Origin of the sequence: Rhizobium sp. Leaf384, assembly GCF_001424065.1 — a bacterium.
Lineage (GTDB): Bacteria > Pseudomonadota > Alphaproteobacteria > Rhizobiales > Rhizobiaceae > Ferranicluibacter.
Genome location: NZ_LMQE01000005.1, coordinates 403,087 through 1,138,358 on the forward strand (window position 1 = coordinate 403,087; position 735,272 = coordinate 1,138,358).

Below are 735,272 nucleotides of genomic sequence, written 5' to 3' on the forward strand. Positions count from 1 at the left end.
GATCCGTCGGCTCCAGCCGAACGCCGCGCCTCAGAAAATAGGTTTCGCCGGCCATGCGCTCCAGCGCACGGATCTGCCGGCCGACCGTCGGTTGCGTCGTCCCGAGTTGTCTTGCGGCGCCCGTCAGGGTTCCGGCCTGCATGACGGCGACGAAGGCACGCACGAGCCGCCAGTCGGCTTCCAATGGAGATAAGGGCACCGTTTCCATGCATCCATGCATAGCCATCATGCATCGGTCGTCAATATGCATGGTCTGCGATCTGTGAGACGGTGGGGAAGATATGTGGAAACGGAGCCGTGATGACCCATCGCACACCTCTTGGCGCGCCCGGACCAGGGCTCGTATCGCCAAAAGTGACGTGTACCGGGACAGGAGAGGCAGCGGCCTTGCCGGCCACCGGAACTGGGGCCGGGACCGAACCACCCGTGTGCGCCGTCCGCCGGCGGAACTCTGGCGAAGCGCGATCGCCCCGTCGGGTCCTGTCTCCAACCCTTGGGACCGTGTCATGACACCGGATGATCTCTTCGCTTGCGCCGGACAGATCGCGCTCGTCGGCTGGAGTCTTCTCATCCTGGGGCCGCGCCGTTTTGCCTGGCTGAACCTTCTCCCCGCGCTCGTCCTGCCTGCCATCCTGTCGGCGCTCTATGCCGTCCTCGTCCTGACGCGCTTTGCCGCAGGGCAGGGCGGCTTTGGCAGCCTCGCCGATGTGCGTCTGCTCTTTTCGGACGACTGGCTTCTGCTCGCAGGCTGGATCCACTATCTGGCGTTCGACCTGATGATCGGCGCCCGCATCGCCGCCCGTCTCGATCGCGTCGGCGTCGGACGGCTCCTGCAGGCCTTTCTCCTGCCCTTCATCTTCCTGTTCGGCCCTCTCGGGGCCCTCATTGCCGGGCTTGCCGAGGGGATGCACAGAACATTCGGGGCCGCGTCCGCGCGCATCCCGTCGCTCAAGCCGCTGGCCGGAGAACCCACATGACCGCCGACCGCCTGGTGCGTCTTCCCGGGCGTGATGGCCGTCGCGCGCCGTCGCACGCACAGATGCCGGCGCTCACCTGCGTCGCGCTGGCTCTGCTGGTGCTCTCCCTTCTCTGGGGCATGGTCGAGAGCCGCGCGCTTCCCGGCGGAGACCCGGTCTGGCTGAAGCCGGCAAAATTCGCCCTGTCCTTCGCCCTCACGTTCGGAACACTGGCATTGGTCCAGGCGCGTCTTTCGGCGGGCTGGGCGCAGAGCCTGACCCTTCGTGTGACCGAAGGCGTCATGACGGCCGCCTTCAGTCTCGAGATGATCTATCTCACCTACCAGGCCGCTTGCGGGGAGGCGTCGCACTTCAACTTCAGCGATGCCTTTCACATCCAGATGTACCAGTTCATGGGTGTCGGCGCAGTGTTGCTGATGCTCGGCATCGGCGTCTTCGGCATTGTCGTGCTTCGCGATCGCGATGTCCGTCTCTCGCCCTCGCTGCGGCTCGCGATCGGCGTCGGGTTCCTTCTCACGCTGGTCCTGACGCTTCTGACCGCAGGCGTGCTCGGCGCCAATGGCGGCCATCTGGTCGGCACGCCGCCACCCGATGCGACAAACTGGCCGCTGCTCGGCTGGTCGGGCACGGTCGGCGATTTGCGGCCCGCGCATTTCCTGGCCCTGCACGCCATGCAGGCTTTGCCGCTCTATGTGCTGTGGCGCGAACGGACGGCCGGCCCTCTCTCCCGAAGGCATATCGCCCTCGCCGCACTCGGCTGGACGGCCCTGACCCTCCTTGTCTTCGTCCAGGCGCTCTCGGGCAGGCCTATCTTTCCGCTTTGAGATCGAGGTGGACGCCGGAGGTGGAGGCGCCCCCTCGCTGGGGTTTCCGGGATCGCCGCGCATGACCGATCCAGAGGCTCCAGGGCCGGCTTCGCGCGTCGGTTGACGCAGGTTGTCAAAGCGCCCGCGCCCGACGACGCGGCCCCGGCGCGTCTTTTGTCCGCCTCCGGACCGTGACAATGCTTAAAGGCGCGCAGCTGCCGCCGGCCGGCGAGGCAGGAAGGAGCGACATTCCAACTTTGCAGAAACAGGACATTTCAATCAGGCCGCCACACGATCATGGCCAAGATCTATCTGCAGTCGAGATCTGTATCGTCTCTTGATAAGGCTTCATTATTTCCTGGCAATGGCGGCGCCAGTCGAAACGCCGTTCGGCTTCATGGCTCCTTAATAAAAATCATGAGCGTCGACGTGCTTAGTGTGATGCCAGCCTGGGTCTCAACCAGGACAGAAACGGAAATTATTTCCGTCAAAGAGCGATCGATACGCGTCATACGACGTAGCAGGCTCAAGATAGCTGTCAAAGACCTTTTGCAAGGAGATCAGTCGCGACACCACTGCGTGTCTGCGTAGCGCTGGCTAATCGCCTCTGTGCCGCGTAGCCCAGCGCCTGGCGTTCGGTATCCTACGTGACCAACCGCCATTCTCTCTCCGTTTTTGGGTTGGAGACGCTGCAAGATCTGCCCGATGTCGAGAAGCTAGAGGGTCGAATGAAGATGAGAAGGGCAAAAGACTGAGGTGGTACTGCCACTCGATGGCGTTGCGGCCGAAATGGGAAGACGCTTGAGCTTGCTGGGTTCAATGACCCAGTGAGATAGCCGTGTTTGTCGAGTCATTAGATGCCGCTCGTTCCAGCAAGAGCGATGGCCTGATGTTTCAAATTCACGCTGCCACGTACGCATGACGCGGCGTAAATGGCCCGTAACTTCGGCTATCGTGTCCGGGCCGGACGGCGCTCGGTATGCGAGGTGCTTGTTGCCGCCCGTACGGCTGCCTTCGCTATCGGATCTCGAAGGGAAAATACTTGGCGTTGATAAAATCATAGGTCCCATCCGCCTGGATGGTGTCCAACGCCGCGTTCATCGTCTGGAGAAGCTGGCGATCGTCAGGACGCAGCGCGATACCGGCGCCATCGCCGAAAAACTCAGGGTTCTTGATGTCCGCACCCTTGAACACGCAACAGCTGCCAGCCTTGGTGTTTGTGAGCCAGTCATAAACCGCCAGCTTGTCCTCGAGGATAAGCTCGACGGCACCCTCAGCCAACCCCTTGTAGAGATCAGGAGAGGCAGGGAAAACCGTCACAGATGCGGTTGAGTAGAATTGCTTGACATAAGCCTCCTGCGACGTGCCGGCGGTAACGCCGAGACGCACGCCCTGGAGATCTTCGGGGTTGAAGCCTTGAAGCGCATTGTTCCTGCGCGAGATGAAGACGGTCGGGCTGTCATAGTAACGTTTGGTGAAGGTGACCTTCTGGCGGCGTTCCTCGCTCATAGACATGGATGAAATGATAGCATCATAGCGCCCGGCAAGGAGGCTGGGGATCATGCCGGTCCATTCCTGGATCACGAACTCGCAGGTCAACTTTCCCGCATCGCAAAGCGCCTTCGCGATATCGACGTCGAAGCCTTGAAGCTGTTGATTGGAATCGAGGTAGTTGAAGGGTGGGAATGCGCCTTCGACAGCAATCTTGACTGTCTTCTGGTCTGCCGCACCGGCATCAAAGGGATTAAGCAGGGCAAGGACTGCGAACGCAATGAAGCCGAAACGCGACAGTTGCGATGGACAGGGAATGCTGTGTTTTTGCATGGTGTGATCGCTTCTGCCTCTGATCTCGGCGCGGCCACCTGCTGCGCTAACGTTACATTGGATCACATAAATCCTAACGACTGCTGTACTGACGTTCTCAATTCTAGCAGGAGGCTTAACAAGGTTTGGGTAAGTAATAAGCTTCACCATCCGCTTCCAGGGTGGAAATATCTGTGATATCTAATACGTCTCTTCATTCGTTTGTCGGACCCTCATCTCGAAGTTCCTCGGGACGTATTTTAGTTCTCCTCGGAATAAGTGCTTTCGCTGTCTTGGGACTGGTCTTCCTGGCGGCCATGTGGGCCGGAACGGAAAGCGATGCTGCAGCGCTTGATCGGCAGCGGAGGCTTGTCGACGGTCGCCTCAAGGATCAGGTCGAAAGGGTGCTTCAGGATATCCGCTTGATGGGCGCCGGATATCGTTCTTTTCTGAAGACCGCGTCTCATCAGGGGGCAGCCCCGCCTGGATCGGACACGGCCGCCTCCCAGGTCGCAGCGACTGCGACCTTCGGTGACATCGCGACGCGGATCTTCGGCTACGATGCGACCTTCTTCCTGACGGGCTCCGGCACACTCATGGCAGAGACGGGCAGCAAGGCGGCCAAGCGGTACAAATGGATACGGCCTCTCCTGCAGCCCGTCATCAGCGGGGTGCAGAAGGGAAAGGACCAAGCAGGGGCTGGTTCATCGCCCGCGAGCCGGGTCGAGCTCTTGCGGCTGGAGGGGCGACCCGCGGTAGTGGGGGTCACCTCGATCGCGTTCGACGGTCCAGCAACGTTGGAGGCGCAGCAACGAGACGCACCGCTGTTTCTGGTCGCCTTCCGCTTTCTTGACGGTGCAGCCCTCGACGCGTTGAGCAAGGAACAGGGCCTGATCGGCGCGCGCTACGCACGTGCCGCAGATCAAGAGGACACGGAAGTCGCGTTTCAGATCGAGGCGACATCCAGTCGAGAGCCCATCGGCTTTATCATCTGGAAACCGGATCTGCCGGGGTCGCGGGTGATCGGCCGGCTTGTCCCGGTGCTCTCTCTGGCCGCGCTCTTGATCGCCGCGCTCTTCTTTCACCTGATGATCCGGTTGAGACGGAGCCTGAACGAACTGGGGGCGAGCGAACAGCACGCACGCCACCTGTCGCTGCACGATGTGCTGACGGGCCTGCCCAATCGGGCCTTGTTTGCCATGCATTTTGACGAATGCCTGGCGGAGCTCCGGTCCGGCGGCGGCGCTGCTTGCGTAGCACTCATCGACCTCGACCGGTTCAAGGACGTGAACGACGAGCACGGTCACCCGGTGGGCGATGAGCTGCTACGGGTGGTTGTCGCGACAGTCCTGGACCTGCTGGCGCCTTCCAAGGGCGTCTTGGCGCGCTTTGGCGGCGACGAGTTCGCTTTGCTCCTGAGGCACCGAACCGGACAACAGCAAGACGGGATCGACCTGTGTGGAGACATTGTCTCCGCCCTCGGTCAGCCGATCTTTCTTCCCCACAGCAACACGACGGTCCAAATCGGCTGCTCCATCGGGATCGCGTCCTTTGCCTCGGCGGCCATTGGGACCGAAGAGATCCTGCGACGGGCCGACCTCGCCCTCTACGATGCGAAAGCCAATGGCCGTGGACGCTTCGTCTCCTACCGGCCCGATATGGACGCAAAGGGCGAGGCGCGGGATGGGCTGAGAAGCGATCTGCAGGCCCTACTCTCCTCCGTCGGCTCGACGGACGATGACGGAAAGACCGCCCGGACCGACCTCGGCTCCCTTCAGGTCTACTTTCAAGGCATTCATCGTGGTCATGGAACCGGAGAGCTTTCCGGCGCAGAAGCCCTGGTTCGGTGGCAGCATCCCAAACACGGATTTCTGACGCCGGAGAGATTTCTGCCCATTGCCGAGGAAAGCGGCCTGATGCAAGACTTGGGCAGATGGGTCCTGCGGGAGGCAGCCCGGCTCGCATCCGCCTGGCCTGCGGATCTGCCCGTTTCGGTGAACGTCTCGCCATCGCAGTTTCTTCACGAGGCATTCCACCAGGAGCTGCTGGCAATCCTCGCCGAGACCGGACTGCCGGCCTTCCGGCTCGAGCTCGAAATCACCGAAGCGGCGCTCTTCAACTTCGGTCAAAAGGCGCAGTCGAGCGTGTCGCGACTGCGCTCCGAAGGCGTGCGCATTGCTCTGGATGATTTCGGAACCGGATTCTCGTCCCTCAGCCATCTGATCCACGTCCAGATCGATCGCATCAAGATCGACCGGTCCTTCGTCGAGCTCATCGGCACGCGAGCAGAAGGCGCGGCAATCGTGTCCTCGATCGTGAGGCTCAGTCAGTCGATCGGGACGATGACGACGGCGGAGGGGATCGAAACCGAGGGTCAGAAGGACTTTCTCGTCGCTCTCGGCTGCAACGACCTGCAGGGGTTTCTGTTCTCAAGGCCCGTTCCCGCCGCAGCCTTTGCTGCCTCCCTCGCATCGACCGCCGCATCGCCCGTGCACCGCTCGCTTTGAAGGCGTGGCCTCGGCCTCTCTCATGTCAGTGATTGTGCCTGGGCATCGTCTTGGCAATCTGGCGGAAATCGGCGGCTCCTTCGATCACGGCGCCATCGGACAGTTGGGTCACCGTTTGCCGGTAGATCCGCTGCCATGGTGTGGCGTCGGCCGGCACCGTGGGGATCCCGTCGGCCTTGCGGCGCTCGATCTCCTCGTCCGAAACCAGCATGTCGCAGCGTCCCGCGTTAAAATCTATCCGGATACGGTCGCCGTTGCGGAGCCAGGCAAGCCCTCCGCCCGCCGCACTTTCCGGAGACGCATTTAGGATTGACGGACTGTCGGCCGTGCCCGATTGACGACCGTCGCCGATCGTCGGCAGGCTGGTGATGCCGCGCTTCAGCAGATGATCCGGCGGCTGCATGTTGACCACCTCGGCCGATCCGGGCCATCCAAGCGGACCTGCCCCGCGGATCACGAGAATGGTGTTTTCGTCGATGCCGAGATGCGGATCGTTGATCCGTGCATGGTAGTCTTCGGACCCGTCGAAAACGACTGCCTTTCCCTCAAACACGCCTTCGTGCCCGGGCTCCATGAGATAGCGCTCGCGAAAGCCTTGCGAGATCACGCTAGTCTTCATGATGGCAAAATCGAACAGGTTTCCTTTCAGCACAAGAAAACCCGCCTTCTCCTTCATGGGTCGGTCATAAGCAAAAATGACGTCCCGATCGGAGGACTGTCGTCCCGAGAGATTATCCAACATGCTCTTGCCCGTCACGGTTCGACAGGTGCCGTCGAGCTTGCCTGCCTGCAGCAATTCCCACATGACCGCCGGTGTGCCGCCTGCGCGGTGATACCGCTCTCCGAGATACGCACCGGCGGGCTGGATATTGGCAAGCAGCGGAATGTCGAACCCGTGGACCTGCCAGTCCTCGGGCGCAAGATCGACCCCTGCGTGCTTTGCCATGGCCGCAAGGTGCGGCTGGGCATTCGTGGAGCCGCCGATGGCAGAGTTGACGCGAATGGCATTGAGAAAGGCAGCGCGGGTCAGGATATCGGACGGTCTGATGTCTTCGACCACGAGCTCCACGGCCCGCTTGCCCGTTCGGTAGGCCATCTGCCCCCGTTCCCGATAGGGGGCCGGAATCGCGCCGCATCCGGTCAGGGACATCCCAAGGGCCTCGGCCAGCGCATTCATCGTCGAGGCTGTTCCCATGGTGTTGCAGTGCCCGACTGATGGTGCGGAATCGAGCGCCGCCTGCAGGAATTCTTCGCGATCGATCTCGCCTGCTGCAAGCTTGCGGCGCATCCGCCAGATCACCGTTCCCGACCCGACGAGGTCGCCTTCATGCCAGCCGTCCAGCATCGGCCCGCCCGAGAGCACGATTGCGGGAATGTCGACGGTCGATGCCGCCATCAGGGCCGACGGCGTGGTCTTGTCACAGCCGGTCGTCAGGACCACGCCATCGAGAGGATAGCCGTAGAGGATTTCCACGAGGCCGAGATAGGCAAGGTTTCGGTCGAGCGAGGCTGTCGGGCGTTTGCAGTTTTCGAAGATCGGGTGCGTGGGAAACTCGATGGGAATACCACCGGCATCCCGGATGCCGTCCCGCACGCGCGTGACGAGGTCGAGATGGACGCGGTTGCAGGGTGTCAGGTCGCTTCCGCTCTGGGCGATGCCTATGATCGGCTTGCCCGCCCGCAATTCCTCCGGCGTGATGCCGTAGTTCATGAAGCGCTCCAGATAGAGCGCGGTCATGTCGATATGATCTGGATTGTCGAACCAGTCCTGCGAACGGAGACGGCGGCTGGTCTGGGGAACGGTGCTCATGGGCAGGACCTGACGGTGTAGATTTCAAAATCGCAGCGAAATAGGAACGTGTCGTTTCACGGATAGAGTATAGGCGGCCGGGCAAAACTTACGATATCAGCCGTGCGGCGCGGCCGCTGCGCCGTGTCGCATTGTTGTAGTAGCTCGACGCCTGCTGGACAGATCGATGCCGCGATTGCTCCATCGCCTCCTGCAACGGGACGCCACGGGTTGCGGCTTCGGTAAGATAGCCCGACCGCAGCCCATGGGCGGAGAATGCCTCGGGATTAAGGCCTGCCTGCGCCGCTCGAGACTTGAAGATCTGGTAGATCGCACCAGGCTCCATTGCCCGCTTCGATACATTGCCCCAACGATCAATCTTCCGAAAAATACTTCCGCTCTCGATTCTGGCCGCTGCAAGCCAGGCATTCAGTGCGTCCACCGGACGACCCGTGAGGTAGACGACGTCTTCATGCTCTGCACCCGATGTCTTGGTGCGGCCGAGATGGATGGCAAGAGAGGGGAGGGGAGGGCCGCCTTCGACGGCGATGGGCAGCTCGATTGTAAGCTGTTCCGTGCGCGGACCGGCGATCTCGCTACGCCGGCGTGCGCCCGATGCGAAGGCGACCATCAGGATAGCCCGGTCACGGACATCACGAAGATTGCCCGTGCTGCAGGTCGCCAGCATTTTGGCAAGCACATCTCCTGTGACAGCCTTGGCGCTCTTGCGTTTTCGCGATCGCGGAGTGGCGCGCACCGCAAGCCGGATCGCCGATTTAAGGGCAGGTGATGAGAAGACGCCTGTCAGGCCCCGCCATTTCGTCAGCGTCGACCAACTCGCAAGCCGCCGGCGCACCGTATCGGGCGCATGTGGTCCTGATGATCGAAGAAAACCTTGTTCCCGCAGGCTCTGCTCGACATCGGCCGGCATGCCGTGACGAGGATCGATATCGCGCTGGTTGGGCTGCCACAGATGGTGGGCAACGAATTTGAGAGCCAAGGCCTCCGGCGCTGGCCAGGGGAGGGAAGCGCCAGTAGCGGCGAGCGACCACGCCTGCAGATAGGCAAGGTCGGACGTGAGTGCGCGCAGGGTGTTTTCACCCATGCCTTCGTTGACCAGATGGCGCAGCGTCTCGACACCTGATCGGTCAGAAGTTCGGCCAGTTCGTTGCGTCGATCTATGGGCAGCCCCGACGCAATGGGGTCGAGCTGTTCGGTGCGATGCGAGACGTTATGGCTGGCAGCCGGTGCGTGAGAGGATTTTTGGATCATCTCATCTGTCCAATCTCAAGCACAGGTTTGCAAACGTTACGGAAAGCCCGTATATTCCGGAATAAAGGAGTTCTGCCATGACCTCGACAGTGACAGCAGCAGCCGTTTCCAAGAATTTTGGCGCCTATCAAGATGCTGCGGTCCGCGAGCCGGTGATTATTACCAAGAACGGCCGGCCGCGTACGGTTCTTATTGCTTATGAGGATTATATGCGTCTGGCGAAACGCGATCGTCGCGTCGATTTGACGACGGCGCTTGGCGATGGTGAACTTCCTGCTATCGAAGCGTCGCAGATGGAGCCGGGTCTCGATCATCTCAATGCCGAACTGCTGATCGACAAAAATGCTGCCGACTGAGCCGAAGGTCGGCTGGGTTTTTCGCTATTCCTATTTGTGGCATTGGCAGCATCTCGAAGGCAGGGAGGAGGGCGAAAAGGACCGACCGGTGCTGGTGTTGGCGATTGTTGCGACCTTGGACGACGGTACGCCCGCGGTCCGTGTTCTGCCAATCACCCATTCGCCGCCCTCTGATCCAAGCGATGCCATCGAAATCCCGCCTCCGACAAAACGGCGTCTCGGATTGGATGACGAGCGATCCTGGATCGTCCTGACGGAAAGCAACCGGTTTGTCTGGCCCGGACCGGATGTACGACCTGTCGATAGCGAGACTGGCTACCTTGGTCCTTTGCCGCCGGCGTTGTTTGACGAGATTAAGCATCGCTTCGTCGAATTGGCGCGCAGCCAGCGACATCGCCCCCTGGCCCGCAGCGAATAGCAGCAGCGCTGCGGTCGTGGACCTTGGCCGGCCGGGTATAGGATCTGCATTATCGAGCAAAATGGGTGTTGTATGACCGTTGTTGTCGCCGGGCTTTACAGATCTGCGGGCTGCAATCAGTCACCTCCGGTAAGGGTCGCTTTCAGGCGGCAGATTTCATAAGAGCTGATGGCCAGGAACGCCGTTTTGCTTGTGCAAGCCCATTCCACACATTGGAGGTATGCCTGGAAGCGCGTATCTCATGGACCGCGGTTGCTCTATCGTCAGCGCCAGAGTTGAAGCGCGGCTCCAACAGCCGGACGCGCGCTCCACCGTCATGCAAACTGCAGTGTGGAAAGACAAATGTGGGATTGGGTCCCTGTCGTCTTCGTTATATTCAAGATGCTTGCGCTTGGCGTGGCCATGTTCTTGGCCATCAAATGGCATCATGACCAGGCGGAGAAGGGAAAGACCCGGGCCACACTTCGCACAGGCCTCGTCATGGCCGCGGTCTTCGTGCTCGCGCTCCTCATTGTGGGTTACCTCGCCTACGCCTTGAGCAGTCGGCTCGGTCTGGACCTGAGCCTTTGACACGGGCGTCCCTTCGACCACCTTCGCACAGGCTGTTCAGGAGCGTTCGATCAGTTCGATCAGAAGATCAGCCGTCGCGCTCTCGGGTGTACCGAGGTCGCGGACGCTGCTCATGTGATCTGCCGCGTTGATCGTCTGCCGTGTGACTGCCAATCCTTGCCGCTCCATGGATAGGGCGAGCGCGCTCGCCTGCTGGTGGAACGGCTGCGTTTCCTTGGCACCAACGGCGACAATGACCCGGCAATCGACATCATACAGGTGAGAGAGGGGCGAAAAGGCCGCAACCTCGCCATCAGTAATGCCGATTTCCGACGCCAGAAAAGACGTCTGCAGCGGCTTGAGATCGTAGATGCCGCCGAGAAGCAGTGCGGCGCGAACCATCGATGACGATGCCTGCTGGTGAAACAGGAACGTCGCGAGATGAGCGCCTGCTGAATGCCCGCTCACCGTCAGCCGAGCGGGGTTACCGCCGTAGGTGGAAATGCTTTTCACCACCCATTGCGTCGCGCGCCGCATCTGATCCACGAGCACATGCATTCTCACCTTCGGCATCAGCGAGTAGTCGACGATGACGGCGATGGCTCCAGCGCGGGTTATCGTTCTGGCGACATACGCGTAGTCCCGCCTGGAAAACATCCGCCAATAGCCGCCATGGATGAACATATGCACGGGCAGGTTTTCCCGAGGACCCTCGGGGAAGAAGATGTCCAGCGTCTCGTCACTGCCGGATCCGTAAGCGATGCCCGCCGCCATGGGCAAGGCCTCCCGCGTCAGGGCGCTTGCCGCAACGATCCCCTCCACGATGACGTCGAAATCCGCCACTTGGGCACGGATACGGAACGGGTCGGTCTCCAACAGTGATCTCCTTCGTTCAGAAGCTCGTTGCGATGTATTTGGCTTCCATGAACTCCGCAACACCATGATGCTGGCCGCCTTCGCGACCGAGGCCGCTCTGCTTCACGCCTCCAAAGGGGGCAGCCGGATCGGAGACCAGTCCGCGGTTGAGGGCAATCATTCCGGCTTCAAACTGGGTGGAGACGCGCAGGCCGCGGGAGAGGTCGCTCGTGTAGACATAGGCCGCAAGCCCGTATTCCGTGTCGTTGGCGCGGCTGACGGCTTCTTCCTCTGTGTCGAAGCGATAGAGAGGCGCGACCGGACCGAAGATCTCTTCGTGCGCCATCTCGGATGTGGCGGGAACATCGACTAGAACCGTCGGCGGGTAGAAGAAGCCGGCCCCTTCCGGTGCTTCGCCACCGCACAGAACGCGCGCACCTTTTGCCCTGGAGTCTGCAACGAGGCGCGCGATCTTGTCGACAGCCTTGCGGGTGATCATTGGCCCGCACTCGGTCACGCTGTCGACGCCCGCGCCAACCTTCAACGCGGCCATCCGTCTTGCCAGGCCCTCCGCAAAGGCATCGTAGATTCCAGACTGGACATAGAACCGGTTGGCAGCGGTGCACGCTTCCCCGGCATTGCGCATCTTGGCGATCATCGCGCCATCCAGCGAAGCTTCGAGATCCGCATCGTCGAACACCACAAACGGCGCGTTGCCACCCAGTTCCATCGAGCACGAGATGACGGTTCTGGCGGCTTGGGCCAGCAGGAGACGGCCAACCCCGGTCGACCCCGTAAACGAAAGCTTCCTGACGCGCGGGTCTGCCAGAATCTCCGCGGTGATCGGGCCAGGCGTCGTTGTGGTCAGAACGTTGACGACACCTGGCGGAACTCCAGCCTCTTCATAGAGGGCGGCAAGGGCAAAGGCTGTCAGCGGCGTTTCGCTGGCGGGCTTGAGGATCACCGTGCATCCCGCAGCCAATGCAGGGGCAATCTTACGCGTCGCCATGGCTGCCGGAAAATTCCAGGGTGTGATCAGCAGGCAGATTCCGATGGGTTGATAATCGACGATGATGCGATTGGTGCCTGCAGGTGCGATCCCGAATTCGCCCGTGATTCGCACGGCTTCTTCCGCATTCCACCGGAAAAACTCTGCGGCATAGGCGACTTCGCCGCGGGCATCGCGCAAGGCCTTGCCGTTTTCCATCGAAATGAGAGTCGCGAGCATCTCCGAGCGCTCGATCATCAACTCGAAGCACCGGCGCAGGATCTCGGAGCGCCGGCGGGGAGGGGTCGCCCGCCAGGAGGGTGCGGCGGCCGCGGCAGCTTCGATGCACAGACGCGCGTCCTCGATCGTCGCGTCGGGGACGGAGGCAAGCCTGTTCCCCGTCGAGGGATCGACGACCTCGATGACCTCTCCGCTGCGGGATGGCTGCCAGGCGCCGTCGATGTACAGGCCGCGGGACGCGGCGGCGAAGTCGGGCAGGTGGTTGTCAGCGTGCGGCGTTTTCTGCGAGATATCCATGACATTCCTCGATTCAAAGAGCGGAACCGGCGAGGTCGCCGGCATAGGCCGCTCTGACAAGACGCTTCATGGCGTCGAGATCGAATGGCCGCGGGTTGTTCTTGATCAGTCGGTCGATGCCGAACGCCTGCTCGGCCGTCCAGTCGACCTTGTCGGCAGGAAGCCCCAGATCGGCGAGCGTCCGGGTGATGCCGATCGCTGCAAAGAGCCTCCTGATTTCCTCGATCGCACCGGTCGCCATTTTCTCGGTATCGTCGTGGTCGCCGGCAAGGCCAAGCGCGATCCCGATCTCTGCCATCTCGGCGGCCGATGCGGCCTTGTTGTAGGTCATGACGTAGGGCATCATCGTTGCCACGCCGAGGCCGTGAGCCGTGTGCGTCAGGGCTCCGGCGGGATATTGAATGGCATGCGCCGCTGCAGTGCCGGCCGTGCCGAAGGCGCATCCAGCCGCAAGCGCTCCCATCATCACATCGGCTCTTGCGTCCTCGTCCGCACCGTCCTTGCAGGCCTTCTCGAGACTGCGTCCCAACAGTTTGATCGCCAGCAGCGCAAAGTGATCCGTGAGCGCGCTTTTACCGATGAACACGTGCTTCTGCGTCAACATGTGGTCGTTGGTCCGCCGCGCCGCGGTGAAGGCCTCGATCGCATGCGTGAGGGCGTCAGCTCCGGCGACCGCTGTCAGTCCCGGCGGGCACGTCATCGTCAGTTCCGGATCGCAGATCGCGCAGGTCGCGATGAGGTAGGGGCTGGAAATTCCCACTTTGAGCGTCCGCTCGGAATCGGAGATGACCGCGACCGGCGTGACCTCGGAGCCGGTGCCAGCCGTTGTGGGAACGGCGATCACCGGGATTGTCGGCCCGGGAACCATGAACTCACCGTAATAGTCTTGCAGGCGGCCGCCATGGCTGAGCAAGAGCGCCGCGCATTTCGCCATATCCAGGCAACTGCCTCCGCCGATCCCGATGACTAGGTCAGGTCCGAAGTCCCTTGCGTGATCCACGCACACGGCCACGGTTTCCTGGGGGACGTCGGGCTGGACGTTGTCGAACACGACAACATCGACCGATGCCGCTTTGAGCGCAGCGACGATGTCGGCGAAGACGTCGGTCGCCGCGAACCTTTCGTCGGTGCAGATCAAGGCCCGTTTGCCCAGTCTTGCAGCGACCGCCGGCAGCGCATGACGCTGGCCTTTGCCAAACAGGATTTCTTGCGGAAGTCGTAGAGCGGCAAAGAGGTTCATCGTGCCTGTCCTATGGAAAGCGAGCTTTGGGGAAGCGAAAAGCTGTTCAGGTCCCGCCAGAGCTGTGGCGATGTCTGAAATCCGCGGAGGAGGGCGTCAGCACGCCGGGCGGCCGCGCCATCTCCGGGAACGGCGACAGGGGTGCCCGTGTCCGATGGGGTCGATGCGCGCACAAGGTCAAGGTAAGCTGAAAGGCGAGCCATGAGGTCGGGATTTGACCCGATGTCGATAGCGATGAACACGTCGCCCTTGTTGCACACGGAATCCGCGTCGAGCGTGCCGTGGATATCAGGCGCCATGACCGAGCCTGCCAAGGCCGCGACCAGAAGCTCCAGTCCCATGCCGAGCGCATAGCCCTTCGCCTCGCCAAAGGGCGCGATCGCACCCTTGGTGGCGCGTGCGGCATGTGTCGTCGGCTGACCGGTCTCATCCCGCGCCCAGCCGAGGGGGATCGACAGTCCGTTGGCGGCATGGTGGTGGATCTTGCCCATCGAGACGACGCCCGTTGCCAGGTCTACGACCATCGGACGCCCTGCCGTGGGAACGGCAATGGCCAGCGGGTTGGTGCCGAGCATGGCGCGCGTGCCGCCATAGGGGTGAACGAGCGCCTCGCTCGTGGACAGCGCTATCCCAACCTGGCCGCGTTCGGCGAGCCAGGCGACATAGTGCGACAGCATTCCCAGATGATTGCCGTTGCGGATACCTGCTATGGCGATGCCGGCCGTGGCCGCCCGCGCGCTCAAGAGCGTCAAGGCTGCGCCGGCCACGACCGGGCCGAGTCCCCTGAGGCCATCCACCCGGAGATAGGACGACGACGACCAGCTTGCCGCCCCCTCACTATTGGGGTCGATCAAGCCTCTCTCAATCCTCTGGAGGATGCGCGGCAACCGCTGGAGCCCGTGCGATGGGTGTCCCGTTAGTTCGGCCTCGACCAGAACGTCCGCCTGCAAGGCGGCGTGAACCACTCTGCAACCCCTCTGCTCCAGAAGCGTCGTCGCCAAGTGCAACGCGTCCTCTCGTAAAACCCTCATGAAAACTCCAATATCAAATCCTATAGGATATGGGATTGCATATAGGGCACCATCGTGTTAGCTGTCGTTCATGTCAAGAGGCAACGAGATGCAGAACAGAAATTCGGCGACCCCTATGAGACCATCAGAGAACAGCGGCTTCATTCAGCGGAGCAACAGTTTGGCGGAAAGCGTTTACGACGCGATCTTCGCTCAGCTAATGGCGCTGAACATCCCCCCTGGGGGCCGCATATCCGTTGACAGCATGGTGCGGGAACTCAATGTGTCCCAGACACCTATCCGAGAGGCGCTCGGTCGTCTCGAGGGTGAAGGTCTGGTCGTCAAAACCCATTTGATCGGGTACAGCGCTGCGCCGCAGATTACGCGGCGCAGGTTTGATGAACTGTATGAGCTTCGCCTGCTGCTAGAGCCGATTAGCGCCGCAAAAGCGGCTGCAGGAATGGACGAGGCCAAGCTCGCTTTTCTTCAGGAGGCAGGTGGTGTCATGGGGCGCCGGGATGGTTCGGACGAGCGTATCCGCTATTCGACGTTTGCCCGCCAGGATGCGGTCTTTCATGACAGGATCCTCGACGTTGCAGGAAACGAACTGATCCGCGAGACGCTCAATCATCAGCACACGCATTTCCATATCTTTCGCCTGATGTTCCATTCTCGGGTGACCGAGGAAGCCTTGGACGAGCATGAAGCCTTGTTAGCAGCGTTTTCCGCTGGGGACGCGCAGGCGGCTGAGAAAGCCATGCGGACCCATCTGGAGCATTCGCGTGACCGCTTGATTCCCGCGTTCGAATAAGGTGGGTCCCATGTCGGCTGCTGTTGTTCTTCAGAGTGAGAAAGACGATGTGCGCCATGGCGAGCGTCCCAAGATGGGACCCGTTCTCCATGCTGAAGGACTCTCCAAGGACTACGGTCCCGTGACGGTCCTGTCCAATGTCACGCTCGATGTGTTTCCCGGCGAGATCCACGCCATCATAGGCGAGAACGGTGCCGGCAAATCGACATTCATGCGGCTTCTCTCAGGCTATGCCGAGCCCACCTCCGGAACGATCGAGATTGCAGGCCGGAATGTCCGCTTCTCCAAGCCCGAACATGCCCAGAATTCCGGAATCGTTCTCGTTCATCAGGAAATCCTGCTTGCCGACGGTTTGACCGTCGCAGAAAATCTCTTTCTCGGACGCGAATTGATGCGCAACGGGATGGTTGATGACCGGACGATGCGTCGTCTCGCTGTTGAAAAGCTCTCCGAGCTGGGCTGCCACGTCAAGCCGAACAGGCTGGTCCGGGACATCTCACTTGCTGATCGCCAGCTCGTTCAGATCGCCCGCGCACTTCTCGACGACTACAAGCTTGTCATCTTCGACGAACCGACGGCGGTTCTGACAGGAGGCGAAGTCGAGCGGCTGCTTGCGCTCATCCTGCAGCTCAAAAGACACGGCGCGGCGGTCCTTTACATCAGCCACAGACTCGACGAGGTGCAGCGGCTCGCCGACAAGGTTAGCGTACTGCGTGATGGCAAGCTTGTCGGCACCTATGCGGGCAGCAATCTCAGCCAGATGGACATGGCGCGCCTCATGGTCGGTCGTGACCTTGCGGCCCTCTACCCGCAGAAGCGAAACGGTGCGGCTGGAGCGCCCTCTCTCGAGGTGCAGGGCCTGGTCGTGCCGGGCTACGCCAGGGATATCAGCTTCACGGCACGAAAAGGAGAAATCCTCGGTTTTGCGGGGATGATCGGGGCGGGGCGTACGGAAGTGTTCGAAGGCATTATGGGCCTGAGAGCCGCCCATGGAACGGTCACGCTCGACGGCCAGACGATCGACATCCGCTCGCCACGCGCCGCAATGGACGCGGGCATCGGCTACCTGACGGAAGATCGCAAAGGAAAGGGCCTGCTGCTCCAGGAGCGACTGGCGCCCAATCTGACGCTGTCGGCACTTACGCGGTTCCACCCCAGCCTCGTGATGCGCCGCGCTCGGGAGCAAGCTGCGCTTGTCGATGCGGTCGACACCTATGACATTCGGCTGAAGACGCTCGGCGTCAGGGCAGGTCAGCTCTCGGGCGGCAACCAGCAGAAACTCCTGCTGGCCAAGGTCCTTTTGACCAACCCGTCTGTCGTCGTCATCGACGAGCCGACCCGTGGCATCGATATCGCCAACAAAGCCCAGATATACGCCTTCGTCCATCGCCTCGTCGGCGAGGGCAGGACGTGCATCGTCGTCTCTTCGGAGATGCAGGAGCTGATCGGTCTTTGTGATCGCATTCTTGTGATGCGAGAGGGACGCATCACGGGAGAGGTGTCGGGAGACCGGATGACTGAGCACGACATCGCACTGCTGGCGACAAGCAACGTCACGACAGCGGCAGAGTAGGGAGGAGGAACCACATGAGTACGCTCGTAGGAACAACGCCGCTCAGGCACGAACGGGATTGGAACATCGGGTGGGCAGACGTCGGGCCATTCCTGGCTCTTCTGGTGCTGCTTGTGATCGGGTTCATCATCAATCCGGACTTTCTGTCGGCGACCAATCTTGGTAACGTGATCACCCGAAGCGCTTTCATCGCGATCATAGCCGTCGGCGCGACGTTCGTGATCTCGTCTGGCGGGCTGGACCTGTCCGTGGGATCGATGGCAGCGTTCATCACGGGCATCACGATCCTCTTCATGAACAGCATGGCGCCCGAGTGGGGCCTTGCGGCAATTCCCGCGGGAATGGTCATGGCGCTTGTCATCGGGACAGCCTGCGGTCTGATGAACGGCCTCATCGTCACGGTCGGGAAGATCGAACCTTTCATTGCGACGCTCGGCACGATGGGGATCTTCCGGGCGCTCATCACCTTCATGTCCGACGGGGGCACGATTCCGATCGATCGCAGTCTGCGCGAGGCCTATCGCCCCGTCTATTTCGGCACTGTCGGCGGCATCTCGGTCCCCATCCTGATCTCGATCGCCGTCGCCGCCGTGGCATCCTTTTTCCTCTACAAGATGAAGTATGGCCGAAAGTGCGCTGCCGTCGGCGCAAACGAAGACGTGGCGCGCTATTCGGGCATATCGATCATCAAGACCCGCACAATCGCCTATGCGATCCAGGGCGCGTGCGTCGCCATCGCGGCCATTTGCTATGTGCCCCGTCTTGGCGCCGCAACGCCGACGACGGGCGTTCTCTGGGAGCTTCAGGTCATCACGGCCGTCGTCATCGGCGGCACGGCGCTGCGCGGTGGCAAGGGGCATGTCTGGGGCACGGTCGCAGGCGCCGTCATTCTCGAACTCATCGCCAACCTTATGGTCCTGTCGGACTTCGTCTCGGAATATCTGGTGGCCGGGGTTCAGGGGGTCATCATCATCATCGCGATGCTCATTCAAAAGTTCGCGAAGTAATTCGTGTCCGGACCGCGCGAGTGCTTGTTTGCAGGTCCAATTCTGGGAGGAATTCATGTTGAAAACGAAACTGTTCGCGGCTGTGGCGGTTGGCGCATTGATGTTCGCCAGCCACGCATTCTCCGCCGATAAGAAAGTGGTTGCCGTCTCGATCCCGGCCGCCGACCACGGCTGGACGGCCGGCGTCGTCTACCACGCCCAAGCCGCCGCAAAGGAAATCAACGCCGCTTTTCCGGACGTTGAGGTCGTGGTCAAGACGTCGCCCTCCGCAACCGCGCAGGTCAGCGCCTTGGAGGATCTGTCCGCCGGTCGAAAGCTCGATGCCTTGGTCATCCTTCCGTACTCGTCAGAAGAGCTGACGACGCCGGTCAAGGCTGTAAAGGACGCCGGTACCTTCATCACCGTCGTTGATCGCGGCCTGAGCGACGCGTTCATCCAGGACCTCTACCTTGCAGGCGACAACATCGCGGTTGGCCGCAACACTGCGAAGTACATGATCGAGAAACTCGGCGGGAAGGGGAATCTGGTCGTTCTGCGCGGCATTCCGACTGTTATCGACGACGAACGCATTCAAGGATTCAACGATGCGATCAAAGGAACCGAACTGAAGGTCTTGGACATTCAGTACGCGAACTGGAACAGCGACGAAGCGTTCAAGCTGATGCAGGACTACCTTGCGAAGTATCCGCAGATCGATGCGGTCTGGGCCAATGATGACGACATGCTGCTTGGCGTGCTTGAAGCCGTCAAGGAGTCGGGACGCACGGACATCAAGCTTGCCCTCGGCGGCAACGGCATGAAGGACATCGTCAAGAAGGTGATCGACGGCGATGCAATGACCCCGGCCGAGACGCCCTATCCACCAGCGATGATCAAGACGGCGATCTATATGACGGTCGCCAACCTGATCGGCCAAGCGCCCGTGCGCGGGACGGTCAAGCTTGACGCGCCGCTGATCACCCAGACGAACGCTCAGGAATACTATTTCCCCGAGTCTCCGTTCTAATCCACACCGAGAAACCGGGGCGGCAGGTGCCGCCCCACTGCATGTAGCAAGAGGAGCAGATCATGGCAGGCAAGAAAATACTGATGCTGACAGGCGAGTTCACCGAGGAATACGAAATCTTCGTCTATCAGCAGGCAATGGAAGCGGTTGGGCATACGGTGGATGTCATCTGCCCGGACAAGAAGGCGGGCGATCTTATCAAGACATCACTGCACGACTTCGAGGGCGATCAGACCTACACCGAAAAGCTCGGCCATTTCTTTACGATCAACAAGACGTTCTCCGAGGCCGAAAAGCAGCTTGACCAGTACCATGCTGTTTATGCTGCTGGCGGTCGCGGTCCTGAATATATTCGTACCGATAAGCGCGTTCAGGCTATCGTTCGGCATTTCCATGAAACGAAGAAGCCTATCTTCACCATCTGCCATGGCGTGCAAATCCTGATTGCCGTCGATGATGTGGTGCGTGGCAAGAAGGTAGCTGCCCTCGGCGCATGCGAACCTGAGGTTACGCTGGCCGGCGGGACGTATATCGACCTCTCGCCAACCGAAGCCTACGTCGATGGCACCATGGTGTCGGCGAAGGGATGGACAGCGCTCGCCGCCTTTATCAGGGAGTGCCTCAAGGTCTTGGGCACGGAAATTCGCCACAGCGAAGATGTCGCCAAAGCCGCATGATGGCCCGGCGGCGCTACGCCAGTTCACGTTGACTGGGCGAAACAGGGTTCTGGCTGCCCAAATCGGGCAGCCAGAACGCCTTTCCAAGCGGCAGCTGCAAGGTGCGTAAGCGGGTGATGATGATTATCGAATGTCAGGATGATCAGCCAGCCTTCAAATAGCGTCTTCCTCTTCAATTTAGATCGGACAGAAGGACATGAATCTGATCACTGTTCATGGGAGGATCAAATCCGCTGGCTGAGGCAATGGCTGCAAATCGTGCTGCATCCGCATCAAAAAGGCTAACAAAACTCTCGGTCCAGTTCGGAAACGATCGCTGGTCCATCGGGGCTATTCCACTGCCTATCTTGTATCGCCTTCGGCTGCCTCCCCTCATTTGTGAGTCGATGCCAACTCTCTGAAGGTCCGGCGCGGCGGTCGTAGTGTCTGAGCGGCCGTCATTACCTCGAGTGGAACGTCATCGATAGGCCTTCATAGCTGATGCAAGGTCAGGAGATCAGCCGTGCTGCTCGCCCGCTTCTCCGTGTCGCATTGTTGTAGTAGCTCGACGCCTGCTGGACAGATCGATGCCGTGATTGCTCCATGGCCTCCTGCAGCGGGACACCACGATTGGCAGCCTCCGTGAGATAGCCGGAGCGCAGTCCATGGGCGGAAAACTCCCCCGGCTCCAGGCCGGCCAGCACCGCCCTGTGCTTAACGACGCCGTTGATCGCACCCGGCTCCAGGGCCCGCTGCGAAAGATTACCCCAGCGATCGATCTTGCGAAAAATGCTTCCCGTCTCGATCCGGCTCGCTACAAGCCAGGCATTGAGCGCCTCGACCGGCCGGCCGGTGAGATAGACGACCTCGTCGTGATCGGCGCCCGAGGTCTTCGTTCGGCCAAGATGAATGGCAAGCGAGGGCAGGGGAGGGCCGCTCTCGACGGGAACGGGGGGCTCGGCGATGAGTTGCTCGATCCGCAACCCGGCGACCTCGCTGCGCCTACGACCGCCAGAGGCAAAGGCGACCATGAGGATCGCCCGGTCCCGCAGATCGGTCAGGCTGCCGCTGGCACAGGTGGCGAGCATCTTGGCAAGAATATCGCCCGTGACCGCTTTGGCGCTCTTTGGTTTGCGCGGTCTTGGCGTTGCGCGAACGGCCAGCCGGATGGCGGATTTCAGGGCAGGAGAAGAAAAGACGCCAGGGAAGCCGCGCCATTTCGTCAGCGTCGACCAGGTGGCCAGACGCCGGCGCACCGTATCGGGGGCGTGGGGGCCAACGGTCTTCAGGAACCCCTGTTCGCGCAGGCTCTGCTCGACATTGGCCGGCATGCCGTGATGTGGATCGATCTCGCGTTGCCGCGGTTGCCAGAGGTGATGGGCGACGAACTTCAAAGCCAGGGCTTCCGGTGCTGGCCAGGGGAGGGACGCGCCCGTCGCGGCCAGCGACCAGGCCTGGAGATAGGCGAGATCGGAGGTGAGCGCGCGCAGCGTGTTTTCGCCCATGCCTTCGTTGACGAGATGGCGCAGCGTCTCGATGTCCTGATCGGTCAGCAGTTCGGCGAGCTCGTCGCGCCGCTCAAGCGGAAGCACGGCGGCGATCGTGTCCAGTTGTTGGGCTCGCCGGCCGACCACGTCTACGCCTGTCATCTTATCGACGACGCTGGATGAAGTTTCAGATCCGTCTGGCTGAAATCGCGCCCCTTGAAGAGCAGGGGCGCCTTGGCAACAGCAGCGACAGCATAGGAGAAACAATCACCCATATTCAGGCTGGCCGGGTGGCGTCCCTTGCCGTATCGGTCAAGCGCGTCTTCCGCTTGGCGATAATGTCTCTCATTGAAGGCAAGCGGCATGATGTTGGGTGTGTCAACGAACCGTGAGACGATATCGGCGGCATTGGAAAACCCTTTGGCTGTCAGAACCGTTCGCGTCTCGAACAGTGTCGGCCAACCGATAACAATCTCATCCTGCTGCAGGACCGATTTGAAGGCGTCAGCTTCCAGCTCCTCAAGGACGATCGCGACAATGACCGAGGTATCGATGGCAATCATATTGGCAAGCCGTTTTCGTCATAAAGATCATCATGCGCAGAGGTGGTGCCAGCCGGAACATTGCGACGGCCTTCGGCGGCAAGCTCCCAAACGGCATCCAGCGGGTGCTTTTTATCCTGCTGCCTCAATTCGACATCGTAGCGTTCAAGCGCCAGTTCAACGAGCCTGTTGATCGGCTGTCCGGTGCGCCGCGCCAGCGCATGCGCCAGAGCTCTTGCCTTGGCGCTACGGATGGAAAGCTGTGGTTCGGACATGGTGTTCCCCGTCGAATTGAGGCCGCAAAATAGCGTTTTCCGCCTGAGATAGCAAGAAATCCAGAGAAGATGGCTAACCCCCGATAAGGGGTACTTATCGATGGTGAGCAGACCAAGCCGAAAGCATACCATGTAGCGAACCGCAATATTCTGATAGAGTTCCTTTAAGAAATCCTTTACCATAACTTCAATGGCTTACGAAATCGCTAAATCCAGCATGACAACCCTGATGCGACCGGCATTCGACGCCGGTACCGCACTCACCCGCCTTGACGAGCGCATCGCCTGTTCACCCGTCGGCCAGGGTTGGATCGAACGCCAAAATTTCGTCGACGCCTGCGCCTCGCTATGGATCGACGGCGAACTCGTCCATCTCGAAGATCTCGTTCTCCACGATGCCACCCGCGACATCCGCTCACCGACCCACGAGCTCACCATCGCCCGCGACGTGCTTCGTACGCGCCGGCGCATCGCGGCGCAGTTGCCCGGCTGGGCGCTGTCTGTTGATGGACTTCGGGCACTGAGAAAAGCCTCGGCAATCCTATCCGTTGATGCCGACAAGGCCCCGGCCGCCGGTGTTATGCCGCCGGCGGCCGCGAACGAATCGATGGGGGAGGGGGAAGGCGCCGACGCCGCCGAAAACCCGCCCGGCGTGGATTATGCCGCCATCGATGCGGTGCTTGCCCGCTCGGAGGCGGCGATCACGCATGCTAGGATGCCCAGCGTGACCAGCCCGGCGGAAAAAGATCCGATGATCTACGATCTCGACTGGGACGAGGATGCCAGGCTCGACGAATGGCGGGGCGTGCTGCGGCAGGTTCAGGCGTGGCCGGCGGTCCTGCAGGCGGTCGTTGCCCTCGATGCCTGGAACACGCTTGCGGTCCTTCAGCACGCGCCGTGGCTCGGCCGGCTGTTGACGGCCTCGATCCTGCGGCAGGCCGGCCTCACCACCGGTGATCATCTCGCTGCCGTCAATCTCGCCCTCAAAACCATTCCCGTTGATCGGCGTCGGCATCGGGACCTAGAGTCCCGGTTACTCGCGATTGCCCACGGCTTGATCGCGGCCGCCGAGATTGGATTGAAAGAGCATGACCGGCTGACGCTCGCGAAGACAATGATGGACCGAAAGCTGGACGGGCGCCGGGCGTCGTCAAGACTGCCGGAGCTGGTCGAGCTTGTCATGGCGAAACCATTGGTATCGGCCGGGATGGTGGCGAAGGCGCTCGATGTGACGCCGCAGGCCGCGCGGCGGATTGTTTTGGAGCTGGGCCTCAGGGAGATGACCGGGAGGGGGAGGTTTCGGGCGTGGGGCATATTATGAAGGTAACGTCGCGCTGCCCTCTCGCCTTAATATGTGGGGAGACCGACGATGTCGGACTTAAGCTTGCCAACAGCCCGTACCAACAGGCGACACCAATAACTTGACTGCGGCGTTAAGGTTCGTCGAGTTGCACCTTGGCCGAAAACACCAAGTCGGTGCGCGTTCCGAGAGCTATCCCCACACAACTTATAATAACCCCGCCTTCAAACGACCCCATCGCTCAAGATCTCAATCCTGACCTGAAGGCGGATGGCATCGAAGATACGATCGGACCACGGGACACGGCTCACGTTGGCATGCGCCTGAGCGGCGCTTCGTTACCTCCGCTTCAAGCACCGATTTGAGTAACCAACCTTCCGGGCGCCTGTTACGGCAAATCTTATGATATAGAAGCTATTCAGCAGTGGAAGAAAAAGCGTGGATGTCAGCATCGGACCAGACAGGCTCATCGCCATCCGCGACAGCCCGCTGACGCGCACGCTCCGCCATCCATAGTCGATACTTTTCGTCAGGATGATCCTTCGCGAGCTCTTTCAACGCCCAATAGGTTCCCTCACCGGAGCTCTCCGCGAGCATCTTGAACAGCATGTTCCGGGCATCCTGAGCGTGATCGCGAAGATCCGGCGAATATACACCCGTGTTGGCGCGATCGATATCGTCTTCGGCACGTATGAAGCGATGCATCAGGACATACAGGCTTTTGAGATGCGCGGCCGTCGTTCGGAATTCCTCTGTGGTTTCTTCGCCATGATGACGACTGCCGACCAACGACACGACGAAGTGCTGGGCAAACAGAGTAGCACTGTCGAATGCCATGCCGTCCAGCTCGGCTTGCAAGGCCGGTATAGCCTGTTCGGGATCACGCCCGACCCAGACCGCATACCAGCGTGGCCGCTGGGGACCGTTCGGTTCTGCCGTGATGCGGCTTCGAGCCAAGGCTTCAAGCCGATCATCATCGGCACTTTGCATGATCGTCAGGATGGAATTGAGGTTTTCGTCGCAAACCGCCTTGCCGTCTTCAAGCCAGGCGAGCAGGGTCGGCGCGATATCGGCATAGAGCCACGGCGCATGATGGACGATATCACTGAGAATATAATTGATCGCCGGCCCCGATGAAGTGGCCTCGAGCTCCCAGGTCAGTTCCCGGATAACGGCTCGAAGACCGATATCGCGGTGTCTACGATAAAGGGGTTCAAACCAGCGCGGAAATCCGTTCAATTCCCGGGTCAGGTAGCGAAAGGCCTTTTCGGCCTCCTGCGGGGTTAGCTTATCGTAGAAGTCAGGAGTTTCCTCAGCCTCGATCGCCAACCCTACCAGCGCGAACACCAGAGCATAAGGGATCGACGATCTGTCAGCCCCTTCCGAGGGAAGTGGCACCTGGTAATGGCGCCAATGTCCGGCAGCCGCATCTCTGAATGACTCGGCGACGTCCGTCCCGAACTCGGCCTCTAAGAATCGCCAGTTCGATCGGGCGTCGTATCGCGTCCAGCCTTCACCATTCACGCTGAGAAGAAGGTGAAGATGATCGTTGGTCATCTGGCCAGGTGCGACGCTCTTGGGGTGACGCACGCGATCAGGGTCTGCTTGCAACTCGCTCACCCATGCGGCACGATCGCGGCTTGTCTTTCTCTGCTCGCGTGCGCGCTTGCGCTCCCAGTTGCGATGTTCGACCTGCCAGCCCGCCTCCTCCTGTTGCGGCGGATTGAGATTTGACTGAAGCGAGGCTTCCAGCTCTGCTTGATCCTTCACTGCTAGCCTGAGTTCACTAAGCCAGTCGTCAGGCTTGCCCCGCTCCAGATAGAGTGAAACCGAGCGGGACAGGGCGACAAGCCGGTCGTCCAGGAGCTCCCGCGTTGTGATCCAGGAGATCACCCGCCCGAAGTCGCTGCCGTTGAACTTCCAGAACCTATTGTAGACTGTCAGTTGCCAGTCATCCGTGAGACGTTCGCCATTTGCACTTCTGCGCGCGCGACGTTCCTCGACCATCCGCCAGTAGAGCGCATCGTTGAGTTCGGGCCAGCGCGGCACGAGATCGTTGAGCCTGTTCCTGTCCTCAATATCGACATCGTGACCCCAAAATTTGACCGACTGCGCCTTGATCAGGATCGAAATCGCTGCCGGTTCCAGCGCACAAAGGGCGCGCGCGGCAACGAGACGCCCGACCGCGTGCAAGGCGGCCGAAATGAGCCAGACATTCTTTTCGGATACGCAGCATTCATGGCATTCGATATGCGGTTCGGCGCTCAGCAGGACGTCAAGCCCTTCGATCAAATGAAGCAGAGGCTGTTCCGACGCCGTGTCGATCATCAGGGGAAGGCGTTCGATGAATTTGGTCAGGGAGGCTTCGATGCCGGTTGCTTCAAAGCGGCCGTAAGGCTCCACCCGCGCGATCGCGGTCAGCAGAAAATCGATAGTCTCCCGCGTTGCCGGGAGGTTGTCGATCACTTCGACCAGCAGTCGCCGATCCAGCAGACCATCCGCCGCGAGAACTGCAACCTTCAGGGCCTGCCTGTCATTATCCTCGCCCGCGGTCATGACGGCGCGCGCCGCCGCGATCCGGGCACTGAGACCTCTGTTCAGGTCGATGGCTATCGGGGCAAGAACTGGCAAGCATTGTCTGATTGCTCCCTGCCAGACGAACCTGCCGAGGAAGAACACGGCATCATCGTTGCCTGCATAGTGTTGCAGCAGGGCCTGGGTCTCATCAGCAAGGTCGGCGGCAGCGATCCGCGTGATGGCCGCATTGTCCATCCACGGTGCGATTTCGTCCTCGGCGGCGATACGGCGGACGATATCGGCCAGCATCGCCCGCCGGATCGAAGTCGGCAGGCGCGACGGGTCGCCGCCCTCGGTTGCGACCTCCGGGGCGATGGCAAGGGCGTGGTCTCTGATCTGCTCGTCGAGGAGGATCAACCAGGCTAGCGTCGGACGAAGCCGCGGTACGATGATCTCCTGATCATAACTGGTCCGGAAAAACAGCGGCTCTATCTTCTGGCGTCCACCGGGCCGCTCGATATTCGACGCCGCCCACTCCGCGGTCAGGAGTTCTCGGATCTCGCGGTGCCTGAACCGCACGCTCCCGTAGACAATGTCGTCGAACACGCCGGTTTTTAGGAGCGCATCGATTTCGTCATCGGACCAATCCGGTAGGACCTGCTTTGGATCAACGCGGTCAGGCGTTGATGGGCCATTGGCGAGCCTAATCACGTTCTTGGCGGTAAGCGTGGCCGCAGCCGCCAATGCACGCACGCCCTGCCGCGCCCGGTTTCGGTCGAGGCGAACTGCTTGGCCGGCCACTGACAAGGGAGCAAGTTGGAGATCCGTCAGGCGCTGAAGAACTTCGAGGCGGCTCCCGAGGGCCTGGTCCGCCTGCCATTTGCGCAGCAGCGCCCGCAGGTCGAACGGCCTTTCTGCAAGCGGCATCAATCGCGCCCGTTCGACTGCGTTCATGAAGGCCTCGACATCGCCGACCCCGTGGTAGCTGGCAAACAGTTTGATCTGATCCCGATCGAGGGATGCAAGGCGAAAGATTTTCCATGCGCCTTTATTCTCAGGTTCGCCCTGCGCTTCGGGTGGAACCTCGTCATCGCTGTCGTACGGCGCGAACGGAAGCGCTTGTTCGATCAGCGTTCGGTCGGATAGAGCCTGCCAGGCGTCTTCTCGGCTGGTGATGACGATGTGAGCGCGTGCCCGCGCCGCGTGGATCCGTGTGCTAAAGACCCGGATCGCATCTTCGAACGCCCGTGGGGTATCGAGTTGCGCTTCGTCGACCGAGTCGAGGAAGAACCATGCTTCATCGGTAGAGGCCAACCAGCCGTCGAAGGCCTCGGCCGACCCCACCTCGAAGGCATTCTCGAAACTTTCGGTCAGTTTCTCAATGCGAATGAAAAATGCACGTTGTCCTTTCGACGTCAGTTTGCGGGCCCTATCCAGGGCCTCGAAGGTTTTTCCGGCGCCTGGATCGGCCAGGATGAGGGTCCGATAGAGGGCATCGATGGCAGGCCAGCGAACTGGCGCTCCGCCCGCATCAGAGCTCAAAAACTCCCAGTCCCCGCGTTGCGGAGCAGCGGGTGTGAAGCGTCGGATCAGGGTGACGACTTCGTCTTTCATGCGCTTGACCCTGCGTTTGCCGGATAGAGGTTCGGAAACCACCGCTCGGCGACGTCGGCGGGAAAATTGAGCCGCAAGGGGGCGCGATGCGACGCCGACGACAGCATACCGCGCTCGACCAGCGCGGATGTGATGTTACGCGCAGCACGCTCTTCATAGCCCGTGATCGCCGGTATCTTCGACCGCTCGACTTCACCGGCCAGGATGGCCTCACGCAGGACCTGGAAGCTGCCGCGCGGAAGACGCTTTGATCGCACCTCCTCTTCCAGATGAATTTCGATGCGCATCAGGAGCTTATCCGTTTCGAGCAAACTGCTCATGAAGCGCACCTGATCGATTGCCCGATCGATGAAGAAGTCGCAGAACGCCACAAGGCCACGGTTGGTCAGGTTTCCCCTTCCGTCGCGATCGCCGGCTCGCGGACCGTCGGCCCCCATCAAGAGAGCCTTGTAGAGCTTTTCCTCGCGCGCAAGACCGCGTGCCACGGACCACAGACTGGTTCCGATGCCGAGATGTTTCATGAGGGCGTGAGACATCAGGCGAGCGACGCGTCCGTTTCCGTCGAGAAACGGATGAATCCATAAAAATCGATGATGGACGGCGCCGATCGCCTGAATCTGTCTCATTTTCGATAACGGTGGCGAACGGTAGGCATGATCGAAACGGGTCAGGAAGCGGGGCAAGTCGGCATGCTCCGGCGGTAGATGGCGACCGACCTGGACGTCCCGCCTTCGCCATTCGCCTGGTACGACGGGCACGCGTTCTCCGGTCGCCGGATTGGTCACCCACAACATCTCCGCTGGAAGGCGCGAACAGAACTCCTCATGAAGCCATGAGGCGTAAGCCGCGGACGCCGGCCATACGTCGGGATCGTTGCCGGTATCGATCAATCTTTGAACGTAGATATGCGCTACGGCTTCCTGCTGTAGTTCCCGCCGCTTCGGTTCATCGGAAAAGTCGTTGGCAAGCGCACGATCGATATCGCGTGGATGCGTATCGTGACCTTCGATGAGATTGGAATAATAGCAGTTCATCGACCGCACGAGATCGCCGATTGATTCACGCATGATAGGGTGAACGCGACCAGCGAGCTGATTTGCCTCGGCAACAAGGGTCAACACTTTGTCTTCGAGAGCACCCTTGTCGTCATCGGGCACCATCGGTTCCATGAAAGCTACATCCATGCCGGATATTATGCCGGTTTGCTTGCCGGCTGTAAACGAATATAAATGAGATATTTGGTGCAATATAAAGCTTTGCAATTTGCCGGTTGAGCAGCCGGTTGGAAACTGCTTTAATCCGCATCGGCCTCTACATGCCGACTTGATATGCGTTTAAGGAAAGATCGACCTCCATGTCCAAGCGGGCAGAATCCGAGCTGAAGCTGGAACTAGTCAATGTCGGCCATGGCGATGCCCTGGTGATACAGTGGATACCAAAAAACGGCGAGCCATCCACGATCCTCATCGACGGCGGACCGTCGGCTGGCGCAGCATCGGTCAAGGCGACATTGGCCAAACTCGGCGTTTCGGAACTCGATCTAGCCGTTCTCTCCCATTGCGATGCCGACCATGTCGACGGCCTTCTGGGCTACGTTAAGGATAAGGACGCCCTTCCGATCCGCCGATACTGGGGACCATGCATTCCCGCTTTTCGCCGTCACCAATGGCTATTCGCGCCTCGTGTATTCGGCGGGATAGCCAAAGCCCAAGAGCTACAGGACTTGTTGCCGCGCACATGCGCCGTCTCCTGGCCGGTCGAGGGAGCGACATGGACCAGTTCCGACAATGGCCTTTCAATCAAGGTCATCTCACCCGCTGCACGGCTCATCGAGCGGCTTCTTGTCGCCGACGATTCGACGAGCCTTTTTTTAGAGCAACCAATGCCGATCGGATGGCTGCTGGCGGACATCCAAGAAGACGACGATGACGACGATCTGCTATCGGGCCTGCGCCTTGCGATCGCGACGGGAGAGATCACCGCCGACGTGATACCACCCCGTCCTCCGATCCCCGGCCCGCCCTCACAAGAGGACATGAAACGCGAAGCCGTCGCGAAAGGCGTCGATCCGGAATTCTTCGGCAACTCGGTCTTGAACGATACATCGATCGTCCTTCTGGTCGAAGCGCGTATCGGCTTGGTGACGCGAAGGATTTTTCTGACGGGGGACCTCGAAAACTTTACCTATTTGATGGCCCGGTATCCTATGGGGCTCGGCTGCGACATCGTGAAGGTCCCGCATCATGGCTCGCGTAGCTATGTCGACCGCGACATCGCCTATGACGCGGTGTGGCAGTGGATGCGGCCTCGCGCCGCTCTTGTCAGTGCGAATGGAAAACACAACCTGCCCAGGAGCGAATTTCGCGACGCGGCTCTAAGATACGGAACGACGCTTTTTTGCACATCGCGCCGTCAGCGAGAGATCGTCAGCGGTCAGATGAACGAGACGTGCTGTCATAGACAATTTGGATGCCGCAGCGAAGCAAACGTCGCGCTCTCGGTGACGGCGAGCGGTATCGAGGCCGATCAAACCGCATGCGCTCGCGGCAATCTCACAGGCGTGATGCCGGTCATTGAAGTTCGCCAACATGTGGTCGACCCCAGTCCGATCCTGTCGACCATGGCAGAGACCGAGATCCGCAAACATACAGACTGGGCCGTCACATGGCTACGAGGGATCCTGACGGAGCGTCAAGAGAGACCCAGCGATGCGGAGCTCCCTCCCGTCTCTTTGGACATCCTGAAGCAGGCTGCCGTCGGCGCGGGACGTGTCGGTGCCTCGGTCGAGATCGAGACGATCCTTGAACGCGCTGCTCGCTCGGGCCGGATCTGGATGCCCCCGCGGCGACATCGCGGCGACGAGCGATCGGTATGGGTCATGCCGCAGGCCAAAGAGATCGCTAATTTCAAAGCCTGGATCGACGATTTCGCGGTCATCCAGCTCGCGATTCAGGACAGGCATGTCGCTTCCGCACCGGAAGAACTGCTCTACTCTGCCGATACCGGCTGGATCGCAACCCGATTTTCAGAACGCTTTTCCTACCCAAAGGAGATGTTCAAGCCAGCGATCTGGCCGATCATAGCCGCCCACCTGTTGAAGACCAGAACGCTGGCCGTCCGGTCCATGCCCACTTATCCTTCCACCGAAGCTTCGACTATCATGGTTTTATTCAGAGAGACGAGCCTAGAGGCTGCACACGAAGCACTCGTCGCAAGGCTTGAAGCGTTGCCGGACTTCAAGGAAATCCGAGACTATATCGACACTTTGGAGCGAAAATTTCGCATCGGCTGGCCTGCTCCAGCGTTCCCGCTGGTGCTTTCACAGATCATCGCGCCTCTATGGCTCAAGCGTGAACTTCTTCCAAGCGGTATTGTTGACCGATCGGATTTTCCAACTTTTCCGCTGGTTGGGACCTACCCGGGTGTTGAGCAGGTCAGGAATTGGATCCACAGCTCTTTTTATGGGCGTCCCGAGCCATTTGAAGATCACCTCGTCAGGTCGTTCGTGGCGAGCTTCATATTATCGGGATATGAGGTGATCAGAATACCAAAGCCCGACAGATGACGGCCGACCGGCCAAAGGAGGATGGCAGATTTTTTTAAACTCCAGCCTCTCCTTACGGATCGGAAAATCAGCTACACTCCTGCGTTCACCCAGTGAACCGCCAAGCCGGCCACTGCGCGAAACGGAGGAAGCCATGGTTCAGAAAAACGAGCAGGCTCTTTGTGAGGCACTGATACGCCACCTCGAAACCCAAATTCGAGCAGTTCGTTCGGATGTTACCCATCCCGAAACCGATGGCTCGGGTCCTCCGGTTGAGACACGTTTTCGCCTTGGCAGCGAAAAATATGCGATCGAACACACGCTACTGGAGCCGTTCGAGCAGTCGATACAGATGGCGGCAGAGTTTCAGGCCTTTGCCGGCGAGATCGCCGACACGCTGAATGGAACGCTGCCGAAGCCGGGGGTCTACGATCTGCACTTTCCGCTTCATCCGACCGAGGGGAGGCACCGGAGGATCCATAATGTCCTTCGCGCAGAGATCATCGCCTGGGTGCGCCGTGCCGCAGCCGAACTGCATGCCGAATGCCCCGAACGTCCGAGCCGCGACCGGCGTCCCCACGGGCATGAAGGATCTCGCACAGAATCGATACGCGGCCTCGAACTCACCTTGAAACGCAGGACACACTGGACCTACCGGGACCGTCATGATGGCGCGCTGTTGCTCGCAAGATTAATAGATGCCGACATAGAGCCAAGCCGCCGTGCTCGGGTTCAAAGGGCGTTGGACGACAAACTCCAAAAGTTATCAGCATGCCGCGAAGACGGCGATGAGACGATCCTAATTTTAGAATTTTCCGACACCGCACTCACGAACCATGTAGTCGTTGCAGAAGCTCTACAGCCGCTCCTGGCTGGGCGAACCGACGTGCCAGATCATATCTATATCGCCGATACGACCGTCGAAACAACTTGGGATCTCTACCATGTGCTCGATGGCGAGGTCTTCTCTTTCGAAGTCGACGCCATCGAAATCGACGCAAGAGCGCTGAATGACCGACGACCGTGGATCGCGAATCCACAGCCGGCAGGTGACGCCCCCTGCCAAGCTTAGTCCAGTCCGAATCGTCTCAGCTTCGACCTGAGCTAGGCATTCTCTTCCCTGATCTTTTCGAGAAGGAGGGTCTTTAGCTTGCGGTTTTCGATATCGAGGCTTTCGAGTTCATCCCCTTGAATGAGATCTGGCATGAGTCTGCCGCCTTCGTCGACAGGGATCGCGTCGGGTTTGGCCTTGCGGCGGGTTAGACCCGGCCGCCGCTTCGATTTCGGTCGAACCACCGGCTCGATGCCTGTGGTCTCAACAACTCCCACAGCTGCGAGATGGGCAGCAGTCGCCAGCGGATGTGCGACGGGTGTTTCCAGCATTTCAGCAACAGCCGGTTCAGCACGAGTTCGACCACAACAATATCGTCTACCGGTTCACTAGCAACCCTCGGCTTGCTGCCTTCGGTTGTTCGCAGGCGGCCGAAGTCTCTCGCTCAAGCGGCTCACTTCGTAGATCGGAGTCAGCGTCGACGGCTCCGCGTGTCCAAATCGAAAAAATTCGCTATCGAGTAAAGCGACATCGCGGACATGTTCGCTCGCCTGTCCGATAGAGAAGAAATCAAGAAGATTGATGCAAGTGTTCGATCGCAAGTTGTGTCCGAACCCAGAACCGGGCCCGTAGATGATCTCTGATACAATCCATGTCGCCTATTCCGATATTCTAAACCTCGGCGATCACGTGGACGCACGCGATCTCACAGCGTCACTAGCGCAGGCGGCCGAGAAGGCCACGGCAATCGATATTTTGGGAGGATATTATTCCGTCGACCGGACATTTGAGATCTTAAAGCGTGTCCCCAGGTCTCACCGATCGGCATGCAAAATCCGCCTGGCGGTCGGCATCGATGCAAATTCCAAAATCACCCAGCATTGGACCGACATGCGATCGCTCGACGAGCGGCTCCGCAACGCAGGGTTCAAGGACGTCACACTCGCGATCGTCAGCGGAAGGCGGCACTTTCACAGCAAGCTTTTCCATTTCTTACGGACGACACATCACGTCTGGTTCGTGGGTTCAGCAAACCCTGGCAGCGACCGGCATGAGTTGATGGTGAGTTTCACCGGCAGGCATGATGCACTGAGAGAGTATATCGATGCAGTGTTCGCGGTGGCTCAGCCGGTAACAAAACAACCGCCGTCTCGCCTATACCCGTCGACCCTTCGCGAGTTCTTTCTGACGGGCTCCCTTGTTCATCGAACATCGCAACGATCACTTTTCACATTCGATGCATTTCGGCTGGAAACAGGAGATAGAGAAAAGATGATGAGGTGGCTGACTGCGGACGTCGTCCCGCATGCGCGACCGAAAACCCAAGGGTTTGCGTTCGGACTTCGCAGTGCAGTCGAGACATCGGACTTCGCCGAGGATGAGCAGGATGATATCGCCAAAGTCCAGTTGCGCGTGCACTCTATTGACACCGCGCTAGGCCTCTGGGCGCCTCGATATTACGTCAACCAGATACGGTCACAACTTCAATCCAGTCACGAGGCTCGAAAGGCAGATCTTCAACGCTTCTCCGACAAATTGCTCACTGATGCCGGCGTCAGAGCGCGTGCGGCATTTTCCGAGTATGTGACCTCTATGGAACGCTTGCTGAAAAGCATAGGCATCACGCCGCGCCCCGTCGAAAAACGCGAGGCTGCCTTTGAGCGATTTATCACATCACGTCAGCGCATGTTGTCGACGGATGAAGGAATAGCGCGGCTGGCCCAACGTCTTGAGGTGATCGATATGCCGGATATCTGGTATGATCCCAACGCCGTCAAAACCTTCGAGATAAGCTTCTTTTCCGATCTGGCCGATCGACTTGGTAACAAACAACGGATCGTTCGCTCTCTCACCAACGGCCTTGGCTTGGCCGAGCATCCCTATTTCGAGCCCAACGAGCTTCGGCAACGACTTGATCGCCGCCTGAGCCGACAATCTTGGCGGGACAATGAATGGGACGTCGACTAGATACTCTTTGAAAACCCTCCCGAACCGAGCGCCGACCCAAGTGCTTGGTCCTACCAGATGTTCGTGCTACGTTCCCACGATAACCGGAAATACATATGGCATTACCGAAAAAGAAGACCGCACATGAAATTCTGAAGACCTTTAAGGTCAGCGCTGGCATTTTTGCCATTGGTGTGCGTGAGCGGGGTGTCACGCTGTATAACCAACAGGTGCGCGCTCATAACCTTATCTGGGCTCTGGTCGAACAGGATAACAATGGTATTCGCAAGCTTGGGCGCGTTGCTATTATCGGCGGAGGAGCCGCCGGTTTGACGGCGACGGCGGCATTGCTGGCCTGCACTTCCGACACATCGGTCACACTTTTTGAAAAGGAATGGGACTTGTGCCCCGTTCAGCAGGGATGCGACGGCCGTTGGCTTCATCCCAGCCTCTATGCCTGGCCAGGCTGGGGTAGCAGGGCTCCGAGCGCTTCTCTACCGATTTTAGATTGGAGCGAAGGGCGAGCGTCTGATGTGGCTCGGACACTGCTGGACGGCTTTTCGCGGCATTGCCAAGTGTCTGCTCGCGACCGTTTCCAAGCATTGGTCGGGGTGCATCACCTGCAGGTTCAGGCCGCCCGCAGAGAAATTCGCTTTATCGGAACGAATGTCGTTATGAATGGACCGTATTTTACGCAAGGCGAGAGCGAAGGGCGGACAGACACTTTCGACACCATCATTTTTGCCGCGGGTTTCGGGTGGGAAAGGACAAACCAGTTCAACACGAACTCGTATTGGCGCAATGAACAGCTTGGCCAACCTAACCTGACTGTCGACCGCAGCCGATACCTCGTCTCTGGATCTGGGGACGGCGCTCTTGTCGATGTTTGCCGCCTGACCATCGAACGTTTCCGGCAGGATACGATCCTCTATGAGCTTTTCGGAACCTGCCTGGAGGAGACCGAGGAACAGTTGCGCATTGATCTGTCCTCTCGCGCTAAAGAAAGTCTGCTGCCCTATTTCGAAAAGATCGAAGAAACGCTTCTGAGGGAGCCGAAAAACTCTCTCCGCCATCGCTTGCGAAAAGACACGGCGGTCACGCTGCATATAGCCGGCAAAGATCCGGACAAGCCGAACGATCTCGAAGATGTTTTCGGTCCGACAAGCTCGGTGTTGAACCGCGTGCTGATCTACCTCCTATACCGTTGTGGCGCGATATCGATTAGTCGTCGCCCCCTGGACGAAGCGATTTCGAGCGCGCAAATCAGCGCAGATCATGTACTATGCCGTCATGGCTGCGATACAGAACGTCATCTGAAACTCATATTCAACGATTATAGCCATGTTGAAAAATCGTTTTCGAAGATGGGTTCGAGTCAGGCGCAGCATCCGGAACGATACTGGAGACCGGGATATTTCCCTGTTTGCTGAAGGAGAGAACATGAACGTGCACAATCATCCGGAGCCTGTACCGCCGGCCTCCCAAATGGCGGTTCTCCCGTTTCTTTCCGCAATCGAGGGCCTGCTTTCCGCGGATCCGGTCGACAGGCTACGCCTCACAATCCATCGCATTATGAATCGTGAAGGACAGGAGTTTCTGCAGCAGGTTTGCCCCTACCTCCCGTTGACGGACGCCTCGAAGGCGACTGGTGGCCGGACTTTTCCGGTCAACGAGGGAATTATGGGTGCAGCCTATGAAAGCCAGAAAATCTACCGAACTGGCTACCATGTGAGCGATGACGCTCTTCAGCAAGCTCTCGAAGGGCAGCAAACGAAAGCCAAGTCCTGGCTCGCCATGCCTTTTCTCGGTCCCGATGATCAGGTGGTTCTGATACTTTTCGCTGAATGCAATACGCTCAACTATTTCGCCGATGACGATAGGATTGGGCAGATCGTCGCGATGGCGAAAGGGTTCTGTAGGCTTCACGACTATCTGCAGGATTCGCCATTCGCGAATTTGCGCAACTTCCCGCTCCACAAAGGCAAGCCAAACCGAGACGGTGGCGGCGCTTTCGGCGTGCAAGAGCCGATCGATCGTGAGCTTCCGAAATTTAACAGCCTCACCTCGTTCAACTACGAGGCCGCGGCAGCCTAACATCATATCCGACTGCGGGATGGATTTGCGGTCTCGCTCACGCCGCCTCCAGTTGTGTGAGCACCGCATCGGCACCAATTTCGCCGGCGATCACGCATTGCGTGGTTGGGAGGGGTTTCGGCGCGAACGGGCGACATGCTTCGATGATATCGACAAACCCTTTGTCGGCGGTCATGACGCAATCCGTATCTATGAGATAGGTCATCAGTTGGTTGTCACCGCCTGAACCAGACGTTACCTTTCGAAACCTCTGAGAAAATGAGTGACCCCATCGCAGCCACTGCCGTGCCAGTGCTTGCGTGTCGACGTCATGTAACCAGAACGCGACCCACTCCGGTCTTCGCAAAAGGCCACCATCAATATCGATAAAAGGAGCAATCCAATCACGATACGGATGACCGGGGCGCCCGAGTGCGTAGGTCACCCCAACCAGGGACTCCAGCCGCCAAGCTTCAACTGGCTCGCCGTTCCAGCCCCGTAACTTCTCTTTAGGAGCCATACGGATTTCATCCAGACCGAGGTTTCCATTCCATCCCGTTGCCAGCATTTCTTTGCGCATTTCCCGGATCTGCTGCTCCGCCTGATCCATGAGCGCGCCCTCGGATTCTGCAATATATCCAGCTTCATGATCAGGAGAGTTTGCGCACCGCACCCAGAAGCCGCCCATTTTCCGCGACCAGTCCTTTCGGCTTCTTTCGAAAAACGCAAGGTCGGGCGTCTGTCGCAACCACTCTGGACGCAGTCTTTTGATCTCGTGCAGGATCTCCATCGATTCACTAAAGGCTTCGGGCATCAATCGGTGGAAAGCCCGGTTCGCCATAAGCTCGACAAGCCGGCGACGGAGAGGCGCGTCCCGCACTCGGAGCGCCTCGTACATGATTGCCGGCGCGATCTGGATCGCTACGTTCCCATGTCGGGCGACGCGAAGAAGTCGACCCTGGAACCCTGCATCTGAAATGTAACGCCATAGATTGGAATCGAGGAGAATTCGCCGCTGCTTGCCCATATATAGCTCACTGCCGATCGTTTCAAAACCTAATCTTCCAGGAACCCTTAGTCAGAGTCAAAAATCAGGCGCAAGTGATCGCGCTCCGCCGCCACTTAAATGAACATCCAGCCTGGCGGTGTTTCGGCGTGGAGTAATCCGTGTAAATTTACCGCTGAACTCGTGGCTAGTAGGACGCCACAAAAAGGAGACTTTGAAACTGTGGGTTAGATTTACCAGCGGGTAGCCTTGAGTTGCATTTGGCTAGATTTGTAGATCAACTACTTAGTGCAGACGATTCGCAGCCAAGGGGCTGCGGATCGCTTTCTAACCAGGCTAGCTATGAAGGATAAGCGAGCGCTGATCTGAAGCTTTAGGGGCACGATCTTGTCCGATGGGTGGGGCGAACGACTTAATATCCATTTTGAAGAGCTGCGCACCAAGCGGGCGCTGTCGGGCGCGCCGGTCTTTGCTCTCGAACATGGGCTGAACGCAAATGAGTTCGGATCGCTCGCAGCGTATCTCCATGGTCAAGTCCGTAACCGGGCGCACTTCCTTCCCGATTGGCTCGGGTGGGTCGTTTACGGGGCGGAACTTGGATATCGATTCAACGGACAGGATTACTGGTCGACGTTTGAAGCCTCGACACCGTTTTGGGCGCAATTCCGGTATGGTCGACATTGGCTTCGTGAAGTCTATAAACGGTTCCATCGCCGCTTTCAGGGTTTCCAGCCCAGAGGCGCCTGGGCAAGCCAGTTTTCAATCATCGCCTGGCCAACCACCCATGCAATCTTGCCCACCGATCTACAGACGCAGCTCGCGGAAACGCTTTACAGGCTGCGCTACGGCATTGCGCAGCGCTTGAATGAGGAGCCCGCATCGATTGGTCGTTATATTTCCGGACGCGGAGCGGGGAGCTCCCGCTTTCGCATTTTTCTCCAGCAGGAAGAAATGGTCGGGAGAATTGCGCTTGCGCTGCTTGGAGGGGAGGGGGCTGGAGAAGGAGACATAATCTTACCGGTGACGTTGAGGCGTATCGTCGACGACCTCGAAAGAGGGCAGAGTGCGCGGGCTTGGCTCAGAGATGCTCGAAACGAGGCTGAGCGCGCCCGGATAAAAGGCATCGGCCGATATGGCGGTTTCCCTTCCGCGAACAAGGAGTCGGCAACGCTTACTCCCAGCCTGACAGGCATTGTGCTTACTCCGACGCTGGAACTGCAAAGAGCCGATGCAACCGAATGGACTTTGATCGCACAACTGCCCTCTTTTCGGCAATTCGGCGAAACGTCTCCGGAGTTTGCGAATTTCCTTCGATCGACACGATGCGCGGTGGAGGGCGCAGAAGGTTATCGTCCAGGGGGTTGGTTGCTGACGGAAGGGCAGCATCGCGTACTGACATCATGGCCAAATCCGTCGGTGCCCTTGATCAAGTTCGAAAAGCCGCATCCCGTCATCGACAAACTACTTTCAACGGACTGCCGCATCGGTGGCCCTGTTTGGGTCTTCGAGATTGGCAGCGACGGTCGGGCTAGGCAGACGGCGCCATCGCGTTTGCGGCCCGGCAAACGCTACATAATCGTGTCGCGAGACCAATTAGGAGATCTGCCTTTCAGTTCACCGGCAATCGTTCGGTGCGCTCATTGTCATGCCGCGCTGATGGAAATCCCCTCTCATGTTTCTGACGAGGCTTTCAAGTCGTTGAGGCATATCGGGCTACGTGTTTCACGAACGATCTCGGTTTGGCCTGCTGGACTAGCCGCTCGTCGGTGGGATGGACAAGGGCGAGCCGACTGGCTCGTTGGGGAGGTTCCTTCATTCGGTATCAGTCCCGATCACGACGTTCTGGCGTTAGATGTGTCAATCGATGGCGTTTCTGCCAAGGATCGGCCCTCGCTTGCCGCAGGAGCGGTTCTGTTTCTGTCCCTCCCTGGTTTGGCACAGGGCTCACACCAGCTTTGTGTCAAGGCGACAGTCGCCGGCAACGAAGGAAAGACCGCGTCATCTACCGTTGTGATCGATATCAGGATTGAGCCACCTGTCGCCTGGTCGCCGGGATCCACCGATTTCAAGGGGATGATCCCCGTTTATAGCCCAGCCGAACCGAGCCTCGACGATTTCCTGGAGGGGCGTTTTGGTTTAAGTGTCATGGGTCCATCTGCGTATAGCGTCAACATTTCCATCGAATTGCTCGATGCCGGCAATAGCCTCCTTGGAACTGAGCATATTGCTCTTTGCCAACTTCCGTGCTCCGAAGAAGCTTGGCGTAAGGCTTCAAGTCAGTTTCGAAAAAACTGGGCATCGCCGTGGGCGTTCTTGTCCGCGGCGGGTGGAAACATTGTAATCACCAGCGATGAGCTGGGCTCATACCGTATTGCGCTGCGCCGGGATGTCAGGCCAGTTCGGTTCATTTGGCATACGAACGACAAGGCGACACGGGTCCGGCTTCTTGACGAAAATCGAAGCGGCGAGCCGATCGTTGCTGAATTCTATCCGTTCGGCGCACCTTGCAGTCCGATAACCATCGATCCGCAGGAATTGCACGATGAGTTTGAACCGCCTGCGCCCGGGGGCCTATTCTCCTTGCAACACGGGAGGGTTAGCAAGAACCTCGTTGTGAGCATGCCGCAGGTCGCAAGCCTCGCGGAACTGCTCCCGAGACCGTCCGAAATCGGATTTCCTTCCGGTCCGGGCGCATTGCGCGATACACAAGCGAACTTGATGCGATGGCGTACTGCCACACTTGCAGGTCCGCTTGTCGATCATCGCACTGCCGCGATTACACAACTGCTGGAGCAGCATTTGTTCCGGCTCCTATGTGGCGATAGCTGGTGGCAGGCAGAGAGGATCTATGAAGCCTCCGCGAAAAGCGCGCAGGATCTTAGGACACTAGCGAATAAGACTGAGACTAGTGCGTCGTTCTCTGTCTTGCTTTGTCGAGACATCCGCGAAATCAAATCGCTCAGCTACGCAGATCGGATCGCTCGTTTCGCCGAGCTTGCCGACCGTTACGGGATCAGCGAGAAAGCCCACAGCGTGGCCGCGATGGCGATTGCTGCAGCGGTGGAATCCGGCGAAGAGATCCCCGCCGCACACCTTGCTGCGCTGAGATCTCTCGGCAAACGCGGAAGGCCAATTATGCGCGCTGCACGCTTCCTCTCCATTGCGCAGGTGAAGGACCTGGAGAGACTGGACAAGGTCGCCTCATGATTTCGTTTGTATCATCGGCTGACATTTTGACGTTGTCTCACCGGTTCTTGAGTGTAGCCGACGATGGCACGATCAGCACCGAATATCTTGCCGCTGCGGTGAGGCGGCTTGCCGGTGCCACCTGCCCATGCTCGCCTAAGACCCTGATGAAGGTGATGGTCGATTCTCACCGAGGTCTCTTTAGTGAAATGGACGTGTTTGCAGATCGGGTGGAGTCGGTAATCGATGACCTGGTCTCGGTTGGTGACCTGCTTGAGCTCAGTGACGTTTCCACTGTCGACGAACGGATCATGGGCACATGGCTGTTTGCGGCGCCGCCTGGTTTCGTCATTCATCACGGCGGGGTCGCGCACATAATCGGTATATCCTCCGATGAGCAAACCCCATTGCCGGCCGCCATACGGGAGCGCGTCATTGTGGAAGGCGTGACGAGACGTATCGCGCCAAACCCGCCAGAGGATCTCGGCTCGCTCTTAAGCGCACTTGGCCTGCGCGAGATACCAAGCGCGGTTTGGTTGAGCCATCCGCGGCGGTGCTCAGCCCGTGACCTCATCGTCCGTGCAGATGGACGCTTGTCCTCCTCGACTCGAATGGGCGAGGAGAATGGCGTCCGAGTGTTCGACCACCGGATGAACAGTCGAAGCTATCGGCGTTGCTGGGAGCCACTTGCGAGTCAGCATGGCAAGTTCATAATCAGACGGCCGCAGGCCTACGGTGCTGACCGGTGGGGTTACGCCGAAATTGCCGATGGTGGAGTTGCAAATGTGTTCGAGTTTCCAGACCCTGGAGATCGCGCGCGCGGTTGCGACATCGCCTGGCGAATGATGGCAGCCTTAAAGACACTCCAGGGGGAGCCGATCCGCTATCGATCTATGGAAAGCGGCGACATGAGTGCATTCGACTTTTTCTTCCCGGTCCCTGATTGGGCCAGACGCACGCTCAGGTTCTCTGGCCGGGAGGTCGTTTCCCGAGACTGCCTTTTGTCATTTGATGTACCCGTTGGCAGCGCCAACGCAATTCATCGTTTTCTCAACGACATGCTTTTTTTTGAGCAGCAGTCTGACTGATTGGTGGAACATGTCCAAGACCATACAAGAAACCATCGACTCTCTCCATCAGTCGCTCAAGGACTACATCGAGGCGACTTATCACATCAGCAACGTTCAACTGATCGCGCAGCGGCGCAACCTGCTCGATAAGGTCGGCGTAACCCACCAGGTCCCCTATCTTGAATCGACGCCGCGATATCAGACGGGAAAGCGTTTCGAGGACATTGAGGATCTGCCGAAGGCAGCCTTGGCAGTCTATACCGCGCTTTCGTCGAAGAAGGGCATCCTGCCGATCCTCCTCCACAATCCGGCTTATACGCATCAGGCGGATGCAATAAGACATGCACTTGTCGAGAAGAAAAACCTCCTGATCATGACGGGAACGGGGTCGGGCAAAACCGAATCCTTCTTGATGCCGATTTTGGGAAAACTTGCCCAAGAAGCATCTGAACGACCCGAAAGCTTCAAAAATCGCCGTGCGATGCGAGCGCTCCTGCTTTACCCGATGAACGCCCTTGTGAACGACCAACTTGGGCGTATGCGCGCAATCTTCGGTGATTCCAGGTTAACTGATCTCTTCAGGTCCATGGCGGGCCGCCCGGCAACATTCGCGCGTTACACGAGCCGAACACCTTATGCTGGAATGCGCAGCCGGAAAAAGGATCCGGGAAAGCTCGGTTCGTTCGAGCAGTTCTTCGTCGAAATCGAGCGGCAAGCTGCAGATCCGGATGCGGAAAACTACGAGCAGGCTCGCATTTTGAAGGGCCAGTTGAAACAGCGGGGAAAATGGCCGGCAAAGCCCGATCTCGCTGCTTGGTTTGGCGAGAAAGGCGATGACTGGATCGATCGCAAGACCCGGGAATTTCTACGGGCTGTCACACTTGCCGACGATGCGGAATTGATCACACGGCATGAGGTCCAAGAGAATTGCCCCGACCTGCTGGTCACCAACTATTCGATGCTCGAATACATGCTCATGCGACCGATTGAGCGTTCGATCTTCGATGATACCAAGGCTTGGCTTGCGGAAAATCCCGATGAGAAGCTGACTGTCGTGCTGGACGAAGCGCATCTTTACCGGGGTGCTGCAGGTGCTGAAGTTGGTCTCTTGCTTCGCAGACTTCGTGACCGTCTCGGTATTAGTCCTGAACGTTTTCAGGTCATCGCAGCGACTGCGAGTTTCAGCGACGAGACTAGAGCGGACGAGTTTGGTGCTGCACTCGCGGGCGTCCCCAAGGAATTGTTCGCTGTTGTGACGGGCCAGCACAAGAAGAAGCCGAACGAACAGGTGGCCACTCCCGCAGAGTGCGAGGTCTTGGCATCTCTGGATCTGGTAAGCTTCTACGATGCTGATCCAGCCAAGCGGGCTGCCGCGATTAAACCGTTCCTCACCTCTCGCGGCATTGAGCCGACCGGCGTTGTGGAAAAAGACTTGTTCGATGCGCTCGATGAATTTCCGCCGATCGCGCTGCTGATCAACAATACGATGAAGGCCGCCCAACCGCTGGCAGCACTGGGACCGCGTCTTTTTCCCGGTCAGCATGATGCAGACAGGGCTTTGACATCGCTTCTGGCGCTTGGCAGCGTCGCACGCGAGACCCCTGACGCCGCTGGGCTGCTCCCATGCCGCGTTCATAATTTCTATCGCGGTTTGCCGGGTCTTTGGGTGTGTATGGATGCCGCTTGCCCAGAGGTCGACGAAGCAGATCGGTCGGGAATTTGCGGCAAGATGTATGGCCAACCTAACGAGCAATGTGGCTGCGGGGCTCGGGTGCTGCAGTTTTATACCTGCCGCAATTGCGGTGCGGCTCATGCCAGAGCTCATACAGACGATGTCGATAATCCAAAATCTCTGTGGTCGGAGCCCGGCCAGAACCTCAAAATGCAAGGCGGTGAAGCGCGAGAATTGCTTGATCTGGATTTGCTCCTCGAGGAGCCCCGGCATCACGGTATGGCAGAGGTTGCAGATTACGATCTATTGACCGGGCAACTCAATCCGGACATCCTCGGCTCGAAGACGCGCTCTGTCTATATTCGAAAAGACCGAACTACTCCAGCAACCGATGACGATGGACATGTGGACACGCGATTTGAAGTTCGCGGTCAATTCACGCCATGTGCCGTATGCGGGGAGGGGGCAAGCTTTGGAAGAACTTCTGTCCAAGACCACCAAACAAAGGGTGACCAACCGTTCCAGGCGCTGGTCTCCAGGCAGATCCAGGTCCAGCCTCCTGGTGTGATGGAGCCGACCGGGTTTGCACCGCTACGCGGACGAAAGGTCCTGGTATTCTCAGACTCTCGTCAGGTCGCTGCCCGATTGGCGCCCAACCTTCAGATGTATTCAACGCGTGACGCGCTGCGGTCGTTGATTGTCTGGGGATTTGGCCGCCTTCATGAAGCAGCAGTGCTTCGCCAGAACCTTAGTTTGGAAGACCTTTACCTTGCCGTGATGCTTGCGTCGCGGGCGCTCGGCGTTCGCCTCCGGCCAGAGATGGGAAATGGCGAGACCTTCGCAGAAAATGAAGTCGATGACGCAATTGCCGACGGCGCATTCGGTGACGACATGCGCCTGGCGCAATTGAGGATGGATTTCGCGTATCAGGCGCCGCCGCTCTCGCTCTTGGACGATATTGTCAAGACGGTCCGGGACAAGCATCTCGGTCTCGAAGCTCTAGCTCTGGCGTCCGTTCGCGAAACTGTCCAGAAGCAGAAAGATATTCTTGCCTTGCCGGTGATCCCTGGTTTTGCGGAGACCGGCGAGGAGAAGATCGCGCTCGCCCGTGCCTGGCTTCGGTGCTGGCAGCGCGAAGGCTTCTGGCTCAGCAAAATGCCGATGAGTTGGTATAACCGACGAAGCAGAGGGACCAGCATTCGCAGTCGGAAATCGCCTTTCGAGGCGATGAAACGGCTTATCAATGACAAAAATGCAGCCAAAATCTGGACAAAGGATTGGGAGCCGAGACTTCGGCAAGCATTCACGGAAGATATTGATAACGGATTTCGGCGACTTCTGGGTCGGACAATTGCCCTCGAACTTGAGGGCGACTGGGTGCGCTGCGAGGCCTGCCGTTCGGTACATCGGCCGGTCCCCCGCATTCCGCGCTGCCTTGACTGCGGCTCTTCAGAAATCAAAGCCCTTGATCCGGAAACCGATCCGGTTTTTGTTGCCCGCAAAGGTTACTACCGGGCGCCAGTCGCGACGGTTTTGCGGGACCCGACCGACCCCCCCATGGCGATCATCGCTGCGGAACACACCGCTCAATTGAATGCACCACAAAGCGAGGACGTGTTTTCCAAGGCTGAAGAAAACGAACTGCTCTTTCAAGATGTCGAACTAACTTGGATAGATCGGCCGAAGAAAGTCACGGCAATCGATGTATTGTCAAGCACGACGACGATGGAGGTCGGGATCGATATCGGGGCCCTTTCGGGGGTCGCGCTGCGCAATATGCCTCCGGGACGTGCAAATTACCAACAGCGTGCAGGCCGTGCAGGCCGTCGAGGGAATGCGGTCGCCACGGTGGTTGCTTTCGGCAGCGCCGATAGTCATGACGAGCATTATTTTACAGAACCGAGTGCGATGATCGCCGGTCCCGTGGTCGATCCGAAGCTGACCTTGAACAATACGGATATTGTCAAACGTCACATTCGGGCATTCATCATTCAGTCCTATCTCCAGGATCGCATCCCGACGGTCGACCCAACAGCAAACCCCGACCTGTTTTCGGTGCTCGGCTCGGTGCAAGCTTTCCAATCGGGGGCGGGAACATTGAACCGTCTCGACTTTGGAAATTGGCTTGCAGGCAACATCGTAGCTTTACGCTTAAGGGCAGAGAGCTGGATCCCGGCCGAACTCGATACTTCAAGTCGCGAGCGCTTGCTCTCCCAGATGGACGTCGATTGTTTGTCCGCGATCGACGATGCCGTTTCATATTCTCCCGAGGCGGGGCAAGAAACAACGGTCGGCGATGACGAGGTCGACGAGGTACCAGAGGTCGCGTCTGAGGAGGGAGAGGAAACCTCGCCCCAGATGAGACCAGACGGAAAATTACTTGACCGACTGCTCTACAAGGGCGTTTTGCCTCGCTACGCCTTCCCGACCGACGTTGCGACTTTCAACGTTTTTGATCGTGAGCGGTCGAAGTCCTATCGGCCAATCATGAAGTTTGCCCCGTCTCAAGGCCTCCCTGTCGCATTGTCGCAATATGCACCGGGCAAGCAGGTGTGGATCTCGGGCAAGTGCTACACGTCTGGAGCTGTCTACTCACCCATGGCGCAAGATCGCTTCGACGCTTGGAGCAATAGACGCCTCTATCTCGAGTGCTCGGAATGCAGCTTTGCCGAAACCAGGCCACTCGATAGCGGCCTAAAGCCTGGAGTGAAGCTCGATTGTGAGGCCTGCGGCTGCGACGAGACATTCGGCCCCGCACACTTTTGGCTGCGCCCGCCCGGCTTTGCGCATCCCTACGATTCCGATGAAGTTACGTCTCCCGACGACATGCCCGAAACAGCTTATGCGACCAGGGCGAAACTGACGATGGCATTCGCCGGCCACGATGAACGCTGGCAAAAGGTCAATGACCGTGTCCGGGTCATGCCGGACAGGACACACCTTCTTGTCTCGAATACGGGTCCCAAGAGCCAAGGCTACGATTATTGCACGCTTTGCGGCCGCATCGAAAGCCACCTGGAGGCCACGGGGCTCCTCCGAGCACCGCATCTTAAGCCATTTCCAGATGAGAAAGACCAAACATGCGCGGGCGCGGGAACCTCTACCGGACTTGTGCTCGGTACGGATTTCATCACCGACATCGCTCTCTTTTCATTGAGGGTCGTTGCTCCACTCAAGCTAAAGCCGGCCCGGTTCGAGACCGATGTCGCCCTTCGGACGGTGAGTGAAGCACTCGCGAAAGCGGCTTGCAACATGCTGGAGATCGAGACCGGTGAACTCATGGCGGAATATCGACCGGCCCTCACACCAGGGGGGCGCAGCGGGTTGGAGGCGGAAATTTTCCTCTACGACACGCTGCCCGGAGGGGCGGGTTTTGCGGCCCAGATCGCCGGCCGGAGCGTTGAATTGTTCGAACGCGCCTTGTCTTTGATGCGCGGATGCCCTGAGGGTTGCGACGCGTCCTGTTACCGCTGCCTGCGTAGCTTTAAGAACAAGTTCGAACATAGATATCTCGATCGTCATGTGGGGATCGAGCTCTTGGAATACTTGGTTCAAGGGGTTTGCAAGCCTTTCGATACCACCCGTGTGCGAAACTCAACGAAAGTCCTTGCAGACGATCTGGCGCGCCACTGCCCCGAATATGATGTCGACTTGTTCGAAATCATTGAGGTTCCCGGACATGGCCAAGTCGAAATCCCAGTTCTTGTTTCCGACAAGAATGGAAGGCGATGGGCGGTTGCACTCTCTGGTCCCTTAACGGAGCGACGCGCCGCCGACCCATTGATCGCACAAATGCAGGTCGATCCCGACGCGATGGCAGTTGAGGTCGTCAATGAATTGCTTGTGCGCGGTAATATCGCAGACGCGACACGCCGGCTTAGGGCGCAGCTTGAGGGTGCCCAGTGATCGAGATTGTTGGGGTCCAGGAAGGGCAGGAATACGAGGCCGCGCTTCATGTAAGGCGTTTGTTGCTGGATGTCTGGCCGGACCTGGGCCAGAGCCGTCGGGACATTGTAAAAATCTTTGTCGGCTTCAAGATGTATGGCCAAAGCGTCCAGGATCTGGATCTCGTCGTCGTCGGTCTATTCGACGAGCCGCGCGAGTTTGCGGTTGAGTACAAGTTCTATCCTCGCGAGGGGGAACCGTTCGCACCGCGACAGGCATGGGTGAAGAATTTCGCATTGGTGATCGAGGTCAAGTCGCACGATGCCGGGGGTGTTAAGTTCGATGATAAGGTCGCATTTGTGCGCTATAGCCGCAGCGGGTCGTCGAGATGGGAGTGCGTCACGGAAAAGAACCGCACCCAGATGTTCGAGTTCAAGAAATATCTCGGGCGCCATGGGTTGGACCGCGTTCACGTTCAAGATTTGATCTTGTTTACGGGTCTGCGTGAAGTTGATTTGCCTGAGCGTCCGCATAATTGCATTGCGATCGATGCGAGTTTTGAGCGGTATCTGAATGTTTTAGGTCAGATTTCACGTCCGCATCGAAGCGGCAATCGTGTCACGCTTTCGTTTGGCGCGGATGAGGTCTTCGAAGGCATCCTGGCCGGGAAGTTTGGCTTGTTTGAAGCGGTCGAACCGACACCGCTTGACCGAAAACGAATGGATATCGTTGCAAAGAAGGCTGTACCGGACGAGTGGCTGAACGATCTCGGCAAACGACAGACGATCCTGAGGGGCAGGGGAGGGGTCGGAAAAACCGTCAACCTGCTTCAAATGGCGTATCGATCCTACGATCAGCGACAAGAAAGATCGCTGCTGCTGACGTTCAATAAAGCGCTTGTTGCAGATCTTCGGCGCACCATGGCGCTTCTCGGGGTTCCTCGCAGCGTCGAAAATGGCGGCATTGCAATCGAAACGGCCCATGGGTTCTTTGGTCGTGTGATGCTCGCACTTGGCGTCATCTCCGACTACGACGGATTTCTGGACGACTTTGAAAGTCACAAGGCAAATCTAATCGAGTTTCTCGAGACCGGGACTATCAGCGCGGATGACATTCTCGGACTTGGCCGCAACGCTCCGGCCGATTTCGACTGGGATTTGATCTTCGTCGATGAGGGGCAGGATTGGCCTCAAGACGAAATTGATATCCTACGTCGAATATTTGGAAGTGAGCGGATCAATGTATCGGACGGTGTCGATCAATTTGTTCGCGACTCGACAGCCGACTGGCTCCGAGGCACCCCGAAGGGTAGCGTACAGTCGCGACGCCTCAAGCGCAGTATGCGCATGAAATCGAATATCGCCACCTTCGCCAGCGATGTGGCGAGTGCCCTGGGAATTGCCGACTGGGACGTGGAGCCAAATAGCGATGCCGCAGGCGGCCGGGTCATTGTGTTGGAGGGAGATTTTCACGATCAGCCGCAAATCCTGCACGACCTGGCGTCAGAAGCTCTATTGCTAGGCAATCACCCCGTGGACATGTTGGTATGCGTACCGCCCTCGATGGTACGCACAGCAAGCGAGGATGCGCTGTGTAGTGTTGCCGACTCCTATGTAAAGTCGGGCGGCAGGGTGTGGGACGGAACGTCACGGGATGTCCGCGAATACTTTGCCAGCCACCGTGACGAACTTCGCTTCGTTCAATACGACTCGTGCCGGGGCCTGGAGGCATGGACATCGATCAATTTCGGGCTCGACCAGCTTTGGGACTACAAGGTCAATCAAATCCAACTCTCGCAAAAGTGGAATGACGACCTTTTGAGCTCCAAGCAGGAACTCGCGGCGGCACATGCGGCCCGTTGGATCATGATCCCTCTGACGAGAGCCATGGACACCTTAGTCGTCAATATCGGGAGCCGGGAAAGCTTTTTGAAATCGGCATTAAGGCATGTTTATGCAAAGCGGGGCGACTTCGTTCAATGGATGGCTCGGAGCTAGATCATCGATCGAGTAGGTCAAAGGAGTCAACGGGACGCAGGCTTGCATGAACGCTTTGTGGTCCAAGCTCTCGCAACTTGTCGAGGGTTTCCGGTCTTCGGCTTCTCTGATCCAGCCAGCGGCGACGCCAGGCATCAGCGATGGCAGCAGCAGGTTCGCTTTCTACGTGTAAAGTCGACAGTCCCAGAAGGGCTTCTCTGGCGCCTGCACCAAGCTCACAAGCGTAAAAGAGACGCGGTGTCGCATGATGGAGGATCGTGTCGCTATCCAGGCCGAGCGCGTTCAGGCCCTCTCTCATCTGTCGCAACCTCGGGCTGGTGCCTTCGCCGAAACGGTTATTGATCCGACGCGAAAAGTGCCTGGACTGTGCGACAGAGCGGAGTGCATTTGCCGTATCGGCTCCAAGATGAAGGGTGCCATATCCGCCAGTCAGGCTGCTTCCGATCGGCTTCCAGGCGATATCGGCCTTCAAATGCGGACTGTGTTTTGTTTGGACTGAAAGCCTGTTGTACTGGCTTGAGCCGATCCCATAAAGGCTAGTCGTCGTGAGAATTCGAAGGTCGGCCGGTTTCGAGATTGGCCTCCCGGCCATCTGAGACGCGATGACGCTGACCTGGTTGCTGTATCGGCGCTCGTAGGCGCTACGCACTTCCTCCGACGCAAGCAGCAATGCGACAAGCTTGCCACCGAGAAGTTCATTGTAGGGTGCGACGGCACCACAAACGCTGACATCAGCGATCCGGCTTGATAACCCTGCCTTTCGGCATTCGGTGAGGACGATGTCGATTGCGCGCTGACCGCTTCTGCCGGCAAGCAATTGCTCAAGAGCGGCGGCGGGCTCTTGGTCAAGACGCGCGGCCCGGAACATCTGCCTTGCGAACAATAGCTGGGCCAAGACTTCTGCTCTCTTGCGGACAAAAAGCAAGTCCTCTGAGAGCGCCAGCCAGTCCGCGTCCAGGACAGTGCTACTTTTCACGCCCCCACGAAAGGGCGTAACCGGCTGATCCTGGTCTTGTTGCGCGTCGAAGTGTGCGCGGAGTTCAATCTCTCGTGCATAGGCCGCGCCTGCCGCTTTTTGCTCCAGGCGCAGTACCGCCGCCTCTGTCGGCTCGGCTATTTCCTCTTCTCGTACGAGATCGTCCCAGCGAATGGAGGAAATTGACTGCTCCAGTTGAGCCTGAAGTGATCGAGCAAGTTGAACTGGATCGAAGTTGCCTTTATCGAGACGCAGCTTTGCTTCGTCTCGAAGCCACCCTATCCATCGATCGCGAACATTGACGCGCATGACGGGACTGGCGAGCATCGCGATTCCCATCACCGGGTGCCTAGGGCGAGCCGCATTGCGGATCAAAATAAGCAACTGGCGACCCGGTATCGGTCGATATTCATGAGCCCAGGTGTGTCGGAAATATCGCCAGATATCGATCAGCTTGATGCCTGTGTGCTGGCAGCGCGCGCCTGGTTCACAAATCTCGATCACAGGATCGATGATCGTGGCGAGCACTTCCTGGCGCGAACTGACCTCACTCTCCTGCAGGTCCGCGAGCGCCTTTGAGAGCTCCATCCCGTTATCAATCAGGTCCAGAACCGAACTTTTAGCGCCGCGAGATCTAGAAAGTCGACTTTCCATACGTCGTATGAACTCCACGACGGATGGCTCCTTGAGCTGGCGCTGACGTGCGGTCTGAAGTGCAAGACGCACTCGCGCCTTGACGTCATCGACCGTTTGCGTGGTCGACCGAGCGATACCGGGAGGTTCAAAAAGGATATCACTGTCTTGGATGGTAACCCGCCAACCCTGTTCGACGAGATCCGCAACAAGGAGGCAAATCGTTCTCAGTTTCTGGCTTGAACCATCATCGATATATTGCCGCGCGAGATCGCGAAGTGCCTCAGCGAACGTTGGAGGTTCTCTGTCGCTGACCAGCAAGAGGGAATGAAGCTGCTTCTTCTCATCCGGTGCTAGAAAAGGTGAGAACGAGCGAACTGGACCCGGATCGCGAGATTTTTGAGCCAGTTCATCGGGTTTTACACTCGTCATTTCAGATCAGGCCACTACGCTTGCTACATATTAGTCAGGCCAAGCGCTTTTCGACCACCTCGCCAGCAAATCACCATACTCATAGTCTGTTCGCGCGCCAGTAGAAGACGAGTGCCCTGCAAGCATATCGACAAGTTTCTTCAAAGCTTGCCCACAGGCGGCTGCGCCGGCTGAACCATCAAACAACGGATGCGACGAGTTTGCTCGCAATCCGCCGTCGGGATTTCTGACCAGTAGTGAAGGAGATCTTTCGGCAACACTCGATACCGACGAGTTTCGCCTGCCGGCCCCGGTCGGAGCCTGCATCATTGGGGATCTGGACGTCGGTTCTCGCTGTAGTTCTGCCGGAATGATCCTGGGACGATTAAGCTTAGCTTCCTTTACCTTGCTGCGAAGCTGCTCGATTGCCTTGTGCATCCCAGCTTGACGAAGGGCGTGCCATATCTGATCGGACACGGAAACCTGTTGTTTCGAAGTCGTCACACCGAAGAGCTCGTCAAGCACGGCGGAAAATTCGATCTCCACGCGAATATAACGGTCATTGTTGATAAAGACGGTCCAGGGTAGCCTAGTATGGACATCGATCAGCCGTCCATTACGACTGAAAACCAGACCATGGTAGTCCTTCAGAAACGAAAATCGTTCGTTGGCGTTCAGGCCGACTGCATCTCTTTGCTTGTCGAGTGCGCCAAAGGTGGGCGGTAGCCACGCGTACCGCAATTCGACGATGCCTTCCCGGTTGGTTCGGGGATTTCGGATCGTGATCGCTACCGGCTCCAGAGCAATCGCGCGATCATCATCAAGCGCAAAATGATCAGCGGAGGGCGTCAGGAACAGAGGGTCGACCGCTCTGACGCGTGTGTCATCGACGTAGAGCGCCGTCAACTCAAGGATCTTATGATAAGTAACACTCAGGTGCCGCAGGAGATTGGAGCGCATGCCAAGCGCTGTGGTCCACTCAACCCGATCAAGTTTCTCAAGTAGTATGACGGTTCCCGACTGCCATCCCAAGGGGTAGTTACGGTTGACATGCTCTTCAATGAAGTCTGGAAGCTGCGCAGGAGACGCTTCTGGAAGCAATATGTGCCCCGTTTGCGTTCGATAGGCTCCTTTTTCCAGTTCATCGAGGTCTAGGCATGTTTGGAGGATTGGCCCATTTTCCAGTTTCGAGATCACCGTGAAGCGTCTGCCTATACTCACGGCGGCGCAGGGTAGGCCGTAACCATATCGGCCAAGACCCTCACGGTCGTCTTCACGGTGTGTTCCTCCCCACATCATAGCCAGACGCATCATCGCGGCCGGTATTCCATGTCCGTCGTCGATGACGGCGATACGATCTGGTTTTTTAGCTGAGCCGCCTTTCGCGTAGCCAAAGACCAGATCGACGCGTTGAGCATAAGCTTGGATCGAGTTGTCAATGAGTTCGGCAAATGCATGGAGATTGCTGCGGTAGCCGATATGTCTTATTCCGCGTATGAAAGCCTCATCGATTGTCAGTCCATGTCGGGTCGAAGCTCCCCGTTCCGCTGCGTAGAGACTTTGCTTCAGGACAACATCATCGCGCATATCTACCATATTTTGCTTCCCGTGATGGCCGCACGCTGGATCGCGTTTGATGGGTTTACAATGACGCGAAGGTGGCCCCCTGTCAGCTGATTATTTTAGCCCGCATACTACAAGAAGCGACAAGGCACTCATCTGTCGGATGGTGACGGTGATATGGAATGACGCGGTCGTGTTGGTCGATTTCGGCATCCGAGGATAAGACCTTAGGGCTCTATCAAACTGCGCTGCGATCTTGTTTCACTAATGAACTTAACAGTTGGCACGTCGCCGATGCTGTCTATGTTGTTTTTATTATCTCGCGAAGTTTTTTTGCCGAACGGATTGGCACCTTCGGCCACAGCCGCGAAATCCCGAGACGATTTTGCCGAAAACTTGACATATGAGGGCTAAGGTAGTTTCGTGTGCCCTATCAATATGTGATTTGAAAAGAAGAAAAGAAATCAGTTACTTAGTGCAGTCTGAGCATGGGTCGACGGTTCGATCCCTTTCAAGGCGGAGACGACCGGCAGGGCCCATACAGATGCGGGGCTTGATTTGCATCTGTATGGGCGATGTGGATCAGCCATTCATCCGAGCGGTTATGCGGCTTCCCAAACCTGATTAAGGATCTTTGCCGCAAGCGCCGCCTTGTCCTGCGGCAAGAATCGGCCGTAGTGCTGCTGAACGACATCTGGTGTGTCCTGGATGGCATAACTCGCCTGCTCATACGATCCGGTCTGCTTGAGGATATGCGTTGCCAGAATATCCCGAAGATTATGCGGTCCGTGCGGCAGCAGGCCCTTGATGGCTCCGCGCCCGGTATACGGGTTGTAGATGCCATAGCGTTGGATGACGGTGCGCCAGGCTTCATAGAATTTGGTGGAATCGTATGCCGCGTCCAGGCTGGTTGTCTTCACCGTCTTGACGAACAGAGTGCCGGGATCGTTTGCCGAACCAAGCAGCACACCTCGGTGGCGATCGATATAGGCCTCGAGGTATTTGTAGAGGTCGAGCAAATCCGGCAGGATCAGGCGAAACGGCTTTTGTCCGAAGAATGATGAGGCTGAGTTCTTGAAGGCGATTGATGGGATGAGGACCTCCCATCCGTTTTCCCGATCGCTCCAGCGCAATTCACCGCATTTCATGTCTTCCAGCCGTCGCTCCGAAGTCGGGAAATGCCCGCGTGGGCACAAGCGAAGCTGGCGAAGGTTCTTTTGCCGAAGTCCCAGATGCAGGCCGAGGCGCAGCAAAAGGAAAGAGCGGACCGCTTCAGCTGCTGCCCGAGGATATCGGTTTTCATCCGGGATACGCTTCAAGATCTCATCTGTGATCTTGCGGTATTCCAACAGCGGGCTGTCTGCTTCAAGGACCACCATGATCGGCTCGAACGGATCGCGGTGCACGCGTATGACACGCTGTATTTCCTTCGAGCGATTGGCAGCATGCCGGTGGAATGCGTCGCAGGCGCCGTGCCAGTCGCGCGCTGCGAATTCTATCTCTTCTGGCGCGATCAGCCCTTCGATTGGCTGAACCTTCTTGAGGAGCTCCGGATGCTGGCGGATCCAGCCCACCTCCGCCCGCGTGAGAGCTTGCGCCACCATCAGCATGTCTTCTTCCCATTTGGTGTAGAAGCCGCGGCGCTGCTCCCGCCATTGGAGGTACCAGTCCCAGACACCCGGGAAGATCAACAGGCCAAAGGTTAGTTGGCTGAGCGGCACACCGCGCCCTTTGACGACGCTGGCGGGTGAGGCAGCGAGTGCACCGAACATGAGGCCGAGATGCTCGACCTTCTGGGATGCGGTTTCCTCTCCCCAAACTCCATTTCGTTGGAAGCCGATTGCGGTCAGCGTCGATGTCTTGAAACGGATCAGATCGGCCATCTCCATAGCCAAAGGCGGCGGCGCATCGACGACGCCGGACAGGAGATCAGGATCTTCAAAGGCCTCGGGATTGTAGCTCGTGCTGTCCGGGTTCATTTGTGGTCGTGGAGACAGGGTGCCTCCGCCATAGGTGATCCCCGGAAAACGGATTGCATAACGCTGTTTGGTGGCAGCCGCCTGGTAGCGACGATAGTCGGTTGAGCCCGAGATAATGACCCGGCGCACCCATTCGATGATTTCCTCCCGCTTGGAGAACGGCAAGCTGCTGAAATCGTCGGGGAGGTGCCATGCGAGGCGGCGCCGTTCCGCCGCACTGATGTTGCCCATATCATGGCCGTATAGGGAGCGGGATTGGTGCGGCAGCTTCGCTTTGAAATAGCCCTGTCCCAGTCGGTAGCGTCGCTCGATACGGGACAGGATCTCGAAGCTCGTCAGAGATCGTGGCACGCGCTCGCCCTGAACCCATGATAGCAGCGTTTTGTCATCGAACGTCTCGCCCAGGCGAACGATGGTGCGGTAGAGTTGCCAGTAGCTCTCGCCGAACCGGCGCATGTGATAAACGAGCGCATCGCTAAAGCTCGCCGGATCATCGCTCGCCTCAAACAATGGCTCAGGGAATGGGCTGATTGGTTTCGGTTGTGGTCCCCTCGGCACTGACGAAGAGGTAGCCGTGGTCTTGTCGGAGAGGATCTGTCGCGGCCTGGAACTCGTGGCTGTGTCAGACTTATGCGGAGCGGTATAGTTCGATTTCGCACGTGGTTTTGTGGACCGGATGTCTTCGGCGACAGGTGGCTCTCCGAGCCAGCGGATAATCGCGTCCAAACCTGGACGGAGCGCCTTCTTCAAATCGGCTGTCAATTGGTTTTCGATCCCGCATGCCTCGCCGATGGCCGTCCAATCCATACGGCCACCAACCATCGGTGGCGGCCGGCGGTGGATGACAAGACCAACGAGATAGGGCCGAATGCTTTCCAGAACTCGCTGTGAGGCGATTGGCGCGATGCGCACCTCGCAGAAATCCGAGATTTTTCGTTGAAAGTGATGAACTGAAAGATCGCGTGCTGCCATGCTCTTATTCCATATCTCCCGATACCGTTGTCGAGAGCGGGCGGGAATATGAGCGGACATTTAACAAACGGTTTTGCCGCAGCTGCGAGCATTAGCCCCAAGTGTTCGAGATCAATTCATGGCCAGGACAACTGGGCGAAGGCAGCCCGCCAGGCTATGGCGTCTGTCATTCATTTGCATTATAGTCGCAGCCAAAGTGGAGATGGATATGGCTGCAAATGCACTGGTACAAACTCGTATTGATGCCGAGGTTCGGGATCGTGCATCCATAGTACTTGGAAACATGGGACTGACCGTATCGGACGCGGTCCGTATCTTGCTCACCCGGACGGCCAACGAGGGTGCGCTCCCGCTGGAGCTTCTTTCAGGCAGCGAGGCCCATGACGCTTGGTTTCGCACCAAGGTACTTGAAGCGCTGAACGATGCTCGACCGGACGTGTCGGATGAGGAAGTCGAGATTCATTTCGCTGAACGCCGAGCCGCAGCGCGTCTCAACGCGGGTGAGCGCAAATCGTGATTCTTGCCTGGTCTGCGTTCGCGTTATCGGATCGCGATGCCATTTTTACGTACATAGAATCCGAAAATCCGTCAGCGGCCATTTTGGTTGACGAACGGATCGTTGCTGCCGTCCGCCTGCTGGTAGATTTCCCCGTAAGCGGTCGTGTTGGCAGAATTGCCGGCACCCGCGAACTGGTTATTAGCGGCACGCCCTACGTCGCGGCGTATGCAATTACCGAGACCACGGTCCGTATTCTTCGCGTCCTCCATGGTGCGCAGGAATGGCCAGACACTTTGCCCGCTAGCTAAACCTTGTCCTTGGTGATGAGAAACACCGGGTCGTTGGTTCGAACTGGTTCATGGCGCTGGACATGGAATTGGCAGTTAAGCATGCCTAAACGACATAGTGCGACTATCTTTGCTGACAGAGGCCTATCGCGGCGACAGGTAATGGGACCCCGTGTTCCGCCAATCAAGGGGTAGCGGATGCCACCCGGCGCATTAGACTGCTCCAGTCCGCAATGAAGCGGCTGGGTTGCGCACGATCCGGATCGGCCTGCCAATGCCCGACTCCATCACCGATGTCGGCCCGTCGATGCTGGGAGGCAGTGGCGCATGCTCGGAGAAGAAGAAAGCGGGTTCCCACACCACGGTCTGTCTGCGTGGAGCCAGAAGATAGTCGATTAGCGCGCCGGCCAGGCTAATGCTCGGCGGGCTGCATCCAGCAGGCTGGCGGCGCGGCTAGTTATGCACGTCTTCAAGCATCTATAGTCATTGGTGATGTTGCATGTCTTGACGGCGATGAGTGGGCACCGATGAATACGAACAGCGCTTACCAGCCTGACTCGGCGCTAGAACATTTTCGCCGTGCCATTCAGTCCGCGAGGGTGTTTCGGTGGTCGTGGCACGTCGATACAGACATCTTCTTGATGGACCCACACGGCTAAAGGCTTTGGGACATTGGCGCCGACGGCGTCCTTAAGTTCGAGCGACTTTCCGAGAAGATCTATCCCGCCGACAGAGACGGCGTCAAAGCCCCCTTTACGGCAACGAGAAGGATCGTCGGGCACTACGACCTATAGAAGAGCGTGCCGGCGGAGGCGAGGATCTGGTGGGCAACAGATATTTTCATGCTGATGCGTTCTGGTGCCCTTCTGTTGCGCTTAGGGTTCTGGCCCGATCCGCGCGCACCTGCCTTGAAAGCAGGCACGTCTTTCTTTGTAAGTAGCACCCTACGTCAGAGCGGCACCCCTTCGGCCGGAACGCTTCAGGTGCGGCCCTTCCACGGCACGAGTGCGGTTTCCACCAGCCTGATGATCGCGGCGGACGAGAAGGCGCAGGCGGCAATGATGAAGATGCCGACGAAGACGACATCGGTGGCGAGAAACTGCGCGGCGGACATGATCATGAAGCCGATACCGCGCGTCGAGGCGATCAGCTCGGCGGCCACCAGCGTGCCCCAGCCGATGCCGAGCGCGATGCGGATGCCGGTCAGGATTTCCGGCAGCGCGGAGGGAAAGACGATGTCGGTGAAGAGCTGGAAGCGGCTCGCCCCCAGCGTTCGCGCCGCATTGATGCGTTCGATCGCCAGCGCCCGCACGCCGGCCTGCGCCGACAGGCAGATGGGCGCGAACATGGCGAGCGTCAGCAACGTGATCTTCGACGTCTCGCCGATGCCGAGCCAGATGATCATCAGCGGCAGATAGGACAAAGGCGGCAGGGGCCAGTAGAACTCGATCGGCGTGTCGAGCACGCCCTTGGCGACGTGGTTGACGCCCATCAGCAGGCCGACGGGAATGGCAAGGCTGATGGCGATGGCGGCCGCCGTGAGGATGCGGAAAAGGCTGGCGAACAGGTGCTCGCCGAGCGACGCGCCCGCATAGCCATCCCGATAGATGTTGGCGAACTGCGTGACGACTTCAGCCGGCGCCGGCAGGAAGAGGGGGGAAACGAGGCCGAACCGCGACGTCGCCCACCAGGTAAGCAGAATGGCCACGGCGGTGACGAGACTGATGACGGCCGTCGGGCGACCGGCGATGCCGAAGCTGGTTATCTCCACCGTCCGGACGGGACGAGCGACGGAGGGCGGCCGGGCAGGGGTGCCGGTCTGCGCGTGGACCTGGTCGGCGCGAAGGACGATGGATTGGGTGATCTCGGTCATGCGGCGTCTCTCTTCACAGTGTCCGTGGCGTGCAGCAAGGCGCGGATCTCCTCGCGCAATTCGGCGAATTCCGGCGCGGTCTTGACCGCGCGGGCGTCTCCGCTTTCGGCGAACTGGCGCATGAACGGCGGATCGAACCGCCCGAAGATGCGGCCGGGGCGAGGAGACATGACCAGCACCTGCGTGCCGAGGAACAGAGCCTCTTCGATGGAATGGGTGATGAAGAAGATGCGCTTGCCGGTGCGCTTCCAGACCGACACCAGCAATTCCTGCATCTGCTCGCGCGTCAGGCTGTCGAGCGCGCCGAAAGGCTCGTCCATCAGGAGGATATCCGGCTCGGGGGCGAGCGCCCGGGCGATGCCGACGCGCTGGCGCATGCCGCCCGACAGCTCGTAAGGATAGGCGGCCGAAAAATCGACGAGACCGACGAGCTGCAGCAACGCCTCGACCCTGTCCCGCCGCTCTCCCCGCGACACGCCGGCGAACTTCAGGCCGAGGCCGACATTGTCGGCAATCGTTTTCCAGGGCAAGAGCGTGTCCTTCTGGAAAACCACGCCGCGGTCTGCTCCCGGGCCCGAGATCGGTCGGCCGTCGAGCGCGATCGTGCCCTCCGATAGAGGCAGGAAGCCAGCAATCGCATTCAGAATGGTGGACTTGCCGCAACCGGACGCGCCGAGCGCCACGACGAAACCACTGTCGGGGATGTCGAAGGACACGCGGTCCAGCGCCTGGACGGTTCGGCCGTCGCGGGCGGCGAAATAGACACTGGCCTGGTCAACTGTGAGCATAGGGTTCATCTCATGCAGAGGATGCCAGCGCAGATGCGCCGGCGTCCGAGGTTGGAAGGTTGCTGTCAGTTGCTGGGGCTGGTCAGTGCGTCCGGTGTGACGAACGCGGCGTAGCTCGGGAGAACCTGCGAGACCTTGCCCTGGTCCTTCAAAAACTGCGCCGTATCCTTGAGGATCTTCGCCGCACCTGATGCTTCGCCGCCGCCGAGCCAGGCGGCCGATGCCTGCGCGTCCGGCGTCAGAAGGTTGAGGTTCTTCAGCGCTGCTGCATGTTGCTCCGGTGTGCCGCCGAGGATCTTTGCGAGCGCCTTGGTGTTGTCACTCCCCGGTGCCCAAGCTGCCTTGTCAGCTGCGAAGGAAGCATAATACGCGTTGATTACGCCGGCGTAGTCGCGCAGGAATTTCGGGTTGTCAGAGGCAAATTCGGAAGTCGCGACCCAGGCCGAGAAGGTCGGCGCGCCGCGTTCGGCCACGTCCTTGGAGGTGATCAATACCTTACCGTTCTTCTTCAGCTCGGTCAGTGCTGGATCCCAGACGAAGCCGCCATCAATATCGCCGCGTGTGTAGCTGGCGACGATCTCTGGCTGCGGAATGGCGAAGACCTGCACGTCCTTCTCGCTTAGACCCAACGACTTGATGAGAGCGAGCAGTTGGTAGTGGTCCGTCGAGACCGGCGCGGCAGCGAGCTTCTTGCCCCTGAGATCATCGAGGCTTCCGATACCCGAGCCGTTGCGTACGACAAGTGCCTCGTCAATGCCGGAAATGGAGGAGAGGTAAAAGGCTTTGACGTCGAGGCCACGCGAGGTGGCGGCGGCAAACGGGCTGGAGCCGACATAGCCGACCTGGACATCGCCGGAAGCAATGGCGGCGAAGATCTCAGCGCCGGAGTTGAACTTGCGGAAATCGATGTCGTAGCCGGTCGCCTTAGCAAACTCACCATTGGCGATGGCGACCGAGGACGGCAACGCGTCCGTCTGATAACCGACGACGACCTTCTTGTCCGCCGCCTGCGCAATCGATGCGATGGAAACGCTTGCGAGACCGACTGCGACCGCCGTGAGGAATGATGTGATTTTCATGCTTGCCCCCTTCACGCGAAAGCCGTCTTCCGCGCTTCTCTGATACCCCCAGAGGATGACGGCGCCGGGCGGGTAGCGACAGCAATAATCTACCAATTACATAGACATTGTTGGTAGCCGTTTCTCCTTAGAAGCGTGCGCTGTTACGTTAGGAACTGCCCGTATCCGCCTTGGTGATAGAGCAGTGGTTCAGCGTCCTTCTCCGTAACAGCCAGGACGCGGCCGATGATGATGGCATGGGTGTGGTGCTCGATGACGTGCTCGATTTCGCAGTCGATGGCGGACAGGGTGTCGCGGAGCACGGGAGCGCCGCTAGCGAGCGTGGTCCAGTCGGTACCCTCGTAGCGAGCGGGGCCCTTGAGGCCGCCCTTGCCGGCGAACCGATCGGCAATGTCCTGCTGGTCGCTCGAAAGGATGTTGACGCAGAAGTGGCCGTGGCGCTCGATCACCGGCCAGCTCGAGGAGGAGCGGTTGATGTTGACGATCATCGTCGGCGGATCGACGCTGAGCGCGGTGGCTGACGTGACCGTGGCGCCTGTTCTGTCGTCGGTACCGGCGGTAACAACCGAGACCGTGGCGGCGACTTGACGCATAGCGCGCTTCAGCTGTTCGGAACCGTCGAACTGGACGACGGACAAAGGCGGCTGGTCGATGGCACTGACTTCGGTTGCGATGGAAAGGGTCTTGGAAAGGCTCATTGCAATGTCTTTCGAGAAAAGGCGCCGCTGGTCGCACTGCCGGTGTGGGGCGTCGGCGATCTTGGCCCGAATGGAGTTAGGTACCTGTCGAAAGGCGCCTTATCGTCGAGTAACTGTAGACAAAGGCGGGAACGCCGGGATCGGCTATCGCCCCGCGAACGATTTTCAGATCGGTACGCGCTTAACGGGCCACGATCTCTCTGCATGCGATTGCGTGCGGAGTGTTTCGGCGGCGTGAGCAGCTACGGTGCGCGCGTGTTCGCTGACCTGCGGCAGGCCCATCAACTCGCCGAAACGTCCGCGGGTGAGTGGGCCTGAGATCAGAAGGCTGTTGTCCGGCAGGCCCTGGTGGTTGATCGCCTGAGATTGCGCATCGCAATCGATGCCGAGACCGGTCGGATCGAGGTGGAGATGCCCGGCGGCGTGCAGATCTCGCAGCCAAGCCTGACTGTCGAGGATGCCGCCATGGGCGGGGCCGGTGGTGACGACCACGGCATCGAACAGGGGCTCGACAGGGTTGGCGGAGCCTTTTTGTGTCACGGAGACGCGGATACGATCGTCCTCGATTGCGGCCTTGCGCACCGAACCGGCGACGATCTCAAGACGACCGGCTTCGATTGCCGCATTCAGCACCTCTTCGACCTGCGGGGCGATGCGAAAGCGGTGAACGTCCCAGAAGACCCGGAGGTGGCGGACGATGCGGCGGCGCTCGGCGACGGGCAGGTTCGGCCAGAGATCGGCCGCCTGGGTGCGCACCTGATCGATCACGGCGTGCCATGTGAGGCCCTCTGCCGACGCCGCGCGGATGGCGTCGCGGATGCGTTTGACCAGGGTGCGTGCGGACAAGGGCGGCGGGGAAAGGAGGTCGCCAAAGGGCTCCTGCGGTAACGGCGAATGGCCGCGGGAGCGAAGTCCCCGGCGCGAGACCGAGAGGATGCGGCCGCGATGGCCGGAGGCGGCAAGCGAGGCGATCACATCGGCGGATGTGAGGCCGTTTCCGACGACGAGAACATCATCATCCAGCCGGATGGCGGCGAGCGCCTGGGGTTGCGTCGGGTCGTGTATGAACCGCGGGTGCTGGCCGAGCGCGTCGACAAGAGCGCGGGGCGGGGCCGGTGGCGGGTGGGTGGTGGCAATGACAACCAGCGCGGCGCTCCGGCATCCGCCGGCGCTGTCCTCTATCTCCCAACCGCCCGGAGCCCTGCGAACAGCCGTGACGGCGGCGCGGATATGGCGCACGGCGCCACTTTCCAGATACGGTTTCAGGCTGTCGGCGACATAGGTGCCGAACACGCCGCGCCGCGGAAAGAAGGACCCATCCGGTCGCTCTGCCGCAACGTCATCGGCGGCGGCGTCCGTGCGCGCCAGCCAAGCGGAGAAATGCTCGGGCGCATCAGGGCGAAGGCTCATGCGGGCCGCAGGCACATTGATGCGGTGCGCCGGATCGGCGGTATCATAGGCAAGACCGCGGCCGATCTCCGCACGCGGTTCGAAGACGACGACGTCGGTTTGAAAGGCGATGTCGGGATGTCCCGCAAGGTTATAGGCGACCGCAGCCCCGGAAAAGCCGCCGCCGATGATGGCGATTGTTTTGCGCTCGACGACCTTAGAGCCGGCAAGGGGCGCTCCCGCATCAACCCTGCCTGCGTCAACGGTATCAGCTTTTACCGCACCTGCCTGAACCGCCGTGGACAGGCGCACGTTGTTGATCGTCATGAAGGGATCCCGTTCCATGGCATTCGAGAGCGCACAGTCTCGCTTTAAGGGACGCGCAGCGCAAATAAATAAATTCTACGGATTTAGTGGATTATGGAAAGCCATTCCTTCTTTGCGACGAGCGTAATTTCTACCTTCCACCCTTCCCGGCGTAGGGCTGACTTGAAGAGGACGGGTGACGGTATGGCGATGATCGCGCGAAAACTTCTGGCCTTCGGCCTTGCAACAGGCGTGGCGCTTGCCGCGGCCATCACCGGCGCACGTGCGGCCGATGTGACGGAGATCCGCATCGACTGGGCGACCTACAACCCGGTCAGCCTTCTCCTCAAAAAGGAAGGGCTGCTCGAAAAGGCGTTCGAGAAGCACGGGATCAGCATCCGCTGGGTGCAGTCGGCCGGCTCCAACAAGGCGCTGGAATATCTGAACGCCGGGTCGATCGATTTCGGATCGACGGCCGGTGCGGCGGCGCTGATCGCCCGCGTCAACGGCAATCCCGTCAAATCCATCTATGTCTATTCGCGACCGGAATGGACCGCGCTGGTGACGGGCAAGGATTCACCGATCAAGACCGTTGCCGATCTCAAGGGCAAGACGGTCGCCGTCACGCGGGGCACCGATCCGCATGTGTTTCTCGTGCGGGCGCTCGCCGATGCCGGACTGACCTCGAAAGACGTGACGTTTGTGCTCCTGCAGCATGCCGATGGGCGGCTCGCGCTCAGCCGCGGCGATGTCGATGCCTGGGCGGGTCTCGATCCGTTGATGGCCGCAGCCGAAGTGGAGGAGGGCGCAAAGCTCTTCTATCGCAAGCCGGAGAACAACAGCTGGGGCGTGCTGAACACCACCGAAACGTTTGCCGCCGAGCATCCGGATATCGTGAAACGGGTTCTTGCAACCTATGAACAGGCGCGCAAGCAGGCGCTGGCCGATCCGGCCGCGCTGAAGGCGGCGTTGATCGAAGCGGCGAAACTGCCCGACGCCGTCATCGATCGTCAGTTGGAGCGCACGGATCTATCGACCTCCCGCATCGGCGACGTCCAGGCGGAGACCATCACCAAGGCAGGGCTGGCGCTTCAGGAAGCAGGCGTTCTTGCCCCCGATGCCGACATCGTCAAGACGGTGGCCGATCTGATCGATCCGAGCTTCAGTCAGGATTTGATCCAGTAATGACGATGAACGCGCTCAAGGCCGGAAATGCGCTTAAGGCAGGGTCCGTGTCGGATGTCGCATCGGGCGCCATCGACGGGCCGTCACGGGCAGCAGCCGGATCGGATGCGCCGGCTCGGCCGGATCGGCCTGCCGGTCTTTCGAGTGGTCGGTGGGGCGGCGTGCTGATCCGCTTCGCTACGGCTGTCGCTCTGCCGGTCGGTGCCTTTCTCCTCTGGGAGATCGCCGTCGACAGCGGTTTTGCAAGCGGAAGGCTCGTGCCGCCGCCGTCGCGCATTCTCACCACGCTGGTTGATCTCTGGACGGCCGGGCAGCTTGTCGATCACATCGTCTCAACCTGTCTGCGCGTGCTGCTCGGCTTTCTCGCAGGCGCTGCCGCCGGTGCGCTGGCCGGCAGCCTGACCGGCTATTTCCGCGTCGCGCATGCGGTCGTCGATCCGACGCTTCAGGCGTTGCGGGCCATTCCCTCGATCGCCTGGGTGCCGCTGTTCATTCTCTGGTTCGGCATCTTCGAGACCTCCAAGGTGGTGCTGATCGCGACGGGCGTCTTCTTCCCGGTCTATCTCGGCGTGTCCACGGCCCTGCTGTCGGTCGATCGCAAGATCGTCGAGGTCGGCCGGATCTTTCGCCTGAGCGGTTTCGATCTCGTGCGACGTATCCTCTTTCCGGCTGTGCTGCCGGCCTTCATCGTGTCGCTGCGGGCGGGCCTCGGGCTCGGATGGATGTTCGTCGTTGCCGCGGAGTTTATGGGTGCCTCCGAAGGTCTCGGCTATCTGCTCGTGGACGGCCAGCAACTGGGCAAGCCCGACCAGATCATGGCGGCGATCCTGATCTTCGCGGTGATCGGCAAGCTGTCGGACGCCATTCTGGTGCAGGCCACCGCGCCGCTCGTCGCCTGGCAGGACAATTTCAGCCGGGGAGGGTTGTGATGCTGGCGCTGAAAGGACTCGGCAAGACCTATGCCGGTGGCGTGCAGGCACTGGCCGGCTTCACGCTAGATGCACCACCCGGCGAGATCGTGGCTATCATCGGTGGCTCGGGCTCCGGCAAGAGCACGCTTCTGCGGCTGATCAGCGGGCTGGATGCGCCGACCAGCGGCACAGTCAGCATCCATGGAGAGGCGGTTCACGAGCCGCATCCGCTGATCAACCTCATCTTCCAGGAGCCGCGTCTCCTACCCTGGCTCAGTGTCCGGGACAATGTCGGCTTCGGGCTCGCGCATATGCCGCGCGCGGAGCAGGCCGCGCGGATCGAGGAGGCGCTCTGTCGCGTCAAACTCGAGGCCTATGGCGACCGGCTGCCGAAGGCACTGTCGGGCGGGCAGGCCCAGCGCGTCGCCATCGCCCGAGCGCTGGTGACCCGGCCGGAGGTGCTGTTGCTCGACGAGCCGTTCTCCGCACTCGACGCCCTGACGCGGGAGACGCTGCAGCAGCATCTCCTCGATATCTGGGCGCAAACCCGGGCAACGATGATCCTCGTGACCCACGACATCGATGAAGCCGTGGCGCTTGCCCATCGCGTCATCGTCTTAAAGCCGTGGCCCGGCCGAATCCTCGACAACATCAAAATCGCCTATCCGCACCGGCGGAGCGGTGTTGCCTTCGACCAGGCGCGCGCCAGGGTGCGCAGCGCGCTTCACCAATCCCTTTCCGTCCCGGCACCTGCGGATATCCGCACGGTCTGGGCTCAGCATCCATCCGTTCTGGAGACATCGCCATGACTTCCGCGCCCGAAAAGATCAACGTCCTATGGTTCCTGCCGACCCATGGCGACAGCCGCTATCTCGGCACCACCATCGGCGGCCGTAATGTCGATCTGGCCTATCTCCAGCAGGTCGCGCAGGCAGCGGATTCGCTCGGCTATTACGGCGTGCTCATCCCCACGGGAAAGAGCTGCGAGGACAGCTGGGTGGTCGCGTCCGCGCTGGCCCCACTGACGGAGAAGCTGAAATACCTGATCGCCGTGCGTCCCGGCCTGCTGTCGCCGACGCTGGCCGCGCGCATGACGGCGACGCTCGACCGGATTTCGGAAGGCCGCGTGCTGATCAATGTCGTCACAGGCGGCGATCCGATCGAGAACAAGGGCGACGGCATCCACTTCGCGCATGCCGAGCGCTACGAGGTGACCGAGGAATTCCTCCACATCTACAAGGCCCTGCTGCAAGGCGAAACGGTCAATCACAAGGGCAAGCATTTCGACATCGAGGACGGACGCGTCCTGTTCCCGTCCTACCAGACGCCGCATCCGCCACTCTATTTCGGCGGCTCCTCCGGCATCGGCCAGGAAGTCGCGGCCCGCACCATCGACAAGTACCTGACCTGGGGCGAGCCGCCGGAGGACGTCGCCAAGAAGATCGCCGAGGTTCGGGCGCTCGCCGATCGTGAGGGCCGCGAGGTGACCTTCGGCATCCGCCTGCACGTCATCGTGCGCGAGACGGCTGAAGCGGCCTGGCTGGCGGCGGACGAGCTCATTCAATATCTCGACGACGATACGATCGCCGCGGCGCAAAAAGTGTTCGAGCGCATGGACTCGGTCGGCCAGAGCCGCATGAGCCGCCTGCATGGCGGACGGCGCGACAAGCTGGAGGTCAGCCCCAATCTTTGGGCCGGCGTGGGGCTGGTGCGCGGCGGCGCCGGCACGGCCCTAGTCGGCGATCCGGACCAGGTAAAGGCACGGATGGAGGAATATCGCGAGATCGGCATCGATACGTTCATCATGTCGGGCTATCCGCATCTTGAAGAAGCCTATCGTTTCGGTGAACTGGTTCTGCCGAACCTGCCGCTGGCCCATCCCGTCAAGGCCCGCGAGGCGTCCATCAATACGGGGCCTTTCGGAGAGACGATCGCCGGCGACCATCGTCCCACGCTGAAAGTCAGCCAGTCCTGATGGCCCTACTGCGCCCTCCGCCTGGGTTGGACTGGTACTGGGGTTTCACGGTCTCGGCCGACAGCATCATCGGGTCGCCAACTTGCCTTGGCGACGACGGCTTGGTCTGTCCCTGCGATGCCGCATGAGCAGCATGGAGTATGGTTTGAAGTATGATGTTGCGGTCGTCGGGTCCGGATTTTGGCCATTGCTGTCAGCGTGAAATTGTTGCGATCGCTTCCGCCCACGGCGACGATCGCCGTCGTGGGCGATGACCCTGCCTTCGGGCGCGAACCGATGTGCTCGTCCAGTTGCGCCAGGATGTCGCGACGGTCGTGCAGCGAAACGCAGATGGGCTCGTACGGCTCCGCTCGGGTGAGCCGACGACGATGCGGTCGTCTTCGACGCGGTGTTTCTGGCGACAGGTTACAGTCTGCGCCCGGCGGCCACTGTGCCGCCCACAGGAAAGCCGGAGCACGTGGCTGTCCTCGGCGGTAGCGTGCATGCGGATCACGCCCTCTATCCGCTCTCCAGCGGCTCGGCCTCATACGTCACCCTGGTGTCGGCCTCCGGCTTCCCGCCGCAACCCCACGCACCGCAGGGCGTCGGAGCGGTGTCTACGACCACGATCGACCGTCCCTTTCCGAGGACGCTGGGCGGCGCCTTCCGCCATCTGCGCGAGGCGGCTCGGCACGCCGGCGAGGCCAGCACGACATCATGAACGATGTCCGCACCCACGCCTACGGGCTCTGGCGGGGCCTCAGCGTCAGGGAGCGCCGCCCGTTCAAGCGCCATGTGAAGCCGATCGACGACAGCCACCGCAGTCGCCTGCCGCTTAAGCAATATAGGCCCTGCGGCGCGTCATAGCGGTCGACGCGATCACGGTACGCAAGGCCCGCGCCGAGCAGATCGTTCCCCAGGGTGTCTGCTCTCCACGCCCGCCGGCATCGAGGTTTTGACGGTAAAGGCGTTGATCGATTGTCGTCTGCGACCGGCCGCGGTCGATTTTCCGCTGATGCGCGGTCCCATGCGCGATGGTCTGCTGGCTCGCGACGAACTCGATCTCAGCATCGCCGTCGATACGGCGGGCCGGACGACGGACGTAGCGGACATGGCGCGGGGCTCTTCGCCACGGGCCCGCTTGGCCTCGGCAGCCTGCCCGACATCGATCTAGCGCCCCAAATCGTGCAGCAGGCTTTTGCCGCAGCCGGAACGATCGAAACCTGGCTGGTCGCTCGCCGGGATCCTCAGCGCATGCGCGGATTAGCAATTGTTGTTCTTGCGTAACTCGTGAGCAGTTTCATAGCTCACCAATGCCGATACGGTCGCTAGTCCGAATCCGTTCAAGGCGTTGGAGCCAAGAGTATGTGCTCCGCGGAAATAATTTTCAGTCGCGACGCGTGCCGTGTTTCACATCCCATCAGGGCGTAGGTAGCCCCATATCGCTGCGCTCCGAGCTAACAAATGAGAATAGGGTGAGACATCAACAATGATTGGATCGATGGCGGTTATAATGTCATTCTGTAAAGGTTCGATCATTCGAGATGTCTTATGAAACGTCCCACCATCGCCGATGTCGCAAAGGCCGCCGGATTGAGCATCGCGACGGTCGACCGCGTTTTGAACGGTCGTCTCCCTGTCCGGGAAGAGACCTCTCGGAAGGTCTATAAAGCGGCCGAGACGTTGGGCTTTCACGGTGCCAAGATTATCCGTCAGCGCATGATGGCCGATCTGCCGTCCTATCGGTTCGGCATCATCCTGCGGAAGGAGCGGCAACCGTTCTATCAAGCATTTGCGGCACAGCTGAACGTGGCGGCAGCAGCCGTGAAGGATCGTCATATCAGCTTGACGATCAGCTATGCTGTTTCGGGCGAGCCAAGCGAGCTGTCGGAGTTGATGCACGGCATGGCTGGCAAGGTCTCGGCTCTCGCTGTGACTGGGCCGGATCACTACGACGTGACGGCTGCTGTCTCGACGCTCAAGGCCAAGGGCATCCCGACATTCGCGCTGTTGACCGATCTGGCGCAGGGAGTGCGCGAGGCCTATCTCGGGACCAACAATATGAAGGTCGGCCGCAGTGCGGCTTGGATGATCTCCAAGCTCTCGTCCTCGCCGGGAAAAGTCGTCCTGTTTCTCGGCGGCCACCGATTTCATGGACACTCGCTTCGCGAAATGGGTTTTCGCGCCTACATGCGCGAGTTCGCGCCGCAATTTCAGGTTCTCGATGCCCATATCAATCTGGAAACCCGGCGGCTGACCTATGAGCTCCTCATGGAAACGTTGTCGCACCATCCCGATCTCGTCGGCGTCTATTGCATGGGCGGCGGCATGGAGGGCGCCATCGAAGCGCTGAAGGAGAGCCAGCGCTCCGAGGAGATCGCCTGCCTCGTCAACGAACTGACGCCGGAGTCGCGGCAGGCTCTGCTCGAACGCCGGATCTCGGGCGTTTTTCAGACGCCTCTGGTCGAACTCTGTTCCGACCTGATTGCAACGATGGTACATACGATCGAGCACGGCATGGCCGAAAGCCCCGGGCAGCGGTTCTTTCCAGCGCTTCTCTGGGTTCCTGAGAGTCTGTGACGGAATGATAGAAAAACGTCAGCCGTGCGCGAGCGTTTCTATCAGGAATGACAGTTGAACCCTCTCATGACGTGTTGACCCGCCGGGCCGACTGCGGAATTGTCCCCCTGCGGTGACGAGGTAGGAGCTCACCGCTTACGCAACAAGATCCTTGTTTCCCGCCACTGGTCTGCCAGCGGCACCGGACACGCGTGTCCTATAAACAGCCGCGTAACGGCGGCAAAACGAATAAAGTGGAGGAGAACCTGATGAAGAAATATTTCCTGGCGACAGCGCTCGCAACAATGCTCGCAACGACGGCCTCGGCTCAGACCATCGGCGTCTCGATGGCGCTTTTCGACGACAACTTCCTGACAGTTCTCCGTAACGGCATGACGGACTATTCAAAGGGGCTGAAGGACGTTACGCTGCAGATCGAAGATGCGCAGAACGATGTCGGCAAGCAGCTGAGCCAGGTGCAGAACTTCGTGGCATCCGGCGTCGATGCGATCATCGTCAACCCTGTCGATACCGATGCGACTGTCGCACTGTCCCAGGCTGCGGCTGCTGCCGGCATTCCGCTCGTCTACGTCAACCGCCAGCCTGTGAACGTCGACACTCTCCCAGAGAAGCAGGCATTCGTCGCCTCCGACGAGAAGGAGTCCGGCACGCTCCAGACCAAGGAAGTCTGCCGCAGGCTGAAGGCTGCTGGTAAGACCGAGGCAAAAGCCGTCGTCATGATGGGCGAACTCTCGAACCAAGCGGCGCGCATGCGCACGCAAGACATCAAGGACGTTCTCGCGACGCCCGATTGCAGCTTCATCAAGATCGTTGAAGAACAGACCGCCAACTGGTCGCGCACGCAAGGCGCCGACCTGATGACGAACTGGTTGTCGGCCGGCGTCCAGTTCGATGCCGTGATCGCCAACAATGACGAGATGGCCATCGGTGCCCTTCAGTCCCTGAAGTCCTCAGGCCGCGCGATGGACGATGTCATTGTCGCCGGGATTGATGCGACCCAGGACGCCTTAGCCTCCATGGCCGCAGGCGACCTCGATGTGTCGGTCTTCCAAAACGCTGCCGGGCAGGGTCGCGGTGCGGTGGATGCCGCGATGAAGCTGGCAAGCGGCGAGACGGTCGAGAAGAAGGGCTACGTCCCCTTCGAGCTCGTCACGCCGTCGAACCTCAAGGATTATCAGGCCAAGAACTGATCCTCTCGGCGACGAAAGGGGCAGGCGGCATCGCCTTCCCCGACCCCATCCTGGAGGGTTTCTACATGGTCAGTCCCCGCACTGCCGAAGCGATCAAGCGCGTCATCGAAGACACGGAACGCCATGGTCTTCTCGCCATCACGGGCATCCGCAAAGAGTTTCCGGGCGTCGTCGCGCTCGATGATGTCCAGTTGCGCGTTCGACGCGGCACGGTTCACGCCCTTATGGGGGAAAACGGCGCCGGCAAATCGACGTTGATGAAGATCATCGCCGGGATCTATCAGCCCGATGCCGGCGAAATCCGTTTGCGCGGCGAGGTCGTCACGTTGAAATCGCCGCTCGATGCGCTCGAACAGGGCATCGCGATGATCCATCAAGAGCTGGCCCTGATGAACTGGATGACGGTCGCCGAAAACATCTGGATCCGGCGTGAGCCGAAAAACCGCTTCGGTCTGATCGATCATGGCCGTATGGCCGAGATGACCGCCGAACTCTTTGCCCGCCTCCGCATCAAGCTCGATCCGCGCGCCCAGGTGTCAGAGCTCACCGTCGCCCAGAAGCAGATGGTCGAGATCGCTCGTGCCGTGAGTTATGACAGCTCCATCCTCATCATGGACGAACCGACATCGGCTCTGACGGATCGCGAGGTCGAAGGCCTTTTCTCGATCATCCGTGACTTACGCGAGCGCGGGATCGGTATTGTCTACATTACCCACAAGATGAACGAGCTTTTCGAGATCGCCGACGAGTTCACGGTGTTTCGCGACGGCAAGTATGTCGGCTCTCATTTGTCGAAGGACGTCAACCGCGACGACATCATCCGCATGATGGTCGGGCGCGATATCACCGACATGTTCCCGAAGATCGAGTGCCCGATCGGCGAGGTCATCCTCGAGGTTCGCAATCTGACGATTCCCGGGGTGTTCCACGACATCTCGTTCTCGCTCCGGCGCGGCGAAATCCTGGGACTGGCAGGGCTCGTGGGGTCGAAGCGTTCGAATGTCGCCGAAGCGATCTTCGGGGTGACGCCGGCCACATCCGGCGAGATCCTTGTCGACGGAACGCCCGTGACGATCGGCAGCCCGAGCGCTGCCATGGCGCAGGGCTTTGCCTTCCTGACCGAAGATCGCAAGGAGACGGGCTGCTTCCTGAGCCTCAACTGCCTGGAGAATATTCAGTCGGCGCTGATCACACGTTCGCACGTCAAGGGCGGTTTCGTCGATCAATCCGCCGTCACCAAGCTTGCCGAGGACATGGCGCGCCAGTTGAGGGTGAAGACACCGAACCTTTACGAGACTGTCGAGAACCTCTCGGGCGGTAACCAGCAGAAGCTGCTGATCGCCCGCTGGCTCCTGACCAAGCCGCGCATCCTCATCCTCGACGAACCGACGCGCGGCATCGATGTCGGGGCAAAGTCGGAAATCCATCGGCTCATTACCGGTCTCGCGGCGGAGGGGGTCGCGGTGCTGATGATTTCGTCGGAACTGCCGGAGGTGCTGGGTATGAGCGATCGCATCGTCGTCATGCATGAAGGTCGCGTGTCCGGCGTGCTCGACCGCGCCGAAGCCACTCAAGTCAAGATCATGGACCTCGCTGCGCGCTAGTCGTGCATCGTGGGAGGAGACAGCGAACATGAACACCATCACGCAACCGGTTCCCAAGCTGCAGCAGACGCGGCGGCGCGTTCCGCCCGAGCTGACGATCCTTCTCGTGCTTGTCGGGATTTCGCTGACGTTCGAGATTCTCGGCTGGATGCTGCAGGGGCAGAGCTTCCTCGGCAATACGCAAAGACTTTCGATCATGATCCTGCAGGTGTCGGTGATCGGCATCATCGCGATCGGTGTCACGCAGGTCATCATCTCCGACGGCATCGACCTCAGTTCCGGCTCGATCGTCGGGGCAACGGCGATGATCTCCATGAGCCTGGCCCAGGTCGGCACCTTCGAGCGGGCGCTCTATCCAGGGCTGACGGATCTTCCGGTCATCGTGCCCGTGATTGCCGGGCTCCTGGTCGGCGTCATCTGCGGCGCGATCAACGGGCTCCTCATCGCTTACTCGCGTATTCCGCCGTTCATCGCGACGCTCGGTATGATGGTCACCGCACGGGGCTTTGCGAAGTGGTACACCAAAGGTCAGCCGATCAGCTTTCCCACGGACAGCTTTGCGGCGATCGGCAAGGGGCTCGCACCGGTCCTGATCTTTCTCATCGTCGCCGCCATCATGCATGTGGTCCTGCGCTACACCCGTTACGGCAAGTTCACCTATGCCATCGGCGCAAACAAGCAGGCAGCGCGCGTCTCGGGCATCGACGTCGAGCGTCACACGGTCAAGGTCTATGCGGTCGCGGGACTTCTCTCGGCGCTGGCCGGCATCGTGGTCGCTTCCCGCGGCCTCACCGCCCAGGCTGGCATGGGGACGAGCTATGAGCTCGATGCCATCGCCATGGCCGTCATCGGCGGCGTTTCCCTGTCCGGCGGTCGCGGCTCCATCCTCGGCACCATGATCGGCATGGTCATCTTCGGGGTCATCATCTCGGGGTTCACGTTCCTCCGGCTCGATGCCTATTACCAAGAAATGCTCAAGGGCATCATCATCGTCGCTGCCGTCGTGGCCGACGTCTATCGCCAGCGAAAGCGCGTGAAGAAGGCCTGAAACCAGGAGACGTCTTCGGAAGCAGACATGCCTCCCGTCCTCCAACATCGCCACCCATCGACCATCAATTAGCGAGACTTCCCATGAGACAGCTCCTGATCACGACCGCACTTTGCCTTTTTCTAACGCCTGGCCTTCTGGCAGCGCCGGCATTCGCCGAGACGAAGGTTGCGGTGTCCATGACGTCCTTCGACAATCCGTTTCTGACGATCCTGCTGAACGGCATCCGCGCCGGCGCAGCGAAGGACACGACGATTGAGCTTCTGACCGAAGACGCTCAGCTCGATCCGTCCAAGCAGCTCAGCCAGGTGGAGAACTTCATCGCCAACGGCGTCGACGCGATCATCGTCAATGCGGTTGACGGAGATGCGACAGCTGCGATCACGCAGGCGGCGCGTACCGCCAAGATTCCGCTCGTCTACGTCAACCATCCACCCGCCGAGCTTGAGAGCGGCCTTCCGGATGGCACCGCCTTCGTTGGCTCCAACGAGCTTGATTCCGGGACCATGGAAGCAGACGCAGCCTGCAAGTTGATGGGCGGCAAGGGTCGGGCCGTCATCCTGATGGGCCCTCTCGAGAACCATGCCGCCTTGACCCGGACAAAGGATGTCGAAGCCGTGTTCGCGCGGCCCGACTGCAAGATCGAGATCGTCGAGAAGCAGACCGCCAACTGGAACCGGACCCAGGCGCAGGATCTCACCGCGTCCTGGCTGACCGCAGGCACGCAGTTCGATGCTGTCATCGCCAACAACGACGAGATGGCCATCGGTGCCGCGCAGGCCCTGAAGTCGGCCGGCATCGACATGAAGAGCGTCGTGATTGCAGGGATCGACGCCACACCGGACGGCCTGGCGGCCCTGGCATCCGGCGATCTCGACCTGACGGTCTTTCAGAATGCCACCAAGCAGGGGGAAATCGCTGTCGAGACTGCCGTCGCGATGGCCTCGGGCAAGTCGACCGAGAAGGCCCTGTGGGTGCCCTTCGAACTCGTCACGCCTGAGAACATGGCGACCTACAAGTGAAACGACAGCGGCCCGGAGAAGCACCCCATGAAACACACCCTCGACCCCCACATGTTCCGGCACCTGTCGCTGGAGGACACCTGCCGGAAGGTCGCCGATCTCGGCTACGATTACGTCGAACTGTCCCCGCGGCCGGATTTTCTCTCCTGGTGGACGAGGCCAAAGGTCTATCCGGAGCGCGTCGCCAGCTTCAAGAAGGCGCTGAAGGATCACGGTGTCGGCCTTGCGACGCTCCAGCCGATGTATCGCTGGGCAAGTCCTTACCAGGACGAGTGGGACAACGCGATCGGCAACTGGAAGCGCGTCATCGAGATCGCGGTCGATATGGATGGTCCGATGCTCGTCTCGGAGTTCGGACGCGGCGGATCGCCGGACCGCAGCCTGAATGACCGCTCGGGCCTGCATCGTCCCGAAACCTGCGAGGCCCAGTTCTTCCGCGCCATGGATATCCTCGTGCCCCTCCTCGAGAAAGAGGGCCTCGTCCTGTCGCTCGAAGCGCATCCGGAGGACTGGATCGAGCAGATCGCGCCGGCCGTCGACATCATCAAGACGATCAACTCGCCGTCCGTCAAAGCATCGTTCATCGCGCCGCACACCTTCTTCTACGGTCCGGACATGGTCGCCAATCTTCGCGCGACGGAGGGGCATCTGGTGCATGTCCGGCTGGCCGACACCTACGACCACAACAAGTCGTCGGAGCTCCGCTACATCGTCAACCCTCCGGGTTCCAAGGTGCGCGTCCATCAGCACACCAACATCGGGCAGGGCGAGATCGATTTCGACACGTTCTTCGCGACACTCGCAGACATGAAATTCGACGGCGTCCTTTCGAACTGCGTGTTCGCCTGGGAAGACCGCGTCGATGAGAGCGCGCGCTTCATGCTCAACGAAACCCGGCGCTACGTCGCCAAATACTGGAACGAGGCCTGAAATGACTGTTAAAATTGGCGTTATCGGCACGGGCGCCATCGGGCGCGATCATGCGCGCCGCATCAACCATGTCCTCGGCGGCGCAAGGATCGTCGCTCTGAGCGACGTCAACCGGGCTTCGGCGGAAGCGGTCAAGGCCGACATCGCTCCGGATGCGGCCATTTTCGACACGGGCGAGGCGCTGATCGCCTCGCCGGACGTCGATGCCGTCCTCGTCACCTCCTGGGGCGCGACGCACGAACAATATGTTCTCGCAGCCATCGCTGCCGGCAAGCCGTGCTTCTGCGAGAAGCCGCTGGCGACCACGGCGGATGGCGGCAAGCGCATCGTCGATGCGGAAGTCGCTCATGGGAAACGCTTGGTGCAGGTCGGTTTCATGCGTCGCTACGATGCGGGCTACGTCGCCCTGAAGAAGGTCGTCGACAGCCAGATCGGTGCACCGATCATGGTTCATGCCGCCCACCGGAACCCCGTCGTTCCCGAGCAATACGTCACCCCGATGGCGATCCACGACACGATGATCCACGAGATCGACGTGCTGCGCTGGCTGCTCGACGACGACTATGTCTCCGCTCGTGTCCTCTTTCCGCGGGCCTCCGCCCGCAGCCATGCCAAGCTCCGCGATCCCCAGATCGTCATTCTGGAAACTGCCAAGGGCACGATCATCGACGTCGAGATCTTCGTGAACTGCCACTACGGCTACGACATCCAGTGCCAGGTCGTCGGCGAGGACGGGATCGCCAGTTTGCCCGACCCCATGGCCATTCCCATGCGTCTCGGTGCGCGCCAGCAGAGCGAAATCCTGACCGACTGGAAGGACCGTTTCATTGCCAGCTACGACGTCGAGCTCCAGGACTTCATCCACGCAGCGGCGAAGGGCACCGCCTCCGGCCCGAGTTCCTGGGACGGCTATGTCGCCGCGATCACATCGGATGCCTGCGTCAGCGCGCAGGATGCCGAAGGTGCCGCGATCGCCATCAATCTTCCCGCCCGTCCGGCGCTGTATAACTGAGGTCTCCCATGCGTTTTGCCATCAACCACATCACGGCTCCAAAACTTTCGCTCGACGATTTCTTCTCAACCGCCCGTCGGCTTGGCCTGAAGGAAGTCGAAATCCGCAACGACACCCCCGATGTCGTCCACACGTTGGACCCCGCAGACGTCAAGGCGGCGGCGGAAAAAGCCGGCGTCGAGATCCTTTCGATCAACGCGCTCTACCCCTTCAACGTCTGGTCGGGTGATCTGCCGGCAAAGGCCATGGCTCTGGCGGATTACGCTGCGGCGAGCGGCGCCAAGGCGCTTGTCATGTGCCCGCTGAACGACGGGACAAAGGTCTCGTTCGATGATCTCGTGGCGTCCCTCTCCGCCATGAAGCCGATCCTTGAAGAGCGCGGCCTGACGGGACTGGTCGAGCCTCTGGGGTTCCCGATCTCCTCCCTGAGAACGAAAGCGGAAGCGTTGCGCGCCATCGACGCGGCGGGTGGCGGCAATGTCTACCGACTGGTTCATGACACCTTCCATCATCACCTTGCCGGCGAAACCGAGCTCTTTGCGAGCCGCACGGGTCTCGTCCACATTTCGGGCGTGGTCGATCCGGCGGTGACGGTGGACGACATGCTCGACGCGCACCGCGTGCTGGTGGATGGCGCAGACCGCCTGGAGAACGTGGCCCAGATCAAGGCGTTGATTGCTGCCGGTTTCGATGGGGTCTTCAGCTTTGAGCCCTTCGCCGAAGAGGTCCACGCGCTTGACGATCCGGAAACGGCTGTCCGCGACAGCATCGCCTACGTGTCGGCACGGCTCTGATGCCTGGAATTTCCATGTCTGCGTTTCCGCGCAGGCATGGTCCAGTCCTGCAACCACGGCGCATGCCGGAGGATGAAATGAACAAATCACTGGATGTCATCACGATCGGTCGATCATCCGTCGATCTTTACGGCGCCCAGATCGGGGGACGCCTGGAGGACATGGGGTCGTTCCGCAAATATATCGGCGGCTCGCCGACCAATATGGCTGCAGGAACCGCCCGGCTCGGCCTCCGGTCCGCCCTGATCACCCGCGTCGGCAACGAGCATATGGGGCGCTTCGTTCGCGAGGAACTTGCGCGTGAAGGCGTCGATGTCACGGGTGTGACGACCGATCCGGAGCGGCTGACGGCGCTCGTGCTTCTCGGTATCCGCGACGAGGAGACATTCCCGCTGATCTTCTATCGCGAGAACTGCGCCGACATGGCCCTCTGCGAAGATGATATCGACGAAGCCCTGATCGCCCGCGCGCGCTCCGTCGTTGCCACCGGCACGCATCTGAGCCACCCCGATACGGAAAAGGCCGTTCTGAAAGCGTTGGAACTGGCCCGCAAGCACAGGGCCCGGACCGCGCTCGATATCGATTACCGCCCCAATCTCTGGGGCCTTGCCGGCCATGGCGACGGCGAAAGCCGCTTCGTGGAAAGTGCTGCCGTCACATCCAAGCTGCAATCGACGCTGCACCTCTTCGACCTCATCGTCGGAACGGAAGAAGAGTTCCACATTGCGGGCGGCTCCACGGAGACCCTCGCTGCATTGCGTGCGGTGCGCGCCGTCTCGCGCGCGACGCTCGTCTGCAAGCGCGGTGCGGCAGGGGCCGTCGCCTTCACGGGCGACATCCCCGACCATCTCGATGACGGAGAGACCGGACCCGGCTGCCCCATCGAGGTCTTCAACGTGTTGGGTGCTGGCGACGGGTTCATGTCCGGGCTCATCAAAGGTTGGCTTGAGGATGCCGCATGGCCGCGTGCCCTTCAATATGCCAATGCCTGCGGCGCCTTCGCCGTCAGCCGCCACGGCTGCACGCCAGCCTATCCCTCGCTGGAAGAACTCGCATTCTTCCTGGATCGCGGCGTCAAGACCAGGGCTCTGCGTCAGGATCTTGAGCTTGAGCAGATCCACTGGGCGACGAACCGGCACCAGGACTGGTCGACGATGCGCGTCTTCGCCTTCGATCACCGGATGCAGCTGGAAGCCATGCCGGGGGCAACGCCCGACAAGATCGGCCACTTCAAGACGCTTTGCCTTCAGGCGGCGCTCGGCGTGCAGGACAATCAGCCGGGATACGGCATTCTCTGCGACAGCCGCTTGGGCAAGCGCGCTCTGCAGGCCGCATCCGGCACCGGCCTCTGGATCGGTCGCCCGGTGGAGTGGCCGGGATCGCGTCCGCTGACCCTCGAGCCGGAACTCGGCCCTGATTTCGGGGGCCTCGACGAGTGGCCGCTCGACAATGTCGTGAAGGTGCTGTGCTTCTGCCATCCAGATGATGCGACCGACCTCAGGGATGCGCAGGAGGAGACGGTCAGGCGACTTTTTGCGGCCGCACGGCGCAACCGGCTGGAGTTTCTGCTGGAGATCATTCCGTCGAAAGTCAGCCCTGTGAATGATGACACCAACGCCACGCTGATCCGCCGCTTCTACGAGATCGGCGTCCATCCCGACTGGTGGAAGCTGGAGCCGATGGCGAGCCGCGTTGCCTGGGAGAATGCCTGCACCGCCATCACCGACAACGATCCGAATACACGCGGCATCGTCGTGCTCGGGCTTGATGCGCCGGAGGACGAATTGGCGGCCAGCTTCAAGGTTGCCGCCAGCTTCCCGCTGGTGAAGGGCTTTGCCGTGGGACGAACGATCTTTGGCCAGGCGGCCCGAGACTGGCTTGTAGGCGCGACCACAGATGCGGATGCCGTTGCCGATATGCAGGCCCGCTATCGCCGCCTTTGCGTCCTCTGGGACACGGCGCGGGCGGTGGCGCAGGACAATGATGCGGCGGTTTCGTCGCAGGGAGGACTTTGACATGATCGACACCGTTCGACTGACCGCGGCGCAAGCCATGTTCCGCTGGCTTTCCGTGCAGATGACCGAAGAGGGAGACCGCTTCATCGAAGGCGTCTGGGCGATCTTCGGCCATGGCAACGTCGCCGGTATCGGCGAGGCCTTGCATGGGATCGGTGCGAAGCTGCCGACATGGCGCGGACAGAACGAGCAGACGATGGCGCATGCGGCGATCGCCTATGCCAAGACGAAGCGCCGCCGGAAAGCCATGGCGGTAACCTCGTCCATCGGCCCCGGCTCGACCAATCTCGTGACGGCCGCAGCGCTCGCCCATGTGAACCGCCTGCCGGTCCTCTTCATTCCCGGCGACGTCTTTGCCAATCGCCGGCCGGATCCGGTTCTCCAGCAGATCGAGGATTTCGACGACGGAACGATGAGCGTCACCGACTGCTTCCGTCCGGTCAGCCGCTATTTCGACCGGATCACCCGGCCCGAGCATCTTCTGACCGCACTGCCGCGGGCCCTCCAGGTCATGACGGACCCGGCCACCTGCGGTCCCGTCACGCTCGCCTTCTGCCAGGACGTTCAGGCGGAGGCCTACGACTATCCGCTGTCCTTCTTCGACACGAAGACATGGCGCATCCGGCGGCCGGAGCCGGACATGCGGGAGGTCGAGGATGTGGTGGCGGCGCTGAAGGCGGCCGAGAACCCCGTGCTCGTTGCCGGCGGCGGCGTGCTCTATTCGGGTGCCGACGCTGACCTCTTGGCATTTGCCCGAAAGCACAACATCCCCGTCGTCGAGACGCAGGCCGGCAAGGGCGCGATCGACTGGGAGGAGAAGCTCAACTTCGGTTCGCCGGGGGTGACGGGCACGGATTGCGGCAACGCGATCGCGGCGAAGGCCGACCTGATCCTGGGCGTCGGAACGCGCTTCCAGGATTTCACGACGGGAAGCTGGACCATCTTCGGCAAGGCAAACCGCAAGCTCGTCTCCATCAACCTCACCGGCTACGACGCGGCCAAGCATGGTGCAATCCCGCTGGTCTCCGACGCGAAAGTGGCGCTGGAGCGGATATCGAAGGGGCTCGGCGAGCACCGCTTTGCCGATCCGGATTTCGCAGGGCGTGACGCCTGGTTCAAGGCGACGGATCAGGTGACGGCTGCACCGGAGGCTGCGAGCGCCAATGTCCTGCCGTCCGATGCCCAGGTCATCGGGGCGGTGCAGCGGGTTGCCGGGCCGCAGACGGTTGCCATGTGCGCAGCCGGCACCATGCCGGGCGCCCTGCAGATCCTCTGGCGGGCGGCCGCAGGCGGCTATCACATGGAATACGGCTTCTCCTGCATGGGCTACGAGGTCGCAGGCGCCTTTGGTATCAAGCTGGCGGCGCCGGACAAGGAGGTCGTCTGCTTCGTCGGCGACGGCTCCTACATGATGGCGAATTCCGAACTGGCAACCGCCGTCATGATGCGGGTGCCCTTCACCATCGTTCTCACCGACAACCGTGGTTACGGCTGCATCAACCGGCTCCAGCAGGAGTGCGGCGGTGCCGAGTTCAACAATATGTACAAGGACAGCAACATCGAGGTGCAGCCCGAGATCGACTTCGTGGCGCATGCCGGCTCGATGGGCGCACATGCGGTCAAGGTCGATGGCATCGCTGCCCTCGAAAGCGAGATCGTTCTGGCGCGCGATCGCCAGATCCCAACCGTGATCGTCATCGATACCGAGGCGGAAACCGGTCCGGGCATCGGCGGCGCCTGGTGGGATGTCGCCGTTCCCGCGGTCGGCGATACCGAGAAGCTCGCGCGCGCCCGCGCGCACTACGAGGCCAACACTGCGCGCCAGCGCATCAACTGAGATTTCGACAGGCCGGAAGGAACGACCATGATACTCTACGGAACCAACCCCATTGCCTGGTCGAACGACGACGATCAGACGATCGGCGCGCATCTGACGCTTGAGGACTGCCTGTCGGACTGCCGCAAGATCGGCTTCGACGGCATCGAGAAGGGCCACAAGATGCCGAACGAGGGCGGCGCCCTGAAGGAAGCGCTCGGCGCGTTCGGCCTGCGCTTCGTCGGCGGATGGCACTCCACCAACCTCCTCGTCAACGACCTGGAGACCGAGATGGCCGCGTTGCAGACCTTCATCGACATGACCAGGGCCGCCGGCGGCGACCACATCAATGCCTGCGAATGCTCCAACACCGTCCACGGCAGCGAGGGCACGCCGGTTAACGACCGACCCATCATGACCGATGCCGAGTGGACACGGTTTTCGCAAGGGTACGAGGCGCTATCCCGGCATGCCGCCGATCAGGGCGTCAAGATGGGCTACCACCATCACATGGGCACGATCATCGAGAGCGCTGCCGATATCGATCGCTTCATGAGCATGGCCGGGGCCCACACGCGCCTTCTCCTCGACACGGGCCACTGCACGTTCGGCGGTACCGACCCGCAGGACGTCGCCCGGAAATACATGGACCGCGTCACGCACATTCATGCCAAGAACATCCGGCCCGAGATCATGACCCGCGTCCGCTCCGAAAACCTGTCGTTTCTCGATGGCGTGCGGCTCGGGGTCTTCACCGTGCCGGGTGATCCGGAAGGCTGCGTCGCCTTCGAGCCCGTCCTGAAGATCGCCGCAGAGCACGGCTATGCGGGCTGGCTCGTCATCGAGGCGGAGCAGGACAGTGCCGTTCGGGAGCCGTTCCTCTACCAGAACATGGGCCTGAAAGCTCTGAAGGCGATGTCTCGTGACGTTGGTCTCGACACATCCTCCGCGACGTCAGCAGAATAAGGAGGGCAAGAGCGATGAGCATGCTTCGGCGCCGGCCCTTTGGCAGTCACGGTAAGGTCCACGAGATCACGCCGCAATCGGCCGGCTGGCGTTATGTCGGCTTCAGCCTCTACCGCCTGCGCGCGGGCGATACGATCGGCGAGGCGACCGGTTCCATGGAAGCTATTCTGGTGATGGTGGAGGGCAAGGCAAAGTTTCAGGCGGCGGGCACGGATTGGGGCGAACTCGGCGATCGCATGAACGTCTTCGAGCGCACGCCGCCGCACTGCCTCTATGTGCCGAACAATGAGACATGGCAGGCGGAGGCGACCACGGAGTGCACCATCGCCGTCTGCCTGGCTCCGGGAAAGGGCGGCCACAAGGCCCACCGCATCGGGCCGGACCGGATCACGCTCACCCCGCGCGGGGTCGGCGCGAACCAGCGCTTCATCAACAATATCGCGATGGAAGCCGACGACGACTGCGACAGCCTGCTCGTGACCGAAGTCTTCACGCCCGCCGGCAACTGGTCCTCTTATCCGAGCCATCGGCACGACGAGGACGATTTTCCGCGGATCACCTATCTGGAAGAGACCTATTACCACAGGCTCGATCCTGACACGGGGTTTGGCGTCCAGCGGGTCTACACGGAAGACGGCACGCTCGACGAGACGATGGCGGTGACGTCGCACGATGTCGTCCTCGTGCCACGCGGCCACCACCCCTGCGGCGCGCCCTATGGCTTCGACATGTACTATCTCAACGTCATGGCCGGCCCGCGGCGAAATTGGCGGTTCATCCCCGATCCCGCTGTCCAGTGGATCATCGACCGCGATACGAAGGCCTAACCGCTGCCAGCCGAAAGGACGTTTCATGCCGCTGATCAAGCTGCACATCCGCAAGGGCCGGTCGGAGGCCGACATCAAGCGTCTCCTCGACACGGTGCACGCGGTCATGCTGGACGCGTTTCATGTGCCGGAACGGGATCGCTACCAGATCGTGTTCGAACATGAAGACACCCATTTCCGCGCACTGGACACGGGCCTCGGCTTTACACGAACCGATCGTTTCGTCCTGATCGAAGTCGTCTCGCGGCCGAGGCCGAGACCCGAAAAGCTCGCATTCTATCAGGGCCTTGGTGATCAGCTGGCCGAGAAATGCGGCGTTCCGTCGTCCGATCTCATGGTGTCTTTCGTCGAGAACGGTGACGAGGACTGGTCGTTCGGCGCAGGTGTCGCTCAATTCGTGACGGGTAATCTATGACCGGTCGCCTGGACCCCGTCCCGCAAAGTCGTCGGGCGTCCGACTCCGCGCGTTCGCTTCCAGAACCCCGATTGACTGACAAGGACGACCGTCCGCGGGATCTCGATACGCTCAAAGCCCTGATGCTGGCGCGGCACGCAGACTTTCCCAAGCGGATCGCGACGCTTGCCCATTATGCCGTCGACCATCCCGACGACATTGCGTTCGGCACCGTCGCATCGATTGCAGAAGCTGCGCGTGTTTCGCCGTCGACGCTCGTCCGTTTTGGGCAGTTACTCGGATATAGCGGGTTCAGCGATCTTCAGTCGGTGTTCCAGCAGGCGGGACGCGCGAGAATCGTCTCCAAGGCCGCATCTCATGCTGCATTTGAGACTGGCCCCGCCCGCGACGACCGGAACGCCATTCAGGAGACGGTCGAGGCCTGCCGCATGTCGCTCGACGCGATGGGCGAGACGATCCGCCTTGCCGACATCAGGGCTGCGTCGGGCATGCTGTCGACGGCGGATAGCGTTTTCATTCTCGCGGACAAAGACGCTTTGCCGTTCGCAAGCTTCTTCCACCGGCGTCTTGTCGCAATGAACATCCGGGCGATCCTGCTGACCGACATGGTCTCCGCAACCGACATCCTCGTCCTTGCAAGGCGCGGCGATGCGGCCGTCATCCTGGAGACGGCCCCGTCCAGCAGCGCGCTCGCCGCTCATGTCGTGACCATCAGAGATCGGCAGATACCGATCGTCTGCATGACCGACACGCCACTGTCGCCCACGGCAGCACTCGCCACCATTCGTTTCGATCTCGCCGGTGCCGGCAGAGACGCCTTGTCACGCGTGACGGCGGGCATCGTACTCGGCGACGCCCTGGCGAACGGCATTCATGCGTCGTTGCAGACCACCGGCGGGTGACGGAAGCCTACTCCACCAGCCCTGCCTGCGTGAAGTCGATACCGAGCGCGTGCCGTATGCCGTCGAGCAGCCGCATGGTGGAAAGCGATGCTTCAACCGGTCGGCAGGCGGTCTCCCGCTTCCCTTCCGAGATCGCCCAGGCGATCTCGGCGGCTTCGTGGAACAGCCCCTCGAAATGCGCGCCCCTCGGCTCCTCGTAGCGAAGGCGGCGGGTGCCGTCGAGCGACCAGACGTCAAAACTGCCCGGCAGGTGAAACTCCGTCTCGAACCGGATCGTGCCGCGGCTGCCCATGATCGCCGCGTTCGTCGGGCTGAAACCGTAGGGCGAGGTCGCCATGGTGCCAAGCGCACCGTGCGCGTTGGAAACGACCACGGCGAGCTGACCGTTGACACCTGCCGGGTCCGGCGTGGCGAGACCGACGATGCGCTCCGGCGTGCCGAGAAGCTTTGCCAGGAGCGAAACAGGATATGTCCCGAGATCGAGCAGCGGCCCGCCGGCAAGCGTCGCATCGAAGATCCGATGCTCGCGTGGCAGATACTCGCCATATTCCGTATAGACGGACAGGATGTCGCCGATGACGCCCGCATCGAGGACTTGGCGGATCACGTCGAATTTCGGGAGGAAGTAGGTCCAGAGCGCCTCGGCGAAGAACACGCCCTTGGCCTGCGCGGCGGCCACCATCTCCGCTGCCTGGGCATGATTGAGCGCCACCGGCTTCTCGACGAGCACGTGTTTTCCGGCCGCGATCGCCAAGAGTGCGTGCTCATGGTGCAGGTTGTGAGGGGTCGCGACATAGATGATGTCGATATCGTCGGCAGCCACGAGCGCTTCGTAGCTGCCATAGGCGCGCGGCACCTGCCAGGCCGCCGCGAACCTTTCGGCGGCCTCGGGCGACCGCGAGCCGACCGCCGCGATCGTCTGGCGCGTCTGCGCCTGAACCGACTCGACGAACTTTGCGGCGATCCATCCTAAGCCGAGAATGCCCCAGCGCATTGGCGGGGCCTCCATCGGCGGTCGCGTCCGGGGCAAGGGCAGTGTTTCGGGGAAAGACATGGCGCTTCTCCTTCTCGTAACGTTCGCCTCAGCCGGCAATTGTCTGCCAGGTCTCGGTCTCGAGCGAGCGTTCCATCGCATCGATGATGCGTTCATTGGCGAGCCCGAAGTCGAAATTCGGGAAGCAGTCCGCACCGCTGCAGATACCGAAGATGAGATCGCGCACCTCGATAACCTTGACGTCGAAATAGCCAAGCCCGCCGCCGGCGAAGTCGAAACCAAAGAAGGCGCCGAACTGCGGGACCTGGCTTCCGGCAAGGATGGTCTTGAAACCGCGGTCCGGCTTCGGATCGGTGAAACGGGAAATCTTCAGCTCGTTGAAGCGCTCGCCATCCATGATGATCGTGCCCTCGGTGCCGGACACCTCCCAGTAGATGCCGAACACCTTGCCGGCGGCGACCCGCGAGGCCTCGATCGTGCCGCCGGCGCCATTCCTGAAGCGGATCAGCGTCTGGATCTGATCCTCATTCTCCACGGCCGCGCGTCGCGCATCCCTATTCGACGTTGCGCCGTAGCCGGACCCCCCCTGCGGCACAGGCCGTGTCGGAAAGAAGGTCTGCGACTGCGCGATGACCTGCTCGATATCGCCGACCAGATATTGCGCCACCGAGATCACGTGGCTTCCCAGATCCCCAAGCGCTCCGGAGCCTGCCTCCTTGCGGGTGCATCGCCAGGAAAACGGCAGGTCCGGATCGTTGAAGAAGCCCTGATCGAACCATCCGCGAAACCGCATCGGCGTGCCGATATCGCCGCGGTCGATCATGATCTTGGCGAGCATGGCGGCAGGCGTCTTGACGTTGTTGAAGGCGACCATGGTCTTCACGCCCTGCCTGCGGGCCGCCTCCGCCATTTCCTCGGCCTCCGCCAGCGTCACCGAGAGCGGTTTTTCGCAATAGACATGCTTGCCCGCGGCAATGGCGGCGAGCGCCATCTCGTGGTGCATCGCGTTGGGCGAGGTGATGTCGACCACATCGATTTCGGGATCGGTCACGAGGGTCCGCCAGTCGCCGGTGCTCCGCTCGAAGCCGAAGCGGTTGGCTGCATCCGCCGCAAGCTCGCCTGTGACGTCCGCGAGCATGCTTAGATGCGGGATCGCCGGCAAATCCCGGTAGAGCATCGCCGCGCGACGATAGGCGTCGGCATGGGCCTGCCCCATGAAGCCGGAGCCGATCAGGCCAATATTCAGCGTCTTCTTAGGCATCGTCGTTGTCCTCAATGCGGCCATCAGGCCGAAAACTGCGCAAGGATATGGTGAAAGCCCGCAGTGACGGCCGGCAGGGGCGGCACGATCGCCGGATCCTGCTCCGCCTCGATCACAAGCCATCCGCGATAGCCGCTCTCCCGGACGAAGCGCTCCAGTGGCGCGAAATCGAGGCTGCCATTGCCCGGCACGGTGAACATGCCGCTCCGCACGCCTTCGTTGAAGCTCAGGTCACGGTCGCGAACCGCAGCAAGCACCGGTGCGCGGACATCCTTCAGGTGGATATGAACGATGCGGTCGCCGAAGCGCTCGATCAGTCGAGGGTAGGCAAAGTCTGCCGCCGCCGCATGGCCCGTGTCGAGAAGAAGCCCGACCGACGGCGCTGCTGCGTCGAAGATCATGGATATCTCGTCGAACGTCTCGGCGACCATCATCAGATGATGATGATAGGCAAGCGTCAGGCCGTACGCACCGCCGAGTTTTTGGGCAAAATCGGTCAACCTCGCCGCATAGGCCGCAACGTCAACGCCTTGGAGATGCCGCCTCTTCGACATTGGCGCATCGAGAGGTGCGCCCGGCGTCATCATGGCCGTCTCGCCATAGACCATGACGGTCGATCCCATGGCGCGCAGCAGATCGGCATGGGCGGCGGCGGCGACAAGCTCGTCTTCGACGCTGCCTTCGGCAAGCCGGCCGGAATGCCAGCCCGAGGCAAGCGCAAGCCCACGAGGGTCGAGCAGGGGTGCCAGTGCCTCCGTCGTGCGTGGCAGCTTACGGCCAAGTTCGACCCCCTCATAGCCGGCACGAGCCGCATCATCGAGGCAGGTCTCGACCGGAATGTCGGCGCCAAGATCCTCCAGTACATCATTGGTCCATGACAAGGGACTCACGGCGAGGCGGACGCCAGATGGAAGTGCCGAAAGGTTTTGAGATCTCATCTTGGTCTCCGTTTGAAGGACAGGGTCATGGGCGCCCCCATCAGGGCCGCCACTTGGAGCCGATGTGGACGGGCAGTCCTGTGGCGACGGATTTCACGGCGGCTTCCGCGATCCGTTGTGCCTCCAGCCCGTCGCGGATAGTCGCCAGCGGTTTCGTGCCGGTGCGGATGAGGTCGATGAAGGCGGACATCTCGGCACGATAAGCCGTCGAGAAACGCTCGATGAAATAGTTCATCGGCGGGGAGGCTCGGAAGCCATCGGCATCGGCGATGAGGACCCCGCGCTGCGGGCGATTCTCGACATAGAGCACTTCATGGGCGCACAGCGCTTCAAGACGCTGATCATAACCGAAAGGTGCACGGCGGCAGTTGATCATCTGGACCAAGCGCCCGGATGCAGATGTCAGCGTGATCATGGCCGTATCGATATCGCCGGCTGCGCCGATCTCAGGGTCGATGAGGCAATTGCCGACGGCGTAGACGGTGATGATCTCCTCATCTAGTAGGTAGCGCGCCATGTCAAAGTCATGGATTGCCTGATCGCGGAACATGCCGCCTGATCGCTCTATATAGGCGCGGGGCGGCGGCGCGGGATCGCGCGTGTGCATGACGATATGTTCAAGCGGTCCAGCAGTTCCGCCCGCAATGCGACCCCGCACGAAGCGGAAATCGGGATCGTAACGGCGCTGGAAGGCAAGCAGGAAGGGCACGCCCGAACGCTCCACCGCATCGGTGACCGTCTCGACCGTCGCGAAATCGAGGCTCACAGGCTTTTCGCAAAAGATGGCTTTGCCGGCACGCGCGGCCTCGATCAGCAGAGCGGCATGCGTGTCCGTCGAACTCGCTATGATGACGCCATCAACCGACGGATCGGCAAAGACCTGCCCAGCCTCGACGATGTCCGCGCCGACGCTTGCCGCAAGCTCCGACCGGGCCTCACTCTCGATGGGATCGACGAGATAGCGTACTCGCACGGAGGGCAGGCTTGCAGCGTTCGTCGCGTGCACATGCCCGATGCGCCCTGCACCGAAGACGGCGAGATGTAGCATGAAGATCCTCCCGATCCACGTGAGCCGTTTTCAACCTAGTTCGTTGTCGACAGTCTAGCGCAGTGCTAATGAGGGGATACGTCGATCTTGATGAGATCTCCTCAAGCGGAGTGTGCCGTGGGAAAGCCGACATCGCGAGATCTTGCCATCGCAGCCGGGGTATCGCTGGCAACAGTCGATCGTGTCCTCAACGGGCGTGGTGGCGTGAGCCTGGACAAGGAGCGGAGTGTTCTCGAACAGGCGAGAAGGATGAAGATCAACCGCGTGATCGACCCACGCGCTGCCCGGACGCTACGTGTCGCCGTTCTCCTTCAGTCGCGCGCAAATCCGTTCCATGCGGCCGTGCAGGATGGTTTTGAGGGAGCCACGCGACTCTACCCCCAGTATAACCTGCAGTTTCAGGTTCATCACATCGACCCGGTTCGACCCGCCGCCACCGTGGCGCTCATTCAGGCCCTCGCCGGACACTGCGATGCTCTGATCATTGTCAGTTCACAAAATGAGGATGTCGCGAGCGCCCTTCGAGCTTGGGGCGGGCAGGGGAAACCTGTCATGACGCTGGCCACCGACATACGCAACGCGGACCGCATCGCCTATATCGGGCCCGACAACCGGAAAGCAGGGCGGGTCGCGGGAGATTTGATGGCGCGCCTGATGGGCAGAGAAGGCGGCGAAATCGTTATCATCTCCGGCATGCTGAGCATGATTGGTCACGAGGAGCGCGAAATGGGCTTTCGCGCCGTGTTGCGCGAACGCTATCCGCACTGCCGGGTAACGGACGTTCTGGAGAGCCTGGAACGCGCGGAGACGGCGGGCGATCTCGTTTTCGACGCTCTGCGCAGAAATCCTGAGATCCGTGGCATCTACAATGCCTCCGCCGGCGCCCAGACGGTCGTAACGGCGCTTAAGACGCTCGGTCGCGCTGAAGAGGTCGTTTTCATTACCCATGAACTGACAGAAGACCGCCGCCAGCTCATTCGCCAAGGACTTATCGACGTCATTATCGACCAACGACCCGAACTAGAAGTACAGACCGCCGTCCAGGCATTAGCGGCCTATTTCGGCAGGAACGACAATCCCTTGGCATCCCTCGTGACTCCGATCGATATCTACATGATTGAGAACGCATGAAGCGCGAAGAAGCCAGTAAACTGATTATTGTATCCCATACCTGATAGCATTTAGTGGGTCGCTGGTTCATATCTCATCAAGGCGATAGGGTCGTCCGTTGCGTTAAACCGCAGATCCCTCCATTTTCCGTTGAGAGTTCATCGTCGTCAATGCCGTTCATTTTAGTAATCTTTCGATTACATTCTGTCGGCGATCGCGCAGATAGAGGGCCATTGAACGCGAAAACACTATCAGGACAATGGAGCGTAAGGCAGCGTGACGCCGCTTATTTTTGAGTGGTATTTGCGAGGCGAGCAGCCCATGACGCGCTTGAAGGCAGTGCTGAAGGCGCTGTCTGAGTCATATCCAGCCGCCATTCCGGCCGAGGCGACGTTCGTATGCGGCTGCCGCAGAGCCTCGGCGGCCAGCATCATGCGCCAGCGCGTGAGATACTCCATCGGGCTGGCGCCAACGCGTGCCTTGAAGCGAAGTGCGAAGACCGTGCGCGACATCCCCGCGATCTTGGCCATTACCGCCACGCTCCATCGGCGAGCCGGCTCTGCATGCAGGGCTGCAATGACCGAAGCGACGGGAGGATCAGCCAGCGCCGACAACCATCCCACACGCGCGCCGTCCCGCGCCGTCAGATGCTGGCGCAGTGCCTGGATCAGGATCAGGTGTGAAAGGTGCTCGACAAGAAGGTCGCTGCCGGCTCTGGGCGTGCGCAACTCGGCCATCATCCGGTCCAGCGCCCAGCGCATCGCCGTCTGATCATTTTCGTCGTCGATATGGACGACGGGCGGAAGCAGGCCCAGGAGCAGAGCGGAATCAGGACCGTCGAAGTCAAAATGCGCGGCACAGATGAAGCAATCTCCGCCCTCTCCATAGGTGACCACAGCGCCATTGCTTCGGCCTGCGAAGAAAACGTCAGCCGCCACGGGCGCAAGATCGGGATCGCTGCCGATGCGAAACGGACGACCGCTCGGCAGCAGAACGCAATGGCCGGCTTTGAGGCGGAGCGGGCAGGACCCGTCCTCCACCGTCAACCAGCAGGCACCTTCCAACACCGCATAACAATAGAGGCCCGTATGCGGCGGGAACGAAATGGAGAGATCGCCGGAGGCATCCGTGGCGCCGGTCTTCAGCCGCCGCGGTTTCAGCATGGTCAAAATGTCGGAAAGCGGATCCATTTTGGAACGATCGCAAAGATTTTTAGGTGTGGCAAGCATAGATGGTCCGGAATGACGGGGCTAGTGTGCGAGCACGGAATCATCAAAGGAAATCGCATGCCAGGTTCACCACATCTTCGGCCGACCCGACATTGCGCATCGGCAACGCCATGACGGCGGTGCCTATCGATCGGTCCCGTGGGGTCCGGCTCGGCTGGGCGGCCTCGGCAACGATCTCCACCGCGTTGGCTGTCGTCTCCTATCGCTATCTGGCCGGACAGGGACCCGTGCCTGCGAATGTCGCGGCCAATCGACACTTCGATCCCTCGATCGCCGTGCACGCGGGGGGCGCAGCGACAGCCCTGCTTCCTGGACCCTGGCAGTTCCTGCCGGGTCTGAGGGCTCGCTGGCCGTCGGTCCACCGGTGGATCGGTCGCCTGTATGCGGCAGGCTGCGCGAGCGGCGGGCTTGCAGCGCTCGTGCTGGCGACGGGTCTGACCACCGGGCCCGTGGCCGGTGCGGGTTTCGCGACCCTCGGCCTTGCCTGGCTTGCGACCACAGGTCTGGCGATACGCGAAGCCCTTGCCCGGCGCATCGCATCGCATCGACGCCGGATGATCCGGTCCTTCGCGCTCACGCTTTCCGCCTTGACGCTGCGCCTCTACCTGCCGCTCTCGGGCGTCCTCTCCATCGACTTTCAGACGGCCTATCCCGCCATCGCCTGGGTCTGCTGGCTACCAAACCTCATGCTCGCCGAGGTCTATCTCAGGCGTCGGGCGACAGGGGTTGATGCCGCTCGGCCCGTGACAATCTCTCAGGAGTGATCGAATGCGTATTTTCATGACCGGAGCAACCGGTTTCGTCGGGCCGGCGCTGATCGCGCATCTGTCGGCAAAGGGCCACGAGATCACCGGGCTTGCCCGGTCAGAGGCGGCAGAGCAAAAAGTGCGGTCTCTCGGCGCACGTCCGCTTGTCGGCAGCATCCTCGATCTCGACACGCTTCGCAGAGGCGCTGCCGAGGCCGACGCGGTCGTCCATCTCGCCTACAGCTTTTCGCCGGCCGACCTGCCGCGCCGGCGCCTGTTCGGCGCTCTGCTTGGTGGATGGCCCGGCAACATCGTCGCGAGAATGATGCAGGCGATCACCGCCACGAACGACGCAGCCATCGATGCCTTGGCCGGCGCGTTGGCGAGGTCCGGACGCCCGATGGTGACAGCGTTCGCCACAATGGGCGTGGCCGGCCCCCCCGGCGTGCGCGCCGGACGCGTTGCGGTCGAAACCGACGCGCCCGATCCCCGCTCGCCCGGTCACGTTCGCGCAATCAGCGAGGTGCTGGTGGAGCACTGGGCGCAGCGGGGCGTTCGCGCGTCGATCGTGCGGCTCGCTCCATCGGTGCACGGCCGGGGCGATGGCGGCCTGGTTCCGCAGCTTGCAACAGCCGCTCGAAAGCATGGTGAGGTTCTCTATGTCGCAGACGGCTCCAATCGATGGAGTGGCGTGCATATCGGCGATGCCATCACGCTGCTGGCGTTGGCGCTGGAAAAGGGCCGGGCTGGGGGTGTCTATCACGGCGCCGCAGAGGAGGGGATCGCGTACAAGCAGATTGCCGAGATCATGGCCGAAGGTCTCGGACTTCCCGCCCGTTCCGCAACCTCGCGTCACGCCAAGCGCCAGTTCGGCTTCCTGGCGCCCTTCGTGGCTGCCGACAATCCCGTCGATAGCCGGCGAACGCGGCAGGAGCTCGGATGGCAACCGGTTGGGCCGGCATTGACGGATGATCTCAGAGGACCGGATTATTTCGGCTTGGGCTAAGCTGAGCGCGCGAGGGAAGGAGCCGGACGAAAACCGCCCGGCTCGTCGGTGTCATCGGGAGGATCAGAAGCTCACGATGATCTTGCCCCGCGCTCTGCCAGATGCCTGGCGTTCGAATGCCTCTGCGAAGGATGTGACAGGCAAGACGCTGTCGATCAAGGTCGAATGTCCTTTGTCGCGGTAGGTTTTGACCAGATACGACAGCCGTTTGGCGTTTGATGTGTGAAACACGAACGCAGCTTCGACCTTGTGGGCTGCTGCCAGCGCCTGATCCGGGGGCGACACGGTCGAAACCAGCTTTCCGCCGCTGCGCAGCACCTCGAAGGAACCCTGTTGTGTCTCCCCGCCGATCGTGTCCAGCACCACGTCGACATCGGAAACCCTCTGGGTGACATCGTCGGATCGATAGTCGATGACGTGATGGGCCCCCAGCTTACGCGCGATCTCAAGGCCGTCTCCCGAAGCGGTGGCAATGACGCGGGCGCCGAGCCCTCTGGCCAACTGGATGGCGAAGCTGCCGACGCCCCCACTGCCGGCATGCACAAGCACGGTCTGGCCGGCTTTCAGATCCGCCATCTCGACAAGCGCCTGCCAAGCGGTTCCTGCAGCGGTCGGCAATCCGGCTGCGCTGCTGAAGTCTAGGTCGTCCGGAACAAGGACCAGTTGATCTTCCGGAACGATCGCGTAGTCCGCAAACGCGCCGCCCACGGTTGGATCGAGCCGCGCGATGACCCGATCGCCTGCTCTGAAGCGAGACGTGAGCGAACCTGTCTTCCCGATTGTGCCGGCGAGATCCGTGCCCAAGGCCGACGGGAAGGTGAGCGGGAAGTAGGCGTGGACCTGACCGCGCTGCAGCTTGACGTCGAGCGGGTTCAAGGCTGCGGCTGCGATGCGGACGAGCACCTCGCCATCGCCCGGTACCGGGATAGAGACCTCCGTCAGAACCGGTGTTTGCCCATAGGAGGAGAGAATGATCTGTCGCATTGTGTGATCCTCAATTCTCAACTGGCCAGGCGCCCATTTGGGTGAACCAACCCATCCAGTCTTCCATGTGCCAAGTGTGGGTGATCCGGCCGTTGTCGAAAGCGTGGAACTCGTGGATCGGAAGCGAGAATGTGCGGCCGGTCGGGGCGACCCCGAACCAGTCTGAAACGTGACGGCCCGTGATCACGGCGCGGACCGCAGCCTTCTCAGGCCCGCCGATGACATCGAGGATCTCGATCTTGATGTCGGCAAAAGCCTTTAAGAAGGCCACGATCATGGGCTTGAAGCCTTCCCGTCCTTCGGCTTGGCCGGGAGCCAGCGGGATGTCGCGCCAGTCGGGCACGACGCTGTCGTCGAGAAGGTCAGGGTTCCCCTCGAACGCCTTGTAGAAGGTGCGAAGGGTTTGGAGATCGGCGGCCCCGATACCGCTGATGGAGAGGTGTTTGTCGCTCATGGCAATTCCCTTGGTTGGCGATAAGGGAACGTACGTCGTTCCTGTTCATACTTGAAATTGATAAAGGATATGGCCTAACATCCATCTCATGGATTTACATGGCATCGACCTGAACCTTCTCGTCGCCTTCGACGCTCTCATGGCGGAGCGGAGCGTCACGCGCGCCGGCGTGCGGATCGGGCGCACGCAACCGGCCATGAGCGCGGCCCTGTCCCGCCTGCGTGCCCTCCTGCAGGACGAGCTGTTCATCCGCGGCCCGGAGGGATTGCAACCGACGCCGCGCGCGGTCGATCTTGCCGAACCGCTGGGACATGCGCTTTCGGAGATCCAGAGAACGTTGGAGTTCACGCGGATCTTCGACCCGTCGACGTCGACGGTGACCTTATCGATCGGCCTGTCCGAGCACGCGGCATTCGTCGTCCTGCCAAGCCTGCTCGCGGTCCTGCGCGCGCAGGCTCCGGGAATTGTCTTGCGGATCCGCAAATTTGACCACCGCGACGAGGTCATCAGGCTTTTGGATTCCGGGGAGGCCGACCTGACCATCGGCGTTCCGCACACGCCGGCCGGTCGCATCCTCAGCAGACGCCTGTTCGAGGAACGTTTCGTCTGCGTCGTTCGCAAAGGTCATCCGCAAGGCGAGGCAGAGTTGACGCTCGAGACGTTTCTTCAGATGTCGCATCTGCTGGTTTCGCCCGAAAACGAGCGGTTTGGATTGGTCGATGCCGCGCTTGGGAAGCTCGGACTACGCCGCCGCCTTGCGCTCACCCTGCCGCAAATGTACGCGGCGCCGCCGCTCGTCGCGTCGTCCGACCTGATCGCAACGCTGATGAGAGGCGTGGTCGATGCCTCCGGATATCGCGAACAGCTCCACGTGCTGAAACCGCCCCTGGACCTTGGCACGGCGACGTTCGACATGGCGTGGCACCGGCGCAACGACGTTCACCCCGCGCAGCGCTGGCTGCGTCAGGTGATCGGGTCGCTCTTTGCAAAGGCCTCGACGTGAATAGGCCACTGCCGAACCGGAGGAACGGCTTTCGCGTGTGCGCTCGACAGCTGGTATCACTCCGCGCCGCGGAGCTGCCGGGCCGCGCGCGACCAGTCCTCGACGTGATAGGTCCGGGACACCCTGCCATCTTGGACGTCGTGGATGTCAATGGTCATGATCCGAAACGCGTGATCGGACTCTGCGACGCCCAGAAAGGCACCGGTTGGGGTTCCTTGAGCTTCGCTGCGAACAACGATCCTGTTCCCATCGTCACGACATCCCGGATCTCGAACCTGACCTCCGGAACTTTGGCGATCCGGGCGCTCCATCTCGAAATCGTCGCTTCGCGGTCAACGTAAACATCGCTACTGTGCCACTGCAGACCTGTGCTGCACCTTGTGCCATGTGGCCTGAGACCGCGACGACCACTCGATCAGGCCAACATCTGCGAGGATCAGCACGAGGGCCAAGTAGCTCGTTGATGGCACGTCTTCTCCGATGAGCGCTGCGCCAATCAACAAGGCGACCACAGACGGAGCATAGATGACGCTTGATGCGGCAAGTACGCCGAGGTTTTCGACGATGTGGTAACAGGCGACATATGCAAGGCCAGTACCGCACAACCCGAGGCCAAGGATCAGCCCACCGGCGGCGCGGTGGTCGGCGAAGACCTCGGTCATCCCCTGCGTGGGGGCGATGAGAGCTCTCAACCACCAAGCTTTCATTTACGGCCAGCGCAAAGCGAGATCCACGCTACCCATGATCTCCGTTACGAGCTTTTTAAGGCGTTTTATGAGCAGGCGCGCATCATGCCAAGCTGCTTAGTGGCTCCATGGCATCGAGATCAGCGATAAGCCCCGGCCCGATTGGATTCCATCCAAGAATTTCTCGGGTCTTCGCACTCGATGCTGGGAAATCCAATTGTGCAAACATGGCCATCCAGCCGAAATGCTCGCCCGCCCTGTCCGGCTCAATGGAAACCACGGGCAGGCTCAAACCGCGCCCAAGTGCCTCTGCGATTTCTCGAGCTTTTACGCCCTCCTCGCCAACGGCATTGTAGCGCGCGCCGGGTTCTGCTCGTTCGATGGCCAGCCTGTAAAGAAGCGCCACATCGCCCAGATGTCCGGCAGGAAAGCGGTTGCTTCCGTCGCCCACATAGGCAGAAACACCATTTGCGCGTGCGATCTCGATCATTGGAGATATCAATCCCTGCCTGACCGTGTTGTGCACCTGCGGGAGCCGCATGACCGAGACGTTCACGCCGATGTCCAGCAAGGCATTTCCAGCCAACTCAGAAGCTATCCGGGGAATCGGGTGTTCAAAATTCGTGATATCCTCAAGCGCAGGCTGGCCCAACACTGCGCTTCCAAGTCCTGTCGCCGAGGTGATGAGCAGCGGTCGGCTCGATCCCTTCAGGACATCACCCATGGCGCGGATGACACGTCCGTCCTTTTCGCAGTTCTCTGCGTAACGGGAAAAATCATGATCGAATGCCGTATGAATGATGGCCTCCGCACGCTCGGCACCGCGGCGGATGCTGTCGAGATCTTCCAACGTCCCGTGATGAACGTCGGCACCAACCGCTTCCAGAAAGCGCGCGCCCGTATCCGAGCGGGTCATCCCAGTGACCTGATGACCCGACTTGAGAAGTTCCGAAACAACAGCCGATCCGATAAAGCCGGTGGCACCGGTGACGAGAATGCGCATGGGTATCTCCTTGTTGATCGGCCTCTTTTATCCCGCTAGAACCATGCTGTTAAAGTAGTGACCTTTTCCTAGTATAATAGCTGACTGGATACCGATGACGGAAAGCAATCTACTGGGCTCGTTTCTGCGGGACCGTCGCTCCCGGCTCGACCCCGCAACATTTGGTCTGTCAGGTCGTCGGCGAACCCCTGGACTGCGACGCGAGGAGGTGGCGCAACGCTCAAACATCAGCGCGACCTGGTACACATGGCTCGAGCAAGGGCGCGGAGGCGCTCCATCCGCCGACGTTCTAAACCGCATCGCAAAAGGTTTGATGCTGACCGAGCCGGAGCGGGAACATATGTTCATGCTCGCACTCGGCCGACCACCGGAAGTTCGATTTCGTTCTGTCGAAGGCATCAGCCCCCGCCTCCAGCGGCTTCTGGACACCCTGGAGGCGAGCCCTGCATTGGTGCGCACCGCCGCCTGGGACATTGTGGCGTGGAACCGTGCGGCGACGATCGTCCTTACGGACTATGACCGCCTCGGCCCTCTAGACCGGAACATCTTACGACTGCTGTTCGGCAACCAGGATATCCGAACGCGTCAACACGACTGGGAAGCGATGGCGCGTTTCGTTGTGGGGGCATTTCGCGCCGATGCCGCGCGCGCCGGAGCGACGTCGGAGATTGCCGAGTTGGTCAAAGACCTCTGTGCGAACAGCTCGGAGTTCAAAGCGCTCTGGCAAGAGAACGATGTGATTTCGCACGGTGAAGGTACCAAGAGACTAAAGCATCCGATCCTTGGCGACGTCGAACTGGAGTACTCAGGTTTCGCCGTAGATGGCAGGCCCGACCTCAATCTGGTCATCTACAATCCGGTGGATGCCGACGTTGCGATGAAAATTCGCCGTCTGGTCCAGTCAGAATGCAAACCTGCATCATCAGGTGCCCTCATAACGGAATGTTAAACGCGGTTCTCAATTTTCGATCGATATTCAAGGTGGTGACCCAACGGTCGCTTGGCGCCCTTATTCCTGTCATTCACGTGCCTCCGATGGATACCTAAACGAGACGTTCTGCTCGTTCTCAGCATGTATCGAGTTTGGGAAAATAAGGCCTCACCAGTCTTACACAGACGAGTGAGCTGACGCTGACATTCATCGACCAGCCGAAGACACGGCGTAAAAACAGGTCAATGATGACCGCGACATACAGCCAGCTTCTGCTGTCTAGGAAAGTGAACTGTCTCACGCTAACTCGCTAGACGCCTGGGCATCGGGTACCTCGAACGAAGTTTGAAGCGGTATCGCCTCAAACTGCATACCGATATCTGCGAAAGTCGAGGCTCCAGACCGACCGGGACGCGTCGGCGCTTGCCGAGGTCACGCCTCCCTAAAAGCCGCGCCGGTCGCGGGCGCAAGCCGCCGAGAAGACCGCCTGTCTGAACGTGCGTCAGCGCTTGAAGGACATTTCGGACAAGTCGTGGGAAGACTCCGATACGCCTCGGAGCCGGCAGTGTCGCTCTTTGTTCCTGTAGGCTGCCGCCCTGGAGACCAACCAAGTGAGCAGTTCCGTTAGGTCACCTCAATTTCGCACACGGCAGATGCCAGACCCCTAAAAAACATGATCAGCGCCGATAATTCGATCTCTGTTTAACTGTTGTTCAATCGAAATGGAAAAGGATGCGTCGGCCCGCATGACGCTGGTTGCCGCTGCCAATTACACATGACGTTGTCGAACGGGCTGGCGAACGGGGTTTCCATGTCTTTCATCGATCGCCTTCTTCAGAGCCGCCGTATCGTGACGAAGGTCCTGCTTTTCGTGGTTCCTCTGGTACTGCTAATCGCCGGTGTCGGCCTTGCGGGCTTCTTTACCTCGACGATGCTCAATGGACACATGACGGTGACGCGCGCGACCATCGAGAACATCGGGGATTTCGACAGTCTTCAGAGCGCAATGCAGGAGATGACACTACGGCCGAACGAAGCGACGTTGTCAGCACTGAATCAAGCGATCGACCGTCAGAAGAAAGGCGTCGAGGTCCTGGACGGTTTGCTTTCCTCCGAAGATCGCCGGCGCATCGATGCCGTCCTGCAACTCGCGCCCGCTATCCGGAGCCGCACGGAAGCGCTCTGGGCGATCAAGAGCCAGCGTGACGCGAATGGCAGCGATATCGCCGCGCGTCTGACTGCAATCAAAGCGACTGCCGGGGAGGTAAACCAGAAGCTCGGGAACCTGCGCAAGAAATTTGACGGGCAGGAGAAATTCGCCAAGAGCGCGTTGTTCGACGCGTTCGCCTACGCCTCCATTACTGAGCGGTTGACGAGCCTGCGCAGCGCGGTTGCCAATGCCGCGTCCGACGACGCGACCAGCAAGGCAGCGACCTCTCAGGCAGGCGCTTTGCTTGCCGAGTTCGACGTCGTAAAGCCTCTGGTTGCCCCTAAGGTCATGGCCGGGCTCGAGCCCGTACGCGCGGCTGCAGAGCGCTTGCTTACGGCGGCCGGTGCAAAGGGGGCTGCAGATGCTGCGACCTTGGCACAGGATTTAAAGCGGGAGGCCGGCGACCTTGACCCGCTGTCGGTGGATTTGCAGACGAAAATGCTGAAATCGTCAGCCGCGGCGGCGGACCGGTTCGTCAAGCTGGAACCCGACGTCAAGATGCTGCAGCAGCTCCTGACCGAAGTCGGGTCATCGTTAGCGCTGGTGGATGCCTTGCAACTTCATATCGAGCGGCTCAGCGCGCAATTGACAGAAGCGGCGCGCGACGTTGTGCTCGCCGATATCGCGGCCCTGCGGGCTTCCAGCCAGAAGGTTGCGGAGCTTGGTAGCAAGAACGAGACCATGAGTGCATTTTCCCGGAAGCTCGAGCCTGAGCTTGCCGCGGTGAAGAGTGCGGCCTCCGCTATGCTTGTCATCGAGACGAACTGGAACACCGCGCGTACCGCCGCATCAGATACGCTGTCCGCAGGCATGGAAAATCTTCACGGCTTCATCTCGCAGGCTCAGGAAACCGGGAAGGAGGATAGCGAGCGATCCGCCCACCTTTCGGTGGTGGCGATGGTCCTCGGCACCATCCTTGCCATCGTAGGCGGCGTGATGCTGGTGGAGACCCTGCGCGCACCGCTGAAACGTGTCACCAACGTGATGAAGAGGCTTGCTGAAGGCGACCTCGATGTAGGCATCGAAGGTCGTGACCGCGGCGACGAAATCGGCGACATGGTCCGCTCGGTCAGCGTCTTTCGTGATAACGCCCGCGAGAATATCCGGCTGGAACAGGAAGCCGCCGCGGTTCGCGCGCGTTCCGATGCCGAGACCGCACGCGCCATGCAGGAGAGAGCGCGCATCGCCGCCGAACAGGAGCAGGCCCTGACGGCTCTGTCGGACGTTCTCGACCGGCTCGCCAACGGCGATCTCCAGCAAGCGCTGCGCGAAGATCTGCCGGACGATTTCATCGACATGGCCAAGGCCTACAACACGGCGACACAGGCCCTTCGGTCTACGCTTCTGGATGTGCGAACGACGACGAGCGAGATCAGCGACAGCGCCGGAAATCTCTCAGCCTCCGCAGACGACCTTGCCCGTCGTACGGAGCAGCAGGCGGCCGCCCTGGAACACAGCTCCCGCGCGCTGCGCCATCTCGACACGCTCGTCGGCTCAACTGCCGACAGTGCCCGCAAGACCGCTGTTGCTGTCAACGAGACCGAGCAGTTCGCCGTCCGTTCCGGCGAGGTCGTGGCCCGTGCAGTGGGAGCGATGGGCGAGATCAGCGCGTCTTCCAGTCGGATCGCCACTATCATCGGCGTCATCGACGAAATCGCCTTCCAGACAAATCTCCTAGCGCTCAATGCGGGCGTCGAGGCGGCGCGGGCCGGGGAGGCGGGCCGCGGCTTTGCCGTAGTCGCCCAGGAAGTACGCGAGCTCGCCCAACGATGCGCCGGTGCCGCGCGCGAGATCAAGGGCCTGATTTCGGCTAGCGCCGTACAAGTGGAAAGCGGCGTGCATCTCGTCGAGGAAACGGGGCAGGCGCTCTCCCGCATCATCGCGCATGTCACAGACGTCCGCAAACTGGTCGCCACTATCTCGTCGGCGACCGGCGAACAATCGACCGGCATCAGCGATGTCTCAGAGGCTGTTCAGTCCGTCGAACGCATTACCCAGCAGAACGCGGCGATGGTTGAAGAAAACAACGCTGAGATCCACGGGCTTCGCCAGCGCGTGGAAATTCTCGCCGACAAGGTTGATCGCTTCCGCGTCGATCACTCCCCTTCGTTGCAGGGCGTTCGGATCAGGCGGGCGTCGTAACGCGCCCACTTGCTTGCGGACCCCGCCGTGGACTATGTGCCGTTTTCAAGCGACCTCTACGGGTGTGCTTGTAGCGCGCTCGGCTCAAGTCTAGGAAGACGTTCCTCTTCCATGACACAGCCAACGGCGCCAGCCACATAGCAGTCCGAGTGGAGAAGACTATAGGTGCGCGCCGAAGCTACGGCGGAGGAGCGGAACTCGACACGCCAGAAAAGGATCTTCGCATGCTCTCGCGGGATGGCGTACTGATTTCCGTACGTGTCTTAGAGCGTTTCATGTTTTGATGGAAGCATATCCAGCGTTTGTAAAATAGTCTGCACTTTCGTGCGGCTGGATTGTCTCGACCAAGCCGCCTTCGCCTACGCCCGATCCTCATGACGGCGTTCGCTTTCATCCTTGGTCTCGCATTCAGACTCATCAGTCGTGCGGTTTGCGCACTCGTTTAGAGCCTTCGTGCAAGCTCCGTCCTCTGAAGAGTAGTTTTAGCTATAGCCGTAGCTGCCTTCCTCCGAGACAGCGATGCAGCCCCAAGCGAAAGCCGTTGTATTGGAGGCAGCAAGTGCTCCGGCGAGCGCCAACGCGGCGAGCGCCGCCCGTATAATAGTCGTTATGTTATTCCCCCAGTTCGGCAATATTGCCGTATTCCACGTAACACCAGGATCGGGTTCTCAAACGCTTCTTCTCGCCTTGGCAGAGCTTAAATTAGCGACCGAGAATGCGGTCCGCCCCTCACTGAAGCGCACTCTCCTTCTCAGTTAGGAAAGGGGTCGGTTGTAGCGGAGGCCGGAACAATGGTCGTCGTGAGAGCCTGCTCTTCAGGCTGATACCCGATCCAGAATAGCCACACGGCTGCGACTAGCGAGAAGGCTGCGATTATGGCGGCTCGTTTCATCTCGTCCTCCTGATGTTAATGCACGCTGAACGCGCGTTCAACTGGGTTTATTCGCCGGACTGAAGTCCTACCGGGTTGCCTCCGACGTAAAAGGAAAAGCGGCAGGACAAGAAGTAGGGTGCTAGGTCGGACGACCGAGATGGTGGTTGCTGACCTTCTTTATTTCACGTTCGGCTACTAAGGGGCCGTAATTGATGATGCACCGCGGGTGAGGCAACCACGATGGCCCATTCGTCCGTTATTGTTGGCGAGGCGGTTTTGGCCCTCTGCAGGCGCACCATAGGCGCTTTCGCAGCTGATGAATGTTAGGTGGTGGAATACCAAAGGGGTGGTCACAGTTTAGTATTGTTGGACCAGAAGGCGAACTTTTTGCTAAGGAAGATCGACCAGCCGAAATTTCGCGAAATTATTTCGTAAACGCTGGTGTGTCTGCTTGACAAGCGCTTTTTTTGGCCCAACAAATGAGCCCGTTGGAGGAACCTGAGGTGAAAGAGATCGTTGGCGTAGCACCAGCTTTGAATGCTCAGTCGAACGCGCTGGGGAAGCTCTCGGCTGTTGATCGGCTCGTCGAGCAAATACGCGATATGATCACGGAGCAACGCTTGGGAATAGGGGACGCCTTGCCCACGGAGCGGGATCTGAGCGAGAAATTTCAAGCCGGTCGCAACACGGTGCGGGAGGCTCTACAGGTCCTTCGGGCATATGGCATGGTCGAGACCCGACCCAAGATCGGCGCCGTCATCAGTGGTGGCCACGGTGAAGCCCTGCGTCGGCTCTTTGCTTTCCACAATGGCATTTCCCCGGACTCTTTCAGGGACCTCCAGGGTTTTCGGCGAACTCTGGAAACCGGCGTCGGCGAGCACATAATTCTTACGGCCTCGAACGCCGATTTCGATCGCCTAGATGCGATCAACGCGCGGATCTTGGATGCGACAAGTATCGAAGACAGTGCGCGCTGCGATTACGATTTCCACGCAGCGATCGTTGAGCTCGCGGGCAATCGCACGACAGCGGCAGCTTATAACATGTTGCGTTCGGTCATCGAGGAAGTGATGCGCCTTGGGAAAGCGGATCGTCCGGTACACGCGGTGACGTATCAGGCGCATGCTGAGATCATTCACGCTTTGCGGCAGCGGGACCGTATTGCTTACGTCTATCTCATGAGTGTGCACCTGGAGTTCGGCCTGAGGTTCGTGGCGGACGCGGCTCCTAACAAGCCGTTGAAGCTGTTTCGGGGCGATCGGTAAGACACTGCAAAGGCGCAAGCCGGGAGGCATTGCCGGAGCACCTTGCCCATGGGTCCGGCTTAATGACAGGGCATTGGAGGAGAGAGACATGATCAAAACAAGACGTCACCTTTTGGTACTGGCAGCACTGCTTGCAACAGCGAGTTTTACACAGCGAGATGCACTGGCGGACGGCAAAGCCATCGCCGGCATCGTCTTCCAGCAGGATCAGTATTTCCGCGGCGTTCAGATCGGAATGGAGAAGGCGGCTGAAGCTGCCGGTGACGAACTCCTCGCAGGCAACAGCGACAGCAAGCTCGAGAAGGAAGCGCAGCTGATTGACACCTATATCGCCCGCGGAGTCAACGCGATTGTAATGGCACCGCTGTCGGCCGACGCGTCGATACCGGCGCTAAAGAAGGCGCGCGACGCCGGCATCACGGTTGTTACCTATGGCACCTCGGTTAACGGTGATGTTCCGCAGGCCACGGTTACGAGTTCGGACCGAGATATCGGCATCGGCACCGGCAAGGCGGCCACGGACTTTCTAAAGCCTTTGGCCAATGGCGAGAAAGTCAAAGTGGGCATGCTTGCCTTCAAGGCGCTTCTACCCGAGCAGTCCAATGCCCGTGTCGAAGGCTTCCTGAGTGTGGTCAAGGATCAGATTGATATCGTCGCCCAGCAGGACGCTTGGCTGGCGGAAAAGGCATTGGCGGTTGCAAGCGACATGCTGACGGCCAACCCGGATATCCGCGTCATCTATGCGGCAAACGAAGGCGGCACGATCGGCGCGGTTCAGGCCGTAAAGAAGGCCGGACTGGAAGGCAAGGTGTTTGTGTTCGGCACTGACGGTTCCGAACAGCTCGCAAACATGTTGCTGAACGCCGACAACGTCCTGCAAGCAACAACGGCACAGCAGCCGTTGGAGGTTGGGCGCCAAGCGGTCGAGGCAGCGCAAAACCTTCTGGCCGGCAAAGCCATCGAAACCAAGGTGAATGTCCCGGTTCTACCACTGACCCGTGCGGATACGGCCGGTGTTGCCGCCTTCAAGGAAGGTCTGAAAGCACTGAAGTAGACAGCGGCCAGGGCGGGCGTCAGCCCGCCCATCTTTCATTTACATGAGGAACCTGGTATGGCCGATCTGCACGGCGTCCAATTGGAGCGGGCAGTACAGGGCGCGCTGGATTTTCTGGGCGTAACGAAGCGTTACGGCCCGACAGTTGCGCTCTCTGATTTCACCCACAGCTTTACGCCCGGTCGGGTCCACGCTCTCATGGGCAAGAATGGCTCCGGCAAATCGACACTCGTGAAGCTTCTGGCCGGGGTCACAGGACCAAGCTCCGGAACGATCCGCGTCAACGGTGCAGATCGTCACTTCACCTCACCGCACGACGCTTATGCCGCGGGCATCGTCACCGTGCATCAGGAGCTTTCCCTGGTGCCCGAACTGTCAGTCGGCGAGAACATCTTTCTCGGCCGACTCCCCCATCGCCGTCGTGCCGGCTGCAGCTTTGTCGACTGGACGGGACTTCATGTTCGCGCCGGCGAGCTGTTGGCCGACATGGGCCTAGAGATGGATTCGCGGCAGCCTGTTTCGGCACTAAGCGTCGGCCAGCAGCAGGTGGTCGAGATCGTTAAGGCGATGTCCTTCAGTCCATCGATCCTTCTGCTCGACGAGCCGACATCTGCGCTGGCGACGCGGGAGGTCAAGCAGCTCTTCGCATTGATTTCCCGACTGCGCGCCCGCGGCGTCACGATGATCTATATCACCCATCGCATGAGCGAACTCTTCGAGATTGCTGATACCTGCACGGTGATTAGGGACGGTCACTACATCGGTTCGGTCGAAATGAGGGAGACGACGCCCGCCGCCATTGTCGACATGATGTTTGGCGAGGCTGCACGCGCGACCCGACCACCGCGTCGCGCGTTGGACCGAACCACGGCGCCCGTGCTGGAGGTGCGCGATCTTAGCCGTAACGGCCATTTCCAGAACGTTTCATTCGAACTTTATCCAGGCGAGATCCTCGGTATCGCTGGCTTGCTGGGTGCGGGTAGAACGGAATTGATGCGCGCAATCTTCGGCGCAGATGCGATCGATAGCGGGTCTGTGAAACTCAATGGCCAGCTGATGACCGGCAAGAGCCCGCGCGGGCATCGTCAACTTAACGGTATGTGGAATTCGATGTGCGAATGACGGGCGATGACAGACCGTGATCCGCTATATCGCCGACACCGCTTTCCCGCTGACGTCATTGCTCACGCCGTGTGGCTCTATTACCGGTTCCCTCTGAGCCTGCGAATGGTCGAGGACTTGCTAGCTGCCCGCGGGATCATTGTCTCGCATCAGACCGTCCGGCTGTGGGCGGAGAAATTCGGCCGCACCTTTGCCCGCGAGATCCGTCGTCGATCATCCGGTCAACTTGGGGACAAGTGGCATCTCGATGAAGCCGTTGTTTCAATCCGCGGCAAGAAGCATTGGCTGTGGCGCGCAGTTGACCAGGACGGTTTTGTGTTGGACGTTCTCGTACAAAACCGCCGAGATGCCAAGGCTGCCAAGCGCCTGATGCGCAAGCTCTTGAAGGGCCAGGGACGATCGCCGCGGGCGATGATCACAGACAGGCTGCGATCCTACGGCGCAGCAAAGCGAGAGATCATGCCGGGTGTCGAGCATCGGTCCCACAAGGGGTTGAATAATCGGGCGGAGAATTCTCACCAGCCGGTCCGGCGGCGAGAGCGGATCATGAAGCGCTTCAAGTCACCGCGCCATGTACAACGTTTCGTCTCCATCCATGACCCGATTGCCAATCTGTTCCACATCCCGCGCCACGACATCACCTCCAGCCATCATCGCGAACTGCGCTCAGAGGCGATGAGCCTGTGGGCGAAAATTGCCCGAGCATGAGAGATATCTGGAGATCGCGTCTTTCTCGGGCCCTTCCTCCATTAAGTTTACAATGCCCCTTCAACGAATCATTAAATCAACGACACAACCGGGAAACTGATTGTCAACGATCACAAGGAGCACTATTCGAGGATCTTCCTTGCAATACTTGTATAACACGTAAAAAAAAGGGGAGCGGATTTTACTATGTTTTGTTTGAAATCGCACCCCGCGAGAAAAAAACTGAAAGATGCCTCCATGCGAAGGCCCCTTAATGACAAGGGACCAGTCGCAGATTATAGCCGCACAGTCCAAGAGGGATTGACGCTAGTCCAAGATTATCCGGCGACGCTCAACAGGAAATTCTAACTTTGCGGTGCTGGTTCCAGCTTGAATGCAACGCTACCTCGAAAGCTACACGCATTGCCTTTCCAGAGCCAATAGATGTCTGCTGAACATCTCCCTTGGCGTTTGAAATCCCAGGCACTTGCGCGGCGTGTCATTCAGCCGGTCACACAAGGAACGGATCTCCTGATTGCTGACATCCAGCACGATCGTTTCCGGCGGCAGGTATCGTCGAACACGCNTGCGCGGCGTGTCATTCAGCCGGTCACACAAGGAACGGATCTCCTGATTGCTGACATCCAGCACGATCGTTTCCGGCGGCAGGTATCGTCGAACACGCTTGTTTGTGTTCTCGACCGTGCCCTTCTGCCATGGCGCCTGGGGGTCGYAGAACCAGGCGGTCGTTCCCATGCCGTGCTCGAGCTCGCGCCATGATACGAACTCCAAYCCTCGATCGAATGTCAGGCTTTGCCTGGCTTGGAGGGGCAGGGGTGCCAGATGCCGGATCAACTGGCTCATGATCGGTYTCGAGCGCCGGTCATTGTTGCGAAACAGCAAGGTGTAACGGCTCTTACGCTCCACGACGGTGGCGATGTTTGCGGCGCCATGCTCCTTTCTGAAGATCATCAAATCCGCTTCCCAGTGACCGAATTCWCTTCGGGAATTGATGATGTCAGGCCTGTTGCGAATGGAGCATTCCATTGGAAAGACGAGGCTTCTGGGTTTGCGTGCATATCGCGGTCGCCGCCTGCGGCGTCGCTCAGGCAGATGCCGGCCCAGCTGCTGATCCTGACCCTCCCGGGAATAGACATACTGGTAAATTGTCTCATGGCTCAGCCGAGCCGTTGCGCCACCGGCAAGCCGCAGCCGACCGGAAATTTGCTCCGGCGACCAGCCGTCCTTGAGGCGGTCGANCCCGGGAATAGACATACTGGTAAATTGTCTCATGGCTCAGCCGAGCCGTTGCGCCACCGGCAAGCCGCAGCCGACCGGAAATTTGCTCCGGCGACCAGCCGTCCTTGAGGCGGTCGAYAACGGCGGCACACAGGCTGGGGTCACGCAGGAGCTTGCGGTATTTGCGCCGCCGGTCAGACGCCATTCCATGCGCCGTGACATGCCAATACCCCTCGGCAATCGGGACCTCGCGATCATGCCAGAAATTCCGCCGCAGCTCCCGGCAGATCGTCGACCGGTCGCGACGAAGTGTGCGGGCGATCTCCGCCTGGCTGATCTTCTTCTCATGCATCCGCGAAATGATGCGGCGTTCATCCAAACTCAAGTGCACAAAAGAGCGGGCCATTCCATCCTCCTGAAACCATGGCCATTATTGTCCTCGTTGCATTTGAAAATGGAATCTGCCCNCGTTCATCCAAACTCAAGTGCACAAAAGAGCGGGCCATTCCATCCTCCTGAAACCATGGCCATTATTGTCCTCGTTGCATTTGAAAATGGAATCTGCCCCGGCGAAACGCATTGATCAGATAAGATAGATTATGGAACAGAACGATATCGATGGCACTGGAATGGACGGCCTCAGGTTCTGCACAGGTGCTGTCGCCATGGGCATTCCTATGTTGACGCAGCGTCCAAAGCACGGCTAATCGACGGAGGTGTTTCCACGAGCGACGAGATGGGCCCTTGACCGACAGCAATCAGCGTATTCTCCCCGACGCCCATATTCCCGAGCTTCTCGGCCGATACAATGGCAAGGTCCGCGAGAACTACGATCTGGCGGACGGACGACGGATCATCATCGCGACCGACCGGCTGAGTGCGTTCGACGTCGTGCTGACGGCGATCCCGTTCAAGGGCCAGGTTCTCACGCAGACGGCGCGCTACTGGTTCGAACAGACCGCGGATATCTGCCCCAACCACGTGCTCGAATATCCCGATCCCAATGTCGTCGTCGGGACACGGCTCGATATCCTGCCGGTCGAGATCGTCGTGCGCGGTTATCTCGCCGGCACGACCAGCACGTCGATCCTGACGAAATATCGAAACGGCGAGCGGGTCATGTACGGGACCGAGCTTCCCGATGGCATGAAGGACAACGAGAAGCTTCCGACCGCGATCATCACGCCCACGAGCAAGGCGTTCGACGGCGGCCATGACGAACCGCTCTCGGCGGATGAGATCCTGGCGCAGAAGCTTCTGACGCCGGACCAGTGGGAAACGGTCTCGACCTATGCGCTGGCGCTTTTTGAGCGTGGACAGGCGTTGGCCGCCCGACGCGGGCTGATCCTGGTCGATACGAAATACGAGTTCGGCACCGACGCGTCGGGGCAGATCGTGCTGGCCGACGAAATCCACACGCCGGACAGCAGCCGCTACTGGATCGCCGAGAGCTACCCTGAAAGCTTTGCGACAGGCGGCCGTCCAAAGAGCTTCGACAAGGATTTCGTACGAGCCTGGGTTACCGAGCGCTGCGATCCTTACAAGGATCCGATTCCGGCCATTCCGGACGCGCTCGTGACACAGACCTCGCGCGTCTACATCGAAGCCTACGAGACGATTACCGGCCAGGCATTCGCGCCGGATCTGCGCGGCGAGAGCGTCCTCGCCCGCATCCGGGAGAACCTCAGGCCTTACTTCGCCGGGTAACGGGTCTCGATCTCCGTCACGATCTGCAAGCCATCATATGCCGGCTCCACATGAGCCGGTGTTTCCGCCATGACGGTATCGTAGTCGAGCGGAACATGCATGTGCGTGAGAACGGCACGTTCCGGCGCGAGGGTTTCGATCCAGGCGAGCGCTTGTCCGAGCGACAGATGGCTCGGATGATATTCATATTGCAGCGTATCGAGGATCAGGGTCTGCAGGTTTGCGAGCTTGCCGACCGTCTCTCGCGGGAAATCGGAGACATCCGTGCAGTAGGCGACGTCGCCGATGCGGAAACCCAGGGAGTGGATGGAGCCGTGCATCTGCAGCAGCGGCTCGAAGGTTATCGTGCCGCCTTCGCCCTCGACCCGGAAAGGTTCGAGCGATGGCGTGATCGGGCAGGCGCGAATGATCGGCGGATAGTTGCTGCCGGGCGGCGATTCCAGGCAGTAGCGAAATCCCTCGCGGATCCGCGCCAGGGTGAAGGCATCGGCCCAGATCGGCGTCTGACGGCGATTATGGATCACGAAGCCCCGCAAATCGTCGATGCCGTGCAGATGGTCGGCATGCGAATGGGTGTAGACCACGGCGTCGAGACCCCTCACCCCGGCGGAGATCAGCTGCTCGCGCAGATCGGGCCCTGTGTCGATCAGCACCGTCGTGCGTCCGCCATTCTCCGACACCTGCTCGACCAGCAAGGCAGCGCGCAATCTGCGATTTTTCGGATTGCGCGGATCGCATGCCCCCCAATCGCCGGTGATGCGCGGAACCCCGGGCGACGACCCGCAGCCGAGAATGGTGAAGATCCGTCTTGCCGCCATCGACGCCACCGGTTCAGGATCGTGGCATCTTGGAGAAGACGCGATGGGCGTTTTCGGTGGTCACCGCCGCGATCTCTTCAAGGGAAAGGCCGAGGGTTTCCCCGAGAACCTGAGCCGTATGCGCAACATAGGCCGGCTCGTTGCGCTTGCCGCGGAAGGGTTTGGGCGCAAGATAGGGCGCGTCCGTTTCGACGAGCAGCCGATCGTGCGGCACTGCGCGGGCGATCGTTCGCAGATCCTCGGATTTCGGAAAGGTCAGAATGCCGGAGAAGGAGATATAGCCGCCGAGGTCCACGCCGATGCGCGCGAGATCCGCTCCGGACGAAAAGCAGTGGAGAATGAAGGGGAAGGCCCCCTTCCCCGTCTCTGTCGTCAGGATGTCGGCCATGTCGTCGTCTGCCGATCGACTGTGGATCACGAGCGGAAGGCCCGTTTCCCGCGCGGCGGCGATGTGACGAAGCAGGCCCGTCTTCTGGTCGTCCGGTTTCTGCGTGTCGTAGAAATAATCAAGGCCGGCCTCGCCGATGGCGATCACCTTCGGATGGGCCGAGAGCCGGACAAGATCCTCCGTCGTGACGTCGAGCTCTTCGTCCGCGTTGTTCGGATGCGTTCCAACGGAGCAGAACACCTGGTCGTACCGTTCGGCGACCGCGAGGATCGTCTCGAAGCGTTTGACGCGCGTACAGATGGTCACCAGCTTGTGCACGCCGATGTCCGCCGCCCGGGCGACGATGTCGTCCCGCTCGGCCTCGAAATCCGGGAAGTCGAGGTGGCAATGCGTGTCGATCAACAAGGGAGACGCCACGATCAAACCTCGGGTGCGACGTAGCGCGGAAAGACCGGCTTCGGAGCTTCGAGCGGCGTCCCCGACGCGAGGCGTCCGGCGGCTCCCAGAAACGCAAAGCTGCGACGGTCGTCCGGAACAGCGACGAGGTCGAGAAGCTTGGCCGCAGAACCCGGCGTGAAGGGCTGCAGCAGGATCGCCACCTGGCGGACGACGTCCGCGGTTACGTAGAGCACCGTTCCCATGCGTGCCGGATCCGTCTTTTTCAGTGCCCAAGGCTCCTGCCCGGCGAAATAGCGATCGGCTTCCGACACCACGGCGATGATCGAGGCCAGCACCTTGTGAATGGCGAGCGCATCCATGTCGACACGGGTCGACGCGTGCAGCGCGTCAGCTGCAGCCAGCATCGCCGTGTCTGCATCGCTCAAGGGTCCGCAGGTCGGAATGGCGCCATCGCAATTCTTGACGATCATCGACAGCGAGCGGCTCGCCAGATTGCCGATCCCGTTGGCAAGGTCGGAATTGATCCGGGTGGCGATGGCTTCCTCGCTGTAGCTTCCGTCCTGCCCGAACGAGACTTCGCGCATGAAGAAATACCGGATCTGGTCGAGACCGAAATGATCGATCAGATTCACGGGATCGACCACGTTGCCGAGCGATTTCGACATCTTCTCGCCCTTGTTGAGCAGGAAGCCGTGGGCGAAGACCTTTTTCGGCAGTGGCAGGCCTGCCGACATCAGGAAGGCGGGCCAGTAGACGGCGTGGAAGCGAATGATGTCCTTGCCGATCATGTGGATGCTTGCAGGCCAGTATTTGGCGCGGGGCCCCGCCGGGTCCGTCAGGGCACCCGTGGCCGTAATGTAGTTCGTCAGGGCATCAACCCAGACATACATGACATGCGCCGGGTCGCCCGGCACGGGGATGCCCCAGTCGAAGGTGGTGCGTGACATGGAGAGGTCCTTCAGACCGGACTTCACGAACGAGATCACCTCGTTGCGGCGCTCGGCCGGACCGATGAAATCCGGGTTGTCCTCGTAATGCTGCAGCAGCCGGTCCTGATAGGCGGAGAGCCGGAAGAAATAGCTCGCCTCTTCGACCCATTCCACCGGCGTTCCCTGTGGGCCATAGCGCACGCCGTCGGCGCGCACCTCGGTTTCGCTCTCCTGATAATAGGCTTCGTCGCGCACGGAGTACCAACCGGAATAGGCATCCTTATACAGGTCGCCGGCGTCCGCCATCCTGTTCCAGATGACCTTCACCGCCTCGTGGTGGCGAGCCTCGGTCGTGCGGATATAGTCGTCGTTGGAGCCTTCGAGACGCTTCACCATCGCCTGGAACTCGGCGGCGTTGCGATCGGCAAGTTCCTGCGGTGTCAGGCCTTCCCGACGCGCCGTCTGCTGCATCTTCTGCCCGTGCTCGTCCGTTCCTGTCAGAAAGAAGACATCGCGGCCATCGAGTCGCTCGAACCGCGCAACGACGTCGGTCGCGATCAGCTCGTAGGCATGTCCGATATGCGGCCGGCCGTTCGGATAGGCGATGGCGGTGGTGATGTAGAAGGGGGACGTGTCGGTCATGGGCGGGACTTCTGCAGGTCGAGGTATCGGGCGCGGGGCGTGGATCGTCCTTAAACCAATCCCGGAGCCGAGGGAATGCAAGAGGCGGAAAAACGGGTCCCTCTCCGCAAGGGATCTGTGGTTCTCGGGACCGGACGGCCTAGGCCGCCGTTCCTGCCGCCCTCAGATCATCGAGAATGGACAGGACTGTCTGCTTCCGATCGAGATTGTAGGCCTGAGCCACCGTCAGGCGCTCGGACAGATCCGAGGACAACCGCGCAAAGCGTTCGGCGCTGGCAAGGTCCCCGGCGAGCCCGGCCGCCCTCGCCTGCGTGGTGACATGCCGCGCCACCAATGTCGCAAAGAAGTCGAAGATCGTGTCGCTGTCCTTGGCGGCGAGCACATCGCCCAACTTGTGCATCTCGCGCCGGGCCGGTGCATCGTCGGGATGCGCGAGCATGTGGTCGAACGCGTCGATGATGTCGAGCCCGCCGTAGTGAACGAGCTTCAGGGCCTCGGAGACGCTGCCTTTGGCCGCGGCGAGCACCCTTGAGCCGAGCTCTCCTTCAAGCCGGATATCGAGATGCGACAGCGCCTTGATCATGTGCGAATCGGTCAGCGGCTTCAAGGTCAGCGGCAGACAGCGCGACCGGATCGTCGGCAGGAGGCGACCCGGCGCGTGGCTGAGGACAAGGAACATCGAGCGTTTCGGGGGCTCCTCGAGAATCTTCAGAATCGCATTCGCCGCGTTCCGATTGAGGTCGTCGGCCGGATCGATGATGACGATGCGCCAGTTTCCGGTGCCCGATGTCTGGGAGAAGAAACGCCCTGCCCGCCGCACCTCGTCCACGGTGATCGCGCTTTTCACCTTGCCGGTCTTTTCGTCCACGGGACGCGTAAGATGCAGGACATTGTGGGACGATCCCGCCGCAATCTGCCGGCTGACCACGGATCCGCGATCGGGATCGGCGATCACGGTCGGCGCATCGGCAGGCTCCGGATGGCTGAGGACATGGTTGGCGAAGCGAAAGGCAAGTGTTGCCTTGCCGATCCCTTCCGGCCCCTCGATGAGGATGGCGTGATGGGCTTTGCCCGACCGGTAGCCGGCCGCCAGGAAAGCCTGAGCCTCTTCATGCCCAAAGAGCACGGTGTTGTCGGACGGCGCAATGGCGCCCTCCAGAGCATCGGATCGGCCCTCGCTCATGCTCTTTCCTTTCGCGCCTGCCGCTCGGAGATCAGGGCCTGAACGGCCGCCAGCACGTCGCCGGCGATGACGTCGATCGGGCGCGATGCATCGACGATGCGGCACCGCTCGGGGTTGCGTGCCGCGATGTCGCGGAAGGCTTCCCGGCGTTTCTCGTGCGTTTCCAGTTCCTCTTTCTCGAAGCGGTCCGGCACGGCTTTCAGGCTCTCTGCAGACTGGTTCGCCCGTTCCCGCGCGCGCGCAAGGCCTTGGGCGGCAGGCATGTCGAGGATGATGGTCATGTCCGGACGCAGGCCATTGATCGCGACGCGCTCCAGCCCGTCGATCAACGGTTCCGGCAGATTTCCCGTGATACCCTGATACACGCGTGACGAGTCCATGAAGCGATCGCAGAGAACGATCCGCCCGGCATCCAGCGCCGGCCGGATCACGGTTTCCACATGGTCGCTGCGTGCAGCGGCAAAAAGCAGCGCCTCCATGCGAACCCCGTAGGATTCGGCAGCCCCGGACAGGATGACGTGCCGCACCGCTTCTGCCCCCGCAGACCCTCCGGGTTCACGGGTGATGAAAACGTCATGCCCTTGCGTTTTGAGGGCATCGGCCAGCCGGCGGATCTGGGTGGATTTGCCCACCCCCTCACCGCCTTCGAATGTCACGAACACTGCGTCTGCCGCCAAGATACATCGCCCTCTGTCGTCCGGAAGACGCCGGTTTCGCCCTGCGTCCTGCCGACGCGGTCATCCGGTCCGACGTCCCGCTCAGCTCCGTTGCAGTAGACCATTGCGCAGCGTCTGAAAACCGGCAGCGCGGAAAACGCGCGACGTGACGGCGCGCTTCAGACGCCGTATTCGCTGATCAGAGCCAGAAGAACAGAAGCTCCTGGAGCGCGTCGGCCGCGCGGCTCGTCAGCGTGCCCGCCTCGACGGAGGTCGCGGCCTTCAGGGGTACCTCGCGCAGGAGGTGGTCGCCGTTCCAGATTCGCAGCGTGGCGGCGACATCGCCGGCGCGCACGGGAACCGCCAGGGGCCAGCGATACACAACGCGTGCCGACAGCTTGGGTGGCGTCTTCACCGGGAGGAGGATATCGACCGGTCCGGTGGTGACCAGTCCCACCGTGGCAAGGTTGCCGCCATACACGCTTGCTTCGGCAACCTGCTCACCTTGTGCAAAGAGGCGTTTCTCGGAAAACTGCGTCATTGCCCAGTCGAAAACGCGCTTCGCCTCGGCGACCCGTTCCTTGTCCGTCGCAAGCCCGTTCAACGCCAGGTCGACCCGCCGGCCACCCTGTTCCATCGAAGCGACAATGCCGTAGCCATACCCCTCGGCAAAGCCGGTGACATAACCGTCCACGCCGATCTCGGCCGACAACAACGGATTGCGGTTTCTCTGGCGGATCTTGTTCCATTCGAACTCCGGCTGCCGGAAGAGCGCGACGTCGTCCGGATAGGCGGAACGCAGATGTCGTGCGAGGGTCACGAGATCCCGCATCGTGGTGAGATTGCCTGCCGCCGGGAGACCCGTCGGATTGGCGAAGGTCGACGCCTTCAATCCGATGTCGCGCGCCCGCGCCGTCATGCGCTCGGCGAACTGGTCTTCGCTGCCCGTCATGCCTTCGGCCAGAATGATGCAGGCATCATTGGCGTATTGCACGATGACGCCCTGCAGAAGATCGGCGACGGATACGCTCGACTTCAAGGCCGCAAACATCGTGGAGGTGCCGGAGGGGGCCCCGCCCGTCCGCCAGGCATGTTCGCTGACCGGAAAAAGCGTTTGACGCGACAGGCTCCCATCCTTGAGCGCAGACAGCACGAGCTCCACGGTCATCAATTTGGCCATGGATGCGGGCGGCACGGGTTCGTCGGCGGCCTTCGTCAGAAGGATCGTGTCGGTCAGGGCGTCGATCACCAGGGCTTGGCGGGCCTTGGTTTCAAACTCCTGCGCCTGCGACGGGGTGCCGAGCAACGCATGGACCATCGCGATTGCGAGCACACCGCCCCGCTTCAGCCGTTGCACGGAGCACCCTCCACGCCGGCGCAGACCATGCGCCGCCTAGCGGGCGTTGCGTTTGGCATGGGCCACGATCGCGGATGACGTAAGAGCGTGCGGATCGACCATGATCGCGTCGAAGGCCGCTTCCGATGGGCTCACACGTGCCTCGACATAGGCGGCCGCATAGAGGACGCCGTTGCCCGGACGGCCGACATTGCCGGGACGCTCTGCCGGGATCGGGCCGATGTCCGGCAACGTCACGAAAGCCTCGAGCGCCTCCATGGCACCCGGTGCCCGGAGAACGTGCTCCGGCTCGGCGAGCGCCGTCATTGACGAGTCCCGATCGAGCGAAGAAACGGCAGACGGTGCCGGGCGTGTGCGCCCTGTTTGCTGCGATGATGCCTGCTGCGATGATGCCTGAGACGGAACGGGAGCAGAGCCGAGTCCAGCCGACCCGAACGTGCGCACCTGCCGCGCGAGCGGCTCGTTCGAGGCGACCATGACGCCGGACGCGATCTGTCCCTCGGGCGCGATGCCGGGAACGCGGCTTCCCTTCGGCGCGTAGGATGCCATGAGATACGGCATGTCGTTGCCCTCGAGCGGCGCGCGACCGACATATTGGACGCGAACCTGCGCGCTGCCCTTGCGCTTGATGTCGAGCAGATCGGCCGTCTTCGAGGAAACGTCAATGATCCGTCCGAACTCGTAAGGACCGCGATCGTTGACACGGACGATCACGGAAGAGCCGTTCTCGACATTTGTCACGCGGGCATAGCTGGGCAGCGGGAACGTCGGGTGAGCGGCGGACAGGTGCGCCGTGTCGTAGACTTCGCCGTTCGCGGTCAGGCGTCCGTGGAAGGCAGATCCATACCAGGAGGAGATGCCGACCTTGTTGTAGCTGAAATCCTCTTTCGGCGTGTACCAGGTATCCTTGACCTTATAGGGCTTGCCGACCTGGTAGCGCCCACCGCCTTTCGGGATGTTCTTGCCGTCGGCGACGCGGGGGCTCGCCTTGACGCCATAGACCGACTCCGGAAAATACTCTTTGCTGCGCTTTTTCGGGGCATTGACCTGCCCTGTGGTCCCACAGGATGTCAGCACCAGACAAATGGCCGGAACGGCCACAAAGCCTGCGCTTTTCGCGAGAAGACGAGCATAATGTCTGAAAGTCATGTGTCCCATTGCCGCTGTCTGACGAACCGATACCCCTACCCCCGTAGGTGGACCGATCGTACCAAAAAGATACAGTCGTCAAAAATGACAGCAACATGGCGTAAATGCGAACGCCACAGCAGTGATGCGGACGGAATTGATGTTTATGGTTAATACTTGGTTAATTGGCGCAAGGGACGATATCAGCAGAAGTATTCAATGATCGTATAGGTAACGCCGACGATGCGACCGCCGGGATCGCGCACGAAGGAGGGAATATACTGTTCTTCCGGCGGCACACAGACCTCGGCCCGCTGTTCATAGGCCTCGCCGTTCACAGGCGTCGCGAACGAGAGGCCCGCCAACGCGATTTCATCATAATCCTTTGCCCCCGGCGTGCCGAGTGCAGCAACGGCCGGCTGCGACAAAGCAACACCAAGAACGAGAGCCGAGATCGTCAAGACGTTCCGCATTGCTCATCTCCATCGTTACGATTGATCTACTCGCTGGAACCCGCCCAACTGATTTTTGTTCCATGGACCGCCACGAGCGCTCGCGCCGCGCGGTCCGCGCGCATGACATTGCCGAGACCCAGCGCGAAGCCGAGTTGACGATCCCGCCGTGAGCCGCTAATCCGGTGAAACCCTCGCATGCGCGCATCCGGAAGAGTGTCCGAGTGGTTTAAGGAACCGGTCTTGAAAACCGGCGTGCGGGAGACCGTACCGTGGGTTCGAATCCCACCTCTTCCGCCACAAGCCTATGCTATTCTTTATGAAAATTGGTTGACGGCTTTTGCCGTCTTGGCTGGACTCACTGCAACATTGTGAACATATCCTGCAAGAATGCTGCAACTGCAGAGGTGTTACAAAATATTCGATTCACTGTTGTAGGTAAGAATCGGCGTTGGACCTATGCATTGAACGCTACAAGCATGAAAAAGCCGGAGGTTTTGGGCTGGAACCCTACCGCAGCTTCTTTGAGATTGTTCAATTATAGCGAACTCATGCCATCAAATTATAATGGCCAGCGGAAACGATCCCTCGGATCTGGCAACGGCTTTATTCGGGTTCGAGACGCGCTATGCTGAGGCCAGCCGAAAGGCGTCGGAAGCGCAACCATTATCCCCGACCGAGTGACGCCGGCGTTAGGGTGGTTCGCGGAGGGGTCGCGGTCATCTTCATCAAGCGTGGCGGGCAACCCTGAGGGCGTCATGTTCACAGATCACCCGCGCGACGCATCCTCTTGGCAGACCTAGGCCTCCGAAATCTCCGAACCTCTTCGGGCGACCCAACGCTACGCGACAGGTGCGGCTTAGGACGGAGACCGTCGTCCTAATTTTTTCGGGGCCATTCCTGCATCGGTTTCGAAAGGCTTGACCGACAGACGGACGCAGTGGCGCCCCTTCCGCGATCCCGTGGCTGCTGGTCCCAAGAAAAGTTGGAAAAGCAGGCCCCTCCTCTTGCGCTTCGTCTGGGATGATTCTAAACGCTGGCGACGGCTCGTTCATCGACCCGAAGAGGCCTCGTGGCGGAGTGGTGACGCAGAGGACTGCAAATCCTTGCACCCCGGTTCAATTCCGGGCGAGGCCTCCATTCTCATTTCACCCCTACCCTATCAGATTGAAAACGCTCCGATATTTTCCGGGTGTGGCACTTTGGACCTCTAACGTTCTGCCACACGAAAAACCGGTGTGGCAATCCGTTCCTGTTCCACCCCCTCGTTGACTCCCCTGACCGTGAGAACATACTGAGAACAAATCTCAGAACTCCGGGCAATCGAGTCTCATCATGAGCGACGAAAACAGATCCCCATCCGGCGGCGCCATGGCGATGTATGTGCACTATTGCATCGCGCCGGGCTGTAAGGAATGGGGGTCTCGAGGTTTCGATCGGGGCCGTGGCGTGACCGACTGGTACTGCTTCGAGCATCGCGCTCATGGCGAGTCCAGCGAGCACAAGATCAGCTCCAAGGCCTGATCGATGGTGAAGCTTGTCACTATCCACGATCACGTCCATTTCGAGATCCGCATGGCCTACACGCTCTCACCTCAATATCAGAGGAGAGGATTCGGTGGATCAAAGCCCGGCAAAGGTCGTCAGCCCTCGGTTATCCCCCAGCTCGCGAAGACCATGGCGGCACGCCTCGACTATGCCATGACGTTCGACCCTCCCGCGGTTTCCGACCTTGAGCGGTGCATCTGCTCCACCATGGGCGCATACGCGCCAGAAGCCGCCTATGAGACGGTTATTCGCGACGGGGTCAAACGGGAAGAGGCTCAGAGGGCTCTGACGGCGCAGATCACGGATGACTTGGTCGCGGCATTCGCATTCGAGAAGAAGGCTTTCACCGGCCTTCAGCCGATCACGGGAGCCAGCTACCCGCCGGGGCCAGACTGGCGCGAGAAAAAGCGCAACGGGGAACTCTAAGCCGCAAGGAACGACTCGAGCCCCTGACGGTTGTCCACCCGAAAAGGAGACCCGTCATGGACGAGATATTCAGCCCGAAGTTTGAAAAGTCCCATCCGGATTATGCTCTGGAATGCGAAGAGGCCTTGGACCTGCATGTCCAGGAGCTGATCGAGGATGCCGTGCAGGCTGGATGGGATCCGCGGACCATTTTCAAGTCGCTGGCGAAAGTAGCCGCTGCCAAGGCCATCGCTTACGAGGAAGATCCGGACCCGGAAGACGATCCCGCCCTTAGCGACAGCACCACGCCGGAGTTCGGCACGTTCTCGGTGGAGTGAGCCATGAGCGATGTCCGGTACTTCCTCAGCCTGCACGAGACCGGCGGTCTGGTTGCTGACAATGAGGGCAAATCATTCGGCAGCCAAGCCGACGCCCATGACTACGCCATCCAGTCCATGCGCGACATGATCAGCGAGTCGCTGCGGACGGGCGAAGCGGTAGCCATTCGCTCGATCGAGATAGCCGATGAGTATGGGGTCGTCGTGGATGAGGTTTCGCAGGCGGATGCGATCGACGGGATCGTCGACCGGTGATGCCGCTCCCACCCCGCAGAACATAACGCGCGGGGTGGCTCAGGTCGCGCCGCCTGTGCAGGATAGCACGCCACAACGAGGGCGTGAATCCCACCAGATGACGAAGGGGTGGAGCTATAGAGAGTCAGTCATGCAGCCGTGGCGATAGAAACAACCGAAAACGCTTTGCCAATGTTGCGAGCCCGGATGGTCACGCAACTCTACTTCTCACCGCTGCTAATTGAGATCGCGCGTCAGCGCCTCTGGCTACAGGCACCCCCACCTTTGGGATAAGGAGGCAGAGGCTAATGGTTTTTAGTTCTTGTTGAACATTAACTAATGTGCATCAAAGTCTAGTTGCCAGTATGCGTCGATTGTGGATAAGTCCGTCGGTCACTGAAGGGAAAAATAAATGCGAGTTGCACTTGTAACAGGTGGTACGCGTGGAATTGGAGCAGCAACAAGCATCGCTCTGAAAAACGCAGGCTATAACGTCGCCGCGAACTTTTACGGCGATGAGAAGCGAGCCTTTGATTTTCGCGAAAGCGCCGGCATACCGGTGTTCAGATGGGATGTTTCGAACTATCAATCGTGTGTCGAAGGTATTGCACGCGTGGAAGCCGAGCTGGGACCAATAGAAGTGCTGGTCAACAATGCCGGAATTACCCGCGACGCAATGTTCCACAAAGTCACGCCGCAGCAGTGGAGCGACGTAATCAACACGAACCTGAACGGGTTGTTCAACATGACACATCCTGTCTGGAACGGAATGCGCGACAGAGGCTTTGGCCGCGTCGTCAATATCTCCTCAATCAATGGCCAGAAAGGCCAGGCTGGGCAGGTGAACTACTCCGCTGCCAAGGCGGGAGATCTTGGTTTCACGAAGGCACTGGCGCTTGAGGGAGCAAACAAGAATATAACCGTCAACGCGATCTGCCCCGGCTACATTGCGACCGAAATGGTTATGGCCATTCCCGAAAATGTGCTGCATGAAAGGATCCTACCGCTAATTCCCGTCGGACGTCTTGGCTCTCCTGCAGAAATTGCGCGGGCCGTAGTGTTTCTTGCCTCAGATGAGGCTGGCTTCATTACAGGCGCTACGTTCAGCATTAATGGTGGACAGTATCTTGCTTAGTGGTCCATTGTGCCAGATCACGGTCATTATCCACGAGATTACCCTGTAGTTGGCGCACACGCAGAGAATAGACATTTTCCTTAAGTTGCGGGTCGTCACCAGGCTCGCCACTGAGGTTTCTGTCTTTATCCTATAATGCAGCTCTCTTAAGCGCTGATAGCCACTACCTTTGACACCAATATTTGTGTCATCTCGTTGCCGCACCCACGAACTGAACGTCTCTTCTTTCTATTGCCGTTGAAAGTCCTTTTCTAGCCCGCGTCTAGTATATGGATGGAAGAACGCGATGCCGAGCAGCTTAGTTGTGCGCTCAATTGCGCATGATGATGGGGCGAACGTCTACTACCCATTCGCTGGTGATCAGACGGATGTGAACGAGCGTGACGACGTTCGCCGTTCCAACAAAACAAAACGCAACACACCCAAGGCGGCTGCTCTGACCCTAATTATACATCAACTGTCGCAATAAATTTTAATTAGTAATCGCCTGTATCAAACTCCTTCAGCCGACCCCAATGCACCGTCTCAATATTCTCTTTAAGAACCTTTGCTGGGCATCCACCAACTATACAGTTTGCGGGAACATCTTTGACCACTACTGCACCCGCTGCCACGATACAGTGATCGCCGATTGTAACTCCGGGCATGATAATCGATCTAGCTCCTATTTGGCAGAATCGACCTATGCGAGTGTGAACATGCATGCGGCGAATGTAATCATGAGTTAATATTACAGCACCGAACGAAACTGCGGTGCCTTCACCGATATGGATGCCTTCAGGAAAACTTTTATCTAACTTTGCTTCTAAAGAAATCAAAGTTACAGGATGTATATCCATTTTCCAAAAATTCACATAGTAGCGCCACTGAAGCTTGATAACTCTTCGCCTTACCCAATTCCGCACTTTTACAATAAAAGGTACCTTCATATAACCAGACCTAAAATTTGGGATATCATCACGTCTTAAAGCGAACGATAATCACAATTGTTTCCGCAAGGCAATTCTTTATTTCCCTACAGACTGAGTCGATTTTCCTCAATTGCCGGCTGGTCATGCGCGGAAGACGACGGTCAGAACCGTAAAGAAACCAATCTCTTCGTACGCTTGTTGTAAACTCTCGCGGACGGTGCCCTCGTGACCCAAGACTATCTCAGCATCCGTCGTCAGACTCTTCTGTCTATCGACAAAAAAATGCGGAAGTTTTCTCCCATTACAGATATAGACGTCGCACTCGCTGCCCTGTGCGAGATTGCAGGAAACCGACTCAACGCAACTGACTTTGTTACCCCCCGCACCATTGAAATCACCAATTCAGAAGATGCGGTTGTCCGTTCGGTGACGACGGCCGAAGCTTTGTTTCTACTTACGCCACCAGGACTTTCTTAGACCCGCGCTTAATCAGTTGATAATGGGTCGGCGGTCAGGCTGCGAGCAGTTCGCCGTCTGGAGTGCGGTTCCCGACACAGACGAGGTCAGCCGCTCGCTTCGTCGGATAGAGCCAGCCCATACTTTTTCCCCAGCCACTGACGACGTTGTCGCGGATGGCGATGCGCTCGCAGCGTGTGTCCTTGTTCGAGGTCGGATCTACACCCGCTTGAATAGGAAATGTGCCACCGACCAGCGTATTGCGCTCGATCGTTACATCACGGACGACAGCGCTCGCCGTGGCTGAGACGCGGATGCAATTGTTGGGGCCTCCTGGCGCACCCGGCAGAGCACGCCAATCGAACCTGTTGTTGCGGATCGCCACCGGCCCGGTCGTCTTCGAGACGGTGATCGCGTCCGAGTGGGAGCCTGGGCGCCCCCACGGGTCGGAGAACTCGTTGTCCTCGATGATGCCGCGTGAGATCAGGATACAATCGGACCCTGCACCCTTGAACTTACACTTTCGGACGGTCAGGGTTCCGTCCCTGCCGCTGATGAAGGCCATCTGCTTGCTCGCCACATGCTTCGTATCGAAGTCGCAGCCGATGACAGTCAGCCCCGATCCTGACTGCTGATCAACGGTGAAGTTGCCCGCAGCGCCGAGCAGGCAGCGGGTAATGACCACGTCGTCAGCAACAACGGAGACGTAGAAGTCCGTCAGGTCGTAGCCGTCAAGAACGTAACCCGGCTGCTGGATGATGATACGGTTATCGGCGCGACGGACGAGCCCTTTGAGAGGCAGATCAAGTGCGTTTTTCATGAACACTTTAGCCCTTCAATGAGATTTTCGATCTCGCGGAGTTTGCTTTGGCCAAACTCGGCTCCGATTGATGTCTCCCACCAACCGTCCTCGTGGTGCCCTTCTTGACGATCGATCCCTTTGAGGATCTCTCTAACCTGCGCTAGAAAGTCTCGCTTGCTCTGTTCGTTCATGAACACACCAGCAGATGACACGCCGTTCTCATTCCATCCGCACTCGCCTAGTTCATCGGTTATGTAGCAAGATACGCTATCCCCACGCACGATGATCGTTTCTCTCCTGCCCGTCATGATCATACCCATCCCTGCGCGACTTTCCACGGAACGACAGCTTCAAGTGCTATGCGGTTGTGGGCTCGCAAGCCCGGGTGAAGGCCGTCTCGGCTGTTCCACATCGGGTTGACCGGCGTGTTAGCGGTAAAGGCTTGCGTCGCACCGGAGGCCAGGGTGATCTGCTTTGTGCCGGTGTTCACGGCGGTCACGATGCTGTCGAAGGACGCAGCGCCCGCCGCCACGTAGTTGACGCCTACCATGTCACCTTGCTGAATGTTCGTGACGTCGGTGAGCGTAAAGACCGTCGCGCCCGAGGCGACATCAGCTGCAAGCGTGTAAGCCCCGGCGATGATCGACAGCTTGTCGCGGTTGACCCCCGTATCGTAGGCGTAGATGCGCCATGGCGCGAACGAGCTGGCAATCCATCCGTCAACACGGGCCTGCGCGGTAGGATCGCCCAGAAGCGCTCCTTTGCCGACCTTCTCATTGAAGACAAAGCGCTGCCCCATCCCTGCCGCAACCCCGCCGTTGTAGGTGTCCACAGCGGCCACGTTCTGGTTTGCCAGCGACTGGAAACCGTCCGTCGAGGTCGGACGGCTGAGAAGCTCCGAATGGTGGATCGGAATGCCGGGGAACTCGGCCTTCAGGAGCTGCCAGAAGGCGACCACGGTTGCGTACAGGTCCGCCGCGTTGATTGAGTTGTTGCCGTGGTTCGACCCGATCTGCGTGAAGGGAGGGACGCCACCATTGGCCGTTGTGACCTTCTTGACCGCGTCCAGCTTGCGAGCCCAGTTCGCCCGCGTGGACCAATCGCCGGGGCGCGAGCCTTCCAACGCGAGGGTGCCATAAGCAAGACGCTTCGACCCGGTGTTGTCGTCAAGACCACTTTGCCAGTAGCCGACATTCCCACGAGGAGACAGAAGGCCGAACGACGCACCGTTAGCGTTAGCCCCGGCCTGGATGCTGTCGCCGGCAAGCAAGAAGACAGGACGACCGTCACCACCCTTGGCGACCATGAACGCGGGGATGTACTGACGCGCCACGGCGTTGGACTGCGTGATAGCGGACCCGTCCGTGAGCTTCGCGGCAAGGCTCGTCGAAGATCCGCCTGCGACCTCGCCCATAAGGTTCGCGCGCGACACGCCGATCATGGTTGCGCCGGTCGCGCCGTTGAAGGCCACTCGACCCTCAATCAGGGAGTTCGCAGGGATGGTGAGGCCGGGGATGGGATCGAGCAGGTATCCGCAGGACTCCGTCGAGGGGTCGATCGTAAAGGACGCGTTCGGCACGGCGTACCAGACGCCGCCCACCTTGATCGATACGCCTTCAAGGTTGAATGAGTTCGGGGCGATGATCTCAGAAGGGTTGGCGCCGGTCGTCAGCTGGTAGAACGTCGGCATGAAAAAGCGCGGCTCGGTCACGTCGTAGGCGGGCGACCCGAAGAAGAAGCTCGCGATCTGATAGTTGCCCGCCGCCGGGAACGTGCCCGTGACAGTCGGAAACCGCAGCCGGGTGGCGGCGAACCTGTAAGGCGAAGCGCCAGCCGCATTGACGGTGATCGCCACGCTCAGGGTCCGGCCTGCGCTCGTCGTCAAAGTAGCCGCAATGCTTCCAGCAGACGAAGCTGACAGGCCGGTAACCAGCTGTGTGCCGCCGCCGGCGATGGCCAATCGACCATCATTTGGAGTGACTGCTGTTACCGTCTCGCCCGCAGAGAGTCCGGTGATTGCAGCAATCAGCGTGCCGGCACTTGCGCCAGCTGTGAAACTAGCGGTGGTTGGGCCGAGTGGTGTGACAGGCACCCCACCACCCTGCCCTACGGTGCTGCCGGTGACATAAGCAGGCATGCTCCCGCTCGCATTCGTGGCGACAACGGCAAGATCTATCCGGAGGCCGAGATCCGCTGCGCTGATCGGGTAAGTCGAGGCTGTCACGCCGGTGTCGAAGCCGTCGCGATACCAGCGGTAGCTGATTGAGGGCGTTGGGAAGCCGGTCACGGTACCCGATGAGGCAGTCAAGGTCGAGCCGACAGCGAACACCCCCGAAATGGAAGGCGGCACGGTAAACGCGGGAGACGTGGCAGGTCTGCACGGCGGGACCAATGGCCAGCCGTTGAGTATTGCTCTTGAGACCATATCAGGGCTTCCTTGCGTACACTTGGACGTAGACACCAGCTGGCGCTACCCCGAAGAGGGAGATGACCAACCCGAGAAGCGCTGTAGCCAACGTTGGTAGCGTGATCGACTTCGGGATCTGGACGACGGCGATCTGAACCTGTGTCTTCGATATCGACCCCTGCACCACGGATGCGACGTTCGTGAACGTCGCTACGGCCGGCGTTTCTGCCGTCGCTTGAATGGAGGGATTTACGTCGAACGCCGTTGGGTAGACCCAAGTAGCGAGGCCGGCCGAGCCGACGACCTGAATGCGCTCACTCTGCCCGCGCATCGGCGACGGAGTGCTGATCTCAGTCTCGATTGCGTTGACCGTCTGCACATCGGCCTTGTTCGTCTCGAGCGACTTCACCCGACTCATAAGGCTGTCCATGAATGCTTGGCTGACAGCGAGGCCATATCCAACGGCCGACATATCAGAGCCCTCCGAGTGCGCTGTTCATGTTGACGGGGGCCGCACCGCTCGTCCTCACGCGCATGATCGAGCCCTGCGCAATGCCGATGCCGATAGAGGCATCTGCCGTGGCCACTACTGGGCTCGTATCTGCCTTCAGCACCGGCGCCCAGCTCACGCCATCAAGCTTGAGAAATTCGAGGTTGGCGGTCACTCCGGTCCACGTCGTTGCCTCGACGCGCCAGATGTAATCGCCGCCATCCACCGGCCCAACCTGTGGCCCACTGCCGATCGCGGAGTACCCGGCCAGCAACGTGTATTGCTTCTTGGTCGTCGGTGAGATTGCGGCGCCTGTCGAAGGGTCAATCGAGACGGCCTTCATCAGATTGGCGCGCCCGGTGAAGCCCGCGACGGTGGTCTCAGTTGTCTCTACTGCCATTGCGGGCTCCTATTTCGAGAGAATGAAGGGGAGAAGGATGCTGACGCCGGACGCCATGCCGGCGGCGAAAAGCCCGACGTAGAGAAGGACTCGGCTACGCGGGGGAACGGCCCCTACCCCTGCGTCCGGCGCAATGAGCACGAGAATACAGGCCCAAGCGAGCATCCAAGGGATGAAGGCCGTCATGGCCGAATTGACGAGATGGTCGGGTCGATCGGTGATGCGCAGCCAAATTACCCAGACGCGCTGAATCAGGATCATCAACACGATGGAGAAAACGCCGACGATCAGGAAATCGTGCCCTTGTCTTCCGTCGCGCAACGAAATGAGCGCATCCCTCGTCCATCGGAAAATGATCGCAACCGTTGTCCCGAGGACGAGCGCGGATGAAATTTCGACCATAGCAGAATGGGGAATGACGGAGTTGAGGAGCAGGAACGTCGAGACAGCCGCAACGCAGCTCCACGCCGCCCAGCTTGTCGTAAGCCGCTTCATTTGTCGTTCTCCCGCATGCTCTGCAATGCTTGTTTCGCTGTTTCGTGTACGCTCAGCCTGCGCCGCTCAAATGTGACGACAGCTTGTGCCAACTCGGCCTGGCGTTCGCGCTTCTCGTTTTCGATGACCGGCGCAGGGCTACGGGTTCTCCCTTCCGGTCGGCGCCACCAAGCGAAACTCATTCGGACCTCCTGTTGAGCTGCGCCAGGGCAAGCGGCAGGACGACATCCATGGTGTCTGTGAATTTCTGAGTAAGCGGGATGACGAGTTTCAACGTGTTGACGTTCTCGGCTACCGAGGCTGCGAGCGCCGCGTCGAAGTCCTTCCGATCCAGAGCTCTCGCTCGTCTTTCCCAGAAGTACAGCCCGAGGAAGAGCAGGCTCGTGACGGCGAAGACGCCACCATTCGTCAGCATCCACGACACAATCTCCTTGGATGCGTCTTCGACCATTCAGCTGCGCTCCTGCTACTTGGGCTGCACGATAATGTCGGGCTGGGTTCCTGGTGTCTGGATCACGACGGGCGCCGATTTCGGCAGCTGCTTGTCGATTTCCTTCGCCGCCTCGAGCGCTTTCTGCGACGGACGCTTGAACAGGGCATAGGCGACAGTGCCTAGCGCAATCAGCGCACCAACGATGGCGTCGAGATTCTGGCTGATGACTGCGTTCTGGTCGCCGTCGATCCAGCCGCGTGTTGCAAGGAGCGTCGCGAGCGAGACGAGCGCATAGCGAATGACCATGGGGAGATAGTTGCTAATGTTCATGGTCAGGCTTCCTTGGCTTCACGGAGGGCGATGGTGATGACGGCATAGGCCTCGGCAGCCTTGACCAGCGCATTTGCGGTTGTGACGCCCTGCGGGTCATCGCAGACGACCTCCAGCGCGCGCCACGCGACGGCTTCCTTGGCGATAGTCTTGGCCTTGAGGTTGCCGGTCGCGGCAACGACGACGAACGCGGAATGCGCGGTCGCAGCGGCCGAGCAGACCTTCGGCAGGTTCTTCTCGATCGCAGCGTCGATCTGGACAGTCTGGCAAGCGGGCAGCACAAGGCATGCCGCTGCGATCAACAGCAGGGTTTTCAGCATGGTCGTTCCTTCAGGGGTCAGGAGAGGTAGGGGGTGCAGTGTTTGGCGAAGTCGCGCCAAGGGTGGAGTTCGAAATGGGGCCTGTCCCAGGCGTCGGACGTCGTCTTGTTGCCGTCCATGTTCCAGTCGCCGCCCCAGCGAAGTGGCACCTTCATTTCCTTCGCGATCCGCATGACGACGGCGGCCAGATCGTCGAATGCCTTCACGGCGTTCCAATCATACGGCGCCGGGAAGAGGTCGACAGCGATCGCCGGTGACCAGTTGTGCGCGGACTGCCCGAAGCGTGCTTTGCTCCGGCCTTCCTTGAACGCCTTCTCCTGCGCTGCGCTGCCCCGGCTGGAGTCTAGAACGCGGAACTCAACTTCCTCGCGGGCTCGCACCAGCACCGCTTGGATCTTAGGGTGGGCTTTCGACAGATTGGCCTGTGACGCCTTGTCGAAAGCGGAGACAGGCGTTTGCATGACTGGCGCGGGCTTGGCTGCGGGGAACAGCTTCGCCAGCGTCATCGGCCCGACGTCTCCGTCGCGTTCGAGTCCGTTTGCCGACTGGAACTGCCGGATCGCATAGTCCGTCTGAGGACCCTTCAGGCCGTCCAACTCGCCTTTGTAATAGCCACGGCGTTGCAGCTCGGATTGAACATCCAAGGTGGTCTTCATAGAGATGTCCTCTGGTTGTGCGTAAGCTTGGCTACAGTCCGACAGCTTAAGACACCCCTTGAAAACAGGAGGCTGATTTGGCTTCAGACGATATAAAGCAGCTGGCGTGGGCGATCGTCGCCGAGCATATGACCCGCGGCGAGAAAGACCCTGCAAAGATGGTCGAAGACGGCATCCGGCGGGAACGCCATCGGTGGACAGGGGATCACAATGAGTCCACGCTGCACGAGAGCGATGGGGGATTGCTAATCAATCATCCCAGCCTTCAACGTCGCCAGCGCCACTAGCTGACCAGTCTAAAATGACGTGGGCCAACTTCACCAGCCACAGATCCTGCCGTGGCGCTCGTCTTCCAAGCAATCGCTGAGATCAGAGAGCGGCTGCCGCGGCCCACATGGCGTCAATCTGCACGTCGGTCAGGCCGAGCGCGCCGCCGACGGAGGCAATGAGCGGGTGTAGCCGCTCGAACGAACTCGCGTCTTCCCACTCGATCTTTGCCATTTCCTTCTCCACGCCGGCCGGCATTGCCTCGATGACGGCGCCGACCTGGGCGGACGTGATGCCGTTCGTCAGAAGGCCGAGACGCAACTGGCGACGGGTGAGTGAATGGAGGCTCGCGCGGATCTCCTGCAGCGTCGGTGGCACGAAAGGCAACACCTCATGTTCATTTGTTTTCAGCCAATCTCGTGCCGCTGGACCAAGACCGGCTGTATCATCTGGGCGGCTAACGAAATCCCCGCGCTCTTCGCCGCCAAACCCATCAAGAATGGAAACATCTAAGATGAACACATCAGGCTCGGATGTCGCCGTTACCTTGTGGACATCTAGAATGGAGAGGGTCTTATTTTCCATTAAGCAGTCCTCTGGAATAACGCTGTGTCATTGCTCAACGCACCACGGTTTCTCCACGTGCCACTTAAAACCGTGCCGTTAGCTCCAAGCTGGAAGGCAAAGTTTACACCGGAGTTGTAGATTGAGGCTGAGCCATTCCGAGCTGGAGGCGTCTGCCCATTCACGTTGACCAGAATGAAAGCCCCAAGAGGATAGTTCGTTTCAGTTGAGGTTGTGCCGGTATAGATCAGGTCGAGCCTGTCGAGCGTAGCAAGCTGGCCAAGGCCTAGATTCGTTCTGGCACTAGACGCTGAGGACGCACCCGTCCCACCACTTGATATAGGCAAATCGTCGTCAATGGTGAGATTGCCTACGCGAAGCCCGGCCGTAGCATCGTCGGCGTAAAACGTAAAACTGTTGTTGGTCTCGTCAAATACGAGCCTGTCATCCTCATTTCCCCAGCACAAGATGCCGGCGTTGCCGATATCAAGCGTCTGATCAATCATTCGAAGGCCAGCGCCCAGAGTCAGCAGCCTGTTGACCGTTGTCGGGGATCGCAGGAAGATAATCCAGGTGTTGGCATCGCCGCCGATGTTCACTTGGCCGCCGTCGACGTTCAGATTCAGCTCATCGACCACGCCGTTGATACGAGACATGATTTCGTTGTTGTCGATGATGAGGTTGCTGCCACTATCAGGGCCAACTTGAAAGGCGTGCGCGGTAGATGCGACGGTTGCGTCGTTTGTTGCCAGCAACCGGACCCGATTTGCGGTCAGCGTGTCGATGCCGTCATAGGAACCTGAGATGCGCCCATTAGGGACGGTTCCAGTACTGAGATTGGATGCGTTATTCCCACCCAACGCTGCCAATGCCGCGGCAGCCGTTGAAGCGCCTGTTCCTCCGTTGGCAATCGACAGATCCGCACCAGACCAATTCGCATCATTGACGGTAAGGCCAGTCAGCAGCGACGCGGGAATAGAAACGCTTCCCATGATGCCGGTTGTGCCGACACGGAACATTTCCACATCATTGAAGGAATAAATCAGGTTCCCAGCCGTCGTAAGGCCTATACGTCCCCCGGTCGTCCCGTCGAGGCTGTTCGTCATGTAGACGGAGCCACTATCGGCTGTGGACGCAAGCCAATGCTTGATCCTTGCGGGGTCTACCAACCCAGTAGTTAGGTTGGCCGCATTGTTCGCGCCGAGCGTTGCTCGAGCAGTGGCGGCGTCCGCATCATCAAGGATCGAACGCGCGAATGCCGTCAGCGCGGTTACGGCATAGGCGTCCATCGCCGTAGTATAGATCATACGATCAGCGGCAGTGGTCAACGCGGCGATAGACTGCAGGCCATCGTCGTAGGCTTGTACCCCGAGCGCTGTCCTCGCCGCGGTAGCGTTTGTGGCCCCAGTTCCGCCGGCAGTAATCGGGCGAGCGGCATTTGCGTCTGCCGACAAATCGTCAACCAAAGCATTGAACTTGCTTGACTGGATCGTCGTGCCTGGCGAGCCCTTCGACCCTGCCGGCGGTGTATAGATTCCACCTGATCTAGGCATTCAACGTCCCTTTTCCCCATAGAAAAAGGCGGCTTCCGAAAGGAGCCGCCTTGATCGAATACTGACAATTTGTCTCTGAATTAGAGGAGGAAGAACCCAGATTTCAGTGTGATCGCATCGTCAAGATGGATCGCGAAATCGGCCTTCTTGTCCCCGTTTGTGTCGGCGTAGATGTAGGTGTCAGACGCCTTTTTCTCGTAACGCACTTCGCCTGCTTTACCCGTGAAGTCCTTCGTCCCCAAGAAGGAGAAGCTTTGATTCCCGCTTGCCTTAGTGCTCGCGTCGATGGATCGCAGATCGATATGGTCGGCAGACGTGAAGTCGAAAATCGTGTCTCTACCCGCCGACGCAACCGTCGACTCTTTCACGCTGCGAAAAATGAAGGTGTCAGCTCCTGACTCACCGTAGAGGTAGTCCCCGCCAAGACCACCTTCGAGCTTGTCGTTGCCGCCTCCGCCGACCAGCAGGTCGTTGCCAGCGTTGCCCTTCATGGTGTCATTGCCACCATAGCCGAACATGACGTCCCGTGCGTTACCGCCTTTGAAGGTGTCCGCGCCTGCTAGTTCGTCCTTGATAAGGCGCAGGTCATCCTTTGTGTCGTAGGTAAGGGACGCGTCGACGATGGACTTTACGGAGATCGATGCTCCGTCGATGGTGAACACCCGCTGTCCGTTGTAGAGGCCCGCATAGCTCGTCGCGGTCCCGCCCGTCGGAACGCCGTCATCGTCATAGCTGAACTTCGTGCCGCGAAATTCATCGATGAAGCCGTTTGAATAATATGCTCTGAACAGCTTCGATGTTGTAGCAGTTTCATCTGCATACCAGATCGAACTGAAATCCAATTCCCTCATGTCGAGGCCAAAGTTGGCCCCCACCGTAACCGTAACACCCATTCTGAAATCCCCCAGACAATAGAGGGCTGCAGACTATGAGGAGTCGTTACAGAGTCAACGCAGAGTTGGATTGCTGCGCTTAATTTTCTTGCGTATGGTTGCCATGCAAATTGCTCAAGGCATGCCGAGCACCGCTGGATGGCAGAAAGTCGATGGACTATGAGGACTGCAACTCTACTCGCGCTGCTGACCTTGGCAGGATGTCAGGGCACGCCCATCGGTGATGCAATGATCGGCAAAGAGAGACTCGCCGCTATGGACGATCAGTATTGCCGATCCATCGGCGCGGCCCCTGGCTCTCCTACCTATGCCCAATGCCGCATGTTCAAGACCAGTGAGCGTAGCCAAAGCCATCAAGCAGCGTTCCGGCGTGCCGGCGCAGGGCTATCGGCCACTGGCGCGCAGATGCAGAACAACGCTATTGCCAACCGTCCCGTGAATTGCACGACGACGCCGCGCAGTACCTTTGTCGGCGGACAGTCTTCCAGCTACAGCATGAGTTGCTATTGATGCAGATCGATCATGATAAGAACGAACCGCCCGTTGATCGTTCGCCTGCGCCATGGCGATGGGTATTGCCGCTCATCGCTTTAGCTTGGTGCGGTTATTTGTACTCATTCGAAGTCCACTGGGCGTCGATAGCCCTCGGCGTTATGACAGGTGCAGGCATCGTTGCATGGGCGATCGACATCACCGGCAACAAGACGCCAGCATCATGGCGCCGCAATCCGCCCGGCTCCGGCGGCTCCCGTCCCGAGTAGCGTAGATATGATGCGCGCTCTGAGTTCATCAGAGCTCGTTACTCGGTTCTGCCCGCCCTGGAGGACCGCGCGGGCCGCCGCCGGGTCGCTTTCCATCAAGGCGCGGGCCAGCTGTTCGACAACGCGCGGTGGCGTTCCGGAGGCTTCGTTCAAGACCCCCTTAGCCCCGGCAAGCAGCGCCGAAATAGGCTTTCCGTTCATCAGCGCGCTCATCACGCCTGGGTCGAACCGGTTCAATTCTGCAGCATCGGCAAGGTTGTCAGCAGTCTTCGATCCGCCCAAGGCCGCATTAGAGGTCTCAAACATGCGCTGCTCGCGCGCAATGCGGTTTCCCATTTGGTCTCCTCGGCCGGGCGCTGCGAATGCCGGAAACTCTTCACCCGTTTTCGGGGTGATCAGGCCACGCGCCTTGTTGGTGGTCGGCGACATCGATGTGGATTCGATCTTTGTGATGTATGGATCCACGTAGCCTGCACGGAATGCAGCTTGCTCTTCAGGTGACATTCCTTGGAATGCGGGAACGCTGTCAGCCGAGCGGACTCGCGGGGATGCAGCATTCGTTCCAGCCTCTACGGCGTCAATTGACCTGCTCTGCTGACGGAAGGCGTTGCGCGCGGCGGCATAATTGGGTGATGCCTGTTCCAGCGCGTTGTCCAGCGCGTTACGAACTGGGATAAGCTGTCGCTGCGCGGCTGGCCGAGCACCTTCGATCATCGCATCCAACTCCTGCTTCGCCCGAAGGGAGGCGTTGAAGTCGGTGAGAACGGAATTCCCGTCGGTGAGATAGGATCGCGCCCGACGAACCGCGGCTTCGATCGAATCGTCTGCGATATTGTTGCCGGGGTTCATCAGTCGGGTTGCGCCTGGGCTGAGGAAGTCGTCTGCCGCGGCGATTGCATTGGTCGGGTCCACGACGCCCGCGCTGTTACGAGCCGCGCCGTAGTTGGCATTGGCGGCCGTTGCGCGTTCGGTAGTCAGCCGAGCAGCTCTCTGGGCTGCCGTGTCTGGAGCGTTGAAGCCCTCTGCAAGGAAGCTGGCAAGACGCTCGCCTTGACCGATCTGCCGGGACTGTAAGCCTTCAATCACTGCCTGCCGTTCATTGTGTGGCGTGCGGGCCGCCGTCGAGAGCATCCGCTGCCCGGCGTTGCCCATGGCGTCGGCAACGTTGAACATGCCCTGCCCGTCAGCCCGAGCGGCATCAAGCGCATTCGCCACCTCATCGACTGTCATGCCCGAACGACGAAGTGTGTCGCCCAACGCCCGCTCAGCATAGCGATCGGGAAATACTCTGGCAGCTATCGGTGCAGCAGCCATGCCAGCTACTTTCTGAACCCCAGCGATAGCCCCTGGCGCAACGCCACCAAGCGCTCCCCCTGTAAGCATTCCAACGGTCCCAGCCTGGATACGTCCGTCTAGTCCTTCGCCACTTCCGACGCCCTGAAGCCCACCGAGTATCGCGCCGTCGGCGAGAGAAGCACCCGATACTCTCGCCAGGTTAGCGCCTTTCTGGATCGCATTTGCTCCCAGCGAAAGACCGCCTCGAGCGAGCCCTGCGCCGCCGGCAAGGCCACCTGCGATCTGCCCGGTGAGAAACGAGCCCGGGTTCGTTTCCTTTGCGCGCGCCTCTTGGTCTCTCATCTTGCCGAGGAGCTCGCTGTAGGACCGCGGCTCCTCACCTGTGATTTTCGAGGCGAGGTACTCTGATGCAGCCCCGAGCCCTGCCCCGAGCTCATCGCCGAAACCGAAGGACATAGTGTCGCCGGCGCCGAGTGCTGCAGCCCCCGCCATGCCACCTGCGAACTGCGGCTCATTGGAGACCGGGATTCCACCGAAGCGAGGCTTGCGAGGAGCGCCTTCCTGCTCTGCCGCCTGCTCGACGGGGACTCCGTTAAACCTTGGCATGACTCGACTCCCGTGGAGATAGATTCAATGATCGCGCAAACCGAGGGCGCACAATGAAAAACGACGATCTGACAGAGCTGCATGCACAGTTGCACGGCCTGCGGCTGGTTTTGGCAATGGTCATTCAGTCTTTGCCGCCGGGGCATGACCTTGAGGACCGCCTTGATGAGATTGAAGAGCATCTCCGTCGTCAGAACGCTCTATCGGGGACCATCGAGATTGTTCGGTTTTTCCGAAATCTGACGTAGAGATCATCCCTCGCTTTCGCTGCAAGTCGATGATGGCGTCGGCAGCTCGTCGGTCAGCAACTCTCATCATGGTTTCCTATACTGTTTGCCGTCGTCCGGATCGATGTAGAGAGATCCTGGCGGCAAAGCGTTGAACTCTTCATCGGTAGTGGGACGGGCGACGGCGGAGTTGTCCTGCCGGGATGGTGGCATGCCAGTAGCTTCGTCTGCCGTACGCGGCGGGTTGGTCTGTACGTTTGGCTGGTCACTGGGCTTCGGCTTGTAGAACGTGTTCCCACGGATCTCGTCAGCGCGGTCCTGATTGAACTGCTGACGCCGTTGAGCGAGCGCGATTGCCTTGTCGATGATGATCTTCCGCTCGGCCGGTGTCTTGTCCACACTGGCCTGCATGTCCATCAGGATTTGGCGCTCCCCTTCCGTAGGAGCTGCACCGAAGATTGACTTGAGTGAGCCGAGCGCCTGGTTCAGCACGGTATTGTTGAGCTCCGTTGTTGCCTGCCCCTTGGCGTCGTCGAAGAACCCAGTCGGGTCGTTCCGGGCTGCCCACGATTGCCAGTCGGCCATGGCACCAGATCCAGCTCGATCATTCAGTGACTGGCCGTTCTCGCCAGGCGTGATGATGCTCTGCAACTGCTCGGTTGCCGACTTCGAAGCCTGCACTTGGTCGAGCGCGTCCAATACCGCTTTCTTGTCGATCGCGGTCAGGTTCTGCTGGCTCTCCTTCGGCATGTCGCCGCCCAACACATAGCCCATGTATCGAGGGTCATCGGCTTTTAGACCAAGTGCTTCCGCCGCCTGCTTCCGGGCTTCAATCTGACCGCCGACGTTGATGGTCTGCCCGTTGCCGCCGATCGCCTCCGGGCCATTCGCGGTCATTGCATAGGGTCGGTTGTCCGTGATGCCCCATGCCTGCCGCTCCTCGGCCGTGATCGGGCGTGTCGGCGTCTGGAGAGCATTTGCGCGCGCCTTTGCTTCAGCGATCTGTGCCTGCCGCAACGGGTCATTCTGCTCCTGCTGATTGGCGTAGTCCTGACGCGACCGCCACTGCTGTTCCGCCTGTGCCTGCTGGGCTGCCTGCATCTGCTGTTGGAGCATCATGCGGACAGATTGCTTCTGGCCTTCATCGGCAAACGGGCTGGACAGGAACTGCAAAACCTGCGGGTCAATCTGAAACGGCTGTGCCTGCATGGGCTGCGGCTGGGAGGGGTTAGGCGCTGCTGGCTGTGAAGAAGCCACAGGAGCGACCTGAGCGGCCTCAGCGACCTGCACAGGGGCGGCCTCTCCAAGCGCACCAGAGGCGCGCGGTGAAGGCGCAGCATATGCGCTTGCTTGGGATGCAAGGTCAGCCTGCAGAGCAGCGCGTCCGTCGCCATTTTGAGGCGGAGGGACAACGTCTCCAAACCGAGAGCTGTCGAATGCCGGCGAGGCGGGCTGCCTGCCGGGAAACTGAGCGCGGTATTCTGGGGTGGAGCGATATTCAGCGACCTCGTCAGAAAGACTGCCGCCATCGAGCGGCGCCTGTGCCTCGATCGCCTGTGCGGCAGTCTGGGGCGACTGCATGCCCGCGGATGGATCCAGGCTGGCAACCTGAGTCGGCTGCTGACTGCCTTGGAACTGCGGAAGGTAAGCGCTTGCCGTCTGCATACGCCGTGCCGCCTCACCGCCTGGCCGATTGTAGCCTTTGAAAGCCCACGCACGATTCATCAGGCTCTGCGCCTCTTCGACGCTTTGCGCCTTGTTAAGTGAGGCAATGAGGTTCGGATCTTCGCTGAGGAAGAACTTCGCCTGGCCTTCCGGAGATAGATCACCCGTCGCCGCAAGAGCTTGGTATCGCGGGCCACGCCAAGACATGATACCGCCGGCCGTTCCCGGCTTCCCGCTCTCGCTCGGATCACTCCAAGTGCGTGCTGCATTCTCTGGCGACCATCCGCTCTCCGCTTTTCCTGTGGCCGCGACTGCTGCCAGACCAAAGGGATTGGTGAGGCCACCGGCTTTCACCGTTTCGATGAACGGTGTGAAGGTGGAGCCGTTAGACGACACATCGTAAGCTGGGCTGCTAGATGCGATCTCGCTCGCGGCGCCGGATGCGGGAATGCTTGCGTTCACTTCACCACCAGACGGCACTGGCTGGCCCGTGATCTTGCTGAGGATGTCGTTGAACTGCGCGGACGCCTCATCTCGACCCTTCTTGAGGCCCTTGTCTGCTTGGTAGCGCCCGATGCCAGCTGCAGCACCCTGCAGCAGCGCACCGATGCCCTCTCCTACGTTCTTCGGCTGCTGGCCCATGATCCGCTTGGCAAGCGCGTCAGCCGCCGCACGGCGGTTCTGGAGGTCTTCATAGTTCAGACCGGTGTTGCCGCCGAAGATGTAGCCGACCATCAGAGCATACCCTTATTTCCGAAGTTGAAGAGATTGCCGAAATTCATCCGGCCCATCGCTGGCGTCGACGGGTTGGCAGGACTCGCGCCGGGCACCGCTGGTGCGGCTGGAAACTGGTTCTCAGGCTTGTCCATGTAGTTGGCCAAGCCCATTCCAATTCCTGTTGCGAGTTGGGTCGCGCCCTGGGCGACGTTTTGGGCCGGCTGCCCCATGATCTGCTGTTGCACATGCTGCAGCATGGCTTGCTGACGCTGCTCGGACGTCATCTGCTGGCCGGGCTGGCTCTGGTTCTGGAGGAGAAATGACTGCATCATCGAGCCCCCATCTGGAACAGCGCACCGTAGTTCACCCGCTTAAGCCCGTCTTTCCCGGTTCGGACTGCGTCAGGCCGAATGCCCTCGACCTCCTGGGCCATGACCCCGATGCGCTTGGGCGCGTTCTTGCTTTCGCCCTTGTAGCGGTACTCGTAGAGTCCGCCGACCTTCTTGACGTCCTTCTTTGCGGTCTCGTCGGAAAGCGCGAACAAACTCCCCACGCCACCGAGGATCGACCCGAACATGCCTTGTTGCTGCTGCGATGCTGCAAGCTTGTTCTGGTAGTCCTGATTGATAAGGCCGGCATAATCGACCGTTGGGATGCTCTGACCTTGAGTAGCCACAAAGTTTGGATTTGAAACTTGAGCTCCCGACGCCAAGCCTAGGACTTCATTGATGTTCTGGTTCCGCTGCGCATAGTTTTCGTTCAGGTAATTCGAGCGCGCTGCGTTCTGCGCGTTGATGATGGCTTGCTGGGAGTTGAAGCCCTGATCTTTCAGCGCATTGTTTGCAGCGGTGGCACTGTTCTGGTTGGCGTACATCTGCTGCGCAGACGAGTTATTCAGGTTCGCGTTGCTCAATGCCTGCTGATAGGACTGCTGCTGAGCCGTATTGTTGGCCTGCTGCTGGGCGGCGTTCTGGGAGAACTGTTGAGCCTGGGCTGCGTTGCCCATCTGCATGTTGTTGGCGTTCTGCCCGTACTGCTGTGCCTGGGCCGAGTTCGCAAATTGGCCGGAGCCGAGCAACTGATTGTAGTTCTGCTGCTGTGCCGAGTTCTGAAATGCTGCCTGGTTGGCGGCAAGGCCCGCAAGTCGGGACTGCTCCTGTCCAGCGTTGAGCACTGCGCCGATGCGAGCATCATTCTCCTGTCTGGTTGCAGCATCGATCGCCCGGTTATAAGCGTCTGACCCAGGCTGGAGGCCCTGCCCGGCCAACTTCGTTTCAAGTGCCTCCCGGCTTTGCGAGAGCTGCGGGTTGAGCCGCTGCATCAAGGCGTCTTCGTATTTGCTCGTGTCGAAGTTCACGTCATAGGACTTGGTGATATCTCCGGCGTTCCCGAGCGCAGTTTGAATATTCCCGGAGCTGGCAACGCCTTTCTGGATGTTCCCGGCGTTGGCGATAGAGTTCTGGATCGACCCGGTGTTGCCGATTGACGACTGCAGCTGTGGCCCAGAATTGAACTGTTGGTAGGACGGCGCCGTCAGCTTTGAGACATCACCCGCGGCCGGCGCGCCGTTCATCGTAAAAGGGTTCGCCAAGAGAGTGTTAAGCCGGCCAGACTGGGTGTTGGCGAGCGTCGCCAAGTTCTTGCTTGCCGCATCCTCCTGCGCCTTGATGGCCTGTTGTGCAGGTGACAGACTTGTCGTGGCCGTCCACGTCGGAAGGTCGTAGACGTCACCGCTCTGCGGATCGGTCCACTTGTTGGTGCCGGTCTGCGAATAGGTCAACGACCCATCTGGCGTGACCTGATTGACGTTCCCCAAATACCCGTTTGCGATTGCCGTTCCGATATTGGTCGAGGTCTGAGCGGCAGCCGTGTCCTTCGGATCTGGCGCCTTCGGTGTGCTTCCGTAGAGACCCATGTCTATTCCTTTACCCAGTCTTCAACGGTTTCGGTCGATGCGGAATGGCAAGCCGAGAACATCTCGTCCGCAACCTGTTTTGCGTGCTCATAGCCGCCGATGATGGACGCAACGGCGACTGTCAGGGTCCCGATATCTTCCCGTATGACGAAGCCGAACTGCTGTTTCAGCGAGTCTCCTGAGACTCGGAATTCATCGCTCTGCTGCCATCGCACTATGATGGTGTTCAGCAGCGGCGCCAGAGTGATCCCGTGCGCCTGGTAGAAGGCATTGAACGGCAGGACGGTCCAAGCGCGAGACAGCAGCCAGCAGACGTTCCTCTGACGCTGTTCGGTCTCGTCGACTATGTCGTCTGCAAGTCGGACCATCTCCGACATTTGGTGCAGGAAATCAGCTGCAGCTTGATGGCCTTGCGTCCAACGCAGCAGCATCTGGCGCCGCTCCGCCAAGTCCTCGGGCAGCATCAGCCGTTGCTCTCGCCAGTAGTGATCTGAAGCGTTCCGAGATCGAGCTCAACGTCGAGCTTAACCGCGCCGCCCGACACGACTGCGCATCCTAATGCAATGATGTCACCACGGGCCCTTACGTTCTGACGGTACTTGAAATATCCGCGAGAGACGCCGTCACCATCCCATTTTGCCGCGTCCCAGAAACCGACGTCCCAAACCGAAGCGCCGATCGAGTTCAGAGAAACTGTCGAGTAGGAGGGAACAGCGATATCCATGTCGGCACGCGCGAAAAGACGCACCTTAGGCGGCTCTGACGCCCGAAACCGCATCGTTGCAACACCCGCAACCTTCTCTTGCCCATAGCCCTGCACTGCAGCGAAGTGGGAAAGGAAGGACGCTTGGAAAGTCATGCCGTCGTCTGTGCCTGTGTAGTCCCCATGCCAGGCTAGACCGTTTGTCGAACCGAAGAAAAGGTTCTTCTGAAAGCAGGCGAAGCAGTTTGCCGCCCAGTTGGTGACCAACGACCATTTGCTTGTCAGGGCGTTCAGCACCAACGTCGTGTCAGGCGCGACGGGGTTATTGGGGAAACACACGAAGACAAGGTTTTGCTCTGGCCACAGTGTCAGCGTCCAACCAGACCCCGTCACTGCAGCAACAGCGCGCCATATGTCTTCGATCGGGCGGGAGACCGAGACAAGTGAGAGTTGACCACGGTCGCGCTGGAACGACTGCGACAACTGGACCAGACCATCGACCGTTGCGATCAGCACGTCGCCGCCTGAGCGGATAAACGCGTTCTTCCCAAGAGGCCGGCCGATTTGATAAACGCCCACCAGTCCGAAATCGTCGGCGCTCGTAGGGTTCGACCCGCTGTAGACCGCGACTTCTCCTTCTGTGGAGAGGAACACGCAGTATTCGTTGGGACCGTCGCCGCTTTCGATTGACCATGAGAAGCCCGATAGCAGCGATCCGCCGTTCCTCATCACCCCACCCAGCGGGAAAAGCGATGCCACGCCGCCGACCGAATCCAGACCAAGGAAATAGGCGTCTAGCGAACCATTCTTGATAAGGAACTGCCGCTTCTTGAAAACCCACCCGAAATTGAGGCTTGCCATCGTGGTCGTATCGCCCGACGGGAAGGTAATCGCAGGGGCGGTTCCCCATGTAGCTCCATCGTAGAGCTTGCGGGTGTCCATACCATTGAAGCAGACGAGATAGCTCTTGTCCGCATTGGCTTGCTGGAAGGTGCAGAAATCACCGCCGGTCAGCCCTGTGACAACCGCCGCTGTCGTCGTTGGCGGGACGGCCGGTGCGGACATATCGTAGATTGCCGTGGCCGTAGACATGAACATGCGCTCGACTGAGCCGTAGACGTACCGGAAGGCAGAAACGAACGCCCCTCCGTCCGCAGCAAGTCCCCACTTCTCTGAGCCGCCGCGGATGCGGGCGCCGGTCAACGTCGGCAGCCAGTTCTCAAGCACCATGGCCGCGCCGCTCGTCTGCGACGCTATGTCAGCGTTCGTCATCAACCCGAGCGTCGGGGACGGGAAAGGCAGGGGCGCTGATCTCTGCTGGCTTGCTCCGGCACCTGCACCGCGGTTGTTTTGCCGGACTCTTCCAGGCTGCACCGACATCCTCATGCGCCGCGATCCGCATTTATCTCGCTGACGAGATCTGCTTCGAACTCGGCAAGCTGATCGTCGTAGGCAAGCCCCTTCTGTCGGCGCCAGCGCCAGACGACGTTCTTCATCAGCAGGCGCTCCGGGAACACGGCTGTGTCGTCATCTGCCGAATATCGATCTTTGAAGGCAGCACCATTTTGGACCCAGCTTTTCGATAGGTAGTCCATGATGGCGCTGACAGCCGCCGACGCAGGGGCAACACGGATTTTTCCGGAGCTGATGAAGTAGTAGGGCTGTGCCGGCGTCATTTGGGACACTACTGCCCACTGGCCGCTGTTCGTTACCGGCCGGATAAACTGGCCCGTAGACGTCCGAATGCCGCCTCCTGGCGTGAGGCGCTGGAAATCGGAAGGAAGGCTTACGTTAGAGGCCAGGATGGTCCCGGTTCGTAGCAAAGCTTGCCAATCGGCGCGTCGCGAGATCTCGTCGCCGGCCTGCTGGGCAAGATCGAGCATCGTCAGGGCGTCAGGATCTGGATTCCCGTAGATGGCGTCGAAGCGGTCGATCGTGACCTCGTCGCAGACCTCGTCGATGACGGATATTAAGCTCATGGCGTTAGCCCGCCGATCACGACCTGGGCATTGCCCCAGCGCGCACGTTCATCTTGGAGATTGAGGCCCCGAAGCGCGAGTTCCTTGAGCGATCGGCCAGCCTGCATCGTTTCGACGTCCCTCTTCCAGATCCCGATCTCTTCGACGAGCCCGTAGAGGTAGGCATCTGGTGCTTTCTCCAGCAGCCAATTCGTCGGGTTCGCCGGCGTGAGCGCGGGGATTTTAGCGTAGTAGTCGAGGCGAACCGTACCGCTTGAGGTGGGGCGCACCCGCATGACGTTGCCGACGATGGAATATCCGGCCGGGATGCCGCCGTAGGAGCCGTATCGCCGATCGAGCTCTGCCAGAGACCAGGCATTCAATCCGCGACCGTCAGGGGCCGACACGAGGCGCGCTTCGAGAAAGTCAGCGGGGAGATCCGCATCACCTGATACCAAGGTGACGTTCCCCGAGCTCTCCATTTCGCCAACGCGGAGAACGCGATTGAACTTTGCCTCCGCGAGGGCAACCAGACGCGGGAAGATGTTCGCGATGTCGTTGGTACCGGCATACTCGCCGGCGTCGATGAGCAGGGACGCATAGTCGCTGATTGCCGACATCACTCTTCCCCTGCGATCATTCGATACTGGACACGCGCAAGCCCGCCGATGATGCCGTTCTGGTCGGCGCTCTTGGTGAAGCCGGTCATGACACAACCATCAACCGTGCTTGCCGAGTAGGCGATGCCTTGAAGCTCACCGCTCTCCGCCATCTCAAGAAGTTCGCGGAGTCGTGTGACCACGTCATTCTGAACCTCAGATTTCCAGCTTTCGGGCTGTGTGATCAGGCGAAACGGCTCGGTCATCAGATCTGCCCTTCAAAGCTCCGCCAGGCGCGGTTGTCACCGTCGTTAAGCCAACGCTTCACGAACTTGTCGTCGCCCTCTGTGTGGGCTCTGACGAGGTTCTGCTCATGCGCATGATTCAGCGGAATTGATGCGATCTTCACCCAATCGCCCATGCGGTTTCCCGATGTAGCGTTCCGGGTAAACTCGTTCTCGCGCACGAGATTGTCGACGGGCGTATCGATGCGGAAAACCCGCTCGTTGCCATCGTCTTTGCACCAGACGGATCGCCCCGTCTGGTGGTCGTAGCTGAATAGCGACCAGTCGCCATCGCGGATGATCACCGATCGTCCTCCGGGAAGGGCAGATGCGCCTTGCCGTTCTGGATCAGTTCTTTCGCCTTCGTCGCGGAGACGGTGACGCCTGAGCCGGCCGTCTTCCGATCGCCATCCGCTTCCCAGTAGTCGGCGTCGAGCACAACGGCGATCTGCTTCTCGCCCTTCACGGTCTCCGGCGCTGCGAACAGTGCGCGCGGGGTTTCGCCGGGTGTCTGGCCGATAACCTGGGGAGGCGCGTCAGCATTTGCCGGCTGCTTCGGAGTGGTTTCGGCCGTGATGTCGCCCGTCGGCGCGACAATGCCAGAGGTGCCGTCCGTTCCTGTCGGCGCGAGATTGGCATCGGCTGCATTTGCAAGCTCTGCGAGCTCTTTCTTCGTCAGTTTGTCCGTGGTCATGATCTTCTCCTTGAGGAAATGGAAAAGGCGCCCCGAAGAGCGCCTTTCATGTTCCGGCCGTGAAGGGCCTTACGAGACTGCGGCCGAGAACGGCGTGGCTTCGGTGCCCGTGCCGCTGCAGATGACCTGCACGGCCCAGACGCCCGGCTGGACCGCCTTGATCTTGATCCGGTCACCCTTGATACCGCCCTTGGTCGAGCCGTTCATGGTGATCGTGTCGGAGTCCGGTGCGGTCTCGAAAGCCACCACCGTGTCACCTGCGTCCTGTGCCGTGATGCAGACGCCAGAGATGGTGTCCACAGCATCGGCAACCTGGATGATCAGGTTGTTCGACGTGATGGAGGTGCCGACGAAGATATCGAACTCAGTACCGTGGCCCATGTTCTTCGGCAGGGTCATGGTGATGCCGGCCGCACGGGAGGCGACGACAACAACGCCGCCACCGTGAGTGCTGCCGTTGAGAGCCAGAACGGCCGAATCCGCGACGAACGGAAGATAAGCGTATGCAGACATGGTCGTTCCTCCTTACTGCGATGCCGACAGGCCGAAGAGGTCAGCGGCTACGCCGAGGCCTCGCTCGTTGCCGACCTTGAGCGTGCCTTCACCGATGATGACGCCCTTGTCGGCGTCGCCGGTCTTGGCGACTTCCTTGTCCTCCTGGATCTTTCGAAGCCAGAGGAACTCGAGGAAGTTCGGATCAATGAAGAAGGCGTTGCGCGCGATGCTGGCTGCCGTCGACATGACGCGGTTCGGGTGAACCATGACCGTGCCGAAGGGGCCTTCGTACATGTCGGCCGAGGCAACGATCGTGCGGCGCTCACCGCCATTGCCGGATACGGCGTAGCGGAACGGAGCGACGTTGGCGTCCGACATGAAGGTGACGAACACCGACTTGATGTAGGACGAGCCCATGACGTGCTTGAACGAAGCGCCGCTCGTGTAGCCCTGCTGCATCACGTTATCCAGAATGGTCTTCGTGAATGCGCGCTGGGCGCCGTTGGTCGCGGGGACGGTTACGTTCCCGTTGTAGCCGCCGTTGGCACCACCGGCGCCGCGGGAGGCGTTCGTCTTGATCCACGAGGGGATGCCGCCGAGACGGCGGATGTTGCCGCCCTGCGAGCCCTGGTTGCTGACGATCGCGTACTCGACGTCCTTGCGGATCTCGACGCCCTTCTTCAGCTTCTGGTACTTCCGCTTCTGGACCTTGCCGGCTTCATCAACGACCTCCTGAGTGGCCGAGATGATCCAATCCTTGCGCAGGATCTGGGTGTAGTCGCCGAGCTTCTCCGGCGGGGTAACGGCGCCGAAGGTGTACTCCTCACCTTCCTCGCGGGCATTGTCGCCGGGTGCGGCAAGCTCGTCCGTTTCCCATGTTGGGTTGACGGAGACGCACTTGCCCTTCTCGATCATGGAGTAGATCGGGGTATCTTCCGGGGTGATGCGGGAGACCACATCCGAAAGCTCTTCACGATTGCCGACCGCACCCGATGTGCGGACGGTGTTGGAAATGACAGCCATGTGCTGATCCTCGATAACAGGGGGTTATTCGAAGTCGATGTTAAGGGCGTCCTTAATCGACCCGGTTTTGCCCAACCGCTGCATCGCGTCCTGATTCTTCCTGACCTGTGCGACATTCGCCCCTTGAGCCTTAGGCTTCGGGGTGACTGGCGCCGGCGCGTTGTTCACCTTCGTCATCGCCTTCTTCTTCGCCTGCTCGGCAGCGAGGCCGAGGCGGGCGTAGTGAATGACGCGGAGATATCGGTGATCATCGAAGTTCTGCATCTCCTCGGTGGAGAAGCCCAACTCGTTGCCGGTGGAGAACGCGCCGTCGAAGAACTTCTCGCGGCCTTCGGGTGTCGCTGTTTCGGGAAAATACTCCCGCAACTTGGCGTCTTCCTGGGCGAGCTTGCTGGTCTTCTGGTCTTGCGTCAGCTGCTGCACAACCTGCTTCGGCTCGTTTGCCTGAGCCAGGATCTGGTTGACCCGGAGAGCGGCGGCTTCATAGACCGCACGTTCTTGGACATACCGACCTGGATCCTGCATCGCGAGCGAAGGATTCGGCTCTTGCGGCATCTGACTGATCAGGAATTGCGCGATTGTGGTGGCCGTGTTGGTCACCCGGTTGGATAGCTCCTCCAGCGATCGGGTTTTGTTGCCGATCTCGGAGGTCTTCACGCGATAATCTCGCTCCCGCATGTAGCCGAGCTTCAGTTCCTTGATAGGAACCTGCTCGCCGCCTTTGAGCGTGACGAGAATGCTCTCGTCGTCAGCCGTTTTGCCCTTGGCCGGTTCGGCTTCAGGCTCTTCGGCTTCCTGCTCGTCGTCGGTTTCTGCGGTCGCATCGGCTTCTTGGTCCGCATCCTGTGCGGCCTCATCCGTCTCGCCCTGAGATCCCTGGTCTGCTTCGTCTTCCTCGTTGGCCTCATTGGGCTCGTTGAAGTCGAGGTTCGCAGGATCATCCATGTCGGTCGATAGATCGTTTGCACGAGCACTATCACTCCCCTGCACTGCGCCGGGGTTGGTGGTTGCACGGTCTGCCATGTGGTTGCCTCTTGGGCTGGGGGTCCACGCTCCGGCTGATGCGGGAACGCCTAAGAGCCGGGTTGGCCTAACGGCTCCCGGCTACGAAGTTCTGGATCTGTCGGGCTTGTTAGGCCGGTGCGCCGGTGTTGGGCGCGTTGGCTTCGTCGATCGTCGCTTTGATCTTCAGCCGGAATTTGCGAATGGCTCGCACTTCAGCAGCCATGGCGGCACGCTCTTCATGTGCGACAGGAGCGGCGTTGACGCATTTGTCGACGGCTGCCTTTTCCATCTCATCGAGCAGTAGCGACACGAGCGGATTGTCAGCGAGTGCGCGGGCGCAGGCAATCTTCTCTTCAGCTCTCATGCGCCCTTCCCTGCCAAGTACAAAGCGCCGAAACGCTCGTCGTCGAGCTCTGGATTCGACCAGTCGCGCAACCCGTTCGCCAACACGCCCGCAGCCCCAACGCTATTGAATTGGATAATATCCCGCAGTCTCGGGTTATCGTTTACGCATTGCCGAATACGAGACGCCGTCTCCGGAGCTACGGTCTTGATGTAGTTTGGATCCGCCATATAAGCGCGAATAGCTTCGGTCATTAGCTCGCGCGGCACCTCGGCGCCACGGTAACCGTTCTGCTCCGGCCCAAACCTCTTGCCGTAACCCTGCGGGTTGTTGGTGTCGTTGTAGATGTCGCGAAGCTGAGAGTTGACACCAGTATGCGGGATCTCTCCTGCGGACTGGTCAATGATATGGCCTATCTCGTGCTGCGCTACGCGGCTGCGCTGAGGTTCTTCGAGCGAGTGGGAGAGAGCGACATGATCAGGCTCGCCGTCGCTTCGGAATGCTGCCCGACCCATGTCTCGTCCAAGCTCCGGAGATCCTGGAGCAGAATAGCGTATTGCCTCGCCAGTTCGCGCCTTTGCGATTTCTTCCAGTGCTTCACGCGGTAGCGCCACGTCAGGTCCGGACACTTCCCGTCTTCCCACCACATATCGGGCAGATAGTGGCCGTCCATCAATGTCTGATACAAGCTTGCCTGCGTCATCAGATACGGCTCCCGCGGGATAATCGACCTCGAAAGCACGAGGCGTTTTCATAGGAGGATCATAAAGCCTTGGGCTCCTGCTGGCAACGTTTTCAGAGGTTTTTGGCAGTCGACTTCTGAATGCCATCCCTCCAACCATCAGGCTCGCGGCGTCCATAGCTCGGCTTATGTCGTCGGGGGCAGCTTTTCCAGCGAGCACATCGCCGGGGAAGGTTAAGCCGGACCACACACCTTTGACGGCTGCTGCCGGTATGCTGTCATTGAGAATATAAGCGACGATCTTATCGCGGAGAGCGTCCGTCACCCTGGCATCCCTCCAACACTGACAGCACGCATCGGCTCACCTGTTAGAGCCTGCACCGCCGATTGCCTCGACTTGAGCTGCAGTTCCTGCTCAATCTGGAACCGCTTCAGCGCCATCTCCTGGTTGATCCGCTCTTGCCCGAGCTGGAGGTCATTGGCCAACTTCTGCTGCGCCAGCTGGAAATCCTGCTGCTGCTTCTGGGCTTTGGCCGCTGCCTCTGCCTGTGCCTGCTCAGTTGACGGGTCCGGCTTGCTCGCCGCCTGCTGCTGGCGGGCCTGCATCGCGGCAATCTGCTCAGGCGATGGCTTTGCGAAGAACATGTCGGCAGAAGGGAGCCCGGCAGCCTCGACCAACTTGCTGATGGCGTTCGAGACGTTGTCCGGCTTCACGAACGGGTTGTCGGCATCGCCATAAGCGTTGAGGAGCTTCTCCTGCAGGCCGAGGATCATGTTCATCGCCATCATGTCTCGCTCGCGTGTGCCGGCGCCTAGCCCGACGTTCACGGTCGCGTCCATATCGGCGTTCCACTGCCGCGGATCGAACGTCACCCACTTCCCACGAAGCCTGACGGTGCGCGGCTTGTCCTGATGCTTGATGATCAGCTTCAGGAGTCCGCGGAACACGCGCTTCAGTCCTCGCGCAGCGGTGCGGACCATCAACTCGGTCTGGCCGATGCCCGACTGCTCAATCATCGCCGATGCCGTCGCTGTGACGTTCTGCAGTGCGTCCGGCGGCAGGCCACCCGAGGCATCCGAGATCCCCGTCACGTTCCTCATGCGCTTGTCGAAATAGTCAAGCATCTGGAACGACTGGCCGGCGACGAATGGCACTTGCGTGAACCCGAGAGCGGATCTGACGTCAGTGCCGGCCGTGACCCGGATGGGTTTGCCGAACGATGGGTTTAGAACCGCGTCCGGATTGACGATGGCCTCTTCCTGCGCGATCGGCTGCGGCTTGTTCTGCCAGTAGAGGTTATCCAATGTTTCCCGGAGCAGAACGGTCTTGACCTTCTGGTCGTCCATCGTGTCGTCGGTGATCGATACGCCTTCACGCTGATGCGGCTTGCGCTCGATGACGACGTCGGCGAACGGGATCTCGTCCCATTCCTTGTTCTCCAGCAGGTTCTCCGCCTTGATCGAACCCGCATAGATCAGCCGGCGAAGCTCGGCGATACCGTCGTCGTCCTCGTCGATGCGAACGTAGAGCTCGTAGTACTCCAGCTCCTCGAGCGCCTTTGGCATATCGTCGCCGAAGGAGTAAATGTCGCGCCGGGTCTCCTCTTCGCTCTCCTTGTCGTCACTCTCGCTGACACACGGGATGGCTTCGATCTTCGTCCGGTCAAAACCCATCGCAATAAGGTCGGAGCGACGCTGGCGCAGGTTGATGCCGACCATCGGGCTCTCGTCGAGATCCAGCGTATCCGGATGCACGAGGAACTGCTCCGGCGGGACGGCTTCGACAACCCACCTGCCCTTTTCCGACCGTCGCTTGATACGAAGGTCATAGACCTGCACGAGCATGGTCGAGCCCTCGGGCTGTTGAACAGCGTCGAGTGCCTGGCTGGCTTCCAGAACCTCGACCGAGTCGTCCGCGACGAGCTGCGTGACTGCGTCCTCGTCCAGTCCTGTATGATCGGAGACCGAGACAGTGATCTTCTTGTCGTAGTACCAGCGGATGATCCCGTTCCGGAGCTTCATCGCGTCTGTCAGGGCATCCTCGATCGCCTCATAGCCCTTGCTCTCGGGCAAGACCACGTAGTTCACGTATTCGGTCGCCTGCTCGGCCTGCTCTTCCTCACCTTCTGCTACCGGCTCATATTCGACGACCTTGTCGTTTCCGAGCAGCGTCCGAACGAGCGAGGGCTTGGCCTTCTTGATGTTGGCGCGCACATCCCGGGAGACGACCTTCGACCGCCCTTCCTGCGAGGGGACATCCGACATCTCGCCGTCGAAGTATTCGCTCGACTTGTCGCGGTCGGTCCCGAGCTCATTGCGGTAGGATTCGCAATCCCGCACCAGCGCCGAGACGATCGACGTGAGGCTGTCCGGCTTGGTGTCGGGCATTAAGCCACCTTCTGTGTCTTGAAGTCCCAGTCAGAAACAGCCTTCTTCACTTTGGCATGCCTCTTCATCATGAGCGCGTAGCGAGACGCAGAAATCAGGTCGTCTCGCTCTTTGACGACCTTGCCGTCTTTGCGGTGATAGAGACGAAACTCGTCGAACCACTCGCCGCATGTGGAAAACACCTTCCAGCGTCCGGTCTGCATCCGCTGGAGCATATCCAGGATGCCTGCTTCAACACCGTTCGTGCCATCATCGAATGTGGCACGTTCAGGAAGCATCGCAAGTCCCTGCACTTTATACTGTTTCGCAAGCTGCTCGCCGCTGCCTTTATCGTGCTGCAGCCCATCGTGTGGCCAAGACCAGGGAAGCCAAGCGCCCCAAGGTTTAAGCGCGGCTGCATGGATAATCGGCGTCGCCTCGCGCTCACGGTAGACCTTGGTGACGTAGAATACGTCAGCATCTCGGTCCCATGCGCAGCCTGCGGCGCCGAATGGGTGATCCCACCCGAAGTCCAAGCCGCCGATTTGTACCCAGTGTTTGGGTATCTCGAACGGCGCGACGGAGATACTCTCCTCCGTGACCGGGAAAATCCGCCCAGACCCGAGTGTCGGAATGCCCTTCGACCGTGCTTCCCGCTCATGCGCCGGGTAGCTGGCGATGATCTTGGCGCGGTCTTCTGGCGTGTAATGCTCCGCATCATCAATCGTCATCGTAGTGACGTGACGGGAGAGCGCACCCACATCGCCGGGCGATGGCATGATGAAACGGGCGACGACCGTCGAGACACCGAGCAATGGGGTGAAGGTCGTCTGCGCGAACTGGCCTCGCTGTCCGTTATTCGTTCGCGTCAGGCCCTCACTGTAGATGTCCTCTGGCGGTTCCTCGTCGTACCAGACGCCGTCTACCGTAGGTCCCTGCCATTTCTCACGGCCCTTTTCGTACGCCTTGAAAGCGATGATGCTCTGAGACGCCTGGACGTCACCGCCGCCGCCCCAGCGGATTACGACGCTGTCCAGCAAGTTGGGGACACCCATGGCTCGCGTGCGATCAACGATGCAATCGGCAGGGATGAACCCCGTTCCCCACTGCTCCTCAAGGGCTGGGGGGCCAATCAAGATACGCTGCGGATTATCTCGGGTGCTTTCGCCAGTAACCGAGCCGGCCCAGAGCAAAGGAGCGCTGTCGAACGTCGCGCCGGTCCACCAGTCGGGGTAGCGGCCTGTAAGGTGGATAGCCCACTCTGCGCCACCGGCAATCGTCTTGCCTAACTGGTTACCGGCCATGAACAGACGCTCGGACTTGTCTCGGCCTGCTGCATGGAATTCGCGCTGTTTCGCGTAAGGGCTATACCTACGGAGCTTATTCGTCCGGAACCTACGGTCCTTCTCCTCCAGCAGGCGCGCTAATTCCTGCTTTTCCGAGGAGCTGAGCGATTCGAGCATCTATCTGCCCTTCCGGGGTGGTTTGCAGCGAACCGGAAACATCTAGCTTCTGTCGGTTCGTGTAAGCGTCCCCTACTTCCTTCGCTGCCTGCTCAAGAAGCGACGCAGCTAAGACCATGTTGCCGCGGTCCTCCGCCTTCTCTGCCATGCGCTGGATAGCGCGCAGTCTGACAGCACGGTGGCTGATGGCGATTTTGCTTGTGTCCTCAAGAAACGCCTTACGAGTCTCCTCGAAAAGCATCCGCCATTTATCGGAGAGGTTCGCTCCTGCTTTCTTCGCCGGGTCATAGTTTTCGATCGACTGGCGCGTGACCACTTCGCCGAAATCTCGCCTGACAGCGTCAGCGACGACAGACGGCGTATCGAAGCACGCCAATGCCTGCACGATATATACTTTGATGGGCTCGCTGAGCTTTGCCTTGGCCATAGTGTTTGTCAGGCCCCTGTCAGGCTACGCGTAGCTGGCACGTCCCGCATGCATGTTCGATGCGAGCGCGGGCGACTTCCGGCGGGCGGTTGGCCGCATCGACCATCTCGCGCACACCCGCTGCATCTGCACCATAGCGACGGACGATACCGACGAACTGCTCGACATCATGCCCACGGATCACGAACACCGGCTCGCCAGTGCTCTTGCTGAACTTCGGGGAGCCGAACTCATCGACATCCTGGGCGGCGTGGTAGAGCTCATGCTCGACCAGCGCCATGAACTCCGCGTCTCCGCACTGCTGGCAGTAATCGGCATCGAGCGTGATGATGAAATGCGGGATGATGCCGAACCAGTCGGTGATCTGCTGGACAGCGCGAGCGCGCGACCATTTGCCCATCGCACCCTGCGGTGATCCCGTCTCGCATTGGCCGATCACGCGCCGACCCTTGCTGTTGTTCTCTGCCACAGTCCAGAGGTAGCCGATGTGGGCTTCTCGGAGGTGGTCGTGGTCAGGGTTGGCGACCGGCGATGCCCGGTCGAAGAACGTTGCCTCGACCCATGCGGCCACTTCAGGCGCAGGGAGGAATGCAGGGCCGCTTATCCCTGCCATGTCCGCTGGCGGAAACGGCCTGGTCATGCGAAGTTCTCGTGCCGGGCGTTCTTTAGGACGGGCATCGGCTAACCTTGGGGGACATATGTTCGTAATCCGGCACACGATCGAAGATCGCCAAGGCGAACTCTTGCACGCAGAGGATCTTGATAGGGTTTTTGATGACGAGAACGGCATCATGACGTTCTTGGAAGATCTAACGAACGAGTTCGACCACAACGGCTACGATGGAGAGAACGACCGTTGGTGGGCATGGAATGACGTTGCGGCCGCGCAGCTCCACCTTTGGTGGAAGGTCGCCCTTGCGACATAAAGCTCTGGCAAAGAAACCGGACGCGAAGACCTGCATCAAAAATGGTAACAACCTATAGCAGCGCAACAGACGCCGCTTGAAACCATGGTGCGGTTGTGCCTCAGTGATGGTCATCATTGGAGACCGACATGAAGCCTATCCTCGCCATCGCAATTCTGAGCGGAATCACCATAGTCGCTGGCTGCGCACCTTCTCAGCAACAATATGAAGCCGCTACCGAATTGCTTCGCGGCAGCAAGAAAGCAGAGCAGTACGCGATGCAAGAGTGCCTTACAAAAGGCTGGAATAAGACAAACGTCCATGCAGCATCGATGATGCTCGATGTTTCTGAGAGGGCCGCACCACGTCTAGCATGCACCAGAATAGTCGGTGCGATGAAGTCAGGCCGTATGCAATATGCTGACGCTGCAAGCTTTAGACGCGGCCGCCCCACACCTGAAATGATCAAGATCTTGCAGGGCCGGTAATCGTATGCTGGGCGCGAATGCCCGACCCCATCTTCGGCTGCCGGTTTCCTAGATTTGGGAACTTGCCTCCTGAACCACGGAATCCATCTTACCAGCTTCGCTCAGAGCGTTTCCCCTGTGGCGGCAGACTTGGGAGGGTCAGATGGCAACGTACCGGGCTATTCAACAAGAGGTGAAGGCGACATACGGGTTTGTGCCTAAGACCTCGTGGATAGCGGATGTTCTCTCAGAACGCAGAGTCGAGACCCCGTCGCTCTCGACACGCCCCATCGCCAACGTACGTGTAGGGCGCTGCCCACCTGACAAGAAGCCAAGCATTGAAGCCGCGATCGATAAGCTAGGGTGAGGCCGGGCAATGGTGCCCGGCTCCATTTCAGGTATGCGGATGCCACCGCTATGACGGCACCTTCTTGCAATATTCAAAACGCAATAAAACCGCGCAAGCGAAGTAAAGGTTAGAGATGAAAGACGAAGGCCGAATGTCTCGCCTCGAACCCGCAATTGACCGATTTCAGGAGGCGCATTTTTGGATTCACTCTTTGGAGAAGTACTACCACAATGCAGAAGCATTTCGTTGGCATCTAAACGTATTTTTGAAAGCCATCAAAGAGGTAATGCCGATCGCGCGTCACGGCCTCCAACAAGAGCAAGGATTCAAGGAATGGTTTAAAACGCATGAATCTGCACGGTCAGCAAATAAGCTCCTCAGAAAGCTTGCAAAAAGCAGAGACTTTATTGTCCATCAGGGCATGCTCGGGATGGAGAGCTACGGGTCAGTTGGTATAACTGAAGGGCGAGGTATCAAGTTAGGCTTCAATGTACGTATAGACCCCCTAGAAGACAGCGACTTTGCAATGCGGAACCTCATTTATGGGCTCGCGGTACACGGAGACGTATTCGGTTTTTTGGCAGAAGACGAAGACTCGATGCCTTGCGTAGAGCGACACTGGCGCCTGCCCGGCATTGAAGGCGACATTGTTGATGCATGTGCAAAGGCTTGGCTTCAGATCGGCTCGATTCTCTCTGAGCTAATCGAGTGGTGCGGCCTCGAACGGCCTGACTTCAATCTGAGCTGCCGCCATTCTAGCCAAAATTTGCATTTCAAGATCTACGATAGAAGACAGTTGCGCCGGATGCTGCACGATTTCCGAGCCGAGCCTGATTTTGAGAGAGCTGCGGACAGCGAAGATGCATCTGACCTATCGGAAGACAATTGAAAGCCGACTCCACTCCTGCTCATCCCACCGGCGCTGCCAAGCGCCATCGGGCCTGAATTGATAGAAGCCTGACTTCTGCACATGAGGGCCAGGAACGAAGAGCGTGAGGCAATCGCCCTCGGGCAATTCTACAATGCGATGGATCTTGCCGGCTGCGTTGTGGACGCGATCGCCGGACTTCCGGTGGTGAACGGTCATCGAGCCGTCTAGCTCGTAGACCTCTTCGACATACCCGCCGGAGATGATCAGGCTGTCCGCGTCGAAGGGGTGATCGTGCGGGTCGCCATGATCCGGAGCCGTAAAGCGGTGCAGCACGGCATATGACGGCAGCTCGTCGAGGTGATATTTGACGAAGTGGCCGCCCATGCGCTCTTCGCGAACTGTGATCATGCAGCCCTCACTTCAAACAGAACTCTGTCCGTAATTTCCGTCACGTCGGCGCGAGGGCGGGAAGGACAACACCATGATCTTCCCTTCGTTCGGCCGATCTCACGCCATCCAGCAGCTGCGAGGCTGGTGCCAGCTTCATCGGCGCGGATGTAAGTTCCGATCGCCAAATAGCCTAGGGCGAAGGACGCCCTTGCGGCCGCTCCATAAAGAAATGAGCAAGCATTCCTGGTGCCGTTAGAGCACATGCGGGTGACTTCCAGCGTGGTACCATCGTCACGATGGCGCGATACAGGCCTGCCGACAATTACGACGCCAACGACCTCGTCCCCGATCATTGCTGCAATGCTGAACTTATGCCCCACAACCGGCCTGTGATGGCGGTGGTGCTGTTGGATGAACCCGTTTGCGGCGGCGAGTGAGATCGGCGCCTTATCAAGCTTCATCGCTTTCTCCCAAAACGAAAACCCCGCCGCCGGGGTGACCAGAGACGGGGCTAGACACCAGCCGCTGAGACTGGGTCGCTGAGTGCGTCCGTATATGGATTAGGCATTCCGCCGGTCCAGAAAGGAGGTGCAGAATGGATACTCTATTGGCAGTCCTTGAGATCGTCCTCACGACGTTGACGATTATCAATATCCTCTACCAATTACGCTGTAACAGGCGGCGGTCTCGATAACCCTGCAAAAAGCCGCCCGATCACAAATCGGACGGCTTGAATAATATGAACTCAGTTCGTATTTCGTGTTGACGAATGCGAACTCAGTTCGTATAAAGGACTACCGAAGCAGTTCCGCTTCGGTAGGACTAGGAGCACACCATGAGCATCAAGCTCAGCATCCAAGTCCGGTTCGGCAAATGGAGAGTAACGATCTCCCTTAGCCGGTAACTGGGGGCCGGAGGGGTAGCAGCCCCTCCGGTTCCCAAGATATTAGGTCTCAGGAGCTAAATCAATGGAAACCGAAGTCGCTGTCGATCCCTCTAATCTCATTTCCCCCCGCGAACTGTACGCACTGCGTAAGAGCGCGGACATGACCCAGACCATGATGGCCGACGCACTAGGCCTTACCCTGCGCGGCTACCAGAAGCTCGAAAGCGGCGAGAGCCCCATGAAGCCTATCCATGGCAAGGCCGCTATGTTCGTTCTCATCGAGCGCATGGCTGAGGGCCACGTTTCGGAAGACACCGGCGTTCGAGACCTCGTAACCCGTGCCTACGGTATGTTGAACAGCGCGTTCGGCTGATCTGATGTCGTCGGGCAGGCCAGGCCCATCACACAATCAACGTGCGCCCGATCGCCTAAGTTGAGGTTTGACCTCGAATTGGATGCCGCCATTCTGTTACGAGGCTGGCGGCCGCCCTATGCTGGGATCGCCAACAAATGATGACAGCCATTGGCTGCCTCTCATGCCCCACTAAACCGCTTACGGTTCCGCGAGCTCCGTTGAGGCTGCGCCTCAAATTCCACGCATGGTTTCGGAAAAATGCCGGGTGGTGAAACCCCGACGTAGGCCCGGCGATACCGCTCAGAACAGCCCATCAAATCACCTGATGGGCGGCAGTCTACACGGCCTCCGAAAACGATGCAATATCAAGCTCCACAGGAACGAGACCGTTCAACGTCTCAATCATAGCTTTGATGCTGTTCCGACCGGTAGCGTCCACAACATATCCGGTCATGCCGCGGAGAAAGCTGCCCTCGCCTACCACGATGCGGCGGTGCTTCGGGTAGATCTCGCGGGCCTCTTTGCGGGTGAGCTTGCCGTTCTTTTGCTGCTCGCGCTGTAGGCGGAACGCGCGCTGGCGTTCCATAGTCTCGGTGGCCTCCTCTTCCGCTAGGCGGATCCGCTCCACCTGAATGGCCGGTATGGGCAGCGGGCAGCCAGCCACGCCGAGGATGGCCGACACGCCATCGCAGTCGGAGAGGCGCCAGAAGTCGCGCGGCGACCGGACGAAGCAATAGCCGACCATCATGGGGAAGCGTTTCACCAGGTATTCCTCGGTGCGGTGGTGGCGCACCTCGCGGACGGTCGACGGCATGTAGACGTCAAAGCCTGCGTCGCGCAGGTTCCGCTCGATGATGAACTCGCCCTTGCGCGCTTCCGCCTCTCCTACCCGTGGAGCGGCCTTGCGCTGCGTGCCTGGGCGGGCCTTGACCGCATACCAGTTGTCTCTTGCCATTGTGGTGTTCCTCAGTTGCCGCTGATGGTGGGTAGGTGATGAGTGCGCTTGGCCGGAGGGCGTTAGATCCTTCCGCCTCGGATCAGGTCCTCAATCTTCCGGATGGCGTGCAGGACCGTCGTGTGGTCCCGACCACCGAAGAACCGGCCGATCGCGGGGTAAGAGAGATCCGGGCGCTCTGACTTGATCCGGTGCATCGCCAGTTGCCTGGGGGCGAGGATCCGGCGAAGACGAGAGGACCCTTTGACCTCCCGCAAGGTGACGCCGGGGAAGGCTTCCAGCACCTCAGTCGTGATCTGCAGCATCGATCGCCGGCAGGCCGAGTTCTCTTCGAACGCCTCTTCCGCCTGTTTCTGCCATTCGCGATAATGGATCATGTGCTGGTTGAAATGAGTGGCGACGACGCGCCAGCGCGGCGGGATAGATCCATCCTTTGGCCTCATCGCCATCGCCGCGCTTGCGCGTGCCGACGACTCGGCTGGCGGCGCCGCGCCCGGTGCAATGAGGCGAGCAACTGCAGGCTTGGAGCCGAATAGGCGAGCCCGCACTTGCGCGGCGTGGATCTTCGCCCCGATTTCCACATTCTGATTAGGCTGCATGGATCGGCTCCCGCTGCTCGACGCTTGCGAGCTGGCTCGCGATCTTGCGCCGGTAGGCCTCCTGCTCGCGCGAGACGCCTTGCTCACTATCCTTGAGCGCCTCGATCTTCGACCAGTATTCGGCCGCATCCTCACCGAATGGGATGGTTTCGGGAGCGCCGCGAACTGCAGCCTTTCTCGCCTCATATGACGCCTTGAAATCGCCGGCCACGGCGCGGACGCGGGCCATGACCTCGGCCGAGCGGTCGATCGCCGGCGGCTTCTGCGTCATCGTGTTTACCGCATCGCGCTTGCGGGCCAGATCCTCACGCGCCACGCGGGCCTCGAGCTTCGCCAGCGCTGCGAGGACGGGCGGCTTCGGGATAATGCCGAGCAGGACGTCAGGGTTGCCGGCGTAGTCGCCCTTGAGGAGCTTCTGGGTCGCGACGAACAGCCCGCAGATCGGGACGCCGTCGAGGGCATAGCCGTAGACCAAGCTCTGGTCTGCTGGCTTGATCCCAGCGGGCATCGTCATGCCGGTCTTGATCATGCGATCGAGGCACCGGTCGATGTCTGAAGGCTGGACAGGCGACAGACGCTCAGTGAGCGCGGAAATCTCGCGGTTCAAGGTCGAAAGCTGGACCGTCGCTGGCAAATTCGTCATGTGGTTTCATCCTGTTCAATCTGGCTTCGATGGCTTCTCGGCTCTCCCGCTGATGGCGGGCGTGTTCGGTTTCACGCGGCGGCGCTTGCGAGTTGATGCGGGGTTTCGGAGCGGAGCGCATCCAGTTGCGCCAGGTAGCCAGCCAGTCGGCCTTGGAGGCGTCCCGTCCGCTTTTGCCAATCCAGTGATCCCTGAACCGATCGGCTTCGAGCCGGATGCTGGCTTCGGAATGGCCCTGATCGATTGCCCACTGCCCCCAACCTGCCGGGAGCTGCCAATCGTCCGGCAGTCGCGTCCCGCGTTTGTCGGCGGAGCGAAGCGACGCGGGGGTGGGGTTAATTTCTTTAGGGGGTGTGGGGGACCTTTCTTTATCAGGGGCGGGGGTGTCACGCTCTGTCACTGTGACGTCAGGTGACGTCACGTGACGGTGGCGCTGTTGACGCTCGCGATCGGCAGCACGGCGGCGCTCGATCGCGTCGACCTGCTGATCTTCGAACGCCCTCACGGTCGCGAGAATGACTTCACCTGGAACGCCAGCAGCAATGAGTGGGGCAAGGATCGCGGACAGCTTCATGGTGCGGTCTCCACGACGATGCCATGGCAAGCCCGCATGAGCTTCCGCTTCAGCTTAAAAACGGTCGTCTCGACACCCTTCACGTCGATGACGCGACGGCGCTTTGCCTGATGGTCCCAGAACACGAAGTCAGCCTTGTAGGTGGCAATGAGGTGGCCGCCGACGCACAGCTCGTAGGGGCGCTGCATCTCGACGTCAGACACCTCCCCTGCCCGCGCACGGATCTTCAGTTCGGCGTAATAGGCAGCCTCAGCCTTGCTGTCGAAACAGATGCCGTCGATGAGCGTGCGCTGCGCATTGTACTTGCTGCGCTTCGGCTTCTCAGAGGGCTGGGCGCGGAACTCGGCCGCGGACATGCGCTCTCTCATCGCGACACCCCACGCTTTTGCATGCGGATCTGCCGCAGCATCTCTCGGCTCTGGTGGTAGCGCGAAAGGGTCATGACGCTCGGCTCGCGCCGATCGGCGCCGGCCACGCGCGAGGCGATCAAATTGTAGGCGACGGGCTCGTCGACACCCATCGCTTCCGCGACGTCCATGCTGTGCCGGCCATAACGCTCAAAGGCTTCGAGGAAGGTCAGCAAAGCACCCTCCCCGATTCTTCGATCGCAACCGGAACGAGTCCCGACATGGGTCGTTGAGTCGCCAGTTTTGCGTCACGGAGTACTGCGTTATGGAATCCACTCGTTGGACGAAGCCTGTCACCTTTGAGGAAAACAGCCGAGGCCGTTACAGGACGATCGGCAGCACCGAAGAGGCCGCGCGCGTCCTGATGGAGCGTTGGCCGGTTCAGACCGGCAAGGCCTATCGCAAAGCCTGCGAGGTCATGCTGGCGGTACTGGAGGGACGACGCGAACAAGGGGTTGCGCGGCTCGCGTTTCTGGCGGCGGCCGACGAGGCGAACGTCTACATTCGGAATAGCTGAGGTCATGCCTGCCCCCGATCCCGGGTGACGGCGATCTCGAGCTTCGACATGACCTCGGCCAATGCATCAAGCTTCCGGCGCTGAACGGCATCCTCGCGGGCTGCCAGCGTGCCGCGGAGATCGGAGCGGATCTTGCCCATCTCGGTTAGAAGTTCTTGGTTGGTCATGCTGCCAAGCACTCCCCGTCATCCGCTTGGCAAAGGATACCATCCGTCTCCAGCGCCCAGTCGCCTTGCCGCTCCATGAACTCGCGCAACTCCTTCTTCGCGAAGCGCTTGGAGAACTGAGCATTATCTTTCGGGCGGCCCTTGGTGGTCTCAAGGGCGCCTACGCGCGCCTCGGCCGCCTCCCACCAGCGGTGGCGATCGGGAAAATCTCGCGCCAAAACGGCTTGCGACCGTTCCGACTTGAGGAAGCAGCCGTCACAGTTTCCGAGCCAACAGTTGCCGCGGATGTTCGGCAGCATCAGGTCGAACGACTGTGCCTTCCAGAAATCACCTACGATGTGTTTGCTTACGCCCGCTGCGGCGAGCGGGTGCCAGTTTACCCACCGCTCCTTGGGAGCCGGTTTGCCCAACCGGTGCGGCTCATCCGCCCTGATCCCGATGCAGGCTGTCCAGCGCTGCCAACCAATGGACTGGAGGTACTTCTTCGCGGTGCGGATCTTGAGCTCTTGCGTGCAAAACCGAGACTGCTGGTTTGGAAGGTACTGCTTCTTGTCGATCAAGGCGTCGAAGGGCTCGCCATTGCGGCTTGCACCTTGGTAGCCGACCTCGGCGAAACCAGGCGCCGTTGCAAGGTACTCGGTCCAAGTGATCATAACGCCCCAGCGGCGGCCGACCTCAGCGACGAATTCGAGCGTCTGCTCCATCTCGCGGCCGGTATTTTGGAACATGACCTTTACCCGGTCTTCTGGAATACCGCCGTTAGCTTCGAGGATCTCGTGGAGCATGTATGCAGAGGTGCGACCACCGCTGAAGCTGATCTGAACGTTTCCTGCAGGAAGCAGATATGGGTTCGTCATGTCGCACCTCGTTGATAAAATCCCGCATTTGCGCGGTAGTTGCCGGCGGCCGGGAGGGGGGCCAGCCGGGGGGAGAACATCAGAGGTCCGGAGGTCGCGGCAGGCTCGACGCCTCGGCTTCAGCGCGCAGCTCCGGAGCCATCCAGAGCGCGAATGAATGCGCTGAGCGCAGCAACGAGCGTGCGATTGCTATCCGTTTCCGATCGAGCCAGGAGAGCGTCGGCTCTCCCGATGAGCTTGGCGACGTCGTTTGCTTCTTCTCGTCCATAGGTGATCCCCGCCCTTGCTTCGATTTCTCGCAGTTCTTCTGCGCTGATTGAGACACGCGGGTCGGCGTACCAGACGTCCCGCGTCCGAGATGCGGACCAGCCAAGTTTGCGCGCGGCCTGGTCGATGCGGATCTTCACGCTGCCCTGTCCGGCAGGTGCGATGCGATCCCGCAAAGCTGACTGGCAAAATTCAACGGTACTCATTTTCGGATTTTTCCTACGATTTCTGCGCATTTTTCCGACGTTCCCTGTGCGAGCTTCTCCTTGTTCAGAGGAGCCGCGAATGCGCACGAAGGCAGAAAACAGAGACGCGACGATCTTGCCGGATGGTCCGTCTCTGGCCTCCCCTCGAAAGGGAGACCCTGTTTCGCTGGGCGATCTGGTAGCCCTGATCGTTAGCGACGCAGCCGTTAAGCGGCCCGCTTCCAATCGTGAAATTCCATGGACAGCTCGACTTCGAGCAGATCGAAATCGATGACGGGCTCGGGCTCGATCGGCGCTGCATCCACTTGCGGGAAGCGCGCCAGGAACTTGCCGACCTTAATGACGGCGATGAAGCCGACAGCGACGGCGCCGAAGCCCAAGGCCACATACAATGCGATCATCACAGTTCTCCTCCGCCAGTCTGCTGGCCTGTCCTCGTGGGCTGGTTGACTGCCTGAGCGTCGAGAGGGGCGAAGCGGTCCGACGCCGCATCGGGGCGCTTGCCCCTCTCGACTTCAATCCTGGCCGCGGCGTCGATGACGTTCTCGTGGCGGGCCATGTAGCCGCTCTCGCCGATCATGGCTGAATCACTCCATACCGAGAGCGGCCATGTAGGCCTGAAGAAGGGTCTCTTCTTCGATGCGCTCGGCCGCGTCCTTCTTGCGGAGGCGGATGATGGTGCGAATGGCGGTCGTATCGTAGCCGCGGCCTTTGGCCTCCCCGAGCACGTCTTTGACGTCATCAGCGATTGCGGCCTTCTCCTCTTCAAGGCGCTCGATGCGCTCAATGAACTGGCGCAGCTCGGCCGCTGCTACGTTTTCCACGGTGTCAGTCATGCTGCGTTCTCCGTCCGGAAGAATGAGTTTGGCTGCACTGCCCCGCCCGTGACGCGGCAGATGTCTTCGATGACGCTCTTGCTGAGATTCTCCCCGCGCATGTACCGGTGCACTTGCGCCCGGCTCTTGCCCAGAGTTGCAGCAAAAGCTTTTACAGTGGTGTGCTCGTGGATGTAATCTTCAAGGGTCATGTCGCACAATATGACGCATTTACTGCAACACGTCAAGCGAAGTGTAACATATTATGGCATAGAAGATGCAGCTGGATTGGCGGATAAATCGCCATGGCAAAGAATTGGCTCGCACCCTTCATCAAAGCATCAAAAATTGCGTCACAGGAGGCACTCGCAGAAGCGATCGGCGTCTCACGCGCCACGATCAATCGGCTTGCGAATGACCATAGTCAGCTGAAGCGGGACCGCGCCGAGGAGCTCGCTCCTCTGCTGGACGCGTCGGTTGACGACCTCATGCTCAACCGGCCGCCAAAGCCTGCGCCGATCGTGTCGTCTTTCGATCCAGACGAGGTCGAGAACGACGATGATGGCACGGTCAGCTACAGCCGCGAGCATTGGGTGCCGGCAATCGATGGCGCTATTCCGGAGATCGACACGAAGCTTGGCGCCGGCATGGGCACAGTTGGCCAAACGATCAATCTGCCGGTCGGCGGTGACAGCGTCAGCGGCCATACGGTCATTGCCGAATGGATGATCCCGCTATCGTACCTGCGCAACGAGGCGAAAGCATCGCCGGCGCATACGCTGATCATGGAGGTGGTCGGGGATTCGATGCAGCCGACCTACATGCCGGGCGACCGGGTGTTGGTGGACCTGTCGCAGGACAAGATGTCGACCGATACGGTCTATGCCATCAGCGACGGCCATACGGAGCCACAGATCAAGCGCCTACAGCGCATTCCTTTCAGCGACCCGGCCGAGGTCCGGATCATCTCGGATAACCAAGCTCTCGAGACTTTCACGGTCGAGCTGTCACGTCTGCAGATCATCGGCCGGATCGTCGGCCATCTTGCTCGCAAGTGATCAGGAGGCTTTGCGCTTGTCCTTAGAGACTTCAAAGCGACGGCACACAGAGACGATATCGTCGAGGAACCACTTCTCGGGCTTTTCATACATGGCTGCATCCTTGCCGCTGACTTTGCCCATCACCGGAAGAACTTGGAACTCTTCGCTTGCGAGCGGGGGGATCTGCGCGACCTCAAATTCACAGCCAGGGAATTCGTCACGGAGGTGCTTTTTGAACCGCCCGTCGATCTCGTCTGTGCCGGCCGGCGGCATCACAAGGAACTTTGTGACTTCCTTTAGGGCCATGGCGAATGCTCCTCGTTCTCTTTTTGTTCACCATAAGAAAGCAGGAGTCTGCAGAAGAGTCGAATGGTTTCTGTCAGCCCGTGATCACGGAGTGAGTGCGATATGATTGAGCGCTCAGCGAACAGGTATGCCCTGCGTCGCGATCCGGACGGCACTTGGGCCATTGAGGACATCTTCACCGGTCAAACGGCCGAGATAGGCGATGAGCCGCAAGAAGGGTTAGCCTTGGAGATCGCCGATTACCTCGTCGACGTTTTGAACCTCGAATACATCAACCGGCGCAGGGGAACGACGCATTGAGTGACCATGAATTTGGAAACGTCTCTACCGACCTGAAATTGTCGCTGATTGAGGCTTACCTCAAAGCTTTCACCATTGCACTCCGTTCGCAGTTCCAAGACCTTTGGTACATCGACGCGTTCGCTGGCACCGGGGAGAGAGTCATCAAGCAGAGCGCCGTTCCTGCGGATCTGCTACCTGGCATGGAAGAAAGAATTGAGAGGCGTCGCGGCTCTGCACAGATAGCTCTAGACGTAACCCCAGCATTCACACGCGTTATCTTCATGGAGAAGAAAAAGCGCTACTGCGCTGCGCTAGAGAAACTTAAAGCGCAGTACCCAGAGCGCCGTATCGATATTGTTCGAGGAGACGCCAACGTCGCTATACGCGCTGAAATAAACGCGCTGAAATGGGCTGGGAAACGTGCGGTTATGTTTCTAGACCCGTACGGAATGGACGTGGATTGGGCCACTCTCGAGTTAATAAGAGAAACCGAAGCTATCGATGTTTGGTACCTGGTATCGCTCGCCGGACTTTTCCGGCAAGCCACTCGAGACCCGAAAAAAATCGACGAGAAGAAGCGGACTGCAATCACTCGTATGCTCGGCACGGACGACTGGATGAACGCTTGGTATGATGCCCCGAAGGTGAACGATCTCCTCGGTGAGCACGATCAAGCTTATCAGCGGATTGCTGATGTGGCTGCCATCGAGGCGTTTGTCGATAAAAGGCTCAAATCTCTGTTCCCGAAAGTCTTGCCACCGAAACGCCTGAAAAATGGCAACGGTGTTCCTATGTTCTCGCTGTTCCTTGCAATTTCCAATCCGGCACCGAAGGCAATTGGACTAGCAACCAGAATTGCGAGTAACATCCTCAAAGCCTAGAAACTAACGGCATCTCATCGTACGTCTTGCCATTTAACTCTCTGCCCGTCACCTTCTTGTTTCGCCCGCCCCACTGCTTGAAAAAAAAGGCGGTGCTATATCGCCGGCAAGCACGCTCAATCTCGTGGACCCACTCCGGCTCCATATGGCGCGCGTCCGGGCCCGACTCTCCGCCTACGATTGCCCAATGGATGCCTGTTAGATCAGCGCCTGCGACAGACCCAATCAGTGGCTCAAACGAGACAAACCTGACTGCAGCCGGAACAGAACGCAGCTCATCAAGCCTGTGAATCACGCGGCCATCTTCGACGCTGGTGCCAAGCCACACGTTCGGCAACGCCTTAAACTGGCTGCCGGACAATACCTCGGACATCCGGTCGGGCCTCTTAGTCAATATCTGGTACGTATGCTGAGGCGTGGCCTCCATTGTCTTCCATACCTCCGCGATGAAGTCCGGCGGCACAGCGGAATGGAATAGATCTGACATGGAATTGACGAAGACCAACCGAGGCTTTGACCACTTCGCAGGTGTGTCTAGCGCTTTCCAATCCAACGTAATTTTACCGGTCCATTTCGCGCGTCCGCCACTTTTGCGCGTTAGTCCAAGATACTTCTCAGACCCCATAGCTTCTAGCCGAGCGGCCATTCGCATGGCGTAGCAGTTGGTGCAGCCGGCGGTCAGGATTGTGCAGCCAGCCACCGGGTTCCACGTAGCGTCCGTCCATTCAATTGATGTCTCGGCCAATGAGCATTCTCCTAAGATCAGCGCGATCTCCAGTGAGCATTCTTGGATTGCGGTAGAGTCTTAAACCCTGAAAACATGTGAAGCGAGATCCCTAAACCAAAGAGGTTAGGAATAGATTTCTACAGACGGACGTCAACTTGTCCTCCAAGACCAAAGCTGGAACCGAGACGGCGCGCACCACGCTCACATTCCAAAATGCATCGAAAAATGCGTCATTAAATGTTACACCATGATTGACACTGTCGCATAAACTGTTACATTTGCTTCATCGAACAGCCGATGGAGACCAGCATGGACATCGCAGCAGCAGTCAAGATGATCACCGACCGGGCCGACGCCATGGAGCGCCGCAAAGCCCTGAACTTCCTTGAACGGAACATCAAGCACCACGAGCAGCTCTGCCTGCAGATCTCTCGCCGCCGCGTCTATCCGGTCGGCTGGACGTATGCTGCCCACACTGACCTGATCGCCATGCTGATCTCGGCCCAGACCGAGCGGCGCAACGCGAAGGTGGCGGCATGAACGTCATCGCCCGCTTCCTTCCGCTTCCGGTGTCACAAGCTTCTTCACGCTCCGCAAAGGACATCGCTCTGGCAGAGGCCCTCAACTGGGTCCGCCATTGGCAGCGCGATCAGGAATGCGGCCTTGCGCCGACGCCGGGCAGCCTCGCGCACATTGAGCGCACGTTGGCTAACGCGGTCAGGGGTGACGCATGACCCGCCCCGACCAGACCATCAGGCCCTTCATCAACCTGTCGCCTGATCCCGAGCCCGACCTGTGGTCGAGCTTCGATCTCGCCATTCTCATCGTCACCATTGCCGCGGTCATTGCCGTGCTTGCAGTCCTCTAGGAGATCATCATGTCGCAGACCGAAACGAACATTTGGCACTGGTGGCAGGAGGCGCTTGCAGGGCGCGTTGGCCCCATGAGCGAAGGCCAGCCAGAGCAGGGCTACTATCGCACCCGTTTCAAGGATGGCCAGTGGGAGCCCGTCGCGATCTGGAAAGATGAGGACGGCGCCTGGCTGGCAATGCGCGGCGAGCGCATCGTCGACGCGGGCGACGCCTGGAACTTCTGCCGGACGCACCCCGTGAGCTACGAGGCTTATCAGAAGGCGATCGACGGCGCAGGCTGGGACGACGAGCCGCCCGCTCCCGCCATCGGCCACAACCTGCCGTCCGATCCCTTCGAAGCCCTCCGGCTGGAATACGAGGCTGAGAAGGAACAGGCCGAAGCCTTCATGAAGGCGCCAATCAAAACGCAGGCCGATGCCGACCGCGCAGCGATTCTGTCCAAGCGGGTCGCGACGATCGCGAAGAAGGCGACCGACCTGCACAAGGTCGAGAAGCAGCCGCACCTCGACGCGGGCCGTGTCGTCGATACGAAGTGGCGCGACCTGAAGGAAGAGCCGGATCTGCTGAGCAAGCGCCTCAAGCGGCACATGGATGACTTCCTGCGCGAGCAGCAGCGCGTCGAGGCCGAGCGCCAGCGCGCCGCCCAGGCTGAGGCCGACCGCAAGCGCCGTGACGCCGAGGACGCCGCACGCCGCGCCGCCGAGGCGGCCGGGCCGTCGGCCGAAGAGCAGGCAGCAGCGCAGGCCAATGCCGAGCGGCTTGCCCGGGAAGCAGCGGAAGCCGAGCGCGCCACCCAAACTCGCAACGCCGCCGCCGGCCGCACCGGTGCCCGTGTCTCACTCCGAACCTTCGTATCGGCGGAGATCACCGATTACGACGCGCTCGTCATGGCCCTGAAGGACCGCCCCGAGATCCGGGACGTCGTGAACAGCCTCGCCAACCGTGCGGCAAAGGCCGGCGTCGAACTGGCGGGAATGAAGATCAAGGAAGAGCAGAGGGCCGCCTGATGAACGAGATAGTCAACACGGAACGTCTGCTGCCGCCAGGCATGGGAACTATAGCTGCGGGCAGTTCCGTTCGCGCAATTGTACCCGCCAACATCGAGGACGCCTTTCGGATCGCGAAGATGGTCACGATTGCCGGAATGGCACCTGCGGGTTTCGACACGGCCGAGAAATGCATGGTCGCGATCATGCATGGGATGGAGGTTGGAATGACGCCGATGGCTGCGCTTCAGTCCATCGCGGTGGTCAATAATCGTCCGACAATCTGGGGAGATGGGGCGATCGGGTTGGTGCGAGGGTCCGGCAAGTGTGAGTGGATCAAAGAGCGCATTGAGGGCGACGGCGATGCACGGGTTGCAATATGCGAAGCCAAACGTCGCGGCGAACCCGAGCCGGTAGTCGGTCGGTTCTCCGTGAAAGACGCCATGACGGCGGGCCTGTGGACAAAGAGCGGCCCGTGGAAGCTGTACCCCGAACGCATGCTGAAGATGCGGGCGCGCGCCTTCACCCTTCGTGATGCATTCGCAGACGTGCTGCGCGGCCTTGGCATCGCGGAGGAAGTGCAGGACTTTCAGCCGATGCAAGACATCACACCTCGGGCCGCCGCCCGGCCGCCGGCGCCGCCGAAGCCTCCTGCACCGCCAGCAGGAAAGACGATCGACGCAGAGGAGCCGCCGGTCGAACCGGGCTTTGATCTTGGGGAGTTCATGGAAACGCTCGAGCTGGCGCTGGCCGGCGCGAAGAGTGAGGCCGACGTCGAGGAGGCCTGGAACGATGCCGACGCGCCGGCCGTGCTCGAGACTGAAGGCCATGCCGACATGATCAATGCGGCCTACTCTATGCGGGACCGGCGCTTGTCGCAGATCTCTCCGCAGAACGCGGGCTAATCATGGGTAGAGCGCTCGTCGTCATCAACAGCGGCATGGACCGCGAGCAGGCCCACCACTGGATCCGCAAGGCCCCCTGGGGCACCCGGATCGAGTTCAAAGGCCCGCAGCGCTCCATGCCCCAGAATGACCGCATGTGGGCCATGCTGACCGACGTGGCGCTCCACATGAAGGCACTCGGCCGGGATCACACCACAGACCAGTGGAAGGTCATCTTCCTTCACGCGATCGGCAAGGAAGTCAGCTTCGTGCCGTCGCTCGACCAGCGGTCATTTATCCCGTGGGGGCAGTCCTCGTCGGACCTGTCGAAGCAGGAGATGACCGATCTCATCGAATTCATCCACGCCTGGGGAGCCGAGAACGGCGTGATCTTTCACGAACCCCAGAAGACAGCGAGGGCATCATGACCGTCAAGCATGTGAAGGGCTACACCCGAGGCATACCGGATCCGTTCCAGCCGATCATCGACGAGAGGATCGCGCAGAAGAGCAAGCGGCTTCAGGCGGGCGAAGATCAGGCCAAGGCGGTCGGGCTTCTGAACAGGATCCGGGACGCCTTCGCCTATGTGCCTTGGTACAAGCGTGGGAGGTCGTGATGGCATTCCGCATCAACTCTGACGCCGCTGCATTCAGCCCTATTCCGAAGGCAAAGCCGACGAAGAGAAAGGGCTACCTCGCCTTCGTCCACCGCCTGCCCTGCGTCATCACGGGCCGGTACGAGGTCCAAGCGGCTCACCTATCCATGGCCGCTTCGCAATACGGCCACTACGGCCGGGCAAAGCAGCGCAAGGCGAGCGACCGTTGGGTGCTTCCGCTCTGCGCAGAACAGCACGATCGCCAGCACCGCATCGGAGAAGCGCAGTTCTGGGCATGTGCCGGCATTGACCCGCATGTTCTCGCTCTCACCCTGCACGGGCTATGGACAGAGCTTGGAGACGCGGCAGAGCCCTTTGCAATTGCTGTCATTAATCAGCGCCTGGCATCGGCCGGCGCTCTGAAGTCGAGGGACGAAGCATGACCCCCACAGATATCCGAGATACGGCGATACCGGAGCCGGTGGCGTTCCGGTTCAAGCATGAGCATCTCCCCGGTGAATGGAAGTATGCCTCGCATAGCCCGAACATCCGCCCATGGCACAACACGGAACCCCTCTACCCCGCCTCCACCATCGAAGCCCTCACCGCCCAGCTCGCGCTCAAGGACGCCGAGCGCGAAAGCGCCATCATGGCCGCGACAGAAGCCGAGCGCGAGCGATGTGCGAAGATTGCAGACGCTGCCAAAGAAGGCAGACAGCGCCAAGAAGACGACGCAATGGAAAACGGTGCGAAGCGTGCAGCCCGTGATTTTCAAACTATGCGCTTCCAAGCGGTCGAAATAGCCGCCGCCATCCGCGCTGGCACGAAGGGAGCTTCCCATGACTGACCCGAAGTACGAGCCGGTGGCGTGGAACGAACTGGTCGAAGAAATCAGGGAGCGTGGCAATGAGATCGTTCGGCTCGCCTCCACCGTCGAAGCCCTCACCGCCCAGGTTGACGCCCTCAAGGAGGAGAACGAGAGGCTGAAGGCTATCCGATGGGTGAGGCTTTTAGCTTGGACAGATAACGGGGTCAGTGTTGAAGCGATAACGGCTTTTGGGTTTTCCTACCGTGTATTTTGCGTCGATTGGGAAGGTCCGACCTACTGGATGGTCAACGTGATCGATGGCAAGTTCGTGAGCGAGGCTGAAGCCAAGGCTGCCGCACAAACCGACTACGAAACCCGCATCATGTCTGCCCTCACCCAACCCCAACTCCCCGAGAGTGGAGAGAGCGTGGAGGGCTCTGCGGATGTCTAAGCTCACCGAAGCTATCTTCTCGATGCAATGCTCATTCATAGCGAAAAATGCTTCAGCTTGGGCCGGCGACATTCTCACGTTTCCGGAGCACTACAATCGGGAAGCTGACCCAAAGACTGTTGCTCGGTTCACTGACGAGATCGCGCGCGGCTTGATCGTCTGGACCAATGGGCAGGCCGCGCCCCCGCGCCCGAACGGAACGTGCTGGAGAGTGTCCTAGCCTATCTGGAGGGCTGCGACCCGAAAGCCACGTCAGGGGTAGAGCGTAATTCAGAACTTCGGGACGCCGTTCGAAATTTATTGGAGACTATCAAATGAGCGTCACCTTCGGAGACCGACTAATCGACAGCGGGTACTACGACATCACGCCAGAACAAGAGCGTGAAATCGAGGCCCGCGAGGAATGCGAGCGGCGCGGGATCGACCCCGATGAGGTCTGCGCAGATGGCGGGGTGCTGGCGTGGATGGTAGTGGACCAGGAGATGCAAGCGCGCATCCCACTCCGCGCCGCCATCCAAATGATTGATGTAGCAGAGGCGAATATCCGTGCCGATCATCGGGCGGGGAAGACGTCGAAAGAGCAGTTCCAAAAGGAACTGCTGATCATGGCAAGGGCGCGGCAGCAAGCCACCCCGTCACCCACCAAGGAACGCCCATGACCAACCGCGAAGACGAGAGAAAGATGGAACTGCGCGTGAAGCCGCTGGAATGGCGCGGCAACGAGGCAAGCTCGGCCACGGGTCACTACCGCGTCCAGCGCCTGGGCGATAAGTGGGAGCCTCTGCACAACGGATGCTACATGCTTCCGCGAGTGCATGGTGTAGTGAAGGCGTTTGCTACGCTGGACGCAGCGCAAGCCTACGCCCAAGCCGACTATGAACAACGTGTCCTTTCCGCCCTCTCCACCCCCTCTCAAGGGGAGAGGGCAGCGCAGGACACAGCGGCGCAGGCGGACGTATTTCCGGACATCTTCACCCTGCAGGATTATCAGCCGGGTCAATGGTGGCTGGAGGAGTTGAGGAAACATGCAGGATCCCGAGAGTCTACCTGCGAGACGCAACGAGCCGCGCTTGTGGCTGTGAACTTTGCCGAAGCCGTATTCAAGGATCGCAAGGACACAGCGCCCCAGGTAGGGGAAGTGGTATATCCCATGCGCGTCGAGAATGGCGTCATCGTTGATAGATATGGCGTTCCCGTCTCTCCCCACATTGAAGGCGAGAACGATGGGGGTGCAGCATGAAGCTGACATGGAACCAGAAGACTGCTCTAGGCATACTCGCTCACGCATCTGCAAGCGGTCTGCCAATGGGACAGATCAGGGAGTCCGGCTGGGGGCTCATGCCCTATCTCTGCGGGTCCGCTGGTCGAGCTGCAACGCTTTCTCTGTGCGAAAAAGGCTTGGCTGAGTGCTGCTTTGAGGGAAAGCCTAAGCGTTATCGGGCCACGGACGCCGGTCGCGCCACCCTCCAAGAGAAGGAGGCGGGAGAGTGACGGCAGCAACCAACCCAGAACGAACCGATGCCGCTGTGCACGAACAACGGGGAAAGTGAGGATAACGTGGGAAACACCATTGACCTAAGCCGCAACATCCCTCGCCTCGGCCTGAACCGCATGGAGGTTGCCAGCTCACTTGGCGTAAGCGCCAGCACGGTTGACCTCATGGTCGAAGAGGGATTTCTTCCCCGACCGAGGAAGTGGCATACCCGCAAGGTCTGGCTGGTTGCTGACCTGATCGCGGCCATAGGCTCATGGCCTGAAGACGGGAACGCGAAGGGAGAGGATGCCGACGACGCCAGCGCCTGGGAGATGTCGGCTTGATCAGCATGGTGAATGTGGACCTGCCCTATATCGAGAAGAACAAGAGCCGGCACGGCACGGTCCGCTACTATCTGCGCATCGATGGGAAACGGGTCTGCCGGCTGCCGGATGACATGGCGAGTGAAGAGTTTGCCCGAGCCTACTGGAAAGCCCGCGGCGAACACAAACCGGCCACTCCGGCGGCGATCGAAGACAATGCTGCGCCCAAGCTCTCCGCCATGGTCCGGCCGAACACGTTCCGCTGGCTCTGCCTGGAATATATGAAGAGCAATGCTTTCCAGGCGCTCGACAAGACCACGCGCGACCGCCGGCGCACTATCATGGAAGGCATGTGGGTCGAACCCCTCGACGACGCGACCAAGCTCATCGCCGATATCCCGCTTTCGGTTATGGGCATCAAGCACATCGAGGCGCTCCGGGACCGGAAGCGTGATGCGCCATTCGCTGCCGACGAGCGCCTAAAGGTTCTCCGGCAGATCTTCGACACCAAGCGCGAGGGCAAGCTGATCACCGCGAATATCGCGCGATCGGTGGAGCCGTTCCGCGTTCACAGCGACGGACATCACACGATCACCTCTGCGGAGATCGCGCAGTTCATCGATCACCACGGGCCCAAGTCGAAAGCCGTCCTCGCGATGTCGCTGATGATGTTCGCCGGCTTTCGCGTTTCGGATCTTGCGCTCATCGGCCCGCAGCACCGCCGCGGCGACACCCTAAAGCTCCGGCTCTTCAAGAACCGAAACAGGACGCCGGTGGATATCGAGATTGCGATCCACCCGATCCTGGAAGCCGTTCTCGCAATGCATCCGGTCACGGGCATGACCTATCTGCAGACGGAGTTCGGGAAGGCATTCAGTGTGAAGGGTCTGGGGAACAGGGTCGCTGACTGGTTCAGGCAGGCCGGGTTACCGCATTGCACGGCGCACTCTGTTCGAAAAGGCTTGGCCACGGACCAAGCGCATAACTCGGCAACCGACACGCAACTCGAGGCTATGTTCGGCTGGCGAGACGGGAAGACCTCGAAGATCTACACCCGTAACGCTGACCGCGCGAGATTGGCGCGGCAGGCAGTTTCTGCTATCAGCTGGGATGGGGTCGGCACGAAGCTCATTGCCGCCGACTAGGTGTGGCAGGGTGTGGCAGCCGCCATTGAAATCGCTTCGAGTCTTGAAGAGCCAGAATTGGCAATCCGCCGCCGTAACCCGCTGGAATCTATAGTTTGGCCTATTCCGGGCGAGGCCTCCATTCTCACCCGCTTCTCCCCTATCTGTCTGATAAAGCGCTCTTTTTCCACAGGCGCGCCAATCTTGGGTTCAGTGGTGCCCCTGGCGAGCTTAGGTCGGCTGATGGCGCTATACCGGCGAACGTCGTGTTGCGCAGTGGCGTAGCCCTAAGGTCGCACCTTAATCAACCTAGCCATTTGAAGCTTCATGATGACGGAGACGGTTTACCCCGGCGAGACGTCGTCCCGTGCGAAGACTGCGTATGGTGGTGCTGGGGAGTGGACGGACGTTTCGACTTCTGTCAGAAGGACCTCGGACGCGACTGCCGCTGGTTCTAGAGCGGGGTCGGGCGACAGATTGACGTCACGTCGCTGCCACGAGGTTACGGCGGCCGTCCAAATTTTCCAATGGGAATGACAGAGCCGTCGCCTCAGGCAGATGGCGACCGCCGTGACGAGGGTGCGCCTCTCTCCCCTCTTCCGCCCAGTGCATCTTTCCTGAACGATCGCCTTGAAATCACGGGGGATCACTCTGCGTAGGTTACATGCCGTTAAATCGGTGGCAGCCGTCAGATTCCCGTTGAACCCGCCTAAGCCATCGCTATTCTTGGTTTAGCGTCCACGAACGGACGCGACAAAGATTCCTTGGGGGGATAAACACAATGATGACACTGGCACGGCTGACAGGCGCGCTTGTTTTGGGCACGATTTTGGTGTCCGGAACGGCACAAGCGGAAGATCTCGTCTTCTCGCTCAAAAACGGCACGCAATCCGTCCTCACGCGGTTCTACACGTCGCCCGTCGGCGTCAGCGAATGGGAAGGTGACGTATTCGGCGAGCAGGTTCTCAATCCGGGCGAGACCATCGAACTGACGATCGCAGATGGTCGCGACGTCTGCGATTATGATATGCGGTTCGAGTTCGAAGAGGGATCGAACCTCGCAACGACGGAAGATAAACAGAACCTCTGCGAGATGGGATCCTACACGATCCACGAGTGATCGAGGTCCGGTCGCGCCACGCCATGCGTGCACGGCCTTTCCGGCGCTCCGGAGCAGCCTGGCGTCTCTTTTAGAGGGAGCTGGCTGCTCCGACGGTGGTCATCGGGACACTGTTGCCAAGATCGTTGTTGGCATATTTGATCACGAGGATACTGAGGACGGATGCAAGCATCCCGACGAAAATCATTCTCATAGACATGATCCTTTGCGCAAAAGCGCGGAAAAAGTGGGGCCGCGAGGTCGGCCTTCTCAGTCGAAATCACCGATCCGACCGTGCTGTTCCAGAACGACGGATGACTCGCACTCTCCGATCGCCACGCGTCCGCGCCTGGAGAGGGCAATCGTCCCGGCGTGCGTTTCCGCCAGCCGACCCGCCAACTGCCGTGCAGCGTCGGCACTTTCGGCCATGATCGGTTCGCGTGACTGAGAGACCTCGCCCTCGTTCACATCGAAGACCAGGACTTCAAAACTTTCCGTTGTTCCCGGCATCTCGGTCTCCGCAGCATTCGGCCGGTTAACGCGGCCGCCTGCAACCGGTTCCACAGTCCCGTCACACGACTCAATCGATAGGAGAACGGCACTGTCGCTCGGCGACAGGCTTTGGCCACCACGTACCGAAACGCAACTGCTAGCCTGATCCCGTGGAACGTTCATACGACCAAGGACGCGAGACGAAACCGCACGCACAACATCACGCGCGCGCTTTCGCGACACGACGACCGGGAGCGAACCCATCGCACCAGCGGCCATCTTGCTCGGTCAGCGATACCGGTCGCCGATTTCTGTCCGACGTGGTGCGGTCAGGTGTGCGTGGATTTTACTGATAGCGGCGAATCAAGCCGACAAGCTTTCCTTGAACCTTGACACGGTCCGGTCCGAAAATGCGGGTCTCATAGGCGGGATTTGCTGCTTCCAGGGCCACGGACGCTCCTTTGCGTCGGAAGCGCTTCAAGGTCGCCTCTTCGTCATCGACCAGCGCAACGACGATCTCACCGGGGCTCGCGCTGTTGGCGTTCCGAATGATCACGGTGTCGCCGTCGAGAATACCGGCATCCACCATGGAGTCCCCGCGGACCTCCAGGGCGTAATGCTCGCCGCTGCCCAGCATGAAGGCGGGTACGGCGATGTCATGCGTGTTGTTCTGAATGGCGGAAATCGGAACCCCCGCCGCGATGCGGCCCATGACAGGAACCGATACGCTGTTGTCGTTTCCGACCGCCAACGGCGGCGTCAGCGGTGTCTCCGCAGCGGGAGCCGGACGGCTTCCCTGGATGACGCTGGGCGTAAAGCCGCGCTTCGGCGGAGTGGACGCGAGATAGGCGTCCGGCAATTTGATCACCTCCAGCGCGCGCGCCCTGTTCGGCAGACGCCGGATGAAACCCCGCTCCTCGAGCGCCGTGATGAGACGATGGATGCCGGACTTGGATGCCAGTTCAAGGGCATCCTTCATCTCGTCGAACGACGGCGGGACACCCGATTCCTTCATGCGCTCATGAATGAAAATCAGCAATTCTTGTTGCTTGCGGGTCAGCATGATCAATCGACTCCAGAGTCACGAAACAAAGCAAGAACAGTGTTATATGTTCCTCATGTGTTCTGCAAGTCCCATTCCGCCTAACCCAACTGTCGTCCGCCCTCTTCTCGCTATTTCCAGCAGCTTTTCTTGGTTTGGAGGCGCTTCAGGTACGATACGATCTTTCGATCGCGCACAGGGAAAGCATCATACAGAAACGCCGCTGCGAAGACATTCGCAACGGCGGGAACTGTTTGATCGTGATGATCGGAAACGGAATCAGAACGGAATATCGTCGTCCAGATCCCGGGAGAAACCACCGCTCGATCCGCCGGCACCCCCGCCGGACCGGCCGCCGGAAGACGACGCCGGACGGTCGTAGTCGTCGCCATAGTTCGGGCCGCTGCTGCCGCCGTAATCGGCGCCACCGCGGCTTCCGCCGCCTCCACCGCCGCCGCCGCCGTCACGTCCGTCCAGCATGGTCAGCGTCGAATTGAAGCCCTGAAGCACGATTTCGGTGGAGTAACGGTCGTTGCCGTCCTTGTCCTGCCACTTGCGTGTCTGCAACGCACCTTCGAGGTAAAGCTTCGCGCCCTTCTTCACATACTGTTCGACGACTTTGCAGAGCCCCTCATTGAAGACGACAACCGTGTGCCATTCGGTCTTCTCGCGCCGCTCGCCGGAATTCCTGTCCCGCCAGCTTTCGGAGGTGGCGATGCGCAGGTTGGCAATCGGCTTGCCGTCCTGCGTCCGCCGGATTTCCGGGTCCGCACCGACATTTCCGATGAGGATCACCTTGTTTACGCTACCAGCCATCTCTTTGTCCTGTCTCCTGAACGCGGCTCGACCATCCGCAGTGTGCCGGAAGCCTACGCTTTTCGACGTGGCTTTTCGCCCCCGGCCGGCGGCAATCCACAGTTTGCAAATTTGTTCTTTATTTGTTCTAGGTGTTCGCTATGATCCTGTCAATCGAGCGACGTGCCAGACGGGTCGTGCGGGTTCGCAAGACGGACCGCGCGTTCCCTTCCGGCCGCCATCCGTCCGGCGGATTGCTCCGGCGTGGAATTTCGGTTTCGCGCGACGCCGGCTCGACATATGAAGTATCGATCTTAAGTAATGGCTTCGTCCCCACACAGAGCATCCTACCATGAGCGAATTCAAGACCATTTCGATCCGCGGTGCGCGGGAGCACAATCTCAAGGGGGTCGATCTCGACCTCCCGCGCAACAAACTGATCGTGATGACGGGCCTTTCGGGGTCGGGGAAATCGTCGCTCGCGTTCGATACGATCTATGCGGAGGGGCAGCGCCGCTATGTCGAGAGCCTCTCGGCCTACGCGCGCCAGTTTCTCGAAATGATGCAGAAGCCGGATGTGGATCTGATCGAGGGCCTCTCGCCCGCGATCTCGATCGAGCAGAAGACAACGTCCAAGAATCCGCGGTCCACCGTGGGGACGGTGACGGAAATCTACGACTACATGCGGCTGCTCTTCGCGCGCGTCGGCGTTCCCTATTCACCGGCGACCGGCCTGCCGATCGAAAGCCAGACGGTCAGCCAGATGGTCGACCGGATCCTGGCAATGGAGGAAGGTGCCCGCCTCTACATCCTCGCGCCGATGATCCGGGGCCGGAAGGGGGAGTACAAGAAAGAGCTCGCCGAGCTGATGAAGAAGGGCTTCCAGCGTGTGAAGGTCGACGGCCAGTTCTACGAAATTGCGGACGTGCCGGCGCTGGACAAGAAGTACAAGCACGATATCGACGTGGTCGTCGATCGTCTGGTCGTTCGCGGCGACATTGCCGCACGGCTCGCCGACAGTCTCGAGACGTCGCTGCGGCTGGCGGATGGATTGGCCATCGCCGAGTTCGCCGACAAGCCCCTGCCCGAGAAGGAGACGTCGGCCGGCGGCTCGGCCAACAAGTCCCTGAACGAGACGCACGAACGGGTGCTCTTTTCCGAGAAGTTTGCCTGCCCTGTTTCGGGTTTCACGATCTCGGAGATCGAGCCGCGCCTGTTCTCCTTCAACAATCCGTTCGGCGCCTGCCCCACCTGCGACGGCCTGGGCAGCCAGCAGAAGATCGACGAAGCCCTGATCGTGCCGGAGCATGACCGCACGCTGAAAAACGGCGCCATCGCGCCGTGGGCGAAATCGTCCTCTCCTTATTACAATCAGACGCTGGAGGCCCTCGGCAAGACGTTCGGCTTCAAGCTGAGCAATACCTGGGCCGACCTTTCGGACGCTGCCAAGACGGCGATCCTGCGGGGAACGGACGAGAAGATCGTGTTCCAATATGCCGACGGCGCGCGGTCCTACAACACCACGAAGACCTTCGAAGGCATCGTGCCGAATCTTGAACGGCGCTGGAAGGAAACCGAATCGGCTTGGGCGCGCGAGGAGATCGAACGCTACATGTCGGCGGCCCCCTGCCCGGCCTGCAAGGGTTTCCGTCTGAAGCCCGAGGCCCTGGCCGTCAAGATCGACCGGTTGCATATCGGCGAGGTGACCAACATGTCGATCCGCGTCGCGCGCGACTGGTTCGAGGATCTTCCCGCGCGGCTGACCGAGAAGCAGAACGAGATTGCCGTCCGGATTCTCAAGGAGATCCGCGATCGTCTGCGCTTCCTGAACGATGTCGGGCTGGATTACCTCAGCCTATCGCGGAATTCGGGCACCCTTTCGGGCGGCGAGAGCCAGCGTATCCGGCTCGCCTCGCAGATCGGATCGGGCCTGACAGGCGTTCTCTATGTCCTGGATGAGCCATCGATCGGACTCCACCAGCGCGACAATGCCCGGCTGCTCGATACGTTGCGGCATCTGCGCGACATCGGCAACACCGTCATCGTCGTCGAGCACGACGAGGATGCCATCCTGACCGCCGACTATGTGGTCGATATCGGTCCGGCCGCCGGCATCCATGGCGGTCAGGTCGTCGCGTCCGGCACGCCGCAGGAGATCATCGATCATCCCACGTCTCTGACGGGGAAGTATCTGTCGGGCGATCTCTCGGTTTCCGTGCCTGCCGAGCGGCGGAAGCCGAAGAAAAAGAAGGAACTGACCGTCGTCGGCGCGCGGGGCAACAATCTGAAGAACGTCACCGCGTCGATTCCGCTGGGCGTCTTCACCGCGGTAACGGGTGTTTCCGGGGGCGGCAAATCCACCTTCCTCATCGAGACGCTCTACAAGTCGGCTGCGCGACGCGTGATGGGCGCGCGTGAAATCCCGGCCGACCATGATCGCATCGACGGGTTCGAACATATCGACAAGGTCATTGATATCGACCAGTCGCCGATCGGCCGGACACCGCGCTCGAACCCGGCGACCTACACCGGCGCCTTCACGCCCATACGCGACTGGTTTTCGGGACTGCCGGAGGCAAAAGCCCGCGGCTATCAGCCCGGACGTTTCTCGTTCAACGTGAAGGGCGGTCGCTGCGAGGCCTGTCAGGGCGACGGCGTCATCAAGATCGAGATGCACTTCCTCCCGGACGTCTACGTCACCTGCGATGTCTGCCATGGTAAGCGCTACAACCGCGAAACGCTCGACGTCACCTTCAAGGGCAAGTCGATCGCGGACGTTCTGGATATGACGGTCGAGGAGGGCGTGGAATTCTTCGCGGCCGTGCCGGCCGTGCGCGACAAGCTGGTCACGCTCAACGAGGTCGGCCTCGGCTACATCAAGGTGGGCCAGCAGGCCAATACGCTGTCGGGCGGCGAAGCGCAGCGCGTCAAGCTGGCCAAGGAGCTGTCCAAGCGCTCGACGGGGCGCACGCTGTACATTCTGGACGAGCCGACGACGGGGCTGCACTTCCACGACGTCGCCAAGCTGCTCGAGCTGCTGCACGAGCTCGTCAACCAGGGCAATTCGGTCGTCGTGATCGAGCATAATCTGGAGGTCATCAAGACAGCCGACTGGATCCTCGATTTCGGGCCGGAGGGCGGCGATGGCGGCGGGCAGGTCGTGGCCGAGGGAACGCCGGAGCAGATCGTGCGGGAGAAGCGGTCGCACACCGGCCACTTCCTCAAGGAACTGCTGGAGCGCCGTCCGGTGCGTAAGGCCGTCGCGGCGGAATAGGCTGTCGAGCAGGTCGTCCAAGGCTTTTGACGTTGGCGAGGGGTATCGGAATGCGTGGCAAAGGCGGCAGGATCCGTGTCGGCATCGGTGGCTGGACGTTCGATCCGTGGGAAGGGACGTTCTATCCCGAGGGGCTCGCGAAGAAGCGGCAATTGGAGTTCGCCGGCAAGGCGCTGCAGGTGATCGAGGTCAACGGAACCTATTACAGTTCGCAAAAGCCCGAAACCTTCGCAAAGTGGGCGTCAGAGGTGCCGGACGATTTCGTCTTCACGCTGAAGGCAAGCCGCTACGCAACCAACAAGAAGGTGCTGGCAGATGCGGGCGAGTCCGTCGCCCGTTTCCTCGGCCAGGGATTGACCGAACTCGGCCCCAAGCTCGGGCCCATCCTCTGGCAGTTCATGCCGACGAAGAGGTTCGATGCGGCGGATTTCGCGGCGTTTCTGGCTCTGCTGCCCGAGACGCAGGATGGCCTTGTCCTGCGGCACGCGATCGAGGTTCGTCACCCGTCGTTCCAGGTCGAGGCTTTCGTGGATCTGGCGCGACGGCACAACGTCGCCATCGTCTGTGCCGATCATGCGGATTATCCCATGATTGCCGATGTGACGTCAGATTTTGTCTATACCCGCCTGCAGACCGGCAGCGACGATGTCGAGACCTGTTACGACGAGCCGCGTCTGTCCGAATGGCAAGCGCGCCTTGAGGCCTGGGGATCCGGTGGCGTTGCGGACGGGCTGCCACTGCTCTCGGACGTTCCGCCCAAGCATCCACGAGACGTCTTTGCCTTCTTCATCCACGAGGGCAAGGTCAACGCCCCCGGGGGGGCCATGGAGATGCAGAAGCGCGTGGGCTAATGCATCCCCCGAAAGTGTGCAGCGGTTTCGGGAACGACATGCATCACAACAAGACCTTAAGGCGCGTCGCGTGAATTCTTTTTCATGCAACGCGCGGCAGACGGCCGGCCGCTGACGGCGTCATTGTGTCCGGCGACGTTGCAGCCACACTGGGTCTCTACGATCGCTGTGACGTGTGCGGCAGCGGGCGGATCGCGCGGAGCAGGTCTTCGGCCGTCATCCCCTCGCCTGCCGTATGTCCGGCAGCGCCATGACGCCAGACGGCGCTGGCCGCCGCCTCGAAGGCGGGCATGCCTTGCGCGAGATGCGCCCCGACGAGGCCCGCGAGGACATCGCCCGAGCCGGCCGTTGCAAGCCAGGGCGGGGCATTCGCGTTGATCGCGATCCGACCGTCCGGGGCGGCGATGACGGTATCGGACCCCTTGAGCACGATCACGGCATTGCTGCGCCGTGCGGCGCGCGTCGCGCGGTCGATCTTGGACGCCTGATCGTCTGCCGCGAGATCGGGAAACAGGCGTGCGAATTCACCGTCATGCGGCGTGAGAACCAGGCGGACCGGCCCGTGGAACGCGGTAAACAGAGCCTGCGGATCGTCGCGAAACGCGGTGATGCCGTCTGCGTCGAGCACCAGCGCGCGCTTGGCGAGGGCGGTGACGATGCTGCGGGCCCGGTCGGCCTGTCCATATCCCGGGCCAAGAACAAACGCGTTGAGGCGCTCATCCGCCAGTAGGTCTTCCAGCATTGCGTCGCCATCGACAGGTTTCAGCATGACCGCCGTTAGATGTGCGGCCAGTGTGGGGATCGCCTCGGAGGACGCGACCATCGTGACCAGTCCGGCGCCTCCGGCAAGGCCCGCCGTCGCACTCATGCGGGCAGCGCCGCTGCTGGAGGCCGGGCCGGAGAAGACGACGAGATGTCCGCGGCGATATTTGTGGGCTGACGGGTCGAGCGCCTGCACGGCGTCCTCCCAGAGCGCCGGTACATTCTCGGCGATGTCTTTCCGGTACGCCTCCAGGATCCGCCCGGGGATGCCGATATCGATCACCTCCAGATCGCCGCAGGCAGAGCGCCCCGGCAAAAGGAGATGACCCGGCTTGCGGGTCATGAACGTAACCGTCCGCGCTGCCTGGAAGCAGGCCCCGAGAACCTGCCCGGAGCGGCCGTCGATCCCGGATGGCAGGTCGATCGCCACCACCGGCAGACGCGCCGCCGTGACGGCTGCCATGAGATCCGCGACATCTTGCGAAACGGGCCGCGAAAGACCGGCACCAAAGAGCCCGTCGACGATGACGTCGCCCGTCTCCGGGACATAGTCGGCCAGAGCGAAGCAGGCCGCGGAGAGCCGAGCGAACGCGGAAGCTGCGTCTCCCGTCAGACGGGCGGGATCATCGAGCAGAAACACCGTTACGTTCGCGCCGCTCTTCAGCAGCGCGTCGGCTGCGATCAGGGCGTCGCCGCCATTCTTGCCGGGACCACAGAGACAGGCGAACCGAACGGCTCCGGGATAGTGCCGTAACGCGGAAGCCGCGACGGCATGGCCTGCGGCCCGCATCAAGCCGAAGGAGTCGATGCCCGATACGGCGGCCTCCGCGTCAATCTTCGCCATGTCCGCCGGCGTGATGATCCATGATGCGATGTCCGTTTTGATACCCATCTTGCCACCTGCGCCGAAATACGTGATTCTGCCCTTACAGTGTAGAGGGCGACACGGGAAATCAAGGTCGTCACGGGAATGCGAGTTGACCAATTCCTGAGCATCTGCATATATTTGCCGCCTAAATATCATGCTAAAGTTGGTGAACTTCCGTCCGTAATGCATCAAATTGCCGTAAATGGCCTGCACGTCACAAGAAATAGGCATTGCCCTGCGAGATTGGTCGGCAATGTCGGGGCCATGCTTCTTCCCGGACGTACAGGCGGCAAATGCGTCGAGATATTGAAGACATGGCATGCTAAATGCATAAGGTGGGGCGAGCGGGGATTCCCCTGTTCCAACGGGAGAAGCGGAGAGACATTTTCTCATGAAAAAGGTCGAGGCGATCATCAAGCCATTCAAGCTGGATGAAGTGAAGGAGGCCCTTCAGGAAGTTGGCCTCCAGGGCATCACGGTGACGGAAGCCAAGGGTTTCGGACGACAGAAGGGCCACACCGAACTGTATCGGGGCGCCGAATATGTCGTGGATTTCCTGCCCAAGGTGAAGGTCGAAGTGGTTCTCGCGGACGAGAATGCAGACGCCGTCATCGAGGCGATCCGCAAGGCCGCCCAGACGGGGCGGATCGGCGACGGCAAGATCTTTGTGTCGAACGTGGAAGAGGTCATCCGAATCCGCACGGGCGAGACCGGCGTCGACGCTATCTGATTTCATGCCGCCGCATTTGCGCGGCGGTCTATAACCGGCAGGGAAGGACATCTCCGATATGACGACTGCGAGCGACATCCTCAAGCAGATCAAGGAAAACGACGTCAAGTTCGTTGATCTTCGCTTCACCGACCCCAAGGGCAAGCTTCAGCACGTGACCATGGATGTGTCCTGCGTCGATGAAGACATGTTCGTCGACGGCGTCATGTTCGACGGCTCGTCGATCGGCGGCTGGAAGGCCATCAACGAGTCCGACATGGTTCTGATGCCGGATGCGACGACGGTGCACATGGACCCGTTCTTCGCCCAGTCGACCATGGTCGTGGTCTGCGACATTCTCGATCCGATTTCGGGCGAGGCCTACAATCGCGATCCGCGCGGAACCGCGAAGAAGGCGGAAGCCTATCTGAAGTCGTCCGGTATCGGCGACACCGTGTTCGTCGGACCCGAGCCGGAGTTCTTCATCTTTGACGACGTGCGCTACAAGGCCGATCCCTACAACACCGGCTTCAAGCTCGATTCCTCCGAGCTGCCGTCGAACGACGACACGGCCTACGACACCGGCAACCTGGGTCACCGCCCGCGCGTCAAGGGCGGCTACTTCCCGGTACCGCCGATCGACAGCTGCCAGGACATGCGCTCGGAAATGCTCACCGTTCTCTCGGAGATGGGCGTGACCGTCGAGAAGCAGCACCACGAGGTGGCCGCGGCCCAGCACGAACTCGGCGTCAAGTTCGATACGCTGGTTCGCAGCGCCGACCAGATCCAGATCTACAAATATGTCGTGCACCAGGTGGCGAACGCCTATGGCAAGACGGCCACCTTCATGCCGAAACCCATCTTCGGCGACAATGGCTCGGGCATGCATGTGCACCAGTCGATCTGGAAGGACGGCAAGCCGACCTTCGCGGGTGACGAATATGCCGGCCTTTCGGAAAACTGCCTGTTCTACATCGGCGGCATTATCCGTCATGCCAAGGCCATCAACGCCTTTACCAATCCGACGACCAACTCCTACAAGCGTCTGGTCCCCGGATACGAGGCTCCGGTCCTGCTGGCCTATTCCGCGCGCAACCGCTCCGCATCGTGCCGCATCCCGTTCGGCTCCGGTGCCAAGTCCAAGCGCGTCGAAGTCCGCTTCCCCGATCCGCTGGCGAACCCCTATCTGGCCTTTGCATCTATGCTGATGGCTGGTCTCGACGGCATTCGCAACAAGATCCACCCCGGCAAGGCCATGGACAAGGATCTCTACGACCTGCCCGCCAAGGAATTGAAGAAGATTCCGACCGTGTGCGGCTCGCTGCGCGAAGCGCTCGAGAATCTCGATCGCGATCGCAAGTTCCTCACCGCCGGCGGTGTGTTCGACGACGATCAGATCGACGCTTATATCGAGCTGAAGATGGCCGAGGTCATGCGCTACGACATGACGCCACATCCGGTCGAATTCGACATGTATTATTCGGCCTGAGAACGGTCCGAACGAACAGAAAGGCCGGCGCCACACGCGCCGGCCTTTTTCGTTGGGCGGGTACGGGCAGGCGCTGGCAGCTGCCCCACGCAGGCCTCGCTCGCCGTCGCCGCGTCACGCATTCGTGTTGCCGCTTCGTCCCTTGATCTTGCAGCGTTTCCTCCCACATATTGAAGGAAAGGATACGATCATGATGAAACAGAGAGATGCAAAGTTCCAGATCGGACAAGTGGTGCGCCACCGGCTCTTCCCGTTCCGTGGCGTGATCTTCGACGTGGATGCCGAGTATGCCAACACGGAAGAGTGGTGGAACGCCATCCCCGCCGAGGTCCGGCCGGATCGCGACCAGCCCTTCTACCACCTGCTGGCAGAAAACGACGAGAGCGAGTATGTCGCCTATGTCTCGGAGCAGAACCTGATGTCGGACGAGACGGGAACGCCGGTTCGCCATTCGCAGGTCGAAACGTTCTTCGACCCGGAGACCATCGGACAGTACAAGCCAAAGGCTGTCGTCACGCATTGACGTGATCTGCGGACGCTCCTGTCAGCGTGGCTGTAAAACGACCACGCTGAGGACATGCAAAAAGCCCGGATCGTCAGATCCGGGCTTTTCTTTTGGGGGTCTTGCGACCGATCAGTTCTGCTTGGCAGCCTTCTGGGCTTCTTCAAGCTTCTTGCGGGCGTCTTCTGCCTTCTTCTGCATCTCTTCCTGCAGCAGACGCTGGCGTTCCTGCAGCTTCGACTGCTCGATCGGCTCGCCATCGAACACGCCGGTGAAGCCTTCGAGCGACATCTTGATCGGGTTCGGCGCACGCTGGAAGTTGATCGACGTGAACACGACCTCGCTGCCCTTCTTCAGGCTTGCGATGACGGCGTCGGTCAGGGGCGCTTCGGCCACGCACTTGTCCGGCATGCAGATCGCGTAGTCCAGCTTGATCGGCTTGCCGCCGTCGATCTGGACCTGAACGCCAGGGGGAAGGAGACGCGCGGAGGGCACCGAGACCTGAAGGATCTTGCGGTTGACCTTGCCCTGCACGCTGATGAGGCCTGCCGCTGTCACGAGCTGGCCGTTATTGGCGGACAGCAGGTTCTGGACGATGCAGACATCGTTGTCTTCCTGCTTGGTGCAGACTTTGAACCAGCCCTGCGGCGCGCGCTGGCCGGCCTGCTGCGCGAAGGAAGCCGACGGCATTGCGGCGGCCGCGACGGCGCCGACGAAAGCCGAAAGTGCGACTTTCCTGGAAAGGGTGGGCTTGAAGGTCATAACGATATCCGTCTCCTGAATTCATCGTTTCTGCGGCTCGGATCTAGCGCTCTCGAGACGAGACGCGCAACATCACGTTCACGACAGGATCGGTTGCGATCGTTCTGCGCCGGACCCGAAACGGTCTTGAGAACCACCGAAGCGAATCCGCTCATCCCGATGTCGCTGGCACGTCCACAAACTGATTGCTCGACTGGGCGAGTGCTCGGCCGCCCGCTCCTCTGTTGGTCAATTGAGGCAATTGCATGACCCGCCCAGGGGCGGTTTCATCTCCTAGCGCGTCACGCGCGCCTAATCCAGCCTTGCCCGTCGAAAAACGCGATCCGGCATCGATGATTTTGGCGCGCGCGGCCCATAGAACTGCCATTCTGCGGGGGCAAGCTTCAAAAACAGGCCCGGCGTGATAGGTTGCCGGGAATCGTTTCTGGATCTGCTCGAGATTTGCGGGCCTGTCCGCATCGGAGAACCGCGTGCGCGCCTTGTTTCTGGGTCTTGCCCTATCCACCTCGCTGATGGCTGCCGGCTTTGCCATGGCCGAACCCGTACACGGCATCGCCATGCACGGGACGCCTGCCCTGCCCGCCGGCTTCAAGAACTTTCCCTATGTCAATCCGCAGGTGAAAAAGGGCGGCCACATCTCCTACGGGGTGGTCGGGTCGTTCGACAATCTGAACCCGTTCATCCTGAAAAGCATGCGCACGACGGCGCGCGGCATGCTCGATCCGGAATATGGCAATCTCGTCTACGACTCCCTGATGATGCGCTCGCGCGACGAGGCGTTTTCCCTCTATGGTCTGCTGGCGGAAACTGTGGAGTGGGACGAGGATCGCACGTTCATCCAGTTCAATCTCAATCCGAAGGCGCACTGGTCCGACGGCCAGCCGGTGACACCGGAGGACGTGATCTTCACCTTCGAGATCTTCCGCGACAAGGGTCGCGTGCCGTTTGCATCGCGGCTCGACAAGGTCGCCAAGATGGAGAAGGTCGGCGAACGCAGCGTGCGCTTCACCTTTAACGAGAAGAGCGACCGCGAATTCCCCCTGCTCATCGCAATGACGCCGATCCTGCCCAGGCATGCAACCGCTGTCGAAAGCTTCGACCAGACGACGCTCAAGTTCCCGATCGGCTCCGGACCCTACAAGGTGGCCTCCGTCACGCCGGGCGAGAGGATTGTCTACGAACGCGATCCCAACTACTGGGCGAAGGATCTGCCGTCGAAGATCGGCCAGGACAATTACGACCGCATCTCGGTCGAGTATTTTCTCCAGGACAATTCCTTGTTCGAGGCCTTCAAGAAAGGCGAGATCGACGTCTATCCCGAAGGCAGCCCCAATCGCTGGGCGCGCAGCTACGACTTTCCGGCCGTGCGGTCCGGCGAGGTCATCAAGGATACCTTCTCGCCGAAGACCCCCTCGGGCATGCTCGGCTTCGTCTTCAACACGCGCCGGGCCATGTTCGAGAACCCGAAGCTGCGGCAGGGCTTGGCGCTCGTGTTCGACTTCGAATGGGTCAACAAGAACCTCTATGACAGCGCCTACACGCGCACGCAGAGCTATTGGCAGAACTCCGGCCTCTCCTATCTTGGGCAGCCGGCCGACGATCGCGAACTCAGCCTGCTCGGCGATATTCGCAACCGGATCCTGCCCGGCGTGCTGGATGGAACCTACCGCCTGCCGGTGACCGACGCCTCCGGGCGCGACCGCAACGTCCTGCGCGAAGCGGTCACCCTTCTGCGGGAAGCCGGGTATACGATTCGCGACGGACAGATGAAGAATGCCACCGGGCAACAGCTCGCTTTTGAAATCATGACCCAGAACGAGGGCCAGGAGAAGATGGCGCTGGCCTATCAGCGCTTCCTTGCCGCCCTCGGCATTCGCGCAGGCGTGCGAACGGTCGATGATTCGCAGTATCAGCAGCGCAGTCAGTCCTTCGACTACGACATCATCATCAAGTCTTTCCCGTCCTCGCTCTCGCCGGGCATCGAACAGGTCGGTCGCTGGTCCTCGCAGTCCCGGGATCGCGAAGGCAGCGACAATTTCGCCGGTGTTGCCGACAAGGATGTCGATACCCTGGTGAACAACATTCTGCAGGCCCGTTCGCAGGAAGACTTTACCGCTGCCGTGCGTGCCCATGACCGGATGCTTGTCTCGAATTTCTACGCGGTGCCTCTCTACCATGTGGCATCGCAGTGGGTTGGCCGTCACAAGCGGATCGGGCGGCCGAACACCGTGCCACTCTATGGCTACAGCCTCCCGACATGGTGGGATGTGGATGCACAGACCACGCCCGCCAATGACGCGTCTTCGCCGGCCCCGCAGCAGCCTGCCGCGCCAGCGCCGACGCCCGACGCACCCCTTCAGCAAGGGAAGGAATGATCATGGAGCATGTCACCGTCGACGTCGTCTCGGATGTCGTCTGCCCCTGGTGCTATCTCGGGAAGGCCCGGCTGGACAAGGCGATCGCGGAGCTGGCGAGCGAGATCCTGGTCACCGTCAACTGGCGTCCCTATCAGCTCAATCCCGATCTGCCGCCGGAGGGCGTCGATCACAAGGCGCATCTCGCGGCCAAGCTCGGTGGACACGAAGCCGTGGCTCGGGCGCATCAGACGCTCACGGCGCTCGGCCATGCCGACGGCGTGGTTTTCGACTTTGACGCCGTGACCGTCTCGCCGAACACGCTGGATGCCCACAGGCTCATCCGCTGGGCGCAGGCCGAGGGCGCCGATGTGCAGGCGAATGTCGTGTCCGGCCTGTTCAGGGCGAATTTCGCGGAGGGCCGCAACGTCGGCGATCGCGAAACGCTGATCGACATCGCCGAAGCCGGCGGGCTCGATCGCGCCGTCGTCACCGCCCTCTTCGCATCCGATGCGGACAGCGCAGACGTGAAGACGGAAATCGACATGGCTCGCGACATGGGCGTCACCGGCGTGCCCTGCTTCATCATCGAGAGCAAATACGCCGTGATGGGGGCTCAGTCGGTCGAGGTGCTCACCAGCGCTCTGCGCGATATCGCCGAGATGAAGAACCAGGCTAATATCAATTGACACCCTGACGGAAGAGGCAGCCTGCGGTCACCAACGACCGCAGGCTGCCGTTTCTCTAACTCCTGCTCGCTCTTGCGGCCTGCTAGCTCTTGCGGCCCTCTTAGCCCTTGGCGATACCGGCAAGCTGCGTCATCAGCATCGCGGCCCCTGCCAGCCGTTTCTCAGGCGTCGGATAATCGCGCTGGAAGAAGATGCTCTGGTCCTGTCGAACCTTGGCGAGCGTCCCCTGCTTGGCGATATAGCCGACAAGACCGGCCGGGTTCGGGAAATCGCGGTTGCGAAAGTGCACCACGACGCCCTTCGGACCGGCATCGAGCTTCTCGACATTTGCCGTTCGGCACAGCGATTTGACATAGACGATCTTGAGAAGGTGCTGCACCTCGATCGGCAGCGGTCCGAACCGGTCGATGAGTTCGGCACCGAACGCGTCGATATCGGCGAGCTCCGTGATCTCTCCGAGCCTCCGGTAGAGCATGAGCCGGAGATGCAGGTCCGGGACGTACTCGTCCGGGATCATGACGGGCGTTCCGACGGAGATCTGCGGCGACCAACCGCTGTCGGTCACCTCGTCGTCTCCCTTCAGTTCCGCCACGGCCTCTTCCAGCATCTGCTGGTAAAGCTCGAAGCCGACCTCCTTGATGTGACCGGACTGCTCGTCGCCGAGCAGGTTGCCGGCACCGCGGATATCGAGATCGTGGCTTGCAAGCTGGAAGCCGGCGCCAAGCGTGTCGAGAGACTGCAGGACCTTCAGGCGCCGTTCGGCGGGACCCGTCAGGGTCTTGTTGACCGGCAGCGTAAACAGCGCGAAGGCGCGGACCTTCGACCGCCCGACGCGACCCCGCAGCTGGTACAGCTGCGCCAGACCGAACATGTCGGCCCGATGCACGATCAGCGTGTTGGCGCGAGGAACGTCGAGGCCGGACTCGACGATCGTTGTCGATAGAAGCACGTCATACCGCCCCTCGTAGAAGGCGTTCATGATGTCCTCGAGTTCCGTCGCCGGCATCTGTCCATGGGCGACGGCCACCTTCAGTTCCGGAACGTCGGACCGCAGGAAGGCCTGCACATCCTCGAGGTCGGCCAGCCGCGGGCAGACGTAGAAGCTCTGGCCACCGCGATAGTGCTCGCGCATCAGCGTCTCGCGGATCACCAGGGCGTCGAACGGCGAGATGAAGGTGCGCACCGCCATGCGATCGACGGGCGGGGTGGTGATGAGCGAGAGCTCCCGCACGCCGGTCAAGGCAAGCTGCAGCGTCCGCGGGATCGGCGTTGCCGAGAGCGTCAGCACGTGGACGTCGGACTTCAGCTCCTTCAGCCGTTCCTTGTGCTTCACGCCGAAATGCTGCTCTTCGTCGATGATGAGAAGGCCGAGATTGGCGAAATTGATGGCGCTGCCGAGAAGAGCGTGCGTTCCCACGACGATATCGGTCTTGCCTTCGGAGACCTCCTTCTTGGTCAAGGCCAGCTCCTTGGAGCCGACGAGCCGCGAGGCCTGGGCCAGCCGGATCGGCAGGCCGCGGAAGCGCTCGGTAAACGACTTGAAGTGCTGGCGGGCCAGAAGCGTGGTGGGCACGACGACGGCCACCTGCACGCCGTTCATCGCGGCGATGAAGGCCGCACGCAACGCGACTTCGGTCTTTCCGAAGCCCACATCGCCGCACACCAGCCGGTCCATCGGACGGCCGGCACCCAGGTCGTCGCGGACGGCCTCGATCGAGGTCATCTGGTCCTCGGTCTCGTCGTAGGGGAAGCGCGCCGCGAACTCGTCGTAGATGCCCTCCGGTGTGGTCAGCACCGGCGCGCGCCGGGTCAGCCGCTCGGCGGCGATCCGGATCAGTCCGCCGGCCATGTCCAGCAGACGCTTCTTCAGTTTCGCCTTGCGCGCCTGCCAGGCAACGCCGCCCAGCTTGTCGAGGATGGCATCGCTGCCTTCCGAGCCATAGCGCGAGAGAAGGTCGATGTTCTCGACCGGAAGATAGAGCTTGGCGTCGTCCGCATAGACGAGCTCCAGGCAGGCATGCGGGGCGCCGGCGGCCTCGATGGTCCGCAAACCGACGAACCGACCGATGCCGTGTTCGGCGTGGACGACGATCGAGCCTTCATCAAGCCCGGCCACTTCGGCGATGAAGTCCGCACCGCGCTTGCGACGCTTGGAGCGGCGCACCATGCGGTCGCCAAGAATATCCTGCTCGCCGATGACGACGAGATCGCCGCTTTCGAAACCGCTTTCGAGGCTGAGCACGGCCGCAGCCGCCTCCCCGGACTTCAGCTTGCCGACCTCTCCGAACGACGCCACGGGTTTGATGTTGCCGAGCCCATGCTCGGCAAGCACCTGCAGCAGACGGTCGAGCGAGCCTTCGGACCAGCCGGTCACCAGGATCTTGGCGCCCTTGGCACGCTTGTCGGCAATGTATTTCACTGCCTGGTCGAACACGTTGACGCGTTCGCCTTCCGGCGCGCTTTCATTGGCGTTCTTCGCCCACCGCACGCCGAGTCGCGCATCGATGGTCACGACCTTGCGGCCCTCGCCGTCCGGCTCCGAGAAGGGCGACAGGCGAATGGCGTTGGCGCTCGCCAGAGCCGCTGAAAACTGATCGGCCGTGAGATAGAGCTGCTCTGGCGGAACCGGCTTGTAGGGTGTTCCCTGGGATGTCGCGCCTTTGCCCGGCGTGCCCGTTTCGCGCCGCGCATCATAATAGTCGTGCACGAGCTTTGAGCGCTCGGCCGCCGCCTCACGCACGACATGATCCGTGACGATCCGGAAGCCCGGGAGATAGTCGAACACGCTGTCGAGGTTGTCGTAAAACAGCGGCAGCCAGTGCTCCATGCCGGCATAGCGCCGGCCTTCCGAGACCGCTTGATACAAGGCATCGTCGCGTGTCGCCGCGCCGAAAAGTGCGAGGTAGCGCGTCCGGAAATGGCTGATCGTCTCCGGCGTCAGCGAAACCTCGCTCATGGGGTTGAGGTCGAGCGATCGCGCCTGTCCGGTCGTCCGCTGGCTGGCAGGATCGAAGGAGCGAATCGTCTCCAGCGTGTCGCCGAAGAAATCCAGCCGCACCGGTTCCGCGCTGCCGGGAACGAACACATCGAGGATGCCGCCGCGCACGGCGTATTCGCCGACCTCGCGAACGGTCGCCACGCGCTCGAAGCCGTTCCGCGACAGGAGCGCGGCGACATCGTCCATGCGGATGTTCGCGCCGGGCCGTGCGGAGAAGGCGAGCCCCTCGATCACATCCTTCGGCGCCATCTTCTGCAGCGCCGCATTCACCGTCACCAGCACGATGGCGGGATGCGGCTTGCGGGCATGCGCGATCAGCGCGCTCAGCGCCGACAAGCGCCGGGCCGACACGTCTGCGCTCGGCGACACACGGTCGTAGGGCAGACAGTCCCAGCCCGGCAGGGTCAGGATGGGGATGTCGGGTGCAGCAAAGCTGAGCATCTGTTCGACGTCGGCCAGACGCTGCCCGTCGGACAGGATATAGGCGACCGGCCCCTCCGCGCGCGCGATCTCGGCGAGCAGCAGGGGTTCGACACCGGCCGGCACCGGACCGATGGTGATCTCGCGCTGAACGCCGGCAATCTTCTTCTTGTCGAATCCGGCGATCATTCGGTCGGTCCTGCGGCCGCCGGTGCCGCCTGCGGTTCGAAGTCCGGTCGGTAGGCGGCGATGCGGGCGAAAAGCGGCGTGCGGAAATGATCGGGCAGGTCGCGCTCGCCCAGAATCCACTTCACAAGGTCGTTGTCCTCTTCGGACATGATGCGCTCCAGCTCGTCGAGATCGGCATCCGGCAGGTCGGAAAGCTCGTTGTCCGCAAATTGCCCGAAGACCAGATCCATCTCGCGAAGGCCGCGATGCCACGCGCGGAAGAGGATCTTTCGGCGGCGAAGATCGAGATCGGCACTGGTTCGGGTGATGCCTGTCATGGACTGTCCCTTCTGCGGCGTCTGTGCGGTCTCGTGACCGTCGGTCGGGATGGACATATTGCGCCTTGCTGCCGCCGTCCCGCCGCTCCTATAAACGCTGGACAACGACTTGTCAGCCTTGCCAAAGTCCGTTTCGTCAAGTGAAGTTCCCCGGATGCGCCCTGCCCTTCTCGATCCGCTTTTTGCCTCGCTCGATACGCTTCCCGGCGTTGGCCCCAAAGTCGGCGAATTTCTTGCCCGGCTTCTCAACCGGGAGAGCATCGAGGAATGCCGGGTGGTGGATCTGCTCTTTCACGCCCCGCACTCGATCGTGGATCGCCGTCATCAGCCGGGTGTTGTCAACGCGCTGGCCGGCGCCATCGTCACCATTAAGGGCCGGGTCGATCGCCACGTGCCTCCTCCGCCCGGACGTTCGTCCATGCCCTACCGCGTCTTCCTGCAGGACGACACGGGGGAGCTGGCGCTGACCTTCTTCAAGGTCAAGGGCAACTGGCTGGAGAAGCAGCTGCCGATCGATGATGTGGTCATCGTCTCGGGCAAGGTCGACTGGTTCAACGGCCGGGCGTCCATGGTGCATCCCGACCTGATGGTGCGCGAGGCGGACGCGGAGACGATGGCGCTTGTCGAGCCGGTCTACGGGCTGACGGCCGGGCTCTCGCCGAAAACCCTGCGGCGCACCGTCGAGGCGGCCCTGACCCGTCTTCCGCAGTTTCCCGAATGGCTGGACACATCCCTTCTCGACAAACAGGAATTTCTCACGGCGCGCGAAGCCTTCATCGCTTTGCACGAACCACGCGATGCGGCCGACATCGATCCTCGCGCACCGGCAAGACGCCGTCTCGCCTATGACGAGTTTCTGGCCGGACAACTGTCGCTCTCCCTCGTTCGACAGCGCCTGCGTGCCCTCCCGGGGACGCCCGTCGCGGCGACGGGTGCCCTCAGCGGCCCCGTCATCTCCGCTCTGCCCTTTTCCTTGACCGGAAGCCAGACGGCGGCCGTCTCCGACATCCTGGCCGACATGGCGCGCGAAGAACGCATGCTGAGGCTCCTGCAGGGCGATGTCGGCTCCGGCAAGACCGCGGTGGCGCTGATGGCGATGCTCGCGGCCGTGGAAGCCGGTGGACAGGCAGCCCTGATGGCGCCGACCGAAATCCTCGCGCGCCAGCATTTCACCACCCTCAGCCGCCTTGCAGGTCCCGCGGGCGTTCGGATCGACGTTCTCACGGGACGCACCAAGAGCCGCGAGCGCGACGCCGTTCTGGAACGGCTGGCGTCCGGCGAAACGGACATCGTGATCGGCACCCATGCCCTCTTCCAGGACACCGTCGCGTTTCACCGCCTGCTTCTCGCGGTCGTCGACGAACAACATCGCTTCGGCGTCCACCAGCGTCTGCGACTGACGGCAAAGGGCGTGTCCCCGCATATGCTGGTGATGACCGCGACGCCGATCCCGCGCACGCTGGTGCTTGCCGCCTTTGGCGATATGGACGTCTCCAAGCTCACCGAAAAGCCCGCGGGCCGAAAGCCGATCCAGACGGTGACGCTGCCGACGGAGCGGCTGGACGACATCGTCGAGCGCCTGCGTGCGGCGATCGCGGACGGCAAGAAGATCTACTGGATCTGCCCGCTGGTCGAGGAGTCCGAACTGTCGGATCTCATGTCCGCGGATGAGCGTTTCCGGATTCTCGTCGCCCGCCTCGGTCCGGTCGCCGGACTGATCCATGGTCGCATGGCCGGCCCGGAAAAGGACGCGGCCATGCTCGCCTTCAAGAACGGCGAGACACGGCTGCTTGTCGCCACCACGGTGGTTGAAGTCGGCGTCGATGTGCCGGACGCGACCATCATGGTCATCGAGCATGCCGAGCGTTTCGGGCTTGCGCAGCTTCACCAGCTGCGCGGGCGCGTCGGGCGCGGCAGCGAGGCATCGAGCTGCATCCTGCTCTACAAGGGACCGCTCAGCCTGACGGCGCATTCCCGCCTGTCGATCCTGCGCGATACGGAGGACGGCTTCGTGATTGCCGAAGAGGATCTGAAGCTGCGCGGCGAAGGCGAGCTGCTCGGCACCCGGCAATCGGGAACACCCGGCTTTCGTATCGCCAGCCTCGAGGCGCATGCCGATCTCCTGGAGATTGCCCGAAAGGATGCCGCCTACGTGATCGAGCGCGATCCGGACCTCACGACGCCGCGCGGCGAAGCGCTCCGCACGCTCTTGTACCTTCACCGCCGCGACGAGGCGATCCGCTTTCTCCGGGCGGGCTGACGCTCAGGGCTCGATGACGACGGGGACGGGCTCGGCGACCTTGCGGCCCTTGCGCGCCGGCGCGGCCACCGGCCCACCTTCCGGTGGCGTGACCAGACCGACCGAGATCACGAGCTTGGCGGCATCCTCGGCGCTCATGTCGAGGGGTACGATCTTTTCCCGCTGCACGAAGACGAGAAAACCGGCCGTCGGCACGGGGGTCGGCGGCATGAAGCAGGCCACCATATCGCGCCCCATCGCATCGAATTTCGAGGCGATTTCGCCCTTTGCATCGGTGGAGATGAAGACCAGCGACCAGAGACCCGCGCTCGGATACTCGATCAGCGCCGCCTTGTTGAACGGCGTGCCCTGCTCCTTAAGAACGGTTTCGAAGATTTGCTTCAGGCTCTTGTAGAGCCCGCGCACGAGCGGCGTGCGGTTGAGCACCTGCTCGCCGACATTGACGATCGAACGTCCGATCAGGTTCTTGCCGAGAAAACCGATGATGGTGATGATGATCAGCGCGATGAGCAGGCCGAAGCCTGGCACCGCGAAGTTCAGGTAGCTGTCCGGATTGTAACGGGCCGGAATATAGGGCTTCACCCAGCTGTCGGCCCAGCGCACAAAGCTCCAGGTCAGCCACAGGGTAATGGCGATGGGCGCGCAGATGACAAGCCCGGCCAGGAAGTTGTTCCGCAGCCGGGTCGCAAGGGAGATACGCGTCTGAGCTTCCGTCATGCTGATTCCATCGGCGCCGAGATGCCGCCACGCCACGATGATATGGCGTTGCGGCCAAGCGGACAATGGCAAAAGCCGCAGTGCAGCACGGCGTGCTGCGACCGCGTCTTGGCCGGACTATTCGACCGTCACGGACTTCGCCAGGTTCCGCGGCTGATCGACGTCGGTGCCCATGAAGACCGCCGTGTGATAGGCCAGCAGCTGAATCGGCAGCGAGAAGATCATCGGCGATATCAGATCGTCGACGTTCGGCAGCACGATTGTGCTCATCGTCTCCAGCTTCGAGGCGTTGGCACCCCGCTCGTCGGTGATGAAGATGATCCTCCCGCCGCGCGCGGCGACCTCCTGCATGTTCGAGATGGTCTTCTCGAAGAAGCGGTCATGCGGTGCGATCACGATCACCGGCATGTTCTCGTCGATCAGGGCAATGGGCCCGTGCTTCAATTCGCCGGCAGCGTAGCCCTCGGCGTGGATGTAGGAAATTTCCTTGAGCTTGAGCGCGCCCTCCATGGCGAGGGGAAAGCTCGTGCCACGGCCGAGGTACAAGACGTCCCGGCACTTGGAGAGATCGCGCGCGAGGCTTTCCATCTTCGGCTGAATCGTGTTCAGCACCTGCGCCATGATCCGCGGCATTTCGACGAGGTGCCGGACGAGAACGCGCTCCTCCTCGGCGGAAATCGTTCCCCGAGCCCGACCTGCACCGACGGCGAGCGCTGCGAGGACCGCAAGCTGGCAGGTAAAGGCCTTCGTGGAGGCGACGCCGATCTCCGGGCCAGCCAGGATCGGAAAGACGGCATCGGACGAGCGTGCAATGGTCGATTCGCGCGCGTTGACAACCGCCCCGATCGTGAGGCCCAGATCCCTGCAGTAGCGGAGCGAAGCGAGCGTGTCGGCCGTCTCGCCGGATTGCGAGATGAACAGCGCCGCCGCGTCGGACGAGAGGGGGATGTCCCGATAGCGGAATTCGGAAGCGACGTCGATTTCGACGGGAAGCCGGGCATAGCGCTCGAACCAGTATTTGCCGATAAGCCCGGCCAGATAGGCCGTACCGCAGGCTGCGATGGCAAGGCTCGGGATGCGCTCGAAATCGATCGCCGACGCCGCCACGCTCACGCGGTTCTCGGTGAAATCGACATAGTGCCCGAGCGCATGGGAAATGACCTCCGGCTGCTCGTAGATCTCCTTCTCCATGAAGTGCCGGTGATTGCCCTTGTCGACCATGTAGGCAGCGGCGATCGACACCTGGCGGGGCCGCGTCACCTGCCGGCCGTCATGATCGAGGATCTCGACGCCGTCCGCGGTCAGCACCGCCCAGTCGCCATCGTTGAGATACGTGATTTCGTTTGTGAACGGCGCCAAGGCAATGGCATCCGAGCCGAGAAACATCTCGTCCCGCCCGTAACCGACAGCCAGCGGCGGGCCGGACCGGGCCGCAAGAATCTTGTTCGGCGTATCGGCGAACAGGACGGCAAGCGCGTAGGCGCCGGTGACGGACCGCAACATGGCCTGCATGGCCTGCCGTGCATCGAGCCCGTCCCGGCGCAGCTTGGCGAGCAACTGCGCAACGACTTCGGTGTCCGTCTGGGTCGAGAACGTCGCGCCTGCGGCGACCAGCCCGTCCTTGATCTCGGAGAAATTCTCGATGATGCCGTTGTGCACGACGGCCACACCGTCGGTAAAATGCGGATGGGCGTTGTTTTCCGTTGGCGCGCCGTGTGTCGCCCAGCGCGTGTGGGCGATGCCGATCGCGCCGGGAAGCGGATCGCCGGCAAGCTTCGTCTCCAGGTTGAACAGCTTGCCTTCGGCCCTGCGCCGATCGAGCTGCCCTTGGTGGATCGTGGCGACGCCCGCGGAATCATAGCCGCGGTATTCGAGCCGCTTGAGCGCATCGACCAGCCTCTCCGATACGGGACGCGCTCCGACGATGCCGACGATGCCGCACATAACTTTCTCCGATCCTGTTAGCCCCAGACCTTATGGACTAAGCTGACTACTGTTTTTTTCAAAGCGAGCAACCGGCCCACCGTCACTTTCGGTGTCAGCCGGTAATGCGGCACCGCGCGGGAGGTGCGCTCAGGCCTTGGGCTTTCTTGCCGCCTTTTCCGCGAGATACCGCTCGCGCAGCACCTTTGCGTGGCCCGGCTTGTTGGCCTGGCGCGCCCGACCGAATGCGGCAGCATCGTCAGGCACATCGTCGGTGATGACGCTGCCGGATGCGATCAGGGCGCCGTCGCCGATGGTGACGGGCGCCACCAGAGAGGCGTTGGAGCCGATGAACGCCTTTGCGCCGATGCGGGTAACGTGCTTGTTCACGCCGTCATAATTGCAGGTGACGGTTCCGGCGCCGATATTGGCTTCCGGGCCGATGACGGCATCGCCGATATAGGTCAGGTGGCTCACCTTGGCCCCCGCGCCGATCTCCGACTTCTTGATCTCGCAGAAATTCCCGACCTTGGCGTTCGGGCCGAGATGCGCGCCCGGACGAAGGCGGGCGAACGGCCCGACGTTGGCCCCGGCCGCGACATGTGCCCCTTCAAGATGCGAGAAGGCGTGGATGACGGCATCGCGCTCCACGGTGACGCCCGGGCCGAAGACGACATTGGGCTCGACGAGCACGTCTTGTTCGAGTTCGGTATCGTAGGACAGAAAGACGGTTTCCGGCGCAATCATCGACACGCCCGCGATCATCAGCGCGTGGCGCCGACGCGCCTGCCACGCCGCCTCGATCGCAGCCAGTTCCGCGCGATTGTTGCACCCCATGAGTTCGGTTTCAGGCGCTTCGATCGCGATCGTCTTGCCCCCGGCTGCCCGGGCTACTTCCACCACGTCCGTCAGGTAGTATTCGCCCTTGGCATTGTCGTTGCCGATGGCATCGAGAAACGCGAGGGCCCGCCGACCGTTGATCGCCATGAGACCGCCATTGCAATAGGTGATGGCGCGCTCGGCTTCGGACGCGTCCTTTTCCTCGCGGATCGCCAGCAGCGCGTCGTTCTCGATGATGAGGCGACCATAGCCGGTTGGCCGCTCCGTGCGAAACCCGATGACGACGACATCGTCGCCGGCCGCCAGGCGCGCGCGTGCCGCCTTGAGCGGGCCGGCCGTGATCAGCGGTGTGTCGCCGAAAACGACAATGACGTCGTCATAGCCCTTCGCGATCGCCTCGCGCGCCGCGAGCACCGCATGCCCCGTTCCCAGACGCTGTGTCTGCAGATGGGTGCTGACAGGCAGATCCGCCCGGCGCGCCGCAGCGGCGACCGCATCGGCATCGCGACCCACGACCAGAGCAGCCGCCTCAATGTCGGCACCGGCAAGCGCCTCCATCACATGTGCGATCATCGGGCGCCCCGCAACGGGATGAAGCACCTTGGACACGGACGACTTCATCCGGGTGCTCTCGCCGGCGGCAAGAACGACGGCAAGACAGGAGCGGGCTTGGGTGTCGGGGATCTGGCTCATCAATGTCTCCTGTCTCGTCCGGCCGGACGCCGGACAGATCGTCTGCCTCATAGTACAAAAGGTCGGGATTCGCGAAGCCGATTTGCAAGCCGTGCGAGACGCGGGTCTGGCACGCGGCCGGGGCGGACTTTGGCACGGCGGTCCGTTAACGCGATGAAAAGATCGCGATGCGATAAGCAGGATAGTTCGACAACTCAGCCGCGTTGAGGCGATCCATGGCATCCGTCGCGAATGAAATGCTCGCAGCGCCGGACGGCCTCCGCGTTCGCCTGAAGCGGCTGGCGCCTCTCCTCACCCTCGTCGCAGTTCTGCTGCTGCTGCCACTCGCCCTTGTGACCACCATCCCCCAGCTGATGGGCGCGATGATGTGGGATCTCTACATCTATCTCGACGTGACCAACCGGATATCCGGCGGGCAGATACCCTCCGTCGATTTCTTCGCGCCGGTCGGCGCCCTCGGTTATTATCTCTTCGCCGGCCTGAACCGTGTCTTTCCGCAGGGACACCCCCTGCTCGTCTCCGCCTGGTCGCTTCTCGTCGTCACCGCGCCCCTGATGGCCGTGGTGCTTCTGGACGTTCAACGCCGCTCGACCGCGCTCGCCTTTGCCCTGCTGGTCCCATTCCTTCTCTACGCCCTCTTGCCCTTCAACATCGGCAACTTCTACCCCTACCCCGGCGCCGAGGGCTTCGGCATCTACAACCGACAGGTCTGCCAGCTTCTCTACGTTTTGTCGGCAGCTCTGGTCTTCGTGACGAACGGCCGAAAACTCTGTGGCCTCGTGGCGGTCGCCATGCTCGCCCTGTTTTTCACGAAGATCACCGGCATCATCGCCGGTGCGCTCATGTGCACGATGGCGCTCCTTGCGGGGCGGCTCCGCCTGACGTCTGCCCTGATGGCCGCCGGCATCTTCGCCGCCGTGCTCATCCTTCTCGAAGGCGCAACCGGCATCGTGTCTGCCTATCTGGACGACATCCTCGCGCTCTTGCGTCTCAACGACGAAACGCTGCTGCCGCGCCTGCTGCGCGCCGCGTCGATGAACATCGGCATCTCGCTTGCAACCGCCGGCCTCTGCCTTGCGCTTCTCCTCGGCAATCTCCCCCTCGTCCGCGAAAGGCTGCAGGCTGTCGCGCGCCGCCCTTCGACCGGGACGATTGCTGCCCTGCTCGATCTTCCCTTCGTGTGGATTTCCGCCTTCCTCCTCGCCGGCCTGTTCTTCGAAAGCCAGAACACCGGCAGCCAGCCGCTGATCTTCCTTTTCCCGCTCGTCTTGTCGGTCGTTCTCGATCAGCACCGTGACCATGGAAACACGGTGCGCTCGGGCGTTGTTGCCGTGCTCGCGCTCGCCGTGGTCATCCCGCCAGCGCTTTTCATCGTGCAGAAAGCGAGCCGCGCCGTGGTCGGCATGCTGGGGACCGTGCCTCTCGAGCATCGGAACCTTCGCACACTCGGCGCCTTCGCCATCCGGCCGGAGTTCGCGGCGCGCGCCCGATTGATGGAGGCGATGTTCGTCGAGAACCGGAAGGCCTTCGATACGCTGGCGGACGCCGGCGAGCCGTTCTCCGTCCTCCTGTTCAGCGACTTCGACTTCCAGTGGGCCTGGCTCGAAAACGCCGATCGCGCGATCTCCGCCGTTCTGGCCCTGGAGGCCCGCGACGACGTTCGATTCGAGACGGTCATGTCGATCGATTTCGTCAACCCGTTCCCGTGGCTGATGGACCGACAGGCGCCGCGCGCCATCGCCGTGGGCGCCGACCCAACACGCGCCGTCCCGCCGCCGGGCGCTGCGGAAGAGGCGGCGATCCGCGCCGTGGATCTTGCCCTGATGCCGACATGTCCGGCCACGCCAACGCAGACGCGGCTGCTCGAGCTCTACAGTCCGGCCCTAAGTCCGACGCACACGCAAATCGCCCTCACGCCCTGCTATGACGCCTTCATCCGCAACGAACTTGTTCGACCCGTCCGGCGCGCCGCGGAGTGACGGTCAGGATCGTTCCGCGCCCTTTGCGATTTCTCCTTAAATTGATTCCGATTTCGAAATTTATGCAGTAAGGAACGACACGGTTTGCCACGGGGCGAACGCGTGTTTTTTCGGTTGAGGTGCGCAGTCTAATGTTGGAAATGCTGAGGAGAGGCGCCCAGACCTGGGTCGTCAAAGGCCTGTTGATCATTCTCGTCGCCTCGTTCGCCGTGTGGGGCGTTTCGTCCACGATCGCACCGAGCGCCGCCACCTCGGTGGTGACGGTCGGCGACGTCAAGGTCTCTCCTGCCGACTTCCGGCTCGCCTATGAGCGGCAGCTGGCCCAGCTCTCGCGCCAGTTCGGCACGCGCCTGTCGCGCGATCAGGCCCGCGCGTTCGGCGTCGAAGCCCAGGTCTACTCGCAGCTCGTTGCGGGCGCGACGCTCGACCAGCTGTCGAGCGACATGAACCTCGGCCTGTCGCAGGATCGTCTGGCGACGCTGATCAGCCAGGATCCTGCCTTCCGCGCCGTCAACGGCCAGTTCGATCGCACCATCTTTTCCAGCGTGCTCCGCAATGCCGGGCTTCGCGAGGTCGACTACATCACGAACCGCAGCCAGGTCGCCGTGCGGTCGCAGGTGGTCGAGGCTCTTTCGGATGGCTTCAAGGCCCCGTCCGTTCTCACAGATGCGCTCAAGACCTACCAGAACGAGACCCGCTCGATCGATTACCTCCTGCTCTCCAACGCCAATGTCGACCCGATCAAGGCCCCGGCCGACGACGTGCTGGCGCCTTGGTTCGAAGAGCACAAGGCCGAGTACCGCGCACCCGAAATGCGGAAGATCTCCTACGTCAAGCTGGAACCGTCTGACATCGCCAATCCGGCCGCCGTCACCGACGAGGAACTGCGCGCCGACTACGAGAAGCGCAAGGCAAGCTTCAGCACGCCGGAAACGCGCACCGTCGAGCAGCTGACCTTCGCCAGCCGCGCGGATGCGGATGCCGCGGCGGCAAAGCTCGGTGCCGGCACGACCTTCGATACGCTGGTGTCCGAACAGGGCAAGACATCCGGCGACGTCCTCCTCGGCGATTTCACGCGCGAGCGGATGCCGGATGCAAAGCTGGGCGATGCCGCCTTTGCCGTGGCCACGGATGGCGGCACGACGCCGGTTGTCGATGGCGCCTTCGGTCCGGTTATCCTGCGCGTCACAAATCTCCGCCCGGCCGTCACCCGGTCGTTCGACGAGGTCAAGGAAGAGCTCCGCCAGGAGGTGGCGCTGGCCAATGCGAGCAACGAGATCACCGCCATTCACGACAAGTTCGAGGATGCCCGCGTTTCCGGCGCGACGCTTCAGGATGCCGCCACGGAAAGCAATCTGAAAGCTGTCTCCATTCCCGCCGTCGACGCGCGCGGCAACGACGCACAAGGCGAGAAGATCGCCGATCTGCCGCAGCCGCAGGAATTGCTGGCCGAGATCTTCAAGACGGATCCCGGCGCCGATGCCCTGCCGATCAACCTCGGCCGGGATGGGTATGTCTGGTTCGAAGTCGACGATGTGATGCCGGCACGGGACCGGACGCTGGACGAATCGCGCGAGAAGGTCGTGGCCGACTGGACAGCCGAGCAGCAGCGTGCCGAACTGGCAAAGCGCGCAGCCGAACTGAAGGCGCGTGTCGAGAAGGGGGAAACCCTGCAGACCATCGCGACGGAACTCGGCATCGCCGTGGAGACCAAGACGGGCCTGCGGCGCACCGCACAGGATGCCGCCCTGTCGCCGGCTGCCGTCACCGCAGCCTTTGGTGGCCCCAACGGCCTTGTGGCAAACGCCGCCGGCACGGATGGCGAAGGCCAGATCCTGCTCAAGGTCACGAGCGTCGAGAACAGCACAGGCGATGCGCTGGACCAGGACAACCGTCAGGTGGATGCCATCGCCCAGGCAAGTGGTGACGATATCCTCGACCAGATGGTCACCGAGCTGCAGACCCGCTACGGCGTTTCGATCAACCAGCAGCTGGCGGAAGCGTCGCTGGCGCAGCGGTAGGCGGGCACGGATGGCGGACCTCAAACCCTTCATCGCCAAGGTGGCGCTCGGTCAGGCGCTCGACCGGGACGACGCGCGCGCCGCCTTCGAGATCATCATGTCCGGCGCCGCGACGCCCTCGCAGATCGGCGGCTTCCTGATGGCGCTCCGTGTGCGCGGAGAGACGGTCGATGAGATCGTCGGTGCGGTCGGCGCCATGCGCGCCCGGATGCTGACCGTGGACGCACCGGCGGATGCGATCGACATCGTTGGCACCGGCGGAGACGGCGCCGGGACCTACAACATCTCGACCCTTGCCGCTCTGATCGTGGCGGGTGCCGGCGTTCCTGTCGCCAAGCACGGCAACCGCGCGCTGAGCTCCAAATCCGGAACGGCCGATGCGCTGTCCTGTCTCGGCGTCAAGCTGGATATCGCGCCCGACGTGATCGCTCGTTGCATCCGCGATGCCGGCGTGGGCTTCATGTTCGCGCAACAGCACCATTCGGCCATGCGCCATGTCGGCCCCACCCGGGTCGAACTCGGCACCCGCACGATCTTCAACCTGCTCGGCCCGCTTTCCAATCCCGCCAGCGTCGGACGGCAGCTTGTCGGCGTCTTCTCGCCGCATTGGGTGGTGCCCGTGGCCGAGGTGCTGCGCGATCTCGGATCCGTCAGTGTCTGGGTCGTCCATGGCGAAGGTCTGGACGAGATCACCACGACCGGCACGACCCGTGTTGCGGCAATCGAGAACGGTGCGATTCGTACCTTCGACCTCACCCCCGCCGATTTTGGTCTCCCGACCGTCGATCTTGCCGCTCTGAAGGGCGGCGACGGCGCGCACAATGCAAAGGCGCTGTCCGGCGTCCTTGCGGGCGATGTCACGCCCTATCGCGACATCTCGCTTGCCAATGCCGCTGCCGCGCTGGTCATCTCCGGTCGTGCCGGATCGTTGACCGAGGGGATGGCAATGGCGCGGGAAGCGCTCGAGACTGGCGCGGCACGGGCAGCGCTCGAGGCGCTCGTGCGCGTCTCCAATACAATGGAGGCCTGACATGAGCGACATTCTGCACCGCATCGAAGTCTACAAGCGTGAGGAAATCGCCGCCGCAAAGGCACGCGTCCCGCTCGACGACCTCAAAGCCCTGATCTCCGGCCAGGAAGCCCCGCGTGGCTTCCTGAAAGCGCTCGAGGCGAAGCGGGCCGCTGGCCGGTTCGGTCTGATCGCCGAGATCAAGAAGGCCAGCCCCAGCAAGGGCCTGATCCGGCCCGATTTCGATCCGCCCGCGCTCGCAAAGGCCTATGAGGACGGCGGGGCGACCTGTCTGTCGGTTCTGACGGACGGACCGAGCTTTCAGGGCGCACCCGACTTTCTCACCGCCGCGCGCGCCGCCTGCGCCCTGCCGGCACTTCGCAAGGATTTCATGTTCGAGACCTATCAGGTGCATGAGGCCCGCGCCTGGGGTGCCGACTGCATCCTCCTCATCATGGCGTCGCTCACCGATGACGACGCGCAACGTCTGGAGGACTGCGCGTTCGACCTCGGCATGGATGTGCTCGTCGAAGTGCATGACGAACCGGAGATGGAGCGCGCCCTGCGGCTGTCGTCGCCCCTTCTCGGCATCAACAACCGCAACCTGAAGACCTTTGCCGTGGACCTTGCCGTGTCCGAGCGGCTTGCGCCCATGGTACCGGACGACCGGCATCTCGTCGGCGAGAGCGGCATCTTCACCCCCCTCGATTGCGCGCGGCTGAAGGCGGTGGGAATCGGCACGTTCCTCGTGGGCGAGAGCCTGATGCGGCAGGACGACGTGGCCGCGGCCACACGGCGCCTGCTGTCCGATGCGACACGGCAGGCAGCCGAGTGATGTCCGGAACGCCGCTCACCCATCTCGGCGAAACCGGCGAGGCCAGCATGGTCGATGTCGGCGACAAGAGCGAGACCGTCCGCATCGCCGTGGCCGAAGGCTATGTCCGCATGCAGCCGGAGACGCTGCGCATCATCCTGGCCGGCGACGCCAAGAAAGGCGACGTCATCGGAACGGCGCGGCTCGCCGGCATCATGGCGGCCAAGCAGACGGCAAACCTCATTCCGCTTTGCCATCCGCTGATGCTCAGCAAGGTCTCCGTCGACATCCGACCCGACGAAACCCTGCCCGGCCTGCGCGTCGAAACGCTGGCCAAGCTCAACGGCCGTACCGGCGTGGAGATGGAAGCGCTGACGGCGGCAAGCATCGCCTGCCTGACGATCTACGACATGGCGAAAGCCGTCGATCGCGAGATGGAGATCGGCGGTATCCAGCTTCTGAAGAAATCCGGCGGACGTTCCGGTGATTATATCCGTGGTCGCGACGAGACGGGCGCCGCATGAGCCTGCTTCCCGTCGAGACGGCGCTTCACCGCCTGCTGTCGGCCGCGAGCCCGGTGACCGAAACCGAGTGGGTCGCCATTGCAGACGCACAAGGGCGCGTGCTGGCGCAGGACGTCGCGTCCCGGATCACGCACCCCCCCTTCGATTCGTCCGCGATGGACGGATACGCGCTGCGCAGCGCCGACATCGCGGAGCTGGACACCCACCTGACCGTCATCGGGGAGTCCGCCGCCGGCAGCCGCTTTTCGGGGACCGTCCTTGAAGGACAGGCCGTGCGCATCTTTACCGGCGCACCTGTCCCCCAGGGCGCCGACACGGTTCTGATCCAGGAAGATGCGGAAAGGCTGGAGGGCAGCCGTATCCGGACCCGCTTCGTGCCGGCAAAGGGTCGCCATATCCGCCCGAAGGGGCAGGATTTCCGCGAGGGCGACGTCGTGCTGCAGGCCGGCGAGCGCCTCGATTCCGGCCGCCTCACCGTTGCGGCGGGCATGAACCATGACAGGCTGCCCGTCTACCGGCGCGTGCGGGTTGCCATCCTTGCGACCGGAGATGAACTGCTGCCGCCGGGAAGCACGCCTGGTCCCGACCAGATCATCGCGTCGAACACGCTCGGCATTGCTGCCATCGCGCGGGAGAACGGCGCGGAGGTGATCGATCTCGGCATCGCACCGGACCGACGCTCGAGCATCGAGGAAAAGCTTGCAGTGGCACGGACGACAGGTGCGGACGTTCTCGTGACGCTGGGTGGCGCCTCCGTCGGCGATCACGACCTCGTGCAGTCGACACTGGTCGGCGCCGGCATGGAGCTCGACTTCTGGCGGATCGCGATGCGGCCCGGCAAGCCGCTGATGGTCGGCCGCCTTGGCGAGATGCAGGTGCTCGGCCTGCCCGGCAATCCGGTCTCCAGCCTCGTCTGCGGCTTCCTGTTTCTGGAGCCGCTGGTTCTTGCCCTCGGCCACCTGCCCGAGCGAAACCGTCTCGCCACCGCGATCACCACGAAGGCGCTTTCAGCCAATGACAAGCGCCAGGATTATATCCGCGCGAAACTCGACCGTCTGCCGGACGGGCGCATGTCGGCCACCCCCTTCGAGCGACAGGATTCCTCGATGATGCAGATCTTTGCGCGCGCCGATGCGCTGATCGTCCGGCCGCCGGAGGCACACGAGACCGAGGCGGGGTCTGCCTGCACCGTGTTCATGCTCCGCGACGTCCCCCTTCTCTAAAGCGCGTTGCGTGAAAAAGGATTCACGCAACGCGCTTTAAGGTCATGTTCTGATGCATGTCGTTTCCCGAAACCGCTGCACACGTTCGGGCGACATGCATGAGCGATCGTGGTTCGAAGCCCTACCGGATCTTTTCAAATCGCATGCCCGCCCTATGTCCGGCGTCGGTAAGTATCGGTAACGAAGGGGATATCAGCATGAACCGAAACGGACTTTACGCTCTTCTGGGCGCCTTGGTCGTCCTTGTCATCGTCATGGGCGTCTACATCTACGACCGGGAAAAGGAACCTGAGGGCGTCGAACTCAAGATCGGCGAAAGCGGCATCTCGGTTCAGGAAAAGTGAATTCCCTCCAGCGTGGCGCAAGACTTACGCGTTAACACTGTATTTACTGTTCCAGCAGATGCTCAGTGTCAGGTGATCTGACTACGGATGAACTAGCAGGTTACAAGAACTCTGAGAACGAAAGGTCGGGCACGCCCCGACCTTTTTGTTGTTTGGCACTCGCGTTTGGCGGACGGGGCGACCCTCCCGGCCCCGACCTCGGCCCCGGCCCTCACCGTTCGGGCGGGGCGACGTCCAGTTTCGACACGAGGATCTTGTCGATCCGCCGACTGTCCATGTCGACCACTTCAAACCGGTAGCCGAACGCTTCTGCGACATCGCCCTCCTCCGGAGATTTTCGCAGTTCCTGAACAAGAAACCCGGCGATCGTCTCATAGCTTCCATCCGAATCGATTTCATCAATGCCGATGGTGAGATGGATCTCGTCGATCGGCGTCCGGCCGTCCACAAGGTAGGATCCGTCATCGCGCTGGCGGATCAACGCATGTTCGATGTCGTCGTAATTCGAGGGCAGCACGCCGACGATCGCCTCGAGAATGTCGGCGATGGTGATGATGCCTTCAATGCTGCCGTACTCGTCGACGATCATGGCCATGTTGATGCGGGAAGACTTGAAGGCCTCCAGGGCCTTCAGGCAGGACGCCGTTTCCGGCAGCGCGTGGAGTTCCTTGACGAACACCCTGATGTCGAAAGCGCCGCGTCCGCCGACGTTCAGGACCTCCTTCACGAGCACGGCGCCGAGGATCTCGCCCGTCGCTGTGTCCATGACCGGATAGCGGGAGTGCGACGTCTGCTCGATCTTCGCGCGCACCGCTTCCAGCGTGTCGTTGGCATCGATGAAGCTCACCTCGGTCCGGTGGGTCATGATCGATTTGACGTTGCGATCTCCAAGCCGGATGATCCGGCGGAGCATCTCATGCTCGGATTTCTCGATCGCGCCGCTTTCGACGCCCTCGGCCATGATCGCCTGGACCTCTTCTTCCGTCACCGCGTCCTTGTTGCTGCTGACGCCGAAGACGCGCATGAAGACCTTTGCCGAGCCTTCGAACAGATAGACAACGGGTGAGACCACCTTGGAGAGGACCGACATCGGCCGCGCCACGAACATGGCGATGCCCTCGGAATTGCGCAGCGCCAGCTGTTTGGGAATGAGCTCGCCGATGACGACCGAGAGATAGGTGATGAGCGTGACGACCACGGCCACCGAGACGGTGCTGCCGTAGGGATTGATCCAGCTGATGTCGTTGAGGACCGGTGCGAGCTTGTCGGCAATCGTTGCACCACCGTAGGCACCGGCGAGCGTTCCCACGAGCGTGATGCCGACCTGGACGGTGGATAGGAACTTGCCCGGGTCTTCCGCCAGATTGAGCGCCATCTCCGCCCGAACGTTTCCCTGCCGGGCCATTTGCCGCAGGAGCGGACGGCTGACCGACACGAGCGCCATTTCCGACATGGCAAAGAAGGCGTTGATCAGGAGAAGGACGAAAATAACCAGCAGTTCGGACATGGATCCTCGAAAACCGATGCTCCACGCCCTGCAGGTTTGAGGGCGCGCGATTTCATCGTTTTCATGAAATAGGCGGAACCGCGCAATGCAGCAAGGCGAGATCGGCCAAGTTTCACCATTCTTGCAGGGACAGGCCGTGGATTGTCAGCCGGCGACCGTCTGCGGCACGTCGTCCATGGCCACGCGAACCCGTGCGCGACCCACCCGGATCACCACTTCCATGGCCGCTCTCGCCCCGGCTTCGTCTCTTCGGCTGATCTGCTCGACGATGCGGATGTGGTTGCGCGAAACATCTTCGATCCCCTCGCGATCTGCGGCCGGCGAACTCAGCTTGAAGATGCCGACGAGCGCCGCCTCGATCAGGCTGCCCACGCTGCGCATGAAAGGATTGGCCGAGGCCTCGGCCACGGCGAGGTGAAAGCGAAGGTCGGCAACGGCCAGCGATTCGGGCGTATGCGCCGGATCGCCCATGGCGACCGCGAGTCGCATCATGTGGCTGATCTCGGCTTCCGTCGCGTGGATCGCGGCCAGCGCCGCCGCATGCGGCTCGAAGGCCATGCGCACCTCGCTGATATGCGTCAGAAAATCCTCGTCGATCCCGTTGTGGAAATGCCAGGTCAGGATATCGCTGTCGAAGAGATTCCACTGGTTGCGCGCCGTGACCCGTGTGCCGATGCGCGCCCGCGGAACGATCAAGCCCTTGGCAGCCAGCGTCTTCATGGCCTCGCGAAGAACCGTTCGGGACACCTTGAAGCGCATCGCCAGATCCTGGTCGCCAGGCAGAATGGTGCCGACCGGAAATTCACCCGAGATGATCGCGCGGCCGAGCACGTCCACCACCTGCGAATGGCTCGTGCGCGTATCGACGCCGGTTATCAGTGTCTCCAGCGGACCCTTTTTCATGCTTCCCCCTCGTCGGACTCGATACGCGTTCCATCGCCACGTTCCTCCCGGACGACGGAAAAATCATATCATATGACAATATCGGTGTCTTGGAGACAGGTAGAATTTTCGTTTCATTCTCAGGCAGAATGGAATTCAAAAGCAATGTCGGAAAAATGCCGTGCTTGTCAACACGGCGCTTAAAAACGCAGGGCCGTGTGACACGGCCCTGCGCTGATATGGTCGAATGGTGTCCTCGGCGGACGTGCCCTGCCCTTATTGCGGCAGTTTGTCGTCCACGCCTTCGACATAGAAGTTCAGGCCGAGCAGCGTTCCGTCGTCGGCGGTCTCGCCTTCCTTGAGCCAGACGCTTCCGTCCTGCTTCTTCAGCGGGCCTGAGAACGGCTTGAGCTCGCCCGATTCGATCTTCTTCTGCGTTGCCTCTGCCATCGCCTTCACATCGTCCGGCATGTTGGTGTAGGGCGCCATCGTCAGGATGCCGTCCTTCAGCCCGTCCCAGCTGGTCACGCTCGTCCACTTGCCATCGAGGAAGGCCTGCGTGCGCTTGATGTAATACGCACCCCAGGTGTCCTTGATCGCGGTCAGCTGCGTCTTCGGCCCGGCGGCAATCATGTCGGATGCCTGGCCGAACGCCTTGATGCCACGCTCGGCGGCAACCTGCATCGGAGCGGTCGTATCGGTGTGCTGGGTCAGCACATCGACGCCCTGGTCGATCAGCGCCTTGGCGGCATCGGCCTCTTTGCCCGGGTCGAACCAGGTGTTTGCCCAGACGACCTTGATCTTGAAGTCCGGGTTCACCGAACGCGCACCGATCACGAAGGCGTCGATGCCCATGACCACTTCGGGGATGGGGAAGGAGGCGATGTAGCCGGCAACGCCCTTCTCGGAGATCTTGGCTGCAATCTGGCCTTGGATGTAGCGGCCTTCGTAGAAGCGGCTGTTATAGGTCGAGACATTCGGCGCCGTCTTGTAGCCGGTCGCATGCTCGTACATCACCTTCGGGAACTTGGCAGCAACCTTGGCGGTCGCATCCATGAAGCCGAACGAGGTGGTGAAGATCAGCCCGCAGCCGGAGCGGGACAGGCGCTCGATTGCGCGTTCCGCGTCCGGACCTTCCGGCACGTTTTCGAGGAACTGCGTCTCGATCTTGTCGCCGAGCGCCTTTTCCAGTTCCTGACGGCCGAGCTCGTGGGCCTGCGTCCAGCCGCCGTCCGACTTCGAACCGACATAGACGAAGCAGATCTTGGCCTTGTCCTGGGCGCTTGCCGACGCGGCAAAGCCGATGGCCGCCGTCGTGGCGACGAGAGCGAGGATAAGTTTCTTCATTTTGGACCTCTCATGTTGTCGAACAGATATCTGCGGCCGATCGGGTCAGCGATCGGGCACGAAGGGCTTGCCGAGCGACGCCGGCGTATTGATCATCGTCATCCGGCGGTTCTGCGAGATGAGCACGAGGACGACGATCGTTGCAAGGTAGGGAAGAGCCGACAGCAGCTGCGACGGCACGTTGATGCCGTTGCTCTGCGCGTAGAGCTGGCTGATGGAGACGGCACCGAAGAGATAGCCGCCGGCCACGATCCGCCACGGTCTCCAGGACGCGAAAACCACGAGCGCAAGCGCGATCCAGCCGCGCCCGGCGGACATGTTCTCAACCCACTGCGGCGTGTAGACGAGCGACAACTGCGCGCCGGCGAGCCCGGCACAGCCCCCGCCGAACATGACGGCAAGATAGCGCGTCCGGATGACATTGATGCCGAGCGCGTGCGCCGAACCGTGATTGTCGCCGACCGAGCGCAGCTTCAGCCCGGCACGGCTGCGAAACAGGAACCAGTGGATGCCGGCAATGAGCGCGATCGAGAGGTAGAAGATCAAGTCTTGGCGAAACAGCACCCGGCCGAGAAACGGAATGTCGCTGAGAATGGGAAACACGATCTGCGGCAGCTTGATGCCCGACTGGCCTGCATAGGGCTCCCCGATCTGTCCCGAAAGGCCGAGGCCGAGAATGGTGAGCGCCAGACCGGTCGCGACCTGGTTGGCCACGAGCGTCAGGGTCAGGAACCCGAAGAGCAGCGAGAACAGCGTGCCGGACAGCACGCCCGCGAGGATCCCGACATAGGGCGAGCCGGTCGCCTGGGTCGCGGCAAAGGCGCAGACGGCGCCCATGATCATCATGCCTTCGACGCCGAGGTTCAGCACGCCCGACCGCTCGGTCACGAGTTCGCCCGCAGCCGCAATCACGAGCGGCGTCGCCGCCGTGATCACCGTGAGGAGGATCGCCTCGATGATACCCATGTCAGAGCGCTCCTTCGGCCGGAGTTTCGCGGCGCATCTGCCGCCACAGGATCCGGATGCGGTACTGGATCAGCGTGTCGCAGGAAAGCACGAAGAAGAGCAGCAGGCCCTGGAACACCCGCACCACCTTGTCGGACAGGCTGAGCGAGATTTGCGCCGCCTCGCCGCCGAGATAGGTCAGGCCGAGAACAAGGCCCGCGACGATGATCGCGATAGGGTTCAGGCGTCCGAGAAAGGCGACGATGATGGCGGTAAAGCCGTAGCCGGGAGAAATGACCGGCTGCAGCTTGCCGATGGCGCCGGAAACCTCGGAGATCCCGGCAAGTCCGGCCAGGGCGCCGGAGAGCAGCATCGAGAACCAGATCATCCGCCTCGAGGAGAAGCCGGCAAACCGCCCTGCGCGTTCCGATTGCCCGAGAACCGTAATCTCGAAACCCTTCAGCGTGAAGCGCATCATGAACCAGATGGCGAGCGCTGCGATGATGGCGAAGGCAAAGCCGTAATTGGCGCGGCCCGAGGCAATCATCTCCGGCAGGATCGCTTCCGGCGAAAACTCGCGCGTCACGGGAAAATTGAACCCGCCGGGGTCGCGCCACGGACCGCGCACCAGCCAGTCGAGGAACAACTGCGCGACGTAGACCAGCATCAGGCTCGTGAGGATCTCGTTCGTGTTCATCCGGGCCTTGAGAAAGGCCGGGATCGCGGCATAGAGCGCGCCGCCGATCATGCCCATGACCAGCATCAGCGGCAGGACGAGAGACGAATGCCATTCGTGAAAGACGACGGGAACGATCGAGCCTGCGACCGCCCCCATGATGAACTGGCCTTCCGCACCGATATTCCAGTTGTTGGACCGGTAACAGACGGAAAGCCCGACGGCGATGAGGATCAGAGGAGCCGCCTTGATGGCAAGTTCGTGCAGCGACCAGACCTCGGTCAGCGGCTCGATGAAGAAACTGTAGAGCGCCAGTCCCGGATCCTTGCCGAGAATGCTGAACAGGATCGCCCCCGCGACGATCGTGAGACCCAGCGCGATGATCGGGGACAGAAACGCATAGAGAACCGAAACCTTCGGCCGTTTTTCAAGTTCAATGCGCATGGGCGCCCTCGTTCACGGTCGCGCCAGGGGTGGCCTCGGACGCAGTCGTCCCGTGCATGCCCCCCATGAGGAGTCCGATCTTCTCCCGGGACAGTGTTGCTGCCGGATAGATCTCGGAGAGCCTGCCCTCGTTGATCACGGCGATTTCGGTCGCCACTTCAAAGATTTCATCGAGATCCTGACTGATGATCAACACGGCGGAACCTGCCTTTGCGAGATCCACCAGCGCCTGGCGGATCCGGCTCGCAGCACCCGCGTCCACGCCCCAGGTCGGCTGGTTGACGATAAGAACCGACGGTTGACGATCGAGCTCGCGCCCGACGATGAACTTTTGCAGATTGCCGCCGGAGAGCGAGCCTGCCGGCGGATCGTCGCCGCTCTTGCGCACATCCATCGCCTCGGAAATCCGCTTTGCGGCCCGCTTCACGGCGCTGCTGCGGATGAGCCCGAGCGCGCCGCCGCCGAGAAACGCCTTTTTGTCGGAGGAATAGCGGGCGAGCACCAGATTGTCCGACAGCGGCAGCGCCGACACCGCGGCATGCCCATGACGTTCTTCGGGCACGAAGCCGGCGCCGAGCGCCCGTCGCTGGTTGATGCCCTGCCGGCCGACCGGTTTCTCGCGGATGAACACCGCCGCATTGTCTCCCGTCGGATACTCGCCCGAGAGGGCGTCGAACAGTTCGCCCTGCCCGTTCCCGGCAACGCCCGCGATCGCCAGCACCTCGCCGGCATGAACCTTCAGACAGATATCCTTGAGCGAAACCGCAAAGGGCGTGCGCGCTGCGGCCTTCAGATGCCGTGCCTCAAGCTGCACCGTTCCCTTGGTCGACATTCCCGTTGCGCTCACATGCGCCACGTCGCTGCCCACCATCATGCGGGCAAGCGAGGCCGGCGTTTCCTGCCGCGGGTCGCAGGCGCCCGTCACCTTGCCGTGGCGAAGAACAGTCGCGCGGTCGCAGATACGCTGGACCTCCTCTAGCCGGTGGCTGATGTAGAGCACGGAGCGTCCCTCGGCCTTGAGCTTGGCAAGGGTCTCAAACAGCCTATCTGCCTCCTGCGGCGTCAGCACGGAGGTCGGTTCATCGAGAATGATGAGCTGCGGATTCTGCAGCAGTGCCCGGACGATCTCGATGCGCTGGCGTTCGCCGACCGACAGATCGGCCACATGTGCCTTGGGATCAAGCGGCAGGCCGTAGCTGATCGAGAGAGCGGCGGCCTCGTCGGAAATTTTGCCGAGCGAGATGCCCGGATCCATCGACAGCGCGATGTTTTCGGCCACGGTCAGCGCCTCGAACAGCGAGAAATGCTGGAACACCATGCCGATGCCGAGACGACGGGCCGCACCCGGGCTTGCGATGTGCACCGGCTGGCCGCGCCACGTGATCTGCCCGCTACTGGGGCTCAGAACCCCGAACAGCATCTTGACCAGCGTGGACTTTCCGGCGCCGTTTTCGCCGAGGAGGGCATGGATTTCACCGGGCCGGATATCGAGATCGATCCCGTTGCAGGCGGCAAATGTCCCGAAAATCTTCGTCAGCTTGCTGGCCCACAGCAAGGCGCCGTCAGCGCTGGGCACATCAACCGCCACGCCATCCCTCTCTTATATGCCGCAGATGCCCAGGCGCCGTTTCGGCTTCTCAGGGGATCAGCAAAGTTGTTCCGCTCGTCTTCCGGGCTTCCAGATCCGCATGCGCCTTGCCGGCATCGTCGAGAGCATACGTCTGGTTGATATTGATACGCACTTTGCCGCTGCGCACAACATCAAACAACGAGTTTGCACATGCCTCGAGCTGCGGGCGTGTCGAGGTGTAGGAGTAGAGCGTCGGACGGGTGGCGAACAGCGATCCCTTCTGCGAGAGAATGCCGATGTTGAAGGCCTCGACCGCGCCCGACGAATTGCCGAAACTGACCCAGAGACCCCGCGGCTTCAGGCAGTCGAGCGACGCCGGATAGGTATCCTTGCCGACGGAATCGTAAACGACATCGACGCCCTTGCCGTGCGTGATGTCCTTGACCCGCGCCACGAAATCGTCGGTCCGATAGTCGATCACATGATCGTAGCCGTGCTCCAGCGCCATCGCGATCTTCTCCGGCGATCCGGCCGTGCCGATCACCGTCGCCCCGAGAGCCTTGGCCCACTGCCCCGCGATCTGCCCGACGCCGCCTGCGGCGGCATGAAACAGGAGAACCGTATCCGGCCCGACAGGAAACGTCTGGTTCAGAAGATACTGCGCCGTCATGCCCTTGAGCATCATGGCAGCGGCCGTCTCCAGCGGAATATCGTCCGGGACCTTGATCAGCTGCTGCTCGTCGATATTGCGCTCGCTCGCATAGGCGCCGTCGGCGCCCGCATAGGCAACGCGGTCGCCCGGAGAAAACAGCGAGACGCCGTCGCCGACGGCCGTGACGATCCCCGCCCCCTCCTTGCCGGGAATGAAGGGCAGGCTCGCAGCCTTGTAGAGGCCTGTGCGGAAGTACACGTCGATGAAATTCACGCCGATCGCTTCCTGGCGGATCTGGACCTCCCCGCGCGAGGGCGGCGGAACGGTCACGCCTTCCATCTTCAGGACATCGGGGCCGCCAAGCTCGCGGATCATGATTGCTCTTGCCATAAGCCTGTTCCTATTCGCGTCCAAGATTGGGAAAGATCTGCAGGATGAACCCGATGACATAGAGATAGACGCCTGTGGCGACCACACCCCATACGACCCAGGCGGGCGTCTCGAAATGCATCAGCAGCGCATAGGCGCTGAGCACCGACCAGGCCGTGAAGACCGCAAGATTGAGCGGGCGGAGCCGCCGCACGCGCACCGGATGAAGGAAGCTGATCGGCATGAAGGTCAGGAACACCGACACGAAGACGACGATGGATGCGGCAAGCTCGCTCGCCTTGACGACGAAAAGCGTGAACACGACCATGTTCCAGACGACCGGAAAACCGGAGAAGAAATACTCGTCGGTCTTCATGCCCATATCGGCATAGTAGATGGCGCTGGACATGACGATCGCGCCGGCCGCAAAAAAGGACCAGGGTTCGCCGATCATGCCGCTCTGATAGAGCGCAAACGCCGGCAACAAGACATAGGTGACGTAGTCGATGACGTTGTCGAGCGTATCGCCCGACCAGTTCGGCAGGACCTCCTTGACGCGCACCTTGCGCGCGATCGGCCCGTCGATGCCGTCGACCGCAAGCGCAAGGCCCAACCACCAGAACATGTCGACGAAGCGGTGCTCCGCCGCGGCGACCACGCCGAGAAATGCCAGGAACGAACCGGACGCCGTGAGAACATGGACCGAAAAAGCCCGGATCTCGGCATAGGGGACCGGCTTGTAATTGAAGAACTTCATCGGCAGACGCATCCTGTGCTGACGCTAAGCGTAAACTCGGTGGGGCACCCGAAACACGGAAAGGTCATGCCACACCACCTCCTCCGCCGCGACCTGGTCGCTGCCGGCATGCCCGTACTATGCATCGTTTGCCCCGCCCTGCCAGCAAAAACAAGCGATTGCAAAGCGTCAAGCGTAATCCGTTGTGGACGTAGGCATCGCCTGCGGCAATGGTGACCATTCCAAAAGCCCGAGGTCGGCGCTAGATGTGAGCGTGGGAGACGGTCGACGCGACCTGTCGGCGCGCGGCATCGGCAGCTCGAGGCGCTGATCAGCGGTACCAGCTGGTCTTCGGCGATCGATCGCGCAATGGCCGGGAACAGGCCGGGACGAATGGCCGCACGCGGCATGGCGGGGCCCGGGCGGCGGGGACAGGGCGGCGGGGCCAAGGCGAAAGAAAGGGACCGGATCATGGATCATTACGATATCGCCATCATCGGCGCAGGCCTTGCCGGAGCGCTGGCCGCAATCGCCCTGTCGCGCGACGGGCGCAGCGTGGCCCTGATCGCGCCACCTGCCCCGTCGGATGGGCGCACGACGGCCTTGATGGACGAGGCGATCGGCTTTCTCGGAAAGCTTGACCTCGGAAACGAGGTCACAGCCCTTGGAGCGCCGCTGGCCACGCTGCGCATCATCGACGGGACCGATCGCCTGCTCCGTGCACCCGTCGTTACCTTCCGCGCAGCGGAGATCGGGCTTGAGGCGTTCGGCTACAATCTTCCCAACGCGCCGCTTCTTGATGCCCTCAACGCGCGCATCGCCGAATCGCCATCCATTTCCCGCATCGATGCACGGCTGGAAGGCCTCGAGGAGCACCCGGCCGCCTGCACGCTCACGCTGACGGAGGGCCGCGCGGTCACGGCCTCGCTGGTGATCGGCGCCGACGGACGACGCTCGCTCGTTCGCGAAGCCCGCGGCATCGAGACGCGCACCTGGAGCTATCCCCAGACGGCCGTCGTCCTCAATTTCGCGCATGAGCGCTCCCACGAAAATGTCTCGACCGAATTTCATACGCAGCAAGGCCCGTTCACCCAGGTTCCGTTGCCGGGCCATCGCTCCAGCCTCGTCTGGGTCATGACCCCCGCGCAGGCTGCAGAGATGGTGACCCAAGACGCCGCCGCCTTGTCGCTGGCGGTGGAGCAGCGCATGCAATCCATGCTGGGCAAGGTGACCGTGGACAGCGAGCCGCAGGCCTTCCCGCTTTCCGGCATGGCCGCGACCCGATTCGGCAAAGGACGCATCATTCTCGTCGGAGAGGCCGCACACGCCTTTCCGCCCATCGGCGCACAGGGCCTGAACCTCAGCCTGCGCGACGTCATGGCGCTGGTGTCCATGCTGGCGGACGCGCCGTCGATCGCCGCGGATATCGGCGATCGCTACGACCGCCGTCGCCGGGCCGACATCCTGAGCCGGACAGTCAGCGTGGACCTTTTGAACCGCTCCCTGCTTACGGGCTTCCTGCCGGTGCAGATGGTGCGAACCGGGGGGCTCCAGGCCCTGTCGTCGGCCGGAGCCCTGCGCAGTCTGGTGATGCAGGAGGGGTTGCGGCCCGGCAGCGCGATCCGGTCGGTCCTTGGCGGCCTACGGGAAAAGATCGGCCGGCACTCCGCCTGATCCGATCAGATAAAGCAGGCCGGTGACGCTCAGCATCGACAGCGCGGTGGTGATGAGGATCGTCGCGGAAGCCCGCTCCTGCCAGACGCCATACTGCTCGGCGATCACGAAGACGTTGGTCGCCGTGGGCAATGCGGCGAGCAGAACGGCGGCCTGCACCCAGACGGGCTCGAAATGGCCGGCGGCGCTCATGCCGAGATACATGACGGCCGGATGCAGCAGGAGCTTTACCGGAACGATATAGGTCAGTTCCACCGGCACGCGCCTCAGCGGCCGCAGCCCGAGCGTCACGCCCATCGCAAACAGCGCACAGGGCGCAGCGGTCGGCGCCAGCGCTTCGATCAGCCGCCGGATCGCGACCGGTGGCTGGAGCTGGAAGGCGGCGGCTGCGACGCCGATGGCCGTTGCCAGAATGAACGGGTGCAGCAGGATCTTGCGCACGACGGACAGTGCAAGCCTCGCCGCGGTCTGCTTTTCGCTTCCGGCAATCGCCATCATCGCCGGCGCCGTGATGAAGTGCGCGACGTTCTCGACCGAGAAAATCAACGCCACGGGCACCGCCGCCCGCTCCCCGAGCGCCATCAGGGCCAGCCCCGGCCCCATATAGCCGATATTGCCATAGGCGCCGGCGAGCCCCTGCACGGTCGCTTCCGCCAGCGACGTCCGGCGCACGAAGCGCGCAACGACGAAGAGCAACGTGAAGATCGAATAGGTCGCGGCGACGTCGGCGAGAATGAAATCGAACCGCGTCAACTCATGGATCGGCGTGCGGGAAATCAGCGTGAAGAACAGGGACGGCAAGGCAAGATAGAGAATGTAGGCGTTCAGCCATGCCATACCCTCGAGACCCGGCTTTACCGCCTCGGCCGGACCTGTCGTTCGCCGCCCGAGGAGATAGGCGGCGCCGTAGCCGAGCAGAATGAGGCCGAAAAACGGTGCAACCAGGCTGAAGATATCGCTCATGGCATGATCCCGACGGCAGATGGCATCTCTCTCAGCCGATCTGCATCAGCACGGGAAACGTCTGCTGAAACCAGATGGAGACCGTGCTGACCAGCCCGAACAGAAATGCAAGGCCGGTCACGATGAGAAGCGCGCCCATGATTTTCTCGACAAGGCCGAGATGTCGGCGAAAGCGCGACAGGAACCCCATGAATGCTCCCGAGAACGCAGCGGCGATCCAGAAGGGAATGGCGAGGCCGAGGGAATAGACGGCGAGCAACCCGGCGCCTTCCGACACCGTGTCGCGCGATGCGGCGACACCGAGGATCGTCCCCAGCACGGGGCCGATGCAGGGCGTCCAGCCGAAGCCGAACGCGAGGCCCATGATGTAGGCGCCCGAAAGCGTCGCCGGCTTCCCCCCGCCCTGAAAGCGCGCCTCGCGCCCGAGAAGCCCGATCCGCAGCACCCCGAGAAAATGCAGCCCCATGATGATGACGACGACACCGCCGATCCGCGACAGCAGGTCCATATGCTGGCGCAGAAGCAGCCCGACCGACGATGCACCGATCCCCAGCGCGATGAAGACGGTGGAAAATCCGAGCGTGAACAGGAGGGCCGAGGGAAGCACGGCCCGGCGCGTCGCGACAGCCGGCTGCCCGTCGCGGGCGCGGAACTGATCGACGGAAACCCCCGCCATATAGCAGAGATAGGGTGGCACGAGCGGCAGCACGCAGGGCGACAGGAACGACAGGGCTCCCGCCAGCACCGCGGTCCAGATCGAGATATCGGCAATCGACACAAGCACGTCCTTCGAAACCATGGGGTCGCGGTGATCGGCGTCGCGCTTCCGCGGACCCCGGTTCCACGACACGCGTCGCACCTGTGTTATCGCGCGATGCCGCCGCCAGCAATGGTGCCTGACGCCGCAGGTCGGCGACCACGCCATTTGCCGGCAGACGTCGATGCCGGCGGTTCCGGATCTGCCGCGGGGATCCTCGATATCGGGGTACGACAGCCAGGGCAGACAGCATTCGAGGCGCGGGGAAATCGGAGGACGACGGATTTTTGGGTTGACCGCGACGGCGCGCCTATGCATATCTCCGCCAACTTTCGCCAGGCGGTCCACCGCCCGGCGCGGGAGCGCGTAGCTCAGTTGGTAGAGCAACGGACTTTTAATCTGTAGGTCCAGGGTTCGAATCCCTGCGCGCTCACCACTCTCATTCTTCTCTTCGGACGAACATCACAAGCGCGTCGCTCCCATGGCACGGGCGACGATGCGATACGGCACGGCATCGGCCGTCCGGGCAGCGGCGACTGACCAGGAATGGCCCTTGTCAACTGCGGGTTGGACCGTTCGCGGCGGTCGTGCCGCATGGTGAACCTTCCCCACAACGCCGCCAGCCTCTTTTGGATAGGAGATTCGTACGTTCTGCGCAGACATTTTTTGCCGAGCCAATTCCCGTCGGCTCGAAAACGATCTATAGAGCTTCGGCAACCTGGGGGAGCAAATGCGCGAGCAGACGTCCGAGATCGAGTGGATCGACGAAACCATAGAAATACTCAAGGCGACCGAAGGAGGATCGGACGCCCAGAGGATCGAGAGCATCTCGGCCGTTCTCATGGCGCTGCTTACGCGGGCACGGGCGCAGCAGAGTCTGGAACTCGATTTTTATGCGGCGATGCCCGTCGATCGCGCCTGATTCCATCGCCCGACAGCTTTTGCGCACGGCCGCGCTGAAGGCGCCCGTCATTGGTGCCATAAGGAACATTTTCCTTCGCAGAGCCGTTTCCGCCGCACCTGAAGGATTGGGAGCGCGCGGTATGATCGAGTTTCGGAAAATCCCGATGGCTGGCGGCGAGAACGGCGATTTTCGTCCCGTCGATCAAGCCGAAGACCAGAAGGCGTCGCAGGCGACCAACACCTCAAAAGGAAACCGCGACGGTCATGGCGTTGAGGACACCGAACGTGCTGACTCGGGGGATCAGGACGCCAAGGACGAACGCGGCGATGATGCCGGCCGGGAGGCCGTGAACGCGTCCGGGCAGACATCGCGTGAGACCTGAGACCGACTGACAAGCAGGTAATGGCAGCCACGCGTCACCGGGTTTCGGCTGCGGAACGAAATTGCATCACCCTAGTTGAAGCGGCGAAAGCGGCTCTGACGGAGATGTGCGATGCTTGACACGTGGAAAAGGAATGGTCGGAAAGCCGTAGAACGCGACGACTATCATGCCTTCATGATGCGCGAACTGCTGGTCTGGGTGGTGGGCGTTCCCGTTCCCATCGCGATGGTGATCGGCCTGTTCGTATTCTGAGTTTGAAATCCCGCCTCGCGTCGCAGGCTCGACACGTCGCGGCGACGACCGCTTGCGAATTGCCCTTAAGCGCCGAGCGAGAGCGCGAAAAACATCAGGAATGACACGGCGCACAGGGCGGCGATCACAAGAATCAACTCCTTCATCATGAAATCATACATGGCGGGCCATCCTTTCCAGGACTGATGTATGATCATATCTTGCTTACGCAAGACATTCCTCTCGAAAGTTCGTCATTTGGATGCGCGGTCCGCTCGCTTGGTTCGCGCACGGCAACGCTGCCGATCGCAGGACAGCTTGCGGACAGTTTTTCAAGGCACACTGGTGGTCGCGTCACACCGATTTTCGGATCCGGATGATGCGTATATGTGCAATAGCTTGAAGAGCACCGCGACTCCTGTCATGTGTGCGATGCCTTCAATCGACCGAGTGGACTGCGACGATGAAACCAACCTCCCTGCCCCTGGGCGTGATCCTGATTGCATGCCTCGTTGCGACCGTTCTGACGATTGTTCTCGTCCCGCATCGGGGCACAGCTGCGCCCCGAGCAAACATCGAGACCGTTCACCGTCTCTGATCCCTCTCGACGGTTGGGGAGAGAGGGCCTCGGCCTCCGGCAATATGAAGGCTGTTGCCCATCCAGCGTGGTTGTCCGTGCAGGACTACTGGCAATCCGAAACGATAATCTGACAATTCGGGCAGTCGGCCGTCGCCATTTTTTCGGCAGCTTTCAGAGTCGATCCATATCCGATGCCGTAGTTGACCCGGTCGCCCGCATAGGCACCGCAGCGCTCGAACCAGACGGCCACCGTGCAGTCTTCATTGCCGGCCGATTTGCATTCCCGCACCGCGTTGCGCTCGGCTTCCTGGCGCGAACTTCCCCATCCCATGCCATAGCCCGCTTCACTGGCTGCCGTGCCCTGCGAGTCGTTGACGGCGATCGCCCCGAAAGCGAAGGCGGACGTGACCGGACCGGCGAGCAGAGTGAGCGTGATAAGCGCTGTGCGTACGAACGTTTTCATGTGTCCCCCCAGACAATTGAGGACGAACCTTCAAACGTTCGTCCATCCTCCTCGCCGCAACGGCAAGGCCTCCTTGAACAGGCTACAAGACAAGAGAACCGACGACAATCGGTCCGCCCGGCGGCCTTCGCATTTAAATGGCGTGATGCCTAATCCGCTTGGTTAACGCGCATATCGTCTTGCGAATGCAATCTGAAGATGCGGCAAATTGGTAGTAGAGAAGCCGTAGATTACATAGAACGTCGTCGTCACGAAATGGGAGATGACAATGGCAGAATGCAAGGACGCGAACGGCGACACGTGGGAGATCTATGCGTCGAACGGCTGGCGCTGGAGGCGGAAGGCGCGAAACGGCGCAATCGTCGGACAGTCGAGTGAAAGCTATGTCAACAAGTCGGATTGCATCGCAAACGCGCGGCGCAACGGCATGACGTGTACGCCGGTCTGATCGCCACGGCGTGATGATCGTGCGCTGATCATCAGGGTGTCCGATCACGGCTCCGACGCGCGCCTGCGAGCGTCAGCCGCAGCCGGATAGCCCGATCCGAACAGAGCGGTCGGCGCGCATCCGCGCCGGCCGCTCTTCTGTCCGACGTCTCCTGTCCGACGGCTACTTTCCTGCGAAGGGATCGGCAAGCGCCGCTTCCGGACGGCTGATCGGATACTTCGTTCCGGAGACCTTCGCTGCCATGCCCTTCGCGCCGGCCTGCTTCAGAAGCGTGCGAAAGACCGGATGCATGCCGCCGTCGACATAGGCGCTCATGGACGCGCTGACGGGAACCGGTCCGCCGATCAACGCATCGATCGCGCGGCTCTCCTGCGCGATCTTCGCCAGAGCCTGCGGTTCGATGCCGGGTGTCGCCTCGGGGCACGGCGCCAGCGGGTCGGACGGCTCGCCCTCGACGAACGCCTTGTCGAACACGTAGCGACCGCCGCAGGCCGAGACCTTCGGTTGCCGACGCGTAACCTCGAAGGCGTCGTAGCCCTCTTTGAGAACGCGCCAGAAAGCGAGGTTCGCATCGCCGCGATGCGCCGCCATGTTGGCAGCCGTCATCCGGAACGGATAGGCCTGAACCTGGAAACTCGCCTGCCCGCTATCGAGCGCCTCTGCGACGACGGCGTAGATTTCGCCGATGCCCTGATCGGTCATGGCGTAGCAGCCCGACGACGAGCAGGCGCCGTGCACCATCAGGGCCTCCCCGGTATAGCCGAGCGCGCTTTCAAGCTGATTGGGGTAGCCGAGATTGAACGAGACGTAGAACTGCGAGTTCGGATTGAGCATGCCTTTCGTGACATGATAGAATCCTTCCGGCGCATGCCGGTCGCCCGATTTCCGCTTCGGGCCAAGGTCGCCCGACCAGCGACAGATCGGATAGGTCTTCAGGAGCGCATATTTGCCGCTGCGATCGACCTTCCAGATCTCCAGTTCGCTTTCCTGCTTGAAGATCCGCACGAGAACGGGGCTTTCCGCCTTCATGCCCTTGCGGCTCATCTCGGCCAGCATTTTCGAGGAGAGCTTCGGCGGCGCTTCGGTGATGTCCAGCGCCATGCAGCCGCTGAGCGCCACGCCCAGGGCAACCGAGACGGCGGTCAGGATAGAGGCCTTGCGGAGGGCTTTCAGGGTCGGAAATGTGGGCATGCGGCCTCTATCGATGGCAATCGCGACAAAGTTGTGTCGCGTCCACACATGAGCGGACGTCGAACACTGGCTCTACAAGGTTAAGCTTTCCTGAACCCGAACGGATGAGCGCGATCACAATAAGCTGTCCGACCCTTCCAAATGCTGCAGTGCACACTACCCTTGCGCCATGAGCGAAATGATCACATGGCTTGACCAATCTCTCCGCTGGGTGCCTGCCTGGGCCGTCAGCATCGTCCTTTTGGCGCTGTTGTTCGGTATCGGCCTCTTCTCCCATCGGGTTCTGTTCGACATCGCGACACGCATCGCCGCGAAATACGACCTGTTCTGGCGGTCGCTGGTCGCGCGAACGGAGCGTCCGATGCGCCTGCTCGCCATCATGGTCGCGCTCTCGTTCGGCGTTTCCATCGCGCCGCTGAGAGACAATCAGGCCGGCACGCTGCATCACATTCTTCTCCTTGGGTTCATCCTGGATTGCGCATGGATCGCGAAGGTCACCCTGCACATCTGGACCACCGTCTATCTGCGCCGCTTCAAGCTGGATGCCGAGGACAATCTTCTGGCGCGCAAGCACGTCACACAATCGCGCATCATGGAGCGCATTGCCGGCTCCATTATCATCATTCTCGGCGTGGCCGCCTGCCTCATGACGTTCCCCGCCGTGCAGCAATACGGGGTGAGCCTCCTGGCCTCCGCCGGGGTCGCCGGCATCGTGCTCGGTCTGGCCCTCCAGCCGGTCCTGAAGAACCTGTTTGCAGGCATCCAACTGGCGATCACCCAGCCCATCCGCCTCGATGATGCGCTTCTGATCGAAGGCGAATGGGGCAATGTGGAAGAGATCACCGCGACCTATGTCGTCGTCAAGATCTGGGACTGGCGCCGGCTCGTGCTGCCGCTCAGCTATTTCATCGAGAAGCCTTTCCAGAACTGGACGCGCGAAACCGCCGCCCTGATCGGCACCGTGATGCTCTATCTCGACTACAGCGTTCCGGTCGATGCGATCCGCAGGGAGGCGGAGAAGATCGCGAAGGCCTCCGCCCTGTGGGACGGTCAGGTCATCAACATCGCCGTGACGGACCTAAAGCCCGAGACGGTGGAAATCCGCATTCTCTGCTCTGCTGCCAATGCTGCCCGCACCTTCGATCTCCGTTGCGAGATGCGCGAGAAGATGATCGGGTTCATCGCCGAGACCTATCCGAACGCGCTTCCGCACCTGCGCGCGGAATTGCGGACAGCGGAACCCGTCGGAAGCATCGCCGTGACGACGCCCCGGCGTGCGCACGCGTGACACGCTAGCTATTGCGCGGCGAGCGTGCCCACCGGCAGCGTGTAGGCGACCGCTCCGGCGTTCTGAAAATGCAGCGTCAAAGGGATCGCGTCGCCCTGGCGAAACGGCTTAACGACATCCATGAACATCAGATGCAGCCCGTTGCCGGCCAGCGTCACCGTCTGCCCCGCGGGCACAGGTATGCCGTCGAGCTTGCGCATGCGCATCACGTCGTTTTCCATCGTCATTTCGTGCAGTTCGACGCGTCCGGCGGCCGGGCTTTCGACAGAGACCAGCCGGTCGTCGGACGGCCCGGCATTGCCGATGGTCAATCCCCCACCACCGACCTTCGCCCCGGGTGGCATCGGCTTGGCGCCGCCGCCCGACAGCGTCAGGGCTCCGCTCACGACCTGGCTGCCGGGAACGGCGCTCTCGGTGGCCAGCGCAGGCATCACGGCGAGGAGAGATGGCAGGGCCAGCGTCAGGGCAGCGAGAAACGTCTTTACCGAAGGCATATCGTGATCTCCGTGGGCAGCATGCGGCCAGATGAGCCAGACGCATTCCTACAGCGACCCCTCCATAAAGCAAGGCGGCAGAGAGTGCTCGCACCATCCGCAGAGCCGTCCGCGCGACCATACCAGTGGCGACGAAAATCTTGGTCCCTGCGACATTTTCCGCTTGCCAAGGATGGGCGATCCTTCTTATCTGAGGGCGATCTTGTTGGGAGAATCCAGCTTCGCGCTGGTGCCGAAGGAGCAACCGCCCCGGAAACTCTCAGGCCCACGAACCAGCAGGATGCCGGCAGGACTCTGGAGAGAAGCATTTCGCTCGCCGAAGGGATAACAATCTCAGGCACAGGAACAGAGGGGGCTCAATCGACGGCACGATTCCGTGCGCGTTGACGCGAGCCGGCGCATGTCGCCAACCTGGAGACCGGATTTGGACGATCACACAGCCTTGAACGACGCCGCATTGAAGCAGACGCCCTTGCACGCCCTGCATCTGGAACTGGGCGCCCGCATGGTGCCCTTCGCTGGCTACGACATGCCGGTACAATATCCCGCCGGCGTTCTGAAGGAGCACCTTCATACCCGCGCCGCCGCCGGCCTGTTCGACGTGTCGCATATGGGCCAGGTCGAGCTGCGCGCCGCCTCCGGGACGCTGGAGGATGCGGCACGGGCTCTGGAGAGCCTTGTTCCCGTCGATGTCCTCGGAATCGCCGAGGGCCGACAGCGCTACGCGCTCTTCACCGACGAGACGGGCGGCATTCTCGATGACCTGATGATCGCCCGGCTTCCCGGCCGCTTCCTGATCGTCGTCAACGCAGCCTGCAAGGATGCTGATTTTGCCCATCTGAAGGCGCATCTCGGCGATCGTTTCGCCCTGACTTTGCTCGAGGACCGCGCGCTTCTGGCGCTGCAGGGCCCGCGTGCGGAAGACGTGCTGGCGGAGCTCTGGGCCGATGTGGCGGGCATGCGCTTCATGGACGTCGCGGAAGCCCTGATCCATGATGTTCCCTGCATCATTTCCCGCTCCGGATATACCGGGGAAGATGGCTTCGAGATCTCCATTCCCGCCGACAAGGCCGAGGATATCGCCCGCCGTCTGCTCGATCATCCCGACGTGCTGCCGATCGGTCTCGGGGCCCGAGACTCGCTGCGGCTCGAAGCCGGCCTTTGCCTTTATGGCAACGACATCGATACGAGCACCAATCCGGTCGAGGGTGCCCTTGAATGGGCGATGCAGAAATCGCGGCGGATGGGGGGCGCCCGGTGCGGCGGCTTTCCTGGCGCCGGCACGATCCTCGATGCGCTGACCAATGGTGCCGCGCGGCGGCGCGTCGGTCTGAAGCCCGACGGCAAGGCACCGGTCCGCGGCGGCGCGACGCTCTATACGGATGCGACCGGCACGACCGAGATCGGCAAGGTCACGTCCGGCAGTTTCGGCCCGACCGTCGGCCATCCCGTCGCCATGGGTTATGTCGAAACCGGGCGTGCAGCACCGGGTACCACCGTCTTTGCGGAACTGCGCGGCAAGTTTATCGCCATGACCGTTTGCGCCCTTCCTTTCATCACCCCCACCTACAAGCGCTGATCAGGAGCCAATTCCATGCTGAAATTCACCGACGAACATGAATGGCTGCAGATCGATGGCGACATCGCAACGGTCGGCATCACCAAGCACGCCGCCGATCAACTGGGCGACCTCGTTTTCGTGGAGCTTCCCGAAGACGGCACGGCGCTGACGAAGGGCGAGAGCGCGGCCACGGTCGAGTCCGTCAAGGCCGCCTCGGACGTCTATTGTCCACTCGACGGCGAGATCGTCGAGACCAATCCGGCCATTGTCGAGGATCCCGCGCTCGTGAACGGCGACCCGCAGGGGGCCGGCTGGTTCTTCAAGCTGAAACTCTCCGATCCCTCGGCCGCCAACGCGCTGCTCGACGAGGATGCCTATAAGGAGCTGATTGCCTGATGACGACGCCCGTGAGCACGCCGGCTGATTTCACCTTCACGGACTATCAGCCCTACGACTTTGCCAATCGCCGCCATATCGGCCCCTCGCCGTCCGAAATGGACGCGATGCTCAAGGTGATCGGCTATCCCTCGCTCGACGCCCTGATCGACGACACCGTCCCGGCGTCCATTCGCCAGAAGACGCCGCTCGCCTGGGGTGCGGCGCTGACCGAACGCGAGGCGCTCGACACGCTGCGCGAAACGGCGAACATGAACAAGCCGCTCGTGTCGCTGATCGGACAGGGATATTACGGCACGATTACCCCTCCGGTCGTGCAGCGCAACATCCTGGAAAACCCGGCCTGGTACACGGCCTACACGCCCTATCAGCCGGAGATCAGCCAAGGTCGGCTTGAAGCGCTCCTGAATTACCAGACCATGGTCTGCGATCTCACGGGTCTCGACGTCGCCAACTCCTCGCTGTTGGACGAGGCGACGGCTGCGGCCGAAGCCATGGCCATGGCCGAACGCGTCTCGAAATCCAAGCAGAAGACGTTCTTTGTCGATGAAAACTGCCACCCGCAGACCATCGCGCTCCTGCAGACCCGGGCGGAACCGCTCGGCTGGACGATTCTCGTCGGCAATCCCTTCGAGGATCTGCAGTCGGCCGACGTGTTCGGTGCGATCTTCCAGTATCCCGGGACCTACGGTCATGTCAGCGACTTCACCGGTCTGATCGCGCGCCTTCACCAGACGGGGGCGATTGCCGTGGTCGCCGCCGATCCAATGGCCCTCGCTCTCCTGAAGTCGCCCGGTGAAATGGGTGCCGACATCGCCATCGGCTCGACACAGCGTTTCGGCGTGCCCGTCGGCTATGGCGGCCCGCACGCAGCCTATATGGCCGTCAAGGACACGCACAAGCGGTCCATGCCCGGCCGGCTCGTCGGCGTTTCGGTCGACAGCCGCGGCAATCGCGCCTATCGCCTGTCGCTCCAGACGCGCGAGCAGCATATCCGGCGCGAGAAGGCGACGTCGAACATCTGCACCGCGCAGGTGCTTCTGGCCGTGATGGCGTCGATGTATGCCGTCTTCCATGGTCCGGAAGGCATCAAGGCGATCGCCCAGAGCATCCACCAGAAGACGGTGCGTCTCGCCAAGGGCCTCGAGGCGCTCGGCTATACGGTCGAGCCCGAAACCTTCTTCGACACCATTACCGTCGAGGTCGGAAAACTTCAGTCCGTCATCATGAAGGCAGCCGTCGCGGAAGGTGTGAACCTGCGCAAGATCGGCGAGACCCGCATCGGGATCAGTCTTGACGAGCGGTCCCGTCCGATCACGCTCCAGTCGGTCTGGCGCGCCTTCGGCGGCGATTTTGAAGTATCCACGTTCGAGCCGGACTACCGCCTGCCGTCGGCACTGCTGCGCCGCAGTGCCTACCTCACGCATCCGATCTTCCACATGAACCGCGCGGAAAGCGAAATGACCCGCTACATCCGCCGGCTTTCGGATCGCGACCTCGCGCTCGACCGCGCGATGATCCCGCTCGGCTCCTGCACGATGAAGCTGAATGCCACGGCCGAAATGCTGCCGATCACCTGGCCGGAGTTCGCCGAGATCCATCCGTTCGTTCCCGCCGATCAGGCTCTCGGCTACAAGGCGATGATCGACGATCTTTCCCAGAAGCTCTGCGCCGTCACAGGATACGACGCCATTTCCATGCAGCCGAATTCCGGCGCGCAAGGGGAATATGCCGGCCTGCTGACGATCCGCGCCTATCATCTCGCCAACAACGAGGGACACCGCGACATCTGCCTCATCCCGACCTCCGCTCACGGCACCAATCCGGCCTCCGCACAGATGGTCGGCATGAAGGTCGTGGTCGTCAAGGTCAGTGCGAACGGCGATATCGATATGGAGGATTTCCGTGCAAAAGCAGAGCAGTATGCGGATACTCTCTCCTGCTGCATGATCACCTACCCGTCGACCCATGGCGTGTTCGAGGAAAGCGTGCGCGAGGTCTGCCAAATCGTCCACCGACATGGGGGCCAGGTCTATCTGGATGGCGCCAACATGAACGCGATGGTCGGCCTTTCGCGTCCGGGCGATATCGGCTCCGACGTCAGCCACCTCAATCTTCACAAGACCTTCTGCATTCCGCATGGCGGTGGTGGTCCGGGCATGGGGCCGATCGGCGTGAAGGCGCATCTCGCGCCCTATCTCCCGCGCGATCCGTCCAACCCGGAAAGCGCCGGAACGGGCGCCGTGTCCGCCGCGCCGTTCGGCTCGGCATCGATCCTGCCGATTTCCTGGAGCTACTGCCTGATGATGGGCGGCGAAGGCCTGACGCAGGCAACCAAGGTCGCCATCCTCAACGCCAACTACATCGCCGCACGGCTGAAGGGCGCCTATGACGTGCTCTACAAGTCGGCTAAGGGGCGGGTCGCGCATGAATGCATCATCGACACGCGCCCGCTGGCCGACAGCGCCGGCGTGACCGTCGACGATGTCGCCAAGCGTCTCATCGACTGCGGCTTCCATGCCCCGACGATGAGCTGGCCTGTCGCTGGCACGCTGATGGTCGAGCCGACGGAGTCGGAAACCAAGGCGGAGATCGATCGTTTCTGCGATGCGATGCTTGCCATCCGCGAGGAAGCGCGCGCCGTCGAGGATGGCCGTCTTGATCGGACCAACAACCCGCTGAAGAATGCCCCGCATACGGTCGAAGACCTCGTCGGAGAATGGGATCGTCCCTATTCGCGCGAACAGGCCTGCTTCCCGCCGGGCGCCTTCCGGGTGGACAAATACTGGTCGCCCGTCAATCGCGTCGACAACGTCTATGGCGACCGCAACCTGATCTGCACCTGCCCGCCCCTTGAGGACTACGCAGAAGCAGCCGAGTAGAACTGCTGCGGCGTCACTCCTCGCAGCGGCGCCGCGCATTTTTTGGACGAGAACGATCTGTTTCGTCCAGACATGGCTACCGTCCCGCCGCAACTTGCGCTACGACGGTCCATCATGAGATGCTTAATTATCAATCTGGATCGCTCCCCCGAGCGTTGGCAGCATGTCCTGGCGGAGTTCGAGCGTCAGGGTCTTGTCCCCGAGCGCGTGTCGGCCGTCGATGCAAATCACTTGCCCGACCCCGCCGTCGCCCTGCCGAGCCTCCGACGCGGATGGAAACCCCTGACCGACGCCGAGGTCGCCTGCTTCCTCAGTCATCGCGCATGCTGGCGTCTCGTCGCGGATGGCTCGGATCCCGTGGTCGCCATCTTCGAGGACGACATCGTCCTTGCGGAGGGAGCCGGAGCGCTCCTGTCGACCGGAAACATCCACACAATGGCCGATCTCGTGAAGATCGAGTCGCACGGCCAGCCCGTGCTTCTGTCCCGCCGCGGTTTCACCTTTGCTGAGGGATACCGACACCATCGGTTGTCGAGCCTGCATCTGGGCAGCGCGGGCTATCTCCTGACGAAGGATGGTGCCATCCAGCTGCTCGCCCTTGCAGAGAGCCGCGTGCCCTGCCAGATCGATCACTTCCTGTTCGATCCGTCCTTCCCGGTGATGCGCTACATGAAGGTGCACCAGATGGTCCCTGCCCTTGTGAAACAAGGCCGGCTTTTGCCGACATGGGCCAGCGCTCTTGGTAGCACGATCAGAGACGGCGTCCGGCCCACGACACGGCTCGCGCCCTCATTGAAGATCAGGCGGGAGGCAATGCGGCTGATCCAGCAGCTGGCGGCCTTGCCGAAAACGATACCATCGGCCGTGCGGTATGTCCGCCTGCGGCTCAACCACGTCCCGCACATCGTCCCGGCCCATTGCCGAACCGCGGAGACGCCGCTCGACATGGAGACAGCGGGCGCGCCCGCCGACCCCGCGAAAGCAACACGGTAAGCCGTGTGTCGTTCCCTGAGCGTTGCTGGTTGGCGCTTGCGTGTCAGGCGGCAGGCAGGCTGACGATGAACCGGGCGCCGGCCCGGTATTGAGGGTCGAGAACGATCGTTCCGCCGTGACTTTCGGCGATCCGGCGGGCGAGCGACAAGCCGACGCCGGTTCCGGGATAGAGATCCTCGTTGCGATGAAGTCGCTGGAAGATATCGAAGATCCGGTCAGCGTGACGAGGGTCGATCCCGACGCCGTTGTCGGGAAAGGCGATGTGGACGAAGCTCCCTTCCCGCCACCCGTTGATGGTCAGCTCCGGCGCCACGCCTGTCCGGCGATACTTGATGGCATTCCCGATGATGTTCTGGAACAGCCGCTTCAGGAGTTCCTGATCGCCGATCACATCCGGGAGGTGCTCGACGACAACGCGCGCGCCGCTCTCGTCGATGTGCGCCTGAAGGTTGCCGAGCGCGTCTTCCACGACCTCGCGCAGCTGGACACGCTGGGGGCTCGCGATCCTGTCGGCGATCCGCGCATAGTCGAGCAGACTGTCGACCAGCTGGATCAGGCGTCGCGACTTTTCATGAAGCTTCGCCGCGTAGGATGAAACGTTGCCGAGATCGTTCGTTGCGATGTCGTCGGAGATCATCTCGGCGAACATGGAGATTTGCCGCATCGGCGCCTTGAGATCGTGGGACACGCTGCTCGTGAACTGTCCAAGCGCGTCGTTCTTGCGCTGGAGCTCGAAACTCTGCTCGGCAATCCGGATCTGCTGCTGCTTGATCTCGGTAATGTCCCGGCCCACGGTGACATATTCGACCAGTTCTTCGCCCTCGAAAACGGCCAGGTTCGACCACTGGATCCAGACCTCCGCGCCACCAGCCGTGATCCGGCGTTGCTCACGCATCGTTGCCGGGGCATCCGGCGTCAGGCCGCGAAGCGTGGCTGTCAACGGATCCTCGCGATCGATGAAATCGCCGACCTTCCGCCCGACGACAGCGTCCGGAGACAGGCCGATAAAGGCTGCGAACCGCTGGTTGACGAAGGTATAGACCAGATCCGGCGAGAGCCGGGTGATGAGATCGGGAATGGTTTCGACGAGCGTCGCGTAATCCTGGCGCTGACGCTCCAGGGCCATTTCGACGCGCTTGAGATCGGTCACATCGACGCGGATTACCACCGTATTGCCGTCGGCCATCAGCGTGTTTTCGGCCCTCAGCCAGCGGCCATTGCCGTAGGAGATGATCTCGGCGCGGCCATCGGCCCGTCGGAAGAAGTCGAGCTGCCGTGTCACCCACGCTTCCGCTTCCGGAGATCCCGGGGGTGCGGGCGCCATCCCGTCGGCAGACAGGAAACTGGCCGCGATCTCGACCACGGACATGCCGATCCGCAAGCGGTCTCCGACCGGGCCGAAGAGAGCACGATAAGCCCTGTTGCAGAGAAGCAGACGCTCGTCCCGGTCGTAGATGGCGATGCCTTCGGCGATCACATCAAGCGCGGTATCGACTGCTCGGGAGGACGAGGCGATCTCCGGGACGTCGGGCCGGTGGCGGATCGAAATGACCCGAAGGACATATGGGTCGCCCCCCGCGTCGCCATGCACGGCGACCGTCCGCGTCATGCCGGAAAAAGACGCGCCATCCGCGCGCCTGTAGAGAACGGGGCCCGATTGATCGACAGTGGCGTCCGCTTCGCCAGCGCCGTCGACCAGAAGGGAAAAGGGCTGACCGATCAGGGAAACGGGGTCATAGCCGAAGACGGTCGCGCATCCCGGGTTGGCTGACTGGATCAGCCCCCGAAGATCTGTGACAACAACGGCATCGGGAAGAGCATCGTAGAGCGCCTGGAGAATCGTCCGGTCCGGGATCGGCAAAGCGGGCCTCTGCAGCGTGTCGGGGCAAGGCGCCTGATCGGAGCGACAACGCCCTGCCGGTTGAAGTCGGTCGGCATGATACGTCATTCTGCCGCAGACGCCAGAACATCCCGGAGACGTGGCCGAGACCACGTCACTCTTCTGTTCCAGACGCGTCCGACCGCCTTATGGCAGCGCTTTAGCCGACCCGCACGACGGCATCGCCTTTGGCGGCGAGCGCTGCCAGATCCGCGGGCTTCAACTCGACCGATTCGCCGCAGCCGCAGGCCGAGGTCTGGTTCGGATTGTTGAAGGTGAAACCCGAGCGCATCTTCGTGACTTCGAAGTCCATGCGCGTGCCGAGCAGATACAGGACCGCTTCCGGTGCGACCCAGACCCGCGCGCCGGCATGCTCGATCAGATCGTCTTTGGCATTGGGTTCGGTGACGAGATCGACGGCATACTCCATGCCGGCGCATCCGCCCTTCTTGATGGAGAGCCGGATGCCCTTCGTCTCGCCACCCGCATGTTCAACGATGGCGTTGACGCGCTGCGCAGCCGCGTCGGACAGGCTCATGACCGCAAAACCCATGGAAATCTCCCTGCAACATCCGGGTTCAAGGCCCAGTGCTTCGCATGTGAATGTAAGACCCTCTTGCCCGGCGATCAATACCAGCCGACAGCGACCTGCGCCTCTTCGGACATCCGGTCGGGCGTCCACGGCGGGTCGAAGGTCATCGAGACCTCGACGCCCGACACGCCTTCGACCGCGCCAACGGCGTTCTCGACCCAGCCCGGCATTTCACCGGCCACCGGGCAACCGGGCGCCGTCAGCGTCATGGCGATCTTGACCATGCGGTCATCCTCGATGTCGATCTTGTAGATCAGCCCGAGTTCGTAGATGTCGGCCGGAATTTCGGGGTCATAGACCGTCTTCAGTGCCGAGATCACGTCGTCCGAAAGGCGCGCCAGTTCCTCCGGCGGAATGGCGGACTGAACGATCCCGTCGCGGGCGTCCTGTGTCTCGCCGGCAGATTCGGCCTGGGTTTCAGCTGTCATGCTCGTATCCTCACGCAAAGAATGTCCGCGCCTTTTCCAGCGCGGCGACCAGCACGTCAACTTCGGCGCGCGTATTGTAAAGCCCGAACGACGCCCGGCAGGTGGACGTCACCCCGAACCGCTTGAGCAGCGGCATGGCGCAATGCGTGCCGGCCCGCACAGCGACCCCGGAGCGATCGATCACCGTCGAGATGTCGTGGGCATGAACGCCCTCGATCTCGAACGAGAAGATCCCGCCCTTGCCCGGCGCCTGTCCGATGACGCGCAAAGCGTTGACCGACTGGAGCCGCTCTGCCGCGTAGGCGGCCAGACCGGCTTCGTGCTGCGCGATCCTGTCGCGTCCGACGCCGTCCATATAGTCGAGCGCAACCCCGAGGCCGATCGCCTGCACGATCGGTGGCGTCCCGGCCTCGAAACGATGCGGCGGCTCGTTGTAGCTGATGGCGTCCTCGCTGACGTCGATGATCATCTCGCCACCGCCCATGAACGGGCGCATCTCCGCCAGCCGGTCCTTCTTGCCGTAGAGCACGCCGATCCCCGACGGACCATAGAGCTTGTGGCCGGTCATGACGTACCAGTCGCAGTCGATGTCCTGGACATCGACCGGCATATGCACCGCCGCCTGGCTGCCATCGACCAGAACCGGAATGCCGCGCTCGTGCGCGATGCGGCAGATCTCCTTGACGTCGACGATTGTGCCGAGCGCATTCGACATGTGCGTGATCGCGACCAGCTTCGTCTTCGGCGTCAGGCACTTCACGAAGTCATCGATATGAAAGGCACCCTGATCGTCCACCGGCGCCCAGACCAACTTTGCGCCCTGCCGTTCGCGAATGAAATGCCAGGGCACGATGTTGGAGTGGTGCTCCATGATCGAGATGAGGATCTCGTCATCGGCACCGAGCTTCGGCATGCCCCAGCCATAGGCGACCGTATTGATCGCCTCGGTGGAGGACTTGGTGAAGACGATCTCGTCCACCGAAGCCGCGTTCAGGAAGCGCCGCACCTTCTCGCGCGACAGTTCATACGCATCGGTCGCAGCATTCGACAGGAAATGCAGGCCACGATGGACGTTGGCATATTCGTTGGCATAGGCGTGGCTGATCGCATCGATGACGACCTGCGGCTTCTGGGCCGACGCGCCATTGTCGAGATAGACGAGCGGCTTGCCGTAGACGGTCCGCGACAGGATGGGAAAATCCTGTCGTATCCGCTCGACGTCATATGCCTGTGGGGAGACCGTCTGGTCCATGTTGCCTCTGCTTTCTGCCTCGGTGCGAGCGCCGGCCCGATGCGATCAGGCGTGCCGCGCCAGCCATTCGGAGATGATGAGCTCCAGCGGCTCGATCAGCGCCTCGTCTTCCAGCTCTTCCACGATCTCGTCCACGAAAGCGTTGACCAGCATGGCGCGTGCCCTGTTTTCCGGGATCCCGCGCGCCTGGAGATAATAGAGATGCGTTGGGTTAAGATCGATCACGGTGGCACCGTGGCCACACTGGACGTCGTCCGCGAAGATCTCCAGCTCCGGTTTTGCGGCGAAGTCCGCATCGTCCGACAGGAGCAGCGTGTTGCACGCCATCTTCGCATCGGTCTTCTGTGCGTCCTGCGCCACCCGGATCTGTCCCTGGAACACGCCACGCGCCTTGTCGAACAGAACGTTGCGGATGATCTCGGTGGAGGTCGTGTTCGCCACGTCGTGGCCCAGCGTGAAGGTCACGTCCGTCAGTGTGTCGCCACCCATCAGGTTGATGCCGCGCAGCTTGAAATCCGAGCCTTCGCCCGTCACCACGCCGTGCACTTCCTGGCGCACCAGCTTGCCGCCGGCGTTGATGACGAACAGCCGAAACGACGCGTTTTCGCCGAGCTCGAAGTTGAGCTGTCCGAGATGCGTGTCCTCCGCGCCCTGCTGCTGCAGCAGGATCCAGGTCACCTCGGCACCGTCCTCGACGATAAGGTCGGAAACGGAGGAAACAAGGCTCGGCCGGCCGTCGACCGAAAGATGCCGCTCAATCACGGTCGCCTTCGATCTGGGGCCAAAGGTCACGGGGAAGCGGCTGTGACTCTGGCCGGCGCCCTGCACGATCTGGAGCTCCAGCGGCTGCGCGAGAACGGTTCCCTCGAGGATCTCGATCTCGAACCCGTCGCGGACGAAGGTGCCATTGATGCGGCCGATGGCATCTTCCGCATTCCGCTCGACCAGATCCCCGGCCGCGGTGCCGTCCAGCAGGCTTTCGCCGTAGCGCTTGACGTGAAGGCCCTCGGGCGCCTGCCCGGCATCCGCATGCCCGTTGATGACGGTCAGAACGGCCGAGCCTACGGCCAACGGCTCGACCGGCTCCGCAAAGGCCGATCCGTCGAATGCCGGCACGGTGCGCAGCAATGCGCGCAGGTCCGTGTAATGCCAGGACTCCAGCCGACGCGTCGGCAGGCCCGCATCCTTCAGATCGGACAGAAGCGTGTCCCGCGCGGAGAGAACGGCGCCGTCACCGGGCAGATCGCTCAGTTGATGGCCGTACGCCTCGAGCAGCGCCTGCTCGGCGGCCGTCCGGGTGATCGTGTTTTGAATGTTCATGAGCAAACGCTCCTTCAAGCCGCCGCGCCGATGATGTCGGCATAGCCGTTGGCTTCCAGGTCGAGCGCCAGCGACTTGTCGCCGGTCTTGATGACCTGGCCCTTGTACAGGACATGGACCGTGTCCGGGACAATGTATTCGAGCAGGCGCTGATAATGCGTGATGACGATCACGGCACGATCAGGCGACCGCAGCGCGTTGACGCCATCGGACACGATCTTCAGCGCATCGATGTCGAGCCCCGAATCGGTCTCGTCGAGGATGCACAGGTTCGGCTCGAGCAGGGCCATCTGCAGGATCTCGGCGCGCTTCTTCTCACCGCCGGAGAAGCCGACGTTCAACGGGCGCTTCAACATGTCGGGATTGATCTTCAACTCGGCGGCGGCTTCCTTCACCCGGCGGATGAAATCGGGAGTCTTCAACTCCTCCTCGCCGCGATACTTCCGCTGCTCGTTCATCGCCACCTTCAGGAACTGCATGGTGGCAACGCCGGGGATCTCGACCGGATACTGGAAGGCGAGAAAGATGCCCTTGGCTGCCCGTTCGGAAGCGTCGAGTTCGAGAATGCTCTCGCCATTGTAGAGGATGTCGCCCTCGGTGACTTCATAGTCTTCGCGACCCGAAAGAATGTAGGACAGCGTCGACTTCCCCGAGCCGTTCGGCCCCATGATAGCGGCAACTTCGCCGGCCTTTACGGTCAGGTTCAGCCCGCGGATGATCTCGGTCCCGTCCTCGGCGATCCGGGCATGGAGGTTTCTGATTTCAAGCATTGGTCCACTCTTTCGTACGACGGTACCGACCTGTCCTGCAGACGGTCGATCGTTCAGTTCCATTCATGTTCGCGACGAGGGCGGCCGGCCCTTGGGTCGGCCGCGATCGTTCAAGCCCGTGGTCGGGCGATCAGCCCACGGACCCTTCGAGCGAGATCCCGATCAGCTTCTGCGCTTCGACCGCAAATTCCATCGGCAGTTCCTGGATGACCTCTTTCACGAAGCCGTTGACGATCAGCGCGATCGCCGCTTCTTCCGGGATACCGCGCTGCAGGCAATAGAACAGCTGGTCCTCGGAGATCTTGGAGGTCGTCGCCTCGTGTTCGAACTGCGCCGTCGAGTTCTTCGCCTCGATGTAGGGCACCGTGTGCGCGCCGCAGCGATCGCCGATCAGAAGCGAATCGCACTGCGTGAAGTTGCGGGCGTTCGTCGCCTTGCGGTGCGCCGACACCTGGCCGCGATAGGTGTTCTGCGACACGCCGGCGGCGATGCCCTTGGAGATGATGCGGCTCGACGTGTTCTTGCCGAGATGGATCATCTTCGTGCCCGAATCGATCTGCTGGTGGCCGTTCGACACCGCGATCGAATAGAACTCGCCGCGGCTGTCGTCGCCGCGCAGGATGCAGGACGGATACTTCCAGGTGATCGCAGAGCCGGTTTCGACCTGCGTCCACGAGATCTTCGACCGCGCACCGCGGCAATCGCCACGTTTGGTCACGAAGTTGTAAATGCCGCCCTTGCCGTCCTTGTCGCCGGGATACCAGTTCTGGACCGTCGAATACTTGATCTCGGCATCGTCGAGCGCGACAAGCTCGACCACGGCCGCGTGCAACTGGTTCTCGTCGCGCTGGGGTGCCGTGCAGCCTTCGAGATAGGAAACGTAGGCGCCCTCTTCCGCGATGATCAGGGTCCGCTCGAACTGGCCCGTGCCCTTTTCATTGATGCGGAAATAGGTGGACAGTTCCATCGGGCAGCGAACGCCCTTGGGAATGAACACGAAGGAGCCGTCCGTAAAGACCGCCGAATTCAGCGTGGCGTAATAGTTGTCGGTCGTCGGGACGACGGTTCCCAGGTACTTCTTTACGAGATCCGGGTGCTCGCGGATGGCCTCCGAGATCGACATGAAAATCACGCCGGCCTTCTTCAGCTCTTCCTTGAACGTCGTCACCACCGAGACGGAGTCGAACACGGCATCGACGGCGATCTTCGAGGTTTTCACGCCGGCAAGCAACTCCTGCTCGCGCAGGGGAATGCCGAGCTTTTCGTAGATCTTGAGAATCTCCGGATCGACGTCGTCGATCGAGGTCGGACCAGGCGTGCTTTTCGGCGCAGCGTAGTAGGAGATCGCGTTGAAATCGATCTTGGGATAGTTGACGCGCGCCCAGTCCGGCTCGGTCAGCGTCACCCAACGGCGATAGGCCTCGAGGCGCCATTCGAGCATCCAGTCGGGCTCGTCCTTCTTGGCGGAAATGAACCGGATGATCTCTTCCGACAGGCCGTTCGGAGCCTTGTCCATCTCGATCATCGACTCAAAACCATACTTGTACTGGTCAACGTCGATCAGCTTTACCTGATCGATTGTTTCCTGCACGGCAGCCATGTCATTCTCCCGACTTGCCGGATGTCAAGGATCCGGCCCTCTGTGGGGCACGATCGTGTCGTGCCGTTCATGTAATGGATCGATCGGGCAGTTTCACCCTTTCCGGATCCGTAAATTCAGCTTTCGCACGCTTTCTTCATGCGGCCGCGCTCTTCAGGCGGCGTCGCCCGGCAATGCGGGCGAAGACATCGATGGTCCGGTCGATCTCGTCGACGGTCGTCGTCGGCCCGATCGAGATACGCAGCGCGCCGAGCGCCGGATCTGCCCCCATCGCCATCAGCACATGGCTCTGGCCGACCTTGCCCGACGAACAGGCGGAGCCGGCGGAAAGGGCGACCCCTTCGAGATCGAAGGCGATCTGTCCCGTCTCGGCCTTGAGGCCGGGAAGGCTGAAGAAAGTGGTGTTGGCAACGCGCGGGCTGTTCGCGCCGTGGATCAGAACGTCGGGCGCGGCATCGCGCATCGCCGTTTCGAGCCGGGAACGCAACGCCGTCACATCGGCGGCATAGCTGTCGAGCGCCGCCTTCGCATCACGCGCGGCAGCGCCGAAGCCGGCCAGGGCTGCCGGGTTTTCGGTGCCCGAGCGATGGCCCTTCTCCTGGCCGCCGCCATGAATAAGCGCTTGCGGCATCAAAACCTCGCCGCGCGCCACCAGCGCACCCGCCCCCTTGGGACCGCCGATCTTGTGCGACGCCAGAATGACGAAATCCGCACCGAGATTTGCGATCGACACCGGGATACGGCCGACCGCCTGGACGGCATCAACCACGAGCAAGCCGCCAGCATCCTTTACACGGGCGGCCACCGCCGCGATCGGCTGGACCACACCCGTCTCGTTGTTGACGAGCATGACGGCCACCATCGGCAGGCCCTCCCCGTTCGGATGATCCGCCAAGGCCCGATCGAGCGCATCGAGATCGATGGTTCCGGCCGGGGTGACGGCAAGTTCGTGGACGCGATCCTTCGGGAACCGGCCGCCCTCGCGCACCGCAGGATGCTCGATCGCGGAGACGTAGAGCCGCCCAATGCGAAGCGGCGTCCGGCCCATGCGGAAATCGGGCGTCAGAACCATGTTGGCCGCTTCCGTCGCGCCGCTCGTAAAGGTGACGCAGGCAGGCTCGGCATCGCAGAGCGCGGCCACATCCCGTCGCGCACCCTCGATCAGCGTCTTGATGCGGCGACCCTCCGCATGGACCGATGAACCGTTTCCGGTCAGGTCGAACGCGGTCAGGAACGCATCGCGCGCGGTGGCCGACATCGGCGCCGTTGCGTTCCAGTCCATGTAGATCCGCGTCGTGGTCATATCGACCGCCTGTACCTTCTTCCGCGCAAGCTCGTGCATGCCGGGACGTGTTCTTGCCAAATGCGCAGGCCGGCCCATCTTAACCGAGGCCGGCACCGCATTTTCCTTGAAGTTTTCGCTGCGCTTGCCGTAAGAGACGACACCGGCACGCAGGCCGTGCCAAGTTTTGAATGGTTCTAAACTGGTTCTAGAAAAGCTGAGTGCTTTCGTCAAGACTGCTCGGCTGTCTTATCCGCAACTTGGAACCATGCTCACGCCGGAGACCCAATGCCCGAAGTCATCTTCAACGGACCCGCTGGCCGACTGGAAGGCCGTTATCAGCCTTCCAAGCAGAAGAATGCGCCGATTGCGATCGTTCTGCACCCCCACCCCCAGTTCGGCGGGACGATGAACAACCAGATCGTCTATCAGCTCTTCTACATGTTCCAGAAGCGCGGCTTTACGACGCTCCGGTTCAACTTCCGCTCCATCGGCCGCAGCCAGGGCGAGTTCGACCATGGCGCAGGCGAACTGTCGGATGCCGCTTCGGCGCTGGACTGGGTGCAGAGCATGCACCCCGACAGCAAGAGCTGCTGGGTCGCAGGCTATTCCTTCGGATCGTGGATCGGCATGCAGCTGCTCATGCGGCGCCCGGAGATCGAGGGCTTCATCTCGGTTGCTCCGCAGCCCAACACCTACGACTTCTCGTTCCTGGCCCCCTGCCCGTCGTCCGGCCTGATCATCAATGGCGATGTCGACAAGGTGGCGCCGGAGAAGGACGTCAACACGCTGGTCGAAAAGCTGAAGACCCAGAAGGGCATCCTGATCACCCACCGCACCGTGCCCGGCGCCAACCATTTCTTCAACGGCCAGGTCGACACGCTGATGGGCGAATGCGAAGACTATCTCGACCGTCGCCTGAACGGCGAATTGACGCCGGAGCCCGCTGCAAAGCGCATCCGCTAGACGGCTCGCGCAAGGAGAGACCGAGCCGGATCGATCCCTGTGCGGCGGCTCTCGGAGCTGTCGCTGCGGCGGCCGACGCCGGGACGACCATCAGCGCGGCTCGTCGCGGCCTTCGCCCGCGGAGCGCCGATGCGGGTTCGGAAAAACCGCGCGCGGACGACAAGGTCTACGGCGCGGCGCTCCCCCGGTCCGACACCCTGAAGGTCAGGCCGGATCCCGGACGCCGTCCATCGTCGAGAGAACACCCCCGCTCACCGCCGCGCGCACACCTGTCGTTCCCGGAAACGTCAGCGGCAGCCCGCGCAGCGAGCGCACGGCGAGATAGGCCCAGGCCTCGGCTTCCATCGCCCCGCCATCAAGCCCCACCATATCGGACGACAGCACCCGGGCGTCACGTGCCGCCGCCAGCGCTGCGAAGTCGTTCATGATAGCAGGATTGAGCCGGCCGCCGCCCGAAACGATATAGGTCTTCGGCGCGACCGGCAGGTGTCTTGCGCAGGTGAGGATGGCGGCGCCGGTCACGTGCGCCAGCGTTCGCGCCCCGTCGGCCAGCGAGACCTCTCCCATCGCCGGCGGCGCAAAATCGCCGCGATCGAGCGAGCGGCGCCGGTTGTCCTTGAAGAAGGCGTGATTGAGATAGCGGGCGACGAGGTCGGGGACGATGGCGCCGGACGCCGCAATCGCACCGCCCGTGTCGAAGGTGCCGCCGCCATGCGCTTCCACCCACTGGTCGATCAGCATGTTTCCCGGACCGCTGTCGAAGGCGCAGAGATCTCCATCTTCGCCAACATAGGTCACATTGGAAATGCCCCCGATGTTGACGAACACCACGGGCTTTTCGAGGTCGCTCGCAAGGTTTGCGGCAAGCGCGCGGTGATAGACCGGAATGAGGGGCGCGCCTTGTCCGCCCGCCACCATGTCCGCAGCGCGCATGTCGTGGACGACGTCGATGCCCGTCTCCGCCGCCAAGAGAGTCCCGTCCCCGATCTGAACGGTCAGCCCCGCATCCGGCCGATGCAGGATCGTCTGCCCATGAAAGCCGATCACGTCGATATCGCCGGCCTTCAGCCCGTTGGCATGCAGGAAGTCGTGAACGGCAACGGCGTGCAGCAGCGTCAAATCCCGCTCGATCCTTGCGAGATCTCCCGGGCGCTCTTCCCGCTGCCGGATCGTCTGGGCCATGACGAGCGCCGCCTTCAAGCGGTCCCGGAAGCCCGTGTCGTAAGATAGCCCGTGAGAGGGGCCGCGACGCACGACGGCCTCGCCATCGGTCTCCAGCAGGGCGATGTCGATCCCGTCCATGCTGGTGCCGCTCATCAGCCCGATCGCCGTCTTCACCATCGCCATGCCGCTCTCTCCGCCCGAATCGCATCCAGCGACCTTGTCGGCAACATTCATGACCGAGACGGATGCACTTCGCAAAAAACAATGCTAAAGGCCCGGCTTCCGCCAGATTAAAGAGTTCACGCCATGTCCAGGTTCACGTCCGATTTCCTCCGCACCCTCGACGAGCGCGGCTTCATCCACCAGCTCTCCGACGAGAGCGGGCTGGACGCGCTCTTCCGGAAAGAGGTCGTGACGGCCTATATCGGCTATGATCCGACTGCATCCAGCCTGCATGTGGGGCATCTCACGCAGATCATGATGCTGCATTGGCTGCAGGAAACCGGCCACCGGCCGCTGTCGCTGATGGGCGGCGGCACGGGCATGGTCGGCGACCCCTCCTTCAAGGAGGAAGCCCGCAAGCTGATGACGGTGGAAACGATCGAGGAGAACATCGCCTCGATCAAGCGCTGCTTTGCCAATTACATCGACTACGACAAGCCCGGGAATGCGGGACTGATGGTCAACAATGCCGAATGGCTGCGCCCGCTCAACTATCTGGAATTCCTGCGCGACGTGGGACGCCATTTCTCCGTCAACCGCATGCTCTCCTTCGACAGCGTCAAGACAAGGCTCGACCGCGAGCAGTCCCTGTCCTTCCTCGAATTCAATTACATGATCCTGCAGGCCTACGACTTCGTCGAGCTGGCCAAGCGGTACGACTGCCGCCTGCAGATGGGCGGCTCGGATCAGTGGGGCAACATCGTCAACGGCATCGACCTCGGCCACCGCATGGGAACGCAGCAGCTCTACGCGCTGACCTCGCCCCTGCTCACCACCGCGTCCGGCGCGAAGATGGGCAAGTCCGCTTCCGGAGCGATCTGGCTCAACGCCGACCTTCTGCCGGTCTATGACTTCTGGCAGTACTGGCGCAACACGGAGGATGCCGATGTCGGCCGCTTCCTGAAGCTGTTCACGACCTTGCCGATGGACGAGATCGCCCGGCTGGCGGCGCTCGGCGGGGCGGAGATCAACGAGGCGAAGAAGACGCTGGCGACGGAAGTGACCGCGATCCTGCATGGCCGCACGGCCGCTGAGGCTGCCGCTGAAACCGCACGCAAGACCTTCGAGGAAGGCGCGCTGGCGGAAGACCTGCCGTCGATCACCATTCCCGCGGGCGAGCTCGAGGCGGGCCTCGGCCTGCTCACGCTGATCGTCCGTTCGGGCCTTGCAGCCTCCAATGGCGAAGCACGCCGCCATGTCCAGGGTGGCGCCGTCCGCATCAACGATGTCGCCATCTCCGACGAGCGCACGTCCATCGGCATAGGCGAACTGACCAGCGACGGCGTGATCAAGCTGTCCCTCGGAAAGAAGAAGCACATCCTCGTCCGCCCCGCGTGAGCTGTCATATTTATAAGACATTTCGCATATAGACCTGATGCCACGATCAATCTGGCATCGGGTCACAGCATGCGCATGCGTCTGCCGCTTCTCGCACCGTCGAGCGTCATGTCTTCAGCGGAAGCGCGCCGGCCTGTCACGGCCCCGTTTGCGGTTTTCGTCGGTGACAAGGATGAGGCGCTGTCGCCCGAGGCCAATGGGTTGGCGCTCGCGCGCGATCTCGAAGGCCGGGCCGAGTTGCATATCATGGCGAATGCCGGTCATTTCACCCTTCTTGCGCCATGCACGGAGGACGCGATGCGCGAAACCCCCGCCCTCTGCACGGATCGTCCCGAAATCGACCGCGCCGCTCTTCACCGAGACGTCAACCAGGAGATCGAGCGCTTCTTCGACAGCCATCTCGGAAGGTCCTCGCAGTGAATGGAGGTGCCACGCCTTCGGGAATGGCCCTCAGTTGAATTCGAAGATGTTGCGGAACACGCCGGGGGCGATGATCGAGAGCGGATTGATCGTCAGGTTCGGCTTGGCGAACGAGCCGGTGAGCTTGAAGGTGATGCCGAGCAGGCCCCGATCGCGGCCGTTTCCGAGCAGCGTGCCGATCAGCGGCAGTTCGCTGAAAAGACGGTTGAGCCCATAGGCCGGCATGAACGTGCCGGTCATGTCGATCTTGCCGTTGGGGTCGCGCACCACGCCCTGGAACGTGGCGCCGACGTCGTTGCCGCGTACGACGCCGTTGTCGAGCGCGATCTGACCGCCGTCGAGAGCGAGGTTCGCAAACCCGCGCTCGAACTTCACGGAACTCAGGTCGATGTCCTTCTTCACCGCCTCCTTCAGGCTCTGGCCGTTGGATCCCGACGGGGACGACACCATCGACTGGAGGCGCTGCTCGTTGACGAGCGCGAATTTGCGCAGGTCGAGCGTCCCCCGCCAGGAGTTGCCCCCGCGATCGCGGAGCTTCAGATTCAGGAGACCCCCGCGCATGTTGGCATAGATATCGGCAAACCGCGCCAGGGCGCCGGCGTCTCCGCTTGTCAGTTGCACGATGTTGTCGGCGCCGGAACTCACGAGATCGCCGACCACGGCCTGCCCGGTCGACGTCACGGCCTTCAGCTTCAGCCCCTCGATGGCCCGCCCGCGCGCGACATAGGACAGGTCGACATTGGAGAGCGTTTCGGAATGAAAGCCTTGCACGTTCTGGAGCGATGCATCGATCGACACGCGCTTGGCGGCAGCCTGCGAGACGTCGCCCTTGCTGCCGGGAGATTTTAGGCTGTCGATGACGGATCGGATATCGGCCGAACTTCCGTTGACGATCACCCCGTAGCCGCTTTTCTGCCGTTTGACCGAAACCGCATAGTTATCGCCGGCCGCCAGACGCACGGAGGTCAGGTCGGCCGCCGCAAGACCCGCTTTGTCGATCGTGATCGACCCGCCTGCTCCAAAGCTTTCGCCGGCAATCTTGAAGTCGCTGATCGACGTCACCCCGTCCTTGGTGATGGCCGACAGGCTTGATGTGGCGGCCACGCCGGGTCCCTTGCTCCAGCCGATCCACGGAAGCGAAAGGCTGGCGTTTTCCAGGTCGACCTTGACCACCTGCCGGTCGCCGTCCTGCAGGTCCACGTCCAGACCGACGGGACCGTCGACGATCCCGTTCAGTCCCGGCGCGAATTTCGCCAGCGCACCCTCCGACAAGGTTCCCGAAACGGTGCGGCTGCGCTTCACCGGGCTGTTCGCGCCGATCGGTTCCACCGCGTCGAGCTTCATCGTCACGCCGTCGACGCCTGCCTTCGCGTCGAGCACGGCGTGCTGAGGATCGATGCGCAGCGTGCCGTCGATGTCGGAGATCGCCCGCCCGGCCATGGCCGGCTTCAGCGAGACGCCGTTGAGGCGCATCTGCGCCTGCCACTCCGGTGCGGGCGGGTTCTGGTCGCGGACGAGCCCGAATCGCGCCCCCACATCCGCGGTCATCGGACCGGAGAAGTCCTCGGCCTTGAACGGCGTCTTCTGCAGGGCCTCCAGCGGCCGGTAGCTGACGAGTTCGGCAATGGCATCCGCCTGGCCGGTGACCTGCAGCTTGAGCTCGGCCATCAGCGGTTTGGCATAGGTGTTCGGCAGGATGAAGTTGCCGGTATTGACCGCAACCGTTCGCCCGGACGGGAAGTAGGCGGTCCCGCCGTTGATATCCACGTCGGCGCGTTCGCCGCGCAGACTGAAGTGCCCCGTGGCGTCCCGCAGCGGCGGAATATCGCCGGCAATATTGACACGCGCGCCATCGATACCGAAATCGATCATCAGCTCGCCGGCCCCGAGTTCGACCGGACCGGCCGTCTCGGCGAGACGCCCCTCCTCGATCGCCACCTCGATCTTGCCGTTTTTCACGGCGCCGCCGAAAATGTTCGAGATGACCCAGGCGCGTGCCTTCTTGCCCACCCACCATGGCCAGAGCTGCTTGATGCCGGCCGTCTGCATGTCCGTGGTCAGGCCTGCGAAGTTGATCTGCGGCGATGTGCTGGAGAAGGCGATCGACAGGGAGCCGGCGAAGGTGCCGAGCTTGCTGGAGACCGTCAGCTCGCGAAACAGCAGGGCATGCCGCTCCGACTGGAAGTCGCCCGCGATCTTGGCATCGAAGGTCAGCGGTGGTTCGTTGACGTCGACAGGCGCGGAGGTTCCGCCCTGCACCAGCACATCGATGCTGAACCCCTTGGGGAGGGCGAGCGACAGCGGGTCGGACGGCGGCGTGGTCTCCGCGAGCGTCGCGGCGGGCGTCATGGAAGCGGCGCTCGTGGAATCGATGTCGCGGATGGCGCCGCTGAAGGGAAAGACCGACGCGCCGAGCCGGACGGTCGACGGCTTGACCTCGATGCTGCCGCGATCGAAATCATAGGCAAGGTTGACGTCGGACGGCAGAAGATCGGACTGCAGGCCGCCTGCGACGAAGGCCCCCTGGTCGAGAGCGCCGGACATGGTGAGTTCGGGTGCAATGCCCGCGCCGCCGCGCACGGCCGACAGGTTGACCGAAGCCTTGGTATCCAGCCCGAACGGCGGCTCGGTCTGCGTTTCCGCACGGTAGAGCAGCGCCGACGTCGGCAGGCCGGTCAAAGCCCCGCCGAGACGCACGATCCGTCCCTTGTCGCTGTCGGCCGTCAGCTGCAGCGCCGTCGGCGTTCCGTCGATCGCGGCGTCACCGCGGATGGTCATGGATCCGTTTTCCGCGCGCGCGAAATCGAGCGAGTGGACGTCGAGTTTCACCACCCGGTTGCGCGGTCCGGAGAGCGGCAGCATCACGTCCGCGATCCGCACAACCTGCGTGCCGCTGCGGGCGATCAGGCTCGAGATCGTGTCCATCTGGGCAAAGATCGCTTCCATCGCCCCGCTGACGTCGGCGATCCGCACGCGCGTGAGGTCGAGCGGCTTGCCCTGCGGCAGGATGGCCGGCGCCAGACGGGCGCCCTCGGCCTCGATCCGGGACACGGAAATCCGGCCCGACAGAAGCGCGAGCGGATCGAGCTCGATGAACACGGACTCCGTGGTCAGAAGCTGTTCGTCGGACGCGCGCCGCTTGAGGGACACATCCTGCGCCTTCAGCGCCAGCGCCCCGTCGCCCGTCAGGCGAACCACGGTGCTCGAGACGTCGACATGATAGGCTTCGCCGAGCGCGTTGTTCAGCGCCGTCTGGGCGCGCGCGTTGAGGATCCGGTCGATCCCGCCGGCCTCCACCGCGACCACCAAGCCGGCAGCAAGCAGGATCAGGAGACAGACAAGGCCGAGCAGCCCCTGCAGGCATCGACGCGGCCAGCGACGACGCGTGGTGCCATGCAGAATGCAGGGGTCGTGCGCCTGGGCCGATGGCAGCGAATGCAAAGCGACGATGTCTTCCTTGCGAAAGACGGTCTTCTCACCCCTTATCTCACTCATGAGCGGTGTCGGCCTCTGCAAAGGTCGAAAAATGCATCTCTCGGCAAAATCCCGTGGCTCGAGGCGTAAGCCTATACTAACAAATCAGTGGGTCGCCTTGCGCATCCTGCCTGTCGGCGGATGCTGCGGCAACCCGGCGTTCGCGCTGTGGACCTCGCCCGCGCATGTCGATGACCAGGATGGAGGAGGCGAGCCGTCGATCCGCCGTCGATCATCCGTCGTGACCCGAGGGGATGACGACATGTTGCCTTGCACCATATAAGTGAGGCGACAAATAGTCGAAACCACCGCATCGATGAAAATAGCGGACAATCGCTTGGAAACAGGAGCTCCCATGACCGTCATCTCCAAAGGTGCCAAAGCCCCGGACTTTACCCTGCCGCGCGATGGCGGCGGAACGGTTTCGCTGGCCGAACAGGCGGGCCGCCAAGTCGTCCTTTTCTTCTACCCCAAGGACGACACTACCGGCTGCACCGCTGAATCGATCGCGTTCACCGCCCATATCAAGGCCTTCGAGGCGGCCAACGCCGTCGTCATCGGGATGTCGCCCGATTCGGCGAAGAAGCACGACAAGTTCGTCGCCAAGCACGACCTGGCCGTGATTCTCGCCGCCGACGAGGACAAGGCCACGCTCGAGGCGTATGGCGTCTGGACCGAGAAAAGCATGTACGGCAAGAAATACATGGGTGTGGAACGCACCACCGTGCTGATCGGTCCCGACGGCATCGTCACCGAGGTCTGGGAGAAGGTGAAAGTGCCCGGCCACGCCGAGGAGGTTCTCGCCGCCGTGCAGGCCGCAGCCGCGTGACGGGAACACGGATGCCGGACCCGACGGATCAGGCGTCGTCCGCCGACTGTGGCAGCACTGCGTCTCTCGCCATGCGCTCGCTCCGCGATGGAGCGGCGCTCGCCATCCGCGCCGCCGATCTCGACCGGAAGGCGGATCTGGCGCAGGAGGCCGCCCGGAGGTGGAGCGAGCGGCGCCTGTCTTTGCGCTCCCCGCTGGACACCGAGGTCCCTGCCCGGCCCGGACGCCCGGCGAGGCCGGAACTCATTCCGCCGCAACGCGTGCCGCGCCGCGCGCTGACCACGCTGCGCGGGCGCATCGCACTTCTGCATGCGATTGCCCATATCGAGTTGAACGCCGTGGATCTGGCGCTCGACATCGTTGCCCGCTTCGCGACCGAACGCGTCCCGAACTCGTTTTTCGACGGCTGGATGCGGGTGGCTTTCGAGGAGGCCAAGCATTTCCGGCTGGTGCGGGCCCGCCTGCGCGACCTCGGCGCAGACTATGGCGATCTGCCCGCGCATGACGGGCTCTGGCAGGCGGCGCACGACACCCGCAACGACCTGACCGCACGCCTTGCCGTCGTTCCCCTCATCCTCGAAGCCCGCGGCCTCGACGTAACCCCGGCTCTTCAGGAAAAGATGCGCCAGTCCGGCGACGACGCAAGCGCCGCCGTGCTCGACATCATCTACGAGGACGAAAAGGGCCACGTCGCGGTCGGCGCCAAGTGGTTTCGCTTTCTCTGTGCCCGCGAGGGCAAGGATCCCGCCCGGACCTTCCAGGAGCTCGTGCGCGCCAACTTCCGCGGCCCCCTCAAGGCACCGTTCAACGATGTCGCACGTGCCGAGGCGGGGCTGACACCCTCCTTCTACCGCTCGATGACCGCGTCGGTGAATATCTGACGCCCGGTCTATCGCAGCGGCAGCAAGCAAATATTAACCTTAACAAGGTCTACTCTTCCCCACAGCAAGTGCATGCGGCGGGAGTGAATTGTGTCTCAGAGTTCGGGAAGCCCGATATTCGGCAAGCGCAAGGAACAGCCGATCCTGATCCTCGCCCGCGGCGAAAAAGTCCATCATATGACGGTCCGTCCCTGGATGACCGCGGTCGGCGTCTCCATCGGCGCGCTGTTTGCTGTCGGCTATCTCGCTTCGACCTCATATCTCGTCCTGCGCGACGACCTCATCGGCGGCACCATGGCGCGCCAGGCGCGCATGCAGCACGATTACGAGGATCGCATCTCCGCCCTGCGGGCCCAGGTCGATCGCGTCACCAGCCGGCAGCTTCTCGACCAGCAGGTCGTGGAGGAGAAGGTCGAAAAGCTTCTTCAGCAGCAGCAGGCCCTGACCTCGCGCCACGGCAAACTCGGCTCCCTCATCGGGCGCGCTGAGGAATCAGGCCTGGCCGATCCCGGCAAGGACGAGACCGAGACGGAGAAGCATGCCGATGCAACCGGCGGCATCCAGGCCATCGAACGCCTGATGGGCCTCGCTGCGAAAACCGCACCGAAAGGGCCGGCGCTCGCCTATGCTGCGCCGTTTTCCCGCGCCGATGCGCGTGGCGGCGATACGATCACGGACCGTGCCGACCGGCTCTTCTCGCGCGTCACGCACTCGCTGAAAGACATCGAGCGCTCGCAGAAGGACAGGATCGCCCAACTGACCTCCGGCGCCATCAACGCGACGGACGCGATCGAAACGATCGTCGCCCGCACCGGTCTTTCGGTCACGCCGGATCCGGCAGACGCCGAAGGAGCTCGCGCGACAGGCGATGACGCCGACATCCGGTCGGGCGGCGACGATACCGGCATGGGCGGGCCCTACGTGGCCCCGGAGACCAAGGACGTGTTCGATCGGCAACTGGTGGAACTCGACACGGCTCTCGTTCGTCTGGAACAGGTGCGCGGAGAAGTCCGCAAGCTGCCCTTCAGCAACCCGGCCCCGCAGAGCGACATCACCAGCCAGTTCGGCAACCGGATGGATCCCTTCCTCGGGCGTCTCGCGCTGCATGCCGGCATCGACTTCCGCGTCGCCATCGGCACCGGCGTCCGATCGACGGCGCCGGGCAAGGTGGTGGTCGCCGGGCGCAACGGCGGTTACGGCAACATGGTCGAGATCGATCATGGCAACGGCGTCAGCACCCGCTATGGCCATCTCTCATCCATTCTCGTCAATGTCGGCGATGTGGTCACGGCAGGGGACGTGATCGGCCGCTCGGGGAGCACCGGGCGTTCGACAGGCCCCCACCTGCACTATGAAGTCCGACTGCACGGCGATGCCGTCGACCCCATGCGTTTCCTCAATGCCGGGATGAAGCTCAGCACCTATATCGACTGAGCCTCTTCCCAACGCGCCATTCCGACCCATATTCAGCGTATCCGAGGTGGATTTTCCGTCTCGGAGCGTCTCGATTGCCGCAAAGCGCCAGTTTTCTTGACTTTCCGCGAGCGTAGGCCTAAGAGCGCCCACGACGGACCTCGAGAGCGCGGCCCGCGGCACCAGAGTTCGTTTGAACCGGAACGGAAACAGATTTCCCTTTGACAACGTTTGCTGATCTTGGCCTGAGCCAAAAAGTTCTCTCCGCCGTCACCGATGCGGGTTATACGATCCCGACGCCTATCCAGGCGAACGCCATTCCGCCGGCGCTGATGCGCCGCGATATCCTCGGTATCGCGCAGACGGGAACGGGCAAGACGGCCTCCTTCGTGCTGCCCATGCTGACCCTTCTCGAAAAGGGTCGTGCCCGGGCGCGCATGCCGCGCACCCTGATCCTCGAGCCGACACGGGAGCTTGCCGCGCAGGTCGCCGAGAACTTCGAGAAGTACGGCAAGAACCACAAGCTCAACATCGCGCTCCTCATCGGCGGCGTCTCGTTCGACGAACAGGACCGCAAGCTGGAACGCGGCGCCGACGTGCTGATCTGCACGCCCGGCCGCCTGCTCGACCACTGCGAGCGCGGCAAGCTGCTGATGACCGGCGTCGAGATCCTGGTGATCGACGAAGCCGACCGCATGCTCGACATGGGCTTCATTCCCGATATCGAGCGCATTGCAAAGCTCATTCCCTTCACGCGTCAGACCCTGTTCTTCTCGGCCACCATGCCGCCGGAGATCCAGAAGCTGGCCGACCGCTTCCTGCAGAACCCCGAGCGTATCGAGGTCGCGCCGCCCTCCTCGACCGCCAAGACCGTGACGCAGCGTTTCGTCGCGACCCACGGCAAGGATTACGAGAAGCGCGCTATCCTGCGCGATCTCATCCGCTCGCAGGACGAACTCAAGAACGCGATCATCTTCTGCAACCGCAAGCTCGATGTCGCCGATCTCTTCCGTTCTCTCAGCCGCCACGGCTTTTCGGTTGGCGCCCTTCACGGCGACATGGACCAGAGCTCCCGCACGAAGATGCTCGCCGGCTTCAAGGACAATGCGATCACGCTGCTGGTCGCCTCGGACGTCGCCGCCCGCGGCCTCGATATTCCCGATGTCAGCCACGTCTTCAATTTCGACGTTCCGATCCATGCTGAGGATTATGTTCACCGGATCGGCCGCACGGGTCGCGCCGGACGGTCGGGTGCCGCCTTCACGCTGGTCAGCCGGCGCGATGTGAAGGCTGCCGATGCGATCGAAAAGCTGATCGGCCAGAAGATCGAATGGCACAATGGCGGTCTCGACGACCTGCCGGCGCCGATGGAAAGCACCGAGTCCGGTCGCCCCGACAAGAAGGGTGGCCGCGACGGCAAGCGCCGAGGACGCGAGCGGGAGCGCGATCATGCCCCCCGCCATGTCGTCGATCACAATCCCGACGCACCGCGCCCATACGGCACGCGGCCGGATGGCTACAGCGCCGAAAGCTACAAGCCGGATGCGGCGAAAGCGGACGGCGTCAAGGCCAGCAGTCACATGTCCGACATCAAGACGGACGATACTCCCCTCGAAACCGTATCGGCGCAGCCAAGGATCGAACCCGTGAGAGCAGAACGCAAGGCAGACCCGAAGCCGCAGAACGCCGGCCCCCGGAACCATCGCCCGGCGTCTCCGGCGAACGACGACAATCGTGACCGCCGCAACCGCTACCGTCGCGATCACGACGACGGCCCGACCCCGGTCGGCTTCGGCGACGAGATCCCCGCATTCATGCTGGTTGCAGGCAAGGCCTGATCGGCGATCGATCCATCGGAAAAGCGTGGCGCGTCCCCGACCGCCACGCTTTTTGCGTTTGGAATGTCCGCGTCTAAAGGGCGACACCACTGTCAGCCCGCCGGGATCGTGAAGGAGCCCTTGATGTCCCTGCCCTCGTCCGCCTCTTCCCCCGCGTCTCCCGGCATCGACTTTCCCGGCGTCGGCTGTGGTCTTGCCATCCTGCGCGACAACCAAATCCTTCTCTGCCGGCGACTGAAAGCGCCCGAGCGCGGGCACTGGACGATCACCGGCGGCAAGGTCGACCTGATGGAGGACAGCCGGACTGCGGCGCGGCGCGAGGGCGTGGAGGAAAGCGGTCTGATCATCGGTCCGGCGATCGATTTTCTCTGCGTCAGCGAGCAGGTGCTCGAGCAGGACCGGCAGCACTGGATCTCGCTCATCTATGTCACGCACGACACGACAGGCGATCCACAGGAAACCGAGCCGGGCAAGCTGGCGGACATCGGATGGTTTGATCTCGATGCCTTGCCCACGCCCCTTTCGCGCTTTGCAGCCGATGCGATCTCGGCCATCCGGGCGCGTTAGCCCGAACTCGCCGACCGGACTGCCGCGTCATAGGCAAGCCGCGCCCAGCGGGTCATTTCATCGGGATCGTCGAGCGCCTGATCGGGAATCGACCAGTAAGGCATGAACACCGGCTTCTTGCCGGCCCTGCCCGGGTAATGCCACTGGCGCGCGCCCGCAGCCTCGAACAGAGGGGCCGTGTCGCGATCGGCTTTGAGCATCAGCTCGCTGTTGAGGTCGATCGCCACGATCAGGCCGTTGCGATAGATGCCCTTGCCGCCGAACATGCGCTTGATCGTCACCGGACCCAGTCCGGAAAACAGTTCCTCGATCGCGTCTGCGTCCATCGACTACCCCTTCAAGACGCCTCCAGCTGCCGCGATCGCCTCCGGCGTGTCAAGATCGAGATGGGCTGCCGCGCCGATATCGACATCGACGACGGGAAGATTGCCGGTCTCGATCACATGCCGGGCGCCGACGTCCCCCTCGAGCTTGCGCAGCGCGGGAAAGAGCGCGCGCGGCAGAATGACCGGGTTGCCGCGCTTGCCGCGATGGACGGCCCGCACCACGGCTTCGCTGGCATTGTCCTCGAAAGCCGCGTTCAGCCGTCGAAGATCCTCAGGCGTGACGCCGGGCATATCCGCCAGGAGCACCAGCATCCCGTCCGGCTCGACACCGATGTGGTCCAGGCCGGCGATCAGCGACGAGGCCATGCCGGATGCAAAATCCTCATTGTGTGCAAGCGTGAGATCGAGCCCGGATAGCGCCGCCCGGATGTCGGCCTCGCGGTGGCCCGTCACCACGGTGACCGGGCCCGTGCTGGCGGCAAGCGCCACCTCCGTGGTTCGACGCACGAGCGGCACGCCGCCGAATTCCGCCAACAGCTTATGATGCCCGTCGACCCCCATGCGGCTGGCTTGACCCGCAGCAAGAACGACCGTGCGCACGACGAGGCGACGCTCGACCGGATGATCCCGTCCCTCCGTCTCGCTGCGGGCACGCGGCCGCGGCCGGGTCGGGATCTCCGCCAGCAGTCCGCCGACGCCCATCCCCGTGATCTCACTTGCGCCGATGGTCTCCCCCGCAACGATCCGGTCCAGCACCCAGTCAAAGCCGTTTTCCTTCGGGCTGCGCGCGCATCCGGGGGCTCCGATGATCCTGACCGTGCCGATGGTGCCGAGCACCAGCAGGTTTCCCGGATCGACAGGCATGCCGACGTGATCCACCCGGCCACCGGCCGCGCGGATCGCCGCGGGAATGACGTCCTGCGCATCCGTAACCGCAGAGGCTCCAAAGACGATCACCAGTCTCGGTCGTTCTCCGGGCTCGGCAAGGGCCGTGCGGATGGCCTCGGCAACGGCGTCCGCCCGGTGGGCAACGCGCGCCTCGCTCGTCAGCCGGCTCCCCGAGCGCCGCAGCCGGTCTTCCAGGACGCGGCGCGTCTTGTCCATCACCTGCGGCTTCAGCGAGGGCAACCGGGTGGCGACGAGCGAAACGTCATGCGCGGCAAAAGGTTTGACGGCGAAGGCGGGCCCCTCCGCGAGAATGGCCGCGGCCCTCTCGGCGCGCTGGCGGTCCACCGCAAACGGAATGATCTTGATCGTCGCCACCATGTCCCCCGCACGCACCGGCACGTGATCGGCAAGACAGGCGAGCGTGATGGCCGGATCGACGCGGTTGAACCGGTCCACCCGTTCCCGTGTCGCGACGAACAGTCCATCGACGGCAGCGTGCAGGTTGAGCCGGCCGGTCGAGGCCGGCGAAAACGTCAGGTGATCCGGCGCGATCGCCGTTCCGACCAGCCTTGCCGCCTCGTCCTCGCCGATATCCCCGGGCTCGAGGCGCGCAACCACGATTTCGCGCAGGCCGATCTCCGCAAGCGCGGCAAGATCGGCGCCGGCGAGACGTCGTCCCTTCGCGAACCGCCCATCGGGAAGCGCCACGGCATGCGCCAGCACGGCGCCCTCTGCCTCCTTGAGAGGAACGGGACCGAACCTCATGCTTCCAAGGTTTCCGCGCCTTCGTGCGCAACAGCCACGCTGTCGGGGCTCGGTCGCGTCCGCAGTGACTGGATGATGTCGGCGAGAATCGAAACGGCGATCTCGGCCGGTGTCGCCGCCCCGATGGAAAGGCCGATCGGGGCCGATATCCGCGCCAGGCTCTCCGGTGGCAGACCGAGCGCCTGAAGGCGCTCGATCCGCCGCCCATGCGTCTTGCGGCTGCCGAGCGCGCCCACATAGAAGCATCCGGCCTCCAGCGCCGCCTTCAGCGCGCCATCGTCGATCTTCGGGTCGTGCGTGATGGCGGCCACCGCCGTATAGGCATCGAGCGGCCGACCCGGCAGGACGTCTTCCGGCCACTCCGCAACGAGATCGACGCCCGCGAAGCGCTCCGGGGTCGCGAAGGCCGTCCGCGGATCGATGATCAGGGTGGCAAAGCCTGCGATCTCGGCCATCGGCACCAGCGCCTGGGCGATGTGCACGGCGCCGATGATCACCAGACGCGGCGGCGGCCTGTAGATGTTGACGAAGGAGCTTCCGTCGGCGGACAGCCGCGAGATTCCCGAGGAGAAGGCCGTCCGGACCTCATCGGGCGCGCTGTCGCCCTCGGCGAAGACGGTCGTGCGCCCCGTGGCAAGCTCGGTCCAGGCGACCACCGCATGCCGGGTGGCGCGCAATGTGTTGAGCCGGCTAAGAGATGCTTCATCGATGTCCCCGCCAAGTGTCTGGACGAGGACCCGGATCTGTCCTCCACAGGAGAGGCCGACCTGCCAGGCCCTCTCGTCCGCGACGCCGAAGGACAGGATCCGAGCTGCCCCGCTCTCGATCACGTCCGCGGCCTCGGCCACCACCGCCCCCTCGACGCATCCTCCGGAGACCGAGCCGTCGAAATGCCCGTCGGCATCGATGACGAGATGGCTTCCGACGGGCCGCGGTGCCGACCCCCAGGTCTCGATCACGGTCGCCAGCGCGACGCGCCGTCCCGCCGTGTTCCAGTCCTGCGCGAGCTGGAGAGGATCATGTGCCTGTGCATCGAGTGTCATGGAAATGTCCCTGATTGTGGAACCGGCGCGCGGGTCGAGGCGACCCCATGCCGCAATGGCTCTCATATAGGGCGTCCATCCCGGTTTTCAGCCTCGGCCCTCCCGGCAGACCACAGATCGGCCACGGCGGACGATCGATCACGCGCGGGACCGGTCAGGTGCGGTGGATTCCGTCAAAGACAGCGAAAACATGGGCATGTCGTCGCCAGGCTGCTGTTTTCCTTTGACGCGGGTTGCGGGATTGCCGAACATGCCGGGGCATGTCGACCGTGCCGGAAATGCGGGCGATGTGCCCGTGCTCGCGGGTCCGACATCCGGTCGAAGCCCTGGCCGGCCCGTCGAAACCCTGGTCAAAACATCCGTCCTCTCAGCAGCGTTGAAAGTCCCATGTTCCGCGTTCTCTTCGTTCTTCTCCCAGCCGTTGCGCTCGGGTTCGCCGGCGCATCCGGGGCCGCGGCCGCCGGCTTGAAGGTGGGCGTCGTCGCGCCGGTCGAAGGACCGCTAGGGGCGCTGGGGCGGCAGGTTCTCGAGGGAGCCCGGTTCCAGGCCGAAGCGCGCGGCTCGGAGGTCGTTTCCATTCCCGAAACCTGCGAGGCAGGTGATGCCGAAGCCTTGAAGGCCGCTGTTGCCGCGGCCGCCGCCGAGGCCCTGATCGGCTTCCTGTGCACGGAGAGCCTCGACGCCGTCCTGCCGACGCTCGGCGGCACGGGCGTCCCCGCCATCAGTCTCAGCGTCCGGTCCGATGTGCTCATGGAGAATGTCCGCAAGAACGGATGGCCGTTCTACCGGCTCGTGCCGAACGCGCGCAAGGAGACCGAAAAGCTGACGAGCGTCATTCTGGAGCGCTGGAAGGGCGAGCCGCTCGCGCTCATCGATGATGGCACGATCCATGGTCGCGATCTGGTGGAAGGCGTGCGCGCCGCCCTCGCCGAGATGGGCCTCACACCGGTGTTCTCCGACACGTTCCGGCCGGCGCAGGAGCAGCAGGTCAGCCTCGTACGCCGCCTTGCCCGCAGCGGAGCGACGCATGTCCTGATCGGCGGCGACCGCAGCGATGTCGCGATCATCGCGCGGGACGCCGTGAGCGAGAAGCTGTCGCTGACGCTGCTCGGCGGGGAAGCGCTCGATGCGGCGGACCAGCCGGTTCCTCTTGCGGACGGCGTTCTTGCGGTCACGCTCCCCGATCCCGAAACCCTGCCGGACGCCGCGCAGACGGCAGGCGCGATGCGCGCGGCAAACATTGTGCCTGAAGGCTACACCCTGCCCGCCTTTGCGGCGATGAGCCTTCTGGAGCAGGCCAAGGATCGCGCGTTGAAGGATGGCACGCCGCTCGCCGACGCACTTTCCAAGGCTGCCTATCCGACCGTGCTCGGTACGATCCGCTTCGATGCCGGACACGAGCTCGCAGACAATCCCTACCGCCTGATGATGTGGCAGCAGGGGCGCTTCATCGACGCACCGCCCGCAACCGAGTGAGGCTGCAGATGCCGGTGCAGCGTAGCCCCCTGAATGCGTTGACCGATGTTCCGGGACTTGCGGTCGGCCACGCGCAGGATGATCGCCTGAAGTCCGGGGTCACGGTCATTCTCTGCGATCCCCCGGCGGTTGCCGCCGTGTCGATTCTCGGCGGCGCGCCGGGGACGCGCGAAACCGACCTCCTCGAGCCGCACAACAGCGTCCAGACGGTGGACGCGCTCTGCCTTTCCGGCGGCTCGGCCTTCGGGCTCGATGCCGCGTCCGGCGTTCAGGCCGCGTTGCGTGCCATGGGTCGCGGGCTGGCCGTGGGGCCCGCCATCGTCCCGATCGTCCCGGCGGCCATCCTGTTCGACCTCAACAATGGTGGCGACAAGGATTGGGGGCTCTATGCGCCCTATCGCGACCTCGGCTTCGCCGCCGCCATGGCGGCCGGCATCGAGGTGGCCACAGGCAGCGTCGGCGCGGGAACGGGTGCAACGACCGCGAACCTCAAAGGTGGGCTCGGAACGGCATCGACCCTTCTTGCAAGCGGCATCGCGGTCGGGGCTCTCGCAGCCGTCAATCCGCTCGGATCGGCCACCATCGGCGATACCGCCTGCTTCTGGGCCGCGCCCTTTGAATGTGATGGAGAATTCGGCGGTCGCGGCCTGCCCGCCCCGCTGCCCGCCAACGCAACGGCCGTTCGCACCAAGCTCGATGCCGTCGCACCGATGGCCAACACGACGATCGCCGTCATCGCGACCGATGTCTCGCTGACGAAGGCTGAAGCCAAACGTCTCGCCGTGGCAGCCCATGACGGCTTTTCCCGCGCGCTCTGGCCGTCGCATTCGCCGCTCGATGGCGACCTCGTCTTTGCCGTTTCGACCGGTCGGCGACCCGGAAACCTCGATCCCGCAGCGTTTCTCGATCTCTGCGCCGCTGCTGCATCGACGATGGCCCGGGCTATCGCGCGCGGGGTTCACGACGCGACGGCGGCCGAAGGCGACCTTCGTCCCTGCTGGCGCGACCTGCACGCCGCGTCCGCCTGAGAGGCACGGAGGCCGTGCCGCGACATTGCCGCTCTCGGCGACCAGTGCTACTGCATCGGCATTCGGGCGGGAATCGGCTCGGACAGCGATGATGCAGTCGTTCTCCTCGCGTCGGTCGCGAAGGAAACACATTCCGGAGATTTCAGCATGCCGCGTCCCCTTCGTATCGCCCCTTCCATTCTCGCTTCGAATTTCGCGCGGCTCGGCGACGAGGTCCGCGACGTTGTCGCCGCGGGGGCGGATTGGGTGCATCTGGACGTGATGGACGGGCATTTCGTTCCCAACATCACCTTCGGGCCCGACGTCGTGAAGGCGTTGCGCCCTCTGACCGATGCCACCTTCGACTGCCATCTGATGATCGCCCCGGCCGACCCCTATCTCGAAGCCTTCGCCAAGGCGGGATGCGACAGCATCACCGTGCATGCGGAAGCGGGGCTGCATCTCCACCGCTCGCTGCAGACCATCCGCAACCTCGGGAAAAGAGCCGGCGTCGCCATCAATCCGGCAACGCCGGAAGCAACCATCGCGTATTTGCTGGACACGGTGGATCTGGTGCTGGTGATGACCGTGAACCCCGGCTTCGGCGGCCAGACGCTGATTGCACCGACGCTCGACAAGATCCGCCGCGTCCGCGCGCTCGTCGGCGACCGTCCGATCGACATCGAAGTCGACGGCGGCATCACGGAGGCGACGATCGCGTCCGCCGCGGAGGCCGGGGCCAATGTCTTCGTCGCGGGCTCCGCGATCTATGGCGGGGGCTCCCCCGACGCCTACCGCACGGCCATTTCCAGCCTCCGGGCGCGGGCGGAAAGCGGCCGCGGATGACCGGAGACGGCGGCCCGGCGCGGCTGCCGCCGCTGCCGTCGAGACGCACCACGCGTCAGCGCCCTCGCCCGGCAGCCACCGCGCAGGAGCATGCCGGCCAAGGGGCAAGATCGCGAGCACGCTGGCTCGGCGCAAAACGGCATCTTCCTCTCGCGCCGCTGTGGGGCCTGGCGATGGCGCTCTGCGCCGTCACGTCGCTGCTCCTGCAGGGACGCATCGATACCGGACACAGTCTCGCGATCCTGGTCCTTTTCTTCTTCGGCGGCTCGCTCGCCTTTCCCGTCGCGGTCTTCGCCGCGCAGGCTCTGGGTTTCGGGCGCCGCGCCGAAACACGCTTTGCCGGCAGCTTCCTGTGTCTGACGCTCCTGACGATCGGCATCACGGGCATCCTCTTTGCCCTGCAGTACCGCCTGTTCTTTGCCCAATGGCACGCGCCCTTTGCCACGCGGATCTGGTTCTATCAGTTCGCCTTCACCGGCGCGGGCGCGATCTACCAGTTCATCGTCATGGGCATCCGCCTCTACCTGCCGCTCGGCCTCCCGGCTCTCCTCGGCATGAGCCTCTGGCTGACGCGCGTTCAGCGTTGAGCTTGCAGGCCATCTTTGATAGAGGCTCGGCCAACGATATCCGAGAGAAAGCTGACAGCCGATGATCCCCCGCTATTCCCGGCCGGAAATGGTCGCCATCTGGTCGCCCGAGTCCAAGTTCCGCATCTGGTTCGAAATCGAGGCCCACGCCTGCGACGCCCTCGCCGACCTCGGCGTCATCCCCAAGGAGGCTGCCCGGACCATCTGGGAAAAAGGCGGCGCCGCCACCTTCGACGTCGATCGCATCGACGAGATCGAGGCCGTGACCAAGCATGACGTGATCGCCTTCCTCACGCATCTGGCCGAAATCGTCGGGCCCGATGCCCGTTTCGTGCACCAGGGCATGACGTCGTCGGATGTGCTCGACACCTGCTTCTCCGTCCAGCTCGTCAAGGCGACGGACCTGCTTCTCGCCGACATGGACCGCCTGCTGGAGGCCCTGAAGCGTCGCGCGTTCGAGCACAAGGACACGGTCACCATCGGCCGTTCGCACGGCATCCATGCCGAACCCACGACATTCGGCGTCAAGCTGGCACTGGCCTATGCCGAGTTCGAACGCTGCCGGGCCCGTCTCGTGGCCGCACGCGAGGAAATCGCGACCTGCGCCATCTCGGGCGCCGTCGGAACCTTTGCCAACATCGACCCGCGCGTCGAGGAGCATGTCGCGGCGGCCCTCGGGCTGAAGCCGGAGCCGGTCTCCACGCAGGTCATCCCGCGCGATCGTCACGCCATGTACTTCTCCATCCTCGGCGTCATCGCCTCCTCGGTGGAACGCGTCGCAACGGAGATCCGTCACCTTCAGCGCACCGAAGTGCTGGAAGCCGAAGAGTATTTCTCTCCGGGCCAGAAGGGCTCGTCAGCCATGCCGCACAAGCGCAACCCGGTCCTGACCGAGAACCTCACCGGCCTTGCCCGCATGGTCCGCGCCTTCTCCATCCCGGCCATGGAAAACGTGGCACTCTGGCACGAGCGCGATATCTCGCACTCGTCGGTGGAGCGCATGATCGGTCCGGATGCGACCGTCACGCTCGACTTCGCACTGGCGCGCCTGACCAACGTCATCGACAAACTGCTGGTCTACCCCGACAACATGATGGGCAACCTCAACAAGTTCCGGGGCCTCGTCCACTCGCAGCGCGTTCTTCTCGCCCTTACGCAGGCCGGCGCGTCGCGCGAGGACGCCTATCGCCTGGTCCAGCGCAATGCGATGCGCGTCTGGGAACAGGGCAAGGACTTCCTGGAAGAGCTTCTCGCCGACGAAGAGGTCCGCGGCTATCTGCCGGAGGAGAACATTCGCGAGAAGTTCGATCTCGGCTACCACACCAAGCACGTCGACACGATCTTCCGCCGCGTGTTCGGCTGACCGATCCGACGCAAAGGCGTGCCAGAAACGACGGAACGGCCGCGTTCGATAGAATGCGACCGTTCCCCGCAAGGCTTCCGTGATGGTTTTTGCTTAATCTGCAACTCTGGACAAACAGAGAGGCTGAGAGGAGCACACGAGACATGCCGGCACAATTGGGGATGGAGCGCGAGACGCGGTCCCGCGTCAAACTGGTGGGCCGCGTGACGTGCCGGGACAAGGCCAGCGGCGCGACCGTGACCGACCTGTCCGACGCGGGCATGAGCTTGCAGCTCACCTACGACATCCAGGCGACCCAAGGCCAGAATGTCGTCATCGAAACCGAAGAACTCGGTCGCCTGAACGGCTCGGTCCAGTGGACGCGCGGCAACCAGATCGGCGTTCGCCTGATCACATCGTCGAACACGAGCGCGAAGATCGCCTCCTTCTACAAGTTTTTCCGCTAATCACCCGTCTCCCGGAGCGAAAGCCGCCTGTCCGGCCCCATCGTGGGTCTTGACAAGAAAACCGTGCCGCCTCACATCGCGACATCATGAAAGCTTCGGAAGCAGATATTCTCATCGTTCCCGGATACACCAATTCGGGCCCCGATCATTGGCAGACCCGCTGGGAGAGCAAGCTCGCCTCCGCGCGCCGCGTCGAACAGGCGGAATGGGTCAAGCCCGTCCGTGAGGACTGGGTGGCGCGCATGAACGAGGAAATCGCGGCCGCGACGAAGCCGGTGGTCATCGTCGCCCACTCACTCGGCGTCGCCACCGCGGTGCATGCGATCTCCAAGGAAAACCAGCACAAGATCGCCGGCGCCTTCTTCGTCGCGCCGCCGGATGTCGAAAACCCAAGAATCCGTCCGAAACACCTGATGACCTTCGGGCCATATCCGCGCGATCCGCTCCCCTTTCCGTCGATGATCGTCGCCAGCCGCAACGATCATTTCGGCTCCTACGAGCATGCTGGCGACATCGCCAACGCCTGGGGATCGATCCTCGTCGACGCGGGCGAGTCGGGCCATCTCAATGCGGAATCCGGCCACGGACCCTGGCCGGAGGGAACGATGGTGTTCGCGCAGTTCCTCAGTCGCCTGAAGCCGCCGACGACGACGATCTGACGGCCTTGACTTACCCTGATAACTCGGTGAAGCCTGACGTCCGGTGAAGTGCTTGCGGGCGACCCTGTCCAGGGCATCGTTCCCCAGGCGGGGCGGACCTGGATGTGACGAGCGAACCAAGCACGGGGGAAAGCGAGGACGGCGGATCGGGCTCCGATCGCGGTCCCGCAGACGATATTGCCCGCCGGCTGAGGCTGGCCCTCGATGTGTCCAAGATCGGTGTGTTCGACGCCGACCTGGAGACCGGTCGCGTCAAGCGCGATGCCGCCCTCATGCAGATCTTCGGCTACAGCGAGCAGCCGCACGAAGACGAGGGCGACGTCCTTGAAAAAACGCTTCACCCGGATGATCGCGATCGCGCATGGGCGACGATCGACGCTGGGATTGCCTCGGGCGAGCCCTTCTACAATGCCTTTCGTATCGTCCGGCCGGACGGGGCGGTTCGCCATATCCGGTCCCGGTCCGTCACCTTCAGCGACAGCAAGGGGCACCGACGCCTATTGGGCGCCAATTGGGACGCGACCGACGACGTCATGCTCCAGCAAAACCTCGAACAGGCGCGGGCGCTTGCAGAATCCCGCTACGAAGCGCTGGAGGGCGCGTGGCGGGAAATCGAACGGAGGGCGTTGCAGGACCAGCTGACGGGCCTTTCGAACCGGCACGCTCTTCTGCTGCATCTCGATCGTCTTTCGGCCGAGCCGCCTCCCCGTGCCCGGCACGCGGTCCTGCAGATCGACCTGTCCCGCTTCAAGGAGATCAACGACACGCTTGGACACCGGGCGGGCGACGCGGCCATCATCTGCGTTGCCGGCCGGCTCGCGGCTCTGCGCAACGAAGGAGAATGCCTCGCCCGCATCAGTGGCGACGAGTTCGCGCTCGTCCTGACGGCCGGCAGCCGATCCGAGGACGCGGCGCACTTGGCGGACGAGATCGCGCGGAGCCTCGAGCAGCCGATCCCGTGCGAGGGCCATCTCTTTCGATGCGGGGTCAGCGTCGGGGTCGCCTGGACCGGCGACGCGGTCGACGGCCCCCAGGCGCTGATCAACGCGGCGACCGCGCTCTCCGCGGCCAAGTCCCGCAAGGGCAGCCGGACCGTGCTCTTCACGTCGGAACTCGACGCGCGGAACCGCGCGATCAAGCAGACTGCGGACGACATCCTGCGCGGCGTGGCGGAAGACGCTTTCCTTCCATTCTATCAGCTGCAATTCGACGCCCGGACGCTGGAGGTCTGCGGCGTGGAGACCCTTGCCCGCTGGCAGCACCCTCAGCACGGAATCCTGACCCCCGAGCGTTTCCTCAAGATCGCCGAGGATATCGACGTCATGTGGCGCATCGACCGGACTCTGGCCAAGAAGGCGAGCGCCGATTTTCTGCGCTGGCGCGCAGACGGCCTCCGTATCGACCGCCTCTCGCTCAACGTGTCCGCCCGCCGCCTTCTCGATCCGCAGCTGCTTTTAGACGTCCCGACGAGAGACCTTCCGAAAGGAACCATCGTTTTCGAAGTGCTCGAATCGATCTTTCTGGACGTGCTCGACGACGACATGGCGAAAGCCATCAGCCGGATCCGCAAGGCCGGCGTTGCGATCGAAATCGACGACTTCGGGACCGGCCACGCCTCCGTTCTCGGTCTCACGACCCTTCGCCCGAAACGCCTGAAAATCGATCGGGCCCTGATCGCCCCGGTGACGCGCGACGACCGGCAGCGCCGCCTCATCGCCGCCATCATCGAAATGGGCCACGCTCTGGACATCGAGATCGTCGCCGAAGGCGTGGAGACCATGGCCCAGGTGCATCTGCTTCAGACCATGGGTTGCGACGTGCTCCAGGGCTTCGCCCTCGCCCGCCCCATGGATGCCGCAACCCTCGAGGCCTTCCTGCGGACGAAGGCGCTGGAAAAACGGCCGCAGCCATGAGCGACCAGCCTCGATCGCTCGGCTTCCATCATCCCCGTTATGTCCTCAACGCAGGCCTGCAATGCCGCCCGGGCGTCGCCGTCCCCCGCCGAGAGATGAGACGCCGATTGTGAAACGGTTTCTTTTCCGCTATGGACCCGGGAGAAGATCATGCCCGAACTGCATCAACGAAAAGGCGCATCTCCCAGCGCCTGCAACAATAAGAGACAGAGTCTATGAACCGTCGCCGCCGAATCTATGAAGGCAAGGCCAAGATCCTTTATGAGGGCCCGGAGCCAGGCACGCTGATCCAGTTCTTCAAGGACGACGCAACCGCTTTCAACAAGAAGAAGCATGACGTCATCGACGGCAAGGGCGTTCTGAACAACCGGATCTCGGAATACATCTTCACGCACTTGAACCGGATCGGCATCCCGACGCATTTCATCCGCCGTTTGAACATGCGCGAACAGCTGATCAAGGAAGTCGAGATCATTCCGCTCGAGATCGTCGTGCGCAACGTCGCGGCCGGCTCCCTCTCCAAGCGTCTCGGCATCGAGGAAGGCACCGTGCTGCCGCGCTCGATCATCGAGTTCTACTACAAGGCCGATGCCCTCGACGATCCCATGGTCTCCGAAGAGCACATCACGGCCTTCGGCTGGGCGAGCCCGCAGGAGCTGGACGACGTGATGGCGCTGGCCATTCGCGTCAACGACTTCCTGACCGGCCTGTTTCTGGGCGTCGGCATCCAGCTGGTCGATTTCAAGATCGAGTGCGGACGCCTGTTCGAAGGCGACATGATGCGCATCATCCTGGCCGACGAGATTTCGCCGGACAGCTGCCGCCTCTGGGACGTCGAGACCAAGGAAAAGATGGACAAGGATCGTTTCCGTCGCGACATGGGCGGTCTGGTCGAAGCCTATCAGGAAGTCGCCCGCCGTCTCGGCATCATGAACGAGAACGAGCCGCCGCGCGGTTCGGGTCCGGTTCTGGTCAAGTAAGCCGCCAGAGCCCGAGAGCATCCAGTTTCGAGGAAGACGAAAGTGATCACCGCACGCGTAACTGTCACGCTGAAGAACGGCGTACTCGACCCGCAGGGGAAGGCCATCGAAGGCGCCCTCGGCGCCCTCGGTTTTGACGGCGTCGGCCAGGTTCGCCAGGGCAAGGTGTTCGACCTCCAGGTCGACACCGACGACCGAGCGAAAGCCGAAACCGACGTAAAAGCCATGTGCGACAAGCTGTTGGCAAACACCGTGATCGAGAACTATACTATCTCCCTCGACTGAAGGTTGCGGGAGCGTGGCATGACGAACGTCACGAACGAACGGATGTACGAACTCCTGAAGCAGATGAATGGCGATCTATCGCACACCAGACATGCCGTAACGGAGCTGAAGAGCGAGATGCAGAGCATGCGTGGCACGCTTGTGTCGGTTCAGCAGGACATTCACAACATCGGCGGGATCCTCGGACGCCACGAGACCCGTCTCGACCGCATTGAAAACCGCCTCGAGCTGCGCGAACTCGCCGAGGCAAAGTCAAGGTTCGATCCGCAGCCATGAAGTCCGCCGTCGTTCAGCTCCCCGGTCTCAATCGCGACCGTGACATGATCACCGCCCTCACCATGATCTCCGGCAAGCCGCCGGTCACCGTCTGGCAGACGGAAACCGAGATCCCGGATGTCGATCTGATCGTCATTCCCGGCGGTTTCTCCTATGGCGATTACTTGCGCTGCGGCGCCATCGCCGCGCGCATGCCGGTCATGCAGGCGATCAAGGCCAAGGCGGAACAGGGCGTCCGGGTGCTCGGTGTCTGCAACGGCTTCCAGATCCTGCTCGAAGCCGGCCTGCTGCCGGGCGCGCTGATGCGCAACGCCTCGCTGAAGTTCGTCTGCAAGGAGATCAAGCTCGAGGTCATCAACGCCGCCACGGACTTCACCCGCGCCTATGCGGAAGGCCAGATCATCCGCTGCCCCGTCGCGCATCACGATGGCAACTATTTCGCCGATGCGGAAACGCTGAAGGCGATCGAAGGGGACGGCCAGGTGGTGTTCCGCTATGCGGCCGGCACCAATCCGAACGGGTCGATGAACGATATCGCCGCCGTGACAAACGCCCGCGGCAACGTTCTCGGCATGATGCCGCATCCGGAAAACCTGATCGAGGCCGCGCATGGTGGCTCCGACGGCCGCGCCCTGTTCGCCTCCGCTCTCGACGTCATTGCGGCCTGATTTTCCGGCCGCAACCCTTTCCGACACAGCTGCCGGATCGCCCGGCTTATATCGAGATCCAGCGATGAATCCTGCCTGCCTCTCCTCCATCGCTGCCGCCATCGCGGCGCTGCTGTCCGGCTGCCAGTCTGCACCCGCGCCCGCACCGGTCCGCAATGTCGCAGCACTGCCGACCATGGAGCGCATCGCCCTCAGTGCCAATGCGTGCTGGTTCAAATCGGGCGACGCCGCCTTCAAGCCCTATCGCCTCGCGCCGGAGCTGAACTCCTTTTCGGGACGTCCGCGCATCCTGCTCGTCAAGCGCAACAATCCGGAAGCCCGCCCCCTCGCGGTCATCCAGGCCGAGGGCCACCCGGCCAAGGTCGATGCCTTCGGCCCGCTGTTCAACGAACCGATCGGGGTGCGCATGACAGGTGACGTGAAGCGCTGGATGAACGGCGACAAGGGCTGCTGACACCGCCATCGTCACGGCCATCGTCACGGGCCCGTCGATCCGGCGCCACGGGGCGTGCGGCGATCGTCCGTCTGCGGACATCGATCCCGGTCATCGACAGGCGTTCGACAAGGCCTCCGAGCCGCCTCGTGACCATGGGCGCGGCGACAGGACAGTGCCGATTCACGATACCCTCTCCTTGACGAACGCGGACGATTCGAGCTCCGCGCGAACGTCCCGGCGCGTCAGGCCGATATCCTTCAGCTGATCGTCCGTCAGTTCCCTGAGGACGAGCCGCCCGGCGCGCTTCATCCGCCAGTGCACAAACCTTTCCCAGATCCGCGCGAGTCGGCCCTGTTCCGCCATGGGCGGAGCGGAGAGCATATCGCCGTCGGAGCGAAACAGCCGCTCACGCCGATATCCATCTGGAAATAATGTATCAATTGTATCGTTATAGCTTTGCTGTGACATGATTGACCTCGGAAGCTTTGAATTGTACGGGCACGACAATCAATACAGTTGACAGATACAATCCGGCAATGTCATTATTGTTACCATGACAAACTGGCTCCCTGACCTCTCTGCCGGCGATGGACCGCTCTATCTCAGGCTCGCCCAATCGATCGAGGCCGCGATCGACAGTGGTGTTCTGCCGCCGGGCGAAAAGCTCCCCGCGCAGCGCAATCTCGCCTTCGATGTCGGCGTGACATTGGGCACGGTCAGCCGCGCCTATGCCTTGGTGCACGAACGCGGCCTGGTGGCCGGGGAAGTCGGGCGCGGCACCTATGTCCGCGAGCGGAAGCCGCACACCGAGACGGGCGCCACCGAGGTCCAATCCTTAGCCGGCACACAAACAGGGGACGCACCGGTCGGAAAGCTGCGATTCGATTCGACCGGAGCGCCGCAGGTCGGCCAGGCCGCCGCGATCGAGGAAATCCTGAAACAGGTCGCAACCGACCAGCCGACGGAAGTCTCCGAATACACCCGCTCGGCGCCGCTCCGCTGGCAGGAAGCAGGCATGATCTGGTTGTCGCGTGCCGGCTGGGAGCCCGACGCCGAGAGCATCGTGGCGACGCAAGGCGTCCATGCCGCCATCATCTCCGTCGTTGCGGCGGTGACGGCTCCGGGCGACCGGATCCTGTTTGAGAACCTGACCTATAGCCAGGTTGCCCGGGCGTTGAGCCTCATGGGCCGGCGCATCCTTGCGGGCGATACCGATGCGCAAGGTCTTGTGCCCGAGGATTTCGAACGCATCTGCCAGCAGCAGCATCCGGCCGTCGTCTTTCTAATGCCCACCTTGCATAATCCCACGCTCGCCGGGATGGACCGGGTCCGGCGGCAGAAGATTGCCGACATCGCGCAGCGGTACAATGTTCTCATGATCGAGGACGACATCTACGGCATCCTCATCGGCGACGCGCAGTCCATGCTCGCCTCCCTCGCCCCGGAGCGGACCTTCGTCGTCTCCGGCCTTTCGAAATCCGTGGGTCCGGGCGTTCGCGGCGGCTGGGTCTCCTGTCCCCGCCATTTCTCCGCCCGGGTCAAGATCGCCCATAAGATGCTGAGCGGCGGAACGGCCTTTCTGTTGGCCGAATGTGCCGCCAGGCTCGTTCTGTCCGGCGCAGCCCGGGAGATTCGAACGCGCGTCGTCGCCGAACTCGCCGCGCGGGAAACGCTGGCACGCGAGAGCCTCAAAGGGTACGACTTCCGTTCCCTGCCCCAGGTTCCCTTCCTCTGGCTGCACCTGCCGGAACCCTGGCTGTCCGGCACCTTCAAGGCGGCGGCCCTCGAGGCCGGCGTGATGATCGACGGCGAGGACGAGTTCAAGGCCGGCCGCTCCGACAAAGTGCATCACCGGGTGCGGATCGCCTTTTCCAATCATGGCCGTGACGACGTTCGACGCGGGTTCGAGCTGCTCCGGACCGTTCTCGACGGCGGTCTTGCCGGATATGACAGCGCCAGCTGAGCCGATGTCAGCACGCCGTCGACCCGCGTCGTTCACGAGCTTCGACCCCGTGGACCCCACGCGGGCCCGCCGAAAGCATCGCGCAGCCCCCTGGAAACGTGTGGGCATCGGGATATCGCTGAGGGTGCCTGCGTCTGGAAGACCGGTTTTGGAAAAGCAGCGTTTGCGGTGTTCCCGCGCCATTCTTCCGGTATTTTCCTGTCGCGCAACGGGCAGGCTTCGGCTAAGAACCGGCCAACGTCTCAGGGAACCTGCACATGGCCATCTCAAATGCCCGCCCGATCACGCCGGACCTCATTGCCTCCCACGGCCTGAAGCCGGATGAATACCAGCGCATCCTGGATCTGATCGGCCGCGAGCCGAGCTTTACCGAGCTCGGCATCTTCTCGGCCATGTGGAACGAGCATTGCTCCTACAAGTCCTCCAAGAAATGGCTGAAGACCCTGCCGACCAAGGGTCCGCGCGTCATCCAGGGCCCGGGCGAAAACGCGGGCGTCGTGGACATCGATGATGGCGACTGTGTCGTCTTCAAGATGGAGAGCCACAATCACCCCTCCTTCATCGAGCCCTATCAGGGCGCGGCCACCGGCGTCGGCGGCATTCTGCGCGACGTGTTCACCATGGGCGCCCGCCCGATCGCAGCCATGAATGCCCTGCGTTTTGGCGCGCCGGATCACCCGAAGACACGCCACCTCGTCTCCGGCGTTGTCGCCGGCGTCGGCGGCTATGGCAATTCCTTCGGCGTTCCCACGGTCGGCGGCGAGGTCGAGTTCGATGCGCGCTACAACGGCAACATCCTTGTCAACGCCTTTGCGGCGGGCCTTGCCAAGACCGATGCGATCTTCCTCTCGGAAGCCAAGGGCGTCGGCCTCCCCGTCGTCTATCTCGGCGCCAAGACCGGACGCGACGGCGTCGGCGGCGCGACGATGGCGTCTGCCGAGTTCGACGAATCGATCGAGGAAAAGCGCCCGACCGTTCAGGTCGGCGACCCCTTTACCGAAAAGTGCCTGCTCGAGGCCTGCCTTGAGCTGATGAAGACGGGCGCCGTCATCGCCATCCAGGACATGGGCGCCGCCGGCCTCACCTGCTCGGCGGTCGAGATGGGCGCCAAGGGCGATCTCGGCATCGAGCTGATCCTCGACCAGGTGCCCGTGCGCGAGGAGCGCATGACGGCCTATGAAATGATGCTGTCGGAAAGCCAGGAGCGCATGCTCATGGTGCTCGAGCCCTCCAAGGAAGAGGTCGCCAAGGCGATCTTCGTGAAATGGGGTCTGGATTTCGCCATCGTCGGCAAGACGACGGACGACCTGCGGTTCCGGGTGCTGCACCAGGGCGAGGAGGTCGCCAACCTGCCGATCAAGGAACTGGGCGACGAGGCGCCGGAATACGACCGTCCCTGGACACCGGCAAAGGTGCCGGCTCCGCTGGCCGCCGACGACATTCCCCAGGCCGATATCGCCGAGGCCTTGCTGACGCTCGTGGGATCTCCCAACAATGCCTCGCGCCGCTGGGTCTACGAGCAGTACGACACGCTGATCCAGGGCAACTCGCTGCAGCTGCCGGGCGGCGATGCCGGCGTCGTCCGCGTCGAGGGCCACGCCACCAAGGCTCTGGCCTTCTCGTCCGACGTGACGCCCCGCTATGTCGAGGCCGACGCCTTCGAAGGCGGCAAGCAGGCTGTTGCCGAATGCTGGCGCAACATGACCGCCACCGGCGCCCTGCCGCTGGCCGCCACGGACAACCTGAATTTCGGCAATCCGGAAAAGCCGGAGATCATGAGCCAGCTGGTCCACGCCATCAAGGGCATCGGCGAAGCCTGCCGGGCACTCGACTTCCCGATCGTCTCCGGCAACGTCTCTCTCTACAATGAAACGCATGGCCAGGCGATCCTGCCGACCCCGACGATTGCGGGCGTCGGCCTGATCGACGACTGGTCGACGATGGCGCGCATCCGCTTTGCCGCGGAAGGCCAGACGATCCTGCTGGTCGGCGCACCGGTCGAGCTCGGCACCCACCTCGCCCAGTCGGTCTATCTGCGCGACATTCACGGCCGCACCGATGGTCCGCCGCCGTCTGTGGATCTTGCGCTCGAGCGCAGGTCGGGCGACTTCGTCCGCGAACTCATCCGCGATCGCCTTGCAACCGCCGTGCATGACTGCTCGTCGGGGGGCCTTGCCCTGGCGGTTGCCGAAATGGCGATCGCCTCCGATATCGGCGCCGTCATCGATCCGGTCGAGGGCCGCGATCCGATCCCCGTCTTCTTCGGCGAGGACCAGGCCCGCTACGTCGTGACGGTCAAGGCGGACGACGTGGAGGAAATCCAGAAGATCGCCGAACTCCGCGGCGTTCACGCGCCCGTCATCGGCCGCACGGGCGGCGCAACCGTGACGCTCGGAACGGCGCGCGCCGTGCCGATCGAACGATTGCAAAAGGCCCATGAATCGTGGTTCCCTGACTTCATGTCCGGCGCACTGCCGGCGACCGAATAAGCCAGGGCAGACCGAACGGTCGAGCGGGCACGGGAACAAGGAGGACACCACATGCCGATGAAACCGGGCGATATCGAAGACATGATCAGAACCGGCATTCCCGGCGCGCAGGTCACAATCCGCGATCTCGCCGGCGACGGCGATCATTATGCCGCCGAGGTCGTGGCCGAGGCGTTCCGTGGCAAGAGCCGCGTGCAGCAGCACCAGATGGTCTACAACGCGCTTCAGGGCAACATGGGCGGCGTGCTCCATGCCCTGGCGCTGCAAACCTCGATCCCGGAGTAAGCGCGTGGCAGGCCTGATCAAGCTCCTGATGGCCGGCGTGGTCGACGGCGTCTTGAAGGAGATCCTGAAGAAGAGCGGCACCGGCCCGACGAAACGCGCGAAACGGCAAGCCCGCACGCCGACCGGCATGGTCACCGACCTCGTCAAGGAGGCCATCGTCAAGGCCGTGGCGCCGAAGAAGCAGGTGAGCCGCAAGCGGACAGCGGCCGCGCGCAGCAAGCAGAAGCGGGGCTGAACCGCGTTCGGGCGACGAGAGGCAAAGCCTGCCGGGCGGAAATGTCACCCAGTTTTTTTGCCACAACGGGTGAAACCTGCGTGGCGGCATGCTATGTGAAGGGTTATCGACACCCGTCCTTGAAACGGGACAGAGAAGGAATTCCAGTATGAGCGGTATCACCGATTTCATCGACAATGAGGTCAAGACCAACGACATCGTGCTTTTCATGAAGGGCACCCCGCAGTTTCCGCAGTGCGGCTTCTCCGGTCAGGTCGTGCAGATTCTCGATTACCTCGGCGTCGACTACAAGGGCGTCAACGTGCTGGCCGATGCGGACCTGCGTCAGGGCATCAAGGATTATTCGAACTGGCCGACAGTTCCCCAGCTCTACGTCAAGGGCGAGTTCATCGGCGGCTGCGACATCGTCCGCGAAATGTTCCAGGCCGGCGAACTCCAGACCCATCTCCAGGAAAACGGCGTCGAGGTCAAAGCCTCGGCCTGATAAGGCCTGCGTCTGAAATGCTCCGATCCCCGGCCCTGCGCCGGGGTCGTTGTTTGAGGACCGCTCGTCTGTTCGCGGCTCGTGAAGCGCGCGCCATGCGCGACGTTTTCGCCGCCGCGTCAAAAGATGGTCCCTCAAAGTAAGTCGTCACCATTCTGTTGCCGGATTGCGCTATCGAAGCCCGGAGGCGCGCGATATGCTCGGCGTCGGGTTCCGAATCACGCGTTGACCCGGCCTCCTCCGAGAATGACCGGGCAGCAGCGACGCCTCCCATCTTTGCCGGCTTCCGGCAGATTTCGTATTAAAGCGCTATAGGCCGGAGATCCTGGGGATCGCGCGTGACCTATGGCCGAACGTCCGGCCGATGCGCGGCGCTGCTGCGTGCTCCTGTCGGATCGCCTGCCGCGCAGCGGCGGGATGGAAGGACACTTGAGAATGACGTCCACGACCGAGACCGCCGCTCCGGAATCCGCTATCGCGATGCCGTTGTCGAAGGGCCAGTTCATCACCATCATGGCCATGCTGATGTCGATCAACGCCTTGTCGATCGACATGATGCTGCCCGGCCTGCAGCAGATCGGGCAAAGCCTCGGCGTGGTCGATGAGAACAGCCGCCAATTCGTGATCACCTCCTACCTGATCGGCATGGGCAGCGCCCAGCTGTTCTTCGGGCCGCTCTCCGACCGGTTCGGCCGCAAGGTGCCGCTGATCGCCGGCCTCATGATCTACGCGCTGTGCGCGCTCGCCATCGTCTTCGTTCCAAGCTTCGGCGCTCTCTTGGCGCTGCGCTTCGTGCAGGGCCTCGGCGCGGCCGCCACACGCGTCATCAGCGTGTCCATCGTGCGCGACATCTACGGCGGGCGCATGATGGCAGAGGTCATGTCCCTCGTCATGATGGTCTTCATGGTCGTGCCGGTCATCGCGCCGAGCATCGGCCAGCTCGTCATGCTCTTTGCCGAGTGGCACATGATCTTCCTGGTCATCGCCGTCTATGCGACCTTCGCGACGGTCCTCGTCATGCTGTATCTGCCGGAAACGCTGACGGACGAGCGCCGTCGCCCGTTCACGGTCAAGGGCATCGCAGCCTCCTTCGCCATCGTGCTCGGCAACCGCACGGCGCTCTGTTACGCGCTCGCCATCTCCTTCATCTTCGGCGCGTTGTTCGGCTTCATCAATTCGGCCCAGCAGGTCATGGTCGGCGTGTTTGGCCTCGGCAATTATTTCCCGCTGGTCTTTGCCTGCTTCGCCGGCCTGATGGCCGTGGCATCCTTCACGAATTCGCGCCTCGTCGGCCGATACGGCATGCACCGCGTATCCCACATCGCGCTGCTGCTCTTCGTCGTCGCGAGCGCCGTCTGGGCGGTCTTTTCTGCGGCAGGCTTCCTGCCGTTCTGGCTGTTCGCCATCCTCTACGGCAGCGCCATGTTCCAGTTCGGGCTGATCGGCGCCAACTTCAATGCCATGGCGATGGAGCCGCTCGGCCATGTCGCGGGAACAGCCTCGTCCGTGATCGGCTTCATGCAGACCATCGGCGGTGCGCTGATCGGCGCGATGATCGGCCAGGCCTTCGACGGCACGGTGACGCCGCTCGCATTCGGCTTCCTCTCGGTCGCCATCATCGGCCTCTTCTTCGTGCTTCTCGCCGAGCGCGGCCGCCTGTTTTCCTCCGATCACCATCACCCCGCCGGCTGACCCGTCACCGCCAGAAATCGAGTCCCGTATGTCCACGCCCCCTCTGCCACCACTGCCGCAAGGCTCGCAACGCATCGGACTCGGTTTCCGCGAGTTCGTCGTCACCATCGCCCTGATGACGGCGAGCATCGCGATCGCCATCGACAGCATGCTCCCCGCCTTGCCGCATATTGCAAGCTCCCTCAACGTCACCAATGCGAACGATGCGCAGCTCGTGATCGCCGTCTACTTCTTCGGCTTCGGCTTCGCCCAGCTCGTCTTCGGCAGCCTTGCGGATGCGTTCGGCCGGCGGTCCATCCTGCTGCTCGGTCTGGCCATCTTCACGGTCACGACCTTTGCCGCCGCCTGGACGGAGAGCTTCACCGCCCTCCTCGCCTTCCGCTTCGCGCAGGGCGTCGGCGGGGCGGCCATCCGCATCACGACGACCGCCATCACGCGCGACTGCTTCGACGGTCGGGAGATGGCGCGGGTCATGTCCTACATCATGATCGTCTTCATGCTGGTGCCCATCCTCGCGCCGTCCTTCGGCCAGGCCGTCCTCACCTATGCCGACTGGCACTGGATCTTCCTGCTGCTCGGCGTGATCGGCGCCATTCTCTTCGTCTGGGCGAGCATGCGCATGCGGGAATCGCTGCCTGTGGCGGAGCGTCTGCCCCTGTCGGTCGCGGCCATTTCCGGCGGCTTCCGCACGGTCCTGACCAATCGCGTCACCTGCGGCTACATGCTCGGCCTCACGCTGTTCACCGCCGTCATCTGCACGTTCATCGTCACCGTGCAGCAGATTTTCGGGACGGTCTACGGGCTCGGGGATTGGCTGCCGATCGCTTTCGCGGGAACGGCCTCCGGCATCGCGGTCGCGAACTTCGCCAATGGCTACTTCGTCCGCCGCTTCGGCATGCGCCGCATCTCGCATGCCGGCATGATCGTCTTTACCCTGCTCGGGATGCTGGCCGTCGCGGTTGCGCTGTTCGGCACGCCGTCCTTCCTCTTCACCTATCTGATGCTCAGCGTCATGCTGATGTTCTTCGCCGTCATCACGACGAACTTCACCGCCATCTGCCTCGAGCCCATGGGGCACATTGCCGGCACGGCCACCGCCGTCACCGGCTTCGTCTCCACAACGGGCGGCGCCCTCCTCGGCGGCATGATCGGCCAGATGTTCGACGGGACGGTGCGCCCGCTTTTCGTTGGCTTCGCCCTCTTCGGCCTCTTCACCATCCTGGCTGTCTTCTGGGCCGAACGCGGCCAGCTGTTCACCCATCCGGGCGACGAGCCGGACATGGAACCGGGCATGGGCGGGCACTGAACCACTCGACACCGCGACGCAAAAAGGGCAGCCCGTTGGCTGCCCTTTCGCGCTTCACACCGATGCGAAGATCAGACCGTGAAGACCTTCTCGCGCAACGCATGCCAGCTTGCCTCGTCGGACGTCACGAGCAGGCCGCCGTCGACGTGCTGCGGCTGGTAGCGCGAACCGTCGAAGCGGCGCACATAAGCGCCCGCCTCCTCGGCGATCAGGCATCCCGCCAGATGATCCCACGGCATCAGCTTCTGATACATGAGGAAGTGGAAGTGGCCGGCGGAGAACGCCCGGTATTCATGGGCCGCACATCGGTAGCTGGTGGCAATCCGCACCCGCGCCATGTTGCCCATGACGGTGCGGCGGTCTTCCGGCGGATAAAAGCCCGTCGAAGCGCAGCCGACGAGATCCTCCAGCGTCGATGGCGCCGGCGTGACCGACAGCTGGTCCTGCGATCCGTCTGCGCGGCACGCCCAGGCGCCCGAGCCCTTCTCGGCGATCACCCAGTCGTTGCCCATGGGGTCGTAGATGATCCCCGCGATCGTTTCGCCACCGGCGACCACGCTGGCCATCACGCCGAAGAGCGGCAGGCCGGCCGCGTAGTTGAAGGTGCCATCGATCGGATCGACGATCACGGCGAGATCGGCGCCCGCAAGCTGGCCGAGCAAGGCCGGATCGGCAGCCACCGACTCCTCGCCGATGAACAGGGCGCCAGGCACGATATCGCCGATGCGCGCCTTGATCAGGCGCTCCGCGGCTTCGTCGGCCTCGGTGACGAGATCGATCGCTTCGGTCTTCATCCGCACGTCGCCGCTCGAAAGATTGCGGAAGCGCGGCAGGATTTCGATCGCGGCGGCCTCCTGCAGCAGGTTGGCCAGTCCGGCAATGTCGATCTCGCGGGTCATGGGTGGGGTTCCGTTGTCATGGGTTTCTGGGTCGTCAGCGACTGGAAGTCGAAGAGCTTCGGATCGAGCAGATGCGACGGATTGGCATGGCCGAGCGCCCGCAGCATCGTGTCCTTGCGGCCCGGCATGCGCGCCTCGATATCGGCCAGCATCGCCTTCATCGCATTGCGCTCCAGGCCGTCCTGCGAGCCGCAGAGGTCGCAGGGAATGATCGGGAACTGCATCGCGGCGGCGAATTTCGCGAGATCGTCTTCCGCCGCGTAGGCCAGGGGACGCAGCACCGTCAGGTCGCCCTCGTCATTGACGAGCTTGGCCGGCATCGTCGCCAGCCGCCCGCCATGAAAGAAGTTCATGAAGAAGGTTTCCAGAATGTCTTCGCGGTGATGACCGAGCACGAGCGCGTCGCAGCCCTCCTCCCGGGCGATGCGGTAGAGATTGCCGCGCCGCAGACGGGAGCACAGCGCGCAATAGGTGCCGCCGGCCGGCACCTTTTCCTTCACGATGGAATAGGTGTCGCGGTACTCGATGCGGTGGGCGACGCCAATGGACCGCAGGTAATCCGGCAGGACATGCTTTGGAAAATTCGGCTGACCCTGGTCGAGATTGCAGGCGATCAGGTCGACGGGCAGCAGGCCGCGCCACTGGAGGTCGATGAGCAGCGCCAGGAGGCTGTAGCTGTCCTTGCCGCCGGAGACGCCGATCAGCCACCGCTTCTGGCCGTTCAGCATGCCGAAATCGTCAATCGCCTGGCGCACATTGCGCAACAGCCGCTTGCGCAGCTTGTTGAAGCTGACGCTGTCCGGCATGCCGTGAAAGATCGCCGGCAGCTCGGTTGCAGGCGCAGTCGGCGAACCTTCGTCGTCGCGAAGCAGCGTGGATTGAGATGTCATCGAACAAGGCTTTCCGGCAGGGGCGTTGTTCGACAACGCCGACGGCCACGAATACGTATGGACGGCCTGCCTTGCCCGCCCTGCGTGGCAAGATCAAGACAAATCGGTACGGGCGCGTGTCAGGCGCCGAACACGGACCATCCGGTGCGGTTTGCGAGCATCTCCAGCGCCACTGAGCCCAGCTGCGAGTTGCCGTTCTCGTTCAGCCCGGGCGACCAGACGGCGACCGAGGCCTTCCCCGGCGCCACGGCCATGATGCCGCCGCCGACGCCGCTCTTGCCGGGAAGACCGACATGATAGGCAAAGTCGCCCGAGCCGTCATAGTGGCCGCAGGTCAGCATCAGGGCATTGATGCGCCGCGCGCGCTGGCGGGAGACGATGGAATGGCCGGTTCCCGGCTGCTGGCCGTTATTGGCCAGGAAGAGGCCCGCCTTTGCCAGCTGGACGCAGGTCATGGCGATGGCGCAGTGGTGGAAATAGACGCCCAGAACGTGATCGACAGGGTGATCGAGCTTGCCGAACGAGCGCATGAAATTGGCGAGTGCGGCATTGCGGAACCCCGTCGCGGCTTCCGATTTCGCCACCTGCGGATCGATCGAGATGTCCTCGTCGTCGGCAAGCATCCGCATGAACCGCAGGATTTCGCCGATCACCTCCCGCGGCGTATGCCCGGCGAGGATGAGGTCGCTGATCGTAATGGCACCCGCATTGATGAAGGGATTGCGCGGCTTCCCGCCCTCCTGCTCCAGCTGCACGATGGAGTTGAAGGCAGTGCCGGACGGCTCCCGCCCCACCCGCGACCAGAGGCGCTCCCCGTGCTTGCCGAGCGCCAGCGTCAGCGTGAAGACCTTGGAAATGCTCTGGATCGAAAACGGGATCTGGGCATCACCGACGGAATAGACCGGCCCATCGACGGTCGCGATCGTCATCCCGAAGCGCTGGGGGTCGATTCGCGCCAGCTGGGGGATGTAGTCCGCCACTTTTCCCTCGCCGCGACGTGGCGCGATGGCGGCATAGATGTCGTCGAGCACCGACTGCAGGTCGAGAGATTCCGTATCCGACATGGGGTCCTCACGTCGTTGCCTGACCGTTTCCGCATGAAAAAAGCCGCCCCGAATGGAGCGGCTTTTTTCCGATTGTGCAAGGCCGAAGCCGGAACGATCGCTTATCGCGAATAGAATTCGACGACGAGGTTCGGTTCCATGATGACGGCGTAAGGCACGTCGGCAAGGCCCGGGATGCGCGCGAAGGTTGCAACCATCTTGTTGTGGTCGACTTCGATGTAGTCGGGAACGTCACGCTCGGCGAGGCTCACGGCTTCCAGAACCATGACCAGCTGCTTGGACTTCTCGCGAACCTCGATCACGTCGCCGACCTTGCAGCGATAGGAACCGATGTTGACGCGAACGCCGTTGACCGAGACGTGGCCGTGATTGACGAACTGACGGGCAGCAAAGACCGTGGGAACGAACTTGGCGCGGTACACGATCGCGTCGAGACGCGATTCGAGCAGACCGATCAGGTTCTCCGAGGTATCGCCCTTGCGGCGGTTGGCTTCGTCGTAGATCGCGCGGAACTGCTTCTCGCGGATATCGCCGTAGTAGCCCTTGAGCTTCTGCTTGGCGCGCAGCTGGACACCGAAGTCCGACAGCTTGGACTTGCGGCGCTGGCCGTGCTGGCCGGGGCCGTATTCACGGCGGTTGACCGGGGACTTCGGACGACCCCAGATGTTTTCGCCCATCCGGCGGTCGATTTTGTACTTGGACGATTCGCGCTTGCTCATCGCATTTCCTTTCAAAACGTTGCACCCGTCCGTTGCCGGACAGGATGAAGGAAACACGCCCTCCTCTGAACCGCTTGCGCTGTTCTGACAGGTATCTCACATAAAGCTAAGGGAGACGCCACGGGACATGTCAAATAAAACACCGGGCGTTTCGGCCCGGCGTTGTCGCGGTGTTTAGGGGCAAGCCACAGACTTGTCAACCTGGTCGGCGCGCGGACAAGGCAGGACGCAACCCGCCCGTTCGATCCTGCTCCCCGCAATCGTGAAAGCCTGCGCTCGTGAAACCCTGCGCTTGTGAAACCGTGGGCCCCCAGCCGAGCACAGACACCCGTTGTCTCGGCCCGCGGCATCGAAAGCCCGCCGCCCCGCAACCGTTATATCCATGTCGAAACGGCCCTCGGCGGCGCCGAAGACGTTCGGGTATCCACAGGCTCACGTTTACTCCGCGGCGCTGCGCTCGTCCATCTCCAGGGCGGCGTTCGGGTCGCCGGGCGCCGTCTCGGCACTCAGATCGGGAAAGGCGACGATCCGGCGTCCTGCCGCGTCGCCATGGACGACGATCAGCCCCTGCTCCTCGAAATAGCCGAGAAGGCGGCGGGCGCGTCTGGCCGAATGCGTGCCATACGCCCGCGCGATCATCAGGTCGGACGGGCATGACTGCCCCCGCAGCGCCGCCTGCGCCACGTTGAGGAACACGCCCTGCAGATCTTCCGTGACCTGCCGCGAAAGATCGAGGGCGGTTTTCCACGCATCGCTTGCCGCCGTTTCGGCATCGACGCCGGAGCGGCTGATCGCCATCTTGCGGCGGAACGCCGGCAGCGACAGGGCCGCACCCGGCACCCGTCTGATCCGGCAGCGCACCAGAAAATCCTGGAACAGCTCCGCATCGGCCCGGAAGGCCGCGCCGGGATGGTCGAGGATTTCAGAAAGGATCTGGTCCAGCAGCGCCTCCCGGTCGGCCGGCGGCATGTCCGGCTGTTGCGGGCGCGCCTCGACGGGCGCGACAGGCTCCGGACGCGGACGCGAGAGCTCCGCCAGGATATCGGTCGCCGGCCGAGGCGCCGGCGCGACACGGCGTGTCAGCGGCCGGGTCAGTTCGTCCGGGTCGGGCGTGAAGATCAGATCCTCGACATCCGCGACAGCCTCCGGAAGCGGCGTCAGCATCGGGCTGGTGGAGCGCGCCGAGGTCTCGACCGTTCCGATCGTTACGGGCAACGGCCGGCGCGACAGGGCCGGGCCAAGCGCCACGAAGGATCCGCGCTTGAGGTCGCGGAACATCTCCGCCGTGCGCCGGTCCATGCCCAGGAGATCGGCGGCGCGTGCCATGTCGATATCGAGAAAGGTGCGCCCCATCAGGAAGTTGGATGCTTCCGCCGCCACGTTCTTGGCCAGCTTGGCCAGCCGCTGCGTCGCGATCACACCCGCCAGGCCGCGCTTGCGGCCACGGCACATAAGGTTGGTCATCGCACCGAGCGAGAGCTTGCGCACCTCCTCGGTCACGTCCCCGCCGACCGACGGCGCAAAGAGCTGCGCCTCGTCGACCACCACGAGGATCGGGTACCAGAACTCGCGGTCGGCGTCGAAAAGCGCGTTGAGAAACAGGCCGGCCGTGCGCATTTGCTGCTCGATGTCGAGCCCTTCGAGCGAGAGCACGCAGGAGACGCGGTGATGGCGGATGCGCGAGGCGATACCCACCAGTTCCGCTTCCGTGCGTTCGCCCTCGACGACCACATGGCCGAACTTGTCGGCCAGCGTGACGAAGTCGCCTTCCGGATCGATGATGCACTGCTGGACCCAGGGTGCGGACTGCTCGAGGAGACGCCGCAGGAGATGCGACTTTCCGGAGCCGGAATTGCCCTGCACCAGAAGCCGCGTCGCCAGCAGTTCCTCGATATCGAGCGGTACGGACTTGCCGTCGAGCGCCGTCCCCATGTCGATGCCGACCTTCATGAAACCCTCGTTCTCATCCGAATTGCCGCGCCGCCACGCCGCCAGCCTGCAGGTCTATCAGAATTTCCGCCGTGCTGCGCCCGCCATCGGGCGCAACCCACAGCTAAAGCGGCGGTGACACCGTCAGCCCGAATCCCTGCAGCAGCCGCCGGGTCGAAAAATCCGGGGCGGCCGAGGTGAAGATGGCCGGGTCGATGCCCGTCAGCGGCACGTAGCTCTCGGCCGCGGGCACCAGCCGGCGAGCCTGCCGCGCGATCGCCTCCGCCGGATCCAGCCAGTCGACAGGCCAGGGCGCCAGCTTGCGGAAGAGATTGGCCATGAAGGGATAATGCGTGCAGGCCAAGACGACGATATCCGTGCGACGGCCTCCGGCCTCCTGGAAGCAGGGCGCGATCTCCCTCAGCACGGCCGCATCCTCGAGCGTCTCGCCGCGCACATAGGCCTCCGCCATGGCGGCCAGCGGCTGCGACCCCACCAACTGCACATCGCACTGCGCGGCAAACGACTGGATGAGGTCGCGCGTATAGGCGCGCTTGACCGTGCCGGGCGTCGCGAGCACGGTGACCATGCCGGACCGGGTGCGTTCCGCCGCCGGCTTGATCGCGGGAACGGTGCCGACGAAGCGCATCTGCGGAAACGCGGCACGCAGGTCCGCCCCCACCAGCGTGAACGCCGTGTTGCAGGCGACGATGCAGACCTCCGGGTCGTGCTGGGCGATCAGATCGGCGAAGAGACCGACGATGCGCGTCTTCAGCGCCGCCTCGTCCGTCCAGCCGCCATAGGGAAAACCGGCATCATCCGCGACATAGACGAAATGCCGCTCCGGCATCAGCACGCGCGCCTCGCGCAGCACGGTCAGACCGCCGATACCGCTGTCGAAGACGAGGACGGGCTTCATGTCAGCCTTCGCTCTCGTCTGGCATCGTCGTTTCCGGCGCCACCGTCCGGCCGGCCCCGCTCCGTCCGTCGGCCGGTGCGCCCGCACCGCGCGGCGTTTCCCGGGTAAACCGGTCGAGCGACGAGATGACGCCGCGAACGACGCGGATTTCCGTGGCGCTGAAACCCGGCCGCGTCAGCACGGCGCGCAGGTTGTCCACGAGTTTCGGACGCTTGGCGAGCGGGCGGAAGTAGCCGCGGGCGTCGAGCGCCTCCTCGACATGGTCGAACAAGCCCTGCAGATCCGTCTTGGTCGCCGGCTGCTGTGGCAGCGCCTGGAACGAGGTCTCATCCTCCGACGCCATGGACGTCTTCATCCACTCGTACGACATCAAAAGCACGGCCTGCGCCAGATTGAGCGAGGCAAAGGCGGGATTGACCGGAAAGGTCACGATCTCGTCGGCCAGCGCGATCTCCTCATTGGTCAGGCCCGTACGCTCGCGCCCGAAAAGGATGCCGGTCTTCTCGCCACGTGAGAAGCGCCCGCGCAGCGTCTCCGCCGCAACGCCCGGCGCGCGCACCGGCTTGTAGCCGTAACGGTCCCGTGCCGTCGTCGCATAGACGAAATTGAGGTCGGCGACCGCCTCCTCCGTGGTTTCGTAGAGCTTGGCCTGATTGATGACGTGATCGGCGCGGCTTGCGGCGGCCTGCGCCTTTTCGCTCGGCCATCCATCGCGCGGGTTGACCAGGCGGAGTTCGACGAGGCCGAAGTTCGCCATCGCCCGCGCCACCATGCCGATGTTCTCGCCCAGCTGCGGATGAACCAGAATGATCGCCGGTCCTTCCGCCAGAAGCGGGCGCTCGCTGTTCGTGCCTGCCATATCGTCCTCGTTTCCTGCGTGCGCGGCGTTTCTGCGTGCGCGATAGGGCGGGCACCGCACGGCCGACCCCCGATGCCGCGTTGTCCTGCAGCCGTCCTCGTTTGCCGCTACGTCGCACAGATCGGCAGATTTTGAAAGACGCCGCCTACTGTGCGCCTTGGGCGGCAATCGCGGCGAGTTCGTTCTTGAGCGACCCCTGCTCGCCGCCGCGCAGGATATCGTCGATCACGGGCTTTCCGTTCTCCTCGACGACGATGAAGTGCAGTTCGGCCGGCTTGCGCTCGCCGGGATCCTCGAGGCAGGACACATTGTCGAAGGTGACCGCGACGTCCGCGCGGGCATCGACAGGCGCCGCCGGCACGATCTTGACGTCCTTCAGCGAGCAGCTGTCCTGCCCGCTGACGATCGGATCGTAATCAAGCGGGGAATCGCCGTCTTCGAAAGCCGGAAACCGGGTCGCGTCCTTGTAGACGCGGGTAAAATCCCGGCTGTAGATCCGGTTCAGGCGCTCGTCGTCGAAATAGTCCCGCGGTTCGCCCACCGGCGTTTCCGACCAGCCATTCTGCGCTTCGGCCATGATTTCCTTGACCGGCGCCGTCACATCGGCGGCCTGTGCCGCCCTGGCGGTCAACGTCGTCGCCACGATGGCGGATGCGGTCACGAATAGAAGAAAGGAAATGGATCGTTTCACGCAAGGCTCTCCTGGTGCGTCCCCGGACCGTCTCGCGGGGGTGTCTGTGGCGCGTCCTCCGCCTGCGGCGCGGGCTCCAATCGCGACAGTGTCTGCGCGATCATTTCCAGGCCGACAAGGGACGATGGCCGCGATAGGCGGAAATGACGGCGCTTGCGCGGCAGCGACGGGCGCTTCGTCAAAAATAAGCTGCCGCCCCTCGCCTCGATCCGATCGACGGCGGCCAGCGCCTCCGCCACCAGAAACGCCATCCGGTCCTCGGAAGGATCGCAGGCTTCCCGACCGTCCTCCGCGGACTTGTCCTCTTCCCTCGAGGCCTCGTCTCGTGATGAGAGCTTCCCGACGGGCGCTGCGGCCAGCCCGCCGGCAAAGGTGCGCGCCCAGTAAGTCGCCGTCATCAGCGTCATCAGGGTCTGGCGAACGACGCCCGGCCGGGTCACGAGCTGCCAGGGAGAGCCGAGCGGTCGGACGACGGAGGCGAGCTCCGCATACGCCTGCTCCAGAACCTGCGAGCCGTGGATGAGATCGAAGCCGCTGCGTCCCTCGGCGGCGTCGTGCAGAAGACGCCGCAGGGCGGTACACCAGTGCCGCAGCGCCTCGCCCGCCAAGGCGTCGGTGCGGGACGGAAAGACGAGGAAGGCCACCGCAAGCCCGGCGAGCGAACCGATCACCGTTTCTTCGAGCCGGAGCACGAGCACGTTCAGCGTCAGGCTGCCGATCAGGCTATAGACCAGGGCAAGCACGATCGACACGAAGAAGGTCATGGCCGCATAGGAGACAGCCAGGAGGTAGAAGGCGAGAAAGACGCAGACCGCGGCCAGCCCCAGAATGACGGATGTCATCGTCTGCAGCAAGCTTGCAGCGACGAGGCCGACCGTGATCCCGAAGAAGGTCCCGATCGACCGCTGCACGGCACGCATCGCCGTATCCCCGCGCGAGCGCGTGTTGGTGAAGACGAGAAAGGCCGAGAGCACGGCCCAGAACCATCGCTCCCGGGACAGCATCAGCCCGAAGACCATGGCGATCGCAGACGCGAGCGTGATCTGGATCGCGCGCCGCACCGCCGGATCGTCCAGCGAGATGCCGGATGTCGTGGCCGCACCGGGCTCGGCCGGACCCGGCTTTGCCGTTGGCGCACCGTCCGGCGCCGAGACGAGCTCGGACACCGCACCCGCAAGCCTGCGGCGCACCGCGTCGAGCGACAGGCAGGCGTCGATGGCCTCGAGCCGATCGGGATCTTCCCCTGCGGAATGCCCCGCGCGCCTTGCATGCCGTTCGACCGCCTCCCGGGAGCCCTTCTGCAGCGCAGCGATCAGGGGCGCCGGTAGCGCCGCCTGCCGCGAGAGCATGACGAGGCTTTCCGCGACGACATGCGCCTCGAACAGCGCGATCGTCACCGCGCTCCGACGCGGGTCGTCCCGCTCGGCGTCATGGCGGCCATCCGTCTCCGGGCGTGCCGGGACGAAGCTCTCGGCCATCAGAACGGCATCCTTCAGCCGCTCGACATGCCGGTCCGTCTTCGACCGATCGGTCGCTGGCCACATCCGCGCGTCGTTCGCGCCGCGCGCAGAGGACAGCTGCGCGAGAATGCGGTCGATCCGTGTTTCCACGGCGGCGACGGACCGGACGAGATCGAGCCGCCAGTCCTCCGCAAGGACGAAGCGGCGAACCCCCTGCCCGACCAGAAGCGCCGTCAGCGGCCCGAGCGCCGTCGCCGGCAGGTCCGGCAGCGCCGGCCGCAGGTAGGCGCCGATGAAGTAGGACATGAAGGCGAACATGCCGAGCGCGAAACCGCGGGGCCCGAAGCGTCTGGCATAGGTCGCCGCGAAGATCAGCACGAGGAAGACGAGGTCCGAGACCAGCCGCGTGCCCTCGAGGAGAGCCGCAAGCCCGACGACCGCAACGCAGAGGCCGCAGCCGAGAAGCCGCGTCACGAACTGGTCGTGCAGCGTGGTGTCCTTGACCGACAGACCGCTCTGGATCGACAGCGTGATGGCGAGCGCATAGGCAGCCTTGGGCAGAGGAAGCCAGAAACCCTGCAGCGCCGCCAGCAGGGCCACGGAGAGGCAGACGCTCAGCGTCACCCGGAGCCCGGTCCGCAGCCGTGAAAAGGCCGGGTCGTTCGCCAGCAACCGGTCGCGAAGAGACGAGATATCCACCATCATGCCCGACCCGCTGGTCGCCTGTTTTCAAACGAAAAGATCGCAAAACCCGCCCATGTTTTCGCACCCGCCGGCCGTTCTGGGGCCTTTGCCTTCGGCCTTGCCAATGCTATAGCGCCAGCTATCGTCCGTTCCGCAAACGGGGGCATTCACACCATCGAGCCCCATTCCAAGCTACGAGGCACGTTTTCATGACCAAGATCAAGGTTGCCAACCCCGTCGTCGAACTCGACGGCGACGAGATGACCCGCATCATCTGGCAGTTCATCAAGGACAAGCTGATCCACCCCTATCTGGACATCGACCTTGAATACTACGATCTCGGCATGGAAAACCGCGATGCAACCGACGACAAGGTCACGATCGACGCTGCCAACGCCATCAAGAAGCACGGCGTCGGCGTCAAGTGCGCCACCATCACCCCGGACGAAGCCCGCGTCGCGGAATTCGGCCTCAAGAAGATGTGGAAGTCGCCGAACGGCACGATTCGCAACATTCTCGGCGGTGTCATCTTCCGCGAGCCGATCATCTGCAAGAACGTGCCGCGTCTCGTCCCCGGCTGGACCAAGCCGATCATCGTCGGCCGTCATGCCTTCGGCGACCAGTACCGCGCGACCGATTTCAAGTTCCCCGGCAAGGGCAAGCTGACGATGAAGTTCGTCGGCGACGACGGCACGGAAATCGAGCACGAAGTCTACGACGCGCCGGCTGCCGGCGTGGCCATGGGCATGTACAACCTCGACGAATCGATCACCGATTTCGCCCGTGCATCGCTGAACTACGGCCTGCAGCGCGGCGTGCCGGTCTATCTGTCCACCAAGAACACCATCCTCAAGGTCTATGACGGCCGCTTCAAGGACATCTTCCAGGAGGTCTTCGAGAAGGAATTCGCGGACAAGTTCAAGGAAGCCAAGATCTGGTACGAACATCGCCTGATCGACGACATGGTCGCCTCGGCGCTCAAGTGGTCCGGCGGCTACGTCTGGGCCTGCAAGAACTATGACGGCGACGTCCAGTCCGACATCGTGGCGCAGGGCTTCGGCTCGCTCGGCCTGATGACCTCGGTCCTGATGACGCCGGATGGCCAGACGGTCGAAGCCGAAGCCGCCCACGGCACGGTCACGCGCCATTACCGCCAGCACCAGAAGGGCGAGGAAACCTCGACCAACTCGATCGCCTCAATCTTCGCCTGGACGCGTGGTCTCGCCCACCGCGCCAAGCTTGACGGCAATGCAGAGCTGACGCGATTTGCCGACACGCTGGAGCGCGTCTGCATCGAGACCGTCGAGAACGGCTACATGACCAAGGATCTCGCGCTCCTCATCGGTCCCGACCAGCCCTGGCTGTCGACCACCGGCTTCCTCGACAAGATCGACGAGAACCTGCGCAAGGCCATGGCGGCCTGATCGACGGTCGAACAGGTCTGGAAAACATCGGAACCCGGCTCACCGCCGGGTTCTTTCGTTTAGGCCACGCCTTCTCAGGATATATACGTGTTCTATGAAATAACATTGGGCGGAATCACATAGAGAACGTCTCTCACACAGCGCACGAGGAGACGGCATCCTCGGCGCTCCGCGTTCCCGCATGACATATCAGCCGTGGAGTCCCGATGCCCGAAGCAATCCGACCGACGATCCGCCCCTGATCGCGCAGGACCGGGCTGAGTGGGAACCGATGTGGCGTGCCTATCTCGCGTTCTACGAGACGGAGCTGCCGGCGGCGCAATACGACCTGACCTGGGAACGGCTGCTCGATTCCGCAGAGCCGATGCACGGTCTCGGTGCCTTCTCCGGCGAAGGTCGGCTCATCGGCCTTGCGCACATCATCTTTCACCGGTCCTGCTGGCTGCCGGACTGGACCTGCTACCTGCAGGATCTCTTCGTCGATCCTGCCAGACGCGGGTCGGGCACGGGCGCCGCCCTCATCGAAGCCACCGCGGATCTCGCGCGGGAAAAACAGGCGGGTCGCCTCTACTGGCTGACGCAGGACACCAACGCTCCCGCCCGCCGCCTCTACGACCGCATCGCCGCCGCCTCCGGGTTTGTTCAGTACCGGAAGCATCTAGAGCCGTAACAAGGCGGCGAGGCATCGGAAACGGGGGAATGGACCGAGGCGCCCTTCGACGACGCTCAATCGATACCGTTACCTGGACGGAGCGATTGACTTCTCATTAGGCATTGCTCATGTTGGGTCCACTGCGGAGGGAGATGCGGATGTCAGCAAAGACTCTTCTGATGGCTCTGGCCCACTACAAATACCGCAGTGACGATGAAATCCTGAGGGCTCTGGCGTCCTGCGAGGATGACGTGCCAACGGATACGATGACGGCCGCGCGCCGCGTTCTGCATCATGCGCATCTCGTCGACACGATATTCGCCGCCCATCTTCAGCGACGCACCCACGATTTCAGGGGGAGCTGGCAGCTCGTCCCGCCTTCGCTGGACGAGCTCTCGCAGTCCATGCGCGACATCGACACCTGGTACATCGCGTACATCACCGGCGTCACCGATGCGGACCTGGACGAGCGCATCGATTTCACCTTCACGGACGGACAGAAGGGGCGCATGTCGCGCGAAGAGATGCTGGCCCACGTCATCACGCATGGCGGCTATCACCGCGGCGAGGTTGGGCGGCTCGTTCCGGACATCGAAGCAACCGCCATGCGGGATGTTTTTGCCGGATATCTGCACGCAGCGGAACCCGAGCGCCGCCAGCCGAGCATGTGAGGCGCATCGCGAATCTTGACAGTCGAGATCCCCATGCATGTCGCCCAAAGGTGTGCAGCGGTTTCGGGAAACGACGTGCATCAAAACAAGGACTTAAGCGCATTGCGTGACTCCTTTTTCCACGCGACGCGCATTAAAAGCACGGCCCGAACGCGCCCCATTCGAAGAGCCCTGCCGTCCGTTGATGACGACAACCGACGGCTTGTCTTTCGAAAAAGCGGACGAGAACCGCCCATTGAGAACATGGCCTCGGTGCAGGGGTCTTCAAGGGATCCTTCTCTCTGCACTTCACGGGGAAGACGGACGTCATCGGAGCACTCCGCGTGATTTCGTCGAAAACCTCAGTGGCTTCATGAAGATTGAGGTCGAGCGAGGGCCCGAAGGCGCTTGGTCCGGGAAGCTCGGGAATTGGGTGACCGCATGTCCTGGCGGATATCTCCAGCCAACACGATGGTACCACGCGTCTGCTACGCAGCCTCCGCACCGCCTCGGGGGTCTGACGCAGAACGTTCCGATGGACAATCGGCGAAACCGCCTTCACGCATCATACGGCATCATAACTGGTCCCCGCAGGATGGGGCACGCACGGCCGTCTTCCGGTTCAACGCGCTTCAGACCGTCGTCAATCAAGGCGATAAGGGCGGGGCGGCCGAGGCGCGCAAGGCGGTTCTCCGGACCAGGTACCGACAACGCGCAGAATCGTCCGCCAACGCGATGCGCCAATCACCACGGCATGCGCCGGTGCCCACGGATCACCCTGAGATTTTCGAGGAGACGCGGCGCTCAGCCCGGCAGTGCCCCGTCCCATCCTCGCTGATGACGTCCACGCGCGATACCTGCGCAGACGACAACGACCGCCGGTGACGGCGGCCGATATGGTCAAGATCCCGCCCTTCGATCAGGCCGCAGCCGCGATCTCGGCGATGCTCCGTGCGACCGCCTCGATGGCTTCCGCGGCACGGGTGCCGTCCGGGCCGCCGGCCTGGGCCATGTCGGGGCGGCCGCCGCCCCCCTTGCCGCCGAGCGCGGCAGAGGCGATGCGGACGAGATCCACGGCGCTGTGGGACGTGACGAGGTCCGCCGTCACGCCGATGACCGCACTGGCCTTGCCGTCGTCGGCCACGCCGATGAAGGCGACGATGCCGGAGCCGAGGCTCTGCTTGCCGTCGTCGGCAAGCCCCTTCAGGTCCTTGGGATCGACGCCGGTGACGACCTTGCCCAGGAACTTGATGCCGCCGATGTCGCGCGCGGCATCGGCAGAGCCGGAGGCGCCGCCACCGCCAAGCGCGAGCTTGCGCCGCGCATCGCCCAGTTCCCGCTCGAGCTTGCGCCGCTCGTCCATCAGGCTTTCCACGCGACCGATGAGGTCGCCGGGCTGAACCTTGAGGGCAGACGCCAGCGTCTTCACGCGTTCGTCCTGTTCGGCGAGATAGGTGAGCGCCGAGATGCCCGTCAGCGCCTCGATGCGGCGAACCCCCGAACCGACGGCGCTTTCACCGAGAATCCGCACGAGCCCGATCTCGCCGGTTGCACCGACATGCGTGCCGCCGCAAAGTTCGACCGAATAGGGACGGCCGGCCTTCGTGCCCCGCACGCCCTGCCCCATGGACACGACGCGAACCTCGTCGCCGTATTTTTCGCCGAACAGCGCCATCGCGCCTTCGGCGATCGCATCGTCGACGCTCATCAGGCGGGTCGTCACCGGCGTGTTCTGGACGATGATCTCGTTGGCCATGTTCTCGACAATCTTCAGCTCTTCGGCGCTCATCGGCTTCGGATGCGAGACGTCGAACCGCAGGCGCTCGGGCGCGACGAGCGACCCCTTCTGCGCCACATGGGTGCCGAGAACCTCGCGCAATGCCTCGTGCAGCAGGTGCGTGGCCGAATGGTTGGCGCGCAGCCGGCCGCGGCGCGCGTGATCGACGGTGAGCGCCACCGCATCGCCGGCCTTGATGCTGCCCTCTTCGACCGTCGCGGTATGGACGTAGACGCCCTCGCCGCGCTTCTGCGTGTCGGTCACGACGAGGCGTGCACCATCGGATGCGATGACGCCAGTATCGCCCATCTGGCCGCCGGACTCGCCGTAGAACGGCGTCTGGTTGACGACGATCTGGACGCTCTCCCCGACGGATGCCGCCTCCACGAGCGCTCCGCCGCGCACCAGCGCCTGCACCACGCCTTCGGCCGTCTCCGTATCGTAGCCGAGGAACTCCGTTGCGCCGAAGCGATCCTTGAGCTCGTACCAGATGGTCTCCGTCGCCGTGTCGCCGGACCCCGACCAGCTGGCGCGGGCCTCGGCCTTCTGCCGCTGCATGGCGTCGGTGAAGCCGGTGAGGTCGACGCCGATGCCGCGGCCGCGCAGCGCGTCCTGCGTCAGGTCGAGCGGAAAGCCGTAGGTGTCATAAAGCTTGAACGCCGTCTCGCCGTCGAGCGTGTCGCCCTTGTCGAGCGTGGCCGTCGCATCCGCAAGCAGACCGAGCCCGCGATCGAGCGTCTTGCGGAACCGCGTTTCCTCGAGCTTCAGCGTTTCCGAGATCAGCGGCTCTGCCCGGACCAGTTCGGGATAGGCTCGGCCCATCTCGCCGACCAGGGCCGGCAGCAGCTTCCACATCAGCGGCTCGCGGGCACCCAGCAGTTCGGCATGGCGCATCGCGCGGCGCATGATGCGGCGCAGAACATAGCCGCGGCCCTCGTTCGACGGCAGCACGCCATCGGCAATCAGGAAGGCTGCCGACCGCAGGTGATCGGCGATCACGCGGTGGCTGGCACGCCGGTCGCCCTCAGCCTTGACGCCCGTCGCTTCCTCGGAGGCCGAGATCAGCGCGCGGAAGAGATCGATGTCGTAATTGTCATGCTTGCCCTGCAACAGGGCCGCGACGCGCTCGAGGCCCATGCCGGTATCGATCGACGGGCGTGGCAGGTCGAGACGCTGCTCCTTGGTGACCTGCTCGTACTGCATGAAGACGAGGTTCCAGATCTCGATGAAGCGATCGCCATCCTCGTCCGGCGAGCCGGGAGGACCGCCCCAGATGTGGTCGCCATGATCGTAGAAGATTTCCGAGCAGGGACCGCAGGGACCGGTATCGCCCATCGCCCAGAAATTGTCGCTGGTCGGAATGCGGATGATGCGGTCTTCCGACAGGCCGGCGATCTTCTTCCAGAGACCGAAGGCCTCGTCGTCGGTGTGGTAGACCGTGACCAGGAGCCGCTTGGCATCGATGCCGAACTCGCGGGTGATCAGGTTCCAGGCCAGCTCGATCGCGCGTTCCTTGAAATAGTCGCCGAACGAGAAGTTTCCGAGCATCTCGAAGAAGGTGTGGTGGCGCGCGGTGTAGCCGACATTGTCGAGATCGTTGTGCTTGCCCCCGGCCCGCACGCATTTCTGCGCCGTGGTCGCCGTCGAATAGGGGCGCTGTTCCAGGCCCGTGAAGACGTTCTTGAACTGCACCATCCCGGCATTGGTGAACATCAGCGTCGGATCATTGCGCGGAACCAGCGGGCTCGACGGCACGACGGTGTGGCCGTTCGTCTTGAAATAGTCGAGGAAAGTCGACCGGATCTCGTTTACGCCGCTCATGTCTGGTCCTTCGTCCCTGCGCACCCTGGCGGCTGCTGACGAGCGGCTCCGGGCAATCTCGATGGTTGATCGTACTCGCAAAGGCGCCGTCCATCGAAACAGGGCGCTCGCGCGAACCCGAGGCTTTTATCGCTCGCGCAAATGCCTGTCCAGCCGCATGTCCGGCTGGACGACCCGCAACCTCCCGATCCCGCAAACAATCACCCGCATTTTTGAACGACGCTGCCCTGCAAGACCGCCTCTCCAGAAGGAAACCAGCGTGCAGACGGCAGAGCAGAGCGTGCAGACGGCAAAACGGCCGCTCCAGGCAGGAGCGGCCGCGGATGACGCCGCACGATGACGACGAATAAGAGAGACGAGAACGCGAGGCCGTGACCGCCGTCCTCAGATGCCGGAACCCCAGGCGAGGCCGACCGATCGAACGGCGCCTCTCCGGAAGTTGTCCTAGCCGAGCGCGGCGTCGTCGCCGTCGCTGTCCGGCTCCGGACCACCGTCCTCCAGGAACTTCTCGGCGATCAGGCCGGCATTCTGGCGCAGCGACTGTTCGATCTCGCGCGCCGTTTCCGGATTGTCGCGAAGATAGGACTTGGCATTCTCGCGGCCCTGCCCGAGGCGCTGGCTGTTATAGGAGAACCAGGCGCCCGACTTCTCGACGATGCCCGCCTTGACGCCGAGGTCGACCAGTTCGCCGGTCTTGGAGACGCCTTCGCCATACATGATGTCGAATTCGACCTGCTTGAAGGGCGGTGCCATCTTGTTCTTGACGACCTTGACCTTGGTCTGGTTGCCGATCACTTCGTCCCGCTCCTTGACCGCGCCGATGCGGCGAATGTCGAGACGGACCGAGGCATAGAACTTCAGCGCATTGCCGCCCGTCGTCGTTTCGGGCGAACCGAACATGACTCCGATCTTCATGCGGATCTGGTTGATGAAGATCACCATGCACTTCGACTTGGAGATCGACGCCGTCAGCTTGCGCAGCGCCTGGCTCATCAGGCGGGCCTGCAGGCCGGGAAGGCTGTCGCCCATCTCGCCCTCGATTTCCGCCCGCGGCGTCAGGGCCGCAACCGAATCGATCACGAGCACGTCGATCGCGCCGGACCGAACGAGCGTGTCCGTGATCTCGAGCGCCTGTTCGCCGGTATCCGGCTGCGAGATCAGAAGATTTTCGAGATCGACGCCGAGCTTGCGGGCATAGACCGGATCCAGCGCGTGCTCCGCATCCACGAAGGCGCAGACGCCGCCGTTCTTCTGCGCTTCCGCAATGGTCTGCAACGCCATCGTCGTCTTGCCCGAGCTTTCCGGCCCGTAGATCTCGATGATGCGGCCCTTGGGGAGCCCGCCGATGCCGAGTGCGATATCCAGGCCGAGAGACCCCGTCGAAACGGTCTCGATCTCGACAATGCTGTCTTTTCCACCGAGCTTCATGATCGATCCCTTGCCGAACGACCGTTCGATCTGGGAGAGTGCTGCTTCCAGCGCCTTGCTTTTGTCCACCGATTTGTCCTCTACGAGCCGCAAAGAGTTCTGAGCCATTTCATCCACCTTTAGGTTATCGGGTCAATCGAGGCAATGAACCCGCCGCTGGTCTGTATGTACTCTTTTTGTTCTCGTTTCGCAAGAGGCCTTCAACGCATTGACGCAGCAATCGAATTCGATGTTTGTTCGCTGGACGTTCCACATCTCCCATGTCCTTGATGCAAATCCCTGTTTCGCACGCCGCCACCCCGCGAATCGGTTAATGGACAGCGGGAAACGGGGAGAAACGCGATGAAGAACGTGGTCGTTTTCGGCGGTGCGCATTTCGATCGCCGGGGCCGCATTGCCGGTGCGACGACGCTTGGCGCCAGCAATCCCGGACACTGGTTCGAAGAAGCGGGCGGCGGCGGCTTCAATGCGGCCCGTGGCCTTGCGCGCCTCGGCTGCGCTGTCAGCATGGTCGCGCCGCGCGGCGGCGATGCGCAGGGGGAGACGGTCTCGCGCGCAGCGGAGGCGGCGGGCGTCGTCGATCGGTCGTTCACCTTTCTCGACCGTCGCACGCCGAGCTACACCGCGATCCTCGAGGCCGACGGGAACCTGATCGTCGCACTTGCCGACATGGATCTCTACGCCCTGTTTTCGCCGCGCAGGCTTCGGCAACGGGCGCTGCGCGATCTCGTGGACGCCGCCGACCTCGTGCTGGTCGATGCAAACCTGCCGTCGGATACGCTGCATCACGCCTTGCGGATGGCCAAGCAGGCCGGCGCGGCCACGGCGGCCATCGCCATCTCCCCGGCAAAGGTCGGCAAGCTTGCCGCGGCCTTCGCCCATCTCGACACCCTGTTTCTCAACGAGGCCGAGGCGACGACGATCGGCGGCGAGAAGAGCGTGACGGCGGAGGGTTGGCCGGCGATCCTGCGCAGGGCGGGCATTGCCGCCGGCGTCGTCACGCGTGGCGGCCGCGCCGCCGTCGCCTTTCGCGGCGATTTGGTCGCCACCGTGCGGCCACCCGATATCGATGCGCTTGCGGACGTCACCGGCGCTGGAGACGCACTGGCAGCCGGCTTCCTGGCCGCATTCCTTGGGGGTGCGGATCTCGGCTCCTGCCTGCAGGCGGGCGTTGCCGCCGCCGCGGTCACCGTGCGCTCGCCACTCGCCGTCGCCGAGGATCTCTCACCCGAACGGCTGGCGCAGGAATTGCGCCTTGTGTCTCCCGCCGAAATCCTGTCTTCACAGGCCCATCACAGCAGTGCCGAAAAGGATGCCCCATGACCCGCCCCATCTCGCATGATCTCCCGATCGCCTACTCCGCCGAGGTTGCCGCCGCAAAGGCGCGCGGCTCGGCCATCGTGGCGCTGGAATCGACCATCATCACCCATGGCATGCCCTATCCCGGCAATCTCGACATGGCCCGGAGCGTCGAGGGGATCATTCGCGATCAGGGCGCCGTTCCCGCAACGATCGCCGTGATCGACGGCACGCTGAACATCGGCCTTGATGCCGAACGGCTCGAGGCGCTGGCCCAGACGCGCGGGGCGATGAAGGTCTCGCGCGCCGATCTCGCCTTCGCGATCGCCGAGCGCCGCACCGGGGCGACGACGGTTGCCGCCACCATGATCGCCGCGGCGCGCGCGGGCATCCGCGTCTTCGCCACCGGCGGCATCGGCGGCGTGCATCGCAAGGCGGAGGAGACCTTCGACATCTCGGCCGACCTCGAAGAGCTTGCCCGCACCGGCGTCATCGTGGTTTGCGCCGGCGCGAAAGCCATCCTCGACGTCCCCAAGACGCTCGAGGTGCTCGAGACCCGCGGCGTGCCCGTGGTCACCTATGACAGCGAGATCTTCCCGGCCTTCTGGTCGCGCGACTCGGGCCTGAAGAGCCCTCTGATGCTGAACAGCCCGGCGGCAATCGCCAATTTCCAGCGGATGCGCGATCGCCTTGGCATCGATGGCGGCATGCTCATTGCCAATCCTGTGCCCGAGGCAAGCGAAATCCCGCGCGACGAGATGGAGATCTATATCGCCCGCGCGCTCGACAATGCCGATCGCGACAAGATCATCGGAAAGGCCGTCACGCCCTATCTGCTGCAGAGCATCTTCGAGCTGACCGACGGCCGGAGCCTGGAAACCAATATCGCCCTGGTGGAAAACAATGCGCGCCTCGCCGCAGAAATCGCCGTCGCCATGATGTAAGGCAAGGCACCAGCGAGACGGGTGCACCGTCCCCGTCTCGCGTGCTTGCCGTCTCGCCTGCTTTCCGTCTCGCCTGGATTCTTGCTCGCTATCTGCTCCGGCTCGCCTTCGGCGCCGCCTCACCTGTTGGCGTCGTCCAACAGTCCGGACAGGCTCCAGGGCACGTCGCCCTGCTGGTTGGCGATATCGTCGACCTTCCAGCCGCCATGCTCCCGGACCAGCGTGTAGTAGAGCGTCACCCGTTCCCCATTTTCGAAGCTCACCTCCAGCTCGGCCCGGTCATCGATGACGATCGGCGGGCTGAGCGTCACATGTCGCGCGCGGCCGTCATTGCCGGAAATCACCGGATCGAAGTCGATCGCGCCGACCTCGCCGTCGGGCGTGCGATCGCGGTCGGCCTGGAAGCGGGCGTTCAGCGCATCCGAGAAGAAGGGCGTATAAGGCGATGGCGCTTCCGCATCCGTGTCGTCCGGGTCGTAACGATAGAGCGCCCGGATCAGGGCCTCGGGCGTCTTGAAGGTGTCCGCGAGGCTCGGCCCGGCGGTAAACAGCACGAGAACCGTACCGAGGAGAAGCAGCAGCAGACGCATCGACAGATCCCGATCGTTGACGGCCACCATGGACCGTGTCGCAGCATTTCAGTTGTCCATGACCGAGCGACACGGCCAGGGCCGTCTCAGGGCCGTCCCTAGTCTGGCCTAGGGCCGTCAACGACCGCGTCGCGCGGGCACGCTAGCTGTCCAGCATCTCGCGTACGGCCACAGCCAGCTGCTTCAGCGAGAACGGCTTCGGCAGGAAGCCGAATTTCGCATCGGCCGGCAGGTTGCGCGCAAAGGCGTCCTCCGCATAGCCCGACACGAAGATGAACTTGAGGTCGGGATAGGTCTTGCGCAGCTCCCGCAGGAGCGACGGCCCGTCCATCTCGGGCATGACGACGTCGGACACCACGATGTCGACCATGCCGTTCAGCTCTTCCATCACTTCCAGCGCCTCGACGCCGGAGCCCGCTTCGTAGACCTTGTATCCCCGTGTTTCCAGCATGCGCTTGCCACCGCGGCGCACGGCCTCCTCGTCCTCGACGAGCAGAACGATGGCGCTGTCGCCGGTCAGGTCCGTCGGCTCCTCGGCCTTGGCAGGCGCGGAGGTCGCGATCGTCGACGCCTGGTCAGCCGCCCCGGCCTCGCCGGAGGCCGGCAGCGCCTCCTCGATGAAGCGCGGCAGAAGGATGCGGAACGTCGTGCCCTTGCCGACTTCGGATTCCGGATAGATGAACCCGCCGGACTGCTTGACGATGCCGTACACCATGGAGAGGCCGAGGCCCGTTCCCTTGCCGACCTCCTTGGTGGTGAAGAACGGTTCGAAAATCTTGTCGACGATCTCGGGCGCGATGCCCGTGCCCTCGTCGCTGACCTCGACGATCACGAAATCCTCCGCCGGAAGCTCGCGCCGGTTCAGCGCCGCCGCCTCGTCGGCCGGAAGATTGCGCGTCCGGATCGTGATCGTGCCGCCGTTCGGCATGGCGTCGCGGGCGTTGACCGCCAGATTGATCAGCACCTGCTCGAACTGGCCGAGGTCTGTGCGGACCGGCCAGAGGTCACGGCCATACTCGACCTCGAGCTTCACATGCGTTCCAGTCATGCGGTCGACCAGCATGCGCAGGTCGCCGATGACATCCGTCATGTTCAGGACCGTCGGCCGCATGGTCTGCTTGCGCGAGAAGGCGAGCAGCTGGCGCACCAGCACCGCCGCGCGGTTGGCGTTCCGCTTGATCTCCATCAGGTCGGCAAAGCTCGCGTCCGATGGCCGGGCCGAGAGCAGAAGGTGGTCGGACGACAGGAGGATGGCGGTCAGCACGTTGTTGAAGTCGTGCGCAATGCCGCCGGCCAGCGTTCCCACCGCATTCATCTTCTGCGTCTGGGCCATCTGGGTCTCCAGCGCCTTCTGCTCGGTGATCTCCACCGCATAGACGATCGCCGCTTCTTCGGGCGCCTGCTCGCTCTGGTCGATCACGGCGTTGACGTAGAAGCGGAAGAATCGCTGGTCGTCGGTCGGATGCGGCAGGTCGAGCGGCGCGATATCACTCTGCCGATCCTTGGCCGCAGCCAGCGCCTCCTGCAGGCGGCCACGCTCGGAAACGCGGGCCACGCTCTCCAGCAGCGCGCCGCGCTCCATGTCGTCCTGCGACACGACGCCGGAGAAGAGCTTCAGGAACGGCGCATTGGTGCGCAGGATCCGGCCGTTGCCGTCGACGGAGGCAATCGCCATGGGCGTGTTGTTGAAGAATCGCGTGAAGCGGATGGCCGCAAGCGAGGCGGACGGATCGGCCTCCTCGTCCACCGTGCGGGCGAGCACGATGGTCCGGCTTTCGCCGGGCGCTCCGTCGCGGGCAGACGAAACCCGGTGCACCATGCGCACGGCAAAGCTCTGTCCGTTGGCGCGGCGAAGGTCGAGATCGAGCGTTTTCGTCTTGCGCAGGCCGGGATCCGCCTGGACCGACTGCACCAGCGCCAGCCCCTCGCCTGCCACGAGATCCGCGATGGTCATCGAGCCGGGCTGAAACTTCGTGAGGTCGAGACCCAGCCAGTCGGCAAGCGTCGCGTTGATATAGAAGATCTCGCCCTTCTTGCCCGCCGAGAAGAAGCCGGCCGGCGCATGGTCGAGATAGTCGATGGCGTTCTGCAGCTCCTTGAAGAAGCGCTCCTGGTCGTCCCGATCGGCCGTGATGTCGGAAATCTGCCAGATGTAGAGCGGATTGCGGTCGGCATCTTCCAGCGGCAGCACGCGCGCCTTCAGCCGGAACCAGTGCGCACCCGAGCCGGCCGACCCGCCGGCCGCCCGCAACGGCTTCATCAGCCGGAACTCCTCGTGGCCGGCCTTGCCCTCGCGTAGGCCGTTCGTCAGCCGGTAGATCGCCTCGGTCGCTTCGCGATCGCGCGAGAGAATGGTCTCGAGCGACTGCACGTCGGTCGCCTTCTCCGTGCCGGTCAGCGCGCCATAGGCGGCGTTGGCATAGACGATCCGCCCCTTGCGGTCGGTGATCAGCGTTCCCTCGGGATGCCCGTCCAGAAAGGCGCGCGCGAGCTCGTCGGGGCGGGACTGTGGCATCACCTCGATGAAACCGATCACGGCGGACACGAGAAAGAAGATGCCCACCATCGCCAGGATGCCGAGAATGCCGAGGACGACCTCGTTGCCGAGCTGGTTCTTGAAGATCACGAACGCCGCTGCCGAGGCGATCAGCACGATCGCCAGAAGCACGATGCGCAGCACGGTCCCCGGACGCGTTCCCCGATCGACGATCGGCATGCGATACTCGTCTGCCTGTCGCAGTTTCGTCATCAGGGTCCTCGTTGCCCCGCCGCCTGAAGGGTCCCGGCCCATGAAAGGTCCGCGCATGCGACGTCATTGGTCGATTCTCTTTATCAGCCGGCGTCCGTCTGACAAAGCGTTCTCAGAGGGTTACCGGGACAAAACCGATCCGAATTCACAAGGAATCTCGGGATCGTAGCCGAATGGGACCTATTCCAGCACGGGTTCCGGCCTTCGGCCGCGTGCGTGCCCCGTCGCTTAGCTGCTCGCTTGCCCGGTCGCCTGCCTCCTCGGGCATACGTCTCGAAAGGACCGCCTCAGCCTGCGCCCGCAACCGTCGGCACCGGAGCGGAAGCGTCCGCCGCGATTTGCGCGATGCGGCCGGTTTTCCACCCCTGGATCTCTGGACGCAATCGCCTCCCGCTCCATTTACCGGGACAACGCGTTCTCACGGCTTGTTTCCACCGGCAAAAAGACGTCAATTCCCATTTTACGGCGTCGTCCCACGCCGTCCGTTTCAGACGAGGAGAGCGAAGATGTTTGAAGATGTCGTCGGCAACAACGGCGGTCGGTTCATCATCGCGGCCGTCGCCGTGGCTGCCGGGCTGCTGCTGCTCGTGGCCGTCCTCTGGTTCATGCGCAATCGCGCCTCGTCGCCCTTCATCCGCGGCGGCAAAAATCGCCAGCCCCGCCTCGCCGTCCTCGATGCTGCCGCGGTGGACACCCGCCGACGCCTCGTTCTCGTGCGTCGCGACGATGTCGAGCATCTCATCATGATCGGCGGTCCGACCGATATCGTCATCGAAAGCCGGATCGTCGGCGCCAATCCGGGACTGGAACCGATGAACGCCGGAAACGCAGCGATCACAGCCGCACCCTCGGCGGCCCGGATCGCCCCTCAAGCCGCGCCGGCGAACCTTGCCCGACCCCCGCGGGCCGACGCCCTGCCCGCGCCCGCCGCACGGATCGCGCAGGAGCGACCGGCGGAGACCCGTGCCGAGCCGCGACCGGCCGCCCGGCCTGATGCCCGTAACGAAGCCAGGCCCGATGCGCGGCCCGAGGCGCGGCAAGACACCCGTCTCGAGACCCGGCAGGACACCCGTCCCGTGGCGCGCCCATCCAGCCCGGCCGCACCGTCTCCGGCCGTCGCCGCGACGGGCGTGTCCAACATGGGCCAGGCGCTCTATGGAGAGGAAGCAAGCGCGCCGCGAACCGCGCCCGACGCCCGGGCCGTTGCATCGCCCAGCACGACCCCGCGCGCAGCAGCGCCCGCACCCCGCGCCGCGCCCGAAGACATCCTCGAGGCCGCCCGTGCGCGCGTTCTCCCGCAGATCGCCGCCGCGCCCGCCGCGGTGGCCCCGTCGCACGCGACATCCCCAGTGCCATCGTCGCCCCCCGCGGCTGCGGCCAAGGGCGGTCCCGCAGCCGCCGAAGCCGGCAGACGCGATGAGGCCCGCGATTTCGAGCGCCTGCTCGACGCGCAGATTTCCGGGGATCTCGGCCGCCTCGCAGCGGACCCCGCACCCCGCGCGCCCTCGATCGAAGCGCCCCGCGCCGCGCCGCGCAAGGAGCCGACGCTGGAGGAAGAGATGAACCGGATGCTCAGCGAGATGGGGAACGACCGCAAGGCGTGATGCAAGCGCCTCGTCCGTCACGAAAAATGGCCGCCGGAGGCGACCATTTGGCAGGGGACAGGACGGATCGGTCGGGGCGAACGATCACTCGTCGCGATAGACCTTCTCGCGGCGCTCGTGGCGTTCCTGCGCTTCGATGGAGAGGGTGGCGATCGGACGGGCGTCGAGGCGGCGCAGGCCGATCGGCTCTCCCGTTTCCTCGCAGTAACCGTACGTGCCCTCGTCGATCCGCTGCAATGCGGCGTCGATCTTGGAGATCAGCTTGCGCTGGCGGTCCCGCGCGCGCAACTCGATGGCACGATCGGTTTCCGAAGAGGCGCGGTCGGCAAGATCGGGGTGGTTGGCGCTTTCTTCGGCAAGGTGGCCCAGCGTTTCGCGCGCTTCCCGGAGAATATCGTTCTTCCAGGCATTCAGCTTCGCCCTGAAATAGGCGCGCTGGTTGGAATTCATGAATTCATCGTCTTCGGAAAGAACGAAGGTACCAAGATCGATCTTCTCACTCAACGCGATTCTCCTGAAGAACATCTCATGCGGCGGGTCTATAGACCTATGAACTGCGTGTTTCAAGTCTCAGCAAGAGCCGCGCGCATATTTCAAATTGCTCGAAAACGAAGCTAGCGGCCTCATATTTCACCAGAATTACAAGACCATGACAGCCACTCGGTGGGTCGACGCCGACGCGCTGCCTTGCCACGCCAGGTTCGGGATCACACAGGATACAATCGCGGCCCAAAAAACGGGCAATCTTTTTCGCGCGCCCGTCAGCTCGTCCCCGCAAAGCTCTGGGGAATTCGTCGGGGCGCTTGATCTTTGCCGGCGCGCGGGAGACAAGACCGGATCGCAGTCGTCCGGTGCCCGATCCATGTCGTCCGAAATGTCCCATCCCGCCCTGTTTCTCGTGCGTCATGCGCGTGCGGGAGCCCCAAGGGCCGGAGAAAGGGACTTTGATCGGACCCTCGACGATGTCGGTCGGAGCGATGCGGCGCGCGTTGCCGACCTCTTCGCGAACCAAGGCTGGTCTCTCGGCGACATCATCTCTTCGCCCGCCCGCCGCTGCCGCGAGACCGCCGGCATTCTGCAGGGCGCCGCGCCCTCGGCATCGATCTCCTTTGCGCCACCGCTCTACGATGGCGGGCTGGATGCCTATCTCGCCGCCATCGACGACCACGGCGCGTCAGCCGACCCTGGCCTGCCGATGACGATCGTCGGGCACAACCCGATCCTCGAGCAACTGGCCTGGGAGTGTCTCGGCACGACGGTCGCGGCGGGCGCCCTGCCGGCCGGTTTCCTGCCGGGAATGATCGTTGCGATCGCCCGCAGGCAGGATGGCGCCCCGGACGAGCGTCCGAGCCGGCTGGTGGCGGTCCTCAAACCGTAAACCGCGAGGATGCGACCGGCCGCCGGTCTCGAGAACCGTCCCGTTCATCTTTCCGCCGAGCGTGCGGCTCCCTATATCGCATTCGGGTCTCCGGCCCGAACATCGTCCCGAATCCGGGTCGCTGCGGCCCGGATCTCCGCGCATGTCATCGATTTCTCAAGAGGGAAGCCCCGCCGCGTGTCATTTCTTACCCGCATGTCCGATGATGCGAAGCTCGCTCTGGATACCCTCACCGATCGCGCCGCCGGGCTGGTCAATCCCTCCGTGCGCCTCGGCGTCACCGGCCTGTCGCGGGCGGGCAAGACGGTGTTCATCTCCTCCCTCGTCCACAATCTCCTGAACGGCGGCCGCCTCCCGGTGTTTGAGCCCGTTCGCTCGGGTCGCGTGTCGAAGATCCGGCTGGAGCCACAGCCGGACGATGCCGTGCCGCGGTTCCAGTACGAGGATCACATCACGGCCCTGGCGCGCGACCGCGTCTGGCCGGATTCGACCCGTGCCATCTCGCAGCTGCGGATCACGCTCGATTATGAAAGCGCCAGCGGTTGGAACCGCATGTTTTCGCCCGGCCGCCTGTCCATCGACATCGTCGACTATCCCGGCGAATGGCTGCTCGACCTGCCGCTGCTCTCGCAGGACTACCGCCAATTCAGTGCCGCCACGGTCGCGCGGGCCCGCAGCGGCATCCGCCGCGAGCTGTCCGCCGAATGGCTGGCGCTCTGCGACACCACGCAGGCCGGCGCGGAGGCGGACGAAGCACGCACGCGGGCGCTGGCCGACGCCTTCACGCGGTATCTGCGCGCCTGCCGCACGGACGAGCGCTCGCTGTCGACCCTGCCGCCCGGGCGCTTCCTGATGCCGGGCGATCTCGAGGGCTCCCCCGCCCTCACCTTCGCCCCGCTGCCGGATCTGCCGGACGGCCGCGCCGCGTCCGGCTCGCTACACGCCATGATGGAGCGCCGCTACGAGGCCTACAAGACCCATGTCGTGAAGCCCTTTTTCCGCGAGCACTTTGCCCGCCTCGACCGGCAGATCGTTCTCGTGGACGCGCTGCAGGCGATCAACCGTGGCCCCGAGGCCCTGCTCGATCTGGAAAATGCTCTGGCCGACGTCATGGGCTGCTTCCAGCCGGGAACGAATTCTTTCCTGTCGTCCTTTCTCACCCGCCGCATCGACAAGGTGCTCATCGCCGCGACCAAGGCCGACCACCTGCATCACGAGAGCCACGACCGGCTGGAACGCATCACGGCGCGCATCGTCGCCCGGGCGGTGGAACGCATCGGTGGAAGCGGTGCCGGCGTCGAGGTCATGGCGCTCGCATCGGTGCGCGCCACGCGCGAGGCGACCGTCAACCATGATGGCCACCCCCTGCCGGTCATCGTGGGTACGCCCATCGCCGGCGAACGCATCAATGGCGAACTCTTCGACGGCGAGCGCAAGACGGCGATCTTTCCGGGCGACCTGCCGCGCGATCCCGATACGCTGTTTCGCAAGCACGCCGACGGACTGGCTGGGTCCGGGCCTGGCCCCGAGCCCGACGACGGGCCTGATCATCTGCCGGAGGTGAACTTCGTGCGCTTCCGTCCGCCCCATATCGAGGAGACCGGCGGCGGGCTGAAGCTGTCCGTCCCGCATATCCGGCTCGATCGGGCCATGCAGTTCCTGTTCGGAGACCGTCTCGCATGAGCGACCTTCCCCGCCGACCCGCCGCCTTCACCATCGAGGGAGAACCGCCGGCAAGCCCGCAACCGAAGCGCGCGCCGGCAAGCTTCGGTGACGGCGTCGTCCTGACGCCGGATGCAGACGATCCCTTCGCCGAGACCACGCTCTCGACCCCGATCGTCACGGCGCTGCAGGAGCGGCGTCCGAAACGGCGCTTCTCGCTGGCAAAGCTCGCCTTCGGCGCGCTTGGCGTCCTGGTGTCGCTCGCCCTCGGCCTCTGGATCGACAGCCTCGTGCGCGACCTGTTCTCGCGCAACGACGCGCTCGGCTTCATCGCCATCGCCGCCGCCGCCATCGTCGTGCTCGCGGTTCTCGGCATCATCGGCCGGGAGGTGCTCGGCCTGATGCGGCTGAAAGCCGTCCAGGCCCTGAAGGCGGAGGTGAGCGCCGCGGTCGCGGCAAGCGGCCATGCGGTCGCGCGCAAGACCGTGGCGGACCTGGTGCACCATCTTGCCGCGCGCCCGGAGACCGCCCGCGGCCGCGAGCGGCTGAAGGCGACCGAGGGCGAGATCATCGATGGCCCCCACCTGATCGACCTTGCCGAGCGCGAACTCTTGACGCCGCTCGACCGGGAAGCGCGCGCCCTCATCCTCAACGCCTCCAAGCGCGTCTCGATCGTTACGGCGGTGAGCCCGCGTGCCCTGGTCGATCTCGGCTATGTCGTGTTCGAATCGTCGCGCCTCATTCGCGCGATGGCCGACCTCTACGGTGGCCGGCCGGGGACGCTCGGCCTTGTCCGCCTCATCCGCGATGTCCTCGCCCATCTTGCCGTTACCGGGTCGATTGCCGTCGGCGACGGTCTCGTCCAGCAGGTCCTCGGTCACGGCATCGCATCCAAGCTGTCGGCCCGCCTTGGCGAAGGCGTCGTCAACGGCCTCATGACGGCCCGCATCGGCATCGCCGCCATGGATCTCTGCCGCCCCATGCCCTTCCGCGCCCTCAAGCGCCCGGGCGTCGGCGACTTCATCGGCGACCTCACACCCGGCCAGAGAAAGCCGGTCGTGGACGACGTCTGACACCGGTCCGGCCGCGGCAGGATCAGCGCGGGCGCGCCGTGCGCTGAAAGGCCGGGAAAGACCGGCGAGAGCGCGATCGACGGCTTAGATGCCGCCATACCAGTCGTAGCCGACGTCTTCCCAGAAACCGCCCTTGCCGCCGCCATAGGGGGCCAGCGTCGCGGCAAGTTCGATCGACTTGATGTATTTCGGCATCTTGTAGCCCAGTTGCCGCTCGACCCGCATGCGCAGCGGCGCACCGTTTGCCACCGAGAGGGTCTCCTCATTGCAGCCATAGGCGAGAATGGTCTGCGGGTGGCGGGCGTCGAGCAGGTCGATCGATTCGTAGTAGGGCGTCGGTCCGCCCTGTCCGAGATCCATCGCGTCGTAACAGCGGACCACGACATAGCGGGCTTCCGGCCGCACCCTGGCCTCGTCGAGGATGGTCGCGAGCGGGACGCCGGTCCATTTGGCGATGCAGCTCCAGCCCTCGACGCAGTCATGGCGGGTGATCTGGGTCCGCGTAGGCATGGCGCGGATCTCGTCGAGGCTAAGGTCGAGCGGCTTTTCCACCAGCCCTGTGACCGGCAGCCTGTAGGTCGCGAACGCTGCAGCCTTCATCGCGAGATAATCGGCGCCGTTCGGATCGGTGGAGCCGTTGGGACGCTGCCCCTGCCGGATCTCGGTGGCGGAAAACTCCGGCGCGAGCCTGTCGCCCGCCAGCATGCGCTGGACGCGATAGCTAAGGCTGTTGGCCGAGGCGAGCGTCCGGCGGACGGCACTGTCGCCCGAGAGAAGACCATCGAAGGCGTCGCAGCCCGACAGCGGCACGGTGGAGGCGGCCACGCCGGCAAGCGTGAGGAAGCGGCGGCGATTGGCAAGGAAGGTTCGGCTCATGATCTCGGATCTCCGGAAACGGCCTCGGTCGCAAGCGCATCGTCCCGCGTGCGGTAGCGCCCCGTGATGATCGAGCGCAACTCGTTCAGCGGCCCTGCCAGCAGCACCATGAGGAGATGCACGACGAAAAACAGGACGAGCGCCAGCATGCAGGCAAAATGCAGTGTGCGCGCCGTCTGGCGTCCGCCGAAGAGATCAAGCAGGAACGGCCATGCGGCATTCATCGTCGGCGACATCGACAGCCCCGTCAGGATCACCAGGGGGAAGAGAACGAAGAGCACACCCCCGTAGGACAGCTTCTGCAGAACGTTGTAGCGGCCGTCATGCCGAAACCGCAGGCGGGCATGGTCGGCGATATCGCGCGGAATGTGACGAAGCTCCCGGCCCGACGGCAGGAGGTCGCGCCGCAGACGGCGGGTGGCGATCGCGGAAGCAAGCCAGACGAGCAGCGTAAATGCCAGCACCCAGGCAAAGAAGAAATGCACGACGCGACCCGTGGCGAGATCCTGATAGGACGGGATCGTCGCCCAGGCCGGGAACCCGCGATAGGAGGGGTTTTCCGCCGGCCCGCTCATGCCGAACATGCCGCTCGTGTCGAAGCTGTGGCCGAGCACGGTCGTGCGACCCTGCGGCTTCCCGTCCGGCCCATAGATCGCATCCATTTTCAGGACGCTGTTGTCGAAGGCAAAGCCCGATTGTGCCCCGATATAGAGGGTCGGATGGGCGTTGAAGATCTGCAGCCCGCTCAGGAGCAGAAAGAAGAGCGCGACGGCCCACGCCCAGTGCGTCAGCCGCGTCATGATCCCATGCCGGTAGATCAGCCGACCTTTGCGTGTCGTGCCGGAACCGGCTTCCTCGGAAACAGGCGTCATCGATGATCTCCCCCGCCGTGATCGCCGCTTGCGATCCCCAGCGCATAGTGAAAGCGCATAGTGAAGGCGCGTGTTGAAGGCGCATGCTGCAGCCTACCAAAATGCCTGCGCACGGGCCATGGAAAGTGCGCGTGGCCGCGACGGAGAGAAAGCGTTGCAAATCTGCAGCGCTCTCTCGGATCGTCGCTGTTTGCGCGCGCCGTTTGGCCGACTGAAACGCTCCATTAACCATTCAAGTGCCAATGTCACATCACGTTCTCGACACCGACCCTCAAGGATCGCCCATGTTTTCGCGCCCTTCTTTGATCGCGCGCGGCCCTGCCGCCTGTATCGCCGCATTGACCCTTTCGGCCCTGGCTGCCGTCCCTGCCCCGGCGCTTGCCGAAGGCCGCGACCAGGCCTTCTTCGAGCAGGTCGGTGGCCAGTGGAAAGGCCCCGGCGAAATCGTCGCCGGAAAGTACAAGGGCACGAAATTCACCTGCGAACTCTCGGGGGAACCCACCGAGGCCACCGGCATCAAGCTGGACGGCTTCTGCCGTGTAGGCGTCTTCAAGCAGCCGATGTCGGCCGTCATCAGCCAGAAGGGCAACAGCTACACCGGCACGTTCCTCGACGGCGCCGACGGCAAGGGCCTCGACATCGTGTCGGGCAATGTCTCGAAGGACAAGATCGTCGTCGGCATCAACCGCAAGAAGCTGAACGGGGCGATGATCGCCCGTATGTCCGATCCTTCGCTGCTCAACATCACCATTTCCGTCAAGGTCGACGAGACCATGGTTCCCGTCATCGGCGTCGCCCTGACACGCCAGACCGATTCGATGGCCGTGGGCGCGATCCGCTAGACCGGACCGGGACGCCGTCTCCGACTGTCCCCCAGAGCCTTTCCGCGGCCCCATGCCCGGGAAACCTGTGATGGGACTCAGACCCGGTCGCGCCACCAGTCCGCGCGACCGTCGGCCAGCTCGATGCCCGCCGCATCGGCATCCCCAGCCCAGGCCGCAATGCGCCGCCCGGCCACCACGTGGTCCGGCAGGATGTCGCACAGCGGCAAAAGCACGAAGGCGCGCGACGTCATCCGCGGATGCGGCAGGGTCAGCTCCGGCGTCTCCATCGTGATCGTGTCATAGGTCAGGACGTCGAGATCGATCGTACGCGGTCCCCAGCGTTCGAGCCGCAGCCGCTTCATGGCCTTTTCTACATCGAGACAGGCTTCGAGAAGCCCCAGCGGGTCGAGCGTCGTCTGCACCACCGCGCAGGCATTGAAGAACCAGTCCTGATCGGTCTTTCCCCAGGGCGGCGTCCGGTAGAGGCGCGACACCTCGAGAATCGTCACGTCGGAACGCGCATCGAGCTGCGCCAGCGCCCGCGCGATGGCGGTCGCGGCGTCGCCGATATTGCCTCCAAGCCCGATCGCTGCCTGGTGCCATCGTCCGTCATCGATCGCGGTCATGGCTTGGCGACGTGCTCGACGGTCACCGCGACATGGTCAAGCACGCCCGGCACGGGCGCATTCGGCTTGCGGATAGTAATCCTTGCCCGGTGGATCTGCGGCCAGCGCGAACAGAGCATCTCGGCGATCTCGAGCGCCAGGGCCTCGATGAGGTAGCGCCTGCGGCCGGTGATGATCTTCTCGATCTCGGCGAAGGCGATGCCGTAATGCACCGTGTCCTCGATCCGGTCATCCCGGAGAGCCGAGCCCTGTTCGACCACCAGTTCGGCATCGACGAAGAAGCGCTGTCCGAGAAACTCCTCCTCGTCGTGAACGCCATGCCGCGCGAAGAAGGCGCAGTTCTTGAGCGTGATCGTGTAGGTCGGCGTCATCACAAGGTCTCCTGCCGAGGAAAGGCGGTCCCGGCATGAGGCCGGCCGCTTGGAAAAGTCGAGGCGTCAGGGTCGTGCCGCCAGAATAGCATCTGCGACCAGCAGGGCATCCCTGTTGAAAGCGACGTCGTGGACGCGAAAAATGGCACCCCCGGCCAGGCGCGCGGCCGTCGTGGTCGCGGCCGTCGCGACATCGCGCGCGTCCGCCTCCCGCCCGGTCGCCGCACCGAGGAACCGCTTGCGCGATGTGCCGATCAGAAGCTTGTGGCCAAGCCCGTGCAGCGCGTCGAGCCGTGCCATCAGCGCCCAGTTTTCGGCGGTGTCCTTGGCAAAGCCGAAGCCGGGATCAAGCACGATCGCCTCCGCACCGAGCCCCGCCGAGGCCGCGATCTCCAGCGACCGTCGAAAGAAGATCCTCTGATCCTCGATCACGTCCACGGCTTTCTCGCGCCCGCGGCCGGTGTGCATGATGCAGACCGCGGCACCTGCAGCGGCCACGACGCCGGCAATGTCGGGCTCGCGCTGCAGGCCGTGCACGTCGTTGACGATGTGCGCACCCGCCGCCAGCGCCAGCCGCGCGGTCTCCGCCCGATAGGTGTCGACCGAGATCACGGCGTCCGTTTCGCGCCGGAGGCGGGCGATCACGGGAAGCACGCGGTCCTGTTCCTCGGCCGCCGACACGGGATCGGCGCCCGGCCGGGTCGATTCGCCGCCGATGTCGAGGATCTCGGCGCCCGCCTCCAGGCAGTGTCGCGCATGTGCAAAAGCGCGCTCGCCGTCGAGAAAAGCCCCGCCGTCCGAAAACGAGTCCGGCGTCACGTTGACGATCGCCATGAGGATGCCGCGCGGACCGAGCGTCAGGCTGCGCCCATGCGCGAGCGACCATTCGAAGGCGGAAAACGGGTCGGCGGCTTTGATGGAATCAACCATGACGGATCTCGGCGACAAGGGCCGACCTTGTGGGGCAGCCGCGCTAACCTTGTTTGCAGGCGGCGGGCATTTCCAGTTGCGCTTGCCCAGCCTATGCCCCAAGCTTCGGACGACATCAACCGTCGAGACAGCTTATCCATGAACACGGCCCGCAAATACCTTCTTGTTCCGCTGGCTGCGCTCGTGATGCTCTCGGAACCGCTCTCGGCCGGCGCGGAAACGGTGATGAACAAGACGATCACCTATTTCGCGGTCGGCGGCCACACCGCGGCCGAACTCGACGCGGCCCTGTCGTCGCAGGGTCCGCAGATGCGCGAGACCGGCGCACGCCATCCGGGCGCCACGCGCATCAAGTTCGGAGGCACGGTCAGCTATGTCCGCCGCGGCCGTCTCTGCGCCGTCGGCAGCGCCCGTGTGACGCTCAACACGAAGCTCATCCTGCCGCGGTGGACGAACCGCAACAAGGCCGGCCGCGATCTTGCGCTCGTCTGGGACACGCTGTCGAGCGACATCAAGCGCCATGAGGAACGGCACGCCGAGATTGCCCGCAATCATGCGCGCGACATGGAGAAGGCGCTCCTTTCCCTGCAGCCGGAAGCGGATTGCGAGCGCATGCAGGCGCGCGTCGCCCGCGTCAGCGAAGACGCGATCGCCGCGCATGACAAGGACCAGGCCGCCTTCGACCGGCGCGAAGCCGTCAACTTCGACGTCCGCATGGTCCGGCTCCTCCAGTATCGCCTCGAGCGCCTGAAGAAGGCCGGGTCCGAACGGCGCTAAGACGCCTCTTTCCAAACGCGCAAGGCCGGAATGAACCCGACGCCGGTTCGGAATCCGCACGTCCACACAACGGACGGGCGCAATAACTCATTGGTGATTTCTAGCGATAGTCTACACGATGATGTTGAGCTATAGTCTCATTATCGAAACCGAAGAATAGACGAAGCTTAAAAGCCACCGAGATGCAGACGCGAGCCGTAACCGCGACGTTCTCGATGTAAGGCTGATGATGAAATTGCAGGAGCTGCAGGACTTTTGGTCGCGTCGCGATCGGAAATGCTTGCTCTACCCCGTTGTTCTCCTGGCGTATCCTGTTGCCGCAGATGATCCCTCCCTCATCCTGTGTGCGATGCGCCCTCCTGCCCCGCTTGTCCCTGTGACAGGCGGGGCTTTTTTTGTGACACGGCGCAGAACAGGGCGCGATCAGGCCTGCCGTTCCGGCACGTGAACGACGAGACCATCCAGCGTGTCGCTCATCTTGATCTGACAGCTCAGCCGCGAGGTCGGGCGGACATCATAGGCAAAATCCAGCATGTCTTCTTCCATGGCTTCCGGTGCTCCGACGGCCGCCGCCCAGGCTTCGTCGACATAGACATGACAGGTGGCGCAGGCGCAGGCCCCGCCGCACTCGGCCTCGATACCGGGCACGGAGTTGCGGACAGCGTTTTCCATGACGGTCGATCCCGTCTGGACCTCGAGGTCGTGGCGGGTGCCGTCGAAGGCGATGATGCTGAGTTTTGTCATGATGGTGCGGTCTCGAGTGCTGACTGCGCGGGACCGCCGGTGCCGGGAGGCAAGGCGCCCGCAAAAAGGGGTGCCCGTTTTTCTCACACTGTTTCGCACGGGCCGTCAAGAAAACAGGTCGGTTGTTCTCCAAAGACACGTTCCCGCCTGCTCCGCGGCGATCGCCTTGGGCGCTGCTCATGGCTCGCCCGGGAGGGTCGCCCGAGAGAGTCGTCGATGAGCAGCGCCCGGGGAGCGTCAGCCTAGCGGCAAAGCTTCAGGATGAAGATCTCGGCGTCGAGCACGGCCGACGACAAGGCAGCGAGCCCCTCGGCTTCCTCCGGGCGGTCTTCGACGCCGGCGGCGACCTCGGCGACCGGGAAGGCGCCGACGGCAAGCGCTGCACCCTTCAGGCGGTGCGCGGCGGCCTTGCGCACCTCGGCATCGCCGTCCATCAGCGTCTTGACGATCTGGCGCGACTGGCGCGCGAACATCTGCAGCACCTCGAGCTCCAGCGCCTTGTCGCCCATCGTCTGGTGGGCAAGATGCTCGAGGTCGATCGGGCGCCCGCGTCCATGAAGCGGGTCGAGTGCCGTTTCGGGACTGTCGAAGGCTATATTGAGGGCGGCCATGCGCGGTGTTCCTTGTCCTGTTTTTGTCGCTGCGGTCTGTCGTGATCGCCGGATCGGCAGGCACCTTTCGGCCCTGCGCGCCCGGCCTGCAGCCGCATCGGCGTCTCCCGTGGATTTCACAGCAGCGCGGCTGCTATCAGATGAAAACGGGGCGCAATCAGGGCGCCTTTCGTCAACTATGGTTAACAAGGGAAAACATGCAGCATTGCAGGGAGTTCGCAGCCTCGCAGGCGTGTTTTTCGTTAAGAACTTGTTAGCATTTTAACGATTGGCCGGGGGCGTTAATTGTAAGACTACCCCGGATGTGTCACTACGATACGTTACAGGATATCGGTTTCTCAGCGGGACCGACATCTGTCCGGAAGGCTCTTTCCATGGCTGTGCGACCATGGGAAAAGCAGTGCCGGTCGCGGTATGAAATTGGTGCGGTCATTGTATTGCGTGCATCCAATGCGCAGGAACTGTCCTCACCCCCCGATCCGGCGTCGTCGGCAGCCTTGCGGCTGCGCGATGTCGAGACGGAAGTTCGGTAACGAGGCGTATCTGCATGGCGACGAACAAGAGCAACGAGTCGATCGACGACAAGGCCTTCCAAGCGCTCGAAGACGCTTTGAGGATCGACTTCGACGAACTGAAGTCCGCCCTCAACGAGACATCGCCGGAAGCGAGCCGGCCCGCGCAAAAGGCGCCGGGCGCCGCAGCCGCCCCGTCCCGTCCGGCGGGCCCCGCCCGGCCGGCAGCGTCTGCCCGCCCCGCCCAGCCCGCAGGCGTGACCGGAGCCGCAGGCCAGAGGCCACCCGCACCACGACCCGAAGCACAACGACCGGAAGCCCAGCGACCAGACGCCGCGCGAGCCGCAGCCGCGCCGTCGCGCGCCGAGCAGCCCATCGACGATCCGCTGGCCGTGCCGCGCAGCCTTGCGCCGGAGGCCGTGCCGGCCGCACCGGGCGCGAAATCGCCGACCTTCGTTCCGGCCAATGACGACAGCCGCCGCTCCGGCCCCGCCATGCTGCGCTCGCTCGAGACGCGCTCCGGCCGTGCCGCGATGCGGGGTGCCGCCATTCTGTCGCTCGTCTGGATCGTCGCCGGCCTCGGCATTTCCAACCTGCTCTACGGACCGGAAATCTGGCAGATCCGCTCGCTGGCAGCGCTCGCCGCCCTGCCCGGCGCCATTGTCGCCGCCATCTTCATCGTCCTGCCGGTCATGCTCTTCTTTGCCTTCGGGGTGATGATGGCGCGTGCACAGGAGATGCGGAACGCCGCACGCTCGATGACGGAGGTCGCACTCCGCCTGGCCGAGCCGGAAACCACCGCATCCGACCGCATCATGACCGTCGGTCAGGCCGTTCGCCGCGAAGTCTCGGCCATGAACGAAGGCATCGAACGCACGATCGCCCGCGCGACGGAGCTCGAGACCCTCGTGCATTCCGAGGTCAATGCCCTCGAACGCAGCTACAGCGACAACGAATTGCGGGTTCGCACCCTGGTGCAGGAACTCGGTCTCGAGCGCGAGGCGATCGTCGGCCATGCCGAGCGCATCCGCTCCTCCATCACCGGCGTCCATGCCCAGCTGCGCGACGACCTGACGCATGCGAGCGAAGATCTGCAGACGCGCCTCGCCATTTCGGGCGAAGCGGCGGCGTCGCTGATCGAGACCCGTGCCGCCGCGCTCATGGAGAAGTCGCAGGCCGCATCGCAGTCGATCAGCACGCTCCTCGGCACGCGCACAGAAGCCCTCGTCACCGGCCTGACGGCGGCAGGTGCGGAGATTACCGACGAGTTCGACACCCGCCTCGAAGCCCTGAACCACACGCTGATCAAACGCGGCCAGCAGTTGCTCGGACAGTTCGAAACGCGGGCCTCGACGCTCGACAGCAGCACGGAAAAGCTGAACGCCGCGCTGAACGAGCGGGCGCGCCAGCTCAACGAAACGCTGATCGCCCGGACGCGCGACCTCAATGAAAGCCTCGTCATCGGCCAGCAGGCGATCACCGGCGGCCTCGACGACATCCTCAACACGCTGAACGGCGCGCTCGACGAGAAGGGCGCAAGCTTCCGTCAGAACCTGAAGACCGCGGCCGACGACGCGATCATGGATCTGGACCTGCGCTCCGGTTTCTTCGAGGAGAAACTGCAGGGCACGGTCGGCCAGCTGGCGACGACCTTCGACAGCCGGTTCCACGAATTCGCCACCGCCTTCGATCGCCGCGCCGGCCTACTGGACGCCAAGATGGCGGACAGCCTCTCGCGCATCGACCGGACCGTGGCCGGCGGGTCCGACACGCTCGGTCGCCTGCTCGACGACGGGCTCGACAAGTTTCACTCGGCCATCAGCGACCAGTCGCTCGCCATCGCCACGACGCTCGGCACGTCGCAGGCCCTCATCGAGGAAAGCATCTCGGCGCGGACCGGCGAGATGGGCAGCGCGATCGACCAGGCGCATGAGCGGATCGACGGCGTTCTCGCAGCGCGGTCGGGCTCGCTCATGAGTGCGCTCACCGCCGCGCAGGAGCGGATCGAGACCGGCTTTGCCGACCGTGCCGGACGGCTCGAGACGACGCTGGGCTCCACGGAGGCCCGCCTGACCGAAACGCTCGACACCCGGACCAGCGCCCTCATCGGCGGTCTTGGCGCCACCGAGGCCCGGATCGGCAGCCTCCTGGCCGAGCGCACGAGCGCCGTGACGGCGGCGCTGGACACGACGGAACGACGCCTGTCGGATGCCTTCGACAGCCGCAGCGAGCGCCTTTTCGGCGCGCTCGACGCGGCCCGGGGCAATATCGAACAGGCCTTTGCAACGCGGAGCGAGGATGTCGCCGCGGCGATCGGCAGTGCCGAGCAGCGCCTGCAGGACACGCTCGATACCCGCGCCCGCGGCCTGCTCGATGGCCTCGATGCTGCCCAGGGTCGCATCGAGGGATCGCTGACCGCACGGGCGGACGAATTGGCCGAAACGATCGCCAGCAGCCATCAGCGCCTCGACGAGACCCTGTCGGACCGCACGCTCGAACTCTCGATCATGCTGGCGACCAGCACCGAAGCGCTCGACAGTGCGTTGATGGACAATGGCGCCCGGATCGATGGCATCATGGCAGCCCGCGCGGCCACCATCACCGAAACGTTGTCCGACAATGCGGCGCGCATCGAATCGCTGATCAGCGACCGCGCCGGCGCGCTGGACGTCACCCTGTCGAACGCTGCGCGCACGATCGAGGGCGCATTCACCGGCACGACGGAGCGGATCGACGACATCATCAGCGAGCGCACCATGACGCTCTCGGGCGTTCTCGCCAGCTCGACGGCGGCGCTCGAAGGCACGGCCGAACAGATCGACTCCCTGCTGACGGAGCGCACGCTCGAACTCTCCGGCGTCCTCGCCGGCACGACGGCCGGGATGGAAAGCCTGTTCGAGGGAACCACCGCGCAGATCGACACGCTTCTGTCGCAGGGCACGGCGAACCTCTCGGAGCGGCTGTCGGGCGCAACGCGCGCCATCGACGCGACGTTCTCGGGAACGGCCGATCGCATCGACGAGGTCATGGCGGAGCGCACGACCCGTCTGGCCGGCGCCCTCGCAGGGTCGACGGCGGCGCTCGAAGGCACGAGCGAGCAGATGGAGCAGATCCTTTCGCGCGGCACGACCACCCTCAACACCACGCTATCAGAGGCCGCACGTGCCCTCGACGCCACATTCGCCGGCAAGGCCGAGCAGATCGACGAGATCCTGACCGAACGCACCCTGACGCTGTCCGGCGTCCTCGCCTCCTCGACCGCCAGCATCGAAAGCGCCGTTGAGGGTGCCGCGGGCGATATCGACCGCGTCCTCTCGCACAACACCGAAAACCTGACCGGCCGCCTGGCCGAAGCCACACGGACGCTCGACCGGACGTTCGACGGAACGGCGGAACGCATCGAAGACATCATGGCCGAGCGGACGATGTCGCTCTCGGGCGTGCTGGCGTCGTCCACTGCCGGCATCGAAAGCGCCGTCGAAGGCACGGCCGAGCAGATCGACCGCGTTCTGAGCCGCGGCACGACGACCCTTACCGGTTCGCTGTCGGAGGCCACGCGCGCGCTCGACGCCACCTTCACGGGCACCGCAGAGCGCATCGACGACATTCTGACCGAACGCACCATGACCCTGTCGGGCGTGCTGGCGTCGTCCACCGCCGGCATCGAAAGCGCCGTCGAAGGCACGGCCGAGCAGATCGACCGCGTGCTGAGCCGCGGCACGACGACCCTTACCGGTTCGCTGTCGGAGGCCACGCGCGCGCTCGACGCCACCTTCACGGGCACCGCCGAGCGCATCGACGACATCCTGACCGAACGCACCATGACCCTGTCGGGCGTGCTGGCGTCGTCCACCGCCGGCATCGAGGGCGCGATCGAGGGAACCTCCGAACAGATCGACCAGGTGTTCTCCCGCCGGACGGCCGAACTGTCCCAGACGCTCGACCTTGCCACCCGCACGCTCGACACGACGCTTGCCGGTTCCGCGCATGTCATCGACGAGGTCCTGTCGGAGCGCACCCTGTCGCTCTCCGGCGTTCTCGCCTCGTCCACTGCCGGCATCGAAGGCGTGATCGAGGGCAGCACCGAACAGCTCGACAGCCTTCTTGCCCGCGGCACGACCGGTCTATCGGAACGGCTTGCCGGTGCGACCACTCTGCTCGACGGCACGCTCGCCGGATCTGCCGAGCGCATCGACGCGGTCCTCGCCGCCCGGGCCCGCGAGCTGGCGGCCACCAGCGCCACCATCGAGGCGGCCGTCGACGGCAATGCCGAGGATATCAACGCGGTTCTCGTCCGCGGCGCCGGCACGATCCGGAGCACGCTCTCGGAAGCCACGCGCCAGCTCGACAAGACGGTATCGGGCACCGCCGACCGCATGGACGCGATGCTCGAGAGCCGCACCTCGGCGCTGACCGGCGTGCTCAACGGCTCGACCGCCGCCATCGAGAACGCGATCGAGGGCACGACCGAACGCCTGGACTTCCTGCTGGCCACCAGCGCGTCCAGCATCGGCGACATGCTGAACGACGCCACCAGCGGCATCGAGGAGCGCACCGCCGCCCTGTCGGGCTCCCTCACCGGCGCGACCGATCGGATCGAACAGGCGCTTGACGGCACCACCGCCCGCCTGGGCACGATGATCGACCAGCACGCCCGCGCCCTCGACGAGACCCTGACCGGGCAGACCGCCGCCATCGACAACCGGCTTGCCGAACGCACGGAAGACCTGTCGCGCATCCTCACCGGTCGCGCTTCGGAACTCGGCGACACCCTGACGACGCGCGTCGAGGACATCGCCGACCAGCTGGCGTTCCGCGCGACGACCATCTCGGAAACACTGACCGACCGGATCGCCGAGATCGACCGCAACCTGACCACCCGCAGCGGCCAGATTGCGGACGACATGACCGGCCGCGTCACCGCCATCGCCGGTACCATGACGGGCGCAAGCGGCGAAATTGCCGGTGCGCTGTCGGCCCATGCCGCAGAACTGGCCGCCGCCATCGACGTCCGCGCCGGTGCGATCGAGCAGACCCTGTCGGCCCGCGCCGCCAGCCTCGACCAGACCATGTCCACCACGGAAGACCGTCTGCGCGTCACGCTCGACACGCGCATCGCGGCTCTCAACACCGCTGTCGCCGATGGCTCCAGCCAGCTTGCCGACATGCTGAACGACCAGGCAGCGACCATTGCCACCACGATCGCCGCCAGCACCGGCATGCTGGAGATGACACTCGAGGAGCGCCAGGAGGCCCTCGCCCGCACGATCGACCAGAGCGCCGAAGCCCTCGACAACCGCCTGCGCGACAGCACCACGCGCATGGCCCTGAGCCTCGGCGACACCACGGCCGAACTGACGCGCGCCGCCGACGGCCTGACCGAGAGGATGGACACCTCCATCACCGGCATCACCACCCGCTTCGACGAAACCGGCGCCCGCATCGAGGCGAGCCTCGGCCAGTTCGAGACCCGCGTCCGCGACAGCGTCGAAACGGTCGATGCCCGCGTGGACGCAGCCGGCGACCGCATCGTTGGCACCCTCTCGGAGCGCGTCTCCGAGCTCGATCAGGCCAGCCGCACGGCCGCCGAGCGGATCTCCGACAGCCTTTCCGGACGCACGGACGAGATCGCCCGGATCAGCAGCGAGGCGGCCAGCCGCATCGCCGAAACCCTGGCCTCGCGCACCGACGACCTCGACCGGATCAGCAACGAAGCCGCAACGCGCATCGAAACGTCGATCGATCGCGGCACGGGGCGTCTGGAAGAGCGCCTGGGCACCATGGATCGCGCCCTGACCGTCGGCCTCGACAATGTCAGCCGCACGATCGAGGGCAAGGCCGCGCATCTCGTCGGCAGCCTGCGCACCGCCGTTTCGGACACCACCCAGGATATCGATGCCGAAGCCGTCCGGTCGTCCGACGTGCTCGCCAAGGTCGGCGGCGATTTCGCCGAAGCCATGGCCGCGCGCCAGGCCGATTTCCAGAACGCCATCGAGCGGACGGCGGCCACGGCCGCCATGCGCAGCGCCGAACTGGCGCGCAGCGTCGGGGAGGCCGCAGATGCGACCCTCGTCCGCGCCGCCGCCACGCAGGACCGCATCGCCGAACAGGGCAACGCCCTGCAGCGCAATCTCTCGGATGTCGAAAAGGCGCTCGAAGCCCGCGGCGAAGCGATCCGTACCACGCTCGACGCGCGGACGCGCGATCTGAACGCCATGCTGTCGGGCCGCACCAGCGAACTGTCGCGCCTGATCGAGGAGCAGGCCCGCCCGGTCGTCGAGTCCTACGTCGTCGCCGGCCGCGAGGCTGCCGACCGGCTCACGACGGCCGCCCGAGACGGCGCGGAGCGCCTGCGCGCCGAAAACGACGCCCTCGTCACGGCCCTCTCCGCCCGCACGGGCGAACAGCTCGGGGCGATCTCGCAGCGCGCCGAGGAAACGGCGCGGGCGATCCAGATGGTCGAGAACCGCCTGCAGTCGACCGCCGAAGCGCTCATCGACCGCTTGTCCGCCAGCAATGCGGCCATCGCCGATGTCGTCGGGGAAGCCACGAGCACCTTCGGCGACATGGACGAACGCCTGAATGCCACCGGCGACCGCTTCTCCGAAACGGCAAGCCGGACATCCGACATGCTGTCGGCCTCCACCCGCCTGCTCGAAGGCAAGGCCGACCGGCTGGTCGCGATCTCGTCCAACACGCTGTCCCAGGTCGGCAGCCTCGTCGGCCGGTTCGAGGACCATTCGCGCATGCTCGGCCAGGCCTCCGATCTCCTGGCCGCTGCCCAGTCCAACCTGGCCGGCACGCTCGAGGAACGCCAGGAGGCCCTGCGCACCCTGTCCGTCGGCCTTGTCAGCCGCTCCGAGGATATCGAGCGCACCATGCGCGCGCTCGAAGGCTTCGTGGAAGGCTCGTTCCAGCGCGCCGAGGATCGCTCGAACCTGATCGCCGGCAATCTGCGCACCGGCATCCAGACCTCGTTCGACGAGGTCGGCCGCATCCTCACCGATGCGGAACAGCGCACGCAGACGGCCGCCAGCGCCATGCGCGATGCCTTCGCCCAGGCGGGCGAGGATGCCGGTCAGTCCGTGGACGCGCTGCTTGCCCGGACGCAGGAACGTTCCGGCCAGGTCGCCGGCACGCTGCGCGACGGCGTCCGTGGCGCCCTCTCCGACGTCGATCGCACGCTGGCCGAGGCTGAAACCCGCACCCGGACCGCCGGGGACGCCATGCGCGAGGCGATCGCTGCCGCAACCGATGCGGCCGGCGCCTCCGTCGACCGGACGTTTGCCCGTGCGGACGAACGCTCGAGCGACGTTGCGGCCCGCCTGCGCGGCAGCGTCGCAGCGTCGCTGTCGGAGATCGACGGCCTGCTCGACGAAACCGGCAAGCGCTCCGACGCCGTCTCCGAGACCATGCGCGAGCAGATCCGTCAGTCGGTCGACGAAGCCATCGCGCGCTTCGCCGGCGCGACGGACGAAATCCGCCGCTCGGGCGAGGAGATTCGCCGCGAACTCGACATGACCCGCGCCGAACTGAAGCGCGGCGCCTTCGACCTGCCGGAAGAAGCCAAGGAAAACGCGGCCGTCATGCGCCGCGCCGTGTCGGAACAGATCAAGGCCCTGCAGGAACTGTCCGACATCGTCGGACGCTCGTCCAGCCAGCTCGAGATCGGCGAACCGACGCCGCATCGCGCCCGGATGGCGAGCCAGCAGGCACCTGCCCAGCAGGCACCTGCCCAGCCTGCCTATGCCCAGCCCGCCTATGCCCAGCCTGCGCCTGCCCCGGCCTTCGGTCAGCCGGCCACGCCGCAGGCCGCCTATGCGCCCGCCACGCAGACCTATGCACAGCCGCTCTTTGCCGAGCCGCAGCCGGTCCAGACGGCCGTGGCCCCGGCATCCCCGGCCAATCCCTATGCGGCCTATCCGGCAACGCCCGGGACGCTTCTCGGCGCCCGCACGTCGGATGCCGGCGCTGTCCGGCCCGTGTCGACGCCGCAGGCCGAGATGACGCCGCGCCGCCACCCGGCCCCGATTCCGACCCCGGCCCCGGCACCAACCCCGGCCTCGGCAACGTCCGCCACGCCGCGTCCTGCGCCAACGGACCGTCCGCAGGCGACCGAACAGCGCGCTGACGCCCCGTCTGACAGGCAGGCCCCGCAGGACAGACAGGCTGCAACCCCGGCGACGAGCCCTGCGCAGGCCCAGGCCCAGGCCCAGACCCCTGCCTCTGCCCCGTCTCAGCCGGCGCAGCGCCAGCCTGTGCAGACCCGGGCACCCAACCAGCCCGCACAAGAGTCGGTCGAGCCGGCCCAGTCCGCGCCGCAGAGCCGGTTCGAGACCCGGTCCGAGGCCCGGGCGGAGGCCTCGTCTTCGGCGGCAGCCGCCGCCCGTCCGCAGGCGGACGCCGCACGCGCCCGGCAGGAAACGGCAACGCCCCTGCGGCCTTCTGCACCCGCCGACACGCCGCTGCGGGGCAGCGTCGGCCTTGCCGATCGCTCGCCGCTCCGCCCGGCCTCGGCAGAGGACGACATGCGCGAAGGTGGTTCGGGCTGGATGCGCGACCTGCTGCGCGGTGCCTCGCGCGACGAGGAGCCGCAGCAGATCCCGCCCGCACGGCTGCGGCCCGAGACGTCGCCTGCCCCGGCGGCCCAAGGCCAGCGCAGCGCCGACAGCCGCAATCCGCGCCATGTGATGGAATCGCTGAACTCGCTCTCGGTCGATATCGCCCGCGCCATCGATCACGATGCGTCGGTCGATCTCTGGCGCCGCTACCAGCGCGGCGAGCGCGACGTGTTCACGCGCCGCCTCTACACGCTGAAGGGGCAGCAGACGTTCGACGAGATCCAGCGGAAATACGACCGCGAGCCGGAATTCCGGACGGCCGTCGATCGCTACATCGCCGATTTCGAAAAGCTGCTGGCGGACGTCGCCCGCAACGATCGCGATCGCGTGATCACGCAGACCTACCTGACCTCGGACACCGGCAAGGTCTATACCATGCTGGCCCATGCCGCCGGACGGTTCAGCTGATCTCGCCGGGCGGGGGCACCATCGCTCCCGCCGGCCATTCTGCCGGGGCACAGCGGCCCCGAGCTTCTCTGATGTCTTCGACCCGTCGGCCGGTTTCCCGTGCGGCGGGTTTTTCACGTCAGGCGTTTGGCGGCTGAGCACATCGCGGGTTCCGCGTCCCGACGCTCGCGCCGTCGGCTCCGGCCGCAGCGAAAACCCCGAGATATTGACATGTCGGCGCGCGACGCCAGATCACCTGTTGTGGAACGATCGCCCCTTCGGGCGCGTTTAATCGGCGACCTCGCGCCCCTCAGCGGGCCGATGTCCAGAAAGGTGATCCATGAAGAAACAGGCTCTTGCCATCGTCGCCGCCGCGCTGTTCGGCCTCACGGCCTGCACCACGGAGGGAACCGCCTCGGGCACATCCGGCAATGCGGTCGAACCCATTCCGGGCAGCATCACCTATCGTGGGCAACCGACCACCAGGCTCACCAAATCACCGATCGGCAGCACGTTCCCGCACCGGTTCCGCGCACCCGACGGGCGGGAATGGCAGGAGACCTATCGCGTCGCTCCGGACCGGTCGCTCGAGCTGATTTCGCGACGCCAGATCGAGTTGGACATCGACAACAATCGCTAATGCATGTCGCCCGAACGTGTGCAGCGATTTCGGGAAACGAGATGCATCAAAACAAGACCTCAAAGCGCGTTGGGTGAACCCTTTTGACGCAACGCACTTGAGTCCCGTGCAGCGGCAGCCATCGTCGGTTTTGCGGACAGGACAAGCGCCCGCGGCTCGGGCGGTTCTTCCGGCCTCCGCAACGGGCGGACCATGAAGCAAAGGAGAAAGACATGACCAATCTTGACCTGCCCGAAGGGCATCGCGAACACGAATCGACGGCAACCAAGGCGGCAAACCTCGTCCGCTCGGAAGCCACGGCCGTTCGCCAGACGGCCGCAGAGCATCCCTCCTCGACCCTCCTGCTCCTCGGCCTCGTCGGCCTCGCCGGCTTCCTCATCGGCCACGGCGTCGGTTACCGGAAAGCCGAATCCGACCACATCCCGACCTTCCGCCGCTTCTGGTCATAGGCCGTCCAGGCAGGCGCCGATCGGCTCCCGAAATATCCACCAACGAAAAAGGCCCCGCAATGCGGGGCCTTTTTACGATGGGCGTCTTCCTCGAGGTTGCCGAACGATCCGGCCTCTGCCGGGGACGGTTCAGTGTTCCTTGTTGGCGTAGACGGACTTCTTGGTCAGGTAGATCAGGCCGGTGAAGATCAGGAGGAAGATCAGCACCATGAAGCCGGTCCGCTTGCGCTCTTCGAGATGGGGCTCTGCCGCCCACATCAGGAAGGACGCGACGTCGCGGGAGTACTGCTCGACCGTCTGCGGCGACCCGTCTTCATAGGTCACCTGTCCGTCGGACAGCGGCTTGGCCATGGCGAGCGCCGCGGCATTGGCGAAGTACGGGTTGTAGTGGGTGCCCGCCGCGATCTCGACGCCGGCCGGAGGCTCTTCATAGCCATTGAGCAGCGCGTGGATATAGTCCGGGCCGCCTTCCTGGTACTGCGTGAACATGTCGAAGATGAAGGTCGGGAAGCCGCGTTCGATACCGCGGGCCTTCGCGATCAGCGAGAAGTCTGGCGGAGCCGCACCGTTGTTGGCGGCAGCCGCGGCTTCGACGTTCGGGAACGGCGACACGAAATGGTCGGACGGCAGGGCCTTTCGGGTGAACATTTCCCCGTCCGCATTCGGCCCGTCCTGGACCTCGTAGTTGGCCGCATAGGATTTCACCTGCGCTTCGGAATAGCCGAGCTCTTCCAGCATGCGGTAGGCCACGAGGTTCATCGAGTGGCAGGCGGAACAGACTTCCGTGTAGACCTTGAGCCCGCGCTGCAGCTGGCCCTTGTCGTAGTGTCCGAACGGACCGGCAAAGGTCCAGTCTTCTTCCTGCGGCTTCTTGATCGGGAAGTGCGGCGTGCCGCCGCCATGCTCCTCGGTGGCGGTCTTGCCTTCATGCGGCGCGTTTTCCTGCGCCAGCGCGCTTCCGGCGCCAGTGCCGCCCAGCACGAAGGCCGTCAGGAAGAGGCCGGTGATCAGCTGTTTCATCGTCGTACGTTCCTTGGTCTCTTCTCTCGGCATCACGCCGCCACCGGGGTCTTGCGGGCCTTCTGTTCCAGCACCGCTTCGGTGATGGAGTTGGGAATGCGCCGCGGTGTCTCGATCAGGCCGAGAACCGGCATGATCACCAGGAAGAAGCCGAAATAGTAGAGCGTACCGATCTGCGACATCACCACATAGGCGCCTTCTGCCGGGCGCGAGCCGAGCCAGCCGAGAAGGATGGCGTTGACGACGAAGAGCCAGAAGAACAGCTTGTACCAGGGGCGGTAGACGGCCGAGCGGACCTTCGACGTGTCGAGCCAGGGCAGGAAGAACAGGACGATGATCGCCCCGAACATCACGAGGACGCCGCCGAGCTTCGAATCGATCGGGCCGACATTGAACGTGATGGCGCGCAGCATCGCGTAGAACGGCAGGTAGTACCATTCGGGCACGATATGGGCAGGCGTCTTCAGCGCATTGGCAGGAATGTAGTTGTCGGGATGACCGAGGAAGTTCGGCATGTAGAACACGAACCAGGCATAGACGAGCAGGAAGACGGATACGCCGAGCGCGTCTTTCAGCGTGGCATAGGGCGTGAAGGCCACGGTGTCCGTCTTGGTCTTGACCTCGATGCCGGTCGGGTTCGTCTGGCCGGTCACATGCAGGGCCCAGACGTGCAGCACGACGACGCCGGCGATCATGAAGGGCAGCAGGTAGTGCAGCGAGAAGAAGCGGTTGAGCGTCGGCTGATCCACGGCGAAGCCGCCGAGCAGGAACTGCTGGATCCATTCGCCGACCAGCGGGAAGGCGGAGAAGAAGCCCGTGATGACGGTCGCGCCCCAGAAGGACATCTGCCCCCACGGAAGCACATAGCCCATGAAGCCGGTCGCCATCATCAGGAGGTAGATGACCACGCCGAGGATCCAGAGGATTTCCCGTGGCGCCTTGTAGGAGCCGTAATAGAGGCCACGTCCGATGTGCAGGTAGACGGCGATGAAGAAGAACGACGCGCCGTTTGCATGCATGTAGCGCAGCAGCCAGCCGTGGTTCACGTCGCGCATGATCTTCTCGACCGAGTTGAACGCGACGGTGGTTTCGGCGGCGTAATGCATGGCGAGCACGACGCCGGTGACGATCTGGATGATCAGCATCACCGAGAGCATGGCGCCGAAGGTATAGGCGTAGTTCAGGTTCCGCGGAACCGGATAGGAGACGAAGCTGTCATGAACCAGCCGCGGCAGCGGCAGCCGCGAGTCCACCCACTTTTCCAGTCCCGTCGTCGGTGTATAGGTTGAATGTTCCCCACTCATATCGGCAATCCCCCTCAACCGATCTTGATGACTGTATCGGATGTGAACGCAAAATTCGGCACGGCGAGATTCATCGGCGCCGGGCCTTTTCGAATGCGGCCCGCCGTATCGTAGTGCGAGCCATGGCAGGGACAGAACCATCCGCCGAAATCGCCGGCCTGGCCGAGCGGGACGCAGCCGAGATGGGTGCAGGAGCCGATCATGACGATCCAGTTTTCCTTGCCCTCGCCGGCCGAGCGGTCGATGTCGGTGGCCTGCGCATCGGCCGCGATGTTGGCGTTCCGCGCCACCGGATCCTTGAGGTCGGACAGCTGGACGGCCTTGGCCTCTTCCACTTCCTTCTCGGTCCGGTTGCGGATGAAGATCGGCTTGCCGCGCCATTTCGCCGTCAGCGACATGCCGGGCTGCAGGCTCGACACGTCGACCTCGATGGACGCCAGCGCCAGCGTCGATGCATCCGGCCGCATCTGGTCGATGAACGGCCAGGCCACTGCTGCGACGCCGACGGCGCCGGCCATGCCGGTCGCCAGATACAGGAAGTCGCGGCGCGTCGGCTCGCTCGGTGTCTCGCTTGTCGTGTGGTGTTCGCTCACGGCCTTCTTCATCCTCTCAACCCGGCGACTTCAAAAAAGCCGCGCACGCGTCCCCGACGCCGGTTCTGTCCTCCCGCACTTGATCGAAAGAACGGCGCCAAATCAATAAGGCGAGCCCGGCTCGCCACATTTTCTTCACCGCTTGCCCCGCGGCCTCCCGTCGGGCAACCGGCAGCCGTCAGCTGCTGCGGATTCCCGAGCCTTGTCCGGGGGTTCTATGCTTGAAAAACCGGCCTGTCCAGCCTTGCAAACGCCGCAGGGCAGCCTTGCGTCAGGTCCGCCATGACGCATTGTCGCGGCCGAACGTCGCAGGCCGAAGGCACAGCGGTTTCCGTCCCGAACAGACGGCTTGGCCTCGACCGCAGGAGAGGTCTCGCCTTGGCCCGCACAGCCGCGGATAGGCCCGCGGGCTTATGCCGGACGGCTTATGCTGCATTGCAGCATCTACCGCTTCGTGCTACCGGCGCTTGACCGGATCGGCAGAAGGAGCCCTGCTATGCGCCAGACCCTCGGGACCGTCCTCAACACGCTTGCGGTCATCGGCCTTTCCCTATGCGCCTTCCGCTATGTCGTGGTCCTCTGGCCGCTGCTGCTTCTCAACAGCATGCAGACCCATGTCGCCGTGGCCATCGCGCTGTCCATGCTGGTCGCGTTCCTGCTGACCCGGAGCCGCGTCAGCCTTGTGCTGCTCGTCGCAGCGCTCGGGCTTGCCGGTCACGGCGTCCTCATGAAGCGCGAATTTGCGATCGAGGCGACGGCTGCGGACAAAGCTGCGGGGCCGGCGCTGCGAATCGTTTCGTTCAACATGCTCGGCGACAATCTCACGGGCGCTACGGCCGTGGCCGACATGGTGATGGCGTCGAAGGCCGACGTCGTCGTGATCCTGGAGGGCGAGCCGCTCTTCATGCAGTTGCAGCGTCTGGCCGCCGTCTACCCCTATCGGCTCGGCTGCGGCGATCACACGCCGACCTGCGATTTGCTCATGTTCTCGAAATACCCGATGACGGACATCGCCGTCGGCGACCTCAGCGACCTTCGCAAGGATCGTGTCATGTCGGCGCGGATCGCGCTACCGGGCGGCGCTTTCCGCATGGTGGCCGCGCATCTGTCGAAACCCTTTTTCGACGATTACCACATCCGGGAACTCGCCCACCTCACCGCCTTCCTGCGCAATACGACGGAACCGGTGGTGCTGGCGGGCGACTTCAACTCCGGCACGATCGCACCGGACATGCAGAAGATGGTCCGGCTGCTGCGCTTTCGCACCGTCCCGCGCGAGCCCGCGACGTGGCCGGTCCAGTTGGTGGATACGGGCCTCGGCGTGGCGATCGACCACATCTTCAGCCGCCCGCCCCTCGTTCCGCTATCGGTGAAGCGGCTCGATCGGGATTTCGGATCGAACCATTACGGTCTCGTCGCCGACTTCGCGATCCGCAGGCCGTAATTCTAGCTGCCGGCCCGGCGACGCCGCTCTATTGCGCCGCCTCTTCCCGGGCCAGGAAGCCGCCGGATTGTCGGGACCAGAGCTCGGCATAGAGCCCCTTCTGGGCGATCAGCTGGGCATGCGTGCCGTCCTGCACGATCGCGCCGCCATCCATCACGATGAGCCGGTCGAGCGCCGCGATCGTCGAAAGCCGATGCGCGATGGCCAGCACCGTCTTGCCCTTCATCAGCTCGTCCAGATTGTCCTGGATGGCCGCTTCCACTTCGGAATCGAGGGCCGACGTCGCCTCGTCAAGCACGAGGATGGGCGCATCCTTCAGCATGACGCGGGCAATGGCGATCCGCTGGCGTTGCCCACCCGAAAGCTTGATGCCCCGCTCGCCGACATGCGCATCGAAACCGGTGCGCCCGCGCTGGTCTTCCAGCCGCTCGATGAAGGCCAGCGCCTCGGCCCGCTCCGCCGCCAGCCGCAGCGCGCGGTCGTCGGCATCCGGGCGCCCGAAGAGGATGTTGTCGCGAATGGAGCGATGCAGAAGCGACGTGTCCTGGCTCACCATGCCGATCTGGGCGCGCAGCGATTCCTGCCGGACGCCGGCGATATCTTGCCCGTCGATCGTGATCCTCCCGCCTTCCAGATCGTAGAACCGCAGGAGCAGGTTGACGAGCGTCGATTTTCCCGCGCCCGAGCGCCCGACGATGCCCACCTTCTCCCCCGGCCGGATCGTCAGCGAAAGGTCGTCGATCACGCCCTGACCGCGCCCATAGTGAAAGCGGATGCCGTTAAAGGCGATGCTCGGCTGCCGCACCACAAGGTCGGGCGCCTTCGGTCTGTCAACGAGATCGATCGGCTGGGCGATCATGTCGGCCGCGTTCTGGATCGTGCCGATGTTGCGCATGATGCCGTTGAACTGCACCATCATCCGCGACAGCAGGAAATTGAGCCGGAGGACAAGCGCCAGCGTAAAGGCGACGGCGCCGGAGCTGATGGCGCCGGCAAGCCAGAGATGCACGCTGAGAGCGGCCATCGTCACGATCATGATGCCGGAAAGCAGCGCCATGGACGCCCGCACGCCCGTGATGAAGCGGGTAAAGCGCAGCGTTGTGGCCTGGAACGTATCGAAACCGTCGCGCATGTAGCGATCGTTTTCCTCGTCGCGTCCGAACAGCTTCAGCGTCTGGATATTGGAGTAGGCATCGACCATCCGGCCCGAAAGCATGGAGGACGCCTCGGCCGTTTCTTTCGAATGGGCCCGGATGCGCGGCACGAAATAGCGCGCCAGCGCCGAGAAGATGACGAGCCAGACGAGCACGACCGCCGCCATCGTCAGGTCGAGCTGCCCGACCAGCACCAGCGTCGAGACGGAATAGATGCCGACGAACCAGACGCTCTCCATGAGCGAGGTCACGACGTCGCCCGCCGCCTGCCCGCCCGACCAGACCTTGGTGACGATCCGCCCGGAAAAGTCGTTCTGGAAGAAGGAGACCGACTGCCGTGCCACATGCAGATAGGATTGCCAGCGCACCAGATTGTAGAAGCCCGGCGTGATGATCTGCTGATCGACCAGCGCCATCAGCAGCGTGACCACGAAGCGCACGACGCCGATGAGGAGCAGCATGCCGACGAGTTCCCGCCCGTGGCTCGCGAGCAGCCCGTCCCATCCCGCGCTCCGGTCCACCGTCGCCAGGATATCGACGAGCCGGCCGACGAACCAGAACAGCGCCGCCTCGATCGCCGCACTCATTCCGCCGAGCACCAGCATCGCGACGAACGGCGCCTTGGCCTGCCGGATATAGAACCAGATGAACCCGACCAAACCGCGCGGGGGCTGCAGGGCCTCCTTGTGCGCAAAGGGCTGGATCCAGGTTTCGAAGGTGCGGAAGATGGGGCGCAGGAACATGGCGGGGAATATACGCGCCAAGCCGGTCACGACAATGCACGGGCGGCGTCAGGGCGCGTTAAATTCCGTCCATGATGGACCGAGCCGAGGGATAGGGCTTGGCTCTCGTCTCACGGGCGCGACCGTCTCCCCGCGCACGGGGAGACGGAAAGGGAAGACGGAGAGAAGAAGGACAGCCAAGCCCACGGAGCAAATCGAGATGCGGCATGACGGTCGGCAGCCTGCGCCGACCCGAGGCGCCTACTCCGCCGCCGCGTCCGTCGCGTCGTCCTCCTGCAGAAACCCGCCCGACTGGCGGGACCAGAGGTCGGCATAGAGACCCTTGGTCGCGACGAGTTCGGCATGGGTGCCGGTCTGGATGATCTCGCCCTGTTCGAGAATGACGAGGCGATCCATCTCCGTCAGCGTCGACAGCCGGTGGGCGATCGCGATGACAGTCTTGCCGGACATCAGCGCGAACAGGTTCTCCTGGATCGCCTGCTCCACTTCCGAATCGAGCGCCGAGGTCGCCTCGTCGAGGATCAGGATCGGCGCGTCCTTCAGGAACACGCGCGCGATCGCGATCCGCTGGCGCTGGCCGCCCGACAGTTTGACGCCCCGCTCGCCAACCTGCGCGTCCAGACCCTTTCGGCCCTGGTTGTCCTCGAGGACCGCAATGAAGTCCCAGGCATTGGCGCGTTTGGCGGCGGCGATGATATCCGCGTCGCTCGCCTCCGGCCGCCCATAGGCGATGTTGTCGCGGATGGAGCGATGCAGCAGCGAGGTGTCCTGCGTCACGACGCCGATCTGCCGGCGCAGGCTGTCCTGCGTCACTTGGGCAATGTCCTGCCCGTCGATCAGGATGCGACCGGATTTAAGGTCGTAGAATCGCAGCAGCACGTTCATCAGCGTCGTCTTGCCGGCGCCCGACCGGCCGACCAGCCCCACCTTCTCGCCCGGCGCGATCGACAGGGACAGCCGGTCGATGACCTGCTTGTGCTTGCCATAGTCGAAGCCGATCGCTTCGAAGACGATCCCGCCGCGCGACGCGTCGAGCACCTTGGCATCGGGCACATCGATGATGTCGTGCGTCTTCGTCATCATCGCCATCCCGTCATAGACCGTGCCGATGTTTTCAAAGAGCGCCGAGACCTCCCACATCACCCATTGCGACATGCCGTTGATGCGCATGGCGAGCGAGACCGCGATCGCGATCGAGCCGATCGACACGTCGCTCGTCATCCACAGGTGAATGCCGAGGGCGGCGATCGCAAACAGCGCGACGCAGTTGTTGGTGTAGACCAGCACGTGGAACAGCGTGACCTTGCGCATCTGCCGGTGCACGGTGCCGAGGAAGGCGTCCATGCTGTCCTTGGCATAGACCTCTTCCCGGCCCGCATGCGAAAACAGCTTGACGGTCGCGATGTTGGTGTAGCTGTCGACGATCCGGCCGGTCATCATCGAGCGCGTATCGGCCTGCTCTTTCGAGATCTTGCGCAGACGCGGCACGAAATAGGCGACGATGCCGATATAGCACGCCATCCAGAGGACGAGAGGCGCCAAGAGCCGCCAGTCGGCCGCTGCCACGACGACGAGCATCGAGACAAAGTAGCTGACGACATAGACGAACACGTCGAGGATCTTCATGACCGTCTCGCGAACGGCCAGCGACGTCTGCATGACCTTGGTGGCGACGCGGCCCGCAAACTCGTTGGCAAAGAACGTCATGCTCTGCCGCAGGAGGTAGCGGTGCATCTGCCAGCGCGCGATCATCGGATAGTTGCCGAGCAGGATCTGGTGCATGACCATGGAGTTCAGCGCCACGATGCCCGGCAGGCCGATGAGGATGATCGCGCCCATGATCATGAGACGCGTTCCCTCCGTCTGGAAGAACGTGTTCCGGTCGGCCGCCGACAGCCAGTCGACGAGATTTCCGAGAAACTGGAACAGCGCGACTTCCCCGACGGCGATCAGCATCGCGCAGACGGCCATCAGCAGCAGCCACGGGGCGGCCGGCCGTGAATAGTGCCAGCAGAAGGCAAACAGCCCCTCCGGCGGAGCTTCGGGCTCCGCCTCGGGATAGGCTTCGAGGCGGGATTCAAACCAGCCGAACATGATCAGGCTCCAAGAACAGGAGATTCCGGAGCGATTCCCGACGACCGGAATGCGGTCGGTCCACGAGATCGCGGCGAAAAGTGGGGGTCAGGAAGGCGGAAACGTCCGCATTCGGGATAACGGGGCCGCGATGGGCGTCAGACGAAGGTCACGGGGATCAGGGCTGGAGAAGCATGATCGAACCTCGGCGAGCGGCGCTGGTTTCTCCTCGAGCGGAAAAGAAGCGGCGCGAACCGGTCAGCGGCGAGAGGCCGTCCGAACAGGTCGGAGCCACATCACCCGGAGGTTGACGGTCACTGTGATATCCATGCAATCCTCCGTACGTTCGTGTGGGCGCTGACCACCCTTTAACGATTTTTTAAGGACGATGCCAGATCGCCGGACGGCTTTTTTCGCCCGGCCGGGTGACGGCGCATGTCCTGTTGCCAATTCGGCACGGATCGCCTACCCGACATCCATGCTGCGCATCGCTCTCTATCAGCCCGACATTGCCGGAAACACGGGCACCATCCTGCGGCTCGCGGCCTGCCTCGGCCTCGGCGTCGACATCATCGAGCCCGCCGGCTTCGACCTTTCCGACCGCAACCTGAAGCGCGCCGGCCTCGACTACATCGCCTCTGTCACGCTGACGCGCCATGTCAACTGGTTGTCCTTCGAGGAAGCGCGGCAGGCCGAGGGACGGCGGCTGGTGCTGGCGAGCACCAAGGCCGCGCTGCCCTATACAGGCTTTTCCTTTGCACCCGGGGATACGCTGCTCTTCGGCCGCGAAAGCGCCGGCGTTCCGGACACGGTCCACGCGACCGCCGACGCCCGCGTCGTCATTCCGATGGTCGAAGGCCAGCGCTCGCTGAATCTTGCCATGTCGGTGGCGATGATCGCGGGCGAAGCGCTTCGACAGACATCCCCGGCGCCGTCCCCGTTGCCGGTTTAATCGGCTGTCGGTAGGCGGCGCATCGTGAACTCGATCCGGTCGCCCTCCAGCTGGCGCCAGCTTTCGACTTCCGTCCAGTAGGCCGCCTTCGGAAAATGCTCGAACCATTCCAGCGCCTTCCGGCGTGCGGACGCGCGATCGAGCAGAAAGGTCTCGCGAACGAACAGGCTGCCGCCCGACGCGCTGCGTTGGTCGCGATGCCGCGCGATCTGCCGCTTCAACCCATCAAGGGATGGAGGTGCCGGAGGTCTTGCCATGCCACGCCCTTTCGTCTCGGGAGATCTGGTACCGTCTTGAAGATAGGCGTCGCGACGCGGTTTTGCGAGTCGAATCATTGCCCCGGAAATCCGGGAAAACAACAGGATAGGCCGGCGTGACGATTCCGCTGGCCTGCGAAATGGGCTAGGACTGCCGGATCAGAACGTATCGAGGACCGCCGCGATGGAAAGACCCGACCTGACACCCGGCCTGCCCGACGATATCGAAGACAAGAAGCGGCAGGCGCGCGCCTGGTTCGAGAGCCTGCGCGACACGATCTGCACCGCCTTCGAGGCGATCGAGGACGACCTGACAGGGCCGCTCGCCGACGAGCCTCCCGGGCGCTTCACGCAAAAACCCTGGCAGCGGGATGGGGGTGAAGGGGGCGGCGGCGTCATGTCGATGATGGCCGGACGCGTCTTCGAAAAGGTCGGCGTGCACACCTCGACCGTCCATGGCGAATTTTCGCCCGAGTTCCGCGCGCAGATCCCGGGCGCCACCGAGGACCCCCGGTTCTGGGCATCGGGCATCTCGCTGATCGCCCATCCGGTCAATCCCAATGTTCCCGCAGTGCACATGAACACGCGCATGGTGGTGACCACCAGTCAGTGGTTCGGCGGTGGTGCCGACCTGACGCCGGTGCTCGATCGGCGCCGCGTGATGACTGACCCGGACACCGTGCTGTTCCACAAAGGCCTCGAGATTGCCTGCGGTCGCCACCCCGTCGCCGATCATGCCCGCTTCAAGGCCTGGTGCGACGAATACTTCTTCCTCAAGCATCGCAACGAGCCGCGGGGCACCGGCGGCATCTTCTATGACTGGCTGCATTCCCCGGCGGAACAGGGCGGCTGGGAAGCGGATTTCGCCTTCACGCAGGATGTCGGACGGGCCTTTGCCATGCTGTATCCGAAGATCGTCCGCAGCAACTTCAACACACCCTGGACGGAGGAAGACCGCGACGAGCAGCTCGTGCGGCGCGGACGCTATGTCGAGTTCAACCTGCTCTACGACCGCGGCACCATCTTCGGATTGAAGACCGGCGGCAATGTCGAATCGATCCTCTCCTCGCTCCCGCCTGTCGTCCGCTATCCCTGACGGCTTGGCGCGCCGGGTCGGCACGCGCGCAACCAATCATCGCCAGAGACGTTTGCCTCGGGACGAACTTTTCGCGCCACGGCGCAGGAGCAGAGGAGACGGGATGATGGTCTACAAGGAACGGACGTTCTTCGGCACGGACCCGGGCGATGCGGCGGCCAACCAGCCGGCGGGCCTGGAAGCCCGGGTGGCCGACATGCTGGCCGCCATGCGGGATGTGGAGGTCAGCGACGTCAGCGTCGTCGCCCGTGGCAACACCATCGTGCTCGGCGGTTTCATCGGCTCGCCGGACGAGGCCGATCGTGTGGTGGAGGCCGCGACGTCGATCGAGGGCGTCGACGAGGTGATCAACCAGATGACGATCCCCGCGGCCCGCGGCTGAAGCCGCACGCGCCGCATCCGACGGGACGTGACGACATCAACAGACCGCGCGAAGCGGTCTGTTCGTCCGCTTCGGGGTCGAAGCATGGCGTTGTCAGATCGCCGTGAGCGTCCAGCGGACGATATCGGCCACGACCTCGGCAGCCGCGCCGTCGAGACCCTTGATATAGGCGGAAGGTTCGGTGCCCGAGACCGGAACAGTGGCACGAAACGCCTTCTGCGCGCGCACGGTCCCGTTGCGGTCGTTGACGATCTTTGCAAAGATCTCGACCACCGCGGTGCGCGATCCGGTCGTGTCCACTTCAAAGGCGCGGATCTCGGTCACGATCTGGTAGTCGATTGCAAGCCCCTCGCCCGGCTTGCCGACACCGCCGACCTTGCCGGTATTCTCGAAGGCCTGCACCAGCTTCGACTGGACCATGCGCGGCAGGCGATCGCCCCACTGCGATTTCGCCAGATACTGAAGCTCGGAGCCCGAAAGACGGATGACGATCTGGTCGCTGTCCAGCGCCTTCAGCGCCGTCGGCTCGGGCACGAGGATCTGCTTGCTCGTGGCGGCCGGTCCCTGCACCGAGGGAACGGACGACAGGCTGTAGGTGTCGTTGTTGGCCTTGCCCGCGCAGGCGCCGAGCGGCAATGCGACGATGAGAAGAGCCAGAGCCCGGAGGAAACGCGATTTACCAGTACCGTTGACGTCCGGAAACATACAGCCATGACCCTTATTGTTGGGGAGCAATCTAAGCGGCGACTTGAACAAGACAAGGGCGAAACGCCCCGATCGCATCCCGTGCAGCACCGAAAAGCGACGACCTGTGCAGCCATGTCACGCTTCTCGGGCGCCGGCCGGGCGCAAGCGCGCCCGAGCCGCCCCATCGCATGCCAATTGGAAACATAAACGCGGTTTCAGCCGCGATTCCCACGTCCGGCGAGAGTGTTTTGCCGCGCAGCCGAATCACGGGAACGACCGCCGGGAGGGCGTCAACGACGCGTGCGCCCATTATACTGCTTGACCGTGTCGCCACCGAAGAGGAGCCGCTGCGGGTTCTTGTCGAAGGTCGAGATCGTGTTGTCGAGCGATTGCACCGTGCGGCGCGTATCGTCCACCAGTGCCTCGATGTCGCGCAGGCCGGAGCTCGTGAAGCGCTTGAGGTTGTTGGCGATCGGGCCGATCTGGGCGTTGATGTTGTCAGCCACGCTGCGGAACGAGGCCAGCGTCTGGCGCGCATCCTGCGAAATGCCCGGCGCGTCGGCATCGCCCAGGAAGCCGTCGAGCTTCACGAGGATGCCGTCGACGCGGCTCGATGCGGCGTTGAGCTTGTTGGCCATCTGCGTCACGTCGGTGATGGTCTGGTCGATCTCGGGCTGCCGCTCCCGCACGCTGTCGGCGAGCGACGCGAAGGTCGAGATGGCGCGACGGGCGTCCGCGCTGGCCACGGAGGCATCGTTGATGACATTGCCGACCTTCTGCGAATCGACCGCGCCGAGCAGCGAATCGACCTTGGCGAGCGTCGTCGTGGCATTGGCGCCGAAGCGCTCATAGGTTTCGGCCGTCTTGCGGATCGTGGCAATCGTGTCCGACACGCCGGCCGAGGCCGCCGTCAGTTCGTCGCTCATGCGGGCGACGTTGGAGACGATGCGGTTCACATCCTGCGGATTGACGGATTTCACCAGGGCATCGGCCGAGGTGAGCGTCGAATCGAGCTTCTCGGCCGCGCTGTTGATCGAGGTCGACAGCGCGCTGACGCTTTCCAGGAACTGGTCGATGCCTTCGGAATTGTCGGCCAGCGACTTCGAGAAGCGCTCGGCATTGGTGATGGTGCCGGTCAGCGGTCCGCGGACGTCGGAGACGAAGCCCTGGATATCGCCGATCGCGTCGTTGGCGCGGTCCATGATCTTGTCGGCCGTCGCGAGCAGGCTGGTCACGCTCGACTGGTCGGCCTGGATCTGCGCCGAGGTGCCTTCGTCCAGCGCCTTGCGCAGGATGCTCGGCTCGCCCTTGTTGCCGCCGCTGAGTTCGATATAGGCGGCACCCGTCAGGCCCTGCACTTCGAGGGTCGCCTTGGTCGAGGTCAGGACCGGCGCGTCGGCCGAGACCTCGGTGACCGCCACCGAGTAGCGCGGATCGTTGGCGTTGATCGCCAGGCTGCGCACGCTGCCGACCGGAATGCCGTTGAAGCGCACGGGCGAACCGACGCTCAGGCCGTTGGCCGAGCCGGGAATGCTGACGACGAGCTCCACCATTTCGCCGCCGCGGCCAAATTGGGACATCCAGTAGACGAACCCGAAGGCGGCGACGATCACGGCGATGGTGAAGAACCCGACGATCGTGTAGTTGGCTTTGGTTTCCATCTTTGGCGTCTACCCTGTGGCCGCTCGGGCCTTATTGAACTGTCTGAAATTTCGGGGGCCGGTCAGCCCGCGCGCGTGCCCTGCGGGCTGCTCTGCGGGTTTTCCTGCCGGTCTGCGGCATTGCGTTCGGCCACGGCGGTGTCGTGGTGGTGCAGATCCTGGCCGTCGTCCCGCACGATCGACCGTGCGCGCTTGCCGCGGAAATAGGACTGGACCCAGTCGTCGTCGGACGCGAGCATGTCCTCGATCGTCCCCTCGACCATGACCTTCTTCTTTCCGAGCACGGCGATCCGGTCGCAGACGGAGAACAGGCTGTCGAGGTCGTGAGTCACCATATACACGGTCAGGCCCAGAGTGTCGCGCAGCCGGGCGATCAATTCATCGAACTCCGCCGCACCGATCGGATCGAGGCCCGACGTCGGCTCGTCGAGGAAGACGAGATCCGGATCGAGCGCCAGCGCACGCGCAAGGGCGGCGCGCTTGATCATGCCGCCGGAAAGCTCGGAGGGAAACTTGTCGGCCGCCTCCGGCGCAAGGCCGACGAGTTCGATCTTGAGCCGGGCGAGGTCGTCCATGATCTCCTGCGGCAGATCGAGATATTCCCGCATCGGAACCTGGATGTTCTCCTTCACCGTCAGCGAGGAAAACAGGGCGCCATGCTGGAACAGCACGCCGAGGCGCGTGTCGAGCTCGACGCGCTCCTCTTCGCTGACGGCATCATATTCGGCTCCGAGGATCTCGATTTTGCCCGAGCGGCGTGGCAGGAGCCGCAGCACGGTGCGCATCAGCACGGACTTGCCGGTGCCCGACGGGCCGACGAAGCCGAGGATCTCGCCGCGATAGATATCGAGGTTCAGCGCATCGAGGACGACATTGGAGCCGAAGGCAACGGTCAGGTCCTTGACGGAGAGGATGACCTCGCGCCCGGACGCGTCCTTCCCCGGCCGTCCGCGATCGGCGTCTTCGCCCGTCTCCCGGTCGTCGCGCGGCTTCGGCGTCTCCGCCGTCATGGTCTGCGTGTCCTGGGCGGTCTGCATCGACGTCGCCTCCATCAGAAATTGATCGCCGAATAGAAGATGGCGAAGAGGGCGTCGATGAGGATGACCACGAAGATCGACTTCACCACCGATTGGGTCACATGCTTGCCGAGCGATTCGGCGCTGCCGCCGACCTTCATGCCCTCGACGGACGCGACGATGCCGATGATCAGCGCCATGAACGGCGCCTTGATCATGCCCGCGAGCACGGACGAGTAGTCGACCGCCTCCTGCAGGCGCGCGAGGAAGGTGGACAGCGTAATGCCGGAATAGATGTTGACGACCATGGCCGCGCCGGCGAGCGCTGCGAAGTTGGCGATGATCGTCAGCAGCGGCAGGGCGATCGTCAGCGCCACGAGGCGGGGAAAGACGAGGATGCCGATGGGACTGAGCCCCATCACCTTCAGCGCGTCGATCTCCTCGCGCATCTTCATCGAGCCGACCTCGGCCGTGATCGCGCTGCCGGAGCGGCCGGCGATCATGATGGCCGTCAGGAGCACGCCGATTTCGCGCAGCTGCAGGATGCCGACGAGATCGACCACGAAGAGCTCGGCGCCGAAATAGCGCAGCTGGAACGCCCCCTGCTGCGCGATGATCGCGCCGATCAGGAAGGACATGAGCGTGATGATCGGCACGGCCTGGACGCCCATGCGGTCGATCTGGTTGATGATCGCCGCCGGAGAGAGCCCGCTGTGGCGGCCGACCTTCAGCTGCGCCCCGCGCACGGCGGAGCCGACAATGTACATGGCGGCGACCATATCGTCCCACATCGACAGGACGGCCTTGCCGATCGGCTGGAACGCGCGGTCGGCAAGCGTGCGCGGCGGGCTATCGTCCGCCTGCGGTTCGCGCAGTTCGGCCGGCAGCGCCTTGACGAGTTCCAGGTAGCCGGCATTTCCGCCGTCAAGCGTCACGGCGTCGTCGCCGCCGAGCTTCGTCATGAACCGGCGGATGATCCAGGCGCCGGCCGTGTCCATCGCGGAAATGTCGGAAAGGTCGAAGCGCACCTGCGCGCCTTCCAGGCCGCCGGCGGGCCGCGCCATCTCGTCCAGGCGCTTGACCACGGGGGGCAGGCCGGACGCACGCCAGTTGCCGGCGAAACGATAGACCGTGCCCCCTCTCTCGCCGGAATCGTCGCGCTCGACGGTCGCTTCAGTCTTGACGAGGGTTTTGGTCACGCGGTTCTGAATTCTCTGTGCAAAGGTTGCATGGGTGTCGATCAGCAAACACTCATAGCGACTGCTGCTGACGATGTCACCGACGGAAAAGAAACCGATGACAAACGTGACGACAGCCAGTTGACGACCGTGATGTCGATGCCACGTTCTCCGCTAGGATCGTTTCGGAAAGGGCATACGCAGATGACGACGCTTGAGATCACTGTCGAGCATTTTCCCATTGCCGGCGCGTTCACCATCTCGCGCGGCTCCAAGACGGCAGCGTCCGTGGTCACCTGCCGGCTTCGCGACGGAGCGGCGAGCGGCATCGGCGAATGCGTGCCCTATGGCCGCTATGGCGAGACGATCGAGGGCGTGGTCGCAGCCATCGAGGCCTGCCGCCACGCGATCGAGCGCGGCATCGGCCGGGCCGAGCTCGCCCGCATCATGCCGGCGGGTGCGGCGCGCAATGCGGTCGATTGCGCGATGTGGGATCTGGACGGCAAGAAAAGCGCCCTGCCCGTCTGGCAGCTCGCCGGCCTGTCCCTGCCCCAGCCGCTCGTCACCGCCTTCACGATCTCGCTCGCCGACCCCGAGACCATGGCGGCCCGCGCCGCCGAGGCCGCGTTCCGTCCGGTGCTGAAGGTCAAGGTCGGCACTGCGGACGACACGGCCCGCATCCGCGCGGTGCGGACGGCCGCCCCCGAATCGATTCTCATCCTCGACGCCAACGAGGCCTGGACGGAGGCGAACCTCGCCGCCCACTTCGCCGTCTGCGAGGCGTGCGGCGTCGCGCTCATCGAGCAGCCGCTCCCGGCAGGTCGCGACGAGTGCCTCGCCCGCGTGCCCCGCCCCGTCCCCGTCTGCGCCGATGAGAGCGTCCACACCATCGCCGATCTGGACCAGCTCGCCGACCGTTACGATGCTGTCAACATCAAGCTCGACAAGACGGGAGGCCTGACCCACGCCTTCGAGATGCGCGACCGGGCCAGGGCCCTCGGGCTCGACGTCATGGTCGGCTGCATGGTCGGAACCTCGCTTGCCATGGCGCCCGCCGCCCTCCTCGCGCAGGGTGCGGCCTTCGTCGATCTCGATGGGCCCCTGTTGCTCGCGCGCGACCGCGAACCCGGCCTGCGCTACGAGGGCTCGCGGCTGATGCCGCTCGAGCCCGAACTCTGGGGCTGAAGCGTCCAGGCGGCAATCAGCAAAGCAAAGCCGATGAAGGCCGCCACGGCCATGGCGAGAAAGCCGTGGACGCCGAACCAGCCGTAGAACGCGCCCGACACGAAGGTGCAGAGGGCGGTGAACATGCCGGTGTAGAAGAAATAGAGCCCCTGCGCGGCCGTCTCCTGCCGCTCTGCCACGCGCCGCACCAGCATGGACTGCAGCCCCGTATGCATGATCGCATAGGTGAAGGCGTGCGAGCACTGCAGCGCGAAATAGCCCCAGAAGCCGAGATCGAGCGGGAACACCAGCCAGCGCAGGATAGCCAGCCCCGCGCCCGAGAAGATCATCGCCCAGAGACTGACGCGGAGGAGAATCATCTTTGCGGCGATGAACATGACGATTTCAGCCGCCACGCCCGCGCTCCAGAGCAGCCCGATCTGCGTGCCGGAAAAGCCGATGCTCGCCCAGTAGAGGGCCGAAAAGGCAAACAGCATGCCGTGGCTGCCATTGACCAGTCCGACACCCATCAGCAGCATCTGGATGTCGGGCGCCCGCAACGCCTTTGGCGGCGGATCGGCCAGCGTCGTCAGCGTCGAGGGACGGCGCGGCGCGCCGATGCGCGGCGCGAGGAAGGTCACCGCCACCATGGCGACGAAGCCCACCGTCATGGCCGGCAGCACCATCGTCGCGCCGTAGCGGCTCATGAGAGCGCCGCCGATCATGGTCGAACAGATGAAGGCGATCGAGCCCCAGAGCCGCATCCGTGCATAGTCGAAGCCCCAGCGCCGCACGCCGGTCAGTGCGACCGCCTCGACGATCGGCACATAGGGCGAATAGACGACGCCCTGCAGCGTGTAGATGACGAGAACCGCCCAGAAGCCATGGGAAACGAACAGGCCGAGCGCTGTCAGCAGCGACAGGCCGGCCGACCAGAGCAGCAGGCGCGTCCGCTCGCCGAGCCCGTCCGCAATCATGCCGGCAACCGGGGCCGAGAACACGCGGACGAACATGGGAACCGCGAGAATGATGGAGATCTGCGCCGCGTCGAACGCGAGCGACGCCAGCCAGACCGGAAAGAACGGCAGTGCGAACCCGTTGATGAACAACGGCGCGCTGAACAGCAGCGCGATCCGCGCCACGAAACGGGACGGCGGGGCCGGCTCGGGAAGCCGCGGCGGTGTAGGAGGTTCCATGCGTATTGACCTGCTGCCGCCGTCCTGAGACCGGAATCGCTGTGAGGTGACGGTGTGATGCCGGTATAAAGCGTTCCGCCGCTGCGGGATGCGTCTTTTTTGACGCAAGCGCGGGGAATTTCTACCCCACCGGTCCGGCGGGCTGGAGACCCGCATCCGGTTTCTCCGACTCGTCGATGCCGCTGCCACGGCACCCCTCGTCCGCGATCGCAAACCGGTTTACGCGGCGTCACTCCACCGCATGCCGCTTCATGCCGTTTGAAGCCGCTTGGAACCGTTCAGGCCGCCTGGCGCGCCAGAAGCGAGCCGATCAGCGCCTGTGCCTCGCTCGTATCCTCGACGGGCTGCGGCACGCCCGCCAGGATGTTCCAGGTGATCAGCTCCATGCGGCCGTCCGGGTGCTCCGCGATCGCCGTGCAGCTCTCCACCCAGTCTCCCGAATTCATGTAGCGGATCCCGTCGATATCCTCGATCACCGCATGGTGGATATGGCCGCAGACGACGCCGTCGGCTTCGGCTTTCCGTGCTTCGGCTGCAACCACCGTCTGGAACGCGCCGATGAAATTGACCGCGTGCTTGACCTGCTGCTTGGCCCAGGCGGAAAACGACCAGTAGGGCATGCCGAGCCGGCGGCGAACGGCGGCAAGGCCGATATTGACGACGATGGCCATGTCGTAGGCCCAGTCGCCGAGATAGGCCAGCAGACGCGCGTTGCGCACGACGACATCGAACTCGTCGCCATGCAGCACGAGGTAGCGCAGCCCGTCGGCGCTGTCGTGGATGTGGCGCGCGGCCACTTCGATGCCGCCGAAATGCGTCCCCGGAAAGGCGCGCAGGAATTCGTCGTGATTGCCGGGAATGTAGATGATCCGCGTGCCCTTGCGGGCTTTGCGCAGCAGCTTCTGCACCACGTCGTTGCAGGCTTGCGGCCAGTACCAGGAGCGCTTCAGCCGCCAGCCGTCGACGATGTCGCCGACGAGAATGATGGTATCGGCATCGTGCAGGCGCAGGAAGTCGAGCAGGTAGTCGGTCTTTGCGGCCTTGGAGCCGAGGTGCACGTCGGAAATGAACAGGGTCCGGTAGTGCCGGACGGCAGGTTCGCTCACTCTCTTCTCCTTCGCAGCTCTTTCGGTTTCGGATGCTGCCATCCGTGAAAACAGACTCCTGTTTCAGCAGCATGACAGTGGCGCGCGTGAAAGCGAGAACCGGTCCAAAACCGGACCTGCGAACTGTACGCACCGGCGAAATCGTGCCAGAAGGACCGCGTTGAGAAAGAGGTACTGACGCAATGAGCAGCGGCGACGACACGACGACACCGAAGACACCGGCCGGCGGCGACCTTGACGAACAGGCGTTGTTCTTCCACCGGTACCCCCGCCCCGGCAAGCTGGAGATCCAGGCGACGAAGCCGCTCGGCAACCAGCGCGACCTTGCGCTTGCCTATTCCCCGGGCGTGGCCGCGCCCTGCCTCGCCATTCGCGACGATCCCTCGATGGCAGCCGCGTACACGGCGCGCGCCAACCTCGTCGCGGTCGTCTCCAACGGCTCCGCCGTTCTCGGTCTCGGCAATATCGGGCCGCTCGCCTCCAAGCCCGTGATGGAAGGCAAGGCCGTCCTCTTCAAGAAGTTCGCCGGCATCGACGTCTTCGACATCGAGATCGACGCGCCGGAAATCGCGCGCATGGTCGATGTCGTCTCGGCGCTCGAACCCACCTTCGGCGGCATCAATCTCGAGGACATCAAGGCCCCGGAATGCTTCGAGGTCGAGCGCCAGCTGCGCCAGAAGATGGACATTCCCGTCTTCCACGACGACCAGCACGGCACCGCCATCATCGTCGCCGCCGCGATCCTGAACGGCCTGGAACTGGCCGGCAAGGAGATCGCCAAGGCGAAGATCGTTACCTCGGGCGCGGGTGCCGCGGCGCTCGCCTGCCTCAATCTTCTCGTCGAACTCGGCGCGAAGCGCGAGAACATCTGGGTCCACGATCTCGAAGGTCTTGTCTATGAGGGCCGCGAAGTCCTGATGGACGAGTGGAAGTCGATCTATGCCCAGAAGAGCGACCACCGGGTCCTCGCCGACAGCATCGCCGATGCCGACGTCTTCCTCGGCCTGTCGGCCGCCGGCGTCCTGAAGCCAGAGCTGCTCGTGCAGATGGCCGAGCGTCCGCTGATCATGGCGCTCGCCAACCCCAATCCGGAAATCATGCCCGATCTCGCCCGCGCCGCCCGGCCGGACGCGATGATCTGCACCGGCCGCTCGGATTTCCCCAATCAGGTGAACAACGTCCTCTGCTTCCCCTACATCTTCCGCGGCGCGCTCGATTGCGGCGCCCGGACGATCAACGAGGAAATGAAGATGGCCGCCGTGCGCGCCATTGCGGGGCTTGCCCGCGAAGAGCCGTCGGATGTGGCCGCGCGCGCCTATTCCGAGGAAACGCCGATCTTTGGGCCCGATTATCTCATCCCCTCGCCGTTCGACCAGCGGCTGATCCTGCGCATTGCCCCGGCGGTCGCCAAGGCGGCCGCAGACACCGGCGTCGCCACCCGGCCGATCGCCGATTTCGACGCCTATCTCGACCAGCTGAACCGGTTCGTGTTCCGCTCCGGCTTCATCATGAAGCCGATCTTCACGCTGGCGAAAGCCGCCGAGAAGAAGCGGGTCATCTTCTCCGAAGGCGAAGACGAGCGCGTGCTGCGCGCCGCCCAGGTCCTGCTCGAGGAAGGCACGGCCCTGCCGATCCTCATCGGCCGCCCGCAGATCATCGATCAGCGCCTGAAGCGTTTCGGCCTGCGCATCCGCCCGGACGCCGATTTCGAGGTCATCAACCCGGAAAGCGACCGCCGCTTCAAGGATTACGTCGACCAGTACCTCTCGCTGGTCGGCCGGCTCGGCGTCATCCCGGAAGCCGCCCGCACCACGGTGCGCACCAACTACACCGTCATCGGCGCGCTCGCCCTCAAGCGCGGCGAAGCCGATGCGCTGATCTGCGGCCTCGAAGGGCGCTACAGCCGCCACCTGCGCGACATCTCGCAGATCATCGGCAAGCGGCCCGGTGCGCTCGACTTTTCCGCCATGAGCCTGCTGATCTCCCAGCATGGCGCGACCTTCTTCACCGACACCTTCGTCACCTTCAATCCGACCTCCGAAGAGGTCGCGCAGAAGACGATCATGGCGGCCGAGGAGATCAAGCGCTTCGGCATCACCCCGCGCGCCGCGCTCGTTTCCCACTCCAATTTCGGCTCGCGCGAGTCCGAGAGCGCGAGCAAGATGCGCCGGGCGATGGAATTCGTGCGGCAGCTTGCGCCCGACCTCGAAGCCGACGGCGAGATGCACGGCGAGTCCGCGATTTCGCAGGTCCTGCGCAAGCGGGTCATGCCGAGCACGACCCTGCACGAGGACGCCAACCTCCTCGTCTTCCCCAATCTCGATGCCGCCAACATCACCTTCGGCGTGGTCCGAAGCATGATCGACGGGCTGCATGTCGGACCGATCCTGCTCGGCGCGGCCCTGCCCGCCCACATCCTGTCGCCCTCGGTGACCTCGCGCGGCGTCGTCAACATGGCGGCCCTCGCCGTGGTAGAAGCGTCACACCCGGTATAAACCCGGCGGCCGCGACCGCCCGCCCCGCGAAAGTGATCGGTGGACGCGTTGCGGCCTTACGCAAAGCGGCTAAGATGGTTCCGCGCCCGTGATGGCGCGGACCTCCCGGCGGACCGCCTGATGGATCAGGTTGCTTCGTCGCTTGGTGAGGCCGACCCGAGCTGCCGACCAAAACGGGGCCGACCATAACCGTGCCGACCATAACCGGGCCGACCATAACCGTGCCGACCATAACCATCGAGACAGGCTAGCCGTTTGACGAACCGCAAACTCTCCATGGCCGCAGTGCTGATGCCCCTTCTGTTCCTGTCGGCAGGCGCCCAGGCCTCCGCGCTCTGCGACCGGCTGTATGCGCGCCTTGCCGACCTGCCGCAGCCGACGCAGGACAGCGGCGGATACAACGACGCAGGCCAGCGGAACTATACGGGCGCCATTTCCCGACAGAACATCGAGCTGCGCAGCGCGCGCAGCCAGCAGCGGACGCTCGGCTGCAGCACGGAAAGCGTAACGGTCATCAACGGCGACAACGAAGAGGCCTGCGCCGATCTCGACAACCGGATCGCCGCGATCAGCGCCGATCTCGAGGAGCTGAAGGCCCGCCGCCGGGATGACCTCGTCGGCTCGAAGGACGATGCGGATCGGCGGCGCGTCCTGGTCGCGCTGCAGACCAACCGGTGCGAGGCGATCGACAGCGATCTCGTCAGCGCCTCCGTTTCCGGCCCCGACGGGGACGGGCCGCGCCGCTTCCGCAACATCATCGCCGACCTGCCGCCGATCGGCAGCGACGAGACGAGCCTGCGCGGCCCCTCGGACGGCGCCGCATCCGAGCCGTCGATCTCGGACCTTTCCACCCCCGAACTCCATTCGCTGACGCTGGACGGTCCGCTGCGGACCATGTGCGTGCGCACCTGCGACGGCTCGTTCTTCCCGATCTCCGCCAATGCGACGCCGGACGATTTCGCACGCGATGCCCAGGCCTGCAGCGCGCGCTGCCCGGGTGCGACGACCGAACTCTATTTCCATCCGCTGACCGGCGAGACGCAGGACATGATCTCGGCGAGCACCGGCAATCCCTACGCGGATCTTCCCACGGCATTTGCCTACAAGAGTGGAAGTCCCGCGACCCGCAGCCAGTGCGGCTGCCGTCTGCCGAGCCAGGCGTCGGGTCAAAAGCCCGGCATGCCATCGGGCGCCGGTTTCTCCACCTTGCCGGGCGATGCCCCCGCACCCCGGATGAGCACCCCGTCCGAAAAGGCCGTGGTGACCATCACGACGAAGCCGGGCAGTGTCGTGGCTGCCGACACCGGCCCCGCCCCGGACGTCGAGGCTGTCGAAAGGACGGTCCTGCCTGCGGTGGCGCCGGTCGACGCGCCCGCGCGCGTGGGCAACGAGCGCCCCTATGACCCCAAGGCCAACCGCGTCCGCCAGGTCGGCCCGACCTTCCTGCCGGCCGAGGAATCCGCCATCGACCTGCGCCATCCCGCCGGCCCCGGCTATCAGCCGGAACAGACGAACTGAGCCTTTTCGCCGACCCCTCTGCTACACGGGCGCGTAGCGGACGAACGCGAAACACCGGCTGTCCGGCGACCAGTTCGGCACGTTGATCGTGCCCTGCCCACCAAACAGCTCCAGCACCGCGCGCGCATGGCCGCCGTCGGGATCCATCAGCCGCAGCCGCACCGTCAGGTCGCGGGGATGGTCGACCACATCGCCATCATAGGAAAGAACCAGCAGGTGCCGACCGTCCGGCGAGGGATGCGGGAACCAGTCGGCATAGGGGCTGTCGGTGATGCGTTCGGCAACGCCGCCGTCTGCCGGCACGCGCCAGATCTGCATTCGGCCGGTTCGGCTGGAATTGAAGTAGATCCAGCGGCCGTCCGGCGAATAGTCCGGCCCGTCGTTGCGCCCCTCGCCATGGGTCAGCCGCGTTTCCTCGCCGCCATCGACGCCGATCGTGTAGATGTCGAACACCTGGTCGCGAATACCGCAATAGGCGAGCCGCGCGCCGTCCGGCGACCAGCCATGCCAGTAGGAGGGCAGGTTCCGCGTCACCAGCCGTGGCTCGCCGCCGCCGATCGGCAGCGTGTAGATCGCGGATTTCCCGAACGCCGTCTTGTCGCTGATCGCGATTCGTCCCCCGTCCGGCGAAAGGCCGTGATCGTTGTTCAGCAGGGTGGCGAAACCGGTGTCGATCACCTCCGGCACCGGGTTTGCAAGGCCGATCCGAAAGAGCCGGCCGTCGCCGTTGAGGATCAGCCCTTCGCCGTCGGGCGTGAAATTCGGCGCCTCGACCAACCGGTCCGTCTGCCAGACCACGCGGGTCTCGCCCGTTTCCACGGTGAACACTTCAACCGAACTGCGCATATCGTCCTTCCTCACCCCGGCCTTGTCTGCCCGGCTTTCTCTGCCCAAGCCTCCACCCAGGCGGTTTCTGCCCAGGCCAACGCCCAAGCAAACACTCCAGCCTTCCCACCCGGTCGTGTCCCTGCTTGAGGGCTGTTGCCGCTCATGGGGATGCGATGGTTCGCCTGCGATCACGCGTATTGTGCGTGGGAAAGCACATTCATCCTCTGTTCAACATGACACCGATATGACAGGCATGCGAAGAATTTGTGAAGGGAGCCGGCCATGGCGAGTTTTCAGTCTGCCGTGAACGCAAGACCCTCCGCGGACGTCTACGGACCCGGTGTGGCGCAGGACGTCCGTCCCTCAAGGCTTCTGTCCCACCTTCGCAGCACCCTCATCTCTTTCCTGCTCGCCGTCTCGCTGATCTTCATCGTCGAGTGGATCGCGCGCAACTCCGCGGCCGAGGCGACGGCGTTCTTCCTCGATCCTGCGCGGCCCGCCTGGGTCACGGCCTTCATCTTCTTCCTTCTCTTCCTGGCGGTGGATGCGATCGCCGGTCGCGCCGAATACGGCATCGTGCTGATCGCCCCGCTCGCGCTGGTGCCGGCCTTCGTGACGCGCCAGAAGCAGATCTTCCTGTCCGATCCGCTCTATCCGACCGATTTCCTGTTCGGCCGGCAGATCATGGAGCTGATGCCGGTCCTGGTGCGCGACCGCCCGGGCACGGCGATCGGCATTGCCGTCGGGCTCGTCTTGTCGCTGGCCGGCCTCACCTGGCTCGTGCGTCACGCCTGGCGCCGCTTTCCCCGTCTCACGCGCCGTCAGCGCCTCGCGCGGCTCGCGGTCGCCCTGCCGCTGCTGGGCGGCTTCTACCATCTCATGGACTACAACCAGTTCTCCTGGGTGCGCGATCGGCTGCAGATCATTCCCATCATGTGGGACCAGACCGAGAACTATCGTCACAACGGCTTCACGCTCGCCTTCGTGCTCAACCTGCCGATGGCCAATGTGGCCGCCCCCGCAGGCTACATGGCCGACGCCATCGACAAGATCCCGACCGAGCCGGTCGCAGCCGGCACGACGCATCGTGGCAAGCCGGATGTGATCGTCGTCATGAGCGAGTCCCTCTGGGATCCGACGCGCCTGCCCAACGTCACGCTCTCGCCGGATCCGATGCCGACGATCCGCAGCCTGCAGTCCGGCGCGGTGTTCTCTCCCGAATTCGGCGGCATGACCGCCAATGTGGAGTTCGAGGCGCTGACGGGCTTCTCGAATGCGTTCCTGCCCTATGGCAGCATTCCCTATCAGCAGTATATCCGCAATCCGATCCCGTCGCTTGCGACCTTCTTCCGCGGCGAAGGCTATGTCGCCCGGGCCGTCCACCCGTTCCAGGGTTGGTTCTGGAACCGCAGCGCCGTCTACAAGGCGTTCGGCTTTGAGCAGTTCCGCTCGGAGGAAAGCCTGCCGCCCATGGAGAAACGCGGCATCTTCGCCTCCGACGAAGCGCTGACGAAAGAGATCATGCGCCAGGCCGACGAGCTGCGCGACCCCTTCTTCTTCTTCACGGTGACGCTGCAGGGCCATGGCCCCTACGAGGCGAACCGCTATGCGAAGAACACGATCAAGGTCGAGGGCGATCTGCCGGAAAACGACCGGCAGGTGCTGGCAACCTATGCGCAGGGCGTCAAGGAAGCGGACGACAGCCTGAAGATGCTGATGGACTGGGCCAAGACGCGCGACCGGGAGACGATCATCGTGCTGTTCGGCGACCATCTGCCGCCCCTGAATACGGTCTACACCTCGACCGGCTACATGCCGGACGTCACCGCCTCGCGAAAGGGCACCGTCGACCAGATGTCGTCCAGCCACGAAACCCCGCTGGTCGTCTGGTCGAACAAGTCGGGCCCGGTCAAGGATATCGGCACGATCAGCCCGGCCTTCCTCTCCTATCAGGTCCTGAAGACCGGCGGCTTCGAGCATCCCTACTACACGGCGTTCCTCGGCGACGTCTTCAGCCGCTACCACGTCGTCGATCGCTACATGCTGATTGATGCCGCCGGCAAGGACACCGAAGCCTGGTCCCGCAACAAGAAGATCGCCCCCGTGCTGCGCGACTACCGCTTTCTCCAGCACGACATGATGTTCGGCAAGCGCTACGGCACCGACCGGTTCTTCGAGACCCACGGCGCGCTCTTCCCCCAGCCGGTGATGTAGGCCACCGCCCACCTCGCGTCTGATCCGTCCACGACGCCGCACACACTGACGTCATGGCCGCCCCGCGTGGCCTGGCGGAGCAGGCGTCGCCCCCTCTCACGGGGGTCGCAAGCGCGAGAGCGCTTCCCGAACGAAAAAAGGGTGCGGACAGTGCCCGCACCCTTTTCTGCGACGGTTTTGCGCCCCGCTATGCCGCGCGGCGGGCGCCGGGGTTGAAGCCCTGTTCCAGCTGGAAACGGGCGAGCAGCTGCTGCAGCTGGCGGCTCTGGTCGGCGAGCGTTTCGCTGGCCGCCGTCGTCTCCTCCACCATGGCGGCGTTCTTCTGCGTCATCTGGTCCATCTGGTTCACGGACGTGTTGATCTCGCCGAGCGCCGTTGCCTGCTCGCGCGAGGCCGTGGCGATGCTTTCGACATGGGCGTTGACCTGATTGACCAGCGTTTCGATTTCGAGCAGCGCGGCCCCCGTCGAGCGCACCAGCGTCACGCCGCCCTCGACCTCGGTGGCCGAGGCGCTGATCAGCGACTTGATCTCCTTGGCCGCATTGGCAGAGCGCTGCGCAAGCTCGCGCACCTCTTGGGCGACGACGGCAAAGCCGCGACCCGCCTCGCCGGCCCGCGCCGCCTCGACGCCGGCGTTCAGCGCCAGGAGGTTGGTCTGGAACGCGATCTCGTCGATCACGCCGATGATCTGCCCGATGCGGCTTGACGACCCTTCGATGCGCTCCATGGCATCGACGGCACTGCGGACGATCAGGCCGGACCGCGCCGCGCTCTCCTTCGTCTCGCGCACCATTTCCTGCGCCTCGTGGGCGCGCGTGGACGACGTGCGCACCGTTGCGGTGATCTCGTCGAGGGCGGCCGCCGTTTCCTCCAGCGCCGCGGCCTGCTGCTCGGTGCGCTTCGACAGGTCGTTGGCCGCACCGCTCAGTTCCGCCGAGCTGTCCGAGATCGTCGAACCCGCCCCGCGCACGCTCTCCATGGTGGAGCGCAGCGTGACCATCGTCGCGTTGACATTGGCCTGCAGTTCGCCGAACGCACCCTGGAAACGGCCATTCATGCTCTGTGTCAGGTCGGCCTGCGACAGGGCCTCGATGACGCGGCGGAGTTCCGCGATCGCGTTGTCCACGCTGCCGACGAGCTCGTTGACGCTCGCAGCAAAGCGGTTGAGGTCCGGCGAGCCGTAATCCCGGTTGATGCGTGCCGTGAAGTCGCCGGCGACTGCTGCGGCCACCACGGAGGCGATGCTCGACTGCAGGTCGCTGCTGCTCGCCTGGAGCGCGGCTTCCTGCGCCTTCATGTCGCGCATGGCGATGGCGTTGCGACGGAAGACGTCAAGCGCGCGGCCCATCTCGCCGATCTCGTCGCGACGGTCGGTTTCCATCGTGCCGACATCGAGTCGTCCCTCCGACAGGTCGCGCATCACGCCGGTCATGGCGCGCACAGGCGCCACGATGCCGCGGCGCGCCACGAGCAGGCTGACGAAGCCGCCGAGGGCGATGGCGGCGATGGCCGCCCCGATTTCCACGACCATCGCCATGGAGGCGCTCTCAAGCGCGTCGGAGCGGGCTGCGGCCAGCGCGTCGCCGGAATAGGTGCTGTAGGCCTTGACCGCCGTCGTGACCGCCTTCTGTGCATCGAGCGCCGTGGAAAGCGGTGCCGTCATCGAGGCGCTGGTCGCGCCGGGCGCCGCGGCCGCATCCACCATCGCGTTGATGGTCGTGAAATAGGCCTGCAGCTTGTCTTCCACCGTCTTCAGCTGGGCACGCTGCGTCTCGTCGGCGGCCGTCTCGATCTTCGGCAGCCGCGCCAGCATCTCGCTCTGGCGGCGCGCCGATTCGGTGCGGACATCTGCCGCCTTGGAAGGATCGGCCGCCAGCTGGTAGGTCATGCGGCTGATCGAAATGACGTCGACCCGCAGATCCATCGCCTCCCGGGCGACCTCCTCCCGCATGCCGACGGAAACCATGGTGTCCCCGAGCGCGCCGATGCCGCGTATGCCGACGGTGGCGATGGCGGCCGAGGACAGTCCCATGACGAGGACGACCAGCCCAACCTTCTTCAGGATGGAGAGATTTTTTAACGACATGCGGAACTCCGGCGAAGCGCATCACCGCGCAATAGACAGGGAAAGGGGGAAAGAGGACTCATGTCCGGCAAGGCGCATCGGGACTTTCGCACATCGCGCGGTTTCATTTTTAGCGCGGAAACGAATAACTAAGGCTTAACTTACCTTTATGCCTGCCGTCGACGTTCGTTTTCAGGCTTCGACGGACACAGTTCCGCCGGAAACGGGGCGACAGGGCTGAAGAAATCCCGCCGAGACCCGGAGCCCGCATGTCCAGCATCGAAGAAATCTCCCGCCGCCTCTTCAACAAACCGGCAGCCGCGCTGGGCGCGGTGGAACGCCATGTGCTCGGCCGGGCGCATGCACGCCAGACGCTGTCGGAAGACGTCAATGCCCGTTTCGTCGCAAGTCAGGATCTCGGCGATCGCGTCGCCGACCAGATCGCCCGCATCGGCGGCTCCTGGGGCTTCATCATCAGCTTTCTCGTGTTCCTCGCCGGCTGGGCGCTGGTCAACACGGTGCTTCTCAGCCAAAGCGCCGCCTTCGATCCCTATCCCTTCATCTTCCTCAACCTCGTGCTCTCGATGGTGGCTGCGCTGCAGGCGCCGATCATCATGATGTCGCAGAACCGGGAAGCGGCAAAAGACCGGCTGAACGCGTCCAAGGACTACGAGGTCAACCTGAAATCGGAAATCGAGCTGATCTCGCTTCATCACAAGATCGACGACGTCCTTTTGCGAGAGATCGCCGCGCTGCAGGCCAATGTCGCCCGGCTGCACGATCGTCTCGAAGCCTACGAAACCCGCCGCGACTGAGCGCGGGAGGAGAACGCTCCTGACGAAGACGAAGAAAGGGCCGGAGATCGCTCCCCGGCCCTTTCCTGTCTGTCTCGATGAACCAATGCGCGGCGGCTTACGCCCAGCCGTTGACCAGCATCCGCTTCTCGTCGCGTCCGCCCTTCATGCGCTCGGCAAGCAGGAATGCCAGTTCGAGCGCCTGGTCGGCATTGAGGCGGGGGTCGCAATGCGTGTGGTAACGGTCGGCAAGGTCGGCGCCCGAAAGCGCGCGGGCGCCCCCCGTGCATTCCGTCACGTCGTTGCCGGTCATCTCGATATGGATGCCGCCCGGATGCGTGCCCTCGGCACGGTGGATCTGGAAGAAGCTCTCCACCTCGCTCAGGATCCGCTCGAACGGCCGCGTCTTGTAGCTGTTGAGCGTGATCGTGTTGCCATGCATCGGATCGCAGGACCAGACGACCTTCTTGCCCTCGCGCTGCACGGCGCGGATGAGGCGCGGCAGGTGCTCGGCAACCTTGTCGTGGCCAAAGCGGCAGATCAGCGTCAGCCGTCCCGCCTCGTTGGCCGGGTTCAGGATGTTGATGAGCTCGATCAGCCCGTCGGCCGTCATGGACGGGCCACACTTCAGACCGATCGGGTTCTTGATCCCGCGGCAGTATTCGACATGGGCGTGGTCGGGCTGGCGTGTCCGGTCGCCGATCCAGATCATGTGGCCGGACGTCGCATACCAGTCGCCCGAGGTCGAATCGACGCGCGTCAGCGCCTGCTCGTAGCCGAGCAGCAGCGCCTCGTGGCTGGTGAAGAAATCCGTTTCGCGCAGCGACGGGTTGGTCTCCGGCGTGATGCCAATGGCCTTCATGAAGTCCATCGTTTCGGAAATCCGGTCGGCGAGCTTGCGGTAGCGCTCGGCCTGCGGGCTGTCCTTCACGAAGCCGAGCATCCACTGGTGCACATTGTCGAGATTGGCATAGCCGCCCATCGCGAAGGCACGCAGCAGGTTGAGCGTCGCGGCCGACTGGCGGTAGGCCATGATCTGCCGTTCCGGGTTCGGAATGCGCGCCTCGGGCGTGAAATCGATGCCGTTGATGATGTCGCCGCGATAGCTCGGCAGCTCGGTCTCGCCCTGGCGCTCGATGTTGGACGAGCGGGGCTTGGCGAACTGGCCAGCGATACGGCCGACCTTGACCACCGGCTGCTGAGCGCCGAAGGTCAAGACGACGGCCATCTGCAGGAAGGCGCGGAAGAAGTCGCGGATCGTGTCCGCGCCATGCTCGGCAAAGCTTTCGGCGCAATCGCCGCCCTGCAGCAGAAAGCCGCGGCCTTCCGAAACATTGGCGAGCGCCTTCTTCAGGTTGCGCGCCTCGCCCGCAAAGACGAGCGGCGGATAGGTCGCCAGCTGCGCCTCGGTCGCCGCCAGGGCGGATGCATCCGGGAAGTCGGGAACCTGGCTGATCGGCTTCTGCCGCCAGCTGGTCGGTGTCCAGTTCTGTGCCATCTCGTTTCGCCTTTCACGGTCCCGCCTCGTCCGGCGGGCCTCGTCGCACCGGCACCCCCTCCGGCGCCGTCTTCGATGCGGGCTTATAGACGTTAAGACGCCGCTTGCAAAGCCCGTCGGCCGGTCACGCACAGCGCGCGGCCGATCAGACGCTCTCCGTCTCGCAGGCGCCTGCAAACCGGCCGGCATGCGCTTTGAGAAGCGCCGCCAGCCGCTCGATCACCAGCCGCACTTCGGGCCGGCGCCGCTCGTCGTCATGGCTGACGATCGCCAGCGTGTGATCGAGGTCGGCAATCGGCGCGCCGATCCGCCGGAGCGCAGGATCGGCATCGCCGACGAAGACCGGCATGAGGCTGCGGCCGGCCCCGTTGCGCAACAGGCGGTGCAGAAGATCGGCGCTTGTCGTCCAGGTGTGGATGTCAGCCTCGTGGTTCTCGAAGACCCAACGCTCGGGCGGCAGCCGCGCCGTATCGGTCGCCATCGAGATCCAGCGGCCCTCCGCCTGCGGCGGCGCGTTGCGGGCGGCATAGACGGCGTAGCGCATGGCGATGGAGCGCAGGACCGCCACATTGCCGGCGGCGGGCGCCTTGGGCAGCAGGCTCACATCCACGCCGCGAAAGGCCAGTTCCTCGGTCGTCCCACGGCAGCAGATCCGGAACCCATCCGACGGCCCTCGCAGATCGCTCAGATGGTCGGCCATGAACCCGGACATCCAGCTGTCGCCGGCCAGCGTCACGATAGGCAAGGCGAAGCGCCATCCGGCAATGCCGTCCGCCGCCGCTTGCATGGCGCGGACATGATCGAGCAGGATCTCGCCATCATGCGCCAGCCGATATCCCTGCTGGCTGCGCTCGAACAGCGAGCGGCCGAGGGATTTCTCGAGCGCCAGCATTCGCCGCCCGATCGTGGGCGCGCTGAGGCCCGTGCGCACGGCCGCCGCACTCAGCCCGCCCGCCAGCGCCACTTGCAGGAAGAGCTGCAATTCGTCCCAGGCCGTCTCGTCCATCGAAAGCCCCACCTCTGCCAGCCATTTGCCGCATCAGGCCCCGCCCGGTCCCGTCCGCCGACCGGGAGCCTATAGCACGGGTGTTCCGGCGCAGCGCCCCACACGGATGAAACGCCCCTTTCATTCCTGCGTCTACGATCGCACCGCGCCGATGGCTATGTCCGGATCAGAGACATCGACAAGGAGATACGCCATGCGCGACCAGCTCGTCATTCATGCTTTTCCGCATCGCACCGGCGGAGCTCCAGGAGGGACATCCAGCGCCGGCGAAAAGCGGGCGGCTTTCGCCGATCCGCTCGACCAGCCGGCCTGGAAGGGCCTCAGCTGGGTCGTGCCCGTCCTCACGGCCGTCACCGGCGGGACGCGGCCGCGCCCGAAAAGGCCTTCGGGAACGCCCCGGCCACAGCCCGCCCGGTTCTACACGCGCTCGCCGTTGCGGATGCGGTAGCTCGGCGCGTACATCGTCACCAGCTCTTCCGACGCCGTGGGATGCACGGCCATGGTCCGGTCGAAATCGTCCTTGGTCACGCCGGCCTTCAGGGAGATGCCGAGAAGCTGGGCCATCTCGCCGGCGCTCGGTCCGAGCACATGCGCGCCCACGACCTTCCGGTCCGCGGCGTTCACCACCAGCTTCATGATCGTCTTCTCCGACCGGCCCGACAGCGTGGCCCGCATCGGCCGGAATTCGGTTCGGTAGATCTCGACGTCGTCGAGCGTCTGCGCGGCCTCGTCTTCCGAAAGGCCCACGGTGCCGATCTCCGGCTGGGAGAAGACGGCGGTGGCGATGAGGTCGTGATCGGGCGACGTCGGGTTGCCCTTGTACGCGGTCTCGATGAAGCACATGGCCTCGTGGATGGCGACTGGCGTCAGCTGCACGCGATTGGTCACGTCCCCCAGCGCGTAGATGCCCGGGGCGCTGGTGCGCGAGAAGGCGTCCACGATGATGGCGCCCTGGTGGTCCGTCTTGACCCCCGCGGCGTCGAGCCCCAGCCCTTGCGTGTTGGGCACGCGGCCGAGCGCCAGCATCACCTGGTCGACGGTCAGGATCTCGCCCTTCAGGGTCGTCACCTGCCGCCCGCCATGCTCGCCATCCGAGATGGTCTCGATGATGTCCTCGCAGAGGATGCGGATACCCTTGTCGACCATCGCCTTGTGCAGGCCCTGGCGCATGTCCCGGTCGAAGCGGGAGAGGATCTCCTTGCCGCGATAGATCAGCGTCGTCTCGACGCCCAGCCCGTGCAGGATGTTGGCGAACTCCACCGCGATGTAGCCGCCGCCGGCAATCAGGATCGACCTCGGCAGTTCGGGCAGGTCGAACACCTCGTTCGAGGTGATGGCCAATGCGCTTCCCGGAAGCGCATCGTGCGGCGACGGCCGGCCGCCGACGGCAATGACGATCCGTTCCGCGGTGACGATCTGCCCGGTCGAAAGCAGCTTGATGCTGTTCGGCCCGACGAGCTCGGCCCGGCTGTGGAAGATGTCCGCACCGGCATTGGCAAGACCCTTCTGGTAGAGGCCTTCCAGCCGGGTGATTTCTGTCTCCTTCGCCGCGACCAGCTTGTGCCAGTCGAACGATGTCTCGCCCACGGTCCAGCCAAAACCTTCGGCGTCCTGAAAGTCGGTCGAGAACATGGAAGCGTAGACATAGAGCTTTTTCGGCACGCAGCCGCGGATGACGCAGGTTCCGCCATAGCGGAATTCCTCGGCGATCCCGACCTTCTTGCCGAGCGAAGCCGCAACGCGGCCGCTGCGCACGCCGCCGGATCCGCCGCCGATGACGAAGAGATCATAGTCGTAAGATGTCATGGAAGGCTCCGGGGACGAGAGACGAGAGACGAGAGACGAGAACGGGTCAACGGGCGCGGCACGGTCTGTTTCGTCCTGTCCGGCGCAGCCTGTCGGCATGTCGCTGATATAGTGCGCCGCGCCGGCAAAAGAAAAGCCCCCCGGAGAGGTCCGGAGGGCTTCGACGATCCGCAGCGGCGATCACGCCGGAGACGAAACGAGGAGATCAGGAAAAATGATCGGGAAAGCCGATCCTCAGGGTGCCGGCGCGGGGGCCGGAGCCGTCGGCGGCTGGCCGGCGGCGTCGGCCGGCGGCGCCAGCGTCGACTGCAGGGCCTTGGTGGCTTCGGCGCTCAGGTCACGCGACACGCCGGCTGCCCAGATATCGGCCGCCTTCATCATTTCGCGCGAGGCGATCGGGCCGTCGTTCAGAAGCTTCTTGCCGGCATCCGACTGGTAGAAGGCGCTGATGGCGTTCAGCTGCTCGATCGTGAAGGTCTTGGCGTAGATGGTTGCGGCTTCCCGCTCGAGGTCGGCGCGGCGGCCGGCCAGCTCCAGCGCCTTGGCATCGACCGTGGTCGAGATCAGGTCCTGGTAGTTCGGCGACGACTGGATCAGGTTGACCTTCAGCCGCTCGGCAAGGTTGGGGAGGATATTGTCGAAGTTGTCGGTCGCACCGATGGAGGCGATCGCGGCGCGCGCGGCCTTCAGGTGATCTTCCGTCACGTCCTGGGCAAAGGCGGCCGGTGCGGTTGTTGCGAGAAGAACGAAGGCGGTCAAGACGCGGACCCGGCCTGCAAATCTGTTCATTCGAAAAAGCTCCTGTATGTTCAAGGGCGTCGCGTCGGTTCGACGCGTCCGGTAAAGTCTGTGGGGGATCAGGCCGATCGAGCGCGCGTCATCTCCCTGGCACCCGCCGCGCCGGCGATGATCGCCAGGGACGCCATGCCGATGAAGAGGCCATGTTCGACCACGCCCGGAAGTCCGTTCAGCTCGCGCGCCAGCGCATCTGCATCAGGAATGCGGCCAAAAGATGCATCGACGATCAGATGCCCGCCATCGGTCTCGAACAGGCCGTCGCCCGAACTGCGCAGCACCAGATCGCCCGAAAGGCCGAGCCTTGCGGCCGTTTTCTCGATGGCGATCAGCGTCGCCTTCTGCCCGAAGGGATTGATTTCGATTGGCAGCTTGAACGCGCCGAGCGTGTCGACGACCTTGCTTTCGTCGGCAATCACGATCATGCGCGCCGACGAGGCCGCGACGATCTTTTCCCGGAGCAGCGCGCCGCCACCGCCCTTGATGAGGTTGAGGGCGGGATCGACCTCGTCCGCACCGTCGATCGTCAGGTCGAGTTCCGGCAGCTCGTCGAGCGACCGCAGGGGAATGCCGAGGTCGAGGCAGAGCCGCGCCGTACGCTCGGAGGTCGGAACCCCTTCGATGCGGAATCCCGAAGCGACCTTCTCGGCCAGAAGCCGAATGAACTCCTCGGCTGTCGAGCCGGTGCCGATCCCGAGCCGCATGCCGTCCTCGACATGGGCCAGCGCCGCTTCAGCGGCCTTGATCTTCATTTGGCGGGCATCCATGCGCCGCTGTCTCCCGTTGAACCCGTCGTCCGGGCAAGGCCCGGCCGCCCGGAGGTTTACACGGCCCATGCGACAGAGGAAAGCCCCCGCCGCGAAGACCGTCGCAGCCAGGTTCCTGCCCCGCGCCTTCCCCGCAAACCGGCCCGCAACAGGCCCGCCCTCCACGCGTGCGCCATTCCCAGAGATACCGGGCCGTCTTCCCGGCGAAACAGGCGAGGAGCCGCGGCAGATCGCGAACGGACCAATGCGGATCGGGCAAAGGATCCGCCCGAACGATTGCATTTCGCAGCCCGGTCGCATACGCCCACAGGCAACCTCAGACCGCAAAAGGCCCTTCCCGATGTCCCTCTCGACCTCTGCTTCCGCGTCTTCGGGCGCCCTGCCGCCGGCCACCATCGTCTTCGACCTCGACGGCACGCTGGTCGATACCGCACCCGATCTGGTCGCAAGCCTCAACCACGCGGTGACCCAGGCCGGTCTGGCACCGGTCGGCTATGACGACCTGACGCATCTCGTCGGCCACGGTGCGCAGGCGATGATCGAGCGGACCTTCGCGATGCGCGAGAAGCCGTTGAGCGAAGACGATCTCGCTTGGCAGATGAAGGAGTTCGTTGCGCATTACCACGCCACCATGCCTGGCGCATCGATGCCCTATCCCGGCGTGCTCGATGCCATGGACCGGCTGTCGGCTGCCGGCTATCGCCTGGCCGTCTGCACCAACAAGCTGGAAATGCTGGCACGCACGCTGATCGAGGCGCTCGGCCTGACGTCCCGCTTTGCCGCGATTACCGGCGGTGACACGTTCGATGTGCGCAAGCCGCATGCTGAGCACCTGCTCGCCACCATCCGCCTTGCCGGCGGCACGCCCGGGCGTGCGGTGATGATCGGCGACAGCCGCAACGACATTCTCGTCGCGCACAACGCCGAGGTTCCCTCCATCGCCGTGCCCTTCGGCTATTCCGATGTCGCCGTGGAGACCCTGGCGCCGTCCGTGGTCATCTCCCACTTTACCGAACTCACCCCGGACCTCGTCGAACGCCTTCTCGCCGGACAGGCGTGAAACCGGGCGCGCTCGGGCCGAGGCCGATCGCGAATGCAGGTCGCCCGAGAGTATGCACCGGTTTCGGCAAACGACATGCATCACGATAAGATCTTCAAGCGGGTCGCGTGACTCCTTTTTCACGCAACGCGCTTAGCCCGCGGCCTTCGTGGCGATCGTCTCCATGACCAGCGCTGCTGCGCGCTCGCCCGGCGGCACCTCCGTGCGCATGATATCCCAGACAGCGTCGAACCCGCCGATCATGGCACGCCGCTCCGGCGTGTCGGCAGCCAGCCGCTCCATCCAGCGGGCAAGCGCGCCCGGCCGGATGGACTCGTTGAAATATTCGGGAACGATGACGTAGTCGCCGATCAGGTTCGGCAGGTTCGCCGTCCAGATCCGGATGCGCTTGTGCATCATGCGGATCAGCCAGTCGGCCTTGTAGGTCGAAACGACGGGAATGCTGCAGAGGCCGAGCTCGAGGATCACCGTGCCCGAGGCCGCCATGGCGACGTCGGCCTGCGCGAAGGCAGCCCATTTGGCCTGCGCGCCCACCCGCACCTCGACATCGACCGGCCAGTCGCGCACGAGCGCGCGCACGGTGTCGGCCTGCCGCGGCACGGTGGGCAACACGAAGCGGAAGCCTGGGGAGCGCTTGGCCAGGATCTCCACCGCTTCCCGAAACACTGGCAGCAGCCGCGTGATTTCCGAACTGCGCGAACCCGGGAGAAGGAGACAGGTCGGCTGCCAGCCATCGCGCACGCGCGCGTCGCCCTTCGCCCACTGGGCCGCGCGGACGGAGAGGACATGCTCGTCGGAGGCAAGCCGATGCCCGACATAGGTCGTCGGCGGACCGCCGAGCGTCGCCATCGCGTCGGGCTCGAACGGCAGGACGGCGAGCACGTGGTCGACATAGGGCCGCATGCGCAGGGCCCGCTCCGGCTTCCAGGCCCAGACGCTCGGGCAGACGTAGTCGACGATCGGCAGGCTGGGCAGCGCCGCCCGCACGCGTTTGGCGACGCGATGGGTAAAATCGGGGCTGTCGATGATCACCAGCACATCCGGCCGCGCCGCGATGACCGCATCCGCCGTCTGCCGGATGCGCCGGAGAAGCGTCGGCAACCGCGCGAGCACCTGCGAAATGCCCATGATCGACAGTTCGGAATAGTCGAACAGCGACACGAGGCCCTGTGCCTCCAGCTCCTCGCCGCCGACGCCAACGAGCGAGACGGGGCCGGCACGCTGCTTCAGCGCCCGGATCAGGTCTCCGCCAAGCAGATCGCCGGACACTTCGCCGGCGATGATGGCGACCTTGAGGGGGTCGGCCCTGTTTTCATTCGGCATGCACGCACCTCGTCCATCTGAGAGTTCCGACGCGGCTCCCGGCGCGTCCTTCCGTCCTGCACGCGCCCCGTGCCCTGCGCGAGCCGGCCTCAGGACAGCGGCTGCGTCCGGTCGAGCCCCGTCACGAACAGCCCCGAACGATCGGCGGTCTCGATGGTTGCGGCACGCTCCAGAACCAGCGCCCGGCCCGCTTCCACGGCGATGCCGGCAAGACCGGCCGCAAGCGCGCTTTCCACGGTCGAGGGCCCGATCGACGGGAGATCGGCGCGCAGATCCTGTTGCGGCTTGCAGAGCTTGACCAGCACGCCGCGCCGCCTCTGGGAAATCCGGCCGTCGCGCCGCAGGCCGGCCACGCGCGCGATCATCGCGTCGGTGCCCTCCGGCCCCTCCAGCGCGACGACACGGCCGCCGACGGCAATGGCGCCCTGGCCCACATCCAGCGCGCCGAGCGCATTGGCGGCCGCCGTCGCCACGGCGATGTCCCTGAGATCGTCGCCATCGGGTGCAATCCGGCCAATCGGTCCGATCTCGGCGAGAAGCGCCGGCACGATATCCTGGACGCCGATGACACGGGCGCCGCTCGCCTCGATCAGCGCGATCGCCATTTTCAGCACCGCATCGTCCCCGCCCGATATCAGCGTCTTCAGAACCGCAGGCACGCGCGAGAGCGTCTTCAGGGTCGGGCGGATGTCGCGCCATTCCGGACGGCGCTGCACGCCGCCGGTAAGCACGACCCGGTCGATGCCCTCCTGGCGGAAGGTGGCGCTGATGTCCCGGAAATTGCCGATGCCGAGCGTCCGGCTGTCATAGCCGCTCCAGCCGTCGCCGGCCTCCCCGGTCAGCGCGATGATGTAGGGGTTTTCGCCGCTCGCCCGTGCCGCATCGGCCACGTGATGCGGCAGACGACCGCCGCCGGCGATAATCGCCAGCCGCCCTTTGCCGGCACGACCGCCAAGTCCCGGCGGTGTCGATACCGCCAGCGGATCCTTGGAGGATGGGCCAGGCATGGCGCTCAGCCCTTCTTTCCCCGGGTGGGGGATGACAGGGCCCGGTCGCTGTCCGCACCGATGAAGTCGAGGATCTCGAGCACCGGCGCACAGTCGAGGTAGTCCTGCCGGATCGCGGCGGCATTGGCGCGCACGGAGCCCGTTCCGTCGAAGATCTGCTTGTAGGCGCGGCGTACCTCGTGGATGACGGCCTTGTCGTGGCCCGCGCGCGACATGCCGACGACGTTGAGACCGGAGAGAATGCCGGGATTGCCGTTCAGCATGCCATAGGGAATGACGTCGTAGCTCACGGCCGAGAGACCGCCGACAAAGGCCTGGCGGCCCACGCGGGTAAACTGGTGGACGGCCGAGCCACCGCCGAGGATCGCCCGGTCTTCCACGACCACATGGCCAGCCAGCATCACGTTGTTCGACAGGATGATGTTGTTGCCGAGCCGGCAGTCATGGGCCACATGCGCATAGGCGAGAAACAGGTTGTTGTCGCCGACGGAGGTCAGCCCGCCATGCTCCACCGTGCCGGTGTTCATGGTCACGCCCTCGCGGATCGTGCAGTTCGCGCCGATCACGAGCCGCGTATCCACGGCGCTGTGATGCACGCTCTGCGAATCGCCGCCGATGACGGCGGAGGGGAAGATCTTCGTGCCGCGGCCGACGCTCGTCCGGCCGATGACGACGACATGGCTCATCAGCACCACGTCGTCGGCCAGCTCCACCTGACCGCCCACATGGCAGAACGGACCGATGGTGACGTTCTCGCCGATGACGGCCCCGTCTTCGACGACGGCGGACGGATGAACCTTGGCGCTCTCGGCAATCATGTCAGGCTTCGTCCTTGCTGATGATCATGGCGCCGATATCCGCTTCCGCGACCAGCTGCCCGTCAACTTTGGCGTCGCAGTGAAACTTCCAGATACTGCCGCGCTGCTTCTGCTTGACCACGTGATACTCGACGCGGTCGCCCGGCACGACCGGCTTGCGGAAACGCGCATTGTCGATCGTCATGAAGTAGACGAGGTTGCTGCCCGTCGCGGTCTTGCGCGCGCAGATCGCGCCCGCCGTCTGCGCCATGCCCTCGATCAGGAGAACGCCCGGCATGATCGGCTGGTCGGGAAAATGCCCCGTGAAATGCGGCTCGTTCGCCGTCACGTTCTTGATGCCGATTGCCGAGTTGTCGCTGTCGATCTCGATGATCTTGTCGACCAGCAGAAACGGATAGCGGTGCGGCAGGAGCTTCATGATCTCGCGAATGTCGGCCGTGCCGAGAACGTTTGCCCCTGTCTTTTCGGTTGGCATATCGCCGGTTGGGGTATCGTTCATTGCTTGTCTCCCGTCGTCGTCTTGCGCTTTCTTAGATTGGCCCGCGCCGCAATCTCGGCCGCCTCCCGCAGGAAGTCGCGCATGGGACGCGCGGGAATGCCGCCATACCGCTCGCCGGCCGGCACGTCCGCGGCCACGCCGCTCATCGCGCCGATCTGGCTGCGGTCGCCGATCGTGATATGTCCGTTGATCGCGGCCGCGCCGCCGATCATCACGCCGTCGCCGATGCGCGTGCTGCCGGCAATGCCGACCTTCGCCGCAATGCCGCAGTGACGCCCGATGCGGACGTTGTGACCGACCTGGACCAGATTGTCGATCTTCGTGCCTTCGCCGATAACGGTGTCGTCCATGGCGCCGCGGTCGATCGTCGTGTTGGCGCCGATCTCCACGTGATCCTGCAGGATGACGCGGCCGATCTGCACGATCTTGATCATGCCGCCGCGCGGTCCCGGCGCATTGCCGAAGCCGTCCTGGCCGATCCGGGCGCCGGGATGAATGATCACATGGTTGCCCACGAGGGCACAGAGGATCGTCGCGCCGGCGGAAATCGTGCAGTCGCGCCCGATCCGCACGCCGGGGCCGATGACGACGCCGGCAGCGATGCGCGTGCCGGAGCCGATCTCCACCCCTGCCCCGATCACCGCGGTCGCCTCGATGTCGATGCCGTCCTCCAGCCGCGCCGTCGGATCGACGAAGGCCGCGGGGGAAATGCCGCTCTGGCCGCCGAGGTTCTGGACCGGGCGCAGCGCATCCGGATGGAAGATCGCCCCGGCCAGGGCAAAGGCGGTATGGGGATATTTGGCGAGCAAGACGGGAATATGCGGCGGCACGATCGACGCGACCGCCTCGTTGCAGATCACCGCGGCAGCCTGCGAGGTCGAGAACTCGTCGCGATAGCGCCGCTGCAGCATGTAGCAGACGTCGCGAGGGCCGGCCCTGTAGGTCGGCGCGATGGACGAAACGATCCGGTCGCCGGCCGTCTCGTCCTGCAGCGAAGCGCCGATGCGCTCCGCCAGATCGCTCAGGCGGAGCCCGTCATGCGGCGGGAAAAACCAGTTAGCATCCATGGGCCAGACTCCAGAACAGTTTGGCATGCAGTTCTGGACTGCCGATATCAGAAATTCGACGAAATACCGAACTTGATGTTCTGCACCTTGTCGTAATCTTCCTTGGCGATCGGAACAGCGTAGTCGACGCGGAGCGGACCGAAGGGCGATGCCCACAGCAGGCCGACGCCGACCGAGGCCCGCAGCGATGCATCCGTTCCGACGACCCGGTCGCTGGCCCTGACCTTGACGTCGTTGCCATAAAGCGTGCCGGCATCGGCGAACACGGCGCCACGGAACCCGGCGTCGCGCGGAATGCCCGGCAGCGGGAACGTCGCTTCGGCCGAGGCCGTGAAGTAGGTCGTGCCACCGACGGCATCGTCATATTCGCGGCTGCGCGGACCGATACCGTTGCGCTCGAAACCGCGGATTTCGTTGCTGCCGATCTGGAACTGGTCGAACACTTCCATCGGACCGGTGGTCCCGACCACGTGGCCGGCGCCGGCCGACAGCGACGCGATCACGTCGGCGTCGTCGTTGACCGTGTAGTACCACTTGGCCTTGGCCGTCAGCTTGTAGAAGTCCGACGTGCCGCCGAGGCCAGCCAGTTCCTGCGTCGCCGTTGCCAGGATGCCTTCATGCGGCAGCTGGGCGTCGTCGAGCGAATTGTAGGTGAACGAGTTGGAAACCGACGAGCGCGTCCACGGCGAATTGTTGACCACGCGGCGGTAAGGCGTCGACAGGTCGTTCAGTTCGTCGTCCGACGCGTGATAGTTCAAACGCGTGAAGTTGTAGCGCAGCGTCGACGACAGGCGCTCGGTGATCGGCGCGGTGACGCGCAGGCTGAAGCCCTGATCCTCGTAGCTGTAGTTGTCGTCGTTGAAGTCGTTCTCGTTCTTGAACACGTCGAAGCCGGCGGCCAGACGGTAGCCGAGGAAGTAGGGCTCGGTGAACGACACGTTGTAGGTCCGGCTGTCTTCGCCGCGACCGGCTGCAATCCGGATGTACTGGCCCCGGCCGAGGAAGTTCTTTTCCTCGATCGACGCTTCCACCAGGAAGCCGCCACCGCTGCCGGCCGAATAGCCGGCGCCGATGCCGAACGAACCGGTCGACTGGTCCTGCACGTCGACGACGACGACGACGCGGTCGGCCGCACTGCCCTGCTGGGTCGAGATGTTGACGGTCGAGAAGTAGCCGAGCGCTTCCAGGCGGCGCTTGGCCGTTGCGATCATTTCCTGGTTGAAGGCGTCGCCTTCGCTCATGTCGAATTCGCGGCGGATGACGTAGTCGCGCGTGCGGGTGTTGCCGCGGATCTCGATGCGCTCGATATAGGCGCGCTCGCCCTGGTCGACGAGGTAATCCACGGCGATCGTGCGGCCCGCAAAGTCGCGGTTGCCGCGCGGCGTGACGCGGGCGAAGGGATACCCCTGCGCAGCGACGCGCTTGGAGATCTCCGACATCGTTTCCTGGACGTCCTTGGCCTTGTAGATCGTGCCCTGGCGACTCTGGACGAGGCCCTTCAGCTCATCTGCATTGATGCCTTCGACGGTCGATTCGACATTGACCGGACCGAAGTCGTAGCGCTCGCCTTCTTCGACCGTGATGGTGATCGTGTATTCGTTGGCGGTCTCGTCGAGAACGGCATCGGAATTGACGACGCGGAAGTCGGCGTAACCGCGGTTGTAGTAGAACTGGCGGAGCTGCTCCTCGTCGGCACGCAGCTTGTCGGCATTGTAGACGTCCTTCCGGTTCAGGAAGGAGAGGATGCCGGACTTCTTGGTGGCGATGACGCCCTGGAGACGGCCGTCGCTATAAGCGTTGTTGCCGACGAAGTTGATCGCGCGGATCTTCGTGCGATCGCCCTCGTTGACGACGAAGGCGACATTGATGCGACCTTCGGCGACCGGAGCGGTCTGCACGGTGACGGTCACGTCGTTGCGGCCGATGCCGGCATAGGCATCCTTGATCGACTGGATGTCGGCCTGCACGGTCGCCTCGCTATAGGCGCTCAGCGAGCGGGTCTTGACGACCCCGGCCAGCTTGTCGTCGGTGATCTTGCGGTTGCCGTTGAAGACCACCTGGTTGATCAGGTTGTTTTCGCTGACGTTGACGACCAGCGCGCCACCGGACACGTTGATGCTAACATTGGAGAAGTAGCCCGTGTCGTACAGGCGCTTCACCGAAGCGTCGATGTCGGCATTGGTGAATTCCCGACCGGGAACGATGGTGATGTTGGAGCGGACCGTTTCGGCGCTGACACGCGTCGCACCGCGAACGTCGACGCGGCGGATCGTCGCGGCTTCAGCGACAGACGCACTGGCAAAAAACACGACGCCAGTTCCAGATGCGACAATCCCTGCAGACAGCGCAACCGCCGACACCGCGTTCAAAAACTTTGAACCAGCCTTCATGTTCTGATCTTACCTTCTTCCAATGTCCCGCGGCGAACTCGTGCCGACTCCGGTCATGCCTGCCGTTTTACCCGCTTTTCTCATACAAGCAAGGTAGCACGTTAATTTCCGTTTACTTCAATTCCCACCGTGGCTGAACGGCCACTACAGACAAGAATTATCGTAAACAAATCGTTTCTAATCAAATCCTTGAAGAGAAGCTTCGACCGTTTTAGCGCCTCTTCCTTAACCTTTAGCCAACCGCGCCGCTCATTCGCCCGACAAGGGAAGAAATATCGTTCCAGGTGGCAAACACCATCAGCATCAGAACCATGGCAAAGCCGATGCGGAAGGCGATATCCTGCGCGGAGGCGCCGAGCGGCCGGCCGCGGATCGCCTCGATCGCGTAGAACATCAGGTGTCCGCCGTCGAGCACGGGCACCGGCATCAGGTTGAGAAGGCCGATCGAGACCGACAGGACGGCGGCAAGCTGGAGCACCGCGGCGACGCCAAGCGTCGCCATCTGCCCGGAGGCCTGCGCCACGCGGATCGGCCCACCCAGCTGGTCGGCCTTCATGTGCCCGGTCACGAGATTGCCGAGATAGGCGAAGGTGCCGGTCACGATGTGCCAGCTCTCGATCGCGCCCTGCCCGATCGCCTCGAGCGGCCCGAAATTCTGCAGCCGGAAATTGCCGCTCTCCTGGTTCGTCAGGATGCCGATGATGCCCATTTCCATCTTGTTGCCGAACTGGTCGGTGATCTCGCTGCGTTTCGGCACCATGGGCACCTGCAGGAGTTGCCCGTCGCGGCGGATTTCCACGACGATCGGAATCTCCGGGCGCACGCCGACATAGCGGCGGACGTCGTCGAATGTCGTCACCGTCGAACCGTCGATGGAGACGAGAAGGTCGCCCGGGCGGATCCCCGATTCGGCAGCGGCACTGCCGGCCTTCACCTCGGACACCACGGGATCGGCGATCGGCTTGCCGTAGGTGGAGAACAACAGGGCGTAGATGACGATGGCGAGCAGGAAATTGGCGATCGGCCCGGCGGCAACCGTGGCGGCACGCTTCCACAGGGCGGCTCCGAGGAAGGTCTGCCCGCGCTCCTCGGCCGACAGGCCCTCGAGGGCCCGGTAGTCGGGCGTGCTCGCCGCATCCTCGTCGCCATAGAACTTGACGTAGCCGCCGAGCGGAATGGCGCAGACCTTCCAGCGCGTCCCCCGACGGTCGTTGAAGCCGACGAGCTCGGGCCCGAATCCGATGGAGAAGGCAACGATCTTGATGCCCGACCAGCGTCCGACGAGATAGTGCCCCATCTCGTGCACGAAGACGAGCAAGGTGAGGACAAGCAGAAACGGGACGATATAGCCCACGAAGATATGCAGAAGATCGGCCAGATAAGTCATCGTCGTCCTTGTCAGATCGCCGGAGGCGGGCTCAGATCGCCGGAGGCGGGCTCAGATCGCCGGAGGCGGGTACCGTGCGCGCCATCTTATAGAGGCAGCAGGGAAAATGCGATATGGGCGTCGACATCACGTTTGCGCGGCGCGCGGCTCCCCGCGCGGAGAGCTGGCGCCGTCGCGCCGTCAGAGCCCGAGCAGCAGGGCCCCGATCCGGCCGCCGGCGCCCGTCATCGCCTCGCCGAGCGCGATGATCAGGGCGGCGAAGCAGGCGACGACGAGCCCGTCCACCCGGTCCCAGACCCCGCCATGGCCGGGAATGAGGCGGCCGCTGTCCTTCACGCCGCAGCGGCGCTTGACGTAGGATTCGAAGAGGTCGCCGCACTGGCTGGCGATCGACAGCACGAGGGCGACGAGCGGAATGCGCGCGTCTTCGAGCGGGAAATAGGCGGCATAGACCGCCGTGCCGGCCACAGTGCCCGAGACGGCGCCGCCGATTGCGCCCGACCAGGTCTTGCCCGGTGAGATGCTCGGCGCGAGCTTCGGGCCGCCGATCGCGCGTCCGAAGAAGAAGGCGAGAATGTCGGTCGCCCACACGACGGAAAAGACGAAGAGCATGGCGACAAAGCCGACCTGGGTATCGTCGCGGATCGTGGCGAGCGAGATCGTCGTCATCCCGGCATAGGCCACGCCCCCCGGCAGCCACCAGCCCCGGCCGTGGAACCGCGACCAGACGATCGCGACGATCGAGGCGAGGATGAGGATGGGCAGGGCATATTCGTCGCCGCCGCCGATGATGAGCACGGCGACGACCGCCTGCACGGCCCAGCCGGCGAGATAGGCGCCGCGGTCGCCCGCAGCGATCCGCGTCATGCTGGTCCACTCGTGCCAGACGGCAAGGCCGATGATGCCGGACAGGATCGCGAAGGCGGGGCCGCCGATCCAGGTGTCGCCAAGCGCGACCGCTGCAAGCACGATGCCGGAGATGATCCGGAGACGAAGTTCGCGGCTCATCACGAACCGACCGCGAAGCTGGTCGGCGGCGTGGAAGCGGACGCGTCGGAAGAGGCGGGCTCGGCGCCGGGCGTGACATTGCCGAAACGGCGCTCGCGCCGGCGGTAGGTGTCGATCGCCCGCATCAGCAGGGCCCGGTCGAAGTCCGGCCAGTATTCCGGCAGGAAGACGAATTCGGAATAGGCCGATTGCCAGAGCAGGAAGTTGGACAGCCGCTCCTCGCCGCTCGTCCGGATGACGAGGTCGGGATCGGGGATGCCGGCCGTATCGAGCCGGCTCGCGATCATCGCGGGCGTGATCGCCTCGGGGCTCAGCCGGCCCGCGGCAACGTCCACGGCCAGGGTCTGCACGGCCCGGGCAATCTCGTCGCGCGATCCGTAGTTGAAGGCGATGCAGACCGTGGTGCCGGTGTTGTTGCGCGTGGTTTCCTCCGCCTCCAGCAGCAGCGGCAGCACGTCGCTGCGCAGGTTCGATCGGTCGCCGATGATGCGGATGCGCACATTCTGCCGGTGCAGTTCGGCCAGGTCCCGCCGGATGAACACCTTGAGAAGCCCCATGAGGTCGTTGACCTCCGGCTCCGGCCGGCTCCAGTTTTCCGAGGAGAAGGCGTACAGCGTGAGATAGCGGATGCCGAGCGCACCGGCGGCGCGCACCGTCTCGCGGACAGCCTCGACACCCTTGCGGTGCCCCATGGTCCGCGGCAGGCCGCGCCGGGCGGCCCAACGGCCATTGCCGTCCATGATGATGGCGACATGCGCGGGAAGCGTTCTGACGGACGGATCGGACATGGACGGCCTGACTTCGCGGAGAGGAGAAAACGAAAGGATGCAGACTAGACCTGCATGATTTCCTTTTCCTTGTCGGCGAGCAAGCGATCGACGTCGGAAATCATCTCGTCGGTCATCTTCTGGACCTTTTCCGACTGGATGCGGCTGATATCCTGGCCGATCGTGCCGTCCTTCTCCACCTTCTTGAGATTGTCCATGCCGTCGCGCCGCACGTGACGAATCGCCACCTTGCTCTTTTCGGCATAGTCGTGCGCGACCTTCACCAGCGAGCGGCGGCGCTCCTCGTTGAGCTCCGGCAGCGGGATGCGCAGCGTCTGGCCGTCCATGATCGGGTTGAGGCCGAGGTTGGATTCGCGAATCGCACGGTCGACGGCGTTGACCATCGAGCGGTCCCAGATCGACACGCCGAGCATGCGCGGCTCGGGCACGGTGATGTTGGCCACCTGGTTGAGCGGCACGCGCGAGCCATAGGCTTCCACCATCACCGGGTCGAGAACGTTGGCCGAGGCCCGCCCCGTCCGCAGCGACGCGATGTCGTTCTTGAAGGCGGTGATCGCGCCGTCCATGCGGCGCTTCAGGTCGTTGAGGTCGATACCTTCACTCATCTTGCTTCTCCGTGCTCGATCGGCGTGCTCCCGCTTGCGCAGAACCGTCCGCCGTCTGTTGGCCGCTCTTTCAGTTGTCGGTGACGATGGTGGCGCGGCCGCCGCCCGTCAGGATATCGGTGAACCCGCCCTTCTCGTGGATCGAGAAGACGATGATCGGGATGCTGTTCTCGCGCGCCAGCGCCACGGCGGACACGTCCATGACGGCGAGCCCCTTGTCCAGCACCTCGCTGTGGGTCAGCCGCTCGAACCGGGTGGCCGTCGGATCCTTCTTCGGATCGGCCGAGTAGATGCCGTCGACCTGGGTACCCTTGAAGATGGCCTGCGCGCCCATTTCGGCCGCGCGAAGGGCGGCGGCCGAATCGGTCGTGAAGAACGGGTTGCCCGTGCCGCCGGCGAAGATCACCACGCGGCCGAGCGAGAGATGGAAGAGCGTCGCACGCTGGGAAAAACTCTCGCAGATTTCCGGCATGGCGATGGCCGAGAGCACGACCGTGTCGATGTCGAGCTTGCGCAGCGATGTCGCGAGCGCCAGCGCGTTGATGACGGTCGCGAGCATGCCCATGTGGTCGCCCGTGACGCGGTCGCCGCCCTTGGACGCGACGGCGACGCCGCGAAAGATGTTGCCGCCGCCGACGACCACGCCCACCTCGACGCCCATGGCGCGGGCAGCTGCGATGTCGGATGCGATCCGATCAACGACCGTGACGTCGATGCCGAAGCCCTGGTTGCCCATCAGCGCTTCGCCGGAGGCCTTCAAAAGCACGCGTTTATAGAGCGGTTCGGCCGACATCGTCACTCCTGTCGTGGTGCACGCCCGGGGGGTCCGGCGCGCGGTTTGGGTCGAGAACGCGGCACCCGAGGGCAGCATCGCGTTCCAGCAATCGGGCGGCCGGATACCGCCTTCGCGTCGTGCAGGACAGACGCCTTCGCGTGCCGCCAAGGCCGGACGCCGGTTGCGTCAAGCCGGTTTGACGCCGGGTTGCGTCGAACCGGTTGGACGCCGATTGCGTCAAGCCGGTTGGACGCCGGTTGCGTCAAGCCGGTTGGACGCCGGTTGCGTCAAGCCGGATACACGAAGGGCACCGCGTTGTCCACGCGATGCCCTTCCGTTTTGTCGGATGTCAAAGAAGAATCAGCCCTTGGCGACAGCGGCCACTTCGGCTGCGAAATCGCTCTCTTCCTTCTCGACGCCTTCGCCGAGCAGGAGGCGCGCCATGCCGGTGATTTCGATCGGCGCACCGACCGTCTTCTCGGCGTCCTTGATGGCAGCCTCGACCGTGAGGTCGGGGTTCATGACGAAGGCCTGGCTGAGAAGCGCCACTTCCTCGAAGAACTTGCGCATGCGGCCGTCGACCATCTTCTCGATGATGTTGTCCGGCTTGCCCGAAGCGCGCGACTGCTCGATGAACACATTGCGCTCGCGCTCGGCGACCGCCGGATCGACTTCCGTCGAGCGGATGGCGAGCGGGTTGGTCGCAGCGATGTGCATGGCAACCTGGCGGCCGATGGCGTTCAGGGCTTCCTTGTCGCCGGTCGACTTCAGCGCGACGAGAACGCCGAGCTTGCCGAGGCCTTCGGTAACGGCGTTGTGGATGTAGGTGGCGACGACGCCGTCCTCGACCGAGAGCAGAGCGGCACGGCGCAGCGTCATGTTCTCGCCGATCGTGCCGATCGCGTCCTTGATGCTGTCGGAAACCGACTTGCCGGTGGCCGGATAGGTGGCGGCGTTGATCGCATCGACCGTGCCGTCCGTGTTGACGGCGACCTTGGCAAAGCCGCGGACCAGGTCCTGGAAGGCGTCGTTGCGGGCCACGAAGTCGGTTTCGGAGTTGACCTCGATGACGACGGCCTTGGTGCCGGCGCTGGTGATGCCGATCAGGCCTTCGGCGGCCGTGCGGCCCGACTTCTTGTCGGCCTTGGCGATGCCCTTGGCGCGCAGCCAGTCGATCGCGGCTTCCATGTCGCCGTTGGTTTCGCCCAGTGCCTTCTTGCAATCCATCATGCCTGCGCCCGACTTCTCGCGCAGTTCCTTCACCATTGCTGCAGTAATGGTCGTCATCGTCTTGGCCTCTTTCTGTCTCTCGTCCGGTGCGCTCAGATGCGATCGAGCGGCGGTGTCCGGAAAGTGTGTGAGGGTGTGCCCCCTCAAGATGACATCGTGATGAACAATCTCACCCGATGTGGACCCGCCGCGCAACGGCGGTCTCCTCGAAAAGATGCGGGGCCGTCCACTCCATCAGTCGCAAACGGCCCCGGAAAATAGGTCTCGACCGGCCCCCCCCTTGTCGGGGAACCGGCCGTGATCGTTCAGCTGGATCAGGCGTCGGCGGCGACGGCTTCTTCTTCTTCCAGAGCCGGCTCGAGCGGCAGGTCGCTGGCAGCGCCGAGGTCGCGGCCGGACGCGCCCTGCTGACGGGCGATGCCGTCGAGAGCGGCACGGGCGATCAGGTCGCAATAGAGCGAGATGGCGCGCGAGGCGTCGTCATTGCCGGGGATCGCGTAATCGATCTGGTCCGGATCGCAGTTCGAGTCGATGACGGCGACGACCGGGATGCCAAGACGCTTGGCTTCTTCGATCGCGATCGACTCCTTGTTGGTGTCGATGATGAACATCAGGTCGGGAACGCCGCCCATGTCGCGGATACCGCCGAGGGCGCGGTTGAGCTTTTCGCGCTCGCGCTCGAGATTCAGGCGTTCCTTCTTGGTGAAGCCCGAAGCGTCGGATGCGAGGATCTCGTCGAGCTTGCGCAGGCGCTGGATCGAGTTGGAGATCGTCTTCCAGTTCGTCATCATGCCGCCGAGCCAGCGGGCGTTGACGTAGTACTGGGCCGAACGCTTGGCGCTGTCGGCGATGATTTCCGACGCCTGGCGCTTGGTGCCGACGAAGAGAACGCGGCCGCCCTTGGCAACCGTGTCGCTGACGGCCTGAAGGGCGCGCGACAGCATGGGCACGGTCTGTGCCAGGTCGATGATGTGAACGTTGGACCGTTCGCCGAAGATGTAGGGCTTCATCTTCGGGTTCCAGCGGTGAGTCTGGTGGCCGAAGTGAACACCAGCTTCAAGAAGCTGGCGCATGCTGAAATCGGGCAATGCCATGCCGTTTATCCTTTTCCGGTTGAACCTCCGTGGGGAAAACAGCAGGTTCGGATGAACCTGCCACCGGGCGGAACGCAACGGATGTCTCCCGAAACGTCCCAGACCCCACGTGTGGAATGCGGCCCGCCATACAGCGGGACGCCGCGGATATCAAGGAAAAAGGCGCAAGCCGGCCGGCATTTCTGCCGGTGCGGGCGGCCGACTAACTTGCAGCCTACTTCCAGGTCCTACCGCCGGGCCTACTTGCCGGGCCTACTTGCAGGTCCCCTCGCCGCCCTGCTTGAACATTTCGAGATTGGCCAGCTTGCCGCTGAGCACGAAGTCGCCATAGTCCATGGTCAGGTCGCGCGTGATGCCGTTCTCGTAAAGCTTGAAGGCCATGCGGTAGATCGGCACGGCATCGCCGGTCGCCTCGTCGTTGAAATAGGAGATCGTCACCGGCCAGTAGGGTTTCTGCGCCATCACGCCGGCCTTGCCGACGTCGGCATCGTCGTCGCTGGCCTTGGGCTGGTGCTGCGCACCGACCAGGGTCGTCGTCACCAGCGTCTTGTCGCCGCTGTCGGAGCCGTCGAAGATCCGCGATTCGAAGATCTTGTCGCCGCGCTTCGCCCGGTCGATCACCTCCAGCATGTGCTCGGTCGGAAACAGGCTGTGGGCGAGATCGACCTCCCGCTTGTCCGGCGCCGTCAGGTCCACCCGCACGCCGTCCTTGGCGTCATGGGCGAGCCCGCGCACCTCCTTATCCAGCTTCTCGTCGGTGAAGGACCGCGTAAGAAAGCGGAAGTTGCCGCTCTTCAGGTCCTCGAAGGTCGTCGTCTGCTGGTCCGTCAGGCGCACGTCCTCGCCCGTGTCCACCTTGGTCACGAAGCGGAAGCTCACCGTATAGCCGTCGCAGGCCGATCCGTTGAACTCGTAGACCATGCGGCCATACATGCTGGAAATGCCGGAGCGTTCGGACGAATCCTTGAGCTCCAGATCGTATACCGCCCGGTGCGGAACCAGGATGTTCGCCGAGGCGTTCTCCATCCCGACCGCCGTCGTCCCGAGAAACGCTGCGGAGACCACGAAGACGCGGGTCATGCCTGAACGAAACATCCAATAGCTCCTGTTGGATCGACGCGCGATGCTATATTGAAACATGCGTCGAAAGCGAGGCGTCGGATCGTTATCCCCGCATCGAAGAGAGACGTGCATGACGCATTCCTCATGAGATTACAATATTGTCCGGAGACATCCATGTCCGCAGAAATCGAAGCCCGCATCGAGCAGCTCGGCATCACCCTGCCGGTGGCCGCAGCCCCGGCCGCAAACTACGTTCCCTTCGTCATCAGTGGCCAGCACCTCTACATCTCCGGCCAGCTGCCGATGGAGAACGGCAAGGTCGCCGTGCTCGGCCTGGTCGGCGCTGATGTGGACGTGACCGCCGCCCAGCGCGCGGCCGAACTCTGCGCCATCAACGTGCTTGCACAGGCGAAAGCCGCTCTCGGCGGCGATCTCGGCCGTATCCGCCGCATCGTCAAGCTCAACGGCTTCATCGCCTCTGCGCCGGGCTTCACCGAGCAGCACCTCGTCATGAACGGCGCGTCCAACCTGATCGTCACCATCCTCGGCGAAGCCGGCGTCCATGCCCGCGCTGCCGTCGGCATGGCCGGCCTGCCCTTCAACGCCGCCGTCGAGATCGACGCGGTCATCGAGATCGCGTGATGGCGATGCCGGCGACCCGACCGATCAAGGACACGGCCTTCCTCAAGGCCCAGCCGATCGCCCATCGCGGCTATCACGACATGAACAATGCGATCTGGGAAAACACCCTCTCGGCTTTCCAGCGCGCCATCGATCACGGCTACGCCATCGAGTGCGACCTTCACTACACGGCCGACGGCGTGCCCGTGGTGTTCCACGATGACGACATGAAGCGCCTCTGCGGCGTCGAGGGCGACATCCGGCTGAAGACCGTCGGCGAGCTCGGTCTCTTCTCCATCGGCAACACGGCCGATCGCGTCCCCTCGCTTGCCCAGCTCCTGCGCCTCGTCAGGGGCCGGGTCCCCCTGGTGCTGGAACTGAAGGGTCGCCGGGGCGACGACGAGGGGTTCGCCGATGCCGTCGTGGAGAGCCTTGAAACCTATGACGGCCCGGTCGCCCTCATGAGCTTCGACCACTGGCTCCTGAAGGACCTCGCGGCGCTCGATTCGCGCTTCCCCCTCGGCCTGACCGCGGAAGGCGCCCGGCCGGAAGAGTTTGCGCTGCACGAGGAAGCCATGGCGCTGGGGCTCGATTTCATCTCCTATTATTACGGCAACCTGCCCAACCCGTTCATCTCCGCCCAGCGTGACGCCGGCCGGACGGTGATCACCTGGACGGTGCGCGACGAGGATGCGGCCGACTACACCTTCCTCCACGCCGACCAGATGACGTTCGAGGGCTTCGCGCCGCGTACGCGGACAACCGGGGATCTGGTGGCCTAGCGCATGGCAGACGACGTCAGCATCCGCATCGAGACCTCGTTCAAGGACATCGACAAGGCCGATTGGGACCGGCTGATCGGCACGACGAGGGCATCCGCCACAGCGGCGGTGCCCTACAATCCCTTCGTGTCCTACGCCTACCTCTCGGCGCTCGAGGACAGCGGCTCGGCCACGGCCGAGACCGGCTGGCTCGGCCAGCATCTCCTGCTGCAGGACGAGGCGGGGACGCTCGCCGGTGCGCTGGTCTGCTACCTCAAGAATCACAGCCAGGGCGAATATGTATTCGACCATGGCTGGGCCGACGCGCTCGAGCGGGCGGGCGGCCGCTATTATCCCAAACTGCAGAGCTCCGTGCCCTTCACGCCGGCGACCGGCCCGCGCCTTCTGGCCACCACCGAGCCCTTCGCGCCGGAGGCCGTGCAGATGGCACTCGCGACCGGCCTGACGGAGCTTGCCCGTCGCCACAAGGTCTCGTCCGCCCATGTGACCTTCGTGCCGGAAGCCGAGATCTCCACCTTCAAGGACGCCGACTTCCTGCATCGCACCGACCAGCAGTTCCACTTCACCAATGATGGCTACGGCAGCCATGACGATTTTCTCGCGACGCTCGCCTCGCGCAAGCGCAAGGCGCTGAAGAAGGAGCGCCGCGCCGCGCTGGAAAACGGCATCACGGTGGAGTGGCTGACCGGCAGCGATCTGACCGAAGAGATCTGGGACCAGTTCTTCCGCTTCTACATGGACACCGGCAGCCGCAAATGGGGCCGGCCCTATCTCACGCGCGCCTTCTACTCGCTGATCTCGGAGCGCATGGCCGAGGACATCCTTCTCGTCATGGCCAAGCGCGAGGGCCGCTATGTCGCCGGCGCCATCAACTTCATCGGCGGCGACGCGCTCTACGGTCGCCACTGGGGCGCGATCGAGGATCACCCCTTCCTGCATTTCGAGGTCTGCTACCACCAGGCCATCGACTTTGCGATTTCCCGCGGCCTGAAGCGGGTGGAGGCCGGCGCGCAAGGGGAGCACAAGCTCGCCCGGGGCTACCTTCCCGTCACCACCCACTCCGCGCATTTCTTCACCCATCCCGGCCTCAAGCGCGCCGTGGCCGACTATCTCGAGCGTGAACGCCTCGACGTGGAAGCCATGGGCGACATCCTCACCGAGCACAGCCCGTTCCGGAAGGGCGAGCGGCAGGATGGGGAAACCGACAGCTGAACGATACGAGGACCCTGCCATGACCGGTTACGACACCAGCAACATCTTCGCCAAAATCCTGCGCGGCGAGATCCCCGCCCACACGGTCTATGAGGACGAGGCCGTCATCGCCTTCATGGACGTCATGCCGCAGGCGGATGGCCATGCGCTCGTCGTGCCGAAAGCGCCGTCGCGCAATCTGCTGGACGCCGACCCCGCCACCCTGCCCGCGCTGATCGCGGCCGTGCAGAAGGTCGCCATCGCCTCGAAGACGGCCTTTTCCGCCGACGGCATCACCATCCTGCAGTTCAACGAGGCCCCCGCCGGCCAGTCCGTCTTCCACCTGCATGTCCACGTCATCCCGCGCCACGACGGCCAGCCGATGCGCGCCCATTCCGGCACCATGGAAGATCCCGACATCCTCAAGGCCAACGCCGAAAGGCTCCGCAACGCCCTGAAGCGCGTTGCGTGAAAAAAGATCAACGCAACGCGCTTTAACGGCTTTTTTTGATGCATGACGTCCGGGCGCAGCCGGGCCGCCCTGCCTACCGGAACGCCGCGCGCATGAGATAGAGCGCGGCGGCAAGGATGAGCAGCGGCATGACGAGGATCTTGACGAGATAGGACACGGCGATCGCGATCGAGGCCGTGAAAAGGTCCGAGGAGATCGCGATGCCGTCCGTGATGACCTTGGTCTTGGCCGCTACCCCTTCGGTTAGCGACGTCACCAGCCCGGAGGCCGCCGACACCGTGCCGGAAATGGCCGACTGCGACTGGTCGACGGCGGAGCCCAGTCGCCCGAGAAAGCTCGTATCCGGTGTCGCGGGCGACGCGGCCGGCGCCTGGCTGTCCCGGAGCGCGTCGATCTGTCCCACCGCCTCCGCATCGTAGTCCGCATTGATCCGGTCGAACACCCCCGTCGCCGACCGCCAGGCCTCGTCGGTCATGCGGGCGCCCGCATGGAAGGCGACGGCGTAGGACAGCGGCAGCACGACCGCGCCGAGAAGGCAGAGCGTCAGCACCGCCCGCGCCACCCGATCCACCGCCCGTGGCAGAGCCCGCCGCGAAAGGCTCGCGCCCGCCCGCAGGACGGACACGCCGGCAAGGCCGATCGCGGCCACCTTGGCCACCGGCAGGAACAGCGTCGACAGGACGCCCGAGACGATCGCCAGCCAGAACAGGAGGTCGGCCATCCGGTCGATCGTGTTCGTCACCGGCTGCAGCAGTTGCCCCGGGCTCGCGGTCACCGAGGCGACCCCGACGCCCCCCGTGACATCGGCGTCCTTGGCGACGCTCATCACCGAATTCATCACCCGCAGCGTGCCGTAGAGCGCCGTGCTGCCGATCGTCACGTCGCGATTGTACTGGGCGGCCCGGTCCGCCAGCGGATTGACGACGACGAGCAGCGCCGCCAGCCCGGCGAGAACGAGCCAGCGAAGGCAGGCGAAAGCGGGCCTCGGCCCTCGGCCGCCGGACCTCGAACCGGTCTCGCCGGAGATCGGGCCGGCCCCGCGGGAAGAAGCGGGCTGCTCCGGCGGGCCGCCGCGGCGCGGGATCCGCCCCGTCACCATCCCCGGCTCTTCGATGGGTCCGGACGTGTTCCTGGCCATGGGGCCTCCGCTCTCGTCGTGTCGGCGCGTCGCGCGTCAGAAGCCGAGAAGATAGAGCCCTGTGCCCAGAAAGGCGATGGCCGAGGCGATGCCGATGGCCGGCACCTGACGGCCGAGAAAGAAGGCGAGCGCCCCGAACGCGATCGCACCGACGCGCAGCCAGAGCGGCGAGCCCTCGAGCACGCCGGTGGGAAACACGATGAGCTTGGAGACGACGCCTGCCACCAGCGCGGTGGCCACGGCCCGCACCCAGTTGAGGACCTCCGAATCCTCCCGCAGGCGCCGGCCGGCGATCACGCCCAGCCAGCGCCAGATATCGGTGGCGAGAAAGCCGGCGATGGCGATGAAGACATAGCCCCAGGCGTCCGGTTGCCAGGTCATGCGGCTCCCCTCCTCATGCCCGTGCCACCAGCCGCCGACGCCGCACCACGTCGAGCCCCCAGGCGAGCGTTCCCCCGACGATGCCGGAGAGCAGCAGGTCGAAATCGGGCGCGAACAGGGTCGCGAGCGGACCGAGCAGCAGGCCGACGACGAGGGCGATATGGATGACCGGATGCCGCGCCGAGCTCCAGATGGAGGCCAGGAAATAGACCGGTGTCAGGAAGAACAGGCACCCGGCCACGATCGGCGGAAACTCCGCCACATATTGGTACAGCGTGCCGACGACGACCATGTTGGCAAGCACGAGCGTCATGCCGAGGCCGAGCACATAGGTGACGCGGTGGGGGCGCGGCACATGCTGCACCCGTTCCATCGCCATCACCCAGGCGGTCACCGCGACCAGATGCGACACGATGAGCAGCACGAAGGTGCGCGTCTTCTCCGCGCGGATCTCGGGGATCAGCGCCGCGACCATCGGCATCAGCCGGATCGACGACAGCGTCACCGCGACGAAGGCCGTCAGGAGGTTGGCCCCGGACTGGATCGAACCGATGAGAATAAGCTTTGCGGGCAGCGCCCACACGATCCCGGTCATGAACACGGCCTGATCGACCGGCACGCCGGACTGCTGCGCGAAGGCCGTGAAGCCGACGAAGGAAATCAGCAGAATCGCCGCCGGCAGGCTGAAAATGCCTTGCATGCCCTTCAGAAACCAGAACCCCGCCGTCCCCTCGTCATCCCTGTCGTCCGAATATGCCACGCCACCCTTTCCCGCTCCGCAGCGCCCGGAGGCGACGCGCAAGCCCGATCGTCATGGCGGTGGAGATGCCGCGGCGATGCTGCCGCGTCAAGCCATCCGGCCGGTTTATGACCGCCAGACGTGCCGCTGTCCCGGCGGCGTCCGCACATGAAAATGCCGGGCACAGGGCCCGGCATCTCTCCGTCTCGATCTCGCGAGCTTACTTCCGCGGCACCTTCGGCACCGTCCGGCCCTTGCGGGGCGCGTCGGTTGCCGGATCGGTTCCCAAGTCGGCACCAGAGTCGGCACCAGAATCAGGTACCGAGCCGTTTGTCGCCGTCGTATCGGCGTCGTCGGCCTTGGCCTTCTTCGGCTTCGGGCCGGTATCGGCACCCACGGTTTCCATCTCGGCCTTGGCGGCACGGGCCGGCTTGCGGGGCTTCTGCTCCACCTCGGCCTTCGGCTTGATGCGGGCCGTTTCCGAGATGGTCTCGAGCACGAGACCCTTCTTGCCGTCCGCCTTCGGGCCGACCGTCACCTTGACGACGCCGCCCTTCTTGAGCTTGCCGAACAGGATCTCTTCGGCGAGCGGCTTCTTGATGTGCTCCTGGATCACGCGGGATAGCGGGCGGGCGCCCATCTTCTCGTCGTAGCCCTTGTCGGACAGCCAGGCGATCGCATCCTCGTGCAGGTCGAACGTGACGTTGCGTTCCGACAGCTGGGTTTCAAGCTGCATCACGAACTTCTGCACGACCTGATGGATGACCGGCGTCGGCAGCGAGCCGAACGGGATCACCGCATCCAGACGGTTGCGGAACTCGGGCGTGAACAGGCGGTTCAGCGCCTCCACATCCTCGCCCTCGCGCTTGGACGAGCCGAAGCCGAAGGCGGCCTTGGCCATGTCGGACGCGCCCGCATTGGTCGTCATGATCAGGATGACGTTGCGGAAGTCGATCTTCTTGCCGTTATGGTCCGTCAGCTGGCCATGATCCATGACCTGCAGCAGGATGTTGAACAGGTCCGGATGCGCCTTCTCGATCTCGTCGAGCAGCAGGACCGAATGCGGGTGCTGATCGATGCCGTCGGTCAGGAGACCGCCCTGGTCGAAGCCGACATAGCCGGGAGGTGCGCCAAGCAGCCGCGAGACCGTATGGCGTTCCATGTATTCCGACATGTCGAAGCGCAGCAGCTCGACACCCAGCGAAGCCGCCAGTTGCTTAGCCACCTCCGTCTTGCCCACGCCGGTCGGGCCGGAGAAGACATAGGAGCCGATCGGCTTGTTGGGCTCGCGAAGGCCCGCCCGCGCCAGCTTGATGGCGGAAGAGAGCGCCTCGATGGCGAGATCCTGGCCGTAGACGACCGAGCGCAGTTCCTTTTCGAGGTTGGCGAGAACGGTCTCGTCGTCCTTCGAAACGGTCTTGGGCGGAATGCGGGCCATCGTCGCGATGGTCGCCTCGATTTCCTTCTCGGTGATCAGCTTGCGGCGCTTGTTGAGCGGCAGCAGCATCTGGGCCGCACCGGTCTCGTCGATCACGTCGATCGCCTTGTCCGGCAGCTTGCGGTCATTGATGTAGCGGGCCGAAAGCTCCACGGCCGACTTGATCGCCTCGTTGGAGTACTTCAGCTTGTGATAGTCCTCGAAATAGGGCTTCAGCCCCTTCATGATCTCGATCGTGTCGTCGATGGTCGGCTCCACCACGTCGATCTTCTGGAAGCGGCGCACCAGGGCCCGGTCCTTTTCAAAGAACTGGCGGTATTCCTTGTAGGTGGTCGAGCCGATGCAGCGGATCGCGCCCGAGGACAAGGCCGGCTTCAAGAGGTTCGACGCATCCATCGCGCCGCCCGACGTCGCCCCGGCACCGATGACGGTGTGGATTTCATCGATGAACAGCACGGCGCCCGGATACTCCTCGAGCTCCTTCACGACCTGCTTCAGACGCTCCTCGAAGTCGCCGCGGTAACGGGTGCCGGCCAGCAGCGTGCCCATGTCGAGCGAGAAGATCGTCGCGTCCTGCAACGCTTCCGGCACCTTCTTCTCGACGATGCGCTTGGCGAGACCTTCGGCGATCGCCGTCTTGCCCACGCCCGGATCGCCCACATAGAGCGGGTTGTTCTTGGAGCGGCGGCACAGCACCTGGATCGTGCGATTGACCTCGGTGTGGCGTCCGATCAGCGGGTCGATCTTGCCGACCTTGGCCTTCTCGTTGAGATTGACGCAATAGGCCGTCAGCGCGTCCTGCGGCTTCTTCGGACCGCCCTCGTCCTGCTCGCGCGCAGCCTTCGGCGCCTCGTCCGTCTCCTCGGTCCCGCGCGGCGTGCGCGTTTCCGAAGAGCCCGGCCGCTTGCCGATGCCGTGGCTGATGAAGTTGACAGCGTCGTAGCGCGTCATCTCCTGCTCCTGCAGGAAATACGCCGCATGGCTTTCGCGCTCGGCAAAGATCGCGACGAGCACATTGGCGCCCGTCACTTCCTCGCGACCGGACGACTGCACGTGGATCACCGCGCGCTGGATCACCCGCTGGAAGCCTGCCGTCGGCTTGCTGTCCTCGTCATAGCCGGTGATCAGGTTGCCGAGTTCGTTGTCGACATAGTCGGACACCGTCTTGCGCAGGGCATCGAGATTGACGTTGCAGGCGCCCATGACGGCGGCCGCGTCGCCGTCGTCGATCAACGCCAGCAGCAGGTGTTCGAGGGTCGCATATTCGTGGTGGCGCTCGTTGGCCAGCGTGAGAGCCTGGTGCAGCGCCTTTTCAAGGCTTGTCGAAAATGTTGGCACGTCGGATCCTCATTTCTTTTCCATGACGCATTGCAGCGGGTGCTGATGCTGGCGGGCGAAATCCATCACCTGCGTCACTTTGGTTTCGGCTACTTCGTAGGTGAAGACGCCGCATTCCCCGACGCCGTGTTTGTGGACACTCAGCATGATCAGTGTCGCCGCCTCGTGATCCTTCTGGAAGAACCGTTCCAGCACGTGGATGACGAACTCCATCGGCGTATAGTCGTCATTGAGAAGCAGCACGCGGTACAGGCTCGGCTTCTTGGTCTGTGTCTTCGTCCGGGTAATGACCGAGGTGCCGCGATTGGAATCGCCGTTCCCCGCATCACTCCCGGCCATCCGGATCGGCAGAGCGATCATTCGTCTTCATTCCCTCGTCGGATCGCAAAGCTTGGGAGCCCATTGCGACCATTCCATGACACAACAGATAGTGTGTCCCGCGTCGATTTTAAGCCCGTTCGGCCCGACTGCAACGATATTCGAACCCCGCGCTCAAGTTTGCTGTTTTTTACCGGAACGGGACGCGTGCCCCATTGCGGGAAGCGGGGGCAACAAGCAGGTGCAGCGCCTCGGGGACGCAGGATTGTCTCGGATATAGGGATGCGAACGCACGAAAAAACCGGCAGCGGTTGCCCGCAGCCGGTTTTCTTTGTTGGAAGGCCTGCGCCCCCGTCTCATGGCAGATCGCGGGTCACAGGTCGGGCGATGCCGATCGCGGATCCGTGATCCCCGGACGGGATCAGGCAGCGGCGGACTTGGCGGCCGAGGCAGCGGCCTTGGTTGCCGTCTGCACCGCGTTGGCGGCCTGCGCCATCGGCGCTTCGTAGGACTTGTAGCTGTCCTTGGCGAGATCGGTGACCATGGTCCCGATCTTCGTGGCTTCCGAGACATAGCCTTCGTAGGAGGACTTCAGGAACGAGGTCTGCAGTTCGACGACCGCCTCGATGCTGCGCACGCCGGTCAGCTTCTGCATGTGCGCGACGCTGTCCTCGAAGCTCTTCTTGGAATAGTCGGCCGCTTCCATGGCAATCGCCTGGAAACCCTTGGTCATCGCGACATAGCTCTTGGTCATCGTGTCCAGAGCGTCCTTGCCGGCAAAACCCGTATCGGAAAAGGTGAACATGGCATTCCTCCAAATGTTTTTCGATGGGATCATCTTAGTTGCAGTGCACAATAAAGTCAAGATTGACGCGTGCAGTGCAACATGAGGATGCTCTTCCGGCAGCGGCTCAGACGAAAAAGCCCGGCGGGCAGAAGCCGGCCGGGCAAGAACTCTAACATTCCCAGATGGTTGAGGGAAAATCCTCAGAGATCGATGTCGAGGATCGCCATGGAGAAGCTGAACGACAGTTCCCCGTCTTCCTCGTCGCGGAACACCACCCCGAGGAACTCGTCGCCGAGATAGACCTCGGCAGACTCGTCCTTCTTCGGACGCGCCTTGACGACGATCTGCGGATTGAAAATGCGCTTGAAGTAGGCTTCGAGTTTCTTGATGTCTTCAGGCTTCAAGTCGTGTCTCCTAGCAATTGGACGCGCGGCGCTTCTCTCATGAAGCCGCAAGACCTGTAAACCCTGCACGAGGCAAGCCGTTCCAACCGCGGCACTCTGTCCACGCCCGCGCGGCATCATCCGGATCCCGCCGTCGCGAACGCTTGAACCGCAGCCTCAGATCTCGAAGCTCTGCAGCACCTGGTCCATCGAGCGGGACGGTTCCGAGCAGCCGGCCTCGCCGACCACCCGCGCCGGGACGCCGGCCACCGTGACTTTCGGCGGGACGGGCTTCAGCACCACCGAGCCGGCCGCCACGCGCGAGCATTGCCCGACATGGATGTTGCCGAGGATCTTGGCGCCCGCGCCGATCAGCACGCCGTTTCCGATCTTCGGATGCCGGTCGCTGCCTTCCTTGCCGGTGCCGCCCAGCGTCACGCCGTGCAGGATCGAGACGTTGTCGCCGATGACGGCGGTCTCGCCGACCACGAGGCCCGTCGCATGGTCGAGAAAGATGCCCTTGCCGATCCGGGCACCCGGGTTGATATCGGTCTGGAACACGGAGGAGGAGCGGCTCTGCAGGTAGAGCGCGAGGTCGCGCCGCCCGCGCAGGAGCAGCCAGTGCGCCAGCCGGTGGGTCTGGATCGCGTGAAAGCCCTTGAAATAGAGGATCACTTCCATGAAGCGGGTGCAGGCGGGATCGCGGTCATAGACGGCCTGGATGTCGACGCGCAGGATGCTCGCCCAGTCCGGCCAGTCCGCCGCCATGTCGAGAAAGGCCTGCCGCAGCAGGCTGGCATCGAGATCCGCATGGTCGAGACGCTGCCCGATGCGGTGGATCACGCTTTCTTCGAGCGAACGCTGGTTGATGATGGTGGAATAGAGGAACGCCGCCAGCATCGGCTCCTGCTGCGCGGCATGGCGTGCCTCGTCCTGCAGGCTGTCCCAGATCGGGTCCATCGTCTTGACGGTCTCGTTCGCGCGCATGTCCATGATCATGTCAGTCCTGGCGACCATGTCGCACTCCTTCACGGCCGCTCTTGCCTTAGGCCGGTTCTCCGGATCCGCGGGGGCCTCCCGGCAGGCCAAGCCTTCCCGAAGACAACTAGCCTTCCCGAAGACCGTGGGAAGACCGCCGGCGTTTCCAAGCATCGTCCCTTCACAATAGGGCACTTCCGCTCAAGTTTAAATGGGGGGTCCCGGCCTTCTTGGCCCGGACCCGTCGCACGCCGTCACCGGGCCCTCGTCCGAGAGCCCTATCAGGCCATGATCAGACGCCTGTGACAGGCGTTTCGCGTCCCGCATCGTCCCCCTATCGTCCCTGTATCGTTCCCGCCGCCGCTCAGGCGTTCTCGGCCAGGAAAGCCAGCACCGCCTTCTTGAACACGCGATCGCCGACGGCAAGCATGTGGTCGCGGTTGGGAATGTCGATGGCGACCGCGCGGGGCATCAGGTCGGCGAGCGCCTGCCCCGAGCCGGCAATGTCGTCCTTCGTCCCCACGCCGATCAGCGTCGGCACGTCGATCCGGGCCATCTCCGCCTCGGTCAGAAGCGCACGCGACGTGGCGATGCAGGCGGCAAGGGCTTGCCGGTCGCTCTTCGTCTGGTCGGCGAACATGCGGAACATCCGGCCGCGCTCATGGGCGACGTCGTCGAGCGACGGTGCAAGCAGGGCGTCGGCGATCGGGTCCCAGTCGCCGACGCCGGTCACCATGCCGATCCCGAGGCCGCCGAGCACCAGCGTGCGCACGCGCTCGGGTGCCTCCAGCGCCAGGAAGGCCGAGATCCGCGCGCCCATGGAGTAGCCCATGACATGTGCCGTCTCGAGCCCGAGATGCGTCAGCAGCGCGCGCGCATCGCCGGCCATGTCGGTCGGGTGATAGAGCGCCGGATCGGTCGGCTTGCTGCTGGCGCCATGGCCGCGATTGTCGAGCGCGATCACCCGGTAGCCGGCATCCCCCAGCGTCTTCAGCCAGCCGGGAAACACCCAGTTGACGCTGGCGGACGAGGCGAAGCCGTGGATGAGCAGGACCGGCGCGCCGTCCGGATCGCCCGCATCGAAGAAGGCGATGTCGAGGCCCTGGTGGCGAAAGCTGGAGTATGGCGGCGGCGACAGATCCATCTCGGCGGTTCCCTGGATGTTGGTCCGTCTCCCTTACTGCCCGCCGCGGCGCGGAAAAACCCCGTGCGACGCAAAAAACGCGTTTGGCCCGCGCCAATCGTCTACCTTTTTGCGGGGAACCGGCCTAATGTCCGCGCCGACACCGCGCGTGCCGACCGCAAAGGGCGAGGCGCTGCGGGCAGACCAGACAGACGATCCGGGCGGTCGACGCGATCCAGGCGATCGACACGAACCAGACGAATTAGACGAACCAGACGAACCAGACGAAAGAGTGGAGAACGACATGGCCGGGCACGGTATTCCTCATTTCCAGAACGACGGCGGTCACGCGGTGATCGAGGTCGGCGTCAAGGAATTCATGTGCACGGGCGCCTCCGTGCCCTACGACCATCCGCATATCTATCTCGACATGGGCGACGACAACGAGAAGGTCTGCTCCTACTGCTCGACGCTCTTCCGCTTCAATGGGGCTCTAAAGATGGACGAGACCCGGCCGACCGGCTGCCTGTTCCAGACGAAGGCGGCCTGATCCGGTCCCGGCGGGATGCCGCCTCCCGGCTTTGCACCCGGCTCCGGCCTTCCGCCTGCGTCCGGCGCTTCGGCGCATGACGCCCTGCCTGCCCCGCCCGCCGACGCACGCGCGCGCCTGACGATTGCGGTCGTCGGGGCCGGACTTGCCGGCCTCACGGCGGCGCTGGCGCTCGCCGCAAAGGGCATAGCGGTCGATATCCTGGAGCGCGCGCCGCGACTGGACGAGGTCGGCGCCGGCCTCCAGCTATCCCCGAACGCGACGCGCATCCTCGGCGCGCTCGGCGTGACCGGGGCGCTTTCCCCCCTCTGGTTCGAACCGGCGGAGATCCGCCTCGTCGACGGCCGCACGCTGGCCACGCTGGCCACCGTGCCCGCCGGGGATTTCGCCCGGATGCGTTGGGGTGCGCCCTACGCCGTGGTGGCCCGGGCCGACCTGCAGCGCGCGCTCGCCGACGCGGTCTCTGCTCATCCCCTCTGCCGGTTGCATCTCGGCACGGCCGTCACCGACGCCTCTCCGGCCGACATCGCACGGCACACGGGCCAGCAGCCCGATCTCGTCGTCGGGGCCGACGGCATCCGCTCCAAGGTGCGCGCCGCGATGGGCCTCTCCCCGGCCCGCTTCTCCGGCAACATCGCCTGGCGGCTCGCGGTCCCGCCCGGGGCGCCCGTGCCGTACCCGTTCGACCCGACCGTCGTCACCGCCTTTCTCGGCCGCAGGGCGCATCTCGTCGCCTATCCCATGGGCGCGGCCGGCGGCCTCAACCTCGTCGCCATCGGCAGCGGCCGCGCCGAGCAGGACGGAGGCGACGTCGTCGTCCGCAAGGCCGTGTCCGATCTGCTCACGGGCTGGAACCACGCCTTTGGCGCGGCGCTTCCGCGGGCGGAGCCGCTCGGCCGCTGGCCCCTTTACGAGATCGTCGCGGGCTCCGGCCGGCCGGCCGGATGGCACGACGACCTCCGTGTCCTGATCGGTGATGCCGCCCATGCCATGATGCCGTTTTCGGCCCAGGGCGCTGCGATGGCCATCGAGGATGCCGCCGCGCTGGCAGAGGCCCTCGCACCGATCCTGTCCGGCGCGAAAGACATGAGGACCGCGCTCGACAGCTTCGTCGCGGAGCGCAGCCTTCGCGTCGAGAAGGTCCGCGCCCGCGGCGCGTTCAACCGCTTCGCCTACCACGCCTCCGGCCCGGTTCGCCTCGGACGCAACCTCGTCCTGTCGCTGCGCTCGCCGGAACGTCTGGCCGAGGACTTCGACTGGCTCTACGCCCATCGCGCCGCCGGGCGGACGCCCTAGCCGCTGACGGACGCCGCCGCCGTGAACCCGGCCTCGAGATCGCGCCGCAGGTCCGGCACGTCCTCAAGCCCGATCTGCAGCCGGATCACCGGCCCTTCCGCAGGCTGCTTGCAGATCGTCCGGTCCGACAGGCCGACCACGAGCGCGAGGCTTTCATAGCCGCCCCAGGAATAGCCGAGCCCGAACAGCGACAGCGCATCGAGAAACGCGTGCGCGCGCATCTTTGCCTGTGCGGGATCGGGAGCTTTCAGCACGAAGGAGAAGATCCCGCTCGCACCGGTGAAGTCGCGCTTCCACAGATCATGGCCCGGAAAGCTCGGCAGCGCCGGATGCAGCACCCGCGCCACATCCTCGTGCTCCTCCAGCCAGCGGGCGAGATTGAGCGCGCTTTCCTGGTGCCGCTCCAGCCGCACGCCCATCGTCCGCAGGCCGCGGAGAATCTGGTAGCTGTCGTCCGGCGAGCCGCAGATGCCGAGCGTGATGGTCGCCTCGTGCAGCTGCTCCCAGTGCCGGGCATTGGCCGACACCGTGCCCATCAGAATGTCCGAATGCCCGCTCGGATATTTCGTCGCCGCATGGATCGAGATATCGACGCCGTGATCGAGGGGCTTGAAGTAGAGCGGCGTCGCCCAGGTATTGTCCATGGTGACGACGCAGTCCTGCCGGTGCGCGGCACGGGCGATGGCGCCGACATCCTGCATCTCGAATGTATTCGAGCCCGGCGCTTCCGTGTGCACCAGCCGCGTGTTCGGCCGCATCAGCGCCGCGATGCCGGCACCGATGGCGGGATCGTAATATTCGACCTCCACGCCCATCCGTTTCAACATCGTGTCGCAGAAATGCCGCGTCGGGAAATAGACGCTGTCGACGATCAGCGCATGGTCGCCGGCGGAGAGAAAGGCGAGGAACGGCACGGTGACGGCGGCAAGCCCGCTCGGCACGAGGATCGTTCCCGCCGATCCCTCCAGCGCGTCGATCGCCGCGCAGAGCGCATCCGTCGTCGGCGTGCCGCGGGTGCCGTAGGTGTATTTCTGGGCGCGCGTCTCCATCGTCCGCGCATCGGGAAACAGGACGGTGGACGCCCGCACGATCGGCGGATTGACGAAGCCGTGATAGTCCGAAGGCGCGTTGCCCGTATGCGCCAGCCGCGTATTCACGCCTGCACCTGCCAGAAAATCGTCCCTGTTGCTCATCTCACATTCCTGTCCTGTCTCGCTGAACCCGTCTCGGCACCCGACCCCGTCTCCGGGTGTCGCGTCTCTCGACCTGCCGTCCGCAACGCGCATCGGGCTTCTTGTCGGTCGGCTTCGCGCCGCAGGTCAAGCCCGCATCGTCGAAACAACGACGCGTGCCGAGGGGGTCTGCCTCATTTTTCGCCAGCACTTTGCATGGACCAGCCGTATCCGTCGATAAAATGAGCAGACCCGTCGATAATGTTGAAACGGCCTAGAAATTCGGCAACGTGACTTGACCCGTCCGACTTTTACGAATGAGATAGCCCCACTCGCGCCAGGAGGGTGGCGGGGGCGCTTCTTCCGGCCGGCCGTGATCGGCCGCAGGGATGAAGGCGACAGAAAACAGAAAAAGGGTCTAAAGAATGGCAACAAGAATTCTCCCGATCGTGATCGGCGCCGCTGTCCTGGGCTTTGGCGCCCACGCAGCCTCCGCCGGAACGCTCGATGACGTGAAGGCCAAGGGCTTCGTGCAGTGCGGCGTGAACGGTTCCAACCTCGCGGGCTTCGGTGCCCAGGACTCTTCCGGCAACTGGACCGGCCTCGACGCCGACCTCTGCAAGGGCGTTGCCGCTGCCGTCTTCGGCGACGCGACCAAGGTCAAGTTTACGCCCCTCTCCGCCAAGGACCGCTTCCCGGCCCTGCAGTCGGGCGAAATCGACATGCTCGCCCGCAACACCACCTGGAGCGCCAGCCGCGACAGCCAGCTCGGCTTCGACTTCCGCGCCATCAACTACTATGACGGCCAGGGCTTCATGGTGAAGAAGGAACTCGGCGTGAAGTCGGCCCTGGAGCTCAACGGCGCGTCCGTCTGCGTCCAGTCGGGCACCACCACCGAGCTCAACCTCGCCGACTACTTCCGCGCCAACAAGATGGAGTTCAAGCCCGTCGTGTTCGAAGCGCAGGACGAAGCCGACGCCGCCTACAATGCCGGCCGTTGCGACGTCTACACGACGGACCAGTCGGGCCTCTATTCGATCCGCCTGAAGATGGCGAACCCCGACGATCACGTCGTGCTTCCGGAAATCATCTCCAAGGAGCCGCTCGGACCGGCCGTTCGCCAGAACGATTCCAAGTGGTTCGACGTGGTGTCCTTCACGCATTACGCCATGGTGACGGCGGAAGAGTTCGGCATCACCCAGGCCAATGTCGAGGAGATGAAGAAGTCGGAAAACCCCGACATCAAGCGCTTCCTCGGTGAAGAAGCCAACAACACGATCGGCGCCGATCTCGGCCTGCCCAACGACTGGGCCGTCCAGATCATCAAGGCCGTCGGCAATTACGGCGAAGTGTTCGAGCGCAATGTCGGCACGGGCTCCCCGCTCAAGATCGAGCGCGGCCTGAACGCCCTGTGGAACAAGGGCGGCCTGCAGTACGCACCGCCGATCCGCTAAACCACACGCACAGAAGCGGCGGACCGGCTCTCCAGGGGTCCGGCCCGCCGCTTCCTCAACGTCTTGAACACCCGGAAAAAAGGGTGACCGACAGGGGACAGGTGAATGGCTGCAAACGACGTCCGCACCGGGGGCGGCGAACATCGACCGTCGGTGTCGCTGATCTACAATCCGGCTTTCCGAAGCATTCTCTTCCAGATCGCAACCGTGCTCGTCGTCGGCGGCGCGGCCTATTACGCGGCCCACAACGTCGCGGCGAACCTTGCGCGCAACGGCATGTCCACGGGCTTCGGCTTCCTCAACAGCCGCGCCGGCTTCGACATCGGCCAGACGCTGATCGCCTATTCGCCGGATTCGATCTATTTCCGCGCCCTGCAGGTCGGCCTTCTCAACACCCTGCTCGTCGCCTTCTGGGGCATCATCACGGCCACGATCGTCGGCCTGCTCGTCGGCATCGGTCGCCTGTCCAAGAACTGGCTGATCGCCAAGCTCTGCACCGTCTATGTCGAGGTCTTCCGCAACATCCCGCCGTTGCTCGTCATCTTCTTCTGGTATCTCGGCGTGCTCGCCCTTCTGCCCAACGTCCGCACCATCTTCCAGCATGTGAAGGACAATCCGGACGCCTTCTTCTTCGTCAGCAACCGCGGCATCTATTTCCCGGCGCCCGTCCCCGGCGAAGGGTTCGTCTATGTCGCCGCGGCCTTCGTGCTCGGCATCCTGGCCGCCATCGCCTTCACGCGCTGGGCCGGCGCCCACCAGCTGAAGACCGGCAATCGCCCGCCCGTCCTCCTCGTCAATCTCGCGCTGATCATCGCGCTGCCGCTTGTCGTCTTCCTGGCGCTCGGCATGCCGCTGACGCTGGATTATCCCATCCCCGGCTCGTTCAACATGCGCGGCGGCATGGTCGTCGGGCCGGAGTTCCTGTCGCTCTATCTCTCGCTCTCGTTCTACACGGCGGCCTTCATCGCCGAGATCGTGCGCGCCGGCATCCGTGGCGTCGCCTCCGGCCAGACCGAGGCGTCCTATGCGCTCGGCCTGCGCTCCGGCCTTGCCACGCGCCTCGTCGTCCTGCCCCAGGCCATGCGGATCATCATCCCGCCACTGACCTCGCAGTACCTCAACCTCATCAAGAACTCCTCGCTCGCCGTCGCCGTCGGCTTCTACGATCTCGTGGCGGTCGGCAACACGATCCTCAACCAGACGGGCCGCTCGATCGAGATCATCTCGATCTGGATGCTGGTCTATGTCTCGATCAGCCTGATCACCTCGGTGTTCATGAACTGGTTCAACGCCCGCGTGGCACTGGTGGAGCGCTGATATGGCCGCCGAGATCGCCTACGTCCGCCGCGACGTCCTCCCGCAGGAAAAGCCGCCGAGCTCCGACACCTCCGCGTTCGGCTGGCTGCGCAAGAACCTGTTCGCCACCCCGACCGACAGCATCCTGTCGCTCGTCGCCCTGCTGGCCGTGGTCTGGTACCTGCCCGGCGCGCTCAACTGGCTGTTCGTGCAGGCCGTCTGGACCGGCGCCGACCGCTCGGTCTGCACCACCACCGTGCAGGGCGGCATCCAGCCCGACGGCTGGAGCGGCGCCTGCTGGGCCTATGTCAACGACCGCTTCGTGCAGTTCATGTTCGGCTCCTATCCGCGCACGGAACTCTGGCGGCCGCTGACGGTGCTCGCCATCGCCATCGCGCTCCTCGTGCCCTTCCTGATGCCCAAGGCACCGCGCAAGGGGCTGAATGCGATCCTGCTCCTGATCGTCATGCCGGCCATCGCCTATATCCTGCTGCTCGGCGGCTGGTTCGGCCTGTCCTATGTGGAGACGTCGCTCTGGGGCGGGCTGATGGTCACGCTCATCCTGTCCTTCGTCGGCATCGCCGTCTCGCTGCCGCTCGGCATCCTGCTCGCGCTCGGACGCCGCTCGGAGATGCCGATCATCAAGACGGCCTGCGTCTTCTTCATCGAGCTCATCCGCGGCGTGCCGCTGATCACCGTGCTGTTCATGGCCAGCGTGCTCCTGCCGCTGTTCCTGCCGCCCGGCACCAATTTCGACAAGTTCCTGCGCGCGCTCGTCGGCGTGTCCATCTTCGCTGCCGCCTACATGGCGGAGGTCATCCGCGGCGGCCTTCAGGCCATTCCGAAGGGCCAGTACGAAGCGGCCGACGCGCTCGGCCTCAACTACGCCTACAAGACGACCTTCATCATCCTGCCGCAGGCGATCAAGCTGGTCATTCCCGGCATCGTCAACACCTTCATCGGCCTCTTCAAGGATACCTCGCTCGTCACCATCATCTCGATGTACGACCTGCTCGGCATCGTGAAGGCCAGCTTCGGCGACAGCGGCTGGAGCACGCCGGTGACCCCCTTGACGGGCCTCATCTTTGCCGGTTTCGTCTTCTGGATCTTCTGCTTCGGCATGTCACGCTATTCCGCCTTCGTCGAGCGCCGCCTCGACACCGGCCACAAACGATAACACGAGGGATTGACCATGGCTGAAGCCGCCCAGAAATTGACCGTTTCGTCCACCGATGTCGCCATCGAGATCGTGGCCATGAACAAGTGGTATGGGGATTTCCACGTCCTGCGCGACATCAACCTGAAGGTGATGCGCGGCGAGCGCATCGTCATCGCCGGCCCGTCCGGGTCCGGCAAGTCGACGATGATCCGCTGCATCAACCGGCTGGAAGAACACCAGAAGGGCACGATCGTCGTCGACGGCATCGAGCTCACCAACGACCTGAAGAAGATCGACGAGGTTCGCCGCGAAGTCGGCATGGTGTTCCAGCACTTCAACCTCTTCCCGCACCTGACGATTCTCGAAAACTGCACCCTCGCCCCCATCTGGGTGCGCAAGATGCCGAAGAAGCAGGCCGAGGAGATCGCGATGCACTATCTGCAGCGCGTCAAGATCCCCGAGCAGGCCAACAAGTATCCGGGCCAGCTCTCGGGCGGCCAGCAGCAGCGCGTCGCCATCGCCCGCGCCTTGTGCATGAAGCCGAAGATCCTGCTGTTCGACGAGCCGACCTCGGCGCTCGATCCGGAAATGGTCAAGGAAGTGCTCGACACCATGGTGAGCCTTGCCGAAGAAGGCATGACCATGCTCTGCGTCACCCACGAGATGGGCTTTGCCCGCCAGGTCGCCAACCGCGTCATCTTCATGGACCAGGGCCAGATCGTCGAGCAGAACGCACCGGCCGAGTTCTTCGACAATCCCCAGCACGAGCGCACTAAGCTCTTCCTCAGCCAGATCCTGCACTAGCGCACGTTGCCAGACGCCCGACGCCCGACGCCGCAGATCGCAGCACGACACCCCCGAAACCTCCGGCGAACGCCCGTTCGCCGGAGGTTTTTTCGTGCGGGATCCTGCGCCGATGCGCCTTTGCAAACGGTCGGAAGGGACGTCTTTAACCCCGTTTTAGACCCTGCCTTGACCGCCGATTGGGACGCGATATACCGCTTGTCAAGAAAGTTATGGTGGACTTGAGGATACCTGGAGCCGCCTCTCCCTCTTCCCGCAAGGCATCGTGCTATGACCGGACTTTTTACCGCCTCCCGAACCTTCGCGAAAACGGGCAATGCGCTCGTGGACGGGTTGATCTCCGGCAATGCATGGAACGCGGCGACGCTGACCTATGCCTTCCCCACCTCGACCACGGCCTACGGCTATACGAGCGGCGTCTACGAGAACGTCGCCCCGGTCTCGCAGGCGCAGCAGAAGGCAGCGCTGTTTTTCCTGGAGCAATCCTATGGCCCGGCCGCCAATGACGGCTTTTCGGTCGAAGGCTTCACCCTGCTGAAACTGTCGGCGGGAACTGCAACCAACGCCACGCTGCGCTTTGCCGAATCGTCGACGGCCAATCCCACCGCCTATGCCTTCTATCCCGGCACCTACGAAGAAGCCGGCGACCTCTGGTTCGGCACGGAATATGCCGGTACGCCGTTCGATTACCGGACGGCGAAGATCGGCACCTATGCCTGGCACACGATCGGACACGAGCTCGGCCATGCCCTCGGCCTGAAACACGGCCACGAGAGCGTCGCGCTGCCCTCCGCCTATGACAGCGTCGAGTTCAGCATCATGACCTACCGGGCCTATGTCGGCGCCCCGCTGACCGGCTACAGCTACGGCCTCAACGATGCGCCGCAGAGCTTCATGTCGCTCGATATCGCTGCCCTGCAGGCGATGTATGGCGCCGACTACACGGTCATGAAGGGCGATACGGTCTATCGCTGGACGCCGGGCAGCGGCAACACGATCATCGACGGCACGGTCGCCATCGCGCCCGGGGCCAACACGATCTTCGCCACGATCTGGGATGGCGGCGGCACGGATACGTTCGATCTCTCCGCCTACAAGACCGGCCTGTCGATCGACCTGCAACCGGGCAAGTTCTCGCTCTTCAGCGCCGATCAGGCCGCCGACCTCGGCGGTGGCCCGAACAATGGCCATGCCCGCGGCAACATCTTCAATGCGCTGCTCTACAAGAACAACACGGCGTCGCTGATCGAGAACGTGCTCGGCGGTTCCGGCAACGACCGGATCGTCGGCAACCAGGTCGCAAACAAACTCACCGGCAATGCCGGCAACGACAAGCTCTATGGCCTTGCCGGCGACGACAGTCTCCTCGGCGGCCTCGGGGCGGACACGCTCGACGGCGGCAGCGGCTCGGATACGGCCTCCTACGAGGATGCCACGGCCGGCGTCCTCGCCAGCCTGATCAAGCCTTCGGTGAACAAGGGCTTTGCCGCCGGCGATCTCTACGTCTCGATCGAAAACCTCACGGGATCGGCCTATGCCGACAATCTGGTCGGCAATCTCGACGCCAATGTGCTCAAGGGCGGCGGCGGCAATGACAGCCTGTCGGGCGATGGCGGCAACGATCGGCTGATCGGCGGGGCTGGCGCCGACAGGCTGAACGGCGGCAGCGGCCGCGATACCGCGTCCTACGAGGACGCGACCGCCGGGCTCAAGGCCAGTCTGCTGAAGGCCGCGCTCAACACGGGCTATGCTGCAGGCGACGTCTACAGCTCCATCGAGAACCTCACCGGCTCGGCCTTCGACGATACGCTCACCGGCGACGCTGCCGCGAACACGCTGCGCGGGGGCGCAGGCAACGACATTCTGTCGGGAGACAGCGGCAACGACATCCTCATCGGCGGGGCCGGCGCGGACAAGCTCTATGGCGGCGAGGGCAACGATGTGGCCTCCTACGAGGATGCCACCGCCGGCGTGATCGCCAATCTCGGCAAGGCCTCCCTCAACACGGGCTTTGCGGCGGGCGACACCTACGCCTCGATATCCGGCCTGATCGGATCGTCATACGACGACCAGTTGACGGGTGACGGCGGCACCAACGTCCTCATCGGCGGCAACGGTCGCGACGTCCTGAACGGAGGCAATGGCAATGATCGCCTCGTCGGCGGCGCGGGCCTCGACACGCTGACGGGCGGCGCCGGCGCGGATACGTTCGTCTACGCGACGACGCAGGAGTCCGGCCCTGCCTCGACCGCGCGCGACCTCATCACCGATTTCTCCGGCGCGGCGGGCGACCGGATCGACGTGTCGGGCATCGATGCCAACATCGTCATCGGCGGCGTCCAGCATTTCAGCCTCATCGGCGGCGACGCCTTCTCCAAGACCGCGGGACAGCTGCGCTACGTCACCCTGTCGGCCTCGTCCTTCGTCTACGGCGACACGAACGGCGATGGCGTCGCCGATTTCACGATCGCCTTCGACGATGCCGTGGCCTTCCGCTCGGAATTCTTCATCGTCAGAACGAAAAAGGCCGGAGGGACGACGCCCCCCGGCCTTTCAACAAGCGCTTTCGACAAAAACAGCCTTCCGACAAAAAGCAAAAGCCTAGCCGACGAAGGCCCGCTCAATCACGAATTCGCCCGGCTTGTTGTTGGCGCCTTCGCTTAATCCGGCCTCTTCGAGCAGCAGCTTCGTCTCCTTCAGCATCTCGGTCGAGCCGCAGATCATGCCCCGGTCGATCGCCGGATCGAAGGCGGGCACGCCGAGATCGGCAAACAGCTTGCCGTTGCGGATGAGGTCGGTGATGCGGCCGCGGAAGGGATAGTCCTCGCGCGTGGCCGTCGCATAGTGCCGGAGCTTCGTGCCGACGACGTCGGCCAGGAACTCGTGGTTGCGGATCTCCTCGACCAGGTCGAAGCCGTATTTCAGCTCCGCCACATCGCGCGTCGTGTGGGTCAGGATGACCTCGTCGAACTTTTCATAGGTTTCGGGATCGCGGATCAGGCTTGCGAAGGGCGCAATGCCGGTGCCGGTTGAAAACATGTAGAGCCGCTTGCCGGGCGTCAGGGCGTCGAGCACCAGCGTGCCTGTCGGCTTCTTGCGCATCAGCACCTGGTCGCCGGGCTGGATGGCCTGGAGATGCGAGGTCAGGGGACCGTCCGGCACCTTGATCGAGAAGAACTCCAGTTCCTCGTCCCAGGACGGGCTCGCGATCGAATAGGCGCGATAGATGGGCTTGCCGTCGACCATCAGGCCGATCATGGCGAACTCGCCGGAGCGGAAGCGGAAGGCCGCGGGCCGCGTCATGCGGAAACGGAACAGCCTGTCGGTATAGTGCGTGACGCTGGTCACGGTCTCGGCAAACACGCCGGCCGGTACGGTCGCGGCGAAATCCTCGGTCTTGGCCGGAGCATTCATCTGTGCGTCTCATCCTCATGGGTGCGGGTGGAGCCGAAGCTCATGAAAGGAGCGGGCGAAAGGCTGACGACGCCTCTCAGGTTTTCATGCGCGGAATATTCCATCGCAGCCGGCAAGGAAAGCAATTCCGTTTCAAAATTTTTGCACCTGTGAGATTGGCGCGCGCGAGCCGTGAGCGTCGCCGGCAGGTCTCCCGGCCTTAAGCGGGGGACCGGGCTTACGAAACCCGGCGCCAGCTGTAGGAGCCGGCAGCGGCCGCGGGCTTGGCCGTCGGCTGGTAATGGTTGTCGATGCCCGGCAGGCGCCCTTCCCCCAGCCGCTTCAGCGCCGTGGCATTGGTCACCGCAAAGCTGTCGATGCCACAGCGCAGCATCAGCGGCACCTGGTCGATCAGGACGTCGCCGACCGCGCGGATCTCGCCGTGAAACTTGAGCCGCGACCGCAGCAGCGAGGCATGGCTGAACGCCCGTCCGTCGTTGAAGGCCGGAAAGGCGACCGCGACGAGCGCGATATGGTCGAGATAGGGCTGCAGCCGCGCCACATCGTCGGCGGGGTTGATGAGCACGCCGAGCCCGGTCTCGCCGGCCTCCGCCTTCTCGATGAAGGCGGTCAGCCCGTGGATCGCCCGCTCGTTGGAGCCGGCGGCGCGCAGCCCTGCCGGATGATCCGCTGCCTGCGTTTCCGCAGCTTGCGTCTCCGCCGTTTCCAACACCCAGGGATCGTCGGTCACGAAGCCGGTGGTCTTCCAGATCTGCGTCATCTCAGGCGGCTTCCTGTTCTTTGGCGCCGTACAGCGCGTCCTTGAAGGGCTGCGGACCCACGCGGCGATAGGCGGCGAGGAAGGTCTCCTCTTTGGAAAGCCGCAGGCCGAGATAGGTGTCGACGATCGTCTCCACCGCGTCCGTGACCTTTTCCGGCTCGAAACCGCGGCCGATGATCTCGCCGATCGAGGTCGTCTCGTCGCCGGAACCGCCGAGCGTGATCTGGTAAAGCTCCGCGCCCTTCTTCTCCACCCCGAGAAGGCCGATATGGCCGACATGATGGTGGCCGCAGGCATTGATGCAGCCGGAGATCTTGATCTTCAGCTCGCCGATATCGGCCTGCCGCTCGGGATCGCCAAAGCGCGTCGAAATCTCCTGCGCCACCGGAATGGAGCGGGCATTGGCGAGCGCGCAATAGTCGAGCCCGGGACAGGCGATGATGTCGGTGATCAGCCCGGCATTCGCGGTTGCCAGCCCCGTCGCCACCAGCCCGCGATAGACCGCTTCGAGGTCGGCCAGCGCCACATGCGGCAGGATGATGTTCTGCTCGTGGCTGATGCGGATCTCGTCGAAGGCGTAGTCCTCGGCGATGGCGGCCACGGCCTCCATCTGCACGTCGGTCGCGTCGCCCGGAATGCCGCCGATCGGCTTCAGCGAGATCGTCACCATGCCGTAGTCGGGGTTCTTGTGCGGTGCCACGTTCTGCTGCACCCAGCGGGCGAAGTCCGGATCAGCCTTCTTCCAGCTGGCCAGATTCGCCCAGCCCTCGGGCCGCTCGGCCAGGGCGGGCGGCGCGAAATAGGCGGAAATCGCCGCGATGTCGGCGTCGGGCAGCTTCAGCTCGGTGTTCTTCAGCTGCAGGAATTCCTGCTCCACCTGGCCGGCCAGCACCTCCGCGCCGGTCTCGTGCACGAGGATCTTGATCCGCGCCTTGTACTTGTTGTCGCGGCGGCCGTGCAGATTGTACACGCGCATGATGGCCGTGGTGTAGGAGAGCAGGTCTTCCTCCGGCAGGAAATCGCGGATCTTCTTGGCGATCATCGGCGTGCGCCCCTGCCCGCCGCCGACATAGACCGCAAAGCCGATGCGGCCCTGGTCGTCCTTCTTCAGGTGCAGCCCGATATCGTGCACCTGGATGGCGGCGCGGTCGCGCTCGGCACCCGTCACGGCGATCTTAAACTTGCGCGGCAGGAACGAGAATTCCGGATGCACCGACGACCATTGCCGCAGGATCTCGGCATAGGGCCGCGGATCCGCCACCTCGTCAGCGGCCGCACCGGCAAAGTGATCGGCCGTCACGTTGCGGATGCAATTGCCCGAGGTCTGGATCGCATGCATCTCGACGCTGGCGAGATCGGCCAGGATGTCCGGCGTATCGGAGAGGGCCGGCCAATTGTACTGGATGTTCTGGCGCGTGGTGAAATGCCCGTAGCCACGATCATAGGTGCGCGCGATATGCGCCAGCATCCGCATCTGCCGGCCGTTCAGCGTGCCATAGGGAATGGCGACGCGCAGCATATAGGCGTGCAGCTGCAGGTAGACGCCGTTCATCAGCCGCAGCGGCTTGAACGCATCTTCAGCAAGCTCGCCCGAAAGGCGCCGCTCCACCTGGTCGCGAAACTGCGCCACCCGGGCAGACACGAAAGCATGGTCGAATTCATCGTAGCGATACATCGTTTGTCTTTTCCTTGAAGCCCGACCGTCGAGCCGTCGTCTCGTGCCAGCACGCCGGACGGGCACCGCCGGGCGCCGATCGTCCGGGTTTCCAACCTGGCAAGGATCGCGCCGGCTGCCTTCCGCTGCGCCATCCCGTCAACCGGAACCAACCCTTAAAACAGATCCGCCCCCGGATAAAGCAAGGCGGCGCTGTTTCCCTACGCGTCTCTTTCCTGCGCGGCTCGTTCCCCGCGCGTCTCGTCCCCGCGCATCTCTTCCGAGTGCGTCTAGGCCGCGCCCACCTGGTGCAGGCCCTTGTAGCCCGGCGCATAGTCCATCGTCGGCCCTTCCGCGCGGATCCGCTCGCGCAGGCGCGACGGACGCAGCACGCCGTCGATCTCCACGACCTCGATCACGTTGACGTCGACGACCTTGTTGTCGGCAAAGGCGGCCTTGCCCGCGGCTTCCAGCGCTGCCACCGCCTCGGCATGACGGGCGATGAAGGCATCCTGCAGGCTCTCGCCCCAGTTGCCGGACGCGTCCAGCCAGACGGAAATGCCGTCTTCCAGTCGGTTGGCCGTCAGGACCTTGTCAGTCATCGTCATGCTCCTTGCCCGTGATATCGCACGTCATTCTGGTCTTGCAGCTGCGCACCGTCTTTCCGCGCACCGTCTTTCCGCGGACCGTCTTGCGGCCTGTCGGAGGTCCGCCCGAGAGACAGCGGCTCGGACCGCTCGAAATTGGCGCCGGCCACGGCGTCCCCGATGATCACCATCACCGGGCCATCGAGATCGTCGCGGGTCTCCAGCCCCGGCAGTTCGCCGAGCGTGCCGTGCAGCAGCCGCCGATCGGCGCGGCTCGCATTTTCGACGACCGCCACCGTCGTGTCCCGGTGCAGCCCGGCGGCGATCAGCCGCGCGGCAACCGAGGCGGCGACCGTGCGCCCCAAATAGACGGAGATCGTCGCACCGGACACGGCGAGCCGGGCCCAGTCGGGCAGCACGTCGCCGGCAAGATCGTGGCCCGTCGTGAAGATCAGCGACGAGGCGACACCGCGCAGCGTCAGCGGCAGTTCGAAATCCGCAGCCGCGGCAAAGGCGGAGGTGATGCCCGGCACGATCTCGTAGCCGATGCCGGCCTCCCGCAGCGCTGCCATCTCCTCGCCCGCCCGTCCATAGACCAGCGGATCGCCGGATTTTAGCCGCACGACGCGCTTGCCCTCGCGGCCGAGCCGCACCAGGAGCGCGTTGATCTCGTCCTGTGATTTCGAATGGCAGCCCTTGCGTTTTCCCACCGACAGCCGCTCGGCATCGCGCCGGCCCATGTCGACGATCGCCTGCGGCACCAGCGCGTCGTAGACGAGCACGTCCGCTTCCATCATCACGCGCTGGGCGCGCAGCGTCAGAAGATCCTCGGCCCCCGGCCCCGCACCGACGAGATAGACGCGGCCCTCGACCGCGCTGCCCGCCTTCAGGAGCCGCGTCGCCTCGCGCCGCGCGGCCGACACGTCGTTGGCCGCCACATGCGCGGCGACCCCGCCGGTAAAGAACCGCTTCCAGAACTGGCGGCGCGGTGCACCGCGCGGCAAAAGCTTCTCGGCCGCGATCCGGTAGGACTGCGCCAGCGCCGCAAGGCTGCCGAGCGACGGCTGCAGCAACTGGTCGATCTGCGCGCGAATCATCTGGGCAAGGATCGGCCCTGCCCCTTCCGTGCCGATCGCCACGGCGACAGGCGCCCGGTTGACGAGCGCCGGCGTCAGGAAATCGCAATATTCCGGCTGGTCCACCGCGTTGGCGGGAATGCGCGCCGCCCGCGCCGCAGCCACGATCCGCCGGTCGTCTGCCGCATCGCCCGTCGCGGCGAACACGAGAACGGCCCCCTCGACCTGACCGGCATCAAACGGCGCAACCACGCGCGTGATGCCCTTGTCGGCCAGGAACCGCGCATACTCCGGCTCCGCATCATCGGCATAGGCGATGATGCGCGCCTGCGTGTTCAGAAGCAGGCGAACCTTGGCATAGGCCTCGTCGCCATTGCCGAACACCGCCACGCATTTCTGCGCAACGCGAAAAAAGGCCGGAAATACGGTCAGCTGTTCGCTCATGACGATGGGGGATCTATCCTTTCAGGGTTGACTAGGTATCGCCCATCCTAGCGGCAAACTGAAGAAACAGGAATCCGCAGGCCGGAGACCTTGCGTATTCTTTTCCTCATGGGGACGGCAATCGGAGCAAATGTGACCCGACCCGGCGGCGGTGCATTGCGCGCCGGCCGCAATGCCCGCTAGATACGGTCTGCACAACAGCCGCCCAGAAGGACCGTGCCCGATGTCCACCGATCCGCTCGCCGAACGCCTCCTCTCCGTGATCGAGAGCGACATCCTGCCGCTGACGGAAAAGGGCGTTGCCGCCGGCAACAAGGTCTTCGGCGCGGCCATCCTGCGCAAGTCCGACCTCTCCCTCGTCGTCGCCGAGACCAACAACGAGACCGAAAATCCGCTCTGGCACGGGGAAGTCCACACGCTGAAGCGCTTCTACGAGCTTCAGCCCGGCCTCGACACGAAGGACCTCATCTTCCTCTCCACCCACGAGCCCTGCTCCATGTGCCTCTCGGCCATCACCTGGGCAGGCTTCGACAATTTCTATTACTTCTTCAGCCACGAGGACAGTCGCGACAGTTTCGCCATCCCCCACGACCTCGTCATCCTGAAGGAGGTCTTCCGGCTCGAGCCCGGCGGCTATGCCCGCCAGAACGCCTTCTGGCGCTCGGCCGCCATCGCCGACCTCATCGCGACGGCCGAGGACGCCGATCGCCCCGCGCTGGAAGCCGCCGACGCCCGCATCCGCCGCCGCTACCAGGACCTCTCGAACGCCTACCAGTCCGGCAAGTCCGGCAACGCCATCCCGCTCGCCTGAGGCGTTCCGCGGCACTCCTGAGCCCGGCGTCGCCGGGCAATGCCGCGCGTTCCTGCTCTTGCCTTTCTCCCCTTGCCTTTCTCTCATTGCCTTCTGCCCAAACCGACACGGACATCCCCTTCATGACCGATCCGATCCAGCCGTCGCGCGACATCGCGCAGCTCCTCGACATCATGTCCGCCCTGCGCGCGCCGGAGACCGGCTGCCCCTGGGACATCGTCCAGACGTTCGAGACCATCAAGCCCTACACGATCGAGGAAGCCTACGAGGTCGCCGATGCGATCGAGCGCGCCGATATGGACGATCTCTGCGAGGAGCTCGGCGATCTTCTTCTGCAGGTGGTCTTCCATGCCCGCATGGCCGAGGAAGCCGGCGCGTTCGATTTCGGCAACGTGGTCGAGGCGGTCACCGCGAAAATGATCCGCCGCCATCCCCACGTCTTCGCCCGCTCCGCGGCCGACACGCCCGACGCCGTGAAGATCCAGTGGGATACGATCAAGCAGGCGGAAAAAGCCGAGCGCCGCGCCCGCCGCCTGCGCCGTGGCCTCGCCGACGACGCGACCGGCTTCCTCGACGGCGTCCAGCGCCACCAGCCGGCACTCAGCGAAGCCCTGAAACTCCAGCAGCGCGCCGCCAACGTCGGTTTCGACTGGGCGGAGCCCGCGCCCATCCTCGACAAGATCGAGGAGGAAATTGGCGAACTGCGCGAAGCGCTCCACAGCGGCGATCGGTCGAAGGTCGCGGACGAACTCGGCGACCTCGTCTTCGCCCTCGTCAACCTCGGCCGCCACACCGGCACCGATCCCGAAATGGCGCTCCGCGGCACCAACACCAAATTCCGCCGCCGCTTCCGCCACATCGAGACGGAACTTCAGACATCGGGCGAAACGCTGGAAGCTGCAACCCTTAACCGCATGGAAGCCCTCTGGCAGGACGCAAAGGCCATCGAACGGGCGCTGGCGGGACCCGCCTAGCCCGGCGAACCGTCACCGTCCGCGACCGCCCCTCATCCGCCTGCCGGCACCTTCTCCCCGCAGGCGGGGCGAAGGAACCCGAGGCACCGCCCCAGCCGCACATCAACCCGCTGCGCAGGCCACGTCCCCTCGCCCCGCAGGCGGGGAGAGGGTTAGGGTGAGGGGCAACCCCAACCACAACCATCAGCCAAGCCCGACAATCCCTCGCTCACGCCCGCACCGGAGCCGCCCCTCATCCGCCTGCCGGCACCTTCTCCCCGCAGGCGGGGCGAAGGGACCCGAGGCACCGCCCCCGCCACACATGGCCCCGACGCGCAGGCCACGTCCCCTCGCCCCGCGTGCCGGGAGAGGGTTAGGGTGAGGGGCAACCCCAACCAGAGCCGTCAGCCAAGCCCGACAATCCCTCGCTCACGCCCCCACCGGAGCCGCCCCTCATCCGCCTGCCGGCACCTTCTCCCCGCAGGCGGGGCGAAGGGACCCGAGGCACCGCCCCAGCCGCACATGGACCCGACGCAGCCTCACGTGGACCCGCTCCGCAGGCCACGTCCCCTCGCCCCGCGTGCSGGGAGAGGGTTAGGGTGAGGGGCAACCCCAACCACAACCATCAGCCAAGCCCGAAATTTCCCCCATCACGGGCACACTGGAGACGCCCCTCATCCGCCTGCCGGCACCTTCTCCCCGCTTGCGGGGCGAAGGGACACGAGGCACCGCCCCAGCCGCACATCAACCCGGCGCGCAGGCCACGTCCCCTCGCCCCGCGTGCGGGGAGAGGGTTAGGGTGAGGGGCAACCCCAACCACAACCATCAGGCAAGCCCGACAATTTCATAATCACGCCCGCACCGGATCCGCCCCTCATCCGCCTGCCGGCACCTTCTCCCCGCTGGCGGGGCGAAGGGACTCGAGGCACCGCCCCAGCCTCACATCGCCCCGGCGCGCAAGCCACGTCCCCTCGCCCCGCGTGCGGGGAGAGGGTTAGGGTGAGGGGCAACCCCAACCAGAACCATCGGCATCAAACCGCGCCTTACTCCGTCCGGCCGCTCACGCCCGCCTGCTCGAACGTCGCCATGCCGGAATGGCAGGCAGCGGCGGCCTTGACGATGCCGGCGGCGAGGGCGGCGCCCGTGCCTTCGCCGAGCCGCATGCCAAGCGCCAGCAGCGGGGTCTTGCCCAGCTGCTCGATGGCCGCCATGTGGCCGGGTTCGGCCGAGACGTGGCCGATCAGGCAATGGTCGAGGGCTGCGGGATTGGCGGCCTTGAGAATGGCGCCGGCCGCGGTCGCGACATAGCCGTCGAGGATCACGGGGATCTTCTGCATGCGGGCGGCGAGGATCGCGCCGGCCATGGCCGCCACTTCGCGTCCGCCGAGGCGCCGCAGCACCTCCAGCGGATCGGAGAGATGGTCGCCATGGAGGGTGACGGCGGCTTCCACGGCGGCGATCTTGCGCTCGAGCAGATCGCCATGCGAGCCCGTGCCCGGGCCGACCCAATCGCGCGCCGTGCCGCCGTAGAGCGCGAGATTGATGGCCGCGGCGATCGTCGTGTTGCCGATTCCCATCTCGCCGATGCAGAGCAGATCCGTGCCGCCGGCCACCGCTTCCATGCCGAAGGCCATGGTGGCGGCGCAGTCGCGCTCCGTCAGCGCCGCGTCCTGGGTGATGTCGGCGGTGGGATAGTCGAGCGCGAGGTCGAACACTTTCAGCCCGAGATCGTGGGTCACGCAGATCTGGTTGATGGCGGCGCCGCCGGCCGCGAAGTTCTCCACCATCTGCGCCGTCACCGAGGGCGGATAGGGGGTGATGCCCTGCGCGGCCACGCCGTGATTGCCGGCGAAGATCGCAACCAGCGGCCGCGTCACGGCGGGTGCCCGCCCCTGCCACGCCGCCAGCCAGAAGGCGATCTCCTCCAGCCGTCCCAGCGCGCCGGCCGGCTTGGTCAGTTGCGCGTCGCGGGCGCGCGCCGCCGCAAGAGCGCCCGAATCGGGGCCCGGCAGCTGCCGCAGGAGCGTGCGAAAATCATCGAACGGAAGACCGCTGGCACTCATCTGGCTCATCCTTTTCTCCGGCCTCCGTATCGGCCGGTTTTCGGGCTGCCGGGCAGCCGCGCCTCTGGCCGGATCTCCGGCCCGTCCCGCGCCGATGCCGCCCGGCTTTGATCGGCGGGCAGGCAGCGACGCGGCATCTCGTCTCGCGCCCTCTTACTGCATCGCTTTGCAAATCGGAATCGATTTAAGGATAAATCATGCAGGAGAGAGACGCCGTTCCGCGCAGCCCGAGATGCCCGCCGGGACGCCCGTCGCGGCGGATCACGGGACGGTTTCCGGCCGCCGCACGCCCGACCCGGCGGCTTGTCGGGACCGAAAAGACCATAAAATCGCGAAACAGACGCGGAACCAGACGCTGCGACCCGCAACCCCGACAGAGGAGACCGCCCGCGTGACGAACCCAGCAAGCACCTTTCTCACCGACACGATGCGCGCCCTCGCTTTTCTCAGCCGGCTGCGCGTGCCCGCGCGCTTCTTCGACGGCGACGACGGACGCATGGGCCGCACGGTCCGCGCCTTCCCCGTGGCCGGCCTCGTCATTGCCGTTCCCGCGGGTCTTGTCTTCGCCCTTGCGCTGGCGCTCGATGCCGATCCGCTGCTCGGCGCCCTGCTGGCTCTCGGCGTGCAGGCGCTCGTCACCGGCGCGCTGCACGAGGATGGGCTGGCGGATGCGGCGGACGGGCTCGGCGGCGGTCGCAACCGCGGCCATGCGCTCGAGATCATGAAGGACAGCCGCGTCGGCACCTACGGCGTCATCGCGCTCGTCCTCACGTTGGCGCTGCGGGCAGTCGCCATCGCCGATCTGGCCGACAGCCTGTCGACTGCCGGATGCGCGCTCGCCCTCCTTGCCGTGGCCGCGCTCAGCCGGGCGGGCATGGTCTGGCACTGGTCGCTGCTGCCGCCGGCGCGCGAGACCGGCGTCGCCGCCGGGGCCGGACAGCCGTTGCCCTCCGCCGTCACGATGGCGCTCGCCTGCGGCGTCGTGCTCTCGGCCATCGGCCTCCTCTTGGCCGGCGTTCCCCTCACCGCCGCGCTCCTCGCCTTTGCGAGCTTTGCCGCCACCGTTCCGCTCTGGACAAGATATGTCCGGCGGAGCCTGTCGGGCCATACGGGCGACACAATCGGAGCCACACAACAGCTGGCGGAAACAGCCCTCTTCGTCGCTCTTGCGCTCTTTGCGTGAGACGTCGATAGTCACAGACCATTCCCCGCTCGGACTCTCCATGGAATCACCCTGCACTTCCGTCTGCTCCATCGATATCGCCACCGGCTTCTGTCGCGGGTGCGGGCGGACCGGCGACGAGATCGCGTCTTGGACGCTCTATAGCGACCGCGAACGCCGGCACATCATGAGCGGCCTGCACATCCGCATCGGCGCGCTCGGCGCCGCACACCGCCCGGACGCACGCGGCCCCCGCCGCGACCGCATGCCGCGGGAGCGCGCCAAACGATGAACAGGCTGACCGTCGCGCTCGGCATTCTCGGCCTCGGGCTCGTCCTTCTGCTTGTCAACCAGGGCAGCGGCCGCACGCTCGGCCTCGACAATGACAGCTTTGCGAGCCTGGTCGGCATGACGGCCCTGCTCACGGTCTTCGCCGCCGGCGTCTGGCGCAGCCGCAACCTCAGCGAAAGCGTGCGGCAGTTCGCGCTGTGGGTGCTGATCTTCCTCGCCGTCGTCACGGCCTATCTCTATCGCGGCGAGCTCGAAGCCTATTGGGCGCGCCTGTCCGGCGGCCTGATGCCCGGCCGCGCCGCCGTCTTCACCGACAATGAAGGCTATCAGGAAGTGGTGCTGCATAAGGTGATGAACGGCCATTTCGAGGCGAACGTCGCCATCAACGGCGCGAGCGTCCAGATGCTGGTCGACACCGGGGCGAGCACCGTCGCCCTGTCCTATGCCGACGCGAAGAGCCTCGGTCTCGACCCCGACAGCCTCGCCTTCACCCAGCGCCTGATGACCGCCAACGGCGAAGCCCGCGGCGCCCCGGTCACGCTGGCCGAAGTCGCCATCGGCCCCATCGTCCGCACCGACGTCCGCGCCACGGTTGCCGAAGACGGCAAGCTCGACCAGAGCCTGCTCGGCATGAGCTTCCTCTCGACCCTCGACATGATGCAGATGAAGACCGACGAGCTGCGGTTGCGGGACTAGTCCGCGCTCTCCGTAGAGCGCCGCGTCTGTTGTCCCTCACGCCCCTGGCCGCACCGCCGGTTCAGTTCCGCAGCCGATAGCCCGTGCGGAAAATCCAGACCAGCAGTCCCATCAGCACGCCCAGGAACGCAAGGATGATGACGAAGCTGACGACCGGGTTGACCTCGGAGATCTCGAAGAAGGACCAGCGGAATCCGGAGATGAGGTAGAGCACCGGGTTGGCATGGCTGACGGCCTGCCAGAAAGGCGGCAGCATCGACACGGAGTAGAAACTTCCCCCGAGAAAGACGAGCGGCGGGATGACCAGCATGGGGATGAGATTGAGCTGCTCGAAATCCTTCGCCCAGATGCCGATAAGGAAGCCGAACAGCGAAAAGGTCACCGCCGTCAGCACGAAGAACACCAGCATCACGAAGGGGTGCGCGATGTGGAGGTCGACGAAGAGCGAGGCCGTGGCGAGGATGATCAGCCCGATCATCATGCCCTTGGTCGCGGCCGCCCCGACATAGCCGAGCACGATTTCGGCCATCGAGATCGGCGAGGACAGGATTTCGTAGATCGTGCCGGTAAATTTCGGAAAGTAGATGCCGAAGGAGCCGTTGCCGATGCACTGCGTCAGCAGCGTCAGCATGATCAGCCCGGGCGTGATGAACGCCCCGTAGGAGACACCCTCGATCTCCTGGATGCGCGAGCCCACCGCCGCGCCGAAGACGATGAAATAGAGAGAGGTGGAAATGACGGGCGACACCACGCTCTGCAGCAGCGTGCGCCGCGTGCGCGCCATTTCAAACAGGTAGATCGCCTTGACCGCCTGGAAATTCATGCCCGCGCCAAAGCTCATGCCCGCTTCTCCACCAGTTCCACGAAGATGTCCTCGAGCGTGCTCTGCCGCGTCGAGATGTCCTTGATCCGCAAGCCCGCTTCGGCAACCGCCGCCAGAAGCGTCGTGATGCCCGTGCGCCCGCTCGCCGCGTCGTAGTCGTAGACCAGCCGCGCGCCTGCGTCCTCCAGCACCAGTCCGTAGGGCTCGAGCCCCCGCGGAAGCCCCGCGTCAAGGATCGGCTCGGACAGTTCGATGCGCAGCTGCTTGCGGCCGAGCGTCTTCATCAGCGCGCTCTTCTCCTCGATCAGGAGGATCTCGCCGCCGTTGATCACGCCCACCCGGTCGGCGATCTCCTCGGCCTCCTCGATGTAGTGCGTGGTCAGGATGATCGTCACGCCGCCCTCGCGCAATGTCTGAACGACCTTCCACATGTCCTTGCGAAGATTCACATCCACCCCGGCGGTGGGTTCGTCGAGAAACAGGATGCGCGGCTCGTGCGAGAGCGCCTTGGCGATCAGCACGCGCCGCTTCATGCCGCCCGAAAGCTCGCGCAGCATGTTGTCCTTCTTGTCCCACAGCGACAGGTCGCGCAGCACCTTCTCGATATGCGCCGGATTGGCCTTCTTGCCGTGCAGCCCGCGCGAGAACGACACCGTGTTCCACACCGTCTCGAACTGGTCGGTGGTCAGCTCCTGCGGCACCAGCCCGATGATCGAGCGCGTGGCGCGAAAATCCTTGACGACGTCGTGCCCGTTGACGTGCACGCTGCCGGAGCTCGGATTGACGATGCCGCAGATGATGGAGATCAGCGTCGTCTTGCCGGCGCCGTTCGGTCCGAGCAGCGCCAGGATTTCGCCTTCCTCGATCTCGAGGCTGACGCCTTTCAGCGCCTGGAACCCCGACCCATAGGTCTTGACGAGGTTGGAAACGGTGACGATGGGCGCCATGGGATCATCCGGAATGAGGGGGACGGGATGCCTTATATGGCATCCCCCGGCCGAAAGTCACCCGACCTTCGCACGTCCGCCGCGCTGTGCGCGCGCGCAGCGTCCCGCCGGCTGCCTCCCGCTGCCGGGGCCGACCTTCGACGAGGCTACCGTCATCGTCGGCCGACTGTCATCAATCCTTCGCCGGAATCACGCATGCTCACCGGGCACAACAGGCGCGGCCGCACCGCCCGCCGTCGTGATTTGCACCGATCGGCTGGCAGTCCCCTCCGCCGGTTCTTTCAAGGCCGGCGCCCGACGCAAGACGGGCGACCGGCCTTCTTTTTGCGCGTCCCGCTGTCCGCTGCCGCACGAGAGTGCGCGCCTCTCCGGCCGCATGCATGTCGCCCGAAACTGTGCAGCGGTTTCGGGAAACGACCTGCATCCAAACGAGACTTGAAAGCGCATTGCGTGAACCCTTTTTCACGCACCGCGCTTCAGTCGCAGTGCCGGTAGCCCGATTTCCGCTCCCGCAGATCGAAGTGGAAATGGTCCTTGTGGAACGGATCGCTGCCCGGCCCGAGCACCGTGTTGAAGTATTTGCAGCTGTCCTGCCGCACGGCCTTCAGCAGGCCCTTTTCGCGGAAGGCGAAGAAGCCGGGCTTGCGCACGTCGATCGCCTTGCCGTTCTTCAGCACGAACTTGCCGACGTCGATCGCGTTGCCATGCGCGTGTTCCGACATGGCGGCGCCGCGGCGTGAGTTCATCGTCCGGCAGGAATAGCCGCCGAGCGGCTTGATGGTGCCGATGCCGCTGAGATAGCGATAGCGCGCCGAGGGCGCGAGCTCGTTCTTGACCCAGAGGGCGAACGCCTCGGTCACCTCGCAGTTCAGCTTCACCGCCGGCTTGACCGCGATGCCGCCGGACAGGCCGGAAAGCTGGATCGGGTGGTCGATGCCGCAGGAGGGGCCGTTGGAGATCCGCGGCACGTCGGCAAAGGTCACGCCGAGCTTCGTCAGCCGCTGGCGGCAGGCGACCTCCGACGCGGGCATCCGCCCGCCGACATCAGGCCCGGGCATCCGCCCGCCGACATCCGGCTCGGGCATCCGCCCGCCGACATCAGGCCCGGGCATTCGCCCGCCGACATCGGGCTCGGGCATCCGCCCGCCAACGTCGGGCTCGGACATCGCACCGACCGGATGGCCGCCCCGCGGCAGGAACGCCACCTGCTCCTCGCGTCGCCTGTCACGCCGCTCCCGCATCGTGCGCTGTTCCTGCTCCAGGAACTGGGCCTTGCGCCGTTCCTCCATCGCCATCCGCTCGGGCGTCAGCGGCGGCAGGTCCGGATCGGCCTTGACTGCCGCCGCCGATGCGGCACCGGCCGTCGTTTCCCCTGCCGGAACGGACAGGACGTGCACGCTGTTCGTGCCGATGCCGTCGACCAGCACCGGCCCGGCAGACGCCGTCTGATAGGGATAGCCGGATGAACCGGCATGGATGTCGCGGCTCTGCTCCTCGGCAAGCCCGACCACGCCGCCAGCCGGAAGCCCACCTCCAGATGGAAGGCCCCCTCCAGACGGAAGGCTATTGCCGGCCGTCACCATGCCGTCGATATCGACCCCTTCGGCCGGGATCGGCGAGGCGGATGCGGCCACCGGGTCACGCGCCGTGCCCGCCGGCCGGGCCTCGCGGTCCGGCTGCATCCGGGCCGCAGGCCGAACGCCGCTCATGCGCTCGGACGGCTCGAGGGCATCCGTCGAACAGGCCGCCATGGTCAGTGTCAGCGCCAGCATCGGCCCGACCGACAGCAGCGACCGACGCAAGACGGAGCGGGAAGACGGGAAGGAAGGGGCCATGCGGATGTCGCCTTTTCGAACGGAACCGGTTGCCGCAGATCGCCCGGAAGCCGGAAAGCCTCGCTCGACCCGAAAGCCTCGGGCTACCGGGCCTGTCGACCCGACGAGAGGCTGTCTGCGCACGGTCGAGACTGCACGCCGTCTTCGGCGATGTGCGGGCATGCAGCGCACGCGGGTGCCCATCTCCCGAGTTTAGGCGAGCATGGTAAATGAATGGTTACATCTGTCCGGTTTCGCACCAGCCGTCGCCGTTGCTTCCGGGCCCGGAAATCGCTATCATCAGGCTCGGGTGCGCAGAATGGCACCGGCGCAGCGGGTGTACGCAGCAGCAAGCGGGTGCAGGCACCCGCGATGGGATGACCGGACGGTTCAAGGGGGCTTGGAACCGACGGTGCGAGAGAGCTTCCAGACGTTTTGAAGTTGCGGGATGTCGCCTGAAAAGCGCGATCGGACCCGGAAACCGGATCGTTACGGAGCTGGCCGGCCAGGGGGCAGGCATCGACAGGCCGGGAGGAGGGCCGCGCATGAAGTGTCAGGCAGAGACCACCGCATCCGACGCAACCGCCGCCTTGGCGGTCCATGTCGTCGCCGATCGCGACGAATGGAACGTCGTCATCGTCGAAAACGGCACCGAACGCCACCAATCCTTCGTCCAGCACGATTGGGCGCTCAGCTATGCCCGCGGCCAGCGCGTCCGCCTGGGCCTGCCCGCCGACCCGAAACCCGCAACCGCCTGACCTGCAACCACCTGACCCGGAACCGCCAGACCCGCAGCGGATCGACCCGCAACGGATAGGGCACACGCCCACCTCGGGCGCACCACGAGTCCCTTCTCCCCGCGAGCGGGGAGAAGATGCCGGCAGGCAGATGAGGGGCTCTCGCGAAAGCCAGCGCCACCAGCATCACCCTGCCGATCGCGCGAAACCCCGACCCGCAGATCCGCGCGTCCGCGATGGCGTCACTGCGTGCTCTGACGGATCGAGCACTCGCCGCACCTCGCGCGCGCCACGAGTCCCTTCTCCCCGCAAGCGGGGAGAAGATGCCGGCAGGCAGATGAGGGGCTCTCGCGAAAGCCAGCGCCACCAGCACCACCCTGCTGATCGCGCGAAACCCCGACCCGCAGATCCGCGCGTCCGCGATGGCGTCACTGCGCGCTCTGACGGATCGAGCACTCGCCCACCTCGCGCGCCACGAGTCCCTTCTCCCCGCAAGCGGGGAGAAGATGCCGGCAGGCAGATGAGGGGCTTTCGCGAAAGCCAGCGTCGCCAGCATCACCCTGCTGATCGCGCGAAACCCGGACCCGCAGATCCGCGCGTCCACGATGCCGTCACTGCGCGCCGAGCAGGACCAGAGCACGCGCCCCCGTCAGGACAAGCGTCACGCAGCCCGAGCGGTCCGCGGCGAACGCCTGTGTCCAAAGCCCTGCCCGTCCCCCTGCCCAAAGCCCTGCATTTGGCCCTGCCCGCCGATCCCGGCCGTGCCCAGCCGGAACTGTTCCACCAGCGCCATCAGGGCATCCGCCTCGGTCGCCAGCGCGCCGCTCGCCGCGGTGGTCTCGGCCACCATGGCCGCGTTCTGCTGGGTCATCTGGTCCATCTGGTTGACGGAGGTGTTGACCTCGCTGAGGGCCGAGGATTGGTCGCTGCTGGCGGTGGCGATCATGTCCACATGGTCGCTGATCACGGAAATCTTGGCGCTGATGGCCGAGAGCACCGCGCCGGCCTGCGTCACGAGGCGGGAGCCCGCGCCCACCTCCTTGGTCGAGGTGTCGATCAGCGTCTTGATCTGGCGGGCGGCGTCCGCCGAGCGCTGCGCCAGTTCCCGCACCTCCTGCGCCACCACGGCAAAGCCCTTGCCCGCATCGCCGGCCCGCGCCGCCTCGATGCCCGCATTGAGCGCGAGCAGGTTGGTCTGGAAGGCGATGTCGTCGATCACGGAAATGATCTGCTCGATCTCCTGCGACGCCGCCTCGATCCGGCCCATCGCCGCCACCGCGCTCGTCACCACATGGTGCTGATCGTCGGCGCTCTGCTTGGTGTCGCGCACGAGGCCGTTGGCTTCGGCCGCCCGCCCCGCAGAGGCCCTGACGGTCACCGTGATCTCTTCCACAGCCGCGGCCGTCTGCTCCAGCGAGGCGGCCTGCGCCTCGGTGCGGCGGGAGAGATCGTCGGCCGAGCCGTGCAGCCGGCCGCCATTGTCCTGGATCGCGATCACGCTCTGGCGGATCCCGCCCAGCGTCTCGTCGAGCCGGGCGATGGAGCCGTTGAAGTCCTGCCGCAGCGTCTCCAGCCGGCCGGTGAACGGGGTGTCGATGGTCTGCGTCAGGTCGCCGCGCGCCAGCCGGTCGAGCCCGGCGCCGAGTGCGGTCACGGCCCGCTCGATCTCCGCCTCCGTCGCCCGGCGCTCGGCATCGCGCGTTGCACGCTCCTCGTCGGTCAGCGCCCGCTCGGCCGCGTTGTCCGCTTCCATCTGGCGACGCGACAGCGCGGTGTCGCGAAACACGGCAAGCGCCCGGGCGATCGCGCCGAATTCGTCCCGGCGCGCGGCATAGGGAACATGGGCGTCGAGATCGCCCCTGGAAATCGCCGCCACGGACCCGGTCAGGATCGACATCGGGCGCATGGTCCGGCGGATCGCGAGCGTCGCCACGATGCCCATCAGCACCAGCACACCGGCACCCGTCGCCAGCGACAGCATCAGCAATTCGTGGATCTTGGCGAAATAGACCTCCATCGGGATGCCGATGAAGATCACCCCGACGACGGCGCCCGCAGCTGAGGTCACCGGCACGTAGCCGGTCATGTAATCCCGCCCGAACAGCACGGCCTGGCCGAAATAGGCCTGGTTACGCGCCAGGGCCGCCTGCGCCGGATGCGCGGGTGCGAGCTTGGTGCCCACGGCGCGCGCGCCCGTCTCCGTCTTCACATTGGTGGAGATCCGGACGTAGTCGGCGCCCTGCTTGGCAAAGATCGTGGCGACGCCGCCGATCGTCTCGGCCGTGCGGTCCACGAGATCATGATCGGCGATCGCGGGCATGGCCTCCGCCCGGATGTCCGCCAGTTGGCCGTCCTTGAGGGTCATGCGGATCCCCGGCGCCGTCACGGCATAGAGCACGGCCATGGCGCGGCTCGCGTCGCGCGCATCCACATCCGCATTGGCCATCACATGGGCGCTCAGCCGCACATGCATGGCCGCGACCAGCGTGGCGAGACCGAGACAGACGAGGGTGAGCGTGATCGCGACATTGCGCTGAACGACGGACAGGGAAAGTGGACGCATGCGGCGCTCCTTCAAGGATGCAGAGCACGGGACGCGCGACGACGCCGCCCGACAGGGCGGTCGCCGGCCGGATCATCGCTCTGGCAGGACTGGGGATCGACGCCGAACGCGCACGAACATGGGCTGGACCGTGCCGTCAAAGGTTTAAGAAAAACCTGCCGTTCAACCCCAAGATTAATGCATGTCGCGCGAAAGTGCGCAGCGGTTTCAGGAAACGACATCCATCACAACAAGACCTTAAGCGCGTTGCGTGACTCCATTTTTACGCAACGCGCTTGAGGAAGCGTCGCCTCACGCAGACAGGCAAACCACGCAGACAGGCAAACCGCCGACGGCGCGTCGACAGGTCGACGGCGACCAGTGGCGGCTTTGCACCTTTCCAGCCTGTGGGGGGATGACGAACGCGCACAACCGCGATAGCACGGGGCTTGCCACCGGCGCTCCCGGCGGCGCTGCAACAGCCGGAGAAGGCCATGACGACGCCCAGCGGTGAACTGACCTTGCGAACCCTTGCCATGCCGGCCGATGCCAATGCCGCCGGGGATATCTTCGGCGGCTGGGTCATGGCCCAGATGGACCTGTCCTGCGGCATCCGCGCCGCCGAGCGCGCCCGCGGCCGGGTCGTCACCGCCGCCGTGCGCGAGATGGCCTTCGCTTTGCCGGTCAAGATCGGCGACACCCTGTGCATCTACACCGACATCGCCGCCGTCGGCCGCACGTCCATCACGCTGAAGGTCGAGGCCTGGGCGCAGCGCTACCTTTCCGACCGCATGGAAAAGGTGACCGACGCCATCTTCGTCATGGTCGCCCTCGATGCCGACGGCCACCCGACGCCGGTTCCGGGCGAGCGCTGAACGGCGCCCTCCCGGCCAGACGCCCGTTATCGCGCGAGATAGTCCTCGGTCGAGACGACCTCGCCATAGGCGAAGGCCAGCGCCGACATGAAGGCCGCGTGCACCGTGCCGGCGGGCACGGTCTCGCCTTTGAACGCCAGATCGCGCGTGGCGCAGGCATCCTCCACGATGGTCGTCCGCAAGCCGAGATCGGCGGCCGCCCGGGCGGTCGCATCGATGCACATATGGCTCATGGCGCCGATCACGGTGACGTCGTCCACCCCGGCGGATGCGAGCATCCCGGCGAGCGGGGTCTCCCGGAACGCGTTGGGGAAGCGCTTGGTCACGATCGCCTCGCCCGCCTGCGGCGCCATCGCGGCCATGATCTCCGCCCCTTGCGTGCCGACGGCGAAGAACGGGCCGTCGGCCGGGCTTTCGTGGCGGACATGGACGACCAGGTCGCCGGCGCGGCGCGCGGCCTCGACCACACGGGCCGCCTTGGCGACGGCGGCGTCGATGCCGGAAAGCGGAAACCGGCCGTCCGTGCGATAGTCGTTCTGCAGGTCGACGATGATGATGGCGCGCTTGCTCATGGAGTGTCCTTTCGAGGTCCTGTCGTGTCTTGCCCGCGTCCGCCCCGCGTTCCCCCGTCATAGCAGGGCCATTCCGCCACCCGCAACCTGCCTTCCACCCTGTCGTCATCGCGGCCCCGGCCTCGCGCCCGCCGATCGATAGCGCCCGGCACACCCGCCCCGCGCCCGCACCTAAAGCGCGTTGCGGGATAAAGGATCGACGCAACGCGCTTTACGGTCTTGTTGTGATGCGTATCGTTTCCCGAAACCGCTGCTCACTTGTCGGCGACATGCACGAACGGTCCGCAGACATAAGTAAAGGGCGCTGCCTGGCGCAGCGCCCCTCAAAGGCCGGGTGCGGCGATTCGGCGCTTCGACGGTTCGGCGGGTCGAGCGGCTCAGGCCGCCCGCCGCGCCTGCCCGTCGCCGCCGGCGCTTCCGCCGCTGAGGTGGAAGGTCTGCAGCAGGTCCTTCAGCGTGCGGCTTTCCTGCGCCAGCGTCTGGCTCGAGGCCGTGGTCTCCTCGACCATGGCCGCGTTCTGCTGCGTCATCTGGTCCATGCTGTTGACGGCGACGTTGACCTCCTGCAGGCCGGTGGCCTGTTCGCGGGCGGAGGTGGCGATCGAGACGACATGGTCGTTGACGCCGTTGACGAGCGTTTCGATCTCCATCAGCGCGTCGCCCGTCGAGCGGACCAGCGTGACGCCGGTTTCCACCTCGCTGGTCGAGGTGCGGATCAGGTCCTTGATCTCCTTGGCCGCCTGGGCCGAGCGCTGGGCAAGTTCGCGCACCTCCTGCGCCACGACCGCAAAGCCGCGCCCCGCCTCGCCGGCCCGCGCCGCCTCGACGCCGGCATTCAGCGCCAGCAGGTTGGTCTGGAAGGCGATCTCGTCGATCACGCCGATGATCTGGCCGATGCGGGCCGAGGAGTTCTCGATCCGGCTCATGGCCGCGATCGCGCTGCGCACGATCCCGCCCGATCGCTCCGCGCTGGACTTGGTTTCAGCCACCATGGTTCGCGCCTCGCCGGCCCGCTCGGACGCCTGGCGCACCGTGGCGGTGATCTGATCGAGCGCCGCCGCCGTTTCCTCCAGGGCCGCCGCCTGCTGTTCCGTGCGCCGCGACAGGTTGCTCGAGGCCGCGGAAATGTCGCCGGCGCTGCCGTGGACGACGTCGGTGGAGCGGGCGATCGACCGGATCGCGTCGGACAGCGCCGCGATGGACAGGTTGAAGTCGTCGCGCAGCTTGGAATAGTCCGGCGCGATCGCGCCGATCGTCACGGTCAGGTCACCCCCCGCCAGCGCTTCGAGCGCCTCGCCGACGATGCCGATCGCCTCCGCCTGCTCGTGGGCCTGGCGGGCGGCGCGGATCTCGTTGGTCCGCCGCTCGCTGTCGATCTCGCTCTGCCGGATCGCCACGCGCTCCCGCAGCGCGATCCGGTCGACCACGCTGTCGCGCAACACGGTGAGCGCGCCCGCCATCTGCCCGATCTCGTCGCCGCGATCCGCCTCCGGCACGGGCGACGACACGTCTTCCCGGGCAATTGCCGTCATCGCCCCCTTCAGCCGGTCGATCGGCCGGACGACGCTGCGCACGACGGCAAAAGCCACGCCGAGAATGACAAGACCGGCAACGCCGGTAATGACGGCAAGCGCGATGAGGCCCCGCCAGAACAGCGTGTTGAGATCGTCCTCGTAGCTGCCGGTGCTGACGACCCAGCCCCAGGGTGCAAAGCCGGCGGTGTGGGTGAATTTCCGCAAGGGCACGGTGCTGCCCGGCTTCGGCCAGGAATAGGCCACGAAGCCCTGCCCCTGCGCCTTCACCTGGTCGGCGAACAGCTGCAGGATGGCGACGCCGTTCGCGTCCTTGAGGCCGCTCTGGTCCTTGCCGTCCAGTTCGGGCTTGATCGGATGCATGATCATGCGGCTCGTCATGTCGCTGACGACGAGGTAGCCGCTGCCCTGGAACCGCATGGCGCGGACCGCATCGAGCGCCGCGGCCTGCGCGGCCGCCTTCGTCAGCGTGCCCGCCTGCTCCAGCGTGTGATAATGGCTGAAGATGCCGAGCGCGCTTTCGTCCACCGCGGCCAGCAGTGCCTTGCGCTCGTCGACCAGCCGCGCATGCGACTGGAACAGCGAATAGGTCATGGCCCCCGCCATGACGATCAGCGCCATTCCCACCAGTCCGTACAATCGCACGGAGATTTTATACTGTTTCATGACATGCCCCCTGTTGCGCTCTTGTTGCGCCCCTGTTTCGTTGGCGTTGCCAACCCCGCAACAGTGCCCATATATTTCTTTCCAATATATGAGCATCCTCTCAGATAGACGGTTTCGCCCGGGACGTTGCCGGGTCGCGGCGGGGGCGATCCGTACACGATGCGTTCTTCTCCCCTTTTCTTTCCGCCAGACTCTCTCCATATTTCCGGCATGGCCAGATCTCCGAAGAAAACCGCAGCGTCCTCCCGTGAACCCACCGGATTCGAGGAGGCGCCCCAGGCGCCGTTCGACGGCGCGCCGCTGTCCGGCGAGCTGTCCGGCCCCCTGGGCGGTTCCGTGTCCGACTGGGTCCGGCAGCTCGAGGCGGAGGCCGAGGCGTCCTCCCACGAGACGCGCCGCGATGTCGCGTCGAAGGCCGGCAAGCACCGCAAGCAGGTGGAGATCGCCGCCGCGAAGGCGAAGGCGAAACCCGTCGAGCCCGCCCTCTCCCCCAAGGCATCGAGATCCGCGCGCGGCACCTCCATGGGCGGCGCCAGCGATCCGAAATCGCGCGCCGCGGCCGGCCTGCCCGCCGTGTCCGGCATGGATATCTCGCTGGAAGAGTCCGCCACGCTCGCGCCCGGCGCGGTCACCGCCACCGTGGATGCGCTGGCGCAGCTGATCGAAAGCGGCAACCCGCTGTTCAAGGACGGCAAGATGTGGACGCCGCACCGTCCCGCCCGCCCGACCAAGTCCGAAGGCGGCATCCATATCGAGATGGTCAGCGAGTACCAGCCGGCCGGCGACCAGCCGACGGCCATCAAGGATCTCGTGGAAGGCCTCAACAGCGGCGAGCGCAGCCAGGTCCTGCTCGGCGTCACCGGCTCGGGCAAGACCTTCACCATGGCCAAGGTGATCGAGGCCACCCAGCGCCCCGCCGTCATTCTCGCGCCCAACAAGACGCTGGCGGCGCAGCTCTATTCCGAGTTCAAGAACTTCTTTCCGAACAATGCGGTGGAGTATTTCGTCTCCTACTACGACTATTACCAGCCGGAAGCCTATGTGCCGCGCTCGGATACGTTCATCGAGAAGGAAAGCTCGATCAACGAACAGATCGACCGCATGCGCCACTCCGCCACGCGCTCTCTGCTGGAGCGTGACGACGTCATCATCGTCGCCTCGGTGTCCTGCATCTACGGTATCGGCTCGGTGGAAACCTACACGGCCATGGCGTTCCAGATGTCGGTCGGCGACCGCCTCGACCAGCGCCAGCTGCTGGCCGACCTCGTCGCCCAGCAGTACAAGCGCCGCGACATGGATTTCCAGCGCGGCAGTTTCCGGGTGCGCGGCGACACGATCGAGCTCTTCCCCGCCCACCTGGAGGATGCCGCCTGGCGCATCTCCATGTTCGGCGACGAGATCGACGCGATCACCGAATTCGATCCCCTGACCGGCACCAAGACCGGCGACCTGCGATCGGTCAAGATCTACGCCAACAGCCACTATGTGACGCCGCGCCCGACGCTGAACGCCGCCATCAAGTCGATCAAGGAGGAGCTGAAGCTGCGCCTCGCCGAGCTTGAGAAGGCCGGACGCCTCCTGGAAGCCCAGCGGCTGGAACAGCGCACCCGCTACGACATCGAGATGCTGGAGGCGACGGGCTCCTGCGCCGGCATCGAGAACTATTCCCGCTACCTGACCGGCCGCCGCCCCGGCGAGCCGCCGCCGACCCTGTTCGAATACATTCCCGACAATGCCCTGCTGTTCATCGACGAAAGCCACGTCTCCGTCAGCCAGATCGGCGGCATGTACCGGGGCGACTTCCGGCGAAAGGCGACGCTGGCCGAATACGGCTTCCGCCTGCCCTCCTGCATGGACAACCGGCCGCTGCGCTTCGAGGAATGGGACGCCATGCGCCCCAACACCATCGCCGTGTCGGCGACGCCCGGCGCCTGGGAGATGGACCAGTCCGGCGGCGTCTTCGCCGAGCAGGTCATCCGCCCCACCGGCCTGATCGACCCGCCGGTGGAGGTGCGCCCGGCAAAAAGCCAGGTGGACGACGTGCTGGGCGAGATCCGCGAGACCGCCGCCAAGGGCTATCGCACGCTCTGCACCGTGCTGACCAAGCGCATGGCGGAAGACCTGACCGAATATCTGCACGAGCAGAACATCCGCGTCCGCTACATGCATTCCGACATCGACACGCTGGAGCGCATCGAGATCATCCGCGATCTGCGTCTGGGAGCTTTCGACGTGCTCGTCGGCATCAACCTCTTGCGCGAAGGCCTCGACATTCCCGAATGCGGCTTCGTCGCCATCCTCGATGCCGACAAGGAAGGCTTCCTGCGCTCGGAAACCTCGCTGGTGCAGACCATCGGCCGCGCGGCGCGAAACGTCGACGGCAAGGTCGTGCTCTATGCCGACAAGGTCACCGGCTCGATGCAGCGCGCCATGGACGAGACCGCCCGCCGCCGCGAAAAGCAGATGGCCTACAACGAGGCCCACGGCATCACCCCGGAATCGGTCAAGGCCAAGATCTCCGACATTCTCGACAGTGTCTACGAGCGCGACCATGTCCGCGCCGACATCGGCGGCGCCACCGGCAAGGGCTTTGCCTCCGGCGGCCATATGGTCGGCAACAACCTCGCCGCCCATCTCGAAGCGCTGGAAAAGCAGATGCGCAACGCCGCGACCGATCTCGACTTCGAGACCGCTGCTCGCCTGCGCGACGAGATCAAGCGCCTCAAGGCCACCGAACTCGCCACCATGGACGACCCGATGGCGCGGCAGGAGGCCAAATCTCAGGAAGGCTTCGTCAGCAAGGCCGACCAGAAGGCCGCCAAGGCCCGGGATGCCGCGAAAAGCCAGGAAGTCGCCACGGGCAAATCGAAAGCCGCGCGAAATGCAGAGACGACCGCCGACGAGGACGCAGAAGGCGCCACGCTCGCCGGTCCTTCTCCCCGCGCGCGGGGAGAAGGTGCCCGCAGGGCGGATGAGGGGCAACCTCAACCCGCACCCTCCCTCTTCCGCCAGAACAGCCTCGACGACATGGGCCCCGGCACCGACACCGAACGCCCGCTCTTCCGCCGCAACGACCTCGACGAAATGACCGTCGGCCGGACCGAAAAGCCGGTCAACGGCCCCCTCCCGGTCAAGCCCGACGCGGCCAAGGCCACGAAACGCTTCTCACCGCTGACCGAAGGCCAGCCCGAACGCGCCACCGACGACCCGCGCCCGCTGGTGCGCGCAAAAGCGGGCGTCGGCAGCTATGAGGATGCCGGGGATGTGAAGCGGCAGAAGGGCCGGACGAAAGGGAAGACGGGGCGGCCGGGGCGGTAGACGCAGTTACACAGCTATTCTACTGCGAACCGTTTTTATTAGCTGACTAAGCATAGTAAATTCGTGTCCCCTATCAATCGCTGTCTTGAGAAAGGCTTGGACAACAGCGGGAGTCTTCACCACCTCTCTCGCCGACACCTCGAATGCGGCACTAACTTCTCCTATAATTGCTTTGTATTCTTCCTTTAAAAGGGATTTTACATACGACTCCAAATTTCCATCGAAGCAACAAAACTCGCTAAATACACCAACCGGAAAGTCTTCAATGTTCTGAGATCTGCATATAGTTTGCAGCACCCGGTTTCTTTTCACCGAATCCTTACATGTCCTCGCGGATTTATCATTGTCAAAAACCGTATATACTGGAATTCCGAGCGCGCGGAAAGCGAACAGTGGCTTATCAAGTTTAGTTTTCCCATCGACGGGTATGATCGATATACCGTCGCGATACGGATCGTATCCAAGATGAAGAAACATTCCCTCAAGGATTGCCTTATCCGACACCCCTTCAACCAGTATTATCTGGTCAGCAAAAAATCCTTCCGAAACTTCTCGACTAAAAATATGTAGACCAGCAGAAAATGCTTCGTCGGAGAGGGCTATATCCGACCCGACCAGCGCAGCCATACCACTGCTAAATTGCGCGATGGACAAAGCCTTAACAAGAGTTACGTATGAATCACCGACCGGTCTTTTCGAGATCAGGCGTACTTTGTCGATGTCACGCAGTCGGACGAATTTTTCTGAATGCGTAGCAAATATTATTTGTATCCTGATCCCGGATACTATACTAAAGCCGCTGCATATTTCCTTAAAAGCATCATAGAATAATGACTGCTTCAACGGATGCTGATATATCTCCGGCTCTTCAATTAGAAGAATGATATCACTCTGCGCCTCTTTAAAGACATGGCCGTCACTCCCCTTCTCAGTCTGCTCTTCGGCTAGAAATTGAACAAGAGAGAAGAATATAGCTCTCTGAAGTCCATGCCCTACTTGAGAGACGTCAACCTTGAGGCCCCGATGAAGGACACTTATGAGAGGGCTGGGAAATGTGACCGTGAGCTCATTTGCTTTGTTAAGGTCTGCGATGAGCCCTGTATCTGAGTAGTATCGCCCCACCGTTTGTGTAAGTCGATCACTTATCCCTGATAATTGAGGTACCGTTGAAGGATCGGTAAGCTCCGCAATTTTGTTGTTTGATTGCGCTACAAAATCGCTAAAGTCTTTGCGGTTTTCGAACGTCTGGCGAACAATTTCATTTAGTAGACCAATGATGGGACTTTTTTTAGAGTCGGTTGCTTCCTCTGTTGCCTCTTTTACTGCAGGAACGGTCCGGACGGAAGTTTTCTTCTTTAGTTTTCCATTCGCTACATTTCTTGCTCCGAAAAAACCGCGGACACGAGTACTTTGCAGTTGATCCGGGTTGTTGGCCTCCCAATTTCGCAATTCAACGTCCATCTCCTCCCCAGTTGCCGCCGAGATCTCCGGATACTGTTTACGCAGTCCCGCGAATATGGTCCTCCTCTTCGTTCCGTTTTGCTCGCTTCGAAACTCTTCGAACACTTGATTAACGCGTGCAAACACGAAGTAATCGCCTGTTTCAGCACGTGGACCGCCAAATTCTCGTGCAATTACCAAGAACCCATCGGTAACCGCAGTTTTAAACTCATCTGCCTCGGCCGCAGTCAAATTCCCAAACTTTACTGCGATCTCGATGGTCCTAGAAGTATCATGCATCAGATGGTCTGACTGAGATATCCTAGGGGACGCTTCAAAGAATAGATCTATCGCCCTTAAGACAGTTGACTTTCCCGCATTATTTGGTCCTACTAAAGAATTAAAGTTTGTGAAGTCGACTTCAAGCTTTTCAATCGATCTGTAATTTTTAATTTCAATTCGTGAGATCTGCATGGGGACACCTCAAAAAATTCTCCGTCGGTTAGCCTAGCGATACGTATTTAGTATGCAACCCTAGATCATAGTCGTACATATGTTAGTCAATATTTGGTACGTAGCTCTCACCTCCCCCCGGAACAACCCACCCATCATCCAGTTCCCCTCCTGAGCCCAAACCTCAGGAGCGCCCCATGACAGCCCTTGCAGACACCTTCATCTCCGCCCTTCATCGCCTCGAATCCGATCGGGATGTCGAGACCATTGCAAAACTGTTTGCCGATGATGCCAGCGTGTCCAATCCGCTGGTGTCCTATGATGATGGCGGGCCGGATGCGGCGAAGACGTTCTGGTCGCATTACCGCGATGCCTTCGACGAGATTTCGTCGGAATTCCGCGCCGTGACGGAGACGGACGGCGTTGCCTTTCTCGAATGGCGCAGCCGCGGCACGATGTCCGGCGAGACCTTCGATTATGGCGGCGTCAGCGTGCTGGAAGAGGCGGACGGCCGGATCTCCTCGTTCCGCACCTATTTCGACAGCGCCCAGATCCCGCATGCCAAGGTTGAGGGCGGAGACGCCACCGGTGCGGGACCGTCCGGTCGCTCGGCGACGTCAGGCGGCAAACCGGAGATTTCGCTGACGGGGAACACCAAAGGCGAAGACGATCTGGACCGCGCCCAGCGCGAGGCCGCCGAGCAGCGCGCCAAGGGTGGCTACAGCTGAGGTTTCGGCCCGCCCCACGATGCTGAAACCTCTTTGAAAACAAAGCGGCGGGCCGGTCAGCGCCTGCCGCTGTGCCGATCCGGGCGGGCCTTGCCCCGCCTGTCGATCCCCGGCGGCCCCGCGTTCGCCGCGCGCAGCCGCACATTTTTTGGCACGCCGCTTTCCCCGCCGGCATGAGCGCCCCGCATACTGGCCGCGTTCCGCTCTCGGATACACCGGCAGGCGTGCCGGCGAGGCGGAGCCGGCTGTGGGGCGGGTGGAACGACGTGCGCCTCCCGCATCACGGTTCGCATCACGACCTCCCCCCGAGGCGCCGGCGCACCGCGCAAGCGATGCACCAGAACGGTTCGGGTTTGCCTTTGCGGCACGGAGCGTCGTTTCACGCGCCCTTTGGGCGCGCCGGGACGACGGCAGAGAGGCACGTGCGGGCAGAAACCGCCGAACGGGGCGCCGGAAGGTGTCATTCTACATTCATGTCAACGCGGCAGCTTCCAGCGCCCCGTCCGAACCTCGGCCCTCAAGGGCCGAACACGATCGATGCGCCATACCGCGAGGCCGAACCGCCTGCGTGAAGGAGACCGCATGTCCCGACGCCCCCGACGGCCCGCAGCCCGGCGAACCGCCCGGCGAAACGCCCGCCCATTTTTCCCGCCTTCCGCGCCTCACGACATGCCGGCCAACCCGACAGCCGCGCCGTATGCCGATCACGCGCCGACAAACGGTATGTCCCTCGACGTCAGCTGGCCCTTTGCCTGCTACGCGGGAAACCGGGAGGAGATCCCCGACCTTGCCGACGCAAAGCCAGCTGCCCCAAAACGTGACGACTCCAAGCCTGCCGGGCCCCATCCCGCTGGCCGCAGTGACGCGGAGCCTGGTCCCGCCGCACCGGATATCACCGGACGGGACCCCGCCGATCTTGCCTCCAGCCGCGCCGGCGGTGAGACCGCCGGCCATGAAACGGGCACCCTCGACACCGGACGCTGCGATACCGGACGCCATGACACCCCCGGCAGCGACGAGACCGGGCCTCCCGCGCCGCCCGAATCTGCACCTCCTGTCCCCGCGCGTCCCGCGCCATCCCGCCCGTTCGAGCCGCGCAGCCGCGTTTGCGCGACCGCCGACATGCTGTTCACCCAGGCCCTGCTCTGCGACCGCGCCCGCTGCCGCCGGCACCGGTGCTGCAGCCTTCCCGGCGCGACGCCGCACGATCCGGCCCGCGGCGTCCATCAGGCCGAGATGGTCCTGCCCCGCTGCCTCGCCGGCATGCCGCGCGATCTCGTCGAGGGCTTTCTCGTGATTCTCGCCTTGTCGGTTGAGGTCGAAGCCCTTCTGGCGCCGGGCGCGCTGAAGGAGATGGGCCGTCTCCTCGGCAGCGATCCGATGGACACCGACATCCGCGCCGCCCTCGCCGTCGCCCGATCCTGCCTCCCCCGCGGCCACCCGCTCAAAGCGGAATTCCAAGATTTCTGGCGCCGCGAATCCGCCCGGGACGAGGAGGTGTGGTGAGAGGTCGGCAGCCGGCACGCGGGTCTGACGGTGCAGAAAGCAGCGCGCAGAGCGAGGCCCGGACAGGATGGCGACGCCGACCTAACACCACCGGTCCCGCCATCCTGCATGCCGAAACTCAACCGCCAGTGGCGGGCGGCCGAAAACCGGCGTCCTATTCCGCCGCTTCGTCGCGTTCCTCGCCGCGCAGCGATTCCAGCTCGTAGCGATAGGCTTCCAGCATCAGATAGGCCTGTTCGATCACCTCGATCTGGCCTTCGGCGGTCTTGATCGCATCGGCGATGGATTGGGAGCGCGCGCGCAGCATGGAGCCGAGCACATCGGCGTCCGGGCGGCGGCCGAGGCGGTCCATGTGCTGGCGGACACGGGTGCGGTGGCGTTCGAGCTCGAGAATATGGAACCGGCTTTTCACGATATCGTCGGACAGCCGGCGGCGCATGGCGGCCACCGGGTCGAAGCTGCCGGGTTCGCGCTCGTCGAGGATCACCTCGTTGACCAGCGTCTCGATCACCAGCAGGCCCTTGAGGTCGCGCGGGTCGGCGAGCTGCGGATCATAGCCGGTATCGTCGAAGATCTTTCGCCGCACCGGGTCGCGCAACAGGTCGTAGGCGGCCTGCAGCTGGCCGAAGACCGCGCCGTCGCCGCCCTGGTCGGGATGCGCCGTCTTGGCCACCTGGCGATAGGCGGCCTTGATCGCGGCCTCGTCGGCGTCGCGCTCCACGCCCAGCATCGCATAGGGATCGATCACCTTGCCCCCGTTCCTTTCGCCGCAGCCGGCCTTGCCGCCGGTCGTTCCGGTCTCGGCTGCTTCGTGTCAGCCGGTCGATGTCGGCACCCTTGCAGTACCCGCCCCGGCCTCCGGCATCAACCCTTGGCGCGCACGAGACGCCCTTGCACACATGCAAACCCGCAGCCCGCACGCATGCGCCGCGGTGCACCGCTTCGGGACACTCGGTCACGCATCCGACGAAAATGTGGAGGCCCGGCCTTTTTCTCCGTTCGGTCCCCGCGGATCCCAGCGGAGACCCGCTTGCCAAGGCGCGTATTTGCTGGCAGAAATATACCGTTCGGGCTGTTCATCCCGGAGACTGGACTGATGTGGTTGTGCCGCTCGGCGGCGTTCCGGTGGGGTATCTGCTGTGGACACAGCCGAACGGCAGCATGGGGCGGATGGCCGGCCACGGCCTTGCGGCTCCCATGGGCGTAGACGTTCTTTGCTCCCGTACGTGACATCCAGACCGCGTGCCCTGTTCCGGCACGCACGACCGCCCGCCTCCCCGGCACCGGGGGTGCGGTTACCACAACAAGGGAAGACCAGAGGACATCCCCATGGCCACCAAAGGCACCGTAAAATTCTTCAACCAGGACAAGGGTTTTGGTTTCATCACGCCGGAAGGCGGCGCGAAGGACGTTTTCGTCCACATCTCCGCTCTCCAGGCTGCCGGCCTGCAGACCCTGAAGGACGGCCAGCAGGTCACCTTCGACACCGAGCCGGATCGCATGGGCAAGGGCCCGAAGGCCGTCAACATCAGCGCTGCCTGATCCGCCGCTGACGACATTCCGGAAACGGCGCCCTTGTGGCGCCGTTTCTGTTGGTGGGCCTCATCGTCCGCCAGAGCGCCGGGCCTTGCAACGAACGCCGAGAAAAACCGCGCCCGCCGCCTCCCCGCCTGCAGGACCGGCGCTAGACTGGCCCCTCCCGCCGCAGAGACCGGCGAAACCCCGGATGTCGCCCGGCGCCTTTCAAGACATCCTCATGCAGGTCGCCCGAACGTGTGCAGCGGTTTCGGGAACGACATGCATCAAAACAAGACCTGACCCGTTCGAACCGGCGGCAATCACGCGGCAGCGTCGCCCGCCCCGGCGTCCGCGCGGGCCCCCGCCCCGTCGAGCACGGCGGCGAAGGCGGCAAGGATCACCTCCGGCCCCGCCCCGGCCCGCGTCGCATCCGACGACAGGATCTGCCGGAACCGCCGCGCGCCCGGCCATCCCTGGAACAGGCCGACCATGTGCCGCGTCACATGCACGAGCCGCCCGCCGGCCGCGATATGTCCGGCGGCATAGGCCATCATCGCATCGCGCACGCCGTACCAGAGGTCCTGCGACATGCGGTGCCCCGCCTCGGTGATGTCCGCCGGATCGACGGCGACCGGCGCCGCGCCGGTCAAGGGATGCGGAAAGGCGCCGTCCACGCAGGTCAGCAGCGCGCTATCATGATAGGCGGCCCGGCCGAGCATCACGCCGTCGAGCGGCCGGGACGCGTCGGCAAGCAGAGGAGCGGCAGGAAGAGGGGCGGCAGGCAGAGGAGCGGCAAGCAGAGGAGCGGCGAGAAGATGGGGCGTATCGACAGGATGAAGCTGCCGCAGGGCATCGCCCAGCGTGTGCAGTCCGCCATTGAGGCCGATGAAGAGATCGGGGTTCTCCGCCTTGATCCGGTGCACCAGCCCGTAGTCGAGCGGCGGGATCTCGCGGTTTTCTTTCGGCGAGAGGCCCTGCAGCCAGGCCTTGCGCGCATGCACCCACACGCCGTCCACGCCGGCTGCCCGCACTTGCTCCAAGAGCGCGCGCAGCGCGATCTCCGGCTCCTGGTCGTCGACGCCGATCCGGCATTTCACCGTCACCGGCAGCGCGACCTGCGCCTTCATCGCCGCCACGCAGTCGGCCACCACCGCGGGCTCCCGCATCAGGCAGGCCCCGAAGGTGCCGGACTGGACGCGGTCGGAGGGACAGCCGACATTCATGTTGATCTCGCAATAGCCGAAATCCGCCCCGATCCGCGCCGCCTGCGCCAGCTTGTCCGGATCATTGCCGCCCAGCTGCAGCGCCACGGGCGTATCGGCGACCGGACAGGCCAGCAACCGCGCCCGATCCCCCCGCAAAACCGCATCGGCCACGATCATCTCGGTATACAGCAGCGCATGCGCCGAAAGCTGCCGCGCAAGATACCGATAATGCCGATCCGTCCAGTCGATCATCGGGGCCACGGCGAAGACGGGGCCGGTGTAGGGACGCGTGCCAGTGTGGGTCTTGAAGTGGGTGTCTGCGATGTCCGTCATCCTGTCGTCTCGTCGCTCAAGAGGAATCGGCCGGCGAAGGCTCGCGGGCTAAAAACCGGCGCGGCGCGGCCTGTCGGGGATGCCTGCCTGCCTCCGCTCATTCCCAGCATGCCGGTCCGTCCGGGCACGGGTTGTGGGCGTCGTCATAAACCCCCAGCTGATCCTCGCCAAGGCCCGGCCTTCCGAAAAGGCGCGCCGGACGGGATCGCATCGGCGGCGGCAAGGCGCATCAAAAAAGCCTGCCGCGGGAGGAGGTGCGGCAGGCTTTCTGAAAGGATCCTGGGTCGGGAGGAGATGACCCGGATCGACCGAAGCACCTGGGAGGAGGAGGAGCGCTTCGGTAACCATCAAGATAATGCTGCATTGCAGCAAAAACAAGATGGGTAGAGAGATTTTCAGGCTGTATTAAAACCGAACCCGCGTCAGAACCAGGAGCGGTCGTGCCAGCTGTCTCTCTGGTCTCCGGCGCCCAGAACGTAGCCGGCCAGAAACGCGACCGCGCCAACCAGCAGCAGCGCGGTGCCGGTCGCCGCCCGGTGGTCCTGCGCCGTCGCCGCCACGGCCCCGGCTTCGCGTTGCACGGCAGAAGTCGCGCGCTTGACCTGCGCCTTCATCGTGGTCTTGTCTTCGAGTTCGCCGGTAAATCCTGTCTTGATATCGGACATTTTCCTGCTCCGGGTAGGTGAGAGACAAGGAAGAAAGATAACCAGAAGGAAATTTGTTCCGCACCGCCAGAAAAAACGTCACATTTTGGCATTATGTTTTTGCAGTGCAGTAAAACGGGTCGAAATTTTCTTTACAGGCCTGCCTTATTTTCTGCGTCCCGCATTTTTCGCTGGTTGTAGCACGGACTTTCTGGCAAGCTCATGGTGAGGTGCCTCATAAAAACCTGCTTCGCAGACCGAAATGCCTGAGTCGCGCGAAATCGGCGCGTGAACAACGGCCGCCGCGCAGGACGGCCTACTTGACGACCCACGGGATGACAGGCCGCACGAACACGCATTGCACGAAAGAGGCAAGGGAGAGAGACATGGTCGAGGAAAATCTGTACCGCATCGTAGAAGTGAGCGTAAAGCGTGGTGCCGATCGGCGCGATGTCGGCATCATGACGGTGCGCCAGGCCCTGGCTCTCCCGGATGTGCCGAGCCTCGAATACACCGATCCGGACCGCAAGACCCGCAGCGGCGGCCCCTTCATCACCCGCGCCCAGCTCCAGGCCTATGCCTGCCGCTGAGGCCGCTGTCGGCATAGACATCCGGCACGTTCGCTAGGTTTCGCCATCCGCACCGTCCCGAGCCGGGAGGATCGAGCCCGTGCGCCTGAAGCCGAGCGTCCGGCGGCCCGCGGTCCCGAGCGTCGTCCGCCCGTCGGGAACACGTGCCGACACCAACCTTCTCCCGACACCAGCCTTCACCGGGCAACATGTTGTCCTCGCAGGATGGCCTTCCCTGCAAACGGATCGTGGCGGCAGACGGATGGCAGCGGCAAATGTCCCCGGCGGCAAAATGGGTCCGTCGTCTTCCCCGCGCCCGTTCCCCGGTGCTATCCTCTCGCTGTCGTCACCAGCATCCGGAATGCCATGAACACCGTCATCACCGCCGCTCCGCCCGTCATCCTGCCCGTTTCGGGAAGCGAGGCCGGTTTCCCCGTTCGTCGCGTCTATTGCGTCGGCCGCAACTATGCCCTCCACGCGATCGAGATGGGGCATGACCCCACGCGCGAGCCGCCCTTCTTCTTCCAGAAAAATCCGGAAAACCTTCGTCTCCCGGCGTCGGGCTTTCCCTATCCCGCACGCTCGAACGATGTGCATCACGAGGTCGAGCTGGTCGTGGCGCTGAAGTCCGGCGGCACGGATATCGATCCGGCCGCCGCAATGGACTGCGTCTGGGGCTATGCGGTCGGCATCGATTTCACCCGCCGCGATCTGCAGGCGGACGCCAAGAGCAAGGGCCAGCCATGGGCGGCCGCCAAGGCGTTCGAGCACTCCGGCCCGGTCTCGCCGCTCGTGCCGGCGGAACAGGGCGTGGATCCGGCCCGCGGCCGCATTCACCTCAGCGTCAACGGTGCCATCCGGCAGGATGGCGATCTCGCGCAGATGACGTGGAAGATCCCGGAAATCATCGCGGAGCTTTCCAAGCTGTTCGAGCTGGCCGCCGGCGACGTCATCCTCACCGGCACGCCGGCCGGCGTCGGCGCTGTCGAGCGCGGCGATGTCGTCACCTGCGGCATCGACGGGATCGGCGATCTCACCGTCACCGTCGTCTGACGCAGAATGGGCGGGCGCGGCAGCACCGCTTCGCCCGCCCTCACCCGGCACGACGTCAACGCAGCATGACATCGACCCCGCACGCCCTTACCCCTGCTCCTGGAGCCCCCATGCCTCTCTATGCTCTCGGCACCCTGCGCCCCACCTGCCCGGCCCCCGATCGCTACTGGATCGCGCCGGACGCCCATGTCGTGGGACATGTCGTGCTCGGCGCGGATGTCGGCATCTGGTTCGGCGCGGTGCTGCGGGCCGACAACGAACCGATCACGATCGGCGCGCGCAGCAACATCCAGGAGGGCGCCGTCGTCCATGTCGATACCGGCTTCCCGGTCACCATCGGCGAAGGCTGCACCATTGGCCATCGCGCCATCGTCCATGGCTGCACCATCGGCGACAACAGCCTGGTCGGCATGGGCGCAACCATCCTCAATGGCGCGGTCATCGGCAGCAATTGCCTCGTCGGGGCCAATGCGCTCGTCACCGAGGGCAAGGTCTTCCCGGACAATTCGCTGATCGTCGGCGCTCCGGCGCGGGTGCTGCGCACGCTGGACGACGCGGCCATTGCCGGCCTGCGCGCCTCGGCCGAAAGCTATGTGCGCAACGCCAGAGCCTTTTCGGCGACGCTGACGCGCATCGACGAGGCCTGAGCGCTGGTCAGACCAGGTCAGGTCGATCAGGCCAGATCAGGCCAGATCGGGTCATGCCGGGCGAGGTTACGCCGCGGTGCAGTTGCCGCAGTGCCCGCGCATCTCGATCGTCGTCTTCTCCGTGGTAAAGTGCCGCTTGAGCGCCAGATGTGCCAGACGGTCCTCGATCTCCGGGTCGCTGATCTCGCTCACCTGCCCGCAATCCTCGCAGATCGCAAAGGCGATCACGCCCTTCTCCGGCCCGTGATCGTGCGGGTGGGTGCAGGCGACGAAGGCGTTGAGGCTCTCCAGCCGATGCACGATGCCGAATTCCGTCAGCTTCTCCAGGGCCCGGTAGACCTGCAGCGGGGCCCGGAACCCGTGGTCGCGCAGCTTGTCGAGAATCGTATAGGCGCTGAGCGGCGCTTCGGCGTGGGTCAGCGTCTCCAGCACGAGCGCCTGGTTGCGCGTCAGCTTGCGTGGCTCCATCAGTGATGTCCTCCCGGCGGTGAAAAGGGCGTGCCCTCCCGGCCGCGCTTGCCGATCGGCAGCAGGCTGAGGACGAAGATGACGAGGGCCGCGACCACGATCGACGGGCCGGACGGCGTGTCGAAATGCAGCGAGCCGAACAGCCCGCCGACGACCGACACCGCGCCGATCAGCGAGGCGAACACGGCCATGATCTCGGGCGAGGCCGCAAAGCGGCGCGCCGTGGCGGCGGGAATAATGAGCAGCGAGGTGATGAGCAGGATGCCGACGATCTTCATGGCGATCGCGATGACCAGCGCCATCAGGAGCATGAAGAGCAGACGCGAGCGCTCGGGATTGAGCCCCTCGGCCTCGGCGATCTCCGGATTGACGGTCGAGGCGAGCAGCGGCCGCCAGAGCATGACCAGCGCCATCAGCACGAGAATGCCGCCGCCCCAGACGAGGTCGATATCCGCCTCGGACACGGCGAGGATGTCCCCGAACAGGAAGCCGACGAGATCAATCCGCACCCAGGTCATGAAGGCGACGATGACGAGACCGATCGACAGCGAGGAATGCGAGAGAATGCCGAGCAGGGCATCGGTCGACAGCCCGCCGCGCTTCTGCAGCGCGAGCAGGAGCAGCGACACCATCGCCGCCACGAGGAACACGCTGACCATGAGGTTGAGGTCGAGCAGCAGCGACAGGGCCACGCCGAGCAGCGCGGAATGCGCCATGGTGTCCCCGAAATAAGCCATGCGCCGCCAGACGACGAAACAGCCGAGCGGCCCGACCGTGATGGCAAGACCGACGCCGGCGATGAGGGCGCGAATGAAGAAATCGTCAAGCACGGTCGCGCTTCCCCGGTTCGAGTCGCTTCAGGCGGACCTGGCTGTGGCCGCATCCGCAGTTTTCGTCATGCACGTGGGCCGCGGCGGCCGTATCCTGTGCCCGGTCGCTTCCCGGGGGGTGGCTTCCCGGATGGTGGCTTCCGGGATGGTGGTCGCCCGCATGGTGACCGTCCTCCGGGTGGCAATGGTCCGTCAGGCTTCCGTCCGCATGCAGGACGCGACCGTCGGGAAGATGGGTGTGGTCATGATCGTGATTGTAGACGGCCAGCGTCTGCGCGGCCTTCACGCCGAAGAGGCGCTGATATTCGGGGCTCTGGCTCACCGCCTGCGGCGTGCCGCGGCAGCAGACATGGCCGTTGAGGCAGATCACGGTATCCGTCTCCGCCATGACGACGTGCAGGTCGTGGGAGATCAGCAGGATGCCGCAGCCGGTTCTGTCGCGAATCGTCTTGATCAGATCGTAGAGCGCGATCTCGCCGGAGAAGTCGACGCCCTGGACCGGTTCGTCCAGCACCAGGAGATCCGGGCGACGCGCGATCGCCCGTGCGAGCAGCGCCCGCTGGAATTCGCCGCCGGAGAGATGCTGCACCTCCGCCCGCGCGAGGTGCAGAATGCCGGTGGACGACAGGGCCTCCGCGATCTCGGCGCTTTTCAGCGGCCCCGTCAGCGTCATCAGCCGCTCCACGGTCAGCGGCAGCGTCCAGTCGATCGCGAGTTTCTGCGGGACGTAGCCGACCTTCAGGCCGCCCGCCTTCTCGACACGGCCCTCATCGGGCTTCAGCACGCCGATCGCCGTCTTGGCGGTGGTGGATTTGCCCGAGCCGTTCGGGCCGATCAAGGTGACGATCTCGCCCCGCGACACGGAAAAATCGACGCCCCGCACCAGCCAGCGCCCGCTGCGGCGGATGCCGACCTCCCGCAGCGTCACCAGCGCGGCACCGGGAGACCGCGCAGGCGTTGCGCGTGGGGCCACCGGGCCCGGCAAAGGGGCGGTCTGCAGTCGAGCGTCGATTTCGGACATCGGAAATTTCCCGGAGAACCCTGTTGCCAGCGGCTATGCCACACGTTATAGCATAACGCAATTGATGTAATAACATTACATTGAGAATGCAATGCCGGCATAGCCTTTTCCGGTCGTCGGCCCGGCAGAACCCTACAGGAGCCTCCCATGTCCCCTCGCGCCTCGCTGATCCTCGCCGCCACCGCCTTTCTGGCGGCCGGGACGGCCCATGCACAGACACCCGACGTCGTGGTGTCGATCAAGCCGATCCACTCGCTCGTCGCCGCCATCATGCAGGGTGTCGGCGAACCCGCGCTGATCGTGGAAGGCGCCGCCTCCCCCCATACCTACAACATGAAGCCCTCCAATGCCGCCGCGCTCCAGAACGCGAAGATCGTCTTCTGGATGGGCGAAGGCATGGAGCATTTCCTGACGAAACCTCTGGAAACGCTGGGATCGAAGGCAACCATCGTGGCGCTGGAAGACGCGCCGGGCGTCGAAAAGCTGCCGCAGCGTGAAGGCGGCCCGTTCGAGGCGGACGACGATGGCGACGAGGCCGAAGCCGCGCCGGCCGAGGCTGCCGGTGGCCACGCAGCGACGGATGCTGATGCCCATGCCCATGACGATGGCGAGTTCGACATGCATTCCTGGCTCGACCCGCGCAATGCCAAGGCCATGGCCGCCGAGATCGAGACGGTTCTGTCGAAGACCGATCCCGACCATGCCGCGGCCTACCGCGCCAACCGCGAGACGCTCGACGCGCGGATCGACGCGCTGGATCGTGCGATCGCCGCCACGGTGGCCCCGGTCAAGGACCGCCCCTTCGTCGTCTTCCACGATGCCTATCAGTATTTCGAAAAGCGCTACGGCGTCGCCATCGCCGGCTCGATCACGGTCAGCCCGGAAACAGCGCCCGGGGCCCAGCGCCTGAAGGAAATTCACGCGAAGATCGAAACGCTCGGCGCCACCTGCGTCTTTGCCGAGCCGCAGTTCGAGCCGAAGCTCGTCAATGTCGTCCTGGAAGGCACCAACGCCAAATCCGGAACGCTGGACCCGGAAGCCGGCACGCTGACCGCGGGCCCCGATCTCTACTTCCAGCTGATGAACGGCATCGCCCAGTCGCTGGCAAGCTGCCTGTCGCAGCAGGGCTGACGGGCGCACGCACGCGGCGTGATACCGCGGAGAAACAGGCTGCGGCCCCCTGTTCGGGGGCCGCAGCGAGACGCATGTCAGCGGGCGGAGGAAAGGCCGACGATGACGCCGGTGGCGACGCTGATCAGCAGGAAATCATTGTCGACCTTGACCCAGCGCTGGCCGCGCGGCGGCGCGCTCAGGCGGTAGCGGCGATAGTCGCGGATCTCGGCGGTCCGGCGGCGCTCGGCCGGCGACAGGCGATGTCCGCGGGCCCAGCGGGTCTTGCGCACGACGGTCTTCTTGATCGTCGTGGTCGAGTGCCGTTCGACCGTCCGCCCCCGGGCGCCGTCATGCCGGTCCTGCGGCGCAGCGAAGGCGCCCGGCGCGGCGAGGAAGGATGTGGCGAGAAGAGCGATGATGAAACGTTTCATGACTGCGTGTCCTTGTGTTGCGAGACAGCCGGAAACTAGGGTCGGGATGATGAACGGCAAATGAAGATGCGCATTACATTTCTGTAATCATATCAGAACATTATAAGACGATCATGATCTTCCGCGGCAATTCGGCGCGGGGCGCAGGCGCCATCCGTCGCGCCGGAGATGCCGCGCCGCACGCGCCCGGGCGGGTCTTCGACTTTGGTCGCATCGCTGCGCCGCGCAGGCCCAAACGGTGCGCAAAACCGTCCATGGCGCTTGAAAGCACGGCCGAAATCGGCACTGTGGCGACATGGAGAGCCGCTGGGGAGCGCGGCCGGAGGGGGAGTTCGACATGAGATCACTGCTGGGCCTCAGCCGCCTGATAGACGCGACGACGGAGTTCATCGGCAAGTCCGTGACCTGGCTCATTCTCGTCGCCGTGCTCGTCAGCGCCGGCAACGCGGTGATCCGCAAGACCTTCAACATGTCGTCCAACGCCTGGCTCGAGGCGCAGTGGTACCTGTTCGGCGCCGCCTTCATGCTGGCCGCCGCCTACACGCTGAAGCAGAACGAGCACATCCGCATCGACGTCGTCTACGGCAATTTCTCCCGCCGGGTTCAGCACTGGATCGACCTTCTCGGCCACCTCCTGTTCCTCATGCCCTTCGTCCTCGTGATGATCGTCTATCTCGTGCCCTATGTCCGGATGAGCTACACCTCCGGCGAGGTCTCCTCGAGCGCCGGCGGTCTCATCCTCTGGCCAGCCAAGGCCATCCTGCTCGCGGGCTTCGTCCTGCTCGCCTTCCAGGGCGTCTCCGAAATCATCAAGAAGATCGCCATCATGCGCGGCGTCATCGACGATCCCGCGCCCTACGTGCCGACGCATGCACCGCTGGAAACTGCCGTGCCGAACACCGATCAGGAGGTCCGCCCGTGATCGAGTTCATTGCCGAGAACCTCGCCCCCATCATGTTCCTGTCGCTGATCATCTTCATGCTGATCGGTTATCCCGTTGCCTTCTCGCTGGCTGCGAACGGCCTCCTGTTCTTCGTCATCGGCGTCGAGCTCGCGCCCTTCTCCGACAGCATCAACCTCTCCTGGCCGCTGCTCAACGCGCTGCCGGATCGGTTCTGGGGGGTGATGTCGAACGACACGCTGCTCGCCATTCCCTTCTTCACCTTCATGGGCATCGTGCTCGAGAAGTCCGGCATGGCCGAGGACCTGCTCGACACGATCGGCCAGTTGTTCGGCCCGGTGCGCGGCGGGCTTGCCTATGCCGTCATCTTCGTCGGCGCGCTCCTGGCCGCCACCACCGGCGTCGTCGCGGCCTCCGTCATCGCCATGGGCCTGATCTCGCTGCCGATCATGCTGCGCTACGGGTACGATCGCCGGGTCGCCTCGGGCGTCATCGCCGCGTCTGGAACGCTCGCGCAGATCATCCCGCCCTCGCTGGTCCTCATCGTCCTTGCCGACCAGCTCGGCCGCTCCGTCGGCGACATGTATGCCGGGGCCCTCATTCCGGGCCTCGTCCTCACCGGGCTCTACATGGGCTATATCCTGCTGGTGTCGTTCCTGAAGCGCGACGCCATGCCGGCGCTGCCGCTCGAAGCCCGCACACTCGGCTCCGGCGTCACCTCGCTCATCGTCGCGCTCGTCGTGGCCTTCGCCTTCGCCTATGCCGCGCATGTCATGCTCTCGCCGACCTACGGGCCGGATGCTGACATCCTCGGCGGAACCTGCGGCGTGGCCTTCATCTACGTCGTCGCCATCATCGACCGCGCGACCGGGCTCAACATGATGTCGCGCCTTGCCCAGCAGGTCATCATCGTCCTCATCCCGCCGCTGGCGCTGATCTTCCTGGTCCTCGGCACCATCTTCCTCGGCATCGCCACACCGACCGAAGGCGGGGCCATGGGCGCCGTCGGCGCGCTCATCATGGCCGGCGCCAAGGGCCGCCTGTCGATGGAGGTCATCCGCTCGGCCCTCACCGCCACGACCCGGCTCTCGGCCTTCGTGCTCTTCATCCTCATCGGCGCCCGCGTCTTCTCGCTCACCTTCTACGGCGTCAACGGCCACATCTGGGTCGAACATCTCCTGACCGCCATGCCGGGCGGCGAGACCGGCTTCCTGATCGCGGTCAACGCGCTCGTCTTCTTCCTCGCCTTCTTCCTCGATTTCTTCGAGCTGGCCTTCATCATCGTGCCGCTCTTGGCCCCGGCCGCCGACAAGCTCGGCATCGACCTGATCTGGTTCGGGGTGCTGCTCGGCATCAACATGCAGACGAGCTTCATGCATCCGCCCTTCGGCTTTGCGCTGTTCTACCTGCGCTCGGTCGCGCCGAAGATCCCCTATCTCGACCGGATCACCGGCAAGCTGACCCCGCCTGTGACGACCGGACAGATCTATTGGGGGGCCGTCCCCTTCGTCTTCATCCAGATCCTGATGGTCGCCCTGACGATCATGTTTCCGCAGATGGTCATGCACTACAAGGGCAATGGCGCGGTTGTGGATCCGAACACGATCAAGATCGAGGTTCCCGGCTTCGGCAATAGCGGCGGCGGCCTGAGCCTCCCCGGCGGCCTGCAGCTGCCCGCCGGCAACCCGCTCGACGGCGCGAAACCCGCAGACCCCGCCGGCGCTCCGCCGCCCATGAACGATCTGAGCGCACCGCCCTCCTTCAAGTAGCGGCGGCCGCATCACCATGACGAAGAAACGGCCGGGTCATCCCCGGCCGTTTTTTACAAGGGTATTATCAAACGAAAACCGCCGGAGCCCGTGTCTGACATCGGGCTCCGGCGGCGGTCGTCGACAGGGTGGATGGGATCAGAGCTTGCCGTTGCGCTGCTGGATCATCATGAACGTGTCGTAGTTGTATTCCGCGATCTGCGCATTGAGATAGAACTCCGACCGGAAGGCCTTGATCGATCCCCAGATCTTCTTGAACGTCGGGTTCGTCGCTTCCATGTCGGCATAGACCTTGCTGGAGGCGTCGAAGCAGGCGGACAGGATCTCCGCGCTGAACGGGCTGAGCTTGGCGCCGGAGGCGACAAGCCGCTTGATCGCGGCCGGGTTCAGGTAGTCGTACTTCTGCAGCATGTTGGCGTCCGCCGCCTGGCAGGCCGTGCGCAGCAGCGACTGGTAGGCCTTGGGCAGGCCGTCGAAGGCCGTCTTGTTGAACATGGCGTGGACGGTCGGGCCGCCTTCCCACCAGCCGGGATAGTAGTAGTAGGGCGCGACCTTGTAGAAGCCGAGCTTCTCGTCGTCATAGGGACCGACCCATTCGGCTGCGTCGATCGTGCCCTTTTCGAGCGAGGGATAGATATCGCCGCCGGCGATCTGCTGCGGCACGACGCCGAGCGTCTGCATGACCTTGCCGGCAAAGCCGCCGACGCGCATCTTCAGGCCCTGAAGGTCGGCCACCGTCTTGATTTCCTTGCGGAACCAGCCGCCCATCTGAACGCCGGTATTGCCGCCGGGATAGGCGACCAGACCCTGCGGCGCCAGGAATTCGTTGAACATGTCGATGCCGCCGCCGTGATACTGCCAGGCATTGTGTCCACGGGCATTGAGCGCGAAGGGAACGGCCGCGCCCAGCGCCCAGACCGGATCCTTGCCCCAGTAGTAGTAGGAAACAGTGTGGCAGGCCTCGACCGTGCCGGAGGATGCGGCATCGGCGGCCTGCAGGCCCGGCACGATTTCGCCCGCGGCAAAGACCTGGATCTTGAAGTTGCCGTCCGTCGCGTCGGACACATATTTCGAGATCACCTCGGCGCCGCCATAGATCGTGTCGAGCGATTTCGGAAAGGACGACGTCAGCCGCCAGGAGACCTTGGGCATGGTCTGCGCGATGGCCGGCGCCGACAGCACGGTTGCAGCGGCTGCCCCGGCGCCACCGATCCCTGCGCGACGAATAAATGAACGACGATCCATGTCCTGTCTCTCCTCCTGTCGCAGTCAGCCGGTAGAATGCCGGCTGTCCTCCCTGCGGGCGCCCTGTGAAGCACCTGATCCAAGAAGCGGTTTGCCTGACGGAAACCGCTTGTCCGAAGGGAGATTACACGCCGTGGCTGCCGTGTCCAGCAGGGGGCGAAGCGGAGATCTTCGACTTTCGCAGCAAAAGGAGGAATGCCGCCGAGCCGACAGCTTTTCCGTCCGGGGCCCCTTCCCGGCAATAATATTCTCAAGGGGGCGGGCGACCGGTGATCCCTGACCTCGGTCATGGCGCTCCGCCCCCTTATGATCGACCCATCAACCTGCCGGAGACCTGAATGAAACGATTCCTCCTGATCGGTGTCGCCCTCGCCGCACTGACCGCTTCCGCCCATGCCGACGACAAGCTGCTGAACGCGTCCTACGATATCTCGCGCGAGCTGTTCGAAAAGGTCAACGAGGCCTTCGTCGCACACCATCCAGATGTGACGGTCGACCAGTCGCACGGCGGATCGTCCAAGCAGGCGCGCGCCATCCTCGAGGGCCTGGAGGCCGACGTCGTGACGTTCAACCAGGTGATCGACGTCGATGCTCTGGTGAAGGGCGGCTTCGTCACCGACGACTGGAAGAGCGACTTTCCGAACAATGCCTCGCCCTACTACTCCTTCCCGGCCTTCCTCGTGCGGGAAGGCAATCCCAAGGGCATCAAGGACTGGAGCGACCTCGTCCGCGACGACGTGAAGGTCGTGTTCCCCAATCCGAAGACCTCCGGCAATGCGCGCTACACCTATCTCGCAGCGCTCGCCTTCGCCAAGGAGACCTTCAAGAACGATCCGGCCAAGGTCGATGCCTTCATCGCCAAGCTGTTCGACAACGTTCCCGTCTTCGACACCGGCGGGCGCGCAGCCACCACGACCTTCGTCGAGCGGGAGACCGGCGACGTCCTCATCACCTTCGAAGCGGAGACCAAGGGCATCGCAAAGGAATTCGGCGAGGACAAGTTCGACATCGTCGTGCCCTCCGTCAGCCTGCTCGCGGAATTCCCGGTCGCCGTGGTCGACAAGGTCGTGGACAAGCACGGCACGCGGGACCTGGCGAAATCCTATCTCGACTTCCTCTACACGCCGGAGGGCCAGACCATCCTTGCCGAAAACGGCAACCGGGTGAATGATCCGACCGTCGCCGCAACCTTCAAGGACCAGTTTCCCGACATCCGCCTCCTCAAGGTCGAGGACGTGTTCGGCGGCTGGGAGAAAGTCAAGAAGGACGAGTTCGCCGAAGGCGGCCATCTGGACAAACTTTACGGAAGCCGTTGATCGCAGGCACGATCTGTGAAAAACGAAAGCCGCGGCGGGACGAGATGTCTGCCGCGGCTTCCATCGTTTGCAGCGCCGTTCGCCACCATCGGCGTCGAATCCGACGGCGCTCCGTGAAAGACCGCAGACCGGCCTTCGCCGCCCGCGCGACCTGAAAGCCCGCGGGACCTCGAAAGCCCGCGCGACCTAGAGAAAGAGGACCGACCTTGGCACGGCGCATTCTTCCCGGCCTGCCGCTCAGCCTCGGCATCACGCTGGTCTACGTCGCCGTGATCGTGGTGCTGCCGCTCGGCGCGCTGATCTTCAAGGCGGCGAGCCTCGGCCCCGCCGACTACTGGACGATCGTATCCTCGGATCGTGCCGTGGCGAGCTACCGCGTGACGCTGCTCTGCGCAGCCGCCGCGACCGCGTTCAACCTCGTCTTCGGAATGGCGCTTGCCTGGGTCATCGTGCGCTACCGCTTCCCCGGCCGACGGTTCGTCGATGCGCTGGTCGACCTGCCCTTCGCGCTGCCGACGGCCGTGGCGGGCATCGCGCTGACCACCCTGTTCGCCAGCAACGGATGGTTCGGCGGTGCGCTGTCGGCCCTCGGCATCAAGGTTGCCTATACCCCCATCGGCATCATCATCGCCATGGCCTTCACCAGCCTGCCCTTCATCGTGCGCACCGTGCAGCCCGTCCTCGAAGAACTCGACGGCGCGCTGGAGGAGGCCGCCCAGACGCTCGGCGCGAGCGACGGCGAGATCTTCCGGCGCGTGCTGCTGCCGCAGCTGCTTCCCGCCATCCTCGCCGGCCTGTCGCTCTCCTTCGCGCGCAGCCTCGGGGAGTTCGGCGCCATCATCTTCATCGCCGGCAACCAGCCCTACGAGACGGAGATCACCGCCCTCCTCGCCTTCATACGGCTCGAGGAATACGACTACCCCGCCTCCGCCGCCATCGCCTCCATCATGCTGCTCGCGGCCTTCCTTATGCTCGCCGTCACCAACATCCTGCAGACCCGCGCCCTGCGCTACACGGTGAAGGGCTGACCATGACAGACGGCCGGACAATGACGAAAGCTACCCCCGGGTCGAAACCGGGTCACCGCCGCCCGGCGCGCATCGGCGAGAAACCGATTTTCCGCAACAGCCTGATCGCGATCGTGCTCGTGCTGGTCCTCTTCGTCATCGTCGCGCCGCTCGCCATCATCGGCGTCCAGGCCTTCTCCAAGGGGGCGGCCTTCTTCGCAAAATCGATCGCCGACCGCGACACCGCGCATGCCATCTGGATGACGGCGCTGACCGCGCTGATCGCTGTTCCCGTCAACACGGTCTTCGGCGTCGCCGCAGCCTGGGCCATCACGAAATTCGATTTCCCCGGACGCCGCCTCTTGCTCGTGGTCATCGAGATCCCCTTCTCGGTGTCGCCCATCGTCGCCGGCGTCGCCTATCTCTTCGTCTACGGCCTTCAGGGTCTATTCGGCGCGGCGCTGCAATCGGTCGACATGAAGATCCTGTTCGCGCTGCCGGGCATCGTGCTCGCCAGCCTCTTCGTCACCGCGCCCTTCGTCGCCCGCGAACTCATCCCGCTGATGCAGGCCCAGGGTCGCGATCTCGAGGAGGCTGCAACCTCGCTCGGGGCCAGTGGCTGGCGCACCTTCTTCTCGGTGACGCTGCCCAACATCAAATGGGCGCTGCTCTACGGCATCATCCTCTGCAATGCACGGGTCATGGGAGAGTTCGGCGCCGTGTCGGTGGTCTCGGGCAATATCCGCGGCCAGACCAACACGCTGCCGCTGCACATCGAGCTGCTCTACCACGACTACAACGCGGTGGGCGCCTTTGCCGCCGCCTCGATCCTTGCCAGCCTCGCCATCGTCACGCTGATCGCCAAGGTCGCGCTGGAGCGCCGCGGCGCCGGCCGCGTCCGGCGTCCGGCGCTGGCCGGGCCGAGCCTTGCGGGATCTGCCCCTAAAACATCCAAAGCCGGGATATCAACGCCGTGAAGATCCGCCTCGACAAGATCGTCAAGACCTTCGATACCTTCCGCGCCGTCCACGGCGTTTCGCTGGATATCGGAAGCGGCGAGCTGGTCGCCCTGCTCGGCCCTTCGGGCTCGGGCAAGACGACGATTCTGCGCATGGTCGCCGGCCTCGAATATCCGGATGAAGGCGCCATCTTCTTCGGCGAGGAGAACGCGACCGACATCGAGGTCCGCCACCGCGGCGTCGGCTTCGTGTTCCAGCATTACGCCTTGTTTCCGCACATGACGATCGGCGAGAACATCGCCTTCGGCATGAAGGTCTCCAAGACCCGCCGCTCCGCGGCCGAGATCGCCGACCGTGTGGCCGACCTCCTGCGTCTCGTCCAGCTCGACGGGCTGAAGGACCGTTTTCCCGCACAGATCTCCGGCGGCCAGCGCCAGCGCGTGGCGCTGGCACGGGCGCTTGCCGTGGATCCGAAGGTGCTGCTGCTCGACGAGCCCTTTGGCGCACTGGATGCCAATGTGCGGCGCGACCTGCGCCGCTGGCTGCGCAAGATCCACGAGGAACTCGGCATCACCACGCTGTTCGTCACCCACGATCAGGCCGAGGCGCTCGATCTCGCCGACCGCGTCGTCATCCTCGACAAGGGCCGGATCGTGCAGACGGGCACCCCGGAAGAGGTGTGCCGCGCACCGGAAAATGCGTTCGTGATGAATTTCCTCGGCGACGCCAACCGCTTGAAGGCCACCGTGACGGCGGGCCGTGCCAGCGTCAACGAGGTCCTGTTCGACGCGACGGGCGTGCCCGACGGCGCAGCCGAGCTGTTCTTCCGCCCGGCCGACGTCATCTGGCGCGAGGACGGCGCGGGCATTCCGGCCGTTCTCCTGCGCGTCATCGACCGCCCGGACTCCAAGCGCATCCTCGCCGTGACGGCGGATGGCCAGCATGTGGAATTCGACACCGCGCCGGAATTCCCTTTCCGTCCGCAGTCCCGCGGGACGCTGGAAATCCTGCGTCCGAAAGTGTTTGCCGCCGCGTTTTGACCCGACAGGCCGGCGGGTTGCCGGCCTGTCGGAGACGCGTGTCAGGCCAGTTCGGCCGACTTCGCCCAGAGGTTGATGTCGGCCTCGCGGGCATAGGTGTCGATCTCGGCGAGCTCCTCGGTCGTGAAGGTGAGGTTGTCGATCGCCTTGACGCAATCCACGATCTGCGCCGTCTTGCTGGCACCGATCAGGGCCGAGGTGACCCGACCGCCGCGCAGCACCCAGGCGATCGCCATCTGCGCCAGCGTCTGGCCGCGGCGGGCAGCAATCTCGTTGAGCTTGCGGACGTTGTCGATGACCTCGGGGCGAATCAGGCGCTGGTTCAGATAATGGTTCAGCGCCGCGCGGCTGTCGTCCGGAATGCCGTTCAGATACTTCGTCGTCAGCATGCCCTGCGCAAGCGGCGAGAACACGATCGTTCCGACCCCGAGATCGTCCACCGTCTCCAGCAGACCGTCATCCTCGACCCAGCGGTTGATCATGGAATAGCTCGGCTGGTGGATCAGGAGCGGCGTGCCGAGATCCTTGAGGATCGCGGCCGCTTCGCGCGTCCGCTGCGAGTTGTAGGAGGAGATGCCGACATACAGCGCACGGCCCGAGCGGACGATGTGGTCGAGCGCGCCGCAGGTTTCCTCGAGCGGCGTATCCGGGTCGAAACGGTGGGAATAGAAGATGTCGACATAGTCGAGGCCCATGCGCTTCAGGCTCTGGTCGCAGGATGCGATCAGATATTTCCGGCTGCCCCACTCGCCGTACGGGCCCGGCCACATGTCGTAGCCGGCCTTGGACGAGATGATCATCTCGTCGCGATAGGGCTTGAAATCCTGGGCGAAGATGGCGCCGAAGGCCGTTTCGGCCGCACCGTAGGGCGGACCGTAATTGTTGGCGAGATCGAAATGGGTGATGCCGAGATCGAAGGCCGTCTGGCACATTTCGCGCTTCAGCGCATGCGGCGTGGTTTCGCCGAACGTGTGCCACAGGCCGAAGGAGATGGCCGGAAGCTTGAGGCCGGAGCGACCACAGCGGTTGTAGATCATCGTGTCGTAACGAGTGTCGGCGGGGTGCCAGGTCATTGTCGTTCCTCCATGGGATCCTCCGGACAGGCGGCACGCGCCGGAAGGGCGGCGGCGCCCCGGGGTTCCCTCATTGTCATCAGCGCCGGAAAGCCGTGCCGGCGCGGCCGCTCCGGTTCGTCGAAAGCGGTCCCTGCATGTAACGCAGAAGCCCGGAGACCGAAACCGGTTTCCGGGCTTTCCCGCACAACCTGCCCGCAGATCAGCGCAGCAGCGCCCGCGCCGCCTCGATTCCGAGCGGGGCCGGCTGGGTGCAGGTGGTGGTCAGATCCACGAACCGGCCTTCGTCGCCCGATTTCAGGATCGAGACCATGACGTCGACGCCGTGCAGCGTGCGCTCCAGCGAGCAGCGCGGGTCGCGTCCCTCGGTGATCGCCTGCGCCATGTCGGCGAGGCCCGCGGTGCGGTAATTGGCGATCGGCCCCTGGGGATGCTCCTGGTTTTCCACCGAAAACGGATGGTCCCAACGATCGACCGGCGAAATCTCCTTGCCCTTGCCGCTCACCTCGACCTTGCCGCCGAAGAAATTGGGATCGGGCACGTAGAGCGAGCCTTCGGTTCCGTAGAGCTCCATGTTGCCGTGCCGGTGCGACCAGACATCCCAGCTCGCCGTCAGCGTCACGGTCGCGCCGCTCGCAAATTCGAGAAGCGCGTGGATGTTGGTCGGCGTCTTCACCGGGATGACCTGCCCCTTGCGCGGCTCGCTGGAGATGGTGCGGGTCTTGGCGGCCTTGGACGCCAGCGCGGCGACGCGCTTCACCGGACCGATGAGGTTGATCAGGTTGGCGACGTAATAGGGCCCGAGGTCGAGCACCGGCCCGGCGCCCGGCAGGAAGAAGAAGTCCGGATTGGGGTGCCACATCTCCATGCCGGGGCTCATGACGTGGCAGGTGCCGGACGTGACGCGCCCGATCCGGCCGCTGTCGACCTGCGCCCGCGCCAGCTGATGCGCGCCGCCGAGGAACGTGTCGGGCGCGCAGCAGACAGTCAGACCCTTTTCCGCGGCCAGCGCCCGCAATTCCTCGCCCTGCGCCAGCGTCAGCACGAGCGGCTTTTCGGAATAGACGTGCTTGCCCGCCTCGAGGATCTGCCGGGAGACCGGGAAGTGTGCGTCCGGGATCGTCAGGTTGACGACGATGTCGATCTCCGGATTGGCGAGCAGCGCGTCGATCGACTGCGCCTTCACCCCGTATTCGGCGGCACGCGTCTCGGCGGCCGCCGGATTGATGTCCGCGCAGGCGCGGATTTCGATGCCCTTGAAGAGCGGCGCAAGCCGGAAATAGGTGGTGGAAATATTGCCGCATCCGATGATGCCGACGCCGAGATCCTGTGTCATGACGTATGTTCCCTTGAAAAGGTCGTGCTGTCAGAAGGTCTTGATGGTGGCGATGGAGCGTTCGGCAAGGCGGGCGAGATCGCTCGGATTGTCGTGCTCGACGATGTAGGTCTTTGCGGGCGTGGCGGCGAGACGGGCGAAGAGACCCTTCCAGTCGACAGTGCCATGGCCCACATCCGCCCAGCCGTCCTCATTCGCGTTTTCGCCGGCTGCGGCGATGTCCTTGACGTGGACGGCGGTGATCCGGTCCGCATACCGGTCGATCCAGGCGAAGGGGTCGGCGCCACCACGGATCACCCAGGCGATATCCGCTTCCCATTCGAGATCCGGACCGCCTTTAAAGATGAGGTCCATCGGCACGGCGCCGTCCGGCAAAGCCATGAACTCGAAATCATGATTGTGCCAGCCAAAGCCGAGGCCGGCTGCCTTGATCTTCTCCCCGGCCTTCTGCAGTCGGGCGCCGAACGCGGTCCAGCCCGCAGCGTCCGTCGGCCGGTTCTCAGGCAGGACGTAGGGGCAGTAGATCGTCTTGATGCCGAGCATCTTCGCCACCTCGATGGCGCGATCGGGCTTGGTCTCCAGCATGTCGAGGCTGAAATGGCCGGTGGGCATCGTCAGGCCGTTGCGGTCGAGATCGGCCTTCAGCGCCTTCACGGCACTGTCGTCATGATCGCCATAAAGCGCACTATAGCCTTCGACCTCCTGGTAGCCGGCCTTGGCGACCAGATGCAGGGCATCCGACAGCGGCGGGAAATTTCGGGCGGTGTAGAGCTGGAAGCTGAGCGGTCTCATGGGACTGTCCTTTTCGGGAATGCGGGTCGATCTCGGCGCCTTGGTGCGCGTCAACCGGCCGAGGATTGCAGGTCGTAGGCGGTGAAGACCGGCGTCGGGCCCTCGCCCGGCGTCGATGGCGTGAAGCGGACCGTGCGGCGCGTTCCTGCCGTCAGATCGAACGCATTGTCGCTGAAGCGGCCGGCGACATTGGCCTCGATCATCACATGGAGGGCGAGCCCGGTCGCGGAAACGGTGAGATCGACCGCACCGGCGGCCTCTCCGGCGGCGGACGTGGCGATGGCGAGGCCCGACGGTTGGAGATCAAGCGCCTTGTAGGTGCCCGGTACGTGATGGCCCTCCCCTTGCGATCCATCGGAAGCCTCGAAGGTCCAGAAGAGCAGCATACCCTCGGGCACATCGCTGGCGGGAAGCGTGACGAGCGTCGCCGCCCGGTCGGCCGGGCACGTGCCGCTCGCCGCCATCAGGGGCCGACGCTCGCCGGCCGGCGTGACGAGGAAAGTCTGCACCTCGATGCTGACCGGCGCGCGGGTGTCGTTGACCATCGACAGGGCCAGGGACGTGCCATCCTCCGACGGGATGGCCGCCACCGCGACCGGCTGGAAGAAACGGCGCACCATGTAGTGCATGGCCTTCCAGCTGCCGCCATAGTCGAGGCTCGACCACGAAGCGACCGGCCAGGTGTCGTTGAGCTGCCAGTAGAGCGTCCCCATGCAATGAGGCTTCAGCGAGCGCCAGAACTCCACCGCCGTCTTGATGGCGAGGCCCTGCTGGATCTGGCTGAGATAGACGAAGCTCGCGAAATCCTTGGGAAAGCGGAAATACCGGAACATCGTGCCGGCGATCCGCTCGTTGCCGCCTGCATTTTTCTGATGGCTCTCCATCACCAGCGAAGCGATGTTGAGATCTCCGGGCGCGGCGAACTGGTGGATGACCGGCAGGGACGTATAGGACTGGAATCCGAACTCCGAGCAGAAGCGCGGGCGCACCGTCCGGTAATTGTCGAACGACTTGTTCTCGTGCCAGACGGACCAGTAGTGCATGTCGCCGGCGCCATCGGCATGCCAGGCATCGCCAAAGTTCAACGGGCCGACGGCGGGGCTCGACGGCCACCAGATCAAATCCGGCGCGGCCTTCTTCATCGTGGTCTCGATGGTCCGGTTCAGGCGATCATAGGAGACGAGATAGCGATCACGATCCTTTCGGCTTTCCTCGAACCAGGTGAGCGCGCCGACAAGCTCGTTGTCCCCGCACCACAGCGCGATCGAGGGATGCGACGCCAGCCGGTGCACCTGGTCCGCGACCTCGGCTGCGACGTTCTCGAGAAAATCCGGCGTCGAGGGGTAGAGGTTGCACGCGAACATGAAGTCCTGCCAGACCATGAGGCCAAGCCGGTCGCAAAGGTCGTAGAACCAGTCGGGCTCGTAAAATCCGCCGCCCCAGACGCGGATCATGTTCATATGCGCATCGACGGCCGACTGCAGCAGGTCTTCGACACCGGCCTGCGTGACCCGCGAGAAGAGTGCGTCCGCCGGGATCCAGTTCGCGCCCCGGCAGAAGATCTCGACGCCGTTGACCCGGAACGCGAAGCGGCTGCCCGCCTCGTCCGGATCCGTCAGAAGCTCGATCCTGCGAAAGCCGATGGTCTTCCGGACGCGGTCGCCGCCGACGGACACGGCAAGCGCGGACAGCGCCTGCTCGCCGCTGCCGGCCGGCCACCAGAGGTTTGGGCGTGCCACGGGAAAGATGTGTTCGACCGTGGTCATGCCCCTGGAAAGTTCGATATCGCGCGTCTGCTCGGTGCCGTTGAGCGTGAAGGTGACGGAGGCATGCCCGGCACTGGCGGCAAAGAGCCCGGCGGTAACGACGAGCTCGACCGAGCCGTCGTCGTGCCAATCCTGGCGGGTCGTCACATGTTCGACCCGCGCCTCGACCAGCCGCTTCAGCAGCGGCGGCTCGTAGACGCCGAGGGGGGCGATGGCAATGTTCCAGTCCCAGCCGAAATGGCACTGCACCTTGCGCAGCATGCTGCCGTTCGGAATGGGCGAGTTGGCAGTGGAATAGGGAATGTAGAAGGGCTGGCGCGCCTGCCGCTCGGCACTCTCGCGCACCGACGACCGGATGACGAGCGTCAACCGGTTCGTGCCGGAGACAAGGACATCCGTGACATCCGGACGATACCGGCGGAAACTGTTGTCGGCCTCGAGCACGCGGGCATCGTTGAGCATGACATCGACCACGGTGTCGAGACCGGCGAGATCGAGATACCAGCGATCGGTCGCCCCGAGGTCGCCGAGATCGAAGGTCCGCTCCAGCACCCAGTCCTGCGTCGCCACCCACTGCACGTCGGCCTCGTTGCGCCCGACATAGGGATCGGGGATGACGCCCGCGGAAAGCAGCGCGCTGTGCACGTCGCCGGGAACCGGCATGGCGAGGGTGTGTTGCGCGTCGAGGCTGGAAAGGCTCCAGATACCGGAGAGGTCGAGGGTGGAAAGGGTCGTGTCCGTCATGCCGTCTGCCTTTTTTCAGCCGTCGCCGGCCCTTGTATGTGTCGCGGGTCTTGGCGCGCGAGAGAGCCCCTCATCCGCATGCCGGCCTCGTCTCCCCGTTTGCGGCGAGACGGGACCCGGCGCTGTCGCGGGGCGCGTCCCCTTTCCCCCCGGGCGGGAAAAGGGCTCATGTGAGGGGCGACCCCGGCCGAAGGCACCTACAGTCGCTGCTCGGTGCCGGCGTCGAAGATCGAGGCCATGCCCATGTCGATGCCGAGGCGGACCTGCGATCCCGGGGCATAGCGGCGCGCACCGGCGATCCGCACCGACATCGTCTGGCCTGCAAGCTTGAGCCAGAGAAGATTGTCCGCCCCCATCGGCTCCTCGATATCGACGATCGCCGCATGGGCGTCCCCAGCGGCCGGCACCTCGTCCACCGTCACGTGTTCCGGGCGGATGCCGAGTACGACCGCGGTGCCGGGGCGGATTGGGCTGCGGGCCGGATAGGCGTCGATGGCGAAATCGACGCCGGAGACGCTGACGACCTTGCGACCGCCCTTCTCTTCCACCGTGCCGCGGAAGAAGTTCATCGACGGAGACCCGATGAAACCGGCGACGAAGAGGTTTTCCGGCGCATTGTAGATGGTCATGGGATCGGCGAGCTGCTGGATGACGCCGCTTTTCATGACCGCGATCCGGTCGGCGAGCGTCAGCGCCTCGATCTGGTCGTGCGTCACGTAGATCATGGTGTTCTTCAGCGACTGGTGCAGCCGCTTGATTTCGACGCGCAGCTCGGATCTCAGCTTGGCGTCGAGGTTCGACAGCGGTTCGTCGAACAGGAACACGTCAACATCGCGCACCAGCGCCCGACCGATCGCCACGCGCTGGCGCTGCCCACCGGAAAGCTCCGCCGGCTTGCGCTTCAGGAGCGGCTGGATCTGCAGGATCTCGGCAGCACGGGCCACGCGCTTGTCGATCTCCGGCTGCGGCATCTTGGCGACCTTCAGGCCGAAGGACAGGTTCTTCTCGACGCTCATCTGCGGGTAGAGCGCATAGGACTGGAACACCATGCCGATGCCGCGATCCTTGGGCTCTTCCCAGGTGACGTTCTTGCCCTTGATGAAGATCTGCCCGTCCGAAATTTCGAGCAGACCTGCAATGCAGTTGAGCAGGGTCGATTTTCCGCAGCCGGACGAGCCGAGCAGGACCAGGAACTCGCCGTCGCGGATATCGAGATTGAGGTTTTCGAGAACGGTGACTGCGCCGAAGCTCAGCGACAGATCCTGGATGGAAACGCTTGACGTCATGAGGATCAGCCTTTCACGGCGCCGGCGGCGATGCCGCGCACGAAGAGACGCCCGGAGATGAAGTAGACGATGAGCGGCACCGCGCCGGTCAGCAGCGTGGCGGCCATGTTGACATTGTATTCCTTCACGCCCTGCACCGAGTTGACGATGTTGTTGAGCTGGACGGTGATGGGATAGTATTCGGGGCGCGTGAAAACCACGCCGAACAGGAAGTCGTTCCAGATGCCGGTGATCTGCAGGATCATCGCGACCACGAAGATCGGCAGCGACATCGGCAGCATGATCCGGAAATAGATCATCCAGAACCCGGCGCCGTCGATGCGGGCCGCCTTGAACAGCTCCTCCGGCAGAGAGACGAAATAGTTGCGGAAGAGCAGCGTCAGGATCGGCATGCCGAAGATCGAATGGACGATGATGAGACCGCTCAGCGTGCCGTAGATGCCCATTTCGCGCAGGATGATGACGAGCGGATAGATCATGACCTGATAGGGAATGAAGGCCCCGATGATCAGGATGATGAAGAACACCTCCGACCCCTTGAAGCGCCAGTTGGCGAGCGCATAGCCGTTGATCGAGGCAAGCGCGATCGAGGCGATGGTCGACGGCACGGTGATGCGCACCGAATTCCAGAAGCCGCGCGACAGGCCGTCGCAGTTCAACCCCGTGCAGGCGCTGGACCAGGCCTTGACCCAGGGCTCGAAGGTGATCTCGACCGGCGGCGAGAAGATGTTGCCGAGCCGGATTTCCGGCATGCCCTTGAGCGAGGTCACGACCATCACGTAGAGCGGCAGGAGGTAGTAGCAGGCAAAGACCAGCAACGTGCCGTAGACCATGATGTTGGTGCCGGAAAAGGCGCGTGCCGGGCGCTTGCCGCGCGGGCCGGAGGCGAGCTGACGCCGGGAGGCGTCGATCGCGACGGCCGTGGTGTTGAGGGAGGCGATATCAGCCACGCTTGCGTCCTCCGAATTCGAGATAGGCCCAGGGAATGATGATGATTGCGACGGTGACCAGCATCATCGTGGAGGCTGCAAAGCCCTGTCCGAGGTTCTGAGCCTGGAACATGTAGTCGTAGACATATTTGGCCGGGACCTCCGACGCGATGCCGGGGCCGCCGCTCGTCTGCGCCACCACAAGGTCGTAGACCTTGACGATGCCCGAGGCGATGATGACGAGGGTCGTGATAAAGACCGGGCGCATCATCGGGATGACGATGAAAAGATAGGTCTTCCAGGCCGGAATGCCGTCGATCCGCGAGGCCTTCCAGATTTCCCCGTCGATGCCGCGCAGGCCGGCGAGCATCAGGCACATGACGAGGCCCGTTCCCTGCCAGAGTGCCGCGATCAGGATGCCGTACATCACGAGGTCGGGATTGTAGAGCGGGTCGAACCGGAAGGACGTCCAGCCGAGCGAGCGGATGACCGACTGGATGCCGAACTCCGGATTGAGGATCCACTGCCAGACGAGCCCGGTCACGATGAAGGACAGCGCGAAGGGGTAGAGAAAGATCGTGCGAAACGTGTTCTCGAACCGGATCTTCTGATCCATCAGCGCGGCCAGGAGAAAGCCGATGAGCAGGCTGAAGATCAGCGAGAAGATGCCGTAGATCCCGAGGTTGACGATCGAGACCCCCCAGCGCGGTGCAGCCCACAGGCGCTCGTACTGGTCGAAGCCGACGAAGCTCATGCGCGGCAGCAGCCGGGAATTCGTGAAGGAATAGAGCACCGTCCACAGCGTGCCGCCAAGAAAGATCACGACCGCGGTCAGGATCATCGGGATCGACGCGATCTTGGCGCTCATGTTGCGGAAATACTGGTTGGGCCGGGTGGATCTCCGGACCGGTTTGGCAAGTGTCGTCGCTGGAACCGTCATCGGCAGGCGCCTCCTCGTGGCTCTTCCCGACAGGAGAGCGCGGCTAACGTGAAGCAAGGGCGTGGCGGTCCCGGGCCTCATCGAGGCCCGGGCGGTGATGCCAGGCGTGAACGGCGACAGGCGGTCGCCGTCGGATCAAAGCCGCATCGACCCCGCCGCCTTCCTGAGAGAGCAGCGGAGAGCGAGCCGGGGCGGCAGCAGGCACACCCCGTCGGCTGCCCCGTCCGTAAAGAGCCCCTTATTCGGCGGAGGCGATGATGCCGGCGAGACGCTTCTGGGCGTCCTCGGGCGTCATCGTCGTGCTCGAGAAGAACTCAGAGAACAGGTCCTCCTTCTGCTTCTGGATGTCCGCTGAAAGAAGCTCGTCGGCACTCTTCACCACACTGCCCTTGGCAAGGATGTCGATGCCCTTCTTCATGCAGTCGTTGGTGGCCGACATGTCGACGTCGCCACGAACGGGCAGCGACCCCTTCTTGAGATTGAACGCGACCTGCGTCGCCGGGTCGAGGATGGTCTTGGCGAGCACGCTCTGCGCCTCGGTCTTGGCCTCATCTTTCAGCAGCGGGAAGTAGAAGGCGTCACCGCCGGTCGAGATCATCGCATTGACCCCGAGCCCCGGAAGGCACGAATAGTCGGTTCCGGCCTTCTGGTTGGCGATCTGGAATTCGCCCTGCGCCCAGTCACCCATGATCTGCCCGCCGGCCTTGCCGGTGATGACCAGATTGGTCGCCTGGTTCCAGTCCTGAACGTTCGACCCCTTGGCCATGCGCCGCGCATCGTCGGCCGCCTTGAAGATCTTCGCCATGTCGGGACCGGTCAGGGCCGCCTCGTCCTTGTCGCCATAGGCCTTGAGATAGAAATCCTTGCCGCCGAGGGAGAGAAGGAGAACGTCGAACAGGCCGGCGGACTGCCAGGCCTGACCGCCGAGCGCGAGCGGAATGATCCCCGCCTTTTCGAGCGCCGGACCGGCCGCCACGAACTCGTCCCAGTTTTTCGGAACTTCAACGCCGGCTGTCTTGAAGGCCGCGTTGGACAGCCACAGCCACTGCCAGGAGTGGATATTGACCGGGGCGCAGTAGATCTTGCCGTCGATCGTGCAGGCATCGAGCAGGCTCGACGGACGGATGACGTCCTTCCACTTCTCGGCCGTCGCGACGTCCGTCAGGTCGCGCATCAGGCCGGCCTGCACGAGTTCCTCGGCCTGGCGGCCATGGTTGAACTGCGTCGCCCCCATCGGGTCGCCACCGGTGATGCGGCTGATCATGATCGGACGTGCCGTACCGCCGGAACCGGCGATCGCGCCGTCCACCCATTTGTTGCCCGTGGCATCGAAAGCCTTGGCCAGCTCCGCGACCGCCGCAGCCTCCCCGCCCGACGTCCACCAATGCGTCACTTCCAGATCCGTGGCGTGAGCCGCACCGAGCGGCAGAACTACACTGGCAGCCAGAATTGCTGCGCGAAACCGTGTCATCATGAGTCTCCTCCCTCACTGTAACGTTGCCGTAAAAACCTAGCGGATGTCTGGAATGGGCGCAACATAGCAGAACGCAAATTTTTCGTGATGACGGAATTTCTACCTTTAGATGAATTTTTTGTGCACTCAAGGTGGCGTCGTGCGACGCAAAGTGCAGTGCAAGATAACAAAGGATCAGCTCCAAACCTCTGATTTCATATCACCAACGGGAAATCTGCGTAAAAACGCACCAATTTGCCGCTTTGCGATGCAGCAAATGGTTCCACTGCGGCCAACCTTCGTGCGTCGATTGCAACCAGACGCCAGAGACTGCAAAACACGATGAGGTCAACTGTATCGTTGCAGTTTTTTGGTGTAGGCAGAGTGGGAGTAGAATTGGTCAAGCCGTAGCAAAATGGTTAGGATCGCCGGTCGGATGGCCGGAGCGGAAGGGCAGGCGAACATGGACGAGACGAAGAGAACCGGCAGCCCGATCCCGGGAGCACCGGTGGCGGCCGCCCCGGCCGCAAGCCTGAACGCCGAACCGAGCCTCGCCGCGAACATTCGTCCGACCCTGAAGACGATCGCCTTCATGACCGGACTGGGGATCACGACCGTGTCGCGCGCGCTCAAGGATGCACCGGACATCGGTGCGGAAACGAAGGCACGCGTACGCCTCGTGGCACGGCAAGTCGGTTACCAGCCGAACCGCGCCGGTGTCAGGCTGCGGACCGGCAAGACCAACGTCATCAGCCTGGTGCTCTCGCTGGAGGAGGAGATCATGGGTCTCACCAGCCCGATCGTCGTCGGCATTTCCGAAGTGCTGGCGGCAACGCCCTACCATCTCGTCGTTACGCCCTACAGCCCCTCGCGGGACGCCCTCGCCCCGGTCCGCTACGTGCTCGACACGGGCGCCGCCGACGGCGTCATCATCTCCCGCACCGAGCCGAAGGATCCGCGCGTCGCCTTGATGCTGGAGCGCAATTTTCCCTTCGTCACCCATGGCCGCACCGAAATGGGGCTCGCGCACCCGTATCACGACTATGACAATGAGGGTTTTGCCTACGCCGCGGTGCGAACTTTGGTGGAGCGCGGTCGCCGTCGGCTGACTCTGTTGCAGCCGCCGCCGCACCTCACCTTCCACCGCCATATGCGGCACGGCTTCGATCGCGCGGTTCGCGACTTCGGGGTCGAGACCATCCCCTTCGACGCCGTTGATATCGACCATTCGCTGATCGATATCCGCACCGCCTTCGAGACCCTGCTGCACAGCGGCGCGGTGCCGGATGGCATCGTGTCGGGCAGCGGCGCCGGGACGATCGCCCTGATCGCGGCGATCGAGGCGACCGGCCGCACGATCGGCCAGGATCTCGATGTCGTTTCGAAAGTGCCGAGCGATTTTCTCGGCTGGCTGCGCCCGGAGGTCATCACGATGAAGGAAGACATCCGCCATGCCGGACACGAACTTGCCAAGGCCGTGCTCGCGCGCATTGCAGGACAGCCGCCGGAGACGCTGCAGAGCGTGAGCGGCCTCGACCGTCAGGACGTCTGACCGCGGGCGGCGCTCCGTTCGCGCTGACGGTGCGCGGTGCTCGCTCGGAGTTGGCGAGATACTGGCTGGAAAGACCCTAACGGAAAGGGCCGCGCGACGATGCCGCGCGGCCCTTTCCGGTTTCGTGCCGTCGGATCGGCGGTTCAGGAGCGCTCGGCGACGAGGCCGCTGCCCCAGGGGCCGTGATGCGAGTCCTTGCCGTCGATGCGATCATAGCCATGCGCGCCGAAGTAGTCGCGCTGGGCCTGAATCATGTTCGCCGTCCCGCGGGCGCGGCGATAGCTGTCGAAATAGCCGAGCGCCGAGGCGAGAGCCGGGACCGGAAGTCCGCCCAGCACCGCGGTCGAGACCACCCGACGCAGCGGGCCGTCGGTTTCCTTGACCATGGCCGCGAAGGCCGGGGTCACGATGAGGTTGGCGGCGTCCGGCGATTCCGTGAAGGCCTTGGTGATCTCGTCCAGGAACTGCGAGCGGATAATGCAGCCGGCACGCCAGATCCGGGCGATGGTCGGCATAGGCAGGTTCCATCCGAACTCGCGGGATGCCGCCGCCATGACGGCGAAGCCCTGCGCATAGGCACCGATCTTGGCGGCCAGCAGCGCGTTTTCGAGATCGCCGAGGAAGGCCGCCTTGTCGGCAATCGACAGGGGCGGCACGTCCGGCAGCCCGAGGATCTTCTCGGCAGCCTCGCGTTCGCTCTTCATCGACGAGAGGCTGCGGGCCGCGACCGCCGCTTCGATGCCGGTGGCCGGCACGCCCATGTTCTGCGCCTCGATCACCGACCACTTGCCGGTGCCCTTTTGGCCGGCCTTGTCGAGAATGACATCGACGAGCGGACCGGAGCCGAGCTGGTCGCCGGCACGCAGGACGATTTCGGAAATCTCGATCAGGAAGGAGTTGAGGCGGCCCTTGTTCCAGGTCGCAAAGACCTCGGCAATCTCGGCAGCGCTCATCTTCAGGCCGTCGCGCAGAATGCCGTAGATCTCGGCAATCATCTGCATATCGGCATATTCGATGCCGTTGTGGATCGTCTTGACGAAATGTCCCGCACCGTTCTCGCCAAGCCAGGCAACGCAGGGGTCGCCTTCATAGCGGGCGGCAATCGAGGTCAGAACCTTCTCGACGCGCGTCCAGCTTTCCTCGAGACCGCCGACCATGATCGACGGCCCGTGCCGAGCACCTTCCTCGCCACCGGAGACACCCATGCCGATGAAGGTCAGGCCGCTGTCCTTCAGCGTGTCGAAACGGCGCATCGTGTCGCGGAAATTGGCGTTTCCGGCATCGATCATGATGTCGTGGGCTTGAAGATGGGGCTTCAGGATTTCCATCTGCTGATCGACCGCATCGCCGGCCTTGATCATGATGATGATCGGCCGCGGCGGCTTGATCGCCGCAACGAAGTCCTCGATCGTTTCGCAGGGGATGATCCGATCCTTGAGATCGCCGGCCTCTTCGTAAAATTCTCTCGTGCGCTCTACCGTGCGGTTGAACACCGCAATCGTGTTGCCCTTTTCGGCAATGTTGAGCGCGAGGTTGGACCCCATGACGCCGAGCCCGATAAGGCCGATTTCCGCCTGTGCCACGTGTGTACCTCCGTTAGATCCTGGAACGCGGGGATGCCGATATGCGGCAAGCGTTCCATCCATGTGCCGTACCCGCAATGCCGACCGTTGCAGCCGTTTGCCCAAGGGGTAGGCGCTGAAAGTTTTGGCACCTGGAAGAGGGAACCACAAGACATTGTTGAAGTCCCGAGCTACATTTCCCGTCCGACGCCGGGCCCTAACGTCACGGCCTTGAGGGAGCCTGGACATGATCCGGAACGTGCGCATCGTGGACGTGACCATCGAACGTGACGCGGCCGCCGTCTATGCCTTTGCCAGCCGGCCGGAGACCATGCCGCTCTGGGCTTCGGGACTGGCGAGCGGGCTCGTGCCGGCAGGAGATCATTGGATCGCGACCGGCCCTCTCGGTATCGCGAGGATCGTCTTCACCCCTGAGAACAGTCTTGGCGTCCTCGATCACACCGTGATTCTGGAGACGGGAGAGACCACGTACAACGCTTTTCGCGTGACGCCGAACGGCGATAACGGGGCTGTTGTCGTGTTCACCGTGCTGCAGCAGCCGGGTGCGGACGAGGAGAGCTTTCGGCGCGATGCGGACTGGGTTCGCAAGGACCTGATGCAGTTGAAAAGCATCCTCGAGGCGATGCCGCCGGAAGCCTGAGAGCCGGAAGCCTAAAACCTAAGGGCCAAAACCCCAGGCAAGGGAAGTCCATGTGCCGGACCGGACGGACGGAGGCGCGGACCTGTATTTCAGGCCGCGATGGTGCGGCGGCGGTTGGCCAGTTCCTGATAGACGATGATGGCCCCGATGATCTCGCCGGTTGCAGAGCGGCACGGCGTCATGCGGGAACGGATCACGATCGTTCGTCCGTCGACTTCCCGGGCATAGGTCGTATCGACGATCTCCCCGCGGAAGCATCGCTCGAGACGGGGTTTCAGGCTCTTTTCGAAGAAGGGCACGCCGGAGTGCTCGACCACGGGCCGGCCGACGAGCGAGAGGACCTTGCCGTCGACCGCCCGCGCGTGGCGGGCATTGGTGTAGGAATAGCGGAAGTCCGTCGTGATGACGCAGACATGGTCGGGCAGGCTGTCAAGGACAGCTTCGTTCAACTGCCCCTCCTCCGCCTCGTCGGGCGTCGGCGCATCATAGGTCAGGTAGATGCCGGGATCGCGGATCTGGAACTTTCCGGTCTCCACCTCGACGAAATAGCGCTCGGCCAGCCGCGACAGCGTATTGCTGTGCCGGATCACATGGGCGCGGTCATCCGCCTCCTGCCGCAGAAGCTCGAGCAGGAAATCGAACTGAAGCCGCGCCTCCTCGGCAGTCTGGGCCTGCTTGTTTTCGATGGCCTGTAACAACGGCTTGATTTCGCTGTCGAGCGCGTCGATCAGCGATGCTTTTCCCTGATCGACCGCCTCGTAGAGCTTGGCGTATTTCATCCAGAACAAATCGATCAGCGTCTTCACGCATCATCTCCCTATTCAAGCTCGCCCACGACATGGAGAAACCCTCCATCGCGGCGTGACGCAGCATGCCTCATCAACGGCTCGAACAACCAAGTAGGATTTTACACGCGTCGCATCACCGTTCAACGGATAGTTGACGATATCATGAATTTGATATGCCTTTTTTAGGGATGCGGCATCATTCACGTCGGCTTTGCACACGCCGGACGAGAGAAAAAGGGAGAACGCTCGCAGAGCTACATTTTCGTGTTCGTTTCGCGCGCGACTCGGCGCTTCACGTGCCAGCGATCGTGATACCAGAGCCACTGGCCGGGATACTCCCGCACCCAGCGCTCGACCGTGTCGTTGAGGAGCTGCGCCGTGGCCTCGACATCGACGCTGCCGCCGTCCTTGCGCGGAATGGTCACGGCCGGCTCGATTTCCAGCCGGAAGCGATTGCCGGGGAGTCGGACGCACCGCGCCGGATAGACCTCGCAGCCGAATTGCCGCACGAGCTTTGCCACGAGCGGATTGGTCTTTACCGGCTGTCCGAAGAAGGTCGTTTCCAGCCCCTTGCGAAACTTCTGGTCGACCAGCACCCCGATCCCGCGCCCCTCGTCCAGCTTGCGCGCCAGGGTGAACGACGATCCCGCATGCGACGGCACCAGCGTTCCCATGCGCTTTGCCCGGAAGTCGAAGACCTTCTTCGCCATGGTCGCGTTGTTCGGCGGACGGAAGAGCACGGTGACATCGAGGCCGAACGCCGAGCCTGCGACGGGCAGCATCTCGAAGCTGCCGCTATGGGCGGTAAAGACGATGAAGGGACGCGGATTGTCGCGCAGGTCGAGAAAGATCGGTGCGCCGACCACCTCGACGCGGCCGGGTGTGCCGCGCGTCGGATCATAGTCGAACAACCGGTCAAGGAAGACGTACTCGGCGGCAAGCCGGCCGATCGACCCCCAGCTCTCGAGCGCTATCGCTGCGATCTCGCTCTCGCTCTTTTCCGGATAGGCCGCGCGCAGATTGGCCAGCGTCAGCAGATGCCGGCCGCGCATGAAACGCGGTCCGGCGAACTGCGATACACGCTCCATGACGTTCAGCGCCGTATCCGGCGGCAGCAGCTTCAGGAGCATCAGCGGCAGAAAGGCGAGTTGCGCGACGGTCCAGTCCTTGGCGTGCCGGGCGAAGAGCACGAGCCGCGTGATCAGGCTGCGCACGCGATCAATCCAGCCGCAGGACGATCTTGCCGAACACCTGCCGGCCTTCCATGCGTTCCAAGGCACGATCGATGTTTTCGAAGGTCACCTCGGTATCGATGACGGGATGCACGAGACCGCGGGCCATCTTCTGCATGGCGTCGGCCATGTTCTCCATCCGGCAGCCGAACGAACCGATGAGCCGCAGCTGCTGCTGGAACAGCATCATCAGGTTCATGTCGGTCGACACGCCCGAGGTCGAGCCGCAGGTGACAAGCCGCCCGCCCCGCTTCATGCAGAGCATCGAGCCGGCCCAGGTGTCCTTGCCGACATGTTCGAACACGACGTCGACACCCTTCTTCTTGGTCAGCTTGCGCACGACGCCCTCGAACCGGTCCGTGCGGTAGTTGATGACGTGATCGGCGCCCAGCGCCTTCGCCTTCTCGATCTTGTCGTCAGATCCGACCGTGGTGATAACGGTGCAGCCGATCTTCTTGGCAAGCTGGATCGCCGCCGAGCCGATGCCGGAACCGCCGGCATGAATGAGGATCGTTTCGCCCGGTTCCAGCTTGGCATTGTCGAACAGCATATGTTCGACCGTGCCGAAGGTGACCGGCGCGAGCGCGGCGGCAACCGCATCGACGCCGGGCGGTGCCGGCACGAGGAGCCGCGCCGGCAGGTTGACCTTCTCCTGCGCGAACCCGTCGAGATGGAAGCCGTGGACACCGCTGACCTGTTCGCAGAGATTGTCACGTCCCTCGCGGCAGGGCCGGCAAAGGCCGCAGGTCCGCGCACCGTAGATCGACACGAGCTGCCCCGGCAGAACATTCGCCACGCCCGGCCCGATCGTTTCCACGACGCCCGCAGCCTCCGCCCCGATGACCAGCGGCATCTTGCGCTTGGCAAAGGCCATGCCGCGCCAGCCCCAGACGTCGATATGATTGAGCGCCACGGCCTTGACGCGCAGCGTCACCTCGCCGGGGCCCGGTGCGTCCGGCTCCGGCAGGTCGGTGACTTCGAGCTTCCGGTCGTCGATCAGTTGCAGCGCGCGCATGGTCTTTTCCTTATCGTTCCGCGACTTTGGTCCGCGTCACGTCCGCGGGGTCGTCAAGGCGGTGTTGTCTCAGGCAGGTTCGGCCGTCATGACCAGGCTGGCGTTCTGCCCGCCGAAGCCGAACGAATTCGACAGCACCGCCGTCACCTGCGCATCGCGCTTGACGTTGGGCACCACGTCGAGGGCTATGGCCGGATCCGGGTTCTGATAGTTGATCGTCGGCGGCAGCGTGCCGGTGAGGATGGTCTGCAGCGAGAACACGGCCTCGACGGCGCCCGCCGCCGTCAGCGTGTGGCCGATCATCGACTTGTTCGAGGACACCGGTATGCGGGCGAGGCCTTCGCCGAAGACGGCCGACATCGCCCCGTATTCCATCTTGTCGTTTTCGGGCGTCGAGGTGCCGTGCGCGTTCACGTAGCCGATGTCGCTTTCCGCGATGCCGGCATCGGCCAGGGCCGCACGAATCGAGGCGATCGCCGGCCCGCCGTCCGGCGAGGACCGGGTGCGGTGGAACAGGTCGGCCTTCTCGCCGCATCCCTTGAGAATGCCGAGCACCTTTGCGCCCCGGGCAATGGCGGCTTCGAGCGACTCGAGCACGAGCGTGGCCGCTCCCTCGGCGATCACGAACCCGTCGCGATCCCGCGTAAACGGCTTGGAGGCCTTTTCCGGCGGATCGTTCTGGGTGGACAGGGCCGAAAGCAGCGAGAAACGGATCAGCGCTTCCGCGCTCACCGATCCATCGGTCGCGACCGTCAGCGCACGGGTGGTGCGGCCCTGCCGGATGGCCTCGACGCCGAGCTGGATCGCCGTGGCGCCCGAGGCGCAGGCCGTCGACAGCGTGACTGGCAGACCGCGCGTCCCGAATCGGTCGGAAAGGCGCTCGGAGATCGCCCCGAAAAGGGCCGCCTCGTAGAACACCGGATCGGCCTTTTGCCGCATGGCCGCGAGAAAGCGATTATAGGCATCGGCGGGCTGTTCAGACGGGGGCGAACGATCGGCAAGCGCGAACCGCGCGCTCCATTCCGGCTCGATCGGCGGCGCGGCCAGAAACAGCGGGCCGTCGAAATCGCCCGAAATCCCGGCCTGTGCCAAGGCCTCCAGCGTCGTCTCGCGCGCCATCGCGTAGGAACGCTCGACCGAATTCTCGTTGGGTACGTCGATGAAATCGACCGTCCCACAGATCCGCGTCGACAGGCTATCGGTGGGGAATCGGGTGATCTTGTGGATGCCCGACACGCCTCCGGTCAGGGCGGCCCAGTTGTCCTGCAGCCCCTGGCCGAGCGAGGTGATGACGCCCATGCCGGTGACGGCGATCAGCGGGCGGCCGAGATGATCCCTGTAGGCGTCGCTCATGACGAAAGCTCCTCTGCGCCGGTTCCGGCATGCGCTGTCAGGACGGCAACCCCCTCGCCGCGGCCATGGCCGAGCGTGGTCACGACCGCGTGCTTCGGCGCGCGGGTCATCGCGGGCTCGGACGGATCGAACGGCGGCACAATGGCGCCGGCGTCGAGCGCGAGCGCGGCAAGCGCAAGGCCGAGCGGAAATTGCGCCTCGATCCCATGACCGACCGCGCCGCTATAGCCGCGCACCGGCGCCTGCGGGAAACGCGTCTCGAGCCATGCCCGCTCCCGGGCCGCAAGAGCGGCAAGGCCGCTCGCGCCTGAAAACACGATCGTCTCTCCCGCGGGGGCCGCCGTGCTCAACTGGTCGAGCCGCTGTTCCAGTCGCCCGTCGTCGCGAGAGCCGCGGTCGCCGCCGACGGCGTCGATGGTCGCATAGATCCGCGCATTGCGGGCTTCGGCATGCTCGCGCGATTCGAGCACCAGGAAGGCGCCGACGGAGCCCAGGATGATCCCGCCGCCCTCGCCCTCGCTGCGCGACCAGAGCTGACGCCAGGGGCCGGTCGCATGGGCCTGCAGGGCTTCCACCAGCAGGATGATATCAAGCCGCTCGGCCGACAGGGCACCGCCCACCAGCGTATGGCTCGACTGGCCGGCCTTGATGCGGGCGAAGGCGGTTTCCACGGCGGAGATGCCGGCGGCTTCCTCGCCCATGAAGGTGCGCGAGGAGCCCGTGACCTTGTGAACGATTGAGATATTGCCGGCCATGAGATTGGAAAGCTGCGCGAGAAACAGGGTCGGACGCAGCTCGGTCGTCAGCTTCTCATTGAGAAGATGTTCCCGGTCGTTGCGCTTCAGACCCTCGTCGACGATCAGGCTGTCGACCGCAATGTCGCGCTCGCCGCCGCCGGCCGCCACGATCATGTCCATCGTGCCGCAGGCCTCGGCGTCGTCCTTCAGGCCGGCATCGTCGAGGGCAAGACCGGCGCTGAACACGCCGAGGCGCTGCCAGTTCTCCATCTGCCGCTGGTCGCCGCGTTTGGCGATCTGGGCCGACCAGTCGATGGCCGGCAGCGGGTGCACGGGATAGGGCGCGAAACGCTCCGTCTCGACCACGACCGCCGGCGGCGCACCTGCGGTCAGCAGGGCAATATGTGGTGCGACACCCACGCCCTGGCTGGTGACGATACCCACCCCGGTGATCACGACGTCGTTGGCGGCCTTCATGCGATCACTCCTTGGACAGTTCGGGCGGCAGATCCGGAGACGCCCCGGCGGCAAGCGCCGCCATGAGCCCGACCTCTTCCGCGCGCTTCCGGACGATAGGGCCAAGCGGCACCTGATCGAACGGGACGGTGCGCAATTTCAGCTGTGCGTCCGCGATGCGCTTGCCGGCGGACGAGATCTTCGCCTTTGTCACGGCAAATCCGGAACCGTCATGCTCCAGCACCACATCGATGTCGAGCACGGCTTCCGGCTCGACGAAGGACCGCATCTTCGCGCCATCCACCGTCATCAGGAACGGCATGGCGGCGAAATCGGTCACCGCCAGCACGAGGAAGCCGGACGCCTGCGCCATCGTCTCGATGAGCAGAACGCCGGGCACCAGCGGGTAGCCGGGAAAATGCCCTTCGAACACCGGGCTCTGGGCAGGCACGACGGAGCGGGCACGCAACGTCTTTGCCGTCATGTCCACGGCCTCGACCCGGTCGATCATCTGGAAATATTCAAGCAGCATTAGACATCATCCGCTGACCACCTTGAGACCGCAAGGGGAGACCCACTGACGCACATCGGACGACCCGAGGGGCTTCGACGTGCAGCGCTACCCGCGACAAGGACCGGTGACGGTAGCAGCCGGGGCATTGCGCGCGAGGCCGTCAGGTAGAAACGGCGATGCCGCCTGTCAAGCGCGCAGCAGCGGCATCGGGCGGCATCGCGAAACACGAGCAGGGAAAGACCGATCAGGCCTTGGCGGCGCGCAGCTCGTCGATCTTGGCGCAGAGGTTCTTCAGCACGAAGTACTGCTCCGTCGAGGCCTTGCCTTCGTTCACGTCCTGGGTCCACTTCTCGAGCGGAATCTTGATGCCGAATTCCTTGTCGATCGCGAAGACGATGTCGAGAAAATCCAGGCTGTCGATGCCGAGATCGTCGATCGTGTGGCTTTCCGGCGTGATCGTCTCGCGATCGATCTCGCTGGTCTCTGCAATGATATCGGCGACCTTGTCGAATGTGGCTGTCACGCGCAAACCTCTTTGAATGGCAAGTTTGCCGAAGCTATAGGGTAACTGCGCGGGAAAAGCCAATGGCCTTGCGGCGCTGCAGGGATTTTTACCCCCTCCTGTTGCCGAAAGGTCCGCGTTGCCAAATCGGTCGAGAACGCGGCTGCGGGTCCCTGTGGCCGATGCGCTAGACCAGGTACCGACAGGACGCGAAGGCAAGGACGACGAGAAGCGCCTGCGTGCAGGCGGAATGGAAGATGCTGACGCCGTGCAGGATATCGTCGGCCGTGGCGTGCGGCCTGCCGGCCGCGTTCATCATCGGTTCCTCGACGCGGGCTCCGGCATAAAGACGCGGTCCGGCAAGCTGCAGATCGAGCGCCCCGGCCATGGCCGCTTCCGGCCAGCCGGAATTGGGTGAACGGTGCAGTCCCTGGTCGCGCAGTGCCACCGATACCGCGTCCCGCCCTGCCCTTCGGCCGGACCGCCACCAGGCGCCGCCGGCGATGAGCAGCATCGACAGGCGCGCAGCAGGCAGATTTGCAAGATCGTCGAGCCGGGCGGAGGCCCAGCCGAAGTAGAGGTGGCGCTCGGTCTTGTGGCCGATCATCGAATCGGCCGTGTTCAGCATCTTGTAGGCGAGCAGTCCCGGCAACCCGCCAAGCGCATACCAGAGCAGCGGCGCGACGACGCCGTCGGAAAAGTTCTCGGCAAGGCTCTCGATCGCGGCCCGGCAGACACCGGCCTCATCGAGGCTCTGCGGATCGCGCCCGACAATCATCGAAACCGCCTGCCGCCCGCCCGCAAGCCCGCCGCCGCGCAACCCCTCCACCACCCGCAGGACATGGTCCGACAGGCTCTTTTGCGCGAGGAAGACGGCCACGATCAGGGCCTCGAGCGCGGCACCGACAAGTCCGAGTCGCGACAGGGCGGAATGAACGAGGACGCCGACGGCCGCCGAGAGGACGAGAAGGCCGGCGATGGCGAGAGCGCCGCGAAACCGGCCCTGCGTGGGTGCGAGATCCGGCCTGTTCATGCGTCGCTCGCAGATGCCGATCGCCGCGCCGAACAGGACGACAGGATGCGGCAGACGCCGCCACAGCCAGTCGGGATCGCCGACAAGCCGGTCGAGCAGAAGGCCCGCAGCGAGAATGACGAGGCGCATCAGGCCATCCCCTTCCGAAGCGCCAGCAGAAGCCGCTGGTCGGATTGCGGGTCGGGCGTCAGGCCCAGCCGCAGCCACCGGGGCGCATAGTCGAAGCTGCGGGTGAGGATGTGCTCTTCGCACAGCGCATGCTGCAGAGCGGCGCCGTCGGCGACCTCGATGAGCGAAAAGAGGTGCGTTCCCCCGATCGTACGGCAACCGGCCTCGGACAAGGCGGCCTCCAGTCCGGCCTTCCGCTCCGCGATCCGCGCGCGAAGACCTTCGAGATCGCCCTGGAAAAGCTGCTCGGCGACGCAAAGCGCAGGGCCAGACACGGCCCAGGGTCCAAGCGCGGTCGACAGCGCTTGGAGAACGTCCGGCGCGGCCATGACGAAGCCGAGGCGGATGCCGGCATGACCGAAGAGCTTGCCGAACGACCGGAAGACGATCAGGGCCGGATGCGTGAAGGCCTCCGCAGCGACGCTGTTTCCGGAGATCTCGTCGCCGAAGGCCTCGTCCACCACCAGCCGCCCATCCTGCGCCGCAAGGCGGTCGGCCAGATCGAGCAGCGTCCGGCGCGGCAGCTGGCGGCCGGTCGGATTGTTCGGATTGACGATGACGACCAGACCGTGTTCGGCGCGAATATCCTGGGGATCGCCGATCAGGTCGACCGAAAAACCCGAGAGCGACAGGACGCGTCGATACTCGCCGTAGGTCGGGCTGAGAATGGCGACCGGCCGGCCGGCCGAGGCCAGCGCCGGCAGATGCTGGATGACGGATTGAGTGCCGGGAACCGCAAGCGGAAGGCCCGGCCCGGTGCCATAGAAAGCCGCGGCTGCTGTTTCGGCCCGGTGCACGAGATCCGCATCCGGGAGCCGATGCCAGACGGCAGCAGGGATGTCCGGCAAGGGTGGTGGGCAGGGGTTGATGCCGGTGGACAGGTCGAGCCAGTCCGCCGTCGCACCGCCATAGCGGCCGATCGCACGGGAAAGCCCGCCGCCGTGCTGGATCGGCGCCGTCATGCAGGCCCCACGGCGCGGTTGCGGGCGCGGTCACAGCCAGAGGCGCCGTCGCAGGTGCCGTCGCAGGCGCGATCGATCAGATGCATGAAGGAGCCGGCAACCGAGCCGCGCCGAAGGCCCGCCGTGCCGAGCGCGGTGCCAGCGGCATCCTCGACCGCAAAGAGCGGCGCCGCGTCGCCTTCCGTCACGATCGTCGCATAGTGAAATTCATGCGCCATCATCGGCGGGAAGAAGCCATCTTTCTCCAGCGGCCGGACGCGGCGATAGCCGAGATGCCGTCGCCGCTCGGCAAAGCTCGTCGTGAGCGGCAGAAGCCCGAGCATGGCGTGGCGCGCACCTGCGGCATCGATGAGGCCCTCGCCGAGCGTCATGTAGCCGCCGCATTCGCCGAAGATCCGCGCCTGCCGCACGGCCGCGGCCTGCAGGCCGCTGCGAAAGGTGGTGGCTGCGGCGAGCGTACCGGCATGAAGCTCCGGATAGCCGCCGGGCAGATAGACGGCATCGCAATCCGGTGCCGGCGCCTCGTCGGCGAGGGGCGAGAAGAAGGACAGGCTCGCGCCGGAGGCGTGCCATCCGGCCAGCAGATGCTCATAGGCAAAGGCAAAGGCGACATCACGCGCAACGGCGATCCGCGCACCGAGCGGATCGAGCGCAGGACGGTGCCCGCGGACCGGCAACACAGGACCCGCCTCGCCGCCGAGCGCCACCAGGGCATCGAGGTCGCACCCCGCCTCCACGGCATCGGCGGCGTGATCGATGAAGCGATCGAGGCCGCCGTGCTCGCCCGCCTGCACCAGGCCGAGATGGCGCTCGGGCAGAGCCAGAGCAGGGTCGCGACCGATGGTGCCGAGCACGGGCATGTCGATGCCGGCAAGGGCCCCGCGCAGCATGGCCGCGTGCTTCGGACTGCCGACCTTGTTGAGGATGACGCCCGCCAGCCGCACGTCGGGGCGGAACCGCGCATAGCCCGACACGAGTGCGGCGACGGAGTGGGCCATGCGGCCGCAATCGACCACCAGAACCGCCGGCAGGCCGAGCGCGGCGGCGAGATCGGCCGGCGCACCGGTGCCGTCCATCGCCGCATCGAAAAGCCCCATCATGGCCTCGATGACGAGCAGACGCCCATCGGCCCGCGCCCGCGCCGCTTGGGCCTCGAGCAAGGCAGGCCGCATGGCCCAGGGATCGTAGTTGATGCAGGCGATCCCGCAGGCGGCCGTGTGGAAGGCGGGATCGATGTAATCCGGCCCCGCCTTGCCGGGCGACACCGCGACGCCGCGCCGGCGCAGCGCCCGCAACAGGCCGAGCGTGATCGTGGTCTTGCCGGAGCCCGAGGACGGGGCGGCGATCAGAAGGCCGCTCATGCCGCAGGACCCTTCGGAGTGGCGACGTCGCCTTGCGCGGTGGCGGCGCCGAGCCAGTCGAGGACGGGCCGCAGCCGCACGACCTCGCCGAGCACGACGATGACGGGTGGCGAAATGCCCGCTGCGACCGCATCGGTCGCCGCCTGCCCGAGCGTCGTTTCGAGAACCGACTGGCGCGCCGTCGCGGCGTTGCTGACGAAAGCCAGCGGCTCGTCATGCGCCCGCCCGGCGGCCAGCAGGTTCGTGGTGATCTCGCGGATATGCTTCATGGCCATATACATGACGATGACCGGCGAGCCCTTGGCGACGCTCGCCCAATCGACGCGATCCGGCACGAGCCCGGAGGAATCGTGCCCGGTCAGGAAGGTCACGACATGGGTGACGTCGCGATGGGTGACCGGGATGCCTGCATAGGCAAGACCGCCGATACCGGCGGTGATGCCGGGGACGACCCGGAACGGGATGCCGTGCTCGACCAGAACCAAAGCCTCCTCGCCACCGCGACCGAAGACGAAGGGATCGCCGCCCTTCAGCCGCAACACCCGCTTGCCCTCGCGGGCGAGGGCCACGAGGCGGAGCGAGATATCGCGTTGTTTCGGCGAGGGCTTGCCGCCCCGCTTGCCGGCGAACTCCAGCACGGCGCCCGGCCGTGCGAGAGACAGGCAGGCGGCATCGACCAGCGCATCATGGACGATCACGTCCGCCTGGCGCAGCGCGTTGACGGCATGCAGGGTCAGGAGCCCGGGATCGCCCGGCCCTGCCCCGACAAGCCAGACGGCGCCCGGCGCCATCTGCGGCAGGCCGTCGAAAGGCGAAAGACTCATCCCGCCAACTCCCAGGCGGGCGACGATGATTCGATCTGGCAAGACGCAACCACGCCGGTCGAAGACATCGGGGCAAACGCTTGTTCCGACTCGGCTTCCGCCACGGCGGCCGTCGCCTGGCCGGACGTTCGCCTGGCGACGAGCAGCCGTGCACCCGCGCCGGCAGCGGCGAGCGCCGCGGCTTCGGCGACGCCGTGACATCCGGTCAGGCGAAAGACGGCGGCCGACGGCGTGGCGATCCGCGGCGTCTCGGCCTCCAACCGTGCGGCGGCGAATGTCACGAAGGGAACGGCGAAATGATCGGACAGGGCGGACAAAGCAGGCTCCAAAGCCCGGGCATCGAGCGACGCCACGGCCTGCAGCGGCCGCGCGGGATAACCGGCCGCAGCCAGCACGGCCTTTGCAAGATCGAGAACCTCCGCGGTGGATGTGCCCGGTCGGCAACCAAGGCCGAGAACGAGCCCACGCTGGAAGGTCTCACCGCTCATTGTCATTCTGCGCTCTCTTCGGGCGATCGCCGCCACCCGCAAAGGGTGGCAGGGCCTGCCGCGTTTCAGATCCTGCAGCCGGGCGGCGGTCGAAGTCGAGACCACGGGCGGCAGGCGCGCAGACGCCACGCGGCCGGAGATCCCTCCCCGGTCGAGGCCTCGACAGCTCCGGCATGAGCCCCCGATCAGGGTCGGCCGCACCGGACGCGTTTTCAGCCCGAACTGGGCGCCGTCGCACGGGGATCTCTTACTAGAGATTTGCCCGTACCGGAATTGCATAAGCAGACCTTCTCGCAAAATCATCGGGAAAGGCCCGCACCGCCCTGTCGGCAGAAGGACGGGCGGGCGGCTGCGCCGGGCACGACAGGCCGCATGAGCCAGGTTCGCGATAGGCTGCCGGTCCAAGACCGCTTTCCTTTGGCGCCCGGCTCTGCCAAAGAGCGGGCGCGGCTGCGCCCTGCGCGGGCGAATCTTCGATCATTCCACAGCCGGCGCCACGGCGAGGGTCCATCGTGCACGATCTCGCGCTTCATCTGCTTGTCTTCCTGTTCCTCGCGGCCTTTCTCGCCGGCTTCATCGACAGCATCGCCGGCGGCGGCGGCATGATCACCGTGCCGGCCATGTTGCTGGCCGGCCTCCCGCCCTTGGAAACGCTCGGGACCAACAAGCTGCAGTCGCTCTTCGGGTCCGGCTCGGCCAGTCTCGCCTATGCGCGGGCCGGCCATGTGGACCTCAAACGTCAGCTGCCGATGGCACTCCTGGCCCTTGCCGGCGGTGCGGTCGGCGCGATGGTCGCGACCATCGTCCCTGGCGACGTGCTGCGTGCCCTGCTTCCGTTCCTTCTGATCGGCATCGCGCTTTATTTCGCGCTCAAGCCGAATGTCGCCGACCTCGATCGCACCCAGCGCATCACGCCCTTCGTGTTCGGCCTGACCATCGTTCCCGCCATCGGCTTCTATGATGGCATCTTCGGCCCCGGCACCGGCTCCTTCTTCATGCTGGCCTTCATCGCGCTTGCCGGTTTCGGCGTCCTCAAGGCGACCGCGCATACCAAGCTTCTCAACTTCGGCTCCAATATCGGCGGCTTCCTCGTCCTTGCCTGGTACGGCGTCGTCCTGTGGAAGGTCGGCCTGATGATGGGCATCGGACAGTTCGCCGGTGCGCAGGTCGGTTCGCGCTTTGCCATGAAGCGCGGCGCAAAGGTCATCAAGCCGCTGCTGGTTCTCACCTGCATCGCGCTCGCCATCCGCCTGTTGGCCGACCCCGCCTATCCCCTGCGGCTCTGGCTCGGCATCTGAGCCGGGTCGCGCGCCTCGCAGCCTCGCCCGCGGGGCGAGCGCAGCACCGCTGCCTGCGCCGGCGTAACAGGGCTCAGTATTCCACACCCACCTGCGCCTTGATGCCGGAGCGGAACGGGTGCTTGACGAGTTCCATCTCCGTCACGAGGTCGGCGATCTCGATCAGTTCCTCGCGCGCGTTGCGGCCGGTCAGCACCACATGCGTCATCGGCGGCTTCTCGTCGGCGAGGAACCGGACGACCTCGTGGATATCGATATAGTCGTAGCGCAGTGCGATATTGATCTCGTCGAGCAGCACCATCGAATTGGCAGGATCGCGGATCAGCGCCATCGATGTCTCCCAGGCCTTCTGCGCCATGGCAACGTCGCGGGCCCGGTCCTGCGTCTCCCAGGTAAAGCCTTCGCCCAGCGTGTAGAACCGGCAGAGATGCTGGAAATGCGTCTCGATCAGCGTACGCTCGCCCGTCTCCCAGCCACCCTTGATGAACTGCACGACAGCCGACGGCATCCCGTGGGCGATGTGGCGGAAGATCATGCCGAAGCCGGCCGTGGTCTTGCCCTTGCCCTTGCCGGTGTGGACCATGATCAGGCCCTTGCCGTCGGTCTTCGTCGCCATGATCTTTTCGCGCGCCACTTTCTTCTTCGCCATTTTCATGGCGTGGCGCTCCAGATCGACCTCGCTGGTCGGTGTTTCCTCGGTCATGTCGGTTCCTTGAAATCTACGACGCCCGAAGCGTCACGCTGGTGGAAAGGTCGAAGCGCGCCGAGTTCGAGCGCGGCTGCCAGTACCCCCGGTCGATCGCCTCGGTCAGTCGCGCCTGCAGGTCGCGCAATGCGTGGCCATTCGCCGCCTCCATAAAGGTGCGCACAGTGTCGTCCATCACGAACGCCTGATAGACCGCCTCGAAATGCTGGCTGCGAACGGCTCCGGTGGTCGCGGCGAATGCAAAGAGATAGTCGACGGTTGCCGCCATCTCGAAGGCGCCCTTATACCCGTGCCGCATCATGCCGGCGATCCATTTGGGATTGACCACCCGTCCGCGGACGACGCGCCCGATCTCTTCCTCGAGCGACCGGATGACCGGCTTTTCCGGCCGGGAGTGATCGTTGTGATAGATGACCGGGCGGACGCCCGAGAGTTGCTCGACCGCCGCGCTCATCCCGCCTTCGAACTGATAGTAGTCGTCGCTGTCGAGAAGATCGTGCTCCCGGTTGTCCTGGTTTTGCACCACCGCCTGCACGCCGGAAAGGCGTGTTTCGAGAACAGCGCGTTCGTCGCGGCCCTCGGCATGCGCACCATAGGCATACCCGCCCCAGCTGAGATAGGCATCTGCGAGCTCCGACCGCTCCGCGCCGCCTTTTTCGTCCATCAGCGCCTGAAGGCCTGCGCCGTAGGATCCGGGCTTGGAGCCGAAGACACGGTAGGAGGCGAGACGCTCGGCGTCCGCAACGCTCATTCCTTTTGCGACCCAGTCCGCGCTCTCGCGGCGAATCCGGGCCGCGATGGCGTTGTCCTCGTCGTCCTCCTCCAGCGCGCCGATCGCCCGAACCGCGCTGTCGAACAGCGCGATCTGCTCGGGAAACGCATCGCGGAAGAAGCCCGAGACCCGCAGCGTGACATCGACCCGGGGCCGGCCGAGAAGCGCCGGCGGCACGATCTCGTAGCCGGTGACGCGCCGCGACATCGGATCCCAGAGCGGTTTTGCCCCGATGAGCGCAAGCGCCTGGGCGATATCGTCGCCGCCGGTGCGCATGTTCGACGTGCCCCAGGCGGTAAGGCTGAGCGCCGTCGGCCACTCTCCGTGGTCCTGGAGATAGCGACGGATCAGCAGGTCCGCGGATTTCCGGCCGAGTTCGAAGGCGGCCGGCGTCGGCACCGCGCGGCTGTCGACCGAATAGAAGTTGCGGCCCGTCGGCAGGACGTCGGGACGCCCGCGTGTCGGGGCGCCGGAGGGCCCGGGCGCAACGAAGCGGCCATCGAGACCTGTCAGGAGACCGGCAATTTCCGCCGCCCCGCAGGCGACAAGGGACGGTTTCAGCTGGTCATCGATGGCGTCGAGGACGAGCCGCGTTGCGAGCCATGCCTCCGGGCACGGGACCTCGCCGGCCACGAGCGCTGCCGCAAGGCGCTCGATCCGCTCGACCGTGTCGCCCTCGCTGCGCCACGGATCCTCGCAGACGGCCCGCAGCAGGTGCGGACGCGGCCCCTGCCACGGCGTGGCGGGCGCGCAGTCGAGCGGATCGAACACCGCGATATCCGGGTGCTTCTCGTTGTTTGGCTCCCCAACCGGCCGGTTGACCAACCCGCTGTCGCGCGCAATCGCCCGCTGCAGGCTGGCGTCGCCGCCCTCGCCGGTGCCGCGCGGCACGCGGGCGAGCGCCAGCGTCAGGTCCGTCAGGAGGCGCCCCTCGGGCGAAACGCCGAAGACGTGGAGGCCGTCGCGGATCTGCATTTCCTTCAGGTCGCAAAGATAGGCGTCGAGCTTCTGCAGCGCCGTGTCTTCGCCGTCCGTCGCGGCAATCCCGGCGTCCGCATCGAGCCCGATGTCGCGCACGAGGTGCAGAATTTGGTTGGAGAGAAGCCGCAGACGCCGGGGATCGCCGCCCGCGGCGTCGTAATATTCGTCGACCAGCCCCTCGAGATCGCGCAGCGCGCCATAGGTCTCCGCCCGTGTCAGCGGCGGTGTGAGGTGATCGATGATGACGGCGCTGGCACGGCGCTTGGCCTGCGTTCCCTCGCCGGGATCGTTGACGATGAAGGGATACAGATGCGGCAGCGGCCCGAACACCGCTTCCGGATAGCAGGTTTCCGACAGCGCCAGCGCCTTGCCGGGCAGCCATTCCAGGTTTCCGTGCTTGCCCATGTGGATCACGGCATGGGCGCCGAACGATCGACGCACAAATGCGTAGAAGGCGAGATAGCCGTGCGGCGGTACGAGATCCGGGGAATGATAGGTTTCCTTCGGATCGATCTGATAGCCGCGCGCCGGCTGGATGCCGATCAGCACGCCGCCCAGTCGGGCGAGCGGCAGGGCGAAACGGTCCCCGTCCGCATAGGGATCGCGTGACGGATCGCCCCACCGCGCCGTAACCTGCGCCTGAATCTGTTCCGGAAGCGTCGCGAAGAAGGCGTTGTAATCGTTGAAGGACAAAGTTTCGCGAACATGCCGTCCGTCGCGTGCGGCATTGGTCGGCCCTGCCATCAGGAACCGGATCAACGCATCGCCATCGGCCGGCACGTCGTCGACCGGATAGCCGGCCCCGGCCATGGCGCGGAGAACCTCGACCGTCCCTGCCGGTGTATCGAGCCCGACGCCGTTACCCAGCCGCCCGTCGCGGTTCGGATAGTTGGCAAGCACGATCGCCACATTCCGGTTTGCGGGCGGCGTGTGGTGCAGACGCGCCCAGTTTGCCGAAAGTCGTGCCACGAAGGCGACCCTGTCGGCCAAAGGGGCGTGGCCGACGATGTTGGTCTCGACCGCTTCGTCATAGATGGCCGCCGCCTTGAACGAGACCGCGCGGGAAAGGATGCGCCCGTCGACTTCGGGCAGCGCGACGTTCATGGCCAGATCGCGGGCCATCAGGCCTTGCGAGGATGCCTCCCAGGCCTGACGCGTCGAGGCGGAAAACAGCACCTGAAGGACCGGCGCGCCGCCGGCGTCCAGCACGGTCCCCTTGTGTGCGCCCCCCGGCGCGGAGACCGCAAAGCTCGTGGCGTTGAGAACGACATCGGGTGCGTGGCGGGCAAAGATTGCCTCGACGGTTCCGACGGACAGCGTGTCCTTCAGGCTTGCAACGAAGATCGGAAGGGGCCGCATCCCCTCGGCGGCAAGTGCCTCGACCAGGGCGGCGACGGGGCGCGTCTCGCCGGACTGCACCAGCGCGCGATAGAAGCATAGCGCGACGATCGGCGCAGGACCGGGATGGGCGCGAGACCACTCTTCCGCGCCGATGATACCCGCGTCCGGCGACCAGATGCCCGCCCGCAACAGCGGCGTTGCCGCGGCCGGCCGCTCGCGCGCGTCGATGACCGCCTCGGCATAGGCCAGAAAGCGCTGCATGTTGTCGGGCCCGCCTTCGGTGAAGTAGGCAAGCATCGCCGCCCGATCCTCGGCGGAGACGGTGGAATAGGCATCAAGCGCGGGATCCGGCTTGTCGTAACCGGGTAGCACCGCGATCATTGCGCGGTGCGTCACGGCTGACGCGTGCAGAGCCTCCAGCACGTACTGGAAGTAGGATGCCCCGCCGAGCGCCCGCACGACGATCAGCTTGGCATGCCGCGCCGTCCGCTCGACATAGGTATCGACCGACATCGGATGCTTCAACGACAGAAGGCTTGCGGCCCGGACAGTCCGCCCGCTGGCAACGGCCTTGCAGGCCGCCGCGACGGAGGAAAGTTCCGTATCGGCCGCAGACAGAAACAGGATCTCGCCCGGCGTCTGCCCGAGGTCGATGGCCTCGTCTCCGTCCGAGATCGTGCCTTTCTGCGCAAGAAGAAGATGCATCTGGTGCCGTTCCCGCCTGAACCCGGTCGTGCCGGACTATGCCGCCGCCGCGACGATGGCCGCGCGCACAGCGGCCTCGTCCAGATGATCGAGACCGATGACGACGAGGCGCGTGCGCCGCGCTTCGCCGGCGGCCCAGGCCCGATCGAAATAGGGGTCAATGCGCGTTCCCACGGCCTGGATCAGCATCCGCATCGGCTTGCCGGGGACATCGGCAAAGCCTTTCAACCGCAGCACGTCGTGCGCCGCGACGATGTCCTTCAGCTTGGCCACGAAGCCGGCGGGATCGACGATGGGGCCGAGCTCGACCACGAAGCTCGCGAATTCATCGTGATCGTGCTCCTCGCCCGCATCATGCTCCATCTCGTGATGGGACTTGCGGTTGGCGATGTCGTCTTCGGTGCCGACACCCAGACCAAGCAACACCGAGGCCGGCACCGCGCCGTTGGCAGCCTCGATCATCCTCGGCTTGCGGACGGTGCGCGCCGCAACCTCGCGACGAACGGTTTCGAGGCCGGCCGCGTCGAGCAGGTCCGTCTTGTTCAGAACGATGAGGTCGGCTGCGGTCAGCTGATCCTCGAACAGCTCCTCGATCGGGCTCTCGTGGTCGAGATTGTCATCCTCGGCGCGCAGGGCATCGACCTTGTCGTGGTCATCGGCAAAACGCCCGGCCGCCACGGCCGCGCTGTCCACCACGGTGATCACGCCGTCCACCGTGACCTGCGTGCGGATGTCGGGCCAGTTGAAGGCAGCGATCAGGGGTTGCGGCAGGGCAAGGCCGGAGGTCTCGATGACGATATGGTCCGGACGGCCCTCCCGCTCGAGGAGACGGGTCATGGTGGGAATGAAATCGTCAGCCACGGTGCAGCAGATGCAGCCATTGGTGAGCTCGATGATATCGTCCTCGCTGCAGGCTTCAGCCCCGCAACCCTTCAGCACGTCGCCATCGACGCCGAGGTCGCCGAACTCGTTGATGATCAGCGCGATCCGTCGCCCCTCGGCATTTTCCAGGATGTTGCGGATCATCGTCGTCTTGCCCGCACCGAGAAACCCGGTGATGACGGTTGCGGGGATCTTTGCGCCCGGATGAGAATTCGTCATGGATCAGCCCTTCATCTTGAGCGGCAATCCTGCCGCTACGAAATAGACGTCGCGCGCCTGCGCCGCGACCTGCTGGTGGAGACGGCCGGCATGATCGCGAAACGCGCGCGCCATGCGGTTGTCGGGAACGATCCCGAGACCCACCTCGTTGGAAACGAAAATGACGGAGGCGCGAAGCGCCGGAAGGCTCGCAACGAGACGCGCCGCTTCCGCGGCGACGTCGTGCTCCTCGAGCATGAGATTCGTCACCCACAGCGTCAGGCAATCGACCAGCACAACGCAGCCTACGGCATCGATGGCCGAGAGCTGGCCGACGAGATTGACCGGCTCTTCATGCGTGGTCCAGAGATCGCCACGCGACGCGCGATGCGCGTCGATCCGCGTGCGCATCTCCTCGTCGAAGGCGCGACCGGTGGCGATGTAATGCCGGACGAGACCGGTTTCCGTGGCCAGACGCTCGGCAAGGCTCGACTTGCCCGAGCGTGCGCCACCGAGCACGAGCGTGGTGCCGTGAAGGGAAGGCATCATGATGTCAGGGGAACCCCGCCGCTCCGGCCGGGATCATGCGGGCCGAGACCATCCGGGCCAGGGTGATACTGGCCAAGGATATGTGGGCCAAGGATATGTGGGCCAAGGATATGCGGAGCAGCGCCATGTGCACCAGGGGCGCGCCGGTCGTCTGCGCGTCGATCGAAACCGCCGTCGGCCATCCGCCCGCCACGCGACAGCGTGGACGATCCGGGGCTCGCATCGACATCGTCCCGATCGCGGGCGAATGCGCATAGGTTATAACCGCCGGCCGGTGTGACCCGGTGGGCGAACGTTTCGTGTGCCACGACAACCTCCGTGCTGGCGCTGGAACGCTGCATCATGAGGATGCGGCGCGGTGTGGCTGGCAGGTCTCCTGGCTCACGGCGTCACCCAGGGCAATAGCCCTGAGAACGGGTCCGCCTCGCCTTCCCAAAACAGGAACCCGGCCTTTGACGGCCGGCTCGATGTCGAAGAGGTGGACGATTCGTAGATAAGGAGGCGTCCGACCCCGGTTGCTCGCATCGCTGCTTCAGTGGCTTTTCCGGCCTCGCCCTTCGGAAGACGCCAGCCGCACCACGCGGCATGATCCGTCGTCCCCGGACAAAACCGGATGGCGAACCCTGACCGTTCTACAGTCGCGGGGTCGGCTGCGATGAGGATGCCCTGTGTGGGTCCATCCCTCCGCATTCCCATTTACTCCCGAACGACAAACGCCGCACGGGAACCATCCATCGGCGAAGATTAGGCGCGTCGCTGGATCAAGTCAATCATCCGCGCTATGTCCGGACTTCGCCCGACCCGAAGCTCAGTGCGTTCCCCTGTCCCGGACGCCCGACGAGATCGCGCCTCACATGCTTGACGTCCTGAAATCGCTGACCCTTGCCCGCGTGAAGCGTTTGGCGCTGAAATCCGTGACCTTCTCGGAATGGCGCATCTTTGCCCGACGCAGCGAAATCGGGCTGCTGGTCGCCGGTATCGTCGTCGGCCTCACTTCGGGGCTCGCCGTTATCGCGATGAGCTTCATCTCGCTGCAGCTTCACAAGCTGATCTTCGGAATCTCCGATTACGAACGCGTCAGCTCGGCCGATCTTCAGGGCGAGATCTCGGTCCTGATGGCGCCGATCGTCGGCGGGCTCTTGCTGGGCTTGCTGATGATGGGGCTCGCGCTCTGGCGCAAGAAAGCGATGGTCGACCCGATCGAGGCCAATGCTTTGCACGGCGGGCGCATGTCGCTGACCGACAGCATCGTGGTGGCGGTCCAGAACCTCGTCTCCAACGGCTTCGGCGCTTCGGTGGGCCTGGAGGCCGGCTATACCCAGCTTGCCTCCGGTCTTGCCTCGAAGATCGGCGTCAATCTGAAGCTGCGGCGCAACGACCTGCGCACGCTGCTCGGGTGCGGTGCGGCCGGCGCGATCGCGGCCGCGTTCAATGCCCCGCTGACTGGCGCCTTCTATGCGTTCGAGCTGATCATCGGCGCCTACACCATCGCGTCCCTCACCCCGGTCGTGGTTTCCGCGCTTGTCGCCAATCTCGTGACGCGCCTTCTCTGGGGGGACGAGTTCACCATCGACATCGGCGCCTTCGGCGATGTCGTTCCCGGCGACTACGTGCCGGCCATCCTTCTCGGCGCCCTTTCGGCCGGCGTCGCCATTCTCATCATGAAGGGCGTGTCCCTGACGGAAGAGGTCGCGCGCAAGAGCTCGATCCCCGCCCCCATCCGCCCGGCCATCGGCGGCATCGTCGTGGGCCTGCTCGCGACCATCTCGCCGCAGGTTCTCTCAGGCGGGCATGGGGCCCTGCATCTCAACCTCTCGCATGCGACGCCGATCGCCATGCTCGTCGGCCTGTTCCTGCTGAAATCGATCGCGACGGCGGTCTCCATCGGCTCGGGCTTTCGCGGCGGACTGTTCTTCGCCTCCCTGTTCATGGGCGCGCTGCTCGGCAAGGTCTTTGCCGACCTCGTCCCCTATGTCTTCGGCGATACGACGCTGACACCCGTCATCTATGCCGTGGTCGGCATGAGCTCGCTCGCGGTCGCCATCATCGGCGGTCCGTTGACCATGACCTTCCTGGCTCTCGAAATCACCGGCGACTTTCCCATCACCGCCCTCGTCCTGGCCGCCGTCATCACCTCATCGCTGGTCGTGCGCACCACCTTCGGCTACTCGTTTGCCACCTGGCGCTTTCACCTGCGCGGCGAGAGCATTCGCAGCGCCCACGATGTCGGCTGGATCCGCAATCTGACGGTCGGCCGACTGATGCGCCCCGACGTCCGCACGATCAACGCCAAGGCGACGCTGGATGAGCTGAAGGTGGACTTCCCGCTCGGCTCGGCCCAGCGCGCCATCGTCGTCGACGACAGCAACCGCTATGCCGGCGTGATCCTCATTCCCGAGGTCTATGCCAGCCCGGTGGAGAAGGACGCCGCCGGCAAGGGGATCGAGGACTATATCAAGCTGCCGAACGACTTCCTGCAGCCGAACATGAACGCCCGGCAGGCGGCGACCCTGTTCGACAAGACCGAGAGCGACGCTCTCGCCGTCTGCAACAATCTGATCGAACGTCGCGTCGTCGGCGTGCTGACGGAGAGCTACACCCTGCGCCGCTACAGCGAGGAACTGGACCGCCGCCGCCGCGAGGCATCGGGTGAATTGTAGTTCGATTTCAGACAGAAGGATGCCGAAGGTCTAGCGAGACATCAATCCGTCGAGCCAATGGGGATCGAGAACCGCTTCCAGTTCTCCGGCCACGGCATCGAGCGCGGCGTCCACGGATCCGCGATAATCGAAGGCCTCCGCTTCGATGCCGAAGCTGCGCAGCAGCGCGGCACGGTAGGCATCATTGCCGAAAAGACCGTGGAGATAGGTGCCCATGACGCGACCGTCCGGCGATGCGGCACCGTCCGGCCGGTCGCCGATCATCACGGGCGGACGCGCGCCGTCCGGCCCCGTCGTCTTGCCCAGATGGATCTCGTAACCCTCGAGTCCCACGTCATATTCGGTGGAGCGGGCGCCGCTGTTGCGCACCACCTTCTCGCGGGCCATCTCCGTCGCCACGTCGAGCAGACCGAGCCCGTCGACGGTCGAAGCGCCGCCCTCGATGCCGAGCGGATCGGAAATGCTTTTCCCGAGCATCTGATAGCCGCCGCAAAGGCCGATCACGCGCCCGCCCCGACGAAGGTGCGACCCCAGGTCCCGGTCCCAGCCGGCGGCCTTCAGCGCGGCCAGATCCGAGATCGTCGCTTTCGAACCGGGAAGAATGACGAGCGCAGCGTCGTCCGGCAACCGTTCCCCCGGCCGGATGAAGCGAAGATCCACCGACGGCTCCGCCGCAAGCGGATCGAGATCGTCGAAATTGGCAATACGTGGCAAGAGCGGCACGGCAATCGTCAGGGCGCGCGCCGTTCCCCGCGACAGGCGCTCCAGCACCACGGAATCCTCTGCCGGCAGCTGGCGCGCGGCCTTCAGCCAGGGCACGACGCCGAAACAGGGCCAGCCGGTATAGCCACCGATGGCCGTGATGCCGTCATCGAAGAGGGTCACGTCGCCGCGGAACTTGTTGATCAGGTATCCCGTGACCATGGCCCGATCCTCGGGCGCCAGCACCGCATGCGTCCCCACCAGCGACGCGATGACGCCGCCGCGATCGATGTCGCCGACCAGCACGACGGGCACCCCGGCGCGGGTTGCAAAGCCCATATTGGCGATATCGCCGGCCCGCAGATTGATCTCGGCCGGCGAACCCGCGCCCTCCACCACCACGAGATCGCGACCGGCCCGGATGGTTTCGAAGCTCTCGAGCACCGCACCGAGCAGCTTCGGCTTCATCGCCTGATAGTCGCGGCCCCGCGCCTGCCCGGCCACCTTGCCCTGGACGACGACCTGGCTGCCGGTCTCCGACTGCGGCTTCAGGAGAACGGGATTCATGTGGATCGAGGACGGGATGCGGGCGGCCAGCGACTGCAGCCACTGCGCTCGGCCGATCTCGCCGCCGTCGGCCGAAACGGCGGCGTTGTTGGACATGTTCTGGGGCTTGAAAGGGGCGACGCGGCAGCCGCGATTGGACGCGATCCGACACAGACCGGCGACGAGCACCGTCTTGCCGACATCCGAACCTGTCCCCTGAAGCATGATCGTTCTTGCCATGCGGCCTGATAGCACCCGGCGGCATCGCACGCCATGGAGCCCGACGGTTCCTCCACGCGCAAAAACCGCAGCAGCCGAAGCCCTGCGGTTTTCCGTCCTGGACGCCGAAGAACGCACGGCGCGGGACGGTCAAGCGGAGGCATCGAACGGATGCCGAAAGGCTGGCCGATTGCCGGGACGCAAAACCTGATCCGACAGTGCCGCTGCCACCAGCCACGCTCCTATCCTTAGGCCGAGAGGGTTACCAGAGCGTTACCTGGCTGACGGGTGATTCCGGTTTTGTGCAGCGGTCGTCGCAGGGCTAACGACCCGGCAGATCGCAGTACCTGCTTCACATGGGCTCACCGGTGAGGGAGCGGCAGAAAAATGTTCGTCCTATCGAACATTTGAAAGACTTAAAGTTCAAGGGGTTGTGAGCAGATCTCGAGGATGCACATCGAGATCCCCGGTTGATTTCTGTTGTGGAGGTTCTAGGCTGCCAAACAGACGACGGCGATGATCCGTGGCAGAGGATCCGGAAAATGTCGGAAAGATACCATAGCAAGACGCCAGGCACCGCCGGCGGAGGGATCCGCCGGACGAGGACGCGTCGCAAGATGCGCGAGGCGCGGATCAGCGCGCGCTTCTGCGCGAGCCTTGTCACAGCGCTCGGCATTTTTGCGGGCATCGCCCTTCTGACCTCCGGCACGCCTGCAAGGGCTGCCGGCTGCGGGACGTTGTCGATCGCCGAGATGACCTGGGGCTCGGCCGCCATCATGGCCCATATCGACAAGATCATTCTCGAGACGGGCTTTGGCTGCACGGTCGAGCTCGTGCCCGGCGACACCATGCCGACCTTCGCCTCGATGGATGCGGAGGGGCGACCGGATATCGCGCCGGAGATCTGGGCGGCATCGCTGCAGAGGCCGCTCGACGAGGCGCTGCGCGATGGCAGGCTGATCGAAACCACCCGCGTCCTGACCGATGGTGGCGTCGAAGGCTGGTGGATCCCGCGCTATGTCAGCGACGCCCATCCCGATATCAAGACCGTGCAGGATGCGCTGAAGCATCCCGATCTTTTTCCGTCTCCGCGGGACGAGAGCAAGGGCGCGGTCCACAATTGCCCCTCGGACTGGAACTGCCAGATCCCGACCGCCAACCTGTATCGGGCCTTGAAGGGAGACGAGGCCGGGTTCGAGCTGATCAATTCCGGCTCCGCCGCCGGTCTCGACAGCTCCATCGCGCAGGCCTTCGCGGACAAGAAGGGCTGGCTCGGCTACTACTGGGCGCCGACCGCAATCCTCGGCAAATACGAAATGGTCAAGCTGTCCTTCGGGGTCGGCCACGACCGCGCGGAGTGGAACAGCTGCACCGCCGTGCCCGACTGCAGCGCGCCCGTCGTGAACGGCTACCCGACCACCGATGTCTATACGATCGTCACGCGACGCGTGCCGGAAAAGGCAGGCTCCGCACCCATGGTCTATCTGGCGAAACGGCAATGGGACAATCAGACGGTGAACAGCGTGCTTGCCCACATGGACCAGACCGACGGCAACCGGACGGAAGCCGCACAGTTTTTCCTCAAGACCTTCGAACCCGTCTGGAGCAACTGGTTGCCGCCGGACATCGTGGCAAAGGTGAAGGCAGCCCTCTGAGCCGTGGCCGCGCGCTTCAAGGCTCCAGTCCGGCTTCAGCCTCGCATGGCATGAAGACGCGACAACCGGCTTGAGGGGACCCCATGTACACGCAGACAACCAGCAGCCCGATGCAGCAGCCGACACCGACAGACCGCGATGCCGTCGCCGATGTCATCGAACGCCTGCAGGCCGCGGACACCGCCTTCCTGTCCCTGATGATGGACAACCCGCAACAGGACGATGCCCTGATCGACGGTCTCCACCGGTTCCTCGACCGCTCGGCCGGCGCGCGCTTCCTGCACACGCTGAAGCTGGAACAACGCGGCCTCTGGATCGGCCATGCCGCCCCCGCCCGTCTGCAGATCCGCCTGACCGAGGCGGCGCGCTCGTCCCAGCACGCAGCCTATCAGGCCTTTCGCAACGGCCTAACCAAGTCGGGTGGGTTGGAGCGCGCATTTCCGAAGGCGTGAGCCTGCGGTCTCAACGTCAGTGGGTCGCCCTGGACGAGCCGGCGCCGTGCCACATGGGCGTGGTCACCGCGATAATCGGCCCCATGGGATAGGTCTCGTCGATGCGACCGATCTCCGGCGCATAAAGACTGGAAATGTGCCCGTCGAGAAACAGGGCATTCGGGCAGCCGAGACTGTCGCGGAAAAGCGTCGCGATATCGTGAAAGCGCACCGGCGACAGCGAGATCGCAAAGTGCACCACGCCACCGGGATCGACCCCCACGGCGTTGCGGACCTGAAGGCTGTCGCTGTTCGGCTTGAAGGCGGGATGAATGGCGCCGTCGATGACCAGCATCGGCCCGGATTGCGTCGCGAAGTCCGGGGTCGCCGTCATCGTGCGGCGATAGGCTTGCGTCTCCCGCACGATCGCCCTGCCATCCTGAAGCGCGAAGATGCCGTTAGGTCGCAGATAGAAATTGCCCCAGCCCTCGCCGGCCGCAATCGGCTTTCGCTCGATGCCGTCGATGACCAGCAGCCCGACGGGCGACAGGTCCTTCTCGTACATTCCGCCGTTCATGCCAAAATCGAGGCGCGTCTGATCGCGCAGCAGGTCGGTCTTCAGCGCCGTGAAGCCGGCGTAGGCGCGCCCGTTCTCGTCGGCATGGAAAACCCGCAGCGATGCGGCGCGGGGATCGACATCGCAGACGGCATAGTCCGTATCGAGGTGCCGGACGACGCGACAGGCCGCGCGAGACTCTTGAGCGATGGACAGCATGAGAAGAAGCGCCGATAAGAGCTTGAGAATCATAGGCTTCAGACAATCGTTTAGCGCCATGATACGCGATGAAAAACGGTACGAGACACGAAAACGCCGGCGGACTCAAGGTCGCCGGCGTTTGCATGAAGAGGATGTCTGGTCGATCAGTTGGCAGCGCGTTCGACGCTACGGCCTGCATCCTGTGTGGCGTTCACGGTGTTGGCCGTGTCCTTGCCCATGCCGCGGATGGTGTTGCCGCAAGCGGAAAGCGAAACGACAGAAGCGAGTACGATGCCGACAGTAGCGATGGTCTTTGCGGTCATGGCTTGGGTCCTTGAATAACGCCAGATGGGGAAAGACAGGTGTCTTCGGTCTGGTAACGCGCGGACCCCGAAAAAGTTCACGGCGTCTCGAGGAAAACACCAGAATCTTCAGCTTGGGAATGGTGTCTCTTGCAGGCATGAAACCGCGGATGCCGCCGGAACTTCCCTGCGTTCTCCAAGTTCATTCGATATCGTGGACCAGATCACAGCATCCATCGCCGCTTCGGTCGGCAAGAAACGCACCGCCGGAGAGCCGGAGGGTACGCCGAGCCCCGAGCTCGTCTACCTCTCGCGGCTCGACGAGGGGATCACGCGCAAGCAGGGCAAGAACGGCTTTCTGTATTACGGACCGGATGGTCAACGCATCACGGATACGGCCGAAGTCGGCCGCATCGCGGCCCTTGCCATCCCGCCCGCCTATACGGAGGTTCTGATCTCGCCGGATCCGCAGACGCACCTGCAGGCGATCGGCAAGGATGCGCGGGGCCGCAAGCAGTATCGCTACCACCCGGACTGGCACGCAGAACGCGGCAAGGCGAAATTCGCCCTGCTTCCCGCCTTTGCCGCGCGACTGCCGAACGTTCGCGAACGCGTCGATCATGACCTGCGCATGCGTACGCCCGGCATGGAAAAGGCGCTCGCGACGATCGTCTGGCTGCTCGATCATCTCTTCATACGCGTCGGCAACACCGTCTATGCCGAGGAGAACGGTTCCTACGGGTTGACGACACTGAAGAACCGCCACGTCAAGGTCTCCGGATCGAGCGTGCATTTTCAGTTCAAGGGAAAATCCGGCAAGGAATGGCGCCTCAGCCACAGCGACCGCCGGATCACCCGCATCATCCGCTCGCTGCAGGAGCTTCCCGGCCAGCAGCTCTTCCAGTACCTGGACGAAGACGGCGACCGCCATCAAATCCGCTCGCAGGATGTGAACGCCTATATTCGCGAGGCCACCGGCGGCGAGTTCACCTCCCGCCAGTTCCGGACCTGGGGGGCGACCCAGATGGCGGCGACGGCTTTGTCCACCGTGGAGCCCGCAGAAAGCGAGCGGCAGCGCAAGCGCCAGATCAACGAAGCGGTCGATGGAATCGCGGCGGCTCTCGTAAACACCCGTGCGGTCTGCCGCAGTTCCTACATCCACCCCAAGGTATTCGAGGACTTCGAAAACGGCGAGCTCCGCATCTTGCGCGCCCAGCGCCGCAGCACGAGCGAAAAGATGACGCGTTGGATGAACGACGACGAGATCCGCGTGTTGCGCTGGCTGAAGAAGACCACCGACGGTGCCTGACCGGCATCTCGGTTTGACCGACAAGGCAAGCCTGCCGGAAGGTCGGGCGACAAGCGCCCAATGCATGTCGCCCGAAAGTGTGCAGCGGTTTCAGGAAACGACATGCATCAAATTAAGACCGTAAAGCACGTTGCGTGAATCCTTTTCACGCAACGTGCTTTAGACGAGAGCGAGGCAGGCGGCGCGAACGTGCTCGGCCACGGCAAGGACCGGCGCCGAGGCATCCTCGATCATCTGGATGCCGATATTGTAGGTGCCGAGACCCGGCAGCCCCTCCAAGGGGCCCAACTCCACGAGATCTCCCTGGACAAGATAGCGGGGCAAGGGCGCGACCGCGAGGTCCGCAAGGATGGCTGCTTTCTGGCCTGTCGTGTGCGCACTGAGGAAGGCGACGCGATGCGCCCGCCCCGCCTTGGTCAGCTTGTCGATCGCATCGGCGCGCCAGACGCAGCCATCTTCCCACATCGAGACCGGCAGCGGCTCGCGCAGATGTGCCGTGCCGCACCGCCGTCCGACCCAGACAAGCCGCTCCTGCATCAGCACCTCGCCCTCCCGCAAGGTCTCGCTCGGGAAGCTGTTGTAGATGACGATGTCCATGCGCCGTTCCTCGACCCGTTTGCGCATGACGTTGCTCTGCCCGATCATCACATCCACGGTGACATTCGGAAAGGTCTCGCCGAACCGCTTGAGGACATCGGGAAGGATGCGCTCGCCGAGGTCCTCGGGCGCCCCGAGCCGCACGACACCCTGCATGTCGGGCATCAGGAAGCGTGTGACGGCTTCGTTGTTCAGCGCCAGCATGCGGCGGGCAAAACCCAGCAGCACCTCTCCCTTCGGCGTCAGCGACACCGAGCGTGCGTCCCGCAGGAACAGGGCGCAGCCCAACAGGTCTTCAAGCTTCTTGATCTGCATCGAGACGGCCGACGGCGTGCGGTAGACGGCCTCGGCGGCCGTCGTGAAGTTGCCGGTTTCGGCAATGGCAACGAAGGTCTTGAGAACATCGATTTCCAGCATCGGCAGCGCGTGCCGCATCGCGATATTCATGACGTCTCCATCATCAGAAAAACTGAACTATACCATCAGTTCATATCGTTTGATTGAACCTTCGCCCCGGCGCATTGTCAAGATGCAGACATCGGAGACGCGATATGACCAGCAACATTCTCTTTCTCCAGACGCAGCCTCGACCAGCCGTGAAGCGCGCGCAGCGAACGCCTCTGGGTGCGCTTCAATGCTACGTCGAGGGCGTGATCGCGCGGCACAGGCTTGCTGCTGCACGCGCGGCCACGTGCCGGACACTTCGGGTCCTGCCGGACATCGTGCGCCAGGACGTCGGCATGGCCGACGACCAGCCCATCAAGATTACTGAACTGACGCATCAAATCTATTCGTTGGATTGATGAACCGGGTTGCGGCAATCTTTCTCATGGTCGCGACCTTTTGACGAACACCTTCAAAAGGAACCAGTGCAATGTCGTATTTCAGCCTTTCGCCTTCCCTCACGCCCGCGTCATCGGGAACCCGCAGCCGTGCCGGCGCACTGACGCTTGCCGCTCGCCTCGTCAAGATCTGGCAGGATCGACGCTCCGAGCGTGCCCTGGCGTCGCTGTCCTATGATACGCTCAAGGATATCGGCTTTCCCTCGACCACCGACACCACGACCGACAGGCGGAACACACGGACACTGTGATGCCCATGCCGAAAGGTCCCAGCAGGACGAGGTCAAACGGGCCGATGTCCGCTCGCCGAGCGGAGCCGTTGACAGACAATCCCAGGCGTTTCGCCAGCCAGCGAAACGCCTTTTTTCCGTCGCGATGACCTCGATCAGGGCGACCTGAGCGCATTGCCTGTTTCCGACAGAGCGCCCGTCCGCTAAGCGTCGCAAACAGAGCAATCAACACAGTAAGTGGCTATCAACCCTTTCGGCCGACCCTCCGAATTTATGCTGCAAAGCAGCATTTTTGGGCAGTTGCACGAACCGAGGATACTTTTTGAGGCATGCTGCGGCATGTCGCAAATTAATTCTCTTGGCAGTCGTGTCCGTCCATGCCAGTGTCGCATTCAGGCAAGCGCGCCGGTCGAACGTGCGCGACGAATGACCATACGCCCTGCATGGAGATATGCTTGTGAACATGTCGCTTACCGCCAAGCGCTCGCTGGTCTTCTTCCTTGTTCCCAACTTCTCGCTGCTGCCGTTCGCCGCGGCGATTGAAACGCTGCGGATCGCCAACCGCATGCTTGGCTACGAAGCCTATTCCTGGCGGCTCGCCTCCACGGACGGTGCACAGGTCGTCTCGTCCAGCGGCATCGCGCTCGAGGTCAATTCGTCGGTTGCCGACGAGCGCAAGAATCTCGGCGGCGAAAGCCGGCCATCGATGGTGCTGGTCTGCTCCGGCGTCTTCGTCGAGGATTTCCAGAACAAGTCGGTCAATGCCTGGCTGAGAGAGGTCTATCATCGCGGCGTCGCCGTCGGCAGTCTCTGTACGGGCGCCCATGTGCTGGCCTCGGCCGGCCTCCTGACCGGCAAGCGCTGTGCGATCCACTGGGAAAACCTGCCGGGCTTTGCCGAAGCTTTTCCGCAGGTCGACGTCTTCGCGGATCTCTACGAAATCGACAGCAACATCTACACCTGCGCTGGCGGCACGGCCTCGCTCGACATGATGCTGAACCTGATCGACCAGGATTTCGGCGAGAATCTCGTGAACCGCGTCTGCGAACAGGCGCTCACCGACCGGGTCCGCGGCCCGCACGATCGTCAGCGCCTGCCGCTGCGGGCCCGCCTCGGCGTGCAGAACGCCAAGGTCCTGTCGATCATCGAACTGATGGAAGGCCATCTGGCCGAACCGCTTTCCCTGCTGGAATTGGCCGACAGCGCCGGCCTCTCGCGACGCCAGATCGAGCGGCTGTTCCGGCAGGAAATGGGCCGTTCCCCTGCCCGCTACTATCTGGAAATCCGTCTGGACCGCGCGCGTCACCTCCTCGTCCAGTCCGCCATGCCGGTGGTCGAGGTTGCCGTAGCCTGCGGTTTCGTCTCCGCGTCGCATTTTTCCAAGTGTTATCGCGAACTCTACAATCGGTCGCCGCAGCAGGAGCGTGCCGACCGCAAGGTGACACTGGCGCAGACGGCCCGCTCGGCCTGACGTTTCAACGGCGCGACGTCGTCGCCCGCCCCTGCAGCTTGCCCTACGACGCCATGGTGTTGATCATCGTCAGTTCGGAAACGATCCGGTTCCGGCCAGCGTGTTTTGCCATGTAGAGGAACTGGTCGGCGGCGTGCAGATAGTTGTCGAACACTTCGCGCTGCTCGATCGGGGCGAGGCCGATCGACACCGTGATCGACAGATCCTCGTCATCGGTGACAACCTGCGTGCGGGCGATCGTCTCGCGCAGCTGTTCGCAATAAAGCGTGGCAGCTTCGATATCCAGGCCATCGAACAGCACGCCGAACTCCTCGCCGCCGAGCCGCGCCAGAAGGTGATCGCTGGAGACGAAATTGCGCAGGGTCCGCGCGACGGCCTTCAGGACGAGATCGCCGACCTCATGGCCGAACGTGTCGTTGAGGCGCTTGAAATGGTCGATATCGAGGATCGCGATCGACGACCCCGCCTTGCTGCGAAAACACTTCTCGACGATGCGCGGGCCTTCCTGGAAGAAGAAGCGCCGATTGTAGAGATCCGTCAGATAGTCGCGCGAGGCAAGCCGCTGCAGCGAACTGATGCGTTGATGGACGGTGATGGAGCGGTTGACGCGGCCCAAAAACTCGTCGCGATCGAACGGCCGTTCGATGAAATCGGCGCCGCCAGCCTTCAGGAACCGGGCGGCGTCCCCACGCGTGGCCTGCGAGGCCACCGCGATCACCGGCACCATCGTCTCCGCCTCATAGGAGCGCATGCCGGCAAGCAGCTGCTGCGCAGACAGGTCGCCCGCCGCATGCTCGCAGACGACGAGATCGACCCGACCATCCATGACGGCGTTGAGAACATCTGCCGCCGAGCCGGCCTCCGCCACCTGGAATCGCTGCTCGCGCAGCACAGCGGCGATCGCCTGACGGCGCTGCGGATCGTCATCGGCGACGAGCACATGCGTGGCGGCATTGCTGAGAATGCGATTGACGGTCGCGACGACGTTCGAGACCGAGTCGCGCTCGTTCTTGATGATGCAGTCGATCACGCCCCGCGCCATGACCCGCTCGCGCGTGCTGTCGTTGAAGCTGCCGGTGAAGACGATGGCGGGAATGCCGTGCGCGAGCACAAGGTCCAGCGCCTCGCAATTCGGCGCGTCGGGCAGGTTGAGATCGAGAACGGCGACATCGAAATTCTGGCACTCCAGCGCCCGCTTCGCATCGCCGAGGGATGCGCAGTGCGTCACCGTCAGGGCCGGGCCATCCTGGATCTCGTGTCGAATGAGCGTCGAGAAGACGCGCGAGTCTTCGATGAGCAGAAGGTGCCGGCCGCCCATGCTGAACGCGGCATCCCCCCTCGCCTCTTGCTTGCTGAACGTCAAGGTCCCCACCCTTATCGAGCAGGCTACCGTCAGCCGGTTCTGCTCCTCCAAGATCCCAACCATCGCTAGTGCGAGGTTACGAACTGTTATGTTTTATCTGACTTACCACGAAGGCTTTTGTGTTCCGTTAACGCCACCCGCAAAAGCGGTACCGCAATCGAAATCTTTGTCGGACAAGTGGTGCGGAGACATCCCGGCCAGCAGAAACAGCAAACGCCCGAAGCCGGGCGTTTGTCATGTCGGGAGAGAGGAAGCGTCTGGCCGGATCAGGCGCTGAGCGCCATCTGCGTGCCAAGCGTGCGGATCTTCGTCAGCGTGTCCAGGTTCTGGTTGACGCGGCAGTAGAACTCCTCGTTGACGAAGGGCCGCATGATGAAATCATTGCCGCCGGCCTTGAGGAAGCGTGCCGACAGAAGGCGGTTTGTGGAGGACGAGACGCCGATGATCCGGAGCTGATGGGGACCATAGGCCCCCCGGATCCGCCGCGTCAGCTCGAAGCCGTCGATGTCCGGCATGTTGTAGTCGGTAATGACGAGCCCGATATCCGAATGCCGCTTCAGCAATTCCAGTGCGGTCGCTCCGCAGTCGGCGGTGCTGACGCGGAAGTTGAACCGCTTCAGCTGCGAGGTGAGAAGCGCCCGCGCCGTCGGGCTGTCATCCACGATCATGACATGATGGCGATGATTGGTGAGAAAGCGGCAAACCGATTCCACCAGCATATCGACGGCAAAGACGCTGTCCTTGATGATGTAGTCGACGATGTCCCGGGCAAGGATCGATTCGCGCGTGCTTTCCTGGAAGGTGCCGGTAAAAACGATCGTGGGAACGCTCATATCCACGAGATAGGACAGCGCCTCGCCGTTTTCGGCGCCCGGAAGATTGATGTTGGAGATGGCGAGCGTCGCCGGGAAGGAAGCATTTTCGATGGCAAAGGTGACTTCGTCATAGTCTTTACAGACGATGACATCGATATCAAGCAGTTCCTTGAGACGCTTCGACACCATGGCCGCGAAGAGATTGCTATCTTCTGCGAGCACAATACGGTGCTGTTGCAGGGACTCTCCGGAGTAATACATCCCCGACACACCGAAAAACGACATTGCGCGCTCTCTTTTCTAGACTGACAGGAACGGTAGCAAGAAAGGTTTTCGCAGTCGTTAAAAGACGAAGGCTTCAATGTCGCTTTTTCATCACCAATGGAAGAAAGCCGGCGACATGGACCATCCCGGGTCGCCGGCTTGCTTACGGTTGGCCGACAGCCATTGATCGGCGTGTTGGGCGACTAGCGTGTGCGGCCGGGGCGTCTTTTGCGCAAGCCGGTCGCACCCGGTTCCGGATTTGTCGCAGGCCCCCCATCGGCGACATCTCCTGTCCGTGCCGGCGACGCGGGCGTGGGCGACGACGCAGGGGGCACGGCGGGCGCGGGCGGCGGAGCGGACAGCCTGGCATCCGCACGCAGCTCCTCCCCGCGCAACGCATCGGTGCGTCCGCTTTCCGAGGAGTCCGGAACATCGTCGCTGCGGCTGTCCGGCGGCTCGGCCCCCGGCTGCTCCACGTAGCCGCCGGCATCGCCCGGCAGCTGGCTGGAGGCCCGTCCGCCGGCTGATCGCGTGCCTTGGAAGAGCGCCGAGAGGACCTCGGCATCTTCGGGCGAGATCTTGATCGGCACTTCCGGCGCGGCAGGTCCACCCAGCGCGATACCATCCGCCTTGAACCGCTCGAAGACGGCCATGCGGACATCCGTGCGTACGGAGACGCCCTGGAGGATGTCGGCAAGGAACACGCGCACCTCGAAGTCGAGTTCGGCGGCCGTGAAGCCGCGGAAGACAATGATCGGCTCCGGATTGCGCAGGATGTTCGGCAATCCCGTCACCGCCGCCCGCAAGGACTCCACGACCTTGCGCGGATCGTTGGAGGAATGCGCCGTGAAGGTGATATCCACCCGCCCGAGCTTGTTCCGGTGTGTCCAGTTGCCGACGGAGGCGTTGATGAACAGCGAATTGGGAACCATGATCGTCTGCCGCTGGAAGGTTTCCACCTCGGTCGCGCGCACCGAGATGCGCTTGACGAAACCCTCAGTGGTTCCCGAGATCACCCAGTCGCCCACCTTGAACGGCCGCTCGACCAAGAGGATCAGGCCGGACACGAAGTTGGAGACAATGTTCTGCAGGCCGAAGCCGACGCCGAGGGACAGGGCACCGGCGACCAGCGCGAGGCTCGACAGGTCGAGGCCGGCGGCCGAGATGCCGATCAGCCCGGCAATGCCCATGCCGAGATAGCCGATGCCGGTCTTGACCGAATTGCGCACGCCGAGATCGACGCGGCTGCGCGCAAGGACGCTGCCGTCGATCCAGCGCTGCAGCCAGCGGGTGACGACGAAACCGAGAACGAACAGCAGGATGCCGGCGAAGATGCCGACGAGCGAGATGGTGATCGTGCCGATGCGGATCTCGGTGAAGATGCGATAGGCCCAGGCCTCGATATCCGCAATCTTGAAGCCCCACTGGAGAAGGAGCAGGGGCACGAAGAACATGGCGACCAGAAGATAGATGCCGAGTCCGACCGCCAGGCCGATCTGGTCGAGCGCCATCGGCTCGAGCCGATAGCGATGGGAGAGGTAGCGGCCACCCACGGTCTTGGCGAGCGCGTTCTGCTTGGCGAGCGCCTTGCCGGTAAGGATGCCGATATACATGGTGACGAAGATGGCGCCGGTGACGACGATCTGCGTGGCGATGAAGCGCGCAAGCCCGACATAGCCTGAAAGCGCAGCCGTGATGAGCCCGAGGCCGGCCAGCAGCAGCAGGATGGAAATCGCGCGCGGCCAGGGCCGTCCCTGCCCGTCCAGCGGTTCGCCCTGCGGAATGACAGGACGGATCAGCGCGACCGCCATCAGGAGCAGGCCGATGATGATCGAGGCGATCAGGCTTTTTGCCACCGTCAGCACCAAGGGCGAACCGAGGGTGACGCTGATCGTCTCCAGGAGGTAGTCGAGGAGGTTTGCAAAGGCCATCGCCATGATGAGCGCGACCAGAAGGCGGGCACCGCGATCCGACACGCGGACAAGCCGCCAGACCGCCTGCCCCGGCGCAAGGACCGCCGTCGAGATGGTCCAGACGAACTGGAGGGCGACACATAGGGCAAGGAAGGTCACCACCACCGGAGCGATGTCCTGGCGCAGCACATTGAAGGACTGCAGGAAGAAGAAGGCCGTCGTGGCAAAGGTGGCGGACGCAATCGTCGGCACCAGCGTGGAGCCGAAGGCGCGCGACAGACGAGCGATGTAGGTCGGATGAAGATCGCGCACGGAGCGACGGAGCAGCGGCGCGAAGAGACGATGGGTTCCGGCAAGAAGAACGAGCGCGGAGCACAGCGACAGCAACAGCGCCCACATCAGCGGCACGCGCTTGAAGGTAAAGACGAAGGTCAGCCAGCTGCCGATGTTGCGGGAAAAGGCCCGCCCCTCGACCACGAGCGCCTGTCCCGCATCCACCAGCATGTCGAGGTTGATGTCGGTGTGCCGGAGCAGCGTGTTGGAGAACAGCACGCGACGTTTCTCCGTGATCGACGTCGACAGCGCATTGGCGTCGGCGACGAGGGTTTCCCCGGTGCCGGTCACCGCATTCAGGGCGTTGCGCTCGCTGACCAGACGGCTGCGCTCTTCGGTCACGACCGACGCTTCGGGCTCGGCACCGGCGGCCGGCGGATCGCCGATCTCGGTCAGGCGTCCCTTGATCTGTTCGATGCGGGTGCGGGCCGCATCCAACTGGCCGGCCACCTGCTGCGACAGGTCATCGACCTGGGCCTTGATCTCGGCCAGCCGGTTGTCCGCCGCGTTCGCATTGTTGGCCTGGGTGGAGCGTCCCGTCTCCGCCGCATTGGTGTTGTCGACCTGCGCGGCCAGCGTGTCGAGCCGCTTGCGCGCCGCATCCAGCTTCTGCGTCGCGTCGGTCTGCCCCTCATCCGTCCGGTCGCGTTCCGAGGCCCCGTTACCGGAACCTTGCTGACCTGAGCCCTGCTGTCCGGAGCCAGGCTGTGCCGCGGAAGGGGCCGCCGCCGGCTGGGTTGCAGCGGGCTGGGTTGCAGCGGGCTGAGTTGCGGCGGGCTGACTTGCAGCGGGCTGGGTTGCAACGGGTTGATTGGCCGACGGCGAACTGGCAGCCGGTTGCTGGGCCAATACCGGCGACAGGTTGGCCACGAGAAGGAGCAGGAGGACGAAGAGACGGGGCATCGCGGAGGCACATGCTTTCACGGTTGGGTCTGTCTTCTCCAACGGACCGTGTTGAAAGGCTTCAGGAAGATCGCAACGCGACCGAAGAGAATCAGGCGCGGGGGAGCGCCATGCGCGTTCCGGTTGACGGCTCGGTATGGCGAATTTTGGGCTTCGCGCCGCAACGCAGAGCCGGTTTCGCCAACATGCGTCCGGATGAGCTCAGAAGCGGGAGCCCGGCTGCAACAGAAAGGCTTCCTCCTGCGGGCTCGGCATGCGGCCGAGAATGGCGTTCCGATGCGGGAAGCGTCCGAAACGGGCAACGATCTCGCGATGGCGCACGGCGAAATCGAGAAGCACGGGGTCGCCAAGCGCGGTGAACAGCTGGACCGCAAGGTCTTGGTCGGGCATGGCCTCCGAATGCTCGAAGGGGAGATAGAAGAACGCACGCCGCACCGGCTCGACCGCCTGGTCTGCGCCCGCCTCCAAGGCCAGCCGGGCCTCGCGACGCGCCAGACCGTCCGTCGCAAACGCAAGCGGCGACGCACGATAGATGTTGCGGGACATCTGGTCGAACAGGATGACGGCAGCGAGCCGGCCGTCCGGCGTCGCGCGCCAGGCGGGCGCAACATCGCGCGAGAGCGCGAGATGGCTTGCACGAAAACGCCGGTCGCATTCCGCATCCAGCGCCGGATGCGCCTTGTACCAGTGTTCCGGATCGACATCCTCGAACCAGAACGCGAGAACCTCCCGCGGTTCGCACAGTATGTCGCTCATGTTGCAGTCCTCCTGCCGGCCACTTCGGTCTTGTCGCATCAATCTTGCGCAAGCGGGAGACCCGACGGCAGGACTTTTCTCCAAACGGTCTTTCAGGCGCAAACTTCTTCGTTACCTTAATCGACAGACCAGCTAGATTACTCGCGACAAGACGGAGGGCGAGAGCAATGAACGCAAAGGGTATATCCCGATTTTTCACGGTGGCGCTGCTGGCCACCAGCATTCAGGTGGGCGGGCTGGGCTTTGCCTTTGCCGATCAGACGATCCTGAACGTGTCCTATGATCCGACGCGTGAGCTCTACAAGGACTTCAACGCTGCCTTTGCCGAGAAGTGGAAGGCCGATACCGGGGAGACGGTGACGATCCAGACGTCGCATGGCGGCTCGGGCAAACAGGCCCGCTCGGTGATCGACGGTCTGGAGGCCGATGTCGTAACCCTGGCGCTCGAAGCCGACATCGACGCCATCGCCAAGGAAAGCGGCAAGATTCCTGCCGACTGGAAGACGAAGTTCGAGAACAACAGCGCGCCGTATACGTCGACGATCGTGTTTCTCGTGCGCAAGGGCAACCCGAAGAACATCAAGGACTGGGGCGACCTGGTCAAGGACGATGTGCAGGTCATCACGCCCAACCCGAAAACCTCCGGCGGCGCGCGCTGGAACTTCCTCGCCGCCTGGGCCTGGGCCCGCGCCGCGAACGGTGGCGACGACGCCAAGGCACAGGACTATGTCGCCCAGCTCTTCAAGCACGTGCCGGTTCTCGACACGGGTGCGCGCGGCGCCACCACCACCTTCGTCCAGCGCGGTCTCGGCGATGTGCTGATCGCCTGGGAAAACGAGGCCTATCTTTCTCTGGAAGAGCTCGGTCCCGAGAGTTTTGACATCGTGACCCCGTCGGTCTCCATCAAGGCGGAACCGCCGGTGGCCCTGGTCGACGGCAATGTCGACGCGAAGGGGACCCGCAAGGTCGCCGAGGCCTATCTGCAATATCTCTATTCCGATGTCGGGCAGAAGATCGCCGCCAAGCATTATTATCGCCCGTTCAAGCCGGAAGCGGCCGATCCGGACGATATCAAGCGGTTTGCCGACGTGAAGCTCTCGACCATTGACGAATTTGGTGGTTGGAAGGAAGCTCAGCCGAAATTCTTCGGAGACGGGGGCGTCTTCGACCAGATCTACAAGCCGGGGCAATAAGATTACATGACCGCAAGCCTCCCTCAGCGGTGGCAATTTCGACAGCCGAGCGTCATCCCGGGTTTCGGGTTGGCGCTCGGCGTCACTTTGTCATGGCTCATCCTCATCATTCTCATTCCCCTCTCCGGCCTCGCCTGGCGATCGAGCGCGCTCGGTTGGAGCACGTTCTGGACGCTGGCGACCGATCAGCGGACGCTCAACGCGTTGAAGATCAGCTTCGGAACAGCCTTTGTCGCCGCCCTGGCCAATGTCGTCTTCGGCGTGCTGCTGGCCTGGGTGCTGGTGCGCTACCGTTTCTTCGGGCGGCGCGTCATCGACGCCATGGTCGACCTTCCCTTCGCGCTGCCGACGGCCGTGGCCGGCATCGCGCTGACGACGCTCTATGCCCCGAATGGCTGGATCGGCAGCCTGCTGACGCCGCTGGGGCTGAAGATCGCGTTCACGCCGATCGGGATCGTCTTCGCGCTGATCTTCGTCGGGCTGCCCTTCGTGGTGCGCACTGTGCAGCCGATCATGGAAGAAATCGACCGCGAGGTCGAGGAAGCAGCAGCAACGCTTGGCGCGACGCGATTTCAGACCATCAGCCGCGTGTTGCTGCCGGGCCTCGCGCCGGCCGTTCTCACAGGCTTCGCACTCGCCTTCGCCCGTGGCGTCGGCGAATACGGCTCCGTCATCTTCATTGCGGGCAATCTGCCGTATGTGTCGGAGATCGCACCGCTTCTCATCGTCATCCGGCTGGAGGAGTTCAACTACCCCGCCGCGACCGCGATCGCTGCCGTCATGCTGATCCTCTCCTTCGTCATGCTGCTCGTCATCAATTCCATCCAGGCCTGGAGCCGGCGGAGGTATGGTTATGGCACATGACGCTCTTGCCCCCGCATCGGGCGCCACCTCGGAAATGGTGCGGTCGGCCACCTCGGAAAGCCGCTTCGCGCGCTATGGTCTGATTGCCCTGTCGCTCGCCTTCGTCGGCCTTTTTCTCGTGCTGCCGCTCGCGATCGTCTTCACCGAGGCCTTCCGCAACGGGCCGGGACGCTTCTACGAAGCGCTGGCCGATCCCGAGACCTGGGCGGCGATCCGGCTGACGCTGCTGGTGGCCGCCATCGCGGTTCCGCTCAATCTGGTCTTCGGCATCGCTGCCGCCTGGGCCATCGCCAAGTTCGAGTTCAAGGGCAAGGCGTTCCTGACAACGCTGATCGACCTGCCCTTCTCGGTCTCGCCGGTGATCTCGGGCCTCGTCTTCGTCCTGCTCTTCGGGTCGCACAGCATGCTCGGTCCTTGGCTTTCCAGCCACGGCATCAAGGTCTTGTTTGCCGTCCCCGGCATCGTGCTGGCGACGGTGTTCGTCACCTTCCCCTTCGTTGCGCGCGAGCTGATTCCGCTGATGCAGGAGCAGGGCACGAGCGACGAGGAAGCGGCGCTGTCGCTCGGCGCGAGCGGTTGGCAGACCTTCTGGTACGTCACCCTGCCGAACATCAAATGGGGTCTTCTCTACGGAGTGCTGCTCTGCAACGCCCGCGCCATGGGCGAGTTCGGGGCCGTCTCGGTGGTATCGGGCCATATTCGCGGCATGACCAACACGATGCCGCTGCAGGTCGAGATTCTCTACAACGAATACAACTTCATCGGCGCCTTCGCCGTGGCAACGCTGCTGGCGCTTCTGGCGCTGGTGACGCTCGTCATCAAGTCGCTGCTCGAATTCAAGTTCAGTGCGCAGATCGCCGCCGCACGCAAGCACTGAAAAGGCACAGGGTTTCATGGAAGTACGCGTTCAGGACATTCGCAAGGAATTCGGCCGGTTTCCCGCTCTCGAGAAGGTTTCGCTCGATATCCGCTCCGGTGAACTCATTGCCCTTCTCGGGCCGTCCGGCTCCGGAAAGACGACGCTGTTGCGGCTCATCGCCGGGCTGGAAAGCCCGACCGACGGCATGATTTTCTTCGGGAACGACGATGCCTCGAAGAAGACGGTGCAGGAGCGCAATATCGGCTTCGTGTTCCAGCACTATGCCCTTTTCCGACATATGACGGTGATCGACAACGTCGCCTTCGGTCTCAAGGTGCGTCCCGCGTCGCGCCGCCCGCCGGCCGCCGAGATCCGCAAGCGTGCCGAAGATCTCATCGATCTCGTCCAGCTCGGCGGGATGGAAAAGCGCTACCCCGCCCAGCTTTCGGGCGGCCAGCGCCAGCGGGTGGCGCTGGCCCGCGCCATGGCGGTGGAGCCGAACGTTCTTCTGCTGGACGAGCCATTCGGGGCGCTCGACGCGCAGGTGCGCAAGGAGCTGCGCCGCTGGCTGCGCGAGATCCACGACCGCACCGGCCACACGACCGTCTTCGTGACGCACGACCAGGACGAGGCGCTGGAACTGGCGGATCGGGTGGTGGTCATGAGCAAGGGGCAGATCGAGCAAGTAGGAACGCCGGACGAGATCTACGACACGCCGAACTCGCCGTTCGTCTTCGGCTTCATCGGCCAGTCCAACACCCTTCCGGTGCGCGTGGAGAACGGGCAGCTCTGGCTCGAGGATCGCTCGATCGGTGTCAGCGCGCCGGGCGAGCCGGAGGGGCCGGCCGAACTCTATTTTCGACCGCACGATATCGACCTGCTCGACGGCTGCGGCGGCTGTCTCGCCGGGATCGTGACGATCAGCCGACGGGTGGCCGGAACGCGGCACGTCGAACTGGACGTCGCTGGCGCCACGCGTCGGATCGAGATCGAGCTGCCTTCCGACGTCGCTGCGGCGCCCGGCACGCGCATCGCCTTCCGGCCCAACCGCTGGAAGCTTTTCCGCGCCTGACATTTCGGGTCGGAAAGGCATGGCTGCGGGATTTCATCCCGAAAACGTTTATGATCTAAAGGACATCAAGCGCCTTCGGCAGCGGACTCCGATCCGCCGCCGAAGGCGTGTCCCCACCTGACCGTTTCTCCGCATCTTGACTTGAGCTTCATGCAGCACCGACCCGAAATCGATGGCCTCCGGGCCGTGGCCGTCGTCCCGGTCATCCTTTTTCACGCAGGCCTGGCCTGGTTTTCCGGCGGCTATGTCGGCGTGGATGTCTTCTTTGTCATCAGCGGCTACCTGATCACCACCATCATCGCGACGGCGCAGGACAAGGGCACCTTCACGATCCTCGGCTTCTATGAGCGACGGGCGCGCCGGATCATGCCCGTGCTGTTCACCGTCATCCTCTGCTGCCTGCCCTTTGCCTGGGCGTGGATGCTCCCGGCGCAGATGAAGAGTTTCGGCGAAAGCATCATCGCCGTCTGCCTCTTCCTGTCGAACGTCCTGTTCTGGCAGGAAAGCGGCTATTTCGCCGCGGCCGCCGAGAAGCAGCCGCTGCTGCACACCTGGAGCCTGGCTGTCGAGGAGCAATATTACGTCGTTTTCCCGATCCTCTTGATGCTCCTTCATCGGGCAGGCCCGCGCATCCGCTTCGTAGTCCTGCTGCTGGCGGCCCTCGTCAGCTTTGCCCTTGCAGTCTACGGCGCGATCGCGTTCCCGAATGCGGCATTCTACCTGCCCCATACGCGCGCCTGGGAATTGCTGGCGGGCTCCCTCTGCGCCCTCTTCCTCCTCCATCGCCAACAGCCTGCCAACGAGACCCTGTCGCTTCTCGGCCTCGCTGGCGTCCTGGCCGGCGTCTTCCTCTACGACGACGGAACGCCGTTTCCGTCCGCCTGGACGCTGGCACCGGTGGGCGGAACCGCCCTGATCATCCTCTTTGGCGGACCCGGCACGCGCGTGCATCGGTTTCTGTCGCTCCCGCTTCTCACCGGGATCGGTCTAATCAGCTACAGCCTTTATCTCTGGCACCAGCCGCTGTTTGCCTTTGCCCGCATTCGCAGCCTCACGGAGCCGACGCCGGTTCTGATGACGAGCCTCACGGTCGCCGCCGTGCTTCTCGCGGTCCTGTCCTGGCGCTTCGTCGAGACCCCGTTCCGCACAGGCCGCATTCGGATCCTCGGCAGCGCGCCCCGCATTCTCGGCGCGACGGCGGCGGCCGCCGTTTTCCTCATGGCGGTCGGTGCGGCGGGCCGCGTAGACAACGGCTGGTCGTTCCGCCTGCCCCCGTCCGCACTGGCGGCGCTCGACGTGCAGGCGCATCCGGATCCGGCCATGTCGACCTGTCTGTTCGACAAGGGCGAGGCAACGCTGCCGCATCCCGTGCGCGCCTGCATGACACCCGGCACGCAGACGAGCGACACGATCCTGATCGGCGATTCTCATGCCGGGGCGATCACGGGCGAGGCTTTGCGCGCCTTCTCGGCCGCCGGACTCGATCTCTACGCCCTCTCCCACTCCTCCTGCGCCGGGTTCTCGGGCCTTGTCGTCTCCAATGCGAAATATCGCCTTCGCTGCAACCGCTTTTTCACCGGCGTCGAAGATTACATCGCCCGGAGCGACATCAAGACGATCATCATGGTCAGCCGCTGGTCGCTCTATGTCGATGGAACGGCATTCGACAACGGCGAAGGCGGCATCGAGGCGCTGAAGCCCACCTATGCCGACCTCTACGAGCGGCGCGACGACATGGGCGGCGAGAACGACCCCGCCCGCAAGGACCGGGTCCTCGCCGCCTACCTCGCGGACATCAAGGCCTATCTCGATCGCGGCGACAACGTCGTGCTCGTCTATCCGATCCCCGAAGCCGGGTGGAACGTGCCCGACCTGCTTGCCCGGGCGGCCATGACGGGCAACGACGCGGAGCCTCTCGGGACGTCGTCGGAGCGATATCGCGCGCGCAATGCGGCTGTCATCGCCGCGTTCGACACACTCGACCATCCGCGCCTTGCCAAGATCAGGCCCGACGCGATCTTTTGCGACAGCTTCGTCGCCGGGCGCTGCATCAACAGCCTTGCGACGGACCGGATCTTCTATTTTGACGATGACCACCTCTCGAATGCGGGTGCTGCTCTGCTGATGCCGCCGATCATCGACGCCGTGCGCCGCCTCAATGCCAACCCCAAGGGCACGCCGGGGAAGACGACACGCTGACGGCACAGGATCTGCCCGTTTTGGGCGGTCTTGATGTCAGCGCGGGAAGATCTGCCGACGCAGTTCCAGGCTAACCTTGCCGACGCAGACCCTGTCTTCATCGAGAACCTCGACTTCGAGCCTTCCGAGAGGCCCTCGCGGCAACCCGTCGAGCGCCATTTCCGCCAGAACGACTTCGGCTTCGGCCAGCGCCGTGGCGACATCGGCAAAGGCGTAGGCTTCCTCGCCGTCGGAAAAACCCTCGTGATCGACAAGGTTGAAGTAGAAATGTGGCATGGTGACCGCCTTGACGACAGGGTCGCGCTAATGACGCACGCGAGAAGAGAACGGGATAACGTCCGAGATAGAGGCTTGGCAGACGTCGCGGCGACCGCCGACGATCGCGTGACGGCAAGGCATGCGTGGGGTCTTACGGGCTCTGCTCGGCAGCCTTGTCAGGCGCGACAACGAGGGGATCCGGCGGGGTCGTCGATCGATCGCCGGACTTACCCTCCAGCTGCTGGACGACGACGACGCTGAGGATCGCGGCAACCACGAAGCCGATGACACCCAACATGAGATAACGGACGGGCAAAACGCGCTCCTCGACAAGACTTCGGCAAGGCGATTGCCGATACTGCACACTGGTCGTCGGACGCTGAAGCTTTGCCGAACACAAGCGCGCACAAACGAGGACGCTGCCCATTCGGCTTGGAAGCTCAAGCTTCAAAGCTGAGCTGTCGATCTTGAGGCTAGCAACCAGACCGTCCGTTTTCCGATACCACAGCAGGAAACGCGTGTTTTGCTGCAATGTTCCGCCGATAACGCAGGTTCGGCACAGCCGTAACCCGGACGCTCGTGACATGACGGACGTGGAGCCGCTGAGGGGCGCGCTGATCGTAGCCTGGATCCTCAAACGAAAAGAGCCTGCTGCGGGAGGAGGTGCAGCAGGCTCTCAATTCCGGTTGGCAGCTTGGGAGGAGGAGAAGCTGCAACCACAACCGACGATCCCGGGAGGAGGATAGGATCATCAAGGTCGTCGAAACGATGCGGGAGGAGGTGCATCGCTTCGATAGGTTCATCATACAAATTTCTCGCACCGCGACGAGCGGAATTCTTGCATTGCAGCTATGTGTTTCGCACATGCGAAGACGGCGTTGTCGCGTGGTTGATCGAAGCGAGCGGCTGCGAAGGGGATGTCCGCCGAGGTGAACTTGCCGTATGGAACGACATCAGAGCCATTGCACGTGACAATCAGGGACGCGTGGCAATCAGGGAGACGAATAGATGGGCGACGTCAATCAGTCGAAATCGGGCATTGCGGTTGCAAAACAGCGGGATGGCTCGTGAAGCTTCATCTTGACGTTCAAGGGCGTCACGCATCCCGCAACCGGCAAGTTTCCGTCTCAGCTGCAGGCGCAGTTTGCGGGGCAAGCGGCGCTGAAAGCCTTGGAAAGCCGTCCGCGCGGATAGGATTGCACGGCCCTTGCAGCTGGGTCAGCGCAGCCGAACAGAACGGGCGCCGGAACCGCTGGAGGGTTCTTTGCGCCAGCACTGCAACTTCAAGCTTACTTTCGATCGTAAATCCGATCGTTCAGGGAACTTCGGCGGAATCGAGGCGTTCACAGGCGAGCGTACAGATGCGACTTGCAAGGGAGCGGTGACATGACGGATCTGAAGGGAATACGAGGAAAGACGGTGCGGGGCGAATCCTGCACGCTGGAGGAGTTCCAGGCACGCTACGGTTTGCAGACGGACGAGGCAAAGCGGCTCTATGAACGGTTCGGCCCCTCATCGACGGAGCTCGACCTTCTGATGGCGGCCAAGCGCCGGGTTCCTGCACTCTAAATCGCCTTGCATGAGCAAGGACTCACGCAACGCGCTTTCGTTTTCGTTTTGATGCATGTCGTTTCCCGGAACCGCTGCACACTTTCGGGCGATATGCATGCGCGAGCGACCTTGCCGACATTTGACCTTGAACGGACAGAATGCCCCGCGGGCAAAAGGGTCATTCTGTCCATGACCGAAACGGGGCGTTCTCCAAGGGAGACGCGACATGGACTCCGAAATTCTGATCTTTGCGGCCATGAACGTCATAGGCGGCGTGCTCGCCCTGGGCTTCGTCCACTTCTACTATCTTCCCAACGTCGAAAAAAGCAGCATCGAGCCGGCCCTCTATGAGGTGACGCAGCGCGAGACGCTGGCCGTGGACCCACTGCGCCGGTAACGCGAACCGATGGCACCCAACCGGGCACACAGCATTGCGGCACGGCAGCATCAGACGCATTCCAAGCTGGCGAATGCGTCGATTTTTCCTCGCCTTGACGGTTTGCCCTTGCCTTGAAGCTTTGAATGGCTTTAGCGAACGGGACGCGCAATTGTCATTCGGAATGAACGGCACGAGGGAGACAGATCCGACATGGAAATTTTCACGGCAGCCGGTCTGGCTGCGTTTCTGCAGGTCATTGCCATCGATCTGGTGCTGGCGGGCGACAATGCCATCGTCATCGGCCTTGCCGCCGCGGGCCTGCCGGTCGACCAGCGCCGCAAGGCGATCCTGGTCGGCATCATCGCCGCCACGGTGCTGCGCATCGCATTTGCCGCCATCACCGTCCAGCTGCTGGCGATTGTCGGCCTTCAGTTTTTCGGCGGCCTTCTGCTGCTGTGGGTCTGCTGGAAGATGTGGAGCGAACTGCGCCAGGCGGATGAAAACGCCGCCCACGACATCGGTGCGACCGCAGACGAGACCCGGGTTCGCAAGACCTTCCTGCAGGCGGCGACGCAGATCGTCATTGCCGATGTCTCCATGTCGCTCGACAACGTTCTGGCCGTCGCCGGCGCTGCGCAGGATCATCCGACGGTGCTCGTCATCGGCCTGATCGTCTCGATCGCACTCATGGGTCTGGCTGCCAGCTTCATCGCCAACCTCCTGCACAAGCATCGCTGGATCGCCTATGTCGGCCTTGCCGTCATCTTCTATGTCGCGCTGAGCATGTTGTTCCACGGCGGCATGGAGATCCTGCCCTACATCGACGGCAGCGCCGCCACGATGCCGGCCGCCGCGCCCGCTGCCCCGCCGGCGACGACACCGGCGCCGTAACGCGCCCAGACATTGTCGGATGAGATCGCCGGATGAATGTCCGGCGTGACGCGACCCGGATTGCAAAGGCCGAGCCCTCCTGCTGACCCAGCCGGAGGGCTTTTTTTGTGTGTCCTCGGCGTGTTGCAAGGATCGGCACACAAGCCGCGAGAACGACGACGCGAGCCCCCGCCCCAACACGATGCTTTGATCGCGAGACTGCCCCCGAGGCTTTGCCGGTCCAGCCGAAAGCCGCTCCGACAGCGTGTCGGGAAATCGTCGAGAGTATCCCCGTCAACGAAGAACGGCGCCGGTTTCCCGGCGCCGTTCTTTGTTTCGTCTGAACCCGGCGGATGAGCGTTCGCGTCGCACCTCGCACAGGGACCCATCCCGCCGCGCGACGATGCGCGCCCGCGTGATCAGGCAGCAGCCGAGGCGTAGCCTTCGGTCGGAACTTCCGAGATCGTCTTCAGGACGGCGGAAGCGATCTGGTAGGGGTCGCCCTGCGAGTTCGGGCGGCGATCTTCCAGATAGCCCTTGTAGTCGTTCTTGATGAACGAGTGGGGAACGCGGATGGATGCGCCACGATCGGCAACGCCGTAGCTGAACTTGTTCCACGGAGCCGTTTCGTGCTTGCCCGTGAGGCGCTTGTCGTTGTCGGGACCGTAGACGGCGATGTGATCCATCAGGTTCTTTTCGAACGCCGCCATCAGGGCTTCGAAGTAGGCCTTGCCGCCGACTTCGCGCATGTAGGCTGTCGAGAAGTTGCAGTGCATGCCCGAGCCGTTCCAGTCGGTGTCGCCGAGCGGCTTGCAGTGATACTCGATATCGATGCCGTACTTTTCGGTCAGGCGCTGCAGCAGGTAGCGGGCCATCCAGATTTCGTCGGCGGCCTTCTTGGAGCCCTTGCCGAAGATCTGGAATTCCCACTGGCCCTTGGCCACTTCGGCATTGATGCCTTCATGGTTGATGCCGGCTTCCAGGCAGAGGTCCAGATGCTCTTCAACGATCTCGCGGGCGATGTCACCGACATTGCTGTAGCCGACGCCGGTGTAGTACGGACCCTGCGGCGCGGGGTAACCCTGCTCGGGGAAGCCGAGCGGGCGGCCGTTCTGGTAGAAGAAGTATTCCTGCTCGAAGCCGAACCACGTGCCTTCGTCGTCAAGGATCGTCGCACGGGAGTTGCTCGGATGCGGCGTCACGCCGTCCGGCATCATGACTTCGCACATGACCAGAACGCCGTTGGTGCGGGCGGGATCCGGATAGAGAGCGACGGGCTTCAGCACGCAATCGGAGCTGCGGCCTTCGGCCTGCATCGTCGAGCTACCGTCAAAGCCCCAGAGCGGCAGCTGCTCCAGCGCCGGGAACGCGTCGAATTCCTTGATCTGCGTCTTGCCGCGCAGGTTCGGTACCGGTGTGTACCCGTCGAGCCAGATGTACTCGAGCTTATACTTGGTCATAGCAAATCTCTCATAAATGGTGAGCAATCCAGAACAGCGACCGCGAACCCCGAAGCCGACATCCTCTGACCGTAAGGGAATGCACAAGCCGTGCCAGTTGGTGGCCATTGACGCCAGCAGAAGCGATAATTCTCGAAAATCCGTCTCGATGACACTCGGCATACCCGATCGTGGACCGGGAACACCCACCTTGTCGCGCATGCGCGCGACCTCTGGGCGCCGTGAGGAACCCTTAAGGCTCGGACCGAGTTGAACGAGAGAATTTGCAGGCAGAAAACCGGGCCCGCACCGGAAAAATCGCCACCACCGCAGAAAATGCGCGAAAAGCCGACACGAAATTGATTTATTTTTAGACATTCAGCGCAAAATATGTGCATATGAACGCATACATCTCGGACACACAAAAGGGAGCCGATGCCATGCCAATGACACCACAGCGCCAGTCGGCGACGATCTATCAATTTCCTGTCGGTGGCCTGAAAGGATTGTCCGGCTGGAAGACTGTGCCGGACGTCAAGGTCGAGGCCCCCGCCTCCCCGGTGATCATCGACAGCTGGTATCACGAAGCTGCCATGAACGAGACGAAGCCCCAGTAAGGGTCGCCATCCCAGGTTTAGAACGCAGAAAGCGATTGCCGCAGGCATGCGACAATCGCTTTTTTATGCATCGATGCCGGGGCGGCCAAGCGTTTCCGGTCGCGGGCCCGCTTTCACTCTTTCCGGCTGCGCGCTTGATGGATCACGAGACCGCGTCGCCGACCGTGTCGGCGACATAGGCGCCACGGTCGCCCATCGGGCGGGGATGGCCGGTGGTCGAGTCGATCGTCGTCTGATGCTCGAGTTCCGCGTTGATTTCGGCGCCCACGATCAGGATGATCACCGACATCCAGGTCCACACCATGAAGCCGATGAGGGCTCCGAGTGTGCCGTAGGTTGCGTTATAATTGGCGAAATTCTCGATGTAGTAGGAAAAGCCGAGCGACGCACCGAGCCAGGAGACGCTGGTAAAGGCCGCGCCCCAGCTTAGCCAGCGCAGCTTGGCCCTCTCCCGGCTGGGACCATAGCGATAGAGCATCATCGTGGCGAAGCAGACGATGACGAGCATCAGCGGCCACCGTGCGAAGCGCGCGAGAAGTTCGACCCAGCGGTCGAGCCAGAGAAACGCGAGCACGGCCGGCAAAATACCGATCGCCGAGATCACGATCACCGCGACGCCGAGCGCCCCGAGCGTGAACAGGAGCCCGAGGCCGGTCAGCTTGAAGAAGCCGCGCTTTTCCGTCTCGCCGTAGGCGATATTCATCGCGTCGAACAACGCACGCATGCCGTTATGCGCACTCCACAGCGCGACGCCGAGACCGAACACGAAACCGATCGAAAGCGTCGACGTCTTCTGTGTCGCCAGCGTCTTCAGCTGTTCGAGGATGATGTCGAGCGATCCGGTCGGGACGATGTCGGCAAGCAGCGTCACCTGCGCACCAATCGCGCCGGGGTCTGCGACGAAGCCATAGATCGAAACAAGAGCGGCAAGAGCCGGAAACAGCGCGAGGAGCAGATAGTAGGTCACGCCCGCTGCGATCAGTGTCACCCGGTCTTCGCTGATCTCGGCAATGACCCGCCAGAACACGTCTTTGAGACCGGGATAAGGAATGGCGGACGGGGTCTTCGCGAGCCGACCGCGCGTGTCGTTGTCCGCAGCGCTATCCGTCCGCGATCCGATGCCGCCCGTCTGTCGTCCAGCCTGATATCCGTCTGCCATGAAACCCTCTCCAGTCCTTGACGGAGATCTACGGCTGCTGCGCGGAATTTCCATCCTTTGGAAGATCATTCGGCGTGATCACCGGCATCTGCCCGGATGGCGGCGCAGGCTCGACGATCTCGCCGTCGCCCACCGACGGTGGCTTCAGCACACCGTTGCAGTCGTCGAGCTTCTCTGTCAGCGAACCGCTGCCGGGATTGGCGTTGGGTGCCGTCCCCTGTTGCGGCGTACCGACACCGCATTCTCCCTGCTGCGCCTGCGCAAAGGCCTGCCCGGTCGGAACTACCGCCAGGGAAACGACGAGAGCCGCCAACGCAGCGCCCCCGACGGTGGACAAAGGTGAACCTTTCAGGAAAGCCTTGATGCGCATGGAAAATCTCCTTTGGTTCGAGAACGAAAACGCGCCATGATCGTTCCAGGAGTTAACGTGGCGACACCATTCGAGATCGATCACGTCCGAAACCGCGACCGGCAGAGCCACCCTGATGATGTCTCCTGATTTCTTTGACCGCTCCGCCGTCGACGCCGCACGAGACCTTGTCGGGGCAACCTTCCTTGTCGACGGGGTCGGCGGCATCATCGTGGAAACGGAGGCCTACGAGCCGGACGATGCGGCGTCCCACAGCTTCCGCGGGCCGACGCCGCGCAACCGCGCGATGTTCGGTCCGCCGGCGCATGCCTATGTCTATCGGTCCTATGGGATTCATTGGTGCGTCAATCTGGTCTGCCGTCCGGGCAGTGCCGTCTTGGTGCGTGCGCTGGCGCCCACAGCCGGGCTGGAAACGATGATGGATCGCCGGGGGCTCGACAATCCCCGGCTCCTGTGTGCCGGACCGGGGCGGCTGTGCCAGGCGCTCGGAATCGATATCGGCCATGATGGCCTGTCGCTGCTGGCGGCGCCGTTCCATCTCGCTGCGGCGACAACGCCCGTCGACGTTGTCGCCGGTCCGCGGATCGGCATCACCAAGGCGATCGAGCAGCCCTGGCGCTTTGGGCTGGCCGGCTCACCCTACGTGAGCCGCGGCTTTGCGCCAAAAAAACCCAGGCGAATGCCGTTTTCCGACATGCCACAGGCGCAGGATTGAAAAATCCGCGTCTCGCCACATTTTTCGCCAAGTATTTCTCGAAACACGTGCAGGAGAGACCATGCGCCCGATCCTCATCGCCATCCTGAGCCTTTCCGTCCTGACGCTTGCCGGCTGTGGCAATACGGCCAAGGGTCTGAAGCGCGACGGACAGGGGACCAGCCGCGCCCTGGACGATGCCTCCGGACGCGTGCTCTCGGCAGGCAAGTAAGGGGCGGGCGCCGGCACGCGCCTTCGCTGCGGCAGTCGTTTTTGGCAAACCGTGGTATCCGTCGAATGCTGATACAGGAAGGCGCCGTTTCCCCAGCTAATTCCCACGGATATTGTTTTTTTTAATGGCCGCCCTGAATTAACCGTCTAGGAGAAAGGTCACCGAGAGGACAGTCATTGAACGACGTCACAGAGCATCAGCGTATCGAAGCCCAGATTGCCCGCATGGATGTCGGGCATGACCCCTTTGCAGCCGCCGTCCGCGCGACCCGCATGCCCATGCTGATCACGGATCCGTCGAAGCCTGACAATCCGATCGTGTTCGTCAACGACGCGTTTCTTCGCTTCACCGGCTATCGCCGTGACGAGATCATCGACAGGAACTGTCGCTTTCTCCAGGGCCCCGAGACGAACCGCGCGGACATCCAGAAGGTTCGCGATGCGATCGACAACCGGTATCCGATCGAAATCGACGTCGTCAACTACAAGAAGAACGGCGAACCCTTCTGGAACCGCCTTCTGATCTCGCCCGTCTTCGACGAAGAGGGCAAGCTGACCTATTTCTTCGCCTCCCAGCTCGACGTCACCATGGAACGCGACCGCCTCGTGCGGCTGGAGCGCGACCGGGATCTGCTGGAAAGCGAAGTCCAGAAGCGGACGGCGGAACTGAAACGCAACGAGACTCAGCTTCGTTTTGCGATGGAAGCCGGGCATCTCGGCTACTGGACCCTCAATCTCGCGACGATGGATCTCGTCGCGTCGCCCGACTGCAAGGCCAACTTCGGCGTTGCGCCGGACCAGGATTTCTCGGTCGACGATCTGTTGAACGCGGTCCTGCCGGAGGACAAGGCACGGGTCCACGACGCGTTCCGGAACGCCGTGGAAAACCACGAGGAATACGACGTCGAGCACCGCTGCGTGTTTCCGGACGGCCGGCTGCGATGGGTCCATATTCGCGGACTGGTCTACTACGAGCCGGACGGCCATGCCTCGCAGATGTCGGGCCTGTCGATGGACATCACCGACCGCAAGCGGACCGAGGAAGCCCGCGCCATCACCGTGCGCGAGCTCAGCCACCGCATGAAGAACCTGATGACGACGGTCCAGTCCGTGATCAACCAGACGCTTCGCCAGGCGCCGGACAAGGAGGCGGCCGGCAAGGCCATCACCTCGCGCCTCCAGTCGATCGGCGCGGCGCAGGATCTTCTGGTGTCCGGCAACTTTGCCGGGGCGGATCTCGGCCGCATCGTCCGTGCAACGCTCGATCCGTTCTGGGACAGCTACCCCAATCGCATCGACATCGATGGGCCAGACCTGCAGGTGTCGTCCAATCTCGTGCTGACGCTGGCCATGGCGCTGCACGAGCTGGCGACCAATGCCATCAAATACGGGGCGCTCTCCAACCTTGCCGGACGCATCCGGGTGCGCTGGCACGCCATGCCGGACGCACCGCTGAACCGCCTCAAGCTGACATGGGAAGAACGCGACGGCCCTCCCGTGGAACCTCCGACCAGCCGGGGTTTTGGAACCCGCATGATCGAGCGGGTGCTCTCCAACAGCCTCGGCGGCAGTGCAGAACTGCGCTTCGACGTCACGGGCGTGGTCTTCACCATGGAGGCGCCGATCGGCGACGAGGACGAGGACGGCGAGGAAATGCATCCGCGCTGAGGCGGCGTCCGGCAGCTGTCGCGCGCAGTGCCGCAGCCCGCACGTTTCAGCTGTTGTAGTCCGGCGACTGCCGGTCGAGCACCCGGCGCACGCTTTCCAGATGAAGCCTGGCGCTTTCCGGATCCCCCTCCCGCATCTGCCGTGCGGCGATGGTGGCGATTTCCGGCGAGACCGGCAACAGGCGTCGCCCGGTGCTTATCGCCTTCAACTGCACCTCCGCAGCGCGCTCGAGATAATAGAGGTCGTCCCACGCCTCGGCGATGTTCGGGGCGCAAACCATGACGCCGTGGTTCTTCATGAACAGGATGTCCTTGTCGCCCAGAACGGCGGCAATCCGATCGCCTTCCCGCTCGTCCAGCGCGAGCCCGTTATAGGCCTCGTCCACGGCAACGCGGCCGTAGAACTTAAGCGCCGTCTGCCCCGCCCAGACGAGCGGTTCGCCCTCCACCATGCTGAGCGCGGTCGCGTTCGGCATATGCGTGTGAAAAGCGGCACCGACGCGGGGACTTTTCTTGTGCAGCCGGGCGTGGATGTAGAAGGCCGTCGCCTCGGGCACGCCGTCGCCGGCGATCACGTGCCCCTCGAAATCGCAGATGAGCAAAGATGAGGCCGTCGCTTCCTGAAAGGCCCAGCCGAGCCGGTTGACGAGGAAGAGATCGGGATGACCGGGCACCACCGCCGAAAAGTGGTTGCAGATGCCCTCCTCCAGCCCGAGCCGCGCCGCCATCCGCAGGCACGCGGCAAGATCGGCGCGCGCCTGCCAGATTTCGTCCGTCTCGAGCGAGACGTTGCGCAACAAGGCGGGAGCGGTCTTCGGGATCGTCATTTCGTGCGCCATGCGGGGCCTCCAGATCTTACTGCATCCACCCGGCAGCCTGAAGCAGGCCGGGCACGCGATCGAGCGCGGAAACGTGCTCGTCCGGTCGATAATCGGAAGGCGGCTTGCGGCCTGTTCCACGATCGATCCAGATCGTACGAAAGCCCAGATCGCGGGCCGCGACAAGGTCGAGATGCGGACTTGCGCAGATATGCACCAGCGCGTCTGGCGAAATGCCCAGCGTTTTCCAGGCATGTCGGAAAATCTGCGCCGTGGGCTTGTAGGCGCCGGCCTGTTCGGCGGTGATCACCCGGTCGATCGACCCGCCAAGCTGTGCGATGTTTCCAGCAATGATCGCGTCGTCCGTGTTGGAAATGACCGCCAGCTTGAAACCTGCATCCTTCAACTGACGCAGCGTCGCAACCACCTCGGGAAAGGGCGGCATGCGGCCGATCGATCCGGTCAGGATCTCGGCATCGGCAGGGTCGAAGCGCAGGCCGAAGGCCGCCATCGTCTTTTCCAGTGCGAGCGCGCTGACCTCCCGGAAGGACCGGTGCGGCCGCTCTGCTTCGAGCGCATGCTCGTGACCGTCGAACGTCGCAATGAAAGCCGCGGGATCGACCGCCGCAGCGTCTGCCGAGAGGATCTTCTCCATTGCGGCCAACAGTCCCTCGTCCCACTGGATCAGGGTGCCGTAGCAATCGAATGTCAGCCAGTCGGGCCGCTGTCCGGACAATGTCATGGTGAAATCTCCTGTGTGTGGCCATGTTGACAAATCTCGTTGTCATTGGGAAATTAAATGTTCTCATGAACCCTATCGAGAATGCCGATGACCTATCCATTCGACCTCGATCTGCTGCGCACCTTCGTGGCCGTCATCGACAGCGGCGGTTTCACCCGCGCTGCCGAGCGCGTCTGCCTCACGCAGTCCACCGTCAGCCAGCAGATCAAGAAGCTGGAGACCGGTCTCGCCCAGCCGCTCATTCTGCGTGACCGGTCCAGCGGGACGCTGCAGACCACGGAGGCCGGCGAGCTGCTTCTGAGCTATGCCCGGCGGATGCTCGCCACGGCAGAGGAAGCGGCCGAGGTGATGCGCCGTCCTTCAGCGCCACGCACCGTCCGGCTCGGCGTTCCCGAAGACTTCGCGGGACGGCGTCTGATCGATCTTCTGTCCGGGTTTGCCGATGCCTCGCCGCATCTTCGCCTGGACACGACGAGCGGCTGGAGCACCGGGCTCGGACGGCTGCTGGAGGCGGGCGAGATCGACCTGGCGCTCGTCAAGCGCGAGCCCGCCGTCGGCGCCTGTCTCGCGAGCTGGAAGGAAGACCTCGTCTGGATCGGAGCCGAGAACCGGACGATCGATGAGGACGTCGTGCCCCTCGCCGTCTTCCCGGTCGGGTGTATCTACCGGGATCGCGCCATCCGCGCCGTGGAGCGCAGCGGGCGGCGCTGGCGGATCGCCTATACCAGTCAGGGTTTGATGGGCGTGCAGGCCGCCGTGGCCTCCGGCCTCGGCATCAGCCTCGTTCCGGCCAATGCCGTGCTGGCCGACCATCGGCGGCTGACGCGGGCCGACGGCTTCGACCCGCAGCCGGAAGCCGAACTCGCTCTTGTGAAGGGGCGTGCAACACTCGCGCCGGAGGCGCAGGATCTCGCCGGCTACATCGCCCGCAATCTTGCCGTCTGACCAGACAGCCGCGCGGCGGGACGGCGCGGCTGAACGATCGTTGCCGAGCCTTGTTCAGCCCTGGGGCTGAAGGTCGGGCTCGGATGTGGAGGGCACGCTTGCCCCAGCGTCCGCGTCGGGCTTCTCCTCATGGATGCGGAACCAGGCCACGTAGAGCGCTGGCAGGAAGAGCAAGGTCAGGACCGTGCCCACGACGATGCCGCCGATCATGGCATAGGCCATCGGACCCCAGAAGATCTCGCGGGCGATCGGGATGAGCGCAAGGCTGGCCGCGGCGGCCGTCAGCATGATCGGCCGCATGCGATGTTCGGTGGCCTCCACCACCGCACGCCAGGGCGCGACCCCATCGCGACGCAGCGTCTCGATCTGGTCGATCAGGATCACCGAATTGCGGATCAGGATGCCGATCAGCGCGAGGATGCCGAGGATGGCCACGAAGCCCATCGGTGCGCCACTGGGCAGCAAGGCGGCGACGACGCCGATGATGGCGAGCGGGGCGACCGCGAAGACCAGGAAGAGCCGGCTGAAGCTCTGCAGCTGGATCATCAGGATGGTCGCCATGACGAACAGCATCAGCGGCACGACGGCGGCGATCGGTCCCTGCGCCTTGCCGCTTTCCTCGACGGCACCGGCAACCGCAACCGCATAGCCGGGCGGTAGCGTGGCTTCGAACGTCTTCACCGCCGGAGCTAGCTCGGCCACGGCCGTGGCCGGCTGAACCTTGTCGATCATGCCGGCCCGCACGGTGACCGTGGGGATGCGCGAGCGGGTCCAGATCAGCGGCTGTTCGACGTCGTAGCGGAAGGTGGCCACGGCTGCGAGCGGAACGGACCGGCCGTCGCCGACCGGAAGCTGCAGGTCCCGCAGCGTTTCGATCGAGCTGCGTTCCGCCTCCACGGCACGTCCGACGATGTTGACGAGATAGATGTCGTCGCGCACCTGCGTGGCCGTCGTGCCGCCGACGATGCCGTTGATGGTCGTGGCAATCGCCTGCGACGTGATGCCGAGCTGGCGGGCCTTGTCCTGCTGGACATCGATCTTGACCACGCGGGCGGGCTCGTTCCAGTCATAGGCGACGTCGCCGAGATGCTTGTTGCCGCCGACGATGTTGCCGAGATCGAGCGCCAGTTGCCGCACCGTCTGGATATCCGGTCCGCTGACGCGATAGGCGACGGGACGTCCGACCGGCGGGCCGATGTCGAGCAGCTTCACATAGGCATCCGTGCCGATGAAGGTCTTCTTGAGGTAGGCCTCGAGATCACCCTTCAGCCGATCGCGTGCCTCGATGCTCTTGCTGACGATGATCGTCTGTCCGAAGGCCGGGCTGTTCGGCTGCACGTCGAACGACAGAACGAAGCGGACCGCGCCCTGCCCGACATAGCTCGACCAGTGCTCGACATCCGGATTGCCTTTCAGCTTCTCGTTCTCGAACTGGGCGATCTGGCGCTGCGTCTCGCGGATCGAGGCGCTCTGCGGCAGGTTCCAGTCGATGATCAGCTCGTTGCGGTCCGACGAGGGAAAGAACTGCTGCTGCACGAACTGCATGCCGAACACCGAGCCTGCAAACACCATCAGCGTGACGGCGATCGTCACCCAGCGGAACCGCATGCAGGTGAGGAGAAGCCGCGAGAAGATGCGGGCGACGATACCCTTGGAGCCGTGATGCTGCTTCATCGTCTTCGGCAGCATCAGAACGCCGAGAAGCGGGGTGAACAGCACGGCGACGATCCAGGAGAGAATCAGCGACGCGGCGATGACGATGAACAGCGTGAAGGTGAACTCACCGGCCGCACTGTTGTTGAGACCGACCGGAATGAAGCCCGCGACGGTGACCAGCGTGCCGGTCAGCATCGGAAAGGCCGTCGAGGTGTAGACATAGGTCGCGGCCTTGCGCAGGTCATCGCCCGCCTCGAGCCGCGCCACCATCATCTCCACCGCGATCATCGCGTCGTCCACGAGCAGGCCGAGCGCGATGATGAGCGCGCCGAGCGAGATGCGCTGCAGGGATATCCCGAGATACTCCATGATGACGAAGGTCATCGCCAGAACGAGCGGGATCGCCACCGCCACCACCAACCCGGCCCTGAGGCCGAGGCTGACGAAGGAAACCGCGAGCACGATGGCGATGGCCTCGAACAGCGCGCGCGTAAAGCCCGTCACCGCCTCGTCGACGATCTTCGGCTGGTCGGACACCAGATGCGCATCGATGCCGACCGGCAGCTTCTGCTCGATCGTGTCCATGCGTTCGGTGAGCGCCTCGCCGAAGGCGAGAAGATTGGCGCCCTGCTTCATGTTGACGGCCAGGGCGATCGCCGGCTCGCCGTTGTAACGGAAGATCGTGCTTGGCGGATCGGCATAGCCGCGGCGGATCGACGCCACGTCGCTCAGCCGGAAGAACTGGTCGTTGACGCGCAGGTTGAGGTTGCGCAGGCTCTCTTCGGAGGAAAACTGGCCGGACACGCGAACGCTGATGCGTTCGGGACTGTCCTGCATGACGCCGGAGGGCGCCACCGCATTCTGCGCCTGCAGCGTGTCCACCACGCTCTGCTGGTCGAGCCCGAGGGCGGCCAGCTGGCGCGACGAAAATTCGAGGAAGATCACCTCGTCCTGCGCCCCGATGATATCCACCTTGCCGGCGTTGGGGACGGTCAGAACCTCGGCCCTCACGGCCTCCACGGTGTCGCGAAGCTCGCGCTGCGAGAAGCCGTCCGAGGTGAAGGCGTAGATATTGCCGTAGACGTCGCCGAAGCTGTCGTTGAAGAACGGTCCCTGCACGCCCGAGGGGAAGGAACTTTTGATGTCGCTGACGAGATTGCGCACCCGCACCCAGGTCGGCGCGACCTGGGCCGCCGGGGTGGTTTCGCGCAGATAGACGAAAACGGTCGTCTGCCCGGCCACGGTCTGGCTCTTCGTATAATCGAGCTGCGGCAACTCCTCGAGCTTCTTCTCGATGCGCTCCGTGACCTGCTTGATCGTGTCCTCCACCGTGGCGCCGGGCCACTGGGCGGTGATGATCATGGTCTTGATGGTGAAGGACGGATCCTCCTCGCGCCCGAGGTTGAGGTAGGACAAGAAGCCGGCGATCGAGAAGACCAGCATGAAATACCAGAGAAGCGAGCGGTGCCCCAGCCCCCAGTCCGACAGGTTGAACGGCGTCATTTCAAGTCTCCGGAAATGCGGATTTTCTGCCCGTCGGTCAGGCTATTGACCCCGGCGACGACGACACGGTCGCCGCGCTTGAGGCCGGAAGAGATGGATACGCGATCACCACGGGTGTCCCGGGTCGCCACCTCGCGCATCGCAACAGCCTCCGTGCCTTCCGGAATGATCCAGACGAAGGTCTTGCCGTCGCGCGTGACGAGGGCGGTTGCCGGCAGCAGCAGCTCGGACGGGCGTGTATCCGGCAAGGTGACGGAGATGACGGAGCCGAGACGGAAGGCGGCGGGCGCGGCCTGCAGCGCGATGCGGATGCGTTGCGAACGGGTGACGGGGTCGGCTGAGGGCTCGATCCGGCGGACGCGACCCTTGACCACCGTCGTCGGGTCGGACTGGAGAACCACGAGGAACGGGTCGCCGATCTTGACGCCGGACGCTGCCGAAGAGGGAAGATCGACCACCGCATCGCGAAGATCCGGCCGCGCGACGGTCACGACGGTCTGTCCGGCAGCCACCACCTGGCCCGGCTCCGCAGCCGTGCTGGTGACGACGCCGGTGTAGTCGGCGGCGATCTTCGCGTAGCTCAGCCGCTCCTGCGCCTTGGCGAGATTGGCCCGCGCCCGCACTTCGGCAGATTGCGCCGCCTGTGCCGCCTGCACCGCATCCTCGACAGCCGCCTGGGAGACGACCGTCTTGGCGAAGAGGCCTTTCTGGCGCTGCTCCACCACGCGGGCATTGTTGCTGGAGGCCTGCGCGCTGACGAGCGATGCCTGCGCGGCCGCCACGTCCTGCTCCAGCGCCGTGGATTCCAGCACGGCCAGCAGCGTGCCCCGTTCCACGGGATCGCCGACCTGGACATTGCGGGAGACCATGCGCCCGAGGATCTGAAAGCTGTAGTTCGTGACGATCTGCGGCTCGACCGTGCCGGCAAAGGACAGGGGTGCGGAATTCGTCTCCTCCAGCACCAGCGACTTGACCGGCCGCGGCGGCGGAGGCGCCGTCTCCCCGTCGTCCGAGCAGGACGCCAGCATGAAAGCGAGCGGCAGGAGAATGAGAGCGGGCTTCATGGGGTGTTCCCCTCGGCAGGCAGCACGGTCTGCCCTTCGCGGAGCAGTTTGGTGCCGTCGACGACGACCTGCTCGCCGGCCTTCAGGCCCGTGGCGACAATGATGGCATCGGTCTGGTAGTCGGCAACCGTCACCGGGCGGAGCGACACGGTGGTCTTGGCGGGATCGAGGATCCAAACGGCAGGCTTTCCGCCGGACGCGGCAAGCGCACTCGGCGGCAGGGTGAAGGCCGGTGGACCTGCGAGCGAGACCGTCCCTCGCACCACCGAGGCGAGCGTCATGGCGGCCGGCGGCTGTTCGAGCCCGACCTTGACGCGGACCGTGCCGGTCTGCCGGTCGACCGTCGGCGCGATTTCACGCACAGGTCCGCGCGCGACGACCGAAGGGTCGGACGCAAGGCTCACGGTCACCTCCGGCGGCTCGCCGCTGCGCAGCAGGGACTCGTAGATGTCGAAGACGGCATCGCGCGGCCCATCCACCGCAACCGAGAAGACGGCTTGTGCCGCCTGAACGGTCTCGCCGACATCGGCGTTCCGCGCGGTCACGACCCCGTCGGCACCGGCCGTCAGCCGCGTGTAGGACAAGGTCTCCTCGGCATTGCTCAGCGCCGATTCGGCGGATTCGAGCGAAGCTTTGGCCACCTTCAGATTCTCTTCCGCGAGATCATACGTGGTCTGCGCCGTCGAGTTGGCGCGCAGCAGGGTTTGCTGCCGCGCAAAGGCCGCGTTGGCATGCGACAGATCGGCATTGGCGGAAGCGAGCGTCGCGCGGGCGGACACGAGATCCGCCTGCTGCACCTCGTCGTCCATCCGGGCGAGCAACTGTCCCTTGCGCACCGCGTCGCCGACATCGACCAGGCGTTCGATGATGCGGCCGCTGGTGCGGAAAGACAGGTTGGTCTCCGTCCTCGCTGCGATGGAACCGGTCAGGCTGATGACCGTCTGCGACGGTTTGGGGGCGACCGTCTCGACGCGGACGCGCGGCACCGGCTTCGGCGGCGGCGCCTCCTCGTCGGAGCAGGCTGCCAGAAAGGACACCGCCAGGGTCGCAACGAGCGCCAGGCGGGCGTGGGGGAATGTCATGATCGGATCCATGTTGCCATTCGGTCCGGAGGGAGACCTCTCGGACTTGACGGGAAACCCTTCAGTTTCCTATTGATAGAAAACGCATCGGTTTCCGAAAGTCAAGACGACCACATGAGCACATGCGCAGACAGTTGCAAGAAAAGGCCCGGCCGCCCTGCCGCGATCAGCGAAGCGCGCCGCCGCGACCTCATTCTCGACGCAGCCGAGCAGTGTTTCGTCTCACAGGGCTATCGCTCGACGCAGATGGACGACGTGGTCAAGGCCTGCGGGATGTCAAAGAAGACGGTCTATCGCAGCTTCGGGACGAAGGAGAACCTGTTCGTCGCCCTGATCGACCGCGTCATGCAAGCCGACATCAAACTGGACATGCCGGACGAAAAACAGGCGGCCGACGTAGTCGTCGCCGATATTCTGTCTCGCCTTTCGGCCTTCGTGCTCTCGGATCGCCAGGTCAACATCACCCGGCTCGTCATCTCGGAAAGCGCCCATGCACCGGAGCTGGCCGCGGCCTTCCATGACAATGGGCTGCGCTGCTGCAAGGAAAAGCTTACCGATATCCTTGCGCACCTGCAGACGACCGGCCGGCTGAAGGGCGATCGTCCGGCAGAACTCGCCAGCCTGCTCGTCGGCGCCATCATCGGCGAATCGCTGGTGACCGCCCTCATCCGACGGCCGATACCGATGACCGATCGGGAGCGCGAGAGCCGCATCGAGCACCTGATCCAGATCGTCCGTCCCGCCCTGATGCCGCCCCGGGCCTCCTGAGGTCCGCAAAACCGCATTCTCCGCCTGCAAGCGGGGATAACGACGGCCGGCGTCGCAGGCGCCCGTGAAAACAGGCCGGCAAACTGCTACTTTCGGCGGTATCGTTGCCCCTCCTCGTCCCGCACCCTATGCTCCGACATGTCTGCAGGCGAAGCCCCCTCTGCACGACTGCCGGAACGAAGCCTGATGCAATCCACCATCGTCATGATCAATCTGTTCGGCGCGATCGCGCTCCTCCTCTTCGGCCTGTCGCTGGTGAAGGACGGCGTGTCGCGGGCCTTCGGCGCACGACTGCGCACGGGGCTTGCGACCGGGACCAAGCATGGTTGGCGGGCGTTTCTCTCCGGCTTCGTCGCGACCGTCGCCCTGCAGAGCTCGACGGCGACGGCCCTCATGGTCTCGTCCTTCGTGGAACGCCGCATGGTCAAGCAGCGGCTGGCGCAGATCGTGCTTCTCGGCGCCAATATCGGCACGGCGGTCACGGCCTGGATCGTCTCGACCGGCATCGAGTGGCTTTCGCCACTGCTGATTCTCGCGGGAACCGTTCTCTATCGCGGCAAGCACAGCGGACGCCAGGGCGGCGGCACCGCGCTGATCGGCATCGGTCTGATGCTCCTGTCGCTGCATCTGCTCGGCCTGGCCACCGAGCCCATGCGCAACTCCCCCGCGCTGGCCGCCTTCATCGCGCTTCTCGACGGCGCGTGGCTGGTTGCGCTCGTCTTCAGCGCCGTGCTCGCTTTCGTCTCGTCCTCGAGCCTCGCGATCGTCGTTCTCATCCTCTCGCTTGCCTCGACCGGCATTCTCTCCCCCGGCCTCATTGTCGTGCTCGTGCTCGGCGCCAATCTCGGTGGCGCCATTCCGCCTTTCGTCGCGACGTTGAGCGGGCCTCCGGCCGCGCGCCGGGTGACGCTCGGAAACCTCATCGTGCGCACCTGCGGCTGCCTCGTCGCCCTGCCGCTTGCAGGTTTCGGCGCGGATCTTCTTCGACGCTTGCCGCTGCCGCCGGAGAAACTTCCGGTCGACGCCCATCTCATCTTCAACATCCTGCTGGCCGCTGCCGCCTGGCCCTTCGCCCGGCGCCTCTCGATCCTGATGATGCGCATCGTTCCGGACCAACCCGAGCGGGAAAATGCACCGAAGTTTCTCGACAACCATGAATTGTCCACACCCGTCGTCGCGCTGACCAGCGCCACGCGCGAGGTGCTCGGGGTCGGCGACCTGATCGAACGCATGCTCATTCTCGCGTCGGACGCGTTCCGCACAAACGACATCACGCCGCTCCGCCAGATCCCGGCTTTGGAGCACAGCGTCGACAGCCTCCAGCAGGAGGTGAAAATCTATCTGTCGAAACTCGGCCGGAAAGGGCTGGACGATGAGAACGGCCGACGCTCGATCGTCATCATCGACTATGCGATCAACCTCGAACATGTCGGCGACATCATCGAAAAGGGCCTTCTGGACCAGGTGACGAAGAAGATCACGCTCGGCCTCAACTTCTCCGATGCCGGCTTCCAGGAACTGAAGACGCTGTTCGACCTGACGATCGACAATCTGCGCATCGCGCAGACGATCTTCGTCACCCGCGATCTCGACCTCGCCCGCCAGTTGATGGAGGTGAAGGTGGAGGTGCGCAATCTCGAGAAGCAGTCTGCGGAGCGGCACTTCCAGCGCCTGCGCGACGGCCATGCCGACAGCCTGCAGACCAGCTCGCTGCATCTCGACATGCTGCGCGATCTCAAGCGCATCAACGCCCACATCGTCTCCGTCGCCCATCCGATCATGGATGCGAGTGGTCTTTTGCGCGAAAGCCGGCTGAAGACGCTCGGCGTCTGACCGCCTCAGGCGGAGCGCTTTTCGGAGGGTGAGAGCCGCGCTTCGGCAATCGCCTGGTCGATGCCGGTCAAGGCGCGGCCAAGATGCCCCTCGAAGACGAGGCGCTGCTCGTCCGGATGCACGGTGATCTCGGGCCGTCCCTTCAGCCGGACCTCGTGCGAGGCCGACAGCCCCTCCTCGATCCCCGGCGCCAGGAGATCGAAATAGCGCGTTCCCGGCCCGGTGAACACGACCGGCAGGCGATCGTGAAAACTCATCAGGCGCGACAGTCCGTTCCCGAGCGCAAGTCCCGCCTGGCGGAAGGCGTAACCGGCCATCCGGTTGCCCGCCCGTGCCGTCTGCGCGATCTTGTCCATTTCGGGCAAGGGAACGAATTTCGCCGGGATCGTGTCGGCCGGAACCTGGAAGGCCGTGCGCAGGATGCCGTAGAAGCCGGCGGTTGCCTCGATGCACCCCTGCCCGCCGCAGCGGCAGAGACCGCCGCCGGGCGCATGAAGCATGTGCCCGAAATTGGGCGCGCTCGCCTCCACCTCGTCGTGCCGGCGCAGCCGCGCGATGCCGAGCCCGATGCTGTGGCCGAGCGAAACGACGGCCAGGGCATGCCCCTCCGGATAGCTTTTCGCCGCGAGGCCGAGCGCCTGGGCAACGAGAAGCGTCTCGTTGCTGAGGGTCACCACGGCGCGCCAATCCGGAGACAGCAGCGCCGCAAAATCGATTTCCTGACCGCCGAGGAGCGGCGACCAGAGGAGGCGGTGCCCATCGGCATCGACCGTTCCCTTGCTGCTGATCGAGATCGCCATCACGGCATCGCGCGCAAGCTGCGAACGCTCCACCAGCCGGCGCAGCGCTTCGCGAAACTGCAGCGCGAACTGCGAGGAAGCCTGCGCATCGTGACGTCGCGTCTCGTCGAACCGATCGATCAGCCGCCCGGCATAGTCGACCAGCGAATACTGGACGGCGTCCGAGGAAATCTGCGCGGTGACGAGATAGCCGCAGGCGCGCCGCTGCGAGAAAAGAACGCGCGGACGTCCCCGCCCCGCCCCCGGCTGCTGCTCGCTGCGTTCGAGAACGCCGGTCTTTTCGAGCTCCATGGTGATGGCCGAGACGGTGGCCGAGGACAGGCCCGTCCGCTCGGCGAGGTCGGTGTGCGACTGCGGTCCATGGCGGCGCAGCGCAGAGAGAACAAGCAGGATATTCTGCTGTCGCATCTGCTCTGAGCCGGCCTTGTTGAGCATGCGAAGCCTGATCTTCCCTGGGTCACGACGGCGCAGAGCCGTGCCGAAACGGCGTCGAAATCCTTAGCATGAGGACGTGTTGACAGCCTCAAATTTCTCTGACATCTATTTTCTCGACTGTCGAGAAAAAACTCTCAGGAGGAGAGATCGGCAGGTTTTGGGGCTGGGCGGGGGTCGTGCGGGAGGTTCGCGCGAACGGTCAGCCGCGTTTGGGAGGTTTTGATGAAATCCGTTCTGAAACTCATGGCTGGCGTTGCCGTCATCGTATCCCTGCACTCGGCCGTCCAGGCCAAGGACCTCGTCGTCGGCGTGTCCTGGTCGAACTTCCAGGAAGAGCGCTGGAAGACGGACGAGGCAGCCATCAAGGCCGCGCTCGAAGCATCGGGCGACAAGTACATCTCGGCCGACGCCCAGTCGTCCGCCGCCAAGCAGCTGACGGATGTGGAATCGCTGATCTCGCAGGGCGCCAATGCGCTGATCGTGCTCGCCCAGGATTCCGAGGCCATCGGCCCGGCCATCGAAAAGGCAGCTGCGGAAGGCATTCCGGTCGTCGGCTACGACCGTCTGATCGAAAATCCTGCGGCCTTCTACATCACCTTCGACAACAAGGAAGTCGGCCGCATGCAGGCCCGCGAAGTGTTCAAGGCCAAGCCGGAAGGCAATTACGTCTTCATCAAGGGCTCCTCGTCCGACCCGAACGCGGATTTCCTCTTCTCCGGTCAGATGGAAGTGCTGAAGGAAGCGATCGACGCCGGTAAGATCAAGAATGTTGGCGAAGCCTACACCGACGGCTGGAAGCCGGAACTGGCCCAGAAGAACATGGAGCAGTTCTTGACTGCGGCCGACAACAAGGTCGACGCCGTGGTTGCCTCCAATGACGGCACGGCTGGCGGGGCGATCGCCGCGCTCGACGCACAGGGGCTCGCCGGCTCCGTTCCGGTCTCGGGCCAGGATGCCGACAAGGCAGCGCTCAACCGGGTGGCGCTCGGCACGCAGACCGTATCGGTCTGGAAGGACAGCCGCGTCCTCGGCAAGCGCGCCGCGGAAATCGCGGTCGAACTCGCCAACGGCAAGAAGATGGACGAGATCGCCGATGTCCAGACCTTCGAAGGTGGCCCGAAGAAGGTCGCGATGAAGTCGGTCTTCCTGTCGCCGATGCCGATCACCAAGGACAACCTGAACGCCGTGATCGACGCCAAGTGGATCAGCAAGGAAGAAGCCTGCCAGGGCGTGAAGGCCGGTTCGGTCGCAGCCTGCAAGTAATGGTCGACTGACGTGAAACGGGGCGGACGGGGCATGGAGCGTGCCGCGTCCGCCCCGATCGCGCACGGCGGGGAGCCGCGCGAGCGAGAGGCTCGAAGACGGCGGGAACACGGCTTGTACACAGGCCGGGATCCGCGCGAGACAGCCGGCCATACGCGCGGCAAGAGACAGGCACGCCTGCCCGGCGCATGAGGGAGAACGACGAGGCCATGGCCGAAACCACCAACACCATTCCATTCAACACGGCGCGCGCGACGACCGAGAACCCGGTCCGCCGCTTTTTCCGCGCCACCGAGATCGATACGCGCCTGCTCGGCATGATCGGCGCTCTGCTGATCATCTGGATCGGCTTTCACCTGCTGACGGGCGGCCTGTTCCTGACCCCGCGCAACCTCTGGAATCTGACGGTGCAGACCTCCTCCGTCGCCGTGATGGCGACCGGGATGGTGCTGATCATCGTCACGCGCAACATCGACCTGTCCGTCGGCTCGGTGCTTGGTTTCTGCGGGATGGTCATGGGGGTCCTCCAGGCGCAGATCCTGCCGCAATATCTCGGCCTCGACAGCTCGCTCACCTGGATCGTGACCCTGGCCTGCGGCGTGGTCGTCGGGGGGCTCATCGGCGCGCTCCACGGCGTTATCATCGCCTTTCTCGGCGTGCCGTCCTTCATCGTCACGCTGGGCGGCCTGCTCGTCTGGCGCGGCGCGACTTGGTTCGTGACCTCGGGACAGACGGTCGCTCCGATGAACGCCACCTTCCGCCTCATGGGTGGCGGCACGGAAGGCTCCATCGGCGCCACCGCCAGCTGGGTCGTCGGGCTGATTGCCTGCCTGGCGATCGTCGGAGCCATCCTCAACGCCCGCAAGCAGCGCAAGCGCTTCGGTTTCCCGCGTCGCCCGGTCTGGGCCGAATATGTCCTCGCAACCCTCTCCTGCGCCATCGTCATCGCAGCGGTCTTCGTCGCCAACAGCTATTACTGGCCCGTCAACATCGCGACGCGCTATGCCGAGGCCAACGCCATTCCCGTGCCTGAGGGCGGGTTGAAGATCTCGCACGGCATTGCCGTTCCCGTCCTCATCGCCATCGCCGTCGGGATCGTGATGACCTTCATCTCCACCCGCCTGCGGTTCGGCCGCTATGTCTTTGCCATCGGCGGAAACCAGGAAGCGGCAGAGCTCGCGGGCATTAAGACTCGCTGGGTCACGGTGCGCATCTTCGCGCTGATGGGCATCCTCTGCGCCATCGCCGCCGCCATCTCCACCGCCCGCCTCAACGCCGCCACCAATGCCCAGGGCGAACTCGACGAACTCTACACGATCGCCGCGGCGGTTATCGGGGGAACGTCCCTCGCCGGCGGCGTCGGCACCATCGCCGGCGCCATGCTGGGCGCCTTCGTCATGCAGTCCCTGCAGTCGGGCATGGTGCTTCTCGGCATCGACAGCCCGCTCCAGCGCATCGTCGTTGGCTTCGTGCTGGTCGTCGCCGTCTGGCTCGACACCGTCTATCGCGCGCGCGCCAAGTAAGGAGGCCGATCATGCCCACGACAACACCCCCAGGCTTCCCTGCCGCCGCCGCCGGTGCACACACGCCGACGACGCCGACCGGCACCCCGCTGGTCGAGATGAAGAATGTCTCGATCTCCTTCGGCGGCATCCACGCCGTGGACAATGCGTCGATCGACCTCTACCCCGGCGAAGTGGTGGCGCTTCTCGGCCACAACGGGGCCGGCAAATCGACGCTGATCAAGATCCTGTCCGGCGCCTACAAGCGGGATGGCGGCGAGATCCTGATCAACGGCCAGCCTGCCGACATCTCCAACCCGCGAGACGCCAAGAAATACGGCATCGAAACGATCTACCAGACGCTCGCCGTCGCCGACAACGTGGATGCCGCCGCGAACCTCTACCTCGGGCGCGAACTGCGCACCCCGTGGGGCACGCTCGATGACGTGGCGATGGAGGCGAAGGCCCGCGAGGTGATGGGACGGCTGAACCCGAACTTCCGCCGTTTCAAGGAGCCCGTGAAGGCGCTCTCGGGCGGGCAGCGGCAATCCGTGGCGATCGCGCGTGCGATCCTGTTCGATGCGCGCATCCTCATCATGGACGAGCCGACCGCGGCCCTCGGACCGCAGGAGACCGCGCAGGTTGGCGACCTTATCCGCCAGCTGAAACGCGAAGGCATCGGCATTTTCCTGATCAGCCACGATATTCACGACGTCTTCGATCTCGCGGATCGGGTGTCCGTCATGAAGAATGGTCAGGTCGTCGGCCATGCCCGCACGGAGGATGTGACCAAGGACGAGGTGCTCGGCATGATCATTCTCGGCAAGGTTCCGCCGAAAGCGATCCCGGGACCGGGCGCCATGCAGACGGCCTGAGCCTCACCCGGCACCATCCAGCATCCGCGCGCCGGGCATTTTCGCAATGTCCGGCGCATCGGTTCGGGAACCTTGTCGGCGAGCGCGCCTTTGCTTGCCGTGGCCGGACACTTCGGTCATAGCCTTCGATCAGGAGGCACTTTGCGGCTTACCATCGACATGGATCGTCATGTCGCCGCAGGGACTTCGAAAGGGAGATCATCATGAAAAACCATTCCTTCGGCAGACTGCCGTTCACCGTGTCCAATGTCGGCTTCGGCGCCTGGCAGATCGGCGGATCCTGGGGCGACGTCAGCGAGGCCGACGGCCGCGACGCCCTGAACGCGGCGCTTGATAACAACATCACCTTCATCGATACCGCCGACGTCTACGGCGATGGCCGCTCGGAAAAGATCATTGCGGATGTGCTGAAGACCCGTGGCGGGACGCGCCCGATGGTCGCGACCAAGGCCGGCCGCCGGCTGAACCCGCATGTGGCCGATGGCTACACCAAGGCGAACCTCGAAGGCTTCATCGACCGCAGCCTTGCCAATCTCGGCGTCGAGACGCTCGACCTCGTGCAGCTGCACTGCCCGCCGACGGAGGTTCTCTATCGGCCGGACGTGTTCGAAGGTCTCGACGCCCTGCAGTCCGCCGGCAAGATCCAGGGCTACGGCGTCTCCGTGGAGAAGGTCGAAGAGGCCTTGAAGGCGATCGAATATCCGGGCGTCGTCAGCATCCAGATCATCTACAACCTCTTCCGCCAGCGCCCTGACCACCTGTTCTTCCAGGAGGCCCGCCGCCGCAACATCGCCGTCATCGCCCGCGTCCCGCTTGCCAGCGGCCTTCTCTCCGGCAAGATCACGGCGGACACGCACTTTGCCAAGGACGACCACCGCAACTTCAATCGCAACGGCGACGCCTTCGATGTCGGCGAAACCTTTGCCGGTGTTCCCTTCGAGGTCGGCCTGCAGGCCGTGGAAGAGGTGCGCAAGCTTGTGCCGCAGGGTGCGACCATGGCAGCCTTTGCGCTTCGCTGGATCCTGATGAGCGATGCCGTCACCGTCGTCATCCCTGGCGCCCGCAATGCCGAGCAGGCCCGTGCCAATGCAGCGGCGGCGGATCTCGCACCTCTGACGGACGACGTGATGGCCGCCTCGCGCGAGATCTACACGCGCCTGATCGCGCCGCACGTCCACCAGAAATGGTAGCCTGAAACGCTCCGTTCAAAAACAGAAAGCCCATGTCGCAGCGCGCGGCATGGGCTTTTTTCTAGTCGGGCACTTATTGGCTCAGGCGGGATAACGCGACGCGTACCAGGCCTTGAACAGGGTGTACTGGTTTTCGATATGGCGGCGCTGCGAGGCGCTCAGGGCATCGCCCTCGTTGAAGTGCAGCGTGTATTCAGCGTCACCATTCAGCACCATCAGATACTTGTAATGGAGAACGAGATCCGGACCCTCGTCATAGGTCGAGAGCACCCAGAGCGCCTCTTCCAGCTCCTTGGCATCGCGGCGCGCTTCGGCATCGCCCTTGGCCGCCTTCTCGCAAAGGGCGACGAGGTGCAGCACTTCCTTGGGAAGCGCGTTGCCGATGCCGGTGATCGCCCCGCCCGCGCCACAGTTGACGAAGCCATGATAGACACCGGTGTCGACCCCGACCATGAGGATGAGATCGTCATCGCCCGAGGTGATGTTCTCGGCCGCATAGGTCATATCGGCCTTGCCACCGAATTCCTTGAAGCCGACCAGGTTTGAATAGCGCGCACGCAGCGCGAAGAAGAGGTCGGCGCGCGTGGCAAAACCGTAATACGGGCTGTTGTAGATGACGGCCGGCAGGCCGTCGGCCGCCTTCAGCACGGCCGAGAAATGATCCTTCTGGGCGGCAAGCGACGAACCCCGCGACAGAAGCCGCGGGATGACCATCAGGCCCTTCGCACCGACCTTCGCCGCATGCGCCGCATGCCCTGCAGCCGAAGCCGTGCTCACGGCACCCGTCCCCACGATGACGGGCACGCCCGCCTCGACCAACCGGCGGACGCCTTCCTGGCGTTGCGCGTCGGTCAGGAGCGGCCAGTCGCCCATCGATCCGCAATAGACGACCGCCGACATGCCGAGGTCGATCAGTTCGCGCCCCTTGCGCACGAGCGCATCGAAGTCCGGCGTGCGGTCGGAGCGGCAGGGCGTCATCAGGGCGGGAATGCAGCCGGCAAAAACGGGAACGGTCATCTCATGTCTCCGAAGGAAGTGCGAGCCGAACCGTTGTAACATCGTTCGCTCGCTGTCGGAGATGGCTGTACCAAATCGTCCACGCTCTGTCGACAAAATAAATACAAGAGATCCGGACAAGGTTTTTCGAGCGCGCAATCCGCGACATTGCCGACGAAGGCGATGACGTAAGACGTCGAGCAGCCACAGCGCGTGGGTCATGCGACGGCATGGTGACACGTGTGCTGTAGAATTGGCGGAGAGACAGGAATCGCCACGAGTTCGACTACCCCTGGGGGCTGTCGAGGATCGTCGTAAACGCGCATTGAAGAAAATTTGGTGGGTGATGTAGGGTTCGAACCTACGACCCGCTGATTAAGAGTCAGCTGCTCTACCAACTGAGCTAATCACCCATCCTGCGCCGCATCGTGGCGGTGCAACACTGCATCGCTGCGGTGTGACCGGGCGTATAAAGGCCTTCGCCCGGCTTGTCCAGCGATCGTGGACATCTTTTTCCCGAGGCCCCCAGGATTTTTTTGGTCGACTGTCTCAGGCCGCCATCAGGCCGTAGCGTTCGAGGATCACCGCGATCTTCGCGTCCTGCTCCCGGTCGGGCAACAGGGCCGGTTGGCGGCTGGCACCGACCGACGGATCGGTCAGATAGAGCGCACGCTTGACCAGCGCCGGCGGAAAACCGAGGGCATAAAGGTCCGTTCGAAACGCCGTGTAGATGGCCTGCTGGCGTTCGGCTTCGGCGATGTCGCCCGCGTTGAAGGCTGTAAGAATGCCGGAGAGGACCGCCGGCATGGCATTGCCGAGGCCCGAGATGCAGCCCGCAGCACCGTTCTGCAGCGACCAGAGCACAAGATGATCGGGGCCGGAATAGACCTCGAAGCCGTCGACGCTCTTGCCGACCGCGAGGTAGGCTTCCAGCGTTTCCTTGGCGCCGCCCGAATCCTTGATGCCGGCAATGTTGCCATGCGCCGCCAGCGCCCGGGCGGTCTCCGGCTCGATGTGATTCTGCGTGCGGGCGGGAATGTCGTAGAGATAGACAGGTGTCTGCACCGCATCCGCGACCGTTGAAAAATGCCGGATCAGGCCATCCTGCGTGCAGGCGATGAAAAAGGGCGTGATGACGGCAATGCCCGTGACGCCGATCCGGTCGAACGCACGGGCCAGTTTCAGCGTCTCGAACGTCGCCGGCATCCCCGCATTGACGATGACATCGACCTTGCCCGCGACCTCGTCCACCACTTCTTCGGTCAGCCGCACCTTCTCATCATAGGTCAGTGCCGAAAAGTCGCCATTGGTGCCGGCGCACATGATGTTGTTGCCGGCCGCGACCTGACGTCGGACCTGTGCGCGCGTCGCGGCGTAGTTGATGGTTTCGTCGTCATTGAAGCAGGTGACGAGCGCGACGAAGGCTTTCTTGGACATCATGTTCTCCTGAACTCTCGAATTTTCCGGCCTCTGATGAAGCCTCAGGCCCGCTGCAGGCGTGCCGCACGGTGCGCGGCCTGGACGTCGGGATCGGGGTTGAGGCCGGCCGCCAGCAAGGATTGCGTATAGGCTTCGCGCGGCGTGTCGAAAACCTCCCGCACCGTCCCCAGCTCGACCACCTTGCCGTTCTGCATCACCATGACGTGGTCGGCGAAATCGCGGACGACCGGCAGGTCATGCGCGATGAAGATGAAGGCGATGCCCATGGTCTTGCGCAGATTGTCGAGCAGCGCGATCACCTGCGCCTGCACCGAAACGTCCAGCGCCGATACCGCCTCGTCGCAGATGATCAGCTGCGGCTCCAAAGCCAGCGCCCGCGCGATCGCGATGCGCTGACGCTGCCCGCCGGAAAACTGATGCGGGTAGCGTCCCATATGCTCGGGTCCCAGTCCCACCTGCACCAGCAGCTCCGCCACGCGTGCGCGCCATTTCGGCTTCGGCAGGATGTCGGGATGGATGACCCAGGCTTCCGAGACCAGCTGGTAGACCGTCATGCGCGGGTTGAGCGATTGCGTCGGGTCCTGGAACACCATCTGCAGATCGCGGCGCAGCTTGTAGAGCTCCGTCGGACCCATCTGGAACAGGTCCCTGCCCTTCCACAGCGCGCTCCCACCGGTCGGCTCCTCGAGTCGCAGCAGAACACGGGCCAGCGTGGATTTCCCCGAGCCGCTTTCGCCGACCACCGCGAGCGTTTCGCCCGGCATGAGGTCGAACGAAACACCCTTCAGCGCTTCGAAAGCGCCATAGGACTTGCGGGCTTCGCGCACCGACAGCACGGGCTCGACGCGCGGCAGCGGCACGTGCATCTCGCCTTTTCCCGGCGCAGCCGCAATCAGCTTGCGGGTATAGGGATGCTGCGGATTGCGATAGACCTCGCGCACCGTACCGCTTTCCACCAGCTGGCCCTTTTCCATCACCACCACGCGGTCCGCCACCTCGGCGACAACGCCAAGGTCGTGGGTGATGATCAGGATGGCCATGCCGGTTTCCTGCTGCAACTCCTCGAGCAGCGCCAGCACTTCCGCCTGGACGGTCACGTCGAGCGCCGTCGTCGGCTCGTCGGCGATCAAGAGGTCCGGCCGCAGCGCGAGCGCCATGGCGATCATGACGCGCTGGCGCTGTCCGCCGGAAAATTCGTGCGGATATTTCCCGAGCGATCCTTCGGGATCGGGGATGCCGACGCGGCCCATCAGCCGCAGGGCCTCGGCCTGCGCGGTCGCGCCGTCCGTGCCATGCGTCGTCAGCGCCTCGCGGATCTGCCATCCCACGGTGTAGACCGGGTTCAGGTGGCTGAGCGGATCCTGGAAGATCATCGCGATGCGGCGCCCGTTGACCTCGCGCCGCGCCTGCGCCGGCATCGTCAGGAGATCGACGCCGTCGAGCAGGATCTCGCCGCCGCTGATGCGGCCGGGCGGCATGTCGATCAGATTCATGATCGCCGAGGAGGACACCGACTTGCCCGAGCCGCTTTCCCCGAGAATGGCCAGCGTTTCCCCCCGGTCGAGATGGTAGGAAATGTCACGGACCGCCTTCACGACGCCGACGGCGGTGTGGAACTCCACGGAGAGGTTGCGGACTTCGAGGAGATGGTCAGCCATTTTTGCGACCCTTCATTTCGAGACGCCAGCGTTGGACGGGATCGAGCGCGATCCTCATCCAGTTCGACAGGAGGTTCAGCGACATGGTGGTGAGGATGATGGCAAGGCCCGGCCAAAACGACAGCCACCACGCATTCTGGAGGTACTGGCGTCCCTGCGCGATCATCAGGCCCCAGGTGATCTCCGGCGGCTGGATGCCGATACCGAGGAAGGACAAGGCGCTTTCCGCCAGCATCACATAGGCGAAGTCGAGGGTCGCAAGGGTCGTCAGCGTCGGCAGGACCACGGGCAGGATGTGACGGAACAGGATGCGCTTGCTGGAAGCCCCCATGACCCGGGCCGCCTGCACGAACATGCGCTCGCGAATCTCCAGCACTTCCGCCCGCGTGGTGCGCAGGTAGACGGGAATGCGGGTGATGGCGAGCACCAGCATGAGGTTGAGAATCGAGGCGCCGAGAACGTAGAGCACGATGACCGCGATCAGCAGCGACGGGAACGACATGATGACGTCGGCCAGCCGCATGATGATCTGGTTCACCCGCGGCGACGAGAAGCCGGCGACGAGACCGAGCAGCGTGCCGGTGATCGAGGAAATGGCAACGGCGCCGGCAGCCACCATGAGTGTGTTCTGCGTTGCCACCACGATGCGGGCAAGCAGCGGCCGTCCGAGCGCATCGGCGCCCATCCACCACACCCAGCCGCGGCTCCAGTCGAACGGTGCGGCATTGCGACCGCGCAGGTTCTGCTTGGTGGCGAGATCGCCCATCCAGTGCGGGCCGATGATGGCCAGAACCAGAATGACAAGGAGAAAGATGGCGGCGCAAAGCGCGAACTTGTCGGCCCACAGCATGCGGCCCATGCGCTTCAGGAAGGAAGGCTCTTCGGCGAGCGGCGCGTCGATGGTCTGCAGTGTCATGGTCAGCGCCTCAATGCCGAATGCGCGGATCGAGCAGCGCGTATGCGAGGTCGATCAGCAGGTTCATGAGGAAGATCGCGAGCGCAGTCACGAGGATGGCGGCCAGCACGACGTTGAAGTCCCGCTGGAGGATGCTGTCGATCATCAGCTTGCCGACGCCCGGAAAGCCGAAGATGGTCTCGACGATCACGGCGCCGTTCAAAAGGCTCGCCGCCTGGTCGCCGATGACCGTTATGATGGGCAACATGGCATTGCGCAGCGCGTGGATGAAGATGATCGGGCCGGACTTGACCCCTTTGGCCCGCGCCGTCTTCACGTAGGCCGACGACAGCGCGCCGATCATCGAGCCGCGCACGATTTGCACGATGATGCCGAAGGGGCGCACGAACAGCACGCAGATCGGCAGGATCCAGTGGAGCACCGATCCGGTGCCGGAGGTCGGCAGCCAGGCAAGATTGATCGAGAAGACCACGATGGCGACGATCGCGAGCCAGAAATCCGGGACGGACGCACCGATCAGCGAGACGACCGAGGAGAACCGGTCGAAAAAGCCGCCGGCGCGAAAGGCGGCAAGCGAACCGACGAGGATGGCGGCACCGGTAACCAGCGTCATCGTGATCGCGGCGAGCCACAGCGTCCAGACGAAGGCTTCGAGCACGACGTCGAGTGCCGGGCGCGCCTTGCGCAGCGATTCCCCGAAATCTCCGGTGACGACATCGCCGACATAGTGACCAAACTGCATGAGCAAGGGATCGTTGAGGCCATGCAGTTCCCGGAACTGCTGCTTCAACTCCGCGGACGCTTCGACCGGGAGAAAGAGTGCCGCGGGATCGCCCGTCAGGCGCGACAGAAAGAACACCATCACGATCAGTCCGACGAGGGAGATCAGGCTGGCGACGGCGCGTTTTCGAATGAAGCTTAACATGGCATCCTCGCCGGAAGTCCTGCGGCAATTGCGGCGGGATCAGCCCGCCGCCACCGCAATCTGGACGGCGGGCGCCGGAGCGCCCGCCGTCGCGGTCTCACTTGATCTTGATCTCGGACAGCTGGAGCGTCGAGTTCGTGGCGATCGTGGGCGTGAACTCCAGACGCTCGGAAACCCGGGCAAAGCCGACCATGTGGAAGAGCAGCACGTCAGCCACGACGTCGTCGTGGAGATAGGCGATCAGTTCGGACCAGAGCTTGGCACGCTCCTCCCCGACCGCTGCCGAAGCGCGCTTGATCAGGTCGTCGACCTTGGGATCCGAGAAGCCGGACTGCGTGCCTTCGGTTGCATATTTGAAGAACATCGAGAACGACGGATCGCCCTTCGAATTGTCATGCATCGCGGCAACGATCTGCGGTCCACGCCCTTCCTTGAACGGCTTGGAGTAATACTGCTCGTGCTCGGCCACTTCGACGAACTTCAGATTGATCTTGAAGCCGACATCCTGGAGCTGCCCCTGGACGGCTTCCATGATTTCCGTGACGTTCGGGAAGTTCGCCGAGCGAGCGATGATCTCGATGGGCGTATCGACCGGCACGCCGTCGGCCTTGGCCTCTGCCAGAAGCTTCTTGGCACCCTCGGGATCGAACGGGAACTGCTTGACGTCCGGGTTCCAGCCGATGGTCGTCGGCGGCACGATGGCCGTGGCGAGAACCGCGCTTTCGGGTACGAGGGTTCCGAGGAACGCCTGGCGATCGATGGCAAGGTTCAGCGCGCGGCGAACACGCACGTCCGAAAGCGGCGGAATGTTGTGGTCGATCCGCAGATACACGGTCTCGCTGTCGAGATAGGACAGGTCGGTCGCGGCATTCGTCGCCTCGAGCTGCGAGATCGACGGCGCGAGGTCCGCTTCGCCGGCCTGCACCATCGCGGCGCGCACGGAAGGATCGGCCCGGAACAGATAGGTCGCTTCGGTGACGTCCGGCTTGGCGCCCCAATAGTCGTCGCGCGCGGTCAGCACGATCTGTTGACCCGGCGTCCAGTTTGTCAGCTTGTAAGGCCCGGTCCCGACGGGCTCGCGGATGAACTCGAGCGGCGTCTCCTCGGGAACGATCGTGACGAGCGACAGAAGGAGCGGAAGGATCGGCTGCACCGGATCGGCGCTGAAATCGACCGTGTTGTCGTCGACGATCTTCGCCTCGATCTTCATGCCACCGAAGTAACGGCGGGATTCGCAGGCATTCTTGTCGCTCATGATACGGTCGAAGCTGTGCTTGACATCCTTAGCATCGAAGGTGGTGCCATCGGAGAACTTCACGCCCTGACGCAGATGGAAGCGCCACGATCCGTCGGCATTCTGTTCCCACTTCTCGGCCAGCCGCGGCTTCACGCCCTGCTGACCGCGAACGTCGAGCTCGGTCAGCGTCTCGCTGACATTCTGCATGATGACGCGCCCGATGTTGGAGCGGGTCGCCATGCACGGCTCCAGCAGGTCGGCCTCTTCAGCCAGCACGATCTTGACCGGACCGGACGCGGCAAACGCCGGCGTCAAAGCGGTGCACAGCATCAGCGCACCGAGAATCAGTGTCTTCTTCACGATAGTCTCCTCCCTTTTCTCTGTTGACCGCGACGCGGGCCTCTCGCGAAGCAGGCGTCACACCGCTGCTCAAGACATCCGGTCGGCGATGATCGTCGTCCCGAGCATCCTCCTGCCAAGGCTGGCCATACCATCGGACCTCGTCACAACTTTGTCAAATTAATTTCGAATGTCATTTCAAACAAAAAATTATCCTCAAAATTCTCTATTATTTGCAGTAGGATAGTATTTTAGAAGATCGGAAATCGCCTGATCGATGACATCAGGAAACTTGACAACTATGAAATTCCCGTGGTTTTTGGCGGGCATGGAGGACAAGATGAATCCCGAAGACATCGCCCGACGCATGAGCGGGACCCTGGCATCCGTGGCCTCTGGACGGGAGGAAGCGCTGCTGCCCTCTCCCATGATCCAGAACCACGCGGCCTTTCTGCACAGGCTTGGGGACGGTGCCCTCGTCTGCGCCTGGTTCGGCGGAACGCTGGAAGGCAAGTCCGATATTTCCATCTTTGCCTGCGTTCTGACCAAAGGCGCGTCGCAGTGGGGCCCACCGCAGCAACTGAGCAACGACCCTGCCCATTCCGAGCAGAATCCGATGTTCTTCACGGCACCGGACGGCCGGCTCTGGTTGTTCCACACGTCTCAGCCCTCCGGGAATCAGGACGAATGCCGGATCCGGATGGTCGAAGTTCTCCGGGACAAGGACGACCCGCATGGTCTCACGGCACCGGGCGGGCGCTATCTCGACCTGCCCCGCGGCTGCTTCGTTCGGGCCGGTGTCGTCGTGCGCCAGGACGGCGCGTGGTTGCTGCCGATCTTTCGCTGCATTCAGCGGCCGAACCAGAAGTGGAACGGCAGCCACGACACCGCGGCGGTCGCGATCTCGGAGGACGGCGGGGAGACCTGGCGTCTGCAGGATATCGATGCCTCGATCGGCTGCGTGCATCTCGGACCGGTCCTTCTGGGGGACGATCGCTATGCAGCCTTCTTCCGTCGTCGTCAGGCGGATTTCATCTATCGCACGGAAACGGTGGATGGCGGGCGGACATGGTCGCAACCCCAGCCGACAGACGTCCCCAACAACAATTCCTCCATCGCCGCCACCCGCCTTCAGGACGGCCGGCTCGCCATCCTCTGCAATCCGGTCAATGCCGAGCAGTCATCGGAACGCCGCGCGTCCCTTTATGACGAACTCGGCGAAGCGGACGACCGGCCTGACGCGGATCCGACCGGCGGCTGCACGCCGATCTGGGGCGTGCCCCGCGCCCCCGTTGCGCTCTGCCTTTCGAGCGACGGCGGCCTGACCTTTCCGGAAAGGCTGGTCATCGAGACCGGCCCCGGCACCTGCCTGTCGAACGACTCGATCGACGGGCGCAACAAGGAGATGTCGTATCCCTGGCTGCTCGAAGAGCCGGACGGCACGCTGCATCTCGCCTACACCTATCATCGTCGCGCGATCAAACATGTCCGCCTGGCCCGCGGCTGGGACAGTGCGGCTGGACGGAGAGTATCATGAGCAACATCATCGGCATCACCATGGGCGACCCCTGCGGCGTCGGCCCGGAGATTTCCGTCCGCGCCCTTCTCGACATGTCCGCAGAGGATCGTGCCCGCACCCGCATCTACGGCAACCTGCCGACGCTGGAAGCCGCGCGCGATGCGCTGGGCCTCGAGATCGATCTCGCGCCCTACGTCGTCGATCTGCCGATCGAGGGCGCGCCGCTCGCCTGGGGACAACTGAGCCCGATCGCCGGCGACGCCGCCTTCCGGTTCATCGAGAAGGCCGTGCGCGATGCGGAAGCCAGCACGATCGGCTGCATCGTCACGGCGCCGATCAACAAGGAGGCCCTGAACCTCGCCGGCCATCATTATGACGGCCATACGGGCATGCTGCGCAGCCTTACCGGCGCGAAAGCCGCCTACATGCTGCTCGCATCGGAGAAGCTCAAGGTCATCCATGTCTCGACCCATGTCTCGCTGAAGGAGGCGATCCAGCGGGCAACGACGGAACGCGTGCTCGCCACCATTCGCGCGGGCGACGCCCATCTGAAGCGGATCGGCTATGCAGCGCCCCGCATCGCCATCGCCGGCATCAATCCGCATTGCGGCGAGAACGGTCTGTTCGGCACCGAGGACGACGACCAGATCGGCCCCGCCGTGGTCGCAGCCCGCGCCGAAGGGATCGATGCCCACGGCCCCATTTCGGCCGACACCGTCTTCCACCGGGCTTATACCGGCGCATTCGACCTGATTGTCGCGCAGTATCACGACCAGGGACACATCCCGATCAAGCTGGTGGCCTTCGACACGGCCGTCAACGTCTCCGTCGACCTGCCGATCGATCGCACTTCGGTCGATCACGGCACCGCCTTCGACATCGCCGGCAAGGGCATCGCCAACCATGGCAACATGAACGAAGCCATCGCCTATGCCCGCAAGCTTGTGGCCGGTCGCTCCGGCAAGGCACAGCAAGGATGACCCGCATGGCGATCGCCCCCATCACCCTTCACCAGCCGCGGCGCCTCATCGTCGGCGCCGGCACCATCCGCGAGGTCGGCATCTGGGCCGCGGATGCGGCGTCCGTCCTGGTCATCGCCACGCCGATCACGGCCGGCTTTATCGACCGGCTGCAACTGACGGCGCGGATCACCGTCTTCGATGCAATCCCCGGGGAACCCGACATCGCCACGCTGGATGCTGCCATCCAGGCCGCGCGCGGCTGCAGGCCGGATCTGATCGTCGGTCTCGGCGGCGGCTCGGTCCTGGACGTCGCCAAGCTCGTCGCCGCGCTCTGGACTGGAGACCAGACGCTTGCCGATGTTGCCGGACCGAACAAGGTCGCCGGACGGACCACGCGCCTCGTGCAGGTCGCCACGACCGCCGGCACGGGCTCGGAAGCCGGCATTCGCTCGCTGATCACGGATCCGGAAAAGGGCAGCAAGATCGCCGTGGAAAGCCCGCACCTGATTGCGGACGTCGCGGTGCTCGATCCCGAACTCACCTATTCCGTCCCGCCGGCCGTAACCGCCGCCACCGGCGTGGATGCCATGGCCCATTGCGTCGAAGCCTTCACCAACCGGCGCGCGCATCCCATGATCGACGGCTTTGCCCGCATGGGCTTCGGCCTCGTCGGACGTTTTCTTGCGCGGGCGGTCCGCGACGGAACGGATACGGAAGCCCGCGAAGGGATGATGCTCGCCTCCTACTATGGCGGCATCTGCCTGGGCCCGGTGAACACGGCAGCGGGTCATGCCATTGCCTATCCGCTCGGGACGCGGCTTGGCCTCCCCCATGGCCTGGCGAATGCGATCATCTTCCCGCGCGTCCTTGCCTTCAACCAGCCGGTCGCCCAAGAGAAATCCGCGGAGGTCGCCCATGCCCTGGGGCTTGGCGCGGGGGAGCGACTGTCCCAGGACGACCTGCTGCGTCAGGCACATGTCTTCTGCCGCAACCTTGGTATCGAGATGTCGTTGCGCGCACATGGTGCCCTTGAGGCGGACCTGCCGATCTATGCGGCTGACGCCCATGCCAATCGCCGGCTGATGGACAACAACCCGATCGACATGAGCGTCGAGGATATCCTTGCGATCTACCGCGCCGCCTACTGACAGGCTGCGGGCGCGCGAAATCTTCGACGCGACCCGCCCCGACTGCGACGTCGGGGCGCAACAAAGACGGTGGCGACCGGACTGAAAGCGCGTTGCGTGAAAACGGAATCACGCAACGCGCTTGAAGGTCTTGTTGTGATCCATGTCGTTTCCCGAAACCGCTGCGCACGTTCGGGCGATTTGCATTAGTGGGGAAACAGACGTTCGCGCGATCCGGTCAGATGCTCGCGCATCAGCTGGCCCGCGAGCGGACCATCGCCGGACGCAATCGCCTTGGCGATGGCTTCATGCTCGCCGAAGACGCGCGCAAGCCCGGCACTGTCGCGCTTGACCGAGGCGCCATGGAACTTCATGCCGACGGCGATATGCTCCTTGAGCGCCTCCATGGCGGTCGAAAAGTAGGAGTTGCGCGCCGCACGGGCGATGGCGAGATGGAACTCGAAATCCGCGTCCACCCGATGGGACTGCCGATTGGTGGCGTCGCGCATCAACTCCAGAGCCTGACGGATGGCTGTCAGGCTTGCCTCCGTGTGCCGCGCGGCCGCAGCGCTCGCCGCCGCCGGCTCGAGCGTCAGGCGGAACTCGTAGCAGTTCAAGAGATCGGCGACATTCTCGAGCTGGCCGAAACCCAGCGGCTCTTTCAGCCCCAGCGCCCGCACGAAGCTGCCCGCTCCGCGGCGTGAATAGATCAGGCCCTGCTCCCGCAGCCGCCGAAGCGCCTCGCGGATGATCGGCCGGGACACCTCGAATTCCGCCGCCAGATCATGTTCCGTCGGCAGGCGCTCGTCCGGCTGGTAGGCACCCGACTTGATGGCGCGATGCATCCGCTCGAAGACGACGTCGCCGAGGCTCTTGCGAGTCGTTCCCGCTTCCAGTCCCATTCCTCACCCCCCGTTGCGAACCATCTGGGCCGCGATCTCGCTGAGCGTTTCCGCACCGCCGAAACCGCCGGACTTGGCGATAATGCAATGCCCGTCCGCAAAGGCAACACCCAGTCCCGGCATGCATTCACCCAGCAGACGGAAGCGATGGATCCGCATATGCGCGAGCACCGCCTCAGCCGTCGCCCCGCCCGAAAGGACGAGGGTCGACGCCTTGCGCACCCGGTCGGGATAGACCCCGTCCGCCAGATGGCGCGCGACGTCGAGCGACGAGATCGGCATTTCGCCCGGCACCGCCTGGACGAGGGTCAGAAACGGATCTTCCGCGCCGTCGGACGGGACACGCCCGTTGGGCGCGGCAAGATAGGCCGGCGCGTGGCCGGTGCGCAGATGCGCGATCTGCGCGAGCGTGATGGGATCGCGCGACCCGATGACGAACAGGCCCGGCCCGGCGGGGATCGTCGCGGCCTTGGGCTCGGCATCGCCCGTCATGCGCACCGCCAGGGCTTCGGCAAGCCCCCGCGCACCGATCAGGAGATCGACACCCGCAGCGAGCGCCGCCTCGAGCGCCGCACGCATCTGCGCCGCATCGGCCGTGTCCGGGATCCGCGCCTTTTCCGCGTGGACGCCCAGACGCTCGGCAATCGGGATCGGGACATCCACGCCGAACCCGCGCACATGCCCGCTCACGGCGAGGCGTCCGAAGTCCGGGATCGCGGGCGCCATCAGGGCCCTGCGGAACGGCATCGCATCGAGTTCGGCAGCGATATGGCCTTTCAGTCGAGAATCGACCTTCTTGAAAAGCACAACGTCGTCCGACAGAGCTGCGACAACGGCGCGCGTCGCGGCCTGCGCGGCCTCTGCGCCGACCTCGCGCGATTGGACGTTGATCGACAGGACGTCCGGTCCCTCGGAAAGCGCGTCGGGTATGGCAGCCGGGACCAGCGCGACCTCGACCCTGAGGCCCCGCGCGGCAAAGGGTGCTGCAGCATCGAGCGTCCCCGTGAGATCGTCTGCAAGTATGACCAGCAAGAACACGGCCTCCGCAATAAGTTGTTATCTTCATTCGCCCATGATCTGTTGTTTTGTCAACATTTTTGGCAATGAAGTGACAGATATTGCGCACGTGGGCTGGAGCACTGGGGCCGCAGAGCCGAACCCGTGGTCGCCAAACAGGGCAGACGCGGTGCGTCTGCCCTGTGCATTCCGGGGTCTCTGGAGATGTGGGCGGCGACCGAACGCGGCTACGGACGCCGCGCGATCAGGCGGCGAACCGGCTGCGGGCGTCACGCGGCGCCGGTGAAGGCGAGGCCGCGCGATGCGCAACCTTGTCGTCAAAGCGGAACTGCTCCAGCAGCTGGAAGAGTGCGCCGGCCTCTTCCGCAAGGCCATGACTGGCCGCCGTCTGCTCCTCGACCATTGCAGCATTCTGCTGCGTGCTCTGGTCGACCGTATTGATCGCCTGGTTGATCTCGCCGAGGGCCGTCGACTGCTCCCGTGCCGCCTCCACGATGGCGCGGATGTCCTCGTTGATGTGCTCGACATGGCCGGCAATCGTCTGAAGGGCCTCACCCGCCTTGCTGACGAGCGATACGCCGTTTTCGACATGCGCGCTCGACGTGGTGATGAGGGCCTTGATCTCCTTGGCCGCGCCGGCGGAACGTTGCGCGAGCTCCCGGACCTCGTGTGCCACGACGGCAAAGCCCTTGCCGGCTTCGCCTGCGCGCGCCGCCTCGACACCCGCATTCAGCGCCAGCAGGTTCGTCTGGAAGGCGATCTGGTCGATGACGCCGATGATATTGGCGATTTCGCGGGAGGAATTGTCGATCTTGTCCATCGCGGAGATGGCTTCGCGCACGACATCACCGGAATGATCGGCGCTTTCCTTGGCGCGACCGACGAGGATGCCCGCGCCCTCGGCACGCTTGCTGGATCCCTTGACCGTGGTGGTGATCTGTTCGAGAGAGGCGGCGGTTTCCTCGACGGAGGCCGCCTGCTGTTCGGTTCTGCGTGCAAGATCGTCCGCCGATGTGCGCACCTCGTCCGCGCCCGAAGCGATGGCTTCGGCATTCGTCCTGACGGCCTTGAGCGCCGTTTCCAGCTTGCGGCAGGCGGCATTGAAATCGGTCCGCAGCTTGTCAAGGCTCGGCTGGAACGGCTTCTCGATCTGCTGGCTGAGATCGCCCTCGGCAAGCTTCGACAGGCTGTCCGCGAGACGGTCGACGTTTTGCACGCGCTCGGTCACATCGGTGGCAAACTTCACCACCTTGATGACCCGGCCCTTCGGATCGAAAACCGGATTGTAGGATGCCTGGATGTAGACGGCTTGGCCGCTTTTGCTGATCCGCGTGAACTCGCTCGATACGAATTCGCCGGCGTTTAGCTTCTCCCAGAACGCCTTGTAGGACGCCGACGCGCGGTAGGCCGGATCGACGAACATGCTGTGATGCTGGCCGACGATCTCGCTCAGGCTATAGCCGAGCACTTTCAGGAAATTGTCGTTGGCGGTCAGAATCGTGCCGTTCGGCGCGAATTCGATCACGGCTTGCGCGCGCGAGACCGCATCGATCTTGGCGCCCGTGTCCATGCCGGCGAGTTTCGTCGCGGTGATGTCGTTCGCGAACTTGATGACCTTCAAGACCTTGCCGGAGGCGCTCTTGATCGGATTGTAGTTGCCGCGGATGTAGATCTCGGAGCCATTCTTTGCGACGCGCATGAACTCGCTGCAGATGAAGTCCCCATCCCGCAGCTTTTTCCAGAAAGCGGCATAGTCGGGGCTCGCGGCATACTCCGCCTCGACGAACATCTGGTGATTTCGCCCGACGATCTCTTGTTCGGCATAGCCCATGAGATCGCAGAAATTCTTGTTCGCCCGCAGGATCTTGCCCGACGTGTCGAACTCAATGATGGCAAAGGACAGATCGAGCGCGTCCAGGATCTTGCTCGATGTCGATGTAAATATCCCAGTCACGATCACGCTCTCCCTAGAAGTGTCACATATACTCGCGCCTTAAGATGAAGACATCGCTAAGATGAAAGTCTAAGCCTACATTTCATCCACGCACCGCGGCGCTTTCTGCAGGAAATCTGTTCGCACGAGCTGACGCAGGCTCCGAAAGGACAGCAAAGCCCGACAATGCCCCTCCCACTGCCATGCGGCAGTGCCCTTCTCCGCCGCCATGCGGCCGCGATAGATCCGGACGACGATCATGTCATGGACGCTGCGTGACGGGCTGCTGACCCGCGCGTCGCCTTCGGGAGGACGGTTGCCTGATCGAGGCGCGACGTTTCAGCGCACCACCCTGGCCGGGCGAGGCTGAAAGCGGTACGCAAACAAGGAGATGGAGAAATTTGGTGGGTGATGTAGGGTTCGAACCTACGACCCGCTGATTAAGAGTCAGCTGCTCTACCAACTGAGCTAATCACCCACGCGGACAGCATCGCTGCTGTCTGACGCGGCGTATAGAGGCCTTCGCCCGGCTTGTCCAGTTGCCGGGCCGCGGAATCCGAGCAAACCGCAAACTTATCAGAGATAAAGTTCGCCGGCCGCGATCTTGACCGCCTGTCCGCCGATCCGCGCACCGACAATCTCGCCGTTGCCGATATCCAGATGCAGATGCAGGTAGGACGGCCGGCCCATTTCCACGCCCTGCTCGACGAGATAGCTGTGATGCCCGTCCGGCAACTGGTCGAAACAATGGATGGCGGCCGAGAAGGCGGCGAGCGCCGAGCCGGTCGCCGGATCTTCGTGCACGCCCATGGCCGGTGCGAACATGCGGGTGTGGAAACGGGCATGATGGTTGATCCCGCCGCGGCAGTAGAGATAGGCGCTCGCCAGCCGTCCATCGGCCATGGGGGCCATCTGCTCCCACTGCGCCGCGTCGAAGTCGACGTCGGCCATCGCCTTCAGGTCGTGCAACGGTATCGCCACGAACGGCACGCCGGCACTCCAGAAGGCAGGAACGTGATTTTCAAAACCAATCTGCGTCGTCTTCAGGCTCAGCGCGTCGGCAATCCGACCGACGTCAAAGCGCGCCTCGAGGCGCACCGACTTGCGCGGCAGGTCGAACTCGGCAAAGCTCGCCTCCCCGGGCCGCAGCTTTACCGCGCAGCGCACCGGACCGACATTTTCCTCCAGGACATGGACGAGATCGCGATTGACGCCCTCGCCCCCCTGCGCGTCTTCAGCCAGTGCCACGGCCGCTCCCACCGTCGGATGGCCGGCGAAGGGAAGCTCGGTGCCCGGCGTGAAGATCCGCAGCCGGGCTGCCGATGCGGGATTGTCCGGCGCGCAGACGAAGACGGTCTCCGACAGATTGAACTCTCCCGCGATCGCCTGCATGGTTTCCGTCGATAGCCCGTCGCCATCGAACACGACGGCCAGCGGGTTGCCCTGCAGCTTTTCCCTCGTGAAGACGTCGTAGATCGCATAGCGGCGTGCCAAATCCGTTCTCCCGTTGAAGCGACCGGCCTAGCTGTCGTCAGCCGCCGGAGGACCTTGCCTTCGGGATCCGACGCGGGCAAGGCAAATCGTTATCGATACCGACCAAAGATATGCGCGAGAATCACACGCATGTGGGGCTGGTAGTTGTGTGCGTGCGGATCGGCGTTGAAGATCGCAACCGCATCGTCGATCTCCTCCTCCTCCGCTGTTTCGACATGGCGCCCGATGCGCGCCAGAAGGGCGTCCGAGGTTTCGGAAAAGCGGAACCTGCGAAACAGGAACGCCGAGCCGTCCATCTGCATCCCCTCGAACGGTCCCGCGACGGCCTCGTCGAGATCGAGACCGGTTTCCTCCAGAACCTCGCGACGCATGTTGCCGGGCACGTCGCAGACGAGGCCCTGCGCATCCTCCACGAGGTCGGAGGCATCGATGGACCCGGCCGCACAATAGACCTTTCCGGGATTGGCCGTATGTGCGCCCATCCGCACGGCAATGACGGCGCCGTTGGAGGTCTCGATCACCGGAACGGCGGCGAGATGGCAGGCAATGGGCGGACGCGATGCCGAACGCCACCAAAGAAAGGCTGCGAAGGGCGCGAGATAGCCTTCGCCGACAAGCGTTCCGGCCTGCACGCTGAGGCGATGCTGCAAGACCATTTCGCCATTGAAGAGGGCGGGATTGGCGGCCTGTTCCCGTGTCCAGTTCTCCGCAATCTCGGGTGCGTGCTCCGCGAGAACCGGGTGGGGGCCCGGCAGGACGCGCAGATCGATACCGGCCACGGGAAAGATGACGCCCGCCGCCGGCCATCCGTCGCCGATGCCGGGCGGGTTCGGCCGGGCGATCTTCGAGACCTCAGACATCGAGCGCCACCACGACGGGGCAGTGATCGGAGGCCTTCGGCCGATCCCATCCGGTGCGGGGATAGCGCTCCACGTCCTGGCCGGGCGGAAACACGGTGCGATAGGGTTGCCCGGCACGGATGATCTCCGGCATGGCGTCCGGATTGCGGGCAGCGAGCGCCGGAGAAAGCCAGATATAGTCGAGCTGGCAGAGATGCCGCTCGGCCGGGCCACGGCTGTGAAACAGCGTCCAGCGATCGAGCACGGGCCGCCGCCGGACCACGTTCTCGGCAAACCCCTCGGCTGAAAAGACGTCCAGCGCCGACGAGGTCTCCGCGGCGGGTACGAACCCGTAGCCGCTCCGTCGATCTCCCGTGACGTCGATCCGCTCCTGATAGTCGTTCATGTCGCCGCAGATCACGAAGTTCGCGGTCTGCGTCTGGCCGGGAAACCGCTTCTCGATGATGCCGCGCACCGCCAGCGCCTCCGCCCGACGCACGGGCAGCGTGGACGACCTGCCGTCCAACCCGTCGCGGCTCGGACCCATCGATTTGAAATGCACGACGAAGACGGTCAGCGGCCGTCCGCCGATGGTCAGTTCCAGCTGCAGGCAATCCCGCCGGAAAACGCGGTCCGCCGGCACGTTGGTCCGCGCGATCTCCGCGTCATGCAATCCGAGCTCGGCATAGGTCAGGGCGGCATGCGAGATGGCGCTGGTGCAGACGATGGCCTCCCCGTCCCGCGTCACCTCCCGCATCATCACCGCAACATCGATCCCGCGCCCGTCATTGCCCTCGATCAGCACCTTCTTGCGATAGCCGCTGCCCATCATCCGGTAGAGATAGCCATATTCGAACGCCTCCAACGCGGCCATGTCGTCGGCCTCCTGCAGGCAGAGAATATCAGCATCGCAGTCGGCGATCGCCAGGGCCGACATCTGACGCGTGTCGTCGGCATGGGTAATCGTGCGCGCCTCCTCAAGACGCTCATAGACCGCCTCGTTGCCGATATCGAAGAGCCGGAGCACCCGATCCTGCTTGGATGGATTGCGATAGCCCGAAAAATCGAACCGGCGCATGAGATTTTCGATGTTGAAGGTCGCAAGTCGAAGGGTCATGAAGGCGTCCGCTGTGTCGCCCCGACCATAGACGGGCTGGCACGAGAGGCAAGCGCCGAAGCCGGCCGCCCCGCAAGCAATCGCTCATCTGCCGCTGGCCGTATTTCCCGACCGCCGCTGCCGCCCTATCTGCCGCGGCACGACGGATCAACAGGAGGAAACAGCATGGAATACCGCAATCTCGGCCGCTCCGGTCTCAAGGCCTCCACCATCACCATGGGCACGATGACCATGGGCGGCAAAGGCTGGGCCTCGATGGTCGGCAGCCAGGGCGTGGACGAAGCACGACGGCTGATCGACATGTGTCTCGACGCCGGCGTCAACCTGATCGACACCGCCAACGCCTACTCTGCCGGAGCCTCGGAAGAGATCATCGGCGAGGTCCTCGGCGGCAAGCGCAAGAACGACGTTCTCATCGCCACGAAGGCCCGGTTTCCGATGGGCGACGGCATCAACAATCAGGGCCTTTCGCGGCATCACCTGATCCGCGAATGCGAGGCGAGCCTCAAGCGCCTGAACACGGATGTGATCGACCTCTACCAGGTCCACCAGTGGGACGGCCAGACCCCGCTCGAGGAAACCATGGCGGCGCTCGACATGCTCGTGCAGCACGGCAAGGTCCGCTATATCGGCTGCTCGAACTTCTCCGGCTGGCACATCATGAAGGCCATGGGCATCAGCGCGAGCGACCATCGTCATCGCTTTGTCAGCCAGCAGATCCACTACACGCTCGAGGCCCGCGAAGCGGAATACGAGCTGCTGCCGATCTCCATCGACCAGGGCCTCGGTGTTCTCGTTTGGAGCCCGATCGCCGGTGGGCTGCTGTCCGGCAAGCACCGCCGCAATCACACCCCGGAAGGCAGCCGTCAGGCAGCCGGCTGGACCGAACCGCCGATCCGCGACGTCGACCGCCTGTGGACGATCGTGGACGCGCTGGTGGAAGTTGCCGAGAGCCGCGGCGTTTCCGCAGCGCAGGTGGCGCTGGCCTGGCTGATCGGCCGCAAACCCGTGACCTCCGTCATCATCGGCGGGCGCACGGAAGAGCAGTTCCGCGACAACCTCGCCGCCGCCGACCTGAAGCTGACGGACGAGGAACGCAGCCGGCTGGATGCTGTCAGCGCGCCGCCCATCCTCTACCCCTACTGGCACCAAATGCAGACGGCGGCCGAACGGCTCGGCGAGGCCGACCTTTCGCTGCTCGGCCCGCATATCGCCAAGGCCTGAGCGAATGCATGTCGCCGACAAGTGTTCAGCGGTTTCGGGAGACGACATGCATCAAAACAAGACCTTGAAGCGCGTTGCGTGAATCCTTTTTCACGCAACGCGCTTTAAGACAGGAAACGGCGGCGGTTCATCATCCGTCGCCGTTCACGCCCATCGCACCGGGCTGGCTGATCAAGGAAAGATGCCGATCGTCACAGGCGCTGGAGAAGCTCGGCCTTCTTCGCCGAAAATTCTTCCTCCGAGAGGATTCCGGCGGCCTTGAGCGCCGCGAGCTTTTCGATCATGGCGATGATCTGCAGGCCATCATTCGACACGGGTTGCTGGGGAGCCTGCGATTGCGGGCGGCTTTCTGTTTCTGCCGCACCGACCAGACGCGCCTCGAGAGACGCGCTGCTGGGATCGATCGCGGCCAGCGGCGCGGACTGGGCGGCCGACCAGCCTTCGCCCGCATAGCCATCGGTTTCAATTTCCGATGCCAGGGCCGGCGCTGCGGAGAGCGGTGCCGCCGTATACCCGGCTCCCGCATGATGGCCGTCCTGATCGACCATCGGATCAGCCCCGGGCAGGTCGCCGCCATTGTTGAGCCGGCGAAGGCGGGAGACGGAAAACGAACCGCGCTGGCTCGTGAAGGTTTGCGAGCCTCCGACACCCTGCTGCTGGCCGACGCCGGAAATCACGTGATCCTCCGTGTCGTAAAGCGTCAGACCGTCGCCGTCCTTGATGGCGAGGCAATGCTGGGACGGGAAGACCGCATAGGCGCTGTCGTTCTGTGCGCCCGTGCTCGAGGGCACACCCAGCCAGTCCGGCCACCAGGCGTGATGTCCGCTCGACGCGTCATTCATCTCGATCCGCCCCGACGACAGGACTTCGGCCAGACTGTTGCAAAGGGAGTCGACCGTGTTCTTCAGTCCATGGTTGAACATGTCGCCGACCATGGTCATGCCGCCGCGCATCCATTGGCCGTTGCCGCCGAGCTCGGCAATGTCGAATTGGGCCATGGTACCATGGCCGCGCTTCACCGCGACGAGCATGGCCGTCACGGCGCTCTCGCTCAGCTGGAAGCGTCCGGCGAGTTCGGAAAGAATAGCTTTTGTGGCATCGCTCTGGCCCTGCATCGTTTGTCCCTTCGCTTTCGCCACGCGGCGGCGCCGCGTACCACTCCCATGACAGAGTGGCACGCGAAGATATAGGGCAAGGCTTGCAAACGATCAGGTGCAGCAAGCGATCAGGTGCGGGAGCCGATCAGGCGACCTTGTCGAGCATCTCGCCACGGATGAGCGTGGCAAGACGCGATATGCCTTCTTCGATCATCGTTTCGTTGGCGCAGGAGAAACTGACGCGCAGCGTGTTGGCGCCCGATCCATCGGCGAAGAATGCCTTGCCGGGCACGAACGCAACCTTGGCCGTCACCAGCGACTTCGCCAGAAGGGCGGCCCCTTCCATGCCCACCGGCAGGGTCAGCCAGACGAACATGCCGCCTTCCGGGCGCGTCCAGGAGACGCCGTCGGGCATGTGGGTCTGCAGCGCGTTCAGCATCGCATCGCGGCGTTGGCTGTAGACGGAGCGGATCTTGTCGACCTGCCGGTCGAAGCCGCGCTCGGCCACATGGCAGATCGCCATCTGGTTGATCGTCGAGGAATGCAGGTCGGCCGCCTGCTTCATCAGGACCAGCTTGCGGATGACCGGCATGGCGGCGACGACGAAGCCGACACGCAGGCCGGGGGCCAGCGTCTTCGAGAAAGAACCGCTGTAGATCGTGCGCGTCTCGTTGATCGCACCCTTGCGGGCGATCTCGAGCGCGAGGATCGGCGGGATCGCATCGCCGTTGAACCGGAGCGACTGATAGGCACCGTCCTCGATGATGGCGATATCCATCTCGTCGGCCATGTCGATCAGCGCCTCGCGCTGGCTGCGCGTCACGGTCTCACCCGTCGGATTGGAGAAGTCCGCCGAGAGATAGGCAAACTTGACGCGGCCACCGGCTTTCGCCGCCGTTTCCTGGTAGGCCGCCGGTGTCCGGTTGCCGCCGGGCGTCAGCTGGTCGTAGTTCGGCTCGTAGGCATTGAAGGCCTGCAGCGCACCGAGATAGGTCGGCCACGTCACGAGGGCCGTATCGTTGGGAGACAGGAACAGCTTGCCCAGATAGTCGAGCGCCTGCTGGGACCCGGAGGTGATGAGGATGTTCTCGGCCTCGCAGGGAATGCCGATCTTCGCCATCTCGCCGACCAACCATTCGCGCAAGGGCAGATAGCCTTCGCTCACCGAGTACTGGAGCGCAGCGCCGACCGAGGGGCCGGAAAAGATGTCGGCATAGGCAGCCTTGAATTCCGCGTCCGGAAACAGCGCCGGGTCCGGAATACCGCCCGCAAACGAGATGATGTCGGGACGATCGAGCAGCTTCAGAAGTTCGCGGATTTCCGACGCGCGCATACGGCTCGAGCGCGTTGCGAAAATGGATTCCCAGTCCAGCATGGATATTTCCTCGATGATGCTTTTGCCGAACCACATCACGGCAGGTGGAATAAGTCAACAATACTGACCTAAATCAGCAGAAAAAGTCGGCCGCCAAGGCCGCGGGCGAAAGAGAAGGCCGGTTGTGGGGAGAAGCGTTGCGGAGACCCTGCCGAAGAGGTCACAGATGCTTGCCACCTGAACCACCGGGCACGCATGCCCGGCGTGTTAGCCTGTGAGAAAACGATCTTCCGGCCACGACCGAAATCCGTTCTGCCAATGGCCTCTCAGGCGCTGCCCGAGGTCAGGCTGCAGGCGATCAGCGCACCGATGGCGCAGAGAATCGCAAAGTCGAACCAGGCGAAATACTCCATCACGGTCGTCATCACACTATCCTCCTCGATGTGGAACGAGACGGAGAGAGTGTGCGCCGAACGGCGCGATCATGCAACCTTCAATCACATGTTTTGCAAAGCACAATCTTTCTTGCATTGCAAAAGCGGCGTGCGCCCGCGTCTCGCGGAGCAAACGAAAATGCCGGGCGCATCCGCCCGGCACCGCCGTTTCCGAGGACGGAGACGCTTAGTTGCGGGCCTTGTCGACCAGCTGGTTCTTGGCGATCCACGGCATCATGCCGCGCAGCTTCGCACCGACTTCTTCGATCTGGTGGCTGTCGTTGACGCGACGGATACCCTTGAAGCGGGCCGCGCCGGAACGGTATTCCTGCATCCAGTCCGAGGTGAACTTGCCGGTCTGGATGTCCTTGAGGACACGCTTCATCTCGGCCTTGGTCTCTTCCGTGATGATCCGCGGACCCGTGACGTATTCGCCCCACTCTGCCGTGTTGGAGATCGAGTAGTTCATGTTGGCGATGCCGCCTTCATAGATCAGATCGACGATGAGCTTCACTTCGTGCAGGCACTCGAAATAGGCCATTTCCGGCGCATAGCCGCCTTCGACCAGCGTTTCGAAGCCGGCGCGGATGAGCTCGACCAGGCCACCGCAGAGAACGACCTGTTCGCCGAAGAGGTCGGTTTCGCACTCTTCCTTGAAGTTCGTCTCGATGATCCCAGAACGACCGCCGCCAACGCCGCAAGCGTAGGACAGCGCGAGATCGAGCGCATTGCCCGACGCGTCCTTCTCGACCGCCACGAGGCAGGGAACGCCGCCGCCCTTCTGGTATTCGCCGCGCACCGTATGGCCCGGGCCCTTGGGCGCGATCATGACGACGTCGAGCGTATCCTTGGGCTCGATAAGGCCGAAATGGACGTTGAGACCATGTGCGAAGGCGATGGCGGCACCGTCGCGGATGTTGCCGGCGATGTCGGCCTTGTAGATGTCGGCCTGCAGTTCGTCCGGGGTCGCCATCATCAGCAGGTCGCCCCACTTGGCGGCTTCGGCGACGGTCATGACCTTGAAGCCGTCGGCTTCGGCCTTCTTGATCGTCGGGGATCCCGCCTTCAGCGCGATCACGACGTTCGAGGCGCCGCTGTCCTTCAGGTTCAGCGCGTGGGCGCGGCCCTGGCTGCCGTAGCCGACGATGACGACGTTCTTGGACTTGATGAGATTGAGATCGGCATCACGATCGTAATAGACGCGCATGGAGTGTGTCCTTCCCTTGTTAAATCCCGGCCGCCTTCAGGGCTTGGCCATCTGTCTTTTCGTACCGTAGAGATCGAGGAAGGCGTCGACCGCCCGCTCCGCCCTGCGGCTGAAATCCTGTTGTGTCAGCTTTACGTCCTCGCCGAGCAGCATGCGAAGATGCAGATCGGTGACGATAAGCCCGTAGAGGGTGCCGTAGGCCTCTTCGCCATTGTCGAACCGCAGAAGCCCTGCCCTGCGTCCGGCGTCGAGCAACCCTCCGGCACGCTTGCCGATCTGACGGCGCCCGCGCTCCTGCAGCATCTGCCCGAGCTGCGCGCCGTCGCGGCTCGCTTGGCCAATCGCAAGGCGGTTGAGGGCCAGCGACACGTCGCCGCTGAGCACGTCGAGCAGATCGCGTGCGAAAACCACCAGATGCGCACGCAGGCTGTCGCCCGTCAGTGTTTCCGCCCGCTCTTCCAGCGTGCGAACCTTGCTGGCCTGGTATCCGATCATTGCCGACAGAATGCCGTCGCGATCGCCGAACCACTTGTAAAGGCTTTCCTTGGAGCAGTTCGCCGCCCGTGCGACGCCGGCGGTGGTCAGTGCCCGCTCGCCGCCGTCAACCAGCAACCGGAGCGCGCTGTCCAGAACGGCGTTCTGGCGCGGCGAAAATTCCGGGTGGGTGGACAAGGACGACACGACGACAAACCTCCAAGATAGTACCGTACGGTACGGTTCTTTCTAGACGGAAGAAGGGCGGGTGGTCAAGCGGTACGGACAAAAAAACAGGGTTGAGAGCAAGGCTGCGACAGTCGGATCTCCGGCCGCGTCAACAGGTGCCAGACGGACGGACCCTGACAAGTTGGCTGGAAGGTCACACGGCGTAGTCGACCGGAAAGGCGGCTCCGCTTTTCAGAACCTCCATCGAGATGGACGCGGAGACATCGAAGAGTTCCGTCTTGCGGACGATCTGCTTGTAGATGACATCGTAGTGTTCGACGCGCGGCAGGACGATCTTCAGGATGTAGTCGTAATTGCCGGTCAGCCGGTGCACCTCCACGATCTCGGGGATATCGCGGATGATCCGGCGAAAACTGTCGATCCATTCGTCGGAATGCTGGGTTGTCTTGATCAGCGCGAACACCGTCGTCGGCACGCCGATTCGATCGCGGTCGAGAACCGCGATGCGACGCGCGATATAGCCCGCCTCCTCCAGCCGCTGGATCCGGCGCGAGCAGGCCGAAAGCGACAGGCTGATCCGTTCGGCCAGGACCGTGACCGACTGGTCCGCATTTTCCTGCAGCAACCCGAGCAGTTTCCGATCACGATCATCCAGCATTCCGCGTCTCCCGTTCACCTCACGCGGATTTATTGCATGAGAGCTCGTCATGGCGCAAATTTTTCCTGCGCGTTGGCTGTCAAGAGCCGTGGAATGCAAGCACATGCCGCCCGTTCCGCCGCATCATGGTCGTCATCACGGCAACAGGGGCACGGACAACATGCGCAAGATCGGTCTTATCGGGGGAATGAGTTTCGAAAGCTCGGCGGTGTACTATCGCATGGTCAACGAGGCGGTTCGGCGTCACCTCGGAGGTCTGCACTCGGCCGAGGTGCTGCTGCACTCCGTCGACTTCCAGTCGATCGTCGACCTGCAGATGGCCGGTCGCTGGGCCGATGCCGCGAAGCGCCTTTCGGATGTCGCGCGTGCGCTGGAAGCTGCCGGCGCCGATTGCGTGCTGATCTGCACGAACACGATGCATCTGGTCGCGGAAGAGGTGCAGGCTGCCATCGGTATCCCGCTCATCAATATCATCGACGAAACGGCCAAGGCGATGTCCGCCGCAGGGATCCGCCGGCCCCTGCTGCTCGCCACGCGCTACACGATGGAACACGGTTTCTACGCCGATCGCATGGCCGGCCACGGGATCGAGGTCATGATCCCCTCGCCCGAGGATCGGACGCTCGTCCATGACGTCATTTTCAAGGAGCTTTGCGCCGGACACGTTCACGATGCCTCGCGCACCGCTCTGCATGCCGTCATCGCCGAGGCCAAGGCGAATGGCGCCGATGCTGTCATCCTCGGCTGCACCGAGATCTGCCTCATTCTCGACCCGGACACGCTTTCGCTTCCAGGCTTCGATTCGACGGCCCTTCATGCCGGCGCTGCCGTGGCCTTCGCGCTCGACGGGACCGAAATGACGCAGACCGGCTGCCGCAAGGCAGCCTGAGCCGGCAGCGTCAGCTCGCGGCGTCGAACACCGCCCGCGAGGTCCGGATCGTCCCGTGGTGCAGGGTCGACCACTCTACCAGCGGGAGGAGAACGGTGAGGAAAGACCGACCGAGATCCGTCAAAGCGTAGTCGACGCTCGGCGGATTGGTCGGATAGACGGTGCGGGCGATATAGCCGTCGCGCTGGAGGTCGCGCAGTGTCTGCGTGAGCATGCGCTGCGATATATCCGGAATGGTGCGCTTCAGCGCGGAAAACCGCTTCGGACCATCGCTGAGCGCGTGGATCATCAGGGTCGTCCACTTGCCCGCGATATTGCCGAGCACGTCGCGCATGGGGCAATTGCCCGGCGTGAACACGACGCCACCGATCATGATCGCGCTTTCACCTCGGGTCTTGCGGACATTCGTGTTCACAGGGCGGTTCCCTTTCTGTGCCTATAGGCGAAAAAACTGCCGCCTTTACAGATGCGGCTCAGTAGAGAATGAAGAGAAAGTCTCTTTTTGAGACCATATCTTGCCTCGGTTCACGCTGCAATGCGGAGCCTGTCATTCCTGAGCTATCATCTGGAGAAGGAAGCCCATGTCCAAAATCCTCATCACCGGTGCCGCCGGCAAGTTCGGCCGTCTCGTCCTCGACGCCCTCCTCGCGTCGGGCAAGCTGGCCCCGGCCGACATCGTCGCGGCCAGCCGGGATCCCGGCAAACTCGCGTCCTACGCCGAAAAAGGCGTGACGCTCCGCAGGGCGGATTTCGATGATGCTTCCACGCTCGATGCCGCCTTCGACGGCATCGACAAGGCGCTCATCATTTCGACCGACGCGCTGGCGGTTCCCGGCCAGCGCCTGGTACAACACCGCAATGCCGTGGCCGCAGCCCAAAAGGCCGGTGTGAACAGGGTGTTCTACACCTCTCTCCCGAACGCCGACGTCTCGGCCGTGACCTTTGCGCCGGATCATCTCGGCACCGAGGCAGCGATCAAGGCGTCCGGCCTCGCCTACACGATCCTGCGCAACAGCTGGTACATGGAAAACCTGTTTCTGTCCGTCCCGAACGCGCTGCAGTCGGGCACGTGGTTCACGTCGGCCGGTGACGGCAAGACCTCCTATGTCGCACGTGCGGATCTTGCCGAGGCGACCGCCGCAGCCCTTCTTGGCGCTGAAACGGACAACGTCACGCTGACCCTCACCGGCCCGGTCGCCTATACGACGGCAGAGATCGCCGCGCTCGTGAGCGACGTCACGGGCAAGCCGCTTGCCGTGATGAACCTCACCGACGCGCAATTGGCAGGCGGAATGGAGGCAGCCGGCGTTCCCGCCTTCCTCATCCCGACATTCGTCTCTTTCGACACGAACGCCCGTCTCGGCCATATCGGAATCGTGACCGATTCGGTGGAGACACTGACGCGCCGGCCGTCAAAGACGCTCCGCGCGTTCCTCGAGGAAAACAAGGCGGCGCTCGCCGGCTAGGCGCACTCCGGCGTCACCGCGACGGGTCTGGGGTCAGGCGACGGTCTCGCCGCAGGCGCGGCGGAACCGGCGCACGGTTTCCGTCATGCCATATTCCAGGGCGTCGGCCGTCAGGCCATGCCCGATGGAGACCTCATCGAGATGGGGAATGTGTTCGGCGAGGAGCGGCAGATTCTCGACGGTCAGATCATGGCCTGCATTGACCCCGAGCCCGAGATCACGCGCGATTTCCGCGGTGCGCCCCAGTTCGCGCGCGATGACGGCCGCCCGATCCGGCGCGCCGTAACATCCGCCATAGGGTCCGGTATAGAGCTCGATACGGTCTGCTCCGGTCGCCCGAGCGATGTCCAGCGCCTCGCGATCGCCGTCTCCGTCGGCAAACAGCGAGACACGAAGCCCCAGATTTTTGAGCCGGGCGATGACATCCGTCAGAAGCGCCCGGTTTGCCCGAAAGTCCCAGCCGTGGTCGGACGTGGCCTGCGCCGGATCGTCGGGAACGAGCGTGACCTGCTCGGGCCGGTGGCGCTCGACCAGCCCGAGAAACTCGGCATTGGGATAGCCTTCCATATTGAACTCGGCCTTTGGAAACATCTGGTCGATCAGCGTGCGCAGGGGACCGAGATCCGAGAACCGGATGTGCCGCTGGTCGGGACGCGGATGAACGGTCAATCCGTGTGCCCCGGCCTCAAGCGCCTGCTTGCCGATCCCGACCACCGACGGCCACGGAAGATCGCGGCGGTTTCGCAGCATGGCGATCGCATTGAGGTTGACCGAAAGCTTGGCGGGCATGTGACACCTTGGAAGACCGGAGACATCGGGACAGAACACGAAGACAGCGCCCGGAGGCGACGGGCCATCTCTAGCATTCCCCCGGACGGCGATCCAGAGGCGGCAGCGGGACGGCTCGCCGGTCCGGGCACCTGCCGAAGCGCGCAAACCGCAACCGGAGACTGCCGAACCCCAGGCGCACTGCATCCTCTCGATGTCCGTAGCCGCACCGGAATGGCATCGGAAAAGTACGCAAAAGGTTTATTTCTTCATTATTAGTAAGTAAACGATATCATTTTTAAACGCGAATGATATCAGGTCTTGCTAGAACGATGAAGAGAACCAACAATGGGTTTGCCGGCTGCGCCGTGAGGGCATCGAGTCGCGTCGCTCTTGCGGATATGGGATGGAAGGCATCCCGTACCACTGAAGAGTCAGCGATAATTTACGCAATTTTGAAGAGCATTTTCGTGCAGGTCTGGTAATGTGACGTATCGCTGCGGTTCGTGCCGCATCGCGCGGATCAAGACGACAGGCACCGACGGGAACCAATACGTTTCTGAGACTGTAACGATACCGGTGCTTCCAAAAAGAGGATTGCTCGGTAACTGGATGAGAGCGGAAGGAGGCAGAGTGTTTTGAAGCAGTTGGAGAGACCAACCGATACCGAAATCCGCTCCGCGCTTGCCGATGTCCTGGCCAGCACCGTTTTCGCGCGCTCCGAGCGCCTTCGCGCATTTCTCTCCTATGTCGTGAACAAGGATCTGGCCGGTCAGTCCATGCAGCTGAAGGGCTATACGATCGCTGTTGACGTGTTCCGCCGTCCGGACGCCTTCAATGCCGATAGCGACCCCCTGGTCCGCGTGCATGCAGGCAAGCTGCGCAAGCTTCTGACCGCCTTCTATGAAACCGAGGGGCGCGAGGCCGTCTGGCAAATCGAGATCCCCAAGGGCGGTTACGCCCCTGTCTACGTGCATCGTCCGGCCAGTGCCCCTGCGCACGAGCCCGCGCCTCAAAGCTTTGAGGCTGATGTCGTCCACGAGGTCGAACCGCTCGAGGCAGTGGCGCCGATGGCGCTCGCCGAGCCCACCCCGGATGCAGCCTCCCCGGAAGACACGGCGTTGACGAGCGACCCCCTCCCGATCGAGGCGGAACCGGAACCGGCGATCGCCGCTGCGCCTCTCCCGTCTCGAAGCCCGATCGTGAAGCGGGTGAGGCCGAGCTGGCTGCCCGCGCCGCTCGCGACACCCGTCGCGATGATCTCGCTGCTCCCCCTGCTCCTCTTCGCACCTCTGAGCTCGACGGCACTTGGCGTCAGTCCGCAGGTCCAGGCGCGCCTGTCGCTCTCGAGGGATGCCGCAGACATCGAGGTTCCACGCGTGGCGATCCAGGCCGTTGGCAACGACGATCACGCGGCCCGACTTGCCCGACAGATCCGTGCAGCGATGGATTACTATACGGTGATCACGCCGGGTCCCTTGCCCGACGTGCTCGCCGGGCAGCCGCCATCAAAAAGCGCCCTGTCCTTCACCATTTCGATCGCGCCTGCCGAAACCGATGCGCAGACGAGGGTCACCGTATCGAGCGACGCGACGGGTGAGATCGTCTCGCAGATTTGGATCGACAACCAGAATCTCTCGAACGATTTCGACCTTCTGTTCGAAAGCCTCGGCGTCGCTGCAAGGACGCTGGCGACGAATGGCGACCTCTTCCACTATGCCGTCGACAAGGGCATATCGAGCCCGCTCATGCAGTGCATGCTGGTCACGGACACCTATCGCCGGGAAAAGAGCCGGGAAGCCCTCAAGGAAGCCCGCATCTGCCAGGAAAAGCTTCTCGGCAAGCGAAAGACGGAGGGTGAGTTCATCATCAGCGCCAGCGAGTTGAAGCGCAACGTTCACCCCTAGCCATCGCATGCATCGCGTGGGCGTTTCCGGACGTGTCGATAACCGGCCCAGCCGATCGGCGCACCCGGATCAGCGAACGATCGTCAGCGTTTCCGCCGCCCGCGTAATGGCCGTGTAAAGCCAGCGTTCGCGCGTGTCGCGAAACGCCCAGCTCTCGTCGAACAGGACGACATCGTTCCACTGCGACCCCTGCGCCTTGTGAACGGTCAATGCATATCCGTAGTCGAACTCGTCGTAGCGCTTGCGCGTCGTCCAGGGGATTTCACCCTCGACATCCTCGAACGCCGTCTTGAGCAGCTTGATCTTGGCCGCGCCCCGATCGAGATCGTCGTCCTCGGGACGGATCATCAGATTGATTCCCGGCTTCACGGTTTCCTTCGAGGAGGTCATCACCTGCCAGAGGGATCCGTTGAGAAGGCCTTTCGCGGGGTCGTTGCGCAGGCACACGAGCTTGTCGCCGGATTGCGGATACTCTGTCGAAAACCCCTTGAGTTCGCGCAGCCGCGTATTGTAGCGCCGCCGTGTCTTGTTGGTTCCGACCAGGACCTGATCGGCCTTTAGCACCAGATCCTGCGTCACCTCGGATTTCGGGATGATCTTTGCCGTTCCGTAGTCGCCGAACATGATTTCCTTGCCCTCGCGCACCTGCATGGCAAGCTTGATGATCGGGTTGTCGCGGGCCTGCCGGTGAATGTCGGTCAGAAGGTAATCGGGCGCGTCGTTCGTGAAATAGCCCCCACCCGTCACGGGCGGCAACTGACCGGGATCGCCGAGAACGAGGATCGGCGTGCCGAAGCTCATCAGGTCCTTGCCCAGCGCCTCATCGACCATCGAGCATTCGTCGACGATGATCAGCGCCGCTTTCGCAACCGGGCTCTGGCGGTTGATCGAAAACATCGGCGACACCGACGTCTTGCCGGTTTCCTCGTCGGAAACCTCTTCCTCGCCCCGCGGACGGTAGATCAGGGAATGGATCGTCTTGGCATTGGAGGCCCCCTTGGAGCGCAGCACCTGGGCGGCCTTGCCGGTGAAGGCTGCAAACAGGACTTCGCCATCGACATGCTCGGCGAAGTGGCGGGCAAGCGTCGTCTTGCCGGTACCGGCATAGCCGAACAAGCGGAACAACGGCTTGCGTCCGGCTTTCAGCCACTGGCTGACGGCCTTCAGCGCTTCATCCTGCTGGGGGGCGAATTCCATGCAGCGACGTGGCAGGATTCGGCGTCGAAGTGCAAGCCCGCCGGTGCGCTTTCCCGGCATGCGCAAGCGGCAGCGCGCGTGGATGCCGGTGAATGCGGGCGGTATTTCAAGCCGCGCAGGACGCGACCTTGACTTCCGCAGCCCGGTAGCACTAACCCCGGGGAAAGCATCCGCCGGCGTCCGCCCTCCTGCAGGCCGCGCGCGTCATATCCAAGGCCCCGGCAATCCCGTTCGTCGCACAGGTCCGTGCCGGATCGTGTGATTGTTGAGGCTGCAGGATCCGCACCGACATCGCGTGTTCCGGACGGAAGATCCGGAACGAGAATGGCCAGAAATCGAGCCGCCCCATGATCTCACCGTCAAGCCCCGCAACAACCGGCCTCGGCCAGCGATCCCGCGGCCTCCAGTGGCTCCTGCTGCTCGTCCTGTCGCTTGCCCTTGCCGGCAGCCTGGAAGCCCTGGGCATTCCCGCGGCCCTCCTGATGGGACCGATGGTCGCCGGCGGCATCCTCGGCCTGAACGGCAGCACGATCCGCCTTCATCGTGCGTTCGTCCTGTCGTGCCAGACGCTCATCGGCACGATGATCGCGGGCTCGATCACGGCCGACATCGTCGGCACCTTCCTTGGCAACTGGCCGCTGTTCCTCGGCATCGTCGTCTGCGTCATCACCATGAGCACGCTCAGCGGCTATCTGATTACGCGGCTGAACGTCCTTCCCGGCACGACCGCCATCTGGGGATGCTCGGCGGGAGCCGCCACGACGATGATGGTGATGGCGGAGGCCTATGGCGCCGATGTCCGGCTCGTGGCCTTCATGCAATATCTGCGGGTGGTGTTCGTCGCCGCGGCCGCCGCTCTCGTCGCCTGCTACTGGGCAGGGCTGGAGGGCGCGACCACCACGATCGTCTGGTTCGCGCCGATCGCCGCGCTGTCCTTCGCCCAGACGCTTTTCGTCGCCATCTTCGGCGGCATGCTCGGCTGGTATCTTCGCATTCCCGCGGGCGTCCTTCTCGTGCCCTTCCTGATCGGCGGTCTGCTGAGCGTGACCGGCAGCATCCACATCCATCTCCCGGAATGGCTGCTCGCGATCAGCTATGCCGCGCTCGGCTGGAACATCGGTCTCGGCTTCACACGCCCGGTTCTCGCCCATGCCCGCCGCGTGCTCCTGCCCACGGTCGCCTCCATTCTGGTGTTGATGGGCATTTCGGGCGGTCTCGCCTTCGTCCTGACCAGGACAGCCGGAATCGATCCGTTGACGGCCTATCTCGCCACCAGCCCCGGCGGGATGGATTCGATCGCCATCATCGCGGCCTCCAGCAATGTCGACATTTCCTTCGTCATGGCGCTCCAGACCGCACGTCTGCTGATCGTCATGGCCATGGGACCGCCCTTGGCCCGCTTCGTCGCCCGTCGGGCCGGTGCACGTCCCGCCCTTCCCTGACCCCTCTTCCGACCGGCCGAGCGACGCCTATATCTCCCCTCACCACAGGAGAAGCCGCCATGCGCACGACACGGACCACCACCACATTTCCCAACGGAGCGACGGTTCCCGTTCTGGGCCAGGGCACATGGCACATGGGCGAGGCTTCCAGCGCACGAGCGGACGAAGTCTCGAGCCTTCGACTCGGCCTTGACCTCGGCCTGACGCTGATCGATACCGCCGAGATGTACGCGGATGGCGGGGCCGAGCGGGTCGTGGGCGAAGCCATCGAAGGCCGCCGCGACGAGGCCTTCGTCGTCAGCAAGGTCCTGCCCTCAAACGCGTCGACGGCCCGGACATTACGGGCCTGCGAGGACAGCTTGAAGCGGTTGAAGACCGATCATATCGACCTTTACCTCCTCCACTGGCGGGGCGGGACACCGCTCTCGGAGACGCTGGAGGCCTTCGAGCGCCTGCAGCAAGCCGGAAAGATCCGCGCCTGGGGCGTCTCGAACTTCGATGTCGACGACATGGAGGAGATCGAGCAACACACACCGGGCCAGATAGCGACCAACCAGGTTCTCTACAACCTGTCGCGCCGCGGCATCGCCTTCGATCTCCTACCCTGGTGCGCCGAGAAGCGCATTCCGGTCATGGCCTATTCGCCTCTCGACGAAGGCCGCCTGCTGGGCAATGCCGTGGTCAACCGTGTGGCCGCAGCCCATGGCGCGACCCCGGCGCAGATCGCGCTGGCCTTCGTTCTGGCAACGCCGGACGTCATCGCCATCCCGAAGACCGGCCGCCCGGACCGGATCCGCGAAAACCTTGCCGCCCTCGACATCCGCCTGACGGTCGAAGACAGGACGGCGCTCGATGCCGCCTTCCCACCACCGTCGCGCAAGCGACCGCTCGAGATGATCTAAAACGCGTTGCTTGAAAACGGATCCACGCAACGCGCTTTACGTTCTTGTTTTGATGCATGTCGTTTCCCGAAATCGCTGCACACTTTCGGGCGACATGCATGAGGCGAAAAGGCCGCCCACCCCTTGGGATGCGCGGCCTTGTCTGTCGGTTACAGCGTCGGAGCGTCAGGCATTCATAGCGTGACGCTGCCTCACATCCCCTGGGCGCCGCGGTTCATGGCGGCGATCCCGGTGCGGCAGACTTCCAGAAGACCCAGCGGCTTCATGACGGCGACGAACTGGTCTATTTTCGACGACTTGCCTGTGATTTCCAGGATGAAATGCTCGACCGTGGCGTCGACAACCTTGGCATGGAAGGCATCGGCAAGACGCAGGGTTTCCGCCCTGTTTTCCCCGGTACCCTTGACCTTGACCAGCGCCACTTCACGCTCGATCGGCCTGTCGTGGCCAAGCGAACCGGCGCGTACCGTCAGATCAACGACGCGGTGGACCGGCACCAGCCGCTCGAGCTGCGACTTGATCTGTTCGAGCACATGCGGCGTCCCGCGCGTCACGATCGTGATGCGCGAAAGATGCGCCTCGTGTTCGGTCTCCGACACGGTGAGGCTTTCGATGTTGTAGCCGCGCCCGGAAAACAGCCCGATCACCCTCGCCAGAACACCAGGCTCGTTGGCCACCAGGACGGACAGCGTGTGCTTCTCCGCAATCTCGGTCTCCTTGGCGATGAAATAGGCAGAGCCGGTCGGCTGAAGATGAGCGTTCATGGTTTCGGTCCGTTTCCTCTAGAGTATGTCTGCCAGTTCGTGCTGGCTTTTAGCGCGCACCGTCTCGTTCGTGCGCCGTCGCGGGTCGTCGGAGGCATTTCGGCGCCGGGTGCGAAACCAGGCCTTCCTCTCGCCGGGGAGCCACCCTTCGAACGGGACGCCGTCAATCGCCAGCGTCCCCTGCGCTCGATCAGACCAGCTGGCGCCCCTTGGCGTCGATGGCGGTCGCGACAGCCTCGTCGGTGGCCTCGTCGGGAAGAAGCATTTCGTTATGCGCCTTGCCGGACGGGATCATCGGGAAGCAATTGGCCAGATTGGCGACGCGGCAATCGAAGATCACCGGCGCCGGGCTGTCGATCATCCGGCGGATCGCGTCGTCCAGTTCGCCGGGCTTTTCGCAACGGATGCCGACACCGCCATAGGCTTCCGCCAGCTTGACGAAATCCGGCATCGCTTCCGTGTAGGAGTTCGACAGACGATTGCCGTGCAGCAGCTGCTGCCACTGGCGCACCATGCCCATATACTGGTTGTTCAGGATGAAGATCTTGACCGGCAGACCATACTGGACGGCACACGACATTTCCTGAATGCACATCTGGATCGAGGCATCGCCGGCGATGTCGATGACCAGGCTATCGGGATGGGCGACCTGGACGCCGATCGCTGCCGGGAAGCCATACCCCATCGTGCCGAGGCCACCCGAGGTCATCCAGCGGTTCGGTGCCTCGAACCCGTAGAACTGCGCGGCCCACATCTGGTGCTGGCCGACTTCGGTTGTGATGTAGGTGTCGCGATCCTTGGTGAGCGCGTGCAGGCGCTGAATGGCGTATTGCGGCATGATGACATCGTCGCTCGGCTTGTAGGACAGGGACCTGCGGCCCCTCCACCGGGCGATGTCACCCCACCAGTCGTTGAGACGTGCCGTGTCGAGATCGGCCGACGCCGCGTGCCACAGACGAACCATTTCCTCCAGGACCCGGCCAACATCGCCGGCGATCGGAACGTCGACGCGCACGATCTTGTTGATGGAAGACGGATCGATGTCGATGTGGATCTTCTTGGAGTTCGGCGAGAAGGCATTGAGTCTGCCGGTGATGCGGTCGTCGAAGCGGGCGCCGATGCAGATCATGACGTCGGCATCGTGCATGGCCATATTGGCCTCGTACGTGCCGTGCATGCCGAGCATGCCGAGCCAGTTGGTGCCGGAGGCGGGGTAGCAGCCGAGGCCCATCAGGGTGGACGTAATGGGGAAATTCGTCAACGAAACCAGTTCGCGCAGCAGCCGCGTCGCTGCGTCGCCCGAATTGATGACGCCGCCGCCGGAATAGATGACCGGGCGGCGCGCCGTCTTCATCAGGGCGACCGCTTCTTCGATGCGGCGGATATCCCCATCGACCTTCGGCTGGTAGCTCGTCTGGATCGGAACGGCCGATGGCGGTGTGTAGGTACCGGTCGCGAACTGGATGTCCTTGGGGATATCGACAAGGACAGGACCCGGGCGGCCGGACTTTGCGATGCGGAACGCTTCATGGATGATGGCGGCCAGCTCGTTGACGTCCTTGACGAGCCAATTGTGCTTGGTGCAGGGCCGCGTGATGCCGACGGTGTCGCATTCCTGAAAGGCATCCGAGCCGATCAGCGAACTTGGAACCTGGCCGGACAGGCAGACGAGCGGGATCGAGTCCATCAGCGCGTCCTGCAGCGGCGTGACGGCATTGGTCGCGCCGGGACCGGAGGTGACGAGCATGACGCCGACCTTGCCCGTCGAGCGCGCATAGCCCTCGGCCATGTGGCCTGCGCCCTGCTCGTGGCGCACGAGGATGTGCTTGATGTCTTCCTGCTGGTGGATCTCGTCGTAGATCGGGAGGACGGCACCGCCGGGATAGCCGAAGATAACTTCGACGCCGTTGTCCTTGAGCGCACGCAGAACGATTTCTGCGCCTGTCATCCTGTTGTCCTTGGTCGCTGCATCCATTTCGCTATTCCCGCCCGACATATCTCGATCCTGTGCTCTGCGTGTTCGAAGGCATAAAAAAAGGCCCCGTCAGGAGCCTTGGTTCGCGCATGGGTGGCTATCGCCGGATGGTTACACCATCCTGCCCATGCGCGATCCCACCACAAGAATGATTGCTTGAATGTTCATGGGGCGCACTGATACCGGCATTCGGGCATGTCGTCAACGGTTTTTACACCTTTGCCGCGATCCTGCCCGGCAACGCCCTCTCCTCCGCGATGCCAAAGCCGTGATGCTTCGCGGGGTTAAAAGAGCCAAACAGAAACATCTTCTTAAAGTCCGCCACTTACATTCGCGATTGTAAGCGAGGTGCGACGTGGTAAGCAACGAAATACAGGCCGACGGCCGGACGGCGGATGCGGACAGGCGCGATACGGTCGCCCGAGGCAATCGCTTTCTCGGCCGCGTCATCGCCTGCAACGGTTCGCGCGCGACCATTGCCGCTCTGGCCGAGAACGGCGAGACGTCGCTGACCGAACTCTGGTCGGTCGGTCGGCTGGTGTCCATCACCGTCGGCACCAATCGTGTCGTCGCCCTCGTCTCGTCCATGCGCACCAGCGACGACAACTGGGCGGAGCAGCAGGACAACATCTTCCGCATCGATGTCGAACTTGTCGGCGAAGTGCGGGTCGACAGCGACGGGCGCGAAGCCTTTTCAGCGGGCATCAGCCAATATCCCTATCTCGGCGCCGTCGCCCACCGGATCCGGACGGCGGATCTCGCGCGCATCTACGACACCGGTCGCGGTGGCAGCTACACCATCGGCAAGCTGACGCAGGACGACAGCCTGGACGCCGCGATCCATATTCCGTCGATGCTGTCGAAGCACTTCGCCGTGGTCGGCACCACAGGCGTCGGCAAGTCCACGGCCGTCACGCTTCTCCTGCGCAAGGCCATCGAAGCCGATCCGAAGCTTCGGGTTCTCATTCTCGATCCCCACAACGAGTTCGCGGCCGCGTTCCCCGACCACGCCGTCGTCATCGACACCGACACGCTGGACCTGCCCTTCTGGCTGATGCGGCTCGAGGAATTTGCGGAGGTCGTCTTCCGGGGACGCTCCGCCATCGCCGAAGAGCTCGACATCCTGCGCGATCTCATCCCCGAGGCCAAGCGCGGCTTCAAGGGCGACAGCGGACTGATGCGTCGCCAGACGGAAAAGAGCTCCCTGACAGCAGACACGCCGGTGCCCTACCGCATCGCTGATCTGATCGCGCTGATCGATGAGCGGATCGGCCGCCTGGAGGGACGCGGCGAAAAGCCGGCGCTCCGCTCTTTGAAGGTGCGCATCATGGCCGCCGTCAACGATCCGCGATACACCTTCATGTTCTCGTCGAACACGATCAACGACACCATCCTCGAAACGATCGCCAAGATCTTCCGCATCCCGGGGGAAGGACGTCCGATCACGACGTTCCAGCTGGCCGGCATTCCCTCGGAAGTCGTCAACTCGGTCGCTTCCGTCCTCTGCCGGATGGCCTTCGAAATCGGGCTCTGGAGCAATGGCGGCGTTCACATGCTCGTGGTCTGCGAGGAGGCACACCGGTACGTCCCGTCGGACCAGTCGCTCGGGTTTCTGCCGACGCGCCAGGCCATCGCCCGGATCGCCAAGGAAGGCCGGAAGTATGGTGTCTCTCTCGGCATGATCACGCAGCGTCCGGGAGAGCTCGATCCGACCATCCTGTCGCAGTGCTCCACGGTCTTTGCCATGCGGCTCTCGAACGATCGCGACCAGGACATCATTCGCTCCGCCATCCCGGATTCGTCCGTCTCCACCATGAGCTTCCTGTCCTCGATCGGAAATGGCGAGGCCATCGCCTTCGGGGAAGCCGTGTCGGTGCCCATGCGCATGCGCTTCTCGCGCATCCCGGACAATCGCCTGCCGAAGGCAGCTGGCGGACTTGTGAAGGGCGAAGACGAAACGCCGGCCAATGTCGATCTGCGCACCATCGTCGCGCGCATGCGTGCAAGCACCGTCGGTGAGACAGGATCCTTCGCAGCTTCGGCAGCAGGGGCCGGGGGATTTTCCCCAGCCGACCCCTTCGAGCCGCTTCCGTCCGGGCGCATGCCGGAAAACCAGGACACCGTCGCCCGACCGGACATGCCGAGCCGGCCGGACATCCAGAACCGGGGGGACATCCAGAGCCGGGCGGACAGGCTCGACAGCTATCGCCCGGACATGCTGCCGCGCGCCGAACCGCCACCGGCCGATCCGCTGTCCAATCCGCAGGCCGACCGCTTCAATGCCTATCGCCGGCAGATCCTTGGCGGCGAGCTGGACAGGCGCGGGCCGGACACGCCGGCGCTTCCGTCACAATCCCTGGCGTCGCCCCCGGCTCCGGTCGCGAGCGGGACCGACGAGGCCGCAGCCTTCACGCGCGCCCCGTCGCTGCGGGAAAGCCTGCTCCGAAAGCCGCTGGGCAGCATGATCCGGAAGTGAGCATCCGCTTCGCGGCGCATGTCCTCAGGGTGTGACGCGCGCCCAATCGTCCGTCAGCTGGTTGCGAAACCATGTCATCTGCCGCTTGGCATATTGCCGTGTGGCGGCAGACGCCGTCTCGATCACCTGGTGCCGACTCATGGTCCCCTGCAGCATCGCGGCGATCTGCGGCACGCCGATCGCCTTCATGGCCGGAAGATCGGGCGCGAGACGGAGCGCCAGAAGCGCTTCGACCTCCTCGACGGCCCCCTGCTCGAGCATCGTCTCGAACCGCCGGTCGATGCGGCGACGAAGCTCGTCCCGGTCCGGCATGACGACCATTTTCAGCGATCGGTCCGGATCGACAACGATCGCGCCGGGCGCATTTTGAAAGGCGCGGATAGACCGGCCGCTCGCCTGGAGGATTTCGAGAGCCCGGACGATCCTCTGCCCGTCTGCGGGCCTGAGCACGGCCGCCGTCTCGGGGTCGACGGCCGCGAGATTCGCGTGAAGCGCCTCCGCTCCTTCCGCGAGCAAACGCGCGCGGAGCTCCGAACGGATCTCGTCCGGCACGGTGGGCATCGCGGACAGTCCGCCCGTGAGCGCCTTGAAATAGAGCCCCGTGCCGCCGACGATCACGGGAACGCGTCCCTCCGCGCGCAGATGTCCGAGCAGTGCCGTCACGTCTCGAAGCCATTCGCCCGTGGAATAGCTGTGGCCGGCCGGCACATGCCCGTAGAGCCGATGCGGCACGCCCTCCATCTCGGCATCCGCGGGCCGCGCGGTCAGCATCCGGAGGGTGTCGTACACCTGCATGCTGTCGGCGTTCACGACCACGCCGCCTTGGGCCTGCGCCAGCCGCAGGGCGAGCGCAGACTTGCCGCTGGCGGTCGGCCCCGTTATCAGGATCGTGTCCTGTCCTCTTTCAAGGTTTTTCATCATGGCTCTCGTTGCCACGCTTGTCGCCAATCCGTCAAATCCGGCGCTGAGCGCGGCTCTCGGCGAAACGGCCGCGGCGGCCGTCCAGGCATCCGGCCTCTACTGGCTTGCCGACGGCGTGGCCTGCGATATCGCGCTGCGGGACGGAACGAACCCTGACGCTGCCGAGCAGCGGCTGCGCGACGCCATGGCCGGCGCGCCGATCGACGTCGTCGTCCAGGATGCGGAGACACGGCGCAAGCGCCTTCTGATCGCCGATATGGACTCGACCATGATCGGGCAGGAATGCATCGACGAACTGGCCGCCGAAGTGGGCCTCAAGGATCAGGTCGCCCTGATCACGGCGCGGGCCATGAACGGCGATATCGCCTTCGAACCCGCCTTGATCGAGCGCGTGCGCCTGTTGAAGGGCCTGCCACTCAGCGTGGTCGATGACGTGATCGCAAAGCACATCACGCTGACGCCGGGCGGCATGGAACTGATCGCGACCATGAAGGCGAAAGGCGCCTACACCGCGCTCGTCTCGGGCGGGTTCACCGTCTTTACCGGGCCGATCGGCAACAGACTCGGCTTCGATGAAAACCGCGCCAATCGCCTGGTGGTTGCGAACGGAATTCTCGACGGCACTGTGGAAGAACCCATCCTCGGTCGCCAGGCCAAGGTCGACGCGCTGATCGACATTGCCCGGCGGCTTGGCATCGACCCGCAGGACGCCATGGCGGTTGGCGACGGTGCGAATGACCTTGGCATGATCCAGCTTGCCGGCTCGGGCGTCGCCCTGCATGCAAAGCCCGCCGTTGCCGCCGAGGCCCGGATCCGCATCGATCACGGCGATCTGACGGCGCTTCTCTACATTCAGGGCTATCGCAAGACCGACTTCGTCAGCCCGGCAGACCATCCGTGATCCTGACGGAGACCGAACGGCTGCGGCTGCGCAACTGGGAGGAACGCGATCGGGATCTCTTCTTCGAGATCAACAGCGATCCTGACGTGATGACGTTTTTCCCGGCGCGCCGGAACCGGAGCGAGGCGGATGCGCTCTTCGACCGCAACCGTCGAGACATTGCCGACACGGGCTTCGGCTTTTACGCGCTTGCCCTGAAGGCGACCGACGAGGTTCTGGGCTTTTGCGGCCTTGCCAAGGCAAATCTCAGTCCGATCCTGCCAAGCGGCACCGTCGAGATCGGCTGGCGCCTGGTGCACCGCAACTGGTCCAAAGGCTATGTCACGGAAGCGGCAAGCGCCCTCATCACGTACGGTTTCGACGTCCGCGGTCTCGGCGAGATCGTCTCTTTCGCCGTGGCCGACAATCACCGCTCGATCGCGGTGATGGAGCGCATCGGTCTTGTGCGCGACATCGATGGCGACTTCGACCATCCCCGCATCCCCGAAACACATCCGCACCTGAAGCGTCACGTGCTCTATCGCCGGACGCGCGGGGCCTGAAGCGCGTCGCGTGAAAAAGGATTCACGCAACGCGCTTTAAGGTCTTTTTTGCGCGGGCGGGGTGTGCGCCTATTCGATGCGCACGGTCACGAAGCGCAGTTCGCCCGTCTTGTTGGAAATCATCAGCAAGGCATTGCGCCGTCCGTCCGCCCTCAGCTCTTCGATCCGCGCGGTGACATCTTCCGGCGTCTTCATGGCTTCCTGACCGATTTCGACGATTACGTCGCCGGCGGTGATCCGGCGTTCGGCCGCAGCCGAGCCCTTGGCCACATCGGTGATGACGACGCCCTCGATATCCTCTGCGATCCCGAAGCTGCGGCGATTGGGCGCCTCGAGCAGCGCCAGCTTCATGCCGAGAACCTCGTCGGATTTGGGCAGTTCGGCCGCCGGCGGTTCCGCCTGGTCCGTTCCCTCCTGGCCGCCCTTTCCGCCGTCGCTCTGCTCGTCCGGCGCGTCCTCGGAGGTTGCCGGCGCATCATCGGACGTCGGCGCCGTCTCGGCATTCGCCACATCCGCATCCTCGAGCCGGCCCAGCGTGACCTGCACCGTCATCTCCTTGCCGTCTCGGATCACGATGACGTCGACGGCCTTTCCGACCGGGCTTTCGGCCACCACGCGCGGCAGGTCGCGCATCTCCGCGACATCGCGACCGTCGAACTTGGTGATCACGTCGCCTGTCTTGATCTCGCCTTTCGAAATCGGGCCGCCCTCGATGATGCCGGCGACCAGCGCGCCGCGCGGCGTGTCCATGCCGAGGCTCTCTGCGATATCGTCGGTCACGGGCTGGATCCGCACGCCGAGCCAACCGCGCCGGGTCTCGCCGAAATCCTTGAGCTGCGTGATCACGTTGGAGGCGAGCTCCGTCGGCACGGAAAAGCCGATGCCGATCGAGCCGCCGGACGGCGAGATGATGGCCGTGTTGATGCCGATGACCTCGCCCTTCATGTTGAAGAGAGGTCCGCCGGAATTGCCGCGGTTGATGGCCGCATCCGTCTGGATGAAATTGTCGTAGGGGCCGGCATTGATGTTGCGGCCCCGCGCCGAGATGATGCCGACCGTCACCGTGCCGCCAAGCCCGAAGGGATTGCCGATCGCCATGACCCAGTCGCCGATCCGCATCGCGCGGCTATCGCCGAGGGGCACGGCCGTCAGCGGCTTCTTGGGCTCCACCTTGAGCACGGCCAGATCGGTCTTCGTGTCGGTTCCGATCAGCTTGGCCTTCAGCTTCGAGCCGTTGGCGAAGTTGACCTCGATATCGTCGGCACCTTCGATGACGTGATTGTTGGTGACGATGTAGCCGGTCGGATCGATGACGAAACCGGAGCCGAGCGATTCGACCTTGCGGCCGGGCGCGCCCTGCCCGTTCTGCCCCTTGAAGAACTCGTCGAAGAAATCCTGGAACGGCGAGCCCTGCGGCACCTTCGGCATCGGCGCATCGTCGTCCGTCTTCACGTTCTGCGAGGTCGAGATGTTGACGACGGCATCCAGCAGCCCGGCCGCGAGATCGGCCACCGAGTCCGGCCCCTGGACAGCGCGTCCGGGCGGAGCGATCGAGGGCGACGGCTGGGGCGGAACAGGAAGCGGCGTGGCCGTGCCGGCCGCCGGCGGCGCGATCGGCTTGGCGACCTGCGCCACCGCCGCGAAAGGAGCCGTCAGAACAAGGGCGCTCGACAGGGCAAGCGCCGCCGCCCGGGTGAAGCTGGAACGGTGTGATCCCATGAGGTCCTCGTTTCGATGATGGGGCAATCGGTTCGCGCGTACCTTATCGGTCCGATGGCGGAAGGAAAAGCCTAAGGGCAGGAACGACGAACCCGGCAAGCGCAGACGCCGGTGTTCATACCACTGCTGAGACCAGCCCTGGTGCGAGCGAAGATAAGGCGCGAAGGCAACGCGTCCAGTCATCTTTTCGTTATGCCGGGACCGGGGCGACACCCGGGTCACATCCCGCAACGCGGCCTCTTGCGCAGGCGGCGGCCGCGCTTCATAAGCGATGAAACAGATATGTGGGCGCAGGCGCGCCGGAGAGGTGACATCATGAGCATTGTCGTCAGAGACAGCAACGGAACCGCGCTTGCCGATGGCGACTCGGTCACGCTTATCAAGGATCTCAAGGTGAAGGGCACCTCGGTGACGCTGAAGCGTGGCACGCTGGTGAAGAACATCCGCCTGACGGACGACGCCGCGGAAGTCGAATGCAATGCCGAGAAGGTGAAGGGCCTGGTGCTGCGGACGGAGTTTCTCAAAAAGGCCTGAGCAGGCCACCCACGTCGCTTCCACCGCGTCGTTTCAGACCATGACCTCGTGGCCATGGTTCCTGAGCGCGGCGACCGCCTTGTCGAGGTCCGATCCCAGGATGAAGATGTAGTCGGTGCTGAAGGTGGAGTTTGCGAACAGCCCGACGCCGGCGGTCGAGAGCGGGTCCAGAACCGACGACAGGATGCCGGGAATGTCGAAGGCGAAGTGTTCTTCGATGCGAAGACACCGCCAGCCGTTGGACGAGATGACGCTGGTCGGCACGCGGGCTGCGCGGCACACGAGCGTCATTTCTTCGCGCGACGAGGAAACGGCCCAGAAGCCCGCGCCGGGAAGCCAATCCGGCAGCGGCGAACCGACATTGAGACGCGTGATCGAATACTCGGCTTCGACCAGCCGGATCAGCAGTTTGCGAGACATTCATACCCCTCGAGACGCCGTGGTCCGGCCAAGGCCTTCCGAAGACCTGATGGACGGCAAGCGCGGTGGACGCAACGTCTGCTGCAGCAGGGCAGCAGGCAAAACCATTCGATCAGGGCGGGAACGAGAGACGTGACGCCCTGCTGGCCTTGCCCTGCCATCCCCAGCGCATGTCGTCAAGAAAGAAGGGGCCGGCATCGCTGCCGGCCCCTTCTTTTATCACCCGGTTCGTTCCGCCGCGTCGGCAGCGGGAACCGGCTCAGTTTGCCGCGGGCGCGGCAGCCGGTGCGGCCGGTGCTGCCGGTGCAGCAGGCGGCTGCGGCGTGCCCTGCGAGCTGTTGAAGTAGCGGAAGAACTCGGAGTCCGGAGAGATGACGAGGGTCGTATCCGGGCTCGCGATGGCCGCACCGTAAGCCGTCATCGAGCGGTAGAACTCGAAGAAGGACGGATCGCGCGCAAAGGCATCGGCAAAGACGCGGGTCCGCTCGGCTTCGCCTTCACCGCGCAGGATTTCGGCATCCCGCTGGGCATCGGCGACGATCTCGACGACCTGTCGATCCGCGATGGCGCGGCGACGCTGGCTTTCCTCGTTACCGCGGGCCCGGATCAGTTCGGCCTCGGCCAGACGTTCCGCCTTCATGCGGTCGAAGGTCTGCTGCGAGACTTCCTGCGTCAGATCGGTCCGGCGAATGCGCACGTCCTGGATGTTGAGGCCGAGAGACTCGGCATCGCTCTTCAAGTCGGCGCGCACTTCGCGCATCATGGACGCGCGCTCTTCGGACAACGCGGACTCGAACCCGCGAAGACCGTAAACCCGACGCAGCGAGGAGTCGAGACGCGTGCGCAGACGCGCCTCGGCGGAGGATCGATCACCGGATACGGTTTCGCGGAAGCGGCGCGGATCCTGGATGCGGTAGACGACGAAGGCATCGACCTCGTAGAATTTGCCGCCGGACACCTGGACGCGAATGTTGTCGAGGTCGAACCGCAAAGCCTGATCCTCGACATACTGGACGCGATCGGCATCCATGAAGGCGAAGGGCAGCTTGAAGTAGAGGCCCGGCTCGGTCTTGACGTCCTGGATCTGGCCGAAGCGGACGACGATCGCCTGCTGGCGCTCGGTCACGACGAAGATGGAGGAATAGACGACCATCAGGATCACCGCGAAGGCGATCAGGAAATAGGGAAGACGGCTGTTCATCAGTTGCTTCCTCCGACCTGCGGGGCCGGTCGGCCGATTTCGGTAAGCGGCAGATACGGCAGGACGCCCTGCCCGTTCTTCTCGTCCAGAATGACCTTCTTGGACTTGCCGAGAACCTCCTGCATCGTTTCCAAATAGAGGCGCTTGCGCGTCACGTCCGGAGCCTGTGCATAGGCGTCGTAGACCGAGACGAAGCGCTGTGCTTCGCCCTGCGCTTCCTTGACGACGCGATCCTTGTAGGCAGCCGCTTCTTCGCGGTTCTGTGCGGCCTGACCGCGTGCCCGACCGAGCACCTGGTTGGCGTACTGGTTGGATTCCTCGACGAAGCGATCCTCGTCCTGTTCGGCGCGCTGCACCTCGTCGAACGCATCGGCGACCTCGCGCGGCGGCGCCGCATCTTCGATCGCGACCGTGTTGACGGAGATGCCGGCGCCATAGGTGTCCATGGTCGCCTGGATGGTCGCCTTCACGTCCTGCGCGATCGCCTGACGGTTGTCGCGGAAGATGTCCTGTGCCGGACGACGGCCGACGACCTCACGCATGGCGCTTTCGGCGACCTGCTGCAGGGTGTTGGCCGGATCCTCGACATTGAAGAGATAGGCTTTGGGGTCGGTGACGGAAAACAGAACCGAGAACTGGACATTGACGATGTTCTGGTCGCCCGACAGCATCAGACCCGCCGAGGACGGATCGGCCGACACGGACTTGCTGCCGATGTTCTGCTGCTGCTCGGTGACCTTTACCAGTTCGACCGTTTCGAGCGGCCAGAAATGATAGTGCAGGCCCGGCATGGAGATCTCGTCCTTCGGCTTGCCGAAGCGCATCTCGACGCCACGCTCGTCCGGCTGGACCGTATAGATCGAGTTGATGAGGATGAAGCCGACGATCAAAAGACCGATGATGGCGACGACGCCACCGTTGAAACCGCCGGGAACGACGTTCTTCAGCTGGTCCTGGCCCCGGCGCAAGATCTCTTCGAGATCCGGCGGGCCGCCATTGCCACGGCCACCGCCGCCGCCACGCGGGCGATTGGGACCCTGGCCCCACGGGCCCTTGTTTCCACCACCGCCATTACCACCGCCGCCGTTGCCGCCGCCGCCCCAAGGACCGCCGCCGCCGCCGTTCTGATTGCTCCAGGGCATTCATACCTCTTTCGTTAAACTCCCGCCTCCGGCAATCGGCGGAACCGACTGGGAAGTGAACCCGTTATAGGTATCGCCCCTGAGCCTTTCAACGCGCCGCGTCATAACTTTGGCGTTAACAAGGCGATTTCGTTCCGTTTATTGCTAAAGTTCGAGCGAAGCCCCGCCTTCGTGCCCCGCGGAGCGTGCGCGCCGCTGCCATGTCGTGAAGATGACCGGATGGCTGTCCGCATCGGCTTGCATCGGAACCACGTGCGAAACCCGCTCGAAAACGGCGGGGTCGATTGCCGGAAAGACCGTATCGCCGTCCAGGTCCGCCTCGACCACGGTCATCTCGATCGTATCGGTCATGGCGATCGCATCCCGGTAGATCTGGCCGCCGCCGATGATGCAGATCTCGTCGACCCCGAGCTCACGCGCCTTTTCCCCGGCGACATGGAGCCCCTCCTCCAGTGACCCGACGCGTGTCGCGCCGTCCGCCTCGAAACCGGTGTCGCGCGTGATGACGATGTTCGGGCGGCCTGGCAACGGTCGGCCGATCGATTGCCAGGTCTTTCGACCCATCACCACCGGACGTCCCAGTGTCAGCGCCTTGAAATGCTTGAGATCCGTCGGCAACCGCCAGGGCATGCCTCCATCCCGGCCGATGACGCCGTTGCGGGCGGCTGCGACGACGATGACGATCCGTGCCGCACTCATACGGCGATCGGCGCCCGGATCGCTGCATCGGCGTCATAGCCCAGCAATTGGAAATCCTCGTAGCGAAACGCGAACAGATCCTTCACGTCCGGATTGAGCCGCATCTCTGGCAGCGCCTTTGGCGTCCGGGTCAGCTGAAGGCGCGCCTGCTCGAAGTGATTGCTGTAGATATGCGCGTCTCCGAGCGTATGCACGAAGTCTCCCGGCTTCAGACCGGTGACCTGCGCCAGCATCAGCGTCAGCAGCGCATAGGAGGCGATATTGAAGGGAATGCCGAGAAAGATGTCACCGGACCGTTGATAGAGCTGGCAGGACAGCCTGCCCTCGGAAACATAGAACTGGAACAGGCAGTGGCAGGGCGGCAACGCCATCTCGTCCACAAGGGCCGGATTCCAGGCCGACACGATATGACGCCGGGAATGCGGATTGCTCTTCAAGCCCTCGACGAGCTGGGCGATCTGGTCGATGTGGCGCCCGTCGGGTGCCGGCCAGGACCGCCACTGGTAGCCGTAGACGGGACCGAGCTCGCCGTCCGCGTCGGCCCATTCATCCCAGATGCTGACGCCGTTCTCCCGGAGATAGGCGACATTCGTATCGCCGCGCAGAAACCACAATAGTTCGTGGATGATCGAGCGGAGATGCAGCTTCTTCGTCGTCAGGACGGGAAAGCCGTCCGCGAGATCGTAGCGCATCTGATAGCCGAAGACCGAGCGTGTGCCCGTTCCGGTCCGGTCGCTCCGGTCGTTGCCGGTCTCCAGAACATGGCGCAGGAGATCAAGATATTGCTTCATGAGAGACGGGTCCGCCAAATTCGAGTCCGGCTAGGATAAGACCTGGAGCGCAGGCGCGATAGACCCCTTGCCGGTTTGTCCCCCGCGGGCGTTCGTCGATTTTGGACCGTGATGACGCCTCGGCACAGTCGTCACAGGGCTGACATCGGCGCGATTTATCATTTTCGAAAAAGCGAGGGAACCATTTCGGCACCTTGCGTGTTCCCCGGCACCTTCACCTCCCCCTGCCATTCAAGATCTGCTACATCCCAGATCGTCTGCCATCCAGATCCTGTCGTCCGGCCACAGGCCGTGCGCATCCCGCCACGAAAGCACTGTCATGACCGTCCGTTACAAGCTCGGCTGTACCCTCACCTACGAGGTTCGCGAACCCACCGTGTTCATCTTCAACGTCGAAGTCGCCAAGCTTCAGCGGCATCATGATCTGGTGGAAACCCTGACGATCAGCCCCAAGACGGCGCGCTGGACCTACACGGTGCCGGAAGAACGGAACCGCTACTTCAAGATCGACGTCGCGCCCGGTCCGCTGTCGGTCACCTACGCAGCGGAGGTCACGCTCGACGTCTTCCGCGCGGACCCCGCGACGGTCAACGAGACGCCGCTGTCGGACATCCCGCTCGACATCATGCCGTTCCTGCTGCCTTCGCGCTTCGTCTCCTCCGACCGTCTGGGCGCCTTTGCCATCCGCGAATTCGGCAATCTGCCGAAGGGCCATGAGCGTGTGACGGCGATCTGCAACTGGATCTACAACAATATCGACTATCAGCGCGGCTCATCCAACGGGCAGACGACGGCGGACGAAAGCCTGTTGCTGCGCGCCGGCGTCTGCCGCGACTTCTCGCATATCGGCATCGCGTTCTGCCGGGCGCTGGGCATCCCCGCCCGCTTCGTCAGCTGCTATGCCTACGGCCTGCGCCCCTCCGATTTTCATGCCGTCTTCGAAGCCTATCTCGACGGCCGCTGGTGGCTGTTCGACGCGACCCGCCAGGCCAATCTCGACGGTCTCGTGCGCATCGGCGTCGGTCGCGACGCTGCCGAAATCGCCTTCTGCACACCTTTCTGCCTGATGGAGCCCGGTGCGGTCGACATCACGATCGAGCATGCCGACGGCACGCCGGAGAAACCCGGCCGGACGATCGACGCCATCTCCACGGACGATCGTATCGAGATCGCCGAGATCGAACAGGACGCGGCCTGACCCGCAAGACGCCGGATCGAACAACCGGCGTGACCCAGTGCGAACCGACATCGAGAATGGGCATCCCGCTTTTTGGCGGCGATGCCCTTTTTCGATGCGCTTTGCCCTTTCCATCGGCTGCGGGAACGCCTATATCTTCCGTGCCGTCGCAAGGCGGCTATGGCAATAAACTGTCGGTGTAATAAACCTATTGGACCCGGGGGCGGTACCCGGCGCCTCCACCAAAAACCGGCCTGAAGGTTGACTGGAAACAGGAGACCGGAATGGCGCCACGCCAATCAGGCGGCCGGCTTTTGATGGGGGCGAAATAGGATCGACAAGGGCGTAAAGATCGAACTTTTGCTCGGCATTGTACCACCGTTATCGGGCTCAAACAGTAGTTGCAAACGACAACTATGCGGAAGCTCGTCTCGCTGCTTAATCGCGGTGTGACACTTCAAATCAAGCCCTTCCGGTTCGCACCGTAAGGCGGGGTTCGGAGGTACCTGGCAACAGAAACCTCCACTTTTCCCATGACATGCGACGACCGCTCCAAGGAATAAGGCTCCCGGCCTCGGTGCGTCCATGTGATTTCCCGCAGGCCGCCCGCCGCGCCTTGAAATCGTCCATCAATAGTGCAAATGGTTTGATGGACGACGCAGGGTCGATGCCGTTCTCGCGGCCGATGCCCCTGCGCACTGAAACATCTAGGCAAGACGGGGATCCGATGGGCCAGGACCATATCCGCTACGACATTCTCGCACAGGACGCGCTTCGGGGCGTCATCCGCAAGGTTCTGAGCGAGGTTGCAGCGACAGGTCACCTTCCCGGCGATCACCACTTCTTCATCACGTTTCTCACGGGCGCGCCCGGCGTTCGCATCTCCCAGCATCTGAAGTCAAAATATGCCGAGCAGATGACGATCGTGGTGCAGCACCAGTTCTGGGATCTGAAGGTCACGGAGTCGCTGTTCGAGATCGGCCTTTCCTTCTCCGACACACCGGAAAAGCTGGTCATTCCCTTCAATGCCATTCGCGGGTTCTACGATCCGTCCGTGAACTTCGAGCTCGAGTTCGACGTGGCCGTCGGCGAGGACGAGGATACGGAAACGGAATCGGCGGAGATCACGGCCTATCCCGGCGTGACGGTCGAACGCGACGAAGAGACCGAAGCCGAGGCGCCGAAGGGTGAAGATGGCAAACCCGGTGCGTCCGTCGTCTCCCTCGACGCGTTTCGCAAGAAGAACTAACGGTGATGACCGGCGACGTCGTCAACCTGCGTCAGTTTCGCAAGAAGAAGACCCGCGCCGAGCATGACAAGGTTGCGGATCAGAACCGCATCGACTTCGGCCGGACGAAAGCCGAAAAGACGTTGACCCGGACGCTGAACGACCAGGCGGAGCGTCGGCTCGAACAGGGCCGGCGGGAAGCGCCGACCGGATCCGAGCGGCCGGACGAGGATTGATGCGCCCCGCATCTCTTCGCCGGACGGCGATTGTCCGGGACCGGCTCCAGACATGCTGAGGAAGCACTCGGCCACCCTCCACGGTCACCGCACGAGCTTCTCGCTCGAAGAGGTCTTCTGGGACGAGCTGAAGCTCATCGCCGCCGCCCGCGCCATTCCCCTTGCCCGTCTCGTGGCCGAGATCGACGATGCCCGATCGGCCGACAGCAATCTCTCCTCCGCCCTCCGCGTCCATGTGCTGGCCTGGATCAAGTCGACGCGCGATACCACGCCGGACGCATAGTCGCTGCACCGACCGTCGGGCGCTGCACGGTTCAAGTCCGGCGCTGCGGATCTCGCGCAGCATAGGCCGACACCGCTGACGCCTATCGCGGCCCGATTCCCGGCAAGGTCTGGAAGTTCAGCGAATCCGGTGTTGATCCGGGCGCCGGCAAGGCACCGCCCCGCTCCACCTCATCGCTTGGGTTGACCGGCATCAGACCTGACCGGCGGTCCTCTTCGGCGGCACGTGCAGCGGCACGCGCGTCCGCGGCCGCTTTTCTCTCCGCAGCCTGCCGCGCCGCCTGGGCTGCCCGCTGGTCGGCGAGCGCCTTGGCCTCCGCCGCCGCCTTGGCGACCGCAGCGGCACGGGCATCTGCCTCGGCCTTCTGCCGCGCGGCCTCCTCGAGAGCGAGCGCGCGCCGCCTCTGCTCCTCCGCGGCGCGGACCCGGTCGGCCTCCCGCTGCTCGGCGCGTGCCTTGTAGAGCGTGGCCTCCCGGCGCAGGCGTTGTTTCTCCAGCACGTTCGCCTGGAGGATCTCCACCCGCCGCCGCTCGCGCTCGAAGGCGCGCAGCGACAGGAAGCTGGCAAGCTCGCCGGTCTGCAACTGGAACCCCGGCGCGTCCAGACCCCCTTGGTAGGACAGGTCGACCTCCGGCTCGGCACCGGCAACGGTCTGGTCGCCTGCGTCGAAGAGAACCCGCAGCGTTGCATTCAGCGTCTCGTCCGGGAGCGACACCTCGGCATTGCCCGTGACCGTCGCGCCCTCGACCTTCGCGGTCACGTTCTGCGCCCGGAGCGTCCCTCCCGCAATGCTGAACGGGACCTTGACCGAGCCGAGGGCTGCATCGCCTGAAAGGATCGCCGGCCGGACAAGCGGCTCGACGGCCGCCGGCGTGATCTCGCCTTCGAGCCGGTCCGCCCCATCGAGGATCGCCGGAAACGCGCCCAGGTTCAGCCCGCGCACCATCAGGTCCGAAAGGTTGACCTCGCCGGACCCGCTCGCCGATTGCGCCATGGCCGCCGGGGTCTTGCCGGACGCTTCAAGCGCCAGCGCCAGATCGAAACGCCCGTTGGCGACCGAGGCTCCGGATGTCTTCCACGCCGCGGCGGAAAGATCGCCTCCGGAGAGATCGAGCCGGGCCTGCAGGAAGCCGGACCCGTTGCCGTTGCCGAGCAACATCCGGCCTGACATCTTGCCGCCGAGCCACTCGCCGGCCGCATCGGTGATCTCGAGCTGGTCACCCTTCCAGACGGCCTTGCCGATCATGTTGGAAATGGCGCCGTAGACGCCGGGCCACACCTGTTTGGCCGTCAGGTCGAGCGCAACATCGTAGCCGCTCAACGCGACGGGCGCGACCGGCGAGGTCGCGAGCGTCCCCTCGAGCGGGTCGAGGACCGGCCCGAGCAGGCCTTCCGCTGCCCAGGCGAGATCGAGCGTATCGACCGCCAGCTGGCCGGTCGCCTTGCCGGGCACCGTTCGGTCAAAGGCGATCTGGCCGGTGAACGCGTTCCTGTCCGCCTTGCCCTCGACACCGGACAGCGTCACCGCCTCGGGTGTCACGGTCACGTCGCTCTTCAGGCTCACCGGCAGTCCGGCCCCCGTCTGCGGCAGCGCGATCCCCTGCACCAGCAGGAAGGGCTCGATGTCCTGGCTTTCGAGCGTCAGCTTGGTCTGGCCCGTAAGGAACCGGTCGCGGGACAGGTCGATCTCCCCGCTCGCGTTGAGCGCCGTCTTCTCGGTGGTGAAGCTCAGCGTTCCCGAAGCCTTGTCGCCTTCCGTGCTTTGCAGCTTGATCGACAGGAGGCCGTTGGCATCCGTGTCGAACGGCAGCGGGTCGAAACCCGCCTGCCCGAGCAGCGCCAGGCTCGACGGATTTTCGAGCGTGGCCTCGAGGAAGATGCCTTGCCCCGCCAGCGCCTGTGCAATCGTCGGCGCCTGATAGTTCGCGGCGACACGGCTGCCGCCCGCCGTGCCGACGATTCCGAAGGTCACCGGTGCGTCGCCTTCGCGACTTCCGGCCGTCAGCGTCACGTCCAGCGCTGCGTCGTTGTAGTACCCACCGCTGCGGGCGAGCCGCGCGAGAATCGGATGGGCGGCGGCATGTCGCTCCACCATCTGGAAGAAGGCGGTCATATCCGGCGCCGCGATCTTCATCTTTGCGGACACGATCGGCCCCGCCAGCGTTCCGCCCATGCGTCCGGATGCTGCAAGCTGCGCGCTGGCAATGTTGCCGATGGAGGCCCGCTCGGCCTGCAATTGTCCGTTCTTCAGCGTCGCGACCAGCTGCACGTCGCGCGCCTCCTCGCCGAAGGCCAGGAGCGTGTCGGCAGAGATATCCGCGGCAATCGTGTGCGACAGCAGCGTCTCGTAGGACGCATCGCCCGCCACGAGTCCCGTCAACGCCTGCAGCGCTTCGAGATCGATCCGATTGCCCTTGAGCTGCACAGAAAGCGTGGGGGGAACGCCGTTCAGGGCCTGCCGCTCCACCCGCCCGGTCAAGGTGGCTGGCCCGACGGCAACTTCGAGACGCTCGAACTGCTGCAGCGAATCCGTCAGATTGACCGTCGCGGAAAAGCCGGCGGTGCGCAGGCGCCGGATCGCGGGATCGACCGAGCCGGCCAGCCAGGAGGCAAGCCCCGAAGGCTGATTGGATGCGACGAGCAGGTCGCCGCGAAACGCGCGCTGACCCGAGAGATTGAGCCGCCCCTTGGCTTCGAGCTGGGTGCGGCCCGGAAACTGCGCGACGGCATTGTCGACCATCCAGCCTGCGCCGTCGGGACGGAGATCCAGCCGCACGTCGCGCACGGTCGTGTCGCCGATGACGATGGCGGGAAGCTTTAGATTGGCTCTGCCCGGTACCTGGGGAATGGGGATGTTGGCGATGATTTCCATCATCGCGGAGAGCCGCTGGCGGATCGAGATTGCGGGATCGCGCCCCGTCTTGCCTGCAGCGCCGGCCTTGCCGCCGATCCGGCTGACGTCGATCTGCTGGCCGTCGGCGAGGAGAAGAAATTCGGGTGTCTTGCCGGTATCGAGCGTCGCCTCGCCGGTGACGAGATAGGGATCGTCCCGCGGGCCGACCTCGACGCGATAGTCCGGCACGCGAATCCGGTCGTTGGTCAGTTCAAACTGGCCGTTGATCCGGAGCGCCGCCGCGTCGTCCTCGCGCTTGGCCGCATCGGCAGGACGGTTTTCCGTCATCGTGAACTTGCCCTGGTAGACGGGGCGGAATTCGACGACCTTCAGCTCGCCATCGAGATCGACGCCGAAGGGTCGCTTGTCGGGCGTCAGCCGCGCGCGCAGCGGCAGGCCGCCGCCGTCCAGAAGCTCGCCGCTCGAGAAGGCGAAGCTTCCCGCCTCGCCATCAAGCGCAGCCCGCCCCTCGACCTTCCAGGGGCCGGCAAGCGTGCGCGCGGACAGGTCGGCATTCAGGGCGGTCACCTCCCGCGTGCGGCCCGTCTGCTCGTCGATGAACTCGATCTCGCCATCGGTGATCTCGACGTTCTCGAGGACCACCGTCTTTGCGGGGATCGCGGCCCGGCGACCGCGCGCCCAGTCGAGCGTGCCGTCCGGCAGGAGCCGCATCTTGGCCTTGGGCTTGTCCAGCCGCATGTCGAAGATCAGGGCCTCGCCGGAGAGAAAGGGCGCAAGCTCCGCGTCCATCGAGAATCGCTCGACCTGGACGAGAGGGGCGCCGGCCTCGGTTTCTCCGATGCGCACATCGCTGAGGGTCACCGAGGGAAAGGGAATGATCCGGGCATCGACGCTGCCGTGCACGACCACCGGCTGTCCGATGATCCGGCTGGCCTCCCGCTCAAAATCCTTGCGGAAATCCGTCCAGTCGATGAACAGCGGTGCGATCAGCGCGCCAAAGAGCGCGAGCACGAACAAACCGCCGACGATGACGAAAATACGCGAAAGCACCGAGCGTTACGTCCTGTCCGATCCTGCCACGCAGCCCCCCATGGGCTGGTGTCTCCCCGTTATCCCTACTGCCGCCACGCTGCAGCCGCGCATCGCGCGTCGGCGGCGGTCGTCTGTCAAAGACCTGCCGTTCTGCCCCATGTCTGCAGGGCACCGTGCGGGCGATGCAGTAGCATGGCGCGGCGGCAAATTCTCGTTCATCCGTTAAAAATCTTCCCCGGATTGAAAATTCCCGCCGGGTCGACGGCCCGCTTGATCTGTCGCATCAGATCCAGAGCATCGCCAAGTTCTGCCTCCAGAAACGGCATTTTCCCCTGTCCAATCCCGTGCTCTCCCGTACAGGTCCCATCCATGGAAAGGGCTCGCGCGTTCAGCCGCTCGACGAAGGCCTCCGCTCGCGCGACGTACGCTGCATCCTTGTCATCGAACAGAAGGCCCACATGAAAGTTCCCGTCGCCGGCATGGCCGACGATGGGGGCGATCAGGCCATTTTCCCGGATGTCCTCACGTGTGGCCTCGACGCAGTCGGCTAGACGGGAGATCGGCACGCAGACATCGGTGGAGAGCATGGCGAGATCGGGGCGAAGCGCTTTCTGCGCCCAGTAGGCGTTGTGGCGGGCCTTCCACAGAACGGCGCGTTCGTCGGCATTCGCGGTCCAGCTGAAATCGCTGCCGCCGAAGGCTGCGACGATCTCGGCGAAGGCCGCTGATTGCAGCGCGACACTTTCCGCGCTGCCGTGAAATTCGACGAACAGGGTCGGCTTCACCGGGAGTTGAAGACCGGAATAGGCATTGCTCGCGATGACCTGGGTCTCGTCCAAAAGCTCGATCCGCGCGACGGGAATTCCCGACTGGATGGTCAGGATCACCGCGTTGCAGGCGGCACCGACATCGTCGAACGCGCAGACGCCGCCGGCGATCGTTTCGGGGATGCCGTGCAGCCTCAGGGTGACCGAGGTCAGAACGCCGAGCGTGCCCTCCGCGCCGACGAACAGCCGGGTCAGGTCGTAACCGGTCGAGGACTTGCGCGCCCGGTGCGCGGTGCGGATCTCGCGGCCATCCGCGATGACCGCGGTGACGGCGAGAACGTTTTCCCGCATCGTGCCATAGCGCACCGCGTTGGTTCCGGACGCCCTGGTGGACGCCATGCCGCCGATCGACGCATTGGCGCCGGGATCGATCGGAAAGAACAGGCCCGTTGCCCGCAGCTCCCGGTTCAGCGCCTCGCGGGTAATTCCGGGCTCGACCGTGCAGTCGAGATCGCTTTCGTTGACGGAGAGAACGCGATCCATCCGGCTCATGTCCAGGCTGATGCCGCCGTGCGGTGCATTGACATGGCCTTCGAGCGAAGAGCCCGTCCCGAAGGGTATGAGAGGCACAAGGTATTCGGCGGCGACCCGGACGATCGCCTGAACCTCGGCGCTCGTTTCAGGATACACCACGGCGTCGGGAAGCTGCGCCGGTATGTAGGTGGTGGTGTGGGCGTGCTGTTCGCGGATCGCCTGCCCGGTCTGGAGGCGTTCCCCGAACTGCGCCTTCAGCGCGACGATCGCATCCGTGATCCCCGGCTCGTTGCGAACACCCGACTTGATCGCCTTCAGAGCCATCGACCGCATCCTCCAACCGAGGCACGGTGCCTGCGGTCCTGCTGAGATATCAATGCGCTACTGTAGAATCCGGAATCACTTTGTCCAGCCTCTCCTTCGTCGCGTGAGGATCTCCCGGCATTTTGCAAAACGCATGGGACGCCGGCGCCACAGCTGCACCGTTTCGAGACAGATGCGGTGCGCGGCCGACTATTCCGCCGCGCGCAGCCGTTCCTCTTGCTCCACCTCGTGGACGCCGTAGGCTGCGGCGAGCTCCCGCTGCAAGCGCCGTTCCTCGTCCACCTGCGGCTTGGAGAAGCGTGCGATGGCCAGGTAGGCGACAGGGGTCAGGTACAGCGTGACGACGGTGGCAAGACCGAGGCCGCCGACGAGAACCCAGCCAAGCGCGACACGGGCCTCCGCCCCCGCACCACTGGCAAGCACGAGCGGTACGGCACCGACGATGGTCGCGATCATCGTCATCATCACCGGACGAAGCCGGATATTGGCGGCATTCTCGATCGCCTCGCGCAGGCCCTGCCCGCGGTCGCGCAGCTGGTTGGCGAACTCGACGATCAGGATGCCGTTCTTCGCCATGATGCCGACCAGGAGCACAAGGCCGATCTGGCTGTAGATGTTCAGCGTGTTGCCCGTGAGAATCATCGCGAACACGGCGCAGGCAAGGCCGAGCGGCACCGTCGACATGATCACGAGGCCGCTAACCAGGCTTTCAAACTGCGCGGCCAGCACAAGGAAGATGATGACGATCGCAAAGCCGAAGGTGACAAACAGGGCGCCGGAATTCTCGTTAAGCGTGGCAGCTTCCGCCAGCGGCACCACGCGGGACCCTGCGGGCAGGAGCGGTTTGGCGACCTGCTCGGCATAGGCGAGCGCTTCGCCGAGCCCGGTCCCAGGCGCAAGGCCGGCGGAAAGCGACACGGCACGAAGCTGCGATTCGCGCGACAGCTGTGGCGCGACGGCCTGTTCCTTAACGGTCGCGATCGACGACATCGGCACGATCTTTCCGTCCCCGGTCTTCAGGTAGAGGTTTTGGAGGTCCGTCGGATCGTTGACGGGATTGGTGGTCGACAGCAGCTTTACCGGATAGGCCTCGCCCTCGACATAGACGTCGATGACGCTGTTGCCGTCGAGCATCGCCTGCAGAGCCGCCGACAGGCCGTTGATGTCAATGCCGAGATCCGAGGCGCGTTCCCGGTCGATGGTGACGGACAGCTGCGCCTGGTTCGCCTCGTAGTTCAGGCGCACGTTTTCAAACCGGCCGCTGTCCTCCATCTGCCGGACGAGCTTGGCGGCGGCATCGCCGAGCGCCTTGTAATCATTGCCCACCAAAGCGAGCTGCAGCCCGTTGCCGGCACCGCGGATCCCCAGGCTGTTGGGCTGGACCGGGAAGACGCGGATCGACGGAATCTCGGCCGACAGGCGCGAGATCTCGCGCGAGATCTGCTGCTGCGTCCGCTCGCGGTCGCCCCAGGGGGACAGCGACAGGACCATGAAGCCGGAGTTGACGGCACCGCCCTGCCCCGAGATGGAATAGACATTGGCGATTTCGCCTGCCTTGACCATCGGTTGCAGCGCATCTTCCACGCGGCGCATCTGCGCCTGGGTGTAATCCAGCGAAACGCCCTGCGGCGCCTGCATGCGCAGAAGAATACGCGCCCGGTCCTCCGTCGGCGTCAGCTCGGACGGAAGCGTGGTGAAGGCGACGCCGCCAGCCACGACGAGCATGGCGGCGGCGAGGAAGACGACGAGCGGTGAATTGAGACAGGCCGTGAGGGAACGCCGATAGCCACGGGCAAAGACGCCGCCGACCCGTCCGAGGACGCCGCTGTGACCATGCCCATCATGCTGCGCCGTGAGCATGCGCGACGCCAGCATGGGGCAGAAGGTGAGCGCCACGAAGGCCGAAAGAAGGATGGCGAAGGCGAGGACGAAACCGAATTCGCGGAAGAGCCCACCGGTCTGCCCGGGCAGGAAGGACAAGGGAATGAACACGGCAGCCAGGGTCGCCGTGGTCGCGATGACCGCGAAGAACACCTCGAGCGTGCCGAGCACGGCGGCGGCCCGCGGCCCCATCCCTTCGCTTCGCCGTCGCACGATGTTTTCGAGCACGACGATGGCATCGTCGACCACCAGGCCGGTCGCCAGCACGATGGCCAGCAGCGTCAGGATGTTGATCGAGAACCCGGCCATGTAGATGGCGGCACAGGTGCCGATCAGCGCGATCGGCATGGTCAGAACCGGGATCAGGGTCGCCCGCCAGTCGAGGAGGAACAGGTAGATGACCACCGTCACGATGATGACGGAAGCCACCAGCGCGATCTCCACCTCATGGATGGCGCCCTGGATGAAGACGGCGTCGTCGCTGGTAATGGTGAGCTCGGTCCCCGGCGGCAGGATCTTGCCGATCTCCGCGACCGTCGTCTTGACGCCGTTCGAGATGTCCAGCGTATTCGATTGCGCCTGGCGGATGATGCCGAGGCCGATGCCCTGTTTGCCGCCGGAGCGCAGGGAGGACGTGCCGACGTCGGGGCCCATGGTCACGGTGGCGACGTCGCCGAGGCGCACATTCGGCCCGAGGATGACCTTCTCGAACTGCTCCGGCGTCTGCAGGTCGGCCGTCGCGCGGACGGAGAGATCCTGATTGGCGCTGGTCAGCGATCCTGCGGGAACGTCGAGCGAGGCGGTGGCCAGCGCCGTGCGCAGATTGGCGACCGTAAGGCCGCGCGCCGCGAGCTTGCCCTGGTTGACGTCGATGCGGAAGATCTTCTCCTGCTCGCCGTTCAACTGGACGTCGGCCACGCCTTCGACCGAAGCGAGCCTGTCGGTCACCTCGTTCTCGGCCAAAAGGGTAAGATCCTCCATCGACAGCGTGTCGGAGGTCAGCGCAAGCCGCAGGATCGGCTGGCTGTCGGCGTCCGCCTTGACGATTTGCGGCGCATCGGCACCGTCCGGCAGATCATTGGTGACACGGCCGAGCGCATCGCGCACATCGTTAGAGGCCTGGCCGATATCCGTCGTGTCGGAGAACTGGAGCGTCACGCGGCTCTGGGCGTACTGCGAGGTGGACGAAATATCCTTGATGCCCTGCACGCGCGAGACGGCACCCTCGATCACCGACGTCAACTCGCGGTCGACCGCCTCCGGTGCAGCACCCTCGAATCGCGTATTGACGGAAACGACCGGCTGGTCGACCTCCGGGAGTTCGCGGATCTCCACGCCGTTCAACGCGGCAAGGCCTGCGACGATGATCAGCGTATTGACCACCAGCGCAAAGATCGGCCGTCGGATGAAGAGCGCGGTGAAACCCGCCGATCCCCCCGCATCCGTCTTGTGCGCGCCGCTCATCGCGCCACCTCCGTGGCCGTCACAGGAGGCTGCGCACTCGACATCTTCTGCTCGCCCCCGTCCTTGGTCGAACGGGCAGGTGCATTGGCGACCTTGACCTCGCCGCCATCGCGCAGGCGCTGGACGCCTTCGGTGGCGACCATGTCGCCCTTCTCAAGCTTGGCATCCACCAGGACCTTGTCGGAGTTGCGCTGGATGATCGTCACCGGCACGCGCTCCGCCTTGCTGTCGACGACCCGCCAGACATAGGAGCCATCGGCGCTCCACTGCACGGCCAGCGGATTGACCGTGGGATAGCTGTCTCCGGGGAAGCGGACGGTGACCGAGAAGGACATGCCCGCACGCAGGCTGTCGTCGGGATTGTCGAGGCGCGCACGCACCCGCAGGGTCCGGCTCGCCTGGTCGATGCGGTTGTCGATCGCGTGGATCGCGCCGGTCAGCTGGCGCGTGACCTGGGCCACGGCAACGGCGGAAACCTCCTGGCCGACCTTCATGTTGTTCGCAAACCGCTCGGGAACCCAGAAATCGACAAGAATCTGCGACCGATCATCGACGACGGCGATCGGCGTCGAGGTGGTGACGTAATCGCCGGGATTGACCGTGATGATACCGACGACACCCTTGGACGGCGACGTGATGGCGCGCCGAGCGAGGTCCAGTTCCGCCGTCTTCAGGGCAAGCTCCGCGGCCTGCTCGGCAAATTCTGCCTCCCGCAGTGTCGCGATCGAAACGGCGTTGCCGAGGCGCCGATTGCGCTCGACCTTGTCGCGGGCGGCATCCAAGAGCACCTTTGCCTGCGCGACCGCGAGCACCTGCTCGTCGCTGTCGAGCTTTGCAATCACCTGCCCCTTCTCGATCCGGTCGCCGGATTTCACCAGAACTTCGGTCAGGTTGCCGGTCGACAACGGCGTGACGGACACGGAGAGGATCGCTTCGCCATTGCCGATGGCGTTGAGCCGATCATTGACGAGCGCCGTCCCCGCAGCTTCGGTCACGACAAGCGGCGTCTGGTTGCCGGCAGCGGCCCGTTGCGTGCCGCTCGGCCCGCTTCGTCCTTGCCCCTTGTCCTGCCCGGTCGTCGCCGGCGCGACAAGGGCCACCATCCCGCCGGGAACGCCTGCCGAGACGAGCAAGGGTCCGGCCGAGGGCGCGAACCGCACCCATACCCCCAGACCGACGAGGAGAATGACGAGGCTGAGGATCAGCTGTTTCCAGATCTGCATGCAGGTCTCCGAAGTGGGCATTCCCGAAAGGGATGGTTCAGACGAGCGGAATGCAACGGCCAGCGGCAAAGTACCGGGCGGCACGCGTGTCACGCAATCCCGGACGGCCATCATTACGCAATTGTAATGCGGACGGATTTCCCGCACCCGGCAGATCGTTCAGCCTTCGGGCCCGGAATAAAAGAAGAACGCAATTCTGGCCTTTCAGACCCGAATCACTACATTGAGCCGCATGAGCAACGGTTTCGACGACATCCCCTTCTTCGACGAAGAGCCCGCACGCACGCCTCCGAAAGGTGATCGCGGAAGCCTCGCATCGGCAAAGGCAGCCGGTGGCGCGCCGGATGGCCACGGCACCCCGGGCGAAGCGGATCAGGACCGGCGCCCTGCGCCTTCGCAGGGGCCCTCGGGTCTTGCCGCGCGCGCCATGGCCGCACGCGACCGCGACCGTGCCCCGGATTATCTCTCTGGCCTCAACCCGGAACAGCGCCTGGCAGTGGAAACGCTGGACGGTCCGGTGCTCGTTCTGGCAGGCGCGGGCACAGGCAAGACACGGGTCTTGACCACGCGCATCGCCCACATCATGGCGACCGGCCGGGCCTATCCGAGCCAGATCCTGGCCGTCACCTTCACGAACAAGGCCGCGCGCGAGATGAAGGAGCGCATCGGCGTTCTCGTGGGCGGCGCCGTGGAGGGCATGCCGTGGCTCGGCACGTTCCACTCTATCGGCGTCAAGCTTCTCCGGCGTCATGCCGAGCTCGCGGGCATCCGCTCGGATTTCACCATCCTCGACACCGACGACGTCACCCGCCTGATCAAGCAGATCCTGCAAGCCGAATCGATCGACGACAAGCGCTGGCCGGCCAAGCAGTTCGCGCAGCTGATCGACGGCTGGAAAAACAAGGGGCTGACGCCCGCGGACATTCCCGAGGGTGATGCGCGCGCGTTCGGCAACGGCAAGGGCCGCGAGCTCTACGCGGCCTACCAGGCGCGCCTGCGAACCCTGAACGCCTGCGATTTCGGCGACCTCCTGCTTCACCCGATCGCGATCTTCCGCAAGCATCCCGATCTGCTGCGCGAGTATCACGGCCGATTCCGCTATATTCTGGTGGATGAGTATCAGGATACCAACACGGCGCAGTACATGTGGCTCCGCCTTCTGGCCCAGCGACCGAGCCCCGCCAAAGGGGAACCACGCACCGCGGACAACACCGTCAACATCTGCTGCGTGGGCGACGACGACCAGTCGATCTACGGCTGGCGCGGCGCGGAGGTGGACAACATTCTGCGGTTCGACAAGGATTTTCCCGGCGCCGTCGTGATCAAGCTGGAACGCAACTACCGCTCGACCGCCCATATCCTTGCGACGGCCGGCCATCTCATTGCCCATAATGAAGGCCGCCTCGGCAAGACGCTGTTCACGGACCGGCACGATAGCGACGACCGGAAGGTCCAGGTGCACGCCGCCTGGGATTCCGAAGAGGAAGCCCGCGCGGTCGGGGAAGAGATCGAACAGCTCCAGCGCGACAAGCACATGCTGAACGACATGGCGATCCTTGTGCGCGCGTCCTTCCAGATGCGCGAGTTCGAAGACCGGTTCGTCACCCTCGGGCTGAACTATCGCGTCATCGGGGGTCCGCGCTTCTACGAGCGCATGGAGATCCGCGACGCGATGGCCTATTTCCGGCTCGTCTGTCAGGATGCCGACGATCTGGCCTTCGAGCGCATCGTCAACACGCCGAAGCGCGGCCTCGGCGACACCACGATCCGCCTCCTCCACGACTATGCGCGCGCCCGCGATATCCCGATGCTGGCGGCCGCGGCCGATATCATCGAGACCGACGAGGTGAAAGCCAAGGCCCGCAAGTCCCTCTTCGACGTCGTCACCATGGTGCGCCGCTGGCAGGGGCTGCTTGAAAACACGCCGCATACGGAGCTTGCAGAAATCATTCTCGAGGAATCCGGCTATACCGACATGTGGAAGGTCGACAAAACGGCCGAAGCCCCCGGCCGACTGGAAAACCTGAAGGAACTCGTGCGCTCGATGGAGGCCTTCGAGAGCATGCGCGGCTTCCTCGAACATGTTTCGCTGGTCATGGATGCCGAGCAGAACGAGAGCCTCGACGCCGTCAACATCATGACGCTGCACTCCGCCAAGGGGCTGGAATTCGAAACGGTCTTTCTTCCCGGCTGGGAGGAAGGCCTTTTCCCGCACCAGCGTTCGCTGGACGAAGGCGGGCGATCGGGGCTCGAGGAGGAACGCCGCCTCGCTTATGTCGGCATCACGCGCGCCAAGCGCCGCTGCCATCTCTGGTTCGTGTCGAACCGCCGCATCCATGGCCTCTGGCAGTCGACCATCCCCTCGCGCTTCATCGAGGAGCTGCCCGTGGATCATGTCGAGGTTGCGGAGATGGAGCAGTCCTATGGCGGCTACGGGCGCGGCGGCTATGGCCAGTCCCGCTTCGACAAGCAGGAGCCTTTCCAGAACACCTATGCCACGCCGGGCTGGAAGCGCGCCCAGGCCAACAAGACGGATGCGACCCGCGACAACTGGGGCAACCGTTCCGGCGTTGCCATCGACCGCATCGGCTACGGCGAAAGCGGGCCCAAGGCGCGGACGATCGAGGGGGAACTGACGGTCCGCTCGACCGTGGAAACGCCCTCCAAATTCGCCATCGGCGACCGCGTCTTCCACATCAAGTTCGGCAATGGCAATGTCGCCGGTATCGAAGGCAACAAGCTGACGATCGACTTCGATCGCGCCGGCCAGAAACGCGTGCTGGACGGCTTCGTCGAAAAGGTCTGACGGCGAAGACTTTAGTCCCGATGGATCCCTGTATGGTGCGTATGCTTCTTCTGTTTATGATTTCATGAAGCTTTTGACATTAAAGAGCCTCACCTGCTTTTTATCGCAGGTGAGGCTCTTTTTATTTTTTCTGATCGAGATTAACCGCTGGATCATTTGGCCAGCGCTTCAACGCGATAATCCATAGAAAGACGATGCTGATCAAAGGTAATACTGTCAAGATCGACAGGATTGCCGGCAGGCCAGTTCGCTTAAAAATGATCCAGAATGGAGCTACAAAGCCTACCGCAAAAATCAGAACTATTAGCAAATGCCATAAACTAAAACTACCCATGTCTCCCTCTCTGCTAAGTCGCCAGAATATATTCATATATCATAATATATTAAATTAGCATGAATGATTCAAACGCCAAGCTCTCTTCGCTTTGGTGTTATAAATTCCGCTTCTATTATTGTACATTGGTCTAGAAGTGTTTGTATTTGTTTCATTTTATATATTTGGTCTATAGATTCGTCAGTTTTAGCTAACCTAACCGTTTTCACGTCGTTGACGAAAAGGTTCAACCCGCTTTCGCCGCCGTTAGTTCCTGAGTCGGACCCCGTTCGATGGCCTTTGCCAGTGCAGCCCGTTGAGCATCGTTCAACCGTGACCGAGGTCCGGGAGCCTTTCCATCAACCAGCCCGGCGGGCCCATTGCCATTAAACCGCAGGCCCCAGTCTCGCACGATCTGCAGCGTCACATCGCCCAGCAGCGCCGCATCCGAGCGCGAGCCTCCCTCATAGATCAAGGCAAGCGCCATAAGACGACGCGCCTGCGCCGCATCCTGCTCTGGTGGGCCAGACGCCGAAGACTTCCCTCGTCGAAATCTGCTCGCAATGAAATCGTTGCCCCCATGGCTCATCTCCGGTTTGCAGTTTGCACCAGAGATTCTGATTCCTTGCCGTTCGGGAAGCCTAGGAGTCGCAGTCAGTGAGGACCCGCTTTAGCGCTTGACCGCCAGCCAGATGACATGGCGGGCGCCGCCACGTTTGCCGTTGGCCCGCGTCGAGACGGCGTCGGCGTCGAAGCCGCACTCTTTTAGCCGGCGGGTGAAACGCGGATCCGGGCCAGACGACCAGACGGCGAGCACGCCGCCCGGACGGAGCGCCGCATGCGCGGCCCGCAACCCGTGGTGATCGTAGAGACGATCGTTGGATGCGCGGGTCAGCCCATCGGGGCCGTTGTCCACATCGAGCAGGATCGCATCATAGGCTGCGCGTGCGGAGGCGATGCAGGTGCCAACATCGCCTTCGTGAATTGTGACCCTTTGGTCGTCGAGACAGCCCTTGAACACGCTCGCCATCGGTCCCCGCGCCCATCGAACGACAGCCGGCACCAGTTCGGCCACCATCACCTCGGCCCCTTCGGGCAGGATGGCGAGCGCGGCACGCAGGGTAAATCCCATGCCGAGCCCACCGATGAGGAACGCCGGACGCGGTCGCTCGCCGATCTTCGCCCAGGCGAGAGAGGCCAGTGCCTCCTCGGATCCGCTGAGCCGACTGTTCATCAGCTCGTTGTTTCCGAGCATGATGGAGAACTCCTCGCCGCGGCTCTTCAGCCGCAATTCGCCTACGTTGCCGCCACCGGCGGCACCGGAATGTGCGTCAGGGGTCGCGCCGGGAATGTCGGCTCTATCGATCTCGATCCAGGGAAGCATCGGCAGGGGTCCGGTTGAAGACGCCCCTCCCTACCCCAGATCGCGACGGACGGGAACCGCCTGCTGGCCCGATCAGCCGTTGCGCGAGAAGAGCGAGGCAAGGGTCTTGGCGGGCTTGGAGAAGCCGCCCTTCATGCTCTTGACGATGACCATCTGGGTGATCTCGCCACGCTTGAAGGCCTTGAGGAAGCGCGGGTAGTCGGCAAAGGCCACGCAGCCATGGCTGTCGCCGCGATTGCGCAGGAGATAGCTGTGCGCCAGCAGGCCGACGCGGCCATGCGGTGCGACCCCATCGATCGGGGTCAGGCGGACAGCTTCCACGCCGTGGAACAGGGCTTCGCGCATCGTCACCTTGTAAGTGCCGGGAGGTGTCGGGCCCTTCATCGGAATGTGCACGGCATTGGGGTTGTCGCGCAGCTTGCCGATGCCGGAATGCGCCTCGAGCTTCTCCCCGTTCGGCATATGCACGACCCCGGCTGAAATATCGTAATATGCGACACCCTTGCGGCTGCCGAACAGCGGCCGGGACGGCGCCATCGACGGCTCGTCGTCATCCAGATCGATCGGCGCGTTCGGCTTGGCATAGGCCAGTTGCATCGATGGCTTGCGCGGACGCTCCGCAGCCGCGGGCGCCTCGTCGGCCTCGATGGTGACGCCGGGGCGGGACAGAGGCAGCGGCCCGAGGTCGGGCAGACGATCCGTCGTCTCGTCATCGTTGAGCACGAGACTGAAAGGCTTTGGCAGCGAACCGGTCGTCTGGTTGTCCGGCTCCAGCATCGCATTTTCACGCAAGGGAACAGAAACCTCCGCGCGGGCATCGAGGGACGCGACCTGAACCGCCGCAGCTGTCGCGACCGGCGCGGCCGGCTTCGGCGGTAGAGCCGCCAGGACGATGCGGTGCGCCGCGCTGGCGGATGCGATCGGCGGCGGGGCCTTGGCGACCGCGACGGCGACGACCGGTGTTTTCACGAGGCGCGAGAACTTTGCCACATGCACGGTCCGCTCGCCCACGGGGCCGCGTGCGATGGCATTGAGGCCAAGCGACGTCTGGAAGGCCGGACGCCCCCCGGTGGCAAGATCGCCCGCAACGCCGTGGATGGTCAGAAGGGTCGCCATCAGCCAACCGGCGCCGGCAAGGCCGACACCTGCGATGGCAAGCCCCGGCAGCCAGCCTGCGCGCTTCTCCGTGCGGAGGCCGGGCCTGTGCGGCGACTGGGACTGCTGGCGACGGGGACGCGTCTGCGAACGCGTGTCGACCTGTCGAACATTCTCAATCGCTAGCGCCATGGAACTCTTTACCCAAATTGGTTACGCAATCCGACGACAGCACGCCGTGCGCTGTCGTCGAAGCCGGCCGTTTGGGTCGCCTGGCGCTGATGTTGCGCGCTCCCTAGAACACTGCCGCTAGGCGAAAGAATGGCGAAACATGGTAACCATTTCCTTTACGAGCATCCCGAATTCTGACGATTGTGAAAAAGCAGAAGCCGCAGGCATGCCCGCGGCTTCCGTCCGAATCGCGTTTTTCGGCCGTAGGTTCAACCGTCGATCCGCGCCGGAGCCCGGCGTTCCAGGAAGAACCAGGGGCGCAGGCGCACGCCCAGAACATTGCCGGCAAAGGCAGCGACGGCCCAGAGATAGCCATGCAGGCTGCCGGACGCGATGCCGGAAAAATACGCTCCGATGTTGCAGCCATAGGCGATCCGTGCGCCATAGCCCAGCAGCAAACCGCCGACGACAGCGGCCAGGATGGACCTCAGGGGAATATCGAGGCTCGGCGCGAATCGCCCTGCCAGAGACGCGGCCAGCATGGCACCGGCGATCAGCCCGAAATCCATGATCGAGGTTACGTCCGCAAAGACGCTTTCGGCGAGTGCCTTGGCATTGGCCGGCGTCTGCCAATAGGCCCAGGCAGACGGATCAAGACCGATGGCCTGTGCGCCCTTGGCACCCCAGAGCGCGAAGGCGGAGGTGATGCCCCAGGGCCGGCCGGCGAGCGCCAGCGTCGCAAAGTTGAGGAGCGCCAGCGCAACGGCGCCCCAGACCAGCGGCCACGGGCCCCGCAGGAAACGCCCCATCCCGCTGCGCGGCGATGGCGGCGCCTGCTCCAGCGCACCGTTGCGCCGCCGCTCGACCATCACGGTCAGTCCTGCGATCGCGGCGAAGATGGCCAGCGAGACCGCGATGCCGCCCCAGGCGCCGAATGTCTGGACGAGCGAGAGCGGCGGAAGAGCGGGCAGGCTCGTCCACCAGTCGAAATGCACGGTGGCCAGAACCGAGCCGATCACGAAGAAGAGCAACGTCACCAACATGCGTGCATTGCCGCCGCCCGCCGTGAAGAGCGTGCCGGAGGCACATCCGCCGCCGAGCTGCATGCCGATGCCGAACATGAAAGCGCCGGCGAGAACGCCGAGACCTGCTGGCGAGACCGAGCCCTTGACCGGATGCCCGAACAGCGTTCCGTCGGCCAGCGCCGGGAAAAACAGGATGACGGCGAGTGCAAGCAGGATCATCTGGACCCGAAGGCCGCGCCCGCGACCCTCCGCGATGAAAACGCGCCAGGCCGACGTGAATCCGAAGGCCGCGTGATAAAGGGATATCCCAAGCGCGCCGCCCACCAGGAAAAGCGCGCCCTGCGCCGGCCCGTAGGCAAGACCGAGAAGAAGGGTTCCGAGAAGAAGGACAGCGATCGCGACGAGGCCCGGCGCCCCGAGAAACGGCGCATCGCTTTGCGGCGCGCCCGCAGGCGACGGCCTCGACGGTGAAAGTTCGGATGGCGACAGAACGGACATGGGCAAGTCTCCTAAAACCCGGGATATAGAGGCGGGGGTACCGTCCTTCGAGGAAACCTGTTCTACGCTGGAGCTCCAGGTCGGAAAGTTGTTCCACAGCGATGACCGTTCAAACCGGGCCGGAATGTCCGTTCCGGTGATCGATAGGGAGCGCCGCTACGGCCGACATTTCATCATGGATGGCTTGTATTGCGGCGGTGCGCGCTTATCTCGGCTATGAACCTGATCCGGAGACCTGCCGATGCCTTTGCCCACGATCCGCCTTGCTGCCGCTGCTGCCTTTGTTGGCCTTGTCGGTCTTGCGTCTCCTTCCATGGCCGAAGTCGTCGGCGATGTCGGCGTGGACTGGACCGGCAACGATATCGTCGTGGATGCCGTCACGGACCCGAAGGTCGAGGGCATAACCTGCCATGTCACCTATTTTGACCGCGGCGTCATCGATCGCCTGCGCAAGGGCAACTGGTTCGAAGATCCGTCCAACAATTCGATTGCCTGTCGCCAGACCGGGCCCATCGTTATCGATGATATCGACCTGTCGAAGGGTGGCGAGGAGGTCTTCCGGTCCGGCCTCTCCCTGATCTGGAAGTCGCTGCAGGTCACGCGCGTCTATGACAGGAAGAACAACACGCTGATCTACCTGGCGCATTCCCGCCAGGTCGTCGAGGGCTCTGCAAAGATGTCGATCTCGACCGTGCCGCTGTTCAACCAGCAGGTCAAGTGGAAGAAGGGCGCTCCACAATAAGGCGCGCTGCATACCGGACGCAGGGGTCATCGGTGAGGCCGGAGTTACGTCGCGGCTCGCAGCTCGCCGAGAACCCCGTCCGACGTTACGACGACGATTCCGGATGCCGTCATCTCGTCGATGGCCCGGCGGACACCCGCCGGGTCGATCCCGCGGCTGGCATCCTCGATGAACCGGATCTGCACCGCCGGCAGCATGGCCCGGGCATCGAGGGCCGAAAACTTCACGCAATAGTCCGTCGCCAGTCCGCAGAGATCGAGGCGGGCCACGCCGCGTTCTAAGAGCCAGTCGGACAGGCCCGTCAGGGCCGTTCGATCATTGTCCCGAAACGCCGAATAGCTGTCGACCGTGCGGTCGAGGCCCTTCTGCTGGATCATGTCGATCCGCGCGAGATCGAGGTCCGGGCGGAGTGCCGCGTCCTGCGTGCCCTGGACGCAATGGTCCGGCCAGAGCATCTGCGGCTGCCCCTTCAACGTTCCCATCGTGAAGGGAGCCGCACCTTCATGTTGTGAAGCAAAGCTGCCGTGGTCGGCGGGATGCCAGTCCTGCGACGCGACGACGAGATCGTAGCCCCCTTCCGCCATCAGCCGATTTACGACAGGCACGACCGCATCCCCGTCGGGAACGGCAAGGTTTCCGCCGGGGCAGAAACCGTTCTGGATATCGATCAGCAGGAGGCATTTCATCGGCTGCGTCTCTCCCGCGGCTTGGGTCCTGGCAAGGCAGAGCTTAAACCGCAGGACCGCGCAGGGCTAGCCCTGCGCGGCGACGCTGCAGATGTGGTGACCGCCCGCGGGCGCCGATCAGGCAGCCTGCGCGAGCTCGTCCGCGATGACGGTGTCGAGATTGAGGAAGCAGACCATGGTCTTCTCCAGCGCCACGATGCCACGGCAGAAGGCGCGCTGTTCTTCGGGAATGATTTCCGGTGCCGACTGCAGGTCCTCGCTGCGGATCGTCATCATGTCGGAAACCTGTTCGACGAGCAGTCCGACCAGCTTGCCGGCGATATCGGTGACGATGATGGCAGAGCGCTCCGACGGCTCCGTCATGTTCATGCCGAGGCGGCACGCCATGTCGATGACGGGAATGACCGCGCCGCGCAGGTTGATCAGTCCGAGGACGTAGGGCGGCGTGTGCGGCATCGGCGTCACGGGAGCCCAGCCGCGGATTTCACGGATGGCCATGATGTCGATGCAGAATTCCTGGTTGCCGAGATGGAAGGATACGATCTCCATCGAGCTTCCCGACTGTTTGGATGTGGTGTTCATGATCAGAATTCTTCCCATTGATCTTTGGAATTGGAGGCCGCCGGTGCTGCGAAGGCGCCGGAAAGCTTGCCCATGAGCGCCTTGGCGGGCGACGGAGCAGGACGGGAGTTGGCAGCCGCGGGTCGCACGGTCGCCGGACGGGCGGCAACCGGCCGCGGGGCGGCAGACGTTGTTTTTGCAGGCGTAGCTGGACGGTGGCTTGCCGGGGCGGAGGACATCGTGCGGGATGTCTGCGAGGGGGTGGACGCCGTCGCGTACGACGCCGCCGCACCGCCGATGGCAAACTGGCCGATCAGGGTCGAGAGGCTCTCCGCATCCTGCGCCAGCGTATGGCTTGCCGCGTTCGTCTGCTCGACCATTGCTGCGTTCTGCTGCGTCATCTGGTCGAGCTGGCCGATCGCGATGTTGATCTCGGTGAGACCCGTGGACTGTTCGCGTGCGGCAACGACGATGGTGCGCATATGCTCGTTGATCTGGTCGACATCGGTTCCGATTCGACCAAGCGCCTCGCCTGTCTCCTGGACCAGCCGCACGCCCGTCCCGACTTCGGCCGACGACCGGCTGACAAGGCCCTTGATGTCCTTGGCGGCGCCCGCGGCCCGCTGCGCCAGCTCGCGCACCTCCTGGGCGACGACGGCAAAGCCCTTGCCAGCCTCGCCGGCACGGGCAGCCTCGACGCCAGCATTCAGCGCAAGAAGGTTGGTCTGGAACGCGATTTCGTCGATGACGTTAATGATCTTGCCGATCTCGGCCGATGCGTCCTCGATGCGCGCCATGGCGGCCACGGCCTCGCCAACGATACGGCCGGACTCTTCGGCATTGGCGTGGGTCCGGCTGACCATCTGGCTGGCCTCTTCCGCCTTCTCAGTCGCCGTGCGCACCGTGACCGTGATCTGGTCGAGCGCGGCGGAGGTTTCCTCGAGGGAGGCCGCCTGCTGTTCGGTCCGCTTGGCAAGATCGTCGGCGGCAGACCGCATCTGGCGTCCGTTGGCCGTGATCGAAGCGCTGTTGTCGCGCATGCCGGACAGCACCGTGCGCAGTTTTTCGACGGCCTGATTGAAGTCGAGGCGGAGCGATTCGAGGTCGGCCCGGAAGGGTGTATCGATGGCGACGGTCAGCTGGCCGTCGGCAAGCTTGTTCAGGGCCTGACCGAGCGCCGTGACCGCGATCTGCACCTGGCGCGCGTCATCGGCACTCGATGTCTCGCGCTGCCGGCGCTCCGTTTCGTTGTGGCTGCGGCTGTCGGCGGCATCCCGCTCCAGTCGCTGCTTGTCGATGGCATCCGTGCGGAAGCGATCGACGCAGCGCGCCATGTCGCCGATCTCGTCGCCACGCTCCACCGCTCCGACCGGCGTGGCGTAATCGCCGCCGTGAATGCGCTGCATGCTGTCGCGCACGCCGAGAATCCCGCGGCGCAGAATATTGCCCTGCACGGTCAAAAGCCCGAGAACCAGGCCCATGGAGAGAAGGCCACAGATGAACTGCCAGAAGAAGGCCTCGCTCGAAATCGCGCTCGCTTCCTCGATGCGGGCCTGCGTCATCGCCATGCTGGCTTCGGCGAGACGGCTCAGGCGTTCGGTCAGCTGTGCGCCTGCGGCGTCGATCTTGTCGTCGATGGCATCGAACGCAGCCTGATCCGCGCCGGACACGACGAGACCCTTGAGTTCTGTCTGGACCGACTGCGTCAACAGCACGATCATCTCGGGCACACCGGCGCCCAGGTCCGGCTTGCCGACCGCCGCCGCAAGACCGGCGATATCGCCGCTGGCGCTCGTCAGGCCCGAGACGCTCTCGTCGATCTCCTTCATGCGGTCCGGCGCGATCACCTTGTCGGCCTTGTCGACGATCGTATCCATCGCCGCCAGCACCAGGTCGAGGCTTGTCGCCCGCAGGTCGATGGCCTTGTTCTCCGCGTGCTTGGCAACGGTCGCTTCGTCCAGAACCCGTTCGACCTGACGGTGCTCATACCAGCCCGTCGCCAGCATCGCGCTGATTCCGACGAACGACGCCACGCCCAGCGTGGCGAGCCTCTGACTAACGGTAAGGGATCTTTGACGGGTCTCGTGATGCATGTTTGAAGCGTCCGGAATGGCGCGGGATCGTGTCGCGCACAGGGGAAGAAGCAGCGGTCACAGATGTCTTTGGCGGGAGCGGCCGACCTCATGTCGACGCGCGGAATACCTGCACGGACGAAGAGCATAACAGCGATGCATTAAAGATCTGGTAAAGATGATGGCGGCCCCTCCCCGCTTCTCCCGCGGCCGGAAACGCGCTATAGGAGGCCATGGACAAACGCCTCGTCACCACCAACACGACCCGGGTCGCGCTCATCGGCGCAGGCCTGCTGCTGTTGGGCTGGGCGGGAATGATCGGCTGGTGGCGCTATGGTCCCGAAATGCTCCTCGGGCTGGCATCGAGCAGCCTTTCGCTCTGTTTCTGATGGATGATGTGATGGATAGCGGCGTCCGGTCGCGCCTGAGATAACGAGCAGTGTCGGGTGCCGCGGACGTGATCGTCCCGACCCGCCGCGCGACCGAAATCGGTTTGCGTGGAGGGTTGCTTGGCTCTAAACCTTCGTCCGGACTTCAACGGCACAGCATGAACGCGGGACGCGCCTGACATGAGACTTCTTCGAATCGTGCTTTGGGCCGCCGTTCTGGTTACGGCATCCGCGCTCGGCTTCCTGACCTACCAGATGACGGAGACGAAGGAGGCGGCAGCCGGCGGTCCGTTCGGCGTCCCCTTCACGCTGGTGGCGCAAGACGGCCAGCCGATCACGGAGAAAGCCCTGACCGGCAAGCCCTCGGTCCTGTTCTTCGGCTTCACCCATTGCCCGGAGGTCTGCCCGACGACGCTGTTTGAAATGAACGGCTGGCTCGAGAAGGTCGATCCCGACAACACCAGGCTCAACGCCTTCTTCGTGACCGTCGATCCGGAACGCGATACGCCGGACATCCTTGGCCAGTACGTGTCCAATGTCAGCCGCCGCGTCACGGGCATTTCCGGGCCGCCGGACAAGGTCATGGAGATGGTCAAGGGCTTTCGGATCTATGCGAAGAAGGTCCCGCTCGATGCGGCGAAGCCGGACGGCGACTACACGATGGACCATTCGGCCTCCGTCTTCCTGCTGGATGCCGACGGCCGCTTCCGCGGCACCATCGCCTATGGCGAGAACACGGATACGGCCGTCCAGAAGCTGGAAAATCTGGCCAAGGGCTGATCCGAGCGCGGGTGAGGCGTTCGATTGGAAAACGCACGCCATTTTGGCCGTGCAAACCCCTGCCGTCGTGGTAAAGCGCTCATCCGAAGCTTTTGAGACCGGAAGGACGACCCGTGGCTGACTTGCGCCTCTATCTCACCACCACCGAAAAAGGTGCCGACAGCCTTCTCGCCCGCATGACCGACGCTTTCGAGGACGACGGCTATGCCATCGCCACGATGGAGATCGACGAGAAACGCGACATCTGGGAGGCGTCCGTCTATCTCGATTTCGCAGAGGAGGACGAGATTCGCGCGCGGTTTGCCGATATCGTCGAGGGCTGGAAACCGGGCACCGAAATCCTGCGCGAGGAAATTCCCGATATCGACTGGATCGCCAAATCGCTTGAGGGCCTCAGCCCCGTGGCCGCAGGGCGCTTCCTGGTCCACGGCTCGCACGATCGGGACAAGGTGCGCGCGGGGCAGATTGCAATCGAGATCGACGCGGGGGAAGCCTTCGGGACGGGTCATCACGGCACGACGGCCGGCTGCCTCGAAATGATCGAAAGCGTCGTTCGGTCGCGCACGGTCACCAATGCGTTGGATCTGGGAACGGGCAGCGGCGTGCTCGCGATCGGCCTGCGCAAGATCAAGGCTGTCCCTGTCCTCGCCACCGACATCGATCCGATCGCAACCCGCGTCGCCCGCGAGAACATGCGCCGCAACGGCATCGCCAGCGGCATTTCCGCCGTTACGGCCACCGGTTTCCAGTCGCCGGCCTTTGCCGAAAACGGGCCTTTCGACCTGATCATCGCGAACATCCTCGCCCGTCCGCTGATGCGCATGGCGCCAGACCTTGTGCGCCACCTTCTGCCGGGCGGCTCCGTCATTCTCTCTGGCATCCTCGCCGAGCAGCGCTGGAAAGTCCTCTCCGCCTACAATGCCCAGAAGCTGCGTCACGTCCGTACGCTCTGGCGCAACGGCTGGGTCACCATCCATCTCGACAGCCGTCCCTGACGGCCGCATCGATCAGGCAAAACAAAAAGACCGTCCGACGCAGGCAGCGTCGGACGGTCTTTTTCAATCCAAGGCGATGCCGAGCACCGCCCGTGGCCGGCAAGCCGGCCATGTCCGCGAGCCAAGGGAGGAGGAATGCTCAAGCGGACTCTGCGTGATCCCTAAACGCCGCCCGGAGGGAGGAGGAGAAGGCAAACGATCGAACGGATCACTCAGAAAGATTGCCTTTCGGCATCTGCGGCAACGGGGTGTTCGCAGCCCGTCCGTTGGAGATGCTTTTACCGCTTTCGGCACGATCAGCTAGGGGCCAGGGCGAATAGGTGCCATGCAGAATCCGCATAAGTATGATGAATGAGGGCGCGGACAGGCCGGTTGCTTTGATGGGACACCGCGGCTGGATTTGCTATAAGCGGGCATCCCAGTTCATCCGCATGCAGGAAGACACCATGTTCCAGTCCTTCGACGTTACCTCCGCTCCGCAGTTCGGACGCGCGCGGGCAGATGGCCTCCGCGCCGCCTTCGATGCACTCGGCATCGATGGATTTCTCGTTCCGAGGGCCGACGAGTATCAGGGGGAATATGTACCGGCCTGCGCAGAGCGTCTCGCCTGGCTGACGGGCTTCACCGGATCTGCAGGCGTCGCCCTCGTCATGCGCGACACGGCCGTGGTGTTCGTGGACGGGCGCTATGTCACCCAGTTGGCCGAACAGGTGGATGGCACGGTCTACACCGGCGGCGACCTGATCGGCGCGCCGCCGCATCTCTGGATCGAGCGCCATGCACCGAAGGGGTTTCGTCTGGGTATCGATCCCTGGCTGCACACCAGCGCCGAGGTGCGCAGGCTGGAAACGGCACTCGCCAAGATCGGCGGAACGCTCGTCCATCTCGACCACAATCCGCTCGACCGCCTTTGGACGGACCGGCCCGACATCCCGCTCGGCCGCGTCGCCATCCAGAAGATCGAACAGGCCGGCATCCTCGCCACCGAAAAAATCGCCGAAATGGCGGAGAACGTGGTGAAGGCAGGCGCGGCCGCCGTGATCCTCACCGACCCCTCTTCCGTCGCCTGGACCTTCAATCTTCGCGGCAATGACGTGCCCCATACGCCGCATCCCCTCGCCCGCGCGATCATCCATGCCGATGGCGGAGCCGAGATCTTCCTCGATGCCCGCAAGACCGGGATCGAGGAAAAGGCCTATCTGACGCAGATGGCCGAGATCAAAGCGCCCGACACCTTTGAGGCGCGGATCTCGACCATCGCGGCATCCGGCGCCGCCGTGATGCTGGATCCGGATCATGCCGCCTTTGCGCTCGCAGACCGGATTCGCAAGTACGGCGGCACCGTCATCGAGGCAGCCGATCCGGCCCGTCTTCCCCGGGCATGCAAGAATGCCGTCGAGCGCGAAGGCTCGGCCCGCGCACATCTTCAGGACGGCGCCGCCATGGTCGAGTTCCTGGCCTGGCTTGATGGAACGACGCCCGGCACCGTGACCGAGATCGCCGCGACGCAGAAGCTGGAAGCCGCACGGATGGCCTGCGGCGAACGGCTGCAGAATCCGCTCAAGGACGTTTCCTTCGACACGATCGCCGGTGCCGGGCCGCATGCGGCGATCATGCATTACCGCGTCACGAACGACAGCGACCAGCCGCTCGAAGCGGGAAGCATGTTTCTGATTGATTCCGGCGGTCAATATGTCAACGGCACCACGGACATCACCCGCACCGTGGCCATCGGCGACGTGCCCGCCGAGCAGAAGCGTTTCTTCACGCTCGTCCTCAAAGGCATGATCGCCATCAGCACCGCACGTTTCCCCAAGGGCACGCGCGGGGTGGAACTCGATCCGCTGGCGCGCATCGCCTTATGGAAGGCGGGCGCCGATTACGGGCACGGCACCGGGCATGGCGTCGGTTCCTACCTCTCGGTCCATGAGGGGCCGCAGCGCATCTCGCGCGCCGGCATGCAGGAGCTCCTGCCCGGCATGATCCTCTCCAACGAGCCGGGCTACTACCGCCCCGGCGCGTTCGGCATCCGGATCGAGAACCTGCTGTACGTACAGGAGGCCGCAGCCGTCGAGGGGGGCGATCAGGCGATGCTCGGCTTTGAAACGCTGACGTTCTGCCCCATCGACCGCCGCCTCATCCTGCCGGAGCTCCTGACGGCGGACGAGCGCGCCTGGGTCGATCGCTATCACGTTGAAACCCGTGAGAAGCTCACGCCGCTGATCGAGAACGCGGAGGCGAAGCGCTGGCTGGAGGCCGCGACGGCCGCCCTTTGATGCATGTCGCCCGAACCTGTGCGGCGGTTTCGGGAACCGACATGCATTAAAACAAGAACCTAAAGCGCTTCGGCCGCCGACGTCGTCTCGGCGGTCGAAGCGACGATCAAAACAGCCCGGCAGAGCGCAGCAGCATCACCACGGCCCATCCGGCAAGCAGCATGGGGAGAGCCGAGAGCCGGAGACCGACGACGAAGGCGACGAGGATCGCGATGGTCACATCCATGCCGCCGAAGACGATGGCCGGCGCCACCAGGGTCGAGAGGACGGCGGCCGGAACGGCATTCAGGGCCGCCTCCATCCGCGGCGGGATCTTCTCCATGCGGGCGATCATGATCGCGCCGCCGATGCGCGTGAGATAGGTGGCGATCGCGGCAAGGATGATGACGCCAATCAGCCGGAGGTCCTGCGGCAGGAGATGATCGAAGCTCATCGGGCGGTCTCCCCGGATTTGACCGGCAGGCAGGCGGCCAGCACGACGCCGGCAAGGGCGCCGATGCTGACATGCCAGGGCGACCCGACAAGCCGCATGGCAATCACGGACACGACGGAACTGACCGCGACCACCGGCAGCCAATGGTCACGACGACGGAACCCGAGCACCAGCGCCATGAAATAGATCGGCAGCATCACATCGAGGCCGATCGCCTTGGGGTCGCCGATCAAACCGCCGAAGACGGCTCCAAGGGCCGTCGCGACCAGCCACGGCAGGTAGATCGCCAGGCCGAGCCCCATATACCAGACGAAGGTGACCGGCTCGCCGCGTTCGCCACGCTTCTCCGTTTCGGCATATTGCGGATCGGTCAGGAGAAACAGCGCCGCCGCCTTCTGGACGAGCGAGAAGTGCGCGATGTGACGTGCCATGGACGCGGAATACAGGACGTGACGGAAATTGACCGCGAAGACCGAGAGCACGATCAGCCAGGGTTGGACCGCATGACCAAAGAGTTCCAGCCCCACCATCTGGCTCGCGCCGGCAAACACCGTCGCGCTCATGAAGAGCGCGTCGACGATGCTGAAACCGTTGTCGATGGCGAGCGCGCCGAACAGCGCTCCGAAAGGCGATGCGGACAAGACGATCGGAACGCCGCGGCGCGCACCGTCCCAGAAATCACGAGATGCCATGTTGAAATCCAAGGCTTTGCCGCACCAGCGGCACCAAGGCATGTCCGGACAGAGCGTGATTGCTCGGCCACCGGACGATGCGGCAGGAAGAAGGGCCAGGTCCGGCTTAGCCATCGACACCCAGAACGGCAAATGAAATCCGTTGATGCGCGGATCAACCCCGATCATGCATGACGCCGGCGGTGGATCGGCTCAGGTCTTGACCGTGAAGGTATGCTCGGGGCCTGGAAAACTGCGCGCCTTGACGTCGGCCGCATAGGCCTCGGCAGCCGCCGAGATCTCGGGAGCGAGATGAGCGAAGTGCTTGACGAACCGCGGCTTGAAATCATTGAACAGACCGAGCATGTCGTCGGACACGAGGATCTGGCCATCGCAGGCAGGCGATGCACCGATCCCGATCGTGGGCGCCCGCAGAGATGCCGAGATCTCCCGCGCGAGCGGTTCGACGGTCCCCTCAACGACGATGGCGAAAGCACCCGCATCGTCGATCGCCTTGGCATCCCGCCGGATCTTTGCCGCTTCCCGCTCGGTGCGACCGAGCGAGCGATAGCCCCCGTTGGTGTTCACCAGCTGCGGCATCAGCCCCACATGGCCGAGCACCGGAATCCCCCGGCTGGACAGGAAATCGACCGTTTCCGCCATTTCGGCGCCGCCCTCCAGCTTGACGGCACTGCAGCCGGTTTCCTTCAGGATGTGCGCCGCATTGCGAAACGCCTGTTCCCGACTTTCCTGATAGGAGCCGAACGGCATGTCCACCACGACGCAGGCAGACGTGGTTCCCCGCATCACGGCCTGACCATGCGCGATCATCATCTCGAGGGTGACGCCGAGCGTCGACTCCATGCCGTAGAGCACCATGCCCAGCGAATCGCCCACCAGCAGGAAGTCCATGTGCGGATCCAGGAGACGGGCGATCGGCGTCGTGTAGGCGGTCAGGCTGACGATCGGACGCTCTCCCTTCAGCGCCTGGATGGCGGAGGGGGTGAGCCGGCGACGGGGCGCGGGAGACGAGGGCTGAACGCTCATGGCTGGCGACTTTCGAGAGAGGACGCCGGTTGGTAGACGCGATTGTCGAGGAGCCGCGTGGCGCCGAACCGAACGAAGAGGAGGACAAGGACCGGACGCCTGGAGACCGTGTCGAGCCGGGCGAGCGTCTCCGGGTCGCGAACGGCGACGATCTCCGCCACGGCGAGCGGCTCCTGGCGGATGACGTCGACAAGGGCTTGCTCGAGCGCGTCAGCCGACTGCAGGCCGGAGCCGAGCAGACGGCCGGCTTCCGCGAGAGCCTTTGGAATAATCGCGGCCGCGCGACGTTCGTCGGACGAGAGATAGACATTGCGCGAGGACAGAGCGAGACCGTCCGCATCGCGAACGGTCGGCACGGCAACCACGTCGACCGGCTGCGCGAGATCCGCCACCATGCGGCGGATGATCTGCACCTGCTGGTAATCCTTCTCACCGAAGTAGGCGCGGTCCGGTTGGACAAGATTGAAGAGCTTGGTCACCACCGTCGCGACGCCGGCAAAATGACCGGGCCGCACGGCGCCCTCAAGCTCGGCCCCGAGCGCGGGAACATCGACCACCGTTTCCATTGGGCGGGGATACATGTCGGACACACCGGGCGCGAACAGGATGTCGACATCGCCGTCCCGCAGCATCGTCTGATCGCGCGCCAGATCGCGCGGGTAGCGCGAAAGATCCTCGTCCGCCCCGAACTGGAGCGGGTTGACGAAGATGCTGGCGACGACGATGTCATTGTCGGCACGCGCGCGCCGGACGAGATCCATGTGACCCGCGTGAAGATATCCCATCGTCGGTACGAGACCGACCGACCGCCCGGCGCGCCGATGGTCGCCGAGCAACCGCCGCAGGTCGCCAATCGCTGAAACTGTCTCCATCCCGGACCTCCTCCGATATCCGGCATCCGGTATCGCGTGCGCTGCAAAAAGACAATTCAAAGGCGACGCCGATGTCAAATAATCGGGTTCAGGACAGTTCGGATGTCTCTTACCCGCCAATCAAGGCGAGCCACTCGTCCTCGTCCATGGTCTCGACGCCGAGTTCCCGCGCCTTCTCGAGCTTAGAGCCCGCGCCGGGACCCGCAACGAGGATATCCGTCTTTTTGGACACCGATCCGGACACCTTGGCACCGAGACTCTCCGCCCGAGCCTTTGCCTCGTCCCGCGTGAATTTCTCGAGGGAGCCGGTAAAGACCACCGTCTTGCCGGCGACCGGGCTACCCGCGCCGGACGGCGCTTCCGCATCGAGCGGCGTCACCTCCTCAAGGAGGCGATCGACCACGGCTCTGTTGCGGTCTTCCTTGTAGAACTCCACGATGGCCCGTGCGACCACTTCACCTATGCCATCGATGCGGTTGAGATCGTCCCAGGCCTCCGCACCCGGCTCGCCCGCTGCCCGCATCGCCGTGTCGAAATCCCTGTAGGTTCCGTACGATCGGGCCAGAAGCTTTGCGGTGGTCTCACCGACATGGCGGATGCCGAGCGCATAGATGAAGCGCGAGAGCGCCACCTGCCGGCGCTCGTCGATTGCCTCGTACAGCTTGCGAACGCTGACCTTTCCGAAGCCGTCGATATTTTCGAGCTTGGACAACGAGGCCTGCTGCCGTTTCTCCAGCGTGAAGATGTCGGGCGCGGTTCGGATGGACAGCGACGGATCTTCGACGGCAAAAAAGAAGTCGATCTGCTTGGCTCCGAAGCCTTCGATATCGAAGGCGTTGCGCGAGACGAAGTGCTTGAGATGCTCGACCGCCTGGGCGCGGCAGACGAAGCCGCCCGTGCACCGCGTGACCGAATCGACCTTGCCGGTCTTCTCGTTGACCTCCCGCACGGCATGGCTGCCACAGACGGGACAGGTCTTGGGGAAAACATAAGGCGCGCTGGACGCGTCCCGCTTTTCTTCGACGATATCCACGATCTGCGGGATGACGTCGCCTGCACGCTGGACGATGACGGTATCGCCGAGGCGGATATCGCGTCCCTCGCGCAACGGCTGGCCGGCATTGCCGATGCCCTTGATGTAATCCTCGTTGTGCAGCGTGGCGTTGGTGACGACCACGCCGCCGACCGTGACCGGCACGAGGCGCGCCACGGGCGTCAGGGCGCCGGTCCGTCCGACCTGAATGTCGATGGCGGTGAGGATCGTGAACGCCTGTTCGGCCGGAAACTTGTGCGCCGTCGCCCAGCGCGGCGAGCGCGAACGGAAGCCGAGCCGCCGCTGCAAGCCAAGATCGTCCACCTTGTAGACAACACCGTCGATGTCGTAATCGAGCTCCGGTCGCTGCAGGCCGATCTGCCGATAGTGATCGAGGATGTCGGCAACGGATGTCAGGCGTTGCGTCAGCGGATTGACCGGGAACCCCCACCCTTGCAGGGCCTCGACCATGCCGGACTGCGTGTCCGACGGCATGTCCGACATCTCGCCCCAGGCATAGGCGAAGAAGCGCAGCTTCCGCGTCGCGGTGATCGCGGGATCGAGCTGGCGAAGCGAACCCGCAGCCGTGTTGCGCGGATTGACATAGGTCTGCCGGCCTTCGGCCTCCATCTGCGCGTTCAGCGCAAGAAAGTCGCTTTTGGCCATGTAGACCTCGCCGCGCACCTCCACCACGTCGGGCGCGCCCTTCGGAAGCGTCTGCGGGATCTCGGCAATCGTCCGGATGTTCGCGGTCACATTCTCGCCCGTCGTGCCGTCCCCGCGCGTGGCGGCCGTGACCAGCTTGCGCTTCTCGTATCGCAGCGACATGGAAAGGCCGTCGATCTTCGGCTCGGCCGTGAACGCGATGGAATCATCCGGCAGCCGGCCGAGGAACCGGTAGACGCTGGCAATGAAGTCGTTCACGTCCTCGTCGGAAAACACGTTGTCGAGCGACAGCATGGGACGGGCATGCGTGACCTGCTGAAACAGTCCCGACGGCGCAGCGCCGACCTTGCCGGAGGGACTGTCGGGCCGCACGAGATCGGGAAACCGCGCCTCGATCTCTCCGTTGCGCCGCTTCAGGGCGTCATAGTCGGCGTCCGATATCTCCGGCTGGTCTTTGCCATGATAGAGCGCATCGTGACGGGCAAGCTCGGAGGCCAGGAACGCCAGCTCCTCCACGGCATCGGCTTCGCTCAGCGCATCCACGGGCTTCGTATCGGTCATGGCGGTCACTCCTGCTGTCGGGAGTGTTGTAGCGAAAATCGCCCTTTTGAGAAGAGGATGTCGGTGGGGATCCAAAGCGCAGGCGCTCTTGCGCAAGAACTTAAGAATGCTTGAGAAAAGCGGCTCGAGCCTCAGCCGCCGCCCGCCAGCAGCTTTGCCGCAGCCGCCCGCGCTTCCTCGGTGATCGAGGCGCCCGCGAGCATCCGGGCAATCTCCTCCGTGCGGGCCTTGTCGTCCATGCGCGCCACCCGCGTCGCGATCGTCTCCGAGGATTTCTCGGACGGTCCCTTCGAGATCAGGAGATGCGTCGCCGCCCGCGCCGCCACCTGCGGCGCATGGGTGACGGAGAGAACCTGGACCGTCTTCGACAGCCGCTTGAGCCGCTGGCCGATCGCATCGGCGACCGCGCCGCCGACGCCCGTGTCGATCTCGTCGAAGACGAGCGTCGGCGCGGATCCGCGGTCGGCGAGCGCGACCTTCAGAGCCAGCAGGAAGCGCGAAAGCTCGCCCCCCGAAGCGACCTTCATGATCGGGCCCGGCCGGGTGCCGGGGTTGGTCTGGACATGGAACTCGACGACATCGATGCCCTCGGCCGTGAGCTGCGTCGGGTCGCTCGCAACCTCGGCCATGAAGCGTGCGCGTTCCAGCTTGAGCGCCGGCAGCTCCGCCATCACAGCTTCGGAAAGCGCGCTCGCCGTATTGTGCCGCTTGGATGAAAGGGCAGCTGCCGCCGCATCGAAATCGGCCCGCGCAATAGCGACCTGCGCCTCGAACTGCTTCAGCTTCTCCTCGCCCGCATCCAGATCGGCCACGCTGGTGATCATGCGCACGGCCAGAGCCGGAAGCTCGGTGACGGGTACCGAATATTTGCGTGCGGCGGCCCTCAGCGCAAACAGCCGCTCCTCGACCCGTTCCAGCTCCTTCGGATCGTACTCCGTCCGCCGGAGCGCCGCCTCCACCGCCATCTGCGCGTCAGACAGGTGATTGAGCGCGAGATCGAGCAAGTTGACCGTTTCTTCCAGCAGGCCCGGCGCCTCATGGCTCTTGCGCTCCAGCCGGCGCACCAATGAGGCGATCTGCGGCACGGGAGAGGCATTGCCATTCAGGAAATCGCTGGCCTCGCTGATATCGGAGGCGATGCGCTCGGATTTCATCATCGTCGCCCGGCGCTCGGCAAGTTCGTCTTCTTCGCCATCCAGCGGCGAAAGGGCTTCGAGCTCTTCCACGGCGGCGCGCAGATAATCGGCTTCCCGCGCAGCGGCATCGACCTTTTCGCGATGACGCTTCAGCCCGCGCTCTGCGTCCCGCCAGATCCGGAAGAGATCCCCGACGGTCTCGGCCTCCGCCGTCAGGCCACCGAAGGCATCCAGCAGGAGGCGGTGCGCGTGGGTATCCACGAGTGCGCGATCGTCGTGCTGTCCATGAATTTCCACGAGCCGCTGCCCTGCCTGCCGCAGGAGCTGAACGGAGACCGGCTGGTCATTGACATAGGCCTTGGTCCGGCCGTCGGACGACTGCACGCGCCGGAAGATCAGATCGCCATCGTCATCGATGCCGTTTTCGCGCACGAGAAGACGGGCGGGATGGTCGGCCGCGACGTCGAAGACCGCGGTCACCTGCCCTTTGTCGCCGCCATGCCGCACGAGCGACCCGTCCCCTCGCCCGCCGAGGGCCAGCGAGAGACTGTCGAGCAGGATGGACTTGCCCGCCCCGGTCTCGCCGGTCAGAACCGAGAGGCCTGCATCGAAGGACAGGTCAAGCCGTTCGATCAGGACGATATCGCGGATCGAGAGCTGTGAAAGCATTCGGTCTTCTGTTCTTTCGGATCAGACGCCGAGGATCTTCTTGCCGGCCCGGGAAATCCAGGATCCGCCATTCTCGCGCGGCTCGAGCCCGTTGGTCTGCAGAAGCTTGTAGCTGTCGGCATACCACTGGCTGTCAGGATAATTGTGCCCGAGAACGGCGGCAGCCGTCTGCGCCTCGCTGGTAATCCCCATGGCAAAGTAGCTTTCGACGAGACGCGCCAGCGCCTCCTCGACCTGGTTCGTGCCGGAATACCGCTCGACCACGGTGCGGAACCGGGTGACGGCGGCCAGATATTCCTTGCGCTCCAGATAATAGCGCCCGACCTGCATTTCCTTGCCGGCCAGCTGATCCTTTGCATAACGGATCTTCGCCTGCGCATCCTCGACATATTCCGAGTTCGGATACTTATCGACGACGACCTGCATTGCCTCGATCGTCTTGAAGGCGGGCTTCTGGTCCTGCGTGACCGTCGGGATCTGCTTGGAATAGGCAAGACCGAGAATGTACTGCGCGTAGGCCGCGTCTTCGGACTCGGGATAGAGATTGAGATAGCGGGTGGCCGCGTTGATCGCGTCCTGGTTCTGACCCTGCCGGTAATTGACGAAGGCCTTCATCACCAGCGCCTTGCGGGCGTATTCGGAGAACGGCTGCTGCTTGTCGATCGCGTCGAACTTGCGCGCGGCTTCCGTCGTCTTGCCGGCATTCAGGTTGGCAAGACCCTGATTGTAGAGCACGTCGGGCGGATCGGTTTCCGCGGAGAGCTTGGTGATGTCGATGTCGGGATCGTTCTGGCAAGCCGTCACCGCGATGCTCGTCGTCGCCGCGACAAGCGAGACCATCGCAACACGCGTGATCGTCTTCCATTCGAAGCCGTCTGCAAAAGCCATCAGAACATCCCAACTCGAGTGGCAGCTGCCCCGCCGCCGACCATGCGGTTCTAGATCATACTAGAACAAGTCCGCAACGTCATGGTGATCGAATAACGCAATTTTGTGGCATCACGTCCATGAAAAAGCCGGTCATATGACCGGCTTTAAGGCAACTCCGATGGTAAACTGTGCGTCAGGCCGAAAGTTCGGACGCGCCCGCGACCTGCTTCTCCCGCGGGAGCCGGGTCCGCGGCATGGCCGTTTCGACGATCTCGTAGGCGGTGGGATCGCTGAACAGCGCCTGGAGCGCATTGGCATTCATCTTGTGACCGCCGCGATAGGAGCGATAGCAGCCGATGAACGGCAGGCCAGCAAGCGCCAGGTCACCGACCGCATCGAGCGTCTTGTGCCGGACGAACTCGTCCTTTGCGTAGCGCAGCCCTTCGACATTGATGACCGTATGATCGTCGGCAATGACGACGGAGTTCTCGAGCGAAGAACCGAGGCCGCGGCCGGCTGCCCACATCCGCTCGACGTCGCGCATGAAGCCGAAGGTGCGCGCCCGCGACAGCTCGTTCTTGAACGTTGCCGCCGTCATGTCGCCCCTCCAGGACTGGCGACCGATCAGAGGCGTATCGAAATCGATCTCCACCTCGAACCGCATGCCGCCGTCATAGGGCAGGAACTCGGACCAGGAGGCGCCGTGCTCGATGCGCACCGGCTTCAGGATGCGAATGTAGCGCCGCTTGACCGCCAGCGCCTTGATTCCCGTCTGCTCGATGGCCTCGATGAACGGCGCGGAGCTGCCGTCCATGATCGGCATCTCGGCGCCGTGGACCTCGACCAGAAGATTGTCGATGCCGATGGCATAGATGGCAGCCATCACATGCTCGATCGTGGCGATCCAGGTGGCCGGCGACGTGCCGAGAATGGTGCAGAGATCCGTATTGCCGACATTGGAGGAAACGGCGCGATATTCACCGAGAACACGCTCGCCCTCCACACGCTGGAAGACGATGCCCGTATTGGCCTCTGCGGGATGGAAGGTGATCGAAACGTCGGTACCGGAATGCACGCCCGTGCCGCTCAGGCTGACCTGTTCGGCAATCGTCGTCTGAAACCCCAGCAGTCCAATTCCCAGTCCCATACTCTTCACTTTCACAATTCTGGCGGCGAACCGCCTTTATTCCGTGCCTGCAAGATACGTCTTTGAGCCCCGGGTCAACCTCTCGACGGCAAGTCCAACGTGCCGCCCCCATCCTTCGACGCGATCAGGAGCCGCATATCTGCAGACTTTCTATGGTGAAGATAAAGCCCCCGTCCGGCCATTCCAAATCACTGTTTCTTTCGCTTTGTAACGCTTCTTCTTCCGTAACTATCCCATTGCAAATACGCTGCAAAAACGGAAAAGCCTGGGCTTGGAGCCCAGGCGTTCCGGCAAGGTAGAAGACGGGTGTAAAATCAGTTCGACTGACGGCGAAGGAACGCCGGAATCTCGAGCTGATCGTCGTCCTGCGCACGCGGCTGCGGGTTCACGCGGCCGCGTTCGTCGAGCGCACCGCGACGCGGTGCGTAGACGCTCGCCTCGGGCGAAAGCGGACGGCGCTGCTGCGATGCAGCGCTCGGTGCTCCCGAGGTCATGTCCGACGCGACGGAATGATCTTCCTCTTCGCGGCGGCCGAGCGAATTGGTGATTCGCTTGAGAAGGCCCATCGGACCACGCTCTTCGTGATGCGCAGCGGCCGGCTGCGACCGGTGCTCGGCTTCGGCCTTCACCATCGGCGGGAAGTCCTCGACCTTGGGCATGCGAACCTGTTCCGGCTGACGCATCATCGGAGCCGGTTCGTGACGCTGGGCCATCGGCTCATGCTGCATGTAGGGCGCCTGTGCCTGCTGGGCATGAAGCGGCTGGCCGTGGCCGTGCTGGGGGTGAACCGGCGCGGCCTGCATCGGCTGCTGGTACACCGGCATCTCCGCCGGAGCGGCCTGCATCGGGGCCTGGGGTGCCGGAGCCCGCATGACGGGTGCAGCTTCCGGTGCAGCGCCGGCAAACAGCTTGCTCTGCGGACGGAAGTCGTCCTGCGCCTTTTCGGCAGCGCGCGCCTGGATCAGGAGCTCGCGTTCGATTTCGGCCTGGCGGATGGCTTCGGCGATATGATCGGCCTGCGGTGCCTGCGGCTGAGGTGCCGGCTGCTGCATCACCGGTGCAGGCTGAGCCTGCATGGCAGGTGCTGCGGCCGGAGCTGCCGGACGTGCGGCGGGCTTGGAGGCTACCGGGCGAAAGCTAGCCGTACGATCGGCCACCTCCGCGGCCGTACGATCGATACCGGTTGCAACAACGGAGACACGAATCATGCCTTCGAGCTCTTCGTCGAACGTCGCGCCGAGAATGATGTTGGCGTCCGGATCGACCTCTTCGCGAATGCGCGTCGCAGCTTCGTCGACTTCGAACAGCGTCATGTCGCGACCACCCGTGATCGAGATCAGGAGGCCCTGCGCACCCTTCATCGATGTTTCGTCGAGCAGCGGGTTGGCAATCGCGGCTTCGGCAGCGGCCATGGCGCGGCCATCGCCCGACGCTTCGCCGGTTCCCATCATCGCACGGCCCATTTCGCGCATCACCGAGCGAACATCGGCGAAGTCGAGGTTGATGAGGCCTTCCTTGACCATCAGGTCGGTAATGCAGGCAACGCCCGAATAGAGCACCTGGTCGGCCATCGCGAAGGCGTCGGCAAAGGTGGTCTTGTCGTTGGCGATGCGGAAGAGGTTCTGGTTGGGGATGACGATCAGCGTGTCGACCGACTTCTGCAGTTCGGCGATGCCCTGATCGGCAAGACGCATGCGGCGCTGGCCTTCGAAGTGGAAGGGCTTGGTCACGACGCCGACCGTCAGGATACCCTTGTTGCGCGCGGCCTGCGCGACAACCGGAGCAGCGCCCGTCCCCGTGCCGCCGCCCATGCCGGCAGTGACGAAGCACATATGCGTGCCGGAGAGATGATCGATGATTTCATCGATGCACTCTTCGGCGGCGGCGCGACCGACTTCCGGCTGCGAACCCGCGCCGAGACCTTCGGTGACGGCCACACCCATCTGGATGATTCGTTCGGCCTTGGTCATGGTCAGCGCCTGGGCGTCCGTGTTGGCAACGACGAAGTCGACGCCCTGGAGGCCAGCGGTGATCATGTTGTTGACGGCGTTGCCGCCGCCGCCGCCGACACCGATAACGGTGATGCGGGGCTTGAGCTCGGTGATATCCGGCTTCTGCAAGTTGATGGTCATGTTACCCGTTCCTTCCTGGTTTCTGGTCGCCTTGCCGAGCCGACCAAATCTCAATTCACTCTTATGGCGGTCCTACCTTACGCGAACCTAGAAACTCTCTTTCAGCCACTGCCCCATTCGGGCGATGCGGCTGTCGCCGCCGCCGAGCGACGACAGCATCCCGCCCTGGGCGGCATGCGTCTCCATCTCGGCGACCTGCGGATAGATCATCAGGCCGACAGCCGTGGAGAAGGCCGGACCCTTGGCCGCCGGCGGAAGGCCGGACACGCCGAGGGGACGACCAATCCGCACGTTGCGGGCAAGAATGCGGCGCGCCGCTTCCGGCAGACCCGTCAGCTGGCTTCCGCCACCCGTCAGGACGACACGCTTGCCGACGATCGGCGAGAAGCCGGAGCGCTGGATGCGGTCGCGAATCAGTTCGAGCGTTTCTTCGACGCGGGCACGGACGATTCGCGAGACCAGCGCACGCGGCACATGGGTCGGCTGGTCGCGGTCGTCCTCGCCGATCGGGGGAACGGTCACCATCTCCCGCTCGTCGGCGTCGTTCGGCATGGCCGAGCCATGCACGACCTTCAGCCGCTCAGCATCTTCGATTCGGGTCGAAAGGCCGCGTGCAAGATCCGTCGTTACATGATGCCCGCCAAGGCTCACGGCATCGGCATGCACGAGCTTGCCTTCTGCAAACACCGAGATCGTCGTCGTCCCGCCGCCCATGTCGATGCAGGCGCAGCCGAGTTCGACCTCGTCGTCCACCAGGGCCGAAAGGCCGCTGGCATACGGCGTCGCGACGATACCTTCGACCGAAAGATGCGCCCGGTTGATGCAGAGCTCGAGGTTTTTCAACGCCGCACGCTCGGCCGTCAGCACATGCATGTCGACGCCGAGGCTGTCTCCGAACATGGCGAGCGGGTCGCGGATGCCGCGTTCGCCGTCGAGCGAGAAGCCCGTCGGCAGCGAATGGAGAATGACGCGATCCTGACGCTGCGAGCGCTGGCCTGCTGCGGCAAGGACCCGCTTCAGATCCGCGGCATCGACTTCCTGGCCACCCAGGTCGACCGAGGCCGTATAGATGTCGCTCTGCAGGCGACCTGCGGACACGTTGACGATCAGGCTGTCGATGGTCAGGCCTGCCATGCGCTCCGCCGCGTCGACCGCAAGGCGGACGACGCTTTCGGCTGCATCCAGATCGGCGATCACGCCGTTCTTCATGCCATGCGACTTGTGGTGACCAAGACCGATGACCTCGATCGCATGGGTGCGACCGGGCAGGATCTGGCTTTCGGCGCGCGGTGTCAGGCGGCCGATCATGCAGACGACCTTCGTGGAACCGATGTCGAGAACCGAAACGATATGCGATCGCTTCGCCGACAGGGGCTTCAGACGCGGCAGGCCGAAATGCGACGAACCGAACAGGCTCATATGCGGTCCTCTTGGCTCTCGAGTTTCTTGAGCTGCTTGGTACGGGCTTCTAGGGCGACCTGTCGGCGCTCAGCGGCGCCGGGGGTCAGTTGTATGGTGGTGCGATCTTCAAGACGAAGATCGACGGCGGCGATGTCGCGTTCCAGCAGCTGCTGGCCCTCCTCCATCGTGGACAGCACCTGCATGGCGCGGTCGAGATCCTGCTCGGGGAGCTTGACCATCACGCCGTTGTCGAGGATCAGGTCCCAACGGCGACCGGCAACACGGACATAGGCTTTCACGCGGCCGGCGATTTCCGGCCAGTCAGCAAAGCGGGCATAGAAACCGGCCGCAGCCGTTTCCGCATCCCGGCCGACGAACAAGGGCAGTTCGGCAAACTTGTTGTCCCGCAGCGGGGCGATGACGCTGCCGCTCTTTTCGATGAGAGACAGGTCGGAGCCGTGCTGCCAGATGCCGAAGGCCTTGCGTTCCTTCAGATTGACCTCGACCGTGCCGGGATAGACCTTGCGAACCGTCACCTCTTCGACCCAGGGCATCTTGGCGATCGCCTTGCGGGCCGCGTCGATATCGAGCGCAACGAGCGAGGTCGCACCGTCCAGACCGATCTCCTGGAGAATGTCGATTTCCGACGTCTGGTCGTTGCCGGAAATCTTGACGTCTTCGATGGCAAATCCGGCAGCCGTCGTGGTCGCCTTGGCGACCTCGGGGGTGTGCCCGCCAATGGCCATGCCGTAGAAACCGGTGGCCGCAAACAGGGCCAGCGCCGAGACGGTGCCGGTGTGGGGGGCGAAATGGATGCGACCCGTCCCCAGGGCAACGAAGAAGCGGGCAACGCGCCGCAGCGGACGCGGCAGAACGACATGGCCATCCATATCGCGGTATTCCTGTGGCGCCCGAACCCGATTCTGGAAACGACCTCTCAACGCAAACACGACGCATCCTCCACGATCCAGCTGAGGAACTCACCAAAGGAATGGCCGGCCTGAACCGCCATTTCCGGAACCAGCGATGTCGGGGTCATGCCCGGCTGCGTGTTGATTTCGAGCCAGATCAGCTCGCTCTCTCCCGAGGAGCTGTCGTCGAGGCGGAAGTCGGAGCGGCTGACACCACGGCACCCCATCGCATGATGTGCCGCAACGGCCAGTCTTTGAATGTTTTGGTAAATATTCGGTAAAATTTCCGCCGGAATGACGTGCGTAGAGCCGCCCTTGGCATATTTTGCATCATAGTCGTAGAACGTATGGCCTTGGGGAATGATCTCGGTCACGGCCAGCGCCTCGCCGCCCATGACGCCGCACGTGAATTCGCGGCCGGGGATGTAGCGTTCGACCATGACGAGATCGCCGTATCGCCAGCCGCTGGAGGTGATCACCTGCGGCGGATGCGACTGGTCCTTCTGGACGATCACGACACCGAAGCTCGATCCTTCCCGGACCGGCTTCACCACATAGGGCGTGGGAATGGGATGATCCGTGCCGAAATCGTGACGATCCATGATTTTCGCTTCGGCGACCGGGATGCCCGCAGCCTTCGCAACGATCTTCGCCTGGGCCTTGTCCATTGCCAGCGACGAGGCGAGAACGCCCGAATGCGTGTAGGGGATCTCGAGATATTCCAGGATTCCCTGGATCGTCCCGTCTTCGCCGAAGGGGCCGTGCAGCGCGTTGAACGCCACGTCGGGGCGAAGCGCACCCAGAACGGTCGCGACATCGCGATCCACATCGACGCGGGTCACGCGGTAACCGAAGGCTTCCAGCGCATCGGCACAGGCGGCGCCCGAGGACAGGCTGACCGGCCGCTCCGACGAGAAGCCCCCCATCAACACGGCAACGTGTTTGCCACTCATGAAAACCCCTGCCATTTCTTCTCGTTCACGTGGCGGCAAAGCGACCGGTTGGGGACTCCCGACTCGATGCATGCCTGCCTGCGCTCACTAAAGCGTCATTAAGGTTAACGAACCGTTTACTTTCGTTAACCGGAACGCGGGAGATCCCTCGACGCACAGCTTGCTGCTGCGAACACCGTGTCTGTGACGAAAATGGCACGCCATCCGATCTGCATGGCTCCGACGCCTTCCGGGGCTTCTGCCGAGGTCGAGGCCGCGTTCACCATCGCTTTCGCCCAACGGCTAGGCATCGCAATGCCGACGCGCCTGCCCCGCTATGCGTCAGGATTGCATCTCATGTGCTACAGCCGGAACTGGCGTCATATTGTTGCGCAAACAGGGTTTCTTCCGACATTAACTTGCTCTATGTAGCCCGCAGCTACCTATAAGGGTGGCAGATTCTCAATACGGACAAGATCATGAGCAACGCGATATCTCCGGTATCGGCGAAGGCAGATGGCTTGGATGCACGCGCTATCAATTCCCCGGCTCGCGTGCTCCTGGCGAGCCTCGTCGGCACCACCATCGAATTTTTCGATTTCTACGTCTACGCGACGGCGGCCGTCCTCGTTTTCCCGACACTGTTCTTCCCGAACAATGATCCGACGACGGCGCTCCTTGCATCCTTCGCCACCTTCTCGATCGCCTTCTTCGCCCGACCGCTCGGTGCGGTCGTGTTCGGCCATTATGGCGACCGGGTCGGCCGCAAGACCACGCTCGTGGCAGCCCTTCTCACCATGGGCATTTCCACGGTGGTCATCGGCTTGCTGCCCTCCTACGAATCGATCGGTGTTCTCGCACCGCTGCTCCTCGCATTGTGCCGATTCGGCCAGGGCTTCGGCCTTGGTGGCGAATGGGGCGGAGCGGTTCTCCTCGCGACGGAAAATGCGCCCGAAGGCAAGAAGAGCTGGTACGGCATGTTCCCGCAGCTCGGCGCGCCCGTCGGCCTGTTTCTGTCGTCCGGCGTATTCTGGCTGTTGCTCCATGTCATGTCGCAGGAGGCGCTCTTGAGCTGGGGATGGCGCGTGCCCTTCATCGCCTCGATCCTCCTGATCGCCGTCGGCTTGTGGGTCCGTCTCTCCATCACCGAGACGCCGGCCTTCCAGAAGGCCATCGACAGCCATGAGCGCGTTCAGGTTCCCGTGGTCGAGCTCTTCCGCAACCACAAGAGAAGCCTCGTTCTCGGCACCTTCGTGGCCCTCGCGACATTCGTCCTGTTCTACATCGGCTCGGCCTATCTGCTGTCCTACAACATCAAGGTCCTGAAGATGCCCTTCCTCGATGCTCTGGAAATCCAGCTGCTCGGCGCGGTGCTCTTCGGCATCTTCATCCCGATCGCCGGCAAGCTCGCTGAGCGGTTCGGCCGACGCGAGATCCTGATCGGCGTTACCGTGCTGATCGGCATCTTCTCCTTCTTCCTCCCGGGTCTTCTGACAAGCGGCGAAGCGAGCGTCGTTCTCTTCGTCGTCATCGGAATGGCGCTGATGGGCGTGACCTACGGCCTGATCGGAACGGCGTTGGCAGCACCCTTCCCCACCAATGTCCGCTATACCGGCTCGTCCATCACCTTCAACTTTGCCGGCATCTTCGGCGCCTCGCTTGCGCCCTACATCGCCACCTATCTGCAGGCGACCTACGGCATGACCGCCGTTGGCTATTACGTGCTGTTTGCCGCCGTCATCACGCTCGTCTGCATCCTGCTGTCGGGCAAACACGAAGTCTGACTTCAAGCAGACTCAGAACACGCAAAAAGGCCGCGATGTCCCTGACATCGCGGCCTTTTCAAGAGAGATCCAGATCGCTTCCCTTAAGAAGCCGTCAGGGAAAACGGCAGAGGCTCAACGCGCTCGCCATGAACGAGCAGCACGCGGTTGCCGCGGTCACACCGTCGCCCGGCCCAGAAATTCCCGCACTTCGTAACCCGCCATGAACGATCCGATCCGCTTGATCTCCCATTCGAGCTTGATGCCGGAATGCTCCATCACGCGCTGGCGCACGGTCTCGCCGAGATATTCGAGTTCGTAGCCGCTCGCCTGCCCCGTATTGATCATGAAGTTGCAGTGCATGGGCGACATCTGGGCGCCGCCGATCATCATGCCGCGGCAGCCGGCCTCGTCGATCAGCTTCCAGGCCGAATGTCCTTCGGGGTTCTTGAACGTCGATCCCCCGGTCTTCTCGCGAATCGGCTGGACCGTCTCCCGGTGCTGGCGCACGGCATCCATGTCGGCGCGGATCTTCGCCTTGTCTTCCGGAAAGCCTTCGAACACGGCATGCGTGAAGATCAGGTCTTTCGGCGCGCTCGAATGGCGGTAGCTGTAGCCCATGTCGGCATTGCTGAGCACGTGCTTCTCGCCCTGCCGGTCCACGGCGTGCACTTCGACGACCCGCTCCCGGGTCTCGCCGCCGTTTGCGCCGGCGTTCATGCGCAAGGCGCCGCCGACGGTGCCTGGAATGCCGTAATAGAAGAAGAAGCCCCCGATCCCGTGATCGAGCGTCATCGCCGCAAGGTTCTTGTCCGGGCAGATCGCTCCGGCGACGACGCGGTTTTCGCCGGCCAGCTCTACATCGCCAAAGCCCTTGGCCGACAGACGGATGACGACACCCGGGATACCGCCATCCCGCACCAGCAGGTTGGACCCGACGCCGGCCACCATCACCGGAACCTCCTGCGGAACGAGCTTGAGGAAGGTCACGAGGTCATCGACGTCATGCGGCTGGAACATGAGCTCGGCCAGCCCGCCGGCGCGGAACCATGTCACGCGGTCCATGGGGGCATCCGGCGTCAGCCGTCCCCGCAGCGCGTTCACGCCGTCGCCGAGCGATGCGAGCAGCCTTGTTCCGTCGACCTGTTTCATGCGTCCCGTCCTGTCCCCTGCGCTGTGATGTCCGCCAGTTCCTTCGGCAGTGCGGCAGCCCAGTAGGTAATGCTGCCGGCGCCCAAAAGAACCACGAAGTCACCGGGTTGTGCAATGGTGGAGACCAGAGGCGCAAGGGCTTCCGGCCCCTCGATATACCGCGCATCGCGATGTCCCCCGGCTTTGATGCGGGAAACCAGCTCCTGCGAGGAAACCCCGTCGATCGGCTCCTCACCGGCCGAATAGACCGGCGACAGGAGAATCGTGTCGGCATCGTTGAAGCAGGCTGCGAAATCCTCGAACAGGCTCTGCAGGCGGGAAAAACGGTGCGGCTGGTGGACGGCGATGATTCGGCCCTGGCAGGCTTCGCGTGCCGCCCGCAGTACGGCCTTGATCTCGACCGGATGATGCCCGTAATCGTCGTAGATCCGCACATTGTTCCATTCGCCGGTGAAGGTGAACCGCCGCTTCACGCCCCCGAAGGATGCAAGCCCCTTGGCGATATCCTCGGGCTTCATGCCGAGCCGGTTCGCAACGGCAATCGCGGCTGTTGCATTCGAGACGTTGTGACGACCCGGCATCGGCAGGCGCAGGTCTTTCAGCTCGATCAGCTGGCCGGTGCGCCGGCGACGGATGGCAACGTCGAAGATCGATGTCGCGCCGTCCATGCGGATATTGAAGAAACGAACGTCGGCCTGCGGGTTCTCGCCATAGGTGATGACCTTGCGGTCCTCGATCTTGGAGACCATCGTCTGGACTTCGGGATGATCGAGACACATGACGCCGAAGCCGTAGAACGGCACGTTCTCGACGAATTGACGGAACGCCGCCCGCACCTGGTCGAAGGTGCCGTAATGGTCGAGATGTTCCGGATCGATGTTCGTCACCACGGCGACGTCGGCCGGCAGCTTCAGGAACGTCCCGTCGGACTCGTCGGCTTCGACGACCATCCATTCGCCGGCGCCCATGCGGGCATTGGTCCCGTAGGCGTTGATGATCCCGCCATTGATGACGGTCGGATCGAGACCGCCCGCCTCCAGCAGGGCCGCGACCATCGAGGTCGTTGTCGTCTTGCCATGCGTGCCGCCGATGGCGATCGAGCTGCGAAAGCGCATGAGCTCGGCCAGCATCTCGGCACGGCGCACGACCGGCAGCAGCTTCTCGCGGGCCGCGATCAGTTCCGGATTGGTCTTCTTGATCGCGGTCGACACGACGACGACTTCGGATTCCCCGAGGTTTTCGGCCTTGTGACCGACAAACACCTCGATGCCCTTTTCACGCAACCGCTGGACGTTGGCGCTTTCGGATTGATCGGATCCCTGAACCCGGTGACCCAGGTTGTGCAGCACTTCCGCGATGCCGCTCATCCCGATCCCGCCGATACCGATAAAATGGACGAGACCGATCGTCTGCGGCAGTTTCATGAGCGCTTTTCCTTGAATTGGGCAATCGTCTGGCCGCTGGCAATAGCCTCTACCATGCCGGCAAGCAAGCGCGCGGCGTCCGGACGGCCGGCAGCCTTGGCGCTGGTCGCCATCTCGGCCATGCTCTCCGGGCTGTTCATCGCGTCGCGGATGAACGACGCCAGGACCTCCGGGGTCAGGTCCTTCTGCGGCACCAGTCGCGCGGCGCCCGTCTCGGCCAGAGCCGCAGCATTGGCCGCCTGGTCATGATCGAGCGCGAACGGATAGGGCACCAGGATGGACGGCCGGCCGATGACGGCGATCTCCGACACGGTCGATGCGCCGGAGCGGCAGACAAGCAGATGCGCCGCCGCAATGCGGCCCGCCATGTCGGTGAAGAAAGGGGAGATTTCCGAGCTCAGCTCGAATTTGGACATGGCCGTTCGCGCGCCGTCCAGATCTTCGGGGCGGGCCTGTTGCGTGACATGCAGCCGGGCGCGCAATTCGGGCTCGAGCAGGGCAATGGCGGCCGGGATCGCCTTGGAGAAGAACTGAGCACCCTGGCTGCCCCCGAACACGACGAGACGGAACGGTTCGCCGGCGCCGGACGCCGTGTAGGGCACATCGGCGGCCTCAAGCACGGCGGGACGGACGGGATTGCCGGTCGTCACCGTCTTGCGCGCATAGCGACCATCCGTCTCCGGGAGGAAACCGCCGGCGATCGCGGTGACCCGTCCGGCAAGGCCCTTGTTCGCACGTCCCATGACGGCGTTCTGCTCGTGGATGATGGTGGGAATGCGCAGACGGCTGGCGGCGAGCAGCGGCGGCACGGTCGGATATCCGCCGAAGCCGACGACGACCTTCGGCGCAAACGCCTTGATGATGCCCCGCGCTTCGCGCAGTCCCGCCCACAACTGCCAGAGCGAGGAGGCAACCTTGACCGGGTTGCGGGAGCCGATCGTCGCGGAACGCACCACATGGATACGGTCTGCAGGAAAGGAATCCGCATAGCGCTCGGCGCGGTGATCCGTGATCAGGTGAACCGTGAAGTCCAGTGCGGCCAGTTCGTGCGCAAGCGCCTCGGCTGGAAAAAGATGACCGCCGGTACCTCCGGCGGCTAGCATGACGATGCCCTTGGTCAACACTCGAGACCTCCAGTCCGAAACGGGTTGCGCGAAACTGCGCAGCTATGTGTCAAAATCGGACACTTTGATATCTACTACCGCACAATGTCGAAAATCGTGACGGGTTTTCCTTTGGATGGACACTTTGCCGGAAGAGACGACAGCGCCGCGTGTCGGAGCGACGCGCGACGCTGTGGATTTGGACCGGTGCAGGCGCGCCGCACGTCCCTCGCCCGACCGTATCTCTACTCGGCCGCGACCGGGGCTCCGGTCCGGAAGAGGCTGCGCTCCAGCGCCCGCTTTTCCGGGCGATGACGTGTCAGGGCCAGGATGAAGCCGGCCGTGACGCAGATCGCGATCATCGACGATCCGCCGTAGGAGATCAGGGGCAGCGTCATGCCCTTGGCCGGGAGCAGTTCGAGATTCACCCCGACATTGATGATGGACTGGATGCCGATCTGCAGCACGAGACCCGCCACCGCGAAGCGGTTGAAGTCGTTGCGCTCGCGGAAGGCGTGGCTGAGCCCGCGCATGACGAGGAACGAGAAGATGGCGACGATGACCATGCAGAAGACAATGCCGAACTCCTCGGCCGCGACCGAGAAGATGAAGTCGGTATGGCTGTCGGGAATGATCCGCTTGATAATCCCTTCGCCCGGCCCCTGGCCCAGCCAGTCGCCGCGGATGATCGCCTCGCGCGCCGTGTCCACCTGGAAGGTATCGCCCTCGCCCGTCATGAACCGGTCGATGCGGCCGGCCACGTGCGGGAGCAGCGTGTAGGCAACGACGAGACCGCCGACGGCGGACCCGCCGAGAACGACGATCCAGAGCCAGGGCATGCCCGCCATGAAGAACATGCCACCCCAGACGGCGGTCGTAAGGATCGTCTGGCCGAGGTCGGGCTGAGCGATCAGCAGCGTCGCAACGATCCCGTAGAGCAGGATCGCGAAGAGATTGCCGGGAATTTCCGGCTGGCGCGCATGCTCGGAAAAGAGCCAGGCGCAGACGATGACGAAGGCGGGCTTCATGAATTCGGACGGCTGGATGCCGATCGGCCCGATCGAGAACCAGCGGCGCGACCCCTTGATCTCGACCCCGAAGAACAGCGCGAGGATCATCATCGCGATGGCGGCGACGAGAATGACGATCGCCGTGCGCCGCACCTGACGGGGCGTCAGGAACGAGAGCCCGATCATGACCATCAGCGACGGGATGAGGAAGGCTGCCTGACGCTTGACGAAGTGGAAGCTGTCGAGCCCCAGACGCTCGGCAACGGCCGGGCTGGCGGCGAAGGACAGCATGAAACCGATGCCCATCAACAGAATGAACGTCGCCAGGAAGAACCTGTCGATGGTCCAGAACCAATCGGCCACCGGGCCTCGCTCCGCACGACTCACCATGTCTTCGTCCTCGTCAAAGTGCGCGCTTGCGCCGTAAACCGTTCGTCCGCGGCGATCGACATCGCCACGGTCGTCAAATGAGCATGGTCACGCCGGGAAGTGCGGCCACATGGGCGACAAAGGCATCCCCGCGCATCTCGAAGTTCTTGTACTGGTCGAAGCTTGCGCAAGCCGGTGACAGGAGCACAGCCGCCGGCGATCCGTCTCGGGCTGCATCCGCCGCGGCATCCGCCACGGCCTTTTCCAGTGTCTGCGACCGCTCGAACGGCACGCGGTCGCCGAGCGTCGTCGCGAATTCGTCGGCGGCGCGGCCGATGAGATAGGCCTTGGCGATCTTGGGAAAGAAAGACGAGAGCGACGCGATGCCGCCCTCTTTCGGCACGCCGCCGGCAATCCAGTAGATGCGCTCGAAGCTCGAGAGGGCGGGCGCCGCAGCCTCGGCATTCGTCGCCTTGCTGTCGTTGACGAAGGTGACGTCGCGGAGCATGGCGACTGGCTGCATACGGTGCTTCAGGCCCGGGAAGGATGCGAGCCCGGAAACGATCTCCGCCTTGGACACGCCGACCGCGAGACAGGCGGCGATCGCCGCCGCCGCGTTCTGCCCGTTATGGCTGCCCCGCAGCGTTGCGATTTCCGAAAGCTCGGCAAAGACTTCGGAGAGCCCGGCCTCGGCGCGCATGACGGACCCATCCTGCGCATAATACCCATCGCCGAGCGATCGGTGCCGGGCAATGCGGATCACCGGACGACCGGCAAGTGCCACGCGGTCCGCGATGGCTTCGCACCAGGCATCATCCACGCCGATGATCGCCGTCTGGCTCGCGGCGACGAGGCGCTCTTTAACGGCCGCGTAATTCTCCATCGTCCCGTGCCTGTCGATATGGTCGGGCGTGAGGTTCAGAAGGATTCCGGCGGTCGGTTCGAGCGACGGCGACAGGTCGATTTGATAGGACGAGCACTCGACCACGTAGAAGCGGTTCGTCGTCGGAGGATCGAGCGTCAGCACCGCCGTTCCGATATTGCCGCCAAGCTGCGTATCCCGGCCGCTTGCCGAAAGGATGTGGGCGATCAGCGCCGTCGTGGTCGACTTCCCATTGGTGCCGGTGATGGCGATCAGCGGCGCCTCGGGCGCACGCGCGCGCCGTTCGCGGGAAAACAGCTCGACATCGCCGATCACCTCGACGCCTGCACTGCGCGCGAGATCGACCGTCCAGTGCGGCTTTGGATGGGTCAGCGGCACGCCCGGCGACAGAATAAAGGCGGCGAAGGAGGACCAGTCCATCGTTCGGAGATCGCCGGTGCCGATCCCCTCTGCAGCGGCTTTGGCCACGCTCTCGGCATTGTCGTCCCAGGCCGTCACCGTTGCCCCGCCGGCCACCAGAGCGCGCGCCGTAGCAAGCCCGGAGCCTCCCAGACCGAAAAGAGCGACCGCGCCGCCGCGAAGGGAGGTGACGGGGATCATCGACTTACCGCAGCTTCAGGGTGGAGAGGCCGACCATGGCGAGCACGACGGCGATGATCCAGAACCGGATGACGACTTGGCTCTCGGTCCAACCCTTCTTTTCAAAATGGTGGTGGATCGGCGCCATGAGAAAGACGCGACGACCGGTGCGCTTGAACCAGAAGACTTGGATGATCACCGACAGCGTTTCCATGACGAAGAGGCCGCCGATGATGACCATGACGATCTCGTGCTTGGTGGCGACGGCGACGGTGCCGATGAGGCCACCGAGCGCGAGCGAACCGGTATCGCCCATGAAGATGGCGGCCGGCGGCGCATTGAACCACAGAAAACCGAGACCTGCTCCGATGACGGCGCCCAGAATGACGGCCAGTTCGCCCGTGCCGGGCACGAAGTGGATCTGCAGGTAATTGGCAAAGACGGCGTTGCCGGCGAGATAGGCGATGACGCCGAACGAGGCTGCGGCGATCATGACCGGCACGATGGCGAGACCATCGAGACCGTCCGTCAGGTTCACGGCATTGCCGGCCCCCACGATGACGAAGCCGCCGAACAGAACGAAGAAATAGCCGAGGTTGAGCGTGAAGTCCTTGAGGAACGGGAAGGTCAGCGACGACCCGAAGGTCGAGCCCGCCGTTCCCGCGGAGATCGCGGCGCGCATCATGAAGAAGACAGCGACGGCGGCGACCGCGAACTCGATCCCGAGGCGCGCCTTGCCCGAAAAGCCCTTGTCCGACTGTTTCGTGACCTTGAGATAGTCGTCGTAAAAGCCGATAGCGCCGAAACCGAGCGTGACCAGCAAGGTCGAGACGACATAGACACTGGAGAGATCGGCCCAGAGCAGCGACGAGACCACAATCCCCGCAAGGATCATCAGGCCACCCATGGTCGGCGTTCCCGCCTTCTTGAAGTGGGTCTGCGGGCCGTCGGCCCGGATCGGCTGCCCCCGGCCCTGGCGCACGCGCAGCGACGAGATCATTTTCGGCCCGAAAAGGAAGACGATCATGGCGGAGGTGAACAACGCCGCGCCGGTGCGGAACGTGATGTACCGGAACAGATTGAAAAACTGGAAATGGTCCGCCAGTTCGACAAGCCAGATGAGCATGAGGGACCCTTCCCCGATATTTCGATGTCGACACCCCTTCCCGACCAGGGAAGGAGACCGGCCGTCCAGCCGGAAAAAAGGTGGAGCGCGGCTTAGATCGCCTGCTCCGTTTCGGCCTGCGCCGGGAATGTATCGAGGAGCGCCTGGACGATCCGCCCGCAGCCGGTGCCCTTGGAGGATTTGATCATGACGACGTCGCCGGCCCGCACCGAGGCGACCGCATGATTGCGCAGATCATCGACCGCGTCGCAGTGGACGACCGACACCGTGTCCGGCAGAGCATCCCGCAAATGCGTCATGTCGGGGCCTGCCAGCCAGATCGTGTCGATCCCCTGCTCGATCAGCGGTCCGGCCAGCGCCGCGTGGGCCTTGGCCGAATGATCGCCCATCTCCAGCATGTCGCCGAGAATGGCGATGCGTCTGCCCCCATCCGCACCGAGCTCCGTCTCGCCCAGAAGGGCAATCGCCGCCCGCATGGAGGCCGGATTGGCGTTGTAGCTCTCGTCGATCAGCGTCAGCGTGCCGGCTCCAACGGCCAGGCGGTGACGTTCGCCCCGGCCCTTTTCCGGCTGGAGCGTGGCGAACGACGCGATGACCGTGTCGAGATCCGCGCCGACGAGCGAGGCTGCCCCGAGCACGGCTAGGGCGTTCTCGGCGATGTGGCGACCGGGCGTCCCGATCGGGATCTCGAGCGTGCGACCATCGATCATGGCCCAGAGCGTGCCGCCTTCCGGCGTCGCCGCGTACTCGATCATGCGGAAATCGGCACGTTGATCGACGCCGAAGGTGTGCATGGAGGAAACGCCGAGCATCGACGCCGCCTTTGCCAAGGTGCCGAACTGCGCATTGTCGCGATTGAGAAGGATGTGACCACCGTCGACCAGGCCTTCCATGATCTCGGCCTTCGCCAGCGCGATCTCGTCCAGATCACGGAAATTGCCGAGATGCGCCGGTGCGATCGTCGTGATGATGGCCACCTGCGGACGCACCATACGCACCAGAGGCCGGATCTCGTTCGGATGGTTCATCCCGATTTCGAAAATGCCGTAGTCCGTCGCTTCCGGCATGCGCGCCAGCGTCAGCGGCACACCCCAGTGATTGTTGAAGGACGCGACCGACGCGTGCACGCGCGCGCCCGGAGAGAGGGCATGCCGCAGCATCTCCTTGGTGGTCGTCTTGCCGACGGAGCCCGTCACGGCAATGATCTTGGCGGCACTGCGGTCGCGGGCAGCACAGCCGAGCCGCACCATGGCGGCGAGAACGTCGTCGACGACGATCATCGGCGCAATCAGGCGCCCGAGCGCCGGCAGCTTGCCTTCACTGACCACCAGCAGCGACGCGCCATTGGCGATCGCAAAGCCTGCATAGTCATGCCCGTCCACGCGATCGCCCTTGATCGCGAAGAAGGCCTCGCCCTTGCCAATGGCGCGGCTGTCGATCGAGATGCCCGTGATGCCCTGCGGCAGATTGCCAACCGGGCGACCATGCATGGCAGCCATCAGGTCGGCGCTCGTCCAGAGAAAACCCATACCTTCAGCCTCCCATATCCTGGCTGTCCATCGAACCGCCCGCCTGCCCGGACCGCGCCTGCTCGGCGGTAAGGGCCTTGCGGATTTCGGCGTGGTCGGAGAAGGGCAGCGTCACGGAGCCGACGGTCTGCCCCTCCTCATGTCCCTTGCCTGCGACGATCAGCGTATCGCCGGGCCGCAGCATGCCGACGGCGTGGCGGATGGCCTCCGCGCGATCGGCGATCTCGGTCGCGCCGGGAGCCGCGGCAAGGATCTCGCTGCGGATCGTCGCCGGCGTCTCGGACCGCGGATTGTCATCCGTCACGATCACGACATCCGACAGCCGGGACGCGATCTCGCCCATGAGCGGCCGCTTTCCCTTGTCGCGATCGCCACCGCAGCCGAACACCGTGATCACGCGTCCTGTCGTGAAGGGTCGAACGGAGGACAGAACCTGCGTCAGCGCGTCGGGCTTGTGGGCATAGTCGACATAGGCAAGCGCGCCGTCCGCCGTCTGCCCGACAAGCTCGAGGCGGCCCGGGGCGCCCTGCAGCTTTTCCAGCGCCAGCATCACCACGTGCGCCTCGACCCCGGTCGACATGGCGAGCCCTGCGGCCACCAGCGCATTGGAGATCTGGAAATCACCCGCCAGCGGCAGGTTGACCTCGAAGATACGCCCATCGACATGCACTTCGGCAATCTGCTTGTGACGGAAATGCTCGACGCGCTTCAGCGTGAGACAGGTGCCCTTGCGGCCGACCGTGCGCACGTCGCTGCCGGCTGCCGTAGCGGCCCGGATGGCCGCGTCCGACCATTCGTCGTCGGAGAAGATGACGGCCGGCGCGCCCTTCGGCAGCAGCGCTTCGAATAGCCGCATCTTCGCCCCGAGATAATGCTCGATCGTGGGATGATAATCCATGTGGTCACGACCAAGATTGGTGAAGGCCGCCGCCGACAGGCGTACCCCGTCGAGCCGGCTCTGGTCGAGCCCGTGACTGGAGGCTTCCATGGCCGCATGCGTCACGCCGGATGCGGCGAGCTCGGAGAGCAGACGATGGAGAGACACCGGGTCGGGTGTGGTGAGCGAGCCGTAATCATTGCGCCCGGGCGCGACCACGCCGGTGGTGCCGATCATCGCCGCGGAAAGCCCGGCCTGGGCCCAGATCTGGCGGGTAAACGAGGCGACCGAGGTTTTGCCGGCCGTTCCGGTCACGGCGACCATGGTCTCCGGCTGTGCACCGTAGAACGTCGCTGCGGCATGCGAGAGAAACCTGCGGGTGGAGGCGACCCGGATAACGGGCACGGAGAGGCTGGAACCGAGGTCCCCTTCGGTCACGACGGCGACGGCGCCCCGGGCGACGGCGTCGTCGACATAGACGCTGCCATTTGCCGTGGTGCCGGGAACCGCCACGAACAGCGTGCCCGGCAAAACCTTGCGACTGTCGGCGGTCAAGCCGGTAATGTCGGCATCTGGCTGGCCCGGAGCAAGAGACATCGCTGCCCCCTCCTGTCCGTCCCCAAGCATCGCAAGGTCACTGATCTTCATCGATTGCACTTTTCCCAACACGATTCCCTTGGCCTTCACGGCCGCGTGAACGTCCTTTACCGTTCAATACGCCACAAGCAAGGCGGAACCGTCAGCGCCGAACTTCGGCTCGACGCCGAGAAGCGGCGCAGACCGGCTGATGATATCATGGACCATGGGAGCCGCCGAGTTACCGGCAAGTGCCGCCCCATTGCCCTTGTCCGTCTTCGGCTCGTCGATGAAGGTCAGCACCACATAGCGCGGATCGTCGATCGGAAACCCGGCCAGAAAGGCGTTGAAGTTGGCGTCGCTCGAGTAGCGCCCGTTGATGACCTTGTCGGCGGTGCCCGTCTTGCCGCCGACATTGAAGCCGGGAACACGAGCGTTCTTGCCGGAGCCATGAATGCCGTTCCAGCGGAACAGATAGCGCATGTCCGCGCTGGTGGAGGGCTTGATGACCCGCGTCGACGCAGCCGCGGCCTCCTCAATGGAGCGCGGAAGGAAGGTCGGCTCGATCAGGTTGCCACCGTTGACCAGTGCGGCACCGGCAACAGCCGTCTGCAGCGGGGTCGTCGAGACGCCGTGGCCGAAGGAAATCGTGATGGAGTTGATCTTCTTCCACACCTTCGGCTGGCTGGGCATCTTGATCTCCGGCAATTCCGTCGGGATCTTCGTCAGAAGGCCAAGCCGCGTCAGGAATTCCTTGTGGGCGTCGATGCCGACGAGATCGGCCATCTTGGCCGTGCCGATGTTCGACGAATACTGGAAGATTTCCGGCACCGAAAGGACGCGATGCTTGCCGTGGAAGTCCTTGATCGTGAAGCCGCCGATGCGGATCGGGAAGCGTGCGTCGAAGCTGTCGGTCAACTTGACCTTGCCGCTGTCGAGCGCCATGGCCGTCGTGAACGACTTGAAGGTGGACCCCATCTCGAACGTGCCGTTCGACATGCGGTTCATCCAGCCTTCCTTGGCGCCGTCGGCCGGCTTGTTCGGGTCGTAGTCGGGATAGGAGACCATGGCGAGGATTTCGCCGGTCTTCACGTCCATGACGACGCCACCGGCAGCAAGCGAGCGGAACTTGGCCATGGCTTCAACGACGACGTCGCGCAGGATGTTCTGCACACGCAGGTCGATCGACAGACGCACCGGCTCAAGCTTCGCATCGCTGGTCATGCCGATCGCCGCGAGATCAGCAAGACCCTGGTTGTCGATCCAGCGTTCCATGCCGGCAATGCCGCGGTTGTCCACGTTGACGTGGCCGACGACATGCGATGCCGTGGCGCCACCGGGATAGAAGCGCCGCTTCTCCGGGCGGAATCCGATGCCGGGAATACCAAGCGCAAGAATGTCGCTCTGCTGCTTGGGGGTCAGCTGGCGACGCAGCCACTGAAAGCGCGTCTTCGACTTCAGCTTGTTATAGATGTCGGCATTGTTGAGATTGGGCAGGACCGTGGCCAGCTGCTCGACCGCCTCGTCCGCATCGACGATCTTGTGAGGCTCGGCAAAGAGCGACACCGTGCGGATGTCGGTTGCGAGGATCTGGCCGTTGCGATCGAGAATATCCGGCCGCGAAGCCATGAGATTGTCGGCCCGGCCGATGCTCGACACGGTTTCCGGCTGCGCGAAGCCGTACTGGATCAACCGGCCGCCGATGATGCAGTAGACCACGGAGAAGCCGGCGATGACGATCGCGACACGGCTGCGGGCCTGGTTGCCGCGCCGCTTGCGGATACCTTCGAAGGGCGCGCTGCGCGAAAGGTCGCCGGGATGATTGTTGCCGCCAGCGGAGAAGTGCGCCTTGCTCTTGACGACCATGATGCGGGAAAGAAACGACATCAGCGCGCCACCGAACCGGTTGAAATTTCGTCGGTCGCATCGTCATCGCGGGACGCGACGGCGGGAGCGGCCTTCTTCTTGCCCTTGCTGTCCTTCTCTTCCGGCGGAGGCACGTCGGCCTTCATCATCGGAAGCTCTTCGGGATGCACGAGCTGCGTCGGATCCGTGGGAACCAGCTGGAGATCCTTGTCGTAGGCTTTGACCAGACGATCGAGACGGTTCGGCTGCGTGAGGAGCGACCAGTCGGCGCGCAGCAGGTCGATCGTGTCTTCCTCGAGCTTGATCTTCGCATCGAGGGAACGGACCTCCTCGAGCTTGTTCTCGGCCTGGTGCTTGATCGTGTAGGTGACCGTCGCTGCGGCGGTCATGACGACGATCAGGACGATATCCAGCGTTCTCAACATTGGTCAGCCTCCCAGCTTCGAAAGACTTGCAAGGTCTGGCAGATCGAAAATCGACATTTCGGCGGCCTCGGCTGGGGCATGCGTGCGCTCTCCGACGCGCAGTTTGGCGGAGCGGGCGCGCGGATTCCTGGATGATTCGTCTTCGCTCGCGGCAATCATGGCCTTACCAACTGGTGCGAAGGTTGCCGGACGCTCGTGCATGATCGGGAGATGACGGGACCCGGACGCCTTGCCGGCTCGGTCCTGGAAGAATTTCTTGACGATCCGGTCCTCGAGCGAATGAAAGGTGACCACGCTCAACCGCCCGCCGGGCTTCAGCGACCGTTCGGCGGCAAACAGCGCCTGGGCCAATTCACCCAGCTCGTCGTTGACGAAGATGCGCAGGGCCTGGAAGACGCGGGTTGCGGGATGGATCTTGTCCTTGGCCTTGCGGGGCGTCACCACCTCGATCAGCCCCGCCAGATCGCGCGTCGTCTCGAACGGCGCCTCGGCGCGGCGTTTCTCGATCGCGCGGGCAATACGGCCGGACTGCGGCTCTTCGCCCAAAAAGCCGAAAATGCGGATGAGGTCGCCGACCTTGGCGCGATTGACGACGTCGGCGGCGGAAACGCCGTCCGAGGACATGCGCATGTCGAGCGGGCCGCGCCGCTGGAAGGAAAAGCCCCGGTCCGCCTCGTCGATCTGCATCGAGGAAACGCCGATATCGAGGACGACGCCATCGAGCCCGCCTTCGGGAGCGTGACGGGCGAGCTCGGAGAACTGGGCATGAATGAGGGTCAGCCGGCCGCCGCTTGCCGCGACAAGGTCCTGTCCGGCCGCGATCGCGCTCGGATCGCGATCAAGAGCGATGACATCGGCGCCGCTTTCGAGGATGGCGGACGTATAGCCGCCGGCACCGAACGTGCCGTCGAGGATCGTCTTTGCCGGGCCAGGCTGAAGACTGGTCAGGACCTCTGGGAGAAGAACCGGAATGTGGCGGACCGGTCCGCCATCGGCTCCAGCTGAACTGTCGCCAAGATCCGCCACCATTCCGTCTCTCCATGCTAGCCGGGACGCAGACCTCGCAACCTGCGTTCCTGACGTGCCGCCGCCTGCGCTTCCTGAAACACCTGCGGCGCCCATAACTGAAAGTGATCCGCCCGACCGACGAAGGTCACCTCGTCGGTGATGCCGGTGAAGTCGCGAATGAAATCCGAGACCATCAACCGACCTTCCTGGTCGAGTTTCATGAAGACCCCGCCCCCGTGAATGAGGAGCGACATCTCGTTGGCTTGCGGCGAAAACGGATCCTCGCCCGCAATCTGCCGTTCGAAACGATCCAGCAATTCCGGCCCGCCCGCACTGATGGCAGGAAACACGAAATCCTGGAAACAATACAATTCCCGGATATCCAGCTTGGCCAGCACGCCGCGAAACGACGCGGGCACGGAAACCCGGCCCTTCGCATCGATACGATTCGTGGCATGCGAGAGAAAGCGGTCCATGATGCGTAAAAGCCGTTTTCATCCAACGCGCCGGCGGAAGACGCCCGCAAGCAACTCCGGAAGCAGACACAGTACGCCACTGCCGGGCGACGTGCCCGTTCCAAAACCCCTCTCGGGACAACCACCAAACTCGCGATGATCGGGCCGTCAACGACCCCTGTGCAGTGCATGATTGGGATAGCATGGGACCATATGGGGGTCAATGGGATTTGGGTCTCTGGAGGGCCTGCCTCCATCGATCATTGATAGACTGTTAAGTTTAACAAATGGTTACGATGCGCCATTCGGCGCTGGGTCCGAAAGCGACCATCACCCGTCCGTGAAGCACTGCAGAAGGCGGTTGGGTTTCTGAAAAGTTACAAGGAAACAGATGTATAGCAGAGCGCAGGCGGCGCCGGCCGAACGGCGAATGCCCGCATCGGGAGGATCAAGGAGAGAAGCGCCAGTCGGCCTGTAAGCCGGGTTCTGTATGGCTCCGGCCGGTTGAGGACCGGAACGTGGCAGCCATTCATCTGGGACGACGCTCGCGCGCCGCCTCGTGCAACCCACCCGGATGACTGGCCCGGAACAGGCCGGCAGCCTTGCGGCTGCCACGTCATCCCTATTCGGTCTTGCTCCCGGTGGGGTTTACCGTGCCGCCCCTGTTACCAGACGCGCGGTGGGCTCTTACCCCACCCTTTCACCCTTACCCGCGTCAAGCGCGGGCGGTTTGCTTTCTGTGGCACTATCCCTGAGGTCGCCCTCGCCGGACGTTATCCGGCACCGTTTTTCCGTGGAGCCCGGACTTTCCTCCCCCCGCAACCTTTCGGTCATAGCGGAGAGCGGCTGCCCGGCCGACTGGCAGCGTCCTGATAGCGGAGACTTCCATCCTTGGCCAGCCTTATCCAAGCATGGCACCGACAGGCTCAGGCAAACACCGGTGCGAAGGACTGGTTGTAGCCTTCGAGGTCGACCTTGCCGTCAAGAATGAGCGAGGCTCCGAGCCGTCCGATCTCGTCGCAACTCTTCGCGGCCATGCCGTTGCCGCCAGTCAAAAGAGCGACACGATCGGACTCGACGTAGCCGACATAGGGATAGCCGGTTTCGGTCAGCGTGACGACGCAGGGCGAAAAATGCAAGCTGGCAGCCACGAAGTCCGGCAGGATGGCCGAAAGGTGCCGCGCCAGATGCGCTGCCGCATGGGGCCGACCACCGCTGCGGAACCAGGACCGGATCGCCGCCTCATCGTGCAACACGCAATCATCGGGATCGCCGCCGATCTTGATATAGGTCTTGCCATCGGGATAGGCGATCGGCGGCAGCAGATAGAAGCTGTCGGCGTCGGTCGGCCCGTTGCGGATCAGCGACGGCATCGCGACCAGACGATCCCGGTCGTGCTCTGCGATCTCTGCAAAGAGGACGGTCCGCGCCATGACGCGGAGCGCCGGTTTTCGACCGAGGAACCTCTCCGAGAGCGCAAAGCCGCCGGTCGCCACCAGCACTTTCTCGGCTTGGTAGACCCGACCGTCGATCGTGGTGACGGTCACGCCATCCGTTGTTTCGAGAAGTTGTGTTACCTCCCGGCTGATGATCGACGCGCCCGCCTTGGCGGCGCAGACGGTCTCGGCGGCGACCAATGCCCGCGGGTTGATATGCCCGGCAGACTGCGCCTCGAAGATCCCGCCTTCCTCACCGTCGAAGGCAAAATACGGGAAGCGCGATGGCAGGTGCGTCGGATCCAGATGGTCGACGGCGACGCCCAGCTCGCGGGCAGCCGCATCGACATGGGCGAGATAGGGTCCGCCCTCCCGCGCCGCGATCAGGCACCCGACCTCCGTGTAGAAGGCAAGGCCCGACCGGGCTTCGAGCGCGCGGTAGCGCTCGATGGAGCGGCGGGCCATGCGCGCCCAGTCGCCGTCGCTGTCGATCGTGCGGGTGATGCGGCCATTGTCGTAATGGCTGGAGAACACGCCGTCATGCGTGGCCCAGTTGGTGGGCTCGTCCGGGCCGATGAGCGCGACGCGCGCGCCGCCGGTGGCGAGATGCCGCGCGGCAGACGCGCCCATCATCCCCTTGCCGATCACGATCGTGTCGAACATCTCGCTCATCGCCATCTCCGGTTCCTGCGACATGGGGACCGGTGCCCCCAGGCCTTTCGTCTACGAGTCGAGCAGGGTCTGGACCTTGCCGCAATAGCGCCGGGACACCGGGTTCATGCGGGTCGCGCCATGGCCGGCGTTGTAGCGCAGGATCGTCCCGCAGGTGAAGCCGCCCGACAGCCGATGCGCCTTGGCAAGGTACTTCATGCCGAACTTGATGTTGGTTTCCGGATCGAACAGCCCTGCCCGGCCCCCGTCATACCCCATCATGCGGGCCGTCGCCGGCTTGATCTGCATCAGCCCGATCTCACCGGCACTGCCGCGCGCCTTGGGATTGAAGTTGCTCTCCACCCGGATAACGGCATGGGCAAGGTCGATCGGGACACCGAAAGCCTGCGCATAGGTCGCGATGAGGCCGGAATAGGCCGGCGCGTCCATCTCGAAGCTGGTCAGCGGAAATCCGAGCGTCCGCCCGATCTCGGGCAGCGCACGCGTCATCTCGGCGGCCTCAACGTTCTCCAGAGACGCCGTCCGCGTCGATGGGGATGGGCGGGAGAGTTCTGTGGATGCGGTCTGATAGGCGGCTTCCGGTGCCGGAACGACCGGAACCGAAGCACCGGCGAAGGATGGTTGAACCCCAGAAAAAAGCGCGCAGAAGCAGGCGGCTGCCTGGACGACAGTCGTTCGTCTCATGAATTTTGTAAACTCCGCTGGGATCGGGAGACCAGCGGACGCCCCGCCCCGGTCTTGCCTGATCCATGATCATGGTCATCAGCGGGGAAAGGTACGCAACCCTCAGGACCCCGCCCTCGGTACGGCGTCAAAATCCGTGCGGAACATGGTCAGGATATGGCAGTGCAGCAAATTGCTGCCATTCGGGCGAAGCGACGGCGTTGCGTCAGCGGGCAAAGGCGGGCAGCGTGCCCAGCAGCCGATGCAGGGTATCGAGCGTCGAGATATCGGCGATTCCATCGATTCGTTCGGGCCGGAAATGCCGCTGGAACGCCTCGACGACGCCGTGCGTGCGCTCACAGAATTCGCCTGTCACCTCAAGACCATAGCCGTAGAGCGACAGCATGCTCTGGATCGCCTCGACCGGCTGCCCGGTGTCGCCCCGCTGAAAGTAGCGTCCGCCACCGACGGGTGCCGGCGCAACCCAGTGACCAACACCTTTTTCATACAACTTCTTCCAGGGGAAATTTTCCCCCGGATCGACCTTGCGAAGGGGCGCGACATCGCTGTGGGCAAGCACCCTTTCCGGGGGGATCGACCATCGTTCGACACAAAACTGACACAGTTCGACGACCGCCGCGATCTGGACATCGGGGTAATCCGGCAATCCGCCGGGATGTCCGGGATTGACGATCTCGATGCCGATCGACCGCGAATTGATGTCGGTCTCGTTCTTCCAGATGCTCTTGCCCGCATGCCAGGCCCTGCGGTCCTCCGCCACGAGCTGGTCGACCCGACCGTCCTCGTGGACGAAATAATGACTGGAGACCTGGCTCTCCTCCCGGCACAGCCAGTCGAGCGCGCCGGCTGCCGTGGGCATGCCGGTATAATGCAGGATGATCATATCTGGGCCGGATACGTTCAGCCGCTCGTTATGATTGGGCGAGGCAACGAACCGCGCCTTTGGGAAATCGCAAACCGGAAAGCTCATGCCGCGCGACGTTCGCGCTCGATCGCTGCGTAGGCGGCGTTGAAGGCAGCCATCCGATCGTTGGCCGACGCATGCTGCTCGGCCGGGACGCCGCGGGCGACCAGGAGATCCGGATGATGCTCGGAGACCAGCACGCGATACCGGCGACGAATCGTCGAGAAGTCGTCCTTGCGCGAAACGCCGAGCAGCGCATAGGGATCCACACCTTCGAGATAGGAATGGCGCGACAGAATGGTCTCGAACTTTGCCTCGTCCATGCCGAAAATCTCGGCGACGCGGCGCAGAAAGGCCAATTCCTTTTCATGCAGAGCCCCGTCGGACTTTGCGATATGGAACAGTCCGTCGACGATATCCTCAAGCACAGGGCAATCGGCTTCCCCGGAAACGCAGAGGCCGGAAAGTTTCTCGGCATAGGCTTCATACCCGGCCACGTCCTGGCGCGCGAGATTGTAGAGCCGGGCCACGTTCTGCGCCTGGTCTTCAGGAAACTTGAAGATCTGGCGAAACGCCGACACTTCCGCTTCCGTCACCACGCCGTCCGCCTTCGCCATCTTTGCCGACAGCGCGATCATCGCGACGGAGAACGCCACCTTGCGGCGGGTCTCCGGGTCACCCTCGAACAGCGTCCGGATCGCCTCGACGAGACCCGACAGCGCATTGCCGGTCGACGTCACGATTCCGATGAGGCGATCCCAGATCGACATGAGAATTTCTTTCCTGTTCGGCGGGCGCGTTGAGCGCCGTTTTTGTCCGGCTTGTTTTGTCCGGATGCGGTGTCAGGACTAAAGCAATGCAGGTGTGGTTTGTTGCATCGAAACTGCAGACAGGCTTGGCCAGGACCGCCGCAAGAGGGTCAAGTCTGATCAGATGTCGGGCGCGATTGCAAGACGAACACGGCGCCGGATACGCATTTTGTGATGGCCCTCATCATGTGTGCCCGCTTTCTGCAACGCCAGCCTGTCCGTTGGGTGCGTGTCATTTTACTTGCGATGGTTCTGGGCTAGGACAGGTGCGGTACACGATGAATGGCATCATCCCGAGGAGGAATCATGGCCAAGCAGAAAGTCGCAATGCTCACGGCGGGGGGCCTTGCTCCGTGCCTTTCGTCCGCTGTCGGCGGATTGATCGAGCGTTACACGGACATCGCTCCGGATATCGAACTGATGGCCTATCGCTCCGGCTATCATGGCCTTCTCCTCGCCGACCGGATCGAGATCACGCCGCAGATGCGGGAAAAGGCGGGCCTTCTGCACCGCTACGGCGGCTCGCCGATCGGCAACAGCCGCGTCAAGCTGACCAACGCCGCCGACTGCATCAAACGGGGCCTCGTCAAGGAGGGTGAAAACCCGCTGCGGGTCGCAGCCGAGCGCCTCGCTTCCGACGGCGTGACGATCCTCCACACGATCGGCGGCGACGACACCAACACGACGGCGGCCGATCTCGCCGCCTATCTCGGCGCCAACGGCTATGATCTCACGGTCGTCGGCCTGCCGAAAACCGTCGACAACGATGTCGTGCCGATCCGCCAATCGCTCGGCGCGTGGACCGCGGCCGAATACGGCGCGAAATTCTTCGACAATGTCAGCAACGAGCAGAGCGCCGCACCGAAGACGCTGATCGTCCATGAGGTCATGGGGCGCCACTGCGGCTGGCTGACCGCCGCGACGGCACGCAGCTACATGCAGACGATTGAGAAGACCGAGTTCGTCGACGGCTTCATGATGAACGAGGAATTGAAGACGATCGACGGACTGTATCTGCCGGAGACGGCCTTCGATCTTCACGCGGAAGCCGAGCGTCTGCGCGCCGTGATGGCAAAGACCGGGTATGTCACGATCTTTGTCAGCGAAGGCGCCTGCATGGATGCCATCGTCGCGGAGCGCGAGGCTGCGGGTGAAACCGTGAAGCGCGATGCCTTCGGCCACGTCAAGCTGGACACGATCAATGTCGGCAACTGGTTTTCCAAACAATTCGCCGACCTTCTCGGCGCCCAGCGCGCAATGGTCCAGAAATCCGGCTATTACGCCCGTTCGGCGCCCGCCAATATCGACGATCTGCGCCTCATCCAGGGCATGGTCGATCTGGCCGTCCAGAGCGCCCTCGACAAGGTTTCCGGCGTCACCGGCCACGACGAGGATAAGGGCGGCAAGCTGCGCACGATCGAGTTTCCGCGCATCCGCGGCGGCAAGCACTTCGACACGGCAACGCCGTGGTTCGGCGACGTCATGGACGCGATCGGTCAAAGCTGGAAAGCCGCGCACTGACGCACGGCACGGGGGACAGGACGACGAGAGCCGATTCCTTGCGCGCCGCCCTGTACCCGAAAGATGAACAGCCGATGAGACGCATGTGCCGGGGCCTTCCAAACGAGGCTCCGGCACCTGCATTTTCAGGGCTTTTCACGGGTCGCGGGCGGGCGCGGCCGAACCGAATGCCCGCCGTCGCTTGCGAGCGGCCTTCATATAGGTTAATGACGGCGACGACATGGCGGCTTTTGGCTGCAGCACTGGTAAGGCTACGGGGCCAAAAAGCACGAAAGCGACAGCATGGCAGTTTCACGTCTTTCCGTTCATAAACAATCTCTTACGGCGTGTGCGCTGATATCGGCGACCTTGATGGTCGGCTGTTCGAGCGTCGAGCGCACGCCGATGGAGCAGTTGATGGCAGCGCAGACGGTAACGCCGATTGCCAAGCCCGGAACGGAAATGACGGCTTACGCCCTCCCGACACCGGATGGCGCCGCCACCTCGGCTGTTGCCGCCCTCGCCGCTCAGACCGCCGACGCTTCGGCGCCTGCCAAGACCAAGCCCGCACAGCAGGCGTCCGCAGCATCCTCGACGACACCTGTGGCCACGGCTTCGGCAGAAGCGGCCAAGACAGCGCCCGGCACCCCTTCGGCGGTGACGGCGCTTGCCACTACCGAAGTGGCCTCGCTCGCACCGGCCAAGACAGCAACGGCCGCTGGTTCGGCCAACCCTCTCCTTGCCAGCACCGCGACCGACGCGCTGCCGGAAACGGCCAATGCCATGATCACGGTGCGCAAGGTGTCGGTCCAGCCGATGATTGCCAATGCGGGCGGCATGGATTCGGACTTCGATACCGGCGAGCCGGTTGGCCTGGAAACGCTCGTTGCCAAGCGCATGATCGTTCCCGCTGCCAAGCCACAGCTCATCTCGGTCGCGTATTCGAAGATGGAGTCGGCTGCCAGCGCCCTGATGGGCCGCGAAAAGCCCACGAGTTCGCGGCCGGATCTCGACAAGCTGATCACCCACTACGCCAAGCTCAACGGCGTTCCGGAAGAGCTGGTCCACCGCGTCGTGCGTCGCGAAAGCACCTACAATCCCCGCGCCTACCACAACGGCAATTACGGGCTGATGCAGATCCGGTACAACACGGCCAAGGGTCTTGGCTATGACGGACCGCCGGAAGGCCTGTTCGATGCCGAAACCAACCTGAAGTATGCAACGCAGTATCTTCGGGGTGCTTGGGTCGTTGCCGACAACCAGAACGACAACGCCGTCAAGCTCTATGCCAGTGGCTACTACTACCATGCCAAGCGCAAGGGCCTTCTCGACACGCTGGGAATGCGCTGACCTGTCAACGGTCTGAGCGCGCTCCAGGCCCCGGCCCGTCGGCAGACGGCCGGGCTGCTGCCATATCCTTCACTTTGATGTCTTTGACGTCCCGACGCGGGCGTCTTCTTGAAGACGCCGCTGTCAGGTCTGCGGCTTCGACAGGGCGGCGATGATATCGCGATGGAGCGTGCTGTCGTCGTAGCCCATCTGACGCGGCGTCAGGCCCAGTCGGATGACGGCAAGCTTCATCGAGGGAACGAGCAGGATCGACTGCCCGTCATGGCCGCGCATCCAGTAGGCATCGCTCGGAAATCCCTGCGCCTCCGGTCCCGTCTTCATCCAGACCTGCCCGGAACCGAACCGGCCGTTCGAGGCGGAGGTCGCCGTCCGCATCTGCCGGACATAGTCGGCCGGCAAGATCTGCTCGTTGTTCCAGGCCCCGTCCTGCAGCAGGAAGAGCGCGAAGCGGGCCCAGTCCCGCGCGGTTGCATACATATAGGATGAGCCGACAAAGGTGCCGTGTGCATCCGGCTCCAGAATGGCGCTGCTCATGCCGAGAGGCCGGAACAGGGACGCGCGTGGAAAGGTCAAAGCCTCACGGGGGCTGGCGAAGGAATTCATCCAGAGACGCGAGAGAATGACCGTGGTCCCGCTCGAGTAGGAGAACTGGGTCCCCGGGGCCGTGTCGAGCGTCTTCGACGCGGCATAGGCCGCCATATCGTTCTCGAGGAAGAGCATGCGCGTGGCATCGGTCACGCTGCCGTAGCTCTCGTTGAAGCTCAGTCCGCTCTGCATTCCCAGAAGATCGGACAGCGTGATCCGGCTTCGCTCGTCATTGCGCCATTGCGGCAAGAGGTCGGCCTTGTCGAGGGACATCTGCCCATCCCGGACCCGCAGGCCGATCAACGCCGCCGTCACGGTCTTCGTCATGGACCAGCCGAGCAGCGGCGTGGACACATAGAAGCCGCGACCGTAACGCTCCGCAACGATCCGCCCGTCACGGACAACGACGATCCCCCGCATGCCCGGCCCTGCCCGGCGATCGTCGTCGATCAGCGCCTGCACACCCGCATCGGCGACCAGCGCCCCCCCATCGGGCCAAGGCTGCGTCGTGTCTGGCTCCAGGCTGCGACGACGCAGCGACCTGTTGCCGGGAAACGCGGCAAAAGCGCCGTCGGTCACGTTGGAGCAGCCGAGGCCGTCGCGAAAGATCGCGTGTCCCGGTGCGGCAAAGCCGAACATCCGAGCCGTCACCGTCTTGCGCTGTTCGTCGACGGAAACGCGAATGAAGCGGAGCAAGGGATGGCCCGGCGCCTGGACGTCATCGGCGAGAACTTCCGATGCGTTGCGACCGGCAACAAACAGGCTGGAGCAGACGATTTTCGCCGCATAGCTGTCGCCGAGCTTCAGGAGATCGGGAGGCGCGACGGTCAAAAACGTGCCGACACCTGCCACGAGCGTGAAGAGGCCACCGGCCATGGTCATGAAGAGGGTGCGTCTGCGCATGATCCGGTTCCGCAGGACTGCAGGCCGCGTGCCGGCCGAACGGCTGGCGCGATGACCATGCAGCACGTGAAGCTGCCGGGCGATACCTCTCTGCGGGGCAGAGTGGAAACCGCGCCGAGCGCCGGCAAGCGACGGCACGAAGCCGCGCACAGGCCGGCGCCGGCACCATTATGGCCGTTTCACCCTCGCGAACGCAACCCGCAAGGCGAGCGTCAGGCGCTCAGACGTCGAGGTAATGTGCCCGGTTGCCATCGAGGATGGCCGATACGTCGCCTGCGGCCACCGGTCGCGAAATCAGGAAGCCCTGAATGGCCTTGGCACCGCGAGACCGCGCATATTCCAGCTGCCGTTCGGTTTCCACGCCTTCGATGGTCGTGGAAACGTCGAACGTGTTGCCAAGGCGCAGGATGATATCGACCAGTTCCGCGTCCCGCTTGCTGCCGAGCATGGCCTTGGTGAAGGATCGGTCGATCTTCAGCTGGTCGAGCGGAAAGCGGCGCAGATTGTTGATCGAGGAAAAGCCGATGCCGAAATCGTCCAAAGCGATCCGCACGCCTTCGGCACGGAGCTCCGTCAGGCTGTCGCAGATCACGGCGGGATCCACGGAGAAGATCGATTCGGTCACTTCGATCGTCAGGCGTCCCGGGGCAATTCCCGACTGGCGCAGGCAATCCCGGACGAAAGGCAGGAACGTCGGATCCCGAAACTGGTCGCCGGCCACATTGACGGCAACCCCGATCGGTGCAGGCCAGTGCCTGGCTTCCTCGCAGGCGGTCCGGATCACCCAGTTTCCGATCGGCAGGATGAGCCCCGTGGCCTCGGCGATCGAGATGAAGCGGTCGGGCGCGATGACCCCCTTCTGCGGATGCTGCCAGCGGATCAAAGCCTCGAAAGCGCTGATCCTGCGTGTCTCCGAACACACGATCGGCTGGTACTCGAGGAAGAACTCGTTCCGGTCCAGAGCACGCGAGAGATCATATTCCAGCTCGGAGCGTGCCGACGCTTCGGCCGACATGCCGGGCTCGTAGAAGACATGGCTGTTGCCGGCGATCTGCTTTGCCTGCATCACCGCGAGGTCTGCCCGGTACAGAAGGGCTGACATGGAGGTGTCCTCCGGTGTCGGCAGAGCAATGCCGATGCTCCCGCCGATCCAGACTTCTCCCGCCTCGAGCGCGAAAGGCGTGCTCAGCACCGTCTTGATCGTCCCGCAGATATCCTCGATTTTGCCGCGCGACGGCGAACCCGCGACGTGAACGGCGAATTCGTCGGCCCCCAGCCGATAGATCGTGCCGACGCCGCTCAGCACATTCGACAGACGCTTGGCAATCCGGATGAGAACCTCGTCGCCGGCGGCGTGGTCCATCGTGTCGTTGATGAACCGGAACCGATCGAGATCGACAAGCAGCAGCGCGCCCCGCCCCTCCGCCTGAGGATCGTTCAAAAGCGAGGTCAGATCGTGTTCGAGCGCAAACCGATTCGAGATCCCGGTCAGGTAGTCGATATGCAGGATGGGCGAAATCGGCAGCGATCGGGAACCGCCCGCTTGCGATGCTTCGTACGGAACGTCTTCTGCGTTCGCGTGTGCCGTCCGCCCGGATCGTCTCTTGAAAAGCCACTCCAACATCATGCTCTTTCCGAATAGAAAGACTTCGCTCCGCGGGGCGCGAAGCCTCCAGGGCGGTCAAAAGTCCGACAGACGTCTACATGCTATACTTGTGGGTGATGCCAAGCTTCGTGCCAAGCGGAGTCTGCCGTATTGGTAAACGAAAAGCGTCATAAGCGGGGTCCACAGCCCGCGTCACGAAAGTGTTGCGCAAGCATCCTAGAAGCAACGCATCTTCAACGACGGCTGTTCACCATGACCGATCTTGCGCCCACCGATCTCGCATCCTCTCCCCGTCTTGCAGATGCTCCCCGTCTTGCAGATGCTCCCCGCCGGCGCAGGAACCAGAAGCTGCGCAAGGCGCTGATCCAGCACCAGCCCCTGACGGCCTCCGGCCTGTCCGAGCGCCTCTTCGGCATGCTCTTCTCCGGTCTCGTCTACCCGCAGATCTGGGAGGACCCGGCGGTGGACATGGAGGCCATGCAGATCCGCCCGGAACACCATATCGTCACCATCGGCTCCGGCGGATGCAACATGCTCGCCTATCTCTCCGCCATGCCGGAGCGCATCGACGTGGTCGATCTCAACCGTCACCACATCGCGTTGAACCGGCTGAAGCTCGCCGCCTTCCGGCATCTGCCGGCGCAGGGCGATCTCGTGCGCTTTCTCGCCCGCGAAGATCTGGCCTCGAACGTGGCCGCCTATGATCGGTTCATCGCACCGCATCTCGATGCCGCCACACGCAGCTACTGGGAAAGCCGCAAGCTCAACGGCCGCCGCCGCATCGCCGTATTTGGCGCGAACCTCTACCGGACGGGCCTGCTCGGCCGTTTCATCTGGCTCGCCCATCTGCTGGCCCGGGCCCATGGCGTCGATCCTTCGGAGCTGATCGCCACCCGTTCGATGCGGGAGCAGCGACAGTTCTTCGACCAGCGCCTCGCACCGCTGTTCGAGCGCCCCGTGATCCGCTGGCTCACCGGCCGCAAGAGTTCGCTCTTCGGTCTCGGCATTCCCCCGCAACAGTTCGACGAGCTGGCAAGCCTCAGCAGCGAGAAGACGCTGGCTCCGGTCTTGCGCCACCGGCTGGAAAAGCTGGTCTGCCACTTCCCGCTGCGCCACAACTACTTCGCCTGGCAGGCCTTCGGCCGCCGGTATCCGCTGCCGCACGAGGGCATGCTGCCGCTGCATCTCCAGCCGGAAGCCTACGAGGCGATCCGCGACAATGTGGAGCGCGTCCACGTCCATCACGAAAGCGTCACCGATCTCCTGGCGCGCAAGCTACCGGGCACCGTCGATCGCTACGTTCTTCTCGATGCGCAGGACTGGATGACGGACAAGCAGCTGAATGATCTCTGGAGCGAGATCACCCGCACGGCGGCGCCGGGCGCCGTGGTCATCTTCCGCACCGCAGCCGAACGCAGCATTCTCGACGGGCGCGTCTCGGACACGCTCCTCGGCCAATGGCATTACGACCAGGCGAACGCCGAAGCGTTGAACCTCAAGGACCGCTCGGCCATCTATGGCGGCTTTCACATCTACCGCCGGGCGGCTTCAGCGGCATGACCGAGACCCTGATTTCCGACAGGGCGCATGCCGGGCGCATGGACCGGATGTACCGGACCCAACGCCATGTCTACGATGCGACACGGAAATACTACCTCTTTGGCCGCGACACGCTGATCGAAGACCTCGATGCCGGCCAGGGTGACCGCGTTCTGGAGGTTGGATGCGGCACCGGACGGAATCTGGCGCTTATCGCCAGGCGTTATCCGCATGCAAAGCTCTACGGCCTCGACATCTCGTCGGAAATGTTGCTGTCCGCCGAAAAGGCGCTCGCAGGCAGCCAAGCGACGCTGAAGACGGCCGATGCAACGGATTTCACGCCGCGCGCCTTCGGGGTCGACGGGTTCGAGCGAATCGTCATCTCCTATGCCTTGTCGATGATTCCAGACTGGGAAAAGGCAATCGACGCCGCGCTCGACGCGCTGGTCCCGGGGGGATCCCTGCACATTGCGGACTTCGGCCAGCAGGAAGGCCTTCCGGCGATCGCGCGCCGCATCCTCACCGCGTGGCTCTCACGGTTTCACGTCACCCCCCGCGCACATTTGATGTCTGTGGTCGCGGCAAAGGCCGGGACACGCGGCTTGATCGTGGAGACGAAGACCCTTGGCCGGGGCTATGCCTGGCTTGTCGTCTGCCGCAGGCCTTAGCGTCCCGACCGCGCCCAGCGCCCGATCGGCGCTCGATCGGCCCGTGATCAGCATCTTCGAACGTCCCTCTCCCGCGAGAGGCAGGACGTCACGGAGAGGTGTTTGACACAAGCCACGAACGCTATGATGCGATCAGGGCTTGAAACTAACCCAATTTTTACGTTGATATGATGAACATGGGGTTCGGGTCTCCGGGGGGTCGGCACATATGGGCAGTCACGGGTGAGGCACAACGTTCCATCATCAACGAACGGGAACTCCATGCGCCGGCTGCTCCTTGCTCTTTTGCCGCTTGTCTCGCTCCTGTCCGCGTGCACGTCGACCGACTATGATCTGGTCCAGACCGCGTCGATCCCGCCGCGATTCCAGGACAAGGATCCGCAGGATTTCGGCGAGCGGACCCCGCAGCATCACAGCATCCACGGCATCGACGTCTCCAAATGGCAGGGCGACATCAACTGGACGGCCGTCAAGCAGTCCGGCGTGTCCTTCGTCTTCATCAAGGCGACCGAAGGCAAGGATGTCGTCGATACCCGCTTCTCGGAGTATTGGCCGCAGGCCCGCGCGGCCGGCATCGCCTATGCGCCCTATCACTTCTACTATTTCTGCTCGACGGCCGATGAGCAGGCCGACTGGTTCATCCGCAACGTTCCCAGAAGCGCGGTCCACCTGCCGCCGGTTCTGGACGTGGAGTGGAACGGCGAGTCCAAGACCTGCCGCTATCGTCCCTCGCCGCTTACCGTCCAGACGGAGATGAAACGCTTCATGGACCGGTTGGAGGCCTATTACGGCAAGCGTCCGATCATCTACACCTCGGTCGACTTCCACCGCGACAACCTCGTCGGGCAGTTCAACGAGCATCATTTCTGGGTGCGCTCCGTCGCCAAGCATCCGGTCGAGATCTACAAGGACCGCCGCTGGGCTTTCTGGCAGTACACGAGCACCGGGCAGATACCCGGGATTTCCGGCAACACGGACATCAACGTCTTCGCCGGCTCCGAAAAGAACTGGCGCAAATGGGTGAAGGCCGTTTCCGAACCGAAACAGGTGGCGGGCAACTGACGCACGCCACGCTGCCCTGCCGCTGTTTCCCTGTCTTTGCTTCTTCATTTGGCCCAATTGCCGTGTGACAGCGGCCTGACCCGCCGGTCTCGCGACCGGCGACCTTTTGTCAGGGCGTCTCCCCACAGCCGTCTTGCCTGAACCCCACCACCGGGATCGCCTTGCCGGATCGATCGCCGGACTGAACGACCGGCATTGCCGGAACCAGATTGAAGGACCACTCATGCCCCGCACCCGCCCGCTCTCGTCCCGTCTCGCTGCCGCCAGCCTGTTCGCGCTCATGACATCGGTGGCCGTCTCCGGCGTGGCCGCGGCCCAGACGGCATCCCCCGCTGGCGATTCCGCCAAGACCGAAGCGCCCGCCACGCCGGCCGCACCGTGCGGCGGTGATCTGGCAAGCTTTCTCAGCGGCGTGAAGACGGAGGCGGTCGGCAAGGGCATTCCGACCGACGTCGTCGATCGGGCGCTGGCCGGCGCTGTCATCGACGAAAAGGTTCTGGGACGCGACCGCGCGCAGGGCGTCTTCAAGCAGACCTTCGCCGAGTTTTCCAACAGGACGGTCAGCAAGGCGCGGCTCGACATCGGTGCAAAGAAGATGAAGGAATATGCGAGCGTCTTTGCCCGGGCGGAGGAGGAATACGGCGTTCCCGCACCTGTGATCACGGCCTTCTGGGCGATGGAAACCGATTTCGGGGCTGTCCAGGGCAATTTCAACACGCGCAATGCCCTGGTCACCCTGGCGCACGACTGCCGCCGGCCGGAAATGTTTCGCCCGCAGCTGATGGCCGCCATCGAGATGGTCCAGCATGGCGACCTCGATCCGGCGACGACAACAGGGGCCTGGGCCGGCGAGATCGGCCAGGTGCAGATGCTGCCGGAAGACATCATCGCACAGGGCGTCGACGGCGATGGCGACGGTCACGTCAACCTGAAACAGAGCTCGCCGGATGCCATCCTGACCGCGGCGAAATTCATCAAGAGCCTCGGCTTTACCAAAGGTCAGCCCTGGATCCAGGAAGTCTCGTTGCCGGACAATCTGCCCTGGGAGAAGACCGGCCTGCAGCCGGGCATGACCGCGGGACAGTGGTTCGCGCTCGGCGTCAAGCCGCGGGATGGCAATACCCAGTTCGGCGACCTTGCCGCCTCCGTGGTCATCCCGCAGGGCCGCAAGGGCGTGGCCTTCATGACCTATCCGAACTTCAACATCTATCTCGAATGGAACCAGTCGTTCATCTACACGACGTCTGCCGCCTACTTCGCCACCCGACTTGCCGGGGCTCCGCCGTATGATGCCCGCAACCCGGAGCCCGGCCTTAACGACGAAGCCATGAAGGTGCTGCAGACCAAGCTCGATGCGATCGGCCATGACGTCGGCAAGATCGACGGCATTCTCGGCTCCGGCACCCGTGCCGCCCTGCAGCGTGAACAGCAGCGGCTCGGCATTCCCGCCGACGGCTGGGCGACACAGGCGGTGCTCGACGCGCTGCCGTAACCGCCAGGCATTCCCCGAGATCGAACGCCGCGCGTCGGAAATGACCGCGGCGTTTTGCGTCGCTCAGATCTCGCCGGGACCATCGGCATCCGGTCGATCCCCCGACGCTCGATCCCGCCGATGTTGCCGGGCCAGCCGCAACGCGCGAAAGCGGATGCGCAGGGAGCGGCCGATCCCCATCAGCGCGGCACCGCCGCGGGACACCTCGGCGAGCTCCCGCTGATAGGCGAGCGCCAGCGCATGGCCGTAGCTTTCCCGGTGCTCGGCCGCCAGCCCGTCCAACCTGTGCATGATCGAGACCCACAAGGGCGATACCAGTAGCGAAAGAGCGGTGACGGCGATCGCCATGCGATAGGCGTCGAGATCGAGGGCGCCGGCCGACAGACCGGCTGCCGCCAGCACGAAGGAGAACTCGCCGATCTGCGCCATGGAAAGTCCCGCGACGAGTGCGACCTGTGGCGGGGAGCCTGTGCGATGCAGCAATGCGATGTTCAGGACCGTCTTTGCCGCAATGACGACGACGGCCAAAGACAGCACGAGAACAAAGTGTTCGGCGATGAAGGTAAGGTCGATGAGAAGCCCGATCGACAGGAAGAAGGCGACGAGCAGCACGCTCTGGATCGGCTCGATAACCGGGATGACGTGGGCGCGTAACGTCGAATTGCCGATCAGGATGCCGGCGAGAAAGGCCCCATAGGCGGGTGACATGCCGGCGAGACCGGAGAGCGCAGCCGCCGAAAAACAGACGGCCAGCGCGCCGAGCGCCAGGATTTCCACCTTGCCTTCGACCGCCGCGGTAAACGGAAGCCGCAGCTTGCCCCGCCCCCCGAGCCACCAGAGGAGCCCCCCGAGCAACCCGATGGCGAGGATCATCTTGACGGCGATCTCCAGCATGCCGACGTCACCGCCGCTGCTGCCCGCGCCGCCAAGGCTGGTGACGAGAATGAGCATGGGGACAACGGCGATGTCCTGCGCGATCAGCACGCCGACCGCGATGCGACCAGTCTCGTTGCGCAGTTCGCCGCGATCATCGAGCATCTTCATGGCGACGACCGTGGAAGACAGAGCGACGACGAAGCCGAGGATAAGCGCCTCGGCAGACGGTGTTCCCGAGACGGCCGACAGAACCAGCGCCACGGCCACGGACACGCCGATCTGGCCGCCCGCAACGAGCAGGGCCTGCCGGAGACTGAGAATGAAGGCCCGGATCGACAATTCCATGCCGATGAAGAACAGGAGTACGATCACGCCCATCTCCGCCAGCAACGTCACGTTTTCGCTGTCGGAGATGAAGCCGAACCCGGTCGGTCCGAGCGCCACCCCGGCCAGGATGAAGCCGACGAGCGGCGGCTGGCGAAGCCGCAGGAAACCGAGCCCCATCAAGGCGGCAACGGCGATCACGATGGCAATCGAGACGAGATCCTGTCCGTGACCGGCAGCCTCTGAAGCCGTTTGGACGGCGGATGATGTGGGCAGCAGACGTCTCCTTCTTCGCGTTCCTCGACTCGCATCCCCGGGTGCGGGCTTGCCGGGCGCAACAGGGCGGCATGATCGGCATGGACACGACGAGGTCAACCCTCGGCAGGTCGAAGACATCGGCCGACATCCGGCCAAGCGCGTTCCCACCGCCAAGAAACGGGTGGATGGAACACGAAGAATTGGGCTACAGCCCGCCTTGGCGCCGGACGCAGCGGCGCGGACATGCAGGGACGGGGCGGAGAAAAAAATGACGATCACGACAACACCCGTGGAAACGCGGATGACGCCGCTCACCTGGGGCCTGCTGGCGCTGCTCGGGCTGATCTGGGGCGCTTCATTCTTCTTCGGGCGCATTGCTGTTCAGCACGTTCCTGCCTTCACGCTGGTGTTTCTGCGCGTCTCCATCGCCGCGCTGGCGCTGCATCTGTTCATTCGCGGCCGTTTCGACATCTACAAGCAGTTTGCGGCGCGATGGCGCGCCTTTCTGGTCCTGGGACTGCTCAACAATGCCATTCCGCACAGCTTCATCTTTCTCGGCCAGACGCAGATCGGCGCAGGCCTTGCTTCGATCCTCAATGCAACGACGCCGATCTGGACGGTCCTTCTTGCCCATGCCTTCACGAGCGACGAAAAGCTGAGCCCGAGAAAGATCGGCGGTACAGCGCTGGGCCTCGCCGGCACGGTGCTGCTGATCGGGCCAAGCGCGCTCGGCCATCTCGACGCGACGTCCAACGGCATCCCGCTTTGGGCGCTCATCCTGCCGCTGGGTGCGGCCGTCAGCTACGGGCTGGCCGGCATTTACGGTCGCCGTTTCCGCGGATTGGCGCCGCCCGTCACAGCCGCCGGCCAGCTGACGGCATCGACCCTCATCATGCTGCCGGTTTCGCTGCTCTCGGATCATCCCTGGACGCTGGCGATGCCGCCGATGACGACGATCCTCGCCATCCTGGCGCTCGCGCTGGTATCGACCGCCTATGGCTATATTCTCTTCTTCCGCATCATGGCGCGTGCCGGCGCAACCAACACGTCGCTCGTTACGCTGCTGGTGCCGCCGAGCGCCCTGCTCTTCGGTCTGGCTTTCCTCGGAGAGCGTCTCGACATCACGGATATCGGCGGAATGGCCCTGATTGCGGCAGGATTGATCGTCCTGGACGGTCGCCTGCTGGCGCGCAAACGATCTGGGGCCAAGGTTGTTAACACCTAAAAACAAATCGTTAAGATCCGATAGCCTATCGAAATCAAGAGCATGTCTCGCTTCACAGGCTGAATGACGTCGCCGCCGCTGCAACGCAGCACAAGATTTCCTTGGAGGTGTGACATTTTCAACCTATGTTTCAGGCGTTAACGCTTGGAGGGTTGAGTGGGAATCACACGGTCCGTGAATGTTCTCATGATAGGTGCCTCGTTCGCATTCATTGCGATGATGCTCTTCATCTAGGAGGAGATGAAAACCCCGGCGGCCTTGAGGATGGAGGCCGGTGGGAAACTCTCAGCGTGGGACGGGAGAATAACGTCTCTCTGCTCTGGCATGCAGAAGCCCTCGAAATGAACCTTCGAGGGCTTTTGTACGTCGTGTCCCGAACTTCGCCGGGGGCGAACCGCCGGAGCGCCCGGTCGGCGTCAGGCCGCGGCACCTTCGGCGATCTCGTCCGTTCGCTTGAAGCCGACAAGGTCGCAGACGGCCATGATCAGCGGCGAACGGTTCATCGTATAGAGGTGGAAATCCCGCACGCCCCTGCGGGCGAGATCGACGATCTGCTCCGCCGCGATATGGGTCGCCTCTTTGAAGCGCTCTTCGGGCGACTCGTCGAGATGCGCAAGACGCAGGGCGAGCGCCTCGGGAATGCGCGCACCGCAAAGACCCGCAAACTTCGAGACCTGCGAGAACAGGTTGATCGGCAGGATGCCGGGAACGACCGGTATCGAGATGCCCGCTTTGCGGACCCGCTCCAGATATCGCTCGAAATCATTGTTGTCGAAGAAGAATTGCGTCAGGGCACGCGTCGCGCCATTGTCGACCTTGCGCTTCAGCATATCGATATCGGCATCGACGTCGGAACTCTCGGGATGCTTCTCGGGATAGGCGGAAACGGAAATCTGAAAGCGTCCACGCCGGGCGAGTGCCTCCACAAGCGCCGCCGCGTTTTCATATCCGCCCGGAAACGGCTGATACTGGGCGCCAATCCCCCCTTGCGGATCGCCGCGCAGCGCCACGAAGTGCCGGACACCGGCCGCCGCAAACTCGTCCACGACGGCATCCACCTCTGACCGCGTCGCCCCGACGCAGGTGAGATGCGCGGCCGTGCTCGGAATGGCGCAATCGTCGATCAGGCGGCGCACGGTGGTCAGAGACCGTGCCTTCGTGGACCCGCCCGCCCCGTAGGTCACACTGACGAATTCCGGTGCATAGGCATTCAGGGCCGCAGCCGTGCGGGTCAACTGCGCGTCCATCTCATCGGATTTCGGCGGAAAATACTCGAAGGAGAGGCGCAGATCGCCGCGCTCGGCCGGGTAAAGCGTGCGGGTGGACATTCAGCGGGCTCCTGAAGCAAAACGCCGGGATTGATCGGCGGAGGACTCTGCGGGCTTGGCCGCGATCCAGATGGTAACGGTCAGCGGCGTCTCCTGCGCGGCCTTCGGCGAAAGATCGATGACGCGCTGGACGGAAAGGCCCGCCGTCTCGAGCCACTCGCCCATCACCTGATGCGAAAAGCCGAGACGCAGGTGGGCGTGATCCTGCCGCAGATGCTCGAGTGCATGCGGCGCAAGATCGACGATCGCCAGGCGCCCGCCCGGCGCCAGAAGGCGCGACGCTTCCTCGATCGCCGCTTCCGGCGCCTCCAGGAAATGGAGAACCTGATGGATCGTCACCAGATCGAACTGGCGGCCATCGAGAGGTAGATTGAAGATATCGCCATGACGGACGGATGCCGTGGAGACACCGGTCCGATCCAGGTTGGCCCGGGCCACCGCCAGCATGTCACGGCTTGCGTCGACGCCCGTCGCGGTCTTGTAGAGCCCTTGGAAGAGCTGAAGGATCCGCCCGGTGCCGGTTCCGAGATCGAGAAGGCTCTCGACAGGCTCCGGCCCGACGGCCGCCACCAGCGCCGCCTCGACCTCCGCCTCGCTGACATGAAAGCGCCGCATCGCATCCCATTCGGCGGCGTTGCGGCTGAAATAGGCCTGCGCCCGATCGGACCGGGCCTGCTTCAGCGCGGCGAGCCGATCGCTGTCGCGGGCCAGAACCGCATCGTCCCCGTCCGCCGCCGCGAGAACCTGGCGGATCAGCGCGACACCTTCGCCCTGCCCCCGCAGCCGAAAATACGCCCAGGCACCCTCCTGGTAGCGATCGATCAGGGCCGCTTCGGTCAGAAGCTTAAGATGGCGGGAAATACGCGGCTGAGACTGCCCCAGGATCTCGGTGAGGTCCGTCACGGTCAGGTCACCGGCCGCCAAAAGGGCGAGCAGGCGGAAGCGCGTGGGCTCGCCCGCGGCCTTCAGCACGTCCACCACTTCCTCCAGCCGCAATCTGTTGTCGCTCACCATGCTCTTCCCATCAACACATAAAGATATGTTTATGTGATATTGGAAGGGGCTGCAAGCGGAAAGACGGCGTGGGGGCGATTTGCGGCGATCAAAAACGGCTCTGAGGCCGCCGGAGGCTGGGCCATCGCCGATGTATACGGCGCGACACAGTTGCAGGTCCGGTCGACCCCATGACGGGATCTGAAAGGGTCGAGGACGGCATCGGTGCCGACGTCGCCGGCCGGGATGGGATCCCAAGCTGCGCCTTAGCAGCGAACATCTCAGACGCAGAAACAAGAACTCGAAGCGGAGCGCGAAGGCGGCAGCTCGAAGGACCCATGCCGGATCTCTCGTGCCCCGAGGGCATGCCGGGAGCCCGCCCCCCTACAGCAGAAGGACGGGTTCCCGAGCCGATGGCGATCCGACGCTTAACGCGTCAGGCGCTTGTAGGTGACGCGTCGTGGATTGACCGATTCCGGGCCGAGACGACGGACCTTGTCCTTCTCGTAATCCTCGAAGTTGCCTTCGAACCATTCGACATGGCTGTCGCCCTCGAAAGCCAGGATATGCGTTGCGAGCCGGTCGAGGAACATGCGGTCGTGGCTGATGATCACGGCGCAGCCGGCGAAGGCTTCCAGGGCCTCCTCGAGCGCCGAAAGCGTTTCGGTATCGAGGTCGTTCGTCGGTTCGTCGAGCAGGATGACGTTGCCGCCGTCCTTCAGCATCTTGGCGAGATGGACGCGGTTTCTCTGACCGCCCGACAGCGAGCCGACCTTCTGCTGCTGGTCCCCGCCCTTGAAGTTGAACGCACCGCAATAGGCACGGCTGTTCATGTCGTACTTGCCGAGCTTGATGATGTCGTTGCCGCCGGAGATTTCCTCCCAGACGGTCTTGTCGCCACCGAGCGAGTCGCGGCTCTGGTCGACATAACCGAGATCGACCGTCTCCCCGACCGTGATCTTGCCCGTATCCGGCGTTTCCTGACCCGTGATCATGCGGAACAGGGTCGTCTTGCCGGCGCCGTTCGGGCCGATGACGCCGACGATGCCGCCCGGGGGAAGCTTGAACGTGAGGTTGTCGATCAGCAGGCGATCGCCATAGCTCTTCGACAGGTTCTCGGCCTCGATGACGACCTGACCCAGCCGTTCACCGACAGGGATGACGATCTGTGCTTCGCCCGGCTTGCGGTTTTCCGCTGCTTCCACCAACTCGTCATAGGCGCGAATACGCGCCTTCGACTTGGCTTGACGCGCGCGGGGGCTGGAGGCAATCCATTCCTGCTCGCGGGACAGCGCCTTCTGCTTGGCGACGTCTTCGCGGCCTTCCTGCGCAAGACGCTTGGCCTTGGACTGCAGATAGGCGGAATAATTGCCCTCGTAGGGAATGCCGCGACCGCGGTCGAGTTCGAGAATCCAGCCCGTGACATTGTCGAGGAAGTAGCGGTCGTGGGTGATCATCATGACGGCACCCGGGTATTCCCGCAGGTGCTTTTCGAGCCAGGCGATCGTCTCGGCATCCAGGTGGTTGGTCGGTTCGTCGAGGAGCAGCAGGTCCGGCTGGGACAGGAGCAGCTTGCAGAGTGCGACGCGACGGCGCTCACCACCCGACAATGCGGTGACGTCCGCATCTGCCGGCGGGCAGCGCAGAGCATCCATGGCCATCTCGACCTGGCTGTCGAGATCCCAGAGGTTCTGACTGTCGATGACGTCCTGCAGACGTGCGCCTTCGTCGGCCGTCTCGTCGGAGTAGTTCATCATCAGTTCGTTGTAGCGCTCGAGCACGGCCGTCTTGTGGGCGACGCCCTCCATGACGTTGCCGAGCACGTCCTTGTCTGGATTGAGCTGCGGCTCCTGCGGCAAATAGCCGAGCGTCGCGCCCTCGGCGAGCCAGGCTTCGCCGGTATATTCCTTATCAAGACCGGCCATGATGCGCAGGACGGTCGACTTGCCGGCCCCGTTCGGTCCGAGAATACCGATCTTCGCATCGGGGTAGAAGGAGAGATGGACGTTCTCCAGAACCTTCTTCGTGCCGTAGGCCTTGTTCAGCCCGGCCATGTGATAGATGAATTGACGCGCCATGCTCGATCAATGCTCCGCGGGAATTGGAATTTGGCCCGCTATGTAGGCGAATTGCGCCGGGGGAGCAATGACACCGGCCGTCATTTCCACCCCGATGCGGAATTGGAGCGCCCGCACGACGTCAACCGAAACAAGTCGCGGTTCGGCAACCCTTAAGGGCGCCCGATCGCAGCATCCGATGCGTCGTCGCCAGGATCCTCCTCGGTCCCCGTCGTCTCGGATCCCGTCTTTCCGGTCCCCTCCCTCGACCCCGCCTTCCCAGCCGCAGCCCCTGCCCCTGCCGGACGCGGTGCAGACGGTTGACCGGCGGCATCGACCAGACCGACGCTGCAGCGCGAGGCGATCGGTGCGGCGCCAAGGATGGCCGCGGCGAAATCCGAGGCGTCGGTCATCGTCGGGGAGAGCCCGACCGTCAGCCCCGTCACCAGCGTCCGATCCCCGATCTTGCGGCATTGGAGACGAACACGCTCCCCTGCGCCGACTGCAAAATCGGTGTCGAACGCGGCCCTCACCTCGGACTCGCGGATCTCCTGCCCGATCCTGCTGCGAAACAGCGCGCCGACGGCAGACCGGTTCACCGCCTCGAGCAGCCGGATCTGCAGAGAGAAATACGCCTCGGGTTCGAGCAACTGGCAACTCCCGCTTCGCAGCCACAGATGCCGGTCGAGCCCGGAAGCGACCCCCGGCATGGCGGAGGCAAGCCTCGCGCCGACGTCGGCCGAAAGCGGCACCGCCGGCAAAGCCAGCCAGTCATGCCTGCGGTCCTGCACTTGAAGAGCGTCGGAGACCTTGCAGAAGCTGTTGCGGACCGGCCAGAGGCCGGCGAGCGTGAGTTCTGTCGCATCAGTGCGCCCGGAGGTCTGACCCACACATTCCGGACGACGGGCCTTGATCTCGCAAAAGGCAGGCAACCAGCTGAGCCCGAGAACCTGGCCGGTGCGTCCCGCTTCGGGCTTGCGCTTTTTGCCGTCCCGAACGGTGGCGGGATCGGACGGCGCGGATGCGGCCGTGCGCACCGCGTTGCCCGGGGAACCGGGCGCGTCGTGCGCGACGCCCGGACGGGAGAGGGACGCATCCGCCGCAACCCACGTGGACGCGACAGCCGCGACATCCCCCGCTTGCGCACCGCCCGCCGCGCTTGCTAGCATCAGGGCAAATGCGAGGCAGCGGAGCGAACGACCGAGACAGGACCACGGATCGAGAGGCCTCGACCTTGGAAACGACGCAGACAAACCAGCGCGAACACCTGACGACATGATCTCGACCTCCGGAACAAAACGTGATCAATTAAGGTCTAAATAACGAATATTGCAAGCACGGAGTTGGTACGAGGTGTGTTTTTTTAGAAAACGCTCATATTGACATCGCGACGTGGCGGCGGGATAGTGCACGGGAGGCAGCTTATGGAGGGATCGATCGTGGCATTCGAGGACAGGCGGCTTGCCAGCCCGTCGGGTGCGGATCTCGCCGTCTATCATCTGCCGGCGACGACGCCGACGCGCGGTGTGCTGCTGGTCAACCACGGCGTGGCCGAGCATGGACGACGCTATATCGACTTCGCCCGGTCCATGGCGGCACAGGGTTTTGCTGTCTATGTGCATGATCATCGAGGGCATGGCGCGACGCGTTCTCCGGCGGAACTGCAGGGGAGATTTGCGCCCGATGGCGGCGTCGATGCGGTGCTGACGGACGTGGCGGCCGTCAGGAACGAGGCCGCATCCGAGCACCCTGGTCTTCCGATCATCCTCTTCGGGCATTCCATGGGCGGCCTGGTTGCCCTGAATGCCGCGGAACGCGATCCGGAACTGTACGACGGCCTCGCGATCTGGAACTCGAACTTCCATCCCGGCCTGCTCGGTCGTCTCGGGCAGCGCGTGCTGGCGATCGAGAGGATGCTGAAGGGATCGGACGTGCCGAGCCCGCTGATCGCCCGCTTCACCTTCGGCGAGTGGGCACGCTCCGTTGCGCATCGCCGGACGGATTTCGACTGGCTGTCGCGCAATCCCGCAGAGGTGGACGCTTACATCGCGGATCCCCTTTGCGGTTTCGACATTACGGTCTCGCTATGGGTCGAAATGCTCCGCATGTGCTTTGCGGGCGGAGAGCTCGATCGCCTTCGCCGGCTGCCGCCGCAAATGCCCGTGAACCTTGTGGGCGGCGGAGAGGACCCCGTCACCAAGAAGGGCAAGGCGACGGTCTGGCTCCAGGCCCGGATGAAGAAAGCGGGCCTGCAGCGGGTCACCACGATGATCTATCCGGGGGCTCGCCACGACACGCTGAAGGACACGGTCCGGGAACGCGCCATCCAGGCATTCTCCGTCTGGTGCCTCGGTGTCATCGGGCGCCCCTCCGTCGGCACCTAATCGCCTGTATCGGTCCGCACATGTTCGGCTCCGGGATCCAGGCGATCGCCCGGCTCGGGCGCCTTCAGGGCGGCGAAGCCGGGCAGGCAGCGCGGCGCCCGGCCCTCTCTTATCCGCGGATGTGCTGGGTCTGCTGATAGACCGCGGTGGAGCGCGCGCCGGAACGGCAATAGCCGAGCATGGGGCGCTGGAACGTGTCGAGCGCGTCGACCATCTTGTGAACGGCTTCGGCCGTCACGCCGGCGGGGCCGACGGGAATATGCATCGTTTCGATGCCGAGGGCGTGGGCGCGCTGCTCGATCTCGGCGTAGTCCGGCTGGCCCGGCTGTTCGTGGTCCGGACGGTGGCAGACGATCGACTTGAAGCCGAGCGCCTTGATCTGGTCGAGGTCGGCGGCCGTGATCTGGCCGGTTACGGAATATTCGTCATTGATTGGGCGGATGTCGTCCATGCAGGTTCTCCTCGACGCGCGGCGTGCCGCAAGCTTCGTTGCCGACGATGTAGGACGCCTTTGCCGCGCAGGTCAATCAGCCCGGTCCGCCCCGGCCGCATCGACAAGGCCGAACATCAGCTCATACGCGATCGCCGCACCCGGCATGAGCATGACGAGCTCGCCGCTCTGCGACAGCTCGGAGCGCTTGGCGATCCGGTGCGACACCGGCTCGATGCTGACCACGTCGGCGGCGTCCCTCTGGCAACGCCACATCTGGAGAAACGGCAGTCCGTCGGTTTTGAAGGATATGTCGAGCGAGCGGTTCGCAAGCGCCGCAAACGGGCCGACCCGCAGCCTCGCCCAGCCGTCCGGACCAAGGGACACCGCGCCGGCCGGAAACAGAACATGCGCGCTTTCGCCGTCGCCGAATCGCCAGGTCATGGCTCCGTTCGGAATCATGGCGCCGCTGATGCGGGTCTGATCATCAAAGAAGCGTCCCGCAATATTGATGTGATACATCCACATGGGCGGAAACGGCCTGTCGCCGATATTCTCGACCCGATCCCGAAGATGAACCGATCCCTGCTTTATCGACCAGCGGCGATCGAGCCGGGCCTTGCCGCCATCGGCCAAGGCGATATCGACCATCGCCCGGCACGTGGTGTCGCTCGCCTCCCACGGGGTCCGGTCGACCGGCGTCCCCGACAGCGAACCGTGAAGCGGATAGCGCCCTCCGCCGTCCGTGGGCTCGGGATGCCGGATATGATCCGGACCGCAGGTGAAAAGAAAACCCTTTAACGCCTGATCGATGCGCGGATCCCCGTCGGACGGGATCGCATCTCCCGGCGAGAGGTCTGTCCCGTCGATGACCAGTGCCGCCACATCCATGGCGGAGGCAGGATCGAGCAGCAGTGTGACCACCTGCCCTCCATGGCTGTCGTCCAGTCGCATCGTCTCCCCTTCCCAAGGCGCCATCCCGTGCCGATCGCGCCTTGGACGGCGCACCCACACATGGTTAGCAGTTCTTTAACGTTGAATTCAGGCTTTTCATATTAACGTCCCATTCCGCTTGTAGCTCGCGGGACGGCCCGCCCATCAACAGGTTCCCGCCTATCAACAGGTATTCACGTGACGATCGCTCCGAGACGCATCTCCTCCCTTCTTCTGGCCGCCCTCATGGCGGCGAGCCTCGGGCCGGCTTCCACGCCGGCTGCGGCCCAGTCCCGCATCGTGCTGTCGCCCGATCAGGTCCTGGTGACGCCGCAGGGGGATGTTCTCGACTACGTCCCTGAAAACGGCGAGGTCCGCGTGATGCGCGATGCCAGAGGCCGCACGGTCCTTGTGGACAATTGGGGCAATATCGTCGCCACCGTGATGGGATCGCGTGGCGCCAACGCGGGACGCCGCCGCGCCGCGCCCGATTCCTATGGCGCCGAACCCTATGGCGACGAGGCCTTCGGCGGTCGCCCCCGGAGGGAGCGGGTCTACGGCAACGGCACCTTCGGCGATGAAGCCGATCGCGACCGGCCCTATGTCCGCGGGCGTGACGGCGCAAACGGCGTTCCGGATTACCGCAATTTCGTGCCGCCGGGCGTGGAGCGTGGCGATCTTCCCGCCGCAGACGAAACGCTCCCCGACGAAAACGACATGGCCGCCCTGCCACCCGAACAGCCTCCGGCCTCGCAGGGCACCACCCTGCCCCGCGCAGCCACGATCACCCGCAAGTCGAGTGCGGAAATCACCGCCCTGCAGGTGTTTCTCGATCGCGAAGGTTTTTCGCCCGGCGTCATCGACGGCAAGAACGGCTCGAACGTCACCAAGGCGATCGAGGCCTGGCAGCAGGCGACCGGCGAAACGCTCGACCCGAACAACACGGAAGACATCCTTGAACGCCTGCGCTTGAGCGGCGGCCTCGCCATCACGACCTACACCATCACGGCCGCCGACGCCGCGGGTCCCTATGTCGCGGAGATCCCGGAAGACTATGCGCACAAGGCCCTGCTTCCGCACATGTCCTTCACCTCGACCACGGAAATGCTCGGCGAGCGCTTCCACATGGACGAAGCCTATCTGCGCGAACTGAACCCCGGGGTCGATTTCACAATTCCCGGCACCATCATCAAGGTGATCAATCCGGGCGAGCCGAAGACCGGCAAGGTCACGCGCATCGTCGCAGACAAGCCGCGGAAGCAGGTCTTCGCCTACGACGAATCGGGCGCGTTGATCGCTGCCTATCCGGCAACGATCGGCTCATCGGACACGCCGTCGCCGTCCGGCACCGTGCAGGTCGATCGGATCGCGCTCAATCCGGGCTATACCTACAATCCGAAGATCAACTTCAAGCAAGGCGAGAACGACAAGGTCCTCACCTTGCAGCCGGGCCCGAACGGCCCCGTGGGTACGGTCTGGATCGCGCTGTCGAAGCCGACCTACGGCATCCACGGGACGCCCGAGCCGTCCAAGATCGGCAAGACCCAGAGCCATGGCTGCGTGCGACTGACCAACTGGGATGCGACGGAACTCGCGAAGATGGTAAGCGTCGGCACCACGGTGGAGTTCCTCGACTGATCGTCGACACGGGGATGGCTCGATCGCGCTGCGAGACGGCAGGGTAGAGCCGCGGTCGCAAACCCCGGGGCATTGTCGCGGCTCATCACGTCATCTGCGATTGTCATGAGGCGTCGGAGACCAAGATCGGCTATCTCTGCGCAGCAGAGCTCTGGACACAACAAGGATGCCCGCATGGCGGACGAACGCGCGCGTTACAAGATCGGGCCGAACCTCTGGCATGCGACCGCGCCGCCCCCGCCGCAGACCGCTTCTCTCGAGACGCATGTGACAGCGGACGTCGCCATTGTCGGCGGCGGTTTCACGGGGCTCTCGACGGCCCTGCATCTCGCGGAACAGGGCGCCGACGTCGTCCTCATCGAGGCCCGGATGATCGGCTTCGGTGGGTCGGGCCGCAATGTCGGCCTTGTCAATGCGGGCATGTGGACGAAGCCGGCAGACCTGATCGCCACGCTCGGAAAAGAGCCGGGCGAGCGCCTGCTGCACGCCCTTGGCGATGGCCCCTCTCTCGTCTTTGATCTGGTCGAGCGCCACGACATCCCGTGCGAGGCGGTGCGCCACGGCACGCTGCATATGGCGGTGGGCGCCGAGGGCCTGTCGGACATCACGGACCGGCAGGCGCAATGGGCCGCGTTCGGCGCGCCAGTCGAACTGCTCGACAAGGACCAGGCCCACCGGCTGACCGGTGCCGAAGGTTTTGCGGGCGGCCTTCTCGACCGCCGCGCCGGCACGATCCAGCCTTTGGCCTATGCCCACGGGCTGGCGCATGCGGGTGTCAAGGCCGGCGTCCGTCTCTTCACGGAAACGCCCCTTCAGGAGGCCACCCGGACCGGGGCCAACTGGGTGCTGAAGACCCCGGCCGGCAGCGTCACCGCACCGAAGGTCGTGCTGGCCACCAATGCCTATGGGACGCTGGTCGAGGGGATGCCCTGGCAGGCGTCCGCCACGGAACTGACGATTCTTCCGTATTTCCAGTTCGCCACGAAGCCGCTTTCGGCCAATGTTGCGGCCGCGATCCTGCCCGAGCGCCAGGGTTGCTGGGACACCGGTCTCGTCATGACCTCGTTTCGGATGGACCAGCAGAATCGCCTCATCTTCGGCAGCATCGGACGCCTCGACGCCATGGCCACGGGGACGCATCGCGGATTTGCCAGGCGCTCGCTTGAAGCGCTCTTCCCCCAGCTCGGCGCCATCGATTTCGAATATTGGTGGGACGGCCGCATCGGCATGACCACCAATGCCCTGCCCCGCCTCCACACGGTGGCGCCCGATGTGCTTTCGGTCAGCGGCTACAATGGTCGCGGCATTGCACCGGGTACGGTCTTCGGCCGGGCCCTGGCCCATCACATCGCCGGTGGCGCCCATGAGATGCCGCTCGACGAGACGCCGGTGACGCCCGATCCGTTGCGGGCGGTCAAGTCGGCCTTCTATCATGTCGGCGCGCAGGCGAAGCACCTGATCGACCGGCGCTTCTAATGCCTGTCGCCCGAACGTGTGCAGCGGTTTCGGGTAACGCCATGCATCAAAACAAGACCTTAAAGCGCGCTGCGTGAATCCTTTTCGCGCAGCGCGCTTCCAAAGGCGCAATCGTGGAAGGCGGACGCAACATGGAGGATGCCGCGTCTTCCGCGAGATGGGTCAGGCCGCGCGGCGGAAGGCGCGGGTGACATGGAGCGGCACGAGGCGCCGGACTTCCTCGGCAAACAGGCGGGCATTCTCCCGCGCCTTGTCGAGATTGCTCACACGTGCCGGGTCCATGGTCTGCAAGGTGCCGCCGCAGTCGAACACGTCGCGAAAAGCCGCGCGCTCGATGATCGGGGTTTCCAGGACGCGCACATTGCGACTGGCAAGGAGCCCCTTGACCACCTGCAGCGCCCGCGTCGTGACAAGCGAACTGACCCGCGTCAACACCACCGAATGGTCGATGCGCACGCCGGCCTGCTTTTCAAGCTGCGCCAGCAGTTCCAGAACCTGCGCGCCGCCCTTGGCATCCATGGAACAGCCCTGGATGGGGATGAGCACGTGATCGGAAAGTCCGATGGCGGTTGCGAGCAGGCTGTTGCGTGCGCCGGCCAGATCGATGACGAAATAGTCGGTGCTGCGTCGGTTTTCGATAATGTGGCCCTGGATCGAGGCCATGGAAATTTCGGAGATGACGTCGATGTTCGGGACGCGACCCGAGATCTCGTGCCAGGTCGAGATCCAGCGCTGCGGATCGGCGTCGAGCACCGTGACGCGATTGCCGCCGCGGGCAAGCTCGGTTGCGAGAATAAGCGCGGCTGTGGTTTTGCCTGCGCCGCCCTTCGTGTTGGCGAGTGTAATGACTGGCATGGAAACCTCTTTGGGGACGCAAAGCCCCGGTTTGCCCCGCAATCAGCTCCAGCCCCTGAAGCCGCTTCGGTTAACCAAATCTTTCAAATCGTGGTTAACGAAGTGTTAACGCGCCATACGAGAACCAATGAGAGACAGCCTGGCGCAGGCTTTAGAAACGCTGCGCCAGGCGGGTGTTCAAGAGGGCTCAGATCGTCTCGATGAACAGCGCTCGCGCCGCGTCCAGCGTCAGTTCGACCGGGTTCCCACCCGCCGTTGGATCGACGATGGCCATCTCGGCCATGCGGTCGATCTGGTCCGTTCCGACGCCGAGCCCGGACAGCGCCTCGGGGACGCCGAGGCTTGCACGCAGCTCGAGCACATAGGCTGCGAAACCATCGAACCCACCGGAGATGCCGAGATAGGCCGCTGCCCGCGCAATCTTCTCCTCGATGACCGGCCGGTTGAAGCGCAGCACCGCCGGCATCACCACGGCATTGGTCATGCCGTGGTGCGTGTTGTAGATCGCGCCGACGGGATGCGAGAGCGCATGGATCGCGCCGAGTCCCTTCTGGAACGCGACCGCCCCCATGGCCGCGGCGCTCATCATGTTGGCGCGCGCTTCGATATCCTGGCCATCGGCAACCGCACGCGGCAGGTATTCCTTCACGAGCCGCATGCCTTCAAGCGCGATGCCCTGGGACATGGGATGGTAGAAGGGCGACGAGTAGGCCTCCAGGCAATGGGCGAAGGCGTCCATGCCTGTTCCCACCGTGATGACCTTGGGCATGCCGACCGTAAGCTCGGGATCGCAGATCGTGACGGCGGGAAGGAACTTCGGATGGAAGATGACCTTTTTCGTATGCGTCACATGATCCGTGATGACGCTGGCGCGGCCGACCTCCGACCCGGTGCCCGCCGTGGTGGGGACCGCGATGATCGGCGCGATGCCGGGAACGGACGCGCGCGTCCACCAGTCGCCCACGTCCTCGAAGTCCCAGACCGGCCGTGTCTGGCCCGCCATGAAGGCAACGGCCTTGCCGAGGTCGAGCCCCGAGCCGCCACCGAAAGCAACGACGCCATCGTGCCCGCCGGCGTGGAAAGCCTTTACGCCAGCTTCCAGGTTCAGATCGTTGGGATTGGGATCGACATCCGCGAAGATGGCGCGACCGAGGCCGGCGGCCTCCAGAAGATCGAGGGCGTTCTGCGTGATCGCCATCGGCGCCAGGCCACGATCCGTCACCAGCAGCGGGCGCTCTATGCCGACGGCCTTGCAATGCTCCGCGAGTTCCTTGATTCGCCCTGCCCCGAACTTGATGGCGGTCGGGTAGCTCCAGTTAGCGGTAATGGTCATGCCGTGACTTTCTTCAGATGGTAGGATTTCGGCCGGGTCAGATTGTGAAAGCCGAAGACGGAGAGCGAACCGCCGCGACCGGTCTCCTTGACGCCGGTCCAGCAGAGCGCGGGATCCAGGTAGTCGGCGCGGTTCATGAAGACGGTGCCTGTCTCGATCTCGGCGCCGATGTCGGCTGCGCGTTCCGGGTCCTGCGTCCAGAGCGATGCGGTCAGCCCGTATTTGCAGTCGTTCATCAGGGCGAGCGCCTCGGCGTCGTTCCTGACCTTCATAATGCCGACGGCCGGGCCAAAGGTTTCCTCGGTCATGAACTCCATCGAGTGGTCCACGTCGACGAGGATCTGGGGCGCGAGATAGGCGCCGCCGTCATCGGTGGGAAACAGCTTCGGGTCGATCATGGCGCGCGCGCCCTTTGCGATGGCGTCGGCGACCTGCGCCCGCACCACTGCGGCGAAGCGCTTGTTGGCCATCGGACCGAGGGTCGTTTCCGGATCCAGTGGATTGCCGAGCCTGTAGTTCGAAACCCAGGCGACCGACTTCTCCACGAAATCGTCATAGAGACTTTCATGCACGTAGATGCGCTCGATGCCACAGCAGCACTGGCCGGAATTGTAGGTCGCGCCATCCATCAGCGTGTCGACCGCCGCATCGAGATCGGCATCCTCCAGGACATAGCCCGGATCCTTACCCCCCAGTTCGAGCCCGAGACCGGTAAAGGTGCCCGCTGCCGCGCGCTCGATGGATCGCCCACCCTCCACGGAGCCCGTGAAGTTGACGAAGTCGAAGGCCTTGGCGGCGATCAGGCGCGCACTTGTCTCATGATCGAGGAACAGGTTCTGGAACACGTCCTCGGGCATGCCGGCCTCGGTGAAGGCGCGCACCATGCGCTCCCCGACCAGCAGCGTCTGGCTCGCATGCTTGATGACCACGACATTGCCGGCCATCAGAGCGGGCGCGATCGTGTTGATCGCGGTCATGTAAGGATAATTCCAGGGCGCGATGACGAAAACGACGCCATGCGCCTCGCGCACGATCCGGCGCTCGAAACGCTCGCTCTCCTCGATCACCATCGGCTTCATGGCGTCGGCGGCGATCGAGGCGACGTAATTGGAGCGCTCGTTGAAGCCGCGGAACTCGCCGCCATACTTGACCGGACGTCCCATCTGCCAGGCAAGCTCCGGCACTACCTCGTCCGCCATCTCGTTCAGCCGGGTCACGCCCTTGAGCACGAGTTGCACGCGCTCCTCGAGCGGTCGTTTCGCCCACATCTTTTGTGCCCTGCGCGCGCGGGCGACGGCCGCGGCCGCAGCCTCGTAGGGCATGGCCTCGCGCTCGGCATAGACCGAGCCGTCGACCGGCGAAATGCATTGAATCATCGTCATCATCAACTCCAGAGGAAGTCGGCCCGCAGGCCGTCGTCTCGACGCGGGGGATGCCGAGACATGGCGCACCCCGACGGGTTTTGCAATCACGCGCGCTCGAAACCGCGCGCGACCTCCCAATCCGTGACGCGGCGATCGTACTCTTCCTGCTCCCAAGTGCCGGCTCGCGTATAGTGGTCTATCACCGCGTCGCCAAACGCCGCCCGCAGCATGGACGAATGCGTCATGAGGTCCGTCGCGTGCCGCAATGTCTTCGGGATCTCGCGAATGTCCTTGCCGGAATAGGCGTCGCCCACGAAGGGCGCCTCGAGCTCCAGCTTGCCCTCGATCCCGGCGATCCCGGCGGCGAGCAAGGCAGCCATCGCGAGATAGGGGTTGAGGTCGGAACCGCCGACCCGGCACTCGATGCGGATGCCCTTCGTACCTTCACCGCAGAGCCGGTATCCTGCCGTGCGGTTATCCTTGGACCAGACGGCCTTGGTCGGTGCGAAGGTGCCGGCCATGAAGCGCTTGTAGGAATTGATGTAGGGCGCGAGGAAATAGGTGATCTCGCCCGCATGGGTCAGCAGGCCGGCGACGTAGTGGCGCATGGTGTCCGACATGCCGTATTCACCCTTCTTGTCGAAGAAGTGGGACGTCTTGCCGTCGAGACTCCAGAGCGACTGGTGGATGTGCGAGGACGAGCCCGCCGCGTTCATGTGCCATTTGGCCAGGAAGGTGATGGCCTTGCCTTTGGACCAGGCAATCTCCTTGCAGCCGTTCTTGATGATGACGTGCCGGTCCGCCATAGCCAGCGCTTCGGCATAGCGGACATTGATTTCTTCCTGTCCCGCCGACGCCTCGCCCTTGGAGTTTTCGACCGGGATACCCGCTCCCTGCAGGCCCTTGCGGATCGCGCGCATCACGTCCTCTTCCTTGGTCGTCTGGAAGATATGGTAGTCCTCGTTGTAACCGCTGACGAGCTTCAGGTCGCGATAGCCGCTTTCGCGGGCATGATCATAGGACTGGTCGAACAGGAAGAATTCGAGTTCGCTCGCCATGAAGGCCTTGAGCCCCATGGCTTCCAGCCGCTTCACCTGCCGCTTCAGGATGGCGCGTGGAGAGTGCGGGACCTCTTCGTGCGTGTGATGGTCGAGCATGTCGCAGAGCACCAGCGCCGTGCCTTCGAGCCAGGGAATCCGGCGAAGCGTGCTCAGATCGGGCTTCATCGTATAGTCGCCATAGCCGGACTCCCAGCTCGTCGATTTGTACCCGGACACCGTCTCCATCTCGAGATCGGTCGCCAGCAGATAGTTGCAGCTGTGGGTCTCTTCGAAGGCGCTTTCGACGAAGTATTCGGCCTGGAAGCGTTTGCCCATCAGGCGGCCCTGCATGTCGATCTGGCAGGCGAGAACCGTGTCGATCCGCCCCTCGGCGACGTCGGTCTTCAGGTCTTCGAACGAATATGTCATCGGGCATCCTGTCTGCGTGGGTCGAAGCTCAAAGGGGTGTGCGGGGCGGCACCCGGCATATCGGGTGCCGCCGTGTCGGGCGGGGGTGCTACGCTTGGCCGACGGCCTTTTCGGCTGCCGCGATCTCGGCCGCGCGACGCTTGACCTCCTCGCCGATCGGCGGACCACGGAAGCGGCGCTTTTCGAAGCCGAACCAGATCACGCCGGTCAAAAGGAGGAAGCCGACCGTGACATAGAGCGCCGCGGTGTTCGGCGGCTGAACGCCGAGGACGAAGATCAGAATCATGGCCAGCACGGTCAGGCCCGCAAAGAGCTTGAACACGCCTTCGCCGAGGTTCCATGGTCCCTGTGCGGGCCACTTGGACGTCCCCCAGGCAAACAGACCGAGTGTGATCGGAATGGCGAAGGAGAAGAAGAGGAAGATGACCGTGCAGGAAACGACGATCGTGTAGACCGGCGTCTCGCCGATGGTGATCAGCGAGGAACCCCAGACGAACAGCACTGAGAGGATCGACCCGGTCCAGATGGCCGAAACCGGCGTCCGGAATTTCGGGCTGACCTTGGCGAGGGCCTTCGAGGCCGGCAAGCCGCCGTCCCGCGAAAAGGCGAAGATCATGCGCGAGACGGAGGTGACCGTCGCGAGGCCGCAAAGCCATTGGCAGAGCAGGATCGCGAGATAGAGCACATCCTTCACGATGGGGTTCATCTGGGTATCCATCGACCAGAAGAACACGTTCCAGCCCTGCGCCGCGGCGGCCGTCATGCCGTCGACGACGGTGCCGTCGGCAAGCGGCGCCTGTGCCGGGATCATCAGCACGAAGGAGCACAGCATGATGTAGCCGAAGAGGGCCGACCAGAGCACCGAGGAGATCATGCCGCGTGGCACCGATGTCGCCGCCTTGACCGTTTCCTCGGACGTGTGGGCCGACGCGTCGTAGCCGGTGATCGTGTAGATCGGCAGCAGCAGGCCGAGCAGGAAGACCCAGGCGGAGGACGTCTCCGGCCAGACATCGCCGCCGGCCGCGCCCGAGAAGTTGGAGAAGGTGAAGAGACGGGCGATGTCGTAGCTGTCGGCGGAAATCAGGCAGGCCAGCGACAGCAGGATGGCGGTGACGAAGATCAGGTAGCCGGAGAAATCCGTGAGCTTCGCCGTTGCGCCGATGCCCATGTGGTTGATCAGCGCCTGCAGGCCGGTGATGACCACCAGGAACAGCATCTGGATGGTGATGCCATTCTCCAGCCCGAAATACGGGGTGCCGAACGTGCCCATGAAGAAATAGTAGGTGCCGACATTGATGGCGCCGAGCACGGTGACGAGCCCGAGCAGGTTGAACCAGGCGGTCAGCCAGCCCGTGAAGCGGTTGCCGAGGATCGACCCCCAGTGGTAGAGCCCGCCGGCCGTCGGGTAGGCCGACGAAATCTGCGCCATGGCGACGGCGAAGACGAAGGAGACGAAGCAGCCGATCGGCCAGCCGATACCGATCGCGGCACCGCCTGCCCCGGCGGTCGCCTGCGCCAGCGAATTGATGCCGCCGGAAAGAATGCAGATGATCGAAAAGGACACGGCGAAATTGGAAAACGAACTCATCCGCCGCTCGAGTTCTTGCGCGTACCCCATGGAATGCAGGACCTGAAGGTCCGCGTGCTTGTCGACGTCGCTATAGTCGGACATGATTTTCCCCTCTGAACGCTCGGCGCCGGGCGGTATTGCCGGATGCCGGTGCAGCGGCGCGCGACCCTCATGGCGCACGGACGCTGCAACGCTTGATCGTGCTGCGTGTGCCCCGCTTTTCAGGTTCTTTCCGAGGTCTTCACGCAGTCGTGCCAGTGCTCCCGCCAACCGGGCGGGAACGGTTTCCGCGGACAAGCCGCTCCCCGGGTCTTTTTAAATTTCGAGACTCGCCAGGGCTCTGCCCAGATGAGTCCCGATATAGCCGGCCAGGACCCTCTGACCGTCTTTGGTTGCGATGAGATCGTTGCGGATCTCGATCATCACGTTGAGCAGGCCATTGTGGACGCCGTGCTCGATCAAGGTATGCGTCACGCCGTCCTGCGGCCCGTAGGGCTCGTTGCGACGGGTAACGAAGGCGTCGTCTCCGGCGGCATCGCTCAGAAACGCATCGGCGAGCCGACGGTCGCTATCATGCAGGATGCCCACCTCGACCTCCCGCGGCCGCCCGTGCCAGACGGGCGTGAAGGAGTGCAGCGTGACGATAACGGGCGGCCGACCATTTGCAACCCGTGCAGCGATGAGATCGGACAGGCTCGTGCGGAACGGGCTGTAGATCTCCTGCGTGCGCACCAGACGCTCGGCGTCCGACAGCGCGGCATTGCCCGGAATATCGAAGATCTCGCTGAGGCGAGGCATCGCGCTCGGCGAGTCCGGCGGGCGGTTGCAATCGTAGACAAGCCGGGAAAAGCGCTGGTAGAAAAGCGTTGCATCGAGCGCGTGCGTCAGCAGCCGGCAAACGGCCAGGGCGCCCGGGTCCCAGGCGATATGGCTCTCGAGCGCTTCCGCCGAAAGCCCGAGCGTGCCCAGCCGCTCCGGGAGACGCCGCGAGGCATGCTCACAGACGAGAAGGATGCGGGAACCAGCCTCCGCATTCTCCAGCGCCACCGGCGCACCATCCTCGACGGTCAAAAGCGCACCCACACCCGGCTCCGTCCTTCGCCCGCCGTCATGACGGGTCCCACTGACTGAAGAGAATTCTTCACAATTCCGTGTCTGTCAATTGCAAACTGAAACGATCTCTTCACACACCCCATTGACTCCGATTGTGACAGCGATGTTTACTCTGTCACACAAGGCTGGCGAAGATCGGCCTCAGGGGAAAATCGTGATCAGCACCGAAACACACAAGACGGTGTCGGACGTGATCGCCGCGAACTTCACCGCATTGACGCGGGCGGAGAAGCAACTGGCGGAAACGTTGCTCGACAACTATCCCGTTTCCGGGCTCGGCAGCATCACGACCGTGGCCGAGAACGCGGGCGTCTCGACGCCCACCGTTGCGCGCATGGTACAGAAACTCGGTTTTCGCGGCTTTCCCGACTTTCAGGCCCGGCTGCACCAGGAGCTGGAAGCGACGATCTCCAACCCGATCAGCAAGCATGATCGGTGGGCGACGAATGCACCCGGCACGCACATTCTCAACCGTTTCGCCGACGCCACCATCAACAATCTGCGCGCCACGCTTGCGCAGATGGAAACGCAGGATTTCGACGGCGCCGCCGCGCTCGTCGCAGACCCGAAGCGGCGCGTCTACCTGATCGGCGGGCGGATCACGCGGACGCTGGCCGACTACGTCTTCACGCATCTGCAGGTGATCCGCGCCGGCATCACCCTGATCGCGTCCGGCTCCAGCCCCTGGCCCCACTACGTGCTCGACATGAAGAAAGGCGACGTTCTCGTCGTGTTCGACATCCGGCGCTACGAGCAGGAACTGGAGACGATGGCAAAGGCTGCTCGCGCCCGCGGCGCAGAGATCATCCTGTTTACGGATCAGTGGTCTTCCCCTGTCGCCAAGTCCGCGGCCAAGGTCTTTCGCGTTCACATCGAGGCGCCGTCGGCCTGGGACAGCTCCGTCGTTACCCTCTTCACCGTCGAGGCGCTGATCGAAGCCGTCCAGAACTCGATCTGGGAGGAAACCCGGGACCGGATGAAGGCGCTGGAGACGTTGTTCGACGCCACACCGTTGTTTCGAAAGCCTTTTCAGGAGAAAAAGGGGTGAAATCGGATACCCGGCAACGCCAACCCTGAAGACAGGGGTTTAGCCGGGAAACAAAGCCTGAAACCGTCCACCGCGACTGTCATAGAAGCTTCATGACGCCGCTCTATCAGCTTGACCCACCGGGTCGGAAACCCCGGCCTAACAAACCACCCGCCTAACAAACCCGCCGCCTAACAAACCCAAGGAGACTTTCGTGCTGTCAAAGACCCACCGCCTTCTGTCGCTGACATCGGCGATGCTTGTCGCCTCCACCGCCCTTGCCGCCGCTGCGCCGAGCGAGGAGCTGATCGCTGCCGCCAAGAAGGAAGGCACGCTGACAACCATCGCGCTTCCGCACAACTGGTGCGGCTATGGCGACGTCATCGCCGGCTTCAAAGCCAAGTACGGCCTCGAGGTCAACGAACTGAACCCCGACGCCGGCTCAGGTGACGAGATCGAGGCGATCAAGGCCAACAAGGGCAATACGGGCCCGCAGGCGCCCGACGTGATCGACGTCGGCCTCTCCTTCGGCCCGTCGGCCAAGGCCGAAGGCCTGATCCAGCCCTACAAGGTTTCGACCTGGGACTCGATCCCCGACAGCGCCAAGGATGCCGAAGGCTACTGGTACGGCGACTATTATGGCGTGCTTTCCTTCGTCGTGAACACCGACATCGTCAAGGACGTGCCGAAGGACTGGGCCGACCTGAAGAAGGCCGACTACGCCAACGGCGTTGCGCTCGCTGGCGACCCGCGCGCGTCCAACCAGGCCGTTCAGGCTGTCTACGCGGCGGGCCTTGCGGCCGGCGAAAAGGATGCGACGAAGGCCGGCACCGCTGGTCTCGCCTACTTCGGCGAACTGAACAAGGCCGGCAACCTCGTGCCCGTCATCGGCAAGTCGGCATCGCTTGCACAGGGCTCGACCCCGATCGTCATCGCCTGGGACTATAACGGTCTCTCCTGGCGCGACAGCCTCAACGGCAACCCGCCGGTCGAGGTCGTCGTTCCCACGAGCGGCGTCGTCGCCGGCGTCTACGTTCAGGCCATCTCCGCCTTCGCCCCGCATCCGAACGCCGCGAAGCTCTGGATGGAATACCTTTATTCCGACGAAGGTCAGCTTGGCTGGCTGAAGGGTTACTGCCACCCGATCCGCTTCAACGACCTGGCCAAGAACAACAAGATCCCGAAGGAAATGCTCGACAAGCTGCCGCCGGCCGCTGCCTATGAGAAGGCCGTGTTCCCGACGCTCGACGAGCAGGCGGCTGCCAAGGCCGAAATCACCGGCAAGTGGGACAGCGTCGTCGGCGCCAACGTCAAGTAAGCCGGATCGCGTCCAGCATCCGACAACCGCCTCTCCGCACACTGCGGGGAGGCTCGCCATACGACCTCCCGAACGAAAGCTCGCCGATGAGCACAATGACAACGCCGATCCCGAAATCGGTCCCCAGCATCAACAAGGACCGGATCATCGACTGGCTGGGCATCGCGCCCTTCATGCTCTTTGCCGTGTTGTTCCTGCTGGCGCCGACCTTCTATCTGGTCATCGGCGCCTTCTTCACGCCCGACGGGCAGTTGACGTTCAAGAACATCACCGACCTGTTCACACCGTCGATCCTGTCGGCCTACTGGATCTCGATCCGCATCTCGCTGGCTTCGGCTCTAGGCGGCGCGCTGATCGGCTTCTTCCTGGCCTGGGCGGTCGTGCTTGGCGGACTGCCGACCGCGGTGCGCTCGACCCTCCTCACCTTTTCCGGTGTCGCCTCGAATTTCGCAGGCGTTCCCCTCGCCTTCGCCTTTCTGGCCACCCTCGGCCGCACAGGGCTGGCAACCGTGCTTCTGCGTGACTGGTTCGGCTTCAATCTCTATTCCACCGGCTTCAATCTCCTCAGCTTCACCGGCCTGACGCTGACCTATATGTATTTCCAGATTCCGCTGATGGTCCTCATCCTGACGCCGGCGCTCGACGGCATGAAGAAGGAATGGCGCGAAGCCTCCGAGATCCTGGGCGCGACCAACCGGCAATACTGGACCATGGTTGCCCTGCCGATTCTCTGGCCGAGCCTGCTCGGCACGACGCTCCTCCTGTTTGCCAATGCCTTCGGCGCCATCGCCACCGCCTATGCGCTGACCGGCAGTTCGCTCAATATTGTGCCGATCCTGCTCTATGCGCAGATCCGCGGCGACGTTCTCCACAATCCGAACCTCGGCTATGCCATCGCGCTCGGCATGATCGTCATCACCGGCGTGTCCAACGTGCTCTACCTCATGCTGCGCATGCGCGCCGAGAGGTGGCAGAAATGAAAACGAACCGCATCGGCGCCTGGATCGCCATGGCCATCGGGGCGAGCTATTTCGTCATTCCCCTGATCGGCACGTTCGAATTCTCCTTGCGCATGCGCCGCGGCGAGTATTCTTTCGACGCCTATCGCTCTGTGTTCTCGGACATGCAGTTCCGCGAAACCTTCGGCTACTCCATGCTGATGGCGCTGCTGACGATCATCTTCGGCATGCTGCTCGTCGTTCCCACGGCGTACTGGGTGCGTCTGCGTCTGCCGCAGATGCGGCCGGTGGTGGAGTTCATCACGCTTCTGCCGCTGGTCATTCCCGCCATCGTCATCGTGTTCGGCTATCTGCGCATGTACAATTCGTCCTCCGTGCTGCCGCTCACCGGCTCGACGACAGGGACGAACGTGCTGCTGGTGTTCTCCTACATCACCCTGTCGCTGCCCTACATGTACCGCGCCGTCGATACGGCCATGCGGGCGATCGACGTTCGCACGCTGACGGAAGCAGCCCAGAGCCTCGGCGCCAGCTGGGGGACCATCCTGTTCCGCTGCATTTTCCCGAACGTCATGAGCGGCGTGCTCTCCGGGGCCTTCATCACGCTTGCCATCGTGATGGGCGAGTTCACCATGGCGGCGCTGCTGAACCGTCCGGCGTTTGGCCCATACCTGCAGCTCGTCGGCGCCAACAAGGCCTACGAACCGTCGGCGCTCGCCGTCATCGCCTTCTCCATCACATGGCTCTCCATGGGCCTCCTCAATCTCGTCTCGCGCTTTGGCAAGTCCGCCCCCGCCAAGGCATAAAGGTCAAAGGCTCCATGTCGTTTCTTACCCTGACCCATATCCGGAAATCCTTCGGCCAGACGCAGGTCGTGCACGACTTCGACATGGCGATCGAGAAAGGCGAATTCGTCTCGTTTCTCGGTCCGTCCGGATGCGGAAAGACCACGGTCCTGCGCATGATCGCAGGCTTCGAGACCCCCTCTTCCGGCACGATCATGATCAACGGCCGGAACCAGACCGAGCTGAAGCCGAACCAGCGCAATATCGGCATGGTGTTCCAGGCCTATGCGCTGTTTCCCAATATGACGGTCCGCGACAACGTTGCCTTCGGCCTCAAGGTCGCCGGCGCGCCGAAGCCCGAGATCGACGCGCGTGTGAAGGAGATGCTTGCGCTCATCCATCTCGAGCATCTCGCGGATCGCTATCCCTACCAGATGTCCGGCGGACAACAGCAGCGCGTGGCACTCGCGCGCGCCCTGGCGCCGAAGCCGCAGGTCCTGCTGCTCGATGAGCCTCTCTCGGCACTGGATGCGAAGATCCGTGTCTCGCTGCGCGAGGAGATCCGCATGATCCAGCAGAAGCTCGGCATCACCACCGTCTTCGTCACGCATGATCAGGAAGAGGCGCTGTCGATTTCCGATCGGATCGTCATCATGAATGCGGGACGCGCCGACCAGATCGGAACGCCGTTCGAGATCTACAACCGTCCCGCCACCCGCTTTGTCGCCTCTTTCGTCGGAACGTTGAACCTGATCGAGGCCACGGTGCTGGACCCTGCGGCAAACCGCATCGCCATCGGTGACCAGGGCATCACGCTGCGGGAACCGCTCGGCGCGGCAAAGGCCGGCGACACGGTTTCACTCGCACTGCGGCCGGAAGCCGGGTCCATCGCCGCGGACGCCAAGGGCGACACGGCGTTGACCGGCAGCGTGGTTGCCAGCAACTTCCTCGGCTCCGTCATCCGCACGCGGATGAAGATTGGCGAGAGCGTCATCTCGTTCGACACGTTCAACAACCCCGGCGTGAAGCCGCCTGCGATCGGCGAAACGGTAACCCTGCGCTTCACGGCAGGCGACCTCCTCATCGTCCGGGAATAGTTTTCTGCAAAAATGGCGCTTCGGGAAAAAAGTAGATTTGATCCCCTGCTGCAGATGCTTATAGTCATCAAGTACGTTCTCAGGGCGGGGCGAAACTCCCCACCGGCGGTAACAGGCGGAAATGCCTGGAGCCCGCGAGCGCTTCAGGTCTGCCGGCATATGCCGCACGGCATGAAGGTCAGCAGATCCGGTGTGATTCCGGGGCCGACGGTATAGTCCGGATGAAAGAGAGCAAACGGCAGGGCAGGCTCGTCATGGGCCTGGTCGCGGCCGCGTGTTCGCCCAAGGGATCCCGTCGAACGGCTAACCCTTGAAAGGCCACCTGCATGACCATCCTCTCCCACCCCACACAGAAAATCGCCGTCATCCGCGCGCGCTGGCATTCCGCCATCGTCGACCAGTGCGTCAACGCCTTCGTCTCCCGCTGGCAGGACCTTGGCGGCGACGCGGCCGATGTCGAGATCTTCGACGTTCCCGGCGCATTGGAAATCCCGCTTCACGCGCAGACCCTGGCAAGAACCGGCAGGTTCTCCGCCATTCTCGGCACCGCCTTCGTCGTCGATGGCGGCATCTACCGGCATGACTTCGTCGCCTCCACCGTGCTCGACGGCATGATGCGCGTTTCTCTCGATACGGGCGTACCGGTGCTCTCCGCGGTCCTGACCCCGCATCATTTCCAGGAGTCCGAGGCGCACATCCGCTTCTTCACCGATCATTTCGTGATCAAGGGCGGCGAAGCAGCCCATGCGGCACGCCAGATTCTCGCAGCGCGCGCCGAGATCGCTCTCTCGAAGGTCGAAGCGACAGCCTGACCGGCGGCCGCGTCCAGACGGCGTCGGCCCGCTTCGCCGGGTGACGCCATGGCGTTCGATGTCGCAATCGGCATCGAACGTCTCGCCGCGTGTCCGTGTCGGCGCTCGAGACGTGGCCCGAGACGTGATCGAAGCCTGCATCAGCGTCCCGCCGCAAGCGACTCTGAAGATACAGGAAATCCGCGTCGTTCACGCTCTGCACGAACGCCCTGATTCTGATCCTGAGGATCCTGGCGTATCCGGCACATCGCTTGCTCGCGAAACTACACGAAATCGCGATTTGACGCCGGCATCGGATCGGCCCACATTCCGGCCATACCCCCGCAACATCACGACGCGTCGCCAGCCGATCGAGCCCTTCGCGCCATCAGGGATTGCCGCATGTTGAAGACCTCTCGTTCCAATCTCCGTCGCAACCTCACCGGGGGCGTCCTCGGTGCGTTCGCGCTGACCGCTCTGATCATCGCCGTCACCGCCGTGCGCGCCGGCGCCGCCGAGGAAGCCGTCGTCATCCCACCCCCCAGCATCGATGTGAAGACCTCGGCCAAGACCGAAAAGGCCGTCTTTGCCGGCGGTTGCTTCTGGGGTGTGCAGGGCGTGTTCCAACACGTGAAGGGCGTCACCAACGCTGTGTCCGGCTATTCCGGCGGCGCGAAGGACACCGCGTCCTACGAAACCGTCAGCGGCGGCAAGACCGGCCACGCCGAAGCCGTCGAAGTGACCTTCGACCCGTCGCAGATCAGCTACGGCCAGCTTCTGCAGGTGTTCTTCTCCGTGGCCCACAATCCGACGCAGCTGAACTATCAGGGGCCGGATCACGGCACGCAGTACCGCTCGGCCATCTTCACGCTCAGCCCCGAGCAGAAGAAGGTCGCAAGCGCCTATGTCGCGCAGCTCGACACGGCGAAGGTGTTTCCGGACAAGGTCGTCACGGAGGTCGACGACCTCAAGGGCTTCTATACGGCGGAGGCCTACCACCAGGATTTCCTGACCCTGAACCCGGACTATCCCTACATCGTCTATAACGACCTGCCGAAAATCGAAAACTTGAAGACCGTTTTCCCGACGGTCTACCGCGATAAGCCGGCTTTGGTTTCGCAGGCCAAGGGCTGAGACTTTAAGGGCCGCCGCGGGCTTGATCGCCCGCGGCGGCCTTTGTGCGCCTGGGGACAGGCGTTGCCCATTTCCCACAGCCCGTAAACTTGATGAAGATTATCATGTTTACGGGCTGGCAGCGCGACAGAATCTTGATAGTGAAAGTCATCTTTCACCGAGAGACAGGTCGCATGCCAAGCCGCTTTCCCATCCGTACAGCCCTCGTTACCAGTTCGTCGATCCTGACGCTTGTTCTCTGCGACCTGCAGGGACCGGCTTTTGCGCAAGATGCGTCGACCGGACAGGCAACGGTGCTGGAAGAAATCGTCGTGACCGGGGGGAGCGGCGGCGTGATTACCGGCGATGGCTATGTCGGCACTGCAAGCGCAACGGGTGCAAAGACGGACACGCCGTTTCTCCAGACGCCCCAGTCGATTTCGTCGGTCACGCAGGCGCAGCTCGAGGATCGCAATCCGCAGTCGCTGCAGGAGTCCCTCGCCTACACGCCCGGGACCCGCGTCGGGGCCTTCGGCTTCGATCCGCGCTTCGACAGTTTCTCCGTGCGCGGCTTCGACGTCACCTATTCCGGAATCTTCCGCGACAACCTGCGCCAGCCGGGCGCCGGCTCCTCGCTGTTCAAGACGGAACCCTACGGCCTGGAAGCTGTCTCGATCCTGCGGGGGCCCTCCTCTGCGCTTTACGGAGCAACGGGCGCCGGCGGCCTCTACAACCTCATCACCAAGCGGCCGACGATCGAGCCGCTGCACGAGATCGAGCTGCAATACGGCACCAACCAGCGCTACCAGGGTCAATTCGATTTCTCCGGCCCGGTCAATGAGACGGATCCCGTCACCTACCGGATGACGGGTCTGCTGCGCGACGCCGATACCGAACAGGTGTCCGTGGCCGATGACCGAGCCTATATCGCCCCTGCCGTCACCTGGCAGCCGGACGAGGACACCAAGCTGACGATTCTCGGAGAGTATTCCCGTACACGGTCGGGTGGGACTGCTGCCTATTATAACGATCCCCTGACCGGTGAGGTCACGGACATTTTCGGCGGCAATCCGGCCTTCAACAGCTCTGTCCAGAAGCAGGCGCGGATCGGCTACGAATTCGAGCAGCGGATCAACGACGTCTTTGTCTTTCGGCAGAATGCCCGCCTGTCGACCCTCAACATCGATGCCGACTACGCCTTTGCCTATGCACCCAATGCGCTCGACCCCTCCCTGCTCGACAGCAGCGCCGGGACGTTCGACGAACGCCTGACGGCCGGTGTCATCGACAACCAGATCGAGGCGAAGTTTTCCACCGGCGCCTTCGATCATACGCTGCTCTTCGGCCTCGATTTCCAGAAGCTTCGCTACCGGTCGCTTGATGGTGCGGGCACGGCACCGCCGCTCGATACGGCCAATCCCAATGCAGGGCGCGACGTCGATCCCATTCCTTTTTCAACGCGCTCCGTCCAGGACCAATGGCAGATCGGCACCTATGTGCAGGACCAGATCCGCTATGACGCCTGGACGCTGACGCTCGGCGGTCGCTACGATTGGGTGGACACCGACACCGACGATACCGTGCTGGCCACAGGCGACACGACCACCACCGCGCAGCGCGACAAAGCCTTTTCCGGCCGCGTTGGCCTGACCTACGAGACCGAGTTCGGCCTCGCGCCCTATGCCAGCTATTCCACGGCCTTCTCGCCGAATGCGGGTATCAATCAGGAGACACGCAGGCCCTTCGATCCGACGGAAAGCCGGCAGCAGGAACTCGGCGTGAAATATCTGCTGCCCGACAGCAACACGCTTCTGACCGCCGCACTCTTCAACATCGATCAGGACAATGGCCTCTATTATGAGGTCGTAAACCTTCCGACGGGGCCCGAGAACATTCAGGTGCAGCGCGGCAAGCTTCGATCCCGGGGGCTGGAACTGGAGGCCACGACAAGCCTCGACAACGGTCTTTCCCTGACGGCATCCTACACGTACACGCATATGAAGATCGTCGAGGGACCCGAGGAGAGCCAGGGAAACTTCGTGTCGTCAGTGCCCATGCACATGGCGTCCGTCTGGGCGAACTACGATCTTCCCGAGGGCACCATCGCTCACGGCCTGGGCATCGGCGGCGGAGCCCGCTTTATCGGATCGAGCTTCGGCAACGACAGCAACACCGTGAAGAATGCGTCGCGGGTCCTCTTCGATGCCGCCGTGCACTACGACTTTGCCGCCATCGACAAAAAATACGAGGGCCTGAAACTGCAAGTGAACGCCACAAATCTGTTCGATCGGCGTGATGCCGTGTGCTCGGCGGGTTTCTGCTATCGCGACCAGGGGCGCACCGTGATCGGTTCGCTCAAGTACAGCTGGTAGCCGCAGATGGACATGCCCCCCTCCTCCACATCGACCGACGCGTTCCGCCCGCCGGAACTGAAGTCCATCTTCACCGGCGAACATGCCTGGTGCGGCGAAAAAATGATGCTGTCACGGGATCTGGCGGGCGCGCAGCCGCTTGCCGGGTTCTTCGCGTCGGCCGCATTTGCCGGCGCGCTCGACCGATATGCCCAGACGCACGGGGGCCATGACCGCCGGGCTGTCGTCTCCATGTGGTCGCTCTACTACTTCGCCGCCTTGACGATTCCCTTCATCGTGGCCCGCCGGGCGGACTACGTCCTGCCGATCGATCTCGACAGGATGACGATCGCGCTGGCAGACGATGGCCTTCCCCGCGCCTTCGGCCTGGAAACCGAAGGCGACTGGAGCGAGGGCAACCGGCAGGAGGGCGTCGACGGTTATGTCGTCCCGCTCGTCCACCAGCATCTCGCGGCCGTGGTGGCAGCCCTCAAGTCCGCAGCGGGCCTTGCGCCCAAACTCGCCTGGAACAACGCGGCCGTCTACATCGACTATGCCTTCAACACGACGGCACCGACGCGCGACAGCGACGGCTGGGCCGCACGGCAGCTGTTCGAGCAGCCTGCTCTGGCCGACGGGTCGGCAAATCCGTTCCGCGGCTGTCTGCGGCATGAGCCCGCCGGCGAGACCACGGTTTGCCGCCGCAAGGTGTGCTGCCTGCGCTACCTGCTCCCGGGCATTCCGAGCTGCGGCGCTCTCTGTGCCTTGCCGAGCCAGCGCGGCCCGGCCACGCAGCAGGGACATTGAGGTCGATGCTGCGCCGCCCGCTCTTTGCCGTTCTCGTCTGTTTCATGACGCTCGGCAGCATCGTGTCATCCGGCTCGGCGATGGCGACGACCTATCCGCTGACAGTGAAGGACTCTCTCGGACACATCGTGACGATCGGGAAAAAGCCGAAGGCGATCCTTTTGGGCAGCGGATTCAACCTCGTCGCCCTCTCCCTTCTTCACCCGGATCCCGTCAGCCTTCTTGCGGGCTGGTCTGGCGATATGAAGGCGGACAATCCGGACATCTACGCGGCCTTCGAGAAGCAGTTCCCCGATATCGCCAAGCTACCGATCATCGGGGATGGTACGGGAGACGGCCTGTCTCTCGAAACGATGCTTTCGCTGAAAGCGGATCTGGCGATCATGGCGAACTGGCAGGCCCATACCGAGCTTGGCAAGCGTGCGATCGACTATCTCGAAAGCACCGACGTTCCGGTCGTCATCGTCGATTTCAACAGCGACGCGCTGAAGAACACGCCGTCCGCCATGCGTCTCCTCGGCACGGTTCTCGATCGCGAAGCCCAGGCCGAAGCCTTTGCAACGTTCTACGAGACGCACCTGCAGCGCATCCGCGATCGCGTGGCGCAGACAACCGCACCCGGCCCGACGGTGCTCATGGATGCTTTTCCCAACCCGGAGACGTGCTGCTACGCCTACGGCACAGGGGGCCTGGGAGCGTTCATCGGCCTGACCGGCAGCCGGAACATCGCCGATGGCAATCTCCCGGCGCAGGGCGGTGTCATCAGCACGGAGTATCTGATCGCCGCCAATCCCGATGTCTACATCGCCACAGGGTCACCCGGCGGCACGTACAGCGCGTTCTCCATCGGGCCAGGCGTGACCAGCGACGATGCCCGCCAGACACTGACGCGGGTCGTCGCCTCACCCATACTGTCCAACCTCAAGGCTGTTCGCGACGGCCGGGTCCATGGCTTGTGGAACTTCTTCAACGCGGTCCCGCTCAATATACTGGCAGCCGAGGCCTTCGCCCGCTGGCTGCGGCCGGAGCTTTTCGCGGATCTGGATCCCGAAGCGACGCTTGCCGAAATCAACAGACGGTTCGCGGCCGTCCCCTTTGAAGGCGCCTATTGGATCAGCCTTCAGCGTTGAGGTTTCTTGAAGACATGAAAACGCCGGCGCGGAGAGCTCCGGCCGGCGTCATCAATGAACTGGAAAGACCAAGCTTAGGCGGCTTTCGCCTTGTCCATCGCCTTGGCATTGACGGCCTTCGACAGCGTCGTCAGGTCGGCGTCGGTCTTTTCTTCCTGCTTCAGCGTCTCGTCGAGCAGCTTCACCGCTTCGTCGAGACCCAGCAGACCGGCCCACGTCTTCAGCGTGCCGTAGCGGGCCATTTCATAGTGCTCGACGGCCTGCGCCGTGGCGAGCAACCCTGCGTCGACGGCGGGCGATCCCTTGAATTCCTCAAGAACCTCTTCGCCTTCCTCGATAATGCCTTCGATCGCGGCGCAGGTCTTGCCGGTCGCACGCTTGCCGAAGATCTCGAAGACCTGCTGCAGGCGTTCGATCTGACCTTCGGTTTCTTCCCGATGCTTCTCGAATGCAGCCTTCAGTTCGGGGCTCTGTGCGCCGCGGGCCATCTTCGGAAGTGTCTTCACGATCTTGCGTTCGGCATAGTAGACGTCCTTGAGCATGTCGTGGAACAGATCTTCGAGTGCTTTCGCTGCCATTGTTCTCTCCTTTGGATGGTCCGCGCGCGATGGATCCGCGCGCCGGTTCAAACGGTGTTCTTGCGCTGGGAGAACTAGACCACCCACCCTTTGTTCCCGCATCTATCCGGCCCCGCGCTTTGACCCCGACATGGGCGCCCCTATATGAACCCACATGGGGAGGCCGTTCATGGTGTGGATATTGCTTGCTGGCGCAAGCCTTCTGATTGTCGGCCTTGCCATTCGCAATCCGCGCTTTCGCCGGATTGCCGAGCCGGCGCTCTCCGTGCTCGTCGCCATCGGGCTGATCAGCGCTTTCGTTGTCTGGCGCATGGATGACAATGCTAGACCCCGCGACCCCGTATCGCCCGTCACGGCGGACCGCCCCGTCGACAGGATTGCGCCAACCGAAATCCGGCTGGAAAACCTGACATTCGAGAAGAGCACGCCGGCCAGCAGCTATGTCGTAACGGCCACGATCCACAACGACAGCGCGGCTTTCCTCGACTATTTTACCCTCGACGTGACGCTCGACGATTGCCCCGGCGGCGCGTGCCGTACGATCGGCCGCGACGACGCTCTGGTGATTGCCCGGATATCACCCGGCCATTCCGCCGCGCTCCGCACGACGCTCGTCTTCCCATCGCCGAAGACCGGCCCACCGGACGCGCCGCGCTGGACCGCGACGATCGTCAAGATCCAGTCCTCGCCCGCCGGTCCATGATGTCGGGGTCGGGGCAATGCCTCTCGCCAGGGTCTCGACAGTCACGCCGCAATGACGGAAACTCGGCAGGAAGACCCGCCGCTCCAGGATCCCGCGCATGACCCAAGCCACTGCCGCCGACGATCGCGACCTCGTCATCACCCGCCACATCGCCGCCACGCCGAACGCCCTGTTCCGGTGCTGGACGGAGCCTGCGCTGATCCAGCAGTGGTTCGTTCCGCCACCCTGGACCATTGCCGCGGCCGAGGTGGATCTGCGCGTCGGCGGCGGGAACCTCATCGTCATGCAGAGCCCCGAAGGCGAAGAAATGCCCAATCGGGGCGTCTACCTCGAGATCGTCCCCGATCGGAAGATCGTCTTCACCGATGCCTATATCGACGCGTGGACACCCTCCGAAAAACCCTTCATGACCGGCATCATCACCTTCGATCCCGCAGACGGGGGAACGCTCTACACCGCTCGCGTCCGCCATTGGACGAAGACAGATCGCGATGCCCATGAGCAGATGGGTTTTCACGAGGGTTGGGGCAAATGCGCCGACCAGCTGGCGGCCCTTGCGGCAACGCTCCCAGGGGACGACGGACGACGCGAGCAAACAGTCGATTGACAGGCGCCCTGCACCCGTCATAGTGACCCGCATCAAGAGGTTCTCCGGATGTCGAACCATTCGGGGAGTAAATGGGAACGTGACGGGTGGACCCAGTGCGGCACCTTCATCACGGCCGACCCCGCGACTGTAGAGCGGTCAGGGTCTTTCATACCGGGCATCCGGTAGAAGCCACTGTGGAGACGGGCACGCCCGGACCTGCGGGAAGGCGAGAAGGATCCGACGATGCCGGAAGGCATCAGACGCCGCGAGCCAGGAAACCTGCCGATTGATGTCGGGCATATCGCCCAAAGGAGTGGGACATGTCCCACGGTGCCATCACGGAGGTTGTCATGGCTGTTACCAACGCATCGGGCGTTTCGCTTTCCCTCAATGACCGCATGATCGCGGCTTTGCTGTCCCTGTTCATCGGGGCGTTTCTGGTGTTCGGAGCGGGCCTCGCCCATTCGTCGGCGCTGCACGACACCGCGCACGACGTCCGCCACTCGTTCGGTTTCCCCTGCCACTAGGCTTGGGATCTCCGACCGAACGCTGACCGTGGCCGAGGCAAACGGTCGGGCTGCGTCCGCCTGAGCGGACCGGCCGAGAAGACGCGCGTGCGATAGCCGGTGCGGCAAGGAAGACAGGCCCTGTCGGGATCGCCTTCGCGCGCCCGCTCGGCAGCACCGCATCGCCCGCGTGCCGGGGCCACGTATCGATCCGAATCACAACAGGACAAAGCAGGCCGCAAGGCGCTGCTTCAAAGGACTATCCATGATCGTCAGAACCCTGCTGGCCGCCATCTGCGCGGGCCTCATTGCCGGCATTTTCATGACAGCCGCACAGGAACTTCGGCTCACGCCCCTCATCTTGAAAGCCGAAACCTACGAGGCTGCACCCGGATCGGGCGCGACGCCCGCTCACGAGCATTCGTCGCGAGCAAGCGACACGTTTCTCCAGTCCCTCGCCGCCGCTCTTGACCCGATCCCGGCCGCCTACGCACATGACGGCGCGGAACACGAAGAAGGCGGCACCCTGTTCGGCATGAGCCGTTTCTCCGGCACGCTGATCGCCAACCTGGTGACGGGGGCCGGTTTCGGCCTCATCCTCGGCGGCCTCGGCATCGCCTTGGGCAGGCCACCGACCTTGCGCACCGGCCTTGCCTGGGGCGCATTGGGCTGGCTGTCGGTTCACCTGCTGCCGGCATTGGGTCTGCCGCCGGAGCTCCCGGGCTTCCCGGCAGGCGATCTCGCTGATCGCCAGACCTGGTGGCTCATGACGACGGTGCTCTCGGCGATCGGCCTCGGCATCATCGCGCTTCGCAAAGAGATCTGGGCCAAGGCGGCCGGATTGGGCCTTCTCGCCGTGCCTCATCTCTACGGCGCGCCCCAGCCCGGCGATCTTGCAAGTCCGGTACCCGCCGTTCTCGGTGCGGAGTTCGCGGTCGCCGCGCTCGCGACCACGCTCGCGTTCTGGCTTGTCCTTGGGACCGTTTCCGGCGCGATCAACGATCGCTTTGTCCCCAAGACCTGAGGCGGACGCAAGATGGCCCGGATCGATCGGTCCGGGCTAAAGCCAGCCGCCCGTAAAGCCCGCACGCTTCAACCCGCGCCGGATCGGCGCCGACTGTCGCAGCAGGTTCCAAAAGAACCCGGTTCGATGGTTCTCGATCATCATCAGGAGAAGTCCCTGGTCGAGACCGATGCGGCGCGTGTTCATCCAGCCCTCCGCCGTGCGGGCGGGGACGCTCGGATTGAAGCTGCCGATAAAACCGTCCTCATCGACGACACCGGGATAGGCACTGAGGATGTGCCGCGTTCCCGAAAGCGCTGCGCCTTCATCGAACGGCAGGCAGGCGAGCGGCGCCCAGGGGGCCAGCGTTCCGTCGTCCGGTCCGGACGGCGCACCCCGTGCGGCATAACCGGAAAAATGCTGCTGGCGACCATCGCGCAGACGCCGAGACCGTTCCGGACCGTCACAGGCCGTCAGGCCCCAGCAGTCCTTGCCGTAGCCGACGAACGCTTCGGGGTTGCGCGCCGCGTAGTCGCGCTGCACCTCGATCGCCAGGCGCGTGTTCTCGAAGTAGTCGCTGTCATGCTCGGTCATTGCCGCATCGCGGATGCCACGAAAATCGATCCAGGCATGCGAGAAGAGGTGAATGAACAGCGGCCCCGCATAGAGATACGGTTTGCCGAACGCCTCTTTCCAGTCGCACTGATTGCCGAAGCTCAGATAGCTCTTGGGCGGGATCGGGTAGGAGGGCGATGAGAGCGCCAGCGTGTAGAGGATGATCGCCTCGCTGTAGCCGTGCCACCGAAACGGAAGAAATCCGCTCCGCGGCTTCCAGCCAAGCGCAAGCGTATCCTGCTCGTCCAGTGCCCAGGCCCAGTTGGCGCGCGCATAGACCATGTCGGCAATATCGCGGATTTCCTTCTCGGCAGGCGTATTCTCGGAGAAATAGGCGCCCACCGTGATGACGCCCGCGATCAGCAGCGCGCTGTCGATCAGCGAGATCTCGCTCCGCCATGCCCGCTGTCCGGTCTTCATATCCAGGAAATGGTAGTAGAGCCCCTTGTAACCGGTCGCGAGCGTATCGCGGCTCTGCTCGCTGTCCCGCAGGAAGCGCAGGGTTTTCAGCGCCCGCATGGCAGCGTCTTCGCGCGACAACCAGTCCCGCTCCACCCCGACCGGCAGTGCAGACAGGCCGAAGCCCGTGGCCGCGATGCTGGCCGGCGAACCCTCCTGCGAACTGTCGGCCACCAGGCCCGTCACCGGATCGGTATACCGCATGAAATAGCGGAATGCGCCCAGTTGGAATCGGTCGATCAGACCGACGTCCGTCGTGTCCTTGAAAAGCATTTCAACTCCTCATACGCGGGCGCGCTTGGCGTGCCACACATCTCGTTCTCAAAATTAATGGTCTCACCAAGTGTTGACATCCTGCAGCCGCTTACCGGTCGCCGCCATCACCCGTTGTGTTAATGTTCGCTTCTACGGTGCGAAGCGGGGATTGGATGACATGATCTTGGCGGGAATTGCATTGCTGCTCGGCCTTTCCGGCGAGGCCCTTCGACCGGGCCCCGATCTGACCGGAGCGAGCCCCGTCTGGACGGCGGCCGAGCCTGCCGGCCGCGAGGTCGATGTCGAACTGGTTCTGGCTGTCGACATGTCCGGATCGATGGATCTCGAGGAGGCCCGCATCCAGCGCGCCGGCTATCTGGACGCCCTGCGTCACAGGGAATTCATCGATGCGGTCCGCGGTGGGCTGATCGGTCGGATCGCCATCAGCTATTTCGAGTGGGCCGGCAGCGTCAACGAGAGCTCACGCGTCGACTGGCGCGTGATTGCATCGGCAGCCGACGCCGCGGCCTTTGCGGACGACATCGCTGCAAAGCCCATCACCACGCGCCGGGGCACGTCCATTTCCAATGCGCTGACCTATGCGAGCGGCCTGATCGACACGAATGCCTTTTTAGGTCAGCGGCGCGTCATCGATGTCTCGGGTGACGGGCCCAACAATCTCGGGCCACCGGTCGTGCCCGCCCGGGATACCGCAGTGCGCAGCGGTGTCGTCGTCAACGGCCTTGCCATCATCATCCGCCCGACCGGCGTGGGCGTTCGGCTCGACCGGTATTACGGTGACTGCGTGATCGGCGGGCCCGGCTCGTTCGTTCTGCCGATCCACAATCCGGACGATTTCGGCGTCGCCATCCGGCAGAAGCTCGTGATGGAAGTAAGCGGACGGCAGCCATCCGTCCGCATCATCCCTGCCGCCAGTCCGGCCGCCATGGATTGCCTGATCGGCGAGAAGATGCGCCCCGGCTTCTTCGGCAAGTAGGCGCAAATCCTTCACGATGTTTCATCGCGGGAGGGCCATCGCGTCGTTATGAGCCGTACCGTCGGCCACAAGGCGATCCGCAAGTCTTGCGGCTGCGAGCCGTCCGGCGACGATCGCGCCCTCGATATAGGTGGGGAAGGACGGCGAAAGCTCGGAGCTCGCGAAGGTCACGCGGCCGACGCCTGCTTGCAGAAGCGCCTCGGCGTCATGGGCCTCGGGATCGACGATCACGTCGCTGTAACCACCGCCGCTCCATCGGTCATCCGTCCAGTCGTGCAGGATGAGTTCGAGCGGTTCCGGCGCTTGCGGGCCGAGCACGGCGGCCATGCGCTCCCGCACGGTCTGCACGATGAAGGCCTCGCCGCGGGCGCGCCAGTCCAGCGCCAGAGGTCCGCCGATGAACACCACGAAACCGGCATGGGTCTCGTCCTGGCTGACGTCGAACGCGTAAAGTCCGCTCACGTCGTCCCACGAGAGCCCGGAGGAAACCGCAGGCGGCCACGTGCGTCGGGGATAGCGCAGCAGGATCTTGATGACGGCCCCGCTCCGCCAGCCGCCGAGCGCATGTGCAAGCGGCGCCGGCAGCGGCGGGTGCTGGACGATCTCGCGCGCCCGGACGGGTGGGACGGCCACGAGCACATGCCGCGCGGTCACCTGCCGATCGTCCGTCGTCACGACGACATGATCCGCCTCGCGCCGAATGCTGGAGACCGGCGTCGCGAGAGAAAGGGAAGGCCCGAGGTCGTCAGCCATGCTGTCGGCCAAGGCCGCCGCGCTGTCCTTCAGGAAGTACTGGAGCTCCGATATCTCGGCCGTATTCCGGCGGTCGCTGTCGACGAGATACCAAAACGGGATTACCTCTGCCGGCAGGCACCAGAGCCCGTGCACCATGCTGAGAAACTGCCGTTTGGCCTCGTCCGTCGCCTCTTGTGCGTCGAGCCAGTCGGCAATCGAAAGACCGGCAAGAGCGGGGTCCGCGGGATCGGCAGACGACATCCGGGCAAAAAGCGTGTTCTCGTGTTCGGGGACACGCCGGGACGCCGTCGTTGACACGGTCTTTGCCGCGCCTCTCCAGCGGGTCTCGACCATCTCGAGGCGCGCTGCCCGCACGAGAGCCATCACCTCTGGCATGTCGTCGCAGAGGAATTGACCGCCGGCATCCCGCCGTACGCCATCCGACGTCATGAACGAACGAACGCGGCCACCGACCTCGGCACGGGCCTCGAGCACGATGACGGACACCCCACGATCGACCAGGGCCCGCGCGGCCGCCAAGCCGGTGAAGCCCGCCCCAACCACGACCACATCCGCATCCCGTCTCATGTCATCCTCTTCCCGCAAGCCCGGCCGGAGCACAGTGACCCGCGCCCTTCTGTCCGAAGGATATAGCAAGCGCTGACGGAAAGGACATGCGACCCTTCGACGTGCCGGTACGGACGTCAGGTCTCGGACGATGGCGCCCAGCCCACGACCTAGCCGCACTTTGACGCGCGCCAACCGGCTCCGATGACGACGGGATTCAGGACGTCGCGGTGGGCGCGAAGTCGCGCAATGCGCCGGAATAGGCCTTTGCCAAGGGCGAGGCATAGGAACCCCGCTTGCTGGTGGTCAGCCGCTGGGCGATCAGGGCCTCGGCCTGCTTGACCGCGGCGGACACACCATCGATCACCGGCACGCGATAGATGGTCTGCAGGTCGTGGGCAAGGTCCGCCATGCCGGCACAACCGAGCACGATCGCTTCCGCACCATCGTCCGCAAGTGCACGTTCGATCTGGTGGCGAAGCTTGTCGAGAGCGCCGGACCCTTCCTTTTCGAGGTCCAGGACAGGAATATCCGCGGCCCGAACCTTGGCACGCCCGCCGAAGCCATAATGGCGCGTCAGGTTTTCGAGAAGCACGCGGGACCGTTCGAGCGTGGTCACGACGGTGAACCGCTGCGCGAGAAAGCCGGCGGTGACGAGCGCGCTTTCGCAAAGCCCGAGCACGGGCATGGAGGCGAGCGAACGTGCGGCGTCGAGCCCCGTATCGTCGAAACAGGCGATGACGGCCGCCTCCGCGCCTGCCGCTTCGCCGTCCCGGATGGCCGCGAGCAGGCCAGGCAGCGCAAGCGCGCCGTCGTAATGCCCTTCGATCGAGGCCGGCCCCATCGCGGCCGTGGCCGCCATGATCGTCGTCCCCGGTGCGGCGACGAGGCGCGCCGCCTCCGCCGCCTTTTCGGTCATGGAAACCGTGGTGTTCGGATTGACGACAAGAATGCGCATACGGGACATCAGACCAGCTTGGCCTGCTTGCGACCGAGCATCAGGATGATGCCGAGCGCGAGCAGAATGACGGTGAAGGAAAACACGGTGGTGACCGTGCCGAGCGCGTACAGCACCGGCGTGGTGACATTGGTGGTCATGGCGTAGATTTCGAGCGGTAGGGTGTTGTAGGTGCCCGAGGTCATCAGCGTGCGCGCGAATTCGTCATAGGACAGCGTGAAGCCGAACAGCCCGACGCCGATCAGGCTCGGCGCAATCATCGGCAGCACGACATGGCGGAAGGTCTGCCACGAACTCGCCCCGAGATCGCGCGCCGCCTCCTCATAGGCCGGCGAGAACCGGTTGAAGACGGCGAACATGATGAGCACGCCGAAAGGCAGCGTCCACGTCAGGTGCGCCCCGAAGGCCGAGGAATACCAGGCGGGCTTGAGACCGAACTGCTGGAAGACCACGCCGATGCCAAGCGAGATGATGATGGAGGGGACGACGAGGCTGGCAACCGTCAGATAGAACAGGGTGGTCGCTCCGCGGAACGTGCGCCGGAAAGCGAGCCCCGCCAGCAGCGACACCAGAACGTTGACGACCATGACCATGATCCCGAGAAAGAACGACCGCCGGAACGACGCGCCGAAATTGCCGACCGCCTGCTGCTCGAACAGATTGTAGAACCAGCGCAAGGACACACCGTTCATCGGGAAGGTCAGACCGCCGTTCGGCCCCTGGAACGACAGGATCAGGACCGCTGACAGCGGGCCGTAGAGAAAGAGCACGAACAGCGCGAAGAAAACGGCGAGCACATAGAATTCAAAGGTGCGTTTCTCGTGGTTCATCTCACAGCTCCTTGCGGATATCGACGACGCGCAGGATCGCGGCCACCATCAGGAGGACGACGATGAGCAGAACGACGGCGTTCGCCGCTGCCGCCGGATATTGCAGCAGCGACATCTGGTTGCGCATCATGAGCGCCACCGACGCGCTCTGCCCGCCGGACATGACCTGCACGGTGGAGAAATCCGCCATGACGAGCGTGACCACGAAGATCGAGCCGATGGCGATGCCGGGCTTGGCGAGCGGAATGATGACGTTCCAGAGGATTTGCCAACCTGTGGCACCTGCATCCCGCGCCGCCTCGATCAGCGATTTGTCGATCCGCATCAAGGTGTTGAAGATCGGCGTCACCATGAACAGCGTGTTGAGATGCACCATGGCCAGGATCACGGCGAACTCGGAGTAAAGCAGCCACTCGATCGGCGCGGGAATGATGCCCATTTCGATCAGCGTCGAATTCACGAGGCCATTGCGTCCGAGCACGGGAATCCACGAGATCATGCGGATGATGTTGGAGGTGAGGAACGGCACGGTGCAGACAAGGAAAAGCACCATCTGCATCGTCGTCGTGCGGATGTGAAACGCCAGGAAATAGGCGACCCAGAAACCGATGAAGGTCGTGAGCGCCCAGACGACGACGGTATATTTCAAGGTATTGAGGTAGGTTTTCCAGGTGACCCAGGAGCCCAGCGTCTCCTCGTAGTTCATCGTCAGGAAATCCGGATAGAGACCTGCGAAATCATAGTCCCAGAAGCTGACGACGAGGATCATCAGGATCGGTAGCAGAAAGAAGAAGCCGAGGATGGCGATCAGCGGCGCAGACTGCAGATAGGAGACGGTGCGCGGCGGCAGACGAAAGCCTAAGGCCTTGCGCCCCTGCGCGTTCGTGGCCGGTGTCGGCTTGCTTGCAGCGATGGTCGCCATGGGTCCCGTGATCTCCGTTGTGTCCTCACGCTCAGCGGCGCGACAGGGCTCTCCCTCATGCGCCTGCCGGCACCCTCTCCCCGCCTGCGGGGAGAAGGAAGGTTGTGGCTGTCCGCCCGAGCCCATCGATAGGGAAAGCAGGGCAGGTCCTCCCTCCCGCAAGCGCCGACAGGGAGGGCGTGAAAGGCCGCCGTAGGTGCGGCCCCAGCATCAGGCCGCGATGAACTCGTTCCAGCGGCGAACCATGTAGCGGTCCTCGTCCATCACCGAGTTCCAGCAGGCGACCTTGCCCATGCGCTCTTCGAAGGAGCCGCCATCGCGCACGGCGCCGGCCTTCTCCATGATCTTGCCTTCCGGAGACATGATGTCGCCCTTGGCGGCCTTGCCTTCGATCCAGTAGCCCCACTCGTCCTCGGTCATGAACTTTTTGGCGGTGTCCATGGCGGCGGAGTAGTAGCCCTGGCGGTTGAGATAGCCGCCGACCCAGCCGGACGTGTACCAGTTGATATATTCATAGGCCGCGTCGAGCTGCGCGCCCTGCAGATGTGCCGCAAGACCGAGACCGCCGCCCCAGGAACGATAGCCTTCCTTCAATGGCTGGTACTTGCAGGCGATCCCCTTGGACCGGACGGCGGCCACGGCCGGCGACCACATGGACTGGATGACGACTTCGCCGGAGGCCATCAGGTTGACGGACTCGTCGAACGACTTCCAGAAGGCGCGGAACTGGCCGTCCTGCTTGGCCTTGATCAGGAACTCGATCGTGGCATCGATCTCCGCCTTGGTCATGTTGCCCTTGTCGGCATATTTGATGTTGCCGAGCGCTTCCATGATCATCGCGGCATCCATGATGCCGATCGAGGGAATGTTGAGGATGGAGGTCTTGCCTTTGAAGGCCGGGTCCATGATGTCGGCCCAGGACGTGATCTCGCGGCCGACGAGATCGGGGCGGATGCCGAGCGTGTCGGCATTGTATATGGTCGGCACCATCGTGAAGAGATCGGTTTCGGACTTCGCGAACGTCTTGTCGCCGACCTTTTCGACATAGCCGACCGTGTGCGGCGCCGTGCCCTGAGCGATGACGCTGTCCGGCGTCAGCTTGCCCGTCTTGAAGAGGGGCACAATCTGGTCGTAGTACTTCAGCTTGGAGATTTCCATCGGCTGGATGACACCGGCGGGGAAGACCTTCTTCAGGATCCAGTATTCGATGTCGGCGATATCGTAGCTGTCCGGCTGCGTCACGGCGCGCTGGGCGGCCGCATCCGAGTCGGTTGCCGTCATCTCGAGCGTGATGCCGAGGTCGGCTTTGCACTTCTCGGCAATGGCGTTGATGTTGGAAACGCCTGTGCCGAACTGGCGCAGCGTGATGGGGTTCTGCGCCCAGATGGTCGGGAAGCCGGTGATGGCGCCGGACCCTGCAATGGCGCCGATAGCCGCGGCCCCTGTCTTCATCAGCGAGCGGCGCGTGAGGCCGGTCGGCGTCTTCGTATCCTTGATCTCGGTCATGGTCGGTTCCCCTTTTCTTGTGGTGAGACGGATGTCGTTCTGGGTGGAAAGTCAGGCGGCCGCGCTGCCGAGAAGGACCGCATCCTCCAGGCGCCAGCTCAAGGAAACCGCATCGCCCACGGCGACGGGCTTTTCGAAGTAGTCTGCGTCGGTCGCGATCACCGTAAAGTCCTCGGAACCGGCGCCCATGACGGTGATTTTCACCGAAGCGCCGCGATACTCGACGTTGGAAACAACGCCGTTGAAGCCGAGGGTTTTCTCGCCGGGTTCGCTCAGCCGCACGCGATCGGTGCGGATCCCGATGTCGATCGGGGACCCTTCCGCCCGCCCCTCACCCGCCACCGTAAAGGTTTGCCCCTCCGGAACCTGCAGCGTGAGGACGCCGTCTGCGCTGGATATCACGCGGCCGGTCAGGACGTTGTGGTCTCCCATGAAGCGCGCGACGAAAGCCGTTGCCGGTCGCTCGAAGACCTCGCGCGGGCTTGCCGCCTGCTCGATCCGCCCGTCGCTCATAATGACGATGATGTCGGCGAGCGCCATCGCCTCTTCCTGGCTGTGCGTCACATGCACGAAGGTGATGCCGAGATTTTTCTGGAGCTTCTTCAGCTCGGCCCGCATGCGGATCTTCAGGAACGGATCGAGCGCCGACAGGGGTTCGTCCAGCAGCAACGCTTCCGGGTCGGTGATCAGCGCGCGCGCCAGCGCCACGCGTTGTTGCTGTCCGCCCGAAAGCTGGGCCGGTTTCCGGTTGGCATAGGGCTCCATCTGCATGAGCCGAAGCATCTCGAGCGCCTTTGCGCGACGCTCCTCCTTGTCCACGCCCTTCATCTTCAAACTGAAGGCGACATTGTCGACCAGATCGAGATGCGGGAAGAGCGCGTAGGACTGGAACATCATCGCCGTGCCGCGCCGGGCCGGCGGAAGATCGGTCACGACCGTGTTTCCAAGCCGGATGTCACCGGACGAAATGGTCTCGTGCCCGGCGATCATCCGCAAGGTCGACGTCTTGCCGCAGCCGGACGGACCGAGAAAGCAGCAATAGCTGCCGGACGGGATCTTCAGGCTGATGGAATGGACAGCCGTGGTGCTTCCGTAGATCTTGGAAACGGAAACGATGTCGATCTCTGCCGCTTTGGTCATCATGAATTCCCTTCTGACCAAAGAGAATGCATCAAGCATGCCAGTTCGACAGGCAGAGCGTAGGTCACTGTTTCCTAACGGTAAAATAACACGTTTCTGCCGCGAAAAACGACACGTGTGCGGTTCCGCCTAAATTTTCATCTATTGTGCAAAATAAAATGCCAGATCGTATACAATCGGACGGCATCTCTGAATACGAATCGCTCTTCTTTCGGCTGGTCAGGTGCATTAGACTTGGCGCTCATGGACAGTTCCCGAACCACACCGGACAGTGCGATCTTGCGGCCTGATGCTGACGGAAACGATGGCAGCCAGCGCGCCATTCGCGACGCCATCCGCGATGCGATCGTCGATCGACGGCTCATGCCGGGCACGAAACTGACGGAAACGGATGTCGGCGCTCTCTTCCATGTCAGTCGAACGCTGGTGCGCGGCGCCCTTCAGGCTTTGGCACATGAGGGTCTCGTAACCGTCGAGCGAAACCGCGGCGCCTTCGTCGCCAACCCATCGCCGGGGGAAGCCCGCCAGATCTTCGCAACGCGTCGGATCATCGAGCCCGGCATCCTCGCCGAGGCAGCACGCCACATCACGCCGGCCCATATCCGCCAGCTCCGCGAACGCCTTCTGGACGAAGGCCGCCTGATGAATGAGCGCGGCCAGAGTGCGCGTCGCGCGGAAATCAAGGCATCCGGAGACTTCCATCTGCATATCGCGGCCATGACGGGAAATGCCGTGATGCAGCGCTTCATGGACGAGCTTATCGCACGCTCGTCTCTTGTGATTGCGCTCTATGGACAATCCACCGTCTCCAGCTGCGGCCACACCGAGCATATGAACATCGTCGACGCGATCGAAGCCGGTCAGATCGACCGCGCGAGCCGCCTGATGGTGCACCATATCCACCATATCGAGGCCGATCTCGACCTGCGGGCCCGCCGCACGCACGAACTTCGCGACGCCTTGCTGCCTTGAGCACAGGCTGAGCGAAAGACGATTAAAGCACTGAGAAAAAAAGATAATTTTTCTAAACGCATTGGGAACCAAACAACCCGCAAACCGTTTTGTCCGCGCAAGACAGACAGCATGCGAGGCGAGTATGAGTTACAAGCGTTTTCCGAAGCCGGTCCGGATCATTCTCCAGCAGAGCCAGGAATTCATCATCGCTTCGGCCTGGGACGCCCTGGAGTTTCTGCGCGGCTGGCCCGCCGGACGGTCCGGCAGAGCCTATCGCATCGCCCTCCAGCATTGCATGGATGCCCTCGACGGCATTCTCAGCCCGCGCAAGGCGCAGGCGTCCTTCATGGCCGCGGCACGCGAGGCCGGCATCCTGGCAAAGCCCAATCCCGCGCCTTGAGGCGTCCTCCCACTTGACCAAAGCCTGTCAGGCGGGCGACCATCACCGTTCGAGCGCGTAGCCAGGAGCAAGAAATGTCGGACACCACCCCCCCGGAGCAGCCGTCCGACGACACGAAACTGACACGCTCCAAGCGGCGTTGGGCGGAGGAAGGTCGCTTCCTGACGGGCCAGGTCGCGCGGGCCGATGCCGATCGACTGCCGCCGGGTCAGCATCTCGTCAAGAACTGGCCCGTGCTCGACCTCGGGCAGCATCCCATCATCGAAACGCACAGCTGGTCGCTGACGCTGAAGGGTGCCATCGAACATCCGGTCACGCTCGACTGGGCGCAGTTCAAGGCATTGCCGCAGAGCAAGTTCCTGTCGGACATTCACTGCGTGACCACGTGGTCCCGGTACGACAACAGCTGGAAAGGCGTCTCGACGCACACCTTGCTCGATCTCGTGACGCCGAAGCCGGAGGCAACCTACGTCATGCTGACCAGCTATGACGGATATACCACCAACCTGCCCCTGGCTGATTTCGCAAGCGAGCACGCTCTGGTCGCAACCGAGTGGGAGGGCCAGCCGCTGACGCGCGAGCATGGCGCTCCGGCACGACTGATCGTGCCGCACCTCTATCTCTGGAAGAGCGCCAAGTGGCTGTCGAAGATCGAGTTGATGACCGGCGATCGCGCCGGGTTCTGGGAAAAGAACGGCTACCACATGCTGGGCGACCCCTGGCGGGAGCAGCGCTATTCCGAAGACTGAGCCGCGCACACGGCGACAGGCAAAACGAAAAAGGCTCCGGCATGTCTGCCGGAGCCTTTTTTCGTGCAATCAGGTCGTCTTTTTCTTGAAGGGCTTCTTGGCGGGCTTTCCGCCATCGTCGGCAGGGCGCGGGCCTGACTTCGCGAAGCCGGGCTTGGCCGCTTTCTTGGCCCAGGGCTTGCTGTCGGGGCGATCCGACTTCTCGCCATTGTCCTTCCAGCGGGGTTTCTGGTCGGTGGAGGCGGCATTGTCTTTGCGGGCAAACGGCTTGCGCGGCGCCGCAGACAGATCGGGCGCCCCGTCGAGCTGCGTTACCGTGATGCCCTTTTCGAGGATGCGCTTCGGCCCCAATGCTTCGATGAAGCTGTCGGAAAAGTCCCGCGCGATCTCGACGAACGTGTTTTCCGGCATCATCTTGATGGCGCCGATCTCCTGCTTGGTGATGCGGCCGATGCGGCACAGCATCGGGATCAGCCAGCGGGGCTCCACGTTCTGCTTGCGACCGGCCGACAGCGAGAACCAGACGGCATCCCCGAAATCGCCGCGCGGCGCGGACCGCTCCGGCCGCGGGCCGCGATCGGCGGCACCCTGGCCGCCTGTCTGGCCCGACGGTTGGAAGGCAGGCGTATCGATGATGTCCTCGGGCGCGGAACGGCCCGCCCGGGCAAGCCGTACGAAGGCTGCTGCCACCTGTTCGGGGCTGTGTCCCGCCAGAACCTGCTGCACGAACGCGGCCTCTTCCTCGCGGATCGGATCGTTCAGCGCGGCATCCGAGAGAATGCGCTCATCGTCCTTCTGCGAAACCTCGTCAGCCGATGGCGGCTTTGCCCAGACGGCTTCGATACGTGCGTCACGCAGCAGGCGTTCGGCCTTGCGGCGCGCGTTCGAGGTAACGATGATGGCGCTGACGCCCTTGCGTCCTGCCCGACCGGTCCGGCCGCTGCGGTGCAGAAGCGTTTCCGGGTTGGTCGGCAGATCGGCATGGATGACGAGTTCGAGACCGGGAAGGTCAATACCGCGTGCGGCAACGTCGGTGGCGATGCAGACGCGCGCGCGACCGTCGCGCATGGCCTGAAGCGCATGCGTCCGCTCGCTCTGGCTGAGCTCGCCCGAAAGCGCAACGACGGAGAAGCCGCGATTATTGAACCGGGCCGTCAAATGGTTGACGGCGGCGCGGGTGGAGCAGAACACCAGCGCGTTCTTGGCTTCATAATAGCGCAGCACGTTGATGATGGCGTTTTCCCGGTCCGAGGGAACGACCACGAGCGCGCGATAGTCGATGTCGAGGTGCTGCTTCGCCTCGGCCTGTGTCGAGATGCGCAGCGCGTCGCGCTGATAGTTCTTGGCAAGCGTCGCGATGGACTTCGGCACGGTGGCCGAGAACATCAGGGTCCGACGATCGGCCGGAGCCGTCTCCAGCAGGAATTCCAGATCCTCGCGGAAGCCGAGATCGAGCATCTCGTCGGCTTCGTCCAGCACGATGGCCTTGCAGGCGGACAGATCGAGCGCGCCACGGCGGACATGGTCGCAGAGACGGCCGGGCGTGCCGACGACGATATGCGCGCCACGATCGAGCGCGCGACGCTCGGTGCGAATGTCCATGCCGCCGACCGAAGCGGCGATGACCGCGCCGGTCATTTCGTAAAGCCACTCGAGTTCGCGCTGGACCTGCAGCGCCAGTTCGCGCGTCGGAGCGACGGCGACGGCAAGCGGCTTGTGCGCCGGACCGAAGCGATCGGCGCCATCCAGCAGCGTGGATGCGAGCGCAAGGCCAAAGGCGACGGTCTTGCCGGAGCCGGTCTGGGCGGAGACGAGCGCGTCGCGACCCGACATTTCGGCTTCGATGACGGCGGTCTGGACCGGCGTCAGGGTGGAATAGCCGCGTTTGGTCAACGCCTCGGCGATCGCCGGAACGACCCCTGCGAATTCTGTCATATGTCTGTCTCTCGGAAGTTCGAACCGTGCAGCGTGCACGATAGAATGCGCACATGCCTTGAGGACCGCACGCTGCGGCCCATACCATGGCGATCTCTTAATCCCTCTATCAGCAAATGTACAGAGGAGCGCCGAAGGACCGCGGCGGCGACCTCCCCGCAAGGCTTTCAAGGTGGCGTGCGCCTCAGCCTGTCAGGCGGGGGCTGCGGATGATCTTCACGAAGAGGGCCTTCATCGCCGACTCGATCCCTTCGGACGGATTGACCTCGAAATAGAGCCCGGGCGACGCGCAGGCCTGCATCTTCGTGCCGATTTCCGATTGGAACGGCTTGATCCATTTGTTGTACCAATCGTTCGTCGGCAGCGGCAGGTAGGTCGTGTAGAGGACGGCGATCTTGACGCCGCGATCTTTGATGGTCTTGCAGTAGCTGACGTCGATCGGCTCCTGGCAACGACCGCCGGTCGTCTTCTTTGTGCAGCCGCTCGGCTTGTAGCTGTCGCCGACACCGTCCGCGACGAAATAGACGACCTTTTCCGCCTTCGCAGCGGTCGATCCGTCGCCCGGCGCCGGAATCTCCGCGTTGATCCGCGTCAGGGCCTGATCGAAGCTGGTGATCTGGTCGCCGTTGTAGCCGTGATAGGGAATGCTCATCAGCGAGATCGTGTCGACCTTCGTCTGGATATCCTTCAGATCGTCGGTGAGCTTGGACACCTGATAGAGCTTGGCGTCCTCCGCCTTCTGCCCGAAGGTGTAAGCCGCCATCCGATACTGGTTCGTGTAGGTCTCCGTCTTTTCAGCCTCGCGTGTCAGCGCTGCCACGGCCTCGGCGACGACGTCGATCCGGATGGTGGCTCCGACCTTTCGGGCCACGAAATAGTTGCTGTTCTTGTCGGGTTCGCCTTTCTCCGACACGATATGGCAGGCAAACGCGCAGTTGCGCGAACCCGAATCCGAAACGTTCTTCGTGGCGGCGATGAGCTTGTCCACGTCTGCAGGGGTTGCGCCCACGCCCATGGAGGGCGTGTTGTCGAGCAACATGTAGAAGTCCATGAAGGAGTTTGACTGGAACGTGGCCTTGGCCACGCCGTCAACGCGGATGTAGTCCTTTCCCAAGACGCGCAGGAACGTGGTGGGCACGAGGGTCGAGAACGCCGCGGACACGTTGATGTCGCGTCCGGACTTGACGGCGGTAACCGTAAATTCCCGCGCCGTCACTTCCAGATCATCCGGGGGCGTGCGTGCCGGCTGTCCGGGAACGTCCGGCACGGCTGCCCTCGCCAGCTGCGCATCGAAGATGCGACGCGCCTCCCCTTCGCTGACCCTGACCGTACCGTCCGCCGACATCGCCATCGCTTCCGCCACGCCGTCCGACTTATCCGTGATGGAGCCGACCACCGCGGCGTCTGCCGCCCATTGCAGCTCGGTTCTCACCTTGATCGCATTGCCGATGTCGAGAGCAAGCCCGGCGGTCCCCAGCAGCGGGACGAGCGAGAGAGACCCGATGATGGCCAGATTGCCGGAGCGATCGGCTAGAAAACGCTTGAACATAATGACGACCCCTGGCGCTGCATCCGGCGGCGCACGCGGGGAACCTAAGTTATGTCTTTAAATGAGGGGTGAAACAGCGCGGTAAACGAAATGAGAAAGCGTTCACTTATGGAGCAAACGGCTGTGGGATCAGGAAACCGTGAATGGATTTACGGTTAAGTTTCCTTGCGCCGGACGATCTATCGCATACATTTACCTGTGCGATGAGGAGTCGCCGAAGCCTATGGGAGGAATGATGATGGAAACGTCAGATCATCTGAGAGTGCAGTACGACTTCAGAAGCGGAACGGTCCTGCTCCAGTGCCGCAACCGGAGCCATGTGCTTGCGGAGCGCTTCAGAACGAAGGAAAGCGCAGAGGCAGCGGCCATCCAGTTCGCCCGCAAGAACTGGGATTATTCGGAACCGCAGTCGGAAACCCAGCACTAGCCCGAAGCGTCGCCAGCTGTGACGCGTCACGAGAAATGAGAAGGCCGGGTCTAACCCGGCCTTTATGGTATGGTCCTCTGGGCGCTTGTGCCGATGACGCAGTGATTGTCGCGGCTCAGTGGCGCGACGGATCCACGTCCTGGCGCCGCAGATCGTCGATCGCCGCGACCGCCTCTTCCGCCGTCCAGCCGGCACCGACGGCCGCCCGGATCAGGCGCGCATCGGCTTCGACTTCCAATTTCACGAACAGCGGCTCCAGCGCTTCCTGCACGGTCACGACGTTCGATTGCGCAACCGGAATGGCGTGCTTCGACAGGGGCATGGGCTTTTCTCCTTTTTCAGACTCTTCGGAATGGAAACAGGAGGAAACTGGTTCCATCTTTTGTTCGCAATATGTCGTTGGGACGCCGGACGACGTCGAGACGCCGGAAACAGCGCATGTCCGCAACGGCAGGGCGCGATCTCAGAGATCGCGATCCGTCAGCTCGAAATGATCCATGATGAGCTGGATATTCCGTTTGTGCGCCTTGAAGTAGACGTCGAACACGTCCCCGACCAGCGGCACCGCACCCAGCGTCGCGTCGAGGCCGAGATTGTAGAGCATCTGCGCCATCTTCCGCTTCGGCACGCCAAGCCGGCGGGCCTCGTTGACGATCGCAAGGCCGATGATCGCGCCACTGGCATCGCCGACAATGGGGACAAGACCGAGGAGCGAGTCCGCACCGAAGCGAAAACGCGTACCCGGAATGCCGACGGCCGTATCCATGATCCGCGCCAGCTTTGCCAGCCGGCGCAGGCGCCTCAGGCGTTCGGCACGATCAATGTCATCGGCGGTACGCGTAAAGTCCGTTGCATAAGCCGTGCTTGGCATCGTCATTCATCTCCTTGTAAGCTCTTCATTGCATATGGAGAGCCTTTGTCGCGACACAAGGTTCAGCACGAGCCGACCGCAACGCGACGTGGCGATGTCATCGCTTTCCGCACCGTTCGGCCACCTGCCGCAACCGGAAATGCACATGCTGCAACTCCACGCGAACCATGCGCTGCAGCGCTGATCAATTCTCGCACACAGCCGAAAACTTCGTCCGTTACCGTACGGAGGCAATTGATATTAAAAGATAATTTAAATTCGCTCCCTATTTTCGGGGTGAAACGTCCAACCGTTCTCCTCTCAAAAGCGATCCCAGCCGAATGTCGATTTTCTCCACGTCCGACAGCGCAGTCCTGCACGCGCTCCACCAATCACAAGCGATCATCGAATTCGATCTCTCGGGAAAAATTCTTAAGGCGAATGACAATTTTTGCCGTACCATGGGGTACGATCGTGACGATATCGTCGGTCAGCACCACAGCATGTTCGTCCTGCCGGAAGAATCTCGCGCGCCATCCTATGCCGCGTTCTGGAAGGAACTGGCAAAAGGCCAATTTCAGCAGGCGCAGTACAAGCGTCTCGGGAAAGGCGGCCGGGAGGTCTGGATCGAAGCGTCCTACAATCCGGTCTTCAAGGGAAATCGTCCGGTCAAGGTCGTGAAGTTTGCGACCGACATCACCCAGTCGAAGATCGACAGCCTGAGTGACAAGGGCAAGCTCGACGCCCTGTCACGCGCCCAGGCGATCATCGAATTTACGCCCGATGGCCGGATCGTGACCGCGAACGAGAACTTCCTCTCGGTTCTCGGATACGAGCTGGAGGAGATCGTCGGTCAGCACCATGCGATCTTCTGCGAGCCGGCCCATGTCGAGTCCACAGCCTACAGGACGTTCTGGAAGCAATTGGGCAGTGGTACCTTCGTAACCGACCAGTTCTTGCGCATCGGCAAGGGCGGCCGGCGCGTGCATATCCAGGCGACCTACAATCCGATCGTTGATGAATCGGGTCGCGTGATGAAGGTCGTGAAGTTTGCGACCGACATGACGGAGCGGGTTCGCGCGATCGAGGAACTGGGTGCCGGCCTCGGCCGCCTGGCGCAGGCCAATATCCGCCAGACGCTCGACCGGCCCTTCATCCGGGAATTCGAACAGCTGCGCAACGACTTCAACCTGTCGATCGGCGGCTTCCAGCAAACTCTTGTCGATGTGCTGGGTCAGACGGAGAACCTGAACGGCCACAGCCATACGATGCGCGAAGCGTCCGACATCCTGGCCGAGCGGACCAGAGAGCAGGCCACCGCGCTCGAAGAGACATCGTCCGCTTTGAAGCAGATCACGGTCACGGTCCGGCAGTCGAACGAGCGCGTGCAGGACACGCGCAGTCTCGTGAAGCAGGCAAAGGAGCAGGCTGGACATTCGGCCACGGTGGTCGGCGACACCGTGGCGGCGATGCAGCGCATCGAAACCGCCTCGGCCTCGATTGGTCATATCATCGGCGTCATCGACGAAATCGCGTTTCAAACCAACCTGCTGGCGCTCAATGCCGGGGTCGAGGCAGCCCGGGCCGGGGAAGCCGGCCGCGGCTTTGCCGTCGTGGCGCAGGAGGTCCGCGAACTGGCCCAACGCTCGGCCCGCGCCGCAAAGGAGATCAAGGGTCTGATCTCGAATGCATCCAACGAAGTCGTCGAAGGCGTTCGCCTCGTCGGCGATACCGGGCGGGCCCTGACGGAGATCGAGGTCTTCGTCGCCGCGATCAATGAAAACATCGATGCGATCGCCGCCGCGACCTCCGAGCAGACCACCGGGCTCGGAGAGATCAGCGCCGCCGTCCACAATCTCGACAGGATGACCGAGGAGAACGCGGCGATGGTCGCGCGGACGACGGAGCTTAGCCACACGCTCGCGCAAGGCGCGGCCGTGCTTGCCGATCTCGTGTGCCGCTTCCAGCTGAACCGCCGCACGACGGCTCGGGATCCCGGTGCCACACGGCCCGAGCCTCGCCACGAAAGACAGGTGGAGCGAGGACTGCGCAAGAGCGCCTGAAACGTCGGGCAGTCAGCCCTCGACATTGCGTCTCGGCATCACCTGCTCACTTGACGGCAAAATCGCTTCGCACGATCCCGTGCCGTTGCAGCTTGTCGTAAAAGGTCTTGCGGGGGATGCCGAGCGCCTCCACGGTGCGCTGCACGTCGCCCTCGGCCTCGCGCAGTGCCGCGCGGATGACCTCCGCTTCGATGCGGTCCATGCGCTGGGGCAGCGTGCCGGTTCCCGCATCGAGCACGTCGAGGGTCTTTCCGGACGGCCCGTCGGGCGAAAACCCGAGCACGGTGCGCTCGGCGAAGTGGGCCAGCTCGCGCACATTGCCAGGCCAGTCATGCTCGACCAGGTAACGCCGGACAGGATCGCTCATGACGGGAACGTCGCGCTTGAAGCGAGAGGCGGCACGGGCGGCGAAGGTCGCAAACAACAACGGAATATCGTCCCGGCGCTCGCGCAGCGGCGGGATCGAAAGAGTGACCACATTGAGCCGGTAGTAGAGATCCTCGCGGAAATCGCCCCGCGCGCGCGGGTCGCCCAGGTCCACCTTCGTTGCCGCCACGACGCGCAGATCGACCGGTCGCACCTCGTTCGTCCCGAGCGGCGTGACCTCGCGCATTTCCAGCACGCGCAGCATCTGTACCTGCGTCGCCGGTGCCATGCTCTCGATCTCGTCGAGAAACAGGGTGCCCCCGCTCGAATGCTCGATCCGCCCTACCCGCTTCCTCTGCGCGCCGGTGAAGGCGCCCGGTTCGTGACCGAAGAGCTCGCTCTCGATCACCTGCTCCGGAAGCGCGCCGCAATTCAACGCAACGAAGTTTCCCTTCACCCGCCGGCTCCACCGGTGCAAGAGCGTGGCCACGACCTCCTTGCCGCTTCCCGTCTCGCCCGTCATCAGCACGTCGACATCCGTATCGGCGATCTGGCGGATGGTCTCGCGCAGTCGCTCCATCGCCGGGGTCTGCCCGATCAGGAGACCGTCATCGCGCGCGTCGTCCGCAGCCTCGCGCAGCGCGCGGTTCTCCAGGACCAGGCGGCGTTTTTCTCCCGCATGCAAAACCCCTTGCACCAGTCGGTCCGTCGGAAAGGGCTTCGGCAGAAAATCATAGGCCCCGTCCCGGATCGCCTTGACCGCCATCGGGATATCCCCGTGACCCGTCATCAGGATGACGGGAATATCAGGGTCGATGCGGCGGATACGGTCGAACAGCTCGAGGCCGTCGGTCTGCGGCATGCGGATATCCGTGACCACGACGCCCGCGAAGCGCCGGTCGAGGCCCGTAAGCGCCTCGCGTGCGGACGCTACGGCCTGGACGGTGAAGCCTGCAAGGTCCAGCGTCTGCCGCGTCGCTTTCAGAAGATCGGGATCGTCATCGACCAGGAGCACATGAAGGTCGCTCATGCCGTCGCCCTTTTCAGATGGATGATGAAATGTGCTCCGGCATCCGAACTCTCCACGGCGATGGTTCCGCCGTAGTCGGCCAGAATATCGCGGGAGATCACCAGCCCGAGCCCGAGGCCCTGCTCTTTTGACGTATTGAACGGCGTGAACAGCGCTTTCATGATCGCGCTCGGAATGCCGGGACCATTGTCGCGGACATTTAGGGCGACATCGTCGCCGGCCACCGCGATCACGACATCCACCCGGGCATCGGGACGGCCGGACAGAGCCTCGAGCGCATTCTGTAGCAGGTTGATGAGCACCTGCTCCAGCCGGACGCGGTCGCCGAGCACAAGCAGCGTCTCTTCCGGCCAAGCAATTTCAAGTGCATCGAGGCGTCCGGCGAACCGGCTCTTCAGCAACATGACGGCGCTTTCTAGCATGGCCCGAACCGAGACCGGCCCCGCCGGAGCACGGCCCTTGCGCGAAAACGTCTTCAACTCATCCGTAATGCTGCCGATACGGTCTGTCAGCGCGGCAATGCTCTCGAGATTCTCGTCCACGGGACCCGGCTGTGCACGGGTCAGGAAGACGCGGGCATTGTCGGCATAGGCGCGAATGGTGGCGAGCGGCTGATTGATCTCATGCGCCACGCCTGCGGCCACCTGCCCGAGGATCGCCAGCCTGTTGGCATGCACGAGCTCCTGTTGCACGCCCTGAAGCTTCGTCTCCGTCGCACGGTGACCCGCAATCTCGCTCTCGAGCCGGTCGCGGGCCGATGTCAGGGCCTCCGTGCGTTCCCGCACGCGGCGCTCCAGCTCCTCGCGTGCGGCGTGTTCCTGCGCCAGCCGGTCGATCGCGCGCTGCCGGCGGGCCGTGAGCACGGCGGCCAGGGCGGCAAGGGGCACGACGATGGCAAGGCCCAGCAGGCGTTTGCTCTGGACAGCTGCAGCGACGGCAGCATCCGTCTCCGTAAGGTAGCCGATCGTCCATTCTGTCGATGGCACGGCAACGGTCAGGCGCAGAAAATCGCGCTGACGCTCCCCGGGAAGAACGGCGCGCACCCGTTCGACGCCAGGCGCCACCGTCTCGAGAACCGTCATCGGAACCGGCGTCAGCGGCGCATCGCCGAACTGAAGGCTGGCGCGGATGGCCGCAAGGCGATCGGAGGCGATCGGCGTCATCGCCATGAACCGCCAAGAGGCAATGCTGGTCATCAGCACGACGCCATTCCGATCCGTCACCACGGTCGCACGACCGGCCGTCCGCCAGTCAGCCTCGATCTGATCGAACTCCATCTTGGCAACCACCACGCCAAGCGGCCCCGCCGGGCCATCGATCCGCCGCGAAATATAGAGGCCCGGCCGCTTGCTGACCGACCCGAGCGCAAAATGCTCCGCCGTTCCCGCCGTGATGGCCTTGGTGAAATATTCGCGGAACGTGTAGTCGTTGCCGACAAAGCTCGTCGGCTCCTGCCAGTTGCTGGATGCGATCGCAATTCCGTCTCGACCGATCACGTAGATCACGGCGGCACTCGTATCCGCGACGATCTCTTCCAGCTTGCGGTCCAGACGGAGGCTTCGGTCCGGATCTGGGCGCTCCAGCGTTTCCGCCAGCTGACCATCCCGGGCAAGGAGCATGGGAAGCGCGCGCGGGCGCTCGAGGACCGCCCGCAAATGTGCAACCTTCAGATTGGTATCGGTGCGGGCCTGGGCCTCCAGACTGCGAAGCGCCTCCTGCCTGCCGAAATGCGACCCGGCCGCCATAACCACAGCCAGCCCCGCGAGTACAAAGGCTCCCAGAACGATCCATGGAAGGAAGCGGTCCAGCCGACGGGAGCGCAACGGTTGCGGGGAATGCGACATGACCCATTGTGCATAAACTCGGACATATCGCAAACAGGCCTGTGCGGAATTCCGCACTCCCTTGCTCATCAGGAAATCGACGGGAAAAATAATCGTTTTATATCAGATACTTAAGATAGGCGTGAAAACTGGCACATGCTTTGCAGTTATCCTCCCGAGTAGGAACAGTCCCGGGAGAGCCTGTTGGCGGGGGACGCAAGGAGGAACGACATGCACGCGATACCCGAAACCATGGAGCCGCAGGCCAAGTTGCCCTTTTACCGGCACCTCTATTTTCAGGTCCTGACCGCGATCATTGCGGGCATCCTGCTGGGCCACTTCTACCCGCAACTCGGGACCCAGCTGAAACCGCTCGGCGACGCCTTCATCAAGCTCGTGAAGATGATCATTGCGCCGGTGATCTTCCTCACCGTCACCACCGGCATCGCCGGCATGTCGGACCTGAAGAAGGTCGGCCGTGTCGCGGGCAAGGCGATGCTGTACTTCCTGACGTTCTCGACCCTGGCGCTGGCCGTTGGTCTCGTCGTTGCCAATGTGGTCCAGCCCGGCGCCGGGATGCACATCACAGCGGCTTCGCTCGACGCGACGGCGGTCGAAACCTATACGGCGAAGGCGCATGAGGCGAGCATCGTCGGCTTCCTCATGAACATCATCCCGCAGACGATCGTCGGCGCATTCGCCGATGGCGACATCCTGCAGGTCCTGTTCTTTTCGGTGCTGTTCGGCATCGCACTCGGCATGGTCGGCGAGAAGGGACGCCCGGTCACGGAGTTCCTGAATGCTGTCACCGCCCCCATGTTCCGCCTCGTGGCCATCCTCATGAAGGCTGCCCCGATCGGCGCTTTCGGCGCCATGGCGTTCACCATCGGCAAGTACGGCATCGGCTCGATTGCCAACCTCGCCTTCCTGATCGGCACCTTCTACCTGACGTCCGCGATCTTCGTCTTCCTCGTCCTCGGGGCTGTCGCGCGCTACAACGGCTTCTCCATCGTGGCCCTCATTCGCTACCTCAAGGAGGAACTGCTGCTCGTCCTCGGGACGTCGTCCTCGGAGGCCGCGCTTCCCGGGCTGATGGCGAAGATGGAACGGGCCGGCTGCAAGCGCTCCGTCGTCGGCCTTGTCATTCCCACGGGCTATTCCTTCAACCTCGACGGCACCAACATCTACATGACGCTTGCCGCGCTGTTCATCGCCCAGGCGACGGACACACCGCTTGGCTACGGCGATCAGATCCTGCTGCTGCTCGTCGCCATGCTGTCGTCCAAGGGGGCCGCCGGCATCACGGGCGCAGGCTTCATCACCCTCGCCGCCACGCTCTCGGTCGTGCCGTCGGTGCCCGTTGCCGGCATGGCACTGATCCTCGGCATCGACCGCTTCATGTCGGAATGCCGCGCGCTCACCAACTTCATCGGCAACGCGGTCGCAACCGTTGTCGTCGCCCGCTGGGAAAACGAGCTGGATACCGATCAGCTGGCGGCAGCTCTGGCTGGCAACGCGCCTCCGCTTACCGAACCGGCGCCGGCACTCCCGGCTGCGGCATAACCGCCAGCCTGCAAGGTGCCCGTCCGCGCTCCGGTGCAGACGGGCTCTCCACGAAATGCCTCCCAAGGCCAGCCCCCGCCACAGGCGGGGGTTCTCGTTTGAACCGTCAGCAGAAACGCGAAACGCCCGCGACACGGCGCGGGCGTTTGGGGGAGCCATCCCGCAGGGGACGGCGGCCGTCATGCAACAGGATCAGAGCGCAGCGGCGGAGCGGGCAACCGTGCGGATGTCGCTCCGGGCGATACCGAGGTCGTTCAGTTCGCGGGTGGACATGCGGCCGAGTTCGTTGACCGTCTGGCGATACTTGCGCCACGTGGTGAAGGAGCGAGCGACGTTCATGATGTTCCCTTTCCAAGGTTTTCGAGGGCTTTTTCGACCGGTCCGGATGTCTCCGAGACGGTGAGCCTCGTCGGTGTTCGATGACCGTTTTATACCCCTCGACGCCACGACCAACCAGCGTGAAGACCTCACACCATCCATGCACCGGTCGCACGCCTTTCCGTCGTCCTTCAGGTCGCGCTGCGCGGAACACGGTAGGACCACCAGGCCGAACGCGGTTCTTGGAAAAGAAAAAACCGGCCGCCCCTTTCAGAACGGCCGGCTTTAGCCGTCATGGTTCGGCTGAACTTACATCTTCGGCAGAAGCACCTTGTCGATGACGTGAATGACGCCGTTCGACTGCTTCACGTCGGCAATCGTCACATGCGCTACGCCGCCGGTCTCGTCTGTGAGCGTGATCTTGCCGCCCTTTTCCTTGGCCTTCAGCACGCAGCCGCCGACCGTCTTCACGTCGTGCTCGCCGCCGTCATCCTTGATCATCTTTGTGATCGCCTTCGACATCGCGTCGGCGGCCACGACGTGGCAGGTCAGGACCTTGGTGAGCTGGGCCTTGTTCTCAGGCTTCAGCAGCGTTTCGACAGTGCCCTTCGGAAGAGCTGCGAAGGCTTCGTTGGTCGGAGCGAAGACCGTGAACGGGCCCTTGCCCTGCAGGGTCTCGACCAGGCCTGCAGCCTTGACGGCAGCAACCAAGGTCGTGTGATCCTTGGAGTTCACAGCATTCTCGACGATGTTCTTGTCTTCGTACATGGCAGCGCCGCCGACCTTCGGATTGGCGGCATAGGCGGAAACGGCGGTGGCGGAAACGAGTGTCGCAAGGGCGATGGTACGGAGTGCGGATGTCAACATTGAATGGTTCCTCTTCCTGTTCGGTTCTCGGCCCGGCGCGATAGCGCCTTTCAGGGCGTCACGTCTCGGGTGACACAGGAGATACGAGGCCCGTCCCGAAACAGTTTCGGCCGGATCGTGATCCGGCCGAAATAATTTACAAAAGATTGATAAGATCGCGCTCAGGGATGACGAGCCTGTCCCGCCGCGATCACAGGACCGGTGGGAAGACCTGTCGGCGACCCGCCGGGCGGCTCGACGCTGACAGCAAGCGTGATGCCGTCGCCCAGGCTCGCACGATGCGCCGGGGCGATTTCGATCACGCCCTGCCCGTCCTGCGGCAAGACGCCGAGGGCGACGGGTGCGGCATCCCCGCCGGGGACCAGCCACAGCTCCAGAGAGCGCGGCTGACCGACATCGGCAGCAACGGGGGTGACGGCCAGGCGACCGCTCGCGGCATCATAGGAGGCCAGCAATGCCAGCGGCGAACCCTCACCCTTCATGGCCGCCACGAGCGGGGCGGAGACAGGCGACGGCTTCGTGCCCATCAAGCCTTGCTGCAAGCCAAGCAGGACCACGACAGCAGCCATCGACGCGAAGGCGACGCCGCGCCAGACCGCCACGGAGTGCCACCAGCCTGAGCGCGTCAGACCGGCAGATGACGCGAAGAGACGGGCCTCGATTTTCGGATAGACCGACCGGGGCGGCATCTCTTCGTCCGGCGGCTCCAGTGGACTGAGGCGGTCTTCCCATTGCGCAACGAGCCGGGCGAAAGCCGGTTCGCGTTCGATCCGCGCTTCCAACCGTTTCCGGTCGGCCAAGGACAGCACGCCCACGGCATACTCGGCGGCAAGCACCTCGTCGCGGGAGCGGTCTCTGTCGCTGTCATCGGTTTCGCTCATCGCTCCAGGCACTCTTTCAGCTTCAGGAGGCTGCGGCGCAGCCAGGTTCGCATCGTATTCAGCGGCACGTCATAGCGTTCCGCCAGTTCCTGATAACTCAATCCCTCTACATAGGCGTTCCGGACGGCATCGGCCCGTTCCGGCGGAAGTTCGCCCATGCAGCGGTCGATCCGCCGCCCCTCGCCGAGGCCGATCGAAACGGCCTCCGGATCGGGACTGCCGTCGACGATCTCCAGTCCCTCCTCGCCGATCGTGTCGGCTGCCGGCCGACGTGACCGGATCATGTCGATCGCCTGGTTGCGGGCGATCGCGGCAAGCCAGCCATTGGGGTTTATACCCGTCGCCGCATACCGGTCCGCCCGTTGCCAGATCTTGACGAAGACATCCTGAAGAGCATCCTCGGCATCCGCCCGATCCTTGAGGATACGCAGGCAGATGGCAAAGAGTTTCGGGGAAACGGCGGAATAAAGGGACGCCAGTGCCGCGCGGTCGCCCATAGCGACCCTTGCGATCAGACCGGCGATATCAAGACTTGGCACGAAGCCGCCTTTCTCACGGGAGAAGCCGCACCGACGCAAAGGCCGGTGGCTTCGAAGGAAGAGCAGACCGTCAAGCCGCCCGTCGACAGTGCGGCGCAAGATACCGTGCTTTTCGCCGCTGTCCAGTCATGGACAAGGCGTGGGTCTGGAAAGCCGGTCGGCAGCATCGACCCGCCGCTGCGACAGGTCGTGTTTCCGGGTATCAGCTTTCGCCTCGCAGCGGTTTGAACGTCGCGACGCGATAGGCGTAGATGAGGACGATCAGCACGAAGATCGCCGTGGACACGGGATCGACATAGGCCGAAACGACGTCATAGGCCTGGCCGAGCAGGTAGCCTGCCAGAGCAAGGCCGGAGGTCCAGACGACCGTCCCGATCAGCGAGAAGATCGTGAAGGTGGCGAGAGGCATGCGGGCGATACCGGCCGGCACCGAGATCAGCGTTCGGATCGTCGGGATGAGCCGTCCGACGAGGATGGCGGTTGCACCCTTCTCGCGAAAGCGCCGGCTTGCGGCATCGACGTCTCCCTCCGTCAAGGTCAGCCAACGCCCATGCCGCGCTGCGAGCCGCTTCATCCGCGCTTCGCCGAGTTTGCGTCCGGCATAATACCAGGGCATGACGCCGAGCAGCGAGCCGATGCTGCCGGCGACGATGACGGTCACGATCGACATATCGCCCTGCGAGGCGCGATAGCCGGCAAGCGGCATGATGAGTTCCGACGGGATCGGCGGGAAGATGTGTTCGAGGAACATCAGAAGCGCAATGCCCCAGGGTCCCAATGTCTGCATCAGGCTTTCAACGAAATCTTCCATGGATCCTCGTGCTGCATCGTTTCGAGACCCAATGTTATGGTGCTGCAGCGCGAAAGGAAGAGGCTTAGGGGACGAAGGTGATCACGTAATCGGCAATAAGCTTGATCGACAATAGCAGCAATGTGAACTGCACGATCTGGAAGAACAGACCGTCTGGGATGACCAGCGTGAGCCTTCGGCCGGCAATGGTGCCGATGATGGCCGCTGGCGCCAGCCAGAGAACCAGCGACGTATCATAGTGGTCGAACTGCTGGAGTTGCCAATAGGGCAGGATCTTTGCGGCATTCACGATGGCAAAGAGAATGGTGGAGGTGCCGGCAAAGGTCATCTTCTCCAGCCGTTGCGGCAGCACATACATCTGATAGGGCGGCGCGCCGGAATGAGAGACGAAGCTGGTCACGCCCGTCAGCGTGCCCCAGAACAGGCCGCGCGGCACATCGGCGTCCCGCGCGACTGTCCGGTAGCGCGCACCGAACCAGATGTTCAGGCAGAAGAGCACGCCGACAAGCCCGACCAGCGCGCCGATCACCACGGCCGAGAGATGCGCGCTGAACAGCCAGCCCAGAAAGACTCCGAAGAGCGCGGCGGGCGTCAGGATCGCAAGGTTTCGGCGCGAGAAGTCCTTGCGGTAGAGATAGAGCCCGACCATGTCGCTGGCGACATAGATGGGCAGAAGCAGCGCCGCTGCGGTGACCGGCGAGATGACCAGGGCGAGGAGCGGCACGGAAATCGTGCCCACCATCGGAAGGCCGCCCTTGGACAGCCCGACCAGAAAAGCGGCAGCGACGGCAATGGCGATCACCAGCGGCGTATGTTCGATCATGAGATTGCCGGCGCGCACGCCGCCTCGGGGCGAGAGAAAGCCGGAGGCGAAACATATGTGCGGGCCACGGCATGTCCGCCGATCTGTCAGGATCGGCGGGGCGGCGTCAAGTCTTTCGGGCGCCCGCCCTTCAATGGGCGGTGGAGAAGTAAAGGCTTACCGAGCCAGCGCGCGCGGCAGGAGTGCCGTCGGCATGTCCTGGTAGCTGACCGGTCGCAGGAAGCGATAGATCGCAAGCGTCCCCACCGATGTCGTGCGTCCATCCGAGGTTGCCGGGTAAGGACCGCCATGGACCATGGCCGGCGACACCTCGACGCCGGTGCCGAACCCGTTGACGAGCAGGCGGCCGGCGAGGAGCTCGAGCTTCGGCAAAAGCTTGCGGGCCGCGTCATGATCGGCGTCGTCGATATGGAGCGCCGCCGTCAGCTGGCCTTCCATGGCATCGATGACGGCTTCCAGCTCGCCGGCATCGGCGCAGCGGATGATAAGACCGGCGGCACCGAAGACCTCGTCCTGCAGTGCGTGATGCGCGAGAAACGCCTTGGCGCTGGTCTCGAACAAGGCGGCTCGGCCCTGCATCGCCGTCCCTTCCAGACCCTGCGCCAGGGTCTTCACCTCGGCATGGCCGGACAGGCGCGCAACGCCGGAGAGGTAGGCCTTGCAGATCCCGCTCGTCAGCATGGTCTGCGCGGGGATGGCGCGCAACGCCTCGCCGGCCGCATCGATGAAGGCATTAAGGCCGGGACCGTCGATCGCGAGAATCAGGCCCGGATTGGTGCAGAACTGGCCGGCACCGAGCGTCAGCGATCCGGCGAACGCCTTGCCGATGGCGGCGCCGCGGTGCGCGAGCGCGTGCTCGAAGAGGATGACGGGATTGATCGAGCTCATCTCGGCATAGACCGGGATGGGTACCGGGCGCTCGGCGGCGATTTTCATCAACGCCGTGCCGCCGGCGCGCGACCCGGTAAAGCCGACGGCGCGAATGCGATGGTCGGCCACCAGGGCCTGTCCGATCGCCCTGTCCTCATCGAACAGCATGGAGAAGGTTCCAGCCGGCAGTCCGCAATCGGAAACCGCCTTCTGGATGGCGCGGCCGACCAGTTCCGATGTTCCGGGATGGGCGGAATGCGCCTTGACGATCACCGGGCAGCCGGCTGCGAGCGCCGACGCGGTGTCTCCACCGGCGACGGAGAAGGCAAGCGGAAAGTTGGACGCTCCGAACACCGCCACCGGACCGACGGCGATATTGCGCAGGCGCAGGTCCGGCTTCGGCGCGGGCTTGCGCTCCGGGTCCGGCGCATCGAAGCGCAGGCTCTGGAACGCGCCGGCACGCACTTCGGCGGCAAACAACCGCAGCTGGCCGACCGTCCGGCCCCGCTCCCCCTCGAGCCGTCCACGCGGCAGGCCGGATTCAGCCATCGCGCGCGCGATCAGGTCGTCGCCGATGTCGAGGATGTTCTGGGCGATGGTGTCCAGAAAGGCCGCGCGGGCTTCCAGTTCCGTTTCGCGGTAAAGGCCGAAGGCCTCCCAGGCGAGCGCTGCGGCTTCCTCGACATCGGCGGCCGTCGCTCCGGCAAACACCGTGGGCAAGGCCTCGCCCGTCGCCGCATCGGTGCCGGTGATCGCACCGCCCTGCCCGCGCCGCGCCGTTGCGCCGATCAGAAGTTCGCCTGTGAGGGTCATGTTCGTCTCCTTCGTCCTGTCATGCGGCAGCGTCGACGCCACCCTTCGCGCGGCGCAAGGCCGCATCATCGCGTGTCGAGGTGTGTATAGGGCCTGGCGACGGCGATTTAAACCGCGGCGGACCGATATCCGCACGACGGCTCGGGATTTTCACCCGGAGGCAACGGCACCGGACCGTCAGGCGATTGACGGCATGGTCGCGGCCACAGTGGCGGCAATGGCGTTTGCGACATTCTGTGCCTGGACCCGGATATCGGGCACGGCCGTGATCTCCCAAAACTGACCCGCCGTGAGGGCCCCCACGGCATAGAGGCCCGTTCGCGCGCGGCCGTCGCGACCAACCGCGCGAGACCCGCCGTCAACCTGCAGGCCGAGCCCCAGCGCGTCGGGAACGACGATGCCCTGATCGGCCATTTGGGTCAAAAGCGGCGAATGCGCGAGACCGGCGCGTTCCATGCCGGTGCAGTTGATCACCCAGTCGGCCGCCAGGCGCGCAACGCCCTGCCCGCCACGGGGCCGGTACACAAGGCACGCACGGCCGCCGTCCATGCTGATCTCGTCCAGAAATCCGGCATGGACCTTGACCTGGCCGTCGCGGATCAGGGCGTCGAACCGTGCGAACACGGCGGGAGCGAGGCGATGCCGGTGGATGTTCCACCACGCCAGCCCGTGACGCAGAAAGCGGGACCGCTCCGCTGCCGGAAGCCGCTGCCAGAGCGCCTGCGTCCCCGGCCGCAGGCCGTCCATCACCGAGCGCCAGTCCGCGCCCCTGCGAACCTGCGCCCTCAGCGCCGCCAGGATGCCGCTCGCTGTCAGCGGATCGCCCGGAAGATCGGGCACCACGGGCGTGCCGTGCTGGCGGGCATGGGCATGGGTATGGGGAACAAGGCCGCGGCGCGAGAGAACGTGAAGGGTGCCCCGATGCCCGCGCGCGCGCAGCGTGAGCACCTGATCGATCATCGTCAGTCCGGAGCCGAGGATACAGACCGTGTCCTCCGGCTTGACCTTCGACAGCCATTGCAACTGCCAGGGATTGCGCACGATCTGTCGCCGGGCGGCCTCGGCGATCCGCGCGTCGCGAAGCGGCAGACCGGCCGCGCCGACGCCGAGGCAGAGCGCCACCGCCCGCGCCTGCAGCGCCTGGCCATCGGCGAGCTGGAACGACAGTCCCTCGTCCTGCAGGCTGACGCATCCCGTCGCCTTCGCCTTGATGAAATCGAGCCTTGCCCGCGAGGCCCGGTCCCGCAGCAGCGAGGCGAGCGTGTCGCGGAGGTAGAGTCCATAATCGCCGCGCGATGCGAAATCGTCGCGTGACAGGCCGCGCCCCCGTTGCTCGAGCCACTGGAGGAAATGATCCGGCGCGTCGGGAAAGAGGCTCATCCGGCCCGCCGGCACATTCAGCCGGTGCAGATGAAACTCGGTGCGATAGGCCGTGCCCCGACCGAAAGCCGGATCGTCGCCGACGACCGCGATGCTGGCCGAGGGCGGCAGCGATCGCAACAGGTGAACCCCGACCGCCGTCGCCGAAAACCCCGAACCGACAATGGCCACATCATACGCCAAGCCCCGCCCTCCCCACATGCAGCCCCGCATCAGAGACCGGACCGGCCCGGACCAAAAGGACGGCGTTCAGCGAAGGTAATGCGCCCTCGGCATTTGTCGAGTAATTTTATAGACGATATCGGGGAGTTTGCGGTCTGCTTGGATCGAGCCCGTTGATGCGTGTCCGCCGGCTCATGAGGCGGGCGATGATGTCATGTTCGCATGCGCCCTATCTTGCATTCGCGCGGAAGGATTCGGCCTTGACGAACTAGATCATTTGGTAGGCCCGGAGGGCCTATGAATTGCCAGTGATTTCAATTGGCTACTGGATCAGTTAGCCAGAGGTTTTCCCGCTCTGTTTCAATCGCCATGGCTAACCGATTTCGGCGAGAGCTCCACGGCCCCGAACGACGTATCTCGCTGCTCTAGCTGGCGGGCCTCGACACCCGCTGCGTTATAACGCAATCTCAAGGCACGACTCTTTGAGTTCCAAGTGAAGCGCTTTAAACCGCGCTACGGCGGTGATGCGCACCGAGAGGAGAACGTATGATCTACGATAACCCATTTTATCTAAAAGATACCCATGAAATAGCGTCTTTCACGGACAATTTTGACTCGAACGGCAATGGCACTCGATTCTTCGATCTTAACGGGACGGAAGAAACTGATACCTACGTCAACGGCATCCTCACAGAGACTTTTGCCGTTATAAACTTCAGCGAACTAAATCTGGCCCGATACGACCTGGCGGGGCAGATCATAAAATACGACAGGATAGATCTTTCGGCGGACTTCCGAGAAGGCTGGGCTTTTACTCCCACCGACCTCCGATATGATAGATCCGACTACAGCTACTCTACTTGGTCTCCTTACGTATTCGACGAATTCACATTCTCGTCGGACGACGGCGCTTATGCTTACTTTTTAAAAAAGACCGGGATGGATTGGAGTTACAACCTCTCGGAGCAGTACATTGACGCGCGGACAGGCTCCCTCTTGTCTTACGAGTTCTTGGCGAAAGACCATCTGATCGGGTTCTCCTTTTACTCCGGTCTACCGTCTGAATATCGCGAGACTTTGGCAAACGGTGATCTTCACGTTGAGAAGATTTTGGGCGATGGAAGCTTCCAAATCCTAGAATACTCCGCGACAAGAGCCTTGCTTGGCGAAACACGGTTCAACGAAGTCGGCGTCGTCTTTGACACTGATTACCTCCCTAACGGGGACCGGAAAACGATCAACTACGCCGGCACGATGGGTGACAAGTACGTTGCTTCAGAGGTTACTCGGCATAGCGACGCGTCTTTCTCTGAAACCTACTACGACTTGCTCGGTCGAGTTATCAAGGATGTCGATCGCGAAGCGGACGGGTCATCTGTCGTTTCGGTATTTTCCAGCGGCACCCAGACCGCGGAAAACATCTACACAGCAGGCAATAAACTTGCAGTGGCTGATCGATTTCTGCCGGATGGCCGGCACGAGATCGTTGCTCATCAGGCTGGGCAGACGCTCGAGGGTGGCGCTAAGAACGATACCCTTACCGACTTTGGCGACACGACTTTCGTGTTCAAAGAGAATTTCGGGAGGGACACCATACGGGGGTTTGACGCCGGCTCAGGCAGCGACCATGACGTCATTTCCCTGCTTGGAACCGCAGCCCAGTCGTTTGAGGATCTCCACTTCAACACGGTCCTTTCAGGACTTGTAGTGACGATAGACGACGACAATGCAGTAACGCTCGGCGGCGTCCAGATGTCCCAGATATCCGCGGACGACTTTCTGTTCCTATAGACGGTCGGCGACAGCGCGATCAGCTCGGTCGCGACCCAGACAACGATGTAACTTGCATGCCTGGTTTCTATAACAAGAAATCATAGGCCTGCAGCGGCATCTTCGAGGCCATGTCGATGGCAAAATCGATCTTTCCGTCGCCATCAACATCGGCTTGAACCTGACCGCCGGTGCTGTTTGAAATATATCGGAGTTCGCCAGCATGTTTCGTAAACGCGTTGCCTCCGATCCAAGTAAACGCTTCGTGCGCCGTCGTCTGCGAATTGGCATCGATCAGATGCANATATCGGAGTTCGCCAGCATGTTTCGTAAACGCGTTGCCTCCGATCCAAGTAAACGCTTCGTGCGCCGTCGTCTGCGAATTGGCATCGATCAGATGCAGATCAATCTTGTCTTCACCACTGACGAAGTCGCCAATGTAGTCTCTGCCTCCTGTCGCAGCCGTGCTGTCGCTGAGCTTCTCAAACCGGAACGTGTCGCGACCTGCGCCTCCATAAAGGAAGTCTTTGCCGCCGTTCCCAACCAGCACGTCATCTCCGGCACCTCCGCGAAGGCTATCTCCGTTGTCGCTGCCCAGGAGCAATTCAGCGGAAGCGGTTCCGGTGACGTTACCACCGGACACAGGGGNCGTCATCTCCGGCACCTCCGCGAAGGCTATCTCCGTTGTCGCTGCCCAGGAGCAATTCAGCGGAAGCGGTTCCGGTGACGTTACCACCGGACACAGGGGCATAGAGCTTCAGAACCATGTCCTTTTCCTGCGCAGGAGCTGCAGGACTGGTCAACGAAGCCGGTGACACAGATTGAGAAACTGTAATCGAGGATGGTGAGAAATCTGAGGCTTGAAGCGGCGTCTTCGTGGCCATGTCGATGGCAAGGTCGATCTTTCCGTCTCCATCAACGTCCGCCTGAATTTGCCCACCGGTGCTGTTTGAAACATATCGGAGTTCGCCAGCATGTTTCGTAAACGCGTTGCCTCCGATCCAAGTAAACGCTTCGTGCGCCGTCGTCTGCGAATTGGCATCGATCAGATGCAGNCGTCATCTCCGGCACCTCCGCGAAGGCTATCTCCGTTGTCGCTGCCCAGGAGCAATTCAGCGGAAGCGGTTCCGGTGACGTTACCACCGGACACAGGGGAACGGAGCACAAGGCTAGGGTCGGCAGATTGCGCCGGAGATGCTGGTCCGCCTGGTATGGTCGGCGTTGCCTGGGGCATCTCAACTGGAGGTGACGAGACAGGGGGTTGTGTAGGAGCGCTGGGCTTTAAAACAGGAGGAAGATTGGGTCCCTGCTCTGCTAGGATGAAGTCACTGGTTTTAAGGTCGATTTTGCCGGCAAGTTCAAGCTTGAAGTCAGACTTCAGGTCGCCGTCCGCGTCGATTTCGATGCGGGTAACGCCCGGCGATTGAGTGTAACGCACCTGCCAAGCATGGCCCGTGAAGCTCTCCGAGCCCAGCCACTGCCAGTCCGACAGAGCCTGCGGCGCCCCTGTGATCGTCGCAAAATCGATCCGGTCTGTGCCTTGCTCGAAATCGGAGATCAGGTCGACGCCGTCACCGGCTAGCGAGTGGTAAACGAAGACGTCCTTGCCAGCCCCACCAGTAATGAAGTCACGTCCGTCGTTGCCGACGATGACGTCGTTTCCGGCACCACCTTTGATGAAGTTGGAGCCGCTACCGCCGAGGATGTAGTCGCCCTTGTTGGTTCCGTAGAGTGCAGCGTTTGGAGACGCAGCAGTGATCCTGTTAAGACTTGCAAGGTCCGGCAGGGTGCCGACAGCTTCCAAGCCTGGTGAAACGGGCTTTCCGCTGGCGTGCATATTGTCAGCATAAATCATGTCCTTAGGACGAGATGTCTGCTCAAGGTCGCCATATTTGCCGAAGTCGATAACGTTATTGACGACCTTCACACCTGTGACGGTGCCGACTTGGCTCGCCGTATGGGTCAGACTGGCACCGTCCGACACCAAAACGGTCATGCTGCCGCCAAGAAGGATGTTGTGCTTGACCAGCACGTCGGAGACATTGCCATTCTCGCCTGTAATTCGCACAGCCTCGTTGGTTTCGGTCGGTGCGTCTAAGCGCGAACGCCAGTCGATGACGTTGTTGGAGATCACGACCGCGCCCGTGGTTTTGGAAATCCAAATGGCGTCTGCGTGCGCACCCGTAGCGTAGGCTCCCCCGGAAAAGTAGTTTCCGCTAATGGTTCCACTTTGAGCGTAGACGGCATCAGAAGGAGCATCCAGGAAAGCGTTATGGGTAAGGGTCGTAATCTCGCCACGCGAAATCACGAAACCTGCGTAGCCGATCTTATCGAGCTTGAGGCCGTCGAAGGTCGAGTGATCGACGGTGAGGTTCTTTGTTCCGGTAAAAGCATTGATGGCGTAGTTGCCGGTAGACGCATCAAAGCTGGAATTCTTGATCGTCACGTCGTCCGCCTGCACATTGATCGAGACACCGCGGAAGTCAAATCCATCCAAGGTCACGCCGGATTTCGTAATCACCAGCACGTTCAAGGCCTTGTTGTAGTAGACACCATCAGAGGTCTTTAGGGTAGAGAAGCTCTTGAGCTGATTAGAACTCAGGGAGTTTCCAACGGCCGAGTCGACAGCAGCAACACTGCTCAGGCCGTTATTACGCGCGATGGCGGCAAGATCCGAAGCAACATACATGAGAAAAGCCCCTGAATTGGCTGCGCGTGTCCATCACGCGCCATGCCGTTCTGTCAGGGAGAAAGCTAAACTCAGGACCTAATTTTTTTCTGCACTACAAACCTAGAATGCAAGTGTATTTCAGATATTTCCGCAGCTCTTTAGATCAGGATTAATTTTTTTTGAAAGCAGAAGCATAATAATAAATTGAATTTCCAAATGACAATCTATTCATCAAGCATCAGTGATAGGCAGTTCGGGCAATGTTCGTGAGCCTAGCGCTGTTGAATGGGCTCAAGGACACGGCTGACCCGACAACGATCTTCTGGTCGGCAAACGTTCTTATCAGTCCGCGCTGGTTTCCTCGCCCTACGCGGCCCCATGGGCGCTGGCGTGGAGCTACTACCCACCGGTTCCAGTAGTCGCATGCGCCCCTAAGTGATGATGGGTAGAAGCTTTCAGCTGCTCCGCCACCCTTTTTCACTGCGTAAGTCGCGGGAGCCGTTGACGGCAGGCAACCTAGGTAAGCCAGGCTGGGAAGTAACCCTAACTGCTAAGGTTACGACTGTAATCAGCTTGCAAAATGTTCTCGATGGCTACGTATAAAGCCATGCCCTCGTAGCTCAATGCCAGAGCAACTACCTCGTCTGTAGCAGATCCAGATTCAATTCGTCGGCAGGGGCACCAAGTCACAGAACGGCAACTACGGTCACCGAATAGCCCAACACGAAACGCGGAGGGTCAGTAACCGAGCATCACACAACATCAGGCAGCAACCGCTCCTTTCTAAAGTAAGTTGGCAGACAATACTGCATCGAGAGACGAGTCCCGAAGGCGCGCAAGAACCCTAAGGCCCTACCCCACCAGACTTAGGTCCTAAGCAGATTGACGGGGCCGTCAACGACCCTACCATTAGACATATGGCATTTTAGAAAAAGGGCACAGATTATGACTGAAGCGAACTTTGAGGATGAACTGACAAACTTCACAGTTGCCGTACGGTCTAGGTCGATCAAAGGTATTCACTACGAGCAGAAGCAGCAGAAAATGTGCGTTTTGACTTCCAGTGGGCGCTTCAAAATATATAAAAACGTGCACCCTAGTGTCGTGAGAGAAATCATTCAGCACCAATACCCAGGTTACGCATTTGATACAGCTCGCCGCGATATTGGGCCAGAATTGTCGCAGTTAACGCCGAGCGGCTTTCTTTCAGCAATTTCTGCAAGACGCGCTTTCCGGAATATAGGCGTTTAAATCTGTACAGAACTTTTTTAGGATGCTATCCATCACATGTCTGACTGTTAGTTTCGCACGTGAGCCGGCGAAGCATTTGGCCAAATATAGAAACTTGAAACTCTCAATCTTCCCCTACAGGCCTCTACTATCCGGAGACGACCCCATGAGGCCGTATTGAGTAGTTCTCAGCTTAGCCGTGGTAGGCCAGAAAGCCGAGAGCACTCCAAATAAACAGCGAGAGACTGACACAGGCGAAGTAGCTCTCCAAACGATACGACACGATTGACCCTCCCACATCCGCGCCGTTATTTGTGTCACTTTTACGAAAAGATTGCCATTAGCAAACCTCGCTATTGCTCTAAACATGGTCACTTGCTCGTTAATGCCTCACGCTCGCCAGATCCGTCGAGTTTGCGAGGCCGGAGAAGTAGCCCAAATGTGTTACCCACCAGATGATGATGTGGCACAAAGATGAGGCGTCAGAAAACCTTCACATGAAAATGACTCGACTTTTGTGCAATGCAGCAGCATGCTGCACTGCATACTTTAACGATTTCAAAACCAAACACTTTGGCCGCCGTCGCCCAACGGCGGCCGTTTGCTTGATGGGGTCTCAGTCAGGCTATCGTGTTGGCCGACAGCGTCGCCGGCCGGTCGATCAGCATTCGGGGAGCCGTATTCCCCTGACATATGACCGCCGATGAAACGCGGCCATCCTTCGACGCTGTCACCTGTATCCATGGAACAACCTTGCTGCCGTCGTGCGTGATTGTGTTGTTCTCAATGGTGACGCCATCCACAGTGTTAAGGGTGATGGGGCGATGCCCTCCTGAGGTTGCAACGGAAAGCCTATGGCAATACCGAGGGGGGGGGGGGCCGCGAAGGTTTAAACCGGCGACAGTACGGCTAGCCTTGTTATATCGACTGTGTACCGCAAGGCTGCGCTAATCGGTATTGGTGTTCGATCCAAACGATTTGTTCTTTACGGCTTCATAATGCTCTTCAGGGCGATATTCGGCCACAGCAACGTTCTGGCCCCTGACCGTCAGCGCGCCGATGCTGGCAAGAATCGAGTAACTGGCGACCACGGCATTGCGCTGTGATGCCGCAAGGCTTTCGCGGGCAACAAGAACTGACTGCTGTGCATCGAGAACGTCGAGCGTTGTGCGCTGCCCGACCTTCCGCTCCTCGATGACGCCGGACAACGCCTTATTTGCTGCATGGATCTGCTGTTTGTTGGCTGCTATAGCGGCGAGCGCTGCCTCAAGCTGCGCGTAGGAGCTGACCACCGTCCGGCGGACATCCATGCGGACCTTGTCAACGATCATGGCCTGCTGCCCCTCCCGCTCCTTGGCCTGCCGAATCTGGCCATACTCAACGCCGCCCTGATAGATGGGCACCTGAAGGCGGAGGGTGATGGAACCCGAGGTGGTGTCGATGCCGCCGTCTCTGAACGAGTCGCCAGTGTTGCGATTTACCAACCCTTGGATCGTCACTCCGGGCAGCATTGCGCCCTCTGCCTGCTTCACCCGATAGCCGGCGGCGTTGACTGCATATTCAGCAGCGATGATCTGCGGATTGTCCCTTAATCCGGCAGCAACGGCTTCGTCGAGCGTGCGCGGTATGCCGGACTTGGCGGGTGAAGCCGCCTTAATGTTTCGAGGCTCCCTGCCGACAATCTGGAAATAGACCGCCTCGCTCTGCTTCAGCTGGGAAACGGCCGTCGCGAGCAAAGCCTTGGAACTTGCGAGTTCCGCCTCGGCCTGACTGACGTCCGTCCGCGTCCCCTCGCCCAGCGTCCGCCGCGCGTTGGCGGCTTTCAACTGCTCCTTGAGAAAAGAAATGTTCTGGTGGCGAATTGCGACGACCTCTAGGTCACGCACGATATTGGCATAAGCTTCAGCGGCAGACAGGAGGATCGAAATCTCGTTCGCCTTCAGGCTTTCCCGACCGGAGAGCACCGTTGATTCGGAGGCGCGGACCTCATTCAATGTCTGGAAGCCATCGAAGATCTGCTGCGTGATTGTCAGTCCGGCGGAGCCCTCATGGAAGTCTCGCGGACGCTGCTGGAGCTCACTGTCGTAGCGAGTCTGCGTGGCGGTCACCACCGCAGAGACCTGCGGGCGGTATCCGGACTTTGCGATGGCGACCGCCTCGTCCACGGCCCGAAGCCCTGCGCGTGCAGCGTTAAGGTCAGGATTATTAACATATGCCTTCGCCATGGCGTCCGCGATTGTCTCGGCCTTAGCTACACCTGAGGGTGTCAAAGCGAGCATCATCATGGAGGCGGCGCGCACCAGGTTCAAATATCTTCTCCGCTCGGTAAGCTTCTATTCCTGAATAAGCGGTTATCAAAACGAGCTTACGCGAACCTACCGTGATGCCCCTTGAGCATGAGCTACAGCATTCAATCTGCTAGCGAGGCGAAGCACGGCAACGCAAGCGCCGGCCGCTTGGAACAGGACGCGCCGAAAGAGCTAACGAGCGGTATCGCGGAAAGTAGCTGCTCGTACGATGGCAAGTGGCCCAGAAGTTGGGCCAACGATCTGCACCGTATGTTTCAGCCGTCCAGTGAACAGCGGCCGGCCGTGCTCTCCAGGCGCAAGACGAACAATCCCCGCATCAGAAAGAATTGCCTTGGCCCATTTTTCGAGCGTCTGGCCCTTTGATGGATCGAGGGTGATGTCGGTCATGGCGCATAGGTCCCGATCGTGCCGTCCGGAGGGGCATTCTGACCAGCGGCCAGAACACAGTTCGGCGCGGCGTAAAGGGTGCCGCCTGCATATGCCTCTAGATCCCTGTCCATGCCCGTTGTAATGCAACGATCGAGCCACATCTTCGCCCAGCCGGTGAACGTCAAGAGACCGCAGGCAAACCCGGCGCGTGCTTCTCCACTACCCACAGCCATCCGCGACGGCCCGGCGGTAAAGCCGAGGTTCCACGACTGACTGTCCTGGATGTCGTGAATGGTCCTGTTCGTTCCGTTCGTATGCTTGCCGTTGACGCGAACGCCACGGCAGAACGTGTACGCGCTGGAGCCGTTGTTCGAGGCGTCCGTGCTCTCTGCCGCGTTCTGTCCGACACGATCCGACCAGCAATCGATTTCGATGAACGTCACTAAAAGGGCCAGGCTTGCGCCGCCGTTGTAGTTAAAGCCATCGGCTGCAATGCAAGCCGCACCACAGCGCTGCATGATGAGAGATGCCGGCCCACCCGATGTGAAGAAGCCATGCGAGCTGCCGGTGTATCCAGCGAAGCAATCGAGGAGATAGGCGACATGGTTGACTGTCGTACTGCTGGTGACCCGGAAGCCGCCCGAGCATCCCCAGAACTCACAGTCACGAGCCCAAACGGTGTAGCTCGTCGTCGTCTGGTTGAGCCNGCATGGTTGACTGTCGTACTGCTGGTGACCCGGAAGCCGCCCGAGCATCCCCAGAACTCACAGTCACGAGCCCAAACGGTGTAGCTCGTCGTCGTCTGGTTGAGCAAGAAGTTCGCATTTCCGCCCGTCGATGTGACGATCAGGCTCACATCTGGCACACGGTTGGCGATCAGCTTGACGTAGAGCTTCTTGTTCGCTGCATTGAGGTAGTGCGCACCGCGCCCATACTTCGATGATGGGGCGTTTGTGCGCTACGTGCGACATGATGGAAGGCTGAAACCTACAGCCGCAAAAATCTGTCTATGGGTGTGCATCGTTGCGGCGTCATTTCCTAATGAGCAAAAAATTTTGCCGCCACTTTACCAAGGGTGGCGGCCGCCTTTGATGTGGTGGTGAGGGGGCGAGGCCGTCAGGTGCTGAGGGGGCTAGCCCATGCCCTACAGTGCTCAGCTAGAAACATGAGTAGGCAGTTGTCGAATAGGCACTCACCGTCGTGAGCCTGCGCTTCCAGAGAACGGAACATGTCCTCGGTTACATTCTCAAGACATCTAGGTTTGCCAGAGCTGAAATAGACGACGAGCGTGTGAGTGAACTTATCGTAAGTGAGCCGCTGAACGGCAGATGAGTTAGTATATATAACGTCATCGTTATACTTGAGCGCCTGCATTGGTGCCTCCGGCCTACCCGATCGCTCGGATAGATTGCGATGTTAAGAGTGCAGTCATTGCACCCAGCAAGTACCAATGCGGCACAGAAATGAACGAAATCGAAAGAGGCGGACATGCATAGCGCAAGCATGCAAGAGGCACACGAGAAACCACGCCAACATATGATGATGGGGTGACGGTGCGTGGCATCAGGTCCAGTGAGTAAGATCCTAGGGACTTAAGGCCTTATAGACAGGTGAATAGCGGTCGAGATAACATTCTAATAGATAGGGTGTTATATTAAAGTGAAGCATATTAGATCACGTCGAGTTAAAGACTCGGCTATTTTGAACTACCGTATCGATGTTTTTCACCGAGGCATCAATCTAGCGTCCTCCGTTATGGCGGAAGCAGATCTGCGCCGGCTGTTGGATATGGGCGGATATTTGCAGATCTCTACATTTGAAAATTGGGTCGAACTCATCACCACAAGTTCTGAGAAGCATCAGTTTTCGCTCGATCGAAAAGGCACTGTTGTCTACTACGTTTCAGCGGTTGATGTTGAACCAACTCACGATACGCAAACGGTGCACTGACAAAATGCTGTAACGATCCCACAAGTTGATGATGTGGTGTTGTGCGCTGCGTGCGACATGATGGAAGACTGAAACTTACAGCCGCAAAAATCCGTCTATCGGTGTGCACCGTTGCGGTGTCATTTCCCAGTGAGCAGAAAATTTAGCCGTCACCTTACCAAGGGTGGCGGCTCCCTTTGACGATGGGGTGGTGAGGTCGTTGACCGATCTATTAGCCGCCGATACCTTACGGCATCTCACGAGGTCGGCCATGCAAAGTCTTTCCAACTTTCTTACAGCTTTAGCATCCCTAGCTTGGCCCGCTGTCGCCTTTTACGCGTTCTATGTCCTCCAAGATGACATCAAGACGCTCATCGGGCGCTTGCGCAAAGGGAGGCTATTCGGACAGGAAATTGAGCTAGGCGATGAACTTATGCAGCTGGAGAGCAGGGTCGAAAGCGTGATTGACTCCGTTCCCGGAGTAGCGGTCTTGGAGAGCGAATCCGCGCTCTCTTACAGGGACCGTATATTAGCTGAGGCCGAGCGGTCTGCACTAGGGGCCTTTCTTCGAGTTTCGAGCGACCTTGAGCTCATGGTCAACCAAGTCTTAGCGAGAACCGGGTGGCATGGAGGGCGAACCAAGTATTCGGTTCGAGAGGGGTTCGCTCGAATACCTCAGAATTTGACTGGGCGAGAGCTTTTGAAAACTGTTGAGCAGTTTTCCCACCTGCGGAACAGGATTATCCACGAAAGCAGATTGGTCTCAGAAGAAGATGTCAAAAGGGCTGTCGAGATTGCCCTTTTGCTAGTCGAAGCCTTAAGAAGTTATCCAATCGAGGAAAATCGCGTGAAGGATCTAGTTGATCTTTACGCCGATGATCACGAAAATTCACTCATAACGTTCGGACTTAGGGGTATTCGCTTAGAGACAAGACACGGGGACTTACCCCTGCAGATTAGGATCTATCCTACGACGAAAACCTGGTACGAGCCAGGTCAGCTCGTTTCATGGGACTGGGATACGAAATCGGTTTACGGCGAGATTTTCTATCGCGATCCAATCGAAGGCATCTTGAAACTCGCTTTCAATTCTTCCGCAGAATTTATTGGGCAGCCACTAGTAGATTTGAACTGATGTTAATGGCGGAGGTTCAGGAATGAAGCGGCCAATCGTCCGGCGTTCGGTTCCCGTCAATGATTAGATCGGTTGCCCGCTTTGTCGGATAGAGCCAGTCCATATTCTTTCCCCAGCCGCTGACGACGTTGTCACGGATGGCGATGCGCTCGCAGCGCGTGTTCCTGTTCGAGGTTGGATCAATGCCGGCCTGGATGGAAAAGGTACCCCCGATCAGCGTATTGCCCTCAATCGTCACATCCCGCACCACCGCCCCGGCTGTGGCGGAAACGCGGATGCAGTTATTGGGACCACCTGGCGCACCCGGCAGAGCGCGCCAGTCGAACTTGTTGTTGCGGATCGCCACCGGCCCCGTCGTCTTCGAGACGGTGACCGCGGCCGAATGGGAGCCGGGTCGGCCCCACGGGTCGGAGAACTCGTTGTCCTCGACAATACCCCTTGAGATTAGGATGCAATCAGATCCGGCACCCTTGAACGTGCACTTGCGAACGGTCAGAGTTCCGTCCCGGCCTGAGATGAACGCCATCTGCTTGCTCGCCGCGTGTTTGGTGTCGAACTCGCAACCGAAGACCGTCAATCCAGATCCCGACTGCTGATCGACCGTGAAGTTGCCAGCCGCGCCGAACAGGCAGTTCATGATGGTTACGTCGTCGGCGACCACGGAGACATAGAATTCCGTCAGATCGTAGCCGTCGAGCATATAGCCCGGCTGCTGGATGATGATCCGATTTCCGGATCGACGGACGAGACCAGTCGTCGGGATGGCTGCTACGCTCTTCATAGCGCGTAGCTCCCGATCGTGCCGTCCGGAGCAGCATTCTGACCAGCGGCCAGAACGCAGTTCGGCGCGGCGTAGAGGGTGCCCCCCGCATACGCTTCAAGATCCCTATCCACGCCCGTCGTGATGCAGCGATCAAGCCACATCTTCGCCCCGCCGGTGAACGTCAGGAGACCGCAGGCAAACCCAGCGCGTGCTTCACCACTGCCCACAGGCATCCGCGACGGCCCGGCAGTGACACCGAGGTTCCACGACTGACTGTCCTGGATGTCGTGAATGGCCCTGTTCGTTCCGTTCGTGTGCTTGCCATTGACGCGAACGCCCCGGCAGAACGTGTGCGCGCTGGAGCCGTTGTTCGAGGCGTCCGTGCTCTCTGCCGCGTTCTGCCCGACACGATCCGACCAGCAATCGATTTCAATGAACGTCACTGAAAGGGCCAGGCTTGCGCCGCCATTGTAGTTAAAGCCATCGGCTGCAATGCAAGCCGCACCACAGCGCTGCATGATGAGAGATGCCGGCCCACCCGATGTGAAGAATCCATGTGAGCTGCCGGTGTATCCAGCGAAGCAATCGAGGAGATAGGCGGCATGGTTGACTGTCGTACTGCTGGTGACCCGGAAGCCGCCCGAGCATCCCCAGAACTCACAGTCACGAGCCCAAACGGTGTAGCTCGTCGTCGTCTGGTTGACTGTCGTACTGCTGGTGACCCGGAAGCCGCCCGAGCATCCCCAGAACTCACAGTCACGAGCCCAAACGGTGTAGCTCGTCGTCGTCTGGTTGAGCCAGAAGTTCGCGTTTCCGCCGGTTGATGTGACAACCAAGTTCGCATCGGGCACACGATTGGCGATCAGCTTGACGTAGAGCTTCTTGTTCGTGGCATCGAGGTAGTGGGCGCCGCGGCCATACTTCGCCGCCTGGGCGTTGATGGCGGCAACAATGGTCGCCTCGTCGGTGGCAGCCGGAAACGCTCGCGTCAGTTCCTTGGGCCTGCTGACGCCATCCGTATCGACCCCAAGGTTCGCCATGTCGATGACGGCAGAGGCCGGCGTCTGCGTTGTGTACGTGGACACGTAGACCGTGGCATCGGTCGCAGTCGCAACAAACGCAGGCATCGCCGTGTCACAAAGCGAGATGATCTTCTGCCCCGGCGTCGAGCTCTCAATGACCAGATTGCAGGCCTGCGGCTGCCCGCTCCAAGAAGCCTGCACACTCGATACGACGTCCGAGTATTTGTACGTGGCAGGATCAGCCAGGATGCGAACTGTTCCACCCAGCGCGTTTGCGGCGAGGATAGCCCGCTTTAGCGATCGAACCCGTAGGGCATAGGTGAGGCCGCTGTTCGCGTCGGCACCACCGGGGCCGACATAGATCGTATTGGTGTAGACGGGCTTTGCTGCTTGAATGTCGTAGTTGGTCGCAAAAGCGCCGCCCGTATCAGTAACGACAAAAGGCACCGGTAGTGTAAAGCCGCTCGGGGCAAGACGCTGGCCGGGCAAGGCCCCACCACCCTGCCCTGGGGTGCTACCTTTGCGCTCGCCGATCGCCGTGACGACGTCGCCGATGTAATCCAGGCTTCTACCGACGAGCCTCTCCATCACGCAGCCACCGCGTTGCACTTCCACCCAGCTTTGGCCGGAAGGTCCTTTTCCTGACCACCAACGAGATGTTGACGGACGGTCGACCTCTGACTGCCAACAGCCTGCGACGCATCGGGCGCAGCATCCACCGCAACGTAGATCTCGGACGAGGATGGTGCGCGAACGCGAAAGACGAGCGAAGCCTCATCTTCCGAAACGAGCCCCTGCTGCACCCCCGGCGCGACTTGCGTGGTCGTTCCGCCAATCGCGACGGTCTCGGACCAGAGAGGAGAAAACAACTTTACGCCGCGGCGGTCGATAACGTAGCCGCAGGTGACATGAACGCCTGAAAGAGCCATGGGAGGTATCCTTGTTTTTGGGANAGAGAGGAGAAAACAACTTTACGCCGCGGCGGTCGATAACGTAGCCGCAGGTGACATGAACGCCTGAAAGAGCCATGGGAGGTATCCTTGTTTTTGGGAAAAGACGCTCATCGACCCTTGCGGATCATCTCCTCGCGCATCGCGTCGATGCTGCGCGTGAGGTCTCGAATGCGGTCGCCGAAATCGTCGACCGCGCGCTCAGTAGATTTGCGAAAATGAATGGCCTCGAGCGTCTGCGCCTCGATCGCGGCAGTCGCTTTGTTCAAGGCAGAGGGATCCACGATCAAGGCCGCAACCTGAGCTGAAGCTGCCGAGTGCTCGGGACTGGCCCGTTGCCCCTGCCCGAGCCCGAAGTAGCGTACCAGTACGCCGATGCCGATGACGGCGCCGAGGCCGAACAGAGCTTCAGCGGGCAGCGACTTAAGCAGCTATAGATGTTGGTCAGCTCCGCGATCACGAGCCAAGGATAGATCGCCAGCCAGGTGCTGATGACGCCCGAACTGTAAAACCCGGCGCAAACGCCGAACCAAATGATGAGCCCGAACCCTGCAGCGACCTGCCGAATTTGAGGCGTCACCTTCTTTTTTGCGCCGTTGATGACCAATGCGACTAGGCGAAGCATCCCCAGGGTCAGCATGATGGTGCCGAAAGAAGATTGCGTGCCGAAGAACTCACGGAAACCCGCCCAAGACGGCTGGGAGAAAAGGTCATCACCTATCAGGACAACAACACCGAACGTCGTCGTTACGGCCCCCGAGAACCATTCCATGTTCCGCGGGCCGAACCTGTGCTGGATACGGATCCAGATACCTGGACCCGTGTAGCTGTCGCCACTCATCCGCTCAGGTTCTCACCGGCGCGCTGACGACCTTTACGAGGTCAGGCACCTTCGAGGTGATTATCTCGCGCAACATGTCTTCGGTCACGCCGAGCCGTGCCAGAGCGTCCGGATTTTTCTCGACGACGTAGCTAGTAGCGGTCTCGATGAGTTGAGGCGTGATAACAGCACCAGGGACGAGGCCCGCTTTAGCAACCGCGAACCGGATGGCATTGGCTGCACTTGCATGGATTGCATTGCGGAGCTGCGTCTCGATCTCGAGCCGTTTGGCCACGTCGGTGATTTTGAGCAGGGCAATGACGCGGGCACCGATCCAGGTGATCAGCACCGGCCCGACGATCGAGCCGAACATGACGACGAGCGGCTGCAGGATCTGCCAGAGATCAAACCAGATGGAGGATCGCGCTACGACGGGCGCAGCATCCTGAGCGAAAGCCATGGTTCCGATCAGCACGGCGGCGATCACGGCGAGCACCGCGATCGAGATGTATTTCCGGTATGTCATGTCGCTTTCCTTCAAGCTTCGTTGGTAGTTTCAGTCAGTGTGGCACCATCGCTCACGACTGCGATTTCAGCCGTGGCGAGAGCGGTGAGCGGCCAGCGTGCGCCATTGACGCGCAGGCGCTTCTTCTCGATGCGAGAGATGGTCACGGCATCGGACTGGTTGCCGCCGAGCACATGGAAGTGGGTTGCGTCCTCGCCGACGTAGAAACCAACATGGCCCTGCCAGCTGTCCGGGGTGCCCCGCCAGAACGACAGGATCGCGCCCTTCTTCGGCTTGGTCGCCTTGCCGAAGGCGGCCCAGTTCATGGCGCCGTACGGGTTCACCGGCAGGATCTCGTCCGGCATGGTGATAGCGAGGCAGGTCTCGACGAAATCACCGCACCAAGGCAGCTTGGCCGGATCGCCGAGCGTCTTGCCGTCCGACTTCAGGAAGGCGCGGAGCTCGGCATTGTTGATCCTCTCGTGCAGGCCTTTCTTGCGGTAGGCCAGATCGAGCCACGGCGTAGCATCCGGTGAGTTGTCGTTGGCGACGGAGGCCTCGTTAGGGAACAGCTTGGCGATTGTCTTCCCGCCGGCAACGCCGTCGATCCACAGTCCCTGCGCACGCTGAAATTGCTTGACGGCCGCGATAGTCTGACGGCCACGGATGCCGTCCAGTTCGCCTTGGTAATAGCCACGGCGTTGCAGCTCGGATTGGATATCCAAGGTGGTCTTCATAACGATGTCCTTGTGGAGCGTGAGCACTGATCGCCGGCGTTTGCGCGGTGATCACGTTGCTCGGGTCGGATGCGGGCCGCTTGCTGGCAAACGGCACACTACGGCATGCAGTACTTAAGTGTTTGTGGCTGGCGCGGCTGCGGGCGTGTCTGCAGTCTCACCTGCAGGCGGCGCGAAGCCCATCTTCTCGGCCACCCATGCGGGTTCGTACTTCTGGAGGAGTTCATAGGCCTCCTGGACGCGGAACGAGAGATTGTCGATGGCGCCTGCGAGCGTGTCGCATTCGTTCTGGAGAGCTTCGTTGCGGCGCTTGAGGGAGCCGATCATCATGGACATGCTAAGTTTCCTTGTGAGGTTGTTGTGAATGGAAAGACGTGACCTGCGGGTCATTCGTCCGCCCAGCTGATGTTGCTGGCGGCAGTGATCGCCTCGGCCGTCGTGGCCTCGGCAATGGCTTTCTTCGCAGCGGTGCGCTTGGCCTCGACGTTGGCCGAGACCTGCTGGAAGGCCGAGAATGCCGCGACAACCTGCTCCGCCTTTTCAAGCGGTGTCATGTCGTCGGCTGCGGCCTCGGCGATAATGTGCGGGATCTTGTCGTTGGCGATGCTCGGATTGGCGAGCTTGTCGCGCGCTTCTTCCAGCTTCTGCTGGTAGGCCATCAGCTGCCCGTAGCCGGGCGTGATGAACTGCATCCGGTACGCCTCGGCCGCGCGATCGACCTTCAAGACGGCGTCAGCGCGCAATGCATCAAGGTCGATATCGGCAGGCGCTGGCGTCCAGGCACCAATGCGGGCGGCAAGGCCTTCGGGCAGCGTCGGCCAATCACCGACCGTCGAAAACAGGGTGTCCTCGGCCTTGGAGAACTGGCCTTCGATCGTCGCGACCTCGACAGCCGGTAGTTCCGACAGCATCTTGCCGGCGACCGCATACCAGAAGTCCTGGGCGTTGAAGATCTGCTGGCGGGCAAGCCAGATCGATGCGCATACCGCCCAACGTTCGGCGGTCTTTGCGCGGAGCGCCTTGACCACCCCTTCGGTCATGCACTCGTACATGCTGTCGATATTGTACATCGTCGGTCCTTTCAGAGAGCCCAGAGAGCGTTGTCGGAGATGTCGAGATCCTCGCCGGCGGCGAGGCGGTCTTTGAGCGATCGGCCGGTCATGGTGAGACGCTCGACATGCGCCATGGCAGCGCGGCCGAAGTTGACCATCGTGACGACGTCCATCGGCACGATCGTGTTGTCGGCCGCGATCCATCCGAAATCGGTGTCGCCGCCCTGCCACCGCAGATCGCCCGGCTGGGCGTCCTGCATCAGCGCCAGTGCTGCGCCGGTGGCTGCACCATTGATGTTGCGGAGATCCTGCTCGCGTGCCTGGTAGAGGTTGCCGTGAAAGATGAAGCCGGCCGCGATGCGCCGATCGCGCTCCAGATCCACGCGGAGCTGGTCCTGCCGACGGATCGTTTCGAGATCTTGGGTAAGCCTCAGCTTCATGAGACAACGACCTTTACGGTTTTGGATTTGTAAGGCCAAAGAGAGAGCGTGACCTCATAAGTCCCAGCCATATCGGCAGAGAGCTCAAGAGCTCCGTCCGTTATCTCCCCTTGCTGATCTTGAAGAGAAACCGCCGTTCCGGCAGGCAGACCGACAGACTTTGTCTCTCCGATCCCCAACCTGATCTCGTCATCAATGGAGAAGGATGGCCTATCCTCCATGTCAGCTTCGGCGCCGGAAATTCTGACGTAGAAGCTAGCCGAGTCGATCTCGGAGGCCCCTTCGTACTCGACAAACTCATGGCCGTCGGGACGCGAGGCGTAAGCCAGATTTTCCCAGCTTGTTTCTCTGACGTGGTCAATCGCGCCAGTGACGGTGTTGTAGGCTGCGAACTTCGGCATGGGTTACCTCTTCGTGACCAGAGCTGTGAGAAAACGAAGGTTGGTGCTGGCGTCTTGGCCGCCTCCGGTGTCGCGAATAGCTCGGAGCGTATAGGTGAACGTTCCCGTGCCTGGAGTGTCCTGAAGCATGACAACGAAGAGCATGCCCCTCCAGCCGTAGACTGCTGGGACATATTGCGATCCACCCACCGACGGCTTCTCCTCGTAGAGCAGCGGGCAATCCATCGACATGTTCATGCCTGTAGCAGCACCGTTTCGGTAAATTCTGGCAGCTACAGAGGCACGAGTTGACGACTCCATATCAATTCGGAACTGACCAAAAATCAGAACCTTTTCGCCAGCTGCTACGGTGACAGTCACATCGGCAACTTCGATGTTCGACGATTGGGTCAAGCCCAACGTCGAGCTAGAGTAGTAGCTGTCGACCTGGGTAACTGCGCCGCTCTGGATATTCGACTTGCCAACGGTGAGAGTACCGATATTGGCGTTCGAGATATCTACATTGCCAAGTGTGGCGGAAATCGCTGCGAGACTCACGACATTGATCTTGTCGGCGGTGACGGCATTCGCCGCGATCTTATCAACAGTAACGGCGTTCGCCGCGATCTTATCAGCCGTGATCGAATTAGCCGCGATCTTAGCCGCTGTTATTGCACCATCGACGATGAGTTCCGCATTGGCACGACGGTAGCAGAACGGGTTCCAGACGTTGAGCGAACCGCCAGACGTTGCGCCAGCAGTTGGAACTTGCCGGCGAATATAAAGCTGCGCAGTGACCGCTCCAGCTGGAACGGTCGCATTCTGCGCAACGTTTCTCACGCTGAGATCGACCGCACTCGGTTCGTTATACGAGGGGTTTCCGACGTTATTCCCGGAAGCGTCATAGAAGTTCAGATAGATCCGGACACCTTGATTATCGGAATCCGAATTGAAGTCGATCGTTGCACCGAAGCGCAGCTCATCACCCGGACGAACGTTGAATGACTTGGAAGTCGCGCCTGCGATATAGGTGCTACCGCTACTTGCCGCCACGGTTCCGGTGAACCGCATAGCTGGACCGATATCAGCGAGCACCGTGAAATATGGAGTTGCGCTGCCCCCACCCAAGCTCCAGGATTTGATGTCCTGGAGAGCGTTATCCGGTACCATGTTGCTGAAATCCGTCAGCAACAAATTTCTCGCGGTGATCGAGTCCGCGGCGATATGGCGAGCACCGATCGAGTTTGCAGCGATTTTGTCAGCGGTTACCGCATCGGCATCGAGCTTGTCCGTCGTAACCGCGCCAGCCCCGATCTTGATGGCTGTGATGGCACCGGCCGCGATCTTCTGAGCTGTCACGGCATTGGCATCGAGCTTGTCGGCCGTGATCGCATTAGCTGCCAGTTTGTCGGTGTCGATCGAGCCGGCCGCGATCTTGCTGGCCGTGATCGCATTGGCCGAAATCTTGTCCGACGTGATGGCATTGGCGGCAATCTTGTCAGAGCTGATCGCGTTCGCCGTGATCTTGTCGCCGGTGATCGCGCCATCGACGATCAGTTCAGCGTTGTTCATCCGACGGACAAAAACCTTGCCGAGGCGGATGCTACCGCCATTCGCCCCCGTGACGTCACGCACCTCGGCCCAGAACCGGGCCTTTACTGTCGGGTTGCCGCCGACGGTTGCCGGAACGACGACTGAACCCATGGTCTTTGACCAGCCTTTCGTTCCGTTGATGGCAACATCCGGTATTCGGACATACGCGCTGGCCGTCGCGTTCGTGTCCTGGAACTGGAGCTGCAGACGAAGATTGGCCACGGCCCCGCCGGACCCGCTGCACTGTGTCCAAGCCTCGATGTAGTATTCTTCGCCCGGATTAACCGCCCACTGGCCGTCCTGGTACAGGTTGAACGTTCCGGCAGCGTTGACGAGCTTCCTGGCAAAAGCGTTAACCGAGCTGGAGGCCGTGCCCTCGATGAAGAAGTCCCATCCACCGGTACCCGTCCAACCGGCGTCGAGCTGAGAGAAGTCGCCATTCAGCACAAGGTTGCCCATGTCCATCAGGGTAAGCTGCTTGGCAGTGATGGCGTTGGCAGCGATCTGGTCCGCCTTCACTGCGCCGGCTTGGATGTGCGCTGTGGTGATCGCATCGGCTGCGATCTTTGACGACGTGATCGAGTTCGCCGCGATCTGGTTTGCCGAGACGGTACCCGTTAGATCCTGTGTGGGAACCGACGCTGAATAGGCCGAGCCCGTCCACCGATAAAGCTTGCCCGCGACTGTGATGACGTCGGTGGACTTCGTTGTCGGCACGGTCGAGCCGGAAACGTTCGTGACCGGGCTTAGGCCGTTTGCAAACTTGGTCGCATCAAGGGCCTCGTCGGCAATCTGGCTTCCGGAGATCGTCCCGGCGATGTCGGCCGCGGGCACGTCGGCCGTGTATTTGTTGCCGTTCCAGCGATAGAGCTTGCCGGCAACGGTGATGACCTCAGTCGTCTTGGTTGTCGGGACCGCAGCGCCCGAGATGATGCCGACCGGGCCGAGACCATCGGCGAATTTGTCGGCGACGATCGCGCCGCTCGCGAGGATGTCCTTCGTGACCGCGCCGATCGCCAGCTTGTTGGTCGTCACGGCCTTGTCGGCAAGCTTCAGCGCCGTGATCGCCGCATCCATGATCTTCTGTGCCGAAATGGCGCCGTCGATGATCTTCTGTTGCGTGATGGCGTTGTCGAGAATGTCTTCAGCGATCACCAACAGGTTCGGCGTGGTGACCGTCAACCAGGTCGACCACAGCGTCTGACGGCTTGCAGTTTGCGCGATGAGGCGGCCACGCACCTCATACACCGTCGCCGGCAGCAGCCACGCCCCCGAAAGCGTCCAGCTATAAGGCGCGTCATACGGCAGGTTATCACTGTCGAAGACAAGGGTGTCCGTCGCAGCGACACGAACCTGCACCCGGACGTTCCGCACGTCGTCAAGGTTGGACGCAGCCGTGACGACGATCGCCGGCCGGCGTCCTCGGCCGCCAGCGTCAGCAATAGCAGCTGCAACAACCGTCCAGCCTTCCATAGGCTGCNAGGTTGGACGCAGCCGTGACGACGATCGCCGGCCGGCGTCCTCGGCCGCCAGCGTCAGCAATAGCAGCTGCAACAACCGTCCAGCCTTCCATAGGCTGCGGCGGAACCTCGATCGGGCCGAGATAGCCCGACGTCGTCGGCAACTCGAAATCAGCCGACCAGTCATAATCGGCCGGGTCCATCTCGCGAATGGTCACGAGCTGGTTCATGGTCGCTTCACCTTGGATATCGGTGACGATGAAGCGCTTGTTGTCGTAGCCATTGCGATCAGACGACCAGGACAGAACGTCATTCGGTTCGAGCACCCAAGCCTCAGGCGGCAGGTAGAAGCGATGCGTGCGAAAGCGCCTTTCTTCCTTGATCATCGCCCTACGCAAACGCTGCGCCTGGCGGTCGAAGGGAACGGCCGGGAACTGGACGTCAGCGGCCAGAACCCGATTGCCGTCTACCTCAAACAGCGATTTGCCGGTCACGGCATCGTTGACCTGCTTTGCAGTCAGCGCAGGGCCGTCCTTCGATCCCCACTTCTCATCGGGGTTCGGATAGCTGATGTTGATCTGGTTGATCGTGTCGTCGAGCGCCGGGAAAGGCTCGAAGCTTTGCCCCTTGGTGACGATGATGTCGGCGTCGGTGAAGCTAAACACTGCAGCGCCGAACGCGCCCACCTGGATCTTGAACGAGCCTCCGATCTCGGCAATCCGGCCGTTGCAGGCCGCGCGCAGGCTATCGATGACCTCTAGAGGCTCCATGTCACCGGTGATTTCGAGGCCTGCCCGAAACTGCGCCTCCGTCTTGTCACCCTTGATGGCAACCTGACGCGCGCACTCGTTTGCGGCCGCGATCCAGTTCGACGACGGCAGACGATTTGCAGCCAGGTTCTGACCGCCAAAGAACCATTCGCCCTGATAGCTCAGGCCACGGATGATATTGTAGATGATGACCGCCGCGTTATCGGACGGCTCCCACGTCGACTGATCATCCCAGCGCTGCGCGCCGCTCCCGCCGTTCGTCGAATCCTTTCGGATGTCGTAAAGCGGAATGCCGCGCGAGACGAACAGGGTGGAGGGCACCGCGTTGAAATACTTCGGGCGGTAGCGGTACGTCATGATGGCGTAGGGAACGCCGCGGCCGATCATGCTGGCAAGCCAAGGGCGGTCCTCGTCGTCGCCGAAGTGCTCCAGCAGAAACGGATCTGCCGTGGTCTGCGAGCCATTGTAGAACTTGATCCAGGCGTAATCGTCGATGCCGCTACCGACGTCGCCGCCTCTG

General features: G+C 63.3%; 655 protein-coding genes, 5 tRNA genes, 2 other RNA genes, 6 pseudogenes and 5 riboswitches (1 of these 673 running past the window's edge). Of the genes and pseudogenes, 286 read left to right on the plus strand and 382 right to left on the minus strand.

Annotated features, from left to right (window positions below; genetic code table 11):
* On the minus strand, positions 1-229 hold the start of the coding sequence (locus ASG25_RS22715; protein WP_162242183.1) for a LysR family transcriptional regulator. The gene continues 719 nt to the left of window position 1, outside the view; only the first 229 of its 948 coding nucleotides appear in the window; the start codon lies at positions 227-229; its stop codon lies off the left edge, out of view.
* A 277-nt stretch (positions 230-506) separates the two neighbouring features.
* Between ASG25_RS22715 and ASG25_RS10260 the strand changes: the two genes are divergently transcribed.
* On the plus strand, positions 507-977 hold the full coding sequence (locus tag ASG25_RS10260) for an abscisic acid-deficient protein Aba4 family protein (protein WP_062473129.1): 471 nt from the start codon (positions 507-509) through the stop codon (positions 975-977).
* Positions 974-1,801: a hypothetical protein gene (locus ASG25_RS10265; RefSeq protein WP_062473131.1), complete on the plus strand. Its 828-nt coding sequence runs from the start codon at positions 974-976 to the stop codon at positions 1,799-1,801. The genes ASG25_RS10260 and ASG25_RS10265 overlap by 4 nt, the downstream gene beginning before the upstream one ends.
* Before the next feature lie 999 nt (positions 1,802-2,800).
* On the opposite strand, the gene ASG25_RS10270 is transcribed toward ASG25_RS10265, so the two are convergent.
* Positions 2,801-3,607 carry a transporter substrate-binding domain-containing protein gene (locus ASG25_RS10270; protein WP_082480071.1) on the minus strand — a complete coding sequence of 269 codons (807 nt, stop codon included), beginning with the start codon at positions 3,605-3,607 and terminating at the stop codon, positions 2,801-2,803.
* A gap of 272 nt (positions 3,608-3,879) precedes the next feature.
* Between ASG25_RS10270 and ASG25_RS10275 the strand changes: the two genes are divergently transcribed.
* Positions 3,880-6,093, plus strand: a complete 2,214-nt coding sequence (locus tag ASG25_RS10275; protein WP_244479373.1) for an EAL domain-containing protein — start codon at positions 3,880-3,882, stop codon at positions 6,091-6,093.
* A 25-nt stretch (positions 6,094-6,118) separates the two neighbouring features.
* On the opposite strand, the gene ASG25_RS10280 is transcribed toward ASG25_RS10275, so the two are convergent.
* Positions 6,119-7,903, minus strand: a complete 1,785-nt coding sequence (locus tag ASG25_RS10280; RefSeq protein WP_062473135.1) for an IlvD/Edd family dehydratase — start codon at positions 7,901-7,903, stop codon at positions 6,119-6,121.
* An 88-nt stretch (positions 7,904-7,991) separates the two neighbouring features.
* A pseudogene (locus tag ASG25_RS10285) lies at positions 7,992-9,154 on the minus strand (site-specific integrase).
* A 77-nt stretch (positions 9,155-9,231) separates the two neighbouring features.
* Between ASG25_RS10285 and ASG25_RS10290 the strand changes: the two are divergent.
* From ASG25_RS10290 to ASG25_RS10300, 3 genes are all read left to right on the plus strand, one after another.
* Positions 9,232-9,510 carry a type II toxin-antitoxin system Phd/YefM family antitoxin gene (locus tag ASG25_RS10290; protein ID WP_062473137.1) on the plus strand — a complete coding sequence of 93 codons (279 nt, stop codon included), beginning with the start codon at positions 9,232-9,234 and terminating at the stop codon, positions 9,508-9,510.
* Positions 9,497-9,928, plus strand: a complete 432-nt coding sequence (locus tag ASG25_RS10295; RefSeq protein WP_062473139.1) for a hypothetical protein — start codon at positions 9,497-9,499, stop codon at positions 9,926-9,928. Before ASG25_RS10290 ends, ASG25_RS10295 begins: the two co-directional genes overlap by 14 nt.
* A 342-nt stretch (positions 9,929-10,270) precedes the next feature.
* Positions 10,271-10,498 (plus strand): hypothetical protein, encoded by a 228-nt coding sequence (locus ASG25_RS10300; RefSeq protein WP_062473141.1) that lies wholly within the window; start codon positions 10,271-10,273, stop codon positions 10,496-10,498.
* 36 nt (positions 10,499-10,534) lie between these two features.
* Here ASG25_RS10300 and ASG25_RS10305 read toward each other — a convergent pair whose 3' ends face one another.
* The 4 genes from ASG25_RS10305 to ASG25_RS10320 all read right to left on the minus strand — a co-directional run bounded on the left by ASG25_RS10305 (position 10,535) and on the right by ASG25_RS10320 (position 15,128).
* Positions 10,535-11,251, minus strand: a complete 717-nt coding sequence (locus ASG25_RS10305; RefSeq protein ID WP_347360100.1) for an alpha/beta hydrolase — start codon at positions 11,249-11,251, stop codon at positions 10,535-10,537.
* A gap of 118 nt (positions 11,252-11,369) precedes the next feature.
* Positions 11,370-12,857 carry an NAD-dependent succinate-semialdehyde dehydrogenase gene (locus tag ASG25_RS10310; protein WP_062474462.1) on the minus strand — a complete coding sequence of 496 codons (1,488 nt, stop codon included), beginning with the start codon at positions 12,855-12,857 and terminating at the stop codon, positions 11,370-11,372.
* Positions 12,858-12,870: 13 nt separating this feature from the next.
* On the minus strand, positions 12,871-14,097 hold the full coding sequence (locus ASG25_RS10315; protein WP_062473145.1) for an iron-containing alcohol dehydrogenase: 1,227 nt from the start codon (positions 14,095-14,097) through the stop codon (positions 12,871-12,873).
* A complete protein-coding gene (locus ASG25_RS10320; protein WP_062473147.1) occupies positions 14,094-15,128 on the minus strand; it encodes an Ldh family oxidoreductase in 1,035 nt (344 codons plus the stop codon). Before ASG25_RS10320 ends, ASG25_RS10315 begins: the two co-directional genes overlap by 4 nt.
* Positions 15,129-15,216: 88 nt before the next feature.
* Here ASG25_RS10320 and ASG25_RS10325 point away from each other — a divergent pair, with 88 nt between their 5' ends.
* The 5 genes from ASG25_RS10325 to ASG25_RS10345 all read left to right on the plus strand — a co-directional run bounded on the left by ASG25_RS10325 (position 15,217) and on the right by ASG25_RS10345 (position 20,181).
* Entirely contained in the window at positions 15,217-15,918 is a 702-nt protein-coding gene (locus ASG25_RS10325) for a GntR family transcriptional regulator (RefSeq protein WP_062473149.1), read from the plus strand.
* A 73-nt stretch (positions 15,919-15,991) separates the two neighbouring features.
* Positions 15,992-17,491, plus strand: coding sequence for a sugar ABC transporter ATP-binding protein (locus tag ASG25_RS10330; protein ID WP_062474464.1), 1,500 nt, complete (start codon positions 15,992-15,994; stop codon positions 17,489-17,491).
* A gap of 14 nt (positions 17,492-17,505) precedes the next feature.
* Positions 17,506-18,498, plus strand: coding sequence for an ABC transporter permease (locus tag ASG25_RS10335; RefSeq protein ID WP_062473151.1), 993 nt, complete (start codon positions 17,506-17,508; stop codon positions 18,496-18,498).
* Between the two features lie 55 nt (positions 18,499-18,553).
* Complete coding sequence (locus ASG25_RS10340; protein WP_062473153.1) at positions 18,554-19,504, plus strand: substrate-binding domain-containing protein; 951 nt, start codon at positions 18,554-18,556, stop codon at positions 19,502-19,504.
* 62 nt (positions 19,505-19,566) lie between these two features.
* Positions 19,567-20,181 (plus strand): DJ-1/PfpI family protein, encoded by a 615-nt coding sequence (locus ASG25_RS10345; RefSeq protein WP_062473155.1) that lies wholly within the window; start codon positions 19,567-19,569, stop codon positions 20,179-20,181.
* Between the two features lie 488 nt (positions 20,182-20,669).
* On the opposite strand, the gene ASG25_RS10350 is transcribed toward ASG25_RS10345, so the two are convergent.
* The 3 genes from ASG25_RS10350 to ASG25_RS23455 are packed head-to-tail and all read right to left on the minus strand — an operon-like array spanning position 20,670 to position 22,647.
* Positions 20,670-21,809: a site-specific integrase gene (locus ASG25_RS10350; RefSeq protein ID WP_062473156.1), complete on the minus strand. Its 1,140-nt coding sequence runs from the start codon at positions 21,807-21,809 to the stop codon at positions 20,670-20,672.
* Positions 21,806-22,210: a type II toxin-antitoxin system VapC family toxin gene (locus tag ASG25_RS10355; RefSeq protein ID WP_062473159.1), complete on the minus strand. Its 405-nt coding sequence runs from the start codon at positions 22,208-22,210 to the stop codon at positions 21,806-21,808. Before ASG25_RS10355 ends, ASG25_RS10350 begins: the two co-directional genes overlap by 4 nt.
* A complete protein-coding gene (locus ASG25_RS23455; RefSeq protein ID WP_244479374.1) occupies positions 22,207-22,647 on the minus strand; it encodes a type II toxin-antitoxin system VapB family antitoxin in 441 nt (146 codons plus the stop codon). The genes ASG25_RS10355 and ASG25_RS23455 overlap by 4 nt, the downstream gene beginning before the upstream one ends.
* Positions 22,648-22,654: 7 nt before the next feature.
* On the opposite strand from ASG25_RS23455, the gene ASG25_RS10365 reads away from it, so the two are divergent.
* The gene (locus ASG25_RS10365) at positions 22,655-23,785 is read left to right on the plus strand and encodes an RHE_PE00001 family protein (RefSeq protein WP_062473160.1); all 1,131 of its coding nucleotides are present in this window, start codon (positions 22,655-22,657) and stop codon (positions 23,783-23,785) included.
* A gap of 393 nt (positions 23,786-24,178) precedes the next feature.
* On the opposite strand, the gene ASG25_RS10370 is transcribed toward ASG25_RS10365, so the two are convergent.
* Both ASG25_RS10370 and ASG25_RS10375 read right to left on the minus strand, forming a co-directional pair.
* Positions 24,179-27,895 carry a hypothetical protein gene (locus ASG25_RS10370; RefSeq protein ID WP_062473162.1) on the minus strand — a complete coding sequence of 1,239 codons (3,717 nt, stop codon included), beginning with the start codon at positions 27,893-27,895 and terminating at the stop codon, positions 24,179-24,181.
* Positions 27,892-29,157: a Fic family protein gene (locus ASG25_RS10375; protein ID WP_244479375.1), complete on the minus strand. Its 1,266-nt coding sequence runs from the start codon at positions 29,155-29,157 to the stop codon at positions 27,892-27,894. The genes ASG25_RS10370 and ASG25_RS10375 overlap by 4 nt, the downstream gene beginning before the upstream one ends.
* Positions 29,158-29,249: 92 nt before the next feature.
* Here ASG25_RS10375 and ASG25_RS10380 point away from each other — a divergent pair, with 92 nt between their 5' ends.
* Positions 29,250-31,460, plus strand: a complete 2,211-nt coding sequence (locus ASG25_RS10380) for a hypothetical protein (RefSeq protein ID WP_062473164.1) — start codon at positions 29,250-29,252, stop codon at positions 31,458-31,460.
* 133 nt (positions 31,461-31,593) lie between these two features.
* Complete coding sequence (locus tag ASG25_RS10385; protein ID WP_062473166.1) at positions 31,594-32,511, plus strand: hypothetical protein; 918 nt, start codon at positions 31,594-31,596, stop codon at positions 32,509-32,511.
* Between the two features lie 32 nt (positions 32,512-32,543).
* On the opposite strand, the gene ASG25_RS10390 is transcribed toward ASG25_RS10385, so the two are convergent.
* The gene (locus ASG25_RS10390) at positions 32,544-32,822 is read right to left on the minus strand and encodes a hypothetical protein (protein ID WP_062473168.1); all 279 of its coding nucleotides are present in this window, start codon (positions 32,820-32,822) and stop codon (positions 32,544-32,546) included.
* Positions 32,823-33,123: 301 nt separating this feature from the next.
* Here ASG25_RS10390 and ASG25_RS10395 point away from each other — a divergent pair, with 301 nt between their 5' ends.
* From ASG25_RS10395 to ASG25_RS10405, 3 genes are all read left to right on the plus strand, one after another.
* Positions 33,124-34,458, plus strand: coding sequence for a phospholipase D family protein (locus ASG25_RS10395; protein ID WP_062473170.1), 1,335 nt, complete (start codon positions 33,124-33,126; stop codon positions 34,456-34,458).
* A 95-nt stretch (positions 34,459-34,553) separates the two neighbouring features.
* A complete protein-coding gene (locus ASG25_RS10400; protein WP_062473171.1) occupies positions 34,554-35,867 on the plus strand; it encodes an NAD(P)-binding protein in 1,314 nt (437 codons plus the stop codon).
* Between the two features lie 10 nt (positions 35,868-35,877).
* Positions 35,878-36,531, plus strand: coding sequence for a hypothetical protein (locus ASG25_RS10405; RefSeq protein WP_062473173.1), 654 nt, complete (start codon positions 35,878-35,880; stop codon positions 36,529-36,531).
* A 37-nt stretch (positions 36,532-36,568) separates the two neighbouring features.
* On the opposite strand, the gene ASG25_RS10410 is transcribed toward ASG25_RS10405, so the two are convergent.
* Complete coding sequence (locus ASG25_RS10410) at positions 36,569-37,537, minus strand: hypothetical protein (protein ID WP_062473175.1); 969 nt, start codon at positions 37,535-37,537, stop codon at positions 36,569-36,571.
* A gap of 366 nt (positions 37,538-37,903) precedes the next feature.
* Here ASG25_RS10410 and ASG25_RS22720 point away from each other — a divergent pair, with 366 nt between their 5' ends.
* The 4 genes from ASG25_RS22720 to ASG25_RS10435 are packed head-to-tail and all read left to right on the plus strand — an operon-like array spanning position 37,904 to position 49,326.
* Entirely contained in the window at positions 37,904-40,723 is a 2,820-nt protein-coding gene (locus ASG25_RS22720; RefSeq protein ID WP_156379732.1) for a hypothetical protein, read from the plus strand.
* Complete coding sequence (locus tag ASG25_RS10425; protein WP_062473181.1) at positions 40,720-41,790, plus strand: hypothetical protein; 1,071 nt, start codon at positions 40,720-40,722, stop codon at positions 41,788-41,790. Before ASG25_RS22720 ends, ASG25_RS10425 begins: the two co-directional genes overlap by 4 nt.
* 10 nt (positions 41,791-41,800) lie before the next feature.
* Positions 41,801-47,350, plus strand: a complete 5,550-nt coding sequence (locus ASG25_RS10430) for a DEAD/DEAH box helicase (RefSeq protein ID WP_062473183.1) — start codon at positions 41,801-41,803, stop codon at positions 47,348-47,350.
* Complete coding sequence (locus tag ASG25_RS10435; protein WP_062473186.1) at positions 47,347-49,326, plus strand: hypothetical protein; 1,980 nt, start codon at positions 47,347-47,349, stop codon at positions 49,324-49,326. The genes ASG25_RS10430 and ASG25_RS10435 overlap by 4 nt, the downstream gene beginning before the upstream one ends.
* Position 49,327: 1 nt before the next feature.
* Here the strand turns inward: ASG25_RS10435 and ASG25_RS10440 are convergent, their stop codons facing one another.
* The 3 genes from ASG25_RS10440 to ASG25_RS10450 all read right to left on the minus strand — a co-directional run bounded on the left by ASG25_RS10440 (position 49,328) and on the right by ASG25_RS10450 (position 55,860).
* Positions 49,328-51,367, minus strand: coding sequence for a Druantia anti-phage system protein DruA (locus ASG25_RS10440; RefSeq protein WP_062473188.1), 2,040 nt, complete (start codon positions 51,365-51,367; stop codon positions 49,328-49,330).
* 30 nt (positions 51,368-51,397) lie between these two features.
* Positions 51,398-52,942: an ATP-binding protein gene (locus ASG25_RS10445; protein WP_062473190.1), complete on the minus strand. Its 1,545-nt coding sequence runs from the start codon at positions 52,940-52,942 to the stop codon at positions 51,398-51,400.
* A 569-nt stretch (positions 52,943-53,511) separates the two neighbouring features.
* On the minus strand, positions 53,512-55,860 hold the full coding sequence (locus ASG25_RS10450; RefSeq protein WP_062473192.1) for a hypothetical protein: 2,349 nt from the start codon (positions 55,858-55,860) through the stop codon (positions 53,512-53,514).
* 208 nt (positions 55,861-56,068) lie between these two features.
* Here ASG25_RS10450 and ASG25_RS10455 point away from each other — a divergent pair, with 208 nt between their 5' ends.
* Entirely contained in the window at positions 56,069-56,377 is a 309-nt protein-coding gene (locus ASG25_RS10455) for a type II toxin-antitoxin system RelB/DinJ family antitoxin (protein ID WP_062474470.1), read from the plus strand.
* Positions 56,374-56,667 carry a type II toxin-antitoxin system RelE/ParE family toxin gene (locus ASG25_RS10460; protein ID WP_062473194.1) on the plus strand — a complete coding sequence of 98 codons (294 nt, stop codon included), beginning with the start codon at positions 56,374-56,376 and terminating at the stop codon, positions 56,665-56,667. The genes ASG25_RS10455 and ASG25_RS10460 overlap by 4 nt, the downstream gene beginning before the upstream one ends.
* A 958-nt stretch (positions 56,668-57,625) precedes the next feature.
* Here the strand turns inward: ASG25_RS10460 and ASG25_RS10465 are convergent.
* The 5 genes and pseudogenes from ASG25_RS10465 to ASG25_RS10485 form a co-directional block, all read right to left on the minus strand.
* Positions 57,626-58,519: an ABC transporter permease subunit gene (locus tag ASG25_RS10465; RefSeq protein WP_062473197.1), complete on the minus strand. Its 894-nt coding sequence runs from the start codon at positions 58,517-58,519 to the stop codon at positions 57,626-57,628.
* Positions 58,516-59,307, minus strand: a complete 792-nt coding sequence (locus ASG25_RS10470; protein ID WP_062473200.1) for an ABC transporter ATP-binding protein — start codon at positions 59,305-59,307, stop codon at positions 58,516-58,518. The genes ASG25_RS10465 and ASG25_RS10470 overlap by 4 nt, the downstream gene beginning before the upstream one ends.
* 65 nt (positions 59,308-59,372) lie before the next feature.
* A complete protein-coding gene (gene tauA, locus ASG25_RS10475; protein WP_062473202.1) occupies positions 59,373-60,386 on the minus strand; it encodes a taurine ABC transporter substrate-binding protein in 1,014 nt (337 codons plus the stop codon).
* 143 nt (positions 60,387-60,529) lie between these two features.
* Entirely contained in the window at positions 60,530-61,084 is a 555-nt protein-coding gene (locus ASG25_RS10480; RefSeq protein WP_062473204.1) for a flavin reductase family protein, read from the minus strand.
* A 165-nt stretch (positions 61,085-61,249) separates the two neighbouring features.
* Positions 61,250-62,718 (minus strand): annotated as a pseudogene (locus ASG25_RS10485) (FAD/NAD(P)-binding protein).
* A 265-nt stretch (positions 62,719-62,983) separates the two neighbouring features.
* Between ASG25_RS10485 and ASG25_RS10490 the strand changes: the two are divergent.
* The 19 genes from ASG25_RS10490 to ASG25_RS10585 all read left to right on the plus strand — a co-directional run bounded on the left by ASG25_RS10490 (position 62,984) and on the right by ASG25_RS10585 (position 83,950).
* Complete coding sequence (locus tag ASG25_RS10490; protein WP_062473206.1) at positions 62,984-63,964, plus strand: aliphatic sulfonate ABC transporter substrate-binding protein; 981 nt, start codon at positions 62,984-62,986, stop codon at positions 63,962-63,964.
* Complete coding sequence (locus ASG25_RS10495) at positions 63,964-64,893, plus strand: ABC transporter permease (RefSeq protein WP_244479376.1); 930 nt, start codon at positions 63,964-63,966, stop codon at positions 64,891-64,893. The genes ASG25_RS10490 and ASG25_RS10495 overlap by 1 nt, the downstream gene beginning before the upstream one ends.
* Positions 64,893-65,684, plus strand: a complete 792-nt coding sequence (locus ASG25_RS10500) for an ABC transporter ATP-binding protein (protein ID WP_062473208.1) — start codon at positions 64,893-64,895, stop codon at positions 65,682-65,684. The genes ASG25_RS10495 and ASG25_RS10500 overlap by 1 nt, the downstream gene beginning before the upstream one ends.
* Positions 65,681-66,850, plus strand: a complete 1,170-nt coding sequence (ssuD, locus tag ASG25_RS10505) for an FMNH2-dependent alkanesulfonate monooxygenase (protein WP_062473210.1) — start codon at positions 65,681-65,683, stop codon at positions 66,848-66,850. The genes ASG25_RS10500 and ssuD overlap by 4 nt, the downstream gene beginning before the upstream one ends.
* A 430-nt stretch (positions 66,851-67,280) precedes the next feature.
* Positions 67,281-67,550: a hypothetical protein gene (locus ASG25_RS10510; protein ID WP_156379733.1), complete on the plus strand. Its 270-nt coding sequence runs from the start codon at positions 67,281-67,283 to the stop codon at positions 67,548-67,550.
* 830 nt (positions 67,551-68,380) lie between these two features.
* Entirely contained in the window at positions 68,381-69,409 is a 1,029-nt protein-coding gene (locus tag ASG25_RS10520) for a LacI family DNA-binding transcriptional regulator (RefSeq protein ID WP_062473216.1), read from the plus strand.
* Between the two features lie 248 nt (positions 69,410-69,657).
* The gene (locus ASG25_RS10525) at positions 69,658-70,599 is read left to right on the plus strand and encodes a sugar ABC transporter substrate-binding protein (RefSeq protein WP_062473218.1); all 942 of its coding nucleotides are present in this window, start codon (positions 69,658-69,660) and stop codon (positions 70,597-70,599) included.
* 65 nt (positions 70,600-70,664) lie between these two features.
* Positions 70,665-72,203 carry a sugar ABC transporter ATP-binding protein gene (locus tag ASG25_RS10530; protein WP_062473220.1) on the plus strand — a complete coding sequence of 513 codons (1,539 nt, stop codon included), beginning with the start codon at positions 70,665-70,667 and terminating at the stop codon, positions 72,201-72,203.
* Positions 72,204-72,231: 28 nt separating this feature from the next.
* Positions 72,232-73,251, plus strand: coding sequence for an ABC transporter permease (locus ASG25_RS10535; protein WP_062473222.1), 1,020 nt, complete (start codon positions 72,232-72,234; stop codon positions 73,249-73,251).
* A gap of 83 nt (positions 73,252-73,334) precedes the next feature.
* The gene (locus ASG25_RS10540; protein WP_062473225.1) at positions 73,335-74,273 is read left to right on the plus strand and encodes a sugar ABC transporter substrate-binding protein; all 939 of its coding nucleotides are present in this window, start codon (positions 73,335-73,337) and stop codon (positions 74,271-74,273) included.
* Between the two features lie 27 nt (positions 74,274-74,300).
* Positions 74,301-75,203 carry a sugar phosphate isomerase/epimerase gene (locus tag ASG25_RS10545; RefSeq protein WP_062473227.1) on the plus strand — a complete coding sequence of 301 codons (903 nt, stop codon included), beginning with the start codon at positions 74,301-74,303 and terminating at the stop codon, positions 75,201-75,203.
* Position 75,204: 1 nt separating this feature from the next.
* On the plus strand, positions 75,205-76,215 hold the full coding sequence (locus ASG25_RS10550) for a Gfo/Idh/MocA family oxidoreductase (protein ID WP_062473229.1): 1,011 nt from the start codon (positions 75,205-75,207) through the stop codon (positions 76,213-76,215).
* Positions 76,216-76,223: 8 nt separating this feature from the next.
* A complete protein-coding gene (locus ASG25_RS10555) occupies positions 76,224-77,009 on the plus strand; it encodes a TIM barrel protein (RefSeq protein WP_062473235.1) in 786 nt (261 codons plus the stop codon).
* A 77-nt stretch (positions 77,010-77,086) separates the two neighbouring features.
* Complete coding sequence (iolC, locus tag ASG25_RS10560) at positions 77,087-79,024, plus strand: 5-dehydro-2-deoxygluconokinase (protein WP_062473237.1); 1,938 nt, start codon at positions 77,087-77,089, stop codon at positions 79,022-79,024.
* 1 nt (position 79,025) lies between these two features.
* On the plus strand, positions 79,026-80,861 hold the full coding sequence (gene iolD, locus ASG25_RS10565) for a 3D-(3,5/4)-trihydroxycyclohexane-1,2-dione acylhydrolase (decyclizing) (RefSeq protein ID WP_062473239.1): 1,836 nt from the start codon (positions 79,026-79,028) through the stop codon (positions 80,859-80,861).
* A 27-nt stretch (positions 80,862-80,888) separates the two neighbouring features.
* Positions 80,889-81,806, plus strand: a complete 918-nt coding sequence (gene iolE / locus ASG25_RS10570; protein ID WP_062473241.1) for a myo-inosose-2 dehydratase — start codon at positions 80,889-80,891, stop codon at positions 81,804-81,806.
* A 14-nt stretch (positions 81,807-81,820) separates the two neighbouring features.
* Positions 81,821-82,633: a 5-deoxy-glucuronate isomerase gene (gene iolB / locus ASG25_RS10575; protein WP_062473242.1), complete on the plus strand. Its 813-nt coding sequence runs from the start codon at positions 81,821-81,823 to the stop codon at positions 82,631-82,633.
* A 25-nt stretch (positions 82,634-82,658) separates the two neighbouring features.
* Positions 82,659-83,048 (plus strand): tautomerase family protein, encoded by a 390-nt coding sequence (locus ASG25_RS10580; RefSeq protein WP_062473244.1) that lies wholly within the window; start codon positions 82,659-82,661, stop codon positions 83,046-83,048.
* A 71-nt stretch (positions 83,049-83,119) separates the two neighbouring features.
* The gene (locus ASG25_RS10585) at positions 83,120-83,950 is read left to right on the plus strand and encodes a MurR/RpiR family transcriptional regulator (RefSeq protein ID WP_062473246.1); all 831 of its coding nucleotides are present in this window, start codon (positions 83,120-83,122) and stop codon (positions 83,948-83,950) included.
* Between the two features lie 7 nt (positions 83,951-83,957).
* Here ASG25_RS10585 and ASG25_RS10590 read toward each other — a convergent pair whose 3' ends face one another.
* The 4 genes from ASG25_RS10590 to iolG are packed head-to-tail and all read right to left on the minus strand — an operon-like array spanning position 83,958 to position 88,191.
* The gene (locus tag ASG25_RS10590) at positions 83,958-85,004 is read right to left on the minus strand and encodes a Gfo/Idh/MocA family oxidoreductase (protein WP_062473248.1); all 1,047 of its coding nucleotides are present in this window, start codon (positions 85,002-85,004) and stop codon (positions 83,958-83,960) included.
* 28 nt (positions 85,005-85,032) lie between these two features.
* Positions 85,033-86,205, minus strand: coding sequence for a Gfo/Idh/MocA family oxidoreductase (locus tag ASG25_RS10595; protein ID WP_062473250.1), 1,173 nt, complete (start codon positions 86,203-86,205; stop codon positions 85,033-85,035).
* Between the two features lie 23 nt (positions 86,206-86,228).
* Positions 86,229-87,143 (minus strand): myo-inosose-2 dehydratase, encoded by a 915-nt coding sequence (iolE, locus tag ASG25_RS10600; RefSeq protein ID WP_062473252.1) that lies wholly within the window; start codon positions 87,141-87,143, stop codon positions 86,229-86,231.
* A 40-nt stretch (positions 87,144-87,183) separates the two neighbouring features.
* Positions 87,184-88,191, minus strand: coding sequence for an inositol 2-dehydrogenase (gene iolG, locus ASG25_RS10605; RefSeq protein WP_062473255.1), 1,008 nt, complete (start codon positions 88,189-88,191; stop codon positions 87,184-87,186).
* Positions 88,192-88,308: 117 nt separating this feature from the next.
* Here iolG and ASG25_RS10610 point away from each other — a divergent pair, with 117 nt between their 5' ends.
* Positions 88,309-89,322 (plus strand): LacI family DNA-binding transcriptional regulator, encoded by a 1,014-nt coding sequence (locus ASG25_RS10610; RefSeq protein WP_062473257.1) that lies wholly within the window; start codon positions 88,309-88,311, stop codon positions 89,320-89,322.
* Positions 89,323-89,552: 230 nt separating this feature from the next.
* On the opposite strand, the gene ASG25_RS10615 is transcribed toward ASG25_RS10610, so the two are convergent.
* Positions 89,553-90,530 carry an AraC family transcriptional regulator gene (locus ASG25_RS10615; protein ID WP_347360101.1) on the minus strand — a complete coding sequence of 326 codons (978 nt, stop codon included), beginning with the start codon at positions 90,528-90,530 and terminating at the stop codon, positions 89,553-89,555.
* Between the two features lie 110 nt (positions 90,531-90,640).
* Here ASG25_RS10615 and ASG25_RS10620 point away from each other — a divergent pair, with 110 nt between their 5' ends.
* Both ASG25_RS10620 and ASG25_RS10625 read left to right on the plus strand, forming a co-directional pair.
* Positions 90,641-91,294, plus strand: a complete 654-nt coding sequence (locus ASG25_RS10620) for a DUF2306 domain-containing protein (protein ID WP_062474474.1) — start codon at positions 90,641-90,643, stop codon at positions 91,292-91,294.
* Positions 91,295-91,298: 4 nt separating this feature from the next.
* Positions 91,299-92,282, plus strand: a complete 984-nt coding sequence (locus ASG25_RS10625) for an SDR family oxidoreductase (RefSeq protein WP_062473260.1) — start codon at positions 91,299-91,301, stop codon at positions 92,280-92,282.
* Positions 92,283-92,345: 63 nt separating this feature from the next.
* Here the strand turns inward: ASG25_RS10625 and ASG25_RS10630 are convergent, their stop codons facing one another.
* Both ASG25_RS10630 and ASG25_RS10635 read right to left on the minus strand, forming a co-directional pair.
* Positions 92,346-93,266: an NADP-dependent oxidoreductase gene (locus tag ASG25_RS10630; RefSeq protein ID WP_062473262.1), complete on the minus strand. Its 921-nt coding sequence runs from the start codon at positions 93,264-93,266 to the stop codon at positions 92,346-92,348.
* Positions 93,267-93,276: 10 nt separating this feature from the next.
* Positions 93,277-93,720, minus strand: a complete 444-nt coding sequence (locus ASG25_RS10635; protein WP_062473264.1) for an ester cyclase — start codon at positions 93,718-93,720, stop codon at positions 93,277-93,279.
* An 88-nt stretch (positions 93,721-93,808) separates the two neighbouring features.
* Between ASG25_RS10635 and ASG25_RS10640 the strand changes: the two genes are divergently transcribed.
* Positions 93,809-94,723, plus strand: coding sequence for a LysR family transcriptional regulator (locus ASG25_RS10640; protein WP_062473266.1), 915 nt, complete (start codon positions 93,809-93,811; stop codon positions 94,721-94,723).
* Between the two features lie 56 nt (positions 94,724-94,779).
* On the opposite strand, the gene ASG25_RS22260 is transcribed toward ASG25_RS10640, so the two are convergent.
* The 3 genes from ASG25_RS22260 to ASG25_RS10655 all read right to left on the minus strand — a co-directional run bounded on the left by ASG25_RS22260 (position 94,780) and on the right by ASG25_RS10655 (position 96,412).
* Positions 94,780-95,034, minus strand: a complete 255-nt coding sequence (locus tag ASG25_RS22260) for an ester cyclase (RefSeq protein ID WP_082480079.1) — start codon at positions 95,032-95,034, stop codon at positions 94,780-94,782.
* A gap of 36 nt (positions 95,035-95,070) precedes the next feature.
* Positions 95,071-95,415, minus strand: coding sequence for an EamA family transporter (locus ASG25_RS10650; RefSeq protein ID WP_062473270.1), 345 nt, complete (start codon positions 95,413-95,415; stop codon positions 95,071-95,073).
* Between the two features lie 97 nt (positions 95,416-95,512).
* Positions 95,513-96,412, minus strand: a complete 900-nt coding sequence (locus ASG25_RS10655) for an SDR family oxidoreductase (protein WP_062473272.1) — start codon at positions 96,410-96,412, stop codon at positions 95,513-95,515.
* A gap of 94 nt (positions 96,413-96,506) precedes the next feature.
* On the opposite strand from ASG25_RS10655, the gene ASG25_RS10660 reads away from it, so the two are divergent.
* The 6 genes from ASG25_RS10660 to ASG25_RS10690 all read left to right on the plus strand — a co-directional run bounded on the left by ASG25_RS10660 (position 96,507) and on the right by ASG25_RS10690 (position 105,718).
* The gene (locus ASG25_RS10660; protein WP_062473274.1) at positions 96,507-97,361 is read left to right on the plus strand and encodes a helix-turn-helix transcriptional regulator; all 855 of its coding nucleotides are present in this window, start codon (positions 96,507-96,509) and stop codon (positions 97,359-97,361) included.
* Between the two features lie 793 nt (positions 97,362-98,154).
* Positions 98,155-100,695, plus strand: a complete 2,541-nt coding sequence (locus tag ASG25_RS10665) for a methyl-accepting chemotaxis protein (protein WP_062474476.1) — start codon at positions 98,155-98,157, stop codon at positions 100,693-100,695.
* 1,377 nt (positions 100,696-102,072) lie between these two features.
* Positions 102,073-102,834, plus strand: coding sequence for a FadR/GntR family transcriptional regulator (locus ASG25_RS10675; protein WP_062474478.1), 762 nt, complete (start codon positions 102,073-102,075; stop codon positions 102,832-102,834).
* An 88-nt stretch (positions 102,835-102,922) separates the two neighbouring features.
* Positions 102,923-103,888, plus strand: a complete 966-nt coding sequence (locus tag ASG25_RS10680; protein ID WP_062473278.1) for a substrate-binding domain-containing protein — start codon at positions 102,923-102,925, stop codon at positions 103,886-103,888.
* A gap of 57 nt (positions 103,889-103,945) precedes the next feature.
* Entirely contained in the window at positions 103,946-105,010 is a 1,065-nt protein-coding gene (locus tag ASG25_RS10685) for a sugar ABC transporter ATP-binding protein (protein WP_244479378.1), read from the plus strand.
* A gap of 6 nt (positions 105,011-105,016) precedes the next feature.
* Positions 105,017-105,718 carry an IS6 family transposase gene (locus ASG25_RS10690; protein ID WP_062473280.1) on the plus strand — a complete coding sequence of 234 codons (702 nt, stop codon included), beginning with the start codon at positions 105,017-105,019 and terminating at the stop codon, positions 105,716-105,718.
* A gap of 566 nt (positions 105,719-106,284) precedes the next feature.
* On the opposite strand, the pseudogene ASG25_RS23235 reads toward ASG25_RS10690, so the two are convergent.
* Positions 106,285-106,956 (minus strand): annotated as a pseudogene (locus ASG25_RS23235) (IS30 family transposase); the annotation flags it as partial.
* 1 nt (position 106,957) lies between these two features.
* Positions 106,958-107,342, minus strand: a pseudogene (locus ASG25_RS23600) (helix-turn-helix domain-containing protein); the annotation flags it as partial.
* Positions 107,343-107,680: 338 nt separating this feature from the next.
* On the opposite strand from ASG25_RS23600, the gene ASG25_RS10705 reads away from it, so the two are divergent.
* Positions 107,681-108,643, plus strand: a complete 963-nt coding sequence (locus ASG25_RS10705) for a phosphoribosylaminoimidazolesuccinocarboxamide synthase (RefSeq protein WP_062473286.1) — start codon at positions 107,681-107,683, stop codon at positions 108,641-108,643.
* Here ASG25_RS10705 and ASG25_RS10710 read toward each other — a convergent pair.
* From ASG25_RS10710 to ASG25_RS10745, 8 genes are all read right to left on the minus strand, one after another.
* Positions 108,628-109,461, minus strand: a complete 834-nt coding sequence (locus ASG25_RS10710; protein WP_062473288.1) for an MBL fold metallo-hydrolase — start codon at positions 109,459-109,461, stop codon at positions 108,628-108,630. The two genes, ASG25_RS10705 and ASG25_RS10710, sit on opposite strands and share 16 nt — an antisense overlap.
* Positions 109,462-109,474: 13 nt before the next feature.
* On the minus strand, positions 109,475-110,254 hold the full coding sequence (locus ASG25_RS10715; RefSeq protein WP_062474480.1) for a TatD family hydrolase: 780 nt from the start codon (positions 110,252-110,254) through the stop codon (positions 109,475-109,477).
* A gap of 14 nt (positions 110,255-110,268) precedes the next feature.
* Positions 110,269-111,819, minus strand: coding sequence for a methionine--tRNA ligase (metG, locus tag ASG25_RS10720; RefSeq protein ID WP_062473290.1), 1,551 nt, complete (start codon positions 111,817-111,819; stop codon positions 110,269-110,271).
* A 139-nt stretch (positions 111,820-111,958) separates the two neighbouring features.
* Positions 111,959-113,002: a DNA polymerase III subunit delta' gene (locus ASG25_RS10725; RefSeq protein WP_062473291.1), complete on the minus strand. Its 1,044-nt coding sequence runs from the start codon at positions 113,000-113,002 to the stop codon at positions 111,959-111,961.
* Positions 112,999-113,679, minus strand: coding sequence for a dTMP kinase (gene tmk / locus ASG25_RS10730; protein WP_244479379.1), 681 nt, complete (start codon positions 113,677-113,679; stop codon positions 112,999-113,001). Before tmk ends, ASG25_RS10725 begins: the two co-directional genes overlap by 4 nt.
* A gap of 178 nt (positions 113,680-113,857) precedes the next feature.
* Positions 113,858-114,976, minus strand: coding sequence for a D-alanyl-D-alanine carboxypeptidase family protein (locus tag ASG25_RS10735; protein WP_062474483.1), 1,119 nt, complete (start codon positions 114,974-114,976; stop codon positions 113,858-113,860).
* 75 nt (positions 114,977-115,051) lie between these two features.
* A complete protein-coding gene (locus tag ASG25_RS10740; protein ID WP_062473296.1) occupies positions 115,052-116,164 on the minus strand; it encodes a septal ring lytic transglycosylase RlpA family protein in 1,113 nt (370 codons plus the stop codon).
* Positions 116,165-116,346: 182 nt separating this feature from the next.
* Positions 116,347-116,616 carry a hypothetical protein gene (locus ASG25_RS10745; RefSeq protein ID WP_062473298.1) on the minus strand — a complete coding sequence of 90 codons (270 nt, stop codon included), beginning with the start codon at positions 116,614-116,616 and terminating at the stop codon, positions 116,347-116,349.
* A gap of 189 nt (positions 116,617-116,805) precedes the next feature.
* On the opposite strand from ASG25_RS10745, the gene ASG25_RS10750 reads away from it, so the two are divergent.
* The 7 genes from ASG25_RS10750 (at position 116,806) to phbB (ending at position 120,255) form a co-directional block, all read left to right on the plus strand.
* Positions 116,806-116,895, plus strand: a tRNA-Ser gene (locus ASG25_RS10750).
* A gap of 766 nt (positions 116,896-117,661) precedes the next feature.
* Positions 117,662-117,735 (plus strand) — tRNA-Cys (locus ASG25_RS10755).
* 195 nt (positions 117,736-117,930) lie between these two features.
* On the plus strand, positions 117,931-118,119 hold the full coding sequence (locus ASG25_RS10760) for a hypothetical protein (RefSeq protein ID WP_062473300.1): 189 nt from the start codon (positions 117,931-117,933) through the stop codon (positions 118,117-118,119).
* Between the two features lie 3 nt (positions 118,120-118,122).
* The gene (locus ASG25_RS10765) at positions 118,123-118,569 is read left to right on the plus strand and encodes a hypothetical protein (RefSeq protein ID WP_062473302.1); all 447 of its coding nucleotides are present in this window, start codon (positions 118,123-118,125) and stop codon (positions 118,567-118,569) included.
* A 56-nt stretch (positions 118,570-118,625) separates the two neighbouring features.
* The gene (locus ASG25_RS10770; protein ID WP_062473304.1) at positions 118,626-118,886 is read left to right on the plus strand and encodes a hypothetical protein; all 261 of its coding nucleotides are present in this window, start codon (positions 118,626-118,628) and stop codon (positions 118,884-118,886) included.
* Between the two features lie 3 nt (positions 118,887-118,889).
* Positions 118,890-119,141: a hypothetical protein gene (locus ASG25_RS10775; protein WP_062473306.1), complete on the plus strand. Its 252-nt coding sequence runs from the start codon at positions 118,890-118,892 to the stop codon at positions 119,139-119,141.
* A 391-nt stretch (positions 119,142-119,532) separates the two neighbouring features.
* Positions 119,533-120,255 (plus strand): acetoacetyl-CoA reductase, encoded by a 723-nt coding sequence (gene phbB, locus ASG25_RS10780; RefSeq protein WP_062473309.1) that lies wholly within the window; start codon positions 119,533-119,535, stop codon positions 120,253-120,255.
* Positions 120,256-120,731: 476 nt separating this feature from the next.
* Here phbB and ASG25_RS22270 read toward each other — a convergent pair whose 3' ends face one another.
* A complete protein-coding gene (locus ASG25_RS22270; protein WP_082480085.1) occupies positions 120,732-121,184 on the minus strand; it encodes an acyltransferase in 453 nt (150 codons plus the stop codon).
* Positions 121,185-121,391: 207 nt separating this feature from the next.
* Here ASG25_RS22270 and ASG25_RS22725 point away from each other — a divergent pair, with 207 nt between their 5' ends.
* Positions 121,392-121,643, plus strand: coding sequence for a hypothetical protein (locus ASG25_RS22725; protein ID WP_156466875.1), 252 nt, complete (start codon positions 121,392-121,394; stop codon positions 121,641-121,643).
* A 34-nt stretch (positions 121,644-121,677) separates the two neighbouring features.
* Here ASG25_RS22725 and ASG25_RS10785 read toward each other — a convergent pair whose 3' ends face one another.
* The 11 genes from ASG25_RS10785 to ASG25_RS10835 all read right to left on the minus strand — a co-directional run bounded on the left by ASG25_RS10785 (position 121,678) and on the right by ASG25_RS10835 (position 127,955).
* A complete protein-coding gene (locus tag ASG25_RS10785) occupies positions 121,678-122,442 on the minus strand; it encodes a right-handed parallel beta-helix repeat-containing protein (RefSeq protein ID WP_062473312.1) in 765 nt (254 codons plus the stop codon).
* Positions 122,439-122,744, minus strand: a complete 306-nt coding sequence (locus ASG25_RS10790) for a hypothetical protein (protein ID WP_062473314.1) — start codon at positions 122,742-122,744, stop codon at positions 122,439-122,441. The genes ASG25_RS10785 and ASG25_RS10790 overlap by 4 nt, the downstream gene beginning before the upstream one ends.
* Positions 122,735-124,711 carry a hypothetical protein gene (locus tag ASG25_RS10795; protein WP_156466878.1) on the minus strand — a complete coding sequence of 659 codons (1,977 nt, stop codon included), beginning with the start codon at positions 124,709-124,711 and terminating at the stop codon, positions 122,735-122,737. The genes ASG25_RS10790 and ASG25_RS10795 overlap by 10 nt, the downstream gene beginning before the upstream one ends.
* A 139-nt stretch (positions 124,712-124,850) precedes the next feature.
* Positions 124,851-125,303: a hypothetical protein gene (locus ASG25_RS10800; RefSeq protein WP_062473318.1), complete on the minus strand. Its 453-nt coding sequence runs from the start codon at positions 125,301-125,303 to the stop codon at positions 124,851-124,853.
* Between the two features lies 1 nt (position 125,304).
* Entirely contained in the window at positions 125,305-125,721 is a 417-nt protein-coding gene (locus tag ASG25_RS10805; protein WP_062473321.1) for a hypothetical protein, read from the minus strand.
* 9 nt (positions 125,722-125,730) lie between these two features.
* Complete coding sequence (locus ASG25_RS10810; RefSeq protein ID WP_062473323.1) at positions 125,731-126,216, minus strand: hypothetical protein; 486 nt, start codon at positions 126,214-126,216, stop codon at positions 125,731-125,733.
* Positions 126,213-126,398 carry a hypothetical protein gene (locus tag ASG25_RS10815; RefSeq protein ID WP_062473325.1) on the minus strand — a complete coding sequence of 62 codons (186 nt, stop codon included), beginning with the start codon at positions 126,396-126,398 and terminating at the stop codon, positions 126,213-126,215. Before ASG25_RS10815 ends, ASG25_RS10810 begins: the two co-directional genes overlap by 4 nt.
* Positions 126,395-126,667, minus strand: a complete 273-nt coding sequence (locus ASG25_RS10820) for a hypothetical protein (protein ID WP_062473328.1) — start codon at positions 126,665-126,667, stop codon at positions 126,395-126,397. The genes ASG25_RS10815 and ASG25_RS10820 overlap by 4 nt, the downstream gene beginning before the upstream one ends.
* Before the next feature lie 15 nt (positions 126,668-126,682).
* The gene (locus tag ASG25_RS10825; protein ID WP_062473330.1) at positions 126,683-126,979 is read right to left on the minus strand and encodes a hypothetical protein; all 297 of its coding nucleotides are present in this window, start codon (positions 126,977-126,979) and stop codon (positions 126,683-126,685) included.
* Positions 126,980-126,981: 2 nt separating this feature from the next.
* Complete coding sequence (locus tag ASG25_RS10830; RefSeq protein WP_244479381.1) at positions 126,982-127,299, minus strand: cell wall anchor protein; 318 nt, start codon at positions 127,297-127,299, stop codon at positions 126,982-126,984.
* Positions 127,300-127,316: 17 nt separating this feature from the next.
* Complete coding sequence (locus ASG25_RS10835) at positions 127,317-127,955, minus strand: M15 family metallopeptidase (RefSeq protein ID WP_062473332.1); 639 nt, start codon at positions 127,953-127,955, stop codon at positions 127,317-127,319.
* Positions 127,956-128,032: 77 nt separating this feature from the next.
* On the opposite strand from ASG25_RS10835, the gene ASG25_RS22730 reads away from it, so the two are divergent.
* Positions 128,033-128,242, plus strand: coding sequence for a hypothetical protein (locus ASG25_RS22730; protein ID WP_156466880.1), 210 nt, complete (start codon positions 128,033-128,035; stop codon positions 128,240-128,242).
* An 82-nt stretch (positions 128,243-128,324) separates the two neighbouring features.
* Here the strand turns inward: ASG25_RS22730 and ASG25_RS10840 are convergent, their stop codons facing one another.
* The 3 genes from ASG25_RS10840 to ASG25_RS10850 form a co-directional block, all read right to left on the minus strand.
* Positions 128,325-128,807, minus strand: a complete 483-nt coding sequence (locus ASG25_RS10840) for a hypothetical protein (RefSeq protein ID WP_156466881.1) — start codon at positions 128,805-128,807, stop codon at positions 128,325-128,327.
* Complete coding sequence (locus ASG25_RS23460) at positions 128,807-130,339, minus strand: hypothetical protein (protein ID WP_062473334.1); 1,533 nt, start codon at positions 130,337-130,339, stop codon at positions 128,807-128,809. The genes ASG25_RS10840 and ASG25_RS23460 overlap by 1 nt, the downstream gene beginning before the upstream one ends.
* 80 nt (positions 130,340-130,419) lie before the next feature.
* The gene (locus ASG25_RS10850; RefSeq protein ID WP_244479382.1) at positions 130,420-131,232 is read right to left on the minus strand and encodes a hypothetical protein; all 813 of its coding nucleotides are present in this window, start codon (positions 131,230-131,232) and stop codon (positions 130,420-130,422) included.
* Positions 131,233-131,460: 228 nt separating this feature from the next.
* Between ASG25_RS10850 and ASG25_RS22735 the strand changes: the two genes are divergently transcribed.
* A complete protein-coding gene (locus tag ASG25_RS22735) occupies positions 131,461-131,742 on the plus strand; it encodes a hypothetical protein (RefSeq protein ID WP_210168462.1) in 282 nt (93 codons plus the stop codon).
* A gap of 203 nt (positions 131,743-131,945) precedes the next feature.
* Here the strand turns inward: ASG25_RS22735 and ASG25_RS10855 are convergent, their stop codons facing one another.
* Complete coding sequence (locus ASG25_RS10855) at positions 131,946-133,307, minus strand: hypothetical protein (RefSeq protein WP_156466883.1); 1,362 nt, start codon at positions 133,305-133,307, stop codon at positions 131,946-131,948.
* Between the two features lie 641 nt (positions 133,308-133,948).
* On the opposite strand from ASG25_RS10855, the gene ASG25_RS10860 reads away from it, so the two are divergent.
* Positions 133,949-134,143, plus strand: a complete 195-nt coding sequence (locus ASG25_RS10860; protein WP_062473338.1) for a hypothetical protein — start codon at positions 133,949-133,951, stop codon at positions 134,141-134,143.
* 66 nt (positions 134,144-134,209) lie between these two features.
* Here ASG25_RS10860 and ASG25_RS10865 read toward each other — a convergent pair whose 3' ends face one another.
* The 19 genes from ASG25_RS10865 to ASG25_RS10960 all read right to left on the minus strand — a co-directional run bounded on the left by ASG25_RS10865 (position 134,210) and on the right by ASG25_RS10960 (position 151,102).
* Positions 134,210-136,522, minus strand: coding sequence for a hypothetical protein (locus ASG25_RS10865; protein ID WP_062473340.1), 2,313 nt, complete (start codon positions 136,520-136,522; stop codon positions 134,210-134,212).
* Positions 136,522-136,836 (minus strand): hypothetical protein, encoded by a 315-nt coding sequence (locus ASG25_RS10870; protein ID WP_062473342.1) that lies wholly within the window; start codon positions 136,834-136,836, stop codon positions 136,522-136,524. The genes ASG25_RS10865 and ASG25_RS10870 overlap by 1 nt, the downstream gene beginning before the upstream one ends.
* On the minus strand, positions 136,833-138,419 hold the full coding sequence (locus ASG25_RS10875; RefSeq protein WP_062473344.1) for a tail fiber domain-containing protein: 1,587 nt from the start codon (positions 138,417-138,419) through the stop codon (positions 136,833-136,835). The genes ASG25_RS10870 and ASG25_RS10875 overlap by 4 nt, the downstream gene beginning before the upstream one ends.
* A gap of 2 nt (positions 138,420-138,421) precedes the next feature.
* A complete protein-coding gene (locus ASG25_RS10880; RefSeq protein WP_062473347.1) occupies positions 138,422-138,883 on the minus strand; it encodes a hypothetical protein in 462 nt (153 codons plus the stop codon).
* On the minus strand, positions 138,883-140,508 hold the full coding sequence (locus tag ASG25_RS10885) for a hypothetical protein (protein WP_062473349.1): 1,626 nt from the start codon (positions 140,506-140,508) through the stop codon (positions 138,883-138,885). Before ASG25_RS10885 ends, ASG25_RS10880 begins: the two co-directional genes overlap by 1 nt.
* Entirely contained in the window at positions 140,505-141,101 is a 597-nt protein-coding gene (locus ASG25_RS10890; RefSeq protein WP_062473351.1) for a hypothetical protein, read from the minus strand. The genes ASG25_RS10885 and ASG25_RS10890 overlap by 4 nt, the downstream gene beginning before the upstream one ends.
* A complete protein-coding gene (locus tag ASG25_RS10895) occupies positions 141,098-141,700 on the minus strand; it encodes a hypothetical protein (protein ID WP_062473354.1) in 603 nt (200 codons plus the stop codon). Before ASG25_RS10895 ends, ASG25_RS10890 begins: the two co-directional genes overlap by 4 nt.
* The gene (locus tag ASG25_RS10900; protein WP_062473358.1) at positions 141,700-141,945 is read right to left on the minus strand and encodes a hypothetical protein; all 246 of its coding nucleotides are present in this window, start codon (positions 141,943-141,945) and stop codon (positions 141,700-141,702) included. The genes ASG25_RS10895 and ASG25_RS10900 overlap by 1 nt, the downstream gene beginning before the upstream one ends.
* Positions 141,945-142,268 carry a hypothetical protein gene (locus ASG25_RS10905; protein WP_062473362.1) on the minus strand — a complete coding sequence of 108 codons (324 nt, stop codon included), beginning with the start codon at positions 142,266-142,268 and terminating at the stop codon, positions 141,945-141,947. Before ASG25_RS10905 ends, ASG25_RS10900 begins: the two co-directional genes overlap by 1 nt.
* On the minus strand, positions 142,265-142,657 hold the full coding sequence (locus ASG25_RS10910; RefSeq protein ID WP_062473364.1) for a hypothetical protein: 393 nt from the start codon (positions 142,655-142,657) through the stop codon (positions 142,265-142,267). Before ASG25_RS10910 ends, ASG25_RS10905 begins: the two co-directional genes overlap by 4 nt.
* 69 nt (positions 142,658-142,726) lie before the next feature.
* Positions 142,727-143,170: a hypothetical protein gene (locus tag ASG25_RS10915; protein WP_062473366.1), complete on the minus strand. Its 444-nt coding sequence runs from the start codon at positions 143,168-143,170 to the stop codon at positions 142,727-142,729.
* A gap of 12 nt (positions 143,171-143,182) precedes the next feature.
* Positions 143,183-144,175 (minus strand): DUF5309 domain-containing protein, encoded by a 993-nt coding sequence (locus tag ASG25_RS10920; RefSeq protein WP_062473368.1) that lies wholly within the window; start codon positions 144,173-144,175, stop codon positions 143,183-143,185.
* Between the two features lie 24 nt (positions 144,176-144,199).
* Complete coding sequence (locus ASG25_RS10925; RefSeq protein WP_062473370.1) at positions 144,200-145,198, minus strand: hypothetical protein; 999 nt, start codon at positions 145,196-145,198, stop codon at positions 144,200-144,202.
* Positions 145,199-145,307: 109 nt separating this feature from the next.
* A complete protein-coding gene (locus ASG25_RS10930) occupies positions 145,308-145,544 on the minus strand; it encodes a hypothetical protein (protein WP_062473372.1) in 237 nt (78 codons plus the stop codon).
* Positions 145,541-146,530 (minus strand): hypothetical protein, encoded by a 990-nt coding sequence (locus ASG25_RS22740; RefSeq protein WP_156466884.1) that lies wholly within the window; start codon positions 146,528-146,530, stop codon positions 145,541-145,543. Before ASG25_RS22740 ends, ASG25_RS10930 begins: the two co-directional genes overlap by 4 nt.
* Positions 146,527-148,593, minus strand: a complete 2,067-nt coding sequence (locus tag ASG25_RS10945; protein WP_062473377.1) for a hypothetical protein — start codon at positions 148,591-148,593, stop codon at positions 146,527-146,529. Before ASG25_RS10945 ends, ASG25_RS22740 begins: the two co-directional genes overlap by 4 nt.
* A complete protein-coding gene (locus ASG25_RS10950; protein ID WP_062473379.1) occupies positions 148,593-150,035 on the minus strand; it encodes a terminase large subunit in 1,443 nt (480 codons plus the stop codon). The genes ASG25_RS10945 and ASG25_RS10950 overlap by 1 nt, the downstream gene beginning before the upstream one ends.
* Positions 149,968-150,462, minus strand: coding sequence for a DUF2280 domain-containing protein (locus ASG25_RS10955; protein WP_062473381.1), 495 nt, complete (start codon positions 150,460-150,462; stop codon positions 149,968-149,970). The genes ASG25_RS10950 and ASG25_RS10955 overlap by 68 nt, the downstream gene beginning before the upstream one ends.
* 19 nt (positions 150,463-150,481) lie before the next feature.
* Positions 150,482-151,102 (minus strand): putative metallopeptidase, encoded by a 621-nt coding sequence (locus ASG25_RS10960; protein ID WP_082480087.1) that lies wholly within the window; start codon positions 151,100-151,102, stop codon positions 150,482-150,484.
* A gap of 151 nt (positions 151,103-151,253) precedes the next feature.
* On the opposite strand from ASG25_RS10960, the gene ASG25_RS23605 reads away from it, so the two are divergent.
* From ASG25_RS23605 to ASG25_RS10975, 3 genes are all read left to right on the plus strand, one after another.
* Positions 151,254-151,388, plus strand: coding sequence for a hypothetical protein (locus ASG25_RS23605; RefSeq protein ID WP_280136447.1), 135 nt, complete (start codon positions 151,254-151,256; stop codon positions 151,386-151,388).
* 128 nt (positions 151,389-151,516) lie between these two features.
* Positions 151,517-151,855, plus strand: coding sequence for a hypothetical protein (locus tag ASG25_RS10970; RefSeq protein ID WP_062473386.1), 339 nt, complete (start codon positions 151,517-151,519; stop codon positions 151,853-151,855).
* A 479-nt stretch (positions 151,856-152,334) separates the two neighbouring features.
* Positions 152,335-153,072 carry a hypothetical protein gene (locus ASG25_RS10975; protein ID WP_062473388.1) on the plus strand — a complete coding sequence of 246 codons (738 nt, stop codon included), beginning with the start codon at positions 152,335-152,337 and terminating at the stop codon, positions 153,070-153,072.
* On the opposite strand, the gene ASG25_RS10980 is transcribed toward ASG25_RS10975, so the two are convergent.
* Positions 153,055-153,462 (minus strand): hypothetical protein, encoded by a 408-nt coding sequence (locus tag ASG25_RS10980; RefSeq protein WP_062473390.1) that lies wholly within the window; start codon positions 153,460-153,462, stop codon positions 153,055-153,057. The two genes, ASG25_RS10975 and ASG25_RS10980, sit on opposite strands and share 18 nt — an antisense overlap.
* Complete coding sequence (locus tag ASG25_RS23465) at positions 153,459-153,905, minus strand: XF1762 family protein (protein WP_062473392.1); 447 nt, start codon at positions 153,903-153,905, stop codon at positions 153,459-153,461. The genes ASG25_RS10980 and ASG25_RS23465 overlap by 4 nt, the downstream gene beginning before the upstream one ends.
* 507 nt (positions 153,906-154,412) lie before the next feature.
* Between ASG25_RS23465 and ASG25_RS10990 the strand changes: the two genes are divergently transcribed.
* Positions 154,413-154,703 carry a helix-turn-helix transcriptional regulator gene (locus tag ASG25_RS10990; RefSeq protein WP_062473395.1) on the plus strand — a complete coding sequence of 97 codons (291 nt, stop codon included), beginning with the start codon at positions 154,413-154,415 and terminating at the stop codon, positions 154,701-154,703.
* 319 nt (positions 154,704-155,022) lie between these two features.
* Here ASG25_RS10990 and ASG25_RS10995 read toward each other — a convergent pair whose 3' ends face one another.
* The 6 genes from ASG25_RS10995 to ASG25_RS11020 form a co-directional block, all read right to left on the minus strand.
* On the minus strand, positions 155,023-155,640 hold the full coding sequence (locus tag ASG25_RS10995) for a transcription termination/antitermination NusG family protein (RefSeq protein WP_062473397.1): 618 nt from the start codon (positions 155,638-155,640) through the stop codon (positions 155,023-155,025).
* Positions 155,641-155,702: 62 nt separating this feature from the next.
* On the minus strand, positions 155,703-156,239 hold the full coding sequence (locus tag ASG25_RS11000) for a helix-turn-helix domain-containing protein (protein ID WP_062473399.1): 537 nt from the start codon (positions 156,237-156,239) through the stop codon (positions 155,703-155,705).
* On the minus strand, positions 156,229-156,882 hold the full coding sequence (locus ASG25_RS11005; protein WP_244479383.1) for a hypothetical protein: 654 nt from the start codon (positions 156,880-156,882) through the stop codon (positions 156,229-156,231). Before ASG25_RS11005 ends, ASG25_RS11000 begins: the two co-directional genes overlap by 11 nt.
* A complete protein-coding gene (locus tag ASG25_RS22745; RefSeq protein WP_062473403.1) occupies positions 156,818-157,456 on the minus strand; it encodes a hypothetical protein in 639 nt (212 codons plus the stop codon). The genes ASG25_RS11005 and ASG25_RS22745 overlap by 65 nt, the downstream gene beginning before the upstream one ends.
* Positions 157,453-157,812 carry a DUF1064 domain-containing protein gene (locus tag ASG25_RS11015; RefSeq protein WP_244479384.1) on the minus strand — a complete coding sequence of 120 codons (360 nt, stop codon included), beginning with the start codon at positions 157,810-157,812 and terminating at the stop codon, positions 157,453-157,455. Before ASG25_RS11015 ends, ASG25_RS22745 begins: the two co-directional genes overlap by 4 nt.
* Before the next feature lie 8 nt (positions 157,813-157,820).
* Complete coding sequence (locus ASG25_RS11020; RefSeq protein ID WP_062473406.1) at positions 157,821-158,039, minus strand: hypothetical protein; 219 nt, start codon at positions 158,037-158,039, stop codon at positions 157,821-157,823.
* A gap of 89 nt (positions 158,040-158,128) precedes the next feature.
* On the opposite strand from ASG25_RS11020, the gene ASG25_RS11025 reads away from it, so the two are divergent.
* A complete protein-coding gene (locus ASG25_RS11025; protein WP_062473408.1) occupies positions 158,129-158,380 on the plus strand; it encodes a DUF982 domain-containing protein in 252 nt (83 codons plus the stop codon).
* A 2-nt stretch (positions 158,381-158,382) separates the two neighbouring features.
* Here ASG25_RS11025 and ASG25_RS22750 read toward each other — a convergent pair whose 3' ends face one another.
* From ASG25_RS22750 to ASG25_RS11050, 6 genes are all read right to left on the minus strand, one after another.
* Positions 158,383-158,547: a hypothetical protein gene (locus ASG25_RS22750; RefSeq protein WP_156466886.1), complete on the minus strand. Its 165-nt coding sequence runs from the start codon at positions 158,545-158,547 to the stop codon at positions 158,383-158,385.
* The gene (locus ASG25_RS11030) at positions 158,544-159,404 is read right to left on the minus strand and encodes a phosphoadenosine phosphosulfate reductase family protein (RefSeq protein ID WP_062473410.1); all 861 of its coding nucleotides are present in this window, start codon (positions 159,402-159,404) and stop codon (positions 158,544-158,546) included. Before ASG25_RS11030 ends, ASG25_RS22750 begins: the two co-directional genes overlap by 4 nt.
* A 119-nt stretch (positions 159,405-159,523) precedes the next feature.
* Complete coding sequence (locus ASG25_RS11035; RefSeq protein ID WP_244479385.1) at positions 159,524-159,811, minus strand: hypothetical protein; 288 nt, start codon at positions 159,809-159,811, stop codon at positions 159,524-159,526.
* A gap of 272 nt (positions 159,812-160,083) precedes the next feature.
* Positions 160,084-160,278 carry a hypothetical protein gene (locus ASG25_RS11040; protein ID WP_062473414.1) on the minus strand — a complete coding sequence of 65 codons (195 nt, stop codon included), beginning with the start codon at positions 160,276-160,278 and terminating at the stop codon, positions 160,084-160,086.
* Complete coding sequence (locus ASG25_RS11045) at positions 160,278-160,457, minus strand: hypothetical protein (RefSeq protein WP_062473416.1); 180 nt, start codon at positions 160,455-160,457, stop codon at positions 160,278-160,280. The genes ASG25_RS11040 and ASG25_RS11045 overlap by 1 nt, the downstream gene beginning before the upstream one ends.
* 7 nt (positions 160,458-160,464) lie before the next feature.
* Entirely contained in the window at positions 160,465-160,713 is a 249-nt protein-coding gene (locus tag ASG25_RS11050) for a DUF2312 domain-containing protein (RefSeq protein ID WP_062473419.1), read from the minus strand.
* A gap of 284 nt (positions 160,714-160,997) precedes the next feature.
* Between ASG25_RS11050 and ASG25_RS11060 the strand changes: the two genes are divergently transcribed.
* A complete protein-coding gene (locus ASG25_RS11060) occupies positions 160,998-161,750 on the plus strand; it encodes a S24 family peptidase (protein WP_062473423.1) in 753 nt (250 codons plus the stop codon).
* Here the strand turns inward: ASG25_RS11060 and ASG25_RS11065 are convergent, their stop codons facing one another.
* Entirely contained in the window at positions 161,751-162,038 is a 288-nt protein-coding gene (locus ASG25_RS11065; protein WP_062473425.1) for a hypothetical protein, read from the minus strand.
* A 102-nt stretch (positions 162,039-162,140) separates the two neighbouring features.
* Between ASG25_RS11065 and ASG25_RS11070 the strand changes: the two genes are divergently transcribed.
* Together ASG25_RS11070 and ASG25_RS11075 are read left to right on the plus strand one after the other, a co-directional pair.
* A complete protein-coding gene (locus tag ASG25_RS11070; RefSeq protein ID WP_062473428.1) occupies positions 162,141-162,338 on the plus strand; it encodes a hypothetical protein in 198 nt (65 codons plus the stop codon).
* Positions 162,335-163,201, plus strand: coding sequence for a three-Cys-motif partner protein TcmP (locus tag ASG25_RS11075; RefSeq protein ID WP_062473430.1), 867 nt, complete (start codon positions 162,335-162,337; stop codon positions 163,199-163,201). The genes ASG25_RS11070 and ASG25_RS11075 overlap by 4 nt, the downstream gene beginning before the upstream one ends.
* On the opposite strand, the gene ASG25_RS11080 is transcribed toward ASG25_RS11075, so the two are convergent.
* Complete coding sequence (locus ASG25_RS11080) at positions 163,191-163,946, minus strand: DUF5131 family protein (RefSeq protein WP_062473432.1); 756 nt, start codon at positions 163,944-163,946, stop codon at positions 163,191-163,193. The two genes, ASG25_RS11075 and ASG25_RS11080, sit on opposite strands and share 11 nt — an antisense overlap.
* Before the next feature lie 291 nt (positions 163,947-164,237).
* On the opposite strand from ASG25_RS11080, the gene ASG25_RS11085 reads away from it, so the two are divergent.
* From ASG25_RS11085 to ASG25_RS11160, 15 genes are all read left to right on the plus strand, one after another.
* Positions 164,238-164,468: a hypothetical protein gene (locus tag ASG25_RS11085; RefSeq protein WP_156466887.1), complete on the plus strand. Its 231-nt coding sequence runs from the start codon at positions 164,238-164,240 to the stop codon at positions 164,466-164,468.
* On the plus strand, positions 164,465-164,662 hold the full coding sequence (locus ASG25_RS11090) for a hypothetical protein (RefSeq protein ID WP_062473436.1): 198 nt from the start codon (positions 164,465-164,467) through the stop codon (positions 164,660-164,662). The genes ASG25_RS11085 and ASG25_RS11090 overlap by 4 nt, the downstream gene beginning before the upstream one ends.
* Positions 164,659-164,796, plus strand: coding sequence for a hypothetical protein (locus ASG25_RS22755; RefSeq protein ID WP_156466888.1), 138 nt, complete (start codon positions 164,659-164,661; stop codon positions 164,794-164,796). Before ASG25_RS11090 ends, ASG25_RS22755 begins: the two co-directional genes overlap by 4 nt.
* Positions 164,797-164,805: 9 nt before the next feature.
* Positions 164,806-165,807, plus strand: a complete 1,002-nt coding sequence (locus ASG25_RS11095) for a hypothetical protein (RefSeq protein ID WP_062473438.1) — start codon at positions 164,806-164,808, stop codon at positions 165,805-165,807.
* Positions 165,807-166,691 (plus strand): hypothetical protein, encoded by an 885-nt coding sequence (locus tag ASG25_RS11100; RefSeq protein WP_062473440.1) that lies wholly within the window; start codon positions 165,807-165,809, stop codon positions 166,689-166,691. The genes ASG25_RS11095 and ASG25_RS11100 overlap by 1 nt, the downstream gene beginning before the upstream one ends.
* Before the next feature lie 2 nt (positions 166,692-166,693).
* Positions 166,694-167,098 carry a recombination protein NinB gene (locus tag ASG25_RS11105; RefSeq protein WP_062473442.1) on the plus strand — a complete coding sequence of 135 codons (405 nt, stop codon included), beginning with the start codon at positions 166,694-166,696 and terminating at the stop codon, positions 167,096-167,098.
* Positions 167,095-167,286, plus strand: coding sequence for a hypothetical protein (locus ASG25_RS11110; RefSeq protein WP_062473444.1), 192 nt, complete (start codon positions 167,095-167,097; stop codon positions 167,284-167,286). Before ASG25_RS11105 ends, ASG25_RS11110 begins: the two co-directional genes overlap by 4 nt.
* On the plus strand, positions 167,286-167,708 hold the full coding sequence (locus tag ASG25_RS11115) for a DUF968 domain-containing protein (protein WP_062473447.1): 423 nt from the start codon (positions 167,286-167,288) through the stop codon (positions 167,706-167,708). Before ASG25_RS11110 ends, ASG25_RS11115 begins: the two co-directional genes overlap by 1 nt.
* A complete protein-coding gene (locus ASG25_RS11120) occupies positions 167,705-168,112 on the plus strand; it encodes a hypothetical protein (RefSeq protein WP_062473449.1) in 408 nt (135 codons plus the stop codon). Before ASG25_RS11115 ends, ASG25_RS11120 begins: the two co-directional genes overlap by 4 nt.
* Entirely contained in the window at positions 168,105-168,524 is a 420-nt protein-coding gene (locus ASG25_RS11125; RefSeq protein WP_062473451.1) for a hypothetical protein, read from the plus strand. Before ASG25_RS11120 ends, ASG25_RS11125 begins: the two co-directional genes overlap by 8 nt.
* A gap of 314 nt (positions 168,525-168,838) precedes the next feature.
* Positions 168,839-169,183 carry a hypothetical protein gene (locus ASG25_RS11135; RefSeq protein ID WP_062473453.1) on the plus strand — a complete coding sequence of 115 codons (345 nt, stop codon included), beginning with the start codon at positions 168,839-168,841 and terminating at the stop codon, positions 169,181-169,183.
* Positions 169,180-169,764, plus strand: a complete 585-nt coding sequence (locus ASG25_RS11140; protein ID WP_062473455.1) for a hypothetical protein — start codon at positions 169,180-169,182, stop codon at positions 169,762-169,764. The genes ASG25_RS11135 and ASG25_RS11140 overlap by 4 nt, the downstream gene beginning before the upstream one ends.
* A 317-nt stretch (positions 169,765-170,081) precedes the next feature.
* Positions 170,082-170,342 (plus strand): hypothetical protein, encoded by a 261-nt coding sequence (locus tag ASG25_RS11150; protein WP_156466889.1) that lies wholly within the window; start codon positions 170,082-170,084, stop codon positions 170,340-170,342.
* A gap of 5 nt (positions 170,343-170,347) precedes the next feature.
* Positions 170,348-171,466, plus strand: coding sequence for a tyrosine-type recombinase/integrase (locus ASG25_RS11155; protein ID WP_244479404.1), 1,119 nt, complete (start codon positions 170,348-170,350; stop codon positions 171,464-171,466).
* 763 nt (positions 171,467-172,229) lie between these two features.
* Positions 172,230-172,565 (plus strand): hypothetical protein, encoded by a 336-nt coding sequence (locus ASG25_RS11160; protein ID WP_062474497.1) that lies wholly within the window; start codon positions 172,230-172,232, stop codon positions 172,563-172,565.
* A 249-nt stretch (positions 172,566-172,814) separates the two neighbouring features.
* Here the strand turns inward: ASG25_RS11160 and ASG25_RS11165 are convergent, their stop codons facing one another.
* The 3 genes from ASG25_RS11165 to ASG25_RS11175 form a co-directional block, all read right to left on the minus strand.
* On the minus strand, positions 172,815-173,054 hold the full coding sequence (locus ASG25_RS11165) for a hypothetical protein (protein ID WP_062473463.1): 240 nt from the start codon (positions 173,052-173,054) through the stop codon (positions 172,815-172,817).
* Positions 173,055-173,382: 328 nt separating this feature from the next.
* Positions 173,383-174,099, minus strand: coding sequence for a transcriptional repressor LexA (gene lexA / locus ASG25_RS11170; protein WP_062473464.1), 717 nt, complete (start codon positions 174,097-174,099; stop codon positions 173,383-173,385).
* 258 nt (positions 174,100-174,357) lie between these two features.
* Positions 174,358-174,894, minus strand: coding sequence for a single-stranded DNA-binding protein (locus ASG25_RS11175; RefSeq protein WP_062473467.1), 537 nt, complete (start codon positions 174,892-174,894; stop codon positions 174,358-174,360).
* Positions 174,895-175,225: 331 nt separating this feature from the next.
* On the opposite strand from ASG25_RS11175, the gene uvrA reads away from it, so the two are divergent.
* Positions 175,226-178,147, plus strand: a complete 2,922-nt coding sequence (gene uvrA / locus ASG25_RS11180; RefSeq protein ID WP_062473469.1) for an excinuclease ABC subunit UvrA — start codon at positions 175,226-175,228, stop codon at positions 178,145-178,147.
* Positions 178,148-178,197: 50 nt separating this feature from the next.
* A complete protein-coding gene (locus ASG25_RS11185) occupies positions 178,198-178,998 on the plus strand; it encodes a DUF72 domain-containing protein (protein ID WP_062473471.1) in 801 nt (266 codons plus the stop codon).
* Between the two features lie 157 nt (positions 178,999-179,155).
* On the opposite strand, the gene ASG25_RS11190 is transcribed toward ASG25_RS11185, so the two are convergent.
* Positions 179,156-180,646 carry an NAD(P)H-hydrate dehydratase gene (locus ASG25_RS11190; RefSeq protein ID WP_156379754.1) on the minus strand — a complete coding sequence of 497 codons (1,491 nt, stop codon included), beginning with the start codon at positions 180,644-180,646 and terminating at the stop codon, positions 179,156-179,158.
* 373 nt (positions 180,647-181,019) lie between these two features.
* Between ASG25_RS11190 and ASG25_RS11195 the strand changes: the two genes are divergently transcribed.
* The 3 genes from ASG25_RS11195 (at position 181,020) to hspQ (ending at position 183,349) form a co-directional block, all read left to right on the plus strand.
* Positions 181,020-181,358, plus strand: coding sequence for a P-II family nitrogen regulator (locus ASG25_RS11195; RefSeq protein WP_062473479.1), 339 nt, complete (start codon positions 181,020-181,022; stop codon positions 181,356-181,358).
* A 58-nt stretch (positions 181,359-181,416) separates the two neighbouring features.
* The gene (gene glnA / locus ASG25_RS11200) at positions 181,417-182,826 is read left to right on the plus strand and encodes a type I glutamate--ammonia ligase (protein ID WP_062473482.1); all 1,410 of its coding nucleotides are present in this window, start codon (positions 181,417-181,419) and stop codon (positions 182,824-182,826) included.
* 193 nt (positions 182,827-183,019) lie between these two features.
* Positions 183,020-183,349 (plus strand): heat shock protein HspQ, encoded by a 330-nt coding sequence (gene hspQ / locus ASG25_RS11205; RefSeq protein WP_062474500.1) that lies wholly within the window; start codon positions 183,020-183,022, stop codon positions 183,347-183,349.
* 111 nt (positions 183,350-183,460) lie between these two features.
* On the opposite strand, the gene ASG25_RS11210 is transcribed toward hspQ, so the two are convergent.
* Positions 183,461-184,090: an invasion associated locus B family protein gene (locus ASG25_RS11210; RefSeq protein WP_062473485.1), complete on the minus strand. Its 630-nt coding sequence runs from the start codon at positions 184,088-184,090 to the stop codon at positions 183,461-183,463.
* A gap of 512 nt (positions 184,091-184,602) precedes the next feature.
* On the opposite strand from ASG25_RS11210, the pseudogene ASG25_RS11215 reads away from it, so the two are divergent.
* Positions 184,603-186,369 (plus strand): annotated as a pseudogene (locus tag ASG25_RS11215) (extracellular solute-binding protein); the annotation flags it as partial.
* Between the two features lie 98 nt (positions 186,370-186,467).
* Positions 186,468-187,133 carry a DsbA family oxidoreductase gene (locus ASG25_RS11220; protein ID WP_062474503.1) on the plus strand — a complete coding sequence of 222 codons (666 nt, stop codon included), beginning with the start codon at positions 186,468-186,470 and terminating at the stop codon, positions 187,131-187,133.
* A gap of 100 nt (positions 187,134-187,233) precedes the next feature.
* On the opposite strand, the gene mfd is transcribed toward ASG25_RS11220, so the two are convergent.
* Both mfd and ASG25_RS11230 read right to left on the minus strand, forming a co-directional pair.
* The gene (gene mfd / locus ASG25_RS11225) at positions 187,234-190,740 is read right to left on the minus strand and encodes a transcription-repair coupling factor (protein WP_062473490.1); all 3,507 of its coding nucleotides are present in this window, start codon (positions 190,738-190,740) and stop codon (positions 187,234-187,236) included.
* The gene (locus ASG25_RS11230) at positions 190,737-191,057 is read right to left on the minus strand and encodes a succinate dehydrogenase assembly factor 2 (protein WP_062474506.1); all 321 of its coding nucleotides are present in this window, start codon (positions 191,055-191,057) and stop codon (positions 190,737-190,739) included. Before ASG25_RS11230 ends, mfd begins: the two co-directional genes overlap by 4 nt.
* Positions 191,058-191,211: 154 nt before the next feature.
* On the opposite strand from ASG25_RS11230, the gene recG reads away from it, so the two are divergent.
* A complete protein-coding gene (gene recG / locus ASG25_RS11235; RefSeq protein WP_062473494.1) occupies positions 191,212-193,317 on the plus strand; it encodes an ATP-dependent DNA helicase RecG in 2,106 nt (701 codons plus the stop codon).
* 3 nt (positions 193,318-193,320) lie between these two features.
* Here recG and ASG25_RS11240 read toward each other — a convergent pair whose 3' ends face one another.
* From ASG25_RS11240 to glmU, 3 genes are all read right to left on the minus strand, one after another.
* On the minus strand, positions 193,321-194,034 hold the full coding sequence (locus ASG25_RS11240) for a DUF502 domain-containing protein (protein WP_062473497.1): 714 nt from the start codon (positions 194,032-194,034) through the stop codon (positions 193,321-193,323).
* Positions 194,035-194,151: 117 nt separating this feature from the next.
* Positions 194,152-195,978, minus strand: a complete 1,827-nt coding sequence (gene glmS, locus ASG25_RS11245; protein WP_062473499.1) for a glutamine--fructose-6-phosphate transaminase (isomerizing) — start codon at positions 195,976-195,978, stop codon at positions 194,152-194,154.
* 129 nt (positions 195,979-196,107) lie between these two features.
* On the minus strand, positions 196,108-197,490 hold the full coding sequence (gene glmU / locus ASG25_RS11250; protein WP_062473502.1) for a bifunctional UDP-N-acetylglucosamine diphosphorylase/glucosamine-1-phosphate N-acetyltransferase GlmU: 1,383 nt from the start codon (positions 197,488-197,490) through the stop codon (positions 196,108-196,110).
* 215 nt (positions 197,491-197,705) lie between these two features.
* Here glmU and ASG25_RS11255 point away from each other — a divergent pair, with 215 nt between their 5' ends.
* From ASG25_RS11255 to ASG25_RS23145, 7 genes are all read left to right on the plus strand, one after another.
* The gene (locus ASG25_RS11255) at positions 197,706-199,469 is read left to right on the plus strand and encodes a hypothetical protein (RefSeq protein WP_062473505.1); all 1,764 of its coding nucleotides are present in this window, start codon (positions 197,706-197,708) and stop codon (positions 199,467-199,469) included.
* 131 nt (positions 199,470-199,600) lie between these two features.
* The gene (locus ASG25_RS11260) at positions 199,601-201,490 is read left to right on the plus strand and encodes a peptidylprolyl isomerase (protein WP_062473507.1); all 1,890 of its coding nucleotides are present in this window, start codon (positions 199,601-199,603) and stop codon (positions 201,488-201,490) included.
* A 10-nt stretch (positions 201,491-201,500) separates the two neighbouring features.
* Entirely contained in the window at positions 201,501-202,520 is a 1,020-nt protein-coding gene (gene trpD / locus ASG25_RS11265; protein ID WP_062473510.1) for an anthranilate phosphoribosyltransferase, read from the plus strand.
* A gap of 1 nt (position 202,521) precedes the next feature.
* Positions 202,522-203,334 (plus strand): indole-3-glycerol phosphate synthase TrpC, encoded by an 813-nt coding sequence (gene trpC, locus ASG25_RS11270; protein WP_062473512.1) that lies wholly within the window; start codon positions 202,522-202,524, stop codon positions 203,332-203,334.
* A complete protein-coding gene (gene moaC, locus ASG25_RS11275) occupies positions 203,334-203,837 on the plus strand; it encodes a cyclic pyranopterin monophosphate synthase MoaC (protein ID WP_062473515.1) in 504 nt (167 codons plus the stop codon). The genes trpC and moaC overlap by 1 nt, the downstream gene beginning before the upstream one ends.
* Positions 203,834-205,060 carry a gephyrin-like molybdotransferase Glp gene (gene glp / locus ASG25_RS11280; protein ID WP_062473518.1) on the plus strand — a complete coding sequence of 409 codons (1,227 nt, stop codon included), beginning with the start codon at positions 203,834-203,836 and terminating at the stop codon, positions 205,058-205,060. The genes moaC and glp overlap by 4 nt, the downstream gene beginning before the upstream one ends.
* Positions 205,061-205,257: 197 nt before the next feature.
* Positions 205,258-205,404, plus strand: coding sequence for a hypothetical protein (locus tag ASG25_RS23145; RefSeq protein ID WP_164490740.1), 147 nt, complete (start codon positions 205,258-205,260; stop codon positions 205,402-205,404).
* Positions 205,405-205,615: 211 nt separating this feature from the next.
* Here ASG25_RS23145 and ASG25_RS11285 read toward each other — a convergent pair whose 3' ends face one another.
* The 8 genes from ASG25_RS11285 to pcsA form a co-directional block, all read right to left on the minus strand.
* Positions 205,616-206,911: a hemolysin family protein gene (locus ASG25_RS11285; protein WP_062473520.1), complete on the minus strand. Its 1,296-nt coding sequence runs from the start codon at positions 206,909-206,911 to the stop codon at positions 205,616-205,618.
* A 144-nt stretch (positions 206,912-207,055) separates the two neighbouring features.
* Entirely contained in the window at positions 207,056-207,814 is a 759-nt protein-coding gene (locus ASG25_RS11290; RefSeq protein ID WP_062473523.1) for a FadR/GntR family transcriptional regulator, read from the minus strand.
* Between the two features lie 255 nt (positions 207,815-208,069).
* The gene (locus tag ASG25_RS11295) at positions 208,070-209,140 is read right to left on the minus strand and encodes a BMP family ABC transporter substrate-binding protein (protein ID WP_062473526.1); all 1,071 of its coding nucleotides are present in this window, start codon (positions 209,138-209,140) and stop codon (positions 208,070-208,072) included.
* A 45-nt stretch (positions 209,141-209,185) separates the two neighbouring features.
* The gene (locus tag ASG25_RS11300) at positions 209,186-210,106 is read right to left on the minus strand and encodes an ABC transporter permease (protein WP_062473529.1); all 921 of its coding nucleotides are present in this window, start codon (positions 210,104-210,106) and stop codon (positions 209,186-209,188) included.
* A gap of 1 nt (position 210,107) precedes the next feature.
* On the minus strand, positions 210,108-211,205 hold the full coding sequence (locus tag ASG25_RS11305) for an ABC transporter permease (protein WP_062473532.1): 1,098 nt from the start codon (positions 211,203-211,205) through the stop codon (positions 210,108-210,110).
* Positions 211,195-212,793 (minus strand): ABC transporter ATP-binding protein, encoded by a 1,599-nt coding sequence (locus ASG25_RS11310; RefSeq protein ID WP_062473536.1) that lies wholly within the window; start codon positions 212,791-212,793, stop codon positions 211,195-211,197. The genes ASG25_RS11305 and ASG25_RS11310 overlap by 11 nt, the downstream gene beginning before the upstream one ends.
* Positions 212,794-212,842: 49 nt before the next feature.
* Positions 212,843-213,817: a quinone oxidoreductase gene (locus ASG25_RS11315; protein WP_062473539.1), complete on the minus strand. Its 975-nt coding sequence runs from the start codon at positions 213,815-213,817 to the stop codon at positions 212,843-212,845.
* A 10-nt stretch (positions 213,818-213,827) separates the two neighbouring features.
* Positions 213,828-214,553, minus strand: coding sequence for a phosphatidylcholine synthase (pcsA, locus tag ASG25_RS11320; RefSeq protein ID WP_062473542.1), 726 nt, complete (start codon positions 214,551-214,553; stop codon positions 213,828-213,830).
* A gap of 450 nt (positions 214,554-215,003) precedes the next feature.
* Between pcsA and ASG25_RS11325 the strand changes: the two genes are divergently transcribed.
* Positions 215,004-216,206, plus strand: coding sequence for a UbiH/UbiF family hydroxylase (locus ASG25_RS11325; RefSeq protein WP_062474508.1), 1,203 nt, complete (start codon positions 215,004-215,006; stop codon positions 216,204-216,206).
* On the opposite strand, the gene ASG25_RS11330 is transcribed toward ASG25_RS11325, so the two are convergent.
* Together ASG25_RS11330 and ASG25_RS11335 are read right to left on the minus strand one after the other, a co-directional pair.
* Positions 216,174-217,169, minus strand: a complete 996-nt coding sequence (locus ASG25_RS11330; RefSeq protein WP_062473544.1) for an AEC family transporter — start codon at positions 217,167-217,169, stop codon at positions 216,174-216,176. The two genes, ASG25_RS11325 and ASG25_RS11330, sit on opposite strands and share 33 nt — an antisense overlap.
* A 31-nt stretch (positions 217,170-217,200) precedes the next feature.
* The gene (locus ASG25_RS11335) at positions 217,201-218,019 is read right to left on the minus strand and encodes a cytochrome c biogenesis CcdA family protein (RefSeq protein WP_162242185.1); all 819 of its coding nucleotides are present in this window, start codon (positions 218,017-218,019) and stop codon (positions 217,201-217,203) included.
* A 267-nt stretch (positions 218,020-218,286) separates the two neighbouring features.
* Here ASG25_RS11335 and ASG25_RS11340 point away from each other — a divergent pair.
* The 4 genes from ASG25_RS11340 to ASG25_RS22760 all read left to right on the plus strand — a co-directional run bounded on the left by ASG25_RS11340 (position 218,287) and on the right by ASG25_RS22760 (position 219,464).
* Positions 218,287-218,362: transfer RNA gene (locus tag ASG25_RS11340), tRNA-Lys, on the plus strand.
* Positions 218,363-218,656: 294 nt separating this feature from the next.
* A complete protein-coding gene (locus tag ASG25_RS11345) occupies positions 218,657-218,848 on the plus strand; it encodes a hypothetical protein (protein WP_062473547.1) in 192 nt (63 codons plus the stop codon).
* 145 nt (positions 218,849-218,993) lie between these two features.
* Positions 218,994-219,212 carry a hypothetical protein gene (locus ASG25_RS23240; protein ID WP_210168463.1) on the plus strand — a complete coding sequence of 73 codons (219 nt, stop codon included), beginning with the start codon at positions 218,994-218,996 and terminating at the stop codon, positions 219,210-219,212.
* 111 nt (positions 219,213-219,323) lie between these two features.
* Positions 219,324-219,464 carry a hypothetical protein gene (locus ASG25_RS22760; protein ID WP_156379737.1) on the plus strand — a complete coding sequence of 47 codons (141 nt, stop codon included), beginning with the start codon at positions 219,324-219,326 and terminating at the stop codon, positions 219,462-219,464.
* A 662-nt stretch (positions 219,465-220,126) separates the two neighbouring features.
* Here ASG25_RS22760 and ASG25_RS11355 read toward each other — a convergent pair.
* Positions 220,127-220,486, minus strand: a complete 360-nt coding sequence (locus ASG25_RS11355) for a DUF4189 domain-containing protein (RefSeq protein WP_062473552.1) — start codon at positions 220,484-220,486, stop codon at positions 220,127-220,129.
* Between the two features lie 268 nt (positions 220,487-220,754).
* On the opposite strand from ASG25_RS11355, the gene ASG25_RS11360 reads away from it, so the two are divergent.
* Complete coding sequence (locus ASG25_RS11360) at positions 220,755-220,934, plus strand: YegP family protein (RefSeq protein WP_062474511.1); 180 nt, start codon at positions 220,755-220,757, stop codon at positions 220,932-220,934.
* A gap of 162 nt (positions 220,935-221,096) precedes the next feature.
* On the opposite strand, the gene ASG25_RS11365 is transcribed toward ASG25_RS11360, so the two are convergent.
* Positions 221,097-222,125 (minus strand): murein L,D-transpeptidase family protein, encoded by a 1,029-nt coding sequence (locus ASG25_RS11365; protein WP_062473555.1) that lies wholly within the window; start codon positions 222,123-222,125, stop codon positions 221,097-221,099.
* 178 nt (positions 222,126-222,303) lie between these two features.
* Here ASG25_RS11365 and ASG25_RS11370 point away from each other — a divergent pair, with 178 nt between their 5' ends.
* Entirely contained in the window at positions 222,304-223,413 is a 1,110-nt protein-coding gene (locus ASG25_RS11370; RefSeq protein WP_244475283.1) for a mechanosensitive ion channel domain-containing protein, read from the plus strand.
* An 8-nt stretch (positions 223,414-223,421) separates the two neighbouring features.
* Here ASG25_RS11370 and ASG25_RS11375 read toward each other — a convergent pair.
* Positions 223,422-223,793 (minus strand): annotated as a pseudogene (locus ASG25_RS11375) (copper chaperone PCu(A)C); the annotation flags it as partial.
* Between the two features lie 310 nt (positions 223,794-224,103).
* Positions 224,104-224,188: riboswitch (glycine riboswitch) on the plus strand.
* A gap of 3 nt (positions 224,189-224,191) precedes the next feature.
* Positions 224,192-224,266: riboswitch (glycine riboswitch) on the plus strand.
* 83 nt (positions 224,267-224,349) lie between these two features.
* Here ASG25_RS11375 and gcvT point away from each other — a divergent pair.
* The 4 genes from gcvT (at position 224,350) to ASG25_RS11400 (ending at position 229,739) form a co-directional block, all read left to right on the plus strand.
* On the plus strand, positions 224,350-225,486 hold the full coding sequence (gene gcvT, locus ASG25_RS11380; protein WP_244475311.1) for a glycine cleavage system aminomethyltransferase GcvT: 1,137 nt from the start codon (positions 224,350-224,352) through the stop codon (positions 225,484-225,486).
* Between the two features lie 15 nt (positions 225,487-225,501).
* Positions 225,502-225,864, plus strand: a complete 363-nt coding sequence (gene gcvH, locus ASG25_RS11385; protein ID WP_062473564.1) for a glycine cleavage system protein GcvH — start codon at positions 225,502-225,504, stop codon at positions 225,862-225,864.
* 11 nt (positions 225,865-225,875) lie between these two features.
* On the plus strand, positions 225,876-228,746 hold the full coding sequence (gene gcvP / locus ASG25_RS11390) for an aminomethyl-transferring glycine dehydrogenase (protein WP_062474514.1): 2,871 nt from the start codon (positions 225,876-225,878) through the stop codon (positions 228,744-228,746).
* A gap of 114 nt (positions 228,747-228,860) precedes the next feature.
* Complete coding sequence (locus tag ASG25_RS11400) at positions 228,861-229,739, plus strand: glycosyltransferase family 25 protein (protein WP_162242186.1); 879 nt, start codon at positions 228,861-228,863, stop codon at positions 229,737-229,739.
* Positions 229,740-229,782: 43 nt separating this feature from the next.
* Here the strand turns inward: ASG25_RS11400 and ASG25_RS11405 are convergent, their stop codons facing one another.
* The 8 genes from ASG25_RS11405 to ASG25_RS11440 all read right to left on the minus strand — a co-directional run bounded on the left by ASG25_RS11405 (position 229,783) and on the right by ASG25_RS11440 (position 238,883).
* On the minus strand, positions 229,783-231,600 hold the full coding sequence (locus tag ASG25_RS11405; RefSeq protein WP_062473573.1) for a PAS domain S-box protein: 1,818 nt from the start codon (positions 231,598-231,600) through the stop codon (positions 229,783-229,785).
* Between the two features lie 178 nt (positions 231,601-231,778).
* A complete protein-coding gene (sufA, locus tag ASG25_RS11410; RefSeq protein ID WP_062473576.1) occupies positions 231,779-232,171 on the minus strand; it encodes a Fe-S cluster assembly scaffold SufA in 393 nt (130 codons plus the stop codon).
* Between the two features lie 74 nt (positions 232,172-232,245).
* Positions 232,246-232,638, minus strand: a complete 393-nt coding sequence (locus ASG25_RS11415; protein WP_062473587.1) for an SUF system Fe-S cluster assembly protein — start codon at positions 232,636-232,638, stop codon at positions 232,246-232,248.
* Between the two features lie 10 nt (positions 232,639-232,648).
* Positions 232,649-233,890: a cysteine desulfurase gene (locus ASG25_RS11420; RefSeq protein WP_062473589.1), complete on the minus strand. Its 1,242-nt coding sequence runs from the start codon at positions 233,888-233,890 to the stop codon at positions 232,649-232,651.
* 45 nt (positions 233,891-233,935) lie between these two features.
* The gene (gene sufD, locus ASG25_RS11425) at positions 233,936-235,210 is read right to left on the minus strand and encodes a Fe-S cluster assembly protein SufD (RefSeq protein WP_062473591.1); all 1,275 of its coding nucleotides are present in this window, start codon (positions 235,208-235,210) and stop codon (positions 233,936-233,938) included.
* 14 nt (positions 235,211-235,224) lie between these two features.
* Entirely contained in the window at positions 235,225-235,980 is a 756-nt protein-coding gene (sufC, locus tag ASG25_RS11430) for a Fe-S cluster assembly ATPase SufC (protein WP_062473593.1), read from the minus strand.
* A gap of 130 nt (positions 235,981-236,110) precedes the next feature.
* Positions 236,111-237,580 carry a Fe-S cluster assembly protein SufB gene (sufB, locus tag ASG25_RS11435; protein ID WP_062473595.1) on the minus strand — a complete coding sequence of 490 codons (1,470 nt, stop codon included), beginning with the start codon at positions 237,578-237,580 and terminating at the stop codon, positions 236,111-236,113.
* Between the two features lie 136 nt (positions 237,581-237,716).
* Complete coding sequence (locus ASG25_RS11440) at positions 237,717-238,883, minus strand: cysteine desulfurase family protein (RefSeq protein ID WP_062474517.1); 1,167 nt, start codon at positions 238,881-238,883, stop codon at positions 237,717-237,719.
* 267 nt (positions 238,884-239,150) lie between these two features.
* Here ASG25_RS11440 and ASG25_RS11445 point away from each other — a divergent pair, with 267 nt between their 5' ends.
* Positions 239,151-239,828, plus strand: a complete 678-nt coding sequence (locus tag ASG25_RS11445) for an alpha/beta hydrolase (protein ID WP_062473597.1) — start codon at positions 239,151-239,153, stop codon at positions 239,826-239,828.
* Between the two features lie 204 nt (positions 239,829-240,032).
* Here the strand turns inward: ASG25_RS11445 and ASG25_RS11450 are convergent, their stop codons facing one another.
* Entirely contained in the window at positions 240,033-241,175 is a 1,143-nt protein-coding gene (locus ASG25_RS11450; RefSeq protein ID WP_062474519.1) for an anhydro-N-acetylmuramic acid kinase, read from the minus strand.
* A gap of 123 nt (positions 241,176-241,298) precedes the next feature.
* Here ASG25_RS11450 and tyrS point away from each other — a divergent pair, with 123 nt between their 5' ends.
* Together tyrS and ASG25_RS11460 are read left to right on the plus strand one after the other, a co-directional pair.
* Positions 241,299-242,552: a tyrosine--tRNA ligase gene (gene tyrS / locus ASG25_RS11455; RefSeq protein ID WP_062473599.1), complete on the plus strand. Its 1,254-nt coding sequence runs from the start codon at positions 241,299-241,301 to the stop codon at positions 242,550-242,552.
* Between the two features lie 69 nt (positions 242,553-242,621).
* A complete protein-coding gene (locus ASG25_RS11460; RefSeq protein ID WP_062473601.1) occupies positions 242,622-242,972 on the plus strand; it encodes an alpha/beta hydrolase in 351 nt (116 codons plus the stop codon).
* Positions 242,973-243,002: 30 nt separating this feature from the next.
* Here the strand turns inward: ASG25_RS11460 and ASG25_RS11465 are convergent, their stop codons facing one another.
* Positions 243,003-246,467, minus strand: a complete 3,465-nt coding sequence (locus ASG25_RS11465; protein WP_062473603.1) for a DUF3971 domain-containing protein — start codon at positions 246,465-246,467, stop codon at positions 243,003-243,005.
* Between the two features lie 334 nt (positions 246,468-246,801).
* Between ASG25_RS11465 and ASG25_RS11470 the strand changes: the two genes are divergently transcribed.
* The 5 genes from ASG25_RS11470 (at position 246,802) to ASG25_RS11490 (ending at position 251,974) form a co-directional block, all read left to right on the plus strand.
* On the plus strand, positions 246,802-247,275 hold the full coding sequence (locus ASG25_RS11470) for a peroxiredoxin (RefSeq protein WP_062473605.1): 474 nt from the start codon (positions 246,802-246,804) through the stop codon (positions 247,273-247,275).
* A 71-nt stretch (positions 247,276-247,346) separates the two neighbouring features.
* A complete protein-coding gene (locus ASG25_RS11475; RefSeq protein WP_062474522.1) occupies positions 247,347-248,156 on the plus strand; it encodes a ferritin-like domain-containing protein in 810 nt (269 codons plus the stop codon).
* Positions 248,157-248,246: 90 nt separating this feature from the next.
* Complete coding sequence (locus ASG25_RS11480) at positions 248,247-249,590, plus strand: M23 family metallopeptidase (protein ID WP_062473607.1); 1,344 nt, start codon at positions 248,247-248,249, stop codon at positions 249,588-249,590.
* Between the two features lie 200 nt (positions 249,591-249,790).
* A complete protein-coding gene (locus ASG25_RS11485; RefSeq protein WP_062473611.1) occupies positions 249,791-251,407 on the plus strand; it encodes a DEAD/DEAH box helicase in 1,617 nt (538 codons plus the stop codon).
* A gap of 123 nt (positions 251,408-251,530) precedes the next feature.
* Entirely contained in the window at positions 251,531-251,974 is a 444-nt protein-coding gene (locus ASG25_RS11490) for an NUDIX domain-containing protein (protein WP_062473613.1), read from the plus strand.
* On the opposite strand, the gene ASG25_RS11495 is transcribed toward ASG25_RS11490, so the two are convergent.
* Genes ASG25_RS11495 through ASG25_RS11505 form a run of 3 tightly spaced genes read right to left on the minus strand, consistent with a single transcriptional unit; the run spans position 251,971 to position 254,996 of the window.
* Positions 251,971-252,300, minus strand: a complete 330-nt coding sequence (locus ASG25_RS11495; protein WP_062473616.1) for a TfoX/Sxy family protein — start codon at positions 252,298-252,300, stop codon at positions 251,971-251,973. The genes ASG25_RS11490 and ASG25_RS11495 overlap by 4 nt on opposite strands.
* Before the next feature lie 3 nt (positions 252,301-252,303).
* Positions 252,304-253,953 carry a molybdopterin-binding/glycosyltransferase family 2 protein gene (locus tag ASG25_RS11500; protein WP_062473619.1) on the minus strand — a complete coding sequence of 550 codons (1,650 nt, stop codon included), beginning with the start codon at positions 253,951-253,953 and terminating at the stop codon, positions 252,304-252,306.
* Entirely contained in the window at positions 253,950-254,996 is a 1,047-nt protein-coding gene (locus ASG25_RS11505) for an XdhC family protein (RefSeq protein ID WP_062473620.1), read from the minus strand. Before ASG25_RS11505 ends, ASG25_RS11500 begins: the two co-directional genes overlap by 4 nt.
* A 387-nt stretch (positions 254,997-255,383) precedes the next feature.
* On the opposite strand from ASG25_RS11505, the gene ASG25_RS11510 reads away from it, so the two are divergent.
* From ASG25_RS11510 to ASG25_RS11570, 13 genes are all read left to right on the plus strand, one after another.
* Positions 255,384-256,472, plus strand: coding sequence for an ABC transporter substrate-binding protein (locus ASG25_RS11510; protein ID WP_062473621.1), 1,089 nt, complete (start codon positions 255,384-255,386; stop codon positions 256,470-256,472).
* Between the two features lie 8 nt (positions 256,473-256,480).
* Positions 256,481-257,500 (plus strand): P1 family peptidase, encoded by a 1,020-nt coding sequence (locus ASG25_RS11515; RefSeq protein ID WP_062473623.1) that lies wholly within the window; start codon positions 256,481-256,483, stop codon positions 257,498-257,500.
* 147 nt (positions 257,501-257,647) lie between these two features.
* Positions 257,648-258,325, plus strand: a complete 678-nt coding sequence (gene rpe, locus ASG25_RS11520; protein WP_062473625.1) for a ribulose-phosphate 3-epimerase — start codon at positions 257,648-257,650, stop codon at positions 258,323-258,325.
* On the plus strand, positions 258,322-258,912 hold the full coding sequence (locus ASG25_RS11525) for a hypothetical protein (protein WP_156379738.1): 591 nt from the start codon (positions 258,322-258,324) through the stop codon (positions 258,910-258,912). The genes rpe and ASG25_RS11525 overlap by 4 nt, the downstream gene beginning before the upstream one ends.
* Positions 258,913-258,973: 61 nt before the next feature.
* A complete protein-coding gene (gene purB / locus ASG25_RS11530; RefSeq protein WP_062473627.1) occupies positions 258,974-260,275 on the plus strand; it encodes an adenylosuccinate lyase in 1,302 nt (433 codons plus the stop codon).
* A 143-nt stretch (positions 260,276-260,418) separates the two neighbouring features.
* Positions 260,419-260,721: a PilZ domain-containing protein gene (locus ASG25_RS11535; RefSeq protein WP_156379739.1), complete on the plus strand. Its 303-nt coding sequence runs from the start codon at positions 260,419-260,421 to the stop codon at positions 260,719-260,721.
* An 86-nt stretch (positions 260,722-260,807) separates the two neighbouring features.
* Positions 260,808-261,380: an alpha/beta hydrolase gene (locus ASG25_RS11540; protein WP_062473630.1), complete on the plus strand. Its 573-nt coding sequence runs from the start codon at positions 260,808-260,810 to the stop codon at positions 261,378-261,380.
* Positions 261,381-261,484: 104 nt separating this feature from the next.
* The gene (locus tag ASG25_RS11545) at positions 261,485-263,293 is read left to right on the plus strand and encodes an EAL domain-containing protein (protein WP_062473632.1); all 1,809 of its coding nucleotides are present in this window, start codon (positions 261,485-261,487) and stop codon (positions 263,291-263,293) included.
* Positions 263,294-263,508: 215 nt separating this feature from the next.
* Positions 263,509-264,273: a phosphoribosylaminoimidazolesuccinocarboxamide synthase gene (purC, locus tag ASG25_RS11550; protein ID WP_062473634.1), complete on the plus strand. Its 765-nt coding sequence runs from the start codon at positions 263,509-263,511 to the stop codon at positions 264,271-264,273.
* A 42-nt stretch (positions 264,274-264,315) separates the two neighbouring features.
* Complete coding sequence (gene purS, locus ASG25_RS11555; protein ID WP_062473636.1) at positions 264,316-264,558, plus strand: phosphoribosylformylglycinamidine synthase subunit PurS; 243 nt, start codon at positions 264,316-264,318, stop codon at positions 264,556-264,558.
* 18 nt (positions 264,559-264,576) lie between these two features.
* Positions 264,577-264,834 carry a hypothetical protein gene (locus ASG25_RS11560; RefSeq protein ID WP_062473638.1) on the plus strand — a complete coding sequence of 86 codons (258 nt, stop codon included), beginning with the start codon at positions 264,577-264,579 and terminating at the stop codon, positions 264,832-264,834.
* Positions 264,831-265,502 (plus strand): phosphoribosylformylglycinamidine synthase subunit PurQ, encoded by a 672-nt coding sequence (gene purQ / locus ASG25_RS11565; protein WP_062473640.1) that lies wholly within the window; start codon positions 264,831-264,833, stop codon positions 265,500-265,502. Before ASG25_RS11560 ends, purQ begins: the two co-directional genes overlap by 4 nt.
* Before the next feature lie 64 nt (positions 265,503-265,566).
* A complete protein-coding gene (locus tag ASG25_RS11570; RefSeq protein ID WP_062473642.1) occupies positions 265,567-265,956 on the plus strand; it encodes a hypothetical protein in 390 nt (129 codons plus the stop codon).
* Positions 265,957-266,118: 162 nt separating this feature from the next.
* Here the strand turns inward: ASG25_RS11570 and ASG25_RS11575 are convergent, their stop codons facing one another.
* Positions 266,119-266,319 (minus strand): DUF1127 domain-containing protein, encoded by a 201-nt coding sequence (locus ASG25_RS11575; RefSeq protein WP_062473644.1) that lies wholly within the window; start codon positions 266,317-266,319, stop codon positions 266,119-266,121.
* A gap of 172 nt (positions 266,320-266,491) precedes the next feature.
* Here ASG25_RS11575 and ASG25_RS11580 point away from each other — a divergent pair, with 172 nt between their 5' ends.
* The 7 genes from ASG25_RS11580 to ASG25_RS11610 all read left to right on the plus strand — a co-directional run bounded on the left by ASG25_RS11580 (position 266,492) and on the right by ASG25_RS11610 (position 274,392).
* Positions 266,492-267,901, plus strand: coding sequence for a PLP-dependent aminotransferase family protein (locus ASG25_RS11580; protein WP_062473646.1), 1,410 nt, complete (start codon positions 266,492-266,494; stop codon positions 267,899-267,901).
* Between the two features lie 257 nt (positions 267,902-268,158).
* Positions 268,159-270,390, plus strand: coding sequence for a phosphoribosylformylglycinamidine synthase subunit PurL (gene purL / locus ASG25_RS11585; protein WP_062473648.1), 2,232 nt, complete (start codon positions 268,159-268,161; stop codon positions 270,388-270,390).
* A gap of 51 nt (positions 270,391-270,441) precedes the next feature.
* Positions 270,442-270,675, plus strand: a complete 234-nt coding sequence (locus tag ASG25_RS11590; protein ID WP_062473650.1) for a BolA family transcriptional regulator — start codon at positions 270,442-270,444, stop codon at positions 270,673-270,675.
* Positions 270,676-270,679: 4 nt separating this feature from the next.
* Positions 270,680-270,910 (plus strand): hypothetical protein, encoded by a 231-nt coding sequence (locus ASG25_RS11595; RefSeq protein ID WP_062473652.1) that lies wholly within the window; start codon positions 270,680-270,682, stop codon positions 270,908-270,910.
* Positions 270,911-271,058: 148 nt separating this feature from the next.
* Complete coding sequence (gene grxD, locus ASG25_RS11600; protein WP_062473654.1) at positions 271,059-271,394, plus strand: Grx4 family monothiol glutaredoxin; 336 nt, start codon at positions 271,059-271,061, stop codon at positions 271,392-271,394.
* 435 nt (positions 271,395-271,829) lie between these two features.
* Positions 271,830-273,086 (plus strand): multidrug effflux MFS transporter, encoded by a 1,257-nt coding sequence (locus ASG25_RS11605; protein ID WP_062474526.1) that lies wholly within the window; start codon positions 271,830-271,832, stop codon positions 273,084-273,086.
* A 28-nt stretch (positions 273,087-273,114) separates the two neighbouring features.
* On the plus strand, positions 273,115-274,392 hold the full coding sequence (locus ASG25_RS11610) for a multidrug effflux MFS transporter (RefSeq protein WP_062473656.1): 1,278 nt from the start codon (positions 273,115-273,117) through the stop codon (positions 274,390-274,392).
* Between the two features lie 71 nt (positions 274,393-274,463).
* On the opposite strand, the gene ASG25_RS11615 is transcribed toward ASG25_RS11610, so the two are convergent.
* The 9 genes from ASG25_RS11615 to ASG25_RS11655 form a co-directional block, all read right to left on the minus strand.
* Positions 274,464-275,291: an inositol monophosphatase family protein gene (locus ASG25_RS11615; protein WP_062473658.1), complete on the minus strand. Its 828-nt coding sequence runs from the start codon at positions 275,289-275,291 to the stop codon at positions 274,464-274,466.
* On the minus strand, positions 275,288-276,097 hold the full coding sequence (gene ttcA / locus ASG25_RS11620) for a tRNA 2-thiocytidine(32) synthetase TtcA (protein WP_156379756.1): 810 nt from the start codon (positions 276,095-276,097) through the stop codon (positions 275,288-275,290). Before ttcA ends, ASG25_RS11615 begins: the two co-directional genes overlap by 4 nt.
* A 203-nt stretch (positions 276,098-276,300) precedes the next feature.
* Positions 276,301-277,245, minus strand: a complete 945-nt coding sequence (locus ASG25_RS11625; RefSeq protein WP_062473660.1) for a glutaminase — start codon at positions 277,243-277,245, stop codon at positions 276,301-276,303.
* Positions 277,246-277,346: 101 nt separating this feature from the next.
* Complete coding sequence (rpsD, locus tag ASG25_RS11630; RefSeq protein WP_062473662.1) at positions 277,347-277,964, minus strand: 30S ribosomal protein S4; 618 nt, start codon at positions 277,962-277,964, stop codon at positions 277,347-277,349.
* 438 nt (positions 277,965-278,402) lie between these two features.
* The gene (locus ASG25_RS11635; protein ID WP_062473664.1) at positions 278,403-279,914 is read right to left on the minus strand and encodes an ATP-binding protein; all 1,512 of its coding nucleotides are present in this window, start codon (positions 279,912-279,914) and stop codon (positions 278,403-278,405) included.
* A 103-nt stretch (positions 279,915-280,017) separates the two neighbouring features.
* Positions 280,018-280,812 carry a glutamate racemase gene (gene murI, locus ASG25_RS11640; RefSeq protein ID WP_062473666.1) on the minus strand — a complete coding sequence of 265 codons (795 nt, stop codon included), beginning with the start codon at positions 280,810-280,812 and terminating at the stop codon, positions 280,018-280,020.
* A gap of 1 nt (position 280,813) precedes the next feature.
* Positions 280,814-281,671: an RNA methyltransferase gene (locus ASG25_RS11645; RefSeq protein WP_062473668.1), complete on the minus strand. Its 858-nt coding sequence runs from the start codon at positions 281,669-281,671 to the stop codon at positions 280,814-280,816.
* A 145-nt stretch (positions 281,672-281,816) separates the two neighbouring features.
* Positions 281,817-282,362: a hypothetical protein gene (locus ASG25_RS11650; protein ID WP_062473670.1), complete on the minus strand. Its 546-nt coding sequence runs from the start codon at positions 282,360-282,362 to the stop codon at positions 281,817-281,819.
* Positions 282,359-284,527: an FUSC family protein gene (locus ASG25_RS11655; RefSeq protein ID WP_244475285.1), complete on the minus strand. Its 2,169-nt coding sequence runs from the start codon at positions 284,525-284,527 to the stop codon at positions 282,359-282,361. The genes ASG25_RS11650 and ASG25_RS11655 overlap by 4 nt, the downstream gene beginning before the upstream one ends.
* A 188-nt stretch (positions 284,528-284,715) precedes the next feature.
* Between ASG25_RS11655 and ASG25_RS11660 the strand changes: the two genes are divergently transcribed.
* The 3 genes from ASG25_RS11660 (at position 284,716) to ASG25_RS11670 (ending at position 287,253) form a co-directional block, all read left to right on the plus strand.
* Positions 284,716-285,930 carry an NADP-dependent isocitrate dehydrogenase gene (locus ASG25_RS11660; protein WP_062473672.1) on the plus strand — a complete coding sequence of 405 codons (1,215 nt, stop codon included), beginning with the start codon at positions 284,716-284,718 and terminating at the stop codon, positions 285,928-285,930.
* A 271-nt stretch (positions 285,931-286,201) separates the two neighbouring features.
* Positions 286,202-286,600: a GNAT family N-acetyltransferase gene (locus ASG25_RS11665; protein ID WP_244475312.1), complete on the plus strand. Its 399-nt coding sequence runs from the start codon at positions 286,202-286,204 to the stop codon at positions 286,598-286,600.
* Positions 286,601-286,740: 140 nt separating this feature from the next.
* A complete protein-coding gene (locus ASG25_RS11670) occupies positions 286,741-287,253 on the plus strand; it encodes a DinB family protein (protein ID WP_062473676.1) in 513 nt (170 codons plus the stop codon).
* Between the two features lie 898 nt (positions 287,254-288,151).
* Here the strand turns inward: ASG25_RS11670 and alaS are convergent.
* Both alaS and recA read right to left on the minus strand, forming a co-directional pair.
* Entirely contained in the window at positions 288,152-290,830 is a 2,679-nt protein-coding gene (gene alaS, locus ASG25_RS11675) for an alanine--tRNA ligase (RefSeq protein WP_062473678.1), read from the minus strand.
* Positions 290,831-291,274: 444 nt separating this feature from the next.
* Complete coding sequence (recA, locus tag ASG25_RS11680; RefSeq protein WP_062473680.1) at positions 291,275-292,366, minus strand: recombinase RecA; 1,092 nt, start codon at positions 292,364-292,366, stop codon at positions 291,275-291,277.
* Positions 292,367-292,600: 234 nt separating this feature from the next.
* Here recA and ASG25_RS11685 point away from each other — a divergent pair, with 234 nt between their 5' ends.
* Complete coding sequence (locus tag ASG25_RS11685) at positions 292,601-293,581, plus strand: carbohydrate kinase family protein (RefSeq protein ID WP_062473682.1); 981 nt, start codon at positions 292,601-292,603, stop codon at positions 293,579-293,581.
* Complete coding sequence (locus ASG25_RS11690; protein ID WP_062473684.1) at positions 293,578-294,501, plus strand: pseudouridine-5'-phosphate glycosidase; 924 nt, start codon at positions 293,578-293,580, stop codon at positions 294,499-294,501. Before ASG25_RS11685 ends, ASG25_RS11690 begins: the two co-directional genes overlap by 4 nt.
* A 119-nt stretch (positions 294,502-294,620) precedes the next feature.
* Here ASG25_RS11690 and ASG25_RS11695 read toward each other — a convergent pair whose 3' ends face one another.
* Positions 294,621-295,091, minus strand: coding sequence for a DUF3828 domain-containing protein (locus ASG25_RS11695; protein ID WP_062474530.1), 471 nt, complete (start codon positions 295,089-295,091; stop codon positions 294,621-294,623).
* Between the two features lie 142 nt (positions 295,092-295,233).
* Complete coding sequence (locus ASG25_RS11700; RefSeq protein WP_062473686.1) at positions 295,234-297,840, minus strand: response regulator; 2,607 nt, start codon at positions 297,838-297,840, stop codon at positions 295,234-295,236.
* A 506-nt stretch (positions 297,841-298,346) separates the two neighbouring features.
* On the opposite strand from ASG25_RS11700, the gene ASG25_RS11705 reads away from it, so the two are divergent.
* Positions 298,347-299,444, plus strand: coding sequence for a flagellar biosynthetic protein FliO (locus ASG25_RS11705; protein WP_062473688.1), 1,098 nt, complete (start codon positions 298,347-298,349; stop codon positions 299,442-299,444).
* An 84-nt stretch (positions 299,445-299,528) separates the two neighbouring features.
* Here ASG25_RS11705 and dksA read toward each other — a convergent pair whose 3' ends face one another.
* A complete protein-coding gene (gene dksA / locus ASG25_RS11710; RefSeq protein WP_062473690.1) occupies positions 299,529-299,948 on the minus strand; it encodes an RNA polymerase-binding protein DksA in 420 nt (139 codons plus the stop codon).
* A 358-nt stretch (positions 299,949-300,306) separates the two neighbouring features.
* Here dksA and ASG25_RS11715 point away from each other — a divergent pair, with 358 nt between their 5' ends.
* The 3 genes from ASG25_RS11715 to ASG25_RS11725 all read left to right on the plus strand — a co-directional run bounded on the left by ASG25_RS11715 (position 300,307) and on the right by ASG25_RS11725 (position 303,557).
* Positions 300,307-300,822, plus strand: a complete 516-nt coding sequence (locus ASG25_RS11715) for a histidine phosphatase family protein (protein WP_062473692.1) — start codon at positions 300,307-300,309, stop codon at positions 300,820-300,822.
* Positions 300,823-301,017: 195 nt separating this feature from the next.
* The gene (locus tag ASG25_RS11720; RefSeq protein ID WP_062473694.1) at positions 301,018-302,505 is read left to right on the plus strand and encodes a YcjX family protein; all 1,488 of its coding nucleotides are present in this window, start codon (positions 301,018-301,020) and stop codon (positions 302,503-302,505) included.
* On the plus strand, positions 302,502-303,557 hold the full coding sequence (locus tag ASG25_RS11725; protein WP_062473696.1) for a TIGR01620 family protein: 1,056 nt from the start codon (positions 302,502-302,504) through the stop codon (positions 303,555-303,557). The genes ASG25_RS11720 and ASG25_RS11725 overlap by 4 nt, the downstream gene beginning before the upstream one ends.
* Positions 303,558-303,641: 84 nt before the next feature.
* Here ASG25_RS11725 and ASG25_RS11730 read toward each other — a convergent pair whose 3' ends face one another.
* Both ASG25_RS11730 and ASG25_RS11735 read right to left on the minus strand, forming a co-directional pair.
* Positions 303,642-304,433 carry a molybdopterin-binding protein gene (locus ASG25_RS11730; protein ID WP_062473698.1) on the minus strand — a complete coding sequence of 264 codons (792 nt, stop codon included), beginning with the start codon at positions 304,431-304,433 and terminating at the stop codon, positions 303,642-303,644.
* Entirely contained in the window at positions 304,430-305,305 is an 876-nt protein-coding gene (locus ASG25_RS11735; RefSeq protein WP_062473700.1) for a cytochrome b/b6 domain-containing protein, read from the minus strand. The genes ASG25_RS11730 and ASG25_RS11735 overlap by 4 nt, the downstream gene beginning before the upstream one ends.
* Before the next feature lie 284 nt (positions 305,306-305,589).
* On the opposite strand from ASG25_RS11735, the gene ASG25_RS11740 reads away from it, so the two are divergent.
* Positions 305,590-306,147 (plus strand): hypothetical protein, encoded by a 558-nt coding sequence (locus ASG25_RS11740; protein WP_062473702.1) that lies wholly within the window; start codon positions 305,590-305,592, stop codon positions 306,145-306,147.
* Positions 306,148-306,224: 77 nt separating this feature from the next.
* On the opposite strand, the gene folK is transcribed toward ASG25_RS11740, so the two are convergent.
* From folK to folP, 3 genes are all read right to left on the minus strand, one after another.
* Positions 306,225-306,755 carry a 2-amino-4-hydroxy-6-hydroxymethyldihydropteridine diphosphokinase gene (gene folK / locus ASG25_RS11745; protein ID WP_062473704.1) on the minus strand — a complete coding sequence of 177 codons (531 nt, stop codon included), beginning with the start codon at positions 306,753-306,755 and terminating at the stop codon, positions 306,225-306,227.
* Positions 306,752-307,126, minus strand: a complete 375-nt coding sequence (gene folB / locus ASG25_RS11750; protein WP_062473706.1) for a dihydroneopterin aldolase — start codon at positions 307,124-307,126, stop codon at positions 306,752-306,754. The genes folK and folB overlap by 4 nt, the downstream gene beginning before the upstream one ends.
* Positions 307,127-307,192: 66 nt before the next feature.
* Complete coding sequence (gene folP / locus ASG25_RS11755; RefSeq protein ID WP_062473708.1) at positions 307,193-308,056, minus strand: dihydropteroate synthase; 864 nt, start codon at positions 308,054-308,056, stop codon at positions 307,193-307,195.
* A gap of 138 nt (positions 308,057-308,194) precedes the next feature.
* Between folP and ASG25_RS11760 the strand changes: the two genes are divergently transcribed.
* Complete coding sequence (locus ASG25_RS11760; protein ID WP_062473710.1) at positions 308,195-308,833, plus strand: DUF922 domain-containing protein; 639 nt, start codon at positions 308,195-308,197, stop codon at positions 308,831-308,833.
* A 423-nt stretch (positions 308,834-309,256) separates the two neighbouring features.
* On the opposite strand, the gene ASG25_RS11765 is transcribed toward ASG25_RS11760, so the two are convergent.
* Together ASG25_RS11765 and ASG25_RS11770 are read right to left on the minus strand one after the other, a co-directional pair.
* A complete protein-coding gene (locus ASG25_RS11765) occupies positions 309,257-309,577 on the minus strand; it encodes a 2Fe-2S iron-sulfur cluster-binding protein (protein ID WP_062473712.1) in 321 nt (106 codons plus the stop codon).
* A gap of 242 nt (positions 309,578-309,819) precedes the next feature.
* Positions 309,820-310,188, minus strand: coding sequence for an Hpt domain-containing protein (locus ASG25_RS11770; RefSeq protein WP_062473714.1), 369 nt, complete (start codon positions 310,186-310,188; stop codon positions 309,820-309,822).
* A gap of 547 nt (positions 310,189-310,735) precedes the next feature.
* On the opposite strand from ASG25_RS11770, the gene ASG25_RS11775 reads away from it, so the two are divergent.
* From ASG25_RS11775 to ASG25_RS11785, 3 genes are all read left to right on the plus strand, one after another.
* Positions 310,736-319,729: a hypothetical protein gene (locus ASG25_RS11775; protein WP_062473716.1), complete on the plus strand. Its 8,994-nt coding sequence runs from the start codon at positions 310,736-310,738 to the stop codon at positions 319,727-319,729.
* A 319-nt stretch (positions 319,730-320,048) separates the two neighbouring features.
* Positions 320,049-320,348 (plus strand): hypothetical protein, encoded by a 300-nt coding sequence (locus ASG25_RS11780; protein ID WP_062473718.1) that lies wholly within the window; start codon positions 320,049-320,051, stop codon positions 320,346-320,348.
* Positions 320,349-320,560: 212 nt separating this feature from the next.
* A complete protein-coding gene (locus ASG25_RS11785; RefSeq protein WP_062473719.1) occupies positions 320,561-320,797 on the plus strand; it encodes a hypothetical protein in 237 nt (78 codons plus the stop codon).
* A gap of 129 nt (positions 320,798-320,926) precedes the next feature.
* Here the strand turns inward: ASG25_RS11785 and ASG25_RS11790 are convergent, their stop codons facing one another.
* From ASG25_RS11790 to petA, 3 genes are read right to left on the minus strand one after another with little or no spacing between them, the layout of a single operon-like run.
* Positions 320,927-321,817 carry a cytochrome c1 gene (locus ASG25_RS11790; protein WP_062473721.1) on the minus strand — a complete coding sequence of 297 codons (891 nt, stop codon included), beginning with the start codon at positions 321,815-321,817 and terminating at the stop codon, positions 320,927-320,929.
* Positions 321,818-321,849: 32 nt separating this feature from the next.
* A complete protein-coding gene (locus tag ASG25_RS11795) occupies positions 321,850-323,121 on the minus strand; it encodes a cytochrome b N-terminal domain-containing protein (protein WP_062473723.1) in 1,272 nt (423 codons plus the stop codon).
* 14 nt (positions 323,122-323,135) lie between these two features.
* Entirely contained in the window at positions 323,136-323,714 is a 579-nt protein-coding gene (gene petA, locus ASG25_RS11800; RefSeq protein ID WP_062474532.1) for a ubiquinol-cytochrome c reductase iron-sulfur subunit, read from the minus strand.
* 496 nt (positions 323,715-324,210) lie between these two features.
* Between petA and ASG25_RS11805 the strand changes: the two genes are divergently transcribed.
* On the plus strand, positions 324,211-325,158 hold the full coding sequence (locus ASG25_RS11805) for an endonuclease/exonuclease/phosphatase family protein (protein ID WP_062473725.1): 948 nt from the start codon (positions 324,211-324,213) through the stop codon (positions 325,156-325,158).
* A 28-nt stretch (positions 325,159-325,186) separates the two neighbouring features.
* Here the strand turns inward: ASG25_RS11805 and ASG25_RS11810 are convergent, their stop codons facing one another.
* Positions 325,187-327,055, minus strand: a complete 1,869-nt coding sequence (locus tag ASG25_RS11810) for an ABC transporter ATP-binding protein (RefSeq protein ID WP_062473727.1) — start codon at positions 327,053-327,055, stop codon at positions 325,187-325,189.
* 240 nt (positions 327,056-327,295) lie between these two features.
* On the minus strand, positions 327,296-329,149 hold the full coding sequence (locus ASG25_RS11815; RefSeq protein ID WP_062473729.1) for an ABC transporter ATP-binding protein: 1,854 nt from the start codon (positions 329,147-329,149) through the stop codon (positions 327,296-327,298).
* 457 nt (positions 329,150-329,606) lie between these two features.
* On the opposite strand from ASG25_RS11815, the gene ASG25_RS11820 reads away from it, so the two are divergent.
* Complete coding sequence (locus ASG25_RS11820) at positions 329,607-330,080, plus strand: tRNA (cytidine(34)-2'-O)-methyltransferase (protein ID WP_062474535.1); 474 nt, start codon at positions 329,607-329,609, stop codon at positions 330,078-330,080.
* On the opposite strand, the gene ASG25_RS11825 is transcribed toward ASG25_RS11820, so the two are convergent.
* The gene (locus ASG25_RS11825; RefSeq protein WP_062473732.1) at positions 330,077-330,337 is read right to left on the minus strand and encodes a hypothetical protein; all 261 of its coding nucleotides are present in this window, start codon (positions 330,335-330,337) and stop codon (positions 330,077-330,079) included. The genes ASG25_RS11820 and ASG25_RS11825 overlap by 4 nt on opposite strands.
* Positions 330,338-330,521: 184 nt before the next feature.
* Between ASG25_RS11825 and hemF the strand changes: the two genes are divergently transcribed.
* Both hemF and ASG25_RS23010 read left to right on the plus strand, forming a co-directional pair.
* A complete protein-coding gene (hemF, locus tag ASG25_RS11830; protein WP_062473734.1) occupies positions 330,522-331,433 on the plus strand; it encodes an oxygen-dependent coproporphyrinogen oxidase in 912 nt (303 codons plus the stop codon).
* Positions 331,434-331,536: 103 nt separating this feature from the next.
* Positions 331,537-331,815, plus strand: coding sequence for a BON domain-containing protein (locus tag ASG25_RS23010; protein WP_062473735.1), 279 nt, complete (start codon positions 331,537-331,539; stop codon positions 331,813-331,815).
* Between the two features lie 93 nt (positions 331,816-331,908).
* On the opposite strand, the gene ASG25_RS11840 is transcribed toward ASG25_RS23010, so the two are convergent.
* The 4 genes from ASG25_RS11840 to ASG25_RS11855 form a co-directional block, all read right to left on the minus strand.
* Positions 331,909-332,520, minus strand: a complete 612-nt coding sequence (locus ASG25_RS11840; RefSeq protein WP_062473737.1) for an ABC-type transport auxiliary lipoprotein family protein — start codon at positions 332,518-332,520, stop codon at positions 331,909-331,911.
* Positions 332,521-332,792: 272 nt separating this feature from the next.
* A complete protein-coding gene (locus ASG25_RS11845) occupies positions 332,793-334,163 on the minus strand; it encodes an MlaD family protein (RefSeq protein ID WP_062473739.1) in 1,371 nt (456 codons plus the stop codon).
* A 62-nt stretch (positions 334,164-334,225) separates the two neighbouring features.
* The gene (locus ASG25_RS11850) at positions 334,226-335,200 is read right to left on the minus strand and encodes an ABC transporter ATP-binding protein (RefSeq protein ID WP_244479387.1); all 975 of its coding nucleotides are present in this window, start codon (positions 335,198-335,200) and stop codon (positions 334,226-334,228) included.
* A gap of 14 nt (positions 335,201-335,214) precedes the next feature.
* A complete protein-coding gene (locus ASG25_RS11855) occupies positions 335,215-336,273 on the minus strand; it encodes an ABC transporter permease (RefSeq protein WP_244479405.1) in 1,059 nt (352 codons plus the stop codon).
* A 288-nt stretch (positions 336,274-336,561) separates the two neighbouring features.
* Between ASG25_RS11855 and dgcA the strand changes: the two genes are divergently transcribed.
* Positions 336,562-337,542, plus strand: coding sequence for an N-acetyl-D-Glu racemase DgcA (gene dgcA, locus ASG25_RS11860; protein WP_062473741.1), 981 nt, complete (start codon positions 336,562-336,564; stop codon positions 337,540-337,542).
* Here dgcA and ASG25_RS11865 read toward each other — a convergent pair.
* Positions 337,494-338,717, minus strand: a complete 1,224-nt coding sequence (locus ASG25_RS11865) for an MFS transporter (RefSeq protein ID WP_062473742.1) — start codon at positions 338,715-338,717, stop codon at positions 337,494-337,496. The two genes, dgcA and ASG25_RS11865, sit on opposite strands and share 49 nt — an antisense overlap.
* A 278-nt stretch (positions 338,718-338,995) precedes the next feature.
* Positions 338,996-339,823 carry a UDP-2,3-diacylglucosamine diphosphatase gene (locus ASG25_RS11870; RefSeq protein ID WP_244479388.1) on the minus strand — a complete coding sequence of 276 codons (828 nt, stop codon included), beginning with the start codon at positions 339,821-339,823 and terminating at the stop codon, positions 338,996-338,998.
* A gap of 182 nt (positions 339,824-340,005) precedes the next feature.
* On the opposite strand from ASG25_RS11870, the gene ASG25_RS11875 reads away from it, so the two are divergent.
* Together ASG25_RS11875 and ASG25_RS11880 are read left to right on the plus strand one after the other, a co-directional pair.
* Positions 340,006-342,318, plus strand: a complete 2,313-nt coding sequence (locus ASG25_RS11875) for an NADP-dependent malic enzyme (protein ID WP_062473751.1) — start codon at positions 340,006-340,008, stop codon at positions 342,316-342,318.
* A 255-nt stretch (positions 342,319-342,573) separates the two neighbouring features.
* A complete protein-coding gene (locus ASG25_RS11880; protein WP_244479389.1) occupies positions 342,574-343,836 on the plus strand; it encodes a DUF2865 domain-containing protein in 1,263 nt (420 codons plus the stop codon).
* A gap of 21 nt (positions 343,837-343,857) precedes the next feature.
* On the opposite strand, the gene ASG25_RS11885 is transcribed toward ASG25_RS11880, so the two are convergent.
* Complete coding sequence (locus ASG25_RS11885) at positions 343,858-344,682, minus strand: TolB family protein (protein ID WP_062473755.1); 825 nt, start codon at positions 344,680-344,682, stop codon at positions 343,858-343,860.
* A 264-nt stretch (positions 344,683-344,946) separates the two neighbouring features.
* Between ASG25_RS11885 and ASG25_RS11890 the strand changes: the two genes are divergently transcribed.
* Entirely contained in the window at positions 344,947-346,878 is a 1,932-nt protein-coding gene (locus tag ASG25_RS11890) for an LTA synthase family protein (protein WP_062473757.1), read from the plus strand.
* A gap of 187 nt (positions 346,879-347,065) precedes the next feature.
* On the opposite strand, the gene ASG25_RS11895 is transcribed toward ASG25_RS11890, so the two are convergent.
* On the minus strand, positions 347,066-348,964 hold the full coding sequence (locus ASG25_RS11895; protein ID WP_062473759.1) for a methyl-accepting chemotaxis protein: 1,899 nt from the start codon (positions 348,962-348,964) through the stop codon (positions 347,066-347,068).
* 248 nt (positions 348,965-349,212) lie between these two features.
* Here ASG25_RS11895 and ASG25_RS11900 point away from each other — a divergent pair, with 248 nt between their 5' ends.
* A complete protein-coding gene (locus ASG25_RS11900) occupies positions 349,213-349,758 on the plus strand; it encodes a DUF1003 domain-containing protein (RefSeq protein WP_062473761.1) in 546 nt (181 codons plus the stop codon).
* A 97-nt stretch (positions 349,759-349,855) separates the two neighbouring features.
* Here ASG25_RS11900 and ASG25_RS11905 read toward each other — a convergent pair whose 3' ends face one another.
* Together ASG25_RS11905 and ASG25_RS11910 are read right to left on the minus strand one after the other, a co-directional pair.
* Positions 349,856-351,235: a 3-deoxy-7-phosphoheptulonate synthase class II gene (locus tag ASG25_RS11905; protein WP_062473763.1), complete on the minus strand. Its 1,380-nt coding sequence runs from the start codon at positions 351,233-351,235 to the stop codon at positions 349,856-349,858.
* A gap of 145 nt (positions 351,236-351,380) precedes the next feature.
* Complete coding sequence (locus tag ASG25_RS11910) at positions 351,381-352,241, minus strand: LysR family transcriptional regulator (protein WP_062473765.1); 861 nt, start codon at positions 352,239-352,241, stop codon at positions 351,381-351,383.
* 193 nt (positions 352,242-352,434) lie between these two features.
* On the opposite strand from ASG25_RS11910, the gene ASG25_RS11915 reads away from it, so the two are divergent.
* Positions 352,435-352,689 (plus strand): hypothetical protein, encoded by a 255-nt coding sequence (locus ASG25_RS11915; protein ID WP_062473767.1) that lies wholly within the window; start codon positions 352,435-352,437, stop codon positions 352,687-352,689.
* Here the strand turns inward: ASG25_RS11915 and gor are convergent.
* From gor to rpiA, 3 genes are all read right to left on the minus strand, one after another.
* Entirely contained in the window at positions 352,659-354,047 is a 1,389-nt protein-coding gene (gene gor / locus ASG25_RS11920) for a glutathione-disulfide reductase (protein ID WP_062473770.1), read from the minus strand. The genes ASG25_RS11915 and gor overlap by 31 nt on opposite strands.
* 234 nt (positions 354,048-354,281) lie before the next feature.
* Positions 354,282-354,836 carry a DUF2059 domain-containing protein gene (locus tag ASG25_RS11925; RefSeq protein ID WP_062473772.1) on the minus strand — a complete coding sequence of 185 codons (555 nt, stop codon included), beginning with the start codon at positions 354,834-354,836 and terminating at the stop codon, positions 354,282-354,284.
* 68 nt (positions 354,837-354,904) lie between these two features.
* Positions 354,905-355,609, minus strand: coding sequence for a ribose-5-phosphate isomerase RpiA (rpiA, locus tag ASG25_RS11930; RefSeq protein WP_062473774.1), 705 nt, complete (start codon positions 355,607-355,609; stop codon positions 354,905-354,907).
* Between the two features lie 340 nt (positions 355,610-355,949).
* Between rpiA and ASG25_RS11935 the strand changes: the two genes are divergently transcribed.
* A complete protein-coding gene (locus ASG25_RS11935; RefSeq protein ID WP_062473776.1) occupies positions 355,950-356,669 on the plus strand; it encodes an HAD family hydrolase in 720 nt (239 codons plus the stop codon).
* A gap of 132 nt (positions 356,670-356,801) precedes the next feature.
* On the opposite strand, the gene lpxB is transcribed toward ASG25_RS11935, so the two are convergent.
* The 14 genes from lpxB to ASG25_RS12005 form a co-directional block, all read right to left on the minus strand.
* On the minus strand, positions 356,802-357,992 hold the full coding sequence (lpxB, locus tag ASG25_RS11940; protein WP_062473779.1) for a lipid-A-disaccharide synthase: 1,191 nt from the start codon (positions 357,990-357,992) through the stop codon (positions 356,802-356,804).
* Positions 357,993-358,081: 89 nt separating this feature from the next.
* A complete protein-coding gene (gene lpxI / locus ASG25_RS11945) occupies positions 358,082-358,999 on the minus strand; it encodes a UDP-2,3-diacylglucosamine diphosphatase LpxI (protein WP_082480099.1) in 918 nt (305 codons plus the stop codon).
* A 5-nt stretch (positions 359,000-359,004) separates the two neighbouring features.
* Complete coding sequence (lpxA, locus tag ASG25_RS11950) at positions 359,005-359,817, minus strand: acyl-ACP--UDP-N-acetylglucosamine O-acyltransferase (protein WP_062473781.1); 813 nt, start codon at positions 359,815-359,817, stop codon at positions 359,005-359,007.
* Between the two features lies 1 nt (position 359,818).
* Positions 359,819-360,292: a 3-hydroxyacyl-ACP dehydratase FabZ gene (gene fabZ, locus ASG25_RS11955; RefSeq protein WP_062474542.1), complete on the minus strand. Its 474-nt coding sequence runs from the start codon at positions 360,290-360,292 to the stop codon at positions 359,819-359,821.
* A 20-nt stretch (positions 360,293-360,312) separates the two neighbouring features.
* Positions 360,313-361,383, minus strand: coding sequence for a UDP-3-O-(3-hydroxymyristoyl)glucosamine N-acyltransferase (gene lpxD, locus ASG25_RS11960; protein ID WP_062473783.1), 1,071 nt, complete (start codon positions 361,381-361,383; stop codon positions 360,313-360,315).
* 47 nt (positions 361,384-361,430) lie between these two features.
* Positions 361,431-363,773, minus strand: coding sequence for an outer membrane protein assembly factor BamA (gene bamA, locus ASG25_RS11965; protein ID WP_062473786.1), 2,343 nt, complete (start codon positions 363,771-363,773; stop codon positions 361,431-361,433).
* Between the two features lie 232 nt (positions 363,774-364,005).
* Positions 364,006-365,160, minus strand: a complete 1,155-nt coding sequence (rseP, locus tag ASG25_RS11970) for an RIP metalloprotease RseP (RefSeq protein ID WP_062473787.1) — start codon at positions 365,158-365,160, stop codon at positions 364,006-364,008.
* A 180-nt stretch (positions 365,161-365,340) separates the two neighbouring features.
* Positions 365,341-366,168: a phosphatidate cytidylyltransferase gene (locus ASG25_RS11975; RefSeq protein ID WP_062473789.1), complete on the minus strand. Its 828-nt coding sequence runs from the start codon at positions 366,166-366,168 to the stop codon at positions 365,341-365,343.
* Positions 366,168-366,956: an isoprenyl transferase gene (locus tag ASG25_RS11980; RefSeq protein WP_062473791.1), complete on the minus strand. Its 789-nt coding sequence runs from the start codon at positions 366,954-366,956 to the stop codon at positions 366,168-366,170. Before ASG25_RS11980 ends, ASG25_RS11975 begins: the two co-directional genes overlap by 1 nt.
* A 44-nt stretch (positions 366,957-367,000) precedes the next feature.
* Positions 367,001-367,561 carry a ribosome recycling factor gene (gene frr / locus ASG25_RS11985; protein ID WP_062473792.1) on the minus strand — a complete coding sequence of 187 codons (561 nt, stop codon included), beginning with the start codon at positions 367,559-367,561 and terminating at the stop codon, positions 367,001-367,003.
* Positions 367,562-367,631: 70 nt separating this feature from the next.
* A complete protein-coding gene (gene pyrH / locus ASG25_RS11990; RefSeq protein ID WP_062473795.1) occupies positions 367,632-368,354 on the minus strand; it encodes a UMP kinase in 723 nt (240 codons plus the stop codon).
* Between the two features lie 342 nt (positions 368,355-368,696).
* Entirely contained in the window at positions 368,697-369,623 is a 927-nt protein-coding gene (gene tsf / locus ASG25_RS11995) for a translation elongation factor Ts (RefSeq protein ID WP_062473797.1), read from the minus strand.
* Between the two features lie 257 nt (positions 369,624-369,880).
* Positions 369,881-370,660 carry a 30S ribosomal protein S2 gene (rpsB, locus tag ASG25_RS12000; RefSeq protein WP_062473799.1) on the minus strand — a complete coding sequence of 260 codons (780 nt, stop codon included), beginning with the start codon at positions 370,658-370,660 and terminating at the stop codon, positions 369,881-369,883.
* A gap of 252 nt (positions 370,661-370,912) precedes the next feature.
* A complete protein-coding gene (locus ASG25_RS12005) occupies positions 370,913-371,755 on the minus strand; it encodes a cell envelope integrity EipB family protein (RefSeq protein WP_062473801.1) in 843 nt (280 codons plus the stop codon).
* A gap of 141 nt (positions 371,756-371,896) precedes the next feature.
* Between ASG25_RS12005 and ASG25_RS12010 the strand changes: the two genes are divergently transcribed.
* From ASG25_RS12010 to ASG25_RS12025, 4 genes are read left to right on the plus strand one after another with little or no spacing between them, the layout of a single operon-like run.
* Entirely contained in the window at positions 371,897-372,364 is a 468-nt protein-coding gene (locus ASG25_RS12010; RefSeq protein ID WP_062473803.1) for a RidA family protein, read from the plus strand.
* 23 nt (positions 372,365-372,387) lie between these two features.
* Positions 372,388-373,125 (plus strand): glycerophosphodiester phosphodiesterase, encoded by a 738-nt coding sequence (locus tag ASG25_RS12015; protein ID WP_156379760.1) that lies wholly within the window; start codon positions 372,388-372,390, stop codon positions 373,123-373,125.
* Positions 373,126-373,128: 3 nt separating this feature from the next.
* Positions 373,129-374,337, plus strand: a complete 1,209-nt coding sequence (locus tag ASG25_RS12020) for a GNAT family N-acetyltransferase (RefSeq protein WP_062473805.1) — start codon at positions 373,129-373,131, stop codon at positions 374,335-374,337.
* Positions 374,338-374,356: 19 nt separating this feature from the next.
* Entirely contained in the window at positions 374,357-374,788 is a 432-nt protein-coding gene (locus tag ASG25_RS12025) for an HIT family protein (RefSeq protein WP_062473808.1), read from the plus strand.
* 73 nt (positions 374,789-374,861) lie between these two features.
* Here the strand turns inward: ASG25_RS12025 and ASG25_RS12030 are convergent, their stop codons facing one another.
* From ASG25_RS12030 to ASG25_RS12070, 9 genes are all read right to left on the minus strand, one after another.
* Positions 374,862-375,926: a hypothetical protein gene (locus tag ASG25_RS12030; RefSeq protein WP_062473810.1), complete on the minus strand. Its 1,065-nt coding sequence runs from the start codon at positions 375,924-375,926 to the stop codon at positions 374,862-374,864.
* 36 nt (positions 375,927-375,962) lie between these two features.
* Positions 375,963-376,307: an AzlD domain-containing protein gene (locus ASG25_RS12035; RefSeq protein ID WP_062473811.1), complete on the minus strand. Its 345-nt coding sequence runs from the start codon at positions 376,305-376,307 to the stop codon at positions 375,963-375,965.
* Positions 376,308-376,320: 13 nt separating this feature from the next.
* Positions 376,321-377,067 carry an AzlC family ABC transporter permease gene (locus ASG25_RS12040; RefSeq protein WP_162242187.1) on the minus strand — a complete coding sequence of 249 codons (747 nt, stop codon included), beginning with the start codon at positions 377,065-377,067 and terminating at the stop codon, positions 376,321-376,323.
* 199 nt (positions 377,068-377,266) lie between these two features.
* Positions 377,267-379,822 (minus strand): ATP-dependent Clp protease ATP-binding subunit ClpA, encoded by a 2,556-nt coding sequence (gene clpA / locus ASG25_RS12045; protein ID WP_062473813.1) that lies wholly within the window; start codon positions 379,820-379,822, stop codon positions 377,267-377,269.
* A 9-nt stretch (positions 379,823-379,831) separates the two neighbouring features.
* Positions 379,832-380,182: an ATP-dependent Clp protease adapter ClpS gene (gene clpS / locus ASG25_RS12050; protein WP_062473815.1), complete on the minus strand. Its 351-nt coding sequence runs from the start codon at positions 380,180-380,182 to the stop codon at positions 379,832-379,834.
* 379 nt (positions 380,183-380,561) lie between these two features.
* The gene (locus tag ASG25_RS12055) at positions 380,562-380,945 is read right to left on the minus strand and encodes a phasin family protein (RefSeq protein ID WP_062473817.1); all 384 of its coding nucleotides are present in this window, start codon (positions 380,943-380,945) and stop codon (positions 380,562-380,564) included.
* Positions 380,946-381,127: 182 nt separating this feature from the next.
* Positions 381,128-381,331, minus strand: coding sequence for a DUF3126 family protein (locus ASG25_RS12060; RefSeq protein WP_062473820.1), 204 nt, complete (start codon positions 381,329-381,331; stop codon positions 381,128-381,130).
* A gap of 156 nt (positions 381,332-381,487) precedes the next feature.
* Positions 381,488-382,327, minus strand: coding sequence for a serine O-acetyltransferase (gene cysE, locus ASG25_RS12065; protein WP_062473822.1), 840 nt, complete (start codon positions 382,325-382,327; stop codon positions 381,488-381,490).
* 325 nt (positions 382,328-382,652) lie between these two features.
* Complete coding sequence (locus ASG25_RS12070) at positions 382,653-383,432, minus strand: alpha/beta hydrolase (protein ID WP_062473824.1); 780 nt, start codon at positions 383,430-383,432, stop codon at positions 382,653-382,655.
* A 283-nt stretch (positions 383,433-383,715) separates the two neighbouring features.
* Between ASG25_RS12070 and ASG25_RS12075 the strand changes: the two genes are divergently transcribed.
* Both ASG25_RS12075 and ASG25_RS12080 read left to right on the plus strand, forming a co-directional pair.
* On the plus strand, positions 383,716-383,961 hold the full coding sequence (locus ASG25_RS12075; protein WP_062473826.1) for a zinc-finger domain-containing protein: 246 nt from the start codon (positions 383,716-383,718) through the stop codon (positions 383,959-383,961).
* A gap of 15 nt (positions 383,962-383,976) precedes the next feature.
* Entirely contained in the window at positions 383,977-385,257 is a 1,281-nt protein-coding gene (locus ASG25_RS12080; RefSeq protein WP_082475804.1) for an FAD-dependent monooxygenase, read from the plus strand.
* Here the strand turns inward: ASG25_RS12080 and ASG25_RS12085 are convergent.
* Positions 385,254-386,450, minus strand: a complete 1,197-nt coding sequence (locus tag ASG25_RS12085; protein WP_062473829.1) for a cystathionine beta-lyase — start codon at positions 386,448-386,450, stop codon at positions 385,254-385,256. The genes ASG25_RS12080 and ASG25_RS12085 overlap by 4 nt on opposite strands.
* 404 nt (positions 386,451-386,854) lie before the next feature.
* Between ASG25_RS12085 and ASG25_RS12090 the strand changes: the two genes are divergently transcribed.
* The 5 genes from ASG25_RS12090 to ASG25_RS23610 all read left to right on the plus strand — a co-directional run bounded on the left by ASG25_RS12090 (position 386,855) and on the right by ASG25_RS23610 (position 393,806).
* Positions 386,855-387,883 (plus strand): amino acid ABC transporter substrate-binding protein, encoded by a 1,029-nt coding sequence (locus tag ASG25_RS12090; protein ID WP_062473830.1) that lies wholly within the window; start codon positions 386,855-386,857, stop codon positions 387,881-387,883.
* 105 nt (positions 387,884-387,988) lie between these two features.
* Positions 387,989-389,200, plus strand: a complete 1,212-nt coding sequence (locus tag ASG25_RS12095; RefSeq protein ID WP_062473832.1) for an amino acid ABC transporter permease — start codon at positions 387,989-387,991, stop codon at positions 389,198-389,200.
* Between the two features lies 1 nt (position 389,201).
* A complete protein-coding gene (locus ASG25_RS12100) occupies positions 389,202-390,356 on the plus strand; it encodes an amino acid ABC transporter permease (RefSeq protein WP_062473834.1) in 1,155 nt (384 codons plus the stop codon).
* A gap of 15 nt (positions 390,357-390,371) precedes the next feature.
* The gene (locus tag ASG25_RS12105) at positions 390,372-391,142 is read left to right on the plus strand and encodes an amino acid ABC transporter ATP-binding protein (RefSeq protein WP_062473835.1); all 771 of its coding nucleotides are present in this window, start codon (positions 390,372-390,374) and stop codon (positions 391,140-391,142) included.
* Between the two features lie 270 nt (positions 391,143-391,412).
* Positions 391,413-393,806, plus strand: a complete 2,394-nt coding sequence (locus tag ASG25_RS23610) for a M10 family metallopeptidase (protein WP_062473837.1) — start codon at positions 391,413-391,415, stop codon at positions 393,804-393,806.
* Here ASG25_RS23610 and ASG25_RS12115 read toward each other — a convergent pair.
* From ASG25_RS12115 to cysG, 5 genes are all read right to left on the minus strand, one after another.
* Positions 393,744-394,556, minus strand: coding sequence for a ferredoxin--NADP reductase (locus tag ASG25_RS12115; RefSeq protein ID WP_062473839.1), 813 nt, complete (start codon positions 394,554-394,556; stop codon positions 393,744-393,746). The genes ASG25_RS23610 and ASG25_RS12115 overlap by 63 nt on opposite strands.
* A 217-nt stretch (positions 394,557-394,773) precedes the next feature.
* Positions 394,774-395,316: a DUF934 domain-containing protein gene (locus ASG25_RS12120; protein WP_062473841.1), complete on the minus strand. Its 543-nt coding sequence runs from the start codon at positions 395,314-395,316 to the stop codon at positions 394,774-394,776.
* Position 395,317: 1 nt separating this feature from the next.
* Positions 395,318-396,991, minus strand: a complete 1,674-nt coding sequence (locus tag ASG25_RS12125) for a nitrite/sulfite reductase (protein WP_062473843.1) — start codon at positions 396,989-396,991, stop codon at positions 395,318-395,320.
* Positions 396,992-397,260: 269 nt separating this feature from the next.
* Positions 397,261-397,572 carry a DUF2849 domain-containing protein gene (locus ASG25_RS12130; RefSeq protein ID WP_062473845.1) on the minus strand — a complete coding sequence of 104 codons (312 nt, stop codon included), beginning with the start codon at positions 397,570-397,572 and terminating at the stop codon, positions 397,261-397,263.
* 2 nt (positions 397,573-397,574) lie between these two features.
* Positions 397,575-399,077 (minus strand): siroheme synthase CysG, encoded by a 1,503-nt coding sequence (cysG, locus tag ASG25_RS12135; RefSeq protein WP_062473847.1) that lies wholly within the window; start codon positions 399,075-399,077, stop codon positions 397,575-397,577.
* Positions 399,078-399,300: 223 nt separating this feature from the next.
* Between cysG and ASG25_RS12140 the strand changes: the two genes are divergently transcribed.
* Entirely contained in the window at positions 399,301-399,888 is a 588-nt protein-coding gene (locus ASG25_RS12140) for a nucleoside deaminase (protein ID WP_062473850.1), read from the plus strand.
* Positions 399,889-400,022: 134 nt separating this feature from the next.
* On the plus strand, positions 400,023-400,862 hold the full coding sequence (mazG, locus tag ASG25_RS12145) for a nucleoside triphosphate pyrophosphohydrolase (protein ID WP_062474554.1): 840 nt from the start codon (positions 400,023-400,025) through the stop codon (positions 400,860-400,862).
* A 1,022-nt stretch (positions 400,863-401,884) separates the two neighbouring features.
* On the opposite strand, the gene cobT is transcribed toward mazG, so the two are convergent.
* Positions 401,885-402,904 (minus strand): nicotinate-nucleotide--dimethylbenzimidazole phosphoribosyltransferase, encoded by a 1,020-nt coding sequence (gene cobT, locus ASG25_RS12150; protein ID WP_062474556.1) that lies wholly within the window; start codon positions 402,902-402,904, stop codon positions 401,885-401,887.
* A gap of 427 nt (positions 402,905-403,331) precedes the next feature.
* Here cobT and ASG25_RS12155 point away from each other — a divergent pair, with 427 nt between their 5' ends.
* Genes ASG25_RS12155 through ASG25_RS12165 form a run of 3 tightly spaced genes read left to right on the plus strand, consistent with a single transcriptional unit; the run spans position 403,332 to position 405,053 of the window.
* The gene (locus ASG25_RS12155; RefSeq protein WP_062474558.1) at positions 403,332-404,087 is read left to right on the plus strand and encodes an adenosylcobinamide-GDP ribazoletransferase; all 756 of its coding nucleotides are present in this window, start codon (positions 403,332-403,334) and stop codon (positions 404,085-404,087) included.
* Positions 404,088-404,127: 40 nt separating this feature from the next.
* A complete protein-coding gene (locus ASG25_RS12160) occupies positions 404,128-404,358 on the plus strand; it encodes a DUF1289 domain-containing protein (RefSeq protein WP_062473852.1) in 231 nt (76 codons plus the stop codon).
* Positions 404,355-405,053: a TIGR02281 family clan AA aspartic protease gene (locus ASG25_RS12165; protein ID WP_062473854.1), complete on the plus strand. Its 699-nt coding sequence runs from the start codon at positions 404,355-404,357 to the stop codon at positions 405,051-405,053. Before ASG25_RS12160 ends, ASG25_RS12165 begins: the two co-directional genes overlap by 4 nt.
* Before the next feature lie 61 nt (positions 405,054-405,114).
* Here the strand turns inward: ASG25_RS12165 and ASG25_RS12170 are convergent, their stop codons facing one another.
* From ASG25_RS12170 to ASG25_RS12180, 3 genes are all read right to left on the minus strand, one after another.
* Positions 405,115-405,876, minus strand: coding sequence for an ABC transporter permease (locus ASG25_RS12170; RefSeq protein WP_062474560.1), 762 nt, complete (start codon positions 405,874-405,876; stop codon positions 405,115-405,117).
* Positions 405,877-405,890: 14 nt separating this feature from the next.
* Positions 405,891-406,823, minus strand: coding sequence for an ABC transporter ATP-binding protein (locus tag ASG25_RS12175; protein ID WP_062473856.1), 933 nt, complete (start codon positions 406,821-406,823; stop codon positions 405,891-405,893).
* A 476-nt stretch (positions 406,824-407,299) separates the two neighbouring features.
* Positions 407,300-408,658 carry an extensin family protein gene (locus ASG25_RS12180; protein WP_062473858.1) on the minus strand — a complete coding sequence of 453 codons (1,359 nt, stop codon included), beginning with the start codon at positions 408,656-408,658 and terminating at the stop codon, positions 407,300-407,302.
* A 524-nt stretch (positions 408,659-409,182) separates the two neighbouring features.
* Between ASG25_RS12180 and ASG25_RS12185 the strand changes: the two genes are divergently transcribed.
* On the plus strand, positions 409,183-409,395 hold the full coding sequence (locus tag ASG25_RS12185; protein WP_062473860.1) for a hypothetical protein: 213 nt from the start codon (positions 409,183-409,185) through the stop codon (positions 409,393-409,395).
* Between the two features lie 640 nt (positions 409,396-410,035).
* Here ASG25_RS12185 and ASG25_RS12190 read toward each other — a convergent pair.
* Positions 410,036-411,937: a methyl-accepting chemotaxis protein gene (locus ASG25_RS12190; protein ID WP_082475805.1), complete on the minus strand. Its 1,902-nt coding sequence runs from the start codon at positions 411,935-411,937 to the stop codon at positions 410,036-410,038.
* Between the two features lie 473 nt (positions 411,938-412,410).
* Here ASG25_RS12190 and ASG25_RS12195 point away from each other — a divergent pair, with 473 nt between their 5' ends.
* A complete protein-coding gene (locus ASG25_RS12195) occupies positions 412,411-412,791 on the plus strand; it encodes an acyl-CoA thioesterase (RefSeq protein WP_062473862.1) in 381 nt (126 codons plus the stop codon).
* A 26-nt stretch (positions 412,792-412,817) separates the two neighbouring features.
* Here ASG25_RS12195 and ASG25_RS12200 read toward each other — a convergent pair whose 3' ends face one another.
* Complete coding sequence (locus ASG25_RS12200) at positions 412,818-413,363, minus strand: cysteine hydrolase family protein (protein ID WP_062473864.1); 546 nt, start codon at positions 413,361-413,363, stop codon at positions 412,818-412,820.
* A 377-nt stretch (positions 413,364-413,740) separates the two neighbouring features.
* Positions 413,741-415,561 (minus strand): methyl-accepting chemotaxis protein, encoded by a 1,821-nt coding sequence (locus ASG25_RS12205; RefSeq protein ID WP_062473866.1) that lies wholly within the window; start codon positions 415,559-415,561, stop codon positions 413,741-413,743.
* A 210-nt stretch (positions 415,562-415,771) separates the two neighbouring features.
* Here ASG25_RS12205 and uvrB point away from each other — a divergent pair, with 210 nt between their 5' ends.
* Positions 415,772-418,879: an excinuclease ABC subunit UvrB gene (gene uvrB / locus ASG25_RS12210; protein ID WP_062473868.1), complete on the plus strand. Its 3,108-nt coding sequence runs from the start codon at positions 415,772-415,774 to the stop codon at positions 418,877-418,879.
* A gap of 6 nt (positions 418,880-418,885) precedes the next feature.
* On the opposite strand, the gene ASG25_RS12215 is transcribed toward uvrB, so the two are convergent.
* Positions 418,886-420,793, minus strand: coding sequence for an AAA family ATPase (locus ASG25_RS12215; RefSeq protein ID WP_082480100.1), 1,908 nt, complete (start codon positions 420,791-420,793; stop codon positions 418,886-418,888).
* Positions 420,794-420,969: 176 nt separating this feature from the next.
* Here ASG25_RS12215 and ASG25_RS22290 point away from each other — a divergent pair, with 176 nt between their 5' ends.
* Together ASG25_RS22290 and ASG25_RS12225 are read left to right on the plus strand one after the other, a co-directional pair.
* Positions 420,970-421,500 (plus strand): nuclear transport factor 2 family protein, encoded by a 531-nt coding sequence (locus ASG25_RS22290; RefSeq protein WP_082480101.1) that lies wholly within the window; start codon positions 420,970-420,972, stop codon positions 421,498-421,500.
* 723 nt (positions 421,501-422,223) lie between these two features.
* The gene (locus ASG25_RS12225; RefSeq protein ID WP_062473872.1) at positions 422,224-423,006 is read left to right on the plus strand and encodes a hypothetical protein; all 783 of its coding nucleotides are present in this window, start codon (positions 422,224-422,226) and stop codon (positions 423,004-423,006) included.
* 154 nt (positions 423,007-423,160) lie between these two features.
* On the opposite strand, the gene ASG25_RS12230 is transcribed toward ASG25_RS12225, so the two are convergent.
* A complete protein-coding gene (locus ASG25_RS12230; protein ID WP_156466901.1) occupies positions 423,161-423,736 on the minus strand; it encodes a J domain-containing protein in 576 nt (191 codons plus the stop codon).
* Positions 423,737-424,335: 599 nt separating this feature from the next.
* Here ASG25_RS12230 and ASG25_RS12235 point away from each other — a divergent pair.
* The gene (locus ASG25_RS12235; protein ID WP_062473876.1) at positions 424,336-424,548 is read left to right on the plus strand and encodes a cold-shock protein; all 213 of its coding nucleotides are present in this window, start codon (positions 424,336-424,338) and stop codon (positions 424,546-424,548) included.
* A gap of 296 nt (positions 424,549-424,844) precedes the next feature.
* Here ASG25_RS12235 and dusA read toward each other — a convergent pair whose 3' ends face one another.
* Positions 424,845-426,062 carry a tRNA dihydrouridine(20/20a) synthase DusA gene (gene dusA, locus ASG25_RS12240; RefSeq protein WP_062473878.1) on the minus strand — a complete coding sequence of 406 codons (1,218 nt, stop codon included), beginning with the start codon at positions 426,060-426,062 and terminating at the stop codon, positions 424,845-424,847.
* Positions 426,063-426,484: 422 nt separating this feature from the next.
* Positions 426,485-426,727 (minus strand): hypothetical protein, encoded by a 243-nt coding sequence (locus ASG25_RS12245; RefSeq protein WP_062473879.1) that lies wholly within the window; start codon positions 426,725-426,727, stop codon positions 426,485-426,487.
* A gap of 365 nt (positions 426,728-427,092) precedes the next feature.
* On the opposite strand from ASG25_RS12245, the gene ASG25_RS12250 reads away from it, so the two are divergent.
* The 3 genes from ASG25_RS12250 (at position 427,093) to ASG25_RS12260 (ending at position 428,975) form a co-directional block, all read left to right on the plus strand.
* Positions 427,093-427,296 (plus strand): hypothetical protein, encoded by a 204-nt coding sequence (locus ASG25_RS12250; protein WP_062473881.1) that lies wholly within the window; start codon positions 427,093-427,095, stop codon positions 427,294-427,296.
* A gap of 345 nt (positions 427,297-427,641) precedes the next feature.
* Positions 427,642-428,328, plus strand: coding sequence for a fumarylacetoacetate hydrolase family protein (locus ASG25_RS12255; RefSeq protein WP_062473883.1), 687 nt, complete (start codon positions 427,642-427,644; stop codon positions 428,326-428,328).
* 110 nt (positions 428,329-428,438) lie between these two features.
* Entirely contained in the window at positions 428,439-428,975 is a 537-nt protein-coding gene (locus ASG25_RS12260; RefSeq protein ID WP_062473885.1) for a gamma carbonic anhydrase family protein, read from the plus strand.
* A gap of 66 nt (positions 428,976-429,041) precedes the next feature.
* On the opposite strand, the gene ASG25_RS12265 is transcribed toward ASG25_RS12260, so the two are convergent.
* The 3 genes from ASG25_RS12265 to ASG25_RS12275 are packed head-to-tail and all read right to left on the minus strand — an operon-like array spanning position 429,042 to position 431,294.
* Entirely contained in the window at positions 429,042-429,443 is a 402-nt protein-coding gene (locus ASG25_RS12265) for a Fur family transcriptional regulator (protein WP_062473887.1), read from the minus strand.
* Positions 429,443-430,273 (minus strand): iron chelate uptake ABC transporter family permease subunit, encoded by an 831-nt coding sequence (locus ASG25_RS12270; RefSeq protein ID WP_062473889.1) that lies wholly within the window; start codon positions 430,271-430,273, stop codon positions 429,443-429,445. Before ASG25_RS12270 ends, ASG25_RS12265 begins: the two co-directional genes overlap by 1 nt.
* Complete coding sequence (locus ASG25_RS12275; RefSeq protein ID WP_082480103.1) at positions 430,266-431,294, minus strand: metal ABC transporter ATP-binding protein; 1,029 nt, start codon at positions 431,292-431,294, stop codon at positions 430,266-430,268. Before ASG25_RS12275 ends, ASG25_RS12270 begins: the two co-directional genes overlap by 8 nt.
* Before the next feature lie 147 nt (positions 431,295-431,441).
* On the opposite strand from ASG25_RS12275, the gene ASG25_RS12280 reads away from it, so the two are divergent.
* The gene (locus tag ASG25_RS12280) at positions 431,442-432,425 is read left to right on the plus strand and encodes a zinc ABC transporter substrate-binding protein (RefSeq protein ID WP_062473891.1); all 984 of its coding nucleotides are present in this window, start codon (positions 431,442-431,444) and stop codon (positions 432,423-432,425) included.
* Between the two features lie 77 nt (positions 432,426-432,502).
* Here the strand turns inward: ASG25_RS12280 and ASG25_RS12285 are convergent, their stop codons facing one another.
* On the minus strand, positions 432,503-432,838 hold the full coding sequence (locus ASG25_RS12285) for an RcnB family protein (protein WP_062473893.1): 336 nt from the start codon (positions 432,836-432,838) through the stop codon (positions 432,503-432,505).
* A 337-nt stretch (positions 432,839-433,175) separates the two neighbouring features.
* Here ASG25_RS12285 and ASG25_RS12290 point away from each other — a divergent pair, with 337 nt between their 5' ends.
* Complete coding sequence (locus tag ASG25_RS12290) at positions 433,176-433,760, plus strand: TRAP transporter small permease subunit (protein WP_062474564.1); 585 nt, start codon at positions 433,176-433,178, stop codon at positions 433,758-433,760.
* Positions 433,757-435,508: a TRAP transporter large permease subunit gene (locus tag ASG25_RS12295; protein ID WP_062473895.1), complete on the plus strand. Its 1,752-nt coding sequence runs from the start codon at positions 433,757-433,759 to the stop codon at positions 435,506-435,508. Before ASG25_RS12290 ends, ASG25_RS12295 begins: the two co-directional genes overlap by 4 nt.
* 138 nt (positions 435,509-435,646) lie before the next feature.
* On the opposite strand, the gene ASG25_RS12300 is transcribed toward ASG25_RS12295, so the two are convergent.
* Positions 435,647-436,753 carry a TRAP transporter substrate-binding protein gene (locus ASG25_RS12300; RefSeq protein WP_062473896.1) on the minus strand — a complete coding sequence of 369 codons (1,107 nt, stop codon included), beginning with the start codon at positions 436,751-436,753 and terminating at the stop codon, positions 435,647-435,649.
* A 338-nt stretch (positions 436,754-437,091) separates the two neighbouring features.
* Between ASG25_RS12300 and ASG25_RS12305 the strand changes: the two genes are divergently transcribed.
* The 4 genes from ASG25_RS12305 (at position 437,092) to ASG25_RS12320 (ending at position 441,075) form a co-directional block, all read left to right on the plus strand.
* Positions 437,092-438,069: a sulfate ABC transporter substrate-binding protein gene (locus tag ASG25_RS12305; RefSeq protein WP_062473898.1), complete on the plus strand. Its 978-nt coding sequence runs from the start codon at positions 437,092-437,094 to the stop codon at positions 438,067-438,069.
* 206 nt (positions 438,070-438,275) lie between these two features.
* Positions 438,276-439,097: a sulfate ABC transporter permease subunit CysT gene (gene cysT, locus ASG25_RS12310; protein WP_062473900.1), complete on the plus strand. Its 822-nt coding sequence runs from the start codon at positions 438,276-438,278 to the stop codon at positions 439,095-439,097.
* 20 nt (positions 439,098-439,117) lie between these two features.
* A complete protein-coding gene (gene cysW / locus ASG25_RS12315; RefSeq protein WP_062474566.1) occupies positions 439,118-440,053 on the plus strand; it encodes a sulfate ABC transporter permease subunit CysW in 936 nt (311 codons plus the stop codon).
* Positions 440,050-441,075 (plus strand): sulfate/molybdate ABC transporter ATP-binding protein, encoded by a 1,026-nt coding sequence (locus tag ASG25_RS12320; RefSeq protein WP_062473902.1) that lies wholly within the window; start codon positions 440,050-440,052, stop codon positions 441,073-441,075. The genes cysW (ASG25_RS12315) and ASG25_RS12320 overlap by 4 nt, the downstream gene beginning before the upstream one ends.
* A 41-nt stretch (positions 441,076-441,116) precedes the next feature.
* Here the strand turns inward: ASG25_RS12320 and mgrA are convergent, their stop codons facing one another.
* From mgrA to ASG25_RS12360, 8 genes are all read right to left on the minus strand, one after another.
* Positions 441,117-442,148: an L-glyceraldehyde 3-phosphate reductase gene (gene mgrA, locus ASG25_RS12325; RefSeq protein WP_062473904.1), complete on the minus strand. Its 1,032-nt coding sequence runs from the start codon at positions 442,146-442,148 to the stop codon at positions 441,117-441,119.
* 202 nt (positions 442,149-442,350) lie between these two features.
* Positions 442,351-443,484, minus strand: coding sequence for a Gfo/Idh/MocA family oxidoreductase (locus tag ASG25_RS12330; RefSeq protein WP_062473906.1), 1,134 nt, complete (start codon positions 443,482-443,484; stop codon positions 442,351-442,353).
* 30 nt (positions 443,485-443,514) lie between these two features.
* The gene (locus ASG25_RS12335; protein WP_062473908.1) at positions 443,515-444,276 is read right to left on the minus strand and encodes a sugar phosphate isomerase/epimerase; all 762 of its coding nucleotides are present in this window, start codon (positions 444,274-444,276) and stop codon (positions 443,515-443,517) included.
* 50 nt (positions 444,277-444,326) lie between these two features.
* Entirely contained in the window at positions 444,327-446,786 is a 2,460-nt protein-coding gene (locus ASG25_RS12340) for a glycoside hydrolase family 2 protein (RefSeq protein ID WP_062473910.1), read from the minus strand.
* Positions 446,787-446,983: 197 nt separating this feature from the next.
* A complete protein-coding gene (locus ASG25_RS12345) occupies positions 446,984-448,072 on the minus strand; it encodes an ABC transporter ATP-binding protein (protein ID WP_062473912.1) in 1,089 nt (362 codons plus the stop codon).
* A gap of 5 nt (positions 448,073-448,077) precedes the next feature.
* The gene (locus tag ASG25_RS12350) at positions 448,078-449,022 is read right to left on the minus strand and encodes a carbohydrate ABC transporter permease (protein WP_062473914.1); all 945 of its coding nucleotides are present in this window, start codon (positions 449,020-449,022) and stop codon (positions 448,078-448,080) included.
* Positions 449,015-449,941, minus strand: coding sequence for a sugar ABC transporter permease (locus ASG25_RS12355; RefSeq protein ID WP_062473916.1), 927 nt, complete (start codon positions 449,939-449,941; stop codon positions 449,015-449,017). The genes ASG25_RS12350 and ASG25_RS12355 overlap by 8 nt, the downstream gene beginning before the upstream one ends.
* 238 nt (positions 449,942-450,179) lie before the next feature.
* Positions 450,180-451,415, minus strand: a complete 1,236-nt coding sequence (locus tag ASG25_RS12360) for an ABC transporter substrate-binding protein (protein ID WP_062473918.1) — start codon at positions 451,413-451,415, stop codon at positions 450,180-450,182.
* Between the two features lie 415 nt (positions 451,416-451,830).
* On the opposite strand from ASG25_RS12360, the gene ASG25_RS12365 reads away from it, so the two are divergent.
* Complete coding sequence (locus ASG25_RS12365; protein WP_244479390.1) at positions 451,831-452,946, plus strand: LacI family transcriptional regulator; 1,116 nt, start codon at positions 451,831-451,833, stop codon at positions 452,944-452,946.
* A gap of 143 nt (positions 452,947-453,089) precedes the next feature.
* On the opposite strand, the gene gndA is transcribed toward ASG25_RS12365, so the two are convergent.
* Positions 453,090-454,529, minus strand: coding sequence for an NADP-dependent phosphogluconate dehydrogenase (gene gndA / locus ASG25_RS12370; RefSeq protein WP_062473920.1), 1,440 nt, complete (start codon positions 454,527-454,529; stop codon positions 453,090-453,092).
* 226 nt (positions 454,530-454,755) lie between these two features.
* On the opposite strand from gndA, the gene ASG25_RS12375 reads away from it, so the two are divergent.
* A complete protein-coding gene (locus tag ASG25_RS12375; protein WP_062473922.1) occupies positions 454,756-455,169 on the plus strand; it encodes a hypothetical protein in 414 nt (137 codons plus the stop codon).
* Between the two features lie 89 nt (positions 455,170-455,258).
* On the opposite strand, the gene ASG25_RS12380 is transcribed toward ASG25_RS12375, so the two are convergent.
* The 12 genes from ASG25_RS12380 to ASG25_RS12435 all read right to left on the minus strand — a co-directional run bounded on the left by ASG25_RS12380 (position 455,259) and on the right by ASG25_RS12435 (position 466,608).
* Positions 455,259-455,975 (minus strand): PAS domain-containing protein, encoded by a 717-nt coding sequence (locus ASG25_RS12380; protein WP_156379741.1) that lies wholly within the window; start codon positions 455,973-455,975, stop codon positions 455,259-455,261.
* Between the two features lie 236 nt (positions 455,976-456,211).
* The gene (locus ASG25_RS12385; RefSeq protein ID WP_156379762.1) at positions 456,212-457,180 is read right to left on the minus strand and encodes a lipid A biosynthesis lauroyl acyltransferase; all 969 of its coding nucleotides are present in this window, start codon (positions 457,178-457,180) and stop codon (positions 456,212-456,214) included.
* The gene (locus ASG25_RS12390; RefSeq protein WP_062473926.1) at positions 457,176-458,204 is read right to left on the minus strand and encodes a zinc-binding dehydrogenase; all 1,029 of its coding nucleotides are present in this window, start codon (positions 458,202-458,204) and stop codon (positions 457,176-457,178) included. The genes ASG25_RS12385 and ASG25_RS12390 overlap by 5 nt, the downstream gene beginning before the upstream one ends.
* Positions 458,205-458,273: 69 nt before the next feature.
* Positions 458,274-459,557: a beta-ketoacyl-ACP synthase gene (locus tag ASG25_RS12395; RefSeq protein WP_062473928.1), complete on the minus strand. Its 1,284-nt coding sequence runs from the start codon at positions 459,555-459,557 to the stop codon at positions 458,274-458,276.
* The gene (locus ASG25_RS12400) at positions 459,554-460,771 is read right to left on the minus strand and encodes a beta-ketoacyl-ACP synthase (RefSeq protein WP_062473929.1); all 1,218 of its coding nucleotides are present in this window, start codon (positions 460,769-460,771) and stop codon (positions 459,554-459,556) included. Before ASG25_RS12400 ends, ASG25_RS12395 begins: the two co-directional genes overlap by 4 nt.
* 4 nt (positions 460,772-460,775) lie before the next feature.
* Positions 460,776-461,282 carry a 3-hydroxyacyl-ACP dehydratase FabZ family protein gene (locus ASG25_RS12405; protein ID WP_062473932.1) on the minus strand — a complete coding sequence of 169 codons (507 nt, stop codon included), beginning with the start codon at positions 461,280-461,282 and terminating at the stop codon, positions 460,776-460,778.
* A 226-nt stretch (positions 461,283-461,508) separates the two neighbouring features.
* Entirely contained in the window at positions 461,509-461,793 is a 285-nt protein-coding gene (locus ASG25_RS12410) for an acyl carrier protein (RefSeq protein ID WP_156379742.1), read from the minus strand.
* Between the two features lie 160 nt (positions 461,794-461,953).
* Positions 461,954-462,928: an adenosylcobinamide-phosphate synthase CbiB gene (gene cbiB / locus ASG25_RS12415; RefSeq protein WP_062473934.1), complete on the minus strand. Its 975-nt coding sequence runs from the start codon at positions 462,926-462,928 to the stop codon at positions 461,954-461,956.
* The gene (cobD, locus tag ASG25_RS12420) at positions 462,928-463,929 is read right to left on the minus strand and encodes a threonine-phosphate decarboxylase CobD (protein WP_062473936.1); all 1,002 of its coding nucleotides are present in this window, start codon (positions 463,927-463,929) and stop codon (positions 462,928-462,930) included. The genes cbiB and cobD overlap by 1 nt, the downstream gene beginning before the upstream one ends.
* Positions 463,926-465,290, minus strand: a complete 1,365-nt coding sequence (locus ASG25_RS12425; RefSeq protein WP_062473938.1) for a cobyrinate a,c-diamide synthase — start codon at positions 465,288-465,290, stop codon at positions 463,926-463,928. The genes cobD and ASG25_RS12425 overlap by 4 nt, the downstream gene beginning before the upstream one ends.
* Positions 465,287-466,114: a uroporphyrinogen-III C-methyltransferase gene (gene cobA, locus ASG25_RS12430; RefSeq protein WP_062473940.1), complete on the minus strand. Its 828-nt coding sequence runs from the start codon at positions 466,112-466,114 to the stop codon at positions 465,287-465,289. The genes ASG25_RS12425 and cobA overlap by 4 nt, the downstream gene beginning before the upstream one ends.
* Entirely contained in the window at positions 466,111-466,608 is a 498-nt protein-coding gene (locus ASG25_RS12435; RefSeq protein WP_347360102.1) for a cobalamin biosynthesis protein, read from the minus strand. Before ASG25_RS12435 ends, cobA begins: the two co-directional genes overlap by 4 nt.
* A gap of 506 nt (positions 466,609-467,114) precedes the next feature.
* Between ASG25_RS12435 and ASG25_RS12440 the strand changes: the two genes are divergently transcribed.
* Entirely contained in the window at positions 467,115-467,900 is a 786-nt protein-coding gene (locus ASG25_RS12440; RefSeq protein ID WP_062473942.1) for a TSUP family transporter, read from the plus strand.
* Positions 467,901-467,973: 73 nt separating this feature from the next.
* Here the strand turns inward: ASG25_RS12440 and cobO are convergent, their stop codons facing one another.
* From cobO to cobU, 4 genes are read right to left on the minus strand one after another with little or no spacing between them, the layout of a single operon-like run.
* Positions 467,974-468,603: a cob(I)yrinic acid a,c-diamide adenosyltransferase gene (gene cobO / locus ASG25_RS12445; protein ID WP_062473944.1), complete on the minus strand. Its 630-nt coding sequence runs from the start codon at positions 468,601-468,603 to the stop codon at positions 467,974-467,976.
* A gap of 16 nt (positions 468,604-468,619) precedes the next feature.
* The gene (cobN, locus tag ASG25_RS12450) at positions 468,620-472,405 is read right to left on the minus strand and encodes a cobaltochelatase subunit CobN (RefSeq protein WP_062473946.1); all 3,786 of its coding nucleotides are present in this window, start codon (positions 472,403-472,405) and stop codon (positions 468,620-468,622) included.
* 36 nt (positions 472,406-472,441) lie between these two features.
* A complete protein-coding gene (cobW, locus tag ASG25_RS12455) occupies positions 472,442-473,506 on the minus strand; it encodes a cobalamin biosynthesis protein CobW (RefSeq protein ID WP_062473949.1) in 1,065 nt (354 codons plus the stop codon).
* 3 nt (positions 473,507-473,509) lie between these two features.
* Positions 473,510-474,034: a bifunctional adenosylcobinamide kinase/adenosylcobinamide-phosphate guanylyltransferase gene (cobU, locus tag ASG25_RS12460; protein WP_062473951.1), complete on the minus strand. Its 525-nt coding sequence runs from the start codon at positions 474,032-474,034 to the stop codon at positions 473,510-473,512.
* Between the two features lie 348 nt (positions 474,035-474,382).
* A riboswitch (cobalamin riboswitch) is annotated at positions 474,383-474,781 on the minus strand.
* Positions 474,782-474,888: 107 nt separating this feature from the next.
* On the opposite strand from cobU, the gene ASG25_RS12470 reads away from it, so the two are divergent.
* The gene (locus ASG25_RS12470) at positions 474,889-476,694 is read left to right on the plus strand and encodes a chloride channel protein (protein ID WP_062473955.1); all 1,806 of its coding nucleotides are present in this window, start codon (positions 474,889-474,891) and stop codon (positions 476,692-476,694) included.
* Positions 476,695-476,724: 30 nt separating this feature from the next.
* Here ASG25_RS12470 and ASG25_RS12475 read toward each other — a convergent pair whose 3' ends face one another.
* Positions 476,725-478,182: a cobyric acid synthase gene (locus ASG25_RS12475; RefSeq protein WP_062473957.1), complete on the minus strand. Its 1,458-nt coding sequence runs from the start codon at positions 478,180-478,182 to the stop codon at positions 476,725-476,727.
* 596 nt (positions 478,183-478,778) lie between these two features.
* Here ASG25_RS12475 and ASG25_RS12480 point away from each other — a divergent pair.
* Positions 478,779-479,816 carry a glycine betaine ABC transporter substrate-binding protein gene (locus tag ASG25_RS12480; protein WP_062474574.1) on the plus strand — a complete coding sequence of 346 codons (1,038 nt, stop codon included), beginning with the start codon at positions 478,779-478,781 and terminating at the stop codon, positions 479,814-479,816.
* Between the two features lie 83 nt (positions 479,817-479,899).
* On the plus strand, positions 479,900-480,268 hold the full coding sequence (locus tag ASG25_RS12485) for a hypothetical protein (protein ID WP_244479391.1): 369 nt from the start codon (positions 479,900-479,902) through the stop codon (positions 480,266-480,268).
* Positions 480,269-480,284: 16 nt separating this feature from the next.
* Here the strand turns inward: ASG25_RS12485 and ASG25_RS12490 are convergent, their stop codons facing one another.
* Positions 480,285-481,055 (minus strand): phosphodiester glycosidase family protein, encoded by a 771-nt coding sequence (locus ASG25_RS12490; RefSeq protein ID WP_156379744.1) that lies wholly within the window; start codon positions 481,053-481,055, stop codon positions 480,285-480,287.
* A 113-nt stretch (positions 481,056-481,168) separates the two neighbouring features.
* On the minus strand, positions 481,169-481,327 hold the full coding sequence (locus ASG25_RS12495) for an entericidin A/B family lipoprotein (RefSeq protein WP_062473961.1): 159 nt from the start codon (positions 481,325-481,327) through the stop codon (positions 481,169-481,171).
* A 193-nt stretch (positions 481,328-481,520) separates the two neighbouring features.
* Between ASG25_RS12495 and ASG25_RS12500 the strand changes: the two genes are divergently transcribed.
* Positions 481,521-482,615, plus strand: a complete 1,095-nt coding sequence (locus ASG25_RS12500) for a DNA topoisomerase IB (RefSeq protein WP_347360103.1) — start codon at positions 481,521-481,523, stop codon at positions 482,613-482,615.
* Between the two features lie 159 nt (positions 482,616-482,774).
* Here ASG25_RS12500 and ASG25_RS12505 read toward each other — a convergent pair whose 3' ends face one another.
* Positions 482,775-483,659: a LysR substrate-binding domain-containing protein gene (locus ASG25_RS12505; RefSeq protein WP_062473963.1), complete on the minus strand. Its 885-nt coding sequence runs from the start codon at positions 483,657-483,659 to the stop codon at positions 482,775-482,777.
* Between the two features lie 104 nt (positions 483,660-483,763).
* Between ASG25_RS12505 and ASG25_RS12510 the strand changes: the two genes are divergently transcribed.
* The 3 genes from ASG25_RS12510 (at position 483,764) to ASG25_RS12520 (ending at position 485,755) form a co-directional block, all read left to right on the plus strand.
* A complete protein-coding gene (locus tag ASG25_RS12510; protein ID WP_062473965.1) occupies positions 483,764-484,015 on the plus strand; it encodes a hypothetical protein in 252 nt (83 codons plus the stop codon).
* A 71-nt stretch (positions 484,016-484,086) separates the two neighbouring features.
* Entirely contained in the window at positions 484,087-484,305 is a 219-nt protein-coding gene (locus tag ASG25_RS12515; RefSeq protein WP_062473967.1) for a hypothetical protein, read from the plus strand.
* 442 nt (positions 484,306-484,747) lie between these two features.
* Complete coding sequence (locus tag ASG25_RS12520; RefSeq protein WP_244479407.1) at positions 484,748-485,755, plus strand: GlxA family transcriptional regulator; 1,008 nt, start codon at positions 484,748-484,750, stop codon at positions 485,753-485,755.
* Positions 485,756-485,798: 43 nt separating this feature from the next.
* On the opposite strand, the gene ASG25_RS12525 is transcribed toward ASG25_RS12520, so the two are convergent.
* The 4 genes from ASG25_RS12525 to ASG25_RS12540 all read right to left on the minus strand — a co-directional run bounded on the left by ASG25_RS12525 (position 485,799) and on the right by ASG25_RS12540 (position 492,102).
* The gene (locus ASG25_RS12525) at positions 485,799-487,118 is read right to left on the minus strand and encodes a diguanylate cyclase (RefSeq protein WP_244479392.1); all 1,320 of its coding nucleotides are present in this window, start codon (positions 487,116-487,118) and stop codon (positions 485,799-485,801) included.
* A gap of 266 nt (positions 487,119-487,384) precedes the next feature.
* Positions 487,385-488,218 (minus strand): response regulator, encoded by an 834-nt coding sequence (locus ASG25_RS12530; RefSeq protein ID WP_062473979.1) that lies wholly within the window; start codon positions 488,216-488,218, stop codon positions 487,385-487,387.
* Positions 488,219-488,400: 182 nt separating this feature from the next.
* Entirely contained in the window at positions 488,401-491,346 is a 2,946-nt protein-coding gene (locus ASG25_RS12535) for a mechanosensitive ion channel domain-containing protein (protein WP_062473981.1), read from the minus strand.
* A 201-nt stretch (positions 491,347-491,547) separates the two neighbouring features.
* The gene (locus ASG25_RS12540) at positions 491,548-492,102 is read right to left on the minus strand and encodes a DUF924 family protein (protein ID WP_062473983.1); all 555 of its coding nucleotides are present in this window, start codon (positions 492,100-492,102) and stop codon (positions 491,548-491,550) included.
* 167 nt (positions 492,103-492,269) lie between these two features.
* Here ASG25_RS12540 and ASG25_RS12545 point away from each other — a divergent pair, with 167 nt between their 5' ends.
* The 5 genes from ASG25_RS12545 to ASG25_RS12565 all read left to right on the plus strand — a co-directional run bounded on the left by ASG25_RS12545 (position 492,270) and on the right by ASG25_RS12565 (position 498,289).
* A complete protein-coding gene (locus ASG25_RS12545) occupies positions 492,270-493,295 on the plus strand; it encodes a sulfate ABC transporter substrate-binding protein (protein WP_062473985.1) in 1,026 nt (341 codons plus the stop codon).
* 6 nt (positions 493,296-493,301) lie between these two features.
* The gene (gene cysT, locus ASG25_RS12550; RefSeq protein ID WP_062473987.1) at positions 493,302-494,159 is read left to right on the plus strand and encodes a sulfate ABC transporter permease subunit CysT; all 858 of its coding nucleotides are present in this window, start codon (positions 493,302-493,304) and stop codon (positions 494,157-494,159) included.
* On the plus strand, positions 494,149-495,036 hold the full coding sequence (gene cysW / locus ASG25_RS12555) for a sulfate ABC transporter permease subunit CysW (protein ID WP_062473989.1): 888 nt from the start codon (positions 494,149-494,151) through the stop codon (positions 495,034-495,036). The genes cysT (ASG25_RS12550) and cysW (ASG25_RS12555) overlap by 11 nt, the downstream gene beginning before the upstream one ends.
* A 16-nt stretch (positions 495,037-495,052) precedes the next feature.
* Positions 495,053-496,090, plus strand: a complete 1,038-nt coding sequence (locus ASG25_RS12560) for a sulfate/molybdate ABC transporter ATP-binding protein (RefSeq protein WP_062473992.1) — start codon at positions 495,053-495,055, stop codon at positions 496,088-496,090.
* A 150-nt stretch (positions 496,091-496,240) separates the two neighbouring features.
* Positions 496,241-498,289 (plus strand): acyltransferase family protein, encoded by a 2,049-nt coding sequence (locus ASG25_RS12565; protein ID WP_062473994.1) that lies wholly within the window; start codon positions 496,241-496,243, stop codon positions 498,287-498,289.
* Positions 498,290-498,325: 36 nt separating this feature from the next.
* On the opposite strand, the gene ASG25_RS12570 is transcribed toward ASG25_RS12565, so the two are convergent.
* Both ASG25_RS12570 and ASG25_RS22775 read right to left on the minus strand, forming a co-directional pair.
* Positions 498,326-498,565, minus strand: a complete 240-nt coding sequence (locus tag ASG25_RS12570) for a hypothetical protein (protein WP_062473997.1) — start codon at positions 498,563-498,565, stop codon at positions 498,326-498,328.
* A 133-nt stretch (positions 498,566-498,698) separates the two neighbouring features.
* Positions 498,699-498,863 (minus strand): hypothetical protein, encoded by a 165-nt coding sequence (locus ASG25_RS22775; RefSeq protein WP_156379746.1) that lies wholly within the window; start codon positions 498,861-498,863, stop codon positions 498,699-498,701.
* 1,070 nt (positions 498,864-499,933) lie between these two features.
* Between ASG25_RS22775 and ASG25_RS12580 the strand changes: the two genes are divergently transcribed.
* From ASG25_RS12580 to ASG25_RS12585, 3 genes are all read left to right on the plus strand, one after another.
* Positions 499,934-500,116, plus strand: coding sequence for a hypothetical protein (locus ASG25_RS12580; protein WP_062473999.1), 183 nt, complete (start codon positions 499,934-499,936; stop codon positions 500,114-500,116).
* 208 nt (positions 500,117-500,324) lie between these two features.
* A complete protein-coding gene (locus ASG25_RS22780) occupies positions 500,325-500,495 on the plus strand; it encodes a hypothetical protein (RefSeq protein ID WP_156379747.1) in 171 nt (56 codons plus the stop codon).
* Between the two features lie 192 nt (positions 500,496-500,687).
* Positions 500,688-501,368, plus strand: coding sequence for a TerC family protein (locus tag ASG25_RS12585; RefSeq protein WP_062474001.1), 681 nt, complete (start codon positions 500,688-500,690; stop codon positions 501,366-501,368).
* A 398-nt stretch (positions 501,369-501,766) separates the two neighbouring features.
* On the opposite strand, the gene ASG25_RS12590 is transcribed toward ASG25_RS12585, so the two are convergent.
* The gene (locus tag ASG25_RS12590; protein ID WP_062474003.1) at positions 501,767-502,807 is read right to left on the minus strand and encodes a glutamine synthetase beta-grasp domain-containing protein; all 1,041 of its coding nucleotides are present in this window, start codon (positions 502,805-502,807) and stop codon (positions 501,767-501,769) included.
* Between the two features lie 419 nt (positions 502,808-503,226).
* Here ASG25_RS12590 and ASG25_RS12595 point away from each other — a divergent pair, with 419 nt between their 5' ends.
* On the plus strand, positions 503,227-503,403 hold the full coding sequence (locus ASG25_RS12595) for a DUF2735 domain-containing protein (protein ID WP_162241403.1): 177 nt from the start codon (positions 503,227-503,229) through the stop codon (positions 503,401-503,403).
* A 142-nt stretch (positions 503,404-503,545) separates the two neighbouring features.
* Here ASG25_RS12595 and ASG25_RS12600 read toward each other — a convergent pair whose 3' ends face one another.
* Together ASG25_RS12600 and ASG25_RS12605 are read right to left on the minus strand one after the other, a co-directional pair.
* Positions 503,546-504,562 (minus strand): YihY/virulence factor BrkB family protein, encoded by a 1,017-nt coding sequence (locus ASG25_RS12600; RefSeq protein ID WP_062474007.1) that lies wholly within the window; start codon positions 504,560-504,562, stop codon positions 503,546-503,548.
* Positions 504,563-504,590: 28 nt separating this feature from the next.
* The gene (locus ASG25_RS12605; RefSeq protein ID WP_062474009.1) at positions 504,591-504,932 is read right to left on the minus strand and encodes a hypothetical protein; all 342 of its coding nucleotides are present in this window, start codon (positions 504,930-504,932) and stop codon (positions 504,591-504,593) included.
* A gap of 118 nt (positions 504,933-505,050) precedes the next feature.
* Between ASG25_RS12605 and ASG25_RS12610 the strand changes: the two genes are divergently transcribed.
* From ASG25_RS12610 to ASG25_RS12620, 3 genes are all read left to right on the plus strand, one after another.
* On the plus strand, positions 505,051-505,647 hold the full coding sequence (locus tag ASG25_RS12610; RefSeq protein ID WP_156379764.1) for a DNA-3-methyladenine glycosylase: 597 nt from the start codon (positions 505,051-505,053) through the stop codon (positions 505,645-505,647).
* A 61-nt stretch (positions 505,648-505,708) separates the two neighbouring features.
* Positions 505,709-505,858, plus strand: coding sequence for a hypothetical protein (locus tag ASG25_RS12615; RefSeq protein WP_062474013.1), 150 nt, complete (start codon positions 505,709-505,711; stop codon positions 505,856-505,858).
* A gap of 176 nt (positions 505,859-506,034) precedes the next feature.
* Positions 506,035-507,525, plus strand: coding sequence for a PAS domain-containing protein (locus ASG25_RS12620; RefSeq protein WP_347360104.1), 1,491 nt, complete (start codon positions 506,035-506,037; stop codon positions 507,523-507,525).
* 46 nt (positions 507,526-507,571) lie between these two features.
* Here ASG25_RS12620 and ASG25_RS12625 read toward each other — a convergent pair whose 3' ends face one another.
* Positions 507,572-508,363 carry an aldolase gene (locus ASG25_RS12625; RefSeq protein ID WP_062474015.1) on the minus strand — a complete coding sequence of 264 codons (792 nt, stop codon included), beginning with the start codon at positions 508,361-508,363 and terminating at the stop codon, positions 507,572-507,574.
* A gap of 16 nt (positions 508,364-508,379) precedes the next feature.
* Positions 508,380-509,084, minus strand: a complete 705-nt coding sequence (locus ASG25_RS12630) for a haloacid dehalogenase type II (protein ID WP_062474017.1) — start codon at positions 509,082-509,084, stop codon at positions 508,380-508,382.
* Between the two features lie 87 nt (positions 509,085-509,171).
* Between ASG25_RS12630 and ASG25_RS12635 the strand changes: the two genes are divergently transcribed.
* On the plus strand, positions 509,172-510,029 hold the full coding sequence (locus ASG25_RS12635; protein ID WP_062474582.1) for a LysR substrate-binding domain-containing protein: 858 nt from the start codon (positions 509,172-509,174) through the stop codon (positions 510,027-510,029).
* A 54-nt stretch (positions 510,030-510,083) separates the two neighbouring features.
* Here the strand turns inward: ASG25_RS12635 and ASG25_RS12640 are convergent, their stop codons facing one another.
* The 3 genes from ASG25_RS12640 to ASG25_RS12650 are packed head-to-tail and all read right to left on the minus strand — an operon-like array spanning position 510,084 to position 515,334.
* Positions 510,084-513,188, minus strand: a complete 3,105-nt coding sequence (locus ASG25_RS12640) for an efflux RND transporter permease subunit (RefSeq protein WP_062474019.1) — start codon at positions 513,186-513,188, stop codon at positions 510,084-510,086.
* Positions 513,185-514,252: an efflux RND transporter periplasmic adaptor subunit gene (locus ASG25_RS12645; RefSeq protein ID WP_062474021.1), complete on the minus strand. Its 1,068-nt coding sequence runs from the start codon at positions 514,250-514,252 to the stop codon at positions 513,185-513,187. Before ASG25_RS12645 ends, ASG25_RS12640 begins: the two co-directional genes overlap by 4 nt.
* Positions 514,249-515,334: an efflux RND transporter periplasmic adaptor subunit gene (locus ASG25_RS12650; RefSeq protein WP_062474583.1), complete on the minus strand. Its 1,086-nt coding sequence runs from the start codon at positions 515,332-515,334 to the stop codon at positions 514,249-514,251. The genes ASG25_RS12645 and ASG25_RS12650 overlap by 4 nt, the downstream gene beginning before the upstream one ends.
* A 114-nt stretch (positions 515,335-515,448) precedes the next feature.
* Between ASG25_RS12650 and ASG25_RS12655 the strand changes: the two genes are divergently transcribed.
* Both ASG25_RS12655 and ASG25_RS12660 read left to right on the plus strand, forming a co-directional pair.
* A complete protein-coding gene (locus ASG25_RS12655) occupies positions 515,449-516,102 on the plus strand; it encodes a TetR/AcrR family transcriptional regulator (protein WP_062474023.1) in 654 nt (217 codons plus the stop codon).
* 186 nt (positions 516,103-516,288) lie between these two features.
* Entirely contained in the window at positions 516,289-517,935 is a 1,647-nt protein-coding gene (locus ASG25_RS12660; protein ID WP_062474025.1) for a Na/Pi cotransporter family protein, read from the plus strand.
* Between the two features lie 5 nt (positions 517,936-517,940).
* On the opposite strand, the gene ASG25_RS12665 is transcribed toward ASG25_RS12660, so the two are convergent.
* Positions 517,941-519,170, minus strand: coding sequence for an ROK family transcriptional regulator (locus tag ASG25_RS12665; protein ID WP_062474027.1), 1,230 nt, complete (start codon positions 519,168-519,170; stop codon positions 517,941-517,943).
* Positions 519,171-519,392: 222 nt separating this feature from the next.
* On the opposite strand from ASG25_RS12665, the gene xylF reads away from it, so the two are divergent.
* From xylF to ASG25_RS12685, 4 genes are all read left to right on the plus strand, one after another.
* A complete protein-coding gene (xylF, locus tag ASG25_RS12670) occupies positions 519,393-520,433 on the plus strand; it encodes a D-xylose ABC transporter substrate-binding protein (protein WP_062474029.1) in 1,041 nt (346 codons plus the stop codon).
* 209 nt (positions 520,434-520,642) lie between these two features.
* Positions 520,643-521,956 carry a sugar ABC transporter permease gene (locus ASG25_RS12675; RefSeq protein WP_062474585.1) on the plus strand — a complete coding sequence of 438 codons (1,314 nt, stop codon included), beginning with the start codon at positions 520,643-520,645 and terminating at the stop codon, positions 521,954-521,956.
* A gap of 98 nt (positions 521,957-522,054) precedes the next feature.
* Entirely contained in the window at positions 522,055-522,810 is a 756-nt protein-coding gene (locus ASG25_RS12680; protein ID WP_062474587.1) for an ATP-binding cassette domain-containing protein, read from the plus strand.
* A gap of 203 nt (positions 522,811-523,013) precedes the next feature.
* Entirely contained in the window at positions 523,014-524,000 is a 987-nt protein-coding gene (locus tag ASG25_RS12685) for an aldo/keto reductase (RefSeq protein ID WP_062474031.1), read from the plus strand.
* An 81-nt stretch (positions 524,001-524,081) separates the two neighbouring features.
* Here the strand turns inward: ASG25_RS12685 and ASG25_RS12690 are convergent, their stop codons facing one another.
* From ASG25_RS12690 to ASG25_RS12720, 7 genes are all read right to left on the minus strand, one after another.
* Complete coding sequence (locus tag ASG25_RS12690; protein ID WP_062474033.1) at positions 524,082-525,017, minus strand: dihydrodipicolinate synthase family protein; 936 nt, start codon at positions 525,015-525,017, stop codon at positions 524,082-524,084.
* Positions 525,018-525,333: 316 nt separating this feature from the next.
* Positions 525,334-525,409, minus strand: a tRNA-Lys gene (locus ASG25_RS12695).
* Between the two features lie 136 nt (positions 525,410-525,545).
* Positions 525,546-526,433 carry a dihydrodipicolinate synthase family protein gene (locus ASG25_RS12700; RefSeq protein WP_062474035.1) on the minus strand — a complete coding sequence of 296 codons (888 nt, stop codon included), beginning with the start codon at positions 526,431-526,433 and terminating at the stop codon, positions 525,546-525,548.
* A gap of 44 nt (positions 526,434-526,477) precedes the next feature.
* Positions 526,478-528,094, minus strand: coding sequence for an ABC transporter ATP-binding protein (locus tag ASG25_RS12705; RefSeq protein ID WP_062474037.1), 1,617 nt, complete (start codon positions 528,092-528,094; stop codon positions 526,478-526,480).
* The gene (locus tag ASG25_RS12710; RefSeq protein ID WP_062474039.1) at positions 528,087-529,010 is read right to left on the minus strand and encodes an ABC transporter permease; all 924 of its coding nucleotides are present in this window, start codon (positions 529,008-529,010) and stop codon (positions 528,087-528,089) included. Before ASG25_RS12710 ends, ASG25_RS12705 begins: the two co-directional genes overlap by 8 nt.
* Positions 529,011-529,020: 10 nt before the next feature.
* Positions 529,021-529,935 carry an ABC transporter permease gene (locus tag ASG25_RS12715; RefSeq protein WP_062474041.1) on the minus strand — a complete coding sequence of 305 codons (915 nt, stop codon included), beginning with the start codon at positions 529,933-529,935 and terminating at the stop codon, positions 529,021-529,023.
* Positions 529,936-530,032: 97 nt separating this feature from the next.
* Positions 530,033-531,532, minus strand: a complete 1,500-nt coding sequence (locus ASG25_RS12720) for an ABC transporter substrate-binding protein (protein WP_062474044.1) — start codon at positions 531,530-531,532, stop codon at positions 530,033-530,035.
* Between the two features lie 319 nt (positions 531,533-531,851).
* Between ASG25_RS12720 and ASG25_RS12725 the strand changes: the two genes are divergently transcribed.
* Genes ASG25_RS12725 through ASG25_RS12735 form a run of 3 tightly spaced genes read left to right on the plus strand, consistent with a single transcriptional unit; the run spans position 531,852 to position 535,140 of the window.
* Positions 531,852-533,048, plus strand: coding sequence for an exo-alpha-sialidase (locus tag ASG25_RS12725; protein ID WP_062474589.1), 1,197 nt, complete (start codon positions 531,852-531,854; stop codon positions 533,046-533,048).
* Positions 533,045-534,010: a 4-hydroxythreonine-4-phosphate dehydrogenase PdxA gene (pdxA, locus tag ASG25_RS12730; protein ID WP_062474046.1), complete on the plus strand. Its 966-nt coding sequence runs from the start codon at positions 533,045-533,047 to the stop codon at positions 534,008-534,010. Before ASG25_RS12725 ends, pdxA begins: the two co-directional genes overlap by 4 nt.
* Positions 534,007-535,140 (plus strand): iron-containing alcohol dehydrogenase, encoded by a 1,134-nt coding sequence (locus ASG25_RS12735; protein WP_062474048.1) that lies wholly within the window; start codon positions 534,007-534,009, stop codon positions 535,138-535,140. The genes pdxA and ASG25_RS12735 overlap by 4 nt, the downstream gene beginning before the upstream one ends.
* Before the next feature lie 185 nt (positions 535,141-535,325).
* Here ASG25_RS12735 and ASG25_RS12740 read toward each other — a convergent pair whose 3' ends face one another.
* The 7 genes from ASG25_RS12740 to ASG25_RS12770 all read right to left on the minus strand — a co-directional run bounded on the left by ASG25_RS12740 (position 535,326) and on the right by ASG25_RS12770 (position 542,421).
* Positions 535,326-536,021, minus strand: a complete 696-nt coding sequence (locus tag ASG25_RS12740) for a FadR/GntR family transcriptional regulator (protein ID WP_062474050.1) — start codon at positions 536,019-536,021, stop codon at positions 535,326-535,328.
* Positions 536,022-536,024: 3 nt separating this feature from the next.
* Positions 536,025-537,053: a four-carbon acid sugar kinase family protein gene (locus ASG25_RS12745; protein ID WP_062474591.1), complete on the minus strand. Its 1,029-nt coding sequence runs from the start codon at positions 537,051-537,053 to the stop codon at positions 536,025-536,027.
* A 229-nt stretch (positions 537,054-537,282) separates the two neighbouring features.
* On the minus strand, positions 537,283-538,992 hold the full coding sequence (locus ASG25_RS12750; protein WP_244479393.1) for a PAS domain-containing methyl-accepting chemotaxis protein: 1,710 nt from the start codon (positions 538,990-538,992) through the stop codon (positions 537,283-537,285).
* 381 nt (positions 538,993-539,373) lie between these two features.
* Positions 539,374-539,449, minus strand: a tRNA-Lys gene (locus ASG25_RS12755).
* A 98-nt stretch (positions 539,450-539,547) separates the two neighbouring features.
* Positions 539,548-540,465 carry a PhzF family phenazine biosynthesis protein gene (locus ASG25_RS12760; RefSeq protein WP_062474054.1) on the minus strand — a complete coding sequence of 306 codons (918 nt, stop codon included), beginning with the start codon at positions 540,463-540,465 and terminating at the stop codon, positions 539,548-539,550.
* A gap of 89 nt (positions 540,466-540,554) precedes the next feature.
* Positions 540,555-541,325, minus strand: coding sequence for an NUDIX hydrolase (locus ASG25_RS12765; protein WP_062474057.1), 771 nt, complete (start codon positions 541,323-541,325; stop codon positions 540,555-540,557).
* Positions 541,318-542,421 carry an endonuclease/exonuclease/phosphatase family protein gene (locus ASG25_RS12770; protein ID WP_062474059.1) on the minus strand — a complete coding sequence of 368 codons (1,104 nt, stop codon included), beginning with the start codon at positions 542,419-542,421 and terminating at the stop codon, positions 541,318-541,320. The genes ASG25_RS12765 and ASG25_RS12770 overlap by 8 nt, the downstream gene beginning before the upstream one ends.
* Positions 542,422-542,586: 165 nt before the next feature.
* Here ASG25_RS12770 and ASG25_RS12775 point away from each other — a divergent pair, with 165 nt between their 5' ends.
* Entirely contained in the window at positions 542,587-543,645 is a 1,059-nt protein-coding gene (locus ASG25_RS12775; RefSeq protein WP_062474060.1) for an aldo/keto reductase, read from the plus strand.
* A gap of 191 nt (positions 543,646-543,836) precedes the next feature.
* Here the strand turns inward: ASG25_RS12775 and ASG25_RS12780 are convergent, their stop codons facing one another.
* The 5 genes from ASG25_RS12780 to ASG25_RS12800 form a co-directional block, all read right to left on the minus strand.
* Positions 543,837-544,760 carry an SHOCT domain-containing protein gene (locus ASG25_RS12780; protein WP_062474062.1) on the minus strand — a complete coding sequence of 308 codons (924 nt, stop codon included), beginning with the start codon at positions 544,758-544,760 and terminating at the stop codon, positions 543,837-543,839.
* 127 nt (positions 544,761-544,887) lie between these two features.
* The gene (locus ASG25_RS12785) at positions 544,888-546,117 is read right to left on the minus strand and encodes a PLP-dependent aminotransferase family protein (RefSeq protein ID WP_062474064.1); all 1,230 of its coding nucleotides are present in this window, start codon (positions 546,115-546,117) and stop codon (positions 544,888-544,890) included.
* Positions 546,118-546,678: 561 nt separating this feature from the next.
* Positions 546,679-547,698, minus strand: coding sequence for a ketol-acid reductoisomerase (gene ilvC / locus ASG25_RS12790; RefSeq protein ID WP_062474066.1), 1,020 nt, complete (start codon positions 547,696-547,698; stop codon positions 546,679-546,681).
* 36 nt (positions 547,699-547,734) lie between these two features.
* Positions 547,735-548,379 carry a TetR/AcrR family transcriptional regulator C-terminal domain-containing protein gene (locus ASG25_RS12795; protein WP_062474068.1) on the minus strand — a complete coding sequence of 215 codons (645 nt, stop codon included), beginning with the start codon at positions 548,377-548,379 and terminating at the stop codon, positions 547,735-547,737.
* Positions 548,380-548,554: 175 nt separating this feature from the next.
* Positions 548,555-549,019 (minus strand): Lrp/AsnC family transcriptional regulator, encoded by a 465-nt coding sequence (locus ASG25_RS12800; protein ID WP_062474070.1) that lies wholly within the window; start codon positions 549,017-549,019, stop codon positions 548,555-548,557.
* Between the two features lie 160 nt (positions 549,020-549,179).
* Between ASG25_RS12800 and ASG25_RS12805 the strand changes: the two genes are divergently transcribed.
* Positions 549,180-549,908 carry an aspartate/glutamate racemase family protein gene (locus ASG25_RS12805; RefSeq protein WP_062474593.1) on the plus strand — a complete coding sequence of 243 codons (729 nt, stop codon included), beginning with the start codon at positions 549,180-549,182 and terminating at the stop codon, positions 549,906-549,908.
* 10 nt (positions 549,909-549,918) lie between these two features.
* Here the strand turns inward: ASG25_RS12805 and ASG25_RS12810 are convergent, their stop codons facing one another.
* Positions 549,919-550,281, minus strand: a complete 363-nt coding sequence (locus tag ASG25_RS12810; protein ID WP_062474595.1) for a helix-turn-helix domain-containing protein — start codon at positions 550,279-550,281, stop codon at positions 549,919-549,921.
* Positions 550,282-550,489: 208 nt separating this feature from the next.
* Here ASG25_RS12810 and ASG25_RS12815 point away from each other — a divergent pair, with 208 nt between their 5' ends.
* Entirely contained in the window at positions 550,490-551,374 is an 885-nt protein-coding gene (locus tag ASG25_RS12815) for an SDR family oxidoreductase (RefSeq protein WP_062474072.1), read from the plus strand.
* A gap of 33 nt (positions 551,375-551,407) precedes the next feature.
* On the opposite strand, the gene ASG25_RS12820 is transcribed toward ASG25_RS12815, so the two are convergent.
* Positions 551,408-552,163, minus strand: a complete 756-nt coding sequence (locus ASG25_RS12820; RefSeq protein ID WP_062474074.1) for a pyridoxine 5'-phosphate synthase — start codon at positions 552,161-552,163, stop codon at positions 551,408-551,410.
* Between the two features lie 617 nt (positions 552,164-552,780).
* Here ASG25_RS12820 and ASG25_RS12825 point away from each other — a divergent pair.
* Entirely contained in the window at positions 552,781-554,049 is a 1,269-nt protein-coding gene (locus tag ASG25_RS12825) for a hypothetical protein (protein ID WP_062474076.1), read from the plus strand.
* A 69-nt stretch (positions 554,050-554,118) separates the two neighbouring features.
* Here ASG25_RS12825 and ASG25_RS12830 read toward each other — a convergent pair whose 3' ends face one another.
* On the minus strand, positions 554,119-555,246 hold the full coding sequence (locus ASG25_RS12830) for an ATP-dependent RecD-like DNA helicase (RefSeq protein ID WP_062474078.1): 1,128 nt from the start codon (positions 555,244-555,246) through the stop codon (positions 554,119-554,121).
* A gap of 347 nt (positions 555,247-555,593) precedes the next feature.
* Here ASG25_RS12830 and ASG25_RS12835 point away from each other — a divergent pair, with 347 nt between their 5' ends.
* A complete protein-coding gene (locus tag ASG25_RS12835; protein WP_062474080.1) occupies positions 555,594-556,688 on the plus strand; it encodes an AbrB family transcriptional regulator in 1,095 nt (364 codons plus the stop codon).
* Between the two features lie 59 nt (positions 556,689-556,747).
* Positions 556,748-557,590 (plus strand): aldo/keto reductase, encoded by an 843-nt coding sequence (locus ASG25_RS12840; protein WP_062474082.1) that lies wholly within the window; start codon positions 556,748-556,750, stop codon positions 557,588-557,590.
* A gap of 191 nt (positions 557,591-557,781) precedes the next feature.
* On the opposite strand, the gene ilvN is transcribed toward ASG25_RS12840, so the two are convergent.
* Entirely contained in the window at positions 557,782-558,354 is a 573-nt protein-coding gene (gene ilvN, locus ASG25_RS12845) for an acetolactate synthase small subunit (protein WP_062474084.1), read from the minus strand.
* Between the two features lie 190 nt (positions 558,355-558,544).
* Positions 558,545-560,329, minus strand: a complete 1,785-nt coding sequence (locus tag ASG25_RS12850; RefSeq protein WP_156379768.1) for an acetolactate synthase 3 large subunit — start codon at positions 560,327-560,329, stop codon at positions 558,545-558,547.
* 355 nt (positions 560,330-560,684) lie between these two features.
* On the opposite strand from ASG25_RS12850, the gene ASG25_RS12855 reads away from it, so the two are divergent.
* A complete protein-coding gene (locus tag ASG25_RS12855) occupies positions 560,685-562,805 on the plus strand; it encodes an ATP-binding protein (RefSeq protein WP_062474088.1) in 2,121 nt (706 codons plus the stop codon).
* A 24-nt stretch (positions 562,806-562,829) separates the two neighbouring features.
* Here ASG25_RS12855 and miaA read toward each other — a convergent pair whose 3' ends face one another.
* On the minus strand, positions 562,830-563,726 hold the full coding sequence (miaA, locus tag ASG25_RS12860) for a tRNA (adenosine(37)-N6)-dimethylallyltransferase MiaA (RefSeq protein WP_062474090.1): 897 nt from the start codon (positions 563,724-563,726) through the stop codon (positions 562,830-562,832).
* Here miaA and serB point away from each other — a divergent pair.
* Both serB and ASG25_RS12870 read left to right on the plus strand, forming a co-directional pair.
* A complete protein-coding gene (gene serB, locus ASG25_RS12865) occupies positions 563,725-564,627 on the plus strand; it encodes a phosphoserine phosphatase SerB (RefSeq protein ID WP_062474093.1) in 903 nt (300 codons plus the stop codon). The two genes, miaA and serB, sit on opposite strands and share 2 nt — an antisense overlap.
* On the plus strand, positions 564,624-565,169 hold the full coding sequence (locus ASG25_RS12870) for a GNAT family N-acetyltransferase (RefSeq protein ID WP_062474095.1): 546 nt from the start codon (positions 564,624-564,626) through the stop codon (positions 565,167-565,169). The genes serB and ASG25_RS12870 overlap by 4 nt, the downstream gene beginning before the upstream one ends.
* Positions 565,170-565,238: 69 nt before the next feature.
* Here ASG25_RS12870 and ASG25_RS12875 read toward each other — a convergent pair whose 3' ends face one another.
* Complete coding sequence (locus tag ASG25_RS12875; RefSeq protein WP_062474097.1) at positions 565,239-566,888, minus strand: DegQ family serine endoprotease; 1,650 nt, start codon at positions 566,886-566,888, stop codon at positions 565,239-565,241.
* A 315-nt stretch (positions 566,889-567,203) separates the two neighbouring features.
* Here ASG25_RS12875 and ASG25_RS12880 point away from each other — a divergent pair, with 315 nt between their 5' ends.
* On the plus strand, positions 567,204-567,422 hold the full coding sequence (locus ASG25_RS12880; RefSeq protein WP_062474597.1) for an alkylphosphonate utilization protein: 219 nt from the start codon (positions 567,204-567,206) through the stop codon (positions 567,420-567,422).
* A gap of 33 nt (positions 567,423-567,455) precedes the next feature.
* On the opposite strand, the gene ASG25_RS12885 is transcribed toward ASG25_RS12880, so the two are convergent.
* The 5 genes from ASG25_RS12885 to ASG25_RS12905 all read right to left on the minus strand — a co-directional run bounded on the left by ASG25_RS12885 (position 567,456) and on the right by ASG25_RS12905 (position 571,675).
* Positions 567,456-567,842, minus strand: coding sequence for an ACT domain-containing protein (locus ASG25_RS12885; protein WP_062474099.1), 387 nt, complete (start codon positions 567,840-567,842; stop codon positions 567,456-567,458).
* Between the two features lie 259 nt (positions 567,843-568,101).
* Positions 568,102-569,043: a protease modulator HflC gene (locus ASG25_RS12890; RefSeq protein ID WP_156379750.1), complete on the minus strand. Its 942-nt coding sequence runs from the start codon at positions 569,041-569,043 to the stop codon at positions 568,102-568,104.
* Complete coding sequence (gene hflK, locus ASG25_RS12895) at positions 569,043-570,185, minus strand: FtsH protease activity modulator HflK (RefSeq protein WP_062474103.1); 1,143 nt, start codon at positions 570,183-570,185, stop codon at positions 569,043-569,045. The genes ASG25_RS12890 and hflK overlap by 1 nt, the downstream gene beginning before the upstream one ends.
* A gap of 144 nt (positions 570,186-570,329) precedes the next feature.
* The gene (locus ASG25_RS12900; protein ID WP_062474105.1) at positions 570,330-570,884 is read right to left on the minus strand and encodes a dihydrofolate reductase; all 555 of its coding nucleotides are present in this window, start codon (positions 570,882-570,884) and stop codon (positions 570,330-570,332) included.
* The gene (locus ASG25_RS12905) at positions 570,881-571,675 is read right to left on the minus strand and encodes a thymidylate synthase (RefSeq protein ID WP_062474107.1); all 795 of its coding nucleotides are present in this window, start codon (positions 571,673-571,675) and stop codon (positions 570,881-570,883) included. Before ASG25_RS12905 ends, ASG25_RS12900 begins: the two co-directional genes overlap by 4 nt.
* A 319-nt stretch (positions 571,676-571,994) precedes the next feature.
* Here ASG25_RS12905 and ASG25_RS12910 point away from each other — a divergent pair, with 319 nt between their 5' ends.
* The 5 genes from ASG25_RS12910 to ASG25_RS12930 all read left to right on the plus strand — a co-directional run bounded on the left by ASG25_RS12910 (position 571,995) and on the right by ASG25_RS12930 (position 574,599).
* Positions 571,995-572,873 (plus strand): transglutaminase family protein, encoded by an 879-nt coding sequence (locus tag ASG25_RS12910; protein ID WP_062474112.1) that lies wholly within the window; start codon positions 571,995-571,997, stop codon positions 572,871-572,873.
* Positions 572,874-572,976: 103 nt separating this feature from the next.
* Positions 572,977-573,379, plus strand: a transfer-messenger RNA (tmRNA) gene (gene ssrA, locus ASG25_RS12915).
* 200 nt (positions 573,380-573,579) lie between these two features.
* Entirely contained in the window at positions 573,580-574,101 is a 522-nt protein-coding gene (locus ASG25_RS12920; protein WP_062474114.1) for an SspB family protein, read from the plus strand.
* A gap of 5 nt (positions 574,102-574,106) precedes the next feature.
* Entirely contained in the window at positions 574,107-574,316 is a 210-nt protein-coding gene (locus tag ASG25_RS12925; RefSeq protein ID WP_062474116.1) for a DUF4169 family protein, read from the plus strand.
* 52 nt (positions 574,317-574,368) lie between these two features.
* A complete protein-coding gene (locus ASG25_RS12930; protein ID WP_062474118.1) occupies positions 574,369-574,599 on the plus strand; it encodes a ribbon-helix-helix domain-containing protein in 231 nt (76 codons plus the stop codon).
* Positions 574,600-574,681: 82 nt separating this feature from the next.
* On the opposite strand, the gene ASG25_RS12935 is transcribed toward ASG25_RS12930, so the two are convergent.
* The 4 genes from ASG25_RS12935 to ASG25_RS12950 form a co-directional block, all read right to left on the minus strand.
* Entirely contained in the window at positions 574,682-578,503 is a 3,822-nt protein-coding gene (locus tag ASG25_RS12935; protein ID WP_062474120.1) for an AsmA-like C-terminal region-containing protein, read from the minus strand.
* Positions 578,504-578,700: 197 nt separating this feature from the next.
* The gene (locus tag ASG25_RS12940) at positions 578,701-580,110 is read right to left on the minus strand and encodes an FAD-linked oxidase C-terminal domain-containing protein (protein ID WP_062474122.1); all 1,410 of its coding nucleotides are present in this window, start codon (positions 580,108-580,110) and stop codon (positions 578,701-578,703) included.
* A gap of 189 nt (positions 580,111-580,299) precedes the next feature.
* On the minus strand, positions 580,300-583,455 hold the full coding sequence (locus ASG25_RS12945) for an efflux RND transporter permease subunit (RefSeq protein ID WP_062474124.1): 3,156 nt from the start codon (positions 583,453-583,455) through the stop codon (positions 580,300-580,302).
* Positions 583,452-584,678, minus strand: a complete 1,227-nt coding sequence (locus ASG25_RS12950) for an efflux RND transporter periplasmic adaptor subunit (RefSeq protein WP_062474125.1) — start codon at positions 584,676-584,678, stop codon at positions 583,452-583,454. Before ASG25_RS12950 ends, ASG25_RS12945 begins: the two co-directional genes overlap by 4 nt.
* Before the next feature lie 232 nt (positions 584,679-584,910).
* Here ASG25_RS12950 and ASG25_RS12955 point away from each other — a divergent pair, with 232 nt between their 5' ends.
* Positions 584,911-587,484, plus strand: coding sequence for a UvrD-helicase domain-containing protein (locus tag ASG25_RS12955; protein ID WP_062474126.1), 2,574 nt, complete (start codon positions 584,911-584,913; stop codon positions 587,482-587,484).
* Between the two features lie 121 nt (positions 587,485-587,605).
* Here the strand turns inward: ASG25_RS12955 and ASG25_RS22785 are convergent, their stop codons facing one another.
* From ASG25_RS22785 to ASG25_RS12975, 4 genes are all read right to left on the minus strand, one after another.
* On the minus strand, positions 587,606-587,818 hold the full coding sequence (locus ASG25_RS22785) for a hypothetical protein (protein WP_062601080.1): 213 nt from the start codon (positions 587,816-587,818) through the stop codon (positions 587,606-587,608).
* Between the two features lie 649 nt (positions 587,819-588,467).
* Positions 588,468-589,181: a hypothetical protein gene (locus tag ASG25_RS12965; RefSeq protein ID WP_062474127.1), complete on the minus strand. Its 714-nt coding sequence runs from the start codon at positions 589,179-589,181 to the stop codon at positions 588,468-588,470.
* A gap of 72 nt (positions 589,182-589,253) precedes the next feature.
* Positions 589,254-590,468, minus strand: coding sequence for a DUF2778 domain-containing protein (locus ASG25_RS12970; protein ID WP_062474129.1), 1,215 nt, complete (start codon positions 590,466-590,468; stop codon positions 589,254-589,256).
* A gap of 248 nt (positions 590,469-590,716) precedes the next feature.
* Positions 590,717-591,970, minus strand: a complete 1,254-nt coding sequence (locus tag ASG25_RS12975) for a YeeE/YedE family protein (protein ID WP_082480108.1) — start codon at positions 591,968-591,970, stop codon at positions 590,717-590,719.
* A 241-nt stretch (positions 591,971-592,211) separates the two neighbouring features.
* Between ASG25_RS12975 and ASG25_RS12985 the strand changes: the two genes are divergently transcribed.
* Positions 592,212-592,712, plus strand: a complete 501-nt coding sequence (locus ASG25_RS12985) for a CreA family protein (RefSeq protein WP_082480110.1) — start codon at positions 592,212-592,214, stop codon at positions 592,710-592,712.
* A 44-nt stretch (positions 592,713-592,756) separates the two neighbouring features.
* On the opposite strand, the gene pncA is transcribed toward ASG25_RS12985, so the two are convergent.
* From pncA to ASG25_RS13000, 3 genes are all read right to left on the minus strand, one after another.
* Positions 592,757-593,398, minus strand: a complete 642-nt coding sequence (gene pncA, locus ASG25_RS12990) for a bifunctional nicotinamidase/pyrazinamidase (protein ID WP_062474133.1) — start codon at positions 593,396-593,398, stop codon at positions 592,757-592,759.
* 117 nt (positions 593,399-593,515) lie between these two features.
* Entirely contained in the window at positions 593,516-593,980 is a 465-nt protein-coding gene (locus ASG25_RS12995) for a chemotaxis protein CheW (RefSeq protein WP_062474135.1), read from the minus strand.
* A 2-nt stretch (positions 593,981-593,982) separates the two neighbouring features.
* The gene (locus tag ASG25_RS13000) at positions 593,983-596,052 is read right to left on the minus strand and encodes a methyl-accepting chemotaxis protein (protein ID WP_062474137.1); all 2,070 of its coding nucleotides are present in this window, start codon (positions 596,050-596,052) and stop codon (positions 593,983-593,985) included.
* Positions 596,053-596,264: 212 nt separating this feature from the next.
* Here ASG25_RS13000 and ASG25_RS22790 point away from each other — a divergent pair, with 212 nt between their 5' ends.
* The 4 genes from ASG25_RS22790 to ASG25_RS13015 all read left to right on the plus strand — a co-directional run bounded on the left by ASG25_RS22790 (position 596,265) and on the right by ASG25_RS13015 (position 600,471).
* Positions 596,265-596,420 carry a hypothetical protein gene (locus tag ASG25_RS22790; RefSeq protein ID WP_156379658.1) on the plus strand — a complete coding sequence of 52 codons (156 nt, stop codon included), beginning with the start codon at positions 596,265-596,267 and terminating at the stop codon, positions 596,418-596,420.
* A 180-nt stretch (positions 596,421-596,600) separates the two neighbouring features.
* Positions 596,601-597,200, plus strand: coding sequence for an SCO family protein (locus tag ASG25_RS13005; protein ID WP_062474139.1), 600 nt, complete (start codon positions 596,601-596,603; stop codon positions 597,198-597,200).
* A 113-nt stretch (positions 597,201-597,313) separates the two neighbouring features.
* Positions 597,314-598,195, plus strand: coding sequence for a 50S ribosomal protein L11 methyltransferase (locus tag ASG25_RS13010; protein WP_062474141.1), 882 nt, complete (start codon positions 597,314-597,316; stop codon positions 598,193-598,195).
* A gap of 446 nt (positions 598,196-598,641) precedes the next feature.
* On the plus strand, positions 598,642-600,471 hold the full coding sequence (locus ASG25_RS13015; protein ID WP_062474604.1) for an aminopeptidase P family protein: 1,830 nt from the start codon (positions 598,642-598,644) through the stop codon (positions 600,469-600,471).
* Between the two features lie 106 nt (positions 600,472-600,577).
* Here ASG25_RS13015 and ASG25_RS13020 read toward each other — a convergent pair whose 3' ends face one another.
* From ASG25_RS13020 to ASG25_RS13075, 12 genes are all read right to left on the minus strand, one after another.
* Positions 600,578-600,904, minus strand: coding sequence for an AzlD family protein (locus ASG25_RS13020; RefSeq protein WP_062474143.1), 327 nt, complete (start codon positions 600,902-600,904; stop codon positions 600,578-600,580).
* Positions 600,901-601,596, minus strand: a complete 696-nt coding sequence (locus tag ASG25_RS13025) for an AzlC family ABC transporter permease (protein WP_062474606.1) — start codon at positions 601,594-601,596, stop codon at positions 600,901-600,903. Before ASG25_RS13025 ends, ASG25_RS13020 begins: the two co-directional genes overlap by 4 nt.
* Before the next feature lie 192 nt (positions 601,597-601,788).
* Complete coding sequence (gene panB / locus ASG25_RS13030; protein ID WP_062474145.1) at positions 601,789-602,622, minus strand: 3-methyl-2-oxobutanoate hydroxymethyltransferase; 834 nt, start codon at positions 602,620-602,622, stop codon at positions 601,789-601,791.
* On the minus strand, positions 602,619-603,494 hold the full coding sequence (gene panC / locus ASG25_RS13035) for a pantoate--beta-alanine ligase (RefSeq protein WP_062474147.1): 876 nt from the start codon (positions 603,492-603,494) through the stop codon (positions 602,619-602,621). Before panC ends, panB begins: the two co-directional genes overlap by 4 nt.
* A gap of 109 nt (positions 603,495-603,603) precedes the next feature.
* Positions 603,604-605,754 carry an NAD-dependent DNA ligase LigA gene (ligA, locus tag ASG25_RS13040; protein ID WP_062474149.1) on the minus strand — a complete coding sequence of 717 codons (2,151 nt, stop codon included), beginning with the start codon at positions 605,752-605,754 and terminating at the stop codon, positions 603,604-603,606.
* Between the two features lie 131 nt (positions 605,755-605,885).
* Positions 605,886-607,559 (minus strand): DNA repair protein RecN, encoded by a 1,674-nt coding sequence (gene recN / locus ASG25_RS13045; RefSeq protein ID WP_062474151.1) that lies wholly within the window; start codon positions 607,557-607,559, stop codon positions 605,886-605,888.
* A 21-nt stretch (positions 607,560-607,580) separates the two neighbouring features.
* Positions 607,581-608,399: an outer membrane protein assembly factor BamD gene (locus tag ASG25_RS13050; RefSeq protein ID WP_244475317.1), complete on the minus strand. Its 819-nt coding sequence runs from the start codon at positions 608,397-608,399 to the stop codon at positions 607,581-607,583.
* Between the two features lie 223 nt (positions 608,400-608,622).
* A complete protein-coding gene (gene lpxC / locus ASG25_RS13055; RefSeq protein WP_062474609.1) occupies positions 608,623-609,570 on the minus strand; it encodes a UDP-3-O-acyl-N-acetylglucosamine deacetylase in 948 nt (315 codons plus the stop codon).
* A 320-nt stretch (positions 609,571-609,890) separates the two neighbouring features.
* A complete protein-coding gene (gene ftsZ, locus ASG25_RS13060; RefSeq protein ID WP_062474155.1) occupies positions 609,891-611,708 on the minus strand; it encodes a cell division protein FtsZ in 1,818 nt (605 codons plus the stop codon).
* Positions 611,709-611,795: 87 nt separating this feature from the next.
* Positions 611,796-613,127 carry a cell division protein FtsA gene (ftsA, locus tag ASG25_RS13065; RefSeq protein ID WP_062474158.1) on the minus strand — a complete coding sequence of 444 codons (1,332 nt, stop codon included), beginning with the start codon at positions 613,125-613,127 and terminating at the stop codon, positions 611,796-611,798.
* Complete coding sequence (locus ASG25_RS13070) at positions 613,124-613,999, minus strand: cell division protein FtsQ/DivIB (protein ID WP_162241405.1); 876 nt, start codon at positions 613,997-613,999, stop codon at positions 613,124-613,126. Before ASG25_RS13070 ends, ftsA begins: the two co-directional genes overlap by 4 nt.
* 47 nt (positions 614,000-614,046) lie before the next feature.
* On the minus strand, positions 614,047-614,973 hold the full coding sequence (locus tag ASG25_RS13075) for a D-alanine--D-alanine ligase (protein ID WP_062474610.1): 927 nt from the start codon (positions 614,971-614,973) through the stop codon (positions 614,047-614,049).
* A 458-nt stretch (positions 614,974-615,431) separates the two neighbouring features.
* Between ASG25_RS13075 and ASG25_RS13080 the strand changes: the two genes are divergently transcribed.
* On the plus strand, positions 615,432-616,736 hold the full coding sequence (locus ASG25_RS13080; RefSeq protein WP_062474162.1) for an MFS transporter: 1,305 nt from the start codon (positions 615,432-615,434) through the stop codon (positions 616,734-616,736).
* Positions 616,737-616,892: 156 nt separating this feature from the next.
* Here ASG25_RS13080 and murB read toward each other — a convergent pair whose 3' ends face one another.
* The 17 genes from murB to ASG25_RS13165 all read right to left on the minus strand — a co-directional run bounded on the left by murB (position 616,893) and on the right by ASG25_RS13165 (position 635,563).
* The gene (gene murB, locus ASG25_RS13085; RefSeq protein WP_062474164.1) at positions 616,893-617,867 is read right to left on the minus strand and encodes a UDP-N-acetylmuramate dehydrogenase; all 975 of its coding nucleotides are present in this window, start codon (positions 617,865-617,867) and stop codon (positions 616,893-616,895) included.
* Entirely contained in the window at positions 617,864-619,291 is a 1,428-nt protein-coding gene (gene murC, locus ASG25_RS13090; RefSeq protein ID WP_062474166.1) for a UDP-N-acetylmuramate--L-alanine ligase, read from the minus strand. Before murC ends, murB begins: the two co-directional genes overlap by 4 nt.
* Complete coding sequence (murG, locus tag ASG25_RS13095) at positions 619,288-620,412, minus strand: undecaprenyldiphospho-muramoylpentapeptide beta-N-acetylglucosaminyltransferase (RefSeq protein WP_062474611.1); 1,125 nt, start codon at positions 620,410-620,412, stop codon at positions 619,288-619,290. The genes murC and murG overlap by 4 nt, the downstream gene beginning before the upstream one ends.
* Positions 620,413-620,639: 227 nt before the next feature.
* Positions 620,640-621,794 carry a putative lipid II flippase FtsW gene (ftsW, locus tag ASG25_RS13100; protein WP_062474168.1) on the minus strand — a complete coding sequence of 385 codons (1,155 nt, stop codon included), beginning with the start codon at positions 621,792-621,794 and terminating at the stop codon, positions 620,640-620,642.
* A gap of 73 nt (positions 621,795-621,867) precedes the next feature.
* The gene (murD, locus tag ASG25_RS13105; protein WP_062474170.1) at positions 621,868-623,256 is read right to left on the minus strand and encodes a UDP-N-acetylmuramoyl-L-alanine--D-glutamate ligase; all 1,389 of its coding nucleotides are present in this window, start codon (positions 623,254-623,256) and stop codon (positions 621,868-621,870) included.
* Between the two features lie 4 nt (positions 623,257-623,260).
* Positions 623,261-624,361, minus strand: a complete 1,101-nt coding sequence (gene mraY / locus ASG25_RS13110) for a phospho-N-acetylmuramoyl-pentapeptide-transferase (protein ID WP_062474172.1) — start codon at positions 624,359-624,361, stop codon at positions 623,261-623,263.
* A gap of 92 nt (positions 624,362-624,453) precedes the next feature.
* A complete protein-coding gene (locus ASG25_RS13115; protein WP_062474174.1) occupies positions 624,454-625,890 on the minus strand; it encodes a UDP-N-acetylmuramoylalanyl-D-glutamyl-2,6-diaminopimelate--D-alanyl-D-alanine ligase in 1,437 nt (478 codons plus the stop codon).
* Positions 625,891-625,894: 4 nt separating this feature from the next.
* Positions 625,895-627,394 carry a UDP-N-acetylmuramoyl-L-alanyl-D-glutamate--2,6-diaminopimelate ligase gene (locus ASG25_RS13120; RefSeq protein ID WP_244479408.1) on the minus strand — a complete coding sequence of 500 codons (1,500 nt, stop codon included), beginning with the start codon at positions 627,392-627,394 and terminating at the stop codon, positions 625,895-625,897.
* Between the two features lie 84 nt (positions 627,395-627,478).
* The gene (locus ASG25_RS13125; RefSeq protein ID WP_062474178.1) at positions 627,479-629,230 is read right to left on the minus strand and encodes a penicillin-binding protein 2; all 1,752 of its coding nucleotides are present in this window, start codon (positions 629,228-629,230) and stop codon (positions 627,479-627,481) included.
* Positions 629,230-629,634 carry a hypothetical protein gene (locus ASG25_RS13130; RefSeq protein WP_062474180.1) on the minus strand — a complete coding sequence of 135 codons (405 nt, stop codon included), beginning with the start codon at positions 629,632-629,634 and terminating at the stop codon, positions 629,230-629,232. Before ASG25_RS13130 ends, ASG25_RS13125 begins: the two co-directional genes overlap by 1 nt.
* 3 nt (positions 629,635-629,637) lie before the next feature.
* The gene (rsmH, locus tag ASG25_RS13135) at positions 629,638-630,663 is read right to left on the minus strand and encodes a 16S rRNA (cytosine(1402)-N(4))-methyltransferase RsmH (RefSeq protein ID WP_062474182.1); all 1,026 of its coding nucleotides are present in this window, start codon (positions 630,661-630,663) and stop codon (positions 629,638-629,640) included.
* Between the two features lie 14 nt (positions 630,664-630,677).
* Entirely contained in the window at positions 630,678-631,118 is a 441-nt protein-coding gene (gene mraZ / locus ASG25_RS13140) for a division/cell wall cluster transcriptional repressor MraZ (protein ID WP_062474183.1), read from the minus strand.
* 438 nt (positions 631,119-631,556) lie between these two features.
* Positions 631,557-631,959, minus strand: an RNA gene (gene rnpB / locus ASG25_RS13145) — RNase P RNA component class A.
* Between the two features lie 64 nt (positions 631,960-632,023).
* Positions 632,024-633,205, minus strand: coding sequence for an FAD-binding oxidoreductase (locus ASG25_RS13150; RefSeq protein WP_062474613.1), 1,182 nt, complete (start codon positions 633,203-633,205; stop codon positions 632,024-632,026).
* 51 nt (positions 633,206-633,256) lie between these two features.
* The gene (locus ASG25_RS13155; RefSeq protein ID WP_082480111.1) at positions 633,257-633,889 is read right to left on the minus strand and encodes a lytic transglycosylase domain-containing protein; all 633 of its coding nucleotides are present in this window, start codon (positions 633,887-633,889) and stop codon (positions 633,257-633,259) included.
* Positions 633,890-634,094: 205 nt separating this feature from the next.
* Positions 634,095-634,859, minus strand: coding sequence for an N-acetylmuramoyl-L-alanine amidase (locus ASG25_RS13160; RefSeq protein WP_062474187.1), 765 nt, complete (start codon positions 634,857-634,859; stop codon positions 634,095-634,097).
* A complete protein-coding gene (locus tag ASG25_RS13165) occupies positions 634,856-635,563 on the minus strand; it encodes a DnaJ family molecular chaperone (protein WP_062474189.1) in 708 nt (235 codons plus the stop codon). Before ASG25_RS13165 ends, ASG25_RS13160 begins: the two co-directional genes overlap by 4 nt.
* 345 nt (positions 635,564-635,908) lie before the next feature.
* Here ASG25_RS13165 and ASG25_RS13170 point away from each other — a divergent pair, with 345 nt between their 5' ends.
* Positions 635,909-637,123 (plus strand): pyrophosphate--fructose-6-phosphate 1-phosphotransferase, encoded by a 1,215-nt coding sequence (locus ASG25_RS13170; protein ID WP_062474192.1) that lies wholly within the window; start codon positions 635,909-635,911, stop codon positions 637,121-637,123.
* A gap of 282 nt (positions 637,124-637,405) precedes the next feature.
* Positions 637,406-638,452 (plus strand): lytic transglycosylase domain-containing protein, encoded by a 1,047-nt coding sequence (locus tag ASG25_RS13175; protein ID WP_062474194.1) that lies wholly within the window; start codon positions 637,406-637,408, stop codon positions 638,450-638,452.
* Positions 638,453-638,575: 123 nt separating this feature from the next.
* On the opposite strand, the gene ASG25_RS13180 is transcribed toward ASG25_RS13175, so the two are convergent.
* Together ASG25_RS13180 and ASG25_RS13185 are read right to left on the minus strand one after the other, a co-directional pair.
* Complete coding sequence (locus tag ASG25_RS13180) at positions 638,576-639,940, minus strand: serine hydrolase (RefSeq protein WP_062474615.1); 1,365 nt, start codon at positions 639,938-639,940, stop codon at positions 638,576-638,578.
* 220 nt (positions 639,941-640,160) lie between these two features.
* Complete coding sequence (locus tag ASG25_RS13185) at positions 640,161-641,567, minus strand: bifunctional diguanylate cyclase/phosphodiesterase (RefSeq protein ID WP_062474196.1); 1,407 nt, start codon at positions 641,565-641,567, stop codon at positions 640,161-640,163.
* Between the two features lie 231 nt (positions 641,568-641,798).
* Here ASG25_RS13185 and ASG25_RS13190 point away from each other — a divergent pair, with 231 nt between their 5' ends.
* The 4 genes from ASG25_RS13190 (at position 641,799) to ASG25_RS13205 (ending at position 646,307) form a co-directional block, all read left to right on the plus strand.
* Positions 641,799-643,106, plus strand: a complete 1,308-nt coding sequence (locus ASG25_RS13190; protein ID WP_082475818.1) for a DUF3419 family protein — start codon at positions 641,799-641,801, stop codon at positions 643,104-643,106.
* Positions 643,103-643,753, plus strand: coding sequence for a class I SAM-dependent methyltransferase (locus tag ASG25_RS13195; protein WP_062474198.1), 651 nt, complete (start codon positions 643,103-643,105; stop codon positions 643,751-643,753). Before ASG25_RS13190 ends, ASG25_RS13195 begins: the two co-directional genes overlap by 4 nt.
* A gap of 261 nt (positions 643,754-644,014) precedes the next feature.
* Positions 644,015-644,815 carry a GH25 family lysozyme gene (locus ASG25_RS13200; protein ID WP_062474199.1) on the plus strand — a complete coding sequence of 267 codons (801 nt, stop codon included), beginning with the start codon at positions 644,015-644,017 and terminating at the stop codon, positions 644,813-644,815.
* Positions 644,816-645,038: 223 nt separating this feature from the next.
* The gene (locus ASG25_RS13205) at positions 645,039-646,307 is read left to right on the plus strand and encodes a lytic murein transglycosylase (RefSeq protein ID WP_244479394.1); all 1,269 of its coding nucleotides are present in this window, start codon (positions 645,039-645,041) and stop codon (positions 646,305-646,307) included.
* Between the two features lie 63 nt (positions 646,308-646,370).
* On the opposite strand, the gene ASG25_RS13210 is transcribed toward ASG25_RS13205, so the two are convergent.
* Positions 646,371-647,708, minus strand: a complete 1,338-nt coding sequence (locus ASG25_RS13210; RefSeq protein WP_244479395.1) for a cation:proton antiporter — start codon at positions 647,706-647,708, stop codon at positions 646,371-646,373.
* Between the two features lie 325 nt (positions 647,709-648,033).
* On the opposite strand from ASG25_RS13210, the gene ASG25_RS13215 reads away from it, so the two are divergent.
* Positions 648,034-648,990 carry a DMT family transporter gene (locus tag ASG25_RS13215; protein WP_062474201.1) on the plus strand — a complete coding sequence of 319 codons (957 nt, stop codon included), beginning with the start codon at positions 648,034-648,036 and terminating at the stop codon, positions 648,988-648,990.
* Between the two features lie 416 nt (positions 648,991-649,406).
* Here the strand turns inward: ASG25_RS13215 and metF are convergent, their stop codons facing one another.
* The 4 genes from metF to ASG25_RS13235 all read right to left on the minus strand — a co-directional run bounded on the left by metF (position 649,407) and on the right by ASG25_RS13235 (position 654,537).
* On the minus strand, positions 649,407-650,318 hold the full coding sequence (gene metF / locus ASG25_RS13220; protein ID WP_062474203.1) for a methylenetetrahydrofolate reductase [NAD(P)H]: 912 nt from the start codon (positions 650,316-650,318) through the stop codon (positions 649,407-649,409).
* A complete protein-coding gene (locus ASG25_RS13225; RefSeq protein WP_062474205.1) occupies positions 650,319-651,332 on the minus strand; it encodes a metalloregulator ArsR/SmtB family transcription factor in 1,014 nt (337 codons plus the stop codon). It abuts the gene before it with no gap.
* A 407-nt stretch (positions 651,333-651,739) separates the two neighbouring features.
* Complete coding sequence (gene ettA / locus ASG25_RS13230) at positions 651,740-653,389, minus strand: energy-dependent translational throttle protein EttA (protein ID WP_062474207.1); 1,650 nt, start codon at positions 653,387-653,389, stop codon at positions 651,740-651,742.
* 152 nt (positions 653,390-653,541) lie between these two features.
* Positions 653,542-654,537: a hypothetical protein gene (locus tag ASG25_RS13235; protein WP_062474209.1), complete on the minus strand. Its 996-nt coding sequence runs from the start codon at positions 654,535-654,537 to the stop codon at positions 653,542-653,544.
* Between the two features lie 255 nt (positions 654,538-654,792).
* Between ASG25_RS13235 and ASG25_RS13240 the strand changes: the two genes are divergently transcribed.
* Positions 654,793-655,752: an alpha/beta hydrolase gene (locus ASG25_RS13240; RefSeq protein ID WP_062474211.1), complete on the plus strand. Its 960-nt coding sequence runs from the start codon at positions 654,793-654,795 to the stop codon at positions 655,750-655,752.
* Between the two features lie 109 nt (positions 655,753-655,861).
* Here the strand turns inward: ASG25_RS13240 and ASG25_RS13245 are convergent, their stop codons facing one another.
* Positions 655,862-656,203: a TIGR01244 family sulfur transferase gene (locus ASG25_RS13245; protein WP_062474213.1), complete on the minus strand. Its 342-nt coding sequence runs from the start codon at positions 656,201-656,203 to the stop codon at positions 655,862-655,864.
* 72 nt (positions 656,204-656,275) lie between these two features.
* Positions 656,276-657,136, minus strand: a complete 861-nt coding sequence (locus ASG25_RS13250) for a DUF4432 family protein (protein ID WP_062474215.1) — start codon at positions 657,134-657,136, stop codon at positions 656,276-656,278.
* A 225-nt stretch (positions 657,137-657,361) separates the two neighbouring features.
* On the opposite strand from ASG25_RS13250, the gene ASG25_RS13255 reads away from it, so the two are divergent.
* Together ASG25_RS13255 and ASG25_RS13260 are read left to right on the plus strand one after the other, a co-directional pair.
* Entirely contained in the window at positions 657,362-658,753 is a 1,392-nt protein-coding gene (locus tag ASG25_RS13255; RefSeq protein ID WP_082475821.1) for a L,D-transpeptidase, read from the plus strand.
* 174 nt (positions 658,754-658,927) lie between these two features.
* Complete coding sequence (locus ASG25_RS13260) at positions 658,928-660,229, plus strand: FAD-binding oxidoreductase (RefSeq protein ID WP_062474219.1); 1,302 nt, start codon at positions 658,928-658,930, stop codon at positions 660,227-660,229.
* Between the two features lie 162 nt (positions 660,230-660,391).
* On the opposite strand, the gene ASG25_RS13265 is transcribed toward ASG25_RS13260, so the two are convergent.
* From ASG25_RS13265 to ASG25_RS13290, 6 genes are all read right to left on the minus strand, one after another.
* Entirely contained in the window at positions 660,392-661,084 is a 693-nt protein-coding gene (locus ASG25_RS13265; RefSeq protein ID WP_062474221.1) for a ParA family protein, read from the minus strand.
* A 187-nt stretch (positions 661,085-661,271) separates the two neighbouring features.
* Positions 661,272-662,417: an iron-containing alcohol dehydrogenase gene (locus ASG25_RS13270; protein WP_062474223.1), complete on the minus strand. Its 1,146-nt coding sequence runs from the start codon at positions 662,415-662,417 to the stop codon at positions 661,272-661,274.
* Complete coding sequence (locus ASG25_RS13275; RefSeq protein ID WP_062474624.1) at positions 662,414-663,799, minus strand: aldehyde dehydrogenase family protein; 1,386 nt, start codon at positions 663,797-663,799, stop codon at positions 662,414-662,416. The genes ASG25_RS13270 and ASG25_RS13275 overlap by 4 nt, the downstream gene beginning before the upstream one ends.
* Positions 663,800-663,885: 86 nt before the next feature.
* Complete coding sequence (locus ASG25_RS13280) at positions 663,886-665,250, minus strand: glutamine synthetase family protein (RefSeq protein ID WP_062474225.1); 1,365 nt, start codon at positions 665,248-665,250, stop codon at positions 663,886-663,888.
* 88 nt (positions 665,251-665,338) lie between these two features.
* Positions 665,339-666,922, minus strand: coding sequence for an amino acid permease (locus tag ASG25_RS13285; protein WP_062474227.1), 1,584 nt, complete (start codon positions 666,920-666,922; stop codon positions 665,339-665,341).
* Positions 666,923-667,135: 213 nt separating this feature from the next.
* The gene (locus tag ASG25_RS13290; protein WP_062474229.1) at positions 667,136-667,903 is read right to left on the minus strand and encodes an N-formylglutamate amidohydrolase; all 768 of its coding nucleotides are present in this window, start codon (positions 667,901-667,903) and stop codon (positions 667,136-667,138) included.
* A gap of 184 nt (positions 667,904-668,087) precedes the next feature.
* On the opposite strand from ASG25_RS13290, the gene ASG25_RS13295 reads away from it, so the two are divergent.
* The 10 genes from ASG25_RS13295 (at position 668,088) to ASG25_RS13340 (ending at position 679,311) form a co-directional block, all read left to right on the plus strand.
* Positions 668,088-668,981 (plus strand): MurR/RpiR family transcriptional regulator, encoded by an 894-nt coding sequence (locus ASG25_RS13295; RefSeq protein ID WP_244479396.1) that lies wholly within the window; start codon positions 668,088-668,090, stop codon positions 668,979-668,981.
* A 193-nt stretch (positions 668,982-669,174) separates the two neighbouring features.
* A complete protein-coding gene (locus tag ASG25_RS13300; protein ID WP_062474231.1) occupies positions 669,175-670,278 on the plus strand; it encodes an ABC transporter substrate-binding protein in 1,104 nt (367 codons plus the stop codon).
* Between the two features lie 86 nt (positions 670,279-670,364).
* Positions 670,365-671,258: an ABC transporter permease subunit gene (locus tag ASG25_RS13305; protein ID WP_062474233.1), complete on the plus strand. Its 894-nt coding sequence runs from the start codon at positions 670,365-670,367 to the stop codon at positions 671,256-671,258.
* Positions 671,255-672,043 carry an ABC transporter permease gene (locus ASG25_RS13310; RefSeq protein ID WP_062474235.1) on the plus strand — a complete coding sequence of 263 codons (789 nt, stop codon included), beginning with the start codon at positions 671,255-671,257 and terminating at the stop codon, positions 672,041-672,043. The genes ASG25_RS13305 and ASG25_RS13310 overlap by 4 nt, the downstream gene beginning before the upstream one ends.
* 14 nt (positions 672,044-672,057) lie before the next feature.
* Positions 672,058-673,119 carry an ABC transporter ATP-binding protein gene (locus ASG25_RS13315; RefSeq protein ID WP_062474237.1) on the plus strand — a complete coding sequence of 354 codons (1,062 nt, stop codon included), beginning with the start codon at positions 672,058-672,060 and terminating at the stop codon, positions 673,117-673,119.
* Positions 673,120-673,190: 71 nt separating this feature from the next.
* Positions 673,191-673,356, plus strand: a riboswitch (FMN riboswitch).
* 89 nt (positions 673,357-673,445) lie between these two features.
* On the plus strand, positions 673,446-673,931 hold the full coding sequence (locus ASG25_RS13320; protein ID WP_062474240.1) for a 6,7-dimethyl-8-ribityllumazine synthase: 486 nt from the start codon (positions 673,446-673,448) through the stop codon (positions 673,929-673,931).
* Between the two features lie 381 nt (positions 673,932-674,312).
* Positions 674,313-675,044, plus strand: coding sequence for a peptide-methionine (S)-S-oxide reductase MsrA (gene msrA, locus ASG25_RS13325; protein WP_062474242.1), 732 nt, complete (start codon positions 674,313-674,315; stop codon positions 675,042-675,044).
* 173 nt (positions 675,045-675,217) lie between these two features.
* Positions 675,218-677,395, plus strand: a complete 2,178-nt coding sequence (locus ASG25_RS13330) for a TonB-dependent siderophore receptor (protein ID WP_062474244.1) — start codon at positions 675,218-675,220, stop codon at positions 677,393-677,395.
* A gap of 6 nt (positions 677,396-677,401) precedes the next feature.
* Positions 677,402-678,181: a siderophore-iron reductase FhuF gene (fhuF, locus tag ASG25_RS13335; RefSeq protein ID WP_062474246.1), complete on the plus strand. Its 780-nt coding sequence runs from the start codon at positions 677,402-677,404 to the stop codon at positions 678,179-678,181.
* Positions 678,182-678,225: 44 nt separating this feature from the next.
* Positions 678,226-679,311, plus strand: a complete 1,086-nt coding sequence (locus tag ASG25_RS13340) for an ABC transporter substrate-binding protein (RefSeq protein WP_062474628.1) — start codon at positions 678,226-678,228, stop codon at positions 679,309-679,311.
* A gap of 74 nt (positions 679,312-679,385) precedes the next feature.
* Here the strand turns inward: ASG25_RS13340 and ASG25_RS13345 are convergent, their stop codons facing one another.
* Positions 679,386-679,889, minus strand: a complete 504-nt coding sequence (locus tag ASG25_RS13345; protein ID WP_062474248.1) for a DUF892 family protein — start codon at positions 679,887-679,889, stop codon at positions 679,386-679,388.
* A gap of 169 nt (positions 679,890-680,058) precedes the next feature.
* On the opposite strand from ASG25_RS13345, the gene ASG25_RS13350 reads away from it, so the two are divergent.
* From ASG25_RS13350 to ASG25_RS13365, 4 genes are all read left to right on the plus strand, one after another.
* Entirely contained in the window at positions 680,059-680,592 is a 534-nt protein-coding gene (locus tag ASG25_RS13350; protein WP_062474250.1) for a hypothetical protein, read from the plus strand.
* A 97-nt stretch (positions 680,593-680,689) separates the two neighbouring features.
* On the plus strand, positions 680,690-681,199 hold the full coding sequence (locus ASG25_RS13355) for an SRPBCC family protein (RefSeq protein ID WP_062474252.1): 510 nt from the start codon (positions 680,690-680,692) through the stop codon (positions 681,197-681,199).
* A gap of 20 nt (positions 681,200-681,219) precedes the next feature.
* Positions 681,220-681,483, plus strand: a riboswitch (cobalamin riboswitch).
* A gap of 48 nt (positions 681,484-681,531) precedes the next feature.
* Positions 681,532-681,708 (plus strand): CbtB-domain containing protein, encoded by a 177-nt coding sequence (locus ASG25_RS13360; RefSeq protein WP_062474630.1) that lies wholly within the window; start codon positions 681,532-681,534, stop codon positions 681,706-681,708.
* 244 nt (positions 681,709-681,952) lie between these two features.
* Entirely contained in the window at positions 681,953-682,711 is a 759-nt protein-coding gene (locus tag ASG25_RS13365; protein WP_062474253.1) for a CbtA family protein, read from the plus strand.
* A gap of 36 nt (positions 682,712-682,747) precedes the next feature.
* Here the strand turns inward: ASG25_RS13365 and ASG25_RS13370 are convergent, their stop codons facing one another.
* A complete protein-coding gene (locus tag ASG25_RS13370; protein ID WP_062474256.1) occupies positions 682,748-684,037 on the minus strand; it encodes a glucoamylase family protein in 1,290 nt (429 codons plus the stop codon).
* Between the two features lie 160 nt (positions 684,038-684,197).
* Here ASG25_RS13370 and ASG25_RS13375 point away from each other — a divergent pair, with 160 nt between their 5' ends.
* Positions 684,198-685,016 carry a DUF1194 domain-containing protein gene (locus ASG25_RS13375; RefSeq protein WP_156379661.1) on the plus strand — a complete coding sequence of 273 codons (819 nt, stop codon included), beginning with the start codon at positions 684,198-684,200 and terminating at the stop codon, positions 685,014-685,016.
* 21 nt (positions 685,017-685,037) lie between these two features.
* On the opposite strand, the gene ASG25_RS13380 is transcribed toward ASG25_RS13375, so the two are convergent.
* The 6 genes from ASG25_RS13380 to ASG25_RS13405 form a co-directional block, all read right to left on the minus strand.
* Complete coding sequence (locus ASG25_RS13380; RefSeq protein WP_062474257.1) at positions 685,038-686,339, minus strand: FAD-dependent oxidoreductase; 1,302 nt, start codon at positions 686,337-686,339, stop codon at positions 685,038-685,040.
* Between the two features lie 196 nt (positions 686,340-686,535).
* Positions 686,536-687,276 carry an aspartate/glutamate racemase family protein gene (locus ASG25_RS13385; protein ID WP_062474259.1) on the minus strand — a complete coding sequence of 247 codons (741 nt, stop codon included), beginning with the start codon at positions 687,274-687,276 and terminating at the stop codon, positions 686,536-686,538.
* Between the two features lie 8 nt (positions 687,277-687,284).
* Entirely contained in the window at positions 687,285-688,106 is an 822-nt protein-coding gene (locus tag ASG25_RS13390; protein WP_062474261.1) for an ABC transporter permease, read from the minus strand.
* Between the two features lies 1 nt (position 688,107).
* Positions 688,108-689,028 carry an ABC transporter permease gene (locus tag ASG25_RS13395; RefSeq protein WP_062474263.1) on the minus strand — a complete coding sequence of 307 codons (921 nt, stop codon included), beginning with the start codon at positions 689,026-689,028 and terminating at the stop codon, positions 688,108-688,110.
* A 210-nt stretch (positions 689,029-689,238) separates the two neighbouring features.
* On the minus strand, positions 689,239-690,534 hold the full coding sequence (locus ASG25_RS13400; RefSeq protein WP_062474266.1) for a PotD/PotF family extracellular solute-binding protein: 1,296 nt from the start codon (positions 690,532-690,534) through the stop codon (positions 689,239-689,241).
* A gap of 51 nt (positions 690,535-690,585) precedes the next feature.
* Entirely contained in the window at positions 690,586-691,674 is a 1,089-nt protein-coding gene (locus ASG25_RS13405; RefSeq protein ID WP_062474635.1) for an ABC transporter ATP-binding protein, read from the minus strand.
* Between the two features lie 279 nt (positions 691,675-691,953).
* On the opposite strand from ASG25_RS13405, the gene ASG25_RS13410 reads away from it, so the two are divergent.
* The 3 genes from ASG25_RS13410 to ASG25_RS13420 all read left to right on the plus strand — a co-directional run bounded on the left by ASG25_RS13410 (position 691,954) and on the right by ASG25_RS13420 (position 693,777).
* A complete protein-coding gene (locus ASG25_RS13410) occupies positions 691,954-692,646 on the plus strand; it encodes a GntR family transcriptional regulator (RefSeq protein ID WP_244479397.1) in 693 nt (230 codons plus the stop codon).
* A gap of 124 nt (positions 692,647-692,770) precedes the next feature.
* Positions 692,771-693,028, plus strand: coding sequence for a DUF982 domain-containing protein (locus ASG25_RS13415; protein ID WP_062474268.1), 258 nt, complete (start codon positions 692,771-692,773; stop codon positions 693,026-693,028).
* Between the two features lie 74 nt (positions 693,029-693,102).
* A complete protein-coding gene (locus ASG25_RS13420) occupies positions 693,103-693,777 on the plus strand; it encodes a sulfite oxidase-like oxidoreductase (protein ID WP_062474270.1) in 675 nt (224 codons plus the stop codon).
* A 69-nt stretch (positions 693,778-693,846) separates the two neighbouring features.
* Here ASG25_RS13420 and ASG25_RS13425 read toward each other — a convergent pair whose 3' ends face one another.
* Positions 693,847-695,712 carry a DEAD/DEAH box helicase gene (locus ASG25_RS13425; protein ID WP_062474272.1) on the minus strand — a complete coding sequence of 622 codons (1,866 nt, stop codon included), beginning with the start codon at positions 695,710-695,712 and terminating at the stop codon, positions 693,847-693,849.
* 184 nt (positions 695,713-695,896) lie between these two features.
* The gene (locus ASG25_RS13430) at positions 695,897-697,261 is read right to left on the minus strand and encodes a Tad domain-containing protein (RefSeq protein WP_062474274.1); all 1,365 of its coding nucleotides are present in this window, start codon (positions 697,259-697,261) and stop codon (positions 695,897-695,899) included.
* Positions 697,262-697,496: 235 nt separating this feature from the next.
* Here ASG25_RS13430 and ASG25_RS13435 point away from each other — a divergent pair, with 235 nt between their 5' ends.
* Positions 697,497-697,688, plus strand: coding sequence for a hypothetical protein (locus ASG25_RS13435; RefSeq protein WP_162241406.1), 192 nt, complete (start codon positions 697,497-697,499; stop codon positions 697,686-697,688).
* Positions 697,689-697,803: 115 nt separating this feature from the next.
* On the opposite strand, the gene ASG25_RS13440 is transcribed toward ASG25_RS13435, so the two are convergent.
* Together ASG25_RS13440 and ASG25_RS13445 are read right to left on the minus strand one after the other, a co-directional pair.
* The gene (locus ASG25_RS13440) at positions 697,804-698,010 is read right to left on the minus strand and encodes a hypothetical protein (protein WP_062474278.1); all 207 of its coding nucleotides are present in this window, start codon (positions 698,008-698,010) and stop codon (positions 697,804-697,806) included.
* Positions 698,011-698,151: 141 nt separating this feature from the next.
* Positions 698,152-698,559 carry a DUF4112 domain-containing protein gene (locus ASG25_RS13445; RefSeq protein WP_062474639.1) on the minus strand — a complete coding sequence of 136 codons (408 nt, stop codon included), beginning with the start codon at positions 698,557-698,559 and terminating at the stop codon, positions 698,152-698,154.
* Positions 698,560-698,879: 320 nt separating this feature from the next.
* Here ASG25_RS13445 and ASG25_RS13450 point away from each other — a divergent pair, with 320 nt between their 5' ends.
* Positions 698,880-700,601, plus strand: a complete 1,722-nt coding sequence (locus ASG25_RS13450) for a PAS domain-containing methyl-accepting chemotaxis protein (RefSeq protein WP_062474280.1) — start codon at positions 698,880-698,882, stop codon at positions 700,599-700,601.
* 46 nt (positions 700,602-700,647) lie between these two features.
* On the opposite strand, the gene ASG25_RS13455 is transcribed toward ASG25_RS13450, so the two are convergent.
* Together ASG25_RS13455 and ASG25_RS13460 are read right to left on the minus strand one after the other, a co-directional pair.
* A complete protein-coding gene (locus ASG25_RS13455) occupies positions 700,648-701,997 on the minus strand; it encodes a sigma-54 dependent transcriptional regulator (RefSeq protein ID WP_062474283.1) in 1,350 nt (449 codons plus the stop codon).
* Positions 701,994-703,742 (minus strand): ATP-binding protein, encoded by a 1,749-nt coding sequence (locus ASG25_RS13460; protein ID WP_244479398.1) that lies wholly within the window; start codon positions 703,740-703,742, stop codon positions 701,994-701,996. Before ASG25_RS13460 ends, ASG25_RS13455 begins: the two co-directional genes overlap by 4 nt.
* A 309-nt stretch (positions 703,743-704,051) precedes the next feature.
* Between ASG25_RS13460 and ASG25_RS13465 the strand changes: the two genes are divergently transcribed.
* Positions 704,052-705,383, plus strand: a complete 1,332-nt coding sequence (locus tag ASG25_RS13465; protein WP_062474287.1) for a dicarboxylate/amino acid:cation symporter — start codon at positions 704,052-704,054, stop codon at positions 705,381-705,383.
* A gap of 192 nt (positions 705,384-705,575) precedes the next feature.
* On the opposite strand, the gene ASG25_RS22300 is transcribed toward ASG25_RS13465, so the two are convergent.
* From ASG25_RS22300 to ASG25_RS13505, 8 genes are all read right to left on the minus strand, one after another.
* On the minus strand, positions 705,576-705,722 hold the full coding sequence (locus ASG25_RS22300; RefSeq protein WP_082475825.1) for a DUF1127 domain-containing protein: 147 nt from the start codon (positions 705,720-705,722) through the stop codon (positions 705,576-705,578).
* Between the two features lie 288 nt (positions 705,723-706,010).
* The gene (locus ASG25_RS13470) at positions 706,011-706,568 is read right to left on the minus strand and encodes a fasciclin domain-containing protein (RefSeq protein WP_062474288.1); all 558 of its coding nucleotides are present in this window, start codon (positions 706,566-706,568) and stop codon (positions 706,011-706,013) included.
* A gap of 161 nt (positions 706,569-706,729) precedes the next feature.
* Positions 706,730-707,449, minus strand: coding sequence for an anti-sigma factor (locus ASG25_RS13475; RefSeq protein ID WP_062474290.1), 720 nt, complete (start codon positions 707,447-707,449; stop codon positions 706,730-706,732).
* Complete coding sequence (locus ASG25_RS13480; RefSeq protein ID WP_082475826.1) at positions 707,446-707,988, minus strand: sigma-70 family RNA polymerase sigma factor; 543 nt, start codon at positions 707,986-707,988, stop codon at positions 707,446-707,448. The genes ASG25_RS13475 and ASG25_RS13480 overlap by 4 nt, the downstream gene beginning before the upstream one ends.
* 202 nt (positions 707,989-708,190) lie before the next feature.
* A complete protein-coding gene (locus tag ASG25_RS13490) occupies positions 708,191-708,799 on the minus strand; it encodes a DedA family protein (protein WP_062474296.1) in 609 nt (202 codons plus the stop codon).
* 64 nt (positions 708,800-708,863) lie between these two features.
* Positions 708,864-709,622 carry a sulfite exporter TauE/SafE family protein gene (locus ASG25_RS13495; protein ID WP_062474641.1) on the minus strand — a complete coding sequence of 253 codons (759 nt, stop codon included), beginning with the start codon at positions 709,620-709,622 and terminating at the stop codon, positions 708,864-708,866.
* Between the two features lie 156 nt (positions 709,623-709,778).
* Positions 709,779-711,305, minus strand: coding sequence for an aldehyde dehydrogenase (NADP(+)) (locus tag ASG25_RS13500; protein WP_062474299.1), 1,527 nt, complete (start codon positions 711,303-711,305; stop codon positions 709,779-709,781).
* Between the two features lie 177 nt (positions 711,306-711,482).
* A complete protein-coding gene (locus ASG25_RS13505) occupies positions 711,483-712,868 on the minus strand; it encodes an FAD/NAD(P)-binding protein (protein ID WP_062474301.1) in 1,386 nt (461 codons plus the stop codon).
* A gap of 525 nt (positions 712,869-713,393) precedes the next feature.
* Here ASG25_RS13505 and ASG25_RS13510 point away from each other — a divergent pair.
* Positions 713,394-714,638, plus strand: coding sequence for a hypothetical protein (locus ASG25_RS13510; RefSeq protein WP_062474303.1), 1,245 nt, complete (start codon positions 713,394-713,396; stop codon positions 714,636-714,638).
* Positions 714,639-719,465: 4,827 nt separating this feature from the next.
* Here the strand turns inward: ASG25_RS13510 and ASG25_RS13530 are convergent.
* Both ASG25_RS13530 and ASG25_RS22800 read right to left on the minus strand, forming a co-directional pair.
* Positions 719,466-720,803, minus strand: a complete 1,338-nt coding sequence (locus ASG25_RS13530; protein ID WP_062474643.1) for a TolC family outer membrane protein — start codon at positions 720,801-720,803, stop codon at positions 719,466-719,468.
* Positions 720,804-720,998: 195 nt separating this feature from the next.
* Positions 720,999-721,214: a hypothetical protein gene (locus ASG25_RS22800; protein ID WP_156379777.1), complete on the minus strand. Its 216-nt coding sequence runs from the start codon at positions 721,212-721,214 to the stop codon at positions 720,999-721,001.
* Between the two features lie 1,683 nt (positions 721,215-722,897).
* Between ASG25_RS22800 and ASG25_RS22805 the strand changes: the two genes are divergently transcribed.
* Both ASG25_RS22805 and ASG25_RS13550 read left to right on the plus strand, forming a co-directional pair.
* Positions 722,898-723,146 carry a hypothetical protein gene (locus ASG25_RS22805; protein WP_156466891.1) on the plus strand — a complete coding sequence of 83 codons (249 nt, stop codon included), beginning with the start codon at positions 722,898-722,900 and terminating at the stop codon, positions 723,144-723,146.
* Between the two features lie 250 nt (positions 723,147-723,396).
* A complete protein-coding gene (locus ASG25_RS13550; protein ID WP_062474314.1) occupies positions 723,397-724,260 on the plus strand; it encodes a hypothetical protein in 864 nt (287 codons plus the stop codon).
* Positions 724,261-724,276: 16 nt separating this feature from the next.
* Here ASG25_RS13550 and ASG25_RS13555 read toward each other — a convergent pair whose 3' ends face one another.
* The 12 genes from ASG25_RS13555 to ASG25_RS13610 all read right to left on the minus strand — a co-directional run bounded on the left by ASG25_RS13555 (position 724,277) and on the right by ASG25_RS13610 (position 733,995).
* A complete protein-coding gene (locus tag ASG25_RS13555) occupies positions 724,277-724,960 on the minus strand; it encodes a right-handed parallel beta-helix repeat-containing protein (RefSeq protein WP_162242190.1) in 684 nt (227 codons plus the stop codon).
* 77 nt (positions 724,961-725,037) lie between these two features.
* Positions 725,038-726,633, minus strand: a complete 1,596-nt coding sequence (locus ASG25_RS13560; protein WP_062474316.1) for a hypothetical protein — start codon at positions 726,631-726,633, stop codon at positions 725,038-725,040.
* Entirely contained in the window at positions 726,633-726,974 is a 342-nt protein-coding gene (locus ASG25_RS13565; RefSeq protein WP_062474317.1) for a hypothetical protein, read from the minus strand. The genes ASG25_RS13560 and ASG25_RS13565 overlap by 1 nt, the downstream gene beginning before the upstream one ends.
* A 131-nt stretch (positions 726,975-727,105) precedes the next feature.
* On the minus strand, positions 727,106-727,264 hold the full coding sequence (locus ASG25_RS13570) for a hypothetical protein (protein WP_156466892.1): 159 nt from the start codon (positions 727,262-727,264) through the stop codon (positions 727,106-727,108).
* A gap of 17 nt (positions 727,265-727,281) precedes the next feature.
* Positions 727,282-727,836 carry a hypothetical protein gene (locus tag ASG25_RS13575; protein WP_062474322.1) on the minus strand — a complete coding sequence of 185 codons (555 nt, stop codon included), beginning with the start codon at positions 727,834-727,836 and terminating at the stop codon, positions 727,282-727,284.
* Between the two features lie 4 nt (positions 727,837-727,840).
* A complete protein-coding gene (locus ASG25_RS13580; RefSeq protein WP_062474324.1) occupies positions 727,841-728,341 on the minus strand; it encodes a hypothetical protein in 501 nt (166 codons plus the stop codon).
* A gap of 11 nt (positions 728,342-728,352) precedes the next feature.
* Positions 728,353-729,057 carry a peptidoglycan-binding protein gene (locus ASG25_RS13585; RefSeq protein ID WP_062474326.1) on the minus strand — a complete coding sequence of 235 codons (705 nt, stop codon included), beginning with the start codon at positions 729,055-729,057 and terminating at the stop codon, positions 728,353-728,355.
* 114 nt (positions 729,058-729,171) lie between these two features.
* Positions 729,172-729,393, minus strand: a complete 222-nt coding sequence (locus ASG25_RS13590) for a hypothetical protein (protein WP_062474328.1) — start codon at positions 729,391-729,393, stop codon at positions 729,172-729,174.
* A 50-nt stretch (positions 729,394-729,443) separates the two neighbouring features.
* Entirely contained in the window at positions 729,444-730,127 is a 684-nt protein-coding gene (locus tag ASG25_RS13595; RefSeq protein ID WP_062474336.1) for a hypothetical protein, read from the minus strand.
* 11 nt (positions 730,128-730,138) lie between these two features.
* Entirely contained in the window at positions 730,139-730,549 is a 411-nt protein-coding gene (locus ASG25_RS13600) for a DUF4376 domain-containing protein (protein ID WP_062474338.1), read from the minus strand.
* Positions 730,546-730,950, minus strand: a complete 405-nt coding sequence (locus ASG25_RS13605) for a hypothetical protein (protein ID WP_062474340.1) — start codon at positions 730,948-730,950, stop codon at positions 730,546-730,548. The genes ASG25_RS13600 and ASG25_RS13605 overlap by 4 nt, the downstream gene beginning before the upstream one ends.
* Before the next feature lie 3 nt (positions 730,951-730,953).
* The gene (locus tag ASG25_RS13610; protein ID WP_062474342.1) at positions 730,954-733,995 is read right to left on the minus strand and encodes a hypothetical protein; all 3,042 of its coding nucleotides are present in this window, start codon (positions 733,993-733,995) and stop codon (positions 730,954-730,956) included.
* Positions 733,996-735,272 lie beyond the last annotated feature (1,277 nt).

Coding starts and splice junctions, on each gene's coding strand:
- ASG25_RS10355 (WP_062473159.1), bottom strand. CDS start 22,210: ATGATTGCCATCGATACCTCGGTCATTGTCGCGATCGTCCTTGAGGAG.
- ASG25_RS11045 (WP_062473416.1), bottom strand. CDS start 160,457: ATGATCGGCGAGAGCGGCTACATGGCCCGCCACGAGAACGTCATCGAC.
- ASG25_RS12570 (WP_062473997.1), bottom strand. CDS start 498,565: ATGCCACATTTCTACTTCAACCTTGTCGATCACGAGGGTTTTTCCGAC.
- ASG25_RS12195 (WP_062473862.1), top strand. CDS start 412,411: ATGACGACGCCCAGCGGTGAACTGACCTTGCGAACCCTTGCCATGCCG.
- mraY (WP_062474172.1), bottom strand. CDS start 624,361: ATGCTCATCTGGCTTGTCGAACTGGCGGACCATTTCCAGTTTTTCAAT.
- ASG25_RS12910 (WP_062474112.1), top strand. CDS start 571,995: ATGACCGTCCGTTACAAGCTCGGCTGTACCCTCACCTACGAGGTTCGC.
- ASG25_RS12615 (WP_062474013.1), top strand. CDS start 505,709: ATGCGCCCGATCCTCATCGCCATCCTGAGCCTTTCCGTCCTGACGCTT.
- ASG25_RS13605 (WP_062474340.1), bottom strand. CDS start 730,950: ATGCCGAAGTTCGCAGCCTACAACACCGTCACTGGCGCGATTGACCAC.
- ASG25_RS12580 (WP_062473999.1), top strand. CDS start 499,934: ATGACGGATCTGAAGGGAATACGAGGAAAGACGGTGCGGGGCGAATCC.
- ASG25_RS12035 (WP_062473811.1), bottom strand. CDS start 376,307: ATGACCTGGCAACCGGACGCCTGGGGCTATGTCTTCATCGCCATCGCC.
- ftsZ (WP_062474155.1), bottom strand. CDS start 611,708: ATGACCATCAACTTGCAGAAGCCGGATATCACCGAGCTCAAGCCCCGC.
- ASG25_RS11615 (WP_062473658.1), bottom strand. CDS start 275,291: ATGACCCGCGAGATCGACATTGCCGGACTGGCCAACCTGCTGCAGGAG.
- ASG25_RS10775 (WP_062473306.1), top strand. CDS start 118,890: ATGAGCGATGTCCGGTACTTCCTCAGCCTGCACGAGACCGGCGGTCTG.
- ASG25_RS10335 (WP_062473151.1), top strand. CDS start 17,506: ATGAGTACGCTCGTAGGAACAACGCCGCTCAGGCACGAACGGGATTGG.
- ASG25_RS10735 (WP_062474483.1), bottom strand. CDS start 114,976: ATGGTCCATGCGTTGCTCGGCACCCCGTCGCAGGCGCAGGAGTTTGAA.
- ASG25_RS22750 (WP_156466886.1), bottom strand. CDS start 158,547: ATGACCAACCAAGAACTTCTAACCGAGATGGGCAAGATCCGCTCCGAT.
- rpe (WP_062473625.1), top strand. CDS start 257,648: ATGCCGCGTCCCCTTCGTATCGCCCCTTCCATTCTCGCTTCGAATTTC.
- ASG25_RS11645 (WP_062473668.1), bottom strand. CDS start 281,671: ATGGCAGGCACGAACAGCGAGCGCCCGCTTCTGGCGGAAGGACCGGCG.
- ASG25_RS10805 (WP_062473321.1), bottom strand. CDS start 125,721: ATGGCAGTAGAGACAACTGAGACCACCGTCGCGGGCTTCACCGGGCGC.
- ASG25_RS11820 (WP_062474535.1), top strand. CDS start 329,607: ATGCTGCGCATCGCTCTCTATCAGCCCGACATTGCCGGAAACACGGGC.
- ASG25_RS10975 (WP_062473388.1), top strand. CDS start 152,335: ATGTCTCGCCTCGAACCCGCAATTGACCGATTTCAGGAGGCGCATTTT.
- ASG25_RS12235 (WP_062473876.1), top strand. CDS start 424,336: ATGGCCACCAAAGGCACCGTAAAATTCTTCAACCAGGACAAGGGTTTT.
- ASG25_RS12375 (WP_062473922.1), top strand. CDS start 454,756: ATGATCCGGAACGTGCGCATCGTGGACGTGACCATCGAACGTGACGCG.
- ASG25_RS12970 (WP_062474129.1), bottom strand. CDS start 590,468: ATGGCGCTAGCGATTGAGAATGTTCGACAGGTCGACACGCGTTCGCAG.
- ASG25_RS12610 (WP_156379764.1), top strand. CDS start 505,051: ATGTCTCCTGATTTCTTTGACCGCTCCGCCGTCGACGCCGCACGAGAC.
- ASG25_RS12365 (WP_244479390.1), top strand. CDS start 451,831: ATGGCCGGAGCGGAAGGGCAGGCGAACATGGACGAGACGAAGAGAACC.
- ASG25_RS11285 (WP_062473520.1), bottom strand. CDS start 206,911: ATGTCCGAACTGCTGGTTATTTTCGTCCTTCTCCTGATCAACGCCTTC.
- ASG25_RS12740 (WP_062474050.1), bottom strand. CDS start 536,021: ATGGGACTGGAAGCGGGAACGACTCGCAAGAGCCTCGGCGACGTCGTC.
- ASG25_RS11885 (WP_062473755.1), bottom strand. CDS start 344,682: ATGCGCAGTTCGGTTGAAGTGTTCACCGTGGAAACGGGCGAGACCCGC.
- ASG25_RS13490 (WP_062474296.1), bottom strand. CDS start 708,799: ATGGAAGATTTCGTTGAAAGCCTGATGCAGACATTGGGACCCTGGGGC.
- ASG25_RS12425 (WP_062473938.1), bottom strand. CDS start 465,290: ATGAGCGGCCTTCTGATCGCCGCCCCGTCCTCGGGCTCCGGCAAGACC.
- ASG25_RS11365 (WP_062473555.1), bottom strand. CDS start 222,125: ATGCCCACATTTCCGACCCTGAAAGCCCTCCGCAAGGCCTCTATCCTG.
- cobA (WP_062473940.1), bottom strand. CDS start 466,114: ATGAGTCTTTCGCCTTTCGACGGCCTGCCGCAGATGGCGCCGGGCGCC.
- ASG25_RS12180 (WP_062473858.1), bottom strand. CDS start 408,658: ATGGCCCCTTCCTTCCCGTCTTCCCGCTCCGTCTTGCGTCGGTCGCTG.
- ASG25_RS11025 (WP_062473408.1), top strand. CDS start 158,129: ATGGAATCCACTCGTTGGACGAAGCCTGTCACCTTTGAGGAAAACAGC.
- hflK (WP_062474103.1), bottom strand. CDS start 570,185: ATGCCCTGGAGCAATCAGAACGGCGGCGGCGGCGGTCCTTGGGGCGGC.
- ASG25_RS11810 (WP_062473727.1), bottom strand. CDS start 327,055: ATGTTCCTGCGCCCCATCTTCCGCACCTTCGAAACCTGGATCCAGCCC.
- ASG25_RS12190 (WP_082475805.1), bottom strand. CDS start 411,937: ATGCGTCCACTTTCCCTGTCCGTCGTTCAGCGCAATGTCGCGATCACG.
- ASG25_RS11660 (WP_062473672.1), top strand. CDS start 284,716: ATGACCAAGATCAAGGTTGCCAACCCCGTCGTCGAACTCGACGGCGAC.
- ASG25_RS11165 (WP_062473463.1), bottom strand. CDS start 173,054: ATGCCGGGAACAACGGAAAGTTTTGAAGTCCTGGTCTTCGATGTGAAC.
- ASG25_RS13250 (WP_062474215.1), bottom strand. CDS start 657,136: ATGCGACTGGACGACAGCCATGGAGGGCAGGTGGTCACACTGCTGCTC.
- glmS (WP_062473499.1), bottom strand. CDS start 195,978: ATGTGCGGCATCGTCGGCATCGTCGGAGCGCGTCCCGTATCGGAGAGG.
- ASG25_RS10810 (WP_062473323.1), bottom strand. CDS start 126,216: ATGAAGCGGCTTACGACAAGCTGGGCGGCGTGGAGCTGCGTTGCGGCT.
- ASG25_RS10310 (WP_062474462.1), bottom strand. CDS start 12,857: ATGGATATCTCGCAGAAAACGCCGCACGCTGACAACCACCTGCCCGAC.
- ASG25_RS12470 (WP_062473955.1), top strand. CDS start 474,889: ATGCTTGACGTCCTGAAATCGCTGACCCTTGCCCGCGTGAAGCGTTTG.
- ASG25_RS13025 (WP_062474606.1), bottom strand. CDS start 601,596: ATGGCATCTCGTGATTTCTGGGACGGTGCGCGCCGCGGCGTTCCGATC.
- ASG25_RS11570 (WP_062473642.1), top strand. CDS start 265,567: ATGAATCCTGCCTGCCTCTCCTCCATCGCTGCCGCCATCGCGGCGCTG.
- ASG25_RS11495 (WP_062473616.1), bottom strand. CDS start 252,300: ATGGACGCAGACGCGATCGAGGAACTGTTTTCCGGACTGGGTCCGGTG.
- phbB (WP_062473309.1), top strand. CDS start 119,533: ATGCGAGTTGCACTTGTAACAGGTGGTACGCGTGGAATTGGAGCAGCA.
- purB (WP_062473627.1), top strand. CDS start 258,974: ATGATCCCCCGCTATTCCCGGCCGGAAATGGTCGCCATCTGGTCGCCC.
- ASG25_RS11845 (WP_062473739.1), bottom strand. CDS start 334,163: ATGGAAACCAAAGCCAACTACACGATCGTCGGGTTCTTCACCATCGCC.
- mfd (WP_062473490.1), bottom strand. CDS start 190,740: ATGATCGCCGGATTCGACAAGAAGAAGATTGCCGGCGTTCAGCGCGAG.
- ASG25_RS10590 (WP_062473248.1), bottom strand. CDS start 85,004: ATGTCTTTCCCCGAAACACTGCCCTTGCCCCGGACGCGACCGCCGATG.
- ASG25_RS12400 (WP_062473929.1), bottom strand. CDS start 460,771: ATGAAGGCCGCCAACGACGTCGTGATCACCGGGGTGGGTATCGTCACC.
- ASG25_RS11255 (WP_062473505.1), top strand. CDS start 197,706: ATGGCATCCGTCGCGAATGAAATGCTCGCAGCGCCGGACGGCCTCCGC.
- ASG25_RS11400 (WP_162242186.1), top strand. CDS start 228,861: ATGAGATGCTTAATTATCAATCTGGATCGCTCCCCCGAGCGTTGGCAG.
- ASG25_RS11725 (WP_062473696.1), top strand. CDS start 302,502: ATGAGCGACCTTCCCCGCCGACCCGCCGCCTTCACCATCGAGGGAGAA.
- ASG25_RS12275 (WP_082480103.1), bottom strand. CDS start 431,294: ATGTCCGAAATCGACGCTCGACTGCAGACCGCCCCTTTGCCGGGCCCG.
- ASG25_RS10385 (WP_062473166.1), top strand. CDS start 31,594: ATGGTTCAGAAAAACGAGCAGGCTCTTTGTGAGGCACTGATACGCCAC.
- ASG25_RS11910 (WP_062473765.1), bottom strand. CDS start 352,241: ATGGACGAGACGGCCTGGGACGAATTGCAGCTCTTCCTGCAAGTGGCG.
- ASG25_RS22260 (WP_082480079.1), bottom strand. CDS start 95,034: ATGGAGCGCCCGGATCGCCAAAGTTCCGGAGGTCAGGTTCGAGATCCG.
- ASG25_RS12920 (WP_062474114.1), top strand. CDS start 573,580: ATGGGCCAGGACCATATCCGCTACGACATTCTCGCACAGGACGCGCTT.
- ASG25_RS12185 (WP_062473860.1), top strand. CDS start 409,183: ATGAAGTGTCAGGCAGAGACCACCGCATCCGACGCAACCGCCGCCTTG.
- ASG25_RS13125 (WP_062474178.1), bottom strand. CDS start 629,230: ATGTCGTTTCTTTCCCGCATCATGGTCGTCAAGAGCAAGGCGCACTTC.
- ASG25_RS12390 (WP_062473926.1), bottom strand. CDS start 458,204: ATGCGCGCGCTGCAACTGATCGACGACCGGAAGCTCGAAGTCACCGAC.
- ASG25_RS22290 (WP_082480101.1), top strand. CDS start 420,970: ATGACAGCCCTTGCAGACACCTTCATCTCCGCCCTTCATCGCCTCGAA.
- ASG25_RS11450 (WP_062474519.1), bottom strand. CDS start 241,175: ATGGCGATGGTGAAGACGGCGATCGGGCTGATGAGCGGCACCAGCATG.
- hspQ (WP_062474500.1), top strand. CDS start 183,020: ATGAAACAGAGAGATGCAAAGTTCCAGATCGGACAAGTGGTGCGCCAC.
- ASG25_RS12800 (WP_062474070.1), bottom strand. CDS start 549,019: ATGCTGGATGATCGTGATCGGAAACTGCTCGGGTTGCTGCAGGAAAAT.
- ASG25_RS10945 (WP_062473377.1), bottom strand. CDS start 148,593: ATGCCCGACACCAAGCCGGACAGCCTCACGTCGATCGTCTCGGCGCTG.
- tyrS (WP_062473599.1), top strand. CDS start 241,299: ATGTCCAGGTTCACGTCCGATTTCCTCCGCACCCTCGACGAGCGCGGC.
- ASG25_RS11330 (WP_062473544.1), bottom strand. CDS start 217,169: ATGAGCGATATCTTCAGCCTGGTTGCACCGTTTTTCGGCCTCATTCTG.
- ASG25_RS13360 (WP_062474630.1), top strand. CDS start 681,532: ATGGCTGTTACCAACGCATCGGGCGTTTCGCTTTCCCTCAATGACCGC.
- ASG25_RS13240 (WP_062474211.1), top strand. CDS start 654,793: ATGGAGGGATCGATCGTGGCATTCGAGGACAGGCGGCTTGCCAGCCCG.
- ASG25_RS12005 (WP_062473801.1), bottom strand. CDS start 371,755: ATGTTTCGTTCAGGCATGACCCGCGTCTTCGTGGTCTCCGCAGCGTTT.
- ASG25_RS12655 (WP_062474023.1), top strand. CDS start 515,449: ATGAGCACATGCGCAGACAGTTGCAAGAAAAGGCCCGGCCGCCCTGCC.
- ASG25_RS10925 (WP_062473370.1), bottom strand. CDS start 145,198: ATGGCAGACCGTGCAACCACCAACCCCGGCGCAGTGCAGGGGAGTGAT.
- ASG25_RS12215 (WP_082480100.1), bottom strand. CDS start 420,793: ATGCAGATCTCACGAATTGAAATTAAAAATTACAGATCGATTGAAAAG.
- ASG25_RS11915 (WP_062473767.1), top strand. CDS start 352,435: ATGCGCGACCAGCTCGTCATTCATGCTTTTCCGCATCGCACCGGCGGA.
- ASG25_RS12095 (WP_062473832.1), top strand. CDS start 387,989: ATGGCTGCAAACGACGTCCGCACCGGGGGCGGCGAACATCGACCGTCG.
- ASG25_RS10640 (WP_062473266.1), top strand. CDS start 93,809: ATGGATTTACATGGCATCGACCTGAACCTTCTCGTCGCCTTCGACGCT.
- ASG25_RS12690 (WP_062474033.1), bottom strand. CDS start 525,017: ATGACCGTTCCCGTTTTTGCCGGCTGCATTCCCGCCCTGATGACGCCC.
- cysW (WP_062473989.1), top strand. CDS start 494,149: ATGGCACATGACGCTCTTGCCCCCGCATCGGGCGCCACCTCGGAAATG.
- ASG25_RS10455 (WP_062474470.1), top strand. CDS start 56,069: ATGGCTGCAAATGCACTGGTACAAACTCGTATTGATGCCGAGGTTCGG.
- ASG25_RS12900 (WP_062474105.1), bottom strand. CDS start 570,884: ATGAGTGCGGCACGGATCGTCATCGTCGTCGCAGCCGCCCGCAACGGC.
- murI (WP_062473666.1), bottom strand. CDS start 280,812: ATGAAGCCCGTCCTCGTCTTCGACAGCGGTATCGGCGGTCTGACCGTG.
- ASG25_RS10595 (WP_062473250.1), bottom strand. CDS start 86,205: ATGCCTAAGAAGACGCTGAATATTGGCCTGATCGGCTCCGGCTTCATG.
- metG (WP_062473290.1), bottom strand. CDS start 111,819: ATGACCGACACGTCCCCCTTCTACATCACCACCGCCATCGCCTATCCG.
- glmU (WP_062473502.1), bottom strand. CDS start 197,490: ATGAGCCAGATCCCCGACACCCAAGCCCGCTCCTGTCTTGCCGTCGTT.
- sufB (WP_062473595.1), bottom strand. CDS start 237,580: ATGGCTGCCGTGCAGGAAACAATCGATCAGGTAAAGCTGATCGACGTT.
- ASG25_RS13450 (WP_062474280.1), top strand. CDS start 698,880: ATGTCGATTTTCTCCACGTCCGACAGCGCAGTCCTGCACGCGCTCCAC.
- ASG25_RS13155 (WP_082480111.1), bottom strand. CDS start 633,889: ATGAGACGAACGACTGTCGTCCAGGCAGCCGCCTGCTTCTGCGCGCTT.
- ASG25_RS13500 (WP_062474299.1), bottom strand. CDS start 711,305: ATGACCCTCACAGGCGAACTTCTGATCGGCGCAACGGCGCGGCGCGGG.
- ASG25_RS12660 (WP_062474025.1), top strand. CDS start 516,289: ATGCAATCCACCATCGTCATGATCAATCTGTTCGGCGCGATCGCGCTC.
- ASG25_RS10620 (WP_062474474.1), top strand. CDS start 90,641: ATGACGGCGGTGCCTATCGATCGGTCCCGTGGGGTCCGGCTCGGCTGG.
- ASG25_RS11070 (WP_062473428.1), top strand. CDS start 162,141: ATGATTGAGCGCTCAGCGAACAGGTATGCCCTGCGTCGCGATCCGGAC.
- ASG25_RS23465 (WP_062473392.1), bottom strand. CDS start 153,905: ATGAAGCTTGATAAGGCGCCGATCTCACTCGCCGCCGCAAACGGGTTC.
- ASG25_RS10500 (WP_062473208.1), top strand. CDS start 64,893: ATGCTGGCGCTGAAAGGACTCGGCAAGACCTATGCCGGTGGCGTGCAG.
- ASG25_RS13245 (WP_062474213.1), bottom strand. CDS start 656,203: ATGGACGACATCCGCCCAATCAATGACGAATATTCCGTAACCGGCCAG.
- ASG25_RS11720 (WP_062473694.1), top strand. CDS start 301,018: ATGTCCGATGATGCGAAGCTCGCTCTGGATACCCTCACCGATCGCGCC.
- ASG25_RS11905 (WP_062473763.1), bottom strand. CDS start 351,235: ATGGCACAGAACTGGACACCGACCAGCTGGCGGCAGAAGCCGATCAGC.
- ASG25_RS10930 (WP_062473372.1), bottom strand. CDS start 145,544: ATGAGAGCTGAAGAGAAGATTGCCTGCGCCCGCGCACTCGCTGACAAT.
- ASG25_RS11315 (WP_062473539.1), bottom strand. CDS start 213,817: ATGGCAAGAGCAATCATGATCCGCGAGCTTGGCGGCCCCGATGTCCTG.
- ASG25_RS12785 (WP_062474064.1), bottom strand. CDS start 546,117: ATGCTGGACTGGGAATCCATTTTCGCAACGCGCTCGAGCCGTATGCGC.
- ASG25_RS12600 (WP_062474007.1), bottom strand. CDS start 504,562: ATGGCAGACGGATATCAGGCTGGACGACAGACGGGCGGCATCGGATCG.
- purC (WP_062473634.1), top strand. CDS start 263,509: ATGAACCGTCGCCGCCGAATCTATGAAGGCAAGGCCAAGATCCTTTAT.
- ASG25_RS11840 (WP_062473737.1), bottom strand. CDS start 332,520: ATGTTTCCGGACGTCAACGGTACTGGTAAATCGCGTTTCCTCCGGGCT.
- pdxA (WP_062474046.1), top strand. CDS start 533,045: ATGAGCAACATCATCGGCATCACCATGGGCGACCCCTGCGGCGTCGGC.
- ASG25_RS11085 (WP_156466887.1), top strand. CDS start 164,238: ATGGACATCGCAGCAGCAGTCAAGATGATCACCGACCGGGCCGACGCC.
- ASG25_RS10910 (WP_062473364.1), bottom strand. CDS start 142,657: ATGACCACGGACAAACTGACGAAGAAAGAGCTCGCAGAGCTTGCAAAT.
- ASG25_RS10295 (WP_062473139.1), top strand. CDS start 9,497: ATGCTGCCGACTGAGCCGAAGGTCGGCTGGGTTTTTCGCTATTCCTAT.
- lpxD (WP_062473783.1), bottom strand. CDS start 361,383: ATGGATGCTAACTGGTTTTTCCCGCCGCATGACGGGCTCCGCCTGAGC.
- ASG25_RS11095 (WP_062473438.1), top strand. CDS start 164,806: ATGTCGCAGACCGAAACGAACATTTGGCACTGGTGGCAGGAGGCGCTT.
- ASG25_RS10440 (WP_062473188.1), bottom strand. CDS start 51,367: ATGACGAGTGTAAAACCCGATGAACTGGCTCAAAAATCTCGCGATCCG.
- ASG25_RS12995 (WP_062474135.1), bottom strand. CDS start 593,980: ATGAACACCACATCCAAACAGTCGGGAAGCTCGATGGAGATCGTATCC.
- ASG25_RS11685 (WP_062473682.1), top strand. CDS start 292,601: ATGAAGAACGTGGTCGTTTTCGGCGGTGCGCATTTCGATCGCCGGGGC.
- lexA (WP_062473464.1), bottom strand. CDS start 174,099: ATGCTGACCCGCAAGCAACAAGAATTGCTGATTTTCATTCATGAGCGC.
- lpxA (WP_062473781.1), bottom strand. CDS start 359,817: ATGATTGCCGAGAGCGCCAAGGTTCATCCGTCCGCCGTCGTCGAAGAC.
- ASG25_RS22800 (WP_156379777.1), bottom strand. CDS start 721,214: ATGACCGACATCACCCTCGATCCATCAAAGGGCCAGACGCTCGAAAAA.
- pcsA (WP_062473542.1), bottom strand. CDS start 214,553: ATGAAGTTCTTCAATTACAAGCCGGTCCCCTATGCCGAGATCCGGGCT.
- gor (WP_062473770.1), bottom strand. CDS start 354,047: ATGACATCTTACGACTATGATCTCTTCGTCATCGGCGGCGGATCCGGC.
- miaA (WP_062474090.1), bottom strand. CDS start 563,726: ATGATGAAAAACCTTGAAAGAGGACAGGACACGATCCTGATAACGGGG.
- ASG25_RS13595 (WP_062474336.1), bottom strand. CDS start 730,127: ATGTACAATATCGACAGCATGTACGAGTGCATGACCGAAGGGGTGGTC.
- ASG25_RS12475 (WP_062473957.1), bottom strand. CDS start 478,182: ATGGCAAGAACGATCATGCTTCAGGGGACAGGTTCGGATGTCGGCAAG.
- ASG25_RS12070 (WP_062473824.1), bottom strand. CDS start 383,432: ATGGATCTGTCGCCGCCGCCATACTCCAGCTTTCGCCACCAGGGCCTC.
- iolE (WP_062473252.1), bottom strand. CDS start 87,143: ATGAGATCTCAAAACCTTTCGGCACTTCCATCTGGCGTCCGCCTCGCC.
- ASG25_RS12890 (WP_156379750.1), bottom strand. CDS start 569,043: ATGAACAGCCGTCTTCCCTATTTCCTGATCGCCTTCGCGGTGATCCTG.
- ASG25_RS13430 (WP_062474274.1), bottom strand. CDS start 697,261: ATGTTCAAGCGTTTTCTAGCCGATCGCTCCGGCAATCTGGCCATCATC.
- ASG25_RS10920 (WP_062473368.1), bottom strand. CDS start 144,175: ATGGCTGTCATTTCCAACACCGTCCGCACATCGGGTGCGGTCGGCAAT.
- ASG25_RS11700 (WP_062473686.1), bottom strand. CDS start 297,840: ATGACGAAACTGCGACAGGCAGACGAGTATCGCATGCCGATCGTCGAT.
- ASG25_RS12205 (WP_062473866.1), bottom strand. CDS start 415,561: ATGAAACAGTATAAAATCTCCGTGCGATTGTACGGACTGGTGGGAATG.
- ASG25_RS13385 (WP_062474259.1), bottom strand. CDS start 687,276: ATGCGCATTCTTGTCGTCAATCCGAACACCACGGTTTCCATGACCGAA.
- ASG25_RS11465 (WP_062473603.1), bottom strand. CDS start 246,467: ATGAGTGAGATAAGGGGTGAGAAGACCGTCTTTCGCAAGGAAGACATC.
- ASG25_RS12530 (WP_062473979.1), bottom strand. CDS start 488,218: ATGTCGTTTTTCGGTGTGTCGGGGATGTATTACTCCGGAGAGTCCCTG.
- ASG25_RS12635 (WP_062474582.1), top strand. CDS start 509,172: ATGACCTATCCATTCGACCTCGATCTGCTGCGCACCTTCGTGGCCGTC.
- ASG25_RS12260 (WP_062473885.1), top strand. CDS start 428,439: ATGCCTCTCTATGCTCTCGGCACCCTGCGCCCCACCTGCCCGGCCCCC.
- ASG25_RS11220 (WP_062474503.1), top strand. CDS start 186,468: ATGGAGCATGTCACCGTCGACGTCGTCTCGGATGTCGTCTGCCCCTGG.
- ASG25_RS11635 (WP_062473664.1), bottom strand. CDS start 279,914: ATGAAGGTCGGCATCGACATGGGGACGGCGCTCGACGGCAAGTCCGTA.
- ASG25_RS12630 (WP_062474017.1), bottom strand. CDS start 509,084: ATGACATTGTCCGGACAGCGGCCCGACTGGCTGACATTCGATTGCTAC.
- sufC (WP_062473593.1), bottom strand. CDS start 235,980: ATGCTTGAAATCAGAAACCTCCATGCCCGGATCGCCGAGGACGGGACC.
- ASG25_RS12435 (WP_347360102.1), bottom strand. CDS start 466,608: ATGACAATGAGCGGTGAGACCTTCCAGCGTGGGCTCGTTCTCGGCCTT.
- pncA (WP_062474133.1), bottom strand. CDS start 593,398: ATGAAATGCCTCCTGCTGATCGATATCCAGAACGGTTTCTGCCCCGGC.
- ftsW (WP_062474168.1), bottom strand. CDS start 621,794: ATGGTGAGTCGTGCGGAGCGAGGCCCGGTGGCCGATTGGTTCTGGACC.
- ASG25_RS11155 (WP_244479404.1), top strand. CDS start 170,348: ATGGTGAATGTGGACCTGCCCTATATCGAGAAGAACAAGAGCCGGCAC.
- msrA (WP_062474242.1), top strand. CDS start 674,313: ATGTTGAAGACCTCTCGTTCCAATCTCCGTCGCAACCTCACCGGGGGC.
- panB (WP_062474145.1), bottom strand. CDS start 602,622: ATGAGCGTTCAGCCCTCGTCTCCCGCGCCCCGTCGCCGGCTCACCCCC.
- ASG25_RS10860 (WP_062473338.1), top strand. CDS start 133,949: ATGAAAAACGACGATCTGACAGAGCTGCATGCACAGTTGCACGGCCTG.
- ASG25_RS13435 (WP_162241406.1), top strand. CDS start 697,497: ATGATGGAAACGTCAGATCATCTGAGAGTGCAGTACGACTTCAGAAGC.
- ASG25_RS11210 (WP_062473485.1), bottom strand. CDS start 184,090: ATGACCTTCAAGCCCACCCTTTCCAGGAAAGTCGCACTTTCGGCTTTC.
- dgcA (WP_062473741.1), top strand. CDS start 336,562: ATGACGACGCTTGAGATCACTGTCGAGCATTTTCCCATTGCCGGCGCG.
- ASG25_RS10890 (WP_062473351.1), bottom strand. CDS start 141,101: ATGAGCTTAATATCCGTCATCGACGAGGTCTGCGACGAGGTCACGATC.
- ASG25_RS12280 (WP_062473891.1), top strand. CDS start 431,442: ATGTCCCCTCGCGCCTCGCTGATCCTCGCCGCCACCGCCTTTCTGGCG.
- ASG25_RS10825 (WP_062473330.1), bottom strand. CDS start 126,979: ATGAACATTAGCAACTATCTCCCCATGGTCATTCGCTATGCGCTCGTC.
- cysE (WP_062473822.1), bottom strand. CDS start 382,327: ATGGTCGCCAGGACTGACATGATCATGGACATGCGCGCGAACGAGACC.
- ASG25_RS11610 (WP_062473656.1), top strand. CDS start 273,115: ATGTCCACGCCCCCTCTGCCACCACTGCCGCAAGGCTCGCAACGCATC.
- pyrH (WP_062473795.1), bottom strand. CDS start 368,354: ATGTCGGCCGAACCGCTCTATAAACGCGTGCTTTTGAAGGCCTCCGGC.
- ASG25_RS12780 (WP_062474062.1), bottom strand. CDS start 544,760: ATGCAGGGCCAGAGCGATGCCACAAAAGCTATTCTTTCCGAACTCGCC.
- ASG25_RS11300 (WP_062473529.1), bottom strand. CDS start 210,106: ATGGGTATCATCGAGGCGATCCTCCTCACGGTGATCACGGCGGCGACG.
- grxD (WP_062473654.1), top strand. CDS start 271,059: ATGAGCGGTATCACCGATTTCATCGACAATGAGGTCAAGACCAACGAC.
- ASG25_RS12975 (WP_082480108.1), bottom strand. CDS start 591,970: ATGTCCGTTCTGTCGCCATCCGAACTTTCACCGTCGAGGCCGTCGCCT.
- cobU (WP_062473951.1), bottom strand. CDS start 474,034: ATGATGCCTTCCCTTCACGGCACCACGCTCGTGCTCGGTGGCGCACGC.
- ASG25_RS11925 (WP_062473772.1), bottom strand. CDS start 354,836: ATGAACAGATTTGCAGGCCGGGTCCGCGTCTTGACCGCCTTCGTTCTT.
- ASG25_RS10615 (WP_347360101.1), bottom strand. CDS start 90,530: ATGCTTGCCACACCTAAAAATCTTTGCGATCGTTCCAAAATGGATCCG.
- ASG25_RS10345 (WP_062473155.1), top strand. CDS start 19,567: ATGGCAGGCAAGAAAATACTGATGCTGACAGGCGAGTTCACCGAGGAA.
- ASG25_RS13370 (WP_062474256.1), bottom strand. CDS start 684,037: ATGCTTTTCAAGGACACGACGGACGTCGGTCTGATCGACCGATTCCAA.
- ASG25_RS10445 (WP_062473190.1), bottom strand. CDS start 52,942: ATGGTAGATATGCGCGATGATGTTGTCCTGAAGCAAAGTCTCTACGCA.
- ASG25_RS12715 (WP_062474041.1), bottom strand. CDS start 529,935: ATGTTAAGCTTCATTCGAAAACGCGCCGTCGCCAGCCTGATCTCCCTC.
- ASG25_RS12120 (WP_062473841.1), bottom strand. CDS start 395,316: ATGACGCAGATCTGGAAGACCACCGGCTTCGTGACCGACGATCCCTGG.
- ASG25_RS10900 (WP_062473358.1), bottom strand. CDS start 141,945: ATGACCGAGCCGTTTCGCCTGATCACACAGCCCGAAAGCTGGAAATCT.
- ASG25_RS10875 (WP_062473344.1), bottom strand. CDS start 138,419: ATGGGTCTCTACGGAAGCACACCGAAGGCGCCAGATCCGAAGGACACG.
- ASG25_RS12625 (WP_062474015.1), bottom strand. CDS start 508,363: ATGGCGCACGAAATGACGATCCCGAAGACCGCTCCCGCCTTGTTGCGC.
- ASG25_RS13565 (WP_062474317.1), bottom strand. CDS start 726,974: ATGGCTCTTTCAGGCGTTCATGTCACCTGCGGCTACGTTATCGACCGC.
- ASG25_RS12225 (WP_062473872.1), top strand. CDS start 422,224: ATGTCCCTCGACGTCAGCTGGCCCTTTGCCTGCTACGCGGGAAACCGG.
- ASG25_RS12820 (WP_062474074.1), bottom strand. CDS start 552,163: ATGCCCGCCAAGCTTTCGGTCAACCTCAATGCGATCGCCATGCTGCGA.
- ASG25_RS11815 (WP_062473729.1), bottom strand. CDS start 329,149: ATGTTCGGCTGGTTTGAATCCCGCCTCGAAGCCTATCCCGAGGCGGAG.
- ASG25_RS12515 (WP_062473967.1), top strand. CDS start 484,087: ATGTCGTATTTCAGCCTTTCGCCTTCCCTCACGCCCGCGTCATCGGGA.
- bamA (WP_062473786.1), bottom strand. CDS start 363,773: ATGAAGGCTGGTTCAAAGTTTTTGAACGCGGTGTCGGCGGTTGCGCTG.
- ASG25_RS11655 (WP_244475285.1), bottom strand. CDS start 284,527: ATGATGGTGGATATCTCGTCTCTTCGCGACCGGTTGCTGGCGAACGAC.
- ASG25_RS12300 (WP_062473896.1), bottom strand. CDS start 436,753: ATGGATCGTCGTTCATTTATTCGTCGCGCAGGGATCGGTGGCGCCGGG.
- cysT (WP_062473987.1), top strand. CDS start 493,302: ATGACCGCAAGCCTCCCTCAGCGGTGGCAATTTCGACAGCCGAGCGTC.
- ASG25_RS11060 (WP_062473423.1), top strand. CDS start 160,998: ATGGCAAAGAATTGGCTCGCACCCTTCATCAAAGCATCAAAAATTGCG.
- ASG25_RS10365 (WP_062473160.1), top strand. CDS start 22,655: ATGGCTTACGAAATCGCTAAATCCAGCATGACAACCCTGATGCGACCG.
- ASG25_RS11625 (WP_062473660.1), bottom strand. CDS start 277,245: ATGTCGGATACGGAATCTCTCGACCTGCAGTCGGTGCTCGACGACATC.
- ASG25_RS10815 (WP_062473325.1), bottom strand. CDS start 126,398: ATGAGTTTCGCTTGGTGGCGCCGACCGGAAGGGAGAACCCGTAGCCCT.
- ASG25_RS11785 (WP_062473719.1), top strand. CDS start 320,561: ATGACCAATCTTGACCTGCCCGAAGGGCATCGCGAACACGAATCGACG.
- murC (WP_062474166.1), bottom strand. CDS start 619,291: ATGAAACTGCCGCAGACGATCGGTCTCGTCCATTTTATCGGTATCGGC.
- ASG25_RS12850 (WP_156379768.1), bottom strand. CDS start 560,329: ATGGATGCAGCGACCAAGGACAACAGGATGACAGGCGCAGAAATCGTT.
- ASG25_RS11030 (WP_062473410.1), bottom strand. CDS start 159,404: ATGACGAACCCATATCTGCTTCCTGCAGGAAACGTTCAGATCAGCTTC.
- ASG25_RS10915 (WP_062473366.1), bottom strand. CDS start 143,170: ATGTCTGCATACGCTTATCTTCCGTTCGTCGCGGATTCGGCCGTTCTG.
- ASG25_RS10260 (WP_062473129.1), top strand. CDS start 507: ATGACACCGGATGATCTCTTCGCTTGCGCCGGACAGATCGCGCTCGTC.
- ASG25_RS10865 (WP_062473340.1), bottom strand. CDS start 136,522: ATGGTCGGCTACATCTTCGGCGGCAACACCGGTCTGAACTATGAAGAC.
- sufD (WP_062473591.1), bottom strand. CDS start 235,210: ATGAACATTCAAAACACGATCACCCGGACGGCCGCCGAGCAGGCGCTG.
- ASG25_RS11560 (WP_062473638.1), top strand. CDS start 264,577: ATGACGAACGTCACGAACGAACGGATGTACGAACTCCTGAAGCAGATG.
- ASG25_RS13305 (WP_062474233.1), top strand. CDS start 670,365: ATGAGCACAATGACAACGCCGATCCCGAAATCGGTCCCCAGCATCAAC.
- ASG25_RS12640 (WP_062474019.1), bottom strand. CDS start 513,188: ATGACGCCGTTCAACCTGTCGGACTGGGGGCTGGGGCACCGCTCGCTT.
- ASG25_RS10450 (WP_062473192.1), bottom strand. CDS start 55,860: ATGGCAGCACGCGATCTTTCAGTTCATCACTTTCAACGAAAAATCTCG.
- ASG25_RS11240 (WP_062473497.1), bottom strand. CDS start 194,034: ATGACGGAAGCTCAGACGCGTATCTCCCTTGCGACCCGGCTGCGGAAC.
- ASG25_RS10840 (WP_156466881.1), bottom strand. CDS start 128,807: ATGGAAAATAAGACCCTCTCCATTCTAGATGTCCACAAGGTAACGGCG.
- ASG25_RS13390 (WP_062474261.1), bottom strand. CDS start 688,106: ATGAACCACGAGAAACGCACCTTTGAATTCTATGTGCTCGCCGTTTTC.
- ASG25_RS11420 (WP_062473589.1), bottom strand. CDS start 233,890: ATGGACCAGACGGTCTCCCCACAGGCATATGACGTCGAGCGGATACGA.
- ASG25_RS12505 (WP_062473963.1), bottom strand. CDS start 483,659: ATGAATATCGCGATGCGGCACGCGCTGCCGATGCTGGAAATCGATGTT.
- trpC (WP_062473512.1), top strand. CDS start 202,522: ATGAGCGACATTCTGCACCGCATCGAAGTCTACAAGCGTGAGGAAATC.
- cobW (WP_062473949.1), bottom strand. CDS start 473,506: ATGACGAATTCTCATCCGGGCGCAAAGATCCCCGCAACCGTCATCACC.
- ASG25_RS11670 (WP_062473676.1), top strand. CDS start 286,741: ATGTCAGCAAAGACTCTTCTGATGGCTCTGGCCCACTACAAATACCGC.
- ASG25_RS12665 (WP_062474027.1), bottom strand. CDS start 519,170: ATGCTCAACAAGGCCGGCTCAGAGCAGATGCGACAGCAGAATATCCTG.
- ASG25_RS11740 (WP_062473702.1), top strand. CDS start 305,590: ATGTTTTCGCGCCCTTCTTTGATCGCGCGCGGCCCTGCCGCCTGTATC.
- ASG25_RS12480 (WP_062474574.1), top strand. CDS start 478,779: ATGCGCGAGGCGCGGATCAGCGCGCGCTTCTGCGCGAGCCTTGTCACA.
- ASG25_RS13465 (WP_062474287.1), top strand. CDS start 704,052: ATGCACGCGATACCCGAAACCATGGAGCCGCAGGCCAAGTTGCCCTTT.
- ASG25_RS10745 (WP_062473298.1), bottom strand. CDS start 116,616: ATGCGGAACGTCTTGACGATCTCGGCTCTCGTTCTTGGTGTTGCTTTG.
- ASG25_RS10555 (WP_062473235.1), top strand. CDS start 76,224: ATGCGTTTTGCCATCAACCACATCACGGCTCCAAAACTTTCGCTCGAC.
- ASG25_RS12030 (WP_062473810.1), bottom strand. CDS start 375,926: ATGGCCAGGAACACGTCCGGACCCATCGAAGAGCCGGGGATGGTGACG.
- ASG25_RS10820 (WP_062473328.1), bottom strand. CDS start 126,667: ATGGTCGAAGACGCATCCAAGGAGATTGTGTCGTGGATGCTGACGAAT.
- ASG25_RS13600 (WP_062474338.1), bottom strand. CDS start 730,549: ATGAAGCTGAGGCTTACCCAAGATCTCGAAACGATCCGTCGGCAGGAC.
- ASG25_RS11895 (WP_062473759.1), bottom strand. CDS start 348,964: ATGTCGTTAAAAAATCTCTCCATCCTGAAGAAGGTTGGGCTGGTCGTC.
- ASG25_RS11120 (WP_062473449.1), top strand. CDS start 167,705: ATGACCCCCACAGATATCCGAGATACGGCGATACCGGAGCCGGTGGCG.
- ASG25_RS13215 (WP_062474201.1), top strand. CDS start 648,034: ATGACGATCACGACAACACCCGTGGAAACGCGGATGACGCCGCTCACC.
- panC (WP_062474147.1), bottom strand. CDS start 603,494: ATGGAGACAGTTTCAGCGATTGGCGACCTGCGGCGGTTGCTCGGCGAC.
- ASG25_RS10380 (WP_062473164.1), top strand. CDS start 29,250: ATGTCCAAGCGGGCAGAATCCGAGCTGAAGCTGGAACTAGTCAATGTC.
- ASG25_RS12905 (WP_062474107.1), bottom strand. CDS start 571,675: ATGAAGCAATATCTTGATCTCCTGCGCCATGTTCTGGAGACCGGCAAC.
- ASG25_RS12725 (WP_062474589.1), top strand. CDS start 531,852: ATGAATCCCGAAGACATCGCCCGACGCATGAGCGGGACCCTGGCATCC.
- ASG25_RS12285 (WP_062473893.1), bottom strand. CDS start 432,838: ATGAAACGTTTCATCATCGCTCTTCTCGCCACATCCTTCCTCGCCGCG.
- ASG25_RS22755 (WP_156466888.1), top strand. CDS start 164,659: ATGACCCGCCCCGACCAGACCATCAGGCCCTTCATCAACCTGTCGCCT.
- ASG25_RS10725 (WP_062473291.1), bottom strand. CDS start 113,002: ATGAGCGAGGGCCGATCCGATGCTCTGGAGGGCGCCATTGCGCCGTCC.
- ASG25_RS13340 (WP_062474628.1), top strand. CDS start 678,226: ATGACGCTCGGCAGCATCGTGTCATCCGGCTCGGCGATGGCGACGACC.
- ASG25_RS12125 (WP_062473843.1), bottom strand. CDS start 396,991: ATGTATCGCTACGATGAATTCGACCATGCTTTCGTGTCTGCCCGGGTG.
- ASG25_RS11015 (WP_244479384.1), bottom strand. CDS start 157,812: ATGTCCGCGGCCGAGTTCCGCGCCCAGCCCTCTGAGAAGCCGAAGCGC.
- tsf (WP_062473797.1), bottom strand. CDS start 369,623: ATGACGACCATTACTGCAGCAATGGTGAAGGAACTGCGCGAGAAGTCG.
- ASG25_RS12340 (WP_062473910.1), bottom strand. CDS start 446,786: ATGACGGACACGACCCTTTCCACCCTCGACCTCTCCGGTATCTGGAGC.
- folK (WP_062473704.1), bottom strand. CDS start 306,755: ATGACCGCGATCGATGACGGACGATGGCACCAGGCAGCGATCGGGCTT.
- ASG25_RS10465 (WP_062473197.1), bottom strand. CDS start 58,519: ATGACCGAGATCACCCAATCCATCGTCCTTCGCGCCGACCAGGTCCAC.
- ASG25_RS13400 (WP_062474266.1), bottom strand. CDS start 690,534: ATGACCGAGATCAAGGATACGAAGACGCCGACCGGCCTCACGCGCCGC.
- ASG25_RS10520 (WP_062473216.1), top strand. CDS start 68,381: ATGAAACGTCCCACCATCGCCGATGTCGCAAAGGCCGCCGGATTGAGC.
- ASG25_RS11000 (WP_062473399.1), bottom strand. CDS start 156,239: ATGCAGCCTAATCAGAATGTGGAAATCGGGGCGAAGATCCACGCCGCG.
- murD (WP_062474170.1), bottom strand. CDS start 623,256: ATGATCCCCGTCACCTCCCTTCGCGGCGGCGCGGTCGCTCTTTTCGGT.
- ASG25_RS10320 (WP_062473147.1), bottom strand. CDS start 15,128: ATGAGGGTTTTACGAGAGGACGCGTTGCACTTGGCGACGACGCTTCTG.
- clpS (WP_062473815.1), bottom strand. CDS start 380,182: ATGATCGCTCTGCCGATCCGGATGGCCGGGAGTGATGCGGGGAACGGC.
- ASG25_RS12360 (WP_062473918.1), bottom strand. CDS start 451,415: ATGATGACACGGTTTCGCGCAGCAATTCTGGCTGCCAGTGTAGTTCTG.
- ASG25_RS11115 (WP_062473447.1), top strand. CDS start 167,286: ATGGCATTCCGCATCAACTCTGACGCCGCTGCATTCAGCCCTATTCCG.
- ASG25_RS10740 (WP_062473296.1), bottom strand. CDS start 116,164: ATGACTTTCAGACATTATGCTCGTCTTCTCGCGAAAAGCGCAGGCTTT.
- ASG25_RS10785 (WP_062473312.1), bottom strand. CDS start 122,442: ATGAAAAACGCACTTGATCTGCCTCTCAAAGGGCTCGTCCGTCGCGCC.
- ASG25_RS13555 (WP_162242190.1), bottom strand. CDS start 724,960: ATGCTCGACGGCTACGATCTGACGGAATTCTATGTCTCCGTGGTCGCC.
- ASG25_RS10390 (WP_062473168.1), bottom strand. CDS start 32,822: ATGCTGGAAACACCCGTCGCACATCCGCTGGCGACTGCTGCCCATCTC.
- purQ (WP_062473640.1), top strand. CDS start 264,831: ATGAAGTCCGCCGTCGTTCAGCTCCCCGGTCTCAATCGCGACCGTGAC.
- ASG25_RS12025 (WP_062473808.1), top strand. CDS start 374,357: ATGACCGGTTACGACACCAGCAACATCTTCGCCAAAATCCTGCGCGGC.
- ASG25_RS12490 (WP_156379744.1), bottom strand. CDS start 481,055: ATGATTCTCAAGCTCTTATCGGCGCTTCTTCTCATGCTGTCCATCGCT.
- ASG25_RS10470 (WP_062473200.1), bottom strand. CDS start 59,307: ATGCTCACAGTTGACCAGGCCAGTGTCTATTTCGCCGCCCGCGACGGC.
- cysW (WP_062474566.1), top strand. CDS start 439,118: ATGACGAAAGCTACCCCCGGGTCGAAACCGGGTCACCGCCGCCCGGCG.
- iolB (WP_062473242.1), top strand. CDS start 81,821: ATGAGCATGCTTCGGCGCCGGCCCTTTGGCAGTCACGGTAAGGTCCAC.
- ASG25_RS11735 (WP_062473700.1), bottom strand. CDS start 305,305: ATGACGCCTGTTTCCGAGGAAGCCGGTTCCGGCACGACACGCAAAGGT.
- ASG25_RS11460 (WP_062473601.1), top strand. CDS start 242,622: ATGCGCATGCGTCTGCCGCTTCTCGCACCGTCGAGCGTCATGTCTTCA.
- ASG25_RS13475 (WP_062474290.1), bottom strand. CDS start 707,449: ATGAGCGAAACCGATGACAGCGACAGAGACCGCTCCCGCGACGAGGTG.
- lpxI (WP_082480099.1), bottom strand. CDS start 358,999: ATGCCTGGCCCATCCTCCAAGGATCCGCTGGCGGTATCGACACCGCCG.
- mgrA (WP_062473904.1), bottom strand. CDS start 442,148: ATGACCTGGCACCCCGCCGACACTCGTTACGACACGATGATCTACAAC.
- ASG25_RS10270 (WP_082480071.1), bottom strand. CDS start 3,607: ATGCAAAAACACAGCATTCCCTGTCCATCGCAACTGTCGCGTTTCGGC.
- ASG25_RS23145 (WP_164490740.1), top strand. CDS start 205,258: ATGAACCGAAACGGACTTTACGCTCTTCTGGGCGCCTTGGTCGTCCTT.
- ASG25_RS10480 (WP_062473204.1), bottom strand. CDS start 61,084: ATGAGCCTTTCCAAGACCCTTTCCATCGCAACCGAAGTCAGTGCCATC.
- iolC (WP_062473237.1), top strand. CDS start 77,087: ATGAACAAATCACTGGATGTCATCACGATCGGTCGATCATCCGTCGAT.
- ASG25_RS11100 (WP_062473440.1), top strand. CDS start 165,807: ATGAACGAGATAGTCAACACGGAACGTCTGCTGCCGCCAGGCATGGGA.
- ASG25_RS12230 (WP_156466901.1), bottom strand. CDS start 423,736: ATGCTGGGCGTGGAGCGCGACGCCGACGAGGCCGCGATCAAGGCCGCC.
- xylF (WP_062474029.1), top strand. CDS start 519,393: ATGAAATCCGTTCTGAAACTCATGGCTGGCGTTGCCGTCATCGTATCC.
- ASG25_RS11305 (WP_062473532.1), bottom strand. CDS start 211,205: ATGCGCATTGAACTTGAAAAACGGCCGAAGGTTTCGGTTCTCTATGCG.
- purL (WP_062473648.1), top strand. CDS start 268,159: ATGGCCATCTCAAATGCCCGCCCGATCACGCCGGACCTCATTGCCTCC.
- ASG25_RS11730 (WP_062473698.1), bottom strand. CDS start 304,433: ATGAGCCGAACCTTCCTTGCCAATCGCCGCCGCTTCCTCACGCTTGCC.
- ASG25_RS10760 (WP_062473300.1), top strand. CDS start 117,931: ATGAGCGACGAAAACAGATCCCCATCCGGCGGCGCCATGGCGATGTAT.
- ASG25_RS12765 (WP_062474057.1), bottom strand. CDS start 541,325: ATGTCTGAGGTCTCGAAGATCGCCCGGCCGAACCCGCCCGGCATCGGC.
- ASG25_RS10680 (WP_062473278.1), top strand. CDS start 102,923: ATGATCAAAACAAGACGTCACCTTTTGGTACTGGCAGCACTGCTTGCA.
- cobD (WP_062473936.1), bottom strand. CDS start 463,929: ATGACGGCGCCGATCCAGCACGGCGGCGGGCTTTCCCGTGCGATCGGC.
- ASG25_RS11540 (WP_062473630.1), top strand. CDS start 260,808: ATGAAAGCTTCGGAAGCAGATATTCTCATCGTTCCCGGATACACCAAT.
- ASG25_RS11345 (WP_062473547.1), top strand. CDS start 218,657: ATGCGCGAGCAGACGTCCGAGATCGAGTGGATCGACGAAACCATAGAA.
- ASG25_RS11295 (WP_062473526.1), bottom strand. CDS start 209,140: ATGAAGAAACTTATCCTCGCTCTCGTCGCCACGACGGCGGCCATCGGC.
- ASG25_RS12020 (WP_062473805.1), top strand. CDS start 373,129: ATGGCAGACGACGTCAGCATCCGCATCGAGACCTCGTTCAAGGACATC.
- ASG25_RS10400 (WP_062473171.1), top strand. CDS start 34,554: ATGGCATTACCGAAAAAGAAGACCGCACATGAAATTCTGAAGACCTTT.
- tauA (WP_062473202.1), bottom strand. CDS start 60,386: ATGAAAATCACATCATTCCTCACGGCGGTCGCAGTCGGTCTCGCAAGC.
- ASG25_RS10395 (WP_062473170.1), top strand. CDS start 33,124: ATGATCTCTGATACAATCCATGTCGCCTATTCCGATATTCTAAACCTC.
- ASG25_RS11790 (WP_062473721.1), bottom strand. CDS start 321,817: ATGAAACAGCTGATCACCGGCCTCTTCCTGACGGCCTTCGTGCTGGGC.
- ASG25_RS10885 (WP_062473349.1), bottom strand. CDS start 140,508: ATGAGGATGTCGGTGCAGCCTGGAAGAGTCCGGCAAAACAACCGCGGT.
- ssuD (WP_062473210.1), top strand. CDS start 65,681: ATGACTTCCGCGCCCGAAAAGATCAACGTCCTATGGTTCCTGCCGACC.
- metF (WP_062474203.1), bottom strand. CDS start 650,318: ATGTCCACCCGCACGCTTTACCCGGCCGAGCGCGGCGATCTGCGCCTC.
- ASG25_RS11140 (WP_062473455.1), top strand. CDS start 169,180: ATGACCAACCGCGAAGACGAGAGAAAGATGGAACTGCGCGTGAAGCCG.
- ASG25_RS23605 (WP_280136447.1), top strand. CDS start 151,254: ATGACGTTCTTGGAAGATCTAACGAACGAGTTCGACCACAACGGCTAC.
- ASG25_RS12815 (WP_062474072.1), top strand. CDS start 550,490: ATGTCCAAAATCCTCATCACCGGTGCCGCCGGCAAGTTCGGCCGTCTC.
- ASG25_RS13260 (WP_062474219.1), top strand. CDS start 658,928: ATGGCGGACGAACGCGCGCGTTACAAGATCGGGCCGAACCTCTGGCAT.
- ASG25_RS13495 (WP_062474641.1), bottom strand. CDS start 709,622: ATGATCGAACATACGCCGCTGGTGATCGCCATTGCCGTCGCTGCCGCT.
- ASG25_RS13190 (WP_082475818.1), top strand. CDS start 641,799: ATGACCGATCTTGCGCCCACCGATCTCGCATCCTCTCCCCGTCTTGCA.
- ASG25_RS11775 (WP_062473716.1), top strand. CDS start 310,736: ATGGCGACGAACAAGAGCAACGAGTCGATCGACGACAAGGCCTTCCAA.
- rseP (WP_062473787.1), bottom strand. CDS start 365,160: ATGACTTATCTGGCCGATCTTCTGCATATCTTCGTGGGCTATATCGTC.
- ASG25_RS13160 (WP_062474187.1), bottom strand. CDS start 634,859: ATGAGCTTTCCGGTTTGCGATTTCCCAAAGGCGCGGTTCGTTGCCTCG.
- ASG25_RS12875 (WP_062474097.1), bottom strand. CDS start 566,888: ATGGGATCACACCGTTCCAGCTTCACCCGGGCGGCGGCGCTTGCCCTG.
- ASG25_RS11535 (WP_156379739.1), top strand. CDS start 260,419: ATGCCGGCACAATTGGGGATGGAGCGCGAGACGCGGTCCCGCGTCAAA.
- ASG25_RS13455 (WP_062474283.1), bottom strand. CDS start 701,997: ATGAGCGACCTTCATGTGCTCCTGGTCGATGACGATCCCGATCTTCTG.
- ASG25_RS10830 (WP_244479381.1), bottom strand. CDS start 127,299: ATGCTGAAAACCCTGCTGTTGATCGCAGCGGCATGCCTTGTGCTGCCC.
- ASG25_RS12535 (WP_062473981.1), bottom strand. CDS start 491,346: ATGCCCCGTCTCTTCGTCCTCCTGCTCCTTCTCGTGGCCAACCTGTCG.
- ASG25_RS13590 (WP_062474328.1), bottom strand. CDS start 729,393: ATGTCCATGATGATCGGCTCCCTCAAGCGCCGCAACGAAGCTCTCCAG.
- iolD (WP_062473239.1), top strand. CDS start 79,026: ATGATCGACACCGTTCGACTGACCGCGGCGCAAGCCATGTTCCGCTGG.
- rpsD (WP_062473662.1), bottom strand. CDS start 277,964: ATGAGCAAGCGCGAATCGTCCAAGTACAAAATCGACCGCCGGATGGGC.
- ASG25_RS10895 (WP_062473354.1), bottom strand. CDS start 141,700: ATGTCGGCAATCAGCGACTATGCGTCCCTGCTCATCGACGCCGGCGAG.
- ASG25_RS11665 (WP_244475312.1), top strand. CDS start 286,202: ATGTGGCGTGCCTATCTCGCGTTCTACGAGACGGAGCTGCCGGCGGCG.
- ASG25_RS11805 (WP_062473725.1), top strand. CDS start 324,211: ATGCGCCAGACCCTCGGGACCGTCCTCAACACGCTTGCGGTCATCGGC.
- ASG25_RS10850 (WP_244479382.1), bottom strand. CDS start 131,232: ATGGGTGTTACGGTTACGGTGGGGGCCAACTTTGGCCTCGACATGAGG.
- ASG25_RS10300 (WP_062473141.1), top strand. CDS start 10,271: ATGTGGGATTGGGTCCCTGTCGTCTTCGTTATATTCAAGATGCTTGCG.
- ASG25_RS13005 (WP_062474139.1), top strand. CDS start 596,601: ATGAGACTTCTTCGAATCGTGCTTTGGGCCGCCGTTCTGGTTACGGCA.
- gcvH (WP_062473564.1), top strand. CDS start 225,502: ATGCTGAAATTCACCGACGAACATGAATGGCTGCAGATCGATGGCGAC.
- ASG25_RS11875 (WP_062473751.1), top strand. CDS start 340,006: ATGAGCAGCGGCGACGACACGACGACACCGAAGACACCGGCCGGCGGC.
- ASG25_RS11935 (WP_062473776.1), top strand. CDS start 355,950: ATGTCCCTCTCGACCTCTGCTTCCGCGTCTTCGGGCGCCCTGCCGCCG.
- ASG25_RS13265 (WP_062474221.1), bottom strand. CDS start 661,084: ATGCCAGTCATTACACTCGCCAACACGAAGGGCGGCGCAGGCAAAACC.
- ASG25_RS10280 (WP_062473135.1), bottom strand. CDS start 7,903: ATGAGCACCGTTCCCCAGACCAGCCGCCGTCTCCGTTCGCAGGACTGG.
- ASG25_RS13120 (WP_244479408.1), bottom strand. CDS start 627,394: ATGCTTGGGGACGGACAGGAGGGGGCAGCGATGTCTCTTGCTCCGGGC.
- ettA (WP_062474207.1), bottom strand. CDS start 653,389: ATGGCGCGTCAATTCATCTATCACATGGCCGGGCTGAACAAGGCCTAC.
- ASG25_RS12840 (WP_062474082.1), top strand. CDS start 556,748: ATGCGCACGACACGGACCACCACCACATTTCCCAACGGAGCGACGGTT.
- ASG25_RS12705 (WP_062474037.1), bottom strand. CDS start 528,094: ATGGCTGACCATCTCCTCGAAGTCCGCAACCTCTCCGTGGAGTTCCAC.
- ASG25_RS10530 (WP_062473220.1), top strand. CDS start 70,665: ATGGTCAGTCCCCGCACTGCCGAAGCGATCAAGCGCGTCATCGAAGAC.
- ASG25_RS12650 (WP_062474583.1), bottom strand. CDS start 515,334: ATGACATTCCCCCACGCCCGCCTGGCGCTCGTTGCGACCCTGGCGGTG.
- ASG25_RS11510 (WP_062473621.1), top strand. CDS start 255,384: ATGTTCCGCGTTCTCTTCGTTCTTCTCCCAGCCGTTGCGCTCGGGTTC.
- ASG25_RS23240 (WP_210168463.1), top strand. CDS start 218,994: ATGGCTGGCGGCGAGAACGGCGATTTTCGTCCCGTCGATCAAGCCGAA.
- ASG25_RS12950 (WP_062474125.1), bottom strand. CDS start 584,678: ATGCAGATCTGGAAACAGCTGATCCTCAGCCTCGTCATTCTCCTCGTC.
- ASG25_RS11975 (WP_062473789.1), bottom strand. CDS start 366,168: ATGAGCCGCGAACTTCGTCTCCGGATCATCTCCGGCATCGTGCTTGCA.
- rpsB (WP_062473799.1), bottom strand. CDS start 370,660: ATGGCATTGCCCGATTTCAGCATGCGCCAGCTTCTTGAAGCTGGTGTT.
- ASG25_RS12090 (WP_062473830.1), top strand. CDS start 386,855: ATGGCAACAAGAATTCTCCCGATCGTGATCGGCGCCGCTGTCCTGGGC.
- ASG25_RS13170 (WP_062474192.1), top strand. CDS start 635,909: ATGGCCAAGCAGAAAGTCGCAATGCTCACGGCGGGGGGCCTTGCTCCG.
- ASG25_RS11195 (WP_062473479.1), top strand. CDS start 181,020: ATGAAAAAGGTCGAGGCGATCATCAAGCCATTCAAGCTGGATGAAGTG.
- ASG25_RS13075 (WP_062474610.1), bottom strand. CDS start 614,973: ATGAGTGGCAAACACGTTGCCGTGTTGATGGGGGGCTTCTCGTCGGAG.
- ASG25_RS11355 (WP_062473552.1), bottom strand. CDS start 220,486: ATGAAAACGTTCGTACGCACAGCGCTTATCACGCTCACTCTGCTCGCC.
- ASG25_RS12245 (WP_062473879.1), bottom strand. CDS start 426,727: ATGTCCGATATCAAGACAGGATTTACCGGCGAACTCGAAGACAAGACC.
- ASG25_RS11770 (WP_062473714.1), bottom strand. CDS start 310,188: ATGGCCGCCCTCAATATAGCCTTCGACAGTCCCGAAACGGCACTCGAC.
- ASG25_RS10770 (WP_062473304.1), top strand. CDS start 118,626: ATGGACGAGATATTCAGCCCGAAGTTTGAAAAGTCCCATCCGGATTAT.
- ASG25_RS11005 (WP_244479383.1), bottom strand. CDS start 156,882: ATGACGAATTTGCCAGCGACGGTCCAGCTTTCGACCTTGAACCGCGAG.
- ASG25_RS10425 (WP_062473181.1), top strand. CDS start 40,720: ATGATTTCGTTTGTATCATCGGCTGACATTTTGACGTTGTCTCACCGG.
- ASG25_RS13365 (WP_062474253.1), top strand. CDS start 681,953: ATGATCGTCAGAACCCTGCTGGCCGCCATCTGCGCGGGCCTCATTGCC.
- ASG25_RS12290 (WP_062474564.1), top strand. CDS start 433,176: ATGAGATCACTGCTGGGCCTCAGCCGCCTGATAGACGCGACGACGGAG.
- ASG25_RS10950 (WP_062473379.1), bottom strand. CDS start 150,035: ATGCTCGAATCGCTCAGCTCCTCGGAAAAGCAGGAATTAGCGCGCCTG.
- ASG25_RS12985 (WP_082480110.1), top strand. CDS start 592,212: ATGCCTTTGCCCACGATCCGCCTTGCTGCCGCTGCTGCCTTTGTTGGC.
- ASG25_RS10655 (WP_062473272.1), bottom strand. CDS start 96,412: ATGCGCATTCTCGTCACCGGTGCCACCGGCTTTATCGGATCGGCTGTT.
- ASG25_RS13395 (WP_062474263.1), bottom strand. CDS start 689,028: ATGGCGACCATCGCTGCAAGCAAGCCGACACCGGCCACGAACGCGCAG.
- dusA (WP_062473878.1), bottom strand. CDS start 426,062: ATGACGGACATCGCAGACACCCACTTCAAGACCCACACTGGCACGCGT.
- ASG25_RS12330 (WP_062473906.1), bottom strand. CDS start 443,484: ATGACACAGGATCTCGGCGTCGGCATCATCGGATGCGGCAATATTTCC.
- ASG25_RS11590 (WP_062473650.1), top strand. CDS start 270,442: ATGCCGATGAAACCGGGCGATATCGAAGACATGATCAGAACCGGCATT.
- ASG25_RS12160 (WP_062473852.1), top strand. CDS start 404,128: ATGGAATCACCCTGCACTTCCGTCTGCTCCATCGATATCGCCACCGGC.
- ASG25_RS10330 (WP_062474464.1), top strand. CDS start 15,992: ATGGGACCCGTTCTCCATGCTGAAGGACTCTCCAAGGACTACGGTCCC.
- ASG25_RS13375 (WP_156379661.1), top strand. CDS start 684,198: ATGATCTTGGCGGGAATTGCATTGCTGCTCGGCCTTTCCGGCGAGGCC.
- ASG25_RS22300 (WP_082475825.1), bottom strand. CDS start 705,722: ATGAACGTCGCTCGCTCCTTCACCACGTGGCGCAAGTATCGCCAGACG.
- ASG25_RS10990 (WP_062473395.1), top strand. CDS start 154,413: ATGGAAACCGAAGTCGCTGTCGATCCCTCTAATCTCATTTCCCCCCGC.
- ASG25_RS12885 (WP_062474099.1), bottom strand. CDS start 567,842: ATGTCTCGCAAACTGCTGATCCGGCTGGTCGAAGCCGAGTATTCGATC.
- ASG25_RS11370 (WP_244475283.1), top strand. CDS start 222,304: ATGATCACATGGCTTGACCAATCTCTCCGCTGGGTGCCTGCCTGGGCC.
- ASG25_RS12075 (WP_062473826.1), top strand. CDS start 383,716: ATGGCCGGGCACGGTATTCCTCATTTCCAGAACGACGGCGGTCACGCG.
- ASG25_RS12700 (WP_062474035.1), bottom strand. CDS start 526,433: ATGTCCAAGAAAGCCTTCGTCGCGCTCGTCACCTGCTTCAATGACGAC.
- ASG25_RS13575 (WP_062474322.1), bottom strand. CDS start 727,836: ATGAGTGGCGACAGCTACACGGGTCCAGGTATCTGGATCCGTATCCAG.
- folB (WP_062473706.1), bottom strand. CDS start 307,126: ATGACGCCGACCTACACGATCACGCTCAAGAACTGCGCCTTCTTCGCG.
- ASG25_RS12565 (WP_062473994.1), top strand. CDS start 496,241: ATGCAGCACCGACCCGAAATCGATGGCCTCCGGGCCGTGGCCGTCGTC.
- ASG25_RS23460 (WP_062473334.1), bottom strand. CDS start 130,339: ATGCCTAGATCAGGTGGAATCTATACACCGCCGGCAGGGTCGAAGGGC.
- ASG25_RS10340 (WP_062473153.1), top strand. CDS start 18,554: ATGTTGAAAACGAAACTGTTCGCGGCTGTGGCGGTTGGCGCATTGATG.
- ASG25_RS13115 (WP_062474174.1), bottom strand. CDS start 625,890: ATGGGTTTTCTCTGGACGAGCGCCGACCTGATGGCTGCCATGCATGGT.
- ASG25_RS12165 (WP_062473854.1), top strand. CDS start 404,355: ATGAACAGGCTGACCGTCGCGCTCGGCATTCTCGGCCTCGGGCTCGTC.
- ilvN (WP_062474084.1), bottom strand. CDS start 558,354: ATGAACGCTCATCTTCAGCCGACCGGCTCTGCCTATTTCATCGCCAAG.
- ASG25_RS13425 (WP_062474272.1), bottom strand. CDS start 695,712: ATGACAGAATTCGCAGGGGTCGTTCCGGCGATCGCCGAGGCGTTGACC.
- ASG25_RS10625 (WP_062473260.1), top strand. CDS start 91,299: ATGCGTATTTTCATGACCGGAGCAACCGGTTTCGTCGGGCCGGCGCTG.
- ligA (WP_062474149.1), bottom strand. CDS start 605,754: ATGACCGATACGAAGCCCGTGGATGCGCTGAGCGAAGCCGATGCCGTG.
- ASG25_RS10550 (WP_062473229.1), top strand. CDS start 75,205: ATGACTGTTAAAATTGGCGTTATCGGCACGGGCGCCATCGGGCGCGAT.
- rsmH (WP_062474182.1), bottom strand. CDS start 630,663: ATGGTGGCGGATCTTGGCGACAGTTCAGCTGGAGCCGATGGCGGACCG.
- ASG25_RS12010 (WP_062473803.1), top strand. CDS start 371,897: ATGTCCGCAGAAATCGAAGCCCGCATCGAGCAGCTCGGCATCACCCTG.
- ASG25_RS13420 (WP_062474270.1), top strand. CDS start 693,103: ATGTCGGACACCACCCCCCCGGAGCAGCCGTCCGACGACACGAAACTG.
- ASG25_RS13180 (WP_062474615.1), bottom strand. CDS start 639,940: ATGCGCAGACGCACCCTCTTCATGACCATGGCCGGTGGCCTCTTCACG.
- ASG25_RS12685 (WP_062474031.1), top strand. CDS start 523,014: ATGAAAAACCATTCCTTCGGCAGACTGCCGTTCACCGTGTCCAATGTC.
- ASG25_RS11580 (WP_062473646.1), top strand. CDS start 266,492: ATGACAAACTGGCTCCCTGACCTCTCTGCCGGCGATGGACCGCTCTAT.
- folP (WP_062473708.1), bottom strand. CDS start 308,056: ATGGTTGATTCCATCAAAGCCGCCGACCCGTTTTCCGCCTTCGAATGG.
- ilvC (WP_062474066.1), bottom strand. CDS start 547,698: ATGCGCGTCTATTACGATCGTGATGCCGATCTCAATCTCATCAAGTCC.
- ASG25_RS11125 (WP_062473451.1), top strand. CDS start 168,105: ATGACTGACCCGAAGTACGAGCCGGTGGCGTGGAACGAACTGGTCGAA.
- ASG25_RS13350 (WP_062474250.1), top strand. CDS start 680,059: ATGGTGTGGATATTGCTTGCTGGCGCAAGCCTTCTGATTGTCGGCCTT.
- ASG25_RS22270 (WP_082480085.1), bottom strand. CDS start 121,184: ATGAAGGTACCTTTTATTGTAAAAGTGCGGAATTGGGTAAGGCGAAGA.
- hemF (WP_062473734.1), top strand. CDS start 330,522: ATGGAAAGACCCGACCTGACACCCGGCCTGCCCGACGATATCGAAGAC.
- ASG25_RS12355 (WP_062473916.1), bottom strand. CDS start 449,941: ATGACGGTTCCAGCGACGACACTTGCCAAACCGGTCCGGAGATCCACC.
- ASG25_RS11290 (WP_062473523.1), bottom strand. CDS start 207,814: ATGAAAAAGGGTCCGCTGGAGACACTGATAACCGGCGTCGATACGCGC.
- fabZ (WP_062474542.1), bottom strand. CDS start 360,292: ATGCCAACCGAAAAGACAGGGGCAAACGTTCTCGGCACGGCCGACATT.
- ASG25_RS11065 (WP_062473425.1), bottom strand. CDS start 162,038: ATGGCCCTAAAGGAAGTCACAAAGTTCCTTGTGATGCCGCCGGCCGGC.
- recG (WP_062473494.1), top strand. CDS start 191,212: ATGCGCCCTGCCCTTCTCGATCCGCTTTTTGCCTCGCTCGATACGCTT.
- ASG25_RS10325 (WP_062473149.1), top strand. CDS start 15,217: ATGCAGAACAGAAATTCGGCGACCCCTATGAGACCATCAGAGAACAGC.
- ASG25_RS12805 (WP_062474593.1), top strand. CDS start 549,180: ATGCGCAAGATCGGTCTTATCGGGGGAATGAGTTTCGAAAGCTCGGCG.
- ASG25_RS12250 (WP_062473881.1), top strand. CDS start 427,093: ATGGTCGAGGAAAATCTGTACCGCATCGTAGAAGTGAGCGTAAAGCGT.
- ASG25_RS11760 (WP_062473710.1), top strand. CDS start 308,195: ATGAACACGGCCCGCAAATACCTTCTTGTTCCGCTGGCTGCGCTCGTG.
- ASG25_RS10540 (WP_062473225.1), top strand. CDS start 73,335: ATGAGACAGCTCCTGATCACGACCGCACTTTGCCTTTTTCTAACGCCT.
- ASG25_RS23610 (WP_062473837.1), top strand. CDS start 391,413: ATGACCGGACTTTTTACCGCCTCCCGAACCTTCGCGAAAACGGGCAAT.
- ASG25_RS10630 (WP_062473262.1), bottom strand. CDS start 93,266: ATGCGACAGATCATTCTCTCCTCCTATGGGCAAACACCGGTTCTGACG.
- ASG25_RS12335 (WP_062473908.1), bottom strand. CDS start 444,276: ATGAGACCGCTCAGCTTCCAGCTCTACACCGCCCGAAATTTCCCGCCG.
- ASG25_RS11470 (WP_062473605.1), top strand. CDS start 246,802: ATGACCGTCATCTCCAAAGGTGCCAAAGCCCCGGACTTTACCCTGCCG.
- cobN (WP_062473946.1), bottom strand. CDS start 472,405: ATGCATCTTCTTCTTGCGCAGAAAGGCACGATCTCGGACGGAGACGAG.
- ASG25_RS11160 (WP_062474497.1), top strand. CDS start 172,230: ATGACACTGGCACGGCTGACAGGCGCGCTTGTTTTGGGCACGATTTTG.
- cobO (WP_062473944.1), bottom strand. CDS start 468,603: ATGACCGAGGAAACACCGACCAGCGAGGTCGATCTGGAGCGCCACGCC.
- ASG25_RS11605 (WP_062474526.1), top strand. CDS start 271,830: ATGACGTCCACGACCGAGACCGCCGCTCCGGAATCCGCTATCGCGATG.
- ASG25_RS11110 (WP_062473444.1), top strand. CDS start 167,095: ATGACCGTCAAGCATGTGAAGGGCTACACCCGAGGCATACCGGATCCG.
- iolG (WP_062473255.1), bottom strand. CDS start 88,191: ATGCTACATCTCGCCGTCTTCGGTGCAGGGCGCATCGGGCATGTGCAC.
- ASG25_RS13355 (WP_062474252.1), top strand. CDS start 680,690: ATGACCCAAGCCACTGCCGCCGACGATCGCGACCTCGTCATCACCCGC.
- ASG25_RS11695 (WP_062474530.1), bottom strand. CDS start 295,091: ATGCGTCTGCTGCTGCTTCTCCTCGGTACGGTTCTCGTGCTGTTTACC.
- sufA (WP_062473576.1), bottom strand. CDS start 232,171: ATGGGTTTTGCGGTCATGAGCCTGTCCGACGCGGCTGCGCAGCGCGTC.
- ASG25_RS12115 (WP_062473839.1), bottom strand. CDS start 394,556: ATGAATGCTCCGGCCAAGACCGAGGATTTCGCCGCGACCGTACCGGCC.
- ASG25_RS11175 (WP_062473467.1), bottom strand. CDS start 174,894: ATGGCTGGTAGCGTAAACAAGGTGATCCTCATCGGAAATGTCGGTGCG.
- fhuF (WP_062474246.1), top strand. CDS start 677,402: ATGGACATGCCCCCCTCCTCCACATCGACCGACGCGTTCCGCCCGCCG.
- ASG25_RS23455 (WP_244479374.1), bottom strand. CDS start 22,647: ATGGTAAAGGATTTCTTAAAGGAACTCTATCAGAATATTGCGGTTCGC.
- ASG25_RS12130 (WP_062473845.1), bottom strand. CDS start 397,572: ATGACTGACAAGGTCCTGACGGCCAACCGACTGGAAGACGGCATTTCC.
- murB (WP_062474164.1), bottom strand. CDS start 617,867: ATGAAACAGGTCGACGGAACAAGGCTGCTCGCATCGCTCGGCGACGGC.
- ASG25_RS10665 (WP_062474476.1), top strand. CDS start 98,155: ATGTCTTTCATCGATCGCCTTCTTCAGAGCCGCCGTATCGTGACGAAG.
- ASG25_RS13235 (WP_062474209.1), bottom strand. CDS start 654,537: ATGCTAGCAAGCGCGGCGGGCGGTGCGCAAGCGGGGGATGTCGCGGCT.
- ASG25_RS22780 (WP_156379747.1), top strand. CDS start 500,325: ATGGACTCCGAAATTCTGATCTTTGCGGCCATGAACGTCATAGGCGGC.
- ASG25_RS11525 (WP_156379738.1), top strand. CDS start 258,322: ATGACCGGAGACGGCGGCCCGGCGCGGCTGCCGCCGCTGCCGTCGAGA.
- ASG25_RS10960 (WP_082480087.1), bottom strand. CDS start 151,102: ATGACCAGGCCGTTTCCGCCAGCGGACATGGCAGGGATAAGCGGCCCT.
- ASG25_RS12710 (WP_062474039.1), bottom strand. CDS start 529,010: ATGACACTGCAGACCATCGACGCGCCGCTCGCCGAAGAGCCTTCCTTC.
- ASG25_RS12170 (WP_062474560.1), bottom strand. CDS start 405,876: ATGAATTTCCAGGCGGTCAAGGCGATCTACCTGTTTGAAATGGCGCGC.
- lpxB (WP_062473779.1), bottom strand. CDS start 357,992: ATGCCGAATGAAAACAGGGCCGACCCCCTCAAGGTCGCCATCATCGCC.
- ASG25_RS10405 (WP_062473173.1), top strand. CDS start 35,878: ATGAACGTGCACAATCATCCGGAGCCTGTACCGCCGGCCTCCCAAATG.
- ASG25_RS11260 (WP_062473507.1), top strand. CDS start 199,601: ATGTTGGAAATGCTGAGGAGAGGCGCCCAGACCTGGGTCGTCAAAGGC.
- uvrA (WP_062473469.1), top strand. CDS start 175,226: ATGAGCGAATTCAAGACCATTTCGATCCGCGGTGCGCGGGAGCACAAT.
- ASG25_RS12080 (WP_082475804.1), top strand. CDS start 383,977: ATGCCGCCTCCCGGCTTTGCACCCGGCTCCGGCCTTCCGCCTGCGTCC.
- ASG25_RS22790 (WP_156379658.1), top strand. CDS start 596,265: ATGGACAAACGCCTCGTCACCACCAACACGACCCGGGTCGCGCTCATC.
- ASG25_RS12965 (WP_062474127.1), bottom strand. CDS start 589,181: ATGCTTCCCTGGATCGAGATCGATAGAGCCGACATTCCCGGCGCGACC.
- ASG25_RS10880 (WP_062473347.1), bottom strand. CDS start 138,883: ATGCTGCCCGAGGACTTGGCGGAGCGGCGCCAGATGCTGCTGCGTTGG.
- ASG25_RS13080 (WP_062474162.1), top strand. CDS start 615,432: ATGAGCAACGCGATATCTCCGGTATCGGCGAAGGCAGATGGCTTGGAT.
- ASG25_RS10370 (WP_062473162.1), bottom strand. CDS start 27,895: ATGAAAGACGAAGTCGTCACCCTGATCCGACGCTTCACACCCGCTGCT.
- ASG25_RS13460 (WP_244479398.1), bottom strand. CDS start 703,742: ATGGCGGCCGGGTCGCATTTCGGCAGGCAGGAGGCGCTTCGCAGTCTG.
- ASG25_RS12830 (WP_062474078.1), bottom strand. CDS start 555,246: ATGGAATTCGCCCCCCAGCAGGATGAAGCGCTGAAGGCCGTCAGCCAG.
- ASG25_RS13510 (WP_062474303.1), top strand. CDS start 713,394: ATGATCTACGATAACCCATTTTATCTAAAAGATACCCATGAAATAGCG.
- ASG25_RS13585 (WP_062474326.1), bottom strand. CDS start 729,057: ATGAAGACCACCTTGGATATCCAATCCGAGCTGCAACGCCGTGGCTAT.
- cysG (WP_062473847.1), bottom strand. CDS start 399,077: ATGAGCGAACAGCTGACCGTATTTCCGGCCTTTTTTCGCGTTGCGCAG.
- ASG25_RS12140 (WP_062473850.1), top strand. CDS start 399,301: ATGTCCACCGATCCGCTCGCCGAACGCCTCCTCTCCGTGATCGAGAGC.
- ASG25_RS22760 (WP_156379737.1), top strand. CDS start 219,324: ATGCTTGACACGTGGAAAAGGAATGGTCGGAAAGCCGTAGAACGCGAC.
- ASG25_RS11795 (WP_062473723.1), bottom strand. CDS start 323,121: ATGAGTGGGGAACATTCAACCTATACACCGACGACGGGACTGGAAAAG.
- ASG25_RS12590 (WP_062474003.1), bottom strand. CDS start 502,807: ATGACCAAGTATAAGCTCGAGTACATCTGGCTCGACGGGTACACACCG.
- ASG25_RS13560 (WP_062474316.1), bottom strand. CDS start 726,633: ATGGAGAGGCTCGTCGGTAGAAGCCTGGATTACATCGGCGACGTCGTC.
- ASG25_RS12775 (WP_062474060.1), top strand. CDS start 542,587: ATGGAATACCGCAATCTCGGCCGCTCCGGTCTCAAGGCCTCCACCATC.
- glp (WP_062473518.1), top strand. CDS start 203,834: ATGAGCCTGCTTCCCGTCGAGACGGCGCTTCACCGCCTGCTGTCGGCC.
- ASG25_RS11090 (WP_062473436.1), top strand. CDS start 164,465: ATGAACGTCATCGCCCGCTTCCTTCCGCTTCCGGTGTCACAAGCTTCT.
- ASG25_RS12405 (WP_062473932.1), bottom strand. CDS start 461,282: ATGCTGCTTGAATATTTCCAGATGATCGACCGGGTCGAGGCCGTGGAC.
- ASG25_RS11850 (WP_244479387.1), bottom strand. CDS start 335,200: ATGCAGACCGCCCAGGACACGCAGACCATGACGGCGGAGACGCCGAAG.
- trpD (WP_062473510.1), top strand. CDS start 201,501: ATGGCGGACCTCAAACCCTTCATCGCCAAGGTGGCGCTCGGTCAGGCG.
- ASG25_RS13195 (WP_062474198.1), top strand. CDS start 643,103: ATGACCGAGACCCTGATTTCCGACAGGGCGCATGCCGGGCGCATGGAC.
- cbiB (WP_062473934.1), bottom strand. CDS start 462,928: ATGCGCCTCGTCATTCTCGCTGCGGGCCTTCTGCTCGACCGGCTTGTC.
- ASG25_RS11865 (WP_062473742.1), bottom strand. CDS start 338,717: ATGGAACCTCCTACACCGCCGCGGCTTCCCGAGCCGGCCCCGCCGTCC.
- ASG25_RS10305 (WP_347360100.1), bottom strand. CDS start 11,251: ATGGCGGCGGGCATCGCTTACGGATCCGGCAGTGACGAGACGCTGGAC.
- alaS (WP_062473678.1), bottom strand. CDS start 290,830: ATGAGCGGCGTAAACGAGATCCGGTCGACTTTCCTCGACTATTTCAAG.
- ASG25_RS11360 (WP_062474511.1), top strand. CDS start 220,755: ATGGCAGAATGCAAGGACGCGAACGGCGACACGTGGGAGATCTATGCG.
- ASG25_RS10430 (WP_062473183.1), top strand. CDS start 41,801: ATGTCCAAGACCATACAAGAAACCATCGACTCTCTCCATCAGTCGCTC.
- ASG25_RS10710 (WP_062473288.1), bottom strand. CDS start 109,461: ATGGCGGCAAGACGGATCTTCACCATTCTCGGCTGCGGGTCGTCGCCC.
- ASG25_RS12520 (WP_244479407.1), top strand. CDS start 484,748: ATGTCGCTTACCGCCAAGCGCTCGCTGGTCTTCTTCCTTGTTCCCAAC.
- ASG25_RS10265 (WP_062473131.1), top strand. CDS start 974: ATGACCGCCGACCGCCTGGTGCGTCTTCCCGGGCGTGATGGCCGTCGC.
- ttcA (WP_156379756.1), bottom strand. CDS start 276,097: ATGCCGGACAGCGTCAGCTTCAACAAGCTGCGCAAGCGGCTGTTGCGC.
- ASG25_RS12105 (WP_062473835.1), top strand. CDS start 390,372: ATGGCTGAAGCCGCCCAGAAATTGACCGTTTCGTCCACCGATGTCGCC.
- mraZ (WP_062474183.1), bottom strand. CDS start 631,118: ATGGACCGCTTTCTCTCGCATGCCACGAATCGTATCGATGCGAAGGGC.
- ASG25_RS10535 (WP_062473222.1), top strand. CDS start 72,232: ATGAACACCATCACGCAACCGGTTCCCAAGCTGCAGCAGACGCGGCGG.
- ASG25_RS11980 (WP_062473791.1), bottom strand. CDS start 366,956: ATGTCCGATCCGTCCGTCAGAACGCTTCCCGCGCATGTCGCCATCATC.
- ASG25_RS12585 (WP_062474001.1), top strand. CDS start 500,688: ATGGAAATTTTCACGGCAGCCGGTCTGGCTGCGTTTCTGCAGGTCATT.
- ASG25_RS10410 (WP_062473175.1), bottom strand. CDS start 37,537: ATGGGCAAGCAGCGGCGAATTCTCCTCGATTCCAATCTATGGCGTTAC.
- ASG25_RS10290 (WP_062473137.1), top strand. CDS start 9,232: ATGACCTCGACAGTGACAGCAGCAGCCGTTTCCAAGAATTTTGGCGCC.
- ASG25_RS11890 (WP_062473757.1), top strand. CDS start 344,947: ATGGCGAGTTTTCAGTCTGCCGTGAACGCAAGACCCTCCGCGGACGTC.
- recN (WP_062474151.1), bottom strand. CDS start 607,559: ATGCTTTCACAGCTCTCGATCCGCGATATCGTCCTGATCGAACGGCTT.
- ASG25_RS13150 (WP_062474613.1), bottom strand. CDS start 633,205: ATGAGCGAGATGTTCGACACGATCGTGATCGGCAAGGGGATGATGGGC.
- ASG25_RS12680 (WP_062474587.1), top strand. CDS start 522,055: ATGAAGAATGTCTCGATCTCCTTCGGCGGCATCCACGCCGTGGACAAT.
- ASG25_RS10980 (WP_062473390.1), bottom strand. CDS start 153,462: ATGATCACAGTTCGCGAAGAGCGCATGGGCGGCCACTTCGTCAAATAT.
- ASG25_RS13205 (WP_244479394.1), top strand. CDS start 645,039: ATGCCCCGCACCCGCCCGCTCTCGTCCCGTCTCGCTGCCGCCAGCCTG.
- ASG25_RS13200 (WP_062474199.1), top strand. CDS start 644,015: ATGCGCCGGCTGCTCCTTGCTCTTTTGCCGCTTGTCTCGCTCCTGTCC.
- ASG25_RS12955 (WP_062474126.1), top strand. CDS start 584,911: ATGAGCAACGGTTTCGACGACATCCCCTTCTTCGACGAAGAGCCCGCA.
- ASG25_RS22735 (WP_210168462.1), top strand. CDS start 131,461: ATGATCGGCAAAGAGAGACTCGCCGCTATGGACGATCAGTATTGCCGA.
- ASG25_RS13050 (WP_244475317.1), bottom strand. CDS start 608,399: ATGGTCTCGCTTGTCGCGGCGACGACGAGCATCGCGGTGACGGCTTGC.
- ASG25_RS10545 (WP_062473227.1), top strand. CDS start 74,301: ATGAAACACACCCTCGACCCCCACATGTTCCGGCACCTGTCGCTGGAG.
- ASG25_RS12510 (WP_062473965.1), top strand. CDS start 483,764: ATGACCAGCAACATTCTCTTTCTCCAGACGCAGCCTCGACCAGCCGTG.
- ASG25_RS22745 (WP_062473403.1), bottom strand. CDS start 157,456: ATGAAGCTGTCCGCGATCCTTGCCCCACTCATTGCTGCTGGCGTTCCA.
- ASG25_RS12735 (WP_062474048.1), top strand. CDS start 534,007: ATGACCCGCATGGCGATCGCCCCCATCACCCTTCACCAGCCGCGGCGC.
- ASG25_RS23010 (WP_062473735.1), top strand. CDS start 331,537: ATGATGGTCTACAAGGAACGGACGTTCTTCGGCACGGACCCGGGCGAT.
- ASG25_RS11135 (WP_062473453.1), top strand. CDS start 168,839: ATGAGCGTCACCTTCGGAGACCGACTAATCGACAGCGGGTACTACGAC.
- ASG25_RS12605 (WP_062474009.1), bottom strand. CDS start 504,932: ATGCGCATCAAGGCTTTCCTGAAAGGTTCACCTTTGTCCACCGTCGGG.
- ASG25_RS13185 (WP_062474196.1), bottom strand. CDS start 641,567: ATGATGTTGGAGTGGCTTTTCAAGAGACGATCCGGGCGGACGGCACAC.
- ASG25_RS13000 (WP_062474137.1), bottom strand. CDS start 596,052: ATGCATCACGAGACCCGTCAAAGATCCCTTACCGTTAGTCAGAGGCTC.
- ASG25_RS11325 (WP_062474508.1), top strand. CDS start 215,004: ATGGATCATTACGATATCGCCATCATCGGCGCAGGCCTTGCCGGAGCG.
- ASG25_RS13320 (WP_062474240.1), top strand. CDS start 673,446: ATGACCATCCTCTCCCACCCCACACAGAAAATCGCCGTCATCCGCGCG.
- ASG25_RS10350 (WP_062473156.1), bottom strand. CDS start 21,809: ATGACAGGCGTAGACGTGGTCGGCCGGCGAGCCCAACAACTGGACACG.
- ASG25_RS12835 (WP_062474080.1), top strand. CDS start 555,594: ATGATCTCACCGTCAAGCCCCGCAACAACCGGCCTCGGCCAGCGATCC.
- ASG25_RS13285 (WP_062474227.1), bottom strand. CDS start 666,922: ATGTCCGACTATAGCGACGTCGACAAGCACGCGGACCTTCAGGTCCTG.
- ASG25_RS12485 (WP_244479391.1), top strand. CDS start 479,900: ATGTACACGCAGACAACCAGCAGCCCGATGCAGCAGCCGACACCGACA.
- ASG25_RS13610 (WP_062474342.1), bottom strand. CDS start 733,995: ATGGAAGGCTGGACGGTTGTTGCAGCTGCTATTGCTGACGCTGGCGGC.
- cobT (WP_062474556.1), bottom strand. CDS start 402,904: ATGAGTGCCAGCGGTCTTCCGTTCGATGATTTTCGCACGCTCCTGCGG.
- ASG25_RS13550 (WP_062474314.1), top strand. CDS start 723,397: ATGCAAAGTCTTTCCAACTTTCTTACAGCTTTAGCATCCCTAGCTTGG.
- ASG25_RS10835 (WP_062473332.1), bottom strand. CDS start 127,955: ATGAAGACCACCTTGGATGTTCAATCCGAGCTGCAACGCCGTGGCTAT.
- ASG25_RS10790 (WP_062473314.1), bottom strand. CDS start 122,744: ATGGGTATGATCATGACGGGCAGGAGAGAAACGATCATCGTGCGTGGG.
- ASG25_RS11780 (WP_062473718.1), top strand. CDS start 320,049: ATGAAGAAACAGGCTCTTGCCATCGTCGCCGCCGCGCTGTTCGGCCTC.
- ASG25_RS13445 (WP_062474639.1), bottom strand. CDS start 698,559: ATGCCAAGCACGGCTTATGCAACGGACTTTACGCGTACCGCCGATGAC.
- ASG25_RS12645 (WP_062474021.1), bottom strand. CDS start 514,252: ATGAAGCCCGCTCTCATTCTCCTGCCGCTCGCTTTCATGCTGGCGTCC.
- ASG25_RS10970 (WP_062473386.1), top strand. CDS start 151,517: ATGAAGCCTATCCTCGCCATCGCAATTCTGAGCGGAATCACCATAGTC.
- ASG25_RS12925 (WP_062474116.1), top strand. CDS start 574,107: ATGACCGGCGACGTCGTCAACCTGCGTCAGTTTCGCAAGAAGAAGACC.
- ASG25_RS11765 (WP_062473712.1), bottom strand. CDS start 309,577: ATGACAAAACTCAGCATCATCGCCTTCGACGGCACCCGCCACGACCTC.
- ASG25_RS12810 (WP_062474595.1), bottom strand. CDS start 550,281: ATGATCGGTGGCGTCGTGTTCACGCCGGGCAATTGCCCCATGCGCGAC.
- ASG25_RS13580 (WP_062474324.1), bottom strand. CDS start 728,341: ATGACATACCGGAAATACATCTCGATCGCGGTGCTCGCCGTGATCGCC.
- frr (WP_062473792.1), bottom strand. CDS start 367,561: ATGAGTGAAGGTATCGACCTCAACGACCTGAAGCGCCGCATGGACGGC.
- ASG25_RS13275 (WP_062474624.1), bottom strand. CDS start 663,799: ATGACGATGATTCAATGCATTTCGCCGGTCGACGGCTCGGTCTATGCC.
- ASG25_RS13380 (WP_062474257.1), bottom strand. CDS start 686,339: ATGAGACGGGATGCGGATGTGGTCGTGGTTGGGGCGGGCTTCACCGGC.
- ASG25_RS10580 (WP_062473244.1), top strand. CDS start 82,659: ATGCCGCTGATCAAGCTGCACATCCGCAAGGGCCGGTCGGAGGCCGAC.
- ASG25_RS12055 (WP_062473817.1), bottom strand. CDS start 380,945: ATGTTCACCTTTTCCGATACGGGTTTTGCCGGCAAGGACGCTCTGGAC.
- ASG25_RS10490 (WP_062473206.1), top strand. CDS start 62,984: ATGGCGATGATCGCGCGAAAACTTCTGGCCTTCGGCCTTGCAACAGGC.
- ASG25_RS12395 (WP_062473928.1), bottom strand. CDS start 459,557: ATGAGCGACGCCTACAGGGATCATCTCGGCCGCCCGCTGATCGCCGTC.
- ASG25_RS12175 (WP_062473856.1), bottom strand. CDS start 406,823: ATGGCGCCCATCGTCACCGTTTCCAACCTCGTCAAGACCTATGGGTCG.
- ASG25_RS13225 (WP_062474205.1), bottom strand. CDS start 651,332: ATGGTGAGCGACAACAGATTGCGGCTGGAGGAAGTGGTGGACGTGCTG.
- ASG25_RS13175 (WP_062474194.1), top strand. CDS start 637,406: ATGGCAGTTTCACGTCTTTCCGTTCATAAACAATCTCTTACGGCGTGT.
- ASG25_RS12545 (WP_062473985.1), top strand. CDS start 492,270: ATGAACGCAAAGGGTATATCCCGATTTTTCACGGTGGCGCTGCTGGCC.
- ASG25_RS12675 (WP_062474585.1), top strand. CDS start 520,643: ATGGCCGAAACCACCAACACCATTCCATTCAACACGGCGCGCGCGACG.
- ASG25_RS12930 (WP_062474118.1), top strand. CDS start 574,369: ATGCTGAGGAAGCACTCGGCCACCCTCCACGGTCACCGCACGAGCTTC.
- ASG25_RS13470 (WP_062474288.1), bottom strand. CDS start 706,568: ATGTTGACATCCGCACTCCGTACCATCGCCCTTGCGACACTCGTTTCC.
- iolE (WP_062473241.1), top strand. CDS start 80,889: ATGATACTCTACGGAACCAACCCCATTGCCTGGTCGAACGACGACGAT.
- ASG25_RS13070 (WP_162241405.1), bottom strand. CDS start 613,999: ATGGATGGCCATGTCGTTCTGCCGCGTCCGCTGCGGCGCGTTGCCCGC.
- ASG25_RS12305 (WP_062473898.1), top strand. CDS start 437,092: ATGAAACGATTCCTCCTGATCGGTGTCGCCCTCGCCGCACTGACCGCT.
- ASG25_RS10870 (WP_062473342.1), bottom strand. CDS start 136,836: ATGATGCAGTCATTTCTCCTCCAGAACCAGAGCCAGCCCGGCCAGCAG.
- ASG25_RS13280 (WP_062474225.1), bottom strand. CDS start 665,250: ATGACATATTCGTTCGAAGACCTGAAGACCGACGTCGCCGAGGGGCGG.
- rpiA (WP_062473774.1), bottom strand. CDS start 355,609: ATGGATGCCCGCCAAATGAAGATCAAGGCCGCTGAAGCGGCGCTGGCC.
- ASG25_RS13440 (WP_062474278.1), bottom strand. CDS start 698,010: ATGCCCCTGTCGAAGCACGCCATTCCGGTTGCGCAATCGAACGTCGTG.
- ASG25_RS11515 (WP_062473623.1), top strand. CDS start 256,481: ATGCCGGTGCAGCGTAGCCCCCTGAATGCGTTGACCGATGTTCCGGGA.
- ASG25_RS13020 (WP_062474143.1), bottom strand. CDS start 600,904: ATGAGCTTCGATCATCTCCTGCCGCAGGACCTCCGGCTGATTGGCGTC.
- ASG25_RS11230 (WP_062474506.1), bottom strand. CDS start 191,057: ATGACAGGCATCACCCGAACCAGTGCCGATCTCGATCTTCGCCGCCGA.
- ASG25_RS11900 (WP_062473761.1), top strand. CDS start 349,213: ATGTCCAGCATCGAAGAAATCTCCCGCCGCCTCTTCAACAAACCGGCA.
- ASG25_RS11050 (WP_062473419.1), bottom strand. CDS start 160,713: ATGACTGACACCGTGGAAAACGTAGCAGCGGCCGAGCTGCGCCAGTTC.
- ASG25_RS11715 (WP_062473692.1), top strand. CDS start 300,307: ATGTCGTCCGAAATGTCCCATCCCGCCCTGTTTCTCGTGCGTCATGCG.
- ASG25_RS13255 (WP_082475821.1), top strand. CDS start 657,362: ATGGCGGCGAGCCTCGGGCCGGCTTCCACGCCGGCTGCGGCCCAGTCC.
- ASG25_RS11105 (WP_062473442.1), top strand. CDS start 166,694: ATGGGTAGAGCGCTCGTCGTCATCAACAGCGGCATGGACCGCGAGCAG.
- ASG25_RS12255 (WP_062473883.1), top strand. CDS start 427,642: ATGAACACCGTCATCACCGCCGCTCCGCCCGTCATCCTGCCCGTTTCG.
- ASG25_RS10995 (WP_062473397.1), bottom strand. CDS start 155,640: ATGGCAAGAGACAACTGGTATGCGGTCAAGGCCCGCCCAGGCACGCAG.
- uvrB (WP_062473868.1), top strand. CDS start 415,772: ATGGCCAGATCTCCGAAGAAAACCGCAGCGTCCTCCCGTGAACCCACC.
- ASG25_RS11440 (WP_062474517.1), bottom strand. CDS start 238,883: ATGACCACGACGCGGATCTACATGGACTGGAACGCAACGGCGCCGATG.
- moaC (WP_062473515.1), top strand. CDS start 203,334: ATGTCCGGAACGCCGCTCACCCATCTCGGCGAAACCGGCGAGGCCAGC.
- ASG25_RS12100 (WP_062473834.1), top strand. CDS start 389,202: ATGGCCGCCGAGATCGCCTACGTCCGCCGCGACGTCCTCCCGCAGGAA.
- recA (WP_062473680.1), bottom strand. CDS start 292,366: ATGGCTCAGAACTCTTTGCGGCTCGTAGAGGACAAATCGGTGGACAAA.
- ASG25_RS11475 (WP_062474522.1), top strand. CDS start 247,347: ATGCGCTCGCTCCGCGATGGAGCGGCGCTCGCCATCCGCGCCGCCGAT.
- ASG25_RS12495 (WP_062473961.1), bottom strand. CDS start 481,327: ATGACCGCAAAGACCATCGCTACTGTCGGCATCGTACTCGCTTCTGTC.
- ASG25_RS13315 (WP_062474237.1), top strand. CDS start 672,058: ATGTCGTTTCTTACCCTGACCCATATCCGGAAATCCTTCGGCCAGACG.
- ASG25_RS10525 (WP_062473218.1), top strand. CDS start 69,658: ATGAAGAAATATTTCCTGGCGACAGCGCTCGCAACAATGCTCGCAACG.
- ftsA (WP_062474158.1), bottom strand. CDS start 613,127: ATGAGCCTGTTCGGTTCGTCGCATTTCGGCCTGCCGCGTCTGAAGCCC.
- ASG25_RS12880 (WP_062474597.1), top strand. CDS start 567,204: ATGAGCATTGTCGTCAGAGACAGCAACGGAACCGCGCTTGCCGATGGC.
- ASG25_RS11490 (WP_062473613.1), top strand. CDS start 251,531: ATGTCCCTGCCCTCGTCCGCCTCTTCCCCCGCGTCTCCCGGCATCGAC.
- ASG25_RS12155 (WP_062474558.1), top strand. CDS start 403,332: ATGCGCGCCCTCGCTTTTCTCAGCCGGCTGCGCGTGCCCGCGCGCTTC.
- ASG25_RS13165 (WP_062474189.1), bottom strand. CDS start 635,563: ATGTCGATCTGGGATCGCCTCATCGGAATCGTGACGTCGACCGGCAAT.
- ASG25_RS11185 (WP_062473471.1), top strand. CDS start 178,198: ATGCGTGGCAAAGGCGGCAGGATCCGTGTCGGCATCGGTGGCTGGACG.
- ASG25_RS12595 (WP_162241403.1), top strand. CDS start 503,227: ATGCCAATGACACCACAGCGCCAGTCGGCGACGATCTATCAATTTCCT.
- ASG25_RS11445 (WP_062473597.1), top strand. CDS start 239,151: ATGCCCGAAGTCATCTTCAACGGACCCGCTGGCCGACTGGAAGGCCGT.
- ASG25_RS12345 (WP_062473912.1), bottom strand. CDS start 448,072: ATGACGTCAAGCGTTTCCATCCAGGATCTGTCGCTGAGCTTCGGCGCA.
- ASG25_RS12945 (WP_062474124.1), bottom strand. CDS start 583,455: ATGAGCGGCGCGCACAAGACGGATGCGGGGGGATCGGCGGGTTTCACC.
- ASG25_RS13530 (WP_062474643.1), bottom strand. CDS start 720,803: ATGATGATGCTCGCTTTGACACCCTCAGGTGTAGCTAAGGCCGAGACA.
- ASG25_RS22785 (WP_062601080.1), bottom strand. CDS start 587,818: ATGGGTAGTTTTAGTTTATGGCATTTGCTAATAGTTCTGATTTTTGCG.
- ASG25_RS11505 (WP_062473620.1), bottom strand. CDS start 254,996: ATGACACTCGATGCACAGGCACATGATCCTCTCCAGCTCGCGCAGGAC.
- ASG25_RS13310 (WP_062474235.1), top strand. CDS start 671,255: ATGAAAACGAACCGCATCGGCGCCTGGATCGCCATGGCCATCGGGGCG.
- ASG25_RS10315 (WP_062473145.1), bottom strand. CDS start 14,097: ATGAACCTCTTTGCCGCTCTACGACTTCCGCAAGAAATCCTGTTTGGC.
- ASG25_RS12540 (WP_062473983.1), bottom strand. CDS start 492,102: ATGAGCGACATACTGTGCGAACCGCGGGAGGTTCTCGCGTTCTGGTTC.
- ASG25_RS12085 (WP_062473829.1), bottom strand. CDS start 386,450: ATGAGCAACAGGGACGATTTTCTGGCAGGTGCAGGCGTGAATACGCGG.
- ASG25_RS10685 (WP_244479378.1), top strand. CDS start 103,946: ATGGCCGATCTGCACGGCGTCCAATTGGAGCGGGCAGTACAGGGCGCG.
- ASG25_RS11040 (WP_062473414.1), bottom strand. CDS start 160,278: ATGATCGCATTGTATGTGGCCTTGGGCTTCGGCGCCGTCGCTGTCGGC.
- ASG25_RS11415 (WP_062473587.1), bottom strand. CDS start 232,638: ATGACAGCTGAAACCCAGGCCGAATCTGCCGGCGAGACACAGGACGCC.
- ASG25_RS10690 (WP_062473280.1), top strand. CDS start 105,017: ATGACAGACCGTGATCCGCTATATCGCCGACACCGCTTTCCCGCTGAC.
- ASG25_RS10800 (WP_062473318.1), bottom strand. CDS start 125,303: ATGTCGGCCGTTGGATATGGCCTCGCTGTCAGCCAAGCATTCATGGAC.
- ASG25_RS12770 (WP_062474059.1), bottom strand. CDS start 542,421: ATGACCCTTCGACTTGCGACCTTCAACATCGAAAATCTCATGCGCCGG.
- ASG25_RS13015 (WP_062474604.1), top strand. CDS start 598,642: ATGTTCCAGTCCTTCGACGTTACCTCCGCTCCGCAGTTCGGACGCGCG.
- ASG25_RS12560 (WP_062473992.1), top strand. CDS start 495,053: ATGGAAGTACGCGTTCAGGACATTCGCAAGGAATTCGGCCGGTTTCCC.
- ASG25_RS10855 (WP_156466883.1), bottom strand. CDS start 133,307: ATGGCTGCTGCACCGATAGCTGCCAGAGTATTTCCCGATCGCTATGCT.
- glnA (WP_062473482.1), top strand. CDS start 181,417: ATGACGACTGCGAGCGACATCCTCAAGCAGATCAAGGAAAACGACGTC.
- ASG25_RS13415 (WP_062474268.1), top strand. CDS start 692,771: ATGAGTTACAAGCGTTTTCCGAAGCCGGTCCGGATCATTCTCCAGCAG.
- ASG25_RS12200 (WP_062473864.1), bottom strand. CDS start 413,363: ATGAGCAAGCGCGCCATCATCATCGTCGACCTGCAGAACGACTATCGC.
- ASG25_RS13330 (WP_062474244.1), top strand. CDS start 675,218: ATGCCAAGCCGCTTTCCCATCCGTACAGCCCTCGTTACCAGTTCGTCG.
- ASG25_RS11705 (WP_062473688.1), top strand. CDS start 298,347: ATGTTTGAAGATGTCGTCGGCAACAACGGCGGTCGGTTCATCATCGCG.
- ASG25_RS11690 (WP_062473684.1), top strand. CDS start 293,578: ATGACCCGCCCCATCTCGCATGATCTCCCGATCGCCTACTCCGCCGAG.
- ASG25_RS11575 (WP_062473644.1), bottom strand. CDS start 266,319: ATGCTCTCCGCTCCGCCCATGGCGGAACAGGGCCGACTCGCGCGGATC.
- ASG25_RS10635 (WP_062473264.1), bottom strand. CDS start 93,720: ATGAGCGACAAACACCTCTCCATCAGCGGTATCGGGGCCGCCGATCTC.
- ASG25_RS13405 (WP_062474635.1), bottom strand. CDS start 691,674: ATGACCAAAGCGGCAGAGATCGACATCGTTTCCGTTTCCAAGATCTAC.
- ASG25_RS10495 (WP_244479376.1), top strand. CDS start 63,964: ATGACGATGAACGCGCTCAAGGCCGGAAATGCGCTTAAGGCAGGGTCC.
- ASG25_RS10660 (WP_062473274.1), top strand. CDS start 96,507: ATGACGGAAAGCAATCTACTGGGCTCGTTTCTGCGGGACCGTCGCTCC.
- ASG25_RS10765 (WP_062473302.1), top strand. CDS start 118,123: ATGGTGAAGCTTGTCACTATCCACGATCACGTCCATTTCGAGATCCGC.
- ASG25_RS11825 (WP_062473732.1), bottom strand. CDS start 330,337: ATGGCAAGACCTCCGGCACCTCCATCCCTTGATGGGTTGAAGCGGCAG.
- ASG25_RS13270 (WP_062474223.1), bottom strand. CDS start 662,417: ATGACCATTACCGCTAACTGGAGCTACCCGACCGCCATCAAGTTCGGG.
- ASG25_RS13345 (WP_062474248.1), bottom strand. CDS start 679,889: ATGGCAGCGAAAGCACTCGAAGATCTGTTCCACGACATGCTCAAGGAC.
- ASG25_RS11500 (WP_062473619.1), bottom strand. CDS start 253,953: ATGAGGTTCGGTCCCGTTCCTCTCAAGGAGGCAGAGGGCGCCGTGCTG.
- ASG25_RS13130 (WP_062474180.1), bottom strand. CDS start 629,634: ATGTTGAGAACGCTGGATATCGTCCTGATCGTCGTCATGACCGCCGCA.
- ASG25_RS12265 (WP_062473887.1), bottom strand. CDS start 429,443: ATGGAGCCACGCAAGCTGACGCGCAACCAGGCGCTCGTGCTGGAGACG.
- serB (WP_062474093.1), top strand. CDS start 563,725: ATGGCTCTCGTTGCCACGCTTGTCGCCAATCCGTCAAATCCGGCGCTG.
- ASG25_RS10955 (WP_062473381.1), bottom strand. CDS start 150,462: ATGGCCAAGGCAAAGCTCAGCGAGCCCATCAAAGTATATATCGTGCAG.
- ASG25_RS12940 (WP_062474122.1), bottom strand. CDS start 580,110: ATGGCTCTGAAGGCGATCAAGTCGGGTGTTCGCAACGAGCCGGGGATC.